Origin of the sequence: Calothrix sp. NIES-2098 (assembly GCF_963875125.1) — a bacterium.
Taxonomy (GTDB): Bacteria; Cyanobacteriota; Cyanobacteriia; order Cyanobacteriales; family Nostocaceae; genus Aulosira.
In genome coordinates this window covers 3,239,191-4,161,936 of record NZ_CAWNKJ010000001.1, presented here as the reverse complement: position 1 = coordinate 4,161,936, position 922,746 = coordinate 3,239,191, and the positions used below count along the sequence as shown (strand labels likewise).

At 41.1% G+C, this 922,746-nt stretch carries 739 protein-coding genes, 4 tRNA genes, 1 other RNA gene and 8 pseudogenes (2 of these 752 cut by a window edge); 425 read left to right on the top strand and 327 right to left on the bottom strand.

Features of this window, described 5'->3' with window-relative positions:
* Positions 1-468, top strand: partial view of a hypothetical protein gene (locus AACU33_RS17310; protein ID WP_096589849.1) — the end only. It extends 597 nt beyond the left edge of the window; only the last 468 of its 1,065 coding nucleotides appear in the window; its start codon lies off the left edge, out of view; its stop codon occupies positions 466-468.
* Positions 469-506: 38 nt separating this feature from the next.
* Here the strand turns inward: AACU33_RS17310 and AACU33_RS17305 are convergent, their stop codons facing one another.
* Positions 507-1,916, bottom strand: a complete 1,410-nt coding sequence (locus AACU33_RS17305; protein ID WP_096589848.1) for an MFS transporter — start codon at positions 1,914-1,916, stop codon at positions 507-509.
* Positions 1,917-2,193: 277 nt separating this feature from the next.
* On the opposite strand from AACU33_RS17305, the gene AACU33_RS17300 reads away from it, so the two are divergent.
* The 8 genes from AACU33_RS17300 to AACU33_RS17265 all read left to right on the top strand — a co-directional run bounded on the left by AACU33_RS17300 (position 2,194) and on the right by AACU33_RS17265 (position 13,482).
* A complete protein-coding gene (locus AACU33_RS17300; protein WP_096589847.1) occupies positions 2,194-3,171 on the top strand; it encodes a hypothetical protein in 978 nt (325 codons plus the stop codon).
* 23 nt (positions 3,172-3,194) lie between these two features.
* Positions 3,195-3,653, top strand: a complete 459-nt coding sequence (locus AACU33_RS17295; RefSeq protein ID WP_096589846.1) for a chemotaxis protein CheW — start codon at positions 3,195-3,197, stop codon at positions 3,651-3,653.
* 4 nt (positions 3,654-3,657) lie between these two features.
* The gene (locus tag AACU33_RS17290) at positions 3,658-4,929 is read left to right on the top strand and encodes a CheR family methyltransferase (protein ID WP_096589845.1); all 1,272 of its coding nucleotides are present in this window, start codon (positions 3,658-3,660) and stop codon (positions 4,927-4,929) included.
* 180 nt (positions 4,930-5,109) lie between these two features.
* On the top strand, positions 5,110-6,966 hold the full coding sequence (locus AACU33_RS17285) for a HAMP domain-containing methyl-accepting chemotaxis protein (RefSeq protein WP_096589844.1): 1,857 nt from the start codon (positions 5,110-5,112) through the stop codon (positions 6,964-6,966).
* A 20-nt stretch (positions 6,967-6,986) separates the two neighbouring features.
* Positions 6,987-7,724: a chemotaxis protein CheW gene (locus AACU33_RS17280; RefSeq protein ID WP_096589843.1), complete on the top strand. Its 738-nt coding sequence runs from the start codon at positions 6,987-6,989 to the stop codon at positions 7,722-7,724.
* A gap of 59 nt (positions 7,725-7,783) precedes the next feature.
* A complete protein-coding gene (locus AACU33_RS17275) occupies positions 7,784-10,750 on the top strand; it encodes a hybrid sensor histidine kinase/response regulator (protein WP_096589842.1) in 2,967 nt (988 codons plus the stop codon).
* A gap of 103 nt (positions 10,751-10,853) precedes the next feature.
* Positions 10,854-11,879, top strand: coding sequence for a chemotaxis response regulator protein-glutamate methylesterase (locus AACU33_RS17270; protein ID WP_096589841.1), 1,026 nt, complete (start codon positions 10,854-10,856; stop codon positions 11,877-11,879).
* A 76-nt stretch (positions 11,880-11,955) separates the two neighbouring features.
* Positions 11,956-13,482: an adenylate/guanylate cyclase domain-containing protein gene (locus AACU33_RS17265; RefSeq protein ID WP_096589840.1), complete on the top strand. Its 1,527-nt coding sequence runs from the start codon at positions 11,956-11,958 to the stop codon at positions 13,480-13,482.
* A gap of 226 nt (positions 13,483-13,708) precedes the next feature.
* Here the strand turns inward: AACU33_RS17265 and AACU33_RS17260 are convergent, their stop codons facing one another.
* Positions 13,709-13,879 carry a hypothetical protein gene (locus AACU33_RS17260; protein WP_339376098.1) on the bottom strand — a complete coding sequence of 57 codons (171 nt, stop codon included), beginning with the start codon at positions 13,877-13,879 and terminating at the stop codon, positions 13,709-13,711.
* 505 nt (positions 13,880-14,384) lie between these two features.
* Here AACU33_RS17260 and AACU33_RS17255 point away from each other — a divergent pair.
* The 6 genes from AACU33_RS17255 to AACU33_RS17230 all read left to right on the top strand — a co-directional run bounded on the left by AACU33_RS17255 (position 14,385) and on the right by AACU33_RS17230 (position 26,094).
* Positions 14,385-15,413 (top strand): cyclic nucleotide-binding domain-containing protein, encoded by a 1,029-nt coding sequence (locus AACU33_RS17255; RefSeq protein WP_096589839.1) that lies wholly within the window; start codon positions 14,385-14,387, stop codon positions 15,411-15,413.
* Positions 15,410-16,855 (top strand): NHLP bacteriocin system secretion protein, encoded by a 1,446-nt coding sequence (locus tag AACU33_RS17250; protein ID WP_096589838.1) that lies wholly within the window; start codon positions 15,410-15,412, stop codon positions 16,853-16,855. The genes AACU33_RS17255 and AACU33_RS17250 overlap by 4 nt, the downstream gene beginning before the upstream one ends.
* Before the next feature lie 42 nt (positions 16,856-16,897).
* Positions 16,898-19,114, top strand: coding sequence for an NHLP family bacteriocin export ABC transporter peptidase/permease/ATPase subunit (locus AACU33_RS17245; protein ID WP_096589837.1), 2,217 nt, complete (start codon positions 16,898-16,900; stop codon positions 19,112-19,114).
* Positions 19,104-21,845, top strand: coding sequence for an NHLP bacteriocin export ABC transporter permease/ATPase subunit (locus tag AACU33_RS17240; RefSeq protein ID WP_096589836.1), 2,742 nt, complete (start codon positions 19,104-19,106; stop codon positions 21,843-21,845). The genes AACU33_RS17245 and AACU33_RS17240 overlap by 11 nt, the downstream gene beginning before the upstream one ends.
* 674 nt (positions 21,846-22,519) lie before the next feature.
* Positions 22,520-23,722 carry a hypothetical protein gene (locus AACU33_RS17235; RefSeq protein ID WP_339376097.1) on the top strand — a complete coding sequence of 401 codons (1,203 nt, stop codon included), beginning with the start codon at positions 22,520-22,522 and terminating at the stop codon, positions 23,720-23,722.
* Positions 23,723-23,784: 62 nt separating this feature from the next.
* Positions 23,785-26,094, top strand: coding sequence for an ATP-grasp domain-containing protein (locus AACU33_RS17230; protein ID WP_096589835.1), 2,310 nt, complete (start codon positions 23,785-23,787; stop codon positions 26,092-26,094).
* 16 nt (positions 26,095-26,110) lie between these two features.
* Here AACU33_RS17230 and AACU33_RS17225 read toward each other — a convergent pair whose 3' ends face one another.
* Entirely contained in the window at positions 26,111-26,353 is a 243-nt protein-coding gene (locus tag AACU33_RS17225) for a hypothetical protein (protein ID WP_339376096.1), read from the bottom strand.
* 91 nt (positions 26,354-26,444) lie between these two features.
* On the opposite strand from AACU33_RS17225, the gene AACU33_RS17220 reads away from it, so the two are divergent.
* From AACU33_RS17220 to AACU33_RS17195, 6 genes and pseudogenes are all read left to right on the top strand, one after another.
* Positions 26,445-27,923 (top strand): SET domain-containing protein-lysine N-methyltransferase, encoded by a 1,479-nt coding sequence (locus AACU33_RS17220; RefSeq protein WP_096589834.1) that lies wholly within the window; start codon positions 26,445-26,447, stop codon positions 27,921-27,923.
* A gap of 162 nt (positions 27,924-28,085) precedes the next feature.
* Positions 28,086-29,183, top strand: a complete 1,098-nt coding sequence (locus tag AACU33_RS17215; protein ID WP_339376095.1) for an ATP-grasp domain-containing protein — start codon at positions 28,086-28,088, stop codon at positions 29,181-29,183.
* Positions 29,184-29,189: 6 nt separating this feature from the next.
* Positions 29,190-30,320, top strand: coding sequence for a guanitoxin biosynthesis PLP-dependent (S)-gamma-hydroxy-L-arginine cyclodehydratase GntC (gene gntC / locus AACU33_RS17210; protein ID WP_096589833.1), 1,131 nt, complete (start codon positions 29,190-29,192; stop codon positions 30,318-30,320).
* A 154-nt stretch (positions 30,321-30,474) separates the two neighbouring features.
* Positions 30,475-31,512: a guanitoxin biosynthesis L-arginine gamma (S) hydroxylase gene (gene gntB / locus AACU33_RS17205; RefSeq protein WP_096589832.1), complete on the top strand. Its 1,038-nt coding sequence runs from the start codon at positions 30,475-30,477 to the stop codon at positions 31,510-31,512.
* 55 nt (positions 31,513-31,567) lie between these two features.
* Positions 31,568-32,152: pseudogene (locus AACU33_RS17200) on the top strand (transposase); the annotation flags it as partial.
* 274 nt (positions 32,153-32,426) lie between these two features.
* Positions 32,427-32,552, top strand: coding sequence for a hypothetical protein (locus tag AACU33_RS17195; RefSeq protein WP_339376094.1), 126 nt, complete (start codon positions 32,427-32,429; stop codon positions 32,550-32,552).
* Positions 32,553-32,574: 22 nt separating this feature from the next.
* On the opposite strand, the gene AACU33_RS17190 is transcribed toward AACU33_RS17195, so the two are convergent.
* Positions 32,575-32,850 (bottom strand): hypothetical protein, encoded by a 276-nt coding sequence (locus AACU33_RS17190; protein ID WP_339376093.1) that lies wholly within the window; start codon positions 32,848-32,850, stop codon positions 32,575-32,577.
* 243 nt (positions 32,851-33,093) lie between these two features.
* On the opposite strand from AACU33_RS17190, the gene AACU33_RS17185 reads away from it, so the two are divergent.
* From AACU33_RS17185 to AACU33_RS17165, 5 genes are all read left to right on the top strand, one after another.
* Positions 33,094-33,366: a hypothetical protein gene (locus AACU33_RS17185; RefSeq protein WP_096595283.1), complete on the top strand. Its 273-nt coding sequence runs from the start codon at positions 33,094-33,096 to the stop codon at positions 33,364-33,366.
* Complete coding sequence (locus tag AACU33_RS17180) at positions 33,363-33,743, top strand: clan AA aspartic protease (protein WP_096589831.1); 381 nt, start codon at positions 33,363-33,365, stop codon at positions 33,741-33,743. Before AACU33_RS17185 ends, AACU33_RS17180 begins: the two co-directional genes overlap by 4 nt.
* A 7-nt stretch (positions 33,744-33,750) precedes the next feature.
* Entirely contained in the window at positions 33,751-33,921 is a 171-nt protein-coding gene (locus tag AACU33_RS17175) for a hypothetical protein (protein ID WP_339376092.1), read from the top strand.
* Between the two features lie 104 nt (positions 33,922-34,025).
* Positions 34,026-34,373: a XisI protein gene (locus AACU33_RS17170; RefSeq protein WP_096589830.1), complete on the top strand. Its 348-nt coding sequence runs from the start codon at positions 34,026-34,028 to the stop codon at positions 34,371-34,373.
* A 151-nt stretch (positions 34,374-34,524) separates the two neighbouring features.
* Positions 34,525-34,695: a hypothetical protein gene (locus AACU33_RS17165; RefSeq protein WP_339376091.1), complete on the top strand. Its 171-nt coding sequence runs from the start codon at positions 34,525-34,527 to the stop codon at positions 34,693-34,695.
* Between the two features lie 78 nt (positions 34,696-34,773).
* Here AACU33_RS17165 and AACU33_RS17160 read toward each other — a convergent pair whose 3' ends face one another.
* The gene (locus AACU33_RS17160) at positions 34,774-35,874 is read right to left on the bottom strand and encodes a polysaccharide deacetylase family protein (RefSeq protein ID WP_096589829.1); all 1,101 of its coding nucleotides are present in this window, start codon (positions 35,872-35,874) and stop codon (positions 34,774-34,776) included.
* Positions 35,875-36,211: 337 nt separating this feature from the next.
* Positions 36,212-37,219 carry an RNA polymerase sigma factor gene (locus AACU33_RS17155; RefSeq protein WP_096589828.1) on the bottom strand — a complete coding sequence of 336 codons (1,008 nt, stop codon included), beginning with the start codon at positions 37,217-37,219 and terminating at the stop codon, positions 36,212-36,214.
* Between the two features lie 709 nt (positions 37,220-37,928).
* Here AACU33_RS17155 and AACU33_RS17150 point away from each other — a divergent pair.
* Positions 37,929-39,095 carry a response regulator gene (locus AACU33_RS17150; RefSeq protein ID WP_096589827.1) on the top strand — a complete coding sequence of 389 codons (1,167 nt, stop codon included), beginning with the start codon at positions 37,929-37,931 and terminating at the stop codon, positions 39,093-39,095.
* 34 nt (positions 39,096-39,129) lie between these two features.
* Here AACU33_RS17150 and AACU33_RS17145 read toward each other — a convergent pair whose 3' ends face one another.
* Positions 39,130-45,504 (bottom strand): AAA family ATPase, encoded by a 6,375-nt coding sequence (locus AACU33_RS17145; protein WP_096589826.1) that lies wholly within the window; start codon positions 45,502-45,504, stop codon positions 39,130-39,132.
* A gap of 776 nt (positions 45,505-46,280) precedes the next feature.
* On the opposite strand from AACU33_RS17145, the gene AACU33_RS17140 reads away from it, so the two are divergent.
* The 4 genes from AACU33_RS17140 to AACU33_RS17125 all read left to right on the top strand — a co-directional run bounded on the left by AACU33_RS17140 (position 46,281) and on the right by AACU33_RS17125 (position 49,834).
* On the top strand, positions 46,281-47,147 hold the full coding sequence (locus AACU33_RS17140; RefSeq protein WP_096589825.1) for a hypothetical protein: 867 nt from the start codon (positions 46,281-46,283) through the stop codon (positions 47,145-47,147).
* A gap of 315 nt (positions 47,148-47,462) precedes the next feature.
* Positions 47,463-49,004, top strand: a complete 1,542-nt coding sequence (gene xisF, locus AACU33_RS17135) for a fdxN element excision recombinase XisF (protein ID WP_096589824.1) — start codon at positions 47,463-47,465, stop codon at positions 49,002-49,004.
* Positions 49,005-49,076: 72 nt separating this feature from the next.
* Positions 49,077-49,406 carry an IS1/IS1595 family N-terminal zinc-binding domain-containing protein gene (locus AACU33_RS17130; RefSeq protein WP_339376090.1) on the top strand — a complete coding sequence of 110 codons (330 nt, stop codon included), beginning with the start codon at positions 49,077-49,079 and terminating at the stop codon, positions 49,404-49,406.
* Between the two features lie 296 nt (positions 49,407-49,702).
* A complete protein-coding gene (locus AACU33_RS17125) occupies positions 49,703-49,834 on the top strand; it encodes a hypothetical protein (RefSeq protein WP_339376089.1) in 132 nt (43 codons plus the stop codon).
* A 127-nt stretch (positions 49,835-49,961) separates the two neighbouring features.
* Here AACU33_RS17125 and AACU33_RS17120 read toward each other — a convergent pair whose 3' ends face one another.
* A complete protein-coding gene (locus AACU33_RS17120) occupies positions 49,962-50,543 on the bottom strand; it encodes a Uma2 family endonuclease (protein ID WP_096589822.1) in 582 nt (193 codons plus the stop codon).
* Between the two features lie 156 nt (positions 50,544-50,699).
* Here AACU33_RS17120 and AACU33_RS17115 point away from each other — a divergent pair.
* The 4 genes and pseudogenes from AACU33_RS17115 to AACU33_RS17100 all read left to right on the top strand — a co-directional run.
* Positions 50,700-50,831, top strand: a pseudogene (locus tag AACU33_RS17115) (Uma2 family endonuclease); the annotation flags it as partial.
* Positions 50,832-50,929: 98 nt separating this feature from the next.
* Positions 50,930-52,126 carry a transposase gene (locus tag AACU33_RS17110; protein ID WP_339375962.1) on the top strand — a complete coding sequence of 399 codons (1,197 nt, stop codon included), beginning with the start codon at positions 50,930-50,932 and terminating at the stop codon, positions 52,124-52,126.
* Positions 52,127-52,128: 2 nt separating this feature from the next.
* The gene (locus AACU33_RS17105) at positions 52,129-52,587 is read left to right on the top strand and encodes a Uma2 family endonuclease (RefSeq protein ID WP_339376088.1); all 459 of its coding nucleotides are present in this window, start codon (positions 52,129-52,131) and stop codon (positions 52,585-52,587) included.
* 215 nt (positions 52,588-52,802) lie between these two features.
* Entirely contained in the window at positions 52,803-53,384 is a 582-nt protein-coding gene (locus tag AACU33_RS17100) for a hypothetical protein (protein WP_339376087.1), read from the top strand.
* 253 nt (positions 53,385-53,637) lie between these two features.
* On the opposite strand, the gene AACU33_RS17095 is transcribed toward AACU33_RS17100, so the two are convergent.
* Positions 53,638-57,090, bottom strand: coding sequence for an nSTAND1 domain-containing NTPase (locus AACU33_RS17095; protein WP_096589818.1), 3,453 nt, complete (start codon positions 57,088-57,090; stop codon positions 53,638-53,640).
* Between the two features lie 180 nt (positions 57,091-57,270).
* On the opposite strand from AACU33_RS17095, the gene AACU33_RS17090 reads away from it, so the two are divergent.
* Both AACU33_RS17090 and AACU33_RS17085 read left to right on the top strand, forming a co-directional pair.
* The gene (locus AACU33_RS17090) at positions 57,271-59,154 is read left to right on the top strand and encodes an ArsA family ATPase (RefSeq protein ID WP_339376086.1); all 1,884 of its coding nucleotides are present in this window, start codon (positions 57,271-57,273) and stop codon (positions 59,152-59,154) included.
* A 45-nt stretch (positions 59,155-59,199) separates the two neighbouring features.
* Positions 59,200-59,484, top strand: a complete 285-nt coding sequence (locus AACU33_RS17085) for a hypothetical protein (RefSeq protein WP_096589817.1) — start codon at positions 59,200-59,202, stop codon at positions 59,482-59,484.
* A 237-nt stretch (positions 59,485-59,721) separates the two neighbouring features.
* Here AACU33_RS17085 and AACU33_RS17080 read toward each other — a convergent pair whose 3' ends face one another.
* Complete coding sequence (locus tag AACU33_RS17080; RefSeq protein ID WP_096589816.1) at positions 59,722-60,183, bottom strand: type IV pilin-like G/H family protein; 462 nt, start codon at positions 60,181-60,183, stop codon at positions 59,722-59,724.
* Positions 60,184-60,984: 801 nt separating this feature from the next.
* On the bottom strand, positions 60,985-61,311 hold the full coding sequence (locus tag AACU33_RS17075) for a gas vesicle protein GvpG (protein WP_339376084.1): 327 nt from the start codon (positions 61,309-61,311) through the stop codon (positions 60,985-60,987).
* A 137-nt stretch (positions 61,312-61,448) separates the two neighbouring features.
* On the opposite strand from AACU33_RS17075, the gene gvpN reads away from it, so the two are divergent.
* The 16 genes from gvpN (at position 61,449) to AACU33_RS16995 (ending at position 84,121) form a co-directional block, all read left to right on the top strand.
* Positions 61,449-62,621: a gas vesicle protein GvpN gene (gene gvpN, locus AACU33_RS17070; RefSeq protein WP_096589815.1), complete on the top strand. Its 1,173-nt coding sequence runs from the start codon at positions 61,449-61,451 to the stop codon at positions 62,619-62,621.
* A complete protein-coding gene (locus AACU33_RS17065; protein WP_096589814.1) occupies positions 62,618-62,965 on the top strand; it encodes a gas vesicle protein in 348 nt (115 codons plus the stop codon). The genes gvpN and AACU33_RS17065 overlap by 4 nt, the downstream gene beginning before the upstream one ends.
* The gene (locus AACU33_RS17060) at positions 62,952-63,386 is read left to right on the top strand and encodes a gas vesicle protein K (protein WP_096589813.1); all 435 of its coding nucleotides are present in this window, start codon (positions 62,952-62,954) and stop codon (positions 63,384-63,386) included. The genes AACU33_RS17065 and AACU33_RS17060 overlap by 14 nt, the downstream gene beginning before the upstream one ends.
* A 36-nt stretch (positions 63,387-63,422) precedes the next feature.
* Positions 63,423-64,193 (top strand): GvpL/GvpF family gas vesicle protein, encoded by a 771-nt coding sequence (locus tag AACU33_RS17055; protein ID WP_096589812.1) that lies wholly within the window; start codon positions 63,423-63,425, stop codon positions 64,191-64,193.
* A 234-nt stretch (positions 64,194-64,427) separates the two neighbouring features.
* Complete coding sequence (locus tag AACU33_RS17050) at positions 64,428-66,251, top strand: AAA family ATPase (RefSeq protein ID WP_096589811.1); 1,824 nt, start codon at positions 64,428-64,430, stop codon at positions 66,249-66,251.
* Between the two features lie 83 nt (positions 66,252-66,334).
* Positions 66,335-67,024: a GvpL/GvpF family gas vesicle protein gene (locus AACU33_RS17045; RefSeq protein WP_096589810.1), complete on the top strand. Its 690-nt coding sequence runs from the start codon at positions 66,335-66,337 to the stop codon at positions 67,022-67,024.
* 240 nt (positions 67,025-67,264) lie between these two features.
* Positions 67,265-67,486 carry a gas vesicle structural protein GvpA gene (gvpA, locus tag AACU33_RS17040; RefSeq protein ID WP_086756007.1) on the top strand — a complete coding sequence of 74 codons (222 nt, stop codon included), beginning with the start codon at positions 67,265-67,267 and terminating at the stop codon, positions 67,484-67,486.
* Positions 67,487-67,560: 74 nt separating this feature from the next.
* Positions 67,561-68,277, top strand: a complete 717-nt coding sequence (locus AACU33_RS17035; RefSeq protein WP_096589809.1) for a gas vesicle protein GvpC — start codon at positions 67,561-67,563, stop codon at positions 68,275-68,277.
* 435 nt (positions 68,278-68,712) lie between these two features.
* Positions 68,713-70,122, top strand: a complete 1,410-nt coding sequence (locus tag AACU33_RS17030) for a response regulator (protein ID WP_096589808.1) — start codon at positions 68,713-68,715, stop codon at positions 70,120-70,122.
* 98 nt (positions 70,123-70,220) lie between these two features.
* Positions 70,221-70,583: a response regulator transcription factor gene (locus tag AACU33_RS17025; RefSeq protein ID WP_096576401.1), complete on the top strand. Its 363-nt coding sequence runs from the start codon at positions 70,221-70,223 to the stop codon at positions 70,581-70,583.
* 14 nt (positions 70,584-70,597) lie between these two features.
* Positions 70,598-71,116, top strand: a complete 519-nt coding sequence (locus AACU33_RS17020) for a chemotaxis protein CheW (RefSeq protein WP_096589807.1) — start codon at positions 70,598-70,600, stop codon at positions 71,114-71,116.
* Positions 71,117-71,167: 51 nt separating this feature from the next.
* Complete coding sequence (locus tag AACU33_RS17015) at positions 71,168-76,387, top strand: GAF domain-containing protein (protein ID WP_096589806.1); 5,220 nt, start codon at positions 71,168-71,170, stop codon at positions 76,385-76,387.
* A gap of 15 nt (positions 76,388-76,402) precedes the next feature.
* Positions 76,403-79,546 carry a hybrid sensor histidine kinase/response regulator gene (locus AACU33_RS17010; RefSeq protein WP_096589805.1) on the top strand — a complete coding sequence of 1,048 codons (3,144 nt, stop codon included), beginning with the start codon at positions 76,403-76,405 and terminating at the stop codon, positions 79,544-79,546.
* A gap of 19 nt (positions 79,547-79,565) precedes the next feature.
* Positions 79,566-80,588 carry a chemotaxis protein CheW gene (locus AACU33_RS17005; protein WP_096589804.1) on the top strand — a complete coding sequence of 341 codons (1,023 nt, stop codon included), beginning with the start codon at positions 79,566-79,568 and terminating at the stop codon, positions 80,586-80,588.
* Between the two features lie 29 nt (positions 80,589-80,617).
* Positions 80,618-81,865 (top strand): GAF domain-containing protein, encoded by a 1,248-nt coding sequence (locus AACU33_RS17000; protein WP_096589803.1) that lies wholly within the window; start codon positions 80,618-80,620, stop codon positions 81,863-81,865.
* Between the two features lie 24 nt (positions 81,866-81,889).
* Entirely contained in the window at positions 81,890-84,121 is a 2,232-nt protein-coding gene (locus tag AACU33_RS16995; protein ID WP_096589802.1) for a chemotaxis protein CheW, read from the top strand.
* A 132-nt stretch (positions 84,122-84,253) separates the two neighbouring features.
* On the opposite strand, the gene AACU33_RS16990 is transcribed toward AACU33_RS16995, so the two are convergent.
* Both AACU33_RS16990 and xisF (AACU33_RS16985) read right to left on the bottom strand, forming a co-directional pair.
* A complete protein-coding gene (locus AACU33_RS16990) occupies positions 84,254-84,862 on the bottom strand; it encodes a hypothetical protein (protein WP_096589801.1) in 609 nt (202 codons plus the stop codon).
* Positions 84,863-85,007: 145 nt separating this feature from the next.
* On the bottom strand, positions 85,008-86,552 hold the full coding sequence (gene xisF, locus AACU33_RS16985) for a fdxN element excision recombinase XisF (RefSeq protein ID WP_096589800.1): 1,545 nt from the start codon (positions 86,550-86,552) through the stop codon (positions 85,008-85,010).
* Positions 86,553-86,819: 267 nt separating this feature from the next.
* On the opposite strand from xisF (AACU33_RS16985), the gene nifS reads away from it, so the two are divergent.
* The 9 genes from nifS (at position 86,820) to AACU33_RS16940 (ending at position 96,653) form a co-directional block, all read left to right on the top strand.
* Positions 86,820-88,028 carry a cysteine desulfurase NifS gene (gene nifS, locus AACU33_RS16980; protein ID WP_096589799.1) on the top strand — a complete coding sequence of 403 codons (1,209 nt, stop codon included), beginning with the start codon at positions 86,820-86,822 and terminating at the stop codon, positions 88,026-88,028.
* Between the two features lie 146 nt (positions 88,029-88,174).
* Entirely contained in the window at positions 88,175-89,086 is a 912-nt protein-coding gene (gene nifU / locus AACU33_RS16975; protein ID WP_096589798.1) for a Fe-S cluster assembly protein NifU, read from the top strand.
* 196 nt (positions 89,087-89,282) lie between these two features.
* Positions 89,283-89,639, top strand: coding sequence for a group I truncated hemoglobin (locus AACU33_RS16970; RefSeq protein ID WP_096589797.1), 357 nt, complete (start codon positions 89,283-89,285; stop codon positions 89,637-89,639).
* A gap of 170 nt (positions 89,640-89,809) precedes the next feature.
* A complete protein-coding gene (locus AACU33_RS16965) occupies positions 89,810-89,959 on the top strand; it encodes a hypothetical protein (RefSeq protein ID WP_339376083.1) in 150 nt (49 codons plus the stop codon).
* Entirely contained in the window at positions 89,956-90,849 is an 894-nt protein-coding gene (gene nifH, locus AACU33_RS16960; RefSeq protein ID WP_096589796.1) for a nitrogenase iron protein, read from the top strand. Before AACU33_RS16965 ends, nifH begins: the two co-directional genes overlap by 4 nt.
* Positions 90,850-91,000: 151 nt before the next feature.
* Positions 91,001-92,497: a nitrogenase molybdenum-iron protein alpha chain gene (nifD, locus tag AACU33_RS16955; protein WP_096589795.1), complete on the top strand. Its 1,497-nt coding sequence runs from the start codon at positions 91,001-91,003 to the stop codon at positions 92,495-92,497.
* Between the two features lie 220 nt (positions 92,498-92,717).
* On the top strand, positions 92,718-94,022 hold the full coding sequence (gene nifK / locus AACU33_RS16950) for a nitrogenase molybdenum-iron protein subunit beta (RefSeq protein WP_096589794.1): 1,305 nt from the start codon (positions 92,718-92,720) through the stop codon (positions 94,020-94,022).
* Positions 94,023-94,855: 833 nt separating this feature from the next.
* Complete coding sequence (locus AACU33_RS16945; protein ID WP_096595280.1) at positions 94,856-95,329, top strand: beta-lactamase hydrolase domain-containing protein; 474 nt, start codon at positions 94,856-94,858, stop codon at positions 95,327-95,329.
* 556 nt (positions 95,330-95,885) lie between these two features.
* The gene (locus AACU33_RS16940; RefSeq protein WP_096589793.1) at positions 95,886-96,653 is read left to right on the top strand and encodes a hypothetical protein; all 768 of its coding nucleotides are present in this window, start codon (positions 95,886-95,888) and stop codon (positions 96,651-96,653) included.
* A 181-nt stretch (positions 96,654-96,834) separates the two neighbouring features.
* Here the strand turns inward: AACU33_RS16940 and AACU33_RS16935 are convergent, their stop codons facing one another.
* The 3 genes and pseudogenes from AACU33_RS16935 to AACU33_RS16925 form a co-directional block, all read right to left on the bottom strand.
* Positions 96,835-97,749, bottom strand: a complete 915-nt coding sequence (locus tag AACU33_RS16935; protein WP_096589792.1) for a TauD/TfdA dioxygenase family protein — start codon at positions 97,747-97,749, stop codon at positions 96,835-96,837.
* Between the two features lie 100 nt (positions 97,750-97,849).
* A pseudogene (locus tag AACU33_RS16930) lies at positions 97,850-98,263 on the bottom strand (CmcJ/NvfI family oxidoreductase); the annotation flags it as partial.
* A gap of 12 nt (positions 98,264-98,275) precedes the next feature.
* Positions 98,276-98,947 carry a glutathione S-transferase family protein gene (locus AACU33_RS16925; protein WP_096589791.1) on the bottom strand — a complete coding sequence of 224 codons (672 nt, stop codon included), beginning with the start codon at positions 98,945-98,947 and terminating at the stop codon, positions 98,276-98,278.
* A gap of 385 nt (positions 98,948-99,332) precedes the next feature.
* Here AACU33_RS16925 and ilvD point away from each other — a divergent pair, with 385 nt between their 5' ends.
* Entirely contained in the window at positions 99,333-101,039 is a 1,707-nt protein-coding gene (gene ilvD, locus AACU33_RS16920; protein WP_096589790.1) for a dihydroxy-acid dehydratase, read from the top strand.
* Positions 101,040-101,197: 158 nt separating this feature from the next.
* On the opposite strand, the gene AACU33_RS16915 is transcribed toward ilvD, so the two are convergent.
* The 4 genes from AACU33_RS16915 to AACU33_RS16900 all read right to left on the bottom strand — a co-directional run bounded on the left by AACU33_RS16915 (position 101,198) and on the right by AACU33_RS16900 (position 106,033).
* Entirely contained in the window at positions 101,198-102,805 is a 1,608-nt protein-coding gene (locus AACU33_RS16915) for an FAD-dependent oxidoreductase (protein WP_096589789.1), read from the bottom strand.
* Positions 102,806-102,885: 80 nt separating this feature from the next.
* A complete protein-coding gene (locus tag AACU33_RS16910; protein ID WP_096589788.1) occupies positions 102,886-103,932 on the bottom strand; it encodes an ABC transporter substrate-binding protein in 1,047 nt (348 codons plus the stop codon).
* Positions 103,933-104,012: 80 nt separating this feature from the next.
* Complete coding sequence (locus AACU33_RS16905) at positions 104,013-104,411, bottom strand: 4Fe-4S dicluster domain-containing protein (protein ID WP_096589787.1); 399 nt, start codon at positions 104,409-104,411, stop codon at positions 104,013-104,015.
* Positions 104,408-106,033 carry an FAD-dependent oxidoreductase gene (locus AACU33_RS16900; RefSeq protein ID WP_096589786.1) on the bottom strand — a complete coding sequence of 542 codons (1,626 nt, stop codon included), beginning with the start codon at positions 106,031-106,033 and terminating at the stop codon, positions 104,408-104,410. Before AACU33_RS16900 ends, AACU33_RS16905 begins: the two co-directional genes overlap by 4 nt.
* A gap of 363 nt (positions 106,034-106,396) precedes the next feature.
* On the opposite strand from AACU33_RS16900, the gene AACU33_RS16895 reads away from it, so the two are divergent.
* Positions 106,397-107,248: a dienelactone hydrolase family protein gene (locus tag AACU33_RS16895; protein WP_096589785.1), complete on the top strand. Its 852-nt coding sequence runs from the start codon at positions 106,397-106,399 to the stop codon at positions 107,246-107,248.
* A gap of 182 nt (positions 107,249-107,430) precedes the next feature.
* On the opposite strand, the gene AACU33_RS16890 is transcribed toward AACU33_RS16895, so the two are convergent.
* The gene (locus tag AACU33_RS16890; RefSeq protein ID WP_096589784.1) at positions 107,431-108,015 is read right to left on the bottom strand and encodes an endonuclease dU; all 585 of its coding nucleotides are present in this window, start codon (positions 108,013-108,015) and stop codon (positions 107,431-107,433) included.
* 364 nt (positions 108,016-108,379) lie between these two features.
* Between AACU33_RS16890 and AACU33_RS16885 the strand changes: the two genes are divergently transcribed.
* Positions 108,380-113,797 carry a trifunctional serine/threonine-protein kinase/ATP-binding protein/sensor histidine kinase gene (locus tag AACU33_RS16885; RefSeq protein ID WP_096589783.1) on the top strand — a complete coding sequence of 1,806 codons (5,418 nt, stop codon included), beginning with the start codon at positions 108,380-108,382 and terminating at the stop codon, positions 113,795-113,797.
* A 63-nt stretch (positions 113,798-113,860) separates the two neighbouring features.
* Here AACU33_RS16885 and AACU33_RS16880 read toward each other — a convergent pair whose 3' ends face one another.
* The 11 genes from AACU33_RS16880 to AACU33_RS16830 form a co-directional block, all read right to left on the bottom strand.
* Positions 113,861-114,082 carry an MbtH family protein gene (locus tag AACU33_RS16880; RefSeq protein WP_096589782.1) on the bottom strand — a complete coding sequence of 74 codons (222 nt, stop codon included), beginning with the start codon at positions 114,080-114,082 and terminating at the stop codon, positions 113,861-113,863.
* Positions 114,083-114,111: 29 nt separating this feature from the next.
* The gene (locus AACU33_RS16875) at positions 114,112-115,566 is read right to left on the bottom strand and encodes an aspartate aminotransferase family protein (RefSeq protein ID WP_096589781.1); all 1,455 of its coding nucleotides are present in this window, start codon (positions 115,564-115,566) and stop codon (positions 114,112-114,114) included.
* A 49-nt stretch (positions 115,567-115,615) separates the two neighbouring features.
* The gene (locus AACU33_RS16870; RefSeq protein WP_096589780.1) at positions 115,616-116,374 is read right to left on the bottom strand and encodes a class I SAM-dependent DNA methyltransferase; all 759 of its coding nucleotides are present in this window, start codon (positions 116,372-116,374) and stop codon (positions 115,616-115,618) included.
* Between the two features lie 36 nt (positions 116,375-116,410).
* On the bottom strand, positions 116,411-120,724 hold the full coding sequence (locus AACU33_RS16865) for a non-ribosomal peptide synthetase family protein (protein WP_339376082.1): 4,314 nt from the start codon (positions 120,722-120,724) through the stop codon (positions 116,411-116,413).
* A gap of 63 nt (positions 120,725-120,787) precedes the next feature.
* Positions 120,788-121,831: a TauD/TfdA family dioxygenase gene (locus AACU33_RS16860; protein ID WP_096589778.1), complete on the bottom strand. Its 1,044-nt coding sequence runs from the start codon at positions 121,829-121,831 to the stop codon at positions 120,788-120,790.
* Positions 121,832-121,874: 43 nt separating this feature from the next.
* Complete coding sequence (locus AACU33_RS16855; RefSeq protein WP_096589777.1) at positions 121,875-126,722, bottom strand: non-ribosomal peptide synthetase; 4,848 nt, start codon at positions 126,720-126,722, stop codon at positions 121,875-121,877.
* Entirely contained in the window at positions 126,719-133,108 is a 6,390-nt protein-coding gene (locus AACU33_RS16850) for a non-ribosomal peptide synthetase (RefSeq protein ID WP_096589776.1), read from the bottom strand. The genes AACU33_RS16855 and AACU33_RS16850 overlap by 4 nt, the downstream gene beginning before the upstream one ends.
* A 127-nt stretch (positions 133,109-133,235) precedes the next feature.
* Positions 133,236-142,046 carry a non-ribosomal peptide synthetase gene (locus AACU33_RS16845; protein ID WP_096589775.1) on the bottom strand — a complete coding sequence of 2,937 codons (8,811 nt, stop codon included), beginning with the start codon at positions 142,044-142,046 and terminating at the stop codon, positions 133,236-133,238.
* 31 nt (positions 142,047-142,077) lie between these two features.
* Complete coding sequence (locus AACU33_RS16840; protein WP_096589774.1) at positions 142,078-143,106, bottom strand: TauD/TfdA family dioxygenase; 1,029 nt, start codon at positions 143,104-143,106, stop codon at positions 142,078-142,080.
* Between the two features lie 20 nt (positions 143,107-143,126).
* Positions 143,127-143,699: a GNAT family N-acetyltransferase gene (locus AACU33_RS16835; RefSeq protein ID WP_096589773.1), complete on the bottom strand. Its 573-nt coding sequence runs from the start codon at positions 143,697-143,699 to the stop codon at positions 143,127-143,129.
* 44 nt (positions 143,700-143,743) lie between these two features.
* Complete coding sequence (locus AACU33_RS16830; RefSeq protein WP_096589772.1) at positions 143,744-147,190, bottom strand: condensation domain-containing protein; 3,447 nt, start codon at positions 147,188-147,190, stop codon at positions 143,744-143,746.
* 561 nt (positions 147,191-147,751) lie between these two features.
* Between AACU33_RS16830 and AACU33_RS16825 the strand changes: the two genes are divergently transcribed.
* The 8 genes from AACU33_RS16825 to AACU33_RS16790 all read left to right on the top strand — a co-directional run bounded on the left by AACU33_RS16825 (position 147,752) and on the right by AACU33_RS16790 (position 162,660).
* A complete protein-coding gene (locus tag AACU33_RS16825; RefSeq protein ID WP_339376080.1) occupies positions 147,752-150,718 on the top strand; it encodes a TonB-dependent siderophore receptor in 2,967 nt (988 codons plus the stop codon).
* Between the two features lie 125 nt (positions 150,719-150,843).
* Positions 150,844-151,800 (top strand): sucrase ferredoxin, encoded by a 957-nt coding sequence (locus AACU33_RS16820; protein ID WP_096589771.1) that lies wholly within the window; start codon positions 150,844-150,846, stop codon positions 151,798-151,800.
* 12 nt (positions 151,801-151,812) lie between these two features.
* Positions 151,813-152,796 carry an iron-siderophore ABC transporter substrate-binding protein gene (locus AACU33_RS16815; protein ID WP_096589770.1) on the top strand — a complete coding sequence of 328 codons (984 nt, stop codon included), beginning with the start codon at positions 151,813-151,815 and terminating at the stop codon, positions 152,794-152,796.
* Between the two features lie 31 nt (positions 152,797-152,827).
* Positions 152,828-154,126, top strand: a complete 1,299-nt coding sequence (locus AACU33_RS16810) for an MFS transporter (RefSeq protein WP_096589769.1) — start codon at positions 152,828-152,830, stop codon at positions 154,124-154,126.
* Positions 154,127-154,510: 384 nt separating this feature from the next.
* Entirely contained in the window at positions 154,511-159,970 is a 5,460-nt protein-coding gene (locus AACU33_RS16805; RefSeq protein WP_096589768.1) for an ATP-binding sensor histidine kinase, read from the top strand.
* A gap of 355 nt (positions 159,971-160,325) precedes the next feature.
* The gene (locus tag AACU33_RS16800; RefSeq protein WP_096589767.1) at positions 160,326-160,946 is read left to right on the top strand and encodes a FeoB small GTPase domain-containing protein; all 621 of its coding nucleotides are present in this window, start codon (positions 160,326-160,328) and stop codon (positions 160,944-160,946) included.
* Between the two features lie 27 nt (positions 160,947-160,973).
* Positions 160,974-162,437, top strand: coding sequence for a ferrous iron transporter B (locus AACU33_RS16795; RefSeq protein WP_096589766.1), 1,464 nt, complete (start codon positions 160,974-160,976; stop codon positions 162,435-162,437).
* 1 nt (position 162,438) lies between these two features.
* On the top strand, positions 162,439-162,660 hold the full coding sequence (locus tag AACU33_RS16790; protein ID WP_096589765.1) for a FeoA family protein: 222 nt from the start codon (positions 162,439-162,441) through the stop codon (positions 162,658-162,660).
* A 262-nt stretch (positions 162,661-162,922) separates the two neighbouring features.
* Here the strand turns inward: AACU33_RS16790 and AACU33_RS16785 are convergent, their stop codons facing one another.
* On the bottom strand, positions 162,923-164,479 hold the full coding sequence (locus tag AACU33_RS16785) for an energy transducer TonB (protein WP_096589764.1): 1,557 nt from the start codon (positions 164,477-164,479) through the stop codon (positions 162,923-162,925).
* Positions 164,480-164,762: 283 nt separating this feature from the next.
* Between AACU33_RS16785 and AACU33_RS16780 the strand changes: the two genes are divergently transcribed.
* From AACU33_RS16780 to AACU33_RS16735, 10 genes are all read left to right on the top strand, one after another.
* Positions 164,763-165,419, top strand: a complete 657-nt coding sequence (locus tag AACU33_RS16780; RefSeq protein ID WP_096589763.1) for a MotA/TolQ/ExbB proton channel family protein — start codon at positions 164,763-164,765, stop codon at positions 165,417-165,419.
* Entirely contained in the window at positions 165,403-165,807 is a 405-nt protein-coding gene (locus tag AACU33_RS16775) for an ExbD/TolR family protein (RefSeq protein WP_096589762.1), read from the top strand. Before AACU33_RS16780 ends, AACU33_RS16775 begins: the two co-directional genes overlap by 17 nt.
* A gap of 113 nt (positions 165,808-165,920) precedes the next feature.
* Positions 165,921-168,032, top strand: a complete 2,112-nt coding sequence (locus tag AACU33_RS16770; RefSeq protein ID WP_096589761.1) for a penicillin acylase family protein — start codon at positions 165,921-165,923, stop codon at positions 168,030-168,032.
* 22 nt (positions 168,033-168,054) lie between these two features.
* Positions 168,055-168,789, top strand: a complete 735-nt coding sequence (locus AACU33_RS16765; RefSeq protein ID WP_096589760.1) for a hypothetical protein — start codon at positions 168,055-168,057, stop codon at positions 168,787-168,789.
* The gene (locus tag AACU33_RS16760) at positions 168,782-169,813 is read left to right on the top strand and encodes a FecCD family ABC transporter permease (protein ID WP_096589759.1); all 1,032 of its coding nucleotides are present in this window, start codon (positions 168,782-168,784) and stop codon (positions 169,811-169,813) included. Before AACU33_RS16765 ends, AACU33_RS16760 begins: the two co-directional genes overlap by 8 nt.
* Complete coding sequence (locus AACU33_RS16755) at positions 169,810-170,853, top strand: FecCD family ABC transporter permease (RefSeq protein ID WP_096589758.1); 1,044 nt, start codon at positions 169,810-169,812, stop codon at positions 170,851-170,853. Before AACU33_RS16760 ends, AACU33_RS16755 begins: the two co-directional genes overlap by 4 nt.
* A gap of 43 nt (positions 170,854-170,896) precedes the next feature.
* The gene (locus tag AACU33_RS16750) at positions 170,897-171,724 is read left to right on the top strand and encodes an ABC transporter ATP-binding protein (protein WP_096589757.1); all 828 of its coding nucleotides are present in this window, start codon (positions 170,897-170,899) and stop codon (positions 171,722-171,724) included.
* 374 nt (positions 171,725-172,098) lie between these two features.
* Complete coding sequence (locus AACU33_RS16745; protein ID WP_339376079.1) at positions 172,099-172,839, top strand: hypothetical protein; 741 nt, start codon at positions 172,099-172,101, stop codon at positions 172,837-172,839.
* 26 nt (positions 172,840-172,865) lie between these two features.
* On the top strand, positions 172,866-173,768 hold the full coding sequence (locus AACU33_RS16740; RefSeq protein ID WP_339376078.1) for a sugar phosphate isomerase/epimerase family protein: 903 nt from the start codon (positions 172,866-172,868) through the stop codon (positions 173,766-173,768).
* 113 nt (positions 173,769-173,881) lie between these two features.
* Positions 173,882-175,132 carry a multidrug effflux MFS transporter gene (locus AACU33_RS16735; RefSeq protein WP_096589755.1) on the top strand — a complete coding sequence of 417 codons (1,251 nt, stop codon included), beginning with the start codon at positions 173,882-173,884 and terminating at the stop codon, positions 175,130-175,132.
* A 386-nt stretch (positions 175,133-175,518) separates the two neighbouring features.
* Here the strand turns inward: AACU33_RS16735 and AACU33_RS16730 are convergent, their stop codons facing one another.
* Positions 175,519-175,917: a hypothetical protein gene (locus tag AACU33_RS16730; RefSeq protein ID WP_096589754.1), complete on the bottom strand. Its 399-nt coding sequence runs from the start codon at positions 175,915-175,917 to the stop codon at positions 175,519-175,521.
* 969 nt (positions 175,918-176,886) lie between these two features.
* Positions 176,887-181,287 (bottom strand): NB-ARC domain-containing protein, encoded by a 4,401-nt coding sequence (locus AACU33_RS16725; RefSeq protein ID WP_096589753.1) that lies wholly within the window; start codon positions 181,285-181,287, stop codon positions 176,887-176,889.
* A gap of 169 nt (positions 181,288-181,456) precedes the next feature.
* On the opposite strand from AACU33_RS16725, the gene AACU33_RS16720 reads away from it, so the two are divergent.
* From AACU33_RS16720 to pstB (AACU33_RS16675), 10 genes are all read left to right on the top strand, one after another.
* Entirely contained in the window at positions 181,457-181,684 is a 228-nt protein-coding gene (locus AACU33_RS16720) for a hypothetical protein (protein WP_096589752.1), read from the top strand.
* A gap of 361 nt (positions 181,685-182,045) precedes the next feature.
* Positions 182,046-187,859, top strand: coding sequence for a trifunctional serine/threonine-protein kinase/ATP-binding protein/sensor histidine kinase (locus AACU33_RS16715; RefSeq protein ID WP_096589751.1), 5,814 nt, complete (start codon positions 182,046-182,048; stop codon positions 187,857-187,859).
* A 337-nt stretch (positions 187,860-188,196) separates the two neighbouring features.
* Entirely contained in the window at positions 188,197-188,859 is a 663-nt protein-coding gene (locus AACU33_RS16710; RefSeq protein ID WP_096589750.1) for a DUF1003 domain-containing protein, read from the top strand.
* A gap of 306 nt (positions 188,860-189,165) precedes the next feature.
* Positions 189,166-189,867 carry a cadmium resistance transporter gene (locus tag AACU33_RS16705; protein WP_096589749.1) on the top strand — a complete coding sequence of 234 codons (702 nt, stop codon included), beginning with the start codon at positions 189,166-189,168 and terminating at the stop codon, positions 189,865-189,867.
* A gap of 418 nt (positions 189,868-190,285) precedes the next feature.
* Positions 190,286-190,909, top strand: coding sequence for a hypothetical protein (locus tag AACU33_RS16700; protein ID WP_096589748.1), 624 nt, complete (start codon positions 190,286-190,288; stop codon positions 190,907-190,909).
* 390 nt (positions 190,910-191,299) lie between these two features.
* Positions 191,300-192,430 (top strand): sulfate ABC transporter substrate-binding protein, encoded by a 1,131-nt coding sequence (locus AACU33_RS16695; RefSeq protein WP_096589747.1) that lies wholly within the window; start codon positions 191,300-191,302, stop codon positions 192,428-192,430.
* 59 nt (positions 192,431-192,489) lie between these two features.
* Positions 192,490-193,491 (top strand): PstS family phosphate ABC transporter substrate-binding protein, encoded by a 1,002-nt coding sequence (locus AACU33_RS16690; RefSeq protein WP_096589746.1) that lies wholly within the window; start codon positions 192,490-192,492, stop codon positions 193,489-193,491.
* Positions 193,492-193,517: 26 nt separating this feature from the next.
* Positions 193,518-194,459 carry a phosphate ABC transporter permease subunit PstC gene (gene pstC / locus AACU33_RS16685; RefSeq protein WP_096589745.1) on the top strand — a complete coding sequence of 314 codons (942 nt, stop codon included), beginning with the start codon at positions 193,518-193,520 and terminating at the stop codon, positions 194,457-194,459.
* A gap of 5 nt (positions 194,460-194,464) precedes the next feature.
* Entirely contained in the window at positions 194,465-195,364 is a 900-nt protein-coding gene (gene pstA, locus AACU33_RS16680) for a phosphate ABC transporter permease PstA (protein ID WP_096589744.1), read from the top strand.
* Positions 195,365-195,433: 69 nt separating this feature from the next.
* Complete coding sequence (gene pstB / locus AACU33_RS16675; protein WP_096589743.1) at positions 195,434-196,264, top strand: phosphate ABC transporter ATP-binding protein PstB; 831 nt, start codon at positions 195,434-195,436, stop codon at positions 196,262-196,264.
* Between the two features lie 46 nt (positions 196,265-196,310).
* Here the strand turns inward: pstB (AACU33_RS16675) and AACU33_RS16670 are convergent, their stop codons facing one another.
* The 4 genes from AACU33_RS16670 to AACU33_RS16655 all read right to left on the bottom strand — a co-directional run bounded on the left by AACU33_RS16670 (position 196,311) and on the right by AACU33_RS16655 (position 199,493).
* Entirely contained in the window at positions 196,311-197,723 is a 1,413-nt protein-coding gene (locus AACU33_RS16670; RefSeq protein WP_096589742.1) for an amidase, read from the bottom strand.
* A gap of 30 nt (positions 197,724-197,753) precedes the next feature.
* Positions 197,754-198,272 (bottom strand): orotate phosphoribosyltransferase, encoded by a 519-nt coding sequence (pyrE, locus tag AACU33_RS16665; protein WP_096589741.1) that lies wholly within the window; start codon positions 198,270-198,272, stop codon positions 197,754-197,756.
* Between the two features lie 112 nt (positions 198,273-198,384).
* Positions 198,385-198,999 (bottom strand): arsinothricin resistance N-acetyltransferase ArsN1 family B, encoded by a 615-nt coding sequence (locus AACU33_RS16660; protein WP_096589740.1) that lies wholly within the window; start codon positions 198,997-198,999, stop codon positions 198,385-198,387.
* Positions 198,996-199,493: a hypothetical protein gene (locus AACU33_RS16655; RefSeq protein ID WP_339376077.1), complete on the bottom strand. Its 498-nt coding sequence runs from the start codon at positions 199,491-199,493 to the stop codon at positions 198,996-198,998. Before AACU33_RS16655 ends, AACU33_RS16660 begins: the two co-directional genes overlap by 4 nt.
* Before the next feature lie 139 nt (positions 199,494-199,632).
* Here AACU33_RS16655 and AACU33_RS16650 point away from each other — a divergent pair, with 139 nt between their 5' ends.
* The 18 genes from AACU33_RS16650 (at position 199,633) to AACU33_RS16565 (ending at position 215,475) form a co-directional block, all read left to right on the top strand.
* A complete protein-coding gene (locus AACU33_RS16650) occupies positions 199,633-200,520 on the top strand; it encodes a DUF1932 domain-containing protein (RefSeq protein WP_096589738.1) in 888 nt (295 codons plus the stop codon).
* Positions 200,521-200,564: 44 nt separating this feature from the next.
* Entirely contained in the window at positions 200,565-201,512 is a 948-nt protein-coding gene (locus AACU33_RS16645; RefSeq protein WP_096589737.1) for a zinc-binding dehydrogenase, read from the top strand.
* 130 nt (positions 201,513-201,642) lie between these two features.
* Positions 201,643-202,323 carry an HAD family hydrolase gene (locus AACU33_RS16640; RefSeq protein WP_096589736.1) on the top strand — a complete coding sequence of 227 codons (681 nt, stop codon included), beginning with the start codon at positions 201,643-201,645 and terminating at the stop codon, positions 202,321-202,323.
* 14 nt (positions 202,324-202,337) lie between these two features.
* The gene (locus tag AACU33_RS16635; RefSeq protein WP_096589735.1) at positions 202,338-202,724 is read left to right on the top strand and encodes an inorganic pyrophosphatase; all 387 of its coding nucleotides are present in this window, start codon (positions 202,338-202,340) and stop codon (positions 202,722-202,724) included.
* A gap of 341 nt (positions 202,725-203,065) precedes the next feature.
* Complete coding sequence (locus AACU33_RS16630) at positions 203,066-203,866, top strand: SDR family oxidoreductase (protein WP_096589734.1); 801 nt, start codon at positions 203,066-203,068, stop codon at positions 203,864-203,866.
* 18 nt (positions 203,867-203,884) lie between these two features.
* The gene (locus AACU33_RS16625; RefSeq protein ID WP_096589733.1) at positions 203,885-205,261 is read left to right on the top strand and encodes an LLM class flavin-dependent oxidoreductase; all 1,377 of its coding nucleotides are present in this window, start codon (positions 203,885-203,887) and stop codon (positions 205,259-205,261) included.
* Positions 205,262-205,267: 6 nt separating this feature from the next.
* On the top strand, positions 205,268-206,641 hold the full coding sequence (locus tag AACU33_RS16620) for an LLM class flavin-dependent oxidoreductase (protein WP_096589732.1): 1,374 nt from the start codon (positions 205,268-205,270) through the stop codon (positions 206,639-206,641).
* 631 nt (positions 206,642-207,272) lie between these two features.
* Positions 207,273-208,193, top strand: a complete 921-nt coding sequence (locus AACU33_RS16615; RefSeq protein WP_339376076.1) for a DMT family transporter — start codon at positions 207,273-207,275, stop codon at positions 208,191-208,193.
* A 147-nt stretch (positions 208,194-208,340) separates the two neighbouring features.
* Positions 208,341-209,006 carry an HAD hydrolase-like protein gene (locus tag AACU33_RS16610; protein WP_096589730.1) on the top strand — a complete coding sequence of 222 codons (666 nt, stop codon included), beginning with the start codon at positions 208,341-208,343 and terminating at the stop codon, positions 209,004-209,006.
* Between the two features lie 42 nt (positions 209,007-209,048).
* Positions 209,049-209,450 (top strand): oxalurate catabolism protein HpxZ, encoded by a 402-nt coding sequence (gene hpxZ, locus AACU33_RS16605; protein WP_096589729.1) that lies wholly within the window; start codon positions 209,049-209,051, stop codon positions 209,448-209,450.
* Complete coding sequence (locus tag AACU33_RS16600) at positions 209,447-210,175, top strand: MBL fold metallo-hydrolase (RefSeq protein WP_096589728.1); 729 nt, start codon at positions 209,447-209,449, stop codon at positions 210,173-210,175. The genes hpxZ and AACU33_RS16600 overlap by 4 nt, the downstream gene beginning before the upstream one ends.
* Before the next feature lie 110 nt (positions 210,176-210,285).
* Positions 210,286-211,053, top strand: coding sequence for a methyltransferase domain-containing protein (locus tag AACU33_RS16595; protein WP_096589727.1), 768 nt, complete (start codon positions 210,286-210,288; stop codon positions 211,051-211,053).
* 44 nt (positions 211,054-211,097) lie between these two features.
* A complete protein-coding gene (locus AACU33_RS16590; RefSeq protein WP_096589726.1) occupies positions 211,098-211,913 on the top strand; it encodes a class I SAM-dependent methyltransferase in 816 nt (271 codons plus the stop codon).
* A 64-nt stretch (positions 211,914-211,977) separates the two neighbouring features.
* Positions 211,978-212,688 (top strand): DJ-1/PfpI family protein, encoded by a 711-nt coding sequence (locus tag AACU33_RS16585; protein WP_096589725.1) that lies wholly within the window; start codon positions 211,978-211,980, stop codon positions 212,686-212,688.
* Positions 212,689-212,703: 15 nt separating this feature from the next.
* Positions 212,704-213,177: a GNAT family N-acetyltransferase gene (locus AACU33_RS16580; protein WP_096589724.1), complete on the top strand. Its 474-nt coding sequence runs from the start codon at positions 212,704-212,706 to the stop codon at positions 213,175-213,177.
* Between the two features lie 20 nt (positions 213,178-213,197).
* Positions 213,198-213,989 carry a sulfite exporter TauE/SafE family protein gene (locus AACU33_RS16575; RefSeq protein ID WP_096589723.1) on the top strand — a complete coding sequence of 264 codons (792 nt, stop codon included), beginning with the start codon at positions 213,198-213,200 and terminating at the stop codon, positions 213,987-213,989.
* A gap of 148 nt (positions 213,990-214,137) precedes the next feature.
* Positions 214,138-214,941: a sulfite exporter TauE/SafE family protein gene (locus AACU33_RS16570; protein WP_096589722.1), complete on the top strand. Its 804-nt coding sequence runs from the start codon at positions 214,138-214,140 to the stop codon at positions 214,939-214,941.
* A 27-nt stretch (positions 214,942-214,968) separates the two neighbouring features.
* Positions 214,969-215,475, top strand: coding sequence for a GNAT family N-acetyltransferase (locus AACU33_RS16565; protein ID WP_096589721.1), 507 nt, complete (start codon positions 214,969-214,971; stop codon positions 215,473-215,475).
* 14 nt (positions 215,476-215,489) lie between these two features.
* On the opposite strand, the gene AACU33_RS16560 is transcribed toward AACU33_RS16565, so the two are convergent.
* The 4 genes from AACU33_RS16560 to AACU33_RS16545 form a co-directional block, all read right to left on the bottom strand.
* Positions 215,490-216,452: a HEAT repeat domain-containing protein gene (locus AACU33_RS16560; RefSeq protein ID WP_096589720.1), complete on the bottom strand. Its 963-nt coding sequence runs from the start codon at positions 216,450-216,452 to the stop codon at positions 215,490-215,492.
* A 136-nt stretch (positions 216,453-216,588) separates the two neighbouring features.
* Positions 216,589-216,816, bottom strand: a complete 228-nt coding sequence (locus AACU33_RS16555) for a 4Fe-4S dicluster domain-containing protein (RefSeq protein WP_096589719.1) — start codon at positions 216,814-216,816, stop codon at positions 216,589-216,591.
* 178 nt (positions 216,817-216,994) lie between these two features.
* Entirely contained in the window at positions 216,995-218,707 is a 1,713-nt protein-coding gene (locus AACU33_RS16550) for a fumarate reductase/succinate dehydrogenase flavoprotein subunit (protein ID WP_096589718.1), read from the bottom strand.
* A 76-nt stretch (positions 218,708-218,783) separates the two neighbouring features.
* Positions 218,784-219,863: a sulfonate ABC transporter substrate-binding protein gene (locus AACU33_RS16545; RefSeq protein WP_096589717.1), complete on the bottom strand. Its 1,080-nt coding sequence runs from the start codon at positions 219,861-219,863 to the stop codon at positions 218,784-218,786.
* 234 nt (positions 219,864-220,097) lie between these two features.
* Here AACU33_RS16545 and AACU33_RS16540 point away from each other — a divergent pair, with 234 nt between their 5' ends.
* From AACU33_RS16540 to AACU33_RS16525, 4 genes are all read left to right on the top strand, one after another.
* Positions 220,098-220,811, top strand: coding sequence for a class I SAM-dependent methyltransferase (locus AACU33_RS16540; protein WP_096589716.1), 714 nt, complete (start codon positions 220,098-220,100; stop codon positions 220,809-220,811).
* Positions 220,812-220,940: 129 nt separating this feature from the next.
* Positions 220,941-221,582, top strand: coding sequence for a GTP cyclohydrolase I FolE (gene folE, locus AACU33_RS16535; RefSeq protein WP_096589715.1), 642 nt, complete (start codon positions 220,941-220,943; stop codon positions 221,580-221,582).
* Between the two features lie 301 nt (positions 221,583-221,883).
* Complete coding sequence (locus AACU33_RS16530) at positions 221,884-222,093, top strand: hypothetical protein (protein ID WP_096589714.1); 210 nt, start codon at positions 221,884-221,886, stop codon at positions 222,091-222,093.
* Positions 222,094-222,128: 35 nt separating this feature from the next.
* A complete protein-coding gene (locus AACU33_RS16525; protein WP_096589713.1) occupies positions 222,129-222,521 on the top strand; it encodes a hypothetical protein in 393 nt (130 codons plus the stop codon).
* Between the two features lie 248 nt (positions 222,522-222,769).
* Here AACU33_RS16525 and AACU33_RS16520 read toward each other — a convergent pair whose 3' ends face one another.
* The 6 genes from AACU33_RS16520 to AACU33_RS16495 all read right to left on the bottom strand — a co-directional run bounded on the left by AACU33_RS16520 (position 222,770) and on the right by AACU33_RS16495 (position 232,204).
* Positions 222,770-223,960 (bottom strand): pyridoxal phosphate-dependent aminotransferase, encoded by a 1,191-nt coding sequence (locus AACU33_RS16520; RefSeq protein ID WP_096589712.1) that lies wholly within the window; start codon positions 223,958-223,960, stop codon positions 222,770-222,772.
* Between the two features lie 303 nt (positions 223,961-224,263).
* A complete protein-coding gene (locus AACU33_RS16515) occupies positions 224,264-225,127 on the bottom strand; it encodes a TauD/TfdA dioxygenase family protein (protein ID WP_096589711.1) in 864 nt (287 codons plus the stop codon).
* Positions 225,128-225,135: 8 nt separating this feature from the next.
* On the bottom strand, positions 225,136-226,260 hold the full coding sequence (locus AACU33_RS16510) for an aliphatic sulfonate ABC transporter substrate-binding protein (RefSeq protein WP_096589710.1): 1,125 nt from the start codon (positions 226,258-226,260) through the stop codon (positions 225,136-225,138).
* Positions 226,261-227,167: 907 nt separating this feature from the next.
* A complete protein-coding gene (locus AACU33_RS16505; RefSeq protein ID WP_096589709.1) occupies positions 227,168-228,970 on the bottom strand; it encodes a vanadium-dependent haloperoxidase in 1,803 nt (600 codons plus the stop codon).
* A 356-nt stretch (positions 228,971-229,326) separates the two neighbouring features.
* Positions 229,327-230,427, bottom strand: coding sequence for a sulfonate ABC transporter substrate-binding protein (locus AACU33_RS16500; protein WP_096589708.1), 1,101 nt, complete (start codon positions 230,425-230,427; stop codon positions 229,327-229,329).
* A 55-nt stretch (positions 230,428-230,482) separates the two neighbouring features.
* Positions 230,483-232,204, bottom strand: a complete 1,722-nt coding sequence (locus tag AACU33_RS16495; protein WP_096589707.1) for an iron uptake porin — start codon at positions 232,202-232,204, stop codon at positions 230,483-230,485.
* A 533-nt stretch (positions 232,205-232,737) separates the two neighbouring features.
* Here AACU33_RS16495 and AACU33_RS16490 point away from each other — a divergent pair.
* The 5 genes from AACU33_RS16490 (at position 232,738) to AACU33_RS16470 (ending at position 238,586) form a co-directional block, all read left to right on the top strand.
* The gene (locus AACU33_RS16490; protein WP_096589706.1) at positions 232,738-233,778 is read left to right on the top strand and encodes an NADP(H)-dependent aldo-keto reductase; all 1,041 of its coding nucleotides are present in this window, start codon (positions 232,738-232,740) and stop codon (positions 233,776-233,778) included.
* Positions 233,779-234,255: 477 nt separating this feature from the next.
* Entirely contained in the window at positions 234,256-235,893 is a 1,638-nt protein-coding gene (locus tag AACU33_RS16485) for an FAD-dependent oxidoreductase (protein WP_096589705.1), read from the top strand.
* Between the two features lie 154 nt (positions 235,894-236,047).
* Positions 236,048-236,377 carry a 4Fe-4S dicluster domain-containing protein gene (locus tag AACU33_RS16480; RefSeq protein ID WP_096589704.1) on the top strand — a complete coding sequence of 110 codons (330 nt, stop codon included), beginning with the start codon at positions 236,048-236,050 and terminating at the stop codon, positions 236,375-236,377.
* A gap of 114 nt (positions 236,378-236,491) precedes the next feature.
* The gene (locus tag AACU33_RS16475) at positions 236,492-237,517 is read left to right on the top strand and encodes an ABC transporter substrate-binding protein (RefSeq protein WP_096589703.1); all 1,026 of its coding nucleotides are present in this window, start codon (positions 236,492-236,494) and stop codon (positions 237,515-237,517) included.
* 118 nt (positions 237,518-237,635) lie between these two features.
* The gene (locus AACU33_RS16470; RefSeq protein WP_096589702.1) at positions 237,636-238,586 is read left to right on the top strand and encodes a D-2-hydroxyacid dehydrogenase; all 951 of its coding nucleotides are present in this window, start codon (positions 237,636-237,638) and stop codon (positions 238,584-238,586) included.
* Positions 238,587-238,624: 38 nt separating this feature from the next.
* Here AACU33_RS16470 and AACU33_RS37600 read toward each other — a convergent pair whose 3' ends face one another.
* The 4 genes from AACU33_RS37600 to AACU33_RS16445 all read right to left on the bottom strand — a co-directional run bounded on the left by AACU33_RS37600 (position 238,625) and on the right by AACU33_RS16445 (position 244,449).
* A complete protein-coding gene (locus tag AACU33_RS37600) occupies positions 238,625-239,695 on the bottom strand; it encodes a glutathione S-transferase N-terminal domain-containing protein (protein ID WP_445291761.1) in 1,071 nt (356 codons plus the stop codon).
* 72 nt (positions 239,696-239,767) lie between these two features.
* Entirely contained in the window at positions 239,768-240,895 is a 1,128-nt protein-coding gene (locus AACU33_RS16455; RefSeq protein ID WP_096589701.1) for an aryl-sulfate sulfotransferase, read from the bottom strand.
* A gap of 275 nt (positions 240,896-241,170) precedes the next feature.
* Positions 241,171-241,671 (bottom strand): DUF2808 domain-containing protein, encoded by a 501-nt coding sequence (locus tag AACU33_RS16450; protein ID WP_096589700.1) that lies wholly within the window; start codon positions 241,669-241,671, stop codon positions 241,171-241,173.
* A gap of 603 nt (positions 241,672-242,274) precedes the next feature.
* Positions 242,275-244,449, bottom strand: a complete 2,175-nt coding sequence (locus AACU33_RS16445) for an FAD/NAD(P)-binding protein (protein ID WP_096589699.1) — start codon at positions 244,447-244,449, stop codon at positions 242,275-242,277.
* 374 nt (positions 244,450-244,823) lie between these two features.
* Here AACU33_RS16445 and fosX point away from each other — a divergent pair, with 374 nt between their 5' ends.
* Positions 244,824-245,240, top strand: a complete 417-nt coding sequence (fosX, locus tag AACU33_RS16440; protein WP_096589698.1) for a FosX/FosE/FosI family fosfomycin resistance hydrolase — start codon at positions 244,824-244,826, stop codon at positions 245,238-245,240.
* Between the two features lie 58 nt (positions 245,241-245,298).
* Here the strand turns inward: fosX and AACU33_RS16435 are convergent, their stop codons facing one another.
* Together AACU33_RS16435 and AACU33_RS16430 are read right to left on the bottom strand one after the other, a co-directional pair.
* Positions 245,299-245,664: a hypothetical protein gene (locus AACU33_RS16435; protein ID WP_339376073.1), complete on the bottom strand. Its 366-nt coding sequence runs from the start codon at positions 245,662-245,664 to the stop codon at positions 245,299-245,301.
* 336 nt (positions 245,665-246,000) lie between these two features.
* Complete coding sequence (locus AACU33_RS16430; protein WP_096589696.1) at positions 246,001-246,837, bottom strand: protein phosphatase 2C domain-containing protein; 837 nt, start codon at positions 246,835-246,837, stop codon at positions 246,001-246,003.
* A 465-nt stretch (positions 246,838-247,302) separates the two neighbouring features.
* Between AACU33_RS16430 and AACU33_RS16425 the strand changes: the two genes are divergently transcribed.
* Entirely contained in the window at positions 247,303-248,508 is a 1,206-nt protein-coding gene (locus AACU33_RS16425) for an MFS transporter (protein WP_096589695.1), read from the top strand.
* A 129-nt stretch (positions 248,509-248,637) separates the two neighbouring features.
* Here the strand turns inward: AACU33_RS16425 and AACU33_RS16420 are convergent, their stop codons facing one another.
* The 3 genes from AACU33_RS16420 to pip form a co-directional block, all read right to left on the bottom strand.
* Complete coding sequence (locus AACU33_RS16420; protein ID WP_096589694.1) at positions 248,638-249,387, bottom strand: SDR family NAD(P)-dependent oxidoreductase; 750 nt, start codon at positions 249,385-249,387, stop codon at positions 248,638-248,640.
* Between the two features lie 6 nt (positions 249,388-249,393).
* A complete protein-coding gene (locus tag AACU33_RS16415; RefSeq protein WP_096589693.1) occupies positions 249,394-250,059 on the bottom strand; it encodes a class I SAM-dependent methyltransferase in 666 nt (221 codons plus the stop codon).
* Positions 250,060-250,242: 183 nt separating this feature from the next.
* Entirely contained in the window at positions 250,243-251,190 is a 948-nt protein-coding gene (gene pip, locus AACU33_RS16410; RefSeq protein ID WP_096589692.1) for a prolyl aminopeptidase, read from the bottom strand.
* Between the two features lie 361 nt (positions 251,191-251,551).
* Between pip and AACU33_RS16405 the strand changes: the two genes are divergently transcribed.
* The gene (locus tag AACU33_RS16405) at positions 251,552-254,092 is read left to right on the top strand and encodes a CHAT domain-containing protein (RefSeq protein ID WP_339376072.1); all 2,541 of its coding nucleotides are present in this window, start codon (positions 251,552-251,554) and stop codon (positions 254,090-254,092) included.
* Positions 254,093-254,262: 170 nt separating this feature from the next.
* Here the strand turns inward: AACU33_RS16405 and AACU33_RS16400 are convergent, their stop codons facing one another.
* On the bottom strand, positions 254,263-255,120 hold the full coding sequence (locus AACU33_RS16400; RefSeq protein ID WP_096589690.1) for a DUF928 domain-containing protein: 858 nt from the start codon (positions 255,118-255,120) through the stop codon (positions 254,263-254,265).
* Between the two features lie 318 nt (positions 255,121-255,438).
* Positions 255,439-258,654, bottom strand: a complete 3,216-nt coding sequence (locus AACU33_RS16395) for a two-partner secretion domain-containing protein (RefSeq protein ID WP_096589689.1) — start codon at positions 258,652-258,654, stop codon at positions 255,439-255,441.
* A gap of 613 nt (positions 258,655-259,267) precedes the next feature.
* Between AACU33_RS16395 and AACU33_RS16390 the strand changes: the two genes are divergently transcribed.
* The 5 genes from AACU33_RS16390 to AACU33_RS16370 all read left to right on the top strand — a co-directional run bounded on the left by AACU33_RS16390 (position 259,268) and on the right by AACU33_RS16370 (position 268,775).
* Entirely contained in the window at positions 259,268-259,957 is a 690-nt protein-coding gene (locus AACU33_RS16390) for a calcium-binding protein (protein ID WP_096589688.1), read from the top strand.
* 250 nt (positions 259,958-260,207) lie between these two features.
* Positions 260,208-260,975 carry a peptidylprolyl isomerase gene (locus tag AACU33_RS16385; protein WP_339376070.1) on the top strand — a complete coding sequence of 256 codons (768 nt, stop codon included), beginning with the start codon at positions 260,208-260,210 and terminating at the stop codon, positions 260,973-260,975.
* 106 nt (positions 260,976-261,081) lie between these two features.
* Positions 261,082-264,015, top strand: coding sequence for a peptidase domain-containing ABC transporter (locus AACU33_RS16380; protein ID WP_096589686.1), 2,934 nt, complete (start codon positions 261,082-261,084; stop codon positions 264,013-264,015).
* Positions 264,016-264,070: 55 nt separating this feature from the next.
* The gene (locus AACU33_RS16375; protein WP_096589685.1) at positions 264,071-265,597 is read left to right on the top strand and encodes an HlyD family efflux transporter periplasmic adaptor subunit; all 1,527 of its coding nucleotides are present in this window, start codon (positions 264,071-264,073) and stop codon (positions 265,595-265,597) included.
* Positions 265,598-265,793: 196 nt separating this feature from the next.
* Positions 265,794-268,775 (top strand): S-layer family protein, encoded by a 2,982-nt coding sequence (locus AACU33_RS16370; RefSeq protein ID WP_339376069.1) that lies wholly within the window; start codon positions 265,794-265,796, stop codon positions 268,773-268,775.
* Positions 268,776-268,813: 38 nt separating this feature from the next.
* Here AACU33_RS16370 and AACU33_RS16365 read toward each other — a convergent pair whose 3' ends face one another.
* Positions 268,814-271,588, bottom strand: coding sequence for a two-partner secretion domain-containing protein (locus AACU33_RS16365; protein WP_096589683.1), 2,775 nt, complete (start codon positions 271,586-271,588; stop codon positions 268,814-268,816).
* A 400-nt stretch (positions 271,589-271,988) separates the two neighbouring features.
* On the opposite strand from AACU33_RS16365, the gene AACU33_RS16360 reads away from it, so the two are divergent.
* From AACU33_RS16360 to AACU33_RS16350, 3 genes are read left to right on the top strand one after another with little or no spacing between them, the layout of a single operon-like run.
* Positions 271,989-273,218 (top strand): sigma-70 family RNA polymerase sigma factor, encoded by a 1,230-nt coding sequence (locus AACU33_RS16360; RefSeq protein WP_096589682.1) that lies wholly within the window; start codon positions 271,989-271,991, stop codon positions 273,216-273,218.
* A complete protein-coding gene (locus AACU33_RS16355) occupies positions 273,184-274,401 on the top strand; it encodes a DUF1822 family protein (RefSeq protein ID WP_339376068.1) in 1,218 nt (405 codons plus the stop codon). Before AACU33_RS16360 ends, AACU33_RS16355 begins: the two co-directional genes overlap by 35 nt.
* A 19-nt stretch (positions 274,402-274,420) precedes the next feature.
* The gene (locus AACU33_RS16350; RefSeq protein ID WP_096589681.1) at positions 274,421-276,790 is read left to right on the top strand and encodes a CHASE2 domain-containing protein; all 2,370 of its coding nucleotides are present in this window, start codon (positions 274,421-274,423) and stop codon (positions 276,788-276,790) included.
* A gap of 570 nt (positions 276,791-277,360) precedes the next feature.
* On the opposite strand, the gene AACU33_RS16345 is transcribed toward AACU33_RS16350, so the two are convergent.
* Positions 277,361-278,413 (bottom strand): fatty acid desaturase family protein, encoded by a 1,053-nt coding sequence (locus tag AACU33_RS16345; RefSeq protein WP_096589680.1) that lies wholly within the window; start codon positions 278,411-278,413, stop codon positions 277,361-277,363.
* A gap of 388 nt (positions 278,414-278,801) precedes the next feature.
* Here AACU33_RS16345 and AACU33_RS16340 point away from each other — a divergent pair, with 388 nt between their 5' ends.
* From AACU33_RS16340 to AACU33_RS37595, 22 genes are all read left to right on the top strand, one after another.
* Positions 278,802-280,055, top strand: a complete 1,254-nt coding sequence (locus AACU33_RS16340; RefSeq protein WP_096589679.1) for an STM4015 family protein — start codon at positions 278,802-278,804, stop codon at positions 280,053-280,055.
* Positions 280,056-280,105: 50 nt separating this feature from the next.
* Positions 280,106-281,353, top strand: a complete 1,248-nt coding sequence (locus AACU33_RS16335) for a HEAT repeat domain-containing protein (RefSeq protein ID WP_096589678.1) — start codon at positions 280,106-280,108, stop codon at positions 281,351-281,353.
* A gap of 94 nt (positions 281,354-281,447) precedes the next feature.
* Positions 281,448-282,677, top strand: coding sequence for a WD40 repeat domain-containing protein (locus tag AACU33_RS16330; protein ID WP_096589677.1), 1,230 nt, complete (start codon positions 281,448-281,450; stop codon positions 282,675-282,677).
* Positions 282,677-283,630, top strand: coding sequence for a hypothetical protein (locus AACU33_RS16325; protein WP_096589676.1), 954 nt, complete (start codon positions 282,677-282,679; stop codon positions 283,628-283,630). Before AACU33_RS16330 ends, AACU33_RS16325 begins: the two co-directional genes overlap by 1 nt.
* A gap of 71 nt (positions 283,631-283,701) precedes the next feature.
* Positions 283,702-284,922, top strand: coding sequence for a hypothetical protein (locus AACU33_RS16320; RefSeq protein ID WP_096589675.1), 1,221 nt, complete (start codon positions 283,702-283,704; stop codon positions 284,920-284,922).
* A complete protein-coding gene (locus AACU33_RS16315; protein ID WP_096589674.1) occupies positions 284,879-286,174 on the top strand; it encodes a HEAT repeat domain-containing protein in 1,296 nt (431 codons plus the stop codon). The genes AACU33_RS16320 and AACU33_RS16315 overlap by 44 nt, the downstream gene beginning before the upstream one ends.
* A 51-nt stretch (positions 286,175-286,225) precedes the next feature.
* Positions 286,226-287,359, top strand: a complete 1,134-nt coding sequence (locus AACU33_RS16310) for an STM4014 family protein (protein WP_096589673.1) — start codon at positions 286,226-286,228, stop codon at positions 287,357-287,359.
* A 107-nt stretch (positions 287,360-287,466) separates the two neighbouring features.
* On the top strand, positions 287,467-287,772 hold the full coding sequence (locus tag AACU33_RS16305) for an SMI1/KNR4 family protein (RefSeq protein WP_096589672.1): 306 nt from the start codon (positions 287,467-287,469) through the stop codon (positions 287,770-287,772).
* Positions 287,773-287,823: 51 nt separating this feature from the next.
* Positions 287,824-288,195 (top strand): hypothetical protein, encoded by a 372-nt coding sequence (locus tag AACU33_RS16300; RefSeq protein ID WP_096589671.1) that lies wholly within the window; start codon positions 287,824-287,826, stop codon positions 288,193-288,195.
* A gap of 12 nt (positions 288,196-288,207) precedes the next feature.
* The gene (locus tag AACU33_RS16295) at positions 288,208-289,008 is read left to right on the top strand and encodes an STM4013/SEN3800 family hydrolase (protein ID WP_096589670.1); all 801 of its coding nucleotides are present in this window, start codon (positions 288,208-288,210) and stop codon (positions 289,006-289,008) included.
* Between the two features lie 15 nt (positions 289,009-289,023).
* A complete protein-coding gene (locus AACU33_RS16290) occupies positions 289,024-290,424 on the top strand; it encodes an STM4012 family radical SAM protein (protein ID WP_096589669.1) in 1,401 nt (466 codons plus the stop codon).
* 81 nt (positions 290,425-290,505) lie between these two features.
* Positions 290,506-291,774 carry a hypothetical protein gene (locus AACU33_RS16285; RefSeq protein WP_096589668.1) on the top strand — a complete coding sequence of 423 codons (1,269 nt, stop codon included), beginning with the start codon at positions 290,506-290,508 and terminating at the stop codon, positions 291,772-291,774.
* 57 nt (positions 291,775-291,831) lie between these two features.
* Positions 291,832-293,049 (top strand): hypothetical protein, encoded by a 1,218-nt coding sequence (locus AACU33_RS16280; RefSeq protein WP_096589667.1) that lies wholly within the window; start codon positions 291,832-291,834, stop codon positions 293,047-293,049.
* Between the two features lie 37 nt (positions 293,050-293,086).
* Positions 293,087-293,950, top strand: a complete 864-nt coding sequence (locus AACU33_RS16275) for an STM4011 family radical SAM protein (protein ID WP_096589666.1) — start codon at positions 293,087-293,089, stop codon at positions 293,948-293,950.
* Between the two features lie 121 nt (positions 293,951-294,071).
* A complete protein-coding gene (locus AACU33_RS16270) occupies positions 294,072-294,209 on the top strand; it encodes a hypothetical protein (protein WP_339376067.1) in 138 nt (45 codons plus the stop codon).
* A gap of 241 nt (positions 294,210-294,450) precedes the next feature.
* Positions 294,451-294,618: an NblA/ycf18 family protein gene (locus AACU33_RS16265; protein ID WP_096595277.1), complete on the top strand. Its 168-nt coding sequence runs from the start codon at positions 294,451-294,453 to the stop codon at positions 294,616-294,618.
* Positions 294,619-295,027: 409 nt separating this feature from the next.
* A complete protein-coding gene (gene cpeB, locus AACU33_RS16260) occupies positions 295,028-295,582 on the top strand; it encodes a C-phycoerythrin subunit beta (protein WP_096577369.1) in 555 nt (184 codons plus the stop codon).
* A 79-nt stretch (positions 295,583-295,661) separates the two neighbouring features.
* Positions 295,662-296,156: a C-phycoerythrin subunit alpha gene (cpeA, locus tag AACU33_RS16255; RefSeq protein WP_096589665.1), complete on the top strand. Its 495-nt coding sequence runs from the start codon at positions 295,662-295,664 to the stop codon at positions 296,154-296,156.
* A 205-nt stretch (positions 296,157-296,361) separates the two neighbouring features.
* The gene (locus tag AACU33_RS16250) at positions 296,362-297,651 is read left to right on the top strand and encodes a HEAT repeat domain-containing protein (RefSeq protein WP_096589664.1); all 1,290 of its coding nucleotides are present in this window, start codon (positions 296,362-296,364) and stop codon (positions 297,649-297,651) included.
* Between the two features lie 26 nt (positions 297,652-297,677).
* Positions 297,678-298,157: a GNAT family N-acetyltransferase gene (locus AACU33_RS16245; protein WP_096589663.1), complete on the top strand. Its 480-nt coding sequence runs from the start codon at positions 297,678-297,680 to the stop codon at positions 298,155-298,157.
* Between the two features lie 43 nt (positions 298,158-298,200).
* Complete coding sequence (locus tag AACU33_RS16240; protein WP_096589662.1) at positions 298,201-298,818, top strand: HEAT repeat domain-containing protein; 618 nt, start codon at positions 298,201-298,203, stop codon at positions 298,816-298,818.
* A gap of 79 nt (positions 298,819-298,897) precedes the next feature.
* Entirely contained in the window at positions 298,898-299,098 is a 201-nt protein-coding gene (locus AACU33_RS37595) for a DUF928 domain-containing protein (protein WP_445291790.1), read from the top strand.
* A 3-nt stretch (positions 299,099-299,101) separates the two neighbouring features.
* Here the strand turns inward: AACU33_RS37595 and AACU33_RS16230 are convergent, their stop codons facing one another.
* The 9 genes from AACU33_RS16230 to AACU33_RS16190 form a co-directional block, all read right to left on the bottom strand.
* Entirely contained in the window at positions 299,102-299,845 is a 744-nt protein-coding gene (locus tag AACU33_RS16230; protein ID WP_096589661.1) for a 3-oxoacyl-ACP reductase family protein, read from the bottom strand.
* A 213-nt stretch (positions 299,846-300,058) separates the two neighbouring features.
* Positions 300,059-300,421, bottom strand: a complete 363-nt coding sequence (locus AACU33_RS16225) for a CpeR family transcriptional regulator (RefSeq protein WP_096589660.1) — start codon at positions 300,419-300,421, stop codon at positions 300,059-300,061.
* The gene (locus AACU33_RS16220) at positions 300,399-301,022 is read right to left on the bottom strand and encodes a chromophore lyase CpcT/CpeT (RefSeq protein ID WP_096589659.1); all 624 of its coding nucleotides are present in this window, start codon (positions 301,020-301,022) and stop codon (positions 300,399-300,401) included. Before AACU33_RS16220 ends, AACU33_RS16225 begins: the two co-directional genes overlap by 23 nt.
* 193 nt (positions 301,023-301,215) lie before the next feature.
* A complete protein-coding gene (locus tag AACU33_RS16215) occupies positions 301,216-301,746 on the bottom strand; it encodes a phycobiliprotein lyase (RefSeq protein ID WP_096589658.1) in 531 nt (176 codons plus the stop codon).
* 97 nt (positions 301,747-301,843) lie between these two features.
* Positions 301,844-302,602, bottom strand: coding sequence for a phycobilisome rod-core linker polypeptide (locus tag AACU33_RS16210; protein ID WP_096595276.1), 759 nt, complete (start codon positions 302,600-302,602; stop codon positions 301,844-301,846).
* 100 nt (positions 302,603-302,702) lie between these two features.
* On the bottom strand, positions 302,703-303,452 hold the full coding sequence (locus AACU33_RS16205) for a phycobilisome rod-core linker polypeptide (protein ID WP_096589657.1): 750 nt from the start codon (positions 303,450-303,452) through the stop codon (positions 302,703-302,705).
* Between the two features lie 39 nt (positions 303,453-303,491).
* Entirely contained in the window at positions 303,492-304,352 is an 861-nt protein-coding gene (locus AACU33_RS16200; protein WP_096589656.1) for a phycobilisome linker polypeptide, read from the bottom strand.
* Between the two features lie 378 nt (positions 304,353-304,730).
* Entirely contained in the window at positions 304,731-305,435 is a 705-nt protein-coding gene (locus tag AACU33_RS16195) for an ankyrin repeat domain-containing protein (protein ID WP_096589655.1), read from the bottom strand.
* A gap of 32 nt (positions 305,436-305,467) precedes the next feature.
* Positions 305,468-305,938: a DUF2656 domain-containing protein gene (locus AACU33_RS16190; RefSeq protein ID WP_339376066.1), complete on the bottom strand. Its 471-nt coding sequence runs from the start codon at positions 305,936-305,938 to the stop codon at positions 305,468-305,470.
* Between the two features lie 230 nt (positions 305,939-306,168).
* Here AACU33_RS16190 and AACU33_RS16185 point away from each other — a divergent pair, with 230 nt between their 5' ends.
* Entirely contained in the window at positions 306,169-306,636 is a 468-nt protein-coding gene (locus AACU33_RS16185) for an orange carotenoid protein N-terminal domain-containing protein (RefSeq protein ID WP_096589654.1), read from the top strand.
* 268 nt (positions 306,637-306,904) lie between these two features.
* Here the strand turns inward: AACU33_RS16185 and AACU33_RS16180 are convergent, their stop codons facing one another.
* The 4 genes from AACU33_RS16180 to AACU33_RS16165 form a co-directional block, all read right to left on the bottom strand.
* Positions 306,905-307,264, bottom strand: a complete 360-nt coding sequence (locus AACU33_RS16180; RefSeq protein WP_096589653.1) for a hypothetical protein — start codon at positions 307,262-307,264, stop codon at positions 306,905-306,907.
* 1,456 nt (positions 307,265-308,720) lie between these two features.
* Positions 308,721-308,978 (bottom strand): DUF6887 family protein, encoded by a 258-nt coding sequence (locus tag AACU33_RS16175; protein ID WP_096589651.1) that lies wholly within the window; start codon positions 308,976-308,978, stop codon positions 308,721-308,723.
* A gap of 149 nt (positions 308,979-309,127) precedes the next feature.
* Entirely contained in the window at positions 309,128-310,309 is a 1,182-nt protein-coding gene (locus AACU33_RS16170; protein ID WP_096589650.1) for a hypothetical protein, read from the bottom strand.
* A 27-nt stretch (positions 310,310-310,336) separates the two neighbouring features.
* Positions 310,337-311,374, bottom strand: a complete 1,038-nt coding sequence (locus AACU33_RS16165; RefSeq protein ID WP_096589649.1) for a hypothetical protein — start codon at positions 311,372-311,374, stop codon at positions 310,337-310,339.
* 464 nt (positions 311,375-311,838) lie between these two features.
* Here AACU33_RS16165 and AACU33_RS16160 point away from each other — a divergent pair, with 464 nt between their 5' ends.
* From AACU33_RS16160 to AACU33_RS16140, 5 genes are all read left to right on the top strand, one after another.
* Positions 311,839-313,956 (top strand): ATP-binding protein, encoded by a 2,118-nt coding sequence (locus AACU33_RS16160; RefSeq protein WP_096589648.1) that lies wholly within the window; start codon positions 311,839-311,841, stop codon positions 313,954-313,956.
* A gap of 9 nt (positions 313,957-313,965) precedes the next feature.
* Entirely contained in the window at positions 313,966-314,340 is a 375-nt protein-coding gene (locus tag AACU33_RS16155; protein ID WP_096589647.1) for a response regulator, read from the top strand.
* 8 nt (positions 314,341-314,348) lie between these two features.
* The gene (locus tag AACU33_RS16150) at positions 314,349-316,292 is read left to right on the top strand and encodes a response regulator (RefSeq protein ID WP_096589646.1); all 1,944 of its coding nucleotides are present in this window, start codon (positions 314,349-314,351) and stop codon (positions 316,290-316,292) included.
* Positions 316,293-316,402: 110 nt separating this feature from the next.
* The gene (locus AACU33_RS16145) at positions 316,403-317,047 is read left to right on the top strand and encodes a Uma2 family endonuclease (RefSeq protein WP_096589645.1); all 645 of its coding nucleotides are present in this window, start codon (positions 316,403-316,405) and stop codon (positions 317,045-317,047) included.
* Between the two features lie 88 nt (positions 317,048-317,135).
* Positions 317,136-317,876, top strand: a complete 741-nt coding sequence (locus AACU33_RS16140; protein WP_096589644.1) for a phycocyanobilin:ferredoxin oxidoreductase — start codon at positions 317,136-317,138, stop codon at positions 317,874-317,876.
* Positions 317,877-318,054: 178 nt separating this feature from the next.
* On the opposite strand, the gene AACU33_RS16135 is transcribed toward AACU33_RS16140, so the two are convergent.
* Entirely contained in the window at positions 318,055-318,636 is a 582-nt protein-coding gene (locus AACU33_RS16135; RefSeq protein WP_096589643.1) for a phycobilisome protein, read from the bottom strand.
* A 233-nt stretch (positions 318,637-318,869) separates the two neighbouring features.
* On the opposite strand from AACU33_RS16135, the gene AACU33_RS16130 reads away from it, so the two are divergent.
* Both AACU33_RS16130 and AACU33_RS16125 read left to right on the top strand, forming a co-directional pair.
* Positions 318,870-319,667: a DUF1838 family protein gene (locus AACU33_RS16130; protein WP_096589642.1), complete on the top strand. Its 798-nt coding sequence runs from the start codon at positions 318,870-318,872 to the stop codon at positions 319,665-319,667.
* 42 nt (positions 319,668-319,709) lie between these two features.
* On the top strand, positions 319,710-320,369 hold the full coding sequence (locus tag AACU33_RS16125) for a HEAT repeat domain-containing protein (protein ID WP_096589641.1): 660 nt from the start codon (positions 319,710-319,712) through the stop codon (positions 320,367-320,369).
* 70 nt (positions 320,370-320,439) lie between these two features.
* Here the strand turns inward: AACU33_RS16125 and AACU33_RS16120 are convergent, their stop codons facing one another.
* Entirely contained in the window at positions 320,440-321,258 is an 819-nt protein-coding gene (locus AACU33_RS16120; RefSeq protein WP_096589640.1) for a pentapeptide repeat-containing protein, read from the bottom strand.
* A gap of 90 nt (positions 321,259-321,348) precedes the next feature.
* Here AACU33_RS16120 and AACU33_RS16115 point away from each other — a divergent pair, with 90 nt between their 5' ends.
* The 7 genes from AACU33_RS16115 to AACU33_RS16085 all read left to right on the top strand — a co-directional run bounded on the left by AACU33_RS16115 (position 321,349) and on the right by AACU33_RS16085 (position 326,040).
* Positions 321,349-321,936, top strand: a complete 588-nt coding sequence (locus AACU33_RS16115) for a phycobiliprotein lyase (protein ID WP_096589639.1) — start codon at positions 321,349-321,351, stop codon at positions 321,934-321,936.
* Between the two features lie 205 nt (positions 321,937-322,141).
* The gene (locus AACU33_RS16110; RefSeq protein ID WP_096589638.1) at positions 322,142-322,528 is read left to right on the top strand and encodes a DUF433 domain-containing protein; all 387 of its coding nucleotides are present in this window, start codon (positions 322,142-322,144) and stop codon (positions 322,526-322,528) included.
* Complete coding sequence (locus tag AACU33_RS16105; RefSeq protein WP_096589637.1) at positions 322,525-322,920, top strand: DUF5615 family PIN-like protein; 396 nt, start codon at positions 322,525-322,527, stop codon at positions 322,918-322,920. Before AACU33_RS16110 ends, AACU33_RS16105 begins: the two co-directional genes overlap by 4 nt.
* Before the next feature lie 207 nt (positions 322,921-323,127).
* Positions 323,128-323,859 carry a 15,16-dihydrobiliverdin:ferredoxin oxidoreductase gene (locus tag AACU33_RS16100; protein WP_096589636.1) on the top strand — a complete coding sequence of 244 codons (732 nt, stop codon included), beginning with the start codon at positions 323,128-323,130 and terminating at the stop codon, positions 323,857-323,859.
* Between the two features lie 77 nt (positions 323,860-323,936).
* On the top strand, positions 323,937-324,686 hold the full coding sequence (locus tag AACU33_RS16095; RefSeq protein ID WP_096589635.1) for a phycoerythrobilin:ferredoxin oxidoreductase: 750 nt from the start codon (positions 323,937-323,939) through the stop codon (positions 324,684-324,686).
* A 168-nt stretch (positions 324,687-324,854) separates the two neighbouring features.
* Complete coding sequence (locus AACU33_RS16090; protein ID WP_096589634.1) at positions 324,855-325,094, top strand: hypothetical protein; 240 nt, start codon at positions 324,855-324,857, stop codon at positions 325,092-325,094.
* Positions 325,095-325,128: 34 nt separating this feature from the next.
* The gene (locus tag AACU33_RS16085) at positions 325,129-326,040 is read left to right on the top strand and encodes a HEAT repeat domain-containing protein (protein ID WP_096589633.1); all 912 of its coding nucleotides are present in this window, start codon (positions 325,129-325,131) and stop codon (positions 326,038-326,040) included.
* A gap of 34 nt (positions 326,041-326,074) precedes the next feature.
* Here the strand turns inward: AACU33_RS16085 and AACU33_RS16080 are convergent, their stop codons facing one another.
* Positions 326,075-326,371, bottom strand: a complete 297-nt coding sequence (locus tag AACU33_RS16080) for a type II toxin-antitoxin system RelE/ParE family toxin (protein WP_096589632.1) — start codon at positions 326,369-326,371, stop codon at positions 326,075-326,077.
* Complete coding sequence (locus tag AACU33_RS16075) at positions 326,368-326,700, bottom strand: addiction module protein (RefSeq protein ID WP_445291760.1); 333 nt, start codon at positions 326,698-326,700, stop codon at positions 326,368-326,370. Before AACU33_RS16075 ends, AACU33_RS16080 begins: the two co-directional genes overlap by 4 nt.
* Here AACU33_RS16075 and AACU33_RS16070 point away from each other — a divergent pair.
* On the top strand, positions 326,673-326,834 hold the full coding sequence (locus AACU33_RS16070) for a hypothetical protein (RefSeq protein WP_339376065.1): 162 nt from the start codon (positions 326,673-326,675) through the stop codon (positions 326,832-326,834). The genes AACU33_RS16075 and AACU33_RS16070 overlap by 28 nt on opposite strands.
* A 117-nt stretch (positions 326,835-326,951) precedes the next feature.
* Here the strand turns inward: AACU33_RS16070 and AACU33_RS16065 are convergent, their stop codons facing one another.
* From AACU33_RS16065 to AACU33_RS16030, 7 genes are all read right to left on the bottom strand, one after another.
* On the bottom strand, positions 326,952-327,278 hold the full coding sequence (locus AACU33_RS16065) for a hypothetical protein (RefSeq protein WP_096589631.1): 327 nt from the start codon (positions 327,276-327,278) through the stop codon (positions 326,952-326,954).
* Between the two features lie 320 nt (positions 327,279-327,598).
* Positions 327,599-328,558, bottom strand: a complete 960-nt coding sequence (locus AACU33_RS16060; protein ID WP_096589630.1) for an orange carotenoid-binding protein — start codon at positions 328,556-328,558, stop codon at positions 327,599-327,601.
* A 373-nt stretch (positions 328,559-328,931) separates the two neighbouring features.
* Complete coding sequence (locus tag AACU33_RS16055) at positions 328,932-330,125, bottom strand: class I SAM-dependent methyltransferase (RefSeq protein ID WP_096589629.1); 1,194 nt, start codon at positions 330,123-330,125, stop codon at positions 328,932-328,934.
* Positions 330,126-330,175: 50 nt separating this feature from the next.
* Positions 330,176-331,183 carry a phosphonate dehydrogenase gene (locus AACU33_RS16050; RefSeq protein WP_096589628.1) on the bottom strand — a complete coding sequence of 336 codons (1,008 nt, stop codon included), beginning with the start codon at positions 331,181-331,183 and terminating at the stop codon, positions 330,176-330,178.
* A gap of 446 nt (positions 331,184-331,629) precedes the next feature.
* Entirely contained in the window at positions 331,630-333,357 is a 1,728-nt protein-coding gene (locus tag AACU33_RS16040; protein WP_096589627.1) for an alpha/beta fold hydrolase, read from the bottom strand.
* 48 nt (positions 333,358-333,405) lie between these two features.
* Positions 333,406-334,194, bottom strand: coding sequence for an alpha/beta fold hydrolase (locus AACU33_RS16035; protein ID WP_096589626.1), 789 nt, complete (start codon positions 334,192-334,194; stop codon positions 333,406-333,408).
* Positions 334,195-334,379: 185 nt separating this feature from the next.
* Positions 334,380-335,609, bottom strand: a complete 1,230-nt coding sequence (locus tag AACU33_RS16030) for a zinc-dependent alcohol dehydrogenase (RefSeq protein ID WP_096589625.1) — start codon at positions 335,607-335,609, stop codon at positions 334,380-334,382.
* A gap of 714 nt (positions 335,610-336,323) precedes the next feature.
* On the opposite strand from AACU33_RS16030, the gene AACU33_RS16025 reads away from it, so the two are divergent.
* Complete coding sequence (locus AACU33_RS16025; RefSeq protein WP_096589624.1) at positions 336,324-336,755, top strand: DUF2231 domain-containing protein; 432 nt, start codon at positions 336,324-336,326, stop codon at positions 336,753-336,755.
* 122 nt (positions 336,756-336,877) lie between these two features.
* On the opposite strand, the gene AACU33_RS16020 is transcribed toward AACU33_RS16025, so the two are convergent.
* From AACU33_RS16020 to AACU33_RS15995, 6 genes are all read right to left on the bottom strand, one after another.
* Positions 336,878-337,318 carry a cupin gene (locus tag AACU33_RS16020; RefSeq protein WP_096589623.1) on the bottom strand — a complete coding sequence of 147 codons (441 nt, stop codon included), beginning with the start codon at positions 337,316-337,318 and terminating at the stop codon, positions 336,878-336,880.
* A 61-nt stretch (positions 337,319-337,379) separates the two neighbouring features.
* Positions 337,380-337,973, bottom strand: a complete 594-nt coding sequence (locus AACU33_RS16015; protein WP_339376064.1) for a DUF4232 domain-containing protein — start codon at positions 337,971-337,973, stop codon at positions 337,380-337,382.
* 2 nt (positions 337,974-337,975) lie between these two features.
* The gene (locus AACU33_RS16010; protein WP_339376063.1) at positions 337,976-338,173 is read right to left on the bottom strand and encodes a DUF4396 domain-containing protein; all 198 of its coding nucleotides are present in this window, start codon (positions 338,171-338,173) and stop codon (positions 337,976-337,978) included.
* A 120-nt stretch (positions 338,174-338,293) separates the two neighbouring features.
* Complete coding sequence (gene lepB / locus AACU33_RS16005) at positions 338,294-338,893, bottom strand: signal peptidase I (protein WP_096589620.1); 600 nt, start codon at positions 338,891-338,893, stop codon at positions 338,294-338,296.
* A 126-nt stretch (positions 338,894-339,019) separates the two neighbouring features.
* A complete protein-coding gene (locus tag AACU33_RS16000; protein WP_096589619.1) occupies positions 339,020-339,526 on the bottom strand; it encodes a DUF3172 domain-containing protein in 507 nt (168 codons plus the stop codon).
* Between the two features lie 272 nt (positions 339,527-339,798).
* Positions 339,799-342,219 carry a glycoside hydrolase family 15 protein gene (locus AACU33_RS15995; protein WP_096589618.1) on the bottom strand — a complete coding sequence of 807 codons (2,421 nt, stop codon included), beginning with the start codon at positions 342,217-342,219 and terminating at the stop codon, positions 339,799-339,801.
* Positions 342,220-342,428: 209 nt separating this feature from the next.
* Between AACU33_RS15995 and AACU33_RS15990 the strand changes: the two genes are divergently transcribed.
* The 3 genes from AACU33_RS15990 (at position 342,429) to AACU33_RS15980 (ending at position 344,913) form a co-directional block, all read left to right on the top strand.
* Positions 342,429-342,572: a hypothetical protein gene (locus AACU33_RS15990; protein WP_339376062.1), complete on the top strand. Its 144-nt coding sequence runs from the start codon at positions 342,429-342,431 to the stop codon at positions 342,570-342,572.
* 246 nt (positions 342,573-342,818) lie between these two features.
* Positions 342,819-343,832 (top strand): IS701 family transposase, encoded by a 1,014-nt coding sequence (locus tag AACU33_RS15985; RefSeq protein WP_096586464.1) that lies wholly within the window; start codon positions 342,819-342,821, stop codon positions 343,830-343,832.
* An 85-nt stretch (positions 343,833-343,917) separates the two neighbouring features.
* On the top strand, positions 343,918-344,913 hold the full coding sequence (locus tag AACU33_RS15980) for a VOC family protein (protein WP_096589617.1): 996 nt from the start codon (positions 343,918-343,920) through the stop codon (positions 344,911-344,913).
* A 131-nt stretch (positions 344,914-345,044) separates the two neighbouring features.
* Here the strand turns inward: AACU33_RS15980 and AACU33_RS15975 are convergent, their stop codons facing one another.
* Together AACU33_RS15975 and AACU33_RS15970 are read right to left on the bottom strand one after the other, a co-directional pair.
* Positions 345,045-345,425, bottom strand: a complete 381-nt coding sequence (locus tag AACU33_RS15975; RefSeq protein ID WP_096589616.1) for a DUF1634 domain-containing protein — start codon at positions 345,423-345,425, stop codon at positions 345,045-345,047.
* Between the two features lies 1 nt (position 345,426).
* Positions 345,427-346,263, bottom strand: coding sequence for a sulfite exporter TauE/SafE family protein (locus AACU33_RS15970; RefSeq protein ID WP_339376061.1), 837 nt, complete (start codon positions 346,261-346,263; stop codon positions 345,427-345,429).
* A 454-nt stretch (positions 346,264-346,717) separates the two neighbouring features.
* Between AACU33_RS15970 and AACU33_RS15965 the strand changes: the two genes are divergently transcribed.
* Positions 346,718-347,098 (top strand): sulfite exporter TauE/SafE family protein, encoded by a 381-nt coding sequence (locus AACU33_RS15965; RefSeq protein WP_096589614.1) that lies wholly within the window; start codon positions 346,718-346,720, stop codon positions 347,096-347,098.
* Between the two features lie 371 nt (positions 347,099-347,469).
* Here the strand turns inward: AACU33_RS15965 and AACU33_RS15960 are convergent, their stop codons facing one another.
* Positions 347,470-348,012 (bottom strand): DoxX family protein, encoded by a 543-nt coding sequence (locus AACU33_RS15960; RefSeq protein ID WP_096589613.1) that lies wholly within the window; start codon positions 348,010-348,012, stop codon positions 347,470-347,472.
* On the bottom strand, positions 348,009-348,914 hold the full coding sequence (locus AACU33_RS15955; RefSeq protein ID WP_096589612.1) for an SMP-30/gluconolactonase/LRE family protein: 906 nt from the start codon (positions 348,912-348,914) through the stop codon (positions 348,009-348,011). The genes AACU33_RS15960 and AACU33_RS15955 overlap by 4 nt, the downstream gene beginning before the upstream one ends.
* Before the next feature lie 493 nt (positions 348,915-349,407).
* Here AACU33_RS15955 and AACU33_RS15950 point away from each other — a divergent pair, with 493 nt between their 5' ends.
* From AACU33_RS15950 to AACU33_RS15940, 3 genes are all read left to right on the top strand, one after another.
* Positions 349,408-350,982: a GMC oxidoreductase gene (locus AACU33_RS15950; protein ID WP_096589611.1), complete on the top strand. Its 1,575-nt coding sequence runs from the start codon at positions 349,408-349,410 to the stop codon at positions 350,980-350,982.
* Between the two features lie 80 nt (positions 350,983-351,062).
* Complete coding sequence (locus AACU33_RS15945) at positions 351,063-351,413, top strand: hypothetical protein (protein ID WP_096589610.1); 351 nt, start codon at positions 351,063-351,065, stop codon at positions 351,411-351,413.
* Between the two features lie 265 nt (positions 351,414-351,678).
* Positions 351,679-352,713 (top strand): HNH endonuclease, encoded by a 1,035-nt coding sequence (locus AACU33_RS15940; protein WP_096589609.1) that lies wholly within the window; start codon positions 351,679-351,681, stop codon positions 352,711-352,713.
* A 185-nt stretch (positions 352,714-352,898) separates the two neighbouring features.
* On the opposite strand, the gene AACU33_RS15935 is transcribed toward AACU33_RS15940, so the two are convergent.
* Positions 352,899-353,507, bottom strand: coding sequence for a glutathione S-transferase family protein (locus tag AACU33_RS15935; protein ID WP_096589608.1), 609 nt, complete (start codon positions 353,505-353,507; stop codon positions 352,899-352,901).
* 197 nt (positions 353,508-353,704) lie between these two features.
* Complete coding sequence (locus tag AACU33_RS15930) at positions 353,705-354,310, bottom strand: methyltransferase domain-containing protein (protein ID WP_096589607.1); 606 nt, start codon at positions 354,308-354,310, stop codon at positions 353,705-353,707.
* 799 nt (positions 354,311-355,109) lie between these two features.
* Here AACU33_RS15930 and AACU33_RS15925 point away from each other — a divergent pair.
* The 4 genes from AACU33_RS15925 (at position 355,110) to AACU33_RS15910 (ending at position 360,954) form a co-directional block, all read left to right on the top strand.
* On the top strand, positions 355,110-355,835 hold the full coding sequence (locus AACU33_RS15925; RefSeq protein ID WP_096589606.1) for a helix-turn-helix domain-containing protein: 726 nt from the start codon (positions 355,110-355,112) through the stop codon (positions 355,833-355,835).
* Positions 355,729-358,479: an ABC transporter transmembrane domain-containing protein gene (locus AACU33_RS15920; protein WP_096589605.1), complete on the top strand. Its 2,751-nt coding sequence runs from the start codon at positions 355,729-355,731 to the stop codon at positions 358,477-358,479. The genes AACU33_RS15925 and AACU33_RS15920 overlap by 107 nt, the downstream gene beginning before the upstream one ends.
* Positions 358,480-358,549: 70 nt before the next feature.
* Complete coding sequence (locus AACU33_RS15915; RefSeq protein WP_096589604.1) at positions 358,550-360,073, top strand: HlyD family efflux transporter periplasmic adaptor subunit; 1,524 nt, start codon at positions 358,550-358,552, stop codon at positions 360,071-360,073.
* 140 nt (positions 360,074-360,213) lie between these two features.
* Positions 360,214-360,954, top strand: a complete 741-nt coding sequence (locus AACU33_RS15910) for a peptidylprolyl isomerase (protein ID WP_096589603.1) — start codon at positions 360,214-360,216, stop codon at positions 360,952-360,954.
* An 89-nt stretch (positions 360,955-361,043) separates the two neighbouring features.
* Here the strand turns inward: AACU33_RS15910 and AACU33_RS15905 are convergent, their stop codons facing one another.
* The 19 genes from AACU33_RS15905 to AACU33_RS15815 all read right to left on the bottom strand — a co-directional run bounded on the left by AACU33_RS15905 (position 361,044) and on the right by AACU33_RS15815 (position 372,927).
* On the bottom strand, positions 361,044-361,301 hold the full coding sequence (locus AACU33_RS15905; protein WP_096589602.1) for a hypothetical protein: 258 nt from the start codon (positions 361,299-361,301) through the stop codon (positions 361,044-361,046).
* A 168-nt stretch (positions 361,302-361,469) separates the two neighbouring features.
* Positions 361,470-361,661: a hypothetical protein gene (locus AACU33_RS15900; RefSeq protein ID WP_096589601.1), complete on the bottom strand. Its 192-nt coding sequence runs from the start codon at positions 361,659-361,661 to the stop codon at positions 361,470-361,472.
* A gap of 34 nt (positions 361,662-361,695) precedes the next feature.
* Positions 361,696-361,911 (bottom strand): hypothetical protein, encoded by a 216-nt coding sequence (locus tag AACU33_RS15895; protein WP_096589600.1) that lies wholly within the window; start codon positions 361,909-361,911, stop codon positions 361,696-361,698.
* Positions 361,912-362,341: 430 nt separating this feature from the next.
* Entirely contained in the window at positions 362,342-362,533 is a 192-nt protein-coding gene (locus tag AACU33_RS15890) for a hypothetical protein (protein ID WP_096589599.1), read from the bottom strand.
* 26 nt (positions 362,534-362,559) lie between these two features.
* The gene (locus AACU33_RS15885) at positions 362,560-362,775 is read right to left on the bottom strand and encodes a hypothetical protein (protein WP_086834631.1); all 216 of its coding nucleotides are present in this window, start codon (positions 362,773-362,775) and stop codon (positions 362,560-362,562) included.
* Between the two features lie 294 nt (positions 362,776-363,069).
* Entirely contained in the window at positions 363,070-363,804 is a 735-nt protein-coding gene (locus AACU33_RS15880) for a peptidylprolyl isomerase (RefSeq protein ID WP_096589598.1), read from the bottom strand.
* Positions 363,805-363,827: 23 nt separating this feature from the next.
* A complete protein-coding gene (locus tag AACU33_RS15875; protein WP_096589597.1) occupies positions 363,828-364,844 on the bottom strand; it encodes an aldo/keto reductase in 1,017 nt (338 codons plus the stop codon).
* Positions 364,844-365,950: a T3SS effector HopA1 family protein gene (locus tag AACU33_RS15870; RefSeq protein ID WP_096589596.1), complete on the bottom strand. Its 1,107-nt coding sequence runs from the start codon at positions 365,948-365,950 to the stop codon at positions 364,844-364,846. The genes AACU33_RS15875 and AACU33_RS15870 overlap by 1 nt, the downstream gene beginning before the upstream one ends.
* 25 nt (positions 365,951-365,975) lie before the next feature.
* Entirely contained in the window at positions 365,976-367,109 is a 1,134-nt protein-coding gene (locus tag AACU33_RS15865; protein ID WP_096589595.1) for an aminoglycoside phosphotransferase family protein, read from the bottom strand.
* Positions 367,110-367,507: 398 nt separating this feature from the next.
* Positions 367,508-367,705 carry a hypothetical protein gene (locus AACU33_RS15860; protein ID WP_096589594.1) on the bottom strand — a complete coding sequence of 66 codons (198 nt, stop codon included), beginning with the start codon at positions 367,703-367,705 and terminating at the stop codon, positions 367,508-367,510.
* 28 nt (positions 367,706-367,733) lie between these two features.
* Positions 367,734-367,928 carry a hypothetical protein gene (locus AACU33_RS15855; protein ID WP_096589593.1) on the bottom strand — a complete coding sequence of 65 codons (195 nt, stop codon included), beginning with the start codon at positions 367,926-367,928 and terminating at the stop codon, positions 367,734-367,736.
* Between the two features lie 24 nt (positions 367,929-367,952).
* The gene (locus AACU33_RS15850) at positions 367,953-369,209 is read right to left on the bottom strand and encodes a nif11-class peptide radical SAM maturase 3 (RefSeq protein ID WP_339376060.1); all 1,257 of its coding nucleotides are present in this window, start codon (positions 369,207-369,209) and stop codon (positions 367,953-367,955) included.
* 85 nt (positions 369,210-369,294) lie between these two features.
* Positions 369,295-369,648, bottom strand: a complete 354-nt coding sequence (locus AACU33_RS15845; protein WP_096589591.1) for a Nif11-like leader peptide family natural product precursor — start codon at positions 369,646-369,648, stop codon at positions 369,295-369,297.
* 39 nt (positions 369,649-369,687) lie between these two features.
* Positions 369,688-370,005: a Nif11-like leader peptide family natural product precursor gene (locus tag AACU33_RS15840; RefSeq protein ID WP_096589590.1), complete on the bottom strand. Its 318-nt coding sequence runs from the start codon at positions 370,003-370,005 to the stop codon at positions 369,688-369,690.
* Positions 370,006-370,024: 19 nt separating this feature from the next.
* Positions 370,025-370,462 carry a nitrogen fixation protein gene (locus AACU33_RS15835; protein WP_096589589.1) on the bottom strand — a complete coding sequence of 146 codons (438 nt, stop codon included), beginning with the start codon at positions 370,460-370,462 and terminating at the stop codon, positions 370,025-370,027.
* 32 nt (positions 370,463-370,494) lie between these two features.
* On the bottom strand, positions 370,495-370,734 hold the full coding sequence (locus tag AACU33_RS15830; protein ID WP_096589588.1) for a hypothetical protein: 240 nt from the start codon (positions 370,732-370,734) through the stop codon (positions 370,495-370,497).
* Between the two features lie 445 nt (positions 370,735-371,179).
* Positions 371,180-371,578, bottom strand: a complete 399-nt coding sequence (locus AACU33_RS15825) for a nuclear transport factor 2 family protein (RefSeq protein ID WP_096589587.1) — start codon at positions 371,576-371,578, stop codon at positions 371,180-371,182.
* Between the two features lie 27 nt (positions 371,579-371,605).
* The gene (locus AACU33_RS15820; RefSeq protein ID WP_096589586.1) at positions 371,606-371,890 is read right to left on the bottom strand and encodes a hypothetical protein; all 285 of its coding nucleotides are present in this window, start codon (positions 371,888-371,890) and stop codon (positions 371,606-371,608) included.
* Between the two features lie 374 nt (positions 371,891-372,264).
* Complete coding sequence (locus AACU33_RS15815; RefSeq protein ID WP_096589585.1) at positions 372,265-372,927, bottom strand: glutathione binding-like protein; 663 nt, start codon at positions 372,925-372,927, stop codon at positions 372,265-372,267.
* A 1,157-nt stretch (positions 372,928-374,084) separates the two neighbouring features.
* On the opposite strand from AACU33_RS15815, the gene AACU33_RS15810 reads away from it, so the two are divergent.
* The 3 genes from AACU33_RS15810 (at position 374,085) to AACU33_RS15800 (ending at position 380,986) form a co-directional block, all read left to right on the top strand.
* A complete protein-coding gene (locus AACU33_RS15810; protein WP_096589584.1) occupies positions 374,085-376,976 on the top strand; it encodes an alkaline phosphatase family protein in 2,892 nt (963 codons plus the stop codon).
* Between the two features lie 228 nt (positions 376,977-377,204).
* On the top strand, positions 377,205-377,807 hold the full coding sequence (locus tag AACU33_RS15805) for a TIGR02466 family protein (RefSeq protein ID WP_096589583.1): 603 nt from the start codon (positions 377,205-377,207) through the stop codon (positions 377,805-377,807).
* A 329-nt stretch (positions 377,808-378,136) separates the two neighbouring features.
* Complete coding sequence (locus AACU33_RS15800; protein ID WP_096589582.1) at positions 378,137-380,986, top strand: Calx-beta domain-containing protein; 2,850 nt, start codon at positions 378,137-378,139, stop codon at positions 380,984-380,986.
* A 147-nt stretch (positions 380,987-381,133) separates the two neighbouring features.
* Here the strand turns inward: AACU33_RS15800 and AACU33_RS15795 are convergent, their stop codons facing one another.
* Positions 381,134-381,460, bottom strand: coding sequence for a hypothetical protein (locus AACU33_RS15795; protein WP_339376059.1), 327 nt, complete (start codon positions 381,458-381,460; stop codon positions 381,134-381,136).
* 274 nt (positions 381,461-381,734) lie between these two features.
* On the opposite strand from AACU33_RS15795, the gene AACU33_RS15790 reads away from it, so the two are divergent.
* The 34 genes from AACU33_RS15790 to AACU33_RS15625 all read left to right on the top strand — a co-directional run bounded on the left by AACU33_RS15790 (position 381,735) and on the right by AACU33_RS15625 (position 418,799).
* Positions 381,735-382,847 carry an L-dopachrome tautomerase-related protein gene (locus AACU33_RS15790; RefSeq protein WP_096589581.1) on the top strand — a complete coding sequence of 371 codons (1,113 nt, stop codon included), beginning with the start codon at positions 381,735-381,737 and terminating at the stop codon, positions 382,845-382,847.
* A gap of 39 nt (positions 382,848-382,886) precedes the next feature.
* The gene (locus AACU33_RS15785; protein ID WP_096589580.1) at positions 382,887-383,351 is read left to right on the top strand and encodes a YbhB/YbcL family Raf kinase inhibitor-like protein; all 465 of its coding nucleotides are present in this window, start codon (positions 382,887-382,889) and stop codon (positions 383,349-383,351) included.
* Positions 383,352-383,396: 45 nt separating this feature from the next.
* Complete coding sequence (locus tag AACU33_RS15780; protein ID WP_339376058.1) at positions 383,397-383,567, top strand: hypothetical protein; 171 nt, start codon at positions 383,397-383,399, stop codon at positions 383,565-383,567.
* 13 nt (positions 383,568-383,580) lie between these two features.
* The gene (locus AACU33_RS15775) at positions 383,581-384,933 is read left to right on the top strand and encodes an FAD-dependent oxidoreductase (RefSeq protein WP_096595273.1); all 1,353 of its coding nucleotides are present in this window, start codon (positions 383,581-383,583) and stop codon (positions 384,931-384,933) included.
* Between the two features lie 591 nt (positions 384,934-385,524).
* Complete coding sequence (locus AACU33_RS15770; protein WP_339376057.1) at positions 385,525-387,393, top strand: Mu transposase C-terminal domain-containing protein; 1,869 nt, start codon at positions 385,525-385,527, stop codon at positions 387,391-387,393.
* The gene (locus AACU33_RS15765) at positions 387,363-388,319 is read left to right on the top strand and encodes an ATP-binding protein (RefSeq protein ID WP_339376056.1); all 957 of its coding nucleotides are present in this window, start codon (positions 387,363-387,365) and stop codon (positions 388,317-388,319) included. The genes AACU33_RS15770 and AACU33_RS15765 overlap by 31 nt, the downstream gene beginning before the upstream one ends.
* A gap of 55 nt (positions 388,320-388,374) precedes the next feature.
* Positions 388,375-388,887 (top strand): TniQ family protein, encoded by a 513-nt coding sequence (locus tag AACU33_RS15760; protein WP_096589578.1) that lies wholly within the window; start codon positions 388,375-388,377, stop codon positions 388,885-388,887.
* 78 nt (positions 388,888-388,965) lie between these two features.
* The gene (locus AACU33_RS15755; RefSeq protein WP_339376055.1) at positions 388,966-389,097 is read left to right on the top strand and encodes a hypothetical protein; all 132 of its coding nucleotides are present in this window, start codon (positions 388,966-388,968) and stop codon (positions 389,095-389,097) included.
* A gap of 127 nt (positions 389,098-389,224) precedes the next feature.
* A complete protein-coding gene (locus AACU33_RS15750; protein ID WP_096595271.1) occupies positions 389,225-395,260 on the top strand; it encodes an AAA family ATPase in 6,036 nt (2,011 codons plus the stop codon).
* Between the two features lie 8 nt (positions 395,261-395,268).
* Positions 395,269-395,898 carry a response regulator gene (locus AACU33_RS15745; protein WP_096589577.1) on the top strand — a complete coding sequence of 210 codons (630 nt, stop codon included), beginning with the start codon at positions 395,269-395,271 and terminating at the stop codon, positions 395,896-395,898.
* A gap of 206 nt (positions 395,899-396,104) precedes the next feature.
* Positions 396,105-396,665 carry a DsbA family protein gene (locus AACU33_RS15740; protein ID WP_096589576.1) on the top strand — a complete coding sequence of 187 codons (561 nt, stop codon included), beginning with the start codon at positions 396,105-396,107 and terminating at the stop codon, positions 396,663-396,665.
* Between the two features lie 114 nt (positions 396,666-396,779).
* Positions 396,780-397,592: an alpha/beta fold hydrolase gene (locus AACU33_RS15735; protein ID WP_339376054.1), complete on the top strand. Its 813-nt coding sequence runs from the start codon at positions 396,780-396,782 to the stop codon at positions 397,590-397,592.
* Between the two features lie 221 nt (positions 397,593-397,813).
* Positions 397,814-399,415, top strand: coding sequence for a GMC family oxidoreductase (locus tag AACU33_RS15730; protein ID WP_096589575.1), 1,602 nt, complete (start codon positions 397,814-397,816; stop codon positions 399,413-399,415).
* A gap of 102 nt (positions 399,416-399,517) precedes the next feature.
* A complete protein-coding gene (locus AACU33_RS15725; RefSeq protein ID WP_096589574.1) occupies positions 399,518-401,089 on the top strand; it encodes a GMC family oxidoreductase in 1,572 nt (523 codons plus the stop codon).
* Between the two features lie 214 nt (positions 401,090-401,303).
* Positions 401,304-401,819 carry an SgcJ/EcaC family oxidoreductase gene (locus AACU33_RS15720; RefSeq protein WP_096589573.1) on the top strand — a complete coding sequence of 172 codons (516 nt, stop codon included), beginning with the start codon at positions 401,304-401,306 and terminating at the stop codon, positions 401,817-401,819.
* Between the two features lie 119 nt (positions 401,820-401,938).
* Positions 401,939-402,133, top strand: coding sequence for a hypothetical protein (locus AACU33_RS15715; protein ID WP_339376053.1), 195 nt, complete (start codon positions 401,939-401,941; stop codon positions 402,131-402,133).
* Between the two features lie 63 nt (positions 402,134-402,196).
* Complete coding sequence (locus AACU33_RS15710) at positions 402,197-402,946, top strand: glucose 1-dehydrogenase (protein ID WP_096589572.1); 750 nt, start codon at positions 402,197-402,199, stop codon at positions 402,944-402,946.
* Positions 402,947-402,965: 19 nt separating this feature from the next.
* A complete protein-coding gene (locus AACU33_RS15705) occupies positions 402,966-403,616 on the top strand; it encodes an MOSC domain-containing protein (protein ID WP_096589571.1) in 651 nt (216 codons plus the stop codon).
* Between the two features lie 57 nt (positions 403,617-403,673).
* Positions 403,674-404,558 (top strand): alpha/beta fold hydrolase, encoded by an 885-nt coding sequence (locus AACU33_RS15700; protein ID WP_096589570.1) that lies wholly within the window; start codon positions 403,674-403,676, stop codon positions 404,556-404,558.
* 146 nt (positions 404,559-404,704) lie between these two features.
* Complete coding sequence (locus tag AACU33_RS15695) at positions 404,705-405,271, top strand: ferric reductase-like transmembrane domain-containing protein (RefSeq protein WP_096589569.1); 567 nt, start codon at positions 404,705-404,707, stop codon at positions 405,269-405,271.
* Between the two features lie 77 nt (positions 405,272-405,348).
* A complete protein-coding gene (locus tag AACU33_RS15690) occupies positions 405,349-406,374 on the top strand; it encodes a WD40 repeat domain-containing protein (RefSeq protein ID WP_096589568.1) in 1,026 nt (341 codons plus the stop codon).
* 72 nt (positions 406,375-406,446) lie between these two features.
* On the top strand, positions 406,447-407,136 hold the full coding sequence (gene aroQ / locus AACU33_RS15685; RefSeq protein ID WP_096589567.1) for a gamma subclass chorismate mutase AroQ: 690 nt from the start codon (positions 406,447-406,449) through the stop codon (positions 407,134-407,136).
* Positions 407,137-407,381: 245 nt separating this feature from the next.
* Complete coding sequence (locus tag AACU33_RS15680) at positions 407,382-408,377, top strand: alpha/beta hydrolase (RefSeq protein ID WP_096589566.1); 996 nt, start codon at positions 407,382-407,384, stop codon at positions 408,375-408,377.
* 121 nt (positions 408,378-408,498) lie between these two features.
* On the top strand, positions 408,499-409,416 hold the full coding sequence (locus tag AACU33_RS15675) for a DUF1838 domain-containing protein (RefSeq protein ID WP_339376052.1): 918 nt from the start codon (positions 408,499-408,501) through the stop codon (positions 409,414-409,416).
* A gap of 124 nt (positions 409,417-409,540) precedes the next feature.
* Positions 409,541-409,936, top strand: a complete 396-nt coding sequence (locus AACU33_RS15670; RefSeq protein ID WP_096589564.1) for a DUF6130 family protein — start codon at positions 409,541-409,543, stop codon at positions 409,934-409,936.
* 132 nt (positions 409,937-410,068) lie between these two features.
* The gene (locus tag AACU33_RS15665) at positions 410,069-410,434 is read left to right on the top strand and encodes a hypothetical protein (protein WP_339376051.1); all 366 of its coding nucleotides are present in this window, start codon (positions 410,069-410,071) and stop codon (positions 410,432-410,434) included.
* A gap of 17 nt (positions 410,435-410,451) precedes the next feature.
* The gene (locus AACU33_RS15660; protein WP_339376050.1) at positions 410,452-410,799 is read left to right on the top strand and encodes a hypothetical protein; all 348 of its coding nucleotides are present in this window, start codon (positions 410,452-410,454) and stop codon (positions 410,797-410,799) included.
* Between the two features lie 77 nt (positions 410,800-410,876).
* Entirely contained in the window at positions 410,877-411,827 is a 951-nt protein-coding gene (locus AACU33_RS15655; RefSeq protein WP_096589562.1) for an L-lactate dehydrogenase, read from the top strand.
* Positions 411,828-412,011: 184 nt separating this feature from the next.
* Positions 412,012-413,124 carry an alpha-L-fucosidase gene (locus AACU33_RS15650; protein WP_339376049.1) on the top strand — a complete coding sequence of 371 codons (1,113 nt, stop codon included), beginning with the start codon at positions 412,012-412,014 and terminating at the stop codon, positions 413,122-413,124.
* Positions 413,125-413,129: 5 nt separating this feature from the next.
* Positions 413,130-413,459: an alpha-L-fucosidase C-terminal domain-containing protein gene (locus AACU33_RS15645; RefSeq protein ID WP_339376048.1), complete on the top strand. Its 330-nt coding sequence runs from the start codon at positions 413,130-413,132 to the stop codon at positions 413,457-413,459.
* A gap of 532 nt (positions 413,460-413,991) precedes the next feature.
* A complete protein-coding gene (locus tag AACU33_RS15640) occupies positions 413,992-415,464 on the top strand; it encodes a malectin domain-containing carbohydrate-binding protein (RefSeq protein ID WP_096589561.1) in 1,473 nt (490 codons plus the stop codon).
* Positions 415,465-415,514: 50 nt separating this feature from the next.
* On the top strand, positions 415,515-417,251 hold the full coding sequence (locus tag AACU33_RS15635) for a glycosyl hydrolase family 28-related protein (protein ID WP_096589560.1): 1,737 nt from the start codon (positions 415,515-415,517) through the stop codon (positions 417,249-417,251).
* 146 nt (positions 417,252-417,397) lie between these two features.
* Positions 417,398-417,946 (top strand): 3D domain-containing protein, encoded by a 549-nt coding sequence (locus tag AACU33_RS15630; protein ID WP_096589559.1) that lies wholly within the window; start codon positions 417,398-417,400, stop codon positions 417,944-417,946.
* A 22-nt stretch (positions 417,947-417,968) separates the two neighbouring features.
* Complete coding sequence (locus AACU33_RS15625; protein ID WP_096589558.1) at positions 417,969-418,799, top strand: glycoside hydrolase family 19 protein; 831 nt, start codon at positions 417,969-417,971, stop codon at positions 418,797-418,799.
* A gap of 282 nt (positions 418,800-419,081) precedes the next feature.
* Here AACU33_RS15625 and AACU33_RS15620 read toward each other — a convergent pair whose 3' ends face one another.
* Positions 419,082-419,558: a DUF559 domain-containing protein gene (locus AACU33_RS15620; RefSeq protein WP_339376047.1), complete on the bottom strand. Its 477-nt coding sequence runs from the start codon at positions 419,556-419,558 to the stop codon at positions 419,082-419,084.
* Positions 419,559-419,684: 126 nt separating this feature from the next.
* Between AACU33_RS15620 and AACU33_RS15615 the strand changes: the two genes are divergently transcribed.
* Positions 419,685-420,698 (top strand): IS701 family transposase, encoded by a 1,014-nt coding sequence (locus tag AACU33_RS15615; RefSeq protein WP_096586464.1) that lies wholly within the window; start codon positions 419,685-419,687, stop codon positions 420,696-420,698.
* A 1,473-nt stretch (positions 420,699-422,171) separates the two neighbouring features.
* On the opposite strand, the gene AACU33_RS15610 is transcribed toward AACU33_RS15615, so the two are convergent.
* From AACU33_RS15610 to AACU33_RS15600, 3 genes are all read right to left on the bottom strand, one after another.
* Positions 422,172-422,244 (bottom strand) — tRNA-Ala (locus tag AACU33_RS15610).
* 34 nt (positions 422,245-422,278) lie between these two features.
* Complete coding sequence (locus AACU33_RS15605) at positions 422,279-423,004, bottom strand: HAD family hydrolase (protein ID WP_096589556.1); 726 nt, start codon at positions 423,002-423,004, stop codon at positions 422,279-422,281.
* Complete coding sequence (locus AACU33_RS15600; protein WP_096589555.1) at positions 423,001-423,891, bottom strand: class I SAM-dependent methyltransferase; 891 nt, start codon at positions 423,889-423,891, stop codon at positions 423,001-423,003. The genes AACU33_RS15605 and AACU33_RS15600 overlap by 4 nt, the downstream gene beginning before the upstream one ends.
* Before the next feature lie 301 nt (positions 423,892-424,192).
* Here AACU33_RS15600 and AACU33_RS15595 point away from each other — a divergent pair, with 301 nt between their 5' ends.
* The 7 genes from AACU33_RS15595 to AACU33_RS15565 all read left to right on the top strand — a co-directional run bounded on the left by AACU33_RS15595 (position 424,193) and on the right by AACU33_RS15565 (position 431,821).
* Positions 424,193-425,374, top strand: a complete 1,182-nt coding sequence (locus AACU33_RS15595) for an RtcB family protein (RefSeq protein WP_096589554.1) — start codon at positions 424,193-424,195, stop codon at positions 425,372-425,374.
* Positions 425,375-425,474: 100 nt separating this feature from the next.
* Complete coding sequence (locus tag AACU33_RS15590) at positions 425,475-426,356, top strand: ATP-grasp domain-containing protein (RefSeq protein ID WP_096589553.1); 882 nt, start codon at positions 425,475-425,477, stop codon at positions 426,354-426,356.
* A 159-nt stretch (positions 426,357-426,515) separates the two neighbouring features.
* Positions 426,516-427,892 (top strand): transposase, encoded by a 1,377-nt coding sequence (locus AACU33_RS15585; RefSeq protein ID WP_096587106.1) that lies wholly within the window; start codon positions 426,516-426,518, stop codon positions 427,890-427,892.
* Between the two features lie 210 nt (positions 427,893-428,102).
* Positions 428,103-429,620, top strand: coding sequence for a thioredoxin-like domain-containing protein (locus AACU33_RS15580; RefSeq protein ID WP_096589552.1), 1,518 nt, complete (start codon positions 428,103-428,105; stop codon positions 429,618-429,620).
* A gap of 254 nt (positions 429,621-429,874) precedes the next feature.
* A complete protein-coding gene (locus AACU33_RS15575; RefSeq protein ID WP_096589551.1) occupies positions 429,875-430,225 on the top strand; it encodes a DUF952 domain-containing protein in 351 nt (116 codons plus the stop codon).
* A gap of 37 nt (positions 430,226-430,262) precedes the next feature.
* Positions 430,263-430,451, top strand: coding sequence for a DUF4089 domain-containing protein (locus tag AACU33_RS15570; RefSeq protein ID WP_096589550.1), 189 nt, complete (start codon positions 430,263-430,265; stop codon positions 430,449-430,451).
* Positions 430,448-431,821 carry an AtzE family amidohydrolase gene (locus tag AACU33_RS15565; RefSeq protein WP_096589549.1) on the top strand — a complete coding sequence of 458 codons (1,374 nt, stop codon included), beginning with the start codon at positions 430,448-430,450 and terminating at the stop codon, positions 431,819-431,821. The genes AACU33_RS15570 and AACU33_RS15565 overlap by 4 nt, the downstream gene beginning before the upstream one ends.
* A 24-nt stretch (positions 431,822-431,845) precedes the next feature.
* Here AACU33_RS15565 and AACU33_RS15560 read toward each other — a convergent pair whose 3' ends face one another.
* From AACU33_RS15560 to AACU33_RS15545, 4 genes are all read right to left on the bottom strand, one after another.
* On the bottom strand, positions 431,846-432,148 hold the full coding sequence (locus AACU33_RS15560; protein WP_096589548.1) for a protealysin inhibitor emfourin: 303 nt from the start codon (positions 432,146-432,148) through the stop codon (positions 431,846-431,848).
* Positions 432,149-432,353: 205 nt separating this feature from the next.
* Positions 432,354-433,658 (bottom strand): hypothetical protein, encoded by a 1,305-nt coding sequence (locus tag AACU33_RS15555; RefSeq protein WP_096589547.1) that lies wholly within the window; start codon positions 433,656-433,658, stop codon positions 432,354-432,356.
* A 162-nt stretch (positions 433,659-433,820) separates the two neighbouring features.
* Positions 433,821-434,891, bottom strand: coding sequence for a M4 family metallopeptidase (locus tag AACU33_RS15550; protein WP_096589546.1), 1,071 nt, complete (start codon positions 434,889-434,891; stop codon positions 433,821-433,823).
* Between the two features lie 72 nt (positions 434,892-434,963).
* Positions 434,964-436,880 (bottom strand): M20/M25/M40 family metallo-hydrolase, encoded by a 1,917-nt coding sequence (locus tag AACU33_RS15545; RefSeq protein WP_096589545.1) that lies wholly within the window; start codon positions 436,878-436,880, stop codon positions 434,964-434,966.
* 405 nt (positions 436,881-437,285) lie between these two features.
* On the opposite strand from AACU33_RS15545, the gene AACU33_RS15540 reads away from it, so the two are divergent.
* Positions 437,286-437,417: a hypothetical protein gene (locus tag AACU33_RS15540; RefSeq protein WP_339376046.1), complete on the top strand. Its 132-nt coding sequence runs from the start codon at positions 437,286-437,288 to the stop codon at positions 437,415-437,417.
* 335 nt (positions 437,418-437,752) lie between these two features.
* Positions 437,753-438,775, top strand: coding sequence for a spore photoproduct lyase family protein (locus AACU33_RS15535; RefSeq protein ID WP_096595269.1), 1,023 nt, complete (start codon positions 437,753-437,755; stop codon positions 438,773-438,775).
* A gap of 313 nt (positions 438,776-439,088) precedes the next feature.
* On the opposite strand, the gene AACU33_RS15530 is transcribed toward AACU33_RS15535, so the two are convergent.
* The gene (locus AACU33_RS15530) at positions 439,089-440,270 is read right to left on the bottom strand and encodes a family 10 glycosylhydrolase (protein WP_096589544.1); all 1,182 of its coding nucleotides are present in this window, start codon (positions 440,268-440,270) and stop codon (positions 439,089-439,091) included.
* Between the two features lie 576 nt (positions 440,271-440,846).
* On the opposite strand from AACU33_RS15530, the gene AACU33_RS15525 reads away from it, so the two are divergent.
* The gene (locus AACU33_RS15525; protein WP_339376045.1) at positions 440,847-442,565 is read left to right on the top strand and encodes an ankyrin repeat domain-containing protein; all 1,719 of its coding nucleotides are present in this window, start codon (positions 440,847-440,849) and stop codon (positions 442,563-442,565) included.
* A gap of 121 nt (positions 442,566-442,686) precedes the next feature.
* Here AACU33_RS15525 and AACU33_RS15520 read toward each other — a convergent pair whose 3' ends face one another.
* Entirely contained in the window at positions 442,687-443,193 is a 507-nt protein-coding gene (locus AACU33_RS15520) for a GNAT family N-acetyltransferase (protein ID WP_096589542.1), read from the bottom strand.
* Positions 443,190-443,702 carry a GNAT family N-acetyltransferase gene (locus AACU33_RS15515; RefSeq protein ID WP_096589541.1) on the bottom strand — a complete coding sequence of 171 codons (513 nt, stop codon included), beginning with the start codon at positions 443,700-443,702 and terminating at the stop codon, positions 443,190-443,192. The genes AACU33_RS15520 and AACU33_RS15515 overlap by 4 nt, the downstream gene beginning before the upstream one ends.
* Before the next feature lie 24 nt (positions 443,703-443,726).
* Here AACU33_RS15515 and AACU33_RS15510 point away from each other — a divergent pair, with 24 nt between their 5' ends.
* Complete coding sequence (locus tag AACU33_RS15510; RefSeq protein ID WP_096589540.1) at positions 443,727-444,614, top strand: isopenicillin N synthase family dioxygenase; 888 nt, start codon at positions 443,727-443,729, stop codon at positions 444,612-444,614.
* A complete protein-coding gene (locus AACU33_RS15505; protein WP_096589539.1) occupies positions 444,614-445,756 on the top strand; it encodes an NAD(P)/FAD-dependent oxidoreductase in 1,143 nt (380 codons plus the stop codon). Before AACU33_RS15510 ends, AACU33_RS15505 begins: the two co-directional genes overlap by 1 nt.
* On the opposite strand, the gene AACU33_RS15500 is transcribed toward AACU33_RS15505, so the two are convergent.
* The gene (locus AACU33_RS15500) at positions 445,753-446,523 is read right to left on the bottom strand and encodes a hypothetical protein (protein ID WP_096589538.1); all 771 of its coding nucleotides are present in this window, start codon (positions 446,521-446,523) and stop codon (positions 445,753-445,755) included. The genes AACU33_RS15505 and AACU33_RS15500 overlap by 4 nt on opposite strands.
* 4 nt (positions 446,524-446,527) lie before the next feature.
* Complete coding sequence (locus AACU33_RS15495; RefSeq protein ID WP_339376044.1) at positions 446,528-447,346, bottom strand: pentapeptide repeat-containing protein; 819 nt, start codon at positions 447,344-447,346, stop codon at positions 446,528-446,530.
* A 121-nt stretch (positions 447,347-447,467) separates the two neighbouring features.
* On the opposite strand from AACU33_RS15495, the gene AACU33_RS15490 reads away from it, so the two are divergent.
* The 4 genes from AACU33_RS15490 to AACU33_RS15475 all read left to right on the top strand — a co-directional run bounded on the left by AACU33_RS15490 (position 447,468) and on the right by AACU33_RS15475 (position 450,021).
* On the top strand, positions 447,468-448,361 hold the full coding sequence (locus tag AACU33_RS15490; protein WP_339376043.1) for a class I SAM-dependent methyltransferase: 894 nt from the start codon (positions 447,468-447,470) through the stop codon (positions 448,359-448,361).
* Between the two features lie 55 nt (positions 448,362-448,416).
* Positions 448,417-448,758, top strand: a complete 342-nt coding sequence (locus tag AACU33_RS15485) for a DUF6717 family protein (protein ID WP_339376042.1) — start codon at positions 448,417-448,419, stop codon at positions 448,756-448,758.
* 222 nt (positions 448,759-448,980) lie between these two features.
* Entirely contained in the window at positions 448,981-449,349 is a 369-nt protein-coding gene (locus AACU33_RS15480) for a hypothetical protein (protein ID WP_096589536.1), read from the top strand.
* Positions 449,350-449,442: 93 nt separating this feature from the next.
* The gene (locus AACU33_RS15475) at positions 449,443-450,021 is read left to right on the top strand and encodes a hypothetical protein (RefSeq protein ID WP_096589535.1); all 579 of its coding nucleotides are present in this window, start codon (positions 449,443-449,445) and stop codon (positions 450,019-450,021) included.
* Between the two features lie 63 nt (positions 450,022-450,084).
* Here the strand turns inward: AACU33_RS15475 and AACU33_RS15470 are convergent, their stop codons facing one another.
* The 3 genes from AACU33_RS15470 to AACU33_RS15460 all read right to left on the bottom strand — a co-directional run bounded on the left by AACU33_RS15470 (position 450,085) and on the right by AACU33_RS15460 (position 453,665).
* Positions 450,085-450,324, bottom strand: a complete 240-nt coding sequence (locus tag AACU33_RS15470) for a hypothetical protein (RefSeq protein WP_096589534.1) — start codon at positions 450,322-450,324, stop codon at positions 450,085-450,087.
* 78 nt (positions 450,325-450,402) lie between these two features.
* Entirely contained in the window at positions 450,403-452,466 is a 2,064-nt protein-coding gene (locus tag AACU33_RS15465) for a hypothetical protein (protein WP_339376041.1), read from the bottom strand.
* A gap of 326 nt (positions 452,467-452,792) precedes the next feature.
* On the bottom strand, positions 452,793-453,665 hold the full coding sequence (locus tag AACU33_RS15460) for an SGNH/GDSL hydrolase family protein (protein WP_096595266.1): 873 nt from the start codon (positions 453,663-453,665) through the stop codon (positions 452,793-452,795).
* Positions 453,666-454,334: 669 nt separating this feature from the next.
* Between AACU33_RS15460 and AACU33_RS15455 the strand changes: the two genes are divergently transcribed.
* On the top strand, positions 454,335-455,318 hold the full coding sequence (locus AACU33_RS15455; protein ID WP_096589533.1) for an aldo/keto reductase family protein: 984 nt from the start codon (positions 454,335-454,337) through the stop codon (positions 455,316-455,318).
* Here AACU33_RS15455 and AACU33_RS15450 read toward each other — a convergent pair.
* From AACU33_RS15450 to AACU33_RS15430, 5 genes are all read right to left on the bottom strand, one after another.
* Positions 455,315-455,476: a hypothetical protein gene (locus AACU33_RS15450; protein WP_339376040.1), complete on the bottom strand. Its 162-nt coding sequence runs from the start codon at positions 455,474-455,476 to the stop codon at positions 455,315-455,317. The genes AACU33_RS15455 and AACU33_RS15450 overlap by 4 nt on opposite strands.
* Before the next feature lie 538 nt (positions 455,477-456,014).
* Positions 456,015-457,079 carry a hypothetical protein gene (locus AACU33_RS15445; protein ID WP_339376039.1) on the bottom strand — a complete coding sequence of 355 codons (1,065 nt, stop codon included), beginning with the start codon at positions 457,077-457,079 and terminating at the stop codon, positions 456,015-456,017.
* Between the two features lie 12 nt (positions 457,080-457,091).
* A complete protein-coding gene (locus tag AACU33_RS15440; RefSeq protein WP_096589531.1) occupies positions 457,092-458,228 on the bottom strand; it encodes a TRAFAC clade GTPase domain-containing protein in 1,137 nt (378 codons plus the stop codon).
* 80 nt (positions 458,229-458,308) lie between these two features.
* Positions 458,309-459,394, bottom strand: coding sequence for a hypothetical protein (locus AACU33_RS15435; RefSeq protein WP_445291759.1), 1,086 nt, complete (start codon positions 459,392-459,394; stop codon positions 458,309-458,311).
* Positions 459,395-459,802: 408 nt separating this feature from the next.
* The gene (locus AACU33_RS15430) at positions 459,803-459,982 is read right to left on the bottom strand and encodes a hypothetical protein (protein WP_096589529.1); all 180 of its coding nucleotides are present in this window, start codon (positions 459,980-459,982) and stop codon (positions 459,803-459,805) included.
* 39 nt (positions 459,983-460,021) lie between these two features.
* Between AACU33_RS15430 and AACU33_RS15425 the strand changes: the two genes are divergently transcribed.
* Together AACU33_RS15425 and AACU33_RS15420 are read left to right on the top strand one after the other, a co-directional pair.
* Positions 460,022-460,720 (top strand): response regulator transcription factor, encoded by a 699-nt coding sequence (locus tag AACU33_RS15425; RefSeq protein ID WP_339376038.1) that lies wholly within the window; start codon positions 460,022-460,024, stop codon positions 460,718-460,720.
* A 24-nt stretch (positions 460,721-460,744) separates the two neighbouring features.
* Positions 460,745-462,766: a sensor histidine kinase gene (locus tag AACU33_RS15420; protein ID WP_096589528.1), complete on the top strand. Its 2,022-nt coding sequence runs from the start codon at positions 460,745-460,747 to the stop codon at positions 462,764-462,766.
* On the opposite strand, the gene AACU33_RS15415 is transcribed toward AACU33_RS15420, so the two are convergent.
* Complete coding sequence (locus tag AACU33_RS15415; RefSeq protein WP_096589527.1) at positions 462,663-467,792, bottom strand: two-partner secretion domain-containing protein; 5,130 nt, start codon at positions 467,790-467,792, stop codon at positions 462,663-462,665. The two genes, AACU33_RS15420 and AACU33_RS15415, sit on opposite strands and share 104 nt — an antisense overlap.
* 359 nt (positions 467,793-468,151) lie before the next feature.
* Between AACU33_RS15415 and AACU33_RS15410 the strand changes: the two genes are divergently transcribed.
* On the top strand, positions 468,152-468,877 hold the full coding sequence (locus tag AACU33_RS15410) for a DUF928 domain-containing protein (RefSeq protein ID WP_096589526.1): 726 nt from the start codon (positions 468,152-468,154) through the stop codon (positions 468,875-468,877).
* Between the two features lie 89 nt (positions 468,878-468,966).
* Here AACU33_RS15410 and AACU33_RS15405 read toward each other — a convergent pair whose 3' ends face one another.
* Together AACU33_RS15405 and AACU33_RS15400 are read right to left on the bottom strand one after the other, a co-directional pair.
* Positions 468,967-471,525 carry a CHAT domain-containing protein gene (locus AACU33_RS15405; RefSeq protein ID WP_339376037.1) on the bottom strand — a complete coding sequence of 853 codons (2,559 nt, stop codon included), beginning with the start codon at positions 471,523-471,525 and terminating at the stop codon, positions 468,967-468,969.
* Between the two features lie 143 nt (positions 471,526-471,668).
* Entirely contained in the window at positions 471,669-475,337 is a 3,669-nt protein-coding gene (locus AACU33_RS15400; RefSeq protein ID WP_339376036.1) for a two-partner secretion domain-containing protein, read from the bottom strand.
* A 660-nt stretch (positions 475,338-475,997) separates the two neighbouring features.
* Between AACU33_RS15400 and AACU33_RS15395 the strand changes: the two genes are divergently transcribed.
* On the top strand, positions 475,998-477,710 hold the full coding sequence (locus AACU33_RS15395) for a ShlB/FhaC/HecB family hemolysin secretion/activation protein (RefSeq protein WP_339376507.1): 1,713 nt from the start codon (positions 475,998-476,000) through the stop codon (positions 477,708-477,710).
* A 155-nt stretch (positions 477,711-477,865) separates the two neighbouring features.
* Here the strand turns inward: AACU33_RS15395 and AACU33_RS15390 are convergent, their stop codons facing one another.
* The 17 genes from AACU33_RS15390 to AACU33_RS15310 all read right to left on the bottom strand — a co-directional run bounded on the left by AACU33_RS15390 (position 477,866) and on the right by AACU33_RS15310 (position 502,368).
* Positions 477,866-478,402 (bottom strand): T6SS immunity protein Tdi1 domain-containing protein, encoded by a 537-nt coding sequence (locus tag AACU33_RS15390; protein WP_096589523.1) that lies wholly within the window; start codon positions 478,400-478,402, stop codon positions 477,866-477,868.
* A gap of 86 nt (positions 478,403-478,488) precedes the next feature.
* Entirely contained in the window at positions 478,489-481,722 is a 3,234-nt protein-coding gene (locus tag AACU33_RS15385; protein WP_339376035.1) for an eCIS core domain-containing protein, read from the bottom strand.
* Between the two features lie 152 nt (positions 481,723-481,874).
* Complete coding sequence (locus AACU33_RS15380; RefSeq protein WP_339376034.1) at positions 481,875-483,263, bottom strand: ATP-binding protein; 1,389 nt, start codon at positions 483,261-483,263, stop codon at positions 481,875-481,877.
* The gene (locus AACU33_RS15375) at positions 483,221-484,801 is read right to left on the bottom strand and encodes a contractile injection system tape measure protein (RefSeq protein WP_096589521.1); all 1,581 of its coding nucleotides are present in this window, start codon (positions 484,799-484,801) and stop codon (positions 483,221-483,223) included. The genes AACU33_RS15380 and AACU33_RS15375 overlap by 43 nt, the downstream gene beginning before the upstream one ends.
* Positions 484,802-487,687: a hypothetical protein gene (locus tag AACU33_RS15370; protein ID WP_096589520.1), complete on the bottom strand. Its 2,886-nt coding sequence runs from the start codon at positions 487,685-487,687 to the stop codon at positions 484,802-484,804. It lies immediately after the preceding gene.
* A 107-nt stretch (positions 487,688-487,794) separates the two neighbouring features.
* Positions 487,795-491,214: a hypothetical protein gene (locus tag AACU33_RS15365; protein WP_339376033.1), complete on the bottom strand. Its 3,420-nt coding sequence runs from the start codon at positions 491,212-491,214 to the stop codon at positions 487,795-487,797.
* Positions 491,215-491,239: 25 nt separating this feature from the next.
* On the bottom strand, positions 491,240-494,296 hold the full coding sequence (locus AACU33_RS15360; protein WP_096589519.1) for a baseplate J/gp47 family protein: 3,057 nt from the start codon (positions 494,294-494,296) through the stop codon (positions 491,240-491,242).
* Between the two features lie 81 nt (positions 494,297-494,377).
* Entirely contained in the window at positions 494,378-494,800 is a 423-nt protein-coding gene (locus AACU33_RS15355) for a GPW/gp25 family protein (protein WP_096589518.1), read from the bottom strand.
* Positions 494,801-494,872: 72 nt separating this feature from the next.
* The gene (locus AACU33_RS15350) at positions 494,873-495,151 is read right to left on the bottom strand and encodes a PAAR domain-containing protein (protein ID WP_096589517.1); all 279 of its coding nucleotides are present in this window, start codon (positions 495,149-495,151) and stop codon (positions 494,873-494,875) included.
* A gap of 22 nt (positions 495,152-495,173) precedes the next feature.
* The gene (gene vgrG / locus AACU33_RS15345) at positions 495,174-496,916 is read right to left on the bottom strand and encodes a type VI secretion system tip protein VgrG (protein WP_096589516.1); all 1,743 of its coding nucleotides are present in this window, start codon (positions 496,914-496,916) and stop codon (positions 495,174-495,176) included.
* A gap of 2 nt (positions 496,917-496,918) precedes the next feature.
* Complete coding sequence (locus AACU33_RS15340; RefSeq protein WP_096589515.1) at positions 496,919-497,587, bottom strand: CIS tube protein; 669 nt, start codon at positions 497,585-497,587, stop codon at positions 496,919-496,921.
* A 3-nt stretch (positions 497,588-497,590) separates the two neighbouring features.
* Complete coding sequence (locus AACU33_RS15335) at positions 497,591-497,752, bottom strand: DUF5908 family protein (protein WP_339376032.1); 162 nt, start codon at positions 497,750-497,752, stop codon at positions 497,591-497,593.
* Between the two features lie 3 nt (positions 497,753-497,755).
* Positions 497,756-498,202, bottom strand: coding sequence for a phage tail protein (locus AACU33_RS15330; RefSeq protein ID WP_096589514.1), 447 nt, complete (start codon positions 498,200-498,202; stop codon positions 497,756-497,758).
* Positions 498,202-498,642: a phage tail protein gene (locus AACU33_RS15325; RefSeq protein WP_096589513.1), complete on the bottom strand. Its 441-nt coding sequence runs from the start codon at positions 498,640-498,642 to the stop codon at positions 498,202-498,204. Before AACU33_RS15325 ends, AACU33_RS15330 begins: the two co-directional genes overlap by 1 nt.
* 110 nt (positions 498,643-498,752) lie before the next feature.
* The gene (locus AACU33_RS15320; RefSeq protein ID WP_096589512.1) at positions 498,753-500,690 is read right to left on the bottom strand and encodes a phage tail sheath family protein; all 1,938 of its coding nucleotides are present in this window, start codon (positions 500,688-500,690) and stop codon (positions 498,753-498,755) included.
* Between the two features lie 12 nt (positions 500,691-500,702).
* Complete coding sequence (locus AACU33_RS15315; protein WP_096589511.1) at positions 500,703-501,719, bottom strand: hypothetical protein; 1,017 nt, start codon at positions 501,717-501,719, stop codon at positions 500,703-500,705.
* Positions 501,720-501,798: 79 nt separating this feature from the next.
* Positions 501,799-502,368 (bottom strand): DUF4255 domain-containing protein, encoded by a 570-nt coding sequence (locus AACU33_RS15310; RefSeq protein WP_096589510.1) that lies wholly within the window; start codon positions 502,366-502,368, stop codon positions 501,799-501,801.
* 788 nt (positions 502,369-503,156) lie between these two features.
* Between AACU33_RS15310 and AACU33_RS15305 the strand changes: the two genes are divergently transcribed.
* A complete protein-coding gene (locus AACU33_RS15305; RefSeq protein ID WP_339376031.1) occupies positions 503,157-503,369 on the top strand; it encodes a hypothetical protein in 213 nt (70 codons plus the stop codon).
* Here AACU33_RS15305 and xisF (AACU33_RS15300) read toward each other — a convergent pair.
* The gene (xisF, locus tag AACU33_RS15300) at positions 503,366-504,916 is read right to left on the bottom strand and encodes a fdxN element excision recombinase XisF (RefSeq protein ID WP_096589509.1); all 1,551 of its coding nucleotides are present in this window, start codon (positions 504,914-504,916) and stop codon (positions 503,366-503,368) included. The two genes, AACU33_RS15305 and xisF (AACU33_RS15300), sit on opposite strands and share 4 nt — an antisense overlap.
* Here xisF (AACU33_RS15300) and AACU33_RS15295 point away from each other — a divergent pair.
* The 14 genes from AACU33_RS15295 to AACU33_RS15230 all read left to right on the top strand — a co-directional run bounded on the left by AACU33_RS15295 (position 504,899) and on the right by AACU33_RS15230 (position 514,201).
* On the top strand, positions 504,899-505,228 hold the full coding sequence (locus AACU33_RS15295) for a nitrogenase component 1 (RefSeq protein WP_339376506.1): 330 nt from the start codon (positions 504,899-504,901) through the stop codon (positions 505,226-505,228). The two genes, xisF (AACU33_RS15300) and AACU33_RS15295, sit on opposite strands and share 18 nt — an antisense overlap.
* Before the next feature lie 95 nt (positions 505,229-505,323).
* Entirely contained in the window at positions 505,324-505,668 is a 345-nt protein-coding gene (locus AACU33_RS15290) for a Mo-dependent nitrogenase C-terminal domain-containing protein (RefSeq protein WP_096589508.1), read from the top strand.
* Between the two features lie 157 nt (positions 505,669-505,825).
* Positions 505,826-507,250 (top strand): nitrogenase iron-molybdenum cofactor biosynthesis protein NifE, encoded by a 1,425-nt coding sequence (gene nifE / locus AACU33_RS15285; RefSeq protein WP_096589507.1) that lies wholly within the window; start codon positions 505,826-505,828, stop codon positions 507,248-507,250.
* Positions 507,250-508,569, top strand: coding sequence for a nitrogenase iron-molybdenum cofactor biosynthesis protein NifN (nifN, locus tag AACU33_RS15280; protein ID WP_096589506.1), 1,320 nt, complete (start codon positions 507,250-507,252; stop codon positions 508,567-508,569). The genes nifE and nifN overlap by 1 nt, the downstream gene beginning before the upstream one ends.
* Positions 508,570-508,699: 130 nt before the next feature.
* Positions 508,700-509,113, top strand: coding sequence for a nitrogen fixation protein NifX (nifX, locus tag AACU33_RS15275; RefSeq protein WP_339376030.1), 414 nt, complete (start codon positions 508,700-508,702; stop codon positions 509,111-509,113).
* Positions 509,110-509,586, top strand: coding sequence for a NifX-associated nitrogen fixation protein (locus AACU33_RS15270; RefSeq protein ID WP_096589504.1), 477 nt, complete (start codon positions 509,110-509,112; stop codon positions 509,584-509,586). The genes nifX and AACU33_RS15270 overlap by 4 nt, the downstream gene beginning before the upstream one ends.
* Positions 509,587-509,702: 116 nt before the next feature.
* Complete coding sequence (locus tag AACU33_RS15265; RefSeq protein WP_096595263.1) at positions 509,703-509,921, top strand: CCE_0567 family metalloprotein; 219 nt, start codon at positions 509,703-509,705, stop codon at positions 509,919-509,921.
* Positions 509,918-510,235, top strand: a complete 318-nt coding sequence (gene nifW / locus AACU33_RS15260; RefSeq protein WP_096589503.1) for a nitrogenase-stabilizing/protective protein NifW — start codon at positions 509,918-509,920, stop codon at positions 510,233-510,235. The genes AACU33_RS15265 and nifW overlap by 4 nt, the downstream gene beginning before the upstream one ends.
* Positions 510,236-510,245: 10 nt before the next feature.
* Positions 510,246-511,046: a HesA/MoeB/ThiF family protein gene (locus tag AACU33_RS15255; protein ID WP_096589502.1), complete on the top strand. Its 801-nt coding sequence runs from the start codon at positions 510,246-510,248 to the stop codon at positions 511,044-511,046.
* 142 nt (positions 511,047-511,188) lie between these two features.
* Entirely contained in the window at positions 511,189-511,560 is a 372-nt protein-coding gene (locus AACU33_RS15250) for a HesB/IscA family protein (protein ID WP_096589501.1), read from the top strand.
* A gap of 190 nt (positions 511,561-511,750) precedes the next feature.
* The gene (locus AACU33_RS15245) at positions 511,751-512,050 is read left to right on the top strand and encodes a 2Fe-2S iron-sulfur cluster-binding protein (RefSeq protein WP_096589500.1); all 300 of its coding nucleotides are present in this window, start codon (positions 511,751-511,753) and stop codon (positions 512,048-512,050) included.
* A gap of 106 nt (positions 512,051-512,156) precedes the next feature.
* The gene (locus tag AACU33_RS15240; protein WP_096589499.1) at positions 512,157-512,411 is read left to right on the top strand and encodes a FeoA family protein; all 255 of its coding nucleotides are present in this window, start codon (positions 512,157-512,159) and stop codon (positions 512,409-512,411) included.
* A gap of 179 nt (positions 512,412-512,590) precedes the next feature.
* Positions 512,591-513,406, top strand: coding sequence for an SDR family oxidoreductase (locus tag AACU33_RS15235; protein ID WP_096589498.1), 816 nt, complete (start codon positions 512,591-512,593; stop codon positions 513,404-513,406).
* A gap of 138 nt (positions 513,407-513,544) precedes the next feature.
* Entirely contained in the window at positions 513,545-514,201 is a 657-nt protein-coding gene (locus AACU33_RS15230) for a hypothetical protein (RefSeq protein WP_096589497.1), read from the top strand.
* 199 nt (positions 514,202-514,400) lie between these two features.
* Here AACU33_RS15230 and AACU33_RS15225 read toward each other — a convergent pair whose 3' ends face one another.
* Positions 514,401-515,051 carry a TraX family protein gene (locus tag AACU33_RS15225; RefSeq protein WP_339376029.1) on the bottom strand — a complete coding sequence of 217 codons (651 nt, stop codon included), beginning with the start codon at positions 515,049-515,051 and terminating at the stop codon, positions 514,401-514,403.
* A 405-nt stretch (positions 515,052-515,456) separates the two neighbouring features.
* On the opposite strand from AACU33_RS15225, the gene AACU33_RS15220 reads away from it, so the two are divergent.
* Positions 515,457-516,806: a cytochrome P450 gene (locus tag AACU33_RS15220; RefSeq protein ID WP_096589495.1), complete on the top strand. Its 1,350-nt coding sequence runs from the start codon at positions 515,457-515,459 to the stop codon at positions 516,804-516,806.
* Between the two features lie 75 nt (positions 516,807-516,881).
* On the opposite strand, the gene AACU33_RS15215 is transcribed toward AACU33_RS15220, so the two are convergent.
* Positions 516,882-517,421, bottom strand: a complete 540-nt coding sequence (locus AACU33_RS15215; protein ID WP_096589494.1) for a DUF2267 domain-containing protein — start codon at positions 517,419-517,421, stop codon at positions 516,882-516,884.
* Between the two features lie 21 nt (positions 517,422-517,442).
* On the opposite strand from AACU33_RS15215, the gene AACU33_RS15210 reads away from it, so the two are divergent.
* From AACU33_RS15210 to AACU33_RS15190, 5 genes are all read left to right on the top strand, one after another.
* On the top strand, positions 517,443-517,673 hold the full coding sequence (locus tag AACU33_RS15210) for a hypothetical protein (RefSeq protein WP_339376028.1): 231 nt from the start codon (positions 517,443-517,445) through the stop codon (positions 517,671-517,673).
* Entirely contained in the window at positions 517,639-518,592 is a 954-nt protein-coding gene (locus AACU33_RS15205; RefSeq protein WP_096589493.1) for an AraC family transcriptional regulator, read from the top strand. The genes AACU33_RS15210 and AACU33_RS15205 overlap by 35 nt, the downstream gene beginning before the upstream one ends.
* A gap of 49 nt (positions 518,593-518,641) precedes the next feature.
* On the top strand, positions 518,642-519,424 hold the full coding sequence (locus AACU33_RS15200) for a dienelactone hydrolase family protein (protein WP_339376027.1): 783 nt from the start codon (positions 518,642-518,644) through the stop codon (positions 519,422-519,424).
* A gap of 434 nt (positions 519,425-519,858) precedes the next feature.
* Positions 519,859-522,243 (top strand): hybrid sensor histidine kinase/response regulator, encoded by a 2,385-nt coding sequence (locus tag AACU33_RS15195; protein WP_096589491.1) that lies wholly within the window; start codon positions 519,859-519,861, stop codon positions 522,241-522,243.
* Positions 522,240-523,535, top strand: coding sequence for a sensor histidine kinase (locus AACU33_RS15190; RefSeq protein WP_096589490.1), 1,296 nt, complete (start codon positions 522,240-522,242; stop codon positions 523,533-523,535). The genes AACU33_RS15195 and AACU33_RS15190 overlap by 4 nt, the downstream gene beginning before the upstream one ends.
* Here the strand turns inward: AACU33_RS15190 and AACU33_RS15185 are convergent.
* Entirely contained in the window at positions 523,532-525,295 is a 1,764-nt protein-coding gene (locus tag AACU33_RS15185; protein ID WP_096589489.1) for a ShlB/FhaC/HecB family hemolysin secretion/activation protein, read from the bottom strand. The two genes, AACU33_RS15190 and AACU33_RS15185, sit on opposite strands and share 4 nt — an antisense overlap.
* An 820-nt stretch (positions 525,296-526,115) precedes the next feature.
* Between AACU33_RS15185 and AACU33_RS15180 the strand changes: the two genes are divergently transcribed.
* The 4 genes from AACU33_RS15180 (at position 526,116) to AACU33_RS15165 (ending at position 530,016) form a co-directional block, all read left to right on the top strand.
* Entirely contained in the window at positions 526,116-527,087 is a 972-nt protein-coding gene (locus AACU33_RS15180) for a glutathione S-transferase family protein (protein WP_096589487.1), read from the top strand.
* 49 nt (positions 527,088-527,136) lie between these two features.
* Entirely contained in the window at positions 527,137-527,592 is a 456-nt protein-coding gene (locus tag AACU33_RS15175; RefSeq protein WP_096589486.1) for a VOC family protein, read from the top strand.
* 92 nt (positions 527,593-527,684) lie between these two features.
* On the top strand, positions 527,685-528,098 hold the full coding sequence (locus tag AACU33_RS15170) for a hypothetical protein (protein ID WP_339376025.1): 414 nt from the start codon (positions 527,685-527,687) through the stop codon (positions 528,096-528,098).
* Between the two features lie 448 nt (positions 528,099-528,546).
* Positions 528,547-530,016, top strand: coding sequence for an MFS transporter (locus AACU33_RS15165; RefSeq protein ID WP_096589484.1), 1,470 nt, complete (start codon positions 528,547-528,549; stop codon positions 530,014-530,016).
* A 159-nt stretch (positions 530,017-530,175) separates the two neighbouring features.
* On the opposite strand, the gene AACU33_RS15160 is transcribed toward AACU33_RS15165, so the two are convergent.
* The 7 genes from AACU33_RS15160 to AACU33_RS15130 form a co-directional block, all read right to left on the bottom strand.
* Positions 530,176-530,859 (bottom strand): carbonic anhydrase, encoded by a 684-nt coding sequence (locus tag AACU33_RS15160; RefSeq protein ID WP_096589483.1) that lies wholly within the window; start codon positions 530,857-530,859, stop codon positions 530,176-530,178.
* A gap of 2 nt (positions 530,860-530,861) precedes the next feature.
* Complete coding sequence (locus AACU33_RS15155) at positions 530,862-531,173, bottom strand: P-II family nitrogen regulator (protein ID WP_096589482.1); 312 nt, start codon at positions 531,171-531,173, stop codon at positions 530,862-530,864.
* A gap of 4 nt (positions 531,174-531,177) precedes the next feature.
* Positions 531,178-532,146, bottom strand: coding sequence for a sodium-dependent bicarbonate transport family permease (locus AACU33_RS15150; RefSeq protein ID WP_096589481.1), 969 nt, complete (start codon positions 532,144-532,146; stop codon positions 531,178-531,180).
* 621 nt (positions 532,147-532,767) lie between these two features.
* Positions 532,768-533,940: a hypothetical protein gene (locus tag AACU33_RS15145; RefSeq protein ID WP_096589480.1), complete on the bottom strand. Its 1,173-nt coding sequence runs from the start codon at positions 533,938-533,940 to the stop codon at positions 532,768-532,770.
* 61 nt (positions 533,941-534,001) lie between these two features.
* The gene (locus AACU33_RS15140) at positions 534,002-534,454 is read right to left on the bottom strand and encodes a hypothetical protein (RefSeq protein WP_096589479.1); all 453 of its coding nucleotides are present in this window, start codon (positions 534,452-534,454) and stop codon (positions 534,002-534,004) included.
* Between the two features lie 447 nt (positions 534,455-534,901).
* Entirely contained in the window at positions 534,902-535,699 is a 798-nt protein-coding gene (locus AACU33_RS15135; RefSeq protein ID WP_339376024.1) for a M15 family metallopeptidase, read from the bottom strand.
* Between the two features lie 2 nt (positions 535,700-535,701).
* Positions 535,702-537,414 (bottom strand): protein kinase domain-containing protein, encoded by a 1,713-nt coding sequence (locus tag AACU33_RS15130; protein WP_339376023.1) that lies wholly within the window; start codon positions 537,412-537,414, stop codon positions 535,702-535,704.
* 284 nt (positions 537,415-537,698) lie between these two features.
* On the opposite strand from AACU33_RS15130, the gene AACU33_RS15125 reads away from it, so the two are divergent.
* Both AACU33_RS15125 and AACU33_RS15120 read left to right on the top strand, forming a co-directional pair.
* Positions 537,699-540,077 (top strand): ATP-binding cassette domain-containing protein, encoded by a 2,379-nt coding sequence (locus tag AACU33_RS15125; RefSeq protein WP_096589477.1) that lies wholly within the window; start codon positions 537,699-537,701, stop codon positions 540,075-540,077.
* Positions 540,078-540,266: 189 nt separating this feature from the next.
* Positions 540,267-543,452: a GAF domain-containing sensor histidine kinase gene (locus AACU33_RS15120; RefSeq protein WP_096589476.1), complete on the top strand. Its 3,186-nt coding sequence runs from the start codon at positions 540,267-540,269 to the stop codon at positions 543,450-543,452.
* 181 nt (positions 543,453-543,633) lie between these two features.
* On the opposite strand, the gene AACU33_RS15115 is transcribed toward AACU33_RS15120, so the two are convergent.
* The gene (locus tag AACU33_RS15115; protein WP_096589475.1) at positions 543,634-544,872 is read right to left on the bottom strand and encodes a hypothetical protein; all 1,239 of its coding nucleotides are present in this window, start codon (positions 544,870-544,872) and stop codon (positions 543,634-543,636) included.
* A gap of 334 nt (positions 544,873-545,206) precedes the next feature.
* Between AACU33_RS15115 and AACU33_RS15110 the strand changes: the two genes are divergently transcribed.
* On the top strand, positions 545,207-545,827 hold the full coding sequence (locus AACU33_RS15110; RefSeq protein ID WP_339376022.1) for a CP12 domain-containing protein: 621 nt from the start codon (positions 545,207-545,209) through the stop codon (positions 545,825-545,827).
* Positions 545,828-545,996: 169 nt separating this feature from the next.
* Here AACU33_RS15110 and AACU33_RS15105 read toward each other — a convergent pair whose 3' ends face one another.
* From AACU33_RS15105 to AACU33_RS15090, 4 genes are all read right to left on the bottom strand, one after another.
* Positions 545,997-547,112: an LptF/LptG family permease gene (locus tag AACU33_RS15105; RefSeq protein ID WP_096589474.1), complete on the bottom strand. Its 1,116-nt coding sequence runs from the start codon at positions 547,110-547,112 to the stop codon at positions 545,997-545,999.
* Between the two features lie 235 nt (positions 547,113-547,347).
* A complete protein-coding gene (lptB, locus tag AACU33_RS15100; RefSeq protein WP_096589473.1) occupies positions 547,348-548,076 on the bottom strand; it encodes an LPS export ABC transporter ATP-binding protein in 729 nt (242 codons plus the stop codon).
* A gap of 30 nt (positions 548,077-548,106) precedes the next feature.
* Positions 548,107-548,604, bottom strand: a complete 498-nt coding sequence (locus AACU33_RS15095; RefSeq protein WP_096589472.1) for an LptA/OstA family protein — start codon at positions 548,602-548,604, stop codon at positions 548,107-548,109.
* A gap of 153 nt (positions 548,605-548,757) precedes the next feature.
* Complete coding sequence (locus tag AACU33_RS15090; protein WP_096589471.1) at positions 548,758-549,561, bottom strand: hypothetical protein; 804 nt, start codon at positions 549,559-549,561, stop codon at positions 548,758-548,760.
* A gap of 590 nt (positions 549,562-550,151) precedes the next feature.
* On the opposite strand from AACU33_RS15090, the gene AACU33_RS15085 reads away from it, so the two are divergent.
* The gene (locus AACU33_RS15085) at positions 550,152-551,114 is read left to right on the top strand and encodes a choice-of-anchor A family protein (RefSeq protein WP_339376021.1); all 963 of its coding nucleotides are present in this window, start codon (positions 550,152-550,154) and stop codon (positions 551,112-551,114) included.
* A gap of 140 nt (positions 551,115-551,254) precedes the next feature.
* Here the strand turns inward: AACU33_RS15085 and dusB are convergent, their stop codons facing one another.
* From dusB to AACU33_RS15070, 3 genes are read right to left on the bottom strand one after another with little or no spacing between them, the layout of a single operon-like run.
* Positions 551,255-552,310, bottom strand: coding sequence for a tRNA dihydrouridine synthase DusB (dusB, locus tag AACU33_RS15080; protein WP_096589469.1), 1,056 nt, complete (start codon positions 552,308-552,310; stop codon positions 551,255-551,257).
* Between the two features lie 35 nt (positions 552,311-552,345).
* Positions 552,346-552,846, bottom strand: a complete 501-nt coding sequence (locus AACU33_RS15075; protein WP_096589468.1) for an ester cyclase — start codon at positions 552,844-552,846, stop codon at positions 552,346-552,348.
* A gap of 44 nt (positions 552,847-552,890) precedes the next feature.
* The gene (locus AACU33_RS15070) at positions 552,891-553,712 is read right to left on the bottom strand and encodes an Rpn family recombination-promoting nuclease/putative transposase (protein ID WP_096589467.1); all 822 of its coding nucleotides are present in this window, start codon (positions 553,710-553,712) and stop codon (positions 552,891-552,893) included.
* Between the two features lie 5 nt (positions 553,713-553,717).
* Between AACU33_RS15070 and AACU33_RS15065 the strand changes: the two genes are divergently transcribed.
* Entirely contained in the window at positions 553,718-553,876 is a 159-nt protein-coding gene (locus AACU33_RS15065; protein WP_339376020.1) for a hypothetical protein, read from the top strand.
* Here the strand turns inward: AACU33_RS15065 and AACU33_RS15060 are convergent.
* Entirely contained in the window at positions 553,873-555,873 is a 2,001-nt protein-coding gene (locus AACU33_RS15060; protein WP_096589466.1) for an alpha-amylase family glycosyl hydrolase, read from the bottom strand. The genes AACU33_RS15065 and AACU33_RS15060 overlap by 4 nt on opposite strands.
* Before the next feature lie 529 nt (positions 555,874-556,402).
* On the opposite strand from AACU33_RS15060, the gene AACU33_RS15055 reads away from it, so the two are divergent.
* Positions 556,403-556,633, top strand: coding sequence for a hypothetical protein (locus tag AACU33_RS15055; RefSeq protein ID WP_096589465.1), 231 nt, complete (start codon positions 556,403-556,405; stop codon positions 556,631-556,633).
* A 156-nt stretch (positions 556,634-556,789) separates the two neighbouring features.
* On the opposite strand, the gene AACU33_RS15050 is transcribed toward AACU33_RS15055, so the two are convergent.
* Positions 556,790-557,212, bottom strand: a complete 423-nt coding sequence (locus AACU33_RS15050) for a CoA-binding protein (RefSeq protein WP_096589464.1) — start codon at positions 557,210-557,212, stop codon at positions 556,790-556,792.
* A gap of 41 nt (positions 557,213-557,253) precedes the next feature.
* Here AACU33_RS15050 and AACU33_RS15045 point away from each other — a divergent pair, with 41 nt between their 5' ends.
* Positions 557,254-557,916, top strand: a complete 663-nt coding sequence (locus AACU33_RS15045; protein WP_096589463.1) for a class I SAM-dependent methyltransferase — start codon at positions 557,254-557,256, stop codon at positions 557,914-557,916.
* A 623-nt stretch (positions 557,917-558,539) separates the two neighbouring features.
* The gene (locus AACU33_RS15040) at positions 558,540-559,052 is read left to right on the top strand and encodes a cobalamin biosynthesis protein (RefSeq protein WP_339376019.1); all 513 of its coding nucleotides are present in this window, start codon (positions 558,540-558,542) and stop codon (positions 559,050-559,052) included.
* Here the strand turns inward: AACU33_RS15040 and AACU33_RS15035 are convergent.
* The 8 genes from AACU33_RS15035 to AACU33_RS15000 form a co-directional block, all read right to left on the bottom strand.
* The gene (locus tag AACU33_RS15035; RefSeq protein ID WP_096595260.1) at positions 559,024-559,377 is read right to left on the bottom strand and encodes a phage holin family protein; all 354 of its coding nucleotides are present in this window, start codon (positions 559,375-559,377) and stop codon (positions 559,024-559,026) included. The genes AACU33_RS15040 and AACU33_RS15035 overlap by 29 nt on opposite strands.
* 190 nt (positions 559,378-559,567) lie before the next feature.
* Entirely contained in the window at positions 559,568-560,440 is an 873-nt protein-coding gene (locus AACU33_RS15030; RefSeq protein WP_096589461.1) for a peptidoglycan-binding domain-containing protein, read from the bottom strand.
* An 86-nt stretch (positions 560,441-560,526) separates the two neighbouring features.
* Positions 560,527-561,810 (bottom strand): M16 family metallopeptidase, encoded by a 1,284-nt coding sequence (locus tag AACU33_RS15025; protein WP_096589460.1) that lies wholly within the window; start codon positions 561,808-561,810, stop codon positions 560,527-560,529.
* Positions 561,811-561,864: 54 nt separating this feature from the next.
* Positions 561,865-563,106 (bottom strand): M16 family metallopeptidase, encoded by a 1,242-nt coding sequence (locus AACU33_RS15020; protein ID WP_096595259.1) that lies wholly within the window; start codon positions 563,104-563,106, stop codon positions 561,865-561,867.
* Between the two features lie 292 nt (positions 563,107-563,398).
* A non-coding RNA gene (gene ssrS / locus AACU33_RS15015) (6S RNA) lies at positions 563,399-563,581 on the bottom strand.
* Positions 563,582-563,640: 59 nt separating this feature from the next.
* On the bottom strand, positions 563,641-564,783 hold the full coding sequence (locus tag AACU33_RS15010; RefSeq protein WP_096589459.1) for a 5-(carboxyamino)imidazole ribonucleotide synthase: 1,143 nt from the start codon (positions 564,781-564,783) through the stop codon (positions 563,641-563,643).
* Entirely contained in the window at positions 564,780-565,268 is a 489-nt protein-coding gene (locus AACU33_RS15005) for a pentapeptide repeat-containing protein (RefSeq protein WP_096589458.1), read from the bottom strand. Before AACU33_RS15005 ends, AACU33_RS15010 begins: the two co-directional genes overlap by 4 nt.
* 268 nt (positions 565,269-565,536) lie before the next feature.
* On the bottom strand, positions 565,537-567,558 hold the full coding sequence (locus tag AACU33_RS15000) for a hypothetical protein (protein ID WP_339376018.1): 2,022 nt from the start codon (positions 567,556-567,558) through the stop codon (positions 565,537-565,539).
* Between the two features lie 1,767 nt (positions 567,559-569,325).
* On the opposite strand from AACU33_RS15000, the gene AACU33_RS14995 reads away from it, so the two are divergent.
* From AACU33_RS14995 to AACU33_RS14955, 9 genes are all read left to right on the top strand, one after another.
* The gene (locus AACU33_RS14995; RefSeq protein WP_096589455.1) at positions 569,326-571,518 is read left to right on the top strand and encodes an Hsp70 family protein; all 2,193 of its coding nucleotides are present in this window, start codon (positions 569,326-569,328) and stop codon (positions 571,516-571,518) included.
* Positions 571,515-572,027, top strand: a complete 513-nt coding sequence (locus AACU33_RS14990) for a LysM peptidoglycan-binding domain-containing protein (RefSeq protein ID WP_096589454.1) — start codon at positions 571,515-571,517, stop codon at positions 572,025-572,027. The genes AACU33_RS14995 and AACU33_RS14990 overlap by 4 nt, the downstream gene beginning before the upstream one ends.
* Positions 572,027-574,759, top strand: a complete 2,733-nt coding sequence (locus AACU33_RS14985) for a peptidase M, neutral zinc metallopeptidase site (protein ID WP_096589453.1) — start codon at positions 572,027-572,029, stop codon at positions 574,757-574,759. The genes AACU33_RS14990 and AACU33_RS14985 overlap by 1 nt, the downstream gene beginning before the upstream one ends.
* Before the next feature lie 13 nt (positions 574,760-574,772).
* On the top strand, positions 574,773-575,387 hold the full coding sequence (locus AACU33_RS14980) for a molecular chaperone DnaJ (RefSeq protein ID WP_096589452.1): 615 nt from the start codon (positions 574,773-574,775) through the stop codon (positions 575,385-575,387).
* A complete protein-coding gene (locus AACU33_RS14975) occupies positions 575,380-575,847 on the top strand; it encodes a nucleotide exchange factor GrpE (RefSeq protein ID WP_096589451.1) in 468 nt (155 codons plus the stop codon). Before AACU33_RS14980 ends, AACU33_RS14975 begins: the two co-directional genes overlap by 8 nt.
* Positions 575,848-576,412: 565 nt before the next feature.
* Positions 576,413-576,736, top strand: a complete 324-nt coding sequence (locus AACU33_RS14970; RefSeq protein WP_339376017.1) for a hypothetical protein — start codon at positions 576,413-576,415, stop codon at positions 576,734-576,736.
* Between the two features lie 420 nt (positions 576,737-577,156).
* Positions 577,157-578,752, top strand: a complete 1,596-nt coding sequence (locus tag AACU33_RS14965; RefSeq protein ID WP_096589449.1) for an alkaline phosphatase D family protein — start codon at positions 577,157-577,159, stop codon at positions 578,750-578,752.
* Positions 578,753-579,016: 264 nt separating this feature from the next.
* The gene (locus tag AACU33_RS14960) at positions 579,017-579,409 is read left to right on the top strand and encodes a hypothetical protein (RefSeq protein WP_096589448.1); all 393 of its coding nucleotides are present in this window, start codon (positions 579,017-579,019) and stop codon (positions 579,407-579,409) included.
* A gap of 8 nt (positions 579,410-579,417) precedes the next feature.
* Entirely contained in the window at positions 579,418-580,998 is a 1,581-nt protein-coding gene (locus tag AACU33_RS14955; RefSeq protein ID WP_096589447.1) for a caspase, EACC1-associated type, read from the top strand.
* 429 nt (positions 580,999-581,427) lie between these two features.
* On the opposite strand, the pseudogene AACU33_RS14950 reads toward AACU33_RS14955, so the two are convergent.
* The 4 genes and pseudogenes from AACU33_RS14950 to AACU33_RS14935 form a co-directional block, all read right to left on the bottom strand.
* Positions 581,428-581,895, bottom strand: a pseudogene (locus AACU33_RS14950) (Clp protease N-terminal domain-containing protein); the annotation flags it as partial.
* A gap of 135 nt (positions 581,896-582,030) precedes the next feature.
* Positions 582,031-582,285 (bottom strand): annotated as a pseudogene (locus AACU33_RS14945) (ArsR/SmtB family transcription factor); the annotation flags it as partial.
* Between the two features lie 316 nt (positions 582,286-582,601).
* Positions 582,602-583,621 (bottom strand): aspartate carbamoyltransferase catalytic subunit, encoded by a 1,020-nt coding sequence (locus AACU33_RS14940; protein ID WP_096589445.1) that lies wholly within the window; start codon positions 583,619-583,621, stop codon positions 582,602-582,604.
* Between the two features lie 221 nt (positions 583,622-583,842).
* Entirely contained in the window at positions 583,843-584,415 is a 573-nt protein-coding gene (locus AACU33_RS14935; RefSeq protein WP_096589444.1) for a PadR family transcriptional regulator, read from the bottom strand.
* A 180-nt stretch (positions 584,416-584,595) separates the two neighbouring features.
* Here AACU33_RS14935 and AACU33_RS14930 point away from each other — a divergent pair, with 180 nt between their 5' ends.
* Positions 584,596-585,597 carry an SDR family oxidoreductase gene (locus AACU33_RS14930; protein ID WP_096589443.1) on the top strand — a complete coding sequence of 334 codons (1,002 nt, stop codon included), beginning with the start codon at positions 584,596-584,598 and terminating at the stop codon, positions 585,595-585,597.
* A 99-nt stretch (positions 585,598-585,696) separates the two neighbouring features.
* On the opposite strand, the gene mgtE is transcribed toward AACU33_RS14930, so the two are convergent.
* Positions 585,697-587,049, bottom strand: coding sequence for a magnesium transporter (gene mgtE / locus AACU33_RS14925; protein ID WP_096589442.1), 1,353 nt, complete (start codon positions 587,047-587,049; stop codon positions 585,697-585,699).
* 1,391 nt (positions 587,050-588,440) lie between these two features.
* Between mgtE and AACU33_RS14920 the strand changes: the two genes are divergently transcribed.
* The 3 genes from AACU33_RS14920 to AACU33_RS14910 all read left to right on the top strand — a co-directional run bounded on the left by AACU33_RS14920 (position 588,441) and on the right by AACU33_RS14910 (position 593,471).
* Entirely contained in the window at positions 588,441-588,824 is a 384-nt protein-coding gene (locus tag AACU33_RS14920; protein ID WP_096589441.1) for a hypothetical protein, read from the top strand.
* 13 nt (positions 588,825-588,837) lie between these two features.
* A complete protein-coding gene (locus AACU33_RS14915) occupies positions 588,838-592,494 on the top strand; it encodes a WD40 repeat domain-containing protein (RefSeq protein ID WP_096589440.1) in 3,657 nt (1,218 codons plus the stop codon).
* 269 nt (positions 592,495-592,763) lie between these two features.
* On the top strand, positions 592,764-593,471 hold the full coding sequence (locus AACU33_RS14910; protein ID WP_096589439.1) for a peptidoglycan-binding domain-containing protein: 708 nt from the start codon (positions 592,764-592,766) through the stop codon (positions 593,469-593,471).
* A gap of 234 nt (positions 593,472-593,705) precedes the next feature.
* Here AACU33_RS14910 and sppA read toward each other — a convergent pair whose 3' ends face one another.
* From sppA to AACU33_RS14880, 6 genes are all read right to left on the bottom strand, one after another.
* Complete coding sequence (gene sppA / locus AACU33_RS14905; protein WP_096589438.1) at positions 593,706-595,541, bottom strand: signal peptide peptidase SppA; 1,836 nt, start codon at positions 595,539-595,541, stop codon at positions 593,706-593,708.
* Between the two features lie 89 nt (positions 595,542-595,630).
* Positions 595,631-596,680 (bottom strand): type 2 isopentenyl-diphosphate Delta-isomerase, encoded by a 1,050-nt coding sequence (fni, locus tag AACU33_RS14900; protein WP_096589437.1) that lies wholly within the window; start codon positions 596,678-596,680, stop codon positions 595,631-595,633.
* Between the two features lie 101 nt (positions 596,681-596,781).
* Complete coding sequence (locus AACU33_RS14895; protein WP_445291789.1) at positions 596,782-601,512, bottom strand: ATP-binding protein; 4,731 nt, start codon at positions 601,510-601,512, stop codon at positions 596,782-596,784.
* A gap of 25 nt (positions 601,513-601,537) precedes the next feature.
* Positions 601,538-601,786, bottom strand: coding sequence for a hypothetical protein (locus AACU33_RS14890; RefSeq protein ID WP_339376016.1), 249 nt, complete (start codon positions 601,784-601,786; stop codon positions 601,538-601,540).
* 125 nt (positions 601,787-601,911) lie between these two features.
* Positions 601,912-602,202 (bottom strand): CTB family bacteriocin, encoded by a 291-nt coding sequence (locus AACU33_RS14885; protein ID WP_096589435.1) that lies wholly within the window; start codon positions 602,200-602,202, stop codon positions 601,912-601,914.
* 423 nt (positions 602,203-602,625) lie between these two features.
* The gene (locus tag AACU33_RS14880) at positions 602,626-603,747 is read right to left on the bottom strand and encodes a ferrochelatase (protein WP_096589434.1); all 1,122 of its coding nucleotides are present in this window, start codon (positions 603,745-603,747) and stop codon (positions 602,626-602,628) included.
* 583 nt (positions 603,748-604,330) lie between these two features.
* Between AACU33_RS14880 and AACU33_RS14875 the strand changes: the two genes are divergently transcribed.
* The 10 genes from AACU33_RS14875 (at position 604,331) to AACU33_RS14830 (ending at position 619,264) form a co-directional block, all read left to right on the top strand.
* Positions 604,331-607,786 carry a hypothetical protein gene (locus AACU33_RS14875; protein ID WP_096589433.1) on the top strand — a complete coding sequence of 1,152 codons (3,456 nt, stop codon included), beginning with the start codon at positions 604,331-604,333 and terminating at the stop codon, positions 607,784-607,786.
* A complete protein-coding gene (locus AACU33_RS14870; protein WP_096589432.1) occupies positions 607,783-609,891 on the top strand; it encodes a hypothetical protein in 2,109 nt (702 codons plus the stop codon). The genes AACU33_RS14875 and AACU33_RS14870 overlap by 4 nt, the downstream gene beginning before the upstream one ends.
* A 75-nt stretch (positions 609,892-609,966) precedes the next feature.
* Positions 609,967-610,539, top strand: coding sequence for a hypothetical protein (locus AACU33_RS14865; RefSeq protein WP_096589431.1), 573 nt, complete (start codon positions 609,967-609,969; stop codon positions 610,537-610,539).
* A gap of 147 nt (positions 610,540-610,686) precedes the next feature.
* The gene (locus tag AACU33_RS14860; RefSeq protein ID WP_096589430.1) at positions 610,687-611,949 is read left to right on the top strand and encodes an MFS transporter; all 1,263 of its coding nucleotides are present in this window, start codon (positions 610,687-610,689) and stop codon (positions 611,947-611,949) included.
* A 134-nt stretch (positions 611,950-612,083) separates the two neighbouring features.
* The gene (gene ilvB, locus AACU33_RS14855; RefSeq protein WP_096589429.1) at positions 612,084-613,979 is read left to right on the top strand and encodes a biosynthetic-type acetolactate synthase large subunit; all 1,896 of its coding nucleotides are present in this window, start codon (positions 612,084-612,086) and stop codon (positions 613,977-613,979) included.
* A gap of 230 nt (positions 613,980-614,209) precedes the next feature.
* The gene (locus tag AACU33_RS14850) at positions 614,210-614,677 is read left to right on the top strand and encodes a tellurite resistance TerB family protein (RefSeq protein WP_096589428.1); all 468 of its coding nucleotides are present in this window, start codon (positions 614,210-614,212) and stop codon (positions 614,675-614,677) included.
* A 322-nt stretch (positions 614,678-614,999) separates the two neighbouring features.
* A complete protein-coding gene (locus AACU33_RS14845) occupies positions 615,000-615,224 on the top strand; it encodes a hypothetical protein (RefSeq protein WP_096589427.1) in 225 nt (74 codons plus the stop codon).
* 1,277 nt (positions 615,225-616,501) lie between these two features.
* Positions 616,502-617,788 (top strand): phosphoribosylamine--glycine ligase, encoded by a 1,287-nt coding sequence (purD, locus tag AACU33_RS14840; RefSeq protein WP_096589426.1) that lies wholly within the window; start codon positions 616,502-616,504, stop codon positions 617,786-617,788.
* Between the two features lie 10 nt (positions 617,789-617,798).
* Positions 617,799-618,821, top strand: coding sequence for an L-threonine 3-dehydrogenase (gene tdh, locus AACU33_RS14835; RefSeq protein ID WP_096589425.1), 1,023 nt, complete (start codon positions 617,799-617,801; stop codon positions 618,819-618,821).
* Positions 618,822-619,024: 203 nt separating this feature from the next.
* A complete protein-coding gene (locus AACU33_RS14830) occupies positions 619,025-619,264 on the top strand; it encodes a hypothetical protein (protein ID WP_096589424.1) in 240 nt (79 codons plus the stop codon).
* Here AACU33_RS14830 and AACU33_RS14825 read toward each other — a convergent pair.
* Together AACU33_RS14825 and AACU33_RS14820 are read right to left on the bottom strand one after the other, a co-directional pair.
* A complete protein-coding gene (locus AACU33_RS14825; RefSeq protein ID WP_096589423.1) occupies positions 619,261-620,004 on the bottom strand; it encodes a GDYXXLXY domain-containing protein in 744 nt (247 codons plus the stop codon). The two genes, AACU33_RS14830 and AACU33_RS14825, sit on opposite strands and share 4 nt — an antisense overlap.
* 247 nt (positions 620,005-620,251) lie before the next feature.
* Entirely contained in the window at positions 620,252-621,688 is a 1,437-nt protein-coding gene (locus AACU33_RS14820; protein WP_096589422.1) for a DUF2157 domain-containing protein, read from the bottom strand.
* A 187-nt stretch (positions 621,689-621,875) separates the two neighbouring features.
* On the opposite strand from AACU33_RS14820, the gene AACU33_RS14815 reads away from it, so the two are divergent.
* Entirely contained in the window at positions 621,876-622,829 is a 954-nt protein-coding gene (locus AACU33_RS14815) for an RsmB/NOP family class I SAM-dependent RNA methyltransferase (protein WP_096589421.1), read from the top strand.
* A gap of 17 nt (positions 622,830-622,846) precedes the next feature.
* Here AACU33_RS14815 and AACU33_RS14810 read toward each other — a convergent pair whose 3' ends face one another.
* On the bottom strand, positions 622,847-623,239 hold the full coding sequence (locus AACU33_RS14810) for a PPC domain-containing DNA-binding protein (protein ID WP_096589420.1): 393 nt from the start codon (positions 623,237-623,239) through the stop codon (positions 622,847-622,849).
* 108 nt (positions 623,240-623,347) lie between these two features.
* Between AACU33_RS14810 and AACU33_RS14805 the strand changes: the two genes are divergently transcribed.
* A complete protein-coding gene (locus tag AACU33_RS14805; protein ID WP_096589419.1) occupies positions 623,348-625,813 on the top strand; it encodes a dynamin-like GTPase family protein in 2,466 nt (821 codons plus the stop codon).
* Between the two features lie 230 nt (positions 625,814-626,043).
* Here the strand turns inward: AACU33_RS14805 and AACU33_RS14800 are convergent, their stop codons facing one another.
* Positions 626,044-626,766 carry a hypothetical protein gene (locus AACU33_RS14800; RefSeq protein WP_096589418.1) on the bottom strand — a complete coding sequence of 241 codons (723 nt, stop codon included), beginning with the start codon at positions 626,764-626,766 and terminating at the stop codon, positions 626,044-626,046.
* 22 nt (positions 626,767-626,788) lie between these two features.
* On the bottom strand, positions 626,789-628,630 hold the full coding sequence (locus AACU33_RS14795) for an S-layer homology domain-containing protein (RefSeq protein ID WP_339376014.1): 1,842 nt from the start codon (positions 628,628-628,630) through the stop codon (positions 626,789-626,791).
* Positions 628,631-629,264: 634 nt separating this feature from the next.
* Here AACU33_RS14795 and AACU33_RS14790 point away from each other — a divergent pair.
* Both AACU33_RS14790 and AACU33_RS14785 read left to right on the top strand, forming a co-directional pair.
* Complete coding sequence (locus AACU33_RS14790; protein ID WP_339376013.1) at positions 629,265-629,429, top strand: hypothetical protein; 165 nt, start codon at positions 629,265-629,267, stop codon at positions 629,427-629,429.
* Positions 629,430-629,687: 258 nt separating this feature from the next.
* A complete protein-coding gene (locus tag AACU33_RS14785; RefSeq protein WP_096589417.1) occupies positions 629,688-630,167 on the top strand; it encodes a DUF4383 domain-containing protein in 480 nt (159 codons plus the stop codon).
* A 113-nt stretch (positions 630,168-630,280) separates the two neighbouring features.
* On the opposite strand, the gene AACU33_RS14780 is transcribed toward AACU33_RS14785, so the two are convergent.
* Together AACU33_RS14780 and AACU33_RS14775 are read right to left on the bottom strand one after the other, a co-directional pair.
* A complete protein-coding gene (locus AACU33_RS14780; RefSeq protein WP_096589416.1) occupies positions 630,281-630,919 on the bottom strand; it encodes a hypothetical protein in 639 nt (212 codons plus the stop codon).
* 11 nt (positions 630,920-630,930) lie between these two features.
* Positions 630,931-631,644 (bottom strand): LuxR C-terminal-related transcriptional regulator, encoded by a 714-nt coding sequence (locus tag AACU33_RS14775; RefSeq protein ID WP_096589415.1) that lies wholly within the window; start codon positions 631,642-631,644, stop codon positions 630,931-630,933.
* Positions 631,645-631,733: 89 nt separating this feature from the next.
* Between AACU33_RS14775 and AACU33_RS14770 the strand changes: the two genes are divergently transcribed.
* A complete protein-coding gene (locus tag AACU33_RS14770; protein ID WP_096589414.1) occupies positions 631,734-632,429 on the top strand; it encodes a DJ-1/PfpI family protein in 696 nt (231 codons plus the stop codon).
* A gap of 10 nt (positions 632,430-632,439) precedes the next feature.
* On the opposite strand, the gene AACU33_RS14765 is transcribed toward AACU33_RS14770, so the two are convergent.
* Positions 632,440-633,120, bottom strand: a complete 681-nt coding sequence (locus AACU33_RS14765; protein WP_096589413.1) for a helix-turn-helix transcriptional regulator — start codon at positions 633,118-633,120, stop codon at positions 632,440-632,442.
* A gap of 101 nt (positions 633,121-633,221) precedes the next feature.
* Between AACU33_RS14765 and AACU33_RS14760 the strand changes: the two genes are divergently transcribed.
* Positions 633,222-633,881, top strand: a complete 660-nt coding sequence (locus tag AACU33_RS14760) for a DUF3386 domain-containing protein (RefSeq protein WP_096589412.1) — start codon at positions 633,222-633,224, stop codon at positions 633,879-633,881.
* Between the two features lie 37 nt (positions 633,882-633,918).
* On the opposite strand, the gene AACU33_RS14755 is transcribed toward AACU33_RS14760, so the two are convergent.
* The gene (locus tag AACU33_RS14755; protein WP_339376012.1) at positions 633,919-634,107 is read right to left on the bottom strand and encodes a hypothetical protein; all 189 of its coding nucleotides are present in this window, start codon (positions 634,105-634,107) and stop codon (positions 633,919-633,921) included.
* Positions 634,108-634,510: 403 nt separating this feature from the next.
* Between AACU33_RS14755 and AACU33_RS14750 the strand changes: the two genes are divergently transcribed.
* The 4 genes from AACU33_RS14750 to AACU33_RS14735 all read left to right on the top strand — a co-directional run bounded on the left by AACU33_RS14750 (position 634,511) and on the right by AACU33_RS14735 (position 637,969).
* Positions 634,511-635,374, top strand: a complete 864-nt coding sequence (locus AACU33_RS14750) for a hypothetical protein (protein WP_096589411.1) — start codon at positions 634,511-634,513, stop codon at positions 635,372-635,374.
* Between the two features lie 336 nt (positions 635,375-635,710).
* Positions 635,711-636,568, top strand: a complete 858-nt coding sequence (locus tag AACU33_RS14745; protein ID WP_339376011.1) for a hypothetical protein — start codon at positions 635,711-635,713, stop codon at positions 636,566-636,568.
* Between the two features lie 14 nt (positions 636,569-636,582).
* Positions 636,583-637,008 (top strand): hypothetical protein, encoded by a 426-nt coding sequence (locus AACU33_RS14740; RefSeq protein WP_096589409.1) that lies wholly within the window; start codon positions 636,583-636,585, stop codon positions 637,006-637,008.
* A gap of 130 nt (positions 637,009-637,138) precedes the next feature.
* Positions 637,139-637,969, top strand: a complete 831-nt coding sequence (locus AACU33_RS14735) for a basic amino acid ABC transporter substrate-binding protein (protein WP_096589408.1) — start codon at positions 637,139-637,141, stop codon at positions 637,967-637,969.
* Positions 637,970-637,985: 16 nt separating this feature from the next.
* On the opposite strand, the gene AACU33_RS14730 is transcribed toward AACU33_RS14735, so the two are convergent.
* A complete protein-coding gene (locus AACU33_RS14730) occupies positions 637,986-638,753 on the bottom strand; it encodes an armadillo-type fold-containing protein (protein ID WP_096589407.1) in 768 nt (255 codons plus the stop codon).
* A 233-nt stretch (positions 638,754-638,986) separates the two neighbouring features.
* Positions 638,987-639,580 (bottom strand): hypothetical protein, encoded by a 594-nt coding sequence (locus tag AACU33_RS14725; protein WP_096589406.1) that lies wholly within the window; start codon positions 639,578-639,580, stop codon positions 638,987-638,989.
* Positions 639,581-640,129: 549 nt separating this feature from the next.
* Here AACU33_RS14725 and AACU33_RS14720 point away from each other — a divergent pair.
* From AACU33_RS14720 to AACU33_RS14700, 5 genes are all read left to right on the top strand, one after another.
* Entirely contained in the window at positions 640,130-641,029 is a 900-nt protein-coding gene (locus tag AACU33_RS14720; RefSeq protein WP_096589405.1) for an alpha/beta fold hydrolase, read from the top strand.
* 544 nt (positions 641,030-641,573) lie between these two features.
* Positions 641,574-642,377 (top strand): CPBP family intramembrane glutamic endopeptidase, encoded by an 804-nt coding sequence (locus AACU33_RS14715; RefSeq protein ID WP_096589404.1) that lies wholly within the window; start codon positions 641,574-641,576, stop codon positions 642,375-642,377.
* A 107-nt stretch (positions 642,378-642,484) separates the two neighbouring features.
* On the top strand, positions 642,485-643,615 hold the full coding sequence (locus tag AACU33_RS14710; RefSeq protein WP_096589403.1) for a succinylglutamate desuccinylase/aspartoacylase domain-containing protein: 1,131 nt from the start codon (positions 642,485-642,487) through the stop codon (positions 643,613-643,615).
* A 408-nt stretch (positions 643,616-644,023) separates the two neighbouring features.
* Positions 644,024-644,998, top strand: coding sequence for a GTPase Era (gene era, locus AACU33_RS14705; RefSeq protein ID WP_096589402.1), 975 nt, complete (start codon positions 644,024-644,026; stop codon positions 644,996-644,998).
* A gap of 124 nt (positions 644,999-645,122) precedes the next feature.
* The gene (locus AACU33_RS14700; protein ID WP_096589401.1) at positions 645,123-645,800 is read left to right on the top strand and encodes a response regulator; all 678 of its coding nucleotides are present in this window, start codon (positions 645,123-645,125) and stop codon (positions 645,798-645,800) included.
* On the opposite strand, the gene AACU33_RS14695 is transcribed toward AACU33_RS14700, so the two are convergent.
* Entirely contained in the window at positions 645,797-646,009 is a 213-nt protein-coding gene (locus AACU33_RS14695; RefSeq protein ID WP_096589400.1) for a hypothetical protein, read from the bottom strand. The two genes, AACU33_RS14700 and AACU33_RS14695, sit on opposite strands and share 4 nt — an antisense overlap.
* 703 nt (positions 646,010-646,712) lie before the next feature.
* Positions 646,713-647,282, bottom strand: a complete 570-nt coding sequence (locus AACU33_RS14690; protein ID WP_096595256.1) for a DUF3611 family protein — start codon at positions 647,280-647,282, stop codon at positions 646,713-646,715.
* 157 nt (positions 647,283-647,439) lie between these two features.
* On the opposite strand from AACU33_RS14690, the gene AACU33_RS14685 reads away from it, so the two are divergent.
* Entirely contained in the window at positions 647,440-649,062 is a 1,623-nt protein-coding gene (locus tag AACU33_RS14685; RefSeq protein WP_096589399.1) for a RecQ family ATP-dependent DNA helicase, read from the top strand.
* 135 nt (positions 649,063-649,197) lie between these two features.
* Entirely contained in the window at positions 649,198-649,671 is a 474-nt protein-coding gene (locus AACU33_RS14680; RefSeq protein ID WP_096589398.1) for a TspO/MBR family protein, read from the top strand.
* 93 nt (positions 649,672-649,764) lie between these two features.
* Here AACU33_RS14680 and trhO read toward each other — a convergent pair whose 3' ends face one another.
* The gene (gene trhO, locus AACU33_RS14675) at positions 649,765-650,670 is read right to left on the bottom strand and encodes an oxygen-dependent tRNA uridine(34) hydroxylase TrhO (RefSeq protein ID WP_096589397.1); all 906 of its coding nucleotides are present in this window, start codon (positions 650,668-650,670) and stop codon (positions 649,765-649,767) included.
* Between the two features lie 71 nt (positions 650,671-650,741).
* Between trhO and AACU33_RS14670 the strand changes: the two genes are divergently transcribed.
* From AACU33_RS14670 to AACU33_RS14660, 3 genes are all read left to right on the top strand, one after another.
* Positions 650,742-650,814 (top strand) — tRNA-Ala (locus AACU33_RS14670).
* A 184-nt stretch (positions 650,815-650,998) separates the two neighbouring features.
* Complete coding sequence (locus tag AACU33_RS14665; RefSeq protein ID WP_096589396.1) at positions 650,999-651,694, top strand: hypothetical protein; 696 nt, start codon at positions 650,999-651,001, stop codon at positions 651,692-651,694.
* Positions 651,695-651,738: 44 nt separating this feature from the next.
* Complete coding sequence (locus AACU33_RS14660) at positions 651,739-652,203, top strand: hypothetical protein (RefSeq protein ID WP_096589395.1); 465 nt, start codon at positions 651,739-651,741, stop codon at positions 652,201-652,203.
* Between the two features lie 132 nt (positions 652,204-652,335).
* On the opposite strand, the gene AACU33_RS14655 is transcribed toward AACU33_RS14660, so the two are convergent.
* Positions 652,336-652,932, bottom strand: a complete 597-nt coding sequence (locus AACU33_RS14655; protein ID WP_096589394.1) for a glyoxalase-like domain protein — start codon at positions 652,930-652,932, stop codon at positions 652,336-652,338.
* 199 nt (positions 652,933-653,131) lie between these two features.
* On the opposite strand from AACU33_RS14655, the gene AACU33_RS14650 reads away from it, so the two are divergent.
* Complete coding sequence (locus AACU33_RS14650; RefSeq protein ID WP_339376009.1) at positions 653,132-653,758, top strand: sigma-70 family RNA polymerase sigma factor; 627 nt, start codon at positions 653,132-653,134, stop codon at positions 653,756-653,758.
* A 102-nt stretch (positions 653,759-653,860) separates the two neighbouring features.
* On the top strand, positions 653,861-655,006 hold the full coding sequence (locus AACU33_RS14645) for a tetratricopeptide repeat protein (protein WP_096589392.1): 1,146 nt from the start codon (positions 653,861-653,863) through the stop codon (positions 655,004-655,006).
* 53 nt (positions 655,007-655,059) lie between these two features.
* On the opposite strand, the gene AACU33_RS14640 is transcribed toward AACU33_RS14645, so the two are convergent.
* Together AACU33_RS14640 and AACU33_RS14635 are read right to left on the bottom strand one after the other, a co-directional pair.
* Positions 655,060-655,869 carry a hypothetical protein gene (locus AACU33_RS14640; protein ID WP_096589391.1) on the bottom strand — a complete coding sequence of 270 codons (810 nt, stop codon included), beginning with the start codon at positions 655,867-655,869 and terminating at the stop codon, positions 655,060-655,062.
* Between the two features lie 382 nt (positions 655,870-656,251).
* Positions 656,252-657,661, bottom strand: a complete 1,410-nt coding sequence (locus AACU33_RS14635; protein WP_096589390.1) for a sensor histidine kinase — start codon at positions 657,659-657,661, stop codon at positions 656,252-656,254.
* Positions 657,662-657,846: 185 nt separating this feature from the next.
* Here AACU33_RS14635 and ppk1 point away from each other — a divergent pair, with 185 nt between their 5' ends.
* A complete protein-coding gene (gene ppk1 / locus AACU33_RS14630; protein ID WP_096589389.1) occupies positions 657,847-660,060 on the top strand; it encodes a polyphosphate kinase 1 in 2,214 nt (737 codons plus the stop codon).
* A 157-nt stretch (positions 660,061-660,217) separates the two neighbouring features.
* On the top strand, positions 660,218-660,622 hold the full coding sequence (locus tag AACU33_RS14625) for a response regulator (RefSeq protein ID WP_096589388.1): 405 nt from the start codon (positions 660,218-660,220) through the stop codon (positions 660,620-660,622).
* 160 nt (positions 660,623-660,782) lie between these two features.
* On the opposite strand, the gene AACU33_RS14620 is transcribed toward AACU33_RS14625, so the two are convergent.
* Positions 660,783-660,965 carry a hypothetical protein gene (locus tag AACU33_RS14620; RefSeq protein WP_096589387.1) on the bottom strand — a complete coding sequence of 61 codons (183 nt, stop codon included), beginning with the start codon at positions 660,963-660,965 and terminating at the stop codon, positions 660,783-660,785.
* Between the two features lie 219 nt (positions 660,966-661,184).
* On the opposite strand from AACU33_RS14620, the gene AACU33_RS14615 reads away from it, so the two are divergent.
* On the top strand, positions 661,185-661,733 hold the full coding sequence (locus tag AACU33_RS14615) for a DUF2854 domain-containing protein (RefSeq protein WP_096589386.1): 549 nt from the start codon (positions 661,185-661,187) through the stop codon (positions 661,731-661,733).
* 51 nt (positions 661,734-661,784) lie between these two features.
* On the opposite strand, the gene AACU33_RS14610 is transcribed toward AACU33_RS14615, so the two are convergent.
* The gene (locus tag AACU33_RS14610) at positions 661,785-662,045 is read right to left on the bottom strand and encodes a chlororespiratory reduction protein 7 (RefSeq protein ID WP_096589385.1); all 261 of its coding nucleotides are present in this window, start codon (positions 662,043-662,045) and stop codon (positions 661,785-661,787) included.
* A 991-nt stretch (positions 662,046-663,036) separates the two neighbouring features.
* On the opposite strand from AACU33_RS14610, the gene AACU33_RS14605 reads away from it, so the two are divergent.
* Positions 663,037-663,363, top strand: coding sequence for a hypothetical protein (locus AACU33_RS14605; RefSeq protein ID WP_339376008.1), 327 nt, complete (start codon positions 663,037-663,039; stop codon positions 663,361-663,363).
* 108 nt (positions 663,364-663,471) lie between these two features.
* On the top strand, positions 663,472-664,494 hold the full coding sequence (locus AACU33_RS14600) for a response regulator (protein ID WP_096589383.1): 1,023 nt from the start codon (positions 663,472-663,474) through the stop codon (positions 664,492-664,494).
* A gap of 77 nt (positions 664,495-664,571) precedes the next feature.
* Here the strand turns inward: AACU33_RS14600 and AACU33_RS14595 are convergent, their stop codons facing one another.
* Positions 664,572-665,777, bottom strand: a complete 1,206-nt coding sequence (locus AACU33_RS14595) for a histidine kinase (protein ID WP_339376007.1) — start codon at positions 665,775-665,777, stop codon at positions 664,572-664,574.
* A 127-nt stretch (positions 665,778-665,904) separates the two neighbouring features.
* Here AACU33_RS14595 and AACU33_RS14590 point away from each other — a divergent pair, with 127 nt between their 5' ends.
* The 5 genes from AACU33_RS14590 (at position 665,905) to AACU33_RS14570 (ending at position 672,507) form a co-directional block, all read left to right on the top strand.
* On the top strand, positions 665,905-667,419 hold the full coding sequence (locus AACU33_RS14590; protein WP_096589381.1) for a hypothetical protein: 1,515 nt from the start codon (positions 665,905-665,907) through the stop codon (positions 667,417-667,419).
* A gap of 123 nt (positions 667,420-667,542) precedes the next feature.
* A complete protein-coding gene (gene hpsE, locus AACU33_RS14585) occupies positions 667,543-668,544 on the top strand; it encodes a hormogonium polysaccharide biosynthesis glycosyltransferase HpsE (protein ID WP_096589380.1) in 1,002 nt (333 codons plus the stop codon).
* Positions 668,545-668,683: 139 nt separating this feature from the next.
* The gene (locus AACU33_RS14580; RefSeq protein ID WP_096589379.1) at positions 668,684-669,556 is read left to right on the top strand and encodes an LPS biosynthesis glycosyltransferase; all 873 of its coding nucleotides are present in this window, start codon (positions 668,684-668,686) and stop codon (positions 669,554-669,556) included.
* A gap of 83 nt (positions 669,557-669,639) precedes the next feature.
* Positions 669,640-671,055, top strand: a complete 1,416-nt coding sequence (locus AACU33_RS14575) for an S-layer homology domain-containing protein (protein WP_096589378.1) — start codon at positions 669,640-669,642, stop codon at positions 671,053-671,055.
* Between the two features lie 378 nt (positions 671,056-671,433).
* A complete protein-coding gene (locus AACU33_RS14570) occupies positions 671,434-672,507 on the top strand; it encodes an SGNH/GDSL hydrolase family protein (RefSeq protein ID WP_096589377.1) in 1,074 nt (357 codons plus the stop codon).
* Here AACU33_RS14570 and AACU33_RS14565 read toward each other — a convergent pair.
* Positions 672,449-673,225 carry a class II aldolase/adducin family protein gene (locus tag AACU33_RS14565; protein ID WP_096589376.1) on the bottom strand — a complete coding sequence of 259 codons (777 nt, stop codon included), beginning with the start codon at positions 673,223-673,225 and terminating at the stop codon, positions 672,449-672,451. The two genes, AACU33_RS14570 and AACU33_RS14565, sit on opposite strands and share 59 nt — an antisense overlap.
* 70 nt (positions 673,226-673,295) lie before the next feature.
* On the opposite strand from AACU33_RS14565, the gene AACU33_RS14560 reads away from it, so the two are divergent.
* Positions 673,296-674,339, top strand: a complete 1,044-nt coding sequence (locus AACU33_RS14560; protein ID WP_096589375.1) for a M42 family metallopeptidase — start codon at positions 673,296-673,298, stop codon at positions 674,337-674,339.
* Between the two features lie 1,102 nt (positions 674,340-675,441).
* Here AACU33_RS14560 and AACU33_RS14555 read toward each other — a convergent pair.
* Positions 675,442-675,513 (bottom strand) — tRNA-Thr (locus tag AACU33_RS14555).
* A 35-nt stretch (positions 675,514-675,548) separates the two neighbouring features.
* Between AACU33_RS14555 and AACU33_RS14550 the strand changes: the two genes are divergently transcribed.
* Positions 675,549-675,818: a DUF3493 domain-containing protein gene (locus tag AACU33_RS14550; protein ID WP_096589374.1), complete on the top strand. Its 270-nt coding sequence runs from the start codon at positions 675,549-675,551 to the stop codon at positions 675,816-675,818.
* Between the two features lie 498 nt (positions 675,819-676,316).
* Here AACU33_RS14550 and AACU33_RS14545 read toward each other — a convergent pair whose 3' ends face one another.
* The 9 genes from AACU33_RS14545 to AACU33_RS14505 form a co-directional block, all read right to left on the bottom strand.
* The gene (locus tag AACU33_RS14545) at positions 676,317-677,999 is read right to left on the bottom strand and encodes a DUF1565 domain-containing protein (protein ID WP_096589373.1); all 1,683 of its coding nucleotides are present in this window, start codon (positions 677,997-677,999) and stop codon (positions 676,317-676,319) included.
* Positions 678,000-678,375: 376 nt separating this feature from the next.
* On the bottom strand, positions 678,376-678,573 hold the full coding sequence (locus tag AACU33_RS14540) for a hypothetical protein (protein ID WP_096589372.1): 198 nt from the start codon (positions 678,571-678,573) through the stop codon (positions 678,376-678,378).
* 74 nt (positions 678,574-678,647) lie between these two features.
* Positions 678,648-679,301 carry a low-complexity tail membrane protein gene (locus AACU33_RS14535; RefSeq protein ID WP_096589371.1) on the bottom strand — a complete coding sequence of 218 codons (654 nt, stop codon included), beginning with the start codon at positions 679,299-679,301 and terminating at the stop codon, positions 678,648-678,650.
* Between the two features lie 304 nt (positions 679,302-679,605).
* A complete protein-coding gene (gene infB, locus AACU33_RS14530; protein ID WP_096589370.1) occupies positions 679,606-682,734 on the bottom strand; it encodes a translation initiation factor IF-2 in 3,129 nt (1,042 codons plus the stop codon).
* A gap of 135 nt (positions 682,735-682,869) precedes the next feature.
* On the bottom strand, positions 682,870-683,046 hold the full coding sequence (locus AACU33_RS14525) for a hypothetical protein (RefSeq protein ID WP_339376006.1): 177 nt from the start codon (positions 683,044-683,046) through the stop codon (positions 682,870-682,872).
* Positions 683,047-683,157: 111 nt separating this feature from the next.
* Positions 683,158-683,433: a YlxR family protein gene (locus tag AACU33_RS14520; protein WP_096589369.1), complete on the bottom strand. Its 276-nt coding sequence runs from the start codon at positions 683,431-683,433 to the stop codon at positions 683,158-683,160.
* Positions 683,434-683,579: 146 nt separating this feature from the next.
* Positions 683,580-684,881: a transcription termination factor NusA gene (nusA, locus tag AACU33_RS14515; protein WP_096589368.1), complete on the bottom strand. Its 1,302-nt coding sequence runs from the start codon at positions 684,879-684,881 to the stop codon at positions 683,580-683,582.
* Between the two features lie 258 nt (positions 684,882-685,139).
* Positions 685,140-685,601, bottom strand: coding sequence for a ribosome maturation factor RimP (rimP, locus tag AACU33_RS14510; protein WP_096589367.1), 462 nt, complete (start codon positions 685,599-685,601; stop codon positions 685,140-685,142).
* A 209-nt stretch (positions 685,602-685,810) separates the two neighbouring features.
* Positions 685,811-687,253: a hypothetical protein gene (locus tag AACU33_RS14505; RefSeq protein WP_096589366.1), complete on the bottom strand. Its 1,443-nt coding sequence runs from the start codon at positions 687,251-687,253 to the stop codon at positions 685,811-685,813.
* Positions 687,254-687,514: 261 nt separating this feature from the next.
* Here AACU33_RS14505 and AACU33_RS14500 point away from each other — a divergent pair, with 261 nt between their 5' ends.
* Complete coding sequence (locus AACU33_RS14500; RefSeq protein ID WP_096589365.1) at positions 687,515-688,207, top strand: peptidoglycan-binding domain-containing protein; 693 nt, start codon at positions 687,515-687,517, stop codon at positions 688,205-688,207.
* A gap of 32 nt (positions 688,208-688,239) precedes the next feature.
* On the opposite strand, the gene AACU33_RS14495 is transcribed toward AACU33_RS14500, so the two are convergent.
* The 4 genes from AACU33_RS14495 to radA form a co-directional block, all read right to left on the bottom strand.
* Complete coding sequence (locus tag AACU33_RS14495; protein WP_096589364.1) at positions 688,240-689,133, bottom strand: SDH family Clp fold serine proteinase; 894 nt, start codon at positions 689,131-689,133, stop codon at positions 688,240-688,242.
* A gap of 105 nt (positions 689,134-689,238) precedes the next feature.
* Entirely contained in the window at positions 689,239-690,039 is an 801-nt protein-coding gene (locus AACU33_RS14490) for a Uma2 family endonuclease (protein WP_096589363.1), read from the bottom strand.
* 282 nt (positions 690,040-690,321) lie between these two features.
* Entirely contained in the window at positions 690,322-691,032 is a 711-nt protein-coding gene (locus AACU33_RS14485) for a Uma2 family endonuclease (RefSeq protein WP_096589362.1), read from the bottom strand.
* A gap of 60 nt (positions 691,033-691,092) precedes the next feature.
* Entirely contained in the window at positions 691,093-692,631 is a 1,539-nt protein-coding gene (gene radA / locus AACU33_RS14480) for a DNA repair protein RadA (protein ID WP_096589361.1), read from the bottom strand.
* A gap of 170 nt (positions 692,632-692,801) precedes the next feature.
* Between radA and rpaB the strand changes: the two genes are divergently transcribed.
* The 4 genes from rpaB (at position 692,802) to AACU33_RS14460 (ending at position 696,102) form a co-directional block, all read left to right on the top strand.
* Entirely contained in the window at positions 692,802-693,530 is a 729-nt protein-coding gene (rpaB, locus tag AACU33_RS14475) for a response regulator transcription factor RpaB (protein ID WP_045868271.1), read from the top strand.
* A 79-nt stretch (positions 693,531-693,609) separates the two neighbouring features.
* Positions 693,610-694,272, top strand: a complete 663-nt coding sequence (locus tag AACU33_RS14470; protein WP_096589360.1) for a cofactor assembly of complex C subunit B — start codon at positions 693,610-693,612, stop codon at positions 694,270-694,272.
* A gap of 18 nt (positions 694,273-694,290) precedes the next feature.
* The gene (locus AACU33_RS14465; RefSeq protein ID WP_096589359.1) at positions 694,291-694,809 is read left to right on the top strand and encodes a DUF456 domain-containing protein; all 519 of its coding nucleotides are present in this window, start codon (positions 694,291-694,293) and stop codon (positions 694,807-694,809) included.
* 657 nt (positions 694,810-695,466) lie between these two features.
* Positions 695,467-696,102 carry a PEP-CTERM sorting domain-containing protein gene (locus tag AACU33_RS14460; protein ID WP_096589358.1) on the top strand — a complete coding sequence of 212 codons (636 nt, stop codon included), beginning with the start codon at positions 695,467-695,469 and terminating at the stop codon, positions 696,100-696,102.
* Between the two features lie 230 nt (positions 696,103-696,332).
* Here AACU33_RS14460 and nblB read toward each other — a convergent pair whose 3' ends face one another.
* The 7 genes from nblB to AACU33_RS14425 all read right to left on the bottom strand — a co-directional run bounded on the left by nblB (position 696,333) and on the right by AACU33_RS14425 (position 705,332).
* On the bottom strand, positions 696,333-696,995 hold the full coding sequence (gene nblB, locus AACU33_RS14455; protein ID WP_096589357.1) for a phycobilisome degradation protein NblB: 663 nt from the start codon (positions 696,993-696,995) through the stop codon (positions 696,333-696,335).
* Between the two features lie 135 nt (positions 696,996-697,130).
* The gene (locus AACU33_RS14450) at positions 697,131-697,595 is read right to left on the bottom strand and encodes a CBS domain-containing protein (RefSeq protein WP_339376504.1); all 465 of its coding nucleotides are present in this window, start codon (positions 697,593-697,595) and stop codon (positions 697,131-697,133) included.
* 152 nt (positions 697,596-697,747) lie between these two features.
* Entirely contained in the window at positions 697,748-698,170 is a 423-nt protein-coding gene (mutT, locus tag AACU33_RS14445) for an 8-oxo-dGTP diphosphatase MutT (protein WP_096589356.1), read from the bottom strand.
* 308 nt (positions 698,171-698,478) lie between these two features.
* The gene (locus AACU33_RS14440) at positions 698,479-698,823 is read right to left on the bottom strand and encodes a DUF760 domain-containing protein (protein WP_096589355.1); all 345 of its coding nucleotides are present in this window, start codon (positions 698,821-698,823) and stop codon (positions 698,479-698,481) included.
* A 376-nt stretch (positions 698,824-699,199) separates the two neighbouring features.
* On the bottom strand, positions 699,200-700,156 hold the full coding sequence (locus AACU33_RS14435; RefSeq protein WP_096595254.1) for an RNA polymerase sigma factor, RpoD/SigA family: 957 nt from the start codon (positions 700,154-700,156) through the stop codon (positions 699,200-699,202).
* Positions 700,157-701,027: 871 nt separating this feature from the next.
* Positions 701,028-704,279 (bottom strand): carbamoyl-phosphate synthase large subunit, encoded by a 3,252-nt coding sequence (gene carB, locus AACU33_RS14430; protein ID WP_096589354.1) that lies wholly within the window; start codon positions 704,277-704,279, stop codon positions 701,028-701,030.
* Positions 704,280-704,777: 498 nt separating this feature from the next.
* The gene (locus AACU33_RS14425; protein WP_096589353.1) at positions 704,778-705,332 is read right to left on the bottom strand and encodes a Dps family protein; all 555 of its coding nucleotides are present in this window, start codon (positions 705,330-705,332) and stop codon (positions 704,778-704,780) included.
* 476 nt (positions 705,333-705,808) lie between these two features.
* Between AACU33_RS14425 and AACU33_RS14420 the strand changes: the two genes are divergently transcribed.
* A complete protein-coding gene (locus tag AACU33_RS14420; protein WP_096589352.1) occupies positions 705,809-706,060 on the top strand; it encodes an Asr1405/Asl0597 family protein in 252 nt (83 codons plus the stop codon).
* A 49-nt stretch (positions 706,061-706,109) separates the two neighbouring features.
* A complete protein-coding gene (locus AACU33_RS14415) occupies positions 706,110-706,790 on the top strand; it encodes a (2Fe-2S) ferredoxin domain-containing protein (RefSeq protein ID WP_096589351.1) in 681 nt (226 codons plus the stop codon).
* 215 nt (positions 706,791-707,005) lie between these two features.
* On the opposite strand, the pseudogene AACU33_RS14410 reads toward AACU33_RS14415, so the two are convergent.
* Positions 707,006-707,293 (bottom strand): annotated as a pseudogene (locus AACU33_RS14410) (transposase); the annotation flags it as partial.
* Between the two features lie 187 nt (positions 707,294-707,480).
* Here AACU33_RS14410 and AACU33_RS14405 point away from each other — a divergent pair.
* On the top strand, positions 707,481-707,621 hold the full coding sequence (locus AACU33_RS14405; protein ID WP_339376005.1) for a hypothetical protein: 141 nt from the start codon (positions 707,481-707,483) through the stop codon (positions 707,619-707,621).
* A 200-nt stretch (positions 707,622-707,821) separates the two neighbouring features.
* Here the strand turns inward: AACU33_RS14405 and AACU33_RS14400 are convergent, their stop codons facing one another.
* The 3 genes from AACU33_RS14400 to AACU33_RS14390 are packed head-to-tail and all read right to left on the bottom strand — an operon-like array spanning position 707,822 to position 710,624.
* The gene (locus AACU33_RS14400; protein WP_096589349.1) at positions 707,822-708,481 is read right to left on the bottom strand and encodes a hypothetical protein; all 660 of its coding nucleotides are present in this window, start codon (positions 708,479-708,481) and stop codon (positions 707,822-707,824) included.
* Between the two features lie 41 nt (positions 708,482-708,522).
* Entirely contained in the window at positions 708,523-709,260 is a 738-nt protein-coding gene (locus AACU33_RS14395) for a DUF655 domain-containing protein (protein WP_096589348.1), read from the bottom strand.
* Complete coding sequence (locus AACU33_RS14390; protein ID WP_096589347.1) at positions 709,257-710,624, bottom strand: AAA family ATPase; 1,368 nt, start codon at positions 710,622-710,624, stop codon at positions 709,257-709,259. The genes AACU33_RS14395 and AACU33_RS14390 overlap by 4 nt, the downstream gene beginning before the upstream one ends.
* A gap of 342 nt (positions 710,625-710,966) precedes the next feature.
* Here AACU33_RS14390 and AACU33_RS14385 point away from each other — a divergent pair, with 342 nt between their 5' ends.
* Both AACU33_RS14385 and AACU33_RS14380 read left to right on the top strand, forming a co-directional pair.
* Positions 710,967-711,128 (top strand): hypothetical protein, encoded by a 162-nt coding sequence (locus tag AACU33_RS14385; RefSeq protein WP_339376004.1) that lies wholly within the window; start codon positions 710,967-710,969, stop codon positions 711,126-711,128.
* Positions 711,129-711,430: 302 nt separating this feature from the next.
* A complete protein-coding gene (locus AACU33_RS14380) occupies positions 711,431-712,315 on the top strand; it encodes a ParA family protein (RefSeq protein ID WP_096589346.1) in 885 nt (294 codons plus the stop codon).
* 65 nt (positions 712,316-712,380) lie between these two features.
* Here the strand turns inward: AACU33_RS14380 and ileS are convergent, their stop codons facing one another.
* Positions 712,381-715,245 carry an isoleucine--tRNA ligase gene (gene ileS / locus AACU33_RS14375; RefSeq protein ID WP_096589345.1) on the bottom strand — a complete coding sequence of 955 codons (2,865 nt, stop codon included), beginning with the start codon at positions 715,243-715,245 and terminating at the stop codon, positions 712,381-712,383.
* Positions 715,246-715,526: 281 nt separating this feature from the next.
* On the opposite strand from ileS, the gene AACU33_RS14370 reads away from it, so the two are divergent.
* Positions 715,527-717,242, top strand: coding sequence for a solute carrier family 26 protein (locus AACU33_RS14370; protein ID WP_096589344.1), 1,716 nt, complete (start codon positions 715,527-715,529; stop codon positions 717,240-717,242).
* A gap of 16 nt (positions 717,243-717,258) precedes the next feature.
* Here AACU33_RS14370 and AACU33_RS14365 read toward each other — a convergent pair whose 3' ends face one another.
* A complete protein-coding gene (locus AACU33_RS14365; protein ID WP_096589343.1) occupies positions 717,259-717,618 on the bottom strand; it encodes a hypothetical protein in 360 nt (119 codons plus the stop codon).
* A gap of 557 nt (positions 717,619-718,175) precedes the next feature.
* Here AACU33_RS14365 and AACU33_RS14360 point away from each other — a divergent pair.
* The 5 genes from AACU33_RS14360 (at position 718,176) to rppA (ending at position 725,593) form a co-directional block, all read left to right on the top strand.
* Positions 718,176-718,883: a DUF305 domain-containing protein gene (locus AACU33_RS14360; RefSeq protein WP_096589342.1), complete on the top strand. Its 708-nt coding sequence runs from the start codon at positions 718,176-718,178 to the stop codon at positions 718,881-718,883.
* A gap of 746 nt (positions 718,884-719,629) precedes the next feature.
* Positions 719,630-721,261, top strand: coding sequence for an efflux RND transporter periplasmic adaptor subunit (locus tag AACU33_RS14355; protein ID WP_096589340.1), 1,632 nt, complete (start codon positions 719,630-719,632; stop codon positions 721,259-721,261).
* Positions 721,262-721,263: 2 nt separating this feature from the next.
* Positions 721,264-724,338, top strand: coding sequence for an efflux RND transporter permease subunit (locus AACU33_RS14350; protein WP_096589339.1), 3,075 nt, complete (start codon positions 721,264-721,266; stop codon positions 724,336-724,338).
* A 21-nt stretch (positions 724,339-724,359) separates the two neighbouring features.
* Positions 724,360-724,845 (top strand): hypothetical protein, encoded by a 486-nt coding sequence (locus tag AACU33_RS14345; protein WP_096589338.1) that lies wholly within the window; start codon positions 724,360-724,362, stop codon positions 724,843-724,845.
* Positions 724,846-724,891: 46 nt separating this feature from the next.
* A complete protein-coding gene (gene rppA, locus AACU33_RS14340; protein WP_096589337.1) occupies positions 724,892-725,593 on the top strand; it encodes a two-component system response regulator RppA in 702 nt (233 codons plus the stop codon).
* Positions 725,594-725,597: 4 nt separating this feature from the next.
* On the opposite strand, the gene AACU33_RS14335 is transcribed toward rppA, so the two are convergent.
* Positions 725,598-726,392 carry a hypothetical protein gene (locus AACU33_RS14335; protein WP_096589336.1) on the bottom strand — a complete coding sequence of 265 codons (795 nt, stop codon included), beginning with the start codon at positions 726,390-726,392 and terminating at the stop codon, positions 725,598-725,600.
* 266 nt (positions 726,393-726,658) lie between these two features.
* On the opposite strand from AACU33_RS14335, the gene rppB reads away from it, so the two are divergent.
* Positions 726,659-727,993, top strand: coding sequence for a two-component system sensor histidine kinase RppB (gene rppB / locus AACU33_RS14330; RefSeq protein WP_096589335.1), 1,335 nt, complete (start codon positions 726,659-726,661; stop codon positions 727,991-727,993).
* A gap of 186 nt (positions 727,994-728,179) precedes the next feature.
* Here rppB and AACU33_RS14325 read toward each other — a convergent pair whose 3' ends face one another.
* From AACU33_RS14325 to AACU33_RS14310, 4 genes are all read right to left on the bottom strand, one after another.
* Positions 728,180-728,620, bottom strand: coding sequence for a hypothetical protein (locus tag AACU33_RS14325; protein ID WP_096589334.1), 441 nt, complete (start codon positions 728,618-728,620; stop codon positions 728,180-728,182).
* A gap of 81 nt (positions 728,621-728,701) precedes the next feature.
* Positions 728,702-730,777, bottom strand: coding sequence for a potassium channel family protein (locus AACU33_RS14320; RefSeq protein ID WP_096589333.1), 2,076 nt, complete (start codon positions 730,775-730,777; stop codon positions 728,702-728,704).
* A gap of 93 nt (positions 730,778-730,870) precedes the next feature.
* A complete protein-coding gene (locus AACU33_RS14315) occupies positions 730,871-731,833 on the bottom strand; it encodes a protochlorophyllide reductase (RefSeq protein WP_096589332.1) in 963 nt (320 codons plus the stop codon).
* A 403-nt stretch (positions 731,834-732,236) separates the two neighbouring features.
* Entirely contained in the window at positions 732,237-733,820 is a 1,584-nt protein-coding gene (locus AACU33_RS14310; protein WP_096589331.1) for a glycosyltransferase family 39 protein, read from the bottom strand.
* 233 nt (positions 733,821-734,053) lie between these two features.
* On the opposite strand from AACU33_RS14310, the gene AACU33_RS14305 reads away from it, so the two are divergent.
* The 4 genes from AACU33_RS14305 to AACU33_RS14290 all read left to right on the top strand — a co-directional run bounded on the left by AACU33_RS14305 (position 734,054) and on the right by AACU33_RS14290 (position 741,919).
* On the top strand, positions 734,054-734,854 hold the full coding sequence (locus tag AACU33_RS14305) for an S-layer homology domain-containing protein (RefSeq protein WP_096589330.1): 801 nt from the start codon (positions 734,054-734,056) through the stop codon (positions 734,852-734,854).
* 498 nt (positions 734,855-735,352) lie between these two features.
* Positions 735,353-738,340, top strand: coding sequence for a PAS domain S-box protein (locus AACU33_RS14300; protein WP_096589329.1), 2,988 nt, complete (start codon positions 735,353-735,355; stop codon positions 738,338-738,340).
* Positions 738,341-738,345: 5 nt separating this feature from the next.
* Entirely contained in the window at positions 738,346-739,674 is a 1,329-nt protein-coding gene (locus AACU33_RS14295; RefSeq protein ID WP_096589328.1) for a sensor histidine kinase, read from the top strand.
* A 211-nt stretch (positions 739,675-739,885) separates the two neighbouring features.
* Positions 739,886-741,919 (top strand): FAD-dependent oxidoreductase, encoded by a 2,034-nt coding sequence (locus tag AACU33_RS14290; RefSeq protein ID WP_096589327.1) that lies wholly within the window; start codon positions 739,886-739,888, stop codon positions 741,917-741,919.
* A 106-nt stretch (positions 741,920-742,025) separates the two neighbouring features.
* Here the strand turns inward: AACU33_RS14290 and AACU33_RS14285 are convergent, their stop codons facing one another.
* Positions 742,026-742,298, bottom strand: a complete 273-nt coding sequence (locus AACU33_RS14285) for a hypothetical protein (protein WP_096589326.1) — start codon at positions 742,296-742,298, stop codon at positions 742,026-742,028.
* Positions 742,299-742,681: 383 nt separating this feature from the next.
* On the opposite strand from AACU33_RS14285, the gene AACU33_RS14280 reads away from it, so the two are divergent.
* The 5 genes from AACU33_RS14280 (at position 742,682) to AACU33_RS14260 (ending at position 747,171) form a co-directional block, all read left to right on the top strand.
* The gene (locus AACU33_RS14280; RefSeq protein ID WP_096589325.1) at positions 742,682-743,440 is read left to right on the top strand and encodes an alpha/beta fold hydrolase; all 759 of its coding nucleotides are present in this window, start codon (positions 742,682-742,684) and stop codon (positions 743,438-743,440) included.
* A gap of 264 nt (positions 743,441-743,704) precedes the next feature.
* A complete protein-coding gene (locus AACU33_RS14275) occupies positions 743,705-744,367 on the top strand; it encodes a TVP38/TMEM64 family protein (protein ID WP_096589324.1) in 663 nt (220 codons plus the stop codon).
* A gap of 7 nt (positions 744,368-744,374) precedes the next feature.
* A complete protein-coding gene (locus AACU33_RS14270; protein ID WP_096589323.1) occupies positions 744,375-745,358 on the top strand; it encodes a glycosyltransferase family 2 protein in 984 nt (327 codons plus the stop codon).
* Positions 745,359-745,660: 302 nt separating this feature from the next.
* Positions 745,661-746,257: a hypothetical protein gene (locus tag AACU33_RS14265; RefSeq protein WP_096589322.1), complete on the top strand. Its 597-nt coding sequence runs from the start codon at positions 745,661-745,663 to the stop codon at positions 746,255-746,257.
* A 95-nt stretch (positions 746,258-746,352) separates the two neighbouring features.
* Positions 746,353-747,171 carry a carbonic anhydrase gene (locus tag AACU33_RS14260; protein ID WP_096589321.1) on the top strand — a complete coding sequence of 273 codons (819 nt, stop codon included), beginning with the start codon at positions 746,353-746,355 and terminating at the stop codon, positions 747,169-747,171.
* A 103-nt stretch (positions 747,172-747,274) separates the two neighbouring features.
* Here AACU33_RS14260 and AACU33_RS14255 read toward each other — a convergent pair whose 3' ends face one another.
* Positions 747,275-748,060, bottom strand: coding sequence for an MGMT family protein (locus AACU33_RS14255; protein WP_096589320.1), 786 nt, complete (start codon positions 748,058-748,060; stop codon positions 747,275-747,277).
* Positions 748,061-748,284: 224 nt separating this feature from the next.
* On the opposite strand from AACU33_RS14255, the gene AACU33_RS14250 reads away from it, so the two are divergent.
* A complete protein-coding gene (locus AACU33_RS14250; protein ID WP_096589319.1) occupies positions 748,285-748,884 on the top strand; it encodes a hypothetical protein in 600 nt (199 codons plus the stop codon).
* A gap of 420 nt (positions 748,885-749,304) precedes the next feature.
* Here the strand turns inward: AACU33_RS14250 and AACU33_RS14245 are convergent, their stop codons facing one another.
* The 4 genes from AACU33_RS14245 to AACU33_RS14230 form a co-directional block, all read right to left on the bottom strand.
* A complete protein-coding gene (locus AACU33_RS14245) occupies positions 749,305-749,439 on the bottom strand; it encodes a hypothetical protein (protein WP_339376003.1) in 135 nt (44 codons plus the stop codon).
* 498 nt (positions 749,440-749,937) lie between these two features.
* Entirely contained in the window at positions 749,938-755,373 is a 5,436-nt protein-coding gene (locus tag AACU33_RS14240) for a trifunctional serine/threonine-protein kinase/ATP-binding protein/sensor histidine kinase (protein WP_096589318.1), read from the bottom strand.
* 85 nt (positions 755,374-755,458) lie between these two features.
* Complete coding sequence (locus AACU33_RS14235) at positions 755,459-759,028, bottom strand: CHAT domain-containing tetratricopeptide repeat protein (RefSeq protein ID WP_096589317.1); 3,570 nt, start codon at positions 759,026-759,028, stop codon at positions 755,459-755,461.
* A 191-nt stretch (positions 759,029-759,219) separates the two neighbouring features.
* Positions 759,220-763,923 carry a CHAT domain-containing tetratricopeptide repeat protein gene (locus AACU33_RS14230; RefSeq protein WP_096589316.1) on the bottom strand — a complete coding sequence of 1,568 codons (4,704 nt, stop codon included), beginning with the start codon at positions 763,921-763,923 and terminating at the stop codon, positions 759,220-759,222.
* A gap of 523 nt (positions 763,924-764,446) precedes the next feature.
* Here AACU33_RS14230 and AACU33_RS14225 point away from each other — a divergent pair.
* Both AACU33_RS14225 and AACU33_RS14220 read left to right on the top strand, forming a co-directional pair.
* Positions 764,447-766,189: an ABC transporter ATP-binding protein gene (locus AACU33_RS14225; RefSeq protein WP_445291788.1), complete on the top strand. Its 1,743-nt coding sequence runs from the start codon at positions 764,447-764,449 to the stop codon at positions 766,187-766,189.
* The gene (locus tag AACU33_RS14220; RefSeq protein WP_096589313.1) at positions 766,186-767,967 is read left to right on the top strand and encodes an ABC transporter ATP-binding protein; all 1,782 of its coding nucleotides are present in this window, start codon (positions 766,186-766,188) and stop codon (positions 767,965-767,967) included. Before AACU33_RS14225 ends, AACU33_RS14220 begins: the two co-directional genes overlap by 4 nt.
* A 26-nt stretch (positions 767,968-767,993) precedes the next feature.
* Here the strand turns inward: AACU33_RS14220 and AACU33_RS14215 are convergent, their stop codons facing one another.
* Positions 767,994-768,686, bottom strand: coding sequence for a response regulator transcription factor (locus AACU33_RS14215; RefSeq protein ID WP_096589312.1), 693 nt, complete (start codon positions 768,684-768,686; stop codon positions 767,994-767,996).
* A gap of 376 nt (positions 768,687-769,062) precedes the next feature.
* Positions 769,063-769,617: a 1,2-dihydroxy-3-keto-5-methylthiopentene dioxygenase gene (locus tag AACU33_RS14210; protein ID WP_096589311.1), complete on the bottom strand. Its 555-nt coding sequence runs from the start codon at positions 769,615-769,617 to the stop codon at positions 769,063-769,065.
* Positions 769,618-769,812: 195 nt separating this feature from the next.
* On the opposite strand from AACU33_RS14210, the gene AACU33_RS14205 reads away from it, so the two are divergent.
* The 3 genes from AACU33_RS14205 to AACU33_RS14195 all read left to right on the top strand — a co-directional run bounded on the left by AACU33_RS14205 (position 769,813) and on the right by AACU33_RS14195 (position 773,386).
* On the top strand, positions 769,813-771,252 hold the full coding sequence (locus AACU33_RS14205) for a deoxyribodipyrimidine photo-lyase, 8-HDF type (protein WP_096589310.1): 1,440 nt from the start codon (positions 769,813-769,815) through the stop codon (positions 771,250-771,252).
* Between the two features lie 498 nt (positions 771,253-771,750).
* Entirely contained in the window at positions 771,751-772,362 is a 612-nt protein-coding gene (locus tag AACU33_RS14200) for a hypothetical protein (protein WP_096589309.1), read from the top strand.
* 1 nt (position 772,363) lies between these two features.
* Positions 772,364-773,386: a DUF262 domain-containing protein gene (locus tag AACU33_RS14195; protein WP_096589308.1), complete on the top strand. Its 1,023-nt coding sequence runs from the start codon at positions 772,364-772,366 to the stop codon at positions 773,384-773,386.
* Between the two features lie 136 nt (positions 773,387-773,522).
* Here AACU33_RS14195 and AACU33_RS14190 read toward each other — a convergent pair whose 3' ends face one another.
* Positions 773,523-774,278 (bottom strand): hypothetical protein, encoded by a 756-nt coding sequence (locus AACU33_RS14190; RefSeq protein ID WP_096589307.1) that lies wholly within the window; start codon positions 774,276-774,278, stop codon positions 773,523-773,525.
* Positions 774,279-774,451: 173 nt separating this feature from the next.
* On the opposite strand from AACU33_RS14190, the gene AACU33_RS14185 reads away from it, so the two are divergent.
* Positions 774,452-775,114 carry a cadmium resistance transporter gene (locus AACU33_RS14185; RefSeq protein WP_096589306.1) on the top strand — a complete coding sequence of 221 codons (663 nt, stop codon included), beginning with the start codon at positions 774,452-774,454 and terminating at the stop codon, positions 775,112-775,114.
* Between the two features lie 214 nt (positions 775,115-775,328).
* On the opposite strand, the gene AACU33_RS14180 is transcribed toward AACU33_RS14185, so the two are convergent.
* The 7 genes from AACU33_RS14180 to AACU33_RS14150 all read right to left on the bottom strand — a co-directional run bounded on the left by AACU33_RS14180 (position 775,329) and on the right by AACU33_RS14150 (position 779,303).
* Positions 775,329-776,183, bottom strand: a complete 855-nt coding sequence (locus tag AACU33_RS14180) for a zinc-binding dehydrogenase (RefSeq protein WP_445291758.1) — start codon at positions 776,181-776,183, stop codon at positions 775,329-775,331.
* The gene (locus AACU33_RS37590; RefSeq protein WP_445291757.1) at positions 776,184-776,366 is read right to left on the bottom strand and encodes a hypothetical protein; all 183 of its coding nucleotides are present in this window, start codon (positions 776,364-776,366) and stop codon (positions 776,184-776,186) included. It abuts the gene before it with no gap.
* A 142-nt stretch (positions 776,367-776,508) separates the two neighbouring features.
* A complete protein-coding gene (locus tag AACU33_RS14170; protein WP_096589305.1) occupies positions 776,509-777,516 on the bottom strand; it encodes an aldo/keto reductase in 1,008 nt (335 codons plus the stop codon).
* A gap of 72 nt (positions 777,517-777,588) precedes the next feature.
* On the bottom strand, positions 777,589-778,332 hold the full coding sequence (locus AACU33_RS14165) for an SDR family oxidoreductase (RefSeq protein ID WP_096589304.1): 744 nt from the start codon (positions 778,330-778,332) through the stop codon (positions 777,589-777,591).
* A 12-nt stretch (positions 778,333-778,344) separates the two neighbouring features.
* Positions 778,345-778,737: a cyclophilin-like fold protein gene (locus AACU33_RS14160; protein ID WP_339376002.1), complete on the bottom strand. Its 393-nt coding sequence runs from the start codon at positions 778,735-778,737 to the stop codon at positions 778,345-778,347.
* A 16-nt stretch (positions 778,738-778,753) separates the two neighbouring features.
* Entirely contained in the window at positions 778,754-778,891 is a 138-nt protein-coding gene (locus AACU33_RS14155) for a hypothetical protein (RefSeq protein WP_339376001.1), read from the bottom strand.
* The gene (locus tag AACU33_RS14150; protein WP_339376000.1) at positions 778,875-779,303 is read right to left on the bottom strand and encodes a (R)-mandelonitrile lyase; all 429 of its coding nucleotides are present in this window, start codon (positions 779,301-779,303) and stop codon (positions 778,875-778,877) included. The genes AACU33_RS14155 and AACU33_RS14150 overlap by 17 nt, the downstream gene beginning before the upstream one ends.
* Before the next feature lie 277 nt (positions 779,304-779,580).
* On the opposite strand from AACU33_RS14150, the gene AACU33_RS14145 reads away from it, so the two are divergent.
* From AACU33_RS14145 to AACU33_RS14120, 6 genes are all read left to right on the top strand, one after another.
* The gene (locus AACU33_RS14145; RefSeq protein ID WP_096589302.1) at positions 779,581-780,564 is read left to right on the top strand and encodes an AraC family transcriptional regulator; all 984 of its coding nucleotides are present in this window, start codon (positions 779,581-779,583) and stop codon (positions 780,562-780,564) included.
* A 203-nt stretch (positions 780,565-780,767) separates the two neighbouring features.
* A complete protein-coding gene (locus AACU33_RS14140; RefSeq protein WP_096589301.1) occupies positions 780,768-781,526 on the top strand; it encodes a phosphatase PAP2 family protein in 759 nt (252 codons plus the stop codon).
* A gap of 715 nt (positions 781,527-782,241) precedes the next feature.
* Positions 782,242-783,696, top strand: a complete 1,455-nt coding sequence (locus AACU33_RS14135; protein ID WP_096589300.1) for an APC family permease — start codon at positions 782,242-782,244, stop codon at positions 783,694-783,696.
* Positions 783,697-783,744: 48 nt separating this feature from the next.
* Complete coding sequence (locus AACU33_RS14130) at positions 783,745-784,404, top strand: cadmium resistance transporter (RefSeq protein WP_096589299.1); 660 nt, start codon at positions 783,745-783,747, stop codon at positions 784,402-784,404.
* Between the two features lie 167 nt (positions 784,405-784,571).
* Positions 784,572-785,408, top strand: coding sequence for a sulfite exporter TauE/SafE family protein (locus AACU33_RS14125; RefSeq protein WP_096589298.1), 837 nt, complete (start codon positions 784,572-784,574; stop codon positions 785,406-785,408).
* A 1-nt stretch (position 785,409) separates the two neighbouring features.
* Positions 785,410-785,946, top strand: coding sequence for a DUF1634 domain-containing protein (locus AACU33_RS14120; protein ID WP_096589297.1), 537 nt, complete (start codon positions 785,410-785,412; stop codon positions 785,944-785,946).
* 55 nt (positions 785,947-786,001) lie between these two features.
* On the opposite strand, the gene AACU33_RS14115 is transcribed toward AACU33_RS14120, so the two are convergent.
* The 4 genes from AACU33_RS14115 to folK all read right to left on the bottom strand — a co-directional run bounded on the left by AACU33_RS14115 (position 786,002) and on the right by folK (position 788,344).
* Positions 786,002-786,274: a hypothetical protein gene (locus tag AACU33_RS14115; RefSeq protein ID WP_096589296.1), complete on the bottom strand. Its 273-nt coding sequence runs from the start codon at positions 786,272-786,274 to the stop codon at positions 786,002-786,004.
* A gap of 84 nt (positions 786,275-786,358) precedes the next feature.
* Complete coding sequence (locus tag AACU33_RS14110; protein WP_096589295.1) at positions 786,359-787,207, bottom strand: ADP-ribosylglycohydrolase family protein; 849 nt, start codon at positions 787,205-787,207, stop codon at positions 786,359-786,361.
* Between the two features lie 7 nt (positions 787,208-787,214).
* Complete coding sequence (locus AACU33_RS14105; protein WP_096589294.1) at positions 787,215-787,763, bottom strand: NUDIX hydrolase; 549 nt, start codon at positions 787,761-787,763, stop codon at positions 787,215-787,217.
* 68 nt (positions 787,764-787,831) lie between these two features.
* On the bottom strand, positions 787,832-788,344 hold the full coding sequence (folK, locus tag AACU33_RS14100; RefSeq protein WP_339375999.1) for a 2-amino-4-hydroxy-6-hydroxymethyldihydropteridine diphosphokinase: 513 nt from the start codon (positions 788,342-788,344) through the stop codon (positions 787,832-787,834).
* A gap of 255 nt (positions 788,345-788,599) precedes the next feature.
* Here folK and AACU33_RS14095 point away from each other — a divergent pair, with 255 nt between their 5' ends.
* Positions 788,600-791,062 (top strand): transglycosylase domain-containing protein, encoded by a 2,463-nt coding sequence (locus AACU33_RS14095; RefSeq protein ID WP_096589293.1) that lies wholly within the window; start codon positions 788,600-788,602, stop codon positions 791,060-791,062.
* 195 nt (positions 791,063-791,257) lie between these two features.
* Entirely contained in the window at positions 791,258-791,482 is a 225-nt protein-coding gene (gene psb35, locus AACU33_RS14090; protein ID WP_096589292.1) for a photosystem II assembly protein Psb35, read from the top strand.
* 93 nt (positions 791,483-791,575) lie between these two features.
* On the opposite strand, the gene AACU33_RS14085 is transcribed toward psb35, so the two are convergent.
* Together AACU33_RS14085 and AACU33_RS14080 are read right to left on the bottom strand one after the other, a co-directional pair.
* The gene (locus AACU33_RS14085; protein WP_096589291.1) at positions 791,576-791,998 is read right to left on the bottom strand and encodes a tellurite resistance TerB family protein; all 423 of its coding nucleotides are present in this window, start codon (positions 791,996-791,998) and stop codon (positions 791,576-791,578) included.
* 57 nt (positions 791,999-792,055) lie between these two features.
* Entirely contained in the window at positions 792,056-793,408 is a 1,353-nt protein-coding gene (locus tag AACU33_RS14080; protein ID WP_096589290.1) for a 16S rRNA (cytosine(967)-C(5))-methyltransferase, read from the bottom strand.
* Positions 793,409-793,523: 115 nt separating this feature from the next.
* On the opposite strand from AACU33_RS14080, the gene AACU33_RS14075 reads away from it, so the two are divergent.
* Positions 793,524-794,177 carry a type I restriction endonuclease gene (locus AACU33_RS14075; protein WP_096589289.1) on the top strand — a complete coding sequence of 218 codons (654 nt, stop codon included), beginning with the start codon at positions 793,524-793,526 and terminating at the stop codon, positions 794,175-794,177.
* 6 nt (positions 794,178-794,183) lie between these two features.
* Here the strand turns inward: AACU33_RS14075 and AACU33_RS14070 are convergent, their stop codons facing one another.
* The 4 genes from AACU33_RS14070 to AACU33_RS14055 all read right to left on the bottom strand — a co-directional run bounded on the left by AACU33_RS14070 (position 794,184) and on the right by AACU33_RS14055 (position 799,142).
* Positions 794,184-795,599: a glycoside hydrolase 100 family protein gene (locus AACU33_RS14070; protein WP_096589288.1), complete on the bottom strand. Its 1,416-nt coding sequence runs from the start codon at positions 795,597-795,599 to the stop codon at positions 794,184-794,186.
* Positions 795,600-795,920: 321 nt separating this feature from the next.
* Positions 795,921-797,369: a glycoside hydrolase 100 family protein gene (locus AACU33_RS14065; protein WP_096589287.1), complete on the bottom strand. Its 1,449-nt coding sequence runs from the start codon at positions 797,367-797,369 to the stop codon at positions 795,921-795,923.
* 906 nt (positions 797,370-798,275) lie between these two features.
* Positions 798,276-798,671: a hypothetical protein gene (locus tag AACU33_RS14060; RefSeq protein WP_339375998.1), complete on the bottom strand. Its 396-nt coding sequence runs from the start codon at positions 798,669-798,671 to the stop codon at positions 798,276-798,278.
* A gap of 267 nt (positions 798,672-798,938) precedes the next feature.
* Entirely contained in the window at positions 798,939-799,142 is a 204-nt protein-coding gene (locus AACU33_RS14055; protein WP_096589285.1) for a hypothetical protein, read from the bottom strand.
* A gap of 471 nt (positions 799,143-799,613) precedes the next feature.
* Here AACU33_RS14055 and AACU33_RS14050 point away from each other — a divergent pair, with 471 nt between their 5' ends.
* Positions 799,614-800,807 (top strand): Coenzyme F420 hydrogenase/dehydrogenase, beta subunit C-terminal domain, encoded by a 1,194-nt coding sequence (locus AACU33_RS14050; protein WP_096589284.1) that lies wholly within the window; start codon positions 799,614-799,616, stop codon positions 800,805-800,807.
* A gap of 132 nt (positions 800,808-800,939) precedes the next feature.
* Here AACU33_RS14050 and AACU33_RS14045 read toward each other — a convergent pair whose 3' ends face one another.
* Together AACU33_RS14045 and AACU33_RS14040 are read right to left on the bottom strand one after the other, a co-directional pair.
* Positions 800,940-801,335 carry a hypothetical protein gene (locus AACU33_RS14045; protein WP_339375997.1) on the bottom strand — a complete coding sequence of 132 codons (396 nt, stop codon included), beginning with the start codon at positions 801,333-801,335 and terminating at the stop codon, positions 800,940-800,942.
* A gap of 271 nt (positions 801,336-801,606) precedes the next feature.
* Positions 801,607-802,836 carry a methionine gamma-lyase family protein gene (locus AACU33_RS14040; RefSeq protein ID WP_096589282.1) on the bottom strand — a complete coding sequence of 410 codons (1,230 nt, stop codon included), beginning with the start codon at positions 802,834-802,836 and terminating at the stop codon, positions 801,607-801,609.
* Positions 802,837-802,920: 84 nt separating this feature from the next.
* On the opposite strand from AACU33_RS14040, the gene AACU33_RS14035 reads away from it, so the two are divergent.
* The 3 genes from AACU33_RS14035 to AACU33_RS14025 all read left to right on the top strand — a co-directional run bounded on the left by AACU33_RS14035 (position 802,921) and on the right by AACU33_RS14025 (position 806,952).
* Positions 802,921-803,739, top strand: coding sequence for an acyl-CoA desaturase (locus tag AACU33_RS14035; RefSeq protein WP_096589281.1), 819 nt, complete (start codon positions 802,921-802,923; stop codon positions 803,737-803,739).
* 237 nt (positions 803,740-803,976) lie between these two features.
* Positions 803,977-805,029, top strand: a complete 1,053-nt coding sequence (locus tag AACU33_RS14030; protein WP_096589280.1) for a fatty acid desaturase — start codon at positions 803,977-803,979, stop codon at positions 805,027-805,029.
* A gap of 801 nt (positions 805,030-805,830) precedes the next feature.
* Positions 805,831-806,952: a fatty acid desaturase family protein gene (locus AACU33_RS14025; protein WP_096589279.1), complete on the top strand. Its 1,122-nt coding sequence runs from the start codon at positions 805,831-805,833 to the stop codon at positions 806,950-806,952.
* Positions 806,953-807,066: 114 nt separating this feature from the next.
* On the opposite strand, the gene AACU33_RS14020 is transcribed toward AACU33_RS14025, so the two are convergent.
* The 5 genes from AACU33_RS14020 to psbZ form a co-directional block, all read right to left on the bottom strand.
* A complete protein-coding gene (locus tag AACU33_RS14020) occupies positions 807,067-808,332 on the bottom strand; it encodes a glutamate-5-semialdehyde dehydrogenase (protein WP_096589278.1) in 1,266 nt (421 codons plus the stop codon).
* Between the two features lie 3 nt (positions 808,333-808,335).
* Entirely contained in the window at positions 808,336-808,743 is a 408-nt protein-coding gene (locus tag AACU33_RS14015) for a hypothetical protein (protein ID WP_086687787.1), read from the bottom strand.
* Positions 808,744-809,500: 757 nt separating this feature from the next.
* Positions 809,501-809,572, bottom strand: a tRNA-Gly gene (locus tag AACU33_RS14010).
* 186 nt (positions 809,573-809,758) lie between these two features.
* The gene (gene ribH, locus AACU33_RS14005) at positions 809,759-810,337 is read right to left on the bottom strand and encodes a 6,7-dimethyl-8-ribityllumazine synthase (protein WP_096589277.1); all 579 of its coding nucleotides are present in this window, start codon (positions 810,335-810,337) and stop codon (positions 809,759-809,761) included.
* 181 nt (positions 810,338-810,518) lie between these two features.
* Positions 810,519-810,707, bottom strand: a complete 189-nt coding sequence (psbZ, locus tag AACU33_RS14000; RefSeq protein ID WP_096589276.1) for a photosystem II reaction center protein PsbZ — start codon at positions 810,705-810,707, stop codon at positions 810,519-810,521.
* 419 nt (positions 810,708-811,126) lie between these two features.
* Between psbZ and AACU33_RS13995 the strand changes: the two genes are divergently transcribed.
* The gene (locus tag AACU33_RS13995) at positions 811,127-813,838 is read left to right on the top strand and encodes a CBS domain-containing protein (RefSeq protein ID WP_096589275.1); all 2,712 of its coding nucleotides are present in this window, start codon (positions 811,127-811,129) and stop codon (positions 813,836-813,838) included.
* 195 nt (positions 813,839-814,033) lie between these two features.
* Here the strand turns inward: AACU33_RS13995 and AACU33_RS13990 are convergent, their stop codons facing one another.
* On the bottom strand, positions 814,034-815,230 hold the full coding sequence (locus tag AACU33_RS13990; RefSeq protein WP_096589274.1) for a site-2 protease family protein: 1,197 nt from the start codon (positions 815,228-815,230) through the stop codon (positions 814,034-814,036).
* Between the two features lie 514 nt (positions 815,231-815,744).
* Between AACU33_RS13990 and AACU33_RS13985 the strand changes: the two genes are divergently transcribed.
* Entirely contained in the window at positions 815,745-816,032 is a 288-nt protein-coding gene (locus AACU33_RS13985; RefSeq protein WP_096589273.1) for a hypothetical protein, read from the top strand.
* Between the two features lie 330 nt (positions 816,033-816,362).
* On the opposite strand, the gene psaK is transcribed toward AACU33_RS13985, so the two are convergent.
* Positions 816,363-816,617, bottom strand: a complete 255-nt coding sequence (gene psaK, locus AACU33_RS13980; protein ID WP_096589272.1) for a photosystem I reaction center subunit PsaK — start codon at positions 816,615-816,617, stop codon at positions 816,363-816,365.
* A 129-nt stretch (positions 816,618-816,746) separates the two neighbouring features.
* Here psaK and AACU33_RS13975 point away from each other — a divergent pair, with 129 nt between their 5' ends.
* Positions 816,747-817,397 (top strand): phosphoribosylanthranilate isomerase, encoded by a 651-nt coding sequence (locus tag AACU33_RS13975; protein WP_096589271.1) that lies wholly within the window; start codon positions 816,747-816,749, stop codon positions 817,395-817,397.
* Positions 817,398-817,437: 40 nt separating this feature from the next.
* Here the strand turns inward: AACU33_RS13975 and folE (AACU33_RS13970) are convergent, their stop codons facing one another.
* From folE (AACU33_RS13970) to AACU33_RS13950, 5 genes are all read right to left on the bottom strand, one after another.
* Complete coding sequence (gene folE / locus AACU33_RS13970) at positions 817,438-818,145, bottom strand: GTP cyclohydrolase I FolE (protein WP_096589270.1); 708 nt, start codon at positions 818,143-818,145, stop codon at positions 817,438-817,440.
* Between the two features lie 80 nt (positions 818,146-818,225).
* Positions 818,226-818,951: an SDR family oxidoreductase gene (locus AACU33_RS13965; RefSeq protein ID WP_096589269.1), complete on the bottom strand. Its 726-nt coding sequence runs from the start codon at positions 818,949-818,951 to the stop codon at positions 818,226-818,228.
* 390 nt (positions 818,952-819,341) lie between these two features.
* Positions 819,342-820,322, bottom strand: a complete 981-nt coding sequence (locus AACU33_RS13960; RefSeq protein ID WP_096589268.1) for an acetyl-CoA carboxylase carboxyltransferase subunit alpha — start codon at positions 820,320-820,322, stop codon at positions 819,342-819,344.
* A 111-nt stretch (positions 820,323-820,433) separates the two neighbouring features.
* On the bottom strand, positions 820,434-821,453 hold the full coding sequence (locus AACU33_RS13955; protein ID WP_096589267.1) for a long-chain acyl-[acyl-carrier-protein] reductase: 1,020 nt from the start codon (positions 821,451-821,453) through the stop codon (positions 820,434-820,436).
* Between the two features lie 139 nt (positions 821,454-821,592).
* Positions 821,593-822,288, bottom strand: a complete 696-nt coding sequence (locus tag AACU33_RS13950) for an aldehyde oxygenase (deformylating) (protein WP_096589266.1) — start codon at positions 822,286-822,288, stop codon at positions 821,593-821,595.
* Positions 822,289-822,467: 179 nt separating this feature from the next.
* Here AACU33_RS13950 and AACU33_RS13945 point away from each other — a divergent pair, with 179 nt between their 5' ends.
* Positions 822,468-823,295: a carbohydrate ABC transporter permease gene (locus AACU33_RS13945; protein ID WP_096589265.1), complete on the top strand. Its 828-nt coding sequence runs from the start codon at positions 822,468-822,470 to the stop codon at positions 823,293-823,295.
* 41 nt (positions 823,296-823,336) lie between these two features.
* Here the strand turns inward: AACU33_RS13945 and AACU33_RS13940 are convergent, their stop codons facing one another.
* Positions 823,337-824,368 carry a hypothetical protein gene (locus AACU33_RS13940; protein WP_096589264.1) on the bottom strand — a complete coding sequence of 344 codons (1,032 nt, stop codon included), beginning with the start codon at positions 824,366-824,368 and terminating at the stop codon, positions 823,337-823,339.
* 124 nt (positions 824,369-824,492) lie between these two features.
* Entirely contained in the window at positions 824,493-825,089 is a 597-nt protein-coding gene (locus AACU33_RS13935) for a hypothetical protein (protein ID WP_096589263.1), read from the bottom strand.
* A gap of 439 nt (positions 825,090-825,528) precedes the next feature.
* On the opposite strand from AACU33_RS13935, the gene AACU33_RS13930 reads away from it, so the two are divergent.
* Positions 825,529-826,491, top strand: a complete 963-nt coding sequence (locus AACU33_RS13930; RefSeq protein WP_096589262.1) for a trypsin-like serine peptidase — start codon at positions 825,529-825,531, stop codon at positions 826,489-826,491.
* A gap of 1,033 nt (positions 826,492-827,524) precedes the next feature.
* Positions 827,525-829,873, top strand: a complete 2,349-nt coding sequence (locus tag AACU33_RS13925; RefSeq protein ID WP_096589261.1) for an adenylate/guanylate cyclase domain-containing protein — start codon at positions 827,525-827,527, stop codon at positions 829,871-829,873.
* Positions 829,874-829,938: 65 nt separating this feature from the next.
* Here the strand turns inward: AACU33_RS13925 and pstB (AACU33_RS13920) are convergent, their stop codons facing one another.
* From pstB (AACU33_RS13920) to pstS, 4 genes are all read right to left on the bottom strand, one after another.
* The gene (pstB, locus tag AACU33_RS13920; protein WP_096589260.1) at positions 829,939-830,718 is read right to left on the bottom strand and encodes a phosphate ABC transporter ATP-binding protein PstB; all 780 of its coding nucleotides are present in this window, start codon (positions 830,716-830,718) and stop codon (positions 829,939-829,941) included.
* A gap of 44 nt (positions 830,719-830,762) precedes the next feature.
* Positions 830,763-831,644 (bottom strand): phosphate ABC transporter permease PstA, encoded by an 882-nt coding sequence (gene pstA, locus AACU33_RS13915; protein WP_096589259.1) that lies wholly within the window; start codon positions 831,642-831,644, stop codon positions 830,763-830,765.
* A 42-nt stretch (positions 831,645-831,686) separates the two neighbouring features.
* Positions 831,687-832,688 (bottom strand): phosphate ABC transporter permease subunit PstC, encoded by a 1,002-nt coding sequence (pstC, locus tag AACU33_RS13910; protein ID WP_096589258.1) that lies wholly within the window; start codon positions 832,686-832,688, stop codon positions 831,687-831,689.
* 123 nt (positions 832,689-832,811) lie between these two features.
* Entirely contained in the window at positions 832,812-833,852 is a 1,041-nt protein-coding gene (gene pstS / locus AACU33_RS13905; protein WP_096589257.1) for a phosphate ABC transporter substrate-binding protein PstS, read from the bottom strand.
* A 978-nt stretch (positions 833,853-834,830) separates the two neighbouring features.
* On the opposite strand from pstS, the gene AACU33_RS13900 reads away from it, so the two are divergent.
* The 3 genes from AACU33_RS13900 to AACU33_RS13890 all read left to right on the top strand — a co-directional run bounded on the left by AACU33_RS13900 (position 834,831) and on the right by AACU33_RS13890 (position 837,313).
* Positions 834,831-835,610 carry a phosphate ABC transporter ATP-binding protein gene (locus AACU33_RS13900; RefSeq protein ID WP_096589256.1) on the top strand — a complete coding sequence of 260 codons (780 nt, stop codon included), beginning with the start codon at positions 834,831-834,833 and terminating at the stop codon, positions 835,608-835,610.
* Between the two features lie 177 nt (positions 835,611-835,787).
* Positions 835,788-835,931, top strand: coding sequence for a hypothetical protein (locus AACU33_RS13895; RefSeq protein WP_339375996.1), 144 nt, complete (start codon positions 835,788-835,790; stop codon positions 835,929-835,931).
* A 35-nt stretch (positions 835,932-835,966) separates the two neighbouring features.
* The gene (locus tag AACU33_RS13890) at positions 835,967-837,313 is read left to right on the top strand and encodes an IS110 family transposase (protein WP_339376501.1); all 1,347 of its coding nucleotides are present in this window, start codon (positions 835,967-835,969) and stop codon (positions 837,311-837,313) included.
* Positions 837,314-837,545: 232 nt separating this feature from the next.
* Here AACU33_RS13890 and AACU33_RS13885 read toward each other — a convergent pair whose 3' ends face one another.
* Positions 837,546-838,403, bottom strand: a complete 858-nt coding sequence (locus tag AACU33_RS13885; RefSeq protein WP_096589254.1) for an acyl-CoA desaturase — start codon at positions 838,401-838,403, stop codon at positions 837,546-837,548.
* A gap of 208 nt (positions 838,404-838,611) precedes the next feature.
* Between AACU33_RS13885 and AACU33_RS13880 the strand changes: the two genes are divergently transcribed.
* The 3 genes from AACU33_RS13880 (at position 838,612) to AACU33_RS13870 (ending at position 842,204) form a co-directional block, all read left to right on the top strand.
* Positions 838,612-839,841 (top strand): TetR family transcriptional regulator, encoded by a 1,230-nt coding sequence (locus AACU33_RS13880; protein ID WP_096589253.1) that lies wholly within the window; start codon positions 838,612-838,614, stop codon positions 839,839-839,841.
* Positions 839,842-840,020: 179 nt separating this feature from the next.
* Entirely contained in the window at positions 840,021-841,061 is a 1,041-nt protein-coding gene (locus tag AACU33_RS13875) for a WD40 repeat domain-containing protein (protein ID WP_096589252.1), read from the top strand.
* Between the two features lie 213 nt (positions 841,062-841,274).
* A complete protein-coding gene (locus tag AACU33_RS13870) occupies positions 841,275-842,204 on the top strand; it encodes a hypothetical protein (protein WP_096589251.1) in 930 nt (309 codons plus the stop codon).
* Positions 842,205-843,553: 1,349 nt separating this feature from the next.
* Here the strand turns inward: AACU33_RS13870 and AACU33_RS13865 are convergent.
* A complete protein-coding gene (locus AACU33_RS13865) occupies positions 843,554-844,459 on the bottom strand; it encodes a S66 peptidase family protein (protein WP_096589250.1) in 906 nt (301 codons plus the stop codon).
* Between the two features lie 110 nt (positions 844,460-844,569).
* Between AACU33_RS13865 and AACU33_RS13860 the strand changes: the two genes are divergently transcribed.
* Positions 844,570-845,013: a DUF2141 domain-containing protein gene (locus tag AACU33_RS13860; RefSeq protein WP_445291756.1), complete on the top strand. Its 444-nt coding sequence runs from the start codon at positions 844,570-844,572 to the stop codon at positions 845,011-845,013.
* Between the two features lie 8 nt (positions 845,014-845,021).
* Here AACU33_RS13860 and AACU33_RS13855 read toward each other — a convergent pair whose 3' ends face one another.
* Positions 845,022-846,140, bottom strand: a complete 1,119-nt coding sequence (locus AACU33_RS13855) for a peptidoglycan-binding protein (RefSeq protein ID WP_339375995.1) — start codon at positions 846,138-846,140, stop codon at positions 845,022-845,024.
* Positions 846,141-846,647: 507 nt separating this feature from the next.
* Here AACU33_RS13855 and AACU33_RS13850 point away from each other — a divergent pair.
* The 5 genes from AACU33_RS13850 to AACU33_RS13830 all read left to right on the top strand — a co-directional run bounded on the left by AACU33_RS13850 (position 846,648) and on the right by AACU33_RS13830 (position 850,377).
* Positions 846,648-846,941, top strand: coding sequence for an ArsR/SmtB family transcription factor (locus AACU33_RS13850; RefSeq protein ID WP_096589247.1), 294 nt, complete (start codon positions 846,648-846,650; stop codon positions 846,939-846,941).
* A 7-nt stretch (positions 846,942-846,948) separates the two neighbouring features.
* Positions 846,949-847,803, top strand: coding sequence for a phosphate ABC transporter substrate-binding protein (locus AACU33_RS13845; RefSeq protein WP_339375994.1), 855 nt, complete (start codon positions 846,949-846,951; stop codon positions 847,801-847,803).
* Positions 847,784-848,641 (top strand): phosphate ABC transporter permease subunit PstC, encoded by an 858-nt coding sequence (gene pstC, locus AACU33_RS13840; RefSeq protein ID WP_339375993.1) that lies wholly within the window; start codon positions 847,784-847,786, stop codon positions 848,639-848,641. Before AACU33_RS13845 ends, pstC (AACU33_RS13840) begins: the two co-directional genes overlap by 20 nt.
* A 78-nt stretch (positions 848,642-848,719) precedes the next feature.
* Positions 848,720-849,589 (top strand): phosphate ABC transporter permease PstA, encoded by an 870-nt coding sequence (pstA, locus tag AACU33_RS13835; protein WP_096595250.1) that lies wholly within the window; start codon positions 848,720-848,722, stop codon positions 849,587-849,589.
* Positions 849,589-850,377: a phosphate ABC transporter ATP-binding protein gene (locus tag AACU33_RS13830; protein ID WP_096589245.1), complete on the top strand. Its 789-nt coding sequence runs from the start codon at positions 849,589-849,591 to the stop codon at positions 850,375-850,377. The genes pstA (AACU33_RS13835) and AACU33_RS13830 overlap by 1 nt, the downstream gene beginning before the upstream one ends.
* On the opposite strand, the gene AACU33_RS13825 is transcribed toward AACU33_RS13830, so the two are convergent.
* Positions 850,374-850,580: a hypothetical protein gene (locus AACU33_RS13825; protein ID WP_096589244.1), complete on the bottom strand. Its 207-nt coding sequence runs from the start codon at positions 850,578-850,580 to the stop codon at positions 850,374-850,376. The genes AACU33_RS13830 and AACU33_RS13825 overlap by 4 nt on opposite strands.
* Before the next feature lie 79 nt (positions 850,581-850,659).
* On the opposite strand from AACU33_RS13825, the gene AACU33_RS13820 reads away from it, so the two are divergent.
* Together AACU33_RS13820 and AACU33_RS13815 are read left to right on the top strand one after the other, a co-directional pair.
* Positions 850,660-851,640 carry an aldo/keto reductase gene (locus AACU33_RS13820; RefSeq protein ID WP_096589243.1) on the top strand — a complete coding sequence of 327 codons (981 nt, stop codon included), beginning with the start codon at positions 850,660-850,662 and terminating at the stop codon, positions 851,638-851,640.
* Positions 851,641-852,067: 427 nt separating this feature from the next.
* Positions 852,068-852,340: a hypothetical protein gene (locus AACU33_RS13815; RefSeq protein WP_096589242.1), complete on the top strand. Its 273-nt coding sequence runs from the start codon at positions 852,068-852,070 to the stop codon at positions 852,338-852,340.
* A gap of 80 nt (positions 852,341-852,420) precedes the next feature.
* On the opposite strand, the gene AACU33_RS13810 is transcribed toward AACU33_RS13815, so the two are convergent.
* Entirely contained in the window at positions 852,421-853,254 is an 834-nt protein-coding gene (locus AACU33_RS13810; RefSeq protein ID WP_096589241.1) for a DUF2382 domain-containing protein, read from the bottom strand.
* A 317-nt stretch (positions 853,255-853,571) separates the two neighbouring features.
* Here AACU33_RS13810 and AACU33_RS13805 point away from each other — a divergent pair, with 317 nt between their 5' ends.
* Complete coding sequence (locus AACU33_RS13805) at positions 853,572-854,441, top strand: universal stress protein (RefSeq protein WP_096589240.1); 870 nt, start codon at positions 853,572-853,574, stop codon at positions 854,439-854,441.
* Positions 854,442-854,784: 343 nt separating this feature from the next.
* Positions 854,785-855,588, top strand: a complete 804-nt coding sequence (locus AACU33_RS13800; RefSeq protein WP_096589239.1) for a prohibitin family protein — start codon at positions 854,785-854,787, stop codon at positions 855,586-855,588.
* A gap of 60 nt (positions 855,589-855,648) precedes the next feature.
* Here the strand turns inward: AACU33_RS13800 and AACU33_RS13795 are convergent, their stop codons facing one another.
* Both AACU33_RS13795 and AACU33_RS13790 read right to left on the bottom strand, forming a co-directional pair.
* Positions 855,649-856,077, bottom strand: coding sequence for a hypothetical protein (locus AACU33_RS13795; protein ID WP_096589238.1), 429 nt, complete (start codon positions 856,075-856,077; stop codon positions 855,649-855,651).
* A gap of 151 nt (positions 856,078-856,228) precedes the next feature.
* Positions 856,229-857,017: a phosphatase PAP2 family protein gene (locus AACU33_RS13790; RefSeq protein ID WP_096589237.1), complete on the bottom strand. Its 789-nt coding sequence runs from the start codon at positions 857,015-857,017 to the stop codon at positions 856,229-856,231.
* A 353-nt stretch (positions 857,018-857,370) separates the two neighbouring features.
* On the opposite strand from AACU33_RS13790, the gene AACU33_RS13785 reads away from it, so the two are divergent.
* Together AACU33_RS13785 and AACU33_RS13780 are read left to right on the top strand one after the other, a co-directional pair.
* Positions 857,371-858,162, top strand: coding sequence for a sulfite exporter TauE/SafE family protein (locus AACU33_RS13785; RefSeq protein WP_096589236.1), 792 nt, complete (start codon positions 857,371-857,373; stop codon positions 858,160-858,162).
* A 66-nt stretch (positions 858,163-858,228) separates the two neighbouring features.
* Positions 858,229-858,915 (top strand): cadmium resistance transporter, encoded by a 687-nt coding sequence (locus AACU33_RS13780; protein ID WP_096589235.1) that lies wholly within the window; start codon positions 858,229-858,231, stop codon positions 858,913-858,915.
* Here the strand turns inward: AACU33_RS13780 and AACU33_RS13775 are convergent.
* Positions 858,912-859,847, bottom strand: a complete 936-nt coding sequence (locus AACU33_RS13775) for a LysR substrate-binding domain-containing protein (protein WP_096589234.1) — start codon at positions 859,845-859,847, stop codon at positions 858,912-858,914. The genes AACU33_RS13780 and AACU33_RS13775 overlap by 4 nt on opposite strands.
* Before the next feature lie 340 nt (positions 859,848-860,187).
* Between AACU33_RS13775 and AACU33_RS13770 the strand changes: the two genes are divergently transcribed.
* The 3 genes from AACU33_RS13770 to AACU33_RS13760 all read left to right on the top strand — a co-directional run bounded on the left by AACU33_RS13770 (position 860,188) and on the right by AACU33_RS13760 (position 862,426).
* Complete coding sequence (locus tag AACU33_RS13770) at positions 860,188-860,940, top strand: cadmium resistance transporter (protein ID WP_096589233.1); 753 nt, start codon at positions 860,188-860,190, stop codon at positions 860,938-860,940.
* A gap of 106 nt (positions 860,941-861,046) precedes the next feature.
* Positions 861,047-861,670 (top strand): hypothetical protein, encoded by a 624-nt coding sequence (locus AACU33_RS13765; protein ID WP_096589232.1) that lies wholly within the window; start codon positions 861,047-861,049, stop codon positions 861,668-861,670.
* 330 nt (positions 861,671-862,000) lie between these two features.
* Entirely contained in the window at positions 862,001-862,426 is a 426-nt protein-coding gene (locus AACU33_RS13760) for a YidH family protein (RefSeq protein ID WP_096589231.1), read from the top strand.
* A 285-nt stretch (positions 862,427-862,711) separates the two neighbouring features.
* Here AACU33_RS13760 and AACU33_RS13755 read toward each other — a convergent pair whose 3' ends face one another.
* Together AACU33_RS13755 and AACU33_RS13750 are read right to left on the bottom strand one after the other, a co-directional pair.
* Positions 862,712-863,569: an iron chelate uptake ABC transporter family permease subunit gene (locus tag AACU33_RS13755; protein WP_096595249.1), complete on the bottom strand. Its 858-nt coding sequence runs from the start codon at positions 863,567-863,569 to the stop codon at positions 862,712-862,714.
* Positions 863,570-863,650: 81 nt separating this feature from the next.
* Positions 863,651-864,391, bottom strand: a complete 741-nt coding sequence (locus tag AACU33_RS13750) for a metal ABC transporter ATP-binding protein (protein ID WP_339376500.1) — start codon at positions 864,389-864,391, stop codon at positions 863,651-863,653.
* 258 nt (positions 864,392-864,649) lie between these two features.
* Here AACU33_RS13750 and AACU33_RS13745 point away from each other — a divergent pair, with 258 nt between their 5' ends.
* Complete coding sequence (locus tag AACU33_RS13745; RefSeq protein WP_445291787.1) at positions 864,650-865,582, top strand: metal ABC transporter substrate-binding protein; 933 nt, start codon at positions 864,650-864,652, stop codon at positions 865,580-865,582.
* Positions 865,583-865,755: 173 nt separating this feature from the next.
* On the opposite strand, the gene AACU33_RS13740 is transcribed toward AACU33_RS13745, so the two are convergent.
* The 3 genes from AACU33_RS13740 to AACU33_RS13730 all read right to left on the bottom strand — a co-directional run bounded on the left by AACU33_RS13740 (position 865,756) and on the right by AACU33_RS13730 (position 868,938).
* Positions 865,756-866,136, bottom strand: coding sequence for a hypothetical protein (locus AACU33_RS13740; protein ID WP_096589228.1), 381 nt, complete (start codon positions 866,134-866,136; stop codon positions 865,756-865,758).
* Positions 866,137-866,366: 230 nt separating this feature from the next.
* Entirely contained in the window at positions 866,367-867,314 is a 948-nt protein-coding gene (locus AACU33_RS13735; RefSeq protein WP_096589227.1) for a glycosyltransferase family 2 protein, read from the bottom strand.
* Between the two features lie 427 nt (positions 867,315-867,741).
* Entirely contained in the window at positions 867,742-868,938 is a 1,197-nt protein-coding gene (locus tag AACU33_RS13730) for a transposase (protein WP_339375962.1), read from the bottom strand.
* 139 nt (positions 868,939-869,077) lie between these two features.
* Here AACU33_RS13730 and AACU33_RS13725 point away from each other — a divergent pair, with 139 nt between their 5' ends.
* Positions 869,078-870,292: a glycosyltransferase family 4 protein gene (locus tag AACU33_RS13725; RefSeq protein WP_096589226.1), complete on the top strand. Its 1,215-nt coding sequence runs from the start codon at positions 869,078-869,080 to the stop codon at positions 870,290-870,292.
* A 29-nt stretch (positions 870,293-870,321) separates the two neighbouring features.
* On the opposite strand, the gene AACU33_RS13720 is transcribed toward AACU33_RS13725, so the two are convergent.
* The 3 genes from AACU33_RS13720 to AACU33_RS13710 form a co-directional block, all read right to left on the bottom strand.
* Positions 870,322-870,666, bottom strand: a complete 345-nt coding sequence (locus AACU33_RS13720; protein ID WP_096589225.1) for a hypothetical protein — start codon at positions 870,664-870,666, stop codon at positions 870,322-870,324.
* A gap of 755 nt (positions 870,667-871,421) precedes the next feature.
* Complete coding sequence (locus AACU33_RS13715) at positions 871,422-872,048, bottom strand: 4Fe-4S single cluster domain-containing protein (RefSeq protein WP_096589224.1); 627 nt, start codon at positions 872,046-872,048, stop codon at positions 871,422-871,424.
* Between the two features lie 37 nt (positions 872,049-872,085).
* A complete protein-coding gene (locus AACU33_RS13710; RefSeq protein ID WP_096589223.1) occupies positions 872,086-872,901 on the bottom strand; it encodes a radical SAM protein in 816 nt (271 codons plus the stop codon).
* 231 nt (positions 872,902-873,132) lie between these two features.
* Between AACU33_RS13710 and AACU33_RS13705 the strand changes: the two genes are divergently transcribed.
* The 3 genes from AACU33_RS13705 (at position 873,133) to AACU33_RS13695 (ending at position 881,172) form a co-directional block, all read left to right on the top strand.
* A complete protein-coding gene (locus AACU33_RS13705; protein ID WP_339375992.1) occupies positions 873,133-880,011 on the top strand; it encodes a PAS domain S-box protein in 6,879 nt (2,292 codons plus the stop codon).
* Positions 879,974-880,471, top strand: coding sequence for an SRPBCC family protein (locus AACU33_RS13700; protein ID WP_096589221.1), 498 nt, complete (start codon positions 879,974-879,976; stop codon positions 880,469-880,471). Before AACU33_RS13705 ends, AACU33_RS13700 begins: the two co-directional genes overlap by 38 nt.
* A 107-nt stretch (positions 880,472-880,578) precedes the next feature.
* Positions 880,579-881,172: a hypothetical protein gene (locus AACU33_RS13695; RefSeq protein ID WP_096589220.1), complete on the top strand. Its 594-nt coding sequence runs from the start codon at positions 880,579-880,581 to the stop codon at positions 881,170-881,172.
* A gap of 6 nt (positions 881,173-881,178) precedes the next feature.
* Here the strand turns inward: AACU33_RS13695 and AACU33_RS13690 are convergent, their stop codons facing one another.
* Entirely contained in the window at positions 881,179-886,653 is a 5,475-nt protein-coding gene (locus AACU33_RS13690; RefSeq protein ID WP_096589219.1) for a translocation/assembly module TamB domain-containing protein, read from the bottom strand.
* Between the two features lie 774 nt (positions 886,654-887,427).
* On the opposite strand from AACU33_RS13690, the gene AACU33_RS13685 reads away from it, so the two are divergent.
* The 8 genes from AACU33_RS13685 (at position 887,428) to AACU33_RS13650 (ending at position 901,394) form a co-directional block, all read left to right on the top strand.
* Complete coding sequence (locus AACU33_RS13685; protein WP_096589218.1) at positions 887,428-887,856, top strand: DUF3110 domain-containing protein; 429 nt, start codon at positions 887,428-887,430, stop codon at positions 887,854-887,856.
* Positions 887,857-888,112: 256 nt separating this feature from the next.
* Positions 888,113-889,036, top strand: a complete 924-nt coding sequence (gene murQ, locus AACU33_RS13680; RefSeq protein WP_096589217.1) for an N-acetylmuramic acid 6-phosphate etherase — start codon at positions 888,113-888,115, stop codon at positions 889,034-889,036.
* A gap of 723 nt (positions 889,037-889,759) precedes the next feature.
* Positions 889,760-890,959: a response regulator gene (locus AACU33_RS13675; RefSeq protein ID WP_096589216.1), complete on the top strand. Its 1,200-nt coding sequence runs from the start codon at positions 889,760-889,762 to the stop codon at positions 890,957-890,959.
* A gap of 271 nt (positions 890,960-891,230) precedes the next feature.
* Positions 891,231-891,596, top strand: coding sequence for a response regulator transcription factor (locus AACU33_RS13670; protein WP_096589215.1), 366 nt, complete (start codon positions 891,231-891,233; stop codon positions 891,594-891,596).
* A 90-nt stretch (positions 891,597-891,686) separates the two neighbouring features.
* Positions 891,687-892,160, top strand: coding sequence for a chemotaxis protein CheW (locus tag AACU33_RS13665; RefSeq protein ID WP_096589214.1), 474 nt, complete (start codon positions 891,687-891,689; stop codon positions 892,158-892,160).
* A gap of 76 nt (positions 892,161-892,236) precedes the next feature.
* Positions 892,237-895,554 carry a GAF domain-containing protein gene (locus AACU33_RS13660; protein WP_096589213.1) on the top strand — a complete coding sequence of 1,106 codons (3,318 nt, stop codon included), beginning with the start codon at positions 892,237-892,239 and terminating at the stop codon, positions 895,552-895,554.
* 301 nt (positions 895,555-895,855) lie between these two features.
* Positions 895,856-899,407: a hybrid sensor histidine kinase/response regulator gene (locus AACU33_RS13655; protein ID WP_096589212.1), complete on the top strand. Its 3,552-nt coding sequence runs from the start codon at positions 895,856-895,858 to the stop codon at positions 899,405-899,407.
* Positions 899,408-899,633: 226 nt separating this feature from the next.
* Entirely contained in the window at positions 899,634-901,394 is a 1,761-nt protein-coding gene (locus AACU33_RS13650) for a Rieske (2Fe-2S) protein (RefSeq protein ID WP_096589211.1), read from the top strand.
* Positions 901,395-901,583: 189 nt separating this feature from the next.
* Here AACU33_RS13650 and AACU33_RS13645 read toward each other — a convergent pair whose 3' ends face one another.
* Positions 901,584-902,468 (bottom strand): sensor histidine kinase, encoded by an 885-nt coding sequence (locus AACU33_RS13645; RefSeq protein WP_339375991.1) that lies wholly within the window; start codon positions 902,466-902,468, stop codon positions 901,584-901,586.
* A gap of 208 nt (positions 902,469-902,676) precedes the next feature.
* Between AACU33_RS13645 and lpxD the strand changes: the two genes are divergently transcribed.
* Positions 902,677-903,720: a UDP-3-O-(3-hydroxymyristoyl)glucosamine N-acyltransferase gene (gene lpxD, locus AACU33_RS13640; RefSeq protein ID WP_096589209.1), complete on the top strand. Its 1,044-nt coding sequence runs from the start codon at positions 902,677-902,679 to the stop codon at positions 903,718-903,720.
* 243 nt (positions 903,721-903,963) lie between these two features.
* Entirely contained in the window at positions 903,964-904,470 is a 507-nt protein-coding gene (locus tag AACU33_RS13635) for an Hsp20/alpha crystallin family protein (protein WP_096589208.1), read from the top strand.
* Between the two features lie 99 nt (positions 904,471-904,569).
* On the opposite strand, the gene AACU33_RS13630 is transcribed toward AACU33_RS13635, so the two are convergent.
* Entirely contained in the window at positions 904,570-905,475 is a 906-nt protein-coding gene (locus AACU33_RS13630) for a CoB--CoM heterodisulfide reductase iron-sulfur subunit B family protein (protein WP_096589207.1), read from the bottom strand.
* Between the two features lie 350 nt (positions 905,476-905,825).
* Here AACU33_RS13630 and acpP point away from each other — a divergent pair, with 350 nt between their 5' ends.
* The 4 genes from acpP (at position 905,826) to tkt (ending at position 909,743) form a co-directional block, all read left to right on the top strand.
* Positions 905,826-906,077 (top strand): acyl carrier protein, encoded by a 252-nt coding sequence (gene acpP / locus AACU33_RS13625; protein ID WP_096589206.1) that lies wholly within the window; start codon positions 905,826-905,828, stop codon positions 906,075-906,077.
* A 121-nt stretch (positions 906,078-906,198) separates the two neighbouring features.
* Positions 906,199-907,446, top strand: a complete 1,248-nt coding sequence (fabF, locus tag AACU33_RS13620; protein WP_096589205.1) for a beta-ketoacyl-ACP synthase II — start codon at positions 906,199-906,201, stop codon at positions 907,444-907,446.
* Between the two features lie 57 nt (positions 907,447-907,503).
* A complete protein-coding gene (locus AACU33_RS13615; protein WP_339375990.1) occupies positions 907,504-907,629 on the top strand; it encodes a hypothetical protein in 126 nt (41 codons plus the stop codon).
* A 101-nt stretch (positions 907,630-907,730) separates the two neighbouring features.
* Entirely contained in the window at positions 907,731-909,743 is a 2,013-nt protein-coding gene (gene tkt, locus AACU33_RS13610) for a transketolase (RefSeq protein ID WP_096589204.1), read from the top strand.
* A gap of 302 nt (positions 909,744-910,045) precedes the next feature.
* On the opposite strand, the gene AACU33_RS13605 is transcribed toward tkt, so the two are convergent.
* Positions 910,046-910,387 carry a hypothetical protein gene (locus AACU33_RS13605; protein WP_096589203.1) on the bottom strand — a complete coding sequence of 114 codons (342 nt, stop codon included), beginning with the start codon at positions 910,385-910,387 and terminating at the stop codon, positions 910,046-910,048.
* A 100-nt stretch (positions 910,388-910,487) separates the two neighbouring features.
* Positions 910,488-910,691, bottom strand: coding sequence for a hypothetical protein (locus AACU33_RS13600; protein WP_096589202.1), 204 nt, complete (start codon positions 910,689-910,691; stop codon positions 910,488-910,490).
* Positions 910,692-910,867: 176 nt separating this feature from the next.
* Between AACU33_RS13600 and AACU33_RS13595 the strand changes: the two genes are divergently transcribed.
* The 3 genes and pseudogenes from AACU33_RS13595 to AACU33_RS13585 form a co-directional block, all read left to right on the top strand.
* Complete coding sequence (locus tag AACU33_RS13595; RefSeq protein ID WP_096589201.1) at positions 910,868-911,104, top strand: hypothetical protein; 237 nt, start codon at positions 910,868-910,870, stop codon at positions 911,102-911,104.
* Between the two features lie 62 nt (positions 911,105-911,166).
* Positions 911,167-911,582: pseudogene (locus AACU33_RS13590) on the top strand (PIN domain-containing protein).
* Between the two features lies 1 nt (position 911,583).
* Positions 911,584-911,715: pseudogene (locus AACU33_RS13585) on the top strand (Uma2 family endonuclease); the annotation flags it as partial.
* Between the two features lie 156 nt (positions 911,716-911,871).
* On the opposite strand, the gene AACU33_RS13580 reads toward AACU33_RS13585, so the two are convergent.
* The 8 genes from AACU33_RS13580 to AACU33_RS13545 all read right to left on the bottom strand — a co-directional run.
* Entirely contained in the window at positions 911,872-913,509 is a 1,638-nt protein-coding gene (locus tag AACU33_RS13580; protein WP_096589200.1) for a DUF1565 domain-containing protein, read from the bottom strand.
* Positions 913,510-914,226: 717 nt separating this feature from the next.
* Positions 914,227-916,467: a GumC family protein gene (locus AACU33_RS13575; RefSeq protein WP_096589199.1), complete on the bottom strand. Its 2,241-nt coding sequence runs from the start codon at positions 916,465-916,467 to the stop codon at positions 914,227-914,229.
* A gap of 194 nt (positions 916,468-916,661) precedes the next feature.
* The gene (locus AACU33_RS13570; protein ID WP_096589198.1) at positions 916,662-917,828 is read right to left on the bottom strand and encodes an endo-1,4-beta-xylanase; all 1,167 of its coding nucleotides are present in this window, start codon (positions 917,826-917,828) and stop codon (positions 916,662-916,664) included.
* Between the two features lie 67 nt (positions 917,829-917,895).
* Positions 917,896-918,825, bottom strand: a complete 930-nt coding sequence (locus tag AACU33_RS13565; RefSeq protein WP_096589197.1) for a glycosyltransferase family 2 protein — start codon at positions 918,823-918,825, stop codon at positions 917,896-917,898.
* Between the two features lie 78 nt (positions 918,826-918,903).
* Complete coding sequence (locus AACU33_RS13560) at positions 918,904-919,962, bottom strand: glycosyltransferase family 2 protein (protein ID WP_096589196.1); 1,059 nt, start codon at positions 919,960-919,962, stop codon at positions 918,904-918,906.
* A gap of 21 nt (positions 919,963-919,983) precedes the next feature.
* Complete coding sequence (locus tag AACU33_RS13555) at positions 919,984-920,970, bottom strand: hypothetical protein (protein WP_096589195.1); 987 nt, start codon at positions 920,968-920,970, stop codon at positions 919,984-919,986.
* A gap of 4 nt (positions 920,971-920,974) precedes the next feature.
* Positions 920,975-922,267, bottom strand: coding sequence for a flippase (locus tag AACU33_RS13550; protein WP_096589194.1), 1,293 nt, complete (start codon positions 922,265-922,267; stop codon positions 920,975-920,977).
* Between the two features lie 7 nt (positions 922,268-922,274).
* On the bottom strand, positions 922,275-922,746 hold the 3' end of the coding sequence (locus tag AACU33_RS13545) for an O-antigen ligase family protein (protein WP_339375989.1). The gene runs 695 nt beyond the window's last position; the window shows 472 of its 1,167 coding nt (coding positions 696-1,167); its start codon lies beyond the right edge, outside the window; its stop codon occupies positions 922,275-922,277.

Here is a 922,746-nt window from a genome sequence, read left to right as displayed (position 1 = left end):
CCTGATGAAGACATATTTCCCGTGCAGGAAATTGTTAGCGAAGCGGTAGCGAGTCCTCTCCCAAGGGGAGACGCTAAGAGCGAACGAGCGTCAGTCGATTCAAGTATGGATAAGCCCAGCAAGCGCGAGATTGCAGAGATATGCACTGAGTTGCGGCGACTGCGGATTAACCCTGAACCTTGTTTAGGGGTGATGAAGAAATATTGGGTGAATGTGCAAGGTGCGATCGCTCGTGTGAAAGAAGCAATTCACGAGGAATGGTGCGATAATCCCACTGGATTATTTATCAATAGCTGCAAGAGTGGGGCTAAGGCGAAAAATACGGTAACATCGGATGTGAGCGCTTGGTTTGAGTGGGCGAGGAAGCAGAGGATTATACTAGCGATGTCTGGTGGGGTGGTTTATACATCCGATGGCAATGCGGTGGAAGTTGGGGAGATGATGCAGCGCTTTCCAGTTGTGGAATAAAGTAAAAGGATTGATTATTTCATCAATTACTCAACCTTCTATTGCCGTTGTTTGAGTTTCAGCATGATTTCAGCGTGCATTTCACGAGTAATTGGATAAAAATAGGTTAAAACTAAACCAGCAATTAAACAAATTATAGGTAAGGGGCTAATTGCAAGGCGAATAGCAAGTAATGCCAAATCAGGTTGTGTAGGTAGTTCATTTTGCCCAGCTACAGCTTCTTTAAAACCGTATGCTTGCAAGGCATTTCCTACTAAAAATAAACCAAAAGCTAAACCAAATTTTTGCAGCAACACCATAAAGCCATAAAAAATTCCCTCGCGGCGTTGTCCAGTTTGGAGTTCATCTAATTCAATTACATCTGGAATCATTGACCAAGGAATTAAATAAGCTGTAGACACACCAAAACCTGCCATGACTGCCATTAAATACAATAAATTCAGTTGACCAGGTTGCAAGAAATAGAGTCCGGCGGCGGCGATAATCCATAAACTAATTCCTAGAAAATAAACAACTTTCTTGCCAACTTTTTTACTTAAAGTACTCCAGAAAAATAGCATCAACAGCGCTGTTCCTTGGACAGCAATCATCACTGTTGGTACATCCGCTTCTTGCAGATGCATACAGTAAACTACAAAATAAGGAATAATGCTGGCTGTAATCTGTACGGCTAACCAAGTACAAAGATATATACCGATAACAAATAAAAAAGGTCGGTTGGTAAAGACAATTTTGAGTTGTTCGGTGAATGGAATAGATGGGAGTTCTTCTAGTGAAATGCGTTTGGATTCAAATGCTAAAACGCGATCGCGCGTACCGTAAACGCAGCCATACAACGCTAATATCGATATTACAGTACAGACTGCGGCTAAAACTAGATATTGTTGCTGGCGATCGCTAATTACAGAAAAGACGATTTTTGACAAAATCAACGATAAAATACTGCCACCAATGGAAAAGGTAAAGCGAAAACTGTTGAGGCTGGTACGTTCGTCATAATCTTGTGTGAGTTCTGGAGTCATTGCTGCATAAGGCAAATGGACAACGCTGTAGAACACCTGAGATATCACCCCAATCGCTACGTAATACCAAAACAAACTCCATACACTCAATGGCGGTACAATCCACTGCAAGAAAAAGAAAAGACCACAAGGAGTCGCCCCATATAATACCCAAGGTAGACGACGACCCCAACGACGAGATTTCGTTTTATCAGTCAAAAAACCAACAAACGGATCGTTGATTGCTTCCCCAATTTTGCCAATCATCAAAATACTACCAGCCAAACCCGCCGGGATACCTGCGACATTCGTAAAGAAAACCAGCAGGAAAAATATGGAAATATTTGCCGTAATCGCTGGGCCTAATTCGCCTGCACCATAAGCCAGTTTAGTTTTAAATGGTAGTTTTTTACTTTGAATAGAGCCATCAGTGGCAGAATCATTCATAAATAGTTGCGCTTATAGGACTAGTACCGATTTACACCGTGCTACAAAAAAGAACTCTTCCACAGCGATCGGTTGTAAAGTAGTTGCCAACTCTTGTGCAGAAGTTGTCTGGTAATTACTACTGAATTTTTGTCTTCAAGGCTACTATGGTCATTAGTTTATTTGCTTGCAACCTCGCACTCAGGTAGTAGATATTGCAATTACTACCGTTGTCTAGATCGAAGGTAAATAAATTAAGTTAAAACACTTATAAGTATGTACCAAATAAAACGTCAATATGAATTCAAGCCAGCAACAAAACTTAAAGTTACTCCCTATCCCCAAAACATTTGCGGAGGCTGTGGCTAGGGTGAAGCAATTTATTTTGTCGGAATATGAGCGAGAAATTGCACAAAAGCAACTTTATTACCACAATATAGACCATGTAATGGCTGTAAAACAGCGAGCCAGCTTAATTTTTCAGACAATTAGCCCTTATTTGCCAGCAGATGTCGAAAGTATCACCAGAATGGAATTACTGTTAGATTTGTGCGCGATCGCTCATGACACGATCCAGATCTTCACGCCTAACCCACCTCGAACTTCTAGGCGACGAGAAGCCAGCGTCAGTGAAAATGCAACTATTGAAAAACTCTTGGACTTTATCCAAAATTTAAATCAACAAATATCGGCATCCGATCCCAAGAGTACAGCTATATTCACTAACGCAGATTTATCAATTATCCAAGAAGCTATCTCTGCCACAATTTGCCTCTATGACCCTACAGACCAAAGTATCTATCAACCTTCTCTATATGAGAATAACCAAAATATCTCATATATAGCTCGCATCATTGCTTTAGCAGATATTAATGGATTAGGTATGGAAGGAATCGCAGCCTATAACCAAGAAGGTAGTTTATTATTCTTGGAAGAAAATCCTGACATCATCCCACTCATTCAAAATCATCAACTAGAAACTCTCGCTACAGATAATCCAGAACTATACGAGAACCTCAGGCAAAGGTTGCTTAGACGCGCTCAGTTTCAAGTTAACTTTGCCAAATCACGCTTATACAGGGTTAAGCATGAACTGCTAGGTTTCCCAGAAGTAGCAATATTAACTTTAAGGAAAAAAATATTCAAGTATTTAAATATACAAAACATTCGAGAAATTGCAGCTACTACCCCTACAGATCCAGAGACTGCTTTAGAAGTATTTATAAAGTTTTTTGAATTTGAGCGTTTACTAAGTACAATGCGAATAATACCATAACAAATGAATTAATAAATACAACTATGTTAATGCTGCTTATGTCAATAGGTGATGACTTATACGCTATTGAAAGCACTGCTGTAGTCGAAATTATACCTAGAGTATCGCTGAGAAAGGTACATCATGTACCAGAGTATGTTGCGGGTTTATTTCAGTACAGAGGTGCAATTGTACCTGTGATCGACTTGTGCCATTTAATTCGTGGTACACCCAGCCGCTTTTGTTTGAGTACTCGAATCATTATGGTTAGTTACTCTCCGCAAGAACGGACACGTCAATATTTGGGCTTAGTTGCAGAAAAGATTACAGAGACTTTCAACAAGCCACAAACTGAGTTAGTAGATTCTGGGATTCGCGTCAAAGAAGCGCCATATCTTGGTGGGATACTGATGCATGAAAAGGGGATTATACAATACATTCGCTTAGATAAATTATTTACAGATGCACAAAATACTTATTTATTAACAGCGGGAGAAAGTTAAATTAATGAGTTTGGTAGAAATCGAGAAGCTATTACGTCAAAAAATTGGGGTAGCTCCTAATATTATTGGCTCTCGCAAAATTGCCAGAGCTATAGAAAATCGCTTTACTATTTGTGGTGTCAGTAATATCAATGATTATTGGCAAATTTTACGCAACTCTTTACAGGAATTAGAAGAGCTAATAGAACAGATTGTTGTTCTAGAAACTTGGTTTTTTCGAGATAAACAACCCTTTGATTTTTTGACTCACTATATTCGTCAAGAGTGGTTATCCAAATCTTATACCAGTAGACTACGCTTGTTAAGCGTTCCTTGTTCTACGGGTGAAGAACCTTACTCTCTAGCTATGACACTATTGGATTTGGGATTAGTAAAGAGCCAGTTTCAGATTGATGCAATAGATATTAGCAAAAAAGCTTTAGACAAAGCAAGAAAAGCTATTTATAGCCGGAACTCTTTTCGCAGCACTACTAACGAATTTCAACAGCGCTACTTTACTTCTATTGGAAAAGATTATCAGTTAGTTGAACAAGTAAAAACTGCTGTTAACTTTCATCAAGGCAATTTACTTGCCCCAGATTTTTTATTAGATAGAGCGCCTTATGATATTATTTTTTGTCGTAACGTTTTAATTTATTTTGATAGTACAGCTAGACAAACCGCCTTAAAAAACTTACATCGCTTGTTAAAAAGGCAAGGAACATTATTAGTTGGTGCCGCAGAGACAGGAGAGTTAAGCAACTTAGGTTTTGAAGTCATCCGTGTAGGTTCTGGCTTTATTGGTAGGAAAGCAGATTCAGAATTAAACAAGTTGCCATACAATAACAGACAAAATCATCAGCCATCGAAAAGTATTGCTCCTCAGATAACACCTCCGCTACTTGGTATTGTTGATTCTAAAATTGACCATAGACAAACTACTCGCAGCCAAGATATTATCAGTAGCTGTAAAAGGCTGACAGAATCCGCGAAACTCAGTTTAGATACAATTCGTAATTTAGCCGATCGAGGTAATTTAAGCGAAGCTACATCTTTATGTAGAACTTATTTGCAAGAGAATTCTACTAGTGCAGAAGCTTATGTATTACTAGGTCAAGTTTATCAGGCACAAGGTTTAGAAGCACAAGCCGAGGAATACTTTCAAAAAGCTATTTACCTTGATGGTAAGAATTTTCAGGCATTATTGCATTTAATCTTGCTAAAAGAACAAAGAGGAGATATGGTAAAAGCTACAATTTTACGCCAACGTCTGCAAAGGTTGGAAAACAGAGAATAGGGAAATAAATTGGGAGGTCATGAGATTTCATAAATTAATGTTTCAGACAAAGAAAAAAGCTTTAGTACTGATTCTAATACTATATTTGATGACCTCAGTATAGCTACCTGATTACTCAACGCAAGCCATAGATTTATTTTAGATATTACTCTCATTGCTAGGAGAAATTACAGTAACTTTATGCTTAATAATTTAAGTTTACAAAAACGCTTAATCAGTGGTTTTTCATTCATTGGTGCAATTGTTCTCGTAGTTGCTTTAATTGGTTGGGGCGTAAATAGCAGACTGAGCAATGCCATTCATATTCTCAGCACTAACAGTATACCCAGCGTTATAGGATTGTGGAAAATTAATGAAGGACAAACCCAAATCGAATCTTCAGAGCGGGCTTTACTCGATCCCACACTATGGATAACAGAAAGAAATGCAGAAGTAGCAAGAATTAAACAAGCTTGGGAACAGATTGATAATGGGTTTAAACAGTACGATTCTACTGACAAAAACAATGAAGAGCAGAAAATATATGAAGAACTTTTAAGCAAATGGAATGACTGGAAGCAGAATCATGAAAAATTAATGCAAATAAATCAACAGTTTGAGAGCTTGAGCATTCTCAATCCGATGGAGAAGGAATTGGAACTGATTAAGCAAAATAAAACTAACTCCCCAGAAATGGAACTAATAAAAAAATCTAAGGTTATTTACGAACAACTACGACGACGAGCTAAAGATAATCGTCCTTCATTTGAAGCCGCAACCAAATTATTATTAGAAGATATCAAGCTGAATGAAAATCTGGGTACTGCTACTTATAAAGCAGGTCAGCAGGATGCTGCAAATGGTTCATTTTTGATGATTATTGCTTTAATTATCGGTCCATTAACTGCGATAACGTTTGGCGTTCTCTTAAGTAAACCTATAGTTAATAAAGTTAACGAATTAGTTAAAATTTCTAATAATATAGCGACAAGTAATTTAAATACACAACAATCCTCTGAAAGTAAAGACGAAATTGGAAAACTGCAAACAGCCTTTTATACAGTGGCTGCCAAAATTGCTGAGTTAGTCAATGTTGCTCAAAAAATATCTACAGGCGATTTGACAATGCAAATTCAGCTATCTGGTCATCAAGATGAAATCAGTAAATTGCAACATGCTTTTTACACAATGAATAAGGATTTAAACTCCTTAATTAGAAGTATTCAACAGTCTGGGGTGCAGATTACCACCTCATCTACGCAAATTGCTGCTTCTGGAAAGCAACTAGAAGCAACAGTTACAGAACAACTGGCTTCTACCAATGAAGTCACAGCTACTGCTCAAGAAATTGCGGCTACCTCGAGAAATTTAGTCAAGATGATGGATCAAGTCGCAGAGATGACTAAAATGACAGCTACTGCTGCGAGTGAAAGCCGCGACGAATTACAAGAAATGGAAAATACCATGCGTAATTTGACAGAAGCTACCAACTCTATTACTTCCAAATTAGGAGTGATGAATAAAAAAGCTAGTAACATTAATAGCGTTGTGGTCACAATTACCAAAGTAGCAGACCAAACCAGTATTTTGTCATTAAATGCAGCTATTGAAGCCGAAAAAGCGGGAGAGTATGGTGCTGGATTTGCAGTGGTAGCTAGAGAAATTCGTCGTCTGGCTAATCAGACAGCTGTTGCTACTTTAGAAATTGAGCAAATTGTTAAAGATATGCAATCAGCCGTGTCTGTAGGCGTAATGGAAATGGATAAATTTAGCAACTCTGTCAATAATTCTGTTGAACAAGTCAACAAAATTAGTAACCAAATTTCCAAAGTTATTCAGCAAGTGCAAAGCTTACCACCACAGTTTGAGCAGGTAAGTGGAAGTATGGAAGAACAATCTCAGGGAGCGACGCAAATTAGCGAAGCGATGGAGCAATTAAGTGAGGCTTCCCAGCAAACAGTTGATGCTTTGCGCGAGACTAATAGTGCTTTAGAGCAACTAGAAGACGCAGCTCAATCATTAAGGGCAGAGATTACTCATTTTAAAGTGCAAAATTAAGCAGGCGGAAGGTAGCTGGAATGAATGATGCTCACTCTATTAGCAATGTTACAACAGGCGATCGCACTATTTTAAATGATTGTTGGAATAAAATTGGTGTCCTGGGCGATCGCACTTGTCCTGAACTAGAAACCGTCATCCATTGCTATGAATGTCCAGTCTACGCCGCAGTGGGTGACAGCTTATTAGAACGAGAACCATCCACAGACTATTTACAAGACTGGATCGACATTCTGGGAGAAACTCCCGCCTCTTCTGAAATAAATGAAGGGAATGAAGCAATCATCCGTACATCTGAGGCGATTTCTATCATTATCTTTCGCTTAGGTAATGAAAAACTAGCCTTACCAGTACGAATGCTGCAAGAAGTAACTCATCCTTGTGTAATTCAACCTCTACCCCATCGCAGTAATGAATTATTTCTCGGTTTAGTGAATATTCGTGGGGAAACTTTACTTTGTGCATCTCTAGGTCATATTTTGCATATTGAAGCAACTCCTGCAACTAACCCCATAGCCAACGCAATTAATCTCCAACGGATGATTGTGACTGGACAAGGAGAAGATAAATGGGTATTTCCAGTTGATGAAGTGCATGGAATTTTCCGCTTCCACTTGAATGAGTTACAAGATGCTCCCGTTGTGATTACCAAAGCTGAAGAAGGTTATACCAAAGGGATTGTTTATTGGGAAGGACAAAAAGTCAATTATCTCGACTCGGAATTATTGTTTTACACTCTCAATCAAAAAATCCTATAGCAATAGGGAGGTCAAGAAGTGGAGGGGTTTGTTCACAAATTAAATAGGAATTCTAATCTATGAGCGATTACACAATCTTGGAACTGTTTCGCCAAGAAATAGAAACTCAAGTTGCTACCCTTAAGCAATGTCTTCCTATACTGAAAACTCAACCGCTTTCTATTGATGAAGTCGAGAAATCAATTCAAGCTGCTCATGGGCTTTGGGGAACGACTCAGATATTAGAAATTACAGCCGCCGCCAATTTAGCGCAAATCATGAAGGAGTGTTTGATTGCTGCTCAAAAAGAGAGTATTAATTTAGGAGTTGAGCAAATTGATACTTTACTTCATACCTGTGATTTACTCTTGAGTATGAGTAAAGCAACTGCTGCTAATTTCGAGTCGTGGATGAGCGAACATGATTGGGACTTTAAAAGTACTCAAAGAAGTATTGTCAACATCCTCAATTCCGAGGTGACAACTGCAACACAGTCCATTGTTGATAGTTCCGTTGCAGCCTCACATCCTATTGATATTCAAGATTCCAGTTCAGAAATAGTTATCTCCCCAGCGATATCTGCGGTAAATACTGAGGCGACAATGGGAACAACACCTCAGGGCGATGTTGATAGTCCAGATGCGCCCCCATTTCCTGCTGATATTGAGGACTGGAGTCCTCAAATTCCTCCCAAAGAAGTGATATCTGCGGTAGAGGTAACGCCAAGCTTCAAAAGCGATGACAGTTCTATGATGGATTTGTTTCGTTTGGAAGCGGAGGCGCAAGTCAGTATTTTGAATGATGGACTGCTGGTAATAGAGACTAAACCCCAATCAGCGCAAGAATTAGAAGCCTTGATGCGTGCTGCTCATTCTATCAAAGGTGCAGCCAGACTTGTCGGGTTAGATATGGCGGTGCAATTAGCCCATGTTATGGAAGATTGTTTTGTCGCCGCCCAAAATAAAATTGTAACGTTGTATCCAGAACAAGTGGATGTGTTATTGCAAGGTGTAGACTTACTACAAAATATCAGTCAGTTAAGCAATGAGGAACTAGCTACTTGGTTGGCAGAACACCAAGATGATTTTACAGCTACCTGTGGAGAAATTGCAGCTATTTTACAGCCAAACGCAGATATCAAACCACAGAGTCACAAGCAAATGGTCACTGCTGCTGTTGCTACCCCTGTTGAACCAAATCCTGTAAGTCGTCAACCTGTGACCCGGACAGCGACTTTGGTCAAGGAATCAGCTATAGTCGAAGAACCAGTAGCCATTACTGCTGATGAAACAGAGAAAACTGCTGCTGGTGACAGAGTTGTGAGAGTAAGTGCTGATAACTTAAACCGCATCATGGGTTTAGCTGGCGAGTCTTTAATTGAAACCAACTGGTTACAACCTTTTGCTGATGCGATGATGACACTGAAATCCCGAATGCTGGAAGTGTCTCGCAGTCTCGAACAGTTGCAGGAAAGCCTGGATCAGAATTTATTTGAGCAAGATGGGAAGGATTTTTTAGCACAGGCAAGACAACAAAAACAAGAATGTTTGGATTTTTTAGGCGATCGCCTTGATGAATTAGAATTATATGTGCGTCGTACCGCCAGTTTATCTGATCGCCTCTACCGAGAAGTAATTAATTCTCACATGCGCCCCTTTGCTGATGGTGTCCAAGGATTTCCGCGCATGATTCGCGATTTGGCACGCAAGTTAAATAAGCAAGTCAAATTAGAAATTATTGGTAAAGCCACTCCAGTCGATCGCGATATTCTCAAAAAACTCGAAGCACCTCTGACTCATATTCTCCGCAATGCTGTAGATCATGGACTGGAATTACCAGATGAACGCCTCGCTGCTGGTAAACCTGCTTTAGGGACAATTCGCGTCGAAGCATTTCATCGCGGTGGGATGTTAGCAATTACCATTACTGATGATGGACGAGGGATTAATCGCGAACAGTTGCGTCAAAAAACTATCAATAAAAATTTAACATCTCCAGAAATGGCGGCTCAACTTAGCGATGCTGAATTATTGGAGTTCCTCTTTCTACCAGGATTTTCTACAGCTAAACAGGTGACAGAAATATCAGGACGCGGTGTAGGACTAGATATTGCCAAAAGCATGGCGCAGGAAGTGGGGGGAACCGTCAGAGCGATTTCACCACCAGGAAAGGGTACAAGTTTTCATTTCCAACTACCTTTAACTTTGTCAGTAGTGCGGACATTATTGGTAGAAATTTCCACCAAACCTTATGCAATTCCTTTAGCTCGCATTGACCAAATTGTCACTCTGGATAGAACAGAAATTCATGATATAGAAAACCGCCAATATTTCACAATGAACTCCCACAATATTGGCTTAATTACCGCTCATCAAGTTTTAGAATTACCTGAAATCCCCCAGCAAAATGACTTAGTGCCTGTGGTGGTAATTAGCGATCAATCTCATACGTATGGTTTAGTAGTAGATAAGTTCTTAGGCGAACGAGATTTAGTTGTTAGACCACTAGATCCGCGTCTAGGAAAAGTTCCGGATATTAGCGCTACAGCTTTATTAGCTGATGGCTCACCCATTTTAATCGTCGATGTATCAGATATGGTACGCTCAGTTGATGCCATCCTTAAAGGAGGGAGATTAAGTAAAGTTAATGCCAAACTAGAGTCAGAAATCTCCAGCCAACGCAAGAGAATTTTAGTGGTTGATGACTCTATAACAGTCAGAGAAATGGAGCGCAAGCTATTAGAAAATCGTGGTTACTTTGTCGATACTGCTGTCAACGGTATGGAAGGTTGGAATGCTGTGCGCTCAAAAAATTATGATTTAGTAATTAGTGATATTGATATGCCCCGCATGAATGGAATTGAATTAGTGCAACAAATCAAAAGTAACCCACGCTTGCATTCAGTTCCGGTAATTATTGTTTCTTATCGTGACCGAGAGGACGATCGAATTCAAGGCTTAGAAGCTGGTGCTGATTATTATTTAACTAAAAGTAGTTTTCAAGATGAAACATTAGTTAATGCAGTGATTGATTTAATTGGAAAATAAATCAATCACTGCATTTCAATTTGCGGAAATTTTATTTTGATCGAGCTAATAATTATATAACTTAAATACCGATGAGCTTAACTATTAATTTCTCTTGTTAAAAATGAAAATTGCAATTGTCAATGATTTGACGAGTACCTTAACTCACCTGCGACGTATCCTGCAAACTGTACCAGAATACCAAGTTATTTGGACTGCTCAAAATGGTGCGGAAGCTGTTGCGAAGTGTCAACAAAATCGACCTGATTTAATTTTAATGGATTTGCTGATGCCTATAATGGATGGGGTGCAAGCAACGCAGCAGATCATGAAAGATTCTCCTTGTGCAATTGTGATTGTTACTGCAAGTACACAGAAAAATCTTGCCCAAGTTTATGCAGCGATGGGTTATGGGGCGCTGGATGCAGTAGATACTCCTATATTAGACGGAGAAGACAGTGCAGAGATGGCCAATAAGTTGCTGGCAAAAATCGCTGTCATTGGCAAATTGAAGAAACGTTCAGCCCAGCGTGGCAAAGCTAAATTAATAAATCGCTCCTCTCAATTTGAGCAGAAAATTCCACTATCTTTACCATCTTTAGTGGCGATTGGCTCATCTACAGGAGGGCCAAAAGCATTGGCAACAATTTTATCCAAGCTACCAGCGAATTTTACGCCAGCGATCGCTATTGTTCAGCATGTTGATGGACAATTCTCTAGTAGCTTTGCTGAATGGTTGAACCAGCAAACAGCTTTACCTGTGAGATTAGCTGTTGCAGGCGATCGCTTGCAAAAAGGAACTGTATTAGTGGCTGGGAGTAACGATCATCTGTATTTAAAACCAGATTTAACCCTAGATTATACCAAACACCCTAGTGATTACCCTTATCGCCCTTCTGTGGATGTATTTTTCCAAAGTCTCGCCCAAAATTGGAAAAATAAGGGAACGGCGATTTTACTCACAGGTATGGGGCGAGATGGTGCAGTAGGTTTAAGCGACTTGAAATTCCAGGGTTGGTATACTATAGCTCAAAATCAAGACAGTTGTATTGTTTACGGAATGCCTAAGGCAGCTGTAGAGTTGAATGCTGCTATTGATATTTTATCTTTGGAGGCAATATCTACTACTCTACGACAAAAGTTTAACTAATTACTTATTCTTTTATCAAGACGCTGTATTTTTATAGCAATTAATTTACAACTATTAATATAAAAACTTATCAAAAATGAACGATTCACCTAAAGAAGAAAAAATCACCGTTTTACTAATAGACGACCAATCAATTATCGGTGAAGCGATTCATCGAATGCTCAAACCTGAAATTGATATAATTTTTCATTACTGTAACGACCCTACTAAAGCTATTAAAGTCGCTAAAGAATGTCAACCTACTGTCATTCTGCAAGACTTAGTGATGCCTCAAATGGAAGGGTTATTGCTAGTTAAAATCTTACGTGCCAAAGACTTGCCTACTGCTTATGTTCCTTTGATTGTCTTGTCTAGTAAGGAAGACCCAATTATTAAAGCTAAGGCATTTGAATTAGGGGCAAATGATTACTTGGTAAAACTACCAGACAAGATGGAATTAATTGCTCGTATTCGCTATCACTCTAAAGCTTATATTAATTTTCTCAAACGTCAAGAAGCCGAAGCTCTTTTTAAAGCTGAAATTATGCGGCAAGCAGCATATATTGAGCAAGTTGGTAAAGTTACTACAGCAGCTTTTGAAGTAGAGAAAGATGCTTTTCAACCAGATGCACTCAGTGAAGTTGCTAAACGTAGCGATGAACTAGGACAATTGGCGCGAGTTTTTACAAACATGGTCAAAACTGTCAAAGCCAGGGAAAAAGAACTAACTAATGCTAATACTCAACTAGAGTCTTTATTAAAAGCTTATGGGCGATTTGTACCTCACGAATATCTGAAATTTCTTCGCAAGGAAAGTATTACTGATGTGCATCTGGGCGATCACGTCAGCAAAATTATGGCAGTTATGTTCAGCGATATTCGCTCTTTTACAACGATATCTGAAGACATGACACCTCAGGAAAACTTTAACTTTGTTAACGCTTACCTTAAACGAGTTAGTCCAGAAATTCGTAGCAATTACGGACTAATTGTTAAATTTTTAGGGGATGGGATGATGGCAGTTTTTCCGGATGGTGCAGATGATGCAGTGGCAGCTGGTGTTGCTAAACATCAACGCGTTCATGAATATAACCAGCAGCGTATAGAAAAAGGTTATTTACCTTTACAAGTTGGCGTTGGTATTCATGTAGGACACATGATGTTAGGTATGGTAGGCGAAGAAAATCGGATGCAGGGAGATGCTTTTTCTGATAACGTTAACTTGACGGCTAGATTGGAAGGATTAACCAAATTTTATGGTGTATCTTTGCTGATTTCCGAGCAGACTTTAGAGCATCTGAGTAACTCCAAAAAATATGAAATTCGCTTTTTAGATCGGGCAGTTGTTAAGGGGAAAACTGAACCTATTTCGGTTTATGAGATATTAGATGCTGAATCTTCAGAAGTGCGATTATTAAAGTTACAGACTCAGCCGGATTTTGAGCAAGGTGTACAATATTATCGTCAAGGCGATTTTGAGTTAGCGAAGGATTATTTTGCCAAGGTTTTAGCTTTGAATGCTGCTGATAAAACTGCCGATTTGTATCTGAATCGGGTAAATTTTTTATTACAAAAGGGCAAGCCAGTCAATTGGGATGGGGTTTGGCGATTTACTGAGAAGTAAATTAATTTATACGCTATCGTTGTACCTCTTTTTGAAACAAGATAGACGCTGTTGAGGAGGTTTTGGCAGGACAGGAAAATTGCCCTCAACGTTTGAATTAACTTAATGAGGCATTTTTAAGCATAAATACTTAATATTAAAACATATTCTTAGATAAAATCCTACTCGATCCGACCTGAAGATCCGACTTTGCCGACTAGTATATATGAGTGGAATAGTAGTAACTTTAAATACAAACAGCAAATCCCACACAAGCTAATGAGCAAAACTTTACTGTAATTTCATCGGTCACTTTTTCCCAAAAATCAATTATCAATAAAATAAGATTGTTGACAAAAAATTGATGATCTCTTAACAGCCTCGATGCGATCGCTCGCAAAATTAGGGTTTTTGGCATACTTACAGCCACCTTCTACTTTTTAGGCTGTGAGGATAATTGCATCTATAGAGAAGAAAAGTAATACACCTCTCTTGGTAATAGACTTAACACCCTTTTTTTCAGACTACCGAGAAGCAGAAAAATAATGGCTTCCTCATTGGGTGCGATCGCAAAGCGTATCGGGGGTAATCGCACACAACTATCTAGCTTGACAATAGCTGACGTTTAAGCTAACTAAGTAGCTAGTGTGTTTATATTACCTAAATATATAATTCATCTACCTTTGGGTATATAGTTAAAAATAAAACATAAATTTAGATATCAAAGTATCTATCTGATGACTGGCTGCTTTCAATTGTCTAGACCTTGAGCGAATCATCTTATTTAACCATAAGTGATTCTACAGATAAAAAATTGTAACTAAAGCTAGTAGCTACGATGTTCAGGAGTGTCTGCCTCTAACAGTACATAGGTAGAATGCAGAGTTTAGAGAAAAATTTATACATAATAATTTAGTTTATAGATGCTTGACCAAGAAATCGCCTTTAAAGTTTTACAACCCCAAGATTTCGCATTTATTAGGCAAACTGCAACCCAGAAGATTGTGCCTGCTGATACTGTTCTCATTGAAGAAGGCAAAGTTGCTGAATTCCTGTATATTGTCTTGGATGGTACGCTGCAAGTCTCGATTTCTCAAGGCAATAGCAATCAATTGGTAGAAATTGCTCGCCTCTCTCAAGGAGAAATCGTCGGCGAAATGTCCTTTATTGATAACCGACCCCCTTCTGCTACAGTCAAAACTGTCAATTCCTGTCAGCTTTTGGTAATTCCCCAGCAGAAATTACAGTTGAAAGTCGAACGAGATCCAGATTTTGCTGCGCGACTTTATCATGAATTTGCCATTAAATTATCTAATCGACTGCGAAATCTTTCTAGCCTGCTAGCACAGAGCAAGATTCTACCAGGACAGTCCTTAAGAAAAGTCTTGTATCTATTTGCAGTTCTCAACGATAACGATATAGATTGGATGACTACTTACGGCAGGAAAGAAAAACTAGTAAAAGGCACAACATTGATTCAACAAGGAGAACCAGTAGAAGCTGTTTATTTCTTAGTTAAAGGTGCTTTTGCTGTTGTCATTTCCTTGACAGTGGATGGTCAAATTACAGAACGAGAAATTGCTCGTCGTGCTAGTGGTGAGATTGTAGGCGAAATGTCCTTTGTGGAGATAGGAGTCGCCTCAGCTACAATTCGCTGTGCTGAAAACTCCTTTGTGCTAGCCATTCCCCAAGACTTACTGCGCGAGAAGTTACAGCACGATCGCGGTTTTGCTACTCGCTTTTATCGGTCACTGAGCATCGTTCTAGTTGATAGGTTACGAGACGATTTAGTCAGACGGGGGTTTGGAACCCAAGCTTATAACCAAGAACAATTTTTAGACAATGTGGAATACGAAGACGAAATTCCTCTTGATGTGTTAGAACTTACACTGCTAGCCGGAACTCGGTTTAAGTGGATGATTAATCGATTGCAAGGGAATTCACGAGGATGACAGAATCACCTTTGGATAACACCACACCCAACCCTTCCCTTGAAGAAGTTTCCTCTCCAGAACGTCTCGACCAGTTAATGCGTGTCGTTAAGCCGCAAGATTGGATTCCAGCAGCGACGGTGGGAGGTTTGACTATACTTGCTTTAGTTTGGAGCACAGTGGGTAGAATTCCCATGACTCTAACGGGGAAAGGTGTGCTGATTTACCCCCAACAGACAATCGAATTGCAATCGCCCATTGCTGGACAGTTAGAAACCTTGTCAGTGAAAGATGGACAGTGCCTGAAAAAGGGAGAACAGCTAGCTGCAATTCAACCAATTGAATTGGCTGAACAACTCAAACAACAACGAGCCAAACGCCAGCAACTATTAGTGCAAGCTGCCAATATAGATTCTGTACAACAGCAACGTACTCAGATAGAAGCAGAAGCAATAAAAGCCAGTCGTACTAGTTTGTTGCAGCGATTACAAGATGCTAAAAGCCTCTCTCCCACTCTGCGAGACCAAACTTTGCTAACGATACAACAGCAAAGGCGCAGTTTAGAACAAAAGCTCAAAGATGCACAGGCAATGATCCCAACATTAAAAGACCGTTGGCAGCGTCGGCAGCAATTAGCAGCAGAAGGAGCGTTAGAGCAAGAATCGTTAATTACAGCAGAACGTGAGTATCGGCAAGAATTACAAAACATTGAGGAGTTGCGAGTTTCGGTACGGCAATTAGAAGTTAATGGCACTGAAGTCAAACAACGCTATTTGCAATCTCAAAGTACAGTTAGCGACATTCAAGCGCAACTCGAAGAATTAGAAACTCGCAAGAAACGCCTTGACCAAGAAAATCTCCAAGCATCTAATATCCGCAGTAATGACATTGCCGAAGTAGACCGCGCCATTGCTCAACTACAAAAACAAATTAGCGAGCGCAGTTTAATACGTAGTCCCCAAAACGGTTGCATTTTAGAAATGAGCGTCGTCCAAGGACAAGTTATCAATTCTGGTACTCGCTTGGGAGCATTGAGAACTCAAGGAGAAGGCACAGCAACACTAGTGGGAATTACTTACTTTGAGGTGAAAGACGGCAAGCAAATTAAACCAGGGATGAAAGTGCAAATTACACCTGATACTGTGAAGAGGGAACGGTTTGGTGGCATTGTCGGCACTGTGAAAACTGTCTCTTCTTATCCTGTTACCTCGACACGGGCTGCATCAACGATTGGCAATCCAGAACTGGCTGATAAGCTGACCGATAAAACAGCCAAAGTTGAAGTTATAGCTGAACTTACACCAGAACCAGTAAATGTCAGTAGCTTCAAGTGGTCTTCCTCAAAAGGCCCGAATACGCAGATTACACCAGGCACTCCTGTAAATACACGAGTAACGGTGGAAGAACGAGCACCGATTACCTTCTTGTTGCCATTCCTGCGTGAGTGGACTGGAGTTCAGTAAAGATATGGGGATATTAAACGTAGCGAAAATAGATAAAAATGCATGTTCAAACTGGGGTTAAAACAACAAGCTAAACAACGAGTCAAAACACCGACACTTCTGCAAATGGAAGAGGTCGAATGCGGTGCGGCGGCATTGGGCATTATCCTGGGATATTATGGACGCTTTGTACCACTAGCAGAACTGCGGCAAGAATGTGGGGTATCTCGCGATGGCAGTCAACCTGCCAATATTGTCAAAGCGGCCAGAAACTATGGATTAAAGGCAAAAGCGTTTAAGAAAGAAACTGATAAACTAGCTCAGATGCGGTTGCCTGCGATCGCCTTTTGGAATTTTAGCCACTTATTAGTGGTCGAAGGCATCGATAAAGACCAAGTTTATCTCAACGATCCAGCCACCGGGCCGCGCACTGTTTCTCGGCAAGAGTTTGACGAGACCTATATTGGTGTTGCCCTGGCAATGGAACCAGGAACAGACTTCAAAAAAGGTGGATGCAAGCCAAGTATTTTGCTTTCGCTGTTGACGCGGCTCAAAACTTCTGTTGGAGCCGTTGTCTTGAGTGTTGTGCTAGGTTTTTTGTTAGTGATTCCGGGATTGGCAATACCTGTTTTTAGCCAGGTGTTTGTAGACCAAATTTTAGTGGAAGACCGGACGGACTGGTTGCGTCCCTTGTTGTTGGGAATGCTAGTTACGACACTAATGCAAGGATTTTTATTTTCTCAACAGCGGCGCTTTTTGCGGCAGTTGCAAATTAAATTAGCCGCTAGTATGTCTAGCAGCTTTTTCTGGCATTTACTCAAATTGCCTGTTGGTTTTTACACCCAGCGTTTTCCTGGGGAAATTGGCGGTCGGGTCAAGCTGAATGACAAGGTAGCTCAGGCAATTTCTGGTCAAATGGCAGAGACGATTATTAATGCAACTATTACCATTCTCTACGTGTTAGTAATGTTTGCTTATAACTGGTTACTAGCTGCGATCGCTCTCTTGCTGGCAATTGTGAATATTGTAGTACTCGTGGTAACAGGAGGCTGGTTAGAAGATTGCTATATGCAACTTGATAAGGACGGGGGCAAAATTGAAGGAGTTGCCATTGCTGGAATTCAAAGCATAGAAACCTTAAAAGCCTCTGCTTTGGAATCTGACTTTTTTGCCCGCTGGTCTGGTTATTTTACCAAGAAAGCAAATACTTATAAAAACATGGCCGTCATGTTGGAAATTTTATACATATTGCCAGCGTTCCTGACGGCATTGACAACAACCCTAGTACTGATAGTGGGTGGTTGGCAAGTGATGGCAGGGCAAATGACTATTGGAATGTTGGTAGCTTTTCAAGCTCTGTTGACTAGTTTCCAGACACCTATCAATCAGTTAATGGGGTTTGGCGCTGTGTTACCCACCTTAGCTGGTAACTTGATGCGTTTAGATGATGTGTTGACAAATGCTACAGATATACAACTTGAGAATCACAGTAGAAAACTGCAAACTTCAACTCCTAGCTTTGATATCGGCACAATTCGCTTATCTGGACGCATTGAACTGAGTAATCTGACGTTTGGCTATGCCAAGGTAGATAGACCATTAATTGAAAATTTTAACTGTGTGATTCAACCAGGACAAAGAGTAGCACTAGTGGGAGGCAGTGGTTCCGGGAAATCAACTGTAGCCAAGTTAGTAGCTGGACTTTATGAACCTTGGTCAGGGGAGATTTTATTTGATGGTAAATCAAGACTTGAGATTCCCCGCGCAGTTTTGGCGAATTCTATCGCTACTGTTGAGCAAGAGGTTTTCTTATTTTCTGGTAGCGTCCGCGATAACTTGACACTATGGGATACGACGGTTTCTGATTCGCAAATTCGCCGCGCCTGCATTGATGCCAGAATTCAAGATGTAATTATGGCCTTACCCGGTGGTTATAATGGCGAACTGCTCGAAGGCGGTGTAAACCTAAGTGGCGGACAACGCCAACGCTTGGAAATTGCGCGATCGCTCCTGCACAATCCCTCGATTTTGATTTTAGATGAAGCGACAAGTGCCTTAGATGGGGAGACAGAACAGTTAATTTACAACAATCTGCGGCAGCGTGGTTGTAGTTGCTTAATAGTCGCTCACCGTCTCAGTTCCATTCGAGATTGTGATGAAATTATTGTGTTGGATCGGGGGGTGGTAGTGCAACGAGGCACTCATAACCAATTAATGCAAATGGGCGGATTCTACGCCGAACTGGTTCATGGTGAGGAGGCAGAGGACAATGAAGAATAACCCGATCGATCCTAGCCTAACCAAACTGCTGGAGACAGGTGAAGTATTACTACTAGATGACCCACAACAGGTTTGGGCAATACAATCAGGCTCAATAGCAATTTTTGCTGGTCAGATGCAGAATGGCAGTTTGCAAGGCTCTCGACAATACCTGTTTACAGCCGAGATGGGTGAGCTACTGTTTGCATTTACGGGGGCTGTCTCTAATTCACAACAGCAAGAACCCAATCCTTTCTATATTTTAGCAGTTCCCACTACAGATACTCAGCTACTGTGTTTTCACCGTTCCCAACTTGATAGCGATATTACCCCTGTTTCCAGTTTAGGGTCTGCGAACAGTTTGCTATCTACTTGGTTTGAACGCTTAAGTTCTGCTTTTGACAGTACCGGAATTCTTCTGCCAGTACCAGAAATATCGGAGCAAACTCCTTGGCTAACCCAACTGACAATTTTAGATAACTTCCACGCGCAGTTTTTGAGTAGTTTGCACGAACTGGAACAGCAGACACAGTTAAAGGCTTTGGCACAGTTTCAAGCACGCTCAAGCTTGAACCGGGACGCAACTGCGGGAGCGATCGCTTCTTTTGTTTCCCTTGTCGATCCTCAACAGTCAACAGCAACATTTATTGGCGACCCGTTGTTAGCGGCGGCTGGGGCTGTGGGACGGGTCATGGGGATTAAAATTCAGCCCCCTGCACAGTCTGAAAATATCAAGCGAGTCAAGGAACCTTTAGAAGCGATCGCCCGCGCTTCTCGGATGCGAATCCGCCGAGTAGTGCTAACAGAACGCTGGTGGCGAGATGATTGTGGCCCGTTGGTGGGGTATCTCCACGCTGATAATACTCCTGTAGCTCTGTTACTCAATGGCAAGAGCCACTACGAAATTTATCACCCAGTCACTAATAAGCGCATTCGATTAAGAGAACAAACTGCAAAGTTATTGTCTCCTACTGCCTATATGTTCTATGCACCGTTTCCAGAGAAGAAGTTGGATTTGCTGACATTGTTTCAGTATTCTCTGCGCGGTAGAGGACAGGAATTAAAAAATATTGCTCTGATGGGTACTGCTGGAGCAATAGCTGGAATGGTGGTTCCCCAAGCTACGGGTATCCTCATTGATAATGCCATTCCTGATGCAGATCGTGGTTTATTACTCCAACTCGCTCTAGCTTTACTGGCTGCTAGTTTTGGTATGGCTCTTTTTCAGCTTACTCAAGGGCTTAACCTGGGACGATTTGAAGTCTATTCCCTGTTGAACTTGCAGAGTGCTATGTGGGATCGGGTACTCAGGTTGAGACTGACATTTTTCCGTAATTATTCTTCTGGAGAAATGCTCTCCCGTGTTAATTCTATAACTCAGATTAGAGAGAAGTTAGGTGCTCAGAAACTGGAAATCCTTTCTAAAAGCTTTTTTTCTTTATTAAATTTAGGACTTCTATTTGTTTATAGTCCACCTTTGGCATCTGTTGGGTTAGCAGTAGCAATTTTAACGGCTTTGGTCACAAGCATTGCTGGACACTTTAAACGTCAGCAAACTACCCAATTGGAAGAATTAGAAGGCACGATAGAAGGGCTGACCATTCAACTGATTAGCGGTATTTCCAAACTGCGGACGACAGCAGCGGAAGAACGAGCATTTGCATTTTGGGCCAAGCACTACCAGCAACAGCTGAAACTCATGCAGACTAACCAGTGGATTGAAGATAGCATTGCTACTTTTAATATTTTGCAATCCAATTTAACACCCATTTTCCTCTTCTGGATGGCAGCTAGTACCTTGAGTCAGGGAGAAACTGGTGGTTTATCAACCGGTACGTTTCTGGCTTTTAATACTGCCTTTGCTAGTTTTAGTGCGGGGGTGACAACTCTTAGCAATACGCTGATTGACCTGCTGGAAATTGGGGTTTTGTGGGACTATGCCAAACCAATTGTAGATGAACTCCCAGAGGTGGATTTAAATAAGGCAGATCCGGGGCGACTTTCTGGTTACATCAAGTTAGATCGTGTCACTTTCCGCTATCGGGAAGATGGGCCATTAAATTTGGATGATGTGACAATTGAGGCGAAACCAGGTGAGTTTATCGCTTTGGTGGGGCCTTCTGGTAGTGGCAAATCAACTACTTTACGAATGCTCTTGGGTTTTGATACGCCGGAACAAGGAACGGTGTATTTTGATGGGCAGGATTTGTCTGGCTTGGATGTTTCGGCGGTGCGTCGTCAATTGGGGGTTGTACTGCAAAATGGGCGCATCAATAGTGAGAGCGTGTTTGAAAATATCAGTGGTGGGGCTTTAATTAGTATGGAAGAAGCCTGGAATGCGGCACGGATGGCAGGTTTTGACCAAGATATTGAACAGATGCCAATGGGGATGCACACTGTAATTGCCGAAGGCGGGGCAAACCTATCAGGGGGACAACGCCAAAGATTGCTAATTGCTAGGGCATTAGTGTTGAAGCCGCGAATTATTGTGTTTGATGAAGCAACTAGTGCGCTAGATAACCATACCCAGGCGATTGTGAGTGCAAGTTTGGAAAAGTTGAAAGTGACACGAATTGCGATCGCTCACCGTCTCAGTACTATTCGTAATGCTGACTGCATTTATGTGATTGAGGCAGGGCGGGTGGTGCAGCAAGGGAGGTTTGAAGAGTTGGCTAATCAGGAAGGGATGTTTGCTAAGTTGATGGCGAAGCAGACCAAGCACAAGACCAATGCAGATAGTTTAGTTACCTGATGAAAATTTCTCAATCTGACAAATAGGATATATGGAATTAAGCAAATATTTATTCTCTACTTAGAAGCAGCAAATTGTTGAAAAGCCATCTCGGATATTTCAGCAAAATTATTTGGAATTGGAACTATAAAAATTTCTTTAATTTTTATATTCAATTTAGCTTTTTAATCTCTATCTTTTTTGTAATTATTAAACAATAAGTAGAATTTATTGAGAATAAACTAGCTGATAAAATTTACATAGTTTATCCAGTTTCCCACAAATATTCAGTAATTTCTGGGTTATCCAGAAAAACGGAATAGAAGATAATTATTACTACGAACTGGAAAATATTACCAGGTTATTTCAAAAGCTAATGTATTTTTTTGTTTTTTTGAAAGTAATTTATAAATATATTGCTTTTTATAGATGGCTAGCCTTCTTTCTTTTGCTGCAAAAGGAATGGCACGTTGTCAGGGTAATCGAAGAGAATTCTACTTTACCAATCCTTTGTCAAGATATTTGGAAGCGGAAATAATGACAACTTTAGAGCGCATTGCCAAGAAATACACTCTAAAGTTGTCATTACCCACCGCATGGCTCATAAGTTGCGTGCGAACACAGTTTTTGTGATGGATAAAGGGTGCTCGTTGTTAGTGGTTAACCTACGAATTTGATTCAACAAGGAGGAATCTATGCCACAGTTTGGCAACCAATTAATGGGAGAAATATCGATGCTTCAGAAATTGCCTGTACCTAGCAAAAAGTTGTTTGTTTGGGCGTTTATTCCCTATCGCGTCACGGAACAAGGGATGATTAGCGAATACTACGACAATTCGGCTTATCGTCAGGAATTGGCAGATGTCTTTGCAGAGCTTGGTATAGCGTGGAAGTGGCAACCGATCACCTTGGAGAATATGCACGCAATTGTTGAGGAGGTGGCGGCTTCTAGTAAAGAGTACATTCCATTAGTCTTAAACTATTGCGATGGATTTGAAGAGCTTGATGGCTACCCAGGCTTTTCTGTTGTGAAACTCTTGGAAGAAAAAGGCATTATTTTTACAGGAGCAGATGCTAACTTTTGCCATCTGTGTGACAACAAAATTTTAATGAAGCGTGATTTGGTCAATGCAGGTGTGGCTACTGCTCCCTATGAAGTCATTGCTAACATCAACCACATGGAAGGAGTGTGTAAGCGACTTGGCACTCCTCTGATTGTGAAACCTGCAACCTCTTACGGGAGTCATGGAATTTCCTTAAGTTCAGTAGTTTTCAGCGATGAGCAGGTGAGAGTACAAGTTCAACGCTTGCTCTCTGGACAGCACGGGATGCATTTTCCGCCGGACAGCATCTTTGTGGAACGGTTTATCAATGGTTCTGAGTTTACAGTTTTCATTGTCGGTTCTGCTCAGAAACCAGAACACATCAAAGTCTATCCACCTATGGAACGAGTGTTTCACTCTAGCTTGCCTGAAACCGAACAATTTTTGGCTTACGACAGAGAAAAAGATGAAAAAGAAAGTCCCCTCTCACCTCAAGAACCACTCTGTCACTACCAACTGGTTGCTTCAGAATTGCAAGAAAGACTTTGCGAGTTAAGCAAGCGTGTCTACTGTGCTGTTGGTGGCAATGGATATGGACGAGTTGATGTGCGAATGGATAAAGTTTCCCAAGAAATGTTTGTTCTTGAGGTGAATCCTAACTGTGCTGTATCTTCTTTTCCTATTTCTGAAGAATATGACTCTAGGGAAGCTGAAAATGAAAAACCTTACGAAACCTCTGTTGGAACTATCCTGCATTTTTCTGGTATCCCGTTTGCTCAAGTGATGTCAGAAATCATTGCGGAGGCTTTTGCTAGGCATTCTATCAAGTTGCGCCTGGTCAACAAAGCAGCATGAAAGTGTACCGATATTTACGGTCATAACCTGAATAAAAAACTTCACACTAGGAGGATTTGGATATGTTGGAAATGCTAAATTCAGCTCTTCAAGTTTATAAACTGAAGCCTATTAAAGAATATCAAATCGAACAAGAATCAGATGAACGGAAACCCTGTATAGTTTTCTTTTCCGAGGAAGACAGAGTTTCTTTACTGTGGGCAACAAGTAAAATTTTGCCTGAATGTGCATTTATAGTCACTGAACCTACTTGGGTAAGAGTCGAGCAAGAAGGCGATCGCTGTGTTTTATATCTCCTTGAAGGGATTGGCATGAATGAATTTGGTCAATGTTTTCACACTAAATTCAACACTCCTAAAAAAATAACTTTTATCTGTAACTTTTACACCGAGGAATCTTACAAGTTTGAGGCTCCCATCCTCCAAGAAAGGGCTAAAAAATTTCAGTTTTATGAAACCTTGGCGGATTGCCCGATGTCAAGTGGTATAGAACTAGAAGAATATACCGATGACAAATTGCATACCCGCTTACTTGCATCTGCCAGAGATGTCAATGTACCCCAGACGATGGCTTTTGGCTTCTCTCTAGAAAAATATAGCCATCATCCTATTAATTCAAAAGTTAAGTTAATTTCCCTATCAAGAAATATCTCCGATGATGAAATCCAAGACTATCTGACAGCGTTCCCGCCTTATAGATTTGTGATAAAGCCTTCAAATCTAATGGGAAGTATGCTATGCACGATTGAGTCAAAGGATAACTTAGATCGGGCTGTTGAAAACTTTAAAAAATGCCTGGATTCACTTCAGGACAATGATTGTTTACTTGTAGACGAATTTATCGATTCAAGCATTAACGATAACTGCAACCTTGGTGCAAGGTTGAGAGTATTGGTAAACCGCCGCCCCAATAATGTTGTCGAGACTTCCGGCATTATCTGTAATCTAGGATATCTTGACAAACCAATCAGTGGGGCTACCTCTAAAAGTTTTTCAATCGACTATCTGTGTAATGTACTCCAATTAACGAACGACAAAAAAAATCAACTGATTGACAAAATCAAGCGATTAGGTGAAACAGTACTGGAGTCTATTATTGACTATGAAACACAGCATTTAACCCATGTCCCTCCAAATAAACAAACAGATTTCATTGGCTTAGATGTTTTTGTAAAAAAACACGAGGGTCAATTAGAACCATTTCTCATTGAAGTCAATAGCCATAACTGCGAAGGGAATTTACAGGTTTATGAAGTACAGCATTCCCCTAACAGGACTGACATCCTTGATAAATGGGTGGAAACAATGTTGTATCGCTCATATCAATATATGATCAAAGGCAAGACTATATTGATTATCGGCGGGGGAGACTACTCAAAACGGAATGATTTTGAATTTGCCAAACAAGTAGGTATTAATATCATCCTGATAGATGGCAATCCTAACCATTTTGCTGTTAGTTATAGTAGCCAATTTTTCAGTATTGATATCAATCCCTCTACCAAAGACCTAAAAAATGCCCTAGCAATTGCGGAAGTTGTTCGTAAACATCGCATCCCTGTAGATGGTGTAATTACATTTTGTGAAGCGTATGTCCCTTTATCCACTTTAGTAGCTAGCTTTTTAGAGAAACCCGCGAATGAATACCTCTCTGCAAGCATTGCTCAAAGCAAGTTTCTCACTCATAAACAAAGTTTATTTTATAATCCGGATAATCCAGCTTATGAAGCTTTAGTCAAGTCCGATTTTGTTAAAGTTTTTGCTTTGAAGGATGTAACAGATATTCCTAATATTCCGCCACACTACTATCCTTTGGTAATTCAGTCAGATAGTGGAGCTTGTGCCTCTGGGATAAAAGTCATTCAAACAGAAGAAGAATTAAGAGCTAAATTTGAAGACTATAAAACCTCTCTCCAAACTCTGACACCTCAAGGGGACTCGGTAGGGGGTAACTCCGAGATAATCGTCACCCCTTATTTTGAAGGCTCTCAACACGATATTACTGTAATCATTTCTGATGGGGAATTGCTAGCTGGTTATGTAACTGATAAGGGAATAAATACGCCTGAAATTAGTCGCGAAACAACAGCCATAATGCCGAGTTCGGTAGACAAAGAACTGCAAGAAAATCTGGTTCAATCAGCCTGGAATGCTTGTCACAAGATTGATTTAAAGGATGGCGTTTTTCAGGTAGAAGCTATCCACACCCTGTTGGGAGTGAAAATTCTAAAAATTCATCCCCATATTTCTGCATCTTATGTTGATGAATGGCTGTTTAATGTATGGGATGTAAACCTTATCCTCTATAAGTACCTGATAGCCTTTGGTATCAAGCCATTCATTAATAAAAGCAGTTTACCTCGACTCCACTAGGGAGACGAATATCGCTTCATCTACGACGAATGAGAAGGAAAGAGTGATCGCGTTGGGGAGAGGGTGTATGGTTGCGGCTATAGTGCGATCTGCCGTAGGCGGCAGCACAACGCTTGCGCCCCTTTGGGACACGGCGAAGCGATCGCTCCTTGAGCCTTCCCCATACTCGTCCTCGCGCAACAGCTTCAGGGATAGCTGCACTATCTTCTTGCAGTTCCTCTATCTGAAAGGCGATTGCCCCTCTTTGAGATGATGGCACTTAAAAATTTGAGAGGTGATCGCAATAACTCAAAACTAACTCAATCTTTTACACTACTTATACCAAACTGACACTCTAGGATGGATATCAAATGAAAGTTTGCGTTCTGCAACCTGACTATTCTCAATCAACAGTAGAAGCAGACTACAAAAACTGCGAACCGCCACGTAACCTCTCTCATTTACTACCACAATACCAGGTAGACCATGTATTTCTTAACAAAGCGACAACGTATCGTCAGCTAAAAGAGTTAAAGAAGCAAGGCTACGATATTTTTGTCAACCTCTGTACGGGATGTTTGGACTGGGATGTTCCCTCTATTGATGTAATCGTTGCCTTGGAGCAGCTTAATTTGCCTTACACGGGTCCGACTTTCGACCTCTACGATCCAGGCAAGGAGTTGATGAAGTATGTTGCTTACATTGCAGGAGTACGCACACCAGCATTTGTGAAAGCTGAAACCTTAGCTGATGTTGAGAGGGCTTGTCAAAACTTACAATTCCCCCTGTTTGTTAAACCAGCAGCCTCATCAGACAGTTTGGGAATTGACCATCAATCTTATGTAACAACAAAAGAGGCATTACAGAGCAAAGTGACTGAACTCATAGCCAACTTTGGTCAAGTTCTGATCGATGAGTATATACCTGGGCGAGAGTTTACAGTCCTTGTGGCTGCTAACCCTGAAGATCGCCACTCTCCGATAACTTATAAATCTCTAGAGTTCGTCTTTCCGGAAGGAGAACAATTTAAAACCTACGATCTGAAGGTGCGACAACATCACCCAAAGCGTAACATTCCTTGTTCCGATTCAGAACTTGACCTCCGCTTGAGAGACGCTGCCAAGAAGATTTTCTTAGCTTTTAACGGTGTTGGCTATGCTCGTTTTGATTTTCGAGTAAATGAGCAAAAAGAAATTTTCTTTCTCGAAGTTAACTTTAACCCTTCAATTTTTTTTGAAGGAGGCGCAGAAGCATCGGCTGACTACATTTTAAAGTATGACGAGGTAGGTGCATCAAGCTTTCTCAAACATATTATGGCGGAAGGTATTACCAGATACCAACGCCGTCAGAAAAAATTTAAAGTATGTGGAAATGCTATTTCTGGCTATGGCATTTATGCGGTGACTGATTTGAAAGCTGGGGAAATTATCTTCCAGGGAGAGGAGTATCCAAAAAGGATTGTTACCCGTGATTATGTCCAATCCCATTGGAGTGCATCAGAGCAAGAAGAGTTTCGGCAATATGCTGTTCCTTTGAGTGAAGAAGTCTTTATGTTTTGGGACGAAAACCCAGCCAACTGGATACCGCAAAACCACTCTTGCGAACCCAATATAGGCTACCGGGGACTCAATATATACGCGCTCAAGGATATTGCAGTAGGAGAAGAGTTAACCGTAGACTACGCAACAATCAAGAATGAAGATTTTCCAGAATTTCAGTGTCAGTGTGGGTCGCCTAAGTGTCGGGGAATTATTAGCGGCACACCTGTAAATTCTGTAACTCAGCGCCAAAAGAAGTTAAAGAATTTACAACTAAAAATAGAGGTTGCTCATTCTCTATATCTGACTTGAATGACTTTACGAGAATAGGGAAGAGTTGTCAATACTTTTTAGAGGAGCATTCTCTCAATAGAGAAGAATATCGGTTTATCTGTGAAGAGTAAATTATTTTAATTCGAGGCACTTTTTTGTAGCAGATTAATGAAGCCAATATCAATTTATAAGGAATTACCTGTGCGTAACAGTAAGTTATTTGTCTGGGTATTTATGCCTCACCGCGTCACAGAACAAGGGTTAATCAGCCAGCTAGGTGACGAAACTCCGTTGTATCGTCAAGAATTAGCAGATGTCTTTGCAGAGCTTGACTTGAAGTGGAAGTGGCAGCCAATCACCTTGGAAAATATACACGCCGTTGTTGAGGAAGTGGCTGCTTCCGCCAATGAGTACATTCCTGTGGTGCTGAACTATTGCGTTGGGGATGAGGATACCAACTACCCTGGCACTTGCGTTTACAAACTGCTAGAAGCTAAAGGTATCGCTTCTACAGGAGCAGATTTTGACTCTATGGAACTCAGCACATCCAAAATTAGGATGAAGCGTGCCTTTGTTGAAGCGGGTGTACCGACGGCTCCCTATGAAGTTACTGCTGACCCTAGCCGCGTTCAGGGAATTTGCGATCGCCTTGGCACTCCCCTGATTGTCAAACCAGCGATGTCTTTTGAAAGCCGAGGACTTTCTTTACAATCAGTTGTCCACAGCGACGAACAGCTCAGTGAACAGGTTCAGCGATTGCTCTCTGGACAGCACGGAATGCAATTTCCGCCGGACAGCATTTTTGTGGAACGATTTATCAATGGTTCTGAGTTTACGGTCTTCCTAATCGGTTCTGTCCATCAGCCAGAAAGCATCAAAATCTACCCACCTGTGGAACGGGTGTTTCACTCCAGCTTGCCTGAAACCGAACGGTTTTTATCTTACGAGCGCTACCACGGAAAGTGCGAAGGAGAAACTCCCCTGTCACCGGAAGCAACACTCTTTCATTGTCAACGGGTCAATCCAACCTTGCATGACAGGCTTTGCGACTTAGCCAAACGCGCCTACTGTGCAGTTGGTGGTAACGGATTTGGGCGAGTCGATGTGCGGATGGACAAAGCATCCCAACAACTCTTCGTCCTTGAGGTGAATCCTAACTGCGACATCACTGGAGATCGAAGAAGTTCGGTTGGCAAGATTTTGCACCTTTCTGGTACATCGTTTGCACAACTGATGTCAGAAATCATCGCGGCGACATTGGCTCGGACTAAAGCATCTTGTCTATCTTTGAAAAGGTAAATTGGAATGAAAATAGTACCATCTTTATTGGAAACCTGGTTGTTTAAGTATCAAAATGCTCCCTACAATCTTGGGGAAAGTGGTGTCACGAATCTATCCGTCGGGGAGCTAATCAGTCTGACGGGGTGTTCTGTAGAAGAGTTATACCAGCTTAGTTTGGAAAATAACGACACCTACGGTTCTTTAGGATTAAGAAAAGCGATCGCCTCTTTTTATGAGGGTGTAACTCCTGACTCAATTTTGGTCACATCTGGAACAACCGAAGCCATCTTGATTTATTTTCATGTTCGCTATCAGCCAGGAGCTAATGTAGTAGTTCCCGTACCAGCGTTCCACATCTTGCATGAAGTCCCCAGTTTTCTTGGCTATGAGGTTCGCTATTTACAACTGCGACCAGAAAACAACTTTAGACTGAATCTAGAGGACTTATCAAAATTAGTCGATGACAAAACCGAAGTTATTGTACTCAATAGCCCTCACAATCCTACTGGAGTAGTATACTCTGACGAGGAAATCAAAGCCGTATTAGAGCTAGCCCAAAAGCACAACGCCCAAATCCTTTCTGACGAGCATTATCGCTTCCTTTCACACACTAACAATATCGATATTTTACCCTCTTTGTATGGTAGAGCGCCCAACGTAGTTTCGCTGGGTTCTCCTGGAAAGTGCTTCGGCTGTATTGGTTTACGAATCGGATGGTTGATTGGCTCAAAAGAGGTAATAGACGCTTGCCATAATTTTAAAGATTATACCACTCATACAGTTTGCCCCATCAATGATTTTCTTGCCAAATCTGCCCTGCTCAACTGGAAGCAAATTCTTCCTAAATATAAGGGGTGGATTTCACAGAATTTGGTTCAGTTCAGTAATTTTGTTGAGCAACATAGTGATGTGATAGGTTGGGTTAAGCCAGATGCCGGAACGGTAGCATTTCCCTTTTTCAAGGATAAATCCCTTAAAAGTGACCTATTTGCTCAAAAATTAGTAGAAGAAACTGGGGTATTAGTTCTTCCAGGGGAGGCTTTTGATATGCCAGGTTTCTTTAGGATTAGTTTCGGAGTTAATCCCGAGCTACTTACTACAGCTTTGAATGCTTTTTCACGAATTTTAAGAGACTATTCACCAAGTCAATCTTAAGCGCTCAATTGTATTTGTAATATTTTTAGTTGCAACAGTTCAAAGCTTTCCATTTTTGAATCATATTAATTAGGTCTTTTGCCTATCTATATCTATTAATTACCACTCTGATGGGCATCAAGTTCCTTTGCTCATTTTTTGAGAACCTTTGCCAATGATAGTTTCAGTTCCTCCCACAGAGTCATCAAAAATAGCATTTATTTATGGTAGCAATATTGTGAAAGAAAAGTATGAGCACTATAAATTTTCTCAAGAGATTACCAGCCAGATAAGAGACCTAACTAAACTAGATAATTGGCATGGTCTACTAGCCTTGTTTGAAGACTATTTCATCATCCTTACCAGTATCCTGATTACTTGTCATCTCACATGGTTTTTCTACCCAGTAACGCTTCTGCTAATTGGATCTCGCCAACGAGCTTTAGCCACCCTAATGCATGAGAGCGCTCATGGAATACTAGCTAAAAACAAATCGTTGAACTGGGTACTCGGTACATTCTGCTCCGGCTACCTGATTTTCCAGCAGATGATTGTCTATAAGAAGTCCCACTGCTTCTTGCATCACAGATACTTGGGCAACCCTGAAGTAGACCCCGATTTTAGGCTTTATCTAGAAGCAGGACTGTACGAGCCACTTAGCCCTAGAGACTTTCTCCTGAAGCATATTATCCAGCCCCTGCTGCTGTTAAAAGTACCGCGTTACTTGGTCTATGTAGTTAAGCATAGACTCTTCTCCAAAGAAGGCAACCGTCAAGAAAGTTTCATCATGTTCGCCTATTTACTCATCCTTATTGATGCATCTATCTGGTTGGGATTTTGGGACAAACTAATCTTATTCTGGTTAGTTCCCTACATCACCGTGTTTCAAGTTTTAGGATGGTTCATCGAACTGGGCGAACACTACCCATTGGTGGGAAACAGCACCGTTGATTTATACATGACAAGGAATCGTTTTAGCCCCTGGTATGAAGCATTCTTTACCAGTATGCACCGCGAGAACTTTCACTTAGTCCATCATTTACTGCCCTCTATACCGTTCTGGAATCTACCGAAGGCACACCTCATTCTTCTTACTGATGCTAAGTACCTTCGGCACAACAGCCAAACGGGAGGAATATTTTTTCCCGCAAATGGTGCTCCCAGTATCGTGTCAAGCTTTATTGAATACCGCTCGGTAAACAAAGCAGCATGAACTTGTACCGATATTTACTGTCATAACCTGAATAAAAACTTCATACTAGGAGCATAAATACGGGGATAAGCTAGACTGGTGTCATATTTCTGATGAATATTTGCGTCAAAGTAGTATTGAAGAAGATATCCAAACTCATACTTATCAAGCTACTTTACTGCACAAAGAATTTGCCTAGCCACTGAATATAGTAATTTTGGTGAAAACCAATCTCAAAACTAATGCACGCAGTCACGTAATTCTATTTTCTAGTGACCTAACTTTGTCATATGAGAAGATCATCGACTATTACAAACTGCGTTTCCAAATCGAATTTAATTTTCGAGATGCCAAACAATTTTGGGGATTGGAAGATTTTATGAATCTCGGACAAACTGCGGTGACTAACGCTGCTAATCTTTCTTTTTTCATGGTCAATTTGTCCCATTATCTTCTAGCTCAGTTCCGTCAAGATAATCCAGGTTTTGGCATTGTTGATCTTAAGGCTTACTGTCGTGGTTTTCGATATGTTCGTGAAATGTTAAAAATGCTTCCCGAACAGCCTGAGCCTATTTTATTAGCCCAGATTTTTGCCAAGCTTACCTCTCTTGGTCGTATTCACAATGTTTCTACAGCCGTTGAACCCTCGTCAATTGACTAAGGTATTGTTTGTGAGGAGTAAATTATTGGCTCTACAAGTAGGCGTTAGGAATCTATATGCCAGCTAAAACAGCAAACCAACAACCCAAAACCCACAAAAAAAGGAGCGAACAATGGACGTAAATGAACTCGCACTTTGGTAAAATAGCTTTAATAAAAGATTAAGGGCGATCGCGCTGTGGTTAAAATGGCTTTGATACAAGATGAGAAGCGATGGCTCTACTTTTCCCAAAGAGCGATCGCGCTAACTTGAAAACCAGATTGGGAAAACTTTTATGTCTTATAGTAAATTTACTCTAAGTAAAGCTGTAGAAGATTTTCAACTGATGATTGTTGAAGGCGATCGCTTTCTACCGGAGATTTCTCCAGTCAACCAGAGTTATTTGCTCGAATGGCGCTAAGAAAAGCCGAAACGCTTGTGGTTTAAGCCGTTTGCAATTGCTTGCGTAATTCATGCTGGGGTTTTGTCATCAAGGGGTAAATTTTGGGGCGACGTTTACGGACTCGTGGTTCACTACGACCTGGGCGTTCCAGAACGCCCTTGTGAGCAATAACTTTAAGTAAAGTGCGATAAATGCGAAGGCGTTTTGTTGAAGTTGCTGCTAATAATTTGGGAATAAAATTAATTAAATGGTGACGAGTACCTTGCAGGGATAAACGTAAGGGAGGAGTATTGTAAGTAGTCCCGGCATCCCACATTAAGCTACGAAGGAGATTGTAAGCTAGTAAATAAACATGAATTTCTTTTACAAAAAATAGCGATGCCTACTGCTGGCTACGCCTACGCAGCCAAGCGTCCACTGCTATTAACGCATTAATACTTGTAATACTTATGCAGCATAGCTTATAGCTTTTCTTAGTGCCATTCGTTATTTGCTCACAGAAAAGCTGCCTACCGACTCGGCTAAAATAATTAAACAGCACAAAGCAGGTGTAATTATCATGCAGGCTATTTTTTGGACTGTAGAAGAAGTTGCCCAAAGAGCTAAACACTTTTACGAAAATGGCATTCGTCAGCAAGTGGAGTGTGATGATAACATTGGCAAGATGATAGTAATTGATGCGGAAACAGGCGAATACGGAATTGATAAAACTGGTGTAGAAACAGCATTAAAGTTAAAGCAAAAGAAACCAAATGCCAGATTATTTACAATGCGGATTGGTTATGATGTTGCTGTCAGCTTTGGAGGAGCGATAGAGCGTACTGTCAAATGATTGATGGGAGATTGATTGACGGCAAAGCGATTGTACGAGTAATTTTTCGTTTACCGACACAACCAGATTTTTCTATTGATTTTATTATTGATACTGGATTCAACGACCATCTTACTTTACCACCACAAGCAGTCAGTGCGATGAATCTGCCGTTATATTCCACTACGCTTGCTAGATTAGCCGATGGTAGGGAGGCGTTTTTATCTATACATTTAGCAACAATTGTTTGGGACAATCGAGAAAAAGTAGTCCCTATTTTAGCATCTGGGTTTAAACCTTTACTGGGAACGGCTTTGATGGAAGGATATCATCTGGAGATTGATTTTGAAGACAATGGTTTAGTTTCATTAGAACAAATCCCACCCTCGATTTCATAAATTCAATATGAGGAGAGATCGCATTCTCCCAGAACCAGACTCAATGACAGCCTGCTACTGTTTTAGTTGGAGGCGGCGTTCCTCACCGCTTACGCCTGTTGCTTTACCTGCTCTTAGGTTTCAACACCTACGCGATCGCTCTTTTACTTGGTGTGGTAGGTTGGAATTGCACTTTTAGATTGAATCGTCTGTTTTCTTTCAACTTGATTTTCCCGCCTCAATGCTGCAAGAAAATGCCGTAAAAATAATTGTTTACAATATTGAATTGGAGCAAATTTCACTATGGAAGGAGTGACGGATAAATTAACTAACTATCAGCAAATAGTGCAGCAATTGTTGATGGGTTATGCAGAAGTTAAGCCAGCTTACGGTGAAATTGAGGTTGAAACTATCTTTGATACGCAGCGAAATCACTATCAAATTGTGCATCTAGGTTGGCAGCATAAGCGCTGGGTGCATGATTGTGTAATACATCTTGATATCCGTAATGAGAAAATCTGGATTTTTTACAATTCAACGGAGCATGATATCGCAACAGATTTAGTCGCTTTGGGCGTACCAAAACAAGATATTGTGCTAGGTTTTCATCCTCCTTTCATTCGGGAGATGAGTGACTATGCAGTGGGCTAAAAGCATAAGTATGAAAGAGGCGATCGCAGTTGTTGGGTGAGAAAGTTGCGATCGCGCGAGGCGTGAAAATGGCTTTGATGAAAAATGGGCGTAAGCAATAGTTTTGTGTGCTAGAACGATCGCTCTGGTGTATTAAGGGCTTTGATGGAAGATGGGCGATCACGATAGTTTTGTGTGCTGGGGCGATCTCGCTCGTGTATTAATGGCTTTGATGAGAGATGGGCGATTTCCCTCCCAAATTTCCCAAAGCGATAATTGCCCGTCTCTCCACAAAAAGCGATCGCGCTTTGGTGAAAGATGGGCGATCGCCTTTCACAAATAAGAATCACCAAGCCGTTTTCAATTAAAAAGCAATTGCTCTGCTATGAAACTTAAAATGTCAACAAAAAAGAGTGGTTTTCTATAATGTCTGATATTTGAATTTTCCATTATTGTCCACTACCAGTCTACTTCCTGCCTTCCATTCGCCTCCTTCATGAGGAAAGGAAAATTTCTTTAAAAGCCCACTCTTATTACTTATCTCGATTTCACCCTGATCTGTCAAAGTCGCTTTTTCTCCAACTCCTCCGATCTGGCCAGTTGCCCACTTTGCATTCGCGCTCGCACCTCCCTCCAAGTATAAAACTAGATTTGTGTCGCGCTGAAATACCAATCTGTATTTTCCGTCCAATGATTCGATTGCCTGTCCTGGCAGTAAATATTCACCTGCTTCCAGATTGTCTCTCTTACCTACTAATTCATCTATTCTGACAAACTGAATATTATAATCATTTTTGATTTTTCTGATGAATTCGGCTGTCCATGCTTGACTATGATTTGCATAATGATCGTGTGATAATATTACCAGATCTTTGTCACCAGCATCCCTTAAAGTGCCTGTTACCAAGTTTTGTATCTGTTCAGCAGTAATTTCCGACTTCCAACTATTATCATCACTACTCCATCCTACGTGATAAGGTTCTTTTGCGAATAGATCGTATTTTCCGACATTGACCATGCCTGTTTTCTTACATGCCTCTTCTATCTCCTTACCGTATTTTCCTTCCGGACAGCGGAAAAATCTTGGTGTGTACTCCCTTTTCAATTCTCCTTCTAAGGCAAATTTATATACATCTTTATTGCATCCTTCTATATCACTTAGTATTGCGCTAGCGTCGTGAGAAGTATGAGAATACATACCATTTCCATTGCCCGACCAGTGAGACCGAGTATGATTTCCCACTAAATGTCCCTCCTTGATCATCTTTGATATACAATCACCGCATTTCTTTACATTGTTTCCCACTACAAAAAAGGTCGCCACTACTCCTGTTTGTTTCAACGCATCCAGTAGGTGATTTGTAACATCACAATTTCTTTTACCATCGTTAGTCCTACTCTCCGTATTATTAGGACCATCATCAAATGTTAGTGCTACTTTCATTGTGTTTTTCTCCATCTTTTTTACGATTAAACTCGAATCGACTATTTCCCTTTTTTCTTTAAAATTAGGAAAGGTCATGTTCAATTCTTAATTCTCGTCTTCATACCTTAAGACGAATGCTGAAGACAATCTCTGAACTTTTAGAGTTAGGGATCTCCAAAAAATAAAGTATCCAATTTCACCTCTTCAAAACGACTTTCCCCCGCTGCTCCCTGCTCCCCTGCCATTAACGCGATAGAATATTTTTTTATTTGTAAGTCCCTAAACCCAGATTACTCTTGGTCGCACAAACACTTAGCGATATTCTAGGATCACGAAGTCAGATTAACGAAGCCAGTCTTTTTTATCGTCAGGCTTTGCAGCTTGAACCTGATTACTGGCTTGCTGAACCAGGAACTGGCATATGCTTCATGATTCACGCAAGAGGTCTATCTATTAGATAGTTGACCAAGGATTGAAAATAGGGAAAATGATACCGAGGAGGAGAGCGGGACGATCGCAAAACTCCTCCCCACCCTTTCCCCACCAGTTGTGCCAACGCCAAAATCGGTGGTAGCAGCAATTCAAACAGCGCCACCTCAACCCACCGACAACCATCACTCCTTACTTCTAACTTCCTTTCAGAAGTCGCCGCAACCTTCACCGATTCCGAGTGCGGCACATCACGCACTACCTCAATCGACTCCTCATCCACAACAATCTCCACTTCCTCCACTACAACGGATAAAGTCACCGTCTCGCCTGCTCCCGCTTCAACACCCGCATTCTCCTGGAAGATTTCCCCTATTTCAGACTCTGTTGCAGTCGCTGGAACCGATAAATCTGTACCAGTCCCCTCCTCTCCGATAAAATATTCCTTCAACTCCTCACGCAGAATAGCCCGCGCCTGGGAGATGCGCTTACAGACATTCTGGTAAGAAATTCCCTGCTGTTCTACTATTTCTTGATGTGACAGTTCTTGATAAAAGTGCAGAATAAACGTCTCGCGCAGCCTTGTCGGTAAATTATCAATAGCACGACGAATCACAATCCTTTTCTCGTCAGTCTCCATTGCACTCTCTGGCGTATCCTCAAAGTAAACCAGTCCTTGCCCCTCACCAGATGGGTAAACTTTTATATCCTCAAGCTGATTCGCCCCCCGACTGCGTTCTCGATGAATATCCACACAGAGATTATGAGTCAGTGTTGTCAGCCATGCCTTAAAATTAGCAATTTCCCCCGCATACTTTTGCGCCTTCTGCCAAGCTTTCAGCATCGCCTGACTGAGCGCGTCTTCAGCATCCGTTGGGTTTCCACCCATCCACTTGACGCAGCAATGATAAAGATAATCTCGATACTGTTGCCATTGCTGCCAAAAAGTCATACTTACATCATCAGAACTACTACGCTCTGATGAGGAGAAAACTGCTGGAGAAACTACCATAACGTGACAACTCAACAATCTAATCAATTTGATTGAAATTCGATTTCAGCCGCCTAGAGTTTAAAAGCAACTCGCATATTAACCCCAGCTAGGCTGAAGCATTGTATTTAGAAGATTTATAGTTTTATTTGGGTAAATAGACCAATAAAGGTATATATTTAGCAAATTGTGCCAAAAATGGTCAGAGTAGAAGGTAAGAGCAATCTCTTATCCCTAGCCTTTAAGCGTTTTCCCGTACTTAGTTGCATGTGCAAAATACTTAACCAAAAATTATTTTGGTAAAGTTTTCAGCATTAGCTAGTATAGTATTTGCTGCTTGTGTTTAAAGTTACTACTATTCTCCGTCTCTGTGCTAGTCGGAAAAGTCGGATATTCAGGTCGGAGCGAGTCGGATTTTGTCTAAAATATTTTTATCTAAGTATAGATACAGCTAAAAGACTCAAGAGAATATACTAAGAGGAAGTAAAGCGATTATTATTAGTAATTTACAATACAAATTATCAAGGGTAATTCCCAACAAGAAGTATATTAATTTTATTGAAGTTTTGAAATAAATACGGTAAGCATACAACCTTAAGAATAGACAATATCTACAAAATGTAACACTTAAGGAAGCAGTAGCGATCGCGAATCGCAGCACTTAATGTAAAGTAAAATAAAATACAATTATCTTCCATCAAAAACCCTGCATAATGACATCTAACCGCCCATGACTCTTGAAGAAGCAATCGAATGGGTAGACTCGACCCTAGAATCCAAAACAGGTAAACACCTGACTGTCCCAGAAAAAGGAATCCTCAAAGCTGCTTGGGAAAACGAAACATACAGCGCTGTTGCGGATAGCCTATACATGAGTGTAGGGCATATTAAAGATTTAGCCTCCCTATTATGGAAACGCCTTTCAGACTTACTCGAAGAAAAAGTAACTAAGAACAACTTTCGCTATTTACTTTTAGAACGAAGCGCCGCCGCCAAAAATGTCTCTCAAGAAATCGAAAAAAGCGACACCTATCAAACTGAAGACCCCAAAGGCAATATTTTAATTGTTGATGACCTCATTGAAAACCTGCATTTTTTAAACGATATTTTAACCAAACAGGGGTACAAAGTTCGCAGTGTAACCAATGGTAATATGGCATTAAGAACTATCCGCAACAATCCCCCGGATGTAATTTTACTTGATATCAAAATGCCAGATATCGATGGCTATCAAGTCTGCTCAATTCTGAAAGCTGAGGAAGAAATTTCAGATATTCCGATTATTTTTCTCAGTGCATTAAACGAAGTTTTTGATAAAGTCAAAGCTTTTGAAGTTGGGGGAGTAGATTATATTACCAAACCATTTCAAACCGAAGAAGTCATCGCTCGCATTCAAACTCACCTAACTTTGCAACAGCAAAAAGCCCAGCTGCGACAAGAAATTGAGAAACATCAACAAACCGCAGAAATTCTCTACCAATCTCGCGCCATTCTCGCCAGTTTGTTGAATAGTTCCAGAGATGGAATTGCTGCTATGCAAGCGGTGAGGGATATGGTAACTGGAGAAATTGAAGATTTTCGCTATTTATTAGTTAATCCTGTATTTGCTAAAATCTTGGGTAGGAAACGAGAAGAATTGACTAATAATTTAGGGCAGAAACAACTCTTGAACCAACTCATTCCCGGATTTTTTCAGCAGTTAGTACAGGTAGTTGAAACAGGAGAATCCCTGGAGCAAGAATTTGTTTGGGAAACCAACCTGCAAAAAAAATGCTATGAATTGATAGCGGTGAAGTTGGGTGATGGCTTTTCGATGACTATACGCAAGGTTAAAGATTATATGGATTTGGGAGAGGAGGGAATATGGAAGAATGCTCAACTAAATTATCAGAGGTAATTAGGGTGAAAAAATATCTATTTATCCTTGTTGGTTAATGTTCACCAATCAATGGTTCAGTTAAATCCAAAATCTTTTCAAATTTAAATCTCTTCACACAATCTTTGCAAGTCTGACAAACTAAAGCATGAGATTCAGGAACTGACTCTAGGATTTGCAAGACTAATTCTGCATCTGCGTCAAGGGCAGCTTCATGCAAATTTATAATCCATGATTTTGGCATTTCTGCGAATAAATCCGTTAAATTTAACGGTTCTACAGTCACATTAGTACGATGAGACAGTGGCTCTTTTTCTTGATAAACATAACGAACTCCCAAATGTTTAGCCATCATCTCAAATATGGTTTCTGTGTAAAAAGGTTTGCGAACAAAATCATCGCAGCCAGCGGATAAAATTACGGTTTTTTCTTCTTCCCATGCACTAGCAGTCAAAGCAATAATTACAGTGGCTTGCCCTTTAGTTGTGCTTTTAATGCGTTTGGTGGCTTCATAACCATCCATTATTGGCATTCGCATATCCATCCAAATTAGATGCGGTGAGTACTCATCCCAAATTTTAATTGCATCTTCACCATTATTAGCTGCTTGCACCGCAAAACCCAGGGGTTTGAGGAGTTTAACTAATAGTTGGCGGTTATAATCTTTATCATCCACTACTAAGATGCGATATTGAGGTTGGTTAGGAGCTAAAGCAATAATGCGATCGCTTTTCAATGGATTCTCAATTTCGCATTCATCAGCAATAACTACTGGTATGTCAAATTTAAAAGTCGTGCCAGAGGGAGTTTCACAGGTAGGGGAGCAAAAAGCTTGACTACTAATAACAGTAATTTCACCTCCCATCAAGCGCACAAATTCACGACTAATTGTTAATCCTAATCCCGTTCCTTGCTGTAATTGCTGCCCCGATGAGGTTTGTACGAAGGGCTGAAATAAATTCTCTAGTTCTTCTGCTGCAATGCCAACTCCTGTATCTGTGACTTCAAAGCTAATAGTTGTTTCTCCCCCATCTGTCTGCATATCTGCATTGATTGCCACTTTAACTGACACGCAGCCAAAAGAGGTAAATTTGATGGCATTACTGATTAAGTTAATCAGTACTTGCCGCAATTTAATCTCATCTGTGCAGATATATTGGGGAACGTTCAGGGCACAGTCAAATTGCAACTGTAAGTTTTTATCTTTGGCTTTCAATGCAAACATATCTTCGATATCGGCTAGCAAATAATATAAATCGAAGTTAGTTGTGGATAAAGCCATGCGCCCGGCTTCAACTTTCGACAAGTCAAGCACTTGGTTGATTAATGTTAACAAATGTTCTCCACTGCGATGAATAATTTCCAGGTTTTCTTTTTGTTCGCTAGAGAGATTTGCATCCTGGTTCATCAGCTGAGAAAAGCCGAGAATCGCATTTAGGGGAGTTCGCAATTCATGACTCATGTTAGCCAGGAATGTGCTTTTAGCGCGGTTAGCAGTTTCGGCTGCATCTTTAGCTTGTTCGAGTTCTGCTTCTATTTTTTTGCGTTCGCTAATTTCCTGTTCTAACCGCACATTTTCAATCAGGGTTTTCTCGGCTTGTTTGCGATCGCTAATATCTTGAACAGTAGCGATCGCATATTCTACATTACCAGTTTCATCAAAAATTGGCGTGCTGGTGACTTCTAAGGGCTTAATCCCCTCAGTTGAGTGTAGTTCCAAATCATCCGCCCTGATTTTTTCACCGCCCAGCGATCGCACTATGGGTAGCTGTTCTAATGGATACATCTGTCCAGTTTCCGCCCGATATATGCGATAGGCTTGTGCAAGTTGTTCGGCTTCAGCTTTGACTAAATCTTGAATCTTCAGTAATTGCTGGGACACTTGATTAGCATAAACCAGTTGTCCTTTGGCATCGTGAACGGATATACCTAGAGGAATGGCGTTGAGAAATTTATTTAGCCGATTTTGCGTCGATTGCACCTGAGTATAAAGTCTAGCATTGTTCAGCGCGATCGCTGCTTGTGTCGAAAGCATTTGTATTACTTTCAGGCGATCGGGTGTAAAAACATCATCTGCAAGATTATTCTCTAAGTAGACAATCCCAATCAATTGCCCTTGATTCAGCAGTGGCGCACAAAGTATTGATTTCGGTTGGTATTTTTTAATATATTTATCCTGAGTAAATCTACCCTCACGGGCAACATTACTTTCAATTAATCCTTCCTGAGTTCTGGCAACATAGTAAATAATTGATGCAGGTAGACAAGTTTCGATAGGAGTCGATTGCAATACGAGAATTTGCTCAGAGTTCGCCTCACCAGATGCTTCAACTCGTAATTCTCCCAAAGATTCTAAAATGAGATAGCCAGTTTGTGCGCCGGCGCTAGATAGCAGAATTCGCATTAAAGTTGCGAGGAGTTTATCTAGTTCAATTTCACTAGCAATTGCAACAGCAGCTTTCATCAGTGCTGCTAAATCCAGAACTTCACCGGCGGTACTACCAGAAGTACTAGGTATGCTGTGGCGTGAATCTAGAGAGGTATTAGTTTTGGTAAAGCGCTGCAAAAGTTGCGGATATTGCTGTTCTAAATCCTTAACTTTTGCGATCGCACCCCAACGCAGATAACAGTGATAAGCATTAATCAGATAACCTTGGGCAACTTGCGCTTTTCCCCAATTGAGGTAAAATTTAGCAGTCAGTTCATTAGCCAAAGCTTCTTCATTGAGATAGTCATTTTCTTTGGCTAAGGTAATAGCGCGATCGTAGCAATCAATCGCTTGAGTATGTTCGCCCAAAACTCGATGCAATTCTGCCTGCACTAGATAGAATTTTTGCAAATGAGTCATCGGTGCAAAATGCGCCCATTTTTTAAGATTTTTCAGCTTTGCTTTCACCTGCTTTTGGATGCGTTTTTGTTCGGATTTAGAAGCATCAGTATAGATAGCTAGGTAAATTAGAGATATGTAAAAATCCGCCAGGGGAATACTACCAACAGCACTATCTTGAGATTCTTCTACTAAACGAGTATATTTCAGAGCTTGCTGATAATCTTGAAATAAATAGCCGAGAAATATTTTATAAAAATACAGATAGTGACAAATATTTTGGGCATTTGCTTCCAGATGAATCGGTAGCATTTTATCTTCGTCATAGCTTTCACCGATTAAACGACAATTATCTTCAGCCTGCCCCATTAAATTTAATATCAGCTGCCGATTGATTTGGATATAATAATAACCTGTTTCTTGTCCCATCTGTTTGAGAGCATTAGCATACCTTGCCATTTCTGGTTCCAATTTTGCTAATTCCTGTCCCAGAATATATGCATGATGGGTGTATGAAGTTGCCGCATAAGCAGCGTATTCTACATCCCCGGTTTCCAATCCAATTACATAAGCATCCCGCAAAGGTGCTAAGGTTTCTTTAATATGCTCTTTCCAATGCTTAATAAAGAAATTAACGACAAAAAATATTCTGGGTTTAAGTTCTTTGGCATTGAATTTATCCAGCAATTTCAGAGCAAGTTGACCGAATTGATAGCCTGATTCTATATCTCCGACAACTTCTCCAGAGAGAATTAATCCGTAAGTTGCATAAGCATAGCAAGAAGTAGCTGTATTCCCATATTTGAGAGATAAATTGACCTGTTCAAACACAATTAAAGCAAAGAGTTCTGGTATTGCAAAATAAGCAGGTGCTACCACATCCGACAAAATCCGCATTGCTGCTAACTTGTAAGGATCTGTCATTTCTGGCAATTCGATTAATGCCTCAATTTCTTTGCCTGTTAAACTTAACTTTGTCTTTATAAGCTTGAGTAAAATATCTATTTTATTAGGTTTATCGGGAAAGTGAATTCCCAACATTTTTAAGACTGATAGCGCGGTATCAATTGCTTGTATAGGATTGTTTTGGGATGTATAAGCTTGGATTTTGACTTGATAAACTTTTACTTTATCTAGTAACGAATTAGCTTTTTGCAGCACTATGCCAACTAATTTCTCCATCTCCTCAAAGTTGCCACAGGAACTTGCTACCTCGGCAGCTTCCACATATAATACTAAAGTTAAATCATACTGACTTTGCCAACTATCAGCACTTAAGCAATTTCTGCCTATTCTGAAGTAATTACCAGCAGTTTTCCAGGCGGCTGAGGCTTTCGCTTTTTTCCCAGCAATCAGATTTAATTGGACGATTTTATCTCGTTCTTCTTGAACGTTAACTGTTTCAATACCTAAGTTTAGTTGATTGACAATATCAAAAATCTTTTGTTGTCGTAACTGTGGCGGAGTATTTTGTAATAACAGTTGTCCAACTCTCCAGTGAACAGCTTGCTTTTCCTCGATAGGAATTAAGAAATAGGCAGCTTGCTGAATGCGATCGTGAGCAAATTTATAAGTAATTTTTAATTCATGCAATTCTCGGTCTGTTTGGATAAATTTGTAGTCGTCGCCGATAGGTAATATCAGTCCGGCTTGCATAGCATTCCATAATTCTTTAGCCGTTTCTTTTTGGGTTTTTTCATTGATAACTGCTAGGGTTTTTAAATCAAAAGAGTTACCAATACAAGCAGCTAATTGTAAAACTTTTTGTGCTGACTCTGATAATCGTTGAATCTTTTCTGTCATTAATTCAACAACATTATCCGTTATGCTGCTATTGATAATTTGTTCTAAATTCCAAGACCAAGAGCCAGCATTAGTATCAAATTTCAGCAATTTATCTGCATAAAGCGACTTGATAAATTCTTTGATAAAAAAAGGATTACCCTGTGTTTTCTCCCAAAGCAAATGAGCGAATTTTTGTGTATCGATACAATTAGTTTTCAGTATATCTGCAATAAATTCATTAATTTGATTGAAATTTAGGGGTGAAAGGGAGAGATGATTAACAACTAACCCCTGCTTATTCATTTCTGCTACAGTCAGCATCGCGGGATGAGTTGCACTGACTTCGTTATCTCGATAAGCTCCAATTAAAAACAGATATTGAGTATTAGCATGGGTCATTATCAACTGGAGCAATTGCAATGTAGCACTGTCTGTCCACTGTAGATCGTCTAGGAATATAACTAGGGGATGTTCTTTTTGAGAAAATACTTGGATAAAGTTTTGAAAAACTAAATTAAACCGATTTTGTGCTTCTGTAAAAGGTAATTCTGGGACAGCAGGTTGTTTACCAATAATCAGTTCAATTTCGGGAATAACATCAATAATAATTTGTCCGTTAGCTCCCAATGCAGCTAAAATTTTCTCTCGCCACTGTTGTAATTGCAATTCATTTTCAGTAAGTAATTGACGCACTAATTCTTGAAAGGCAGCGACTAAAGCTTGATAGGGAATATCGCGGTGAAGTTGATCAAATTTTCCGCTAATAAAATATCCACGTTTTTCAGTAATTAGCTTATAGAGTTCGTGGACTAAAGCTGATTTCCCAATACCAGAGTACCCAGAAATTAGCATGAGTTCAGTTTTACCAAGACTTGTGCGCTCAAAAGCGGTCAATAAACTCTCAATTTGCGATTCTCTACCGTAAAGTTTTTCCGGAATTTGCAATTGATGGGAAATATCTTGACATCCTAAAGTAAATCTTTGGATAGCACCGTTTTGATATTGAGTCAAACAAGTTTTTAAATCTGCCTTAATTCCCCAAGTACTCTGATATCTTTCTTCGGGCATTTTCGCCATTAACTTCATGATAATATCCGAGAGATTTATGGGAATTTCTGGGTTGATTTCATGAGGACTTAGGGGTTGTTTAGCAACATGACAATGGACTAATTCAAGTGCATCGTCATAGCCAAAGGGAAGTTGTTTGGTTAGCAATTCGTAGAAAGTGACACCAAGAGAATAAAAATCGGTGCGGTAATCAAGCGCACGATTTATGCGTCCTGTTTGTTCTGGAGAAATATACGCTAATGTCCCTTCTAGAACATTCGGACTTTGGAGGGCAAGATTTTCTTGGGATAAAAGAGTAGATAAACCAAAATCGATAATTTTTAATTGTCCTGTTTGAGGATTGAAGACAATGTTAGATGGATTGATATCTTTATGAATAATATTGTGTTGATGAACTCTGCCTAAAATATCTGTAATTTGGATGGCGAGGTTAAGGAACCCTGGCACAGAAAAGGAAATTTTTTGCAACAGAATTTTTAAAGACTCTCCACCAAAATCCTCCAATAACATGAGGAGGGTATTCTGGTATTTTCTCAACTCGTAAGCTTTAATTATTCCTTCTAAGTTAAGACTACGAGTGATTTCATATTCCTGCTGATAGCGGTAAAGTTCGGCAGGCGTAGGATAATCTTCCTTGAGGAGTTTCAAAATTACGGTTTGCCGATTGGTATTAAATATGCCTCGATATACGAATGAATTAGCACTTTCGTAAATTTTGCTGACAATTGTGACATCTGGCAGTGAAATCATCTGGCGAGTAACAAAATAGCCTGAAAAGCTTAGTAAATAAAGTTTATAGCAAGTTATGATTACAAAATATAGATTTATTTCTAAGTAAATCTATGTGTCTATAATGTTACCAATATTTTATCGCTCTAGGTTATCTATTGTCTCAGTATAGGCAAAAAATTTTACTCATGGTGACAATCCGCTATATCTCCATTGCTTCACCACATCACCATAGGAAAGCCGCTAGAATAGATCTGTAGGCAATTAACACTCATTATTTACCAGTGTATGCCACGCTGAGTATTATAAACTTTCATCTTCATCTATTTAGCGATCGCCTCGAAGCATATATCACATCTAATTCTTCTTAGATGCGAAACAATTCACCATTAATTGCCTTTTCCCAAAAATTAGGAACGCCATCAGCGTCAGCGTCTTTCAATACTAGCCTTAACCACTTGAAGCATATTTTATACTTTTTTCTGAATTCAGCCTTGACATATCGAGTTGTTGTGCAGATATAATTGTGGATGACAATTAAAACTTAAAAAACCAAAATTAAATAAATCAACCTAAGCCGGGGATGTGAATCTCCGGCTTTTTTAGTAATTTAACTAAAATCCCAATCAATGTCATATTCATGAGGGATTTGAATATCATAAATATTAGTCACTAATATTTATGATACTTGAATAAGTTAAATATACTTATTTGGAATTCAACCCAAAGGTTTTTAAGTTTTGAATTGGCAACAAATTGAAAGGTAAAAATTTAAATACTTAGGAGCATGAATTAAAATGAATCACAAAATGCATCCCTTACAGGCAGAGAAAGTGAGCCTAGGTACATACAATCTAATCATCCAGACCTTCGATATAAAAGGCAAAGAAAATCCTAGTCGAAACGACTATATTCAAGCGTTTAAGCTTTTACCAGATTTTGTTCTCAAGGCTAATAGAATTTTAATCTCTGAGCTACAAGAAAGGGATTTAGGAGTATTACTTTCGTCTCATCGAGATGCTTTTAAGGCTATACATAAGTGGTTAGTTCACTTTGATAGCACTGAGAATAATAGCTTTCTTTTTGACCCACCAAAACTGCCTTCTGATTGGGAGTTAGATTATAAACCTCATGGTAAACAATCTTGGGCTTTGCTAAATCTCTGTAGAGAAATTCTCAAACGCGACCAATTTGGATGGAAAGAGTCAATTAAACATCTTTCTGCTGCTGAACTTTGGTTTAGCTGCGAATTTGAGCGATTGGAGAATACTTTTAAAACAATAGGAATTTTAGGAACAAGTTCTTGGAGAGGAAAACATTCTGAGTGTGATGCAATGTCAAAACGAATAGATGATAACTTTAATTCTCTTCTTTCACGAAGATTTGCAGAAGCTTGTGATTTTCAGGCACATCAAATTCAAAGTTGGGACTCTACAGAAGAAGCTATCAGAGTACACGCTGAAAAAATTGCACAACAGGACATTCAGTTTAGTGTTATCTACTCCAAATACATCAAGATTCGGAAACAGGCTCTAAGAAGCGTTCGTAATAATCCCAATCTACAGTTTGCTGCTTTAGAACAAAATGGTTCCCTATCTGTCGGTGGAAAGGGTAAGCGAGGCAAAAGTCAAAAACCTCGAAAGGGGTTTTGTAAACAAAAGTAACAAGTAACGAAAAAGCTGCACAAAAGATGAAATTTAAAATCTGCTCTGACAAGCTAGTTTCAGAGCAGATTTTTTTAGGAGGTGAAATAAACGAGTAAATGATGGTTTTTGCTTTCTAATTTCTATTCGTAATTAACAAAGTAAATTGATAGGAAAGGACTAATTTAAACATGAAATAATCTCTTGATTTGACTAGCTTTTGTGCATACCCAGCAGGGAGTAGATATGCACAAAAATCTGCTAATATTCTCATATTAATGTCTTATTAATATGAATAGCAATGAAATAATTCTCACTAAATTAGCAAGGAGCTAAATGTCCAACGAATTAGAAAAAACCAAAAGAATAGTTGGTTATGCTAGAGTCTCTTCTCGTGAGCAAGCCGTTGATTCTCATGCTTTGGAGCAACAGATAGCAAGACTAGAAGCCGCCGGAGCAACAGAGATTTTTCAAGACATTCAATCTGGTAGTAGGGACAATAGACCTGCTTTGAAAGAATTGATGAAATCAATCAGCGAAGGAAAGATAGATGAAGTCGTCATCACTAGAATAGATAGAATTGCACGGTCTTTACCGAAACTGCGAGAATGTATAGAAATTTGTGTCGATGCTGGAATAAATCTCAGAGTTTTAGATCAGGCGATTGATTTGACTACATCCCAAGGCAAATTAATGCTTAATTTATTAGGCTCTCTTGCGGAATGGGAAACTGACCTTCTATCAGAGCGAGTACGTCATGGTAAAAAGTACCGTCGCGATAAAAAAGCAGCTAGCGAATCCTATCCTTGGGGTTATAAAACTGTTAACGATCGCTATCAACTCAATGAGACTCCATTTCTCTGTCTCATATCCAACAGACCATCTAATTATCGGGAACTATACCATGAAACCGATGTAACAAAACTAAATGCTTTAACCGTTAAAGAGATTGCCAGAGATTGCATTGATATTTTTTTCGACCTTAAAGGAGCTACTAGGGCTTTAAAAGCCATATTTCAAAAATATGGTTTAGCTAAAATAAATTATCGGAGAACTGGTAGCGATGGGAAATTGCATTGGACAGTTACAGGATTTATTTGGTGGTTAAGTAATCCTGTGTTATGTGGTCATACTGCCTATCTGCAACGAATTAATCTAGGGAAAGGTAAACGAAAGAAGAATCAACGCGAAAACTGGGAATTTGTCTATCATACACATCCCGAACACAGGCTCATTACTGATGAAGAAGCCTTAGAAATTCAGCGCATACTCAAGTTTAATAATAAGAAAGGGCCAATTGCAAATCCAGAACTTGATGGGACTAACTCATATCGGGAATATGCATATCAAAGTGGGCTTGTTTTCTGTGCTGAATGTGGTTCTAAATGCATTACTAAAAGTGCCAAACGTAGAGACGGAGGAAAGTATTACTACTTTGCCTGTAGATATGCAGGGATAGGATGTACAAATCTAATATCTACCCGGAAACAAAATATTGAGGATGCTCTGATTCAGACTTTAGTGCAACGTTCTCAGGCTCTCATAAGTGAGCTAGAACAATCTCCTGTACCACCGGAAAAGTCCGAGAAGTTAAAGGAATTGGAATCAAGGCTAGATGCGCTCAAAAAAATTCCGGGTTTTGATCCAGACTTAGAAAACCTCAAGGCTAAGGTTCGCCAGCAAATTGAGGAAGAAATTAATCCTTTTATCTCTGATTCTATTTTGAATAAGACTACGGAGGAAATTATTCGTGCTGGGAATAATTTGGCAATTTGGCACACGCTTTCTCCTGATGATAAGGTCAAAATTTTTCCGCAGATCGTCCATAGGATCGCTGTCCACAACAGAGAAGTTAAAGAAGTTACTCTCAAGATTTGAAGTTTATTCTACTTTGCGATTATGAATACCCAAAAGATTTTTGATTTCAATAAACTTAGATGTGAAGTTGCTATGCAACAAGCTCTACAGGAATGGCAACCACAGCCTAAAACCTATGGTCTTGAATGTCCCAGATGCAATTCCACTCGGCTTGTGAAAATTGGTAGACCTGATGGAATACAAAAATATGTATGTCATGACTGCGATCGCACTTTTAAAGAAAGGCCAAAGTTTGTGTGTGAATGTTTAATCCCAGGAACTCAGGTAAAGTGCCAATCATGTCCTCAGTTTAAGGAATTTTTAGGTATAGTCAAGCAGCAAACAGATGAATTGCGTTCTTTGAGTTTTCAGGAGTTAGAAAACCTCAAGTCTTCTTATACTGTGGCTGAAACGCTTGATTAATATAATTACTCAAGTACAATTCATAACCAAATTGTTTGAAGTCGCTACATAACACCTAATTCTTTAACAGGGTTACATCTCCAGGGAAAATTTCTGCAACGCTACTACCTCTACCATTAAACTGCACATTACCCTATCTCAAGTGCTGTAGTCCTGTGGTTATCTCTTCAGTTCCCCTATCTCAACTACTTCTAAAATTTTGTTCTTTGTAAACATTCTACTCGCAAGCAATTGCTTGCAATGAACAAAAAAAAATTCAACTTTCGCTATCCTCAAATTAACAAATAACGGTGCTTATGGCTTACGAATCTTGGTCTCAAGTGGTAATTCGCACAGTTTTGGAATGGGAAAAACGTAAAGCCGAGCTAAACTCTTCCTCGGATATTCCAGAACAAGAAAAAACAAAGTCCAAAAACAAAACTGCATAGTAACGATGCTGGCGTTGCTGAATCAAGGGATGAATCGATTACTGTCTGTAGTTCATCCATAGCAGTATTGATCAGACTTCCCTCATCGTAGTGGGCGATCGCAATCTGTTCTTTGATGTCAAAAACTCTATTCTGCTTCTGTTCCCAATACCACCCTTTCATACAGAAGTGCGATCGCAAATTCAAATTCGATACTAGATAGGGTAATCATATCTCCCTCAGTATATGGATAGTAAAGCCACATTCTTCCCTCTCCCCGACAGTAGCGTTCGACGGAGATTGTTTCGGAATCTATCAATAAATATTCTTGTAAAGAAGGCATTTTCAGATAATTAGTGAATTTTTCGCCCCTATCTTTGCTGCTTGTACCAGGGGAGAGAACTTCGGCAATGATTTTTGGGTTTTGAATAAATTTCCGAGCATTGAGGTCTTGAGGATCGCAACTGACAACAACATCAGGATAATAGTAAGGACTTGTAGGCGTAACTTGGACTTTCACATCCGACACATTCACTCGGCAACCTCTAGCACTTAAATGTGGATATAAGGCTCTGTAGAAATTAAGTGCAATGTCATTGTGGGGAATTGTACCACCTGTCATCGCAAAAACTTCGCCGTTGACATATTCGTAGCGAAGGTCTTGCTGGGGTTCCCATGCGAGATATTCCTCGATGGTCATTTTTCGCGGTTGTTGGGAGGTGGCTACCATAGCAAGATTTTTCGAGTTTGTTTTGATTTTAGCTTGGAGGGTAGAGGGACAAGTATGAACTGCCTGAGTTTATCTTCTAGTAGCGCATGACCTTGGCTAAAATTCAGATGTATACCTGAAGTAGTTCTCACAACAAGGCTAGAAAGGGCGATCGCTATGACTTCAGCAACCAAAAAACTCACCCTAGAAGAATATCTCGCCTATGACGATGGGACAGATGCCAAATATGAGCTAGTAGATGGAGAACTAGTGGAAATGCCACCCGAAAGCGATCAAAATAACTTAATTCAATACTCCGGACAGTTTTGAGTTGAGCCAATCGACAAGAAAGCTATCGATCCATTAGGGTGCTGATTAGAAGAAACAAGCACAGGAACGATAGCTGTATGGAAATTATACAAAGCCTGGTGGAAAAAATGGGCGTTTTGGGCAAACCGGGAGTAAAGGTGATGACAACGCTGTTTGCAACGATATTAATTACATGTGGCAAGGTAAATTTTACCAACTTGAGTCGCTACAGCAGTTTGAGCGAGAAAACCTATCGACGACAGTTTCACAGACAGTTTGACTTCGCCCAGTTCAACGCAGAAATTATCAAAGCAGCAAACTCTTTACAGCACCAGATGATCGCCGTGATGGATTGCTCATTCATTGCCAAAAGTGGGAAAAAGACCTTTGGACTTGACCAATTTTACAATGGTAGTCACAATCGAGTCGAGAAAGGATTGGAAGTGTCCTTGGTGGCGGTGATAAATGTAGAAACTGAAGTGGGCTTTGGTCTGCTTGCTGAACAAACATTTGACCAAGGCTTCTGTCCAGAACTGACACGGATGGACTACTATCTTCACCACCTGGAAATTACTCAACCTCAATTACCTCCCCAAGTTCGCTATCTTGCTGTGGATGGAGCATATGCCAAGGAAGCATTTGTCACAGGGGTGAGGGCGCTCAAGCTCGATGTGATTAGTAAACTGCGCCGAGATGCGAATCTACGATATGTGTTTGAAGGTGAACAAAAAGCACGGGGAGCTAAACGTAAATATGATGGCAAAGTTGATCTAGCCGACCCTACTCGCTTGAGTTGGGTACGCGAACTGCAATCAGGGCTTGAACTCTACACATCTGTTGTATGGCACGTTTCACTCAAACGCAAGATACGCCTGGCTTATTTACTTGACCGCCGTCAGCCTCACAAACCGAGTTATGCTGTCTTATTCTCGACAGATATCAGCCAATCGCCAGACGAAATTTATCGTTTCTACAAACTGCGCTTTCAAATCGAATTCATCTTCCGTGATGCTAAACAGTTTACCGGACTGAGTGATTGTCAAGCCCGTGATGTTAAAAAACTTGATTTTCATTTCAATGTCAGTTTCACTGCCTTAAATCTTGCCAAGCTCGATGCTTATCGACAGCAGTCGGGTCAACAACCCTTTGTCTTTTCAATGGCCAGTGTCAAACGACGCTCTTTTAATGACCATTTGCTCGACACGTTTATTTCAAAGTTAGGCCTTTGTGCGACTGTAATTAAATCTCATCCTAACTACCAAAGCCTACGATCTTACGGCGTTATTGCTGCCTAATTTTGTCCGAAGTATTGCTATATCTGCTATCGATATTTCTGAAGTTTGTCCCTATAAAACTTATACGTCATAAAGATACAGAAATTGTGGTTACGGGCAATCGCACTCGCGTCCGCCTGCCAGATTTAATGATATTAACAGAGGAATTATTTGCAGCACTCGGAGGTGGACGGGCCACAATTACTCAGGATATGCCATCTCCAGCGCTGGTGGTTGAGGTCGTCTTTCCTGGTAAAGTTAATGAAGACCGAGACTATCGCTATAAGCGATCGGAGTATGCCGCACGGGGCATTTTGGAATATTGGATTATCGATCCTGGTAAGGAACAAGTTACAGTACTGAGGCTGGTAGACGGATTCTATGAAGAAGCTGTGTTTCAAGGGAGTAATTACATTGGTTCAGCTACTTTTCCTGATTTAAAACTGACCGCAGCGCAAGTTTTGACAGCAGGAGAAGGTTAGACATGAAATAGCTGGAGATAGGTTCCAAATCTTAAATAAGGACTGGGGAACAGAATCACCTATCTTTCAAATGGCGGTGGGGAAATTATCCGCTTTATTGGTCGTTACGGATAATTTAGGAGCATATTCATCTAAAATTGTCAATGGCTGTATCCTGTGCATTTTCGATATGCTGGATCTAGAAAAGCAGTTAGCAAATTTGCTGGGAGATATGTTTGACAAAGATCAACTTTCCTTTATGTATCTGGTTAAAACAGCACCGTATGGTTGTTAGCGGTATACTACTGGCGATCGCTATTACAGGCTGTAATAATTCTGGCAAATCGCAACTATCTTCTGTGAATAGCCCATCGGTTGCCCATATATCAGATACGTCTAGTCCAACTTCCTCACCAGTCTCTCCCACACCAAACACTGCTGATAGCCAGCTTGAGCAAGAAACAGTTCGAGTAATTCGTGACTATTACAGTGCGATCGCTCGTCACGACTATAAACAAGCCTACTCAGCTTGGGCAGGAGATGGCGCGGCTAGCCAACAATCATTTGAGCAGTTTCAGCAGGGTTTTGCTAACACCGCATCTGTTGCTGTAGAGGTTGGAGAACCCGGTAGATTAGAAGGGGCAGCAGGTTCACTGTACATTAATATTCCGGTTACTGTTACTGCCGTCACTACTAATGGAACGCCGCAGCGATTTCGCGGTAGCTATGTTTTACGGCGAGTTAATAATGTTCCTGGCTCAACTCCAAAGCAGCGTCAATGGCATATATACTCAGCAAAGATTACTCCAGTTAATTAGGGAACTCCAAAAAATGGCATTGCTGAATCAGGGGATAAATTGTGATGTATTGAAATTTTAAACTCCTTATTCTCTTTGCGTCTCTGCGTGAGATAAACCATTCCGCAAATATGCAACGCCTTATTAGCAAAAGCCCTTATAACGCGTGCCTTCGCAATCAATGATTCTATAGATGCGTTATTTATTGCTCCAAGTGCGATCGCACTTGGGCGTTTTTGTATGTCCTCAGTTAATTCAAACTTATCCTTTATACCTATAATTTCAATTCAGATAGGTATTGCAGCATCTTCTGATACATTTCTTCTTTTCCTTGTTGCTGATATAAATCAGCAGCTTGATGAACGTTCTTAACTGCTGCCTGGTTTTTACCTAGCTGGGCGTAGCAAATCCCTTTAGTGTAATACGCATCAGCGTAGGCTGGGACTGCGGCAACTACTTTATCAAAATCCTCTATTGCTGCCTGATAAATTTTTAAGTAGGTGTAGGTAAGCCCCCGGTTATAATAGGCAGCAGTATATTCCGAATTAAGTTGAATTGCTTGGTTGAAGTCTTTTAAAGCTGCTGAATAAGCTTTCTCTTTTAGCTTTGCTGCACCTTGGTTGTTCAACTGTTTAGAGCATTGTGGATTCCATACATATTTTTGACAAGTTTGGTAGGCAATTTCTACATCACTACCACTTTCAGGATTATAAAAGACGGGATGGTAACGTAATCTGTTGCAGCAAACTTGCAACCACTCTTGCCAGCCACAGCGCCACAAACGCACTGTTCCATCAAGGCTACCACTGGCAATCAGTTTACCATCGACGCTAAAGGCTACGGAATTTACCCAATACTCATGCCCGTACCAAGGTTGACCGATGGAGTTACCTTCCATATCCCACAAGCGGACTGTCGAATCATTGCTAGCGCTGACAATCCACTTACCATCAGGGCTAAACGCTACAGAATTCACTTCTTTTTCATGTCCGCGCCAAGGTTGACCGATGGAGTTACCTTCCATATCCCACAAGCGGACTGTTGAATCATTGCTGGCACTGACAATCAATTTACCATCCGGACTAAAGGCGACACAATTGACTTCTTTTTCATGTCCGCGCCAAGGTTGACCGATGGAGTTACCTTCCATATCCCACAAGCGGACTGTTGAATCATTGCTAGCACTGACAATCCACTTACCATTAGGGCTAAAGGCGACAGAATTGACTTCTTTTTCATGCCCGCGCCAAGGTTGACCGATGGAGTTACCTTCCATATCCCACAAGCGGACTGTTGAATCATTGCTGGCACTAATAATCCAGTTGCCATCTGGGCTAAAGGCGACAGAATTGACTTCTTTTTCATGCCCACGCCAAGGTTGACCGATGGAGTTACCTTCCATATCCCACAAGCGGACTGTTGAATCATTGCTGGCACTGACAATCCACTTCCCATCCGGGCTAAAGGCGACAGAATTGACTTCTTTTTCATGCCCGCGCCAAGGTTGACCGACGGAGTTACCTTCCATATCCCACAAGCGGACTGTCGAATCATTGCTGGCACTAATAATCCAGTTGCCATCTGGGCTAAAGGCGACAGAATTGACCCAATTCTCATATTTGCGCTGCGATCGCCCGATGACCCGTTCTTGTAGTATTTGATCTAGCTCCCACAAACGCACAGTTTTATCGCCACCACTGATAATCAGCTTGCCATCGGGACTAAATGCTAGGGAATTAACCTGTCCTTCATGTCCGCGCCAAGGTTGAGTTATGGGGTTGCCATCAATATCCCACAAACGTATTGTGCGATCGCAGCTACCGCTAACAATAAACTTACCATCAGGGCTAAACGTTACAGAATTTACACGTCCTTCATGCCCGCGCCAAGGTTGACCGATGGGATTACCTTGGATGTCCCACAACCGCACTGTAGAATCACTACTGCCACTGACAATAAACTTGCCATCAGGGCTAAAGGCGACGCAAATAATTTTTGCCTCATGTCTGTGCCAGGGTTGAGTAATGGCGTTACCTTCTAGATCCCACAAACACACCGTCCCGTCAAAACCAACACTGATAATACCATCGCCATTTGGACTAAAGGTAACGGAAATAACTCCTTCCTTGTGTCCGCACCAAGGTTGAGTAATGGCGTTACCTTGTAAATTCCATAAACACACCGTTCCGTCAAAACCAATACTAATAATGCAATTGCCATTGGGGTTAAAGGCGACGGAAATCACTCCTTCCTCATGTCCCTGCCACGGTTGAGTAATGAGATTACCTTGTAGATCCCATAAACACAAAATTCCGTCAATACTGCCACTAACAATAAACCTGGCATCAGGACTAAAGGCTAGACAATTAACCTCTTGCTCGTGTCCCAACAAAAATTGAGCAGTGGGATTGCCAATAATATTCCACAAGCATATCGTAGAATCGGTACTGCCACTGGCAATAAACTTGCCATCAGGACTAAAGGCTAGACAATTAACCTCTTGCTCGTGTCCGCGCAAGCTATTTGCTTCTGTGGGCGTGTTCGTTGCTTCCTTTAAGCTTCCCAAAACATGAGCTAGAACCTGGTTTGGGTATTTCTCTAAATTCTCACCCATTGTTTGAATTGCCAGCACCAAACCCTCTAGCGGTTGAACGGGAAGTAAATTTAAAACCCTGGCGGATTGTTCGCGCAGTTTTAATTCAGTCAGTGCAAGGTTTAACTTTTGAATTTCTTGTTCCTTTTCTCTCAAATGGGTATCGTAGCATCCAACACTAGGATGAATCAATTGATTAGTTTGTTTGTTTAAATAACCAAATATTTGCTCTTTTATTTCTTTATAAGTCTTTATTTTCAGAACCCGGTTTTGAAGATTTTCGCTTTTCCACAGTAAATCCAGAGCATATTCCAGAAGTGGTAAAGAATCATCTTCTTGGTGAAAATCATGAATAATTTGCTTAATTAGTCCTGGTTCAAAGGTAACGCCATTTTTAGCAGCAGGTTTAGCGATCGCTAACTTTAATTCATCATCGCTCATTCTAGTGAGAATACAACTATAGCGGTCGTGGAGCTTCGCAAGTTGCGGATACTCACTAAATCTATCCAAAAAATTAGATCGCATCGTTAAAATAATTTTGACAGAGCTATCCTGCTGCCGGATCAGTTGCAAGAGACTAGCAACAAATTTGTCACGTTCCGGTTTTTGAGTTTCTGTAAACAGTTCTTCAAATTGGTCAATAAAAATTAGAACGTACTGATAATCTTGTTTGATAAATCTGACAATTTCAATTAGAGTATCTTCTCTGATTTCTCGACTGCTATCCGCTATTTCTGATTGTTTTTCAGAGTTGAAATTGAGACTATCATAAAGAGATTTGAAAGGATTTTTATTTGGTTGAAACGTTATGCTAATTAAGGAATCATGACGAAATACTAAATAAGGAATTACACCTGCTAGAATCAATGATGATTTGCCACTGGATGCTGCTCCCAAAAGTAAGATTACATCATCTTGTTTTAAGCGATCGCTAATCTCAGCGATCCACTTCTCCCGACCAAAAAATTTGTCTTTGTCTTGAATTTCAAAAGTTTTTAGTCCTAAGTAGGGAGAGTCTATTTTAAGTGGACGACGATAAATGTCCTCAGACTTACTATCAGAAAACAAGTTGTATTCAGAAATATATTGGACATGAGAGCCAATATTTATATCGCCTTCAGAACTGTTAACCATCTTATCTCCTTACCTTTGGACACCCCTGGCTAAATCTTTCCCTCAGTTATAGTTCCTCGGCTAATCTTTGTAAGTACCTCAACAAAATTAATTATCTTCTACTATAAATATCCTTTATTCAGCAATATTACTTAAGTCACTTTCAGAAATATGTAGTAAATTTGTCCTAAAATGCCCTAAATGACAAACGGGATGGAACTTTTTGATAACCTACACCTTGCTATGTTTAGCGGCAAAGGTGGAGTCGGAAAAACAACAATCTCCTGCTCCTTTGCATGTCGTTGGGCGCAGAAATTTGTCAACGAGCAGATTCTTTTAATCTCAACCGATCCGGCTCACTCTCTTGGAGATGTCTTACAAGTTAGCGTTGATGACATTCCTCGTCCGATAGCGGGACTACCTAATCTACTAGTAAGGGCGTTGGATGCAAAGCTTTTACTACAAAAGTTTAAAGAACGTTACGGTCAGGTTTTAGAACTTTTAGTGGAGCGCGGTAGTTTTGTTGAGGGAGAAGACTTGCATCCAGTTTGGGATTTAAATTGGCCTGGACTGGACGAGTTGATGGGTTTGTTAGAGATCCAACGCCTTTTCAACGAACAGCAGGTAGATCGAGTAGTAGTGGATATGGCTCCTAGCGGTCATACTCTCAACTTGTTTGGCTTGATGGATTTTTTAGACACTTTCCTGCACTCTCTCGAACTGTTTCAAGAAAAGCATCGGTATATTAGTAAAACCTTTGCGGGGAGTTACACAAGCGATCGCGCCGACGATTTTTTGCATACCCTGAAAGCTGAACTATCACAAGGTCGTCGTCTGCTTCAAGATCCTAAGCATACAGCTTGTTTGTTAGTTGCGATCGCCGAACCAATGAGTTGGTTGGAGTCAAAACGATTCCTAGAAGCCTTACAAACCATGCAGGTTCCTTGCGGAGGATTGTTTGTCAACCAAGTCCTTGCCAGTGCAACTGACCCAGATCGTTACCAAGAACAACAACCACTTATCGGTCAGTATACGGATCTTGCTAACGGAAAGCCGATTTTTATCGTACCGCAGCAAGATCAGGAGCCTTTAGGGATTCTAGCCCTGAGCCATCTGATCGACCAAATCCATGTTCCTCAGTTGGAACCGCTATTTCCTATCGATCTACTCCCAGTTCAATGGCCGGAAACAATTCCTCCTAGCTTTGGAGATTTTCTCACCCAAGATCGTCGCCTGTTACTAATTGGCGGTAAAGGTGGAGTAGGCAAGACCACAGTAGCAGCTGCGATTGGTTGGGCGATGGCTCAAAAACATCCCGATCGCAAAATTCGCATGGTTTCTATCGATCCAGCCCACTCCTTGGGTGATGCCTTTGGTCTGAGTTTTGGACACGAACCATATCAAATAACTGCCAATCTTCGAGGTCAGGAAGTAGATAGCGATCGCCTTCTGGAGCAATTCAGAGCCGATTACCTGTGGGAACTGGCCGAAATGATGAGTGGCGAAACCCAAACCAGCGACGCTATTGAAATGGCATACTCTCCTGTAGCTTGGCGCAAAATTGTCGAGCAAGCTTTACCAGGGATTGATGAAATGCTTTCCCTGTTAACAGTAATGGAATTGCTAGAGCAACAAGAAGAAGACTTGATTATTTTAGACACTGCTCCTACAGGACATCTTCTGCGTTTTCTAGAAATGCCAACTGCACTAGCAGACTGGCTAGCTTGGATTTTCAAACTCTGGATTAAGTATCAAAATGTCCTTGGTCGTACAGAGTTCATGGGGCGTTTACGAACTTTGCGACAGCGCGTAGTCAAAGCCCAAAAAGTGCTAAAAGACCCACAACAAGCAGAGTTCATCGGCGTTACACTTAACCAAGCTAGCGTACTTGCCGAACAACAACGCCTATTCAAATCTCTGCAAGAAATAGGTGTAAGCCAGAATTACCTTGTTCTCAACCGCTTTACTTCTACAGCAACCATTAATTGCGATTTTCCAGGTTTGACAATGGTTCGCTTACCAGTGCTACCTCGCTCAGTTCAGCCTTTAGAACGCATCCAAGCAGCCGCCGGCTGTTTATTTTAACTGCTAATTAGACTCAATACTTTCATACTCAGAGAGAAATTTATTATGCATCGCACTCCAAATCGCGGACAAATTCAAGCCAAACTTAGCTCCATGCCTCCTCAACGTTCTCAAGCAAGAGTTTACTTAAATGCTTACAAAATGATGGTAGAAAAGGAACGTTTAGAGCAGGAACTACAGAAACTCGAAGCACGCCGACATCAGATTCAGCAGCGTCTTGCTATTTTAAATAGTCAAATCATTGCAGAAGAGGACATCACCCATCAGCAAGCAAATACTGACTTAGAGGACAATACACCCAAATTCAACACCATAACATTGGAATACTAAGTACTAAGATTTCATCTGCCAATGCTCGTCAACTTCCTTGCGAGGTCGATGCTAGTTCAATAGAAAAGTATGAGTTAGTTTTATCACATCCACACAAAGCCATAAGACATATAATATTCCGCTTTACCCGTCACAAATAGCCTACAATGTCCAACACATAAGTTCTCGGCGAGCGGGTGCAAGCGGATTGTTCGACTGTTACCTCAATTTAGAATGAAGCGCCAACTTGATATTAAGTTATTGCTCAATCTGCTTTGTCCCATCTCCACAAGTTTTTTCATTAGAGGGCGGAGATATAGATTGAGAGCCAGTTTGTTTTGCTCTACACAAAATAGTTCGGACATAAGGTCTGCCTTCTGCATCTTTAAACGCGAAAGCCCCTCCGACTATGCTCTGATAGTATGGTTTCTCAGACAATGCATAGCTAAATGCTAAATTTGGCTGTATGTCAGTCTTATAGGTAAATTCTGTGCCACCTGGTTTAATAGGAAGATTTTGTTTTTCAATGACGTTTGCAGAAAATCTATTGGTTTCTATGTAGTAATCTATTTGAGCACGATTCATTAATTCAATGTTAGCTTCTGCTAACTTTTGAACCTGCGAATTTGAGGCTGAACAGGAACTAATGTTGACAGACACTAGAACTAGAAAAACTTGTACAGTGATGCTTTTAGAATTGGAGTTTTGAAGAAACTTCATTTATTGAACTTAAATACAATAATTGTGGAAATGACCGCTCATTCTCATGGTGTTCATAAATTAGAATTCCCTAGAATACTACCTTTATTTCATCTACTAGCAAAAATTGCTCTGAATAAGCTTTACTAGGCAGAGAACTGCAAGGGAGGATAGCATGTTCTGCGGCGATCGCAATTGGGGAGAGTAAGCCCCGACCGCGCAATAGAGATACACAGCATTAGCTGTCTGTTACCTTTATCATTAGTACATTTACAGTGGACAAATTTTGTTGTTTCTTACCATTGCTTTCTTTTAGTGCGATCGCCATCTTTTATAGATTACATAAAACGTAGACACCCAGAGGGTAGTAGAACCCACCAAATGATATTGAAAATACAGTAAGTTTATCAACACAATATCTACTTAAATAAAAGTAACATCACTCTGGAGTCAGGAAATGCGATCGCATCCATTACGAGTAATCATTTAACAAGCATTGGAGAATCGATATCTAAAAGCCAATTTTCATCAACAAACTCCAAATTTTCATCGTAAATAAGAACTAATTCGCCCGAGCCTTGTCATATTTATGTGAGTTTAATGTTCTGTTACCAAACCAGGGAAGCGCAATATAATTCAAATGTTTACAAGTTGATAAGTGAGATTGTAAACAAGTAGAAAGTACACTGTTGGATCAGTAATTTATCATTAAGCTGGGAAAGAATTAACCGAAATGGACAATTATGACAATTTGTTGCGGGTCAAAACTCCTTCCTCTCTGCGCCTCTGCGTGAAAAAATCATCCCGCCTTTGTGCAACGCCCTATTCCCTATTCTCTTTTCCCTGCTTTTCTGCTTCCAGAATCGCTAATAAAAGAGCTTCTTCCTGAATTTCAAACTCTTCTTCCGCAATTTCTCCCATATCAAAAGCAAGTTGCAGTGCTAGAAGCTGCTTGCTGAGATTTTCTTTATCATCAATTTCAGTACTTGCTTGTTCTAAAATTTTTTCCCCAAGCCACGTTACCCCCATTAATGGACCGGTAATTGGTAATAGTAAGAAACGCAGAACCATATTAATTTTTACTTGTGTAGATTTATTAAAGCTGTCTCGCAAGACCGTAATCATGCTGATGACAGAAATATTAAACATTACTTAGTCTTATGTTGATGCCAAAAAGCGTGGGATTTGAGTCCAGTTAAAGCTTATTGACATCAGTATTTGATATCTTCAATATGTGTGTAAAAAATTACTTTTACAGAAATTCCTATAGAGGAGGTACTTAGAGTTTGACAACAGTATTAAATGCATCTCCCCAACGATTTGTCAATACCCCTGCTATTCAACGCATCGCTCAACGTGCTTTGCGCTATCTACAGTCAGGTTTTTCGGTACATTTACGTGGCTCGGCCGGAGTCGGAAAAACTACTCTGGCAATGCATCTAGCTGATTTGCTCAATCAGCCTATCATCCTCTTATTTGGAGATGATGAGTTTAAAACCTCAGACTTGATTGGTAATCAGTTAGGTTACACCCGCAAAAAGGTTGTCGATAACTTCATCCACAGCGTTGTCAAAGTTGAGGATGAACTCCGACAACACTGGGTTGATGCCCGATTAACTCTAGCTTGTAAAGAAGGATTTACGCTGGTTTACGACGAATTCAATCGATCGCACCCGGAGGTAAATAACGTTTTACTCTCAGTACTTGAAGAGAGGTTGTTAGTATTACCAACAAACCAACATCGAGCCGAGTATATCCGGGTTCATCCTCAGTTTCGGGCAATCTTAACATCAAATCCTCAAGAGTATTGTGGAGTCCATGCAACTCAAGATGCTTTGATGGATCGTGTTATCACCATCGATATGCCTCCACCTGATGAACTAACTCAGCAGGAGATTGTAATTCAGAAAACAGGCATAGATTCTGAGAAAGCAGACAAAATCGTTCGCTTAGTGCGAATGTTTTGGAGTCGCTCTGGCTCTGGACAAGGCGGCGGCTTACGTTCCTGTCTGATGATTGCTCGAATCTGCCACGAACACGAAATCTCTGTAAACTTTGAAGAGCCTAACTTCCAAGATATTTGTGCCGATATCCTGCTTACTCGCACGAATCAAACTCGTATGGAAGCAACTCGGCTACTGGAAGAGGTTTTGCGTGAATTGTATCGTAGTACAAATACTCAATCTCAGCCGGCAGAAGAGATAATACCAGACAGTCAAAATCAGATTGTATTGGAACAACGAGTACCTTACGAGTATGAAGTCTATAACTACCTGTGTAAGTCTCCAGGAAGGCGTTTCTCTGATTTGGCAGCAGAATTAGGGATCGATCGCAGTCAAATTGTGGCTGCACTCAAGTCTCTCAGAGAGCAGGGAGTATTATTGCAAATGCAGGGTAATACTGAACTGCCAAACATATCACAAGTGGCTTTTGATTCTGGCCATTTAATAAACAAATGAGTACTAATACTAACCGGGGAGTTATCACAGCAACTCAAGGTTCTACCTTGGCAGATATTCTCGAACGGGTTCTGGATAAAGGCATTGTTATTGCAGGAGATATTTCTGTTTCCGTCGGCTCCACAGAATTGCTCAACATCCGAATTCGTTTGTTGATTTCTTCTGTTGATAAAGCCAAAGAGATTGGAATTAACTGGTGGGAGGGCGATCCATATCTTAATAGTCAAACTCGCACCTTATTAACAACTAATCAACAACTTCAAGAGCGTGTTGCCAGTCTAGAAACAGAACTGCGATCGCTCAAAGCACTAAATCCTCTTAATCATCAGAATGCAGGCGATTAGCAAATCCAAAGGTTCCGATTCCGGTTTAGCACCGTTGTTACTGACGGTTGTTGAACTGATACGCCAACTCATGGAAGCTCAGGTAATCCGGCGCATGGATGCTGGCAACCTCAGCGACTCTGAGTTAGATCGAGCTGCCGAAAGCCTGCAACAGCTTGAAAAACAGGTTGTTAAGCTTTGCGAGATATTTGATATTGACCCAGCCGAGCTAAATATCAATTTGGGTGAAATAGGAACTTTACTTCCCCAATCTGGAGGATATTACCCTGGCGAAACCTCTAGTCAACCCTCTATTCTAGAACTCCTCGATCGCCTATTAAATACGGGTGTGGTAGTTGAAGGTGACTTGGACTTAGGACTGGCTCAATTAAACTTAGTTCATGCCAAGTTAAGATTAGTACTCACTTCTAAACCCCTGTAACTTTTTTATCTACATTCTTATTGGTAATACATTCTTATGAGTTATGGCTTTTACATTTATGGAATTTTGACCTTGCCTGCTCCGCAAGATTTAAATTTAGAGGGTTTAGATCGGCAACCCGTACAAATTAAAATTTTGGATGATTTTGCAGTCATCTACTCCGAAGCACAACAAGAGCGTTATTTAGCAAGCCGTCGTAACCTGCTAAATCATGAGAAAGTCCTTGAAGAAATCATGCAAGCAGGCGATGTCTACGACGGGCTACGCCAACGCAATTTACTTCCTGTACAATTTGGACTTTTGGTTGCAAGCTGGGAAACGTTTTCACAACAATTAATTCGTCCTCATCAAGAAGAATTGACGCAATTGCTTGCGAAATTATCAGGTCGCCGAGAAGTTAGTGTCAAAGTTTTTTGGGATACCGAGGCAGAAATTCAGGGGTTGTTAGCAGAAAATCCAGATATCAAAACCGAAAGAGATAAGCTAGCAGGTCAACCTCTGAATATAGAGCAGGTAATCCAAATAGGACAAGCCATCGAACAGGGAATGAGCGATCGCAAACAAGGCATCATAAATTTATTTCAAGGCACACTCAACTCTATTGCGATCGATGTGGTGGAAAATAATCCCCAAATGGACACAATGATTTACAACGCCGCCTACCTAATTCCTTGGGAAGCAGAATCACAATTTAGCGAACAAGTTGAAGCACTCGATCGCCAATTTGAAGAACGTTTGCGAATTCGCTACAACAACTTTACTGCACCCTTTAACTTTGCTCGTCTGCGATTATTCAGTTCCAACTAAACAGCAATAAAAATTGAAAATCAAAAGACCTCTTGCACCAATCAGATTATGACTACTAAACAGCTAATTTCTCTCTAACTCTCTGCGCCTCTGCGCGCGCCACTTGCTTCAAGTCGGGAAACCCGCCCAACGCAGTGGCTTCTCTGCGTGAGGTAAAAAATTCTTCTTTTCAACATTCGTGCAACAAGCCTATCGAAATTAAATCTTTCTCTATCTTTTATTTAACTAAAATCAATGGACGACATATTTAAAGGATTTGAACAGCTACTAGAAATCGCCAAAGCATTAGAAGAAAAAGCAGAGAAAGGCGAGTTAAAAACTTCTATTCAAATTCGCTCTCATAATCTCAGTAGCATTCCCCGACAAGGCAATATTCCAAGACAAAATAATTCCAGCCGAGTCCGATCCAATTCCACCGATGCAGCAACACCAATGGATGATGCTGAAGTCACCCCCCCATCACCTCGGACAAACTCAAAAACTTCTTGGCAAAATGTCGGCGGCTTAGGTGATGTTCTCAAAGAAATCAGAGAGTTAGTCGAAATTCCCCTAAAACGTCCAGATTTATTAGCAAAATTAGGCTTAGAGCCTCCGCGTGGGGTTTTGCTAGTTGGCCCGCCCGGTACAGGAAAAACTTTAACAGCCCGTGTTTTGGCAGAAGAGTTAGAGTTAAACTACATTGCCATCAATGGCCCAGAGGTGATGAGCAAGTATTACGGGGAAGCAGAAGCACGTTTGCGAAGCATTTTTGAGAAAGCAACTCGTTCTGCTCCCTGTCTGATATTTATTGATGAAATTGACAGTCTCGCCCCAGATCGCAGCCAAGTAGAAGGTGAAGTTGAAAAAAGACTAGTGGCGCAGTTGCTTGGGTTAATGGATGGGTTTGCCAAAACCGAAGGCGTACTCGTACTAGCAGCAACAAATCGTCCCGATTACCTCGATCCGGCCCTGCGTCGTCCGGGACGCTTTGATCGCGAAGTTCATTTTCGAGTTCCCGATCGCAATGGACGATTGGAAATTCTCACGATTTTAACAAGTGCTATGCCGTTGGAGACTGCGGTTGATTTAGGAGCGATCGCCGATTTAGCTGTCGGTTTTGTTGGTGCAGATATCAAAGCTCTTTGTCAAAAAGCAGCCTACATTGCCCTTCGTCGTCAAGTCCCCTCGCTCAACAGTGCCATTCCTGAGAACATGACTATCGTACAGCAGGATTTTCTTGAAGCAATTAAGGAGATAAAACCCTCAGTTCTCAGGGATGTAGCAGTTGAAGTACCAAGTGTCAGTTGGGATGACATTGGTGGATTGGATGATGTGAAACAAAAACTTCAAGAATCTGTAGAGGGGGCACTCCTCTATCCCGAACTATACGAGCAAACCAAAGCCAAGCCTCCTCGTGGGATTCTGTTGTGGGGGCCGCCGGGAACGGGAAAAACATTACTTGCAAAAGCAATCGCTTCCCAGGCTAGAGCCAACTTTATTGCTGTGAATGGCCCGGAATTACTCAGCCGATGGGTAGGTGCCGCAGAACAGGCAGTTAGAGAACTCTTTCGCAAAGCTCGGCAAGCAGCTCCTTGCGTTGTGTTTATAGATGAAATTGATACCCTGGCACCAGCACGGGGACGATTCACTGGTGATTCTGGAGTTAGCGATCGCGTTGTCGGTCAACTGCTCACCGAATTGGATGGGTTGCATGAATGCCCGAAAGTATTGTTAGTCGGAGCAACCAATCGTCCAGAAACCCTCGATCCTGCCTTGCTTAGAGCCGGAAGATTGGACTTACAAATAAAAATCGATCTCCCAGATCGAGCCAGCCGATTAGCGATTTTACGAGTTCACAATCTAGATCGCCCCTTGGTTGATGTCGATTTGGAAACCTGGGCGACAGTTACCGAGGGTTGGAATGGCGCAGACTTGGCTTTGTTGAGCAATCAAGCTGCTTTAAGCGCAATTCGTCGATACCGCGCCCAGGGATTGAGCGACTCCAGCCTGATTCAGATTACAAATGATGATTTCCAAGTTACATATCAGATGCTTGCCAATCAGCATCAATCTGAATAGTGATTCATCGCATTGAAGGCTTATAGATCCCCGATTTCTTTAAGAAATCGGGGATCTGAACACCCCCAACCCATCGAAAATTTATGTCAATATATGCCTATGCTCTTCTAGTACCGATCGCATCACCGCTTGTTCTCCCTGTAGGGATGGAAAAAAATACCGAACTCGTTTACTCTTCTGGTTTAGCCGCGATCGTAGAGCCGGAAATCTCATTGGAGGCTATACAAGCAACAGATGAGCGTTTACTTCAAGCTGTATTAACCCACGATCGCGTGATTCGAGAAATTTTTCAACAAACTCCCCTTCTTCCCCTACGCTTTGGCAACGGTTTTAACTCTGTTGAAACACTCCTGAATCATCTAGAAAAGCACCAACAGCAATATCTACAAACCCTAACCCACCTAGCAGAAAAAGTTGAGTACACTTTAAAAGCTACACCTTGTAATTTGCTTGATGATGCTGACACTATTGATGCTAGAGGGAAAGCCTATTTATTAGCTAAAAAGCAACGCTACCAAACACAGCAAGCATTTCAAGCACAACAATGCGAACAGTGGGAATTCTTGAACCAGTTAATTCTCAAAACATATACAGATGTTATCTGTGAAACTCGACAGCCAGATGTGCGGCAAATCCACTTTTTAGCACAACGCAACGATTCAACGCTCAGTAAGCAGCAGTTTTCTCTTTGGCAACTACAATGCTCACATTGGCAATTAGCATTAAGCGAGTCTCTGCCACCCTATCATTTTCTCAAAAATAATATCATATAAATTCAGAAAAAACAATATTTAAAACTTTCCAAGGAAAAATCAAGACGAGATGATTTTTTCTGAATTTTTTTGTATAAAAAAATGTTGTTAAGTTTTAATTATTTTTTTCTGATTTGCTATTTAGCTTATATTTTTGGGAAAACTAAATCCAGGAAGAATAAAACACATTGTGTAAGTTTTACCTACTGCTCGATCTGAGCAAGATTAAACCAATAATTAGATTTATGTGAGGACAATAAAATGGCTGTTGAGAAAGTTAACTCATCTTCAAGTCTGGCTGAAGTTATTGACCGCATTTTAGACAAAGGAATTGTAGTTGATGCTTGGGTGCGTGTTTCTTTAGTTGGTATTGAACTTTTAGCAGTTGAAGCTCGGATTGTGATTGCTTCAGTTGAAACTTACTTAAGATATGCCGAAGCAGTTGGTTTAACATCTCAGGCTGCTGTTCCATCTGCTGCTTAACACTACATTAAATAAGGGAGTCTTCATGGCTCCCATTTAATGTTTTTAGTTAACAAAATAGGAGATTTCATCTGATGGCTCTCAAAAATTTATGGGAACAAGAGCGACAAGAGCGATTGCAAATAACTGCTGAACGCCGTCAACAAGTTAACCAGTGGAAACAGCTAACTCAACAAGAATTGCAGCTGCAAGCAGATGTGCTTCATCAAGAATTGAGCAGTTCTGTTACTAGCCTTCACAACAACAGAAAGTTACAACAGCAGCAATTTCAACAAGAGATTGTAGAGCGGCAATTGGAAATATTGCAAATAAAAACAGATGTCTGCCAACGCCAGCAAGAATACCGCCAACAGCGGGCAGCAAAGGCTCAGGCATTATTCCAAGATTTGCAAAATTTCCGGGCAATTTTACATAAAAATGTCTGGGGCGATGTCTCCGACGGGCTGTGCCTACGCACTCATGAACAAGTAGTTGCCCCGCCTCCTGCTAAAACAGAGAAAATAGTGGCAACGGTTCCAAAATGGTCAATATCTCGTTCTGGAATTAAAGCCACTGGTTTTCGTCCTTCAGTCAATACCATGACTAAGAAAGTGCCTGCCTTAAATGCAGATAATAAATCTAAAGTGCAGCAATATATTCAGCAAGCTGAAGGAGCAACTCTAATAGAAATTGAAGAGGTGATAGGCTTAAGCCGGGTACAAACGATAGATATCTTGCGCTCCTTAATCAAACAAGGAGTACTAGAACAACGCGATCGCCAATACTTTATTCGGCAATCAGCAATTTCTTGACAAACTTGATTCAAGCTGACTTTTTATATTTGCACACTAGCAGAATGCCATCGCTTGTGTCTTTTGCCTGAAGCAGACATAGTACGCAATCGATAAGCATTAAAGCTGGTCTATGCTTTGTAGTATTCAACATTTCCATCTTTTCAAAGTCTGTATTGCAACTATATCTATACCAGCAATATTTTCAGTATATATGACATTGTGAAAGTAATATATATAACTTATTGCTAATTAGAAAAAGAGCTTAAATCTTTGTTCGAGCTTCTGGCTTTGAACTTTAAAAATATTCGGATTGGAAATAACAAGTTGGGGTAGATAGATCGAGGTTTTGAACTGTGCTATTGGCGATCGCATGATGAGCTTAATAAGCTGGATTGTTTAGGGAATTCTAATGTAGATGCAAAACTCAAGATATATGAGGAGGTGCGATCCATTGTGAAACAATTGATCGAGCAACTTCAAACTAAACTATTCACAGGCAGGCTGAATCTTGGAGCCAGGGACGGGCCGACTTGGACGCTATATTTTCGTTTAGGACGATTAATTTGGCAGGCAGGCGGTTCTAATGCCGATGAGCGATGGCGACGATACTTGTCGCAATACTTTCCTAATCTGGATGTAACAAAGTTGGAGGGGCTTGTCTCTCCCCAGGAAAATTATCGCGAGTATTGCATTCTTGCTAAATTGCGAGAACAAAAATTAATCGAACAACAACAACTTGTTAGCCTGATTACAAGCTTAATAGCTGAAGTTCTGTTTGATATAATCCAGTTCGTTGAAGCCAAAAGAAATAGCAACAATCCAGCAGAAAAATTGTCATATACTACAGTTGTTGGTGAAGTTCCTGGGTTTCTCCTAGCTGTAATACCAACTGAGGAAGTATGGAAACAGGCTACACAAGCCTGGCAAGAATGGCGAGATGCAGGATTAGCTACTTACTCGCCCAATTTATATCCTGTCATTCAAAAACTTGAGCTACTCCAAGGACAAGCATCCTCTAAACTGATTATTTCTCTAGTTGATGGCACAAAAACTTTACGAGGTCTAGGGCAAAAAATCGGCCGGGATGCCTTAGCTTTGACTCGGGTATTGATGCCATTGGTAAAAGCAGGAGCGATCGCTTTTTCACCCACCCCAAGCCCCAGAAAGGTTGGAATTAGTCAAGAAACTGGCAACCCGTCCAGTGCAGTTAACAATCCTAATTCTTCACCGAAGATAGAAGAAAACACTGTTATACAAACTGCCCCTCCAGCGACTAACAAACAAATTGTCAGTCCATCCAGTGCAGTTAATCATCCCAATTCTTCACAGAAGACAGAAGAAAACACTGTTATACAAACTGCTCCTTCAGCGACTAACAAACAAATTGTCAGTCCGTCCAGTGCAGTTAATCATCCCAATTCTTCACGGAAGACACAAGAGAACACTGTGATACAAACTGCCCCCCCAGCGGCGAGCAAAGCAATTATAGATGTCTCAAGACCTTTAGTAGCCTGTGTAGATGATAGTCCAACGATCTGTCGCAGTTTAGAGGAAATTCTCAGCCAACATGGTTATCGCTTTGTTGGCATTCAAGACTCTTTGACGGCAGTTTTAAAGCTAATTAAAAGCAAGCCCGACTTCATTTTTTTGGATCTTTTGATGCCAAAAGTTAATGGCTATGAAATTTGTGCTCAAATCCGTAAAACTCCAAGTCTCAAAGATGTGCCAGTTGTCATCTTAACGGGGAAAGATGGAATAGTAGATCGGATGCGAACAAAATTAGTAGGGGCAACTGACTTTTTGGGTAAACCCGTAGAGTCAGAAAAAGTACTCAATATGCTGCACAAGTATTTAACCGTTTAGGTTAGACAAATCCGAATTTCAATCTCTTTCTCTGCGTCTGGGCATGAGACAAAAAAATATTTATATAGCAACAGTCAACGTGGTTAGGACATTAACAGATGAAAAAAGTTCTATTAGTTGAAGATAGCCTCACAGAATCCGAAAAGATGACACGTTTCTTAGAGCAAGGAGGATATTCAGTTTATGAAGTTCGCAGTGGTGAAGAGGCTCAACTGCGGTTAAAACAACAAAAGCCTGACTTGATCTTACTGGATTTGATTTTGCCAGGACAAAGTGGATTTGAGTTCTGCCGCAAGTTGAAAGCCGATCCGATAACAAAAGCAATCCCGGTAGTGATTTGCTCAACTAAAAACACAGATGTTGATAGAACTTGGGGCAATATGAGTGGTGCCGATGCCTATTTAGTCAAACCTGTAGATGAAAATACCTTGCTCCAGACTGTTAGTAAATTTATTCGCTAAAGGAAACTGGGGTAATGGTACAGGGCAATGATAGCTTTAGAGCGCTACCCATTCTGGAAAACTCTCCTCAAGGAAACAACCAGAGGTTTTTAAGATTTCCGTTGAATGGAAAGGTAAATGGGTTACTCCCACTAGCCGATTTGCGGGGAGTAATTCAAGTTGCGCTCACAGAGATTTTACCAGTGCCGCAGGTAGCAGAATTCTTGTTAGGCATCATGAATTGGCGAGGAGAAGCTATCTGGATTCTCGATCTAGCAGGTTTACTGGGAGCAACACACTGGTGTCGGCGAGAAAATGTTCGCAACTCTGGCATGGCGATGCTTGTTCAAATCCAGAATCAAACTGTCGGGCTATTGGTGGAGCAAGTCAATACCATTGAAGTTTACGATTCCCAAGAACGGTTAGCGATTTCGGCATCAATGTTACCCACCCGACTCAAATCGTTCTTGCAGGGTTATTTTATGGATGCTCAAGGTAGCCCTTTGATGTTAGTTGACATCCATGCTGTGATTCAAGCCCTTCAGTCTATTTAACACTCTGCATTCTACTTATTAACTCCGACAACCTCAATAGCAAGAAAGATTATGGTAACGCAACCCAATCTTACACCCAACCAACCACACTCAACTTCCAGCAACGGTCATACTGTTGGTTTACCTACACAACAGCAACTTATTTCCACTCTCGAAGAATTGCGAACTGAACTAGATCAAGCTGATTGGGTGGAAACAGGGCCATTGCGAGACAGAATCCGCAAGTTAAAAGAATTGGTAAATGTGTTGCCATATCAAGACAAAGGAGATGGATTAGAGGTAGAGCAAGTACAGGCGATCGCCAGCAAAATTCGCCAATTTTCCGATCTAGATACCTTGCTTGCTACTGCTGTCATGGAGTTACAAAGCGCCCTGCAAGCCGATCGCGTAGTGGTGTATGAGTTTACGAATCCGACACTGGGGATAGTTGCTGCGGAGGCGATGAGGGATGGCTTTACCCCAATGCTGAAGGAAAAACTACCCGCCGTTATTTTTGGGTTAGGTTCTGCCAAGCTTTATCAACAAGAAAAATTAGTAGCGATCGCGGATACCTACAGTGCAAGTTTGTCTCCTCACCAAAAGCAACTCTTGGATCGGTTTCAGGTCAGAGCTTGTTTGAGTTTACCAATCTTAACAAAAGATGGGATTTGGGGTTTGTTGGTAGTGCAGCAATGCACTGCACCTCGTCAGTGGCAGAATGCTGAAATTAAGTCGCTAAAATTGTTCGCGCAGGAATTAGAAGCGCAACTGCAAGTTGCCATGATTCAGGCTACATTGCAACAAGAAGTGGAAAAAGACCAAATCCTTACCGATGTAGCGAGTAAAATTCTCCAGTCTAAAGATGTGGATACGATCTTTCGCGTTGCCACCCAAGAAGTGCGACAGTCATTAAAATGCGATCGCGTGGCAATTTATCGTTTCAATCCTGACTGGAGTGGCGAATTTGTTGCTGAATCTGTGGGATCTGAGTGGGTTTCTCTGTTAGAAGAACAGCGAAACAACCCAGCAATTGTCAAGAACGTTAACTATTGCAGTGTTAGACAGCTTGCAGAAGAAGGAGGATTAGCTGGGACAACAGGGCGATCGCACGATAGCTACATTCAGCATACCCAAGGCAAAACCTTCCATCGCGGACAGGTCTATCGAGTCACTAATGATATCTACAGTGCTGGTTTTTCTGACTGCTATATCAAAGTTTTAGAAAGCTATCAAGCCAAAGCATACATCATTGTTGCCATTTTCCAGGGAGAACAGTTGTGGGGCTTGCTTGCTGCTTATCAAAATTCCGGCACTCGTCAGTGGAGAGATAGTGAAGTCCGACTGATGGTGCAGGTGGCATCTTTGTCTAGTATTGCCATTCAACAGTTGCAATATCAGCAACAACTTTATCAACGCTCTGAGGAGTCAGCCAAACTAATCGAACGAGAACGTACTGTTTTTGGCATCATTGAAAAGATTGGGCAAGCAACGGAGCTTCGCACGCTTTTCCGCACTACAACCCAAGAGTTGCGGCGATTTTTAAAATGCGATCGCGTTGTCGTTTATCAATTTTATCCAGATTGGAGTGGAGAAGTTATCGCTGAATCTGTGGCTGCGGGTTGGCCGTCACTGTTGGAGATGCAGCAACAAGAAGGCATTTTCAAAACAGGTCTGATATCTTCAGAGCGTTGCAGTGTTAAGGAGTATGGCTCCCCTGCGAAACTTGATACCGATACATATCTCAAGGAAACGCAGGGTGGAATGTACGCCAAAGGAACGCGCTTCCGCAAAGTCAACGATATTTATGCTGCTGGTTTTTCACCTTGCTATGTAGAAGCATTAGAGAAGTTCCAAGCCAAAGCATACATTATTGTTCCCATCTTCCGCAGTGGTAAGCTTTGGGGTTTGTTAGCAGCCTATCAAAATTCTGATGTGCGGAAATGGACTGAAGAAGAGACTGGCGCTTTGTTGCAGATCGGCGAACCGTTGAGCATTGCCCTCCAGCAAGCTGAATATATCGAACAGCTACGGTTAAAAAATCTAGAAATGACCCAAGTAGCTGAAGTAGAAAACGCGATCGCGCGGATGGCGGAGAGAATGCGTCATTCCCAACAGCCAGAAACAATCTACCGCACTACCTTGGCAGAATTGCGGCAGTTGTTCAAATGCGATCGCCTGGCAATATATCGCTTCAACTCTGACTGGGGTGGTGAATTTATTGCCGAATCTGTAGGAAGTGACTGGGTGCCTTTGGTTGGCCCCGATATCAAAACCGTCTGGGCAGACGAACACCTAAAGCAAACCCAAGGCGGACGCTATCGCAACAATGAAACTTTTGTTGTCAATGACATCTATACTGTTGGTCATGCCCAGTGCCACATCGACATACTTGAGCAGTTCCAAGTTAAAGCCTACACCATCGCTCCGATTTTTGCTGGCAACAAACTTTGGGGTTTATTAGGAGCTTACCAAAATAGCGGGCCGCGCCAGTGGAATTCCGAGGAGGTGCGATTGCTGACCAAATTGGGTATTCAGTTGGGTTTAACCGTGCAGCAAGCCGAGTACATCGAACAACTAAAAACGAAGAATGCTGAGTTGGCGCGGGCAGCAGAAGAGGAACAAGTGCTGACAGCGATGGTGGAAAAAATCCGTCAGGCACAGGATACAGACACAATTTTTGAGAATGTATTGCCAAGTTTACGCAAACAACTACAGTGCGATCGCCTAGCAGTATTTCGCTTTAATTCCGACTGGAGTGTGGAGTTTGTTGCCGAATCCGTAAAAGATAAATGGTTGTCTTTAGCTAGTTCCGACATCAAAACAATTTGGATGGACGAACATTTACAAGAAACTCAAGGCGGACGCTATCGCAATCATGAAACCTTTGTCGTCGATGATATTTATGCTGTCGGTCACGTTCAGTGCTACCTAGAGATATTAGAAAAAATCCAAGCCAAAGCTTACGCGATCGCTCCTATCTTTACTGGTAGCAAACTCTGGGGCTTTTTAGGAGCATACCAAAATACTGAACCCAGGCAGTGGAAATCCAAGGATGTGCAACTTTTGCGAAAACTAGCTCTGCAAATGGGTATCGGTTTGCAGCAGATTAAATATATCGAACAGCTCAAGAACAAGAATACAGAGTTAGCGCGAACCGCAGAAGGGGAACGAGCCTTGACAAGGCTGGCAGAAAAAATTCGCCAAGCTCAAGAGCTAGATATGATTTTCCGCAACGCCTTACCAGAATTGCGATCGCACTTGGAATGCGATCGGCTGGCAGTATACCGCTTCAATCCAGATTGGGGTGGAGAATTTATTGCCGAATCTGTAAGTCGTGAATGGGTAGCTTTGGTTGGCCCCGATATCAGGACTGTATGGGAAGACGAACACCTACAACAAACCCAAGGTGGACGCTATCGCCACAACGAGACGTTCACGATTAATGATATTTACACTTCTGGTCATGCCCAGTGCCACATAAAAATTCTCGAGCAATTCCAGATTAGAGCTTATATCATCACCCCGATTATTGCCGGAAACAAGCTCTGGGGTTTGTTAGGAGCATATCAGAATGACGGGCCGCGGCAATGGCAAGATAATGAAATCAACTTAGTAGCGAAAATCGGTACGCAGTTTGGGGTAGCCGTCCAGCAATCGCAATACTTACAACAAACCTTAAACAAGAATGAGGAACTGACAAAACTGGCAGAACGGGAAGTAGCAAACGCCCGATTTTCCTATCGCTTGCCAAGTCGGTTAACAGAGATGGCCCAAAGTCATGGTAACGTTCTGGAATTTGTCCAGTTTGCCACCCACGAACTTCGTCAACTGCTGAAAGTAGATCGAGTTGGAGTTTACCGTTTTGAGCCTGATTGGTCTGGAGAATTTGTAGTTGAGTCTGTAACCGGAGATTGGCCGAAGCTAGTGGGAACTAGCCTTGCCAGAGTTAGAGATACCTTTCTCCAGTACAACAAAGGCGGGCGTTATGCTCGTAAAGAAAGTTTGCGGGTTGACAATATATATAGTGTCGGTCATGACGAATGCCACATTCAATTGTTAGAAACGTGGGGAACTAAAGCCTACATGATTGCGCCGATTTTTCAAGAAGATCGGTTATGGGGGCTGATGGGAGTTTATCAAAATAGCGTAGCGCGCCAATGGGAGCAATCAGAGGAGGATGTTCTCAACCAAGCCAGCGTCCAGATTGGCATTGCCCTGAATTTGGCAGAGTACCTAAAACAAGTGCGCACTCAAGAGCAGCAACTAGCAGAAGCAGCAGAGCGCGATCGCACCGCACGGGAAAAACTGCAACAAGGAGCTATACGGGTTCTCATGGCTTTAGAACCATCCTTCAGGGGCGATCTCACCGTTCGCGCTCCCCTATCTGAAGATGAAATTGGGACGATCGCCGATGGTTACAACACTACAATCCAAAGTTTGCGAGATTTAGTGCGACAAGTACAGATTGCTGCTGGCAGGGTGAGTGAAACTTCTAGCAATAACACTACCTCAGTAGTAAAACTATCTGACCAAGCTCAACAGCAGGTAGAACGGCTCGAACGCGCTCTGGAACAATTACAAATGATGGTAACTTCCACCCAGGTAGTCGCTACTGATGCTCAAAGAGTAGGACAGGCGGTTCAAGAAGCTAATAAAACCGTCCAAGCTGGCGATTCGCTGATGGAAAAAACCGTAGAAGGCATTTTAGAGATTCGGGAAACCGTTTCCGAAACAGCGAAGAAGATTAAACGCCTCGGTGAAGCTTCTCAGAAAATCTCGAAAGTAGTGAGTTTGATTGAAAACTTTGCCACTCAAACTAACTTGCTGGCACTCAATGCGGCGATTGAAGCTACCCGTGCTGGAGAGTACGGTAAAGGCTTTGCGGTGGTTGCAGATGAAGTTCGTTCCCTGGCTTATCAGTCAGCGAGTGCTACCACAGAAATTGAGCGACTCGTGCAAGAAATTCAAAGTGGAACCAACGAAGTTACCGCAGCAATGGAAGTAGGCATTACCCAAGTTGTCCAAGGGTCGAAATTGATCGATGAGACTCGTTATTCCCTGAGTGCGATCGTGGCAGCTACCAACGAAATTGGTGGATTGGTGCAAGGAATTACTCAAGCAGTTTCCAACCAAAGTCAGCAATCTCAGGTATTGACAGAAGCGATGGTGGATGTTTCGGCGATCGCCCGCAAGACTTCGCAAAGTGCCATCCACATTTCCGAGTCTTTTGAAGAACTAAGGATGACTTCACAACAACTGGAAACCAGCGTTAGCCAGTTCAAAGTTGACTAATCTCGCAAAACTGTTATGAACACCGATCCCAGTAATCAACGGCAGTTAGAGCAGGCTTTTCTGGCTGAAGCGGCAGAGTTGTTGCAAACCATCGAACAGAGTCTCATCGGTTTACTTGATGAAAAAACAACCGAAAAAGTTCACGCCTTGATGCGCAGCGCCCATACTCTTAAGGGAAGTGCTGCCAGTGTTGGACAAGAAACGATCAAGACAATTGCCCATCATTTGGAAGATGTATTCCAGGCGTTATACCCTCAAGAGTTGGAAATCGATCCAGAATTGGGTGCTTTGCTTCTAGATGCTTATGAGTGCTTGCGAACTCCATTGAGCGCAACCTTAATGGGTTTATCCTACAATGAGGCAGAAATACTCGATAAAACTGCCTCAATCTTCGCCCAACTCCAACATAAACTAGGCGACTTTTTTGGTCGTGAGGCTCCGCTTCCCAGTTCTGAAGAACTTGGCTTTGATGTGGTAGAGTCAATCTTTTCTGGGAGTGTAACCCAGGATTTGCACCAGCTCTCAGCTGACATCCAAAGCCGAGATCCGCAACAAATTCAAACAACACTCAACTCCCAAGCAGAATTTTTTGCCGAACTAGCAGCATCTTATAGCTTATCTGGATTGGAAGAAATTGCCCAGGCGACCCTCAACGCGCTCAAAGCGCATCCAGACAAAGTACTGCAAATCGCTCAGGTGGCTTTAGAAAATTTTCAAGCAGCTCAAGCAGCAATACTTGCAGGCGATCGCACTCAAGGCGGAGAAATATCTCCACAATTGCGAGCATGGGCAGGGTTAACTACTCCTGTTCCACAACCGCAAGGGCAGCCAGTTTTCATCGCTGCCCAAACGACTACAACTGAGAATCAGCCATCCCCCCTCCTCAATGCGAGCGAAGCGGAATCAATTTGGTCGTTTTTCCCGAAGCGAACTGATAATTCCGTAGCGAAAGCACCGGAGGTACTGGAACCAATTTCTCAGGATTCGGTAGTAGCCCCCTCTGCTATAGATCGGATTTTACAGTCAATCTGGATAGGAGATTCACAGACATCCTGCCGCTACTCAGACTCAGATCGGCCTGCCTCTCCACCACCAGCGCCAAGCCTCCAGGTTCAGTCATCGGCATCACTTCCCAGTATCCGAGTAGCGATCGAACAACTCGATCGCCTCAGCCATACGATTGGGGAATTGCTAATCAACGAAAACCAACAAAACCTACAATCTAATCACATCCACAAAGCAGCTCAAGAGACTCTACTACAATTTTTGCACTGTCAACAACAACTTAGTAAAGTTTCTACTTGGTCGGATCGACAACTGCTTCCCGAACGCGCAAAGCAGCGATACCCACGCTGCTCAATTGTCCGTGCTTCCCCAACTGCCCAGGCACAATCTAATTTTGATGCCTTAGAAATGGATAGCTATAGCGAGTTGCACATTCTCCTGCAAAATCTCACAGAAGACATGGTGCAATTAGGAGAACGGATTGAGACTTTTAATGCCTTAGTTCAGCAATCTCGCTTTAGTCTGGGAAAGCGCAAGCAATTGCTCTCAGGAGCGCAGGAAGATTTGCTGCAAGCCAGAATGGTGCCACTGGGAACAGTGTTAAATCGCTTTCCCCGCCTCCTGCAACAGATGGTCGCAACTTATCATAAGCCTGTTGAACTCAAGCTTGCTGGCACGAAGGTACTCGTAGATAAAGCCATTTCCGAGCAGTTATACGATCCCTTGCTGCACATGATTCGCAATGCCTTCGATCATGGCATTGAATCAGTAGAAACCCGCAGACAGCAGGGTAAACCAGAAACCGGAACAATTACAATTCAAGCCTATCATCAAGGCAACCGCACTACTATTGAGGTACGGGATGATGGTCGAGGCTTGAACTGGGAATCGATTCGCCAACGAGGTATAGAAAAACACCTGCTGACTTCCGAACAAGCCGCCTATGCCTCACAAGACCAACTAGCAGAGTTATTATTTGAACCGGGCTTTTCTACCGCTAACCAGATTGGTGAGTTATCTGGTCGCGGTATCGGCTTAGATGTCGTTCGCACGCAATTGCAAGCTTTACAAGGTTCGATTGTGGTGCGATCGCTTTCAGGGCAGGGAACCACCTTTATCCTGCAATTGCCCCTGAGCTTGACAACGGCACGCTTGCTCGTTTGCCAATCTCAAGGTATCACTTATGCCTTGCTGTCTGAAGGAATTAGCCAGGTTTTATTACCGCAGCCAGACCAGATTCAAGTCCAGCAATCTTTACACGGTCAAGGTATCCAAAAATTCTGGCAGTGGGGAGAAGGGCAACATCAGCAACTAATTCCCATCCGTCCGCTTGCCAATTTGCTGGATTACAAATATCCTTTATTCACCCAAGACCACAATTTAACCCTCAGTCCTTTTCCAGTCAAACAACGGAACACCGTCGAACCTCTGCTATTGTTGCAAACAGAGCAGCAATACCTGTGTTTGCAAGTCGATCAGATTTTAGTCGAGCAGGAATTAGTTATTAAATCCCTCGGTAGAGTCCTGACTTTACCTAGTTACATCCAAGGCTACAGTGTCTTGGGAAATGGTAGTCTCACCCTCACCATTGACCCGTTGGAGTTAGTTCGTCAAACCTGGGAGACAGATATGATGCCGACTTCCCAGGCATCAAGTCTGACAACTAAACTCTTGCCTGCGCCTGAGCCTGTTCTTACTCTAGAGGGGCAGCAATCCGAGCTAACGATAATGCAACCGCAGCAACAGCTAATCGAACTTAATACAGCCGTTGCTCAACCTAACCGGCTGACGGTGTTAGTGGTGGAAGATTCGGTTGTACAAAGGCAAAGTTTAGTACAGACGCTCCAGAAAGCCGATTATCAAGTGTTGCAAGCAGGCGATGGTCGAGAGGCGATCGCGCAAATGCTTCAAAACGGTGATGTCAATCTAGTAATTTGTGACATTGAAATGCCACGGATGAATGGATTTGAGTTCTTAGAACACCATCGCCAAGACGAGCGTTTGTCGGGAATTCCTGTGGTGATGCTAACTACCCGTAGCGGCCAGAAGCACCGCCAATTAGCTTTAGCTCTAGGGGCAAAAGCTTACCTGACCAAACCCTATTCCGAACAGAACTTCCTAGCCGCGATCGCCGAACTGGTTAATAACCCTTAGCCCCCACCCGTAACCTGCTATGCTTAACACTCCCTTTCCGTTTAAGCGATTATCTGGCACTGTGAGCGAGAGCGACTCATTACGAGTCGTTGTTTTTGTGATCGCAGACTATTTATTTGCCCTGCCAGTTGGTGCAGTTCTCAAGGTGATTGCTTGTCCTCCTATTAGCAGTACGGTTGAAAATGGGATCGGGATGGTCGATCTGGGAGCGCAAACTATTACGATTGTGGACTTGCGCCAGAAGTTAATTCCGCAAGTACAAATCCAACAGACGCACCAAGTTTCTGCGGTTGACACTTCAGGACGCTTTTTACTTCTGACTCAAACACGGACTGGAGAACTTTGTGGCATTCCTGTGGACAAGCCCCCTGCTTTAATCGATATTCCTTTGTCAGCTGTGCGTCCAGTGCCTTGGTCTTATCGGCAAGTAGCGGAGTTAAACTTTGTTAGTCACATGGCTGTCTTGTCTGTAGCACCAAATGAAGAACCACTCAAAGTCCTGCTTCTAGGCATGAACCAGATATTGGCTGATAAGTTGGGGTTGCCCGGAACAACCCCAACCTTGGCGCCTGGACTGACATCATGCGAACAACGGCAAAGATTTCTGCGTTTTTCCTTGGGCGATCGGGGAAGTGGATTGCTACCATTCCACTCAGTAGTGGACACGATTCATATCGCTAGCTCAGAAATTTCTCCAGCCCCGGCCTTACCAAGTTGGATTTTAGGTTTCTATAATTGGCAAGGACAGATGCTGCGGCTGGTTGACTTAGAACATTTGCTTGGTTATGCACCGCTTTTTAAGCGACAGTCACGACCAGAAAAGCCAATAGTTCTGGTTGTTGAGCTTCAAAATCAGGTAGTCGGGTTTTTGGTCGCTCATGTCTTAGATGTAGAGTGGCAGGATTTACAGCAAACACAATCGGCACCAACCGACTTTTCCCCCAACAAACTACTAAATTTTGTTCGAGGTATTCTGCCAAGCGATCGCTGGATTTTAGACACCAAAGCGATCGCCCAGACATTGCAATGGCAAACCCACTGATTTAACTTGATGCTGCCAAGGAGTTTTCTGTGACGATCGCAACTTTAAACCCTAATTTTGAAAGCCAGCCTGACAATCAAATCCAGATAGAAGAAATTTTGGCTAATGTAGCTGTACTCAAAGCAGTCTTTCAATCTGCTAAGGGGCCAAAGGTCGCTCAATTGCAGCACAAGGTAAGTCAAATCGAAGCTTTTATCCAAGCTTTGGCGAATTCTTCGCCCAGTGGCAATGATGACAATGTGCAAAGGGCTTTTCAGTTCCAGCGAGAACAACTGGCGACAATTGCTCGGCAGATGCAGCAGGCAAAAGGCCAAACCGCACTTTTGGAGGTTACAGTCACCGCCCTTCGAGATGTTCTCAACGCCGATCGCGTCCTGATTTATCGTTTTGAGGAAGATAATCGCACTCGAGCGATCGCTGAAGCTATACAACCGGGTTGGACATCCTTGCTCAACCAATCCCTACCGATAAATTTGTTTGTTACTAAACCTGATTTTAGTAACCCAACTGAAGTATTAGAATTAACTCCGCGCCAACAGCAATTTTGGCAACGTTTTCAGGTGCAAGCGAGTCTGTGCTTACCTTTGATTGTCAAACAACAGCCCTGGGGTTTGTTAGTTATTCAGCATTGCCTTGCACCCCGACAATGGCAAGAAGCAGAGCGCAGTTTGCTGCAACAAGTAGGAATGATGTTGACAATTAACTTGCACTCGGCTGAAATAGTAGCTCCACCTGCTCAACAGCTGTCACCGCCTCCCGAAAAGGTTGAATCCTGCGATCGCTCACAGTTACTAGTGCCATTGCAGCAGGTGATCCAGGCCGTACAAGAAGGAGCAAAAATCGCCGAGCAAGAGCGCGAGTATTTAATGTCTATTCAAGATACTGTTGCTTTTACAAATAAACAGCTGCAATACCTTAATGAATTTTGCCAGCAAGCTTCTGGCTTTGTTGGCCTTGTGGAAGGCTTGAGTAGCAAAATTCAGATTTTGTCGCTGAATACAGCCATAGAAGCAACAAAAGCTAGCGAGCAAGAACTAAGTTTGCTAGCTGCTGCCGAACAGGTGGAAATTCTCTCCCATCAAGCCCGCGAAAGCACCCTAAATATAGAGGAATGGTTTCAAGAACTCCAACTGGCAACAGCAGACGTTACTTCTGCTATCGAACCATGCGATCGCCAAATTAGTGCTGGGCTGGAGTCAATCGCGCAAATCCAGGAGCAATTTAGAGCGATCGCTGACATCGCTGCTTGTACCCTCAAATCAATGTCGAAGCCATAGAATTGTCACAAACCAGGAGTTTCGATGAGTACCGATTTTGTCCCCCAACCGCAGAACAACGATCGCTTTCTAGAAGAAGCGATCGATCTGTTACTGTTCTTGGAGCAGGAGTTGCCTAACTATACAAAAGACAGTAACCCCGGTACAGCTTTGGCTCTCATGGAAGCTGCTGACTCTCTGCATTCGATAGCCATAGCAGCCGAGCTAGATACAATTGCTATAGTTGCAGCGGCACTAGGGGAGATTTTTCAGCTTTTGCATCAGTATCGAGCAACTATTGATGGCACAGTCGCCTCTTTGTTGTCGGAAGGATTAGATTGCTTACAAATGCTGCTGATGGCATTTTTAACAGCCTCGAAAATTGACGAAGTAGAAATTCTAGAGCGTATGTCTGCTATTGTTGCTCGTCTGCAAGCACAGTTTAGGGATTCCCAGGATACACACCTTGAGACATCGGTAGAGCAACCGCAGGAACATCAACCAGTTATTCAGTTTGGCGATTCCTTGAACGAGGTAGAATCTTCTGCATCTCTACCAGAGCAAGTTATAGTTAAAGACGAAGAAAGTCTTGACAGAGAACTAGTAAGTGAAACTAACCCCCAGTTTAGTATCTTTGTTCACGTAGATACTGAGAAGCTTCCCGTTAAGGTAGGGGAACTAGCAAACCTGGAGGAGGAAGATTTTCAGGCTTGGTTGGGAGATTTTTTCCTGCCTGCTGAAATATCTGAAGCATCCCTAGTTAAATCTTTGAGCGATCGCCATACACTCTCTTTACAAGAATCCATTCCCACCCTTGTTGCAACCAGTATTCCAGCCGCCACACCAATCAATATTCAGCATCTCGAACAACTAAACGCGCTCCTTGCAACATTACTAATTAACTATAATCAGCAAGCTTGTCAGGAAGAACAACAGCAACATACCATCGGGCAGTTACTTCGACAAGTTAAACGATTACAACGCCTGCTGGATAATCTACAGGAATGGTCAGGACGTTTAGCAGCAATTTCAGATACCCTTTCCCCTTTAGCTGCTTCTCGCTCTCAGCAGTTGTACAGTACTTTGCAATCTGTTTTAGCTGAAGCGTCTCTTGTGGCATCAACTGTTCATTCCCTGAATAACGATCGTTACCAACTCAAACAAGAACTCGTACACCAGGAAAATTTACTTAACCGTTCTGCTGATTTAGTTAAAAAAGTTACAAATATTCCTTTAAAAACAGCCTTAGAACCATTGCATCGGCTTTGGTCTCAGTTACAAGCTCTACAAGATAAGTCTGCTAGACTACATTTACAAATTAGCGATATCCAAGTCGATCGCACGTTTAGCGATCGCCTCCGTGTCCTGCTGTTGCATATAAGTTGCTATTTACTAGAGCAAAGTATCGAGTCTTGCCAAACACGCCAACAGCTAGGTAAAAATAGCAACGGTATTATCGAAATTCAAATCTATCAGCAGGGAAATCAACTAATTATTGATGGCTGCGATGATGGCGCAGGACTTAACTTATCTCAAATCTATCAACAAGCTTTAGCCCAAGGATTCGCCCTGACAAAACCAGGGGATATCTTACCAGTGACTGAATTAATACTTGAACCAGAGGTTTCATCTGTTTTGTGCGATCGTGCTGCCTTAGAGTTAGGAGCAGAATTAACTGAAGTTTGCAAGCAATTAACAGCTATTCAAGGAAGAATAGTATTGAAGTCTAAAGCTGGACATGGTACAGCCTTCTCGCTGCAAATTCCCCTAGAGCAAAAAATTGCTCAACTTATTGTCTGTCAAGCCAACTCCAGACTCTATGCATTTGTTGCCGATTCGGTAGAGCAAATTTGTCTATCCCAGTCCGAACAAATTCTCCACACTCAAGCGGGACGCATGTTATTTTTGCAGTCTTCTAGCAGATCCAGTGGCTTCCTGCGTGGCGATCGCGAGCATCCAACAACAGAAATGCTCGTCCCTATCCACTTACTAACTGATGTGCTGATTTCTCCTAACCACCTTCCCAGCCCAGTTACCCCTTACAGTACAGATACACTAAATGCTTTCAAGCAGGATAAGCCATTACTAGTATTTCGTTACTTAGACAAACTATGCGCTTTAGAAGTAGATTGCATCATCGGCAAGCAATCCTCTGCGATTCATCCTCTAGGGGAAACAACCCCAGTTGCTCCTTATATCCAAGGCACTAGTGTTCTTGCCAATGGACAACTTAGCCTGGTTTTGGATGGTCGTCTTCTCACAAAATCTCTAACTTAAACTGTATTGATCTTTAACCTCAATTAAAGGATTTCCAAGCAATAAAATCAGCAGTTAAGTTGATCCGCCTTTAAGTTGCATAATCCCAGGGGGATTTTGAGTTTCTGTTTGATGTGCGATCGTCAAAACCAGTCATCTAAAATAATTTCTAAATGGTTCAGCTAAAATTCCCAGAATTTCTGCCAGTTGTGCAATAAAGTATTCAGTTCTGTCAATTGTGAGGATTTGTGTTTCCAAGGTTAAAAACTTCCACAGAGTGCCAGTTGATACTACGCCATATATTGTCTGAGATTTCCCTTTGCGATCGTTAAAGACTTGGGCTGCTACCATTTCAGCTACGCATTGTCCTAAACCCAGCTTAATATCATTATCTTTGGCTTCAACTACTGTCATAACTGGAGCAGTAATTAACAACTGATTTTCTGAAGCACTAAGAATAAAATCACATACGCCATTGAGTCCTCTATTTTCATCTACGTTAAATGAAATTCCTGAGAAATAACCGATTCTGCCTTGAAATATTCTTCTAACTTCTAGAAGAATCGGAGTGAGAATTAATTCAGACCTTGCCTTCTCGGTACTGATATTAGTCGCTAGCTCTAGGGTTTCTTCCAGAGCTTCTGTCAATCGTTGAGATGGTTGGATTGGAGGAACTTGAGCAAATAAGTTATGACTTTCCTTAAGAGTAAGGTTTAAGTCGTTAATTGCTTTATCAAGAGTTTTAAAATCGCTGTATGACATAGTGGGTTCGATACTGTTTCTGTAGGAGTAGAAGGCACAGTCTAGGCAGTGGGATCTAATGTAATGGTACTTTGTGGAAATACTGATGAGAATCTAAGCATTTCTGAGGCAAATATTAGGAAACAAAGCCTATACACAAAACTGCTTAGTAACGATACTCAATTGCTGTAACGAAGTTACCATCTACACATATTTTTTTAACGCAACCATTGAGGATTGCTCTTTTATCTTGAGCTGCAAGTCCTTGCCAGTAACTTTTATTAGCAAAAGCCCGGATAATGCGTTCCTTAGCAATCAACGATTCTCTGGACGTATTATTGATTGCTCCCAGTGCGATCGCAATTTGTTCTTTGAGGTCATTTTTGATTTGTTCGATGGCTGAACTTGGTGGCAAGGTTTCCAGATTATTCAGTGATGCGCGGAGAGTTTTGACTTCTGGGGGTTCCTCTATAATAATTGGCTCATCTGTTTCTACCAAGTTCGCTAACCGTTCGGCTTCCTGTGCCAATAAATCTACAACTTGGATATCTAATATTTTTGATGAAATCATAGTTTTATTGCTACAGTTGCCAGCTTTATACAAACGGCACTGAAAATAATAGATAGCTTGTCCCTGCTTATCTACTCGTTTTGCATGGCGCGTCATTGAACCTCCGCATTGAGCGCATTTGATTAAATTAGAAAATGGGTTGATTTCGTTATCTTCTCTGGAAGCCCATCGGTTATGGCGATTACTGCGGATCGTTTGTTTTATTTGTTCGTGTTCGGCGCAGGTAATGATAGCTTCATCGTCGTGGGTTCCCCATTTTACTTTCCACTCGTCAAAATGTTTGCGCTTACCTTTTGATTTCACATAAGTATCAAAAGGCAAGCCTCCCGCATAAACAGGGTTGACTAATAATGCTTTTAAACCTGGAATTGACCATCTCAACCCAGACCAAGGATAACGCAAAGGGTGGTTAGCTTTAGCTGGTGTAAAGACAATTTTATCTAAGTCGTCATCGCTGATAATTCGTGAAGATTTCTCTGGCTTGTTCCAATCAAAAGCTTTTGTTTCTATGCCAAAATCTGAGTGCAATTTACGAACGGTAGCCGCAACAGAACCGCACTCAAAAAAAGTATTGAAAATATATCTAGCTACATCAGATACAGTTAACTCTCTTCGCCCTTCTAACAAGCAAACGCATGGAGAGCGATCGCGGACATATTTATCGTTGTGGATGCGGTATCCTAATGGCGCAACTCGGTGACTTTTCCCTTGGGTGACGCGATGACGGCGTTCGCTCTTTAACCTCTCCGTCACCATTCTCACCTCAAATTTGGCAGCAGCAAGCAACATATCAATAGTTAATTCTCCGCCCAAACTGTCTGGATCGACTCCTTGATCTAAAGCGATGAGCTTAATTCCTTTGGAACGCAATACTTCCAACAATGAATAAAACAACTTTGATGATGAACCAATGCGATCGATCCGGGTGAATTGCAGAGATATTACCTTACCCTTTGCAGACGTCTTCAAGTCATTAATTAATTGTTGTAGTCCTTCCCTGACTTCGGTTGTCCGTGATTGAATATCCCAGTATACTTTTGAACATCCAGCATTTTGCAAGCGTTCTATTTGTTTACGCAACGCACCTTTATCTGTTTGCTGCTCCTCACCGCTGACCCTTGCGTAACCCCAACTTTCCATAACAGCGCATAGACACAACCTTTATTATATTTGATAGAGGATACTTCTATTCTCAGAAATTCTCTGAGCAGTTGCAAAAGCGTCAACCCCAAGTGATAGAAGCAGAAGCATAACTATAGAGGCCCTTGGGGATGCTTGCCACAGCTTAGGATGAAGCCCAATGAAAAACTTCATCCTACCTTCCGACGAACGCCCTACAGACTTCACACTTCATATTATTGGTATTACCTCAAAATTTTGGCTCTTGTCTCCTCACAATTAGAACCAATGCAAAACAACTGCATTTATCTCGATAATAATGCCACCACTAAGGTAGACCCAGAAGTTGTAGAGGCAATGCTGCCCTACTTAACTGAATATTACGGCAATCCCTCTAGTATGCACACCTTTGGCGGACAGCTTGCCAAAGCAGTGAAAATAGCAAGAGAACAACTTGCAGCCCTTTTGGGAGCCGATGAATCGGAAATTGTCTACACTAGTTGCGGAACTGAAGGCGATAACGCTGCAATTCGCGCCGCACTGTTGGCGCAACCAGACAAGCGACATATTATTACTACCCAAGTTGAACACCCAGCAGTACTGAATGTCTGCAAGCAATTAGAAACCCAAGGTTATAGTGTTACCTATCTTTCGGTAAATCGTCAGGGACAATTGGATCTCAATGAGCTAGAAGCTTCCTTGACAGGTAACACCGCCTTGGTGACAACGATGTATGCAAATAACGAAACTGGCGTGGTTTTCCCAATCGAGCAGATTGGATTGCGAGCCAAAGAGTATGGCGCTTTATTCCACGTCGATGCGGTGCAAGCAGTAGGGAAGATTCCCTTAAATATGAAGAATAGCACCGTAGATATGTTAACCCTATCCGGTCACAAGATTCACGCACCCAAAGGAATTGGGGCTTTATATGTCCGGCGTGGTGTGAGATTCCGTCCCTTTTTGATTGGCGGACACCAAGAACGCGGACGCCGTGCGGGAACAGAGAACGTTCCCGGAATTATTGCACTCGGCAAAGCTGCCGAACTGGAACTGTTACATTTAGAAGAGGCGACAAAAAGAGAAAGCAGGCTGCGCGATCGCCTAGAAAAAACCTTACTCGCTACGATTCCTGATTGTGAAGTTAATGGCGATATTACGCAGAGATTGCCAAACACCACTAACATCGGCTTCAAGTATATCGAAGGTGAAGCCATCTTACTCTCCCTGAACAAATACGGTATCTGTGCCTCATCTGGTTCTGCTTGTACTTCTGGCTCTTTGGAACCTTCCCACGTATTGCGAGCAATGGGTTTACCCTACACCACCTTGCACGGTTCCATCCGCTTTAGCCTCTGTCGCTACACCACAGAAGCCGAAATCGATCGAGTAATCGCGGTAATGCCTGAGATTGTAGAACGTTTGCGTGCCCTTTCACCCTTCAAAAATGACGAAGCAGGTTGGCTGCAAGCGCAAGAGCAAACACTGGCTCATCGCTAATTAGGGAATGGGGCATGGGGCATAGAGAATGGAATCAATGCCCAATGACGGCAGTTGCTTCAAGCCGGGGAACCCGTCCAACGCACTGCCTCCCCAATGCCCAATCCCTCAATCTAAAATCCAAAATCCAAAATCTAAAATCGGTTATGTGGGACTACACAGATAAAGTATTAGAACTGTTTTACAATCCCAAGAATCAGGGAGCTATTGAAGAAGCTGATGAATCTGGGGTGAAGGTAGCAACTGGAGAGGTAGGTAGCATTGCTTGTGGTGATGCTCTGAGACTACACTTGAAAGTTGAAGTCGCCAGCGATAAGATTCTCGATGCTCGCTTTCAAACTTTTGGCTGTACCAGTGCGATCGCATCTTCCAGCGCCCTCACTGAAATGATTAAGGGTTTAACCTTAGATGAAGCCTTAAATGTCTCCAATAAAGACATTGCAGATTACTTGGGTGGATTGCCAGAAGCGAAAATGCATTGCTCTGTGATGGGGCAAGAAGCGCTAGAAGCGGCAATTTATAATTATCGCGGCATTCCCCTAACTGCCCATGATGACGATGATGAAGGCGCACTCATTTGTAGTTGCTTTGGTATCAGCGAATCCAAAATTCGGCGCGTGATTTTGGAAAATAACCTTACTGATGCCGAGCAGGTAACAAACTACGTCAAAGCTGGTGGCGGATGCGGTTCCTGTCTGGCAAATATTGATGATATTATTAAAGATGTACAGCAACAAGCCGCAACACCTGCAATCGATAACTATAGCGTGAAAGTTGCAACCGATATTGCTACTGCTAAACAATCACAACGCCCATTGACTAATGTGCAGAAAATTGCACTAATTCAAAAGGTCTTAGATGAAGAAGTCAGACCAGTACTGATTGCTGACGGCGGCGATGTGGAACTGTACGATGTGGACGGCGATCGCGTTAAGGTTCTACTGCAAGGAGCTTGTGGTTCTTGTTCTAGCAGCACAGCAACTCTCAAGATTGCCATAGAAGCCAGGTTGCAGGATCGAGTCAGCAAGAACCTGATAGTAGAAGCGGTTGAGCCATAACTCTAGATTTTACGCACTGCACAAATACTCCCTCATGTGCATCAGCTAAGACACAAAAAGTAGGATTTGACAGAGACAATTCGCTTCGCATCAATGAATTCAGTCCTACCGACAACAGACAGCTAAAGCACATAGGCAAGTATTCCACGCCTAATTGCGAATTCCATAATCCAACTCGCTTCAAAGGAATGAGGATATGAGCGCACTCTACGAAAAAATTGGCGGACAAGCAACTCTCGACAAAGTAGTTGCAGATTTACACAAACGCATCCAAGCAGACAGCAGCGTGAATACTTTCTTCGCTAAGACAGATATGGCGAAACAACGTAGTCACTTTGTTGCTTTCGTAGCTCAGTTACTTGAGGGGCCAAAGCAATATGCAGGTCGCCCAATGGACAAAACCCACACAGGTATGAATATACAGCCCCAACACTTTGATACTATTGCCAAGCACCTCAGCGATGCAATGGCTGCAAATGGAGTGTCTGCTGATGATATCAGCGCTGCAATGGCTCGCGTCTCCAATGTCAAAGGCGCTATTTTAAACAAGTAATTGGACTTCGAGATTGATAGTCAAAGCATACATCAGTCAAGTCCTACCAGGTGTTTCTATCTGAATCACAAGTATTTGTAAAGTGCGTAATTACCTTTGTTAATAGTCATTTTTCATGGCTATTAACAAAGATTAAAAGAAAAAAAATTTAATTTGGCCGAGGAACATAGATGTCTTTACTACCGCTAGTTTTTGCTGTGGAGCGATCGCCCCCGGCGACGTTCTACACCAACTCACTCCGAGCTTCAACGGGTGTGAGACCCAACAGACAAAAGCAAAAGACCCACCAACCAACCAATTGCAGGAAACACGAACCATGACTGACGAAAATATTAGACAGATAGCTTTCTACGGTAAAGGCGGTATCGGTAAATCTACCACCTCTCAAAACACCCTGGCAGCTATGGCAGAAATGGGTCAGCGCATTATGATTGTGGGTTGTGACCCCAAAGCTGACTCCACCCGTTTGATGCTCCACAGTAAAGCTCAAACCACCGTGCTGCACTTAGCAGCAGAACGTGGTGCAGTAGAAGATTTAGAATTAGAAGAAGTAATGTTGACCGGCTTCCGTGATGTGAAGTGCGTGGAGTCTGGTGGTCCAGAACCCGGTGTAGGTTGCGCTGGTCGTGGTATTATCACCGCTATTAACTTCTTGGAAGAAAACGGTGCTTACCAAGACCTAGACTTCGTATCTTACGACGTATTAGGTGACGTTGTATGCGGTGGTTTCGCTATGCCTATCCGTGAAGGTAAAGCACAAGAAATCTACATCGTTACCTCTGGTGAAATGATGGCGATGTACGCTGCTAACAACATCGCTCGTGGTATTTTGAAATATGCTCACTCCGGTGGTGTACGTTTAGGTGGTTTGATCTGTAACAGCCGTAAAGTTGACCGTGAAGCTGAACTAATTGAAAACTTGGCTGAACGTTTGAACACCCAAATGATTCACTTCGTACCTCGCGACAACATCGTTCAACACGCAGAATTGCGCCGGATGACTGTTAACGAGTATGCACCCGACAGCAACCAATCTCAAGAATACCGCGCACTAGCTAAGAAGATCATCAACAACACCAAGCTCACCATTCCGACACCAATGGAAATGGACGATCTAGAAGCTCTGTTGATCGAATACGGTATTCTCGACGACGATACCAAGCACGCAGACATCATCGGTAAGACCGCTGCGGAAGCACCTGTTAAGTAAACTATGTTTTAGGAAAAGGGAATACCTGCATCATTTCCCTTTTACCTATGATCTAATTTCTATCCCCCACGGGGACTAAGAGTCCCCAACCCCATAGGGGAAATCCCCTACCCTGACTACCCCGGTTCCTTAGGAGCAAGAGAGACTAGAAATGACTCCTCCAGAAAACAAGAACATCATTGAAGAAAGAAAAGAACTAATTAAAGAAGTTCTCCAAGCCTATCCTGAAAAAGCTGCCAAAAAACGGGAAAAGCACTTAAACGTATACGAAGAAGGTAAGTCTGACTGCGGCGTTAAGTCTAACATCAAATCTCTACCTGGTGTAATGACCGCCCGTGGTTGTGCTTATGCAGGTTCTAAGGGTGTGGTTTGGGGTCCTATTAAGGACATGATCCACATCAGCCACGGGCCTGTAGGTTGCGGTTACTGGTCTTGGTCTGGTCGTCGTAACTACTACATTGGTACAACTGGTGTTGACACCTTTGGTACCATGCACTTCACCTCTGACTTCCAAGAACGTGACATCGTTTTCGGTGGTGACAAAAAACTCTTAAAGCTGATTCAAGAACTCGAAGTCCTGTTCCCCCTCAGCCGTGGTGTTTCTATTCAATCTGAATGTCCCATCGGTTTGATTGGGGATGACATCGAAGCAGTTGCTAAGAAAGCTGCTAAAGAAATTAACAAGCCAGTTGTACCTGTACGTTGCGAAGGCTTCCGTGGTGTTTCTCAGTCCTTAGGACACCACATTGCTAACGACATGATCCGTGACTGGGTATTCCCCAGAGCAGATCAAGCTAAGAAAGATGGCACACTGAAGTTTGAGTCTACTCCTTATGACGTAGCTATCATCGGTGACTACAACATCGGTGGTGATGCTTGGGCTAGCCGCATCCTCTTAGAAGAAATCGGCTTGCGCGTAGTCGCTCAGTGGTCTGGTGATGGCACAATCAACGAAATGTTGATGACCCCTAATGTGAAGATGAACCTCATCCACTGCTATCGGTCGATGAACTACATCAGCCGTCACATGGAAGAGAAGTATGGTATCCCCTGGTTGGAATACAACTTCTTCGGCCCCACCAAGATTGCTGAATCCTTACGGGAAATTGCTTCTAAGTTTGACTCGAAGATCCAAGAAAACGCTGAGAAGGTGATTGCCAAGTATCAGCCGACAATGGATGCGATCGTTGCTAAGTATCGCCCCCGTTTGGAAGGTAAGACCGTTGCGATGATGGTTGGTGGTTTGCGTCCTCGCCACGTTGTACCCGCTTTCCAAGATTTGGGTATGAAGATGATTGGTACAGGTTATGAGTTCGCTCATAACGACGACTACAAACGTACCACTCACTACATCGAAAACGGCACCATCGTTTATGACGACGTTACCGCTTACGAATTTGAGGAGTTTGTAAAAGCACTCAAACCAGATTTGATTGCTTCTGGTGTGAAAGAGAAGTACGTTTTCCAAAAGATGGGTCTTCCTTTCCGTCAAATGCACTCTTGGGATTACTCCGGCCCTTATCACGGTTATGACGGATTTGCCATCTTCGCCCGCGATATGGATTTGGCACTCAACAGCCCAACCTGGGGATTAATTGGCGCTCCTTGGAACAAGAATACTAAAGCTAAGGCTAAAGCTGCCGTTTAGGGAATGGAATAGAGAGATTCGGGGCCTGGGGCTAAAACCCCAGGGGGGATTTGGGAATCCAAAATTCAAAATTAAAAATTCAAAGTTGGGAATTTTGTGTTTTGCATTTTGAGTTTTGAATTATATTTCTATTTCCCATCTCCAGCTCTCCTTACCTGAACCCACAAGAAATGCTCATTGTTTGACCAGTCACGAATTCAGTCAGCTTGGAGATCCAGAAATGCCTCAGAATCCAGATAAAATTCAAGATCACGTACAACTGTTCCACCAACCGGAATACCAACAACTTTTTCAAAACAAGAGAGAGTTTGAAAACGGTCACGACCCCGAAGAAGTAAAACGGGTTGCAGAATGGACAAAGAGTTGGGATTATCGTGAAAAGAACTTCGCTCGTGAAGCTTTGACCGTTAACCCTGCTAAAGGTTGCCAACCTTTAGGCGCTATGTTCGCTGCTGTTGGCTTTGAAGGTACTTTACCTTTCGTTCAAGGTTCTCAAGGTTGTGTTGCTTACTTCCGTACCCACTTAACCCGTCACTACAAAGAACCATTCTCTGGCGTTTCTTCTTCCATGACTGAAGACGCAGCGGTGTTCGGTGGTCTGCAAAACATGATTGATGGTTTGGCAAACTCATACCAGCTTTACAAGCCCAAAATGATTGCAGTTTGCACCACCTGTATGGCTGAGGTTATTGGTGATGACTTGGGTGCGTTTATTACCAACGCTAAGAACGCTGGTTCAGTTCCTCAAGATTTACCAGTACCCTTTGCTCACACTCCTAGCTTTGTTGGTTCCCACATCACTGGTTACGACAACATGATGAAGGGAATTCTAACTACCTTAACCGCAGGTAAGAAGAAATCCGCTAGCAATGGCAAAATCAACTTCATCTCTGGTTTTGACACCTATGTTGGCAATCTCCGGGAAGTAAAACGCATTGCTTCTTTGTTTGGTATCGACTACACAATTCTCTCTGACAACAGCGATTATCTGGATGCACCTAACACTGGTGAATTCGATATGTACCCAGGTGGTACAAAGCTGGAAGAAGCAGCAGATGCAATTAATGCTAAAGCTACAGTGGTGATGCAAGCTCACTCTACTCCTAAGACTCGTGAGTACATCGCTAAAGAGTGGCAGCAAGATGTTGTAGTTTCCCGTCCTTGGGGTATTAAGGCTACTGATGAGTTCCTGATGAAACTCAGCGAACTGACTGGTAAACCAATTCCTGAAGAATTAGAAATCGAACGCGGTCGCGCAGTTGATGCGATGACTGACTCTCATGCATGGGTTCACGGTAAGCGCTTCGCTATCTACGGCGATCCCGATTTAGTTTACAGCGTTGTTGGCTTCATGCTGGAATTGGGTGCTGAACCCGTACATATTGTGGTTCACAACTCCAACGAAGTATTTGAAAAAGAACTTCAAGCATTGCTAGATTCTAGCCCCTTCGGTAAGGAAGCTAAAATCTGGGGTGGTAAGGACTTGTGGCACTTACGTTCTCTTTTGTGTGCGCTATCAAGTTAATTTAAGGGTCTTTCTTGGCAATGATTGCTAGCGATCGCCTGATTTTGGTAATTAGATATAACTAGATTGCAATCAACAAAGCCAGGTTTTAAATACGCTACCACTAGGTATAGAAATCACATGGAATTTTTGTAAAAGCCTACGAAACCATACAGTTATGATATTTGTTTAATAGCAAACAATCCTGAATTAAGTTTATCAGTAGCGATCGCCTATTTGCTAAATATTCATTGTGTCACTTAGTTTGTGTTAATTATTACAATATCTCTTAATTAAACCGTATTTGGCTAAAAGAAGGTTTTTTCTAGCAATAATCCAGGTCAATCAACTCAAATAAACCTTGTGCTTTCCATAATAGCGATCGCAGTTTGGACGACAACCAACACTCATTAGCATGAGCTATTCAGCTTCACACTGAAACTATGTCTGCAATAATCTACATTCCGAGTGTGCGATCTCAACAGATAGCCTTAATTCTGAGTTAAACAGTCCCCGCACCCAACTGAGAACCGACAATTGATTTTCTAGGGCGATTGCTAATCCACAATCAACTCCAGATATTACATCCCTATAGGGATTGTTAAAAAAATATAAACTACGGTAATCCTATCGCTAAACTGTATAAATATCTCTTAACACCTGTAAGTCTATAGATAAACCGTATATTATGAGAACAGCAAAAAAATAAATGGCTTTGTCCGGCAAATTCAGAGTTAGACACAAGAAATTTGGTTTTGTTTGGCAGATTTTGCCATGCAAATTTTAGATAGCTGGACAAAGCTGGCTAAGACGAGGATTTATCAAGCTAGGTGTTGAAGCCCAAAGGAGTAAAAGTGATCAACAGTATCCGGATTAATGAAAATTTAACGACAACAGGACAAGTCATACCAAAACAACTTGAGCAAGCTACTCAAGAAGGGTTTAAATCAGTTTTAAATTTGCGATCGCCTGATGAATTAGGATTTCGCCAAGATGAGCAAGACGTAGCTGAAGCATTAGGACTAAAATACGTCAATGTGCCTCTCAAGCTAGAAAATTTAAGTGAAGAGTTAATTAGCAAAATTCTCAAGACATTAGAAGAACTTCCTAAACCAGCAGTGATACATTGTGCAGCAGCTATGCGTTCCACAGGAATTGCACTATTGAGTGTTGCTATTGAAGAAGGATTGACACCAGAACAAACCTTAGCAAGAGCTAGGAAATTAGGCTTTGGTTTTTTTGAACACGCTGGTGTTAGCCCGCGATTAAAAAACTTGTTTGTAGACTATGTAAATAAACACGCCAAGGTAGCAGTATCAGTCAGATAAAAGTACTGAGTTAGGCAAAAAATTGTAGAGGCGTGATGAATCGCGTCTCTACTTGATCAATTAGGAACAAAAAAATTTTTGCTCGAATCGTTTGAGCGTGAGCGTACTTGTACGGGGAAGCAATTGATAGGTAGCATCTTAAAGAGAAGCTTAACGAAGTTATTAATTACGATAACCACATAAGAAAGCGAATATTTTAATTCAAAAAGTTGAATCTTCCCAGTTAAATATACTGTTACCCGGAATCAAGATAAACAGCAATAATTAGTGAATTTAACTAAGAAATCAGATAAACCACAAGAATCATCAATGTTGAGATAAAGTTAAAGTTAAAACTTAATTATTAATCTAAATTTTAGATGATAATAAGTTGTTGAAGAGTATACAAAAATATTGTGTAAACTTAACAATTGATTTTAAAGACAGTGTTAATATCTGAAGGTCAGAGTAATAATTTGTTACGTAAATTCTGAGGTTTACAAATTTAGTAAGTAGGAAACTAAGTTTCACTAAATAATTACTAAATGATTCCTTCTACTCTCTGAATCGCAAAAATATGATTGCCCATAAAATCTTTAAAAAGATTGCTTATATTGCTGCTATTTGTGCATCTATAAATATTGCAGCGATCGCAAAAACTTCTACAGCAAATGCAGCAAGTTTAACTATAACTAATGCAGGTTTTGAAGAACCAATAGTAGGAGAAGGAGACTTTACTAATAATGTGTTACCTGGTTGGACATTATACGATCCATTTAATATGACATCTGCCACTATCAGTAGTGGCGGGCCAATTTATGGTACATACAATCCGACAGCAGATGTTTATGCTAACGAAGCTCCAGAAGGTAATAATGTGGGATATGTTTACCTGACTTATCCGACTGGAAGTGGTGTAGTGGGAATATCACAAACACTTACCAGTATGTTGACAGCTAATACGAAATATACCTTACAGGTTGACATCGCTAATATTCCACCTGTGAATGGTTTCACCAATTTAGCTGGTTTCCCTGGTTATGGTATTCAATTATTAGCTGGAGGAACTTTACTTACTCAAGATTTGAATAGCCTGAACATAGCAGAAGGAGCTTTTGTTACTTCTACTATCTCGTATACTACTTCAGCCAACGACCTAAATTTAGGAAAACCGTTGGAAATTCGATTGCTGAATCTTTTACAAAATGATGGGATAGAAATTAATTTCGATAATTTGAGATTAGACGCAACTCAAGTTCCAGAACATACATCAATTTTGGGTATAACATTAGGATTTATAGGTGCAAGTTTAGCTTTGAAAAAAAGAAAGATGATTAGACAATAAGGAATTTTTATAATTCCTTACTTTAGAGCGATATTTTTTACGGAATGCTACGCATAGATTGCTAATTGTATTGCTAAAACTACTGTTGTTTCTGGTAATAATTTTTTGCTGTCTGGCAAATGCTGAGTGTCTTAGAGGTAAAAATCTTGAACCACTAAGACACTAAGATAAAAACCTTTTTCTAAACTAAAGCTGGTTCGCGCCGATTGTATGCAGAAGAATCTCCCTTGATGGCTTGACTTTGTTTCCCATCAATACCAACGGGGATATCGCCAACAATAGTTACTCGCTGAACGTGACGAGGTTGGTTGCCGTAGTCTGCGATCGCATAATGTTGAGTAGCGCGATTATCCCAGAAAGCGACATCGCCAACTTTCCAACGCCACCGGACTGTATTTTCAGGACGAGTAATGTAAGCCTGCAACAATTTGATAATTTCATCGGATTCATTTTGTGATAAGCCACGCAGACGACGCACAAAACCGCCGATGAATAATCCTCGTTCGCCAGATTCAGGATGAACGCGGACAACTGGATGCAGAGTTTCGTATAAAGTCGAGGTGAAAACAGCCCGATGCTCTAAGATTTCTTTTGGTAAGTCAATTGCGGCTGCTGCATAATCGTAGGCGTTGCTGTGTATTGCCCAAAGTTGGTCAGCGAGGCTACGTAGAGGGTCTGGTAAATCTTCGTATGCAGTCACGGAGTTTGCCCAAACGGTGTCGCCTCCTGATGGCGGGATGACCAGCGCCCGCAAAATCGAACCAAGGGGAGGACGATCTACAAATGTGACATCGGTGTGCCAGCTGTTAGCACGGCTGACAGTCTTGCCGTAATCTAGATCCAGAATTTCTGGGTTGTCTGGAAGTGATGGAACTGTGGGATGAGCTGTGGTGACTTCTCCAAAGCGACGGGCGAAGGCTACTTGTGCTTGAGCGTCAAGGTTCTGATCCCGGAAGAAGATGACTTTGTATTTAACTAGAGCTTTACGAATATCGCTGATGATTTCGTCGCTGAGGTTGTTGTTGAGGTTAAGACCGATTATTTTGGCACCAATACGTCCGGCTATTGGTTTGATGTCGAAGTGTTGGGAAGTCATGGGATTTACTCTAGGTTAAATGTGGATTTGTCTCACGCAGAGGCGCAGAGACGCAGAGCGTCAAAGTGTTTGTAGCATAGAGAGTGGGAGAAGGAGGAATCTATGCGGGGTAAAAGACGAATGTCCTGAGTTCGATGCTTTCTCGTGGGGGTGCATCGGCTGGAATAGTGGGATCTTCAAAGGCTGTATGGGCGGCAAAACGAGCGCGTCCATCTTCTGCGGAGTCGAAGCATTTGATAAATAGGGCTTCGTCTCTGTGCATTTGTGGGAACTAGAACCATTGATGTTGGGGATTATACGTGACTGCGTATGTCTCCCCAATGCGATCGCGGTACACTAAATCGCTAGCTACAAGGTCTGTTGGTGCAATGCTTTGGGCATCACACAATGCTAACGGTGACTCTTGGATTGGTTGGGTGATCGCTCGCCAAACATTCACTATTGCAACAACAGGTTGCCATAGTGACTCAATTTCGCCATTATCTATACCCCGTGCTGCTAATTCTAAACGAGCGCCCCCTGTGTTCTATTTTTGTGCTGCACCAACAGGAATCGGTTCGCCAAGAATTTTCGCGAATCTTTGTAAATAGAAGTCCACAGGATTTGCGACTGCTTGAATTGAAGGGCGATCGCGTACTATACTCCACCATGTCTGCAAACGCGGTGTTTCTGCTGGTAGCGTAAAGTTACGGAAGTGTTCTAATAGTGGTAAACGTTCAAACCAAGGATAGAAGCTAATATCAACCAGGCTAAACTGATCTCCTAAGAAGTAATCGCCTTTGCCCAATCCTTCTTGTTCGATATATAGAAGTGCTTCTATGAACTCTTTTCTGCCTTGTTCCTGTTCTTGGCTATCTTTACCACGCAGAAATTTGTTAAAAGCCGGGACAAGGCGAGTATTGGCGTAGTCTATCCAGATGCGCGCGATCGCTTTTTTTGCGGGATCGCGAGGTAACAATGGTGGTTCGGGGAACACTTCATCTAGATATTCATTAATAATCGCAGATTCATAGATAATTACATCCCCGTGTTGAATAGCCGGCACTTTGCCATAGCGGGAAATCTGTGTATACCCATCTGGTTTGTGCTGTAAGTCAATTTCTACTGGGGTAAATTCAATGCCTTTTTCCAGTAAGACTACACGGGTACGTTGTGAGAAGGTAGAAGCTTTAGCAAAGTAAAGTTGTATGTTGCTCATGAAATCCTCTCCTTGTAATTATCGTGAATGCAAAGTATTTGAGATTGCACAACTCAAACCAGAGCAATAAGACAGAAGCGAGATGTGTCGATCAGTGCAGTTAAATAATTTTGACTAGCAGGTATCTACGTTTGTTAGACAATATATTACTGTTTGTCGGTCGATTTAACGTAGTTAGATTATTATACAGTCTTTCGTGAAATATGTATACCTAATTATTAGTGTAACTAATTAATATATGCAGTCTTTCTGCGGCTTTCAGCACAGATATTGTAGTTTGTTTTTTTGATATTTTATAAGTCTTAATTTTAAATAAATATATATTGGACATCTCAAACAAGTCTACCTATGATACTCGTACAGAGATTTGAGCGAGGGTAGAGCAATGGGTGAAAAGACAGTTTCAGAGAATTTCAGAAGTAAAGTGGTCACGCAAGGAGTACAGCGATCGCCTAATCGGGCTATGCTGCGTGCAGTAGGTTTTCAGGATGAAGACTTTAACAAAGCAATTGTGGGTGTGGCTAATGCTTACAGCACCATCACTCCCTGTAACATGGGGATTAATCAACTAGCACAACGAGCTGAAGCGGGAATTAAACGAGCCGGGGCAATGCCGCAAATGTTCGGCACAATTACTATTAGTGATGGGATTTCTATGGGAACTGAGGGGATGAAATATTCCCTCGTGTCACGAGAAGTAATTGCTGACTCCATTGAAACCGTCTGTAACGGACAAAATATGGATGGCGTAATTGCCATTGGTGGCTGTGATAAAAATATGCCAGGGGCAATGATTGCAATCGCACGGATGAATATCCCGGCTATCTTTGTTTACGGTGGGACAATTAAACCCGGACACTACAATGGTAAAGATTTAACAGTTGTCAGTTCTTTTGAAGCTGTAGGCCAATATAGCGCTGGCAAAATTGACTCTGAAGAACTATTAGCAGTCGAACGTCAAGCTTGTCCTGGTGCTGGTTCTTGCGGTGGAATGTACACAGCCAATACTATGTCCTCAGCCTTTGAAGCGATGGGGATGAGTTTACCCTATTCTTCCACAATGGCGGCAGAAGATGAGGAAAAAGCCGATAGTACAGAAGAATCAGCCAAGGTATTAGTAGAAGCAATTTGCAATCAACTCTTACCCCGACAAATTATCACGCGCAAATCTATCGAAAATGCGATTTCTGTGATTATGGCTGTAGGTGGTTCAACTAACGCCGTGTTACATTTTCTGGCGATCGCTCATGCGGCTGGTGTAGAACTTAATCTAGATGATTTTGAAACTATCCGCGATCGCGTCCCTGTTTTATGCGATTTAAAACCCAGTGGTAGATATGTCGCCACAGACTTACACAAAGTTGGTGGTATTCCCCAAGTGATGAAAATGCTATTAGTGCATGGATTACTTCACGGTGAATGTATCACCATCACAGGTAAAACTATTGCCGAAATTTTAGCAGATGTCCCCGACGAACCACCCAGCAATCAAGATGTGATTCGTCCTTGGAATAACCCGATGTATTCCCAAGGTCATTTAGCCATCCTCAAAGGGAATCTCGCTACAGAGGGAGCAGTAGCAAAAATTACTGGGGTGAAAAATCCCAGCATTACTGGCCCCGCAAGGGTATTTGATTCCGAAGAAGAATGCTTAGATGCCATCCTTGCAGGTAAGATTCAAGTCGGTGATGTAATTGTCATCCGCTACGAAGGCCCGAAAGGCGGCCCTGGTATGCGAGAAATGCTAGCACCCACCTCAGCAATTATTGGTGCGGGTTTAGGTGATTCTGTAGGATTAATTACTGATGGACGCTTTTCCGGCGGTACTTACGGGATGGTAGTCGGACACGTCGCACCAGAAGCCGCCGTTGGTGGTGCGATCGCGCTAGTCGAAGAGGGCGATAGTATCACTATTGATGCTAATTCTCGCTTGTTACAAATCAATATTTCTGATGTAGAATTAGCTAATCGTCGCGCTAAATGGCAACCTCGTCCACCCCGTTATACAAAAGGCATCTTAGCAAAATATGCTAAGTTAGTTTCTTCTAGCAGTGTTGGTGCTGTCACAGACTTGGATTTATTTAATGAGTAGGGAGTAACGTTAGAGACGCGGTATATCACGTCTCTGTATAAGAGTCTAATTCTACTACCCACGCAAGAGTCCTCCTCTGTGGTTCATAACTTATTTATCTAACCACAGAGACGCAGAGGAAGCAGAGAAAGAATTTGAGAATACTCAGTCTTTGAGAATTACACCGTTACTAATTCCCGGTTAGCAACTACTGACTCCGGTTTGACCCAAATCTTATCTAACCCACCACTCAGCAGCCGATATTGCTGGTTAGGGTCTTGTTGTGGGTAATCCATGCGTTTGTGCATCCCTCTAGTTTCTTGACGTTGCAAACCACTGTTGTACATCCAACGCGCAGTCGCAACCATCGCCGCTGCTTCGCGCGATCGCACAATTTGGCTATCATCTGGTGTATGACTATGGCGGATTTCTTGCCAGAGGTCATTTAGTCTATCTAGGGATGCGTTTAACCCTGTAGCACTGCGGAAAAGGTTGCGGTCGTAGGGGAAAACTTCAGCTTGAGTTGCAGCGATCGCTTCATCTGGGGAGAATTTATGATGACCTTCACCATGCAATCCTGCTTCACCAACTCCCTGTACGCTGCGTTGAGTGGCTTGTTCTCCCAAACTCAGGGCGTAGTTAGCCGCAGACTGTCCAGACCAATAGCCAGAAGACATTGCCCAGGCTGCATTGTGGCTACCACCGCCTGTAAAACCACCACAAATTAACTCTCTCGTAGCTGCATCTCCCGCAGCATACAGTCCCTTAACTGAGGTCGCACAGGTGTAATCTGTAATTTTAATTCCACCAGTACCGCGTACAGTGCCTTCCAAACGTAGGGTGATAGGGAATCTTTGGGTGAAGGGGTCAATAGCAGCGCGATCGAAGACTACAAAGAAGTTAGGCTGAGATGCGCGCATCCAAGCTTTTGTTTCCTCATCCATATTTTGATCGAGACAGGCATAAACTGGCTGAGTCAGTAATGTTTTGGCAATTACAGAACGACCGCGCTTAGAACCTGCACCTTCAATTACCGTGCCATCTTCATAGGTGAAAGAAGCCCAATCGTAATAACGAGTCTTAGTCACAGAAGCAAAAGCTGGAGAAATTGCGTAGGCATTAGAAAATTCCATACCAGAGAAATCCGCACCCGCCTCGGCTGCCATCAATAGACCATCGCCAGTGAGGACATTGCAACCGAGAGCCTTACTTAAGAAAGCACAGCCACCTGTAGCAATCACAACTGCCCCGGCTCGGACTGTCCAACGTTCCCCAGACTGACGATTAATCCCCTTAGCGCCAGCTACAGCACCTTCGGCATCTACCAACAACTCTAAAGCCGGACTGTGGTCTAAAATTTTCACTCCTGCTTGCTTAATTTTTCTGCGCATGAACCGCATATACTCTGGGCCTTGCAAGGAGCGACGAATAACATTTCCATTAGCATCAACACTGAAAGGATAGCCCTCATCTGCAAGGGAATTAATGTTGTCGTAGGTGCGATTTAATACTCTAGTCATCCAGTTTCGGTCTGCAAGAAAGCCTCCCATCGCTTCCCGACTTGCCATTGCGGCTTCCCGTTGTTCTGGATCTGGTGGAACGTACCATACGCCATTCCCAGAAGCGGCTGCTGCACCACTTGTACCGCAGTAACCCTTGTCTACTAACACAACTTTTGCTCCGCTATTTGCAGCATTCCAAGCAGCCCAAGTCCCAGATGGGCCGCCACCAATAATTAATACATCGGTGGCTAAATCTAGATTAGAAGCATTTTGACGAAAATTCATGAATTTACTCCTTATAGAATTAAGAAAAGGGGAAGGGCAAAGCTTCCCCCAAAATGCGAGAGTAGCTTTTACAAACTCTTTTAGGGATTGGGGATTTGCCAATCTTTGATATGAAAATCCGACTTCAACAATTTCTGCTCGGCGAGAAACTGCTTTGTGGAATTTAAAAGTTTTAATCCTTCCGGTGTAAAAGGCTCTGTAGGATACAGATCTAAAGGATAGGATTCTTTCACAATAGGCAATGGCAGATTTCCACTTGCTTGAGCCGCAAACTGGTAAAATTCCTCTGGTTTGGCTTTAATTTCCTGCAAAGCTGCTTTTCTCATTTGATTCCACGTTTGCGGCAGTTCAGGGTGTTGAGAGAGGAAATTTTCTGTCACCACACTTACCCCTGTCCCCACTAATCCTTGATGATCCTTAGCTTGGTCTATCGCTGGAAATCCTTGAGAAACCAATGTTGGCCCTGCTCCCATCGCAAAAGGATAGGCAGAAATATCACCTCGTTCTAATGCTGGTTTAGCATCAGCAGAAGGAATCTGTACTACCTTCACATCTTTGCTCAATCCCTCTTTTTCCAGCAAACCCATCAGATAACGATGAGGATAAGTGCCTTTAGCAACCCCTACCTTCGTACCATTAAGTTGAGCAACTGAGCTTACACCATTTTTATTAGTAATCAACCAAGCATTCTGACCAACTCTAGTCTGATTAATCAATCGGGTGGAAAGACCTGCTGCTTTACCGACTAGAGCTGGAGTATCTCCATACAAACCCATATCTAATTGACCGCTGACTAAAGCTTCGTTAAGTGCCGGGCCTCCTACAAAGGGAATAAATTTTACTTCCGTCACACCCAAGCTTTTGAGGGCAGGTGTCAATGTCCCTTTTTGCAGCGCCCAACCCTCTGGGCCAATAGGTAATTTGCTTTCTGAACTGATAAAACCAACTCGTAAAACCAGGGTTTTCGCCTCTGCCGAATTTGCTCCAGTATTGGATGAAGCTACTGCTGAGTTATTAGACTGGCTTTGTGGAGAAGTACAACTGGCAAGACTGGATAACAGCGCAACAGTTGTGACTGAAGCTAAAAGTCGATGCAGGAAACTGCGCTCAATTACTTGGGAACTCATAGAGAGGGAAGTAGGGTATTTGGCGTTGCAGAATAGTGGAATAAATTTAGGTAGGGGAAGCAGAGGGAGAAACTTCTCAACTACGAATTAGCCTGCTGCGTTCCCCAAGGAAGAATTCTTCCTTGTGCATCTGTAGGCAGGTTACTGCTACTTTGCATCACTGGATAATAGTAGGCAGACTTCTCATTTTTAGCCGCAGGCGTGCGTCCTTTTCCCCAACCTACATTTTTCCGATAACTGCCAAGTAAACCATCTGCTATCAAAGTTTCTTCATCCACTGGAACTGATTCCTCAGCGTTGGGATCGACATACAGCGCATCTACAGGACAGTAGAGTTCGCACATATAACAAGTTTGACAATCGCTCTGGCGGGCAATTTTAGGCGCACTTCCTGGTACTGCATCGAACACATTTGTCGGACAAGCAGTGACGCAAAGATTACATTTAATACAGCGAGATTCACTGACTAATTCAATCACAGTGCTACTAACTCCCTCTTGACAACTTCTTGTTCGGGCTTTGCCCAGACTGTATCTAATCCGCCACTAACGAGCCGATATTGTTGGTTAGCATCTTGCTGAGGAAAATCTTGGTGTTTGTGCATTCCCCTCGTTTCTTTTCTAGCTTGTGCTGAAGTATACATCCACCGGGCAGTGGCAACCATCGCCGCCGCTTCTCTGGCTGGTAATGCTTGGCTATCTGTTGGGGCGTTACTATGACGGACTTCTCGCCACAAACTATGCAATCTTTCTAGGGAATCGCTCAAGCCTTGTTCGGTACGGAAGAGATTGCGATCGTATGGTATTACTTCGGCTTGGGTAGCTTTGATAATTTCTTGGGGGTCAAAAGTATTGTTACTCTCTGAACTGACTCCTGCCTGTCCAATTGAATGCACTCGCCGTTGATTTGCCTTGTCTCCTAATTGACGAGCATAGTTAGCCGCAGCTTGTCCTGACCAATAGCCGGAAGACATTGCCCAAGCAGCGTTGTAACTACCACCACCTGTAAAGCCGCCACAGATTAATTCCCGTGTAGCTGCATCTCCAGCTGCATAGAGTCCGGAGACTGAGGTTGCACAAGAATTATCGACAATCCGAATTCCACCAGTACCTCGGACTGTGCCTTCCAAACGCAGAGTTACCGGGAAGCGTTGGGTGAAGGGGTCAATGCCTCTGCGATCAAAAGGTAAAAAGAAATTATGCTGAATAGTTCGCATCCAAGCCCGTACTTCCTCTGGGGTTTCGTGCAGACTACAGTACACAGGTTGGTTCAGCAGTGTCTTGGCAATTATAGAGCGTCCTCGTTGAGAACCAGCACCTTCAATTACTGTGCCATCTTCATAGGTGAATGTTGCCCAACGATAGAAAGCTCCTTTAGTCACAGAAGCAAAGGCAGGAGTAAGAGCATAGGCATTAGAAAATTCCATTCCGGACATTTCTACCCCAGCTTCAGCCGCCATTAAATAACCATCTCCGGTGAGGACGTTACAACCAAGGGCTTTACTCAAAAAAGCACAACCACCAGTGGCGATGACTACTGCTTTAGCTCGTACTGTCCACCGTCCGCCCGCTTGGCGACGAATTCCTTTCGCCCCGGCTACTGCTCCTGCTTCGTCTAGCAGCAATTCCAAGGCGGGGCTATGGTCGAGAATTTGCACTCCGGCTTTCTTGACTTGCTTACGCATCAGACGCATATATTCTGCACCTTGCTGGAGGGAACGATAGTAAGGTTGTCCTTGTTGATCTGAGGGAAAGGGATAACCCCAATCACCCAACTGATGCAGATTTGCTTGAGTCCGATCTAGAACTCGCTCCATCCAATCTCGCTCTGATAAAAACCCTCCCAGAGCTTCCCGACTGGCCATAGCGGTTTCTCGTTGGTTGGGGTTTGCTACATACCACACGCTAGTCCCCCCAGAGGCAGTTGCACCACTAGAGCCACAATAGCCTTTGTCTACCAGAACAACCCGAACACCAGCAGCCGCAGCATTGTAGGCTGCCCAAGTACCAGCCGGGCCACCTCCAATCACTAAAACATCGGCCTCTAAATCTAGATTGGAGTCACTAGCAAATGATTGTTCCGCTAATTGATTTGCGCTCACTGGCTCTCACTCCTGAATTTATAGAAAGGAATATTTTTAAAATCACAGACATGGTTAGCCAAATTTATCTGTGCATAACTTTGAGAAGACCTGAAAGACTTATTTGTAAGGTAATACAGACATTTTTTGTAAAATACTAATCATTGACCGATTTAACGGTGATTAATTCAGCAGTATTGCATGATGCTAGAGAAAATTCAAGCCTTTCGCCAATAAAATATATGTTTACCTAAATTTATTAATAACAAATAGTTAGAAAGTCTAAATATGATAGGACTTCAGTTTATACTTAACGTAAGTTGACAAAAGTTAATAATATCCAAAAAACTAAAACTAAACCCCAATAGTTGAAGGTAAAAGAAGATGAAGGAACTTACCCGCCGCAAATTTATCGCTACTGCTACTCTAGCAACTGGTTTTGCCGTAGCAGTACAACCTATTTATGCTCAAGTCATCACAACTGATGCTAAAGGTTTACTAGCTGGTGCGGTGAAAATTCCGGTTCAAGATGGTGAAATTCCAGCTTATAGAGCAGTACCTGCAACTGGAGGGAATTTTCCGGTGGTGTTGGTGATTCAGGAAATTTTTGGTGTACACGAACACATCCAAGATGTTTGCCGTCGTTTTGCCAAGTTGGGTTATTTAGCGATCGCACCAGAATTATTTGCCCGTCAAGGCGATGTCTCGAAATTAAGTAACATTGATGAAATTCGTAAGGTGGTAGCAAAAGTACCAGACGCCCAGGTGTTATCTGACTTGGATGCTGCTGTCAATTGGGCTGTCAAGTCTGCCAAGGGTAATGCTGATAAATTAGCCATTACAGGCTTTTGCTGGGGTGGTCGGATTACTTGGTTATATTCAGCACACAATCCCAAAGTTAAGGCTGGTGTAGCGTGGTATGGACGCTTGGTAGGGGATTCTACGGAATTAACACCACGGCATCCCATTGATATTGCCTCTAATTTGAAAGTTCCAGTGCTGGGACTTTATGGCGGAAAGGATACTGGAATTCCATTAGAGACAGTGGAGCAAATGCGCGTAGGCATAGCCCGTCGTAGACATCGCTTAAAGTCCAGCAGCAGTAAATCTGAAATAGTCGTTTACCCAGATGCACCCCACGCCTTTTTTGCCGATTATCGTCCTTCTTATAGAGAGAAAGAGGCTAAAGATGGCTGGAAACGCCTGCAAGCATGGTTTAAAAAGTATGGCGTGTAAAGTAAAAGCAGTTATACCAATTCAAAATTCAAAATTGAGATTTAGCCTCTTTAATATCTACCGAGTTTTGCCGATTTCAAAGATGAAGACAATGGTGGGAGTTGAGCGAGGTTGGCTTTTTTAGACAAGTCGGTGACGAGGGCGATCGCTATCTGCATCCACAGTATTGTGGGTATGCTATTTTAAGCCGAACTTCCGCTTTCTCCAGTCATGACAGCAGCTGTAATTAAATGAGCTAACCGTAAAGCTTCTGGAACTTTGCCACAGTCAGTTAAGCGTTGAAGCACCTTGGCTACTACAGCAGGTTCTTCACCGCTAACTTGGAAGAAAAAGGGTGAATAATCATAGATCGGGCCAGCTTGCTGCAAAAGTTTCTGTCGCTGCTGAAAGTCTGGCAAACGACTCATTGCTTCTGTAACAGCAGCTAGATCCGGTTGGCGGCGCATCACAGTGACGCAGGGTAGTTGCAGGCGTAGGGCTAATTCTGGAAGATTGACAACATTAAATCCGCCAAACCCAATTCCATCTAATAACAATATATGTATTTGTGGTAAAAACTTCTTTCCAATCAACAACTTGCAGATGACTTCTGTCGTATCGAAACCATCTTGTTGGATTTTGCCCCATACCATACCTTCAAATCGAGTTCCGGCACATACCACCCCAGCTATAGATACATAGTCATCAACACCTCGATTGAAAGGAGCATCATCGAAGCCAATAACGCGAATAGTACGATTGAGTTTCAGTAAAGATTCAAGTTTCATGAAGCTGTTGTTTGCTGGATAGCCAAACAGTATTCTGATTATCTGGCTTTTTTGACATAAGTCTGAAAATCTGATGGCCGAGCGATCGCAGCTAATCCCTCATCCCCGAATCGAAGACATCGCGCGGACAAACTTTCGCGCTATAGAGCGATCGCTAGTTTCCAAACTATAAAAAATCACTAAGTTTCCAATAGTAAAAAATAATTAAGTATTGTTGAATAAATTTCCACAATAGAGCAATTAATCATGCAATAAGCAGATTTTGAGCAGATCGCAGCCCTTTCATCAAGTGTGTTAGAAAAAGCTCATACCTGGGAAAAATACTGTAAATCAACCAGTGTATTTGTTAAAAAGGTTACTAGAAATGAATATAGCAGTTGAGCCACTTACGAAGATTCTGGGTTATCGAATTAGCGAGCGACTGTATGCAGGCTCGCGAACCCTAGTTTACCGTGCGATCCGCGAGGCCGATCAACTGCCGATAGTCATCAAACTGCTCAAGCAGGAGTATCCTACTTTTAATGAATTGCTGCAATTCCGCAATCAGTACACCATTGTCCAAAATCTTGATTTTGAGGGTATTGTTCGGCTTTACAGCCTGGAACCTTACCACAACAGCTATGCGCTGGTGATGGAAGACTTTGGTGGAATTTCTTTACGAGAGTGGATACATAAAGAAATTAATAGCAATTTAGATCGCCTCAAAGCGTTTTTGGAAATTGCGATCGCTCTAGCCACAATTCTCGATCGACTCTACCGCCACCGCATCATTCACAAAGACATCAAACCTGCCAACATTTTAATTAACCCAGATACTCAGCAGGTGAAGTTGATTGATTTCAGCCTTGCTTCCCTGCTGTCTAGAGAAACTCAAGAAATTTATAGTCCGAATGTTTTGGAAGGTACTCTCGCTTATGTGTCGCCAGAACAAACCGGACGGATGAACCGAGGAATTGATTACCGCAGTGATTTCTACTCTTTAGGAGTGACTTTCTTTGAAATCCTCACTGGAGAATTACCTTTTCAATCTAACGATCCGATGGAATTGGTTCACTGTCATATCGCTAAACAACCAGATAAATTCAAAATTCAAAATTCAAAATTCAAAAATGAACAACCCATTCCGCCAGTATTCTGTGACATAGTGATGAAACTGATGGCGAAAAATGCCGAAGACCGCTATCAGAGTGCTTTGGGGTTGAAACACGATCTAGAGATATGTCTGAATCAACTGCAAACAACTGGACAGATCGATTCATTTGAGATTGGACAACGAGATGTGTGCGATCGCTTCATCATCTCAGAAAAACTCTACGGTCGTTATAGCGAAGTAGCAAGTTTACTAGCAGCTTTTGAGCGAGTTGCTCGCGCACGCAGCGAACTCATGTTAGTGGCGGGTTTCTCTGGTATCGGCAAAACAGCCGCAATCAACGAAGTCCACAAACCGATTGTGCGGCAACGAGGCTACTTTATTAAAGGTAAATTTGACCAGTTTCAGCGCAACATTCCCCTATCTGCTTTTTTACAAGCATTTCGCGATTTAATCGAGCAACTGCTCAGTGAAACTGATACGCAATTAGCTCAATGGCAAAACAAAATTCTCTCAGCTTTGGGAGAAAACGCTCAAGTCATTATTGAGGTTATCCCAGAATTAGAGCGCATAATTGGCAAACAACCTGCTGTTCCCGAACTCTCTGGTAGTGCTGCACAAAACCGCTTCAACATTTTATTTCAAAAATTTATCCAGGTGTTCGCTACAAAAGATCGTTGTCTGACGATCTTTATCGATGACTTGCAGTGGGCAGATGCTGCTTCTCTCAAATTTATGCAACTGTTAATGAGCGACATAGATAGCCGATATCTGTTGCTGATTGGGGCTTACCGCGATAATGAAGTCTCAGCAACCCATCCCCTGATGCTGACGCTCGAAGAAATTCAGAAGTCACAGACTACAGTCAATACAATTACGCTTGCGCCTCTAGATCTGTTGTCGGTGAATCAGTTGATTGCTGATACATTTAGTTGTTCGCTAGAGCTAGCTTTGCCATTGACAGAGTTGATCTTTAGCAAAACTAAAGGCAATCCCTTCTTCACGACTCAGTTTCTCAAAGCCCTTTATGAAGAGCGACTGATTGCATTCAATTTTCATGGCGGTTACTGGGAGTGTAACATTGCACAGGTGCGATCGCTTACCCTCAGCGATGATGTCGTAGACTTTATGGCAGTTCAACTTCAGAAATTGCCGCCAGCTACTCAAGAAGTGTTGCAGTTAGCGGCTTGCATTGGTAACACTTTTGACTTAGAAACCCTAGCGATCGTCTACGAACAATCCCCAACCCAAACCGCCAACGATCTGTGGACAGCTTTAAGCGAAGGATTAATCTTACCGCAGAATCATGTTTATAAGTTTTTTCAACAAGAAATATTTTTGAGCGATCGCGAGTTATTGCTCAACGGTCAATCACGAAAAATGACCACTAGCTATAAATTTTTACACGATCGAGTACAGCAAGCGGCTTATTCCTTAATTCCCCAAGATCAGAAGCAAGCCACTCACCTCAAGATTGGGCGACGGTTGTTAGACAACACGCCAGCAGCAGACCAGCACGAGAAAATTTTTAATATTATTAACCATCTCAACCTGGGTGCAGAACTAATTGCTCATCCTAGGGAACGAGAGCAATTAGCGAATCTCAATTTGATAGCGGGTCGTCAGGCAAAATCTGCAACAGCCTACGAAGCCGCACTGAAATATTTTAATACAGGCATCATGTTCCTAGAAGCCCATAGCTGGCAGACTCAGTACGATTTAACACTCTCTTTGTATTTAGCAGCAGCAGAAGCAGAATACCTGAATACGAACTATCAGCAAGCAGATCGGCAAATAGAGACGCTGCTAGAAAATGTCAAGGATAGATTACAAAAAGCTAGAGTTTACGAAATCAAGATTCAATCTTTAATTTCTCAGAATCGGATGCAGTCAGCAGTAGATCTAGCCTTAGAGGTCTTGCAGATGCTAGGCGTCAGCTTAGATCAACAGGCGATCGCTACTCTAGACATTGAAGCATTAATTGACCTGCCAGAAATGACCGACCTGAATAAACTAGCAGCATTAAGAATTTTGATGACTGTTGGCCCTGCGGTGTTCCTGGCTAACCCCCAAATGTATGCATCCGTTGTCTTTACAATGGCCAATCTCTGTATGAGATATGGCAATTCTAGCCTTGCAGCTTATGCCTACGTAGCCTATGGATTATTGCTTTGTAGTGGGGGGGATATTGAGTCTGGCTATAAGTTTGGTCAGATAGCGATCGAGTTGTTAGATCGCTTTGATAGCAGAAAGCTGAAATCTAAAGTTTATATGTTGTTTTATGGCAGCATTCTCCACTGGAAAGCACACTTTCAAAATTCCTTGCAACCTTTGCAAGAAGCATTTCAACTTGGGTTAGAAACTGGAGATTTAGAATTTGCTGCTTACAGCGCTACGACATATTGCGATTTTTGTTTTCACACTGAGTCAGAGCTAGAAACAGTGCTTCACAAGCAGACTCAGTATGTTGAGACTATTCAAAAATTAAAACAAGAATATCAGCTAATTCAAGGTCAAATCAGCAGACAATTTCTCTTAAATTTAAGCGGTCAGGCAATTGATAAGTTGCGGTTGGTTGGTGATAGTTGCAATGAAACAGAAATGCTGCCCATCTGGACTCAACATAACGTGGGCTTTATTTTATTTTTTGTCTATTTATACAAACTAATTCTTGCCTATTTCTTTGGAGCTAATGCTGATGCAGTGGAAAATCTGCGACTAGCCGAACCATACCAAAACGGTACTAGAAACACAGTTCATTTTGTGGAGTATCAGCTGTATTCGTCTCTATCGCTGTTGGCACATTATCCAGATGTATCGATCGGCGAGCAGCAGCAATATTTGCAACAGGTAGCTGAAAATCAAGCACTGATGCAGCAATGGGCAACTCATGCACCAATGAACTATCAACATATGTGGTGTTTGGTAGAAGCAGAAAGAAATCGGGTACTGGGCAATAAAGCGACTGCTATCGAAATGTATGACCAAGCGATAGAAAGTGCCAAACAGCACAGCTACATTCAGCAAGAAGCGCTGGCTAACGAACTCGCCGCTAAGTTTTATCTCAACTGGGGCAAACAACAGCTCGCGCAAACCTACGCGATCGAGGCGTATTACTGCTATACCCGTTGGGGAGCTAAAGCCAAAGTTACGGATTTAGAAACTCGTTATCCGCAACTTTTAGCACCTATCCTCGAACAAGGCTCTTTCGCTTTCTCAACTCACGAAACAATTATTGTATCTGGTCGGGGAAGTTCTCACAGTTCTTCTTCAGGTAGTAGCACTGCTTCTGTGGCCTTAGATTTAGCCGTGATTTTGAAAGCTTCTCAAACCCTTTCCAGTGAAATTGAATTAGAAAAACTCGTTTCTAGCTTACTGCACGTCGCCCTAGAAAATGCTGGAGCTGATAAGTGCGTGTTGCTGCTATCTGAAAACGGGCGTTTGCTAGTCCAAGCGATCGCCAATATAGATAATTCCACAACGCTACTCCACCCACAACCGATGGAAGAAAGCCTAGAAATACCCTTAAATCTCATCAACATGGTGAAACGTAGCTTACAACCACTAGTGATAGTTGACGCCACGGTGCATCCTAGAGCAATGGATGACCCATACATTCGACAGCACCAACCTAGGAGTATTTTGTGTAGCCCAATTTTGCATCAAGGTAAGTTGCTAGGGATTTTGTATCTAGAAAACGATCGCTCTATTGGTGCGTTTACTGACGATCGCGTTGATATCCTGAATCTTCTTTGCACTCAAGCCGCTATTTCTTTAGAAAATGCTCGTCTGTATCAGAAATCGCTACTCTACGGTCAACAGTTAGAGCGATCGCTGCAAGAGGTACAGCAGATGCAACTGCAATTAGTGCAGAGTGAAAAAATGTCAGCTTTGGGAAATCTCGTGGCTGGCGTTGCTCATGAAATCAACAATCCCGTCGGCTTTATTTCTGGCAATATTGAACCAGCTAAAAATTATGTCCAGGATTTGTTGGGGTTAATCAACCTGTACCAAGAAAAGTTTCCCGATCCTGGCGTAGAAATTGAAGACGAAATTGAGGCGATTGATTTAGACTACTTGCGCGAAGACTTACCTCAGTTACTCGAATCGATGAGTTTGGGTGCCAATCGCATTCGGAGTATCAGCATCAGTTTGCGAACCTTTTCTCGAACCGATAAGGATTACAAAGTACCTTTCAACATTCACGATGGCATTGACAGCACAATTTTAATTCTGAGACATCGTTTGAAAGGCAACGAACTTCGTCCCGCAATTGAAGTGATTAAAAATTATGGCGCACTGCCTTTAGTCGACTGCTTTGCCGGACAACTCAACCAAGTATTTATGAATTTGTTAGCAAATGCCATTGATGCCCTGGAAGAATCTAATCTAGGCAAAAGTATGGCAGAAATCGCCGCTAAACCCAATCGCATTACTATCCAAACTTGTGTAGCGCAATCAGTCCAGCACGTTGAGATTCGGATTGCAGATAACGGAGTGGGAATGTCCCAGGAAGTGAAGCAAAGAGTATTCGATCATTTGTTCACCACCAAAGCTGTCGGTAAAGGAACCGGATTAGGATTAGCGATCGCCCGTCAAATTGTCGTAGAAGCTCATGGAGGTACAATTGAAGTAGATGTCATTCCGCAAGAGAAGACAGAGTTTGTAGTTATGCTGCCGATAAAGGTGTAATATCGGGTTCATCTAAATACCAGCGATCGAATCTACAATAGGGAATCGATCGCTGATTGATGATTAATGATTATTAGATAATTCCTCCATTTTCTTCCTTAAACTTAGGGGTCTCATATCAGTCCATACTTCCTTAATGTATTCCAAACATTCTGATTTCAGTCCACTTTTGCCTGCATCTTTCCAACCAAGAGCATTTTCTCTATCAGCAGGCCAAATAGAATATTGTTCTTCATGGTTAACTACAACTTTATAAATTGTTGTATCTTCTGAATTTTCTCGCATTGTTTTATCTCCTATTAACTAACTAAAATTTAAACAGCAGCACGGGGAGGTAAAAACCCTCCAGTTCGGATTTGTTCTACACTATTCTTAACAGCTTGAAGAATGTAGTTAATATCTTCATCTGTATGGGCTGTAGATAAATAACCACTAACGCCTAAAAGGTGAACTCCCTGATTCAGTAGATGATATTTTAACAATGACATAGCTACGGAAGCCACAGAATTTTCCTCAGAAAGTTCTACAGATGCAGAACCAAATAGCGATCCAAAGTTTGCCATCCGTAGAGGTAGACCTTCTACCGCAAAATAATCATTCAAAGTACTTACAAATTGTGTTGTCCGCGCATTCAATTTTTGCTGTAATGATAACCCTTCACTTTGCAAATATTTCAGCACTGCTTTTGCAGCCGTCATTGCTAAAGGATGCTTACAAAAAGTACCAGCAAAAAATGTTTTCTTGGTTTGTGGGTAAGAATCATCGCCATAATTCCACATACCCCCATCAATTGCATCCATATATTTACTGTCACCAGCAATCACCCCAATTGGCATTCCACCACCAACAATCTTTCCGTAAGTAGCTATGTCAGCTTTTACGCCAAAATACGCTTGCGCGCCACCAGGGTGAATCCGAAAGCCTGTCACCATTTCATCAAAAATTAAAGCAATTTCATTTGCTTGGGTTAATTCCCGTAACTGGTGTAGAAATTCTTTTGGCTGTAAAGCAGGTCTAGAAGTTTGTACGGGAACTACCAAAACCGCTGCTAATTCTTGTTGATGAGTTTTGATAATTTCTAAAGATTCAGGATTGCTATAATCTAATACTAAAACATCACTAACAAAATTTGGTAATACTCCAGGTGCTAATGGTAGTCCAGAGCAATTATTTTCTGCTTTATTTACTTTAATTAAAGTGCCATCAAAATGACCGTGATAAGAGCCTGAAAAGATAACAATTTTGTTACGTCCTGTAACTGCTCTAGCAATGCGGATAGCAGACATGACGGCTTCTGTACCTGTATTGCTAAAACAAACTCTCTCCATCCCAGTCAGTTGTGAAACTAACTCCGCTACCTCACCCACAAGTTCTGATTGAGGGCCAATTTGAATACCTTTATCTAGTTGAGCGATTAAAGCTTCTTTTATAAAAGATGGGTTATGACCAAAAAGATTGATACCCAAGCCCATCATGATATCTACATATTCATTACCATCTACATCCCAGATTTTAGAACCAAAGGAACGATTAGCCACAATGGGATAATACATTTCTTTGAAGAGTAGATTAAACTCTCCTAAATTTTTATCATCCGCTAAGAATGGTCGGTAATTTTGAGAAATCTGCTTGGATATTTTAGTTTTTTCATTGTAGCTATTAATAAAATATCGTAAATATTCTTGTTGCTGGTTAGGCAGTCCTGCTGTAGCTAATAGCTTGGTTAAATTATCTGAATGTTGAGCTAATGTAACTTGTTGCGTATTCATGAATTTGTAGCTGGGGATTTGATAATTGTTATATATTTAATTACAGCGCTCAAATATTCACACGCTTATAACAAATAAAATACGTACTACCAGGCATTTGAGATATTCCTAAGTCATAATGTGCATCATAAAAGCTAATTTCGCTAAATCCAGCAGTTTCTAGAGCAAAAATAATCTCCTCTTTGTCATAACATTTTTCTGAAATAACTTTATCTAAACGCTGCCAACTTTCGTCTACTAATGAAAATACAGTTAAAGACATTTGACCGATTTTAGTATCGGGATTATAAATATTTTTTGTAGCCCAAGCATAATCATCTTTGACATTGCCAGAAATTTTACCGTTCCAATTTGATTGAAATTCTTCTTGGGTGAAGAAGTGGCACAAGAATATCCCATTCTCAATCAGTGCATTAGAAACATTTTTCAATACGCGCTTTAATTCTTCAATTTTCATCACATAATTCAGAGAACCAGTAGTTGAAACTACTGCATCAAAGGTAGCTGGTAAATTGAAAAATCGAGCATCATCAAGGATAAATCTTGCTTCTGGCGCATTCTCACGAGCATAATGTAACATTTGCTCAGAGCCATCAATTCCTGTAATTTGATAACCTTTTTGCAGTAATTGTTGTGCTAAATGTCCAGTTCCACAACAAAGGTCAAGAATATGAGAACCTTTAGTTAAACGGGTTAACAACAATTTTTCTAAAACTGGTATTGTTTCTTGGAAAAGACCTGATATCCAATCTTCGTTGTATATAAGAGCAAGAACATCATAATCATCATAATGAGTTGTAGTAGTCATAAAATAACGCTCCTGAAATTATTTACAAATTTTGAGTTAATTAGCCAACAAACCTTGGTTAATTAGATGAGAAAAATAAACACTAAGTAACTGATTGTCTACTGGAGGGCAAGTTATTGAAGTATTGACTAAGCCATTAATAACGTTTTGGTTATCAAGCTGTAAAAATCCTACTGTAGAATTTTCTTCTTGAGCCTGTCTTGCAGGGAAAAATGGCACTAACGAATATAAAGGATGCTCTAATGACCCTTGAGTAATGTTGAGTAATTTCTCTCGCCATTGCTCATAAGAAACTTGTTCAATTACATAACCCAACGAGCGAATATGGTCTATAAGTGTATTTGAGTGCAGAGTTTGGGGATGTACCAAGTGGAAGGTTTTACCTACAGATTCTTCCTGCTGGGATAAATAAACTATGGCTTTACTGACATAATCTACAGGAACTATATTTTCTCTAATATCTATATCGGGCGCACTCCCTAATTGCACGCAACCGATAATCAATTTGTAGAGAAAGTCTTTGCTATTAAAAACACCAGTTTGGCTATGTCCAGATATGCGGGATGGTCTATAAATAGAGATAGGAATTCCTCTTTCAGCCGCAGTTTGGACTAATTTTTCAGCAACCCATTTAGTCTGACAATATCCATTGCTAGGAAATTCATTATCCTTCAGGCTATCCTGTTCTCGAACTGATTTAACTCCCGATTCAACTTTTGATGCAACAACACCAGAGCTAGAAATAAAATGCACTGGTTTGGTTTTTACTTGACTAGCTAATCTCAAAATTTCTTGCGTACCCAGTACATTTGCAAGTCTCAAGATAGAGTATGGGTAAATATGATGCACCCAAGCCCCATTATGATAGATGACATCAATTGTAGATGCTAATTGTTGAAATGTTTCAGTTTTTAAACCTAAAAGCTGTTTTGATAAATCGCCTACAATAGGAATGATGCGGGAACTCCAAGTTTCGTTCCAAATCCCATAAGATTTGAGAATAGATTTAAGATTTGCAGAACGCACTAAGCAATAAATTTCTGCTGTGGTTTGTTGGAGAATTTCGGCGAGTAAAAATGCTCCTAAAAAGCCTGTAGCACCAGTTAATAAAATCGCTTTGGGTTCGGAGATAAACTTACCAACATTTGGTGGATAAATTGTCTCGTCTAAAAGAGTTTCAGTTGTTAAGTCTATAGTGAGGTGCTCAACTTCTGTTTGACAAACTCGTTCGATATTTTCTGCTAAACCTGATACAGTGGGTTTTTCTAATAAACTGCGTAAAGAGATATCGAAGTTAAAAGCTTCTTTAACTTTAGCGAGTAGCTGAGTTGTTAATAAAGAATGTCCGCCTAATTCAAAGAAGTTGTCATAAATGCTAACTTTCTCAACTTTTAAAACTTCTGCCCAAATTTGAGTCAGCTTTTCTTCTACAGGGGTGCGAGGCGGAACAAACTCTCCAATTAAATCCGATCTGACTTGTTCGGGTGCGGGTAGTGCTTTTCTATCAACTTTACCATTAGGGCCTAGAGGTAGTTCTTTTAGCAGTACTACAGCTGATGGCAGCATAAATTCTGGGAGTTTATCTTTGAGAAAATCCCGTAATTCATTAACTGTAGCGGCTGATTTTGACTGAGGAACTATATAAGCAACTAAGCGTTTATTTCCTGGTATATCTTCCCGCGCAATAACTACTGTTTCTTGTACTCCAAGATGCTGATTTAATAATGCTTCAATCTCACCTAATTCAATGCGGAAACCACGAATTTTTACTTGGTTGTCAATGCGTCCTAAAAACTCAATATTGCCATCACTCAGATATTGCCCTAAATCTCCAGTTTTATACAGACGTATTCCTGGTTTTTGACTAAAGGGGTGAGGAATAAATTTCTCAGATGTAATTCCTGATTGGTTTAAATAACCTCTGGCTATACCTTCACCACTAATATAAATTTCGCCAGTCACGCCAATAGGAACCGGATGTAAGTGAAAGTCTAGTATATATATTTGTGTGTTGGCTATAGGATGTCCAATAGATATTTGCGTTCCAGTTGCTAAAGAATGGCAATGATAGACACTACTCCAAACAGTTGCTTCTGTCGGCCCGTACTCGTTGAAGAGAGATGTTTCTAACTGTAATTGGGTGTGATGTTGTATCAATTCTGACGGACAAGCTTCACCTGCAACAATAACAGTACGTAGGGAATTTAACTGTTCTGGTTTTGCTTGTTGCAAAATTAGCGCATATAAAGAAGGAAGGCTCAATAAATGAGAAATGCGATTTTGGGAAATTAACTCTATAAGTTTAAGTACTTCCCGTTGTACGCCTTCTTCTGGTAGGTGTAGAGTTCCGCCACAACACAGCGTCCAGAAAATACCCGCAACTGAACTATCAAATGCAAAGGATGAGAGTAATAAAAAGCTGGTGACAGGTTCTTGATAGTAAGAGATACGTGCAGTTGTGGAGTGAACTAGGTTACGATGTGCGATCGCAACTCCTTTAGGCTTACCTGTAGAACCGGAAGTGTAGATGACATAAGCTAAGTTGTCAGGATATGCTGTGAGAATGGGGTTGTCTTGGCTCTGTTGTGCTACCCTTTCCCAATCTGTATCTAAGCAAATTGTCTGTGCGTTGTAGTTTGGTAAACTTGGCAGTAGATGCTGCTGAGTCAATAATATAGATATCTGGGTATCCTCTAGCATGAAAGCTAGACGCTCTTGGGGATAGTGCGGATCGAGGGGAACATAAGCACCACCAGCTTTGAGAATACCCAAAATCCCAACGATCATTTCTAGGGAACGTTCGACACAAATTCCCACTAATACTTCTGCGCCTATACCCAAAGATTGCAAGTAATGAGCTAGTTTATTTGCACGCGCATTTAGTTCAGCATAAGTGAGTTGTTGATTGTTAAAAGCAACAGCGATATTATTTGGCGTGCGTTCTACTTGCTCTGTAAATAGCTCGTGAATGCACTTACTTTTTGGGTAATTAGCCTCAGTTTGATTGAACTCAAATAGAAGTTGGTGCAGAGTGCGATCGCTTAAAATATTCAGTTTACTAATTACCTCATCTGCATTATTAATCACACTGGCTATCAATCGTTCAAAATTTTCTGCTATGAGTTCAATACTTTCGGCATTAAATACATTAGAGTCATAATGAAACTCTAGATTTAAAGTTTCAGATTGCGGTTGACAAGAAAGCTTGATTTTAAACCTTTCTATGCAACTGTAATGTTGTTCAATAGCCAGCGTTATATCCCCTACATCACAAATAATAGATTCCTGTTCAAAATCAAAACCAAAAGGTAAGTTAGGTAATTGGTTATCAAAATACTTATTTTGCTCCCAACTAAAACTTTCTTGCCATTTATTTATTTCTTCTATAGATTTAGCTACTTGCAGTAGAACTTGGCTAAAACTTAAATTTTCTGCCAAATGAGAATGCAGAGTTAAATATTTCGCAAATAACCCTAATGCACTTTTTAATTCATCATATTTTCTCCCATCTATACCTACACCAATAACAATTTCCGATTGCTCAAGCAACCGCCACAGTAAAACCTGCCAGCAAGCAAGAAGCAATATAGAGCTAGAAGTATGATATTTTTTAGCTATATTTTCTATTTCTTGTACTAAACTACTATTCAGTACCGACTTGATAGCTTTTGGTTCAAACTGATGTTTGTCTGAATGATTAATTTCATAAGGTAGCTTTAAACTATCAATAACAGATAAGTCTTGCTGTAACCAATATTTCCTACCAATCTCCGTTTCTTCAGCTTCTAGTATTTGGTGTTGCCATTCAGAGAAATCTGCATATTGTAGCGGTTCTTCAGATAATTCACTATCTAGATTACCTGAGTAAGAAGTAGCAATTTCTCGCATTAAAATATCGAGAGTGACAGTATCACTGCAAATTGCAGGTAAACTGAGATATAAATAATGCTTCTCTGATGAGAGGATAATTAAAGCAGTGTGTAAAATTAAACCCTTTTCTAAATCAAAAGGTAGAAATTTTAAATCGCGAACAATTGCCTTAATTTTAACCTCTTGCTCCTCAGCAGTGACATCGCTCAGATTGTATATTTGAGCTAAAGTTACTTTGTTATTTGTAATCACCTGAACTGGGATACTCATTCCAGGAAGACAACGAAAGCAAGTGCGGAGTATTTCATGGCGATTAACAATATCTTGTAAAGCTAATTCCAAGCGTTTGACATCAAGATTGCCTGTAATTGAAATGATACAATCACTGCGATATACCGATTTTCGATCGAGTTGTTGTAAGAACCATAAATGCTCTTGCTGCGGCGAAAGTCGAAAACCTTCTATCGTTGCTGTTTGCATATCTATAAATTCCTCTACTTATTAAGTACTATGTGATTTCTAAAATTCTTTTGTTTCCCACTTCTACACTGCAACAGAAGGAGAATAGGGTTCAGCCATTCCTACTAAAATTTTTCTGGGTGGAACAAAGGGATTACGAGCATGTATGGCTAACATATTATCGAGCATCAATACATCTCCTTTTTCCCAAGTGAAAGTAACCATTTGCTGTTGATAAGCTTGACGAAGATGCTCTAAAACTTCTGGTTCAATTACAGAACCATCACCGTAATATGTATTTGTTGGTAAATCTTCTTCTTTAAAAGAAGATAATAGAGTATTCCGAATTTTTGGTTCTAGTGTAGAGATATGAAAAAAAGTTGCGTGGTTAAACCAAACCATTTCTTCAGTTATAGGATGTTTGATAATAGCCGTGCCAACTTGACGGGTTCTTAATTTATCACCATCTTTCCATTCAAAGTCAATTCCGTTTTGATAGCAATATTCTTCTACTTTAGATTTTTCTTCACTTTGAAAAACTGTTTGCCAGGGTAAGCCAAATCCATCACCAAAGTTACGCATATACATAACTTTTTTTTCAATAAATTTTTCTCTGATTTTGGTGTCAATATTGGCAAAAATTTGCCGACAATTACCAATGGGTGTTTCTCCTCCTTGTGCTGGTGGAGTTTGACAAAAGAAGAAGATTTTTAAAGGAAATGTCGGCGAATAAGCGTGTTCGTTATGCGGGAATATACTTTGATCGGCTGGGTAATCTGTGGAAGTGTAAATTCTCCCTGCAACTTGAGTACGTGGCGAGGCTCGATAACGATATTCCAAAGCTTCTTTGCAGATAGCAGCTATGATTTGCTCAAATTCTTCTATTGATTTGACATGAAAACCACGAAAGAGAATTGCTGTGTATTTTAATAATTCTGCTTGTAAAAACTTGCGATTATTTTTAGCCCAAGTGAGTAAATCTACTCCTTTAATTGCGGGTTTGATAACTAAAGGAAAGTTAGGGCTGTTGTGAAAATACTCTATTTTAATTAATTCATGATCGCCAACACGAACAGCTTTACGTTTGACATTACTTAATTTTAAAGAATTGCTTTGTTGTTTTAGCATTGATTATATCCTATGTCCATTTAGTTAAATAATGCAAATGATTCTAAATATTTGAATTAGTAGACCTACGTCTAATATTGTTTAATTTTTGCTTTAAAGAATTTTGATAAGTTATTTCTTGAGTTAATCTGTCTTGTTTTTCTGCTTGCGCTAAAGATTTTTTAAGTTCGCTGATTTTTGTATTTGGCACATTCACAATCTCGCTCAAAATCGTCTCAAAGTTTGCAAGCATTCTGGTAATAGTTTTCTCTACAAACAAGTCTGTACTATATTTCAATAATCCCATCAGACCTTGCTCTGTATCTCTAATATCAAAGAGTAAATCAAAGGTAACTGTTTTGGTTTCCGTTTCTAATGTTTGGAAAGTTAAGCCAGGAATATTTAAATGAGTTTGGGGAGTATTTTGCAGAATTAATTTTACTTGAAATAATGGAGTTATATGTAAATTGCGCTCTGGGTTAATCGCTTCTACAAGTTTATCAAATGGCAAATCTTGATGTGCGTAGGCATCTAAAGTCATTTCTCGAACTATTTTTAGTAAATCCTGAAAACTAGGATCGTTATCAAATTTAGTACGTAATACTATTTGATTAACAAAAAATCCAATTAAACCCTCAGTTTCTGCTTGGTTACGGTTAGCAACATCTGTACCAATTACAATGTCATCTTGTTCGCTGTAGTAATGCATTAAGGTTGCAAAAGCTGCTAACAATGTCATGAAAAGCGTTACACCCTGTTGATTGCTCAGAACTTTGATTTGTTGAGATAATGTGGAAGAGAGTGTGAAAGATTGTGCGGCACCTTGATATGTTGGTGCTAGAGGTCGAGGATAGTCAGTGGCTAATTTAATAGTTGGTAAGTTTTGAATTTGTTGTTGCCAGTAACTGAGAAGTTTGTCTAAAACTTGTTCTTGTAACCATTGATGTTGCCAAATAGCAAAATCGGCGTATTGAATTGGAATCTCTGAAAGTGGAGAAGGCTGATTAGCAGAAAATGCTTGATATAGGGCTACTATTTCTTTAATTAAGACTGCCATAGACCAGCCATCAGAAATAATGTGGTGCATCGTGAAAAGCAGCACATGTTCTGTTTCAGATAGTCGTAAAAGCGTCACTCTTAATAGTGGCTCTGTATCTAAATTAAATGGCTTTTCTGCTTCTTGTTTCGCTAATATTTCGGCTGTTTGTTGTCTTTCGTTATCTAATAGGTTGCTTATGTCTATAATAGGTAATTCTAAATTGAGAGATGTGCTAATAACTTGGATTGGTTGTCCCTGTTCTACAATAAAATTAGTTCGGAGAATTTCGTGGCGGCAAATAACTTCATTAAGGCTTTGTTTTAAGGCAGCAATATTCAACGAACCAATGATATGTACAGCTTCAAAGATGTTATATGCAGTATTATTAAATTCTATTTGGTGGAGATACCATAGCCTTTGTTGAGCGTATGAAAGTGGAATATTAGCTGGTCTAAAAGTTTGTCCTATATGAGGTAATTTAACTTTTAAATTACTTTTTATATGATGCTCAATTTTGTTGGCTAATTCTGCGACTGTTGGCGATTCAAATAAACAACGCAAGGGTAAGTCTACTTGAAAAGCTTTGCGAATTTGAGAAATAACACGAGTTGCTAATAGAGAATGACCACCTAGTTCAAAAAAGTTATTGTAAATACCAAGTTGTCTTATACCTAAAATATCAGCCCAAATACCAACAAGCATTTCTTGAACTGGGGTCAAAGTTAGGGAAGTAGTTTCTTCTAGCTGCCGTATTGGATCGGGTGCAGGTAAGGCGCGACGGTCGATTTTGCCATTGGGTGTCAGAAGAATTTTCTCTAACACTACAAAGGCAGTTGGTATCATGTAACTTGGCAATTGAAGTTTTAAGAAGTTACGTAATTCTAAAATAGAAATTTCTGTAGACTGGGGAACAACATAAGCCACAATATGTTTATCATCTTGTCTATCTTCTCTAAGAATAACTATAGCTTCTCGAATTTCTGAGTATTGAGTAATTGCTGACTCAATCTCACTAATTTCTATGCGGAAACCTCTGATTTTAACTTGGTTATCAATGCGTTGGATAAATTCGATATTACCATCTGGTAAATAGCGAACTAAATCACCAGTTTTATATAAACGATCGCCTGAATTCTGGCTAAATGGATGAGGGATAAATTTCTCGGCAGTTAAATCAGGTCGATTCTTATAGCCTCTAGCTAGATTAAGACCACCAATATAAAGTTCTCCAGCAACTCCTATGGGTACTGGTTGTAAATATTTATCCAAAATATAAAATTGAGTATTAGGAAATGGCCGACCTATGGGCAGTAATTTTTCAATGGTTAAATTTTGTGCTGTTGTTTCAAAATAAGAACTATCTATAGTAGCTTCTGTCAAACCATAGGAGTTGATTAACCGAGTTTGAGGACTACAGAATTGTAAAAATTTGCGATATTCGTTACTATTCCAGCTATCAGAGCCACAAATTAACAAACGCATAAAATCTAAACGCTGTTGGCTATGCTCAAGAAACTTAATTAAATTTCTTAAAACTGCTGGTACAAACTCTGCACAATCTACTTTTTCTTTTTGTATTAGTTGATATAACTGTTCCGGTGATAGTAACAAATCTTTGGGACATAAAACTAATTTGCCACCAGAACATAAAGCACGAATCCAATCGCCAGAAAAAACATCAAAGGAAAAGCTAGCCATTTGGAGATGAGATGTTGCATTTGTTCGCAATTGGTAGGTTGTTTCCCAAGCAAAATAAGCATTTATTAGGCTAGAATGCTGAATCATTACTCCCTTTGGTTTACCCGTCGAACCAGAGGTATAGATGATATAAGCAAGATTAGCTGCTTCTAAGTGAGTATTAACTGGATTAGAAGATGGTAATTGTGCAATTTGCTGCCAATCTCGATCTAAATTTATGATTTGGTTAGGTAACATAGGAAGACTTTGTAACAAGTCTGTTTGTGTCAGCAAAACAGAAACTTGTGCATCTTGCATCATGAAAGCCAACCGTTCTTTTGGGTAACTTGGATCTAAGGGTAAATAAGCTCCACCTGCTTTTAAAATTCCCAATATACCTATTACCATCTCTAAGGATTTTTCGACACAAATACCCACGCATACCTCTGGTTTGACTCCCAGTAGTTGCAGGTAATATGCGAGATTATTGGCTTTTTGATTGAGTTCTTGATAGGTTAAATATTCATTTCCAAATACCACCGCAATAGCATCAGGTGTGATTTCTACTTGTGCTTCAAATAATTGATGAATGCACTGGTATTGAGGGTAATCAATTTTGAGATAACTCCAATCTGTTAACAGTTGATGTTGTTCGTTTACTGTTAATAATGGCAATTCTGACAGATGCCGATTGGGGTTAGCAACAATTCCTTCTAACAAAACTTGAAAATGTCCCAACATGCGGTTGATGCGAGCAGAATTAAATATATCTGTGTTGTATTCTAAATCTCCTTTTAATCCTGCCTCTGTCTCAGTCAAAGAAAGTGTTAAATCAAAATTAGCAGTATTTTTTTCTGCTGTTAATGGTTCTATGCTTAACTCTGGCAGATGTAAAACTTCTGTTGCAGCATTCTGAAGAATAAACATCACCTGAAACAAAGGGTTATGGCTTAAATTTCGTCCTGGTTGTAGTTCTTCTACCAACTTTTCAAAAGGTAATTCTTGGTGAGCATAAGCACCTAAAGTGACTTCACGTACCTGCTGTAACAGTTCTTTAAAAGAGGGATTATTGCCAAGGTTTGTCCGCAGTACTAAAGTATTGACAAAAAAGCCAATTAAACTTTCAATTTCTGTGCGATCGCGGTTAGCAATCGGAGTACCTACTATAATTTCTTCCTGCTGAGTGTAGCGATATAACAACACTTTAAATGCTGCTAGCAGAGTCATAAATAAGGTTACTCCTTCCTGCTTTGACAAGTCTTGGAGTTTCTCTGTCAGGAACTTAGATAATTGGAATGGCTGTGTTGCACCATTGTTAGATTGAATTGCAGGTCGAGGATAGTCAGTAGGTAATTCTAAGATTGGTAAATCACCGCCCAACTCCTGTTTCCAGTAATTGAGTTGGGTTTGCAACAATTCGCCTTGCAACCGTTTTCTTTGCCAAATTGTAAAGTCTGCATACTGAATAGGTAGTTTAGGAAGTGGGGAAGGCTGACTTTGAGAGTAAGCTGTGTACAGTGCTGTGAGTTCTTGAATAAATATCCCTGTAGACCAACCATCAGAAACAATATGGTGCACGATTAACAAGACCACATAGTCTGTTTCTGCTAATTGAAGTAAACTGGCTCTTACTAGCGGGCCTTTGACTAAATCGAAGGGTTTTTGTGCTTCTAAAGCAGCAAGTTTGCGAACTTCTTGCTGTTTTTGTGCTTCTGCAAATGGCTGTAAATCTATAATTGTCAAAGTAAAGTTTTCATCGTGGCTAATTACTTGTATTGGTTCGCCATCTACTATAGTAAATGTAGTTCTTAATATTTCGTGCCGTCTGATAATTTCATTGATGCTTTTGGACAGTGCTACTATATTTAATTTACCTGTGAGTTTGACAGCCGCAGGTATATTGTAAGCGCTACTCTCTGGTTCTAATTTGCTAAAAAACCAAAGTCGCTGTTGAGCAAAAGACAGAGGTATATTTCCCTGATGGGCAACAGGTTGAATAGATTCTGAAGAAGCTTTTAAAGCCTGATTTGCTTGGCTAATAAAAGCTAAAATTTCTGCTTTGCGTGCTACTAATTCTGCTTTGATATCTGGTGTGAGGGCTTCTTTAGGCGCACTACAACGCAGACAGTCATTCTCAACCCATAATTTTATATCCTGGGTGCAAAGGTAAGACAAAAATTCTGCGATCGCTTTCATAGTTCTATTTCCTCTCTGTCTTCTTCCATTTGCACGGGTACAGCTTGCAACTGTTGCACTGTGAGAATTTCTTCTATGCGCCCAACTATATTTGTAAGTCTCGGATTTTCAAATAAACTACGTAAAGGTAAATCAATTTTGAAGGCTGTACGCAATCGAGAAATAACTTGCGTAGCTAAAAGTGAATGTCCCCCCAACTCAAAGAAGTTGTCATAAATTCCTACTTCTTCTTGTCCTAATACATCAGCCCAAATATCAGCGATTATCTGTTCTATTGGCGTGCGGGGTGGAACATAACTTGTTTCCCATCCAGTGTTTGTATCTGGTACTGGTAAAGCTTTACGGTCTACTTTGCCATTGGGGGTTAAAGGCAATTTATCTAATATGACAAACGCCGTTGGTAACATATAATTTGGTAGTTTATCTTGTAAAAAACTACGGAGTGCAGAATTATTAATATCTGGCTTTGATTTACTAACTACATAAGCTACTAAGCGGCGTTCGGTAAAACCGTTGCCAAAGGCATCGCCTGGTTTATCATCCCTGACTATAACCACATTTGCTTGTACTTCTGGATGCTGATTTAATACTGATTCAATTTCACCTAATTCAATGCGAAAACCACGAATTTTTACTTGATTGTCAATCCGTCCAACTAACTCAATCTGTCCGTGACCAAGATAACGACCTAAATCTCCAGTTTTATAAAAGATATCTCCTGATTTTTGACTAAATAGATTAGGAATAAATTTTTCCGCAGTTAAATCTGGTCGTTGTAAATAACCCCTAGCTATACCAACCCCACCAATATAAATTTCACCAATTATGCCCACAGGTACAGGCTGAAAATAGCTATCAAGAATATAGATTTGCGTGTTAGTAAAGGGGGAACCAATAGGAACTAATTGTTCAACAGATAAGTCTATTGTCTGCGTTTCAAAATAAGTACTGTCAATAGTTGCTTCTGTCACACCAAAGGAATTAATTAACCGAGTTGAACTTCCACAAAATTGGCGAAATTTTTCATATTCCTGCCCATACCAACTATCAGAACCACAAATGATTAATTTCATAAAATCTAGACACTTGTGGTTCTTTTCTAAATAGAGAATTAAATTTCTTAATACTGCTGGTACAAATTCTGCACAATCAATCTTTTCTTGCAGCATTAAATTATAAAGTTTCTCTGGTTCTAGCAATAGATCGCGAGGACAGAGTACGAGTTTTCCGCCAGAACAAAGGGCGCGAACTAAGTCTCCAGTAAACACATCAAAGGAAAAACTAGCCATTTGTAAATGGGAACTAGTAGAAGTTTGCAGTTGATATGCTGCTTCCCAGGCTAGATAGGCATTTGTTAGGCTCTGATGTTGAATCATCACGCCTTTAGATTGTCCTGTAGACCCAGATGTATAGATGACATAAGCAAGATTTTCTGGGCTGACTTTGGTAGCAATATTGTCTGTTGATTCTTTAATTATGAAATTATCTAAACAGATAATTTGGGCTGAATTTACTGGTAAATCTGCAATGAGTTTTTGTTGTGTCAATACTAGAGGTACTTGAGCATCGGTTAACATAAAGGCGATACGCTCTTGGGGATAAGCTGGATCGAGAGGTAAGTATGCACCACCGGCTTTGAGAATAGCCAATAGTCCAACTACCATTTCTAAAGAACGCTCTACATACAGCCCTACCAATACCTCTGCTTTAACTCCTAGCTTTTGTAAATAGTGAGCTAGCTGGTTAGCTTTTTGGTTTAATTCCTGATAAGTTAATTGTTGATTTTCAAATACTACCGCTACAGCATTCGGCGTTTTCTCCACTTGCGCCTCAAACAACTGGTGAATACACAAACCCGGTTGTAAATATTCTCCTAACGCCTGATTTTTACCCCATTCTAGTAATTGGTGTTGTTCGTGAGATGTTAATAGAGGTAAATCGCTTAAACATTGTTCTCTATTTTTGATAATACCTTCTAGTAACGTTTGGAAATGTCCGACCAAGCGATTCATTCTTTCTGCATCAAATAGGTCGGTATTGTACTCCAAATTTCCTGTTAAACCTTGCTCTGATTCTTCCATTGTCAGGCATAAATCAAAGCTAGCGGTTCCACTATTGACATTTAAAACTGACAAACTCAAATCTGGTAATTCAAAGGTACTTCTAGGAACGTTTTGAAACACAAACATCACCTGAAATAAAGGATTGTGACTCAAATTGCGTTCCGGTTGGATTGCTTCTACTAATTTCTCAAAAGGTAAATCTTGATGAGCGTAAGCCCCTAGTGCTACTTTCCTTACTTGTTTGAGCAAATCCCGAAAAGTAGGATTACCAGACAGGTTACTTCGCAATACTAAAGTATTCACAAAGAAACCAATTAAATTTTCGATTTCTGCTCTATTTCTGTTAGCAATAGGCGAACCAACTAAAATATCAGTTTGATTTGTATAGCGATATAGTAAAGTTTTAAACGCCGCCAACAGTGTCATAAATAAGGTGACACCCTCTTGCTGTGACAGAGTTCTTAATTCATCACTTAAAGTTTTTGGTAATACAAAAGATAGAGTTTTTCCTGCATAAGTTTGAACTGTCGGGCGAGGACGGTCAGTAGGTAGTTGTAATATGGGAAGTTCACCAGATAGTTGCTGCTGCCAATAAGCAAGTTGTTTTTTTAATGTTTCTCCTTCTAACCATTGTCGTTGCCAAACTGCAAAGTCGGCGTATTGTATAGGTAATTGTGGCAAAGGAGAAGGTCTAACAGCACAGAAAGCTGTATATAGTGCAGCTACTTCCCGAATTAATATATCCGTTGACCAACCATCAGAAACAATATGATGTAGCGTCATTAAAATTACATGGTCTTCCACATCTAATTGCAGCAATTTCGCCCGTAATAATGGTGCTTGTGTCAGGTCAAATCCTGTTTGTGCTTCTGCTTTAGCAAGGCGATATAGTTCTGCTTCTCGCTGTTGTGGTGGAATATTTTGTAAATCTACTATTGGTAATTGTAAATCGATCGCAGGTGAAATTACCTGGATTGGTTGCCCATAAGATATTGCAAAGCTTGTCCGCAAAATCTCATGTCGTTTGATAATTTCGTTGAGGCTGGCTGAAAGTGCATTGATATTCAGTTTTCCCTGTAAACGTACTGCTCTGGGCAGATTATATGATGGGCTACCTGGTTCAAATTGGTCAAAAAACCATAGTCTTTGTTGAGCAAAGGATAAAGGTAAATTTTGATTTCTCGGAACGGATTTAATAGTTTGAATTTTTTGTTGTTCGCCTCGCATTGCTATTTCAATCTGCTCTGCTAGTGTTGCTAAATTTGCAGATTCAAATAGTTGTGGTAAGGGTATTTCTACAGCAAAGGTAGTACGAATGCGAGAAATTACTTGAGTAGCTAGTAGGGAGTGTCCGCCTAAATCAAAGAAGTTATCGTTAATACTTATCTTTGATACGTCCAAAAATTGCGCCCAAATACCTGTCAATACTTCTTCTACAAGAGTACGAGGAGCAATAAAGGTTGTGCTAACTACTTCTTCTGGTGCGGGTAGGGCGTTACGGTCTAATTTACCGTTAGCGGTGAGAGGTAAAGCTTTGAGGATGACAAAGGCTGCGGGTATCATGTACTCCGGCAACTTTGTTTGTAGGAAGTTGCGGAAGTCATTATCTGATACTGAATGAGATGTAGGAACTATGTAGGCGATCAGGCGCTTTTCTTTTGATGTCTCTTCCCTAACAATAACTACACTTTCTCTAACGGCTGGGTGTTGACTCAAGGCTGTGGCGATTTCACCTAGTTCAATGCGGTACCCTCTAATCTTCACTTGCTCGTCAAGACGACCGAGAAATTCTAAATTACCATCATCAAGATAACGGACGCGATCGCCTGTTTTGTACAATCGCTGTTCATCGCCAGTAAAAGGATTAGTAATAAAGCTTTCTAGCTTTAACTCAGGTTGGTTTAAATATCCCCGCACTAAGGATTCACCGCCAATATATAGTTCTCCAGTTACCCCTAAAGGAACTGGTTGCAGATTTGCATCTAATACATAAATTTGAGTGTTGGCAATAGGCTTACCGATAGGAACTGTTGCGGTTTCCGGAATTTTCTCTCCTACTAAGTAAGTCAGTACGCCAACGGTTGTTTCTGTAGGGCCGTAGTGATTGAGAATTCGACAATGAGATGCATTCTTTTGTATATTCTCAATCAAATTCCAATCAGCAGCCTCACCACCGAGAATTAGTAACTGATGAGGTAAAATTTCCCATAACTCTGAACTTAATAAAGCTGCTAAATGAGAGGGAACTATTTTCAAACAGTCGATAGGATGATGACGGAAGTAAGTAGCTAATGCAGTCGGGTCTGATGCTCGTTCCCAAGATATGATATGCAGACATCCACCACTAGATAAACAGGGAAAAATCATAGTATTCCCTAAATCTGCGGCGAAGGTGGAAACGCTGGCGTAACTTGCATTACTAAGAAGTTGCAGTTTTGGTAAAATCCCGTATAAGTAATTTAGTAACTGTTGATGTTCAACTGCAACACCTTTAGGTTTACCAGTAGAACCAGAAGTATAGATTACATAAACTAGATTTTCCAGCTTGATGTTGTTAATGAGATTTTCTGTACTCTCTTGTGTGATTTGTTCCCAATCGGAATCTAGATTTACTTCTGTAATGTTTAAAAACTGTTCGCTATTTTCCGTCCCCTCTTCCTTAATTAATACCGATGCTTGAGCATTTTGTAAGCGAAACTGTAAAGCTTCATAGGGAAGCTTGGCATCGAGTGGCAGATAAGCACCACCAGCTTTGAGAACAGCTAATAAGGATATGATAAATTTGGGATTTCTCTCTACGCATATTCCTACGACTACTTCAGATTTAACTCCCAAATTTTGTAAGTAGCGAGCTAGTTGATTAGCTTTGCAGTTTAATTCTTGATATGTAATTTCTTCATCATTAAACACCACAGCAATTTGATTTGGTGTTTTTTCTACTTGCTCTTCAAATAGCTGGTGAAAACATTTCTCATGTTGGTAGTTAGCTTTTGTTCGGTTAAACTCAACTAATAATTGTTGGCGTTCGCTGGTGCTGAGTATGCCTAATTGACTGATAGGCGTTTCGGGATTATCGATAATATTTATCAATAATGTTTGAAAATTTTTTGCTAGCCGTTGAATTGTTTCCTGAGAAAAGCAATTAAGATCGTAATAAAACTCTGCTAATAAACTATCATGGCATTGCAAACAAGTGAGTTTTACTTTACAAGGTTCAATAAAGCTGTAGATGTCTTGTAAAGCAAAAGTTACTTCTTTACCCTCGGATTTAGATTCAGTAATATTTACAAATTCAAAGCCAATAGGAAAAGCGATCGCATTATTTGACTCTACAGGTTCAGGAACAAAATAATCTTGCCATTCCGCAGCATTTTCTAATGTTTCTGCTACTGCTATTAATACTTCTATAAAGTTTAAATTAGTTGTGAATTTAGTTTTAATTGGTAGCCAAGTTGCTAATAAGCCAAGTACATTATGTAGCTCTTCATAGTCACGGCGATCGCTTGCTGTGCCAATGACTATTTCTGATTCTCCTGTTAGCCGCCAAATTAATGTTTGCCAACAGGTTAGTAAGATGACATCAGGCGTTATCTCATACTTTTGTGCAAAGCGAGCGATTTTATCAAAAAATTCCCCATGAATAACTAATTTATAACTATCAGTTACAAATTGCTGCTGTTTTCCTGGCAGTTCCTGAGGTAATTTTAAGGCTGATAATGAGATAACTTTTTGTTGTTGCCAATACTCTTGAGCTTCTGCTACATTTTCATCTTCTAGTAATTGATTCTGCCATTCAGAAAATTGTACATATTGTACGTATTCTTTGCTCAACTTCTGACTTTGACAACATTGAGCGTAAGCTTGACTAATTTGACTAACTAAATTTTTGGTTGTTCTTATATCGGCACATAATGCAGGTAGAGAAATAATTAGTATATGCTGTTGGTTTGATAGTTTAATTAGATACAAATACAGTGGTTCGGCTTGAGATACCTGTCTTGCTTCCCAGAATAATTCTTGAGCGATCGCAGAAATATCTGCTTGTAAAGAATTGCTTAAATCTCGATATTCCCAATCATAGGAAATCTTATCTGTAACTACCATAACTGGAGTTTTGGCTCCAGGTAGGCAATAAAATTTTGTTCTCAGAATTTGATGATGATGGACGATCTGTTCAATAGCATTTTGCAATATCTCTATTTGAAGATTACCTGCAATCAAAATACTAGCTTGCGAGTAGAACGCAGAACTATTTTGTTGTAAATTCCACAATCTTTTTTGTTGAGGTGCGAGCCGAAAGCCGGTAATAGTTTTAGTTTGCATATTGAGTGAGGAGTATTTTAACGCAGAGGAAAGCGTAGCGAAAAGTTTCTCAAAGCAGGATTTGTGGGAACCCCCACAAGCAAGTGGCTCAACTTTTCAAGACAGAGCAAACGCAGAGTTTTATATTTTAGGGAGTATTGATATCTTTACCATTAGTCATTTCACCCATTACTACAACGATTTTACGCGCTCCCACAAAGGGATTTCTGCCGTGAGCAGCCAGCATATTATCTAGCATGATAATGTCGCCTTCTTGCCAAGGAAAGCTAACGTGCGATCGCTGATATACTGTATTAATTTCGGCAATTTCTGCTGCTGTAATTGGTGTCCCATCACCAAAATAAACGTTACGGGGTAATTTTGACTCACCAAATATAGATAGCAGTGATTCTCGAACGTCTGCATCTAAGTAGGAGATATGGTGTAATTGAATTTGGTTAAAAAATACAGATTCGCCAGTTTTGGGATGTACTGCTAAAGCTGGACGAATTTGTCGAGTTACTAAGCCATTATTATCATACCATTCAAACTCTATTCCGGCTTGACGACAGTAATTTTCTACATCGTTTTTATCTGTAGTTTGGAAGAAGTTCTGCCAACTTACATCTAAACCTGTTGTAAAATTTCTCACATACATTAGCTGTTTAGCGGCTAATTTTTCTCGCAATTGAGGGCTGAGTAATTGATAAGCTTTACGACAGTCAACAATTGGCGTTTCTCCACCTTCAACAGCAGGCTGAACGCAGTAAAACCAAATCTTTAAGGGGAAGCAATGTAAATGAGAGCTTTCATTATGGAAAAGGATAGCTTTATCTGCTGGGTAAGGAGTAGAACCATAAACTTTACCACCTTCACCAGTGCGGGGTAAGTCGCCATATTCAGCAAATAAGTTGGGACAAATTGTTTGAGCGAAATTTTCAAACTCTAAAACAGATTGTACATTAAAATCTCTAAATAAAATTGCTCCATGTTTAAATAATTCTGTTTCTAAATATTCTCGATTATTCTCAGCCCACGATATTATGTCAATTTCTGCACTATTAGGCTGAATGACGAGAGGAAATTTTAATTCTTCTTGGAGATAACTTGTCTTAATTAACTGCTCTACCGACAGACTCACTGCTTGAGGAGCAATAGTCATAAATTTTTGTCTTTTAGCTGCTTTACGCTCCTGTTTTTGCATAGTTTGTTCTGCTTTTTCGGCTGCTGTGAGCATTTCTAATGTATTAATATGGCTTTGAGGTTGTTGAATAATACTGTTGAGTAATGTTTGCCAGTGATTTGTCAAACTCACGATAGTATCTGTGGTAAATAAATCAGCATTATATTGCCATTTACCTTTTATACCTTGCTCGCTTTCTTCAAGAAATAAGGCTAAATCAAATCTGGCATTTCTGCTTTCAATTGGTAATAAATTTAAGGTAAGTCCAGGTAATTCTAAGGCTGAAGTTGGTGTATTCTGTAGGACGAATAACACTTGGAATAATGGAACTGTGTTACTTACCTGACGTTCCGGTTGTAATTCCCTAACTAACTCGTCAAAAGGTAAATCTTGATGAGCGTAAGCGGCTAATGTTTGAGTGCGAATCCGTTGTAATAATTCTAGGAAGGTAGGATTTCCGCTTAAGTTGGTACGTAAGACTAATAAGTTGATAAAAAAGCCGATTAATTGTTCGATTTCTGCTTGATTGCGGTTGGCAACGTCAGTACCAACAACAATATCATCTCGATCGCTATAACGTTGCAGTAAGATTTTAAAATTTGCCAGCAGCGTCATAAATAAAGTTACACCTGCTTGTTGAGAAAGCAATTTCACTTCTTGCACTACTGACGCAGGTATCACAAAATTATGACTAGCACCTCGGTTAGTTTTCACCTCTGCACGGGGACGGGTTGTGGGTAGTTGCAGTACAGGTAAGTTTGCTAATTGCTGCTTCCAGTAGGTGAGTAAAGCTTCTCGTCTTGCACCTTGCAAGTGTTGACGTTGCCAAACTGCAAAGTCTGCATACTGAATGGGTAATGCTGGTAAAACAGAGGCTTCCCCAGCAACAAAAGCGGTGTATAGTGCTGCTAATTCCCGAATTAATACACCCATTGACCAAGCATCAAACACAATATGATGGATGGTGAATAGTAAAATTTTTTCTTGCTCGTCTACTTGCAATAGTTTGCATCTAAGCAACGGTGCTTGACTAAAATCAAAGGGACAGTGGAATTCTTCTAGACTTAAACGCTGAATTTCTGCTTCTTGTTCAGCTGGCGTTAATTCTCGCAAGTCAACTACAGGTATTTTGATCTGTACATCGGGAGTAATTACTTGTATTGGTTCCCCATTATCTAAAACAAAGATAGTACGTAAAACTTCATGACGGCGAATAATTTCATTAATGCTTTCTTCTAAAGCCTCTATATTCAACTCACCTACAAGGCGAACTGCTGCGGGCATATTATAAATACCACTATCAGGGTTAAGCTGTTCCAGTAACCATAATCTAGCTTGGGCAAAGGATAGCGGTAAATTGCGATCGCGAGCAACAGGAGTAATTGCAGCAGCACTCCGATCGCTGGCTTGTTGAATATTTTTAGCTAGTTCTGCAATAGTAGGAAATTCAAATAAACTTTGAAGCGATATATCCAGTTCTAAAGTTTTGCGAATCCGAGAAACAACTTGAGTTGCTAATAAAGAATGTCCGCCTATCTCAAAGAAGTTGGCATCAATACCTACTTCTTCAATACCTAAAATATCTGCCCAAATCCCAACAAGTATTTCTTGTACTGGAGTTAGATTTAGGGAAATATTTGTTTCTGATAGTTGTATTGTCTCCGGCTCAGGTAAGGCGTGAATATCGATTTTGCCATTAGCTGTTAGAGGAAATTTTTCTAACATCACAAAGGCACTAGGTATCATATAATCTGGTAATTTTGTTTTTACAAAATCACGTACATCACCTATAGAAATATCCGTTGATTTGAAAACTATATAAGCCACCAGGCGTTTATGATTCTGTCTGTCTTCTCTAACTATAACTACAGCTTCTCTGATTTTTGGATGTTGATGAATTGTTGCCTCAATTTCCGCAATTTCAATGCGAAATCCTCGCAGTTTTACCTGGCGATCGATGCGTCCTAAATATTCAATGTCACCGTTAGGTAAATAGCGAGCTAAATCACCAGACTTATAAAGTCGCGTGTTGGGTTGATTGCTAAAAGGATGAGCAATAAACCTCTCTTGGGTAATATCTGGAAGATTGAGATAACCACGAGCTAAACCAGCACCACCAATGTACATTTCCCCAGGAACGCCAATAGGTACTGGTTGCTGATTTTTATCTAACAAATACACTTGTAAATCAGGAATTGGCTGACCAATGACACTAGCTGTTATATCCAAATCAGCTAGAGTTAGGGGGCGATAAGTAACGTGGACGGTGGTTTCTGTAATTCCATACATATTCACCAATTGAGGGGAGCGATCGCCATGACGAGCAAACCAAGGCTGCAAACTTTGAATATCTAAAGCTTCACCACCAAAAATCACTAAACGCAGATTTAAATTTTCAGTCTCACTAGCAGATTCTTCTACTTGAATGAGTTGACGAAATGCGGAGGGAGTTTGATTTAAAACTGTAACTTGTTCTTTAGCCAATAATTGATAAAAAGCTTCGGGGGATCTGCTAATCCAGTAAGGTACAATAACAAGCTTTCCACCATAAAGTAAAGCACCCCAAATTTCCCAAACTGAGAAATCAAAAGCATAGGAATGAAACAGCGTCCAGACATCCTGTTGATGGAAGTTGTACCAAGGCTGTACCGCCGCAAACAGACGCACAACATTACTATGGTTGATTAACACACCTTTGGGTTGACCTGTAGAACCAGAGGTGTAAATTACATAAGCTAAGTTTTCAGATGTAGCATTGCTAATTGGGTTAGCTGTGCTGTGCGCGATGAATAAATTTTCGTCTGCGTCTAGACAGAGAATTTGGGCGCTATGTGCAGGTAATGTGTCTAATAGATGTTTTTGAGTTAAAAGTATTGAGACTTGGGTATCTGCTAACATATAGCCTAACCTTTCTTGGGGATAGGCTGGATCGAGGGGGAGATAAGCGCCGCCTGCTTTGAGAATTGCTAAAATACCGATGATCGTGAAGAGCGATGCCTTCGGCAACGTCTTCGACGAACGCTCTACACAAATTCCTACTACTATTTCTGGCCCTACTCCCAATTTTTGCAAATAATGAGCGAGTTGATTAGCTCTTTGATTGAGTTCTTGATAAGTCAACTTTTGCTCTTCAAATACTACCGCAATATTATTGGGTGTTTTCTCTACTTGATCTGCAAATAATTGATGAATACAAACTAATGGTAACTCAAATTCTGTATTGTTACTGGCTAGCAATAATTGCTGTAATTCTGCATGATTTAAAAGCGGTAGATGAGATAAAGTTTGTTCTGGATTGGCTACAACCCCCTCTAGTAATGTCTGAAAATGCCCTTGAATTCTGGAAATAGTATCAGCATCAAACAAATCGGTGTTATATTCCCATATTGCCATTAAATCTTGATTTTTCTCTGTTAAAAATAAGGTTAAATCAAATTTGGATGTTTCTGTATCTACATCGGTTTGAATAAGATTTAATCCCGTAAGTTGCAATTCCTCTACTGGTGCATTTTGAAGAGCAAATGCGATTTGAAATAAAGGGCTATGACTGAGGCTACGTTGTGTTTGTAATTCTTCTACTAATAATTCAAATGGTAAATCCTGATGAGTATATGCTCCTAATGTTACTTCCTTAACTTGTTTTAACAAATCAGTAAAACTCAAATTATCCTTGACTTGAGTTCGCAGCACTAAAGTATTGACAAAAAAGCCAATTAAACCTTCTATTTCCTTGCGGTTACGGTTAGCAATAGGCGAACCTATTAAAATATCTGACTGTCCGGTATAACGATAAAGCAGAGTTTGAAACGCTGCTAATAAAGTCATAAACAGTGTTACATTTTGCTTTTGACTTAATGCTTTGAGCTTCTTTATCAACTCTGGAGACAATGCAAATGTCTGCTTTCTACCAACAAAAATTTGCTGTTTCGGGCGTGGTTTAGCTACAGGAAGCTCTAATATTGGCAAATCGCCACTTAATTGTTGCTTCCAATAATCCATCTGAGCAGTAAAGATTTCTTTCTGTAATTGCGTTCTTTGCCAAAATGCAAAATCTGCATATTGAATATGTAAATCGGATAATTCACAAGATTTACCCGTGCAGAAAGACTCATAAAAGGCGGCTAATTCTTGAATAATTACTCCTGCTGACCAACCATCAGCAACAATGTGATGTATTGTGAACAGCAATACATACTCTTGTTCTGCTAGTTGCAATAGTAAAACATTTAATAATGGTGCGGTAGTTAAATCAAAAGCATATTGTGCTTGAATTCTCTCCCAGCATTTTGTTTCTGCTTCCCGTTCTTCTGGTGGTAAATTCTGTAAATCGATTGCAGATAATTTAATACTAACTTCCGGAATAATTACCTGTTTTGGTTCACCATCTACGCTGATAAAAGCAGTACGTAATGCTTCATGACGCCGGATAATTTCATTAAAACTTTGTTCTAATGCTACAAGATTAAGTTGTCCTTGTAGTCTCACCGCCCTGGAGAGATTATAAACAGGAATTCCTGGTTGTAATTGATCAAAAAACCAGAGTCTTTGTTGAGCAAAGGACAATGGTAAACTATCTTCTCGTGTAACTTTCTTAATGGGTAAAGTTGCTAGTTGTTGTCCCTCTCTGAGTGCTACTTCTACACGTTGTGCCAGTTTAGCTAATGTTGGCGACTCAAACAAACTGCGTAGAGGTAATTCAACCTGAAAAGCTTCTCGTATGTGCGATATTACTTGTGTAGCTAACAGGGAGTGTCCGCCTAATTCAAAGAAGTTTTCTGCAATTCCTACTTGTTGTACTCCAAGAATTTTTATCCATATTCCCGCTAATACTTCTTCAACTAGGGTTCTTGGTGCAGTAATGTCAGCTTTTGTTTGTTGTGATAATTCTTCTGGTGCAGGTAATGCTTGACGATTCACTTTACCATTAGCAGTTAGGGGTAAAGCTTCTAAAATAGCAAAGTTAGCGGGTAACATATAATTAGGTAAGTTGTCCTGCAAAAAGCTATTTAGAGCATTCAAATTTATTGCTTCTGAGTTAGCAGGAACTAAATAAGCTATTAATCGTTTATCTCCAGTTTCACTTTCTTGCACTACGACTACAGCTTCTCGCACTTGAGGATATTGAGTTAATGTGGCTTCAATTTCTGCTAATTCAATGCGGAAACCACGAATTTTAACTTGATAATCGCTACGTCCGATAAATTCAACTGTGCCACCAGGCAAATAACGTCCTATATCGCCTGTTTTATACAGTCTTGCTCCTGGTTCATCGCTAAAAGGATGAGGAATAAATTTTTCCGAAGTTAGTTCAGGATGCTGCATATAGCATCTAGCTAAACCTGCACCACCGATATATATTTCGCCTTTAATTCCTATAGGAGTTAACTGTAAGTTATTGTCCAAAATATAAACTTGTGTGTTAGCAAGTGGTTTACCTAGAGGTACTGTTTGTGTTGTTAAATTTATCTCTGTAATTAAATAAGTAAGTACGCCAACAGTGCTTTCTGTGGGGCCATAATGGTTAAATATTTGGCAATTAGGAGTATACTGGCGAATTTTCTCAATTAATTGCCAGTTAGCAGCTTCACCACCTAAAATTAGTTTTTGGCGAGGTAGGACAGATTCAGGTTTAGGAGATAGTAGAAGGGAGTTAAGGTGAGAAGGAACAATTTTGAGGCAATCTATCGGATATTTTTGACAATATTCTGTAAATAAAACTGGATCGGTAGCGCAATCATAGGAGATGATATGTAGACATCCTCCTGTGCAAAGAGCAGGGAAGAGAACGGTATTGCCTAAATCTGCGGCAAGGGTGGAAACTAATGCAAAATTGTAGGTGGAATTGGTCGGTAAGTTTAACCTATCAATAATGGCATGAATATAATTAAGTATTTGTTGATGTTCAATAGCAACACCTTTGGGTTTGCCTGTAGAACCGGAGGTAAATAATATATAAGCTAAATGATAATTGTTGACATTGCTACTAAGATTAATATCACTTTCATGAGAAATTATTTGCCATTGTGCATTTAAACTAATGACTTGCAGCTTTTCTCGATCTACTACTTCTGCCAATCTATTCGCTACACAATGATTAGTAACCAAAAATGAGGCTTGGATATCTTCTAAACGTGAGGCTAGATTTTTAGGTGGAATCCCTGGATCTAAGGGTATGTATGCGCCACCAGCTTTGAGAATACCTAAAATACTAACAATCATATCAATAGAACGCTCTAAGCAAATTCCTACAAGCGTTTCCGATCGCACTCCCTGCTTTTGCAAGTAATGAGCTAATTGATTTGCTCTTTGATTGAGTTGTTGATATGTTAATTGTTCCTGTTCACAAACTACAGCAATTTGATTAGGTGTTTTTTGTACTTGTGCCTCAAATATTTGGTGAATGAGTAAATTTTTAGAGTAATCTTGCTGGGTATTGTTGTTTTCGTAAAGTAGCTGTTTTATTTCAATCTCGCTATTAATTCCTAGCTGATTGATGGGTAATTGCGGATGAGCGATCGCACTAGATACTATGTTTTTAAATTGTCTAGCTAAAACCTTAATATATTTGACTTCAAATAAGGTTGAATCATAGTCAAATTCTACAACTAATTGATTGTTATCATGCTGGCATCTCAGTTTAATTTTAAATTGGTCAATGCAAGATTTTTGTTGATAAATTGAAAATTCAATATCGCTACTAACATATTTGGCAGATTGTTCTATAAACTCAAAGCATAATGGAAAGAAATTTAAATTTATTGAGTTTGAATCTGCTATAATATCCCAGCTAAAATAATTTTGATATTTAAAGATTTCAGTTAGATTATTTTGAGATAATTGTTCTAAAAATGTATTTTCTTCACTTAACTGAGTACTCAGGGGTAAATATTTAGCAAATAAACCTATAGCATCTGCTAATTCTTCATAGTTACGACCATCACAACCAATGCCAATCATTACATCAGATTGTTGAGTAATCCGCCAGACTAAAATCTGCCAGCTAGTTAATAAAATTTTAAATATTGAAGTGTTATATTCTTGAGCAAATATTTCTAATTTTGTGAATAACTCTGAATTAATAGCGATAGACTCTCGTTGCGGCTGAAATCGTTCTTTTAAAGCATTTTGTTGTTCCCAAGGTAGCTTTAAACTTGCTAACGCAGCAAAATTTTGTTGACGCCAATAGTCTCTCCCTGCTGCGGTATCCTCTCCTTCTAATAGTTCATTTTGCCATTCAGCTAAATCTGCATATTGTAGTGGTTCGTTGTCTAGTACTTTTCCGTGAAGACAAGCTGTATAAGACTGGTTGATTTCTCGCACTAAAATATTTAGCGATGCTGCGTCTGCACAAAGGGCAGGTAAAGATATAAATAGAATATATTTTTCTACAGATAAAGTTACTAAAGATAAATTTAACTGACAACCATGTTGTAAATTCAATGGCCGTTGGTGTAACTGCTCAAATACATTGGTTAATAATTCTGCTTGTTGTTGTTGGTTATAAATGCTAAAGTCGTAGTTTTCGCCCCAAGTAATATTGTTATTTGTAATTACTTGTAATGGAATAGACATTCCTGGCAAGCAATAAAAGTTAGTCCGGAGTATTTCATGGCGAAGAACAACTTTTTCTAAGGCTTGCTTTAAGATGTTGATATCTATAATGCCTGTAATTAAAACAGCACATTGGCAACGATAGGGAAGGCTATTAACTTCTTGTAATTGCCATAAATGTTTTTGTTGAGGTGACAGGCGAAAACCTTGCATTTCTTGCAACATGAATAATTCTCCGTACTAGATACTAATTCTATTAATTGCTGAAGATTTCTGACATTCCGACTACAACTTTTCGCTTGCCGATAAATGGATGTCTTCCGTGCGCTGTCAGCATATTATCGAGCATTAAAATATCTCCAGCTTGCCAAGGAAAAATTACAGTTTCTTGTTGATAGACGCTACGAATTGCATCTAAAACTTCAATTTCAATTGGCGAAGCATCACCGTAATAGGTATTGTGTGGCAAATCTGCTTCTGAAAATTCTGCTAACAATGCAGTGCGAATTTTGGTATCTAAAGTAGTGACATGAAAGAAAGCTGCATGATTAAACCAAACAGTTTCACCAGTTTTAGGATGTGTAGCCACTGCTTGTCTAGTGCTACGAGTTCGCAAGCGATTTCCTGGTTTCCACTCAAATTCAATATTATTGCTATGGCAAAATTCTTCTACTTCGGCTGGGTTTTCGGTTTGAAATACGGTTTGCCAAGGTAAACCAAAACCATCACCAAAGTTACGGATGTACATCACGCCTTTTTCAATGAAGCGATCGCAAATTTTTGGGTTAATCTTTTGGAATAATCTCCGCGTATCTGCAATGGGAGTTTCACCACTTTGTTGTGCTGGCGTGACGCAGTGAAAGAAAATCTTTAAAGGCCAACTAGCAGCGTAGGAGTTTTCACTATGCAGAAAAATACTTTGGTCAGCCGGATAGTCAGTAGATGTGTAGATTTTACCTTGAATTGCACTCCGAGGAGAAGAGCGATCGCGGTATTCTAATAAATCTCCGGAAACAACCTGGATAAAATTTTCAAATTCTGCAATTTCTTTAACTGAAAAATTCCGAAATAGTATACCTCCATGCCAAAGTAAATTTGTATTAATTAATTCTTGATTATTAACTGCCCACGTCGATAAATTGACACCTTCTACAATTGGTTGACATAACATGGGTAAAGTACGATTGGCAAACAGAGGCTTTATTTCTACCAATTCTGCCGCTACAAGATTGATACCTTGCCGTCTTTTCAACCTTAAATTGTTCGACACATTTACAGCTTCCATTACTTAACAATCGTAGATTTTTATTCAATTGTTATTTGTAGTAAATATTTTTTATTAATACTGTAGATTACAACTTCTTGATTATTATCTTCATAAATTACTTTCGTTTGAATCGTTAACCCAGCTTTTTCCATAACGCGAATTGATGCTAAATTTGCAGCAAAAGCAACCGCAACTACACGTTCTACTCCTTCAGAAAAAGCCTTTTTTATTAATGCTTTTGACCCTTCAGTAGCATAACCATTACCCCAAGCAGCTTTTTTTAGACGATACCCTAACTCAATATCATCAGCATTAACAACTTGAGGATTGAAGTCAGAGTTGTGAATAATATGTCTAAGGAGAAACCAGCCAATAAACGCTTGACTTGATTTTTCTATTGCTGCCCAATAACCGTAATTATTATATTTACCATAATACTGAATAATCTCAGGTAAAACTTCTGTTTTTACAACCGAGTATGGAGTCGATTGCCCTAAATTTGTTGTCCATTTGACAACTTCAGGATCGCTGTCTAATTCAAATAAATTGTCAACATCAGCTTCTGTAAATTGACGCAATATCAATCTTTCAGTTTCTAAAATAACTTGCATAATAGCCTCTGATTAATTCTAAGCATAACAAGCCAAGCATTGAATTACACTTTATTGATGGCTTTTCGCTTGGTTAATTTCAGCTTTTGAGCAGAAGTTTTTTCTAGCTTTTCTTCTTGGATGATGCGTTGTTCTCTATCAGCTTGGGCAATAATTTGGGCTAGTTCTTGTACTCTCGTCTCAGGCTGTTCTACAACCTGACGCAGAAGGATTTCAAAATTATTATTCATGCTGGTAATAGTTGCAGCATTAAACAAATCTGTTTTATACTCCATCGAGCCTTGAAAACCTGCTGAGGTTTCCCAAATACTAAATTTCAAATCAAACTTAGAAGTTCCAACATCCACCTCTTGAGGATGCATCGTCAAATCGGTAAGTTCTATCGCTGGTATGGGTGCATTTTGCAAAATAAACATTACTTGAAATAAAGGATTATAACTCAGATTGCGTTCTGGTTGTAACTCTTCTACCAGTTTCTCAAAAGGTAAATCTTGATGTGCATAAGCATCTAACGCACAAGCACGTAAACGTTGCAACATTTCTCGAAAACTGGGATTATCACTAAAGTCTGTACGGAAGACTAAAGTATTAATAAAAAAGCCAATTAAGTTTTCTGTTTCTTGCCAGTTACGACCGACGACGGGCGAACCTACTAAGATATCTGCTTGTTTAGTGTAACAGTAAAGCAATGTTTTAAACACTGCTAATAATGTCATAAATAAAGTTACACCTTCTTGTTGGTTTAAATGTTTTAATGCTGGCTTAATATCTCCCGCAATAGTGAAAAATTCTTTTTTACCTTGGAATTTTTGAATTGCTGGTCTAGGTCTATCAGTCGGAAGTTGAAGTAAAGGTGTACTATTACTAAGTTGTTGTTTCCAATACTCTAATTGAGGTTGAAGAACATCTGTTTTTAACCATTCTCTTTGCCAATAAGCATAATCTGCATATTGAATGCTCAGTTCTGCTAAAGGGGAAGGTTTACCAATAGAAAACGCGGCATAAATTGTTGCTAGTTCTTGAATTAGCACCCCAAGCGACCACCCATCAGCAATGATATGATGGATGCTAATTAGTAAAATATGCTCGTCTTCTTTTTGATGTATTAGTTTTGCTCTTAATAGCGGTAGTTGAGAAAGGTTAAACGGTTGCTGAGTTTCTTGCAGAATTATATTTTGAATATCAGAATCGCAATTTTGCAATACTGCTAATTTGAGTTTTAGACTCTCGTGAATCACTTGAATCGGTCTGCCATCTATAGCCGGAAAGCTTGTCCGTAAGCTCTCATGCCGCTTGATGATTTCGTTGAGACTTTGTTCGAGGATCGCTGGATTAAGTTTACCAGTTAGTTGAATCGCGATCGCAACATTATAAAAAGGATTCCCCGGTTCTAACTTGTCAAGAAACCATAAACGCTCTTGCGCTAAACACAAAGGTAATTCACCATTACGCGATACGGGTTGTAATTGCTGGCTCGTAGGGGTTGTCTCTGTAGCTAAAACCTGCTCAATTATTTGAGCGATACTAGCATCAAACAAATCTACAGCCGAAATCACTACTCCAAATTCTTGCTGAATGCAGTTTTTGATATCAAATGCTTGTAAGGAATCTATACCCAAATTGCTCAGAGGTTGTTGAATATTTACCTGCTCTAAGGGTACTGATAAGACTTGCGCTACTAACTGTCGCAGGTAAGTTGTGATATTTTTTGGTTGTGCTTTTAACAAACTCACATTAGCGCTATCCAAAACACTGCTTTGCACAACGTTGAGAGTACCCGCTAAAAATTCTGCTTTCGTGGCGCGACGTTGAATTTTCCCACTAGAGGTTTTGGGAATAGTACCAGGTTTAATTAACACCACTGCATAAACCTGCACCTCAAATTCTTGAGACACCGCCTGACGAATAGCAGCCGTAACTTCTTCTAGATTTGGTTTGGCGCGAAATTCCAACTCTTGCACCACTACCAACTTCTCTTGGTTCTTTACCTCAATAGCAAATGCAGCACTACTACCCAAACGTAAAGCCGGATGAGAGTGTTCGGCGCACAGTTCAATATCTTGTGGGTAAAGGTTGCGTCCGCGAATAATAATTAAATCTTTGGCTCTACCTGTAATAAAGACTTCCCCATTATCCACAAAGCCTAAGTCACCTGTGCGTAAAAAAGGCCCTGCTTTTGTGTCTTGCAAAAAGGCTTGAAAAGTTTGTTCTGTCTCTTCTTGACGATTCCAATAGCCTCTGCCAATGCTAGTGCCAGATACCCAAATTTCCCCTACTTCTCTATCTTGACAGCGAGTTAAAGTTTCTGAGTTAACAATGACAATCTGCTGTTGTGGGACGCTGCGACCGCAGCTGACTAATTTTGTTGAGTTATCTGCGTCAAATCCCGCATCAATTATATAGTTATTCTCTAAAGCGGTTTTATTGATGTTCTTGCATACCGCTAATGCAGACTTAACGCTACCAGAAACCATCAGAGTCGCCTCTGCCATTCCATAACAAGGATAAAAAGCCTCTGGACGAAAGCCACATTCAGCAAATCTGTGAGCAAATCTCTCTAAAGTCTCGTGGCGAATTGGTTCTGCGCCATTAAAAGCCACAGTCCAACTGCTTAAATCTAAAGTTGAACGTTGTTCGGGGGTAATTTTTTCAATACAAAGTTCGTAGGCAAAGTTAGGAGCGCCGCTTGTGGTTCCTCGATAACGGGAAATAGCCTCTAACCATCGGTAAGGACGTTGGAGAAAGGCTGCTGGCGGCATCATTATACAAGGAAAACCACCATATAGAGGTTGCAATACACCTCCAATCAATCCCATATCGTGATATACAGGCAGCCAAGTCACAAACTTACTATTAGAAGTATGTTCCATATACTGGCGCGTCACCTCAGCATTATGTAGTAAGTTGCTATGAGCAAGCATCACACCTTTGGGTGTACCAGTAGAACCGGAAGTATACTGTAAAAATGCCAGAGTTTCTCTATTAATATCAGGTTCTTGCCAAGCCTCTTCTATATCTGGTGCGAGGTTATTGGTAGTCAGCCAATGAATACTATCTAGATCGAATTTATCAGCTAATAAAGACTGCAACTGCGACAAGATAGCCGTTGTTGTCAGAATGACTGCTGTTTGTGCATCTTGCAAAATCGCTAAGATTCTAGGGGTGTTGCGTTGGTTGCGTGGTGGGTACGCTGGTACTGCTACCACTCCAGCATATAGACAGCCAAAAAAGGCTGGTAAGTAATCTATGCCAGGCGGGTAAAGAAGTAAGGCACGCTCACCGTTTAGGCCTAAGATTTGTAATTGAGATGCGATCGCTCTACTATGTCGATCTAACTCTTGGTAAGTAAGAGTCGCCTCTTGCCCTTCACCATCGTGCAAAAAGGTAAAAGCCACAGTATTTGCTTGCTCTATAGACCTATAACGCAGCAGCTCTACGACTGTAGAAAAATTACAGGCCTTTTTTTCTAAATCTTCGACATATTGAGTCATTGCCCTTTCACAGCCTTAATGCACACATAATTCGGAAATCTTTAGCCGTCGCCACCTTTGCGACTTGGATGAGAGCAGTTAACAGCGCTCTATTTGTCTACTGTTTCTCTTTATTATTCAATCACTATTGAAATTTATTTGCAACTACTTTCAATAGATTAAAGCAAGTTTGACAAGATAGCAAGCAAATATTAATCCATAGCTATTATCACTTTTCAGTTGAGAAGTAATTTATCTATATAATATATCTCAAGATAGATGACAATGCGTGCGTTAGTAAATCATGACTTGAAAATGATGATTGCGCTGCTCCGAAATCATTGCTATATCAGGAATTTTCGCAACACGCTACTGAGATTTCAGAAATCCGAAGTTTTTGTAAATGCTTGCTCCCACAGACCCTTTATGATAATGTCTCCTAATAGTAGTGAAGCTAAATGCAAATTATTAGCAGATAGCTTTTGAGAATTATTAGATATAGCGTCAAGTCTTATTGCAAAAATATCGCGTCATTTATCTAAGACGTGACGCTTTCAATTGGTTGTCAGGATAAGTATCAAGATGCAGCTAGAGCTTTTACTTCAAAGCCTGTTAAATACAGGTTCAGTCCAAGGAGCAACAAGAATGAAGTCTGGGTTAATGAGTGAGATACGTTCAGTAGGATTAGCATTAGCGGTAATTAGCAGCTTGGTACAACCAGCCCATGCAGCCACACCAACAACAGAACTATCTTCTATTGATAGGCAGAAATCTCACTCTACCAGCGCCGCACAATTGCTCGTACAAAACAGCGATGTAGCTGCTAAAGTTACAGGCGTGAAAATAAATTCTACAGATAAAGGTATTGAAGTTATTTTAGAAACTGCCAATGCAGAAGCACTCAAACCAGTCAGCAATAATCAAGGCAACAGTTTTATAGCCGATATACCCAATGCAGTCCTAGCACTACCCGAAGGTGGAAACTTTACCCAAAATAATCCATCACCAGGCATTGTATCTGTTAGCGTTACTCAAACTAACACCAATACTCTGAGATTGACAGTAATCGGAGAGGGAGGTTTACCCAACACAGAGTTATTTGATGGTGATGAGGGTTTAATTTTTGCAGTCACACCAGTTGCATCTGCCACTCAAGCACCACAACCAACACCATCAGCATCTCAAACCATTACAGAAGTCACAGCAATCCAACTGAATCCTACCAATAACGGTTTGGAAATCATCTTGGCAACACCTGATGGTGAGAAATTGCAAGTATCGCCTAAGAGTGAAAACAACACCTATATTGCCGACATCCAAACAGCTCAACTGCGGCTATCCACAGGTAATACATTCCGCCAAGCACAACCTATTGCAGGAGTGAGTGAAGTCACAGTCAGTAACTTCGATGCCAACACTGTTAGAGTGTCTGTAATTGGAGTAGATACTATTCCCAAGGTGGAGTTATTTGATAGCGATCGAGGTTTAATTTTTGGTATAGCCCAAACACTAACCCAACCAACCCAACCAGAACAACCATCAGCCTCTGATGAACCAATAGAGTTAACAGCCACAGGCGAACAAGATGGATATCGAGCGCAAGAGTCATCAACCGCCACAAAAATAGATGTGCCATTACGCGACATACCTGCATCTGTACAGGTAGTACCCAAAGAAGTTATTCAAGACCGCCAAGTAGTCAGACTCAACGAACTAGCAGACAACGTTAGTGGTGTACGTAGTCTAGAGACCTATGGTGGACTTGCATCTCAAGGTTACTTCATTCGCGGTTTTGCAACAGGCTTTGAAACCCTACGTGATGGCTTTAAAGATTCTGGCTTTATCAGTCCGCGTGATGTTTCTAGCATCGAACGTGTAGAATTCCTCAAAGGCCCAGCATCAGTGCTGTATGGTAGCGCCAGTAGTCCTGGTGGTGTGGTCAACACCATTACTAAACAGCCGCTATTAGACCCTTTCTATCAAATCAATGGCACTATTGGCAGCTACGACTTTTATCGAACATCAATTGATTTGACTGGCCCGCTTCTAGAAAATCGCTCTGCTCTCTACCGCTTGAATGCAGCTTATGAAAACGCTGGCAGTTTTCGTGATTTTGTAAATAACGAAAGTACCTATATCGGCCCAATAATTACCTTTAAAGCCGGAGACAATACAAATATTAGCTTGGGTTATGAATACCAAAAGTATGACTACACTTTTGACCGAGGTTTACCAAATAATAATAGAGTAGTTTTCGACCTCCCCATCAGCCGCTTTTTAGGCGAACCTAACCTCAATCGAGGTGAATTTACATCTAATAATTTTACCTACGTTCTAGAAAGCAAATTTGGACACAACAATGACTGGAAATTCCGCCAAGGATTTAACATTATTAATGTTAGCGGTAGTGCAGGCGGTGTTCAACCTAATTCGATCAATGATGATGGTATAACAGTTAGCCGAACATATCGAGTGAGTAATGATGAACAGGAAAACATTTCATTTCAAAATGAAATTAGTGGCAAATTTAATACAGGCTCGATTCGGCATAATATCCTTGTAGGCTTGGAGTTATCTAATTACCGCTATCAATACGACTTTTATCGAGGAACTATTTCCGATTTAGATATTTTTAACCCGATTTATGGCGCGCAGCCAGAATCTGTGTCACGAGCATTTTTTGAGGAGTATGGTGGAGACAATATTGCCCTATATTTCCAAAATTTAGTGGAAATTACACCTAATCTGAAATTGTTAGCTGGGGGACGTTTTGACTGGGTTGATTCCTTTTACAGAGATTTAGAAACTGGCACAACCTACAATGAAACTTCAGATTTTGAATTTTCGCCAAGAGTTGGGATAGTTTATCAACCTACTGATTCCACCTCAATTTATGCCAGTTGGACAAATTCCTTCAATCCGCAAATATTTGGGAGAAATCGTAATAACGAAGCATTTCAACCAGAAACAGCAGAACAATTTGAAGTTGGAATTAAACAAGAATTTTTTGGCAATCGCTTGTCAGCAACTTTAGCTTACTTTGATATCACCAAGAAAAACGTTTTGACTACTGACCCTATAGATCCTGATTTCAGTATTCAAACAGGCGAACAAAAAAGTAGTGGTGTGGAACTCGATATAGTGGGAGAACTTATTCCTGGCTGGAAAATAATTGGCACCTATACTTATACAGATGCCTATGTCAGCCAAGATAATAACCCTTCATTAGTCAATAATAGATTAGTTGGCGTACCCTACCACAGTGCTAGTTTGTGGACTACTTACGAATTGCAAAAAGGTAATTTACAAGGTTTAGGACTAGGATTGGGTCTAGTTTATGTTGGCGAGAGAGAATCCGATTTGCCAAATAATATCGAAATTCCTTCTTATTTGCGAACAGATGCCAGTATTTTCTATAAAAAGGAGAATTGGCGAGCAGCGCTCAACTTTAAGAACGTATTTGATACTAAATATTACGAGTCTCAAAACTTCTACATTGTTCCAGCCGCACCATTCACCGTTTTAGGAACTATTTCTTTCGAGTTTTAATTTTAGAACCTAGCAATTTTCAGGGCACAACAATGTTGTGCCTATAGCTGTTTAATTTATTTGATTGCAAAGCTTTATCTAACATTAAAAATTAGATCCATACAAAATTACCTAGATATTTCATCATGAAACATTCATTTTGTGCCCTAGAGTCTCGTTATGTCGGAGAAGATCCAATTGCAAATGCTTATAATTTTGATTTTTTCGTGATGATTGAATGTCCAACTCCTTGGCGGAAACAGGCATTCAATTCTAAACAAGTTCCTGAGAATCTGCGCAGCTTAGTGGACGAATTTAATGATTCCAATCTAACTGTAGAGTTTTTATTAATTTATAACGAGCAATTACAGCAGCCAAACACTACAAGAGTTTTGATATTTCGTAAACCTATTGGTTTTGCTCAAGGATATAGCCAATATGAATTTTCATTATCTGATATTACTGAAGTAGCACCTATTATTAAACAATGCCTAACAGATAACAATTTAGATAAATATAGTCAAGAATCCACCATAAGAGACATTTTTATATGTACTCATGGTAGCCAAGATAAATGCTGTGCTAGGTTTGGTAATCCCTTTTATCGACAGGCAAAAAAAATTGTTCAAGATTTAGGTATGGATAGTGTTAGAGTTTGGCAATCTAGCCATTTTGGTGGTCATAGATTTGCACCGACTGCTATCGATTTTCCCGAAGCTAGATACTATGCTTGGTTAGATTCTGAATCATTCGCTTCAATTTTGACGCGCACGGAAAATATTGAATTTATGAAGCATATTTATCGCGGTTGGGCAATTTTACCTGAGGCTGCACAGGTTTTAGAAAGAGAAATGATTTTAATGTATGGTTGGCAATGGTTAAGTTATCAAGTTGATTATCAAATCATTGAAAAAAGCGATAATGGAGAATTTACTCGCATAGAGTTAAAGTTTATGAGGCCAGATGGTAGATTTGGTAGTGTGAAAGCTGATGTTTTAGTTGATGCCAATAAAACGCTATATTTGAGTGATTGTGAGGGTAAACTTTTTGAATTTATTCCTCAATTTTATGTAGAAAATTTGCTGGCATATACGCATAACTAAGAGCGATATCGTATGAGTAAAAGATATGTTAATTATTTGAAACTGTGTATTTTGATGGCTATCACCTTATTGCTAATTGCTGCTTGCCATCAAAATTTTTATCAAAATACAAGTGAAGCTCAATCAAAGTTACCAGTAGCTGAATGTCGCTTAGTTAAACATGAATTAGGCGAGAGTTGTGTGCCTCTAAAACCCCAAAGGGTAATTGTGACTGAGCAATTAGCTTTAGAAATTGCATTAGCACTGGGAATTAAACCAATAGCTGCACCAGAATCAGCTTTTGTAGCTAATAAAGCAAATTTTTTAGGCGACAAAATGGCAGGTATAACTTATATAGGTAAGGAGAGAGAGTTAAATATAGAAAAAATTGTACATTTACGTCCAGATTTAATTCTCAGTGTATATGGGCTAACGCCAGAAACTTATAAATTATTTTCGCAAATTGCCCCGACAGTTGAGGTGAAATATGTTCAAGTTAAGTGGAAAGATTGTTTACGAAATATGGGGGCAGTACTAGGTAAAACTGAAAAGGTAGAACAATTATTAACTCAATACAATCGACGAATTGAAGAAATAAAAGATTTATTAGGCGAGAAAATAGCAAAGATAAAAATTTCTGTGAGCCGCTTTCACGGACAAGTATTACTTCCTGAGTTTCGTTCGCAATATTCTTTTCCTGTGAGTATTTTAGGGGACATAGGGCTATCCATACCAGTTACTCAAAGTCGGTTAGTGAATAGTCCGGAAGAACCTTTGATTATTTTGAGTTTAGAAAGCATAAATTTACTGGATGCTGATATTTTATTTGTAGCTGTAGACCCTGGAGCTAAAGAATTATTCCAAAAATATCAAAATTCGGAACTTTGGCAGACTCTTAAGGTAGTTCAAAATCAGCAAGTTCATTTAGTTGATTCTAGTTACTGGATTTTTGGCAATATTCTCTCCGCCAATGCTATTTTAGATGATTTACTTAAATACCTGGCAAAAGCTCCATGAAAAAATTAGCATGGTGTGCTAATAAGAGTATATGCACATAAAAACTGAAAATGAAGCAACCAATCTGCGTAATTTTATTATTATTTGGATTGGACAATTAGTATCAGCTATGGGCAGCAGCATGACCAGCTTTGCTGTGAATATTTGGGTCTGGGAACTTACAGATCGGGCTACTTCACTAACAATGCTGAGTTTCTTTTCGATGTTGCCTAGTATAGCGATCGCACTTGTGAGTGGAATAATTGTTGACCGTTATAACCGGAAGTTATTAATGGTTTTGGGCGACACAGTATCTGCAATTTCCACTATTGTTATTATTGTCCTCTATTTAACACATAATTTAGAAATTTGGCATCTTTATATCACTAGCGCCGTTAACCGAGCATTCAGTGAATTACAATCCCTAGCTTACTCTGCTTCTTTGAGTTTAATGGTGCCTAAAAAACATTATTCCCGCGCTAGTAGTTTAGAATTTTTCTCGCATTACGGTTCTCAAATTTTGGCTCCAGCTTTTGCAGCCTATCTTTACCATATCATTGGTTTAGTTGGCATTTCCTTAATTGATATGCTGACTTTTATCTGTGCAGTTACTAGTGTAATTTTAGTCAAAATTCCCCAACCAAGATCGGCAGAATTAGAAAACCAAAATATAAAAAATATTTGGCATCAATTAATTGTTGGTTGGCGTTATATATACGTACATAAAAGCCTGTTAGCTTTATTAATTACGGGAGTCATATTTTGGTTTTTTCACGATCTGGGTGGTTCTCTGTACACACCGATGATATTGTCGCGATCGCACAACGATACTCTGTTGTTAGGTAGTTTATCTTCTGCCGCAGGTTTAGGTGGTGTAATCGGCGCGTTGGCTATGAGTACGTGGGGAGGGCCGAAGCGCCAGATTCAGGGTTTTCTTTGGGGTATTGTCGGCGCAGGTATGAGTAAAACTTTGTTTGGCTTGGCAAATACAAATTTTATGTGGATTGGCGCTCAATTTTGCTCATCTCTGAATTTTCCTTTAAATGGGAGTTCGGAAAATGCTATTTGGTTAGCAAAGGTTCCGACTCATGTACAGGGGCGAGTTTTTGCAACGCGATCGCTACTTTTACAGTTATTCTCAGCTATAGCCTATTTAATCGCCGGGCCTCTAGCCGATCGAGTTTTTGAACCAGCTATGAAACCAAATGGTCAGCTAGCATGGCTTTTTAGCAATATATTTGGCACAGATCGAGGCGCTGGTATGGCACTTTTATATGTTATCTGTTCTTTATTCATGTTGCTGGTGGGTGTATTGGGATTTAATATCCGTCTGTTACGCAGTATAGAATAAAGACCGTAATCTCGCGTCTCTTTCGTTAAGAAGCAAGGAAGTAGGCGGGAAAGAGTTTTCAGTTTTTTGAATTAAAAACAAATTTGAAAAACGACTTTCAAATTACACTATTAAAAATTGTATTTACACTACAAAAACTATTAAGCTGGAGTTGTTAATTGTAGGTCTTAAATTCGCTTATAAATCTGCCAGTCGCACTCAGATCAATTCTGTATTCTGTTTTGATAAATTCCTGAAGGTGATATCACTGCCATTTTTCAATTTAGAATCTTGGTTTTCCGCAAAATAACCATCAATTCCTTTCGATAGCGTTATCCAACATCGAGTTGATGGGAATACTAATGTCAGCAAGCAAAACCAAATTCTGTCATAGGGTCTGTATCGATGGCGACCGCGAACTCTACTCCTATCATTCCGGGATATCAAATTAACTCTCAACTGTATGCTGGCTCCAGAACCAAAGTATATCGAGCTATCCGCGAATCAGATCGACTTCCAGTTGTCATTAAACTTCTAACCTCAGAGTATCCTAGCTTTAACGAATTACTACAATTTCGCCATCAGTATACGATCGGTAAAAATATTAACATTGCTGGAATTATTCATCCCTTATCGCTAGAAACCTATGGCAATGGCTATATTTTGGTGATGGCAGATAAAGGAGAAATTTCTTTAAGAGAATACATTAAAACCTCAAATATATCTTTATTAGAAGTCTTAAATATTGCTATTCAACTAGCTGAGATTATTCATAATTTACACGAAAATCGCATTATCCATAAAGATATTAAACCAGCAAATATTCTGATTAATCCTGAGTCTAAGCAAATTCAAATCATTGACTTTAGTATTGCTTCTTTACTACCTAAAGAAACCCAAGAAATTAAAAATCCAAATGTTTTAGAAGGAACTCTCGCTTATATTTCTCCAGAACAAACAGGCAGGATGAACCGCGGTATTGACTACCGCAGCGATTATTATTCTCTGGGTGTCACATTGTATGAAATGTTAACTGGAGAGTTACCATTTAATTGTGAAGACCCAATGGAGTTGGTGCATTGTCATCTGGCGAAAATGCCACCGCCACTAAAAGGTAGAAGCAAAGAAATACCAAAAGTCTTAGGCGATATCGTCATGAAGTTAATGGCGAAAAATGCCGAAGATAGATATCAAAGTGCCTTGGGGTTAAAGCACGATCTAGAACTTTGTTTAGCCCAACTCCAAAATACAGGAACAATTAAAGATTTTGAAATCGGTCAGTGGGATGTGTGCGATCGCTTCCTGATCCCAGAAAAATTGTATGGTAGAGAAGCAGAAGTTAGCACTTTGCTGCAAGCATTTGAGCGTGTTACTCGCGGCACATCAGAAATCATGCTAGTTGCGGGGTTTTCTGGGATTGGTAAAACGGCTGTGGTGAATGAAGTCCACAAACCCATTACTCGTCAGCAGGGTTATTTCATCAAAGGTAAGTTTGACCAATTCAATCGCAATATTCCCTTATCGGCTTTTGTGCAAGCTTTACGCGATCTAATCGCACAATTGTTGTCAGAATCAGACGCACAATTAGTAGAATGGCGCAATCAAATTTTGCAAGTTGTCGGAGACAACGGACAAGTTTTGATTGAGGTAATTCCCGAATTAGAACAGGTAATTGGTAAACAACCGCCTGCACCAGAACTATCAGGCACAGCGGTGCAAAATCGGTTTAATTTACTGTTTCAAAACTTTATTGCAGTGTTCACCACTAAGGAACATCCTCTGGTGATGTTTTTGGATGATTTACAATGGGCAGATTTAGCTTCGCTACAGTTAATTAAACTGCTAATGGAAGACCAAAACTATCTGCTGTTGTTGGGTGCTTATCGAGATAATGAAGTGTCAGCCGCACATCCATTTATATCAACGGTGGAAGAACTCAAGAAAGCAGGTAAGGCTGTTAATACTGTTACTCTGGCACCCCTTTCTTTGAGCGATATCAATCAGTTAGTTGCTGATACTTTGCATTGTCCAACTGAGCGATCGCGTCCATTAACAGAATTAATCAATCGCAAAACTCAAGGCAATCCCTTTTTTATCACGCAGTTTCTCAAAGCTTTATACGAAGATAAACAAATTAAATTCGATCGCCAGCAAGGTTACTGGGAATGTGATTTTGCTCAAGTTAATGCGCTATCTGTGACTGATGATGTAGTGGAATTTATGGCTACTCAGTTACAAAAATTGCCTCTTGATTCGCAAAGTATCCTGAAGTTAGCTGCTTGTATTGGTAACTCTTTTGATTTAACTACTTTGGCTGTTGTTTCACAACAGTCACCCCAGACAGTAGCAGATGCTTTGTGGCAGGTTTTACAGGAAGGATTGATTTTACCGCAAAGTCAAGTTTATAAGTTTTATCTCAGGGATGAGCAAGAAGTTCAAACTAACAATATCGAAAATGTAGCTTATCGCTTTCTGCACGATCGCGTCCAACAAGCGGCTTATTGTCTAATTCCCGAAGACCAAAAACAAGCTACTCATTTGGCAATTGGTCAATTATTGCACGCGAATACACCTAAAACTCAATTAGATTCATATATTTTTGACATTGTCAATCATCTGAATATCGGCATTGATGTCATAACTCAGCCTGAGAAAAAACTAGAGTTAGCTCAACTGAATTTACTGGCGGGGCGCAAAGCCAAAGCAGCCACTGCTTATAATGCTGCTGTGAAATATTGCACCCAAGGCATTGATCTACTGTCCGTCGATGCCTGGAGAGAACATTACCAATTAACCCTAAATCTGCATAATGAGCGTTTAGAAGCTGCTTGCTTAAATACAGACTTTGATCAGCTAGCCGCATGGGGTGAGGTGGTGTTGCAATCTGCTACTTCTTTGCTAGATAGCATCAAAGTCTATGAAGTCCGAATGATGGCATTCCGGTCGCAAGGTCAATTTGCCAAAGCCGTTGAAACTGGATTACAAGGATTGAAATTACTCGGTGTGGAATTTCCAGATCCGCCAACTACAACAGATATTAGCACAGCCGCCCAACAGACAAAACAATTATGGATGGGGCGTACACCCATCAGCTTGCTGGATTTACCTGTAATGAGCGATCCGCATCAGCTAGCTGCTATGCAAATTATGACTACACTGGTGTCCCCTGCGTACATTGCTAAACCCGCACTGTTACCTCTGCTCATATCTAAGCAAGTGGAGATGGCTATCCAGTTTGGCAATTCATCTATTGCCATTTTTTCCTATGCAGACTACGCAGTGATTCTTTGTGGTTTGATGGGAGATATTGATGCTGGATATGAGTTTGGAAAACTGGCATTAAAGTTACTAGAACAATACCAAACTAACGCCTTGAAAAGTAGGGCTTACTTTATTGTCAACAGCTTTATTCGACATTGGAAAGAACAATTAAATCACAGTATTCCCTGCTTGCTAGAAGGTTATCAAAGTGGTTTAGAAACCGGAGATTGGGAATGCGTGGCGTTGAACTTAGACGCATACAGTCAGTATAGCTATTGGAGTGGTCGAGAATTAAATGGTTTGGCTGAGGAAATGGAAAATTATCGGCAAGTCATCAGCCAGGTAAAACAAGAAGCAACGTTAAAATATTTAGAGTGTTACCAACAAGTGATTCTCAATTTATTAGGACAAGCTGAAGTTCCCTATTATTTACAGGGCAAAGTCTTCAATGTCGCCCAAATCTTACCCAGCTTGCAAGCTACCAGCAATCGCACAGGGTTATTCTACCTTCATCTCAATCAAGCTGTTTTGTGTTATTTGTTCGGAGAATATGCAACCGCCTCACAACAAGCAGCCTTAGCCGAACAGTATAGTAATGCTGTAATTGGCTATTTTGTCGTAGTTGTGCGAGTTTTTTATGATGCTTTAATTCATCTAGCAAACTACACCGATGCTAACCCCGAAGAACAATTAGCTATTTTAGAGCGAATTAATACCCATCAAGAAAAACTCCAAAATTGGGCTAATTACGCCCCATTCAATCATCAACATCGTTGGCAACTTGTAGCAGCAGAACGCTATCGAGTGCTGGGGAAATTTGCTGAGGCGATGGAATATTATGATTTAGCTATTGCCCAAGCTAAAACCCACGGTTATGTGCAAGATGAAGCACTGAGTAATGAACTGGCAGCTAAATTTTACCTGAGTTGGGGTAGACAGAAAGTTGCAGCAACTTATATGCAGGAGGCATACTACTGTTACGCTCGTTGGGGCGCAAAAGCTAAAACTGAAGATCTGGAAAATCGCTATCCCGATCTACTGCGGATTATTCTTCAGCAGAGAATACAACCATTGCAAATGCTGGAAACATTATCGAGCAGTTTTAGCCCTACAATCTCGGTGCATAGTTCCACTAATTTGAGTCGTTCTTCTAGCACTGACATCAGTAGCTTTGATTTTGCTGCGATCCTCAAAGCCTCTCAAGCGATTTCTGGCACGATTCAACTGGATGAACTACTGCATAAATTAACACAGATTATTCTGCAACATTCTGGGGGCGATCGCTGTGCCTTAATCCTACCTGATAGTCGAGGTCAATGGTTGGTCAGAGCCATTGCTACACCAGAAACCACAGAACTTTGTGCCGAACCTTTAGAGGGCAACCCCAACTTACCACTCAAGTTGATCCAGTACGTCAAAAACACTCAAGAAATGGTGATGATTGACGAACTCAAAACCAATTTACCTGTTATTGATGAGTATTTACGTCAAAGACAACCAAAAAGTTTGTTGTGCTTACCCATTCTCAATCAAGGACATATAATTGGGATTTTGTATTTAAAGAATCGCTCTACCAGTAGTGTATTTACCAGCGATCGCATCCTCATTCTCAATTTTCTTTGTACCCAGGCAGCTATTTCTCTAGAAAATGCCCGACTTTATCAAGATTCTCAAATTTATGCTCAACAGTTAGAACAAAAATCCCAAGAACTGCAACAAGCTCTCCAAGAACTGCAACAAGCCCAACTGCAAATGATCCAACATGAAAAAATGTCTGCATTGGGTAATTTGGTTGCAGGTGTGGCTCATGAAATGAACAATCCTCTCGGCTTTATCTCGGCTAGTCTGCAACAAGCTAAACCCACATTAGCTGATATCACCGAACACCTAAAACTATATCAAAAAGCTCTACCAAACCCTGATACCGAAATTCTCGATCGTGCTGAAGAAATCGACTTAGAATATAGCTTAGAAGACCTACCAAAAATGCTCGATGCAATGGTCATGGCTTCTGAGCGATTAAAAAATATCAGCACCAGCTTAAGAACTTTCTCCCGTGCCGATAAAGATTATAAAGTGCCATTTAACATCAATGAAGGTATTGATAGTACAATTTTAATTCTCAAACATCGCCTGAAAGCAAATGAGCATCGTCCAGAAATTTTAGTTGTAACTAAGTACGATAATTTTCAGCCGATCGAGTGCTTTCCCGGACAATTAAATCAGGTATTTATGAATATTCTCGCTAATGCTATTGATGCTTTAGATGAGTCAAGTATTGGCAAAAGCTTTGAGGAAATCAAACTCAAGCCTCACAAAATTATCGTCAAAACTGCCATTGAAGATCATACCTTAAAAATCTCAATTGCTGACAATGGCCCAGGAATTAGCGAAGAGGTTAAGGCACGCATATTTGACCATTTATTTACGACCAAAGCAGTAGGGAAAGGCACAGGATTAGGACTAGCGATCGCGCAGCAAATTGTAGAAGAAAAACACGGGGGGCAAATTTCGGTTCATTCTGTTTTAGGAGAAGGCACAGAATTTGTCATTTATCTTCCCATTACTGACAGTAAGAAGCAATTAATAATTCGTAATTCGTAATTACCTGATGAATGGGGATTTATATCATGTTCGAGTAAAGACCGCAGGGAGAGAAAGAGTTTTCAGTTTTTTTGCACAGATGCGGGATTCATACTTAAGCAGCCGGAACTAATATTAAACTCCACCGATAACGTCACAACCTGTCTGAGGTTGAGGATTCTAAATCTCGGTTTAATTACGAATTACGAATTAGTAATTATGTGACGCTCAATGCATAACGGTAATTTCTCCGCTAACTATGGTTGGCTAATTCGTGGCGTAATCAGTAACTTCCTCCCAAGGAAATATTTTCCTCACAAGATCCTCACATTTTAAGTTGAGAATAAGTTGCACTAAAGCTCAACAATAAATTCCTATGGAATGCCATAAATGTAAATCACAGAGTCAAGATTGTGGAGGTAAATCGCGCGGACTGGCATTTTTTCGCAAAAAGCAGCAATCTTTAGATACAGAAGTTTCCACAAGTTCAGCCATTGCTTTGGTAGGAATGCCCAATGTGGGTAAGAGTGTACTGTTTAATGCTCTGACTGGAATTTACGTCACTGTTTCTAATTACCCAGGTACAACTGTAGAGGTAAGCCGGGGATTGACACAGATAGGGAAACAAGCGATCGCGGTGATTGATACGCCAGGAATGTATTCACTGCTACCTATCAGCGAAGAAGAAAAGGTTGCCAGAGATTTATTGTTCGTTGAATCTGTAGCAGCTGTGATTCATGTAGTAGATGGCAAGAACTTAGGAAGAATGCTACCTCTCACCTTTCAACTAATCGAAGCTGGACTGTCGGTAATACTCGCCGTCAACATGATGGATGAAGCCCAGCGTTGGGGATTGGATCTGCAACAAAACGCGCTGGAGATGGAGTTGGGAATTCCTGTAGTTTGCATGGCGGCGGCTTTAAACCAAGGTATAGATGAATTGAAACACAGCATTGCTCTGTTGCTACCGAATCAAATTGCCACGATTTCAGCATAAAAGGAAACAATCAACAGTCAATTAGCCATGATCAGACAAGTTATTTATCCAGAACCGATTGAAGGCGCGATCGCACAATTGGAATTGTGGTGGCAAACATTAGGCAATCGCTATTTATTTCAAGATTACTCACTCTCACCCCGTAGTCTAGCTTTATTGCTATTACAGAAAGACCCCGGATTATGGCAAATCTTGCAACAGGATGAAGAACAGTGCCGTCATCTGGAAGTATTGATTGCTGTCACGCAAAATCAACTCAAACAACCGATTGGATTAGCGATCGCGAATACTCGTCAAAGTCAGGCTCATGCTATAGAAAGAGCAGTTTTGCAGGAAACCAAACAAACGCGATCGCCACTTACAGAAACACTGCATCAACTCACCGTTAGCCCGATTACAGGATTCCCCATCTTGGTATTCATCCTTTACTACGGAGTTTACAAATTTGTTGGTGAATTTGGAGCAGGAGAACTGGTCGATCGCATCGAAACCTTTTTTGAAACACAAATCAATCCATTTGTCAACCAAGTCACTGCTCAAGTTATTCCCTGGCGACCAATTCAAGATTTGATTGCTCATGACTATGGCATCATCACCTTGGGAATTCGTTACGCTACAGCGATCGTCTTACCTGTAGTCGCTACTTACTTCTTGATGTTCTCATTGCTAGAAGATAGCGGCTACCTCCCACGTCTGTCTTTAATGCTGGATCGCTTATTCAAATCCGTGGGTTTATCTGGTCGCGCAGTCATTCCAATAGTATTAGGCTTTGGGTGTGACACAATGGCAACGATTGTCACCCGTACCTTAGAAACCAAACGAGAAAGGTTAATTGCCACCTTTTTGCTATCCCTAGCTATTCCCTGTGCAGCGCAGTGGGGCGTGATTGTCGGACTATTGGCGCAAAAACCAGCTGGCTTATTATTTTGGGGAGGTTTTATTTCTGCCATCTTCATCGTAGTGGGCTATCTTACCGCCAAATTATTACCAGGTAATTCAGGCAGATTTTACATGGAAGTTCCGCCTTTACGTCTGCCCAAATTGCGGAACATCCTAACTAAAACCTGGGTGCGGATGAAGTGGTATTTTATAGAAGTATTACCGTTGTTTATCTGGGCATCAGTTTTAATTTGGGTAGGAAGATTAACCGGATTATTTGACATAATTATTCGGGCAATTGAACCTCTTATTTCAATGTTAGGAATGCCAACACAAGCAGCACCAATATTCCTTTATGGCTTTTTTAGAAGAGATTATGGTGCAGCCGGACTATTTGATTTACAGCAACAAGGTATCTTGACAGGTAATCAGCTAGTCGTAGCGGCGATTGTCTTGACTTTGTTCTTACCCTGTATCGCCCAATTACAAATGCTGATTAAGGAACGCGGAACTCAAACTACTATAGCGATCGTGTTATTTATTTTCCCCTTTGCTTTTTTGATGGGATATCTTGTCAACCTCGGCTTAACTTTATTTGGAGTAAACTTTTAAGATGAACGCCTTATCAACGGTCAAAATCGGTCAACCGCAAACGGTAGTTTGTTTGCAAACTCAAGATGATAGGATTTTGCAAAAGCTGATGGCGTTCGGCATTTTACCAGGCAGCAATTTAGTCCTAGAACAACGCTTTCCATCCTACATCATCACGATCGGTAGAACCCGCACCGCTTTAGATCGAGAAACAGCGCAAAGTATTTTTGTAGAATCGTGCTGAATCTTGTTTGGGGATGACAGAGCAGCTATCGCAAGATTAAATGGGGTTAAGCTCAATCCAGCCAAAAACCGAGTACGATTCGTTGTCAGCGAATCCCAAACCTCAACCAACTGATTCAGACTATTTCACATTCATCATCGGGTATAACCTGTATTAAGGTTTTCGTTAATTGCGATCGCCGATCGCAAAGTTCTAACTCTCGGATACATTAAGATTGCAAGTCCCATCTGCTAGACTTAAGTTCCGAGATGTATAAATATCGCTACTGCGAGCCGTTTGGGCTGGGTGAAGCCACAGGAGCAGTCTCTGCACTCCGACGCAGCGCATTTCGCAAACGACTAGCACTATCTGATGGTGGCGCAGATGGTTGCAATGGCCGTCGCCGTCTTCTAGATAGGCGTTGCGGTGTTTCTCCTGATGTTCTGACATCGGCTGTCACTTCTCGTTGTCTGCGTTGCAGGCGATTAGCAAGGGAATTTTCTCCCTCAGAACGTTGCACCCTTAATCTCTGGTTGATTCTTGATGCGTCTGTGCTGGTGGTACTTTGTCGATCGCTACCTTCAGTCACGCCAGCTTCTCTACGCTGCCTGCGCCTTGGTGTTTCTTCACCAGAGTTGTTATTTGAAGAAATTTCTCTTTGCCTTTGCCGTTGTTCGCGTTCCTGTTGCTGCTTCCTGACTTGGTTATGGCGACGCGAACCTTGTATTGCATACTCTGTAGCTATCTGAACTCCTTGTCTACCGTTTTGGGAAGGCTTGAGTTTCCAGTTTCTAGCTTGGCGCAGATGTTCTTCATCTAAATCGCGATCGCCACTCGAACCAATCAATCTAACATTAGTAACATTACCATTAGCATCCGTATCAACTGCTACGGCTACTCTACCCTCTGCCTTACGTTTTCTGGCTCTTTCTGAGTATCTCACGTTACATTCTTGACAAGCAGCCCGACCATCGCCATTACCTCGTGAATTACCTTCTCCATTTCCAGTACTGGGTAATTTTGGGGTTGTGGATGTGGTAGCTATTCGTTCTCCTCCATTACCACTATTATTACCGTTACCTACACCCGAACCATTGCCATTACCAATACCCGAACCATTGCCACTACCAACACCCGAACCAGAACCGCTACCAATACCAGTTCCCTTTCCAGTCCCAATACCCGAACCAGAACCGCTACCGACACCAGTTCCGTTTCCAGTTAAGACTGATGTCCCACCGCCACCACCGCCGCTAGGCCTACCATTTCCTGCTGTTGTGATCAACGACTGACTGCTATTAGAGTTTCTAATTCCGCGTAGGGTATCGCGTAAATTACTGCTGGAATTACTAGAATTGGTGGAATTGGTGTTAGAGGGTTTTTCTGTAGTTTGTGCTACAGGCTTCTGGGCTACATTTGTTTCAGGTTTTGTTGGCTCGATAGGTTTCTGCAACTTTTCCACCAACTTTTGGATCGGTTGCTTCGGTTGGGGAGGGGGCGGTAATTCTACCTTAGCGGGAAGCGTAACAGGATTTACCTGGTTTTCAGGTTTGACAGTTGGACTTGCCAGAACCTCAGTTTTTTCTTGGACTTCAAGCTTTTGAGGAGATTGCTCCGGCTGTGGTTGTACTTCCAACTTGTTCTCTTGAGGAGTATCGAGAACTGCGATCTCGATCGCTTCCTCTTCAACAGGCGACACTCTGGAGAAATAGTTACCAATCCCAGAAGCAAGTACCGCCAAATGGAAGCCGAGGGAACCTATTAAACTCAGAACCAGAAAACCTTTCAGCGCTTTTGTTTCTTTCTCGCGCTGCTCGAAGGTCGTGCCGGAGAAGCTCATAAATATATTGCCATCTATTCTCACTAAAAGGTTAAAGTGTCATGGGGCAAAAGTCAATCAATATCTATAAATATTCGTACATCACTTTTGCGTAATTGTTCAAATATTAAAGACAAAAAGCTTAAAATCAGAGCAATTGCATGACTGGCACTTGAGAAATTTACTAATTTTCTGTCATTATATTTTCACATAAAGTTGAGAAGTATTCGCATTACTATATAATTCTCAGTTGAGATAGACTCTCAACTCGACTGGAAACTGGTGAAATTGAACAAAAAGATTTATGGGGATAAAACAGTTATTTATCGCAGGTGGCGTGGTCATGTGGCCTCTGCTTGCCTTCTCTGTTGTGGCGCTAGCTTTGATTGTTGAGCGAGTGCGGTTTTGGTATCGAATCAATACCCGCCAAGCCAAGGTAGTGCGAGAAATTCTCAATCTCTACCGGATGGATAATGTAGTGGGAGCAATCGAAAAGTCTCGCCAGAATGCAGATTTACCGATTCCCCGAATTTTCCTGGCTGCGTTGGAATTAGAAGAACCGACTCCAGAAGAGTTTCGCTTGGCACTAGAAAGCGAAGCGCAAGCAGAATTACCGATTATCAAGCGTTTTAACACAATTTTTGACACGATCATTGGGCTTTCACCGCTATTTGGCTTGTTAGGTACGGTACTGGGTTTGATTGTGTCCTTCGCGTCCCTCAATCTTGGTGATGTTGGTGGGACAAAAACCGCAGGTGTAACATCGGGGATTAGTGAAGCACTAGTTTCTACAGCTTCCGGCTTAATTGTGGCAATTTTCACCTTGTTCTTTGCCAATTCTTTCCGCGGATTGGCTCAACGTCAAACTGGCTTGATTCAGGAATATGGCGGGCAATTAGAACTGTTGTATCGCCGTCGTTACGAACGAGGAGGAGAAAAACTTTATGCGTCTACAAGATGAACCCGATATTCCTGCGCAGATTAATATCGTGCCGATGATTGACGTTATCTTTGCAATTTTGACGTTTTTCATCATGTCCACCTTGTTTCTCACCCGCCAAGAAGGATTACCTGTCAACTTACCCCAAGCTGCAACTTCTCAACAGTCGCAAGTCCCAACCAAAATTACAGTGACAGTCGAAGCTAACGGCGAAATTAGCTTGAATAAAAACCCAACAACGGTTAATGCGCTAACCGAACAGCTACGCGCTTTAGTTGGTTCAAACTCAGAAACTCTGGTTGTAATTAACGCCGATCGCAAAGTTGAACACGGTCAGATTGTCACAATTATGGATCGAGTGCGTCAAGTTAAGGGTGCAAGGTTAGCTATAGCAACGCAAAAGTCTTAATTGGTCAAGAGTCCAAAGTCAAAGGTCAATAGTTATTTATCTCCCATGTCCCCCCACACTTCCCACACTCCCTTGTCTCCCCGCCCTCTCTTCCCCATTCCATCATGTTAAATATGAGGATGTCACCTCTTGGCTGGCAAATACTCAAAGGAAAATCATTGAGATTTTTCGCTTTGATTCTCAGTGTTATTTTGGTTGTAGTTTTGAGTTATCGCAGTTTGGCGATCGCACCCAGAACTACTGAAATATTATGGGATACCTACGGCATACCGCATATCTACGGTAAAAATGCCGAAAGTGCTTTCCAGGCTTTTGGTTGGGCACAGATGCAAAGTCATGCTAACTTACTATTGCGTCTTTACGGTCAAGCAAGGGGAAAGGCAGCCGAATATTGGGGAGAAGATTATTTAGACTCCGATAAATGGGTACTGACTATGGGAGTACCCAAGCGTGCTAGTTCTTGGTATCAAGCACAAAGCCTAGAATTTCGGAGTTATCTAAATGCCTTTGCTACTGGGATAAATATTTATGCCAAAGCACATCCCGATTTAATTGATGATGAGGTAGAGATTGTATTACCTGTCAAACCAGAGGATGTATTAGCGCACTTGCAGCGAGTGCTGTATTTTACCTTTATTGTCAATCCAGAACAAGTAGCAGATAATACACATAACGAACCGAAAGCTGGTTCTAATGCTTGGGCGATCGCACCCAAACATTCTGCTAGCGGTCGGGCAATGTTGCTAGCAAACCCCCATGCGTTATGGTCGGATTTATTCGTCTGGTACGAAGCACAAATTACCGCATCGGGGATGAATGCTTATGGCGCAACCTTGGTAGGAATTCCTGTTTTAGCGATCGCCTTTAACGATCGTTTAGGTTGGACTCATACCGTCAATACCCATGATGGTTGGGACTTGTACGAATTGAAACTAGCTGATGGTGGTTATGTTTTCGATGGCAAAGTCCGTCCTTTGACCGCAGAAAACTTGTTATTAAAAGTCAAACAAAAAAACGGCTCGTTAGTTGAACAACCATTATTAGTCAAAAGTTCCCTCCACGGTGCAGTAGTGCAAGAAAAAGATGGGTTTGCTGTAGCGCTACGGGTTGTCGGTCTAGACCGTCCTGGCGTGTTGCAACAGTGGTGGGATATGGCGCGATCGCAAAACCTCAACCAATTTCAACAGGTATTGCAACGCTTGCAACTACCCATGTTTACCGTCATGTATGCAGACCGAGAAGGGCACATCATGCACCTATTCAACGGTCTGGTACCAATTCGCCAACAGGGAGACTTTGAATATTGGCAAGGCTTAATTCCGGGCGACACATCCAAAACTTTGTGGACAATAATGCATCCATATAAGGATTTACCGCGTGCGATCGACCCGCCTAGCGGTTGGTTGCAAAACGCCAACGATCCGCCTTGGACAACGACTTTTCCAACTGTCATCAAAGCTGATGATTACCCAGCTTATATGGCTCCCAGAGAAGAAATGTCCTTCCGGGCACAAAGTTCTGCCAAGATGCTGGCTGAAGATAGCAAAATTTCTTTTCAAGAAATGATGCAGTATAAGCATTCCACAAAAATGGAGGTTGCAGAACGCATTCTTGATGATTTAATTCCCGCAGCACAAAAATATGGCGATGAATTAACTCGTCGTGCGGCTGATGTTTTAGCTGCTTGGAATCGCAATGCTGATGCTGATAGTCGTGGCGCAGTCTTGTTTTCCTTATGGTGGCAAGAAATGGCTGACAAAGAAATATTTAGTATTCCTTGGAGTGAAAAATCTCCACGCACCACACCCGATGGTTTAAAAGACCCAGAAAATGCAGCCAAAGCCCTGCAAATAGCGGCGACCAAAGTTGAAAAAGCTTATGGCAAGCTAGATATTGCTTGGGGTGAAGTCTTTAGAGTGCGTAGCGGTAACTTAGATTTACCTGCTAATGGTGGTCATGGAAATCAAGGTATATTCCGCGTCGTCCATTTTGCACCGACTAACAATCAACGCTTTCAAGCCGTCGCTGGTGATAGTTATGTTGCAGCCATTGAATTTTCCCAGCCAGTCAAAGCAATGGCTTTACTCAGCTACGGTAACTCTACTCAACCCGGTTCGCCCCATATTACCGACCAACTAGAATTATTTACTCGCAAGCAACTGCGTCCGGTTTGGCGAACTCGTCCAGAGATACTCGCACATTTGGAGGAACGCAAAACTTTTTGATAGCTTCACTGAGTAAATACTTATGAGTTATGCAATCAAAGCTTGCCTGTACAGTTGGAAGATAATTCTTGGGATAACGCTGATTAATCTACCTTTGCCAGCATTGTCCCAAACCAAACAGCTAAATAATTACGAACCGCAAATTCTTCAGACTGAGATTAGCGATCGCGATCTGAAAATTATTGAGCAGTTAGTAGCGATCGCCCAGCATCGATCTTCGCAAGTCAGGGAGGCAAAAGCGGCAATGGGATGGAGTGCTTTCACCAATGTTTTGAGTCTAGAATTCTCGCCATCGCAAACCACAACCAATTACAACTTGCCTGAGTTAGCAGCCGAAAGCGAGAGTAGTTTCGGGATAAGCATGACAATCGATCCCATTAGACTGTTGAATGTGATTCAGGAATTACCTTTAAGAACAGCGCGCTGGCAAGAAGCCAAACAGCAAAAACGTTTAGCAGTTTTACAATTTTACCTTGCTTATCTACAAGCCCGCCAAGCTAAGAAAATAGCCGCCTATCGAATGCAGCAGCTAGCAGTGGCGGAAGCGAAAACTGGGCAGATCGCTAGCGTCAATTCCCAAGTAAATATTCCCCATCAAGTTAGTTTGGCGAATCCTAATTATGTTGCAGCTGCAACCGAAATGCTGAATACAAACGCACGCGAACGCTTGGCATTAGAAGAACTAGCAGCTTGTGTTGGCTTATCTTCACAAGCAACTATTACACTGCTCGAAACCAGTAATCTTAACAATGAGTAGATCGGCTTCCTCATCAGCCCAAAAATTGTCACCATCCCTCACATTTCCCGTTGCGGGTTTAATTGTGGGATTGCTCATACTGCTGATTTGTCTAATTTTCAGCGTTTCCTTCGGTGCAGCAGATATTCCCCTGCATCAGATATTAACTGCATTTATTCAGTTTGACGGTTCTTACGAACATTTAGTAATTCAGACAATAAGATTACCGCGATCGCTTTTAGCAATCTTAGTGGGTGCAGCAATATCTACGGCTGGTGCAATTATGCAGGGTGTGACTCGTAACCCCTTAGCCGATCCTGGTATTTTGGGAGTAAATGCAGGTGCAGCTTTTGCTGTAGTCATGAGTATTTTTCTGTTTGGCACATCTGCACCAAATGTTTATATTTGGTATGCGTTTCTTGGTGCAGGTGTCACCGTTATTAGTGTCTATACTTTTGCATCTCTTGGTCGTAGTGGTATAACTCCCCTAAATTTGACGATTGCAGGTGCAGCTATTAGTAGCTTACTCGCTTCCCTAACAACGGGAATTTTAATAGTAAGTCAGCGAACTTTAGAAGAAATTCGCTTTTGGTTAGCAGGTTCCTTAGCAAATATTGATAAAGGGATTATTTTCCAAGTCTTGCCGTACATTTGTATTGGTCTAATCTTAGCATTTGGTTTAGCAAGACAAATTACCATTTTAAGCTTGGGAGAAGATATTGCTAAAGGTTTAGGTCAACAAACTTTAGTCATAAAAATTGCCGCCGCTTGCTGTGTCTTACTCTTAGAAGGTAGTGCCGTTGCGGCTGCGGGTTCAATTGGATTTCTTGGTTTAGTTATTCCCCATATCGTGAAATTTTTCGTTGGAGTAGATTACCGTTGGATTTTGCCTTACAGCGCAATTTTTGGCGGAATATTACTTTTAGTTGCTGATATTTTGGCGCGATTATTGATTCGACCGCAAGAAATCCCAGTTGGAATTATGACAGCTTTAGTTGGTGCGCCCTTCTTCGTTTACTTAGCCAAATATCAGGTAAAAAAATGAAGAATCATTCACTAATTTATCGTTCAGCAAAACTAGGATTATCAATTCGGCTGCAAAATCAAGTTCCGAAAATATTATTTGTTCTCACAATTATTACATTAGCAGCAATGGTAGTTAACACTTGCGTGGGAGAATACCCCACACCGCCGCTAATAGTTATTCAAACTGTATTAGGAATAGATACAGGAAATGCCGATTATGCTTTTGTAATTAATAATTTACGTTTGCCCAGAATAATCACTGCTTGTTTGGTAGGGATAGCCTTAGCAATTTCTGGCACAATTATGCAAAGTTTAACTCGCAACTCTTTAGCAGATCCAGGGATTATTGGGATAAATGCTGGTGCAAGTCTAGCGGCTGTGAGTGTAATTGTATTATTCCCCAATTTTCCGCCAGGAGTTTTACCTTTATCAGCATTTCTTGGTGCGTTAGTTACAACTTTATTGATTTACTTCCTAGCGTGGGATAGGGGACTGCACCCCGTTCGCTTAATTTTAATTGGTGTAGGAATTTCTGCTGTAGCGGGTGCTTTTACTAGTTTAATGATAACATTTGGTCAAATATATGATGTCAGTCAGGCTTTGGTTTGGTTAGCTGGTAGCGTTTACGGTAGGACTTGGGAACAGATTTTTGCTTTTGTACCTTGGTTAGTTATATTTGTACCTTTAGCTTTAATTAAAGCATCAGAATTAAATACTTTAAACTTAGGAGATGATATTGCCAAAGGTTTAGGTAGTAAAGTTGAATTGCAGCGTAGTTTCTTATTATTAATTAGTGCAGCCCTTTCTGGTGCAGCAGTAGCAACAGCGGGAACGATTGGATTTGTAGGGTTAATTGCTCCCCATATTGCTCGTCAATTAGTTGGGGGAAATCATCAAGGTTTGATTCCAGTGGCGGGAATGACAGGAGCCGCAATCGTAGTTTTATCAGATTTTGTTGGCAGAATTATTTTTGCGCCTATTGAAATTCCTTGTGGAGTTGTTACTGCTGTAATTGGTGCCCCGTATTTTGTTTATTTATTAATTAAAAATCGCCAGTAGCATTGCCCACCCTACAAATAATCAAGATTTTTGAAATATAATTATGGCAATATCATTATCCAAAAACAATCTAGATTACCAGCTTTCAGCCAATAATTTGACTTTAGCTTATGATGATACAACTATTATCAAGCATTTAAACTTAGATATTCCCCAAGGACAAATCACTGCCCTAGTCGGCGCAAATGGCTGTGGCAAATCTACTTTATTGCGGGGTTTGGCGAGGTTATTAAAGCCCTCTAGCGGTACGGTTTATTTAAATACATCAGATATATTTAAGTTATCAACAAAAGAAGTAGCTAAGAAATTAGGAATTCTTACTCAAAGTCCCGTTGCGCCGGAAGGATTAACCGTGCGAGATTTGGTAGCTTGTGGTAGATTTCCTTATCAGAATTGGTTACAACAGTGGTCAAAAGAAGATGAAAGGTTAGTAGAAATAGCCTTAGAAATTACCAGAATGCAAGAACTAGCTGCACGCGAGTTAGACACTCTTTCTGGCGGGCAGCGACAGCGAGCTTGGATTGCGATGGCATTAGCTCAAGATACAGAGATATTATTATTAGATGAACCAACTACTTTTTTAGATTTAGCGCATCAAATAGAAGTTTTAGATTTGCTGTATGAGTTAAACCAAAACCAGCAAAGAACAATTGTCATGGTGTTACATGATTTGAATCAAGCTTGCCGTTACGCCGATTATTTAGTAGCAGTGAAAGAAGGTAGAATTTTTGCTGTTGGCGAACCTAATTTAGTAATTACAGAAGACGTAGTAAAAGAAGTATTTGGATTGGAATGTCGAATTGTATCCGATCCGGTTTCTGGAACGCCAATGTGCGTACCAGTAGGGAGAAAAAGTAAAAACATCCTTTGAGAAACAAAGCTCGTGCGATCGCGGATGTATAACATCTACAATTATTGAGCTACAGTCTGAGATCTTAACTTTCCAGATTTTTCACCAAAGCCTGCCCGGTGAGAGCAGAGATGACCTCTCCTTAAATTTTCTTATTTAAGCTTAAGTTACCTTATTTTGTCGTTGAGTTGTGAAAATCAAACTCCTTAAATTATCCCTATTTACGGTTTTAAATTCAGAGGAGAACCTAGTAATAACGGTTGTGCCACAAAAATTAGAGAAGCACTACATACAGTGCCGCAGTATGTGTATTACAACTCTATTTCTAGTGTTTAAAAAAATTTGCGACACAACTTTAGCTAGAGATAAATAGTTTTAGCCTCAGGACAGAAAATATGAAAGCTACATTACGTCACATTTTAAACCTCAAAAAACAGTACAGCCATCTGCCATTTTTTGATTTTTTACGGGATGAAACCTTATCAGCTCGTCAGCGCCTAGAATTTTACCCCTGCATGGCTCCTTTTATCATGAGCTTTGGCGATCTCAATCGCTATGTCATGCGCCAAGAACCAACCGCAGATCCGTATCAGGCGATGGTGAACGAACATTCCTATGAGGACGATCATCACTGGCCTTGGTATTTGGAAGACTTTATCAAATTGGGCTTCGATCGCGAAAAAATCTCGGCTACTGAATCTTTACAGTTTTTCTGGGGCGATCGCACAGCAGTAAATCGTTTACTATCACACAAGCTGGCTCATTTAATTTATAGTTCATCGAGTATTGTACGTCTAGCTATTATTGAAGCTATTGAAGAAACAGGCAATGTTTTGTTTGACCTGATTGGCAAATTAGCAAAACAAATTGAAGCAGAAACAGGTATTCAATTACGCTACTGTGGGGAATTCCATTTTAGTAAAGAATCTGGTCATGCGATGACAAACGACCATGCCATCCTGGCAGAGATCGAAATAGACGAACAAACACGTGCTGAGGCTATTGAAAAAGTCAATCTGGTGTTTGCTTGGTTTACACAATGGACTCAAGAATTATTAGCGTATGCTTTGTACAACCTGAATCATCCCGATCGACCACTCATATATCATTTCCAAAAGGAAATGGCCTTGATTTAGTTGTACGCAGTATTGAGAAATTACCAATGTCTCTAAATCTAAATTTATGTACTGCTACTTTACCTAACTTTTCGTTTACAGATGTGGTGGAAATCGCTTTAGCATCCGGTTATCATGGAATCGAACTGCGAGTCAGTGACGACTACCACAAAAGTTTGCAGGAGTTGAGCGCTCAAGGTACTTTCATCAAGCAACAATTGCAACAGGCTAATCTATCAGTACCAGTACTCAACACCTACATACCTGTAGAAGACGATCGCTCCGTAGACCAACTGCTTGAATGCTGCCAGAAAATGGCTGTGCCAAAAGCACGCTTGGTTCTGCCTAAAAGTTATGGTGCATCCGTAGCTAAAATTGCTAATGTTAAGGAAATCATTCCTTCGTTTGAAGTCACTAACCGCGAACCAGTGGAATTGATCAAAACTTTAAACAAGAAGCTACGCCAGATCGAACGCAAAGCTTACAAAGCAGGTGTCAAGATCTTACTGGAATTGCACTGGGGAACGGTAATGAGTAGTTTTAGCAGCGCTTATCTGTTAACCTCCGACCTCGATCCGGGTTGTATCGCGATTACTTTTGACCCCGCCAATATGATGGTGGAAGGCAAAGAAGATTGGGAATTTGGTCTAAAGTTAATCGGTTCCCACATTGATAACATCCATGTGAAAAATATATCTTGGTTCTCTAGCAATAAAGGCTGGTCTTGGGAATGGGCACCTGTTGGCACTGGGATGGTAAATTGGCCCGAACTCATCTGCTTGCTCAACCGCAACCGATATTCGGGTGATTACGCCATTGAGGATTTCCTAGTTCCTAATCGCAGCAAGCAGGCAGCGATCGCTTATCTGCGTTTAGTGCATAATGAATTCAATAAGATTTACGAAAATATGAGTGCAACTATTCTACAATCGCTCATCTGTAAGATTTAAAGATAAAGCGCCTTTTTTCGATCGGTTAAAATACTCAAAACACTATTACCAAAGAAACGCAGAGAGCAGAAGGATTAATCTTCAAAGTTGTGAACAACTAAAAAGCTGACAAAATGCGAATTCAACCCAAATCTCTGGGCTTTACAATCCTGCTGGGGGCGCTTTCTGCACTACCGCCTTTGTCAATCGATATGGGGCTACCAGCATTTCCTCAGATCGGTGCGGCACTGAGAACTTCATCAGGGGCGGTGGGATTAACACTTAGTTTATTTATGCTTGGTTTTGCGATCGCGCAGCTTGGTTTTGGCCCGCTTTCAGATCGTTATGGACGCAGACCAGTTTTACTTGCAGGCTGTGGAATCTTTGCACTGGCTGGTGCAACCTGTGCTGTGGCACCATCGATTGAGACTTTGATTGCTTGGCGTTTAGTTCAGGGTGCTGGTGCTGGTGCTGGTATGGTAGTGACGTTGGCAATTGTCCGCGATTTATTCGAGGGATCGGAAGCACGGGCGCAACTTTCTTACGTCAACTTGGTGATGAGTGTAGCACCAATGATTGCACCGACAATTGGTGGTTGGGTTTTGGCAATTGTCGGTTGGCGAGGAATTTATGGTGTGCTGGCTGTGGGAGGATTACTGCTCGTGCTGGCTGTTGCTTTTGGATTGAGTGAGTCTCTAGAGAGGCGCGATGTCAATGCAATTAAACCACGTCGGCTCATCAATAATTACGGAAAAATTCTCACCAATCCCATTTGCCTTAGCTATGCCCTGGTCAATGCACTGTACTTTGGCTGTATGTTTGCCTACGTTGCCGGATCGCCACTAGTGATGCTCAAGGTTTTCGGTGTCTCAACTACAGTTTACGGTTGGCTATTTGCATCCACCGCCTTCGGAATTACGGTCGGTTCATTCCTGAATGGGCGCTTGAGTATCCAAGGCGTGCCACCTTCACGATTACTCAGTGTTAGCTTAATTGTTGGTGTTGTTTCCACTGTTGCACTTGTGGTTGTGTCGATGAGTAGTGCAGCGCAAGTTGCTACCCTCATGCCGTTGCTAGTGCTGAATACCTTTTGTCGCGGCATAGTTTCACCGAATGCTATACATGGTGCCATCCAGCCAGTACCAGAAAATGCCGGAGTTGCAGCCGCCGTAGTCGGATTTCTGCAAATGCTAGGCGGCTCACTAGCTAGTGGGTTAGTGGCTTTTCTCTATGATGGACACAGTGCGTTCACCGAAGGTGTTGACAAAGTCATCGCTATGTCTGGTGTGATGGCAGCATTTGCGATCGCTGCTTACGCCGTCTATACGATATGGGCACGACCCGCTGAACGCCGTTTTGCCCTACACAGTGGCACAAAAAATTAGCTAAATTAAAAAGCAGCCTCATGTCCGACCAAGACGAGCGATCGCAACCAAGCACCCAACTCATACCAATTTGAAAAAAGAATGCGACAGATTGTAGGGGCACAACAATGTTCATTGGTGTCAACTTAACGTGAAACCCGCTTGGCGACAACGTTCTGCCCTCACCCCCAGCCCCTCTCCCACCAAGAGATGGGAGCAAGAGATTTAATTCCCCTTCTCCTGGGGGAGAAGGGGTGAGGGGATGAGGGCGAGGGTTTTTGTACAACACGCGCCGTATATAGCTTTTAGCTTAAGTTGACACAGGTGGGCACTGCCGTGACCTCTAGAATATTATTGATTTGTCGCAAACATTATTTGATTTGGTATAACGGGAATTCTGCGCAGCGTTACTCAGCAGTTTCATTAGACTTAACAGCAGCTTGCTCTGCAACTGTTTTTATCCGGGTGATAGTGCCTTTGCGGACGCGATCGCTCTTCAGCACGCCACCAGCCATAACATATTCGGGGCTTTCTTTTCCGTATTTCCCGCCAACTGACATCAGCAAATTTTCACACAAAACACTCAAGCTTTTTTCTAGCTGATCGATCTCAGTTCTGGAAGCATCAATTACAGCCAAGGCACTGTTATGAGTGTGCAGCTTACTGCGTAATTGCTCAATTTGAGCTAGCATATTTTGCAAGCTGTTAGAGTTGCCAAAATCAAGATTCGGATCGATAGCTTCTAGTCCAGAAGCTCTTTTTTGAGCTTTTTCGAGGATGCGAGATGAACGTTTGGGTAGGGTCATCGATAATATTCCTGATGAACTTTTTTACTACAGCATGGCGTAAATTTATCGACTTAATTCTGAATTTTGAATTTACGCCACTGCTACTGTTAGCTTGTCTTAAAACAGCCGCATTAAGGCTCAGGGAAAATCACAAATATTTGGCTTTTTTTTTACAATATTTAGAAATATAATTCTGTAATTATGCGTAATCTATAGCGATCGCAATGTGCCAGTTGCGTAATACCAATTCTATGTGAGGCTGCACATTAACGCCCTCAGGCTATAAGCCTGGGGCTACACAAACAAAGCCCACCTACGTGGGCTAATTATATGCATCTTCATAAAGAATTGGTATAAGTCCTATTAATTACACAATGTCATTGCGAATGTAGCGAAGCGAAATGAAGCAATCGCAATGACTGTAATTAATTATTGCGCGGTTACTTAGTCTGACGCAAAAAATCAACTCGTTGGTTACAAATGAGATCTGGTTCTGTATGAATGAGATCTCATTGATAAACAACCCGATCAGGTTGGTCACAAATGCGATCGCGTTCTCTATGGATGAGTACTCGTTAATAAACAACCCGATCAGGTTGGTCACAAATGCGATCGCGTTCTCTATGGATGAGTACTCGTTAATAAACAACCCGATCAGGTTGGTCACAAATGCGATCGCGTTCTCTATGGATGAGGTGATTTTGCGTAGACGCAGCATCAGCTTGTCGTAGACATCGCAGTTTTGTAGAGACAGAGAGTGCGATCGCCTTTACTATATAATTTGAACAGAATACTGGGTAGTTTGATGATTTCTCAAGCGCTGACCACGCTTAAATATAGGATGTTACCTGAATCTGCGATCGCATTACGAGCATTGGCAGATAATTGAGGGTCGTTTGGTAGGTGATGCCTACGCTTAGTGTAGTGTTAAAACAATAAATTTGGGCGATCGCACTTTAGAACAGATAGAGTGCTTTCAATTACGAATTATTTCCACCATCGTCCTACATCTGCGATCGCATGGGCAACTTCTGCCATTGCAACTTCACCACCTAATGCAAAGATAACTGGAAACAATGCCTTGATAGATTGTAGTAAATTAGGGCGAGTGCGAAGAGATAGCTGATGAAGTGTATCTTGCCAAAGAGGAAAAAGTGTGGCAGATGACATTTGTGACAGACCTACAGCTAAGGCACTCAAGGCATCGGCGCGATACTTGTTAGACTTAATCAAGCGTGCGGCGGTGAGTGCTTCTGCTAACAACTCTGGTGGCAGATTCGCAGCTAAGGCTCTTAAGGCATCGGCGCGATACTTGTTAGGCTCAATCAAGCGTGCGGCGATGAGTGCTTCTGGTACTACCTCTGGCAGATTCGCAGCTAAGGCACTCAAGGCATCGGCACGATAATACTCATTCTGAATTGAGCGTGCGGCGGTGAGTGCTTCTGCTAACAACTCTGGTGGCAGATTCGCAGCTAAGGCACTCAAGGCATCGACACGATAATACTCATCCTGAATCGAGCGTGCGGCGGTGAGTGCTTCTGGTAATACCTCCGGCAGTTTCTCTGCTAAGGCACGCAAGGCATCGGCGCGATACTTGTTAGACTTAATCGAGCGTGCGGCGGTGAGTGCTTCTGGTAATACCTCCGGCAGATTCGCAGCTAAGGCTCTCAAGGTATTGGCGCGATAATACTCATCCTGAATCGAGCGTGCGGCGGTGAGTGCTTCTGGTAATACCTCCGGCAGATTCGCAGCTAAGGCTCTCAAGGTATTGGCGCGATAATACTCATCCTGAATCGAGCGTGCGGCGGTGAGTGCTTCTGGTAATACCTCCGGCAGATTCGCAGCTAAGGCACGCAAGGCATCGGCGCGATACTTGTTAGACTTAATCGAGCGTGCGGCGGTGAGCGCTTCTGCTAACAACTCTGGTGGCAGATTCGCAGCTAAGGCTCTCAAGGCAGAGGCGCGATACTTGTTAGACTTAATCGAGCGTGCGGCGGTGAGTGCTTCTGCTAACAACTCTGGTGGCAGATTCGCAGCTAAGGCTCTCAAGGCATCGGCGCGACACTTGTTAGACTTAATCGAGCGTGCGGTAATGAGTGCTTCTGGTAATACCTCTGGCAGATTCGCAGCTAAGGCACTCAAGGCAGAGGCACGATAATACTCATCCTGAATCGAGCGTGCGGCGGTGAGTGCTTCTGCTAACAACTCTGGTGGCAGATTCGCAGCTAAGGCACTCAAGGCAGAGGCACGATAATACTCATCCTGAATCGAGCGTGCGGCGGTGAGTGCTTCTGCTAACAACTCTGGTGGCAGATTCGCAGCTAAGGCTCTCAAGGCATCGGCGCGACACTTGTTAGACTTAATCGAGCGTGCGGCAATGAGTGCTTCTGGTAATACCTCTGGCAGTTTCGCAGCTAAGGCACTCAAGGCATCGGCGCGATACTTGTTAGACTTAATCGAGCGTGCGGCGGTGAGTGCTTCTGCTAACAACTCTGGTGGCAGATTCGCAGCTAAGGCACGCAAGGTATCGGCGCGATTATACTCATCCTGAATCAAGCGTGCGGCGGTGAGTGCTTCTGGTAATACCTCCGGCAGTTTCGCAGCTAAGGTACTCAAGGCATCGGCGCGATTATACTCATCCTGAATCAAGCGTGCGGCGGTGAGTGCTTCTGGTAATACCTCCGGCAGTTTCTCTGCTAAGGCACTCAAGGCATCGGCGCGATTATACTCATCCTGAATCAAGCGTGCGGTGGTGAGTGCTTCTGGTGATACCTCCGGCAGATTCGCAGCTAAGGCACTCAAGGCAGAGGCACGATAATACTCATCCTGAATCGAGCGTGCGGCGGTGAGTGCTTCTGCTAACAACTCTGGTGGCAGATTCGCAGCTAAGGCACTCAAGGCACAGGCGCGATAATACTCATCCTGAATCGAGCGTGCGGCGGTGAGTGCTTCTGCTAACAACTCTGGTGGCAGATTCGCAGCTAAGGCACTCAAGGCAGAGGCACGATAATACTCATCCTGAACCAAGCGTGCGGCGGTGAGTGCTTCTGCTAACAACTCTGGTGGCAGATTCGCAGCTAAGACACTCAAGGCATCGGCGCGATAATACTCATCCTGAATCGAGCGGGTGGCGGTGAGTGCTTCTGGTAATACCTCCGGTAGATTCGCAGCTAAGGCACTCAAGGCACAGGCGCGATAATACTCATCCTGAATCGAGCGTGCGGCGGTGAGTGCTTCTGCTAACAACTCTGGTGGCAGATTCGCAGCTAAGGCACTCAAGGCATCGGCGCGATAATACTCATCCTGAATCGAGCGTGCGGCGGTGAGTGCTTCTGAAAGTGCTAGTTTCTCTAAATTTGGCGGTAAATAGTTAACTAACTCTGCTATGGCTGTTACTTTCTCCTTTGCTTCTGGGTTTTGCACAGCATAAGCTAGTCCTTGTTCAGGAGTCCACATATTGTTTTTGACCAGCGCCATCAGCAGTTTTACTGGTAACTTAGTTGCCAAACTATTAACAGAAGCCGTAATTAAAGCATAGCGACACTGCCAACCCACCACTTGCGGCAAGCTTGATTCATCCCAAATCGCCTCTGCTAATTCCCAAGCACGAGAAATATCCGTGATATAACCCCCAGTTTGTCCCAACTTTTCCCGCACTTCAAACCAGCCATTATTGCCAGTTGCCGACTCTTCGTGCAATAAAGAGTGAATCTCCTCAACCCGTCCGGCCTTCTCCAAATGCCAAACTAAACGCTGATGAATATAACCATCATTCGGCAAGGTATGCCATAAATTATTTTGGGTTTTCTGCCGATACTTCTCCCACAAAGCAGCGTGAGCATCAGCAAGATTTAAACCTAACCCTGGCAAATCTCCTATCCGCTTTGGCTGTGGCGTAGCAGTTAACAAATTACAGGCTAAATCGTGGAATAAGTCATGTAATCGATAGGTAGGCGTACCATCAGCAAGCGGTACTCCTGTTAATAGCAATGCCTTATTCCGTAAATATTGCAAAGTTTTAGCAGCATCACGCTCATCCATTGCCCACAGCGTCGCCGCTATCATCTTATTAATGTTGACATCCTCCGGCAACACCCCCAACCAAGCAAAATGCTGCTGCTTTTCTTGAGGCATTCGCTTGACACTCAAGTTTAATGATGCCGTTAAACTCAGGCGTTTTAAACTCGCCTCATCGGTAATTTCTTCAGCTTCCGGTCGGTCAAAACTTCTTAATCTGGCTACTTCTTGCTGAATATCGCTCAATAGTTCATCCCAAGTCGTACCACAGGCAACTTCGGCGGCTGCGAGTTCCAAGGCTAGGGGGAGATAACCAACGCCTTTGGCTAAATTTTCTGCTAACTGACGTTCTGCACCTGTAATTTCCCGTCTTAATTTCTTCGTCAACAATTCCATTGCCTGATTTGGTTTCATGATATCCAGGCTGTAGGTGCTGGCTGCTAAGGCATCGGCAATTGCCCCTTCACGAGTTGTTACTAAAACCTGACACCGCACCCCACCCACATTAAACGCTTGTGCATCTTGCGTATTCCAAGCATCATCCACCACCAGCAACACGGCTTTGTTATAAAGCAACGTCCGCAGATGGTTGGTAGTTGCTTCTACACTGGTAGGTTTAAAGCTATAGTCTCCTAGTGCTTGCACCCAGCCACTAACAAGAGAAAGCACATCTGGTTGTTGACCTAATGTTGCCCACAAAATACCATCACAAAACCGCGTTTGTATCTCTGCATCTACTGCTAAAGCTGCGGCTAAAGTCGATTTTCCCACCGAACCCAAGCCGTGAATCGCCGTAATTACCAAAGTGCGATTATCTTCTGTGAGGAGGCGAGTTTTTAAATCATCGCTGTATTCTGGGCGTTCTACAAAGTGTGCGGGTAAAGGTGGCGCTTGAAATATCGCCAGTTTACTTTGGGGTACATCAGCAACACCCTCATCTTGAGTGTAATTAGCTTCTAGTTCTTTAGATTTCTTTGGTCTTTTGTTTTCCCATTCTTCATCAAACTGTTTCAGGTTCTTTTCTTTATCCGTTGACCATAGCTTTAAAGTAAAGTGCCACTCATCAGAACCTTGGGTTTGAATCCGGTTATCTTCGAGAATTTTGGCAAAATCCTTGAGCAAGTTCAGCGCTTCTCGTATTTGCGTTTTAGTTAACTTACCTGGATCTTTGTCTTTTTGCGTCAACAACTCCAAAGTCACCAGAGTTGTTTTAATAGTCAGCTTGGGATTAGCACTGTCTTCTTCTTTCCAGTCGTACTCAATATTAAAGTTATCTTCCGCAAATTCCCCAGCCGCGAAACAAAGCAACGCCGCCAACAGACGCTTAACTCGCTTTTGAATTAGAGGGCCTTTACTAGGTTCTCGCGCCATTGCTTTGCCAAAATCGATCGGGAAGTTTAGGGCTACCCCAAATAAAAACTCGCTACCCCAAGCTTCTTAAATCCTGATTTTAAGCGATTTTCCACGAGATTGGGGTATTTGCTTACGGTCACAACCCCAAAGAGATGCTTTAGCTACCAACTCTTTGAGGGATGAACACATGAAACGCCAACGCCAAGATATTCTCGGTAAAACCATTGCTTTGTTACTGGCAATGCAACTATTGCTGATTGGCTTACAAGCCAAAACCCGTATCGAGCGAGGTAACTCAACGCTTGAGACTTTAACTTGGTTGATTCAACAATATATTCCGGTGTTGGTCAAAGTCAAAAGCTTGGAGGAGAAAAAGCCCAGAAAGGGTGAAAGTAAGCCAAAGGTTCAAAGGTAAATTCTGCCAAAAATATTAACCCTAGGGGCACGGCGCTAGTCATTGGTGTCAACTTAACGTGAAACCCGCTTGGTTGCAAGGTTTTGCCCTCACCCCCAGCCCCTCTCCCTGTAGGAGAGGGGAGCAACAGATTCAATTCCCCTTCTCCCTGAGGGAGAAGGGGTTAGGGGATGAGGGCGCGAGGGTTTTTGTACAACACGCGCCGTATATAGCTTTTAGCTTAAGTTTACACCAATGGTAGGCGATCGCGCTTTTCCCTCAAACAACTATAAGTTCCTCCCGATGGCCTTATCCAAAATCAAGTTGATGGGAATACTAATGGCAGAAAGAAACACCAAATTCTGTCATGAGGTATGTATAGATGGCGACTGTGAACTCTAACCCAATCGTTCCGGGCTATCAAATTAACTCTCAATTGTACGCTGGCTCTAGAACCAAAGTATATCGAGCTATCCGCGAATCACACCAACTTCCAGTTGTCCTCAAACTTCTCACCGCAGAATATCCCAGCTTCAACGAATTAGTACAATTTCGCCATCAGTACACAATCGCTAAAAATCTCAACATTCCCGGAATTATTCATCCCTTATCCCTAGAATCTTATGGCAATAGCTATATTTTGGTCATGCCAGATACTGGAGAAATTTCTTTACGAGAATACATTAAAAACCAGAATATCACTCTAGTAGATTTTTTAAGTATTGCTATTCAATTAATCGCTATTATTCAAGATTTACACGAACATCGCGTTATTCATAAAGATATCAAACCCGCAAATATTCTGATTAACAGCCAAACAAAACAAGTTCAAATTATTGACTTTAGTATTGCATCATTACTACCCAAAGAAACCCCAGAAATTCAAAGTCCAAATGTCTTAGAAGGTACTCTGGCTTATATTTCCCCAGAACAAACAGGTAGAATGAACCGCGGTATCGACTACCGCAGCGATTATTATTCTCTGGGTGTGACATTGTATGAAATATTAACCAAAGAGTTGCCATTTCAAAGTAACGATCCAATGGAGTTGGTGCATTGTCATCTAGCGAAAATGCCAACAGCAATTGGGAACAGTCAAGAAATTCCCCAGGTGATTGCAGATATTGTCATGAAATTGATGGCGAAAAACGCCGAAGATAGATATCAAAGCGCCTTGGGATTAAAGCACGATCTCGAACTTTGTTTACATCAACTCAAAAATACCGGAGAAATTAGCGATTTTGAAATTGCTCAGAGGGATGTGTGCGATCGCTTTCTCATCCCTGAAAAATTATATGGCAGAGAAGCAGAAGTCAACACATTATTGCAAGCATTTGAGCGCGTCGCCAATGGCACATCAGAAATGATGTTGGTGGCGGGATTTTCTGGGATTGGTAAAACTGCTGTGGTGAACGAAGTCCACAAGCCTATTACTCGTCAGCATGGTTATTTTATCAAAGGGAAATTTGACCAATTCAACCGTAACATTCCCTTATCCGCCTTTGTACAAGCTTTACGCGATTTGATGGGGCAATTGTTATCAGAATCGGATGGACAATTGGCACAGTGGCGCAATCAAATTCTGCAAGTGGTGAGAGAAAATGCACAAGTTCTCATTGAAGTCATCCCAGAACTAGAACGGGTAATTGGCAAACAACCGCCCGCGCCAGAACTTTCAGGAACGGCGGCGCAGAATCGGTTTAATTTGTTGTTTCAAAAGTTTATTGCGATTTTCACCACAAAAGAACATCCACTAGTGATGTTTTTGGATGACTTGCAGTGGGCAGATTTGGCTTCTTTACAGTTAATTAAACTGCTGATGGAAGATAAAAATTATCTGCTATTGTTGGGAGCTTATCGAGATAACGAAGTGTCGCCCGCGCACCCCTTTATGTTGACGGTGGAGGAATTAAAGAAAGCAGGTAAGACCGTCAATGCTATTACTCTTGCACCTCTTTCTTTAAAAGATGCCAATCAATTGGTGGCTGATACTTTACATTGTACAACAGAGCAAACGCTTCCCATCACAGAATTAATCAATCGCAAAACCAAAGGCAATCCTTTTTTCACTACTCAGTTTCTTAAGACGTTACATGAAGATGGGCAGATTACCTTTAATCGCCAGCAAGGTTATTGGGAATGTGATTTGGCGCAAGTAAATGCGTTATCTGTGACTAATGATGTAGTGGAATTTATGGCTACTCAGTTACAGAAATTGCCCCACAAAACGCAAAATATATTAAAGTTAGCTGCTTGTATTGGTAACTCTTTTGATTTAAAAACTTTAGCAGTTGTTTCACAACAGTCGCCCCAGGCAGTCGCAGATGCTTTGTGGGAGGTTTTGCAGGAAGGATTAATCTTGCCACAAAGTCAAGTTTATAAGTTTTATCTCAGCGATGGGCAACAAGTTAATAATAACGAGATTGAAAATGTAGCTTATCGCTTTCTACACGATCGCGTCCAACAAGCAGCTTACTCTTTAATTCCCGAAGACCAAAAACAAGTCACTCATCTGGCGATCGGTCAATTATTGCACGCTAATATACCAGAAACTCAACTAGAATCAAATATCTTTGAAATTGTCAATCACCTGAATATCAGCATTGATTTAATAACTCAGCCTGAGAAAAAACTGGAGTTAGCCGAACTAAATTTAATGGCGGGGCGTAAAGCCAAAAGTGCGATCGCCTATAATGCTGCTGTCAAATATTGCACTCAAGCTATTGACTTACTGCCCACTGACACCTGGGCAGAACAATACGAATTAACCCTGAATCTACATTATGAGCGTTTAGAAGCGACTTACCTCAATACAGACTTTGACCAGTTAGGTGTTTGGGGTGACATTATATTGGAATCTGCAACTTCTTTGCTAGATACCATCAAAGTTCATGAAACCCGGATGATGGCATTCCGATCTCAAGGCAGGTTTGCCGAGGCAGTTGAGACTGGGTTGCAAGTATTGAAATTACTCGGTGTGGAATTTCCCGCACAGCCGACGATAGCAGATATTGACGCAGCAGCCCAACAGACAAGGCAACTATGGCAAGGGCGCACACCCTCAAGTTTGTTAGATTTGCCCGCCATGAGCGATCCTCATCAACTGGCAGCCATGCAAATCTTCAGCAATCTTGTATCTTCAGCCCACATTGCCGCACCACTATTTTTACCGCTACTCATCTTTAAGCAAGTTGAGATGTCCATCCAGTTTGGGAATTCACCTATCACCATTTTTTCCTATGCCGACTACGGATTGGTACTCTGTGGTGTTATGGGAGATCTTGATGCTGGGTATGAATTTGGACAACTTTCACTAAAGTTACTAGAAAAACTGCAAGTTAACGCCTTTAAAAGCCGAGCTTATTTTATTATCAACACTTTCATTCGCCACTGGAAAGAACCTTTGCATCACACCTTTCCATCTCTGCTAGAAGGTTATCAAAATGGACTCGAAAGCGGAGATTGGGTATTCATGGCGTTGAACCTAGTGATCTATAGTCAGCATGGTTATTGGAGTGGCCGAGAATTAACTGATTTAGCACAGGAGATGGAAGTTTATCGACAAGTCATCAGCCAGGTCAAGCAAGAAGCAAATCTTAAATATCAAGAGTGTTACCAGCAAACAATTCTCAACTTATTAGGACAAGCTAAAGTTCCCTATTGTTTAGAAGGCAAAGTCTTCAATGCCACCGAAGTCTTACCCAGTTTACAAGCTACTGGCAATCGCACGGGGTTATTCTATCTTCACCTCAATCAAGCCGTTCTCTGTTATTTGTTTGGCGAATATAAACTAGCCTCGCAACAAGTAGCCTTAGCAGAACAGTACAGTGATGCTGTCGTTGCCTATTTCGTTGTAGTTATTCGGGTGTTTTACGATGCTTTAATTCATCTGGCACGCTACACCGATGCTGACACTCAAGAGCAATCTGCTATTTTAGAGCGCATCAATGCCCATCAAGAAAAACTCCAAACTTGGGCAAATCATGCACCATTCAATCATCTACATCGTTGGCAACTAGTGGCAGCAGAACGCTATCGAGTGCTTGGTGAATTTGCGGCAGCGATGGAACATTACGATCTTGCGATCGCTGGAGCCAAAACGCATGGTTATCTGCAAGAAGAAGCACTTAGCAACGAACTGGCAGCTAAATTCTACCTTACTTGGAGCAAACAGAAAGTCGCCGCAGGTTATATGCAGGAGGCATACTACTGTTACGCTCGTTGGGGTGCAAAAGCCAAAACCGAAGAGTTAGAAAACCGCTACCCCGATTTACTATACCCGATTCTTCAGCAAGGAGTACAAACACTGAATGTGTTGGAAACCCTATCCAGCAGTGTTAGTCCCCAGATCTCAATTCATACTTCCCGGAATCGAAGCCGTTCTTCTGGCAATAGCATCAATGTTACCCTTGATTTTGCTGCTATCCTTAAAGCCTCTCAAGCTATTTCCGGCACCATTCAACTGGATGAACTACTGCACAAATTAACACAGATAATTTTGCAATATTCTGGCGGCGATCGCTGCGCCTTAATTCTACCGAATAGTCGGGGAGAATGGTTCTTAAGAGCGATTGCTGTTGCAGAAAATACGGAAATTTTTTCTGAAGCTTTAGAGGGGAATGCCAATTTACCTGTCAAGTTAATCCAATATGTCAAAAACACCCAAGAAATTGTGGTGATTGATGAACTCAAAACCGACTTACCCGTAATTGATGAGTATTTACGTCAACGACAGCCAAAAAGTTTGCTGTGCTTGCCAATTCTCAATCAAGGACAAGTAATTGGAATTTTGTATTTGAAGAATCATGTCACCAGTGGGGTGTTTACTAGCGATCGCATCCTCATTTTGAGTTTCCTTTGTACCCAAGCGGCTATTTCGCTGCAAAATGCTCAACTCTATCAACAATCTCAGATTGCCCTGCAAGAACTGCAAAAGTCGCAACAATTGCTCAGAAATATTATCGACACCGTTCCCCAGGTCGTTTTTTGGAAAGACCGAAACTCAACTTATTTGGGGTGTAATCAAAAATTCGCCATCATGGCAGGACTCCCATCACCAGAGGCGATCGTTGGCAAAAACGACTATGATTTACCCTGGAGCAAGGCGGAGTCTGACTCCTATCGTGAATACGATCGCCAAATTATGGAGTCTAAACAGCCACAATTACATATTCTGGAAACGCTACAACAAACCGATGGTACAACTCTCTGGGTAGATACCAGTAAAATTCCTCTATGTGACGAAGCAGGAGAAGTCTACGGAATTTTAGGCAGTTTTGAGGATATTAGCGATCGCAAACGGGCTGAAGAAACAATTTTGCAAAAGTCTCAGGAACTCGAAAAAGCCCTAGTAGAGTTGCAAAATGCCCAACTGCAAATGGTGCAAAGTGAAAAGATGTCTGCATTGGGTAACTTAGTTGCTGGGATAGCTCATGAAATGAACAATCCCCTCGGCTTTATTGCAGCTAGCCTCAAACAAACTAAACCTACCTTAGCCGATCTCACCGAACACCTGAAATTATACCAACAAGCTCTACCAAATCCAGGGGATGAAATTCTCGATCATGCTGAAGACATTGACTTAGACTATAGCTTAGAAGACCTGCCAAAAATGCTCGATGCAATGGTCATGGCTGCTGACCGATTAAAAAATATCAGCACCAGCTTAAGAACTTTCTCCCGTGCCGATAAAGATCATAAAGTGCCATTTAACATCAATGAAGGCATTGATAGTACAATTTTAATTCTCAAACATCGCCTGAAAGCAAATGAGAAACGTCCAGAAATTACAGTCCTAACTGAGTACGATAAATTACAACCAATCGAGTGTTTTCCTGGGCAACTAAATCAGGTATTTATGAATATTCTGGCGAATGCTATTGATGCTTTAGATGAGTCAAGTATCGGACGCAGCTTTGAGGATATGAAGCTAAATCCTCACAAAATTATTGTGAAAACATCAGTTGATGAGTGTAATTTAAAAATATCAATTGCTGATAATGGTAACGGTATAAGCGAAGAGGTAAAAGCCCGCATATTTGACCATTTATTTACTACGAAAGGGGTGGGGAAAGGTACGGGATTAGGATTAGCGATCGCTCGGCAAATTGTCGAAGAAATTCATGGGGGAAAAATTGCAGTTAATTCTGTTTTAGGAGAAGGCACAGAATTTATAATTCATATTCCCTACTCATAGTTATAACAATTTTGAGATGCGAAGATAACGATCGCATTTCCATCTCGGTAGCGTGCGTTATTGCTGAGTCAACGCCAATAACCGCACGATCTGGGGCGTTAGAGTAGCCCTAAAAGAGCGATCGCCTCGAACCGAATCAGCAGCTTCATCTTTCAACTCTTACTGCTTTGCTTCTATCTTTGGCAGTCTAGGGGTGCAGTTACCAGCAAATATTCTTGCAGTCAATCATTTTTATTTATCAGTTCTAAAAAAAAGAATATTTGATTCTATCGTTAGGAAATCGTACATTAAAAGACATGGAGCCAAACACAAATTGAATTACCCAAATAGGTGCAACATGAATACCACTAAAAAAACATTATCAAACAGCGTTGATTTCCCAGTAGTTCACAACACCCCAGTTGTAGAAAAAGCTGACAATACATCTACAGAGCAATTAACACAAGGACAACAGCTTGCCGATAAATTAGCAAGTCATGTAGGCTCTTGGAAATTTCTCATTTGTCAAAGCACTATCTTAGCAGGATGGGTGGGAATGAACTTAGCACCAGGAGTTCCTCACTGGGATGAATCTCCATTTATCATGCTCAATTTAGTATTTTCATTTGCTTCAGCCTATACAGCACCAATTGTATTAATGAGTCAAAATCGCCAATCTGATACCGATCGTAGAAATGCCGAAATCGACCACCAAGTGAATCTGAGAGCCAGTCAAAATATTGAACTGCTTCATCAAAAATTGGATGAATTACACGCTCAAAAACTCAACGAACTAACTCAAGTTATCAAAGAGCAGCAACAAGTTATTAATGAGCTTAAAGTAACTTTAGTGCATACTCCAAATGATACTAAAGAAAATAAAGTAGCTCTACTACCAGGTGGGTTACATATTCAAACCAACAGCAAATTTCCTAAAGCAAGTTCCAGCAATAAACATTTTACCGTTGAACAACCAGTTGGCGATAACAACAAAGTTATTGAAAAGCTAACTCATTACTAAAAATCAGCCATCAGTGCTTTTCCGATTATTAGCTAAGATCTGACATTTGACTGAAACAATAAACGTATAGCTTTGACTCTAACAGATCTCAAGTTTTTTAATACAACCGAATATTTGTGTTGAACGAGCAAGCTCACAAAGTGAAATTATACCTTTTGTACTTCATTACCAGTTAACACAACTTACCAATTGAATTGGAAATGCTATATCTGCACGCTTCATTCAATAGCAATTTTCCCAGCATTTGCAGACATCAACGAACGCTACTAGAAAAAGTAGCGGCAAGAAAATTGATAAGAGATAGACATGAACGAACTTATTACAGCTATCCCCACGGGAATCACAGCTTTTACAGCTACAAACCTAGATGATTTAGTCATCCTCACACTGTTATTCTCTCAAGCAAATGCCACTTTCCGCCGTCGTCACATCGTAATTGGTCAGTATCTAGGCTTCTGTACTTTAGTGATTGCCAGCTTATTTGGTTTTCTCGGAGGATTAATATTACCATCTAATTTAATTGGGCTTTTGGGTTTAGTACCAATTACCATTGGATTAAATCGCTTACTCAATCCCGAAATGAATTCTGCTGATGAAGAATCAGAAATAGAATTATCTCATACTTCTCCTTTCGCTAGTTTTTTATCTCCTCAAGCGTATAGCGTAGCGGCTATTACCATTGCTAACGGCAGTGATAATATAGGTATCTATATGCCATTGTTTGCTAACAGTGCTGTTTCGGAGTTGCTAGTCATCATTGCAGTCTTTTTATTGCTCGTAGGTGTTTGGTGTTATGTCACTTATAAACTAACCTGCCAGAGTGCGATCGCTAATTTGTTAACTCGCTATGGTAATAATTTTGTTCCCTTTGTCTTGATAGGTTTAGGTGTGTTTATTATCCTAGACAGTGCTTCGCTAGCTCCGATTACCTTGATAGTTACTTGTTTGTCTTTAATGGCACTAATCAAAATCATTCAAAACTATAAATTCAAAGCTGAAAGTTTGTAATAGCAAAAAGATATGGCAATCTTTGTTATTGCCCATATTGGGTAGCGACACATCTTTCTTTAGCTAGCGATCGCAACTAATTTGAAGCAACTTAAAAATTTATCTCATTTCACAAATCTCATATTGAATCTGCTGTCATTTCATTTAAAATAGTTAATTTAAAATCTTACTAAGTGCAAGTGAAGTAAGTAGAAACAATAGCGGATTTGTCAATTGCTGCTCAATCCTAACTAACAAACTTGAGAGTTTGTCAAAGATTTAAGACTTAGCTTTACACTAAATCAAGACTTGTGTAAAAATCATCAAAAAGCTTTCTTAGCTGTGCAATAAACCTGGCTTTTCATCCTTTTACTCAAGCATTGATCGGTTAATAACTTCCTTAATTGATTATTAAGAATCTCACACCAAGGAGAAAAATATGAAGTTCGTCAAAATTATTCTTGTCGCCCTTGTGTTCATCTTGAATCTAACAGTTGCTCAACCTTCTTGGGCAGGTAAAGATTTCACTAAAGGGACTGACTATGCTGAGGTAACTCAGGAACTCTCTCAACTACAAAGCGTGCAAGCCAACCCAGAGCAAGCTGGCTATACACCCGAACAATTTCAAGAAAGACTATCACAATTGCAGTCTCAAAAGTATGTAATGGAAACAGCTAGAAAACGGGCGCAGTGCTTTAATCAAACTGGTGGAACTTTGGGTGTCTACGCCAATAAACCAAAAAAATATCCAACGCAACTGTACTTCTTAGCAGCTGGGCAAATCACAGATGATGATTGGGATTGCGATGGTATCTACTTCCCCGCAGGTACAAGGATAGCTTTAAGTCCAACTGCTGAAGTACAAGAGTTAACTGAACCAATTGCTGTTAAGTTTGTCGATGGTACGCAGTCAATTGCGAGAATTAATCCCGCTACTGGTGCTATTGAGTTAAATATTGTACCTGCCAAAATCTTCAAGGCTGGTGAAGGTAATTGGTTGCTTCCTACTTTATCTCAGGCAGATATTAACGCACAGGTTCCTAGCCCACAACTCATTGACTAATGTTTGTTAAGTATTCAATTTTGATGTCATAAGTGCATCAATTCTAATTACACCAAATCATACTATATCCCTCCTCGGTAGGAGGGATTTTTAATGAATTTAAAATTGGTATAACCTATTACGGCTTTAAATTACAAAATCACTTATGGAGTTTGTTGGCTGTTAACCTTCAGTAGCCAAACGTTGTGCAAATTCGGCGTTTCTATCAGTAAACCCTCGTTGCTTAGTGTCCTTTATGGTTCCTTCTTTTTTAGAAGCCTCAGCGCTGCTTGCTTATAGTAATTTGCTAACTTAGTAACAAAAAATAATGATAGATATCACTTTATAGTGTGTATAATACTTTGAACAACGGTATCTCGCCCAATATACCGTAAAAAGGAGCAATTGCTGATGAGCTTGCAATATCTAGCGCAATTAGCATACTTAATTGTGGATAAAATTTTGCAGACTATACGGCATTACCAACACATAGTTGCACGTTGGTTAAAAGTACGTAATGTTCGCAGCTTTGTAAGTTTGTTGTTGGTAGGAGCTATTTTAAGTATAGCGATCGCATCTTGTTCGGAAACCAGATTTGCAGGGCAATCTGATGTCAGGCTCAAGCTTGTTTCTTTCTCTGTTACTAAAGCTGCTCACGACCAAATAATTCCTAAATTTGTCGAAAAGTGGAAAAAAGAACACAATCAAAATGTCACTTTTGAGCAAATTTATGGCGGTTCTGGCGCGCAAGCCGCAGCTGTAATTGCAGGTTCCCAAGAAGCAGATATAGTACACTTAGCACTGCCTTTAGATGTCAACAAAATTCAGCAAGCAGGTTTGATTAAACCGGGTTGGGAAAACAAATCGCCGAGAAATGGTATTGTTAGTAGATCTGTGGCAGCGATTGTAACTCGTGAAGGCAACCCCAAAGGTATTAATAGTTGGCAAGACTTGGCAAAAGACGGCGTTACATTAATTGCAGCCAACCCGAAAACTTCTGGTATTGCTATTTGGGAATTTTTAGCTTTGTGGGGTTCAGTAACTCTAACTGGTGGTGATGAAGCAACAGCTTTAGATTATGTCACCAAAGTCTATAAAAATACGCCAATTCTCACAAAAGATGCTCGTGAAGCTAGCGATTTATTTTTCCAGCAAAAACAGGGAGATGTTTTAATCAACTACGAAAACGAGATCGCTTTAGCGCAACAGAATGGCTCAAAACTGCCTTATACAGTACCACAAGTAAATATTTCCATTGACAATCCTGTTGCTATAGTTGATAAAAACGTTGATAAACACGGGAACAGAGAAGTTGCCGCAGCATTCGTTGATTTCTTATACTCCACAGAAGCCCAGCGCGAATTTGCTAAGTTACAATATCGTCCTGTCAATCCTACTGTTAGCCAAGAAGTAGTAGCAAAATATCCACCAATCAATACTTTATTCACATCTCAAGATTTAGGTGGTTGGGATTTAATTCAGAAGAAGTTTTTTGTCGATGGGGCAATTTTTGATAAGGTGCAATCTGCAAAAAAAGCATGAAATCTGATTGCACCCAGCAAGCCTCAAAGTTTAACTTACTTGCAAATTTTGGATAGTTTATGAATCGGCGTAGCCTATTTAAATCTAGCTGTTATCTTACCAATTTCATGTTGATTATTAGTAGCATTACTGCTTGTAACGGCGGACAAGAATTGAAAAGTCAGGTGAGTATTGATGGTGCTGCTGTGGGGTTCCCAATTTCTTTAGCAGTTGCAGAAGAGTACGGTAAGGTAAAACCTCAAGCACAAGTTAGTGTCGCCTCTAGCGGGACTGGTGGTGGTATCAGTAAGTTTTGTAATGGTGATATTGATATTGTTGGTGCTTCTCGTACCATTAGGGATGAAGAAATCAAAAAATGTAGCAGTAAGAAAATTGAATTTGTAGAGTTACCCATAGCTTTAGATGGAATTGCTGTCATTGCTAATCGTAAAAATAACTTTGCTAAATGTCTAACTATTAAGGAATTAGATAAAATTTGGAATGCTAAATCAGACGGTAAAATTTTAAATTGGAATCAAGTAAATCCGAAATTTCCGAATCAAAAGCTCAAGTTATATGCGCCGGCTTCTGATACAGGAACATTTGATTATATGACTCAAGCTGTGACTGGCAAAGCTAAGAAAGGCAGAACAGATTATACTCCCAGTCACAATCAAAACCTACTCGTACAAGGGGTGTCAGGTGATGCTACAGCTTTGGGTTATGTCGGTATATCTTATTACATCCAAAACCAAGATAAATTAAATTTAGTAGCTGTAGAAAGCCCAACAGGAAAGTGTGAAAAACCCGTTCCAGTAGATAACGTCATCAAAAATACCTACACGCCCTTATCGCGTCCTTTATTCATCTATGTGAGTAAAAAATCTTTAGATAATAAACCAGCAGTTAAAGAGTTTGTAGATTTTTATCTAGATAATTCTTGGAAATGGGTAGATAGCGTTGGTTATGTAGCGCTACCAGATGAAGCCTACGTCAAAGTGAAACAAAAATTTGCAAAAGGTGAAACTGGGACAAAATTTAAAAAATCTAAACCTGGTGAACCAATCACCAACTTTATTTAAATTATGCTGGATGCAAGAGAATTTTTATGCAAAATATAAATCCTCGTGACGATTCATATCAAAGTTTTAGACAGTCGCTAGAAAAAAATGCCTCAGACGATATCGTAGAAAAGTTAATTGGGATAATTTTATTTGCTTGCGCGTTAGTTTCCGTATTCACTACTTTCGGCATTGTCCTCATTATCTTTAAAGAGGCATTTGGCTTTTTCCAAAAAGTTTCTTTCGCCCAGTTCTTTCTTGATACTAAGTGGACACCTTTATTTGCCGAGCAACATTTTGGTGTTTGGCCTTTGATTAATGGTACGCTCTTAACAACAGCGATCGCAATGGCTGTGGCTATTCCTCTAGGTTTATCTTCGGCAATTTATTTAAGTGAATACGCTCAACCTAAAGTAGCAGCAATTTTACGCCCAGCAGTTGAACTTTTAGCAGGAATACCAACTGTAGTATATGGTTATTTTGCATTACTATTTGTCACGCCATTACTACGAAATGTCCTTCCTTTAGAATTATTCAACGCTTTAAGTGCAGGATTAATGATGGGAGTAATGATTACTCCTACAGTTGGTTCTATTAGCTTAGATGCTATTCAAGCAGTTCCCCGTTCTTTAAGAGAAGGCGCTTACGCTTTAGGTATTACTAAACTAGAATCTATTTTTAGAGTTGTGCTACCAGCCGCCCTTTCGGGGATTATCGCTTCTATTATTTTGGGAATTTCACGTGCTGTCGGCGAAACAATGACTGTCGTAATTGCTGCGGGACAACAACCGAAACTAACTATTAACTTCGCAGAATCAGTAGAAACAATGACAGCTTATATGGCACAAATTTCTGGTGGAGATAGCCCCCGTGGTAGCCTAAATTTCCAGACTTTATATGCTGTAGGCGCGCTTTTGTTTTTAATTACCCTAGCTTTGAACATTATTAGTTACTGGGTTGCTAACCGATTTAAAGAAAAATACGATTAATAAATATGGCTACAACTTACCAACGAGATGATTATCTAGATTCGACAGCAGAATTTACTGATAACATTGAAAAAAGAGAAACTTTAGGAAAAGTATTTGAAATCCTTTTTTTAATAGGGTTGTTGATTGGCTTATTCGTCCTCGCCTTACTACTTTTTGATATCTTCCGCGACGGATTAGCCAGATTTTTATCCCCTGGTTTTCTCACAGAAACCCCTTCTCGTTTCCCCGATGAAGGTGGTATACGTCCGGCAATTATTAGCAGCATTATCTTAGGAATTGTTGTCATTGTAGTCACAGTTCCAATTGGTGTGGGAGCCGCTTTATATTTAGAAGAGTATGCACCGAGAAATTGGTGGACAGCAATTATTGAGATTAATATCAGTAATCTAGCGGGAGTACCTTCTATTGTTTATGGATTGTTGGGTTTAGGAGTTTTTAACTATTTGCTTGGCTTTGGCCCTGCTTTAATTTCTGGTGCATTGACTTTATCTTTATTGTCTTTACCAGTAATTATTGTCACAGCTAGAGAAGCAATTCGTGCCGTTCCGAATTCTCTGAGATATGCATCTTATGGATTGGGTGCTACCAAATGGAAAACTATTAGTAGCCATGTCATACCCTATGCTATTCCTGGTATCCTCACAGGAGTGATTATCTCAATATCTCGTGCTATTGGAGATGCTGCATCTTTAATTGTTGTCGGTGCGGTGGGTTTTCTAACATTCAACCCTGGTTTATTCCAGAGATTTATGGCGTTACCCATTCAAATATACAGTTACATTACTCGCCCAGAACCAGGTTTTGCAAATGCAGCAGCAGCGACAATTATCGCGTTGTTACTCTTAATTTTAGCTTTGAATGGGGTAGCAATTTATATTAGACAACGCTTCACTATCCATTAATTGCTCGCCAAATAACTTGGATTTTTATTTGATTAATTAGGCATTGTTAAATAGTAGGAGATTCGGAAAATGCCCTATAGCAGCAACAGCAGAAATCAATCAGATAGCGCTACACTAAACCAAAACAACACCGTATTTGATGTTGAAGGTGTGAAAGTATACTATGGGGGATTTCTAGCACTTCTAGATGTCTATTTGCAGATTCCTGAGAAACAAATAGTTGCTTTTATTGGCCCTTCAGGATGTGGTAAAAGTACCCTACTACGCTGCTTCAACCGCATGAACGATTTGATTCCCGGTGCTAAGGTAGAGGGTAGATTAAATTACCGCGATCGCAATATTTACGATCCCAGAATTAATTCGGTTAAATTACGCCGCCAAGTTGGGATGGTTTTTCAAAGACCGAATCCTTTCCCGAAATCAATTTATGAAAATATTGCTTTTGGCCCGCGTGCTAATGGCTATAAAGGTAATCTCGATGAATTAGTCGAAGATTCCTTAAGACGCGCTGCGATTTGGAGTGAAGTCAAAGACAAACTCAAAGAGAAGGGTACGGCGTTATCTGGCGGACAACAGCAACGACTCTGCATTGCCAGAGCGATCGCCATGAAGCCAGATGTATTATTAATGGATGAACCATGCTCGGCTCTTGACCCCATCTCTAGCCGCCAAGTAGAAGAACTCTGCTTAGAACTCAAAGAGCAATACACTATTATTATGGTGACTCATAATATGCAGCAAGCTGCCAGAGTTGCAGATTGGACGGCTTTTTTCAATACAGAAATAGACCAACACAGCAAGCGTCGAGGAAAATTAGTCGAGTTTAGTCCTACAGACCAAATGTTTAGTTCGCCTCAAACTAAAGAAGCCGAAGACTATATTAGTGGGCGCTTCGGTTAAGCAGAGAAAAGTCGATTTAATCTCTAGCACAGCCAAAGTCATAAAATTACTGAGAAAGATTTGTATTCGCTTGTGCAGGCATGATGAAAGGAGAAACACTTTCGTAAGCTTTAGCTGCTTGCAATACTAGTAAATCTCTGTATTTGGCAGCGACAATTTGTATACCTACAGGTAAACCATTTTGAGTGAAGCCACAAGGTACAGATGCCGCAGGTTGTTGTGTGAGATTAAAAGGGTATGTAAAAGGCGACCAATCTCGCTCAGGATGATTAATATATGACGGGGGTCTATTTTGCCCGACGGGAAAAGCCACTACAGGTAAGGTGGGAGTAATCAGTAGATCGTACTTTTCGTGAAAGCGTTGCAGATGTCTTGCTAACGCTTCACGAGCATCTTGGGCGCTGAGATATTCTGCTAGTGTAATGCGATCGCCCTCTTTGGCAATAGCCTGCAAGCCTTCTTCAATGACAGCTTGTTGTTCTGGACTAAAACCGCGCAGTAACTTGGCTGCACCCACTTTCCATAAGGTTTGGAAAATACTGCGGGGATTGACAAAACCCGGATCGACTTCTTCGACAATAGCACCGAGTTTGGTAAACACATCGACTGCGGCTTTCACCAAGGTAGCGACTTCTGGCTCAACTTCAGCGTAGCCAAAGTTGTGACTGTAAGCAATTCGCAGCCCAGCGACACCCCGATCCAAATCCGAAGTATAGTCCTGTTGCGTCTCTGGTAAAGCATACCAATCACGCACATCCGGATGAGCGATCGCATTCAACGTGATGGCTGCATCGGTGACAGTGCGCACCAAAACGCCAATATGAAACAGAGTTCCTGTATGGGCTGATGGATAGCCAGCCACACGTCCAAAAGTAGGTTTGAAACCAAACACTCCTGTTAACGCTGCTGGGGTTCTTGACGATCCGCCACCATCTGTACCCAAGTGGATTGTTCCCAAGCCCAATGCAGCCGCTACAGCCGCCCCGCCACTACTACCTCCGGGGGTAAGTGCTGTATTCCAAGGATTGCGGGTGATACCAGTCAGAGGACTATCGGTGACACCTTTCCAACCAAATTCCGAGGTTGTAGTTTTTCCGAGTAAAACTGCTCCCTGTTCCCGTAGACGGGCTATCGCAGGTGCATCTTCTTCCCAAGGCTGATTAGCGTTAATTGCTTTGCTTCCTCGGCGTGTGGGTAAACCTTTAGTTAACAGTAAATCTTTGGCAGTAAAGGGTATTCCATCCACCAAACCTAGGGGATTACCATTTTGCCAGCGTACTTCTGAGGCATATGCTTCAGCAAGAGCTGTCTTTTCATCTACGATCGCAAAGGCATTAACTGAGCTATTGTAAGTATCGATTCTTTCTAGGGCGGCTTTGGTGACTTCAACAGGTGATAATTGGCGATCGCGATACAGGGAAAATAGTTGAGAAGCTGATAAATCGGTAATATCTGACATATTTTGAGATTGAATAATAATTAGCGATTTTTAGGTAGGAAAGTCACGACGCTGGAGTAGAGAAAGCAGTACGATCCCTTCAGCTAAGAGTTTGTCTACAGCACCTTCCTCGCGATCGATAACGCAGAGTGCGTAATCAATTTCAGCCCCAAGTTGACGAAGCTGATGGGCTGAGATGACAATTTGACCACCAGAAGTTACTACATCTTCTACAATCAGCACTTTCCGATTATTAATTTGTGCGCCTTCCGCTAATCGGGAAGTTCCATATTTTTTCGCTTCTTTTCTTACGAAAGCAGTAGGTAAGCCAGAGTAGTGTGATAAGAGTGTGACTATGGAAATAGCACCAAGTTCAAGACCAGCCAGTACTTCAGTATCGCTGGGAATGAGATTAACCATCTGCTTCACAATAGCATCAAGTAAGCTCGGATTTGCCTCGAATTGATACTTATCAAAGTATTCACTTGATATTCGTCCAGAGCGCAGTTGAAACGAACCAACAAGATGTGAAATTGCATAAATTTGCTTTGCTAGTTCGCTTTTAATCATTTCGGTTGCAGAGCTTTTGAAACTTCCATGTATTTAACCTTGTTTCCCAAAATTTGCTGTGTCTCATTTAATATCAGGTTATTAATTGGCAGAAAACTTGCATTAATTAAATTCACAGCAGCAAAAATCCACTCATTAAAGCTTCATTCCACAGAGGCAATTGTTGTATTGCTGACACAGAAAGAGGTGGATTTACAGGTTGTATGCAACTGTCGTTCTCAGCAGATTGCTCAGTTTGTAAAGCTAATTGCCAAAAACCTATATCATGCCACTGACTAAATTTATACCCAACTTGCCGCAAGACGCCTTGAGGTAAAAAACCAACAGCCTCATGTGCAGCTACACTCGCTTGATTGGGTAAAGCGATCGCCGCCACCACATTATAAAATCCTTGGAGTTGCAGTAATTTAAACAACGTAGTGTACAAGGCTGTGGCAATTCCTTTGCGGCGATAATTCTCACCGACGTACACAGATGATTCTACAGACCATTGGTAAGCTGCACGGGTACGATAAGGGCTAGCATAAGCGTAGCCGACAACTTCACCATCAATTTCGCAAACGAGCCAAGGCATTTGCTGTTGATAGTTCTCGATCCTCTGTTGAAACTCAACTTCGCTGGGTGGTTCTAGCTCAAAGGAAATTGTCGTTTCGCGGACAATAGGTGCATAAATTGCCAGCATTTGTGATGCGTCATGTTCATTGGCTAGTCTAATTTTTGCTTTCACTGCAATACTTGTCTTCTGGCAAACCAATTAAATAATAAAGCGGTTCCCAAACCCCAAGCACCATTGACTAATAAAGCTGTAATTATTGCTGGTAGTTTCCAACCGCCTGCTATGGGCAAACCTTTTAATGGTGCAACCACAAACCAAGCGATTAATGTCGGTGCAACTGCACCAAAAATCAGCGCTGCTAACCAATAATTTTTGTTTACTTGCCAGCGTACTGCGATCGCAGCCCAAATTAAACCCCAAATTCCTCCCCAGAAAGCACTTGAGAGAAATTGCGGTATACCAAAAGGCTGTGTAGGTGTAGTTTGATAGGCTGGACGCTGGGCAAAATTAATGGCGTGTAGCAGTGCGAGTAAACCTTGGTGAAATACCAGCACTGCCAGAAAGCCAGCGATAAAAGCGAGGATAAATCGATATACTTCTGCTTTTTGAGTCATTAAATAGCTTGCTTCCCGATCGCAATTTGTGTTAACTTCCTGGTTAGACAAAATACGGTAACTACATCAATTTACCGTATTTACCTTCATAACTCAATCTCCGAACCCATGCTGAATAATGGGTACTGGGTGCCGAGACCAACGAAGCACACCAGTACTTATTAAGCAGCATTTTGGAATCAAGCTTTCCATGCAAATTCAAACTGTTGGTATTTTAAGTCCGGGCGACATGGGGCAGGCGATCGCATCTGTACTCAATCAAAATGGTTTGAAGACCATTGCAGCGTTGGAGGAAAGAAGCGATCGCACTCGACAATTAGCCGCCGCAGCCTACATTCAGGATGTAGGTTCTGTGAAACAACTAGTAATTGAATCCGATGTGGTGCTGTCAGTTCTAGTTCCCGCAGCCGCCACTGAAGCAGCAGAACAAGTAGCTGAAGCTATAGCCAGCATTGGTAAAAGTATTTTATATGTTGATGCCAATGCTATATCACCCCAGAAAGTCAGAACTATTGGCCAAATTATTGAATCCAAGGGCGGAGAATTTGTCGATGCATCAATTATCGGCCCGCCTCCACGAGTTCCCAATCGCACCCGTATTTATGCATCAGGAAGAAAGGCAGTTGAACTTCAACAACTGCGAGATTATGGATTAGATATTAGGGTAATTGGCGATGAAATTGGTCAAGCTTCTGGGTTAAAGATGTCCTATGCAGCCCTCACAAAAGGATTGACAGCAATCGGTACAGAATTGCTGATTGCCGCCCATCGCCTTGGCTTAGATCGACAACTGTGGGATGAAGTATCGACTAGCCAACCAGAATTAGCAAAAATACTTACTCGTTCCCTGCCATCCATGACACCAAAAGCCCATCGATGGATTGGAGAAATGGAAGAGATTGCAGACACCTTTGCAGCCTTAGATTTGACCGATCGCATTTTTCAAGGTGCAGCTGATGTTTATCGCTTAGTGAAGGAAACCTCTTTGGGTAAGGAAACACCAGAACAGAACAAACGCGATCGCCCACTATCAGAAATCATTACCGCCCTTTCCCAAGAATCTTTAAACAGTCAATAGTCTATCTCCGTTGTCCCCTTCCCCAATAAATAGGTCTTCACAATATGAGTAAAATACGTGCAGTTGTAGTCGATCCCAGTGTATCCGGGCGTTTGGTACTGCGTGATGTAGATGCACCTATCCCCGCTGCTAACGAAGCCGTGATTCGAGTCGCAGCCATTTCCCTGAATCGAGGAGAAATCAGACGTTCTACCACCGCAGAAGCAGGTTGGCGGCCTGGTTGGGATTTGGCAGGTGTAGTAGAAACCCCGGCTGCTAATGGTTCAGGCCCAGCAGTCGGAACAAGAGTTGTCGGTTTACTTCGTGGTGGTGCTTGGGGAGAATTGGTGTCAGTTCCAACTCACTCGCTAGCAGAATTGCCACCGTCAGTATCTTTTGCTCAAGCTGCCACATTACCAGTAGCAGGTTTAACTGCCTATCATGCTCTACTCAAAGGTGGTTCAGTTTTAGGACGCTCAGTATTAATTACAGGTGCATCTGGTGGCGTAGGCTACTTTACAATTCAACTAGCACGGCTGAGTGGTGCAAAGGTAGTGGCACATATTCGCCGCCCAGAATACGAGTCTTTTGTTAAAGATGCTGGTGCTCATTCTGTAATCATTGGTGAGAACATTTCACCAACAGACGAATCTGCACCTTATGACTTAATTGTCGAGTCAGTAGGTGGCAAAACTTTAGGAACAGCCCTAGGTTTGTTGGCACAAGACGCTACTGTTGTGTTGTTTGGTGTATCTGGAGGAGCAGAAGTAACATTCAATGCGCAGCAGTTTTTTGCGACAGGTGGCGCAAGTTTGTACGGTTTAATATTGTTCCACGAATTACAACGAGAATCAGCTGCGATCGGACTCCAACGGCTTTTGCGTTTAGTAGAAGCAGGACAATTGCGTCCTCACATTGATATTGAAGGTGATTGGACACAAATAGCCGATGTTGCACAAAAATTATTGGATAGAACCTATCCCGGCAAGGCAGTATTGAACATTTCTAATTAAATAGATTGACGCAATTAAGAATAACTTGGTCAGGGTGGTCATTTGTAATGGGTCATTAGTCACTTGTCATTTCTCCCGATCCATCCCACACTCCCTTGTCCGCTGCTCTATCAAAATTTGTCTAAATTATATGGATGAATTCAAGTTAGTAATTTTTGATTGTGATGGTGTTCTTGTAGATAGCGAACTTATCGCTAATGTGATTTTATTGGAAATGGTTAATGAAATAGGATTATTTCTAACTTTAGAAGAAGTTTTCAATATTTGTGCTGGTAAATCTACGGCTCGATGTCTAGAAATTGTGCAAAATATGCTTGGTCATCCTTTACCAGATAATTTTGTCACGGAATTTGAACAACGAACGATGCAAGCTTTCATCAAAAATCTAAAACCAGTGCAAGGAATCCATGATGTTTTAACTAAGCTAAATCTTCCTTATTGTGTAGCATCAAATAGCAGTCATAAGTGGATACGGCAAGCTTTATTGAAAACAAATTTACTTGCTTATTTTTCAGGAAAAATATTTTCTGCTTCTGGAATTATACGTAGTAAACCACACCCAGATGTATTTTTATATGCAGCCGAAAAGATGGGAGTTTCTCCACAAGAATGTGTAGTTATTGAAGATACACCAACAGGAGTTATGGCTGGAGTTAATGCCGGAATGACTGTATTTGGTTATGCAAAATTGATGAAGCCGAGAAAACTCCGTGAAGTCGGTGCATCTGTTGTATTTCATGATATGAATCTGTTACCAGAATTGCTTGAGCAGCACAATCATTATATTGTTAAGACTGCTATTGCAATTTAGTATTGATAATTGTGATGAGAGATAGCAATGACTTCTGGGACAAACTAGATGAATTAGTAGCTACTAGTACTCTGAAAATTGAGCGCTTCAAAGGAATGCCACATCCACATTATCCATCATTGATTTATCCATTGGACTATGGATATTTGCAAGATACTCAAGCTGGAGATGGAGCTAATATTGATGTGTGGATAGGAAGCTTATCTCCTAGCAATGTAACCGCTGTTATCTGTAGTGTTGATTTGAAAAAGCGGGATACAGAAATCAAGATACTTTTAGGTTGTACATCTAGTGAAACTCAAGACATATTGAAAATTCACAATATAGGTTCTCAATCAGCAATATTATTGATTCGTCCTGAGTCTCTAGCTATTAACAGCGAACAAACAACTAAACTATAAGTTAGTATTATTTATTAGGGTGGAAATTGCCCAGCTATACATAATATTAGAATGAGAATTTAATGTACGAACGCCAAAATATTCTTTCAACAGTTATACTTACTAACATCAGACCGCCTTATCTCAAAAATATCAGTCTCTAGGATACTTGATTATTTAGATATTATCTGATATTGCTGCTAATTTTTATTAAATACTAAAAATCTATCAATTTACCGTATATTATTAAATATCATTAACCTATCCACAGGATTATGAAGTAGAGAATAACTAAGTTCTCTATTGAATTTATCTATTGCAGGCAGTAGATATCAGAGCCAACACATCTAGGAATTCATCTCATGAGCTTAGATCTACAACTATCAGGTAAAACAGCAATTGTCACAGGTGGTAGTGCGGGTATTGGTTTAGCGATCGCCAAAGCGCTCTATAGTGAAGGTGTAAATGTAGCGATCGCAGCTCGGAATCCAGAACGGTTAGAGAATGCCGTCAGCACTATCCAATCTCTACCCACACCAGGGGCGAAAGTCATTTCTATCAGTGCCGATTTAACTCAAGCAGAAAGTGTCGAGCGAGTTGTTTCCACCACATTGGCACAGTTTGGACAGATTGATATCTTAATCAACAATGCAGGTTCAGCCCGTGCAGGCTCTTTCCTTGACTTGAGCGATGATGCTTTTGTGGATGCCTGGAACCTGAAATTACTAGGCTATATCCGTTTGGTTAGAGCCGTTGTACCCCATCTCAAAAGTCGGCGTGATGGGCGAATTATCAATATTATCGGTGGTGCTGGACGCACGCCTCGACCGGGGTTCCTTCCAGGCGGTACGACAAATGCTGCCCTATTGAACTTCACGCGCGGCATCTCTAAAGAACTAGCCAAAGATAATATTCGCATTAACGCCATCTCACCCGGTCTGACAGCAACAGAACGTGCAGAAACTTTGGCAAAGCAAAATGCTCAGGCCCGTGGTGTGAGTGTAGAAGAAATTAAAACAGAATCCTTGCAATCTATTCCTTTAGGGAAAATAGTCAAACCGGAAGAAATAGCTGCACTAGCTTTATTTTTAGTATCTGACCTGGCCTCTTCAATTACAGGTGCAGAGATTCTCGTTGATGGTGGAAACACCCCTGGTGTTTAGATATTGACAAATTTCACAATGACTACAAAAAACAAACAACTGAGACTAGGTGCATTTCTACATCCGACTGGACATCATATAGCAGCTTGGCGACATCCTAACGCTCAGGCCAACCCTCTCGATTTCCAGCATTACAAGCAACTAGCACAGACAGCCGAACGAGGAAAATTTGATATGATTTTCCTGGCAGATGGGGTAGCTGTACGAGACCGGAATAATAACCCAGAAGTGTTGAGCCTTAACGGTAAGCTCGTACACTTTGAACCTCTTACCCTACTGTCGGCCTTGTCCGCAGTTACAGAAAATATTGGCTTAGTAGCAACAGCCTCCACCACCTACAACGAACCTTTTCACATCGCCCGAAAGTTTGCATCGCTAGATTATTTAAGTGGTGGTCGTGCTGGCTGGAATGTTGTCACCTCTGGTACAGAAGCCGAAGCCAAGAACTTCAATCGGGAACAGCACTTAGAACACGCATTACGCTACGAACGTGCAAAGGAGTTTGTCGAAGTCGTCACTAAACTCTGGGATAGTTGGGAAGATGATGCTTTCCTGCGAGACAAAGACTCAGGGATTTACTTTGAAGCTGATAAGTTGCACGTTCCCAACTACAAAGGCAAACATTTCTCTGTCCGCGGGCCGTTGAATGTTGCTCGTCCTATCCAAGGGTATCCAGTGATTGTCCAAGCTGGGTCTTCGGAAGCTGGTCAAGAACTCGCCGCCGAAACCGCGGAAGTCATATTCACAGCCCAGCAAACTTTAAAAGAAGCACAGGAATTTTATGCCAGCGTCAAAGGAAGGCTGGCAAAATATGGACGTTCTCCCGATCATCTCAAGATTATGCCAGGGATATTCCCAGTTATTGGTAGAACTGAGCAGGAAGCGAAGGAAAAATACGAGCAACTTCAAGAGTTAGTTCATCCGCAAGTGGGACTGGGGTTACTAGCATGGGTATACGGTGGTAAGGAGCTATCCGGCTATCCTTTAGACGGGCCGCCGCCAGAATTTCCTGAAGATACCAACGGTAGTAAGAGCCGCTTGAAGCTGGTGTCTGATTTGGCTAATAGAGAAAACTTGACCTTGAGAGAATTATACTTGGCGATCGCAGGCGCAAGAGGTCATAGAACTATTTGGGGTACACCACAACAAATTGCCGACCAATTAGAAGAATGGTTTTTAAACGATGGGGCTGATGGCTTTAATATTATGCCGCCTTATTTACCTGGTGGTTTAGAAGAGTTTGTAGATTTAGTCATTCCCGAATTACAAAGCCGCGGTCTATTCCGCACAGAGTACGAAGGTCAAAGCCTACGCGAGAACTTGGGATTACCCCGACCAGTAAATCAGTTCGCGACAATTACCAACTCCTCTGAATTAGCAGGTGTATCCGCATAAACAAAGATGAGTCAGAAAAAACAACTAAAACTAGGTGCATTTCTCCCAGACGCAGGTCATCATGTAGCAGCTTGGCGACATCCCCAAGCCCAAGCAGACGGAGGACTGAATTTTCAGCATTACAAACGACTGGCACAGACAGCTGAACGAGCTAAATTTGACATGGTTTTCCTTGCAGATGGTTTAGCCGTTTGGGATCGGGGGCAAGGAAAAGAGGCTTTTAGCCGTTCGGGACAATTCAGCGTCCATTTTGAACCACTAACTTTATTGTCGGCTTTGTCTGTGGTGACAGAGCGTATAGGTTTAGTAGCAACGGCATCAACCACATATGACGAACCCTTTCACCTCGCCCGCAAGTTTGCCTCACTAGATTATCTCAGTGGCGGTCGTGCTGGCTGGAATGTTGTCACTTCCTCTGCTGAAGCCGCAGCGAAAAACTTTAGCCGAGAACAGCATTTAGAACACGCACTGCGCTACGAGAGAGCAACAGAACTTTTAGAGGTTGTCACCAAGCTTTGGGATAGTTGGGAAGATGATGCCTTTATCCGCGATAAAGAATCAGGCGTTTACTTCCATCCTGAGAAACTACACATTCCTAACCACAAAGGTAAAAATTTCTCGGTACGCGGGCCGTTGAATGTTGCTCGTCCTATCCAAGGGTATCCAGTGATTGTGCAAGCTGGTTCTTCTGAAGCAGGTCAAGAACTCGCCGCCCAAACCGCAGAGGTGATTTTCACTGCCCAACAAACTTTAAAAGAAGCACAGGTTTTTTACTCTAGTGTCAAAAGCAGACTAGCGAAATACGGACGTTCTCCCGAACATCTCAAAATTATGCCTGGTGTATTTCCCGTGATTGGCAAAACTGAGCAAGAAGCCAAGGAGAAATACGAGCAACTTCAAGATTTAATTCATCCGTCAGTAGGGTTAGGCCTGCTTTCCGGTCTCATAGGTGGGCATGATTTAACGAAATATCCCTTGGACGGGCCGCTACCAGATATCCCAGATACCAATGCGGGCAAAAGCCGTTTGCAACTAATTAAAGACCTCGCCCAGAGAGAGAATTTGACTATTCGGCAACTATATCTATGGATTGCTGGCGCACGCGGACATCGCACAATTCTCGGTACACCAGAGCAAATTGCCGACCAGCTAGAAGACTGGTTGATTAACGATGGCGCTGATGGATTCAACATCATGCCACCTTGGTTGCCTGGTGGTTTGGATGAATTTGTCGAGTTTGTCATTCCCGAACTGCAACGCCGAGGTATATTCCGTACTGAGTACGAAGGGCGGACTCTGCGAGAAAATCTCGGTTTACCCCGTCCGGTTAACCAGTTCAGCAAAGTTACATCCCCTGAACTCGCTGGCGCAAATCAGTAATTTTACATAGTCATTTTCTTAAAAACGTATGAAAAATATCTTATAAAACATCAATCTCATTGACAAATCTCCCCCTATCTCTGTTAACTACGGTGTATACAAAAGTCGTGAAATTCCCCCTAGTACTTGGTTTCGTCATCTAGCTTGAGGTTGTGCGATCGCTTTGGAAACTTGTCCTTGCGTAAAGCCTACGGCATAGCTTCGCTTAGCGCGTAGCGTTTCGCAGAGAGGAAGAACGACGTAGACACGTAGACGCGAAGCGGCTTCTCGTAGAGTAGTGGCTTCCCGTAGGGTAGCAATCGCATAATCCCGTGGTTTTTGCGATTACTTCGTTCCGCTATCGCTGCACTCGTAATGACAATTTAAAGGGTCTATAACGCCTGAACCTTTGCAGATAGCACTTGTGTGTACACCGTAGATCTCTGTTAATGGGAGAAGGGGGAAATTTAGCTTGACATCTACTTGCTCAAAATTCTAGGGTATAGAGTCTGAATAGCAATTACCTAGCGCCAGAGATCATCCTCTCAAACGTTTGGTCTGTTATTCCAATGGTTTCAGCAATATAAGCAGGTCTTACGAAGACTTTTGTACCGTGTTGGGTCTCCTGACGGTTCTTCTATCCTCCTTTCTGTTGTCATTTCACAACGTTACCGTCCGAGTTTTGTTTTCAGAACATCTCGTGCTGGGTTTGTTATTACTCGGTGGCTACGTTAAACCTGATTTGCAGAATTCATTCTTGTTGATGTTTATGCGAATGCTGGTGGTCGTTCCTCTGATGGCATCTGTAGCATTCAAGCTATATCCATCTGCTCCTAAAGAATTCCTCAGCTTATTCAGACGCGATCGCTTAGATGTCATGCTCCAAGCCTTCGGTTGTGGGGTGCTGATGTTTGTATATATTACATCACTCTACATGGCGATTGGCTTGATTCCCACCGGAATTGCGCTCACCCTCTTTTTCACCTATCCCGTGTTTACAGCGTTGCTGTCTTGGCGGTTTTTTGGGGAGTGCCCTACACCCTTCAGTTGGCTGGTGATGGGTATTATTTTGGCGGGTGGTGTTCTTACTATTCCTCAATCTTCTGTTACTCACAGCAGTCATACCATTGCGATCGGCATCTCTGCCAGCGTTATTGCTGGAATTTTTAACGCCTGCTATAACGTCCTTGCCCAAAAATGTTTGCAAAAATTGCATCCAGTTCCTTTTACCTGGGTAAGTTTTGCTACCACTCTCCTGCTCTCTGGTGTGAGTTTACTGTTTTGGCCTCCTTCCAGCACTCAACTTGATTGGACACCGATGTGGATTGGCAGTATTTTCTCGGGGGTAGTCAGCTTTATGGGACACACTTTCAACAATTTAGGGATTCGGATGATTGGTGCCACTACCGCCTCTATCATCGGTGCTAGCAGTCCCGCAATGACTGCACTAGTCGCATGGGCAACGATTAGCGAAACTTTAAATGTTATTCAATGTGTGGGGATTGGTATCGTCACATTGGGGATCGCTTTGTTGAGTCGAGAAAACTTGATTCGCAAGTGTAGTACATCGTGAAGCCAGCAGAGAATAGAAGGTTTCGGTTCCTACACAAACGTAACGAATCATAAGCGATCGCCTGGATATGACAAATGCCCAATACTCATTTTTATACTGGGTTGTGGTATTTTTCTACGATTAACTTCTTGAATTGCGGATTTTGAAATGCCTGCCGACGCTATCCTGTTCGATCTAGATGGGACTTTGACAGATGCCAAGCCTGGTATCACTCGTAGCATTCAGTATGCGCTGTTAGAACTTGGTTACACGCCACCAGATGCTGATGATTTAGGTTGGTATATTGGCCCGCCAATTCAAGAGACTTTTTCGCTGTTATTGAAAACTACAGATGAAAAGTTACTGACACAGGCTATTTCACTGTACCGCGATCGCTTTTCCACGATTGGATTATTTGAAAATCTTCTTTATCCCCAAATTCCCGAAACTTTAACAGCTATTCGCGTTGCTGGTTATAAAACCTTTGTCGCAACTTCTAAGCCTTACATTTATACCATCCGTATTATTGAACATTTTGGTTTATCGTCGCTGTTTGATGGTGTTTACGGTAGCGAACTTGATGGAACCCGCAGTGTTAAAGGCGACTTAATTGGGCATATTTTACTGACAGAGAATCTTTCACCTTCTACTGTGATTATGGTAGGCGATCGCAAACACGACATGATTGGAGCCAAGCACCATCAAGTTACAGCAATTGGTGTCACTTATGGCTATGGAACTGAGGAGGAATTAAAAACTCACGGTGCTGATTTTATTGCTTATTCTCCAGAAGATATTTCTAAACTTGTAATTCGTAATGGCTCCAAAAAATAAGTGACTATAGTAAATAGCGTAATCCCCAAATCGATCGCAACAATGACTACAGTAAACGATCCTGCTGTTGTAGCTGAAGTAACTGATTTATACCTCAAGTACGAAGAAGCTTTGACCAACAACAATTTAGAGGTGATGGATAGTTTATTTTGGGATGCACCAGATGTAGTACGCTTTGGTTTAGCGGAAAACCTCTATGGTGGTGAAGAGATTCGCAACTTTCGCGCCTCTCGACCGAATCCAAAAATTGAGCGAGAAATTTCTCATCTTCAAGTTGTCACCTTTGGCAAGGATACAGCAACCGTAACTCTAGAATTTCGTCGCATTATTAATGATGTGGAGCGTTTTGGCAGACAAAGCCAAACTTGGTATAAATTTGCAGATGGATGGAAGGTAGTTTCTGCTCATGTTTCTTTATTACCTGTAGGAGCAGCACAACCATGACTAACATTACCGAAATTGCTCCGGATATCTATCGCATCTCTACCTATGAACCAAAAATAGATATGCAATTCATCCAGTTTTTGGTTAAGGACGAAGAACCATTATTGTTTCATACTGGTCTCAAGGGGATGTTTCCTCTGGTACAAGAAGCAGTTGCAAAGATTATCGATCCCTCACAGATTCGTTGGATTAGCTTTAGCCATTTTGAAGCAGATGAATGCGGATCGCTTAATGAATGGCTGACCATTGCACCAAATGCTCAGACAGTTTGTAGTCAGCTTGCAGCTTTGGTTAGTGTAGATGACTTTGCTATCCGTCCGTCGAAAACTTTGGAACACAATCAAGTTTTAAACACTGGAAAATATAACTTTCAATTTCAACAGACACCACAAGTACCCCACGGTTGGGACGCAGGATTGTTATTTGAAACTACGCATAAAACGCTATTGTGTTCAGATCTATTTCATCAGTTTGGAGATCTAGAACCAGTAACTGAGTCTGATGTGATTGGGCGTTTTCGTCAAACAATCGCTAATTACGAAGCAAGTCCCTTTCCTAATTACATACCTTACACAACACATAGCGATCGCATTATCCAAGAATTAGCTGTACTCAAACCGAGAACGCTGGCGATAATGCATGGTTCAACTTTTGTGGGAGATGGCGAACGCGCATTACAGGATTTAGCAAGAGTACTGCATGAAGTATTAGTGTTAAAGGAGTAGAGATGATAGATGAAAATACATCTGTTCCATTATTAGTGCAAAAAGCGCGATCGCTATCTTTCCATTGCTGCTACTAAAATTTGTGTTACAGCAAAAAATAGGGTATCAAAATGCCGGATAAATGGAATCCAGAACTATACGAACGATTTCAAGCCCAAAGAAGTCGTCCGTTTTATGACTTAGTAGATTTGATACAACATCAAGAGAACCTAAGAGTTCTAGATTTAGGCTGTGGAACGGGAAAGTTAACCAAGTATCTGCATGAGACATTAAAAGCTAAGGAAACTCTGGGGCTCGATGCTTCCGAAAAAATGTTATCTGTAGCACATGAATTTGCAGGTAATGGGTTGCGGTTTGAGCAAGGACTAATTGAAGATAACTCAGGAGAAGGTAAGTTTGATGTCGTGTTTTCTAATGCTGCTTTACAGTGGGTGACAGGACACGAAGTATTATTTGCACAATTACGAGATAAGCTCCAACCTGGCGGACAGTTAGCTATACAAATACCAGCGATGTATGATGAGCCAGTACATCAGTTAGCAGTGGAAACGGCAAAAGAGTTTAGTCAGGAATTAGGGGGATATATACGGCAGTTAGAAGTACTTTCTCCAGTTGCTTATGCTAAATTGCTTTATAAATTGGGTTTTGTCAAGCAACAAGTAAAATTACAAATTTATGGTCATTTATTACCTTCACGAGAAGCTGTCGTGGAATGGTATCGCGGTACATTGTTAACAGCTTATGAGACGCAATTAGATACTCAAACTTATGAAAAATTCGTAGAAAGATATCAGCAAAAGTTATTCGAGATTCTACCTGATGAGCGCCCATTGTTTTTCCCCTATAAGCGTATCTTAATTTGGGGAAGTATTTCTTAATTGATACTACTACAAATGTTTTTCCCTATCTTAAGGAAGAATATATGACTACAACTGTTTCATTCGATCGAGTTTCTGATATTTACGATGCTACAAGAGGATTTCCACCAGGAATTTCTGAACAAGTGACAGATTTTATCCTCAATTTAGTTTCGCCAACAGCAGATACCAAGTTTTATGAAACGGGTATTGGTACTGGCAGAATTGCTGTACCAATTGCTAAAAGAGGCTATTCTTACACTGGTATAGATGTCTCAGAAAAGATGTTGGCTGAACTGCACCAAAAACTAGAGGGTGTGTCTCATAAACTAACAGCAATTAAAGGAGATGCTACTGCTTTACCCTTTGATGACAACTCCTTTGATGTGGCGTTAGTTGTTCACGTTTTTCACCTAATTTCTGCTTGGAAACAGGCGCTAGCAGAAATTCGTCGCGTCCTGAAACCACGTGGTGTTTTGCTCTATACTCACGGTCAGGCTAACTCTGCTAGTAGTGGCTCAGAAGTGAATGCACAGAGATGGGAATTTAATGAGCGTTGGAAAGCTATTTTAGAAGGCTATGGTCATCCTTCACCGCGTTACGGTGCGACAGAAGAAGAGGTGTTAGCAGAGTTAGAACAACAGGGTGGAACTTTAGAAACTCAAATTGCTGCTCAATGGCGAGTTGAAGATACTGTGAGTAAATTGATAGAAAATCAAGAAAATAAAATCCAAAGTGCAGCTTGGAGTATTCCTGATGAAATTTTTCCTCATGCTATTCAAGACTTGCGAAACTGGGCTTTAGAACGCTACGGTTCGCTGGATTATATTTTGCCTCAAGAACGTGAATTCAAGATTGTTGTAGTACGCAATTGGACTTAAATTAAATCGAATATTTTTGTAGGGTGGGCAATGCCCACCTGCGATAATTGAAAATAAAAAAATCATGAATGCTAGAGAAAAACATCCTCCTATATCAATAGGAATTGTACTGTTTCCTAATGTGACACAGTTAGATTTCACAGGGCCATATGAGGTTTTTGCCAAATTACCAAACACGCAATTATATCTGCTAGTAGAGACTCTAGAACCTATCCGAAGCGATCGCGGTTTGACTTTTTTACCTGACACCACCTTTGCTCAATCCCCACCTTTAGATGTGTTGTTTGTCCCCGGAGGGCCAGGTATTGATGCCAAATTGGAAGATCGGGAGTTTCTCGATTTTCTGAAAACGCAGGGAGAAAAAGCCCGCTACATAACATCCGTTTGCACTGGTTCTCTGCTGCTGGCTGCGGCGGGTTTACTCCAAGGCTATCGCGCTACTACTCACTGGCTATCTCTGGATTTGTTGGGGTTGTTTGGAGTTGAAGTAGTGGAACAGCGAGTTGTCATCGATCGCGATCGCATTACAGGCGGTGGTGTCACATCCGGAATTGACTTTGGATTGGTTATCGCGGCGGAACTATTTGGAGAAGATATTGCCCAATCAATTCAACTAGGTATAGAATACAATCCCCAACCGCCCTTTAATAGTGGTTCTCCCCACACTGCGTCAGAGGTTGTCATCAATAGGGTGAAAGCCGCTAGCCAAAATCGTCAAGACACACGTCGGCAAATCATCCAAAAGATAGTTGCCCAATCGCAAACTCCTGTCTAAATAAGCTTCTAGTTAATGCTTCCTGCCAATATCAGAAAAGCTACAGAATCAGATGCACAGGCTATCGCCCAAATTCTGCAAGAATTGGGTTGGTTTGCATGGCTAGATTCAACTTCACCCCAAACAACTATTAGGCAAATCCAGCAACATATTACACAGTGTCATGCAAATGATAGTCACTCTATATATGTGGCAGAAAATGCTGAAACTCAGGTAGTCGGATATGTTGCAGTGCATTGGCTACCCTGTCCATTCTTGCCAAAACCTCAAGCTTATATATCCGAGTTATTCATTCATAAGGCTTATCGGGGAAAGGGAATCGGTAAAAGACTGCTAGAAACCGTCACATCAGAAGCACTAATGCGAGGGTGTTTGCTCTTGATGCTCCATAACCACAAAGAGAGAGAATCGTATCAACGCGAGTTTTATCGCAAACAAGGCTGGATTGAACGGGAAAATATCGCCAACTTTATCTATCGATTGAATTAAATTCGCGGACACATCCTTCAATGGTGAACACAATCGATCTACAACCTCTAACACTCCTCCACAGCTTACTTCTTTTTAGTACTGCATTTATTGCAGGTGGACTCAATGCTGTAGCTGGAGGTGGGAGCTTTATCACATTTCCAACTTTGATATTTACAGGTGTACCACCAATTGCTGCTAATGCAACGAATAATACTGCGATTTGGGTAGCTGCGATCGCAACTGCGGGAGCATATCGTAAGGATTTGGGTGTCCAACGGCGAGAACTGATATTACTATGCGCCACTAGTTTAATAGGTGGAGTAATTGGCTCTGTAGGTTTGTTATATACCTCGCCTGATGTATTTAAAAAGTTGATACCCTATTTATTGCTGTTAGCAACATTGATATTTACATTTAGCGAACCTCTAAAAGCCTGGTTTCAACTCCAGAGTCAGAAGTCATCGTCAGAATCTCCACCTATTCTCACTCTCATGTTGGCGCAATTAGCGATCGCCATCTATGGTGGTTTTTTTGGCGCAGGTTTAGGGATTCTCATGCTGGCTACCTTGACTTTTTTAGGCATCAAAAGTATTCATACAATGAATGCTTTTAAAGCATTTTTAGGCAGTTGCGTTAATGGAATTGCGATCGTTCCTTTTATTTTTGCTGGTGTAATTGCTTGGCATCAAACAATTTTAATGGCAGTAGGCGCATCTCTAGGCGGTTACTTATGCGCCCACTATGCGCGTAAACTTGAACCCCGTTTAATTCGGATATTTGTGATGATTGTTGCCTTTAGCATGACTCTCTACTTTTTTATTCATGGTTAATTTCCCTTCTGCTTGCTTACCAACGCCTCAGTTTTAATTACTAAAAATATTGGTATTTTTCTGATATTTTTGAATAATTACTAAGTAATAAAAAATCGAACAAAAACGATTCTAAGATATGAGAAATCGGTAAAATAAAAATAGATTTATGGAAATTTTGCAAATAATGATTCTGGCTGGAATATTTTTTTCAGCCAGCATTGTGAGCGTGATTGCTGGTAGCACATCTCTGATTACTGTACCTGTCATGCTTGAATTTGGTATAGAACCGCGGACTGCGATCGCTACGAATATGTTTGCGCTGACATTAATGAGTATTGGCGGGACATTACCTTTTATTGGCAAGAAAGTAATTAACCCTAAACGCTTACCATCACTGACATTATTAACTATCTTAGGGTCATTTTTAGGAGCATTACTGGTACTGTTTTTGCCTGCTAAATCAATGCCATTGATAATTTCTGTTTCAATGATAGTAGTGGCTATATTATCAGTAATTAATCGTCATGCTGGAGTCAGCCCATCTCAAATTATCCCTCCACGCATCGCAGAAATTGCAGGCTATGTAGTGACTTTTATCCTTGGTATTTATGGAGGTTTTTTTAGTGGTGGTTATGTAACGCTACTCACAGCCGCTTATGTGATGCTGTTTCGGATGAGTTTTGTAGAAGCGATCGCAACTACTAAATTTATCAATATATTTTCTTCTTTGATAGCTACCATAATTTTTTTGCAGCAAGGGCTAGTCGATTACAACTTAGGAATAATTCTTGGCGTGACAATGTTTATAGGTGGAATAATTGGTGGTCGTCTAACTCTTAAATTGAGCAATATCTGGTTACAACGTATTTACCTGACGGTAGTTGCTATCCTAGCATTTATTACATTACGGAAATCTCAAGCGCAAAATCAGCCAGTTAGTACGATTGATTTATTAACACCTTTAACTTAGAACAAACTTGAGTAACTATCTATATTTATGTCTATAGCCAAACCGCAGTTAATTAACATTGCAAATTTGCCAAATACAATCATTAGTATTCGTTTAATTACACGCAATGAACTTCCACAACTTCTGAGTTTATATCAACATTTGAATCCAGCCGATGCGCCTTTACCTGATGAGCATATTTTGCAGTCGATGTGGGATGAAATTATAAACGATCCACGTCTTTTTTATATTGTTGGTGACAATGCTGGTAAGTTAGTATCGACGTGTAATCTAGCAATCGTTCCTAACCTGACACGCGGCGCACGTTCATATGGAATTATTGAAAATGTTGTTACTCATACCGATTATCGAAAACAGGGATTGGGTACACAGGTGCTACGTTATGCTTTAAATATTGCATGGCAACAAAAGTGTTACAAAGTCATGCTTTTAACCAGTTCAAAACGCGAGGAAACTTTGCGCTTTTATGAGCAAGCAGGATTCAAACGCGGCGTTAAAACTGGATTCATCGCTTTACCACCAGAGAAATCATAAGGCTGTATCTATAATTATGTTTTCGTTTGCTCTCCAATCTTCTGAATTGCTCTTTGTGCATAGATACTAACCTCCCGATCGGGATCGTCTAGGGCTTGTTTAAGAGCGTTTAGACCTTCAATTTTACCCAAATTCCCCAGAGCGATCGCCGCTTCTTTTCTCACATCTGAATACTCATCTGTTAGCGCTTCAATCAGTGCGGGTAAAGACTGGATATCGGGAATTTTTTGTAATACTTGAATGGCAAATTTTCTCACCTGCCAATGTGCATCTTTCAAGGAAATTAGTACAGTCGGAATAATTTTGACATCAGTATGAAGTGCGAGAGACTTAGCAGCATTGCGGCGCACTTGCCAATCTGTATCGTTTGTCAATGCATTACCCAGTAAATTTACTATATCTACATCGGCAAAATGACCTAAGGTAAGAGCAGCTGCACGACGCACGCTATCATCGCGATCGCCGATTAAAGGTAAGGCGGGTGGGCATATCTGCACTTGATTGAGATAGCTAAGAGTAGTGACAGCCGCTTCTCGTAGTTGGGGATGTTCTGATTTCAAGAAGGATAGTACCGCCGGAAGAGACTGGGCATCGTGTATCTTTCGCAACAAAATTAATACGTTCAGTTGCAGGTTGATATCTTCTTGCTGTAACGCATCCAATAACACCAGCAAATGTTCAGAAGATACCAACTCCCCCAACGCTGACAGTGCCTCACTGCGAACCTCTGCATCTGTTGAAGCTAAACATGGTAATAAAGCCGGAACGGCGGCGGGATTGGCAAGTTCCCATAGTGCAGTCACAGCGATTTTCTGCACGGCGGTGCTTTCATCTTGCAAAGCTAGAATTAGGGCATCAATAGCCGCCTCATCCCCCAAGTGTTGCAGCGTTTTGACTGCGACGAGGCGATCGCTTACATCAGGCGATCGCAACATTTCCAACCATTGATTTAATTCAGAATCTATATTTGCAGACATTTTGTATCCTGAGAATATTCTTAACCACTAGCGATCGCCTTTTTATTTTTCTCATTTTTTAGGGATGTTTCTCAAAAACACTAGTCACACTGAAGGGTAGGCATTACTATGAAAAAATTATTCCATGACTAGATCTTTAGCGTAACAAGAAAGGAATTTGCACCTTAATTGCATTTGTTGGACATTCTTTTTCGCAAGGAAGACAGAACCAGCATTCATCATATTTCATATAAGCTTTGCCAGTTTCGGGATTTTTAGCTAGTACATCAAGCGGACAAACTTCAATACAAACCCTACATTTTTCTAAACATTTAGACTCATCCACAATAACAGGAACATCTACTCTTTGATTAACTAAAGCCATCTGACACCTCTGTAATTGTTAGTTTCTTTGTCTCACCAGCAATGCCCACCCTACAGAACGATTAATATTTGATGCAGCATTTATATATGAAATTCAATTAGCGATCGCTACTTAAAAACGATACCCTCTTGAAATTCTAGCTACAACTTCCTTATCCCTTTGCGTTTCAAAATTAAATTTACTTAACTGCCACATCATAAACCTCTCTTCCCAAATCCACATCAACAATATAAGGTTCAACAGCACGCTTAAATAACACCATTTCCCCCCCTGAATTCTTCTTCAAATTCACATGACAAAACCACTCCTGATTATTCTTCTCAGGAAAATCTAAGTGATAGTGATAAAGTCCCCAACGACTTTCGCGACGATATATTGATGCTCTTGCTGCCATCTCCGCACAATCTCTAATAAAATGCACTTCCATACAGCGCATCAGTTCATGCGGATCGCGCGCTCCCATTTGAGCTAGAGCATCATGATAACGAACAAAACTATTGAGACCAATCTCAATTTTGTAATTTGATTTTGGCGGTTGTAAATAATCGTTTACTAGTCGCCGTAACTTATATTCAACCTGGGTATGGGGAATTCCATTTGGTTGATTTAAGGGTGCATAAATCCTGGCTTTTTCTACTGCCAAAAAATCAGGATCTGGCTCCAAATGATCCAAATCTTGGATGTACTCAATCGCATGAGTTCCTGCCAAACGACCATATACAAATGCCCCAATCATATAGTTATGAGGAACACTCGCCATATCTCCGGCTGCATACAATCCTGGTACTGTGGTTTCTGCCTTTTCATTCACCCAAACACCAGAAGCACTATGTCCGCTACATAAGCCAATTTCCGAGATATTCATTTCAATGCCGTGGGTACGGTAGTCTTCACCTCTACCTTCATGAAATCGTCCTCGGCTGGGTCGTTCGTTTGACCATAAAATAGACTCAATTTCGGAAATTGTGTCTTCATCCAAATGAGTCATTTTCAACTGAATTGGCCCTTTACCAGAGTTTAATTCCTTCCAAATCTCTAGCATCATTTGCCCACTCCAATAATCACAATTAATGAAGCGGTGTCCTTCGGCGTTGGCGGTATATGCGCCAAAAGGCCCGGCAACATAAGCACAAGCCGGGCCGTTGTAGTCTTTAATTAAGGGATTAATTTGGAAACATTCAATATTACTCAATTCTGCACCTGCGTGGTAAGCCATTGAGTAACCATCACCGGCATTAGTGGGGTTTTCATAAGTGCCGTAGAGATAGCCTGATGCAGGTAATCCTAAGCGGCCGCAAGCGCCTGTGCAGAGAATGACGGCTTTGGCTTGGATAACAACAAAATCCCCACCGCGCACATCAAACCCAACTGCACCGATCGCTCTTCCCTCTTTTACCAAAACCCTCGTCGCCATGACGCGGTTGGTAACATTGACTTTATGGCGCTTTACCTGGCGGGTAAGAATCGTTTTCAGGTCTTTACCTTCGGGCATTGGCAATACATATTTGCCTACCCGATGTACTTGCTTAACATCGTAATTTCCTTGGGGGTCTTTTTGGAACTTCACACCCCAACTTTCTAATTCTTGAATGGTTTCGTAACCCAGTTTTGCAGTTTGGTAGACAGCTTTTTGATGGAGAATCCCATCGTTAGCAATGGTGACTTCGCGGACGTACTGTTCTGGCGTAGAGTATCCGGGGATGACGGCTGTATTTACACCATCCATCCCCATTGCGATCGCACCACTGCGACGAATATTCGCTTTCTCCAAAATCAGCACTTCCGCTTCTGGATTAGCTTGTTTTGCCTTAATTCCCGCCATCGTCCCCGCCGTACCACCACCAATCACTAGCACATCGGTTTTTATCCATTGGGTAGTTGTTGTTTCCATATCATCACCTGAGTTAAATGGAAGAGAAGGGAGTGTGGGAAGTGTGGGGAGAAATGAAATGGGACAAATGACAAAATTACTTATTCCCTTGCCAAACTATGTCCTTGATATTAATTTGTTTCGGCACAAGTTTAATTTTGTAGAAAGCATCAGCTATCTGTTGCTGTGCAGCAATTACTTCATCAGTAATGGGAAGTACACCATAATCGCGCCGCTTTTCTGCTACTTCTAAAACCTCAGCATCAATACCCAATGAAGGCGAGAGAAATTTAGCAACTTCCGCAGGATTATTCTTTGCCCAGTCGCTAGTCTTTTTCACCTCATCTAGAACTATTTTTAAAGTATCTGCATGGGCTTCGCTAAAAGACTTAGCAGCCAAATAATAACCACGATTGGGGGCTAATCCTGTAGCATCGGTTAGGGTGCGTGCCCCTGTTGCTTTCTCTGCTAAAGCTAAGTACGGGTCCCAAATTGCCCAAGCATCAACATTCTTACCTTCAAAAGCCGCACGCGCATCCGCAGGCTGGAGAAGCGCTGGTTGGATGTCGCTATACTTTAGTCCGGCTTTTTCCAGGGCTTTCACTACTAAGTAGTTAGTGTTGGAACCTTTAGCGAAGGCAACTTTTTTACCTTTGAGGTCGGCTACTGTTTTAATCGGTGAATCTTTGTGAACAACGATAGCTTCCGCTTTCGGACTCCAAGGATCGTAGGCAACATACACTAAAGGCGTACCTGCGGCTTGGGCAAATATCGGTGGTGATTCCCCGGTATAGCCAAAGTCAATACTCCCAGCGTTGATAGCTTCTAACATTGGGGGGCCTGATGGAAATTCAGCCCAGGTGACAGAAGCACCAGAGGAAGCCAAAGCTTTTTCTAAGTCTCCTCTTGCTTTCAATGCACTTAAAATAGTTCCCGCTTTTTGAAAGCCGATCCGAACCGCAGTACTGCTGACTGCTGCACTCTGAGTAGGTGTAGCTGTTGTCTGGGTGGTTGCTGCGCGATCGCTGATGTTTGAAGCACAAGCCGAAACAAATAGAACCAAGCCGAGTCCGGCTGCAAACAGCAGGGCATAAATGCGGATTCTTCGTTGCTGAAACCTTTGGAGAAAGCCGAGCAAAATGTTTAAAAATCGAGATTGAAAAAACTTGGACAACATAAATACTCTGCTTTTAATGGTAAACACCTATGAAACGCCTAAAAAATACAGTAAACCGATAATGTAAGCGTAGTTAAGTGATAAAAATATCACCTAATAACAAACAGTCTCTAAATAATTACTTAGAAACCGAGGAAACTATGGCTTGTGAAAGCAAGCAATAAAACTATTTCAAATAATACTACTGTAGATTTATCAAATTACAGTAAATTGAGTTAAAATTATCAGGAATTGATGAGATCGAACGATCGGCTGGCAATGACGGATCGCATTCTGCAACAACAAATTGCCTATTATAGTGCTAGAGCCAACGAATATGATGAGTGGTTCTATCGCCTTGGTCGTTACGATCGCTGTGAGGAACTCAACCAGCGTTGGTTTCAAGAAATTGATATTGTTAAACAGGCTGTACAACAAATTGGACAAGCCGAGGAAATTTTAGAGCTAGCCAGCGGTACGGGAATTTGGACACAAGAACTTTTAAAAATTGGCAATAAAATTACTGCAATTGATGCTTCAGAAGAAGTCATCAAAGTTAATCGCAGCAAGTTAAATTCACCCAATGTAAAATATCACCAAATTGATTTATTTACTTGGGAACCTGATGCTGAATACGATCTAGTTTTTTTCTCCTTCTGGCTATCTCATGTTCCACCAGAATTACTGGACTCATTTTTACTAAAAGTCTATCAATCTGTGCGTGTCGGTGGCAAACTATTTATTGTTGACTCGCGCTTTGAACCAACATCTACAGCTAATAACCATATTCTTCATGACGACGGTAATATATATAAAAGTCGTAAGTTAAATAACGGTCAAGAATTTCAAATTGTCAAAGTTTTTTATCAGCCTGATGAACTACAAAATAAACTAACGCAAGTTGGTTTTCAGGCTGATGTCAAAGTAACAGAGCATTATTTTATCTATGTAAATGCTACAAAACTCTAAAATTCAGAATTCAGGAGCCAGAACGAGCGCATGACTTCTGTGCATCCTTGCTAATTGATTCTGACTTCTGTGTTCTTTATTCTTCTTCAATTTATCCTTCTAGCAAAATTTTCTCTAATTTGATCGCGAATGACAACTGAACTTGATTATTATTTCGACAGCAATACATATACCGAGAATTTACCAGCATCGCCAGAGGAAATTAACGATCCAATTATGGACTCTGTGCGCGCGCTATTGCTTGGTATTGGTGAAAATCCCGAACGTGAAGGACTATTAAAAACAGATAAGCGAGTCGCACAGGCTATGCGGTTTCTTACTAGTGGATATCACCAATCTTTAGAAGCAATTATTAACGGAGCCATCTTTGATGAAGGCCATAATGAGATGGTATTAGTTCGAGATATTGATATTTTTAGCTTGTGCGAACACCATATTTTGCCGTTTATGGGTAAAGCACATATTGCTTATATCCCCAACCAAAAAGTTGTCGGACTGAGTAAACTTGCTCGCATTGTGGAAATGTATTCTCGTCGCTTGCAAGTACAAGAGAGGTTAACTAAACAAATAGCTGAAGCCATTCAAACTATACTTCAACCTCAGGGTGTTGCTGTTGTCATTGAAGCTACTCATATGTGTATGGTGATGCGGGGTGTACAAAAACCTAGTTCTTGGACTGTCACCAGTGCTTTGTTAGGAGTGTTTCAAGAAAACCAAAAAACTCGTGAAGAATTATTCAGTTTAATTGGACATAAAGCTGAGTTATTTTAGCCTCATCAAAATTTAGGCGATCGCAATTTTATCAACATTCTTTAACTACTAAATAGTCATTAAGCTTTTCTTAGATGCGCGATCGCGCATCTTTTTTTTGCTTGGAGTAGAGGAATCGTCCAGAGTTAACGTTGCTCAGAGCGACTGTAAATTATCACAAAGATAAATTAACTCACCCATTTGGGTGAGTAATAAATCAACCGATCTGATGACCTAAGAGTAGGAGGTTGAGATTGGTAAAAAATCAGATTCTATTAATAACGAAGATTAATCGCATCTAATTCTAACTCAGGACAGCTTTATGAAACTCACCAACTCGATTAATTCTACACATATTTTTCCTGATATAGGAATCATTAATACTAAGACAGTAGTTAACACCATCACTAGTACATCAATAAAAACTCTCAAATCTAAGCCTAAAGAGGGTCATTCCCTAGATATTAGTTACCTCAAAAGTTTTGATACTGCTGTTTTGGCTTATCACATAATGGGTTTTGCCAACTTCTAAATAGAACTAATTACCTAAATCTTGAGGATAAATTTATGCAATTCGCAAACTTGATTAATTCTGCACTTCTTGTTGCTTCTATTACTCTTCTACCTGGAATCGGTCACTCTCAAACAACCACTAACACCAGCGATAGAGTTAATACATCTATTAACTCTAACAATTTACCTAGTCATTCTACCAATATCAGTTATCTAAAACCTTTTGATACTGCCTTTTTAGCTTATCAAGGTGAGCTAAAACAGCAAGGTATTTCCAGCGGGGCTACTTTGATATCTGATTACCAAACAGGAAAAGTGACTGCTGTAGATGTTGTCAAGGCTGCTATCAATGCTAAAAAATTACCCTCACAAGTCTTAAACGATTCAGATTACCTCAGTTCTGTTAAGTCCCAGTTAACATCATTAGCTGCTCAGTTATCTTATTAAATACAGCTTTGCCCAAGTTCGTTATGGATTTATACAATGCTGTATTATAGCTGCAATAGTTTGATAGAGAAATCCTTGTTAAGCAAGGAAGCTGCTTTTCTTCCTTTGAATCTTTATCACACCAACAATTACAAAACCTCTCCTAGTTTGGAGGGGTTTTTATTTGGGTAGGATATTTTTCGTTTTTCTCAAGTACAAAGACTTCTCGAAAAATCTTTAAAATAGAAAATTTAGGTACGTTAGCTGACTCAATTCACAACTTCTAGAAGTGATTGTAATTTTAGTAATCTTTCTCCTGCTTTTGTTAAAGTTTCTGGCTTCTTACTAAAACAAAATCTGATGTAATTTTTTCCAGCCTCAGATTGAGAGAAAAAGCTAGATGCAGGAACCACAGCAACACCCATTTCTTTAATTAAATATGTAGCGAATTCCACATCACTTTGATAACCAAACTTGGAAATATCTGCAAATATATAGTAAGCTCCTTTAGGCACAAAATAAGGAATTCCCACTGTATCTAAAATTTGTATGATGTGATTTCGCTTTTGCTGATAAAGCTTGGCTAATTCTTCGTAGTAGCTAACAGGAAGTTGCATTGCTGCAACACCAGCCCTTTGCAGAGGTGCAGGTGCGCCAACGGTGAGAAAATCATGAACTTTCCGAATTGCTCCTGTTAATTCTGGATTAGATAAAATATAGCCGACTCGCCAACCAGTTACACTATAAGTTTTAGAAAGACCGTTAATAGTAACTGTTCGTTCTGCCATTCCTGGTAGAGTTGCCATTGCAATATGTTTTGTGCCGTCATAAAGGATGTGTTCGTAAATTTCGTCTGTGAATACCAACACATCCCACTTTTGACAAAGTTCGGCAATTAAATTTAATTCTTCACGAGTAAATACTTTACCTGTTGGATTATGGGGAGTATTAATAATAATCGCTTTTGTATGTTCGTTAAATGCCTGACGTAGTTCTGCTTCGTCAAATGTCCACTCAGGGGGATGCAAAGATACATAACGAGGCGTTGCGCTGGCTAAAATCGCATCGGGGCCATAGTTTTCGTAATAAGGCTCAAATACGATGACTTCATCACCAGGATTGAGAGTAGCCAGCATCACCGCAGCCATTGCTTCTGTTGAACCACAGGTGACAGTGATTTGTCTTTCAGGATCGATATCTAAACCTAAATACCATTTAACTTTATTTGCGATCGCGTGACGAAATGCTTTATCGCCCCAAGTAATAGCATATTGATTAATATCTTCTGTAATTGCCTCACAAGCTGCCCGTTTTAACTCAGGTGGACAAGGAAAATCAGGAAACCCCTGCGCTAAATTCACTGCACCATACTGTAATGCAACTCTCGTCATTTCACGAATGACTGACTCTGTGAATTGGTTCGCCTTATCTGAAATTCTTTGCTTTCCTACCGGAGTCACGTCTATTCCTCTCGATAATTTACAAAATACTTAAAATCTATAAACTTAAAGTATATTTTACTCCTCATTAGCTATTAAGAACTTCCGAATCAAAAATTTAGTTGCTTTGTCTTTCCATATCGCCTGAGTTATACTTTTTTGGCAATTAAGAAAAGTAGCAGTTTGGCGGATCTTCCCAAACTGCTACTAGGAGCAGAAAAACTCAAAATTCTTCTTTGGTAGCGGTAGAATTATACAGACGGATACTGAGTTTTTAGCTTGTCAAATTCCCAACTTCTTCAACAAATTGAGAATATCAACTTATTAAAACGGACGACTTCCAGCTAAACTTACACGCTTCATTACCCGTCGTTCATTGGGATCGAAAGCTTGTCGGTGATGCAAAGTCGCTTGATTGTCCCAGTAAACAATGTCACCCACAGACCATTTATGTTGGTAGTAAAACTGTGGTTGGTTGAGATGTTCGCGCAATTGTGCAATTAATTCTGCACCCTCTTGAGGCTCTAAACCAACAACTTCTACTTCTGTTTCTTGTCCGAGATATAAAATCTTTTTACCGCTTTCTGGATGAGTGCGTACCAGAGGATGAGGAAAAACAGGACTAATTAGAGGAATACTCTTATCGAGACGGTAATTAGAACGAGGCGCGTTGCGGTCTCTCAAAAACGGATTATAAGTAATCAATTGCAAGTCTGCAATTCGCTTTTTGGTGAACTCATCTAACGCCTCATAAGCCAAATTCAGATTTAACCAAGAAGTATCTCCACCTTGAGAAGGTACTTCTAAAGCATAGAGTAAGGAGCCACTAGAGGGATAAGGAGTCCAATGGTGGTCGGAATGGAAAGTTAATTCACCAGTACCCGTATAACCACCATCGACATTAGAAACAGGAATAATTACTGGTGTCACGCCTGTTTCTGAAGCTAATACTGGGATATCTTCTGGTGGTACAAATAGCGAGCCAAAGTAGAATGCAAAATTCAAAAATTGCTCATCAGTCAGTCGTTGATTTTTGAATATGAGAATATGGTAATTGCGCAATGCCTGTTTAAGTTGCAAAATTACTTCAGGTGCAATAGCTTGACTAGCATCGAGTCCTGTAACCACTGCGCCTAGAGGTGCATCTAAAGGAGTAATTTGAACTTCTGTTAATGTTAATGTGGGCATACTTCTGGTTACTGTTTAGCTAAAACATCCTGGGGTGTAATTTTGGTATACTCTTCAGGTTTCAAAAATCCATCTCTGACATTCACTTTTTTAGGTATCAGTCCCAAGCTATACCACTTATCTGCTACTTGTTGTTGCTTGGTGATGATTTTCTCGGTAATTGGTTCTAAGGCAAAATCATATTTACCGTGCATAGCTTCTAATGTTGGTACATCCAGTTGCGTTACAGGCGCGAGTAATTCGGCAATTTCTTTTGGATGTTGTTTAGACCAAATTTGTGCTTTTTGTAGTTCCTCCAAAAAGACTTTAATCACTTCTGGATTTTCTTGATAGAATTTGCGGGTTGTAGAGTAAAAGTTGTTAGTATCCCGCAATCCATTACCACCATCTAACAAAACACGACCGACTTTATTCTGGACATTTCTCGTGACAAAAGGCTCCCAGATAAACCAAGCATCAACTTTGCCTTGGTTAAATGCTCCATTCGCATCTGGAGGTGGGAGAAAAACAGACTGTACATCACTAAGCTTCAACCCTTCTTTTTCTAAAGCCCTAACTAACAGGTAATGACCAATAGATGCTTTTTGAAAAGCAACTTTTTTACCTTTTAAGTCTTTAATACTTTTAACAGTCGAGTTGTTAGGAACTAAAAGCGAAACTGCTCTACCATCGCTAGAATTAGCCGCTAAATACACCAAAGGCGTTCCGGCTGCTTGAGCAAATACAGGGGGTGATTCTGCTGTGGAAGCGATATCCAGACCGTTGGCATTTAATGCTTCTAATTGTTGTGGCCCCGCAGCGAATTCAGGCCATTCAAGCTTATAACCAAGTTCTGCTAATCTTTTTTCTAGATTGCCTTGTTTTTCTAGAACCGCTAAGGCAGTCAGTTGTTTAGAACGTACGATTCTAATTAGTTTCTGACCGCTACTAGCTGTAGATGTACTAGCCGTGTTGGTTGTATTAGTTGTATTAGATGAAGAGGAATCTGCTTGTTTTTGAGTGTTTTTATCAGGCGTACTGCAACTCAATAGTGTTGTCGATAACACTAAGCTATAACCAAGAGCAAATAACGCTGAACGCCGAGTAATGCGTCCGCGTTTCCAGGATTGGAATTTATCTTTCAGATTTTGCATTAATTGTTTAACCTCTACTTTTGAAACGATTGTCAAAAACCAAATTAGAGAGTTTCAAATACCCTAAACTAACAATTTAGAGTATTTAAAAATATTTTTGTAATTCTGATTTTAGATTTCATACGATGTTGTTAAGCCTCAGCTAAAAGCACTATAAAAAAGTCTTAGATATTGATGTAATAGAATATTGTTTTGAATAAAATAAATATAAATATATATAGCGATCGCTCAATTCAAAATTGAAAAATTAAGGTGGACGAAACCACCTTAAGATATATGAATGAGAGGTTTACTGTGGGAGAAACTTGTGTTTGACAAATATTGTTAATTCTTGATTCATTGCTATGTAAAGTTTAGGATGGCAAAGGAGTTAGGAAATGGGAGGAAGAAAAATGTTGCTCTTTATCAGAGAAACAAATTCTCTTCCCTAATGCCATGTATTTTGAAGTTTGCTAAGTAGTAAAGACTAACTTTTTTCAAAACTATTTGAGGGAAGGGAAGCGCTACGTTAGTCGCCTGAGAACTAGGGATTTACGCAACGCTTCACTAGCGGAGGCAAAGTGACTATACAGGTGTGCGGGTAATCAACGATTAAGCAGTGTATTGTCTAACTCATAGGATAAGAGTAGGCATTAACTACAAAATACTATAACTTGGTAGGTATTTAGTAGTTTATTTCTAGTAGTTTCACATAGCTAGGTAAAAAAGGCAAGTATATTTTTATAAAAAAAGTCAAAAAATGTGTTGATAACTACACTATTTCGCTCTTATATAAAAAGCGATCGCGTTATTCACTCTGTCTTGAGAGTAATATCTTCGCTAAAAAAAGAGGATGAACAGAAGAAGAATATAGCCCCAAATATTGATGGAGATTTCTCCCAACTGTTCCCTCTTAACCTAATGGCAATTAAATAGTGACTTTTGTGCCATCAAATTTGGTGAAGCTGAAACCTTCAAATTGTTCGCGGAAAGTTAGTTTTTCATCTCTGAGAATACCAATTGCGATCGCTTCCCCAAGTGCTAACGACGCGGCTGCATCCGTGCGCCAATGAATTCCCGCGCTATCACGACCCAAGCCAATATTAGCCGCCAGTTTGTTCAATTCCCCACCTACAGTTAACGGCGGGCCTTGATAGGGAATTAACTTAGTAGGATCTTGAGGATCGGGTATGACTGGATTGGGAATGACATAATTCTCATCAAATAGCGCCTTCAAAATTGTGACGCTAGCACCCGCCGACACCGAAGCACCCCCTGGATAAGAAGAATGGAACGGTGCGCCTTCTGGAAAAGCTTGTGGCAGCAAATAGGATTTGTATTTGCTATAGATGCGATCGAGGGCTTCTGATTTGAATACCTCAGGGTTAATCGGATAGTTCGTTTTATTTACCTTATTGTTGTGAACCAAACCACCATAAGCCTCTGCCCGCAAACGACGGTGAACATAGTACTTCTGCCAATAAGCTGCTCTAATTGCGTGTGGACTAACCCAACCGATGAGAGATTGTGCATACCCTGGGCCAAATGTCCCCGAACCACCGACTTGAGTCTTCGACTTGTTATAAGGATTGCTGGGATTGTAGGGCGAACCAACCCCACCAGCTAGAGGATTATCGCTAGATGGCTTGGCGAGGAGAATTAAAGCAGCATTTGTATAGACTGGTGGTGGCGTGTGGGCAATCTCTGATTGGTCGCGCCCATTGATAAAGTAGCGTCGGGTTGAGTCAAACTTAATCGTTCTACCAGAATCGCCACCATTTTGTACTAGCAGCCATTCCTCATAGTTAGTTTGGAAACTGTTTTCGGGAATAGCTAGGGGAACGCGGTTCAGCTGAGGATAATTATGCGTTCCTGCTGGTACAGGACGCAGTAAAAACTGGGAAACATAAGGGCCTACATCTACCCCTGGTAGTGTGTGGTAAGTCGTTCGACCAGAGGCATCAACGTAAATCGCAGTACCGCGAAATAATAGTTCTGGTGTCACCTTGCCATTCTGCTTCGGCCCTTTAAATGCTGACAACCGATTCAAATCCTTAACAGCTGCCAGAATCAGGGGGTTTGTTGTATCATTACGGAACTCGCTAAAGGGTATATCTTGCAAGAGTTGTTGCCAAGCAATTTCTAGGAATTCCGCAGCTTGTTCTGCACTATCGAGAGTGGGTGGTACTGGAATCGCCAATTGGCAAGTATTTACCCCACTCAAGCTAATTGCTAATGGTGTTAGCGGTTGTACTAGCTTGCGTTTACCACCCAAAACGATTTTTTCATACTCATTGGGATCGCCGGAGTTTAAAGCATTAATAAAAGATTGATAAGCTTTCAGATCTACTTCACCCAGTTGATTATGGGGTAATCCGCGTGTATCTGTAGCAATTTTATTCGCATATTTCGCCTCATCCCCGTTAGTCGGATGGGGAGGAATGGGAATTTCCCGATTTTTCTTAGCTGCTGTTGTACGTACCTGAAAAGCTTTCTCGCGTAAATTATTATGGTCGGACTTGCCCCCAACTTCCTTGGCCTGGACAATATTTTCTCCCTTTTTAGAGGCTAGAGGGGAACCCAAAACCCCTGCAACTACACTAGCTGTAGTAAACAAACCAGCACGGCCGAGAAAAGACCGCCTACTAGCACCACCAAGCAAAAAGCGTCGGGGTCGCTTTGGTTGCGTTGTTTGTTCGGAACTTTTTTGAGAATTGGGATCTACTGACATGGGATGTTCTCCACTGCACTGGCAAAGAATCAAATCAAAAAATTCGTAGTCAGCACTTTAGCGCTGTTTTTCAAAATGCGATCGCCTGAATATGATTTCTAGTAAGGTGGGCATTGCCTAGGCTGTTGACTTTGATGGAATTTCGGCGTTTTTTGTTCATACTATTTTTGTCTGGTGTCATTGCGAGCGAAGCGACGCAATCGCAATTATTATGGGATTGCTTCGTCGTTCCTCCTCGCAATGACGACACAGATTTTGCATGAACTTTTCTCGACCAAAAAGGCACAGAGTTAACACCCTAGGCATTGCCCACCCGACTCGGAGATTTTTACAGAAATTAAATTGAATTCCTAGAATTAAATTTTGGGTGAAAAAGCTGCATATTGCTCTGGAGATAGCATTGCTTGTTTCACATCAATTTGTTTAGGAATCAGTTTTAGCTCATAAAATTTATCAGCCACTTTCTGCTGTAAAGAAATTAAATTGCTATCAATTGGTACAATACCAAATTTTCTTCTCTTGGTTGCTGTTTTCATTGTTTCTAAATCAATGCCTAACACTGGTGAAAGTGTAGCTGCTACCTCATCTCGATGTTGATTGGACCATTCTTCCAGAGCTTTGATTTCTTCTAATATCGCCTTAATTGTTTCTGGATTCTCGGTAGCAAACTTACGGCTAGCTAAATAATATCCACCTTGTTTATTAACTTCTGTGCCATCAATTAATACACGAGCATTGATAGCTTTTTGTGCGGCTGCATAAAATGGGTCCCAAATTACCCAAGCATCTAAACTACCTTTAACTAATGCAGCACGTGCATCGGCAGGTGGAAGATAAATTGGTTGAATATCACTGTATTGCAAGCCAAATTTTTCTAAAACTTGCAATAGTAGATAATGAGCGCTAGAGCCTTTTTGAAAAGCGATTTTTTTACCTTTTAAGTCAGTTACACTTTTAATCGGAGAATCTGGAGGAACAAGAATCGCTTGACCCGCAGGACTAGGAGCAATTCCAGCAATATAAGTTAATGAAGCTCCCGCAGCTTGGGCAAAAATTGGCGGAGATTCTCCGGTATGTCCAAAGTCAATACTACCAACATTCATTGCTTCTAAAAGCTGCGGCCCTGCTGGGAATTCTATCCACTCAACAGAGACACCTTGAGGTTGCAAACGCTTTTCTAATATGCCTTTACTCTTGATCAGAATTGCCGATTTTTGATAGCCAAACTTGACTACTGATGCTTTAGCTTGATTGGAATTATTAGCAGAACTAGCAGTAGTATTATTGGGATTATTGGCTGTGCAAGCTGCAAATAATAAACTGAGACATAATCCAGTAATGAAAGCCCCAGCAACAGGAAAAGGTATAACAGAGAAGAACCTTTTGTACAGCACAAGTTGATAAACTCTAAATTTCTGCAATGCTGCAAAAAATTTTTGAAGAATAGAATTAATCATTGAATTGACGCCTTCGACTGATTCATTAACAGCAAATTACTCAATTTTTCTTAGCCTAGAAAGTAAAGCTTGTGCGGAGAACGCCAACCCAGATTGGATCGTTTGAATCATTATGTTCTGGTTGGGTAATCAGGTAAAAAATTGGAGTAACGCTAATGTTATCGTTCACCCGAAAACGGTAAAAAGTTTCAAAATGCAAAGATGTATCGGGATCTTCTCGTCGTTGTCCGGCTTGTACAAAGTCGTTACTAGTAACTTTGGGTGGGATTCCTACAGTAAATCCGCCCACATTACCTTTGTGAAATAAGTCTGGAAAACCAAAAGTCAGAGCAGCATTAATAATTGTGGCATCGTTTTCTGCACCTACTTCTTGATGAGCCAAGGTATAACCAAACCAACCACCGAAATTAAAGCGCTGGCTAACTCGCCAATTGAATTGCAAGCCAAAGTTATCGGATGAGGTAGCAAGTTGTCCGAAAGGATTTCTGGCAAAAGCGCTACCTGTACCACCAGTCAAGTTATTACCGGAGTTGGTAGGAAAGTATTTGCGAGTATAGGTCAGACCTAAATCAAATTGTTTACTAGGTGAGAAGGTGATCTGGGCGAGAGAAGCTTGAGAACTATCATTAAAAACTCCATTTTCTGGGCGATTAGCAAAGAAGCTATCTGCTATGTAACCTAAATGGATTTGCAGTTTATCGTTAAATTTGTAGGCAAAAGCCGCGCCTGCACCATCAAATCCAGGGCGGTACACAGTAGGGTTAAACTGTCCAAATCGGGAAAACCCACCTTGTAGCGGATTACCATTTAAGGCGTTGAGTGTGGGAACCCAAAGAGGGAAGTTAATTGTTCTAGGGCCGATCCAAACAGTGGCTTTTTTGCCTAGGGGGAAGCGATAGTAGAGGTTTGCCAGATACAAGCTATTTTGTGCGAAATTAGCAGAACCATCCAAGGCAAAACGGGTCATATGAGTTCCCGTACTGGCTGCTAAGTTAGGCATATTCTCTGCTTGTAAGGCTGTGACCAGTTGGTCTTTACCAGTAAAACTTGTTTGTAAGGAAAGCCTAGCGCGATAACCAAAAGTTGCATTGCTATTATCTGTTGTGTCATCAGCAGCAGTATTATTAGCGCGATCGCCAATAGCATCAGACACTACAAATATGGCATCGCCTACCAATTTCGTTGTGGTGGAAAATTGATTGGCTTCAACTTCTGCGCTTCTAGCCTCTAAACTATCTAATCTTCCGCGTAACTGGGCAAGTTCTTGGCTAAATTCTTCTGTTAGGCGTTGTAGGGTTTCTAAATCTTGTTTTGTCGCTAGATCTGATGTTGAGCTTGCAATCAATTTTGAGACTTGATCTAAGCAGGAACTTAACCCAGCTGCAAATTCGTAGCGCGTTAAGGCACGATTACCGCGATATTGTTTGTCAGGATAGCCGACAATACAGCCGTATCTCTCTACTAAGGATTGCAGTGCTTGAAATGCCCAATCTGTTGGCTGTACATCTGAAAGTTCCGATACTGATGTTACTGGTGCATCAATTGTTGTTGGTTGTGGAGTGGCTTGCGCGATCGCACCCTTGGCTGAGACAGGAGTATCTGCTGTTAAATCAGCCCCAACCACAGTTTTGTCCGAAGGCGATAAAGTATGTGATGAAGTTTCAGTTTCTGGTTGTGCAGGTACTACTTGCGCAAAAGCTTTCGCGTTAGTCGCTAATAAAAGCAGCACTACAAACGTTGGTAAGGTCAGCAATAAATTCTCGAAATTCTTTTTCATTTTGATAGGACACACAATTTCGGTCTAGGACAAATCTTCTGCAATTTCGTAAGCATCAGCCAGATGACATCAGCCTTTTTAAAGTTTTGGAAATTTTCTACCGCTAACGAAATGAATGCTTCAAGATAGCGTTTGAATAGGTGTGAGGACTCCAGTTTGTTTATCTAGGAGTTCCGCAACATATCTTTATTTTTTCTCTTGTAGTTACAAAATCAGTAAGAGAAATTTACTCTGTATGAGGGATGCAACTATCTTATTTAGCTATTCTCCGGTAATCCAGTAGAATTTTAGTAGTTTAATCTTACTAGATACCAGTATTTCAGAAAAACTGTAGAGATGGAGTATTTTTAGCTACACAATATCTAATATTTGAAAATTGAAAAATAAACTTGTGTCAATGATTATTGTCTGGTAATATACGAATTTTAAATATTAACTACGATAAATACATAGATTTTTTGTATTTTATTTAGATTTGGCGTTATGCTACTTTAATATTTGCCAAAGTAATTAAGAAAATTAGTTCTAGAACTATGAAGTACAACCAACTTGGCGACAGTGACTTAAAGGTTTCAGAAATTTGTCTAGGAACCATGACTTATGGGCACCAAAATACTATTGAAGAAGCCCATCAACAGTTAGATTATGCGATCGCCCAAGGAGTTAATTTCATTGATACTGCGGAAATGTACCCAGTACCGCCTCGCGGTGAAACTCAAGGAAAAACCGAAGCTTACATTGGTGAATGGTTGAAAAAACAGCAGCGCGATCGGCTGATAGTAGCGACAAAAATTGCTGGGCCTGGTCGTCCATTTAATTGGCTGCGGGGAGGAAATATTAAGATTGACCGCAATAATATTCAGCAGGCGGTAGATGATAGTCTCAGGCGATTGCAAACAGATTATATCGATCTGTACCAAATTCACTGGCCCGATCGCTATGTTCCCACTTTTGGACAGACAGAGTATAAACCAGAGTTAGAAAGGGAAACTATAGCGATTTCAGAACAGTTAGCAGCTTTTGCAGAAGTAATCAAAGCTGGTAAAGTTCGTTATGTGGGTTTGAGTAATGAAACTCCTTGGGGTGTAACTAAGTTTGTTCATGTTGCCAAAAAGCTAGGATTACCTAAAGTTATCTCAATTCAAAATGCATATAATTTGCTAAATCGCGTGTTTGATTCGGCTTTAGCAGAAGTTTCTCACTACACCAATGTTGGCTTACTCGCTTACAGTCCTTTAGGATTTGGTTTGTTAACTGGAAAGTACACAGAAGGTGAAAAACCAGAAAATACAAGATTGAGCTTATTTCCAGGTTTTGGACAACGTTATCTCAAACAAAATGTGAATGAAGCTGTAGCCGCCTATGTAGAAATTGCGAAAAAACATAATTTGCAGCCTACTCAATTAGCTTTGGCTTTTGTTCGCAGTCGATGGTTTGTTAGCAGCACGATTATTGGTGCTACATCCTTACAACAACTACAAGAAAATATTGACAGTGTGAATGTAGTTCTTAACCCAGAGATTTTAGCAGAGTTAGATGCAGTTCATACACGTTATCCAAATCCAGCACCATAATTAATTATGTTGTTAACAGCTTGAATAGTTTGTAGGGTGGGCATTGCCCACCGAAACACAAATATGTAGGCTAAAGAGATTTTTCCACCTGCAATATGTTGTTATTTTTTATAAAAATTCACAAATTAAAAGATATAAATCTTAGGTAAAGCAATACAGTTAGAAAAATCAAAATTTACCTAAAATACTTTAATTTAAGCTGCAATACTCGCATATAAATGCCAAAAAAGCAAGCCTTTAACGATGATTTTTAAGTTTTATCAAAACTCCCCTTGATTTTACAAAAAAATTATGCAAGGCTTAATTGTAAGCAAAATACTTTAACTTGACCAATAAACCGTATTTTATTGGTACTGTAGATGCCAGCCCAAGTAGGATATGCATCGATTAACTGTTGTGACGATCGTCATTGCAGTTGGCATTATTATCCAAGTTTTTGTTTAATACCTAAACTCAAATATTGAGGCGAGGAATTCAATGAGTAGTTACCATTGGCGATCGCAGAATTCATCTACTATCGATATTGATGTCGATCCCAACTTACAGACAGATGTTCTCGTGATTGGCGGTGGCCCGGCTGGTACTTGGGCTGCTTGGAGTGCGGCATCTAGCGGTGCAGAAGTGGTTTTGGTTGATAAAGGCTACTGTGGTACGAGTGGCTGTGCCGCAGCATCGGGTAATGGTGTATGGTATGTACCACCAAATCCAGAAGCGAGAGAAGCTGCAATGTCCAGTCGGGAAGCTTTGGGAGGATTTCTATCCAACCGCGACTGGATGCAGCAGGTATTAAATCAGACATATGCCAACGTCAACCTTTTAGCAGAATGGGGCTATCCTTTTCCTGTTGATGAAGAAGGAAAACCCTATCGCCGCAGTTTGCAAGGGCCTGAATATATGCGCCTGATGCGGAAGCAAATCAAACGGGCGGGGGTAACAATTTTAGATAATAGTCCTGCCTTGCAACTGTTGGTAGACGCAGAAGGTGCTGTTGCTGGGGCAACAGGCGTAAATCGTCAGACGGGCAAGCAATGGGTTGTACGTGCTAATTCAGTAATTATTGCAACTGGTGGGTGTGCTTTTTTAAGTAAAGCACTAGGTTGCAATGTTTTAACTGGGGATGGATACCTCATGGCAGCAGAGGCGGGCGCAGAGATGTCAGGGATGGAGTTTTCTAACGCATACGGCATCTCTCCTGCTTTTTCCTCAGTCACCAAAACTTTATTTTACAATTGGGCAACTTTTACATACGAAGACGGCACACCTATACCTGGCGCGGGTTCGCAAAGAGGGCGTTCAATAATTGCTCAAACTCTGTTGACACAACCAGTCTATGCCATCTTGGATCGAGCAACACAAGATATGCAGGCACATATGCGCAAAGCACAGCCTAATTTCTTCTTGCCATTCGATCGCGCAGGTATCGATCCTTTTAGCCAACGCTTCCCTGTCACCTTGCGTTTAGAAGGTACAGTACGCGGTACGGGTGGGATTCGGATTGTTGATTCTACTTGCGCTGCATCAGTTCCAGGGCTTTATGCAGCTGGTGATGCTGCTACCAGAGAATTAATTTGTGGTGGCTTTACTGGTGGTGGTAGTCATAATGCAGCATGGGCGATATCTTCCGGTTACTGGGCGGGTAAATCTGCGGCTGAGTACGCCCGGAATTTGGGAGAGTGGGGTAAGCAACGCCCTGTAGAAGCAGTTGGCGAAGCAGGATTGACAAATGGTAGTAAACATCAGATTAAAGCTGAAGAAGTCATCCAAGCAACCCAGGCGGAAGTTTTTCCCTACGATCGCAATTATTTCCGTAACGCACAAGGTTTGACTGAATCATTGCAGAGATTAGATAACCTCTGGAAAGAGATTCGTTCTAGTCAAGCTGCGGATTCTCAAATTCTTCAGGTGCGAGAAGCTGCTGCAATGGTGGCTACAGCTAGATGGATGTATAGCAGTGCTTTGGAACGGAAAGAAAGTCGCGGGATGCACAAGCATCAAGATTATCCAGAGATGGATGCTAACCAGCAACATTATTTAGTTAGTGGTGGTTTGGATCGAGTCTGGGTGAGAAGTGAGGGATTAGGGATAAAGAGAGAATTGGTTAGTGTGTCTTCCTAATTATTTTTTTTCTCACGCATAGACGCGTTCGCGAAGCGTTCTCGTAGAGTAGCGGCTTCCCGCAGGGTAGGCGCAAAGGCGCAAAGAAGAAGAGGTATTTTTAACAATGCGCCTCATTACCTAATCTAAAATTCAAAATCTAAAATTGTTTGACATGATTGAGTTAGTAAGCGCGTCACGGTGCATTCAATGTAATATTTGCGTTAATGTTTGCCCGACAAATGTGTTTGATAAAGTGCCAGATGCACCGCCTACTATTGCTAGGCAAAGTGATTGTCAAACCTGTTTCATGTGCGAATTGTACTGTCCGGTGGATGCTTTGTATGTAGCGCCACAAGTCGATCCTCTAGATTCAGTGGATGAAGAATTACTCAAACAGGCTGAACTTTTGGGTAGCTACCGCAGAAATGTTGGTTGGGGACGCGATCGCACTTCGTTAGCGAAAGAAGATTCCACCCACCAAATACTCAAGTTGTTGAAATAATAGCAATTCAAATCATGTTTGTGGCACATATATTGTTGTCATGGGTGGGGAAACACTGCCCATACAATCTATCTGTCGCCTTGGCGTTTTCTGTGTCTTTGCGTTTTGTTGACCATGCCTACTTCTATTCCGTCTTTGCCTAAACTATCAACGCTGGCTGTCTCTAGCTTGTTATTTCTCAGTACTGCTTGCAGTTCTCAGCAGACTGTTTCTCAAGCTGTACCCAATCCCACAACTACAGTTGCGGCTAAAACTACTACCTTACGTTTGGGTTTTATTAGTAACGGTAAGGTGAAAACGCCCACCGGGCCAGCAGGATGGGCAATACATCAAGGTAAACTCTTGCCAGAGTTACAGCAAATAGGAATTACAGAAATCAAGACGCTGAATTTTCCTAACGGCCCCAATCTGAATGAAGCCTTAGTTTCGGGGGCGGTGGATGTAGGGATTTACGGTGATACGCCTGCATTGGTTGGTAAAGCTAAGGGACTGCCTACGCGATTGATTGGGCAAGAACAAGTAGGGATGAATGCTTGGTTAGTAGCTAAGAAAAACGGCCCTCGTTCTATAGCCGAACTTAAAGGGCAGAAGGTAGCGACTTCCAAAGGTTCTTATATGCATCGCTATTTAATTGGATTGTTGCAAAAATCTGGAATTAGCGATCGCGTGACTGTTGTTCACTTACTACCAAGTGAAGCCCAAGCCGCATTAGAACGAGGTGATGTGGCTGCAATTGCTGCATCCACTGGTACGGGGCCGCTGTTAGAAGCAAAAGGGTATCCGGTAATTGATGAAGCGGTTAAACATCCAGATTTACCAGGTACAAGCGTCACTGTAGCTACAGAAGCTTTTCTGGCTAAACATCCAGATTTTCCTCAAAAATGGAATCAAATTAAACAAGCTGCTGTCAAAGATATTCAAGCAAACTCAGAAGCTTACTACAAATTTCATGCTGATGTTTCAGGATATCCTCTTGATGTAGTTAAAGCCTCTTTCCCTATTACTCAATTCCCAGTAGAACCTTTGCCAGATCGAGGAGTGCAACTTTTAGAAGGCACGAAAAAATTTTTAATCTCGCAGAAATTAGCTGAGTCTGATTTTAAATTGAATGATTGGTTTGTCACACAGTCAAAAAAATAACAATTCAAAATTAAAGGTATTTTCAGACTTTAGGCTGCGGTTTAAATAAGTGAAAATTGTTGTAATAGCGATCGCGTATTGCTCTATTACACTCAACATATTAAAGGAGTAGGGAATCGTGAAGCTAATTCTACCGATAGAAGTTGCTAATGAGATTCAGCCGCATCTACCTCAAGATACAAAATTTGTTAGGGCAGATGTTGATGGCAATATTGATGGCGATGCTACAGATGCAGAAGTATATTTTAGTTGGTTGTATTATATCAAACCGACAACTTTACAGAAGGTTTTAGAAGCAGCGCCTAAATTGCGTTGGCATCAAGCAACAAATGCAGGTGTAAATAACATCCTCACACCACAATATTTAGAACGGGAAATCATTTTGACAAATGGTGCGGGACTTCATGCAATTCCTATGGCCGAATTTGTCATTGGTTATATTTTATCTTACGCTAAGAATTTTCAGAAATTGTATGAGTTACAAGCTCAAAAAAGTTGGCAACGAGGTTTAAGAACTGAAGAACTGCAAGATAAAACATTATTAATTATTGGCGCGGGTGGAATTGGGCAAGAAATTGCCAAGCGCGCTAAAGGTTTTGGGTTAAATATTTATGGTAGTCGTCGTCATCCGCAACCATTACCCAACTTTGATAAAGTAGTGGGTGCTAATGAATGGAAACCACTTCTAAGCGAAGCTCATTATGTTGTAATTGCCACTCCTCTAACTAGAGAAACTAAGGGATTAATTGATGCAGAAGTCTTCAGTCTCATGCGTCCCGATGCGTATCTAATTAATATTGCACGTGGTGCGATTGTTGATGAACCCGCACTAATAGATGCGTTGCAAGCAGGTAAAATTGCTGGTGCAGCTTTAGATACAGTATTTACAGAACCGCTACCTCCAGAAAGTCCTTTGTGGACTCAACCGAATATTTTTATTACACCCCACTTTTCTGGACATTCTCCCAAAACCAAAGAGCGTGCGATCGCACTTTTTCTCGATAATTTTACACGCTATTACAACGGTCAACCTCTACGGAATGTCGTAGATAAGGATGCTGGTTATTAATAATAAATTTGTAGGGTGGGCATTGCCCACCCTACAATCTAATTTTGTTGCAGGAATTGTTTTAAATGCGGCTGATCTAAATTTAAACCAAGTTCCTGGGCTTTCAGTTTGATTTCTTCTGGTGTGAGTTGTTGTTGGCTAGCATTAGCAATTAAAGCGATGGCTGTTGCTCTTGCACCTGCTGCACAATGAACTAATATCGGTTTAGGTAAATTGTCTATTTCCCAAATTGCTTTTTCTACCAATTCTTGATTCGCTTGTGCAGGATTAATTGGGATGTTCGCATAATTTAATCCTGCTGCTTGGGCGTGCTGTTGTTCGTCATTGAAAAAACCTTGTTCGTCAGGAGAACGCAGATTTAAAACTGATTGAAATCCTTGCTTTGCAGCTTGCTGTAATTGTTCGGGAGTGATTTGTCCAGCAGAACTTAATTCCTCACTGACTTTTTTAAATGGAAGTGGGGCAAATCTAGCATAGCGTTCTAAATAGAATTTTGGGGAGTTGGCGATCGCTTTTACAGATTCCCGTTGACTTACCGCATCCCACCATTTTTGAATTCTCGTTAATTCCGCAGGTAATTTAAATCCGCGATACTGTTCAATTGCAGCCCAACGCTCAAACCAAGGATAGAATGTTAGGTCAACTAAGCTGATAGCTTCTCCAAACCAATAAGGGCCATTATCTGATAATTTTGCCAAAGCTTCGTTTTCAATAAAGCGTAAATGCTGTTCTAGTTCTTGAGCAGCTTCTTTTTGTTTTTGGGAATCTAAAGAACGCAACAAACTAGAGAAAGCTGGAACAAATCTAGTATTAGCAAAATCAATCCAAATTCTGGCTTGGGCTTTGCTAATAGCATCTTTAGGTAATAAAGATGGTTGAGGAAAGACTTCATCCAAATATTCATTAATAATTGCCGATTCCCAAACTCGCTCATTGCCATGTTTAATTACTGGCACTTTGCTATAAGGTGAAATATCTGTAAAATTGGCTGGCTTATTTTGCAAATCAATTTCTACTAAGTCAAAGTCAATACCTTTTTCTAAAAGTACTAACCGCGAACGATGGGCAAATGGGCAAACAACTGCACTGTAGATTGTAATCTCTGCCATATTTTACCTCTGCAATTTAGTAAAAGAGAGAAAAGGTAATGTCTCCCTTATCTCTCTTATTTTTATTCCGAATTAGCTTAACCAAGGTACTTCTTCCGGCGCATAACGAAAAGCGCGAAAGACTGAATTTTGTTCTCCCTTTGCTACTAATGCTGATTCACCAGGAGCATTTTGAGGCGCAAAGTAGGGATTAATATATTCCCAAACAACCTCTCCTGTTGCTGTGACTTCAAAAATTCGACCAAAAGCCCCCTCAGTAATTAAAGTATTACCATTAGGTAAGCGTTGCGCGCCGGAAATGTAAGAACTGAAAAAGTTATGTGGTGGGTTATCAGTGTATTGCCAAACTATCTCCTTTGTTTCTCGGTTCACTTCAATAACGCGGGAGAAATTCAAAGCTACTTTTTGTCGATGTGCGCCATTATCAAAAATTAGCAAGTTACCGTTAGGTAATTCATTAGGAAAATGTTGTTGAGCCAGAATATCATCTCCTAATTCCCAGATAATCTTTCCTGTTTGGCGTTCAACAATAACTACAGTTGAAATATTACGGAAACTTAAAATAATATTACCATCTGCAAGTTCTCCAACTGTGTTGCCATGTGTCCATTCATGACGTTGGTCTTGTTTGGTAATTACATATTTTTCAGGGTCGAGATGTTCGTATGCGTGCCAACTCCAAATTATTTCACCTTCTGGAGTGACTTCATGAATCACATCAGCATAGATATCACCATCTACTTCTGTACCAGGTACGCCACCTTTAATTTGAGGAACTAAAGATTTTGGTATCTTTTCTAAAGCTAATAAAATTGTGTTGCTATTACGCAACCGACGGCCATCATGATGGTGGTCTGGATGATGGTATTCCCAAACGATTTCGCCTTGCGGATCTACTTCTAAAACTACGCCACCTTTAAATAAAGACCATACAGGAAATCGTGGCGGAATTTCTGCTGTTTTACCGTTATAGAAGAGGTTGCCATTAGGTAATATATAGCCGTATAAACCTGGAGGATATGGTAGTTGCCATTCATGTACTACTTTTCCTTCCAAGTTAATTAAGTAGACTTCGCCTTTACCCGTTAGGGGTGTAAAAAGCGTGTATCCTAAAAAAGCTTTTTCAGGATTATATGCTTTTAAACCAGTACCCCGGCGACGAATTGTATTTTGCTCAACAAAAGTAGTTGCTATTGTCATAATTCTGCTTTATTTCACTTAAAGTACGTGGAAAGCGTACACGAGCGACTTTCCAAATCATATTTGCAGAATAAAATACTATAAATCGATAGATAAACAGTATTTAACAAAATCAACTTTTGATTATGACATACATATCTATAGATAGCAAGTCGATAAAAAATTATGAAAAGTACCTACAAATAGACAAAAAGTACACCTGAGTAAAGGTGTACTTTCAAAAGATCGCAAATTTGGTAATCAGATTTGTCTAGACTAATTGGTCAGTCAATTCTCTAGTAGTTGGGGTAAAATTGTAAACGAGCTACACCGAGAGATTGACCTTCTGTATTCTGGTTGGCGGGAGCAGCCTTGAGATGGAATAAATAAACCCCATCGTAATCAGGATTACGGTACGGCTTGAGTGCAATGGTTACTGTTTTCCCTGCTGGTAAAGGCTGCGCGAATTGAACTGTGACTGAACCGTCTTGATTTGGGTTCTTTACCAAGGAAACTGGGAGATTTTCGCCTGTGCGATCGCTGCTTCCGACAAAAGCGCTACTATGTTTAGCATCAAACTCTATATTTTCGCCGCCTTGAATCTGTGTCAGCGTCACTTGTTGTAGGGGTTTCGCCCCAGCAGGTATAGCGACGGTGAAATAATAAGTTGCTGCGCCAACACTCGTTTGATTATACGTAGTACTGGCATCAACGGCATAGGTTTTGGAAATAGGCAGCAGCAACATTCCAAAACTGAAAGCTAACACAGCTTTAGATAATCTAGAAATATTCTTCATGGCATTAACGGGATGGATAGTTTAATTAGGCTAAAAAATTGGCAATTCAATTACAAAAGCATCCTCAACTTTTAGCCAATTTCTGACTAAAAGCTGATGCCAATTTTATTGATTTGCCAGATGGCAGCAAAGGCATCAACAACGTCAGATTAATCTATCTGACGCGCGATGCTTTACTGAAGACTTCATCTTTTTCAGCCTAATTTTCGGACATGGCAAATATATTCTGGCTTAATTATTGATATTTTTACAAGGGCAATACATCAATAATTAAGGATTTTATTTCTAGCGATAACACCCCTAATCCTATGTGCATATAGGGCTATGAATCTAAGATATTTTTATCTGGTATTCAGGATATGCTCCATAGGCATCTTTGAAGGAAAATACAAACTATAATTTGTTTGAAACCGTGTTATATTGCTCGTATTTACACGATAAAACTAGACCAATAATAAAAGCAAATATTATTTATTTTGAAATCGATAAATTGAAGTTATGAAATTATCAATAGCAAATTGAATAATTCGTAATTCAAGCAATTGAATAGACAAAATTAAAAGCACAACAATGTTGTGCCTTTAGCATGAGTATTAAAATAGCTCAGATTTGATAATCCAAGGTCACTAAAACTTTGCCTCCACCCTGGTTGGCGGGTACGGCTTCCGACATCTTTTTGGGATAAGGAAGGTTCAAGTTGTTCATCAGTTCAATAAATTGGCTGCGGTTGCGTCCAACAAATCGGGGATTTGAGGATTTTTGTTCGCCAATAGTAGAGACTGTTCTTCCTTGATAGTCGTGGCCGGGAAATACCCATGTGTCATCAGGTAGGGTAAATAGCTTTTGGGTGACGACATCATAGAGTAACCCAGCATCGCCGTTCTGGAAGTCAGTCCGACCGCAACCCCCAATAAATAAGGCATCTCCGGTTAACAAATGAGTACCGTTGACTAAGTAAGCCATGTGGCTGTCGGTGTGTCCGGGTGTGGCGATCGCTTGAATTTGGACAGACCCTAATTGTAAAATCTCACCATCAGCAATATAGCGATCGCTTGGTACGGTCTTCGCGTTTTCTGGCAACACACTCAAACAACGTGTAAATTGCCGTAGCTGACCTGTTCCAGTAATATGGTCGGCGTGAATATGAGTTTCTAAGCAGTAGTGAAGAGTCAAGCCCAGTTTTCTTAGTACTAGCAGGTCGCGTTCTATCTGTTCTAATACCGGGTCTACCAAGATAGCTGCTTTGGTTTCTGAGTCAGCAATTAAGTAGGTATAGGTACTCGACTCTGGATCGAATAATTGACGGAATAGCATGGCAGGTTGGGATAAATCGCTTAATGGATTTCCAGCGAACCAATCTCTGACAATAGCGTAAGGTTTGGGATTGAGAGATTTCAGTAACTGTTGTGCCAAAGCTGCGGCTTGAGAACGAATCTCTGGAACGGCTGTAGTTTCCCAAAGGTTGCCTTTACGAGGTGTTCCTAAGGTATAAAGTACTTCCGAAACGTTTCCTTGGGCATCGATCGCGGCACCATTTTCAGCCGTATCAATCCCCATTGATAAAGCATGAGAACGAATCAACCCTTGTGCTTGCAAGCTAGCAATCAGTGGATGCTTCAGTCTGCGATAGTTACAATTTGCACCCGTACAATTAATAATTCGGTTCACCTGCAAAACGATATTTGCTTGAGTTCCCCGTTCGCAAATTTTCACCTCAACTGCATTGTCAACTTCCTGACAAGTCTGAATTCGACCGCCATAATAGTTCAGTTGCCCAGCTTCGAGGGCGCTATCTAATACATCGGCAATTTCCCCTGCAATGCGGTGACGGTAAACTTCCCAATAAGCTTTCACATGACGCAGAAAGCGTTCTTGTTCTAACAATGGCAATGTTTGCCAAATTTGTTGAGTAATTGGACGGATAGCATCAATTACTGAACGCCAATCATATCCTTGATTCGCTGCTTTTTTGATTTCTTGACGTACTAAACGCAGTAACTCCCGCGCTGTTTTTGGTGCAGTATTTAAGTCTATATATATATGATAGGGAATTGTTGCTTGGTGGCGTTGGGGTGTTAATCCGTGACGAGAGACAGCATGAATTTTTCCGCGGAATCCTTGCTGATTTAAAGCCACAACTGCATCAACCATTGTCAAACCAGTTCCTACTAAAAGTATCGAATCATCTGGATTGAGATTGCTAATTGCATCGCTAGACCAAGCATCTGAAACATGGGGATGATTGTTTCCTAGGGCTGCAATGGGTTGTGGTAGCGAGGCGGAAAAATTCCCTAAGGCGAGTACAACTTTTTGCACGTGTAAAGACTTACCGCTACTTAGTTGTATTTTGGTATGATAGCTGCTAGTTTCAATAGCGATCGCTTCATCGCAAATTCTTTCTAAACTTACACAAGCTGGAGCATTAGCTTCAGCTTCGTTTAAAATCGCTTGTATATACTTTCCATAAACCTTGCGGGGGGCAAATGCAGAAGCAGTAGTATCGGGATATCCGTTGCTATGCAGCCAGTTTAAGAAGTGTTCCGGTAGATCTGCAAAAGCGCTCATTTTCCCGGCTGCTACGTTCAGCAAATGACCGTCAACTGGCGTACTATATGCAACTCCTTTACCTATTTCTGTTCTCCGTTCAATCAATTTAATAGAAATTGGTACGGTTGCATTTCGCAAAATATTCGCTGCAACAAGAGAACCGCTAAAGCCGCCTCCAATAATTGCGATCGTACAAGGAGAAACAGGTAGGTTCAAAATATAGTTGTACATAAGCTCTAAGAAATATACTTGTTGCTATATACCTACCAATTTAGAACAGTTAAATTCGGATTTATATGTGGTTTTAACGGTTGATAAATTAAGGAAATCTAAACAACACTTAGGCTAGCGAATAAGGGGAAATTTACGATCGATCTGCAATTTTCACCTCAATAGATTCTGTATTGAGAATGACTCTGCCTCAAAACTAAATTAAATAAACACTTAGAGGGTATTAGGGGATATTTTGTCAACAAAAGCGATAGAAATATCGGTGTTTTAGAATTAGCTGTTATTCACTGCTATGGCAGGTTAAATTTAATCTCTTGTATTGTCAATGTTCGCTGACACAACATTCAGTTTAAACTCTAGGGATGTAACTAAAAATGATTCAAGGCATTAGTCATATTACATTTATCGTCAAAGATTTAGAGAAAATGACAACATTTCTCACAACCATATTTGATGCTCAAGAAATATATGCGAGTGGAGAGCAAACTTTCTCTATCTCTAAAGAAAAATTTTTTCTAATTGATGACTTATGGATTGCAATTATGGAAGGCGAACCTCTAGCAGAAAAGACCTATAACCATATAGCTTTTAAGATAGCCGCAGCAGACTACGAACTCTATGCGGCAAGAGTTAAGGCTTTGAGTGTGGATGTCAAAGAAGATAGAAACCGTATCGAAGGCGAAGGACGTTCTCTATATTTCTATGACTACGATAATCACTTATTTGAGTTACACACAGGTACTTTGAATCAGCGGTTGCAAAAGTATGCGATCGCACACAATTTCTGGTAAGATAAAATTGTCTTGCATAGACTACGATAAACTGGTTAGTTTACCGTAGTTTCCTTATCTAAGGAATGATATTTCTGCCAAATCCATCTAGTGTATTTTTCACTGCATTGATGTATCCTTGGTCATTTAAAGCATCTGAAGATAATCTGTTCGTTTTGACTGCACTTTGAACAATGTCTTTAGCAGTGATTTGTTTTGCTTGATAAGCCACAATCAGATCGTTATAACCAGGAATACCTTGTTTTTGAAAGTAACCTTGATAAGCCAAGCCAACAAGGTTAAACGGTTGTATCCGAGTTATAGAAAGCGAATTGCTAGGTAAATCTGTGGAATTGCTCGCTATTTTTTGCGAAGCGAAAACAGGTGTGGTAGCTGTAGCTATCATCAAAAAAGATAAGCTACTAAGAATTAAACGTTTCATCATATAATTCGGTAGGGATGGATAGGAGTGGTAAGCTATAAGACAAGCGATGTTCTGCTCCTATCTTGTCACTGGAACTACTAAGAAACGTCTTTCTTTAGTAGGCTATTTCTAGCTCATTCAATTGACAGAGTTTTAAACTAGGTATACCTCCAGGGAAATAAATAAGCACAGTTTTTACTCTTGGTCGGTAATCCACCAAATTAAAAAAAACGAAATTAATACAATTATTAATGAAATAATTTCACGAATCATTTGTTATTTGTCATTTGTCATTTGTCATTTGTTCTCCTTGTCTTATTTCTCTCCCCACACTTCCTCCCCCAACTCTTCAATTTATTAATCGTGTAATTCAAGGCGTACATAAGTGCGATCGTCAAAAGACTCTCTTCCGGGCGCAAGTCCTCTTTGCCCTAAATAAAGGTCATAAAATAAAGGATCTTTAGCAATAAGTTCTGAAAGAATTTCCTCGCTTTCTGCAAGTGTAATTCTTAAATCTGGATAACCATCGCTAGCAAGAACTACTGACTTAACTTGCTCTGGAATCTTAATAACTTCAATATATTTCTCAGGAACTCGATCGCCATTAATCACGCCGTAACCAAAAGGTTCTGCGGAAGAATTACATAAAGCTGCTTGCAACTTATATATAGATACAAGAAAATTCTGGCTGGGATCGTTTTGGATTAGGTCTGTAATTGTTTTACCCTGAGCCAAGTAAGAATGCACAATCAAAGAGCGCAACTTAGTTGTCACTTCATCTACTTTGCTGTTTGGATTGTGACCTTTTCCATCTAATAAATATTGACAATCTCCAACCCGCCAAATTTCTCGTCGTGTATTTGAAAATAGTGCGATCGCAAAACAAGGTGCAAAAATAGGAATTTGATCTGATTGAACTTTTAGCAAAGCTTCTTTTACTGCTTGAGTTAGTTGCTCAATTGCTTGTGTTGCATTACTATCAGGAGCAAGACTTTCTATAGCTTGAGCGCCTATTTCTGCTACAAACCTACCAGGAGAAAGCCCATCATAACTCGCACCAGATGCATCCGTAGCGCCATCCAAAACTGCTACAAAGTGCTGGTTGATAACAAGGCGATCGTCACCTTGTTTCGGGTCTCCATATTTCGATCGGCTCAATGACTCAACTACTGTGAAGCTTGGTTTTGGATTCATCTTCGGTGCATTACCACATAGTTACATCTACCAAATATTAAATCTTTACTAAATTAAGTAAGAGTCTATTTACTAAGCGTATTTAATACCTGTATCAACAAATGATGACATGGAATAGTTTCATAATCAACTCAAGTACAAGGTTTTTAATCCTAGCGTTTCTTTGCAGTTAAAAACTTGCTGTTATGAAGGTTTTGTGTAAATATTCTATATAGTTATTAATAAAATACGGTAAATTAATCGATTTAACGTATTTTGCAATAAGTGTGTACTTTTTTCGGAACTTTTTGTAATGTTTTGCTAGACAGCGTTCACACTAAACTTAAGTTTGTTATCTATCGGTCATAGCCGAAAGTTTGTAGCACAACAACAAGGATGTATACTACTTATTTTTGATGATAGTTGGGAAAAATCTCTGTTATAGTCCGCAAATTAAGCGATGCCCAACATATTAACTACATATCTATGGATTCTCAAGAGCAGTCTGCTCTCACGGATACAACTGCATTTAGCAATCTGCTAGCGAATCGGACGGTAATTTTCACTTTAGCGATCGCCTGTGGATTAGCAATAGCCAATGTATATTACAATCAACCGCTGTTAGCAGATATGAGCAGAAGCTTTCATATCTCTGTGCAGCAGGTAGGATTTATCCCAACGCTTACCCAGGTAGGCTATGCAACCGGGTTACTATTGTTAGTGCCATTAGGCGATCGCTTAGAACGCCGACAGCTAATTATTAAGATGTTCGGCTTGCTTACCTGTACCTTAGTAGCAGTCGCCATCTCTCCCAACGTCATTTGGCTGAGTGTAGCGAGTTTTTTGCTTGGTTTTACTAGCATTGTCGCCCATCTGATCCTTCCCTTCGTTGCCCAAATTACCCCTCTCAACCAACGCGGAAAGGTGATTGGCACATTAATGAGTGGACTAATTGTTAGTGTCCTCTTGGCTCGGTCTGTCAGTGGCTTTGTTGGTAAAATGTTCGGCTGGCAGGCGATGTATTGGATTGCTGCTGTTGTGATGATTTTTCTGGCTTTGCTAATTCGCCAGCAATTACCTGTAAATCGCTCTCCATCGCAGATGTCTTATCCACAGTTGATGCAGAGTCTTGCCCATCTTACCTATCAACAGCCGATTCTGCGAGAAGCTGCATTCAATATTGCTTTAGTATTTGCCGCTTTCAATGTCTTTTGGGTAACGCTGGTTTTTCTTTTAGAATCGCCTATCTATAACTACGACAGTCAGGTTGCAGGATTATTTGGCTTAGTAGGTATAGTTGGCGCAGCTACAAGTTCCTTCATCGGTAGGTTAGTAGACAGATGGGGCGCGAGGGGTGTTGTGGGTGTAGCACTTTCTCTGGCTTTATCAGGCTTTACGATTCTCTGGTTAGCAGGGAATCATTTAATGGGTTTGATTTTAGGCGTAATAATCTTAGAGTTGGGAATGCATAGCGCTTACCTTTCTAATCAAATCCGCGTTTATAATCTTGTTCCCAATGCAGAGAGTCGATTGAACACCGTGTATATGGTAATCAACTACACTGGCGGCGCACTCGGTTCCTTACTTGGTAGCTATAGCTGGGGAATCTGGCAGTGGAACGGGGTTTGCGCTTTGGGGTTTTTCCTGTTAATCCTCGCGTCAATTTTGCACTTTGGCGGGCGGAGGAGATAGGCGCAAACCTTCTTTCCAGCTAGAAAATAAGGCAGAGGGGGCAGAGGAAGCGATTTGTATCAGTTTGTCTCCCTTGCCCTTTTTCATGCATGGCAATGAAATTTCTTCAGCCTTATTTCTCTCCCAAATTTACCATTCTTGCTGCGTTGGTCGAATGAGAATCTCATTCACGTTGACACGAGGCGGCTGCGTTACCGCATAAACTATAGCCGCCGCAATGTCTTCACTTTCTAAAGGTGTTAAAGAACGACGACGTTCTTCAATATTTTGTTTGGCAATGGGATCGGAAATGCGATCGCTAATTTCTGTATTAACTAAACCAGGCTCGATGATAGTCACACGGATGTTTTGTTTGCAAACTTCTTTTCGCAAGGCTTCTGAAAAACCGTTCACACCCCACTTCGTCGCGTTATATACGCCAATACCAACTCGTGCCGTGCGCCCTGCTACGGATGAAAGATTGACGATATGCCCTGCACCTTGCGCTTTTAAGATTGGCAATACAGCATGAGTGACATATAGCAATCCCAACAGATTGAGATTAATCATGTCCTTCCAATCTGAGGTATTACCACCATCTATCTCACCTACAACAGCAATACCTGCATTATTGACGAGGATATCTATTTGACCGAATTCTGTCTTGGTTTTCTGAACTAAATTCTGTACTTGAGCCTCATTTGTCACATCTGTAATTATAGGTAAAGCTTTGCCTCCATTGGTAGCAATTTTTTCTGCTAGGGCATTTAAGCGATCGCCTCTACGCGCAGCCAAAACTACTGTTGCTCCTTCTGCTGCTAGTGCCAGTGCTGTGGCTTCACCAATACCAGAAGAAGCTCCGGTAATAATTGCAACTTTGCCGTCTAATTTATTTGCCATGATCGATTAACGTTTGATTGCTAAAGTGAGTCCATCGGCTATAGAAATCAAGCTTAAATCTATGCGATCGTCTTGGTGCAGCTTGCGATTAAAATCTCGGATAGCATTGGTAGCAGAGTCTTGAACATCTGCTTGTGCTGCACGTCCAGACCAAAGCACGTTATCCACAGCAATCAACCCACCCGGTCGAATTAACTTTAGCACTCGCTCGTAGTAAGCATAATAGTTTTCCTTGTCGGCATCTATAAAGGCAAAATCAAAGGTTGCTGCTGCACCTTCTGCCAACAATTTATCTAAAGTTTCAATAGCTGGAGCCAGTCGCAGGTCAATTTTTTCTGCTACTCCGGCTTCTTGCCAATAACGACGAGCGATGCTTGTGAATTCTTCGCTCACATCACAAGCTATGATTTTACCCTCTGGTGGTAATGCCAAGGCAACGCTGAGAGAACTATAACCTGTAAAAACTCCTAACTCCAGAGTCTTCTTAGCGCCAATTAGTTTGACTAAAAAACCAAGAAACTGTCCTTGTTCTGGTGCCACCTGCATATTTGCTCTGGGATGGCGCGCTGTCTCTTCCCGCAATTTGAAGAGTAATTCTGGTTCTCGCAAAGAGACAGACAACAGATATTGGTAAAGTTCGTTTGGTAGATGCAGCGTTTTACTAGGAGCCATTAGAGTTCATAGTTTGAAGTATTTAAGAATTTATTATACGGTAAACCGATTGATTTAAGGTATATTACTATGGTGTAGAAAATATCAGGCGTGTAAATGTTTAAAATTGAGAGAATAAGCCAAAGCGATCGCGCTGGATAAATTATCTTCACCCTTTTGAGAGTCTGCATTAACTTGAGTTTTTTACAAACTGGCAAACCGATCTGTGGCTTCAATCAAAGCGCTGCGAATCCCCGGTTCGCTCATCGAGTGTCCAGCATCAGGAACAACTATAAATTGGGCTTCTGGCCAAGCGCAGTGCAATTCCCATGCTGAGATCGTTGGGCAAACAACATCATAACGTCCTTGCACGATGACTGCTGGAATATGGCGAATGCGGTCAATATTGAGCAGTAATTGATCTTCTGGGTCAAAAAATCCTTTATTAACGAAATAATGGCATTCAATGCGAGCAAAAGCCGAAGCAAACTCATTCTCTGCAAAGGTTTGCATCAGTTGGGGATCTGGAAATAGCTTACTGGTACTAGCTTCCCAAACTGACCAAGCACGAGCAGCTTCTAGCCTAATTTGCAAATCTGGACTAGTTAAACGTCGGTAATAAGCACTCAGGAGATCGTCGCGTTCGTCTATCGGAATTGGTTTGAGATATTCTGCGCAAGCCTCAGGAAAGATATAGCTTGCACCTTCTTGATAGAACCAGCGCAATTCTTTTTGTCTGAGCATGAAGATACCGCGCAGAATTAAGCCTGTGCAACGCGAAGGATGTGTTTGACTGTAAGCTAAAGATAAAGTACTTCCCCAACTACCACCAAAAACTACCCACTTCTCGATACTTAAATGCTGACGTAGTTTTTCAATATCGTTAACTAAATCCCAAGTTGTATTTTCCTGCAATTCCGCATGGGGTGTACTCCGACCGCAACCACGTTGATCGAACATCACTAAGCGCCATTTTTCAGGGTTGAAGTACTGTCGATAAACAGGTAGATAACCACCACCAGGCCCCCCATGAAGTAACACAATCGGCTTACCATCTGGGTTCCCAGACTCTTCAAAATGAATTGTATGGAGTTGAGAAACTTGTAAGCTACCTTCTCGGTAGGGTGCGATAGGTGGGTAAAGTTCTGGCATTCTAGTTATTTACAAACACTAACTGAAAAACTATCAGACTCTAGAAAAGAATGGGATAATTAAGTTATTTAATACATAATCGCAGTGCAATTACTCGACTTATATTTAAATTAATTCGACCCCATAGTAAATAGACAGTAGTATAGCCTAGAAGTTGGCACTAAAAAAGTGCGTTCTTATTCTTAATTGCTCTGCGATGCGCTAATGAATTGAGTGCGATAATTTAAACGCAAATACGTCAATATAATACTTTAGATAGATGACAAAAAGATTATTTAATCAACTACGTGGAATTTGCTTTTTTCTACAAAAATTCCTGAGGCGAAGACAGGTTGTAATAAATTCCATACTTCTATTTACCTTGTCTTTTTACCTAACTTACCTTCCTATTACCTTTGCTAACGAACCCGTAGCTAATATCTCAACAGTTCAATCTGCTACAAATGCAGAAAAGCTAATTGAAGAAGGCGAACAGCTGTATAAATCGGGGAACTTTTCTCAAGCAGCGATCGCTCTTCAACAAGCTGTTCGCGCTTATGAGTTGCAAAAGGATAATATCCGCCAAGCCGCAGCTTTAAGCAATCTGGCTTTGGTATATCAGCAATTAGGCTCGTTGCGAGAAGCTGAAAATACTATAAATGCCAGCTTAAACTTACTAGGTTGGGATGCAAAAGAGCAAAAGTTAACAGTCGATCGTCAAAACTCAGAAGCTTTGGCAATTCTGGCGCAAACCTTGGAAATTCAGGCGGGACTGCAACTATCAGTAGGACAGCCAGAAGTATCTTTGACTACTTCTCAACAAGCAGAGAAACTTTGGCAACAATTAGGAAATGCTGAGGGAGTAACGCACAGTCAGATCAATCAAGCTCAAGCCTTAAGAATTTCTGGCTTCTACCGTCGTGCATTGGATATATTGCAAACAGTTAATAAACAATTGCAAACTCAACCCGACTCAGCAATGAAAGTTGCGGCTTTGCGATCGCTTGGGAATGCATTACAACTAGCAGGTGATTTTGAGCGATCGCAACAAGTTCTGCAACAAAGTATAGATATCGCCCAAAACCTCAAATTAACCGAAGATGTGAGTATTGGAGAATTTAGCTTGGGTAATACCAAAAGAGCAAAAGGTGAATTTCCCAGTGCGATCGCGCATTACCAAAAAGCGGCGGAATTTGCACCTAACTCTTCTACCAAAATCCAAGCACAGATCAATCAACTTAGCTTGCTGGTGGAAACGGAAAAAACAGCAGATGCGAAAGCGCTGGTTCCGATTATCGAATCCCAATTAGCTAATTTACCCCTGAATCATTCAAGTCTGTATGCAAGTATCAATTTTGCTCGCACTATTAATAATATTAGTGACAATAAAGATATTGCTCAGATACTTGCAAGAACTGTACAACAAGCGCAAAGCCTTGCAGATAAGCGGGGAGAATCCTACGCGCTGGGAAGTTTGGGGGAAGTATACGAACAAACTCAACAGCTAGATGCAGCCCAAAAATTGACAGAGAAAGCATTATTGATTGCGCAAGAAATAGATGCCTCAGACATAGCTTATCTTTGGCAATGGCAATTGGGAAGGTTGTTGAAAACCAAGGGGAACATAAAAAGTGCCATCATATCCTACGATGCAGCAGTTTCCACTTTGCAATCCCTGCGCAGCGACTTAGTTGCAGTTAACCGCGACGTCCAATTTAATTTTCGCGATCGTGTTGAACCCATTTACCGCCAGTCAGTAGAATTGCTTTTACAAGAAAAGGGACAAGGTAAACCGGACTTAGATAAAGTTCGCAAGCGCATTGAAACCCTACAAATAGCTGAGTTAGATAATTTCTTTCGCGAAGCTTGCTTAAATAACCAATTTGTCGTGCTTGACAAAGTAGTAGATAAAGATAATCCTAACACTGCTATTTTTTATCCTATAATTCTCGAAAACCAATTAGCAGTTATCCTCAAACTTCCTAACAGACCGCTGATATATAAAAATAATACAGTGAGTCGCAAACAAGTTGAGCAAGTTGTCATGCAATTGCGAAAGGATATTGTTCAACCTGAAAAAACAAAGAATGTTAAACAACTCTCAGAGCAGCTTTATAACTGGCTAATTCAACCAGTAGCAGATGATTTAAAAGCTAGTAGTGTGAATACACTAGTTTTTATTCCCGATGGAATTTTGCGGAATATTCCCATGTCTATATTATATGACGGCAAAGAATATTTAATCCAAAAATATGCCGTAGCTCTTAGCCCAGGATTGCAACTATTTACACCTCAAGCATTAACAAAAGCTAATTTCAATGCCCTAACAGGAGGACTTTCACAAATACCTCAACATGAGAACTTTGCACCACTTCCTTACGTAAAAAATGAACTAAATGAAATTCAGGAATTGGGTGTTAAGACAACCACACTACTAGACGATAAATTTAGAAGCACAATATTAGAAAAAACAATTAATCAACAACCTTACAGAATTATTCATTTAGCAACACATGGCAAATTTAGTTCCAAAGCCACAGATACTTTTATTTTGGCTTATGACAAACGTATCTATGTTGGCGAACTGGATACATTACTCAAAAGTCGCGGTGAAAAACGTAGTGAACCTGTGGAATTGCTAGTTTTGAGTGCGTGTGAAACCGCAGCTGGAGATAACCGCGCCACATTGGGTTTAGCCGGAGTTGCCATTAAAGCTGGTGCGCGAAGTACATTAGCTTCTTTGTGGAATATAAATGATGATTCTACTGCTTTTTTTATCAGCGAGTTTTACAGCCAATTAACTAGTGGTAAAACGACAAAATCAGAAGCACTACGTCAGGCTCAAATTAAAATGTTAAAGAGTGATAATTACAGTCGTCCTTCTCAATGGGCACCTTACGTACTTGTAGGTAATTGGTTATAAGTAAGTCGGTGCAAATAATCATCCTTGTTTGTAGTCGCGCTTTAGCGCTAAAGCGCGACTACGAGCCAAATACAGAGATTTTACTTTTCTTTACATAGTTTTGTTTTTTCTCACCGACTTATATCATGTCCGGTCTGCATAATCACTTTTAAACAAGGTTTATAAATTTCCTATTCTACCAATGGAGCGTTGGCAAGGTTTCCCAATCTGACTGACTCTAACAAACTTTCCCAATCACTAACTAAAGATGTATTATTCGGGTTAGCTTTACGAAGTTGTGCTAGCAAATTTAATGCATCAAACCAAATGCCATTTTCAGCATAAATAGCAATCTTATCCTTTAGTTGTGCTGTTGCGATTTGGTTTGACAGAGTAGCGGACAAATTGATTCGCTGCACATCACCTTCAACATAAATTGGAATGCTGGCACTTTCTTGTCCGCTACAGTTAACTTTGAAAAACCAACGATAGGTTTTACCCACTTCTAGAGGTGTAGCTGTTGATGGTAGGTTAACGCCAATCACTCCAGGTTTTGCAGGTAGAGATACAGCATTTTTATAAACTTCATTTTCTTGACTATCCTGCAATACAAATTCTGCACTCGCATTAGCAATCTCTTTTGTATAAGGAACGTAAAACCAAAAGCTAGGACGTTCATTTGTGGTTAATCCCCACACATCCATTGAGATTGCTGAAACTGATTTATTGTCAGAGTTTGTAGCTGAGTTCCGTTCTTTAAATGGTACTAAAGCAATTAAAGGTATCTGAACATCGGGACACAAATTCCGGCTTCCCATCCCGATACTACGCCCAGATATAGTACTGAGTCCGACTGGAGGTTTTGTCCAACGAAAAATAGGTCGAGATTGATTTCTGGGAGAAGAAGCTGGTTTGCTAGATGATGCTGGTTGTGGAGAAGATTTTGGTACTGGAGTTTGAGCTTTAACCAATATCGAAGATTGAATTATACCACCCAATATCAGTACAGTTGGCAATGTCGATTTCATTAATTGAAACAATGATTTCATGGCTCTAACTATCAGAATAAAAGTGGTTTTGAGTTTTTCTAATCTAATTGTTTTGTAGACAGACTCTTAGTTTAATCGCGCTGGTATCTCATATTTACGGAAACTCTATACAAAAAGCTACAATTAGATCCCTTGAAAAAATGTAGGTTTTTATTATATTTAATAATACATTTGTATCGTTTTGAAATTTTGGCTGATGCGTAAGAATGCTTAAATTTTTGATATTGCCTATATCTGGTATTGAAGCCGAGATAGCTTATTTATTGGTTGGCTTTTCTCGGTTTATTCACCAAATTCAAAGGCTATTTGGCCTATTTTCTAAAATGCCGGACAGGATACAGATGCTTGCCAAGAATTCCGGGGATTTGCCTGCGGTGCTTGGGCAACCAGCATAACATTACCATTACCATCAACTACCCAATTTTGCGCTTCCACAATTTGTCTAGCAGACTTGGCTAATGATGGCGTGACTTGCACTTGGTTAGAAGTTGTAGCAGGCTTTTGTGCCACTCTCACCCAGTTGGACAACATACTGGTATCTTGTAACGGTTGATTGGGACTGATTGGCAATCCTCCCCGTCCAGTGGCGATAAAGGAACTCTGGCTTTGACGGCTACCAGGAGTGCAACTGTTGGCAATTTGCTGGGAAGCATCAACCAAATTGGCTGGGAGTTCAACCAAGCCTCGATTGGGGTCTATATCGGGTGTGTTAATTTCAACAGTGCCAGCCACTCCACGTTCTGAACTAGCAGTGATGTCACTCAAAGAAGTTGGGCTATTGCGAGACTGAATGCCAAAAATCCCATAAGCTGTAATGTCAACTCTACCACCCTTACCAGTGAAAGCATTGGCGTTGATGTCGCTATTTTCCTTTGGGACAGCGACGATGAAGGGGGAGTTTATGGTAATGTTACCGCCATCGCCTCCAGCTTGAACTGTGCCTGCGGTCGTTGAAATTTGACTACCACGACGCAACAGCAATAATTCTCGTGATTGTAGGGTAATATTTCCACCGTTACCTGAAGTGTTTTCAGCAATAAGTTTTCCCTGGTTATCTAAATTCACCAAACCAGACAATATCTCTAAGTTCCCTGCTTTTCCTGTCCTTTGACTACTTACAGAAACATTAGCTCTATCTTTAACAGTTAGTTGCTCTGTAGTAATTTTCAAATTTCCAGCAGTTCCAGTACCCCTGGTTTCGGTTAATAAACCGCTGGGGAAACCATCTAATGCAAACCCAATTAATTCAATAGAGTCAGAGGCGTTGATATTTATATTTCCTCCCTGACCTGCGCCAAATGTACTGGCTAAAACTGTAGCTCCATCTTTAACGAATAGTTGTCTTGTTTCAATTTTTAAATTTCCTGATGCACCTGTGTTTGTAGTTCCGGTAAACAATCCGCTACTACGCTGACTATCTGGGGTTGTACCAATAAGCTCGATTGAGTCAGAAGCGCTCACATCTAAATTCCCTCCCTGAGCTTTGCCAAATGTACCAGACGATACTTCTCCTCCACCTTGTACAAGCAGTCGTTCTGTAACAATATTTAAATCTCCAGCATTACCTGTCGCTCCTTCCTCTGAGCTGGTAAACAAGCCACTCGTATACCCACTGGCTGCCGTTCCAGTCAGTTCTATCAAGGAGGCATTCACATCTATTCTTCCGCCTTTGCCTGCGCCAAAAGCATTTGTTCTAACTCTTGCACCATTGCGAGCAATTAATTGATTGGTGTTGATTTTAATGTTTCCACCAGCTCCTATATCCCCTTCAGCGTATAACCCGCTAGGATTCTTGCCATCGAATGTACCTATCAGTTCTACTGAATATGCCTTGACTTCTAAATTTCCCGCCTGACCTTGACCCAATGTGGAGACTGATACAAAAGCTCCTTCCTGCACTAGTAATCGTCCTGTAGTGATTTTTAAATCTCCAGCATTTCCGCTACCTATGATAGTATCTGCAAATACACCACTTGCTTGCGTACCATTTGTCGATCTTCCTATTAATTGAATCATGTCAGATGCGTTAATTTCCAGCACGCCTCCTTGCCCGCTACCTGTGGTAGAAGCTGATACTGATGCACCATTTTTTGCAGTTAGCTGCTGAGTATTAATCTTTACATCTCCAGCAGCACCAGAACTAGTAGCATTAGAAGACAAATCACTACTTTGCTTCTCATTAGCAGAGGTTCCACTAAGTTCTACTATGTCAGAGTTAATTAACAAATCACCTCCTCTTCCTTCACCAATAGTAGCGGCAGATATACGTGCGCCATCTTGGACAATTAACTTTCCTGTAGTTACGCTCACAACTCCAGCATCTCCAGAACCAAGAGTTTGAGCAAATAAGCCGCTGCTTACGCTACCATCTAATGATGCTCCGGTTAGTTCTACAGAATCAGGGGCATAAATGGTAAGATTACCTGCTCGCCTTTGTCCGCTAGTGAGAGTGGCTATTTGTGATTGTTCCTGAATCATCAACTTGCCAGTTTCAAGGATAATTGAGCCGCTTTTGGCACTGGGAACTGCCGTATCAAGCGATATTGAACCTATTGAAGATTCATCGGTAAGTTTTACTGAGTCAGTGGCTTGAATTGTGATGTCGCCTGCATCTTTTGAACTATTTTGACTTAGTGTTGTTATTGCAGAATTATTTTCCATGTCTAGTTGTGAGGCATTCACAATAATGCCATCACTACTTTGGGTTGGCAGAGTCGTTATCAAAATTGATGCCCCATTAGTTAGCGATACATTTGAGCGCATTACCCCATCAGGAAAACTTAGACTTAAATTATTGCTATCCGTATTTATTCCAATAGTTCCTGTTTCTGACAATCCTCCCAACTCAACTCGACCACCAGGAGCCTGCAATAAACCACCATTTAAATTTACATTGCCACCTACTAGAGCTAAGGTTTTACCTGGTTGTACCTGTAAACCAACAATTTCACCACTACTATTTGTTGCTTGTGATTGATTGAGTATACCTGCGGGATTTGAGCCAAATTGCAAGCCAATGGGAACACTCACAGTTAATAATGATGTTTCCTTTGGAGCCTTAGTGCTAAACTCAAAGCCATCAGCAAACTTTATGCTACTTGCCGTACTTGCTAAAAACGATCCGCCAATATTCAACGAGGCATTTTCGCCAAAAATAATCCCAGTAGGGTTAATCAAAAACAGATTAGCTGCACCATTAGTGCGAATTAAACCATTAATATTTGATACTGACCCGCCCGTTACACGGCTAATAATGTTTTGAATATCAAGAGCATTGTTAAACAAAGCAGTACCGTCAGTGGGAACTGAAAACTCCCTGAAGCTGTGAAATAGATTGCCACCGGTTCTAGTTCCGCCTTCAATAACGTGGGTGTTTCCTTGGAGTGTGACTGTGGAATTATTTGGTAGAGTGCTATCGGGCGTGATTTGACCTTGAGCGCAGTTTACAGAAAAAGCGATCGCACACACGGCAGTGGTAAAGCCAATTGCACTTCCCACTTTTGCTTTCATGCTTTTACCATCATGCCACATCATTTTGATACCTCTAAATCAACGTATTGCTGTGCCCGCTGATGAAATATTAGATATCTGCGAAAACTATCAAAGCAGCTTTGTAGCTAGCTTCTAAATTTACGTAACTCCTTGGGCAATAACCGCACCAAGTAATCAGCTCGTACGCATTTAATTTTCTATTTTGGCAGAAGTGGAGAGTATCACTGGTTGTATCGAGGTTACAAAGTGTGTAGATTGTACGCGTAGGCGTAGCCCATCGTAGCGAAAAGTCGGAGCGGCGGCTTCCGCCGATCTGAACTTTTCAAGGCAGACATCACTTCTCCACAGATAAGAATCATCTACCAACCCTTTAACTACCTTACGATTTGGGTTCATGAGACTGTAACCGTGAATAAAAAAATTACGTATTACCAATAATTTGGTAGGGGCAAAAAAAGATGTAACTAGCGATCGCTGGTAATGGCTTTACTTCAATCGCTAGTTACAGTCACCCAAGTAAGCGAGCTTTGATTGCGATCGCTTATCTTTTGAGTCCTCAAATTTGACATAAGTGGATTTTGAGTCATCTGACTGAAACACACTTCGTCAATAACTTCAATTGCAAACATTATCTCATTGTTTTGGAGAAATTAACATGACTAATATTTACGGTACTAACGCTAGTGAATACCTGTATGGAACAGCTTACGCAGATAACATTTACGCCTATAGTGGCAACGATGTTGTTTACGCTGGCGAAGGTAATGATTACGTTGATGGTTGGTATGGCGATGATTCCATATATGGTGAAGGTGGTAACGACACATTGCTGGGATACTATGGCAATGACTACCTCAACGGTGGTAATGGCAATGATTATCTCTATGGTGAAGAGGGCAATGACTACCTAGATGGATGGTATGGCGATGACTATCTCAATGGTGGTAACGGCAACGATACATTGTTGGGTTATTACGGCAATGACACACTCTCTGGTGGTTATGGCAATGATTTCCTCAATGGTGAAGCTGGTAACGATAAACTCTATGGTGGCTTTGGACAAGATACCCTCTACGGTGGTGCTGGCGCAGATAAGTTTGTCTTCAACTATCAATCTGAAGGCATAGATATTATCAAAGACTTCCAGTGGACAGAAGGCGACAAGATTGAGATTGTCAAATCTACTTTTGGTGCTTCTTCTCTGAGTCAATTCAGCTATAACTACAACACTGGTGCCTTGTTCTTTGATGCTTCGCCCTATGATTCTGTTGGTGCTGTCCAGTTTGCAAGCATTGAGAATAAGCCTGCTGGGTTCTCGACTCAACTTGACATTGCGCTTGTTTAATAATGTTGTGAGTGCTATCTGAGTTCATCAACTAGACGACATGGGTATTTAATTTTCACCTCAGGCAGCTGGAAGTATTTTCTTCCTCTGCCTTTTTGCGATCGCATCGGGACACGATCGAGGATTGGCAAAGCGCGGGTTTTGCAAAAATTTCTGTATGCGTGAATAAACAGGACTGAGTACTACCAATTATTTATTAGCTCAATAGAGACAAACATCACTGGATTTAGCAAGTTAGGGAAAGAGATATATGCAAAACTCGATGAATACTTTAGAGATTAACAATCAAACTATTAGCAATCGGGAATTGACTCCCTTAGTAACTACTATGCTACCGCAAATATTGCGGGAAACAATCGTTGAACGAGCGATCGCATCTATAGCTTGCACCAGAGAAGAAATCGCTACAGCTTGTCAAAAATTATTTCAACAACATCAAATTCACGACATTGCTACTCACGAAGCATGGCTAAGACGTTACGGTTTGAACCACCAACAATTTCAAAGTTTAGCCACTCGCAAACTCCGAATTGAGAAATTTAAACAGGCTACTTGGGGAAAAAAACTTGAGTCTTACTTTTTACAACGAAAAAAATACTTGGATCGCGTTGTCTATTCAATGATTCGCACATCTGAACTAGGTATTGCCCAAGAACTACATTTTCGCATTCAAGCAGGCGAACAAAGCTTTGGCGAACTGGCAAAAACCTATTCTCTTGGCCCGGAAGCCGATACAAATGGCATTATCGGGCCTGTAGAAATGGGAATGCTGCATCCAAGTATCGCAAGACAATTACAGGTAAGCCATCCAGGACAACTCTGGCATCCCATACCTTTTGAGGAATATTTCTTAATTATTAAATTAGAAAAATTACTTCCTGCCCAACTAGATGTTTTTATGCGCGAACGTTTGCTAAAGGAGTTGTTTGAAGCTTGGTTGCAAGAACAAATCCAGCAATTACCAAATACAGATAAAGCCTGGCTGGTAACTAATCGCATGAAAGCAGAGGCGGCTTAGGTTTAGGCAGAGGGGCAGGGTGCAGGGAGAGAGAAAAAAGGCTTACCTGAACCGTATTGGCTTAGAGGAAATAAAGAATAATTCAAAATCTAAAATCTAAAATCTAATGACTACTACTAGTGTTGATATTAGAGAATTTTTAGCGGAAATATTTCCCTTTAATTGCTTACCAAAGGAAATATTAGAAAATTTACGCGATCGCGTCCAATTTTTGCGCTATCGGATGGGGCAGAAGATTCTGACTCATGAAGTGATGCCGCTGCATATTAGTATTATCTATCAAGGACAAGCCCGCTTAATCGGTTACGAACAAACTACAAATCAACCTGTGGCGTTGAAGTTACTGCAACCAGGAGAAGTTATCGGTTGGGTTTCTCATGTGCGGGGGGTGGCTTGTGAAACTGCGATCGCATCTACAGACATGGTTTGTCTGAATCTACCGATTGCGGATTTTTGGCATTTGGTAAAGCGAGAGTCAAATTTTGCAGGCGTTTTGCATACTACTCCTGCACTCATAGAAGTTTACGACTTGTTAGGAGAAGAACTCAGCCGTCGCGCAGATGGTAGCGTTGATGTAGCGAAGTTAGCACAGAAGGCGATCGCTCAAGCTGTCATCTATTCCTCCCCAAGAAAAATTCTTCTAGGAAAACTAGATCCAGAAATGTTGTGGCTAGTTAGCAGCAGTTCCAATACAGAATTTCCGGTGGGGAGTCGCTTAGATTTGGCAACTGCAAATCCTCACCTACAGCTAGCAGCAGGTATGCGTTTGTTAGGCTTACCCCAGGATTTACTGCCAAAATTATCACCTAGCCCATCTCAAGAAATTGTATTAGCAGATATTCCCTACGCGCCAGCAATTTCTACTCAACCTACTACAACCCAACAGTCTCAAAATCTTAAGTTTCCTTATTTCAAAGGTAGAGGCCCCCAAGACGCAACTTTAGCTTGCTTGCAAATGTTGAGTCAGTATTTTAACCTGCCTTTTCGCAGAGATATGTTGCGGCGAATTTTGGCAAAGCAGATGGAACAAAGCGGTACGATATCTCTGCAATTTTGCGGTGCAGTGGCAGAATTGATGGGCTTAACAACCCAAATGGTAAGAGTTCCGGCTGCATCCGTCGCCAAACTGCAACCACCTATAATGATTTCTTGGCAAGATAGTTTCGCGATCGTCTACAAAAACAGCAACCAAGAATTATTGATTGCGGTTCCGGAGATCGGATTGATTCGTCGTCAAGTGCGTAGCTTTGCAGAAACCTGGGGAGAACAAGGCGAAGTCTTGCTGCTGCAAACTAGCAAAAATACACCACAGTCGCGCTTTAGTCTGCGTTGGTTTGTTCCGGAACTGCGACGTTATCGCAAAGTTCTCATTGAAGTTCTCATTGCTTCAATGGTGGTGCAAATCTTTGGGTTAGTTAATCCCTTAGCAACACAAGTAATTATTGACAAAGTTATTATTAATAATAGCCCTGACAGCTTAGAAGTTTTTGGTTTATTTTTAATCGTGGTGGCAATAGTTGAAGCTATACTCACAGCTATTCGCACCCAATTATTTGTTGATACTACCAACCGTATAGATTTGTCTTTAGGTTCAGAAGTTATCAATCACCTGCTGCGTCTGCCTTTATCTTATTTTGAACGCCGCCCTGTCGGTGATTTAGCTACTAGGGTGGGTGAGTTAGAAAATATCCGCAAGTTCCTGACAGGTACTGCCCTGACTGTGGTGATGGATGCTGTATTTTCAGTCATTTACATCTTAGTAATGATGATTTACAGTTGGGTGCTAACTATAGTTGCATTGGCAACAGTACCTCTATTTGCCTTAGTTAACTTGTTGGTTTCACCCTTAATGCGGCGACAACTGCAAGAAAAAGCCGAACGCCATGCTGACACCCACTCCTACTTAGTAGAAATTATGGGGGGAATGCAGACTCTGAAAGCGCAAAATTTAGAAATGCGATCGCGTTGGCAATGGCAACAAAGATATGGACGCTATATCAGCGCTGGCTTCAAAACCATTTCTACTCAAACAACCGCTAGTTCTGTCAGTGGCTTTCTCAACAAGCTTTCTAATTTACTCGTGTTGTGGGTAGGTGCCTATCTCGTCCTCAACCAAAAACTCACCCTCGGACAACTCATCGCCTTTCGGATTCTGGCAAATTATGTTACTAGTCCCCTGCTGCGCTTGGTGCAACTATGGCAAAATTTCCAAGAAACAGCACTGTCATTGCAACGCCTCAGCGATATTTTAGACACTCCTCAAGAAACTGAAAGCGACGCGCAAAACATCCTTTTACCTGCAATTTCGGGTAATATCCGCTACGAAAACCTCTCCTTCAGTTTCCGACAAAATGGTGCATTGCAACTATGCAATATTAACCTAGATATACCTGCGGGTTCGTTTGTGGGCATTGTGGGACAAAGCGGTTCTGGTAAAAGTACATTATTAAAATTGCTACCTCGACTTTACGAACCCAGAACTGGGAAAATCTTGATTGACGGTTATGATATCAGCAAAGTTGAACTCTATTCTCTGCGTCGTCAAATTGGATTTGTACTGCAAGATACCCTGCTATTCGATGGTACGATCCGGGAAAATATCGCCTTAGGCTCTCCTGATGCTAGCGATGAAGAGATTATCAATGCTGCTAAAGTTGCCTATGCACACGACTTTATCATGAACTTGCCTAACGGCTACAACACTCAAGTTGGAGAAAGGGGTTCGGGGCTTTCTGGTGGACAAAGACAAAGAATTGCGATCGCGCGTAGCGTCCTCCAAAATCCTCAATTGTTAATTCTAGACGAAGCTACCAGTGCCCTAGACTACAACGCTGAAGCTCAAGTTTGTGGCAATTTAGCAGCAACATTTCAAAGTAAAACAGTATTTTTTATTACCCATAGACTCAGCAACCTACATAAAGCTGACATGATTTTAATGATGGATTCCGGTTCAATTGTAGAACAAGGAACCCACGAAGAATTGATGTCTTTAAAAGGTTATTATTACTGCCTTTACCAACAGCAAGAATCACAAATGTAATTGAGAAGTTGGTAATGGGCGATCAACAAGACAAATGACAAACACCAAATGACAAATGACTACCACATATAACTTCGATCAACCCGTATTATTACAACAAAATCCCATTTGGTCGCGTACCATTGCTTGGGGAATTATTGGCGTTACAGCCTTTACTCTAATTTGGGCAAGTGTATTCCAAATTGATGAGGCAATCCCCGCCCAAGGTAAACTTGAACCACAGGGAGAAGTAACCGATATCCAAACACCCGTGGACGGTGTTGTTAAACAAATTCACGTTAAAGAAGGTCAACAAATTAAAAAAGGACAACTTCTCATCAGCTTAGAAGAAGCTACTACTCAAGCAGAAATTAGTTCGCTACGGCAAAACCGCGCAGTGTTATTACAAGAAAATGAATTTTATCGCAGTCAGCTAACAAATACAGCTAGTGCAAATCCTACACCCCAACAAGCGATTAAATTAAACATTCCCCTCGAAATTGCGGCATTAACTCAAAACCGAGCGCAATTTATCGCCGAAAATCAACTGTATCGCGCTCAGTTAAATGGTTCCAGTGCGGGAGTTAACTTTACTCTAGAACAAAAATTACGCCTGCATTCTCGCGAATATGACTTACGTTCGCAATTAGCCACAATGCAGTTAGATATAGCACAAACTCAACAACAATTATTTCAGAATGACGCTCAATTAGTTGCTGCTAAACAAGTACTAGAAATTAATCAAAAGATTCTCAAAAATTTGAGTTCTCTTACTAAGGAGGGAGCTTATCCCAAATTACAAACTTTGAGACAAGAACAGGATGTTCGTAACAAAGAAATGGAAGTAGTGCGGCTAACTAAAGAACAGCAACGCTTGCAATTATCTATGGCTCAAACACAAGAAAAAATGGGCACCCTTGCTGCACAAACTCAAGAAGATATCCTAGCTAAAATTACCAGCAATGAAAAAAGTATTGCCGAAATCAATAGTCAATTGACTAAAATTATTGTTGAGAACCAGAAAAAAATCAACGAAATTGACAGTCAGTTAAGTCAAGCGCAAGTAAAATTAAAATATCAGACAATTATTGCTCCTATCGACGGAACTGTATTTGAACTCAAACCAACAAATCCTGGTTTTGTCGCCAGTTCTACCCAACCAATTCTCAAAATAGTTCCTGATGATTCACTAATTGCCAAAATTTATATAACTAATAAAGACATTGGTTTTGTTAAAGATAATTATAATCTCACCAAATGTAATCAAATTGATATTAATAAACAAACTCAAGACTACGACCAATGTCCAGAAGTTGATATCAGAATTGATTCTTATCCTTTCCAAGAGTATGGTGATATCAAAGGACAATTAATCTCGATTGGTTCAGATGCTCTACCTCCAGACCAAATCAATCCTTACTGGCGTTTTCCTGCGAAGGTGCGTCTGAATAGGCAAACAATGATACTTCGTACAGGCGGCGAACTGCCTTTGCAATCGGGTATGTCGATTAACACTAATATTAAATTACGAAAGCGGACTATTATTAGTATTTTTACTGATTTTATTGTGAAAAAATCTGAGAGCTTAAAGTTCTTGCGTTAAAAATTTAACCAAAGAGAATAGAATAGCGATCGCACGAAGCTAAGTATTCTAAAGCAGATGAAGTTATTTAGTACTCGTGTTAGATAATTACCTCTATTCAAGCAACTGCTTTTCGTGTGGGAGTAGATTCTTGAGCCAGAAATTATCCTCCAACTGTTTGCTAATAATAAATGGTGCGCTCGGCGTCGCCTTATCTTTGACACTCGCTACTCCAAAGTGCGCTCTCGCCCAAATTACCCCTGATGCCACTCTACTGAATAATTCCACCGTCAAACTAGAAGGAAACACCAGAATTATTGAAGAAGGAACCAAAGCGGGTACCAATCTGTTCCACAGCTTTGGAGAGTTTTCCGTTCCTACTGGAAGCACTGCTTTCTTTAATAATGGTGCGGATATTCAGAATATTATTAGCCGAGTCACAGGTTCGTCTATCTCTAACATTGATGGATCGATCAAAGCTAACGGTGTAGCTAATCTATTTTTCATCAATCCGAATGGAATTATTTTTGGACAAAATGCTCGTTTGGATATTGGTGGTTCGTTTATCGCAAGTACAGCGAGTAGCCTGAAATTTGCAGATGGTACAGACTTTAGTGCCAAAATTCCCAAAACTTCATCTCTATTAACTATCAGCGTTCCCATCGGTTTGCAATTTGGTACAAATGCTGGAGATATTAGCGTGCAAGGGGTTAGCGGTTCGGTAAGCAACGCACAGGGGCAAGGGCTAAGAGTGTCCCCAACTAAAACCCTAGCGCTGGTGGGCGGCAATATCAACCTAGAAGGTGCTTTTCTGAATGCGCCTGGGGGACGAATTGAACTGGGTAGTGTTACTGGAGATAGTCTAGTAAATTTAAATCCTACTCCTCAAGGTTGGACTTTGAACTATCAAAGTATCGAAAACTTTGGGAATATTAAATTGAAAAAAAGCTTTGTAGATATTGCTATTGAACCGGACAGCAGTATTCAGATGCCAAGTGAGGATAGTGCAATAAACATCCAATCTGAGCTTTTAGACTTAAGAAACTCTACTGTAACAGCCAATACCTTTACAAGTGCGCCAGCTGGAGATATGAACATTGATGTCCAAGAATTGACTATGTGGGAGGGAGCAATTTTATCAACTCGTGCCCGTACCGGTAGCACGGGCGAGGGAGGAGATTTGACGATTAAAACTAATACTTTGTTAGTGCAAGATGGATCGCAAATTAGTGCTAGTACATTTGGTGCGGGCAATGGGGGAAATTTAACAGTTGATGCTTTTGACATGCAGCTAATTGGTAGAAGCGCTGATGGTCAGTTGCCTAGTGCCTTAGGTGCTTCCGCAAATTCAAACTCAACAGGTAATGCTGGTGATTTGACAATTAAAACTAATACCTTAGTAATACGAGATGGGGCGCAAGTTGCTGCAAGTACATCTGGTGTGGGTAAGGGAGGGAATTTAACAGTTGACGCTTTTGACGTGCATCTCATTGGTAGAAGCAGTCGCTTAGATACTTCTTCCACGCAACGAAACTCAACAGGCAATGCTGGTAATTTGACGATTAAAACTAATACCTTAGTAATACGAGATGGGGCGCAAGTTAGCGCTAGTACATTTGGTGCGGGCAATGGAGGAAATTTAACAGTTGATGCTTTTGATGTAAAGCTGATTGGTACAATCGCTAATGGTCGCGTTTCCAGTGGCTTGGCTACTTCTACACAACCAAACTCAACAGGGAATGCGGGTAATTTGACAATTAAAACTAATACCTTATTAGTGCAAGGTGGAGCACAAGTTACAGCTAGTACATTTGGTAGTGGCAAAGGAGGAAATTTGACCGTTGATGCTTTGGATGTGCAACTAATTGGCAGAAGCACTGATATTCAGTTTCCCAGTAGCTTGAGTGCTTCCTCACAGCCAAATGCAACCAGTAATGCAGGTAATTTGACAGTTAAAACTAAAACCTTGGTAGTGCGAGATGGGGCACAGATCTTAACTGGTACATTTGGTGCGGGCAAGGGGGGGAATTTGACTGTTGATGCTTTTGATGTGCAATTAATTGGCAGAAGCGCAGATGGTCAGTTTTCTAGTGCCTTGGGTACTGCTACACAGGTAAACTCAACAGGAGATGCGGGTAATTTGACAGTTAAGACTAAAACCTTGGTAGTGCGGGATGGGGCACAGATCTTAACTGGTACATCTGGTGCGGGTAAAGGGGGGAATTTGACTGTTGATGCTTTTGATGTGCAATTAATTGGCAGAAGCGCAGATAGAAAGTCTGTCAGTGGCTTTTTTGCTTCTGCACAGCAAAACTCAACAGGGAATGCTGGTGGTTTGACAATTAAAACTAATACCTTGTTAGTGCAAGATGGGGCTAGAGTAAGCGTGCAAAGTTCCGGAGCCGGAACCGCAGGTAACATCACGGTCAATGCACGCTCTATCCGTTTAGACAACAACGCCTTACTTAGTGCCAATACACGCAGTATTAAAGTCGAACCAAACTCTGAGCAGGCGACAATTAACATTAACTCACCACTGTTAATAATGAGTCGCAATAGCAATCTCATAACTAACGCTACAGGCGAAAATGTCACTGGTGGGAACATTAATATTGACACTGATTTTCTTGTTGCTTATCAAAATAGTGATATCAGTGCCAATTCTGCTAACTTCCGTGGCGGGAATGTGAGAATTAATGCCCAAGGTATTTTTGGAATTCAATTCCGAGACGTGCTATCCGATCGCACAAGTGATATCACTGCCACAGGGGTAAGTCGTGAGTTTAGTGGGAATGTAGAAATTATCACACCCGATGTTGACCCTAGTCGAGGCTTAAGCGAGCTACCCACGAATCTGGTTGATGCCTCAGGACAAATTGATACTGCTTGCGCTCCAGGTAGCAGGCGACGTGCTAGTTCCTTTATCATAACTGGACGAGGTGGTTTGCCACTGAGTCCCACCGAGCCTTTGCAAGATTCTGCCACCCTTGCACAGTGGGTGCGACCAAGAACAAAACCCAACAATTCTTCCAAAACACAAGTCTCAAACACTCCTCAAGTTTCTCCTGCTGCTGTGATTGTGGAAGCGAATGGTTGGTTAGTCAATACTAATGGAGACATCCTGCTGGTAGCTCAAGTACCTCATGTCAACCCAAGTAGTTCTTGGCATACAGCTACTTCCTGCACTGCACCTCACTAATAGGTTAGCGCCTTTCGTTTTCCGTCGCTTTTGATGACTCACAATGGGCAGGACACAGGTGCTTGCCAAGAACCGTGCGGATTTTTCTGGGGTTTTTGGGCAACTAATACAAGGTCGCCATTTCCATCAACCACCCAACCTTGAGCTTCGACAATTTGCGTAGCAGACTTGGCTAATGCTGGCGTGAGTTGCACTTGGTGAGAAGTTGCAGGCTTTTCTCCCACTCTCACCCAGTCTGACAACATACTGGTATCTTGTAATGGTTGATTGGGACTTAGTGGTAATCCTCCCCTTCCGGTGGCGATAAAGGAACTCTGGCTTTGCCTGCTACCAGGGATACAACCGTTAGCAATTTCCCCAGAAACATCGACTAAGTTAGAGGGTAGTTCTGCTAAACCGCGGCTGGGGTCAGCATCTGGGGTAGCGATCTGGATAGTGCCACTCAAAGAAGGGTTTTGCTGAGAAACGGCGGTGATATCATTGGTTAACAATTGACGCGGGTCTAAATCTAGTGGGCGCAATCTTTCTAGCTCTTGTCGGCTAAGTGGGGCGATGCCAAAAATCCCCGTAGCGTTGATTTGAATCTTACCACCAGCACCTTTGAATGCGTTGGCAGTGATGTCGCTATTTTCATTGGGGACGGCGACAATAAAGGGGCTATTGATAGTGATGTTGCCGCCATCACCGCCAAACTCGTTATTACCTGCATTAGTCGAGATTTGACTGCCATGACGTAATAATATTAACTCTTGCAAGTTCAAGGTCAGATCGCCACCATTTCCTGACCTGGTGATGGCACTAATGGAGCTTTGGTTGTCTAGACTCAGAGAACGAGCTTGGATATCAATATTACCTGCAACCCCTCTACCCAAACTACTTACAGTTACTTCAGCCCCATCTCGGACAATCATCTTTCCAGTATCGATTTGCAGACTTCCCCCACTACCCGTACCATCTGGAGTCACCGCAGCAGTAATTTGGCTCTTAAATTTACCGTTTGGTGATGTTCCAACAACATCTACAGATTTTGATGCACGAATTCGCAATCGCCCGGCATTGCCCTGTCCAGATGTAGCAACTGAGACTGTTGCACCATTTCTCACACTCAAGCTTTCAGTTTCAATGGTTAAATCACCACCGTTACCTTTGGGTAATATCGCAGTTTCATCAGAATCTATTTCAACCCCCGCATTAATACCCGTAGCAAAAAGGTTAGCACTAGGAGTATCAAATACTTCTATCTCAGAAGCACGAATCAGTAGATTACCTGCATCGCCTTGACCAAAAGTAGCCACTTGCACTTTGCCGCCATTACTGACACTCAAACGCTTTGTCTCAATAGTCAAGTTGCCACCGCGACCCTCACCTGTAATGTTAACCTGAGCTAATAAGCCGGCAGGATTCTCAATGTTGTTTCTCACGATTTTTCCACTTACCTCTACTGAGTCAGAGGCACGAACTGTCAAATTTCCTGCATTCCCTTTACCCACACTTACAGTTCCCAATTGACTAATAATGACACTGAGTTTTTTTGTCTCAATTGTCACACCACCCCCTCGGCCTGTGGCTCTTCGGTAAACTTGAGCACCTAAAGCAGTGTCAACAACATCTGCTGTTGAGCCAATTAATTCCACTGAATCGGAGGCTTTTATTTCTATGGAACCCCCCGCCCCGGAACTGAAAGTAATAGTCACTACCTGCCCTCCATTTTTGAGGATTAAACTCCCAGTTTCTATGATTAAATTACCCCCTGCACCTGTGGCTCTTGGATAGACTAGAGCAGCAACAGTACTGGGAATACCATCTGCTGTTGCTCCAATCAGTTCCACTGAATTGGAGGCTCGTATTGTCAGCGTTTTTCCCGGTTCTACTCCCAAGGTACTGGCTTCAATTTGAGAACCATCCTGTAGTGTCACTCGCCTACCCAGGACTTGGATATCACCACCACCAGCACCACTTGTATCTACTACCGCACCACCAGACAATTGGATATCCCCGAAAGTTGGTACAGCTGAATATCCGAGAGCAAAACCTGAGTCTATTGGGGTTAAACTAACTACACCAGAGCCAGCAACACTACCTAATTCAATCCTTCCCCCAGCTGTCTTCAGCGTTCCACCTTCTAAGGTTAGGTTTCCACCTACTAAAGCTAAGGTTTGATTTGGCTGCACACGCAGAGCAGTATTAGTATCAATAAGTTCAGACGTTGACCTTTGACCTTGACCATCCCCTTGCACCTGAATACTGCCTGTATTACCTTCAAATTGCAAGCCAATGGGAGCCGTTATTGTTAATAAGGGCTTAGTTTGGGATGCAGTGGCACTGAACAGTGTACTATCACCAAACTTAATCGCATTCGCTGTACTCCCTACAAACGAACCCCCCAAATCCAAGCTGGCATTTTTGCCAAATATAATTCCATTAGGATTGAGTAAAAATAAATTTGCTGTACCATCTACCCCCAAAGTACCGAGAATATTAGAAATATTACTTCCTGTAACTCTGGTGAGAATATTGTTAATTCCTGGGGGGTTGGCAAAATAAACTCGCTGAAATTCGCCAACATTGAATTCTCGGAAACTATGGAACAGATTCGCACCGCGAATTGCTCCGCCATCGATGCGGTCTGCGGTTAGTCCTTTAATATTGACATTGGGGGTAATAGTTGAAGGAGTATTGCCTAGTGTATCATCAGGGATAATTTGAGCAGAGGCAAAGTTTTCACTACAAAATATAGTCGGAGCACACACTACTGCAAGGCTGAAACAGCCGATTAACCATGACAAACCAATCCCATCTTTTTTATTTGTCATATCTAAGCTAACCTCACCAGTTTATTCTTTACCAGCCCCGTAACTTTGCGCCGACTGATGTACTGCGTTTATAGATAAACTTCTTGCTGGCTAATCGAGTTTCCTTAGAGATAGTAGCTAAATTTGAGTTAAGTTTTTTGAATTTTGTCTAACACTCTGACGAGGAAGATAGTAGGCGATCGCACGCTAAATCCAAATAAGCTTATCAATTGCATCTATCTTTAGATAGATATTTTTATAGATACGAAAATGAATAAAATCGATAAGTACAACCAAGTAGTAATATGGAAGATTTCGTAAATATGCTATGTCAAGTGTAGACAAGCCAGTGCGTTTGGTCGCCAGACTTTAAGCAACTGGCGTGCGCTTGCTAACCGCTGGAAATTATATATAAATGCTTATGCGTCCTCGTCTAGAAATTACAGAAATATTCTCTACCTTTGCCCAACTAGAAGCAGATAGATTTAGCAAATGGCTAACAGACGCTAGGTTGCGCCGAAGTATGCAGAGTAGTTTGGCAGAGATCGCCAAAACTCAAGACCTGGCAAATAAATTTACAGATAATTTTTGGTCGTTATATTGGTATAAAATATGGCGTTCAAATTCCCAGTTAAGTAATCTTGCAAAAGCACACTTATCCGCCTATTTGCAGGAAACTTGTTATTGGGCAGCCCAAAGAGCGATCGCAAAATTTGCTGTCTTTCAGCATGGATTAAGCGATTACTTCCAAATGGGCATTGCAGAGTTAGAAACAATTTTAGAAGCGTATAACCCTGATAAATCCACTAGTTTAAAAACCTACGCCAGAATTGCTTTTCCCAGCAGATTGAAGGATATGCTGCGCCAACGCAAAGAGGCCGATATTTGTACAAACTGGGGTCTTTTACGCAAGGTGAGTAAAAAAGTGGTGCTGGAAGCGCTGCAAAATGCTGGATTGACACCTACACAAATAGGTCAATATCGCCTAGCTTGGACTTGCTTCCGGATGCTATATCTGCAAAATCAACCAGGAGGAATTCAAAAACTGCCAGAACCCGATCGCCAATTATGGGAAAATGTTGCCAATCTCTACAATAGCGAACGACACAGCCAGCTAACTTTCCCAGCCTCGGAATGCAACTCGGTCGTCATTGAGGAATGGCTCAAAAAAACTTCTATTTATGTACGGAATTATCTTTACCCCAGCGTTGCTTCTCTCTACGTCAACAATCAAGATGACGATTCAAATCAGGAATTGGATATTAAAGATCCGGCTTCTGAATCATTAGTTGCTGATATTATCGCCCAAGAAGAGGTTCACAACCGACGAAATCAATTATCTCAGATGCATGATGTACTCCTGTCAGCCTTAAAAAAGCTTGATTCTCAATCTCAGAAGATACTTGAACTTTACTATCAACAGGGAATGACTCAACAGCAGATTATCCAAGAGTTGAAAATTAGCCAGCCTACGGTTTCCCGGCGGTTGCTGAAAGGAAGAGAATCCTTACTAGAGGCGTTAATTAATTGGAGTCAAAAAGCAGAGAATATTTCCGTAAATTCCAACCAAATAAAAGATATGAGTGCATCTTTGGAAGAGTGGTTGAGAATTAATTATGCAAAATCTAGCTTTAGTACTTCATCAGTTTGAGGTATCCAGGATGACATTTGCCTTTGCGGAACCAACGGAATTGTTATTAGAGGTATCACCATTATTGCGATCGCAGTCTTGGCACCATAGCCAAATTTATGCAAATCCTAGCAGTCGTTGGTGTGCTTATCTCAATCAAATTTGTCTGGATGTCTTTTTAGACTGGGTAAAACAAGAATATTTTCCTGACGCCAAAATTTGGTATGGCAGTGCAGATATGCCAAGTTTTTGGGAATTTGTCAATGGAACGGCGATTTTGTGCGGTGGCAAGAAGATAGTATTAATTCCCAGCGAAGCCATTGACGATCGCGAGTTAGAAATTCCTCAAGAATGGGTAGATATTAAAAGTTGGGCAGCAGATTATTATTTAGCAGTGCAAGTCAAACCAAATGAAGATTGGGTAAGAGTTTGGGGTTACGCTACCCATCAGGAAGTGAAATCGCACGCAAATTATGACGCTATTGACCGTACCTACTGCTTGCCAGCACAGCAAATTAGCAAAGATATTAATGCCTTCTTTTTAACTTACCAATTTTGTCGCCAAGAGGAAACTCAAGCAGCAATCGCATCGTTACCAGAACTATCAACAACTCAAGCAGAAAACCTTTTACAACGGTTAGGTAATCCCAGTGCCACATTTTCTAGGCTGGCATTACCATTTACAGTTTGGGGAGCCTTTTTAGAAAACCAACAGTGGCGACAGCAATTATACGATCGGCGACAAAGCCAAATCAAAGTTAATCTCAGTCAGTGGTTAGAAGGAAGGTTTTCATCAACCTGGGAAGCTTTAGAAACATTTTTTGGTGCAAATAGTAGCAATATTGCTTTAGGATTGAGGAGTAGCTACGGTTTGAGAGATGTTGCTGCCAAGCGAGCCAAGTTGATTGATTTGGGAATGCAAGTAGAACGCAAAACTGTAGTTTTACTCGTGGCTCTCATACCTGAGGTAGATAGACAAATTAGCGTCCGAGTGCAATTACATCCTCCAGCTGGAGAATCTCATTTACCTGAAAATATTAAGTTAGCTTTAGTTTCAGAGTCTGGAGATCTGCTTCAGCAAGTACAAGCCAGAAGCCAAGATAACTTTGTCCAACTGCCCCGTTTTGATGTGGAACAGGGAGAAAACTTTTGCATTCAAGTAGGAATAAATAACTTTCAGATCGTGGAAAATTTCATCTTTTAGCGATTAATTAAAGACGGTGATGAACAAACTAGTCGTCTTCAGCTTATTGGCAGGTGATTTACATCAAGGATTCCCTGTAGTGACTGCACAATTTTGGGACAGTCAGCGACAATATCCGATGAAATTTACCGGATCTCTGCCAGCAGCACCAGAATTAAGCGAACTATATCACCGATGGCAGTTACTGTATGCAGCACTCCATCAACGTTTGGGGTGGCGCGTGCGGATCAAAATTCATTCACAAGATGTCACCAATATTTCTGTTAGTGAATTTGGTGAAATTTGCCAGCAATTACAACACTATATAAATAAGTGGTTGAACTCAGAAGCATTTCAAAATATAGTCCAACAATTACGGACTTTACTCAACAAAGATGATGCAATTAGAGTAATTTTTGAAACAAATATTCCTCTACTTCAGCGCCTTCCTTGGCATCTGTGGAACTTTTTTGATGATTATCGGCAAGCAGAAGTAGCATTAAGTTCCCACGAATATGAACCCCCACATAACCAACCCCGCAAGCCCACAGGTAAGGTAAAAATTCTCGCTATTTTGGGTGACAGTCAAGGAATTGATATTGATAAAGACCGGACTTTGTTACAGGGGTTAAAATCTGCCGAGACTGAGTTTCTTGTGGAACCAACTCGTCGAGAAGTTGACCGATATTTGTGGAATCACGATTGGGATATCTTGTTTTTTGCCGGACACAGTTCTAGTCATGCTGATGAAGATACGGGCAAAATTTATCTCAACCAAACGGAAAGTTTAACAATTCCCCAACTGAAGAATGCCCTACAAAATGCGATCGCACGCGGATTAAAATTGGCAATTTTCAATTCCTGTGATGGTATAGGTTTGGCAAGGGATTTAGCCGATATGAACATTCCGCAAATGATTGTCATGCGCGAACCCGTGCCAGATTTAGTTGCCCAAGAGTTTCTCAAAAACTTTCTTGTCGCTTTTGCTGGTGGTAAATTTTTTTATACAGCAGTGCGGGAAGCACGAGAAAGACTTCAGGGATGGGAAAATGATTTTCCTTGCGCTAGTTGGTTGCCTGTTATCTGTCAAAATCCCACAACGCTGCCAACAACTTGGGCAGAATTACGCGGCGATTCTCATGCTGCTGTTCGCTCAACTTCTAGTTTAAGAAAGTCAATCGCAACTATACTTTTAAGTACTACCATCGTCGCTGCATCCATCATTGGTGTGCGATTTTTAGGAGGATTCCAAACACAAGAATTACAAGCTTTTGATAGCATCATGCGCTTGCGTCCGCAAGAAGAACAAGATCCGCGATTGTTAATAGTAGAAGTTAGCGAACAGGATATTCAAAATCTATCAGAACTTACACGCGGGCCAAAATCTATATCAGATCGCAAATTAGCTCAATTACTTGCGAAATTACAAAAATATCAGCCGCGAGTTATTGGTATAGATATCTATCGAGATATTTCCGACTTCCACGAAAAATTACAAAAGTCACCACTAACTGCACAGTTAAATCAAGAGAACGTCATTGCTGTTTGCAAAGGCAAAGATAGCGAACACGATCCTCAAGGCATTAAACCACCAGTAGGGGTTCCTGTGGAACGTCAAGGTTTTACTGATGCAATTCGCGATCCTGATGGTGTTATTCGCCGTCAAATTTTAATCATGAAACAGGAGTCTGCTTCTGTTTGTGTAACTCCTTTCTCTCTCAATCTGCAACTAGCAGCGCGTTATTTATTTTCAGAAGATATTCCCTATGAACTGACTGATAATGCAGTAATTTTTCATTCTCGAAATGGCGATAAAAAATTCCAGCGATTAGCAGCAGGTTTGAGTGGCGCATATCAACACGGAGTAGGAGGAGTAGATTTAGGTGGCATTCAAATACTTACAAATTATCGTCAGAGAAAGTTTGAACAAGTTACTGTTCAAGATGTATTGAGTGGTATTGTCAAATCTGATGCAGTCAAAGACAAAGTAATTCTAATTGGTGTTACAGCCCAAAGTTTCAGAGATAGTTTTCCTACTCCTTATAGTGTGGTTCAAAAACCTTATCAAGAAACTCCAGGATTGTTAATCCAAGCACATATGACAAGCCAAATTATCAGTGCTGTTTTAGATAGACGACCAATTATTTGGGTTTTGCCTTACTGGGGTGATATTCTTTGGATTTGGGGAGCGTGTTTAGTTACTGGCGCGATCGTTTGGCGGATGCGTTCCCTCTTACTAAAGATTAGTACCATAGTTACCATAGCAGTAGTTTGGTACGGAGTTTGTACAACTATGCTTTTAACTCAAGGAGCATGGTTGCCGTTAATTCCATCAACTGTTGCAGTCATCTTGAGTGGTGGAATAGTATTAGTATTGATGCCATCAAAAGCATCATTGTGGTCAAAATAGCTCAATAATATAATATCGAAATGAAAAAGTATTTAACCTGCTCTGTGAGATTATGGGATAAAGTACTAGTGGTCTATCGTAAAAGTTTTGATCTGTGAAATTATTCTTAATTTCTCTTCTCTTCTTTCTCTTTGTTATACCATTTTAAAAAAAGAACGCGACAGGTAGGGGCACAGCATCAGTAAGATAATTTGAGATAATACAAGATTGTGGATGCCGTTCCCCTACAAAGAATTGATTTGTTGCAAACATGATTTGAATTGGTATTATTGTACTTCGTGCTACCCTGCGGAAATCCGTTGCGCGTCTACGTTCCTTAACCCCTTCAGAATTAATACAATGATCCACTATAAAACAATGTTCATATCATGTCCGTTTAAATACCCGTCATTGCGTTCGCCCTTGGCGTTCCCGAAGGGTACGAAGTGAAGCAATCGCAGAGTCTTTGTGATTGCTTCACTTCGTTGCACTCGCAATGACATATTAAGGGTAATTTGCTGGACATCATAATCATTGGTTTAAACTTCAGTAATCAGTAATTATTTGTATCGGGCATTTTGTGAAATGCTATCAGAGGGAGTTTACCGGAATCATGCGATGGCGTTTTGTTGTATTAGAAGAATCAACTTCACCAATTAATGATGGATCGCGACTTAACAAATATGTAGATTTGAGATAACCTGCTTCCTGTTTCATTAATGGCAAATTATGCTTTTCTAACACTTTTTGAATTCGCTCGAATGCTTCTGGTAGTCGATCGAAGGGAATATTAGGAAAGGTGTGATGCACTGCATGGTAATCTAGCCCACCCATCAACCAGCCAACTAGAGAACTAGTCTTAATATTACGACAAGCATAAAGCTGCGTTAATTGGTGATTGGTAAATTTTCCCCACAGCGCATAGTGTTCCAAGTGATCGCGTGTCTGCGCTATGATACCAGCTATCCGTTCTAAAATTAACCAAAATAAAATGTAGCGACCTATTTCTCCTTGAGAAATTACTACTATTAATAGAAAACTCTGAACAAGTAATATACCTGTAAAATCTAGCAGTAGCTGTCGCCGCATACTTAAGTAATTTTGAAAGCGTAAACCCTGAATCGAGGTTTTAATAATTAGCCCGATTCCCCCCAAAATAAAAATATCGCACAGCCATTGATGGCTGACATACCAACGTAGAATAGGATGTGCTTGTTGGTATTCTTCCCAAGTCCATTGAAGTCTTTCTGGATCTCTTAAATCAATACCATTCCAGCCATGATGCAAGCGGTGTACTTCTGCATAAACACTGTAAGGCCATAGCATTGGCCAACTCATCAATCGCGGCATGATAGTATCAAACCATTTCCACCCAGTTAAGGTTTGATGAGCCATATCATGGGTACAAATCAGCCAAAAGCTATAAAAAACTCCCGCCAGCATTGTAGCAGCCACAAATAAAATATCGTTGGGCACTGACCAAGCTAATATGACTAAGCCCACAAATATCAGGCCTAATATACTAAAACGTAGCAATCCGGCGCGAGGATTCACTTGATGTAAGTCAGCGGTGACTTGTTGTAACTCTTGAGCAATACTATTCACACTCATGGTGCGATCGCCCTTAACCCACCCCACCGACATTTGTTATCTCAGTTACTATTAGCTTAACGCGACTCATTTGAGTTTTTGATAATATCTGCGATCGCAAGTTCCCGATTATCGCTCAATCTCTCAAAAGAAGTAATTGCTTCTGGTTTAAAAATAATTTAGATTTTCCAGGTTTTTCAAACAATATGCAGTTACTTCGTTGTATCAGTTTTGCCAGCCCACTGCAATTAGAATCTGGCAATAGGAACTTTACTAAAATATAGAACAACTGTACTATTAATAAAACAGCATATCAGCCTCAAAGAAACTGAGTCAAAATAATAAGTGTGTCATTTGTTACAAAATGTGGGCGATCGCAACTTGAGCAAGCTTGTAATAAAGTTTTTGGGAACCCTAATTAAGACTTGAAAGGTAAAGCAAGATGACTGACAATCAAAATCAACCCAAGGATTATGATGCTGTACTTGGTGGACAATCACCGCCTCCTATAGATGGAGTTGTTCTTGGAGGAATTGAGGGAATTAAGCGCTGTTTATCAAATCCTGTAGCGAATGTGCGAATTACTGCACTTAGCGAAGCTTTAAAATATGGTGATGCAGGTTTGGAAGTAGTCAGACAAGCGTTGCAAGATGAATCAAAATTAGTGCGGCGTTTTGCTTATCGACTATTAAAGCAAAGAGTAGAACCGCAAGTTATACAAGCTTTGCAAACATATAAACCTTGGAACTTAGAAGAAAGATTAAATGAGTATCAAGGGTATCCAGTTACTCAATTTGCTAATCGGCAAGTTGTAGAGTTCGATGCAAATATTGGTATTACCGAACCAGTTAATAATGCTTACGCCCTCAGATGTGAGTATGACGAAGAGGAGAATTTGCCGAGTAAAATTATTAGACTGCTGCAACAACCCAACGCCCACAGATTAGAAGCTTTAGTGTTGGGTTTATGGGCGGAAGCATATGAATATGGTTCAAGTGAGATTGTTCAAGCTTTAGTTGATGCAAGACAATATTTCACTAATCTCAAAGCTATTTTTATAGGCGATATTATTGGCGATGAATGCGAAATTTCTTGGATTCGACAAAGTGACATAAGCCCAATTTTGCAAGCTTATCCTAAACTTGAAATTTTACAAGTTCGTGGTGGCGACGGTTTACATTTTAGTCCGCCAGTGCAACACGATCGCCTCAAAGCATTAATTGTAGAAACTGGTGGATTAAGTCGAGAGGCTGTCGCCCACATTTGTAATATGAATCTGCCAGCATTGGAACATTTGGAATTATGGTTTGGTAGCGAACATTATGGTGGTGACTGTTGGGTAGAAGATGTATATCCGATTATTTTTGAAGATAAGTTTCCTAACTTAACTTATTTAGGGTTACGCAATAGTCAATTTACCGATGAAATAGTCAATGCTATTGTGGCTTCTCCAATTATTAATTCTATTAGCGTACTTGACCTTTCGATGGGAACGTTGAGTGATGCGGGTGCTGAAGCATTGCTAAATTGTGAGGCTATCAATTATCTTGACATTCTCAATGTTTCCGAAAGCTTCTTATCTCAGGAAGTAATTCAGAAATTGTCTAATTTAGATGTGCGTGTCTTAGCAAATAATCAGAAAGAAGAAGATGAGGATAGCTATCTTCATGGACGCTATTGTTCTATCGCTGAGTAATTTATAGGTTAATGATGTTCGGTATTAAATAAAAATATTAGGCATTTTAAATGAATAGTAATCTAAATCAACCCGGCGAGTTTGATGCAGTACTTGGTGGAAATGCACAGCATCAAAATTATGCTGTAGTTTTAGGAGGAATTGAGGGAATTAAAAATCGCCTCAATAGCGAAGATTATGAAGTCAGAATTGCAGCGCTTGAAGATACACTTAAATATGGTGACGAAGGAATAAATTTGTTAATAGAAGCGTTATACGATCCTTCTAAAGAAATACATGAGCTTGCTATTAACTTACTACGTAAAGCTGGTATTAAAGGAAAACAGGCATTACTAGATTACGATCCCTGGTTAGTTTTGACTACATTTAATAAGTGGGAAGATTATTATTACGATCGGATTAACGATCCAATAGGTCAGGCATATTGTCTAAATAGCCAAAACTATATAAATAGTAAAAATAAATTAATGCGATTGCTTCAAGATCCAAAGGCAAAGTTCATAGAAGCACTCAAATGTCAATTTTATTATAGAGATTCCAATTGTAAAATAGCCTTTAAAGATTTTGCTAATACACTTGTTAATTTTAGTAAAGCTCTAATAAGTTTGAAAGCATTATTAATTGGTGACTACTGTGATTTAATTAATATTAAATACAAACACTCTAATACTCAAGTATGTAGTATTCATCCTCTGCTAAAAGCTTATCCTAAATTAGAATTACTTCACATACGTGGGCGTATGCTTGAGGAAGATATTCTCAAACCTGAATTAAAGATAGTCCAAGTTCGGAATAGCCAAAATAATTCTAATATTCCTATCAAGTCGTTAAAACATGAAAGTTTAAAGACTCTAATTATTGATGCAGATGGTATATCTAATGAGAATCTGGCGAAAATTTGTCAATTAGATTTACCATCTCTAGAGTACTTTGAGCTATGGCTAAATAGAAGCGAGTTAAGCAACATTAAAATAGATACTTTAACCCCTATGCTTTTAGGTGATTCTTTCCCTAACTTAGCGTACTTAGCAATCAGAAAATGCGGTAACATGAGCGAGGTTGCTAAGGCTATTGTTAATTTTCCCATCATAGAAAACTTGAAGATACTGGAATTAACAGATGGAAATTTAAGTAATGGGGATGTTTTATTAAAGTCTCCAACAGTTAATCGCCTGCATACTCTCAATGTTTCTGGTAATCGTTTACATAAAAATACAATTGAGCAACTTTCTGAGTTGAAATGTCGAGTAATTGCAGATTATCAGTTTAGCGATCGCTATTACTCAGTCTGGGAATAATAAACTAAAGCCAAAATCAGCATTTGTCAATCTATCAAAGTAGTCAAACAAGATGTTTTGCAGATATAGCGTCTAAAACTCAAGACAACCCAATATGAACAACAATCCAAATCAACCCAGAGAATATGATGCGGTGCTTGGTGGAGAACTACCACCTCCGGTTAGCGGTGTGGTTTTAGGCGGAATTGAGGGGGTAAGAAATCGATTGCAAAGTTCGGTGGTTGAGGCGCAGGTTGGGGCGCTTTCTGAAGCGTTGAATTATGGGGATGCTGGTTTAGAGATTTTGATTCAAGCTCTATATAATCAGTCAGGACAGGTGAGATTATCAGCTTATAATATTTTGCGTAGGCGTAGCCCGTCGCAGACATCGCGCCCCGAACCATCTGTAAAACAAGCACTGCAAAACTTTAATCCTTATGAATTTTTTAAGTGTATTCATACACTACAAGCGTATTATCAACAAGTTCATTCTGTAGCTATTAGCCCAGATATCAAAACTTTGGTGTGTGGTGCAGGTGATAACCGCCATAACAGTATTAATTCACCAAGAGTTTGGAATTTAGAAACAGGAGAAGAAAAATTTGATTTGCGGTTTAATCATCATCACACTGGTGATATTAATTGCGTAGCTATTAGTCCTGATGGACAGAAGATGATTAGTGCTGGTGCAGATAAAATCATCATGCTTTGGGATCTAAGCGCAGGTAAATATCTTGGGAAATTAAGCAAGCATTCAAATGTAATTTATGCTCTAGCTATACATCCTAACGGAGAAAGCTTTTTTAGTGCAGATGGAAGTGGATGTATCAAAATTTGGCGCTGGAATTGGGGTGAAGAAATTGCTACTTTAGAAGGGCATTCTCGCTCAATTTATGCTCTTTGTATATCACCTGATGGCAAGCTGTTAATCAGTGCTGGTGAGGATAAAATTATTAGAATTTGGGACATAAATTCTAGACGTGAAATTTGGACAATTCAAGGACATTCCCAGTCAATTCGTTCTCTAGCAATTAGTCCAAATGGTCGTTATTTGGTTAGTGGTAGCGACCAAAGAATCAAAATTTGGGATATACAAACCGGAAAACAATTATTTTCTTTTTATGGTCATGCTGATTGGGTGCGTTCTATTGTATTTAGTCCCAACAGCCAAACTTTTTTAACTGCTGGCGACCAAAACATTAAAGTTTGGGATGTAACTTCAGGTAAGAAAATATTTTCATTTCAAGCACATACAGGAGCAATTCGTTCATTAGCACTAAGTGCAGATGGGCAAACATTGGTAAGCGGTAGTGTAGATCATAAAGTAAAAGTATGGAGGTTTTAATGTCAGAGAGTTCTAATCAATTTTTTATTAAACTTGAAAACTGGAAATATCAAGAATTTAATTCTCAAGTTGGTATTACAAACCCTATGAGTTATGCATATGCGATTCGGTTTCAAACAGAAAATCACAATCGAAATATAAATTTAGAGCCTTTTAATAGTCTCTTGCAAGAAACTCAAATCAGTCAAATTCAAGCTTTGATTTGCCCAATAGGATATAGTTACTTTAACGATCATACTTCATTTGGGATTGTCTTAGAAGCCATCTGTGATGCTTGCGATAAATTGCCAAATCTGCAAGCATTATTTATCGGAGACACAGAACAACATGAATATCGCAAATCTAAACTCGCAGTTTTTGATATTCGCCCAGTTTTAGAAGCATTTCCTAACTTGCAACTACTACAAGTACGAGGTCAATTTTATCAATATCTCTTAGAATGCGAATCTTTCAAGCATGAAAATCTCAAAACACTAATTATAGAAACCGCAGATATTAATTCTGACAATTTTGCTCAAATTTGCGCTTTGGAATTACCAAATCTAGAATACCTAGAATTATGGTTTGGTAGACAGCTACGCCACTCAACATTTGTTATGGATGTGTTGACATCAATTTTAGGTGGCAAAAAATTCCCAAACTTAGCTTATTTGGGACTTCGTAGCAGTGAATTTACTGATTTACTTACAGAGGAAATAGTGGAGTCTCCAATTATGGAACGCCTTTTAGTGCTGGATTTATCAATGGGTAATTTAAGCGATCGCGGCGCACAAGCTTTGTTAAACTGTCCAGCAATCAATCAGCTTCATACCCTCAATATTTCTAATAACTGCGTATCAGAAGGTATGGTTCAACGATTGTTACAACTTAACTGTCAGGTGATTGCATATGAACAAGAAAGTGAGGTGGAAAGAGGATGTAGTGCATCAAGATACTCTGCTTTGCATGAGTAATATATACGATTTACTTTTAAAACAAATTTTAGCATTGCCCACCTTATTAGCACAAATTAGCACTAGCCAACATGAACAACAATCCAAATCAACCGAGAGAATTTGACGCAGTAATTGGTGGAGATGCACCCGATAGTCGTGCAGTGCTAGGAGGAATTGCAGGAGTCAAGAGTCGTTTCAAAAGTGGGTTTTTTGAGTTACAGGTTGCTGCACTTACTGATGCATTAAATTATGGAGATACAGGTTTAGAGTTCGTGATTGATGCATTGCAGGATTCCTCACATAAAATTCATAAAATTGCCGTTGAACTATTGCAACAAACAGAAGATAAAGGAAAGCAAGCGCTTTTAGGATGTCAGCCTGGGTTATTTTTTCCAACTTTAAATGATTGGACAGCCGAAAAATTTAATCCTCATACTGGTATCGTTAATCCATCTGAGACAGCCTATATAGTAACTCTTGAACAACTAAAGTTATTATTGCAAGACCCACAAGTTAATCAAATTGAAGCTTTAATTTGTCATTTATCTGGGTACGACTGTTATTACGAAATCAGCCCCGATTTTTACAGTTACGTTGATACTCTTTATGAAGCACGTCAGCAGTTAAGCAATCTGAAAGCTTTATATATAGGTGATTGTCGAGATAATTACTACAAAAAATCTTATATAGGGGTAGGGGATATAAGTTTAATATTGCAAGCTTGTCCTAACCTAGAAGTACTACATATTCGTGCTTGCTGCAACGAACTTGAATGTGAAAAACTACAACATAATAATTTGAAAACTTTAATTATTGAAACAGCAAATATCAGTGATGTAGCAATTTATCGCCTTTGTTTGCTCGATTTACCAGCGTTAGAGTATTTTGATTTATGGATGGGTAGATCTTCTGAACATAGTTCCGATCATACTATTGATAGTCTCAAACCGATACTTTTTAGCGAATCATTTCCAAAATTAAGCTATTTAGGTTTGCATAGTGATTATGCTGATGCAATAGCCGATGCGATCGCACAATCTACTTTCATGGCTGAATCTCCCATTCTAGCAACTCTTGACGTACTAGATTTATCAATGGGAAATTTGACAGACACAGGTTTGAACGCTTTGATTGAATCAGAAGCGGTTATTAATCTACATACTCTCAATATTGCTCAGAACTACGTATCAGAAGAATTTATTCAGGAGATTAAACAATCATCCCTGGTTGATTGTTTATTAATTGCTCATTCTCAAGAAAAGGCATATGAAGGATATAACCCTTCTCGCTATCGGGCGTTATACGAATGAAAATTTTACAGATATAAATTTAGCAGTAGCCCAAATGAACAACAATCCAAATCAACCCAGAGAATTTGACGCAGTGCTTGGTGGAGATGCACCACCTCCTGTTAATGGTGTGGTTTTAGGAGGGATTGAGGGAATTAAAAATCGCCTCAAAAGCCTTGAACCTAGAGAAAGAGCATCTGCATTGATTGATGCTTTACGCTATAAAGAAGAAGGTTTTCAATTACTAATTGAAGCATTAAAAGACCCTTCAGATAAAGTGCAGATATTTGCTGCTCGTCTTCTGCGAGATAAAGGTGGAGAAAAAGGTAAACAGGTTTTATTAACACATAATCCTCAGCAATATTTTCCGATGCTAGAAGATTGGCAGTTTGAAAATTTTTATCCAAATATTGGAATAACTTCTGCAATTAGTACAGCTTATAATGTTAACCTGTATCTTGAAGAACCAAATCCTCGTGGAGGATTTCGTGTAGTTGAATCTTTTAATCTAGATGCTCTTCAAGTATTCCTCAATGATATCCAACTCGGTGAAGTTGAAGCTTTAGCTTGTTGGATGCCTGATGTACGTTACTTACCCATATATCAGAAAGAGTGTCAGAAAATTATAAACATGCTTTGTGAAGCTAGTCAAAATTTAAGGAATCTAAAGGCTTTATTTATTGGCGATCGCAGACAACATGAATATAAAAAATCGCGTATTTATCTAAGTGATTTGATTTCAATTTTAGAGAATTTTCCAAATTTAGAGGTATTGAAATTACACGGAAATCCTCATAATAATCTCTTTTCCCAAAAAATCTGTCATCAATCTTTAAAAACTTTAATTATAGAAACAGCAGATAATGATTCTCGCGCAATAGCAGAAATATGCAATCTTGAATTGCCATCACTGGAATTATGGGGAGGATGGTGTGGATACTCACCAACAGATTTTGATTTTTTTGAGTCCCTATTTTCAGGTGAATTAGTGCCTAATTTATCTTATATCGGTCTACCTAGCTTTGAAAATACTGACGTAATTGTAGAAGCTTTGGTTCAATCTCCAATGATTGAACGTCTAGCGGTGCTTGACATATCGATGGGAACTTTAACAGATAAAGGGGCAGAAAAATTGTTGAATTGCCCAAGTGTAAATCAGCTTTATACACTCAATATTTCTAAAAACTGTATATCCTCAGAGATGGTTCAACAATTATCCCAACTTAATTGTAGATTAATTGCAGATTCACAGGAAGAAAACTCTCGTCGATGAGAACTAGCTTCACGCTTTTGGGCATTATTACGAATAAAAATATATCCAAAAATGCTAAACTTTATCCTCATCGCTAACTCTGAAAATCGCCGTGTCGGTTTCCTCCAACAAGCACTAACCCATTTCAACTTACCACCAGCCACGGTAGTAGATTACGCAGACTTAATTTCCGGTAAACAAACTCTCGAACAATTTAACGCACCTAACACCATTATCCGCTTCGATTCTCCAGAAAAGAACTTTGATATTGATAAAGCCATCATCGCCGCTGGTTTCAACGTATCGGATAACGGAGAACATCAACGCATCACTCCTGGCGAAGCTATGAAATTAGAATTCGACAAAGGACGCATCCTCTACCCGCGACAGTGGTATTTAGGCTGGCGCTATCTCTTACAAACATGGGAAACGCAACTTACACTTTTCCAGGGGTACTTCATGAACCATCCCCAAGATATTGCTGTAATGTTTGACAAACCAGCTTGTCACGCAAGATTCAGCGCATACAATATTCCCGTTCCTCGTTCTCTAGGTAAAATTCACAATTACGAACACTTGCGCGAACAAATGCAAACGCAGGGAATAGAACGAGTATTTGTCAAACTCTCCCACGGTTCCGCTGCTTCTGGAGTTATTGCTTATCGTGCAAATTCGCGTTTTGAATCAGCTATTACTACCGTCGAACGAGTACGAGAAAATGGAGAAACTCTGCTTTACAATTCTCGGAAAATTAGACACTATACCCACCGAGAAGAAATCGCCGATATCATCAATATCTTAACAGCAGAAGGCGTACAAGTTGAAGAATGGCTACCCAAAGCATATTTACAAGGATGCGGTTTTGATGTGCGCGTCGTGGTTATCAATGGTGAAACACAGCATATCGTTGTTCGCCTTGGTAAAAGTCCCATGACAAATTTACATTTGGGGAATGAACGGGGAGATACTGAGGAATTTTTAGCAAAAGTTGGTGCAGAAAATTGGGAGATGATGAAGCGAACTTGCGAACAAGCAGCCAGCTTATTTCCTAATAGTTTATATTGCGGAGTTGATTTACTAATTTTACCTGATTGGAAAACTCACGCCATTTTAGAGATTAATGCTTTTGGTGATTTATTACCGGGGATTTTGTGGAATGGGATGGATACTTATACGAGTGAAATTAAGGCGATTTTGGAAAAGTAAATGTAGGCTGTATTATGCCGCAGGCTAACGCACTTTAATTGTTGATCGTCCCGGAATTTTGTTAATAACACATCCTCATGTATGTTTATTAATTAATATTAACGAAAATGAATAATAATTCAAATCAACCAAGAGAATTTGACGCAGTACTTGGTGGAAACGCACCACCTCCTGTTAAGGGTGTGGTGTTAGGCGGAATTGGCGGGGTAAAAAGTAGCTTTAAAAGTTCAATCTTAACAGAGTCTTTAGACAGGATATTAAAAGCCTTAGAAGAAAAAGATCCAGAAATGGCTTCGTGTTTACAACCAGGCTTAACCCGTAAAGAAATTGATGAAATAACTAAAGATTTACCTTTTAAGTTACCAGAAGAACTATATGAGCTATATCAATGGCGAAATGGTCTATGTAATTAGATAGTATTTGGTTGGGGTAAATGGAATGGTATTCAACTAATATTTAGACCCTTGGTAGAAGCAGTAAATGATTTTCATAAGTTAAAAAAACGTGATTCCCCGTCTAACTTATTTCGTATTTTTTTATTAATTCATCAATTAGGAGGTGATTATTTTGCTGTACTCTTAGGTGACGAAACAACTCCTATAATTCATTTCGATGACAATAGTGAAATTTTTATCGATCAAAGAAATTATTCTAAAAAATCAGCATTTTTCTCAAGTTTGACAACCCTAATGTATGCGATTGCAGAATGTTTTAAAGATGCAATATATACTGAAACCGACTCTAATGGTTATATATCTTGGGAATTTGACGAGGATAAAGTCAAAGTGATTCTCCATAAATACAATACAGGTAACTTTAAAATTTATCGAGCATAATTTTTCATAGCTATGTTTAATATGAATTTAATCGTGGGAACTCACGATATCCTGTTTATCACCCTAGACACACTGCGTTACGATGTAGCTAAAAATTTACTCATACAAGGACGCACTCCTAATTTAGAAAAAGTTCTACCAAACACAGGTTGGGAAGAACGCCATTCACCCGGAAATTTCACTTACGCGGCGCATCATGCTTTTTTTGCTGGCTTTTTACCTACTCCGATAACGCCAGGAATTCACCCCCGAATTTTTGCATTAGGATTTGAAGGAAGTACCACCACAACTGATGAAACTTGTGTGTTAGATAGCTCAAATATTGTTAGTGGATTAGCTGCTAAAGGATATCATACAGTTTGCATTGGTGGCGTTGGTTTCTTTAACAAACGCAATCCTTTAGGGAATGTAATCCCTTCGATGTTCGCTGAAAGTTACTGGAGTCCAGAATTAGGTGTTACTCATCCCCAATCTACAGAAAATCAGGTAAATCTGGCGCGAAATATTTTAGAAAAAACCCCCAACAATCAACGCCTATTTTTATTTATAAATATTTCAGCTTTACATCAACCAAATTATTTTTACCTTCCTAATCCAAAGGATAAAATCGATACTATTGAATCTCACGCCGCAGCTTTAGAATACGTTGATAGTCAATTAGCTAAACTCTGGGATACTTTACGAAAAAGAAATTCTACTTTTTGCATTCTCTGTTCCGACCACGGGACAACTTATGGTGAGGATGGTTACACTGGACATCGACTTAGCCATCCCGTTGTTTGGACGGTTCCCTATGCAGAGTTTATTTTATGAAAACCTTGAAATTTTATGATTAAAACCCAAAATCCCCAATCCAAAATCCAAAATCTAAAATCCAAAATTTCTCAGTCTCCCTATCAAGCATACGTTTATTCTTATCCCCACAAAACAGCTTACCGTCCTTTTACGCCGCCGATATATCTCCCCGAACTTTGGACGCAGCAAGATAGACAAGCGTTATTTCTCTACATACATATTCCGTTTTGTGAAATGCGTTGTGGTTTCTGCAATTTGTTTACCACAGTCAGCCACAATGAAGATTTTATCAGTCAATATGTCGGGACGGTACAGCGACAAGCGCAACGGATGAAAGCGGTGTTGGGTGATGCGTCTTTTGCTAGGTTCGCTATTGGTGGGGGAACTCCGACGCAATTACCTATTCAGCACTTGGAAACTATTTTCGATATTGCGGAAAATACTATGGGTGCAAAGTTGCAGGAAATTCCGATTTCTGTGGAAGTTTCACCAGAAACCGCGACTGAGGAGAAGTTAAAACTGTTGCGATCGCACTCTGTCGATCGTGTTAGTATTGGTGTCCAAAGTTTCATTGAGTCCGAAGTCTTAGCCACCCAGCGCCGTCAATCGACTACTCAGGTTGAAGCGGCCTTAACAAGGATAAAAGCCGCTGGATTTCCGACTTTGAATATTGACCTGATTTACGGTTTACCCGGTCAAACTGTAAATACTTGGTTGCAATCAATACAGGCTGCTTTGCGCTTTCAACCAGAGGAAATTTATCTATATCCATTATATGTGCGACCGCTGACGGGTTTGGGACGCACAGATAAAGAATGGGACGATATTCGTTTAGCTTGTTACCGCGAAGGGCGATCGCTCTTATTATCGCAAGGATATACCCAGATTTCCATGCGGATGTTTCAACGGGTGGATGGGGGACAAGGTAGTAATCTTCCTCCCTCATCTCCTCACACTCCCTCATCTCCCTCATCCCTCCCCTCCCCCGTCTACTGCTGTCAAGCTGACGGGATGGTTGGTTTAGGTTGTGGCGCACGTTCCTACACGGATACTTTGCACTATTCTAATGAGTATGCGGTGGGTGCAAAGGGAATCAGCGATATTTTGCAAGCATATATTCAAACACCCGATGAGTTATTTGAATATGCGCATTATGGTTTTCAATTAGATGCAGAAGAACAACGTCGGCGGTATATTCTGTTATCTTTACTTTCTCATGAAGGATTAAATTTGCTTGCTTATCGTCAGCGATTTGGAAGTGATGTGTACGCTGATTTTCCAGAATTATCAGAATTGCTGACTTTAAATTTGGCGATAAAACATGAGGAGATTTTACAGTTAACTGAATTTGGAATTGAGCGTTCTGATACTATTGGTGCGTGGTTATTTTCTGAGGAAGTTCAGGAATTAATGCAGGGTTATGAGTTGAAATAATAGGGTTAAAGCCAGATTTGTAGAGAAGCGATACATCACTTTTCTAAAAAAAATTACATGACATCTACCGTGGGAAAAAATATGACCAACAATCAAAATGAACCTAGAGAATTTGATGTGGTACTCGGCGGAGAAACACCACCTATTTATGACGCTGTCTTAGGTGGTATCGAAGGGATTAAGAGACGTTTATCGAGTCAATTTATAGAAGATAGAGAAGACGCACTTCATGATGCACTTCAATATGGTGCATCAGGTCTAAATTTGATAATTCAAGCTTTACAAGATAAATCAGGAAGGGTACGAAGATATGCTTGTGTTTTACTAAGTGAAAGAAATGAACCTCAAGCTATAGCGGCTTTGCAAAGTTATAAACCTTGGTTTTTAAAAGAACGCTGGGAACTAGAGAAACGTACAGGAGCGAGTTTCATAAGATGGCACTCTAAAAAATTTGCACATCGTCAAGTAGAGGAATATAATTCACAAGTTGGTATAACTGACCCTGTAGGAACTGCATACGCTTTCCGAACTAATCGAGATGGAGACGAATTTATTGCAGACAAGCTTGAATTACTTTTAGAAGATTCACAAGTTGGCAAGGTAGAAGCTTTAGTTTTTGGAATGTGGCATTCAGACGTTTTTGAAAGTGATTCATCACAAAATATTGTCAATTTTCTTGTGAATGCTCAGGATAAACTAAGTAATCTTAAGGCTGTATTCATAGGCGATGTCACAGATGATGAGTCGATGATTTCTCACATGAGTCATAACTATATCAGCCCAGTATTAGAAGCTTACCCTAATTTAGAAATATTAAAGATTCGTGGTGGTAACACTCATAGGATGTTTAATCCAATACGACATGAGAAATTAAAGGCTCTGATTATAGAAACCGGAGGACTGCGGCAAGAATCTCTCTTACAATTGTACTCTCTTCAATTACCAGCATTAGAACATCTGGAAATATGGTTGGGTAGCCTTAACTATGGATGTACTTGTTCTGTTGAAGATTTAACTCCTCTTCTTTATGAAGATTTATTTCCTAATCTTATATATTTAGGGTTACGCAATAGTGAATATAGTAATGAGATAGCTCGTGAAATAGTTCAAGCACCAGTTTTGCAAAAAATTAAAGTGTTAGACATTTCTCTCGGAAATTTAACCGATGAAGGAGCAAAAATTTTACTCAATTCTCCTGTAATCAATCAATTAGATATGCTCAATATATCAGAAACTTATGTAACTGATGAAATGCTTGAATTGCTTTGGCAAATGGATGTTCGTGTCATTGCAGAAGGTAATCGAATTTATGAATATGAAGGCGATCGCTACTGCACAGTAACCGAATAATTTAAAAATAAGTTATTCCATAATTAGGTAAATGAGAAACTTACCCTGGCAGAAAATATGACTAACAATCAAAATGAACCGAGAGAATTTGATGCGGTACTTGGAGGAGAAACACCGCCTATACGTGATGCTGTATTAGGTGGTATCGAAGGTGTTAAGAGGCGTTTAGTAAGTCCTAATATAGAGATACGTATAGCGGCTGTTCAAGATGCATTAAATTATCAAGCAGAAGGTTTAAATTTAATAATTCAGTCATTGCACGATCGCTCAAGAAAAATCCGTCAAACAGCCTATCATTTATTACGCGATCGCATTGAACCGCAAGTCAAACAAGTTTTGCAAAAATATAAGTATTGGGACTTATTTGAGCGAATAGATGAAACTTTAAATTCTGGATATATCTATAATACTTACAAAAAATTCTACAATCGACAAGTTGCAAGCTATGATTCTCAAATAGGTCTGCAAAATCCTGCTGAAAAAGCTTATGTATTAGATGATGTTGTATATGATGATATAACTTCCTTTTTAAAAGAACCAGAAGTCAATAAAGTAGAAGCTTTGATATTTCGAGGTTACTATGACTTATGGCGCATTTTACCTCCAAATATTCTCAAAAATATTAAAGCACTTTTTTACGGGCCTTATGACATAGATTACCAGATATCTTGGACAACTATTCAAGATATTAGCCTTATCTTAAAAGCATTTCCTAATCTAGAGATGTTGCTAGTGCGTGGTGGAGATGATTGTCGCATATACAGTGAGCCTTGGGAAAAATTCATTTCTTTACGTCACGAACATTTGAAAGCGCTAATTGTAGAAACTGGAGGATTAGGTCGTGACAAAATTGCTCAAATTCTCTCTCTTCAACTACCAGCATTAGAACATTTAGAATTATGGTTAGGTAGTGATGAATATGGTGGTAATTCTGCCATTGATGATTTAATGCCAATTTTTTCAGGTGATTTATTTCCGAACTTGACTTATTTGGGACTGCGTAACAGCGAATATGCAGATAACATTGCTGCTGCTGTTGTTAACTCTCCTATCATCAATACAATCAAAGTTTTAGACCTTTCAATGGGAAACTTAAGCGATGATGGTGCTGAAGCTTTACTCAATTGTCCTGCTGTGAATCAGCTAGATATTCTTAACCTTTATGATAGTTGTTTAACTGAAGAAATGGTTGAACGTTTGAAACTTCTAGATATTGAAGTTATTACAGATACACTAAAAAGCTCAGAAGATCGCTATTGTTCTGTTTCTGAATAATTAAGCTTTAAAAAAATAATTTAGATATTCAACTAATATGCACCTTACCATCCTCTATCGCGGTTCTTTAATTAGTTGCAACTATGGCTGTGAATATTGCCCCTTTGCTAAACGCCAACAAACAGCCGCAGAATTAGCTATCGATAAACAATCTTTAGAAAAGTTTGTCAATTGGATTTCCCAACATCCCCAACATCAATTCTCAATTCTATTTACTCCTTGGGGAGAAGCCTTAATCCATTCTTGGTATCAGCAAGCCTTTGTAAAATTAACCCATTTACCTAATGTTAATAAAGCCGCAATTCAAACTAATCTCTCTTGTCAGCTAGATTGGGTAGAGGAATGTAATAAAGATAAATTGGCACTTTGGGCTACTTTTCATTCAGAATGGGTGTCACGCGATCGCTTTTTACAAAAATGTTTAGCTCTCAACAACAAAAATGTTAAATTCAGCGTCGGAGTTGTCGGTTTTCCGAAATTTAAAGCAGAAATAGCAGCTTTACGTCAAGAATTACCAAGCCACGTTTATTTGTGGATTAATGCTGTCAAAGCTGAACTTCCGAATTTATCACCAGCAGACAGAGAATTTTTTCAATCTATCGATCCGTTATATGAATTAAATACTCATCATTATTCTAGCTTTGGGAAATCTTGTCAGGCTGGAAAGTCAGCTATTTCTGTTGATGGTGACGGTACAATCCGCCGCTGTCATTTTATCAAAGCACCAATTGGTAATATTTATGATAGTAAATGGGAAACAGCTTTACTCGATCGACCTTGTGCCAACCAAACTTGTCACTGTCATATTGGTTACGTTCATCTCGATTATTTAAACATGAATCAGGTGTTTGGTTCTGGGATATTAGAAAGAATTCCTGATAATTGGCCTTTGAGGATATAGCCTGCGGCAATTATGTAGATTATTCTACAGGTGTTGAACCCTCGTAAATTGGCAACAGTATTGCTTAAATAATATTTTTCTTTCTCTCCCTGCTGCCCTTCGGGTTCGCCACTTTGCCATCGTGACGGGAACCGCCAAGACGGCAAGTGGACTCACCTGCGCCCCTGCCTACGAAGTTCCTGATTCTGGTGCGCGCCATCTTTCTCCAGAGTGGGAATGGTTAATGAAATCTCCACCCATGCTTACCACCAATTGGTAGAGGACTCAAAGCTCTAGCAAAGTGTAACTTTGTTACAACAACTCTGGAAAGCAGACAAGTAGGACTAGTGCGATCGCACATATGTTTGGCTTGTATTTTACCTGCCTCCAATGAGTAAGATTATATGGATTTATTCGCTATCGTCTAAAAGCGCCCACTTGTCAAGCAGGTGTAACTTTTGTTAATCTTAATCCAGGGAATAGATAAAGCTAATATTGCGAAACACCGGAGAGTAAAAACTATGGATATCCCAATGGAGCTTAACTTAGAGCAGAAATTCAACCTCAAAGTTTACGAAGAGCAAATTAAGGGGTTAAACCAGGAAGAATCCCAAAAACTGCTTTTAGAGGTGCTGCGGCAGTTAATGGTCAAAGACAATATGATTAAGCATCTTCTCAAGCAGGCTTAATTAGCTGGCAATTTTTGTTAAATTTCAGGATATGCACAGACTTCTCTCGTGGCATTGCGTTATACATAAGTTCAATCTCAACGCCAACTGGTGTTAGGGATTTCTCAATAGAAAATATCTCATAACTGTGTCAGCAAAGGCGGCAGACTCCGATTGCGGAATTCTCTGTAGTGTAGTTCCTCTGTAAGGAAGCTTGCCCCAACAACTTCAAAAGTCAAAAGTTATTTCTTCTTCCCTATTACCCAATCCCCAGTCAGACCAATCCTGGCTGGGGATTGTTTGTTAAGGATTGTTACTTAGTTTCTCATAACTGAGACTGAGATAGGTTTCATCTTTTATGTTCTATATTGTCTTGTTCAGGAAACAGGCAAACAAGTTTCAGAGAAAACGAATTATTAAGGAGAGCGAAATGCTTGATGCTTTTTCTAGAGCTGTAGTTTCAGCAGATGCTAGCACTTCTACCGTATCTGATATTGCTGCTCTGAGAGCCTTCGTTGCTAGTGGTAACAGACGCTTGGATGCTGTAAATGCGATCGCCAGCAACGCCAGCTGCATGGTTTCTGATGCTGTTGCAGGAATGATTTGCGAAAACCAAGGTTTAATCCAAGCTGGTGGTAACTGCTATCCTAACCGTCGTATGGCTGCTTGCTTACGCGATGCAGAAATCATCTTACGTTATGTAACCTACGCTCTATTAGCTGGTGACGCTTCAGTTCTAGACGATCGTTGTTTGAATGGTCTAAAAGAAACCTATGCTGCTCTAGGCGTACCCACCACCTCTACAGTACGTGCCGTTCAAATCATGAAGGCTCAAGCTGCCGCTCACATTCAAGACACTCCCAGCGAAGCTCGTGCTGGTGCCAAATTGCGTAAGATGGGAACTCCTGTTGTAGAAGATCGTTGCGCTAGCTTAGTTGCTGAAGCTTCTAGCTACTTCGATCGCGTAATCTCTGCATTGAGCTAATTTATTGCCATTTGCAATTCACTCAACAGATTGACATCCAACACAGTTTAAATAAAAAGCCTTTTGGGAGATTTAAGAAATGAAATCAGTTGTCACCACCGTTATTGCATCTGCTGATGCTGCTGGTCGTTTCCCCAGCACCTCTGATTTAGAATCCGTACAAGGTTCTATCCAACGTGCATCTGCTCGTTTAGAAGCTGCTGAAAAGCTAGCTAACAACATTGATGCAGTAGCAACCGAAGCTTACAACGCTGCGATCAAGAAGTATCCCTACTTGAACAACGCTGGTGAAGCTAACTCCACCGATACCTTCAAAGCTAAGTGTGCTCGTGACATCAAGCACTACCTACGCCTGATCCAATACTCTTTGGTTGTTGGTGGTACTGGCCCATTGGATGAGTGGGGTATTGCTGGACAACGTGAAGTTTATCGCGCTTTAGGCTTACCTACTGCTCCTTATGTTGAAGCTTTAAGCTTTGCTCGTAACCGTGGTTGTGCGCCTCGTGATATGTCTGCTCAAGCATTGACTGAGTACAATGCTTTACTAGACTACGCTATCAACTCTCTCTCCTAGTCAGTTGTCAAACTTGTCATTTGGTGGCATGGGTACATTATGACCCTACAAACCTGGAGGTTCTTGGCTGTTTGCTTTGCCTGTAAAGGTTGAGTAATGGCAAAGAATCTCTGGGTTTGTTTTGTCATTGGTCATTTGTGATTGGTGATTCAAACTAAAGAATATTTGCTGAAGGCTCGATCGTTAACAGCTAAGATCTATATATATGGATAAACGCTTTTTTAATTTATTTAATCTCACAGAAGACCAAGCGATCGCTCTTTTGGATACGCCTCAAGACCAATTGAGCGAAAATGATTCGCGTTATATTGCTGCTTCTCATTTAGTCAACTTCCCCACAGAACGGTCAATCAACGCCCTCATCCGGGCGGTGCAACAAACTGACCCCTCGTTGGATAATCGAATCGTCCGTCGTAAGTCGGTAGAGACTTTGGGACGACTGCAAGCTGAGTCAGCCTTGCCAGTAATCCGCACCTGTCTTTTTGACGAAGACTGCTATACCGTGGAAAATGCTGCTTGGGCGATCGGTGAAATTGGTACTCAAGACCCCGATATATTAGAAGATGTGGCGCAATTGCTAGACAAGCCAGGGCAAACTTATCGCGTGATTATCCATACATTAACCAAGTTTAACTATCAACCTGCCCTAGAACGCATTCGCAAATTTGTGAATGACAGCGATCCGCCTACAGCCAGTGCAGCGATCGCCGCAGTTTGTCGCTTAACTGGCGACTATTCCCAAATGCAAAAAGTGGTGAATATATTGCAGCATCCGAATGTTTTAGGACGGCGGTTGTCTATCCAAGATTTGATGGATGCACGTTACTATGATGCAATTCCTCACATTGCCAAATGTCCTGTATCCCTGGTTTTTCGGCTGCGAGGCATTCGCACATTAGCAGAAGCCGGAATCTCTACTGGGGCAATTACTTTTGCGAAAATTCAACCCTATTTAGAGCAGACATTATACGACCATCCCCAAAATTTAAATTTAGTCCATAGTTACGATCGCCTCCCAACTCTGGAAATGTTGATTCGGGGTTTGTACGAAACAGACTTTGGACGCTGCTATTTAGCAGCTAAAACCATTTTGGAGCATTACGCCGATACTGCTCCTGAGGCTCTATTTGCTACTTACGCCGCAGAAGCAAATAATGATTATGGTGCCCACTTTCATGTCATCAAGTTGTTCGGTTGGTTGAAACACGCTCCAGCTTACGATTTAATAGTTGAAGGCTTGCATAACAAACAACCACAGTTTCAAAAATCGCGGGCAGCAGCTGCGATCGCACTTGGCGAACTCGGAGATCCAAAAGCCATTCCCGAACTGAAAACTTGTCTAGAAACCAAAATCTGGGATTTGAAGTATGCAGCATTGATGGCACTAGAAAAACTGGGTGACATCAGCAAACACGAACAAGCAACACAAGATAGTGATTGGTTAATTGCCGCCAAAGCCTCAAGCACCCTAAAAAATCAAGAAATCACAGCCTAATTTTGCTCTTGTGAAAATCCCCAACTATGGATGCTATCCGCTTTCGAGAAGCCAATATAGATGATGATACAACCATTGCCCGTCATTTTTTCCAGTTATGGCGCGACAATGGCGTTCCGGAAGCATCCATGCAAGTTAATTGGCTAGAGACAACTTTGGCATTTATCGATCTTGCACGTCAGACACTAGCTTATAAAGCTTTTATCGCCGAAATCAACTCAGAAATTGTGGGTTCTGTAGGCTGTCAACTATTTGCCGGATTGTATCCTCATGTTCTCGCCGAACAACAAAGAAAATATGGGTATATTTGGGGAGTTTATGTTGAGGAAGCATATCGTCAACAAGGAATCGCCAAACGCTTAACTCAAATGGCGATCGCTCATCTCCAATCTCTCAATTGCACCAGTGCGATTCTTCACGCCTCGCCTTCTGGGAAACCACTTTATAGTAATTTGGGATTTAGGGAAAGTAATGAAATGCGTTTAGATCTGATTCCTCCTTCGTAAATCAATATCATCCTGTTTGTTAATTATCTTTTAATTCAAAAAAATGCCGACAACAGAAGAACTATTCCAACAACTCAAACACCCCAATCCCCACCTCCGCGATCGTGCAATGTGGGAATTGGCTGAAAATCCCGATGAAACAACTATTCCTCGCTTGATGAGTATTCTTGATGAAGAGGATACCACCTATAGACGAGCCGCCGTTAAAGCTTTAGGCGCGATCGGCCCTGATGCAGTCACACCCCTAGTAGAAGCCTTACTGAATAGTGATAATGTCACAGTTCGCGGCAGTGCAGCCAAAGCACTAGCGCAAGTCGCCATTAATCATCCAGATGTTCCCTTTGCTGCTGAAGGCGTACAGGGTTTAAAAACTGCTCTCAACGATCCCAATCCCGTTGTGCATATTGCTGCTGTGATGGCGCTGGGTGAAATTGGTTCTCCCGTTGTCGATGTTTTGATTGAAGCATTGCAAACTACAGACAACCCAGCGCTAGGAATCTCGATTGTGAATGCCCTTGGCTCGATTGGCGATCGCCGAGGTGTGGAAGTTTTACAATCATTAATTGAGAATGAATCAACCGATTCCTATGTGCGCGAGTCCGCCACTAGTGCATTATCTCGCCTAGAAATGACAATGAAGTTTCAGCGAGGAGAAAAATAATACCAACACAACGAAAAACAGTCTCGTAGGAGGAAGGGCTATTGAATAACGCTCTGGCAATGCAACAATCATCTGAGCGATAGCGAGTGATTTTCTATGCGGAAAATCGCATCTGAACGCTCTCACTCTCTTAGTACAACTGCGCCGTCGCCATCCACAAACAGCAACCTTCCAAGCTGATTGGCAAAAATTGCTAGCAGATGTAGACTTGCCAGAGTTGGCTAATAAACCGATCGCTCCAGCTTACAACATGGAGCGATCGCCTACAGCTTCGCAATAGGCTCTAAGCAGTGAAGCCGCCATCAATATTCAGGCTGGCACCAGTGATGAAACCCGCCTCATCACTAGCGAGATAGGAAACCATGCCAGCCACCTCATCAGTCTTTCCATAGCGACCGAGAGCGACCAGTTGTTTAAGTGTTTCGGCAAAGGAGCCATCTGCCGGGTTCAAATCGGTGTCGATGGGGCCGGGCTGAATGTTGTTGACTGTAATCCCGCGCGGGCCGAGATCGCGGGCCAGACCGCGGGTAAAACTGGCAACTGCACCCTTAGTTAAGGCGTAGACAGAAGCGCCAGGAAAGGGAACAGACTCGCTGTTAACACTACCGATTGTGATGATGCGTCCGCCCACGCCCATGTGGCGAACAGCCTCTTGGCTGGCGACAAAGACGCCTTTAATGTTAATTGCAACTAGCCGATCGAAATCATCCAAGGAAAACTCGTCTATTGGAGCTAAGATGGCAGTTCCAGCATTGTTCACAAGGATGTCGAGGCGACCAAAGGCTTTCACTGTCTCGGTGACGGCATTTTTCACTGCTGCCACATCTGCACTGTCAGCTTGGATAGCTAAGGCTTTGCCACCTGCTGATTCAATGCCACGTACAATCTCATCGGCTTTTTGCTGCGAACTGGTGTAGGTGAAAGCAACGGCAGCACCATCATGGGCAAGACGTTTGACAATGGCTGCTCCTAGACCGCGCGAGCCACCCGTAATCAATGCAACCTTTCCTGCAAGTTTATTTGTCACGATCGGTTTTTGGGAATAATTTTGTACCTTTTGCTAAACAAGGTATATCTGAATGGAACATTTAACAAGTGTGTTTTCCGACAGGAGAAGACATCGCTTCTTGGTCAAAATGGAATATTACTTACGATTGTTCAGATCCCCGATTTTTTCAAAAAATATTCTCGGTAAAATCATTACTCAACCTCATTGAGATTTGATGTCAAGTGAATTACTTTACACTTGCTCATCAAATCGGCTGCGAAAGCCTCCGTATTTTAGCCAATATTGTTTCAAATTGTGGCAGGGTGTATGTAAACTGGCTCTTGCTTGATACAGAATTACTTGCCGATGAGCGCCCATCCAAATTTTGTCAATTGGATCGACCGAAATTACAGTACCTCCTAACGCTCCCACACATTGGGAAAAACGCTCAATAGCACTATAGTCTACAGTTTCAAAAACGAAGAAATTACCCGAACAAATTAAATGCCTGCTGCGAATCCAGCACTGCATTTTTTTCTGCGCTTCTGGGGGTAGCATATTTGCTTTAACAGCCAGATTAGGCAGGGAAAGATCATAGGATGTTTGGGACTTCATGGGCAAAACTCTCCCGCTTTTCAAACTGCAAAGGCCCAAAGGCAGACCCCCAAACCTGCTCGTGTGTATTTACATCTAGCCCTCGATCGAGGCTGACCCAAGTATTTTGTGTGATTTCAACGTAACTATGGAGATAAGTCTGGCAGCCATTTTTTTCAATCAAGCACAAGTTTCCAGGTTCAACACCGCCGATAAATCTATCTCCTTCTCGTTTGAAAATCATTGAGCAGTGATATCGGCGTTCGATGCAATCTGGGGTGATGGTTCTGAGAATGCTTAACTCACGGGCTGCACCAGCATAAAGAAGGGCATTTTTTAAACTGTAATTTTCGATATAAATCTCGTCCCCCCGATCTACTAAGCGATGCACTCCTTGTCGATAAGGTCGCCACAAATCATAGTCATAAACCTGTTCTGAATAAAGCCCAATTCCTGAGAAAAATTCAAACGGTAATGGACGAAAGAAAACGTGAATATGAGCGTATTCTTTAGGATTTTTAAATGCCTGTTGATAATTGCTAAAATCACCTGCCATCCACCGAGCTAAGGTAATTAAATTATGCGATCCAGTTTGGCAAATATTTGGTAGTGAAGAGGTCATAAGTAGATGAGGATAAATAAATAATACAAGAATCAAAATTCAAAATGATGACATTAATCTATGGCGAAAGTATCTATTAACAAATGAAAAATGACATAGCAAAGCTGACGCGCTCAGTTCATCTTTAAACTGCACGATCTGACGTTGTATATATATGACTAGAAATGCCTAGTGCGGCATTGTTGGATGTAGTTTAACTGCGAACGCTTTGGCGGATTTCGGAAGAAAATGAGGCAGTGACAACTCCTGAACCAGCACTAGTTTTAATTAGGGAAACCCGACAACGAACATTAGGATTAGCAAACCAGATTTTTTCTTCGGCGGCGGCGCGATCGTAGGCGGTGACTAGCACGAATGTGCCGTCTTCCGTCAAGTGATAGTCGCCAGCGGCCGCCATTGTTTCTGCATAGCCGCGATCGCGCAGGAGTTTGCCGCGATTGGGATGAGTTGGATCGGGAATCGGAACCAGGACACAAGTACCTTTAATTTCATTGTCGTCCCAGTCTGATTGACCTTCCCAACTCATCCGAAATGGGGAAACCGCTGTCTGAGGATCGATGTTATAGGTTTTACACAATTCAATCACTTCCGGATCGTCATCTGGGAGCGCAATGATATCTATCTCAGACTGTACGGCTTCAAAGTGACCGAATGCTAAATGATGGGCACTGCGTTGCGATCGCCAATGACCTATAGAATTTGCAACAAACTTTGTAATATCCATCAACTCTTTGGTTTCCCTTGTTAGCTATTTGCTTTTAGATTGGAGAATGTCCCAATTTACCCAAAGTTAAAGGTTAGGAAATTCTCCATTGGCAGCGTTAAGCTATTTCCGCAATACTAATAATTTTGCCTCCTGTTTTTTGGATACTCTGAATTTTTTGAGCTAGCTGGTTGTATCCAACTTCAAAGGTGGCGACACTTTTAGTTACCCGAACACCAAAATTGGCTCTAGAGACCGAGATGCGGAATCTCTTACCTGTATTGCTAGCAGCACCAGAACCCCCAGATGGGGTAACAATTTTGGTTGCGAGGTTAGCACCAATATCGCTAATCAATTTTGCTGATTTGCCCAGATCGTTGGCAGCAAATCCCCGCATTAAGCTAAAAGTACGGTTAAAAGTAACATTTTTAACACCAACTTGGGTGCGATTACCACGGGCATAGGGTACGATATGGTCGCCAAAACTCCTAATGTATTCATCACTATCAATGTAGGAGTTTATTTCTGCTGCATAACCTTGTGTGTTGTAAATTTGCACGTGTGCCGCAATTTCTGCTTGATCTTGCGGGGCGCGACCGAGCAAATGTTTAAAGTTTAATTCGATAAAACGGTAGGGAGAAGAAGTTTCAAAAAACAGCGAACGATATAGATCCGATTGAGCCACGGCTCTGACAAAGCCAGCAACCGTAATATCGCCGTGACGCAATTGAGACTCTGCGCTGGTAAGGCGTTGGCTTTCAAAGATATGTGCATTGCCCAACACTTGCCTATATACTGCGGCGATCGCAGCTTGCAGATCGTCCTCGGTGGCGTTGGGGCGTAATTCAACGGACTCGGCTTCTATCCAAAGTGCCATGTCAAAGCCTCCTAAATTTAGGATTTTCGAGAAATTTTTGGAAAAATTGCAAATTAAAAAAGTAATCATTTTGGCTGGGCAATGCCCAGCCTGTTAAATCTTACGCAATTTCAGTAATGCTGATGATTTTGCCAGAAGTACGATTAATTCGCTGAATTTGCGGAGTCATCTTACTAGCTGGAACAATATACTCAGTAGTGCTGATGCGGCGGGGGCTGTCGAATTTGGAACCTGTCACCACGATTTTGAACCGTTTTTCGGTGCCAGAGCCAATAACGTTGGCTGAAGAGGCTTTAATCGCATTGGCACTGTTGGTAGCAACAGCATAGACCAATTGAGCAGATTTAACCGCACTGTCAACTTGCGCAGGGCCGCGATCAAGGGCAAATATCCGGTTGTAGCCTACTTGTTTGGGGTTAGCATTGCTGCTTTTACCGCGATAGTAAGGTACTACATTTTCGCCAAAGGCTGTTTGATATTCACTGCTATCGATGTAGGAGTCAATCTCAGCATCATAGCCCTCGGCTACAGTGCGAACAATGTGTTCGGAAACTTCTCGTTGATCTTGGGGGGCGCGACCAAGCAAGTGGAGGAAGTTGAGTTCTACAAAACGGTAGGGAGCGCAGGAGGAGAAGTAGCGGGTACGATAAAAATCAGATTTGGCAACAGTGCGGACAAATTCGCGCACGGTGATGGAGCGATCGCATAATTGTGATTCTGCTGTCACCAACCTCTCACTCTCCATGACATGAGGGTTGCCTAAAACTTGTTTGTAAACTGCACGGATAATAGTTTGAACTTCTTCTAAGCTACTAGAAGGCCAAAGTTCAAGAATTGTCTGGGATGCCATTGAAATCTCTGCTCCTCAATTTTTTAGTTTGCACCTGATTTATACAGCAGTGATACTTGCTATCACGCCGCCTTGCTGGTGAATTCGCTGATACTCTTGAGAGAGCTTGTCGTATGGCACCAGAAAGACTTGGTTAGAACGGCGAAACTTGGAAATACTATTGAAGGTTTTGGCACGATAACCTGTAACTTCAATGCGGTAAACTTTTCCACCTGCACTAGCATCAACTCCAAGACGAGTACGCGCACCCGTGGGAGGTGTAGAGAAGGTAGCTCCAGCACTAGCGGGTGAAATTACTGCCGTGGGTGTGCTTTGAATTACCAATGAATTCAGCTTAGGAGCTTTGCCCGACAAGTCACCCTTTAGACTGCTGCTAGAAGCACCTCGTACCAGTTGGAAGGTATGGGTAAATTGCACCATGCTCTGAAGCGCTTCAGTTTTGTAGCCTCTAATATAAGGCACAATATTCTCACCAAAGGTTGATTGATACTCATCGCTATCGAGATAAGAATCAATCTCAGCTTCAAACCCTTGAGTATCAAGAATGGTGCTGTGGGAGCGCATTTCTTCTAAATCCAGCGGTGGACGCCCTAGCAAATGGCGAAAGTTGAGTTCGATCGCCCGGTAGCGCGCACAACTGGTAAAAAAGCGAGAACGATAGAGTTCAGATTTAGCCACTGCTCGGACAAACTCGCGGACACTCAATTCACCCCGCTTAAACTGGGATTCGGGGACGGTGAGCCGTTCGCTTTCCATCACATAGGCATTGCCTAATACTTGCCGATAGACTGCCCGAATGATTGTTTCTGCTTCCTCTTGCGAGCGACCTGGCACCCACTCAACGGGAGGGGTCTCTTCAAACAGGCTGACTCCCAGGCGTGAAGCTGGTCCAAATGGCATTAATTGTTTCTCCTGTTAACGAAAGTTTAAGAAGTTTGTTTCAATTTGTAAATAAAATTCAGATTGTTCACCCAGGTCAATCAAATCGCTGAATAATTTGTTGCAACTCAAATTGCCAGCTTCCATAGGCATGGAAGTTGTGATTTCCTAGATGCTCAAGCTTTTTAGGCGTTTTATACGCTTTGTTATGATCATTTTCTTATGAGCGCGTAACGATGAGTATCAAGATTTGTAAATCTTGATGAAATGAGGCAATTTTGCACTCAGTTTGCACAAACGATTTTTATTTATGAGTCAAGGGTCAAAAGTCATTGGTCATCGATCGTCTGTCTCATTTTTCCCCACACTCCCCACACTCCCTCATCTCCCTTGCCTCCTCTACTCCGTCGCCCCTGCGCGGATTAACAAATCTACTGCTTGAGCAGAACGGAAAGAATTGCGGGCTTCACTCAATGCTGTAGCACCCCAGCGATTCTTGGGGCGAAAGTCTGCGCCATGTTCTAACAAAATGGTCATAGTTTCCAAATCGCCTCTAGCTGCTGCCATCATCAGAGGAGTCCAACCACCAATGTTGGCGGTATTTACTTGGGCACCGAGTTCAATCAACGCTTTCACTGTATAAGTATGCCCATTATCGGCTGCTAAGTATAATGCTGTGTCACCGATTTTATTAGTAGCATTCACCTCTGCACCCATCTGCACTAGGCGTTGCACAATATCTGTTTGACCTCGCCGCGCCATTGTCATTAGCACAGTTTCCCCATAGTGATTGCGATCGCCTATATCAGCACCGCGATCGAGTAATAGGGAAACAATATTCCGGCGATCGCCTTCTGCGGCAAACATCAAAGCTGTGTAGCCTGCTGGATTTTTCACATTCACATCAGCATTATGCGCCAGCAACAATTCCACAATTTCTAGATAACCTTCTGTGGCTGCCCACATCAATGCTGTATTACTAGCTCCTACGGCTGTAACTCCCCCGGTGGTATTGGCATCTGCGCCTTGGGCTAATAAGCTATTCACAGCAGAAGTGTCACCTTTAACGATCACGCGGATCAAATCTTCGTTAAGAGAAGGCATTGTTAAAGTAATTTGTAATTATTTGCTCAAGCTTACTTGAGTTCAACTTTGAATACACTGTCTGCGGGTTTTTGGGCAATGGTGGCATCCCATGCGATCGCCTGTAAAAATGTCTCACCAGAATGAGTTTCTACTACATCCACACCCCAGTTACCTGGTTGCAGGGCATCAGGAGAATCGCTAGTGGGAGGAGTCGTTTTGATACCACCTAAAACCAGAATTTCTGGGATAGTTTCTGCACTCAATTGTTGCGATCGCCGTTTTTCTGCTAAGGCTTTTGCACAGATTTCTCCAACTTGCTGCGGCAAAAATTCATTGGCAGGGAATAAAATTTCTAAAATCCAATGAGGATGATTCACCAGCCTGCATTGCAAGTTTTCGTAGGCACTCAAGCCCGATCTAAATACTTCAGCAAATTCTTCGCGGCTGAGGGCTGGTATCGTTTCAGGAGAAACATCAAAGTTGTGAGAGAGCAGCATTCGCCCTGGAGATTGATTAAACATTTAAGTTCAGCATAATTACAGCTAGGGTTTCAGCGACTTGAGGCCTAGCAGATAGCTTCTGATATGGGCATTACATCTTGCTATGGGGAGGTTGGTAGAACACTCAAGCCATTCATATTCTCTAACCATAGTAGGGTTAATCACCTAAATCAGATTCGTTAAGTTTAGTAACGTTAAGGTGATTGGTTGAAATTGCCTAACTGCAATATTTGTTGAATTTGGAATAATTTATGACTGCTTACACAAGCCAAGCTGCAAAACATGCAGAAACTTTTAAGCGTCTATCTGTAGACGATCAACTTGCTGTCTTGTGGTACGCCTACCGTTTTATCTGTAGCGAATCAGGAATGAAACAGCCGAATGGCACTGCTCCTGACAACTCTGATGAGTTGTTTAATAAAGCCAAAAGTCTGTCACAAAATGAGCAACTTCAATTAATGCGTGATTTGCTCAAGAGGACAAATACAGACATAGCGCGTGAATACAACTCCTTGACCAATAACACCAAGTTAGCTTTTTGGTATCAGTTAGCTCAAGGGATGGAGCGATCTGAAATTATCCAGGCTCCGTCTGATTATCAACCCTCATCTGAGGTTAAGGGACTAGTATCTGTACTAAAACCCATTGGATTTGAACAGCAATTTGTTTTCCTTCGGGACGCTTTATTGTCAGATGGTGGCAAGCCTTCTGTAATGTAAGTCTGATAGAACGATTTTAGCCTCATAGTAGATGATTGAAATGGTCAAACTTCAATGCTGAAGCTGATTCTACTGGGTGTACATGGTCAGCAAAGAAGTTGAGGAGAATTGTTCTCATTCCCTAATCTTTTTCTTAATTAGAACAGAGAAGCCAGAGTCTAAACGACCCACTCCTACAAAAGTAGGAGTGTGTTTCAGGGCGAGAGAAGAAAGAAACAGGTAAATAATGATGGTCAAATATGATGCAGCGATCGCTCAACCACAAAATTTACATTACTTCCTCATTCACGCTTTCGATGGTGTCGTCATCGCTGACAGCATAACAAGTATTTTGTGTGCCGACCCATAATCGCTGCGCCGTTTCGGTATCCGACAACTCGTGTTCGTCGATTTTGAGGACAACATATTTCGAGCCGTCCTCATTACCAAGTCGCCAATTGGAACCGTAGAGGTGTTCTAGCAGTTGCTCGCGTCGTTCAGGAACAAGCGTACCATTTTCCAGCCACTTATCTGGGATGCGATACCAATTTGTGAACGTCTTTGAATTCTCTGGATCGAAAATGTAGCCGCTTAGATAGTCATCCCAAAAGCTCAGTGTGTCGGTAATGGTCAAGCGCAGGTATCTCACACTTCTGTACCCTCCTCAATGCTTTTAAGGTCTAGCGGCGAAATCATCTCATGCTGCATTACTGGGGAGCGATCGCTAACATTTTGCGGTAGTTCGGATAAGTGAATTTGCTCATCCTTATCGCTACCTTTCTACTAATCTAACCTCAAAAAGCTGGATCTGAAGGTTTGTCTTGTGGCGCGATCGCACTAATTCTTGCAGAGTACGGTAGCTGTGGATGGTCGTTTCCATCCCCGTGAGGGGTAATGTTTTGAAAACCTCTGCTACCTCAGAAATTGTTGATTACATGACTCAAGTTTCCATCCCCGTGAGGGGTAATGTTTTGAAAACTAATCTTGCTTATGCTGTTCAAAGAGCAAGTAACATCTTTAGGTTTCCATCCCCGTGAGGGGTAATGATTTGAAAACTTCTAAAGTCGTTGGAGTTGTATCTGGATTTGTTTTAAGTTTCCATCCCCGTGAGGGGTAATGATTTGAAAACTAAATGTTTTTGAAAATCTGATTGAAAGTTTGAAATCAGTTTCCATCCCCGTGAGGGGTAATGATTTGAAAACTATTGATGTTCGGGGTGGCAACACTACGAGTACTTACGTTTCCATCCCCGTGAGGGGTAATGATTTGAAAACCCTACCCTTTGAGAAGCCTTATGCAGAAAGGGTTACAAATACCTATTTTAGAGGGGGGTCTAATTTCCCTGTCAATAAGCGTCAGATTATTGAGAATTTTAGGCTAGTAGACCAGGCTCAAAAGGTTACTGTGCAAGCTTTTCGCGGGGGTCAACGCAAGAATTAGGGTTTTGGTGATCGCCTGACCCCCGCGAAAAATTTACGTATACAAAGTCAAAAAAACTACTTTGTGATTTTTTGGGAAACAGTATATTAAGTTTTCAAGGTTCTCTAATTTAAAATAGAAGTATAACAAAGTACTTAAGCTTTTGAAAGTGGCAAACATTAACTTTTCTATCAAGTCCACGCTCAGGTTGTTGATGGCTTGATGGGCGATGTCTACGACGGCTATGCTTACGCGCAATTTTGAGCCAACAGATAATATGTGCGATTGTTGTTTAACAAACTAAGCACTTTGTTAAACAAGGCAAAGACTTTCTTTAACAAGGTAAACACTTTGTTTAACAAACCAAGCACTTTCTTTAACAAGGTAAGCACTTTGTTTAACAAACCAAAGACTTTCTTTAACAAGGTAAACACTTTCTTTAACAAGGTAAACACTTTCTTTAACAAGGTAAACACTTTCTTTAACAAGGTAAACACTTTCTTTAACAAGGTAAACACTTTCTTTAACAAGGTAAACACTTTGTTAAACAAACCAAGCACTTTGTTTAACAAGATAAATTATTTTACGGTAATTACTGAATTAATAATTCAATTTTTTTGGAAAAAATACCTGATTTTGGTTATTTTCACTGATGGCAGATAAGACTAAAACAAAGGGCAAAAACTCTATTCCGTCGGCTCCACTGTGTTGTTAGCTGGCTGGCTACTACGCGATGCTTCTAATTTCTGCCGAATTGCTGCCTGAATCTTTGCGTCAAAATCAGGATCGCTTGGGCTGGCAATAAGGGATTTTGGACGCTGACTGAACCTGTCCAAATACGCCTGAAAAGCAGCTTGATCTTGGCGGTTTGATAGAAAGTACCGTTTTAATTCGGCATCACTCATGGCATCAAAATTACTTGACTCATCAGAACACCTCACCATTGGGTACAATTTCAAACTCAAGGTCTTCACCATATCCAGCTAAGATATACACATTGAGTTTCCGGCGTACTTTTGGTCAGTGCTGGCAAGGAAAAGCAATGTTAGGTTTCCTTCGTCAACCCAGCCTATAGCGATCGTACTATTTACCGTTAAATGGGACTCTGCCAGCCTTCAATCGTTGCTAATAAGATATTGACGGCTGGATGATCTATCAACTCTTTTAGGGCTTCCGTACCACCAGCTTTAAGCGCACCAATGACCCGCTGCTTTAGGGCAGGATTATTCTCAATCTCCTCAACGGCTTTAGCTGCAACTATAATTTGATCGGTACTGGTTGTAGTAGGATAGGTCGTGGAAAGCTGCTCCAAGAGTTGTTGAATTTCTTTAGCAGCTTCGTCAAGATTCTGCTTGGAAGAGAGATCAAAGAGCTGACCACCGCTTTGAATGCCTCCTTCAGCTGCAAAGCCACCCCCCCACTTTGAACCTTGCTGATTGTAAGTTACGCTTTTTGCTTGATTCTCTGCCATAGCTTTCGCCTCTACATCGATATTAATGATCATGTTGGCACTTTCCCGCTTGTAGCTTTCTATTTCTACTTGCAGATCTCTTTGCTGATTATCTACTATTGCGATTGCTTTTTCTATCTCTTGTTGAAGCGCTTTAATTTTGCACTGTAGAAACTCTTTAAACTTTTTTGATGTAATTGGTGCTTCAAGAAGTTTCTTGTTGTAAGTTAATTCAATTCCCAGCCAACTGTGGGTTCCTTCCTTAAGTGAAAAAAAACGGTACTTCTCTTTCCAGTACTCCTCTTTGTCTATAACTTTACCTTCCCACAGTTTCCTTGAAAGAGGCTCCCTAACAGGAAGGTGCAGTTTGTACTCTAGGAATACTTCAGCAACAGGCTCTTTACTGTCAGCCGATCTTTTCAAAAAGGCTATTAATTCACCTAAGTTCTCGTAGAGACTTGAATTCAGAGGGATTCTAGGCCTTTTCATCTGTTCACTAATTTGATCGCAGACTTGTCTAAACTTCTCTTTAGCCTTCCGATCATGAATAGTTTCAGGAATACGATCATAGTTAACCTTAGCGCTAAACTCTCTAAATTCATGCATTAAGAGACTAATTGAATTATTAATAAATTTAAGTTCGCTAGCACTTAATAAAGTAATTTCACATCGTGTAATTCCTACTGATGCCTTGCCTCCATTCACCTTTAATGATTTTTTTAATACCATTAAAGCTGTTTGTAACATTGCCACAGTGCACACAATAGCGATAATCATAGTAGCTAGATCCAAAGCTGTAATTAAGATATTTTTAATAATCTCCATAAAAGCTATGTATAATCACTAAGAATTTTATTTTTCTTTATTTGCCCTCTGGGACTGTGATTCAAGTTCCTTAATCCATGTTGCTAACATAGGAAGAATTTTAACTGTAAATAAGATAATCGTTTTGAGGAAACTGCAAAGAACTGCCATCCAATACAGAAAAAACTTTACAAAATCTCTAAAGAATCCTGAGCGAAAGCGCTGTGCTACCTCTATTTGTGCATTTCGACGTTTGGCATCCTCTAACTTTCGTTCTGACTTTTGTTTTAAATCATCTATTTTTTGTTCTAACTCTTGTATAGTCTTTTTAATAGCGGATATAACATCATCTGTTTCTGAGGTATTGCGCTGTATAAGCCTATATATATTGCATACTCTCTCTAGATCAAATTTAGCTGCATAAAAATTTTCTACTTGCTTATATGAATAACCTCGATACTCGTACAATCTTGCATAAAAGGTTAGGATTGCTTGACTGAAATTACCAAGTTCACTTTCAATATCTATAATTTCAAAACCCATAATTGCATCTTTAATTTTTCCCGTAGATGTATTATTTACCTCAATTAATTGATTAAAACCATCACTTATCAATAGTGAAAAAAAAGCTTTTGATTCCTGTCTGGCTTCTCCCTGCTTGTATTTTTCTATGTAGTCATTGCAGGAGGATTGTATTTCTTCCCATTTGGTAGTTGGCTGTTTGTCTTTACGAGAAGTTTTTGAACGGTAATAAGATGCGTATAAAAAGTTTTCTATTGATTTTTTTAGATGGGATTCTGGATGATCTACTAATCTTTCATACGATAGCTTTAGATGTGCTAAACCACAATATTTGTATGCATCTGGAAGTATATTTTCTCTATGAAAGAAAAGAGGCTTGGCTGGGTCGTGATAAAAGGCAACAATAGCAAATAGCTCTTCAAATTCTGCTATTGCTTTTTCCAGTCTCCTCTTATAATGAGTATCTGCAAGCTCTTTTCCCTGCTCGTAGTGCTGTAATGCCCGGTCTATTATACCTGGTGCTGGTTTTTCCGGTTCTCTCGCCCCTTCTAAACTGTTTTGCATTTTTTTATACCCCGAAAGATTTATTCATCAATTTCAGGAAAAGTTAGCCGACTAGTGGCAAACACTTTGTATCAGAGCAAATAGTCATCCTGATAGTAGCTCCTGTTTATATTTGGAATCAACAGTTCGCCTAAAGCGCTACCCCCACTGAGGGTCAAGCAGCCTAACTATTTATTATACGGATTATTATACGGAAACTTTCCATATAACTTTTTTCTCAATCCTAATATATCAAGCGTTACAGCTACCTCATGTCTGAATATACGGAAAACAAGATTTATACCCATGTACTTAATCGGGGTAGTAGATCTGTTCGTAGCCCGCTTGATTAGAACTAGAGATGCTACTACGCTACGGGTAGCGACTTGTACAAAATGTTAAATTTTCCAAAGTTAACTTAATCAAATTTGAACTTGAGATAAGTTCAGTAAAAAATGGAAATGTCCCTTTGCATACAGATGTAGGTGTCTAAAAATTCCTCGAAGCAGCTAAAGCAATCTGGCGCGAAAAAAATAAAACATCAACGACGCATTCACAAGCGTCTGATTAAAACTTTATTTCAGAACGCCCATGATGCGATCGCCCTCATTGACGATCGCTTATGTTTTGTAGATATGAATACTGCTGCTTGTGATTTACTCGGCCTACCACGCAAGCAACTCAAAGGGCAAGCAATATCAACTTTCATCACTGCGGAATTTGCTCGTCAACCGAAATCTGGGAATTTTCCGCCAGCACAATCATTGATGGGGGAACTGTTAGTTTCATCTTCTGCCCAGATTCAAAAGGAGGTGGAGTATACCTTAACACCAAATGTATTTCCTCACTGTCATCTGCTGCAATTACGAGATATTAGTCAGCGCCGGGAATCAATGCAGGCGGAATTAAGACAGCAAAAACAACGGGTAGAACTGTTTTCGGAAGTGACGTTAAAAATTCGTCAGTCGTTACAGCTCAAGGAAATTTTACATACCACCGTTACGGAAGTACAACGGATTCTCAAAGCCGATCGCGTGTTAATTTATCACGTATTGCCGGATGGTACGGGCAAAACCATCAGCGAAGCCGTGTTACCAGATTATCCCGCACTCATGGATCTGGAATTTCCCCAAGAAGTTTTTCCCCAGGAGTATCAACAACTATATGCCCAAGGACGGGTAAGAGCGATCGCTAACGTCCACGATCCGGCGGCTGGCTTGGCAGATTGTTTGGTGGAATTTGTCGATCAATTCCAGATCAAAGCCAAATTAATTGTACCGATTGTGCAAAACCTGAATGCCAACTCTCAAAATCAGCTTTGGGGTTTGTTAATCGCCCACCAATGCGACAGCGTGCGTCATTGGGTAGATTTTGAGTTGGAATTGATGCAACAACTAGCCGATCAAATCAGTATTGCTTTATCTCAAGCCCAACTTCTAGAACGCTTAGAAGATGTTGTCGCCGCCCGCACAGCAGAATTGCAAGAAGAAATTAACGTGCGCAAGCAGGCGGAAGCGGCGTTGCGAGAGAGTGAGGAGCAGTTGCGCTTAATTACCAATGCACTGCCAGTACTGATCGCTTATGTAGACGATCGCCAACAATATCGCTTTAACAATCAAGCATATCAGGATTGGCTGGGACAATCTCCTCAAGAAATTTACGGTTGCCATCTGCATCAAGTTTGGGGAGAAGATTGCTACCAAAGAATGCAAGTTCATGTAAAAACAGCTTTATCTGGGCAAGCCGTCAACTATGAAAATGATATTGTTTTAAAGGATGGGAGTTGGCGATCGGTTGATGTTACTTACATCCCGCATCTAGATGATGAGAAAATGGTCAAGGGATTTTTCGCTCTTAGCAGCGATATTAGCGATCGCAAAGCCATTGAACGGATGAAAGATGAATTTATTTCGATCGTTAGCCACGAATTGCGGACTCCCCTAACTTCCTTGCACAGTGCCTTGAAAATCTTAGCAACAGGGCGATTGGGCAGTCTCTCAAGCGAAGGGCAACAAATGCTAGGAATTGCTGATGACAGTACTGAACGATTAGTACGTTTAGTCAACAACGTCCTCGATTTACAACGCATTGAGTTTGGCAAAGCGATCCTGGAGTGCCAAGCCTGTAGTGCTGCTAATTTAACGATCCAAGCAGCAGAAGCAATGCAAGCAATGGCACAGCAGCAAGAAGTAACTCTAGTCAAACAACCACAAGATATCTCAGTGTGGGCAGATGCAGATTATATCTTGCAAGCTTTAACAAATTTACTGAGTAATGCCATCAAGTTTTCATCACCAGGAGGGACTGTTTGGCTAACAGTGGAACAAGCGCCAGCCTCCACCAACCTTCCCCCAGAAGTGGTGTTTCGGGTGCGAGACGAAGGGCCGGGTATTCCTGCCGATCAACTCGAACGAATCTTTGAACGGTTTCAACAGGTAGATTCGTCAGATTCCCGCAAAAAAGGTGGTACTGGTTTAGGGCTGACTATCTGCCGGAAAATTATTGAACAACATAACGGCAGAATTTGGGCTGAGAGTACTCCAGGGTGTGGGAGTACCTTTAGTTTCACATTACCTACCCTTGACAGTGCCAATATCTCATGAGGGGGAGCTATGGATACAAAGCGGATTTTAATTATTGATGACGAAGAAACCATTCAAACTGTTGTGCAATTTGGCATCAGAATGGCGGCGGGATGGGAAGTATTTACTGCTAGTTCTGGCTTTGAAGGCATCCAGACTGCCCAAACCCAAAAACCTGATGCGATTTTGTTGGATGTAATGATGCCAGACATGGATGGTATTGCTACCTTTAAAGAACTACAGTCTCATTCCGAGACAGAACAAATTCCGGTAATTCTTTTAACTGCCAAAGCCCAAACGGCGGAAAAGCGTCAGTTTAACGACCTGGGAGTTAGCGGTGTAATTACCAAACCCTTTAACTCACTGGATCTACCGGAGCAAATTACGAGAATTCTCCATTGGTAGCTGCATCAATGAAAATCTTGCTTGTAGAAGATGATGACATATTAATTAAAGTTCTGACCAAAAATCTCACAACCCATCACTATATTGTAGATGTCGTCAAGGATGGGGAAATGGGGTGGACTTATGGCTCCAGCTTTGAGTATGACCTGATTGTACTGGATATCATGCTGCCGAAGTTGGATGGTATCAGCTTATGCAAGCGTTTCCGGACACAGGGCTACACCCACCCGATTATGTTACTCACTGCCCAAGATAGCATTACCGCCAAAGTGCAGGGATTGGATGCAGGCGCAGATGACTATTTAGTAAAACCTGTCGATCCCATTGAACTAATCGCCAGGATTCGGGCATTGTTGAGGCGAGGAAGTAACAATCCTTTCCCTTTGCTGAGTTGGGGAGATTTGCTCCTCAACCCCAGTACTTGTGAAGTCACTTATAATGGTCGCCCCCTAAACCTAACCACAATGGAATACGATCTGCTAGAACTGCTGCTGCGAGACTGTCAGCACGTGTTTAGCACTGAAGAACTTCTAGATCGATTATGGTCTTCAGAAGAATTTCCTTCAGAAGCAACAGTACGTTCCCATATCCGGCGGGTGCGACATAAGTTGGTGGCTGCGGGTGCGCCCCACGATTTTATCGCGACTATGCATGGACGGGGCTACTATCTGAAAGCACCTAGTACGGAAGAATCGACTGGTTTATCGACAACATCTCCAGAAAATAAATCTCAGAGTTCCGCCAACATAGCTAAGTCCACAGAAACTCAAAGCGATTTTCCACAGCATCTCACTCCAACCGACTCCCAACAACAATATCTGGCTTTCCTCAACGAGACTTGGACAACAACTAAACCCAAAAGTCTCGACCAGATGAGTATTTTGTTACAAACTGTCACAGACTTACAAACTAATCAACTCACGTCCCAAAAACAAGCACAGGCGCATCAAGTTGCTCACAAACTGGCTGGTACTTTAGGGATCTTTGGGTTAACCAAGACAATGCACATTGCGCGGCAATTGGAGTATTGGTTGGGAGGTAGAGAACCACTGCAACCGAAACACGCGCCGTTGATGAAAACTTTAGTGACAGCGCTCCAGCAAGACATCGATCGTACCACACTGATCCAGATGTCCCAAATTCCCAATGCCCAGGCACCGCTGTTGCTAATCGTGAGTTCGGATACTGAGTTCAACTCTTCCCTAGTCACCGTAGCAGCCAGTCGGGGAATTCGCCTGGAGATTGTTCCAGAACCAGATGTAGCTCAAGCCTTACTGACAAACGAGTCTGTCCTTGATGATTTAGGTCAAGATCCTGATGTGATTTTATTACGGTTGCCTGCAATTGCATCCGAGTTGCCTAGCCCGCAATTAAGTAACTTTTGGGAGACATTGCAGACATTTGCACAGCGTTACCCTGACTTACCAATTGTTGTAATGGGCGATCGCGGTGACTTAAGCGATCGCTTAGAGGCGATGCGGCGGGGTGGAAAACTTTTTCTCGCCGGGCCGACTCCTCCCGAACAAGCGATCGATGCTGTAGTTAATTTGTTACGCGGGCCTGAGATTCCCAACAAAGTGATGATTCTTGATGACGATCGCGATTGGTTGCGCACTCTTCCCACCCTGCTGAAACCTTGGGGATTTAAAGTCACAACCCTTGCCGATCCGCAACAATTTTGGACTGTATTGCAAGCAGTCACCCCCGATGCTCTAGTATTAGATGTAAATATGCCCCAAATCAATGGATTTGAACTCTGCCAAATTCTCCGCAGCGATCCTCATTGGCAGCGATTGCCAGTATTATTTTTAAGCGTGCTTACAGACTCCGAAAGCACCAATCAAGCTTTTAACGTCGGTGCTGATGATTACCTGTGTAAACCAGTCAAGGGAGTCGAGCTAGCTAACCGCATTCTCCGAAGGTTACAGAGAGTAAAAGCATGGGCGAGTTGATTATAGGGCATTTGTCATTTGTCATTGGTCATTTGTCCATAGTCAATAGTCTAAAATTATTCTTCCTTGTCCGCCTTGTCCCATTTCTCCCCACACTCCCCACGCTCACTATGGTCGCAACAGCACTATATGCAGAAACAAGAACTTTACTGAAAAATATCAGTTGGCAGACATTCAAAATTATGCTGGCTGAGATGGGAAGCGAGCGTCAATCTCGACTCGCTTACAATAATCAAATAGTAGAAATTATGACCCCACTAATGCCACACGAAAACTCCAATCGCATTATTGAAGGTTTTATTGTGGTGTTATTAGAAGAATGCGATCGCGAGTTTAAACGCTCTGGCTCACTGACTTTGACACGAGATGATTTAGAAACTGGGGGAGAGCCAGATAGTAGCTACTACATTGATAACGAATTATTGGTTAGAGATAAAGAAAATATTGACCTAGCAATCGATCCACCACCAGACTTGGTGCTAGAAGTGGAATACTCTCGTCCAGCGATCGATAAGTTGCGCCTTTACGCTGCACTTGGTATACCCGAATTTTGGCGCTACAACGGTAGCGTATTGCGAATTTATACCCTTAGAGATGGGCAATATCTAGAAGTCCAGACTAGCCCTACTTTTGCTCTAGTGCCAGTTCAAGAAATCCCCCGATTTATTCAGGAAGCTAGAAAAAATGGAGAAAATAAAACTACTCGTGCTTTTCGTGCTTGGGTAAGACAGCATTTGTCAGCCAAACAACAGTAGCCCATGCCCCGATCCCTTCCAGGCTGCACAAATTTTGCACAAACTATGCGCCAAGGTAAGTATTAATTCTATTCTCAAAGAGAAGCGTATGTTGAATTCTATGCAAGCGTCCTTAAGAAACCGTCAGCACCCCCTAATCCACAGATTAGCGGATTCCATTGAAGAAATTTGGCAACAGCACCTCGATCTCTCCCCTTACTCTGTCCCAGAAGGTTTAGGCTATGTTGAGGGACACTTGGAAGGCGAACGGCTGATCATTGAAAATCATTGCTACCAAACTCCGCAATTTCGCAAACTGCATTTAGAATTGGCTCAGGTTGGCAATGGCTTAGATATTCTCCACTGTGTAATGTTCCCCAACCCCGAATATGCCATTCCCATTTTCGGTACAGATTTGGTTGGCGGACGCGGCGGAATTAGTGCTGCGATCGCGGATTTATCTCCTATCAGTAGCGATCGCACTTTGCCATCAAGCTACTATCAAAAATTGTCTGTCTTGTCTCGGCTGGAGTTTTCCCAACCACGGGCTTTACCAGAGTGGGGCGATATCTTTTCGGAATTTTGTCTATTCGTCCGTCCGGGAGACTCGCAAGAAGAAGATAAGTTTCTCAATCGAGTTCGAGAATTTTTAACCATCCATTGTCAGATTGCTAGCCAACAGCAACCCCTCACATCAAATCTTGACATCTCCAAAGTTTTGGCAGGACAACGAAATTACTGTACAAAGCAACAACAAAATGATAAAACCCGGCGCGTTCTAGAAAAATCCTTTGGTACGGAGTGGGCAGATCGCTACATGACAACTATGCTCTTTGACTATGTAGCTTGAAAATTCCACCGATACCTTTTTTCAAAAGGTCATACCAATTCGCGAAAACCTTGATAAAGATAGATTTTTCGTAAGGGCACAATGCCGTGCCCTTACTTACCACAGTATTTGAATCGCGATTAACGTGAAACGGTATAATTCCCTAGTAGCAGAAGCTGCCAAGCGATCGCCGCGACAATTAACGAAATTGCTTTAATTGCTCAATCAAACGATCGAAATAAGGAGCAACGATCGCTTGCTGCTCTGGTTCCACTCGCTTTAAACTAGCAGTTTTAATCCCTTCTAGCCCTACAACCATTGCATCTAAAGGTACTTGCAATTCTTGATACAACAGTTGCATATAGTGCAATCCTTCGGTGCTAGTATAGTCGGTATGCTGTCCGGCGATACCGTAAGTAATACAGCGTAGGAAGTGCCAGAAATCACGCCAGCAGGCATCTGCCCTCATTGGAGGGTAGAGTCCACCACCAGGTTGAGTAATATTGGGAAATCTAGCTAATACTTGAGTTCTGGCTTCATCTACGATTTCAGGAACGCGATCGCGCAGCGCCTGACTTACGGAAATGAGTGCTGTATTCGCAGGTACAAGCTGCTGAATCTGCTGCAAATCTTCATCGCTAAGATAGCGTCCCCCATCATCAGCCGCCTGGAATAACTGAATAGCCTCTGCTGGATGGGTATTTTGCCAAGTGGCAAAACTGACAATCCTTGATTTTTGAATTAGTTCTCGAACCTTTTCACTCAATTGTGGCTGAGTCACGTCGCTTTGCTCCGAATTCAAAATTCAAAATTCAAAATTAATCATCCTCTGAACGAAGTTAGGGGCTTGTATCCTTTTCGTTGCCGTTCATTTTCAAAAGTATGAATCAACTGCTTGGAAACTAGATCTCCTGCCCCTTTTCAAATTTCCAACACGGCTATAACAAATAATTTGATAAGTAACTATTAGTAACACTGTAGCGGTAAGTTGTTAGGAAACTCAACAGGCAAACTATGAACAATTCCGAAGACTACACAGTTAATAACCTAGATTTCTACAGAAAGTATCATGGTCAGCAGCTTTACTATCGCTGGGAGGGAGAAGTCTGGTGGCAAGCAACAGGCGATTCCCAACAGCAGAAATTATTCTCGATTATTGGGATGAATGCAACCAAGGTTTTCATTCGTCCCGATCCTGAGTTTGGCGAGGTGGGTTATCGGATCAATCGGGAGTTAGGCTTATTTTGCGATCCGCAGACCCAAGAAATCTTGCATACATGGCAACCCAATTCTACTTGTCCTGCTGTAGCGATCGTGCATATTGCCAATCGCATAGTCCAGGGGGCTGTCCGACCGAAAACAACGCTAATTCCCAAAGGACAAGATTATGTTACTTCTGTTGTAGAAATTCCCCTAACCTATCCTCATCCATTAGCAGCAGATCCCCAATACCGAGATTATTGTCCTGGTGAAACCTTTAATGGAACAGAATACTTTACTAGCCATATTTCTCGACCAGGGGTACAAAATCTGCCTCCAGCCACTTGGGCGCGAGATTGTCCCTGGCTCCCCTGGATGAAACTGGGCTATGGTCATCCAGCTCGCTTACGATTTGAGACAACAACGACTCGCGTAGAATCCTTTGAACAACTCCATCACAACCTGATTCAATTGATTCGCGAACGAGTGCCGATCTATGAATTTACTCCTGACCAGAGTGACGAAGCAAATATGACAAGTACACTGTACTTTAAGCAGCATTTTGCCGCTTACTTAAAAGGAGAACGCTTTCCCATTCCGGAATGGCTTTGAGAAGGGTTTGAAACTGTAACTTAATTTCAGCGTGTCAATTCTATGGATCTCAGTCAAATCGAAACCGATCTGCAAAACTCAGATTTTCAATACCGCCTGAAGGCAATCTCTGCCCTGCAAGATTATTCGGCTGATGTCGCTGTTCCTTTACTCAACCGCCATATCAAAGACCCAGAATTTCTGGTGCGCACCTTTGTTGCTAGGGAGTTGGGTAAGCAAAAAACCTCCGAATCCTTTGCTGCCCTATTGCAAATTATCAAGTTTGATAACACGCCCAATGTCCGTGCAGAAGCGGCTAATTCGCTGTCATTGTTTGGCAGAATTTCTGCTTCTCATCTAGTGCAGACATTTTTGCGAGACGATCACTGGTTAGTACGTCGCAGCATTTTGGCAGCCTTAGTAGAAATGGATTGCCCGGAAGAAGTGCTAGAGGTGTGTATGCTGGGGCTAGAAGGTGAGGATGCCGCAGTCCAAGAAGCATCTGTAGATGCCTTGGGATGGTTAGCGAATTCCCGTCAGTCTGAAGCCGCTTTGTCCCAACTCCTGAACCTGAAAAATTCTGAGTTTGAATATATCCGGGTAAGAGTTGCTTATGCCCTCAAGCACTTTAATAATCCTGAAGCCAAGGAAGCCCTAGCACAACTGAGACAGGATGCCGATCATCGAGTAGTGGGGGCGGCGATGGAGAATTTAATTCCTTGAGGAGTAGGGAAGATGGGGAGGGTGGGGAGAAATAATTAATAACTATTAACCCTTGGCTCTTGACTCTTGACTAATGACTCATAGATATACTTTCCAGGCTGGCACGTGTGGTGCGACGGGTTAAAGCATGAGGTGTATCTAGCTCTTGTGCAGGTTGGCTTAAAAGACGCGATCGCATTTCCTCACTCAACCCCTGAACATGGGTAAAATCTGCTCCAGCAATGCTTTCTAGTTGCTCGAACTCAACGCCAGTCAAATCTGCTGCTCTTAAATCTGCGCCGGCTAAGTTAGCTCCATTTAATCGAGCATTGCGTAAAGATACTCCAGGTAGCCAGGCTTTGCGCAAGTCAGCCTGAGTTAGCCGTGCGCCCTGAAGATTAGCACGAGTTAGATCTGCTCCCCCCAAATATGCGCCCAACATACTTGCACCCTGCAAATCAGCATGACGTAAGTTAGCTGTATTCAGCTGGGCACCATTCAAATAGGCATTTGGCCCAATCGCCCCAGAGGATTTGTAATTAAAGCCTTCAGGAAACAAAGTTTGGCGATCGTATCTTGCCCCTAGCAGCTTAGTGTTGGTCAAAATAGCTCCGCGTAAGTCTGCGCCACTCAAATCGGCTCGGTACAAACAAGCTCCCTCTAAATTGGCATCCCTTAAAATCGCTTGGCACAGATCCGCGGCTCGTAAATCAGCACCACTCAGATCCGCTGCACTCAGATCTGCTTTACTGAGATTGGCGCGAATCAAAGTAGCTTGATGAAAATTGGCTCTTTGCAGTTCTAAACCACTGAGGTTGAATTGATATAAATCTTCCTCAGTTAGAGCAAAACCTCCCTTGAGGACAGCCAAAACCTCTTGGGGTGTCTTATAAGTCTCCTTGCCGATCATGGGTTGAAATCGTGAGATTATTTAGGGGTATTGTACCGCGACCTATCTACACTCATTTTTCATCCTTCACACTTCATTAAAGGAGCAGCTATGCCTTTTGTACCACCAATGACCATGATGGAGTTTTTTCGGAAGAGTGAAGGAGTGTGGTTTACCCAGCGCACGGTGCATCACTTTGATGCAGTGGCAGATCAGTCAGGAGAATCAAAGCTGTATGTAGGCGTAATTACACTCGACGATCCACGAGTAAAAACAATCTGCGAATCTCAAAGTATCGATCCAGCTAGTGCTAAAGGCGGTGCTAGCTTTATGTGGCAAGAACATGACGACGATCGCGAACCCGATCCGGATCGTGCTGCTGTATTAGTTGATGTCCCAGATGATGAGACTGGGCGATCGGGAAAATTGCTTCGCAACCAAGGCTATGTGGAAAAAATTCCAGTAGTTAGCCGTTATTGGTTCGGACAAGACGGCATTTTAACCATCGATACTGAGTATGAAACCAATCAAGGTCAGGAACGCTGCTGGTTCATGACCGATGATTTTAGAGTGCGTGTCAGTACAGTGCGGATGATGAATGGTGTGTATTTAATGACCTATTGTTCCGAACGACGCTATTTAACTGAGGCGAATTTAGCACAAATGGTACAACACAATTTATCCAGAGCATCCGTGTAATTGTTAGATTTAGAATTGACAAGGGAGAGCAAATTGATAGCAAGTTAAAATTTCAACACAACTCAGTAATTTACCTAAACATTTGAGAAATTTTAGGACGTGCCAGATTTTGTTAGTAGGTTAAAGTTAACTATAGGTGAGATTTGTGGGTGTTTAAAGGTCAGTGCTGTATTATAGAAACAACTTAATTAGGAGGCTGATGGATATGACTTCCATGTCAAATAGACAGTCATCTATCATCCGTACAGAGCGTGGACTGACAATTGCAGGTACCCGTATTACTCTCTATGATGTGATGGATTACTTGACTGCCCAATACCCTCCTAAGTTGATCCGTGGTTTGTTCAACCTCACCAATGAACAGATTGACGCTGCCCTAGCCTATATTGAGACAAATCGCCCCCAAGTTGAAGCAGAGTATCAAATTGTACTTAAAGAAGCTGAAGAACTTCGACGGTATTACGAAGAGCGAAATCGCGATCTCATTGAAAGACTGGCTGCAAAGCCACCTAAACCAGGTATGGAAGCGGCTTGGGAAAAGTTGCAAGCGCAGAAAGCAAAACATCAAGCTCAACGTGAATCCCATGCATGATTTTTCTAGTCGATCATAACCTGGAAGGACATGCTCTACTTTTATTAGGTAACATATCTAGCCAAGGCTGGCTAGATATATTAACAATTCGCTTTATGACCTTTGAAGAGGTGGCATTACCTATTACTAGCGATGACAGGGCAGTTTGGCAGTTTGCACAGGCAAATCAAATGATCCTACTAACAGCCAATCGGAGTATGAAAGGTAAGAATTCTCTAGAGGAAGTAATACGAGAAGAAAATACATCAACTTCATTACCTGTTGTCACTATTGGAAATGCCGATCGAGTATTAAGCGATCCTGATTATCGCAATCGTTGTGTCGATCGGCTGATTGAGATTATCTTTGACATTGATGACTACAGGGGTTCAAGAAGGCTTTTCATTCCTTGAAACTTTTACTTAATTGAACAGTCATTCAATTTCTAGCTCTTTAGTCAGATCTGGATACTTATTGTCGATATGCGATCGCATTCCCTAAGTATTTTCCCATCACCGAATGCTAACGTTAAGGATCGTTACTTTGTTTAATATATTCGAGACGGCGAATTTGTGAATCCCGTATTCTCTGGGATTAAGGCAAATTAGTCTCTAACTTTTATGTATAAGTGCTTCCTCGAGCATCTGGAACAATCGCTTTTGCAAAGGTTTACATTGGAGAGTCGCCCAATTCCCCCAGGACTAGAGTATCAGGTGAGCGATCGCGGCAGAAATCCCGCCACAATTCAGAGTTGGTGCTACAAGTGTCCACAGTTACGGAAAATCCGCTATACATACATCGATGCAGGTGCAAGCGCCCAGATTATGAATAGTGTGATTTATCCCAATCATCACTATGATTTGCCCTTACTTGGCATCGATTTTCTGTCTTTTGGTCAGGTGAAGAATCTGATTGTTATGGATTTCCAGCCTTTATTTCAAGATGAAGCTTACTTGAGGAAGTATATCCATCCATTGCAGACCTTGCATGATAAGTATCCAGACTTGGCACAAGGCTTGGAAATGAAATTTTATGATGCTAATCAGTACTTCTCTAAATATCTGTTGTTTGCCAAAACAGATGCAGTAACAGTCACAACGAGGGTATTTGCAGCCTTCAAAGACTATCTAAATCTGTACTGGCAGATGCTAGCCCAAGCCGAACCTCTGATTGATCAGTCAGACATTCAACGGATTGTCAAAGCTCAAAAAGACTACGACCAATATAGTGCCGATCGCGATCCAGCATCTGGTTTGTTCAGCAGCTACTTTGGACATCAATGGTCAGAGCGATTTTTGTATGAATTTTTGTTTGAAGATGCTGTGCCATTAGTAGCTGTTGCAGCCAAATAGAAATTTAAATATATTTCACCTCGACAGAACTTTGGTGATATTGAAATTTTGAATTTTGAATTCGGAGCGAAGCGACGTTGACTCTCTATCAGCCATTTTTAGATTATGCGATCGCGCTTTTGCAAGAACAGTTGAATTTGCAACCTTATCCCATCCCCACTGGGTTTGAGTCTAAGCAAGCAACAGTAGGCAAAGGCAAACATCAAGAGGAAGTCTTAACTACTAGCTATGCTTATCAAAGTACCAAACTCCGGCAAATTCGAGCCGCCCACGTACAAGGAGGTAGCTCACTTCAGGTATTAAATTTCGTAATTTTTCCGCACCTGAATTACGATTTACCCTTCTTTGGTGCAGATTTAGTTACCTTACCAGGAGGGCACTTAATAGCCCTCGATATGCAACCCCTATTTCGGGATGATGTGGAGTATCAAGCAAAATATACCCAGCCTATTCTGCCAATTTTCCAGACACATCAGCAGCATCTACCTTGGGGGGGCGACTTTCCCGAAGAAGCCCAACCCTTTTTCTCTCCCGCCTTTCTCTGGACACGCCCGCAGCAAACTGAAGTTGTAAAAACTCATGTATTTGCAGCCTTCAAAGACTATCTAAATGCCTATCTAGATTTTGTTGACCAAGCACAACCTGTAACCAACTCTAAATATTTAGCAGAAATTGAACAGGCGCAACTGCGTTATCTCCGCTACCGTGCCGAAAAAGACCCAGCCAGGGGAATGTTCACCCGTTTTTACGGTGCTGAATGGACAGAAGAATATATCCACGGATTTTTGTTTGATTTGGAAAGAAAGCTCACATCAGCTATCAAATAAAGAAAAAACTCCAGGGCTAGAAACTAATAAGAGAATCAGCAAACAAATTTCCTATGCCCAATGCCCCATACCCCATGCCCATTTTCAAAAATGTTTGTTTGTTGGTAACTGAATCTGAGAAAATCTAACAAGGATATTTTAAATCTATTTTTAGGAAACACAATCAAGATGACTGATACTACAGAACTCACCTCAAGCGCTTTAGCAAGCTCTGAAGAACTGAATTTAGCGATCGCAGAATTAGAAGAATATCGGGAACGTTTGGTTAACGATACTTTGTCAATGGCGCAAAAGGCTAAAGTGATGAAGGCACAAGCACTTGCTAGCTTGCAACCTCAGCTGGCTCAATTAGACGCAACTCTGGAGTCACTTCGCCAGCAACAGTCTAGTCTGACATCTGGTAATTAGAGGATTGAACAATAGCGGTGATAAGGAATTTGTGATGAGTCAATCACTCAACTCAGAAGCTCCAACAACAGAAGATCCCATCCTGCAAGTGCAAGCTGAAAATGATGCTTTGGTTCAGAGGGTAAACGAACAGATTACACTCGAAACCTTCGATGCAACAGATAAAACAGTTCTCAAACAACTCGTGGAGGGTTTAGGAGATACACGAGGATTGGTGCGACTGCGGTTTGCTGAAACCTTGGGTGAAATTGGTGAACCAGCAACGCCATTTCTCGTAGAAGCATTGGCAAATCATGCCAATGTAGTTGTGCGGAGGGCAGCTGCGAAGACACTGACGATCATCTCTGACCCTCGCGCTGTGCCAAACTTGCTTCATGCTTTTCTGAATGATGAAGATACGGTAGTCAGAAGTTCAGCAGCTGGAGCGTTAGCTAGAACAGGAGAAGCGTCTGTACCAGCATTACTAGAAATTCTGGCATCAGACAAACATCCACAAGATATTAAAGGTCATGCTGCATGGGCGTTGGCGTTTATTGGCTCGGAAGCAGCAGACTATCTATATAAAGCATTGAACGCCGCCTCTTTGGATGTACGATGTGCTGTCATTGGGGCGCTTGGTCATGTGGCGCAAGAGCAGTCAGATGAAAAGTCCTATAACCTGCTAGTTTCTGCCTTAACCGATCCAGAAGCGCTGATTCGTACCGAAGCCGCCGCCGCTTTGGGACAAGTTAATTATCCTCCCTCTGTACCGCATTTAATTCTGGCAATTCATGATACCGATTTAGATGTGAGGAAAGCCGCAATTAATTCACTCGGCAAAATTGGCGATCGCGTCGCTTTAGAACCATTACAAGCGCTACTTAATGATGAACAGGAAGTAGTGCGAGTTTTGGCGAAATTAGCGATCGCGCAAATTGAACGCCAGTCCAAAGAAGATGATTGGTAACAAGATATCTTGCTGATCTGCTGTATTGGGGTTGTTAGGTTCGCGTCTGCCAAGATTTTGGATCGCGCCGACCATGAAAAATGGCTATCACAATGACCCGACTCGATACAAACCGATAATATACAGCGTAAGGAAAGCGTTGGATTACTGCCCGTCGAATGTCTCTATATACAACTGCGTAAGACTCTAGCATTTGGCAAATTCGATTGAGTATTTCGTCCACACAGTCCAAAAACTCGTCACCCAGCCCTGGCTGTTGGCTTTCGTACCAAGTATAAGCCTCATCTATTTCTTCGCGAACTTCTGGACGAAATACTAATGCATAATTCATCGTTGTCTTTTAACAGATGCTTTGATGTCTTCCCAAGTCAATACATTATCTGGATTCTTTTCATAGTCCTCAATCCGATCATCAAGCTCCCGTTTTTGTGCTTGGGTCAATTCAGGGTAAGCTTGCTCGGCTGCAATACTATCCCATATTGCTTGCACAAGACGAATTCGCTCTTCAACACTGAGGGCTGCAATTTCATTTAATGTAGCCGTGATATCCATGCAGAGTAATTTAAATTTAGGAGTAGGCGATACACTTTCAATATAGCGGACAAGGTTTTGTCCATCAAAGAGAAATATTGTTGAGCGATCGCGCCGCTTTAGAACCATTACAGGCGCTACTTAATGATGAACAGGAAGTAGTGCGAGTTTTGGCGAAATTAGCGATCGCACCCCATGAGATACAGTTACAGGCGGCACTCCATGAGTTTGCTGTTTCTCTATTTTGCTTTGAAAGCATCTAAGAAATCAGCGCCAAACGAGATAAATCTGGCGATCGCTCTTAATTATTGCTGATCAAAAAACTCCCCGTGTCTACCTCCCTGCATCAGCCCTAATGCCAGACTTGATCTTACTGGTAGCTACATCCGTGAAAGAGAGCCAATCTTAGTAAGTTTATCCTGATCCAGCCCCTTGAGTTCATCCAGATGCAACCATCCCTGTTTAATTAGAGTTGCAAAAACAAATACGAGAACTGAATAGTTGTAATCATACTTACCATCAATCTCGTGTCTTTTGGCACTCAGAAAGTTATGCAAACGCCAGATATCTTCCAATTCGGAAATATGAACGGCGTTGTCGCGAACGTCCTGAATCAGGGCGTTGATTTCTCGCTCGTATGCTTTTTGAAAAGCGGCTTGAGCAACTTCTTGTTCTAAATCAGACCAGCTAACTTCGTTTACCTTCATGCTCCCATCCCAAAATACTCTCCTCCAAGAGAGCAAATTAACTTCATAAGGGAACTCCAAAACATAAATTATTCCGTTAAAGTCGTTAACGGTTGATAGTTCACAGTTAACCGTCAACCGTCAACAATAGCAATGGAATATTTTTTACTTGGAAGTCCATAATACATTTTCATATCGAAGATTATGGGCAGAGCAAAGCCATGCCCACAATCTTCGATAGTGTACTGCGTCAGACCGCAGATTTATAATTTGTGGAGGTGTAGAGCTCTACCCTCGGCGAGGATTTATCACCTCATTTCCTAAGTCTGTTTCTTCTAGTACTAGCGAACCAAATTTAGTAACTCTTTGGGAGATGCTAGTAAGTCTATTGCCACAAAGAAGATTTTATTCTCAGGAGTTAGCAAGAATCTCCAAGCCATATTCATACCCACACTAGCTCCAAACCAGGGGGTTTGCACTGTACCTGTAACTTTGATCTGAGTGTAACCATCCTCTACGGGTTCAGACACACCTCGCTGTGGTATTAACTTGAGGTTCTGACAATCTTCTCGGAAAAACCTATAGACTGCTTCCTTACCTGCGATTGGTTTTTGAAAGGGAGGTTGCAGGGCACCATCGGGAGTAAATAACTCAATTAACGCATCAAAGTCGTTGGCATTTAAGTTATCCATATAACTCAGGATGGTTGGATTATCTATCCCCTCGATAGTGACAGGAGTCCGTTTAGCCATTTCTTTCGGCGGAGCCACAGGTTCACTAACCTTGGTATAACTGCCCAATTTGCTGAGATCGTACCCCATATCAACTACAGAATTACGCAGCACGGTAATTTGCTGTCCTGCGTCTAGATCCCTAATTGCTTGCAGAACTGCGGCTGCATTTGCCGAGAGTCGATAACCTTGTGGAATGGGAGCTACAATACCCTGCTCCATCCACTCTCCAAGCCGATACCAAAAACCAAGTTTGATGTTTACAGACCAAATTGCATAGGTACGGCAAATGGGCGTATCAGCACGATTTGCTAGGTCACACATGACCTGAGTTTGTTCCTGGAAAGACATTTGCTTGAGTTCATTCAAGGTGTTTTCTGCAAATACCATATTTGCAGCGCCAGGAGCAGCAATGGTAATCGTTTTACCCATTTCTAGGTAAGCAAACCAGATGAGCGCTAACTGATCCTCAGCACTCAGTTGGTTGAAGCGAGCAATGGTTGCTGGGACTGAATCGGCAGTCAGTGTTTCAGGAAAGATACCGCGAGCTGAATCGATGGTAAACGGCATAAGTGAACCTTAGTTAGGAGTTTATGGATGATCAAGCTCAACGCTTAACTGACGTTTACAGCTTTATTTGTGTAAATCTCATTAGTAGTATTAACTATTTGCAACAAAAAGTAAAGAAACTTAATAAAGTTTTGTATCTGTCTTGACAGCAATTGCAGCGTCAAGCCTAGCTGTCATATCTTGTGCGTGATTGATCTGAAGACAGCATAAGGAGACAGCACGCTCTTGTGGTTTCCCAACTTGTAGCGACTGGCATCTCAGAGGATCAGGGGAAAAGATTAAAGGTTTTTTCTTTCCCTTGAACCATTCCCCTTTTTCCTCTTAACCGACAAGTATTGAACAAAGCCCTGAATTATAGGGAAATTTTGCGGTACTACTCTGTTGTGGAAGTTAAAAGAATTATTTGCTGTTTTTGGAGCGATCGCACATCTGCTAAACTCGCATCCACTGACTGCAAAATTTGCTCTGTCGTCTGATTCCCATCACAGGCGAGGAGAAACTGCCACTCAGCATCATTAAGACGCACAATCTGATAGTCTTGATTGAAGAATTGTTGGCTATCTCGCCATCCTTGAATGCAAGGACTCGGTTCGGGAATTGCAGACATCAGTTTTGCATCTGCTGCCCAATTTTCTCTATTAATGGGGCTGCGTCCTAAGAAAAACTCGTAGTGGGTAATTGCTTGCGGATCTAGGAGTTCAATTAACCGATAGCGTTGGCGATCGCTCAAGGTGTGCGCCCGTTCAATTAGTTCTGGTGCTTTACCAATCAATCGTTCTAAATTCCAAACCTGAGGATTAGAAAAGCCGAGAAACTCCAACCCTGACGCATCAATTAACTCAAACACTGTATTGATGTTGTAATCAATTTCCTGGGGATGGACATACATATCTGCAAAGTAGCCATCCCGTTGATTTTCCCAAGACCAGCGTTCCTGTTCGCGCTGGCGGAGGCGGTTATCTTCTGGTAATGCAGCAAATATTTGTCGCCCAACTGCTACGCCATCAGTGTAATCGCCGCGTTTATCGCCTTGCAAAAGCGCGATCGCCTCTTGCATCAGTTTAATTTCCCAACGCCCCAGTTCACCATAGACAAATATATGCACAATCCCACCAGGCGATAGCTTTTTCGCCAAGGCTTGAATCCCTCGAATCGGGTCAGGGGTATGGTGTAGTACTCCCACACAGTTAATTAAATCGAACTCACCCGGAAGCTGTTCGACATCAAACAAACTCAGATGATGAAATTCTACCCTTGTTGCCCCTGATTTTTGACAACGTTCTTGAGCTACAGCTAATGCGCCAGCACTCAAATCAATGCCTACAACCGCCGCATCCGGATTGAGATGTACCAAGTATTCTGTTCCTACTCCCGTACCACATCCAGCATCGAGGATGCGGACATTTTTATGAGAAGGTTTTTGTCCAGTACAAAAGTTATACGCCGTCAGCCAGTTCCAGCGCCAGTTATAACCAGGAGGTGGTTCATCTAATAAGGGTTCTGGGGGGAAGGGATATGTATTATATAGTTTGGCGACAGCTGCACTAATTGCTTGGGAATCTGACATGGCGGGATAACAGTAATTCGTAATTGATAATAGCCATAATTATTTAAATTCTATGCCCAATCCCTATCTCTAGGACAATTAACTGCTCCCTGTGGCTTTTGACCTTGCAGGGCTTGCAGAATATTTTGGGCGGCTTCTAGGGCAATGTTCCGCCGCAGCTCGTCAACGGCAGATCCAATATGGGGAGTGAAGAAGGTTTGATTGGTGTTTTCTAATAATGGCTGGGGTATGCTGTCAGGGTTATCGCTACGATACCAGTCTTCCATTTCAAACACATCGGCAGCGTAGCCTGCTAAGTGTCCAGATTCTAAAGCTTGACACACAGCTTGCTCATCCACGACAGAACCACGGCAGGGATTAATTAAAAAGCTACCGGGTTTCATTTTGGCTAAGATGTTGGCATTGATTAAATGAAAGGTTGCTGGTTCTAGAGGTACTACCAAAACTACAAAATCACTCACTTCAATTAAAGTCTCAAAACCGACTCGTGATAAATTCCAAGCTGCTTCTTGTTCTGGAGGTAAAGCTACTGGATCGCTGTAAAGTAACTGCATCTCAAAACCCACCAGACGTTGAGCGATCGCTTTGCCTAATGCACCCATACCAACAATTCCCAAGGTACGATTTGCTAGCCCTAGGCTGTAAAATTGAGGTCGCCACCCGGCAAATTTACCTGTGCGAATGAAGCGATCGCCTTCTAACATCCGCCTTCCTAACCCAATTAATAACCCAATGGTGATTTCGGCGGTAGGTGCAGACAATAAAGAAGGCACAATCGTAAACCAGACACCGCGATGAGTACAAGCTACAACATCAAAATTATCATAGCCCTTGAGGGCAGCTGCAATTACTTTCAGCTTCGGACATTCCCACAGAAAAGCTTCATCTATGGTATCAGGCATAAATACCATGAGTGCCTCAGCATCTTTTGCCCGTTGTAGAATTTCCCCACGGGATAAAGCCTCTTTACGAGGGTTAGCAATCACCTCACAACTAGGTTCGAGGAGTTCAATCACTTCGGGATGCACCCAGTTAGTAATCACAACTTTTGGCTTCATGGGTATATCCTCACCTCAAGCTAACCGTCTGCGTAAATAGCCACTAAAACTGTCTACCAGTGTCACCATCACCAGAATTCCCAGCAGAATTGCTGATCCTTCTCTATAGTTAATGATGCGTAATACCAATTTAATATTAAGACGACGTTTTTTTGACAATCAAGCCGTTGAGTTATTCTTACAATGTGCTGCACTTAACCGCACGATCTAGTTAGGTAAGCCTGACAGTGACAAAGTTGAAGACTAATTACTATTCCAGTCATCGATTAGTATGTCTTTTTCTGGGTTTAAACTTTTTGAAATTTTATTAATATTGAAAATTAACATTTTACTAGTTTATTTGTATTTATTTTAAAATAAAACTGAGTTACCTTGGGGATTCATAGTGAGACTTTATCTTGAGAGTAGCCACTTTGTATCTCCCTTGATTAAACCTAGAAATTAAACTATTTCAAAGCTTGTTGTAATTGCTCAGGATTCAAAGATTTTACTAAACTTAAAGGTAGTGGTTGCTGATTAATAGTACTGGTATAATCTGCGCTGAGGTAAGAAATATACCTTGGTTGTTGGGCTACATAAGTTTTAAAAAAAGGAATGCTTAAAGCTTTAACATAACTACGAGCTAATTCAGGACTAGAACCGATTACTTGTGTAGGAACTGGCACAACTGCATTTGATGATTCTACGATAGTCGAAAAGTGGGTGCCACCATTAATTAATACTAAATATTTATTGGGAGTAGTCAACCAAGTAAATGGTTTAATTTGTTCTGGTAAAGCAGGGGCTACGGTATCATTACTACCAGAGACAATCATCACTGGAATTTTAATTTGGCTGAGACTAGCTTGCCCAAAAATTTGGCTATCAACAGGATTAATGGCAATAATCGCCTTCACTCTAGGATCGGATAAATTATATTGTTTCTGCGGTAAACGTACAGCCAAGCACTGAAAGAATATTGAAAGATTGAGCGTATCTTCTGAGGCTGGGCAGTCTTTTTTTAGGTTTGTGAAATTAATTTTTGCTCCCGCTAATGCTAAAGCTGTATAGCCACCATATGATTGTCCAACCACACCAATCTGGTCTAAATTTAAATGTCTCCTAAATACTGGGTTAGATTGTGATAACCGAGAGAGTTCATCTAATAGATATTTCACATCTAAAGGTCGATCGATAAATTCTCTAGAGTTAGTAACTCTATCTGCTGTTCCTGACAATAATGCTTGTAACTGCTGAGAATTGCTACCGGGATGTTCAGGAACAGCAACCACAAAACCATAAGAAGCAAGATGTTCAGCTAAATATGCAAAACTATTTCTGTCAGAACCTAATCCGTGGGAAATGACAATCACCGGAGAAGGTGTTTGTGTCATTGGTAAGTAAATATCAGCAGGAAAAGTTCGGTTACGTGATACATCATTGAGTGTGATAGTTTGCTTTTGCCAAGTAAAACTACCTGGTTGTCTGAGGTTGATTAATGGTGCAACATTCAACGCAGAAACAGTGGTTGCTTGTTGTTGAGATTGTTGGTTAATGAATGCTACTGCTGTTTGAGTTTGATTGACTAAATCTTGTAATGTATCAACAATTTCTAAACTTCTTGCCAAATTAATAGAAATTGATTGAGCAGGAAATCTTTTTAATACATCTAAAAGGGTAAAACCTTTTGGATCTGTGGCTGCCGCTAAAATCAGCGCTGCACGTATTGCATAGAAGCCTGATAAACGAGACTCTGTTTGAATAATTCTTCCTAAATTGGTTAACAGTCGTTCGCCGATGGGCGTGTAAAGAAACTGGGAAATTTCTGTAGCATTTAAAGAAATTGGAGTTACCAATACTTTTCGTAATTGTGTTAGTTGTTTTTTATTTACAGAATTTGTATAGGCAGCTAAATCTTCATCTATTTTACCTGTTTTAGCATAAGCATCAAGTGATTTAATGGGGATAGATTGTTCTAAAAGACCATAGGAAAAAGTTATACTCTCTGCACCTAAAGCCGGATAAATAGTGAACGTATGTAATAAACTAATGCCAAAACTACCCAAAGCTAATTGTATGCAAACAGCTTTCTTCCCTAGAAGATTACTAATTTTTTTACCGTTAAAATCATTGCTATAATTAGAATTTTTACCTCCATTGGATAGATACCAGTATTTATTAATTATCGTTGACATTGTACTAAAATTTCTTAACTGCGACTTCTTCATATTTATCAAGCTAAATTACATAGTAAACTGTTCGGAAAGCAAAAGTTCGTAGAGATTAACATCATCTTCTAGCAAACAGGCATGACCACTATCAGGTAAAATTTTGATTTGATGATGAGGAAAAATCTTAGCTAACCTTTGTGCCTCATCTGCTGAAGGTAAAAGTCGATCGGATTTACTGCCAACTATTAAGACAGGTTGAGTAATTTGAGCTAGTTTTTGCTGGTCAATATTAAATTCTCTCATTAGAGATAACCGCTGATTAGCTGTTGCTTGAGGTGCAGAACGGGTAGATTTTAAAAGTTCTTCTTTAGCAGGAAATGAAAGTTTATTTAAATGCGCTAGAAAAGGTAAAGATATCAAAGAAGAGAATTTATAAAAGAATTTTGGTGTTAAAGGAAATATAAGGGAACCTAGCGTTAACCAAGGGACACGAGAAAAAGAAGAAGCAGAATTAATTAAAATAACTCTTGTAAATAGTTGTGGAAATCTCTCTAAAATTTTCAGCGCCAAACAACCTCCAAATGATTCGCCACAAAGGTAAACAGATGAACGTGGTGCTTTTTCTAGTTCTAACTGAGTTAAAGCAGCTAATTGTTGTGTCATTTCATCCCAACCTTTTAAATTATCCGGTGGAATTACAAAACAACAGACATCAAAAGCAGTCTCTAAACCTGCTGTTTGAATATACATTAATTCTTTCCCAGTCTCATCCATTCCAGGAAGAAATATAAACAGGGGTTTGCGAGGATTAGAAGGCTGAATAGCTAAGAAATAAGAATGACTACGAACTTGAGATTGCATAGCTATAACTTCAAACAAAGACTCAAATAATTCCGAAATACTACTATTTTTTGTAATGATTATTCCATAAAAAAACTAAAAGTTTTGCAGTACAACCTCTTATGCTCAAAAGCAAAAACCATCAGCAAGTTGGGTAACTTGCTGATGTAAAATTTTGGATTTAAAACCCAATCTTGGGAAAAACTTTAAACATTAGCTAAAGCGGCTCCAGGTACTAATTCAACTTTCACCCAGCCTGGTTGCCGTTTGTCAAAAGCTTTATATGCATCAAGAACTGACATTAGCGGTTCGACTTGGGTTAAAACTTTTGTTGGGTCTACTGTGCCATTACGAACTAAATCCACCAAAGTAGGAATATATTTGCGGTGATTACAATTACCCATATTGATAGTGAGATTTTTGTTCATCGCCATACCAATAGGAAAGAAATTATGGCTGGGTGGGTAAACTCCAATAATCGAAAGCGTACCAGCTTTAGCTAAAGCTTCAACTGCCCATTCCAAAACTTGAGAAGGTGCATTACCGGGATGCCAATTGCCATTTTGCGGATTAGTTTTAGGTGCAATTTGTTGTAACTGCTGTTGAAATTGTTGTGCTTCTTTGCGTGCTTTTTCCGCAGCCGGGCCACTGTCAGGCGCATTCGCATCTACACCGACTGCATCAATGGCTCTATCTACACCAATTCCTCCTGTTAGTTCGCGAATGGCTTCAATTGGATCTTCGGCATTATAATCGATGACTTCTGCACCCAAATCACGTGCCATTTCTAAGCGTGAGGGAATTGTATCTACTGCTATAATTCGGCCTGCACCAAATAGCCTAGCACTAACGATCGCAAACTGTCCCACAGGGCCACAACCAAATATAGCTACTGTGTCTCCTGGTGTAATCTCTGCAATATCAGCACCAAAGTAAGCCGTTGGGAAGATGTCAGATAGGAGAATTGCTTGGTCGTCTGTGACTTCTTTTGGTAGCTTGACTAACCCCGCATTGGCATAAGGAATCCGCGCATATTCGGCTTGCAATCCATCAAAGGGGCCTGCTGCTTCTGGCCCGCCAAAAAAAGCTGTGCCAGCGTTATGTCCGTGGGGATTAGCATTGTCACATTGAGCGTGATAACCTGTGCGACAGTAAGAGCAGTAACCACAGGCAATAGTTGAAGGAACAACAACGCGATCGCCTACTTTAAAATTCCGCACATTGGAACCAATCTCTTCAATAATCCCAACACCTTCATGCCCTAAAATTGTGCCGGGTTTTATGCCTGTGAATGTTCCCCGAATCATGTGTAAATCTGTGCCACAAATTGCACTAGAAGTTAGCCGAATAATGGCATCTGTTGGTTCTTTAATTTTTGGTTCTGGGACATTATCTAAGCGAATATCTCCAATTCCGTGAAAGACGACTGCTTTCATTTTAAATACTCCTAATTTCTGAGTTTACCTTTCAAGAAATAACTGGTATCCGTTGAATTTAGCTAATACGAAATCTACTGAAATATTTATGCCACAGAGATGAAATATTTTGACCAAAATTAAACTTTTTAATGACTCATTCAATAAAAGATTGAGTTGATTTTGCCCTACATGGCATACGTACTTAGAGACTATAGTATCTATATCGCTATAGTTTCTTATCATCCTCTAGGAGGATATAAATTGTAGAGACTGTAGATGGTTAGATCGAGTGGAGAAAAGTTAAGCAATAGTACACTTGTTAACAAGATAGCGCTTGGCATGACAGGCTTTTCTACAAGAATCTTTGCAACGCCCTATCAGTTGCGATCGCTACTTTTCTAAGTTGTCAGTTACTAGCAGGAATTCAACAAAAGTGCAAATAAAATCTTCTTAAATATCTCTATCTCAAGGAATATATTATGTCTGAATATATAGATAAAATATACATATTTGAGGAAATTAGTTCTAAATAATAAATTTGAAATAAATTTGTCATATTGCTGTCACATTAGTTTTATTGAACCAACAGAATTTAAGTTAAAATTAGGCAATAACATATATTTAATTTATTTAGGTAATTTCAAATTGTTTTTGTAAAAGCAAAATAAAAATATAAAATTAAGGCTATCAAGTATTTAAATAGATTAATTTCTCTAAAAGTTGAGACAAAATATGCAAAATATCCACCCGATGTTTGTTCATTTTCCTTTAGCATTACTTTCTGTAGGTTTACTTTTTGATATTCTTGGTTATTTCCTGAAAAAGCAATCCTTATTTAGTGCTGGATGGTGGTGTTTTTCTTTAGGTGTTCTATCAGCCATTGTCACTGTATTTACAGGAATGCAAGCAGAACATACAGTTAGAGTTACTGGAGAAGCCCATGAAATTTTAGAGAATCACGAACATTTCCAAATAACTTCTACGGTAGTGTTTGTAGTATTGGGGATTTGGCGCAGTATCACCAGGGAAGGTATGCCAAAATTTGCCATTATTTATTTTGTCATTGCTGCGATCGCAGTCGGTGCAATTTTATACGGCTCTCACTATGGCGGAGAATTAGTGTATGAATACGGTGTGGGTACAGCCGTACAGCCGCCTACATAGAGAAGGAACAAAGCAGAAGAAATTTCTTTTAACCTGCTGCCTTGTCCCATACATTTAAACAAGCATTATTTAGCATTAATGCAATTACATCAAAAAGACTAACCTTACCTCAAACAGTAGGATTACTCCATACTTGGTGTCTCGTCAAATTGTACCATCATCAGGACAGCTGGCGCATCACCTACTGTTCCAGACAGATGACCCTTATGCCCTTGTGCGTCCTCTTTCGTTCCCTGGTCTCCTCCAAATGAAATTTCGCCAGGCCCCATCTCTACTCGCTGTCCGTCCATAGTTTCCACAAACCAGCGTCCTGATAGCGGTACAATCCACTGAGGCTTCGGGTTCTCATGCCAGTTTCCCACCCATCCTACTGGTAAAACAGTATACGTAATTGTGGCACCAGGCTGCTTCAATTTAGCCAGCCATTGAGGAGAGGTATCCGGTGCTATACCTTTGTGAATGAAATTCTCAATCTGACGACGGGACTGGTGACTTACACCGTCTTGGTCAGTCCAAACATACCAGTAGTCAATTGTCGGTTCGTGCGATTGATTATTCTGCATAAAAATTGCTCCTTTGGACTGGAGAAAATTTGATCCCAAATGTATGAGCAGGCGATCGCTATTATTGAATAATGCCTGGTTGTACTGGTCTAACTCTGACTTTACCTGTACAAGCATTAATTGTTTCTGGCAAAGTGAAATGGTGGTAGGCGTTTGGCGGCGTGATTTCAATCTTCACAGAGGTTGGACAAGACTGACCAACATCTCTAATGTGGTTGTAAGCAATATCGAATGAAGCTTGCCCATTTGGGGCTAAAGTTACTTGTTGTAGAGACTGCTGTTTTGCAGAATATGGGCTTGAAGAACGTATCACTTTCACGCCTTTTAGAGGCTGATTTTTAGAATCTAGCAACTCAAATCCCGGATAACCATAGAGGTTACAAGGTAATGAACTTTTATTAGTAAAAGCATAAATAATGGCGACATTTCCTGCACCAGCATTTGTAGATACTTTACGTACAGATAATTGTTCGGTTTGGCAACTTGGAGGATGAGAAGCAGAGTTAGTTTGAGGGCTAAAACGTTCTGTAGTCGCTGGCGTTGGTTGTTGTTTGGGGACTAAAGAAGAATTTACACAACCAGTTATCAGTGCTGTAAAAATTACGAATATACCGCCCCTATAAACTTTGAAGAAAAATTTGATTTTATGTCTCAAGATTACATCACTTCCTTAATTTTTTTACTAAGCAACCACCAATTTACCGGATAACTGGTTAAAAAGCCGCAGACCATTCCAATCTGCATCATGAACCAAAACACGGGATTGTTGGGAAAAATATCAATAGTAATAATCAAAGTGCAAATGCCAGATGTAACTAAGGAAATTATAGCCAGTCCATAAAGCCATTGGGGCATTTTTTGCTCTCCTATGATCTCAAAGTTATTCATTATCTATGAGAGCGAAATTATATAGATAAAACATCTAACTCAAGTGGGATAATCTAATAATTAATTCACCTAAAGTGAAATTAATTATTACAATTTCTTGGGTAGATTGAGTTGATAATTTGGTCTATTTATTTCTCCAATTCGATTCAGAGGCCAAAACCGCAGAATTGCTTTACCCACAATCTTATTACCAGGTACAAATCCCCAATAGTGACTGTCATAGCTATTATTGCGATTATCCCCAAGAACTAAGTAAGAACCAGCCGGAACTACCACAGGCCCCCACTGATAATCTGGTTTAGCTTCCAGGTAATTTTCTTTTAATGGTGTATCGTTTATGTATACCTTGCCATTCTTCACTGCTACTTTTTCCCCAGGTAAACCAATTACACGTTTAATAAAAGCGTCGTGAAAGTTTTCTGCTGTTAATGTTTGAGTGGGATTAAAAACAACAATATCGCCTCTTTTGGGAGTGCTAAAATCATAGCTAATTTTATCTATGATTAATTTATCATTGATTTGCAGTGTAGGCTCCATTGAACCAGAAGGAATATAACGGGCTTCGGCAACAAAACTACGAATTCCTAATGCTAAAACTAAACTCAAACTGATGGTTTTTAGTCCTTCTAACCAAAAACTATTTTTCCAAGCATAATTTTCTGCTTTGTCTTCTTCAAGATTACCCATAATTTTCTATCACTATAATAAAATATAGATATTTTTTGATGCTAAATCTTATCCACGTAGCACCATAGAGTTTTGAATTATTCTCTTGTGTCATGGTGACTGAGAAAGCAATTGCATAACTTTTAATTAAGAGTTAGCTGGCTTGTTACTATTTTTATTTACAAATAAATTACCAGCAGCATCATTCTGATAAACACAGTAAATATTCGGTGAACTCTCCAGTTTACCTGTGAAAGCAAAAGTATTTAAACTTTGCTTACATTCATTCATTTTTGTAGATGTCACCAGATTTTTTTGTTGAAGAACTGCCCAATCATTTTGACGCAAGACACATCCAGGCTGCATCTGTGGTTGTGTGACGTAGACTTTAAAAGGATTAAGAGTCACAAAAATGTGAGCATCTGTAACTATTGCGCTGGCTCCATACTGTACACAAAGATCTGCATTAGGTGCAGCAGTATCAATATAGTTGCTGCTGGCAACATTCTGTGGATTGGAATTAGCAACGCTACTGATGCTCACACCAATAACAATGCCTACCATAATAGCAGCCCCAACAATTGCAGCTATTAGTGTATTAAAGCGAAAATTAAATGTAGTTTTATCGGTAGATGATTGAGGTTTCTTGAACATAATTCAGTTCTTTGTCTTTGATTAAATGATGAACTGCAAGATTTTATCGGTTTTGAGCATGAATAAAACAAAGTTATATGTATAATTTTTGACAAATAATTTTGGATTTAACTTTATAAATTCAACTTAAAGCCCCATATTTTTAAGTTAAAGCTCTCATTTGACAAACTTGTGTCAAAGTATTTAAGAAAGATTGTCTACAAAAAGAGTAGGCACTACTGCCCACTCTACAACATCACTAACTTAGGTAGCTTTGAGCAGCTAACAGCTAATCAACTAACTGCAACTGTGTAATTACGCTCTTCCCATTTGTTACTATCAATCCACAAGAAAGTAAAGCTGATGAGCTTTTTTTGATTATCAGACACAGAAATATCTACAAAATTCACTCCTAGCTTTGTGGCAGTAGAAGGTGTATCTTGTGTAGTTTGCCAATTATCATCTGACCAGTGCAACTGAAAAGATTCTAAAGCTTGAATTCGCAATGTCTGGTCTTTTTTGACTTGCTTTATTTGGCGGTTAAACTTCCAAATTTCTAATGATTTACACGGCTTTCTTTCACCTAAATATCGATTAGCTACTTCTGGAATAAAATCAAAAACCTGACCGTTATGAGTTGATCGCAGCAGCTTGATATACTCGGCGTGCGCCCACATTAAAGGCATGGCTGAACCTGTGGGTTTTCCTAAATACATATGAACATCAGGTTTATCGGCTTCATCCCAAACTTGTTCTGGTAGCAAACAAGTGTCGGAAGCAAATCTTTCCATCGCTTTGATATATGTTTTGACATCGCCGCCAGCAGCTAATTCATAATGTCCTCGTTCTCCTGTTAAAAGAGGCCAAGCACGTCCTTTACCCCAACCAACATAAGGATCTCCATTTTCTTGCTGTCCATAACCATCGTGATTGTAACGATGCCAACAAGGCCCAACGGGTGTATCTACTTTTAAGACTGCATCAAGGACTTTGACAGAATCAACAATAATTGGATCGTTGGGTTTACGAATTCCGTAGCGCACTAATTGTAGAAAACCGCCATCGACAATTTCTTTTGCAGGAAATTCTGTTGGTTCCCCTGGTGGCTGACTGGCGATGAAAATAGTTCCTTGGTTTGGATTTTCGTTGGGTTGAGGATTATTAATATCTGTAGGAGTAATCCGAATATAATGCCGTTTGATTCCAGGAACTAGAGTGCCTTCAGTAGTTACTGTCCAGTCTTCAATGTGAGATTCTAAAAAATCTGCGTATTCTTCGATGAATTGCGCTGTTGCTTCATCACCAGTTTCACGCACAAATTGAGCCGCGCAGATTAAGCCAGCAATATTGGCTGCAAGTGTAGAAGGTGAATAACCGCTACATTCCTCCCAGCGTTCTTGTTGGGTAGCAGGGCCATGACGAATTAAATAACCCGCAGCCCGCAAAATCATGGGATAAATATCAAAGTTTAGTGGTACATTTTCCTGATGTAAAAGCCATGCTAAAAGAATAGGAAATGCTACTTCATCTAGTTGGATGCCTTTCCAGTAGGGTTCGCCATCAACCCAGAAGTTTTGCGCAAATCCGCCGTCTTCCTGTTGACTGGTAGCAAGATAAATGAGCGATCGCACTGCGGTATCAGTTTCCCCAGCGGCCACCAAACCTGCTACACTGCTCACCATATCCCGCGTCCAGACAAGGTGATATCCTCCTTGGTCTTGGTCGTCTTTAGCTTCACCCCAAGGTATAGCCATAGATGCAATTAAAGCACCAGGGTAAGTTTTATCTTCATGTGCCAACAATAGACTAACGCTGTTGTGATATAACTTACCTTGGTCATAGGAGACATTTTCTAACGGTTTGATGTCGCTGCGCGTAGACGCGGAGCGGCTTGTCGTTAGACATCGCTTCCACTGTTCTTTATATTGCTGCTTCTGCTCAGAGAAAGGAAGGTTCAGCGACTGAAACAGGGTGGAAATCGCATTGTGCAAGGTTGTACCAAATGCTAACCCTAAAATAAACTCATCACTAATATTCCAGTCTAGTTTTCCAGTTAAAGCCAGATTACCATCCTCGGCAGAGTCAAACTCCCAATCCATGTGAAAATCATCAGCTAAATCTGTCCAGCCATCGCTTTGACCGACATAGCCGCAGGAAAGACGAGTAAACGGGACTGTTGCGCCTAGTGCTAGCCAAGTCCCTCCTTTTTCTGCTACAAGAATATTTTTTCCAGCTACTTCTACTGCGTAACCATTATTACCTCTACCGCTAACTTCCAGATGCGGCGCACACAAAGCGTATAAATGAAGTTGGGAAATAAAATCCCACTCTCCAGCTAATTTAGTGTGCTGTAAAATACACGATAAATGCGGATCGGCAATTACTTCCTTAATCACGGCATAACGCCCTTGAGGATCGGAATTAGTGATGCGGTATCCTAAGCCATAAGTCCACAGATGTTCTACTTTCGATTCTAAATGGCGTTTCTCTTCGTGAAAAAAGCTTTTGCCATCAGAAATTAGATATTGCAAATCCCGAATTTGGGGTCTATCTACTGTCGGATGGTAAACTTCTGTCACCACACCATTCCAAATAGTAAACCAAACGCGACTGGAGGTAGAGTAGGCTGTTCCGACTGCATCTTTATTCGCATGAGTCCATCGTGGCTCAATACCAGGTGCGCCAAAAGCCTGTGCTTGACTAAGAATTTTCATGATTTAGCTTTGAGTAGCTTTTTGTTTATTTAACAGTCCTCAAACTCTAAAATGTTAATGTTGTTAATTCTAAAAAATACGTTATCTATTAATTTTTATTGTCAACTATTTATACATTTCAAGATTTAATAAATGAGTTAAAAATTCACTTTATTGATTATATTTCCTAATCAAATTATTGCTAAGAATGTGCCAAAAATAATCTAGGCATGGATTGTATTCTCGATCGCTATTGCTTTGATTCTGCTATCACTTTAGAAGTTTACTGTGGCGATCGCCTCCAACCATTGGGTGAATTAAAATTTCTACCCCAAGGTTTAGATAAATTTCATATCATTTTCATTATTGTATGAAATCCTTAAAAAAGCAGAAAACTCAATATCTTTCATTCTCTAATCTTGGTAATTATAAAAACTTTAATTATAACAGGACTTACGCAACTGGCACAATGCGATCGTTAGTTCATAGTACATAGGTATTAATTAAATCTGATTTTGAAAGCTTTGCCTTCGTAATAGAAGTCGCTGTCTTGGAAGTACTATCGAAATATTCGTGAGAAAATAGGTAGAGGTTATATTAGATAAATTTCGCTAAGGGTAATGAGATTTACTAAGCTTAATTACTGCCAATATTTATTAAGTAGTCAAATTAATTATACAATTACCAATTTGGCAGAGCATTTAGAGAGTATTAGTCATGACGCAATTAACTATTATTTGAAAACCGAAAAATTAACACCTCGTTTACTATGGGATAACGTGAAAGAGGTCGTTGAGTCTGATGAAAATGGTTACATCATATTTGATGATAGCGTTTTAGATAAAAAGTATTCTGAAGAAATAGAAATAGTCAGAAGACAATATAGTGGTAATGAGCATGGTGTCCTGAAAGGCATTGGTGTAGTTAGCTGCGTGTATGTCAACCCTACACTTCAAAGATTTTGGGTCATAGATTATCGAATTTTTAATCCTGATGTCGATGGGAAAACCAAGATAGACCATGTGAAAGATATGCTCCAAAACCTTGTGTATCATAAGCTTTTACCATTTGATACTGTTTTGATGGATACATGGTATGCGGTACACAGTTTAATGCTATATATTGATAGCTTAGACAAAATTTATTATTGCCCTTTAAAAAATAATCGTTTAGTTGATGATACATTTGGTCAAGAAAAATATAAACGGATTGAATTATTAGAATGGAACCAAGAAGAATTAGACTGTGGTAAAATCATAAAAATTAAAGGATTCCCAGCTAATAAAAAAGTGAAACTATTCCGGGTTACTGTTTCTACCAACAGAACGGATTATGTCGCCACTAACGATTTATCTCAAAGTTCCACGGATGTTGTACAACAGGTGTGTAAAATTCGTTGGAAAATAGAGGAGTTTCACAGGGAAATTAAACAACTAACTGGCATTGAATCTTGCCAGTGTCGGAAAGCTAGACTCCAAAGAAATCATATTGCTTGTGCAATGTTGGTTTGGGTTAGGTTAAAGAATTTAGCCTATAGAACTGGCAAAACTATCTATCAAATCAAGCATAACTTGCTTTCTAATTATTTAATTCAGCAACTGAAGCGCCCAAGTATTTTTATGTGCTTGGTTTGATTTATATTGTCGCGTGTCAGGGCTTTGCCCTGCCTGCTATTTGTGCCAATTGCGTAAGTCCTATATAAGTTAAGGTCAATCATTTATGAATACATTTAGTCGCGCTAATATAGTACAGGCACAAAGAATTCGAGCTATTGGCTTAACGGTAACAAACTGCGTAGACGCGGAGCGGCTTGTCGCTAGACATCGCTCTTTGAATTTCTATACACAAGCCCTCGGTTTTGAACTCGTTTCTGACATCACTGTTTCAGGACAGAATTATAGCGAATTAGAAGGTGTAGCTGGGGCAAACATTCGCATTGTCACCTTGCAATTAGGTGATGAACTCATTGAGTTGAGGGAATATCTCAACATTCACTCTCAACCCATACCCAGCGATTCTCAAAGTAATGACCTGTGGTTTCAACATCTAGCGATTGTGGTAAGTGATATGGATCGAGCCTATTCGCATTTGCGTTCATTTCCAATTGAATCAATTTCAGCTGCTCCCCAGACAATACCGCCTGATAATGAAGCCTCTGGTGGTGTCCGCGCCTTCAAATTTAAAGATCCTGATGGTCATGATTTAGAGTTAATTTGGTTTCCGCCTGATAAAGGACAAGATAAATGGCATCAAAACAGAGATAGCTTATTTTTAGGAATCGATCATAGTGCGATCGCAGTTTCTAACACTGAGCAGAGTCTACACTTTTACCGCGATCTTCTAGGAATGCAAATCGATAGCCGCAGTCTCAACTGGCGTGCAACTCAAGCGCGTATGGATAATTTACCAGGAGCAGAAGTCCAAATTACAGGACTGCGACCCGCTCAAGGTGGCGTAGGGATTGAGTTGTTAGACTATCTTGTACCCCCTAAAGGTCGTCCTATACCTAGTGATTGGAAAAGTTGCGATATTGCAACGGTGCAAGTCCAAATCATCGTTAACAACATTGAGCAGATTGTAGATAAGCTGCGTCAGCACGGAGTTCAGTTGGTTTCGCCCAAAATTGTGCAGTTTGCAGATAGCTCCCAGCCTTATCAGCAGGGTTGTTTAGTTAAAGATCCAGACGGACATACCATATTGCTGCTTACCCAATAGTGAAACCAGAGTCAGGAGATAACTATTGTGAGAGGTGCTAAAGGCTTTGATGTCTTCAAAGTTAGCTTGTTTTTGTATTTTGTAACCAATGCGATCGCAAACTAATTCGCATAAATCAAATTTGAAAAATCTTATCCTATAAGGCTGTATACCAGTCCAAACAGTACAATCAGAGTCACAATTACATAGAAAAAATCTCCTAATTGAACAAAAGCTAACAAAGAAAAAGCGACTCGTAAAACTGGAGTCGCAATCAGTAGCAGTAGCCCTAGTTGAATAAGACCTCGGTTACGACCTGATAATATTGATGTTTTTAATCCATTGGGAGTGCGAAACTCTGTCGGTTCCCCCCGAAAAAACTGGTAATTGGGAACCTCACCCCCGTGGCGAATTAAGTACAAAATTCCACCTAATAGAACCAAACCCGTGGCAAGTATCACCCCAATTCTTAAAAAGTTGCCGATAAACTGTTCAAAGCGCCGTTCGGATTTTGTATGCTTCTTAAAAGCCATTCTAAAGCCTCCCAGTTAGTCCTTTGTAGATCATTTCCAGGGCTAGAACGAAAATGACACCACTAAAAATATTTCGTAAAAGAGTTACTTTAGCTCCAATCAATAACCGCGCCCCTAAAACAGCACCAAACAGAACTCCCAACATTACTGGCATTGTTAATCCGGGATCGATGTAACCTCGATTAAGATAAATTCCAGCACTAGCCGCAGCTGTCACTCCAATCATGAAATTGCTAGTAGTTGTAGAAACTTTGAACGGAATACGCATAACTCGATCCATTGCCAGTACCTTGAGCGCGCCTGAACCAATACCCAACAAGCCAGAAAGTACACCAGCAGTAAACATTAATCCAAACCCCAAAGGAACACCACGCACGTTGTAAGACTCTTCTCCCGTTGGAGTTGGATATGTACTATTGAGCTTCAAGCGCGTTGCTAGCGGATCTGGTGGTAAATTATCTATGTTTTCAGAATGTTGTTGACGAGATAAGTAGGCACTGTAAAGTAAAACAATCCCAAACACAACAGCAATTGTTCCTGTAGAAATCTTCGCTGCCACCATTGCTCCAACTATTGCACCAAATGTTGTTGCCACTTCTAAGAACATCCCTAACCGCAGATTGGTGTAGCCTTCCTTCACGTAAGCAGATGCTGCTCCACTAGATGTAGCAATTACAGATACTAAAGAAGCACCGATCGCATAATGAATATCTACTCCACAAATTACAGATAAAAAAGGAACAATTACTACCCCGCCGCCTAAACCTGTCAAAGCTCCTAAAAACCCAGCAACTAGGGAGCCAAACCATACTAATAGTGAAAAATCTATAATATTCAAGGTTAATTCTCCATGATTGGGCTTTATACTTGAAACACAGATTATCTTGTTAGTTATTAGTTGAGCTTACTTTAGACTTGCTCATTAATCAAAGCAAACATTTGTGGTTATCAAAATAATAACAATTTAATAATATTGCATATTTAGTTATTCTAAAAATTTCAGATAAAATATATTATTTTACACATATATTCCACTTTTTTTCAAATTTATACAAGTCATTTAACTACTGTAGTTTTATCAATTTATAGTAGTTCATTCATCATGACTTCATTCCATAACCTGCTTATAACTTTGCTATAAACACCCGCTAACTTGTGTGTATTTTCTAAACATTTAACTATTAATAAATGTCATACTTTATTCATAAAAATGACAAGTGACGATCAAATACTTTTCATATTCTAGATAACGTGAATGTTGTAGCTTTGTACAGTAAATCAAAGAAAAATTAATGGATAACGCTTTAATTTGTCTAATTTTAGGCTTAATAGCAGGAACAGTCAGTGGAATTACCGGAATTGGTGGTGGTATAATTATTTTACCCGCCTTAATTTTTGTATTTGGTTTTTCTCAACACCAAGCTCAAGGAACAACATTAGCTTTACTTGTTCCTCCTATTGATATCTTGGCTGCATGGACTTATTACAAACAAGGCTATGTGGACATTAAGATAGCAACACTGCTTTGTCTAGGTTTTGTATTAGGTGGGTGGTTTGGAGCAAAAATAGGAACCGGATTATCTAATATAATTTTGGCGAGGATTTTTGGAGTCTTACTACTGGTAAGTGCTATTAGAGTCATATTTATGAATCCAGGCGATTCTAATTTATAATTATTTCTTCTGTTCAATAGCTTTTGCTATTATATTGGGGAATATTGACTGTAAAAATTGTTCCAACACCAACCTCACTTTCTACATAAATTTCTCCCTGATGCAGTTCAACACATTTTTTCCTCAGAAATAATATCCCCCACAGCAGTGCTGTTAAGGGATCAGAAGTCCAACAATGACGCCGGAAATAGTCAGATACAAGTCCAAGAAATAGAACGATCTCGTCAATTACTGTGATTAATATATTGAGTTCATCTAAGGCTCAGTAACCGATTGCGTGTGTAAGCGATTACTGTCCACAACAGCATCCATCTATAGAGGAAAATGATATTTATGTTCAAAGTTGAGATACAGTTTTGATCGTTGACGATTCACCGTCCAAATATCAAAGCATCTAAGGAATAAGCACCAGGGCCTAAAACTGCGATCGCAATTAACATAGCGCAGTACATCCACGCTTTTTCCCAGCTTGGCGGTTCACCTTTTCCTAAAGGGCCTTGATATTGATCGTTGGGAATTAAGTATGGGTCTTTGGCGACAAACGGCTTACCCTCCATCAGATGTAACAGAATCGCATATAATATAGATGCCAGAATCGGTAATGTCGCTAAGAGTGTGAGAAATCCCAAAATCAGGAATAATCCCCCACCCAACATTGACCAAGCTGATAAAAAACAAAGAAAAATAGGCGTTTTCAGAGAATCAGCCCACTGCCGCAGATGCGTTGCTTTAGGATAACCGTGTAGTATAAACAAGCCGCCGACACTAACTCTCAGCAGTAACAACGCCACACCTGGAAGCCCATCAGGATACAAATGATAGATTGAACTCAACAGGTATGGGCCTAGCTGTGGGTAATTAAATGCAGCTAGAAAAAAAGCGATCGCTACACCCAGCACAAATTTATAAATCATCGTTGCATACCACGGGTATTGAGGTTGATAGCATATAAGGAATGACCCGCCGTGATGAATAGGCGATCGCGTTCCTTCCCTCCGAAAGTGAGATTGGCGCATACTTCCGGTACGAGAATTTTCCCTAACCGAGTTCCATCAGGAGTGTATACCTGTACGCTATCTTCCGAACTTATAAAAACATTGCCATATTCATCAACCCGGAATCCATCAGGTTGTCCTGGTTCGATAACTGCAAACAGCCTTCCGTTTTTTGCCCATTGACCACCCACAACCTCGTAGACACGAACATGATGCGGCCCGCCAGGAATATTAAACGCAGCTGTATCGGAAACATACAGCAAATTTTCATCTGGACTGAAACACAGCCCGTTAGGGCGTACCATATCTGTGACTACAGGATAAATCTCACCTGTTACTGGGTCGAGGCGATATACGTAGCTTCCAGGTTGTTCCTGTTCGCCGCCGTATCCTTGGTTTGGCTCAGTGATACCATAAGGCGGATCGGTAAACCAAATTGTGCCATCGTTTTTGACAACCAAATCATTGGGACTATTAAGGCGTTTGCCTTGGTAGCGATCGACTAAAACCTTCCATTCACCATCATTTTCCCGGCGGATAATGGCACGCAATCCAGAGGAACAGGCAACAAGGCGACCCTCCAAATCTCGGTAATTACCACTTTGATAATCAGATGGATCGCGTAGGACTGTTACATTCTCAGTAGGACTCCAGCACAGCAGACGGTTGCCATGAGCATCACTCCATACCACACTGTCATCTTCGTGAAAGTAAACAGGGCCTTCACTATGAACTGCACCGTTGGTAAGTTTCTGAAGTGAAGCATCTATCGATACAAGAGCAAGCAGGCGATCGTCATAAATTTCAATTGCTTCAGCCATAGTAATCTCCTGTTATCTAACTTGGTGGCTGATAAAAAATCGCAAGTTCAAGTCAATAATAAATTGCTGTAAAACTTCACTATATTTTTGTTAGCAACTAGATTTTGTATAAATTTAATTCTGATTTTATTGATTTATGTTTACCTCAAACTAGAGGAATAAAATATTCTTATCTTAATATTTAAATGATTTATGATTACCTGGCTTAATAAGTCCTTAAATTAATTTGTTTCTACATAAATTTATTGCAATAGTTCGATCGTATATACAAAAAATGAAATTAAAATGAAATTCTTTACTAACTTTAGATAGAAAAAATCATAATACCTCAGGCAGAAGAATTAATAAAATCAAAGTTTTAGCCTAAAAATAAGAATCTATCTTTAGAGCTATTTGACATTTTCAAAGCTTCAAAACCAAATCAAAATATAGCTAAATTACTTTGCAGAAAGCAGCAGAGTGAGACTTTTTTACTCGTAATAAGTATGAAATTATGACGAGCATCACAGAGCGTTACGACATCATTATTATCGGTACAGGAGCAGGTGGCGGGACTTTGGCTCACTGCCTTGCCCCTACGGGTAAAAAAATCCTAGTGCTGGAACGAGGCGACTTTTTACCAAGAGAAAAAGATAACTGGAATCCACAGGAAGTTTATCAAAAACATCGTTATCATACCGATGAAGAATGGTATGACAAGGAAGGAAAAGCTTTTAAACCCCAAACAGGTTATTGGGTTGGTGGTAATACTAAACTTTACGGTGCAGCCTTAGTTCGATTACGAGAGCGAGATTTTGAAAAGGTAATTCATAAAGATGGGATTTCTCCAGAATGGCCTTTAAAATATCAAGACTTTGAGCCGTATTACACCCAGGCAGAAAAGTTGTATGACGTGCATGGAAAAGCAGGGGAAGATCCCACTGAGCCACCTCGTAGCGAACCATATCCTTATCCGCCTGTGAGTCATGAGTCGGATATGCAGTCGCTTGTTGATGGTATCCGCGAACTTGGATATTACCCATTTCATTTACCTATAGGATTAAAACTCAATGAAAGCGATCGCACAAATAGCCCCTGCATTCGCTGCGATACTTTTGATGGATATCCTTGCTTAGTACAAGCAAAAGCTGATGCAGATGTTAACGCCATTCGTCCGACTCGTGCAAAGTATGCCAATGTTACTCTTCTCACCAATGCTAAGGTGTTGCGACTGCATACTAGCGAGTCAGGACGAGAAGTTACAAAGGTAGAAACTGAAATTGCTGGAGAGAAGCATTGGTTTACAGGTGATATTGTGGTTGTTGCTTGTGGTTCTGTGAACTCAGCCGCTTTGCTGTTACGTTCTGCTAACGATAAGCATCCTAATGGATTGGCAAACAGTTCCGATCGAGTAGGGCGGAATTTCATGAAACAATCGGAAACAGCTATAGTTTCCATCCATTTAGACGTAAATCACGCTAAATTCCAAAAAACTATCGCCGTTAACGATTTTTACTGGGGAGAGCCTGATTTTCCCTATCCGATGGGTATGGTGCAGAATACAGGCAATGTGCTTGCTGATATGATACCCGCCGAGGCTCCGCCGCTGATGGCTCCATTTATCAAGCTGATTCCCCATTTTGAGCGCCATTTGCTGGCTGAAAGGTCGGTTGGCTGGTGGTTACAGACTGAAGATTTACCAGATCCGAATAATCGGATTCGTGTGGTGGGAGATCGGATTCATATTGACTATACGCCTAATAATATTGAAGCCAGCGATCGCTTAATCCACCGATGGACATCTATACTCAAGTCAATTCCTCGTTCTGCTAAACACGTCCTACCATTTAGTATTTATCCCCGCACTCACATACCAGAACAAGCAGTAGCCCATCAATGCGGTAGTTGTCGATTTGGTATAGATCCCAGAACCTCAGTCCTTGACCTCAACTGCCGTACCCATGATGTTGATAATCTTTACGTTGTAGATAGTAGTTTCTTTCCGTCAAATTCGGGCGTTAACCCGACGCTGACAATTATGGCCAATGCTTTGCGCGTAGGCGAGCGCATAGCTGAACGATTAAAGTAAAAAGCTATGAAACGCTTTGTTTTGTGGTTGCTGGTATACCTGAGTCCGAAAAACTCAAAATTCTAACTAAGGACAGACACATGAACAACGAAGAAAACTCTAATTCTAGCCAAGAACATGAAAATCCCATGTCCTCAAATGCTCATCCTATTGCAACAGGATTAGGAGCAGCTGGAGGTGGAATTGCCGGAGCCGCAATTGGTCGCTCTATCGGTGGTAAAGTTGGGGCGGCGATTGGTGGAGTTGCAGGTGCGATCGCAGGCAGCGTTGCAGCCAATGAATTAGCAGAATATGCGGAAGAATTTATTGAAGAACTCCAACCGACGGTAGGGTTAGGATTAGGAGCCGACCACAAACCAATTGAACTACCCCGTCATTACACTTGGGATGAATTACAAGCACTATCAAAACCCCAAGGTAATAGTAATTAAAAATCCAAAATCCGTCTTGAAAAGTTTGCACAACGGGGGGAACCCCCGCACGCAACTTTTCGCAAAATCTAAAATTGGTTATTTAACTATCAATACCTTTGCCAAATAGTTCATTTTTTGGCTTTATACGCATAGAAGCTATAACTTGTTTACAATTTCTTTAAAAATCTTGTTAAGAATTTCGTGATTAATGCTCTTGTGGTTTTTTACGATCAACACAGAAGCTGGACTAAACACTTAATAATAAGCGACACTTTACTAGAACATGGATTTCATCAACCAAGCACAAAAGTTAGTAGATACGGTTCGAGATAAAGTTCAAGAAGTGGCAACTAATACAGCAGACAGCATAGGAGAGATAGTTGATGGAATCAATAATAGTACTGTAGAGATTACCGCTTCAACTATTAATGCAGTTACTGATTTACAAAGATTGTCAGCTACAGCAACACAGCAAGGTTTTCAAACTGTACAAAATGTTAGCAAGACATTTGAAGCAGCTGCTATTGGCGTTACCACTTCAAGTACGGTTATAGCTGATGCATTGCAAAACTTGCCTTCGACAGCCACAGAATTAGCAGCAGAAATGCCTAAGATTGCCAATAGGTTGAGGTATCGTGCTGGTTTAAGAGTTGGTGACTCTCCTCGCTCGGGCTCCGATGTCATCAAACTTTTTGAGAAAATCCCTGGTACATCCAAGCTGGGAGCCAACGAACGAACTATTCGTCAATTTCTTAGTGATAAACATGGTAGTCATATTATCCCACGCTCGCAGGGCGGCTCAAATGGGGCTGACAATATCCTTTGGGAAGTAGGTGTTGATAATCTCCGTCGCGGCGCACAAGTCATGACTGTTGGCGAGCAGTTTTATATTCGGGTTTATAATGCAGTAGATTCTATTGTCAGCAATTCGGGAACAATTGCTAAACTTGGTATTACTGCAACGGGAACTGCCATTCTCACCCAGGTAATAGTGACAGCGATTTCATATTCTTTGGATCTTTACCGAGGCGACATCACTGTTGAAGAGTACAAAACTTTAATTTTAGAAGCAGCAAAAACAGCAGGCATTGCTGCACCAATTGTTTTTTTAGTCTTAGTAGCTGTGTTGGCTCTATTCCCAGAATTTACAGTCATATTGTCAGCACCAGTGGTAATTGCAGGTTTCAATGCCTTATTTGGTATGAGTATTGCTTTACCGATAGTTCAATCGTTGGTTCGGCATACCCAAGCTGGTGGTTTTGGCAATGAAGCTGCTCAAACTTACAAGGGTTTGTTTGGTGATTCTGCACCTGCTTGATTTACAAAAATACTTTGTGGGGTAATAATCAAGCATTCACGCAGTGTGCCGTAGGTATCGCTCTTCACAAAGTATCATTTATCCAACCACAATCTAAGTTTGAGCAATCCCAATACACACAATTGATATCATATTTGTCAATTGCAGCCCTCTAAACTTAAGCGATTCAAGTAAGCTAAATTGCTTTATGCTTTTGGCATCGTAGAGTAAACCGACTGACGTTGATGCAATACCTCAAACCATTGACTCAATTTAGGAAACTCTTGCTGCCAATTATTGCCAAATCTTAGGCTGTAATAACCCAACCCTGATATCGCTGCAACATCAACAGCACTCAGAGTTTCATTGAATAGGTAGGCTGATACCGTCAACTGTTGCTCAAAAACACCTAAAACGCGATGAATGCTGGACTGATATTTAGCTTGGGTGCCAAAATCAGCTTGATTTCCTTTACGGGTTTCGTACCACAATCCCACAACATTGTCTATCAAACTGTCTGCTAACTCTTCCCCCTGACGACAGCACAAACGCTCAATGCGATCGCCTGGATAAAAACTCGGCTGAGGATAAGTCTCGTCTAGATACTCCACAATCAGCGTTGAATCCCAAAAAACCAGGCCATTCTCATCCACCAATACGGGAACTTTCCCAATGGGAGATAAACTGAGAAATTCTGGAGTTTTATTGTTAATGTCTGTTTCTTTGAGTTCGCAAGGTAGCTGCTTCTCTGCCAAGATAATTCTCACTTTACGAGCGTAAGGCGATCGCTGCGTATAGTATAAGATTCGCACCATATCGCTGCTATAAATTCAGTATTGTGATTTCCTATTTTAAATCTAATAAAGTAGGGTTCGTAAACTGTTACCGAAATCGGATAATTTACGCGATGCAATCGAGACAGTTATCAACCAAGCAACGTTCTAATCAATATGGCCACAACTATAATAAATAAGCGATCTTGCTCAGTGTACTTACGACACCACACAAACAATTAATGCTTTTCTAGGATGCAAAAGAGCGCTTTGGGAAGGGGATCGAGTGTTCCATGATAGACTGTTTGTTTAGCCAAACGCAGATCAAATCGTTCTTTGAATATCTGCTGAATCTCCTCTGGGGTAAAGCGGTAAGGGCCTTGTTCCCGTATTTCCAGGTGACTAAAACATTTCAGTAACAGGTAGCCCTTCGGCTTTAACAAGTTCGCAACTGTTTGTACATATGTACCATAGCTTTGGGGTGGCAGAACGTGGAAGCATCCTCTGTCGAGAATCAAGTCAAAAGATTGTTCCAGATGGCTGTTGAGAATGTCATCTTGCCGAAACGAAATTTCCAATCCCTTTTGGTTTGCTTTTGCTGCTGCTTGACGAATGGCAGCCTCTGACAAATCTGTCGCCATCACCTGAAAGCCTCGTTCAGCTAGCGCGATCGCTTGGGTTCCCGGCCCTGTTCCCAAATCCAGCACTGAACCATTGTTTATTTCAAGGGTGAGGAGGGCTGATTCGACATCTGGATCTAAGCTAGAGTTGAACCAGGGCATGGTTTCAACAGCTTGTTCTTGATAAAGCGTTTCCCAATTGGGAAATTCTCGTTCAGTCATCATTAGTTACCTTTTATATTTATATTAGCTTTCTCCTTAGGCTTCAGTGAAAGCTGCAAAAGTAGAGATTTAAAAATGAAAATAAACTGCTTCAGATATATACCCAGAAGCAATATAAAGCTCTGGAATAGTGTGAGGTAATTTAATAATTTGTAATTAAAGAGTATTAGATTTAGAGGTTATTTATAAAGTAAATATTAAGTAGGGTCTGTTACAGCTAATTATCACTCTCTTCAGTTCCAAAATATTTATTTGCACAGCCGTAACACACCATCTTTCTCAGTGCGTTAAGCGTTGCTATAACGCAAGGCCAGGCGCTACAACGGAGGAAACCTCCGCAACGCACTCGCTCCTCTACAATTTAAGTTTTACTTTATAAATCGTCTCTAAGAGAATATCTTAACTTAAGAAGTGTGTGATGGTGACTTTGTTTAGAAAGTTTTTATTATTAATTAAGTTAAAATAAACTAATAAAGCTTAAACATGAAAATACTATCTTTTAACCTTATCTTTACTTTATTACCGTTTTAATAATTTATATATTGGCATAATTCGTGCCTCAATAGCTTCTATATGGGCTATAACAAAGAGACTTCGACATACTTTCAATTTACTGTTTGAAAGTTTGAGATGGCTCTCAAATTAAAATGCAATTAACGTTTTTTTAGTAATTTTTAATCACTTTTGTCATGAATAATTTGTCGAGAATCGCAATTAATGTGGAGTGAATTTTGCTTTTATAATTTACAAAAAGCAATACTTTGTTAATGCAACTAAAAACTTAGAAGATAGCTAGTTAAATATGTCGCACTATCAAACGAAAACTGACACCAAATATTCAGGTAAATTTGATGGTAAGTGTTTAACATCTTTTCAGCGCAAAATTTTACAAAAGAGTTTACAAAACAATCTCCCTGATTCTTACCGTCAGCGTATTGAAATTATGTTACTGGCAGATGAGGGAAAATCTCAAACCATTATTTGTCAGACTTTAGGGTGCTGTCCAGCAACAGCCAGACATTGGATGCACATAGCGCGTAGTGGTATGGCGCATCAATGGCGAGATTGTGCAATTGGCCGCCCTAAAGCAGTTACTGAAGAATATTTAGAACATTTAAAAGAACTTGTCAGTCACAGTCCTCGCGATTATGGCTATTCTTTTAAGCGTTGGACAGGTAACTGGTTAAGTCAACAGTTGGCGAAAGACTTGGGAATTAAAGTCAGCGGTCATCACATTAATCGGCTGCTGAAGCAAATGGGATTATCAATTCGACCAAAACCTATTACTGCTGAGGAAACAACAATAGAAAAAACCAAAAGTTCCAAAATTTTAATTGGCGACCTTAAATCAGCAAATACGCCAGATAATACTGAATTTTTACCTATTAACTTTGCAAAATTAGGAACAGACTCAGGGATTCATGGTGCAAAATCTATCAGATCCGTTAGTGTCTCTGGAACAGTTCAGCAATATTTTGGGGTATTCGCTTTCAGAAGTAGAATTTCAGCGCTGTCTGCAACAATTTAAATTTCTCAACCCCAAAGTTGGTAAGTTCTGGCAAGGAACTGACGTTGAACCAGGTATCTACATTGTGATTGCTGGTAAGGTGAGGTTGCTCGATCCTGGAGGTGAGTTGATCGCTACTTTGGAAAAGGGGGCTTCATTTGGAGAATTTACTTTATTTCCAGAGGCTAAGTTCAAGCCCTATGCTGCTAGGGCTTCGATAAATTTGCATTTATGCTTTGTTCCTAGTGAGGTGTTGTGCCTATTAATGGATAATCATGCTCCAATTAGGGAACATTTGTGGCAAGCAGCATTATTTCGTAATTCTCTACAGGTAGATCCGAATAATTCCCCAGTAACAGCGATGTCTACGACGGGCTACGCCTACGCATCAGGCTTTACACATAAAGCAGATATTTTGTCAACGGCAACCCCAGAACCACCACAAAAAAAGATTAGTAAAGCCTATTTTCCCAGACCTACCCAGCGAGTCGGGCATTTATGGCAACGGGTAACTCGTCGCTATCCATTTTTCGCCCAACAGAGTGCATCGGACTGCGGTGCAGCTTGTTTAGTGATGGTGTCGCGCTATTGGGGTAAACGCTTTAGCGTGAATCGTTTGCGGGATATCGCCAATGTAGACCGCAATGGTGCATCGTTGCGGGGGTTATTAACAGCGGCGGAAAGTCTTGGCTTTGCCACAAGACCTGTAAAGGCTAGCCTTAACCAGTTAGCAAAGCAAAAATTGCCTGCAATTGTCCACTGGGAAGGCAAGCATTACATTGTAGTCTACGAAATTACCCCGAAACACGTCATTGTTGCAGACCCAGGTATTGGTCAACGCACCTTGAGTCACGCAGAATTTCAACTTGGCTGGACTGGTTATACACTACTGCTGCAACCGACAGCCATGCTGAAAGATGCCAAAGAAAGTTCTACCCCTTTTTGGCAGTTTTTTGAGTTGCTAAAGCCTCACAGTCTGGTGATGCTGGAAGTCTTTATTGCTTCCGTATTTATCCAGATATTTGGACTGATTACACCCCTGTTTACCCAGTTAATTTTAGATCGAGTAGTTGTACAGCGATCGCAACTGACTTTAACCGCAGTCGGAATAGGTTTGCTGATTTTTAGCCTCTTTCGGGTAGCAATGACAGGGTTGCGGCAATATCTGCTAGACCACACAGCTAATCGCATAGATTTAGCCCTAATTGTTGGGTTTATACGCCATACCTTGCGCTTACCCTTGAGTTTCTTCGAGTCTCGCTATGTCGGGGATATTATCTCCCGCGTCCAAGAAAACCGTAAAATCCAACGCTTCCTTTCCGGTGAAGCATTATCTATCCTCCTAGATTTACTCACAGTATTTATCTATGTAGGATTAATGTTTTGGTACAGTTGGAAAATGGCATTGCTGGTGTTGGTAATTGTACCGCCGTTTGCTTTATTAGCATTAATTGCCACACCTTTTCTCCAAAGGATTTCCCGCGAAATATTTAATGCTGTTGCCAATGAAAGTAGTTATTTGATTGAAGCCTTAACTGGTGTCCGAACAGTGAAAGCTACAGCAGTAGAGCATACAGTTCGTTGGCATTGGGAAGAGTTATTAAATAAAGAAATCAAAACCAACTTTTCTGGACAAGTTATTAGTAACCGCTTGCAAATTTTCAGCAATGCGATTGAAGCAGTAGTGACTACCGCCTTACTATGGTTTGGGGCACATTTGGTTATTCAAAACCAGCTAACTATTGGGCAGTTAGTGGCTTTTAATATGCTTTTAGGCAATATTATTACACCATTTAAACGCTTAATAGTCTTGTGGAATCAATTACAGGAAGTAGTGATTGCCGTCGAACGCATTAATGATGTCTTAGATACAGATCCAGAAGAAGATTTACAACACCAAGCACGCCAAAATCTCCCGTATGTTCGGGGAAATATCCGCTTTGAAAATGTCACATTCCGGTATCATCCAGAAAGTGATGTCAATATTTTAGAAAATCTCAGTTTTGAAGTAAAACCAGGCCAAATGGTAGCACTAGTAGGACGTAGTGGTTCTGGAAAAACTACCATTTCTAAATTAGTTTTAGGCTTATATCCACCTACGGATGGTAAAGTGCTAATTGATGGACAAGATATTACTAGTATTTCCTTGCGTTCCTTACGCCAAGAAGTTGGGGTAGTTGACCAAGACACATTTTTATTTGGTGGAACAATTCGCGAAAATATTAGCTTAGGACATCCCGGCGCACCTTTAAGTGAAGTTATCGAAGCTGCAAAATTAGCAGGTGCTGATGATTTTATTAAAAAATTACCAATGGGTTATGAAACTCAAATTGGTGAAGGTGGCGGGTTGTTATCTGGTGGACAACGACAACGCATAGCTATTGCTAGAGCCTTGTTAGGTAATCCCCGACTGCTAATTTTAGATGAAGCGACTTCTCATTTAGATACCGAGTCAGAAAGAATTATTCAGCAAAATTTGAACACAATTCTTCAAGGAAGAACTACTTTAGTAATTGCTCATCGCCTTTCCACCGTACAAAATGCAGACATGATTTTAGTATTAGACAAAGGCGTATTAATTGAAAGTGGAACTCATGCAGAATTGATGGCGAAGCGAGGGCATTATTTTTACCTCAATCAACAGCAATTACAAGGCGTAGGATAAACAGAAATAGGGTGGGCAGTGCCCACCTTTTTATTAAGTTCTAATTTCAAAATCTTTATCAAGGGAAATCATGACAGATATCTTGAATGGACGGGTTAAAAATCCCTTAATAGAAGATGTATCTCATCCAGAAATTTTACCAGTCCCACCACCAGTAACAGCAAAGGATGATTGGTCGGAAATAACGAAAGAGTCGCTAGAAAGCCTACCTCAAGTTTGGACGAGAGGATTGCTATATTTCTTAGTCATCTTTATATCTATAGTTTTACCTTGGGCAATTCTAGCTAGAGTGGATGAAACTGGCACAGCTAGAGGAAGAATTGAACCCCAAGATCGGACAATTAAACTAGATGCTCCTGTGGCTGGAACTGTTGCTGAAATTCGAGTCAAAGAGGGCGAATCAGTTCAATCTGGGCAGACTCTATTATTATTAGAATCAGAATTAGTCAAAACCGAATTGCGCCAAAATCAAGAGAAATTGGAAGGACAATTAAATCGACTTTCACAGTTAAATTCATCGAAAAATCAGTTAATTGTATCTTTGACAACTCAACAACAACAAAATCAATCTCAACAATTAGAAAAGCAAGCTCAAGTTGACCAAGCACGGCAGAATATTAATACTTTAAAGAATGCCTACGCTTTACAAAAAGAAGAGAAATTATCTCAATTAAATCAAGCACGACAAACTCTGGAAAACAGCCTAACTGTTAATAAATTGATGGAAGGTACTTTAGCAAGTACCCAGCGAGAAGTGGAGCGTTATCGTAAACTCAAACAAGAGGGAATTGTACCAGAGATTAACTTGGTAGAAAAGCAAGATATCGCTAAAGATAAACAAAAATTATACGAACAAAGCAAATCAGATATTGAACAGTCTAAGTTACGTTTAGAAGAACAGCAGAGTAGTTACGAACGCAATCTTCGCCAAGCTAATGCAGATATTGAACAAGCTCAGTTACGACTCAAAGAGCAAGAAAGAGGCTATCAGTCTTTGACTCGCTCTGGTCAACTAGCCTTACTGAAAATTGCCGATCAACAGAAAGCATTAGACACAGACATTACTTCTTTAAAAGCAGAAATTGCTCAAACTAAAAGTCAGATTGAATCCTTAAAATTTCAATTATCCCAACGTGAGATCAAAGCTACTGTTAGCGGTACGCTATTTCAGTTACCAATTCAAAAAGCTGGCTCTGTAGTGCAGCCAGGAACAATGCTAGCAGAGATTGCACCTTTAAACTCACCTTTAATTATTCGGGCACAGATGGCAACGACAGAAAGTGGTTTTTTACAAAAAGGATTAGCCGTTAAGTTAAAATTTGATGCTTATCCATTTCAAGATTATGGGATTGTCTCAGGAGAATTAATTAAGATTTCTCCTACTACAACAGAGATAGATACACCTAATGGAAAAGTAGCAGCTTATAACTTAGAAATTGCCTTAAAACAGCATTGTATCCCTTCTGCTAATAAATGTATTGCTTTACATCCAGGAGATACAGCCACGGCTGAAGTGATTGTACGCCAGCGTCGTATTATCGATTTTCTTATCGATCCATTTAAAAAGTTGCAGCAAGGTGGCGTAAAGTTATAAAAATTTTAACTTAATTATGTATTTTAAAACCTAATTATCCGACATGCATATCTATAAATGTCGAATAATTATGGTAAAAATTGCATAGTTATAGCCGGATAAAACAAGATAGAAACTTTACTTAATTTAGGAGGAATATCGTGTCACAACCCATAACAATTACTAGCGAAGACATTCTCCATCAAATCAAGTTAACTTGTAAAATTCCTGAGATAGTTGAACAAATTCTGAACCGCAAGGTTATTATATCTACTGCTGAGGAAGCTGGAATTAAAGTAGAGGTTGAAGAACTACAAAAAACAGCAGACCAAATCAGGCTAGCTAATAAACTCAACAGTGCTGATGATACCTGGGCATGGCTGGAAAAACATGGTCTTTCATTAGATGATTTTGAAGACATCATCTACCATACTATTATCTCTAACAAATTAGCTCTTTATCTGTTTGCAGAGAAAATTGAACCACACTTCTTTGAACATCAACTAGATTACTTGAGTGCCGTGATATATGAAGTCGTCTTCGATGATGAAGATTTGGCAATAGAACTTTTTTATGCTATTCAAGAGGGTGAAATTAGTTTTTATGATGTTGCTCACAAATACATTAAAGACATAGAACTACGGCGAAAATTAGGATATAAAGGTATAGTACAGCGCAAGGATATGAAATCGGAAATTTCTGCTACAGTCTTTGCTGCCCAACCGCCACAATTGATTAAGCCAATTGTCACATCCTCTGGTATACATCTCATTCTTGTAGAAGAAATAATTCAGCCACAATTAGATGAGAGTATACGTACTAAAATATTCACCGAATTATTCTCTGAATGGTTAAAGAAAAAGACTGAAACCATGAATTATTTGTTAAAAGTTAACAACTGAATAATAAGCTTTATCCCACTGATATGAATATGTGGGATAATTTTATAGATTAAATAAATTTGCTAAGTTGATGCTACTAAGGCTGCAAGCTAGGAAATTACGTCCCTATAAATTTGGTAGATAACTAAACAGGTAAATGTTGTAATCATCACCCAGATAAATAGAACTTCAGGACGATGCAATTGATTTAAATTGTGAACTCCAACTCTAGGGACGATAAATTGTCCTAAAGCTATTATTAGCAAAATACCAGCGAGTACATAATTACCAAGAATTATTTGTGAAATTCCCATAATGATAAATATGGGAATTGTAATATCCAGAGGGTTAGAACGATTGCTGAACATAAATTCTACCTCTTTTGAGTGTTGAAAAAATCTTTGTTTACAGCCTAATTTTTGCTGAGAAAGCAGGAGTCAGACTTTATGCGACTCTAAATTTAAGTTTTTATGACTCCTGCACTTAATTATTTCATAGTTTAAAAAATTGCGAACCTTTGATTATGAAATCAAGGGTTAGGAGAAAATTTGACTGATTGCTTTGCCTACACCATAGCCTGCGGAGAACACGATCAGGCTTGTAATTACTGGAGTGATTCCACCTTTATTCAGGTCTAAGTCATTATCGGTGAGTTCATCCAAGAATGTTTCTTCATCAGCAATCAATTCAAAACCAGCACTTAGCTGTTCAATGCGAATTGTAGCCATTGTTTACTCCTCACTTAATATCTTAATTTACAGGTTACTTAACTGCTGTATAAATACCAGCACCAACGCCAACAGCAAAAGCACCAATTACATATTCGGATGTGATTGCTACACCCCAAATTACTACAGGTGTTAAACCACCGTTAACTGTGTTTAGTTCTGAATCAGCTAAATCACTCATGAAATTTTCAGAACCAGCAAATAAATCTGCGCCAGCAGGGCGTAAGTCATGAACTGTAATAGCAGCCATTTTCAAACTCCTAATAATTTTGAAGAATTTTGGATAGGTAGAACTTAGCTAAAATTCGTCAATAGAACTTCAGCCTTCTATTAACTCCTATTAATAAATTGCCATAAACAAATTGATATATCTAGGGATAATGCTCTATTTTATGAACATAAAAGTTACTGTTATTTTCCACTTATCTCGAAACGACATCAAATTAAGTAATTTATACTATCAGGCTTATAGCTAGAGATTAAACAAGCAAAGCTTAGAGATACGTACTAAATGAATAAATCTGCTTTCTGCCCTAAGCTTTTAAATTAAATCCACTAAAAATTTGTGGGATAGACTTATTGGCTAAAAAATACATAAATAAAATAAGAGCAGGAAGCCATGTTAAAACATAACTTTCTGCTCTTGCTATTGGTGATTTGACCTTCAGTTATATCAATGGTTATTTGAAGATTTCACTGATTGCTCTGCCTACACTATAGCCTGCGGAGAACACGATCAGGCTTGTAATTACTGGGGTGATTCCACCTTTGTTTAGGTCTAGATCGCTATCAGTGAGTTCATCCAAAAATGTTTCTTCGTCAGCAATCAGTTCAAAACCTGCGCTTAATTGTTCAATGCGAATTGTAGCCATTGTTTACTCCTCAGTTTATTTTTAAGTTACTTAAGTGCTGTATAAATACCAGCACCAACACCTACGCCAAAAGCACTAATTACATATTCTGATGTGATTGCTACACCCCAGATAACTAAAGGTGAAATACCACCATTAACTGCATTGAGTTCGGAGTCAACTAAATCACTCATGAAGTTTTCAGAACCAGCAAATAAATCTGCACCAGCAGGACGTAAATCATGAATTGCAATAGCAGCCATTGCAGTCTCCTGAGAATTTTGAACAATTTTTGGTTAGAGATATAGATTGCTGAAACTCATCAATTGAATTTCTAGCTTTCTATTAATAAATTGCCATAAATAAATTGGTGTATCTACAGATAACCTTATATTTGATGAACATAAAAGTTACTTTTATTTTCCTAATCTGAAGGCAAAAGAACAATTTGATAACTATAGATATATGAATAAACCTACCTAAACACAAGTTATAGGTAGGCTTGATGATTTAAAAAAATATTTTGCTATGACATCAATCAAAATTATATATTTTTATTAAAATTGTTTATTTTTTAACCAATCTTGAAATAAAGACTCCAAAATTTCTTCTCGAATTTCACTTAAATTTGCAGGCATCCACTTCTCGATTCGGAGGATGTGATAACCCATTTGAGTTTGAATTGGCCCAACTACTTCACCTTCCTTTGCATCAGCGATCGCTTTTGCTATTTCTGGCAATAATTCAGCCAGAAAGCGGATTCCAACGAAGCCACCATTTTCTTTTGATTGTTTCCCTTGCGAATATTCCAATGCTAAAGCCGGGAATGATACCCGATTTTCTTGTAGAAGTTGAACAATAGTAGTTGCTGCTGTTAAATCCTTGACTAAAATTTGCGACAAAGCTACACGCTTATAACTATCGCGGTTGTTAATGTAGTGAGCATCAACGTTCTCACCAAAGAGATGTTCTTTTAATTTTTGAGTGAGTAAAGATAAGCGAATTCCATGTGTCCAATCTTCTGCGCTAATTCGTTGCTGTGTCAGCCATGCTATTGTTTCGGAAACTCCTAGCAGTTTGCGATCGTGGCGAAATGAATCTCCTGCTGCTTGCAATTCTTCATCAGTCACAGAAATTCCCAAGCGATCGCATACTCTAAGTATGTATATATTTTGTGCCGCAACTGCCGCTATTGTCGCAATTGTAAAAGAGTGACGTAAATAAGCCAGGATATCTTCATCAGATGCGGGTGCAATTTCAGGTAATGTCAATTGTGGTTTGGAATCTAGCATAAGCTGTAGTGTATTTTTGATATCTAGGAACGATAAATTAAACGTTCTGGTGAAATATCCCCAAGAGAAAGTCTGTTGCGATGTAAATCTCCGTATAGATTGAGGTAGTCAATTTCTGCTGGGGAAAGCTTACCTTTTTGGATTCCGGCGATCGCAGCATCAATTTCTTGCCGATATCGCCATCCGGTTAAGCACACATCGACGCAATTCTGGCTTAAAGAGTAGCGATATAAATCGGGTACTGACGGTTGCCAACAACCTGCTGGTAAGCTTTGCGGCGCATCCCAAAGAACTCCTGTATGAGAACCTGTAGATTTAAACGTCACGATACCAGGGCGATGAGGGTCTTGGGGATCTAGCCGATCAAATACCTGCGATTGTGCAGACCGATGAGCAACATTGTGTCTGACCATGACTACATCCAACAGAGGGCTGTTAGACCACTGTTGAGCAAGATTGACATCGTGAAAAGAAGCACCAATATAGCGAACTGCTCCCATTTTCTTCAGGCGTTCTGAGATGCCAAGCATTTTTTCAATACTGCGTTGATATACAGAGTTAGGCCCTCTTAAATCAGGAGAAAGTTGCAAGCAATCTTGTAAAGCCGATCCATCTTTAACGCCAATCCAGCCCCAGAAAAACACATCAATATAGTCAATTTGTAAATCAACAAATTGATCGAACAAAGCAGCCATTGCCATTTCTGGACTTTTAATATAAGTCGCTGTTGCCAGTACAACTTGTTCTCGCTTTGCAGAACTACGTCCACACAATTGGCGCAGTGCCCCAGCCATTGAACTATAGATATGATGATGCAGGTCGCTGGAATAAAAAAAGTAGTTAATTCCTTGGTCAAAGGCGTAAAGGGTATCTTCACTGGAAATGTGACCGCCGCCTCCTAAACCCAAACAGCTAACTGTCAGGTCAGTTCGTCCCAAATTTCGATAGAAAGGCAGGTCTGATTCTGGGAATTTAGGATTTGGACAAGTATTTTTATTTGTTTCTACTAAAACCTGTGAAGAAAGATCTGTTATTAGCATCAGTTCAATAACTGGTAGATGTCTTCCGAATTAGCATTTAAGTAAGTACGCTGCAAATTAATCCCCAAGCGCGAAAATTCCTGACGGATAGCTTGTATCCGCCCTGCTGGAGAATTATCACCTTGATACCAAGCCGCTAGTAATCCATTGGCTACAATTTGGCAGCGATTCATGCCAAAGCTTTCATGTTCGGCAAACTTTTGGTCTGGTTCTTCTGCTAAACCCAACCCAGGTTGAAGCTGCATTGTAAATAAGGGAACTTCCGGCTGAAAATGTAACTTATTTTCTCGATAAACAATCTCTAAAACTTCCTTAACTACTTGATAATCGCTTTTATCAAAGTATAAAACTCCAGAATCGTGCCGTCCGTAATCTTTGGGATTATATAAAACCTTAAAACTAAAAGAAATTGCTAAATCATTTAATCTCTGTGTCAGGCTTCTCATTACTTCCACAGCGCCTTCAGGAGTTAAATTGAAATAGATTCGTACAGTCGCTTGGGAATTTTTAGGATTTGTAAGACCGGGAAAACCTAGATTGCCAACTGCCATATAAAAACCATTTTGCACCCGGTTTTTAGGCATTCGGATAGCTACTAAATCGTTAACTACGGCAGCTTGTTCAATAGCTTGAAGATGCTTGTTACGTTGAATATGTAACCTCAAACCACCTTTAGTTACAGCTAAAGTACCATCTATTTCTTCTCTGATTACAGTCCAACCAGGATCGAAATAACCTTCTCCACAATTACTTTCATGTAATTGCTCATAAAAACTGATATCTATCCCCAAGACAGTATTATTTTCTAAATCGAGGGGCAAAGTATTACCTTCACCATTTAGTGCTAGCGCAGTTCGCATTGAACCGTTGTAATAAATTCCATAAAGAAAACTCCGCAGTTGCAGACTCAGATATTTCTGCTGCATCTGAGTTGGCATTTTTTGAAACCGTTCAATGATTTGAGATGGTAATTCTAAAGGTTTATAGTCTAGATGATGAATGGAGAAATCAGATTTAATTTCGATTTTACGAACAATATCTTGCAGTACATCCAGTAATCGCCCAGTTAAAGTTAGCTGAGATTGAGGAGAATTTAATAATTGCATAATTATTTAGTTGCAATGAAATGATTTATATAACAGCCGCAGTACCAAAAACAGTTGGCATTGATTGTACAGGACGACATAATAATGTTTTGGCAACCTGAAGCATCGCAATTCCTGTATTGCCAAAGTATTTTTGATATTGAATCATCGCCTGAATTTGTTGAATTAAAGCAAAACCTGTAAATTGCACTACCCGCTGCAAAAAGTCGGGGCGGTGTTCTACAATTTTTGGAAATCTAGTTAAATAAGCTTGGGTTAATGTGCCAATTGAAGGTTGAAGTAGTTCTAAAGGTGCGATCGCTAAACGCAGAGATTCTTCCATACTCAAAGAATTACTGATGACTAAGCTACCTAGCCAGATTTGTACGTAGCTACCAATAAGTGTTCCCAAATCAAATGCTGGATCTCCCCAAGCAGAACGTTCCCAATCAATTAAGCGGATTGTATTATTGCTGGAAGACTGCCAATCTTTTTGCAGCAAGATATTATTCAGTTTCAGGTCATTGTGGGTTAAACAAGCAGGAATTACAGCATTACCTAGTTCTGCGATCGCTTCTCCCAAACTATCATAACGCTGATAGAGGACAAAGAACTTTAATCCATCATCAGGTATCAAGCCAAAAATTTCCGGTTCAACTCTTTCTAATCTCCGCACTAAATAGGATACTTGGTCAACCATTAAATTATCTGAAGATTTAGAGAAAAATTCTTGATATTCTTGGTTGTTAAAAGTGTCACGATGAATAGTGCCTAAGATAGTGCCGATTGCTGTGGCAATTTCTGCGGGAAAAGAGTTTCCTTTTGTGTAAAAATCCATTAAATCCTGATAATCGTCTAGGTATTTGAAGAGAATAATGGAATTGTCTAGATCAAAATGCAGTACTTCTGGCAAAAAATGCTGATAGTTATTAAGACTGGGAAATTGCTGTAAAAACTTTTGAATTCTCCACTCAGCTAAAAACTCACCAGCAGTTTTACCTTCTCGATCGTGTCGTTCTTGCTTAATAAGAAGCTTACGACTATCTGCAAGAGTTAGCAATAAATTAAAATTCTTTGCAGTTACTGGTTCTACCGTGCAGGAACTTGTGTCAGATTGATTACATACACCCTGCTCAATGAGATAACCGAAAACATTATCCGAGTTTAAAATGAATTTCATAAGCTTTCAATGTCTGAACAAGTTTTTTAAATTTAAAATAAATACCCGTTTTAAAGTCAAATAGTATTAATTTTTTTCTATTAAGTAACAAACCCTCATGGTTGGTGAGGGTTTATTGTTAGAGATAGACTATAGCGAAAACAAGGTGATAAAACCTCGGTGTGGTTGTTGAGTTGAGTTGTAATCTGTTGCGAGATTAGCTCATAGGTTATGCGATCGCTATATTTTAAAGTTTGACATTTAACTATTGTTAAAGCAACTAGAAGAATTATGTTTTTGGAACATAATTGTTTTAGTATTGTCCAGCGATCGCGATTCTTCAGATTATGGGTAGGCAGGTTTTTACATAAGTAAGGTTAGAGACAACCATAGCCGCTAAACCAGTTGTCAATGTTCAATCACCGAATTAAGGAAATAGACGGTGCAAAAATATCTTCGGAGATAGGAACATTAATTACGCTGATGTTAGTGGTAATAAAAATTCCACCATATTGCATACAAAGTTCATCATCTTTTAAGTCTAAGAGAAAAGTCTCAGAATCTTGAAAAAACTCAGAACCAGCAGAATTTAAATCGGAAACTTTTAATCTAGACATAAACCAATGTTGAAGATTTCTCAAAAAATTATTTGTTAATGCTCAAAATCCCTGCTTCTTTTTCGATTCGATCTAAAGCCTTTTTAGCTTTAAAGACAACTCGCATATATGCTATTTGGCTGTTCCAAGCTAAACGAGGTAAAAGAGGTTCTTGAGAGTCTAATTCAGATGGAGAGCGATCGCCATCTGTTGTAGGCAGACGATCGGTAGAGCTATCATTCATAGGATTGGGATTGCTGAACTTGATTTAACTCAAAACCACTAAAGATGGTAGCGATAATTCTTCTTGCCAACTGTCTGGCCATTGAATGCGGTCAGCAGTAAAGTGAAGCGGATCGTTTTCTGGCCAAGGAGCATTAATAGGCTCTTCTACTAAAGCGAATTCTCCATTATCAAAGGGATTACCATCAGCACTACGTTGCAGAAATACTCGTTCGCGGATGCCTTGTTTTTGTTGAGTGAGGGCGCGATGATGGCAATAGGGATTGTTACCTCGCTTGTCAAAAAAGACGTGTGCAGTCCAACTGCAACCACCTCGACATAGTTCAGCAAATTCACAAGTTTTGCAGAAACCCCACAAATGTTCTGTGCCCTTAGGAGTACCAGCGCCTAAATTAAACCGCAGTTCTTCTGTTTCTTCGATGATGCTGCGCAAAGAGCGATCGCGGATATTTCCACCGGTGTAAGCTGTAGTTGGCAGTGAAGGACAACCTTTAATCGCCCCATCGGCTTCAATTCCTAAAGCAGACAATCCCGCACTGCACCCTTGCCAAAACGTCCAAGCATCGCCGCCTCGTAAAAAGCGCTCATAAGGGCCGTAGTAGCCGATGTTATTTCCTGGCTGTACCTGTACCCCTTCTTGCTTGGCTCGTTGCGCAACACGTGCAATCATTGGGTATACATCCAGTAATTCATAAGGTTGCAGCAGAATCTCGCTATTATCGGCTGCATTCCCCATCGGTACGGTTAATTGAATTTGCCAGGCGAAGATTCCCGCGTCGCGTAGATACTCATAAATACGAGGGAATTCTGGTGCAGATAGGCGATTGATTTGTGTATTGCAACCAAAGGGAATACCCGCTTGCTTAAGGTGACTCATGGTTTTAAACGCCCAATGCCATGAACCTTGTCTACCACGGATGCGATCGTGTGTTGCTTCTAAGCCATCAACAGACACAGAAACTACATGAATTCCAGCTTCCTTCATTTTGTGGGCTGTGTCTAGAGTAATACCATAGCCCCCGGTAGTCATACCGCAAAGCATTCCCGCTTTGGTAATTGCTTGGGCAATCTCTAGCCAATCAGGACGCAGAAAAGCTTCACCGCCAATTATCGTTACTTCTGTAATCCCAACTTCCGCCATTTGTCTGACTAAATCGAGGGCTTCTTCGGTAGAGAGTTCTTTTGCCCTTGTATGGCCAGCGCGAGAACCACAATGCTGACAAGCAAGATTGCACTTCAGGGTAATTTCCCAAACCGCATAACTAATTCTGCGATAGGTCACGAGAATAAACTCCCTTAATCAATTGTTCTATCAGGGGAGGGGTAAATTCTCATTCCTCCCCATATTGAGCTTTTTTTAAGTTGCCTCAAATATCAGTGGTGGTGACAACTCCATACAAAGGCTGAGGATAAATAGGCGGCCATTTAATCGGAGGCCACACAATAACTCCATATAAAGGCTGGATGATGGGCTGACCAAGAATGCCACCAAAAACAGCTTCTAGTTCTTTTTCACCTAAGTCTTTGAGTTCGCCCTCAGCCCCATTTGATTCTAATAATTGAGTTGTATATTCTTCAAACTCTTCTTGAGTAAAATCAAAGCCAGCACTTTTGACAACTTGGCTACATTCATCCTTACTTTCAACAGCTTGCATTTGGCTACGGAAAGCTTCATCAGATGCTAGCTTTTCGTAAAATGCTCTGACGTTCTCTAAAGACATAATTTTCTCCTTAAGAAAAACCAAAATTATCTATCAGAATTAGAGCAATGAACGAATTTGGGTAATTACAACTCCGTACATCAGGATTGGCAAAACCCCAGGAAAAATTACAGGTATTGCTCCACCAAATACAGCTTCTAATTCTTGTGGATTTAAATCTTTTAAATCATCATTGGCTGCATTGGTTTCTAGCAATTGCTCTGTATATTCTTCAAATTCTGCTGGGGTAAAATCAAAACCAGCGTTTTGCAAAATTTCTCTACCTGCATCTTTGCTTTCTACGCTTTGTATTTGGTTACGAAAAGCTTCATCAGATGCTAGTCTTTCGTAGAAAGCTCTAACATTTTCTAAGGACATAATCTGCTCCTGAGATGAGTTAAATAGCAGTTGGCATTGCTACTTCAGTTGCTAGTTCAGAGGCATTGTAGTTATCTGTAATTACCTGAGGACAACGCATACAAGCTGCCTTACCTTCTTGTTGCCACCATCGGCAATCTCTGCGTATGGCACAAGGGGGTAATTCCTCTGCGATCGCAGGTAACTTTTCGACAATGCGCGTGGCTAGACGACAATCTTGTCCATCAAAATGTTGGCAGCCTTTTGTGGCACAAGGTGAGGCTGTGCGAAAAATTTCTGCGGGTGTAACTGGGCTAGCTTTGGCTATGAGTTCATCCGTGAGTGTTTGGGGCTGCTTAAGATAAGCTACACGGGGTTCTGCTACTGTTCCACTGATAATACCGAAAACCACACTATTCTCAGGTTCTGGTCTAGCACTGGGGCAAAGTGTAGTTTTTTCAGCAGCAATGTTTTCCATTAATTGCGCTTCAGTAAAAAGAATCTTGATGGCTAAATGGTTGGAGTTGGGATGGCGATGATTCCTACAATAATCGGAGGTTTAGCAATCAAACCGATGGTTGTAGATGCTAGTCCACCTGCAACATTTTTCGCTTCTTCATCAGATACATCTAACAAAGCATCTTCTGAATCTAAACCTTGATTGCGTCGTGCGATCGCATTATTTACAGCATCATCAATTAGACTGTTGATTTCTAGATGACCTTTGTAATTTCTCTGATGCTTTTCCATGTTGATTCTCCTCAGAATTTATATCTGAATTTAGGCTTAACATCCGTTGATTTTAAGATAGAGAAAAATTATTTCAGCGTTATTTGTGGCTTTTAATTGAACCAAAATAAAATATTTATGTTCTAAAATTTTGCCGTTTAATTTAAATTAGCTAGCTTTCATCAAAAAAGGCGAGATAGTGCATCCCGCCGTTTTCATTATTTGGGTCAAAATTGAATCTCACGCTTTTTATAAAGTAATACTCATCCCTAGAAATCAAACTTCTAGATTATGAGCAATAATCTGTTCTATAGCAACACCTGCCCCGTGGTTTACCTTTACATCTTGTAGTTGCACTTTATGAGGTATAATATTTGAGACTTTAAACTCGCCTCACAAAACCGCCAGTACAAGCGATCGTGCTGTCTACGATCAACGATATGGATATTAAAGTCTGAAGCTGCGATTATGCAAACAGAGGTGTTGTATCGGTGTAAAGTCTAATAGAAGTTACCAAGCCTTTTGAGTTGCGATCGGTGAAAGCTACTGCTGAAAGTGTTACCAGTTTTCCATCCTTGCGTTTGTAATGATTTAACGCTTCCAGGGCAAACGAGGAATCGTTACCATAAATATTTAGTAAATCGTGAGTCAAGTTATCAAAGGTAGTCCAGTAATTAGATAGATCCTGCAAAATAATAGCCTGACCTGGAACTGGACAATTATTATTGAATTGCATTACACAATCATTTGCTAAGAAAGTGCCGTATACTTCAATGTTCTTGGTATCAATAGCCTGCAAGTAGGTGGTATACCACTCGTAAGCACGATCTGAAAGCTGATTGATTCTCAGCTTATCTGTTTTCATTAGTTACGGCTCCTTAGCTCGTCCTTATTAATCTTGAGATTCTTCAGAGATAGATTCTGATTCAGTTTCAGGATCTGGTTTGACATTGATTTTTGGTTTAACAGGTTTCGGGCCACGCACTAGTGCAGGACTAACTTGCTGCTTGCTTTCATCACGAAAAGATCCTTTTTTTCCTTTACCAGAGGAGCGATTACGACTTGGTTTTGAGCCTTGAGGATTAGACTCTGTAGGAAGCACAGAATCCAAATTTTCGTCAGTATCAGTATTTGCTTGGGGCTGACGATCTGATTTTTTAATTGGGCGTTCTACCATTGTTGATTTTTGTAAAGCTATCTTTATGATATATCTATTTGATGATAATCAATCTATTAATTAGCATTTTTTAGCGCATTTTATCAATAAGATTACGGAAGTTAAAAAGCATTTGAGACGGCTATACGCTTTCAGTAACTAGACTGAATCAACCATAAATTGGTAAAGACAAGTGAATCTCCTTTTGATTACTCGTGCTCAAGAAAATAGCGGTTCTCGTTCCGAGAGGCTGCGCCAATGCTACAAATGCAAGAAGGGATTTGCTGCACATCTGGGATTTTAAATTTAATCTTGCGATACGAATAAAGTCTGACCACCCTGGCTATAAAACTTTTAGCAGGGTCATCAGGTTTCGTATTTATAGCCAGTCTCTTCTAGGGTGAGAGCACAACCTTGTCATTAGCAGGGTTTGAAATCTTGAATGCTTCTGCTTTTTCGTAAGCGCGAATTGTTGCCGGACGTGCCTTTATTGTCTCAAACCAACGCTTCAGATTAGGAAAATCTTCTAAATTTTGATTTTGGCGCTCATAAAGGACAATCCAGGGATAAGCAGCAATATCAGCAATAGAATAAACGCCAGCTACAAATTCTCTATCTGCTAGTCGTTTATCTAACACTGTATACAAGCGTCCTGTTTCTTTGACGTAGCGGTTAATGGCATAGTCAATTTTTTCTGGTGCGTATTCGCCAAAGTGGTGATTCTGTCCAGCCATTGGCCCTAAACCTCCCATTTGCCAAAATAGCCATTGTAAAACTTCTACGCGCACATCTTGAGGAATTAATTTCCCAGTTTTTTCTGCTAAATATAGCAGAATTGCACCAGACTCAAAAACAGAAATTGGCGCACCTCCATTTGCAGGTTTATGGTCAACAATTGCAGGAATGCGATTGTTAGGAGAAACATTAAGAAACTCCGGCTTGAATTGCTCGCCAACCATAATATTAACAGGAATAGTGTTGTAAGGAATTCCAACTTCTTCCAAGAAAATTGTGATTTTATTACCGTTTGGGGTTGGCCAATAATAAAGGTCAATCATAGATTATTACCTCTAATTTTTGTAATTGTATTGAGAAACTACACTTTTTTGCTGCTAGTATTCCACCACAATAATTTCGGAGTAAGGACTGAAGTCCTTACTTTCAGCAAACTCTGTGCTGATTACGTAAGTATCTAGAATAATTAATGACATGAACCACTAGCTAATGTTGTTTATGATTTGTCATTAGTTATGATTACAAAATCTGAGCACCGACTTCCGGATATCAGACAAGGCGCTTTTGTGATTTGTCATTTGTCCCCGCTACTAGGGTCTCTTTGGAGAGCATCCCAGTTTTTTGCAAAGAGTGCAAAAATCAGTCAGGGTAATTAAAACGAGTGTATGTACTTACCAACAACTCAGAACAAAAGCAAGCCCGTCAAGAATATGTTCAAGCGATGCCTTCGGCGCGGACAATGGAATCGAGAAAATGTGCCTCAAATCCCTGGCTCATCGCTGTGCCTACCTTAATGGATTATTGTCTGTTTGAGTCACTTCAAAAAGTGAGATTTTTCGTATAGTGCAGTGATTTTCGCTAAAGCTCTTTCTAGTTTAAATTCAACTATCAAATTTAATTAGAATTTGTTTATGTTGTACTAATTTTTATCATTGAGGGAGTTATACTCCCTCTTTTTGTTTACCTTTTATTAACCGAATCTTAATGTTCAAAGTAAAAAATACAAGAGTTTATTTATGCCTCTATCCTATAGTAGATTTTTGCTAATTTAATTTGTCAATTTCAGGATTTAATATACTTCTCGGACTGTTGTATGGACTTAACTTGTTTATAACCTTTCTTCAACTTTGAACTGTTATCCTTTTATATGGTTACTAAAATCTAAGACTTTTAATTATCCACACGAATGAGTAGTGGATTTAGAGCATTTTGTCGCCAAATACTACTTTTCTCTAGCTAAAAAATTGAAATGTGAAATAGGGATTGGCAATTAATTAATAACAAAGTCCTATGAAGGTGTTTTTGTAAAAATCAGAAAAGCGAACAGATATTTAAATGGAAAAAATCCTCATTTGTATCTGCCTTTTCACCTAATTGGCTTACATAAACACGAAATTCCTACGACACCTCAATAGGGCTATATGTTAGCGAGCCAATCTCCCTATCAATTGCAGAACTAAATACTGAAGGAGTAGTAGGCATGGCTGATACAAACAGCAACAGTAGAAATGTCATTATTTTTGTTGCGGATGGATTGCGAAACGGTTCTGTAAATCCAATTGATACTCCAACTTTATATAGTATCCGTCAGCAAGGAGTTAATTTTACTAATAGCCATTCGCTATTTCCTACTTTTACAACCCCGAATGCTTCTGCGATCGCTACTGGACATTACCTCGGTGATACAGGCGACTTCAGTAATACTGTATATACTGGTTATCCCGTAATTAACTCCAATGGTAGTGTTACACCATTTATTGAAAACGATCCGATCCTTGCCGATCTCAATGCCAATTCTAATCTTGCCGATCCAGATACCAGTTTCAGCAAAAATAACTTCCTGACAGAAGAATCACTTCTAGCTTATGCCCGCGCTAATGGGTATTCTACAGCGGCGATTGGTAAGCTTGGGCCAGTGGCAATTCAAGATGTTACCCAAGATAGCCGTACTGGTGGGACGGCAACTGCCAATATTACGCCTAAAACTGTCATCATCGATGACAGCACCTATATCAACAGCATTGCCAACGCTACTAATCCTCCTGTTAACAGTGTTGGTTCACAAAATGCAATTCCATTGAGCCAAGCGATCGCAACTGACCTGAATAATGCGGGTTTGATCGGTCAAAATGTCCCCGGTACAACCACTGTAGCCACTACTATCGGTAGCATCAGAAGCAATCAGCCAGCGGGGAGCTTAACAACAGCCGGAACCCTCAACCCTAATGCTCAACAACAGCAATACTTTGCGGACGCTACTACCAAAGCTGTTCTACCTCAGTTTGTGGCTGATATTGCTAGTAACACTTCTAAAGGATTTGCTGCTGTCTATTGGTCTAGAGATCCTGATGGTACTCAACACAACAATGGTGATGCCTTTAACCCTGCCGATCCTGGTAACAACTCCCTCACCATTGGTATCAATGGCCCTACTTCCAAGAAGGGTATTCAAGATGCTGATGCCAACTTAAAGCAGATTATTGATTATTTGAAGGCGACACCAGACCCGGCAAATCCTGGTCATACGCTCTACGAAAATACAGATATTTTTGTGACAGCCGATCACGGGTTTTCTACAATCAGTAAGCAGGCCGTAGGGGTGAAATTTGATGCAGCAGGTACACCAACCTACATCAACACAACTAGCTATGCTGCTTCCTTGAGCTATTACACAGTAGATGCTACTACTGGTGTGAAGACTCCGAGTGTTCACGCTGGATTTTTACCCCCCGGTTTTGTAGCGATCGACCTCGCCCATGACCTTGGTGCGACTCTCTACGATCCCAATAAACCCACAGCCCCCGTTACTACTAGCAATATCAATAATATTCAATACGCCGTAGTTGATCCCACCGCAGGTCAAAACCCTCTCAGTGGTAATGGTGTGATTGGTGGTAGTGGTAAGGTTGTCAATGGCGTAATTGACCCTAATACCCAAGTCGTAGTTGCTGCGAACGGTGGCTCGGATTTGCTATATGTTCCCAGCAAAGATAAGACCTTGGTCGCTAAGATTGTTTCGTTCTTGGCACAAAAAGATTACATCAGTGGTATCTTTACTGATGATGCTTTTGGTGATATTCCTGGGGCGCTCAAACTCAGCACGATTGGGCTAGTAGGGACTTCAGAACTTCCCACTCCTTCGATTGTCATTAACTTCAAAACCTTTAGCACTAACCCGAATAATCCTAACGATCCTCAAGCGCAAGTAGAAGTTGCTGACACGACTCTCCAGCAAGGACAAGGGATGCATGGTAGTTTTGGTCGCGGTGATACTTTCAATAATATGGAAGCGATCGGCCCTGACTTTAAAGCAGGTTATGTAGACTCCGCGCCTGTGAGTAATGCTGATGTTGCACCCACACTAGCTAAAATTCTGGGGTTCAACATTCCTAGCATTGGTGATTTAAAAGGACGCGCAATTACAGAAGCATTGGTAGGCGGGCCTGATACAGTTGAATATACTAAGGGAACTGTAAGGTCTCAACCATCTGCCAACGATCAAGCCACAATTCTCAATTATCAAACTGTAGGTGATAATAAATACTTTACCGCTGCCGGATTTAGCGATCGCACTGTGGGGCTGAATGCCGTACAATTAGACCTGCAATTTGGTTCTAGTAACAGCGACGACCTCACCCCTAAGCCGGGACAAACCTTATTTACAGGTGATGGTGCAGATACGGTAGATGCAACCAATAACAACACAATTATTGCTGGTAACGGTGATGATACAGTATTTGCAGGTAGTAATTCTACTATAAATAGTGGTGATGGTAATGACCAAGCTTTAGTGGGTGTTAATGGTGCGGCTAGCAATACCACTGTTGATGGTGGCGCAGGTAACGATGAAATCACCGTAGTTGAAGCTGGTAGTAGCAATAACCTATTTGGCGGCGCTGGTTCTGATACCCTGCAAGTAGTTGAAGGTTCGCATCAATTCCTCTTCGGTGGTTCCGGTAACGATACTATCACCAGTAATGGCAGCAATAACCGACTCTATGGTGGCTCTGGAGATGATAAACTCTTCTCCAGCGTTAATGACTCCCTTTTTGGTGGTGATGGTGATGATGTGTTATTTGCTGGTTCTGGCGGAGGTAATCGCCTGACTGGTGGTGCTGGTGTCGATCAATTCTGGATTGCTAATGCTAGTCTTCCGACTAGCAAGAATATTGTCACCGACTTTAACCCAGGAATTGACGTAATTGGCATTGGCGGTATTAGTGGAGTGACTAAATTTAGTGACTTGACACTATTACAACAAGGTAATGACACTTTGGTAAAAGCCGGAAGTACTGAATTAGCTTCATTACTAGGAATTACCTCCAGTACGCTGACTGCAAATGACTTTGTTTTCTCTGTGAGTGTGGTGTAAACAGAAAGTTATTACATCTGTAGTAATTTTCTCATTGCGAGGAAGTCAGACTTCCTCGCTTTTTCTATCTATAGGATTACTAAACTACATATATTTTCAGAACCATAGTTTTAAAAGTAGTGGAAGCATCTTGCTCCCTTTTGGTAGTAGCGGAACCCAAAGCCCGCTACGTGTATTTTAGAAATCAAATATGAATACTGTATATTTATCGAGCGTTGGATTTTAGATATGAAAGGTACAAGAACAGATTGGTTTCCTACACCCATATGGCACTTTAATGTTGATAATTATGAACAACTCAACACCAGATTATTGCAATTAATTCAGGCTGAATATGCTCAAGATAAACAGGGAATGCAAATGTCTAATATCCTAGGTTGGCATAGTGTAGATAATCTTAACCAGAGAGATGAATTTCAAGACTTCATGGAAATCATTATGACTAATATTTCAGAAATAACTGATTTTCTCAAATGGGATTTAGAACAGATCTTTCTCAATATCAATAATTGCTGGGCAATGGTTAATGGCAAATTTGCTTCCAACTCAGTTCACGATCATCCTAACTCATTATTAAGCGGTGTTTATTATGTGAAAGCGCCTGAAGATTGTGGGGGAATATTTTTTCGCTATCCTCGCATAGGCGCACATCGACTTTTACCACCTTATTTAGATTTTACTGTTTGGACAATGCCAAGTATTACTTACAAAGCAGTTGCGGGAACGATGATTATATTCCCTAGTTGGCTGATGCATGGTGTAGAAACAAACCTTAGTGATGATGTCAGAGTCAGCATTAGTTTCAATATTGGTGTTAAACCAAGGCACTGATTATAGTGACTACTAATTTACTTAGCGATCAATTGAACGCATTTTAATTATTCGATAACCTTTTGATAATTGATTTTTAATTTATTCATGGGTTTATATGGATTGGGATTAGCAGTTAATCAAAAACTCATAAACTCACCTAAAAATTTATAGAAATAGATAAGATAATGCGTTAAAAAATATCGTAAAAATATACTAATAATTCCCGATAAATTATCTTTAAAAGATAAAGAATATTTGTCTTTAAATGGGAGCGAGCTAAAAATTAGCACTAAAACCATTTAGAGGAAATCTGTGTCGAAAAATATAATCTAGCTAAAAACATAATTATGATTATTAACGGAACTGCAAATCAAGATGAGTTATACGCTCAAAACAACGATCAATTATTTGGTTTTGAGGGAGATGACATACTAGATTCTACCAACGGTCAAGGCAATAATCTACTTGATGGTGGTTCTGGTAATGACCAGCTTTTGGGCAACAATAACGATACTTTAAAAGGTGGTATTGGCGAAGATAGTTTATTTGCTGTCGGGAGTTTAGGTTTCAATACCCTTGAAGGCGGCGAAGATAACGATCGCCTATTTGTAGTAGAGGGTAGTAATAACAAACTCGATGGTGGAGGCGGAGAAGATCGGCTTGTTGTTTCTGATGGAACTGGTTACAACAGGTTATTTGGTGGCTCTGGTAATGACTTTCTCGATGCATCTAATCCTACAGGTAACAACAACCTTGATGGAGGCGAAGGTGACGATTTCCTGATTGGCGGATTGGCTAGCGATCGCTTATTTGGTGGTGCTGGTGATGATTCCCTCTTTGCTGGTATCAAAGGTAGCCAATTTACAGGCGGTACTGGTCTAGACCGCTTCTATATTACTAGTGCCGCCGTTCCTGATGTGCCTGTAGAAGTATTTGATTTTACTAAAAGTCAAGATAAAGTTGTCATTGCTGGAATCCCAGAGGTGAAGAGATTCCAAGATTTGAAATTAGAGCAAATCGTGGTAAATGGTCAACCAGGCCCGGATACATCAATCAAAGCCACCATCAATGGAGAATTAAAAGAATTAGGGATTTTAAGAAATGTCCAAGCTAATAATCTGACAGCAGATGACTTCGACTTTGTAGTTAATACTTTCGCGATTACTAACGCTTCAGCCGTTGAAGGTCAGGCGATCGCATTCACTGTTACTCGCAGCAAAGATGTGCAATCTGAGCAAAGCGTTACTGTATCGACATCGATAGCTACAGGAGATACAGCCAGTAACAATGATGTGACAGCGAAAACTGAGACTCTCATCTTTAAACAGGGAGAGACGAGTAAAATATTTAACGTTCAGACGACTCAAGACTCCTTATTTGAAGCTGATGAAACTTTCACCGTCAGTTTGAGCAATCCCTCAAATGAAGCGATCGTCAGTTCCACTAACGCTACAGCGATAGGAACTATTACTAACGATGACCTAGCACCGATATTTGCGATCGCAGATGCTTCTGGAGTGGAAGGAGGTGCGATCGCATTTACCATCACTCGTACAGGAGATGCTCAAGCGGAAGAAAGTCTCACTGTATCTACATCTATAAATACAGGCGATACAGCTAGTAACGATGACTTTACAGCCAAAACTGAGACTCTTACCTTTAAGCAAGGAGAGACTAATAAAACCTATCGCGTTCAGACAACGACCGATTCCTTAGTAGAAGGAAATGAAACTTTCAGCGTCAGTTTAAGCAATCCCACAAATGGAGCAACTATCAGTCCGACTAACGGTAAAGCTAAAGGAACTATTACTGATGTAAGTGGTGGTATTGATGTAGGTGTAACTATCACCCAGACTGATGGTAGTACTAAAGTGACCGAAGGTGGTGCAGGCGATCGCTATTCTGTTGTACTCAAGAGCAAACCACAGGCTGATGTTACGATTGCGATTAACACTGGAAAGCAAATCAAAGCTAGTGCCAAGACTCTGACTTTCACCGCACAGAACTGGAATGTCGAACAAGAGGTGACGGTAACAGCAGTAGATGATGCGATCGTCGAAGGGAATCACAGCGATACTATCCAACATACAGCTACAAGTACTGATGCCAACTATAATGGCATTGCTATTGGGTCTGTAGGTGTGAGCATTACTGATAACGATATCCCCTTAGCCAAGAGTGCTGATAATGATGTCTTCACCATTAAAGGTGATGGCGATCAGGCCAGACTGCAAGTTACTCTCACCGGAAATAGTTCTAAATTGGTGAATGAGCTGGGAGTATATGTTGTTGATGATGCTCAAGGTAAGATTAACGGTATTGCGCCAGGTGCAGCAGGTTATACTCAAGCAGCTTTAGAGCGTGCTAGAGTGATTTTCTCTGCGATCGTTAATCGTCCTAATGGATTTAATAGCAACGATCTCAAAAGTCTGTTGGAATTTAATTCTGGTGAGAATTTGAGATTCTATTTAGTAAAAAATAGTACGATTGATGCGGTAAAATCTGGAATCTCTGCAATTACAGACGTACTATTTTCTAGTGCAGCAACACAGAAAATTACAGATTTAGGATCTGATGGATTTTCTTTAGCTTGGCAGGATGGTTCGGGAAATAGTACTAATAGCTTCCAAGATTTAGTAGTGAAGATTCAGACCACAAATGACCCATTATCTTTAGGTACAAATCTGCAAAGTCAGCCACAGGGAGAATTGATTGATTTACGAGGTCTGAAAAAACAAGTTAAAGCTGACTTTGTAGTAAATAGAGAAGCAGCTTTCGACAACTTTGTTGGCTTCTATCAGGCGATTGATGAGAATGGTGGAATTGACACTAATAATGATGGCAAAGCAGATATTCTCCCAGGACAAGCTGGTTATACTCAAGCTGCGATTCGCGGACGTGTTGCGGGAATTGACTTGAGAGTTAGTAACCAAGGTACTGCAACTTACAGTGGCACTTTTCAACCAGGTGCTATCTTCGTGCCATTTATCATTATTAATGGCAGACCTGATGCAGTTATTGATACAAATCCTAACAACGATCCAGCAGTTTACTTTCCTTTCTTAGGTGCTAACCCTGACAAAACCGATCATCTTCGCCTATTAGGTAATAACATCTTTGGCTTTGAGGATTTAACAAATGGTGGCGATCGAGATTTCAACGATGTCGTTGTCAAAATCAATTTGAGTATTGCGTAATACCGTTTGTGTGCTCTACTAATAAGTAGGACTCACGCACAAAAATCCTCAAATTTTTCTTCATCCGTATACTCCGCGATCGCTTGAAAACAACTCCTCCCACACACAACAAAACATGGGAGGAGTTGGCGTCAACATCGCTTATTATTACGGAGCAGGAACCACCACTCGATTGCTGGGAACAATCTGTGGTTGATATGAAAACACCTCTCGTCTACGAGGATCGACAGTCACTTTGATCCACTGTACATCGTTGGTGCCGTTTCCCTGATTGTCACCAAATGTCTCGATACGAGTGAAGTTTTCAAGGCGTCCACCTTGAACATCAAGAAATGGTTTGTCAATACGGTAGTAGTGCGAGTCGCCGTGAATGTAGGCAATTGGTTTATGAAAAGCAATTACGCCACTAAAGGAGTAGATTTTGAGATTGAGAAGTAGATGTTTTATTAATGGCATGAAGTGTATTGTTGTCATCCTTCAGTAGGAGGACGTACTTCCCTAATCGTTTTTCTAGGATGGTGAAAGCCGATTGTTGGCTAAGACAGTCTGGTAACAAAAGAGAAGTCACGCATTCAAACTTATAAACCCTGATTAAATTTAGCTGTCTTTATTTTGAATTGCTATGAGTTTGACAATTAGCTCAACGTAGGAACAAGCAGACTTTCGTTAAGACGGGATTTCCATAAACCAGAATAGTCAACCTATTGCTGACAAAAACTGTTCCAGGATTATTGAGGAGATATTATTCATGGTCAGTCAGTTACAAAAGCTTCCAACAGACGAATCATTAGGCACGCTGGAATCTGTTGCCCAGTTTGATGGTGCTATGCCTACGGGTGTAACGGTATCTCATCAGGGACGCATCTTTGTCAATTTTCCTAAGTGGGGCGATGATGTTGGCTTTACAGTGGCAGAAATCCGAGATGGTCGTCCGGTGGCTTATCCCAATGAGGCAATCAATCGCACGCACCCAGATAACCTTGCCCAAACGCTAATATCTGTGCAAAGTGTTGTGGTTGACCCTAGCGATCGCCTGTGGATTCTCGATACTGGTAGCCCGATGTTCCAACCGACGCACTACGGCGGGCCTAAGCTGGTTTGTGTCGATCTAACAAGCAATCAAGTTATCAAAACGATTCTTTTTCCCCAAGATGTAGCGTTGCCAACAACCTACCTTAACGATGTCCGGTTTGACTTGCGGCGCGGTGCTGAGGGCATGGCGTTCATCACCGATTCTTCAGGTCAAGGCGCGAACGGGATTATTGTCGTGGATTTGGCATCGGGTGAAAGCTGGCGTAAGCTGCACGATCATTATTCCACCAAAGCTGAGGAGCCATCAAGCTTTCTCCCTGTAGTTGAGGGTCGCCCATTCATGGAACGTCAGCCAGATGGCTCAACTAAACCTGTCAAAATGGGGTCAGACGGCATTGCCATTAGTGCAGATGGATCGCGCTTATATTATTGTCCGCTTAGTAGCCGTCGTCTCTACAGTGTTGCAGTTGATGCTTTAGTGGATCGAGCGCTTAACGATCGCGCCGTCGCCGCAACGGTAATTGATGAAGGAGATAAAGGCGGCGGTGCAGATGGACTCGAATCGGATGCAGCTGGATGTATTTATGCGACGAACTACGAACACAATGCGATTTTACGTCGCCATCCTGATGGAGCTTGGGAAACGGTAGTACACGATCCTCGCCTGCTTTGGCCTGATACCCTTTGTGTAGCAACAGACGGTTATCTTTATGTCACAGCCAACCAGTTACACCGTCAAGCACGCTACCAAAAAGGACGCGATTTACGTCAGAAGCCTTATAGCCTCTTCCGCATTCGCATTAATGCTCAACCTGTGCTGCTGCGATGATTTCTTTAATGCAGCTGATGTCGCAAAAGGAAATTCACAATGGCGTTAAATATTAAGGATTTAAGAATTCACAGCCCTGCATTCACTTCTAATGAACATATCCCGAAACAGTATACCAGTGACGGTGAAAACATCTCACCGCCGCTGCAATGGAGTGGACTGCCAGCCGGAACCAAACAACTAGCACTCATCTGCCATGACCCGGATGCGCCTCTGCCACAGGGTTTTACTCACTGGCTGGTCTATGGCATTCCCCCAACAGCGAACCAGATTGCTCAGGGGGATGGTAGTAAATTTACTGAAGGTATGAACAGTGCTAATCAGCCAGGATATACCGGGCCTGCTCCACCAAAAGGGCATGGGCTGCACCATTACTATTTCTGGTTGTATGCCCTAGATGCAGCGCTCGATTTTAAACCAAATATGAACCGCGAGCAACTACTTAATGCGATCGCTGACCATGTGATTGAGCAAGCGCGGTTGGTTGGACTGTATGAACGGTGACATTTATAGAGGAGTGTTTAACCCAGAAGGGGTAAGGATCGTGTATTGGCACTGTCGGATCTGCTGCGGCGATCGCCAATGCTGTTTATCATGCCACAGGTAAACGCATCCGTGAACTGCCCATTACGATTGACACACTGCTTTGAAATAACAGCCAGCTACATGGCATTTGACCGTAAACTGAGGGTGAGTGCGATTGCTGTTACTCAAAGATGAGGGGGGTGTAGAGATGGAAACCGCAGATTTAATTGTCATTGGTAGCGGACAAGGTGGCATTCCTTTCGCCGCAGATTTTGCCAAAGCGGGACATAAAGTTGTGCTGTTTGAACGAGATGCGTTAGGTGGTAGTTGCGTTAACTATGGATGTACTCCTTCCAAAGCGTTTTTAGCCGCTGCCCATGCCGCAGGCCGCGCCCGTCAAGCTGCCAAACTGGGGATTCACACTCAGGTTCAGGTTGACTTTCCTAGAGTGATGGAGCGAGTTCGAGGTATTCGCGATCGCTTTAATCAAGGGGTTAGTCAGCGTTTAGAGGATGCTGGAGTGCAAGTAGTTTGCGCTGAAGCCTCATTCAGTGGAGAACGCATCGTCACAGGCAAAGATGTCACTGTTGAATCACCACTGGTTGTCATCAATACTGGTACATCTTCAGCGATCCCAGATATACCTGGTTTAGCTGGCACTCCCTATCTCACCAATCGCAACTTCTTTGATTTAAAGAAACTACCGCAGCGTTTACTAGTGATTGGTGCAGGTTATATTGGGTTGGAATTGGGACAAGGGTTAGCTCGTTTAGGAAGTGAAACTCATCTCATTGTGCGCGGCGATCGCGTGTTGGCACAAGAAGAAGCAGATGTTAGTCAAACCTTGGCAGAAGCATTACAGCAAGATGGCATTTCTCTGCACTTTCAGGTCAATGTAGAACAAGTTGACTACAACAATAATATATTCACGCTCACCCTGAGTAACGGCGAAATCCTGGAGGGTGAGGCTTTAATGGTGGTAATTGGGCGCAAACCAAACACAGATGCATTGAATGTTGCAGCCGCAGGAGTAGAACTGGATAAAAAAGGCTTTATCAAAATCAACGACCAATTTCAGACAACAACTCCAGGAATTTACGCCATCGGAGATGCTGCTGGACAACCTGCCTTTACCCATGTTTCTTGGGAAGATTATCGTCGCTTGAAAGCTATTTTATGTGGAGAACAACGCACCCGAAGCGATCGCGTTCTCGGTTATGCGGTGTATACGGAACCACAAGTGGGAAGAGTTGGGATGACGCTAGAACAAGCAACCAAGCGGGGTATTAACGCCCGTGCTGTCACCCTACCAGTGGCTCAGATTGCCCGTGGGATTGAATGGGGACATGACTTGGGGTTTTACCGCATGGTAATCGATCGCGATACCGACAAAATCTTAGGCGCAACCCTGGTTGGCTATGAAACAGCAGAATTAGTGCATGTGTTTTTATCGCTGATGGAAATGGATGCAACTTGGCAGGTGTTAGAACAATCAGTGCATATCCACCCGACCTATGGCGAGGCATTACCCAGTCTGGCACGACTCCTGATTGAAGATTGATATGCCTCTTTGCCCAAATCTTTATTCCCAATACGTAAATAGATAATCTTCATGGCTATTTGGATGTGACAGCGATCGCCGGATTGTCAAGCCCCAATTTTAGAAGAGTTTGGTGGTTATGTAGCCGATTCTTTTGAAGGATTGTCCAGAGTCAAAGGTCAAAAGTCCAAGTGTATCCTTGACTCTTGACAACCCAAACAATAAAATGTGCAATTTAGATGTGCATCAGCTTAATTATCTAGGATTATCCAGATTTGCCACATTTTCAGCTATAATTATTGACAATAGGGGTACTTAATTACTCGCAGTGCGAATCCTTGAAAAGCTTGCAGCATATAGATTTGAGATTAATGGTGTCCATTAAATAATTGTTGTCCAATTTAAATAAATATTGTCATCTCTGCAATGAATAGGATTAATCACCAAAACCCTTGCTTATTAAGGGTTTTGCGTTTTTAATTACTTGATTATTCTCTGAATGCTTTTAAATCAAATGATGTCACAAATGCTGTAAGATTTTAAATTAAATGATGACATATTTCTGGAGGTAAGCTTATGCCTAGGAAGCCTACGAAGGAAGCCTTTCCAGCATTGGAGATTAAGGAAGCGGTAAGTAAGGAAGAAGAACAAACAAAATACCTGCTAGTTAACGAAGATTCATCAGATTATGCCAAAAAGGTGGAATTAATAGATGCCATCCGCCAAGCACCTAACAAGGCGGCTCGTAGGGATGCGATCGCAAATGCAGCGAAAGTTCTGGGAAAAAGCACTCGAACTATTAAACGCATGATAGAGAAAGTTGAACAGGTAGGGGTTGCGACTCTAGCTGTTGGCCGCAAGGATAAGGGACAATATCGCATTTCTAAGGATTGGCATGATTTTATTGTGAGCCTTTATGAATGGGGACACAGGGATGGTTCTCGGATTAATCACAATCAGATTTTTGGCTATTTAAAAGCTTTAGCTTCTAAAGGAGAGGAACTAAAAGACAAGAAATATAATGAAAAATTTAAGGGATATTCTCAAGCACGGGAAGACTTAATAGTAGGACAGCATCCTTCTCATGTCACTGTTTATAAAATAATAAATTGTTATCTTGAAGAAAAAAATAAGAGAGTACGTCATCCTGGCTCGCCCATAGAAGGGCAAATTATTCAAACAACTGAAGGTATTTTAGAAATCACACACAGCAACCACATTTGGCAAATAGACCATACAAAATTAGATATTTTGTTGGTTGATGAGGAATTTAGAAAAGTTATTGGTCGTGCATACATCACCTTGGTAATGGATAGCTACTCTGGTTGTGTTACAGGTTTTCATCTTGGTTTGGAACCTGCTGGCTCACATGAAGTTGCTTTGGCTCTGCGTCATGCAATTCTACCAAAGCACTACGAAACAGACTATGAGCTTCAAGAAACATGGGAGATTTATGGAATTCCTGAATATGTAGTGACAGACCGTGCAAAGGAATTTAAGTCAGAACATTTAAAACAAATTTCACTACAATTAGATTTTGTACGACGTTTGCGTGCTTTTCCCCAAGCAGGTGGCTTAATTGAGTCGATATTTGACAAAATTAATAAAGAAATTTTGTCATTATATGGTGGATACACTGGTTCCAGTATTGAAGAACGTCCTCCAGAAGCGGAAAGAACTGCCTGTTTGACATTGGATGATTTAGAAAAAATATTGGTGAGATATTTTGTAGACCACTATAATCACCACAATTATCCAAGGGTAAAAAATCAAAAACGAATTGAGAGATGGAAATCAGGATTTTTACTAGAAGAACCTGAAATTATCAATGAACGTGAACTAGACATTTGTTTAATGAAAGTTGCGATACGCAATGTAGAAAAATATGGTTCTGTCAACTTTCAGGGTTGGGTATACCAAGGAGACTGCTTGTTAAATTATGAAGGGAAGCAAGTTTCTTTGAGATATGACAAGCGAAATATTACAAGTATTCTTGCTTATAGTCGCCCTATTAACGGTGAGCCAGGAGAGTATCTTGGTGTTATACAAGCTAGAGATTGCGAAAGAGAAAGGATGTCTCTAGGTGAATTAAATTATATAAAGAAAAAATTGCGTGATGAGGGTAAAGAAGTTGATAACTCTTCTATTTTGAACGAGCGGTTGTCTAGATTCGAGGATGTTGAACAAAGCCGCAAGGAGAGACGCAGACACCTTCGGAAAAAAGCTCAACAGAAACATGAGGTTAAGTCAAACAAATCAACAGTAGTCGAATTATTTCCCGAAAATGTAACAGTACAGGAAATAACAAACTCACCAGAAAATTTAACATCAGCTTTTGATGTAGATTCACAAAATATTGTAAATTCAATAGATAAGCAAGTTACGCAGAGTAAACCTGATACCAATCAAACAGCTAAAGGTAGACGAAGACCTAGAGTAGGTGTGCAAGATTGGAACCAATTTATGAAGGACAATTGGTAATTGCCATGTCGGAGACAAACTTAGCCCATGCCAATCTAGAATTTCAGAAGTCGTTTGATGCGCGTTTGCAATCTGCTGAGGAACTACGGCGATCGCCCCAAGCACAAGCTGAGGTTGAAAGGATTGGCAAAGCTAACACTTACCTTCCCCTAGATCGTGATACTGAATTATTTGACTGGCTGGATGATCAGCGTGATGCAAAACTTTGTGGTTATGTTACCTCCGCTACGGGTTCTGGCTTATTAAAAGCTTGTCAATTGTACAGGACGCAGTACGTAAAGCGAAGAGGAACGTTGTTGGAAGTTCCAGCAACTGTAATTTACGCCGAAATAGAGCAGCATGGAGGGCCAACGGATTTGTACTGCTCTATTTTGGAAGAAATTGGTCATCCGCTCGCTCATGTTGGTACATTGCGAGATTTGCGATCGCGTGCATGGGGAACTGTTAAAGGATACGGTGTAAAAATACTCATTATTGGTAACGCGGACTACTTAACATTGGAAGCTTTTAATGAGCTAATTGATGTTTTTACAAAAATGCGAATCCCCGTTATCTTAGTTGGCACTTACTATTTAGGCGAAAATATTCTTGAACGGAAAAGTCTCCCATACGTGCGCGTTCATGACTCGTTTTTAGAGTCATACGAATTTCCTAATTTAAATGAGGAAGAAGTAATTGAGGTAGTAAACGATTGGGAAGAAAAATTTTTGCCAGATAATCGTCGATTAAATCTTACTCAAATTGATAGTGTAGTTTCTTATTTGCGACTAAAATCTGGAGGTTTGATTGAGCCTTTGTATGATTTGCTTCGTAAGATTGCAATACTAAAAATAGATGAGCAAGATTTTGAACTGAATCAATATAATTTGACGAAACGGTTCGGCAGGCGTAAAGAACCAAAAGTTAAATTTAAACGTAAAAGCTGAATTAGCTTATTTGCTTTTAGATTCAAGTTTTAGTATAAGTTCTGAACCTTAAATTATGGAGCCAGAAGCTGTTCAAAATCCACCTTGGTATATTGAACCTAAGGAAGGGGAGAGTATTAGCCACTATTTTGGTCGATTTAGACGACACGAAGCTGTTTGTGTCTCGTCGCCTGGAACTTTAAGTAAAGCCGCAGGAATTGGCCCAGTCTTAGCAAGATGGGAGAAATTTCGGTTTAATCCGTTTCCTAGTCAAAAGGAATTAGAAGCTATGGGCAAAATAATTGGCTTGGATGCAGACCGAATTGCTCAAATGCTCCCACCGAAGGGTGAAAAAATGAAACTGGAGCCAATCCGCTTGTGTGCTGTGTGTTATGCAGAGCAAGCATATCATCGATTGGAGTGGCAGTTTCAATCAACAGTGGGTTGCGATCGCCACAAGTTACGTCTACTTTCAGAATGTCCTTTTTGCAAAGAGCGTTTTGCTATCCCTGCTTTGTGGGAACAAGGAGAATGTAACAAATGCCATGCACCTTTTATAACTATGAAAAAGCGGCAAAAAGCATACTAAGTAAGTATATGCTCCGCTTCGAGATGTGCCCATAGCCTTTGGTTACCTGCGTGCAGAATGCCAGCAGATGTAACATATATGCCGCATTTCACAGGTGTATTCGAGTGGGCTGAAGGAATCGGTGCAGAAGTTTTTGGAATCGTTGGGGAAGCTGAAGCGGGCTTATTTGACGAATTTGGAAGAAAAGGTGTTGAGAGTGCTGGAGTTTGAAATCATAGTTTAGACCCTTAATCGTATTAAATTTATTCTCGATTACCAAATAGTAAGTAATTATTTTCAGAATGAGAATTGCTGTATAGTTTGAGGTATGCCAGATTATACTCTCAAGAGTTGCTCTATGATTGCTCTACCTGGTATTGCCATCCAAGACAAGATATACGAAAGTCCTAATTCTCTGGTTTATCGAGGCATTAGAAAGGATGGAGTAGCGGTCGTAGTAAAAATGCTAAAGCTTGATTATCCCTCACCTCAAGAACTCACCCGCTACAGACAGGAATATAAAATTACCCGTTCCCTTAACTTGGAAGGAGTGATTAAGGCATACAGCCAGCAGGATTATCAACGTACTCTGGTGATTCTCTTAGAAGATTTTGGGGCAGAGTCCCTAGAGAAATGGATGCACAAGCGCCCAGATGTCTTCTGCCCGATGCCTTTATCAACTTTTCTCCGTATTGCGATCGCTCTCACCAAAATTCTAGGCAGAATCCATGCAGCCAATGTCATTCATAAAGATATCAACCCTGGAAACATAGTCCTCAATCTAGATACTGGCGTTATCAAAATTATTGACTTTGGAATTGCCACCCAATTTAACCGCACGAATCCGACTTTCAAAAACCCTCATGTATTAGAAGGGACACTTGCATACTTATCTCCAGAGCAAACAGGGCGGATGAACCGTTTGCTCGATTACCGGACTGATTTCTACTCGTTGGGCGTGACATTCTACGAACTGCTCACCGGACAACTACCATTTCCCACCACAGACGTGCTGGAGCTACTCCATTGTCATATAGCCAAACATCCAATTGCGCCTCATGAAATAAATACAACGATTCCCAAGCCAGTATCAGATATCATTCTCAAACTGATGGCGAAAAATGCTGAAAATCGCTATCAAAGTGCCTGGGGCATCAAAGCGGATTTAGAAATCTGTGGTGAACAATTAGCAGAAATCGGTCAAATCTCTAGCATTCAATTGGGACTTCAAGACGTTTGCGATCGCTTTCAAATTCCCCAAAAACTGTATGGACGGGATAAGGAAGTTGCAATGTTACTGGCGGTGTTCGAGCGTGTAGCGTGTCCAGAGTTAAATCCCGTTGCTGCTTCACCAAACAATTCACAAACAACTTCCCAAACCCAACAAACGGGCAACCCAAAATTCCAAGTTGAAATGATGTTGGTATCTGGCTACGCTGGTATTGGCAAATCAGCGTTAGTGCAGGAAATTTATAAACCAATCACTCAAAAGCGTGGCTATTTTATTTCTGGTAAATTCGATCAATTTCAGCGCAATATTCCCTACAGTGCGATCGCGGTTGCCCTGCAAAAATTGGTACGGCAATTGCTTAGTGAGCCAGACGAGTATGTGCAACAGTGGCGATCGCGCCTGCTAACGGCTCTGGGAAGCAACGGACAAATCATCATTGATGTCATCCCGGAAGTTGAGTTAATTATTGGCAAGCAGCCACCTGTACCGGAAGTTGGAGCAACTGAAGCTCAAAATCGCTTTCATCGGATTTTTGGACAATTTGTGCGAGTGTTTTGTTCAAAAGAACATCCCCTAGCGATATTCTTAGATGATTTGCAATGGATAGACTCAGCAACGCTGAATTTAATTGAGTTGATGCTGCTGGATGAGCAAGCCGAATCACTATTTTTGATTGGAGCTTATCGAGATAATGAAGTCAAGCCAACGCATCCATTAGCATTAATGCTAGAGAGGCTGCGAAAACAAGGGGTAGTACTTCAGGAAATTATTTTAGCACCCTTAACGCTGGGTCCGTTAAATCAGTTGATTGCCGAGACGCTGCATCGGAATGCAGACATCGTTCATCCCTTAGCTGAGTTAGTTTTGCGTAAAACCGAGGGCAATCCGTTCTTTGTCAATGAATTTTTGAGAATGCTGTATAGCGAAAATTTATTGACCTTTGATGTTGAACATTTAAGCTGGCAGTGGAACATAGCTCAGATCCAAGCCCAAGATATCACTAATAATGTTGTGGAGTTGATGCTTCACAAGTTGAAGAAACTGCCAGAGAATACACAGCAAATTCTCCATTTAGCTGCTTGCATCGGCGCTGAATTTAATTTAGATACTCTATCGATTGTTTGCGATAAACCACCTGAAACGGTTTTTCAAGATTTACTAGCAGCCATACAAGTTGGATTAATTGAACCACTATCTGAATTAGATGAAAACTTGTTAATTCAAGAGTATAAGTTCTTGCACGATCGCGTCCAGCAAGCTGCTTATGCCCTAATCGATGAATCGCACAAACAGGCGGTTCATCTGCAAATCGGTCGCAATCTGCTGGAAAAAACGCTGCCAGAGGAGTTATCAGAGCGGCTGTTTGCAATTGTGGATCATCTCAATTTAGCGATCGCTCTCGTCTTTGGGCAGGAACGAAACAGCATTGCCAAACTCAACTTAATGGCAGCCCAAAAAGCCAAAGCGGCTACTGCCTATAGTGCAGCTTTGAAGTATGCGATCGCAGGCATCGAGTCACTCGCAACCGATAGTTGGCAGCAGCAGTACGATCTCAGTTTGGTTCTCCATGAAGAAGCTGCTGAGACTGCCTATCTATCTGGTGACTTTCTGGCAATGGAGCAATGGGTTGCTATTGTTCTGCAAGCAGCCAGAACCATTTTAGATGAAGTGAAAGTTCATGAGGTCACAATCAAAACCCATGTAGCACAAACTCACAAGTTAGACGCAATTAAAGTCGGATTGCAAGTGTTGGCAAAACTAGGGCTGAACCTGCCAGAATCACCCACAGAATTGCAGATTCAACAAGCACTAAAAGAAACAGGAGCAGTTCTGCAAGGAAGGAATATTCAAGATTTAGTGCATTTACCTTTAATGACAGATGCCAGTAAATTGGCAGCCATGCGGATTATTTCAAATATCGCTTCTCCTGCCTTTCAGGCTGCACCTGCACTGTTTTGGCTGATGGCGTGCGAGCAAGTCAAGTTATCGATTCAATATGGCAATGCACCCACCTCTGCGGTTGCCTATTCTTGTTATGGAGTCGTGATCACCGCAGCAACTCAGGATGTAGAGAAAGCTCATCAGTTTGGTCAACTCGCCCTCAACCTTGTGGAACGACTGAATGCCCAAGAACTTAAAAGCAAAACCTTTCTCATTGTTGCGGAAGGCATCAGCTTTGGAAAATCCCATTTTAGGGAGATTGTATCGCTATTGCAGGAAAGTTACTCTAGCGGAGTAGAAACTGGAGATTTCGGATTTGCAGGTTTAGCGGCTTACCAAAAATGTGAGTATTTATATTTCAGTGGATTAGAACTGACAGAATTAGAACAGGAGATGGAGAATTACAGCCATGCGATCGCCCAATTGAAGCAGGAAACTTGCTTAAATTACCATCAAATCTTTTGGCAGGCAGTGCTTAACTTACAAGGACAGGTTAATAACCCCTGCTGTTTACAAGGCGTTGCTTACAACGAGCAACAGGGATTGAATCGCTATTTAGCAAACAATGATTCTCTGGGATTTCAATATTTCTATATCAACAAGCTGATCCTCTGCTATCTATTTGGGCAGTTTAGTCAAGCGTTAGAAAGTGCAAATGCGGCTGAAGGGTATCTCAAAGGTGCGCCAGGGCAAGTAACGATGCCGCTGTTCTGCTTTTACGACTCTTTGGTGCGACTAGCACTTTATTCATCTGTTCCGGATTCAGAACAAAAAGTATTTTTGCTTAACGCGAGCAGCAACCAGGAAAAAATGCACAAATGGGCGCGTTATGCGCCTATGAATTTTCTGCATAAATATCATTTAGTCGAGGCAGAAAAAGCGCGAGTTTTAGGTCAGTTGCTTGAGGCAGAAAAATTCTACGAACAAGCGATTGCTGGAGCTAGAGAAAACGCATATATTCAGGAAGAAGCGTTAGCTTACGAATTAGCTGCTAAACATTATCTGGCGCGAGGTTTGGAAAAATTTGCCCAGATATATATGAAGGAAGCTCACTACTGCTATGAACGGTGGGGTGCAACGGCAAAGTCCAGGAATTTAGAGGCTGATTATCCTCAGTTTTTTCCTCAATCAACAAGTGTGAGTTCCATACCAATCCAAACTGCTGCTGGAACTACCTCTAATACCTCTCATGTTGCTCTCGATTTAGCAACAATAATGAAAGCATCCCAAGCGATTTCCAGTGAGATTGAACTGGAACAACTGCTCCACACCTTAATGCAGATCCTCATTGAGAATGCTGGAGCGCAAACCGGATGTCTGCTTTTAGAAAACGCAGGAGAATGGACAATCGAAGCGACCTGTGAACTCATTGAGGGCGCACAGACCTGTGCAACCCAAGTACTGCAATCAACTCCGATCGCCAATCGTTTACCTGAATCGATTGTTCATTATGTGATTCGGACTCATGAGTCGGTCATTCTCAATGATGCTACTCGTGAAGGTAATTTTATCAATGATCCTTATATTCAACACCACCAGACTCAATCAGTCTTTTGTTTACCACTGCTCAATCAAAGCAAGCTCATCGGTGTGTTGTATCTAGAAAATCAGCTGGCAACTGGGGCATTTACACCGGAGCGAGCGCAAATTCTCAGCCTACTTTCTACACAGGCAGCGATCGCAATTGAAAATGCCAAACTCTATGCAAAGCTTCGGGCAAGCGAAAGCAGGATGACTCAATTTCTAGAAGCAGTTCCGGTGGGCGTTGGCATCGTCAATGCAGAGGGTCGCCCTTATTACGCCAATCAACGAGGCATTCAACTCATGGGTAAAGGGATCGATCCTGCTGTGCCGCCGGAGCAAATCTCAGAGGCTTATCAATTTTATGTGACGGGAACGGAGCGAATCTATCCCACTGAAAAATTGCCAGCCATCCGGGCGTTGAGCGGCGAACGCACCACCGTTGATGATATGGAAATTCGCCAAAATAACGCAATAATTCCAGTTGAGGTTTGGGGTACTCCAGTCTTTGACGAACAGGGCAAAGTAGCTTATGCGATTGTAGCTTTTCAAGATATCACCGAGCGCAAACAAACCCAGAAACTTCTAGCCGACTACAACCAAACCTTAGAACAGCAAATTACTGAGCGGACTTTGCTCCTTTGGCAGGAGATTGAAGAGCGTCAACGAGTAGAGAATGCCTTGCGACAAAGTGAAGAGCAACGCAGGCTGACGATGGATCTCACGCACATCGGTAGTGGCAACTGGAATATCACGGAGAACAAAGTAGATTGGAACGACAATTTTGCTCGATTGCTGGGGTTAGTTCCTAGTGAGGTTGAGAGCAGCTATCAGGCATGGCGCGATCGCGTTCATCCAGAAGACGTTCATCGGGTTGAACAAGCTATTACAACATCTCTAGCAACTCATACTGATTTTGAAGCTGAATATCGAGTTATTCATCCAGATGGCAGTATTCACTGGCTGGTAGGTCGAGGTCGAGGCATTTATAACGCGGCCGGACAGCCTGTGCAGATGCTAGGAATAATTCTTGACATTACCGAACAGCGAAATGCTGCACTGCGCGAACGCGAACGATCTGAACAAGCTTCTATTCTGGAAGAACGCAACCGAATGGCGCGAGAAATTCATGATACACTAGCTCAATCCTTCACGGGTATTTTACTTCAGGTTAGAGCAGCAACACAAGTGTTGGCGGGCGACCTAGAAGCAACCCAAGCACATCTGGAAATGATTGAGGAACTAGCACGCGCTGGGCTGGCTGGGGCACGACGCTCCGTATCAGCACTCCGTCCGCGGCTGCTAGAAGAAGGTAATTTAGAGAGTGCCCTGCATCGTATTGTGGCTCAAATGCGATCAACGACCAACACGGCTGTGATTTGCAAAACTCAGGGTACAGCCTATTCCCTAGCAACCGAAGTGGAGAATAACTTACTCAGAATTGGGCAGGAAGCATTAACGAATGCGATTAAATACGCTGATGCTGGCGAAATTCGGGTTGAGTTAGCGTACAACGAGACACAGTGTATCTTACGGGTTAAAGACGATGGTAGGGGCTTTGGAGTCGGTAGCATTCCTTTAAGCGGTGGGTTTGGCTTATTAGGAATGAGCGAACGGGCAGAGCGCATTGGCGCACAACTAATGATTCAAAGCCAACCGGGTCAAGGAACAGAAATTATTGTCACTATCAATCGAAAGTGAGAATTACAATGAGCCAATCCTCTAAGATTAGGGTGCTAATTGTTGATGACCATGCCATAGTCAGAAAGGGTCTAGCAACCATCATTAACCGCGATCCAGAAATGACAGCGATCGCTCAAGCTGAAGATGGGCAGCAGGCGATCGAGGCATTTCGAGAATACCAGCCTGATGTTACACTAATGGATTTACGAATGCCCAAAATGGGAGGTGTTGAAGCCATAATGGCGATTTGTGCTGAATTTAAGCAGGCTCGGATCGCGGTACTCACAACCTACGATGGCGATGAAGATATCTATCGCGGCTTGCAGGCGGGTGCTCAAGGCTATCTGCTTAAGGATGCTAAAGTTGGCGAGCTTATGAATGCGATTCGCGCCATTCATCATGGTCAGAAATACATTCCGCCAGAAGTGGGCGCAAAATTATTGCAGCGAATCAGCAATCCAGAACTGAGCGAACGAGAGTTGGAAGTGTTGCGTTTGATGGCACAAGGAATGGGTAATCAAGAAATTGGGACTGCTTTGATTATTGGTGAAAGTACAGTCAAATCCCATGTAAATCGGATTTTGAGCAAACTGGGCGTGAGCGATCGCACACAAGCCGTGATTACTGCTGTTAAGCGTGGAATTGTCAATTTATAAGCTGTACTAAAGTAGGTATCCAAATTCCAACTTTAGTTGGAGACAACCTTCCACTGCGAGATGGACGGTTTCATCCATCACTCGATTGTACAAAAATGTCAACCCAGAGTGGACGACAAGAAAGGCTCAATTGTCTATATTAAATCCATAGCAACGTTAGCGCAGTTGGGTTGTAAGGCTGAAGTTTGCTTAATACAAACCGAAACATGACTGACGACTCTGATAATTATATTTCTTTATTTGTTCTGCCTTCAACCCAGGATCATATTCAAGGTGTACTGAATGCTGCTGTAGTATTCGTCATGTATGGAGATTATGAATGTTTTCAAAGTGCCAATGTCTATCGATTGATTAAAGTTGCTCAACAGCAATTGCAGGTTTCGTTTGGAGAAAACAATTTAGGTTTTATCTTCCGTCATTTTCCTCAGGTACAGATTCATCCACATGCTAAACGAGCAGCAGAAGCCGCCGAAGCAGCAGCGGCTCAAGGGCAGTTTTGGCAAATGCATGAGATGTTGTTCATTCATCAACAAGAGTTAGAGAATGGCTATCTAGTAGAGTACGCCAATCGTTTAGGACTTGATATTTCTCAATTTTTGCAGGATTTATCCAGAGGAACGTATGTCGATCGGATCAATGCAGATATCGAAGGTGGACTGCGAAGTGGAGTCGAGGCTGCACCGGCTTTGTTTATTAATGGAATTCGCTATCTTAATTGCTGGACTGTTGAGCAGATAATGGCAGCCATTGTTGCTGCAAATGATTAAGGTTTTTGATGCTTATCCCAACAAGTATTTTAGCCGGGAGTATTTCATAACTTCTATACGGACGACAACAACCAGAGATTTCAGCAATTTAGCAAGAATACAGAGGCGATCGCAATGATAGTTTTTACAAAGAAAAAAGTTCAAAATTTGTTGCTGTGGTTACTTGCATTTGGTGTTGTCGTTGGGATATTAATGCATCCAACATCAGCTATTTCAAAACAAGTACCTCAAGCGTCCGGCTCTAAACCTGCGATCGTTCTCGTTCATGGGGCTTTTGCTGACGGTACATCATGGCAACACGTTATTCCATTGTTGGAGCAGGATGGCTACAGGGTGACTGCTGTGCAGATTCCCCTCACCTCGCTTGCTGATGATGTCGCAACGACAAAACGGGTGATTGACAATCAAAAAGGTTCCGTTGTTTTGGTCGGGCATTCCTATGGTGGCAATGTAATCACAGGTGCGGCTGCTAACAATCCACAGGTGAAAGCTCTGGTTTATGTCAATGCTTTCGCACCGGATGTCGGTGAAAAGACGAGTGATTTGAATAAAAAGTACGCAGCACCTCCGATTAGTACGGCAATTGTATCTGATGCGGCAAACTTTCTTTATATTGATCGCGGGAAGTTTCACGAATTTTTTGCCCAGGACGTATCGAAGGCTGAAGCGCGAGTGATGGCAGCAACCCAAAAGCCCATCGACAGCGCAGCCTTTGAGCAATCAGTGAATGACATCGCTTGGAAAACGATTCCTTCTTGGTTTATCGTGACTCAAAGCGATCGCGCCATCAACCCCGAACTTCAACGATTTATGGCTAAACGGATTGGTGCTAAGACAACAGAAGTTAACTCCAGTCATGTTCCTTTTATCTCTCATCCAAAAGAAGTTACTAAAGTGATTGAAGCAGCAAGCACGGCTGTGAAGTAATCCCAATTTAACGATTTGTTAGTGAGCCAAGTCCTGCAAACCAATGAGACGCAAGTTTAGTTTCTGGCAGAACATTTGGTAGATACACCATTGGTAAACAGTTAAATTCAGCAGATCGGGTATTGTAAATGAATAACTAACAGTATTTTAGCGATCGCTCTTTAAATCAGTTCATTCTTAGCTCCATTTATCCATTGTAGATAACAGAGGAAGAGAACTTTATGACTAATTATGACTACATTGTAATTGGTGCAGGTTCGGCTGGTTGTGTGGTTGCCAATCGTCTAACCGAAGACTGTAACACAACCGTGTTACTCCTCGAAGCGGGCAACCCAGCTACAAAACCAGAAATTCAAATTCCGGCGCAATGCTTTAGCCTAATAGGCTCTGAAGTTGATTGGAGTTACGTTTCTGAGCCGGAACCCTACCTGAACGATCGCACAATGCTTTGCTCCCGTGGCAAAGTCTTGGGGGGCAGCAGTTCGATTAATTTCATGCTGTATGTCCGGGGCAATTCTCACGATTACGATCGCTGGCAGTCGTTGGGAAATTCCGGTTGGAGTTATCAAGATGTTTTGCCCTACTTTAAGAAATCGGAGCACCAGCAGCGAGGCGCATCAGAATTTCACGGGGTTGGTGGGGAGTTGAGCGTTACCGATGTGATGTCCCCTGCTGTCGTTTCCCAACGCTTTGTCGATGCCTGTGTGGCAATGGGCTATGACTATAATCCTGATTTCAACGGAGCGCAGCAAGAAGGGGCAGGCCCCTATCAGTTAACCGTCAAGGATGGTAAACGGCACAGTGCTGCGGCTGCCTTTCTCCTGCCCATTCTCCATCGTCCCAATTTGACTGTAACGACAGGGGCATTGGTAACGCGATTGCTGTTTGAGGGCACTCGCACCGTCGGAGTGGAGTATCTGCATGAGGGTACGCTGCATCAGGTTAGCGTCAACCAGGAAGTGATTTTAAGTGCAGGTGCATTTGATTCACCCAAGTTGCTGATGCTTTCTGGCATTGGAGATGCGCACCATTTGCAAGCAATGAAAATTCCTGTCGTTGCTGATTTACCGGGGGTTGGTCAAAACCTTCAGGATCACATTTTCACTGTTGTGGTTCAGGAAGCTATTCAAGATGTACACCCTGCTATCACCAGTAGTGTCGCTGACGCCGGATTAATTTTGCATAGCGATGGCAATCTGGACGTTGCACCAGATTTACAATTCTTCTTCGGCCCCGTTCAACTCTTATCACCGGGTTATACCCCCGCTAATTTTGGATTTACGGGTGCAGTCTCTTTAACACGTCTGCAAAACATTGGCAGCGTCAGTTTGCAGTCAACGAATCCCAAAGACCCACCCATCATGCAGATGAACTATCTGCAACATCAAGCCGATGTGCAAAAGCTGATTGAGGGGATTAAATTGATGCGTCAATTGTTTCAGAGCCATGCCTTCGATGAGTTTCGTGGCAAGGAAATCGCTCCGGGGGCTGATATTCAGAGCGATGCAGCACTTGAAGCTTATATTCAGAACACTTGCAGCACTGTGTGGCATCCGGTTGGCACCTGCAAAATGGGAATTGATTCAATGGCGGTAGTAGACCCCGAACTACGGGTATATGGAATTGAGGGATTACGTGTCGTTGATGCATCAATTATGCCAACAATCACTACAGGAAATACGAACGCACCGACCATCATGATCGGTGAGAAGGCGGCGGATTTAATTAAAGCAACTCGCACTCAACAACCGTTGATGACCAAATACAACGTGCAAAATCCAGCCCAGTTAGGATTTCTAGCAGTCGGCGATTCTGATTGGTGAGAATGTTCTTACTCTCCGCATCTCCCCTTCTTTGCGTCAATCCCCCAAAGACTGGATGCCCCCCTTGCGGAACAATGGACAGAACCAGCACAGGAGATTTCTATGCCTCAATATGACTACATTGTAATTGGTGCAGGCTCGGCAGGCTGCGTGGTCGCTAACCGTCTGACGCAAGACAGTGACACAACTGTGTTATTACTCGAAGCGGGTAACCCAGATACGAAACCAGAAATTCACATTCCGTCCCAATGCGTTAGTCTACAAGGCTCTGAGGTGGACTGGGCATATTTCTCTGAACCCGAACCCTACCTGAAGGGTCGCAAAATCTTTTGTCCCCGTGGCAAAGTTCTGGGGGGCAGCAGTTCGATTAATTTCATGGTTTATATGCGGGGCAATCCTCACGATTATGACCACTGGCAGAAATTAGGCAATCCCGGTTGGAGTTACCAGGATGTCTTGCCCTACTTCAAGAAATCGGAACACTCCTCACGAGGCGCGTCAGAATTTCACGGGGTTGATGGAGAGTTGAGCGTCACCGATCTGATTGCGCCTGCTGTGATATCCCAACGCTTTGTAGACGCAGCAGTGACACTAGGATATGACCACAATCCCGATTTTAACGGTACACAGCAAGAAGGAGCAGGCCCCTATCAGTTGACGGTTAAGGATGGTAAGCGGCACAGTACTGCGACTGCCTTCCTTGTACCCATTCTCCAGCGTTCCAATTTAACTGTAACGACCGGAGCATTGGTAACTCGATTGTTGTTTGAGGGCACCCGCACCGTTGGGGTGGAATACCTGCATGAGGGTATACTACACCAAGTCAGGGTCAACTCCGAAGTGATTTTAAGTGCTGGCGCGTTCGATTCGCCCAAGCTGCTGATGCTTTCCGGCATTGGGGATGCACAACACCTGCAAGCGATGGGCATTGAGGTAGTGGCTGATTTGCCTGGAGTTGGTCAAAACCTCCAAGACCACCCTGCCGTGTCCGTGGCATACGAGGCAACTCAGGATTTACACGCGGCAAGCACCAGTAGTGTTGGTGAAGCTGGCTTGTTTATGCATACCGATGGGAATCAGGAGATTGCGCCAGATTTACAGTTTCTCTTCGCTCCGGTTGTATTAGCACCGCCTGGTTATGTCCACTCTGGTTTAGGATTCGTAGGTTTCGTTTGTTTGACTCATCCTCAAAACATTGGCAGTGTCAGTTTGCGTTCTCCCGACCCCAAAGACACACCGATGATTCAAATGAACTTGCTCCAAAGTGAAGCTGATGTGCAAAAGCTCGTTGTCGGAATTAAATTACTCCGTAACTTGTTCGGTACAAGTGCTTTTGATGAGTTTCGCGGTGAGGAAATCACTCCCGGTGCTGACAAGCAGAGCGATGCAGCGCTAGAAGCTTACGTCCGGGAAACTTGTAGTACAGTGTGGCATCCGATCGGCACTTGCAAAATGGGTACTGACCCAATGGCAGTTGTAGACCCCAAACTGCGGGTATATGGGGTTGAGGGATTGCGGGTCGTGGATGCCTCCATCATGCCCACGCTCACCACAGGAAATACGAACGCACCGACCATCATGATCGGTGAGAAGGCCGCAGATTTAATTAAAGTGGAGCGTACCACACAAAGCATTGCCAATCAACTTAATTTCCAAGTTCAATTGCATCTCTAGCGAAATTGGCGACAAAATCCTGGGTCTACCTGGAGATTTCCCTTAGAGGACGTTATGAACTTCTATAGAACCTAGTCTAAAAGCGAAATTCAGCCCTCGTTGCGATTTTCGAGGAATGGTTGGATCTGGCTTACAGAGCCGATGATTTTCAGAGTTTATAACACGCTCTATACCGCTTGAAAACTGATCTATCACTTAAAAGGAACTTAAAACTATGACTTCACAAACAGCTCAAACCACCACTACTGCTGACGAGTCGGTAATCCGTGCTTTCCCTCGCCAGATGGTTGATGGTTGGAATCAAGGTAGCGGCGAAGGCTTTGCTGCTCCGTTCAGCGAAACTGCTGATTTCATCACGTTCGAGGGCACACATCTCAAGGGTCGAAAAGAAATCGCTGCATTTCATCAGCAAGCGTTCGACACGGTTGTCAAAGGAACACGCTTGGAGGGTGAGGTGGATTTTGTCCGCTTCGTGAACTCGCAACTCGCGCTCATGCTTGTAGTTATCAGGGTAATACTGCCCGGACAAACCGAAGCTTCACCGTCACGAGATTCCCTGCCGCTATACGTCGTAACGAAAAGCGACGAAGGTTGGCAGATCGAAGGGTTACTCAATACCCGGAAGTTAACGCTAGAACGTCAATTCTTCTTAGACGACTTTGACTCACTGAGCGCAGAGGCTCAACGTCAAGTGACCGACCTCGTTGCAGGTCTCAAGCAGCGTCATTAAGCAGATCAATCAAAGGAGATGTAAGGAATGGTACTAAGTTAAGATACAGCCCTTGCCCCAACTGGTTAAGAGCCTCCAGGCTCTTAACGAGGATACAATAAATCCTTGGGCTTTTCTTAGTGCCATTCGGGTCAAACCAATGGACTGTTGAAGGCGATCGCAGATACTCACTGTTGTCTCATGCAGCAGGTGAAATTATTTCGACGGTGCAAATGGTAATGCAAGCTCAGATGCCCTATACCGTTTTGCGCGATCGCGTTTTAACTCATCCAACAATGACTGAAGGGTTAAATCTGCTATTCTCAAAGCTGTGATGCAACAGAACCGATAACACTTCAATGGTTCATACAAATCCAAAATCCCTATTAAATTAACCTATGAAAAAACTAGAAGGAAAAATCGCCCTTGTCACGGGTGGCAACAGTGGGATCGGTCTTGCCACAGCCAAAGAGTTTGTTGCTGAAGGAGCCTATGTCTACATCACGGGTCGTCGCCAAGTCGAACTGGATGCTGCTGTAGAAGCCATTGGTAAAAATGTTACGGCTGTGCAAAGCGATGTTTCTAATCTGGCAGACCTAGATCGTCTGTTTACTACCATTAAGCAAGAGCAAGGACACCTCGATATTATCTTCGCTAATGCTGGCGTTGGACAAATTGCGCCACTTGGAGCAATCACTGAGGAACACTTTGACAAAACATTCAACGTAAACGTTAAAGGTTTGCTGTTCACCGTACAAAAGGCGCTGCCACTGTTGCCAGAGGGCGCTTCTATTATCCTGAATGCTTCGATTACTTCTATAAAAGGTACGCCAGCTTTCAGTGTTTACAGCGCCACCAAAGCCGCCGTGAGATCGTTTGCTCGGAATTGGATACTCGATCTCAGAGAACGCAAGATCCGAGTGAATGCCATTAGCCCTGGTGTGGTTCCGACTCCTGGTTACGATCATTTGGGACTGAATGACCAGCAGTTGCAAGAATTCGTGGACAGCCAAGCCAGCACCATCCCACTGGGGCGAGTCGGCAAACCCGATGAGATTGCCAAAGCCGTTGTCTTTCTTGCTTCAGATGACAGCAGCTTTGTGAACGGCATTGAGTTGTTTGTTGATGGCGGTATGGCACAGATTTAAAGTCCAAAAGGAGTTAAAGATGAAGCTGATCTCTGTTAATGTCGGGTTGCCGCGTGAAGTGACCTGGAAAGGAAAAGCCGTCCGCACTGGAATTTTCAAAGAGCCAGTGAATGCGAGAGTAATGGTGCGTGAACTCAATTTAGATGGCGATCGCCAAGCGGATCTCACCGTTCATGGCGGAGTTGACAAAGCTGTATATGTCTATCCTTTTGAGCATTATGATTACTGGCAAAGCCAATTGCCTGACACAGAGTTAACATTTGGGATCTTTGGTGAAAATTTCACAGTCTCAGGATTGAGAGAAGAAGAATTGAACATTGGGGATCGCTTCAAAATCGGCAGTGTGGAACTAATGGTGACTCAACCTCGCTTACCCTGTTACAAACTAGCGATTCGCTTTGGGCGATCGGATATGGTGAAACGATTTCTCACCAGTCGTCGCACTGGATTTTACTTTCGGGTTTTGCAAGAGGGCGAAGTGGTCGCTGGAGACACTTTAGAGTTAATCAGTCGAGATACCAACAATATTACAGTTGCTGATATCACTCAGCTTTATGTTCGTGAGCAAAACAATCCAGAGTTACTGCATCGTGCTGCTCAACTTGAAGCCTTACCGGAAAGCTGGCGAGACTACTTTCAGGAGCAGATTCGTCGTTCGGATGTGAGATAGCTCAACCTGTTGTCAAACGCCATCATGTCACTTTTATCACTTACAAGGAGTAATCTCATGACTACATATCGCACAGTTTCGATTGATGGTTTAGATATCTTTTACCGTGAAGCGGGTTCCCGTGATAATCCGACGATTCTGCTATTACACGGCTTTCCAACCTCCTCTCATATGTTCCGCAATCTTATACCTGCTCTGGCTGATAAATTCCATCTCGTTGCACCTGACTATCCTGGTTACGGCAACAGTTCGATGCCAACTGTAAATGAATTTGACTACACGTTCGATCGCTTGGCTGAGATTGTGGAGAAATTTATTGACGCGATCGCTCTCAAAAAGTACAGCCTTTATGTGATGGATTATGGCGCACCAATTGGCTATCGAATTGCCGCTAAATATCCAGAGCGCGTGCAATCTCTGATTGTTCAAAATGGCAATGCTTACGAGGAAGGTCTGCGCGAATTTTGGGAGCCGATTAAGGCATACTGGCAAGAGCGATCGCCTGAGAATGCTGAAAAGCTCAAATATCTTGTCACTCTGGAAGCAACCAAGTGGCAATATACTAACGGTGTTCGCAATCTAGAAGCAATCAGCCCCGATACCTGGACTATCGATCAACATTTCCTCGATCGCCCCGGAAACGAAGAGATTCAACTGGCACTGTTTTATAGCTATGGCACTAATCCACCGCTCTATCCCCAATGGCAAGAGTATTTTCGCAAGTATCAACCTCCTACCCTGATTGTTTGGGGCAAGAACGACTACATCTTTCCTGCTGACGGTGCTTATCCATACCAGCGTGACTTGAAAGACGTTGAGTTCCATCTACTCGATACTGGACATTTTGCCCTAGAAGAAGATGGGGATGCGATCGCAAACTATATCGATCAATTCCTCACATCACGAGTGCAATCCGTTCTCATATCAGGTTCGTCTAATTAGTTTTGAATAACATACCTTCGCCAAAAAAAGAGTATGAACAGAGAAGAGTGATGTAGTAAAGACCGACTGGAATCGTCAAAAAATGACCAGATAAAAAATACCTACCTTTGTAAGGGCTTTTATTGAAAAATTAAGGAGGATTGGTCATGGGAGCAATCGATACAGCACCGTTAGAAAACAGCCTGGGATTTCTAGCTTTAGGAGCTTATATTCTCACCTTAATGCCCACGAATCTCAGAATTATTTTTCCTCAAACTAAACAAACGAACCTTCCCAAATGGCTGTTAAAATATCGACGACTTATCGGTATTCTGGCTTTCTGCTTGGCTTTGCTTCACGCTTTCCTCTTAGTGCAAAAGAGAGACCTTGATTTTTTAGATCCCAATACCTATTGGATTTATATCCAAGGTGTATCTACCTTCATAATTTTTACTCTCTTGGCAATTACTTCTAATGACTGGAGTGTCAAAAGACTGAAAAAAAATTGGAAGCGATTACATACCCTGACTTACTTAGCTATGTTCCTGCTCACTTGGCACGTTTGGGACAAAATGTTAGAGCATTGGAGCTATTTAACCCCGATTGGGCTAGTAGGGATTGTCACGACAACCCTTTTATTTCTGATGCGACGCTGGATTGAACATCGGAATAAACAACAAAAAGCGAAAGGAAAAGCGTTCTCATCTCAAATTACAGAAAAAATTACTCTATAGTACCGCTAGTCTCCGACACCGTTACGCAGTGGGTGCAAGTCAGATTATTCACTCACTCGCACAAGGAATGTCCTGTTATGAGATCGAAACAAATTACCAGGAAATCTTCAGCAGCATTGGCAATCAGCACCTTAACAATGTTGGTTGGTAGTAGCAGTTGTGCCAGCCTATTGTCTTCCTTCCGAAACGCTAGTGTTGCTACAAGGTCTGTTGCAACCACTCAACCCTTACGTTCTCTCCAAAGAAATTCAACTTGGGTTTACGCGATCGCAATCAGCCCTGATGGACGCTTCCTCGCCAGTGGCAGTTACGATAAAAAAATTAAAATTTGGGATCTGCCTAATAACACCTTACTCTATACTTTAGAAGGACACGGCGATGCAGTGGTAAGCCTTGCCATCAGTCCAGATAGCAAGCTGCTCGCTAGTGGCAGTTGGGATAACCGGATTAAACTCTGGAATTTAGAGACGGGGCAACTGCTTCGTACCCTAAATGGCCATACAGATGATGTAGAAGCCGTTGCCATCAGCCCCAACGGAAAGTGGTTAGCCAGTGGTAGTGCTGACACAACCATCCGTATCTGGAACGTGCAGACTGGCGTACAAGTTCATCAGTTATCGGATGGAAAGTGGGTAAGAACTGTTGCTTTTAGTCCGGATGGGCAGACCTTAGCTAGTGGCAATGAGGGTGGTACACTCAAAATTTGGCGGCTTATGGATGGTGCTGTTCTAAAAACCCTGAATGCTCATTCACAAGCTGTGCGCTCAGTGACTTTTAGCCCTGATGGACGGACCTTAGCGAGTGGCAGTGCTGATAAGACAGTCAAACTCTGGCAAATGCCCACTGGTAAATTGTTGCACTCCCTAATTGGACATTCAGGAGTTGTGTGGTCAGTGGCTTTCAGTCCAGATGGCAAGAGATTAGCTAGTGGTAGCAATGATAGCACTATCAAGTTATGGGGGTTGCCTGAAGGCAAACTCTTGGAGAATTTGATCGGGCATGAGCGAAGTGTGCGGTCAGTAGTTTTCAGTCCGCATGAAAACATGATAGCCAGCAGCAGTGCCGACAAAACCATTAAACTCTGGTCTCTTTTTAAAGAGTGACAAGAAGCTTTCAGAAACAAGATCGACTATTTCTGATTCTGTTGAACGGTTTGAATTCAAAAGAGTAAACACATGACCACTTCTCGCACAGTTTGTGCAGTCCAATCAATTATCATGATAATTTTGTTTGGGCTTTTTTTCAGTAGTGGAGTAGTCGCTGCCAGCTTCAAATCAGATTGTACTGCCAAGAACTTTGGGTTGTTACAATCAGCAAATCCTCAATGTATCACAAGTGCAGAGCAACAATTACGTGTAGATAAATTACTAAAATTGATCCAGCAGCGATTGCTAATTGCACATGATGTAGCCCGGTGGAAATGGAATCATAAACGTCCTATCGAGGATCGAAAGCGTGAACAAGAGTTATTATTAAAAGCTAGGCAACAAGCAACAATCTATAGCCTAGATCCCGATATGGTTGCAGCATTTTTTCAAGCACAAATAGAAGCAGGAAAACTTATCCAAGCAGTTGATTTTCAAACCTGGCAAAAGCAAGGAATTAAATCTTTTCCTGACGTGCCAGACTTAAACCAGGTATTGCGACCATCTTTAGATAAATTAAACACAGAATTTCTTTTTGCTTTAACAGAACTGACTCAATTTCTAGGTTGTCCGCAGATACAAGAATTAATAAAGTCACGTTTCCAGGTGATTGTTCAGGGAGATGGTATTGTCAAGCAAGTGCAGTCTATTGCAATTTCACCCCTACTGCAATTTCAAAACTTCTTCTTGCAGCATTTAAAGAAATCACACTGCTGCTGATTGAAGTGAAAAATGAAGTTTATGCCCATTTAACTGCTCTTTCACCCTTACAGTAGCATATTCTTGTTTTGCTTGGGTTCCCGACTACTATTTATACTCAACTTGGTGGTCAATCTTTTACTCCTGAGTAGACTTTTTTCGGAGTTAGAAAAAAGTCAGCGAACTGGGAGTTATTAAGCAGCAGTGTTAAATCAATTAACTTAACATCTCAACAGATTGTTTACAATTTATTAAAGGAGAATGTCATGGTTGCTCAAGCAAACTCGCAAGCAGCAAAAATTTTGGAAGTTGCCGAAGATCCACGTCTTTCCAAAGGAACGAAGGAATTTTTGAAAGTGCTGAATTCCGGGGGTGTGGCACTGGAGAAACTCACTCCACTCGAAGCACGTCAAGTCCTTGTAGATGCACAGGCTTCTGTTCCAGTAGACCTTTCAGGCATTGAAGAGTCCCAAAAAACGATTACTGCTGACGGTTATCCAATCACGCTCAATATTGTACGACCTGCGGGTGTCCAAGGCACATTGCCTGTTTTCATCTTTATTCATGGTGGTGGTTGGGTGCTGGGTGATTACCCAACACACAAGCGCATGGTTCGCGATTTGGTTGTGCTTTCAGGGTTTGCAGGTGTCTTTGTCAACTACACTCGCACGCCAGATGCTCAGTACCCACAGGCAATCAATGAGATTTATGCTGCGACCAAATGGGTTGCCGAGCATGGCGAGGAGATTGGCGTGGATGGCAAGAATTTGGCAGTCGTTGGCAACAGTGTCGGCGGTAACATGACAACTGTTACTGCTTTGCAGGCGAAAAAAAAAGGAGGACCACACATCAAACTGCAAATCCTGATGTGGCCCATTGTAGATGCTGATTTTGAAACGAATTCTTATCACCAATTTGGCGATCGGCGTTTTCTGACTGTACCAACGATGAAGTGGATGTATGACATGTACATCCCTGACCCAGAAAAGCGCAAAGATATTTATGCTTCTCCCCTACAGGCGACGGTTGAGCAACTCAAAGGCTTGCCTCCGGCGTTAATTGTGGTTGCAGAGAGCGATATCTTGCATGACGAGGGCATAGCCTATGGACGCAAGCTCGATGAAGCTGGGGTCGAGGTGACAACTGTGCAGTACAACGGCATGATTCATGACTTCGGACTGCTGAATGGTTTAGCAGAGTTACCAGAAACCCATTCTCTGTTTGTTCAAGCTGCTGCCCAATTGAAGAAATATCTGCAATAGGATGCGTGGTTTACCGCCACAGGCATCGTTTCCCGTTATGCCAAAACCTCGGAGGTTTAAGTCTGTAAACGAGACGTTTACCTTCTTGCAAATGAACAAGAATTTAACGAGGATTCAAGGTATGAGACGTAAAACTAAGTTCCTGTACTTTTGGGCCACAGTCGTCGTTACAGTTTTAGCTTTAAAACAAACTCCAGGCGAAGCTCAAACCCGCTCAGACACACAAACGGTTGACATTCAGGAGTTAGTCCGGACTCGCTGTGCCACTGATCCACGAAACACTTATCTCGAATGGAGCGGTTCTGTTTATGCGTTTGTTCCTCAAGAACAGCAGCGAAAGTTATTTAGTATCATCGGCATGAATGTTGCACGCTGCTTTCAGAATCAGCAAGGACAATGGTTATTAACATCTCGTGAACTTCAGTATTATTTGGATCCAAAGACGAATCAGGTGCTAAATCGCTGGCAGAATCCCTGGACAGGGGAAGTAGTGCCCGTAGTGCATGTTGCTAATAATCCCGTTCAGAGCAACTTAGGACAAGGGAGATTCCCCGTTTTGGCGGCTGGCAGAAATCTTATTCTCACACTGGATGTTCCGCTCACCTATCCTAACGTTCTAGCCAGCGATCCGAAGTTTCAAGACTATAGTCCCGAACCACTCTATCAAGCTGGGGAATTTTTTAAGTTTGTAGTTCCTGAAGCAAGAGTCGAACAGCCTAACGTTCCTACAGTACTGAATGTTTCAGGCACTTGGAATCGTATTGGTCCCTGGCTACCTTGGATGAAGATGAAAGGGAAACCAGGACAGTTAGTTTACAGCGCTAGTATTCGGAAACTGCAAAGATTCGAGGAGCTTTCCCCATTGCTTCAGCAAGAAATTACATCACGAGTCCCGGTTTATCGCACGGCTCCTACTTGCTATTTAGCTGCAAGTAGCAAAACTTCCTGGACCTACTTTCGCGAATACTTTAACAATTATCTTGCTGGCGATCAATTCCCCATTTCTGAGACACAGAGCAACCAAACTTGTCAGCAATAAGCCTGTGCTGCTTCTACAGATCTGAACTCACTCACGATCTCTACAGAGTTTAGAAGTAGAACCTCTAATTTGAGGTGTCTGAAATTACATCGTTATATAAACTACTCTCAGGTACTTACCTGCTATGAACAGCCACACACCGAGTACTAGGGACATTATCGGGCCATCACCGTTGATTGCGATTGAAAACGAAGCACCACCCAAGCTAATTGTCGATCCACCGCTTCCCGAACCACTAGCCCAGGGTCGCGTCTTTATCCAGTACCGGACGGAGAATTTGCGTGTGTTGCCAGTGTTTGGCAAAGGTGCCCTCGAAGTATCGCCGCGCATTGGTCATATCCACATCACCGTTGACGATTTGCCGTGGCACTTTGTCGATTCAAGTGGAGAAACCGTGATCCTGGTGGGACTGGAACCTGGCGCGCATAAGGTGCTGATTGAACTAGCTGACCCTATGCACAAAGTAATCACCAGTGAAACTGTAAAGTTCACGCTGCCCGATCCGAAGAAATCATCATGAAAAAACTAGATGGAAAAATCGCAATTGTGACGGGAGCATCTGGGGAAACGCTGTACATCGCGAGTAGTATTCATTGAGATGAAGTTATAGCAGCAATCGAGTAATGTCAAACTCATTAAATTTACAACACTTATGAAAACATCCGCATTACTTCTTGCTCTGCCAATCAGTATCTTAGCTAATTTTTCCTTAAGAGCTTCTGCTGATTCTACTGCTGGCATCATCCTGAGTACAAAATGCCAGGGTGGTTACAACATCAATATTTGGCAGAATTATACTTCCCGCGAACTGCTTTATCGCGCGACCAGTGCCAATGGTAATTTAAGTTTGGGCAAAGGAACTAGCCGAGCAACAGAAGGTGTTCGAGTGTATAAGTTTCGGAATGGAATTTATGAATATTGGGTGTGGGATGGCACATTAGATAATCCGCAGTCTGGAACTTTAGAGGTGTATAAAAACAACCGTATCTTAATGAAGCAAGATTGTAGAAAAAGTTGAATCTTCTAGCAGGTGTTATGCACTTTTTTGAAACCCAGTTAGGGCAGCATCTTGAGTTACGATCGCTAAATCCTCTCAAGAAGCCAGTCTTTTTTGAAGTTCATAACACCTTCGAGACATCGTATTCACCCGACGTTCCGAGAGCGAAAACACTCGGTCAAACTGATGGGCTTATGAAGGCGATCGTAGATACCGAAACAGGTCGGATTCTAGGGTGTTCCTTGTTGTGTCATGAAGCAGGTGAAGTAATTTCAACGGTACAGATGGTGATGCAAGCTCAGATGCCCTACACCGTTCTGCGCGATGGTATTTTGACTCATCCCACGATGACTGAAGGGTTAAATATATTGTTTTCCAAGTTGTAAGGAGACGGTAATTGCAGATCCAAGGACTTACCAAATAAACGACATTGCACTCTTGAAGCGAAAAAAGTAGATATAGCATGATTAGTAAAACATCGAAAATCGGTATTATTGGTGCAGGTAATGTAGGTGCAGACGTTGCAAATGCTTTAGTCCTACTCGGTAAATGTGTAAGGGTCGTCCTTTTTGATCGAACCTTATCAAAAGCTGAAGGGCAAGCATGGGATATTGAAGACAGCATTCCCCTACTTAAAGAGATGGAGATTATACCAACAAATCAGTATGAAGATTTGGCTGATTCAGATATCATTATTGTGACTGCTGGGGTGCAGCCAAAACAAGGACAGACCCGATTAGATACATTGAGCGACAATGCAGAGATTATACGTTTGACAATCAAAGAATTGGATCGAGTTGCACCGAATTCAATCATAATTATCGTTAGCAATCCAGTGGATGTACTTACGCGGATTGCGATCGCTACTTCCACTAGAGCAGAAAACCTAATTTTAGGTTCGGGAACCGTTCTTGATACTGCTAGACTGAGATATCAACTTGGAAAGCGACTGAATGTTGCCAAACAAGACATTCATGCTTATGTGATTGGCGAGCATGGAGATAGTCAATTTGTCGTTTGGTCTAGTGCATTTATTGGGGGAATTCTGTTAACTGAATTTCCCATACCACAAGAAGCAACGCTAGAACAAATTCAGCAAGAGTACGCACAATTAACTCGTAAACGAGGCCATAACATTTTTGAACGCAAAGGAAATACAAGCTATGGTATATCAATAGTAATTTGTCAGTTAGTTGATACCATTCTGCGAGATGAAAAGCAGATATTTCCAGTATCGGTCAGAGCAAATTCTAACTATGGATTTGGCAGTGAAGTTGTGCTTGGACTTCCATGTATCATTGGTTCAACAGGTATTGAGCGCCAACTACTTTTATCAAGAAATGCTCATGAACAACGCTTATTAGAAGAATCAGCCAACAAACTCAATGAAGCCTATAATTTTTTGTTTAATTAAAATTAATTGGGTGCGGCTCTTTTGAGAATACAGTATTTTGAACACTACCTTTGCCAAAATAAGAACCTACGAAAATTTGGGCAATAAGCTTTTAGCTAATCAGGTAGATAAAAATAACGACTAAAAATGGCTAAATATACTTTCGTTCTAAAGTTTGAGAACTTTGTTAATAAGGAACCTTGTAATGATTAAGTTTTTAGTACGTTCGCTGTTTGCTACATTATCGTTAACAGTATTTTTGAACTTGTTCGCTTCTGTTGCCCTTGCACAAAGAACTTATGAGCCAACAACTGAATCGCTATCAAAGCATGAAGTTCCAGACTGGTTTAAGGATGCAAAATTTGGCATTTTCATCCACTGGGGGGTATATTCTGTACCTGGCTATGCACCACTAACTGGAGAACTGAACAAAGTCGTTGCAGAGCGTGGTTGGGAATATTGGTTTGAGAACAACCCTTACTCGGAATGGTATTACAACTCCATGAAACTTGAGGGCAGCCCTACCTATAACTACCATCGTGCAACCTATGGTGAAGGCTTCACCTATGATGACTTTATTCCCAGATTAAATGCAGCCATAACAAATTGGAACCCCTCGAAATGGGCAAAACTATTCTCTAAAGTAGGTGCGCGGTACGTTGTACTAACAACAAAGCATCATGATGGCTTTTTGTTGTGGCCTAGTAAAACTATAAACCAGCCAGGGCGAGTGGCAACACGGGACATTGTAGGTGAACTAACACAAGCTGTTCGCCAAGAAGGTATGCGGATGGGTGTGTATTATTCTGGTGGTATTGATTGGTCTTTCAAAGATACAAAAATCACAGACTTCAACACGCTGGTAGGAGCAATTATTCAGGAAAAAGCCTATGCAGACTATGCGAATGCTCATTGGCGCGAATTGATTGACCGCTATCAGCCATCTATATTATGGAACGATCTTGGCTACCCTATTGGGCAAGCGAATGAAATTATGGCCTACTTTTACAATCGCGTACCCGATGGTGTGGTGAATGACCGTTTTGATTTAGGTGGCCAGTTAGGGTTGCACTTTGATTTTTCTACACCTGAATATAGCCAATCCACACAAATAGAACCTCTCAAATGGGAAAGTACAAGGGGTTTAGGTTACTCATTTGGCTATAACCAAAATGATACTGATTTGAACATGATTTCGGTAGATGAACTAGTTGACTTATTTGTAGATATTGTTAGTAAAAATGGGAATTTATTGCTGAACATTGGGCCAAAGGCTGATGGTTCAATCTCCAAAGTACAGCTTGAAATGAAAGATTAGAAGGCTTGGGTAAATGGCTAGATGTAAATGGTAAAGCAATCTTTGGCTCACGCTATTGGATACGAGCAGAAGATTTAACTCCAGAACGTATTCGAGTGCGCTACACCACTAATAAAGGAAAATTATATGCAATATTGCTTGATGAGCCAACATTTGAGAAGGTTAATATTCCAGGAATAATTTTGCCGAAAAAAGCAAATATTACGATGCTAGGTGTTGGAGGTACACTGGAGTGGCAGCAGTACGGTCAGAATTTATCCATAACACTACCGCACAAGTCTTTAGTCAAAAAATCACCAGCTTACACATTAGAGATCGACTGTATGCCTCTATAATCATCTAAATTCCAACTTTAGTTGGAGCTAACCTTCCATTGATATATGGACTGATTCATCAATCATTGTATTGTACAAAAGTTTCAACTCTGAGCGGACGACAAGTTAGAGTTAATTGCATATATTTAATTCAAGCAAACATTGAGAGCAATTTAGTTGTAATATCGAAGTTTGCTTGACACAAAGAAAGTAGAAAGAAGGTTGTATACTCAACGCTGGTGCTAAACATACAACCGTCGGAGATATCAGTGAACTTTGAGCGCGATCGCAGTTCGTTATTCGTCCCACTTCAACACAAAATTACATAAAAGGTATGTTGAATGCGATCGCAGTGCTGGTGATGTATCGGGACTATCAATGTTCTCAAAGTGCGGACGTTTACAGGCTGAAATTAGGTGATGTAACCGTAGACGTGAAATCGAAAAATTAGATGGTACTCCCTAACAGAGGCGGATAGCACGAATATACAGGTAGGTCACGAAATCTAGATTGTAACCAAAAGTCTGGTAAGTTAATTTCTCAGGAGAATTTTATGGTGGACTCAATTCGCATTAATGCTGGTGGAGGAGCGATCGGCATCTATGGTGCAGATGCCTACTACAGTGGCGGTCAAAGCGCGTCGAGTAATGTCCCCGTCGATAGTAAGGGCGTTTATTACCCAGCAAACCAAGAAGTTTATCAGACTGAACGCTACGGCACCTTCACCTACACCTTTACAGGACTGGTTCCGAATGCCATCCATACTGTCAAGCTCCACTTTAACGAACACTTCTGGGACTCGGTTGGCAAGCGCAAATTTAACGCTGCGATTAACGGCAGCCAAGTCCTATGGGATTATGACATTTTCTCCCAAGCTGGCGGCATTAATAAGGCGATCGCTGAAGAATTTGTAGTGACCTCAGATGCCAGGGGGCAGATTGTAGTGAACTTCACGCCTGGCGCTGCCGACCAGCCCACAGTCAGCGGCTTTGAAATCAACCAAGGCACCCCTCCGCGCAACAATATGCTCTTGGGTTGCTTTCCTGGCTACGCTAATATCAACGACATAGAATCCTGGTTGGGTAAAAAGCACGCCGTGCAGGTCATGTTCACAAGCTGGGACTCGAACAACAAGGAGCAGGCTTTCACTACGATGAATCAGATCTGGGATAGTGGAAGTGTACCTCTGGTGACATGGGAAGCCTTCACTGATGACAAAAATCGCTATGCACCAGCGAATATTGATGCACTAATCGCCAACGGCAGCTACGATAGCTATTTGAACGATTGGGCTGACTCCATGAAGAGCTTCCTGGCAGGTTCTGGCGGTGTATACGGCGATGCTGATGACCGTCGAGTTTACCTGCGATTTGCCCATGAGATGAACGGCGACTGGTATCCCTGGTCTGCCAGCTATAAAAACTCCCAGAACACGCCCACAGATTATATCAATATGTGGCAGCATGTTTGGACAGTTTTCAAAAATAAAGGCATCGACAGTAATCATTTGCAGTGGCTCTGGACACCCATGAATACCGATGTAGGCAGCCCGCTCAACAAGGCTGAGTCTTACTGGCCGGGCGATGCCTACGTTGATTGGGTTGGCATTGACGCTTACAACTGGGGCACTGGCCCGTCTTGGTCAAACTGGACACCTCCCGTCGCACTGCTAGACGACATGATTAACAGGCTCACAGGCTACGGCAAGCCGATAGCAATTCCAGAGTGGGGCACAACTAGTGATAACTACGGCAGCAACAATGTTGGCGCGAAAGGTCAGTGGATTGTTGAAATGTTCGACTACCTCTCGGTCAAACCCCAAATCAAAATGCTTTGTTACTTCAACATTGATAAAGAGACTGACTGGGCTATTTTTGGCGGAGCTCGCGGCGACAGCACCTATACCATAGGCTCCACCGTCCAGCAGGTCTACTCTAACTACAAAGCACGAGTCGGTAAAGACTACATTATCCCAGGCAACAACAGTCCCCAACGAATAACAGATGACCACTTCAAAGGACTGTAAACATTCCATCCCGGATAGTTCGACAAACCTACTCAATCAGCAAGAACACCATGAAATTTTCATCGATCGACAACGTTGCACTAGCCACCGCAGGGGTCATCACCATACCCTATGATGAAATTCAAGCTGAAAATGCCGACCATAACGGCACGGTAATTGATGGACGCAATGACCGTACCTATCCAGGGTTGGCAAATGAAGCAATTGAACGTCGCGCCGTGAAACTCGATACCGTAGGGCAATATGTCGAGTTCACCGTACCACGCGATGCAAACTCAATCGTCGTCCGTTACGCCATTCCCGACTCAGCCGATGGTGCAGGGCTAACAACACCTATTGGCTTATACATTAACGGTGAAAAACGCCCCGACCTAATCTTGACATCGAAATACAGTTGGATTTATGGTACTTATCCATTCAATAACAATCCCGGCGACATCAGACCGCATCACTTTTATGATGAGGTGAATCGGCTAACACCACAGATGTCTGCGGGCGACAAGGTTCGGCTGATGGTGGAGTCAAATAGTACCGCACCCTGGTACATCATTGACCTAGTTGATTTTGAGCAAGTAGCACCTGCTTATGCAATGCCAGAGGGATATCTGTCGCTGACCGCTGATTTTGGTGCAGATCCGTCCGGCGTACAGGATTCCACTACTGCTTTCCAAAATGCGCTTGATGCATCATCAAGTCAGCGTCGGGGATTATGGATTGCACCTGGCGAGTACAAAATTAGCACTTGGCTACAGGTACGCGACAATGTAACGCTCAAGGGTGCAGGTATCTGGCATTCCAAGATTCACTTTGTGGCGCAGACTGGTAACAACGCCGGACTTATGGGGCCTTGGAATACAGGGACATCCGCACAAAATGTCAACTTTTCGGATTTTGCAATTTGGGGCGAGGTTACCCAGCGCGTTGATAACGACCAACTCAACGGTATCGGCGGCGCCTACTCGAACTCGACGTTTACGAACCTGTGGATCGAGCATAACAAGTGTGGTATGTGGCTGGACGGGCCTTTTGACAAGCTGACCATCAAAAATGTCCGAATCCGCAATCAGCAAGCAGACGGGATCAACTTCCACAGACAGGTCACCAATTCCACCGTTACACAATCATTTTTCCGCAACACAGGCGATGACTCTCTGGCAATGTGGAACGAAGGAGGTGGCGGTTTCAATACCTTCTCGTTCAACCGCGTTGAAATACCAGTGCTGGCAAACGGAATCGCCATCTATGGGGGTGAATCTAACGCCGTCACCGACAACTACGTTGCTGACCAGCAGGCTGAAGGGGGTGGTATCCACATTGGCAACCGCTTCCCCGGAATTCGCCCAATCAGCGGTACAACGGTAATTGCCCGCAACGTAATTGTCCGCGCAGGTTCACAGGATTATTACAATAGCTGGAACTTCGGTACAGGTGCGCTGTGGTTCTACGCCCTTGATACAGATATGGCGGGCGCTATCCTTGTTGAAGATAACCAAATCATCGACAGCAACTATGAAGCGATTCATTTCATTGGCAGCAGCGTTACCAATGTAACCTTCAACCGCAACCAGATTATCGGTGCTGGTACTTACGCGATGGAAATCCGTTGTGCGGGTGGGGTAACAATTAGTAATACAACAGCCACAGGTCTGGGACATGGCGGTATTTTAAACTGCCGAACAGACTTTGCGATCGCTGATGGCGGCGGTAACGGTGACTGGATCGCCCAAACACCAGTCTGCCCCGATCCTTATCCAAAACCGATTTATACTCCGGTAGCAACATCATAACTGGGAGAAAGCTTGATTTGGGTGCAAATGGAGTAGTAGTAAAAGATGCGATCGCCTTCAACTCATTTGAAAATCCCTATATGTCAAGCATACAAAAAAGCAGATGTTGCAATTAATACTTGAAAGTATTTATTTGGAATTCATTTATGTCTTGTACACTCGGTAATTCCTACATTATCAAGTCAGGAGACACGCTTTTTACCATTGCCCAACAACAATTAGGTGATGGTGAACGCTGGCGTGAGATTCTCAAACCAGATGGTATCGCATTTACAGATGTAGATGCTGCTAATTTGCAAGTAGGTCAGGAAATTTGTATTCCAGGGTCTACTCCTTTTCCTCCTCCTCCCTCCGGTAACCAAATAGCTCTAGAAGCCAGATTTTACAGTATGGAGGAGACGAATTGCCATCTGCCTGCATCCGGCATACATGGGATAACATTGCAAGCTGCACTTGCAGGTCAATTGCAATCACAATGCCAAGGTCAGAGCGTTAGGCGTTTACAGTGTGCAGTAGACCCTAATGTAATTCCCCTGTTAACAAATTTTACCTTGGTGCTTTGGGATGGCAAGCAAGTTCCTGCCGCTGCCCTAGATATAGGTACGGCGATTATAGGTAATAAAATTGACATCTTTGTTGATACCGTTCAAGAAGCAATCAATCTAGGTGTACAGTCTGTCACAGCAATTTTGTAATTTCATTTTTTGGAGTTGATTTATGTCTTGTACACTCGGTAATTCATACACTATCAAGTCGGGAGATACGCTTTCTATTATTGCCCAACAACAATTAGGTGATAGTAACCGTTGGCGTGAAATTCTCAAACCAGATGGCACTCCCTTCACAGATGCAGATGCCTCAAATTTACAAGTAGGTCAAGAAATCTGCATTCCTAACGGGTCTGTCACTCCACCAGCCCCTCCCCCAACTCCACCGGACAATAGTTTCGCAGGTATTGTATCGCGCCAAACCTTCGAGGCTCTATTCCCAAACCGAAACGGTTTTTACTCCTACGACGGTCTGGTGGCTGCCACGCAGAAATATCCCAGCTTCTGCAATGAAGGATCTAACGAGCAATGTAGACGTGAGGCGGCTGCATTCCTAGCAAATGTTACCCAAGAAACGGGGTTTTTACAATACATTGAGGAACTGAACACAGCAGTATGGGGTAACTACTGCGATCCCACAACCTATCCGTGTGTGCAGGGTAAAACTTATCATGGTCGCGGGCCAATCCAGTTGTCGTGGAACTACAACTATGCTGTATGTGGGGCAGCTCTTGGTATCGATCTACTCAATAACCCTGATTTGGTCTCAACAGATAGTGCTATTTCCTTCATGACCGCCCTATGGTTCTGGATGACATCGTGCCACGACGCTATCCGCAACTCTGGTTTCGGCATGACAATCTCCATCATCAATGGTGGCATCGAATGTGGGCCGAATGCGTCCCCAGAAGGCAGACAGCAAGCTCAAAATCGAATTAATTTTTATCTGGATTTTTGCCAGAAGTTGGGGGTATCACCTGGCGAAAATCTTTCCTGCTAAGTAGTCAAACATCTCTGTTATAAGAGTTATAACTTAGCTCGACTTTATCCAAAATTAAGAACTTGGCTTTCCTTATCCGGCAAAAATCCTGGTTTTTTGGCAAATACTTTTTCTATGTCACTAATTTGCACTCAAGTCTAAAAACTAAAACTACAGTCCCGTAATGGTTTCAGCCTCGGGTTTTGGGCTTCGTAAAAATGGATAAAGTCGAGCTAACAGAGACGCAACTGGTGGCGATCGCACTTTAGTTTTTCTTCAAATCACTGTCATTACATTTCCCTATTATTGTGTCATAAGTTCAATCAATTCGCTCACTACAGCCTCTGGCTCATTTTCACAAAGCTCAGCATCAAATCTATGAACTCTCACACCGCTATGTTCAAATAATCTTTCTCTTTCATGTTCCTTAGCCCGTTTTTGGGGCAAGTGCCAATAACCATCTATCTCCAGAATTGCCCACTTAAAGCCTTTGGCTGTGGGACAACAAACTAAGAAGTCAGGCTCAAAGCTTTTATGATATCGTCCCAAACGCATCAAGCTGTTTGGTAAGTACATTAATCCTCGCTTCTCAAGTACCTGTGCTACTTTTATTTCTGTACGAGAGCGGAAACGCATCGTTTTCCATTTATATATTTGGTTAGGGAAAAATAAAGAACAGTGATTTATTCCTAAAGTGTCATATATCGTTCCCTGAAAGTTTGTGCTAGTAAGACAGGACTTACGCAACTGGCACAATGCGATCGTTAGTTCATAGTACATAGGTATTAATTAAATCTGATTTTGAAAGCTTTGCCTTCGTAATAGAAGTCGCTGTCTTGGAAGTACTATCGAAATATTCGTGAGAAAATAGGTAGAGGTTATATTAGATAAATTTCGCTAAGGGTAATGAGATTTACTAAGCTTAATTACTGCCAATATTTATTAAGTAGTCAAATTAATTATACAATTACCAATTTGGCAGAGCATTTAGAGAGTATTAGTCATGACGCAATTAACTATTATTTGAAAACCGAAAAATTAACACCTCGTTTACTATGGGATAACGTGAAAGAGGTCGTTGAGTCTGATGAAAATGGTTACATCATATTTGATGATAGCGTTTTAGATAAAAAGTATTCTGAAGAAATAGAAATAGTCAGAAGACAATATAGTGGTAATGAGCATGGTGTCCTGAAAGGCATTGGTGTAGTTAGCTGCGTGTATGTCAACCCTACACTTCAAAGATTTTGGGTCATAGATTATCGAATTTTTAATCCTGATGTCGATGGGAAAACCAAGATAGACCATGTGAAAGATATGCTCCAAAACCTTGTGTATCATAAGCTTTTACCATTTGATACTGTTTTGATGGATACATGGTATGCGGTACACAGTTTAATGCTATATATTGATAGCTTAGACAAAATTTATTATTGCCCTTTAAAAAATAATCGTTTAGTTGATGATACATTTGGTCAAGAAAAATATAAACGGATTGAATTATTAGAATGGAACCAAGAAGAATTAGACTGTGGTAAAATCATAAAAATTAAAGGATTCCCAGCTAATAAAAAAGTGAAACTATTCCGGGTTACTGTTTCTACCAACAGAACGGATTATGTCGCCACTAACGATTTATCTCAAAGTTCCACGGATGTTGTACAACAGGTGTGTAAAATTCGTTGGAAAATAGAGGAGTTTCACAGGGAAATTAAACAACTAACTGGCATTGAATCTTGCCAGTGTCGGAAAGCTAGACTCCAAAGAAATCATATTGCTTGTGCAATGTTGGTTTGGGTTAGGTTAAAGAATTTAGCCTATAGAACTGGCAAAACTATCTATCAAATCAAGCATAACTTGCTTTCTAATTATTTAATTCAGCAACTGAAGCGCCCAAGTATTTTTATGTGCTTGGTTTGATTTATATTGTCGCGTGTCAGGGCTGTGCCCTGCCTGCTATTTGTGCCAATTGCGTAAGTCCTATTTACAACAAAGTAAGGGTACGGGTATACCGTCATGGTGGCTACTGAACTACCACCCCCCTAATTTTTATTTTGGCAAGTCAAAGCGGGGGCAAAATCCCTGACATGCTGCCACAACTCTACAAATCCTGTAGAGACTGAGTTTCATGATTCTCAATACCAATCAATTTTTATTTTGTGTGTGTAAAAAATTAGCTTTTAAGTAGACTTGTTAAAATTATCTGCTCAAGGCAGTAGAGATAAGCATTTTAGAGGGTAAGGTTTCAATAACCTTCCTACTGGGTGGTGGGTTGAAAGTGAAAAACACCTCAAACCATTAAGGAGACAAGGAGTTTCAATAACCCTCCCGCTCGGTGGTGGGTTGAAAGCAGCCAATTTGGATCTTCTTCTGCCAACTCAATCCTGGGTTTCAATCACCCAGCCCTTTCAACACGAACAAATGAACTACTCAATCAAAGGCTGAAACCCGCTCCCAGACTGGGGCAACAAATGATGCTTCTAAGCTATCGAACTTGATTATGCGATCGCACATCCAAAAACGGTCAATTTATTGCCTCTTGAATCGAGCATTTTTGTGCAGAATTGAGCGTGAGTTTGATTGTGTAAGGGTTGAGGGGGCGTGTATTGTTTGCAGAAAATCTAGTACAAATGAACGCGTTGAAAGGGCTGGTTTCAATAACCCTCCCGCTCGGTGGTGGGTTGAAAGATTGCTAAAAATGCTCCGCGCTGGCAACCGACCAGGTTTCAATAACCCTCCCGCTCGGTGGTGGGTTGAAAGCATACTCTTATCTTCTTCGTGCCCATGCTGAAGTCAAATTTCAATAACCCTCCTGCTCGGTGGTGGGTTGAAAGTTTTCTTGTGTTTATACGCCTTGGAGGCATGACGCGTTTCAATAACTCCCCAGTCAGTAAGTCGTGGGTTGAAAGAACTAATGTTTGATGTTTAACTTTTACATCTTTACTATAGTAGAATTATTTACTAGGGTGGTTTGAAAGGAGCGCTGCGATCGCACCAAAAAATGCAAGCAGCGTTTTAAGGTAACAAAACAGTGGCTTCAGTGAAAGCTGCAAAAGCAGAAATTAATTTTTATAATTAGACCGAAAATAAACTGCTCCAGATATATACCCCGGAGCGATACAAAGCTCTGGGATAATGTGAGGCAATTTAATAATTTGTAATTAAAAAGTCTTAGATTTGCTGTAAAGTCCTAAATTTGATTTCATATATCTGGCAAAAACTAACCTCTTATTTTGGACAATAATTCTTTAAAACTGGTTTCAACTCTGGACAATAATTCTTTAAAACTGGATTGATGGCTGAAAGGCAGGAGATTACGTAACTTATGTCCTCTAACTACATCAAATTGGACAATAATTCTTTAAAACTGACAACAATTATTTAATGGACAAATGGAGAATAGGGAACTCGAATCCCTGACCTCTGCGGTGCGATCGCAGCGCTCTACCAGCTGAGCTAATTCCCCTGACTAATTTTTGTACTCACCATTTTTAATTATATCATTCATTGGTAGCTGATTTTAATTCTTTTTGAGTATAAACTTCCTGCACTCTTTCGAGTTCTAAATCAGTCAAATAATCCACAGTCCAGTTACAACAGCGCTGAAGCATATGAAAGGGGTAAGTATTGGCGACACCTACTACTTGCATTTGCGCTCGTTTTGCAGCTTGGATACCTGCGGGGGTATCTTCAATTGCCAAACACTCTTGTGGTTGCAGATTTAAGTCAGGATATTTTTGGTTTAGCCTTTCCACTGCTAATAGATAACCATCGGGTTTTGGTTTACTGGTAGTAATATCATCACCAGCTACTATTACTGAAAAATGTTCGGCTAGGTTAGCGCGTTCGAGTACTAAATCGATTTCTTTACGAATTGCACCGCTAACTAACCCGATTGTGAGATTGCGCGAACGCACCTGAAATATCAAGTCGTCTAAACCTGAATACAAAGGCAGTTTTTCTAATTTCTCTAGTTCCAAGACATATGCTTGCGCCTTGCGGTTGAGCAATTGAGTTAAATATTCTTCACTGACCACACGACCGCGATTATGCAATAATTCTTGAAAACAAGCGCGATCGCTACGTCCTAAAGAAGCTTGACGCTCTTTTTCTCGTTGGGGTTGAAGATTCTCCTCGATCAGAATTTCATCTATCAGTCGCAGATGGATTTGCTCATCATTAATGATGACACCATTAAAATCAAATAAAACTGCCTTTAAACTCATGCTCTTATGCCAAAAACTGGGGAACCTAGCTCCTCCAAATCACTGCTATCTATTGATTTTGATACGTACTGACGAACTTGTTGGCGGTTGGACAGAGGTTTGACACCGCTACTTAGCTGATGCATCCACCAAACATCTTGGGTTGGCAATGCTTCAAATCCTGCTTTACTTATACTCTCATTCAAATTGAGAGCAGCATACTCGCGAAGATATGGCTCCTCAATAACATCTTTGAGCCATTCTAGCTGACGCAGGGCCTTTTGATTAATATCTAGAATTAATACTTGTCCTCCCACCACGAGTAAGCGAAAACATTCCTGGAGAATTGCTTGGGATACAGCAGTTGGAATTTCCCGAAATAACAAAGTAGCTGTTACTAAGTCAAAAGAAGCATCGGGGAAGGCTGTTTTCTCGGCATTACCATGTCGCCAAGCTATATCTAAACCGGCAGTTGTGGCTTTTTGTTCTGCCATTACCAACATATATGCAGATAAATCTAATCCTATGACTTCTGCTTGCGGGAAAGCCTGTTTTAGCATCAAGGTATTAGAACCTGTACCGCAACCTAAATCCAGTATGCGTCGTGGTTGGACTTTAATTGCATCAATCACAGCCTGACGTACAAGGCTTTCATTAGGAGGCAGCAGGTATTGAATAATCGGATCGTAGGAAACTACTACCTTAGGGTTAAGATAACCGCCCTCCATGCCACGAAATTTGTAGCTACTGTAGTAAGAGGGGATTGCAACATCAGCTCTTTGAAAGCGATCGCTTTGTTTGTTCCAGTCAATACTTAGAGCATAACGTTCTAACCCCTCTTCATCAATCAAAAACCGGACTACAGGGGATAAAAAACGTTCCCAGAATGGATTTAGCGGAATCGCCATAGAATTGAGCTATTGCAACCACAGTGATGTTATTTACAAATTTTAATATATTTCTCAGGAATCGGCTTTTGTTCGGGGAGCGATGCCTTCTGTTTCAGAGACGCTAACGCGGTGACTCCTTCCCAATTATTGACGCCGTAAATCATATATACTACATTTGTATTACAAACTATCAAAGCTGAGGAACGCTGCTTCAGCCTAATTAAGCTAGATGTAAATTAATACAATTAATCGTGATGTATATGCGTAAGAATACGCTTAATTTCAAATTACACTGGAACAATCTTATATAGAGGAAATTATGCCCTACGAAAAGTTAGAAATTACTACACCAACACCAGTTTTATCTTGGGCTAATCATGAATTAGGGCCAGAAGAAACTAAAATGGCCAAAAATGTAGCATCATTGCCATTTGTATTTAAACACGTAGCATTAATGCCAGATGTTCATTTAGGTAAAGGTGCCTTAGTGGGTTCTGTATTGGCAACAAAAGAAGCAATTATACCTGCTGCTGTTGGTGTAGATGTTGGCTGCGGAATGTGTGCGATTAAAATGCCATTTACTGGCGAACAATTAGAAGGAAAGCTGAAGAAAATTCGCTTAGATATTGAAGCAGCAATTCCTACTGGATTCAACGAAAATAAAGAGGTTGAAAAATCTGTTAGTAATTGGCAACGCTGGAATGACTTTAAAGATTTACATCGCGGCGTGCAAAATCTGGAAAGTAAAGCGATGAAACAAATGGGTTCTCTTGGCGGAGGTAATCATTTTATTGAGATTTGCCTCGATACAGAAAATCAAGTTTGGTTGATGCTACATTCCGGTTCGCGTAACATCGGTAATAATTTAGCGCAGTGCCATATTAATACAGCCAAAGAATTAGCAAAGATGGCAGGTAATAACTTACCAGATCCAGATTTAGCTCATTTTGTAGCTGGTACACCAGAATTTGAAGCATACTGGAATGATTTACAATGGGCACAAGATTATGCAAGATTCAACCGCGATGTAATGATGGCGCGATTTAAGCACATTGTCGAAAAACACTTAGCAGGTGGTAAATCAACTAAACCCTTATTACAAGTAAATTGCCATCATAATTACGCCGAAAAAGAAGTACATTTTGGCGAAGATGTGTATGTTACCCGTAAAGGTGCAGTCCGTGCCCAAACAGAAGACTATGGCATAATTCCTGGTTCAATGGGAGCAAAATCTTTTATTGTCAAAGGTAAAGGTAATGCTCATAGCTTTTGTTCTTGCAGTCATGGTGCAGGCAGATTACTATCGAGAAATAAGGCAAAAAATGTCTATACTCTCGATGATTTAATTGAGCAAACCAAGGGCGTAGAATGCCGTAAAGATGAGGGCGTATTAGATGAAATTCCTGGTGCTTATAAGCCAATAGATCGAGTGATGGAAAATCAAGCAGATTTAGTGGAAGTTGTAGCAACACTCAAGCAAGTCTTATGCGTGAAGGGATAAGCTAGGGTAGGGGCACAGCAATGTTGTACCCTTCTGTGCCCTTCTGCAAATTTAGCGTTCAAAGCATGAATTCTATTGAAATGAAAAGCGCTGTAAATAAATGATTGTTTTAAGCGAAGCTACCGAACAAATAGAAGCATCAGCCAGCGCTAGCGAAAATAAATTAATGACCGAAGCTGCTCAAATATTAGGCTTTAAAGTCTACCATATACCAAGAGATTTTCAACGCTGTGGTACAGCAGAAAATGCTTTATGGCATATTCCTGAATATCCAGAAGAAACTGCTGGTATTTGGATAGGATATATTCCAGAATTAGAACGATATCAAGCCATATATCAAGCTGCTTTAGCTAAAGGCGTAAAATTACTCAATACTCCGTTAGAGCATCAGACAGCGCTAGAATTTGACTTGTTTTACCCGCATTTACAAGGATTAACGCCTGATAGTGTAATAATTACATCTACGCAAGAATGTATCAAAGCAGGTGAATTATTGGGATTTCCTGTATTTATTAAAGGTGCAGTTCAGTCAAGAAAACAGCAAGGATGGGAGTCTTGCGTAGCCAATAATCAAGAAGAATTAATCAAGTTAACAGAATGGTTATTAAAACTCAAATATGGTTCACGAGGTAGAGTAATTGTCAGAAAGTTAGTGAAGCTGCGACATCAACGTCTAGCTCCGAATGGCTTTCCAATGGGAAGAGAATTTAGATGTTTTATTTATAATCATCAAATTCTTAAATATCGATATTATTGGGATAGTAAAGATGATTTGAGTAAGTTATCTCCACAAGAAGAAAAGCAAGTGTTAAACTTGGCACTTATAGCATCTAAATGTCTTAAAGTTCCTTATGTGGCAATTGATATTGGGCAATTAGAAAGTGGCGAGTGGATTGTCATAGAAACAGCAGATGCTCAATTTGCTGGTATCTGTCAAATTCCGCCACTTGAATTATGGAATAAATTGAAAGATATATCTTAAAATAATTTGTAATTAAAATAGATGTAGGGTGGGTATCGCCAGCCCTTTCAACGCGAACAAATGAACTACTTCATGAATATCTGAAACCCAACCCCAGTAAGGAATGTGAGGTACGACTTCGATGTATCCTCAACATATTCAACTGTTTTGGGCATCAAAATGCTATCCGCCATCTTTGAACAATTTGTGCAAGAAAGTCCAATAAGTGTGATGGCACGAGGATTAATGGAGCGAGTATTCGCCCCAGAAATCATGGATAAATTATTTGAAACCCATGCAAAAGTCCAATACCAGCAAGACTTATTGTTTTCCAGCCAAGTTGATTTAATGAGTTTGGTAGTGTGTGGAATTCAGAAATCGGTTCATGCAGCCTACAAAGCAAGAGCTGCGAACTTAATAGTGAGTAGTACTGCACTATATAAAAAGCTCTCTGGCGTGGAACTGGGCGTGAGTCAGGCGTTAGTTAGACAAACAGCAAGCCAATTGCAGTTGCTCATTCAAAAAATGGCAGGAGAACAGCCAAATCCACTACCGGGATATCAACACAGAATTGTTGATGGGACTTGTCTAGGTGCCACAGACCATCGACTAGATGCAATTCGGTTATTTGCAGCTAAGGCTCTACCAGGGAAAGCGATAGTTGTGTCAGATCCACTGTCAAAGCTAGTAATAGATATTTTTCCCTGTGTTGATGCTCATGCCCAAGAGCGTAGTTTATTTGATGATGTACTTTTGAGTGTCAAAGCAAATGAAGTTTGGAATGGAGACCGAAATTTTTGTACAGCCAAGTTTCTGTTTAGGATTGCAAACCAACAAGCTTTTTTTGTGGTTCGTCAACATGGGTCGTTAGGTTATCAACAACTCTCGCAATTAAAAGCTGTAGGTCACACAGATACAGGCAATCTATTTGAGCAGGAAATCGAAATTAATTACGACGGTAATTTGCTGAAATCTCGCCGGATTTTGCTGAAATTGTTCAAACCAACCCGAGACAAGGAATGGGAAATCGCCATTTTGACCAATTTACCCTCTCATGATGCGGATGCTGCAAAAATTGCTGAATTGTATCGTAATCGCTGGAGCCTGGAGACTCTTTTTCAAACTGTAACTGAGAATTTTCACGGCGAAATTCAAACCTTAGCCTATCCCAAAGCAGCTTTATTTTCATTTTCGATGGCATTAACAACATACAACATTCTTGCTACTCTCAAAGCTGCCTTAGGATCTGTACATGGAGTCGGTAAAATTGATGCTAGCTTGTCAGATTTCTATTTAGTTGATGAAATTACTGGCACTTACCGGGGAATGATGATTGCAATTCCAGCCGTCCATTGGCAAGCATTTGAGACCTTTTCTCTTGAGCAAATGGTGTTGGTTTTGCAAGATTTAGCAGCCAGAGTCGAACTTAAATGTTTCCTCAAGGCGATTCGAGGGGTAAAGAAAAAGCGAGAACCTTTAATAGTTGACAGCAAACATCGTCACGTTTCTACTGCGCGACTTTTAGATACCCATCAGAATACTCAAAACAAAAGCTAATATTTCTGGTTTTGACTTAAATCGCCTGGAGGATAATTCAATGCACTTTCATGTCTGCTGCAAACGGCTTTATGCTTTAGAAATTAGTCAGGGTAAGGCTTTTATTAATTATCTCTTACTAGTTCATTTGTTCGCGTTGAAAGGGCTGGCAGTGCTCACCCTACGTATTATCTATTATTTTGTTGTTTTGTGTTAAAAATATAACTATTTATGATACCCCGTGTTAGAGCGCCAGAATTACCACAAAACTCTCCTTGGTTTAACACCGATAAACCATTATCTATTAAGCAACTGAAAGGTAGAGTTATTATCTTAGATTTTTGGACATACTGTTGTATCAATTGTTTGCATATAATACCAGATTTAAAATATTTAGAACAAAAATATCAAGATAGTCTGACAGTTATCGGTGTCCACTCCGCTAAATTTGATAATGAGAAAGAAACGGAAAATATTCGTCAAGCAATCTTGCGTTATGACATCGAACATCCAGTTGTAGTCGATAGTGGTTTTCGGGTTTGGCAAGAGTATGCTGTACGTGCTTGGCCTACTTTGATGATTATCGATCCAGAAGGCTATGTAATTGGCTATGTTGCTGGTGAAGGACATCGTGATACTTTAGATGAACTAATTGAAAAACTAATTCAAGAACATCGGGAAAAAGGCACAATTAATTTTCAAGAACTCAGCCTGAATTTAGAAAAACAACGTCAACCATTAATTACACCCTTAGCTTTTCCTGGTAAAGTACTAGCGACACCAGCAGGTTTATTTATCGCGGACTCTGGTCATCATCGTCTAGTGATGAGTAGTTTTGCAAGGGAAGTTATGCATGTAATTGGCACAGGAAAATCTGGATTAGTTGACGGTAATTTTAACGAAGCACAGTTCTCTGCGCCTCAAGGAATGGCATTTGATGCAGATAAACAAATTCTCTACGTTGCTGATACAGAAAATCATGCTTTAAGGCGAGTTGATTTGCAGCGTCAGGTTGTAGAAACTATCACCGGAACTGGTGAACAAAGTCGTAATATTCGTCCTCATGGTGGCGCTGGTTTGGAGACAGCACTAAATTCTCCTTGGGATTTGGTGAAGGTAGGAAATACCCTATTTATTGCGATGGCGGGTAGCCATCAAATTTGGGAAATGGATTTAGAAACAGGGGTAATTAAAACCTATGCTGGTATGGGTGCAGAAGCTTGTATTGATGGTTCTTTGAGTGAATCTGCATTTGCTCAACCTAGCGGTATTAGTAGTAATGGTGAAGAATTATATATTGCTGACAGCGAAGTAAGTTCAATTCGCGGTGTAGGAATAGTTGAACCGCGTTTAGTTAGAACTGTATGCGGTAGTGGTGATTTATTTGGCTTTGGTGATGTAGATGGACAAAGTGAAAATGTGCGATTACAGCATTGTTTGGGTGTGGAATATTCTCAAAATTATTTATGGGTAGCAGATACTTACAATCACAAAATTAAATTAGTTAGTCCTAGTACGGGTAATTGTCAAACAATTTTGGGCGATGGGGTGATGGGTTTGCAGGATGGACAAGGAAAGAATACTCGCTTTTTTGAACCTTCGGGATTGAGCGTTATGGGTTCAAATTTATATATTGCTGATACTAATAATCATGTGATTCGTTGTGTTGATTTGAATTCGTTCGAGGTGACAACGTTAAAGTTTAAGGGTTTATGTGCGCCGGATGTTTGTGTTCCGTCTAATTTGTAGGGTGTGTTGTCGCGTAGCGCAACGCATCGATATAGCATCAATAATTCATTAACGGATACTTGGGTTTATATTTCACTAAGGTTCAGTTAAGAGAGATTGTAGGGGCACGGCATCCATAATTTTTTGGGGTATACAGTTATCTTATCAGTGCCCTGCCCCTACGAAATATTGCATCTCAGCCTAACTGAACTGTATTAGTTTATATTGAGGTAGGAATTACCTCTTAATGATATTCGTAAAATGATACAAGTGACATGAAAAATATTCTTCATATTACGCAAGCAGAACAATGGGAACAAGCAAAAATTAACGGTAACTATCGCGCTGATTCGCTAGATACTGAGGGTTTTATCCATTGTTCGGAACTTAGTCAAATAGTTAAAGTTGCAAATAGTTTTTTTCGGAATCAGAAGGGATTGGTATTACTATTTATTAATGCAGATAAAATTAAGGCTGAAATACGTTATGAGGAGGCGGAAATAGGTGAGTTATTTCCGCATATTTATGGGGAGTTAAATATTGATGCTGTGTTTCAGGTAATTGATTTTAAATCTGGGGAAGATGGTTTGTTTGAGTTGCCGCTAGAAGTTGTAAATTTAGATTGACGAACCGCAGAGGCGCGGAGGACGCAGAGGAGGAGAGATGGAGAGTCAAGGGTTTGATGTGGGTGAGTATGTGGATAGGATGGCGTTGTTGGTGGATTTGCAACTGAGGGATGAGTATCGTGATGGGGTGGTGGCCAATTTTGAGAGAATTAAAGCGATCGCTCTTCTTGTAAATGAATTCCCCATACCAGAAGATATTGAAGTTGCACCCATATTTGAACCATGAATGATGCTGTATCAATAGCTGCGGCTGTGCGTGAGGGTAAGGTTAGCGCGGTGGAGGTGACTCAGGCGGCGTTAGCTAAAATTGCTGCACGGGATAATGAACTTAATAGTTTTACGGCGGTAATTGCGGAAACGGCTTTGGCTGATGCAGCTAGAATTGACAAGGAAATTGCTCAAGGTAATCATCCTGGGGTGTTGGCTGGTGTACCTTTTGCCGCGAAGAATCTCTACGATATCGCTGGGTTGACGACTCTGGCGGGTGCGAAAATTAATGCCGAAAATCCTCCAGCTACTCAAGATGCAACAGCAGTGGCGAAGTTGAAACAAGCTGGTGCGGTGTTGGTGGGTGCGTTAAATATGGATGAGTACGCCTATGGGTTTGTGACGGAAAATGCCCATTATGGTGCGACTCACAACCCTCATGATTTAAAGCGTGTCGCTGGGGGTTCATCTGGGGGTTCGGCGGCGGCGGTGGCGGCGGGTTTGGTTCCATTGACGCTGGGTTCTGATACTAACGGTTCGATTCGGGTTCCGGCGGCTTTTTGTGGAATTTTTGGTTTAAAACCTACTTATGGCAGGTTGTCACGTGCTGGGGTAGCTTTATTTTCTAGCAGTTTTGACCATGTAGGCCCTTTTGCGCGTTCGGTTAGGGATATTGCAACGGCGTTTGATATTCTCCAAGGAGAAGACGATCGCGATCCGGTTTGTACAAAACGTCCGCCTGAATTATGTGTACCACAACTGAATCGAGATATCTCTGGTATCAGAATTGCTATTGCCGATGATTATTTCATGAAGGGTGCGGAACCGGAAGCTTTGGCAGCAGTAGAAAGAGTTGCCCGTGCTTTAGATGTGAATGAGTACGTTACAATACCAGAGGCACACCGCGCTAGGGCAGCAGCCTTTGTAATTACAGCCAGTGAAGGGGCAAATCTGCATTTGGATAAATTGCGATCGCGTCCTCAAGATTTCGATCCAGCAACACGCGATCGCTTTTTGGCTGGGGCGTTAATTCCGAGTCAGTGGTATTTGCAAGCCCAAAGATTTAGAAGATGGTATCGCGATCGCGTCCGCGAAATCTTTCAAAATGTCGATATAATTCTTGCCCCTACTACACCAATTCCAGCCCCATTAATTGGGCAACAAACCACAATTGTAGATGGTGAAGAAATTATTATTCGTCCTCATTTAGGATTATTTACTCAACCATTATCTTTTATTGGTTTACCTGTATTATCAGTCCCAATTCAGCTTCCCAAGGCTTTACCTTTAGGTGTCCAATTAATAGCAGCACCTTACAATGAAGCATTGATTTTAAAAGTTGCATCTGTGCTAGAAGCTCAGGGTATTGTATCAGCACCCATCGCTTAATTTATCCTCATCCTATAAACTCCATCATCTTAGTGGCATTGGCTTCGCACAACCTTGCAGATATTTCAGCAGTGGTTGGGCATTTTCAGGTAAGCTTAGGTCATCAAATGAAACAGTGGGAGCGCCTTCATTAGTTTCAATGGTGATTTTGTAGTTCAACAAATCGCGAGCCTGTGGCGTGCTTTTACTTTGAGCGTGGAGAATACCGCTTTGTTCGACTAATGATTTTAACTTAGCGGCTTCGTCCGCAGGGAGCGAGTCTGTATCCAGTTCGCAACCCCTGATTAAGCCTGCGTAACCTCCTGACTGAGAAAACTTAACTTTCATGCTTGGGTAAACCTCATTGATTGGCAAATAGGTAAGCAAAAGAAGAACGAAAGATAAAAGATATAAAGTTAAATGCTTCATACTACCGTTTGGGAAGCTGCTCTGTAGCCAACTAAATACCTGATACTTCATACTTCACACTCTTTCCTTACCTCTTGCCATCCTCTTGAAGATACAGCCTCAGTTTATTTTTTACACCTTCAGCTTACTTGCCAGTTTTCCCATTTAAGTCAGAAGCTTGCGATCTATATTGGGGGTGTTGCATCGTACCGCAAGAACAATGACGACTGGCATACATACCAAAGTGAGACAAATCAATAGGGCCAGCAAAGGCTTTTGTCCCTAAAACTTCTCGAAACTCAAAGTTTTTCTGCACAAACTTAGCACAATCTTCCTCGCCATCTGCCTTAGCAATTTCAATCATGGCGTTGGCTACATCTGCAAAAGTAGCACGAGTATCAGGTGCTTGAATGATAGCACGCAGCACAAGTCCAGCAATGTATTTGCCAGTTTGATAGAGAACTTCGGCGCTATCTCGTACACGCGGATCTCTGCGTGAGGTGAATAAATCTGCCAAAGTGTCAAAAACCCCTCCTGTAAATACCTGGGACACATCATGCACCTCAGGAGTAACATCGCTGAGTTTTAGGTCATTATCTGCATTTCGTAACCCATTGCTACTGTTAATAGCCAATCCAAATTCTTCTGCCAGGGCTGCTACTATATTCTTTTGATGTAAATCCGCCTTTGTCTCGGCCACAATATACTCGACCAAATCCATCTGAGACAGAATCAAGAAGATGGAGGTCAAATCGCCGAATGATTCATGTAGTCCTCCTGTTTGTGCTGGTGCATTCCAAGAGAGCCATTTAGGTTTTAATGAATCTAAAACTGCGTGTCCAGTTTCGTGAGCGACAATATCTAAGGAACGACAAGTAAAGACTTTCTCTATTAAACCTGAGCTTTGGGAAGGATTGAAATAGAAAAATTTTAAAGCTTTTTCCTGACGACTGTAGTATGCATTCTCCGTTTCTCCGGCATGGGGATAAACTTTGATAACTTCCGCGTTACCATCTTTATTCCACTGCCAATCCAGCTTTTTGTTTAACACTCTTTGGTACATTGTGAGTACTTGACGGACGATGGTATAAGTATGTACCGCGTCAAAAGCTTCAGCATTGCTAGCAGGATTTAATAGAAAATCTCGATTTGCATCCGCAGCCACAGGAGCAATACCCTCAATACTAATTTGGGAGTCACTAGGGCCATCGTTGACTTGGGTGTGAATGTAAACAGTTCTTGGCAGTTCAATCCCTTTCACGGAAGGGTCTTGCTTCCAAATCCGCAGACGCGAACCTAATACAGGTGGATCTAGTTGTGGAGGCAGTTCCAGCATTTTTTCTGCCACAGCACGCACGTATCCCTTTTGAGCAGCAACCTGATGGAACTCTTCAGCTTTAGATGCAGTTGATTTAGTTTCTGTTGATTTAGTTTCGGATTTAGTTGTCATAGTCATTCTCCTAAATATGGTGAATTTAGTTGCCAAGTACTACGACCCACACCTTTGGATTGTGCGAGTATGTCACTTGTTCAAACCTGTTGATTCCTCAATGGAAAAATCTGTCGTTGAAAGCGATATGTCTTCGTCAAGAACCTGGTATTCTCTTTTTCCTTAAACCGAGATACCAACAGCATCCCATGCCTTTTTCACTGCTTGTTGTTCCAAACTATCGCTACCAAACATTGCACCAGCAACTTGGTACGTCATCGAGGCTGCTTCTTGAAAATTACTATTCTGGTTGAGATTTTTTAGTGTTTGATACCAAATTGGCCCGACTTTCTCCCATGAGTATCCACCTAGTTCTATCGCCGTTAGATAGAAGGCATGATTAGGAATACCAGAGTTGATATGCACGCCACGACTATCATTATCCCCTGTGTATTTGTCTTTTATGTGTTTGGGCTGGGGATCTGTTCCTAAAATTGCATCCTTTTCATAAGCTTTTTCGGCTTTAAAGGTTCGGATGGACTTTGCTTGCACTTTAGGCCCGACAATAGCATCGCCCATCAACCAGTCGGCTTCAGTGACATCTTGCTTGAGATACCACTGTTTAACTAAAGCACTCATCGCATCAGCAAAGTGTTCGTTCAATGCTCCTGATTCATCCCAATATTCTAAGTTACTGGTAAATTGAACTACTCCATGCGTTAACTCGTGGGCAACTACGTCTAAGGCTTTGCTAAATCTGGTAAAGACAATTTCATCTCCATCGCCATAAATCATCTGTTGTCCATTCCAAAAGGCGTTATCGTAATTTCTGCCAAAATGAACGCTGGAGATTAAGGTCATGCCCTTATCATCTAATGAGTTGCGGTTGAAAACTTCCTGATAAAAATCGTAAGTAATTCCAGAGTAATCGTAGGCTTCATTCACAGCATCATCAATAACTGGAGAGTCACCCTCAGAACGGACGAGTTTCCCTGGAAGCATCCTTTCCCACCGCCAATGATTGACATCGTAGACAAGACGATGCTTTGTTCCGGCTGGTGAAGGTGTTGCTGCTAACATTGCTACCTTGGCAAAGGTATTTCGTTTAGTCCGAGATGCAACTGAATGTTTGATAGCATCAATAGCGAGGTTGCGAATTTCCGGATCGTCGGATTCCACCAAGCGATCTAAAACATGGGGCGGAACGAAGCAATGTAAAGGATTGTGGCAACAGTGGTGGTGAAAAGTATGCATATTACTCCTACTGTTTTGTAAACAGATAGTTATGAGTGTTAACTGTATGTATCAGCAAACCCCGATCGAGTTTTAAATGTTGGCAGTTACCCAAGCTGCTGCCGCGATCGCACGGGCAATATCAGCCGCATATTCTGGATCGACAAAGGTATCGGTTTTCATGTGGTAGTTGGGATTGGCTTCGGCAGCAGGTGAATCTAACAGAGGGCCTGCAAAGAAATCCTCAGAAACCACGCAGGCAGCGTAGCCTCGCTCGTGAAAACTGGCATGGTCGCTTCTGCCTTCTGCTGGGTCTCTGTCTCTGTTTAACCAGCCTGTACTGAAGTAAATTTGCAATGGCTGAAGTTCTTTGGATATTTGTTGTGTCACCTTGCCCAGGCGTTCTGCAAGTACCAAAGACCTGTTTTGTACGTCTAGTGAAGGCAAATAGCCGACATGAGCCTCAAAAGAACGCGGTGGATTGACGTTATAGCCAATCATATCCATTTGGTAGACGGCAACAATCGGAGCTGCGATCGCCGCTTGTCCCCTTGCGTAGGCTTTACTCCCAATCAAACCATGTTCTTCTGCATTAAACAGCACAAAACGAATTGAGCGCTTGGGCGGTTTAATCGCAGCTAATTCTTTCATTACACTCGCTATAGCCAAAACTGCCGCCACACCACTAGCATCATCATCTCTACCGGGGGCAAAATCTGTTTGCGGCTCGAAGCGATCGCTGAAGGCGGCGGTAGAATCTAAATGTGCAGTAATCAGCACAAGTTCATCAGATTCGCTACCTTGCAATTGGGCTTCGACATTATGTAAAAGCCGACCTTCATGAATGAATGGATACAACCTAACAGTCAAGCTGTCGCCGCCTATCTTCATGAAATCCCTGGCCAGAGTTTCTGTTGCCACCGCATTATCGGGATGTTGAATATGCCGACTTTTAATCTTGATACCTGCTGCATCTAGCGGTTTGATGCCACTGTAACGATCGAGGTAAATATTAATGACTTCTGGAGTAATTTTGCTGAAATGCTCCAATTCTTCAGGGGTTAAAGATGGCTCCATTTCGGGTATTTCTAAAAACTTTGCAGTTCTTTGGTTGTTTCCCTCGCCAAATGGTTCGAGCAAACTCATATCCGGCAGTAATTTGAGATTATGTCCGTGATAAGCTTCCTCAAAGTGATATCCCTCAACCGTTTGTCCCGCAGGTAAGGCCACATATAGTCCTTCAGTTGAAGAAGACAATACCCATTGAGATTGTTCCTCTTGAGTGAAGAAATGGCTGGAATGTCCTTCAGCAGCCAAAAAACCAGTGCGAGTTTGGCGATCGTCTCGTAGAAGATACAATTCTGATGCCAGAGGCTGATCTTCTACGCCAAGGCGATCTACTTCAAATCCCAAATCGTCAAGTCTGGCAGCTACCCCTGTAGAAGCGATCGCGTAAACTTTGTTTCCTTGTGAGCCAGTCACATACAATGGCACCACAGGCAACATTCTCAGCACTGGCCGCCATGCTTGTTCGTTCTGTTCGCTGGAAACGGCAATCCTGATATATCTTAAATGGCTGCCATTTAATACTTCTAAAATTAAACAAGGATGCGGCGCTACTCGCCAGCCTGCTTCGATTGCATAACTGCGCTCCTGACTATCCTCTCCCACAAATAGACATTGTTGCGGTTCGTTAGCGTTACCTGCTTGACGTGCTGCACGCTCAAATATTTCCGAGGAGTCTTTTGCACCATAAATGAGTAGATTGGGGTCGAAAAAGTCATAAATTTGACTTGTTTGCAACACCCTTTTCACGTTTTCGGGTGTATCGTCGCCGATATTCGAGATAATCCCGAGGCGAAGATTGCGATCGCGTAACTGCTGCAATATCTCTGGCACATACGGGTAAACATCCAAACCTTCAAGACGATAGGGAAAAGGTGAAATTCTCGGACTACCAAGAGTTGCACCAATGTCAAAAAAGATTGCAGGCTGTGCGGTTTCACTCATGATTTCACCTGGCAAAGACTTACACTATTAACCAAAAAAACATTGTGTGATTTCTATGCTTTGCTAAAAGGAAAGGCTAGAGAGCTATCCTACTAAATTCTTAATTAGTGTCAGTAAAACGAATGTCTGCACTTTCTCAAATACGAATGTGCATAGCTGCTAATTTTATGAATTTTATCTGTGCAGAACTACAAACCGACAGAACAGCATTTATATGCATATTAGCAGCATTAATAAATTTACGATCCTAGTTAAGCTTAAAAAATTCTTGAGAATCGACGAGACTTTTGGCAAGTATCAAAACTGTAGCTCTTCCACGTCAATCGCTATAACGGTTAGCCACTGCGTATATACAGATAATTATGCACTCTAAATGTCTGCAATAGATATCAATCAACCACTGGGTTGCTGTGTGGAAGGCGGGTAGGCGATCGTTCGGTTCCTGTACTGGTTGCTAAACACTACCGCGAACCTAAGCGGCTGAGACTTCCGCTACGCGATCGTGGTGAGGGAAACTACTACTTTTTAATTCAGTAATATCCGCTTATCGATCGGCTAGAAATTCTCGACTCTGATTTTAAAATAGAGTTATAGCACTCAAATCTCTGTTTTAAAAACACCAAAGAACTCAAAGACAGCGAAAAACAGAGAAACGCAAAATTTCGCTACTATTTAGTAATGCTATGAGTGACAAAATTTCCTTTCAATTCAATAACTTGGTAGCAATTAATTTTCCGAACAGCTAATTTCATAAGCTCAAGAGAACTAATTGCAAATATCAGATACAAAGATAACGCACAGGATTTTTATTGAATAACATGAAAGACCTTATATCAAAAACAGACCAACTAACACAAACAACAAAGTTGTGGATGCCTCAACAGGTCATGTTTACTCCTGCTGCTTTAGATGAGCCTTGGGGACAGAAGATTTTTGAGCGCGTACAATCGTTGAACTTACCAATAATAGAGTTACCGCGTAACCGCCTGACTGGCTTGCGTGGAGAAAATGAACGCGAAACTTATAATATTGCCAAGCGTACCCTTGCAGTCGTTACTGCACCGCCTAGCCAATTTAAGCTTAGTCCTATCCCACCCTCGGCTGACTGGCAATTTCACATTGCTGAGGGTTGCCCAGCACACTGCCAATATTGTTACTTGGCTGGAAGTTTATCTGGGCCGCCAGTAATTCGCACTTATGCTAACTTACCGCAAATCTTAGAGAACTTAAGTGCCTATGAACGGCCAGAACAACTCACAACTTATGAGGTTAGTTGCTACACTGACCCACTAGGTATTGAGCATTTGACAGGTAGCCTTGCCGAGTGTATTCGTTACTTTGGCACTCGTAAAAATGCAAATTTACGCTGGGTATCCAAGTTTGATGCAGTAGATAGCTTACTCGATTTACCTCATAACGGTAACACTCGCTGCCGGATGAGTGTCAATGCTGCACCTGTCTCCGGAAGGTTTGAAGGCGGCACAGCAAGCGTAGCATCACGGCTGAAAGCGTTGCGTAAGTTAGCTTTACCACGAGATAAAGGTGGTGGTTGCTATCCTATAGGATTGGTTATTGCACCGATTATGCCCATAGATGATTGGCAAATCCACTACAGTAGATTATTTGACTCAATTAGCGAAGCCCTCGATTTCAAGTGTGATTTGACTTTTGAGCTAATTTCGCACCGCTTTACACCAGGCTCAAAAGAAGTTTTACAAAGTTGGTATCCGCAATCCAAACTAGACATGGATGAGGACAAACGCCGTATCAAGCGTAATAAGTTTGGCGGGATTAAGTATGTTTATGATACTGACACAACCAACACAATGAAACGCTTTTTTGAGACAGAAATTCAAAATCGCTTTCCAAATGCGAAGATTTTATATTGGACTTAAGTAAGTCGGTGAGAAAAAACCAAACTATGTAAAGAAAAGTCAAATCTCTGTATTTGGCTCGTAGTTGCGCTTTAGCGCTTCAGTGCTACTACAAACAAGTGATGATTATTTGCACCGGCTTACTTAGTTTTTGGTATGTTGAAAATCTAGAAGTGGCTACTATATTCAACATACTTTAACGAACGCGCTCAAAATCATTAAATGAAGATGATTGCTTTACCTGTATGTCTTTAATTCGGTAACTGAGTTAAGTATTTTCAGGTAAAGCATAATTAATTATTCGCAGTTTAATAGTATGCTTAATTAACTGCTTCTAGTTCTCACTTTGTGTCAAGCTTTTTAATTGAGAAGCTGTTTCTTCTGGTCTTCCAGATAGAGGAAAAACTAAAATACTTTTAATGCGATCGTTATCTACTAATTCCTTCAAACGATATAGTTGTTTATCGGTAATAGCAACTCCGGCATAATTTTTGGCATAATTTAATTCTTCTTGGAAATTCGCCTCATTATAAGCTTGGATAAACACTCGATCCACATTCCAATTTTGCCAATCAGCCGCAAAATATCGTTTAGCCCAATAAGGATTATGATGACAAATATCAAAGCTAACGTTTGAGTTAGCTTTTTTCATTGCAGTTATCATTTGTTGTAAAAATTTAGTTAGGTTAGCAGTGCGGTCAACTTTACCGGGTAATTCCGCATAATAACCGAGATAATCATCCCATTGAACTGCATCAATCTTGGGATATTTTTGCACGAACTCTACTAAGATATTTTGGAAAAAACTAGCAACTTCAGGAATCTGCACATCAAGGACATAATGATCGATACCAACGTAGGTTTTATCTACTCCAGGGACAATCCAGCTTTTAGAAGTTGCTAAATCATAAATGGGACTATTTTTATCTATCTTAATGCCCTTTTCAAAATAAGCATGAACTTGCATTCCCTGTTTGTGTGCTTCATCAATCAACCAATCTAACCATTTGTCTTGAAACTGATTAGGACAACTTTTATATCCTAGAGTTTGCTGCATCACGTCGCTATTGTACATCGTGCAACCATTACCCCAAACACCTTGAATAATTGTATTAATTCCTTGAGAGTGATAGTAACGAACTCTTTCACGAATCGTTTTTTCGTCGGCATTATTGGTAACTTGATAGCGACTCAAATAAATTCCTCTAATTATTTTTTTCTCCCAAGGAGTTGGAGGTAATGGGGGTTTTGGAGGTGTGACTGTTTTTGGTGAATCTTGCTTATTAATCGGATCGGGATTAGAATTGCTTGGTAATGGAGTTGGGATTGAAGACGTTGGACTATGATTCAAAATTGGAATATTTATTTGTTGATTTTTAGGTATAAACTTGCTGATATCGATATTTACCTTGTGGTTGTTAAACCACCAATAACTACCTCCAAAGAATACAATAATTAAAGATATGGGAATATTTGAGCATCCACATCCATTTGGTTTTTGCTTTTGGCTAGGCATAATAATATGATTATTGACTAGTGATTTCGATATATACAAATACGATATAATCCGCTTTCATAAGTGATAATTTTTTAATTACAATCTGCTAAAAACTGTAATAGAAAATTTTTCTAGAGGCGAATATCTAATCTAACACACTGAACCAATCAACTTCTCATTGCGCTTACTAATTGCTGTCGTCCGTGAATTCCTTGTAGGGTTGTGTGCTATGAGCCAAGAATAAAGCTTCCAGCCTTCATAACACAGAACTAAGCCACACAACGAATAAGCCCCAAATATGGCTATGAAACTTTTTGCCGTCTGACCCTACCTACAATACGCTGTAATTTGACCAGGGTAAAAATTATCCTGTAGTATAATATATGTAATTTGTAGTATAATAATTTTATTCACAATCCAATGAACTATTCTCGCTGGAGCAAAATCAGCAAATTTTTTGGTAAATATCTGCAACAGCTACCTAACAAAGTTTGGTTAGTAGATAATGTCGTACCTGAGTATTTATAAAAGATTTGAGTTTTGCTTAAGTACTGTTAATGATAAATTCTCAATTAAAAATTAACTCCAAAAATTATGCAAATTCATATTTATGCACAGCGGGGAGATATTGCAGGAGTCGCACGTGAAATCAGCAATGGTGTTGATATTGATGCTTTAGAAGAGTATTCACAGCAAACACCGTTGATGTGTGCAGTTAGTAGCTCTAATGCAGGTATCGATATGATTGGCTTTCTGTTGGAACATGGCGCGAATGTGAATGCTGTTGAACAAGAATCTCAGCATACTGTACTTGGATTGGCTGTACAATCAGGCAATTTAGATAAAATCCAATTAATTTTGGATGCTGGAGCAGATATAAACTATCAAACATCAAAAGGATATGATGTCTTAATTGATGCTATGCATGGTCGAGATATTTTGCAGGATGAAAACTTGATCTCGACTTTAAATTTACTGATCTCTAAAGGTGCTTCTATCAATGGTAAAAGTAGCTATGGCGAGACTGCTATTAAAGCTGCGGCTCATGTAGGGAGATTTGATGCTGTCAAATTATTATTGAATGCAGGTGCTAACCCAGAGCAACTGGGATGGACTGAATTAATGCACGCTATAGTGTTTGGGAGCGTAGAACAAGTAAAGTTATTGCTAGAACAAAGTGCACAGCAAGATGTGCGTGATAGTTGGCAAAGAACACCTTGGTTGTTGAGCCTTCAGGTAGGTGAACTCGCCAAAGCCAAATTACTCCTAGCGACAGGAGCAAATCTTAACGATACTGGAATTTGCGGAAAAACGCCGTTAATGTATGCCATAGAAAGCGATCGCCCCGACATACTACAATGGCTTATTGCCGAAGGATGCGATATTGAAGCTACTGATGACTTTGGTAACACTGCGTTAATGCTAGCGGCAGAGCGTGGAGCGACCGATTGTGTCAGAATTTTACTAGCAGCTGGCGCAAATTCTAGCAGAAGCGATGATTACGATAACAAAGCTATTAAGATGGCTAGTAATCTGGAAATTGTCAAAATGCTAGTTGCAACTGGTGAAGATTTGAGCGATATTAACGATGATATGCGGCGATCGCTCACTGGAATTGCCAATAACAAATTTTCACTATCACAATTATCACCAGAGCAATATTTTGCTGGTAAACATCCCCGCTTTGGCAAAACAAATCCAGAGTTGATGGACGTACCTTTTTGGCGAGCTATGATTTATGATGGTTGTTCTGCTTATGCAGCCAAAAATCTTTTTAACGATACAGAAAATTGGCAAGATAAAGCATGGTGCTATCAGCGGTTTGGCAGAACAATTACACAATTACCAGATGGTAGAATTGTAGAAATCGGTGGCGAACATGAAGACTACTATGACCCTGATTTTTGTATATATAACGATGTTGTAGTTTATCAAGGTGATGGAAGTTTTCAGATTTTTGGTTATCCCCAAGATGTCTTTAGCCCAACTGATTTCCATTCAGCTACATTAGTGGGAGACTACATCTATATTATTGGTAATTTAGGATATGTGGATACAAGAATTTCAGATGAAACTCCAGTTTATCGATTAAATTGCCACACATCTAAAATAGAAAAACTCGAAACCACTGGTGAGAAACCTGGATGGATTAGTAGCCATAAAGCTTACTACAGAGAACCAGATAAAATTTATATTACTGGCGGTAAATTGTGTGTAATTGATGAAGAAAAATCAGATTATATAGATAATTCAGATGATTACGTCTTGGATTTACTTAACTTAACCTGGAGCCGCACTACTGCAAATAAATAACTTATATAATGAATATGTCATTGCGAGTGAAATGCAGTGGAACGACGCAATCTCAACACTTTTTCAATTGCTTCCCTCCGGTTGCAATTGACTTGTGTTCAAAGGTAAATCATATAAATTATTAAATGCTTTCAAAAGCACGTGGATAAACAACCTTTCCCTTGTATATTTCCTGATAATTTTGTAATGGCTTAACCATGAAATACTCTTCTGGTACTGGGAAAGGTGACTCGATTTCATAATTAACTGATGGCTTAAACCCAAAGCGACTATAGAATTGGGGATGACCTAGAACTATAACTATTGCTTCTTTTCTCGCATTGGCTATTTCTAAACCGGCTTTTACTAATGCGCTACCAATTCCTTGTTTTTGAAAATTTGGTAGAACTGCCATAGGTGCTAAACCAAGTACTTGTAATGTTTCTTCACCTACTAGGTCAATGTAGCTAAATAAAATATGACCAACTACTAAACTTTCAACTTCTGCAACTAAAGAAAGTTTTGGAATATAGCGTTTGGAATGACGAATTTCCTCAATTAATTTAGCTTCGTTTTCTTGCCCAAAGGCTAGGGTATTCACCTCAGCTATTGCTAGATAGTCTTGGACGGTTTCACTACGAATATTCATGATGTTAAACTCAATTCCATAAAAACCCAGTTGGCTCGATATTCTAGAGGAATTTCGGTTTTTTCAAAATATGGTTCAATTTTATAAAAGCCTAGGGAATGATAAAGTAACAATGCAGCTTTAGTAAAGGGTGCGGTGTCTAATCTTAACTTTGTATAACCAATATGACGAGCTTCATTGATAATTGCTAATAATAAATTCCTTCCTATCCCTTTTCTTTGAAACTCAGGTCTGACATACATCCTTTTAACTTCGCCAATACGATCGCCAATGTTTCGCAAGCAAGCACAACCAGCTATTTTATTGTCGTATTTTCCCAAAAGCAAGCGACCTTGTGGTGGTGCAAATTCGTCAAGTTGAGTCATGTATTGTTCTAAAAACTGAGATACATCAAAACTGATACCTAATTCATGAGTAAATATTAAGTTAGACCAGTTAACATATTCTTCCCACAGTTTATATAGATGGGATTGATGTCGCTCGTTATCAAATTGGAGAATTTTTAGCAAACTTTACCCTCGTTTAATCATACAATGGTTGAAATTCCCGTAATTAATTTAGCTGCCTTCAGCCAGGATAATACAACAAAGCAAACTGTAGTTAAAGAAATTTATCAAGCTTGCCATGAAATTGGTTTTATGTACTTGCAAAATCATGGCATATCACAAGAAATAATAGAGCAAGCATTTGCACAAACTCAATCTTTCTTTAATTTACCTTTAGCTGTAAAGCAGCAGCTAGCTTGGAGTGATGAATTTAGCAATACAGGTTATGTTGGCATAGAAAGAGAACGTCTGAATCCTGATAACCCAGGAGATTTGAAAGAGGCATTTAATATAAGTAAACAAGTAAATAGCGGGAATTTGCCTGAGTTTATTTCCCTCGCATTTTATGATGCTTGTACGCAACTAGCTAACACTGTGTTAGAAGCTTTTGCATTGGCGTTGGAACTACCAGAAGACTTTTTCACTTCCAAACACAATCAACAAAATCATACTCTGCGATCGCTCCATTATCCACCGCTAGAAAAAACACCATTACCCGGACAGATACGTGCTGGCGAGCATTCTGATTATGGCAGTATTACTTTACTGTTCCAAGATGATGTTGGCGGGTTAGAAGTGCAAACTACATCGGGGGAATGGATTGCCGCACCGTCTATTCCTGGTACGGTAGTCGTGAATACTGGCGATTTGATGCAACGATGGACAAATCATGTATTTTGCTCCACTAAGCATCGGGTAATGATTCCCAACGACAGCAGGGTGAAAAAGTCGCGTTATTCTATCGCCTTTTTCTGCCATCCTAATAACGATACAGAAATCGCTTGTCTTGAGAGTTGTCGAAATTATCATTCCCCAATTTATCCACCCATCCTTGCGGGAGAATATCTGTTGAGCCGTTTACAAGCAACATACTAATGAAAACTTACGACTGGATTGTTGTTGGTGGGGGAATCACAGGTGCTACACTTGCCTACGAATTAGCCAAAACAGGCTTTGCCGTGCTGTTGTTAGAGCAAGAGGAAACACCACACAACGCAACTCGTTATAGTTATGGTGGGTTAGCTTATTGGTCAGGTACTACACCACTAACTCGCCAACTGTGCGAAGATGCGATCGCTCGTTACCAAATCCTTCCTCAAGAGTTAGACGCCGATATTGAATTTCGCGAACTGGATTTATTACTGACTATCCCCAGCAGTAGAGATCCAGAAAAAACAGCTGCATCTTATGCAAATTTTGCCATTCCCCCCCGATTACTAACAGTTACAGAAGCTTGTGAATTAGAACCACTGCTAAATCGAGATGCAATTTCCGGCGCTTTAACTGTCAAACACGGTCATATTCACCCAGAAAAAACAACACAAGCTTACATTCAAGCTTTTCTACGTGCTGGCGGCGAAATGCAGATAGCTCAAGTTTTGCAGATATTGCCAACTGGGGTAAAAACAACTACCGCAACTTTCTCCAGCGTTAACGTAGCGATCTGTGCGGGTGGACTCAGCCGAGAACTATTAAAATCGGCTGGGATTGCAATCAAAATCTATTTCACCCATGCAGAAATCATTAAAACTCCACCTGTAGATCTGCGGTTAAATACCTTAGTTATGCCAGCAAATCTGCAACGATTTCAACTAGAAGCACAATCAACCCAAGTTGACGAATTATGGAATGAACCAGGTAATCAGCCAGTATCGCCAATTTTAGATGCAGGTGCAATTCAATTTCAAGATGGAAGTTTGCGCTTAGGTCAAATTAGCCGCACGCTTACAGATCCTCATGCTGAAGTCAATTCTCAAGAAAGCGAACAGTGGTTGCGAGATAGTATTGGAAAAGTTTTACCAGCATTAGCCAATTTACCAGGAACTTGGCATCATTGCTTAGTTGCTTTTAGCGCCAATAGTCTGCCTTTAATTGGTGCAATTCCAGAATTTTCAAGCATTCATATTTTTTCTGGTTTCAGTAATCCGTTAGTTCTTGTACCACCTTTAGCACAGCGTTTTGCTAAATTTGTTTCTGGTAAAGAAGATGAAATTATCGCTCAGTTATCTATGAGTTAGCGCATCCGCCTGATAAACTGATTAATTGCGTTGGCAATAGTTTGGCACTCCTGGCGATCGTAGGTAATTGGAGATAAAGAAATTGGTTTGCCTGATATCAATTCTAGTTGCACAAAGTACCTAGGAATTCTAGTCTCTATGGGCATTTGTACTACTTGGGCTTGTTTAACTTCAGTCAGCTTTTTTTGTGTAGTAAATCTACCCCATAATTGATATCGCTTCTCTAATGTCATCTGCCCTGATGTTTTATCAAAATTACAGAATATCTGTTTTGGAATGGCTAGAGATTGGAGAATCATCGCAATTCCAGGCAGAAAGAATACTATTCCTTCAATTAATCCCTCCCAGCGCTCGTCTTCTTGAACCTTCAGCTTAGATTGTTGATGGTTTTTGATAAAAGCGTTGATTTCATCTGCAATTTGGTATTGTTTATCTCTCACAAATACTCTGTGGTTAACTAACTCCACTGATTGAATATTAGAAGTATCTAAGACAACTCCAGTTCCATGTTCTCTGGCGACGCTAGCTTCTTTTATTTGCCCATGAATCAAAGTTGTCTCTGTTCCTGGTAAACCTGTAATTGTTCTTTGACAATTCATTTGCCTAGGTTGAGTTCGCTGACATTCTAATGTGGTAACGTTGCCGTTCACAAGAGCTATACCCAAGCCAATTGCCACAAAAGGAGTGCTAAACAATACTCCCCAGAGCCATTGCCGATTACGATCTTGAAATTTTAATGTAGTTGATGTTTGCTCAATAATATTCATCTATTTATCTTTTGAATTGAGTTAGTACTCGTGCCAACTCATCTGCATGAAAATTACCCTCAGGAGGTTGACGATTTTGCTGCTCTGGTTCCAAATAAAGATATTTACAAGAAACATTCGTAAATTCGTTATGAGATTTAATTACCCAGTTAAAAAGACAGGCTCCCGTTAACACTGCAAGGGAAAAATCTGTATTTTCTAGTTCGGAATAACTAAAATCGGTATCGGTTAAGTTCGCTTTTCTAAAAGATGTTCCGGGATGGCTTTTAATAGATTGGATCGTCCATTGAAAAATCCGGAAGGTGACGATCGCAGAAACAACCGCCATGATTAAAAAGAAAAATCCTTGCGCGCCAGATCCATTATCAAAGCCAGAGAAGCCAATTAAAGCCAGTCCGACTGTGAGTGCGACCATGACTGCAAATAGTATAGCAATGGCTCCAATACCAAAGAAAGTTGTGGTTTGAGGAAAGTTGAAGGCGATACTATCTCTCAGGAAAATCTCAGCCAAAAAACCTAATACTGGAAGCGCACCGACTAAGAAGTTGAAGGCGCGATCGCTCAAAAATAAACTTGATAGATACACGAAAAGCGCAACGCAGCCGCATAAAACCACTGGACTGATTATAGTGCTAGCAACTAACATCCGCACTTGGCGATCGCTCTGTCCTGTTCTGGCATACTGAAAGTTAGCTCCAATTAAGGTTGCGCCTGTAAAATTGCATCCCCGTAAATCTGAACCACTGAAATCTGCTCCAGACAAATCCTGCCCTTTGAAAGAGCGATCGCGCAATATCTGGTTGCTATAGTTCAGGTTGGTCATTGTTGGCTGGTTTTGACAGGAGAAATGGTTATAGTGCGATCGCTAATCTTGCAAGTTAATATTGATACTCAGAAACCCAAGATTATTTTTCATCCACAATGTTAACCACTTTTACCAGCTAGTGCCTACAAGTTTTGCTAGCATTCGATACAAGCGATCGCTAACTCGTGGGGATGATGCAGTGAGTAACCAAGTAGAACTGGATGATTACAAGCAACAGATAGCAGATTGGTATAGCCGTCGGAGTTCCAATTATGATGATGGTGATTGGCATCCGCAAATTGCTCATCGTCTTGTTGAATATGCACAACTTAGAAATGGCCAGCAGATATTGGACATTGCAACTGGAACAGGTCTGGTTGCGATCGAGGCTGCTCAAATTGTCGGGGATGAAGGGAAAGTCATTGGCATAGATATTTCAACTGGGATGCTGGAACAAGCAAAGCGCAAAGTTGAAGCATTGCAGTTAAATAATGTTGAATTTTCCCTAGCAGATGCAGAAGCTCTGAGTTTTCCAGCCAACAGCTTTGACTGTATTTTCTGTTCATCTGCATTAATTTGGATGTCCGATTTAGTAGCTGCGTTAAGGCTTTGGCATCAGTTTCTCAAACCAGGAGGCTTGCTTGGTTTTCATGCATTTGCAGATCGTGCTTTTATTGGCGGAGTAGTTGCACGAAAAGTACTGAAAAAATATGGCAGTTCACTGTTGTTTAATCAGCCAACAGGTAACATTGAACAATGTCATAATTTACTTCAGGTAGCAGGTTTTGAAGTAGTTGATATTCACTCCGAGCAAGATGGCATGTATATCAATTTAGAGCAAGCGCAACAATTGTGGGCTAATAATTTATCTCCAGTTCCCGGTCAGTTTCCCAATCCTCTATTGCAACTTTCTCCTGAAGAATTAACACAAGCTAAAGCTGAATTTGATGCCGAATTGGGAGCATTGCAAACTGAGCAGGGTATTTGGAACGACATCACTATTTTCTATGTGTTTGGACGTAAACCAGAGTAAGAATACCCATCTATAACTAGATCGTTGTTAAAAATTTATTGATATGAACTCAATTATGGTAATCCACCCATACAAATACGATCAAATGTGGGTATTTGACGATGAAAAAGTCGGTTTAGTCAGAGAACCATTTGTAGCAGGTGCAGACAAAATTATCGATCGCTTAGTGGCGAATATTGCAAATGCAGAAGCCGGATTTAGTTTATTGTTTTCTGCTCGCCCATTTCCCGGTTATCAAGTTAAATTTGATTGGCGACGCGAGGAATATGGCGGGAATTGGTACTACAATGCAGAGCTAGACATGGAAGGATGGTTGTGTCCGGCTTTATTTAAGTACTTTAACGAAGCTCCAAAAGAGTTTTATGCTCAATGCAAAGCTGCAAACTCTAATTTCTAACTTGTGAATCAAGTTTTGCCACTCGTAAACCTATTAATCTCAATCAAATTAAGCTAATCTCCCCGTATTTATCCTGTTTTTTCATCTCAATACTTTAAAAATTCTGTAGCTTTACTCAGGCTGATGCATCCGCTGATTGCGTAGGTTAATGAGATGTAGCGAACTCAGTGTTAAACACTATTAGAGTTCTCTACTTCAGGTTAACCCCAAGAGGAAAACTGTATGCGGCAACAGAAAAAAAAGTCACAAGCATTAACCAAAGCTGAACATCGGATTGCAGGATTGCAAGCGATTAACCCTGAACTAGATCTAGGTTATGGGTATACAGTCGCTGATTATAGAACTTTGACTGAGGATTTACGAAATAAAATAGCGGCTTATAATCAAGCACAAATAATGGTGAATATCACAAAGAGTGAATTAGCACAAGCAGAACGGACGTTAAATAATTATTCTGAGTATATGCTGCTGGGTGTTGCGGCTCGCTATGGCAAAGATAGTTCCGAGTATGGAATGGCTGGTGGAACGCGCAAGTCACAACGAAAGAAACGACGTCCAGCAGTAAAGAAAACAGCGATATCTGCGGAGTGATTGCTAGCTGAGAATTTGATAGCATTAACAAAGTGAGCGATCGCCTAAAATAAAAACTAAGCGATCGCACTTCAGCAGATTTGCACAAACACTATGGCAAAGCGTAAAAAAAGCAATCTCCAGTGGATTAAAGAAACGCTTGAATTAAAACCTGACCATCGCTGGGAATCACCTGAAGGCTACAAAATTTTTGTCGCCAATCGCGGGGCTGTTCGCTTCAATGTGCCCCAAAATTGGGTTTTTGAGCCACAAGAAAAATCTTTCAAGTTCCTTGATAAAAAACCGCCTAACGATGATTGCTGTTTGGAAGTATCTTTCAACCAGTTACCGCCTAACGACTGGAGCCTGTTTCCTCTAAAATCTACCTTGAAGAAAATAATGGATGAGGACAGTCGTGACATCATTGAGCGAGGAGAAATCATCACTGTCAAACGCCAAACTGCGCGCATTGTCTGGACAGAGATTAAGTTTATCGACACCCAAGCAGAACCAAGAGAAGCTTTTTCGCGGACTTGCATTGGTTTGGGGTCTAACGTTCAATGCTTAATTACATTTGATTATTGGGCAGATCAAGCAGAGCAGCTAATACCAGTTTGGGATGAAGTAATGCGTAGTCTCACACTAGGGTTGTATATTCGTGACCCCATGACTGGTGTCGCTTTCCCAGATTGACTAAATCTAAGTCGCAAAGCAAAGGGCGGAAAAACCCCGCCCCTATCGATGCATCTGGGATAGTTACTGCTGTCTTTTAATTTCCTGAAGTAACTCCTCATCGGAGTAATTTTCTTGCCATTTATCTTTGAGTTTTAACCGCACAGACTGCGCGCCGCCACTGGGAGTACAAACAACCCAATACTTATTTGGTTCGTCTTTGACTTGCGCTGCATCTTCAGCTTCTGCTTTATCAGAAATACCTGAAAATGCTTGAACACAAGTCCACGTAATACCATCTGAATCTTGAATTTCTCTTTCCATGTCTGTTGTAAAAAAAAGTAGGAACTAGGGAGTGAGAAGGAAATATTACCTTGCCCTCCCCTTTTGCGATCGCTTTTTTTAACGCGAACTAGGCAGAACTTCTGGGCGATCGTCTAAACTCAGAAGGAATTGAATTAAATCTGTCTGTTCTTGAGTAGTGAAGCCTGCTTTGGTATCTACCCAGTAAGCGTGTCCGCTACCATCGACGTTAGATTGTTGCAAATCTGGATGGGCTTGGTTAGCTGCAACTGTCACCTCACGCAGATTGCGATCGAGTAACACCCGCAAGCTGGCTTCTGGATCGGGTAAAATATTTTGCATTAATGTACCAGCCATCCCCAATTGGTCGGGTTTAGCTACCACAAATTCTCCGTTCTGTTCGTTTTGCTTGAGTGCTTCAGCGCTAGCAGCCACACCGCCATCATGTAAATAAGGCGCAGTTAAATACAAGCCAATTAGACTTGGTACTTTATAACCACCAGCTGGATTATTCATTGCAAAAGCTAACTGTTGTGCTTTTTGCGGCGTAATATCTGTAGGAACATCCAACACGGGAGGATTAGATGGTAAAGGAACAGACACGCTGTTGGGGTAGGTTTGCGCGTTGGTGAAGTTTTGAGCGAATACTGCTAATGTGGGGGCGCGTGATGGTTGAGTGCCAATTTCGTTTTGCGCAATTACATCATGATTAGTAAAGTAGCGTCCGCTATGACACTCAATGCAGCCAGCGCGAGTAAATACAGCCGCACCTTTTTCTAAAGTAGCAACATCGCTAATTTCAATTGGTGGTGGTGCGAGAGTATTTTGCCAAGCCGACATTCCATTTAACTGGTCGCCAACGGGGTAGCCTGGAGAAGATGCCATTAACCCATCTAACATAAACGGCGAACCTTTGGGATATCCAGGCATCCGAATTACTTCATTAATAGCAGGTTCTCCAGGGGTGGGGTCAATTTTGTCAAAAAATTCTGATGGTTGTGCGCCTTCGGGTAATCTAAACGCTGGATTCGCAGCATTTTGCAGAATTACGCCTAAATAGGTTTCTTTATCAATTCCTAGTGTAGATTGACTCGCATCAGCGCCATTTGTTGCGTCTGAGTTGGTGGCGTGAACGTTGCTATTTAAAGTAGTTAAACCATGAAACCAACCCACTGCGGAATGACCACTCCAACCATAAGGCCAAGCATCAAAAGTATAAGATGAGGGAGTTTGTGAGGGATTGTTGACTAGAGTGCCAGTAGAATCAAAGTTTCCTGGCGGCCAAGTTAAGAATTTGGCATCAACTGCATCTTCTACGGCTTTAACATCTGGTAAGCGGGACTCTTCACCATCAGCATTAATGTAAGTATGTTGTCCTGCCGGAAATTGTGTAGGATTCACATCTGTTTGGCGAAACATGGCTGCGGAATTAGTAGCAAATGCCAGAACCAAGCCTGTATTCAGGTCATTATTGGGTGCGCCTTCTAAGATGCGTCCGCTTTCCCTATCAACTGTGGCATGACATAAAGCGCAAGTAATACCAAATCTCAGCTTACCTTTAGTTAAGCTGGCACGCATACCCAAGGGGACAAGGGAATTGGCGGGTACGTCTAAACCTGTATTCAACAATGTGCCTGCTTTGAAAGTGCGTCCCCCAATAGTTACATCTTCATTGATGGGGATTTGCAAATTAGTTGTATGCTTACCTCCTAATTTTGCGATCGCCTGACCCACTGTTACCAAATTAATCGGGCCGTTCAGCGCTCCTACCACATCGGTTTGGAAGATTTCATTGCCAAAGGTTTCTGAATAAAAAGTATCTCGTCCCAGTTTTAAGGTTTCTTCTGTGACAGCAAACGCACCATTTTCTGGGGATAGTTGTTTGCTTCCCGCTTCTGTTTGCAATAACCTTGTAGCTTCTTCTTTATTAATGGCGTACCCCAACACATCATAAGAACCGATTTCCTGTGGTGCAACTTGTGTTACGAGTGTAAAAGTTTTGTCTAGGCTGGGAGTTTTACCTAAGACAATTTCTAATCTGTAAGCGAAGAAACTAACAATAATAATTAAAAATAACAGGATGCCAATAGTCCGCCATCGATTTTTTTGAGGCTCAATTTTTGGCGGATTGGCATCTACCGTAATATTTGGGTCAGTTTTCATGGCTCGATTTTACTCAATGCAGTTACATTGAAGCGAAGCATGAAAATAAAAGCTTCATCCTTACAGATGATGTCAAGTTAAGTAAAGGTGTAATTTTTGGGTAAAAAGGTTTAATTTTAGGGTTGTCAAGCTTGCAATGGTATGAGACTATTACTTAATTCACAAATATCCCTCACCCTTAAAACCCTTGTCATTACCCAGATATTTTCAATCTCTCGCTTCGTTGTTATTCCCACTTTGGAATCAATTCCAAAGCTAATAGCGCAAGTCTACTCAAGTAGACTAAGCGATGTTATATCCCTAAAATTAGTGCGTTTTAACGTACTTCAGCTATTAGCCCGCAATTTATTGCAGGGCGGGATTTCGGGCATTGCGATACATTGAATGTTACATAAATGTGGGTAATGACAAGCCGTTAAAATCTCGGCTTTGCAGGTAGTTACATTCGATAGACAAGAACTAGTTACATTTGTGAAATCAAATTTTGCTGGGTTAGAAATTGCTTCTCGATATAAGGAATTTACATCGAGTTGAATAATTTTATTGCCAGCACCAAATTTTTGCTGAAGCGAATCAAGAGATTTTGTTAATTCTAAATTATGCAGATTTGTCACTGCACTCAGGTTAGTGGAGTTGAAAGTATTGTAAGTAGCAGGAATCTTTCCTAAATCTGGTAAATTAGCAACCAAAACTGTTTTAGCTCCCGCTTGTAACAATGATTGAACGCCATTAGATAAATTGGCGATCGCAGAACTAGTATTAGTAGCTCCGTAAAGATAATCATTGGCTCCAGCCCAAAGGATATAAAGCGCCTTGGGGTTGAGTTTTGGCTGGGATTTCGTATAACTATAAACTTGTGCTAATGCCCCAGGAACACCATTAATACTACCGCTAATAGTAGTCGCACCACCACAGGCAAAATTAATATTTTTGGTATTATTCAATCCTAATTTAGTGCTGAGATGTTCCACCCAAACTGGCCCGTTAGAATAACGTCCTTGAAAGTAAGGAGGACTAGGAGGATAAACTCCATTTGTCGCCTTGAATATATTGCCTGTGTCGGAAAGGCTATCCCCAAAAACATAGAGTTCGTTGATTTGCTCGCCTTGAACATTTTGAGAACTCTGTGTAGAAGCTGCAAATATAACCATAATAAAAGTTAAGAGAGCTAGTACTACTGCAAAAATCTTTTTTTTCACTTTGAAAGTTTCTCCTTGCCAGGATGGCAAAGCCCTCCTCACAATCGAAGAGAGTGAGCTTTTATCTAGACCTCAAGCTATTAATTTGAGAACGCTATAAAGCTTTTGTATTAGATATTTAACATCTAAAACTTAGTGCCCTTAATATTAAACCGCAACCATTGATTTCCCAATAATTATTGTGATTTTAAGCCTTCACTCTGTTAGCCAGGCTCTACTTTTAATTGGAGTTAAACACTTTATTTTTAAGTGCTTGTATTGGCATTAAGCCAAAAATTTATTACTCGATACTTACTTAATATAACTAGATGAACTCATGCTTACAGTAGGGTAAACCGTAATTATAATTAGTGCTTATGCTACTAGAAGCTCTCATCTAAAATATTGGGATAATAATATTTTTTATGTAGGCAATGCCTACCCTAATAGTAAAATTAACCTATCCTAAGATTTTATCTTTGCCTTTGTTAAGTCTGCTACTTAGTATTGATTATTTCTCACCATAAATACAAGCTTTTTTCAGGCACTAGCCTGTGGGTTAGTTTGGCTACAAGAGTTTTTATTATAAGTTCACCTATTGATGGATTCGTGTCTCTTCCTGATGAAAGAGAACCTAGCCCTCAACGTTTTCTAAAGTGGGCTTAAAGGTTGGCAAAAAGGAAATGACTTATGGAATATCGGCATTTAGGTAAACATGGCATTCGTGTCTCGGAAATTTGCTTAGGCTCCTGGCTCACCTATGGCGGCGCAACAGCAGAAGACACCGCCCGTCAATGTATTGAGCAAGCTTACGATTTAGGAGTTAATTTCTTTGACACAGCAAATGTGTATGCTGGCGGAGAAGCCGAAAAAATTGTCGGTAAGGTACTGCGACAGTACCCGCGCGAATCCTATGTTCTGGCAACCAAAGTTTATTTCCCAATGGGTCAAGGGCCGAACGATCGCGGCCTATCACGCAAACATATTCTAGAGCAATGTGATGCCAGCCTGAAGCGATTGGGGTTGGAATACATTGACCTCTACCAAGCACATCGTTATGACCCGAATGTACCACTGGCTGAAACTCTCATGGCATTTGACCATCTGGTGAAACAGGGGAAAATCCTTTATTACGGTGTTTCTGAATGGAGTGCGGGACAACTCGCCCATGCAACCGACTTGACCCGCTTGGCAAATCTCGCACAGATCGCATCCGACCAGCCTCGTTACAATATGCTCGATCGCACGATTGAAAAAGAAGTGTTGCCTTTGTGCCGACGGGAAGGGATTGGGATTATTAACTACTCACCTCTAGCACAAGGCTTACTAACTGGTAAATACAAACCCGGTCAAGCCTTACCAGAAGGTTCGCGGGCAAGCGACCCCAAACAAAATATCTTCTTGAACAAGGGTGAACTGGATCAACGACAGTTACTCAAGGTGCAGCGACTGTCACCTATTGCCGAACAAGAAGGTTTGAGCCTCAGCCAACTGGCGCTGGCTTGGTGCTTACGGAATCCCGAACTAAGTAGTGTCATCATCGGTGCAAGCAAACCAACACAGGTACAAGAAAACGTTAAAGCATCGGGTAAGCAACTGTCTTCCGTAACAATTCAACGCATTGAAGAAGTTCTAGAAATGGAAATCAGCGATCGCGTCACTGTAGGTGTTTAGTTTGTAAATAAGGCAGAAGGCAGAGGAGCCAGTGCGTTGCGGAGGACAGTTGCGTGGGCGGGTTCCCCGACTTGAGCAAACTGTCCGTTGGGGTTCCCCCCGTTGTAGCAACTGGCGTGGCAGGGGGCAGAAGAGAAGGAAGGGGTAAGAATTTTCATTCTTGATTGCGGATTTCTCTCGATCGACTGACTGGTTTTCAATAGTCATCAGAAGTTTTTGATTCATGCAGATCAACTATGACAACCTCTGGAGGCTCATCGCCTTTGCAATTGCTCGCTAAATAACAGCTTTCAATAACCAAGAGCTTTAGCCCTAACATGATTACAGCTCTAACCCAAATCAAAGGAAAAAATATGGTTGCAACCCAACCTCAATAAACCTCAAATCCTACTCAATTGTTGCGCGATCGCGCTGTTCTCATTACAGGTGCAAGTCGCGGCATTGGTGCAGCAACCGCCAAACTGCTAGGAGAACTCTCTATAGGTATGGAATCAAGATATTTGTATAATTATGTAAAAAGGAGTGAGAGGCGAGCATCTATCACCTCTCACTCCTTGTTTACTATTTTCCTTATTGAAAAGGACTTATGTACCCGACCTAGATAGTCGGTAAACTAGATACAAAGTACCTCACCTAGAATCACATATTCACCCTAGAACCAACCCCACTTTTTGTACTTATGCCCTTCTGAAAAGATCAGCCCCGATGAACTAGTGCTTTTTTAGAAGGGCACTGGGAAATTGATTCTGGCTGACCTAGTTCAATAATTCTTGCTTTAAGATTGTCACTAGTGACAGATTGATTTTGCAAGAGAGCAATTGCTGCATTGAGTGGGTGATAGCTCATTTCTAACTTCTCGTCAACTAGAGTTATGGTCTGTTTGTCATTGCCAGACTTTTGTCTTTTTTTATTTTCGATTACTAATTTTTTAATTTCATCAGGAAGCTTCACGTTCAGGGAGCCTTCTAAAAATATCCATGCTTCAGGATGTTTTTTTTTCAAATCTTGTAGAGGTCTGCTCCCATCCCGTTGATTATTGTCAAAGGTAATTTGCACGTTTTGGGTAATATAAGAGCAGTTTTTAATTTCCTCCAATCGTTGCCCGGATATTATTTGATCTCCTCCAAAAATTTTCCAAAAAATTCCCAGTAAAAATAACACTGTAAGTGTAGTAACTAGGATAGTAGATAAACTCACCCTATTCTTAATAGCAGAGTTTGAAGTACGTGTTCTATGTTGAACTGCAACTGGTAATTGACGCCTTGAGGTAATCGAGAATGGCTCTAACTTTTTAAGTTTAATAACAGGACTGGACACATCCTCTCTCACGTCAATATTATTAGAGTCGCTAATCTTATTCTCATTCCAAAACTCCTTATATTTCTCTTTCAGTTCCCTATGAGCTAGGTCGAGGTGAATCTGCTTAATTTTTCCGTGAAGTTCATCTGGTGTTTCCAGAAAAACAAGTCCTTCTATTAGGTAAATTTCCCTACCAAATGGATCTCTCAATATGTCATTTTCACTTTTTCCAATATCTCTTTTTTTAGCCTGAGATACTCGAAAAACAACAGTAAAATCTCCTACTGGAGAACCGTGAACCCAGCGAATACTGACTTCTCCATCTTCAGCTAACTCATCATCTGATACTTTGAGAAGTAGGCTACGAATTTTGGCTTGAGTTATGAAATCAGGTGCTACTACCGTATTGTAGTCAACTGACTGGTTTCGGCTAATGAGAAAAGGCCAAGCTTGAGTCATCATAAAATTTATTACCTACAGATTAGATTCAGGGAAGTTAGCAAGGAACTGTTGCTGAACAGATTGACAAGTATGTAAAACTTGAGCAAATGCATTTGTGTTAGATAAAATTCCTTCATCGCTTGCTGTTTGCGCACTATTTTGTTTGTCTTTAGTAAAGATACGAATTAGAAAATAAACAGCAGCAATAATCAGGCTCCACGGAAGCAACAAGATAGTAATAATCCCCATCAAAATGTAGAATAATATTTTGCGAATAGAAGACTTTTGGTGACTATTCGATTTTGGCTTTGAGTCATCAATTTGAATGCGTTGCTTGTCTGTTAGCGCAAAGGCAAGAGGAACCTCTACATTCATAGGTTGTGGGATTTTGCCAGGAACTTTCTTCATATGTCCATCAGGCGTTAGAATTGCGAAACCTCTGCCTACAGAACTTACAGGGATTAAACGAACTGGACAGCCTGCTTTTTTTCTGTTACCAACTACATTTTTAAATTCAGGAACTGTGTCGATCAGGCGGTTTCTTACTTCAGCTAAAGAGTAACCATTTTCTTCAAGTATGTCCCATTTACTAATTATGAAATGAACAGGTGTATTTTTCGTACATTTATCCACCATTTGTGTAATGTTAGGTAGATCCTCATGTAGCCATCTTAAAACAACATGACTGTTCAGGTCTTTATCTTGCATAAGAAAAAGCAATTTTTGACCGTCTATAATCGCTAAAACAGCATCAGAGTTTTCAACTAATGACTCAAATTCCCTGTAATTGTCTACTCCTGTTGTTGATGCATCTGTAATTAGACCTCCTGCATAATCAACATAAATAAGGCTGCAAGCTCGAACATTTGATAATTCTGAAGTTTTGACACAGCAATTAAATATCCATTGAGCAGTATTTCTTGTTCCCGGAGGCCAGCTTTCACCTCTAATCAATGTTTCATATACTTTATTCAGACTTTTTCTTCTATCGGAATCTTCAACATCTAAAAAAAAGCCAAACTTTCCTAATGTTGACAATGCCTTGAAAAGGCTGGCCAAAAAAACAGTTTTACCAGAACCCGATGAACCTAAAACAATAACGCTATAGTTATTCATGACAACTCCAGAGAAATAAGAAGACTGCAATTCCCATAACTCATACTTTTTCATCTTTCCTCTTTCCTCAACTGTGTAAGCTAATGCCTTTCTATTTAAAAATAATCAGATTGAGGCATTAGCTTACAGTCAGGTTAAACTAATCGAGACTGTGGAAAAAGCTCTGTTAACTCGCTCTCAAAATCACGAAAAACACTTATTGCGTGTCTTAAAGCAGATTGCTCGTCTTTAACAGCATTGAGAGTCTGCTCTCTTTTATTACGAGCCTGTTTTCCTATCTTGTCGGTGACTCCGATTATTCCTTTCTTTAAAAGGCCATTCGTCAAGGATGCAGCCTTTGTGACAAATTTAAATGCTTTGATCTCTTCACCATCAGCAAATTCTAGTAATAAATCAAATGAATTTAGGCCAAATCCTAGGAGATCTAAAGATCCGATCAAGACATCAATTAAAATGTTGTTACCTGTGTCTGCTTTCTGATTCTGTGCTTCGAGTTGCTTTTGTTTAATTTGAGTTTCGTTAATCAATTGTTTCAATCTGTCTGGTAAAACACAAGCAATAGGAACTTCAACTAAAAAAGGAGATGGTATTCTGCCAGGATTTTTCTTCATACTTCCATCAGATTGCAGAGTTGCAAAATCCAAGCCGACAGAACTAACTGGAATCAGCCGTACAGGGGAAGCTACATTACTCCGAGTTGCAAGTAGTTGTGCAAACTCAGGAATGGTGCAAAGCTGAGTATACACTTGATTCAGGGAATAATTTTTATCTAGAATATCCCATTTACTAATGACAAAATGAACTGGAACCGTACAATTCTGCATTCGTTTGAGAATGCTTGGTAAATCCATAGTTAAGAATGTATTTATCAGCGAATTGCTACCACCAGTGAGCCAAGCGTGAATTTTATGACCATCAAGTAATCCTAAGATTACATCAGCTTGCTTAACTACTTTCTCAAAATCTGAATCTTCATCAACATCGGTCAGACGGCCTCCAGCGTAGTCGTAGTATGTGAACTGGCAAGCAGTGTAGTTATCAAGTTCTTCTGTTTGGACACAACAATTAAAAGTCCATTCGGTAATATTTTTTGTTCCTGGAGGCCAGCTATCTCCAGTCAGTAAGTGCATATAGGTCGAGTTAAGTAATTGTCGTTGCTGGGGATTCTCGACCTCCAGCTTGAAAGTATTATTTTTTTGAAGTGATAGTTGCTTAAACATACTGGCAAGGAATACAGTCTTACCTGCACCAGATGCTCCTAATGTGACAATCTTGAAGTTTTTCATATTGTGCTTGTGGGAAGAGATGAGTCAAGATGAATTTTTAACTTAATAAGTGTTAAGTTGCATAATTTATTAGAACTTACTCTTTAACTAAGTTCCTATATAAAATGGAAGTTAAGCTTGCAACTTAACTGTGCTGTATTCTTCTGATGTACTGCCTAAATGAACTGAAGCACTTCGATAGCTTATTTACAGTTATAATTTGATTAAGGCTAGTATTTATGTGAGACAAAAATGATTTTTCATTGCATCTCCTAAATAATTTGAATGAGTGCGGTTAATCAATAAGATAAAAATAAACACTAAATAAAGCACTAACCTTTTGTGGTGTGTTAAATACCAAACTCAGGTGCAAAAAATACACTTTTCTGTATGCACTTCTAAATTTGCCTCTAATACAATAGGCTGATACAGCAAAAGATTAGCCAGGAAGTCTAAATATGTATCAATAATTACTTTATAAAGCGCGATCGCACTTGCAACTCCTACTGTTTTGTGAAAAGAAGGAGCTTCAATCTCTGTCACCTGAGGATACTTGTAATCAAAACAATGCCAGAAAGGACTATGGTAAAAGTAAGCTTTAAAGAATTGATGATGAGCCAATATTTACCAGAACCAGGGAAGCAAAATATTCTTGTAGTAGATGACCACCAATTAATTTTGAGTGGAAGTCTGGAGTTATTACGACAGGAGTATCCAGACGCAGAGATCTACAAAGCGAAAACAGCGCAAGCAACTCTTGAGATAGTCAAACGCTTTCAGCCAGACTTGATTGTGATGGATTTGTCGATTCCAGACAAGCCAGAAGTGATGGCTCAAATTGATACGGGTATTCAATTACTCAAGACCTTGATGAACAAATACCCTGAACTCAATGTTGTAGTGCAAAGCAGCTATGTAAAAGCGTTGGTGCGGATTAAACATGAAATTGACAACCATCAAGGAGGCTTTGCGATCGCAGATAAAGGACTATCAGAAAAAGAAATCCTCACTAGGGTAAACTTAGCACTGCAAGGCGCAACCCATACAAAAGATATCAAAACAGCATTGGAATTTAAGCCGGAGTGGTTAGAGGTTTTGAAGCTAGCCTTTGACGAAGGATTGCAAGATAAAGCGATCGCTGAACGAATGCATCTACACGAACGAACTGTACGTTCTTACTGGACTAAAATTCAAGATGTTCTAGGCGTCTATCCAGAAGAAGGTAAGAATATGCGAATTCAAACAACAATTCGCGCCCGTGAGGAAGGGTTAATTGATTAATTTTATGTTAGGAGTTAATAGTTCATGCCTCAGGCCGATCGAAAACAGATTTGGAGGAAAATTCAAAGAGAAATTGCTATTTGGCGTACAGGAGCATTACCAGGTTTTGGAGCCTTGGGAATTGTGGCGATCGCTCGTTTCTTTGGTTTACTTCAGCCTTGGGAAGGGATAGCATTTGATAGTTTTCTGCATTTACGTCCGGCTGAATCTATAGATAATAAAATTACTATTATTGGTATTAATGAAGATGACATTAATAATGTAGGCACGTATCCTATACCAGATAGAGAAATAGCCGGACTCATCAACAAAGTTCATCAGTATCAGCCAAGAGTTATTGGTTTAGATAATATCAGAAATATCCCAGTTGAACCAGGTCATCAAGAGCTAATTGCTAATTTTAAAAAGTACAAAAATCTAATTACTATTGAAAAAGTTTTACCGCCACCAATTTCCCACTCAAAAGATATACCTGCCGAACAAATTGGGTTCTCAGATGCTTTACCAGATCGAGATGGGAATTACAGACGGATTCTGCTGGCGACGCCATCATCATCAGGCTACAAACTTTCTCTATGCATACGTCTGGTAGACAGTTATTTATCTCGTCAAGGTATTAATTTAGAAAATGGAATTCGCGATTCCGAAACTATGCGATTTGGTGCAATTGAAATTCCTCGCTTTGTATCAAACACTGGGGGATATGTAGGAATAGATGCAGGTGGAGTGCAGACACTACTAAATTGGCGGAGTGGCAAGCAACCATTTCGAGTTTTATCTTTGAATGATATTAAAAAGGGAAATTTTCCAGATAAATGGTTGCGCGATCGCATTGTTTTAATCGGGATTATGGCTCCTAGCGTTCGCGACTACATTCATACTGGTGCAGTTGCTAATTTACAACCTTATGGCGTAGTTTATGGCGTAGAATTTCACGCTCATGCTGCTTCTCAAATTCTGAGTGCGGTTCTTGATGGTCGGCCTTTGTTAAAAGTTTGGTCGGATGAGTGGGAGTATTTGTGGATAGGATTTTGGGGCGTTATACCAATTATTATCGGGCGGCTAACTCAATCTGTACTCAAGAATTTATTTGCTGTTGTTGTGACTGGTATTTTGTTAGTTGGAAGTACCTACCTACTGCTAATTTGGGGTTGGTGGATTCCGGTAGTACCAGGTTTATTAATTTTATCTATCAACGGTGTAGGACTAAGTGCTTTTGCATTTTATCAACGCGATCGCGCTTTACAGTCTCAAATTAATGAACGCCAACTCACTATCGATCGCACCTTTACTATTATTCATAACGGGCCCTTACAAACATTAGCTAATGCTTTAAGATACGTGCAAGAAGAAGACTTTTCTCAAGAAAAATTACACTTCCTTCTGAAGAATCTTAACGATGAAATTCGTGCCATTGGCGAACACTTAAAATCAGAAGCTTTAGAGCGAGAAGAAAGTTTATTTTTAGGAAGTGGCTTAAAACTAGATTTAAAACTGCCAATTCACGAACTTTTCTATGAAGTTTACACCAGTACGCTAAAACGAGATCTGCCACATTTTCAAAATCTCAAGGTAAAAACCCGTTCATTTGAACCGATAGAAGAGAAATATTTAAGTAACGACCAGAAACGAGAAATCTGCCAATTTTTAGAAGAAGCTTTATGCAATGTGGGAAAACACGCAATAGGAGCCAAGCGCGTTCAAGCTACAGGGAAAGAAAACCAAGGTCAATACACTCTTTGCATTAAAGATAATGGCTGCGGTATCAATTCAAATTTAGAAAATAAAGGAACGAAGCAGGCTACAAACTTAGCCAGAAAATTAGGAGGTTATTTTCAAAGAACACCGCTTCCTCCTCGCGGAACTTTGTGTGAATTAACTTGGCCTCTCAAGGGTAAGCAAAGTAGCTTGAGAAACAGCCTCAAACTCTTTTTGCGAGTTTCTACTGAGAACACTCGCGACTCAACACCAGCCGCGCCGAAGGTAGACGATAGGCACCTTGAGGTTCTACAATCGGATCGCCTTTCTGCCAAGGACGATGAGTAGAGTTGGCTGATGGAGAACTATTAGCTACATTACGCACAGTACCCAAAGTATACTGAGATATCAAAGCTTCTCCCGGACGAGAAGGTAAGCCACCAGAACCAGTGATGATAAAAGTTCCTTCTGGCTGGCGAGAACTGCGGGCTATGCAACTATTGGCAATCAAGCTGCTGGTATCGATGGGGTTTTCTGGTAAATCACTCAGGCTATTTTGAATAAAACTAGTGTCGGGAATCGAGATATTACCAGCCACTGCACCACTAGCATTGATATCCACAACATTGTTTCCATCTAGGGTTAGGGGATCGATACCAAATGGAGCAGGTTGATAATTTTGTCCAAAGAATGCAAGAGTATTGAAGGTGATATTACCACCTTTACCATCTCTGGCAAATGCAAAGATGTCACTGTCATCAAAGGCGATGATAGAATTGGCACTCAGAGTTATATTACCGCCACCTCCTGCGCCAGAACCTACATTAGTAGTGATATTGCTGTCACCGTAAAGACGAATATCTGCTGCTTTGATAGCGATCGCCCCACCAGAAGATTGCACAGCTGCTGTACTAATGTTACTGTTGTTCGCATTTAAGGTTTGACGCGAACTAATGATAATATTGCCAGCTGTACCTGCGCCCTGACTTTGGGAAGATAACAAAGCGCGATCGCTTAAGTTAAGATTTGTCGTTTCTAACGACACATTACCGCCATTTCCCGAACTTAACGTACTAGCAAAGACTCCACTAGCCGGACTGTTATTGTCAAACAATCGATTAGCAGGATTGGTATATTTTGCCAATCGATTGTAGCGATCGTAGTAAGTGCGATCGCTACCAGAAAAACTCACTTCATCCGCCTTAATAAAAATGTTTCCTGCTGGTTTATTACCCAAAGTTGTAACCACCAGTTGGCCACCGTTGAGCGCTTCAAAGGTTTTGTTAGCAATCACTGTAATCTTGCCTGCATCCCCATCTCCATTAGTCAGGGCGCTTAAAACTGCCCCATCTGATATCCGAAACTTATCAGTTTCAATCATGATGTCACCAGCTTTACCGCTAGTAGTCGTACTAGTGTAAAAGCCACTGGATAAACCACTTCTGGGAACGCTACCTGATATATCTACAGTGCCAGCATTGACATAGATACTTCCGGCGTTGCCTTGTCCTTCAGTACTGTTTTTGATAGTAGCACCGTCTTTCAACACTAAAGAGCCAGCTTTGATATTCAGCGTACCACCCACACCTTGCGCATTTGGAAGCAAACCCAGTGTAATTCTGGTTGATTCACCTGTCCTAGCGGAATTTACTCCTCCAGTCAGAGAAATTGGCCCCTTGGCAATCAACTCAATATTTGCGCCTTTACCATTTCCCGTTTCAGTAACATCACCTTGAATGGAGGCATTAGAAGATAACGAAATTTGTTCTGCTTCAATCTTGATATTACCCGCATCTCCCTTTCCAGCGGTACTGGCAGATAGTTGAGCATTACCTGTGATTGACAGCGATCCTGCATTGATATTGATATTACCTGCGCTACCTACTGCACCTGCTCCTACTGTGGCAGCTAGTTGAGCATTACCTGTAATTGAAAGTGACCCTGCGTTGATAGTGATATCGCCAGCACTGCCTATAGCTCCAGTTTGCAATCTGTTGAAAATACCACTGAGTTTGCCACTGACTCCTGAGACTGTGAAGGCATCGCGAACATTGACACTCACATCTCCGGCATTACCAATTCCGGCAGGTTTTTTATCATCAGCATCACGCACAAAAGCATCCAGTTGACCGCCATTAATTAAAGAAAGCGACCCGGCTGTAATTTTGATGTTACCTGCATCACCTACACCACCCGCTTCCACAGTGCTAAAAGCATAACTCTCATCAAAACTCACAGCTTCACGAGCTTCAACTGTGATACCACCTGCATTCCCTTCTCCATAGGTACTGGCAATGAGATACGCTCGATTTTCCAAGGAAACTTTAGGCGCTGTCACGCTAACAGTGCCGCCATTACCAAATGAGTTTGAGCCTATCTCACTGTAGATAAAACTATCATTTAGAGACACCTCCTCACTAGCAGTAACCTTGACATTTCCTGCTTGTGCTCTCTCTCCGTTCTTGCCCTTACCATCCAAGATGCTAGCGGCAACAATAGCATCGTTTTGGAGAATTACTTTGCGGGCTGTAATTTCAACATTATTACCATTCCCGCTGGAACCACTAGTAACATCACTGGCAACTGTCGGACGTGTATTTCCGTCTAATGCTGCCAAGGTGACTGTATCGCTGGCTTGAATCGTGACACTGCCTGCATCTCCTTGCCCCTCGCTTCTCGCCAGTATTCGACCGCCATCTTTCACCGATAGCGCTCCTGTTGTAATTTTGATATTACCTGCGCTACCTACTGCACCTGCTCCTACTGTGGCAGCTAGTTGAGCATTACCTGTAATTGAAAGTGACCCTGCGTTGATAGTGATATCGCCAGCACTGCCTATAGCTCCAGTTTGCAATCTGTTGAAAATACCACTGAGTTTGCCACTGACTCCTGAGACTGTGAAGGCATCGCGAACATTGACACTCACATCTCCGGCATTACCAATTCCGGCAGGTTTTTTATCATCAGCATCACGCACAAAAGCATCCAGTTGACCACCATTGATTAAAGAAAGCGACCCTGCTGTAATTTTAATGTTACCTGCATCACCTACACCACCCGCTTCCACAGTACTAAAGGCATAACTCTCATCAAAACTCACAGCTTCACGAGCATCGATTGTGATATTACCCGCATTTCCTTTTCCATAGGTACTAGCAATTATTTGAGCCTTATCTACGATCGACAATGTCCCTGTGTTGATATTGATATTACCTGCGTTACCATCTCCGCCTGCTCGTACTTGGGTAATGAGATCCGCCCCATTTTCTAGCGAAACTTTAGGCGCTGTAATAAAAATAGTGCCGCCATTACCAAATGAGGTTGAGCCTACCTCACTGTATGCACGGCTTCCACTATCTAAGGATACCTCCTCGCTAGCTGTAATCTTGACATCTCCTGCTTGTGCTCTCTCGCCGTTTTTACCTTTACCATCCAAGATGCTGGCGGCAATAATAGCATCGGTTTGGAGATTTACTTTGCGGGCTGTTATCTCAACATTATTACCATTCCCGCTGGAGCCACCAATAACATCACTGGCAACTGTGGGGTTTGCATTACCATCGAATCCCACTAAGGTAACTGTATCACTGGCTTGAATCGTGACACTACCCGCATTTCCTTTTCCTTCGCTTCTCGCGAGTATTTGACTGCCATCTTTTACTGATAGCGTTCCTGTCGTAATTTTGATGTTTCCTCCATTGCCCTCAGCGCCTTCTCTCACTGTACTAAAGGCATAACCACGATTAAAATTTACAGCTTCACGAGCATCGATTGTGATATTACCCGCATTTCCTTTTCCATAGGTACTAGCAATTATTTGAGCCTTATCTACGATCGACAATGTTCCTGTGTTGATATTGATATTACCTGCGTTACCATCTCCGCCTGCTCGTACTTGGGTAATGAGATCCGCCCCATTTTCTAGCGAAACTTTAGGCGCTGTAATAAAAATAGTGCCACCATTACCAAATGAGGTTGAACCTACCTCACTGTATACACGGCTTCCACTATCTAAGGATACCTCCTCGCTAGCTGTAATCTTGACATCTCCTGCTTGTGCTCTCTCGCCGTTTTTACCTTTACCATCCAAGATGCTGGCGGCAATAATAGCATCGGTTTGGAGATTTACTTTGCGGGCTGTTATCTCAACATTATTACCATTCCCGCTGGAGCCACCAATAACATCACTGGCAACTGTGGGGTTTGCATTACCATCGAATCCCACTAAGGTAACTGTATCACTGGCTTGAATCGTGACACTACCCGCATTTCCTTTTCCTTCGCTTCTCGCGAGTATTTGACTGCCATCTTTTACTGATAGCGTTCCTGTCGTAATTTTGATATTACCTGCGCTACCTACTGCACCAACACTTACATTGTTGGCGATCGCACTTTTTTGTGTTACCTCTATTTTTCCACTAGCGTTGAGTGTAATATCCCCAGCAACAGCATCTGTCGATCCTTGGCTCACCCCGATCCCACCCAGAAGGGCGCTTCTTTCTAAAATTTTTAAATCTCTGGCATGAATGGCTATGCTTCCATTACCACCAGCACGCACGTTTACCTCAGAACTCTTGTCACCGATGCTAGATTGAGTCAGCAATACATCTGCTCTCTCCACACCATCGGGAAAACTTAAACCTAAATTTTTACCATTTTGACTCAGAGCGATCGCTCCTGGTGCAGCTAATCCTCCTAACTCGACTCGACCACCAGGAGCCTTGATAACGCCGCCTTCTAGCTTGACATTGCCGCCGACCAAAAATAAACTTTGTCCATTAGGAACATTGATCCCCCCTTGAGAGCGATTAATAATTTCGGCTTCTTTAGCCAGCACATTATAGAAAAGTGCAGTGGGATTAATACTCAGTAAGTTACTAGATGCAGGTTCAGAGGCACTAAATACTCCTAGTTCACCCAACTTAATAGCATTGGCTGTTGTGGCGACAAACGATCCTTGAACATCTAAACTAGCATTTTCACCAAACACAATCCCATTAGGATTCATCAAATATAAATTGGCATTACCTAATACACCTAGCTTTCCAAAAATCTCGGTAGTATTACTCCCTGTGACTCGGCTGAGAATGTTTTCAATTCCTTGGGGGTTGGTGAAATATACCCCTCTTCCTGATGCGACATTGAATTGTTGGAAGCTATGGAAGAGGTTCGCGCCGCGGATTGCGCCACCATTGATGCGATCGCTTGGTAAGCCCTTAATCAGTACATTGGGTATGACAATAGAACTTTCCGACCCTAAGCTAGTATCTGGTGTAACTTGAGCGAGTGTAATATTTGACCAAAAAATTAATGCACCACTAATCGCAATCTTGACTCCAGTTAACCAGTCCAAGCGCAGAAATACCGCAGACATCGCACTCTCCTTAGTACTTAGGGACAGGAACTCTATTGAATATTTATCAGTGCAAATTTAGGTAATTTATGCATTTTGACACTAATAAGTACCTTTTGTGAAAAAAATTGGTTTAATTAAGTGATTTTTGCATCTAAATGGTCAGTTTACAATGAAAATTTGACAATAAACAATAAATTTATAGCCCTTGTTTCTCATTACTCCAGATATTTCACGTCTGCTTGCTGCTTCTTTGTCGGTCAATTGGTTTGTTAAAGTTTCCTGACAATTTCCTGGGAATTTTTACCTAAATCTTTATTGTTCAGCTTGTAGCTTATTCACTGTAACTTTAAATAATGAACAATACACGTAGGGGAGATATGATAGCTCAAATCTTGTGGTTGCTCATCAAAGGTATAACTCGCAAACTCAATTTAGGTTTGCTTTTAAGCTTATTAATGTTTGCTGTTCCTGCTATCGCCGGTTATGTACCGCCACCAAATCAGAAACCTCCCAGTGATTACAGTACATCAGGAGGTTCTAGAGGATGTCCAGAAGAACAAATACCCCTAACAATTCTTGCGCCTCAAACATATGTTGGTCATACAGCTTCTAAGCATCCTACATTTGCTTGGTTCTCGTACAGCCCTCATGATACAGAATTTCGGCTTTTTGAATTTGATGCTCAAGGTAGCCCCAAAGCACTCGGAGAGCCAATTACATTGCAAGCTGTAAAGGGAATTAACAAGTATTCCCTCCCAGAAAACCAACCAGGATTAGCTGTAGGAAAGCGGTATCTTTGGCAAGTAAATATCTCTTGTCCGGGTGGGACTTTAATACAAAGAGCAGAATTTATGGTTGTTGACATGCCATTAGATAGCAACAGCAATCAATCAAAAACAGCCAATAATTCTCAAAAAGCTCAGAGTTACGCCGAAAAAGGTTTATGGTACGAAGCGCTAGAGGAAGCACTGAAACAGGCTCCACAAGGGAAACTAGGCGAAATGGGTACAACTCTGGTGCAATCCCTCGCTCAGTCTGAAAAATCAGGAGAAATTCAGCAAAGAATTGAGAATTTGCAGGCGATCGCAAACGAGACAAAGTGAATTACAGTTATCGATATGAGATGGAGATGAGGAAGATTTTGCTTTCTCATACTCTTACTCTTCAATCTTGCAATCCTAACCTGGCTAGTTCACAGCCAGTTACCGCTGAGGATAAACGGTGCCCAATAAGCAGGGTTATCATATTGATCGTTAATTTCTGGTATTTTCTTAGCGTTAATTAGCCTAATTTGAGCCTGACGCAAAGCTTCCGCCTTGCTTACTCCTGAGTTGCGGAAGTTATCGTAAAACGCAGATATTAAATTGAATGTAGAATCATCATTCACAGACCACAGAGAAGCCAACGCACTTTTAACGCCAACTTGCAAGGCAATACCAGCTAAACCAAGAGTTGCACGGTCATCTCCTACAGCAGTTTGGCAAGCAGTTAGCGTCAACAATTCTATTGAGTTAGAACCGCTATTGACTTGGCGGAGGGTAGTTTCTAGCTGCTTAATTGTGAGTTTATCGTTAACTCCGGCAACTAGAAAAGTATCCTCTGCAATGGTACCAAATTGAGCGTGAGTAGCGATGTGAATAATTGGATAAACGGTTTTATTCAGTTCTTTCTCTAAGTTATTTCGGTTGAACTCTTCATTGATAAATGATTTACTACCTGAAAATAGTTTCTCAACTTTATCAATTTCTAACTTTACTTTTGACAAAGCTGGATAATCTTTGCCATCAATTTTAGCTTCTTTAGTTATGCCTAAGATTAAAGCTCGACTCTGTTGACGATTGAGGTTTTTAGGGGCTGTCAAACGCAAGCTAGGGGTAGTTGCGATCGCATATTTCTCAATCAGATATTGCTTGCCATCATAAAGCGCAGCCATTGGAATGCTACGCAAAAAACTATCTTGAATGAAAACGAGAGTTTTTATTTTATCGAGATCTAACTCAAATTTACGGAAAATTTTGTCATAAAAATATTGTGCCTGTTGCTTAATTTTATCATCGCTAATTTCCTCAGCGCCACTGATGAGTGACTGTCTAAAGTCTTTGATTTTTTCTCGGAGAACATCACGTTTTTCATCGATCCATTCAAGCTGCTGCTTGCCATTTGCTAAACTCAGCAGAATGGCGGTGCGATTATCAAATACAATAGAACTAAAAACAGCAGTATCTGCTTTTAAGAGTTCCTCAATATTTCTGGAATTATTAATAGCTGCTATGACACAATCATTACCAAAGTAGTTTTGTAATTCTGCTAACTTCAAAGATTCTATAGTTTCTATAGCAGTAGTTAGCTGTTTTTTCCGATTTTCAGGTGATATGGCAGCTAATTCTAATCTTAACTGAGCCAATTCCCGATAGAGAGGCTCGACAATATCTCGAAAATCAAATTGTAAATCTTTATCGGCTTCTAGAATATTGCTGCGGATTTCTTCTAAAGTAGCATAGGCTTCTTGATAAGCTGTAACAGCTTTGATTTGATTATTCTGCGATCGCAAAATTCTTCCGGCTTGCCATTGCCATAAATAAAGGCTATCTTTCGCTTCTAAATTTTGGTCAGCTTGCCAAAGTGCTTGCTGAGTTAATTCTAAAGCTTTTTCATACTCACGACGACATTCATAAACATGAGCTAGTGCCCCATAAGCAAAGGATTGCGAGCGAGATACTTGGAGATTATTGGCGATTTTGACAGCTTTGTTGAGGAGTGCGATCGCTTGCTCATCTGATAGCTGTCGCTGCTTAGGACACTGCGTTAACGGCGAAGTCACCAGTTCTGTAATAACGGGAAGATTAGCTAAATCTATCGTTAAATAAACTTTAGTATGAGAATCGGGTAATTTATCTAACAATGCTAAAGCTTTTTCTAATAATTGCTCAAATTTAATTTGCCGATCGGGAGTACGATAGTATAACTGAATTAAATTCATCAACGCTCGGATTTGAGCAAATTGATTATCTTGTGCGTCAGCTTTTTGAAAACTGTTTTGAAACTTGGTAATAGCTTGTTCGTAATCACTTTGAGATTTGTTTTTAAATTCATCAGCCTTGGGCACATCGCTTTGTTTCGCAGATTCGGCACGTAACCCCCAACGTTGTGCCCGATTTACATAGGCATTTCCTAAACTATTCAACACTAAAAAATCGGTATTTTTGGGAGCAATTATTTCAGCCTTATGAAGATATTGAATCGCTCGATTATAAGAACCTACAAGACGGTAAGCTTCTCCAATATTTCCTAAAGCTGCTGCTTCTGCCATTTGGTCTTTTTGAGTGATGGCAATTTGCAATGCACTGTCTGACAGACAAGTTGATTCTGGCTCGATTTTGTTTGATTGCTCATCCAGTTCTTCTTGATACTTGCCACACAACAGAGCGATCGCCTTTTTAGGTTGCCCTAAGCTGTTGTATACTTGCGATTGCTCTATCAGCATCCGTCCCACCTGCTGCACATCCCTAACTTGCCGATAGTAAGCGATAACTCGATCCCAGTAAGTCAGAGACTGATTCATCTGTCCCATTTGTTGATAGGCCCTTGCCAAATTCTCTAACACCACCGCCTCGTTGGCAGAGTTGTGAGTATCTTGGTAAAACTTTAAAGCTTCTTTCCATTTTTTAATTGCTTCTTGCAAATTTCCCAATTGATAATTTTGCACACCCTGCTGCACTAGTTGACTAGCATCAGAAGTTTGGGCGCGCACCGCTTCTCCTATAAAAAATAGATGATTCAACCATAAGCAAAAACTCAGACTGCAAAGAAAGAGAATGCCCCAGAAGCGACGCTGAATATATCTGCAATATTGATGAAGCACAAATCAACTCCTATAGTGGATACCAAAGATTGTTAAGAACACTCCCGACTTAAAACAAGCTGCGCCGAAGGTAGACGATACACACCTTGCGGTTCCACAATCGGATCGCCTTTCTGCCAAGGACGACGAGGAGACTTGGCGGATGAGGATACATTACGCACTGTGCCAAAAGTATATTGGGATATCAAAGCTTCTCCGGGGCGGGAAGGTAAGCCTCCAGAACCGGTGATGATGAAAGTTCCCTCTTGTTGGCGAGAACTGCGGGCTATGCAACTATTGGCAATCAGGCTGCTAGTGTCTATTAAGCCTTCTGGTAACTCACTCAGGCTATTTTGAATAAAACTAGTATCAGGTAAAGTAATCACGCCAGGTATACTGCCACTAGCATTTATATCCACACGATTGTTGCCATCCAAAGTCAGAGGATTGGTACCAGTAGGAGTAGGTTGATAATTTTGACCAAAGAATGCAGGAGTATTGAGAGTGATGTCACCGCCTTTACCATCTTGCGCAAACGCCAGGATATCGCTGTCACTCAAGGCAACGATCGAGTTAGCATTCAGAGTGATGTTTCCACCACCGCTGGCACCACTAAAAACATTGGTTGTGATGTCGCTGTCACCAAACAAGCGCATATCTCCTGCTGTGATGGTAATAGCACCACCAGCAGATCGATCGGCGGCAGTAGTGATATTACTGCCAATCATACTTATGAGATCGGCAACTTTAATATTTATCTGGCCAGCATTTTCCGTACTTTGAGAACGGGCACTGACTTCACTGTTGGTCAGCGTCAACAAGTTACTATTGATTGCGAGATCGCCACCTTTTCCTTGACCAACAGTACTCACAAATAAACCACTGGTAGGAACGCTACTTGAGATATCGACAATTTGTGCATCAATCTCAATGTTACCTGCGGCTCCATTTCCCTCTGTACTGGCAGAAAGCCTGGCACCGTTGCGCACAGTCAATTCTCTGGCGCTAACATTAATATTTTTACCATTGCCCACAGCATTTGGTTTTACATCGCTAAATATGCCACTCGAACCGCCATTAGTTGACAAGCCATCGAATAAGACTTGACGGGCATTGACATTCACATTACCGGCATCCCCCTGTCCAGCAGTGGCAGCAAATAATCCACCGCCATTGGTAACAGATAGAGAATCAGTCGTAATACTGATGTTACCCCCATTGCCTATTGCTGCTTGGCGATCGCTATACAAATTAGCATCCACTGAGCTGTATACCCCACTGCCACTTTTTTTGCTATTTTCTCCATCAATGGTGACAGTATTGCGAGCATTGATCGTGACATCACCAGCATCTCCTTGCCCAGCAGTAGCGGCAAACACACCACCTCCATTGGTCAGTGAAAGTTTCCCAGCATCAATTTTGATTTTGCCACCATTGCCTAATGCTGGCGGCTTTTTGGTATACAAATTAGCATCGACAGAGCTAAATATCCCACTGGAGCCTTGGTTGCTATTTTCCCCATCAATGGCAATTGTATCTTTTGCATTGATAGTTACATTACCTGCATTTCCTTGTGCAGTGGTAACAGCAAACACTCCCGCACCCCTGGCGATCGCCAGCGACCCGGTTGTGATTTTTACATCGCCTCCGTCCCCAACCGCGCGTGGCTGATCGGTATACAAATTAGCATCAACCGAGCTAAATATCCCACTGGCACCTTTGTTGCTATTCTCTCCATCGAGGGTAATTTTATTATCAGCAGTGACAGTCACATTACCTGCATTTCCCTGACCTTTGGTCAACGCACTCAAAGCAGCACCCCTGGTAATTGAAAGTGTTCCAGTGGTAATCGTGATGTCGCCCCCGTTGCCAATCGCTGTTCCCAGATTTGAATAGCCACTATATTCATTACCATCAACGGAGGTGAATATTGAACTGGCTGCTTTAGTCGAGCTGAGCCTTCTTTCACCATCGAGAGTAATCGTATCGCGAGCATTAATATTGACGTTGCCTGCATTTCCTATGCCTTTAGTGATGGCATTGAGTTGCCCGCCATTAGTCATCAACAATGACCCCGTTGTAATGTTGATGTTACCCCCGTTGCCTCTGGCTTGCTTTCCCGCATCATCAATTCCGACTGAGGTGAATATCGAACTCACACCTGCGTAAGGGTCGTTCACAGAATTTGCATTTTCCCCGTCAATGAGAACCGTATCTTGGGCAATAATATTGACGTTGCCTGCATTTCCCTCATTTCTTGTGAGGGCATTCAGCTGTGCGCCATTGGTGACGGCTAGTGACCCAGCTGTGATATTGATATCTCCTCCCTTGCCATTTCCTGTTATACCTACGGCACTGATGATGCCACTAGCGCCAACATTCGCTCCATCAAAAGAAACTTTACCAGTAGCGTTAATATTCACTGTACCGGCATTGCCTTTGGCAAAGGTGATTGTATTTAATTGCGCACCATTACTGACTACAAACGAGCCTGTAGAGATATTGATGTTGCCTGCATTACCTTCCCCTTTCTCCCCTATTGAACTGATTATCCCGCTGGTGCTGGTATTATTCCCCGCTGAATCGAAGGTAACTGTGTTGCCAACACGAACATTAACATCACCACCGTTGCCTTTTGCCAAACTACTGCTAAATAATTGGGAGCCAGTCAGTAAGTTAAGTGAGTCACCGACTAGATTAATTTTGCCTGCATTACCAGTCGCTCCCTCATTGACAATATTTTGAATCACACTCGACTCTTTGAGGGTAATTACCCCAGTCGCATCTACATTAATATCGCCTGCAACTGTATCTACTGTTCCTGCATTGTTCGCGATCCCTGCATTGAGACTACTTCTACCAAGAATGTTGAGATTCTGAGTATTGACACTAATACTCCCACCTCCAGCTGCTGTGACTAGCACTTTTGCTTGATTGCTAAGTTCCACATCAGCTCGCTGCACTTCCATCGGAAAACTGACATTTTCGAGCTTCCCTAAACTATCAATTTTCATCTCTATGATTCCTGGTGCAGTTAGTCCTCCTAACTCGACTCGACCACCAGGAGCATTGATAACTCCGCCTTCTAGCTTGACATTGCCGCCAATCAAAAATAAACTTTGCCCATTAGGAACATTAATCCCCTCTTGAGAGCGATTGACAATTGCTGCTTCTTTAGCCAGCACATTATAGAAAAGTGCAGTGGGATGAATACTCAGTAAATCACTAGATGCAGGCTCAGAGGCACTAAATAATCCTGTATTACCCAACCTAATGGCATTGGCTGTTGTGGCGACAAACGATCCCTGAACATCCAAACTGGCATTTTCACTAAATACAATCCCATTGGGATTCATCAAATATAAGTTGGCATTACCTAATACACCTAGCGTCCCCAAAATATTGGAAGGATTAGTCCCTGTGACTCGGCTGAGAATGTTTTCAATTCCTTGGGGGTTGGTAAAATAAACTCCTCTTCCTGCTTCGACATTGAATTCTTGAAAGCTGTGGAAGAGATTGATTCCGCGAATTGCACCCCTGTCGATGAGATCGCTTGGTAAGTTCTCGATCGTTAGATTGGGTATGACAACAGAACTTTCCGAACCTAAGCTAGTATCTGGTGTGACTTGAGCAAGTGTAATATTTGACCAAAAAATTAATGCGCCACTAATCGCAATCTTGACTCCAGTTAACCAGTTCAAGCGCAGAAATACCGCAGACATCGCACTCTCCTTAGTACTTAGGGAACAGGAATTATATTGAATATTTATCAGTGCAAATTTAGGGATTTTTGCATTTTTTATACACATGAATATTTCTTATAAAAAAACTTTTTCTATTGTCACGCTTGAACTAAATTTTAGGTAATTTTTGCACCTCAATGGACAGTTTACAACGAATATTTGAGGTATGGGACTTTTATTCTATTTGTGAAATTAATGGTCAACACCAGGAAGATAAAAAATCAAGATGAAGGAGTAGAGCGCTTTTTTGAAAATCAAACCAGATTCCTGTAACAGTCGTCTTAACTTGCCGAGCGTGGATTTAAGTGTGGTAAAAATGCAAAATTGCAGGTTAAAAAATCGGATTTTGTATTTGAAATTGTAAATGATAAGCGCATTATTAAAAGCTTTTTATTATCTATAAATAATTCTAAACGCTGTTATCTTATATAAGTTGACTTGTCAGTAGAGATATTCCGTGATAAGTTGCATTTTTAATGACAAATAAAAATCATATATTTCTTGCTCACCTTTGGTATGAGGGCAGCCTAGAAATGTACTGTAAAATACGGGGTTAAAATTGTGGGCTGGCGCAAATATCTACAGTTTTACTTTACAAGCAGCATTTGGCGATTAGGTGTAGTAGGGTTTGTGGGATGTATAGGAGCGATCGCAACTTCTTTAAAAACCTATACCTTTGCCCAAAGTTCTCTCATCGCCCAATCAACCCCACCCCCTGGAGTAACTATTCCCCCAACTGCACCAGGGCGAGTTGAAGAAACGATTCCCAAACCTGGTGAGAGACCTCTACCTATACCCGCTACTCCAAAGCGATCGCCAGCAACACCGAATCTGCAAACGCCCGCCACGCCTGAGATACCCGCATCCCCGTCTCCAACAAACCTGCGCTTTTACGTCAAAAAAATCGAAGTTCTAGGCAATACTGTTCTCAAAGACGAGATCGATCGGCTAGTCAAGAAATATGAAAATCGCCAAGTCACCTTTGAAGACCTAATTAGCTTGCGTTCTGAGATTATCAAGCTCTACATCGACAATGGTTATGTCACTTCCGGCGCATTTTTACCCAACAACCAAGATCTGAGCGATGGTACTGTAGAAATACAAGTTGTAGAGGGCGAACTAGAGCGCATCGAAATCATTGGGCTACATCGCCTGCACCAAGCATACGTACTGAATCGACTAGGTAATGCGACAAAAACGCCTTTAAATCGCCAACGCCTAGAGGAAGGACTGCAACTATTGCAGATTGACCCACTAATAGAAAAGGTAAATGCAGAATTAACCGCAGGTAGTACTGCTGGGCGCAACATCTTACAGTTGCGTTTAAAAGAAGCACCAGTATTTCACGCAGGCATTATTATCGATAACAATCAATCTCCGAGCATTGGTTCAATTCAAGGTCGAGTTTTTGTGAGTCACGATAACTTGTTGGGTTTTGGCGATCGCCTCACCGCCGAATACGGACGCACCGAAGGACTTGACCTCTATGATTTCAGCTACACATTTCCCCTACTTCCGCGTAACGGTACTCTCAACTTACGCTATAGCAACAACGACAGCAACATCGTCGAAGCCCCTTTCCAAAACTTAGGTATTCGCAGCGAATCCGAGACATTTTCTGTAGGTCTGCGCCAACCAATAGTGCAATCTCCAGCGACTGAGTTTGCTATTGGTTTAGGATTGGATGTCCGCCGCAGTCAAACCTTCCTCCTCAATGACATTCCTTTCTCCTTCTCAGAAGGGCCAGAAGACGGAAAATCAAGAGTCACCGCGATCAGATTTTACCAAGACTGGGTAAATCGGACGGCAACACGAGTTTTAGCAGCGCGATCGCAATTCAGCTTTGGCATTGATGCCTTTGATGCCACTATCAATAACACAGGTACAGATGGACGCTTCTTTTCCTGGCTAGGACAGTTTCAATGGGTGCAGCAGTTATCACCGAGAGCCTTACTGCTAACTCGCATCAACGCCCAGTTTACACCAGATTCTCTTTTATCCTTGGAAAGGTTCAGTATTGGTGGTGTAGACACAGTTAGAGGCTATCGCCAAAACCAATTAGTATCTGACAATGGCGTTGTCGCTTCTGTTGAACTCCGCCTTCCCCTCACCGCTAATCCCAGAACCTTACAAATCACTCCGTTTTTTGATATTGGCACTGGGTGGAATAATCTTGACGCTAACCCAGATCCTAGCCCAATAGCTGGCTTGGGTTTGGGTATGCAATGGCAAGTGAACCGTAGTTTAGAGGTGCGCCTAGATTACGGTATTCCATTAATTGGAGTTAGGAATAAAGGAGATTCTTTGCAAGATAATGGTTTATATTTTTCTTTACAATATCAACCTTTTTAATGATTGGGTAAGGGTTTAGCACTGCTAAAATCCGACGAAAAATCTATCTCAATCAAGATTTGTGTAAATTGGTATTAGTTCACCGATTGTTTAATTGCAAAAATTCAATGCTATGCGAACTATGCGATAATTTTGCTGATTATCGCTCTGTCCAACTACAACTGAGACAGTATCATCATCTGCTCATTCATATTTACTTTCTGAACATATGAAGCACTGCGACAACCACCCAGTCTCAGGGCTGGTACAAAAGCATATATCTCACTAAGTTGAGGAGGGCCTAGCCTTTCAAACGACTGCTCATATATATCTATAAAAAATGAATTTTCAAGAGACTGACGATCGCAAAGAATAATATTCATAACAAAATCAAGTTCATCTTGTTCCCCAATAATATCAATACAATTGTATATAGGATTTAGCACTTTATATTGTTGTTGGTGGTAAAAAATTAAATGGCCAAAACCGCATTTAATAAAAGGAAAACAATCATTAGGATTTAAGTTCCACATTGAAAAATATGGTCTGAATCTAGAAGGAGAAATAAATTTAAAGAACCCATTTGCATAGCTGTTGGAATTTGCTAGCAGTAACATTTCTGCGACTTCACTAGGAACGTCATGATTTATTACTGTGATGGTGTTTATACTATTTTCTTCGTAAAGTTTGTGTGTTAGAGAAAAAACATTCATTGTTAATGAGATTTATTCCAGATAAGTTACTCAATATCAGAAAACAAAAGCTCAAAAATTTTTGTAGATAATTTTGTAAATAATTTTTAATTCAAAAATTTCACGCGTAGCCTAAAGTTCATTTTTACTTTTTCTCTATCTTTTGGCTCAAATTGTTGTCTGAGATAATTTGCATATGATTCAAGTTCCGGTCTAATCTTACCCCAACTTGAACCAATATAACTATTTACTGCTCCTCTTTCTAGGCTGTCAAAATCATCAATGTTACCACCAGAAATGGCATCCGCACTGTGCGAAGCATGTGTTCCACGAGACCGGATGATAACTAGTTTATCTATCTGGCTTTTGCTAAGAGTCATTTTTTTCGCTGTATATTCAGCAACAATTGCTGCCCTAAGTTTTCTGATTAATTCTTTTCTAGCAATATCTCTCTCTTCAGCAGCAATTGCTCCTTTTAAGAATGGTCTAAAATATATATTCGCCAACCATTGACCAATTGTAAGATTGTTTAATGCCGTTTGATGATGTTGTAATCCTTCTGTCATTTCATTAATACTTACACTTTGATTCGCTGTAAACCTTCTAAATTCAAAAGTAATGATTTTGGCTGTTGATATTATTGTGGCTGTTGTCTGAGAACCAGTTTCTTTATCAGTTTGGATAATTACCCGTGTGCCTGCAATAGCTACAGGATTGATCTGTCCCCGAACAGCCCAATTCTGACCTTGAGGAACTACTTCGAGAGTCTGAAAGCCATACCGCAATTTTATGGCGTTTAGCAAAGGATTAAGTATAGCTGCCCCTACTTTTTTGCCTGCAAATCTATTAGCAGCACCTACCGCTGCTTGAATACCAAGCCTCAATCTTTCATTCGGATCTTGCGGTACTCCAGCTTGCAATAAAGCCGTCCCGGCTTTCTTCAACATATTCCCCAGCCAAGCCACAATCTTATCCAACCCCTTATCAATTGGCGCACGGATTTTCTTGACGATACCGACCAGTTTGTTAGGTATATTGCCCAAGCCTGCAAACTTAGCTAAAAAGGCAATAACCACAGTCAAGGTATTAGCCATTGTTTGTTCGACTTTCTTGGCAGCATTGGACACCTGACCATTGGCGATCGCAGAAATGGAATCAATAAACGATGCCACAACAGTCGCAATTTGGTTGATTTTCTGGATGAAGAAAGTAATAGTGTTGTAAATGGCGATGATGGCTTGCACAACTGCACCTGCTGGGTTGAGCATCATCACTAATTTCGCGATCGCCGCCTTCACCACTTCGATAGAAATCATTTGCGTCACCTGAGCAATCAGTTGGTCTTTTAACTCGCTCAGTTCGGCTTTAATTTGTTCCCAGGCGGCGGCGGGGCCATCTTTCACTAGCGTTACCACGATACTGGCAGTTTTTTCTAAACCAACCAACACAGGTTCGGGGATAATTTTGACCAATTTGCTGCGGATATTCTGCCAGGTGAGTCCCAGCACCGACAGCACTAGTTTGACAATTTCGATCAAGCTAAAAGATTGGGGAATATATACCCCAGCTTCGCCTAAAGGCCCTGTGAGCCACTTGATCAAGGCTTCTTTCAAATGTTTGAGAATATTGTCGGCAAACATCTGGAAACCCTGTTTACCTGCACGCACCAAGTTACCCACAAAGCCAATCGGGTTTTTCAGGATGGTCATGAAAGCAGCTTGAGCTTTCTTGATGTAAGGCATAACTCCCGGTGCTACAACCGAGAATAGTATCTCTAGCAAGCTAATAACTTGTTTGAGACCCCAACTGATGAAATCGGTGGCGATTGACACAAACGCACCGACAATTTTGCTAAAAGCACCGCCAATGGTAACGATGTCTTCGATAGTCAGGGAGCGGATAGTATCAATAATCTTGCCAGGGATGGCACGCACTAAGCTCATTAAGCCTGCTAATGCACCTTGGAACCAAGCCCAAGCGCGAGCAACGGCGTTACCTTTTTTGATGTTCTCCCAAATTTCTTCTTGGCCGATTAGTTTCATGAACCCGCCGATTAGGGTGTCGGCGTTGCGCGGTACAGGTTCGCCCGTGATGGGGTCTTCGCCCAGAACGGCTTTGAGCAAGTCGTAGCCACGCGTTCCTTGTGCCAAGCCTGCAAGGGGTTTGAGGATGGCATCTTTAATGAACTTGAGGATACCAGTAATCAATCCCTTAGCAAAACTGATGAGCTGGTCTATTGGGTCAGTAAAGATGCGTTTAGCACGTTGCCAAACTCCACCTAGGTCAAAAATATCAGTCCAACTCAGGGAGTCAATGAACTCGTTAATGGCTTGTTTGAAAGCACTGCCAACTAGACCCAGGCTCTTGATTTGTTGCTCAACCCAATTGCCAACTTTTTCAAATACTCCGTAATTATCCAGCGCTCTAGTAATTAATCCGCCACCAGGAATAAATTCCACGATCGCGCGCAGAATATTCGCCGCACTCCGGTCTACGGAACTCATATTAATTGGATTCACGCCTAACACAATGGTGAACATCCGAAAACCAGGAATGATGTTGGCTTTGTCAGCAAAATAATCTAAGACATCGCTGAGTCCCAGGCGTTGCACTTGAGTTGGTGATTGTTGGGTAACGGTCACGTCTTCACTACGCTGAATCGCTGCACCCTGCTGGATCGTGTGGGTCAATTCGTGGGCGATGAGTTCTTTGCCTTCTGGTTGTTCTGGCTGGAATTTGTCCTTACCAAAGAAAATTTGATTTCCCACCGTAAACGCTTGGGCGTTTAACTGGCGATTTAATTTCGCAGCTTTATCTCCAGTATTAATTTTGACATTGCTGAAATTTGCTTGGAAACGCGGTTCCATGAAGCGGCGGACGCTGAGGGGTAAAGGCGAACCAGTGGCCATACTGCTTTGAATATCTGCGGCTACGTTTGCGGCGACATTGGCTTGTCCTTCAGCTTTGCGTTGAATTTTTTCCTCTTCTTTCTTTTTCGGTTGGGTGAAGATGCCAGAATTAGCAAAGCGATGGATGTAGGGCGATGCCAGAGGCAACCCCTGCGGGGAACGCAATTTGGTCTGTATTTTCTTTTCTTTCTCTTCCTGTTTAACTTGCCGGAAGACTCCACCTTTGTCTGTTTTCACATAGGAAATCGAACTTTCCGGTACTGCCATCCGCATAATCTTTTTGGCGGTAGCATCAGCTTCTTTTTCCGCCGGATCTTTGGGAGAAGATACCCGCATCGAGGTTTGCAACTGTACCCCCGCCACCGCCACGGAGGCTGCTGGCTTCTGTACGGTAGCCGCACGATTGACTGTTTTGTGTTCAGCAGTTTTCATGCTTTGTTGCTCCTCAGATGATTTAGTAAGAAAGGCAGAGGGCAGATAGTCAATAGTCCAAAGTCAAGAGTCAATGGTTATGAGTTATTTCTCTTCCCTTGCCCCATTTCTTCCCACACTTCCCACACCCCCCACACTCCCTCATCCCTCCTTCACGCTGTTCTCCCTTCTTTTAAAAGTTCTCGGCGAATTCCTTCTTCTAGGTCGTCTAGCAAAATTTTGGTTTGATTTCGGCTCAATGCTTTTAATGAAGAGTAGCGTACTACATTCATGATAGTACCGCCGGAAAGTTCATATTTCTCAGCAATTCTAGTGATGTCTATAGTTTCTTCTAATACAGCTTTAGCAGAAAATGCATTCTTCCACAGTCGTAAGCGTTCGCTGGCTTTGGGTATGGGGAAATGCACGACAGATTGAAAGCGGCGGATAAAAGCATCGTCGATATTGCCTTTTAAGTTAGACGCCAGGATGACCACGCCGTTGAACTCTTCAATCCGTTGTAGCAAGAAACTGATTTCTTGATTGGCGTAGCGATCGCGCGAGTCGTCTACTTTGGTACGCTTACCGAATAGGGCATCGGCTTCATCAAAAAACAAAATCCATCGTTTATGTTCGGCTAAGTCAAAAATCTTGGCTAGGTTCTTTTCGGTTTCGCCGATATATTTGGAGACAATCATACTTAAATCGATTTTGTATACATCGCAACCGCAGTGTTTACCCAGCAAGCAAGCGGAAAAGGTTTTACCTGTACCCGGAGGCCCGTAAAACAGGCTGGTAAATCCTGGGCGGAGTTTGTAGTACATCTCCCAATCTTCTAGCAAGGTGTGTCCGTGTAATATCCAATGTTTGATTTCGTCTAGCTGTTCTAAAGTTGAAAACGGCAATACCAAATGCTCCCAATGGAGTCGGGTTTCAATCAGACGGGCGGGGAATTCGCTGTTAAAGTTGGGTTTGCGTTCCCAGCCTGTTGTCAATCGGTGCAGGTACTCGCGTGAAATCGTCAGCGCACCGCTGAGTAAAGGTTCACCGTAAGCAACTGGAGCTAGAGACAAGATATTATAACGAGCAAAAGCATGGTCGCCTTCAAATAGCCGCATGAGTTTGAAGCGAGTCGATAAATCGTCACCAGCTAGCAGGAAAGCAACGGTTTCACCTGTGGGAATGAAGCCACCATGAGTTACACCTTGCAAACCGCCAAATTCAGTGAAGCCACGCGCGATCGCTTCATTTTTAGTCCAGAGTACATCGAGTAGTTGGGGTCGAATATGTGGAATCAGTGCCAACAAAATTACCAAGCGTTCGCCAATGGAAAATTCATGCTGCTGGATCAATTGAGCGTAATAGGAATAGCTATGACTGAGATCGGGAGGGGGAATATCAAAAATAGAATTTACGGTAATCTCTGATTCTGGCTCTGATTTAAAGTATAAAGTTAGTCTAGTATCTAGAACTGCGGCAAACCAACTCAGTTCGCGTTCTAAATCCTGGGCGTTCTCAGTTAAAACGTCCGCCATTCGGTGTAAAGGGGTTGTTTCATGCATGATAGTTTGATGATGCTGATGCTCCAAGGAAGATGTTCGAGCAACATATCGAAGGAATGATGTTCTACTTGCAGACTCCAACCGTTGTCTGCTTTACGCAACAGCCCCGAACGTTGCAAAAATGAGGAGCGCAATCCCTCAATTGATGTGCTTTTTAGTACAGTCCAATAATTGATAACAGATTGTAATACTGCCTCAGCTTCTTCGGAATCTCTCTGTTGCAGCAATCCTTCTCCAACTAAGATCGGTGTGTCGTGTTTTAATCCCAACAAGATTTTGATAAAGCCGAGTTCGTATTCATAGACTTCTGTTTGCCCGGTGGCGAGGAAGTGCAACAAGGCGGCAGCGCGTGGTATTTGAGAATCTGCGATCGCTTTATTGTTAGCTTCTTTGACACCAGTCGCCGCAAACAATGAGTTAATAAACGGGTGAATTAAAACTAGCCCAGCATAATTGACGAAAACTGGAAAGTTTTGGGAAGGCGGAGGGTAGTCTTCAGAAGGCAGGGGGCAGATGGTGAGGCAGCCCCCGTCTTGGCGGTTCCCGTCGATGGGGGACTGCCGAACCCGAAGGGCAGAGGGCAGAAGGGGATCTTGAGAAGGGGATTCAATTGTTTTTGGAGGATGAGTTCGGGAAATTTCTTCAGTAGTGGATATTGATGTTAATTCTTGGGAATGGTTGAAGGTAGAAGTCGCTGGGTGATGGTTGCTTGGTTGTGGCGCAAACAATGAGGCTGCTGCGGCTGGAAGCAAGTTTATAAAGGCGTTGCGATCGCTTCCTGCTTGAGATAGTACGCTGTCTAAAATACTACTGAATTCGGGTTGCTGCTGTGGCTTTTGGCGCAAGCATTCTGAGATAAATGCTGCGACTATTTGCCATTGGATATGGGGATTTAGGCGGCTTTGTGAGGTATTAAGTACAAAGGAGATGAACTCAGCGATCGCTGTTTTAGCCGCCAGAGACAACCTATCTAATAAAGTATTGACAAGCGTTAAGGATTCTATATTTGGCAATAGTTGCAGCAATCGAAAATAGAAAGCTGGTGTCTGTGGTTGTTCGGTTAGATAGTTTATCAGGTGCGATCGCTGTTGGATGCAAGTTTCTTTTAATTCAACAGCGATTTCCAATGCTGAAGCCTGGGCTGCTTGCCAAGGCAATGAACCTGTCTGCAAATAATATACTAAGGTGGCGAATTGACTTTGTTGTACTGTCGCCTCGTTCCAGATCGCTTGCGACTGAGTTGTTGGCGTTGTTTGCCAATTTATCGATTGCAATTGTTCGTTGAGTTGCTGTTGGATTAACTCAGGTAGCAATTCCCAGATTTCTTGAGAAGATTTGACTTTGAGGTTAACTTCTAACTTGGGAATATGGATAACGCGATTACCACTATCAATTTCGTCAAAGGCAGATTCAAAAGCCGATATTAAGATATCTTGCCATTGATTGTATAGGTTCTGACGAACTGCAAACGCCTCTGCCGTAGAATTAGTGTTAACTTTCCACGTCAATCTGCGAATTCTATGGAGAAAGTTTGACATTTATCTTAAAGTAGTTCTTCTGTTTTCAATTTGTAGTTTCAAAATGTTCAATTTCAAATTGGCATTGTTTGTTTTATCTTTAACTTCTCCCACTTGGTTAATTGCTTTTGTGAAGGCTTCATTATCTGTTAGCGATCCTATGCTGCTGGCTACTTCTTCCATAGCTCTAAAACCTGCACTACCCTTGCTAACATCAAACCCTGAATCGGAAATATATTTAGTAGTTTCTTGAATAGAATCTACTAAAGCTAGTTCTGCTTCTTTGGCTTGAACTTCAAATTTTCTGCGTTCTTCTGGCGGTAAATCGTTGCGTCTGGCTTGTTCTTTGAGGATGTCTGCTGCTTGTCTTTTAATTTTAGTTTCGCTGACTAGGATATCCAGCAGTTCCATTGCCGATTTTGTAGCACCTACAGTTTCCAGTTGTTTTCTGTCGATTTTACCAATTACCTGCCCAATCAAATTCACTGAATTTTCAAACTGATTCTGCATTCTCCCTTGGATTTTGTCTAACTGCTCGAATTTGAAATTATCTAACTGAACTTTTACTAAATCGCTCAACTGTGTGGTTTTAACAAAATCGCCTAATTGTCCAATTTTGATAAAATCGCCTAATTTTTCTAATTTGAATTTATCTAACTTTCTATCAATTGAAGGCAGAACTTGTACGCCATTTTGTATTACCCATTTAGGCTTTATTACTGGTTTGGTTAATGTTGGCTCTGGAACTTCTTCCTCGACAGTATCGGGACAATAATAAGGCAGCATAAAATCAGCAACTACTGTTTTATTGATGTCATCATATACCAAGATAAATGTGCCACCGCGCACTACACCACCAAAATGCTCAATCCCTGGATGCTGATTGATAAAATTCTTAAACAGCAGGCGATCGTTCTCTTTTTCATCTTTGGCTTTGATGATTTGATCGAGTAAGTCTATCCAGTGAATCTGAGTATTGCTAACTAGAGTATCAAAAGGAGTATTGAATTCAGTTTTGACTACATTACCGAGATTATATTTAAATTCACTAGCAGCTTGCATTGCTTGTGTGAGATTAGTTTTCCAGGTAGGATTTTCTTGATATTGTGAATAGTTCATTCTCAGAACGCTGTGAGCATATCCAGCATTTCGTGCCACAGTAGAATTTTTATCTCTGGCGATATTTTGGAAATTTACACCTTCAGTTTCTGGTGAATCTGTAATCACTCGATTTTTTACCGCCGAGTCAACTTTTTGTTTAAAATTTTGGCTAAAAGTTATCACTTCTTGCAGTTGATTGGCTACATCTTGGCGTAATAAGTAGTGCAATCGATGCAGTTCGCTATAGCGAATTGGTGGTTTGATTAATTGCTTTTTATTTGTTCCCAACATCACCGAACGCACAGTAATCGGAAGGTTGTATTTCTTGATTTCCTGTTCAATTTCAGAGATTGCTGCTTGTACATTTTTTCCTAAATGTCCTTCAATTCGGAAGAAGGAGAATTTACCAATTTGCGATCTGAGTGGCTCCGCAGCTACAGTTTGCGCTGCGTAAATCGGTGCATTATAAGAGTAATTGCGAATCTCCATTCGTCGTTTACTCAGGGAATAGTTCCAGCTTTTATGAATCGGATAATCTTTTGTAAAATCGACTGGATAGTAATAGGGAATTGCTCGTTCTTCTAAAGGTTGGTCTTCAAATAAGCTAGGTGTGATGCGAATCGGAATAGGTGTATCAGAGACAACAGGAAGCTGAAAATTTTGAATTAATGTATCGAGTTTACGTAATAAAAATTTAGCATGATTCAGAGATTCGGCAGTTTGGCTGATTGCGGGTGAAGGATAAAATGGGGTGCGATTTTCTTCGGGATTAGAACCAGAATCTACAATCAAATTTCCTAGCAATAGGTGTTTAGGAAAAGAGTTGAGATCGGGACAACACCAAGTCAACTCGCCCAACAATAAATCTCGAGATGGGTTGTAAGTTTCTACAACATCTTTGAGAAAATCATAATAATATTGGATACCTAAATTGGTATTGGCGAAACTATCCTTGATTCTATTCAGTAGAGTTCGCCATGTGTCAGTGGGATCGGTTGAAAAAACATCTTTAATAAAGGTGGCACATTTAGTATATATTTTTGACAGTTCTCTAACTAAATCTTCGTGAATATTTGAACATGCGGTTCGATAAATAGTAGCTAGTGCGCTCACAGAATTAATGGATGAACCAATTAAAGGACGCTCGGCTATGACTTCATTGAGGATACCTTCATTGAAAGAATTAACGGCTCCATCGGGAGTAGCGATCGCTTTTTTTAAAAAAGAATTAATTGAAGTTTTTTCTAGCAACAACAACCTAGGAGTATTGATGCATTTTTGACCCAAATTATCGCAATCAGTTCCCGTGCAGATATCGGGGTCGTTGACATAGCTTTCCATCAACAAAACCGCTACCATATCCCTGAGGTTTTTGTTGGTTCGAGTGGCGAATTCGCTCAATAAATAAATTCCACTTCTAGAATCTGTAGTTCCTTGGCTAATTAATTCATAGACTGGAATCATTTGCCCTTCAGTATTACCACCTACATAAAATGGGGCATACTTGGGGGAGGAATTATCGTATTCGCGGTAGCGATCGCATATCGTATCGTTGTTGTAAAAGAGTAAGTCGCCATCAGTTGTAACGCCTATACCTTTAGTAATTTTTACAGCAGCATCATTTTCTATAGAAACCCGCAAGCCGGAAATTACCCCTACACCTATTAAATATATGCGTGTCAGACGAGTTTGATCGTTAAGATAGTCTGCAACGCTATTGAGTTGGCTTTCCGTCAACACCTGATCTTTTTCAAAAATGGTATAGTCTGTTGTGATTTCTTCTAAAATTCTGAGTGCGGCTGTCATATTTTTTCCTTTTTAATTTGTCATTGGTCATTTGTCACGAGTCAAGAGTCCACAGTCCAGAGTCAATAGTTATTTCTCCCCACACTTCCCACACTCCCTCATCCCCCCTATCCCTCATTGCTGCTACCTAAAATTGTGCGTCCCAGGATGAATTTACGTTGGTTTTCACCGCTGTCGCATTCGCGGATTTTTTCTTGTGGGTAAACATTTTTAACTGCAAAGAGTTTCTGAATAAAGTTTCGCAGTTTTTCTTCCCTATTGACCTTTTCTACACCTGCTTTCAAGTAAATCCAATCGCGATATAATTTTTCGAGTTCAGCCATATTATCTTTGTCAATCCAGCAGATTTTTGGCAAAATGTGGGCTGGGGTTTCTTCGCGAATTACTTGTTCGGTAAATCGTCGAAAGTTCATATTGCGGAAGCGATCGCTATAGGCAGGTAAGATAATATTGATGCGGTAAGAATAGGGATCTGTCTCGTAACAATCGGTACAGTTTGATGTGGGACAAATCGGCAGAAACGGATCGCTATTTTGTTCTGGTCGCAGGAGAATATTTTCAATTAAATACATCCCTTCATCGCTATAATTCTCCTTGAGGTAGGCTATTAGTTCATCGATCGCCTGGTTCATTTCGGCTTCGGTGGAGAAATATTCAATCCGTCGAGCTACGATCTCTCCTAAATCGTTAATAATATTGAAGTAATGTCTGCCGTCTGTGGCTACTTTGCGTTGGTATCCTGAAGGCAATAAAGCGCAATGAATCGCCTTTTCCATTGCTGTTTTAGCCTGTTCTCTAGTGTCGTAATTCTTACTACTGCTAAGAATAATTTCTAAAGTCTCTCGCTGGCGAATGCGAAACCGAAATTCATTCGTAGGTTCTTCATCCAATTCTGCGTAAATATCGTAAGTAATTTCACTAAGGTTTCTGCGTTTATCGTTACGAATATCTAAGAGTTTGGCTAATCGTTTCTCTAAGCCAGATACATTGTTTGTATTCCATAAATCAGTATCTTGTTTGAGATTGTAGTTATAAGCTAGCGATCGCTCTTGGCTAACGGTCGGATAATTTGAGAGAAACTCACATTTAGAACGAATTATCCTTTCGGGAGTCTCACCAAACGCAGAATACATGATGTTGACAAAATCATGGAAGCGTTCAGCAAACCGAGAAATTAAGTGGTCGAGAAACCGATTGCGGCGATCGAAACCTGTAGCTATTTCGCGATCGCTATTTTGAGTTTGCAGAGTCTCTATGACATTGTTTGTAGCGTAAATTTTGTTGTAATCGGCAAAGGTGTTGACTACCTGATAGAAATAAGTTTGCTTCAGTTCTGGATTTAGCGAAAACAATTCTTTCACATGACTCAGCTGTGCTAAGTAGTTCGCCATTATTTGATCAAAGAACAGCAGATAGGCTTTTAATTGATAAGCTAGTGCTTTACGCTTGTCGTCTGCTGTGCTGCTTAAGCCAACGTCGCTCAGTCCATAAATTGCGGGAAAATGATTTTGAAACGAATAGTAATTGGCTAAATCTCGGTAATTTCCCAAGGGAATAGGTAGGTCATTTGTCATCTCGGTTGCAGATGAAACGGCTGATGGCGTATTGTTAGCATTACCAGGGACTACAGGCATATTCCGCTTGTAGAAGACTAAGCGCGATCCGCTAGAGTTCAATTGTGCTTTCTTCCCTGCATCAACCGGAATCACCCATTTATTAACTAGAGGAACTTGATTACCTTCCGGGTTGATGACAATATCTCGAACCGCCTGTACTCCCTCAATATCCATGATGATACTGATGATATCCGATAGGCGAATTTCCTCGCGTAACTCTGCGTTTTCTAGTTCGTCGTCATCAATAAAACCGTTGTCAAGTACAGGCCCGTCAAAAATTTCCTCAACATTATGGCGTGTCAGCATTTCACTGAGAGTGTAAAATCTCACCGATGGCGAAAGATATTGCTGCACTTGCGACAAAATGGCAGCATTTACTTTTGTGACATCCGCATCAGGAGTTAACTCCAGTTCGGCACATAACTGAAAAGACTGGATTTCTACTTCGGTAAAATGAACAAAGTCTTCACAAAGATTGCGATTTGCGTGTAATCGTTGTTTCACATCTCGGATTGCATTGTCTTTCTCACTCTGTGGGATCTTGTCCTCGTAATCAATAATCACATCGTACAATCCCGCAAGCGTGACTTTTTTGATACTTTGCAAAGTAGCAGTGGTTCGTAGAGGGTGATAACGGCCAATTTCCAGCCGATAGACATCATTCAACAATAATCGATTCAAGCGATGGTTAGCTGCATTTAATTGTTGTTGTAGTGCGATTAAACCCACTGTTGAGGGAGACAACGCAACCCCGGTAAATCGCGGTTCCTCGTAGATGGAATCTCCTTGCACGATCTGGTTTAAATCCTGTATGAGTAGAGTATGCAGCTTTTGTGCTTCGGAATCTGCGCCTGGATATTTAGCTAATTCCTGTCGAGTCACATCCCGCAATTGGGCGAATAAATAGCCTGAAACCGGATCGGGAGATGTTTGTTTTAACTTGGCTGTGAATGATGGTAAATCGAGAATATTTTCAATTGATAAATGATAACGGGCGATTGACTCTGGATAGATATCTTCCAAGATTAGTCGATTTAGGCGATCGCTAATATTTTCTGTCTCTCGCCCTGCGACTGTTGCCTTGTAGTATTGTGCAATTAATGATTGAGTTGCTGTAAACTCCTTCACCCATTCCTCCCGATAGAATGCATTTTCTGGAATGATGAGGTTGAGATCCCGCACCAATAGATTTCGCAGTGGCGCTGCTTGAGATTCTAGTCCTTTGTAAGTAGCCAATGCCTGCCCAGTATCATTTCGCAATAGAGACAGCACGTAGCTTGAAAAAGTATCGCCTTGAATGATGCGGTTGAGATCGTATACCAGTTGGGTGTGCAATGGTTCGGCTTCTGGATCTGCACCATCGTAAGCTAATAGCAATTTTCGAGTTGCATTTGATAGTTGCGCCAACAGATATCGGGAAATCGGATCGGGTGAATCCTGCTTTAGTCTAGCGGCGAATAATGGCAGGTTAATGAGTTCCTCAGCATATAATGTGGGAGTTCCCAACAATTCCCCCTTTTCCACATCAGCATAGTATGACTGTATTGCTGATTTTACCCAAGCATTTTTCACATTTGGCAGATCGATTAAGAGCTTGCGATAATCTAATGTTGTCAAAGCCCGATTGGGTAGGATCTGACGTGCTGTGAAGAATTGCTTCTTCATTTCCTCAGCATTATTAGTTTCGCTTGCTAACAGATCTGCGATCGGAAATGATGCGCGATAGCTTAAATCTGTGAGGGCGTAACATAACAACTCAAGAGTGGTAATCCCCGGATCGTGGACGTTATAATCTGTCCAGATTTTGCTAGATAATTGCTGTACGTGCTTTAGCCCGATCGCATACAACTGTTCGTAATCGAGCGCTAATTCTTGATTGTTTTTCTTAGGAATAGTAAGTTGAGAAAGCATTTTTTACAATTTAAAATTAAAATTACTAAGTTACTGAATTAATAGTATGATTTTTATCGGCGACGAGAATTGTATCGGGCGTGTAGGGTTGCACCTCATTAATGTCAGTATAGTTAATAGTTTCTCCACTAAAGCTATACATTTTAAAATCGGTTACATAATCGACGTAAGATAAATCTTCCACAAAATCCAACAGCACAGATTTATAAACTTTTCCTCCAAAAGAAATATCGCGATCGCGATTGTAAGCCCAAGGAGATAAAAACCGGATAATATCCTGCTCTAGTTGATTTTTGTAAAAATTAAATTCATATTCGGGATAAAATTTGACTTTAAAATCCACCTTAATTTTTTGATAATTGGGATTTTTTACCTTTACACGTACCTGCATCCCGGCTCGTTTTTGGACATAGGTAGTAATGCGACTAATAGTATCAGCATCTACTTTTGGCTGTAGTATGTCTATGGCATTTTTATTTTTGAGATCGGGAATAACTACGATGAGAACATGGCCGGGAGCCAGCCATGACTTTTCGCTAGCGTGGGGAATACATTTCACCTTATGCACTTTAGGAAAGGCGGCGAGAATTATCCGTTCGTAATCCCAAGGGCTAATAGCACGATTTTTATGGCGCAGTCGTTCGGAAACGCGGGTATAAAAACTGTTGTCACTCTCCACTGAACTACCGCCAAAGGAAGCATAAGGTTGTTTCACTGCTTTAATTGCAGAAATTCCGGTTTTAAGTTTGGCGATTTTACTGGGTTCTAAAGCTGTCGAGAGATGATTGCGATCGTTTCCTCGATCTACAAATTGTACTTCCACTGCATTGGCTGCAACATCAATTAGTTGAGAAACAGCATTTACATTGTTTTTAATCGCAGCTTTAATCCAAATAAAATCCCTTGGCAAAATCGTGTTTTGAGTCGTCGCAGTTAAGGGAATCACAAACTGAATGATACCGCTAGTTAGTAGTTGATTTGTCGTATCCAGCACTACCTCAGAACGGCTCAAAAGTTGCCAATAATTGTCACACAGTACAAACCAATCTAGTTTTTCTGTTGGCAAATCTGGATCGGCGCTACCTTCTGCAACCTGGAATAGTACGCTGACACTATCACCCGGATTGAGATTATTCAACCCTATTAATAATTCTCCAGCATAGTCATAAATTGGCAGCAGTGGTATAGCTGTTGTGAGTTTGAATTTCTGACGTTGATAGCCATGCTCTCGCATCTGCCCAAAATAGCTAATGTGGAAGAAGTGAACATCAGGATTAGCAAAATCATTCAGTTCAGTAGCAGCGATATTTACTGTATCAGAGTATGCTTTATAGGCAAGCGAAATACTTTGAATAGCAGGGGTATAAGGTTCGTTTAATATGATTAAATCACCTTGTCTTCTACTATATTTCATGACATATTCTACATACTTCTTGCGATAAATATCATGCAAAAAATCTCGCTCTAGCGTGAAAGCGATCGCGCCAATTTGAGGTTCGGGGAGAAAAGTTTGATAGGAAGTTAAAACAGGTTTTTGCAATACAAAACTCTTGGCGTCATCAAGCGCCCAAATTGCATTCATTGTATTCAGTGCATAAACTTTCATCCCCTCCGTCACATCAATGGATTTACCAGCACTGCTACGAGTGAAGGTAAAAGTCTGTTCAGATGCAGCATTACTAGAATTAAACAGTGGCTTGTCGTTGTTGTATGTCCAATTTCCACCATCTCGAAAAGTAACGTTGGCTGTAAAAGAATTGTTATCGATTGATTCGCCATAGTTACTGTAACGGTCGGAAAAGTTTTCTGGTGCATCTTTCCACTGAACTTTTAAACTAATTTCCGACAATTTTTTAGTCAATGCTTCCGCATAACCTACAAGAAAGCGCGAACCTTTAGATGGTTGGGGAGTGAATGGTAAAAATACTTTTTTGGGATCGAGCGTGCCACCATCACTTTCTAAATGAAGCGAAGTAATTTTCGAGACTTCGACAGCAACCGCAGCATTTGTTATAGTAAAGTTGAGAAAATTTTTATAGCCAATTTTGGGATTATTTGCTTTTAATAAAACCTGAACAATTGGTGCTTGAGCATTATAAAAATAGCCATGAATGGTAGGATTATAATCAATTACTGCTTTTTCAGTTACAGGCACAGTAAACTTTAACGTCAGCACATTGTCCGGGCTTAAGCTAGAAGATACCGAGCAAGATAGCCAACTCTTTTCACCAGTAATGTATACGTCAAAAGCATTCTGAAGTGATAGATTATTGAGTTGCGTTGAGTCTACATTATTTAATTGCAGGGATACAGTAACTTGACGATCGCCTTCTTGCATCCGCAGTACCGGAGAGGCGATCGCAAATCCTACCTCTGCTGGCGGTAAATTCGGATTACCAAACCCAAACCACTTTGGCTCATTACCTATGATTTTTCCGCCCAAGCCATCCGAGGAATTAGCAATTGGCGCGTAGCGAATCGTACCATTTCCCAGGCGATCGCAATACACAGAACGCAAAGACTCAACTTTCGCAGCATTAATTACAGTTTCCCGCGTTGGTGCATAAATTAATTCCACATTCGTCGCATCTTTCCCCGCCGAGAATAAATGTTCCGGTAAAATCCGCACTGGTGCGACATTCTTTTTAAGTTCTAGTAGCAAATGTACTTTATCCGCGATCGCCGCTTTTGGTTGCAGCTGCAATACATCTTGATAATAAAAATCTAGATGGCGAGTCGTAATCTTGTTAATTACACTCTGAGGCTGTTTGTAAAGTTCTAGAAACACTAGAAACAAAGCCAGATGTGGAGAAGTATTTGCTTCTTCACTTTTTAACAGTGACTCAATAGCAGCTTCATCAGGAAAAAAATTACTCCAGTTACCAACAGGCGTTGAGGGATTATTGCGATAATAGTTAACGAACTCTGCAAATGCTTTAGTCAACCGCAATAAATCTGGCGTTGTCAACTCATCTACATCAGCAAAATGTATCCCCAATTCTAAAGACAAGCGATCGTCTTGACTTTGCCCTAGTTGGAAGATGAGATTTTGGATAATATCTTGTGGTTTGTCATTTGTCATTTGTCATTTGTCATTTGTCGTTTGTCATTGGTCATTTGTTATTTCTTCCCACACTCCCCACACTCCCCACACTCCCCACACTCATCTCCTAAGTTCATTACCATCAGTGGTACTAAAGGGATAAACGAGGTTGTAACGCGAGTTGGTAGCTCGGATTTTATATTCCATCACGATGCTGATTCTGCCTTCGTTTTGCGCGGTTGTATCTAAGTCTAAGGTCAACAATTCGATTCTGGGTTCGTAGATCAAAATAGCTATTTTTACCCGATCTACTATGTATGTTTTCATCGTGGTACTCATCGGCTCAAACAGCATTTCTTGCATATCAAGTCCGTATTTAGGATTGAGAAAACGCTCGCCGATCGCAGTCCCAAAGAGAATTTTCAAGCTAGATTGAATATCTGCTTCATCTGCTGTCATCACGACTTCGCCAGTTTCCAGCACAAACTCTGGCGGAAAACTCCAACCATTACCCAAAAAAGACGTATAGGTTAGCTCTGACATAGCGGTTTATGTTTGAGGGTAGAGGGGGATGAGGGAGTGTGGGGAGTGTGGGAAGAAATGCCCAATGCCCAATTAATTAATAATCACCGTTGGTTCGCCCACAACTGCCATTGCTCCACATATGCAGGTATCTGATGTGCGTAGTGGAGGCCTCCCCGCAATTAACACCGTTGTGCTACCCAGTGTAAAAACACTTGTGGTAGGTTGATGGCTGTTAGGGGGTAAGGAACAAATATGTGCGTCGCCTGCTACAGCCGCCGGTTTGCCACCAATTAGGACATTGCTGACTCCGGGGCCGACAATAGTACCACCGTGATTGCTGAGATCGCCAACTCTTGCTGCTGCTGACATAGTATTAATTGAATAAATTAATTTAGTTGATCTGCACTAATCCGCCTTTGATCGTGGTTGTGGCGGTGCTGGTTAATTCTGCTCCTGATGTTCCTTCTAGTTTCAGGTTGGTTCCTCCTTTGGCGCTAAATGCTGTTCCTGACTCAACGGTCAATTCTGTTTTGGCTTTGAGAGCGATCGCTTTACTGCTTTCTATTTGAATCCCCTCTGAATTCATGCTAATTTTGTTACCGTTTTGGTCTTCTAGCTTGATGGCTTTGTCTTCTTCGCTTAAGGTCAACTTATTGCCTGCTGGTGTTTCTAGCTGCATCACCTTCTTCTCATCGTGAAAGTAAAGTTTCATTTTTGACCGACTTTGATACACTTTCTCGTGATTCTCATCCGAGCCTTTTAGGGGTGCGGCTTTGGCGCTACTATGCAGCATTCCTAAAATGACTGCTTGGCGAGGATCGTCATTTAAAAAGCCCAGCACTACCTCATCCCCGATTTCGGGACGGAAAAAGAAGCCGCGATCGCTACCAGCATCAATTGTTGCTACCCGCGCCCAAGTACCGTCTTCTTCCTCATTGACTAATGGCATTTTCACGCGGACTCGGTGTTCGCCATCGGGGTCTTCATTACTTACGACTACGCCAATCTGCAAGCCGTTTATCCCTGGTAGGAGGGCGGCTGCTTTGGGTGCAGAAATAGTATTGTCTTCCTCTAGCCATTTTTCCACACTGCCAAATTGGATGTGGGTTTTCCAACCTTGCACTAGGTCGAAGTCGTGACGCACCCCCGTGACATATACGTTACCGTTGTAGCGATCGCCTACACCACTCAACGTAACTACATCCCCAGGATTCACCGTAGCTATACCTTCGCACTTCACCCGCCCACTGACTTTGCTCATTTGAGATTTGAGCCATTGAGCATTCGCCCAAGCCTGTGCCTCTTCTTCACTCACGGCTATATGTTGCAGCCGATAGTAATCTAATGCCGCCACACCCGCTAAATCGTCAATGCTGTAGTTCCCCGGTGCTTTGAAGTTGGGGTCTGTCGCCTCTTTTTCTAAGACGCTTTGTTGCGCAGCATCCCAGGTCAAGCTTTTGACAGCATTGTATTGAAGGCGGGCATCGATTTCTGCATCGAGTTCCAGAATTGTTGCCCCAAATTGCAGGTTACAAACTGGAGTTCCCGCCAAAGCAGGTGCTTTTACTTGGACGCGATCGCTATTAGTAAACACTAGCTTGCCATTCGCCTCAGCTCGCGCCAGCAAAAAATCCCAATCTGAGCTGTAATATTGCACCTGTTGTTTATGGGTGACAGATGTACTCTCCACATCCCCATTAATTCCCGCCTTGGATAACAATGAACTCATAATGTCGCTGTCAGGTTGATCAAAAAAGTAAGCGTTCTGACGACCAACAGTGAGCTTGAATGCTGGATGACGGCATTCGACGATTAATTGCGGGGCGGTGTGTTCCCGGACTTTTAATTGCTGGCGAATCGCAATCCCTTTAAACAAAGAGACTGGATCGCTATCTTTACCAGCGAGGATTTCCACTGCTGTGCCGGGAATCAATATATCTTTGTTGCTCAGGGGAAAATCACTAGCAGCAGCCGATCCATCCAAATACACCAGGCGGGCGGCAGCGATTTTATTCGCCGCTTTAATGACATACACTCCTAAGAGCTGATGCTCTCGCGCCACGGCTTTCCCATTCACCTTGATGGTAAATTCACGATGTGCGGCGGGAATCGGTAAAGTCCTGGTTTCTGGCATTGCTACTTCTCCAAGGGGGGAAAGACAAGTTTGCTACCGGGGGAGAGGTGGCGGAAGTTGGTAATCTGATTAGCACGAGCGACTTCCAGATAATAATTCGGATCGCCATAAACCTGATAGCACAATCCCGGCAAGGTATCGCCTGCTTTCACTAAGCGAATATGGGTGAGATCCGGTGATTGATCTTGAGCGATCGCCTGACGGGTTTGATCGTCAGAATTATCGGTAAAATTGGCGGTGATGACAGCTCGTAACGGTATGCCATTAGGCTTAAATAACTTGTAGGCGATGGAGGCACTTTTGAGGACACAGCGCTTTACTTGTAAAGTTCCCCACACTACCTTTAAGTAATTTGGTCTGTGGATATTGCCGTTGTAACCAGTCACTGTCTGGAACTGCGCGATTTTCTGCTGAACATCAACTAAGCTGCCATTAGCACCCGTACCATCAATAAAGAAGGTGAGGGACATATCCCCTGGCTTCAACTTCTTGAAGTTCATCCGGCTGTTAGTTGTACCCGATCCTTGGGCACTATCGTATTCCATTTCATACGATAAAGTAATTTCGTTCGGGTTGACATAGGCAGAGAATTCCGCGATCGCTTGTCCAGAATAATCAGGCTTTTCAAAAGCTTTTATTACCAGCTTCTCTAGTGTCCCCCTATCGCTCATAGTTTAGCGTTCTTCCTTTTGTTTGAGGATGTCAAGTACCCGTTCTACACATTCGTTAATGATGGTTTGCTTGTCCTCTGTAGCCGGAGGTGCTGAGGCTGCACCACCTGAGGCTTGGTTAGTGACTTCCACAGAAATCACGACTTCATCGACAACTATCGGCATAATTTAGGATTTAACTAAGGTGAAATATTGATAAAAGAACTGTAGGCTTTCAATGACCACTGTATTATTGGAAGCATTGAAATCGCTGACCGACCATTTAGTTGGGTAAGCATTGACCACATTCCACGTCAGCAGAGGTTGGTGTTCTTCATTCAGTAATTTGATGAAGATATTTTTGGGCTGAATTTTGTAGTCTTCCAAACACTGACGAATCCAGTTAAGAATCTCTGAATTTACCAGTAATCCTCGTTTCAAAATCAATTCCGGGTATTTGGTGCGGGTAGGATATTTCTGAATAAATCGGTTTTCTCCTCCTTCAGCGATTTCTTCCGTACCCATTTCTACAGATAAACCACTAACTTCTGTGAACTTTACGTCATTATCGTTGGCAGACAAATCCTGCACTTCAACTTTAAAATGAAACCCAACTGGCGGATAGTAATTAGCCATTAGTCATTCTGAATTTCTAAACCTTCGTGAGCAATTTCTAGAGATTCAATCGCTACTTCATTACCAGTAGCTTTCAGTTGCGGCCCTTCTAACTTTACGGGAAAAGCCCGACTTACTTTCCAACTCATCACTGGTTCGTGTTTTTCGTTCAACAGACTAATAGTGAGGTCTTTTCTGTCTACCTTACTCAGCTTCATGCCACTAATTAGCCATTGAAAGAATTTGTTATCGCTTTGCATAATGCCGCGTTTGAGAGTGATGTTGTTGAACTTTCTTAAACCTGGCATTTTGATAGTAGAAAATTCTGGAAAATCACCTGCACGATATTCAATCATTTGATTTTCTTGAGTTAATCCAGAAACTTCAGTAAAGCCAAGTTGTTCCGTGCCAAATTCCACACGGAAGTGAAAAACAGGTAAGGGATAGAGTTTATCAGCCATATTTTTTGTCTCTGTTGAGTTTGAGCGATTTAAAACCTAGCGAGTATAGGGGCTGGGGAGTGTGGGAAGTGTGGGGAGGAAGGGAAGAAATGCCCAATGCCCCATTCCAATCAAGAAGTCTGCAATTTGTGCGAGAACTTCAAGATAATAAATTCTGCCGGACGCACTACCGCCATGCCAATTTCTACGTTCATTCGACCTTCAAGAATGTCTTGGGCGGTCATGGTAATACCAAGTCCACATTTAACAAAAAAGGCATCTTTGGGAGTTGCACCGGCTAACGCGCCTTCCCGCCATTTCTGAGTGAGATAATTTTCGATCATCCCTCGCACTTTCACCCAAGTATTGGCATCGTTCGGCTCAAACACTGCCCAAGAAGTAGATTTCTTGACTGATTCTTCCACCATATTGAAGAACCTGCGCACAGAAATGTAGCGCCACTCATTGTCGTTTCCTGCCAGAGTTCTAGCGCCCCAAACTAATGTTCCTTTTCCTGCAAAAGCGCGGATGGCATTGATAGATTTCCCTGCATTCACATCTACATTCAAATCATCTGTTTCTTTTTCGTCAAAGTTATAATTGGGTTCGATTACGCTGGCAAGACTAACATTAGCTGGTGCTTTCCATACACCTCGCTGGTTATCAACTAAAGCATAGATACCAGCAATAGCACCGCTAGGCGGAATGACAGTTGCTGTGTCATTGATACCTTTAATGATGTTTTGATAAATCGGATAGGTATCGTATAAATTTTTATCGTAGGTACTAACGTATTGTGCAGAGCCTGAAACAAAGCTGTTGATAGCTTCATTAATGATGGTGAAGTTTTTATTGATGTTAGGCAGCAGCGCATCAGTTTTTTTGTCATCAGTATCTGCTGTGGCAGGGATAGCTGTTGTTGAAGCGGCTGGTGATGCTGTTGTGAATATGTTGCCCCATTCGGTGGCACTAGGATCGGGATCGATATTCCATTGAGGTGTATAGTCTCCGCTGACTTTTCCATCTAACTCTTTTTCATTACTGATTAATTCACTAAACGCATTTTTCAGTGAATTAGCGATCGCGGCTTGAATATTTGCTTTCAGTGCATCCCCTTTCACTCCAGTAGTAGCATTCAGAAGATCGTCAACAATATCAGCTAATTGAAACAGAAATTGAAAGATCGCTTGCATATTAGCAGGTGTCTTATTGTTCTTATAGGTTGTGAGTACTGTATCGTATTTAGAATTTATCGATGGAGCGCCTGCTAGACCTGCTGTTATCTTGGCTTTAACTGTATCTACATCTGTTAGTGCATTCTCTAACTTGGCGATTATAGCTTGTATGCCAGCATCAGTTGTTAGCGAACTTAAGGTGACAGTTGCAGCCCCTTTTTGAATTACATTTCTTACATCTTTATAGGACAAGTTTTTGCTATAATTCACCTTCAACCAAGGAGTATAAGCAGCACCATATTTGAGATTATTAATGCCGATTTTATCTCGGAAGGAAATTCCATTAGGGTCATCGTTGCGAGTATCCAACACAGCTACGCGATCGCCTAGACTAGCACATTGATTTAGGGCCTGTATTTGCAAGTATCCTAATTTATCGGCATCTAGTCCAGCAGCATCAGGAAACAGGATAATGGTAGGCTCATCGTATTTTTTGAGAGCATCTATACCAGCTTTCAATTTATCGCGATCTATGGATTGTTGATAACTCCCTACAGAAACTACATAGCAATTACCACCGCCATTATCAAAAAATAGCCTCATGCTATCGTAGAGATAATAATTGTTCGTAAAACTAGAATTGATGAAATTATTTTTTTCATCGATTACTACTTGAGAAATATTAATATTCGGTTCTTTGCCGAAATAGGTCTCAAAATCTAGCAGTGAATTGATTTTGGTGGGGATGTTGAGTAAGTCATTATCCGAGAGTTTAGTTGCTTTAGCTGTATAGCCAATAAAAGCCGGAATGGCTGTTTCCACCTCTGCTATAGAAGGAGGAAAAACCGAAATCTCTTCGACGTATACACCTGGGGTTTTTTTGACAGTTACCATAGTTTTGCGTGTTTAGGGTTTTGGTTTTGTAAGTTGGATAATTAGATCGGCATTTGTGCGATCGCCACTAGGTTGAGGTAGATGGGGAATCAGTATCCTTTCTTCGACTTCTCCATCTTTTTGTTGCAAATGCCGTAACTGAATTTTCTGGCGCGCTTTTTCTTGGCGTGGCAAGGGTGTTTGGGATTTAAACAGAGCAATTTTGGCATCGCCATTACCAAGCAGGCTAGGGGAAATGTCTTCATCAGTGAAGTCAGCAGCCAGAACTTTTGTGAAGTTGATTGGCGATCGCCCTTCTTCTCCCCCATCTGCAACCGCTAATTGTTCAATATCTGCATCTGAGTAGTTCTTGCCTACGACGTAATATTTCAACGTTTCTTCTTTGGCTGCAAACGAGAGGGTAAATGCGCGTGGGTTGGTATAAAAACTATCGGCGATTGTAATTGCCAACACACCGAAAATTCCTTCCCGCTGTAATTCCAGACTGGAATAATAATTAACAGTTTTTATACTTTCAGAATCAGCCTCAGTGACAGTATAGACGCCCGCCGTTTGCCCATTCAGATCGTAAGTAATGTTTGCGCGGTCATCAGCGATCGTATCTGTTTGCAGAATCTGACCGTCAGCATTCTTCAGCATCACTGTCAGAGGTCGTGTTGTATTGCTCAGGGAATAGCTGAACACTCGTCCTACCAAAGTCACTGGTATTCCTCCATCCAATACTTCAGGGTTAGTAGCATTGGTATAAAGAGGGTGGAATGAATTGGTATTAAAATCCAAGTCGGTGAAGTTGCTAAAAAAAGGATTCAGCAATTTCAAGCCGATGCTTAGAGTCTTTCCTGTGAGTTGAAACTCAGGCTCATCTGCTGCAAACAGAACATACAAGATTCCCTCGCGGATCTTTGCGATCAGTTTGCCGTTTGTCAGTAATTGTGCGCTATCACTAGGGATGATAAAACTAAAATCTTTACAGCCCTGAAGATAGTATTTATGAGATATGCTGACCGTGAATAATGTACGAAATTGCATGACCACTGAGAGCCTCACAGACTCGACGATAGTATGCAGGTAATAGGCTGATTGTCAACAATAATACTAAAACCTAATATTATTGACCGTGAAGATTTGTATTGATTTCTAGGACTGGTAGCTGAATAGAACTTGGCACCATACCCTGAATCGCAACCATGCGTACCTTATAGATTACCGATGGTAGTTGTTTACCACCAATAAACGCCCATATTTGGTTCAAGTGTTCGTAGTTGAGGGTTTGCAGTTCTGTCGTCAGTTTTTCAATGCGTGGATCGAGGGCAGGATATTCTACCGAAGTAAAAGCCGGATGGGACTGAAAATACGTCAACACATACGATAAATACTTCAGCGCTTGTTCGTAGACTTTAAAGTTAGCCGCAAATAGCACATGCAGATTAAGTTTTAATTCTGGTTCTAAGACTATATGTTGTCCGTTGCTGTAAATGTGTTCGGGAACCTGGGATTTGAATACTCGCTCCTCTTCTATATTGATAATCGAAGCTGCAATGGTATCTAGCTCAAACGCATATTTGCCTTCCTCATTCACCAACTTACTCATCTCCACCTTGACAGTGTCTAAACCTGTCTGAGTCAGTAAGTAAGTATTTAATTCATCTGTGAGAAACTTCAGTGCAGTATCTAACATAGTGTTGGCTGTGTTGCAAAAACTGGGATTATCTAGTAAAAAAGCAGAAAATACAAGTCAACTCCTTTAGAAAATTCAAAATTACAATTACCATAAATTCCGGGGCTTATATTCTTGTCTTGTTCGGTCAAATATTTGCATCACAATATGGAACAAGTTGATAGATTAATCAAACGCTTGGTCAAAATAGAGAGAATACAAATAAATTTTGCATAATCAAGTAAATGCCTTTTCTGCCATTAATTTGTGGTAGATTATGCCAAATTAATAGAGCAACAGAATGTTATTTTGTGGCATCACAAACATTCAGAAGTTTTATTAAGCTTCTGAAATTACCAAAATAATTTCTTGGTAATGAAGGAATACCTACGCAAACTAAATATATTTGCGTAATCTCGCATTTACTTTTTCGTCAGAACAGCAAATTTTTTTAAATATAAATTTTGAAGCAGCGATTATACGCTTATTTAGGATTATAGGGAATCCTAGCAGTACCTCTCTGATTATTTAATAAAAAAAACCTTAAGAATTCTACGAAATCTCTTAAATGATGGGTTTGGTTTGATGAGCGATCGCTCTTGCACTGACTAGCTCCCCGACTTCTAAAAGAAGTAGCCCACAAAAACCCGAATATGGTGGGCAATGCCCACCCTACAGATACTGCAATTATGATACCGAGCATCAAGTTTTACCCTATTATTTGCAAACAATTTTCATTAGCAAATAAAATACGTCACAGCGCTTTCTATCCAGAACTAAGCGGTTGATTTTTACTACATAAAAAAAGCTTGCAGTTAACAGAAGTTTTTATTTTTTTCGCTATTTTAAAAGTAATGATGGAGCCGCTGCAAATGAAACGATGTGAAACACTAGCCGAATTAGTTGCACGAACAGTGATTGAATTTGAGCAACGGGAGCTAGAACTACAAAAAGCTCAGATGCATCAGATAAAGCCACAGAAAAAATCTACTAAGCAGCGTAAATCTAAAAAAGTTGCTTAATGTAGGTATAATAGTTCAACTCCTGTCACCAGGTTGCCATCTACCACTATTCTTTTGATACAACCTTTAAGTAAAGCTTGTTTATCTTCTGGTTCCAAACCTTGCCAATATCTCTCATTTGAGAATGCAAGCACAATTCTTTCTTTAGCTATTAAATATTGTTTAGATGCGTTATTGTTCGTAGCAACAGCCGTTGCTATCTGCATCCTAATATCTTCTTTAGCTTTTTCAATTGCTGGATTTGATGGTAATGCTTCTAAAGTATTTAAAGAAGCCCTGAGTGTTTTAATTTCTGGCGATTCTTCGGTAGAATCAACTGTTTGTTCTACTAGTCCTGCTAACCTTTCGGCTTCACGAATTAGATGGTTAATTACTTGTTTTTCTAATTCATCAGAAGCAATCATGCGTCCGTTATCACAAGCACCAGTCCGATAAAAACTGCATTGATAGTGATGACGGACAAAGCCTTTGCGTTTAACCAATTTCTTGCACTGGCGACTATAAGCAGCACCACAATGAGCGCATTTAACTAAGTTGGCGAAAGGGTTAACATATTTTTGCTCGGTAGCCCATCGGTTATTGCGGTTCTCACGAATCGTGGCTTTGATGCGTTCGTGTTCCTCACGGGTAATAATCGCTTCATCCTCGTGGGTTTCCCAGGTAACTTCCCATTCATCGAAGGGTTTGCGATGTCCTTTAGGACGAACCATCACATTATATGGTGTCCCACCTGCATATATAGGATTTACGAGTATAGAGCGTAATCCAGAAACCGACCACTTTAATCCTGTGTGCGGATAACGCAGATTTAATGCACCTCCACGAGATTTGTTGATATTCTCTAGTACGATTTCTTCTGATTCTTCTAGGCGGTTAATTCTGGTATCAGTGGCTTTGGGAATAGCATTTGCTTGAATACCGAAAGTATCGTGCAGTACTTTTGCTGTTTGAGACACCGTACCTACGGCGAAAAATGTATCAAAGACAAATCGCATTAATTGCGATCGCGTGAACTCTCTCTTACCTTCAATTAAACAAACACAAGGACGATCGTCTCGTTTGTATTTGTCATCCTCAACAATATACCCCAATGGTGCATTCCAGTGAGGTTTTTTATTTTCTTTGCGGGTGTCGCGCTCTTTTTTGACTCGCATTGCTAGCATTTTCACCTCATATTTAGATGCTGCTAGTCGCACATCGATTGTTAACTCACCACCAATACTCGATAAATCGAAAGGCTCATCTAGCGCATAGGGCTGTATACCTTTCTTTTTTAACGCATCCATCAACCGATAAAAGGTCATTGATGAAGATGTTAAACGGTCGATGCGAATAAATAACAACTTCGATACTTTCCCAAGTGCAGATGCATTAATATCTTCAATTAACTGTAAAAGACCTTTACGGCGATCGCTAGTACGGCTTTCTACGTCGTAATATATGTGCGTTGCACCAGCATCACGCAACCGCCGCATTTGCTTAATTAACGCGCCTTTATCTTCCGCTTGCTCATCTGTTGAAACCCGTGCATAACCCCAAACGTCCATATATCAACCCATAGAAGCGTTAGCTTAATTTTACTCGATCGCCAGCGCATTAGTTCTCTTCTGTTCACCGAGCCAGTAGACCTGTTAATCGGTAATTCCTACGGTAAGTACCTGTGGCGCGATTGCAAGGTTCCCCTAGTCAGAATTGGCTATCCCATCATGGATCGCCACCACCTGCACCGCTACAGCACCATCGGCTACCAAGGTGTAATCAACCTCCTCAACTGGGTTGTTAACACAATCTTCGAGGAAATCGATCACAACACCAACATTCCTTCTAAGACCGATATTTCCTACGACTTGATTCGTTAAGAATCACATTCACTCGCGACGTGTCTAAAAAGTAAAAAGTAAAAAGATATTTCTTTTTCACTTTTTACTTTTTCCTCATACCTGAAGTATTGATTATGGAAACTATCACGCGCAATCACTCCCATTCTCACCCTCACCCTCATCCTAACTATCATCCACCTAACTATAAACGCTCTGGTACTTTTGATATCTTGAATCCTTTGCGTCGGTTGGTAGATGGAATTGCAGTCAAAAATGCTCGCTTTGCCCATTTAATTTGTCAAGTCATACCTTGTTGTTGCCCCTTCGAGCGCAATATTAATTTATTTGGGCGGACTTACCATATCCCAGCATTATGCAAACTCAATCCGCTATATGACGAGTTTGTGATGTTGCGTTTTCGCGCCCTCTCTTACCTTGCGGATGAATGTGGAGAGGATGTCACCAAATACATTTGTTAGAAATTAGTTGCTACACATTACCCATTACCTTTAGTCAAGAGTCAAAAGTCATTGGTCATTAGTTATTAGTTATTAATTATTAGTTATTGGTTATTCAAATGACAAATGACGAAGGACAAATGACAAATTACAACTGCCATCCAAAAAGAGAAGAGAGATGAAAATCACCCAAGGCAAAATTAACGAGCTGCTTAGTGAGCCAGGATGCGAACATAATCAGCACAAACAAAGCGAAAAGAAAAACAAGTCTTGCGCCCAACAAGCGCAACCAGGCGCGGCTCAAGGCGGTTGTGCTTTTGATGGCGCAATGATTGCTTTAGTACCAATTACTGATGCGGCTCATTTAGTTCACGGGCCGATCGCTTGTGCTGGAAATTCCTGGGGAAGTCGTGGTAGTCTCTCTTCTGGCCCCACACTCTACAAAACGGGGTTTACCACTGACTTAAGCGAAAATGATGTAATCTTTGGTGGCGAAAAGAAGCTCTACAAAGCCATCCTCGAAATACATAAACGCTACAATCCAGCAGCCGTATTTGTCTACGCTACCTGCGTGACTGCTTTGATTGGTGATGATATTGATGCTATTTGCAAAACTGCGGCAGAAAAAATTGGTACTCCAGTGATTCCGGTAATTGCTCCGGGATTTATTGGGAGTAAAAACTTGGGTAATCGCTTTGGCGGTGAAGCTTTGCTGGAATATGTAGTTGGTACAGCAGAACCAGAGTACACGACGCCCTATGATATTAACTTAATCGGTGAGTACAACATCGCCGGCGAAATGTGGGGAGTGACGCCACTGTTAGAAAAATTGGGCATCCGTGTCTTATCGAAAATTACAGGTGATGCTCGCTATCAAGAAATAACCTACGCTCATCGTGCCAAGTTGAATGTAATGATCTGCTCGCGCGCATTGCTCAACATGGCCAGAAAAATGGAGGAGCGTTACGGTATCCCTTACATTGAAGAGTCTTTCTACGGCATCGATGACATGAACCGTTGTCTGCGGAATATTGCTGCCAAATTGGGAGATCCCGATCTGCAAGAACGTACAGAAAAGCTAATTGCCGAAGAAACTGCTGCCCTAGATTTAGCTTTGGCTCCCTATCGTGCCCGCCTCAAAGGCAAGCGCGTTGTCTTATATACTGGCGGTGTCAAGAGTTGGTCAATTATCTCCGCAGCAAAAGACTTAGGTATAGAAGTTGTCGCCACCAGCACTAGAAAAAGTACAGAAGAAGACAAAGCCAAAATTAAGAAATTACTCGGTACAGAAGGCATCATGCTGGAAAAAGGCAATGCTAAAGAACTGCTGCAACTGGTGAAAGATACCAATGCCGATATGTTAATTGCTGGTGGTCGTAACCAATATACAGCCCTCAAAGCCCGGATTCCCTTCCTCGACATTAACCAAGAACGCCACCATCCGTATGCAGGTTATGTGGGAATGGTAGAAATGGCACGAGAACTGTATGAAGCTCTCTATAGCCCAATTTGGGAACAAATCCGCAAGCCTGCGCCTTGGGATGAGGAAACAGGGTTTTTCACCGCGTCTGATGAAACCGGCTTAGTAGAAGAGGTTAGCTAATGGCGATCGTTACTGCTCCCAACAAACCAGTTACAGTTAATCCTTTAAAGCAAAGCCAAGCTTTAGGTGCATCTTTAGCCTTTTTGGGATTGAAGGGAATGATTCCCTTGTTTCACGGTTCGCAAGGTTGTACTGCTTTTGCCAAAGTTGTGTTAGTACGGCATTTTCGGGAAGCAATTCCCCTAGCAACTACAGCCATGACAGAAGTAACTACCATTTTGGGTGGTGAAGAAAATGTGGAACAAGCAATTCTCACTCTGGTAGAGAAGTCCCAGCCAGAAATTATCGGTCTATGTAGCACTGGGTTAACAGAAACTAGAGGCGATGACATAGAACGTTTCCTGAAAGAGATTCGGGAACGACATCCAGAATTGGATCGCCTACCAATTATCTTTGCTCCGACACCAGATTTTAAAGGTGCTTTGCAAGATGGCTTTGCAGTTGCTGTAGAAAGTATCGTTAAGGAAATTCCTCGACTTTGTGCAACCAGAATTGAGCAAGTGACAATTCTGGCTGGTTCCTCTTTTACACCAGGGGATATCCAAGAAATCAAAGAGATGGTGACTAGCTTTGGGTTAGTTCCCATCGTTGTACCCGATTTGAGTGCTTCCTTAGATGGACACTTAGAAGATTCTTATAGTGCGATTACAGCTAGCGGAACAACTGTTGCACAACTCAAAGAAGTTGGCGGTTCAGCCTTCACGATCGCACTTGGTGAAAGTATGCGCGGTGCAGCGCGAATCCTCCAAGAACGGTTTGGTATTCCTTACGAAGTTTTTGGTCAACTCACAGGATTAGAGCCTGTAGACGAATTCCTCCACGCCTTAGCCGTTCTTAGCGGTAACAGTGTCCCTGAAAAATATCGCCGCCAGCGTCGCCAACTGCAAGACGCAATGTTAGATACTCACTTTTATTTTGGTGCTAAACGCGTATCTTTAGCTTTAGAACCAGATTTGTTGTGGTCAGCAGTGCATTTCCTACAATCAATGGGAGCGCAAATTCATGCTGCGGTGACAACAACGCGATCGCCTCTTTTGGAACAACTCCCCATCAAAAGCGTAACCATCGGCGATTTAGAAGACTTTGAAGACCTAGCAGCAGGCTCAGACTTGTTGATTGGCAATTCTAACGTCGGTGCGATCGCAAAGCGTCTTTCTGTTCCCCTCTATCGTTTAGGAATCCCTATTTACGATCGCTTAGGTAACGGTCAATTTACCAAAGTCGGTTACAGAGGCACAATGGAGCTTTTATTTGGTATGGGAAACCTCTTTTTAGAAGCAGAAGAAGAGAGAGTTAAACACTTTCATGGAGATTGGTAGGAGTCAAGAGTCAATATTTATATACTGTTGACTTTGGACTTTTGACTCTTGACCAACAACAAATGACAAAGCGCAAAGTCGGAGCGTCGGCTTCCGGCGATCAGAACTTTGTAAGAGAGGACAAATAAAAATGAAAATTGCCTTTACGACAAGTGACCGAGTTCATATTAATGCTCACTTCGGATGGGCAAGACAAATTGAGGTTTATGAAGTCTCAGATGAGGGATATTCATTTGTTGAGACTTTGACCTTTGAAGGCGACCTCAAAGAAGATGGTAACGAGGATAAAATCACACCAAAATTGGCAGCGCTAGAGGACTGCACAATTGTTTATGTATTAGCAATTGGTGGTAGTGCTGCTGCTCGTTTAATTAAAAAAGGTGTCACCCCAATTAAAGCGCGATCGGAAGAAGAAGAAATCGTAGAAGTGTTAACTAAATTAGTTCAAACACTCAAAGGTAATCCTCCACCTTGGTTGCGTAAAGCTTTAAAGCAAAAAGACACAACCTTTGCCGATGAATTAGAAAATGAAGCAACAGTATGAGCATAGATAATAGCCTTAACGGTACTGCTAGCAGCACAGTAGTAAACTCACCTTTCCTGAAAGCGATCGTGCAACAAATTCGCGGACAAGATACTTACGGTACTTACCGTAATTGGGCAGATGATTTAATTCTCAAACCCTATGTTGTCACCAAACAAAAGAAACGCGAAATTCCTCTAGATGGTGAAGTAGATCCCCTGACTAAAGCTCGGATTATGGCATTTTACCGGGCTGTAGCTGCTTGTATTGAAAAAGAAACAGGTTTAATTTCTCAAGTCGTAGTTGACTTAAGCCATGAAGGATTTGGCTGGGTACTTGTGTTTTCTGGTCGTCTTTTGTTAGTAGCCAGAACCTTAAGAGATGCTCATCGCTTTGGTTTTGATTCCTTAGAAAAAGTTGCAGAAGAAGGAGCCAAACTCATAGAAAAAGGCATTGATTTAGCAAAACGCTTCCCGGAAGTTGGCAAGCTTTAATATTCATAAGTCTTGAGTCCTGAGTGAGAATTTAAACATTAGGAATTATGTATTGCATAATTCTTAACTTTGTACTTATCACTCAGCACTCAGCACTTTTTAATAAGGAGAGGCTGATGGTGCAAGCAGAAGATAAAAGTATTGAGGAGCTAAAAGGTAAGATCAGACGCCTCAATAGTAAAGCAGGTCAAATGAAAATGGATCTGCATGACTTAGCAGAGGGACTACCAACAGACTTTGAGAAACTAATGGATGTTGCAGCTGAGACTTATGCCATCTATCGCGAGTTAGATGAACTTAAGAAACAGCTTAAAAAAATGGAGAAGGGTCAATGAGCAGGACTATTGATGAGTTCAAGCAGCTCGTAGATGCAGAGGAATTCTTTCAGTTTTTTAACCTGCCCTACGACCAAAAATTTGTGAATGTAAATCGTCTACATATTTTAAAAAAATTCTCTCAATTCATGAGAGAAATTGATGAGAATTCTCCCGATTTAAGCGCAGAGGAAAAACTCAATCAATATGCCATAGCTTTGCAAAAAGCCTATGAGGTATTTATCGAATCAACACCTCAAGAACAAAAGCTATTTAAGGTGTTTAACGATAAGCCAAAAAATGTAGTCAAGCTGACAGAAATCACTTCTGATTAGGAGGTAAAAAGTGGTAAACCTGACGCCTACCGAATTAGAACGCTATAGTCGCCAAATGATGCTCCCTAACTTTGGCGAACTAGCTCAGAAGCGCCTGAAGTCAGCGACGGTTCTGGTTACAGGTGTGGGGGGATTAGGCGGTACGGCGGCGCTTTACCTAGCAGTAGCGGGCGTTGGGCGACTAATCTTAGTTCGGGGTGGAGACCTGCGGCTAGATGATATGAATCGTCAGATCCTCATGAGTGACGATTGGGTAGGTAAGCCAAGGGTATTCAAAGCTAAAGAAACTCTGGACGCGATTAATCCTGATGTCCAAGTCGAAGCAATTCATGATTACATCACCCCAGAAAATGTAGATGAGTTGGTACAGTCAGCTGATATGGCTCTTGACTGCGCCCACAATTTTACCGAACGCAATTTGTTGAATGCAGCTTGTGTGCGTTGGCGAAAACCAATGGTGGAAGCAGCAATGGATGGGATGGAGGCTTACCTGACTACGATTATTCCTGGTGTGACTCCTTGTTTATCTTGTCTGTTTCCAGAAAAGCCTGATTGGGATAGGCGTGGATTTTCAGTTTTAGGCGCTGTTTCTGGGACATTAGCTTGTCTAACGGCTTTAGAAGCGATCAAGTTGATCACTGGTTTTAGTCAACCGTTACTGTCACAACTGTTGACAATAGACCTAAATCGGATGGAATTTGCTAAACGCCGTTCTCAGCGCGATCGCTCTTGTCCAGTATGCGGTAACAATGCGCCCTGGAGATACGCGCAATCAGGTTCTATGGAACCCACCAGTAATTGCACAAAATGATCGGCTTATTTGCACCAAAATTATTAGTCATTTGTTTTCTGCCATTTGTAATTACAAATGACCCATAACAAATGACTAATGACAAACAACAAATACCCCACCTGTAAACAGAACACCTCATCGCTACAAATCAGGAGAATTGATGACTGTAACTTTGACAGAAAAAGCCGAATTTCGTCTGCGGGCGTTCTTAGTCGCTTCTGCCCCCGATCCTAATGGTGCGACTAAAGGCGTCCGCATTTCTGTAAAAGATGGTGGTTGCAGTGGCTATGAATATGGAATCGATATTACTAGCAAGCCGCAACCAGACGATTTGGTAATTGAGCAAGGCAAGGTGTTACTTTACGTTGATGCGAAAAGCGCACCGTTATTAGAAGGAGTTGTGATCGATTTTATTGATGGGGTAATGGAAAGCGGCTTTAAGTTTACCAACCCCAACGCAACTGAAAATTGCGGTTGTGGCAAGTCCTTCAAAGCTGGTGATTGCACGCCTAATGGTGTACCTTGCAGCTAAACTACAACACATTTAAATTGCATCATCATTTCATCCGTTTTTTGTTATGAGTCATTAGTTATTTGTAATTACTAATGACAAATGACAAATCACAAGTCGCACTTCAGGTAGCTTGACAACGAGTAGCACAGAGCGACTGACAAATTCAGGAAATTAAATCTAATTGTATTAGTTTGAGGAGAATCGGAAAATGGCTACCTACCAAGTTAGATTAATCAACAAAAAAGAAGACCTCGACACCACAATTGAAGTGGATGAAGATACAACCATCCTAGAAGCAGCAGGAGAAAATGGTATTGATTTACCCTTCTCTTGTCATTCAGGTTCTTGCTCTAGTTGTGTTGGTAAAGTTGTTGAAGGTGAAGTAGATCAATCCGATCAAATCTTCTTGGATGACGAGCAAATGTCTAAGGGCTTTGCTTTACTTTGTGTTACTTACCCCCGTTCTAATTGCACGATTAAGACTCATCAAGAACCGTATCTTGTCTAGAGTGCAGTTATAGCTTGAACTAGGATGAAGGATGAAAAGTATCTTCATCCTAGCCTGGGGCAAGCTGTTTTAATGCATTTAGCTTATCTATATATTTAGACTTTTCATGTTTACGCCTTTTGCTGTTGCGGGTTGTTCATTAGAACTGCTCAGAATAGGAGAAACAGGAATTGTTACTTTCTGCAAAACTCCGAATGAAAAAATCCAGAAGCAATTGCTAGAAATTGGTATAAATTTAGAAACTAAGATAGCTGTAATCGAGAAACTTCCCATTTTTAAAATTAAAGTTGATAATATAACTCAGGAAATAGATAGAGAAACAGCCCGCGCAATTTATGTGCGGATCATTAGTTGTAAATAAATATAAAAATTTGATTATTGTAAATATCACTTACTCAAACTGACATAATTGCACATTATGCGATCGCTTCTTCAACACACTCTCGATCTAGCCTTGGGTTTTGAGGAAATTTAGCCATTTATACCTGAGTGTGGAGTATAGTCGATTATTTACTGTAAATTCGCACTTAACCGGAAGCGATGCCTAAAACAGTCCTCATCACCGGAACATCCAGCGGTATTGGTAAACTGGCTGCGATGTACTTTGCTCAACAAGGCTGGAATGTTGCTGCAACTATGCGCAACCCCAGCAAAGACAAAGATTTATGTAACATCTCCAACCTGAAGTTATATTCTTTAGACGTTACTGACAGTAACAGTATTCAAACTGCGATCGCATCTGCTATCCAAGATTTCGGTCAAATTGATGTCTTAGTCAATAATGCAGGTTTTGGTGTCGATGGCGTATTTGAGGCGATGACAGATGACATCATAGAACAGCAATTCAATACAAATGTGTTTGGCTTGATGCGAGTTACGCGAGCCATTATTCCCCAGATGCGGAAACAAGGTGGCGGTACAATTATTCAAATCGCCAGCATGGGAGGGCGAATTACTTTCCCTTTATACAGCATTTATCACAGTTCTAAATGGGCGGTAGAAGGATTTAGCGAATCCTTGCACTATGAATTAGCACCCTTCAATATCAAGATTAAAATTATTGAACCAGGGGCGATTAAAACCGAGTTTTACGGCAGCAGTCGGCGGTTTATTATGAGCGATAATCTACCCATGTATAAATCTTTGGTAGATACTGTTGAAAGCATTTCCCAAGAAGCGGGGAGAAATGGCGAATCGCCGGAAGTTGTTGCGAAAGTAATCTTTCAAGCTGCAAGCGATCGCAGTTCCAAGCTGCGCTATGCTGTCGGCAAACCTGCTCCACTGTTGCTCGTGCTGCGTAAACTGCTCCCCGATAGTTGGTATTTTTCTCTCATCAAACGTGGCTATAAAATTTAATACCAAACAAAGAGTGCGATAGAAGGCGATCGCAACACCCGATCGCTTTGCGAATGCGACGAATCATAAATTTTTGACAGTTATCTAGACCTAAGTAGTTAAGATAAATCAAGTATTTATAATAACTTATATAAGTGTATGTCTGAAATCTTAGAGTCGCGTAGATCTATCCCTATATCAAAAGAGTTTTTCTGTGATGGTCATTTCTACGTACTTACCTCTGTAAGTTTAGGAGGTAGTAATCTTCAGCCAGAAGAAATTTCCGAAATTTTAGGTCGTGGCGAAGAACAACAAATAGAGGAACTATTGAGACGCGGAATCTGTATTCCTCTATTTTTTGATGGCGACTGTGCGCTTGATAATCAAACAATCTTTGTTTTAGGCGATTTAACAGAGCAGGAAGAACGCGACTGGATTGGACGTTTATCTGGGAAATTAAACATTCCTTGCGGTAAATTCGTAATTCTTTGTGGAGGCGGCGATCCTGATGAGTTAGGTTATGCGATTTCCGGGAAACCTCCCAAGCAGCATTATGAGATTTTTCAGGTTATTGAAGTTCCGCCAGCAGAGTATTTGGTAGAAATTTATGCCTACTTATCGAGTATGACTGTACAGATATCTTTGGAAGAATACGATGAGACTTTAGAGCAGTGGTATCAACTTAACCGTCCTGGTATTGCTGATATTGGCTATATCATTAGATTGGTTCCTCTCATCACCGATCCTCCTCTACCTAAACTTGTCCCGGAAATTGGTTGGTGTGGAGAATTTGAGTTTCGCCATCCTGAAATTTAGCGATCGCACTCTCGCATAACAAGCAATACTAATTTAAAAAAAGAATGCGACAGATGGTTAAAGAAATAATATGTAGGGTGGGCATTGCTAGCCCTGTCAAGATGATATCTAAAAAAGCCCTTTTTCTTCGTGTTCTTTGTGCCTGCGTGGTTAAAAAAATGATTTAACACATTGGAATGTTTGATGAGATGAGACACTTTTATTTGTAAGTTATCAAATAATGAATTATACCTAATATTAACAAATGAACCGGGTAGAACACATAGAACCATCTAGCCCGTGGCCCTTGTTGACCATTGAATTGAAAAACAATAATTCCGGCAAGAATTGCCCAATTTTGAGTGAGAGAATCTACAGAAGTAATTAGCGCAACAAGGTGAAAGATGCACCAATAAAGCGCCCATATGTGAGGCTTGAGTTTGTCGGTTAGAGACATCAAGAAAATGACTCCAATTCCGTATGCTCCGTATTCACAATGGAAGATTTTAGCGCTCGCCGCACATAATGCTACAATAGCCAATTGCTGCCACAATTGCGGATAACGCCTTATGAGACGCAACATCACAAGTCCAACCAGCAGCTCTAAGAGAATATTAAGTGAAAACCTCCTAAAAGCAAGAATATAAATTGGCTGAGAGATAATGGCTGCAATCAACAACCTTCTTCCGTAGCGGTTAACATTTCGGGTGTGTTTTTCACCTTCAGCCAGAAGCCACGCAAACAGAGGAAAACTCAAGCGCCCAATATAGCGCAAAATCACTAAATTTGGCATTAAAATATAGCACGCATGATCTATAACCATGAACAATGCTGCCAAGATTTTAATATTGAAAGCTGAAAGTTTAATCACAAATTATATTCAACTTATAGGGTACAGATTTATCAATTTAGCTATATGTATTTTAGTGCGATCGCCTAGCGCGATCGCATAATTAAATTAAGCGAACATAACAGTAAAAATATTCCTGGCCAACTATTATCAAGCTAGCGGACTGTTGAATAGCTGCGGAGTATTTCGGAATGCTGAGACAGCAGTCTAAAGATAAAAATATATCTATTACTAAAGGCGTAATTATTAATTTAATAAATTCAACCAAAGGAATATACAAGACCTATCAAGCGTTTTATGATTTTCTTAGCGTCATAACTTCGCTCGCTGTTGAGAAGCTATAAAACACAACATTTAGTGAGCTATCGTCAAGCTATGTCCCTCATGTAGAGTTGAGTTATGGGGATAAAGCAGAGGGGAAATTTTATGTTCAGTCAATTACCAAATAGGATCGCCAGTCCTTCTTGGTGGCAACTCATCAATTGGATTGCCAATCCAATCGGATTTCAGCAAAGAAATCGACAAAAGTATGGCGATATTTTTTCCATGAATTTGGGTAAGATTGGATCTTTTGTACTGATTGGCGATCCTCAAGTAGTTCAAGAAATTTTCAACCAAGATGCTAAATTTGATATCGGTCGCGGAAACGAAATTGCCAAGCCTCTCCTAGGGCAGCATTCTCTATTGTTAATGGATGGCGATCGCCATCGCAGAGAACGAAAATTATTAATGCCTCCTTTTCATGGTGAGAAGCTACAAGCTTATGCCAAACAAATCTGCTTAATTACCGAGCAAATCGCTAGTAAATGGCAAATTGGTCAACCATTTATAGCTCGATCTGCTATGCAGAAAGTTAGTCTTGAAGTGATTTTGCAAATCGTTTTTGGTTTAAGTGAAGGGGAACGGTATCAAAAACTTAAATCCCTACTTACAGCTTGGCTAGATATGACCGATTCTCCTCTACGCTCTAGTATGTTATTTTTTCAGTTCTTACAAAAAGATTGGGGAAATTGGACTCCTTGGGGGAGGATGAAACAAAGACAACGCCAAATTCATGATTTGCTGCAAGCAGAAATTGCCGAAAAAAGAGCAAAACAAGATGAGATTCATGGCGGCGATGTTTTAAGCCTGATGATGGCAGCAAGAGATGAAAATGGTCAAGCAATGAGCGATGAAGAATTAAAAGATGAGTTGCTGACAATTTTATTTGCTGGACATGAAACTACTGCAACCACACTTGCTTGGGCTTTCTATCAAATTCATCAACATCCAGATATTTTAGAAAAATTGCAACACGAACTAAATAGCTTAGGCGATAATCCCAACCCAATGGAAATTGCTCATCTTCCCTACTTAACAGCAGTCACTCAAGAAACGCTGCGGATGTATCCAGTCATTCCCGGCTTATTTGCACGCATTACCAAATCAGTCATGAAGGTTGGTAGATATAAGTTTTATCCTGAAACCGCCTTAATGCCCAGTATTTACCTCATACATTACCGGGAAGATTTGTATCCTCATCCCGAACAGTTTAAACCAGAGCGTTTTCTGGAACGACAGTATGCTGCTTGGGAATATTTTCCTTTTGGTGGTGGAAGTCGGCGGTGTTTGGGATTTGCTCTAGCTCAGTTAGAAATGAAATTAGTCTTGGGAACAATTCTATCTAAATATCAGCTGGCTTTAGCGGAAGATAAACCAGTGAAAGTACAACGTCGTGGCTTTACCCTGGCTCCTATGGGTGGCGTGCGGCTAGTAATGACAGGAAAAATTGATTAGTTTGGCATAATTTAAGATAAAAAGTCTGTTTGTGACTAGCGATCGCAAACAGACTTGATTTTATTAGGTTTTTAATTATGCTTGTTCCCAAAGTGCGCGGACGCGATCGGGAAGCCAACCAGCAATTTCTTGAATCCGTTCTTGAGAAAGTTCATCTTTGGTAGCAGAAAACACCGCTTGAATTGCCCGATCGCGGTCAACTGTTCCTGGGAGTCCGCCTTCATTAGCAACTCTGGTGAGAAATAAATTAGAATCAATGCCAACGGGAGCCGGGCCTCTTAGAGGTTGACGTACTCGACTTAAAAATCTCACAATCGGGTTGGTATCTTTCCAAAGTTCAGCCACTTCCATCTGGAGTGCTTTCTCATCAGTCGGTACAGCCTCATGATGTAGTTCTGACTCGACGCGATCGATAGCATCTGTGGTCATCAAGTCGCGCATGACACGAAATACAACTTCGCTAAAGTCTCTGGCGTCATACAAATCTGCAAATCCGGCTTTGACCATGACTTTTTCGAGAAACGAGCGATGTTCGTCGGCGATCGCAGTCCGAGAATCTTCAATCTCTGTTGGGTCAACTTCTGGAATGTTTTGTCTAAATGTTTGATCTGGCATGGTTTATGCTTGTGCTTGTTAATGTTGAGTCTTTATGCTTACCTATGTAAGGTCGCACAAATTAAAAATGCTTGGTGTCATCCAGAAGTTCGAGATGTCATCTATCCAAAAGTTAGAAATCTAGCAGATAAGTTTATTGCTGTAGCTTGGGTAACATGGTTTCTCTGTGTTGTAATTAAAGTCAGAATAGACAAATCCCAAACTGTCTCAGCAAAAGATGAACACTCCAGGGTCAACAATCAAAGTTATTGATTACCGTCAAGAGAAAGCATCAGATGCATTTGTACCCAAACCTGCTGTTCTCTCAAGTTCGGGATGGGACAGTATTTATTTTGAATTCCATCAACAGCCGAAGTTTGACATAGCCGAACATCAGCACACAATGCACGTTATTGCCCAAGGAATTCCCTACTCATCACTTTCCATTTCATCAGGAGAACGATGGTTAGATGGAAAGATGGTCAGAGAAAGGCGCAATAACGGAGATATTGCGATCGTTCCTGCGGGTATTTCTCATCGCTGCAATTGGAATACCTCAGTTCAGTTTATGATTTTGGCATTTGAGTCTGAACTGCTTCAACAAGTCGGTCAAGATTTGGTTAATTGCGATCGCATTGAACTTATTCCCCATTTTATGAATGAGCAAGATGTGTTGATTCAAGGTATTCTATCGGCGCTGAAAGCAGAATTAGAATCTGACAAAATAGGAGGATATTTGCTAATTGATAGCCTAAAAACGACATTAGCAATTCACCTATTACGCAACTACTGCACTACCCAACCTAAAATCTCTACCTATGCAGATGGGTTATCAAAGTCAACGCTGCAACAGGTGAGAGAATATATTAATGCCCATTTGCATCAGGAGATAAAGCTAAGTGACATTGCTGCGATCGCGCAGATGAGCCAATATCACTTTTTGCGTTTATTCAAGCAAAGTATGGGTGTCACTCCCCATCAATACATTTTGCAATGTCGTATCGATCGAGCTAAATATCTACTGCAACATAGCGAACTCAGTATTGCAGATATTGCTCTTAGCTTAGGTTTTTGCGATCAAAGCCACTTGACGCGCTATTTCAAGCGGATTGTGGGCGTTACACCAAAACAAATCTTGCAAGCGCGACGCAATAATTTACTAAAATCCCGCAACTTTTTTCTAGAGTCTTAAGTGGCATTTTTTCTACAGTGAAATTACACTGATATCGGACAAAACAAAGATGATAGAAATTCATACTAAAAAAGTCAAAATCCCTAACAACGGCTTAGAAATCGATGCTTATTTAGCTCAACCAAAACATCAAGCAATCTTTGATGCAGTTATAGTTTTTCCAGAAATCTTTGGAGTTAATAGTAATATTAGAGATATTACCGAATTAATAGCCAAACAAGGTTATATAGCCATAGCCCCAGCAATGTATCAACGTATTGCACCGGGTTTTGCAGCTGACTTTAGCCCTGAAGATATTGGTTATAGCCCAGAAGCATATCGCCTTGGTTTGCAATACTATCAACAACTAAAATATCAAGAAATATTCAGCGATATTCAAGCTACTATTGCCTACCTTCAAACTTTACCTAATGTCAAAGATGATGCCATTGGAGCTATTGGTTTCTGTTTTGGCGGTCATGTTGCTTATATGGCTGCTACTTTACCGGATATCAAAGCTACGGCTTCCTTTTATGGTGGTGGAATTACCACTTCTAGTTATGGTGAAGATACTCCAACTATTAATCGCACCTCTAAAATTCAAGGTACTATTTATCTATTTTTTGGGACAAGAGATGCATTAGTTTCCCCAGCAGAATCTGAACAAATTGAAGCAGAATTAAAGAAACATCACATTAAGCATCGTGTATTTCGCTACGACGCAGGACACGGCTTCTTCGCCGGATTTTTTGTAGACCAGTATCCATTTTTAGTCCAGCACCCAAGTTACAACCCAAAAGCTGCACCTGATGCTTGGCAACACGTTCTAGAACTCTTGCAAAATCATTTATGATGAGTATAAATTTCTGAAAATTCTGATACGTATATATAGATTCTTCTCAGGGGTTTAGCAATGCTAAACCCCTATGTACGTATGATTAAATGTTCATGCTAGATGTCACACTTTTTATGCTAATAAAACCCGTATACCCAGAAATATTTAGCTAAAAAATAGCAGATATCATCAATACTTTTGCCGATCAAGTGTGTGTTATCTACTTCACAATCTTTGTCAGTCAGCTTTCACAAGACTTTCTCTATCAAAACTTAAACAATGTAAGTTTTGTATAAATAAATTGATTATTTTGTCACGTTTAACAATCCTAACCGCGATCGCGAATAATTTCTTGGGCAATCTAAATATAGTCCTTTTTTCTTCTTAGCGAACTTATTGTTTTAAGGAGGAAACCTTTGCTCAGAGACAATTCCAGCCCATCCGACACCAAAATGCACTCCTCGCGCAATTTCCAGATCCGATTTATTGTCGGCATCACTACACTTGTTGTAAGTACTTGTGCTTATTTTAGCTATCAGGCTGCTCGGAAAATCACTCTAGAAAGCTTGAGAGTGAGAGCTTTTTTACAGGTAGAGAGAGGAGTTGACGAAATTGAAGAGTGGTTGCACGTTCGCAAAGTAGAAGTGGAAACCCTAGCTCAAACTTCAACTATACGCTCCTTAGACTGGTCTGTGGCTGAACCTTATTTAAAATCAGAAGTTGAGCGCATCAATGAATTTTTCTTTTTCCAAATGGTTACGCCTGATGGTGCGTTTGCTAATACAAAAGTTGGTCGATCAAATAAGAATATTAAAGATAGAGACTACTTTCAAAAAGCAATAGCCGGAAACAGCAATATTTCCGATCCCTTTATCAGCCGTTCCACAGGTATTCCTTTAATTGCGATCGCCACTCCGATTTGGTCAACTTCTGCTAGTAGCCGTTCGCCGATTGGTGTCTTTCATGGAAATGTAAAAGTCGATCGCATCGCTAAGGTAGTCAAATCTCTGCACTATGGGAAGGATAGCTATGCATTCGCCCTCAATTCTCAAGGAGAAGCGATTGTCCATCCCAACTCGACGTTAATGTCAACAGTAGAAAAACCTGCACCCAGCCTCCTGAAAATTCCCGATCGCAATTTAAACGCGATCGCCCAACGGATGGTCAAGAAACAGCAGGGAATTCAGTTGATGGAAATTGACGGTACAAGGAAGTATGTTGCCTTTGTACCATTGCGAGAAGCTAATTGGTCTGTGGCTTTGGTAATTCCCCGCCAAAATATTGAATCTCAACTGCAATTTCTTGATTTGATAGCATTAACTGTCGCCGGATTGACAGTGGCGATGATTGCTGTATTGTGGCGGGTGCAAGAGTTTGAACAGACTCAACTGAAAAAATCTAAAGAAGCGGCTGATACAGCAAACCGTGCTAAGAGCGAATTTTTAGCCAACATGAGTCACGAACTGCGAACACCCTTAAATGGAATTTTAGGTTGTGCCCAAATTTTGCTGCGTTCTCAGGGTTTGCCAGAATCAGAGCAATATCATGTCAACATTATTGAACAATGCGGTTCTCATCTGTTGACCTTAATCAACGACATTTTAGATCTTTCTAAAATCGAAGCGCGCAAGCTGGAACTGCATCCTCAAGAGCTGCATTTTCCATCTTTTTTACAGGGAATTGGGGAAATTGGCCAGATTCGAGCCAAACAAAAAGGTATTTTGTTTATTTATGAACCGTCCAGCAATTTACCTGCCGGAGTTCATGTTGATGCTAAAAGGTTACGTCAAGTTCTCTTAAATCTGCTGGGGAACGCTATTAAATTTACAGATGAAGGTCAGGTTACTTTCAAAGTTGAGGTAATCGAGCAACTTCCCAGTCACGAGCATCGCCTGCGCTTTAGTGTAGAAGATACAGGAATCGGCATTACACCAACCGAATTGGACAAGATTTTTTTGCCATTTGAGCAAGTAGGAGAGAAAAAGCGTCAGACCGAAGGGACTGGGCTGGGTTTAGCTATTACTCGTCAGTTGGTGCAGATGATGGGTAGCGATATCCACGTTCAAAGTCAGGTCGGTGAAGGTAGTACTTTCTGGTTTGAAATAGCGATCGCTGAAGCTAGCGAGTGGGTACAGTCGGCGATGACTGCATCCAAAGGACAAATCATTGGCTTTGCAGGTAGTCCGCGCACAATTTTGATGGTGGACGATCGTTGGGAGAATCGCACAGTCATTACAAACTTACTGCAACCACTGGGTTTTAATGTGGTTGAAGCCACCAACGGCAAAGAAGGTTTAGAAAAAGCGATCGCTCTCAAACCAGATTTGGTAATTACAGATTTACTCATGCCAGAAATGGATGGGTTTGAATTGATTCAACATTTGCGTCATACCCCAGATATTCAAAATGTCAAAATTATTGTCTCTTCTGCTAGCGTCTTTGAAACCGACCAAAATCGCAGTTTAGAAGCAGGAGGTGATGCCTTTTTAAGCAAACCCGTACAAGCAGATGAATTACTGCATCAATTAGAGATTCACTTAGGTTTAACCTGGATTTACCAGCAGTCTTCGTCTGAAGCACAACCAACCAACTCTGCGGCGACAACACGCGATCGTCCAGCAGATCGATTCACTCCACCTTCCCCCGATGTCTTGCGGGAACTGGTGACATTAGCCAAGAAAGGTAACTTCAATGCCATTCTCAAATGGGCAGATCGACTAGAGGAAACAGATAAAAATTTCGCTGCCTTTGCTAACCAATTGCGGCAATTAGCAAGGCAGTTTGACGAAGATTTAATCCTCGATTTCTTAACTAAATATGGGGTAGAAACAGCATGACGGCGACTATAAACGACCACAAAAATTCTCTGCATCGCGATCCTGCCAGAGGAATTATTTTAGTTGTGGATGATAATCCTGCTAATTTACAAGTTTTATCCAGCTTTTTAGATCGGTCTAGCTTTGAAGTTTGGGCGGCTCGCAGTGGTGAAAAAGCTATTCAAAGATTAGACAACGATCGTTTACCCGACTTAATCCTACTTGATGTGATGATGCCAGGAATGGATGGGTTTGAAACTTGTAAATATCTCAAAAGCGATCCGCGTTTTCAGGATATTCCGATCGTTTTTATGACGGCTCTTTCTGATACTGCTGATAAAGTAAAAGGATTGCGATTGGGAGCTGTAGACTACATTACTAAACCTTTTCAATATGAAGAAGTCTTAGTGCGCATAGAACACCAACTGCAACTGCGAAATCTCACAAAAACCTTGATTGCGAAAAACGCTGAATTACAGCAGACTCAAACCCAACTCATCCAAGCAGAAAAGGTAGCAACCTTGGGTCATTTAGCCGCCGGAATTGCTCATGAGGTAAATAATCCCATCAATTTTATCGCTGGTAACTTAAATTTTATCGAACAGTATGTTGGGGAAGTTGTAGATTTACTCCAGTTATATCAAAAGTATCTACCTAACCCACCTGTGGAAATTCAAAACGCTATTCAAACAAAAGATATAAACTTTTTATTAAATGATTTATCTAAAATTATTCAATCCATGCAATCTGGTACAGATCGCGTTACAGAAATTGTGTCATCGTTAAACAATTTCTCTCGCCATCGAGAAGCAGGTAAGAAACTGGCTAACCTGCATGAAGGTTTAGAAAGCACGCTACTCATTCTCGGTCATCGATTCAAACCTAATGCTTATCGTCCGGCAATTCAAATAATCAAAGAATACGGAGAATTGCCACCCATTGAATGCTATCCCGGCGAACTCAATCAAGTTTTTATGAATCTAATTTGCAATGCAATTGATGCAATTGAAGACATCCAAAAAAATCAAAACTTTGAGGAAGTTTCTCGAAATCCTGGCGTGATTCGGATTAAAACTGAGGCAATTGCAGAACGAGTGATTTTGCGAATTGCAGATAATGGATCGGGAATTCACGAAGCAGAAATAACAAACATATTCGATGCTTTTTATACTACAAAACCCATCGGTAAAGGAACAGGACTAGGATTATCTATTGCTTACCAAATTGTGGTTAATAATCATCGCGGTCAGCTAACTTGCCATTCAAAACTAGGAAGTGGCACAGAGTTTATTATTGAATTACCTATCCGTTAAAAAGGATTATAGATTACAGAAAAATACAACCCGTTTTCTTGCCAGGTGTTGTCTCTGGATTCCACAGAAACTAAAGGAATACCCCAATCAAGACGGGCGGTAAAGCGATCGCCTTGTGTCCAGCGCAGGCCTAAACCAACGGATGCTAAGGTGTTAGGGTCTGGGTTGTCTGTATTAGAACTATTCCAAGCCACACCAAAGTCAACAAATGGGATCACCTGTAAAATGCTATTGATTTGGGGTAGGCGCAGAACTGGGACTTGAACTTCTGCGGAAGCAAAAGCACCATTATCCGTCAATAAATAATCTTGTCTGTAGCCGCGAACGCTATCAATTCCACCTAAACCCAACTGTTCTAAAGGCAGCAGCGCTCTAGATGCTAATTGCGTATTAGCACGGACGAGCAACAATGTTTCTGGAGCCAACAACCTTGCCCACTGGGCTTGACCTTGCCATGAGAAAAAGCGACTGTCGGGAGCTTCTTGATTAATAGTTGGATTTAATACATCTATACCCAAGTTAAATTGAGAGCGCAGAGCAATAACTTCACGGCTATTACGACTTGTCCATTCCTGAAAAAAGCGCAGTGCAGAAATGCGCGTGCGTCCTTGTTCGTCAGCGCCTCGTGAAGGGAAGGGTATGCGGTCTATGTCTAGATAACTGGCTTCGCTTTCGCGCCGAGAAGCAGTCAAACCCAAAGCAAATTCTTGAGTGGGAGTTTGGATAATTGGCTGACGGTAGGTAATTTCGTAGTAACGGGAAGAGGATTGAATATCTAGGATATTAAAAGGTTCTTCAATGACATTGCTGGATGTAGTGCCAAAGTTAAAAGCTAGGGTACCGTTACGCGCATTGAGGGGTAATGTATAACCAACATCAAAGGCATTGCTGCCATCGGTATTAGTGTAAGCGAAATTAAAGCCATCACCGAATCCCAGCAAGTTAGCTTGATTGATTTGTAATCGACGGCGGAAACTACCTACACTAGGCGATCGCCCATTATCCAGCACGATTTGCGAACTAAAGGTTCTTGCTTCTTTGACTTCAACTTGTAAGACACTCACACCCGGACGCGAACCGGCGGATAGTTCCGCAGACAAGTTTTTAATTAAAGGATTCAGTTGTAATAGTTGCAGTGCTTCTAGCAACCGTTCCCGATTCAGTGGCGCTTTTGTGGCGATCGCTAAACGGCTGCGCACATAATTCGGATTCAGTCGTCGAGTACCAGTTACTTGAATTTCTTCTAATTTTCCTTCAACAACCTGAATTCTTACTACCCCAGATTTGATAGTTTGCGGTGGAATATAAGCACCGGAAGTAATATAACCTTTCTTGACATATAAATCTGTGATTTTAGAACGAGCCTGAAATATCTCAGCTAAAGATATCGGCCGTTTGGTAAATTCCGCAGTTGCTTTCGCTAACTCTTCCTGGCTAAATACTGTACTCCCAACAACTTCAAACCTGTCTACAACAATAGTTTCTGGCAGCTTTTCTGGGAAGGGCTGCTCAGGTGTAGTGGGGCCAGGTGAGGGAAGTAGCTGTTCTGGTGGGGGTAATGGCTGCGGCTGTATGGGTGAAGGAGATGGGGAAGGTACAGGTGGTTGCACATCTTGAGGCGGTGGCAGTTGTTGCGGCGGCACCTGTACAGTATTAATAGTTTGAGCCTGCACTGCTCTAGAACTCATGCTGCCAAGCAACACAAATATACTCAGTTGTAACCAAAATACTGCTCGCTTCTGAAGATATTTATCGCTCATGCTCGTGTGTAACAATTTCAAGGGATATTAAAATTGAAGGGCTTGTTGCTGACGTGGGAGGGGAGCAGTTTATGTAATTTTTACTGACGCGACCTCACCTAAATTGAAAATTTTACATAAAAGCTGATTTCATACTGGGAATTCCACTATTATCATGTATAGTCACGAATTAGCCAAGAATATCTGAGATTGTCTTTCCATAAATCTCACAAGCGAAAAGTCTATATTTGCTGTACCTAAATATTGATACTTAATTAAATAAGTTACTAGTACTGCTTTGCATATTCGATTTGGGCTTGACTTCATAGATAAATCTTTTTCATTACTCAGATATTGTAAATCTCCTGCTGCGTTGCCCATGCGCCAGAAAATCAATTCTCTAGCTAATAGTAGGGTGAGCATGGCCCAAAATATCCGCGTTTTGGTGGGCAATGTCCACCCTACTTGGTAATTTTATATTTATAATTTTCAATTGCTTTCACTACATTTGCTACCTCTGTATTATTAAGTAATTTTTGCTAAAAATTCAAAACAACAGGATGCTGATGCTTATTATCTCAGCGTTATAGCTCTTGTATAACACTTCAATATTTTTTGACGATATCAACGAAAGTCAGAGTAATCTATATATTTCGTCTATCGATTATCTAAGACCTTTTTCAGATGTGTGTTTGTGAGGCAAAGACTAAAATAAATTTATTTCTATCTTATTGAAGAGTTTGATTGCAATAGCATTCAAATACAAAGCCTGAATTTCTCACAAATAAATAAAAAACTGACAATTCCAAACTATTTTTATAGCATTTTCAAGGCAAGAATTATGGCATCAGGAATTATGGTTGCAGGTAAATGGATAACCGATAGAAAAGAAGAAAATCCCAGCGGTGAGTTTCATGAAATACCAACGACGTTTCGCGATCGCATTACCGCCGATGGAACTAGCGGGTTTAAAGCAGAAGCAGGACGGTATCATCTCTACGTTTCTTTGGCGTGTCCTTGGGCGCATCGTACCGTAATTATGCGAGAACTCAAAGGATTGAATGATGCAATCTCAATCTCGATCGTCGATCCAATTATGGGCGATAAAGGGTGGATGTTTTCTGATGCGCCAGGGGCGATTCCTGACTCGGTAAATCACGCTCAATATTTACGAGAAATTTACTTAAAAGCCGAGCCGAAATACACAGGGCGAGTCACCGTTCCCGTGTTGTGGGATAAGCAAACTCAAATTATCGTTAACAACGAATCTCGCGAAATTATCCGCATGTTTGACGTAGAGTTTGCTTCCTTAGCAACGCAAAAAATAGATTTATATCCACAGGATCTACAACAGCAAATTGATGAAACGATTGATGCAATTTATCTACCAATCAATGCTGGTGTATATCGTGCTGGTTTTGCGACTTCGCAAGCAGCCTACGAACAAGCGGTTACTGAACTGTTCGAGAATTTAGATCGCTGGGAAACAATTCTCAGTAAGCAGCGCTATTTATGTGGGGATCGACTCACAGAAGCCGATATTTGTATGTTTGTAACGCTGTACCGCTTCGATGCAGTGTATTACGGTCACTTTAAATGTAATTTGCGGCGAATCATCGACTATCCCAACCTCTGGAATTATCTCAAAGATTTATATCAGCGTCCTGAGTTCAAAGCAACTTGCAATCTCAACCATATCAAACGCGGCTATTACATGAGCATGACCGATATTAATCCCACTCGCATTGTACCGAAGGGGCCGATCGCAAATTTTGACGAACCGCACGATCGCGATCGCTTCAGTAAGTCATAGTTGCGTTTAACCACGAAAACAAATTACACAATCAAACAGGAGTTAGATCGTGAGCCTTGTATCAGGTATCCACCACGTTGCAGTCATTACAGCAGATCTCGATCGCTTTATCGAATTCTATACTGATGTCTTCGAGATGCCAGTAATCTTTGAAGAAACGACCCCAGCTTTTCGTCATGTACTTCTGCTAGCTGGAAAATCTTCAGTTGTTCACGCAGCAGAGATGCCTGATAATGTTCATAGCTCAGGCTTGCCAGATATGTTCCGACGCGGGCACATCGATCACTTAGCTTTGAATGTGCCAACAGCATCAGCTTTCCAAATTATCCGCCGCAAACTCATAGATCGGGGTGTGACTGATGGCGCGATCGCTGACCTTGGCCCGGTACTTAATCTAGCATTTTCCGATCCCGATGGGATGCATATCGAAGTTTGCTTGATCGTTGATGCTTCACTTCAAGGTTTTCACCAACCGCGACCGTATGCAGAGACTGTCAACCACTAGCTTGAAGCTACTGTCAGCTTTCTTCATATTGCTCAATCAGAGCAAATTTAAGAGCGATCGCCTTTTCCCTTTTCGAGTACTCAATTGCTGTTTTGCATACTACATTTGCCATTATTGACACTACAATTGCTATTTCTGATACTACAATTGTTATTTCCGAGTCATCAATAGCCATTTCAGAGTACCCAGTTGCTATTTCAGAGTACCCAGTTGGTATTTCGGAGTACTCAATTGCTATTTCGGAGTACTCAATTGCCATTTCCGAGTACTTAATTGCTATTTCGGAGTACCCAATTGCCATTTCCGAGTACTTAATTGCTATTATCCCTTCTGACTTCTGGCATGGGGAATGGAAAATTGATTTTTTATGCTTGGTTGTTTCAAGAACTAGGCGATCGCTCGTAAAAGTAGAGGCAGTTAATGCTACTCTAGAAATTGAGGTAGAGCGATTACTCCAACAAACTGTAAATAGAGCCGTATTGAATCCGAAAGCGATCGCTCAATAACAACAGTCTCAGCGGCAGTCAGAATAGATTTCTGAATGAGAACCGCTAGTTTAGAGAGTCATTAGCTGGGGAGTAGGTACAAACAATTACAGAATTTAGGGAGAGCGATCGTTACCTTGGCGATAGCATCAAATACAAAAGATAGATACAGATTCACGTCTAACAAGCTTCAGAATTGATAAGTAAAAAACTTAGGCAATTTCCTGAACTAATCCAAGATCAACTACTCTGGGGAAGTATTTTGTCAAGAATATTTCTGTTCTAGGGAAGTATTGTTTAAAGCATATTTCTGTATAATATTGTATTTAAAGTTTTGTTTCGATAGATTGAAAAATCTATCATAGATTTTGGCTGTCACTCAGTGTTAATTGCCAGCTTATTGTTAGTTAATAACCACCCGCATAGGTGGGCCACTCCTTCTTACCTACTCTCCCATAACTAACCTCTAGTGAAGACTGTATCTCTCTCTGCTGAAGCACTACTAGAACAATCACCTACTATTGAACAAATCAAGCCCGTATCGACATCAGCACCAATACTCAATACAGACTCGCCGCCGAAAATATCTAAACAAGCTACTCGTACTAGCTTAAAGGCATCCACTATAGATGGAGTGTTTGCCACAATTTTTTCTAATATTACCGGCGGCGTTTTACTGGTTAACTTCTTACTTCAGTTGGGTGCTAGTCCATTAGAAATCGGCTTGCTATCTTCAATTCCCTTGCTGGCGAATTTCTTACAACCCCTAGGAGCTTATCTCGCCGATCGCACTTCCAGCCGTCATTGGTATACCCTGGCAATTTTTGGCCCTTCCAGGCTGCTGTGGTTAATCTTAGTTGCGGGTATTGCTTGGTTCTCTTGTACTGAAACCAAATCTCACCAATTAGTCACTTGGACGCTGGGAATCATTCTGATTACCAATATCCTGGGAGCCTTAGGCGGTTGTGCTTGGTTTAGCTGGATGGCTGCTTTAGTTCCCCCTCCCTTGCGAGGGCGTTATTTTGGCTTGCGCAATAGTGCTGCTAGCTTGGCTAATCTCTTGTCCGTACCAGTCTTAGGATATGCGATCTCAACCTGGCCTGGTGGAGGAATCCAAGGCTACGGCGTACTGTTGTTTTTCGGCGTCATCATCGGCCTAATTAGTTTGGCCTGTCAGTTTTGGATGGTGGATGTCAATCCCCAAGTTTATCGCGCTGGTAAAGTTTCATCTCAACCTGAGGAAAATTCCGACAAACCCCAACCAACAGCATTCAGCATCCTGAAAGATAGTAACTTTTTAAAGTTTCTGGTCTATTTTGGCGTGTGGACATTTGCTATGAACCTCAGCGCCCCGTTTTTTAACCTTTATATGTTACAAAACTTGGGTTTAGATTTGACTACAGTCACAATGTATGCAAGTTTAATTGCTGGGGCGAACTTAGTCATGCTGGTAGTTTGGGGTAAGTTAGCCGATCGCGTCGGAAATCGTCCACTACTATTATTAGTTGGCGTGTTAATTGCAGTCACACCATTATTTTGGTTGGGAGCAGGAACTGACTCAATTTCTGTGTGGATATGGCTACCCACAATCCACATAATAACTGGTGGTTTTGGGGCAGCGATTGACTTGTGTAACAGTAATATTCAGATGGAAATGGCTCCTTTGGATCGTCCTTCGCAGTATTTTGCGATCGCCGCAGCTGTTACTGGTGTGAGTGGGGGTTTAGGTTCAGCAGCGGGTGGTTTCTTAGCCCAGTTAGATATTATTGGTGGCTTACCGGGACTATTTGCGCTATCTGCGGCTTTGCGGTTAGTTGCGCTGTTCCCCCTACTATTTGTACGAGAACCGCGTAGCAAGCCTATTACTCATTTGATGGGAAAAATCCTGCCCTTGAAGCCAAAAGCAGAGTTAGTTTCCGCAGAGAAAATGGCTGCTTAATTTATACCAATTTGAAAAAAGAATGCGACAGATGGGTAGGGGAGCCACTCCGTTGGGCGGCTTTGCCGACTTGAAGGATGTGGCGTTGCACAACATTGTTGTGCCCCTACGAATCATTTATGTGTCGCCAACATACATTATTGGGTTTATTTTATGCTTCTATGCAATAATACTTACCTTACCTGTATCTAAGTCGTAACGACCTCCCACGATTTTGAGTTTACCAGACTCCAAACGCTCAGTTAAAAGACGCGATCGCTTTAACCGTTCAATTTGATATTGCACGTTTGCTACTACAGCGTTGTCCACTGCGTCCCCTGGCAGATCTTTCACCTTGTCTACCGCAGGCTTAATTGCTTTCACAAAGGTACTAATATCACCAAGCAACTCTTCTTTCTTCACAGCGGCGGTGACAGCGCCACATCGTTCGTGTCCCAGCACCATCAGTAGCGGCGAGTCTAGCAGGGTAACAGCATATTCAATACTACCCAGCGCTTCTGGTGTAGCAATATTTCCCGCAATCCGCACATCAAAAATGTCACCGATACCTTGATCGAAAACAATTTCTGCGGGTACTCGTGAATCCGCACAACTGAGGATAGTTGCAAACGGATGTTGAGCCTGCGCAACTTCTAGTAACCGCGCCGCCGATTGATCTGGGTACTGGGGTTGATGTTGGACAAAGCGTTGATTTCCCTCTATGAGCTTTTGCAGCGCAGCATCAGGGGTGAGAGATTGGGGGGAGGCTTGAGCCTGTTTAACTTGCCAGAGTAGATCGCTGGCAGCTAACATCAGACCAAATGCTCCTGTGGCTCCTAACTTCAAAAAATTACGACGTTCCATTTTTATAATGACGCTACACATTTCATAGAGCGAATCTCCATTACATCAGAGATGTAACAGGTTCCGCCAAATTTGTTGAGCAGTGGTCTAATGTTTTCGACAACAGGCTTAAGTTGCTCTGGCATACAAAACGCGATGATGTACACATTATCGAGCATAGTCATGTCCAAATCTTCTGCCATACCTCGTAATCCTTTACCAGCAACTCCTCGGATTACAGCATGACCGTGTACGCCCGACTTGTCCAAACTCTCTAAAATTTTGGCAAGTTCAAACGAATTGGCGATAATTTCTATCTTTTTAACTAAATGCATATTATTACCTCCACAATAGGTTGATTCCGTAGAGATATAACGGAATTCCTACAATAATGTTGAACGGAAAAGTTACTGCTAAGGCGGTAGAAACATACAGACTAGGATTTGCCTCAGGAACAGTCATCCGCATAGCTGCGGGGACAGCGATATAAGAAGCGCTAGCGCACAACACAGCAAATAGTAGTGCATCTCCCTGAGGCATACCGATGAATTTGGCAATCGGCAACGCAATAGCTGCATTAACTATTGGAATTAGTATCGCAAATGAGATCAGGAAAAATCCGGTTTTTTGCAAGTCTTTAATTCTTCTGGCAGCAACTAGTCCCATATCGAGTAAAAAGAAAGTGAGAACCCCATAAAACATTCCTTGAGTAAAGGGTTCTAAAAGATGCCAACCGTGTTCTCCTGTCAACATCCCAATCAGGAGACTACCAACCAAAAGAAAGACCGAACTATTGAGAAATGCTTCCTGTAACACTTCCGGCCAAGAAAACTCCCGCTTCTCATCTACCGTAAATATATTTACCAGGATTAGACCTACAATGATGGCTGGAGATTCCATGAGAGCAAGAGCTGCTACCATGTAGCCATCAAACGTAATACCAAGCTCGCTTAAAAACGCACTAGCGGTAATGAAGGTGACAGCACTTATAGAACCATAAGTTGCGGCGATCGCAGCAGCATCGTAAGTATCAAGCTTGAGCTTTAGGATAAAAAAGGTGTAAATCGGAACAAAACAAGCCATCAACATCGCTGCCAAGAGCGTCAAAACGACTTCTTGAGTGATGCCACTTTTAATCAATTCTACCCCGCCTTTAAAGCCAATCGCTAACAGCAAATATAGCGATAAAAGTTTGGGTACAGGAGCAGGAATTTCTAGATCGGATTTGACAATAACAGCAGCCATTCCCAGAAAGAAAAACAGGACTGGCGGATTCAGGATGTTGGATACGATCAAGCTGCCATCCATATTCATCCCTCCTGATGCTGATAAAACTGGTAATTCAAGTAATTTGGCATCTTAAACAAATTAACGATTGACTCATGATGTATCGTGTATTGCTACCCCGTGTCAATTGATTGTTAAGAAGAGACAAACTAAGATAACCGTATAAACTTCACACTAACATCACAAATGGATACTCTCAGTTAGTCGAAAAGCGAAAAACAAATAGCAAAAGAAGCTTTTAACCAAGCATATAAATGAGAGTGTGATGCTTTTTTAACAGATGCGCGAAAAAGTCAACAAAATTCTAGACATGATGCACTATGGAACTTGCATGATTGTTGAGTCGATAAAATAAAAGAGAGAAATGACAGATACCAGAGTAAACAAATCTTAACTATTACTTATATTCATAACCTATTTTCAAATATCTAGATTATGCCAAGTTATTTGATTTAAATAATAAAGTTTAATAAAGGGATAAATAATTATATTAGCAGCTAAGAGAACATTAATTTAAGTTGGAAATAAAAGCATAAGAACATACATATTTAATTGAATTACTCCAACCAAAACTAAAAATATAATGAGTTTAACCTTACTTGATGAATGTAATTATGGTAAGGATTTTGTTGGAATATTTGCTTAAGGAGATGGAGTAGGAGTTACGCCAGAAGATGGTGAACTTGGTGGCAAGGGAAGAGATTGAAGATTTAGAGTTTCTACTCTTTCTTCATCCTTAGCGTTCAAAGAGTGCTGACTACTGGAGACTGTACCTTGCACCCCATCTGCATCTGCTCTAATTTGAAAGTCTATTGTTTTGTTGCCACACCAAACCCAATCCTTATATGTACCATCGTCATTAACCTTGAGCTTTTTGGGAACCCCATTAATAATCAGATCAGCCCTCAGATACGGTGCTGGTTGACTGTCCAAAGTGATTTTACCTTGGATTTCACCTTGATTTTTGATTGCATAAAGCAACCAGATACCCCAAAAAGGAGCTACGGCCATTGGTATCATTGGAGCAATTGCCCACTCTATGAGATCCATCGGTTTTGGTGCTGTATAGAGAAAGTATGCAAAGATTAACCACAAAATTATCGCTACAGCAATTATCAGACCTAACCTGATCTCTCCTATTTCTCGCTTAACTGTAAAATTCCCTAGCGTCAGTAAAACTATACCGATGAGGAAAGAGATGATAATCTTCCATTGCTGATCATTTTCAAAAGGACTGGGAAATGCTATGAAAACCTCATTAGGAGAAGCGGAAGATTTAAACACAGAGGCTGGTAGTGTATATTTACGACCTTGTTCATCTGCTTTCCAATCTCCCATAGGTTGAAAGCTGAGTTGGGCTTGGTCGTACTTGTTAGGTAGTAATATTGTGATGTCGTAGCTAGAAATTGTAGTTGGAGCAAGGTCAAGAACGCTGCGATGCTGTCGTAAAAATTGATAGGAAACTTCGCACTTTAATATAACTCTATCTTTAATTTTTCCACCGATTAAGTTAAAAGCGTTATCAATCTTGATATCTATTGGTTGTTTTGATTGGGGGGCTAGAAGCGATAGTAATGCATATCCATTGCTATTAGATAAAACGGAAACTGCTACGTTATCAGGGTTGGAAATACGATGCTTTGAGTCCAATTCAAAAGGTAAGGCAAGTATCCTAACTAAAACGCCAGCCTGATTTCCTGTCTGTGGCTCCAAGGTTAATGTAGCTTTCGCCATACCCTTGTCTCCAAGTTCGAGTAAAAGGCGTGATGCCGCACGTGCAGTTTCGGGTATTGCTAATAGGGCAATCACTGCCAACAGTGTTCCTATAAACGATTTTAGTCTAAGTATAGAAATGAATTTCATTACCAAGAAATCATTACCAAAAAAGTCTAGATAAAAGGATATATGAGATATAAAGAAGTGCTACAGAAAAGAATTGAATTGCCGTAGCTATGTCAACTTTGAACTCGTCTCGCCGCAGCGATTGCCAGTAGAAGTTATTTTTCCTATATTCTTCCCATAAAACTCTCCACATATCTTGCGGATCTACATCTCTAGCTCTCTCACCTAATACAATGGCTTTATTTGAAAGCCAATATCTTAAAGCTAACCAAGACCAAGTCGATAAATTAATAATCCAGGGAACAGAAAGTAAAAGTGTGAATATATATGGAATTTTGGAGAAAAAAGCAGTGCAAGATACCACAAAGAAACTTGTAATTATCATTTCGATTAGTATCTTTAAGCGAGTATAACGGATATCTTTATTCAAAGATTCTAATCGCTTTTGTAGTAATTCAAGTGTAAAATCTTGACTATTATCTAGCATAGAAACAATATTGTGCCATTACTCAGCTAAATGATATCGTGCCTTTGGCAGATACCCAAGAATACGTTAATGACTTTAACATTGCAAAACTGTCATTTGTCATAACACGATAGCTGTAATCTATACGCCATAAGAATTGTTAGAAATAAAACTCTGGCTTTTTCTTAAAAGTCTATATATAGCGTATACCTACTGCATCAATTATCTCTGTTCGCAGCACAGTTCAGAGGCTATGTATAAAGCAAATATTAAGTGCGCTGTGTTAAGCTTTGAAAGAATATGAGACTTTAAGAGAGGGAAAATTAGTTGTAACACAATATATTGATCGGTGCTTTAAGCGTTGCAATAATGCAATACCAGTTGCTACAACAGAGGAAATGTCCGCAACACACTGGTTCTCCTACAATTTAAGCTTTACTTTATAAATCATCTCTTATTTTGAATTACCTATCGCTGATTTCTCGCATTAGCAAATACAGAAGATGCATCTGATGAACCTATATATCGCCAGTGCCAAGGTTCAAAACTTACTCCTTGCTTATTATTACGTGGAAAAGACATTTCAAAGCCGAATTCTTTAGCATGGCTAGTCAACCAACGATAAGCATCAGTAGTTTCAAAATCTAAAGTAATATCTTTTTTAGGAAATTTACCATCTGTTAAATCTAAAGCAAAGCCTGTATGATGTTCGCTGTATCCAGAAGGGGCACTAATTTTTGCTGCTTCTTTTACAGAACCTCGGCGCTTAATTTGTTCTTGAAATAATTTTTCTTGTTGTTCTATAGTGCGAAAACCAGAAACAGGAATAATCCAAACACCCACTTCTCTGGCTGCATAAGTCATTTTCATAAATGCTTTAACTGCTTCAACATTCAAAGACTCAAAACGCTGCTCTGCACCATTCGCATAGCTACCAATCAGCATCATTTGGTTTGGGTTGGCTTGCGTGTAGGGAAAATGCCCAAAAGCAAGTTGATTAGATGTTGGTTTTTTCTGAATTTCTGTAACTTTATTAACTTCTATAGGTGTGGAATTAGTAGGTATTGCTGTAGGTAGCGCTGGCGTTACTGAGTTTGGTTGAGCAGCAACTGTGGTTGTTGCAGTTGGAGAAGTTTTAGCTTGAACGGGTGGATTTGACGCTGAAAATCGCATCGCTAAAGTACCACAAATGACTACGCTAACTGCAACAATTGTGGCAATTACTAAGATTCTTACAAGATAAGGCAATTGTGAGAAAATTCTCATAGTTATTTGGTAAGTATTTGAGTAGAAGCTATTTTCCAGCTTCGATCGACAAATTGTAAATTATAGCGTACCGTTCTAGTTTTAAAATCAGTTTCTTTCGGCAGAATGTTACCATTTTTATCAAGAAGTTTCCGGTCTTCCGTAACTTTTACTTGAATCACAGCTTGATTACCATTTACTGAAAATTCGTCTACTCCATCAATTTGTTGTAAACCATATTTATAAGCATGACCATCGGTTTTGAGAGAATTAATCGAGCCATCATAACCAGCTACTTGCTCATATTGTTCGCCAGTAGTTAATTCAGAAGCTGGCTGAGGATCGTAGGGAGGAGCAAACATAACTTGCTTTGCTTGTAGCCATTTATTAATTAAATTTTTAGCTCCAGCTTCTGTAAGTGTTGATGCTGGTGCTACAGGGTTTTCTGTATTGGTTGTATTAGTATTACTGGGTATAGTTGGCTTCTCTGTGCTAGTTGTTGTTGCGGGATAATTTACCTGACGCTGAGAATTAGAAGAGGTAGAACCCAATGATTTAGATGTAGTTGGAGGTAATGTTTCCTCATTATTGATAGTAGGTGAATTTAAAGTTGGGGATATGGTAGGCGAAGGAGATGAAGCTATAGTTGTCGCCGGCTGTGGGTTTGATAATTGTCCTCTGACTAACCATAAGCCACCTACTACTAATGTTCCGATCGCGCCGCCAATAATTACACCTTGTTGCCAAGGCGCTAAACCTTTAGGAGATATAACTGGATTTGGAGATGGTGTCGGAATCGGCTGATATTGGGGTGGTTGAGATGGAACTGTTGGTGCGGCGACATAACCTGCTGTTACTGGTGTCGTAATTAATGTTGGTTGAGAAACAGGTACAGTCACGGCTGTGGGAATTGATGGTGCTTGCAATGCTGTTAGCATATCTCTAGCGCTGAGATAGCGATCGCGTGGTGATTGTTGAATGGCTTTATCCAATACAGCTGCAAAATCGGGGCTAATATTGAAAGCCAAATTGCGCCAGACAATATCACCTGTAGCGGGATCTGTAGGCAATTCTGCTGGTAATTTACCTGTAAGTAAATAAATCGCTGTCAGTCCTAAACTATATATGTCACTAGAAAATACTGGTCTACCTACCGATTGTTCCATTGGCATAAATCCTGGCGTACCAATGACAATTGACTGGTTAGAGTTACCAGAAGCAGTAATTATTGTACCCATCGATACTTTAACTGCACCGAAATCAATCAAGATGGGTTTGCCATCAGCAAAACGCAAAATAATATTGTCTGGTTTAATATCTCGATGGACTATATGCTTGCTATGAACAAATTCGAGAACTGGTAAAATATCAATTAAAATTCCCTTAACATCACTCTCATGCAACACCCCTTGCTGTTGCATTTTTTGAGTTAAGGTGTAACCCTCAATATATTCTTGAACTAAATAAAATTGCCCGTTATCGACAAAATAAGCATACAACTTGGGAATTTGATGGCTGCGATCGCCTAATTCTTCTAAAATTGCTGCTTCTTGCTGAAATCGTTGCTGTACTAATTGGTAAACTTGAGGATTATTCGCTACAGGTTTAAGTTGTTTAATTACACAACGACGATTAGAGGGCATTTGAGTATCTTCTGCTAAAAAAGTTTCCCCAAATCCCCCACTCCCCAGTACGCGCAGGACTTGATATCGATTATTTAATAGCGTCAAGCTCATAATATAACACTCCTATTCGATCTGCGAACTTAACTCATATAAGCAAGCAATAAGCAAATAACTTGATAGTAATTAAAGTTCAGGTTTACCGAGTTTTCTCAACAATCACACTGGCTTTTCATATTTTATTTGCTTGGTTTTTACGTATAATTTGTATTTAGTTGTTCAATATCATAAACTTTTAGTACCTCTAATTAATATAGTTTCTTGGCAAAAAATTAATTTTTTATAACTAGTTATAAGTTCAGATTTAGTAGACCTCCTTTAATTTTTCAAAGCATTTTATGGTACAGCCACCTTTACAAAGTCGGACTGTTTTAAGCACAAATCCCTTTTTAGAATTAAACAATAAAGGTCAAATTATATACTTTGAACTAAAAAAGCCTCAGCATATTTTGGGGCGCGACCCTAATATAGCTGATTTAGTTGTGCCGCAACAGTGGGAAGTGGTTTCCCGTTGTCAAGGAATACTGCGTCGAGATGGTGCAGACTACCGTATCTATGACGGCGATGGACAAAAACCTAGCAGTAATAAGCTATATGTCAATCATTCCCTGATTACGCCCATAGAAGGTCATTATTTAACCCACGGCGTAGAAATTCAAATCGCTCAAAACCCCAATCAACTAATTCAAGTCAGATATTTCAATCCCTCCAACGCACACTCGGTAACTACACCAGCAACCCGTGCAATTTCGTTAAAACAGCGTTCAATTTTACTCGGACGCGATCCTCAAGCTAACTTGCAGTTAGATGCTCCCACTGTTTCCCGGCGTCATGCCACAATTGATACAGATGCTCAAGGACGCTACATCCTGCGGGACTATAGCACCAATGGCGTGTTTATTGACGGTAAACAAGTTACGGGGACAGCCGTACTCTTTAACGGTGCGAAAATCCGCATTGGGCCGTTTACGCTGGTGGTGCGCGACGATAATTTAGAAATTCTCGATCAAGGCGATCGCATTCGTCTAGAAGCGCACAGCTTGTTACTGGAAACTAACGGTAAGCGGCGACTAGACGATCTATCTTTTGCGATTGAACCAGGACAATTTGTAGCTTTGGTTGGCGGGAGTGGTGCGGGTAAATCGACTTTAATGCGGACGCTGTTAGGAATTGAAAAAATTACTCAAGGTGTAGTACAAATCAATGGCGAAGATTTGCAGAAAAACTATAATTTGTACCGCACCCACATTGGTTACGTACCACAAGATGATATTATTCACCGCGAATTAACAGTTGCAGAAGTACTTACCTATGCAGCCAAACTGAGACTACCACCAGATATTAATCTGCAACCCCTGGTAGAACAGGCGTTAGAAGCAATTAAAATGACTGATCGCCGTCATGCATTAGTTAGCGATCTCAGCGGCGGACAACGCAAACGGGTTAGCATTGGCGTAGAATTGCTGGCAGATCCCAAATTGTTCTTTTTAGATGAACCAACTTCTGGACTCGATCCCGGATTGGATAAACAGATGATGCTGTTATTAAAAGATTTAGCGCATCAAGGGGGAAGAACAATTATTTTAGTAACTCATGCCACAGCTAATATTACCGAATGCGATCGCATTGTATTTCTCGGTTTAGGTGGCAGACTTTGTTATTTTGGCACGCCTCAAGAAGCTTTGAAGTTTTTTGGCGTCAAAGATTTTGCTGATATTTATATCAAACTCGAACAAGAGCAAGAAGTTATTAAATATGCAACGCAATTTCAGCAATCTACTTATTACCAACATTATATTGGCAATCAAATAAATGTAGGAAATCAACAATTAACAAAGTCGTTTGCACCCACGCGCAAGAAAGTTTCCTTTCGCCAGCAATGGTTATTATTGACTCAACGTTATGGGCAATTAATTTTACGCGATCGCGTCAATCTTGCTCTCTCTCTGTTAACAGCACCTATTGGTATTAGCCTGATTACTTTGGCAATTAAAGATAAAGCACCCTTTATTTTAGGCGAGCAACCAGATCCCAAACTCGCACCCTTAGCTTTGCAAGTATTGTTTGTCTTTACTTGTGCTGCATTGTGGGTAGGACTTTCTAGTTCTTTGCAAGAAATTGTGAAAGAGTCTGCTATTTACTTTAGAGAGCGCTTAGTTAATTTAGGATTATTAGCTTATCTTGGTTCTAAAGTTACAATATTGTCAATTTTGGCGATTGCCCAAACTCTGTTAATAGTTACAGTGATTCTTATAGGTTTTAAATCTCCAGATCCCGAACTATTTTCCTGGTATATCGGATTAGGAATTACTACCTTTTTAACTTTATTGGCTAGTTTTAGCTTGGGTTTACTTGTATCTACAGTTGTGAAAAATAGTAGCCAAGCAAATAGTGCCCTACCATTGCTCCTTTTACCGCAAATTATCTTCTCTGGAGTTTTATTTAAAACCCAAGGAATTGTGAATAAATTATTATCCTGGCTGATGTTAAGTCGTTGGTCAGTAGGAGCTTATGGCAGTTTGCTCAATGTTAATAGCTTTGTCCCAGAACCAACTAGATTACTAGACGGTAGTGCAATTCCTCAACCATTTGAACCCACATCAGTTTATGAGGCTACATGGAGAAATTTAAATTTGAATTGGGGGCTTTTACTGTTGCATACAGTTATTTATTTACTGATTACTTTTTGGTTACAAAAGCGTAAGGATATTTTTTAGATAGATATATAGAAACGATGAGGCGAAGATCGCGAGACGGTTAGCAATAGACAATCTATGCAGTGCTTGACCAACACTGTCAGATAATTCGCTACTACACAAACAAGTTTCACATTAAGAGCGAGATCTGAAATTACAAAAATAAATTAGGGAAAACTAAAACTATATATTTAGTTTTTCCCATACCCTATGACAACTAACGATTATGAAACGTCAAATCCCTTAGACTGGCAAGAATGTCGCAAACAGCTACAGCTTTTCGCCCAGTATCAAAAAATCTTGGCGAGAATCCTAGCAAAAATTCGGGCATCTGTAAACTTAGAATCTCTGTGTTCGACTTCTTGCCAAGATATTTGTCGGCAATTGAAAATTGAACGGGTTGCAATCTATCGTTTCAATGCTGACTGGAGTGGTAGTTTCATCAGTCGTTTTGGCTTTGCAGAATCTCCCTGGAATACACTGACCGCCTTTGGAGAGGACTTGGTGTGGCAAGATTCCCACTTGCAAGAAACTCAGGGAGGAAGATATCGCAAAAGTGAGACTTTTGCCGTCAGTGATATTTATGAGGTAGGCCATGCTCGTTGTCATATTGAGGTTTTAGAACAGTTTCAGATTCGGGCGTATGCGATCGCACCTATTTTCGTGGGAGCAAAACTGTGGGGTTTGCTTGCAGCTTATCAACACTCTGCACCTCGCCAATGGTATACAGACGAAGTTGAATTTTTAGTACAAGCTGCCACTACTCTCGGTGTAGCAATGCAGCAAGCAGAAATTCTGGGGACTTCCAAACAACGCACAGCAGAATTACAAGATGCAATTGCCCGGCAGCGTACTTTAATGGAAGTGGTAGGGAATATTCGCTCGTCCGCGAACACCGAATTTATTCTCAACACCGCCTGTCAAGAACTTTGCAAACTCCTCAAAATTGAACGGGCAGCAGTTTATCGCTTCAATGAAGACTGGGGCGGTGAATTTGTCAGCCAGTTTGGCATGGTTGAGGCACAGTGGAATCGAATCAATCCCTTTGGCAAAAATCTGGTTTGGGAAGATTCTTACCTGCAAGAAACCAAAGGTGGGCGTTACCGCCATAACGAGACGTTTGCCGTTAATGACATTTATCAAGCAGGGCACTCACGTTGTCACATCGATATTTTAGAGCAATTCAAGATTCGGGCTTACGCTTTAGCGCCGATCTTCATCGGCCCTAAACTCTGGGGACTAATAGCAGCTTATCAACACTCCGAACCGCGCCAATGGGCAGATTACGAAGTTGAGTTTCTCGGACAGGTAGGGGCACAATTGGGGGTAGCGATTCAGCAAGCCGAGAATTTGGCTCAGTCGAAACAACAGGCCATTGCCCTGCAAGATGCGATCGCACGGCAACGGGCACTAACAGAAGTAGTCGGGAAAATTCGCTCGTCCTTAGACATCGATTTAATTCTCAAAACAACTTGCCAAGAAGTTTGTCAACTGCTGCGAGTTGAGCGAGTAGCGGTTTATCACTTTAATCCAGACTGGAGTGGCGAATTTGTCAGTCATTTTGGCATGGTTGAAGCACAGTGGGACAGCATCAATCCATTTGGGAAAAATTTAGTTTGGGAAGATACCCATCTCCAAGAAACTAAAGGCGGACGCTATCGCCACAACGAAAATTTTGCGATCGGCGATATCTACCAAGCTGGACATTCACGCTGTCACCTCGATATTTTGGAGCAATTCAAGATTCGCGCCTACGTATTGACCCCAATTTTTGTCGGGCGGAAATTGTGGGGATTGCTAGCTGCTTATCAACATTCTGCACCGCGTCAGTGGGAGAGTGTGGAAGTAGAATTTTTGGGACAAGTTGCTAGCCAACTCGGAGTAGCGCTGCAAAGTTCGCAAATGATGACTCAAGTCCAAACTCGCGCCAACGAACTGCACAAATCAGCAGAACAACGCCGGATTTTATTTGATTTGGTCGTCAAAATTCGCGAATCTTTGGATTTGGAGACAATTTTTCAGACTACAGTACACGAAGTGCGGCGATCGCTCACAGGCGATCGCGTCGGTATTTTCCGTTTTGACCCTGATGTTGGTTTTTGCAGTGGGGAATTTATCGCTGAAGATGTGTTACCTCAATTTGAGTCTGCCCTTGCTGTTAAAGTACAAGACTATTGCTTCGGCGACCATTTTGCACCCCAATGTCGCCAAGGGCAAGTACAAGTAATTTCTGATATCAACAGCATTGGCTCCAAAGTGCCTCATCTTGATGTGATTGAGCGATTCCAAGTCAAAGCACAAGTTATTGTCCCGCTGATGGAAGGCGATGATTTATGGGGATTGTTATGCATTCACCAATGTACTCATCCCCGGAATTGGGAAGAGACTGAATTAGAATTTGTCTCCCAAGTAGCAGCTCAACTCAGTGTCGCTTTACGTCAAGCTAACTTATTCCAACAATCGAGTTTGCTCGGTCAAACCCGTGCAGAAGCAAATCAACTCGCACAGGCACTTAATGAGTTACGCACTGCGCAAATGCAAATTATCCACGCAGAAAAAATGGCTAGTTTGGGGCAATTAGTAGCAGGGGTTGCCCATGAAATTAATAACCCCATTAATTTTATCTACGGCAACTTAGAACACGCCCACCAATACACAAAAGATTTACTTCGTTGTCTGGAGCTTTACCGACATCATTATCCCGATACGGTACCGGAGATCCAAGAGTTTTTCAAGAAAGCCGAAATCGACTTTTTAATTGAAGACCTACCGAAATTATTCCAATCTATGCAGATTGGTAGCGAGCGCATTTGCGAAATTGTCGCTTCTTTACGTAACTTCTCTCGCCTAGATGAAGCCGAATTAAAAGTAGCAAATATTCACGAAGGAATTGACAGTACATTGATGATTTTGCAACATCGCTTGAAGCCTTCATCTGATGGCCCTAGCATTAATGTGAGCAAAGACTACGATTCCTTACCGCTAATAGAATGCTATCCCGGTCAGTTGAATCAAGTATTTATGAATTTGCTATCTAATGCCATTGATGCATTAGACGAGCGAAACGCACGCACATCTCCTGAATTAATTGCAGCAAATCCGAGCGAAATCATAATTTCTACCTCTGCGATCGATGATGGCTGGATTGCAATTCGGATTGCTGACAACGGACTTGGTATGGATGAAAAAGTACTATCTCGGCTGTTCGATCCATTTTTTACCACCAAGGTTGTTGGTCAAGGCACGGGTTTAGGACTTTCTATTAGCTATCAAATCGTGACTGATAAACATAACGGTAAAATCTACTGCCAATCTGACCTCGGTAAAGGCACAGAGTTTGTCATTGAACTGCCAATTCATCAAGCCACAACTAAAAAATCTGTAACAAAAGTCTAAGTTACAAATTAAAAATTTTCTAGGAAGCAAAGCGATAATTTTTGCAGGTAAATAGTCTAAGCAAGGATGAGGTTACTGAAGAATATACAAGTCTCAATCAGGATACTGTGTCTTTAACAAACAAGCGATCGCTTTTATGAACTGCATCAAAACCAGCGATCGCCTTTAATATAATTGCTCTTTAAGGATAGGTGTAGCCATTAATTTGAACTCCACCATAAGGCCCTGGTGTAGGGCGAGGAAGAGAGATTCGAGACTGGGGTAATTGAGTAGGTTGCTGCACGCCATAATTACCATAAACTGTTGGGGTTGATGGATTGACAGCGCCTTGAGTTTGAGAAGGTGTCGAGTATGGAAAAATGTTACCGATCGCCGAGTTGACGGGTGGTGTTACTGACGTTGCTTGCACTCCATTGGAGACTGGCTGACTGTTATTGAAGTTCGTGTAAGAACTTTGATTGAGGTTTGTTGTTGGTTGAGTATAACCCGTCCCTGTATTGACGCTGGGTGGTGTCGATGTTACCCCGGTGTAGGAACTAGTCCCCGTAATATTTGTGGGGTTAGAAGTTGGACTATTTAAGTTAGAAATATTCTGATTTGGTGATGTGACTCCGGTGTAGGAACTAGTCCCCATAATATTTGTGGGGTTAGAATTTGAACTATTTAAATTAGAAATACTCTGATTTGGCGATGTGACTCCAGTGTAGGAACTAGTCCCCATAATATTTGTGGGGTTAGAATTTGGGCTATTTAAACTAGAAGAATTCTGGTTTTGCGATTTTTCGATCGCTGTTTGCAAGGGACTACTTAAAACAGAATTTTGAGTTTTATTGTTTTGATTAGCTAATCCCATTTTTTGGTTAAAAGATGTTGTTGCACTATCTGTTTCTCCTGTGGAGGTAGTTAATGATTTCACACCTAAATATGGGCTATTACTATAACCCGATCGCAATAAATTGTCTGCTTGTACAACAAAAGGATTTTTCTCCTTTAATGTAGGTACGCTATTAACTATTCCCAAACTAGGATTTGATTTGGCAACATCTGTAACAGACGATTGTTGATTAATTACATCATCAAATAAGCTTTGGCTATTCTTAGCTTTGGAATTTTCTTCAGGATTATTTAATCCTGTCATCAGAGTTGCTTGCTCAAAGTCTTTAATCAGGACTGGTAAGTTATCAATATCTGCAACCGCAGCTCGATCTTCAGCTGATAGAGATGATTCAGCAACCTTGGGTGCAGCAGTTTCTTGATTCTGTTTCTGAGTAAACAGATCTGGATTTGAAAGATATTCCCACATTCCTAATCCAAGAACAGAAAACAAAATTGCTGTCACCCAAAAGCTAGGTCGCCCTAAATTACGTAACCTGGCTTTAAGATAGCGTAAGTAGGCAGGGGGATAATTGCGATTTGACATGGTTTTAGGTATAGGGAATTTACTGTGAAATGCCAACAATTTACGTAGTTTTAGGGTACTGACGCTACTAAAAATTTCGTGTTGAGAAAATATTTCAAATATACTTTCAAGTTGATTTCATCCTAACTGCTCAATCTTGATGAGTCATTAGTCAAGGGCAATTATTAGTTAAAAATTTACTTTTTGTAGTTTTGCAGCGACGGTCACTTTGGATATGATCGGGAATGGAAAGCTGGTCTAAGTTTATTGTTGTAGCTACTTTCTAGTTACTAAACTGTGCGCTGCCCACTGCGTTCTCGCACCGCATAGTACTATTTACCAGGAGACTACAGCAATGATGAAAGCTGAAGATATCATGACCAAGACCGTAGTTAGCATTCGTGGTTCAGCAACAGTTGCTGAAGCGGTGGGGCTAATGAAGGAAAAAGGATTGCGGGCGCTGGTTGTGGATCGTCGCTACGAGCATGATGCCTATGGCATGGTGACAGAAACGGATATTGTCTATAAAGTAACTGCCTATGGTAAAGACCCAAAGCAAGTGCGGGTTTACGAAATTATGAGCAAGCCTTGCATTGTCGTCAATCCTGAGTTGAGTGTGGAATATGTGGCACGGTTATTTGCTAATACTGGTATCCGAAGGGCACCTGTGATTCAAGGTAAACTGTTGGGCATCATCTCAATTACCGACATTTTGACAAAAAGCGACTTTGTGGAAGCGCCAAAAGCCCTGGTGTTGGAAGAGAGAATTCAAAAAGCGATCGCAGATGCTCGTAGTATTTGTACCGAGCAAGGTGCCTATTCCAAAGCCTGCGCCGCCGCTTGGGATGAAGTTGAAGAACTACAAGCAGAAGCGGCTCATCAAAAAGCGGAAGGTATGGAGTCAGCCAAACACTCTTTTGAAGAATACTGTAAAGACAACCCAGAAGCCCCGGAATGTCGGCAGTATAGTTCTTGAGGGTTGAGGGGAAGAGGCAGAGGGGCAGAGGGAGTGTGGGGAGTGTGGGAAGTGTGGGGAGTGTGGGGAGAAAGGGGACAAGGGGGAAATAACTAATAACTATTGCTTTTTGACTGTTGACTCTTGACCCTTGACAAATGACAAATCTCCAATGCCCCATGCCCATTTCCTATCGTTGAGCAACTCGGAACAATAAAAATAAGCCTGTTCCCAACCCGATAAAGTTAGGCAACCAAGCGCCCATAAACGGAGATAGCACATTTGCCTGTGCTAAGGCTCCAGTAATAAAGCTGAGAAAGTAATACGAGAAAATGACGATGACGCTAATACCAAAGCTTGTACCGCGCCCACTACGCTGGGGTACGCTGCCCATAGCTGCACCTACCAAACCAAACACGACACAGACAAAAGGTAAGGCGATTTTTTGTTGAATCCGGACTTCAAGTTTACGAATTTTTTGGCGATCGCCACCGAGTTTTTCTACTGCTAGCTGTTCTAATGCTTCGGAAATGTTCATCTCGCCGTAGTCTCGGCTTTTTTCTGCCAAACTCAACGGTGTGCGGGGAAGCCGCAGTTGTTGGTGTTCAAACCGCAGAATGTTGCGATAAGAGCGATCGGGAGCTACTAAATAAATTGTGCCGTTATAAAAATCCCAAACATTTTGCGATCCGTTCCATTGGCCTGATTCTGCGACCACAATTTGATTTAGACCTTCTTCCGAACGATCGATAACTGTTAAACCACTCATCCGTTTACCGTCGAATTGATCGGCGTAAAATAAGCGTGTCAATATCCTATTTGTCGTTCCATCAGGCGCTTTTGTCTCGCGATATTCCGGGTAAAAAATATTTTGCTGTTTTAAAATTGGTTTGTCTGACTTTAAGGCATTGTTTAAAGTCATATTTGCTTGATAACTGGCTGCTGGCGCTATATGCTCGTTAAACACAAACGTCAGCCCTGTCACCACCAAACTTAACATCACCGCAGTTAGCACCATCCGATAAACACTCACCCCACAGCCACGCAGGGCAATCAGTTCGCTCTGGCTCGAAAGCCTACTGTAGGTCATCAAAGTAGCCAACAGAGTGGACATCGGAAAAGCTAAAACAATGAAAGTTGGCAGTTTTAATAAAAAAACTTGAAGGGCGATGTCTACAGGTAGCCCAGATTCTACGATTTTTCTTACTAAGTCAAATACAGCATCAATTGTCACTCCAATTGATGAAAAAGCTCCCACCCCAAATAAAAATGGCGGTAGCAATTCGCTGGTAAGGTAGCGATCCATGATCGTAAAAGGCATCAGCGAATTGATAGTGTAATAAGATGTGAGCTTCTTTGTAATCATACGCAAATTAAAAAAGTAAATATCTAGAACCCAGACACAGCTTAGGATTTATCTTGAATTTAATATTAAAAATAACTTCCCATTAGCCGATAAATTAGATTGAAAACTCTGGATTAATACGTAAGAATAAAGGCTCAACAATCTTCTGGGAAATTATTGCTCCATCGCTATTTTTTTAGACTTGAAAATTATCGCCCAAATAATATTGCCGCACCAACGGATTATTATAAAGTTCGTTGGCATTACCAAAAGCGAGAATTTGTCCCTCGCGCATGATGTAAGCGCGATCGGTAATGGCCAGAGTTTCGCGGACATTGTGATCTGTTATTAAGATACCCATACCGCGATCGCGAAGTCGCGCTACAATTTGCTGAATCTCTGAAACCGCTATGGGATCGACTCCCGCAAATGGTTCATCCAAAAGCAAAAATTTCGGCCCTTCTCTACCAGCAGCCAAGGCTCTGGCTAATTCCGTCCGGCGTCGTTCGCCCCCAGAAAGTTGAATTCCTTTACTGTTAGCCACTTTTTCCAAACGAAACTCCCGCAGTAAATTCTGCATTCGCCCTGACCATTCCCACTGTGGTACATGAGTTTGCTCTAGTACTAAGAGTATGTTATCGCGTACCGAAAGCTGGCGGAAAACACTTGGTTCTTGGGCTAGGTAGCCAATGCCTAATCTTGCTCGCCTATGCATTGGCATTCCAGTAATATCGAGACCATCTAGCCAGACTTTTCCCTGATTCGGTTTTTCTAAACCTGTGGCAATATAAAAGGTCGTGGTTTTACCTGCGCCATTCGGCCCTAGTAAACCAACGACTTCTCCTTGGGCAACAGAAAGGTTAACACGATTAACAATCTGCCGCTTGCCGTAAGATTTGTGAATATTTTCCAGGATAATTTTCACGCTAGAGACGCCCTTTCTCTGTAACTGCTGCTAATTAGAACGTTTGAGAGGTGGTGTCTTTGGGGCAGGTTTTACAGACTGACCGCCAAGTTCTGCGTCTTGTACCATGTAGATAGACTCTACCTGCCGATTAGATTGGGGTAAGGCCACAAATCTGCCTTCATCGATCAGATAAGTTACCTTCTCCGCCCGAATACTATTGCCACCCTGTTGCAAAATATAGACATTACCACTGAAATCAATTCGGCGTTCTTTGCTAAAGTATTGTGCTTGCGCCGCAGTTGCTTGAATTTGGCGCGCAGGATATGACATTTGGACATTGCCGCGAGCAGTTACTACTTGGCTTTTGGCATCATATTCTTGGACATCAGAGCGTATAGTCAAAGGGCGATTTCCCCCTGCTGTTTGTGCAGTCACAGTTTTGACTTGCAAAGGAAAAACCATTGCGCCCAAAAGTGTAGCTGGTAACACCAAGGCTAAGGCAAAGCGACGTATTTGCGCTCTGGGCAGTCGATCGGGGGGCATCATAAGAATTTACAATTTAGAATTTCAGCTTGTATTTTAATTATCTCAACTACTTTCTCCAAAGGCGAAAAATCCCATCTGGACTAATCTCGGATAATTACTGACGCTATTGACGCTTACCCCAAGCTTAAGGTTTCGCGCGAATTTATTTTTCCTTTACATTGAACCCAAAACCACACCCCAGAAGTAATCTTCAAATGGAGCTTTACCCAAGTCGATGTGATATTTATTCGCCCAAGAGTACACATCCATACTGAAACGTCCCGTATCTTTTGACCACAATAAACCTTTTTGGATAGAGATATTCCCTAGTATGGTTATCCAATGGTTGGGGTAAGGCAAAAAAGGCTGATTATCATTGCCAAGTAAACCTTGGGCTGTGACTAATGCAAAAGCTACACCACCAGAAGCAATTACTTGGGCAGATGTATTCAAAGCTTCAGTTTCACCGTATATATATGTATGGATGTAGTTGACTTGGCGGTAGCCTAAGACTTCACCCACCCAGCCTTTCATTTCCCAAGATTTGGTCATTCCAGCCAAATTGCGAAGAATATCGGGTGCATCTGGTTCAACAGGGAAAATAAGATTTTCTGATTCTCGTAATGTTGCCAAAACCATCCAATCGGCTTGAGTCATCCGCAGTCTACCTTGACTGCGCCGCAGTCTCTCGGTTGCTTGAATGCGTCTAGTTTGTCCTGCAAAACTCCCAGTTTCAAACAAACTGCGGCAAATTTGCACATATCTGAGTGGTTGTTTGCGAATTAGTTCAAACAAAATTGATGCTGGCCCGCAAAATGGTTGTCCCCCCTGATTAACTTGAAATGGATCGTTAAGACGGATTTTCATCTCCGCCAGCACTTGCTTTTTATCTAAATTAGCCCAGACACTAGGGCTTGTGGATTTCTCAAACTCGGCTAGCGCAGCAATAATAGACGAATCTAAGGGTTGGGAAGTCATGATATTTGCTAAAAAATAGATATGGGCTAGTAATTTTTACTCTGTAATTTTTCAACCCACAAGTATGTAGTACCTCCCAGATGATATTTAATTTTTTGCAAAACGATCGTTATCCTTTAGTGAGATAGCTATGCAAAAATCCATCCCAGTTGCTGAGAAAACAAATTCATGCTGTGGGAAACTATCGATCGGTGGATTGAGGAAGAGAGCGATCGCTTAAAATCTCTACCCCAAGAAGTAAACCATGAGTTTGGCGATCGCATTTTCTCAATATTGGAATGCTGAGATTCTCCTAGGTTCCAGCATATTTACTACAAATATCATTGAGCTTAACCAATTTGCTCAATTTTTCTTAGTAGAAACCACAGCTTGATTTCTCATTCGATCTAAACAGTAATTACTAAAAATTAAATTTTGAGCAGTTACTTAATAAAGTCAACAGTAGACTTACAGGTTAATAAAAAAGTTCAAATAAATAGGAAAATTAATCTAAGTTAAATAAAAATTCAATAAAAATATCGCTTGAGTAAAGCAATATCCTATTTATCTTCATAGGATGAGGATTGATGAATAGGATGAAAATGCAAAGTATGAAATCAAAAAACTATTTTTGGGGTTGGATAGCAGCTCCTATGGTTGTAACTCTAGCGGGAGGTTTCTTTCAAACAGTCAATGCAGCGCAATTAGGAGTTGCTTCTAATTACAATGTATTTGCTTTAGGAAATGTATCTCAGCAATACACAGATATTGAAGGCAAACTAGCTGCTGGTGGTAATGTAAATTTTGTTGGCGGCATCGGCAATAAACTTGCTAATAATAGCGGCAATGTAGTGGTAGCTGGACAGAACTTAACTTTAAGCAATGGTCAAGTGTACCACGGTAATGCTGTTTATGGAGGAACTGCCAATGTTGCCAGTAATGTAGGATTCCCCAATGGCAGTCTCAGCAAGGGAAATCCGATTGATTTTAACGCTGCTGGGGCAGAATTGCGATCGCTATCTCAATATTTGGCAGGCTTGACTCCGACAGGAAATACAACCGTTCAATCTTGGGGTGGTATTAACCTGAACGGTAGTAGTACTGCTTTCAATGTGTTTAATCTTTCTGGAGCAGATGTTTCTAAGACAAATTATTTTGAAATTAAAGGCGACACGAATTCAACTGTTGTTGTTAATATCAGCGGCACGAATGTTTCACTGCAAAATTTTGGGTTTAATATCATCGGCACAAACAAGCAAAAAGTTATTTACAACTTTTATGAAGCCACAAACTTAACTGCTAGTGGAATTAGTATCGAAGGTAGCATTCTTGCTCCTTTGGCTAATTTCAATTTCAATAATGGTCAAGTTAACGGTAACGTAGTCGTAGCTTCTTTAACTGGCAATGGAGAATCTCACAACTACTTGTTTAATGGCAATTTACCAGATGTACCAAAAACTAGTCATTCTCAACCTACGGAAGTTCCTGAACCCACACCTTTAATAGGATTAGGATTAATCGCTACGTTATTGAGTTTATCTTTGGGCAAACGCCAGCCTGTTAAATCAATCTAAGTAGCAGTTAGTTTCATTATTTCTCTTAGGTAAATCACCTTTTAATCAGGGCTAAAGCCCTGATTAATGAAACAAACCAATATTAAGTAGGATATTTTGGCCGATCGCTTACTTAAGCTGTTATCTACATAAGATTTCGATCAAACCATAGCGAAGCTCGATTCTGTATCGACTTCTGGTTCATAACCATTAGCTAATTGTTCAATTGCTCGATCGATCAAATCTAAACCTTGATTAACAGTTTCTACTACACTTAACTGTCCGCGCAAATCAGCAGCACCGACAAAGCCTTTAGCGTACCAAGTCATGTGCTTGCGGGCTTGACGAACACCGCGATCGCCTTTATATTCCCACAAAGCCTGTAAATGTTCGCGCGCGCATTCCAAGCGTTGAATTGGCGTTGGTGGTGGTAACAGTTCCCCAGTTTTCAAGAAGTAATCAACTTCTCCTACCAAAAACGGATAACCTAAAGTCCCACGAGAACACATAACACCGTCAGCACCAGTTTGTTCTAAGCATTTCACCGCCGCTTCAACTGAGAAAATATCCCCATTACCAATGACTGGGATAGAAAGTACTTCTTTGACACGAGCAATCCATTCCCAGCGAGCATGACCATTGTACCCTTGGGCACGGGTGCGTCCATGCACCGTGATCATTTTTGCGCCTGCGTCTTCCATGCGCTTGGCAAAATCGAGAATTGTAATTTCTTTATCGTTCCAGCCAATGCGAGTTTTTACTGTTACTGGTACATCAACAGCTTTCACTACTTCCCGAATAATTGCTTCGGCAACTTCTGGTTGACGTAACAGTGAAGAACCACCGCCATTCTTGGTAATTTTATTTACTGGACAACCCATATTAATATCAACAGTATCCGCACCTTCGGCAACTGCTTTTACTGCTGCTTCTGCTAAGAAATCTGGACGACAATCAAATAACTGGATACTAATTGGTCGTTCGTTAGGGTCTACCTCCATGATTTTGGGTAACTCTTTGACATAGTGCAACCCCGTAGCATTCACCATTTCTGTATACATCATTGAATCTGGTGCATAGCGACGTACCAAACGGCGAAACACCAGATCCGTCACCCCAGATAAAGGCGACTGTAAAACCCGGCTGTTGACTTCAAAAGATCCAATTTTTAGGGGTTGAGAGAGTCTAGCTTTCAGGCTAGGAGATAGAGTCAGCATACAAACAATTCAAAATGCAAAATTAATGATATTTCTTAAATCTTGTAATTGAAGCGATAAGCCTTCGGTATAGCTTCGCTTACCGCCAAATATAATTTTCGGACAATCAAACTTGGCCCTGGTATGGGAATAATTCCCACTTGCTGCATCAAGCTTAACAAGTCACTTTGACCCCAGTGTTCCACGAGTTTACCATCTACGATGCGATCGATATGAAAAAATGGGATGGTGATTTGCTTGCCTGTGGGAGGAATACCTTGTAATTCTCCGCGATGAGTACCGCTAAAAGTGCCGCGCGTCACAACTTTATCGGCTTCGGCAATGACATCTTCAAATTGGTGCATCCCATCAGGAAAAGCAGAACGAAAAGTCATCAGTACAGACTGCACGAATGCTTCACGATTCAGCGGTTCGCTAGCACCTGGTATGTGAGCAACAAAATTTGCTGCAAGCAACTCCTGCACTGCTTCTAAATTACCTCGATCGAAGGAGTTGTACATTTGCAATACAATTGCCTTATTTTGTGCATCTGGCATATACATCCCGGACTAGCCTTCAATAATTCAAACCGAAAATATTTTCAATCTCCTCTCAGTTGCGCAGCTTGTTCAACTTGTGCAATTTCCAAATCCAAGACTTGTGCTATCTGTTCTACTGTCAAACCTAAAGCTAACAGTCGAGTTACAGCTTCTAATTTTGCTTCCAAGCGTCCTTCTTGCTTGCCTTCTTTCAAGCCTTCTTGCTTGCCTTCTTGTTTAGCTTCTTGATAAACTCTTGTCTGCTTCAACTCACTTAAACCAAACATACTTTCTATTTCCTCTCGACTCATAGTGGGAAACTTATAAACCAAGATTGTCTCTATCAATTCTAATAACTGCCGTTGTTTTACTTCTGGATTAATTTCTTGTTGGCTTCTGTTAATTAACTCCCTGGCAGTAATAATTGCTGTATCTTCATTTTCAACGATTAATTTAATGGTAGCAATGCCAACTGGTAACGATGCTATTTCACCTAATTCATCAAGATAAATCCGAGTAACGCGCTGACTAGCGAACAATTCACTGTAATTATTGATATCTGATATATCTAGACTGCGCGTAGGATAAATTACTACTCCTTGCCAGGAATTCTTTGGTTGATTTTGACGCAGGTATAAAAAAATTTCTGAAAATAAGCGTGAATAAATTTCTGTGTCGGGTTGAAACTGGACTTCGACAAAGTAAATTGGGTTGTTTTCTCCTTGCGTGGGCAGAAACACACCATCTATGCGAAAAGCAGTTTGCTTAATTTCGATAGAGGAGAATTGGTAAGTATCTGCTGTTTGGGATGGGTTCCCAATCAATTCAAAAAATATCTCCGGAAATTCTTGAAAAAGACGGTAAAAAATGCTGTCAGTTTTCACACTCGATGCAGTGCTTAAATTTGCGCTTCTGCGATTTTACTGCGTTGAGGATAACTGGAGTCAACTCGCAAACGGCGATCGCTTCCTTAATTTTTGCTACTAAAACCAATGGCTTTGCCAATCCTGACAATCGACAAAGCCATCTTGATTTGTCTAAATCTTAAACCAGCGTGTAAACCTTAGCTTCCCAAGGGAAGATACCTTCTCTACCCACCCATTCTGATGGCACTATTCTCTCCTGAGTGATTTCTTTCCATTGCTTGCCATCTGGAGTTGCAGGCCAGTTGGGAACTCTGTACTCAGAACCCCAAGGTGTGCCGTAGTCAGAGAAATTTGCTACAACTACTACTAAATTATCAGCTTGATTGCCACGCTGCCAAACTAGAACTCGTTTGCCGTCACTGAAGTCACTATGAAGAAACTCGGTATCATTCACGGCTAAAGCATCAGAAGTTTTGCGGAAGCGAACTAACCGAGCAACATATTGGAAGATGCGTTGTCGCCAATCGTCTTTCACGCGGCTGTAGTTTACTGGATCTATCTGTTTGTGATTGCCATGTTCGTCAGTAAGTCCTAAATCCTGTTGATCGGCAAATTCGTCACCAGCGAGAATCATGGGAATTCCGACAGCAGTTAGCAAGCAGACAAAAGCCAGCTTAATCCGCGGTTCAGTATGATTAATGCCATTACTAACTAAGTAGTTGAAGAAGCGTTCGTTACCATAGCCGCCAACATCATGGGAAGTCAGGTAATTTACTGCTTGGGAACCATCTGTAAAGCCTAAGTTACGACAATCAATGAGTTTGCGGACACTCCATTCAAAGCTAGGTTCATCCCAAGCATTCTTACCTAAAATTACCTGGCGAATGATTTGCTTGAATTTTTCGTTCCACAGTCCATCTAACCGATTTTGATGCACTAGAGACAAGGGTACGCTTAACTCTTCTCCAACTACCAAAAAGCGATCGCCTGTTCCTCCCCTTTTATCCCATAAGGTGCGGGCAAAGTCTTTGAATTCTTGCAAAAAGTCGTAGTTAGCAACATTATTTACACTATCCAGCCGCAAACCATCCACCCGATAGTATTCTAACCAGTGGGCTATATGGGCTTTCAAGTATTCACGGGCTGGAACTAACGATGATTTTTGCCCGGTAATTGGGTGATAACCTTCTACCCAATAATTGTACTTAAATAAATCTCCACCAAACCCGTCTCTATTACCTTGTTCGGGATCTCCGCTACCCCATTTGAGGTAAAAATCTAAAAAATTAACGTTATGGTAAGGATTATTACGTGAAAATGCCATCACCACGTCAATAAAAAAGCGCAAACCACGCTGATGGCAAACTTTGATGAGATTAGCTAAATCACTAGAAGCAGTCGGTGCTGATTGATCGTTGGGGCGTCCTAAATCAAAATCCGGTGCAAAATAATTTGCTGTTCCATAACCCCACTCTAGATTATCATCACTATCTTCTGGTGGTAAGAGTTCTAGTGCATTGACTCCCAATTCCACAAGATGCGCGCGGTTATTTAAAGTACGGACTGTGCGAAAGTTAGGAGCAGTTGCTTGTGGGATCAACAAAGCCAGGATATCGCGAAATGTACCGTTTCCTTCTTCAATCGTTCCTTTTGAGCTAATCCTCGTCCAGCGGGTAGGTAATTCATAGATTACCAAGCGATTATTGGTTGGTAGGTTATCCAAAGAGGTATCGCCTTCCCAATTCACCGTTTGGCCTTCGGGATCGCAAGGAATCAGTGTCCCATTTTGATATAGCACCACGCTTGCGGGATCGAAACTCGCAACTCCTCCAGGTTCTGATGGTGTGGGTGCAGATTTCCGTCGGTCTACAGTTGTGGCTGTCGGATCTGTGCAGTAAAGAATTTGGTTAACATTAGCGGGATCGTAAGGATCTGTGTTGCGAACTTTAAACCAGTAAAAGTAGACTTGTCCTTCTTTGAGACCGCACTCTTGCGCTGAGACTTCCCACAATTCAGGGAATTCGGGAGACTGATGAAGCGGAAATTCTCCTAATTTATTTATTTGACTGGGATCTTCGGGATTGCTGCTGCCAATGTAGAGTGTGGGGGTTGTTGCTAAATAATTGGGACGCCACAAGACAAAGTGAGTCTTTTTGCGGCTCAATAAATCGATAACCATTGCAGAAACCTCTGATTGATAAAAGTTAGCTAAAGGATGAAATGTGAACTATGAGCTTATAAGTGGCGAAATATTCATCCTTCCACCTTTTTTGGTCAGTTATGTAGTTCTTACAACACGGTCAAGTGTTATTCCAGATAGGCTGTTAAATTGTTCCTACAAGTTTTTATTGGATAACGCGCAGCGATCGCTAATGCAACTCTGCTGTCTAGGAGCTAGCTTTAAATCTAGTCCATAACAGAATTTAGCAGTAAAAATACTGAAGCACAAGCCAGGCTTGTACAGTGTTTCAAATTTTTTGGATTCACTAAGTATAGTCTTTGGTTATACCAAATTAGCTATGAAGATACATATATTTTCGGAACCATTGTCTCGCAACAGTTTTGCTCAGTAATGCCTGCTTTTAATTCTTTTATCAAAAATAAAGAAATGTTTAAGTACAAGTGCTTATCACACCTAGGAGAGAAGTAATAGCGCTTTTAGCTTTGTAAAACTTTATTTGTGTTCCTTGTTCCTATCCAGCTAGACCATGCAATACAATTTTTATCTATCTAATGAGGATAAAGAGCGAATATATCATACAGATCTAGTCAAATATGGAGTAAAATACGACAAAGCAGCTAAGGTAGCCAAGATTTTAGCTTCTAACAAAGAAGAAGAACAATGGACTGAAGAAGAAAGGAAATTAGTTCTAGAAGCTTGTAAGCAGTGGCTAGACAGTTATAACCGCTATAAGAATTTACAGGAATTCTTTTATTAAAAATTTACATCATTAGTAGCCTGCTTGAGTTATAAATCAACAATAGAAAAATCCAAAATAAAATCCCAATCCCTCATCTACTAAGGATTCTAATTTCCGCTTTTAAGGCATCAAGTATATTAATCTGCGTCAGAATGTAAGTAAAAAATCAGCAGTTTATTCACCTATCCCCAACCGCAGATACTCAACTTTGATACAAGCATCCATGATGACGTTCAACCCTGCATCTAGGGCTTTTTCTGCTGACTCTCGATCCGAAATACCTAATTGTGCCCACACAGTTGTGGCATTAACCGCAATTGCATCTGCGATAATTTCTGGCAGATATTCAGAACGCCGAAAGATATTCACAATATCTATTTTTTGGGGAACCTCTTGAAGCGAAGGATAGCAAGGCTGACCATCAATCTCTTTTACTAAGGGGTTGACGGGATAGACTGTGTAACCTACTTGTCTCAAAAATTGGGCAATTTGATAGCTAGTACGATTTGGTCTATCTGAGTGACCAACTACAGCGATCGCTTTAGCATTGGTTAACACTTCACGTAGGGCATTGTTATCATCTTTAAGGTTTGGCATAGTCTAGCGAATAGCGATCGCTTAACCAAAATTACACTTTTATGACAAACCAAACTCTGGGACTCGAACCAAATCTTTATAATTATTTACTTTCTGTCTCTTTGCGAGAATCAGAAATTCTAGCTCAATTGCGCCAAGAAACCGCCCAGCATCCGATGGCTAGGATGCAAATTGCGCCAGAACAAGGGCAGTTTATGGCGTTGTTGGTGCAATTAATCGGTGCTAAAAAGACTTTAGAGTTAGGAGTTTTTACAGGATACAGCACGCTGGTGGTGGCTTTAGCGTTACCTCCTGATGGCAAGGTGGTAGCCTGTGATGTCAATGAAGAGTTTACTGCGATCGCTCGGCGTTATTGGCAGCAAGCAGGGGTGGCAGATAAAATTGACCTGCATATTGCCCCAGCTTTAGAAACTTTGAATAGTTTGCTGGCCGCAGGTGAAGCTGAAACCTTTGATTTTGCGTTTATTGATGCTGACAAGAGCAACTATGATGCTTATTATGAGCGATCGCTGCAATTAGTACGTCCCGGTGGACTGATTGCGATCGATAATGTCCTCTGGTCGGGAAGAGTTGCCGATCTGCAAGTGCAGGATAACAGAACCCGCAAAATTCGCACTTTTAATCAGAAGTTACATCAAGACCAGCGGATTACTCTTAGCCTCATACCCATTGCGGATGGTTTAACACTGGCTTTGAAAAACTAAAATTCTTAATTAGGAAGCATATTCCTCATTTTGAACTTTACTTAATAACTGAATAGTTATTATTATTTCGGTAGCTAAATAATTGAATCAATCTGTGTATTTATATTGGTGTAGATTAATACTCTCTAACAGATATTTAGAGGATGTAGAGTTTTGTTTAAAAGTTATTTTAAATATTTAGAAATAAATTTAAACTTCAATTAAATAAAATTTTCTCAATTTATAAAATAGAGATAAATTTGCACGGGCTAGTTTAAAATTTGAATAAATAATGAAGAGAGCAAAATCTTGTGGCAACCTTTAAACCCTTGCCACAAACAAGAAGGAAGAAATTGAAACACCAAGATAGAGAAGGTAAAATGCTTGCGCCTCAAGCATATTTATAAAGTAAAAATGAATGACTACATTTACTTTTTACCTTGTCTCTCCCTCGGCGTTTCCTACTGTGCTAGATGTACACAATATATAGTTTTTTGTTTTCGGTAAAAGTATTCTAAAGATCAGTTTTTATGTATAATACTGAACCTGAAAGTATACAACTCATACAAAAAGGTTAATTCACGCTGATTCCTGAAATTAGAGAGAAAATAAAAATTTCAATTTAACTGGGGAGCAAGCTGGTAGTGAATCAAAAAGATTTGTGGGTGGGAATTGGTTGTCAGCGAGGTACATCAACACATTTGATTGAAACGGCAATTCAGCAAGTATTTAAAGAAAATCAACTGGCGCAAAGTGCGATCGCGGGTATTGCTACCATCGACAATAAAGCCTCAGAAGTCGGTTTAGTAGAATTTTGCCAGCTATACAATTTACCGTTAACAACCTTCCCAGCAGAAATTCTTCGTCTTGTATGCGTTCCCAACCCCGCTAAAATCATCGAGCAAGCAATGGGAACTCCTAGTGTAGCGGAAGCCGCCGCTATTCTGGCAGCTGCGAATATCGAATGGCAAAACAAGACAATTCTGAACCCAAATTCGTTTAACCTCACTCCATCTGTGACTGCTGTAGGAGTAAAGTGCTTAGTCCCTAAACAAATTTTTCGTGTAGAGGAGGAACCAGGAGCAGTTACGGTAGCCGTTGCTCAAGAAGTGGAAACAAGTGCGAGTGTTATTCAACCACTCTCAGAAAATAGTTAATGACGCTAGAAACAATCGCTAGCACAATCGATCCCAACAAAGCAGGTAAGAAGCCCTTAATCTCAAAACCTGAGCCAGGAGTCAGCGCACTAGCTAACCAGAGAGTCAAAGCATTGATGACAAATGTGAATAAACCAAACGTGAGTAAGGTAATTGGAAACGCTAAAAAACGCAAAATAGGACGAATAAAGGCATTAACTAGCCCAATTACCACCGCAGCCACCATAGCCGCCACAAAGCTCTTAATCGCGAAGCCATCAACAATATTAGAGGTGATCAATAAAGCCACCGCAGTACCAAGCCAAGTTAATAAAAAGTGTTTCATAAGCAAGTTGTCATTGGTCATTTGTCATTTGTCAAGAGGAGCCTGTCACGTGCGGAGGTTCCCTCCGTTGAATGTAGACGCCCGAAGGGCGGCTTCTCGCAGAGTACTGGCGTTCCAGAGTCAAAAGGCAATAGACAAGAGTCGTTAATTATTCCTCCCCCTGCTCCCTGCTCCCTGCCCCCTGCCCTCTTCATCGCTGGCGCTGTAATCTTCCTAACAGCACCTCCCAAGTACCGCCACCAGCTACGCCATCAGCCTCCAAGCCATAGCGGCTTTGTGCAGCTTTGACGGCTGCTTCTGTTGTGGGGCCAAAGTCTCCATCTACATCACCGTCCAGAAAACCCAGCTTTTTCAAAACTTCCTGCAATTTACCTACTTCAGATCCACGGTTCCCTAAACGCAAAATCGGCAATCCTTCTGTGGTGTATTGAATACCAGGGGTACGTTCAAAACGCGGAATTTGTGGAGTTCGAGTTTGTGTAGTTCTAGTTGTCGGACGAGCATTACTAGTCTTTTGTGGCTTAGGAGTAGTAGTTTGCCTGGGCTGTGCGGGTTTTGGCTCAGGTTGAGGAACAATTCTCCTATTGTTGCCCGCTTGGGCAGGAACGATTACTGTCTGTTTTGAGTTAGTAGAGGTTGGCTTAGGTTGAGGAACTGTTGATGTCGCTATTGCTTGGTTAGGGAACAATCTTTGCCAAGTGGCGGCATCAACAATACCATCCGGTTTCAAGCCTGCTGCTTGCTTAAACTGGGAAACGGCGCTGGCGGTAGTGCTGTTATAATTACCATCCACTGCACCTGTGTAAAAGCCCAACAGTTTTAAAGCTGCCTGAAGTTCAGACACCCGTTCGCCTTGGCTACCAATAGTCAGGTTAGGACGGTTAATGCTAACTCCCGGAGTTGCTTGAGAAATTTTCTGTGGTGCTGCCATTGTCACCACAGCAGAGGCAGCAACAAACACAGGCACAGAAAAAGACAGAAGTAAGCAATTAAACTTGTTGGTGCTGAAGGATTTTAGTGAGTCTAAGTAGCTCAAGATACTTATTGATAGGCTGCCTTTCATGGTATATGCTACCGAAATCTTCTGATGCTAATAGTACAGCCGCTTGAGCCTAGAAAAAAAGCTGGTAAGTTTTTTTTACGACCAAACTAAGCAATTGCACTATTAATTGCTTCTTCTGGGCCTACTAAGGATAAGTAAGGTTCCTGTAAATATCGGCTAGCTGCTGTCATCGCATCTGCTACATTCACCGCAGCAATCAGATCTTGAAAATGTTGGTCAAATTCAATTCCTAACCCCAAAGTTTCATACCAGCCATATATTTGAGCAATTTGACCGTTAGTTTGCTTACCTAAGGCGTACTGTCCCAATATCTTGTTCTTAGCAGCCTGGAGTGCGTTGGCGTCTATCTCGGTAGTACAAAGTAAATCTACTTCTTTTTTCAACCCTTGCAGAGCAATACTGGTATTTTCTGGTGCTGTACCCATGTAAACCACAAAAGATGCAGGATACAGTCTGGTGGGATAAAATGCAGATACTTCGTAAGCTAAACCTTGCTTTTCTCGCAATTCTACAAACAAGCGGCTAGAAAGCCCATTACCCAAGTAGGTAGACAGCAATTTCAAGGCAGCATAATCAGCAGAACTGACTGCTGGCCCCAAGTAACCGAGCATGACGATAGATTGTTGTGTTTGTAGGGGCTGAAGCTGGGGTTGGGGTTGGACTTGAATTTCAGGCAGATTCAGTGTTGGCGATTTCTCAGTAGGTGGTTGCCAATCACCAAATACTTCTGCTACCAGTTTGACTGCATCCTCTGGTGTAATGCGTCCAGCAATACTAATGACCACATTATCTGGACGAAAATGAGTTTTGTGATAATCAACTAAGTCACCACGAGTTAAGCGGCTCATAGTTGTTTCATTACCTAGCACCGACATCGCGTAGGGATGATTTTGGTACATTGCTTGGCGCAGTTGGTCAAAAGCAATGGTAAACGGCTGCTCTTTTTGAGAGCGAATGTCTTGTAGCGCTAAACGCCGTTCTAGTTCGACTTGGGTTTCGGGAAATGTAGGCGATCGCAACATCAACCCTGCCAATGCTAAAATTTCCCGAAAATCTGATGTTACAGTTTTCAGCGACAGTAAATAATAATCATTGGCGGTATCTGTACTTAAACTCGCACCGACTGACTCGACTCTTTCAGCAATTTCCAAGCTAGAAAGTCCATCGCATCCTTTTGTCATGACTGCTGACAATAGATGTGCTAGTCCGGCTTGTTCCTGGTGTTCGGCACAACTTCCAGCACGGACAAAGATTCGTGCTGCAATTATATCTGCCGCCGGATTTTCTGTCGCCAATACGACAATGCCATTGCTCAATACAGTACGGTGGATCGGGGAATGAGATAGAGATGGGTTCACAGTTTGAGTCATTAGTCAAGAAATGAAGCAGTCAACAGTCAACAGTCCTTAGCTAATGACTCATGACTAACAGGGTTTAAGAATAGTAACAGCGTAATTTTGGGATGAAAGATACTGTTTAGCTAATTGTTGCAGTTCTTGGGCATCAAATGATGAAACTTGTTGAGGATATGTAACTGCTAATTCTGCTTGGGCGATCGTGTTGTAGTAGCCATAAAGCCCAGTCAGTTGATTTGGCGTTTCTGTGGAAAAAGCATACTCATTACACAGCAACCTGCGCGTGCGGGCGAGTTCATTGGGAGTGATTGGCTGATTCTGCAACTCTTCCAAGTGTGCGCGAATCAAGAACTCTACTTTCTCTAGGTGTTCGGGTTCCACCCAAGCACTAATTGTAAATAAACTCGATTCTCGCTGTAAGGCAAAATTACTACAAATACCTTGTACTAATTGCCGTTCTTCCCGCAGATCGCGGACTAAGCGTGAGGTTCTTCCTTCTGCTAATAATACTGAGAGTAAATCTAAACCATAGGCAGTGCGCAGTTCTTCTACACCTGGTGCTAGCCACGCCATCAGTAACCGCCCTTGCTCTAATCTTGGTAAATGCAGTTCTTGGCGGTGAATTCCCTGAATAACTGGATTTTGTATCTTTTGCGGCAGAGGGCATTCAGAGCGTTCGGGAAAATTGTCAAAAGCGCAATTTACCAAATCTAAGGCTGAATCTCGATCCATTCCCCCGACAATTACCACCGTCATATTTTCCGGTTGGTAATTGGCACGGTGAAAACAGCGCATCGCTTCTGGTGAGTGCTGCATTATTTCTTGCTCTGTACCCAGCACTGAGCGTCCGTAAGGATGTCCCTGATAGACGCTTTGAATTAAAGACTGAAATCCTAACCAGTCTGGGTCGTCATGATAAGAGCGAATTTCTTCTAGCACCACATCCCGTTCGCGACTAAATTCATCTTCTGGAATTGCGGCATTCAACAACAGCTCGCCCAGATGAGGTAAAGTCTCTTCTAGGTAAGAAGCAGCTGTAGTCAGGGAATAATGGGCATAATCATAACTGGTAGCCGCATTACTCACTCCACCATTATTTTCAATGTTATAATCAAATACCCCAGGTGGTAATGTTTCTGTACCTTTAAAAATCATGTGTTCCAAAAAGTGAGCCATCCCAAACCAAGGTTCAGGCTCTAGGGTTGCTCCAGCACGCACCCAAACATCCGCCACAACTACAGGGGTAGTTGGAATTTCTTGATGAATCAACGTTAAACCATTGTCTAGATGGAAAACCGAGGCTGGAAACACGCAATTAATAAGTTGTTGTGTTGTCAATTTTTGTAGCTTTAACCACAATTTAACGTAATTTTGCAATCTTAACTCTGAAACAGGCCTAATTCAGAATCAATTTATACAGAATTGGTTTTTTGGGCATTGGGCATGGGGCATTGGGGAGATGAGGGGACAAGGGAGAGAAAGAGGCAGAGGGGCAGGGGGCAGGAAGCAGGGGAGAAATAACTATTGACTATTGACAGATGACAAATGACCAAATAATTAAAGCTCCCAAAGTTGAACTTTACTTTGGGAGCTAAAAATTTTTGAGTTCACCGCGACGCCGTTTTACCTAAGTTTATGACCTGGTTAAACCAGGTGGGTATCTATTTGTCCCGTTTAAAGTTTCCGGGTACTTGCCCGGTATACTGCCACGAGAACTCTTGATTCCCTTTTCTTTAAAGACATAGATCAAAAAACTTGATGGCAGTCACCAACGTCGTAGTGCAACTAACTCATTATAGCCTTCAAAACTTGGTGTGTGCTTAATATAAAAATTTTCTCGCAAATTTACTTGGGATACCAGATAGATTCTATGGTACGAGCGATCGCAATTGCCTCATCTTGGTTTTGACGATCGAGCAAAACGGTGACGTGTCCTAGTTTACGCCCTGGACGGGATTCTGCCTTACCGTACCAGTGGATGTAAGATTGGGGAATTTCGGCTATTTGTTGGCGCTGGCTTTGGTAGTCGCTTTGAGAAGTTTCGTAACCGAGAAGGTTTACCATGACAGCACTGGGAGTCTTGAGTGCGGGATCGCCCAAAGCTAAACCGCAAACTGCTCTCAGGTGCTGTTCAAACTGGGAGGTTTCACAAGCGTCTAGGGAGAAATGTCCGGAGTTGTGGGTGCGGGGAGCAATTTCATTGACGAGGACTCTACCATCTGTGGTGAGAAATAGCTCGATGCCAAAAACTCCTACCACTTGTAGATGATTTAATAGAGTATGGGCGATCGCATCTATTTCTGCTGCTTGATTGACTGTAATCTCTGCTGGTGCGATCACTCGCCGACAAACCTGTTGTTCTTGTTGAGTTTCCACAACTGGGTATGTCACCACCTCTCCAGCTACAGAACGCGCTGCAATTACTGCCAATTCTCTTTCAAAGGGAACAAATTCCTCTATTAAATAGAGTGTATTAATACCAGCTAGCTTCTGCTCTAAACTCGCCCAATCTTTAATAATGAAAGTACCCTGTCCGTCGTAACCGTGGCGTCGCGATTTGAGAACTATGGGAAAACCTAAATGTTCAATTTTAGATTGCAGTTCTTCCGGTTGAATAGTATTATCTAGCGCAAAAAAACGGGGAACTGGTAATCCCAAAGCTTGCAAATAGCAGCGCTGGTGATATTTATCTAATAAAGGAGCTAATGCTGCTAATCTCGGACGGAAACAAACACCTCGGTTTTCTAAGACAGCTAAAGCTTCTAGGTTAACAAACTCGTTTTCAAAGGTGATTACATCGCATTTTTGAGCTAAAACCTCTGTTGCCGCAGCGTCATCAACTTGAGCAAAAACCGTTTCTTGGGCAATACTTACAGCGGGATCTTGTTTACTGGGAGTTTGTACTATTAATTCCACGCCTAACTTCTTGGCTGCATCTCCCATCATCCAGGCCAGTTGCCCGCCACCAATTATACCAACACGCTTCATTGACATCCTAAAGAATCACGAGTTTGCACACCAGTCTTAGAATTGATCCCACTGGCTTTGGCACACAGTTCTTTGATTTGAGCTTTGTCCAGAACTGCATCAGTGAAATCTGCATTGCTGATGTTCACATCAGTAAAAATTGCACGTAATAAAAGAGTTTCTTTTAAAACAGCATCGCTCAAATCAGACCCAGTTAAGTTTACCTGATCTACCATTGCATTTGTTAAATCTGCTCCATGCAAATTTGCTTGTGTTACTACCGAAGCACTCAAAACTGCTCCGCGCAAATCTGCACCTGCAAAGTTAGCCAGTTCTAGATTAGCGTTAGAGAACTCTGCTGCTTGCAAGCTTTGTCCTGAAAAATCATGTCTGCTTAACTCTGCATTACTAAATGACAGCGGATGAGTCCAGTCTGCCAGTGCAGGGGAAGTAATGAAAAATACGATCATCCCCAAAATTAATGCCAACCCTTGCCGCCAAAACATATCCGCTAGGTTATTTAGTATCTAGTCATTGCCTTTTAGCTTATCGCATTTCAGTCAGAGTCATAATTCAACAGATAAGAGTCAAAGAGCGTTGCTGATTGATGTGATAAATCTCTGGATTTGGCTCGTAGTTGCGCTACCCTACGGGAAGGCGCTACTCTACCCTACTCTTCGAGAACGCCTGACGGCGAACGGGAACGACTTCGTCGAACGAGAACGCTCCGCGAACGCGTCTATAGCGCTAAAGCGCAACTACAAACCAGTTTAACTACTTATTATCAATCCTCGTCCACTGGATCTGAGGAGATTCAACTGAAGCACCAGATTCAATAGAAATAGGAATTATCGCCTCGTTTTTCTTAGGTACTTGAACTCTCGTCCCAGGTGCTAAAAATTGACCATTGACGATGCTGTCTCTGCCAAGGGTTGTTCCTTTTGTGGTGTAACCTGTTGCCAGAGAGGGTAAGATACTCTTCCCTTTTCGGACAACTTCCTTAACAAGCATCAACTCGGCAGGAGAAACCTCTCGCGGCTCTCCAACTAAGGGCTGAGATAAGTCACTGTCTACAACACCAAGAAGGCGATTTTGGTAATTGAAGACATACCCAACTTGTTGTATTGAAGAAAGAGCCATTCCTTTTTCCTTGGCAATCCTTTTCGCTTCTTCCTCAAGCTTGAAAGACTTATCTTGTTCCTCAGCCTGAAGAAGGTTACGAATCTCTTCAAATGCTTGTTTTGGTTCGCGGTCGGCTGCAAGCTTCTGGGCTTTTTCAAGAGCTTGAGGAGATATGGACTTTCTGACAACGAGGATCTTTTTGGGCACACCTTCTACTTCAACAGCATCAAAGACTAGTTTTTCTACAATCTGTGCTTTCTCCCCTATCCAACGTTCAGATTGAAGGCGGAATTTTTCAGGATTGGCATTGGGGGGAGTTAGCCCAGCCTTTCTAACCTCTTCAGCAGTAGGGTTAGCTCCGATGAGAGTCACAACGTATTTCGTGACTTTTACTACGTTAGAAGCAGCACTAGTCTGTCTGACTCCACAAGGAGTTCCAAAGAAGTCATAGTTAAAGACTCCTCTTACACCCCATTCTGAGTATTGGTTAGAGCCGACGGTATAATCTCCGACCAGGCTGACTCCAGATGCACAAGATAAAGCCAAGGACATTCCTCCTGAAATTCTTGCGGCTTGACCCTGCGCTGTCTTTGCGAAAGAGTACAAGCGTTGAGCCGCCTCTGCCTGACCAAACACAGAAACTTTTTCTCCAATGGGACGCTGAAGCCCTCCAATGATTCCTAAGTTTCCAAAGGCAGTGCGATCGATATCATCTCCGCCAGTATTTCCAAAACCAAGGACGTTGCTATAAACCCCGACATAGCTGTTGTCACGAAGAGACTTACCAGGTGCGTTAAATACAACTCCGGTGGTCACACCTCCTACTCCAATGGCATTAGATGGAGCCGCAGGGTTGTATGTAGCCTGCCCAAAGAGGAAAGAATTTTTGGATAGGCGATGGCTAACAGTACCTTCAACTCCAGCACTGGAGAAGGTTCCGCCTCCAGCAAAAACAGAACCAGAAAAGTCCGTATTGCCCACTTCTACCCTTCTTGCACCAGCAAGTGGCATGGAGATAGGAACGAGGTTTCCAACGTCTTTGCTCTTCTTCTTCGGTGGTTCTTGAGAATTGGGATTTACTTGGGGAGTAGGTTGTGGGCTGGCTTGAGGATTGGGTTGGGGGCTACCTTGAGGATTTGGTTGAGGGCTGGCTTGTGGATTAGGTTGTGGGCTGCCTTGCGGATTTGGTTGTGAACTGGGTTGTGAACTGGGTTGTGGACTGGGTTGTGGACTGGGTTGGGGATTAGGTTGTGGACTGGGTTGGGGACTAGGCTGTGGGCTGGATTGTGGATTTGGTTCGGGGCTGGGTTGGGGACTAGGTTGTGGGCTGGATTGTGGATTTGGTTCGGGGCTGGGTTGGGGACTAGGTTGGGGACTAGGTTGTGGGCTGGGTTGGGGATTAGGCTGTGGGTTATGTTGCGGATTTGGTTGGGGATTTGGTCGGGGATTAGGCTGTGGGTTATGTTGCGGATTTGGTTGGGGATTTGGTCGGGGATTAGGCTGTGGGTTATGTTGCGGATTTGGTTGGGGATTTGGTCGGGGATTTGGTTGTGGGTTATGTTGCGGATTTGCTTGGGGATTATGTTCTGGCACACACGGTTTTGTTGCTAGTGCAGATTTCGTCAGCAAGATTAACAGTAGTCCAGATACTGCAACAGAAGCCTTATAAATCATTTGATTTTCTCCTCACTTGTGTAGTTTCAAACTCTTCGTTCCAAAGGCTTAGGAAGCCAATAAGCATCAGCAACAATCGCCGCAACTAATGCAGAGCGATCGCCTATCATGACAACAAATAGTTAGACAGCACATAAGCTATTGATTGGGTATCCAAATTTCTGCTTAAGTACTTACGCATATAAGCAGTGCAACTTTCCGACGTGAACTGCTGAAACAGCGATCGCCAGATGTTATTAGGAAGCCAATAAGGGACAAGTTTTCCCTTGCAAACAGCAATATCTGCATTGGTCGTGTATGCCAAAAATACAAAGCTTTAGCTTTCTATTTTTTGTCGCTTAACTACCATTAACGATGGCAAAATTGATTGCTAAATGAATTGAAGACATATAAGCAACCTCTATACCTTGTGTACAGGTGTATTCTAGATTTCTAGACAAGTCTATTTAGTAGTTAATGACAGATCCGAACTGTTTTAATTAGGGGAATTTTTTAGATTCCGTATCAAACTTGATACTATTCCTTAAAATAAACAGTTCTATAAAACTACAAATTATTATTGTAGTTTTATTTAGGAACACAATGAAATTTTGAAAAAATGAACACCTTATCTACCAAGACTGGTGTTCAATATAAATTTTTCTACTGTCAATCAGAATACTTAAAATTTCAATCTCGTAAGTTCAGCAATTGTCATAATTACCTCACAATATCTAGATGAATTTAAGCTAATTCTTTTTTAGGCGGCTCGAAATATTCAGAAAAAGCCTGTTACTGATGATGAAGTTATATAGTCTGTATTACAAGTTTTGATAAATACTTCTAATTCAGACCGATATACTTTTTATTCATCTTGCAAACAGCTATAATCCTTACAGAATAAGACTTATGCCAAATATTGGCTTTAGCTTTTCTGTTGGCAAATAAATGCTCAAACGCTTTATATATCTACAGTAGAAAAATTAGCTCTTACTTTTTTTACTCACAGTGGCTAAAGCTATCTAAAGACTGTGAATCTTGTGTATTTTTTGGGATGCACTCAAAAACAAAATTCATCTTTGTTAGTAACAATACTGTATAAATATTCTTTTACCACATCTTTTCTAGTTTTTAGATAAGATAAACGCATATTTATCTGGCATAGATATGATTGACATAATAAAGCTTATATGCATTATCATCATGGCTGGGAAATATTAAGTTAGTTTAGGACACCTTACATGATGTCTGAAAGTTGTGGCAATTGCTAAGATTCACTACGTTGTAACCGAATTTAGGGTAGGAAATAAATGGATATGTAAAATTAGTTACATTCTTATTTTAAGATTATAAAACTAGAGATTTATATAATTTACTAAGCTGCTTCAGCTTATATAAACCTCTAGTTATATAAAAATTCAAGAGTCAGAATTCAAGATTCAGGATTCTGTATTTTAATTACTGGGTGCTGAATTTTGACAATTTTCATAAATTGTCAGAAATATTGTTCTAAAGCATGATTTATATTTAGTCGGTGCAAATATTTATTGATAAACAACAAAAACGGCAGATGCATTTTGGCATCCACTAATTTTTTCATGCCAATATTTACTGAAGTACAATAATAAATATTCGAGTAGTTTACGTACTTACTCTGTGGGATTTTGCTGGTTGTATCTGTAATAGTCGAAATTAGCTATTGGCTCCTGCTCTGCAATGTTGATTTTATGCAGTAGTCAGAGGTATTGAAAAATTAATTGATACAAGTCATAAGGGTGGCAATTAGCAATGGGCAAAGCAATAGGGATTGATTTGGGGACAACTAATTCTGTCGCCGCTTTTAAGTTGGCTGAAGTTGAAGTTGTGACGGCTAATGATAATACGCCCCCAGATAGGAAACTAACGCGATCGCTCGTTGCTTGCGAGCAAGGTAAATTCTTAATAGGAGATCAAGCTTACAACCAACTACGGGCTGACCCGGAGAACGTAATTGTTTCGATAAAACGCTTGATCGGTAGAGGTTTTAGCGATTCATCTGTACAGAAACAAAAGTCAGAATTTGGTTACAAAATTACCCCACCAAGCCAAGGAACAGATAACGGAATTGCGGTTTGGTTAGGAGGTAAAGAATATCAGCCAGAGGATATTTCTGCGGAAATCCTCAAAAAAGTTGTACAAAACGCTCAAGCTTACCGTCAAGGGATTGGTAAAACAGACGAAATTATAGACCAAGCTGTAATTACCGTCCCGGCTTACTTTAACGACAAACAACGCCAAGCTACCCGCACCGCTGCACTTAAAGCTGGACTGACTCCTTTGGAATTGCTACCGGAACCTACAGCCGCCGCCATATCTTATGGCTTTTCTCCCAAAGGAGACGATTTTAAAACGATTTTAGTATTTGATTTTGGTGGTGGGACATTTGATGCTTCATTAATTCAAGCAGCTGGCACTTCCTTTATTGAATCAGGAAAAGCTGGCGATTTATGGTTGGGAGGAGATGACATTGATTCTCGCATTATCAAGTTTGTAAAAGAGCAAGTTTCCCAACAAGAAAAAATCGCCGATCTTGATGGCTTAATTGCGAAAATGCCTCACTATCAACGAATAAGATTTAATGCTGACTTGAAGATAGCAGCAGAACGGGCAAAAGTTGAATTAAGCACTGCTACAGTATCTCAAATTGCACCTGCTACTCAATTATTAGATGAATTAGGAATTGCTATCCCCATTGAAGTGTCAATTACTCGCGAACAATTTGAAGAATTAATTGCTGATTTGGTAGACCGTTCAATTCAAATTTGTCGCCAAGCTTTAGAATATGCAGAACATCATATAGAGATGGTGGATGTCGTTCTATTAGTAGGGGGTTCTTCCCAAATTCCTCTAGTACAACGCAAAGTTAGAGAGGCTTTTGGAGTTAATAAAGTGGTAGTGCATCCCCGCCCGATGTACGCAGTAGCGGAGGGTGCAGCAATTGTTGCAGCTGGACAAACAGATAAAGTCACCACAGTCTCTCGTGATTACTATATTAAGTTACTGGATGGTCAATATAAAGTTATTAGTCAGGGTGATATTTTGCCAGTAAAGACATCTCACACTTTTAAAACAACTGCTGATGGACAGAGGTTAATTCATTTTAAATTTTTCAATCCTGATGTGGATAAAAATTATGAAAGTATTGGCGATATGTGGTTGGGATTAAACTATTACCATCCACACGGGACAGAAATTCTTGTCAATTTAGAGTTAGATGAAAAAAATGGTGATTTGAGGATGACCGCTACGTTGAAAAACGATCCTTCTGAGAGGGTAAGTTGTACCTTCTCACGAGGGCGGTCTGACGAGAAAATATATCAGGAATTAGAAGAAGCGATCGCAGAACTCAATAACCAAGAATTAACCGATTTTGGTGTGGAAGAAGCACTGAAGTTAGCATTACCAGTTGTGCAGTTAAGCAATCAAATTATCGATCCCCGGACAGGAGAAGAACGCATCGATTTACGCGATCGCGCTGGAATGAACCTGAAACAATTCCAAGTATCCATGTCTAAAGAACGGCTAGAAGCTGAGTATTTCGTGAATGAATGCGATCGCATAGTTAAACTCTGTGGATTTATGATTCCTCAGCCGCAGCAAGAAAGATTACAAAAGCTGAGTCAGAATTTAAAAGATGCGATCGATGCTAACGATCTCTCACGGATGCAGGCTTTAAATGAAGATGCAGATACAGAACTCAACAATTTATCTGATGAAGCCAAACTGATTCAAGCTTGTTTAGCTGCGATTCGCCAAGCCTATTCAGTTGCGCCTACCCAAGCCAATGCTATGTATGAAAAGCTGGCTCGGATGCTGGGTGCTATGGAAAAGAGCGATACACACGAAGCCGATCGCTTATGGCGCGAACTCCAACCAGATGTGAAGCGTTGGCTCAATGAAGAATCAACGGGCAAAACCATTGTCACAGGACTAACACGATGAATATCAAACTTAACTGTCCTGTGTGCGGTTATCAAGAAGTTGCAGGTAAAACTTGTCCTAACTGCGATACCGATTTGTCTGTGATTCGGATGCTTCAAGAATTACCCTCTTTGGATACCCTCGTACAACCAGTAAAAGTTACAACTTGGCCCATAGGAATTGCCTTGTTAATGCTGATTGTTGGTATTTGTATGGGGGCTGGGGGCAGCTTTATTATCCAACAAACACAGTTACACGCATTAACCGTCTCTTCTTCCCATTCAGTTACAAGTATTTCTATCCCAAAACCAACAATTAAAAATACTCCTGTGGTGGTGAAAAAGCCTTCAAAACCAACTACCTATACTGTCAAATCTGGAGATTATCTCAGCGCGATCGCCGAAAAATTTTGTGGAAAAGGAACTTCTTGGGAAGTAATAGTTAAAGCTAATCCTCAACTCAAAGGGCGAGAAAATTATATAGATGTCGGGGAGGTGTTCAAAATTCCCAACTGTAAGGAGCCAGTTTGATGAGCATTCTTGATAGTTTAAACACCTTTAGTAAAACTTTGTTGGGTGTAGGGATTATTGATGCTTATAAGCAAGCACCACAGACTAAAGAAGCCAAGCAAAAAGCAGAAAATTTAGTTCAAAATAAGCATTTACGGGAAGCAGTTAATATTGCTGAAAAGGCTCTTGCTGTTTGGTCTAAGAAACCGGGTTTTTGGGAACGTTTGATTCGCCAATTGTTATTAGGTAATTTATTATATAACTTTACTCAGCAATTACAACAGTGGCGTAAACAAGTTTTAGAAGTAGATAAACTCGCTGTTAAGGCTACAAACCTGCTCAAACAAGATAATAACAATCCTTTAGAAATTCAAGCAATTGAAAATGCGATCGCTGTTTATCAAAGCTGTACTCAAATTCTCCACGATGAGCGCATCTCCAGAGCAATTGACCAATGTCAAAGGGAATTACAACGCAGACAACAATTTCAGCTATTAGTTAAAAAAGCTGAATCACACGCCGAAAATAAATTTTTCAAAAATTCGATCGCTGTTTACCTGGAAGCCGCAGAACTCTACTCTACTGAAGCATTAGAACAGGCGATTAAGGCGGCTAAATCTCAAGTGCAACAAGAAGAAATTTATGAATCTGCTTTCCAAAGAGCGCAACAAGCTCAGAGTGGTGGAAGATTACACGCTGCGATCGCAATTTTACAAGCTGCTTTAACTAAATTTCCGCGCTCAGATGGAATGCAATTCCTTCAAAAAATACAGCAAACAATCAAAGGTCGAGAAGAGTTCCGTAAAGGTTTAGCAGCAGAGAAAGCGAATGACTTTAAAACAGCTGCATCTCTTTACGAAAATGCTAAATTGCTCTTACCTAACCAAATAGACTGCCAAATCAGGTTAGGAATCGTTGCGATTAAAGCAGAAAATTGGGCGATCGCATTATCTCATCTTGTAGGGTTGCCTGGAGAACAAGCTGCTTATCTGCGGGGATTTGCTCATGCGAAACAAGAAAATTTACAACAAGCTTATCGAGAGTGGCAAGGTCTATCTACTACTGCTTTAATTACTAAACAACGCGAAATCCTCAATAGTCTAGCCCAAAGAAAGCGCCTCTGCTTATTACATAATATTGAACAATCTGTCAATACTGAAAATCTAGAACAAGCTCAAACTGCAAGTGAAAAATTTATACAAAAATTTGGTTTAGATCCTTTAGTAGAGGCAAATCTCAAAGAACATATTCAGCCATGTTTAGAAACTAAATTATGGCAAGACAAAGATAAAAAAAATATTGCTAATACACTTGAAAAATCATGGATTTTACAGCCTAATATTACTACATTACATAATTGGGCAGTAGCAACTTATTATTGCGAACATAACGACTTTAACAACCTCTCTAATTTGATAATCGCTTTATCAACAGCATTGGCAAATTTAACTGAAGATCCAACGCTCAAAGATGTGGCTTGGCTGGGAAATCAACTAATTGATTTTAAATTAATATCTCTAGAGCTAAAACGCCGTCTAGAAGCTGCAATTGATAGTTACAAAGATATAAATATTCAAAACTATTTAAATTTACGGGACAAATACCGTTTGGAATTAGTAGCCCTAAAATTTATGGGCGAACCATCAAAGTGTGGGATGAAAGTCAATGATGTATTTGTCACACCTGGCTGTTATCAAAATTATATTGCTCTGTGGCAAGAAATTTTAGTTGATAAAATAGATTCTCACCAACAAATTCTCAATTCTCTATATACTGCTTGGGGATTAGCAGTAGCTGCTTGTGTAGAAGGAGATGCTCAAAGAGCGATTCAACTTAAACCCTCAAAAAAAATTAGTAATAGTAACGAAATATTTGCCCAGCAATTTGTGGCTTATCATGAAGGGTGCTATTATCTCAATCAGAAAAAATGGCGTCATGCAATTACTCCTCTTAAAGAAGCAAAGTCAGAAATTAAAAAGAATCAAGATTGGCAACAAGAAATAGACAGACTTTGTGGATTACAACGTCAAGCAATCTCAGAAATTTCCGAACATTTAGAATTTGCTCAATTTTGGTATGACATCTTAGGTAGTCAACCTGCTAGAAGTTATTTAGCTGAATACAAAGCTGAAAAAATCCGCGAACAAGTTGCTGATGAGAAGATTACCTTAGATAAAGCGTTAAAAGAACTCCGAGAAATCAAAAAAATCGATCCGGAGAATCCTGTTGTGCTTGACTTAATCGAGAGGATTGAATTTAATCAAGAAATCGAAGCGATAGAGAAATTACTCAAGAGTAACAAGTTTGCAGAAGCAGTTAAGCTTGCTAAAAAATCCCAGCATCAACAGGTACGTAATATTGTGGCTGATATTTGCCTAGAAATATTAGTTCAAGGGTTCCAAAAACGGGATTTAGGATTTGAAGATATTTACAATTTAGGGCGTTGGGCTTACGAACTCTGTCCTGAAGATGAAAATGTTCTAGAAGTTTATGAATTTACTCAAGAACTCCAAAAAATTCACGATTTGATGAAACGCGATCGCTTTGATGAAGCAATTCTTATTGCTAAATATTCAGAACACGAATCAATTCGCCACTATGTAGCAGAGTTTTTTATTCAAACTTTAATTAAAGGTCTCCAAAATAGAGATTTATCCTTTGAATTAGTTCAAAAGTTAGGGCGTTGGGCTTACGAACTTTGTCCTGATAAACCTGCTTTTCAAGAAATTTATCACAGCCTGAATATTCATTAATTAAAGGTGCGTTATGGAACATAATCCTTATGAAATTCTTGGTGTATCTCCAGCAGCATCAAAAGCTGAAATTACAAAAGCTGTAGCAGTCGCAATGAAGCGCAAGCAATATCCTGTGGATGTCATTGCTAAAGCCCAAAAAAGCTTAATGAAGCCAGAAGAACGCATCATCGCTGACTATTTGCGTCCGATATTAGCAATAATTAAACGCTTCAAATATAGCGATTTGTCAGCTTTACAACAGCCAGAACCACAACTTATGTTATTACCAGAATTTGATGGATTAGAGCAAGCGATCGCTCAAGCTATCGAACAACAGCGTTTAGAACGCGAGCCTTTAGCCATGAGCTTATCAGAATTAGTGACCGAAGGCATCACAGCTTGTAAAGAAGGTCGTTACCCTAAAGCCATTAAATATCTCGAAGATTACTGTCAAGGCTGTAAAGACCGCAACACCAAAGATTACATTCAAGCCCAAATGTGGCTGATCCAAGCCTATCAGCTAAGTGGACAGTTACAAAGAGCGATCGCTCTTTGTCAGCTTTTAAGCAACCATCCCCATCCTCAAGTGCAAACTTGGGTAAGTAAAACTTTATCTATACTTTCTAAAGAGGTTTCTCATGTCTGATTCTATTCTGAGCCAAGAGAACCGCGACTTGCTCATCCAAAAATTTAGTCACCTCCAAAAAGACAATGTTTTACTACAGCAGTCGTTGCGAGAACAACAAACTCAAGTCACAGCCAATGCTGAAGATTTATTCTTAGAACTTTTGGAAGTTGCTGATGCTTTGGAAGCTTTGCTGGAATATCTCGATAAAAATCCTGAGACTAACCAAGATATTCTCCAACGCTTACCTAGATCGGTAGGAGCAGTACAGCGTAAGTTTTTAAATATACTAAAGAAGCGCCAAGTTGTATCTATAGAATTACAAGATAGCCAACCAGATTTCAACTTGTGTCGAGTAGTCGATCGAGAAGTCCGAACCGACGTAGCAGACCAAACAATTACTAAAGTCGTTCGTCAGGGATTTCGTTTAGGAGAAAAGATTCTCCGCCCAACAGAAGTAATTACATCTAAACCTCAATAAAAATTCTCGGCTAGTGCTTGCTAGGCGATCGCTTCCTATCTACTAGATCGATAATTTTTCAAAACGGCAACAAAATCAAGAAATATTAACAAGCGATCGCTTAATCTTTCGTTACAAACTGGAGCGATCGCTAAAATACGCCCTAAAGCAGATCACTGCATACTGTAAAAGTCTTTGTCAGAGACAGTTCTTGATTTTATCGTCAGCGATCGCGACTCTATTCTTTACAATTCTTGACTTAAAAAATAGTTTTTTTAGAATATATATTTTTTTAGGTCTATTTTAGATTTCAGCCTCTATCCAGCGATTTATTTACATTAGTTTACCTACTTTGTTTCTGGTTAAGTTTATTGTATTTCGATTTAACCGGACTCAATCGGCTGTTAGTCTTGTAATTAAGTTGAGCATCGTTTAAATGTTTATTTGAATGTATTTATATATGAGTTCAAATTCTTGAGCGAGCTTTATTTAAGTGAAGAATCATCCTTAAGTTTATAGCATCGACTTTCGTAAGTATTTATATTCAGAGATCTACACAAATTCAACAAGTTACACTAGCAACCCGATGATGAATCATTACGCTATTGAATGGATTGAGGCATGGTGCCTAGAAAATGGTTGGACAGATTTATTTGTCGAACGGCGCAATAATTACTGGGCTTTTCCTCCAGGCGGTGTAATGCCTGAACCAATTCCATCTCACGTACTGAGATTGATTAAAGCTGAAAAAGGACTAACCGTTGAAGAGAGATTGTGGTCGATGTCAGCAGTTATGGGCACAGTTGTAGCTGTATTGTCTACAGTTTTGTTTAAGTGCCCTATGCCATTAGTGTTTGCTTTTGCTTTTAACGCGGTTACAGTGGCGCAATTTGAAATGGAAGATGCCTAAATTTATACCTTGGGTATCATCGATCGCCAAGCATAATCATGAAAAACTGCTCTTGACTCCACACCTGCCAAGAGCAGTTTTTTATTAATTAATAGCAAATTAAATAGATAAATAATTAATCAAGCTTTCACTCAAGCGTGTTTGTGGCTTATTTCTCAACTTAGTTTGTTATTCAGCATAACCTTGTAATATACGAAAATTAAGTTGATATTAACTCTTCCTTTGTGCAGAATTAATATCTTGCCAGTAATTTTTGGGCATCAAAGTAATACGTGACACAATTTAATAAAGATAAATCAGACTGTGAACGTTTGATTTAACAAGGGTATTATTGATAGGGCTTACCTATAATTACCCTGTTTTTGTGGTGTCATATATTTCTCTGATTTGATTCACTTACATAGTCAGGGATAAATAAGGATGTTCAAGTACGAGAATTTTGAGCGTTTGCTGCACTATCCGATCAAGCGACGCAACCTGATCGTGGGAGCAGGAGTATTTACTGGTTTGGCGATCGCTAGTCAATTTCCGCATCAACGCGCGATCGCCAACGGCAGATTTTCTGATTATCCTTTTAAGCTGGGAGTGGCATCAGGCGATCCTTATGACACCAGTGTAGTTCTATGGACTCGTCTAGCGCCCGAACCTTTAAATGGCGGTGGAATGCCACCTTTGAATGTGCCAATTCGCTGGGAAGTGTCAACTGATTCTAATATGCGGCGGATTGTTGCCAGAGGCACCGAGTTTGCAACTCCAGAACTGGCTCATTCAGTTCGGGTTGTAGTTGAAGGGCTATCACCTGATACTTGGTATTGGTATCGCTTTAATGTAGGTAACTACGCTAGCCCAGTGGGTCGGACTCGTACTACTCCATCACTGCGTAGCTACTCGAATAAATTAAAGTTTGCCTTAGCAAACTGCCAAAACTATCAGCAGGGATACTATACTGCTTACAAATACATGGCTCAGGATGACCTCGACTTAGTAGTTCATGTTGGTGACTACATTTATGAGGGAGGAATCAGTCCTATCAGTGCTACTATTCCCAGACAGCATAATAGTTCAGAAATTTTCACATTAGAAGATTACCGCAACCGTCACGCCCTCTACAAAAGTGACGCCAATCTTCAAGCGGCTCATGCAGCCTTTCCTTGGATTGTCACCTGGGATGACCATGAAGTAGAAAATAACTATGCCAACTACATCTCAGAAGTTGATAACGAACCAGATCAAGATCCAGCAGTATTTTTAAAACGGCGAGCAATTGCTTATCAGGTTTACTACGAACATATGCCACTGCGTCCTTTCTCGCGACCAGCAGGCCCGGATATGCAACTTTACCGTCGATTAAACTATGGTAAGCTGGCGACATTCCATGTTTTAGATACTCGTCAATATCGTACCGATCAACCCTGTGATGATGGTACTAAAGAGCGTTGCCCAGCAAATCTTGACCCAAATGCAACTATTACCGGGAAAGCTCAAGAGGAATGGTTATACAAAGGTTTAGATAAATCTCCTGCTAAATGGAATGTTCTGGCTCAACAGGTGATAGTGGCTCAAATTGACAGAACAGCGGGAGAAGGCAGTACCTACAGCATGGATAAGTGGGATGGATATGTGGCTTCGCGCGATCGCTTAATGCGTTTCTTGGAACAGCGCAAACCATCTAATCCTGTAGTTTTAACAGGGGATGTTCATAATAGTTGGGCAATGAATTTAAAAGCTAACTTTAACGATCCAAACTCCGCTACAGTTGGCAGTGAATTCGTTGGTACTTCAATTAGCTCTGGAGGAGATGGAAACGACACTATTCCCAGCTACATCAACAACGCTGATAACCCACACATTAAGTTCTATAACAATCGCCGCGGCTATCTCCGTTGTACTGTAACTCCCACCACTTGGAGGACAGACTATTTGGCAGTATCAAACGTCACAACTGCAACTGGTACGATTAGTAACCCGGCCTCATTCATAGTTGAAGATGGTCGTCCGGGAGTACAGCGCATCTAAGTAATTGCTTTGATTTGGGATTTTAGCGACTTTTGATATGAATTAAAGCTGCTCTTGGCGAGTGTCCGTCAAGAGCAGTTTTGATTAATTTGTATAAAATCCATGCAGACGGGCTTTGCCCGTGTAGCAGCAACTTCTTGCCTTCCAAGCTAAATTATCACTAAAAACTCGCAAATTTACGTAATTATCAACCTTGCTCTTGATTTATTTACAGTAAACTGAGCTTAAGCAAATTCCAGTATTATAAATTACCAACTTTCCACTATGGCAGACACATCAGATATTAAACTCACTATTACCTTTATTGACCAAGACTTAGATGAAGAAGAAAAAGACGAAGAAGCCGAAAGACTTCTAACTCAGATGAAAGAACTCAATGAGGTAGAAGAAGTTAACCGAGTAGCTGAACTCAACCCACCCGTGGGAAGCAAGTCAATTACAGGCTATGTTGTCGGTCAAATAATGGCTATTGTGAAGTCTGAAAGTGTCAAGCAAGTTTGGGCTTTTCTTAGCGATCGCTTAAGTAACAAACCCATTGAAATAGAATTAGAATTAACCAAACAAGGCGGAGAAAGCAAAAAAGTTAAGGTGAAAGCTAGCAGTCGCAAAGAATTAGAAGCAGCAGTTAATGCTATACAAGAGATTACAAAAGTCTAGATAGATACATGGCAAAGCTAGCATTGCTAATTGGAATTAGTGAGTATCAACCAGGGTTAAATGCTTTACCTGGCGCTGTGCAAGATGTAAAAGCAATGCAGCGAGTATTACAGCACTCAGATATGGGTGATTTTGCTGATGCTGATATTACAGTGCTGCAAAATCCCCCACGCCAGTTAATGGAAGAAGCAATAGAAACTTTGTTTTCTGGTCGTCAAAAAGATGACCTAGTGCTGTTGTATTTTTCTGGGCACGGGATTAAAGATGATAGTGGCAGACTATATTTAGCAACTAGCCAAACCCGTAAGAATCTGAAAGGCGAACTGATTAAAACTACCGCCACTGCTACCAGCCTGATACATGGGATGATGGAAAATAGCCGTTCCCGGCGACAGGTAATTATTCTTGACTGTTGCTTTAGCGGTGCTTTTGCCGAAGGGATGAAGGCGAAAGATGATAACAGCGTAGATATCAAGAATCAGCTGGGAGGAGAAGGACGGGCGGTACTGACTTCTTCTACGTCTACTCAGTATTCTTTTGAACTAGAAGGGGCAGATTTATCAGTTTACACCCGCTATATTGTAGAAGGAATTGAGAAAGGCGCAGCTGACACCGATAACGATGGCATGATTTCTGTAGATGAACTGCATGAATATGCCCGAAAAAAGGTGCAGGAAGAAGCGCCAGCAATGAAGCCAGAAATTTATGCTGTGAGGGAAGGCTTTAAAATTAAATTAGCAAAAGCTCCTGTAGACGATCCGCAATTAGAGTACCGTAAGGAAGTAGGGCGCTGTGTAAGAGATGGTAAGGTTTCGGTTATCGGTCGCCGCATTCTCAAGCGTCGTCAGAATGAATTGGATTTGCCAGATGGGGTAGCAACCCAAATTGAAAACGAAGTTTTAGAACCTTACCGCAAGTATCAAGCAAATCTAAAGGAATACGAAGAAGCGCTAATTGAGGCGGTTGAGTATGAAAGAATTCTGAGTCAGAATACAAGGGAAGAATTGAAGCGGTTACAGCAACTTTTGCAACTCAGAGATGAGGATACTGCGAACATTGAGGCGCAAGTTATTTCACTACTGTCTAGAGAGGAATATGCTCTCAGTTCAGAGAAAGGTGTAGACTATAGCAAACTGCGCGACTTGCTAGCAGCAGAGAACTGGAAAGATGCTGATTATGAAACATACATGGTAATGCTGCAAGCGGTAGGGCGTCAGAAAAATGACTACATTAGAAATGATGAACTGTTAAACTTTCCCTCTACTGATTTCCGCACAATTGACCGCCTATGGGTCAAATATAGCAATGGACGCTTTGGCTTCAGCGTTCAAAAAGAAATTTACTTGAGCATTGGCGGTAAGCCAGACGGTAAGTATGACGAAGAAACTTGGAATAAATTTGGCGATCGCGTAGGATGGAGAGTGCAAAGTAACTGGATTGATTACAATCAAGTCACTTTTAATACTAATGCTCCTAAGGGACACCTCCCTGAGATTTTTGCTGTTCGCCGAGTTCCGATCAGTGGGGTTCTTGTGGAGTTTGTCCGGGGAGAGGTGTTTAGTTCTCTTTTCTCGCATCGAGACTTGTAAAGTGTAACACTTGGAAAGTGGGATCGCTAACTTTGACAGATAGCGTAGGCGTAGCTTGTTTTAGGCATCGCCTAAGTAAAGCTTGGCATATACAGCGAGGATTGCACTCTCCAACAAACTTTGGTCATCAACATTACAACATTAAGCCTTACAGCTTGAACATTGACCCTTAAGATTACAACATTAAGCCTTAAGGCTTGAACATTAACCCTTGAGATTACAACATTAAGCCTTAAGGCTTAAACATTAACCCTTAAGATTACAACATTAAGCCTTAAGGTTTAAGCGATCGCTCTATCTCTTCAGCTTATATGAAGCTCATATAAATTATCTTGGGCATGATGGCAAGATAACTAAAGGCGATCGCAGGCAGTAATGAGGATGCGATCGCTAATCACAAATCCTAGTTATTTAATTCAAATTTTAAGTCAAAGCTCTACGTACTCTTTGTTCCAACGAAACTAGGTCTACTCCTAAATTCTGTAAAACTTTAATTCCTACTCCCCGTTCTCTGTCTCCTTCTCCTTCTTTCAGCAGACCTAAGAGAATATGTTCTGTACCAATATAATTGACACCAAGCTTCCGGGATTCTTCTACTGTTAGTTCTAACACTTGCTTGGCTCTGGGTGTATAGGGAATATCAACTGGTGTCAATCCCTTACCTCTACCAATAATTTTTTCTACTTCAATTTGAGCATTTTCTAAGTTTACCCCCACAGAATTCAGAAATTGTGCCGCAAAGCCGCTACCTTCACCAACCAGTCCTAGCAAAATCTGTTCTGTGCCAACATATTTATGTCCCAAGCGGCGAGATTCACTTTGAGCAATAGAAATAGCTGTTATCGCTTTTTGGGTAAATCTTTCAAAGCCTTTGAGGTGGAATCTGCCAAATTTCAACCCAAATAGCTTGTCAAAAATAGATTCAAAAAACCTTTCAAACATAAACCCTTCCTGTTTGGATATGTTGTCGATTGGTTCAAAAATGCGATCGCGTTTTGTTCTTCCTGTGGATAAAAAAGACAGCAAATCTTCCATCGTCTCAGCGTTTGCTGAGTACCACAAAAATTGCTTGTCTTTGCGGCTATTAACTAAACCCTCTATCCGCAGCTTTTCTAAATGGTGTGATAAAGTCGAGTTCGGAATTTTTAGCTTTTCTTGAATATCGCCTACAGTTATGCCATCGGGATAAGCCGCAAACAACAGCCTCATGATTTCTAGACGTGGCTCTGAACCCAATGCAGCAAAGATATCTGCATAGCGAGCTGTGTCTTCATTATTAAGTGTCATATTTCTAGAATAATCGAAATAAGTATTTTGTCAACAACAAGATGAAACAGCAGAAAATTGTCTCATACTAAGTTGCAGTCTGTTGTAGTGCAGCAGAATTAATGAGATTGCTTCCCTTCACTCCGTTCCGGTCGCAATGACAGATGCTATCTTTGATTGCAAGTTGGTATCGTCTGATATCAATTGTGTCTAATTGCCGATTGTCAAAACTCTCCGCGTCCCCAAGTCTTGACGTCAGGGACATGATGAACAGTAGATTGTGAATTTTATAGATTACCCTGATGAGTTTAAATAAGATGCTTTGTCTGTGGAAATGTTAAACCTTGCCACTACCAATGAGATACAGCAACGCCATTCGCACGGCGACACCACTAGTAACTTGTGCTTGAATGAGACTAAATTCTGGATCGTCCATTAAGTCTGAGCTAATTTCTACACCGCGATTGACCGGGCCGGGATGCAAAACTTTAACATTAGGCTTACAAAGTTGCAGCTTATCGCGTGTAATCCCAAATAATTGATGATATTCTCGTAAACTTGGCAGTAAATGCGCAGTCATGCGTTCTTTCTGCAAGCGCAAAGTCATAACAAAATCAGCATCGCGCAAAGCTGGTTCAAGTTGCCAATGTAAAAATAATTGGCGTTTATCGGGAGTAATTGTTTCTGTTTCCTCTGCTTCTGCCAATAAATACTCAGCAAATAACTTTGGTAAAAGAGTTGGTGGTGCTGCTAAATGTACTTCTGCACCGCTTGCAGTTAAACTCCAAATATTCGATCGCGCTACGCGAGAATGAAGTATATCCCCAACAATGGCAATCTTTTTCCCCTTTAAAAGTTCGATGCGGGGATTAGCAGGATCGATGAGACTACAGATAGTAAATAAGTCTAGTAGTGCTTGGGACGGATGCTCGTGTTGACCATCGCCAGCATTTAGCACGCTGACTTTTACACCCAAACGATCCATTTCTTGAGCGATCGCATTTGGTACTCCTGCCTCGCGATGGCGAATTACCATAATATCAGTTCCCATCGCCAAATAAGTCTTCGCCGTATCAAGAATTGTCTCTCCCTTTGTCATCGAAGAAGTAGCGGCGGCGAAGTTCAGCGTATCTGCGCTGAGACGTTTGGCAGCGATTTCAAAACTACTGCGAGTGCGAGTAGAAGGTTCAAAGAATAAATTCGCCACTACCTGTCCCTGCAAAGTTGGTACTTTCTTCGTCCGTCGTGATAGTACCTCTTGGAAACTAGCAGCAGTCTGCAAAACTGCATCGTATTCAACGCTAGAGAAGTCAGTAAGGGAAAGAATGTGATGACGATTCCAGGTGGTACTAGGCATAAATATTGTTCTGTTTTTTACGTAGAGACACAATCGAGTAGTTCTCTACAGCTTTTAATTTACGTATGCAGAGGCAATGATACCATCTGTCTTCTATCAAATTAGATAGCTATTAATTAGAACGAGAAAGATTAAATATATTAGCTCAACGGTGCTAAATTAATTCTGGCGGTAGAAGCACCAAATAAAAAGACACGCAGACGTTGCCAAATAAAAAGTAATCACATATTTTGTGAATCTTTTTGTACTTCTTTTTCTCTCAGTTGAGAAAGCGTTTCTTCACACCAACTAATTAAAGCTTGGGTTACGTGTAGCTTGTAGCTAGCTGTTATTAACCAATAAGCAGCATTCGGGTTATCAGCCTCCTTGGTTTTGATCTTTTCAGCAATAGCTTGATACTTTTGCAGTAATTGCTGTTGCAAATTATAAAATTCTTCCACATGACGAATATTTTCAGCTAAAGTTATGTGTTGCCCAAAAAACAGCTTTAACAAAATTTCAATTCTGTCTACTTGCGGTTCAATAGGCTCTGTCAACCAGCGTTGTAACTCTTGAAGTCCATTGTCTGTGAGCTGATATACGTGGCGATCTGGCTTACCAACTTGCGCTTCTATCGATTGCGTTGCTAATCCTTCTGCAACCAACCGCTTGAGAATAGGATAAATCTGCCCGTAGCTCTCACTCCAAAAATTGCTGGTACTGGCTTCAATCTTCTTTTTGATGTCGTAGCCGGACTTGGGGCCAAAACTCAATATTCCGAGAATGGCGTATTTGCTTTTGTTTTCTCTTGACATTGCATTTCTTAGCTATATATCTTTAAGATATAGATAGGGAAAAAATTCCAAACTGCTCTAGCCTAGGATTCTCATCATAATGCTCGACGTAGCTACAGATAATTAACTTTTACCAAAGCGATCGCACGCTCTAGCGGTATCTGAGTTAGCAATCATCGTTAAAAAAATTAGGAACACAAGATGAAAGCATTTGTCACTGGCAGTACGGGTTTACTAGGTAACAACTTAGTTCGCTTATTGGTTGAGCAAGGTTATTCAGTAAAAGCTTTAGTTCGCTCCCCTGAAAAAGCATCTCAAATCTTTAGCGGTTTAGATATTACCCTCGTACAGGGCGATATGCTGGACATCGATAGCTTTGCCGAAGAATTAGCAGGGTGTGACATTTTATTTCATACAGCCGCATATTTCCGGGAATATTATCAACCAGGCAATCACTGGCAAATGCTTGAGGATATTAATGTTAAAGCCACAATTAAGTTGTTAACTTTTGCCGAAAAGCATGGTGTGGAAAAAGTCATTTATGTAAGTTCATCCGGCCCCATAGGAATGAAAGCGCCAGGCGTCCCTGGTGATGAATCTACACCACCCGATCCGCAAATAATCAAAAATCTCTACTTCAAAAGTAAAGTATTGGCAGAGGATGCAATTTATGAATTTTTAAAACAGCATTCTTTGCCAGTAGTTCTAATTTTACCGGGGTGGATGTTTGGCCCCGGAGATGCTGCACCAACCAATAGCGGTCAGTTAGTACTTGATTACTATCAACAAAAAATTCCCGGAATTCTTGATGGTGGTGCTTGTATGGTAGATGCTCGTGATGTGGCTCAAGCAATGATTAATGCAGTCGAGCGAGGTAAAAATGGCGATCGCTACATCATAGCCGGAAGATACTACACTCTAGAAAATCTTTTCCACACTCTAACAAAAATTACTGGTATTCCTGCTCCTAAATTGCGCCTTCCCTACAATTTGACTGTGATTTTAGCTCGGATTTCTGATAGTTACGCCAGATTTACAAGCACAAAATCAGTTATGCCTTTAGAGGGAATCCGAATGTTACATGAAAGAATTCAGCTTGACTCTGCAAAAGCAATTAAAGAATTAGGCGCTAGTTTTCGTTCTTTAGAAGACACATTACATGATGTAGTTGATTGGTATCAAAAAACGAAAGCGATCGGTTGAATTAGACAAGGGACAAACAAGGAGTGTGGGAGGATGGGGAAGACAGGGGAGAGGTAAGTGTAGTTCGTTTTTCCTCTCCTTATCTCCCCTGTCCTTCTTTCAAGTTGGTAAATGCAATACGTTTAAAGCCAGAGAAATTAGTGAGAGGAATGTGAGAAACCCAATGGTATCTAACATGGTGGTTACTAAAGGCCCGCTAACTAAGGCAGGATCTAACTTCAGCCGCTTTAAACCCATTGGTAGTAAAGTTCCCAGAGTGACAGCGACAATAGTATTGCTTGCCATCACTGTTCCGGCAACTAAAGCTACCCATCGTTCTTGAGGTTTAGCCCAAATCAAGGAAAGCAAAATCATTGTCAAGCACAAAGCGATCGCTGTACCGACACCCGCAAAAAGTTCTTTGCGCAAAATTTTCATTGTATCTTTGGATGTCACCTCCCCTACACCCAAACCCCGGATTGTGACTGTCAGTGCTTGAATCCCAACAGTACCACCAGTATTAGAAAAGATTGGCATGATCACGGCTAACACTGGTACTGCGGAAATCACAGATTGAAAAGGGGCGATCGCGCTGGCTGCACCAACATAAAGCGCCATAATTGCTAATAGCCAAGGTAGGCGTTTGCGAATAGTAACTCCGGGAGGAGATAAAGCTGCTTCATCCCCACTCACACCCGCTAATTTTTGAATATCTTCTGTAGCTTCTTCTTCTAAAATATCAACTACATCATCAATCGTAATAATACCAACTAATCTATCTTCGCGATCGACAACCGGAATCGCGATTAAGTCATAGCGCTTCATAATTTGGGCGACTTCTTCTTGGGGAGTTTCTGTTCTCACCTTGATGACGCGATCGCTAGCAATATCTCGGATTAATACATCAGGAAACGTAAATAATAATTGGCGCAGTGAAACAACTCTGACTAAAGTGCGGTTGTCATCTGTGACATAAGCATAGTAAATTGTCTCTTTATCTTCGTCTTGCCGACGAATTTTACTGAGAGCTTCACCAACAGTCAATCCTTCTCGCAACCGAACATATTCTGTGGTCATTACCCGTCCAGCAGTACCTTCGGGATAACCAAGAATTGTGGCTGTTGCTTGTCTTTGTTCTGGACTTAATTCTTGTAATAACCGCTTGATTACTCCAGCCGGTAATTCGTCAAATAATTCTGCCCTTTCATCAGGACTCATCGCCTCCACAAGTTGCACTACTTGAACATCATGGAGAGAATTTATTAATTCTTCTTGTACTTCTGTAGGTAGATATTCAAAAACATCAATTGCTTGAGCTTTATTGAGCAGACGAAATGCGATCGCTCGTTCATTGGTGGGCAAATTTGTAATGTATTCACCAACATCAACTGGTTGTAAGTGATTCAAATCCCATTTGAGTTGGTTTAAATCGCCAACCCCAATAACAGAATTTTGCACATCTTGCATGAGCATAATACCTCCCTCCTATAGTCTCCCCCGCGCTGGGAGACTGTCTCGCCAGCTCAGAGGAGGATGATACTACCGTCTTGTGGACTATGGTCCATAAAATTCAACAATTCAATATCGATATCCAATCAGGCATCGCTAAGTCATATATACTAACCCGGAAAGGTGTTATCCGAATAGATGCAACTTTTAAGCGTGCAGAACTGTGGCATTCCACACAAGTAACTAACTCATCGCCCTGATTTTTGGTTTAATAAGAGTAGATTTTACTACTGCCACACACTGTGTCAAGCTATTAATAAAATTTACCAGCAAACTTTACACAGTTAAAATATTTACTACTATATTTACCTCTATAGTGGTAGTCTTGAGTTTTGTGCCTAATTGAACTATTTTGCGATCGCACCTCAAGTTAACAGTCTGATATTGTAAAGTCATCGCTCTTTTATGATAGATGCCACTGCCCAACTATAAAGCAGTTATCAGCCTATCAATCTTATTAAAACTCAAATCGCAACAGCCATAGGTTAGGTTTATAGCAGTTTATCAATACAGTAAGCTTGTCTATAGCTTTGCTAAAGCGAAAGTTATTTGCTAATTTTTGCGATAACAGAATATTCAGTTAGCACTATACTAAACATTGACTTTAAGCAGCCCATCTCAATTTTAATTTAAATTAGCAATAATTTTATCTACCTTTAGTCGTTTTTTTTAGTATATAAAGAATAAAAATAGACTCGATCTATAGATAAAAATTATCGACATCTCACAAAACAGAGAAAGTCCCAGAATTAGTCAAATATTGACAATATCATATTAAGACTATTCGGCGATCGCAAAGAATATATTGCTAGTCGTCAGGATTCATAATTTACCTGATACTGAATACCTTGACTTGCTTTTCAAGGAGTAGGACGAACAAGGCGATCGCTAATTTTATTGCAACATTAAAACGCTACTCTCCTTATATTTTTTGATAATTGGGCAATGAAAAATTCCCGGAAACGTACCACTATTGGCCTTTCTATTGTGTGCGATCGCATTGAGCAGCTTCGTCATGACTCTGCATAAAAAGCTTTTACCCAAAATTCAATTATTTAAGTTCTCCGTAACCCTCAAAACCTTTGCCCAATAATGATTTGATATCGCCTTGAGACTATCAAAACTATTCAAACTCTATAAAAACTCTCTCAGATGAACCTTAACAATTTAATTGACCGCAAGACGTATACCTTGGGAGATAAGTTTAAAACCAATACAAAAGTACCTCTATCTTTGGGTATAAATATAAAATTTTTTGCGTAAATTATTATTACCCGATGGTTATGTTATTAATCCTTGCCAAAAAAAGGTCAAAAATGACTATTTTAGTGACTAAAAATTATTGAGGATGATTTATGGAACCTATTTCTATGATTATTGCGGCTTTAGGTGCTGGTGCGATCGCGGCTGCTAAGGATACCGCAGGAACAGCTGTGAAAGATGCCTATCTGGGCTTGAAAACCTTAATTAAGAAGAAACTTGAAGGCGATGTTCTGGGACAAGCGATGGTAGATGCTAAACCAGAAGAAATTAAGCAAGCTGAAGGTTTGTTGAAAGATAAAATTACCAAATCAGGAGCTGACCAAGATCGGGAAATCATTAATGTAGCTCAGGATTTACTCGAAAAAATTAAAGAACAACCAGAGGGACAGCAAATAATCAATCAAACTCAAACCAACACCATGAGTGGAAATACTGTTGGTGGAAATGTCAACTTTGCACCTGTTCAGCAAGGTTAAGGATATCAGTACTATGAGCGAGTTAGTTACAAATCATACATCTCAAGAGCAAGAAAATCTCTTAAAAGATACTAGTGTTGGGGGTGATTTGACTTTCGCTCCTGTACAGATAATCAACTACTATTATCGAGAAGAAGCAAAATTAGTCCTGTCTGATTCTACAGATGCTGCTGATGAATATCTCCCCTGCCCTTATCGGGGGTTATTTCATTTTGGCCCCAATGATGCAGATGTGTTCTTTGGACGAGAAATATTTATCGAAGAAATTTATACTGCAACTAAAACCCGGAATTTTATTCCCGTATTAGGTGCATCAGGAAGTGGTAAATCTTCGGTGGTATTAGCGGGGTTAGTCCCGAAGTTACAAAAATTAGGTCATTGGAAATTTACTCATTTTCGTCCTGGTTCTGACCCTTTCCATGCTCTAGCTTTAGCTCTTGTTCCGCTTTATACACCAAATTTAGATCAAACAGACCAAATTGCCCAAGGGCGAAAGTTAGCTGAGTATCTACAAGATGGCTCTGTTATTCTCTTGGATGTGTTTGCGAAAATTCGGCAAAATCATCCTAGCGATCGAGTGCTATTAATTGCTGACCAATTTGAAGAAATTTACACTCTCTGTAACAATCAGGAAATTCGCCGTAAGTTTCTCGATTGCTTATTAGGTAGTTTAGAAACTCCGACTTCTGTGTCTGCATCGGCTACGGTGTGGGTAACAACGATGCGGGCAGATTTTTTGGGAAATGCTCTCTCTTATCGTCCCTTTGCGGATGTCTTGCAAAATGCTGACCTGAAACTGGGGCCAATGAATCGGGAGGAACTAACACAAGTCATTGAAAAACCTGCCCAAAAATTAGGGGTAACATTTGAAAGCGGACTGGTAAAACGCATTCTGGAGGATGTGGAAAACCAACCGGGAAATTTACCTTTGTTAGAGTTTGCTTTGACAGAGTTGTGGAACAAGCGAAGAGGTAAACAATTAACTCACAAAATTTATGAAGAAATTGGTCAAGTAGAAGGTGCGTTAGCTCGTCATGCGGATGAGAAATATGGCAACTTGACAGCTGATGAAAAAGAAAAAGTCCGGCGGATTTTTATTCAACTGGTGCGTCCGGGTGAGGGAACAGAAGATACTCGACGAATTGCCATGAAAGCGGAATTGGGAGAGCAAAGCTGGTCTTTGGTAAAACAATTAGCTGATGCTCGGTTGGTGGTGACAAGTCGCAATGCTACCAGTCAAGAAACAGTAGAAGTAGTCCATGAAGCACTGATTCGTAATTGGGGAGAACTGCGCGAATGGATGAATACAAACCGCACTTTTAGAGCTTGGCAAGAGCGACTGCGAGCAGCCAAGGGACAATGGGAAGCAACTAAGCGAGATCCGGGTTCTTTGTTGCGGGGTGCAGCATTAGCAGAAGCAGAGGAACAACTGAAGAAACGTCCAGAAGACTTAATTGATGAGAAAAAATTTATCGAGCAGAGTATCCAAGAACAACAGCGCCTCAAACAAGCCGAAGCAGCCCGCAGGAAACGCGAAATTAGAACCGCCTGGGGAATTGCGGCGGGTTCGTTGGTGGCGGTGGTGATTAGTGGTGGCTTGGGTTTGATGGCTTGGAATCAGAAAAACCAATCGGAACTGAATCAAGCTGAATCTCTTGGTCGATATTCCTTGTCTCTATTCAATGAAAGTAAAGAATTAGAAGCTTTTGTCCCAGCAATCAAGGCGGGAAAAATCCTGCAAAGCCAACACACAACCAATCTAGAGGTAATGAAGGCTTTGCAGACAGTTCTTTGGCAAGGAAGAGAACGTAATCGCCTGGAAGGGCATGATGACCCTGTCTCTAGTGTGAGTTTTAGCCCCGACGGCAAGACATTGGCTTCTGGCAGTGAAGACAAGACCATCAAACTCTGGAATCTAGAGACAGGCATGGAAATCCGCACCCTCAAGGGGCATGATAGCACTGTCTCTAGTGTGAGTTTTAGCCCCGACGGCAAGACTTTGGCTTCTGGCAGTGAAGACAAGACCATCAAACTCTGGAATCTAGAGACAGGCCAGGAAATCGGCACCCTCAAGGGGCATGATAGCCCTGTCAGGAGTGTGAGTTTTAGCCCCGACGGCAAGACTTTGGCTTCTAACAGTGGTGACTACACCATCAAACTCTGGAATCTAAAGACAGGCATGGAAATCGGCACCCTCAAGGGGCATGATGGCTTTGTCAGGAGTGTGAGTTTTAGCCCCGACGGCAAGAGATTGGCTTTTGGCAGTGATGACAAGACCATCAAACTCTGGAATCTAAAGACAGGTCAGGAAATCGGCACCCTCAAGGGGCATGATGGCTTTGTCAGGAGTGTGAGTTTTAGCTCCGACGGTAAGAGATTGGCTTCTGGCAGTGTTGACAAGACCATCAAACTCTGGAATCTAGAGACAGGCCAGGAAATCGGCACCCTCAAGGGGCATGATGACCCTGTCTCTAGTGTGAGTTTTAGCCCCGACGGCAAGAGATTGGCTTCTGGCAGTTGGGACAAGACAATCAAACTCTGGAATCTAGAGACAGGCCAGGAAATCGGCACCCTCAAGGGGCATGATAGCTCTGTCTCTAGTGTGAGTTTTAGCCCCGACGGCAAGACATTGGCTTCTGGCAGTGAAGACAAGACCATCAAACTCTGGAATCTAGAGACAGGCCAGAAAATCAGCACTCTCAAGGGGGATGATAGCCCTGTCATGAGTGTGAGTTTTAGCCCCGACGGCAAGAGATTGGCTTCTGGCAGTGAAGACAAGACCATCAAACTCTGGAATCTAGAGACAGGCCAGGAAATCGGCACCCTCAAGGGGCATGATAGCCCTGTCAGGAGTGTGAGTTTTAGCCCCGACGGCAAGACTTTGGCTTCTAACAGTGGTGACTACACCATCAAACTCTGGAATCTAGAGACAGGCCAGGAAATCAGCACTCTCAAGGGGGATGATAGCCCTGTCGTGAGTGTGAGTTTTAGCCCCGACGGCAAGACTTTGGCTTCTAACAGTGGTGACTACACCATCAAACTCTGGAATCTAGAAACAAGCCAGGAAATCAGCACCCTCAAGGGGCATGATAGCCCTGTCATGAGTGTAAGTTTTAGCCCCGACGGCAAGACTTTAGCTTCTGGCAGTGGTGACAAGACAATCAAACTCTGGAATCTAGAGACAGGCAAGGAAATCAGCACCCTCAAGGGGCATGATAGCCCTGTCGTGAGTGTGAGTTTTAGCCCCGACGGCAAGACTTTAGCTTCTGGCAGTTGGGACAAGACAATCAAACTCTGGAATCTAGAGACAGGCAAGGAAATCAGCACTCTCAAGGGGCATAATAACTATGTCTATAGTGTGAGTTTTAGCCCCGACGGCAAGACTTTGGCTTCTGGCAGTGGTGACAAGACAATCAAACTCTGGAATCTAGAGACAGGCAAGGAAATCAGCACCCTCAAGGGGCATGATAGCTCTGTCCTGAGTGTGAGTTTTAGCCCCGACGGCAAGACTTTGGCTTCTGGCAGTGAAGACAACACTATCAAACTCTGGGATATGGATTTAGACGCTTTAGTGAGGCGCAGTTGCGATTGGGTAGGCGCTTATTTAGAGAATAATACTAAGGTTAGCGAAAGTGACAGGCAATTGTGTGATGGTATTGGCAGCAAGTAAGGGGCAGGGAATATCCTGACCCCGTTTGTACCATTCCAGTTCAATAACTTCCTTGTTTTGTGACAAAGGATCTAGGTAAAAGTCCCCAAAGAAAGGGGCACCAAGCTGGATGGTTTTGATAATTTTCTGATATTTTGCTAGATAGCTATCACGCAATAAATACAGGAAAGTTGCAAGATTTCGCGTATAACTTCTACGACAGCATCAACTTTAAAACAGTTTTCCCAGCTTTCAGCATCAGTAATTTAGTTATCAAGGAAGCAAAAAACATGGCAACTAACTACACCAATGAAGCTATCCGTAATATCTTAATTGGTTTCGGATATTTAGCTCCTGATAGTAAGGTTCCTGGTAACAGTCCTCCCTGGAAGACGAATAACAACCCTTTGACAGATGCACCCACCGTCACAGCAATTAAAAAATTTCAGCAAGATTATCCACCCCTAAAAGCTGATGGCGATGCTGGCGAACAAACCAAGAAAGTCTTGTACGATACAATTGTCAGCCTTCAGCAAAATTTGAAACGTCACGGTTTCGCTACTGAAACTCAGATACCTTCAGACAAACCGTTTTATGGGCCAGAAACTTATAAAGCGGTAGGGGAGTTTGAGCAAAAACAAGGTTTGACGGTAAATGGTATTGCTGACAAGGAGGCACGCACAATTCTAAGCCAATCAAGTTTACCAACTAATAACGTTAAGCTAATAGATGTGTGCATTCAATTCAAATCGAACCCGAAAAAGCCTAGTTATCTCGAAGCACTAAAATATTTAGAAAATCAGTTAAGTCCAGACATTTTAAAGAATTTTACCAACGAGTGGCGACAAACCAATGATGTCAATCCTGTACTAGTTAAGCTAAAAGATGTGTGCAATTCTTATGACGAAAAACCGCATCAAGATAAAGCGCTCAGTTACTTACAACGTCAGATATCTCCAGATGTATATCAGAAATTTACTGAACTTTGGAAGAAGTAGTAATTCCTGAAAGTGGAATTTGATATCAAAGAAAATTTTGATTGAAGTCTTGCACTAGTTAAGTTTCCCACTCCGCATGGCAGCTCGTATCAGCTTGGCTACTTTCCAACAGAAGCAAGACAGACAACAAGCCTCGACCGCCTAAGATGCGCGGTCGAACCTATTGCGATCGCTCTGATTTGGTGCAAAACAATTAGTAGGGGTTTGAATCCCCACTTATTGTTTCTGAATTCTTCAATCGATTTTGAGATTAAAAGGTAAGCGTGCGTAAACTCCTTGGGGATCGTTCATTTTTTGCAGCATTATTAATTCCTGTTGTAGTTTCTGAAATTCAGCCGTGAGGGGATTGGCAGGTTTGATTTCTGTTGCCTTTATCCCTAAAGCAGTCCGCGCCTCTTCGGTTGCTTTGCCAAAAAAGCGTTCTTCAAAACTGCTAGTTTGGGGATATTCTTTGATTTGCCAATCTTTCCCCAGCTTTGCTTGTTGAGCAGCATATTCGATAGCAGTATTCAGACCGCCAATTTCATCTACTAAACCAATTTGTTTGGCGGCTGTACCCGACCAAACTCTTCCTTGGGCAATTTCTGCTACTTTAGACTCTGGGAGTTTGCGGCCTTGAGAAACTTTATTGAGAAACAGATTGTAAATTCGGTTCACACTGCGCTGGTAAATGGCTAATTCTTGGGGTGATTTGGGACGAGAAACTGTTTGACTGTCAGCATAGCGTCCGGTTTTCACAGAATCCCAGGTGATACCATGATCGTTTGCTAATTTTTGACCGTTAAACAGTAACCCAAACACACCAATAGAACCTGTAATTGTATTGGGTTCGGCAAAAATGCGGTTAGAGTCGCTAGAAATCCAGTAACCACCAGAAGCAGCGACATCTCCCATTGAAACTACAACTGGTTTAACTGCACGCGTGAGTCGCACTTCTCGCTGCATCACTTCAGCGGCGGTAGCGCTACCACCGGGACTGTTTACTCGCAAAATTACAGCTTTGACACGATCGTCTTGTCGCAGTTTGTTGAAGATTTTAGCAAAGCGATCGCCTCCGATTTCGCCATCGTCACCTTTGCCATCTACAATTTCGCCTTCAGCATAAACAACCGCAATCTGATTTTTAGATTTGCGTTCTACACCTAGGGTTTTACCGGGAACTTGAGCATACTCGTTCAGGTTAATTTGGCGGAAGGTTTTATCATCTTTATCGCTAGCGGTTAACTTTTTCAGGTCGCTAATGACTTCATCAACATAAGCTATGCGATCTACCAAACCCCTAGATTTTGCTGCTGGTGCTTCCAATACTGCTTGATTATCTGCGATCGCCTGCAACTTATCAACGCCAATTTTGCGACTTGCGCCTACAGATGTGCGCCACTCTGACCACACATCATCTAACAATTTCTGAGTTTGTTCGCGGTTTTCTGGACTCAACTTTGTCAGAATAAACGGTTCGACTGCACCTTTAAATTTGCCGACGCGGACAACCTGCACGCCAATACCATACTTCTGCAATGCACCTGCCAAAAACATCGGCTGCGAACTCAACCCATTAACTTCCATCATCCCCAAGGGATTGAGTACAACAGTATCTGCTACCGAACTGAGGTAATATTGTCTTTCGTCCCAGTCCTTACCATAGGCGACGATCTTTTTCCCCGACGCGCGGAACTTCTCTAATGCTTGGCGGATTTCTTTCATCGATGCATAGCCTGCACTATTAGTCGAGTTAGTGCGCGTTGCATCCAGATAAATACCAACAATTCGAGGATCGCGCCGCGCTTTTTCTAAACTATCCAGAACGTTGCGCAATGACATCTGGTTTTCTTCGACACCGGATAGCGCCTTCTGAAAAAATTCAGCAGACTTAGGTTCGCCATCGGTGATATTCATTGATAAGTCAAAAACTACTACCGACTTATCTTTGACTTCTGGCCCTGTCTCTTTGGATGTAGCCGCCGCAAATAGCAGTAATAATAGTCCAGTAGCTCCGATACCGCTGAAAATAATCAGTCCTAGTAAGCTGCCTACTAAACTGGCAAAAGTTTGTTGGAGAAAATTACGCATTTTAGTTAATAGTTAATAGTCAATAAAAAGTGGACAAGGAATAGAAATATTTATTTAATTGGAAGATTTGTCGATCGCATACGTACTCATTATTGTATCCGTTGTAAACTTCCAGAATGCTTTAATCGATCTAAAGTCGCATTCCCAGTACAAAATAATACTGTGGTGATTTCCGCAATTAATACCTCAACCAAATCCACAAGTGCGGCTTCTGATGTCACTGCTGCTTGCAGAAATGGCATGGCTAAACCAGCGATATCTGCTCCTAAGGCGATCGCCATTGCGACATCGAGGCCGTGACGCAAGCCGCCTGAGGCGATTAACGGTACATGGGGTGCGATCGCGCGAATATTTGTAATACACTCTGCTGTTGGGATACCCCAATCAGCGAAAGTCTTGCCCAAGCGACGTTGCAAGTCATTATCTGCTCGTTCGCTTTCTACTTTTGCCCAAGAAGTTCCTCCCGCACCCGCTACATCAATCGCCCTGACTCCAGCCGCGAGTAATTTCTCTGCCATTGCGGCGGAAATTCCATTTCCCACTTCCTTGACAATCACCGGCACTGGTAACTTAAAGCATAATATAGCAATTTTGTCAATCAATCCACGAAAATTAGTATCGCCTTGAGATTGAATGCATTCTTGTAAAGGGTTGAGATGCAAAATCAAAGCATCAGCTTCTAAAATATCAACTACCCGCAGACATTCCTCAAAACCATACTTGTAGTTAAGTTGCACCGCACCCAAATTAGCCAATAACAAAACATCAGGGGCATACTTGCGTACAGCAAAAGTCTCAGCTACCTGGGGTTTTTCCACCGCTACGCGCTGAGAACCAACGCCCATTGCAATTTTGTATTCTTGGGCAACTTGCGCCAAACGCTGATTAATCATTCCTGCTTGTTCAGTTCCGCCAGTCATGGAAGAAATTAACAAAGGTGCGCCTAGGCGTTTTCCCAAAAAATTTGTACTGATATCTATATCATTGCGGTCTAGTTCGGGTAAGCAAAAATGGGTAAAACGATAGCGCTCTAGTCCATTGGTTATTTGGCGACATTGAACATCTTCTTCTAGGCAAATGCGAATATGCTCCGCTTTACGAGACTGGGTTTGATCTGAGTTGTTGTTAGGGACGTTCACTGGTAGGTAAAAATCAAAGCTGTTGCGATCGCTATTGTTACAGGTTCAGGGATTCTAGGAAACGGTATATGTAGGGTATTGGGCATGGAGCATTGTCCGCCCTAGGAATTTTTAGCAATTAACTCAGTAATTGTGGCAATTAGCGTCACAGGATCGACTGGCTTGGAAATATGCTTTTGAAAACCTGCTGTTATAGCTTGCTGATAGTCTATTTCTCCAGCATAAGCGGTGAGAGCGATCGCCTGAATTTGCCCTCCCTGTTCTGGCGGCATGGATCTTACCTGTCGCATTAACATATATCCATCCATTTCTGGCATTCCAATATCGCTCAACAGTATATCTGGCTGGAACTGAGTCAAAGCTATGAGGGCTTCTTGGGCGGAAGCAACTGCGGCGATCGTTGCACCATGCTGTTCTAGTAAGAAAGCAATAAATTCTCTGGTATCTGTATCATCATCGACGAATAAAATTTTTATACCGTTTAAATCTCCGGCAGGCTCAGACTGTTGTGGATCTTGATGAGTCTGAGATTGATTGTGCATCAATGGCAATTTCACCGTAAAGGTTGCACCCCGGTCAACACCTGGACTTTCCGCAGAGACTGTACCACCATGCAATTCCACTAAATGATGAACAATCGCTAACCCTAAACCCAATCCCCCAAATTTACGGGTTGTGGCTGCATCTGCTTGGCGAAAGTAGTCAAATACATAAGGAAGGAAATTAGGCTCAATCCCTTTACCTGTATCGCTGACAGTGATTTGAGCCACAGAGCCAATTTGTTCGAGCCTAATCTCAACTCGCCCGCCTTCTGGTGTAAATTTGACGGCGTTGGAGAGAAGATTCCAAATCACTTGCTGCAAGCGATTGGCATCACCAGCAACTTGCCCAATATTTGCTGCCAATATCGTCTGTATTTGAATTGACTTGGCTTCAGCCGCCAACCGTACTGTTTCTATTGCTGCTTGAATTGTCGCAGCCAAGTTCACTGGAGAGACATTGAGGCTGAGTTTACCCCGCAGAATTCGGGAAACATCCAGCAGATCGTCAATCAGATCGGCTTGTAATTTGGCATTGCGTTCGATCGTAGATAAAGCTTGCGCCGTCTTGGCCGCATCCAGTTTTTGAGTGCGCAATAACTTTGACCAGCCTAAGATCGGGTTGAGGGGCGATCGCAACTCGTGAGACAGTACTGCTAAAAATTCATCTTTGATGCGATTAGCTTGTTGAGATGCTTCATAAAGTCGAACATTGTCAATTGCTGAGGCTGCCATCTGAGCCAGTTGCACTAAAATCGCTTCGTCTTCGGCGGTGAATTCGCCCTCATATTTATCAGAAAGCTGAATCAATCCGAGATTTTTCCCATTCCGGCTGGTCAGAGGTACGGCCAGCCAACCGCGCATTGGCGGATGTTTACCTCCAGCCTTGCCAAATTTATTCCAACTCGGATGTGCTTCTAGTTCCGCCTGAGTCAACCGAATTGGCTGTTGTGTGCTGCAAATCAACGTATAAATTCCTGAGCCATCGGGGTTATCGTTGTAGTTGCGCCACTTGGCATATTTATCGGAAAGCGAGATTGTATGAATTCCCTGTGCCCAGTCATCATCAACTGTCATGCTAGTCACGGACTGGTGCGCGCCAATAATATCGCGGGCTTGCTCTGTGATTATTCGCAATCTCTCATTCAGTGATACTACTGAGTTAATCGTCAGGGATGCCTCCGCCAACTTTTGTAACCGAGATGTCTGCTGCTGTTCGCGAGCCAGTAACCTAGCGCGTTCTACCTCATTACGTTTCCGTTCCGTGATATCTAGCACGATCGCGATCGTAGACTGGGGTTTGCCAGCTGCATCACAAATGGCGGCCACGCTACTGCTCACCCATACCAGCGAACCATCTTTGCGGATGTAGCGTTTCTCGATGGTGAAGTCATTTCCTGACGTTACCAAAGTTTGAAAAAGCTCTGTTTGTAAAGGCCAATCGTCGGGATGAATAATTGCTTCTAGGCTTGTTTGTAATAATTCTGACGTTGAATAACCAAGGATATCGCAATACTTTTGGTTTACGAGCAGGAATCGACCTGTCAAATCGGTTTGCGCAATTCCCACTGCTGCTTGGTTGACAATCGCCCGAAACCTCTCTTCGCTGGCGCTGAGTGCGGCTTCTGCCCGTTTGCGAGCCGTAATCTCGCGAAAATAAACGGCTACACCATCTGGAGATGGGTAAGCGTGAATTTCCAACCACTTATCCATCGGTTCCACAAACTCTTCAAAGACAACGGAAACCTTTTCCTTGACAGCATAGTGAAGTTTTTCATATCCCAAACTTGGTACTAATTCCGGAAATACTTCTTGCCATACCTGCTTACCAAGCAATTCTTCCTGGGATTTTTCCAATAGTCTTGTAGCTTGTTCGTTAGCGTAGGTGTAGTACCATTCGCGATCGAAAGCCACAAAAGCATCGGTGATACTTTCGAGAATATTGCTAATTTGACTGCGGGCTGCTTCAGTTTGAATTCGCAGTTCTTGCTCTCGTCGCACTGCTTCTTGACGCATCTGCGCCATCTTCAGATTTGCCTCGACACGAGCCAGCAACTCCCGCGCTGAAAACGGCTTGATGAGGTAATCGTCGGCTCCGGCTTCTAAACCTTCAATGCGGGACTCCTCCCCAGCCCTGGCAGAAAGCAGAATAATCGGCATTTCTCTGGTATGTGGGTCAGCCCGTAGCTCTTGTAACAAACCTAACCCATCTAACCTAGGCATCATAATATCGGTCAGCACGAGATCGGGTGGATGCTGACGCACAGCAGTTAAAGCCGCCAAGCCATCTGCTACTACCTCTACCTCATAGCCTTGAGCTAACAGCAAACGCTGCACATATTCGCGCATATCAGCATTATCGTCAGCTAAGAGAATACGAGCAGAGTCAGACGCAAGAACGCGGGGATATAGAGATGCGGGGAATGTTGGCGATAATTTCTCTGCGTCTTCCTGGCTTTGCGTTTCCCTGTCTTCTTGCGGTAGCCAACGCAGGGCTTCTTCGACATAAGCAGCTGCACCTATTGCAGTTGATGCCAACGAACGAGTTGTCTGAGTGTGACTTGCGCCAAATTTTGGTAAATGAGCCGTTCCTATAGGAATTGATACTTTAAAACTGCTACCTTCGTTGATAATACTGGTAACTTCGATAGTACCGTGATGCAATTGCACGAGTTCTTGAACCAAGGAAAGACCAATTCCCGATCCTTCATAAGTTCTTCCCCTGGCTCCCTGTACCCGATGAAAGCGCTCAAATAAGTGAGGTATTTCTTCAGCAGGAATACCTGTGCCCGTATCTCGCACTTCCAATTCCACGCGATCGCGAAAATCGCGCAAGCTAACGGCAATTTCTCCTGCAAAAGTGAACTTAAAGGCGTTAGAAAGCAAGTTGAGGACAATTTTTTCCCACATTTCCCGATCTACATACACGGGTTCAGGTAGGTGGGGACAATCAACTACCAGGCGCATCCCGGCTCGTTCGATCGCAGATCTAAAAACTCCTGCCAAATCTGTGGTAAATATTGCCAAATCTGTTGGCTCGTATACCGCCTGAACTCGACCTGCTTCAATTCGAGAGAAGTCGAGGAGTGTATTCACCAGCTTCAGCAACCGCAAGGAGTTACGATGTACAATCTCCAACTGTTCGCGATCGCTTGGTAACAGCCCAGAAGAATCAGCCAGGATATCTTCTAAAGGGCCAAGCATGAGGGTGAGGGGAGTGCGGAATTCATGGCTGACGTTGCTAAAGAAAACAGTTTTTGCGCGATCGATTTCTGCTAAAGCTTCGGCACGTTTGCGTTCTTCTTCGTATGCTTGAGCGTTAGCAATACTCGCCCCAATCTGAGATGCAACTAAATCGATGAATCTTTGATAGTTGTCGTCAAAGATTCTCAACGGGTTTAAGCCAGCAATTAATATACCAGCTTTTCCAGTCTTTCCCGATGGTGCGATCGGCACAGCTACCGCTTGATGAGGAGGACGTTGCCAAGCGCCTGTTGGCAGGTTAACAAAAGATGCTGCCAAATTAGAAACTAGGCATGGCTTCTGCGTTTTAATGATTTCCGCAAACGGCCAAACCGAATCGGCATTAAGATCGACTTTTTGCGGAACTGCCGCATGGTCTGGTTCGATCCCGCAAGTCCCAGTCAACAGCACGCACTGCCGATCTGGATCGACCAGATAAATCATCGCAAAAGGCAGGTCATAAGGATTAGTTGCCAAACAACTCGCACTCAGGGTACAAGCTGCATCAAATGTGCGCGCGTCGGCTGTTCTCGCCGCTAATTCTCGCAGTAGTGCCAACTGACGTTCGCTAATAATTCGCTGCGTGTCGTCTGAGTTAGCACAAATAATCCCACCTGTACCGCCTTGGTCGTTAGGAACTGGGCTATATGAAAATGTATAATATGTTTCTTCTGGGTAGCCGTTGCGCTCCATAATTAGTAGTAGCGCTTCGTCGTAAGTACCCTCATTCTTTAATAGTGCTGATTCTGCCCTAGGCCCTACTTGATCCCAAATCTCCCGCCACACATAAGCAGCTGGCTGTCCTAGAGCCGAAGGATGTTTGCCACCGACAATTGCCTTGTAGGCATCATTGTAAAGGTTAATGAGTTCTGAACCCCACCAGACAAACATTGCTTGGCGAGAAGTCAGCATTATTCGCACGCAAGTCTTGAGGCTCTGCGGCCATGCTGATACTGGGCCCAAAGACGTTTGTGACCAATCGAAAGATTGCATGAGCATTCCCATCTCTCCACCACCAGCAAAAATGTCTTCGTTGCTAGTGGCTTTCATCCCTTGAGTCACAAGTCTTGGCTCCTCATGCTCGAAAATATTTCTTTTGCAGCTCTTGAGTGCGATCGCTCATTGGTATAGTAACGCTTAAATTCACTCCCATGTTAAGGTCTAGTTTTTTTAGTCTGGGTTTCCAGCAGCATTTGCGATGGTATGAAACTCCAAGCTGCAAACTGGACTTGTGACAGTTCGCGGCAATATTGAGTCTCACCAACCAACTCCGCGAAGCTTGTTTGGCGATCGCGGATATCTTTTCTAGACCAGACTTTACCACGTGCTATATTGCTCTTTGTTCTGCCACAAGACACAAAAATGACAAAAAATACCCCAACGGTTGGGGTACAGCATCACTAAGTTGAGTTGTCTAACCAAGATTTTACGGGTGCAATATCTCTAACTTCATCTTCTGCCAAATAATCTGGCAAACCCAGATAAAAAGCTCATAACGTCGCTAACCGAATCAAAGCCCAAACCAACCACTTGAAATGCAGCACTAGATATAGAAGAAGAGCTAAAAATAGAATTGCTGCCAAAACCTCTACGTCTTGATTTTCTTCGTACAGAAGAAAACACATCCCTCTGCTCGTACATTGACCCTGATAAGAAAATATCAATTCCACCCGAAACTTGGTCGAGTTCTTCGTTTGATAATTCAACGGGAGCGTTATTTATAACTTTCTCACTAGACATGATTTTTTCCCATCGATAGCTATTGATACTGAGATATCTCTCTTGCAAGAGAACTTATGCACTATGCCTGAAATCCTGAAAGAAAGTATTCGGATCGAGGCTGACTAAGAACGAACACCATTACCGCTTAACTATATTTAACTATTAATTAAAAGTTAATCAGTTTTACTTATAGAAAAGCGATAGTTAGTTCCTGCAAAATATAGATACAATTAAATCTTTAATATTTCCGTTGAACAGCTGAGAAAAAATTGGGCGATTTCCAAACTTTACGAAGTAAGCTGAGATTCCTACTCCTTCACAAAAAAAGAGCATTAATCATTTGTCTTCTTGACTAATGCTCTTGCCCCATGCTTAATTTTTAAGCTACTATCCTCAGGACTTTAGCCCTGGATTTTCAAGTACTCCTCGCTACATTTTTACTTAATGATGGTGATGGTGATGGTGATGATGTCCATCTAGTTGAGGGTTAACTGCGATCGCTTCTTCTGTTCTCAACTCATTAATATGAGAATCTGCCCATTGTACTGCCATTTCTAAAAATTTTGCATGATCGTTAACGCATGGCATTTGCACATAATCTACATCAGGATGTTTTTTCTCCACCGCATGAATAATATGGTGAACATCCAATAAAGTTTCGTGATTTTCTGTAGCAAAACCAATAGGCATAAAAATTACTACTTTGGCACCCAATTGAATCAGGTTTTTAGCAGCTTGTTCGGCATTTGGTAGCGTCCATTCAATTAAAGGAGTGTCATGGTTAAGCCAACCTACAGAAATTAAAGGATAGCGGTTAATCAACTTTTCCCTTACCAATTCATATAGTGCTTGGCTTTCGGTAATCCCGGAGGTAAATCCTTTGGCTTTGTGAGGACAACCGTGATTCATCAGCACAATCCCAATTTGAGAAGGTAGGTAAGTTGCTGCTAAATCAGCGTTAATTTTCTCCTCTACAAGATGAGCCATCAAATCAATGTAAGCTGGCTCGTTGTAAAAAGAAGGTATATAGCGCAGTCCTTTTACCCAATGTTCTTCGCCATCAGCCATCTCGGCTAAAGCATTATTTACCTGCTCGATCGCAATCCCACTAGTAAAAATAGAATCAACCACTAGTAGGGGATAAATTAAGATTTTGTCGAAGCCTTGGTTTTTAATTTCTGCTAAGACTTGTTTCGGCAAAAAAGGAGCGCAGAAGTTGAAAGCTTTAAAAACTTGGACGCCGTTACCCCACTTTTCTTGTAACAGCTTCTCAATGCCAGCACGTTGCTTTTCAAAGATGGCGTTATGTGGGGAAATAAAATCATGATGTGTGTGTCCCCATTCATGACGGTCAAATAACGCCAATAGCTTGGCTAGGGGTGGATAAATCCAAGTTGGGACTGGTGCAAATTTTGCTGTTAGTAAATTTAAAGCCTGTTCGTTATAGTTAGCGAAATCTTCGTAGCTTTCGACTTCGCCGTAGCCCATGAGCAATACGGCGACTCGATCTTGATGTGATGATTGCTCGTGGGTATGTTGTACTTTTTCCGGCGTGGCTACCACAGTGAGTTCCTCAATATAACCAGAATGGAGAGAAGTATCAAAGAAATAATTTGATTATTTCCCTGGTTTGTAAACTAATATCCCATCCGGGGGGATAGGATAATTACAATCATCATAACTAGGTATTGCATCTTATACTTCTGCCGATAGGATCTAGACAAAAAAATTTACTTAACAAAATTTACTGAATCAAAAAATTTACTAACAGTAGATACGTAGCTTTAGCTTAGTGTAATTATTGGCACATACCTACTTGGCGATCGCCATAATTGCAGATCACCCTTCTTGGCTGAGGGTACTTGTGTTGAAGCTGAAGCAGTATCTTATTAACTAAGCTACTCCATTGGGTTAACATGTATCAAAATGGATTGAGATAGCTCGAAATTATATACAATTTTTAATAATTACACATTCCTAACCCAAACACCTCTGAAATAAGTTGAGTTTTGTTAATTTTTTCAGAGGTTTACTCATTGCAGAAATCAAATTTTTTCGATGTAACGCTGAGAATTTTCATTCTTATAAATTAATTATTAGTTTGTTAAACATCTCAGGTTTAAACTTTACTAAGCTCATCAGGTATATGGAAGAAATCTTAAACGAATACTGTAAACAAGCTAATTCTGGACTACTTCTATTGAGTATGCCGACTGGTTTTGGCAAAACCTATAATGTCCTAAACTTTATTTATTATAATTATCAAGAATTTGCTGCTCAAAATAGAAAAATTATTTTTATTACTAACCTCAAGAAGAATCTACCAGTAAATGAACTACGAGAGCGTTTTATTCATGATGGTAAAGGGGATGAATTTAACAAACATGTTCTTTTTATTGATTCTAACGTTGATACAGTTATTGATAATCTCCTAGAAAATGATCGCAAAATACCTGAACAGTTTAAAACAGAAATTTATAAGCGTTTAAAATCTCGAATAATAACGTGCAAAAATAGTTCACTTCCAAAAGAAGTTCAATTGATGCTCAAAATCGAAATTCGTAAAGAAATAGAGCCAGCATTCCGAAAAGATATTCAAAAAATATTGAAAGAAAATTTTAAAAATAAAAAAGCCCGGTTGTTAGCCATAAAAAATGAACCAGATTATCAATGGATTGGCAATTTATATCCCGCAGTATTTACAGATGAAAGAACTGTCTTATTTCTGAGTATGGATAAGTTCATTGCTCAAAACACGACACTGGTTGAGCAATCATATTACTTCACTGAAAGATTGATTGATGAATCTCTGATTTTTATTGATGAGTTTGATACTACTAAAGATGCTGTTCTCAACAATATTATTCAAACAGGCTTGCGCCATAGAGTAGATCTTCTTGATTTATTCTTGAATATTCATAACCACCTTATGCAAAACGAATTTCCTGAAAGGTTGCTTCAGGAATCTGGATGGCTCAAGAAAAAATCTACCGGAAAAGATTGGTTATCTCCACGACAAAAGATTGAATCATTTCGAGATAAAGCTAGTTACATATTTAAAACATATCAATTACACCATATCTGTAAATCTCATGATGACTTTTTGACAAGAACAAGAAACTTTCTGTTTTATGACTACCAATTCCATAATGTACTAAATCGTCATCAGCGTATCAAAATTATTGAAGATGTAGAAAACCGTACAAATTGGATTAAGTCTTTTGATATTAAAACCATAGAACCTGGTGTAGATATACAAGAGTTGCTGAGTAAGATTACCGGATTTCTAACCTATTTTCAGACAGGAATTAAGCACTTAGCTAATAATTATAGACGTTTAAAAGAAGAAAATAAAAGTAATCAGGAAGCCTTTCCACTCGAATCGGCCATTAAAACAGTTTTGAATAATTTTCTCCTTGATGAGCAAGATGTCGCATTTTTGACCAATAAAATTCTAGAAGACGACTTACAGTATGGCTTGCAAAGCGACAAAAGAACAATCCAAAGTCAGATTTTTTATGATACAGGCTTTCGGTATCACGATATCGTCGATAGTGATGAGCATGATACATTATCGAAGATATATATGTTCAACTTTAGCCGTACACCAGAATCTTTTCTGGCGGGAGTTTGCTCACAAGCTATGGTCGTTGGTATTTCTGCAACTGCTGGACTTTATACAAACATTGGCAATTACGATCTAGAGTATCTCAAATCCCGTTTAGGAGATTCATTTATAAGTCTTAAAGAAGATGCTCTTATTAAGCTCAAAAACGCATATTCTAAAGCAACTCAAGGATACGATCAAGTAGTTATAAAAACTGAATTTATTGGAACAGACTCACAGCAGGAAGCAATCAAACAGCTTAAGGAGCTTTTGCGTGATCGAGAAGCAGCACAGGCTTTATGGAACGAACTGAGCCATCAAATAACTAATGATGATGATAAGAAGAGTATTGAATTTTCATTTTGCCGTTATGTTAGGGCGTTAACTGCATGGAAATATTTTCTAGATCATTCTGATTGTCATGCCTTTCTTTGTCTTTTCAGTAAATTACCAAAGCCTTCCGATCCGAAGTTCGATCTGAACATATTGTATAAATACGCAAAATACTTATTAGATGACAAGAAAGATGTCATTGATGGTAGTGTAGAGGATACCATCTTCTTACTTAGTGGAGATAAGTTTGAAGAAAATAAAGAGAAACTGCTGAATGATCTGAAAGCTCACAAACGCAGATTCATTATCTCTGCTTACCAAACAATCGGAGTTGGACAAAATTTACAATTTCCTATCCCTTGTGGATTAGAGGCAATACACATTAACAACTTGCCACAGCATTCGGATATGGATATTAATGGCATTTATCTAGATAGCCCAACAAATCTACTTGTCAATATTTATGGAAATAATATCGAAGATGATGATTTTATAAAATATATTTTTCAATTAGAATTCTTGCGGGAAAATGGAGCTTTTTCAATTAATACATTTAAGACCAAGTTGGATAGAGCATTTCAGAGATATATAGGAAGATACCAGCCTAAGCAAAAGGCTGAAGACTTTATAAACTTATATAATACAGGTGCCTATTCACGCTTTTTGAATAAAACAATTATCCAAGCAATAGGTCGAATATGTCGAACTAATATGAAGGCTCCAAGAATCCATATTCTTGCCGATGCTTCAATCCGAAAACATTTAACTGGTTTTGCTTTACCAAAAGATGTAATTCCTGTTCGTGAATATGCTGCTCTGTTAAAAACAGCAGGGGAATCGATGTGCCCATCTGAAGATTTAATAGAAGCGCAAAACCGAGCATCTCTTAGAAGTAATCAGAATTCTGCTAACATACGCCGCCAACTGAATACTCCTTGGACACCTACGAGTGTTAAAGCATGGCAGGATCTGAGAGAACAAACTCTCCGTCAACCTGCTATGGCAAAAGAATCAGAATGCAATCCTAACTGGAATAGTTTTTACCTAAAATTACCAAAACCCGCCGATTCATATTATTTTTCACATGAAAATGACTATGATGAAATTGAAGTTTTCTTTTCTGATGTATACGGGAAAAAAGAAGTTAAAGAAGTGAGTGAAAGAACTTCTCGTCTTTCAGAGTTAATGAAAATTGATGTACTACATAAATTGTTTATTGATTCTAGCTGGGCAACAGCATTTCCAAAATCTAAACTTATGCTAACACCCTCAATGTTCAACAATATTTATAAAGGGGCGTTAGGTGAAGTATGCGGAAAATATATTTTTCAAAACTTCTTAAATATTCACTTGCAAGAACTGGATGTCAATGAATTTGAGTGTTTTGACTTTAAAACAGAGCAGAAAGTTTATGTAGACTTCAAGTTATGGAACGATCAGATTGCGGTGCCATCTGAGGAATTACTTGATAAAATCATCGAAAAAATGGCCTTTGTCGGAGCAGAAAGAATTTTTGTCATCAACATTCTTGGTACTTTAAACATACCTTTTCGTCCGATTTTGTCATTTGGTGGAAAAATTGTCGAAGTTCCTTATCTCTGTAAAAATGATAAAATCGATAACTCAGCATTGAAATTTATTCAGGATGAATTTTATAAATGAGCATTACCACAAATAGACTAAAGATTGATTTTCATATTGATGCTATTGAACGAGACTTTGTTTTTATTCGCTTAAAACGAGAAAAAAATGGTAAATGGTGGGGAGCGGAAGAACTAGACTGCATTATTGGTGACGAATATAAAGCTATGGCAGTTGGGTATGCTCAATATGCCTATGCTATGTTTGAAAAAAAATCAAATAATACTTATGAATTACTTCAAAAACTGAGAACAGATACTAAATTTGCTAATGTATCTGCAATTGAAGTAAAGCCCCAGGCTGTTTATAACGGAAATGATGAATGTATATGTGAGGTAACACTTGCTCGATTATTAATAAATTCTCTAGGTTCATCACGCTCAAGATTTAAGGATCTACATTTCTCAAATCTCACCGGTACATTATTGAAAGTGCCAGCATTAACAGATAAGTTTTACGATCCAATTGGTGTTGCTGAAATAACTCTTAATCGTATTGATGGTAAAAAAAACGAATTCTTACTGAATGTTAGTGTAGCTAGTTATCGCAAAAAAGGTGCTATTTTAAAAGAATACAAAGGCGAGGAATTAAGAAAGATTCTTAAAAGGCCTGAATATGTCTTCCATAGTGGTACAGCATCCCTAAGAAGGTGGCTTCCTTCTGACGGGAAGGAGACAGATGCTACTAAGTCCTATATAAAATGCGGTATCCAAGGAAAAAGGCGTCATACTAATTTTATTGAATTTGGAAGTATTAAAGACTTTGAAAACAGCAGAGCCGGCATTTTGCATCAAGTTTTCAAAAGTATTCAAGAACATTTATCTGAATACATGAGTGTTGATTTTGCATCTCTTGAAATCGACGACAGCCTTGAACTAACGAACACCTTGCTTAAAAAGCCACAACAGCTTCATTCAGTACTTGGCGGGCAACCAATAAACATAATAGACATAGTTAAGGATGAAGATTCTGCTGAGTTAGCAAAAAACTTGAAAGAATTGCTTCTTCCTTACATTACGGATGAAAAGCTAATTACTTTTGGTAAACAAGATAAGAAAGGCGCTCTCAATTTTAGAATTATACATGATGCCGAATTTTATGAAAAAATGGGGCAAGAAGATGAATACCTCGCTTCTACAGATATATTTCAGCGGCAACATCTTACAATTGAATCAACTAGAAATGTCTCTGATGCTATTGTTAAAACAAGTATTAAAGAACTACTTATAAAGCGGGATATTAGCACTAAAAAAATCAACCTTTTTGATTGGTCTAAACTTGAATTGAAAGGAATTTGGACTTTTGCTGCTTGGGATGAAGAAGCAAGCCATGTTATTTTTATGGAAATTCAGCCAAATGGAAATTTTGAATTTCATACAAGAGAAGGACGAAATATATTCAATTGGGAAAGATTTGATAACTATAAAGAATTAATGACTGAGAGTGAGTCTGAAGATAAAATAAGAACTCTAGAAGGTCTTGTAATTTCTGATACAGGCGATATAAATAAAATTTTTCGTACTGATGAAATCACCATTCCCGATATTTCCAAAATTGAAGCTATTATCAACGAAGTCGAGACAAAGCTTCCTGAAGATAAGCGAACTGGAAATGCTTTGGCAGATTTGCTTGAAGAATTTATGACTGAAGTTTCTACGAAAGATAACGATAAACTTATATTATTCAGCGAAGAATTACGCAGATTAGGTAATAACGAACTAGACAAAAGCAGTTTCCGAAAATTAATAAAAGAAAATTTAGGAAAGAACTCAAATGTTACTGATGAATTACGCAATTATCTTCTGAACAGATATGATATCAGGCTAATTTTTTCCAAGCAGAAGGAAAATATCGAAGATTTATTTAATGCTTCTCTCCATATAAATTATTTTGGTGAGACCGCAAAAGAAGCATATTATTTTGTGGGAGATAGAAATGTAAAAGATTATTCTTTCAAGGATGCTTGCCATCTCCGTAAAATCGTTGCAGTCGATGACTCTAAACTGATATTTAGACAACTCCTTAAAACTATGGATGTTGATTTTGTCCGTACAGGGCAAAGTACCGTAGTCCCTTTTCCATTTAAGTACATTAGAGAGTATAAGAATTTCGACATTGCTCAATAAGTATATTAAGTTGTATTTATAACTAGTAGGGTTTAGCAATGCTAAAGCCTAGCTCTGAACAGAGGCTAAAGATAGATGAGCATCATTATTTGCCCTGGAATCCATGAGCCAGAATTGACTGAAAGTTTTATCTCAGGGTGCTTAAATTTAAATTCTGATAGTTCAACTACTAAAGAAGCAGTAAATATACTAGTCTACCCAGAACAGGGTGTACTGAACCTATCGCCATTCCATATTTTATATTTTCTACACAATTGCTTAGGGAATGAGTTAGAATCGCCTGCGATCTTCATTAGTTTTAGTGCAGGTGTAGTAGGAGCGATGCTCGCTGCGAATTCGTGGCGATTCTTAGGAGGTAATGTCAAAGCTTTTATTGCTATAGATGGATGGGGCGTGCCACTATGGGGTGATTTTCCCATTCATCGGATGAGTCATGATTATTTCACCCACTGGAGTTCATCTTTACTGGGTAGTGGGAAAAATAACTTTTATGCAGAACCAGCAGTTGACCATTTATCCATGTGGCGATCGCCGCAAACCGTCCGAGGTTGTTGGGTAGATCCTTCTGAGGAATTTTACTCTAAAAGCGATCGCTTGAGTGCATCTGAATTCTTGCACCTGCTGTTGAAGCGCTATGAAGAAAAATAGTCCGGAAAATAAAGTTGGCAAGCAGGAGTGAGAAATAGGGAAACTTTTAAAATGGAGTGATGGGCGTAGTTTCGCGCAACTCTCCAATTCCCAAATCCCACACTCTCCAACTACCCATCTACCCTAGTCACTATTCTTGAGTATCTAATGTTTCCAACGGAACCTGCTGCTGTTAATAACGGGTTTGGCGCACTGCTGAAAAACCGCGGTTTTATGCTCTTATGGATTGGGCAACTGGTTTCCCAGTTAGCAGATAAGGTGTTCTTCGTTTTGATGATTGCCTTACTGGAAAATTACCCACCACCACCAGGATTGGCAGAAAATTCAATGTACTCAACTTTGATGGTGGCCTTTACAGTCCCAGCCATTTTATTTGGTTCTGCGGGTGGCATTTTTGTTGACCGCTTTCCCAAAAAGTTGATTATGGTTGGCTCAGATTTGGTGCGTGGGGGTTTAACTCTATTAATTCCGTTTTTACCAAGAGAATTTTTGATTCTTTTGATACTTACCTTTGCCATCTCCACGGTGACGCAGTTTTTTGCCCCAGCAGAACAAGCTGCCATTCCTCTACTGGTGCGGCGTGAAAATTTAATGGCAGCAAATGCCTTATTTAGCAGCACAATGATGGGTGCTTTAATCGTTGGCTTTGCCATTGGAGAGCCAATGTTGAGTTGGGCGAAGAGTTTACTGGGAGAAGAATACGGCCAAGAGTTGGTAGTTAGCACGCTATATTTTTTATCGGGTGCGATTATGCAGCCGATTCATTTTAAAGAAGATAAACCTATAGTTGAGCATCGGGGATCGAATCACCTGTGGTCTGAATTTACCGAGAGTTTGCGCTATCTCAAGAAAAACCGTTTGGTGTTAAATGCTATGTTGCAACTCGTAACTCTATATTGCGTGTTTGCAGCCTTAACAGTATTGACAATTAGATTAGCAGCCGACTTTGGTTTAAAAGAGAAACAGTTTGGTTTTTTCTTAGCAGCCGCCGGGGTAGGGATGGTCTTGGGTGCGGGAATTTTAGGACACTGGAGTGTGAAATTGCATCGCAAACCCTTACCCTTAATCGGATTTTTGATGATGTCCTTGGTGTTAGGGGTGTTTACTTTTACCCATAACTTATTATTGGCTCTAGGACTTTGTGCATTATTAGGTGTAGGTGCTTCCTTAATTGGCGTGCCAATGCAAACTTTAATTCAACAACAAGCGCCACCCAATATGCATGGTAAAGTTTTCGGCTTTCAAAATCATGCCGTAAATATTGCTCTTTCTTTACCTCTGGCAATTACCGGGCCATTAACTGATATTCTAGGTTTGCGTGTTGTACTTGTAGCTATGAGCCTGATAGTCGCTGCTGTGGGTGTTTGGGCTTGGCAAAATACCCGCCGGGTATTGCAGGACGTAATTTAACCAATACAAAGTCATAACCTAACTAGATCTTAAAAATAGAAATATCCGTAAGGATTTAATGAAACTTTTCTATTAAAATGAAATCTTAACTACAGAATCCAAGCATTAACTTAGCTATTCTCAGAGGTTTGACAGTGCGATCGCCAACCCGAATCAGTCCCCCCCAAACCGAGAATCACACCCAGCCTAATACAAGTATTCAAACCGTCGAAGTCACGCCTAAACGGGCATCTGGCGGTTTTGCTCTCCTTGACAGTCTCCAGCGCCACGGTGTTGAGTATATTTTTGGTTATCCCGGTGGAGCAATTCTGCCAATTTACGATGACCTTTACAAAGTGGAAGCAACCAGTGGCATTAAGCACATTCTTGTGAGACACGAACAAGGTGCATCCCATGCTGCTGACGGCTATGCCCGTGCTACAGGTAAGGTAGGAGTGTGCTTTGGTACTTCGGGCCCAGGGGCGACTAACTTGGTGACAGGTATCGCCACCGCCTACATGGACTCGATTCCGATGATTGTGGTCACAGGGCAAGTACCACGGGCTTCAATTGGTACGGATGCATTTCAAGAAACTGATATTTATGGGATTACCCTGCCAATTGTCAAACACTCTTATGTAGTGCGCGATCCAAAAGATATGGCACGGATTGTGGCTGAAGCGTTCCACATCGCTAGCACAGGACGCCCAGGCCCAGTTTTAATTGATGTTCCTAAAGATGTAGCTTTAGAAGAATTTGACTACGTGCCTGTAGAACCAGGTGCAGTGAAATTACCTGGCTATCGTCCCACAGTGAAGGGCAACCCACGGCAGATCAACGCCGCTATTCAGTTAATTAAGGAAAGTAGCCGACCGCTATTGTACGTCGGTGGCGGTGCGATCGCTTCTGGGGCACACGCAGAAATTCAAGAACTAGCTGAGTTATTTAATATTCCCGTCACCACAACTTTGATGGGTATCGGTGTTTTCGACGAACATCATCCTCTAGCTTTGGGGATGTTGGGGATGCACGGCACTGCCTACGCCAACTTTGCTGTGACTGATTGTGACTTATTGATCTGCGTTGGCGCAAGATTTGATGACCGCGTGACTGGCAAGTTAGATGAATTTGCCTCCAAGGCGAAAGTCATTCACATCGATATCGATCCCGCCGAAGTTGGTAAAAACCGCGTTCCTGAAGTACCTATCGTTGGTGATGTACGCAATGTCTTAGTTGACTTGTTACGTCGTTGCAAGCAATCAGGTATCAAGGCTAAACCCAACCAAAACCAAGAATGGTTAAACCTCATTAACCGCTGGCGGGAAGAATATCCTTTGATGGTGCCCCAGCATCCTGACAGTATCTCACCCCAAGAGGTAATTGTCGAAATCGGTCGCCAAGCACCCCACGCTTTCTACACCACAGATGTAGGTCAACATCAAATGTGGGCAGCACAATTCCTCAAAAATGGCCCCCGACGCTGGATTTCCAGTGCTGGTTTAGGAACGATGGGTTTTGGCGTCCCTGCGGCAATGGGTGCAAAAGTGGCATTTCCCGATGAAGAAGTTATTTGTATCAGCGGTGATGCCAGTTTCCAAATGTGCTTGCAAGAACTGGGAACGCTTGCACAATATGGCATTAACGTCAAGACTCTAATTCTCAATAACGGCTGGCAGGGAATGGTACGCCAGTGGCAACAAGCCTTCTACGGCGAGCGTTACTCCTGCTCCAATATGGAAGTCGGAATGCCAGATATTGAGTATTTAACCAAAGCCTATGGTATTAAAGGCATGGTGATTAGCAAACGGGAAGAACTCCAAGATGCGATCGCCGAAATGCTGGCACACAATGGCCCGGTAGTTGTCGATGTGCGCGTTACCAGAGATGAAAACTGCTATCCAATGGTAGCCCCAGGCAAGAGCAACGCCCAAATGATTGGCTTACCCAAACAACCACCAACAACTGCTACTGAGCCAGTTTATTGTAACCACTGCGGCAGCAAAAACTTGCCCAGCCATAACTTCTGCTCTGAGTGTGGTAATAAACTTTAAAGTTTACTGAGTGCCGGAAGGTGATTTTTTCTACTTAGTTAGGCACTTTGTACGGTAAATTTTTGAATTTAGAGAGTTAGATACGCAGGGGATTGTATCCTCTGCGTTTTTTTGGGAAAAAATTTCCGTAAAAATCACAGATGTGTGTTTTTCTTGATTTTTTTGGGAATCCTAAATCTCAGGAAAAAAGATTGCTTTCCCATCAATCACGGAACCTTTAAAGGATAGTTATGTTACAGCGTAAGTTGCCCAACAGAGGTAGCGGCAGTTCAGTCGCCTTAGAACCAGAAGTTGCGATCGCAGTCATTGGACTGTTTTCCGCAGCATCTGATGATGAAGGTGTCAGCAAAACCGAAGAATTTGCTTTGAGTGAAATGCTAGCTGGTATTTCTCAATTTGAAGATTTCTCGGAACGAGACTTTGAAGAATTAACACAGAAAGTTTATAGCTTGCTAGATGAAGAAGAACCTGAGGAGGTGATTGAGCAAGCGATCGCTTCCTTACCAGATGAAGAATATCGCGAAGCAGCCTACATTACCGCACTATTGGTAGTCGGGATTGATGGTGAAATACCCGATAGCGAACAAGATTATATATCTGAGCTTCAGGACGCCTTGAATATTACCAATAGGCGCGCACAACAAATTATAGACCACATCTTTGGAGAAGATGATGAAGATGAGTACGAGGAAGAATAACTCTTTTGATGCTTAAATTCCCGATCTTGTAAGCTGGGTTACTTGAGATCGGGCAAAACTTTTATCGATACAATTGCAGAATCAATAGACAGCTCACGATTGGCAGTTTTCATACCATCGTGAGCTTTTTGTTAGGCAACCAGAATTTTGGATGTTTGATTGGAAGCACCTGCTTTGCCCCGATCCCATCAAAGATATTTAGATGAATATCTAAATATTTAACTTTTGTAAAATTTAAGGTTTTCTTTAGATTTATAATTTAAGATTTTCTTTAGATTCTTCACACCACTGTGTTGGATTCACAAGAGTTGGAGTGTTGGTAATGAACGTATGCCTGATAAACTCAAAAATATTGCGTCAACTATGGTCTGTAGTTGAACAGACCCAGACTAGTAATCTTGTGGGACTCAGCGATCCAGATTTAGTCAAACAGTTGTTAAGGCAGCTTGATAGCATACAAGCACTCAGCAGCGAAGAAATGAATTCCCTGAACGCTTACCTGTTTTCTAGAACTCAGCTAATACGGGATTTAGCTAGTGCAAGGTAAGTATAAGAAGTATAGAAGGTCACTGCTAAAATTTGGCAGTCTTGAGTCTAGCCTAGATTTTTATTAATTATCGGTATTGGAATCTCCCATCATATTATTTGGACTTCTCCTACAAGCCTTAGCTGAACAAGCTGGGGCTTTTTGTTGCTGATTTCCTTGAACAGCAAGCGATCGCCTCTTGCGCCTACTCTGCGAGGTTTTCTAATGTGAGCTTTTGAGACTACTACTCAATAACACCAAAATACTTATGCAATAAGTCTATAGAACAGAACGAATATAGTAAAATAAGCATTTATACCCTTTGTAGGGGTAATTTTTTTTGAGAATAGTAAAGTTTACTAGAGAAAAGAAAAATTAAGGTAATATTAGGTACTTAGCAATAGTCCCTATTCATGGGAATTTAGAATTTTACGATCGCTATTAAGTCAAGAAACCTTGACACAAGAGTAAAATTTCGTAGATTTAAAGTAATAAAAATTACTTTAAAAATAAAAATTAAGTTTATTTTGAGTGAAGTTACGCATTCAACTAGCGTGTGTAGCAGTTATAAATTTTACAACGTATAAAAAAGGTTTCTCTTCATAAACGAAATTACACGTTAATACGGATACCTTACCGAACATAATATTAAATAATTATTAAAGTTATCGAATTCTGATAATGGGAAGAATTCAATTGTGAACCGTATATCTGTTTTTCTCTATACACAGATAGCAAATTATTAGCAAGACTACCAAGTTACTATGCTTAAAGATTCTTGAGATTTTAACAAGAGTCGGTCTTGTCAAAAAATTAATGCGCTCAAATAGGCTGACTGAGAAATTAATCACACAATTGGGAGAATAAAAGTAACTACAACAGCATTCATAACGACTTAAGACAATCATAAATTGTCAATAAGTGTTGTTGTTAAAAAATTAAGCTCAGTTAATCTAACCTTCAACCCGTTGCTTGGTTTGCAAGCTGCGGTGCAAGCCTATAGGGCATTATCCAGAATATCGCGATCGCGACTTTCCCTTTTATAGGAAAATATCGGATCGAAACAAACAGCTACAACCAAAGCACGATATTTGCAATCTTTTTCCAACATAGTTGAATACAGCTGTGTATTAATTTATAAGTAAATACCTCGGTCAGAATCATCTCCGTTTAATATGTCATTGCGTCATATCGTTTAACTTGCAATCACATATTAAACGCGATTTATCGGACATTCTGGCGAATTTTCTGACATCGAAATATGGCAGAAGTTATAGCTATTCTTTCCTGGTGAAAACATGAAATACATGATTTATGGGCATGGAAATGCCCTGGAACAATGCACATATTCTCTGCTCCTGCAAACATTGCCCAAGAGCGACCAAGCCTTATTTGCAATGGCAGGAAATAGTGCGCTGCTTGCAAAAATGCAAAATGTTTATGTTGTCAAGACATTAGATGATGCAATCTCTTTAGCAACAGATGAAAAAGTAGATCTTGTCATCCTCTTGAGTCCGGTTCCTTTGATGGCAGGTGTTGCCGATGCTTTTCAGAAAGCTGGATTTGATGTCTTTGGGCTGCCTCAAAATGTTACTAAGTTAGAGTCCAGCAAAGCTTTCGGCAAGCAGTTCATGCGCGATTATGCAATTCCTTGTGCGGACTCGTTTGAAACCACAAATTTGGAAGAGGCTAAGAAATTTCTGGAATTGAACTGGCAAGATCGAACTCGTCAGTATGTAATTAAATCTGACAGTTTTGATACGAATGCCTCAAAGCGAGTGATTCTACCCTCGTCATTGGATGAAGCTGTGTTTGCTGTTGAAGGAATGCTCAACTCTTCTAGAACAGATTCCAGTTCTGTAGTTATTGAAGAGCGCCTTTATGGATCTGAGTTGTCTGTACACGTCTTTTTTGATGGCAAAAGTTACCATATTCTGCCCCAGGTTAGTGATTTCAAGCGCCTGCTCGATCGCGATCGCGGGCCCAATACCCAAGGTGTAGGAGCGCTAGCCACAACTAACTATTCCTCTGCCGATCTCTTGACGGAATTACGTACTCAAATTATTGAACCGACTCTTGAGGGCATTCAAAAAACTTGGGATGATTACCGCTACATCTTGTACATTGGCGTTATTGCTACCGAGTCGGGTTTGAAGGTTCTGGAGTTCAATACTCGACCGGGAAGTCCGGAGTGGATTGCGTTGCTTCAGCTTCTTGACTCACCTTTGAACGAAATTATCAATGCAATTCAACAGCAAAAGCTGAGTAACACTGAAATCAAATGGAAACAAGGCTTTGGTGGTGCCCTATTTGCTCTTTCCTATGGATATCCTCTGATTGAGCGTGAGTATTTTGAGAGTATTGTTGGTGTAGAAAAAATTGACGAGACAGTCGAAGTTTACGGTGACGGAATTAAGCAAAACTGCGATCGCTTAGAGGTGAATGGTGGTCGAGTCCTAGCCGTTGCTGGCTTTTCTCAAGACATCAACTCTCTAAGAAACAATATTTACGAAAATATCTGCAAAGTACGCTTTAATGGCATGTTCTATCGCAGCGATCTTGGTCTGACATCTCCAGTTATTTAGGTCAAAAATCATGAAAGCATTAGTCAAGCAGCACGCATCCCGTGGTTTGTGGATGACAGACGTTCCCAAACCCGTACCTGGTTCGCAAGATGTTCTGATTCGGATTGAAAAGTCAGCAATCTGCGGTACTGACGTTCATATTTATGAATGGGACGGATGGGCACAAAAGAATGTCCCAGTGCCAACTGTAATTGGTCACGAATTTATGGGTGTGATCGAAGAAGTAGGTTCGGACGTACAAGAATTCAAAGTTGGATATAGAGTTTCTGGTGAGGGACATATCACTTGTGGTCGTTGCCGTAACTGTCGAACGGGGCAAGAACACTTATGCCGTAAGACTCTTGGGGTAGGAGTGAATCGGCATGGCTCCTTTGCAGAATATCTGATACTTCCCGCAAAAAACGTATTTCCCCTCATTGACGAGGTGAGCGATGATATTGCTGCGATTTTCGATCCTTTTGGAAACGCGACTCATGCAGCTCTCTCGTTCGATCTTCTCGGCGAGGATGTTCTGATTACAGGTGCTGGCCCGATTGGTGCTTTAGCCGCCGCAATCTGCAAACACGCAGGAGCAAGACACATCGTTGTTACAGATGTGAATGACTCGCGATTGGAAAAGGCTTTACAGATGGGTGCAACGCGAGTTGTGAATGTTAGTCGAGAACCACTATGGCAAGTTGCTAAAGAATTGGGCTTATCGGAAGGCTTTGGTGTTGGTCTAGAAATGTCGGGCAATCCTAGTGCTTTCCATACCATGATTGATATGATGAGTCACGGTGGCAAAATTGCTTTACTAGGAATTTTCTCCACAAAAGTTGAGACCGATTGGTTAAGCGTAATTTTTAAAGGACTGCAAATCAAAGGTATCTACGGCCGAGAGATGTTTAGAACTTGGTTTAAGATGCAAAGTATGTTGCAGGCAGGGTTGGATATTTCACCGGTGATTACTCATCGGTTCGAGATTGATGACTTTGAAGAGGGATTTGAAGCTGCGCGTTCGGGGACAGCGACAAAAGTCATTCTTGATTGGTAGATTCTGAATTATCCATCGGAATTGCATCAAAAGTCTTTGTGCATTAAAAAATTTGCAAAATTCCCCATCCACTACAGGGTGGGGGACTTGACGCTAAACAATAATTCTTTAATGGACAAGTTGGTTAAGATGACAATCTCTCCCAGGATGTGTAAAGTAGTTGAGGATTATTTAGTAACTGCAATTATTTAACGCATCCTCATATGGATAGAAAAACCAAACGCCTCTTGCTGCTTGTTGTTTTCTGTAGTTTGACTGGTGTAATTTTAGGAGGAACTGCTAGCTGGGCAGAAAGCAATATGTGCTTGGAAGCCAAGACAGTCACGAGTGATTGCTTGACCCAAGACCCGATTCAAAAGACAATCCAGGGAATGAGTACCGGCTTAGTAGCCGGCGCTGGAGCAGCTTGCGGTGTAGCTTGGCAGTTACGTCAACATGATTAAAAGCGATAATTGCGATCGCCTACCCATAAACTAATGGGTACGGCGTTACCTTGCGGATCGACTTTAACTTTTACTGCTATTGGTTGGCGTCGTCCCTCTCGGCTTTCTAAAGCACGGGAAATATCTCGACTAATTCGCTCCCGTTGCTCATCCGGGATGTAATATCTTTCCACCCCATAGTTAACAAAGCCATCTCGATATACTCCTTTTAAGGCTACCCGATCGTTGGCGAGATTTGTGGGGCGTCTACCACTTACCCGCACCAGTCTCCAAGCCCTAGGGACACCACGGCCATAAGATTCTCTTTCTTGCAAAGTCACATACAAATTGGTTCCTTGAGCCAATTGCCTGTTTCTACCGCGATTTTGCCGCAGTAACTCCTCCCAGCCAGGCAGCCTTCTCAAAGTTGAGATGCGCGATATGTTATAGTCCAAATTGAGAGCGTAATTTTGCCGCACATCATCAGGATCTACAGGCGCACTTTGCAAAATTACCGTTTTACCCGCAACATCTGTGTACAAAGCTTGGGTGGGTACAGCCATAATTAACCCTGTTTGTAGCGCCAGGGGAACCAGTAACCGCCAAAAAGGTAGAGGCTTATTTGCTTTCTGTTCAGTAGCAATTAGATAATCTTTAAAAGTCAACTTCCCAGAAAATTCGGCTTCGGGAGATAAGCCGCCCTTGGATTTACTTGATTCAGAAGTACTGGATTTATTCGATTCAGAGGAGTTACTTTTCATGGCCGTAGTCCTAAAAGAAGGGTAACAACAAAAGTCGGGTTTAATACCCAGAATTAGGACTGACGCAGAGACACACCCACTATAGGGAATTCAAAATTCAAAATTTAAAACTCAAAATGCCTTGGTTATGGGCTTTTGAAATTTGTCAGATGAAATCTTGATTCCCGTTGTGCTGTACTAAATAGTAAATATAGGAATACGCAGAGATAAATAATAAGCAATTAAACTTCGTAATTACGATTACAAATTACGAATTACTTTTTTTGCTTTTCGCTTCAGATAGGCGACGTTCAAACCATAGTCCAGAGCTAATTAGCACAGAACCGCACATCACAAACACCAGAGACTTAAATAGTAAGTCTGTATTGTACTCCCAAACTCGACTGATAACTTGTAAAGTTAACAATAGCATACCGCCCCAGAAGGAACGGCGATCGTTTAACTTCAATCCTTCTTGAATGAGTCCCCAAGCTAAGGTTGCTAGCAGGACGTTGAAGACAAAAATTCCTAGTTCGCTAATACGGGTAATACCTTGATGCCAAAAAGGAACTACAGCGGTGATGCCAATAAATGTGCCAACTAAAACCAGAGTAAAAACCATTTCCCGACGTGCAGGATTGTTTCGTTGGCGCAGCAGAAATAACCATTGTAAAACTGCCAAACCACTAAGAATCCCGACATCAATGATAGGAAGAGTTCTGAGGATGTTGCTGTTAGTAGTTGGTGGCGAATAACCATAATCTGGAAATTGCCATTGCCAACGGAAGGACAAGATATAAAAGGCAAACCCAAAACTGACTAAGGCTAATGTCCGCGCCAGGGGTTGAAACAATCTATAATTAACCGTGGGAAATAGTAGGTCATCGTAACTCCACAATAAAGCTGGCGGAAGTGCAAAAGCAAACGATGCTACCCAAGGTGCGATATCAGAATAAGTCAGTAGTTGCAAAGGATTGAGGTTGAATTGCAAGGAACTAGCAAAAGCAAAGGCTGCTATTCCAAAAATCCAGCGCGATCGACAAACATAAGCTAAGGGTACAAACAGCAACCATGACACCAGAGGCATATGTCGCACGATTAACCGCGCCCAACTCAATTCGTTGGGAGTGTACCACCAGTCCCCTAATCCAGTCCAGTAGCCAATTAGGATCAGGATAATGGCTAGAATGCCCAAGGAATTTAAGGACAGGCTATAAGCCATTATCAAAACACCAAATCCCCAGGCGAGAAATAGTTCCGTAGTCGAACCAGCAATATTAAAGACTTGCGCCATCAATAAAATATTTGCGCCTAAAATAAAAGCGCCTAATATCAGCAACGCCTCTCCTAATATGCGTTTGTTGCGTTGTGGTTTTTTACCTTCAGCTTTGCGGAGTGCGGGTTCGCGCCAAGTATAAAAACCAGCGATGGTTACGGCAAAAAACACACTGATCGTGATGATAAACTTGACATCCCGCGACCATTCCTGCCAGCTAGCAGCGATAAAAACGATCGCACCTAAGATTAACAAGATACCACCGATGGCGATCGCAGTCATGCGAGAGCGATCGCGCGCCGCCGCTTCGATATTGTTAAATTGATAACGGTCTGCTAATTGTTGATACTGCGAGGAACTGATTATGCCTTCGTCTCTCCATAGTTGTGCTTCTTTGCGTATTTTTCGCTGAAAATCATCTAAAATCATGACCCTCTCCCGTGAAGTGGTGTAGTTTAGCACGCTTGAATGCGTCCCTAAAGGCAACAGCTTCCAGTTCAACGCTGGAAGCCTATTTAGCTCGCACTTTGCGATGATTAGAATGGCGGTCATTATTTTTCAGTATGCAGCCAAACCCTGGCATGGCATTGTTCTTCCATAACAGTTTCATTTCCCAATGGAAAAACCTTCAAATCTCTTACTTAAACTCTCGCGACGTTTGTTTGAAAACCCTAATATTCAAGAAGAATTTATTCAAGCGTTAATTAATCCTCAACCTTTCTCACCTTGCATTCTTTGGTGTCAATCAAGGCCAGATATTTCACCATTTTCTGTAGAAACACCAACAAATTGGCAACCACAATTTGTAGACAGATTACTTTTAGGAGAAAAGCCAGGTAAACATCCACTACATGACCAAGGAAATTTCTACTGTCTAGATTTTTCTTCCGTATTTGCGGCTACTACTTTGTTAGCAATTTCGCAATCAATAAATTTAATTTTTGATATGTGTGCGGCACCAGGTGGAAAAAGCATCTTTGCGTGGAAAGCATTGCAGCCCGATTTACTTATCAGCAATGAAGTAATTGGTAAACGCTTAGGAATGCTAATTTCTAACTTAAAACGTTGCCAAATAAAACCTAGTTTTGTAGCTAATCGAGATTCTAGTATCTTTGCTGAAGCTATACCTTTATCTAGCGATTTAGTTCTCGTAGATGCTCCTTGTACTGGGCAATCTTTACTAGCTAAAGGAGAAACAGCACCAGGATGTTTCCATCCAACTAACATTAATAAATGTGCCAATCGTCAAAAACGAATTATAGCTAACTCTGCTCAAATTGTTGCACCTCAAGGCTATCTTGCTTATATGACTTGTACTTACTCCCCTGAAGAAAACGAGGAAGTTTGCGAATGGTTTTTACAACGCTTTCCCCAATTTCAGCCAGTACCTATTAGCCATTTACAAGAATATCAATCGCATTTAATAGAAATCCCATCTTATCGACTCTTCCCTCAAGATAGACTAGGCGCTGGTGCGTTCACAGTGCTTTTTAAAAATACAGAAGAAGGCGAGCCTAAACAAGTAGATGAAGATATTTATCGTCAACTCGGTTTTAGATCAATATCATAAATATTCTCGGCACTACTTTACACTTCAATCTCTAATTCTTGATACCCCGTCTGCTCATCAAAAATCCTCTTAAAACTAAACTTTTCAGTTGTACCAATAACTATTTCAGCAGTTGTGTAGATAATGCATCCATTATCGAGATGTCCGCCAATTGTTTTACCTTCTCGATCTGCGATCGCAATATGCAAATGCACCCCGGTATTAGCTATTGTTCCTTGAAGAGAAAGTATTTCAAACTTCTCATTTAAAACTGTACTATTCTCTTGATTGGCAAAGCGAATATTTGCTTGCTGCAAACTACCGATCGCACTTAATATAAAACCCGCTTGTATACTCTGTTGAATAGCAAAATTCTTGAGGCTTTGTCTTAAATCTTCATTGGGTTTAAGCCTAATTGCAAATAGTTTCATAATTTTATTGCTAATAAAGGATTAGATAGGTTTATCAGTGATTATACCGTTTTATTTTCGATACAAAATTTAATAGCATATACATAAAATATCCTCAGGATACAAAATATGTCAGACTTGTCGCTTCATTGCCAAAATTTAAAAGAACAAGTTGAGTATATATTACATCTTTTACACCAAGAACCTACACTACGTTCTTATGATATTACACCCGTACAAACTTCTCTAGGTAAAGCAATTTCTCCTCGATTTGAAATTGTATTTGCAGGTGCATTTAGTGCAGGTAAATCAATGCTGATTAACGCACTTTTAGAAAGGGAATTGCTATACAGTGCAGAAGGACACGCTACAGGTACAGAGTGCAAAGTTGAATATGCAGAAGTAGATAGAGAACGTGTTATTTTAACATTTTTGAGTGAAACAGAGATTCGCGAGCAAGCAGTTTCTTTATGTCAACAACTAGGATTTAAAACAGTAGCGAATATTAATCAATCTGATATCATCAATTTACTTAACCAAGGTTGTCAAGCGATTCTTCAGCAAGAGGGTGGTGAAAGTAAATCGGAACGTGCAAAACAAGCAAAGGCGTTAATGTTATTGCTTGAAGGATATGTAGTAAATCGCCAACATATTCATACAGTTAATAATGCTACATATTCAATGGAGCAATTTAATTTCTCCAATATCAAGGAAGCTGCTAGTTATGCACGTCGTGGTAGTAACAGCGCTGTTTTAAAACGAATTGAATATTATTGTAACCATCCTCTATTAGAAGATGGTAACGTCATCATCGATACGCCAGGGATTGATGCACCTGTAGAAAAAGATGCGCTACTAACTTATCAAAAAATTCAACATCCCGATACTTCGGCTGTAGTGTGTGTACTCAAACCTGCTGCTGCTGGCGATATGACAAAAGAAGAAACGGAACTTTTAGAAACAACAAGAAGGAATGGCGGAATCCGCGATCGCGTTTTTTATGTCTTTAACCGCATCGATGAAACTTGGTATAATGCCCAGCTAAGGCAACGATTAGACGATTTAATTAACGGACAATTTCGAGATACCAATAGGGTTTATAAAACCAGTGGTTTACTAGGATTTTACGGCAGCCAAATTAAACAGACAACTGCAAAAGATAGATTTGGCTTAGATTCTATCTTTGCTACCACTGTTAAAGTGTCAGATGGAAAAGAAGAAACCCCACAATTTGTCAGTGAGTTTAATCGCTACTGTGCTAACTCTGGTAAATTGTCAGCTAGTAAGTTTCGGATTTCTGTTAATAGCTTTGAAACTCCTAATGAAAATTTTGTCAGAATCTTATCCGAACAGGGTACGCTACTAATTAATCAGCTAATTCAAGATAGTGGAATTGAAGAATTTAGAACTGCGATTACTCGCTATCTTACAGAAGAGAAACGCCCGCAACTGTTTCAAAATCTCGCTGAGGATTTGCAAGATATTTGTATTCAATTAAAAAAGCATTATCAAGCGGTATATCAAGATTTAGATAGCCAACCGCGCGAAATTGAAACCATGAAAGTGCATGAATTGCAACGCCTCAACCAGCAATTACAGCAAGTTGCTAAAGACTTCACCCAGCATATTACAGAAGAAGTAAATTTAGTAATTAATAATACTTGTGATGATTTTGAAGCAGATTTTCGGCAATTGCAATCACGGATGATTCGCCGTTTAGATGAGTTGTTAGATACCTTTTCTGTTGCCGATGCTTATCGACGCGCAACTCTCAGCCATCCTCGCAATGCGACTGCACCTTTAATTGCTATTTTAGTCGAGGCATTTTATTATTTAGCTAATCAGTTAGAAGATATTTTGATAGTTTCTTCTCAGCAGTTAGTAGCCAATCTTTTTCAGCAACTAATGGAAAAGATTCGTAAATCAGAATATTATCGTCAATTGTATCGTTTGTTAGGCCATGATGGCGGTATTGAACAAGAAGTAAAAATTGTCGAAAAAATGGTTTCTCAAGCTTTGGTAAGTGCAGCCAGTGTAGAGTGCGATCGCTTTGTCAGAGAAAGTCCTAGATTTTACGATGAAGGTACTTTTTCTATATATCAATTTCGTCAGACACTGCAACAAACTTCTCAAGGTTATGACTGTGAAAGTATGGTAGAAGCAGAACCCGCAATTATGCAATTATTGAAGTTAGATTTTGAACCAAAAGTCTCCCAAACTATTCGTAAATCTTTCCGCCAAACTATCAATCAAATCCTGAAAAATCAGTTGTTAGAAATGGCGCAAAAGCAAGCAGAAGATATATTACAGCAATATCCAAATGCACGGATTTATCTAGAAAAAACGCTAGAACAGGAAGCTGAGGATAAAATTCTCAATAATCAACGCTTATTAAGTCTAGTTACACAAAAAATAGCAGCCTATAATTTAGCAGTTTCTAGCATCAATACTTGTTTGCAATCGATGCACTTAAATGAAAATTTATTGCCATTATTTAATGACTATAGTTCTCAACCAGAAATTATTAATAGTAGCCTTGCTAGTAACGGATTTCTGGTTTCCGATGGGCTATCAGATGTTGTGGCTGAGATTTAATAAGCTAGAAGTAACTTAATTTTGTAAGTCTCAAAAAACAATAATCGCAGCAGTCGATTCAACATGATTAACGATGCCTGCGGCAACTTGAAAGGAAGCTTACAGGCATCAGGAACTTACATAGGCTACGCAGTTTTGACTCAACAATTGAAACCATTGTAATGATGGGCTATTGTGTCTATGCAAGTACATTTGCAGAGCCAACTTCAGCCTTGAACGCTATTGGCAAATCACCGATTCGCTGCTGATACACTACTCACTAATTGCAACAGCACTGCCTGAATAGCTTGTAGTTCAGGTGGTGGATTATTTAGAAACTCTGCCGAGCTATTATCAATTAAATCGTTGTAAGCATTCACAACATCTATTAATCGAATTGCATTGACTCGACCATTTGCCAACTCAGTTTGTTTAGATGAATTAGTTTTTAACAAACCTTGTAGTTTCTTGGCTAGTTGCTGAACTCGCTCCAATCCAGCATTTCCTTGAACACTACTTAATGCAGCTGTAATTTGTCCAGTACATGCGTTTGTATTTTCACTATTACCTGGTGCTGTACTTTGTGTAAGATTTCCGTTTGTACTTGGCACGCATTCCGATCCTGTTAAAACACTCCGTAAATTCTGTTGCGTCTCTGAAGGGATCGGTTGCCCTGTTGGTGAAGTTAAGCCATTTATACTCAGCTTCCCAACTATATCAACAGCAGCGTTATTGACAGCTGCTTGAACAGAAGAAGATTTAAATACTACTCCTGTAATCGGCTCACCAGAATTAGTCGATGGATATTGGTAAAAAGTACCACCTGTGATGTCGCCAGTTGTCAGAATATTACTTGTGCTATCTGAGAAATTGTTGGTTTGAGCAGAAGCTGGCTGCGATGTTTGGCAAATTATTAAAGCCAATGCAAAAGTAAAGCTCAGACTTAGATGATATGGAAAATGTTTAATATTCATGATTCTGTTTATGTCAATGGATTTAGAAAGAATAGCCAAAACCCACTCCTAGAATAAATCTAGCACCATCACCAGCATTGCCTGTAATATCAGCTACAGCTGGAGTAATAACCATAGGAAAACTTCGGAAAGGGGCAATGGAAGTACCTACTGTCAAATCTTGACCTGTCCAGTCTGCAATTAAGGATATCGGTTCAAGCACTCTTAACCCCACACTGCCAAAGACATTAACTGAGTCTACGCCTTGTTTTACATCTTGTTCTGAGCGAAAACGACCACCCCCTACACCCAAAGACACAGTAACAGAGCTAAATGGTTTGGTCGGGTCGTCTTTCAACGGAAAGATTTTACTAACAACACCATAGACACTGCTTCCAGCATCCGGAGAACCAAACATAATTGCATTCTCTACCCCAGCAGCGATCGCCAAGCCATTGGAAAATGAATGGTGAAGCTTGAAGCTAACACCACCATTCTCAAAAAAACCTTGCCTAAAAGTGGAGAAAGAGGAAACTGCAACTTCTAAAGCTACTTTTTGCCGTTCTCCCAATCCAAACCCAAACACTGCTCCACCATCATCTCTATGAGCATAAAAGCGTGTCCTCGATTGGTAACTAAAACCAGCGAAAACATCACCAAATTCTGCACCGAACGCAGTAGGACTCGTCACAGATGAGCCAGGTATACTTACAATTCCTGACGTGAGTGTCCTGATTTCTTGTGAGGTTAGTGATGGAACGCGATAACTTTGTCGTAACTCTTCCAATGAAGGTGGTTTTTGAGCGACATTATCTGATGGTTTGTAACCGACAATATATTGAGTTGCAGTTTCAGAAGCTGTTAGAGCCGGAGCATTGCCACTCTTGACCAAAGCTTGATAAATAAACGCTGCTACATCTGCCCTAGTGGCTACCTGATTCGGATTGAGAATTTGTACGTTGGGATAATTGACAATCAAATTGCTCTCTAAAGCACCAGTGACTTGTTTAAGAGCATAATCAGGAATTTGAGAAGCATCCTGAAAATAGGTATTCAAAACCGTTGGCATTGGCGTGTCGGCAGCAAGATTCAGACCGGTAGCTAAAGAAACCAATGCTTGAACGCGAGGGATATTTTGGTCAGGCTTAAAGATATTGCCAGGATATCCTTCTAAAAAACCGCTCTTGTAGGCTGCTTCGATGGCATCTGTACCCCAATAATTGGCAGGCAGATCTACAAATTGAATAGCATTGCGGACAGGAGCTTTCGCAAAAGCTTTCCGAAGCATGGCTGCAAACTGAGCGCGTGTTACTGGTTCGTCTGGACGAAAAGTACCATCCGGAAATCCCTCAATAATCCCTCGTTGGTTCAAAAATTCAATGAAAGTTTGAGCCCAATTACCTTGAATATCTGATAGCGCTATCTGTTGAGCATAGGTATTGCCCCCAGCACTAGAAGAATCTGTTTGTGCAATTAACTGAGGTTGTTTTTGCTTATTCCTCGGGTCTATATTTTGGGCAACAACCAGTTTTTGCTTGAAGTTAGCATTGTGCTTTGCCACAACATCATCATTGGCAGCAAATTCTTGTGGTGTCTGCAAAGAACTGAATTCAACGTCGGGATTGGGATCTTCTACAATTACTTGTTTCCAGTTTATATCTTGCTCTGCAACACTTACAAAAGTGGCAGAATCATTTTGTGGTGTTTCCGCAAAATTGGAATCAGTACCGGGATTGTCAACTATCAACTTCTCTTTAGCAACTGCGGAATGTGTGGACATAGCTGTAGTCAACAACAGACTAGTTACTAAAGTTTTTGCTAAACCTGAGAAAATATACGGTACTTTATCGAGCACTAATATACTTATTAAGTTTCCTTTCGCCACAGTAAATTCCTCACACTTTAAAAAAATATAACGTTACTCTAGGGATGATTCATCCTATATTAAAGTATTTATAAATACAAGATGAACAAAGACGATTTTTGTGGTTTTGGCAGACAAAAATACTCCAAGCTAATAAATGCAAGGATTTAGGGAGCTAAACATTGGCATCACTTGCCTTGGATACTGAAAAAAATAAGGTTATTTAATATTTAATAATGACCATGTTTCACCGTACTATTTTTAATAGAGGCTAGCGTGTCTATCTAAGTAAACAAGTAGTTCATACTGAAATACTTTGCGACAGGCTTAGATTGAATGTAACTTTCTAACGGGCGAAGAGTTGGACAAACCCGTAGCTTTGAGTAGACATCTGTCCCTATTCATGAACGCAGCTTATGGACAGTGGTGAATTCACTATTCAGTTATAATCGCAAAATTCTATAACGCCAAATGCCTGGAAAAATAGCTGAAATATCTATGAATAGGGGAGATGTGGTGGCGTATATCAAGAGTTCAGCAAGTGTGGGGCTTTGACTTTAGAACACTAATTCAGCAATCCTAAAACAACTTCTTCCCTTGTATAGACATAAAAGTGGCTTTCCGCAGGGTAGTGAAAGCCAACTAACTTCCAAAGATGTTGAGTTTCGTTCCTCAATCGGACACTTGGACACCAGTTGCTACCATAGAGTCACCCCTGCGAGAAAAACCTGTTATTTGTCAAAATGCTCGTTTGGTATTACTTCTAGTGGCTAAAATTTTGTGCGATCGCCAATCAAGTATGGTATTTGTACTTACTTAAGATTTACCGTAGTCTAAGTCATAGGTGAGATTTATCTAGGTATTAATCATCTGCAAATCTTCAATTTTCTATTTTTAATCCCTCCTTCTGATAGAGATAACCTTACAGAATCTAAGTTGAATAGGAAGTGTTACATCTCACAAGCTAACTGCATTGAGAGAACTACTGTTTATTCTTTCAAGCAGTTGGTAGCAATGATATTGCTGTTAAAAAATTGGATTCTCTGAGGAATTTCAGTAATTAGAGGTAAAAGTGAAAATGGAAAACACGAACGCAGCAAATATGGCAGAGCGTTACTGTGCTTTGGGCATTGGAATTAGCTATTTACTGTTAGGTTTAGCTGGATTTATCCCCGCTTTTGTTTCAGTACCAGGAACTGACGCATCTTATATCCCGCTTAATGAATCTCCTACCGCTTATGCTGCGGGATTTGGCTATATATTTGGTTTATTTCCTACCAATTTCTTGCATGATATAGTACGCTGTGGCGTAGGTTTGTGGGGAATCTCTTCCTTTCTTAGTGCTAGCAGCTCCCGCATTTTTAATCGTGGTTTTGCCGTAGCTTATATTGCGCTAGCAATCATGGGATTGTTGCCATTTGCTAAAACCTTTTTCGGTTTTATGCCACTATTTGGTAACAATGTCTTAGTGAATTTCCTAGCTGCGATCGCAGCTCTTTACTATGGCATTATCATACCAGCCAAAGTAGAAGGTGTGAGTGTAGCGCAAAGGTCTTAATACCTGCTGCTACGCTGTTGGCTTGTGGGTGTAGGCTAAATCTCCCTATACCCTACACCCTAAACTTGTAATATTTAGTACGCTTGTTTGAGATAGTAGTATTAATCCTTATTTTAAGCGATTTGCTCGTGATAATTGGGTACAACAATAATTCCAAAAAGCACTCGGAGTAACTCCTCTAATTCTTCAGGAACGCGATAAAGTTTCAAGTCTTGGGAAATCAGTTTTTCTTGACGATAAAATATACCAAATCGCCAATCCTCTCCTGTAGTTACAGCACCATAAAGAAGAGGTGTTTGGGATTGTGTCCATTGGTCAAGGGCAATTAATTCAACTGCTAATTGGGTAAATCCTCGACCTAAATCAGATTGTTTAGCTTCAACTACTAACATCCCTACATTACTATTTATGTAGTAGTCAAAGCTACCCTTTAGTTGTTCGTTAACATTAATCGGATATTCAATATTTAATTGAGTTTGGGTTTCCGCACAAATTTCTAATAAGGTAGGGGCAATTAATACCTCTCTTCTTGCCATTTCACTAATCGGGTTCACGTAGGTTAAATTTCTTTGCAAATAGCGGCTTAAAAAATCTAAACAGTTAAGTTTACCTGCATATTTTGGTAAATCAAGCCGCTTGCGTTCGTAAGTACAATTAAATTCTGCAAGGATGTCGGCTGGCGCATAGGGCAATTCAAAATATTTACTAAATGTATAGCTTGTACCAGGTTGCAGAATGCGTGGGCGGTTCATAAAAGCATCCTCTATGCAGTCAAAACATCTTGCAATCTTGCTACCATTTCAGCACGATTGACAACCTCTAACTTGCGAAACATCCTTTTAAGAGCTTGCTTAACTGAATTTTCTGTAATCCAAAGTTTTGTACCAATTTCAGCATTAGTTAAACCTTGCGCTACCAACTCCGCGATTTGCAGTTCGCGGGGAGTCAAGCGATTAGTTAGGGTTGAGCAAAATCCTTGCGTTTGTTGCTTGAGCATAGCAAAACAAGCTGACATATGAAGACATAAAGCGCTCAAATCAGCAAGATTTTCTGGAGTAAAGGCGGGTGTATTACCGATGCGAGCAAAGTGAATAGTACCAATCAGGCGACCACCGCCTACAATCGGGCCTGTCATGATGTGTTCGTGGTCATAGTACGCGCAACAATGCTGATACAATTCGCATTGTTTCCAGCCTCCTGGGGGAAGCACCAATTCTTCATGGGCTGGTGCGTGGCGCTCAACGACATAGCGCATAACTGGATCTACGGCTCTACCTACTTGTTCATAGCGCTCTACCAAAGAATCAGGAACACCGCGAACATCGACACTAACTAGACGGGATTGTTCATCGGTAAGGTAGATACCCCAACGTTGCACGCTAAAATGCTTTCCAACTTCATCCATGAAAGCTAGTCGTAATTTGCGTTCGTTATTGGCAGAAGCTAGAGCATGAAATAAACTTTGCAAATTAGCCATTTTCACTCAACAAAGTGTACTCGATCGAGGACTAGGCATAGCTCAGTAGTCAATCTTACTCTAGCAGTGATGCAATCCAAAGGAGAATTATGGATAATTCAGCAGCGTACAAAATTGGTTTGGTAATTTATCCTGGGATGACGCAATTAGATATTACTGGGCCACAGCAAGTTTTTAGTTTTATGCCAAACACCAAAGTTTATTGCTTGTGGAAAAATCTAGAGCCAGTTACTAGTAGCGATAATTTAACTATTTTGCCAAATATAACTTTTGCTGACTCTCCACCCTTGGATGTGTTGTGTGTACCAGGCGGGCCGGGACAGGTTGAGATGATGCGAGATGGAGAAGTATTGGAATTTCTACAACACCAAAGCAAGACAGCAAAATATATCACCTCAGTTTGCACTGGCTCCTTAATTCTGGCTGCGGCTGGATTGTTGCAAGGCTATCGCGCTGCTTGTCATTGGGCTTTTCGCGATCAGTTAGCCATGTTAGGCGTTGAGGTGCTAAATGAAAGAGTTGTTATCGATCGCAATCGGATTACTGGCGGTGGTGTGACTGCTGGTATTGATTTTGGGCTGGTAATTGCTGCTCATTTGTGCGGTGAAGAAACAGCTAAGGTAATTCAGCTATTGCTAGAGTATAATCCCGCACCACCTTTTAATGTTGGCTCGCCAGAAAATGCTGGTCAGATATTAGTTAAGCAGGTGCAAAAAATTGGTGAACAACTCATAGCAGCATCCCTAAAACAGACACAGGAGACTGCTAAGTTGCTGGGAATCTAATTAATCTAATCTATTTGGGCTGAGAGGAAGAAATTGAATGCAGCTTTGTTACCATCTCTGTACGCGCAGACACCCCAAGCTTACGGAACATCCTTTTGAGGGCTTGTTTCACAGAATTTTGGGTAATCCAAAGTCTGGCGGCGATTTCCGTATTAGTTAAGCCTTGAGCAACTAATTCTGCAATTTCTAACTCGCGCGGTGTCAGTGGATTAGGTAAGGGGGATGTAGAAGTTTGTGGTTTCGCCCTCAAAGTAGCGAGTTTTGACGAGATGTGAATGCACAAAGCACTCAAATCGGCTAAATCGTTACCGTCAAAGGGTGGGCTACCCTCAGCACGAGCCAAGTTCAGCGTTCCCACAAGCCGACCATCGCAGACAATTGGGCCAGTCATCACGTGTTCGTGGTCGTGGCGCGGACAAATATCCTTCCAATCTTCTGGCGATAAGATTAATTGCTCATGAGCAGGAGCATGACGCTCAACTACATAGCGTCCTATGGGATTGCCTTGTAAGCATACAGCTGGAATACCGGGAACATCAATCTCAGTCTTTGACTGGTCATCTATGAGGTAGATACCCCAATGTTGCACGCCAAAATGCTCGCCAATTTTATCCATGAGTGCGAGTTTAAGCTCTTGCTCATTGCGGACATTGGCGATCGCATCAAATGCAGCATGAAGAGAATTAGCCATAAGTGTACCCAGTTGGGGACTATGCGGGGCTTCACAATTACTTCTATGCTAATACCAGCAAGAATAAAACGCTAATATCACTAGACGCTATAGGTGAACGCATGACAGTTACACAAATTTCTGCTCAGGAACTTTTCCGGGCTGCTTATGAAAACCGTTACACTTGGGACAAGCATTTTCCTGGGTACACTGCTGATGTAACTTTGAAGCATGACGATAAAGTTATTACAGGTAAAGTAATCGTTAACGCCAATCTTAAGGCTGAAGTATTAGATGTAGAGGACGAGCAAGCCAAGCAGGCGATTCACAATCAAGCTTGGGAAATCGCCATCCACCGCGTCCGCCGTTCTTTTGAAGATACCCACGGTGCAAATACTTTTAGCTACGGTGGTACAGAGGAAAATGCTGCTGTTGAGATTTTAGTTGGTGGTAAATCTGAAGGCGATAAATATAAAGTTCGCAATAATGAAGTCAGCCACGTTCACCGCTTGATTCACGGTACTTTTGTGACAATTGACACCTTTAGCAGCCACCAAACTGGCGAAGGTTATCTGTCTCATACCTACGACTCTGTATATCATGACCCGAAAACAGGCGAACAAAAGGGTGGTAGAAGCGAATTCACCGATGAATACGAAAAAGTTGGTAAGTACTTCATTCTCAATCGCCGGGAGATTCGCACCCAGCTAGATGGAAAAGTCACAACTCAGGAATTTATCTTCTCTAACATCAAATTGTTAGAGCCTGTTGCGGCTGAATAAGTTTCACTCCTTAATCTCAGTCTTGGCGATCGCATTTCTAAGCCGATGCGATCGCTTTTTTGTTTGGCGTTCCGACTTCTGAACTCGGCGTTCCGAGAAAAAAGCTTGACATTTCCACTTCTGAACTCGGCGTTCCGAGAAAAAAGCTCGACATTTCCACTTCTGAACTCGGTGTTTCGAGAAAAAAGCTCGACGTTTTGAGTTCCGAACTTATACCAATACACAAAAACCTGATAGAGTAACCTTACCAACGTCTTTGGACGCGATGAAAGCCAAACGGTATTAGAGAATGAAGCTCATCTGCATAAGGAATATCGCAGAGCGATCGCTAGTTTTCTGAAAAATAATTTTACTCAATGAATATTAGCACTGCGGTTAATTATGGGTAGCCTAATTTTAACAACTAGTGGATGCTTGCCTATTCATTGCCCGATCGTGACAAGAATTAATCAGAACATTCCCAATTGCTCAGTTGTATCTCAGTCTGTTTTTGATAAATATATCTCCTTGCAGGTACAAAAATAGCTTGGGTAGTTCGGAACCCTTGGAAGCGAACAGCTAAAAAGCCGTATGCGTGAAGCCGCAAGTTATTAGGTTGATGAAATAGAAATTCCTTATCGCGCAATTCAATGGATATTCAATTAGTAAGGAACGAGCGTCAGGTTTTAGAAGTTAAAGCCAAACCAGAAACTTTTTTAGTGATTTTTATTTCGATTTGGTTTTTAGGTTTTGCTGGGATACCTTTGATATCTTTACCTTGGTTGGGTTTTAATTTGGTTTACAATCTGGGAACAAAAACCTTAAGCTGCCAAAGAAATCACAATAAGATTGTTTGCCAACAGAAAGAAGATAAATTATTAGGATTAGCTGCACCAAATGTTGCAGAACTACCACAGTTCAAACAAGCTAAGTTTAATAATTATAAAGCTCCTAAAGGTCAAACTATTAATTGGTTAACCTTGGTAACTAATAATAATCGGGAAATAACAATATTTTCTACTAAATGGGAGCCAAGGGGATTTAATAGTGATGAGCAGACTATTCAATCTTGGGTAAATCAAATTAATGTTTTTTTGGCTTCTAACCAGCAAAGCTTAACTTTGGAATATCCAGTTAGCGAACAGTGGAGTAGTTTATTGGTTCTCGTTTTTTTAACGGTATTTCCTGTAATTGGATTGACAGTTATTTTCTTGATGCTGCAAATTCATAATTTCACTTTCGAGCGTATTACTCAAAAAATAACTTATCGTAATTCAACTTTGTTAGGGCCAAAAGTTAAAACTTATGATTGGCAGATAATTCAAGCATTAGAACTAAGAAAGAAAAGAGGTAACAAAGGAAGTGTTTATTACGAGTTAAAATACCTGACAAATGATTCGACTAAGTTACCTAGTTTAGTTGCCACAAAATTAAATCCTTTACAGGAGATAACTCAACAAATGGGAGAATTCTTAGGAGTAATGGTTAACGATTATAGCGATCGCTTTTCTTAGAGAAAATGTTTGATAATTCTTTCCCCTTCTAAGCTTTCCATAAAGCGTCAGGTTGCAAAGTCTACTGCTAGTCAACTAATCCCGTTATTTTCCCAGCAAGAAGGAAGTTGTGTTGCGATTGGAGATCTGGAAAAGTAATGCAAGTTGCCAAATTAATTAAGAATTAAGTGCTTTTTGTAACTAGGCTTGAGCTAGTGAGATAATTGTGTGTAAGAACTTATTTTAAATATTAATATGAAAGTTACGCGGATTAATGAATTCTCTTTGTGGAGAATTTATATAGTAGCTTTTACTCTCATTACCACTCTCAGCAGCTGTACGCCTGAAAAAAGAACAATGCTCAGAGTTACCGCAGAGAATTTTCGCAATCAAGCGGTTGACGCTATAACTTCAGTCAAGAAAATTTATCAACTTAATGAGCTACCTATAGATGCTCAAGTCTCTCGTGAGTTTATTGTTGAGCAATTACTAACAGATAGAAGAATTAATTTTGGCGATCCTAGAGAAATAGAGAAAATTATCTCAGGAGAAAATCAATCAAATAATCAGCCATCAGATTTTGATAGAGAACTTGATGCTTTACAAGCAGAATACGAGACTGCTGTAGATATTTTTAACAACTTAGAAACAATTGACTATGGAAGTGCCAGAATAGTAGCTCAAACTGCTAAACCTGCAAGATGCTTAACAGTAAAGATGCTACTTTTAGCTAAACAAATTCAAGAAAAGCCACCAAAACCCAACAATCCTCAAAGAGTGCTAATTGGCTTGAAGCTACAACAGCTACGAAGAAAGTATAATAATTCAAATACATCTTCACCAGTCAATCGAGAAGAGATTAAGCGTCAAGTTACCGAACAAATCGATGAATGGCTAAAAGTTAACGCGGCTGAACAGCAATTACTCAATGAGTCTACCTCTCGGCTTTTGATAGCAGCTGATACTGGTAGAAAGCTCTCAAAACTAATTGATGACTATCCCACTCTGAGCTTTGAAGCTATTGCGACTAGAGTGACTAATATTGTGGGAGTAGCTGCCACTTTCACTGGTAGAGACTATAGTTCGATTGTCTCTAAAATGAATAGTATAGAGCAATCAATCTACGAAGATAAAACTTTAAAAGAATTCTTGCGACAACTATCTTTAAGAAAAATAAATTCACAACCTTTAGAGCCGCAATTATGTCAGGGTTAATAAGAGTATAACTTATGAGTGACGCAGACAATCCCAATGATATAGAAATCACAGATAACGATGAGATTTTAGATAAATTGCAAGCAATAATTTCTCGGCTAAAAGCAGTTCCTAACAATCAAATAGATGTACTTCATTTAAATAATACAGAAGATGAATTACAAAATATTCTGCCTCAACTTCAGTTTGCGCTATTCAATGCTCAAGATGCAAAAAACTGGGAGCAAGTAGATAAGCTAAGACAGGCTGTTCGTGAATGCAAAGATACTTTAAATAGTGTCAGAGCAGCGATTATTAGAGCAACTATTATTGGAATCAAGCCTGCAAATTTAGCTGAAATGCAAAAAATATTGCAGGAAATTAAGTCTACAGCTAAAATTAAATCTCAGATAGATTATGTTATTTATGTTCTACGGTTTATGCGTAAATTGTTTTTATAAATGTTAGCGATCTACATTGTTGCGAACCATAACCGAATGTGAGAAAATTCCGAAATCATTGAGTACAGCTTTGTATAGGTTTCTAGATAATTGACCTAAATAAACTTTGTACTCTCTGTATTCGATCGCTATGAAATCGATTAAGCGAAAATGGCGTCAACTAATTTTGGGCTTAGGTTGTCTGCTATTAATAATTGCTTGTCATGATTTGAACCATACGAGTAGCATCAGCCCAAACTCAGGATTAAACACGCTGAAAGTGGCTACAGATCCAACTTTTGTACCTTTTGAGATGAAAAATGTTAACGGTCATCTGGAAGGATTTGATATCGATCTGATGAATGCGATCGCACAAGTAACTGGTTTAACAGTTCAGTGGGAAAGTCTACCTTTTGACGGGATGATTTCCACTTTACAAGCTAAAAGAGTCGATGCGGCGATTAGTGGAATCACAATTACCGACGAACGCCAGAAAACAATTTCCTTTACCCGACCTTATTTTAAAGCTGGACTGGCGATCGCAGTTCGGGAAAGCAATCAGGATATTCAAGACTTCCATAGCCTTCAAGGTAAAAAGATCGGCGTGCAAATAGGTTCAACAGGCGCAGATTTTGCTAAAACTATCCCCAATGCCAGAATTAGCACATATAATTCCGGCCCTGATTTCTTTCAAGACCTAGTAAATGGTAATGTCGATGCAGTAGTAAGCGATGCATTCGCTACTCTGTATGCAATCAAAAATGGCAATCTTAAAGCTATTAAAGTTGTTACCAATCTGCTAACAGAAGAATTTTACGGGATTGCTACACCTCAAGATTCTCCTTATTTGGAGACAATTAACAAAGGTATAGCTACTTTGTTATCTACTGGCACTTATCAGCAAATTTATCAAAGATGGTTTAATACTCATCCCCCTGCACTTCCGGAAAATTTTGAGTTTAAGAATGTTTTAGATCGCTAAGAACCGCTATTAATCCTTAAGAAGGAATTTTACTTTTGAGTTTTGCGGATACGGGAATAAAAATACTCGCTTTGTTAGATGGTTCCGTTTGTGAACTATCTAAGGTTTGCAAACTTTCAAAGGCGGCTTCCCGAATTACGGCTTCCTCTTCTTGGCTAAGTAAGAGTTGCAAGCATTCCACCACATTTTGCCGCACTGAAGCATCAACCCGTTTACGATCGATCAATTTAGTTAGTTGTCGCACAGCCAGCAAACGCTTTAAGGGGTCTGATTCAGTTAAGTTGTTTAATAAGCGATCGCAGTAGTCTTCTTCTTTGACACCATAAAAATTAACGATTTGGCAGACCAACAAAATTAAAGTTAATACCATTCCTGCACCTTGGACAATTACGCCAGAAGCAATCCAAGGACTGTGGGAGTCAAACCAAATTGCAGCTGCGATATAAGTGGTAAAAGTAGCAATCCCACCAGTAGTGACTGCCAATACTAGCTGACGGTTGGAACCATTGAAAAACCTCTGCATCTTTGACCAGCGTTGTTGCCAGTCCCACTGCTGCATTGAGTAGACTGATAACATGACTCCAATGCCGATTAACAGTGCCAACAGGAGTTTCCAATTCCACAGCAGCATCGCAACAATAATTGTCAGGAAACTCAGAACGCCGCCTGGCCCGGAGAAGCGCCGGAAATTTCGCTGCTTTGAGGCTCCTGTCTTAAAATCTGGAAGCGACCAGTTGGAAAGCTGGTTAACTAATTGCTGCCACGAAGACAAAGCCTGTGCCACGGTTTTTACCTACTAGATTACAAGATGGTTTAGTTTATAGGTTTTACTATATATAAGGAAAGGATGCAGTCACCCATTTTTTTCAGGCCTGAGACGGCTGTGGGTGTATATCTGCCAGCAGCATGAGTTGCCAAAGGCTCAGATAAAGACTGAAATTTGCGATTTCATCTTTTACCAATACCTCAAGCTGCCATCGAAAATCAATAATACCTTATTCGGAATACTTGCACAGACTAAAAACAAAAACGAAAATTATCAACTGTGAATTGACCATCAAAAGCGCTGAAGGTCACATAATGAATATCATTCGCAGCTATAGATAATAGGGTATTAGGGGGTATAGGAGAGTCAGAATTAGCAAGGTTTGAGCCTGGTAGTGCTGTTTGGGCTACTAGTTTGCGATCTCGATCGTAAGCTGTCAGTACTAACCGCTGTGAACTTGTAACTAAGGCGCTAACCCAGTTAATTGGGCGCAAAAAACTCACTTCTAACAATCCACTCTTAGGCGATCCCATCAATACTGTCAATCCTGTGTGGGCAGGAAACGCCGGATTTGATGGTTGAATTGCTAGAGAATTTTGAAAAATCACACCCCAAGCTTCATACTGTCGCTCTACAACTTCAAAACATTTCAAATCATCAAATTTTAAACAAACACAACCAGGTGTATTTTCTTGGCTGGTATCAGATGCATCTTCACTATGATTTATCTGACCCTGCCACTCTGAAGCGATCGCTTGGTTATTAATACTACAGTTATCCAGCCCAAATCCATCGCCTTCAAACCTTGGTATTTTATCTGATTTAAGAATAACCTCCTTGACCATGACACCCCGCCTTAAAATTTACTATAGAAGAATAATCAATTTAATAATTCCATCAAAAATTATTTTTTCTGTTTGCAGCTAGAGAATTGATGGCTTTTTTCTCTAGCGTCTTGTCTATAACTTAAGTCTCAAAATTATCCGTAATCTTTCTGATAGATTACCATACAAAACCATGCCAAAATTAATATCCCAGTTATCCTTGTTACCAACTCAAATCCCCACAGTGTAATAAATACAAGCAATGCCACTGAGTGTGTGTAGCAAAAAAATCACGAGATCTTCACAGATAATCCAGTAATTTCACATCTACTTAATCTGACGTTGGTCAGAAGTTTAAGAATGCGAGATTACCTGATAATAGTGGGGAGTTTGAACCCTACAAGTAATACCAAGCTGCGCGTAGGGGATCGGGAAGATAACAGCAGATGAATTTAAATTTCTCCTGTCAATTTCTCGATGCTATTTCTGAACGCAATTTAGTATAAGTACTCAAGGGTGACTTAAAAATCGCCTGCGCCAAGCAACCACAACAGTGAATACAAAATACCTATGTTTCAGCCACTAGGATTTGAGCAACGCTCGATAATTACCTCGCTGGGGAGAATAGTGTACTATACGAACACTGGTTCACTTTGGCAAAAAGATGTCACTACAAAAGGCGAACGGAAAACTTTGGTGTTTCTACACGGCTTTGGTGGTGGTTCTTCTGCTTATGAATGGTCTAAAGTTTATCCCGCTTTCGCCAGCGACTATCGCATTCTTGCTCCAGACTTATTAGGTTGGGGTAGATCTGAGCATTTAGGAAGAAATTATACGATTGAAGATTATTTGACCGCGATTCAGGAGTTTTTGCAGCAGACTTGTATAGAACCTGTAACAGCGATCGCTTCTTCCCTCACCGCAGCTATTGTAATTCGAGTGGCGATCGCTCATCCCAATCTATTCAAATCTCTGATTCTTACCACTCCCGCCGGACTTTCGGATTTTGGTGAAGATTACTCTCGCAGCTTTTTTGCTCAGTTAGCCAGCATTCCGATTGTAGATCGTTTGTTGTACAGCACGGGAGTAGCTACTAGTAACGGAATTCGCACCTTCTTAGAGCAACGACAATTTGCCCAACCTAGCCGAGTTTACCAAGAAATTGTCGATGCTTATTTAGAATCTGCACAACAACCGAATGCTGAGTACACCGCGCTGTCTTTTGTCCGCGGCGATTTGTGCTTTGATTTATCTTTGTATATTCAGCAATTGACTACTCCCACCGCGATTATTTGGGGAGAAAAATCGCAATTTACCGGGCCAGAAATTGGTCGTCGTCTCGCCGATCTCAATCCCCAAGCAATTCGAGTTTTCCAACATTTAGAAGATGTGGGATTAACACCACAGTTAGAATTACCAGCAGTAACGATTGGTTTAATTCGACAGTTTTTACCTTTGCTAGATTCTTAGACTGCTTATAGTCATCTATATTTGACGGATTTATAGCAGTTTTTACTGAGGTTAAATATTCACATAGGGGCATATATTCTGCCCCTATATTTGAATTTCATTTATTAAGATAGGCGTACTATTTATAGTATGACTAATCAACAATGTAGAGCTTGCGACTTAGAAAGTCAATCAAGCTAGTTGATTAAATGTATTTTAATTAAATACATTCATTTATAGTATAAAAACTGATTTTAATATTAACTTTACGTGTTTACTTAATCCAATTAAGTAATTGCTTACCGTAATTATATCATTTACAGAATTAGTAATATTAAATAAACTAATGATGGCTGAAAGCTAACTTTAAGCCCTAAAAAATATCTATAAAATCAATTGTAAATTTTCCAAGGTGTGTGAGCTTTAGTAACCCACCATTATATTCTGGTAGATAATGCTGACCAATGCAGAGAAATACTATCTCCTCAAAATGTTTTAGTATTACACATCCTAATATTTATAGATACTTTCTAATTTAAATATTATTTTCATTGTGAATGTCTATATGTCTTTTATATTGTTTGCCTATATTATTTTTGTTTGCATTCATTTTTTCCAAACCAAGCCGAGAACTAAATATCATCAAAGTGAAAATTCATTAAAAATATTCCATTTCAAAGAAGTTCTATTAAATACTATTGTATTTATTTTTAATTTTTATTTATTTTCTTGGATAACCTTTGCAATTATCTATCTCATATGTTCTGTCTTTCTTAAAGTCCCAAATCAATATTATTACAACGATCTTTTTAGCCATATTGCAGGTATTGGTGGAGCTAGTGCTAGTACAATAATTATGTTACTAGCAGTCAAAAATCGTTCGAGATTTGCCTTTAAAGACTATCTAGGATTGAAAAAAATTAATTTTAAGCAGTTAGGTGTCTGGGTATTATTATTACTTGGATATATAATTGCTGAAACGATCGTAAACTATTTAATCCACCCTCCCGAACAAACAGACTTGTTAAAAGGCTATCAAGAACATCTTTTTATTCCTATTCTGTATATATATAGTTTAATATTTGCGCCTATATTTGAAGAAACTCTGTATAGGGGATTTCTGTTTCAAGGAATAATTAATTCTCGCTTAGGTAAAGTAGGTGCTTTAGTCATTAGTTCATTATTTTTTGCATTCGCTCATTTTCATTACAATCTTTATAATCAATTTTTAGTATTTTGTACTGGTATTTTTTTGGGAATAGCTCGCATTAAAACTGATTCGATTTTATTAACTATGGTTTTACACAGTTTATTTAATTTATATGCGGTTACTTATATTTTGCTCTATATTCATAATAGTTACTTCTAAGCATTAGCCATATTGGGTAGGATAAGTTAACAGAATCTAACCCACTATCTTGGATCTTAACAGACGCAATTAGGCAAACATGATTATGAAATTATCGCATAATTCCTATGCTGCCAGTTATTGAAACGATTTTCTTACGTCAAATGGCTTCAGGCGATCGCCTTTTTCTACAAGTTTACAAATTTATCGGCGCTCATCCTGGCAAAAAAGTTTACATTCAATCTAACCTACACGGTGCAGAAATTGCAGGTAATGCAGTCATTCATCAACTTATTGAGTTTTTGCTAACAATAAATGATACAGATTTAGCTGGAGAAATTTGGTTAGTTCCTGTTTGTAATCCAATGGGAGCGAATGAGCGTTCTCACCATTTCTCTGCTGGTAGATACTGTGTTTACGAAGCTAAAGACTGGAATCGGATTTTTTGGGACTACGAAAAAGAAGCTGATGATTTAGTAGCTTTTACTAAATCTCAACTTCATAGTGATAGAGAGGTCGTCCGACTAAATTATCTAACTACGATTAAAGAAAAATTTGCAAAAATTTTAGAAAAAATTAATTCCTATGCTGGTCTACCTTATACTGAGCAATTTAGCTACCAACTACAATCTCTCAGTTTAGATGCAGATTATTTGATTGACTTACACAGTTCAACAAATCAAGCAATCAACTATCTTTATTACTTCCGAAATCGCGAAGATAGTGCGAAATATTTCCTCTTCGACTACGGAATTTTACTAGATCCATACGATGGTGATGCTTTTGATGAGTCGTTTATCAAGCCTTGGTTAGCATTAGAAGCTTGTTTTCAACAACTAGGTAGAAACATTCGATTTGATATCGAAGCTTGGACGCTCGAACTTGGTTCAGGAATGGAGATGAACCCTGATTCAGTTAGCAAAGGTATTTTAGGTATAAAAAATTATTTAGCACAAAAAGGTGTGTTGCAAATCCCTGAATTTCCTCAAGCACAAACCAGAGAGCATAAAATGACTTTTTCCGCTACAAGTAAAGTCATCAAATATTATGCGATCGCAGGTGGTATGATTCAATCGCGAGTGGAATTGGGAAGTAAAGTCAAGGTTAAAGACAGACTGTATCAAATTCTCAGTTTCAACAAAGAAAATCAATTACCTCAGGTGATTGATATCTTTGCCGAACACGATGGATTAGTTTATGAGATTTCGACTAATCAAGCTGTAAATCAAGGCGAATTTGTACTCAGAATTATTCAATAGTTACTGCTGTTCAAGCCCTGCTATCAAGCAACAAGTGTTAATATCTTAATCAAACGATCGAGAGCATTAGTATTACTTTTCTTAACATAAACTGCCTATCGATCGTATTTTTGTTTCTTATAATGGCAATGCATGAAGATTAGTTTGACAAATTATAATGACTTCTCACTTATAGGTATGAGTAGCACAATGGAATACAATTGCAGCACAGTGTTCTCAATAGATCAATACCCTATAAGATAGAAAAATTCCTTGAGTTTGTAAGCTCCTATCTCTTTTTTTGATATTGGAACGAACTATATTTAGTAGTAGATTAAACTTAAGCAGAGGCAATCCCTAAAAATGCCAGGGTGATCTTATGTTTATTACTTGTCTAAGAAAAAAAACCACTTATCCCAACTATAAAATATGACGGTGGAGCTAAAGGTGACTAGTATTGATAATCACATCTTCTCTTTTTCAGGAGAAGTATCGATTCCCCAAGCTCCTCCTGAATTTAAATCGGGTTTCATCGGCATTATCGGTCGCCCTAATGTCGGTAAATCTACTTTAATGAATCAATTAGTAGGACAAAAAGTTGCTATTACTTCCCCGGTAGCACAGACGACACGTAATCGTTTAAGAGGGATTTTAACTACACCAGAAGCACAGCTAATTTTTGTAGACACACCAGGAATTCATAAACCCCATCATCAATTGGGAGAGGTACTGGTGCAAAATGCCAAAATTGCGATTGAATCAGTGGATGTAGTGCTATTTGTGGTAGATGGAACGGTGGCTTGTGGTGCAGGCGATCGCTTTATTGCTGAATTGCTGAGTCGCAGTCAAACACCTGTGATTTTGGGTCTGAACAAAATCGATCAACAACCTACAGATTCCCAGCTGATAGATGATAGCTACACAAACTTAGCCGAATCATACCAATGGCAAACGGTCAAATTTTCCGCCAAAACTGGTGGGGGATTGCCAGAACTGCAAAATTTATTAATTGAACATTTAGAGAACGGCCCATTTTACTATCCTCCTGACTTGGTGACAGACCAGCCAGAACGCTTTATTATGGGCGAATTAATCCGCGAACAGATTTTGCTGTTGACGCGCGAAGAAGTTCCCCATTCAGTAGCGATCGCTATTGATATGGTGGAAGAAACCCCAAGTATTACCCGCGTACTTGCCACAATCAACGTTGAGCGAGATTCCCAAAAAGGAATTCTCATTGGCAAAGGTGGCTCAATGCTCAAAGCCATTGGTAGCGCGGCTCGCGAACAAATTCAAAAATTGATTTCAGGCAAAGTATACCTAGAATTATTCGTCAAAGTCCAGCCAAAATGGCGTCAGTCTCGCGTTAGTTTAGCAGAGTTAGGATATCGCGTGGAAGAATAGAAAAGTTAGTAAAGAGTCAAGGGTCAAGGGTCAACAGTCAATGGTCATTGGTAATGAGATTTTGGACTATGGACTTTTGACTCTTGACCTTGAGCGATAAATATTAACCACTACCCAATTGAGAATGTCTTTAGATAATAGCTCCTTCTTAAATCTGCCAGCAGATGCACCACCGTTGCGGGTGTTAATTGTTGAAGACGATCCGATGATGCAACTGGGACTAGAACAATCATTGATGGTTCATCCCCAGTTGGAAATTGTCGGACAAGCAGAAGATGGCTATTTAGGCGTGCAAGCAGCACTCCAACTCAAACCCGATTTGGTAGTGATGGATATCGGCTTACCGCGACTTGATGGAATTGCGGCGACACAGCAAATTAAAGCCGCATTACCAGAGACTCATGTGGTGATGCTAACATCCCACCAAACAGAGACAGAAATTATTGCCGCTTTGTCTAGCGGTGCAGACGCTTATTGTATCAAAGGCGCTAGTGTAGAGCGACTGTTAAGTGCGATCGCAGCTGCTGTTGATGGCGCAACTTATCTCGATCCCCAAATTGCGCGACGAGTAATTGATAATCTTCGCACCCCCACACCCAAGGGAAACACCGCTAATCTTTCGCAGCGCGAGTTAGAAGTATTGAAACTGATGGTAGACGGTTTGAGCAACCCAGAGATTGCCGAAAAACTCTATCTCAGTCCCAATACTGTGAAAACTCACGTCCGGGGGATTATGAATAAACTAGCAGTAGACGATCGCGTCCAAGCAGCAGTCGTAGCACTGCGTTCGGGATTGGTTTAAAAAACATTAGGGCGTAAGAGATAAAATTGATCTCGAATGCGCCGCAAATCTTCTTCTACTTGTAAAGCCGTTCGGCGTTTCGCCTGAGTCTCCGATTCTAATTGAATTTCAGATTGTTTTTGGTTGATTGCAACATCAGATTTTTTGTTAGATTTGGGCTGAATCTCAAACCAGGTTTTCAGGCGATCGTATAAATTTAAGGAAAACATAAGTCATTCTCCCTGGAATTCAGCTGTTTTCCCAGGTTACAAGTAGTAGTAGGGAGGAGACTTCATCCAGCCGTCTCACCTGATTGGGTGAATTGAGAGACTTTCAATTGAAGAAGGTAGAAACACTGAAAAAATAATCCAATTGTAAGGGCACGGCACCGATAAAATCTTGGTATTACCGAAATTTTGTGGATGCCGTGTCCCTACTTGTCGCATAATTTATTTCTTAGAGTTTCGTTAACCAAGTTCAAAGACTCATTAACGGAGCTAAAAGCCTAGTTAACCGAGTTCAAAGCCTCGTTGACGGAGCTAAAAGCTTCATTAACAGAGTTCAAAGACTCATTAACGGAGCTAAAAGCCTAGTTAACCGAGTTCAAAGCCTCATTAACGGAGCTAAAAGCCTCATTAACCAGTATCAAAGCCTCGTTAACGGAGCTAAAAGCCTCATTAACTGAGTTCAAAGCCTCGTTAACGGAGCTAAAAGCCTCATTAACCGAGTTCAAAGCCTCATTAACGGAGCTAAAAGCCTCATTAACCGAGTTCAAAGACTCATTAACGAAGCTAAAAGCTTCATTAACCGAGTTCAAAGCCTCATTAACGAAGCTAAAAGCTTCATTAACCGAGTTCAAAGCCTCGTCAAGCAAAAACCACTTTATTCTTGACTGTGCGTTAGGCTTAATTACGAATTAAGAATTACGAATTATTAATGTTGATTGACTCGCTCAAATAGCCACAGTGAAGAGACAGTACCAACAAAATGCGCTGCAATTCCATTGATGTTTGCTACCGCCACAAACACATCAAGCGCTCGAATAATTTTATAAGGATCGGTGATTGCAACGCCTGGAGGCTGGGAGATAGATTTTGCTACTAATACTCCTACCGTTGAACCAGCACCTAGGAGGAATAAAAGTATACCTATCAAAGCTGCGATAATTCCTAGCCGAACTGCCTTAACTGTATCTGCTTTACTAGGATGAAGCGCCGGATTCGGATTTCCTAAACGCTTACCGATGCGAGTGTAACGAAAATCCCAATAGACGCTAAATAATAATACGACAATTCCAGATGCAGCCCAAAACATCCCCACTCCAAGACCTGCATTTGGTTGATCGGCAAAACCTCGACCAGTCGCAGCAAACAACAAAGCCAAGCCAGAAACCACAGCCAGTCCCAACTGTACCCAGAAGCTAATCCAGCCTGTGAGGCGAATAGTATTAGCAATTCCTTGAAGTGCTGGTGCTAGCGAACGCGTTTCTAATTCAGTCTGCATATTACTTTCCATCTGATTAGCTCCTCCCTAATCGTTAAGAATATGTCTACTAGCTTGCCCCATACCCCCACCCCCAGACAGAATCAATACCATATCCTGGGAAATACAATCGCAACTATATACTAATTGGAAGCCGCAACAGTGGCATTAATTCCTTATGCCTAAACAGCGTCAAGTCATTAACCAAATTGCGCAACAAACCTTTGGTTACGATTGCTTACGTCCCGGACAGCAAGAAGTTATCAAAGCAATTCTTGAAGGATACGATACCTTAGCTGTCATGCCTACAGGTTCCGGTAAATCAGCAATTTATCAAATTGCGGCTTTATTAATTCCTGGTATCACAATAGTTATTTCTCCTTTACTTGCCCTGCAACACGATCAAGTACAAGCAATTAAAGAACAGAATATAGCCAAAGCTGCCGCCCTCAACTCTACTATTAGCAATTCTCAACGCCAAGAAATTTTTGCTGGCTTAGAAAACCAACAATTAGAATTTCTCTTTCTGTCTCCAGAGCAATTTAATAATGAAGAAGTACTGGCACATTTTGTAAATACAAAACCATCTCTATTTGTAGTTGATGAAGCTCATTGTATTAGTGAGTGGGGACATGATTTCCGCCCTGACTACCTACGGTTGGGGGCAGTGATTGCAGCACTCAGTCATCCTCCTGTATTAGCACTTACCGCCACAGCTTCTCCAGTAGTTCGTGATGAGATTATTGAACGATTGGGAATGCAGGAACCGCAAGTATTTGTGCGTGGTTTTGACAGACCAAATATTTGGTTGGGTGTCGAAACATTTCACGAAGAAAGTGAAAAGCTAAATGCATTTATCAAACATATTATTGCTGTAGAAAAGCCGGGAATAGTTTACGCAGCCACCCGCAAGCATACAGAAAAGCTAGCAGCAATTTTACAGGAAAGATGTATCAAAACTGCCCATTATCATGCTGGAATGAAAGCAGCACAAAGAGAACAGGTACAAGCTGCATTTATGGCAGATGAATTGGAAGTAATTGTGGCTACCTGTGCTTTTGGTATGGGTGTAGATAAATCAAACGTGCGCTTTGTTTTTCATTACGATATCAGCGATTCTCTCGATTCTTATTATCAAGAAATTGGACGTTCTGGAAGAGATGGCGAAGAAGCACAAGCAATTCTTTTCTACAATACTGATGATTTACAAATTCGGCGTTTCTTTGCAAGTGGCGGCAAGATAGATGTGGATGAAGTGTTGCAAGTAGCCGAAGCCGTGCAACAGGCTGAGGAACCACTCGATTTAGAAGATTTACAGCAAGCTACAGATTTATCTCAAAGCAAAATTACCAAAGCTGTGAGTCGCTTAGAAGAAGTGGAGGCTGTAGAAATTTTACCCACTGGTGAGGTAACTAAAAGCGAAACCGAAGTTGACCAAAACGCCTCAATTCAAGCAGCCACTTTAGCACAACAACGACGACAACAATTTATGCGATCGCGTTTAGAAATGATGCGAAACTATGCAGAATTACATGATTGTCGTCGTCAGTACCTACTTAACTACTTTGGCGAACCAGTAGATAATAAATGTGGATTTTGCGACAACTGCAAAGCAGGAATTACTGTCGAGGAAGATAGTTTTCAACCTTTCCCCGTGAATAGCTATGTAATTCATACCAACTATGGTAAGGGGCAAGTAATGCGTTACGAAGCCGATAAAATGGTGGTTTTATTTGAAAAAGTAGGATACAAAACCCTTGCCGTAGAAATAGTACAGCGACTATTAAAGCAAGTGGATTAGCAGCACAGAAATCTTCCTAAGCGATCGCGAGTAATCGAACTCAAGGATGATGAGAGAATAGGGCAAAATTGTCAAGATTAATGTTGAATATTGGATATTTCAGCAGTGGCTAGCGATCGCAAAGGATAAGGCGGCATGATTAGATCTTGGATGGTAATTGGGGGTGTAGCTTTCGTAGTAGCCTTAGCGGCTAATTTTATTACACCAAGCGATCGCAAGTGGTTCGAGCGATTGCAACGCCCCAGATGGTTAACTTTTGAAGCAGCAATTCCCATCATCTGGACGGTAATTTTTATTTGCGGTGCTTGGTCAGCTTATATTGTTTGGGAAAGAAACCCAGGAACCAACGCCACTTGGTTACTTATGGGTTTATATCTACTTCTAGAAATTGTCACTATTGCCTACACCCCTGTAATGTTTCGACTTCGTAGTCTAAAAGTCGGTACAATTCTGGGCGGTACAGGCTTTATTATTGGTCTTTTATTAGCACTTGCAGTTTTAACTACTTCCGTTTGGGCAGCCTTGTTATTAGTTCCTTACTTACTTTGGAGTCCCATCGGTACTTATACTACTTGGCAGATGCTTCACCTCAATCCGCAAGCAGCCTAATAAAGCTACGCAAAATTCAACATGAATACAGAGTAGGGTGGGCATCGCCCACCAAATCCGAGTACGTAGGACTTTCTGTTCTACGAGTTGTAATTATTCATTTTTATGGTTACTTTTAAAGAGAAACTGTCGCCTTTTTTCCTGCTGACGTACTCTTTTTTCTTCCGTCAGGCTATCAAAACAGTAGGGGCAAGTAATACCTTCCTCATACTTAGGTGAAGCCTTATCTGCCGCGGAAATTGGGCGACCACAACCTTGACACATCTCATAGCTGCCTTCTTCCAAGCCGTGACGGACAGCAACTCGTTCGTCAAAGACGAAACAATCTCCTTCCCACAAGCTTTCTTGGGCAGGAACTTCTTCTAAGTATTTGAGAATGCCGCCCTTCAAGTGATAAACTTCTGCAAAGCCTTGCGACAGCATAAAGGATGAGGCTTTTTCACAGCGAATACCGCCAGTACAAAACAGCGCTACCTTTTTGTGTTTATTCGGGTCAAGCTGCTGGCGGACATACTCAGGAAACTCCCGAAATGTAGTAGTTTGAGGATTTTCTGCCCTTTTAAAAGTACCTATACTCACTTCATAATCGTTGCGGGTGTCAATCACAGTCACTTCCGGGTTAGAAATTAATTCATTCCATTCTTGAGGACTGACATAAGTACCAACCTGTTCATTTGGGTCAACTTCCGGCAATCCCAAAGTGACAATTTCTGACTTTAAGCGTACCTTCATGCGTTCAAACGGCGGGGTGTCAGTGTAAGACTCCTTATGTTCCAAGTCTGCCAAACGCAGATCGGAACGCAGAAATTCCAGAACTGAGTCAACAGCCTCACGAGAACCTGCAATTGTCCCGTTAATGCCTTCTTGTGCCAACAGAATTGTGCCCTTCATCCCTTGCTGTTGGCAGTAAGACAGCAAAGGGTCTCGTTTCTCAGCAAAATCTGGCAAACTGACGAATTTATAAAGTGTCGCAACGACTAGACTATTTTCTTGCTTCATTCCTTTGGCAACAGAACCATATTAAGTTACAATTACGAAAGTAGATTAATTACCTACCTCTTTAATTTTACGGGGGTTTAGCTCAGTTGGTAGAGCGCCTGCTTTGCAAGCAGGATGTCAGCGGTTCGAGTCCGCTAACCTCCATTAATTGATGATTTTCAGTTGATAGCAGTTTATTTTTAGCTGCTACAACAGTTTCTCATTTACTTACACCTTATAACGTCTGTAAAAACGTGAATTGTGCGTTTTTACAAGTTCTTACATGAGAATGCTATAAAATAATTTTAAAATTCTAGCGACTCACAGCGTCTTTGAGGTTTATCATTATTTGCAAGCAAAAGATATTAAAAAACAATTAAAATTGCTGATCGAGGAAGCATCTGCAATAGATCCTAGTTTGGCGAAAAGGTTAGAAGAAATAAATCGTTGGGTTAAAGATGTTAAGCCTGGTTCCTTAACTGCTAAAAAATTTGTCCTCTTTTTTCTTCAACAAATAATTAAAGATGCTCTAATTTGGCTAGATATTCAAGCCTTAACATCACCAGAGGAGCAACAACAGTATTATGAACACATGACGCCAACGGAATATTATTGGTACAGGTATTTATTTCCCAAATGGCTCAATCAAAGCGATCCTAAGTTTTCCATATGGAAACAAAGATTAATGGCTGGCGAGTTTACTCAGACTGATACTCATGTTCTGCAAGCGATCGCTAGCGATATTGTCCATCGTGAAGGTACTTTTTGGCAGTGTTATATTGCAGACTTCTCAATGGCAACTGATATAATTGTGAGTAGTCGGCAGAATAATCCACTGTGCATACAGATTACTAGCCTCTCTGATGAATTTTGCCAAGAAAAGTCCGATAATTGGGAAAATACTTTGCAACGCTGGGGCATAGATAGAGGTTTATTCTTAAGTTACAATCCCCACATTACGGATTTTGTCAATCAAGTAGTGAATATATCACTGTATAACAGCGATCGCTTGAAACCGGGCATTTATTTAAAATTTAGTTTATAGTTTTAAGTCATTTTCCTTCACTGTCTTAACCAAACTACATCATTATGGGGACACCAAGGCCAGTTGAACCTCAAGAAAGATTGGAAAAATTTTTAGAACATTTAGAAGCAGCTAGACAATTACAAAGAAATTGGATGACTTATGGACTTGACTGTGTAGACATCTATTTTGAGGATGTGGATGACGACTGGTGGGAAAAGTGGACAGAAGAAGAACACCAGAGTTTTTTAAACTCAGTTATAGAGTTCCTGAAAAGTGATGATTGGGTGGCGGTCAGAGTACGCAAGCAGCTAGCAAACAAACCCATCCCAGAAATTGCCGAAAAGCTAGAAAAATACCTAATTTTCCCAGAACAAGAGCGAATTTTCGCTATCAAGAATTTTTTAGCAGGTAGGTTTGCAGTTGGAGAAAATAATCCCGATATTAGTAATGAATTTGATGAAATTGAACTTTGGAATTTAGTTGCAGAACTTTTAGAAAAATTAGTAGAGATTCAAGATAGGGCTTAAGAGAAACTTTATTAATTTTCCTCCCATACATAAAATTCTTGGGAGTAACCCAATTATTTTAGTTTTTCCAGAGAAAATAATAAAAATTAAGAGGGCGCATTAGGTGTTAATTAATGCGCCCTCAACTCATAACTAATTGGCAACTTCAGCCATTTCAATAATTCGCCCTTCATAGTCTTTAACTAAAAAATTTAGGGGCTTCTGGTTGCGAATTTTAAACTTCAAACCGCGCGTTTCAACTCGCAGCAGGATCATTTCTAAGCAGTCACGGTCAAAACAAACATGGCGTTGTTGATTTTTGGTTCCTAAACTAGCGCCAGTAATTACGTGTAGCTGAGTATTTTTCTTTAACTGATACCACAAACCGTCACTAGCATTATTCATCATTTTGCCAGAGAAACTCGGGCCTGTAGACATATAAAGTGGGTCGATGCCGGTTGCGCCTATGGTTTGTTCGTAGTTGTAGTAGTAATGCAAAGGCACTTCAGCCGCAGGTAAATCTAGCAGTCCTTCATACAACTGACGCGCAATCTCCAAATCCGACACCATGACAGTATGTACTTTTGGGGCACTGGTGAGGAACATCCACATAGCACCAGCGTAAGCCGCCAGTAGCAACACCATGATGCCTTGGGTGGAGAACAGGCTATCTAGTGGTAGGGAAGGTAAAAAAGAGCCAAAAGTCAAAGGAGTGAGCAGGAACGATATCACACTAGCTGCTATAACCATGAACAAATCAAATATTTATTGTATAGGGGAGCCGCTTTTATTATTGTCGATAAAGACTAAAATTAAGTCTTTGATTATAGTGTATCAATAACTCTAGGGTCTGAAGTCTGAAGAACAACAGACAAGCATGAAGATATTGTGCGCTTGAATGGGAGACTAACATCCCCTACATATTTTAACAACTATCAACCTAAGGCTCGTGCAAATACCCCACTTTCCCGAAGCTAACCACCCGCTAGTCAAGTCACTGTTTCATCAAAGTGACCAAGAACTGCTAACTGCTTTTCAGCGCCATTCCGATAATGGCAAATACTTTACGGCGATTTTTTGTCGCTATAGCCCGATAGTGTACACCTTGATTCGCCACTCGGCGCGATCGCCTGTGCAAGCAGATTATCTGTTTGCCCTCACCTGGCGACATATCTACTATGAACTGGGTGGGCTAGATTTAAACAAAAACTCCCAACCAGATCAAGAAGCCTTAACCCTGCAAAATTGGCTGATCAACATTACAGCTTTTTGCATTAACGAGATTGAACTCCCACCAACAGAAGCGATTCATTATTCTCTCAAGGCGACTTCGCCTGCTTTATGGTGCTACGTGGAACAGGCTTTAGAACAGCTACCACCAATTTTGCGGTTTGTCGTCTTAATGGCTCAAACTTTTCGCTGGAGTGAAACTCGAATTGCTGCCTATCTTCAAGCCGAAGGAGAAAATATTACGCCGCTTGAAGTAGCCAATTTTCTTCAAGAAGGATATCGTATGTTAGAGGCCAAATTACCTGGAGATATTCGCGCCATTTACTTGGGTGAAGATTCTGCTTAATCCAGCTTAAGTATAATCGCGTATATTTTTACCTCTATTGTGGAAATTTAACACACTCTCTTAGACCTTGTACTTAAAAGCGAAATTTCCCGGGTAAGTTTTATGAAACAACGGTATTTCTTACCAGAGGGTAGCATTCTAGATGGCAATCCCACCCTCAGACCGATCAGACCGAGACGCTCTGGGTTGGAGATTTTGGAATTTGCTATTCTAGCCTCGCGCCCAAATGGCAAATTCCAATTTTTGACTGCTTGCTTTTTGATGTTAGCTGTTTTTTTTAGTCCTTTAGTGGCTACTGCATCTGACATTACACAACAACTACACCGTCCTTTAAATAACACCTCGTTGCGAGAATCAAGAGATCGCGCAGATAGCTTACTGCGAATCGGCGAGCAACAACAAATCACCGGTTATGCCGATAAAACTATTGACTCTTGCTTGGAAGCACTGGAAATTTATCACGCTCTTGGTGACTATAAAGCCCAAGGGATGACTTACGATTTGCTGGCTAAAGCCTACATCCAGCTGAATCGTTTTCAAGAAGGGGAAGATGCGTTGCGGCGAAGATTAGCGATCGCGCGCGACACTAAAGACTTTCAGGCTCAGATTTTCGCACTGAATAATATTAGTACGGTGCTGCTGCAAAAAGGAGAATTTACCCCGGCTGGTAAAACCGTTGAAGAGGCGCTAACAATCGCTCAGAATATCCAAAATAGTGCAGGTGAAGGACTTTCTTTAAGTAATTTAGGCTTGGTAAACGCCAGGTTAGGCAATTACAACAAAGCAATTAAATTGTATGAAACTGCTTTATCTTTCCGCCGTCAAGTTGGCGATATTCTCGGCGAAACCAATACCCTAAATAACTTGGGTGACGCTTACCTAGCGATGGGAAATTATCCCGATACAATTGGCACCTATGGAGCAGCTTTGCGGATAGCTAAAACCACAGGCGATCGCACTAACTATTTACGGGCGATTGACGGTTTAGTCACGGCGCACAGTTCTGTAGGACGTTATGAGCGTGCTTTTGACTTATTAGAACAACGGCTAGTAACTGCAAAAGAATTGCAAAATCAGCGGGAAGAATTTAAGTCTTTTATGACTTACGCTAACTTGTACGAGCAGTTAAATAACTATCTAACTGCCCGTCACTTTTACGAACGAGCGCTTGTGTTAGCAAAAGCTCTACAAGACAGCAAACAGGAAGTATTCCTAGTTGATAAGCTGATTAAATTACCCAAGCGATAAAAAGGCAGAGGAGGTAGAAGCATAAACCTTCTGCCTCCTGTCTTGTTCAAAATCTAATTCAAATACACTGAGCCATTAGATTGAATTCTCATGGCTTTTTTATCTTGAGCTACGCTTGTTGTTTCGTCCAATCTAACTTCTAGTAATCCTGTTTCTGAAGAAGGCTGTGGAGTTACCGACAGCAATCCGCCATCTTCTCTTTGAAATGTTACGGTGACTGGCGCGCGTAAATCCCGTAAGACTACATCAGATTTGCCGTTGAGCGATCGCTGGTCAGTATTGCCGATCACTTGGTAAGTTACATTAGCGCCAGTGTCATTCACCAACCTGACATTAACAAAACCATTTGCGAGCGCTACTGTAGCAGATGGCCTTTGCCCTTGTTGTTGTAGTGATGGTTCAGTTACAGAATTATCTTGTGTAGGAACCTGCTGCGGCGTGGAGTATGTACTTGAACTATCAGTTTGTGTATTTTGTTGGGAGCGATTATAAGGTGCTTCGTTTAAGATCCTAGGACTGGGGTTAAGTTTTGAGTTAGTAGTATTTGCAGGCGTTTCTCCACCTACACCCATTCTTGTTTGCTCTGCTGATGGCGTAGCAGGAACAGAACTAGAAGGAAGCATCCCTTGGGATTGCATTCTTTGAGTTAGAGCATTGGGAGGACATCCTTGCGGAACCAATACGCGATTGGTGTGTTCCGGTTCGTAAAAAATGCTCGGACAGGGATTGACTTTAGGACTAGTAGAAGTAGGTTGCTGTATTACTGGTGTTTGAGCAAATGCTGGCACGCTCATCAGTAAACCGCCGCAGATCGCAGCACATAACTCAGCCGACTTCCGAAACTTGTGTGAATTGCTATTCATTATTGACTCCTAAAAAAATCTCAACTGGAATTATTGATGAATTTGATAAATCAGCAAATTAAACTAGGTAATAAATGACATTTATTACCCTTGCTCTTATTATTTATTTGCTTTTTATAAAGTCGATTTGAATGATTTTAATTTAACAATTAACTTTGATTTTTATATCTAACTAAAGGTTTGAAAATTTTTAGCGATCGCAACTATTGTTTATTTCTAGAGAATGAGAAGATATAGTAAATTACAACTTGTTGAGGTAGAGATAATTGTCCAGACAAAATCTGTGATGCTGCTACCCCTCTAGTTGATTTACCCAAAATATGATGTAAGTTGGCTACTTGCTAGCTGAAAAAGTTTAATTGTGAGATTAACAGCGATCGCTTTAAACCTCAAGAGTGACAGGTAAAGTTACAGTAAAAGTCGTACCTTTGTCTAGGCTGCTTTCCACTTGAATTTGACCTTGGTGATGTTCGACAATAGCTTGGGCGATCGCTAATCCCAATCCCGAACCAGTAGAAATATCACAAGCTGTATTTCCTGTCGTGTGGGTGCGTGCTGGATCTACCCGATAAAAGCGGTCAAACAAGCGTGGTAGTTCTTCTGGGGGAATCCCAACTCCTGTATCGCTCACCTTAACTTGTAATTGAGCGCTACTGTAACGCAATCCCGAAATGCGATCGCTACCTTCTAAACGCGCCAATTCCACATTCACCCGTCCCCCAGATGGGGTGTATTGCAAAGCATTGCCAATTAAATTAGTGAACAATCGCACCAATTGATCCCAATTACCTACAAGGGTGAACCAATTATCCAGCAACTCCGGGCTAGTTTCCGCAAGGGCAGGATCTACTAAGTCTAAAGCCAGAGTAATTTTCTTTTCTGTCGCTAATAATTGCTGTTCTTCCAGCACTTCCATTAATAAAGCGTCCAATGGACAAGCGCAAAAGCTATCTTTACTTATCCCACTATCTTGTCTAGCAAGAAACAACAAATCATTGACTAACCTACCCAAGCGCTGAGTTAGTCGTTCCACTAATTTTAACTGTTGTCGGTAGTGTAAGGAGCTAGCAACTTCTGTCTCTGCTAACTCTAAATCAGCCAAAGCAACTTGTACATTAGTTTGAATTAAAGTAATCGGATTCCTCAGTTCGTGAGAAGCATCAGCGGTAAATTGTTTCAGGCGCTGATAGGACTCACCTACTGGTTCCATTGCTTTACCCGAAAGAAACCAACCGCTTGCGCCTACAGAAAGCACCATCAATCCCGTACCCAGCGCCAAATCAAAAATTAACTGACGGCTGGGTTTGGTAACTTCAAACCAGGGATGGCTAACACGCAAATAGCCCAATACTTGCCGTCCAGCTTCTACTCGCTGCGTTACCTGGCGTAACAATACTGGTGATTGACCCCATCCCTCGTCCTTTGGTACGCGCACAGTTTCACCAGTACGATTGGCATGAATGGGAATATTCAAAGGTGTGGATAGAGTTGACCAAAGTAATTCACCAGTAGGACTAAACCATTCCAAATCAATGCGATCGTCGTCTGTAGTGTCAGCATTGTCACGAAAACTAGCTTCGACATTCAGGCGTAATGTCTCAGTACCAGTATTCACTGGTTCAATTACTAGCGATCGCTCTACTACTTCCACTACATGATTGAGGGTATCGTCAATTCTTTCAATCAACGTACTGCGGACATATAAATACACTCCACTCGCAAAGAATAGTAGTAATACAGCCGTGACGGCAGTGTACCAAAGAGCGAGACGGCGACGAGTAGCTTGGAACATAGTAGTAGAGAATGGAAGGGACAGGAAATAGAGAAAACTAGGACGCCCACTAGCATTAATTTTTCAACTCATCTTGCAATACAAAGGCGATGTCTAGTAAAAAGTCGGCCTGCATACACTATTTCAATTACTATGTTTATTATTCTTCAGTTGCATGGGCTGCAACTATCTGCCCTCAAGCGATCATGCCAAAACCCAAGAAGAGTACCACTGCTGCAATCAATCTGAGCGATGCACAATACTACATCAACCGAGAATTAAGCTGGTTGGAGTTTAATAACAGAGTTTTACATGAAGCCTGTGACCAGCGCACGCCTCTCTTGGAAAGACTGAAATTTTTGGCGATCTTTACCTCAAATTTAGATGAGTTCTTCATGGTCAGGGTTGCAGGCTTAAAGCAACAAGTAGAAGCAAAAGTTAGCCAGTTAAGTCCTGATGGTCGTACACCACAACAACAGCTAGACGATATCAGGTTTACCTTGAGTCCGCAGGTAACTAAACAGCATCAACATTTTGAGCAAGTACTCCGACCCCTACTAGCCAATCATCGGATACACATCCTGGATTATATAGATCTCTCAGAAAAACAACGGAATTATCTAGATAATTACTTTGAAGAACAAATTTTTCCCGTTCTCACTCCCCTAGCTGTCGATCCTAGCCATCCCTTTCCCTACATTTCCAATCTCAGCCTCAATTTGGCAGTGGTGGTCAAAAACCCAGAAACTGAGGAAGAATTTTTTGCCAGAGTTAAAGTTCCGAAAGTCTTACCGCGATTTTTACCTTTACCGCCAGAGTTAGGAATTCAGCATAACGGCCAACCTGCTCACTGGACTGGTGTACCTTTAGAACAGGCGATCGCGCATAACTTAGATTCCCTGTTTCCGGGAATGAATATTCAGGAATATCATCCCTTCCGGATTACCCGTGACGCCGATCTAGCATTAGAAGAGGATGAAGCTGACGATTTGCTGTTAGCGATCGAACAGGAATTACGCAAACGCCGCATTGGTGGAACTCCCGTTAGGTTAGAAATTCAATCTCAAACTCCCGAAGCAGTGCGATCGCGTTTATTACAAGATTTAGAATTAACCGAAAGCGATGTTTACGAAGTAGATGGGTTGTTGGGGCTGCGGGATTTGATGTATTTTATGTCATTACCGCTACCAGAATTCAAAGACCCACCACGACAATCGGTAGTACCTTCGCGCCTGCAATGGTTGCGAGAACCCAGCGTCAATTCAGAAATCCCAGAGGTAGAAGAAGGAAAAGACTTTTTTGCCGTCATTCGCGAAAAAGATTTGTTAGTACATCATCCCTATCAATCTTTTTCTACAACCGTGGTGCGCTTTATTACCCATGCTGCTCACGATCCGAATGTGCTAGCGATCAAGATGACTCTTTACCGAACTTCGGGAGATTCGCCCATCGTCAATGCCTTAATTGCTGCTGCTGAAAATGGTAAGCAAGTGTCTGTGTTAGTAGAATTAAAAGCGCGGTTTGATGAAGAGAACAATATTTACTGGGCAAGGCGATTAGAAAGAGTTGGCGTTCACGTTGTCTATGGTTTAGTGGGGCTGAAAACTCACTGTAAAACGATCATGGTCGTGCGCCGAGAAAAAGATCGGATGCGTCGCTACGTTCATATTGGCACTGGTAACTATAACCAAAAAACTGCACGACTTTATACAGATTTAGGATTATTCACTTGCCAAGAAGAAATCGGTGCTGACATCACCGATTTATTTAATTTTTTAACCGGTTACTCGCGGCAAAAATCCTATCGCGAAGTATTAGTTGCGCCTGTAAATATGCGCGATCGCTTTTTGGCATTAATTAATCGGGAAATCGAAAATGCTAAAAACGGATTCACCGGGCGAATTGTCGCCAAAATGAATTCTCTCGTCGATCCCCAAATTATTGCCACTTTATACGAAGCCTCTCGTGCGGGAGTCCAGATCGATTTGATTGTTCGCGGTGTTTGCTGTTTGCGTCCTGGACTTAAAGAGATTAGTGAAAACATTCGTATTATCAGCATCGTCGGCCGCTTTTTGGAACATTCTCGGATTTTTTACTTTTATAACAATGGTCAAGAAGAAATCTATATCGGCAGTGCGGATTGGATGCGTCGCAACTTAGATCGCCGAGTCGAAGTTATTACCCCCATCAAAGACCCAGATATTGCCAAAGATTTGCAAGAAATCCTCGGAATTATGCTGGCAGACAATCGCCAAGCTTGGGAGTTACAAGGCGATGGCAGCTACATCCAACGCCATCCATGCGATCGTGCCCCCGAAGCTAACTCACAAACCACTCTCATCAATATGGCATTGCGCTCAACTAGCATTGGCTCAACTCTGATCGATTCAAAAAAGAATTCTTTCTATCTTGACAACTAGTTAAATCTATTCTTTCAGAAAACTTTAATCTTTCCTCACTAAATCTCTATAATTTATCCTTGGTAAATACGAAATTATTCAACCATAGGATAGAGTAATTCTTAGTACTTGTTCCCATAAACTATAAAAGTTATTGTATTTAGTCTTTCTCTTATAAATGTTAATGTTGTCCTGTGAGTCTTCTACCTTGCGTGTTTTAGTGGTTGACGATCACGAACTCACCCGTTTAACTCTACAATTAGCTTTTTCTTGCCAAGAAAATATACAAGTAGTCGGTTTAGCTAAGAATGGTCAAGAAGCCATTGAAATGGTCAAACGCTACCATCCTGATGTGATTGTTCTAGATTTACAAATGCCAGTCATGGATGGTTGGAGTGCATCTAGTCATATTAAAGCCATCTCTCCTCAGACCCAAATTCTTGCTTACTCTTCAATAGAAGACGCAAGTTTACAACAGACAAAAGCCATGCCTAGCTTTGATGACTTTTGCCGAAAGGATGTACCGACAACCGAACTTATTGCTTTGGTAAGACAGTTAGGCAACCGTGTAGAAAATGGCTGAGTTACCAGATAATTATGCAGATGCAGTATAGTTGCTCGCTTAACTCAGGTAACGTTCAATTCTGGGGAATTAGTGATATTTTTTACTTTAAAGCGTCGGTAGACTGTTAGTTTTCGGCTCTACCGACGCGACATTGATGTTTGCTAACGCCTATAGAGGCTTAGTTATTTTCTGTTTGCGGAATAGTACGTCTAAATTCGTCTACTAAATCATCCAATTCTTCCAAAGCCTGATTGACATCAATTCTCAAAGTTCCTAGATTGGGTTGTTCTAGTAAACTCAGTAAGTATTCGCGTTTGCTTTCAACTGCGGCAATTCGCTCTTTTATAGTTTGTATATCCATTGTTTTTTGCAGTCCTTAACTATCTTCAAATTTAAAATTAACGCAAAAAAAGGCGAAAAAGGGAATTTACTGGTTAAACCTAGTTCAGTTGAAAAAACATTTCTGGTTTTACCAAGCGATAGTCAGTGATGAGCTTGAGCTTACCCTCTTCCCCGATCTGTCACTCATATCCGATGATAATAAAATTAAGGTTTTAAGAATTGATACTAACTTCAGCTCATGTTACGCCAAATTTCTTTGGGAACACTCGGTTTAACTGTCGGTGGGATCTTAACAATTGTCGGTTTTATAGCCTATGCCGCTGATAATGCCACACTCAATCTTGTAGGATTTTTCTACGGATTTCCTCTATTGCTAGGAGGATTAGCACTCAAAGCTAATGAACTTAAACCTATACCCTTTAGTCAACCTACTACACCTGCGGTTTTGAAACTGCGCGAACAACAAGCAACTGTCACCCAAAATAAAATTCGTAAAGACATCACCAGATATTGCTATGGCCAAGATGCACATTTAGATAGGGCGCTTTCTTATCTAGGCCTGAGTCCGACGGATGAACAAAGACCAATCATTACAGGATTACAAGAAAAAGAAGTTAATGGGGCTTACGCTTTAATTTTAGAATTTGATTCACCCTCTATCCCAATAGATGTTTGGCAGCAAAAACAAGAAAAAATGCTCAGTTATTTCGGCCCTGGAGTAGAAATTCAGATCGCACAACCTAGTGAAGATAAAATCGAGCTAGCATTGATTACTAGTCAAAAATAGATATTAGTCAATAGTTATGACTAATAACTATTGACTTACAAATTTACTTTTTTACTTTTCTAAGCGTACCGCATACCACTGTAAGTATTTACCAGGGCCTAGGTCTAACTCGCAACTTGTATCGATTAAATATTTAGCTCGATCTGCCACACTCTCAATTTTTTGCACATCTGGTGGTAAATCTTGAAAATCAATATTTTGCAGAACTAACTTGAGCTTTTCTAATAACTCAGAGGCAGTGAGAAATTGTTCGGGTTGATTTGTTTCTAGGACAACAAAGTTATCCTCGGCATACATTAACGAATTGGGCATTGGCCTGATTTAGAGCTTCTTTGCAAGGTTTTATGAGATTTTTGACTTAGCTTACTTAGCTAACTTTCTTGGGTATAAAAATTTTAATTACCATAATATTTTAGCTGCAAAAATTATTAATGCTGAAATAATATTTTTCAACCTAGGCTCATTTCTAGTACAACATGAGGCAATTAATGAAGGAATATTGATACTATTCCACGCAAATCTGCTTCTCATGCTTGACTAAACTTATCAACCTGAAAGTGCCCAGCCAAAACTTGCTAATTATAGGATATATCTGACCAATAGGGGGCTAGACCCTTCGGTGGAAAGCTAAAATAAGGTTTTCAACAGCTTATGTCTTCTGTACTTGGAGACGCTTCTCCATAGGAGCGATCGCATTATTTATTAATCAACTTTTGAAATTTTGCCGAAAGTGCAAGTGGAATTTTCCAATAAGTGTGGTTTGCAGAAAATCTGCTGAATCAAGATACATAAGTAACTCCGATTTTCCCCAGTGTTTTCACTTAATTTATTAAAGTAATAGTGCCTAAAAATTAAAGTATAAGATTTACCGATTTTGTAACCAATCTCACGAGCCTAAAACTCTGAAAAGCTTGCCTGAGCTAATTAAGGAGTTGAAACTGAACGTTAACAGGATTTATAGCTAAAAATCTCATAGCACCTTTTGCTTCTTATATTACATATTATTGGTGTTAAAAATCACTATCTAACTCAAAAAGCAAAGTTAATATTTGAAGTTTTCCCGGAAATGACAATTCGCCTTTAGCAGTAGGGAAATATAAATAATACGCCAAATGTGAAAGCAAAAGGTCTTTTACCCTGTAAGGGTTTCGCAACTAGCCTAAAATCAAGGTTTTGGGGCTATCAACGAAATGACAAGAGTTTTAAGACTTAATTCACATAAAACGTTAATCATCAATTTCTTACCATGTCCTTAGCTGGACAGGAAGGTCAAAATTGCCTTTGTGTTGCAAATAAACTGTCTATGCAAACTAGTTATCTACCTGGTACTTGGCTAAAAATAATTGAGCATTCTATTTTTCTGTTGGATAGCCTTGGGCGGCGAGTGTTGGCATTGATGGAGGCGCATTTATCTCTATTGCTTGGGAGGAAAACTTTCTTTCAAGTTAGTTTCAAAACTCTCCCCTTAGATAAATTATTCAATGTGATATTTGCGCCACTGGAGAAAAAATCGCTGGATCGACTAGCAGATATTTACCTGCTTCCAGAAATCCAGTTAAAACTGGGCAATCATTGTATAAAAAACACGTGCGTTGCCTACGTATCTTCTACCACATCGTCTGTTCAGTAGGATTGTGACTACAGCAAAAAATCTTAACTCACAGGCGATTTGGTTAAGGGGGCAAGTTTTTCCTGGTTCGCCCTTACCGATACTCTCATTCTCTGTGGAACGCAACTCATGTCAGGCATAAGTCCATTTTCTCTTTCCAAGCAACCACCACTGATTTTAGTGGCTGATGATGACAAGACCATGCGAGTGCTGTTGCGTAAAGCTATGGAACAAGAAGGCTATCGAGTGGTCGAGGTCAATGATGGTCAGCAATGTTTAGATGCTTACGATACTATTAAGCCGGATATAGTATTGCTAGATGCAGTAATGCCTGTGATGGATGGCTTTACATGCTGTAAGCAATTGCTCAAGATTGCCAGAAATAATTTGATGTCAGCACTTGCAAGTTTTGATACGGACTCGGCTCTAGGTAATACTGTGATCTCTAAACTATGGGAACGAACTCCTATCTTGATGATCACGTGCTTAGACGATGAAGAGTCGGTTAATCGTGCTTTTGAAGCAGGAGCAATGGATTATATAACCAAACCAATTCACTGGGCAGTTTTGCGCCAGCGTTTGCGACGATTGTTACAACAAGCACAAGTATATAAACAACTGGAAGCGGCAAACCAAGCTTTACAGCATATCGCCAATGTTGATGGTTTAACAGGATTAGCTAATCGTCGCCGCTTTGATGATTACTTGAATACACAATGGATTAATTTAGCACAAGAGGAATTACCCCTATCTTTAATTTTGTGTGATATTGACTTTTTTAAATTTTATAATGATAAATACGGCCACCCTGCTGGAGATGTCTGTTTACAAAAGGTAGGTGCTGTCCTCAGTCATACGGCACAGAAAAATCAGGATTTAGTAGCACGTTATGGCGGAGAAGAATTTGCTGTAATTATGCCCAATACTCATGCATTTGGTGCAGTTCATGTTGCTGCGGCGATGCAAGCTGGAGTCAGAAATTTAAAAATTGTTCATCATGGCTCTGAAGTTAGCCAATATGTCACCCTGAGTATGGGTGTGGCGACTATTGTTCCCACTTGGGAATCTTCACCTTCCGATTTGATTGTGGCCGCAGATAAGGCACTTTACCAAGCAAAAGCGGAGGGGCGCGATCGCATTATTCTCAAATAATTTTTTGGTTTTGGGATTAAACTTGAAAAGCAAAATTAGAATTTGGCGCGTCGGTTGCCAGCCAAACAATGCGGCGACTATGAAGGATAAACTGGCAATGTAAAGTGGAACCACGCTCCACCGTTGGGAACAGAGTCAACCCAGATTTGACCATAGTGGGCCCGAATAATTCGTTGGCAAACACAAAGACCAATGCCGTAACCTTCTGTAGCTTCATCGCGTTGCAGGCGGAAATGATTTTCAAAGATACGATCGCGGTCTTCGTAAGGAATTCCCGGCCCAGTGTCACCAATGCTAATCTGAACTTTTTGGGTAGTGCGGTGCAGTCCTGTCATGCTAATCTTGCCGCCAGCTGGTGTATATTTAATTGCATTGTCCAACAGATTCACCAGTACTTGGTGAATGCGTTCTGGATCGGCATAGACATAGGGTAGGTCTTGCGGGACATCTGTTTCTACCTGTTGAGATTTCGCCGTATAGCGATCGCGCAATTCTTCGACTACATCTAGACAGAGTTTGCCGATTTCCATTTTTTGCGGTACGATTGGTAGCTCAGTATCATTGCCTCTACCAACCTGCAAAAGATCCGTAATCATACGGTCAATTGTTTTGGTTTGAGTCCGGGCTTGTTTTAACAAATGCGCCGTCATTGCTGGTTTGAGGCGCTGGAATTGACCTGTCTCTATATTGTAATTAGATTGGAGAGTTTCGATCGCGATCGCAGCAGCTGTTAAAGGATTACGGAGGTCGTGGGCCAGCACAGCGATCACTCTATCTTTAAATTGCAACTGCTCTTGAAGTTTCTCTTGTTCCTGTTTTAAGCGAAAAATCTCATCGGAGAGGCGTATAAGTTCAGCAGAAACAGCAACTGAACCAATTGTGGATTGAGGTGCTACCACCCGATCGTTGTCGTCTAGCCGTTCTTGTAAATCTTCCTGTAGCTTCAAATAGGCATCTACAGAGGTTTGCCAACGGGGCCACCAGTTTTTTAGTTGACCGATGATATTACTTCCCGCAATGATTTGCCTCGGTTCCGGGTGAATTTTGATTAAAGCTGGCGTCGCCACTAATTTAAAGTGTTCCGCCATATATGGTTGTTGCCCGACATCGATAATTTGAAGTTCAAAATGATACCCAGTTTGCAGTTCTTTCAAGTAAGCACGTATTCGCTGTACTTGTTGTCGGGACTTGGGACGTCCATCGACAAACAACAATAGTTGGAGCGGAGCCTCAGAATAGATCGGCTGATCTTGGGAAACTGGCATGTAATCGTGTTTCAGCACTGGTAACAACCCGGTCGCGCTTGACAGAAAGTTAAAGATGGACTGACGCTGGTCGGTGGTCGTTCTTTCTTTTAAATTTAATATCTATTTTAGATTTTTCTACACCTAACAGTCCTGTGTTTTTGATATGAAATACATCTTTTTCAGCCTTTTGCTTCCTTTTAGTTTTGTTTCTGTTCCGAGTAAGCTGCAAATCCTTGATTCTAAGTTCGCATCTTCCCCAAATCAAAGTCTGGCGGCGGAACCAACCAATGAAAGCTTTTATACTACAGCCAGTCATCTGGTACAGCAACAGATCGATCTGATGGCTCGCATTGAGCAAGCGATCGTTACACCCGATGCTAATCAGATGCGATCCGTTTTAGGGCAATTAACCCTCCACACCAAGTCTGTAGACTCTTTCTTGAACCGTCAAAGCAAAAGTCCCAAATCGTTATGTATTTCCAGAGTGGATTCTACTCAGAATTTCCCTTTAGCCGAACAATTAACTAGGTCACAAATAAAAATTTACTGCTCTTTGTATACTTCTAACCAAGAATTATTAAAACTTTCTCCAATTTTGGATCGTTTGTTATCTCGGCGGGGAGAGCTAGCCTTAGTCCGAAGTCTACCCTTGGTGTCGGGCGAGCGACAATCAGATCCAGTGCTGGCGATCGCACCAATCGAGCGTCCTCAACTCGACAAACTAGCGACACCCTTTGCGATCCAAGAACCGAATGTAGGTTCCCCACCACCACCAATTATTGGTAGGCCTGCGAAAACAGCCATAGCTGACTATGTATCACCCAGACAACCCGCGATCGCCGCACCAAAGGAAGCACTGACTACGCTTGCATCTGCCAAGAAATTATTGACCGCAGCACAGGTGGAATTCCCCTTACAAAATCAATTTACAAATCCTCAGGAAACTTCTGCGGTGCTTGACCGCTTTACCTACGACATCGATCCCCAAGAACCGCAAACTTACGCTAACTTTCTGAAATTGCCTCATACTGGCATTTTCCGCGTTTTACCCGATCTAGCGTACCAGCGTCCGCTAAATACGCTTCAGAATCGCTTGGCACCTAGTGTGAGCGAACGCTATCCTTTCCCTTCATTGGGCGATACTCCAGGGGGGTTTACTCCCAGTCTAGCACTTCAGCTGGTTGGCGATCGCTTTGGGCTGGGGTATCAAGGTGTAGATTACAGCTTCATGGTAGATTTGGGCGATGTGCCTCTTAATAAGTTAGAGCCAAAGCTTAAAGCTGTAGCGCAGCCAACACGAGAATTTTTCCTCAACTACCAACCGCCTAAACAATTAAACGAATTACAAGTAGAACGGCGGCGGTTCCTGACTGGTAAAGACCAGAACTGGAATTTAAATCAGGTTATTTTAGCTGATGCGAAAGCTGAATTAAACCATACTTATTTGGTGCGATCGCTCCAATTTCAACTGCCAAATATGATTTTGAATGGTAGATCGCTTTCCCCTCAAGAACGTCAATCTCTAAGACAAATACAACAATTACGCAGTAGTGACCTTTTAATTGCTTTTCGTCCCGTGCGCCGCCGTTCTGATGGTAGCTACACGATTCTTTGGCGAGTTTTACTTCAGTTTCCCGAACCACAAATTAAAGATTTAGAGACAGCCGGAAATTCTTGATCTTTATTATCATATTTGGGTGCTCTCGCATACCCCTTCAGTGTTTATGCTGGTGACATTTATAGCCATAATTACTACCATTTGAGCAAAAGATATAATTTTTTCTAATTTTTGGTCATTAATATGATGATTAATTTTAGTGTGGCTATATGTACCTTTAATGGAGAAAAACGTTTACCAGATGTTTTAGATAAATTAAAAGAATGCTGTGCATATACTACACAATTAGCTATTAATGGAGAGCCGATAAATTGGGAAATTATTGTTATTGACAATAATAGTAAAGATAATACAGCTAAAGTAGTTAAAGAGTATCAAGCAGATTGGCCAGCAGCGTATCCGATTAAGTATTTTCTTGAACAGAAGCAAGGATTAAGCTTTGCGCGAGAGCGTGCTATTCAAGAAGCTCAAGGAACATTTGTTGGCTTTTTAGATGATGATAATCTACCTATTCCTAATTGGGTTGCATCTGCCTATCTTTTTGGGAAAGAGCGTCCGCAAGCTGGGGCTTATGGTGGCAGAATTTACGGTGACTATGAAGTTACACCTCCAAATAACTTTGATAGAATCAGCTTGTTTCTAGCTATTGGTGGTAGTAGTAAAACAATTTGCTATACTGCTCCCGAAAACAGCTTGTACTATAAAAAAGTTTTACCCGCAGGCGCAGGATTAGTAGTTCGCAAACAAGCATGGATTGAGAATGTTCCTCAGGATTTATTTTTTCAAGGTCGAGTTAATGGCTCTTTAGTAACTGCTGAAGATATAGAAGCCTTAACTTATATTAAAAAAGCTGGCTGGGAAATTTGGCACAATGCTGAAATGGAAATTTATCATCGCATTCCTAAGCAACGTTTAGAGAAAGAGTATTTATTAAAATTGATGCGTAGTATCGGTCTGAGCCGTCATTACACTCGGATGCTAGACATAAAAATTTGGCAACAACCTTTTTTGTCTCTAGCTTACATGGTGAATGATATCCGGAAAATGGTGATGCATTTGGCTAAATACCATATGCTTCTCAGAAGCGATATTGTAGCCGCCTGCGAAATGGAACTTTTAATTGGAGCTTTTTTCAGTCCTTTTTATATTTGGAAGAGAGCCTTATTAAAATTACATAAGAGTTAAAAATCAATAGTTTATATAGTTTTCATAAGTAAGTCGGTGCAAATAATCATCACTTGTTTGTAGTCGCGCTACTCTGCGAGAACGACTTCGACGAACGCTTAACTAGTAACTCAAGACTTATCAAAAATTTTCTTGATATATGCAGCTTTTTTCTAGAGAAAGTAAGGCTAATAATAGTCTTACTAAAAATCGCTTAGTTGAGGGTCTTAGCAAAGTTTTCATTATTGCTTATAAAGAACCGACTCAAAAACTTGAAGAATTCCTAACAAGTGAAGGATTTGACGTTGAAGTCTTGAGACAGGAAGCCAAACCAGAATATGAAAATTTTTCTCGGAGCTATCTTTGCCTGATGAATCATCGCACAGCTTGGACAAGAGCTATGCAAGCAGATAGACCAACAATGATTATTGAAGCAGATTTTGTACCTGTAGTTGGTTTTGGTAAGCTACCTCTACCCTTCAATCCTCACCAAAATGATGTGGGAATTAGCTGGCTATACACTTGTGCGCCGCAACTATACCACGTTTCTTGTGATGGTTATGCTGAAGGGTTTTCCACTTCAGCCGTTGCTTATATTGTGACGCCCCAAAGTGCCCGTTACTTATTAGAACTGGCAGAGGAAATCCGAGAAACAGTTGGAGAGACGAATTATTCAACTTGGGATTCTGATATTGATTCCTTCCTCCGGCGCAAAAAGCTGAAGAACTACATTCCTTGGCGGAACTATGGCGAACATGGAGGTTTACCTAATCCTGAGCATTACCAAAATAAATTAAGTAAAACGCACCGTGCTGATATTCTTTACGGTAAGCTGGCTTTTACGCCCTTGTATGCTGCTGGTAATAATGGTGGTAATTTGAGATTACTGTCCGTTAGATTCTGGGCGCGTGTTAAAGGAATTGCCCGTTTGCTAACTGGACGCTTTCTAAGAGTAAAAGTGTTCCAAGGTTCTAGTTCTCCTATCAGGCTACTCAGTTTTGCAGTTCTTAGACAGTTGATGTTGAATTTATAATTAAAACTTCTGACTTGAGACTTTAACTTCAGTTGACAGTCTGCGCTAGGGTAGGAATTGACACTAAATTTTGATAATTTCCTGTGCTGCCCTATAAAAATCCAGCTGTATTTCTGAGTTTGGCTGTTTTACTTTCTTCGTTAACAGCCTGTGCTAACAGCCCAGTCGCCAAAAATCTTGAGCAGTCTGTGGCGGCCGATCCTCAGTTGCAAACTAACCCAGTTGTGTTTGGAGACGCTAAGAGTAACCAACTGCAAGCACAGCAAAACCAATCCACAGTTAAATTACCAGATAATTTTCCTCAAGATATTCCGTTATATCCTAATGCCAAATTAGAAGAAATTACACCCGCTAGTGGTGCAGAAAATAGAGTTTCGACTCGTTGGCTAAGTTCTGACCCTAGCAATTTTATTGCCAGTTTCTACCGCGACCAGTTCCAATCAAATAATTGGCAGATTTTGCAAAAACCAACAGATGATGTGGGTGGCGTTTTTGAGGCACAGCGCAACGATTTGCTGGTGAAGGTTTCTGTTCAAGCTCAATCAGTCACTAACCCAACACCCAATCAACCACAAACAGCAACTGAATTACTAATTGAGTACCTACCTGCTAGTACTGCAACAGCACAACCTACGCAAACTACCAATCCTAGTGAAACTACTAACGCCCAAACTCCTAACGAGGTTCCACAACCAGGCGATCCTGAGTTTATTGGCCCTGTACTACCTGGAAACGTAGCAACACAGCCAACAAACACATCTAATAATCAATCTACTGCTACAGCTACAGTAGCTTCACAGCAATTTAACGATTTAAACAAAGCGCCTCAAGAACTGCGACAACACATCCAAGACCTGGCACAATTAGGTGTTTTATCCATAGAATCTCAAGTTACGAAAAGCAACTCGAATACTACAACTAACCAATTCGCACCCAGCAAAACTATAACTCGTCGAGAGTACGCTCGTTGGCTAGTGGCTGCTAATAATGCAATGAATGTTAACAATCCATCCAAGCAAATTCGCTTGGCTGCGGAAACTGCTCAACCTGCTTTTAGTGATGTGTCATCCAAAGATCCCGATTTTCCCGAAATTCAAGGATTAGCAGAAGCGGGATTAATTCCCAGTTCCTTATCTGGCGACAGCACAGCAGTTTTATTCCGTCCAGATGCGCCTTTAACGCGGGAGCAGTTACTACTGTGGAAATTACCATTGGATACTCGCCAAGCTTTACCCACAGCTAACTTAGATGCAGTCAAACAAACCTGGGGTTTTCAGGATGTGGGAAAAATTGACCCGAAAGCTTTAAGAGCAGTGTTAGCTGATTATCAAAATGGCGAACAGTCTAATATCCGGAGAGTATTTGGCTATACCACACTGTTTCAACCCAAAAAACCTGTAACTCGTGCTGAGGCGGCAGCGGCTTTGTGGTATTTCGGAACTCAGGGTGAAGGAATATCGGCTGTTGACGCGCTGAAGTTAAAGCGTCCACAAACCTAATTTTGAGTAGTTCAATACATTTGAGTTGACGGTAGCGATCGCATTAAGGATACAGCTATCTCAACCGTATTGCTCTATAGTTAGCAGTATGGTAAGTATTTCAACTTAGTAATTTTTGCGATTATTCTCTGTAATTTCTTTGTAAAAAAACTATGGATTCTATATAAAAATTCAGTAAATTTAGGCATAAATAGTAATTTAAGCTTAATATTTTATTGATAAATATTTTGCTGTTACCTCGCTAGAAACACGCAAATAATTTTGATGATTAAAAAAATATGTTTTTTGCAGCAGCCAAAAAGAAAATCAGTAATTTTATTTATTCACTTGCAGCTTTTTAGGTTAATAAGCATCAAATAATACCAGGGAAAAATAATCATGAAAAAACAATTCGTAGCGGCAGGATTTGTTCTCTTCTCTTTCATGTTGCCACTGAAAGCAACGGCTGCCCAATTTGGTGCAATGTATGTATTTGGCGATAGTCTTTCCGATACAGGTAATATATTTAATGTATCTACCTCTGTGGGACAACCATACCCTCAAAGCTCACTTTATTCGACGGATTTTCCGGGGCGCTTTTCTAATGGTCAGATCTGGGTAGACTATCTAGCAGATCAGCTACAGATTACTCAGCCAACATTAGTGACCGATCCTAAATTTCCTAACCAAGGTGTTAACTTTGCTTTTGGTGGTGCTCGTGCTGGTTTTGGTAATGCTGTCGTGCAAGATCCACCAGGTCAACATTTACCAGGAGTGCTGGAACAAGTCCAGGGTTTCGCAGCAAACAATCCAAAGGCTGATCCCAATGCACTTTATACTGTGTGGGGCGGTGCAAACGATTTTATTTTTCCTCCGAATCCGAATGACCCTACACCCCCAGCCGATAGAATATCGCAGGCTTTGAATACTCTTGTAGCAGTTGGCGCAAAAAATATTCTCGTCTTTAATTTGCCAGATTTGAGTAAAGTACCTTTATTCCAGGGAACTGCACCGCAATCTGTACACGATGCGGTTGATAACTATAACACTACCTTAAAGCAAACCTTGGATGGTTTGAGCAACAACCCGAATCTCAACATCATTTCTGTTGATACTTATTCTCTATTTGATCAGCTGAGTAAATCTCCTGACACCTTCGGTTTTACAAATGTCGCCAACTCTTGCCGAGTCCAAACTAGTCAAACAACTTACGAATTCTGTTCTAATCCAAACCAGTATTTGTTTTGGGATGAAGTCCATCCTACGACCGCTGCGCAAAAGCTTATAGCAGACACAGCACTAGCCGCAATTGAGGCGAAGTCAGTTCCTGAACCTTCCACCGCATTGGGGACGTTGGCAATTGGCGCTTGGGGTGCAGCCGCAGTACTAAAGCGTAAACGCAAAAAGTTACTGGTTACGACAGCAAATCGGGTTCCTGGTGGACAATCAACTCGTATAAAGGTTGAAAGCTAAACCAACCTAGATCGTGTCCTCCTACTTGCTGATGTGCCACACTAGCAGCTTCTGGTTTAATTAAGCTAGGTTTACCAGCGGCCTCAGCTAGTAACTGGGCTTGACAAGAACGCTCCATCGTAATAAACCACCAGGCTGCTTCATCAACTGAATGGCCGACTGTGAGCAAGCCATGATTCTTAAGAATCATGGCTTTATTACTGCCTAATGTTTGGGCAATGCGCTTACCTTCTGCTAGTTCTAATACCACGCCTGTATAATCATCAAACAGGCTATGGTCTTGATAGAAAGCACAGGCGTCTTGAGTCAGGGGGTCAAGAAGACGACCAAGGCTAGACCAGCTTTTGCCGTAGATAGAATGAGCATGAGCTGCTGCTACTACATCGGGACGCGCCGCATGAATTTGAGAATGAATGGCAAAGGCAGCTGTATTCACTGGGCGATCGCCTTCGATGACCTCACCTTTGTGGTTGACTAAAATCAGGTCGCTAACTCGAATTAAACCAAAGTGTTTTCCTAAGGGGTTGACCCAGAACTGTTCCAAGTGTTCTGGATCGCGTACAGTGATATGACCTGCAATACCTTCATCAAATCCAAATCGCGCAAATAGTCGGAATGCTGCTGCTAGGCGTTGCTTGCGGTGCAGACGTTCTTCTTTCAACGAAGCAAAGGTTGGTTGCTGAAAAAAGTTTGGCTTGGCTCTCGATATAGCTTGCATATTTCCCCTGGAGTATGGGATTTTCAGTAAAAATCTTTATACTTAATTGTTAACTTAAAATCATATCTCTATGTGGGATTACGAGCAGTTATTTAAAATAATTGAAGAATTAGTCATGCACCATTCTCCTAGTGGTGTAGAAACTGAAATTAACAAATTTTTGCTCCAGCAATTTACTCATCTGGGTGTGGAAGTATGGTGCGATCGCGCTGATAATGTCATTGCGAAACTTCCTGGTAAAAATTCTGATAGGGCAATTGCGATTACTGCTCATAAAGACGAGATTGGTGCAATTGTCAAAACTATTGGTGATAAAGGTCGTGTTGAAGTCCGTAAGCTAGGTGGCTCTTATCCGTGGGTTTACGGTGAAGGTGTTGTAGATTTATTAGGAGATTACGAAACTATTAGCGGTATTCTCAGCTTTGGTTCTCGTCACGTCTCCCACGAATCACCGCAAAAAGTCCAACAGGAAGATACTGCTGTGAAGTGGGAAAATGCCTGGATTGAAACAAAGCTTACCACCGACGAACTCGAAGCGGCTGGGATTCGACCCGGAAGTAGAATGGTGATTGGCAAGCATCGCAAGCGCCCAATCAGGTTAAAAGATCATATTGCCAGTTACACTTTAGATAACAAAGCTTCTTTAGCAATTCTCTTAGCTTTGGCTCAACGAGTGAAACAGCCAACAGTTGATGTTTATTTGGTAGCGTCAGCTAAAGAAGAAGTGGGAGCAATTGGCGCACTATATTTCACCCAAAATCAGGTATTGGATGCATTGATTGCTTTGGAAATCTGTCCCCTATCTAGCGAATATCCAGTTGAGGATGGTAAAAGCCCTGTAATCCTTTCTCAAGATGCCTATGGAATGTATGATGAAACGCTAAATAGGCAACTGCGCCACTGTGCGAAACAGAGGGATATACCAGTACAGTTAACCATCTTGAGTCAGTTTGGCAGCGATGCTTCGATTGCGATGAAATTTGGTCATGTAGGTCGTGCGGCTTGTTTGGCATTTCCTACGCAAAATACGCATGGTTATGAAATTGCTCATTTGGGTGCGATCGCTAACTGCATAGACTTGTTAACAGCTTTCTGTGAAACAGACTTTGAATAAACCATACTTGAATCAGAATATAGAATCAATTAGTGAAAAATTCACACCCCTGAAGAAGAATGCTGGCAGCAGAAATAGAATTCAGAAGTTATACCAATTTGAAACATGATTGCGATAGATACGAACTCCCAAACCTTTGTTATGTTTGGCTTTCTCAATTTTGAATTGGTATTATTCTGGCTTTTGAATTCTGACTTATGAAAAATTTGTTTCTCAATTATGTTCTATAAATTATATTTTCAAAATCATTGGCTTCCATAACAAAAACAAGCTATTTCTTACTTTGTTCCGCAGCATAAAGCAAAGCAGTACACATCTAATTTATTTATTCATGGTTATCAAAGTCTGCAAATTGCCTTCTTCTTGTCTAATAGCATCAGTCACAACTTTTAAGAATTTTTGAATGGCTATTTAGAGGTGGTTTGATTCATTTTTCATAAATTTGAATTTTATTTTTACTATAGTTATAATCTATGCTATTTTCTCTACTGAATTGTGTTTTTCAGGCGATATTAAAGTTATTAATTTTAAAAAATTTTCCCTACTATGCCAAAGATCTGATTTTTTATGATTTTTTCCCATAGTAAAAAAGGGTTAATAGAAGGCATAAATTTATAGTGAGTACGTCAGTTTACAGTGGGGCTAACGAATTTAGTTGTAAAACCCGTTTCCATCAAGGATTTGAGTTCTTAAGTAATTTTACTCAGAATGCCTGGAAGCCTAATTTTATACAACCTCTAGAGTTGAGATACGTTAGCCCTACTATTTTTTGTCTGACACAGCAATTTGCATATTTGTGGAATACATATAGAGGCATTAAATGCTCTAGTTACAAAGCCTTCTTTGCAGGTTTTGTTCGATTAGCTGCGTCATTCTACGGGGATTCCAGTCTGAGATGTCGTTTTTCATTTAGTCGAACTGGCTTCACCTTATCTTACAAAAATGCCAAACAGCAGTATTTCATGATAGTACGAGCTATTAACCCTGATTCACCAAAAGTTATCGTGAACTGCATACACCAGATGCCCTCTGCCTGATTGACAAGTCAGCATCCTAAAAAGAGTGGGCAATTAAGTACCAACTTTATGTAACACTCAATTAAAGCCGATGACGGGATTTGAACCCGTGGCCTGCTGATTACGAATCAGCTGCTCTACCACTGAGCCACATCGGCGTACACAATCCAAGATTATAGCATAGTTTGTCCTCATGGTAGAACAAAATCCCAAAAGTCGCCTTCAGCCCGAACAATATGCTCGTCTCAAAGCTGAAATTGTAGCGCCTTATCGTGGCTTGCGAAAATTTATTTATGTTGCTTGTGGTGCTTCTGGCTTAATCGGCGCATTCATCTTTTTCTTTAAACTGTTGGCAGGGCGAGATGTTGATAGTGCGTTACCTAATTTATTACTCCAGATAGGAATTGTTTCGCTGATGGTTTTTCTCTGGCGCTGGGAACAGCAGCGACAGAACCGTTCTTGAAATAAAAAAACGCAATATCTCTTCACATTTTTTATATTAATTAACTTTTTTTCAGAATTTTAAATGTAAAGAGAGAAAAAATAAAAAAAATATTAGGAATTCTCAAAATTTAAAAATTTCTGGGAAACTGAAAATTGTTCAAACGGGGTCAGCCAATATAAAGACCCTGAATATAGATAAATCAAGTTTAAATACGGGTCAGCAAAATCTTCCGACCCTGAGTTTAAAAAAACTCACAATTTTAGCAGCACCAAGCTAACAAATTTGTCAGTCTTGGTGCTGCTATTTTTCATACTATTAATGCTGCGTGAATTTAATTCAAATTCTGCCCTAACAATCCTATCGATCGGGTATCTCCTGTATTTAGTTGCTAATACTAGGTTGGTTTTGATAGTTTCAAGCCTAAAAGCCAATTAATTGCGATCGCAACTTTTGAGTATAAAACTTCTGTGGGCGGAAATCTGTTAAGAATTTCCGCCACACAATATATACTGCGGGTTACGGAACGTTCACTACATAGGTTGATGGAATTGCTGGGGCACGTCCAGCATTTACCAGTGCTTGGTAAACAAAGGCAGCAACTTCTGCCCTAGTTGCATCACGATTAGGATTGAGTTGCTTCACCGTAGGATAGTTGATCACTAATTGCCGTGCAGTCGCAGCAGCAACTTGATTAAGTGCATATTTGGGAATTTGGGCAGCATCAGTGTAAAAACTAAGGATATTTTGATTGTCTGTAGTTAAACCTAGACCACTGGCTAAAGAAACTAGAGCTTGCACTCTAGGAATTTGCTGCTGTGGTTTAAAGGTGCCATCAGGATAGCCAGAAACAAATTGACTTTGGTAAGCAGATTTAATTGCTGCGTAAGCCCAAAAATTGCTTTTGACATCTTTAAATTCAATAGCTGGGCGTTTAGCTGGTGGTGTCAAAGCTTTAGTAATAATGGTGGCAAATTGAGCACGCGTTACAGGATCGTTCGGTTTAAAGGTGCCATCGGGAAAACCAGCAATAATTTGTTGGGAAGCTAAGGCTTCGATATACGGTTTTGCCCAGTAACCTGCTGGTACATCGTTAAAGGCAGTAGCACCGCCAACGTCGGCGGCAACAAAATCTACTAAACCAGCGATGCGCTTTTGATCGATATCATTACCAATAGCGACAATTCTATTAGTTTTAGTGGCATTGTTCAGATCGTAACGAGTGTTATTGCGGATGAGATTACCACCAAGATCTTCATTGGTACCCAAGTTTGGTAAGGCATCAATTGTTGCGACGACGCCATCCCGCTTATTGTTTTGAATAACATTCTTACGTAGGATGGGTTTAGCAGTTTCCGAGATATAAAGACCGTCTTGGTTTTGGAAGATTTGGTTCTCTACAACTAAAGGTGTGGAAGATCCACCAATCGCTATGCCAAAACCAGTCTCTTGAAACAAGTTATTGCGAATTTCTCCTTGGGCAGATTTAGCCACGGAAACCCCATTGCCTGTGTTCTGCACAAAGATGTTGTTTTCGATTTTAGGATTCCCTGTACCTGTGATAAAAACCCCTTCTCTGACACTCTTAGTAAAAGTGTTATTTGTAATCAGGGGATTAGTGGATTCTACCCAGACAGCTGTACCGCGTTGGTTTGGGTTGGTGACAGTCAAACCTGCGATTGTCGTGCCATTGTCAGCGAGAATTGTAATGTCTTGTCTAGCAAATGTTTTACTAGTATAAAAGCCGCCACCTGTAATTGATATTCCCTGACCTTTGGTTGATTCATCACCTCGCAGTGTTACTCCTGATTTCAGCAGAAGTGGGAAAGTTTCTCCACTTTGCTGGTTATAAGTTCCCGGAGCTAGTTGAATGACTGTACCTGGTTGAGCTTGATTCAGAGCAAAGGTAATGGTTTTGTAAGGTGCAGCTTGTGTTGTCCCCGCACCAGCAGTATCTGCTCCAGTAGCTGGGTTAACGTAAATCACAGTTGCAGTTGCAGGAGCTTGGGCGGTTAAAGTAGGAGCGATACCTTTCTGATGGCTAGGATCGGCATTTACTACACTAGGTAATAATGTCAAACCGCTGGAAACAACTAACACTGTAGTGAGTCCGGCTCGCAATGGTAGATGAGATCTGAGACTACTGCCAAAAACAGAGCGAAGATGTTTGGCTGGAAAAATAGGAAAACCCCGATATTTCATTTTTTACGTCTGTGAAGTGCTGAATTACGTGAGCTTTTAACAAGGATGCAGCTAACAGCTATGTAGCTGTCAAACCCATGCAAAACTATACCGGATCGTTAGCGTTCGATCAGCTAAATTATGAAATACGTAAATAAAAAACAGTTTTTTTTTGTTAAGTATTACAGATCCAGAATTTATGCACAGCGAATAGGGTGCGTTACACTTCTTTAACGCACCCTGCCGATTACATATTGTTTAATTGGAAATCCCTACTGAAAACTTACTCAGCTAATGTAAATAATTTTAAACTCTTCCACATCTAAATTGGAAGTTGAAGGAAAGTTGCTACCGTCAACTTCATCGTTTGCTAGCCAACTTAGAATATTTTTTAATTTTAGTAAGCTAGGGTTTCTAAAGTTTCGCGCAAATACCGTTGTACTTGCTGTTCTAAACGCAATCCCTGTGATTGGATATCACGTTCTAGTTGCCAGCGTTGGAAACCGGAACTAGCTGCGATCGCGTATTTGAGGCTGTGCCAAATTTCACTATCATGAGTAAATTGGCGATCGCTGGAAGTTGGAATTTGAGCCATAGTTTCTCATTCCTCAGTTTTAACTTCAAAAGTTTTAGCAGTTCTCAGCTTCAGCAAATACTAACCTACTCGCATTAATGCTCATCGGGGTTTTGCTCTAAGGGCTGCTGTGGGTCTTTATTCACTCCCATCAGGGAGCGAAATAACCGGGGCAATATGTGATTAACCCGCACACCTACGATCGTGAAATCCTGCTGAATCTTTTCTAAAGGTAATGGTTTTATGGCAGCAAATTCTGTGTCATTAGTCACCAAAACTCTGGCTACACTCACGGGAATTTGCAAAAATAGATTGCTGGCTAGAAAAGCTAAAGCAGCGAACAGCAGACTCAAACTGCGCCATTGGGGTAGAAAACTGACAATATTTGCTACCCGTGGAGCAACTTGGTATATCTGCCACAGCACCCCTACTAATAATATTGCTGTTAAAAGAGCCAGTGCGCGATTTAAATTTGTATTAATTAAACAAAGAATTTTTCGTTGCTGCTCAGTCAGATTTTCTGGCTTGAGTGCCACTCCCAAAATAGCAAATATATAGAAAGGCCGACTCAATTGCATCCACAGAAGTGGCAATACACCAATAGCAGCAACCAAAAATAGCTCCATCCATACAGGTAAGAGTGGCTCACCTACGGACAGGAACAATAAACACAAAAACAAAAAAATCGGTAGCGTCGCCAAACCAGCGACGTGAATCCACAATATAGGTTCAGAGCGAAATGAGGACATAGCTACATTTATCCCTCCTGAGTTATGAGTGCTGAGTTGTAAGTTTCAAGTTACGAGTTCTGAGGATTAACTCAAGACTCAGAATCTTTTACTTAGAAACGCCAGTTCGACGCCACTTGCTACCCTGCGGGAACGCTTTCAGCGAACAACGGGGGGAACCCCAACGGACAGTTTGCTCAAGTCGGGAGACCCTTTCGGCAGTTTCTCCTGGGGGAAACCCCAAGATCGGACTGCCGACGCTCCTGCGTCGCTACCGCTACGCTAACACCACGCGACTGGCTCCTCAGCACTAGTAGACTCAGCACTACTTTGTCAGTGTCAAGGTGCGACGCTTAGTTACCATTTGGTAAGCTTCGATGATGTCACCTTCAGCCCAATCATGGAATTTATCAATGCCAATACCGCATTCATAACCGGCATTGACTTCGCGGGCATCTTCCTTCATCCGTTTGAGGGAATCGAGAACGCCTTCGTAGATCACCTTACCGCCACGACGTACCCGCAGTTTGCAGTTGCGGACTAGTTTGCCAGATTGTACATAACAACCAGCAACCGCACCCCGACCGACTGGGAACACGGCACGAACTTCGGTTTGTCCCAAGGGTTCTTCTACCAATTCTGGTTCTAGTAGACCTTCCAAGGCTCCTTGAATATCTTCGAGGAGTTTGTAGATGATGTTGTATTCCCGCACATCTACACCTGCTTCATCAGCTGCTTGTCTGGCTCCACTGGCGTAGGTGGTGTTGAAGCCAATAATTACGGCGTTACTAGCTGCGGCTAAGTCGATATCCGTCTCGGTGATTTCTCCAGCAGTAGCTAACAACATCCGAATTTGGACTTCGTTTTGCGGGATTTGTCTTAGCGATCCCACAATCGCTTCTACTGAACCTTGGACGTCTGCTTTGAGGATCAAGTTGAGTTCTTTCAACTCGCCTTCTTGTGCTTGAGCCGACAGGGTTGTGAGGGTAACACGTCCTTGTAAGAGGCGGGATTGACGTTGTTTATCAGCGCGATCGCTAGCTAGAGAGCGTGCTTCTTTTTCATTCTCGAAGACCTCGAACTCATCGCCTGCGGCTGGTACATCGCTTAACCCCAATACTTCCACCGCAAAGGAGGGACTAGCAACGTCTACCCTTCTGCCTCTATCATCCACCATTGCCCGGACTTTACCAAATGCCGAGCCTGCTACCAGCATATCTCCAACATGCAGGGTGCCATTTTGAATTAGCAAGGTAGCAACTGCTCCCTTAGCCTTATCCAAATGAGCTTCAATCACAGTTCCTTTAGCAACACGGTCTGGGTTAGCAGATAGTTCTGCTACTTCTGCTACTAGGAGAATCATTTCTAGGAGTGTATCCAGGTTTTCACCCTTGATCGCACTCACGGGAACCATAATTGTTTCACCACCCCAGTCTTCAGCGGTTAGACCATAGTTGGTAAGTTCTTGCTTGACACGCTCTGGTTGTGCCCCTTCTTTGTCAATCTTGTTAATGGCAACGACAATTGGTACGCCAGCCGCCTGAGCGTGGCTAATCGCTTCGATGGTTTGCGGACGAACACCATCATCAGCAGCTACTACCAAAACGGCAATGTCTGTGACTCTTGCTCCCCGTGCCCGCATCGCTGTGAAGGCTTCGTGACCGGGGGTATCAAGGAATACTATTTGATGTGGCTGTCCTTCATGTTCGATATCGACATGGTATGCACCAATGTGCTGCGTAATACCACCAGCTTCGCCTGCTGCCACTTTGGTTTTGCGAATCGAATCCAGCAGAGTTGTTTTACCGTGGTCTACGTGACCCATAATTGTCACTACTGGCGGACGACGATGGAGATTTTCCATGTCTGCCACATCCAGCATTTCTGTGACTTTACGGGCTTCTGCTTCTGGTTCGGCAGTTTCCACTTCTACTTCTAGCTCTTTTGCTACCAAAGTAATTGTGGGAATATCCAGGTTTTGCGTGATACTCACTGCCATGCCTTTCATGAACAGGATTTTCACAATCTCTGTATCAGCCACAACCAAAAGGTCAGCCAATTCTTGCACTGTTAGGGGGCCTGTCACTACCACTTTTTCTGGGCGATCCCGCTTGACTTCTACTTCTTGGCGACGATTTTGGTCGCGGTTGGAAGCTGATTTTTTCCCTTTAGCTGTTGGGCTAGCAATAGCTACAGTTGGTTGCTGTGCAGGTCGAGCTGCCTTGGGTTTGGGAGGTCGGGCAATGGAAAGACTGACCTGGACGGTGGCTGGTATTTCCAAACCTTCTTCATCCAGTAAATCTTCTTCTTCAAAATCATCATCAAGGACTGGCTTGATCCGCTTGCCTTTAACCCCTGCCTTGCCGGGTTTTTCTTTGATTTCATCAATAATTTCTTCTTCTTGCCACTTTTTACCACCTTTAGCTGGACGTGGTGGCGTGGGGCGTTTTAAGTCGAGAATGTCGCTAGGTACTACCTCATCGACAACTGTCGCTACTTTCCCCTGTCCGCCTTGCATCGGTCTTGGTGGCGTAGCAATCGGCATAGCCGCTACAGCTTCACTTGGACGTACTGGTCTGCTTGGCCGTTGGCTGTCTCCTGATGAACCTGGTGCAGAAGGAGGTCGATTTGCCCTGTGTTCTGGTTTGACCGGACCTGGAGTAGGACGAGCCTGTTTTTGCGGTAAAGACTGTGGTGCAGATTGGTCTGTGGTTGGCTTGCCAGATCTGGGCTTAACTTGTTCGCGTTCGTCTTCTGCACGCCGTTGGCGTTCGCGCTTAAGGATCGGCTTATCTGCCTGACCGATCTGCTCAGATGCTGACGGTGCTTCGGCTACCGGTCTTGCAGGTGGAGCAGCTAGTTGAGGTTTTTGCGGTTTTTCGGGTCTCGGTCTGGATGGAACTGTTTTTTCCGGTTTTTCCGCAACTACTTTTTCTTTTGGCTGTGGATTAGGCGTTGGAGCCGCGTCTGTAACAGCTGGTTGCTGTGGGGTCTCAGATAGATTCCGGGGTACTGGTCGAGTTGGTGCCGTCGGCTGCATGGGTGAGACTGGTGTAGCGAAGGGCTTTGGAGGTGAGAGAGGATTAACTTCAGACGAAGCAGTTTGGGTATTAGTAGCAACTGACGCCTCTGAGGCGTTTGGGGTAGTATTTCTCAATATTTTGGGTTTACGAATTTCCAAAATTTGCTGTTTGTGAGGTAGGGCAGGTCGGTTTCTTGAGCCAGCTTGTGGCGTGTTTGATTGATGACTGGTTATGATTTCTTTTTTATGGGTTCCATTGGTAGCTGCGTGTTTTTCCGCAGCTAAACGGATGCGTTCTGCCTCCGAATCTGAAATTGTACTGCTATGGCTTTTGACCGCGATGTTGAGCTGGTCGCATATTGCTAATAGCTCTTTGTTATCCAAATTCAATTCCTTTGATAATTCATAGATTCTAACTTTGCCGTTGTTCATCCACTCTTCCCCTTTAATTTACAGTTTTAGCGGATGGTTGCCTGGTTTGTGACATCTCCATCCTTCGACTACTGTTTTTTGGTTGCCGTTTAGATTTTGTCGGTGCCTCCAATCAGGAAAGAGAGATGTCTCGGGTTAATTTTGGCATCCCCACCAGTAATGATGGTGGATACCAAACCGCGCCTGAGCGTTACCAGGTTGCCATTCTGTAGTTTTTTGTTTTGCTGATTCTGAGCCTTCCACAACACAATCTAGTAAAACTTGTGGGGGTATTGCTCTGCCTCTTTTGATTTTATGAGAGCAGTTTGTCAACTACACCCCTTTACTATTTTGGCATTAACCCCAGCAATCAAGAGAAGATGTGTTACTAGTACTAGTTCGGCTATTGGCACATTTTCTCTAGGGATTACCGCCACAAATTTCTTAAACTAAAATTTGATTTTGGTTATTGCTTTTGGCTAGCCGCTGCCACAATGTCTGATACAGTGTTTCTGGCACTGTCGCATGTAGCGATCGCCCTAGTCGATTTTTTTTCTGAGCCGCTTGCAGGCAACTCGTTTGCGGGCAAATATAGGCAGAACGCCCCATGCCCTCATCTAATTGTACCGTTCCCGACCCAAAGACGCGGACAATCCGCCAAAACTCTTCTTTTAGTGCTACTTGGCGGCAACTAATACATCGCCGATAATTCGGTTTCATTGCTTTTGTGCTACCTCACCTCAGCAGTTTGGCTCCAAAATAGTGGCTGCCCATCTATCTTTACTTGTACCAAGTCGCTAAATGCAAGGTAATTATTAATAAGTTTCCTGTAAAAAATATTACCAAAACTGCATGAGGTCAACAAACTACTCGTCATCATTATTGTCAAAAGAGTCATCCTCTAATTCTAATTCTTTCTCATTTTCTTCATCTTCTAAATCCAATAGATCTAAATCTTCTTCATCTTCGTCATCTTCTTCTTGTTCTGCTTGATATTTTGCACGAGCAGCAGCAAATTTGGCATCTTCTGCTGCGTGGTCGTATTTAGCTTTATCTTTGATATCAATCTTCCAACCTGTCAGACGAGCTGCTAAACGAACATTTTGTCCTTCTTTCCCAATTGCCAAGCTTAGTTGATCTTCCGCTACTAGTACGTGTGTTTGTCGAGTTTCTGGGTCCATGAGGCGTACTTCGTCTACCCGTGCTGGACTCAAGGCATTAGCAATGTAAGTTGCTGGGTCTGGAGACCAACGGATGACATCGATTTTTTCACCGCGTAATTCGTTGACTACTACTTGAATCCGCGATCCCCGCGCACCAATACAAGCGCCAACTGGGTCTACATCGCGATCTAGGGTATCAACAGCAATTTTAGTTCTAGGGCCTACGTAACGGGAAGGAGGATTAGCTTCTCGTGCTACGGCGACAATCCGCACCACTTCATCTTCTATTTCTGGGACTTCGTTAGCAAATAAATAAACTACCAAACCAGCATCAGCTCTTGAAACTAATAACTGTGGCCCTCTTTGCTGCCCTTGAGAAACTTTTTTGAGATAGACCTTAAAAGTGGCATTTGCTCGATAATTATCGTTGGGCAGTTGTTCCCGCTTTGGTAATTCCGCTTCTACTTCTGGCTGACCAAAACCACTGCTAACAGCCAAAATTACCGATTGGCGCTCAAACCGCAACACTCGTGCCTGTAAAACAGTGCTTTCCAAGTCTTGGAATTCTTCTTGCACCATCTGGCGTTGTTGATCCCGCAGTTTTTGGGCGAGTACCTGCTTGGTTTGCATAGCCGCCATCCGACCAAATTCCCCTTGGTCTGGGGTTACATCCAGTACCACCGAGTCTCCCAACTGAGCTTCAGGTGCTACTTGTTGCACTTCTTCTAAGGATATCTGATGATCTGAGTTACTAACTTCTTCAACAATAGTTTTGGTGGAAAGAACGCGAAAACCTTCTCCTTCGATATCGAGTTCTACCTCAAAATTATCAAAGTAATCTTCGTCAAATTGTTTGCGTTCTAAATTTTGGGCACGACGGTAGCGTTCGTAACCTTTGAGCAATGCTTCTCTGATTGCTGATTGAACTGCTAGACGAGGTAAATTGCGCTCGCGACTTATACTTTCAATTAAATCTTTTAATCCAGGTAACGTAACCATTGACATAAGCAATCTCCTTAAATTTTATGTAAGCATCCAGTACAATTTTTGAAATTTAGATTCAATACTCAGGAATTGGTGATGATAATTAGCTGGTAATAGTGCCTTAGCTCTACTACCAACTTCTCGCCAACTCACCAATCCCTTCAGGTATTCTGCGAGAACACTTGCGGAGAACAGCAGTCATTTATGAGGGAGAACCTCAAGGGCGCACTGCCTCAATGCGCTGTTTCAACAAAAACTAAATCTAAAATCTAAAATCGATTAACGGCGCTCATCCAACTGCACCCTAGTAATTAGGCTGCGGGGGATTTCGACTACACGACCTTTTTGGTTTAAGTAAACTGTTTCTTCATCCCGGCGAATCAACTGACCTGTCCACTCTTGCTGTCCGTCGTAGGGTGGGGAAGTGGAGATAATTACAGGAAATCCTTTGAAGGAAATAAATTCCCTGTCTGTCACAAGTTGCCGCGAAATACCAGGACTAGACACTTCCAAGACATAGGCATCTGGAACGATCTCCACCGCATCTAAAGAGGCTTCTAAAGCACGGCTCATTCGCTCACAATCATCTAATCCAGTATCTTGCTGGGGATTACGAATATCTACCCGCAAAACTGGCGGACGTTGGTTAGTATGAAAAACCACGCCAACGACTTCCAACCCCAGTTCTTCTGCTACTGGTGTCGCCAATTCAATAATTTGTGGGACTAAGGGATGAGTCATGCAAAAATCCAATAAAAAAAGTGGGCATCGACCCACTTCCTGCGATAGGGATATCTTCCAAGAAGTCTTGTGACGAACCAAATCAGGTTCGACCTACTCTGAGTTTAGCGCATTTCTTTTGGAGGGAGTAGGAAGAAATTATTATATAGTCATTTGTCAACAGTCAATGGGCATTGGGCATTGATTATGAATTATTCTCCTGATCTCCCTTACTTGTCTCTGGTTGTCAACGCACTACCGCCGACCATTGACTGAAATGGAACTTTTGTGCGTAACTGCCTAGTTTGCTCGACAATTTGATCTATGTCTTCTTGAGATAGACGCTGAACGTAGTTAAGTTTGACTTCTTCTAAAAAGTCAAAAAGCAAACTCTGAATTTCGGAAAGTACTTGTTTTTTCTGTATTTCTGTGCCTAAGGCTTGGGTGAAGCGTTCTACTAGTTTGCTGGTGAGTTTTGCCGCTACGGGATCTTGGACTGCACTGACAAGAGCATTGTAAAGGTTAGCTGTAATTTGGGTTGCCAGTTGCTCGCTAATCTGAGTTTGTGTCTGTCCCACGCCTGGAAGCATTTGCAAGTTGCGATACATCGGCACTTGCTGGAAAACAGTGTCTATATTGTGGCGTAAAATGGCGGTCAGTTCCGGTTGGATTTGCGGCAGTACTTGGTAGACGACGGTTTGTACTAAAAGGCTTGCGATCGCTTCTATTTCATTGACATTATTAATATCTATATATTGACGTACATTCTCTTGCTGCATTAACCAGCGCGTAAACTCACCTTGCTGAATCGATCCCTGAATTTGGTTAATTACTCTCACCACGACAATTTCGGTGATTTCTTCGGCAAAGTTGGCGACAATGCCTTGATTAATTTGCCGCCATACTGGACGTAAATTAACTAACCGCGCTCGATCGAGCCGAATAACAACGGGGATAACTCGCAACCATCGCCAAAACGGCAACAATAATAATAGATCGTACCAACGCCACAATACTGCATCTAGCCAGCTAAAACCGGGATGGCTGCGTCTGATATAAAAACTACGTACCAGCAACTCGAAAGCGAATAAACAGACGAAAGGTAGGTCAATTAGCCAAAAATCATCAAGAAGTTCGCCGTCTTCGCCGATGCGACGGTAATAGTTTGTAGAAATTAAGGGTTGGATTTTCTGCCTAAAAAAGCTAATTTCTTGATTCCAGCCTTTTTGAGATAAATATGCTGGAGTCCAAAACATTCTAAAAGCTTGTTTGGCAGATTCTTGACGGGTGCGATCGCGCATCCTGTTTTTGATTTTTTCTAAAGTCCCACTCTTACCCACGGCTGCAAAGGGATTACTATCAATCATCTCTGTGCTGAGTCGGCTGATTTCCTCTAACTTTGCTTTTACCTGAGGTGACTGTAACCCTGTCTGGCTTACCTGTTCTTCTAGGGCGTCTACTGTTTTGAGATAATTATTTGTTTCTCGATGGGCTTCAATTCCTTTGATAGGGTCATAAATTTGCGTAATTTGCGGAAATCGCCGCCAGTAAAAATCTCGCCAAGGTACGTAACTTAAATTAAACAAAACTAAGCACAAATTTACTGTGGCTGTTAATGCCATCAATCTTTCAAAGTAAAGTTGCGATCGCTTTAGAGGTTTAAGATTAGCCATTTTTTTAGTGTTAAATTATACAATATTGTATTTAATTCTTTAAATTATATAGCTCAAGAGCTTTCTAAATTTAACCGACATTTGTTAAAAATCTTTCTTTAGAAGGATGTAAAAGAATTAATAAAATATTAATTAAATTAACCAATCAAAGTATTTTTAATCAAAAATCATTAATCATTGAGAAAATCGATGTTAAAGAAACTTAAAATGCTCCTGTAAGCCTTTATATTCTGCTGATTTAACCCAAAGGAGTTTAATTTTATGTGGTGTGGCTTTGGAAAATCAAGCGTTACCATTGCTACTGCTTGCCTAGTAACAGCAAGTCTCGTAGCTTCAAATACTTCTTTTGCTGCTCGCCAGCGTAACTACTCGCCACAGCAGTTCCGTGCTGTATTACATGGCTTGGGTTATAAAGTGACTGTCAACAATTCACCGTTGACGGATAACGAAACAAAACAAGCAATTCGTGAATTTCAAAAGGGTTATAAGTTAACTGTAGATGGGATACCCGGCCCAAAAACTCAAGATTGGGCTGCACAGATAGTTCAAATTTTGCAGGCAAATTTGAATGCAGTACTGAAGCCCAAAAATCCCCTACCCCGCGATCAATTTTATGGCCCGCAAACAGAGGCGTTGGTAAAGGAAGCTCAGAAAAAATTTCAGTTACAAGAAACTGGCATTGCTGATTTAGCATTTCGCCAAAAGCTGAATGAAGAGGCTAAGTCTGCTACAGGCAAGCCGACAACTGAGCCAACACCTACGCCGACTGCGACACCAACATCTACACCAACACCTAAGCCGACAACTAAACCAACCACTAAGCCAACACCTAAGCCATCAGTTAGACCAACAGCTAAACCGACGGCGACACCAACAGCTACACCGACACCAACGCCTACATCGACGGCGACACCAACAGCTACACCTACCCCAACACCTACATCTACACCCTAAGGATTACCAATAGTAAGGCTGACCTTGGAGTATCAACGTGTTTGAGTGGGTTCTTCTAAAGGCCTGCCTTTAGGCGAAGGTAAAATTGGACGCCGATCGTCATAAGGCATGGGAATATACTGAACTGTGGGTCTTCCTCCCTGTGGTTGAGGGTAAAGATCCATGAGATCGTAAATCGAGTGGGGCAGTCCGACTGTTACGGGCAGCCCCATTTCTGTTGCTTCCTCTACAGTAATTGGATAGTCGTGAGTAACGCGTCCAGTTGTTAAGGCTTCAATAATTGGTTCAATATTTTCTGGGCTGACTTTCTGTTTGGGAATACTGTCTTTGAGCAAAGTCCGTACAAAGCGCTGTACCTGTTGAATGGCTTTACCTGCGAGGTCTGCCATGATTAAAGTCTGGTCATCAACTTCGCCGATAGGTTTATCTTTAACTACTTTCAGAATACTAGCTGCGGGGAAGTTACCTAATTGGGGATCGACTGGCCCTAAGACAGCGTTAGCATCCATGACGATTTCATCAGCAGCCAGCGCTAGCATCGTCCCGCCACTCATAGCGTAGTGGGGTACAAAAACGGTAACTTTTGCTGGATGGCGAATTAATGCTCTAGCGATTTGTTCGGTAGCTAAGACTAAACCACCAGGAGTGTGCAAGATTAAATCAATCGGGATATCTGCTGGAGTGAGGCGAATTGCCCGCAATATTTGTTCTGAGTCTTCGATAGTAATGTAGCGCGATAAAGGTATGCCTAATAAGCTGATAGACTCTTGACGGTGAATTAGCAAAATCACCCGGCTGTTACGTCCGCGTTCAAATTCTTGTAAAGCGCGCACGCGTCGATATTCTATTTGACGCTTTTGCCAGATTGGTTGCAGAGAAGAAAGGAGAAGAAAAATCCAGAATAAATCGCCAATACCAAAGGCCATAGGATTGATTGTCTCAAAATAACGGATGTCGTCATTAATTGTGACAATTTTCAGGCGATCGCAATTCTATCTGTAGGTCTATTAGCTTACCTGAAATTACAATAATTAATCTAAATCATCAGGATTCACGCCTAATTGACGCAAACGTTCGGCTAATTTTGCAGCTTTTCTTTTTGCTTGTTCTGCTTCTTGTTCCGCAATCATAGCTCGTTCAGTAGCAGCAGCAGTTTCCTCTGTGGGTTCAGGAATCAATTCTCCTGCTAAAGTGAACCACCTTAACCACAACCTTTCAATATCACGAAATGACCCGTGCCATAAGCCTAAACTTAACTCTATTTCTGGCATGAGTAAGCGCCCATCAGTGAAATTCATTGGTTCATAATGACCGCCTACTAACTGAAATGCTTGGAGCTCATTTGTGTAACGGCTAAAAACAATGTAGTAGGGAATTCGCAAAATTCTTTCGTAAACTTCCCATTTCATAGGAGGTTTGTCTGTAGGATTTTGTTTAGTACCTAAATCTTCATCTTCAGTACCTGGGGATAATAATTCCACAACTACAAAAGGATTGGCTGGTTCTTGCCAAGTCACATAACTTAAACGCAAATCTTCGCCTTTGTATTGTTTTTGAACACCTATAACACCAAACCAATCTGGGCGTTTGTACCATAAAGGATGTTGGAGGTCATAGTAAAGATTAAGGTCAGTAGCGCTGTAAACTAATTCGGGATTCCAGTTAAGTGGCTGAAAAGTTAAATATAAAAGTAAAGGCTGTAAAAAGTGAAAATCGTCTGGCAAACCTGGTTCCTCTGGGTTATCGCTGGGTAAATCGTACATTGTTGGTAGGGTTTCCCCAGGAGGAAGTGGCGGATCGGATTGGGGTATGTATTTAGGGAAGGTAGTCATAGATTCTAAAGGAGTGAGGTGCAAATTAAGGAAAAATCCTATAAATATTTTTACGAATTAATTAATCAATGGTATATAAAATTTATTTTAATTCGGACACGTAACTATTTGTAATTATTAATTCTTAATTTTTAAAAACCCAGACTTTATTAGTTTTTTTAGCAATAAATCGTCAGGAAAAACATTTTTTTAACCGATAAACTGCTATATTTGACTTAAAAAAATTGCTAGATTTAGCACATTATTGGCTCATCTAGCAACCCTAAATTATTGGAAAAAAGTCTAATCTTGCGGTTCAATTCCCGCCGCCCGCAATTGTGCTGCTAGTCTTTCAGCACGTTGTCTTTCTTGTTCGACTAATTCTGAACCCCAAAGTAGTAGATTTCCTTGTTCATCCCACCAGCGCAACCAATTTCCTGTATGATTTTCTCGATTACCTTGCCATACACCCAAATATAGATTCATTTCGGCTATCCAGTAATGCTGGTTTTCATTAGGGGTTTGGACAACGTATCTGCCTGTATTACTATCTAAGCGATAAAATTCTAAATCGCCGCTATCAGGTTCAAAGATGGCATAGTTTGGTACTTTTAATACGCATTCGTAAAAAAACCATTTACCTGGGGGGTAAGTGGGTTTGATCGAGTATTCGCCACCTTCTGTATCCGAAAGAAATTCTATGACAATTACGGGAATGTCTCCCTGTAGCTGCGGTGTGTAACTACGGATTACATCTTCTCTACCAACGCTAATGTTGGGAATATATGCCCAATCTGGGGCTTTAACGACAATTTTGCCATTTAATGTGGCGCAAATACCATAATTCGTTGGTGTGAGGGCGTTGGGTGGAAGTTTACCAGCAAGTTCTAAGCTTTGTGTGAGTGCAGCAGCTAAGGCTGGTTGATTGATGTTATCCACTGGATCGTCTGGTAGCCTGTAATCTTCGGGTAGTTTTTCCCAAGTGATTTGGTAATTCTGGGTGAAGGCTGTCATGGTGGGGTTTGCTTGGGTGTGGTGTCGATAGAACTTCACCCCCACTTGGAGGGCTTGGGGTTAGTCTTCATCAGGTATTAAATCGTCTTCTGTGAGTTCTTGATGGGGAATAGCGGCAATAATTGCATCTATTACTTTGGAAACTGGTAAAATCTCGATATTAAGGTCGGGAAATTTTTGACCTTTGGGAACGATCGCTCTTTTAAATCCGAGTTTGGCTGCTTCTTTCAAACGCAGTTCCATCTGAGAAACGGATCGCACTTGTCCGCCTAACCCGACTTCACCAATCAAAACTGTACCTGGATCGACGATGCGATCGCGGAAACTGGCAACAATAGCGATCGCTATTCCTAAATCTACTGCTGGTTCTTCCACATTCAAACCACCCGCCGAAGCGACGTAGGAATCGAGTTTGGACATAGGAATTCCTACCCTTTTTTCTAAGACTGCGAGGATTTGCACGAGGCGGTTATAGTCTATACCCGTGGCGGCGCGTCGGGGTGAGGGGTAGCTAGTAGGGCTTACCAAAGCTTGCAATTCGACAACGATGGGGCGAGTTCCTTCACAGGCCACAACAATAGCAGTACCAGGGGCGGGATCGTCACGATTACCTAAAAATAGCTCTGAGGGGTTAGGAACTTCACGCAATCCGTGAGATACCATCTCAAAAATACCGATTTCGTGAGTTGCACCAAAGCGATTTTTCACTGTCCGTAATAACCGATGGGAGGCAAAGCGATCGCCTTCAAAATACAGTACTGTATCAACTAAGTGTTCTAAAACTTTCGGCCCCGCGATCGCACCTTCTTTAGTTACGTGTCCCACAATTAACATTGTGATGTCTTCATGCTTTGCCACTTTCATCAGTGCGGCGGTACATTCCCGTACTTGAGCTACGGAACCCGGTGCAGATGTCAGTGCTGGAAAGAACACCGTTTGGATACTATCAATTACTGCCAAGTTTGGCTTGAGAGAGTCAATTTCCCGGAGAATTTCTTCTAAGTCTGTTTCCGGTAATACATATAAATCTGCACCTATCCCCTCAGGACTGACAGGAGATGTTGTTGCTTCTGCTACAGATGTATTTGCTACAGGCTGATTTTCATCGCCTACGACATTAACACCTTTTGCTACACCCAAACGGGAAGCTCTTAACTTTACCTGTTGACCTGATTCTTCCCCTGTAACATAAAGGATGCGGTATCTCTGCGCTAATTGATTCGATACTTGAAGCAGCAAAGTTGATTTCCCAATTCCCGGATCGCCACCAATCAGCACCATTGAACCGGGAACAACTCCACCACCCAACACCCGATCTAATTCTCCATAACCAGATTCCCAACGGGCAATTTGGCGATCGCTAATTTGGTCGAATGTTAGAGAAGCTCGTGGTTTAGCTGGTTTATTATGAGACTTGCCATTAGTTGACGCTGATTGCCAACCACTTACCCCCCCACGACTGGGTATATCCACTGATGATTGGATAGAAATCTGCTCTTCTAAGGAGTTATATGTGCCGCAAGCTGGACACTTACCAAACCATTGGGAAGATTCTGCTCCACAATCGTTACAAATGTAAAAAGTTTTGGGCTTCGCCATTCTTAAATCTTATTAAATAATCTTAATTTTTCCTTAATTCTTGGAGAAAAGAAAAGTTCAATAATAGTAGTAGTTACAGCTTTTTTTCACTTAATTCATGGAATGATATCTTAATATTATGGTATTAAAAATTAATCATGAAAAATTTTAGTTAAGGAGCGTTGAGAAACTTGGAAAGTCATAAAGAAAAAATCCTGGTGGTAGACGACGAAGCCAGCATTCGCCGGATTTTGGAAACGCGCCTTTCCATGATTGGCTACGATGTAGTAACGGCTGGTGATGGTGAAGAAGCTCTGGAAACTTTTCGCAAAGCTGACCCCGACCTAGTAGTTTTGGATGTAATGATGCCAAAACTCGATGGCTACGGTGTGTGCCAAGAATTACGTAAGGAGTCAGACGTCCCTATTATTATGCTAACAGCTTTAGGGGACGTAGCCGATCGCATAACTGGTTTAGAGTTAGGTGCTGATGACTATGTAGTTAAGCCTTTTTCGCCAAAGGAACTAGAAGCTCGGATACGCTCAGTCCTAAGACGGGTTGATAAAACTAGTGCATCTGGTATACCTAGTTCTGGAGTAATCCACGTTGCTAATATCAAAATTGATACGAATAAGCGACAAGTTTACAAAGGCGATGAGCGCATTCGTTTAACGGGGATGGAGTTTAGCTTGCTAGAGCTATTAGTTAGCCGTTCTGGGGAAGCGTTTTCGCGTTCGGAAATTTTGCAAGAAGTATGGGGTTACACGCCAGAACGCCATGTAGATACCCGCGTAGTAGATGTGCATATCTCTCGTCTGCGAGCAAAATTAGAAGACGATCCCAGCAACCCAGAATTAATTCTCACAGCACGAGGTACTGGTTATTTATTCCAACGGATCATTGAACCTGGTGAAGAGTAGAGAAGAGACAAGGAAGACAAGGAGGACAAGGGTGAAATAATTCATGACTTTTGACTCTTGACTCTTGACTAATAACCAAATGACTAAATCCGATCCCAATCTAGTTTTACGGCGTCTACCGATAGTAGTTGGCGGTTTAGGCGCTGTACTTTTGCTGATTAATCGTTTGTTGACACCAGAACTTACCGAATCCCAAGCGCGGGGGGATGTGCTGGGTGTGATTTTAAGTGCGGTGTTAATTTTAACTGGTTTAATTTGGCAGCAAGTACAACCGCGATCGCCTGATACTGTACAACTGATTGGGGAGGAAGGTTTTGTGTTGGCTGACGATTTACCAGAAGCCGTGAAAACAGAATTAGCCTGGGCATCGCATTTATTATTAACTAATACGGTCACGCGATCGCTAGTAGTTTTTTATCAAGGTAAGGTTTTGTTACGTCGCGGTATTCTGGCTCCTAAATCTGAAGTTGTACTAGGGCAAATTTTAAAAAGGGTATTAGAAACACAAAAGGCAGTTTATTTAGTTGCATTAAAAGTCTATCCAGGGCGAATTGAATTTGATTATTTGCCAGAAAATACTCAAGGCGTAATTTGTCAACCTATTGGTAATCAAGGTGTATTAATTTTAGGAGCAAACGCACCTCGCAGTTACACCAAGCAAGATGAAAATTGGATTGCCGGAATTGCTGATAAATTAGCTGTTACTCTCAGTTCTTATTTGCAAATTGCATCAGATAATTAGACCAACAATTAACAATTTATGCAAATTATCTATTGGTTACTGGTTGCTGTAATGGTTGTGGGTATCATTGGTGCTGTAGTTCCTGCCATTCCTGGAACCAGTTTAATATTAGTTGCAATTATTATCTGGGGAATAGTTAGCAGTTCTTTTGCAGCAATTAAAATACCACTTATTGTCACAATTGTTGTGTTGCTTCTGAGTGTTGGTGTAGATTTTTTAGCTGGCTACATAGGAGCAAAACAAGCAGGTGCTAGTAAATGGGGACAAATTGGTGCGTTTGTGGGGTTGCTTCTAGGTTTTTTTGGATTATTACCAGCTTTACCCTTTGGCGGGCCGCTGTTAGGTATTTTAATAGGGCCGTTACTGGGAGCAATTATCGGTGAATACCTCTACCAACGGCAATTAGGATTAGCAATTAAAGCTGGTATCGGAATAGTTGTCGGAACAGTGGTCGGGAATTTAATCCAAGGAGTATTAGCGATCGCCGCAGTGGTAGTTTTCCTCGTAACAACTTGGCCGCAAGTTTTTGGTAGTTAGAGTTTGATGTAGGCGATCGTCACTCTATCCAAAGCGCTGGACTCGCTATCTGCAATTCTTTCAGTAATTTCAAACCCGCATACGCGGGTTTTTTCTGTTTTGACGAGTTTCCCATTCCTGGCTTAAATACAATTGCTTCAATTTCAATTTATATTTTCTTCGTATTGAGTTTATATAAAAATCAAATACAGTTTATCTAAAAATCAACATCTTATTCTTCTAGAATCAGTGCCTAAATATCTACAAAATTTTGTAGTAATCTTTAAAAACGAAACTTTCAAACCTGCAAATTATACGGACGCAAAACTGCCTCTATTGAAGGAAAGTACCGTAAATTTAACTACTGTCAAATTAGAGCGATCGGAAAGAACCCTATGCAGGTAATGAAGATTCTATCAAGTTACATAGGTAGACCTTGCGTATTTAGAAACGTCTATGTAATTCTGTAGAAGTAACAAATACATCAACAACTGATTCAAAACAGGGTAATTATTCTACCTAATTTTTTATAGAGCAATCTTACATATATTATGGATGCGCAATGCATTTATACTCTATTTCCTAACTAATTCTTGTATTCATAACTAGTGTGAAGATTGCAGACTAATAATTACAAACTCGGTCTCGTAAATTCTTTTATAGGAGCCTTAAATTACAATGTTTGGTTTGAAATCTCATCTAATAAAAGCTACTCTGGCGGCTACTTTTGCAATTCCTGTGGCTACTGTTACAATGTTTGCTTCTGCTGGTTCTGCTCAAGCATATACTGGTTCATTTAACTACAGCACTTCTGATAGAAACCCTTCTGATGAACCAACTACAGCCACTCTTACCAAAAACTCTATAAACTTTCTTCCCAATCCCGGCGCAATTTTACTCACAGACCGCACAGGAGATTTTGCATCTAATTCTAGAGGTTATATCAAAAGCTTCCAAACAAATCCATTTGTTTCGCCTTCTGCATTTATTGATGTTGGCGCTTTGGACGGAATAAAACTACTGAGTTTGACTAGTCTAGATGCAGCAATTTTTAGCCCACAAAATGCCGGAACAGACATAATCTTCAATTTTAATGGACTGTTTGAAGATGGCAGTCAAGCAACAGGACATATCACCTTTGTGACTCAAGATACTGCTGCAAAGACAACTTACGACAATGGTGGAACAATTAGTGCAAGTTTCACAGGTCTTGCAGTCACTTCAGTTCCCGAACCAACTACATTACTAGGTTTGGGTGCTGTAGGTGCAGTCATGGTTATGTCTCGCCGCCGCAAAGCTCAAGCTAGTTCTTGAGCATTTCCTCAAACATAAAGTGTGAGACATTAGGGAGGTAAAACTATTATCAATAATACTAATCTGTAAAAAGTATCCAAATATCTTCGGTTTGCATTAAGTGTTATAGCTGTACGTTCGTAGTAATTTATTAATTACTGCGAATTTTCTTTTGTATTTGTTTGTGAGTGAATGTGCCAATAAAATAAGGGTACAAATTTTTGTACCCTCAAGTTTATTAAAATCAGAACTTATACTGACTGCAAAGATTTTTTAGCTTCATTGGCGATCGCTTCTACTTCATCGTCCGCCAGAGTTTCTAATACAGCTTTAGCATCTGCGCCACCCAAACTGCTCAAAGCGTGCAAAACTCTATAACGTACTTGCCAATCTGGATTGTTGGCATAGGGTGCTAACAGCGGAACGGCATTTGTATCTCCCAATTCGCCAAAAGAACTAATGGCAGCAGTTTTGATTAAATCATTCTCGGAAGCGAGTGCTTGTTTAAGCAGTTCAAAGCCTCGCGGATCGCCTAACTCTCCTAATGTGGCGACGATGCTAAATTTCACCAGCCATTCAGGAGTTCTATTGTAAAGTTGCTGCAAATCGTCAAAAGCTGCTTCTAGTTTCAGCGCCCCTAAACAGTCGGCTGCGGCTGCTTGAACATCTGGTTCTGGGTCATTTAAAAGTTCGCGTAGTAGATTCAACGATAACTGTAAATCTTCTGTTCCGACTGTATCCAGTTGACTCACTGCTGAGTAACGGACACGAGCATTGTCATCGCTAACCGCAGTTTGAATTAATTCAAATGCGATCGCTGGTTCTAATTCGCGGAATTGATTCACAGCTCGCAAGCGATCGCCCAAATTTTCCGAACTGAGCAATTGCCGAACCGACTCAGGAGTAATACTCATTTAATTATCCTAACTTTTCCAAATGTTTAAAAAACAGTCAAGGTTACTTGACATTAGTCATTAGTCATTGGTCAGTAGTCTACAAATTTTAGACTGTAGACTATGAACTATTGACTATGAACTTTGGACTATTGACTAATCTTGACTTGCAGCCATTGCGCGCACAATGTCACCACGGGTGAGGATACCTATTACTTGACCCGCGCTGTCCAGTACAGGTAGACGGTGAACGCTGCGATCGTGCATGATTCTGGCTGCTTCCTTTAAAGTTTTATCAGGGGAAATAGTAATTGGGTTCTTACTCATCACATCCCCAACAACTTGTCCTAGGGCTTTGTGCAAGTCCCGGTCATAATCAGCAGGATTTTGTAAATAGATGACACTATCGAGAAACATGATGTAAGCCGGAGGAGTTACACCTGTTTCTTGCCACATCAAATCGGTTTCTGAGATAATGCCTACCAATTTACCAACATCATCTACAACAGGTAGCCCGCTAATACGTCGTTCTGCCAGAATTTGAATGGCTTCCTTCAGGGGAGTTTCAGAGCGAACTACAACTGGGTCACGACTCATTACGTCGGCAACGGTTTTAGGCATTTGTTTGCTGACACCTTTTATCAAAGTCTCTGGGTTTATTTTAAAAAATTGCGGGTCGTAACCTGATGGAGTTAATACATCGTTACTTGTAAGGGTGGTCATTAGTCATTAGTCATTTGTCTTTCTTGTCTTCCCACACTTCCCACACTCCCTCATCCCTTCCACTGGCTTGTCTTTAGTGCTGAGATAATTTGCACGTTGGCCTTGGGGAAAGCAAATTGTTCGAGATCGTCTAAACTTACCCAGCGAATTTCATCACATTCGATTGCTTGGGGAACACCATTGAGATGTCTACAGTGATGTACGGTGAGGGTGACACGTAACTCTGTATAAGTATGATCGATGGTAATAAGATGTTCTTCTACTGCAATATCTATTCCTAGTTCTTCATAAATTTCTCGTTGAATGCACTCTTGGACAGTTTCACCAGGCTCGATTTTGCCACCAGGGAATTCCCATAAACCACCCATTGCTCCCCCCTCACGACGGCGATCGATTAAAATTTGCTCCTGGTCGTTCCAAATTACCGCAACACCAATAATTTTGTGGGGTAAAACAGAAGTGGTTTCACTCATAGTTTATGGGAAAAAAGGAGTTAATATTGCTCTTTCATAATAGAACTCGGCAAGTTCACTTATTTGCCGAGTCTAGATTTTATTACCGATCTAAAAAATGAATTTATTGAGCGAACTCTTATTTTTGTATGAATCTTTGATTGTGAGTATATTACCCTAACTAGCGAGTTCTTGCTTGCTGCCCGCGATTGTGGTTTTTGGTTAATTCTATAGCTCTGGGATAAGCGATCGCGATTCTGTTAGGATTTCGCAGAGGAAAACGATCGCTTGTGCCAGTGCGACTGCTTCAAGACCTAAAGCCAACATCGCTACTCGTTTTCGCTATCGTTGATTTCAGTGCCTTGTAAGGCCATTTCAAAATTCATTCTCTGTTCAGCGTTACGCAAGAAGTAACCACTGATCATTGCTGAGGCCAGAAGCCGACCGAGACTTTCTCTACTTGTAGTGATGGTAACGCCAAAATGTTCTGAAGGTAAGTTACCCAAAAGCCCCACAATATTGCGTTCCATCACTTGAAGGACTTCAGGAGAATTAGGTTTAGATAGCTGGCTGACTGTTTCTGGACTCAAGGATTTAACATATTGCCAGAGTAAATCACTAGTTTCAGACTCACTGTTAAAAAATTCTGAGACTCTATTGGATGGGTTACTCACGTTTTATCTCCTTGATTAATAGCACGAGCTACGGTATTTGCGACATTGAAAAATCAATGCCTATAGTTATATTGACTTTTGCTAGTTCTTAGCTGTTCCTGTCAACTAATGTAACAAGCAAGAATATTAATACGCAGTCGTTGTAACCGTACCAAAAGCAGGGTATTTTCTCACCTCATATAGTCCAAAGTCAAAAGTCCAAAGTCAAAAAGCTCTTGACTCTGGACTCTTGAATGCCAGTTCACTTAACGGAGGGAACCTCCCTTCGGGTGACGCTCCTTCGTCGCTAACGCTACGCTAACGCCAGTCGCCTGCGGAGGGAAACCCTCCCGCAGCGCTGGCTCACCGCACGTGACTGGCTCCTCTTGACCATTGACTAACTTGCCAAATATTCATCCATCTTGGCTTTGGACTTCCGCAGTTTAGTTAAAGCTTCCCGTTCAATTTGCCGGACTCGTTCGCGGCTGATGTTGAGGATTTCGCCAATTCTGGCCAATGTTAGCGCCTGTCCATCCATTAACCCAAAACGGAGTGTGATTACTTCCTTTTGTTGGGGTGTGAGATCCCCCATGAGACGCTCTAAGTCATTAGATAAGGAAGATTGCATGACAAATTCTTCTGGAGAAGCACCTGGATCTTCTAGCATTTCTCCCAGTTCGGTATCGTAGTTATCTCCTAAGCGCAAATCCAACGATAGAGGTAGACGTGCTTTTTCGAGATACTCTCGCACCTGTTTGGGTGTCAATTCCAATTCTTGAGCTAGTTCGGATGCTGAAGGGGCACGTCCGAGTTTTTGCGATAATTGTCGCTGTGCCTTTTTAATTTTGTTGAGTTTCTCGGTAATGTGAATCGGTAAGCGAATTGTACGAGCTTTTTCGGCGATCGCTCTAGTGATTGCTTGCCGTATCCACCAATAAGCATACGTTGAAAATCTATAACCTTTTGTGGGGTCAAACTTTTCTACACCCCGCTGCATACCAATACTGCCTTCTTGGATTAAGTCTAGTAAATCGACATTACGCTTAATATACTTTTTGGCAACGGATACCACTAGCCGCAAGTTGGCTTCTACCATTTTGCGCTTGGCATATTCACCTTCAGCGATCGCTTCGTTTAACTCTGCCAATTCTAGATTTGCGGCTTTTGCCCAATCTTCTAAGGTTGGTTGACGGCCTAACTGGGTGGCAAGCTCCTCCCTCAACTCATGCAAAGCAGTTGAACGCTGCACCTGTTTGCCATAAAAAATCTCTTCCTCGTGGCTTAAGAGTGGCACACGGCCAATCTCACGCAGGTAAGTCCGCACGAGGTCCGTGGCTGTCTGGGCGGTCTTCATGGCGCTACTCATTGGTAATGTTGGATTTGACAGTAGGGTCATTAAGTGATAGATGCTTTGCCAGGGTGCTACCCAGTCTAAAGGGGAACCCATGCGATGGTTGGCGATTTATGTGCCCGAGAAACTCGGCTGCTCATATTAATTTACTTAGGTTCTTAACTGCTCTTGACGTTACAGTTATTTACCCGGTTGTACAAGTATCTAGAGTTAGATAAAGGGTAGTGAGTTGAACATTTTTTAGATTATTTCATCATTAATAATTGTAACATTTATGAAAATAAACTGATAGTCTCGCAGCCTAAAATCTAAAAGCTGTTCGAGATAGTGTAATTCAGGCATATGGCTTAATACCGTTTAGCAACTAAATAATAAATTCCTCTATAGCCAGCATTAACTTACTCATATTTCTTAAAATAACTCAATGATAAGTATAAGTAATCGTCTATAACAATTGCTTAATTTTTGCTGTACCCATATGAGGATAAGGCAGCAGGCGGAGGACAGTTGCGTGGGCGGGTTTCCCCCCGTTGTAGCAACTGGCGTGGCAGAAGGGGTCAGAATTGTGTGGCTTGGTTTTCAACCGAGGCTGATTGACTGTCGTGAGGCATAGGTAGCTGCAAGGAAGATAAGGATGGCAAGAAAGAATGTATTCCTGTCTGTTCCCTAACTTTTACCTTTTCCTTTGCTGTCATAAAAGTACCTTTTGCCAGAGATCCGCTACTGATAAGGAGCGGAAATTATTCGTTCTGCCCTTCGGGTTAGTAGCTGCTCATGGGGGAAACCACGCCAGATGCTCCACTTGGGGAAACCCCAAGACCGCACTGGCTCCCCAAGACCGCGCTGTCTCACCTTCTGCCTCCTGCCTCTTGCCCTAATTCAACATGCAGTAATCTTGGATAACTTTTACGTCCAAAGTAGTAGTTTGCAGAGAACGAATGGCAGCCACAGTGGCTTTTGCTCCGGCGATCGTGGTGATGATGGGGATTTTATAAGCCAAGGCTGTGCGCCGAATTAATCTAGCATCAGTCTGGGCTTCTTCTCCCGAAGGGGTGTTGATAATGAGTTGGATTTTCTGGTTTTTGATGGCGTCTAGGACGTGAGGACGACCTTCATGGAGTTTTAGTACTAACTCTACATCTAAGCCGTGTTCATGAAGAACTTTACGAGTGCCAAATGTCGCCATCACTGTAAAGCCTAAATCCATAAATTCTTTGACAACGTTCACCGCAGGGGCTTTATCGCGATCGCTCATCGATACAAAAACGGTTCCCGACAAAGGTAAGCGTTCCCCAGCACCGATTTCTGCCTTGGCAAAGGCGCGGCCAAAATCGCTGTCAATTCCCATAACTTCGCCAGTGGAGCGCATTTCTGGCCCCAGGATGGTATCTGTACCGGGGAATTTATTAAATGGCAATACTGCTTCTTTAACGGCAATGTGGGAAGGGATGACTTCCTGAGTGAAGCCTAGCTCCTCTAAGGTTTTACCTGACATAATCAAGGATGCGAGTTTTGCCAGTTGCACGCCTGTGGCTTTAGACACGAAGGGGACAGTCCGAGAGGCGCGGGGGTTGGCTTCTAAGATGTAAATTTGCGGAGAATAGCTACTAGCACCAACCACAGCAAACTGAATATTCATCAGCCCAACTACTGAAAGCGCCTGTGCTAGCTGTATCGTCCAAGTGCGAATTTGATTGAGTACTGCTGGCGGTAGAGAAATCGAAGGTAAAGTACAAGCTGAGTCACCAGAGTGAATCCCGGCTTGTTCGATGTGTTCCATAATACCGCCAATTACTACCCGCCCGGTGTGGTCGGCGATCGCATCCACATCGACTTCGATTGCATTTTCCAAAAACTTATCAATCAAAATCGGATGATCTGGTTCTACCTGTACCGCAAAAGTCATGTAGCGTTCCAATTCTGCATCGGAATAGACGATTTCCATCGCCCTTCCCCCCAATACATAGCTAGGACGTACCACCACTGGATAGCCAATGCGTTTGGCGACAATCAGCGCGTCTTCGTAACTGCGAGCAATTCCATTAGGTGGTTGCGCAATATTCAACTGGTTAAGGATCTTTTCAAACCTTTCCCGGTTTTCTGCCATATCAATGGAATCTGGAGATGTGCCCCAAATGTTCGTGCTGGGTATGCTACTAAGGGCTTGCTGTAAAGGTACTGCTAACTTTAGAGGTGTTTGTCCGCCGAATTGTACAATAATGCCGACTGGATTTTCCGCTTCGATGATATTGAGGACGTCTTCTTTGGTTAATGGCTCAAAGTAGAGGCGATCGCTGGTGTCATAATCTGTAGAAACCGTCTCTGGGTTAGAGTTGACCATAATCGTCTCATAGCCTGCTCCTTTTAATGCATAGGAAGCATGACAACAGCAATAATCGAACTCAATCCCTTGTCCGATGCGGTTGGGGCCACCACCCAAAATCATCACTTTTGGTTTGGTTGTGGGTAAAACCTCTGTTTCGTCTTCGTAGGTGGAATAGTAGTAAGGTGTAAACGCCTCAAACTCTGCGGCGCAAGTATCCACAGTTTTGTAAACAGGGATGACTCCTAACTGTTTGCGGTATGCCCGCACTTCATCTTCGCTGGTTTTAGTAGCAAAGGCAATTTGGCGATCGCTAAATCCCTCACGCTTTACCGCATATATTTGCTCTTTTGTCAATTGTTGCAACGGAGTGCGTTTGAGGAATTTCTCGACTTCTAGCAGTTGTTGCAATTTATCGAGGAACCAGGGGTCAATACCTGTAAGTTCGTAGATTTCTTCATTAGTTAGCCCCAATTGCATCGCATGACGCACGGCGAAAATGCGCTCTGGATTGGGCGTCCGTAACTGGGCGCGAATTTGTTCGCCACTAGGCAATTTCTCGGCTTTGTCGCAACCCCAACCTGCACGTCCAGTTTCTAGAGAACGCAGTGCTTTCTGGAAGGATTCGTTGAATGTTCTGCCAATTGACATCGCTTCCCCGACTGATTTCATCTGCGTTGTCAACACTGGTTCGGAACCGGGGAACTTTTCAAAGGCGAAGCGGGGAACTTTGGTAACTACGTAGTCAATTGTCGGTTCAAAAGATGCCGGAGTTTTCTTGGTAATGTCGTTTTTAATTTCATCTAAGGTATAGCCAACAGCTAACTTAGCCGCCATCTTGGCGATGGGGAAACCAGTAGCTTTAGAAGCTAAGGCGGAACTGCGAGATACACGGGGGTTCATTTCAATCACCACCACATCCCCCGTGACTGGGTTGACGGCAAACTGAATATTGGAACCGCCAGTTTCGACACCAATCTCGCGGATGATTTTAATCGCCATATCCCGCAGCCGTTGATATTCCTTATCGGTGAGGGTTTGGGCGGGAGCAACGGTAATTGAGTCTCCGGTGTGGATGCCCATCGGGTCGAAGTTCTCGATGGAGCAGATAATTACCACGTTATCTGCTAGGTCGCGCATGACTTCTAATTCGTACTCTTTCCAGCCGAGTAGGGATTGGTCGATGAGAATTTGCGAAACGGGGCTAGCATCAATACCCACCTGTGCCATTTCTTCAAATTCTTCTTGGTTGTAGGCAATACCGCCGCCCGTACCACCCATTGTAAAAGCAGGACGAATAATTAAGGGATAAGTACCAATGCGGCGGGCGATCGCTTTTGCTTCTTCTAAAGATGAGGCTGTACCACTAGGGCAAACATTCACCCCAATCTTGGCCATGGCGTCATTGAAGAGTTTTCTGTCTTCAGCTTTTTCAATAGCTGGAAGTTTAGCGCCAATCAACTCAACACCATACTGCTCTAAAACACCATTTTTCGCTAGAGCAACGGCAATATTCAGGGCGGTTTGTCCCCCCATTGTTGGTAGTAAAGCATCAGGACGCTCTTTGGCGATGACTTTGGCGACCAATTCCGGTGTTAGCGGCTCAATATAAGTGCGATCGGCTGTCTCTGGGTCGGTCATGATAGTAGCTGGATTAGAGTTCACCAGCACCACTTCATAGCCTTCTTCCCGTAAAGCTTTACAGGCTTGAGTGCCAGAGTAGTCAAACTCACAGGCTTGTCCAATTACAATCGGGCCTGAGCCTAACAGCAGTATCTTCCGGAGGTCTTGACGGCGCGGCATAGTCTTTGGGATGGAGTAAGAGAATACAAATCCTGATTATTTTAAGATTCTTTCTCCCTAGTCACGCTGTTTATTACTAAGTTTTCTAGGTTTGATGACAGGGAAGGGAGATGAGAAACTGGAGCGATAAGACAATTGCGATTTATTTCACTTTGCTATTCGCGAATTTTTTGAGTGTCGAAATTCTCTGTAATCCTCATCAGGAAATCACATATTAGTTGCAGATATTTTGATTGGTGATGATAATTTTTTGCAAAAACTGGGAATTTATTTACATAATACCTAACTAAAATAATTGTAACATTATATAAAAATAATTCTTAAATAGTTCATTAGTAATAATTGCCAATATCAAATATTATTCTGTTAAATTGGATACCTAATAAAAATTGCAGAGATGTAGCAATCCTACTCTCTGCTAAATTTTATATTTTTTTAAGACTAATTTCTGCCTAATTTTTATGCAGTTGAGAGCGATTTATCGAGATGATGACAGTTTTAGTTTTGAGCAGGTTGGACAAAACCCAAGGTTAAGCTGTCTTTAGCGAGGAAGTGAGATAAATGATAAGCACGCTCTTCAGTTTTCAGGAGGATTTTTTCGTAGAGATAGCGCGTACCGCGGTCTCCCAAACTTTCAGCCTGAGCAGCTTGGCGACGAATTACACCGATGATAGCTTGCTCTGCTGCTAAGTCATTTTCTACCATTTGACGCGAAGAATATACGCCATCTGGCTCTTGTGTAAAACAAGTTAATTCTGCCAACTTGCTGAAGGTAGCTACTGGTACACCACCCAGTCCATCCAAGCGTTCGCCAATTTCATGGATATGGTCTTGGATTTCTTTGTAGCTTTCATTAAAAAACTCATGTAATGAGTAAAATTCTGCACCTTCAACTACAAAATGATGTTTTTGATATTGCAAGGAAAGTGCTTGAAAACTAGCTAATACAACGTTAAATCCTTCGGTAACAGGTGCGGTTACACTGCGATCCAACAACACAGGATTGTCATAAACATGACCAAAATTCCGTAACACAGTTGTGGTTTCTGACATTGTTCTCCTCGCTTTTCCTCAGTTAGGGTTTTTAACTTCTGAGTCTTTACATATTAACATTCTAAAAATTAAAAGCAATTCCAATTAATTTCACAAAATTTTTAATTTTTTTCTTAAAATTTTGCATCTTACTTTTAATACTGAAGCCAAGTTTGCTCGTAATGTCCGGCCTACCTAACACTCTTTTGGGAGGGGCGATCGCATTTCCTGTGAGCGATCGCATTTTTCTAGTTCGCTCATGACGACTGGCGCAAAATTATGTCGGTTGGCGTACTTCTACAGCCTTTTCCTTGGCTTCTAGTCCTTTTGTTAATGGAACTTCATCCCAAATATTTGAGATTTTTATGCAAGATAACTGAGAATTGTTTGCACTTACGCTATGCTGGTTAGAAAGGCTGAACTCCTAAAAATGGAAACAGCAAGTACTAAAACCGCGGTAGTTACTGCAAGTTTGTTGCACTTTGAGGGTACATCTCTTGAAACCGTTTAGTTCAGAAGTAGAAAGCAAGCACATCTTAGAAGTGAATTGGGCAGACCGTTGGCAAGTCTATCAACGCTTGCAAGAGTTAGAGATTCCCTGCTGGTGTGAGTCGAACCAGCCATTGACAGTTGAAATTAGCAGTCCCATTGCAGCTATTCAACTTTGGAGTTTGATGCGCCAATTTACACATAATCGCCAAGACCTAATTTGGAGTCTTGAGAAATGCTGGCAAAGTCGCTACCGCTGAGGCTGTCTTGCTGAATAGTGTGTCCCAATCAACATATAGGTAAAAAAAGATGAGCGAATCTTGCACTAAGGAAGTATCGGATTTTTGCCTCGAAGGCAGGTTTATTGACTTTGTAATCAAAGATGGTTACAAGCTTAAGGGCTTACAGATATGGACTGCTGAAGGTGAATGCTATATAAAACTGGCTAAACATTTAAGATTTGCTTTTGATTTACACTTACCACCAGGGACTTGGCTACAAATTGTCGGGAAAAAGAAGCACGAAGTAGCAACAGGCAAAGTTACGCTGAAAGCTGAACGTGTAATGGCGGCGCGGGCAGATGTAAATAATGACAGAATTACACAGATGGGTATCCCTTCACCTATCTCTCCATCACAGAAACCTTCATCAGTCAGTCAAGCTAACCCGAAATCAACGAAGGCTAAAAGCACAATTTTGGTGTGCCAAAAATCTGATTGTATGAAACGCGGCGGTAAAGGAGTTTGTCAGGCTTTGGAAGCAGCTTTAAGCGATCGCGGTTTAGAAGACCAAGTTAACATCAAAGGTACTGGTTGCATGAAAAACTGTAAAGCCGGGCCTAATATAGTAATGCCAGATAAAACTCGCTACAGTCGCATTCAGTCATCACAAGTTCCTGCCCTCATGGACAAGCATTTCCCCGATCGCAGCGAAGAAAATCTATCAGATCATCAAAAGGAAATAGTTATACCTGTAGCAATTAATAGTTAGTAACTCTGCGTAGAATTCAAAATTTAAGATTAATCCGGATTCAGTTAATCCCTCTTCTAAGAAACAGAAATGTTTCTTTACATCCATTGAGAATGCGATTGCTTTCCTCAGACGCTTTTGTTAAGTAAGTCAACCTAATTAAACGTAAAACGCTCAACTTGATACTGTTCGTGGTGAGCTCGATTATTTATACCATAAATAATAGCGATCGCTAATTCATAATTGGGAATTCTTCGTTGAAGACATTGACGGACAAGTACAGACAATTCAGATTCAACCATATTGAGCCAACTCCCATGTTTTGGTGTATGGTGAATCTCGAATATTTTGGCAATTCTTCTGGCTGCGGCTGGGGCAAAAACTTCATACAATACACCTATTGTATGTGTATTTAAGTTATCCATTACCAAGCGAATTATTTCCGCATCTGGAAAGTGGATATTAACCAATTCTTTCATACAATAAGCACAATCTACTTTGGTACGGCGCTCTGTTACTTTGATGTGTCTCCATCCTCAATATGGTGCAAAAAAGGCGAATAAATTACAACTCTCTTTGTTTGGCTGGTACAAATTGGCAATGGTATTGTGCAAAATAAAAGCTTTAACGCAGACATATTCATCAGGAGGATGTGTTGCCAGACTTTCACAGCCTTTAGAGCATTCTGATTTTCCTCCGCAGAGGTTTTCTATGAGTCAGACCAATGATAATAACAGATTGAGCGCACCGATCTCGCAACGCGATCGCACTCAAGGAGCGATAGATGCACCTATCGTGCTGGTCGCATATGGCAATTATCAATGCTCTGATAGTGGCGAAGTAAAGACTTGATCCTCAATTATACTTTGCGTTTCGCCATTATCCTCAGCCGCAAATTTATCCTCAATCTCAACAAGCCGCTGCCACTGAGTATTTCATAATAGCGACACAATCGAGTCTTTGGTTTGGTTTTAGACTCACATTCACAGCGATCGCTGAAGATAAAAAGCTGCTTGGTTGGACTATAGATAGAAGTTGCCAAGCAGTTTTGATTACTTGCTTTTAGGAAAAGTAGGAGTAGGCAGAAAAATTGAGTTAGCTCTCAATTGTTTCATTACGAATAGCGTACCAAGAGTTAAAGAAATCGATACGAGTGCGATCGCGACAGACTTAGTCTTCCAAAAGCTTAATTTACCTTGTTTATAAGCAATGTTGGCTATCCTAACTTCTCGCTTGGCTTCTTCTAAAATTAATTGGAGAGCATTGATTTGCTCATCTTGTAATTGGGAAAATTTCTCTTGTCTAAAAGTATTTTCTATAATTTTTATCTTTTCTTCTGAAGATACTTGAGCAAGTTCTCTTCTCACAAATTCATAAGAACTACTTTGTCTTATTGGTTGTGACGATGGACTGGGAATACTTGGGGAAGTAACTGGATTCTCTTCTGGGAGATCTTTTATAGTAAACCTATATGATGTATCTTGACGTATAGGTGTTGGCAATTGAGTTGGAATACGTTGATTATTAGCTATTTCATTTGTCTTTAATGACCATTTATAGTCGCTGTCTTGAACAACTAGCTGTTTTAATGAGGAGTATAGGCATTGGTTTACTTCTCGTCTTTCAACTTCCAAAAACTCAGCAATTTTTGCTGCTCTCAAAGGAGTACCAAGCTTTAATATTTCTAGGATTCTGGATTCTAAATTTTCCATGTTAGCCTCGAATTTTTATTGGACTCAAATATAATTTGAATTTAAATAAATAAAGTGCGAGACCAGCTATCAACAATCTTAATCATTCTCTCGCTAGATATACCTTTAACTTGTCTTTTACCACTTGAAATTTTTACCCGGTTTACTATATCTTCTAACGATTCAAATTCTTTTTTATTTCGTTCTTTTTCTATACTGTCAGCAATCTTAGCAGCAATTTTTTCAGATAAACCAGCACTCTTCAATCTAAAAGCTAGTTTAGCTACTTGAAGTTTGTTGAAAATTTCTAAAGGTTCAATTTTATTAGCTAAATTATTTTTAAGCTCTTTATTTTCAATTTCCAGTTTTTGTTTGTTTGAAACCTTTTCTATTAAGTCATTAAGCTTCTTCTCAATACGTAATTCAAAATTTGTTAATCTTGATTCTATATCACTAGAGTCTAAGTCAATTTGACTTTGAACAACAGTTTTTTTGTTTCTAAATAATTCAATTTGTTTTGTTAATAACTCTTCATTTTCAGACTCAATAATAAAAACTCCAATCATCTCACCTTTACGCGGATCGATTTCTCTAGCTCTGGCCGCTGCATAATATTCAAAGTCTCCATCTATTACTTCATATGTTTGTAGACCTGTTCTGCGAATTATTATAGGGTTAATCACTCCTTCAGACTCTAAGATTAAGTTAGCAGCCTGTTCTAACTCTTCATCTGCAAAAATTGAACGAGGTTTACTTGAGGTAATTTTTTTGATAGCAACAAGAAATGTGGATAACTTCATTCAGCTAAACCTATTTTTTGTAAAACTTCTATTGCTAGTAATTCAAATTCTTGAGCAGCAGTGGAATCTGGCTTAAAATCAAGTACAGATATAGGATCTGCTACCTCTATATCTCCAATAAGAAGAAATTTTTCAGCACATTTTGCTAGATCGTCCCTGTCATAAATTACTGTGTTCATGACCTCAAATCCATACCGATTAGGAATCGCCTCTAGCCTTTTGGGTAAAGTATGTTTAACAAATTGATTATTAGTAGAGATTTTACAAGCAAGCACTCCTAAAATCTCAATTGGATTTTTTCTTATCTGTTTTCTAAAGACGTTTATTTTTTTAATAAATTCCTTGACATTTATTAATCCTTGATTAGCAAAAGGTTTGAGATCTGAAGGAATAATAAGATAGTCAGCCGTAATTAGAGCAATTCTAGCGTATAAATTTAAAGAAGGTGGAGTATCTATTAACACTACATCATATTGTTCTGCTATTGCATCTAATTTTTCAGCAAGCATCATTTTACTATCTTCTTGCTGAATTAGTTCATTTTCATAATTCATTAAACTAATATGAGAAGGCACAACACTAATTTCTAGATTAGTAAATTGAGATTTCCTAGCAACTTCATCTATAGGATAATAGTCTCCAGATTGCAAAATATGGCGAATATTAGAGTCTTTTATATCATCAAATTCTTCATCATCAAATTTGACTAAACCCGTGGCAAATGTTGTGTTTGCTTGGCTGTCTAGATCGATTACTAATACTCTCTTACCCTTCTTTCTGATAGCAGCAGCTAAATTAACTACTGTTGTAGTCTTACCCACGCCACCTTTATTGTGATAAACCGCAATAGTTTTCATTGTATTTTGTCTTTTGGTTTCAGAACTAGGATTAGTTTCAGGTATTTTAATCTCTGAATTATCTATACGCTGTTTTGTTTTTAAAATATCTCTACCAATTAAATTTTGAATTTCTTCTATCTTTGTCTCTAATTCGTTACCAGCACACTGAAAAACTAGCTGAATATCATATTGTAATTTTTCATATATCCTGATTTCTTTGCCATTAGTTAATAATCCATACCGTACATTTAAGCTGGTTAAATAATGTCTGAGTCTGAGAACGTGATTATTTAAGTTGTGCTTTGGATGCTTTGCTTCCATGACGACACTTAGCGGCGAGTTTGCATCTAAAACAAAGGGAATCACTTGCGCTGCAAATGCTAAGAAATCTAAGCGGATGCTACCAAGGATAACTTCTTGATGCCAGGTGTCAGGAGTATATCCTAGCTGTGGTAACAAATATTGCACGATGAGTTTACTTTCAACTTCACTTTCGTTGCGGCACAGTTCAGGATTAAAAGGCAATCTCTATACTCCATCTAGAAAACTGCAATCATGGCAACAAGCTTATACCTGCTTGATTATTACATCAACTCAGTAGATTTGAGTAAATAAAAACTTAGTTAAATATAAAAAACAATAACAAAATATTATTTAAAATTTAGAAGCCGTAGGCTGGGCATTGCCCGATCCTACTATTTTGAAGTACCTCAACACGACTTTGAAGTACCTGAACACGACTTTGAAGTACCTCAACACGACTTTGAAGTACTCCAACAGGATTTTGAAGTACCTCAACACGACTTTGAAGTACCTGAACACGACTTTGAAGTACTTCAACACGATTCTGAAGTACCTGAACACGACTTGAAAGTACCTCAACACGATTCTGAAGTACCTGAACACGACTTGAAAGTACTTCAACACGAATTTACAGCACTTCAATACGACTTTGAAGTACTTCAATACGATTCTGAAGTACTTCAACACGACTTAAAAGTACTCCAACACGACTTTGAAGTACTTTAAATGGATTTGCTTTTAGTTGGAGATTTTGCGATCGCTTTTCTTCACTCTGTTTCCCTAGCTATGACTAAAGGGAGACTTTACACGGACACAGAAACAGCATAAACCAAACTTTACTTAATATTTGCGAAGATTCTGCAACTTAAGTCGGCTTGCTATATAATTCTGACTGCCTCAATTACGGCAATATCACTGGAATCACTTTGTGTATTCCAGAAATATTAAATTTAACGACAATTTCCATATATCAGGAGAGATGTACGCTACCTACATGGGGATGCGCCATCAAAGAAAGGACTCAACCAATGGGATATGTAATTGCAACTGCAAATATGAAAGGTGGTGTCGGTAAAACCACCATTACAGTGAATTTAGCTACTTGTTTAGCTAAATATCACGGAAAACGGGTGCTGGTTCTGGACTTAGATAGCCAAATTAGTGCCACACTCAGCCTGATGTCGCCTTTGGAATTTGCCAAGCGTCGGAAAAATAGAAAGACATTTCGATATCTAATAGATCAAGTTATTGCACCAGAACCAAACGCTAAGTTTACGATTCCGGATATCGTTCACGCTAATGTTTGTAATCAGCCTGGATTGGATTTATTACCAGGAGATATCGATTTATACGATGAATTTGTTGTTTCAGAAATGCTGCACGAACAATCGGTGGCTTTAGGCGAGCAGGATTTTGAAACAGTTTGGAATCGCTTTGAAAGGGTGTTAATTAATAACATCATTAAACCAGTTCGCCAAGAGTATGATTTTATTATTTTGGATTGTGCGCCTGGTTATAATCTGTTAACTCGTAGTGCTTTGGCTTGTAGTGATTTTTATATTTTACCTGCTAAACCAGAACCTTTATCTGTAGTAGGTATTCAATTGTTGGAAAGACGCATTGGACAATTAAAAGACAGTCACGAACATGAAGCGAAAATCAATATAAAAATGCTGGGTATTGTATTCAGTATGTCGAGTGCAAATCTCCTCACCGGCAGATACTACAAACAAGTGATGCATCGCGTTGTCGAAGATTTTGGTGTAGATAAAATTTGTAAGAATCAAATTCCAGTTGATGTGAATGTGGCGAAGGCTGTTGATAGTTTTATGCCGGCTGTTTTAATGAGTCCTCAATCACCTGGTTCTAAATCATTTATTCAGTTAACTCAGGAATTGTTGGAGAAGTTGTAGTCAGTGCTGAGTCAGGAGTGAGGAGTTAAGAGTTAGATTCTTCACTCCTCACTCACGGCTAACTTTTAAAACTTCCCTGCTAAGGCGGAAACGCAGCGTTCGCAAAGTAGGGGATGTTCTTTTGATTCTCCCACGTGGATGGAATAGTTCCAACAGCGATCGCACTTCTCGCCATCTGCGTTAACTACACCAATACCCCAGGTATCTGACTGTAAGTTGTATTTCAAACCTTGCAGTGCTTCGGGAGTATCCAATACTTCTACTTGGGAAGTGATGAACAAATAGCGGAGTTCATCGATACCATTACCTTTGACTGGGTTCAGTGCTTTTACTGAAGCTCGTAATTTCTCGTCATTGATATACAGCAGTACTTTCGCTTCTAGGGAAGAACCAATTAATTTTTCTATCCTAGCTTGCTCTAGCACTTTATTTACCTCAGTACGCAGTTGCCGGATTTGTTGCCAGAATTCTGCGATTCCTGGATTATGCCATTTTTCCTCTACTTGCACCCAACCGGCTTCAAACACCGATTTGTAAGGTGTGGCGTAGGGGAGATGTTGCCAAATATCTTCGGCGGTGTGACATAACACGGGAGCGATCGCTCGTGCTAAATTCTCTAAAGCTATTTTCAGCACTGTTTGACAACTGCGACGGCGGAAACCATCAGGTGTACTGATGTAAAGCCTATCTTTGGCAGCATCTAAGTAGAAGTTGGATAAATCCACAACGCAGAAATTCTGCACTGTTTGGAAAAAGCGGAAGAATTGGAAACTATCAAAGGCTTCTGTGACTTCACCAAACACTTCAGTCATGCGATGCAGCATATAGCGATCGAGTTCTGGTAAATCTTCAAAAGCTACTGCATCTTTTTCCGGGTCGAAGTCATGCAAGCTACCCAACAAGAACCGCGCTGTATTGCGAATCTTACCTCTAACATCATTTAGCTGCTTGATGATGTTGTTACCGATACGCACATCGGAGGTGTAATCTACGGACGACACCCACAACCGCAACACGTCAGCACCATAGGGTGGTTCTTTTTTCTGGTCTTTACCGCCGACAATCATCACCTGCGGATCGACCACATTCCCCAATGATTTACTCATCTTCCGCCCTTGTTCGTCTAGGACAAAGCCGTGAGTCAACACAGTTTTGTAAGGTGCAATGCCATTCACCGCTACACTGGTGAGCAAACTTGACTGGAACCAGCCGCGATGTTGGTCTGAACCTTCCAAATACATATCTGCTGGGTAGCACAATTCTGGACGCTGCTTGATAACAGCTGCCCAAGATGAACCAGAATCAAACCACACATCCATTGTGTCAGTACCTCGGCGGTAAGATCGACCGTTATTGCGGTATTGTTCTGGTAACAATTCCTCTACCGACAATTCCCACCAAGCATCGGAACCTTTTTCCGCGACAATTGCTTGGACGTGGTTGATGGTTTCCTCATTCAGCAGTGGTTCTCCAGTTTCTTCATCGTAGAAAACGGGAATTGGTACACCCCAAGCCCGCTGACGCGAGATACACCAATCAGAACGTTCCGCTACCATTGGCGTGATGCGATTTTCACCTTGGGCTGGAATCCATTTTACCGAGGCGATCGCTTTTAATGCTTCTTCTCTAAATCCTTCTACGGAAGCAAACCATTGTTCGGTGGCGCGGAAAATCGTCGGCTTTTTCGTCCGCCAGTCGTAAGGATATTTGTGCTGATAGGGTTCTTCCTTCAACAGAGAACCAGCCGCAGCTAACGCATCAATTACCGCCTGGTTTCCATCACCCAGCACATTCAATCCAGCAAACTGTCCCGCCTCTTGGGTAAAGTTGCCGTTATCATCTACTGGTGCAAGGATGGGCAAACCATAGCGCTGACCAACAATGTAGTCTTCTTGACCGTGACCGGGCGCAGTATGTACCAGCCCCGTACCGGACTCAGTGGTAATGTAATCGCCACCCACAACAACCGGACTTTCGCGGTCAAATAAAGGATGACGGTAAGTTATATGTTCTAAATCTTTCCCTTTGAATGTGGCTTTTACAGTTAGTTCAAGTTCCAAAGTAGAAGCTAAACGTTCCACCAAATCAGCAGCCACAATCAGATATTTGAAATGACTCTGCGCGACTTCCACCACAGCATAGTTGAGGTCTGCATTTACCGCCACCGCCAAGTTACCCGGAATTGTCCAAGGTGTAGTTGTCCAAACAGCAACACCCAAATCTGGTAAATATTCTCCTAGCAGTGGTTTAGCTGCTTCCGACAAACTGGTGATGGGGAAAGCCGCGTAGATACTGCGGGAAGTATGACCTTCCGGGTATTCCAACTCAGCTTCAGCTAAAGCAGTCTTAGAACTGGGACTCCAATGAACCGGCTTTAAGCCACGATAGATGTATCCTTTCAACACCATCTGACCGAACACGCCAATTTGCGCCGCTTCATATTCCGGCTTCAAAGTCAGATAAGGATTATCCCAATCACCCCAAACACCATAACGTTTAAAACTTTGGCGTTGTGCATCTACTGTTGCTAGGGCAAATTCTTTCGCTTTCTGCCGCAGTTGTAAAGGCGTGAGATTCTGCCGTTCTGCTGACTTCATATTCTGCAAAACTTTCAGTTCGATGGGCAAGCCGTGGCAGTCCCAACCAGGCACATAGCGAACCTTACGCCCCCGTAGCAGTTGGTAGCGATTAATAATATCTTTGAGAATTTTATTTAAGGCATGACCAGTATGAAGCGAGCCATTTGCGTAGGGAGGCCCATCGTGCAGTATAAATAATTCGCCGGGATTATTCTCGGAAAGGCGATCGTAAATTTTATTTTCTTCCCAAAATTTTTGGATTTCTGGCTCACGCTTGAGCGCGTTCGCCCGCATATCAAAGTTCGTTTTGGGTAGATTTACAGTATCTTTGTAACTTCCTGCTTCTGTCACTGTCTCATGCCTAAGATTTACTTGTCCAGGTTTTATCAATTATAGAAGATGTGATGAAGACCAAAATTTGCTAATTTGTTCGGCTTTACCATTACCCACATTTTTTCCACAGCCAACAAAGTATGGCATTTAGCGATATCTTGCCCTTTAGTCAACTTAAGTAGACTTGACTTATTAGCTTTGAAATTGATTCTCTAGCGGGATCGCAACGCGGCGGGAGATGTATTAAACTCATAGATCTCATCAATTGATTTGTTATCCAAGCTGCATCTGCGATCGCTATGTTGAAAAAGCATCATGTAACCTTGCCCAGCATACCCGGATTGAAACGGTTGCTGTCTTACCAGAAAGGATGGTTGCGTGGCGACATAGTGGCGGGTGTCACGGTAGCCGCTTACTTAATTCCGCAGTGCATGGCTTATGGGGAGTTAGCTGGGGTGCAGCCTGTGGTGGGATTGTGGGCAATTCTACCGCCAATGATTATTTATACTTTGTTGGGATCGTCGCCTCAACTCTCGGTAGGGCCGGAATCAACTACGGCGGTGATGACAGCAGCTGCGATCGCTCCTTTGGTAGCATCTCATGGTGGTAATTATGCTAGTCTCGCTTCTCTGCTGGCTTTAATGGTTGGCATTGTCTGCATAATTGGTTACATTGCTCGCTTGGGTTTTCTTGCCGATTTACTTTCCAAACCAATTCTGATTGGTTATATGGCAGGGGTTGCCATAATTATGATTACGGGACAGTTAGGTAAAATTGGTGGCATTGGCTTGGATGCAAATACTGTCTTTGGGGAAGTAAGTGAATTTTTTAGTAAGCTAAACCAAATCCATCAGCCAACTCTAATTTTAGGGGCTATAGTTTTAGCTTTTTTGTTTGTGATTCAGCGTCGCTTTCCCAATGCACCTGGACCTTTGTTAGCAGTGTTACTGGCAACGGCTAGTGTAGCGTTATTCAATCTCGACCAACAAGGCGTGGCGGTAGTAGGAGAGATTCCGGCTGGCTTACCGCATTTCAGTTTACCGAAATTATCGATTCCAGAGATATCAACGCTTGTAGCTTCAGCCATTGGAATTGCGATCGTCGGCTATTCAGATAATGTACTCACAGCCAGGGCATTTGCTACCCGCAATCACTACAAAATTGACGCCAACCAAGAACTGTTGGCGCTAGGAACCTCAAATTTAGGAAACGGATTGATGCAGGGTTTTCCAATTAGTAGTAGCGGTAGCCGCACTGCGATCGCTGATTCATTGGGAAGCAAAAGTCAGGTATTCTCCTTAGTGGCACTAGTTGTAGTGCTTTTGGTTTTGTTATTTCTGCGTCCCTTACTAGCACAGTTTCCTAAAGCAGCGTTGGGGGCGATTGTTATTTATGCAGCTACCAAACTGATTGAGATACCAGAATTTATCAGATTAGCAAAATTCCGACGCAGTGAGTTATTCTTAGCCCTCACTACAACAGTTGGAGTTCTACTCACAGATATTTTGGTGGGTGTTGGCGTAGCGGTGGGTTTATCTGTGATTGAGTTATTTGCCAGGGTAGCACGACCCCACGATGCAGTTTTGGGAGAAGTTCCAGGTTTACCAGGATTACACGACATTGAAGACTGGGAAGGAGCCAAAACTATCCCCGGTTTAGTAATCTATCGTTATGATGCTCCCCTTTGCTTTGCCAATGTGGAAAATTTTAAACGCAGGGCGCTGGAAGCAATTGAGGCAGAAACAACTCCTGTAGAATGGTTTGTGCTGAATACGGAAGCAATTGCCGAAGTTGATATCACTGCCATCGACACATTAGGAGAATTGCACGGCGAACTGACTAGCAGAGGTATTACCTTTGCGATGACACGGGTGAAACGGGATCTTTACTACCAGTTACAGCGATCGCATCTGTTGCAAAAGATTGGTGCAGAACACATTTATCTTACCTTGCATACTGCGATCGCCGCATTTCAAGAACGCGATCGTTCTTCTAGCGATGAGAAGATCTCATAATCTTTTTCTCTGCATTCTATTCTTTCTTCATTGGCACTTGTATAGAAGTAGGCTGAGATGGCTCAGAATTATTGACTCCATTACCAGGAGCTTGGTTATTTGGAGTTGGTAAAGCTATAGGAGAAGCTGGATTGCTCTGCTTTATTGGTGTCGTACTAAGTTTTTGCTGCTGATTTAACTGAATTTGCTCACACGCTTGCATAGACAGCATTCTTTGCAGAGTATTTCCGCCACTAGGCCTACGTTGAGGAATTTCACAAACTTCAGTTTTGCCATCATCTACAGCATAAGCGGTAGTACTAAAAGATGCATTCAGCCAAGTTATTCCTAGTGTGAGGGTAAGAGTAAATGCTGTGGGAATAAAGGAAAGTTTCATAGAAACTGCTACATACGCTACAGTTTTCACTTTAAGCTTTTTTGTTGCATATTCATCTTTTTGTAATTCCTTTTAACCATTCTTATATTAGTTGTATGAGAACATTAAGCATTGAAAAATTCAATTTGACATGGATAAAAATCAATAACTATATATGCATTTATAAATAAATTATTTAGTGTTTTCATAGATAAACCTTGAGATTCAAAAAGAAATTTTTGTGTTTCGTCAATAGATGATTTATGTATAAAACTTAAATACCTTCAGATCTCATCTATATTTGATGCCAAAAAAATAAGACATTCAATTACCTTAAGAGCCTAATAATCTATTTACTTGGATGTATTTAAAATCCTGCAATATCAGCCACATATGTGCTTTCTTTGATGACAACGCCTTCAATTTCACTCTAATTTCATTTCTGGCTGTCAAAGTATGTACTTGAGAGCAACAGCCAGGTTGTCAGCAATCATCTTAAGAAAAATGCAAACAGGGCTTGACTCTCCACCCAACTAGAGATTGCTTAATGAAATTAGGAAATTATTGAGACTGTCCTTATGCAACTCCCTACTCTCAAACATAATTTTTTGGCATTTAGCTTAATTGCGATCGCTTCTTTGTCCAGTAGCGTGTTGACTGCTTGTTCTACAACTACTTCCCAAAATCAAAGCCAAGCACCAAACGCTACTACCACAGCTACTGATACTAGCGACAAACAACCGATGAACCACGATGGTCATCACATGAACCACAGCATGGCTATGGATTTAGGCCCAGCTGATGCTAACTACGATCTACGTTTCATTGATGCAATGATTCCCCACCATCAAGGTGCAATTCTCATGGCTAAGGAAGCACAGCAAAAATCAAAACGCCCAGAAATTAAAAAGTTAGCAGACGAAATCATCAAAGCTCAGAATCAAGAAATTAGCCAAATGAAACAGTGGCGCACAGCCTGGTATCCCAAAGCTGGAGATAAACCAATGGCTTATGATGCGCAAAAAGGTCAGATGAAAGAGATGTCATCTCAGCAAATGCAAGGCATGATGATGAACATGGACTTAGGCGCTGCTGATGCAGAATTTGACCTCCGCTTTATCGACGCCATGATTCCGCACCACGAAGCAGCCGTGACTATGGCTCAAGATGCTTTGCAAAAATCCCAGCGTTCTGAAATTAAGAACTTGGCTCAAGCAATTATCAAAGCACAGGATGCTGAGATTAACCAAATGAAACAGTGGCGCACAGCTTGGTACAAAAATTAAGTCTAAGTTATCTTGGCGGTTGTTTTTAATTTCTTGTTGCAAGCCGATGCATTAACAAAACAGACCGACGCGTTAACAATACGAGCCGACGTTTTAACAAAACAGACCGACGCGTTAACAACACGAGCCGATGTTTTAACATCACAGACCGACGCGTTAACAATACGAGCCGATGTTTTAACATCACAGACCGACGCGTTAACAACACGAGCCACTGCATTAACAATATTGGCATTACCTTTGTGACTCTGCGCCTCTGTGGTCAGAAAAATTCTTTTGTAACCACAGAGTTACAGAGAACACAGCGAAGAAAAGCATTTATATATAGCGCTTCTGGGTTGGATGCAATACAAAATTATATCGTCGCATGTAGGGGCACGGCAGTGCCCATACGTGTCAACTTAAGCTAAAAGCTATATACGGCGCGTGTTGTACAAAAACCCTCGCCCTCATCCCCTCACCCCTTCTCCCTCAGGGAGAAGGGGAATTGAATCTCTTGCTCCCCTCTCCTGGTGGGAGAGGGGCTGGGGGTGAGGGCAGAACGTTGTCGCCAAGCGGGTTTCACGTTAAGTTGACACCAATGGGCAGTGCCGTGCCCTTACGAGGGTATTGGACTCAACCGATAATCGCTATAGTTTGTCGTTTCTCAATTTCATCCCAATTTCATTTCCAGATGAAAGACTGGGAATCAGGCGAACACAGCTAGCTTTATTACGCTCCCTATAAATTAAAAATTCCCGATCGCGATGTCCAACTCTCTGCGTTTCCAAGCACCTACAGTAATTCGTTCTGTTTCTGGCACGCTACTGAGCCTGCTTATCTTAGCAAATCCCGCAGTAGTTTTAGCTCACGGCGGACATGGCAATGAATTTCAGTCCGGAGGTGAAGCTACTCAAACTGCTACCCCAATTCAAGTTGATGCGCAAACAGCTAAACGTTTAGGAATTAAAGTCGAGCCAGTTAAACGTCAGCCGCTAGCTGTGGGAATTAAAACCACGGGACAGATTGAAACTCTACCCAGTCAAAAAGTGGAAGTAAATACCCCCATTGCTAAGGCAAAAGTCGTGGAGTTGTTGGTCGAACCGGGCGCTACAGTTAAAAAAGGTCAACCGCTAGCTGTGGTATCTAGTCCTGATTTGGTAGAATTGCGGGTTAATTCGCAAGAGAAGCTGGCAGAAGGTCAGGCAGATTTGCAACAAGCCTTAGCTGATTTAAAATTAGCGCAACAAAACCGCGATCGCTATCAACAAATCGCCGCAGCTGAAATTGCTCAAGCGCAGACTCAAGTTAAATTTGCTCAAGAAAAGTACAGCAAAGATAAACAGTTAGCCAATGCTGGCGCTTTACCCCAACGCACAGCTTTAGAATCTCAAACCCAACTAGCTGAGGCGAAAGCGGAACTGACTAAAGCTAATAGTCGCCGGGAAGTTATTGAGGCAGAAAATCAGCTAAAACGTGCAGCTTCAGCAGTTGATGTGGCAAAATCGCGGATTCAACTCAGTAATACAACTTATCAAACTCGCCTCTCGCAATTAGGAACCCGCGCTAATGCTCAAGGACTGGTAACAGTGGTATCGCCTATTTCTGGCAAAGTTGCAGATAGAGAAGTTACCCTCGGTCAATCATTTGAAGATACAGGCGGCAAATTGATGACCATTGTCAATGACAGCCGCGTTTTTGCCACAGCAAATATTTATGAAAAAGATTTAAATAAAGTCAGGAATGGGCAAAGAGTCAGTGTTAAAGTTGCTGCTGTGCCTAACCGTACTTTCACTGCCAGAATTACCCGCATTGGTTCTGTTGTCGAAGGCGAAACGCGAGTTGTCCCCGTACAAGCCGAACTGGAAAATCCTGGCGGATTGCTCAAACCGGGAATGTTTGCCGAACTCGAAGTTTTAACAGACCAAACATCATCAGCTATTTTAGCTATTCCCAGTGCGGCGGTAGTGGAAGCTAATGGTAAAAAACAGGTTTATATCCAAAATAGCAGTGCTTATCAGCCTGTGGAAGTTACCTTAGGTCAAACTTCTGGCGATATGGTAGAGATCAAAACTGGCTTATTTGAGGGAGATTTAATAGTTACACAACGCGCTCCGCAACTTTACGCACAATCTCTGCGGGGAGGTGGAAAAGCAGAAGAGCATAGTACGGGAGCAGAGGAGAAACAAGCAATTTCTAATACCTCAATTCCTTTGTGGATGGGAGCAGCAGGAGGCGTTGCACTTGTTAGTGTAGCTTTTATGGGTGGTGTTTTTTGGGCTAGTCGTCGCAGCAAACATCAATATCCATTAACTACAGCACCAGCAGATGTATCGCCAGAATGGGTCGATAACCATCACATAGCAAATCAGGATTCAGAAATCACGGTTGAAAGATAACAATGCTGAGTGCGATCATAAAGTGGGCGATCGCTCGCCGTTGGCTAGTGGTTCTGAGTGCAATTATCCTGACTATTTGGATATTTCGCACGATTATCCAAATGCCTTTAGATGTTTTCCCCACCTTTGCACCACCGCAAGTGGAAATTCAAACTGAAGCGCCAGGACTTGCGCCGGAAGAATTGGAATCTCTGGTAACTCTACCGATTGAAAGTGCAATTAATGGTACACCTGGAGTAACGACTGTACGCTCATCTTCTGCGGCGGGAATTTCTGTTGTTACAGTTGTTTTTAATTGGGGAAGTGATATTTATCAAGCGCGTCAACTAGTAACAGAACGATTACAACAGGCACAAAGTAAGTTACCTGCTGGGGTAGAAACGCCACAAATTTCTCCCACTAGTTCGCCCATCGGTACAGTACTACAATATGCTTTTACTTCCAAAAATACACCTTTAATGGAAGTAAGACGGATTGTTGATTGGCAAGTGACAAATCGCCTTTTAGCTGTTCCTGGTGTGAGTCAGGTTGTCGCTTATGGTGGCGATGTTCGTCAATATCAAGTATTAGTCGATCCCGAAAAATTAAAAGCTTTTAATGTGACTTTGGCAGATGTTGAAGAAGCAACAGCAGCCGCAAATATTAATGCTCCTGGTGGTTATTTAATTACACCTGACCGAGAAAAATTAATTCGAGGGATTGGCAGAATTGAATCTATAGCAGAATTACAACAATCAGTAATTACTGCCCGTAATGGTACGCCAGTCAAAATATCTGATGTCGCTGATGTGCAAATTGGAGCAGCGATTAAACGCGGTGATGGCAGTTTTAACGGTGAAAAAGCAGTTATCGTCATGATTAATAAACAGCCGCAAGCCGATACTCCCACCGTTACCCGTGCCATTGAACAGGCGATTACAGAAATTAAAGCTGGCTTACCTAAAGATATTAAAGTTACTCCTACATTTCGCCAAGAAAATTATATTGATGCTTCCATTGAAAATCTGCGAGAAGCTTTAATCGAAGGTAGTATTATTGTTGCTTTTATTCTCATTCCTTTTTTGATGAATTGGCGAAATCTTGCCATTTGTTTAATTGCCTTGCCCTTATCTTTATTACTGGGAATATTCCTCTTAAATTGGTTGGGTCAAGGCTTAAATACCATGACTTTAGGAGGTCTTGGGATTGCAATTGGTTCCGCAGTTGATGATGCAATTGTTGATGCCGAAAATGTTTTCCGCAATTTGCGCGAAAATAAATATTCCCCCAATCCTCGACCCGTTTTAGATGTAGTATTTGATGGTTGCCAAGAAGTCCGAGATTCTGTATTTGGCGCAACCATAATTACAATGGTTGTCTTTACTCCTGTGTTTGCTTTAGGAGGAGTAGAAGGAAGCATTTTTATTCCGATGGGTTTTGGTTATATGGCTGCGGTGATTGCTTCGAGTATCACAGCATTGACAATCACTCCAGCTTTATGTGCAATTTTATTACCTCACAGTCACTTACCAGAACAAGAACCTTGGGTAGCAAGATTTTTTAAGCTGTTGTATTATCCGCTATTAACATTTTCCTTGCGACGTTCGGGAATTATATTAGCCATAGCGACTGCTGCTACAGTAGCCGCAATTGCGATCGCGCCTAGTTTCGGGAGAGTGTTTTTACCCGAGTTTCAAGAGCAAACTTTAGTGAATACCCTAACTCTTTACCCTGGTGTATCATTAGAAGCTACCAACGCAGCCGGAGAAGCAATTCAAGACGCACTCAAAGGCGATCCACGATTTCCTTATGTACAGTTGCGTTCGGGACGTGCGCCTGGTGATGGTGATGCAGCCGGGGTGAATTTGGCGCATTTAGATATTGAATTAAGCCGCGAAGCCATAAAAGATAGGGAGGCGACGCTGAAGAAGCTGCGACAGGAATTTGCTAAATTACCGGGCGTAGCGCCTAATATTGGTGGTTTTATCTCTCACCGCATGGATGAAGTATTGTCTGGAGTGAGAAGTGCGATCGCAGTTAAGATTTTCGGCCCTGATTTAGCACAACTCCGCACTATTGGGAGTCAAGTAAATGAAGTAATGAAAACTGTCGATGGAATTGTGGATTTACAACTGGAACCGCAAGTACCCATCGAACAAATACAAATTAAATTTAATCGTACAGATGCTTCTCGCTATGGTTTAACAGTAGGAAAAATTTCCCAAATTATTGAAACTGCTCTTAATGGTAAAGTAGTTTCTCAAATTTTAGATAAACAACAAACCTTTGATTTAGTTGTCTGGTTAAAGCCAGAAGCCAGGCAAAATTTAGATACAATTCGTAATTTATTAGTTGATACTCCAGCAGGGCAAAAGATTCCCTTAGCGCAAGTTGCAGCCATTGAAAATGGTACAGGGCCAAATACGATTAACCGAGAGAATGTCTCGCGTTTAATTGTTGTCTCTGCTAATACTAGCGGTAGAGATTTACGCTCAATTGTCAATGAAATTCAAACAAAAGTTAATCAGCAAGTACATCCGCCGAATGGTTATTATATCCAGTATGCAGGACAATTTGAGGCGCAAGAAAGAGCCACCCAAAATATCTTAATTTCGAGTGCGATCGCTTTTATTGCCATTACAGTTATCATGTATATTTCTGTCAAATCTATTCCTTCTACCGCCATGATTATGATTAACTTACCTTTGGCATTGGTAGGGGGAGTATTTTCTGTAGCTTTATCTGGCGGTATTATCTCTATTGCCTCTTTAGTTGGCTTTGTCACTTTATTTGGAGTTGCCACCCGCAATGGTTTATTGCTAGTAGATAATTACAACACCAAATTTGCCGAAGGAATGCCTTTGAAAGAGATTTTAATCAAAGGTTCAATGGAAAGATTAAACGCTATTCTAATGACAGCTTTTACTTCAGCTTTAGGGTTAGCACCATTAATAGTTGATAGTGGCCCTGGCAAAGAAATATTACAACCTCTTTCTATAGTTGTCTTAGGTGGGTTATTTACATCTACAGCATTAACATTAGTAGTTATCCCCGCCTTATATGCTAAGTTTGGCAAAATTTTGTTACAAAAATCATGAATGTAAATGAGGATTAAATCTATGAATTTGATTAAATCTAGCTTGATTATTTTAGGAAGTATTAGCTTGATTTCCTTAAGTGCTTGTAGTAATAATCAGCCAACAGCTAATACCGAAAACAATTCAGCTACCTCTAACGCTAAAGCTCAACCATCAGCCGCATCTGTTGCCAAAACAGAAGGACAGCATGGTAAAACTCATGGGGGCCAAGTTGTAGAAACAGGTGCTTACCATTTAGAGTTTGTACCCGAGAAAGAAGCAAATACAACTCACATGGATTTGTATTTACAAACAGGCGACAATCACGAAGCGATACCTAACGCCAAAGTAACGGCGCAAGTGCAGTTACCTGATGGTACACAAAAGACAGTTCCTTTTACTTATGATGCTCAAGATAAGCATTATACGGGTTTATTAAAAGAGAAATTAACTGGTCAGTATCAGGTGAAAATAAATGCAGATATTAAAGGTAAAAAAGTAGACGGGCGGTTTAATTTTAATCGGTAAATATTAGCTAGCCAACAGTCAAAATTCAAAAGTCAACAGTTAATATATGCGAGTGCTATTAGTAGAAGATGAAGAAGATTTAGGTGGTGCAATTAAACGAACTCTTAGCCAAAATAAATATTTAGTAGATTGGGTACTCGATGGTAACGATGCTTGGGCATATTTAGAAAATAGCTGGACACAATATACTCTAGGTATTTTCGATTGGATGATACCTGGAATATCAGGAATAGAATTATGCAAAAGGTTACGCCTGCATAAAAATCCTTTACCTGTGTTAATGCTCACAGCTAAAGACAGTATGGAAGATAAAGTTGCTGGACTAGATGCAGGTGCAGATGATTATTTAGTCAAGCCATTTGGTATGGCAGAATTATTAGCAAGATTGCGAGCATTACAAAGGCGATCGCCCCAATTTCAACCGCAGGAATTAACTGTGGGTAATCTAACTCTCGATTACGGCAACAATTTAGTTGTGAGTCATAATGATACGAGGGAGAAACAGGAAATTTCGCTTACAAATAAAGAATTTCAGCTGTTAGAATACTTTATGAAGCACCCAAACCAAATTGTCACGACAGAACAAATTCGCAATCAACTATGGGAAGTAAGTACAGAACCAGTGAGTAATGTGGTAGCTGCTCAAATGCGGTTGCTGCGGCGAAAACTAGCTAATAGTGGTTGCGAAAATATAATTGAAACTTTGCATGGAATGGGTTATCGTCTCAATCTTACAGCATCATCCTAAGTTTTTATTCCACAACAATACCAAAACCTCTAAGCATTTTGGGTAAGTAATCATCAAGATTCTTAATGTGTTCATCATTCAGTTCAATCAAATTAAACTCATATTTTTGATAAATATGCTGTTTTTCTCGCTTACGTGACGCATATTCTGGCTCGTCTTCATAGCCCCAATACTCAATGTAAACTCTACCTGAAGGGATGTAGAAATCACAGTAAACCTCTTCTTCAATAGGAAGTTTTCGCTCATAGGCGTGAACTAAACCAGCCATATATAGCCAGTTATCGATTGATAATTCAGCTTTTGAACGCACCCAATGTCCGTCTGTTGCCCGATAATTTCCAGCCTGAAACTTCTCACGAAAATTTAACTTTCCACTATCAGAATTTGATTTCGTTTCTGCATCCTGTTCGCTGACTTTGCGAAATGTACTCATGAATATTTGATTATTGAATATTTCTTCTGGCCAAACAACATAGGGCTTTTTATCTTTTTCATCATATTTTTGAACTGCTCCAAAACTCAGCCCTAAACGCGTAGCTAACCAACCATTCTGAACTTTATCTAATAATCCTATTTCAGCAAATATTGGATTAATAGCCTTTCTAGACAAACCAAGACGCTCACTGATTTTAGTCGCCGATAGTAATGTAGAGGTAGATGAGGGAGCCTGAGAATGAGGCTGAAAATCTATAGAATTGCTTACTTTTGAATTATTTACTTTCCAATGCTTGTAGCACAGTTTGTAACCTGGTTTTGATACTAACTGGTTGCAGCCCAATACGGTACAATGTTCTGCCATTCTGAATTACTGCTTTTATAGTCAATCTCCAGAACATATATAGCATCCTAAAAGTTGAGCAACACCCGAATTAATACTTGATATTAATCATATTTAAAAAAGCCGAGTGTTAAGACAGAGATAATAGCAATTTTAGAACAATCAATGATGAATATTATGCTGAAGTCTATAAGAAAATTAATGAAATGTAATACTTGTTATGCTTTGCGATCGCACCGATCTGTTTTTCTGCACACGGTTAAACTGCACGGCTACTCTATCTTTTTATGAATCAAAATCAACTATTTCAGCAAACCCGCCTGCGTTTAGCTCTATGGTATGCCCTTGTCATGGCTTTTATTTTAAGCATTTGCGGATTTGGTATCTACAGAGCAATTTCTCATGCTCATTGGATGACATTAGACCGAGAATTAGAGTCTGTGGCGGGAACCTTACACGATACCATTGAATTAAAACTACAAAAACCTGGTCAATTAGAACCAGTAATAGAGCAGCTTTTACCTAATATTTGTGTTGTCGGTCAAAGTTGTATTCCAGAGCAATCTACTTCCAAACGCCATATTTTAAGCGCTCTCAATCAAAGCAATTACTATGTGCGTTTTTTCGATAATTCCGGTCGCTTAATTGCTATAGCTGGTAATCATCCAGAGGAGTTACCTAGAGCTTTAAACAAAGAACTATGGCAAACTATTAAAGACAGTAAAGGCAACTTTTATCATCAAATTTCTTTCGTGCTACATACCCAAGACAATCGCGATTGGGGTTACATTCAAATAGGGCGAAGTCTTGCAGATTTTAAAAGTTATTTGGTAGCAGTAAAACTCACTTTAGGATTTGGATTACCAATTGTATTGGGGTTGGTTGGTGTTGCTAGCTGGTGGTTAGCAGGATTAGCAATGCAACCGATTTATCGCTCATATAGACAAATTCAACAATTTACAGCCGATGCAGCACACGAATTGCGGACACCTTTAGCTGCAACTCAAGCAACAGTAGAATCAGCGCTGATGATGTCTCACCTTGATGAAGCCGAAGCACGAGAAATTCTCCAAACTACACAACGTCAAAATCAGCGACTCACCAATTTAGTTACAGATCTACTGCTATTAACTCGTCTTGATCGTCAGTCAATACCGTTGCAAAGTGAAATTTGCTGTTTGGATGATATTATCAGTGACCTAATAGAGGAATTTGCAGCTTTAGCGATCGCATCTCAGATTACCCTTAAATCTTCCATCCAACTTTCCCAACCTTTGAATGTTATCGGCAATCAAGACCAACTTTATCGCTTGTTTTCTAACTTAATTATCAATGCCATTCAATACACCCCAGCAGAAGGAAAGGTAACGGTTTCCTTAAACCGCAGCGATCGTTATGCAGTGATTCAGATACAAGATACAGGCATTGGCATTCCCCAGCCAGAATTAACGCGAATTTTTGATCGCTTCTACCGAGTCAACAGCGATCGCTCTCGCAGCACTGGCGGTTCTGGATTAGGATTAGCGATCGCTCAAGCAATTGTTCAAGCACACCACGGCAGCTTAAATGTGCAAAGTGAATTAAGTAAAGGTAGTGCTTTTACTGTTAAATTACCCATTTAATACTAAGTTTCAGTCTGCTGTATTACCTCAGGATTAATGAGATTGCTTCCCTCCACTGCGTTCCGGTCGCAATGACAGAGACTATCTTTAATTGAAAATTGGTATAAGAAGAAACAGGAAAGTGTGGGGGGATGAGGGAGAAGAACAAATGACAAATGACAAATGACAAATGACAAATGACAAAACTTAACATCCTGCATCTCCAACCACAGGAATTTTGACCTTTTTACCATTCTGATTCACAGTCACAGTGCCTTCTTTGATGGCAACACTTTCAATTTCACCCTCAGCGCCAAGTTTTACTGCAACGTCAACTGTAATTTTGCGATCTTGACTGCTAAAGGTCTGAAATGTCTTTTGTCCATAGAAAGCTTGACCATTAGCTTTAACACGATTAAATTTGATAATTTTCCCGTTTACCATCATCTCCATTGAGTTATTTGTCAAACCATTGAACAAGATAAAGCGATTTTTATGTGCGCTACTTGGCTTCCATAAAGTCATTCCACAACCATGTCCGCTGATTTGATTTAAATTGAACTCGCCTACTTTGGGTAGTGTTGTAGCTTGAGCAGACTGAGCAATGACAAAACTAGTCAACAAAGATATAACGGCAATTTTCTTCATTTTGCTGCAAAATTAACCCATTGGTTTCCTCAAATTAATTACAGTAGCGGACTGGCAATTTCCTGATTACTATTTTTGGTATTAGCTATTTGATGCGCGATCGCTAAAAATTAAACTTGCCAAAACTTGTACTTTTCTTAATTCGCGCACAAGAGACTGAGCTTGATATTTATAAAGTGGTGTTGGCAATACCACAGGTAAATTATTCATCCATTGCCTAGCAGTAGTGCAACTACATCCTGTAATTAATGCTATTTCCTCTGCACCATCAGCCAGAGCATTTTTAGTTAAAGCTTTTTCAATGTGTACTTGCCACAGACGCGGCAGCATTTCACCCCATTCAATTCGCTGTAAACCGCGGCTTGTAGCTAAAACAATTAAGCGATCGCCTACTTCCAGTTTGACATCATCCCAAAGCATTAACGCGTAATTATCTTGCCGATATTTTTGGTAAAGAATCGGTACAACAATGTAGCCATGAGCGATTTCCGATAGCAGCAACCCGTTGAGCGTATCGCCTGCTTCAATGTTGTATTCTGTCACCATGACTATTTGATTGCTTAAACGAAATAAACTCAGAACGTTTTCACCAAAAGCAGCACAAGCAAACACTTCTGCTGACAAAGCTGCGCCACAGAGAACGTGAGCATAGGGAAATAATGGGGCGATATTGTCACTAAAATGGCGATCGCGAGAACGGATAATTAAGCGTGTGGCGGGATTCATGGCATGAGCCATCAGCGCAATCTCCAGATTTTCCATGTTATCGTCGCCAACTAATACGATGCTTTTGGCTTGGGAGATATTCGCCTGCGGAAGTGCTTCGAGCGCATTACCAACAATCAACGGCAGATCGGCTAAGGCCTGTTGGTCGAGATTTGTAGTATCAATTCCTACTAACGGTTGGTTGAGATCTTGTAGAATCGCAGCCACTCTCTGTCCTAGCTGATTTAAGCCAATTAGCACCACATGGTTGCGTTGGGGTATAGGAGGATGGGAATTGAAAAACTGGAATCTGGAAGTAACAAGAGCATCGGTTAACAAAGCATACAAAACTCCGACAAAAGCTTGTCCTGTTAACGTCAATCCTAGACTAAACAACCGCAACCACCACGGCATACGATCTGAAGGTTGTGCTTGGGATGCGAACTCAACACCGCCAAATAAATCTCCGTATCCTCCCAAAAGCAAGACTGCTGTCGCATAAAAAGCTTCTTGCAGAGTGATGTCAGGATAATACAAGCGATAAAGAACTATTCCCACCAACCACAGCACTATTACTGTAATTGCATAGATTGTGGCAATCCGCCGAATTTGATTTTGGCTTTGATAGTAAGATTGCCAAAATTGCCCTACTTTCTGCAATATATTTTTCGGCGTGATGCTGTGGAAAAACTTTTGCCACTGCCACTGATGACGGTGATATTTCCCGATCTCTTGCTCAGGTAAAGCTAGCTCGTAGGCAACATCAATATAAACTAGTTTGTCTCCCACCTGCACTTCTGCTTCTGGGTTCCACTCAAACAATTCTCTAGGTGGGTGAGATGAAATAGGTGTGTGATTTAAGATGCGGCGAGTTGGGAGATTGAGCCTATGTACTGGCTTACCAATACACCAGCTATCTTTTGGTTGTACCCGATGCTCGATTATTTGTAACAGTTGCCCTTCTATAGTGAAATAGCCAATAGCTTCAGAGTCTAAAGCTGTGAGCGCAAAAGCATGAGCAGAGAGTTGTGTAGGCTCAAAGGCAACAAAATTACCTAGATTTTCGGATAATAGTTTATTAAAATTTTGCTTGTCAGAACGTACTATCAGGCGAACTTGGGGATTAAGACGCCTGGCAGCAAAGGCAGCTTCGATATTCCAACGTTCATCTCTTGTGACTAACAGTATTGAACGACACTGGTGGATACCTGCCTGCTCTAAAACACTTGGCTGGCGACAGTCGCCGATAATTAACTTTTCTAATAAGTTTGGTACTTCTGGGACTTCCCAATGTTTGTGTGCGACATCATCAATGGCGTTGACTTTAACATCGTACTCCTTGAGTACGGCAACACAATGTTGCCCTAAACTTTGGAGTCCGCATACTAAGAAAAGGTCTGGTGTTTTTGCCCCGCTGATGCCATGAGTGTCCACTTTCGGCTGATGCAGCATTCACTACTGCTAACAGGATGTTTTTACTTGGATTATAGATCGGCGATCGCAGGATAGAAAATCCGCGATCGGCATAGTTATAGACACTCCAGATTACGCAAGTCCTACCAACTTTGCGCTTAAATCCCAAAGCTTTTCGGCTTTTTCATCATCACGAGCTTGAGGAGAGACTTTTTGCACAAAGGATTTACGATCCTTCTTCTGGCGATTTCCCCAACTCCAATAAGCACCAGACTGTTTATACTCAGGATCGGCTATTACCGATGCAACTCGTTCGCCAGATAATTCCTGAGAGACGTATCCGCCAGTGATGTACTTCTGGAACAATGGGAAGATTTTCTGAAACAGGGGATAGTGGTTGCGGAATAGGGGAGTTTCTGCCACACAACCCGGATATAGAGAACTGAAGACAATACCAGTTGTATCGTGATAGCGCCGATGTAGTTCCCGCATCGTCAACACATTGCAGACTTTGCTATCTTTGTAGGCTTTGACAGGTTCAAATTTCTTACCATCAATCATCGAGATTGGCTCTTTAAATCCGGCGGCAAAGCCTTCGAGATTTCCTAAGTCTGGACGTGGCGGAATCTTGCCACCGAGTTCATCGGGGTTGTGCGTCACAGTTCCTAAAATAACAAGACGGCGATCGCTATAGGGTGACTTCTTCATATCCTCAAGCAGGAGGTTACACAGCAGGAAATGACCGAGATGATTAGTAGTCATAGTCAACTCATAGCCTTCTGGACTGCGCAACGGCTCTTTGATTAAAGGCATATAAATTGCTGCATTGCCCAGCAAAGCGTCTAGAGTTCTGCCGCTGGCTCGAAAGTTATTCACAAACTGTCGCACGCTATCCAAGGAGCCTAAATCGATATGCAGGATAGTGTAGCTATCCTTGGGTATTCCTACAGATTGGGCAGCTGTTTCCGCTTTCTCTAAATTCCGGCAGGCCATTACTACGTACCATCCCTTGTTAGCCATCGCTTTGGCAGTGTATAAACCCACCCCCGAAGAAGCACCTGTGATAATAACTGTTGGCTTCCCATTCTGTACCATTGTCTTTAACCTCCATTTAATATGTGACTTTATCTAGAATCTCACGCCTCATGACTTCTATTAACACGAGTTATATCGAATGAAACAGATTGTTATCTTTGCATCAAAAAGCTAGACTCTTGGCATAGAAAGGCTTTTATGCATCCTCTTACACGCTTACTAATTGTCCCTTCTGCTTTGAAATAGTTCTGAGTAAAGAGTCAACAGACAATAGGTAGCAGCGAAAGTCAAAGAGCATTTCCCATTTCTCCTCGTCTCTTTTCTTGTCTTTTTGTCTTCTTCCGCCCTGCTCTCCGATCCCCTTCTTTTTCATTGGGACTGCCTTTCTTGTTGACTATTAATATAAGGGAGAGAGTTAGGCGAGCGTCTGGCTATATATCACTTCAAATCATGTTTACTATAGTCACTGTAATTCATATTTGGATATTACATAGGAGCCAAAGTCTTGATATGAGGATGGTTCACCCAGTTGAGATTTTGATGCTGCTAGATATTCATTGATAGATGTAAATTTTTTTGAAAAATATGGATTATGACTATTGATAAACAACAAGTAAAAATTTACCTGTCTTCCAAATTTATATTGGATCGCAGATAATAAATTTTTGTAGCCTTCAAAGTCTGCCATAACAACAACTAAAAAGATGTTTTTTGGTTTGATGTTGCCATTTCTTTTAGCTATTGCTGTACTAATATCTCGATCGATGGTTTCACGGTTTGTATCTATTATGGAAATTTGCCCTGTGGTAGGCAGATGTTCAAAATAATACTGAACTGTCCCTGAAAAAAATCCGTTATAAAATAGAACCAAATCCTTAGATTGCCATTGTGACTCGATAAAATGAGCGACTTTCCTATTCTCTTCTACAGGTTTATATGCTTGATTAGTCACCCAGTTAACTGTAGATATTAGAGATAATAAAACTAAGCAAACAATAGCTGCTATTTTAACTCTTTTAGCCTGTATAGTTGCTATTTGCAATGTCAAAAATCCAATCAAAGGTATCAGACTAGGCAGAATTGTTCTATAGTAAAATATTGGGCTATTAATCACAGAGTAAATTATAATTGCTAACCAGAAAACTATTGCGGACACAAAGAATGGAAAACTCACTTTATATTTGCCAAAAATCACAACAATAGCAATTAAGCCGCAAAAAATCAGCCCAACCAACGGAATTATATAATCTGGTAAATACAAGGATGACAAGCCGAATACATATTTAGAAGTGGATGATAATAAATGCCAATCTATCGGAGGCATCCACCACCAAGTGTTTTGTATTTGTTGGAGTTCATTTAACCAGTAAAGTTTAAAATAACCAAATATCAAACAAGGGATAATTATTGTGATAGCAACCTTAATAAATTGAATATTTTTTCTGTATATCAATGCCATAATTGTCATAAAACCAAGAATGGCAGGTATCAACATAATACCAACTAAATGTGTAGCAACAGCTACTGACAAACTAAATGATAAGCCGATATATCCTGAATATTTTTCTGGTTTATCGATCGCACGAGAGGCAAATAAAAATGCAATAGATGTAGCAAAAAATAGCAATGAATAAGCTTTTAATTCTTGTGAATATCTGAGGATTATTGGAGAAGTGGTTAAGTATATTCCTGTGAGAACACTAGCTAGACGGGAGTATTGTTTCATCCAGATCGTTACCACTCCCAAAGAAGCCAGATTCAAAACAATAGAAAATATTCTCAAGAATTCTTCGGTTTTGCTAATTTTACCCCAGAAATAAAGCAATATATAATATAAAGGTGGATGAACATCTTCTTTCAATAATTGAAACATCTCAGAAATACTTGGTTGTGAAATCTTGTCAATTGTTGCATATTCATCATTCCATATTCCTTTATTTAATCCGAACAGACGAATTACAAGTGCAAAAATTAGAATTATGAAGACAGCATAAGGGTAAATATTATTAAGAGTTAACCAAGAAAAACGACTTTTTATTTCACGCATTTAATAACCTACTGCATCTATAAAATTAATTTTCATCAATGCCTCTGAATATACCATGTAGGCATATTTATTGTTCTTGGTATCATGGAAGTGTGGGAAAATTTATTGGGATTGACGTTGGGATAACAGCAGGTAGTCAAGATTTTTAATCTAAAATCCAAAACATTGAGATAAATGCTTGCAAACTATCTAAAAAACACTCAAAATCCACTTTGAACATTAGATTCACTATTATGGTTAAACAAGTTACGCCAATCGTGAACTTGCAACCCAGCAAATTAGTTAACTCTCTACTTTTGACAATATTGCTTGCAAGCTCGATAACCTTAGGTGCGATGTCTGGCGACAAGCCCCTGCGGGTCTACGCTCAAACACCCAGCGCTAGCGTGACAGATATTAAAGGCGATCGCTATGCCAAAGAAATTCAGCAAGCGATCGCCGCCAAAATTATTAGTGGATTTGAGAATAACACCTTTCGTCCGCAAGCCAGCCTAACGCGAGAACAGATGGTGTCAATAGTAGTGGAAGCTTTAAAGCAAGCACCGCTGGCAAGAGGGAATCTACCTTTTCCCGAACCTCCACCACCCAAACTGCCAACGATACCCACCCAAGCCACACAAAATCCCTTTCCCGATGTAGACAAAACCCGTTGGAGTGCTGCCAAAATCCAGTATGTGCGGGACTTAGGGATATTTCGCGGTTATGCAGATGGCAAATTTCGTCCGACGCAAGCAGTTACCCGTGCGGAACTAGTGGTAGTGTTGGATGCAGCTTACCGCTACCTCGTAGAACTGCGCGGTTGGGATGGTCGAGGTCAGTTTGGCGGCGACGAGCCGATTGATTTTAGCGATACTCAAAAACATTGGGCGCGGGATACAATCCGCAATATGTCTGCTACTTGTCGCGCCGCCTCTCCTTTAAATGAGACAGGTACAGCATTTGCGCCTAATCGTGCTGCTCAACGCAACTATGCCGCTGCTGCGATCGTGCGCACCGCCCAGTGTTGGAGTATTCCCATGCGACCACCTTCGTGATGACAAGGCTTCTAGCTGTGAGGTAGCTTATTTGATGCCCTTATGAACAGCCAAAAATCCTTCTTTCCTTGTTCCTCATTGTTAAGCTACCAAGACAGAAAATTTATATCTAAGTAAATATAATTAGACGTTAAAAATGTTAGTTATTATTGCTACTATATATCAGAACAATTTTTAACTGATTAAAAGCCAAAAGAAATTTTTTTTCTCGATCCAGCAAACGTTTCAGATAATTATTTCTGGTTGATTCAAAAATAGGGAATGTAAACTTATATTTCCGTTTTTACCCGGATCTCGGCTTTACAACTATTCGATTCAATAGATCATAGAGGAATCAGAAATGATTTGACTATTTTATGTTTTAAATTTGACAGCCAACACTTTTGCACGAACATCCAAACAGGGATTGTTCTAGAACAAAAAGCTCAGATGTGGAGCTAGTCTAAACCTGCGATCGCATAAAAACCCGATAACCCCAGCTGGAATTCAGGATTGATCATGAGCCAACAATTCCCATCTGAAAACGCCCAGACATATGTTGGAACACAAACTTGTGTGAATGGAAGCAACCAGGCACAAATCGGTTTGTGCGACTGCGCGGGATTTTTGCAGCAAGCAATTGAGTACAATCCTGTGGCCATGGCCATCTTCGATCGGGAAATGCGCTATTTAAGTACGAGTCGCAAATGGTTAGAAGAATATCAACTGAGCAATGATATTATTGGACGCTCTCACTATGAGATATTTCCTGACGTTACACCAGAGTGGAAGCAGATTCACCAACAGTGTTTAGCAGGAGCGATCGCAGAAGCTACTGAAGATCCCTATCCACGAGCAGATGGCTCTATCTCGTGGATCAGCTGGTCTATACGTCCTTGGTATACCGCCAGTGGTGAAATCGGCGGCATTATGTTGTTTAGCGAAAACATCACTCAACGCAAGCAAGCGGAATTAGAGTTAGAAGAGCGCGAAGAACAATTCCGCTTAACTTTTGAACAAGCAGCCATAGGCATTTGTCATGTCAGTTTAGATGGAAATTGGTTACTGGTTAATCAACGCTTCTGTGACATTGTTGGGTATGAGCGTGAGGAAGTAGTAGCACTGACATTTCAAGATATTACTCATCCCGATGACCTAGAAAGCGATTTAGAGTATGTCCAGCAGTTGCTTGAAGGTGTAATTCCTCGCTACTCAATGGAGAAGCGATATATCCATAAGAACGGTTCGATAATTTGGATTAACCTCGACGTTTCTTTACTGCGTAAAACCTCTGGAGAACCCGTATACTTTATTTCTACAGTTCAAGATATTGCCGATCGCAAACAAGCGCAAATAGCAGTTCAACAAAGCGAAGAACGTTACCGTTCCTTGATTACAGCCACTTCTCAAATAGTCTGGACAGCAGATTCTCAAGGGCGATCGCCAGACATACCGAGTATGAGAGCTTACACCGGACAAACCGCAGCCGAAGTAGTTAATCTTGGTTGGTTGGATGCAATTCATCCCGAAGATCGCGAAAAAACGGCTCAGTCCTGGATGCAGGCAGTACAAACCAAAAGCTTGTATGACGTAGAATATCGCATCCGAGGTGCAGATGGTAATTATCGCTATTTCCAAGGTCGAAGCGTTCCCGTCCTCAACGTAGATGGCAGCATCCGAGAGTGGGTAGGCACTTGCAGCGATATTCACGATCGCAAACAAGCTGAACAAGCTCTCCAAGCCAACAATACACTGTTGCGCTCGATTTTAGAAAGTACGCCAGACTTCATTGTTGTTAAGGATCTGGAGGGGCGTCATGTTGCTCTCAACTCCAATTTAGCCAACTTCTTGGGTCAGCCAGTTGAGGAGATCGTCGGCAAAACTGACGTTGAAATCCTAACGCCTGAGGTGGCACGGGAAATCATGGACAAAGACCGCCAAATCATCACAACAGGCATGACCGAGTCTTATGAAGAAGATGTCTATCAAGGAGAGTTGAGAGGAACCTTCCTAACTACAAAGGGCCCTTGGCGGGATATTCAGGGTAACATTCTGGGCATTGTTGCCACCACCAGAGATATTAGCGATCGCAAACAATCAGAAATCGCCCTTGCCAAAGCCAAAGAAGCCGCAGAAGCCGCGAGTTATGCCAAAAGCGAATTTCTCGCCAACATGAGCCACGAATTGCGGACTCCCCTCAACGGTATCTTGGGATATGCCCAAATTCTTCAGCGTTCCAAAAATTTGCAAGCAGAAGAGCGATCGCGTATTGATGTAATTTATCAGTGCGGTTCTCATTTGTTGACCTTAATTAATGACATCTTAGATTTGTCGAAAATTGAGGCGCAGAAAGTCGAACTCATGCCAAGTGATTTCCACTTTCCAGCATTCTTGCAAGGCGTAGCCGAGATGTGCCGCATCCGTGCCGAACTGAAAAATATTAAGTTCCAATATCAATTAGCCGCCGAATTACCTATTGGCATTCGTGCTGATGAAAAACGCTTGCGGCAAGTATTGATCAACCTTCTGAGCAATGCCATCAAATTTACCGACACTGGCAGCGTCACCTTTACAATTAGCTATGCCTGTGAAGGAAGAATTCGCTTTGAAATTCGCGATACGGGTATCGGTATTCCCCAGGACAAACTTCAAGCTATTTTTCAACCCTTTGAGCAAGCAGGAGATAGCCGCCGCCAAACCGAGGGTACAGGGTTGGGATTGGCAATTAGCCAAAGAATTGTCGAATTGATGGGCAGCACCATTTACGTACAAAGTGAAATGGGAGTTGGTAGTATTTTCTGGTTTGATGCCAACCTGCCCGAAGCTGATGAATGGGTAAAAACATCGCAAGCTGACGACAAGGGTCAAATTATTGGTATCAAAGATTGGCATCCTAAGGTTCTGATCGTTGATGACAAGTGGGCAAATCGCTCAGTCATTGCAAATTTGCTCAGTCCCATCGGTTTTGAGATAGAAGAAGCATTCAATGGCGAAGAGGGTTGGCAGAAACTTGCCGAATTTCAGCCAGATCTTGTCCTGACTGACTTGTTGATGCCAGAACTTGATGGATTTGGACTAATCGAGCGCATTCGTAAGTCAGAGGCATTCAAAGACATTCCCATTATTGTTTCTTCTGCAAGTGTGTTTGAAACCGATCAACATCGCAGCTTGGAAGTTGGCGGGAATGATTTTCTTCCCAAACCCATACAGGCGATCGATCTCTTCCAGAAATTGCGGAAACATCTGCATCTAGAGTGGCTGTATGAAGAACAGAATGATGTCAGCCAACTAGAGCCAGAAAATACCGATCTAGTTGCTCCGCCTCCAGCAGAAATAGAAACTCTGTACGAGTTAGTGATGAAGGGTAACTTCAAAGGAATTATTAAACAGGCAGCATTGCTTGCAGAAATGGATGAAAAATACATCCCCTTTGCAAATAAGCTGCATGAACTGGCAAAAGGATTTCAAGACAAAGACATTCTCGCACTCATTCAATCTTACAAATAAAAACTATGAATCTTGTAACTGAACAAACAGCCACAGTTCTGATTGTTGATGATAATCCTGCCAATTTAGGCGTCTTATCTGATGCCCTCGATCAAGCTGGCTTAGAAGTGTGGGTAGCGAAATCTGGGAAGGTAGCTTTAGAAAGAGTTACCTATGCAATACCCGATCTAATTTTGTTGGATGTGATGATGCCAGAGATGGATGGCTTTGAAACTTGTCGTCAGTTAAAGGCTAATTTAGCAACCAAAGATATTCCGATTATCTTTATGACCGCGCTTTCTGATACTGCTAACAAAATTGAAGGTTTTGAAGTTGGTGCTGTAGACTACATTACCAAACCTTTTCAACAAGAAGAAGTTTTATCGCGAGTTAAATTACACTTAAAACTGCACGATCTAGCGCAGAAATTAGAGCAGAAAAATACTTTATTAGAGCAGAAAGTTACAGAAGTTAGCCTAGCTTATGATGACCTACAACAAATGCAGATTAAGCTAATTCAAAGCGAGAAGCTGTCTAGCTTAGGACAGATGGTAGCAGGAATCGCTCATGAAATTAACAACCCCGTAAATTTTATTTATGGTAATCTCAGTCATGCTAATGAATATACTCAAGAAGTGCTGAATCTTCTGCACCTTTATCAACAAGAATATCCCAATCCTACACTCCGCATTCAAAAAGAACTAGAAACAACAGATTTAGAATTTATCGAAGATGATTTGTTAAAGCTGCTCAACTCAATGAATATCGGTGCAAAACGTATTCGAGAAATTGTTTACTCTATGCGGATTTTTTCGCGTGTAGATGATATGAATATGAGACCGATGAATATCCATGAGGGTATTGATAGTACATTGACAATTTTGAATTATCGCTTAAAAGCAAGACCAGAGCATCCTGGCATTGAAGTAGTTAAAGAATACGAACCTTTACCATTAGTTGATTGTTGTGCTGGACAAATTAACCAAGTGTTTATGAATGTACTTGCTAATGCCATTGATGCATTAGATGAATACAATCAACAGCGTTCATTTGAGGAAATCAAAAAAAATCCAAGTCGGATTAAAATTCGTACTGCCACGATTGGGGATGATTGGGTTGGTATTTACATTAGCGATAATGGCCCGGGAATTTGCGAAGATGTCAAAGCCAAGTTATTCGATCCCTTCTTTACAACTAAACCTTCTGGGAAAGGAACCGGATTAGGATTATCTATTAGTCACCAGATTATTACAGAAAAGCATGGTGGTAGTCTCTGTTGTCAATCTATCCCTGGTAAGGACACAGAATTTGTAATTAAAATTCCCGTGCAACAGCGAGTTCCTCAAGTTGCTTAAGTTTGGATTTGTCAAGAGTCAAGGGTCAAGCATTTCTTTTCCCTCTGCTTCCCCTAATCTTCTGTAAAAACAGCGATGGATAATTCTCTATTTGGAAGTCTCGGCGATCTCGGCAGATAATAATCTGGAAATTTCGAGAAAAAACTTGAGCTAAACATTTACCAGATGCTACCGTCTACAGTTGATATTGGATTTGAAGGAATTCACCAAAATGAAGTGTAGGCAAAAAATAGCTCAGGGACAGAAATCGCTCTTAAGTTTTAGCTTAATTTTTACTTTTCTCGCACCTTATTCTGCTATTAGTGCTGCACCACCAAGAAACCCCGACAAAACTGTAAATTGTGAGATTTTAGTTGTGGGTGGTGGACTTTCTGGTGCAGCTACAGCTTATGAGGGGTTGCTAGCCGGACGAACTGTATGTCTAACAGAAATTACCGACTGGCTAGGGGGACAAATTTCTGCTCAAGGGACATCTGCATTAGACGAAAGACCAACTCAAAGGGCGCGTCAATTTTATTCTCGCGGTTATTTGGAACTGCGCGATCGCATTCAGCGCAAGTACGGTAAACTCAACCCTGGTGACTGCTGGGTGAGTGACTCTTGTTTTCTTCCCCGTGATGCTCACAACATTTTGGTTCAGATGCTCAAAGATGCCGAAAAAAAAGGCAAAGGCAAGTTGCAATGGTTTGCAAATACGGTAATTAAAGATCTAGAAATTAGTAGTGATGGCAAAATAATTAATAGTGCGATCGCTATTCAACACCAACCAGCAAAAGGTGCGCCACCTCTCAATACTTATCCTTTATCTCAAACCATTGAAGATGCCTATACCTACGGCAACTCATCACGGTTTAATAAAACTCTTATCCGCTTCGTACCCAAAAAAAATCCAAAAACCGCGTCGAATTGGTATGTTGTAGATGCTAGCGAAACAGGGGAAATAATTGCGCTGGCTGATGTTCCCTACCGCTTAGGTATTGATGCGCGTTCCTACTTAGAGCCGTCTGCTTCTAGCCCCCAAAACGATCCCTATTGTCCTCAAGGTTTTACCTACACCTTTGCAATGGAGGCTACCAAAGACTCGCAACCCCAAACAATGCCTCCCTATTATCCCCAATATGCGCCATATTTCAGCTATGAATTGCAACGCTTGGCAAACTTTGATTTAGTTTTCACCTACCGTCGTATTTGGAGTCCTAAAAAAGGACAACCAGAAAAATTTGGGGGTGTAAATTTTATTGCTCCCACTCCTGGGGATATCTCCATGCAAAACTGGACTTGGGGTAATGACTACCGCCCCGGAACTGCTGCCGATAATTTAATTTATACTCGCCAACAGTTAGCCAGTACTGGACAGTTGCAGCCTGGTGGTTGGATGGGGGGACTGAGAACAGATACTTTGCGTAAAGCTGAGGAAAATGCTCTCTCCTATTATTACTGGCTAGTTGCTGGGACAACAGATTCTCAATTAGGAAACGGTGTCAAGCAGCCGCGACCAAATAACCGTTTGTTAACAGGCTTAAATTCCCCAATGGGGACAGTGTCTGGCCTGTCGAAATATCCTTATATGCGAGAAGGACGGCGAATTATTGGCCGCCCCAGCTGGGGACAACCCTCTGGCTTTGGCATCTGGGAAATTGATATATCTCGCCGCAACTATAATGATGAATATTACCGCAAAACCCTGCCCGCAGATATGTATCGGCAGTTAAGAGCAGCACTAGCAGGTTTAGAAGCAACATCGGTAATTTCCGGGCAAATTTCACCAGATAAAGCAATGCGGCGGACTCGTTCTACCGTTTTCCCCGACGCTATAGGTATCGGTCACTACGCCATCGATTTTCATCCCTGCATGACGCAAAGCCCTCCAGAAACACCAGGTAATACAGAACGTGCTGGTGAAAGACGCGGTGCGGGTCAAGCTTATCCCTTCCAAATTGCCCTCAGGGCAATGATTCCTCAGAAAATTGATAATTTAATTGTCGGCGGTAAAAGTATTGCTAGCAGTCATATTGCTGCTGCTGCCTATCGCGTACACTCTTTTGAATGGTCTGCTGGTGCAGCTGCGGGGACAATAGCAGCCTTTGCGATTAACAATGCTGTAGCACCCTATCAATTGGTGGATGACTTACCTAAACCAGAACCGCAATTAGAAGCGCTGAAACGTCTTTTAGAAAAAAATGGCAATCCTACAGCTTTTCCTGACACTTCAATTTTTAACCAAAACTGGGAAGATTGGAAGTAGAACGTGAATTGTTAGATTTATATAAACAAAGTCCGCCTACGCGGACTTTGGTACAAGAAATATTGAAAACTAATACAAAATTCACATAGCAAAGAATGTGGATTTATCATGATTTAGTTTTGTCATTTAGCTGGTTTGCTGGAGTTTCTACTTGCAAAGTGTCCCCTTGTTTTTTAACAGAAAAGTCAGGTTCGCTTTTGCTAGTTTGTGCCAGTCCAGCAGCCCCAGCAATTGCGGTTCCAGCAAGACCAAGACCCGCAGACCATTTTGCATCTGTGATGTTGGGTGAAACTAAAACAGCAACTCCAATTACGGCTCCAACAGTAGCCATAAATATGGGGGTGATAGCGCGGATAAATTCTGGGGTAAGAGATTTCATAGAAGTTCAATTATAGAGTTGAATTTTATCTGGATTTAAATACCCACTAGCATTTGCAAATTCCAGAATTTTCTCCTATTGTTATTACTTGAATTAATTTCTTGGAGAAGCGATCGCTTTGTATGGTTCGCTCGACAAGAACCGGAGAAATTGATGCGATCGCTGGTCAGACATCTTCATCAAGAGTTCATAAGTACTAATCAGAGATTGCTTTCAGTTAGGACAGTTTCCCTGGCTTGTTCACTTTACTGCAAAGCAGAAAAAGTTCACGCAGGCTAGCACGAATCAAGACTTTTTGTTGGCTGTACTAGCATGAGGTTGAAAATTGCTGAAAAATAAGACAAGTTAGGAAACTCGCACACCATTACTATTAATCAATTGATATGAGTCTTTTTTGTCTAGTTCACGGCGCTTTCCAAGGTACGTGGTGTTGGGATTTGCTCATTCCCTACTTGGAAGCCAAGGGTCACAAAACTGTTGCGATGGATTTGCCAATTGAAAATGCATCTACTACCCTGTCTCAAATGGCGGATGTAGTAATTCAAGCACTGCCAAAAACTGATGATGATATTGTGCTAGTTGGTCACTCAATGGCTGGTACGATAATTCCTCTGGTTGCAGAAGCGGTAAAAGTGCGTCAATTAGTATTTGTGGCTGCGCTGCTCCCGTATCCTGGAGTCAGTACACTCGATCAATTTGCGCATCATCTCGATTCTGATACGCTTAGATCGTTCAATTACCAACCAAAAGACCCCAGTCAACTCGAACAGTTCCACTCTGAGCCTTATATGTATGAACCAGCTTCCGTAGGAAAAGATTATGCAGACGCAGCAGTATTACGGGATTTTTTCTATCATGATTGTCAACCGGATATAGCCCAGTGGGCAATCTCGAAAAGTCGTTCGCAACAATTTATGGGATATATTTTTGAACTGCATCCTTTAAAAGCTTTTCCTACGATTGAACATAAATATATTGTTTGTAGCGATGACCGCATCTTATCTCCTACATGGTCACGCTATGCTGCAAGCCAGCGTTTAGGAGTTGAGGCGATTGAAATAGCTTCTGGGCATTGTCCGCATCTATCTCACCCTGAAGTTTTAGCATCAATATTAACTAATTTTTTGAGTAGTTTTATTTGAGGTAAAAACAGAACTAATTTAACTTGCTCGTCGTCACTCGATTAAAAACATAATGGATATCAATACTTGTCGGTTAAGGCGAAAAGTTAGACCAAATCAAATAATGTTTGCGACACATCAATAATATTCTAGAGGTCACGGCAGTGCCGTACCCCTACAATCTGTCGCATTCTTTTTTCAAATTGGTATTACCTTTTAACATTTTCTCTAAACCAAATTCTGATTGCAAATTACTTAACCGCGTAGTATTGGGATAATTTATTGATGTTGAATTTTAAAACTAGTTTTACTTTATTGTTTTTAGTTTGCTTAGTAGCTACTGCACTGACAGCCTATTTTTTAGGAGGAATTAATCCCGATTTAATTAAGTTGTGGTTGAAAAACTCTGGTATTTGGGCACCTGTGACTTATGTGGTAATTTATGTGGTAGCAACAATATTAGTTCTGCCTTCCACAGCATTAAATTTAACGGGGGGAGCGATTTTTGGCCCTTGGTTAGGAACATTTTGGACAAGTGTAGCTGCCATTTTGGCCGCGATCGCGTCTTTTATCTTTGCGCGGACAATTGGGTATGAAATTGTGTCGCGGCGGCTAGCAGGGCGTTGGCAGGCGATCGATGCAGAAGTACGTCAGGGTGGGGTATTTTATATGTTTGCCATTCGCCTTGTACCGATTATGCCCTATGGATTAGTAAATTTTGCTGCTGGTTTGACATCCGTGAGCTTCAAAGATTACCTGATCGGCACTATTTTGGGAACGGTACCGGGGGTATTACCATTTGTTCTATTGGGTAGTTCCGGCTTAAAAGCAATCCGTACCGGAGAGGTCATGCCCCTGGTTGGTGCTTTAGCATTGCTGGGAATGCTAGTCGCTGGATCTACCTGGTATCGCCGTCATCGTACTTTTCCCTTTCGTCGCAAACGTTAAGTTAATCATGCTACCTAAGTATTCTTTTATCGTACCGATCTACAACGAAGAAGATACCATTGCAGAAATGTATCGCCGGATTTCGATGGTGATGAATCGCATGGATGGTGCGGTAGAGTTGTGTTTGGTGAACGATGGCAGCCGCGATCGCTCTTTACAAATGATCCGGGAATTGCATCAAAAAGATCCGCGTGTGGTTTACTTAAGCCTGGCGCGGAATTTTGGTCATCAAATTGCTGTCACCGCCGGGCTAAATTTTGCCCGCGGACAAGTAGTAGTCATTCTCGATGCTGATTTACAAGATCCACCCGAATTAATTCCCGATATGGTGGAAAAATGGCGACAAGGATATCAAATTGTCTACGCCCAACGCATCCAACGCCGCCAAGAAGGCTGGTTTAAGCGCTTCACCGCCTATGCTTTTTATCGCATTCTCAAAAATCTAGCAGATGTAGATATTCCCACAGACACGGGGGATTTTTGCTTATTAGATCGTAAAGTTGTCGATGTGCTAAATACCATGTCAGAGCGTAATCGCTACATTCGGGGATTACGCGCTTGGGTGGGTTTTAATCAAATAGCTATCAAGTTTGAGCGAGATCCGCGGTTTGCAGGTGATGTTAAATATACATTTCGTAAATCTTTAGCATTGGCAATCAACGGACTGGTTTCTTTTTCTAAAGTACCGCTGCGACTTTCAACTTATATGGGATTTTTAGCAGCAATAGTTTCATTGTTAATGTGCGTGCTGGTTTTGTACTGGCGACTTTTTGTGCCTCATTCCCCTTTAACGGGAATCGCTATTATCATGATGGCTATTTTCTTTTTAGCAGCTGTGCAACTATTTAGTATTGGCATTTTGGGTGAATATGTTGGGCGGATTTATGAAGAAGTTAAACAACGACCCCTATATACCCTAGCGGAAGTAGCAGGTTTTTATGAGGAGTATCAGCATAGTCAAAAACCCATGAGCGTGGTTGAAGAGAAATAGTCGGTAAGTCTTCTGCGCTCTTCGATTAGGTTTAAAATCCTTAGTTATGCCTTCCCAACACAGCATTTTCATAGCAGCTAATCAGAGCGATCACACCGCAGAAAAATTCCAATATCTTTCCCTCCTAATACTACTCCATTAGGTAGAAGCGAAATTATCTACTAATAATTTAAAGTAAACGCATTAAAGTAATACTACTTTTTTATGCGCCTAGAATTTCTCGGTGTGAGATGTTTATAAGTCTCAAATAGTAGGAACTTTAATAGTTAAATAAACTCAGTATTCAGCATATTAATAGTCAAATGTATAGTCAAAATTACAGCGATAATCTTGCGATCGCAAAATCATGGCTGAGTAAAGCAACGCTTTTAACACTGTTTGCAACTGGAATTAGTGCTTGTGCGACCGAACCAAAGCAACCTGATGTTGTTGTTGTTCCTACGCCACAAGCAACGGTTACTGTCACTGCTACACCACAGCCAACCACTACCGTTGTTGTTACCCCTAGTCCACAAGTAACAACTGTTGTGCAGACAGAACCAATCACAGACGTATTAGTCATTACCAACGCTAATAAACAAACACTTGTCAATAGACCAGTACAGTTTAGCAATGTCAGGGTTCAAAGCGTAGTAGGCGATCGCACTTTCTGGGTAGGTTCCAGTAATACTCAACGAGTATTTGTAGTTTTGGCTCCCAAACTCGATGCGGGAAGCGCTGAACAGAAAATTGTTGTCAAACCAGGACAAACTTTAGATTTAGCAGGTGTACTCAAATCAGTACCTAGCGTCAAACAAGCGCAACAGCAATGGAAAGGTTTAACTGCTACTGAAGCTCAAGGATTAAAAAACCAAGTAGTCTACTTAGAAGCAAATCAAATTAGGTTTAAATCCAGCTGATCGGTAGATAATACTATTGGTGTAATTTTCTTATTGAAGATTCCGGTTGTTATCAGCAACGCTCAATAGTATTACTGGTTCACTTAGGTATTCCTATGAAAAAATTGATTAAAGGCCTGCGCGACTTTAAAAGTAGTTATTTTCGTGCTAATGAAGAACTTTTTGAACAACTTTCTCATGGTCAAAAGCCCAGAGTACTATTTATTACTTGTTCCGATTCGCGTATCGATCCCAACCTGATTACTCAAGCCGGTTTGGGCGAATTATTTGTTATTCGCAACGCAGGTAACATTATTCCACCATTTGGCGCTACTAATGGCGGTGAAGGAGCGACGATTGAATATGCTATTCAAGCATTAGATATTCAACAAATAATTGTCTGCGGTCACTCACATTGTGGTGCCATGAAAGGGTTAATGAAATTAGACAGCTTGCGGGTAGAAATGCCGCTTGTACATGACTGGCTTAAATATGCAGAAGCAACCCGACGGTTGGTGAAAGACAACTACAACCACTACGAAGGAGAAGAACTTTTAGAAATAATTATTGCTGAAAATGTACTCACCCAAATCGAAAATCTCCGCACTTATCCGGTGATTCGCTCGAAAATCTACCAAGGAAAACTGAGTATTTATGCTTGGATTTATCAAATTGAAGCAGGAGAGGTTTTGGTATACGATCCACAACAGCACGCCTATGTTTTGCTTCACAATCAGCTTTCTCCATCAGATATAGATGAGACTTTAGTTAGCCCACCTCTAGATAGCAATGTGGAAATTCATGTCAGTAGAACTCCACAACTTCCGTTGCAATTGCCACAGCACAATCCTAATTCTGAACATGAATGGTTTCCAATGACAATACTTTCTCCAGAGCAAATGGAGCGAATTTATCGCGGTTCAAGAACACAGTAAAAATGTAGATACAACACTATAAACTTGTAATTTCTGCGATTTATTCCACAGTTATTCCTGTTTGCATCTCATATTTTATGGGCAACTTTTTAGTGCCAAATTTTTAATTTAAGTAAAGACTCTGGTTTCGATACAAGTATTTATTCAAATCTACAAAATATCTATTTGTATTGGTAGATAAATCCTGCTCGTTTAAAACTTCAATGTTTTCGGAATTTAAGTTGTCCATTTGATGCGGAATATATCTAATCAAATAACCTTGAGAATCTAATATTCTGTGGATTGGATAATCAGCAGCAGATGTTTTTTTGAGATATGTAGGAATAGCTCGAATATAGCTATTATCTACTCCAATTGCTGCAATTATCTGTTTGTATGTTACTACTTTGCCCGACGGTACTTTTACTATAAATTCTAGAAAGCGTTCATATGGTTTTTCAGATAATGCTGGAAATACTTCATTATGAATTTGAAGATTATTCCCAACATGGAGTTTGCCTGAATTGATAATGACGCCTAAAATACCTCTTTTAAATTGAATACTCTTTAAAGAATCAACCAAATGAGCTATGCGCTTACACGGTTCGCAATGAAAGGTTAAACGAATAGCAGCACCACTATCAAAACTTATGAGAGAGCCAGGAGTAAAATTTTCAGATTTTACCCCTGCTATGACAATATTTTCTCTTAATTCGCCAGGTGGAATGGCAAAATCTGTAATATCTTCATGCCTAACAATTAAAACTTGTCTGGGGCTGATTGAGTTAGCATTAATATCTCCTTCTATACCATGACCTACTTTTAGATTAAGTTCCTCAACTTCTCTCATTACTGAACCATGTTTCTGTTTAATAAAAAGATGTCGAATATAACTATTATCGTGAGACATAAAAGAATTAACCTAAAATCAATAAAGTTTAAAGTTAAGTCATGCTTAAAAATGCTAATATACTTGACATTATAGATAAAAATACTTAAAGCTATAGCCTTGCTTTAAAATGCAAGTTAATAAAAGTTAGGCTAAGAATTTTCTTCTTCAAATGTTACTTGCATCTGTAAATAGGGAATTTTAACGAAAGGAAGATATTTTCTCTATTTGATGTTTGATTAATTATGCCAAAGTTCAATATATTGCATTCCAACGGTAAAAAATTGCAACAATCTCGTTGGCCTCTATGGTTGCCTTATCCTACTTGTTGGTTAAAATCACTAATTTTAGCTGTATTTTTACGATTTATTACATATATAGCTGAGATGATTGTAAAAACAGGATATCGTGTTGCCCATTTTGCCAACAGTCTAGAGTTAGTTATTTTATTTACAATAATAACAATTGTTTCTCCAATTCCAATCATTGCATTTACTCATCACTTGTTACATTTGTTTTTAAGTCGTTTTATTTCAGAAGCTCAAGCTCCAGAAATAGGTAATACAAAAGGCTTACTACCAAAATTGATGAGTTGGTGGGAAGGATTATATGGCTGGCTTGTTATCATTTTATCTACATTGATTTCAGCTTTCTTCTGTACTTTGTTATTACCTTTTTTTAAAGATAATTATCTAAAAAATATTGAAGATTATACAAATTTTGACCAAAACATAGTTGTAATATTTGGAATTATTTGGTTGATTCAAGCAGCGTTCATCTATCAGGTTGAATATTTAGTTAGGCATCGGTTCATATCTGTATACTCTAAGGTTAAAGAAGGTTGAAGCTTTACCTAAGAGTGAAGACAAAGATGGGTGCTGCTGCTAGCAGTTCTTTAGCATAATCTAAATTAATTTGTAGTGCAGACACAGACGCCAATTGGTTTGTCACCTCCAAAATACTGAAGGTTTCAACATGAAATCCTTGGGCTTGAGCTAATTGTTTTGTGTGGTTAAGATTTTCAAAATCATTGTCTGTGAATTGTCGTTGAGCTAAACTTCCAATTTTCTGTTCGCTCGCTTTATATCGCGCTTCAATAAACTACTTATTGCTTAACAGTCAAACTCCGAGTAAAAAGCAGCATCATTGGTGTTCGGAACTCGAAGTTTCGACCTCAGAACTGGAAATTTTGAGTTCAAATCTCAACTTAACATTTACTGGGAGTGCAGAATCCTTCTCCTGAAAGAGTTGCCGCCCGGATTAATTCAATGGGAAATTTGGGAGTGCGATCGCTGCAACTGTGGACGTAGATGTGTGATTTGTTTCTCACCCAAAGCATTCTTGTCGTTGCTCTTAACTGATAAGGCAACTCCACTATTATTAATATCTAATAAGCTCATTAAAATCTCTTTTATATTTACATTAAAGTCAATCTAAAATCTTCTATATTAATCAAATCGATATTTGTTGAAACTGCTTTTCCTTCGCATTTCCAAAAACTTTGTCTATTTATACCAATTCAAATAATGTTTGCTACAAATAAATTCTTTGTAGGGGCACGGCACCGACAATCTTTTGGTATATCAAATTATCTTACTGATGCCGTGCCCCTACTCATCTGTCGCATTCTTTTTTCAAACTGGTATTAGTAGTATAAAAATATTTTGATGAGTCTGACTTCTACCAAAGGAATAGAACTATTGTCGTTATGAAAAGGCAGAACGAGAAGAGGTTTTTTAGGAAATTTAGTTTTCGTTATATATTTTGATTTTTATGCTTCTCTACTTAGTATCGGATACAAGAATAAGTAAAAATGCTTGTTTTTTTTAGAAAGAAATAGTGCAAGCGCATAGAAGTAGAGAGAGCTAGAACTATTTATTTCTGCTCCCTCTACTGCGTTATCCTACTGTAATGGGTAAGGTGATGATAAATTCTGTTCCTTGACCTGGTGTAGAGTTAACGTGAATTGAACCGCCATGTTTCTCAGCTATTACTTGATGGCTAATTGACAATCCTAAGCCTGTGCCTTTACCCACAGGTTTGGTAGTAAAAAAAGGATCGAATAAGCGCGATCGCATCTGCTCTGGAATACCAACTCCGTTATCAGCGATGGTAATCTGCACTTGATTTTCTGCTGTTTTGAGAGTGCGAATCCAAATCCGATTTGGGTTGTTAGTAATCTCATGAAAACTGCGACCCCGATTGCTCTGTTCTAAGGCATCGATCGCATTCACAAGCAAATTGATAAATACCTGATTAATTTCTCTAGCGTAACATTCTACTAAAGGTAGCTTGCCATATTGCTTGATAATTTCAATTGCTGGACGTTCAGCCTGTGCTTTGAGTCGATGTTGCAAAATTATTAAAGTATTATCAATACCTTCATGAAGATTCACAGCTTTGTATTCTGATTCATCCAAACGGGAAAAGTTACGTAAAGATAGAACTATTTGCCGAATTCGCTCAGAACCTACTTTCATCGATTTCAAAATACTTTGTAAATCGTCTTTCAAAAAATTAAATTCTAAGTTTTCTATTTCTGTTTGCAGAGATACAGGTGGCTGAGGATAGTGGCCTTGATAGGCATTAAATAACTGCAATAGGTCTTGTGTATATTGATGAATGTAATTTAGATTTCCATGAATAAAGTTAATCGGGTTGTTAATTTCGTGGGCAATTCCTGCTACAAGTTGTCCCAAAGCAGACATTTTTTCACTTTGTACCATCTGTGTTTGGGTGCGATGTAATTCTTTTAAGGTTGTTTGCAGTTGGTCATTTTTTCGGTTTAATTCTTGGGTGCGTTCTTTGACTCTGTCTTCTAATTGTGCGTACAACCGAGCATTTTCTAAGGAGATTGCTGCTTGAGATATCAATAAATGTAAAATTTCTAGGCGATCGCGTGTAAATGCTCCCACCGTCAGCTTATTTTCCAAATATAAAATCCCAATCAGCTTACCTTGGTTAAGAATTGGCGCACAGAGAATACTCTTGGGTGAATGTTGCCGAATATAAGGATCGGCCGCTAGGGTTGGTTCGACTGCTGCATTGTCGATCGCAACTAATGAAAGGGTATTTTTAACCTGATTGATCGGGGTAACGGGTACTGTTGGATTATCTTCAAAAGGTAGCGAACGCAAAACAGTGGTAGATTGTTCGAGTTGGCAAACAGCTTCAATAAACCAGCGATCGCCTTTTGGCATCAACAACGCACATTTATCAGCTCCAGCATTTTTGAGTATGACTTCAAGTAGAGTCGAGAGTAATTTATCCAACTCAATTTCACTCGACAGAGATTGAGAAACTTTGAGAATGCTGGACAAATCTAGGGATTCGGAAATGTTAGCTTTACTAAAGGTAGAAGTTTGGATTGTTTGCGAAGATGTAGAAGTTTTGATTACCGATGATTTGAAAGACTGTGATTGTCTTTGTAATATGGGTGCGAGTAGTTGGGGATAGCGGTTTTCTAAATCCACAACTTTGGCTGTGCTACCCCAGCGAGTATAACAGTAATATGCTTCGGTCATATAAGCTTGGGCGATTTTTTCTTTACCCCAACCGAGATAAAATTTGGCAGCTAGTTCGTTGGCTAATGCTTCTTCGCTGAAAAATTGGTTTTCCTTGGCTCCAGAAATGGCGCGATCGTAGTATTCAATAGCTTCTATTTGATTCGCTAAAACCCGATGGCGTTCGGCTTCAACTAGATCGTATTTATGCTGAAAATTCATCGGTGCAAATTTGGCTCGTAACTTGAGGTCTTCTTGATTGTTATTTACTTTCAATAGCAATTGACTTTTTTGCAGTTCTGTTGCAGTTGAATAAACAGCAAAATGAGATAAAGAATCGTAAAATAAGAAGACTGGTAAAAATAATAATCCTCCACTCCCCTTGAGATATTGTTCTGCTCTAGCTGCACTGTCTGCTGCTGCTGGGATACGATCGAATAAATAGGCGAGGATTAGCTTATTGAGGAAGAATACATGCAATGCTGTCTCATCATTTTCTTTGAGGAAAGCTAATAAGAGTTCTTCTTCATGAAAATATTCTCCCCTTAAAACTTCTGGACTATCCCTATATTCGGTCAAATTAATCATTGTTTGGTTTACGAGTTTAAACCAATTTAAGCTATTTTGATTGCCAAGAAAAATACATTCAATTTTCTTGAGTTCTTGTTGCAAAATAGCTAAGTTTTCTAGACCACTGAAATATTGATAATATATTTGAGCAATTTGGGATAAAAGTACATGAACTAAATCTCCAGCTTCCAATCCAAACTGATAGTTAGCCTTGAATAAGGCTACTGCATCTCGAATGTGCTGCTTGATATAAAGATTAAATCCACCAACTTTAAATGCTGTCATAGAGTAAACAGCTTTTACTTGAAATTTTTCCAAAATTCTCAAAGCAAGCTGGCTAAATTGATAGGCTAATTCTAGTTGATTCAAGCTATTCAATACAATGCCAAAATCTGCATACCCTGGCGCAGACAGAGGTGCATTGCCGTATTTGAGAAATAAATTCACCTGTTCGCAAGCAATGATGGGAAATAGTTGCGGAGCAGCAGTTTTGATGGAAGGCATAAGACTGGCTACGATCCGCAACGTTACTAATGCGTGAGGATCGTTCATTATGGGTAGATGAATTAAATCATCGATTTTCCTGTCTGCTAATTTGAGGAGCGTGTTTTCTACTTGTTGATGAATGTCCTCAGGAGTGGGTGATTCTGGTAATATCACTCCTAATTGTTGAAGAATTTCTCGTCCGATAGCGATCGCTTGCAGAGGTTGATATTGTACCTGATAAGCCTGGAGCTTAATTTCATAAACTTTAATTTTATCCATTAAGTTGGATGTATTTTGCTCAACCACTTGAATCAGAGATTCCATCTGCTCAAAATCGCTGTTGAGGAAGGTAACTTCAGCAGCTTCTTCATATAAGCTAAGACTCAGATCGGCAGCAATTTTCCAACTATTAGTTGTGAGTAAGTTAATTCCATAATGAAAGAAATTTAGTGCAGCACGATAAGCGGTTGCTTCTTTGGCTTTGCGACCAGCTTGTAAATTTAATTGAGCTAATTTTTGACGTTCATCGATCTGGGTAATTAGAGATTGACCGCTATTCAACTGACTGACAATTTCAAAAATTCGTTCTTGTTGCAAATCTTCAGAAGTATTTTGCCACAGCAATCGACCAATTTTGAGATGAGTCGATTGTTTTTGCTCTTCTGGAATTAAAGAGTAAGCCGCTTGTTGGACGCGATCGTGCAAAAACCGATAAATTGGATTACCTGTTGCATCAGCAACTGAACCATTATCAGACTGAATAAAGAACTTATAGATTTCTGTATTGGGAATAATTAAACCTTCTTGTAACGCTTTCCATAACGCGATCGCCGCATTTTCTAGAGATTTTTCAGAGATGATTGCCAAGGTCTGTAAATCGAACTGCGCTCCGATACAAGCTGCCAGTTTGAGTATATCTTGAGTTTCAGCAGGCAATTTTTGTAATTGCTGTGCCATAAACTCTACTACATTATCAGTTAGGGTTAAAGCTCTAACTTCAGCGATATTACATTCCCAATATCGTGCTTCCCAATTAAAAGTAATCTGTCCATCTTCATACAATGCTTTAAGAAATTGTGTAGCAAAAAATGGATTACCTTTAGTTTTATTGTAGACTAATTCTGTTAAGGGTTTAGCTAGAGATAATTCGCAATTTAGTGTATCAGCAACCAACTGATTCATATCCACTAGATTTAATGGTTGCAGTGTGATTGTATTAACTACTGCTCCAGTTTTAACGATATCATCTACAGTGATGATGAAAGGGTGAACTGGCGACACTTCATTATCTCGATACGCACCCAATATCAATAAATGCTTTGTGTCTTGCATCAACAGTTGTAGTAAGTTCAGAGATGCGAAATCTGCCCACTGTAAATCATCCAAAAACATCACTAAAGGATGTTCGGCAGACATAAAAACTTGGGTGAATTTCTGAAATAATAAATTAAATCTATTTTGGGCTGCTGTTCCTGATAGTTCTGAGGCTGGTGGTTGCTCGCCAATGATCTTGACTAATTCAGGAATAACTTCAATAAGTATCTGTCCATTTTCCCCAACAGCCGCTAATATCTTGCTTCTCCAAGCTTGCAGTTGTACGTCAGATTCACAGAGTAATTGCTCGATCAAATTGCGAAAAGCTTGGACAAAAGCAGACAAGGGTATGTTGCGTTGAAATTGATCGTATTTACCTTTAATAAAATAACCGCGTTGCCGTACAATTGGTTTGTGGACTTCATTAACTACGGCAGTTTTACCAATTCCAGAAAAACCCGCAACGAGCATGATTTCGGTTGCACCAAGGCTAACGCTTTCAAATGCTTGTAGGAGAATTTTAACTTCTTTTTCTCGTCCGTAGAGTTTTTCAGAAATCAGGAAGCGATCGCTAATATCTCGCTCGCCAAGTGGATAAGATTCAATCCTACCAGTGGTTTGTAATTGACTCAGGCAAATTTCTAGATCGTATTTTAAGCCCAAAGCACTTTGATAGCGGTTTTCGGCATTTTTCGCCATCAACTTACCGATGATTTGCGATAAAACTAACGGAATATTGGGATTGATTTGATGGATGGGAATAGGAGTTTTGGCTAAGTGACAATGCACTAACTCCATTGAATCATCACCAGCGAAAGGTAATTTTCCGGTCAGGAGTTCGTAAAAGGTGACGCCTAATGAGTAGAAGTCGCTGCGGTAATCAATCCCCCGGTTCATCCGTCCAGTTTGCTCTGGTGAAATATAAGCTAGAGTGCCTTCTAGGGTGTTAGCATTGCGGATTTCTTGAGTTTCTCGTGGAAGTAAAGATGCAATACTAAAGTCAATTAATTTAACTTGTTTGGTTTCAGGATTAATTAATATATTGGCTGGTTTAATATCTTTATGAATTACACCATGACGATAGAGAAGGTTTAAGGTATCGCATAGAGATATCGCAATTTGTAAAAACTCATCTAGAGATGGAATGCGATCGCTGTTGGTGAAATAATTCTTGAGGGAAATTCCCCCAAAGTCTTCCATGACTAATATATAACCATTTTGGAAAGGTTCTAGGTTATAGGTTTCGATGATTCCCGGTTGATGAAGATTTTTGACAAGAGTGTATTGATTGCGAAACTGCACCAGTTCGCTGAAACTAGGATAGGGATTTTTCAGCAGTTTAAGAACTACAGCTTGGCGATCGCTTTCTCGATAACCTCGATAAACCAGGGTTCTAGAGCCATTGTAGAGTTCTTCAGTTATTTGATACCCAGAAATACTCATTTTAGTAGTGCTAACCATGCTGAAATCCTGACTTGGTCTGGATTTAGTGTTCCCAGATCTTTCAAAGTTCTTTACTTTCAGCGAATTGCAAGACTACTTTTCGCTACTTCTCGTTCAACGGTGTCCAGTTACCGGAAGGAACAAACGCAGCCCAGAATCTCGGATGCTGATAATTTTGGCTATTAAGTAACTCTATCTGTGCAGAACGTAAAGCTTCATGCCTACCTTTACCAGCTTTTAAGCTTTGATAATACTTCACCATTAATTCTTTGGTTGCCGCATCATCCACTTGCCATAAACTTAAAATCTGAGTTTGAGCGCCAGCCATTACTAAAGCACGGCGCAAACCATAAACCCCATCGCCAACTTGTACATCACCTCTACCAGTTTCGCAGGCAGAAAGCACGACTAAATTAGTTGAGCGCAAATCCAAACCAGCCACTTCCAAGGCTGTAAGTACGCCATCATCGCTATTTGCTGGGACTTGGTTACGTTTATTAGCACCAGCCAACGCCAAACCAGAACGTAATAAGGGGTTTTCTATTTGTAAAATTTTAGGCGATCGCGTTGCAATTTCTGTCCCCCGCGATGCATTCAGATTTTGTTCGACATCGCTAATAAAAAAACCGTGGGTAGCTAAATGTAAAATACTCGGACTGTGAAGTTTTTTAATTGTCGTTTCCGTCGCATCTTTACCTAGCAACACTTGCGCATTGGGTAAGACAGCTTTGATGGCTGTGGCTTCAGCTTTAGTCGCATCTAAGGGATCGAATACCAGATTCGCCAAGTCCCCAGAACGTAAATTTTGGGAACCACGCACATCAGGTGCTTTAGCGACAGCGACAGCTTGTAGTTGGTTGTTATAGTCTATATCTGCTAACACCAAAGGAGCAGAAGATTTATTCCCGCTGGGGGCAAAGCGTAACAAATCTCGCCCACTGGTAAGGTAAGAAAAAGCATAATTTTGAATTAGGAATTGTCCTTGCTCGTTGGTGAGTGCTTCAAAGGGAATTAATGTTAACTGTCCATCGGGAGAAATTAACAAATGACGCGCATTTTCCAATAAAGGCAGGATTGGTTCTATTAATTGTTTATCTAAACTGCGAGCCAATTTCTTAAATGGTTTTCCTGTGGCTAATGCTGCTTGAAAATTAATTGCCAATTGGTTAATTTCTGCGGCATCTCCTAAATCAATCCACTTTGGTTCGCCAGCAGAGTGCAACACTGCCACAGCATAACGCGGTTTGTCCCATCGTTGCCCGATTACTTTACTTTTGGGATTGTATGGTTGATATTGGACAATTTCGACTAAAGCTGCATCTTGGGGTATTTTCGCTTGAATTGTGGCTAGTTCTACTGATTGAGTTTGCGTGCGAAATTCTGCACTTTTAGTACTTATCGCTGCTTCCAATTGTTGTTTTTCATCATCTAGTTCTTCTAACTGAGATTTAGAGTTGGCAGTTTGTTTTTCGGCTTCAGAAAATACTAAAGAAGATAGTTGCTGTTGTACTTGCAACCACTGAGTAAATAACTTTTGGGTTTTGGGGTTGCTGTCAAGTTGAGCGCGTAGTATTTGGATGCTATCAGCTACAGCATCTAATACAAGTCCTTTGCGGCGTAAGACAGTAGTTAATGCCAACGATGCGGCGGTTGAATTATTTCTCGCTCCATTGAGAGCTAAGGAAATACTCAGATCGGTTGTCCCTGTAAATGTTCTCACATAATTCTGCTTTCTTTGTTCTGAGCCAACAGCAAAAATTAATTTGAGATTGTGTTCTTCAATCTCCAACGCCTGGTGTAAAAAATCGATAGCACGAGCAATATCGCCTCGATTTTGGTAAAGTAATGCTAAATTAGTTAAATTTGTCGCCACAGATGGATGTTCGTTACCCAGTATCTTTTTATAAATAGCTAAAGAGCGCAGAAACAGAGGTTCTGCTTTTTCATAGTTGCCTTGATACTGGTATAGTGCTGCTAAATTATTCAGGCTCAAAGCAACATCAGGATGTGAGTTACCGAGTATCTTTTCTTGGATAGCTAAAGTCCTTTGCAGCAAAGGTTCTGCCTTTTGATAATTTCCTTGATACTGATAAACTAGTGCCAAATTATTGAGAGTAAGAGCGACATTTGGATGTTCGTTACCCAGCGTCTTTTCATAAATTGTTAAAGCATCTTGAAACAGAGTTTCTGCTTGTGGAAATTTTCCTTCTTCCCGGTACAAATTAGCCAAGTTATTCAAACTTAAAGCAACATCAGGATGTTCTTTACCTACTATCTTCTCGTCAATAGCTAAAGAGCGCTGAAATAAAATCTCTGCCTGGTCATAGTTTCCCTGCTCCTGGTAAAGTAGTGCTAAATTATTTAGACTTTGAGCAACATCAGAATGGGAATCGCCTAGCACTTTCTCTCTAATAGCTAGAGAGCGTTGAAATAGAGGTTCGGCTTGTTGATATTTACCCTGTAATTGATAAAGTAGTGCCAAATTATTCAGAGCAAGAGCAACATGGGGATGTTCTTTACCTAGCACTTTCTCGATAATAGCTAAAGAGCGTTGATAAAAAGGTTCAGCTTGTTGATATTTTCCTTGCGCTTGGTAAAGTAGTGCCAAATTATTGAGACTTTGGGCAACATCGGGATGAGCATTACCGAGTATCTTTTCTCTAATAGCTAGAGAGCGTTGATATAGCACTTCTGATTGTTGATAGTTGCCTATTTCTTTGTATAAAAAAGCCAAATTATTCAGGGTACTGGCAAACTCTGGATGTTCTTCACCAAATAGCTTTTTATAGATATCTAGAGAATGTTGATAAAGAACTTCTGCTTGTTGATATTTGGCTTGTGCAGTATATAGCAATCCCAAATTATTTAGGGTATTAGCAACTAGTTGATGTGAGTTACCCAGGACTTTATTATAAATACTCAAAGCGTGTTGATATAGAGGTTCAGCCTGCTGATATTTTCCCTGTAATCGATATACTTCTGCTAAATTATTTAAACTAGTGGCAACATTTGGATGCTCTTTACCCTGTAGTTTCTCATAAATACTCACAGCTTGTTGATACAAGGGTTCTGCTGATTGATATTTTCCTTGCTTTTGGTAGAGATTCGCTAAATTATTTAAGCTGGTGGCGACATCAGGATGTTCATTACCTAATACCTTCGTTCTGATAGCTAAAGAGCGTTGAAACAGAGGTTCTGCTTGTTGATAGTTTCCTAAATATTGGTAAACTAAAGCCAAATTATTCAAGCTAGTGGCGACAATGGGATGTGAATTACCCAGAACTTTTTCTGCGATCGCTAGAGAGCGTTGAAACAAAGGTTCTGCTTGTTGATAATTTCCCTGCTCTCGATATAAGATAGCTAAATTGTTTAAACTTTCGGCTACATCTAGGTGTTGGCTCCCCAGCACTTGCTCTCGAATAGCCAGCGTGCGTTCTGCTAAGGGAATGGCTGAACTGTATTTACCTTCTTGATATAGTTTGTTTGCCTGTTGATTCAGTTGTTCGGCTTCTTGTAAGGCTGCGCGTTGCTCTGCTGAATATGAGTTAGATTGCTGTTGTGCTGTACTTTTGACTGGGATACTTAATAATGAGACTGTAGTAATTGCAGCGATCGCTAACCAAGGTGCGAATAAGCTACTTGCTGCTTGAAGATTACTGTATACTTTTTTCACTTTAAAATTACAGATTAGTAGATTGAGTTATTGCACAATCATGGCTTTACTCAGTAATATTCGCCAAGTATCTGTAAAAAAAGTCAGCAAGAAAGAATCTGCGATGTCTCTGACTGGCTACGCCTACGCAATTATCCAGCCTCATAACTCAAAGCGTCAGCTTCTAAAACCGAGATTGAGACTGTAATTAACTACTTATTATTCAACGGTGTCCAGTTACCAGAAGCAACAAACGCCGCCCAGAACATTGGACGCTGATAATTGGGGTTCTTCAGCAATTCAAGCTGTGCAGAACGTAATGCTTCATGTCTGCCTTGACCCGCTTTCAAGTTCTGGTAATACTTCACCATTAATTCCTTAGTCGCCGCATCATCCACCTGCCACAAACTTAAAATCTGAGTTTGAGAACCAGCAATTACCAAAGCACGGCGCAAACCATAAACACCTTCACCGACTTTCACATCTCCCGTGCCAGTTTCACAAGCCGACAGCACGACTAAATCAGTTGAGTGCAAATCTAATCCGGCTACTTCCAGCGCTGTCAAAACACCATCATCGCTATTTGCTGGGACTTGGTTGCGTTTGTTAGCACCAGCTAAGGCTACTCCCGAACGCAGTAAGGGGTTTTCTACCTGTAAAACCTTTTGTGGAAGTTGTTGCAAATCCTGAGCTAGCGAAGGATTCAAATTTTGTTCAACATCACTGATGAAAAAACCGTGAGTAGCCAAATGCAAAATACTCGGACTGTGAAGTTGTTTGACGGCTGTTTCGGTTGCATCTTTACCTAGCAGCACTTTCGCATCAGGAATGACAGCTTTAATTGCTGTGGCTTCATCTAGAGTCGCGGTTAACGGGCTAAATTCTAAATTTGCTAAGTCGGCGGAACGCAAATTCTGCTCGCCCCTGACAGTGGTTGCTTTAACTGCGGCGACAGCTTGTACAGAGTTGTTATAGTCGATATCTGCAAACACTACCGGAGTCGAAGCTTGATTGACACTTGGCTGAAAGTGCAACAAATCTCTGCCACTGGTGAGATAAGAAAAAGCATAATGCTGAATCAGGAATTGATTTTGCCCATCAATCAGGGCTTCAAAGGGAATTAGTGTTAACTGTCCATCGGGAGAAATCAAGATATGCTGTGCATTTCCTAACAAAGGGCGAATTGGTTCAATAATTTGTTGCTCTAAACTGTGAGCAAGCTTTTTAAATGGTGTTCCTGGTAATAAAGATGCGCGGAATTTCACAGCTAATTTATCAATAGCGGCGGCGGCTCCCAAATCAACCCACTTGGGTTCACCAACAGAGCGTAACACAGCTGCCGCATAATGCGGTTCACCCCATTTTTGCTCGTCTGTCTGGGCTTTGGCATTAAATGGTTGATACTGGGCAATTTCTACTAAAGCTGCATCAGTAGGTATTTTGGCTTGAATTGCTGATAATTCTACTGGTTGGGTTTGGATGCGGAATTCCGCACTTTTAGTACTAATCTCCGCTTCCAATTTATCTTTCTCCGCTTCGAGTTGCTCTAATTGTGTTTTGGAGTTAGCAGTTTGTTTTGCTGGTGGAGAAAATACCAATGCTGAGAGTTGTTGTTGTACTTGTAACCATTGAGCAAATAAATTTTGCGTTTGGGGATTGCTGTCAAGTTTACTACGTAGTATTTGGATACTATCAGCCATTGCATCTAACACCAATCCTTTGCGACGCAGGACAGTAGTTAATGCTAAGGAAGCGGCTGCTGAATTATTGCGAGCTTCTTGCAGCGATAGGGAAACAGTAATATCTGTTGAGCCTTTAAAAGTTCTGACGTAGTTTTGTTTTCTTTGTTCTGAGCCAACAGCAAAAATCAGATTCAAATTGTGTTCTTCAATTTCCAGCTTGCGCCTTGAAAATTCAATAGCACGAGTAAGATCGCCCTGAGCTTGGTATAGTGTAGCCAAGTTACCTAGGTTCATGGCGACATAAGGATGCATATTCCCCAGTACTTTCTTATTGATAGCTAGTGCGCGTTGCAACAAAGGTTCAGCTTGCTGATATTTTCCCTGTTCTTGGTAGAGTCCAGCCAAATTATTCAGGCTGAGGGCGACATTGGGATGTTCCTTACCTAATGTTTTCTCATTGATAGCCAAAGCGCGTTGAAACAGAGGTTCGGCTTGTTGATATTTTCCCTGTGTCTTGTACAGTTGTGCCAAATTATTCAGGTTAGTGGCGACATTGGGATGCTCCTTCCCGAGTACCTTTTCAAAGATAGCCAAAGCGCGTTGCAACAGAGGTAGAGCCTTTTGATAGTTATCCTGAGCTTGGTATAGTGCAGCTAAATTATTTAGGCTCATGGCGACATCAGGATGAAAATTCCCCAGTACTTTCTCATTGATTGCTAGCGATCGTTGCAACAAAGTTTCCGCCTGTTGATAGTTTCCCTGTTCCTGATACAGGTATGCCAAATTACCTAGGCTAAGAGCGACATCGGGATGAACGCTACCCAGTAACTTTTCATTGATAGCCAAAGCACGTTGCAACAGAGGTTCCGCCTGTTGATATTTTCCTTGTGCTTGATACAGTTGTGCCAAATTATTCAGGTTCATGGCAACTTCTCGATGTTCCTTACCGAGTGTCTTCTCATTGATAGCTAAAGCTCGTAGATATAAAGGTTCTGCCTGTTGATATTTTCCCTGTAATTGATAAAGTAATGCCAAATTATTTATGCTACGGGCAACATCGGGATGAACGCTTCCCAGTAATTTTTCATAAATTGCTAAAGAGCGCTGAAACAGAAGTTCGGCTTGTTGATATTTTCCCTCTTGCTGGTATAGTCCAGCCAAATTATTGACGCTACGGGCAACATCAGTATGTTCTTTACCCTGTACTTTCTCATAGATAGCTAGTGCGCGTAGATACAGAGATTCCGCCTGTTGATATTTTCCCTGTGCCTGGTAAATATATGCCAAATTATTCAGACTAAGGGCAACATCGGGATGTTCATTACCCAGTACCTTTTCATTGATAGCCAAAGCGCGTTGCCACAAAGACTCAGCCTGTTGATATTTTCCTTCTTGCTGGTAGAGTGCAGCCAAATTATTCAGGCTAGCGGCGACATTTCGATGTTCCTTACCCAGTACTTTCTCTGCGATCGCCAAAGAGCGCTGGAGCAGAGGTTCAGCTTGTTGATATTTTCCCTCTTGCTGATACAGTTGTGCCAAATTATTTAGTGCGTAGGCAACATTAGGATGTGAGTTACCAAATACCTTCTCATAGATAGCTAAAGAGCGCTGAAACAGAAGTTCGGCTTGTTGATATTTTCCTTGTTGCTGGTACAGATATGCCAAGTTATTTAGGCTATTGGCGACATCAGGATGTGAGTTACCCAGTACTTTCTCTCGAATTGCTAGAGAACGTTGCAACAAAGGTTCGGCTTGTTGATATTTTCCCTGTTCTTGGTAGAGTAGTCCTAAATTATTCAGGCTAGTGGCGACATCGGAATGTTTGTTACCCAGTACTTTCTCCATAATGGCAACAGCGCGTAGATATAAAGGTTCCGCCTGTTGATACTTTCCTTGTTCTTGGTAAACTTGTGCTAAATTATTCAGCGCTAAAGCAACATCTAGATGTGAGTTACCTAGTACTTTCTCATTGATAGCCAAAGCGCGTTGAAGTAAAGGTTCTGCTTGTTGATGTTTTCCCTGAACTCGATACAATTCAGCCAAATTAATTAGGCTAGAGGCAACACTGGGATTTTCCTTACCTAGTACCTTTTCACTGATAGCCAAAGCACGTAGATACAGAGGTTCAGCTTGTTGATATTTTCCCTGTATCACGTACAACACTGCCAGATTATTCAGGTTAGTCGCCACCTCTCGATGTGAGTTACCCCAAACTTTCTCATTGATAGCCAAGGCGCGTTGAAACAGGGGTAGAGCCTGTTGATAGTTTCCCTGTTGTTGATACAATTGTGCTAAATTACTTATACTAATGGCCACCAATGGATGTTCGTTGCCCAGCATTTTCTCTCTAATTGCTAGAGAACGTTGCAACAAAGGCAGAGCCTGCTGATAGTTTCCCTGTGCTTTGTACACTCGTGCCAAATTACCTAAGCTAAGAGCGACATCGGGATGTTCTTTACCCAGTGTTTTCTCATAAATAGCCAAAGCGCGTTGCAACAGGGGTAGAGCCTGTTGATAGTTTCCCTGTTCTCGGTATAATCCTGCTAGATCGTTTAAGGTTTCAGCAACATCAGGATGTGAGTTACCTAGTGCTTTTTCTCGAATAGCCAATGCCCGTTGAAATAAAGGTAAAGCTTGTTGATAATTTGCTCGATCAAAGTACAATCCTGCTAGATCGTTTAAGGTTTCAGCAACATCAGGATGTGAGTTACCTAATGCTTTTTCTCGAATAGCCAGTGCCCGTTGAAATAAAGGTAAAGCTTGTTGATTGTCTTCCTGTGCTTGATACCACAGTGCTAAATTATTTAGCGTCTGGGCAACTAGGGGATGTTCTTTACCCAGTAGTTTTTCCCTAATAGCCAGTGCACGTTGAAATAAAGGTAAAGCTTGTTGATAGTTGGCCTGTTTGCGATGAAGTTTAGCCAAATTATTTAAACTTTCGGCAACCAATTGATCTTCTTTACCTAGTAGCTGCTCTCGAATAGCCAGTGCGCGTTCTGCTAAGGGGATGGCAGTACTATATTTACCTTCAAGGTATAACTTTTCTACCTGTTGATTGAGTTGTTCAGCTTCCTTTAATCCAGCAACTTGCTCTGCTGTTGATGTATTGGGTTGCTGTTGCGCTATACTGGCGACTGGAATACTGATGAGTATCCCTGTAGTCATTGCCACCACTAACGACCAAGGTGCAAAAAAGTTGGCTGCTTTCTGAATAGCACCGGATACTGTTTTCACTGTCAATTTCCAGGTTTATTGGTTTGCCTAATGAATAAATCATGCCGTTATTGTGCTATTTCGCAAAAAAATTGTCAGAAAAAATAGCAGAATTGATGCGGGGAAGGCGACTATTCAACCTCAGAACTCGAAGTTTCGAGTCAAAAGCAGGAAAGTTTCTGTTCTGAACTCGGAGTTTCGACTTCCGAACTCCAAATTTCGAGTTAAAAGCTCGGAGTTTCGACTTCCGAACACCAAGCTTCGAGTAAAAAACTTGGAACTTCGCCTTCCGAACACCAAGCTTCGAGTAAAAAACTTGGAACTTCGCCTTCCGAACTCCAAACTTCGAGTTAAAAGCTCGGAACTTCCCCTTCCAAACACCAAGCTTCGAGTAAAAAACTTGAAACTTCGCCTTCCGAACTCCAAACTTCACTTTCAAAATTACTTGAGTTACACAAGTTCTCAGGTGCGAGATAATTTGTGAAAGACGCAAGGGTGCATTTCATTGGTTAAACAATTACAAATCCCCGAAAATTCTTCATCGATGCAAGCAATTCAGCGAGTGCTAGGAAGCTTGAGCAATTATCGATGGATTTCCTTAGGAGCTTTGTTAAGTCTCTTACTTTTGACAGTTGCGAATGCTGTCACCCCGCAATTATTTCGCTGGGGAATCGATGAAGGTATTGCCCAGCGCAACTTAGAGATTGTACTTTACAGTGCAGGATGGATGGTAATCGCGGCGATCGCTCGCGGTTTGTTTAACTTTGGACAAAGTTATTTGGCAGAAGCGGCTTCTCAAGGCGTTGCTTACGATTTACGCAACAAGATTTTTAGCAAAATTCAAAACCTTAGTTTTAGCTATCACGACCAAGCACAAACCTCTCAACTACTAACCCGTGTCACCAGCGACATTGAGCAAATTCGCACCTTTATTGGCACTAGCTTAATTCAGGTTGTGGGTGCAGTGGTGACATTGGCGAGTATTGCGGTAATTCTGCTGATAATGAATTGGCAATTGGCATTAATTACTCTAACAGTAGTGCCAATTTCAGGATGGTTAATGGCGCGATTCATTACCCGCAACGACAAACTCTTTCGCCAGGTACAAGAACAACTGAGTAACCTGAATGCAGTATTACAAGAGAACTTATTCGGGATTAGGGTAGTCAAAGCTTTCGTGCGGGAGTCTACCGAAAGGTCGCGTTACACGACTCTCAATGATGACCTCGTCATAGCGAATATGAAAACTATTCGCGCCATCCGCAATACCTTCCCCTTTATCTTTTTAATGAGTAATTTGGTGACTCTGGCAGTTTTTGCCTATGGAGGGGCACAGGTAATAGGCGGTAGATTCTCTGTTGGGGAATTGGTAGCGTTTAACTCTTACCTGGCGTTAATACTGCAACCTATTTTGTTGATTGGATTTGCTGCACCTGCGATCGCGCAGGCTGCGGCTTCGGCGGAACGAGTCTATGAAGTGGTGGATGCGACGGTGGAAATTCGCGATCGCCCCGATGCTGTGGAGTTTAATACCTGCGGCGGGAGAGTCACTTTTGAAAATGTCTCGTTTCGTTATCCGGGAGCCACCACAGAAGCTCTAAAGAATGTGTCTTTTGAAACCAAGCCTAACGAATTAATCGCCGTGTTAGGCATGACAGGCTCCGGTAAAAGCACAATTATGAACTTGATTCCCCGCTTTTATGATGTCACCAATGGCGCAATTCGCATTGATGGCAGGGATGTGCGAGATTTTACCCTCAAAAGTCTGAGGGCGCACATCGGCATTGTCTTCCAAGAAACTACCTTATTTTCTGGCACTATTCGCGAGAATATCGCCTACGCCAAACCTGATGCAACTCTAGAACAGGTACTTGAGGCGGCAAAAACTGCTCAAATCCATGATTTTATTGCCAGCCTACCCGATAGTTACGAGACAATAGTCGGCGAACGCGGTATCGGTTTATCTGGAGGACAAAAGCAAAGAATAGCGATCGCCCGCACCTTACTCACCGATTACAGTATTCTGATTTTAGATGACAGTACTTCGGCAGTGGATGCCAAAACTGCGGCGCAAATTCAAGCTGAATTGGATAACTTAATGCGCAAAAAAGCTTGTGTAACTTTTGTTGTTGCCCAACGCATTAGTACGATCAAGAATGCCGATCGCATTTTGTTGGTCGATAAAGGACAATTGGTTGCCCAAGGCACCCATGAAGAATTAATGCAAACTAGCCCACTCTACGGCGCGATTTTAGAATCTCAAGTAAAAGCAAAGGAGAATAAATGAGAGGTTTCGGCCCAGTTGTTGCACCTGAGCAACAAGCAACTCAACAACTCTCCACTTTGCGGCGCTTTTTGCAATACTTGCGACCCTACCGCAAAGAAATCCCCGTTGCCTTGACATTAGTATTAATTGGTGCATCTAGCCAGGCGATCGGGCCTTTTTTACTTGGTTGGTCGATAGATCGCTTCATTGCCAAAGGCAATTTACCAGGTTTAATGCTGCTATTAGGGCTACTGGGAATAATTTACGTGCTTGGTATCTCGGCAACTCGCGGTCAAATTGTTCGCATCGGCTGGATTATGCAGCGCTTGCTGGGACAGCTACGGCAAGATATTTTCACCAAAATTCAGAGTTTGCCACTCAGCTTTTTCGATCGCAGCGAAGCCGGGGATTTAATGAGTCGGCTGCTCAATGATGTCAATACCGTAAATCAAGCTTTTGGTCAGACTGTGGCTCAAATGCTGGGCAACACTTTCAGTTTGGTTGGCATTGTCATTGCCATGCTTGCGATCAACTTACAACTCGGCTTGTTGAGTAACCTAGTTGTCCCAGTCATGATTTTGACCACAAGCTTGTTTGCACGTTGGGCGAGAGCGAGATTTCGCGTCACACGACAGACAATTGGCGAACTTTCTACCAAGTTGGAAGAAGATCTTGGCAGTGTACGAGAAGCACAAGCATTTAATCGCGTCCAGCTGAACATTCAAGAATTCGCCACTCTCAACGCGGCGAATCGCGATGCTAACGTGCAAGCGGTAGCAATTACGGCGGCATTTTTGCCGTCAATTGATTTTCTCAACACTCTAGCAACCGCAGGTGTACTGGCTTATGGTGGATATCTCGCTGTTACAGGAGGCGCGACAGTCGGTGTAGTCACATCATTTCTACTTTATGTGCAGCAATTTTTCCGCCCAATTCAAATTCTCAGCCAGTTTTATACGCAAGCCCAGTCTGCTTTTGCTGGATTGGAACGAATTTTTCTGCTGTTGGACGAACCATCGCAACTCAACGATGCACCTGATGCCATAGAAATGCCCCCAATTTATGGCGAGGTGAGATTTGAGGATGTCAAGTTTGGCTATAATCCAGACCAAATGGTTCTTAAAGGAGTGAATTTAAAAGCTACTCCCGGACAGATGGTTGCATTAGTCGGGCCGACCGGCTCAGGTAAAACGACAATCATTAATCTGATATTGCGTTTTTACGATGTCTCTGATGGTGCGGTAAAAATCGATGATATTGATGTGCGTAGTGTCACTCAAGCTAGTTTGCGGCGTCAGATTGGCATTGTTTTACAAGACAATATTTTATTTAGCGGTACTGTAGCAGAAAACATAGCCTTTGGCTGTCCCCACGCTACCCAAGCCGATATCGAAGCTGCTGCACAGATGGCGAATGTGCATGAGTTCATTACTTCATTACCCCAAGGTTACACAACGCAATTAGGCGAACGAGGTGCGCCTCTCAGTCAAGGACAACGCCAACTGATTAGTATTGCCCGTGCGGTGTTAATTAACCCCCGGCTTCTAATTCTGGATGAAGCTACTAGCAGTATAGATACCCGCACAGAAGCACTCGTACAAGATGCGATCGCTCGCTTATTGCAAGGTCGTACCAGCTTCGTGATTGCTCACCGCCTCAGCACTGTGACTCAGGCAGATCAGGTGTTAGTCATTCAACAAGGTCAAATTATTGAACGGGGAACCCATGCAGAACTAATTAGCCAACAAGGTGTTTACGCAAATCTTTATGCTCTCCAGTTGGGTGCAGCAACTACTTAAGGTTAGTTATGGTGCAGGACTTAGAATTACTTAGTTAAGCCATGTTCGAGAGCATAGCGCACTAACTCGGTGCGCCCATTTGTACCAGTCTTAGCAAACAATCTACTAACGTACTTCTCAACATTGCGAACGCTAGTGTCTAGACGACGGGCAATTTCTTTATTCATTAAACCTTCTGCTACTAGGTCTAAAATACTTTGTTCGCGTGGAGACAAATTAATCTGAATTGGCCTAGGCTTAATTGGCCAAGGCGATTTAGGGAACACGCAAGTCTTGTCTAAGATTTCTTTGAGTTTTTCAATTTCACGGGTAAGATTGGTAGTGCCATTGCCTATTTTATTGTTACTAGCTCGTCGTTCTAGCAGATTTTCGACAATAGCTACCAACTCATCAGGGTTAAAGGGTTTTGGTAAATAGGCATCACAGCCAGCTTTGTAACCAAGGATGCGATCGCAACTCATTCCTCTAGCAGTCAGAAACACTACTGGTAATGACTCAAAACGGGGGTCTTCCCGTAATTGCTTGAGAAATTCCATACCACTTACCTGCGGCATCATAATATCGGAAATTACCAAGTCTGGCACACTTTTTTGCAATAATTGCCATGCATCATTAGCGTTACTCGCTACTTGAACCGTAAAACTACTTTCTTGCAAATAATCTTTAACCGCTTCCCGCACTCCAGGTTCGTCATCTACTAACAACAATTTTGCTGACATCTTTTCTTCCTTACCACTTGCTTGTTGTTTGTGCTGATATATTTACCCTGCCCATATCCTTTTCAGAATTAAGCCGCTAGCATAGAGTTATTTTTCTTGTTGGTTTTAATTTAGCTGAATTTCTTTACATAAAGTTGTTCGGTTATCCACACATAATATTACGGTTTATCTATCTTGACAATATTGCTATTGCGCAATTTGCAAACGAGAGGCACAGTAAAGTATTTTGGTGGCGATCGGATCTGCACCCAACAGAAGAAAAAACCCTAACCAAAGTCGGCTAGGGTTTACTGGTGTTTTTCTTTTCTAGAAGATAACATCGAACCTACTGAATATTATGTCTGCGCGATCGCTGATGATTCGGTGCGTCTTTTAATTAGCGCGGCTTGTTGACAGAATCGCTTAACTGAGTTCCTGTATAATTGGGCAGCCAACCTTCTGCGGTGATGTAATAGCGCACTCCTTTGAAATTTAAAGCAGCAGTAGGACTACACCAATGTTCAACTCCCGCGGGAATAACGAGATAATCTTGAGCCTGAACTAAAAGCTGTATCTGACTACCATCGGGTTTGACAAAGCCATAAATCATCTCTCCTGCCAAAACGTAGATAGGTTCAGCAGCAGTATGAGTGTGATAACGGTTGTAAGTTGCAATTAGCGTCTGGAGATGGGGAGAACCAGGATGCACATTCAGCAAGTCACACCAGAGATAGCCTGTTTCTTGCTGGATAAATTCAAATACACCGTTGTGGAGTTCTAAAATATAGTGCTTCTCAGATTCTGTGACAACGTCTTGCTCGACTAAGTGGGGAAACAGCAGCGATGTACCTGGATCGTAGTGTTTCAGGTGGATGCCCAGAGGAGCCAATTCACGGACTATCTCGCCTAAATCACTCTCAATCGTACCGTCGTCAAGCAATAGAGTAGCCATAACAGAAACACTAACTAACCATTAAGAAAAGTATACTTAATTTTTAATTAATTAGCCATAATGCCGATAGGCAAACCGGAGTTGTTTGTCTAAATTTGCTGACAAATCTAGTTTGCAAAGAAATTTATCGCTAGAGTGATGCTTATGGGTACATAAGACTCTAAACTAGTACGGACGAACTATTATGAGTATGGAATGTCTGACTTAATTTTATTTTGGCATCGCCGCGATTTACGTATTGCTGATAATACAGGACTGGCTGCGGCACGCAAACAAAGCCGTAAAGTAGTGGGAGTATTTTGTCTCGATCCCAATATTCTGGAACAGGATGATATCGCTCCAGTTAGAGTAACTTACATGATTGGCTGTTTGCAAGCACTACAACAGCGATATGCGCAAGCTGGTAGCCAACTGTTAATCCTTCATGCCAATCCCGTACAAGCAATTCCTGCATTAGCAGCGGCTTTGAATGCTAAAGCTGTTTTTTGGAATTGGGATGTAGAACCTTATTCTCAAGAACGCGATCGCACTATAATTGATGCTCTCCAAGAAAAAGGCATTGCATTTCTACAGCAAAACTGGGATCAAATCCTGCACGCACCAGAAGAAATTCGTACAGGTGGTAATGGCCCTTACACTGTTTACACCCCATTCTGGAAAAATTGGAGTAGCAGAACCAAAGCTAAACCAATAGAAACTCTGCACGATGTTGAAGGTTTAACACCTAACGAACAAGAAATTGCCAAACAAACAGGAGCGATCGTATTACCAACAGCCAAAGATTTAGGATTTATTTGGGATGGTGACTTAATTCTTCTCCCAGGAGAAGCCGCAGCCCAAGAACGGCTAGAAGGATTTACCGCCAATGCCATCAATGAATACCAAGAACAACGAAACTTTCCCGCAGTTGATGGTACATCTCAACTGAGTGCAGCTTTAAAATTTGGCGTAATTGGCATTCGCACCGTTTGGCAAGCCACCCTAGAAGCACTAGAAAATAGCCGCAGCGAAGAAACCGCAGCCAGTATCCGCACATGGCAACAGGAACTAGCTTGGCGAGAATTTTATCAACACGCCATGTATCACTTCCCAGAATTAGCTGAAGGTGCTTACCGCGATGCTTTTAAAACCTTTCCTTGGGAAAACAACGAAGAACATTTTCAAGCATGGTGTGAAGGTAGAACAGGCTATCCCATTGTCGATGCCGCCATGCGCCAAATGAATGAAAGCGGTTGGATGCATAACCGTTGCCGTATGATTGTTGCTAGTTTCCTCACCAAAGACTTATTAATTAGTCCGCAAAGAGGAGAAAAATACTTTATGCAGAGATTGATTGATGGCGATCTATCTGCCAATAATGGCGGTTGGCAATGGAGTGCTTCCAGTGGCATGGACCCTAAACCAGTGCGGATTTTTAACCCAGCCAGCCAATCACAAAAATTCGATCCAGATGCCGAATATATTCGCCAATGGTTGCCAGAATTGCGGTCTATAGATACTGAATATTTAGTAACTGGTAAAATCACTCCTTTGGAACGTCGCGCTGTTGGCTATCCCGATCCCATTGTCGATCATAAAAAACAGCAACAGCAGTTTAAGCAGCGTTATCAAGAACAAAAACAGACGGTGGGATAAAGATAAAATCAAGTTTGTAGTTAGAAACCTAGCCCTCAAAACCTTATAAGTAGCTAACCAAAAATATTTACATTCATTGCAAGCGAAGCAATCGTGGGCTGGAATTGCTTTGCTTCACTATAGTTTTAATGATATTGTGTAGTTTAATTACTTAAAAAAGTACTTATCAATTGGAAAAAGGTTGCGAGGGATAGAGATTCCAAAAGCCTAGTCAATAAATCTTTCACAATCTAAAATGGAAAATCCAAAATCAGATGGCTCCAAATTAACAAAATATTCTTACTTACGTAGAGAGATTTTGTAATGAGTAGACACTTATATTAGAGTGGGCATCGCTATTCTTGTCAAGGTTATTAATAAAGCAAAAATATTAAACTACAAATATTTCTCAGTATATATACTCATTGAAAGTATACAGTTTATACTATAGTCTCATATATATTTATTTTGCTTAAAATAGTCGAACGCTAAAATTATGTTAATTCAATTAAATATTATATGTGGCAGACATTCGTAATTGACCAAAGCCATATTAATCAAAAGATTGATATTTTTCAAACTGCATTGCGTGATTGTTCACAGACAGAGCAATTAATAGTTCAAAAGTACATAATACATGGTACTCCTTATGTCTTTAAAGAAGACGAGGGTAAATATTTTGACCTCAAACATGAAATTGCAAGTCATTTTAAAGAGAGGCCCGAATGTGTACTTATGGTTGGTTCAGCCAAATTAGGTTTTAGTATAGCTCCAAGTAAATTATGGAATTCATTTTCTGAAGAATCAGATATAGATATAGCTATTATATCGAGAGAAATTTTTGAAAAATTTTGGTCGGAATTATATGATTTTGATATAGGTTTGATATCTAGGACTGAGAGAGAAGAACAACGATATAAAAAATTTTTAAAATATTTTTTTAAAGGTTGGCTAAGACCAGATTTATTTCCTTTTAAATATTCACGGACAAATGAGTGGTTTGAATATTTTAAATCAATTTCTTATAAATATACACCCCAAAAAATAGCTGGAGCTATTTATTATAATTCTGAGTTATTTGAGAAATATCATATGCAAAACATAAAAAAACTTAGACAGGAGAATATTTAAAATGAGTAAAAATGGGATAGCCACTAATAAAAAAATTTTAGATTTATTCAATATGATGAAAAGTGGAAGCTTAATACTTGCTCCATCTTTTCAAAGAAAGCTTGTCTGGAATGACGCACATAAAGAGAAATTTGTAGAAACAATCTTATTAAAATTGCCGTTTCCTGAGATATATTTGGCTGATGGTGAAATTGATCTTGATACTCAAACATCAAAAACACTTGTAGTTGATGGACAACAAAGATTAAGTACGATATACCAATATGTTACTGCATCACCAGAATTTACTATTAAGAATATAAGTAGATATGAAAATTTATCTACACAGGAAAAAACTGATTTCTTTGATTATACCGTTGTCGTCAGAGATTTAGGAAGAATACCTGAAAGTGAAATTCGTGAAGTTTTTAAAAGAATAAACTCTGTACAATATGCACTAAATGCAATAGAAATTAGCAACTCATTATATGAAGGCGAGTTTATTACAAATGCTAAAGATATTCTAGAAAATAATGCTCTTTTTACAAGTTTAGAGATATTTAGCGAAGGTGAATTTTCTCGCATGAAAGACTTGGAATATGTATTGCTCATCATGTCAACAATAGAAGAAGGAGGTTATTTTACAAGTGATAAAGAAGTAAAGACTTATGTAGAAAAGTATAATAATGAATATCCAAATAAAGATTTAATGTTGCATAATTTTAATGAAGTATCTCAATTAATTCTTGGGTGCGATCTTCCCCCAGATAGTTTGTGGATAAAGAAGTCTAGCTTATTTACTTTAATAGTTGAATTAATAAAAATTAAAAACAAGTATGGTTATTTACCTAAAGAAGAAACTTTAACTCATGATTTAAAGTCTTTAGAAGAACAACTATATAAAAATAAAAAAGAAGATGTATCTCTAAATATGTTCGCTCAATATTATTATTATACACATCAAGGTACTGCTAGCCGAAAAGGACGTAATGTTCGTGGTCAACTTATAAATAGCGTTTTGGAAGCTAGTATGAATGTAAACTAGCGAATGTTGTAAGTTTGAGGGTTATTAATTACTTTCAGCTTCATAAATAAAACAAAATATTTCGAGTTTAAGATTGATGATCAGTCTGATTAGCCGTGGATATATCAAGTCTTGGAAAAGTTTATTCATCACTTTATCAAAAGAATCTCCTATCTTTAGCTTGCCTGGAAGTTGCTTCTAAAAAGTCAGTAAATACCTGAGTGAACTTATGTATTCCCTCGCTTCCTCCAGCAATTAAACCACCTGTCAAAAATGCATCTAAACAGCGAAAAATAATTAATTGAATAGGATTAATGTCCTTAATTACGATTAGTGGCTCAATCGAGCGAATACCTATAGCACTAATTAATAAACCACATAAAAGCGATGTCCATAAAGCGATTATTCTCGTATCAGCTTTATAAGCTAATCGCTGTCGCTCTATTTCATTCAAATTCTTAACTCTAGTATTTAAATCATCAATATATGGTTGTAATTGCTGCAATAAATCTGTAGGATTTTGGCTAGGATTTTGGATGAGTTGCTGTTCTAATGTAGTTCCACCTGATGGATTAACTTTGATAGGGTCTGGTTCTACATAAGGAGTTTGATTTTGTTGTTGCTCTGCAATAAATTTTCGTTTTTCAGCAATTAAAGCACTTTGTTGTTGAATACTAATTTCTAACTGTTCTGTGGTAGGGCCTCGCCAAGTAGTGATTAAAACCTCTAAAGAACGCTCTAATAAAAGTGAAATAAAAAATGGTAATGTAAGTAACTGCATAATATCATCTAGCCCAAAGGGTTTTAACTCCAGAGGACGTTGTGATAACCAAGTAGTTAAAGTTACCAACAAAAAACTAATTATTATTAATAAAATAAATAACGGAGACTCCAGAGAAACTTTGAGCAACATTCCTATAGTCCTGTGTTGTTCCACAATATCTATCACAGAGATAAATGTAGAACAGCAGGAAAAAAATCAGCATTAAAAGGGAGATGAGGAAGATAACGAGACTTAGTGACAATTTTGAAATTTGAATTTCTTAATTTGGTATGGTGGTAAATTGTACGTTCTCACCATCCACTATGACTCAGCTTGGGGCAGCTTTCAGTGAAGGAATAATTGCCTTTGTCGCTACAAATATTGATGACATACTTATCTTACTGTTATTTTTTACCCAAGTAGATACTAACTTTCGACGGCGACATATCATAATTGGTCAGTACCTTGGTTTTTTAGGGATTATTATTGCTAGCTTACCAGGATTTTTTGGCGGTTTGATAGTACCGCGAGAATGGATTGGATTACTGGGAATACTACCTATTGCAATTGGTCTAAAGCAATTACTATCCCGACAACAAGAAACTTTAGAAGTGCAGACAGTATCTACTGATTTTAATCAGACATCATCCAGTAATTTTATCCTGTCTTTTCTGTTGAGTGTTCTGCATCCCCAAACTTATAAAGTAGCAGCTGTAACCATTGCTAATGGTGGCGACAATATTAGTATATATATCCCCTTATTTGCTGGTCATAACCTTACCAGCTTGGGGGTAATTTTAATAGTATTTTTTGTCATGGTCGGAGTTTGGTGTGCGATCGCTTATTACTTAAGCCGTCACCCTGCTATTGCTCCTATTTTAAGTCGCTACGGTCATCATATTGTACCTTTTGTCTTGATTGGCTTAGGGCTGTTCATCATGTATGAAAGAGGTACATTCACCTTACTGCCTTGGTTCAGAGGATAATATTCACTCACATTGATGTAAAAATGCTTGGCATTGCTGAAATAAGGGGATGATTGAGTCTGACACGAACAAGAGGAGACGCGGTGATGATTTTTGATGCAAATTCCAAAATCATCCCGCAATTATGCAACGCCCTAGCCCGCAAACCCAAACGAGACACTGTAGGACTTAAGCGAACATCAAAAAATTCACCGGATCTGGTGAATTAGTCCATTTAAGGTCGTACCGTAACCTTGATGGCTTCCCGGTTATCCATTGCCGCATACCCTCTGGGAACAGCTTCGAGATCGACGGTTAAATCGAGAACAGCAGAGGCATCAAGTTTGCCAGCCACAGTATCGGTTAGTAATTCGGGAATGTAAGCACGGGCGGATGCAACACCGCCTCGTAAGGTGATATTTTGCCGAAATAAGCGGCCCAGATTGAAATTATGTCCGCTGCCGTGAGGTACGCCAACATACCCGATCGCGCCACCAGGACGCGCAATGCCGATCGCTGTTGCCATTGCAGATTCATTACCCACACATTCAAGTACCGACTCTGCACCACCTTGGGTCATTTCTTGCACAGCCGCGATCGCTTCCTCCCCTCGACTACTGACAACATCCGTTGCACCAAAACGTCGTGCAATCTCCAGCCGCGATTCGTGCCTTCCCAAAATAATAATGCGTTCAGCACCGAGGCGTTTGGCGGCAAGCACGCCACACAACCCCACAGCCCCATCACCAACGACTGCAACTGTTCTACCTGGGCGGACTCCTGCTGAGACAGCAGCATGATGTCCGGTAGACATCACATCGGTAAGCGGGAGAATAGCCGTGAGGAGGTCATCATCATTTTCAACTTCCTTGGGAATCACAACTAATGTGCCATCAGCCAAGGGCGAACGGATGGCTTCTGCTTGCCCACCATCGTTTTTACTTCCCCAAAAATTACCTTGTAGGCAAGAGGTTTGGATGCCTTTACGGCAGAACTCACAGGTGCCATCGGAAAAAGCAAAGGGAGCAAGGACGCGATCGCCTTTTTTCAGAGTGCGAACTTCAGAGCCAACCTCTTCTACAATTCCCATTCATTCGTGTCCCGTTCGCCAACCTGGTTGCCACTCTTCCTCACCGCGATAGAACCACAGGTCAGATCCGCAAATGCAGGCGTGAGTAATGCGGACAATGGCATCTGTAGGCTTTTGAATTGTGGAATCGGGAACAGTCTCAACCCGAACATCGCCAGGGGCATAGTAAACGGTTGCTTTCATCGAACAATCTCCTTGTGAAAAACTGATGCTTACTTTGTTTGTCAGTTACGAGTCTGAAACTGGGAATCTAGAACTTGAAATGGGTTCGCATTTGCTGAAATCTCTTAAGGGATAACCCAGACTTTGAATTATTTTTTACCGTTCAGCGACCTGTCATTTGTTCCAGCTTTTCGGGGTATCTAGCGCCTTGTACCGTAATCTTGGAGGCCGCATCATCGATGTCACGCAGATCGCTGGGCGTGAGTTCAATGGAGACTGCACCAATGTTTTCGTCTAAACGATGCAGCTTTGTAGTGCCAGGAATCGGCACGATCCACGGCTTCTGCGCCAGCAGCCAAGCAAGTGCAATCTGAGCAGGTGTTGCTTGCTTTTGTTGTGCGATCGCGCCAAGAAGATTAATCAAAGCTTGATTCGCCTTGAGCGCCTCCGGCGTGAAGCGAGGCAAGGTGCTACGGAAGTCGGAACTGTCGAAAGTGGCGTTTTCATCAATTTTGCCAGTCAGAAAGCCCTTACCCAGCGGGCTGTAAGGGACAAAGCCGATTCCGAGTTCCTCAAGGGTTGGTATCACTTCCGCTTCCGGCTTTCTCCACCATAGCGAGTATTCGCTTTGAAGTGCTGTCACAGGCTGGACTGCGTGCGCGCGACGAATCGTTTGCACTCCTGCTTCCGAAAGTCCAAAGTGCTTTACCTTACCTTCGTGAATCAGTTCCTTTACTGCTCCTGCCACGTCTTCAATTGGCACGTCCGGGTCAACCCGGTGCTGATAGAGCAGGTCGATCGCCTCCACTTTGAGCCGCTTGAGTGAACCCTCCACAGCTTCCTTAATATGCTCTGGTCGGCTATTCAATCCAGGCGAACCCTTCATACCGCGAGGATCGGAATTAGGACTGATGTCAAACCCAAATTTGGTGGCGATAATTACTTGGTCGCGGAAAGGAGCGAGGGCTTCACCCACAAGTTCTTCATTCAAGTATGGGCCGTAAACCTCGGCAGTATCAAAGAATGTAACGCCGCGATCGACAGTACTATGGAGAAGAGCAGTCATCTCCTGCTTGTCTTTGGGCGGGCCATAAGAAAAGCTCATTCCCATACAGCCCAGCCCAATAGCTGAAACTTCTAAATTGCTGTTTCCCAGTTTTCGTTTTTGCATTGTTTGAACTCCTGTGTTTGCGTTAAGAGTTGCAGCCTTCACGTCCTCTAACTACGTCACGTCGCACTATCCTTACCAAGGCTGCGTGGTTGGGCCAATCGTAAATTCGTTCACGTTTGTGTCTTCTGGCTGGTCAATCGCAAATGCCACAACATTGGCGACTCGATCTGGTGAGATGCCATATTGCTTATACAACGCTGTCATTTTTTCAGCCGAATTTTGGTCAGTAATCTGACTTAACAACTCAGTGTTAATTGCAGCAGGATAAATTGTTGCAGTCCGAATGTTAGTTCCCTCTTGAGCAGACTCTATGCGGAGAACTTCCATGAAATCGCGTACAAACCATTTCGTCCCACCATAGATCGCACCACCTGGATAAGCTTTTAATCCAGCAAACGACGAAGTTGCGATAACGTGTCCAGACTTTTGGCTAATAAACGTTGGCAATACAGCAGCAATACCATTTAATACACCCTTGATATTGATATCAACCATTTGATGCCATTCATCAGTTTTCAATGCAGAAAGTGGAGAAGTGGGCATGATGCCAGCGTTCAAGAAAATAACATCGACTCCTCCAAATGTTTCCTTGGCAAGCTTGACGATCTCAGCGTTATCAGATGGGTTAACCACATCCATCACTTGATAGATGGCTTGTCCGCCAGCGCTTTTAATTGCATCAACCAGTTGTCTCAATTGTTGCTCGCGCCGCGCACCTAATACGACTTTAGCGCCTTTGCTGGCAAGCAATTTCGCAGTTGCTTCGCCAATCCCTGATGATGCACCAGTAATAATTACAACTTTGTCTTTAATCATCTTATTCCTCAATTACTTCCTTTCAACAAGCTCAACTGTTACGTTCACAGAGCCAGGAAGGTTAAATGCCTCGATGCCACCATCTATTTTTCCGAGGATAACGAGTCCGTTGGCGTATCCAGAATCTCTATAAAACATCGCCAAATTCCCCCAAGGAGCGTAATAAGCAATATCTCCAACAGCAGGATCGCTGCCTGGGGGTGCATCTTCTATAGATAATTTTTTTGGCAGATAACTGATTTTTTCGGTTTTCGCGTAATCTTTTAACGTCAGTGTTAATGGCAGCAGGGCAATAAAATCCTGAGTGGTTTTGCTGTCGATCAAAGTAGCTGTAACGACTTTGTCTTTGACCTTGATGTTTATCTTCATATTGTCTGCCTGCTTGGTTGATATTTCAGTCGGCATCTTCAACGAGGCACTGCTAGTCATACTGTTGTCGGCACGGCAGGCTGAGTAACTCAGGGACATCACTAGGGCAAGAACCAAAATCAGCATTTTCTGTTGGTAATTTTTCCCCTTGATGGCAAACCATCTCAAAAGCACTAATAATTTTCTCCATACTGCTCGTCGCTGACCTTTTCTAGCCAGTCCACAGGCTTACCATCAAGCCATTCTTGAATAGCGATGTGCGTCATGGCTGTGGTTGGCGTGGCACCATGCCAATGCTTCTCACCTGGCTCAAACCAGATCGTGTCTCCTGGACGAATTTCTTCAATAGGGCTGCCCCAGCGTTGTGCAAGACCGCAGCCAGCCGTTACGATTAGAGTTTGTCCTAACGGGTGGGTGTGCCATGCTGTCCTAGCGCCTGGCTCGAAGGTGACACTGGCACCAGATGTGCGTGCTGGATCGTGCGCCTCGAACAGGGGGTCAATGCGGACAGTGCCGGTAAAATACTCGGCAGGCCCTTTGGCGGAAGGCTGTGAGCCACTTCTTTTGATATCCATTTGCTTAATTCCTTCACTTGATGCCATTTGGGTTGCTAGCCCAATCGTAGAGATTGAGCACTTATGCTTGCTCTATCTGTAGGGATGGATTGTTTTAAGAAACCAGGTTAGCCTTGACAGCATTTTGGTTGTCAGTAGGCGAGTCTCTTGCCAATCAAAACTGAGTTTTATCTTGAATAAAAATCTAGAATGCTTACAAGAAGTCGGAATCGTTTTTCATTGCTTTAGCTTCATTGTAAGAACCCTCAAAGGCAAGCGATAAAACAATCGTCTAAAATCGTTGTACAATCCTGCAAACTTAGAAATGAAAGCTGCCAAAACTAGAGAAAAGTCCGATCTAGATTTAATTAACAATCAGCAGGCAAAGCGCGAGGCAGATAGAGCGCAAGCCAACAGAGAAGAACTGACTCTTGCTATTGCACAGGCCATTCCTAAAGATGGAACGATTGAGCCACTCAAAGGATTACACTTCAAACGCTCCTCTTCGCCTGGAGAATGCGCTCATGGTCTCTCTGTCCCTGCTTTTTGTGTAATTGCCCAAGGCAGTAAAGAAGTGCTTCTGGGGAGCGATCGCTATCTGTACGACCCGATGCATTATCTGCTGGCGACTGTCGAACTACCGATTGTCAGCCAAATTTTGGATGCGTCAAAAGAAAAACCGCACCTGAGCCTTCGCCTCGATCTCGACCCCACACTCGTTGGTTCAGTCATGGTTGAGGCAGGGTATGCTTCATCTCGTAGTCGTGCTGATGTGAAAGCAATTGATGTAAGTCCTTTGGATGCAAATCTGTTGGATGCTGTGGTGCGGCTCGTCAGGCTTCTAGATTCCCCTACTGAAGCTCATGTTCTTGCACCATTGATTAAGCGGGAAATCATTTATCGGCTCCTGATGGGAGAACAAGGTAACAGGCTCCGTCATATTGCCGTTCTGGGTGGCTACACCCACCACATCGCTAGAGCCGTCGAGCGACTGCGTCAAGACTTTAAGGAACCGCTGCGGATTGAAAGCATCGCCAGAGAGATGGGAATGAGTGTTTCGGGCTTTCACCATCACTTCAAGTCCGTCACCGCCATGAGTCCTTTGCAGTTTCAGAAGCAACTGCGGCTCCAAGAGGCTCGTCGGCTGATGCTAGGGGAAAACCTTGATGCTACCAGTGCTGCTTACCAAGTGGGGTATGAGGATGCTTCCCATTTCAACCGGGAGTACAAGCGGTTGTTTGGTGCCCCACCGATGCGCGATGTGGCACGGCTGCGAGAAACTGCTAGGGAGACGGCTAATTCAATATAATCTCCTTAAAATGCCCTAATCATGCCATAAATCGTTTCCACGCAAACATCCTTGAATGCGGGCACTTCAGGTTGATCGAGAACCAACCGCACCGTTTAAAACCAATTATTATCCATAGTTATCTCTCAAATTCAGTCCTTAATTAGAGGACTTACGCGAAATTAATATTTATTGTGGGATTGCACTAATAAATTATAGAAACTGTGAAACAAGCGACTAATGAGCGCCGTTCGCCGCTGAGTTTTCTCAAAAACGTTCTGATTACCCATTGGCGTTCTTTATTAATCCTCCTAATAGGAGTCTATTTACCTTTTCAGTTTTTTGAAATTTTAGCAGTCAAGGTATGGCAGAATGCGGCTGGCTTTCCTTGGGATGTGCCGATTCTGTTATCCATCCACTCTCAAGCACGATCGCAATTAGATGTATTAGCGGTCATCTTGACGAAGTTTGGCTCCTTTTGGACAGCCTTACCGATTTTGAGTGCGATCGCCTTCATATTATGGCAAAGACGGTGGTGGCGATCGCTCGCTTATTTGCTCACCACTGCATTGGGAAGTGCAATTATCAACCGCACGGCTAAGGAACTCATGCATCGAGTACGTCCGCAACTGTGGGTATCTGGCGCGCCTGAGTTTGATTATGCATTTCCCAGCGGTCATGCAATGACAAGTATGACGCTAATTATAGTCCTGCTGATTTTGAGCAGAGGTTATCCTTGGCGCTGGTTGGTTCTTGTTTTCGGTAGTTTCTATGTCGTGGCTATTGCTTGGACAAGACTGTATTTGGGAGTTCACTTCCCTAGCGATATTCTCGCAGGTTGGATGGTTGCGATCGCCTGGGCCATTGGAGTGAGTCTAATTATCAAACCCCATTTGAATCTAGCCAACCCCATAATTGCTGATGCAACCGTGGATGAAACTTCTCTACTGCCAGAAGAAAAACAGGTTTTAGCAAACGATTAAACTCATTCTAGACAAAGGAGAAGGCAGTGCAAGGGTTTTGGGAGTATCCCTCTTGTTTAATCATTTGCAGGTTTTCATTTTGTATCTCTAATTTTTATAAATTGCAGGTTATGTTTATCTAAAAAAATGTCAATCTTGTAACAAAAATAACTTTTAGCTGTTCTGAATTTTTTTCTACAATACCTCAGTATTTTTCAGAATAGCTATTAATTTTTAACCTCCTACTTTAATTTTCACTTGGCAAGATTAGCCTAATAATTGGGTTTTATACTTTTTAGTTTTAAGTAGATATTATGCTGGCTAGCAGCTTAAGCCTTACGTGAATGCGATCCCATCATTTAATTAAATTCAATTTCCCCAATTCCTATAATCTTATCGGGTATTATTTTTATCTTTATATTTAAGGTAGAAATTATCGAATTATTTGTTAAAAACAAAATACGCTATCTTGATAAAGTTAATGTAAATCAATAAACTTTAGACAAAGTTTAAAAATTATATTTTTCTCATACTTGATTGAAGAAAATACATAGGGTAGTATTACCTCTATCGTGAGAAATACAACCACTGATAGAGGTTGTTTATTTGAGATATATATCGAAGTCTATGCTCAAATTTTGGGGATAGATAAATAGGATTATTGTGCTTTAAAACAATATCATAAACCCTCATAATCCCCTCGATATATGTACTATTCCCTCGCAAAAGCAGCAAAATGAAAAAGGAAATTTCATCGCAGCATAGTATTCATGGCTTAAAGCCAGATTGTCTTTCCTTCACAGAAGTGCTAGCTCAATCTTTTGCTGTAATTGCCCCTACAACAATACCAGCATCTAACATTGGCTTAATAGTTGCGCTGTCAGGGAATGGAACTTGGCTAAGTTTTTTAATAGGGCTAATAGGGCTATTATTTGTCAGCATTAATATCAACCAATTTGCTAGTCGTTCCGCCTCTCCTGGTTCGCTATATTCCTATATCGCTAAAGGACTCGGCCCAATGGCTGGTGTAATTTGTGGCTGGAGTTTGGTCTTAGCTTATTTATTGACTGGGATGTCGGTACTCTGCGGTTTTGCCAACTTCAGTGGAATGTTCTTTGATCGTTTAGGTATCCATCCTTCTAGTATTACGTTATTAGCAATTGGTGCGGGAATTTCTTGGTATGCAGCTTATAAAGATATCCAAATTTCCGCAGTAGCGATGCTATTGATGGAGGGGATATCTATTTTATTAATTGCTATATTGTGCATGATTATTTGGGCACACAAAGGTTTTGCACTGGATATTTCTCAATTGACTTTATCTGGTGCAACACCAGGTAGCGTGGCGACAGGACTTGTTTTAGTTATGTTTGCTTTCTCAGGTTTTGAAAGTGCAACATCTCTGGGTGATGAAGCAAAAAATCCCTTGCGAACCATTCCGAAAGCTGTCAAAGGTAGCGTTATTCTGGCAGGTCTTTTTTACATTGCAACTACCTATATAGAAGTCTTAGGATTTAACGGTACGGGAGTTTCGATTGCTAAAACTGAAGAACCACTGGGTTTTTTATCACAGCAAGCCGGAGTTGGCTTTTTAGGAGAATTAGTTGCTTTAGGTGCTTTACTTAGCTTCTTTGCTTGCATCCTTGGCAGTATAAATCCTGCTGCTAGAGTATTCTTTTTGATGGCGCGTCATGGTCTGTTTCATTCCTCTTTAGGTACAGCGCATTCATCCAATAAAACACCTCATGTTGCAGTCACAATGTGTTCTTTAATTACATTTATTGTGCCTGCTGTCATGTCTGTTTTTCATATCAAATTGTTCGAGAGTATGGGTTATTTGGGTGCAATTTGTAGCTATGGATTTTTAACAGTGTACATTCTGATATCCATTGCTGCACCAGTTTACCTATACAACATTAGACAACTTCGTTGGCGAGATATAGTGTTTTCAGTTTTGGGAGTTGGATTCATGATTATTCCAGTTCTAGGAAGTATTGGTATTCCTGGTAGTACGCTTTTCCCAGTACCCGAAGCTCCTTACGATCTATTTCCCTACCTATTCTTGTTCTACCTAGTTGTCACCTGTGGATGGTTCAACATTAAAAGGTTGCGTTCTCCCCATCTGATTGTGGGTATGCGCCAAGAAGTTGAAAAGATTCACGCCAGATTTAACGATCGAAAAATTCCTTAATTTTTGTTGCCTTTCTCGAATTTCTTAAATCTAAAATCCAAAATTGATATGAGTGGTTTAGTCACTGCAATTAGCACGGGAATCACAGCTTTTAGCGCCACCAACATTGATGATATGGTGCTGCTGACGTTGTTTTTCTCACAAGTAAATAATACGTTTCGGCGTTGGCATATTATTGCTGGTCAATACTTAGGTTTTACAGCACTAATTGTCGCTAGTCTTCCCGGTTTCTTTGGCGGTTTGGTGATACCGCGTCCTTGGATTGGTCTATTTGGGATAGTGCCAATAGTCATAGGAATTCGTGCTTTACTCAAACATGAAGAAGATGCTGCGGATGGAGATGAGATAGAAATCAAGCAATCTCACCACTCACTTTTAACCAAATTTCTCAACATCCAAACTTATAGTGTAGCTGCGGTGACATTTGCCAATGGTACTGATAACATCAGCATTTATGTTCCTTTATTTGCCAGTAGTACTGGGGAAAGCTTGCTGGTAATTTTAACAGTATTCTTTCTACTAGTTGGATGCTTGTGCTACGCAGCTTATAGATTAACTCATAATAGAGCGATCGCAGAACTTATGGCTCGCTATGGTCATCATATTATGCCTTTTGTTTTGATGGGATTAGGAGCTTTTATTTTATTAGAAAGTGGAGTGTTAACTCTAGCAAATATATTGGATGGTGAATTATTACCTGACTTGTAAATCTAAGCTACAAAAATTATCGGCTGGGGTTGGAAGTATCAAAAAAATGAAATGTTATCTAAGCATCATATTTAGCTTTCATCCGCCTGCCAAAGAGTAATTAATTATTTATCATCTATATTAAAAATCTCATCATCCAATATATATCTAATAAAGAGGTATGAAATTTGAATATTCTGGAATTTTCTTTACTAGTTTGGATTGGTTCATTTACAGCTGGCTTTCTAGGCGCATTAACTGGTTTAGGAGGTGGAGTGGTAATTGTTCCCTTATTAACTTCAGTATTTGGTGTTGATATTCGCTATGCTGTTGGAGCCTCACTAGTATCTGTAATTGCAACTTCCTTAGGTGCGGCGTCTACTTATATTAAAAAAGGCTACGCAAATTTAAGATTGGGAATGTTTTTAGAAGTAGCCACAACGATAGGTGCTATAGTTGGCGCTTTACTCGCAACTTTTGTCTCTGTGAAAGCACTAACTATCGTGCTGGCGATCGTCCTGATTTATTCAGCATATCTTTCTCAAAGACCCAGAGTAGAAAATATTGAAGATGAACCAGCCGATCCCATAGCTAACTATCTCAAACTCAATGGTACTTATCCCACTGCTGATGGCGTGATGTCTTATCAAGTTCATGCTGTGCCAGCAGGATTTAGTGTCATGGTAGTAGCAGGCGTGCTTTCGGGTTTGCTTGGTATTGGTTCGGGGGGATTTAAAGTATTAGCAATGGATCAAGCCATGCGTTTACCCTTCAAAGTTTCTACTACCACTAGCAATTTTATGATTGGTGTGACAGCCGCTGCATCAGCTGGAGTGTACCTCGCAAGAGGTTACATCGATCCGGGTTTGTCAATGCCGGTAATGTTGGGAGTACTACCTGGCGCTTTTTTGGGTGCAAGAGTTCTGTTAGGAACTAAAACGCAAACTTTGAGAATAATCTTTAGTCTTGTGCTGGTAATAATGGCTTTGAAGATGGTCTACAACAGTTTAATTGGAGGACTGTAAAATGTATAAATTTAATTCGGGTTTGCAGTCACTCTCATCAACACAATCTGATACTGAAGTATTAGCAATAGCTCTACAGCAAAAAAATGTAGATTGTGATATAGAAGAATTCCCAGAAACTTTGTCTAATAGTTGTGAGATTGAGGAGCAAAATAATTTAGCAAAAAGCTTAAGCGATCGGCAACTAGAAACTCTACTGAGCAACCTCCTAAAATATGGAGTTTTACTTGCTAGTACGGTGGTATTAATCGGAGGAATACTCTACTTAATCCGCCACGGTTCTGAGCCTGTCACCTATCATTTTTTTCAAGGAGAACCTTCAGAATTTCGCTCACCATCAGGTGTAATCAGTGCAGTTTTATCAGGTAGCCGACGTGGCATTATTCAACTAGGATTGCTATTATTAATAGCTACACCTGTTTTGCGTGTAGTAATTTCTTTGTTGGCTTTTATCTGGAGAAGAGAATTTATTTACGTTATCGTAACTTTGTTAGTATTAGCCAGTTTAACTTATAGCCTTGTGGGAGCTTACTACTAATTGCGGTGAGATATAAAAAATTGTGATTATACCCAAAATTCAGAATTTTCTTTACTCACGAGCCGGATAGAAAATCATTAACAAATCCCATACTTTGTTGAATTAAATTTGTCAGATAGGTTCTTAATAGCTCTAGAGTTTCAACAGAACTAGTTCCGCCAAAAAGAGCAACCGCTAAACTTATTAAACCTATCAATAAAGCTAAAGTTCTGCCAAAACAACCTGGATTAATCTCCACAAATCCTAGTTTGGTTTGTCCTAAAACCGCAATCACAAGGAAAACTATTCCTGCAATAAAAAAGCCATTAGTTGAAGGGAAGCTGGTCATAGTCTTTTAAATATTCACAACTTTGATTATAGCGGCTATAAAATCTTTCAACCAATTATAATTTCTAGTTTTGAGAACTAACTTTTAGTTAATCTTTCTGTCTACCAAACTCATCAACTGCTTATCTAATTCGATGAGATAATCTCTACCGTAGGCACCATTCTCTAAACCTGTCACAAGATGTGTAGGGATGTCCTGTTCAATTTCTTCACTACACGAACCAGCAGCTAAAGCAATTGTCGCTACTGTATCGACATCTCCGGTAAAAGCTATACAGTCTTGTAACAGTTCGCTCATACTGTCATTTCGGATTAGCGCTGTAATTGCAGCTCTAACACTCATCCATCCTTTAGACTTAACTTTACCTTCCCAAGGCTTAGACCATTCTCCAGACAGTACATAGCCTTCAAGAAACTGTCCTAATTTGCGCTTTGGCCCTAATCGATAAATAAAATAATGCGTCATCAAGGCTGCTGCAACGGCGGCGTTAATGCCATCGGGTGTATTGTGGGTAATAGCTGCTTGAATTGTTGCAGCCTCTATTACCTTTTCGGGTGTGGAGAAAATGCCAATTGGCCCCGCACGCATTGCAGCACCGCTTTTGTCACTGTCTGGGCGAATTTTTGCTAAAAACTCTGACCCATCTTGAATATTTAAGAGAAAATCGTAGAAGCCACCAGCGTAACCTTCTCTGCGATCGCGTTTAAAGCAGGTAACGAAACTCTCAGCTAAAACTTGCGGCGTCCAAGGTGCTTGCGACACAATTACTTCCGCAATGGCAATGCTCATTTGTGTGTCGTCTGTATAGCAACCTGGATTGAGTCGATGACGGGGATGTTTAACGTATCGACTCAAATCGTTATAGACGCTCATTTCGTTAGCGTATTCAAAGCCTGCACCGTAGGCATCGCCAATTGCTAATTCTATGAGCATCTGGATTTTAAACTAAGAAAGGACGAGCCAATAAAAAGCTAGAAATCGTCTTCGCATCTACTGGTTCGCCATCGATAAAAGCTTTCTCCAGTTCGTCAGGAGTGTAGTAGAGGATTTCAATATCTTCATCATCTTCTTTAGCTGGTGGTGTCTCTAACTTTTCTAAATCTCGCGCCAGAAAAGCATAGAGAATTTCATCCGAATAACCAGGAGCTAGAAAAAACTCTCCTAATTTATCCCATTTTTGGGCACGATAACCAGTTTCTTCTTGAATTTCCCGCTGCACGGTTTCTAAGGGATCTTCATTGGGTTCTACTGTACCCGCCGGAAATTCGATAATTCTGCCTTGAATAGCAAAACGGTACTGGCGCAGTAATATCAGCTTACCCTCTGCTGTTACGGGCACAGCTAAAGCACCGCCTGGATGACGAATACATTCCCATTCTCCCTCCGCTTTGTTAGGTAAACGCAAGCGATTCACTTCAAAATTAAACTTGCGCCCTTTATAGAACAAGCGTTGTCTCAGCAGCTGTGGTAATTCTCTACCTAGTGGCATAGTAAAATTGTGTTGTCTCTGGATACACAGGCAAGCACTGAAGCTGTCTGCGTTTATGGGTGGTAATTTTAACTGTCCATCAATAAATGTACATCAGAACAGTTTACCTCTTTAACCAAATCTTTAATAACACATCCAGAAATCGGTTCTACCCAATCTGGGGCAATTTCTGCCAAGGGAACCAAGACAAAAGCCCTCTCTCGCATTCGGGGATGGGGAATTTGCAGGGTTGGGGTATCGATAATTAAGTCATCATATAACAGCAAATCTAAATCTAGGGTGCGGGGCCCCCAACGCTCTTGACGAACGCGCCCAAATTTTTGTTCGATCGCTAATAAATTTTCTAATAACAGCTGCGGTAGCATGAAGGTTTTGACGATGACGCAGCAATTTAAATAATCTGGTTGTGGCGGGCCGACAGCTTTCGTTTGATAAAAGTGGGATTGGGCTTCGAGAAAAATATCTGGAGTTATAGCTAAAGTTGCGATCGCTGCTGGCAAAATTTCTCGCGAATCACCGATATTACTACCAAGAGCGATCGCGGCACTCACACCTTTAGCGATCGCGCCAGTTGCGGACATACTGCTAATCCTTGTTTCTATGCCTATATCTTGGGGCATATTTCTTATTGCCGATCGCAGTATTTTTGCTGCGAAGAATTAATTAAAATTCTGTATTAATATTTACGGGATCAAACTTAAAGAATTCCAAAAAATCATTGTTTGTTACTTAATTCTCTGGTTTATTTATGGGATATTATACTAACACAAAGGTGGTATGCTAACCCCGATACTGCTGGTGGTTAGGTAACAATTACATTTGAGCGAGGAACTAATGTGGGGAAACTAACCTCCTGGTTCAAGCAAGGATCGAGCGATTTAAGTGCATCTGACAAGGAGAAACCGCGATTGTCGCCTGGTAATCATCTCGAAAACGAGGAATCCATAAATGAAAACTTACCACCAACAAAGCCGAGTAAGGGAAAGCAAGTACTAAACCAGATGCAATATGTTTCATCTGGAATAATTGCCAAACTATCCAGCCGCGATAAACCGTTTTATCGTCGCCTTTGGTTCTGGGCAGGCTTGAGTGTAGGTGGGGGAATTATTGCCTTTAACTACGGTATTGGCACAATAGACCGCACATTGCCAGATAAATCGGAGTTAAACGCCGTAGTCCGAGAGCAAACATTAACGATTAAAGCGGCTGACGGTACTATCTTACAACAGCAAGGAGAAGCGGCAAGAGAACAGCTCAATCTAGAGCAAATGCCAGATAGGTTGAAAAAAGCTTTCATCGCCTCAGAAGATAGAAGATTTCAGCAACACAATGGAGTCGATGCGCAAGGGATAGTTAGAGCCGTTTGGAGTAACTTGCGATCGCAAGATGTTGTCGAAGGTGGTAGCACCATTACCCAACAGTTAGCGCGGATTCTCTTCCTCAAACAAGAAAAGACAATCTGGCGCAAGCTCAAAGAAGTGCGTCTGGCGCAGAAGATGGAGCATGAATTGAGCAAAGACCAAATTCTGGAGCGTTACTTGAATTTGGTGTATTTGGGATCTGGAGCTTATGGTGTAGCTGATGCAGCATGGGTATACTTCAGCAAATCAGTGGATCAACTGACTTTGCCGGAAATGGCTACGATCGCCGGATTAGCACCAGCCCCCAGTAGCTACGCCCCAGACAAAAATCCGGAGGCTGCAAAAGCTAGGCGAAATTTGGTGTTGCAAAGAATGCAGGAAGATGGCGTAATTACCGCCGCCGAAAGAGAAGCCGCCATCCGAGAACCGCTAATAGTTAAAAGTAGTTTCCCCAAGCGCCTGCAAGTAGAATCTCCCTACTTTACTACCTATATTCAAAAAGAATTACCCAAGTATGTTGCCCCTGATGTGTTAGCAGGTGGGGGTTTAGTTGTAGAAACCACCTTAAACCCGACTTGGCAGAAATTTGCCGAAGAAGCAGTGGCCAAAACCCTGAGAAACCAAGGCCGCTGGGAGAACTTTAAACAAGCAGCAATGGTAGCTATTGACCCCCGCAATGGTGAAATTCAAGCAATGGTTGGGGGTAAAGACTTTGGCAAAAACCAATTTAATCGCGTGACTCAAGCCCAGCGTCAGCCAGGCTCGACATTTAAAGGCTTCGTTTATGCTACCGCGATCGCCAGTGGCAAAAACCCTTACGATACTTACGAAGATGAGCCTTTTGTCGTAGACGGTTATGAACCGAAAAATTTCAGTGAAAAATTTCACGGTTCGATGAGTATGCGAGATGCCCTCACCCGTTCGATTAATATAATTGCGGTGAAGGTATTGATTGATGTAGGGTTTGAGCCAATTATTAAACTCGCCCATGACATGGGAATTAAATCGGAACTCAAACCTACTTATTCTTTAGCGCTGGGTTCAAATGAAGTAAATTTGCTGGAGTTGACGAGCGCTTATGGTAGCTTTGCTACCCAAGGCTTACACACAGAAGTTCATGGTATTCGTCGTATCCTCAACCGCCAAGGTAAGGTAATTTGGTCGGCTGATTTCACCTCCAAACGTGCCCTTGATGCTGATAGTGCGGCTATCATGACCTGGATGTTACGTAATGTCGTAGAAGAAGGTACTGGTGCTGCTGCCCAATTAGATAATAGACCCGTAGCTGGGAAAACAGGCACTTCTGATGAAGCCCGCGATTTATGGTTTATTGGCTACATCCCCCAACTCGTTACCGGAGTTTGGCTAGGTAATGATGACAATCGCCCGACTTGGGGTAGTAGTGGTAGCGCTGCTTATACCTGGCATGAATTTATGGAAAAAGCCGTAAAAGATATGCCAGTAGAAAAGTTTCCTACCAGACCTAAACTTGATGGTCGTAAAGGCACTATCAAAGCCAAGCCCCTGAAGCCAGGCAAAATTGTCAATAAGGCTATTTCCTCAAATGATGACGATGAGGACAACTCCAGCAGCGAAGAGCGTCCATCCAGAAGACGCAGATATTATCAACAAGATCAACAACAAGAGGAAACGCCCAGACGCCGCAGACGTTATTATCAACAGCAAGATGATGAAACGCCTTCATATAGTAGGCGGCGTCGATATCGGAGTGAAGAATCCAGCAGTAGTAGTAACTCTTCTTCAGAAGAATCTCGTCCCAGACGCCGCAGTCGGCAGGTAGAATCTTCTGAATCTTCCACGCCTCGCAGATCTCGGAGGTCGTCATCCTCGTCAGGTAATAGCTCTTCGAGTTCGGGAAATTCATCGCCAACACCGCCTAGTTGGCGGGAGAGGCTAAAACCTTCTTCCTCGCAATAAGAGCGATCGCATTTTTGAGATGATTTGTTCAAGGATTGTCGTCAAGGGTGGGGTTTCCCTGCCCCTAAGTTTGTCGCATTATTTTTTAACCTTAGGCAACTAATCTTCCAGGGTTCAAACTAGGGGGGGATGTTAGGTGCTACGCTCGTTTTATAGTGTGATAAGCAGTGTTACCTAGATTAGGAGAATATACTCATGCTTTTATTCATGCAGACGGCAGCAGAAGCAGCGAATGCACCACATTTTCCTTTTGCTTTTACCTTTGTTTACGTATTTGGTTTTATTGCTGCTGTCACCATTGGTTCAATCGCCTGGTACAACTCTAAGCGTCCACCCGGTTGGGAAAGCAAAGAGCGTCCTGACTTTGTGCCCAAAGTTGAAAAAGAAGAGACTCCGGGTGTGGGCGAACCGAAGTCATAAGCTCTGATGAAGCTGAATTAAATTATCAAATTTTAAAATCATCAACAGGCGCGGTTTACCGCGTCCGATCAAATCAACAATCATAAATCTCTGTTAGTTTTGAACTTCAACCCAACGCCGATAAAGCTTTTGAATTTGTTTGAGCAAAGCAGTATGGGCTGATTGGGTTGATTCACTGGCTTTGGAAATCTCCTGTAATTTGGTCAGGAGTCTTGCTTCCTCGATCGCAACGTCGCCGTCGCTGTAAATTAAACCACTAATCGCTTCAATCAGACTAACGCAATCTTCCATACTAGGGCGATCGCCTAAATATTCTTGCACCCAGCCATAGCATTCTTTTGGCTGAACAGGAACCAATTCGTACAACCACGGCTTAATCTCTGGATCGGTAGCTACACCTTTGGCTTGGGCTATTTCTCGGAGGTATTGCCGTTCTTCCGGCTGGATTACACCATCAATCCAAGCCGCACCAATCAGGATTTTCACTAAGTTTTTCACATTGGAATTAGTAACCATGCTGCATCCTCTGGGAGATTTCAACCTCGATTAAATCCTACAATCCTAATCCAGTATTCACTCGGAATCATTAGTTTTTCTTAAGCGAACCATAAAAAAACCATCCATATTCTGGCGATGAGGCCAAACTTTGCACCAACCTGATGGGGTGGAATAGGCAAACAAGGGTGAATCAGTATTAGGAGGTTCTATTTGCCAATGCGGATACTCAGCTAAAAACTCAGAAATCACCGCTTCATTTTCGGCTGGATGTAGCGTACAAGTAGCGTAGACTAGCACACCACCCGATTTCACAAAAGTTGAAGTATGTGCGAGTAATTCCTTTTGCAGTTTTGAAAGTTCTTGGACGCTTTCTGGTGTCTGTCGCCAACGCGCATCAGCATGGCGGTGCAAAGTTCCCAAACCAGAACATGGTGCATCTAATAATACGCGGTCTGCGGTATTTTGAAACTGTAAGAATTGCCGACTGTCGCCAGTACAAATTTGAATAGATTGCAAATTTAACCGCCGTGCATTTTCTTGGAGTTTGCGCAGTCGGGAAGCAGTGCGATCGCAAGCCCAAATTTTCCCTTTATCAACCATCAACTCAGCGATGTGAGTTGTTTTCCCTCCAGGTGCAGCACAAGCATCAACGATTGCTTCTCCTGGTTGCGGCTCGAGTAAATGACTCACCAACTGAGCACTAGCATCTTGTACAACCCACCAACCTTCTTTAAAACCAGGTAAATTTTGAATCGGGCCGCTATTACTAATTAATCTTAAAGCTTGGGGTAAATTCGGAAGCCGCTTCACTAAAACATCAGCCGATTGCAAAGCCTTTTCCACCACATCAATAGAAGTGCGCAGCGGGTTAACGCGCAGATCGATTGTTGGTGATTGATTCATCCATTCACATAACTGTTCTGTTTCAGCAAAACTGAGTTGTTCTAACCATACTTGAATAATCCAGTCAGGAAAACTGTGTAAAATGCCCAAGCGTTCTACAGGATTTTCTGACAATTGTAAGGGAATACCCTCACCACCTCCCGCTTGCCTAATATACTGTCGCAACAAACCATTCACAAAACCCGTAAGTCCAGCAAAGCCGTTTTCTTTAGCTAGTTGAACTGTAGTATTGACAGCCGCAGAAGCGGGAATCCGTTCTTGATAGCAAAGTTGATATAAACCCAGATGTAGGATAGTGCGGAGGTCTTTTGGTTGTTGTTGAGATTTCTTTTTGGCAAATTGGTCAATCAAAGCGTCGAGAGTGCGTTGCCTTCTCACACTGCCATAAACTAATTCTGTGACTAAACGACGGTCAATATCTTGTAATTTAACCTTTTGCAGAACTTTGTCTAAAGCAACATCAGCATAAGCCCCTTTGTGAACATCTCGCAGGGCAAGAAAAGCTATTTGACGGGGGTTGTCCATGAAAATCTTGAAACTGTTGGATTTTAATTTTCTCTAATTAGGGAATCAAAATTATACTAAATTTAAAAGTAGATAAGCTGTGTCGCTATACTAATAGATTAGTTTTCAACAAATTATGGTTAAAACAATTGGAATTACTAAAGCTATTACTAACCTAAATCAGGTGCATACTAAGTTCAATTTAACTTCGACTTCTGAGCCTGATTTTTTTACAGAATGGTTTGAGAATTTACCCGAACTGACTGATAGTGAAAAAGCCTCTTTGAATCGGCTAAAGAGTCGCTACCTCTATTATGCCGCAGATGGTGCTATTACAGAAGGTACTGTCAATATTATTATGCTATCTCCACTACTAGATTTAATGGGTTTATGCGATCCGCCTTTTAAGATGCAGAGTGAGGAATTAGTCAAGGTCGAAATCAGAAATGGAAGTGAAGAAGAACTTACATTAGAAGGATTTATTGATGCTTTAGTAGTACAAAATAGATTATGGGTAGTATTAATTGAATCGAAACGCTATGGTTTCAGCGTTATGCAGGCTCTGCCACAAACTTTAACTTATATGATGGCAAATCCTAACTTAGAAACACCGATTTTTGGAATGATAACGACGGGCGAAGACTATATATTTATCAAGTTGAATCAGCAGCGACTTTTGTATTCTTTATCAAAGAAGTTTACTCTCTCTAATCCTCAGAAAAATGAAATGTATGAGGTTATGCAGGTAATGAAGCGAATTATCAGCTTGTTTGTAGAAATTAAGATTTAATTAGAGTTACAAATCGCACACGTGGGCAGCATTATCTAAATCAAATTCTGCAAAACTAATTAATTCTAAATAATCGGGATTGCGCAGCAATTCTTTTGCCAATAAAAATCCGCTAATTGTCCAAGTTTGATATCTTCTAGCTTGTTTACCAATTAACAATCCTCTTGTCCCATCATAACATTCCGGCCATTCATCTTCGCTGAGGCGGGATTGAGCTATTTCAATAGCATTGTGAGCAAGACTTGTTCTACCTGTTTTTTGCGCAGCCGCACTTAGCAACCATAATAAAACAGGCCAACTGCCACCATTATGGTGAGACCAAGGTCTATTTTTCGGATCGCAACCTGTAAAAATTCTATACTCTTCTTTTTCTACAGCCGGAAAACAGATTTTCATCGGCATTTCTCCGACTAAATCGTCCCATTGTTCTTCGATAATATTCATAATCGCTTGTGATTGGCGATCGCTAGCTAAAGAACAAAGAATCGCCATCAAATTTCCTAAAGAGAAGAAGCGAGTATCTAGTTGCGATGGCCCTACATTACCTGCTAAATAACCGCCAAGTTTTGGCAACCAAAGAGCCAACTTAGCATAGCCAATTGAATCTGCATATATATTGAACTGATTAACTGCTGTTTGACCATATTCTTCACCCTTAAAGCGATAAATTACATTTAAGCGATGTCTATCTATCCAATAATGATTGCGAATATGATCTCGTAAAAGAGGTAAGCGATTATCTATACCGATAACAATTTCTTCATCGCCTGCACAAATTAGCAGTTTCCGCGCCGCACGCAAGGCTGCATAAAACAGAGATTGAATTTCTAAAGGATACCCATAAATACCCAAACGACGTTGAATCATACAAGCACCGTCTGGAACCAATAGGGTTGGGTACATATCAAATCGAGTCGCCAAGCAAAGTTCCATTATTAACATGATTCCCTGCTGAAACTCTGGTTGCAAGGCGAAATTTATATCTTTAGTAGCTTTGACATAGGCATATAAAAGAATCACCCACCATAAACAAGAATCTACTGGCGTAACTCTGGCGATCGTGTGTTCGCCAAAATCCGCTTCTAAATATTCTTGTCCATCGGCTGAGATAACTTTAAAGCTTGCTGGTATCAATCCCCGACCAGGTGTATAAGCATTTAAGAGATTTTCAGTAGGCTGTAATTTTAACGTTTCTTCGAGAAAATTACGCACAATATCATACCTACCTTTAATCAGAAAAAGTAAGGCTGAGGGTACGAAATCTCTGATAAAGCATTGGTCATAATTCAATGCTATTTCTAATTGCTCACCAGCAGCGATTGTACCTATGGGGCGACCTTGATAGTAAACAATGGACTTTTCTAGTAGTTCCCATGCCTGGTTATCTATGTCATCAAATAATACTAATTCCTCTCTTGCCATTGCGAGAAATACTCCCAATTTCTTGAATTTCGGCAGGATATGATACGTTTGTTTTTCTTGATTTATGTAATATTCTTTGTAACAAAGAGATATAGTTACTGAGCTTTTACCACACACTCTCTAGCACTATATTTCATTGTCTATTCTTTCAGGATAGCCTAATTTTTTAAATTAGTTCATTTATTTATGACATCTACTTTAAATTATTATCATAGACAGGAATGCAGAAAAAATAAAAGCCCCTATAGCTACAAAGGGGCTTTTAAAATATTGTTTATCCCGAACAATCAACCTATTTTAGTAGCAATAAATTCATTGCTACTATCTAGATGTGTATGGATCTATACTGCTAATTTCAAACTCACAAGCTCTAGAAACTGCTTCTGGGGATAATTCATCAAAACTCACCAATCGTAAATAACTGGGGTTAGCTAACAGTTCTTTTGCTAATAAGAACCCAGCAATTGACCAAGTTTGATATTTTCTCGCTTGTTTGCCAATCAATCGTCCTTTTTTGCCATCATAGTACTCCGGCCATTCATCTTCGCTCAGACGTGTTTGGGCAAGTTCAATCGCCTTTCTCACCAAACCTGTCTTTTTAGTTTTCACAGCCGCAGCTGCCAACATCCACATCAAAACAGGCCAGCTGCCAGCATTATGATAAGACCAAGGAATATTTTTCGGATCGCATCCAGTGACAATTCTATACTCTTCATCTTCCAAAGCTGGGAAACAGATTTTCATTGGCATATCTCCCACCAAATCTTCCCAGCGTTCTTCAATGAGAGTCATAATCGCTTGCGACTGTTCTTCAGTTGCAAGGTCAGAAACGATCGCCATCAAATTACCAAGGGAAAAGAAGCGCGTATCTAGTTGTGAAGGGCCAACATTTCCAGCTAAATAACCTCCTTTTCTCGGCAACCATTTATCTAATTCGTAATAGGGTAGAGAGTCTACATATATATTGAATAAATTGACTGCTCCTTTGCCATACTCTTCACTCTTGAAGCGATAAATTGCATTCAGGCGATTAATATCTATCCAATAATGCTGACGAATATGAGCGCATAAAAGAGGTAAGCGGTTATCAATTGCGGCGAAAATATCTTGATTACCTTGACAAATTAGCAACTCACGAGCAGCACGCAGAGCCGTATAAAATAAAACTTGAATTTCTAGCGGATGACCATATATACCCAAACGGCGGTCAATCATACAAGCGCCATCTGGAACTAATAGCGTTGGGTACATATCAAAACGATTCGCCAAGCAGATCTCCATAATCAACTTGATACCGTTTTGAAATTCAGGTCTATATGCTAAGGAACAATCTTTTGTAGCAATTACATAAGCACGCAACAAAATAATCCACCAGAGACAAGAATCCACAGGCGTAACTCGCGCGATCGCGTGTTCGCCAAAATCAGCTTCTAAATATTCCTCGCCATTGAGAGATACAACTTTGAAGCTAGCTGGAATTAAACCTCTTCCCGGTTTATATGCATCTAATGCTCTTTCTTTAGGCTGTAACTTTAATGTTTCTTCTAAGAAATTGCGAACAATTTCTGTTTTACCCTTGAGCAGAAAAATTAAAGCCGACGACACAAAATCTCGGATAAAGCATTGGTCGTAATTCAGCGCCTCTACAGACGGATCGTATGCGGCTAAAGTCCCCACAGGACGACCTTGATAATAGAGAATCGACTTTTCTAGTGCTGTCCAGGCTTGTTCTTCTATATTTTCAGCTATTACCAATTCGTTTATCTGCATCGCCAAAATAACTCCATTAGGATTGTAAATGTGTGGTAGATGCGTTTTGATTTATGCTGCTATTCGGATCATAACAAAGACGATTTTTTGAATAGCAAATAGAATTTGGGAATAATTAAGTCTAAAAAAGATGTCTGTAACTGCCGTTTTTTGCAGCTTAATTGACAGTTATTTTGCTTTTAAGCAATGAGCATATTGGTGAAAAATAAAATTTATTTTTTTCACCTTAAGCAATAATATTACTTTTAAAGCACTTCAGCAAAATATATTTTTAGATTGAGCGTCAATCCACTTTTATATATGGAATGTTTGCTTTCCCTACCAAAAATATATTGCTAGCACTGTTTAAGGTTTCCTTAAAATTTAACTAGTTACAGTATCTCTATTAAGTAGGATTGAGTTTTTGAGGCTACAAACAAAATGAAATTCATTCCCCTATAACTTAATAATTTATAACGTTTTTTCAGAAGTTGCAACATAAATAGTTAAAAAATTTAAGAAGTCAATACTTCTTAAGGATTGTATATTGTAACCTATTTACCATTAAGCAGGGAGCTTTTGAAAGTAAGTAGTTAAAATACAAAGTATGCCAAAGAGAGAAACAATAAGTTTTTATATTTGTGCTATTAAACCCAAAATATCCAATATTCAGCGAAGTTAAAGTGATTATTGAAACAATAACAAAACTTAAAAAAGTTGGCTTGAGGTTCATGCAAAGAAGCAGAGGAAGACTGTAGAGGAGTGCGATCGCGTTTGTATAGTGAATTTTTGTATGGCCACTAGACTTGAGTTCATACAATAAATTGTTGTTATAAAAGCAAAGCCCCCCAAGAGCTGAACTGGAGGGCAGAAAACACTACTTAATGAGCATGATGTGTATTACGCTGACAGAATAAAGAAATTAAATTAACCTGAAGATTGTGCATGACTATGATGATAAGCTTCCCAGGCTTGATATCCAAGATATCCAACAGCTGCTGTTAGAGCTACTGGAGCTACAAGTGAAACTGCTGCCCCTCCTACTACTGGTGCTGCGATCGTTGTAGCTACTTGTCCTACAGTAGCTACAACGCCTCCTAGAGTTGCTGCTTTTCCAGTAGCGATCAATGTGACTAAAGCCCCTGAAGCTACCCCCGCAGTAAATGCTGGTAGATTGCCGCAGTTTGATTCACACTTCATAATCACAATATCTCCTGCTGCCCTAGCTGGTGCCGGGAAACTCAGGAGAGAACTGGTAATTAGAAATAGTGTAACTAGGGTTACGGAAATTAGTCTTTTAGCACTTTGAAATATGTGCTGCATTTGGCTTCATCCTTTATAAATATAACTGCCAAGCAGAGATTACTTCAAACATAAGCAACATCAGCTTTTGGTAGCCTCGTGAGAATCAAGGAAATATCCTGACATTTTCTTAAATTTTGTTTAAAGTGCAACCTTGATTTTTTTATTGAAACAACAGTTTGAAATATGTTATTGGTTTATCCTTATCAAGAAGTCAAATTAGATAAATGAGGATGGGTTGGTATTACTACTTAACCCATCCAAATTATTACCCATATTTGATTAGCCTTATTGTTGAGAAAAAATACCCAACAAAAATCCTACAATAATACCTAAAAATCCTACAACCACTTCTACCAAGCTGGACTGACTTTCTGCGGTTACTGCTGCCCAAGCAGAATTGGGTAGAATTGTGGCAGCACTAGTAAACATAAGTAGCATCATTAAGCAAAAATACATGAGCTTTTTGGTACTTTGAAATATACGTTGCATATTATTTATTGTTGATAAATTACTGAGTAACCCACTTCAATGTAAAAATCAGTTTATACAACGTCAATAGTAATTACCGAAGAATATATAATCATCCAAAGTAATTAGTGAAATATTCGTTTTTTTCTCTTTGCGACCCTTGTGGAATTCGTGGTTCGTTTAAAAAATCAATATCATAGATAAAATTTAGGATTGCTATAGACTATTTACTCTACAGTTGCAAAAGACACGCTTACTAGTGGTGGCGTTAATTCCCTATGTTCCAGCTTATCTGCCAACACACGCAAGGTTAAAGCTTAGACTCTAGCAACTGCTTCTTCCCTATTCTGCATATAAGCGAGAACTCCAAGAATATGAATCACTTCTGTCAAAAAGCGTCCATCTTCTTCTTATTCAATTTCTATCGTAAAGTTCATAGCGTGTGACGGTATTGTAGTAAAAGCTATGCCTGGATAAAACAAACAATTTATTATGACTTCGGTTTCTCCTCACAAAAAAGCCAGAGCCTTAAAACCCACTAGCCGCCGCCCTGCGAAAGAACTTTGTAGCGAGTGCGGACTGTGCGATACATACTACATTCACTACGTCAAAGAAGCCTGCGCCTTCATTAATCAGCAGATAGGCGAACTCGAAGAACAAGCTCACACTCGCTCCCGCAATCTCGATCATCCCGATGAACTCTACTTTGGTGTTCATCAAGACATGATGGCGGCGCGGAAACAGCAGCCCATCGAAGGTGCACAGTGGACGGGTATTGTCAGCAGTATTGCGATTGAAATGTTGAATCGTGGCATAGTTGAAGGTGTTGTCTGCGTGCAAAACACCAAAGAAGACCGCTTTCAACCCATGCCTATTATTGCCCGTACTCCAGAGGAAATACTGGCAGCCAGAGTAAATAAACCAACACTATCGCCCAATCTCTCTGTTTTAGAGCAGATAGAAAAATCCGGGATGAAGCGGCTGTTAGTAATTGGAGTCGGTTGCCAAATTCAGGCATTAAGAGCCGTAGAAAAGCAGCTTGGGTTAGAAAAATTATATGTCTTAGGTACGCCTTGCGTAGATAACGTTACCCGTGCTGGACTGCAAAAGTTCTTAGAAACCACCAGCCGATCGCCTGAAACAGTCGTGCATTACGAATTCATGCAAGACTTCCGAGTTCACTTCAAACATGAAGATGGCTCATTAGAGACTGTGCCATTCTTTGGCTTGAAGACAAATAAACTCAAAGATGTCTTTGCTCCTTCCTGCATGAGTTGCTTTGATTACGTCAACTCCCTAGCCGATTTAGTTGTAGGCTACATGGGCGCACCCTTCGGCTGGCAATGGATTGTAGTCAGAAATGATACAGGCAAAGAAATGCTGGACTTGGTGAAAGATCAGTTAGACACCCAACCTGTTATGTCCCAAGGAAATCGTAAAGAAGCTGTACAACAAAGTATTCCTGCTTACGATAAAGCCGTTACCTTACCAATGTGGGCTGCAAAGTTGATGGGTGTAGTAATTGAGAAAATTGGCCCGAAAGGTTTGGAATATGCGCGGTTTTCGATTGATTCACACTTTACAAGGAATTACCTCTATGTGAAGCGGAATCATCCAGAGAAGTTGGAGGCGCATGTGCCGGAGTATGCCAAGCGGATCGTTGGGCAGTATAAGTTACCAGAGTAGTGTTTCATGTTTGCGTGAAATCTTATTTAAGCCTGCAAACGCAGGCTTTTTTTCTAGTGTCAAACTTATCAACTTAATCGGTGAAAACTTGTTTGTAATTACCTGTTAATGGCATTATTTCCTAGTTTGTTATTATTGAGATTGCTTATAACCTAAACGCTTACGGGCTAGAGTAACCGCTTTGATGTTCTCAGTAATTAAAGCGATTTGACCGCACAAACCAACTACGTTACCCATTGCTTCGAGTTCTTTATCATTTTTATTGTATGAAACTAGACCTAGCATAAAACAAATGGCAAATACATATCCAATAATCTTGAGATTATTTACTCCTCTGTTAAGATAAATCATGGCAGCAGGTGCAAAAAAAAATGTCAATACACCAGCAACTACAGGGTTTTTTTCTGCTAATTCCTCGCTTCTTTTTATGTCTCTTTGAGTTGGAATAAAAGGATTCCAAGGCGAATCTTCTGTTTGATTTTGATGAGGGTCATTTGCCATTTTTTTCTTAATGCCTTGTATCGGCAAATAGTTATACCAATTTTAAAAAATAATGGGACAAATGAATCTGTAAATTAAGGGTTTTTCCAACCTTTAAGCACAGTTTATATTTCACCACCATTAATTCAACTGGTATTAGTTTGTATACCTCTAAAATTCCACACAAAGATCGCTCTTGGCTTCAGAACCAACACGGTTATTATTGAAAATTTTGTTGAGATCTAAGAAGGGAAATTACTTAGATTTAAATTCTAAAAGTATAAAATAGAACAAGTGTTATGTATACTACAAAATCTTCTTAAGCCTCTCCTACTGCTTCTATTGCCGCTTCTAAAGCGATCGCAATATGCGTCCAATGCGTCCCTCCTTGGCAATAAACCACATACGGCTCGCGCAAAGGCCCATCTGCTGAGAATTCCAAGGTACTGCCCTCAATAAATGTCCCCCCAGCCATGACTACCTGGCTCTCATACCCCGGCATTTCATCGGGGATGGGGTCGAGGTAGGAACCAATGGGAGAATTTTGTTGTACGGCTTTACAGAAGGCAATCAGCTTTTGGGCAGAACTGAGTTTAATTGCCTGAATCACATCTCGCCGGGGAGCAAATGGGGCTGGATTTACTGGATAACCAAGCTTGTCAAACACATAACCGGTTAGGTGAGTGCCTTTCATCGCCTCTCCTACCATTTGTGGGGCGAGAAATAAGCCTTGGAATAGCAGGCGATTTTGGTCAAAAGTAGCACCACCATAACTACCAATACCAGGGGCAGTGAGGCGACAGGCAGCTGCTTCCACTAAGTCAGCACGACCGGCGACATACCCGCCAGCAGTGACAATCGTGCCACCAGGATTTTTAATCAATGAACCTGCCATTAAATCAGCACCCACATCTGTGGGTTCTTTTGTTTCGATAAATTCGCCATAGCAGTTGTCTACAAAGCAAACTGTGTTGGGATTTTGCTGTTTGACTAAGTGGACAATTTTTTCGATGTCAGCAATGGATAGACTAGGACGCCAAGAATAGCCACAGGAACGTTGAATTAAGACTAAACGGGTGTTATCTGCCACACTAGTACTTAAGGCTTGCCAATCTATAGTTCCTTCCGAGGTTAAGTCTAATTGGCGGTAATTTATGCCAAACTCAATAAGGGAGCCTTGGCCCTGACCCCGTAAACCAATCACTTCTTCGAGCGTATCGTAGGGAGAACCGACCACTGCTAAGATTTCATCTCCAGGACGCAGCACCCCAAATAACGCACAAGCGATCGCGTGAGTCCCGGAAACAAACTGTACCCGCACCGCCGCCGCTTCGGCACCCATTACCTGGGCAAATACTTTATCTAAAGTTTCTCGTCCTAAATCGTCGTGACCGTAGCCACTTACACCTGCAAAGTGGTGTGCGCCTACACGTCGATCGCGAAAGGCATTCAGCACTTTTTGAAGATTTTGCTTGACCTGAGCGTCAATTCCAGAAAAAATCTCTAACAGTGCCTGTTCTGCTTGCCGCAGCTGTTCCAAGCTGTTCATTGGTTCCTCGTTCACAAAAAAAATTTAAAATGCGGATTTTTAAATCGCGCAGACTAGGCTTGACCATTCCTATTCAGGTTTCCCATGACAATTGCTACCTCAACCAAACTTCAAATTAACTGGGTTAACACCCTATTTTTCGCTGCATTGCACATCGGAGCTTTGTTTGCCTTGGTTCCTAGTAACTTTAGCTGGAGTGCAGTTGGTGTCGGTTTATTGCTCTACTGGATCACTGGTGGTTTAGGAATTACTTTGGGATTTCACCGTCTTGTTACCCATCGCAGTTTTCAAACTCCCAAGTGGTTGGAATATGTATTAGTGTTATTTGGAACTCTCGCCTGTCAAGGCGGGCCAATTGAGTGGGTAGGTACGCACCGTATCCATCATTTGCACTCGGATACCGAACAAGATCCCCATGATTCTAATAAGGGTTTTTGGTGGAGTCACATGGGTTGGCTGATTTATCACGCACCTGCTCACGCAGAAGTTCCTCGCTTCACTAAAGACATTGCCGATGACCCAGTTTATCAGTTTTTGCAAAAATATTTTATTCTCGTCCAAGTGGCTCTGGGTTTATTGCTACTGGCTTTAGGCGGTTGGCCGATGGTTGTTTGGGGGATTTTTGTCCGCATTGTTTGGGTTTACCACTGTACTTGGTTAGTCAATAGCGCCACCCATAAATTCGGTTATCGTAGTCATGAATCTGGCGATCGCTCTACAAACTGCTGGTGGGTAGCCTTACTAGTATTTGGTGAAGGCTGGCACAATAACCACCACGCTTATCAATACTCAGCTCGTCACGGCTTGGAATGGTGGGAAATTGACATGACTTGGATGACTATTCAATTGCTGCAAGCCCTTGGTCTCGCTACAAATGTGAAGCTGGCAGATAAAAAATCATAAGCAAGTCTTTAAATGGTCAGTCACATCTTGACAATGGATGCTTGACTTTAGACATTTAATTGGCTAGGAAGTTTTTTTAGCAACTATCATCTCCATTCCTTAAAATCCAAAAAAAGAATTAACTCCAAAAAAAGAGTGGATTAGGTTGCTATAATCCGAGACGCTAATGTTAAGAAACTTTGCGGCAAACCACGTTGTGCTGCGTCGGTGATGAATTGTGTTGTTTTTTAGGTTTTCATGACTACATCAATAATCAAAGATCAGAAACAAGCTTATAATCCTGGTAATTCCGACCTGAAGCTGAAACATATCATTAAAAGCTTGCCAAAGGAGTGCTTTAAGAAAGATAGGCGTAAAGCTTGGACAAATGTGCTGATTGCTGTTGTAATGGTAGCTTTGGGCTACTTCAGCATTGCCATTTCTCCTTGGTTCCTCTTACCTTTTGCTTGGATTTTTACAGGCACTGCTTTAACAGGTTTTTTTGTTCTCGCTCATGATTGTGGTCATCGTTCGTTTGCTAACCGTCGTTGGGTAAACGATTTAGTTGGGCATTTATTAATGATGCCTTTAATTTACCCATTTCACAGTTGGCGTATTAAGCATAATTATCACCATAAGCATACAAACAAGCTCGATGAGGACAACGCTTGGCATCCCATCCGGACAGAAGTATTTGAAAGTTGGGGCCCGTTCCGGCAATCTGTGTTTGAAGGCTTCATGCGTAACCGCCTCTGGTGGGTAGGTTCTATTGGACATTGGGCAGTTGTACATTTTGATTGGCGTAATTTCAAAACTAAAGACCAATCGAGTGTTAAGCTTTCTGTGGCTGTAGTAGTTCTGTTTGCAGCTGTTGCCTTCCCTTTGCTTATCGCCACAACTGGTATCTGGGGATTTGTCAAATTTTGGCTTTTACCCTGGTTGGTCTACCATTTTTGGATGAGTACTTTTACGATTGTTCACCATACCGCTTCCGATGTACCTTTCGTAGCAGCTAACAAGTGGAACGAGGCTTTAGCGCAACTATCGGGAACTATTCATTGTGATTATCCACGCTGGGTAGAATTCCTTTGCCACGATATCAACGTTCACGTACCTCATCATCTTTCGACTGCGATTCCTTCTTATAATCTGCGGCTAGCTTACAGCAGCATCAAAGACAACTGGGGAGATTATCTGCATGATGAAAGTAAGTTTTCTTGGGCGTTAATGAAACAAATTACAGACCAATGTCAACTGTATGTAACTGATGTTGGCTACAAAACTTTTGACGACTATTATGCAGGAAAATAACAAGAAGAGTCATTAATTCTTGTTTTTTAAGCCTGCTAGTTAGCTCAATATCTGGCAATTTAACTCTATAAAAATTAGTCAGTAAATTGCCAGTTTATATTCTTTTACGGGTTAGTGAGAAGCGGCAGATATCTCAAGCTATGCAATGCAGAGGTAATATTTCCTTACCTCAACCAAAGTCCGATTTATACATAAAGACTGAATCCAGTGCCATCCACAATTATCAATCTCAACTATCCCTTTTTTCAAACATCATCTCAAGCTTTTACAGCGCTACCTTTTACTCTTCAGAATATAAAAAGGGCGATCGTATCTGAATATCTTCAGCCTGATTTAGGAAAGTCACTTTTTTGTGGCATCCTAATTATTTGAACGATCTATGCATTCGCTAATTATTACGCTTCTAGGTTTTTCTGGCTAATGTAAATCACAATTTTTGCCAGATACTCAGGTAAAGATTTACCATACATTCAACAGTAAATTTTCACCAAAATTCATAAAAAAACTACATTTTATGAATTCACCCATAAGCGTAGCTTAAGAGATTTTACGTTTACCTTCAGTAAAATCTTCCTTAGCTTTTTTTACATTTTGGCTAACTAATGCTAGCCTGCTTGTTGGCAACTATGCAAGTCTCTTATGAATGAGTACTAAGAATAAACAGTAAAAATTATTTTTACTATTCTCTCTTTCTAAGCGCGACTCTCAAGCTGGATTACAGGTTGTTAATTTTGGCAACACAGCCTCAGGCTACGCATTTTCTGTCAATCAATTCACAATTTATTTAGGTGAGGAATTTCTATGACACAACCACAGCTAACGAGAGTAACTTTTACTAAAAATTTCGGTTTTAGGAAAGAACTAAATAAACGAGTTGATGCTTATTTTAAGTCCGAAAATATTGCTACTAGAGATAACCCAGCAATGTACTTAAAAACACTGATTATTGCAACTTGGGTAATTTCTGCTTGGACATTTACTCTCTTCGGGCCACCGCAAATATGGCTAAAAGTGATTGGCTGTTTTGTTCTAGGTTTTGGTATTGCTGCTGTTGGTTTTAGTGTAGGACATGACGCTAATCATGGGGGTTATTCTAGTAAGAAATGGGTCAATAATGTCTTGGGCGTGACCTATGACTTAATTGGGGTATCTAGTTATTTGTGGAGATATCGCCATAATTTTTTGCATCATACTTTTACAAATATATTAGGCCATGATGTGGAAATACATGGTGATGGCTTAGTGCGGATGTCTCCTTATATGGAACATAAATGGTATCACTCATTTCAACACATTTTTATTTTATTTATCTATACCGTCATCCCAATTTACTGGTCGATTGCTGACATCTATCTGATTCTTTTCAAACGCAAGTATCATTCGCATTCAATCCCTACACCCAAACCTCTAGATATGACGATCCTTTTTGGAGGTAAACTGATCTGGTTGGGACTGTTCATCGGAATACCACTTGCTCTAGGATACACACCTATTCAAGTTATTGTCGGATTTCTGATAACTTACATGACTTATGGAGTGCTGATTTGCATAGTTTTCATGCTGGCTCATGTTATGGAAACAGCAGAGTTTATCCAACCACATGGAGAACCAGAACAAATTGATGATGAATGGGCAATTTTTCAAGTCAGAACAACTGTTGATTTTGCTCCTAAAAATCAGTTCTTAAATTGGTATTTAGGTGGACTTAACTATCAAGTTATTCACCATTTATTTCCCCATATCTGCCACATTCATTATCCAAAAATCGCTCCGATATTGGCAGAGTTGTGTGAGGAGTACGGGGTAAAGTATAATGTTTGTCCAACTTTTAGAGAAGCACTTGTTTCTAATTTTAGCTGGCTGAAATATCTAGGAAATAAGCGGCATGAAGAGTATCAGGATGTAGTTTTAGTGAAAAACTAACAGAATGTAAAATTCTAGATATCTTTATGCCTTAATGGGGGACATGGTAAGACTGTCTCCCTTTTTTTATGCTTGATTAATGCCGTTAAGGGTGGGTAAACCACGCCCCTACTCCTAAAATCGCCCATTTCCTTGGACGATATGCTTAACAGTCGTCAGAGTTTCTAGGCTAATAAATCCCCGACGATGACCTTTTTGATTAGACATTCCTAAGAATATCGAGTCTCCGCGTGAGGGGTTGCGAGAAAAACGCGGGGATGCATTGATGTAGGTAGAAGCGCTATTTACCCCCAAGGCAAACTGGCGACTTTCTTGATAGGATTCGGTGACAATGCAGTCAGCATGACCGCTACTATATTGATTAATCCAAGCGATCGCAGCTTCTAAGCTATCAACTAGTTTAAAAGCTACTGTCTTAGTTAAATAGGCACTTCCCCATTCTCCATCTTTAGCCAGTTGTAATTGGGGAAAGGCTTCTACTAATTCTGCATCGCCTTTAATCTCAAAGCCTTTGTCCTTTAAACTATTCCACAGCACTGCCAAGGATGATGGTAAGGCTTGGCGGTGGATTAATACTTTTTCGATGGCGTTGACTGGGTCTGGTTCGCTTTCATGGCTATCGATAATCATCCACCGTACCATTTCCAAGCTGCTATTGAGCGACCAATAAAGGTAACAGTTGCCCATCGCTGATTTTAATACTGGGCAAGTTGCTTGCCGCATTACTTGCTGTACTAAGGTGGAACGTCCGTAGGGAATGACTAAATTTACGTACTGGTCTTGGATGACTAAATCGCGAATCGATGCACCATGTTCTGTGGTAATCAGTTCTAAACAGCCTGGTGGTAGACCAACTTCAGTAATAGCATTTTGTAGTACATTCGCGATCGCCTCGTTAGAATGACTCGCCTCTGTACTGCCTTTAAGAATGATACTATTACCAGTTTTGATACATAAACCCGCGGCGATCGCCCCTAAATCGGGAAAGGCTTCATAAATAAAGGCAATGACTCCTAAGGGCATTAGCTGGGAGTAACTTTGAGAATCATCTTGTTGATACTCAGCGTTTCTCACCCGTCGCAGCGGATCTGATAATTCCCCCAAACGTTGTAGGGTTTCCACTGTCGTTTCTAGCCTGCTGGGAGTTAATTTCAGCCAATCTAAAATTAACTCTGGCACTGCCATTTCTCGACTGGCTTCTAGATCTAAAGTGTTAGCCTCTAGAATGTCATCAAATGAGTGTTCTATTGCTCGTGCCATCGCTAATACAGCACGACTGCGGTCTACTCCCTTTGCGATCCCCAGCTTTAAGGAAGCTTGATAAGCGCGTTTAGCGCTATTGATTGGTTCGGGGCGATCGTCCAAAACTTCAACGGTCATGGGTTAACGTCTGTAGGTAAGCCAGACCATCAGTGCTGGCAGAATAGCCAACAGCACCGCCACCATTGCCCAAGCAATTATGGTGGAACCATTTGCTAATCGCAGTGCTAATGGTAGCCATATAATCACTAGCACGAAAATAATGCCCAGCGCTATCGGCAGATAGCTTTCTCCCAGTCGCGGATGGACAACATGCCAACTATTTCCCACCCAGCGCCAAGCCCGCTTGTAAGGATAAGTGGTGGAAAGTTGCTCTAGGACATAAGCATCATTTTCTACCACAAAGATTTGTTGACAGCGATCGCAACCAAATGCATCTGTCAGCGTAATCGGAATTAACCGTCCCCGGCGACGGCAAGGACAGGGATATTCCGTATTGAAGTCAATTTTTTCAGGTTTTTGAGATTGCACAAGCGTTCTAATAACTTGAGCTTATTTTTTACAATATGTGAAATTAAAATTTCCTGGTCTATACCTTAGGTACTGGTTTTATGATTTGCCAGCTTTACAAAGATAGAGAGGCAAAGCCAATACTGCTATGATTCCCAAGGATAGATAAGGCTAAATCGGGCTGTCGTAACTACTATCTTCAAGTTCGGATATTGAAACAGAAGCTATCTGTCTGCTGTTTTTCCCTATATTTGGCAATCTTGTTTAAGGATTTTATTCTCTTCATCTGTGGCTTAAAAGGTAATTTTTAGTGGTGTTTTTAGACATTTATGATTTTTGAATATCTGGCACAGTTTTCAGTTTACGCGGCCATATCTCATAAAACAACTGTTTTCTGAGGCTACGTCTAAAAGTAATCAGTACCAGCAAATCATGTACTCAGATGTTCGCAGTTATTTTGTTTGTCTTATTCATCGTTATTACTCCCATGCGTATTCATTATTGCTTATCCCTGAGTACTAATACTCATTTATTACCAATAAATCACAGAGATTTTTTGAGAATAGGGAGTCTGAAAACATCAGTCAGTTATCCGACTCTTGCCCTAGGTAGATTTGGGCTGCACTTCACTGCCATCAGACACATTGCACCTAACAATATCGCCATTAATCTCGCCACCCTTCATCCAGTGTAGTACACTGTACAAAAAACGAAGTCACTACACTTATGAAGATTAACTTAAAGTAACTTCCGATCTTGAAATTTATTTTACACCTCAAGCGGGTAACGCGATTCGAACGCGCGACATTCACCTTGGCAAGGTGACGCTCTACCACTGAGCTATACCCGCAATCTCCATGACAAATACTAGAGTCTCATATTTATTTTGAGTTGTCAAGTATTTTATTTAGGGGCATGGGGCAAGAGTCCAGAGTCAATAGTCCAAAGTCAATAGTCATTTTGTCATTTCTCCCCACCCTCTCCCATACTCCCCAGACTTTCTCATCCCCCCTGCTTCTTCACCTCTCTCAAGTACTTAGCTCAATTCTTCCGACTCAGGGGAGAAATTGCCTAAGCTGGCGCTGGGAAAAGAAGCTGGTAGAGATTGGCTATTAAGAGCGTATGGCTCTGCTAGATTAGAACGCAATTGGCGCATCAGGCTGGCCATTTCTAGGGCATTCATGGCATAGTCCCAACCATGATTGCTTTTTATTCCGGCTCTTTCTAAAGCTTGTTGCATAGTGTCTACTGTCAAGATGCCAAAAATTACTGGCACACCAGTTTGGAAGCTGGCGGCGGCAATACCTTTAGCTACTTCCGAAGATACATAATCGAAATGAGGTGTTTGTCCCCGTATGACAGCACCCAAGCAAATAATCGCATCATAGCGATGAGAAAGCGCTAACTGACGGGCAACTAAAGGTATTTCAAAGCTTCCAGGAACCCAAACGTAGTCCACTTGATTACCGTGGGGGTTGGGATCTATACCGTGGCGTTTCAAGCAATCTTGACATCCCTCTAACAGCTTTACGGTAACAAGGTCATTAAATCGACCAATTACAAGTGCAAACCGCAAAGGCTCTGTTTGGGTAAAAGTTCCCTCAAAAACTGCCATGACCGCCTCTTAACAAACTATACTTCAAGGCTAATATACATTTCTTCTGTAAATATAGAAGAGCAGAAGAACACAATCAGCTAAAAAGAACAAGATGAAACCTCGATCCTGATTACTTTTTAGCTTGGCTCTTCTGCCCTGATAGTATCTATGCTATTTATCTGTGTTCTTAAGCGATCGCTTAAACTACAAAAAAGTTTAATAGCCCAACTAAAAGTACTAAAGCAATCCAGACTCCAGAACCAAGCCAGAGTAGCTTCTTAGACTCTACCCAATTTTGGGGTGTAGCATAGGCAACGGGAACGCCAATTACTAATACAAAAGACAGCAGAACCAGTGCTAACAAAGCGATTTGAAATATTATGGTCATTTTTGCTTCTCCCAAGACAGCGAAATACTAAAGATAGAATATCGTACAGGGCAACACTGACATTTTCCCACGCCACTCGACGGCAGTTGCTTCAAGCCGGGAAACCCGACGCCAGTTGCTACAACGGAGGGAACCTCCGCAACGCACTGGCTTTCCAACGCACTGCCTCCTCCGCTTGGGGAGCCAGCCGCGTGCGGTGAGACCCGCGCTGCGGGAGGGTTTCCCTCCGCAGGCGACTGGCGAACCCGAAGGGGGGTTTCCCCCGTTGAGCGGACTGGCGTGATAACCCAAGACCGCAGTGGCTCTTATTTGTTAAGCTATCAGAAATTGCGTCACTATAGTCATTAATCCCAAGTCCAAAGTCTAAAGTCTCAATGATTGACTCTTGACTTTTGACTCTTGACAATTGACTCTTGACTATGGACTTAATTCTTTGCCACACCACAGCTGATTTTGACGCACTTGGAGCAGCGGTAGGACTGACACGTTTAAAACCCGGTAGCAAGATTGTACTAACTGGGGGTGCGCATCCGCCTGTACGAGATTTTTTGGCATTGCATCGGGATGAGTATCCCCTGATTGAACGGCGTTCGGTGAATCCTGAAAAAATTCGGTCTTTAACTGTGGTGGACACTCAGCAACGCGATCGCTTGGGTAAGGCTGCTGAATGGTTAGATTTACCTAATGTCAAGGAAATTATTGTATATGACCATCACCTCGGTCATGAATTAGATTTTCCCGCTACACAAACTCATATTTCGCCTGTGGGAGCTACTACTACTTTAATGGTGGAGCAATTGCAACAACGGCAAATTTCGCTGACACCAGCGGAAGCGACTGTCATGGCTTTAGGTATCCATGTTGACACAGGCTCTTTAACTTACGAGCAAGCGACACCAAGGGATGCTTTAGCTTTGGCTTGGTTGATGCAACAAGGAATTAGTTTGTCAGTAATTTCTACTTATAATGACCCTGGTTTATCGCCACAATTACAACAGCTATTAACCAAGGCTTTAGATAAATTAGAATATTTATGCTTGCGTGGATATACGATTGCTTGGGTAACTTTAGCAACGGATGGATTTGTACCAGGGTTATCGAGTTTGGCTTCCCAATTAGTAGAGTTAACAGAAATAGATGCTTTACTGTTAGCAAATGAATATCCCTTATCAGAGGATGATTCACGCTTAACTATAATTGGGCGATCGCAAATTCCCGATGTCAACCTCAACGAATTATTTCAACCTCTAGGTGGTGGCGGACATTCACAAGCAGCAGCCCTAAATTTACGCGGAGTAGATTCTCAAGCAATCTTACATCAACTCTTAGAAGAGTTAAAAGCTAGTATTCCCCATCCACCGACAGCTAGAGATTTAATGTCCTCTCCTGTCCGCACCATTCGTCCGGAGATAACAATTGCGGAAGCACAGCGGATTTTGTTGCGTTATGGGCACTCTGGGTTATCTGTAGTCGATGCGGCTGGGGAACTTTTAGGTATTGTTTCTCGAAGAGATATTGATATCGCCCTACATCACGGGTTTAGTCATGCGCCAGTCAAAGGCTACATGACAACAAATCTCAAGACTATTACACCTGAAACGACATTACCCCAAATTGAAGCATTGATGGTGACTTATGATATTGGACGCTTACCAGTATTAGACAAAGGGCAACTAGTTGGGATTGTTACCCGCACTGATGTATTGCGAGAATTACATCAAAATAGTGCTGAGTTTCGAGAGTTGAATTCCGAATCTCAACTTTCCCTCAGCACTCAGCACTCAGCACTCAGCACTGAATTAAAAAATCGCCTGACTCCCCAATTATGGCAACTGCTGACTCAAGCATCACAAGAAGCAGAAAAAAGAGGTTGGCATTTATACCTTGTAGGAGGTGCAGTGCGGGATTTGCTATTAGCTGAGGATGCAGCCGGAACCTTAATGATTCAAGATATCGATTTAGTTGTTGATGGCTTTCATAAATCAGCAGATGTTGGTGCTGGTGTAGAACTAGCCAAAGCACTGCAACAAATGCACCCAGAAGCCCGCTTAGAAATTCACGGTGCTTTTCAAACTGCGGCTTTATTATGGCACAAAGACCCAGAATTAGACTCGCTATGGGTAGATATTGCCACAGCTAGGACAGAATTCTATCCTTATCCCGCAGCCAATCCAGAAGTTGAGGCCAGTTCCATTCGCCAAGACTTATATCGTCGCGACTTTACCATTAATGCTATGGCACTGCGACTAACTTACCCCCGTGCAGGCGAATTACTTGATTTCTTTGGGGGTTTACTGGATTTACAAGCCAAGCAAATTCGAGTTTTACACGCTAACAGCTTTATCGAAGATCCCACTCGCATTTATCGCGGTGTGCGTTTTGCGGTGCGCTTTGGATTTGATATTGAACCACAAACTGAAGACTATATCCGCTATGCCATCAACAGTGGTATTTACGATCGCACTGCTCAAGAGAATAGCAGAACCCCAGCTTTACAAACCCGCCTCAAAGCAGAACTTAAACATATTCTCGAAGCCCCCTATTGGAAACCTGCTTTGCAGTTACTCGATAACTTAGGAGCCTTGCAGTGCATTCATCCTACCTTGAAACTAGATGAAAATATCTTACGAGAACTACGTTTGCTAGAGCGATGTTTGCAACGATTTGACCGTCAACAAACCCTAATTCACTGGCAAATGCGGCTAGAAACATTAATCGCCCATCTAGCACCAGAATATCGGGTAAAAGTAGCAAAAAATCTCCAAATGCAAGAGGATAGCATTAGTAGATTAAACAACTTAGCCGCATTAGAAACTGAGGTCAACGCATCATTATTTAGTTTAAAACGCCCCAGTCAGATAGTAAATTTGCTGCGACAGTATGATTTACCAACCCTGATTTTAATTGCCTTACAAAGTCCACGAGTAATCCGGCAGCAGATTTGGCATTATTTAACAGTTTGGGCGAACGTTCAACCAATTCTCAATGGCAATGACTTAAAGAAACTCGGCTACAAACCCGGCCCCCAATATCGGCAGATACTTGATGATTTACTAACCGCCACTTTAGATGGTGTAATTACCAATAAAACAGAAGCCCAAGAATTTTTAACCAAGCATTACCCTCAATAAATATCCCCCTCTCCGCTACGGACACTTTCCTCAACGGGAGTTTCCCCCGCACAGAAGTGTCCTCCTCTACTTGAGAAAAAATATATTTTCTATTCACGCATTCGACGCATTCGTTCCCGCAAGGTAGACGCATAGACGCAAAGAAAATCAAACTCTTAAATTATTCCCTGCGCCTCTGCGATTCTGCGTAAGCAATTAATTTTTAGTTGACTTGGCAATTGCTCCTAATTGCAACCCGGAAGGATAACTACCGTCTTCCTTGATACGTTTAATTTCTGCATCAGCAATCTGTAAATTTAGCTTTTGTGCTATTGTCTTGACAATATCTCCGCGATCGATGACACCAGCTACCGCACCAGCGGGAGAAATTACTGTAATCCGAGGTAACTGTTCGCTTTCCAGTTTGTTAATTACTTCTGCTAAAGAAGTTGATTCCGCAATTGTAGGTATTTCTGTAAGAGGATGCACAATATTTTGCAGAGTTTGAGTTTCCCATGCACTTCTTTCTACTAAGCGTAAATCGTCAATGGAAACTAAACCCCGATAGCGTCCATCAGAAGCAGCAAAATAAATCTGTGGGGCATTAGTATCTAATAGATATGAATCGGCAAAGGAACGCAAAGTTTGGTCAGCATCGACTATACGAAAGTCACGAGTCATCGCATCGCTAGCTGAAACTTTCAGCAAGGTTTCTTGTAGTGTGGTAACGCTGTCATAGGTGTTGGCGTTACGAATTCCAAACCAACCCAGCAATACAATCCACAGACCTAAAGCGAGTTCTCTGGTAAAAAAGTCTATCGCAAATCCGAGAGCGATCGCTGCATAACCCAAAATTTGCCCAGACCTAGCGGCTAAGTGTACTGCTTGAAAGCGATCGCCTGTTACTTTCCACAGGGCTGACTTTAAGACTTGTCCCCCATCTAAAGGTAAGCCGGGAATCAAATTAAACAAAGCTACAACTAAGTTAATTCTCGCCAAATCATTCACCATGACACTGATTGGGCTAGTCTCAGGCAACACAGCAGCCACAAGACGCAGTATAAAAAATAGGGCAATACTAACTAAGGGGCCAGCGATCGCTACTTGAAATGCTTTTCCCGGAGTTTTGGATTCTTCTTCTATAGCAGCAATACCACCAAATAAAAATAGGGTAATCGAATTAACTCTAATCCCTTGCGATCGCGCTACTAAACTGTGACCTAATTCGTGTAACAACACTGAACCGAATAGCAGCAGTGCCATTACCATTCCGGCACTCCATGCTAAAGTACCCCCCCATTCCTGGTAAGCTACACCAAAGTTAAGGGTTGCCAAACCTAAAATCACGAACCACAAAGGGTCTAAAAATAGTGGAATACCAAATAAAGACCCGATTCTCCAATTTGTTTGCATGACATTGTCCTAAAAAGTAGATCTTTAGATTTCCAGATGATATAAAGGATACAAGTATGTTTTTATACTGGATATTTGCCGAAAATCAAGCCAGAGAGCGATCGCCAAATATGCCTGGAATAACAGCTTTACCAGGCGTTAATGGCTATACTCTCATTTCTAGAATAGACAATTAATCCTATTAAATCACTGTGAGAAAATAAAATTCTTCTTCCTAAAGAATCAACAAATTAGTGCAACTTCAGAAAGCAACATTTTCTTAAGTCGCAAATTTAACTAACTACCAGAACAACACAATTTGTTAAAAAAACTGAAGCATTTATTAATGCAAAATTCCGCTAATTTTTGTAAAACAACTAAATTTAGAGTTTTTTTGTTACTCTCTCTAACTTAATTAAAAAAAATTACGAATTTTCTACTTTTTTGTAAAAACCTGAACTTCTTGAAAATTAGGATTATGTTAGGGTGAGTTTAACACTGGATTTAGTAATACTATATTTTTGAGAGAGACAGTATGCTTTTACCAGTTTTTTACATGGAAAGTCTTGATGAAATAGACACTGAAAAACTTTCTCGTGGTGAAGTACAAGTTCGCAAGATTGCGCAGAATCTTTCCTTAATCCCGACTTTTTTTGTGTATGCAATCTTTTTGCCGTTACTGATGATTTTATATTACTGTTACGAACCAGCTAAAGAAATATTTCAGGGTTTTATATTTACATTTATTATCAAACCAATTCGCTGGTTCTGCTATCAAATAGTTTATTTAGTATGTGATTTTGTCAGAAAATTGAATAATTGAATCTCAGCACATCTCAGTCATCTGCTGAAAAACAATATCACTCCATTATCTCTGGAGCCAGAAATTTAGCAAAATTTAGTACTGGGGAGACTGCATCTAAGATCGTAAAAGCTCACATAGGTACAACAATTTTTTATAACGAGCAATTTGACGACAGGTGCTTTGTATAAAGCTGAAGGTTATGCGATCGGATACCCACTAGCAAAGGAAAAAGGACAAAGGGCAAATGCCCAATGCCCTATTTTCCAAACAGATCTATAAGCTAGCTTAATAGGTTTTCGGTGTTTTGGATTCAAACAGACCTGAATTAATAGTCTTAATGAATCACAACTACAAACGACCGATGTTAGTCAATCCTAAAACAATCCCAACACCGATAATATGACCAAAAGCCATTGCACCGATGAATGTGGGAATACTTACAGGAAGACCAGGCAATTTAGGGCCAACATTGGGCTTTTCAATTCTGGTAGATAGCAAAAGAACTACTAAGCTACTAATGCTGATGATAGCTGCTACTGTGGGATTCCATGCAGGTGTTGCAGGAACAGATGTAGCTGCTGCTAGTAAAATTGATGAAATCAAGCTTGTATCTCCTAAATAGGCAAATAAATGTAAGCCTTCAAGATTATAAAATTTATTAGGAAAAAACTAGAAATAATTGCCAAAATATCTACCTTTATGTAGGTATTTATCCTATATAAGTCATTGACTATGCGAGTTAAAATTTGCGGTATAACCCAACCACAACAGTCTGTAGCGATCGCCTCTCTGGGCGCAACAGCACTAGGATTTATTTGTGTACCAACTTCACCCCGTTATGTTAATGTACTGCAAATTCAAGCAGCGGTGGCACAACTACCAAACAACATTGATAAAATCGGTGTGTTTGCTAACACTAGTATTACAGAAATCCAGCAAATAGCGATCGAGTCTGGTTTAACTAGCGTGCAGTTACACGGTAATGAATCAGTAGAATTTTGCTCGTTATTGCGCCAAGCTTTGCCAGACTTAGAAATTATTAAAGCCTTTAGGATTCGCAGCAGCGAGCATCTTGAGCAAGTGGCTGAGTATACGAATTATATAGACACGTTATTGCTTGATGCCTATCATCCCCAGCATCTTGGCGGTACAGGTCAAACCTTAGATTGGAATATGCTACAAAAATTTAGCCCCAGTTGCCCTTGGTTTCTAGCTGGGGGACTTACGCCAGATAATATTTTGGATGCCCTCAGTATGGTACAACCCAACGGCATTGATTTATCTAGTGGCGTAGAAAAGACACCAGGAGATAAAGATTTAGATAAAGTCGCCAAGTTGTTTACCAGGCTAGGGACTGTAAAAAGGGTAAAGGATGAAGTATGAAGACTGAAATTTTTCATCCTTCATCCTTTAAACTTCATCCTTAAAAGAAGGCTGCTTGGTGACGAATCAAGTTCAAAAATTCTTCGCGGGTTTTCTGTTGTTCTTGGAACACGCCAAGCATCGCGCTGGTGACAGTCCAAGAACCTGGTTTTTGCACACCCCGCATCACCATGCACATATGAGTAGCTTCCATGACTACGGCAACGCCTTGAGGTTCTAAGATCGTCTGAACCGCTTCTGCAATTTGACGGGTGAGTCTTTCTTGTACTTGCAGGCGACGAGAGTACATCTCGACAATCCGAGCCAACTTACTTAATCCAACAACTTTTTGATTCGGGATATAAGCAACATGCGCTCTACCCATAAAAGGCAACATATGGTGTTCGCACAGGCTAAAGAAATTAATATCCCGGACTAAAACCATCTCGTTATGCCCTTCATCAAAGATGGCTCCATTCACCAGTTCTTCTAGAGATTGGTTGTAGCCACTCGTCAGAAACCGCATAGCCTCTGCTACTCGCTTGGGCGTTTTCAACAGACCTTCACGTTCGGGGTCTTCTCCCACACCCAATAGTATTTGCCGTACTGCTTGGCTCATTTGCTCCATCTCCTCGTCTTTAGGAGTGTGCAACTCTGGCTCGTGTCCGTCGTGGGTATTGCGATCGGGTCTGGGAGTTATAGCATCTGCCAAGTTGGGAATTAAAGGCGATTGAGAGCGATTAGAACCGTTAGAACTCGCGATAGTCATATTAAGTCTTAGTAAGGGTTAGTCATTAGTCATTAGTCATTTGTTATGAGTACAACAAATGACAAACAACGCAGGATTGATTAGAGAACGCCAGCACTGGGCATGAGAGTTAATTCATCAATGACTGCTTGTGGTGGTAATAAAGCTGTGTGCAGAATCGACTGAGCAACAATTTCCGGCGTTAACATTTTGGAACGGTCAAAGTTGGCGTGGACTGTTTCTGTATCCCAAAGTTCGGTATTAACGGCTCCAGGACAAATCGCTGTGACGCGAATCCCGTGGGCGCGTTCTTCTTGCGCTAGGGTTTGAGAAAGAGCAATTAAACCAGCTTTACTGACGCTGTATGCACCCCAATTAGCAAAAGCTTGCTTCCCGGCAATGGAGACGATATTGATAATTGTGCCGCTGCCGCGATCGCGCATTCCTGGCAAAATCCCCATAATGCACTGGAAGACGCTAGTTAGATTTAAGTTGATCGTTTGCTGCCAATCTTCTAAAGGAGTTTCGCTTAAGTTGGCTGTGTATGCTATTCCAGCACTATTGACCAGAATATCGATATCGCCAAATTCATTAGCGATCGCTTGTATTTGGGTTTTTACTTGCCAAACATCAGCTAAATCGACAGCATAACTTTTCGCTTCTACTCCTGTATGCTTTGCTGCTATTGCAACTGCCTCCAACTTCTCAAGGGAACGGCTGACTAAGGCGACATCTATTCCCGCCTTCGCAAATGCCAAAGCTGTTGCTTTTCCAATTCCACTACTTGCCCCAGTAATTAGGGCGCGTCGTTTCGGCTCAACGCTCATGCTATCTCCAGATTTGTTGGCGGTTCGGCGAGCTTATTACTACCCCATTATTTAAATCTCTCGGCTTGCTATAGATTAAACGAATCTAAACAATAGATTAAATAAATCTAAAAAATCCGATGATGATTATTGGCAAATGTTACATTACACTGCCAGGATGGGTTTGTTTTTTGATTAAGTACTTGCCCAGGGATAACAAAATTTTGTTCGTCTGGGAAATTTCATCCGAACACTCAAGATTAATTATCCAATAGCTAGATAAATCAATTATCTAGTTAACTTAATTTGTCAAACATGAAAACGCCCATGACTGAGAAGATTGTTAAAAATCTTTAAGCGTCATAGGCAATTATAGCATTGCTGCCATGCTAATCAAGCATCTCAAGGTTGTTAGTGAGCAACTTCTGTAAAAACGCCAATTTTACGGAATTTTTCATAGCGCAGTTGGCGGCGTTCGGAAGCGGTTAAACGGTTGAGTTCGTCTAAGTTTTCCAATAGAGCTTGTTTGAGAGTGTTAGCGGCTTCTATAGGGTCAGAATGAGCGCCACCGATCGGTTCGGGTAATATTTGGTCGATAATGCCCAAGTTTTTCAAGTCATGGGAAATAATTTTCAAAGCTGTAGCGGCTTGGGGAGCCTTAGCAGCATCCTTCCACAAAATGGCGGCACAGGCTTCGGGGGTGGCTACAGTATAGACAGAGTGTTCAAACATCATCAGGCGATCGCCTACCCCAATACCGAGTGCGCCACCAGAACCGCCCTCACCAATGACCGTACAGATAATGGGTACATCAAAGCAGAACATTTCGCGCAAATTGTAAGCGATCGCTTCTCCTTGACCTTGATGTTCGGCTTCTACCCCAGACCAAGCTCCTGGCGTGTCGATAAAAGTTAAAATCGGCATGGAAAACTTGTTGGCGTGTTCCATCAACCGCAGCGCTTTGCGATAGCCGCCTGGATAGGGCATACCAAAGTTCCGGGCAATGTTATCCTTGGTATCTCGCCCTTTTTGATGACCCAACATCACTACAGGCTGTCCACCCAAACGACCGACACCACCCACTAAAGCCGGATCGTCACCACCACAGCGATCGCCATGTAACTCCATCCATTCATCACTGATAGCCTGAATGTAATCGAGAGTACTAGGGCGGCGGGGATGACGAGCCACTTGCAATCTCTGAGATGGAGATAGGCTAGTAAAAATTTCCTCACGCAGTTGCATAGCGCGTGCTTCTAATTGGCGTATTTGACCAGATACATCGACGCCATTTTCTTCTGCAAGTTGCCGAATTTGATCGATTCGGGTGGCGAGTTCTGCTAGCGGCTTTTCAAAATCTAACAGTAGCGGTTTACGCTCGGTAGTTGCCATCTTACAAGTTTATGAGTGTTGAGTTGTTCAGAGTTGGAATGTAGGTAATGGGGAGTAGGATCTAATTAGTCATTAGTAATTAACTTATAACTAATGACTAATGACCAATAACTAAACCAGCAGTGGTCTAAATCCATGCTTAACTGAAACCCGACCAATCTGCTCCATTTTGTCTACGGTAATCTGATTGCGCCCCCAAGAAAAGTTCGTGTATAACTTCTCAAATTCCAGGAGCATTGATTCCGCAAAACAAGCAAACAACTGACGTGCTGGCACCTCCATATTGACGATTTTCATAATTTTCCAGTCAATGTCTAGAGAATGCTCAACAATCCCACCATTTAACACATATACGCCTGGATGCTGAATTTTTGTCCCTAAATTTTTAGGATAGCCACCATCAATCAGCAAACAAGGTTGTTTCAAAACTTTGGGGTCAATTTCTACACCTTTGGGCATACTAGCAACCCAAACGACGATATCAGCTTGGGGTAGAGCTTCATCTAAAGACATAATTTTGCCCCGCCCCAATTCAGATTGTAAATATTGCAACCTTTCTTGATTACGGGCTATTAGTAGTAGTTCTTTGACATCTGTTTTCGCATCTAGCCAGCGAGTGACTGCACTGCCAATATCCCCTGTTGCACCACATACAGCCACGGTTGCTTTCGACAACTCAATTCCTAATTGTTTTGACGCTTCTTCTACCTGCCGACAAATAACATAGGCAGTATGAGTATTACCTGTAGTAAAGCGTTCAAACTCTAGTTTGATATTACGAACTTGGCTAAATTGCTCCAAGCTAAAGTTTTCAAAAATAATCGAGGAAAATCCACCTAAAGCCGTGATATTTATACCATGCTTTTGCGCATGGGCCATAGCATTCAGGATTTTGCGTGTCGCCGCTTTAATCCGGCGATTTGCCAGCATCTCTGGTAAGAAGCAAGATTCTACATACCGTCCTTCTATTTTTTGCCCAGTAACACTAGTAACAGTGATGTTATCAACAATTTGGGGCGGGGCGCTGCACCAAAAATCTAGCCCTTGATCGGCATATTCTGGGTATCCCAAGTCTTTAGCTACGGCTTGAGCGTGTTCCAAACTAGTAAGATGTCCAATTAGACCAAACATGTATTGATATATTAAGCGCGTGCTGCGTCGAAAGCGTGGAATTAAGTGGGTTAAGAGCGAACTACTTACCCTTAAAAATACTACACAAAGCGTAATATATATCAGGGGCAACATTAGGAGTTACCCCTATAGGTGATATTTAAGCAGCTGTGAGACCGTAGGCTGAGAGACGCATAATGTCGCGAGTACTGAAGCCGATGTTACTTAATGCTTCACCGTATTGAATCATGAAATCTTCAACCAAAGCATCCTTTTCCATTGCCAAAACTTGAGCATCATCTGCAACTTGATTGAGCATTTTCCATACAATGGGAAGGTTTTGACGGTTTGCCTCTTCTAGTTCAGTTTTTGATTCAGCAAAGTTTTCTTTCAACCAAACTTCGCCAAAGTTAAGATGGCTGTATTCATCTTTTACTACTCCCTCAGTAATTTTGCGGGCAAAATCATCAGCAACAGGGATGTAGATGTTGTATGCTGCGATCGCAAAACATTCAATAATCAAAGACTGAATCAGCAAGCAAGTAACCACTTTGCCCTCTGCCGCTGCTTTTTGGAAGTTGCTGTGCAGTCCCAAGAAAAATTCTTTGGCAAATTGCAGATCTGGCACTACCTGTAAATTGCGTCCACAAGCTTCAAATCCTTTCTTATGGCGGCTTTCCATTTTAGATAGGCGAATCAATTGCTCTTGATGTTCCGGCAGCAGTTCAGCCAATTTAATGTAATTCTCAAAAGCTTCTTGTTCGCCTTCAATTACAATCGCATTAATGCGGCTGTAGGCGTCTTTGTATTTTTCGCTTTGGAAATCAATTTCAGATTGCTCTGTAATCTGCTGCATGTTATCTTTACCCCTGTAAACGTGAATCATTTGATACCGAAAATAAATTTACCCTTATGAGTTTAGGGTAACAATCACTGTGATTTAATTTAACTTAACAAGTCACTATGTTTATAGATTAGCTGTTGCTGGGGGCGATGCTCTAGTACTACAAACACAAATGCTTGAAAGCAAAACTCATGTCCAAACCACAATGGAATCCGAAATATACCGATTTTTTGAGCCTAGGAGTATTAATAATAGGCGCTTTTATCGTTTTGCTGCCCTTGTTTGTGGTTTTCCTCACTTCTTTTGCGCCTGGAGGAGCAACACCAGAAGTTTTACCGAAAAATAACTGGACTTTAGCTAATTATCAAGATGCATGGCAGCGAGGTAAATTTTTATTGGCGTTTGCTAATTCTACCTTAGTAGCGATCGCAGTCACCGCGTTTCAAATTGTGACTTCGGCATTGGCAGGTTATGCCCTAGCACGATTGAAATTCCGGGGTAGACAAGCGCTGCTGTTGGTTGTCTTAGCCACTTTGGTGATTCCCTTTCAGTTATTGGTGATTCCTATCTTTTTGGTATTGAAGTCGGGACATTTGATTAATACCTACGGAGCTTTGATTTTACCAACGGCTGTTAACGGCTTTGGAATTTTTTTGTTACGTCAATATTTCCAGACAATTCCCGTAGAGTTGGAAGAAGCCGCAACCATCGACGGGGCGAACCGATTGCAAGTTTTGTGGCGGGTGATGTTACCTTTAGCACGTCCAGCTTTGGTGACGCTGTTTTTATTCACCTTTATCGCTGAGTGGAACGATTTGTTTAAACCTTTGGTCTTTACAACACGCCCCGAATTAAGAACAGTACAACTAGCATTGGCAGAGTTTCAGGAGCAATTTACTAACAATTGGCCTTTAATGATGGCGGCGGTAACAATTGCAACTGTGCCAGTGATGGTACTCTTCCTCATCGGTCAGCGTCAGTTTATTCGGGGGATTGCCACAACAGGAATTAAGAATTAGTCAATGGTCAAGAGTCAAAACCCTTGACCATTGACTCCTGACTAATTCATTTCCTGAATTTGCAAGCGAATAGTATGTTCAACAGTGCCACTCAGTTGCAATTCCATGATTTCACTACCTAGAGGTTCTATGCTACTGAGAAGCGATCGCAAATTTGGCGTACTGGCTCCTGTATCTACATACAATCGATCTGCTAAATTGCTGATGCGTTTCCAAGTCATGTATAACTTGGCGATGGTTTGTTCGATTTGAGATGCTTGATTTACTAAATCAGCAGCTATCGTCAAACAGCCGACTCTTTGCGCTTCTTCTAAGGCTGTTTCAATATCAATATCTGCTTGAGTTAGGGCTTGCACTTGAGCAGCAGATTTTAAATATTTTGCCAGGTAACGCGCCTCTGTTGTCACCTGTTTTAAGGTATCGACATCGGGGTTAGCCGCAATTTCTTTTTGTAAGTATTTTTGATGTGGTTCTGGCAGTTTTTCTAATTCTTTCACCAGTGGGGCGATGTAGCGCGGGGGAAGGGTGTTATCTGCTGCTTTGACCTTGACTGGTTCTGGTAGCAACTCCGATGACATAGCTGTCCATTCGTCGCTAAGTTGACGGACTTCCCGCCGAGTGATGCGATCGCCTTTTTGCGCTGCTTCACTCACCATCTGTTGCACTTCCGGCGAAGCTTTGGAAGTTTCGACAAAAGCTCTTTTACTAAAATTATTCACCGTGCCTGGGTCAATTTTCCCCTCTTCTAGCAGCGTATCAGCACTGTTAGCTAGTTGAATCCAGGCATAAGCTTGACTTTTGCTGATTTCACGTTCTTTCAGCCAACGGAGAAAACCAGCGCCTCGACTATCACCCCCCTTTTTCTCGCGATCGCGGATGGCGCGTAAAATTCGCCCCCGCCAGATTTCGGTTTGTAAATCGAAGCGATCGCATACCTGCCAAGCCACATCCAGCTGCTGTTGAAAATCTGACTCTGGTATCTGTTCGTCTTCTGGATCGGGCAGTTCAAAGGTAAGATCCGCTGGCTGTTGCAAAGCAGCAGCAATGTCGTTGATAGATTCGTTATATTCCACGACTGGTTGCCGAGTAGTGTATGCGTCGGCTTATTATGCCACAATCTGAGTGCTTTGGTAGTGAGACTGACTGAAATTTCGCTTAGTTCATTTGTATTCATTACTGCTGGCAATCAAGAATTGTTTAACGTACACCACTGGCTAAAATTCCCAAAATTTTATTAACATCTTTTAGGTAATATTCACTTAAGTCAATCTGAATAACTTGACCTTCTAATTTCAAAAATTGCCAAATACTGCCGGTTGTAACAGTTCCATAAATTGCCAAGTTTTCATTACCAGAGCGTTCGTTAAATATTCTCGCTGCCAGCATCTCTGCTGCACATTGCCCTAAACCCGCAGGAATATTTTCTTTTTTCGCTTCCACAATGACAACTACTGGTGCTGTAACAATTAGTCTTTCTGGAGAACGGGTAACAAGAAAATCACAAATTCCATTCAATCCCTGTGTAGCATCAACATTAAATTCGACTCCCGAAAACAAATTTATTTGGTCATTTAATTGTCTCCTCAAGTCTATTAAAATCGGTGCAATAATCATTTCCGAGCGAGCTTTTTCACTATTGCTAGCAATTGCTATGGGTACATTGTATTGAAGAGTTTCTTTTAATAACTCGCTGGACTCTAGATCGGATACATTAGCAAAAATATCAGTTGCTTCAATAGTATTTAGTTGAAAAGTCTGTTTAACTTTCTCTAAATTAAAATCGCTGTATGCCATATTAGTTCTATGAATATGAGCAACTTACTTCAAGAGTAATTCAGAATTACAGAACTGAATTTCTGGTATATAAATTTACTCTCAAATTTAACAGATTTATTCCTGATTCTCATTGTAGAGCGCTGAGAGTATGATGGCGACGCTCGCAATTATGCTTTGTATACAGCATGTTTCGGTCTTGCGATCGCGCAAGCTGTATATCTTCATAAAAAATGCAATTTTAAGAAGATTCTGGAAACTTTCAAAAACCTGCATAAGCTCAGAATCGCTAGAGATATAGTAATTCATGCATAAAAATTAGGGAAATTCGGTGTTATTTATACACGGAATTAATGTATCTACCAACCGCCCTAGCTTTCAGCTGAAGCCTATTAGCTTCGTCTGGTACGTGAGACATCTTATGGGCAAAAAAATTTAATTTTTTTGGAGAAATAATCCCATGAATACAAAATCTATTTACAAGCAACCTTTCGCTCTTTTCTTTGCAGGAATTCTCAGTGCTGTAACCTTGGGTGGTTCGGTATCTGTGCAAGCACAAACAGAATCGCAGCCCACTTCACCACCTAAATTTAGTAAATTCCAAGCAGGTCAATTAAAATTACAAGGAAATGGGACACCATTCAAACCTTCTGAACTCAGACAGTCTGAAAAACCGACTGGAGGTAAGCGGGGAATTCCTGATGGTATAGACGATCGCACTCCTATGCTGAGTCGAGACTACCCTTGGTCAACTATTGGCCGAGTACAAGGAACAACAACTGATGCAAAAAGCTACCACTGTACTGGCACTTTAATTGCTGACGATATAGTTTTAACTAATTCCCACTGTGTTATCGATCCTGAAACTCATCAACTCAGCAAAAAAATTCAGTTTCTACCGAATGTTATCAATGGTGTTGTCAGCAATGAAAGAGATATAGCCACAGTAGAGCAAGTCATTTATGGTACAGACTTCACTCAAGACCGCATCGCTAATCAAACTAAAGACTGGGCAATTCTCAAAATTGATAAACCTCTGGGTCGAAAGTATGGTTATTTAGGATGGAAATCTCTTCCTGCTGCTGCACTAATTAAGAATAAGCAAAAATTATTTTTTGTCGGTTACTCTGGAGACTTTCCCGATCCAAATAAAAAAGGCTATGAGTATCTCAGTGCTGGACAAGGGTGGACTGCGGGATTTCAGGCTGGATGTAGTATTGTTCGAGAAGAGGACAACATCCTATTCCATGATTGTGATACCGCCGGTGGTTCTTCTGGCGGGCCGATTATTGGCTTGATTGATGGGCAACCATATATTGTTGCTCTTAACAATGCTGAAATTAAAAATACTAGAACCCATCAAGATATCATCAACCTAGCGGTTAAAATCTCCTTTTTAGATGAGTTAACGGGAAAAAATTAACGGGGCGTATGCAACTGGCACATATATATACTGGCATGGGAGTCAAGAGCAAATAGTCAAAGTTTTGAGACATTTGATGTCGAATAGCTTTAGCAGGCAAAATAGGACACGCAGCTTTAATTATTGAGTGGCTCCCTGATAAGTACTAACAGGTGTAGGTTATCCATCCAAAGGTGAATTAGGCTCTCGTATGAATGTAGGAATTAGGCTTTTTCTTCCTTGTCTCGTTTCTAGCGTTAACCTACACTTGTTAGATCCAAGTCTCTCTACAAATGAAGATGATAAATTTGTTACTAGTGTCATAAGACAGTTAGCAGGAAACTTAATCGCTTTTTATTTTTAGAGGCGACTAAGGGTATAGGACATTAAATATTACTTAATATATATGTTATTTATAATACTAATTTTATACTTATAAAAGTTACCCACTGTGTGGTATATATTTCTTAACAATCGCAATGTAGAGGATTTGTTTTCTGAGAGTTGGTTATGCTTTATGCTGGATACTTGTGCCCAAATTATTCCGACTTTTGGATGAGGCTAACTTATGTTAATTTGCCAGGTTTGAGATATTGAGTCTATGAGAGGTGAAGCAGAAATTTTTAACTGTAAAACATCAAAAAATATTTAATATATTTTAGAGAGTTAAGCCTCTAGCATCATAGCTAAAATCATAAGTTTACTTTGAAAAATTCTACTAACTCTAAAAATAGAGTTAACAAGATATATTTACCAAATATATAACTAGTCAATTAATATACAAATTTAGTTGCAGAATAGCTAAATAATCGGCATTACAATTTCATTAAGTCTTATGTATTTACCAAATATTTGGAAACAATAGCTTACAGAATTATCAGTGGTGCTGCTCTGTAAATAGTGAGAACTAAATCCTAAGTTTTGAGTCCTGAGTTCTCAGTAGATTAATGGGGTTATATAGTAATTATGATGATATCCTACTCTTCTCTACATTGCCCTAATTTCTGCTGAGTTCTCATGCAGTAACAACTTGAATGCTTATTCCCACACCACTATGAAATACCAGGTATTAGAGTGGATTTTTAATAAACCTTCATTCCCTCGTCAATTTGAACGGTTGGAACTGGATGAGAATTTACAGATATTAGATACTTCTGAGCAAGTACAAAGGTTTGCTGCTCAACCTGAAGAGGTAGCGATCGGAAAAGATGTGCGCCTTAGTTTTCCTGAATTTGTAGGGATTGAAGATGTTCTGGTATCTATCTTAAAAGGAGAACAAGAACTATTTGAAATAGCAGGAATTCGACGCAACTCAGAAGTACAAGCTGAGATATACATAAATATATATATTATTGGCGAACAAGTTAATTCATCTTGTAACAATAAATTAATTATTCTCATTGAAGAAGTAACTGAAAGGCTAGCTTTAGAACAGCAATTAACACAGAAATATCATGAGGCTAGTTTATTATCAAGTACTTTAATAGTATACAAAAACTACATGGAACAAGTTATCAATTCAATGGCAGATGCCTTATTGATAACAAGTAGTTCGGGAATTATAAAAAAAATTAATTTTGCTACAGAAAGATTATTTGGTTACAGCGAAGCAGAATTAATTGGACGATCAATTCTTTTAATAATTGATGATTATGTATTATGGCGAAATGCGCGGCAAAAAAATTTAGAGTCTCAGCAAAATTATGCTGATATAGAAGTAGTTTGTCGTACTAAAAAAAGAGAACAGTTGTTGATTGCTTTTTCTTATTCAGCAATTCACAACCATGTCGAGAATTTAGAAGATATTGTTTATCTTGGTAGAGATATTACTGCTCGCCAGCGCCGGGAGCAACGTATTTGCGCTCAGTATGCGATTACCCGCATTTTATCAGAATCCCAAAGCGTAAAACAGGCTATGCCAAAAATTTTGCAAGCCATTTGTCAAACTCTTGGATGGGATGTAGGAGAACTATGGACACCAAATCAATATATAACTACATTCGTGCAGCGAGATAGTAAGAATGTTGTGCTGAGATGTGTAGAAATTTGGTCAAGTAGACTAGTTTCGGTAAGAGAGTTTAAAGCAATTACTTGGCAGACAACCTATAACTCTGGTGTAGGTTTACCTGGGCGAATTTGGTCTAGACGATCGCCACTTTGGATTAAAGATATTGTAGATGACGATGACGTCCAGCGATCGCAACCAGCAGCCGCAGCAGAACTGCACGCTGCATTTGGCTTCCCGATTTTAGATGATACGGAAATTCTAGGGGTAATGGTCTTTTTGAGCAAAGAGGTACAGCAAAAAGATATAGATCTACTACAAATGATGGTTTCTATTGGTAGCCAAATTGCTCATTTTATTAAATGCAAACATACAGAAGCAGCTTTGATAGAGAGTGAAGAACGATATCGAGATTTATTAGAAAATGCTAATGACTTAATTCAGTCTGTTAATGTTTATGGGCGTTTTATATATGTCAATAAAGCATGGCAAAATACCTTAGGCTATAGTGCCGATGAAATTACCAAGATGAATCTTTTTGACATCATTCATCCAGATTTTCAACAACGCAGCCGACAAAGGTTTTATAACGTGATGTCAGGCGAAAAGCTGGAACAAATCCAAACGGCATTTATTACTAAAAATGGTCAAACAATTTTTCTAGAGGGAAATATTAATTGTAAGTTTGTCGAAGGTAAGCCAGTTGCCATTCGGGGAATTTTTCGTAATGTTACCCAGCGACTAATAGCAGAAGAAGCGCTGCGCCATCAACAAGAACAAACTAAACGTCTTTTGCAAAATATCTCGTCATCAGCTATCTCCCAACCTCCACAACAATTAGGTAGCGTAGCAAAAGACTTTGCTGAAGTGACAGTTTTATTTGCAGATATTGTCGGTTTGAACAAAATCGCCGCTTCGATTAGTGCAATGCAATTGGTAAGCTTACTCAATCCGATTTTTTCAGCTTTCGATCGCCTAAGCGAACGATATAGTCTCCAAAAAATTCAGAGTATTAACGAAGTTTACATGGTAATTGGCGGCTTACCCGTGCAACGATCGGATCGTGCTCAGGCGATCGCTCACATGGCCTTAGATATGCAAACTGCGATCGCCTTATTCAATAGCGAACATCACCAAGACTTTCACCTCCGTATCGGTATCCATAGCGGCCCCATTGTCGTAGGAATTATGGAAGTAGAAAAGTTTAATTATGACCGCTGGGGTGAAACGGTAAATCTTGCTAGCTGTATGGAATCTCAGGGAATTCCTGGACAAATTCAAGTTTCACAAAATACTTATGAGCATTTATGTCATGAATTTTTGTTAGAAAGGCGAGGTGAAATAGAAATTCCTGGAAGAGGAAAAATGACAACTTATCTATTGATTGGGCGCAAGTAAATCATCAAACAGATGCCATCAATTGAATATTCGGTTTTGCCTTCTACTAATCCAGTATCAACAAATTAACCGAAACGCCCAGAAACGTAGTCACGTGTACGAGAATCAAGAGGATCGCTAAAAATTCGCGTTGTATCACCAAATTCCACCATTTCACCGATCCGACTTTCATCAGTACTAAAAAAAGCTGTGAAATCGGAGACACGAGTAGCTTGCTGCATATTGTGAGTCACAATCACAATTGTCAATTCAGAGCGCAAACTATGGATCAGTTCTTCAACTTTCATGCTTGCAATTGGATCGAGGGCTGAACAAGGCTCATCCATCAGCAGCACTTTCGGCTTGACTGCTAAAGCACGAGCAATACAGAGTCGTTGTTGTTGACCACCAGAAAGCCCTAATGCTGATTTATTGAGTTTATTTTTTACCTCATCCCAAAGGGCAGCACCTTTCAAGGCAGATTCAACAATTTCATCTAGTTTTACTTTTGTATAATTGCCGACTATTCTCACACCGTAGGCAACATTTTCATAAATACTCATGGGGAAAGGATTCGGTTTTTGAAATACCATCCCTATTTGGCGACGTAGGCGATTTATATTCACACGCGAGTCATAAATATTCTGACCAAAGAAATCTACGCGCCCTTCAACTTTAACCCGACCTTCTAATTCACTAATCCGATTCAGAGATTTGATAAAAGTAGATTTACCACAACCACTAGGGCCAATAATTGCAGTTACTTGATTTTGGCAAATATCCATAGAAACGCCTGCAAGTGCTTTTGATGTGCCATAGTAAAAGTTAAGGTTTTTAACTTGGATAGCTGGAATTAATTTACTCATATCTGCCAAAGCCGTGAAACAACAATTACAACCTTTTAGTACTTTTAGCTATTTTTTCGCTTGCTCGTAAATAAGCGAGAGATCAAACTAAAACACAAAACTAAACCGAGTAGAACAACAGAAGTTGTCCAGACTAATTTATTTTTTTCGGGATCGGGGTCGTTATAAAGATTAAAAATTAATACTGGTAAGGACGCTGTAGGGCTGGTTAATCCTTCTGACCAATTGAGACTAAATAAAGCTGTAAAAATTAAGGGTGCTGTTTCACCAGCAGCACGAGCAATTGCTAATAAAACACCTGTAGTAATTCCCGGAATAGCCGCAGTTATAACTACGCGAAAAGTTGTTTGCAAACGAGTGCTTCCTAAAGCAGCAGCAGCAAGACGTTGAGAAGTAGGAACAAGTTTTAAAGCTTCTGCTGTAGTTAGTACGATAATCGGTAGCATAATTACAGCTAAGGCAAAGCCACCTGCGATCGCACTAAAGGATTTAGTCACCAAAACTATCACACCATAAGCAAAAACACCAACAATAATTGATGGCACACCTGTGAGAATAGTATTGATAAAACGTACAAAGCTGGCAATTGGATTACTTTGTCCAAATTCTGCCAATAATATTCCTGTCAATATTCCCGTGGGAAGGCTCAAAAGCGAACCAATTGTTACTACGGTCACTGTACCTAAAATGGCGTTACCAAAGCCATTATCAATGACTGCATTGACAAACATTTCTAATTTGAGTCCAGATAACCCACGTCTAAGAATTTCCCATAAAATTGATAATAACGGAATTAAAGCTAAACCCATAAATGCAAAGGCGATCGCATTCATTCCATAACTAAACAATAGACGTTTGATTGGCAGAGGACTGAGTAATTCTGTCGCTACAGATTCATCTATTTCTGAGTTTGGGTAACTAGTCATTTGTTGAAAAATTTTGATATTTAATTATTTCGATCGGGTAAGCTATTTATTTTTACTACCAACCCACTGCACCAATAGCCGAGCAGCAATATTAATTGCTAAAGTCAGCCCAAATAATATTAAACCCAAATAACTTAACGCTCCAATATGTAATCCTGGTGTCGCTTCAGCAAATTCATTTGCTAAAACTGAAGGGATGGTATAACCAGGAGCCAATAAGGAAGTACTTATTTGCGCAGAATTACCAATTACCATTGTGACAGCCATTGTTTCTCCTAAAGCTCTTCCCAAAGCCAACATAGCTGCACTTACAATTCCTGAAAATCCTGCGGGTAGTAACACGCGAAAAATAGTTTCCCAGCGAGTGCTACCTAAAGCCATAGAAGCACTACGTAATTCTTTAGGTGTAGCTAGTAAAACATCACGGGTAATTGCTGCCATTGTAGGTAGAATCATAATGGACAGAATAATGCCCGCAGTTAACATATTTGTGCCTGTAGGATCTTCGGTATTAAATAGTGGTATCCATTTAAAATTGCTGGCTAGCCACTTTTGTATGGGTTCCAAAACTGGAATAAAGACGAAAATACCCCATAAACCAATAATTACACTGGGAATTGCGGCGATTAATTCCACAATAAATGCTAGGGACGATTGTATTGATGGTGGTAAGAAATTTTCACTAGTAACTAAAGCAATTGCTATGCCTACTGGTACCGCAAGAAAAATCGCGATCGCACTACTTACAAGAGTGCCATAAATATAAGGTAGAGCACCAAAAAGATTATTGCCTGTATCCCAATCTTGACTCCACAAAAACCCTATTCCAAACTTTTCAATAGCTGGTTTGGCTTCTTGAAAAATTACCCAACTCATCCATAAAAGTACGATGACCGTAATTGCTGCAAAGATATAAACTAACCATGTGAATCCTTGGTTCAACCAAAATATTCTACCGCCAGCAGCTATTAAATTGATATTTTCATCAATCAAATGATGTGTATTTAATGAATTTTTATCGGCTGGTTCAGATGAATTAGACATTACTAATAATTAACCAAATTATTTTTATATTGCACAACTAAGCATGAAAATCAATGCTCTACTTTTAAGCAAGTAGAGCAGGCTATTTGCCTACCCTACTTGAAAAACAAGTAATATTTAAAATTACTTGACAGTGCTATTGACTGTTTGTAATACCCGATTTACCACATCAGATGGGATCTTTGTGTAGTTAAGGTCATCGTTATATTGTTGACCATCTTTTAGAACCCAATTAATCCACTTTTTAACAGCATTTGCTTTTGATGCGTTAGCATACTGTTTGTAAATCATCATCCAAGTCAAACCAACGATCGGATAACCGTCTGCTGGATCTCCTACAAACACGCGGTAGTTATCTGGAAAACTCACAGTTGCTAAAGCTGCGTTTGAACTTTGTAAAGAAGGAGCAACAAATTGTCCTTTTTTATTTTGCAAAAGTGCTGATTTGAGGTTGTTTTTTGTAGCGTAATCGTACTCTACATAGCCAATAGCGCCAGAAGTGCGAGCTACTAAAGCTGCTACACCTGGATTACCTTTACCTTTGAGAACATTTTTTAATGTCCAGTTGGGAGACTTGCTAACACCAATTCTGCCTTTGAAATAACCACTGATTGCACTTAAGTGGTTTGTAAAAATAAAGGTTGTACCGCTACCATCGGCACGAACAACAAATTTAATGGGTAGATTTGGTAAGTTTACAGCAGGGTTGTCAGCTTTAATTTTTGCATCATTCCAATTGGTAATTTGACCAGAAAAAATTGCTGGCAATGTAGAGCGTGATAATTTGAGATTGTTAACACCGGGAATATTGTAAACAACGGAAACAGCTCCCCCGGCTGTGGGTACTAAGATTACACCCTGCTTAACTTTAGCAATTTCACCATCTGTCATTGCGGCATCACTACCACCAAAATCAACGGTTCCAGCAATGACTTGATTAATACCGCCACCGCTACCAATTGCTTGATAGTTAATACTCAAATCTGGATGGCTTTTTTTTACTTCACGAGCATATCGTTCATATAAAGGAGCTGGAAAAGTTGCTCCTGCACCGTTAAGAGTTTCAGCTTGAGCGATCGCTGTCAACATAGGACTAACTGCAACAGCAGCTGTTACTACTGAAGTAGTAACTACACGATTCCAAAGAGTAGTTGTTAAACTCATTAATGACCTCGTATTTAAGGAATAGTTTCCTGCTGTAATCACAGCCTTTAATTAACCACTTTCTTTATCGCTCAAGATAATTTAACACCTGATAAATAACAAGTTAATAAAAGTTTAAGATCGAATTTTATGGCAAAACTTTATCAATAATTTTTTCTTCTTGAAAATAATTATTATCAAATCTAAAATATTCTTTTATTAATCTCAAAACTAAACTTGTATTTGCAATCTTAAATAAGGATAATTTTAGATTTGCTGTAACTTTGAAAAGGTCAGATTGCTAAAAAATAAATTTCTGTACAAGGATTTGATTTCATCCCTTTGCAAACTTCTTAAAGATGTTAATATAAGCAGACTTTCCAAATTACGTCCAATATTTTAACTCACTAGTACAGTGCAGCATAATTTAAGCTAGCATCTATACAATAGGTAAAGACCTTATAGCATAAGTGTGCTTGCTTCTGAATTTTGAATTTTGACTTGCGGCTTTTGCCTTTTTGTACTATTCAGTTTATCTTGCTTCCGACTACTGGTACTAGTCTTGTATCCAAAATTAGGGTGCGCTCAAATTTAGCTGCCAACTCTAGCACCCATAAACATCTAATTATACCAGCATTTCCTCCAAGCATCTAGCTTGTCTTAAGTGCTAGCGAACATATTACTTAGCTGTTCGCTACCTGAAATTTGATGCACTCAGGTAATATAAAAGTTAACTAGTGGTTATATGGAGGATAACTTGTAATAACAAGTAAAATAATTGTTGTTAATAGCTTGATTGTTGAAAAGTTCAAATCTAAATATCGGAGTATCTATTGAATGATTTTTAGCAGACTCTACTGTTAAGAATATTTAGTTTCTACGCTTAATTTTACAAATACTTTACAAATAGTAACCGCATAAAAGAGTAGAAATAACTGCATAGCGCCAAAAATTTTGATTGTTCTGTGAACTGACGTTTGAACTCACGTATTTGTGACCATGAGTAAATTAGTCCCAGCCATAAAAGTTAGCAATTTTAGTTTTTATTACGACAACAAAAAGATACTTGAAGATATATCAATAGATATTTACCAAGACAAATTAACGGCAATTATTGGCCCTAGTGGTTGTGGTAAATCTACTTTTATCAAATCTTTAAATCGGATGAGCGAGCTAGAAGGAGAAGTAAAGGTAGAAGGTAGAGTCGAATTTTTTAATCAGAATATTTATGAGCGTCGTGTTAATTTAAATCGGGTACGCCGCCAAATCAGCATGGTATTTTCCAAGCCAAATCTTTTTCCTATGAGTGTTTATGATAATGTTGCTTATGGGGTAAAGCTTGTAGGCTGGCGTCCAAAAGCTGAATTAGATGAAATTATCGAATTTGCTATAAAAAATGCCAATCTCTGGGATGAAGTAAAAAATAAACTGCACAAATCAGCTTTGGAACTTTCTGGCGGACAACAACAAAGACTCTGTATTGCTCGTGCTTTAGCCGTCAAGCCAAAAGTCTTGTTGATGGATGAACCTTGTTTTGGCCTCGATCCCATCGCTAGTATGAAGATTGAGGAGTTAATTCAAAGTTTACGTTCTCATTTAACAATTGTGCTTGTTAGTCACAATATGCGCCAAGTTACTCGCTTATCAGATTTCACGGCTTTTTTTCACAACAATGAAAATCGAATTGGCAGCTTGATTGAATTTGGTACTACCAATAAAATATTTACTAATCCCTTAGATTGCCGCACCCGCGACTACGTTTTACCGCGGCTGAATTAATTGAATTTTTCTCTAATCTTCAAGATGTAAGCGCCCAAGGGGCGCGATTACACGCCCGCAATAAATGAAAGAAACACAGTTAACAAGAGTTTTAATACTAATAACTTATACACTAAAAAAGTATCATGACAGTCAAAGCCGTTATTACACTGGTACAGTATTCGTCCGAATGTAAGCGTGGTTCTGGGTGTTGTTGGCAATGGTATTGGTGAAGTAGTTAAAGCTACTATCCCGTTTAGGAGATTAGATTTACTTGCCCACCCAGGCATGGTACACCCAATTAAAATCAGCGATGCAATCAATGCTGCCCTTGTCGCATGAGCAACTACAAAAAGCCAAAAAAACAAGATTTGGAGATGAATTTACTATCCCAAATCAACCCAAATGCCGCAGGAATAGATATTGGTGCTGATAGGCATTGGGTAAGTGTGCCTAAGGGGAGAGATGAGGACAATATACGCAGTTTTGCTTGTTTTACTGCCGACCTCTATGCAATGGCAGAATGGTTAAAGCAGTGCCAAATTGAAACCGTAGCAATGGAATCGACAGGGGTTTATTGGATACCTGTATTCCAGATTTTGGAAAGTCGAGGTTTTGACGTTAAACTCGTCAATGCTCACTATGTTAAAACTGTACCTGGTCGGAAAACTGATGTATTAGATTGTCAGTGGCTACAACAATTACATACTTACGGTTTACTATCCGGCTCATTCCGTCCCGAAGACCAAATATGTAAGCTTCGCAGTTACATACGTCAAAGGGATAATCTGATTAAAAGTGCCTGCATCCATGTACAAAGGATGCAAAAAGCGTTAACACAGATGAATATACAATTACATCGAGTCATCAGCGATATTACAGGCACTACTGGCTTGAGCATAATTAGAGAAATTGTATCTGGGGAACGAAACCCAGTGAAATTAGCAAGTTTGAAGGATGGGCGTATTAAAGCCAGCTTAGAAGAAATAGCTGCTTCTTTAACTGGAGACTATCGTTCAGAATTAGTTTTTATCCTTGAGCAAGAATTAGAACTTTACGAGTTTTATCAAGCTCAAATCCAGAAGTGCGATACCCAAATTGAGCAATGTTTGGCTTCATTTACTGATAAAGTTGATGTGGAAAAAAAGCCTTTAGCTAAACCCAAGCGTCGGGGTAAAAAGCAACCAGGTAATGCACCACAGTTTGATTTACGTACACATTTATATCGCATCAGTGGTGTCGATTTTACTGCTGTTGATGGTTTGGGTGCTTTAACTGTACTGGTACTGCTTTCTGAAGTTGGTTTAGATCCAAATCGCTTTCCTACTGTTAAGCACTTTACTTCTTGGTTAGGTCTATGTCCTGGTAGTCGTGTTACTGGCGGTAAAGTTAAAAGTTCCAAAACTCGCCCTGTTGCCAGTCGTGCTGCGACTGCTTTTCGCATGGCGGCACAAACTCTATGTCGCAGTCATTCTGCTTTAGGTGCATATTACCGTCGTATGCAATCACGGATGGGCGCTCCCAAGGCAATTACTGCTACCGCTCATAAACTGGCACGTATTTTTTATCGCCTTTGGACATCTGGCGAGCACTATACTGACCCTGGCATTGATGCTTACGAGCAACAGTATCAAGACCGGATACTTAAAAACCTCAAGAGAAAAGCTCAAGCTTTTGGCTTAGAACTCATCCCTATTTCCAACGCTACGGAATGTGTTTCTTAGGAGTGAAGAGTTGGCTCAAGCAGATAATCTCCATTTCAAATTGAAACCGCAGAAAGCAGGGTGAGGAGGATTTTACAATAGCTGTGGGAATTATAACTATTTGCAAGGCGATCGCACTAGCTTAGACAATCTTTGCTTTGCAGCAGCAAGTATGGCTTGCATGGTATGAAATAATTTAACCCACAGATTTTACTCTGTGGGCTTGGTAGATACACACTAATCTAGTAAAAAATTATCCTTGACTCGCACTCCTAGAGGGAGGCATAATCACTTTTTTAGCTAAACCTAAGGTTTTCAGAGCATTAATGCTCCACCAAGTAATATCAATTTCCCACCAAGAAAATCCTGATTTGGCGACATGGGGATAAGTATGATGGTTGTTGTGCCATCCTTCTCCATAAGTAACAATAGATACCCACCAAAGATTACGTGAGTCGTCAGTTGCATCAAAGGAACGATAGCCCCATTTGTGTGTGGCTGAGTTCACAAACCAAGTGGAGTGCCAAAGTAATACTGCTCTCAGAAAAATTCCGTAGATGACAAAAGACCAACCGCCTAAGGCATATAACAATAGACCAAAGGGGATTTGCAACAGCACGAAGTACTTATCCAACCAACGGTAATATGGTTGACGCGCTAAATCTGGTGCATATTTTGCATAAATTTCGTAATCAAAAAATTCCGCACGGGGGTAGAAAATCCATAACATATGACTCCACCAAAACCCCCGTTTGGCAGAGTAGGGATCTAAATTGACATCTTCAGTATGGGCGTGATGCTGGCGGTGTCCGCCAATCCAAAAAATCGGCCCGCCTTGGAGAGCTAAAGCACCAATAAAGGCGATCGCATATTCTAACCACTTCGGTACTTGGAAGCTTTTATGACTCAGTAGTCGGTGATATCCCAAACAAATCCCAATGCTTCCGAATAACCAGTGTAAAAACAGCAGTAAACCTAATGCTGACCAAGAGAAAAACCAAGGAGCGAGAAGAGCTAAAGCATGAAATGTACCGAAAAATACTACATTCGTCCAACTGAGGCGGAGTGACGTTCCTCGCTCAGGGGCGAACGCCAGAAATTTTGCAGTCATAAAAATTCCTGTTGATGAATAATAAAGCGATCTGCTTTTTACCGGATGTACTCTTGCATTGGGTGTATTTGGCTATTGCGCTTCACAACCTACAAGGAATTTACCCGTTCTGTATAAGTTGGCTACAGTAAAGTAGAGCAAGTATCACTTACATTTGTTATCCTAACAACTCTGCCCTTTATATGCAAGTACCACTTGCATCGCTTTTATGGCATCTTCCACCCATTCAGCTCGTCAACGCCTGATTCAAGCAGCACTGGAACTATTTACTGCTCAAGGAGTCAGCGGCACTACAACCCGCCAAATTGCAGAAAGGGCAGAAGTCAATGAAGTCACTCTATTTCGGCATTTTGGCAACAAGCATGGACTGCTTTTAGCTGTTTTAGAAGAATCGGCGGCCTTCAAAAATTTAGGTGAGTCCTTGATTAGACGAGCCAGCCCACCTGGTAGCGTCTACCAAGCTCTGAAAGATTATGCAAGTGATAGCTTACTTGCACTAGAGCGCGTACCAGAGTTTGTGAGATCTGTTGTGGGAGAAGCCGATCAATACCCTGCGGAAAACCGTCGTGCTTTGGGAAGGGGTTTAACAGAAGCTAACCGCTATGTAGCCCAATATTTAGCTACGGTAATTCAGCAGGGACATTTAAATACCTATCTACCGGCAGAAAAATTAGCCAGTTTGCTGAATGGGATGCTGTTAGGATACGCTGTCATCGAATTTACGAGCGAATTTCACGAACTTTGGGAAGATAGAGATGATTTTCTCGAAAATTTAGTCGAATTGTTTTTACGGGGTGCGATGTCACCTTCCCCAGAATCAGCAATCAATAATTCATCAGAAAACGATCGCAGTATAGAGGTAGCTGATTTACCTGCTGCTTTAGTCCACGAAATTCTGCGACAAGCTAGGAGATTGGGGCTGCAAGATTATGCTTTGGCATATATATTATTTGGTGCTGGCTTATGCGCCACTGAAATAGTAAACTTGCAGCGATCGCACCAAATTTATGACGAACAAGGGCACTTTTTGCAAATTACGACTCCCGGATTAGTTCGCCAAGTACCTGTAAATCAGTGGATTTTGGGCAAACAGTATGGCTCTTATACTAACAATCCTTTAATCAAATGGTTGAAGAGTCGCAAAGATAACCAACTCGCGATGTTTCTCAACCCAGCCGGAGAACCAATCTCCGAGTCAGAAATTCAAAATCATTGGGAAAGTTGGACTCAGGGAATGTTAACACCCCAAGGAAAACCACCAGCGATTGCCCAAGCACAACATACCTGGCGTGTAGAAATGTTGATGCGAGGTATTAGCTTAGAGAATTTGAGCATCCTCACTGGTTGCGATCGCGCTCAATTACAACCTTATGCTCGCAGATCTAGAGAAAAAGCGGCCTTAGAGCAAGCTACCCGTTTAGACCATAAACCGACATAATATAAATTCAAAATTCAAAATTGAGAAATACTTAGATGTCAGATTGCATGAAGTAACAGATGCAATCTTATGAATGAAATTCATTGGCTTAAAAGGCCGAGAAACTGAGTTTTGACTTTTCCGATTTTTGCAATCAGTTTGATGAAGTTTATCTATAATATCGGATTTATTTCGCTCAAATGAAACCGCAAACTGTTATCTGGAAAGCCTTTACCGCAGTAACTTTGACATTATCTACCCTTGGTAGTGCTATCAATATAATTCCTGCTACAGCTGAACCTACTCTCAAAACCCAGCAACATAATCAGCTAATCCTTACCTTATCTGGGCATACAGCACCAGTTCGCACTATCGCCCTCAGCAATGATGGACAGATTTTAGCCAGTAGCGGTGATGATAATACAATCAAATTGTGGAATCCCAAAACTGGGCAGTTACTCCGCACTTTGACTGGACATAAAGACACGATTAAATCTGTTACTATTACACCCGATGGACAGGTTGTAGCCTCTTCGAGTGCTGATAAAACAATTAAGCTGTGGAACGTGAAGACTGGACAGTTAATCCGCACCTTGACTGGACATAAAAATCAGGTGACATCGCTGGCGATTAGCCCAGATGGCAAAATTTTGGTATCGAACAGTTATGACAAAACAATTAAGCTATGGAATCCTAAAACTGGGCAATTAATTCGTACTTTAAACCCAGGCAAAATTTCTACTGCTCTTACTATTAGTCCCGATAGTAAAACTCTATTTAGTGGGATTGAAAATGGCAAAGTTCAGTTATGGAATCTCAGCACAGGAAAACTGTTGCGAACCTTGATTCCGCCACCACAAGCCAATGTCGTTGCTCTTGCTGTCACCCCTGATGGGAAAACCCTGCTTCATGGTGGTTACGACGATAGCCATGAATCAATCCAAGAAACAGATCGCAAAAATATGAAGGTTTGGGATTTGAAAACAGGGAAATTAACTCAAAACTACTCTGCAAGCCTTGGTAGTGTTTATACTATTGCGATCGCTCCCGATGGTAATACTTTCGCTATTGGTAGTTTAGGACGCGATATTCAATTATTTAACTTAAAAACTGGAAAATTAGTTAATAAGTTAAGCGGTCATGGTGGTGGGATTTATGCTTTAGCTTTTAGCAAAGATGGAAAAACCCTCATTAGTGGTAGCGGTGACAAGTCAATTAAAGTTTGGCGAATTGCACCATAGGGGCTTCGCGGGATAGGAGTGTGGGGAGTGTGGGAAGTGTGGGGAGAGATAACTAACCATTGACCCTTGACTCTGGACTTTGCGCTATTGACAAAGGACAAATGACAAATGCCCGATACACCATTTTAATTTTGTGATAATTTGCGATCGCGTCGGAATTATTTAGCTAACGCATTGGATTCTATATGTGATGTCATTTACAGAGGTACTGAGATGCCTACCGATTACGTTCTCTTTGTTCATGGAGTCAAAGTTCACGACCAAAAGGAATTTGAGAGGTTATCTAATATCTTGCTGAATCGCATTCGAGATTCGATCGCCGATAAGTCTAGAGTTGTGACGCCAATTTTCTTTTTCTGGGGAGATCTCAACTTAGCAGCACAAAGGGAATTAGTCGCAGGGTTAAAAGCATCACCCAAGTGGAACGATTTTTGGTTTAGAGATTTTCGGACAGAACAAATTCTTGAATTTGTAGGCGATGCAGCGCTTTACTTGAGTCGTCACGTTGGCACACAGGTGGTACAACGATTTCAAGAGAAGGCTTTGGGTACGTTAAAAGGTGGTAATACTAGCGATCGCCTACATATAATTACCCATAGTTGGGGTACTGTCATTCTATTTGACATTCTCTTCGCTCGTCGCTGGGAAGATCCGATACTGGATGCTAGCGTTCGTGAAAGTGTCAAACAACTCCGTAATACTCTTTTTGGCATCGATCCCAATCCTCAGACGGGAATTCCTATAGCTAGTATCCAAACTATGGGTTCACCATTAGCACTGTTTAGTTTGCTGAATATTAGCGGCAACATCAACGGAGTCAGTACCCACGATCTCACTCCCGAACTCAGCAATTTTTTGCAAAAGTTACATACATTAAGACAAAAGCCACTTCCTTGGCGGAATTTCGCTCATCCTGGCGATCCGATAGCTTACCCGCTGGAAGGATTAAAGCAGATGCTTTTCGATAGCAGCACCAGCTATGTAGATCTACAAGATGTTATTACCGACCAAGGTAATATCTTCAACCGTCCTTTTAACCAAAAATTAATTCCATTGTTATGGGGTGGCGAAGCACATGGAAGCTATTGGGATAATCAATTGGTTGGTAAAACCATTAGTGAAGTGATTCGTACATCGGTTTAATAAAATATTACAGTGGCGTTAATGCCACTGTAAGATCGCATTTGATATTATCTTTGGCAAGTTATTTGTGATATGCAATCGTAACTTCTCAACCCGCCTTTGAACTTCAGTTTTAGGTGAGTATTAACTAAATTTCATAACAAGAACTATATGCAAACATCGAGAGGCTCAGATACCCAACTTCTTTAATCATAACTCATTTATGAATGCTATAGCTCATAGGTGTTTTTAGTTCAATTTGTTAGCCCGCTAAGATAAAAATCTAAAACCAATCTAAATAAATTTATCATTAAGTTATTAGGTAACGCTGATTACAGTCATTATCTAACTTTATCTTTTATTAGTAAATTAAGCTTGCAACTAATACCCTTAGGAAAATGCTTTGATTTGGAACTTCATAGCTTTTATAGCTAGTCTAATTTTTAGTATTGCAGCAGCAATTTGGCTCGAATCTTTAGTCAAAGCATTGAACGTACCTACATTTATAACTTTAAGTGTAGCTATTTTTGGTAGTTATATATTAATAATGCTGAGTATAATTCTGAATCTTATTTCTAAATATTGGAGATCCAAGTGAATCTGAGAAAAAGTTTTTTAGTAGAGTAAAATTTCACAAACTGCCCTAAATGAAAATGTCACTCCAAGGAGTTTTTGAAGTGACCTCAAGCCCTAAGATGATGTATTACACACAAAATTATTATGCGGGCAATACTAGTATTATTTGTTCTACCAAAAGAAAGTTACTTTTAACTTTCAGATCTATCAAAAGTAGTAAATGAAATACCCAAACCTATTACGCTGTTGCTATAGTTTCTACATCCAGATCAGTAGCTTTGAATTTTGACGCTTTGCGTACATATCTAAAACAAAATCCCCACATGATAAGTGGGGAAGGTGAACCAAAGGCGTTCTGATAGTACAATTGTATTAAATAAATTTGAATACGTCATCTGATTTTTAGTAAAAGTTCTGACTTTTCCATAACTTGCTATAAAGGTCTGGCTTTTGTGATGAAAAAGCCCCTAACCAGCACAATGCTGAAAGGGGATAAGGGAGTAATTGAAGTGGTTACTACTAATCTTTAGGTAAAGCCAGAGATAAAGGTACCGCTGGCTTGTATCAAATAACCGAAACATTAGAGGGTAGAAGCACTGACAACTTACATTACCTTAGCATTAAAAATTACAGATAGCAGATATTGTAAATAACGATATTAAGTAAGTCGGTGAGAAAAAATAAATTATGTAAAGAAAAGTAAAATCTCTGTATTTGGCTCGTAGTCGCGCTTTAGCGCTAAAGCGCGACTACAAACAAGTGATGATTATTTGCACCGACTTACTTATCCGAATTCATACAATCTGTAATGTTCCCTGGTCTGCATCTAAAGTTACCTCTACACCTACGGGTAAAGCTGCATTGCAACTATCGTGACCAAAAGGTAGTTCAGCAACTACGGGAATACCCAAATCACCTAAGCGATCGCGCAAAACTTCTTCTACCCTAAAACTAGGGACATTTGGTGGTGCTTCACATCCAGTAAAACCCCCTAAAGCAATCCCCTTGACTTGGGACAAATCTCCACTTAGCCGCCACTGAGTTAGCATTCTGTCAATGCGGTATGGTGCTTCTGACACATCCTCAAATGCCAAAATTACCCCAGCAAAATCAGGTTTAAAAAGCGTACCTAAAAGATGAGTTGCCACTGTAAGATTGCCTGGTAATAAAATTCCCGTAGCCACACCACCACCCCAACCATTACCTTTTAAAGCATCAATAGAGCGACCTTCAACCCAATTAAACAATCGCTCACGCGACCAATCTGGCTCATTAGCAAGTGTAGTTAACACAGGGCCGTGAACGCTAGAAATCCCTACATTGTAAAGACTCCACAACAGCGCAGTAATATCTGAAAAACCTATGAGCCATTTGGGATTACCAGTTTGCGATAGTTCAGTTTGCCAATGCCAATCTTCGAGAACGCGGGTGCTACCGAAACCGCCTCTAGCACAGAGGATACCCCGGCAATTTGGATCTTGCCATGCGGCTGCCAGCTGTTGGCGACGATTTTCATCTTTCCCAGCTAGATATCCCCATTTCTCATTGATGGCGGGCGGAATTTCTACTTTGTAGCCGCGCGATCGCCAAATTTCTATACTCTGGTAGAAAGTCTCAAATTCTCGCAAAGCACCACTAGGAGCAATTACTCGCAGTAAATCGCCAGGCTTGAGAGGTAGGGGTAAGATTTTAGGTTGCATAAATTATCTACTAGTAATAAAAATTACTGCCTTTAAGGTGCTAACAATGTAATGTAAGGATCGAGCTTTTGTTTATTTTTATATTCAATGGAAATTTTATGCGCCAAAGAATGAAAGTTAGTTTACTACTACTAGTATCTGTAGGAAATTTGGTATGGTTCTCCAGCGCCAAGGCAAATTTTAATGGCAGCCTCACTGTAGAAATTGATGGATTCAAAAATAAACAAGGGCAAGTCTGTGCGAGTATCTTTGATAAGAGCCAAGGTTTTCCCAACAATCGCGATCGCGTCATCCAAAGGCAGTGTACCAAGATTACTGACATTCCTGTAAAGCTCACCTTTGAAAATTTGCCAGCAGGTAGTTATGCTGTTGCTGCCATGCACGATGTTAATGAAGACTTAAAACTCAATCGCAATAGTCTAGGTATGCCCACTGAAGGCTTTGGGTTTTCCAAAAATCCTGAAGTTCGCACTAGTGCGCCCAAATTTGGCGATGCTGCAATTATCTTGGCAGGCCCAAATACTAGCATCCAAATACATTTGAAATATTTATGAGTCAAGAGTCAATTATTATTTCTCCCTTGTCTCCCTTGTCTCCCTTGTCCTCCCTCATCCCCCTGCTCCCTGCTCCCCTGCCCTTCTTTGGGCAGACTCTCTGGCTGTGATACTACGCGGATGCGATTAATCTGATTTAGAGCATACCTGGCTGTTGACTGCACTTCTGGATCTGGGTCTTCTAAGGCGTGGCGTAGCATCTGGCTAATTTGGGACATCATATCGTAAACGCGAGTTAGGTCGCGGATGGCATTTTGCCTTACCTTTGGGCTTTCATTTTGAATGGAGATTGCTAAAGCACGGTTCATTGGTTTTAAGGTGCGGATGCTGATTTCACCTAAAGCTGCCAAAATCAAGCTGTGTTCTTGAGAATCTGCATTCATCATCAGTTCTACTAAAGGCTGAATTGCCCGCGAATCTCCTTGTTGACCTAAATCCCAAATAGCCTTGTGTCGTTTCGTAGGATCGGAACTGGATAAGTCTTTAATCAATTCGTCAACTATATTGACTTTCGCCAGACGGGAAGTTTTTTCTGGTGGTAACAGTTTGGGAGTAACAGATGGTGTGACTGGTGGGGAATTCGTCACATCTGGGTTAGCGTTTGACTCTGGTAATGATAGTGCGATGGAGTCTGGCTTGGCTTCAGTCTCGATGTCACTATCTAAATTTTCTACATATTGCGATCGCTTGGACTGACCGAACCATCTAATACAGTAAATGACTGCGCCAATACTTCCTAAAATTCCCAATCCCAATAGTGACCACCAAAGGATACTCTGTTTGGTTGATTTGGTTTTTATACTGGGTTTGGTAGTAGGTACAGCAGCAGTAGTAAATGTTTTTTTTGCGGCAATGGCTGCTTGCAGGCTTTCTTGCGTCGTGCTGCCAACAATACCGTCTGCTAGCAAACCCTGAGCTTTTTGAAATTTAGCTACAGCTGTTTGCGTAGTTTCTTTGTATTCCCCATCAACCACACCATTAAAATATCCCAACTGTTTTAATTGGGTTTGCAGAGTTTGTACATCTGCTCCTGTACTACCTGGTCTGAGAGTAGTACTGGCTTGTGCCAAGATGAAAAATTTTGGGTTGAGATCGGGTATCGCTGGTTTCGCAGGACTCTGGTACAAACCCAGACAGATAAAACAGGTCAAGATAGGGACTGAGGAGTGGCATAGCCTCATATTACTAGTTTTGAGCAACGGGTACTTTTGAATTATTCGCTACCACGATAACTTCAACTGGTCTAAAAGTTAACTTTTATTGTGACAAAAAATTGCGTTCCCCGCAGCGGTTGCCGTAGGCATCGCATTCTGATACCAAATTTCAATTAAAGATAGTCTCTGTCATTGCGACCGGAACGCAGTTGAGGAAAGCAATCTCATTAATTCTGAGGTACTACAACAGACTGCAACTGAGTATGAGCAGCATGAAACAGAATGGGAGATAGCGAAATCTTCCCATAGCACGGATTCGTAGCGGCGTTTTCCCCACTTATGCAGATCGAGATTAAGCTTTGGTTACAAAAAGTTTAAGCCGAGTCAACAAGTGTAACGATCGGAACGCTTAATTGATAAATGAAATTTCATATGAATGATAATTAATACCTACACAGATAAATCTTCATCAGAGGAGTCATGAGCAGAATACAGGAGTTTGACTGCGTAGAGAGGCTGAAAGTCTTGGCAGATGAAACCCGTCTAGCCGTGTTAAAAATCCTCATGCATAGTCCTATGCAGGTAGGGGAGATGAACAAGATTCTCGGTTTAGAACAAAGTCTGCTTTCTCATCATTTACAAGTTCTGCGTCGGGCAAAATTTGTAGTTCGGGAACGCAATGGTAAAGCATTTCTCTACCGTCTAGCTCCGGAAGTGGAAGTCACTACGGGTAGTGCGCTGAACCTTGGCTGTTGTGTCCTCTCTTTTAATTAAAAAGTTAATGAAAAGTTCAGCAATTATCGTTAGTTTAGCTATGGGATTGGCAACTTGCTTGTATTTACAAGGTTGTTCTTCACCTCAGCAAACTACAAATAACAATGTCAGCAAGCCTCAAACCAAACTAGTACTAACTGGCTCCAGTACTGTGGCACCATTAGCAGCAGAAATTGGTAAACGCTTTGAATCTAGTCATCCAGGTGTACGAATTGATGTACAATCGGGAGGCTCTTCCCGTGGTATTACTGATGCTCGTCAGGGCGTAGCAGATGTTGGTATGGTTTCTCGTGCCTTGAAGCCGGACGAAAAAGATTTAAAGGCATTCACAATTGCCCGTGATGGAGTTACGGTGATTCTGCATAAAGATAATCCCGTGAAATCTCTAACAGATAAGCAGGTTGTAGATATCTATACTGGCAAAGTCACCAACTGGCAGCAGGTGGGAGGTAAAACCGGAACTATTACCGTTGTGAATAAAGCTGAAGGGCGTTCTACTCTGGAATTGTTTACCCACTACTTCAAGCTAAAAAACACCGATATTAAAGCGCAAGTGGTAATTGGTGATAACGAGCAAGGAATCAAGACTGTAGCCGGAAACCCCAACGCTATTGGCTATGTTTCTATCGGTTCGGCAGAAAATAGCGAGGCCAATAAAGTACCTATCAAGCTGTTACCAGTCAACGGTATAGCTGCAACAACTGCCAATGTACAGAATAATACCTTTCCCATTGCTCGTCCGTTGAACTTGGTAACAAAAACCCAACCCCAAGGGCTAGCAAAAGAATTCATTGATTATGCACAATCACAACAGGTAAGCGACATTGTTAAACAGCAAAACTTTGTCCTCGTCTCGAAATAGCGACCTGTGGTTAATTTGGATACTGCGGGTATCAGGATTGATGGCAGGTGCGATCGCACTTTTAATTATTTTCTTTTTGATTGTTGAATCTCTACCAGTTCTTCAACACGTTGGTATTACTCGCTTTTTTAGCGACTCCTCGTGGAACCCAACTGCTGGATTTTATAACCTGATACCGATGTTGTGGGGAACACTGCTAGCAATGTTTGGTTCAGTACTAATTGCTACTCCTATCGGCATTCTCTCCGCAGTCTTTTGTCAATTTTACGCCCCACCGACATTAGCTAAAATCTACCGCCGCTTAATTGAATTACTAGCAGGAATTCCTTCTGTAGTCTATGGCTTTTGGGGATTAGTAGTATTAGTTCCCTTAATTGGGAAATTGCATCCACCAGGGCCTAGCCTATTAGCTGGGATAGCCATACTCACAATCATGATTTTACCGACAATCGCATTGGTAGCCGATGCCAGTTTGGCGAAAGTCCCCTTATCTTACCATCAGGGAGCCGCAGCTTTAGGATTATCTCGCTGGGCGACTATCAGTAATGTCATATTTCCGGCTGCCAAATCGGGATTATTCACAGGAATGATTTTAGAAACAGGTCGTGCAATTGGCGAAACAATGGCAATTTTGATGGTGTGCGGTAATGTAGTACAAATTCCTAAATCTCTGTTTGACCCGATTCGTACCCTTACAGCTAACATTGCCTTAGAAATGGCATACGCCACAGGAGATCACCGTTCTGCACTCTTTGTTAGCGGTTTAGTTTTGATGGGGCTGATTGTATTTTTGGTTGCTGTTGCTGAAGTTATCAGTCAGGGAAAGATTTATGAGTGAAGGGAAGGAAGATGCGGGACAAGGGAGTGTGGGGAGAAATAACTAATAACCATTGATCCTTGACTGTTGACTCTACCAATGCAAAATCTTAAAGCTCAAATTAAAACTCTGAAACTTCCTCAAGATTGGCTACCAATAACTATTATTTGGCTAACTGCTGTTTTGGTAACTGCCATATTCTTGTGGATACTGAATGATATTTTCTGGCATGGAATTGGTCACTTATCTTGGCAATTTATCACCACTGAACCTGTAAATGCTGGTAGAGAAGGGGGAATTGCGCCGATTTTGGTTTCCACCCTGATGATTATGGCAGTATGCATGGCAGTTTCTATCCCTATTGGTGTGGGTACAGCAATTTTGCTGGCAGAATTTACTCCAACTGATAGTATCTTTGGTGGATTAGTGCGGCGCAGTTTAGATGTTTTAGCTGGTGTTCCTTCAATCGTCTTTGGGTTATTTGGTAACGTCTTCTTTTGCCAAATTCTAGGCTTGGGATTTTCTATCCTTGCGGGAGGGTTAACATTAGCGTGTATGGTGTTACCAATCCTCATTCGCTCCACAGAAGAAGGATTTCGTGCTGTGCCCCAAGAGTATAGATTGGGCGCAGCATCTTTGGGTTTTTCTCGTACCACGACTTTATGGGAAATATTATTACCCGCTGCTATACCTGGTTTAATTGTGGGTTTGGTGCTGGGGATAGGAAGAGCGATCGCAGAAACTGCTGCTTTAATTTTTACTAGTGGTTATGTAGATAGAATGCCAGAATCATTGCTAGATTCTGGACGCGCACTTTCGATTCATATTTTTGATTTATCAATGAATATCTCTGGCGGAGATAGCAGTGCTTACGCTTCAGCATTAATTTTACTTTTATTGCTGCTGTTAATTAATGGCACAGCCGCATGGATTGCCGAAACTTGGTTGCACAGGAGAATTATTAACTGATGACACAGCCAGAAGAAACATTTCAACCATTGATTCAAACTGAGAACTTGACCTTACAATACGGGCAAAAAACGGCCTTTGCAAACGTCAATCTCAGCATCAATGCAGGTGAAATTGCTGCTTTAGTTGGCCCTTCAGGTTGTGGAAAAACTAGCTTTCTCAGTTGTCTGAATCGCTTAACTGATTTGATTCCTCACTGTCGGGTAAAGGGGCGAATTCAAATAGGTGCTTTTGATGTACTCAATACCAAAATAGATGCGATCGCACTGCGGCGTAAAGTTGGCACGATCTTCCAAAAACCGAATCCTTTTCCTTTATCTATTTGGAAGAATTTAGAATTACCGTTGCGAGAACACGGGATTAAAAACCGCGAAACAATTGATGCGATCGTTGAGACAACTCTCACCGATGTAGGATTATGGGATGAAGTCAAAGACCGATTGCATACATCAGCTTTAGCGCTTTCCGGCGGACAACAGCAACGTTTGTGCATAGCAAGAGCTTTAGGTTTGCAACCAGAAATTTTACTATTGGATGAACCTTGTAGCGCCTTAGACCCAATTTCCAGTGGTGTAGTTGAAGATTTAATTACCAGCCTGCGGGGACGTTATACATTGCTGATTGTCACTCATAATCTTGCACAAGCCAAGCGCATTGCCGATCGTGTAGCTCTGTTTTGGGTTCAAGATGGCGTTGGTCAACTAATTGAAACGGGGACAGTAGCCCAAATTTTTGAATCTCCCCAGCATCCGCTAACGGCTGCCTATGTTACAGGTGCAAGGGGCTAAAATCTCAACAATCCCAGGATAATATCTCCGGTTGCTGCTTGCATTTCAACCCCTGGTTTTAATACTGATGATTCGCTCCCCAAAATAGTATCAGTGTGAATATCTGCAAGGGCAAGGGTTTCTCTCAACAGAAGCGAACTAAGTACTGGAAGGATAAATTCAAACACTAACAATTCACTGAAGTACAGTCTTTGACATCTCATTGCTATCTCAACTGCTAACGATAGTTCCCAGAAATTATCTGATAATAAACTTTGAGAAACCTTGTTTTCAGGGATAAATATGCAGATTAGCCAGGAATTATCGCTCCCAACTATGGGTTGTGGAACTTGGGCATGGGGAAACCAGTTGCTTTGGGGATACGATCGCAGTATGGATGAGGAGTTGCAAGCTGTCTTTAATCTTTGTGTCAGCAACGGTGTGACGTTATTTGACACAGGCGATTCTTACGGTACTGGCAAATTAAAGGGACGCAGCGAGATACTTCTGGGAAAATTTGCGCGCGAATATCAAGGTATCAATGCAGAAAAAATTTGCATCGCCACTAAGCTAGCTGCTTACCCTTGGAGATGGACGCGTCAATCAATGGTACAAGCTGGTAAAGCTTCTGCCCAACGCTTAGGCAGAAATATAGATTTAGTGCAGATGCATTGGTCTACGGCAAATTATGCGCCTTGGCAAGAGGAAAGGCTGTTAGATGGACTGGCTGACCTTTATGAGCAAGGATTAGTCAAAGCTGTAGGCTTATCCAATTACGGGCCAAAACGTCTGCAACGGGTATATAAAAAATTTAGCGATCGCGGCGTGGCGATCGCAACTCTACAAGTTCAATACTCTCTACTATCCACATATCCTGTCACCCAACTAGGACTGAAAGACGTTTGCGACGAAATGGGAATCAAACTTGTTGCTTATAGTCCTTTAGGACTGGGGTTATTAACCGGAAAATACTCAAAGACAGGGCCTTTTCCCAAAGGTATCCGCGGTTTATTGTTTCGGCAGTTATTACCAGGTATTGACCCGCTTTTAGCCTGTGTCAGAGAGATTGCACAGTCCAGAAATAAAACTATGTCACAAGTAGCAATTAACTGGTGCATCAGTAAAGGAACTATTCCCATCCCTGGCGCAAAAAACGTCAAACAAGGACAAGAAAATATTGGTGCTTTAGGTTGGTATTTAGATTCCGGTGAGATAGCAGCACTCGACCAAGCGGCGGACAGTTTAGATAAAAAAATGGTACAGAATATTTTTCAGACTAAGTAATATCGTATTCCTTCAAATCATCGTCATTGCGACCTGCGATTGCGTCGTGTGACTCCGTTTCACTCGCGGCGGACATCTTATTCTCAAATATCAGAAAGCACTCAGTATCAATAGTTTGTAGTTGCGCTTTAGCGCTATAGACGCAACGCAGCTTCTCGCAGAGTAGGGCAACTACAAGCCAAATACAGAGATTTTATTTTTCGTGACATAGTTTGGTTTTTTCTCGCCTACTTACATTGGCAGATTTCCGATGAATATACCTTTCAATATATTCATATATGAATATATTTTTCCGCTTTCATTTCAGCATTTAGATACTTGCAGAGGAATTTAGCTGAATGTTTAAATGCTATTAACAATTGCAATTAAATTGCAGTCTATTCTCAATTTTTCGCCCAGTAATTTTGTAAGTTAGTCAAAACTGAACATGACGGAAAATACATTAGTTGATAAAACCTTCCGTGACAACAATGGCAACATTGTAATCGCTCAGATGCCAAACCTACCACTGATTGTTTGGATAGTAACTAGTTTACTAGCTTTAATCTTTACAAGTGGCACTATCAATACAGGATTAAATTTCGTTGCCAATGGCTCTTTGTTTACTTGGGCTTGGCTGGAATTATTTGATGGCGTTAATTATTTTCGCCGAGCTTTAGGTCTTGCTGTATTAATTGGTCTAATCGCCTTAAATATTTAATATTTATAGCATTTCTAAGTCAAATCAAAACCATGTAGAGACCTGAGTATATGGTCTCTACATTTAATAAAAGACTAGAGCTATTTGTCCACAATTGGACGACCTTCAGTATCTACATCAAGTTCTTCGCGTCTAACAGTATCTTGAGCTTGAGCTGTTTCCTGTTCGACAACTTTCTGGACTCGAACTTCTTCCCGCACAACAGTTTCCTTGCGGATATCGGGAGTTTCTTCGTAAATTTCCATGCGCGCTACTTCACCTTCACGAAAGGCCTCATCTGGATTAGTTGGTGTTGCATTTGTAGGATTGGTGCGCTCAATTATTACTCGCTCTTTTTCAACGAGTACTGCAACACTAGCAGTCTCGGTTTCTACATGTTTACCAACAGCAACTTCCCCAACCTTACGACGTTGTTTGTTAGCAATTAACCGTTCTTCGTAAAGTTTTAAAATTTGGCTGTCTTGTTTATTAATGTCGTAAAGTGAAGGTTCTTGCTCGTAATTGTAAGTGTTGCGGTCGTAAGTAGCAGGCTGATTTACAGCAGAAGTCGCGACTGAAGGCCGATAGACTCCGCGTACTTGCTCTTCATAATCGTAATCAACCTTTTCTAGGTCATCAAAGTTAGGCAAGTTTTCTACTTGCTGTTTAGTTAGACCTTTAGCATAAATTCGTTTGTCAGTGTAATGAATGTCAGCAAGTCCAACTGGTAGCAAAACTTTTTTACCGAACACCCAGAAACCCGTATCCACTACAAAATAACGGAATTTACCAGTTTGTTCGTCAACTAAAATGTTGTGAACTGAACCAACTTTTTCATTTGTTTGAGCATAAACATCAAAGCTTTTGATGTCATCAATATCGGAGGAATTTTCACGATATTCTGGGTAGAATTCTTCTAATTTTACAAGCGCCATGTGCTTGTTCTCCAATCTCAACATCTATGAGCTACTATATTGAACATTCTTCTCAATAACTTCTAACTATTGGATGATTAACCTAGGTGTATCTGTGAAATTAATTTCAAATCCCAAATATAAAATTTCTCACGCCCTAACTCACCTTGAAGGCTGTCACCCGATCGCTTACTTGAATACCTAGCATTTCCGTGATACTCTCAGCAAAATCGTGATGTAATTGCGATCGCACTATAAAATATGCTGTCACCCAAGCGAACTTGATATAGGTTTTGGGATTAGATTAAAAAATTCTCAATCTCTTTTACTGGGTATCTATGTTTCAAAGAGTTTTGATTTGCACGGATTTTTCTGACGGTTTACACCGTCTAACACATTTTGTTTCTAGCCTGGCGCTTGCGGGGATGAAGCACATAGTTTTTCTGCACGCTGTCCCCGTGTGGGATAAAGGCATTATTGCACGAGTTGATACTGAGAAAATAGAACAAGCTCAAACTCGATTAGCAAATAATCTTGCTGAAAGTTCTCCTGATGTAGAAGTAAAAATCGAAGTTCAATCGGGAAAGCCTGTTGAAATTATCCTGAAAGTTGCCCAAACCTATCACTCCCAATTGATTATATTGGGTTCTCAAAGTCGCAGCTTATTCACTGAAAAATTGGTGGGTAGCACGATGGCTGACTTATCTCACAAAACAAAAATTCCGCTTTTGGTACTGCGTCCTCAGTTAATCTCTACATATACTTCTGAAGAATTAACGCTTCGTTGTCAGCATCTTTTCCGGTCTTTGCTACTTCCCTACAACGGGACTCAAACGGCGAATCATCTTGTTCAACAGGTGAAGCATTTAGCTCAACAACAATCCGATCGATATCTACAACAGTGTACGCTGTGCTGGGTACTAGATGATAATGGTCGGCGAGACATACCACAGAAAATTTTACCCCAGCAGGCTCAACAAAGGTTATCTGAGATTAAAGCAGATTTAGAAGAAGTAAATTTACAAGTGAATACAGAAGTTCGTGAAGGACACTCCATCACCCAGATTTTAGAAGCAGCTGCAATTGCAGATATTAGTGCGATCGCACTATCATCCGGAACGATAGGTACAATTCAAGAATGGCTAGTTTCCAGTTTTGCGGCTGAATTATTGCGCTATAGCTGGTATCCCGTACTCTTTTTTCCTTAGAAACTAACAAGCCGCAGTCTATAAACATCAACCATTGACTTCGGCTCTGCAATTGCAAAACCATAATGTAATTTTGCAAAAATCTCCCGCAGTGCTTGAGACTGCAAGGATATTTAGAGATTATTTGTCCGCAGTACTAAAGCTTCTTTTTAAAGGTAATCAATATCTTCGTTAAACATAATATTAATCTTTTAATATTGGATGCACCCGTTAAACCCAATTCCTCTTTTGGCTAGTTTATATCAATTAACTAAAACCTTGATATAGATAGATTTATCGTAGTACCTCTTTATAATATATAATAATAAATTGCCAACATGGTATAACCATTGCATTGGTCAATATGAAACAAATTAAATTCACAAATAATGCTGGGAAAATAACTGCACTTTTATTTCTCATCACAATTTTGCTGACACCTTTTGCGATCGTAAATGCTGGAGAACGTGGCGTTTTGATGCAGTTTGGTAAGGTACAGGAAACAGTATTAGGAGAAGGAATACATATTATAATTCCTATTGTCAATACAGTTAAAAAAATCAGCGTGAGAGTTCAAAAACAACAAATATCTGCTGAAGCTTCTTCTAAAGATTTACAAGATGTTTTTACAGATGTAGCATTAAATTGGCACGTTATACCTGAAGAAACCAATATAGCGTTTCAAGAAATTGGTGACGAACAAGATATAATTAATAAAATTATCAATCCGGCGGTAGAAGAAGTTTTAAAAGCAGTTATAGCCAGGTATACAGCAGAAGAAGTAGTTACTAAACGAGGCGAAGTAAAATCTGAAGTTGATGATACCTTAACAGCAAGATTGCATGGCTACCATATTGCAGTTGATGATATTTCACTGGTTCATGTCAATTTCTCAGAAAAATTTAGTGAAGCTGTTGAGGCAAAACAAATTGCCGAACAAGATGCCAAACGAGCAGATTTCATCGCACTCAAAGCCGCAAAACAAGCAGAAGCTAAGGTTAATTTGGCTAAGGGAGAGGTAGAAACAAACAGATTACTAAGGGATAGTTTGACTAATGAAATTTTGGAAAGACAGGCAATAGAAAAATGGGATGGTAAATTACCTTTAATTATGACTAAAGATGCTCCTAAGTTTTTAAATATGAATGAGATTTTAAAACTCAAGTAATATCTGTAATCTTTTAAATCGTTCCAAAAATTAACCCAGTTTTAATAACTGGGTTTTTCATTAACTACCAGAAAAGAAGCTAGGAGTATCAAGAATTTTAAAATGAATTAATGCCAAAATTAAAAATGTATAGGCAGTTGAAGAAACTAAGCCTGTCAGTAGTTCTTTTTTGACGTTACGTTCTTGAGTTTGTTTTTGCAACATATCAATTGCACCTGCTTGCATCAATAGAATACCGATAATGTTAGATAGCCAGTAACCAATGATGACACCAGGCATCAGTAATTTAGGAGCAAACAGACTACAAATATAACCAAAAAAATAAGCGATTGGTAAATTGAATACTAAATCATTCCACCAGCATAATGGTGATAATAAATATCCAATTACTAAGAAAAATCCACCTCTGAGCTTCTGGATGAATGTTTTAGGTAAGTTTTCTGGGGTTGGCGATAACAACTCTTGACCGCTTTTTTCAATATCATTCATATTTTGTTCACTAATCCTATCAATTAACCGTACTTTAAAATAAAAAAGCCAAAAAGTCTAGTGCTAAACAGAAATGTGAATCTCAGAAATGGTTGATTGTACTTGCAGAGTCTGTATGAAAAAACTCTATATGTACGACTGAAAATTTTTATTATTGATTGAGTAATTGCTGTTCTTCAGGAAGTAACTCCGTTTCACTGGCTGGTTTTTGAGTTGTAATATTTGCTGACTGTGATAATGGTCGAATAATTAAACTCACACTAATAGCCCAAGCGATCGCCACCATCCAACCTGCAATAATGTCACTGGGAAAATGTACTCCCAAATAGAGGCGTGTCCAGCCAATAGCTATGATATACACGCTACCCAAAATGACTGTTAACCAAGACCAAACACTACCCCAAGTTAAAACTACCAAAAGCGCAATCAGCGTCATACTCGCCATCGCATGGCCGCTGGGAAAGGAATAATCAAACTTTGGTGCAACTGAAGTCCACAAACTAGGACGTACTCTATGCCAGAATTCTTTGGCAGTGAGGTTGATAATCGCACTACCAGCCGCAGTCATTACTAAATAAGTCAGCGATCGCCAACGTCGTTGCACTAGTAGAATAAGTGCGATCGCGCTCAAAATGGGTAATACAGTCTTAAAAGAACCCGATTTTGTTAATATCGACGCGAATACATCTAATTGCGGTTGTGCAATTGAGTGAATCGTCACCAGAATCGGTAAATCCCAAGGGAAACCACCCTCGTTGTACCGCACCTCTAAAGCCAGCAGTCCAAAAATTTGTAGCGGTACATATACCCCGACAAACAGCAGCAACAAAGAACGCCAATAGGTAATTAACAATTTTTGTATAAACCCAATAGGCGATCGCGGCTTTGGCGAAGCTACCATCTGTTGATTTTCATCTTTGGCTTTTTCTAACTCTGCCATACAAAGTACGGTATTGCAATTGAATTAAAGTAGTTTTTTGAGATACTATCATTTAGTCTACTACTGAAGTGTCAAGATAGTCCAAAATCCTATCAATCGCAGATAAGCTGATTTTGAATAAGTATAAATAGCAATCAGTGTTTAATTAAACTTTACATAAATCCTAGACTTTAATTTATTTTCGCTTTAAAATACGGTAAGCCGATCAGGTTTAAGGGTTTGTTGAAGTTATCCCAGCAGTCATTTAAAACTTGCAATTGTACGAAACCTGCTGCTCAACAAAGTTACAACCAATATTTTAGTTCTCGGTTAAACACAACTACATTCATGAAACCCCGGTTAAGGACAGTAGTATGGATTTTTTCTTGTTGCCTATTTTCAGCTTTCTAGTTGGTATTGTCGTTGGTTTGACGGGAATAGGTGGTGCTTCTCTCATAACTCCGATGTTGATTTTTGTATTTCAAGTACCACCAGCGGTTGCGGTAAGTTCTGATGTGGTCGCAGCGACGTTAATGAAACTTGTTGGTAGCATTAAACATTGGCAACAACAAACCCTCGATACAGAAGTAGTGAAATGGCTGGCTTTCGGGAGTGTTCCTGGTTCTTTGTTGGGGGTAGGAATACTGCACTTGATTAAAAATCATGCTGAATATAACCTAAACAGCATTATGTTGCATTTGTTAGGCGTGACGATTTTAGCAGTCACTCTTTTGGCATTAGTGCAAATGCTGCTATTCACCTTCTTTCCCCAATTGCAACTACCTGAACTACCAAAATTTGACTTAACTACTCAACTAGGACGCTTACAAACGGTAAGTATAGGAGCATTTTTAGGCTGTATTGTAGGTTTAACAAGTGTCTCTTCTGGTTCAATGTTTGCCTTGGTGTTGATAGCATTTTTTCGTTTGGATGCGCGAAAGTTAGTTGGTACAGATATTTCCCAAGCTGCAATTCTGTTACTATTCACTGCTATTGGACATCTCACCTTGGGAACAGTTGATTGGAATTTAGTATTACCAATTTGGCTTGGTTCCGTACCAGGAGTATTGTTAGGTGCTAAAGTCTGTCAAATTGCGCCGCAGAAACCACTACGGTTTATGGTTTACTTTATATTGATGATGGTGAGCTTAAAGTTAGTTTATTAAAACAGAGATTTTTTAACCGATAATGTTTAACTAAAAAAATTCAGTAAATAAATCGGGATCTCTGGAATGAGTGAGTTAGTGACTACACTTTTAGTAGGAATCTCAGCTTTCGTCGCCACTAATATTGATGATATCGTTATTTTATTATTACTGTTTTCTCAAATAAATTCTAACTTTAGATGTCGGCACATTGTTGCTGGTCAATATTTAGGCTTTACTGTGTTAATTATTGCTAGTCTTCCGGGGTTATTTGGTGGATTAATCATCCCACCCAACTGGATTGGACTGCTAGGATTAATACCAATGACGATGGGTATCAGCAGTTTGATTAATCGCGAAACAAATGAAACGCCAGAGATTGAAGCTATCACAGTAGAGTATCAAGATGCCAACACCATCAGTTTGTTGAATGTACAAACTTACAGAGTTGCAGCTATCACCATTGCTAATGGTAGCGATAATATCAGTGTCTACATACCATTATTTGCTAGTAGTACTACAGGCAATTTTGTAATTATAATTGGAGTGTTTTTTATATTAATTGCGATTTGGTGTTATTTAGCTTATAAATTTACTTCTCAAACAACAATAGCAAGTATATTAAGTCAGTATAGTAATTATATTTTGCCTTTTGTATTAATAATTTTGGGTGGAATAATTATTTTGAAAACAGCAGCTTTGAGCTTAATCAAGCTAGCAGCTAGTTGTATTTGTTTAGCAATTTTAGTCAAAAAACAACCATTATCAAACTAAGCTACCTGTATATTATCTTGCATCAAAATCGATTCAAAAGCTACCATGACTCGCGTATGAAAACGTTGGCGGTGTTTTAATTTCCAAACAGGCTGAACAATCTCTAATTTCTTAGTAGATTGTTTTTGCGGATCGATAATTTGCACAGAGTGTAATGTACCTAGTTGTAATTCTTTTTTTACCATTGATTCTGGAAGCGCAGCAGCACCAACACCACTTTCTACTACTGCTTTAACCATTTCACTAGTCGTTAGGTTAAGTACAACATCTAAATTGCTGGGTTCAATTCCCCAACTTTGTAAGGCTCGTTCAAACATTTGCTGTGCGCCGGAACCAGATTCGCGCATTACCCAATTTGTGTTCAATAATTCATCTAAATAAATTTCGCCGCGTTGATACCAAGGGTGAGATTTACCTACTACAATTTGTAAGCGATCGCTTCCTACTTCGTTTTTCTCTAAAGATTGCTGTAATGATGGTTTAATCTCTCCTGTTACTAAACCTAAATCGTACATCCCGACAGCAGTTCCTTCACATATTTCTTCGGCATTTCCTAACTGACAATTGATAAAAATGCCAGGATACAACTGCTTAAACTGGCTAATTTTTTCGGGTAGCCAATAGTTACCTACAGTCAGGCTTGCACCAATTTTTAATTCTCCCCGTTGCAAATTATTTAATTCTTTCAAACCGCGTTCTGTTAACTCTACATGGTCAAGAATCTTTTGTGCTTCACCCTGTAATAATTTACCTGCATCTGTGATTTCAATATGACGACCAATGCGATGAAATAACCTGACACCATATTCTGTCTCTAGGCTTTGAATAGCAGCACTAACTGCTGGTTGAGTAATATAAAGTGCTTCCGCTGCACGAGTAAAGTGCAACATTTCTGCCACAGCTAAAAAAATTCGCAACTGTTCCAACGTCACGTCGCTTCGCTCCGAATTAAAAATTTAAAATTTGAAATTTAAAATTAACAATCCTCAAATTTCCATAAATCGCGTAGCAGTGAATTTGAACATACTGAAAGAATTATACGGTAAATTCAGCGGAAAACTGTAGATAGTGTAATAGTTTTTCCTGACATACTTGCAGTCAAAATCTACATATCGATAAATTCAGTCTATGGATTTAACAAAAAAGACTGTTTGCTCTTATTAATGGGTAGCCATAGAGTGAAACTATGCCTTTGAAACAGGTTCCTTAGCCAAGCAGATCGCCGATCCAGATGCTTGAGAGGCACTACCATTAAGGAGACACAACGCACCCATGAGCGAACTACTGACTGCTATTCCTACAGGACTCACCGCCTTTGCTGCTACTAATCTTGATGATATCGTCGTTCTGTCGCTATTTTTCTCACAAATCAATGCGTACTTTCGCCGTCGTCACATCGTCATCGGTCAGTATTTGGGTTTTAGTGCGTTAGTAGTTGCCAGCTTACCCAGCTTTTTTGGTAGATACATACTACCAGAATCCTGGATTGGGTTACTCGGTATTGTACCCATCATCATCGGTATCCATCGCTTACTCAATCAAGAGAATAACGATACAGAAGATGTCAGTACCCCTGAATCTTCTCAAGCTTGGTGGAGTAATTTTCTTTCACCTCAAACCTACGGTGTAGCAGCAGTTACCATTGCCAATGGTAGTGACAACATTAGTATCTATATGCCCTTATTTGCTACCCATACCTGGGATAGGTTACTTGTAATTTTAGTAGTCTTCTTTCTGTTGGTAGGGGTGTGGTGTTATACAGCTTATCGCTTAACTCAGATTGGGGCGATCGCTTCTGCAATTACGCGCTACGGTCACTCTTTAGTTCCCTTTGTGCTCATCGGATTAGGTGTTTCCATTTTAGTAGAAAGCCAAACCTTAGAAACTCCTGCTTTAGTTTTTATTACATGTGTATGTATTGGTTCTTACCTATTATTTATAGGCAAGAACATTTGGCAAGAAAATTATGGACTTTCTTTTGAAGCATCTAAATCAGAAGTTATCCAGGGAGTTAAACAAAAATAAGTTTTGATGTTGACAAGTTATGCCAGCAGACAGATGAAATTCTTGCAAATTAATTCTCTGAATTAAGTAATTAATGCTAAAGAAACTAACCGATCTGGAGAAACCCATGAAATTGTTCAAAAATACTCTTGTAAAAATCACCCTTGTTTGCTTATTGCTACTAGTAAACTTAACGATCGCTCAACCATCTTGGGCAGGAAGTAAATTAGCTGATGACCCAGACTATATAGAAATTACCAAATCTCTGGAAACTGCTTTACAGGATAAACAAACCCAAGGCTCTACACCAGAAATTGAGCAAAAAATTTCTAATTTGCAATACCAAAAGTATATTGTAGAAAATAGCGAAGATCCTGTAGGAATTTGTCGCAATGAAACAGATAAAACTCTATTAGTCTACGGTCAGAAACCTAAAAAATCCACCTCATCCTATGACAATCAATTATATCTGCTACCCAGTGGTGCAGAAACAGATGATGAGTGGGATTGCCAAGGCGTATATATTCCCGGAAAAGCAGCTACAGAAGAACAAGCAGCCACATCAGCTAAAGCTTTGAAGATTGTTCACGGAACTCGGTTAGTTGCAACAACCAACCCCGAAACAGGAGAAACAGAATTCAATCTTCCACCTGCAAAGGTTTTTCAATCTGGTGAAGCTAACTGGTTGATTCCTGAAGATGTGCAAGCCACGCTAGATGCAGGACTTACCACTGCCAAAATTAACGATTAAGTAAATTAAGCTCAAGTTCTCAATCAAAAACTCCACCCACAAGCGGATGGAGTTTTTGGCAATATTTAGTAGTAAAAATGTTTTAAAACTGTTGCTCAAACAGGTATTAAACCAGTTTAAAATAACTAGCGATTTAGCATTGCTAAACCCCTATAAATGACTGAACGCAAAGTACAATAAAAGAAATTGATTAAAAAGTTTAAGTTAATCAATAAGTTTAATTGATAATAATAAAATGCTATTTAATTGGCAATTAAATTATTGATATAGTTGGTTTAGATGCAAATAAATATTGAAAATTGTCAGGAATTGATTCAATAAGTAAATCGCATGAAGATAGAAGCAGCAAAAGTAGAAGAGAATAAAGTAGAAAAAAAGAAGTACAGGTCAGATAGAGTTCGGGATCACTTAGCCAATGAACGTACCTATCTAGCATGGATGCGGAGTGGAATTGCACTCATGGGTTTTGGTGTGTTAATTGTACGCTTGCGGATCATTCGACCGCCATTAGCACCACAACCTCCTGGTAATGGTTGGAAGTTAGGTTTAGCATTTGCTTTAGTTGGCGTGTTAACAGTATTACTTTCAACGCAGCATTATTTCGCTGTTCGTCGAGACATTGATGAAGATACTTATCAACCTCCAGATCGTTGGATACTTCTGGCGAGTCTAGCTGTGATTGTCCTCGGTGGGGGCGTACTCTACTACGTGTTTACGGTTCCTTTAGATTATTTGAGTACTTATATTCTGGAGTAATGCATTTTCCACTTTGCGATCGCATTCTCATCACTGCGATCGCCTTTGGTATCATGTCATCATGTCATTGTTATAACCTTAACGTTTAACGTTTGAGGTTTAAGGCTAATTGTTGTAATGTTGATGAGTGCGATCGCATTTTAATATTTTGTATATTTAAATACAAATATTATACGTAGTAGCACGGCATCAATAATATTTCTATTGATAGAATAACTTTACTGGTGCCGTGCCCCTACCATGTATCGCACACCATTGACAATCTGTGGTTTAGAAGTTTATTGATTACTTTTCTACCATTTCTTTCTTCTGCTGCGGTGCAAAGATGCCGTGTCGCGGACTAAATAATAACGCCAATACAAATAATCCCGATACAACTAAAACAATCGCAGGGCCTGAAGGCAAGTTATAAAAGTAGCTAAGGTACATACCGCTAATACTAGAAATAACGCCAATAACTGCACCCAAAATCATTACTTGGTTTAAGCGTTTAACTAATAGATAAGCAGTAGCACCTGGAGTAATTAATAGTGAAAGTACGAGAATTACTCCTACAGCTTTCATACTGGCAACAATTGTTAATGCAATTAGCAGCATTAATCCAAAGTTCAGGCGATTGACTGGTAAACCTGCGGCTTGTGCGCCTAAAGGGTCAAAGGTGTAAAATAAAAGTTCTTTATATAACAAAACTACGACTAATAGAACAATCGCGGCAATAATTGCAGTGTCTCTTACTTCATCAATGGTGACGCCAAGAATATTGCCGAATAGAAAGTGATTGAGGTCGATTTTGTTATCTTTTTGAATTACGGTAATTAGAGTAATACCAAGGGCAAAGAATGCAGAGAAAACTATGCCCATTGCTGCATCTTCTTTAATTGGCGATCGCGTTCTAATAACTGCGATCGCCATTGTACTTACAACCCCGGCAATAAATGCCCCAACAAATATATTTCCTCCCACCATAAAGGCGATCGCTAGTCCTGGCAAAACTGAGTGACTGATCGCATCACCCAGTAATGCCAATCGCTGTACCATCAAGTAGCTACCAACGACGGCACACAACAAGCCAACTAAAATTGCAATCACAAGCGATCGCTGCATAAAGCCATATTGCAATGGCTCAATTAATGCTTGAAATATCATTTGTCATTTGTCCTTAGTCATTGGTCATTTGTCATTTGTCATTTGGCTGATAAATAATGACTCTTGACTCTTGACAATCTAGGCTGCATCAGAAAAGTACATTACTTTACCACCATAAGCACGGTGTAAGTTTTCTTCGGTGAGTACTTGTTGCCGTGAACCTGTGGCGATTAATTCTTGGTTTAATAATATTAAATCATCAAAGTGAGTGATGGATTCGCCTAAGTCATGGTTGACTACTAAGACAATGTTGCCTGCGGCTGCGAGTTCGTGGAAGACTTCAAAAATTACTGTCTGAGTTTTCTGATCGATACCTACTAAAGGTTCATCAAAACAGAAAATCTCTGCTTGCTGGGTTAAAGCACGGGCTAAAAATACTCGCTGCTGCTGTCCTCCGGAAAGTTCGCCAATGGGGCGATCGCGATATTGATTCATCCCCACTCTTTCTAAGGCATTATTTGCTACTTGGCGGCTAACTGCGGAAAAGCTACGCAACCATCCAGTCTTTTTTACCCTTCCCATCATCACTACATCCCAAACAGTAGCGGGGTAAGTCCAGTCAATTTGGCTGCGCTGTGGTACATACGCAACTTTCTCTAGTTGCTGCATTAACGGTTTTTCTTGGTATAAGACATTACCGCTACTTGGAGTAACCAAGCCTAACATGGCTTTCATCAATGTACTTTTACCCGCACCGTTGGGGCCAAAAATACCCGTGAGTTTACCAGGTTCAATAAAACAGTTGACATCTCTCAAAGCTTCTTGAGCGCGGTAGTGTACGCCAAGATGGGTAATGCTAATCCCTTGTTTTGATTTCATTGCATGAGTTTTAATAACTTGTGCAGGTATTTCCTCGTTGTGTAACGATGCTTGAGTACTTTTATTGTAAAAAGAGATACTTTTCATAATTTTATTTTTATATTTCATTACTTGAGCTTACTATAAAAATGAGAGAAATATGAAAAAAACTATAGTGAGAAGTAATATTACTGATAAATGAAACTAATGCTTGGGGTAGAGATGAGCTGCTGCGGTGAAGTGAAGATAAACAGAATCAACAAGAATATTGTTTCGCAGATGTGTCTGGGAATTCTTCTGCCTTTGGCTTTATTCGGTTGTAGTCAGCCGACTGAAAGTAACAGTCCTCAGGGGAATGGTAAACCGAAAGTTGTTGCAACCAGCACAATCATTGCCGATCTAACGCAAGAAATTGGGGGAGATGAAATTCAGCTAACAGGAATTCTCAAACCAGGTACAGATCCGCACGTTTACGAACCAGTACCAGCAGACAGCCGAGTTTTAGAAGAAGCTAAATTGATTTTGTATAACGGCTACAATCTAGAACCAGGATTAATTAAGTTAATGAATGCTGCTGGCGGAAGAGTGAAGCGGTTAGCAGTGGGAGAAGTTGTTAAACCTTTGGAGTTAGATAAAGGTAAAGGTGAAATAGTACCAGATCCTCATGTTTGGGGCAGTGCAGAAAATGCGATCGCAATGGTAAATGCGATTCGCGATGGTTTAATTGAGTTATTGCCAGAAGATAAAGAGAAATTTACGCAGAATGCAGCGCAACTAACCAAGGAATTAAAGCAGTTACATAGCTGGATCGATCGACAAATTCAAACTATCCCAGCCGATAAACGCAAACTTGTCACCACCCACGATGCATTTCAATATTATGGACGCGCTTATCAAATAGCGATCGCTGGTACATTAATTGGCATCAGTACCGAAGAACAACCAAGCGCCCAAACAGTACAGCGATTGGTAGAATCTATTAAAAAAATCGGCGTTCCGGCAATTTTTGCGGAAACTACAATCAACCCCGCTTTAATTAAGACTGTAGCCCAGGAAGCAGGAGTTAAACTAGCGCCACGTCAACTCTACTCTGACTCAATTGGGGCAAAAGGTAGTGAAGGCGATACTTATATCAAAATGATGGAGGCGAATACCCGCACCATTGTCGAAGCACTAGGGGGCAAATATACGCCTTATCAACCTAATCAGTAATACCAATTCAAAATTCCAAATTACGCCTAATGTGAATTAGGAAAAAAGGCGGGAGAAGTAAAAAGATAAAAGTTACCAGCAATTCATTTCAGACTTCCCCTATGACTAGCATAGACTTTGGAACACTAATTACAACAATCTTTCTATCGTTTATAGGCTAAGTTCACCAATTTTTATATTGCTAACTCACCCTGATTTCTATTTTTCCTCTGCCTAAAGTGACACAAGAGGGATAAGAAAGGTTCGATGTCTTGTAGTCGCTCCTTGGGTAGTACCTCATCTGTTTCCGAACCCTGTAAGTTTAGTGTATGGGAGGGAGGATTGTAGAGGAAGAGATGCGATCGCTGGGCACCTAATTGATGTTTAATTTCTAAGATGACGTGACCAAGAAAAGTATCAAGTTCGGAGTCGACGGCGAGGCGATCGAGACTATTTTTGAGTGCTGTGTTTGTTTTAGAAAGTTTCGCAACTCGTTCTTGTTCGCCACTCAGCAAATTCTGCTGTGCTTCTTGTAGTTCTGTAATGTCGGCATTGGTATCCCAAGCACCAATCACAAATCCATCCTTAACAGTGCTGACTATCTTACATTTAAGATCTAAAGTTTTCTTCCCTTGCTGTCAATTTATTCAGATTCTGGATTGCGAGTTCAATGCTTATTTTAAATATAGGTACACATCATCATTTTGTTGATTTCTGAGTTGGCATGATGAAAATATATTTAGTTGAAAACTAAACATATTTTTCAGTTTGAAATTGTTTTATCTTGCACCTATGCGAGAAATTTCTAACCCCGCACTTTCCGCAATGCTTTAAATCCCTTACTACGCAATCTACCTGGTAAAAAAGACAACCCTAATCCAGTCCAAGCTTTAGGATTAGAAAAAGACTTACCAGCTAAAACTAGTTCTCTACCAGTTTGCATTTCACCTTTTTCAATTAAACGCAAACCTAATATCAACTGAGCTTCAGCCAGCCGTTTTTTCCTAATCGTTTCTAATTTCTCTGAATCAAACTTATAATTTTTTAAATACTGAATCTTATCAAATAAATAAGGAATAGCTCTATTAATACCTTGCTGTTCTGCATGGTAGCGATATTCCATCAATAGTTCTGGTAGATAATAACCTTTTTTACCAGCCAAAGCTAAACGCACAAATAAATCATTGTCTTCACAATTTTGGATATTGGGAAGCATAAACTCCAATTCTTGCAATGTCTGACGCCGAAATAATGTTGCACCAATTTGAAAGCTTTGGTAAATAAACACAACCTCTAGTAAATTATCCACAACCCCAGCAGATAATTTTTTCCTACCCCAACGACGAGAATTTTCTTGAGTCACCTCATCATTGCGGACATTATTAATATCAATTATCCAGTGGTCAGTTCCCACAAAATCAATACTAGAGTCTTGCTCAAGAATAGCAACTGTACGTGCCAAAAAATCAGGCGTAAGCCGATCGTCATCATCAAATTTTATAAAATATTCGCCACTCGCTGCATTAAATCCAGAGCGCATATTATTACTTTTACCAATATTTTGCTGATGACGAATGTACTGAATACGTTGATCGCTGTACTCTGACATCAATTCATCTGTCCCATCGCTAGAACCGTCATCACAGATAATTAATTCAAAATCTTGGTAACTCTGCTTGAGGACACTCTCAATAGCGTAAGGCAGAAGATGAACCCGATTAAAAGTAGGAATACAAACAGTAACTTTAGACACAGTGATAATAAATATTATTTAATTAAAAGTGATTGCACAAATCAACAATTTTAGTCTATTTAATACGAGTTCCATCTTAACACGCAAATCTAAGACTTCACCCGATGAATATCTGACAACCGGAAAAATACTGAATAAAATTTATAAATCATTTTTTAAAATTGTTAATTTACGTTTATCAGTATATCTAATTAACTAAACTAACTTAATTTAATATTGCCATAAACTTTTCCGTATATACAACAGTTGAAGTAGTAATATACAAAAAATTTATCATATTGGTAATAACTCAGTAATTAGCTTTTTATTATCTTTAACTTACTAAAATTTCATAAAACCTATCTCAGGGATATTCATGATGACAATCAGCAATGAATAAAGTCATCGTATATATATGATTGTATTTCTTACAATACTTCGGACAAAATTAGGCAGCAATAACGCCGTAAGATCGTAGGCTTTGGTAGTTAGGATGAGATTTAATTACAGTCGCACAAAGGCCTAACTTTGAAATAAACGTGTCGAGCAAATGGTCATTAAAAGAGCGTCGTTTGACACTGGCCATTGAAAAGACAAAGGGTTGTTGACCCGACTGCTGTCGATAAGCATCGAGCTTGGCAAGATTTAAGGCAGTGAAACTGACATTGAAATGAAAATCAAGTTTTTTAACATCACGGGCTTGACAATCACTCAGTCCGGTAAACTGTTTAGCATCACGGAAGATGAATTCGATTTGAAAGCGCAGTTTGTAGAAACGATAAATTTCGTCTGGCGATTGGCTGATATCTGTCGAGAATAAGACAGCATAACTCGGTTTGTGAGGCTGACGGCGGTCAAGTAAATAAGCCAGGCGTATCTTGCGTTTGAGTGAAACGTGCCATACAACAGATGTGTAGAGTTCAAGCCCTGATTGCAGTTCGCGTACCCAACTCAAGCGAGTAGGGTCGGCTAGATCAACTTTGCCATCATATTTACGTTTAGCTCCCCGTGCTTTTTGTTCACCTTCAAACACATATCGTAGATTCGCATCTCGGCGCAGTTTACTAATCACATCGAGCTTGAGCGCCCTCACCCCTGTGACAAATGCTTCCTTGGCATATGCTCCATCCACAGCAAGATAGCGAACTTGGGGAGGTAATTGAGGTTGAGTAATTTCCAGGTGGTGAAGATAGTAGTCCATCCGTGTCAGTTCTGGACAGAAGCCTTGGTCAAATGTTTGTTCAGCAAGCAGACCAAAGCCCACTTCAGTTTCTACATTTATCACCGCCACCAAGGACACTTCCAATCCTTTCTCGACTCGATTGTGACTACCATTGTAAAATTGGTCAAGTCCAAAGGTCTTTTTCCCACTTTTGGCAATGAATGAGCAATCCATCACGGCGATCATCTGGTGCTGTAAAGAGTTTGCTGCTTTGATAATTTCTGCGTTGAACTGGGCGAAGTCAAACTGTCTGTGAAACTGTCGTCGATAGGTTTTCTCGCTCAAACTGCTGTAGCGACTCAAGTTGGTAAAATTTACCTTGCCACATGTAATTAATATCGTTGCAAACAGCGTTGTCATCACCTTTACTCCCGGTTTGCCCAAAACGCCCATTTTTTCCACCAGGCTTTGTATAATTTCCATACAGCTATCGTTCCTGTGCTTGTTTCTTCTAATCAGCACCCTAATGGATCGATAGCTTTCTTGTCGATTGGCTCAACTCAAAACTGTCCGGAGTATTGTTTCTTAGTGTTATTACAGAAATATTACCAACATCAGTTATATGAAGATCCTCATGCTATCTTCCACATTTCCCTATCCACCAACACGGGGGGGAACCCAAGTTAGGACATTTAATTTACTCAAGTATCTTAGCCAACGCCATAGTATTACTCTGATAACTCAACGCGATGCTACTGTCACAGAGGCGGAAATAGCAGGATTAGAAAATTGTGTGGATCGTCTAGTTGTGTTTGAACGCCCCGCCGATGTAGGAACATCCGCAGGGATCTTCAAAAAACTTCAGCGCTTTAGCTCGTTTTTGCAGCAGGGGACACCGCCGAGCGTACTCAATCGCTACTCAATAGAAATGCAAGAATGGATTGATAATGTTGTACAAGCAGGAAAATATGATGTTATTACCTGCGAACATAGTGTCAATGAGATTTATGTGCGCCCTCATTTTCAAAAACAGCTAAAAACCGTAGTGAATATTCACAGTTCTCTCTACGGTAGCTGTCATAACCAACTTGCAACTGGTATTTCCGAAAATAGATTGCGGGATAAAATTAATTTGCCACTGTTACGTCGTTATGAGCAAAGCTACTGCTCTAAGTTTTCAGCTTTGGTGGTGACGACAGAAGAAGATAAAATTCAATTACGAGAATTTAATCCTCATAGTGAAATTACGGTTATTCCTAATGGTGTTGATTTAGTTTCCTTTCCTTATAGAACATTCGATCCGGGAGGACATCGCTTAATCTTTATCGGTGCAATGGATAATTTAGCAAACATTGATGCGGTATGCTTCTTTAGCCAAGAAGTATTGCCAGAAATCCAAAAACATTACCCCGATACAACTTTTGAGATTGTCGGTGGTAATCCTGCACCAGAAGTTTTAGCATTAAAAAAACAACCAGGAATTACAGTGACTGGGCGTGTAGCCTCAATGGTAGAGTATTTACATAAATCAACCGTCTGCATTGTACCAATGCGGACGGGTTTTGGAATTAAAAACAAAACTTTAGAAGCAATGGCAGCTGGTGTACCGATAGTAGCAAGCGATCGCGGTTTAGAAGGATTAGCGGTAGATGGTGCTGGTACGCCCCTAAGAGCAATGAGAGCAAATGCGCCAGCAGACTATGTTACTGCTATTAGTCAACTTTTCGATAGTCCCCAACTACGGCATGATTTATCTCATGCTGGTAGAGAACTGGTAGAAACACAATTTACCTGGGATATTGCCGGTCAACACTACGAACAAGTATGTTGTGGGTAGCGATTTTTAGCTACTCATCCAAAATCTGATTACTGTTGCATCGAAGGTACAGCAAAAATTCTGCTGGATATTGGCACACGTGGATTAGAAATTGGATCGGTTGTAGTTAAAGCAGCAGTGGTAGAGGAATTACTAGAATTTTCAGATAATTTCTCTGCTTTATTATTTGTAGAACTGTTCAAATCACTTGACTGCGATGGCAAAGTTTCTAGAGTTGTATCTACGCCAGTAGTTAGCTCAGAAGATCCGGGGCTAATCTTCTGAGTATTGCTATTATTGGTTTCTCCCTGATTTTGTGCGTGGCATGGAGTGACTATGAAAGCAGAGATTGAGGCTAAAATTAGGACTATTAGGTTCTGACAAGATTGATGCATTTGTTTAACTTACGCGATAAAAAATGAAGAATTTTAAAGTAAATTCACCCTTGATACCAGAAATAAATTAGTCTGAGCAGCAATGTTCGCAGGATAAAAATGCATCAGAAAATTTCCGGATGGTTTTTATCCCTTTTTATATGCTGTCAATAATGGTTTATTGAAAAACTTCTGGCTGCGCCTGTCTGAAAATCAAACAAGCTTTTCATTTATAAACTTCACAAACAACTTGGCTACGCAGTAGTAATTGCTCTGTTGTTAGTTGAAGAGTAAAGTGACAAACTAATACACCCCTGGTTTAGATAGATTGTTTTGTTAGTTAGGCTGGTGTAACTATCAACAATATACGTGTATAGTCATCGTTCATAAAATAGAAATTTTACTGATTTTTTTATTCCCAAGTATTTTGCTATTATTCGCCACAAATTTATATATTTAATGAAGTCAAGAATCAAATATATAATAATTTGAATAAGAAAATGTCCAATAAGTGTGGTGAAAATATAATTCGCTACAATACAAGCTAGTTTTACTGGTGTTCTTTAAAGTATATAAAGCAAAAAAAAATTGCAATTAAAATTTTCATGATTAACAAAAGTTAGATACATAGGACTTACGCAAGCGTCAATATTTTGAAAGCGATCGCTCCTAAAATAATGAGCCACTGCTTTCGGTTCTCAAACGAGTAGACCCTAAACAGTGGCTCCCCTATTGCTTTTGACCAGTTCCTATGATGATTTGTCCAACAGAATTAATTACTCTGTCTGCTCCCACAAACTTTGATAGCCAGTTACAATCCGGCTCCCATCCTTGAGAACATGAATTTCTATCTGATCGCTAGCCCAGCTAATTTTGTCTTGGAAAGCGGGATTAAAAATATGAACCCGTTGATTGCTGGAAGAAACTGGGGAATTAGGAGAATGAATAGCCAAAGACTCCACAAACGGCCCGTCAATCAAGATATCTAGTTGTTCTAACAACTCTTGCGAACCTGGAGGAGCTGATTCAGATTGTAGTAACTTTAGCGTAAAGCCAGTAAATGACATTACATTCAAGCCAGCCGCTTTCAATTTACGCGCTAGAGATGCTAATGCTGGTGCTTGCCAAAAGGGTTCGCCACCAGAGAACGTCACACCTGTATTGCGTGGGTTTTTGAGAATATTTTCCGCAAGGGTATCAACACTAATTAATTGATTGATCTCAAACGGCCAGGATGCCGGATTAAAACAGCCAGGACACTCCCTTAAACAACCTTGTACCCAGACAACAGCACGACAACCAGGCCCGTTGACTTCAGATTCATCAACATAACCCATAATGTTTAAATGCTCAGGGGGAATTTCTATAAGTGCTAGCGATGGTTTGCTTAATTTTGTTTCCATCTCTTTGCTCCTTTGAAGCGTTACCTGTTAACCGTTACTATAGAGACATTGCCGGGTAATTTACTGGAATGTTGATGGCATCGTGAATTTGAGTAGCTAGTGAAGCAAGGATGTCAGTGCTGACACATTTAAGGTTCTGAAAAAGGTAAGGGGGAGATTGAAGATTATCGTTGCCTCGTGCTTCCAATTGCCGTACCAAAACGCGGGGACGGGAAGGAATATTGAGTTGGATTTCATCTGGTTTTAGACGCTGAAGGATTTGGATATAATCCTCTAACATATCTGGTGTCCAAGAAGACAAAACCATTGTTTGAATAGCTAAGTGTCCCTGATATTCCTGCCGAAATTGCTCGATTCCCTCCAATATACCTGGCAGATTAATTGTCGCTACAGGGCGGTTAATTTGCTGCAATTGATTTGACGAAATTGCATCGAGTTTAGCAGCAACTGTATCTGCTAGTTTTAAAGCGCTGCGAACAGTGGCATCGTGCAGTAAAGTACTATTAGTTAATACCACTGTTGGTAATCTAGTAACTTTTTTCACAACTGCTAGAATTTTCTCTAAATTCAGTGCCAAGGTAGGCTCACCACTACCGCTAAGAGTCACGACATCTGTCTGCTGTAAAGGCATAATAGCCCGCAAGTCATCGAGAATTTGAGATGTAGGTACAAACACTTGGCGCTCAGTTGTCATGTGTTGGATTTTTCCCAACTGGCAATAGACACAGCTAAAAGAACAGGTAGATACTGAGCCAATGGGATCGATGCCAAGCGATCGCCCAAATCGCCAAGATTTCACCGGGCCGTAAACGGAAGAACACTGTGGCCGTTGTCTAGATAGCGTTGTACTCATACTTGCCCCTTCGCAGAATCAACCATACACTGGTATCAAAAATCCATATAAAAGCTGGACTCATTACAAATGTAGAGCCAGAATTTGAGGAACTTGTGAGGTTAGCGAGACAGTATGAAGCAAAAAGCCCAGAAGTAGGGAAGCAGAGGAGAAATGTCCCATACCTAATTCCCTATGCCCCATGCCCAATCAGATATTTCTTAGTGGTTGCAAATAAAACCAGAAATTGATATGGCAATTAATGCTCAACAGATCAAAATTTTAGTGGTAGACGCTCGTCCAGAAAATTTGCAATTTTTAACAGATATTCTCAGATGCCAAGGTTATCAAGTGCAAACAGAAGTTTCTGGAAAAGTGGGGATAAATAAAGCGATCGCTTCTCCCCCAGATTTGATTATGCTTGACATTTCGCTGCCAGATATAGATGGATATAAAGTTTGGCAATATATCCAATCTCATAAAATCACAAAAGATCTACCTGTAATTTTTCTAGGAACTCCACATAAATTACTTAAAAATCAAAATGTGGATTATATTTCTCAACCGTTGCAACCTGAAGAAATCTTATTAAGATTAGATAAGCAAATTACTATTTTGCAACTCAAGAAGCAGTTAACCATCCAAAATCATCAATTGTTTCAAGAGAAACAAGAGCGTCAACAATTAACACTCAAGTTAAACCAACAAAATCAGCATATAACTTCGATTTTAGATACTGTAAGTGCAGGAGTTTGTTTAACAAATGAAAACGGATATTTCGTAGATATCAATCCTGCTTATTGTCAAATATATGGATTTACACGTGAGGAATTGATCGGGCAACAATTTACCTTACATTATTCAAATTTAACAGCAGAAGAAAAATCTAATTTAATCCAGCAATATAAAAATTTTATTGCTAATGGTATTCAGCCAGAAAAAAGACAATTTAATATTACGCGTAAAGATGGTTTGCGCTTACCTGTAGAAATGAGCCAGGTAATTTATCAAAAAGATGATGGGAAATTTTTGGTTGTTACTACTCTCATCGATATCACTGCTCATCAACTTCTAGAATCAAATCAAGCATCTCGCGAACGCTATCTATCAGCCCTTGTGCAAATTCAACGCATTTTATCTACTTTTGATGGTAGTCACAAATACTATAGAGAAATAGTACAAATCCTAGGATCAATATCAAAAGCAAGTCGTGTATATATTTGTGAAAATCAGCTTACAGAAACAGGCACCTTGACGATAAATCAATATGCAGAATGGTGTGCGCCCGGAATTCCTGCCAAAAATACCAACTCTGCCCGCAGCATCTCTTCCTATGAAGATTTCTTCTCCCGTTGGATCGCTGTATTATCTCAAGGGGAGATTATTTCTGAGATAGTGACTGAATGTTCAAAATTAGAAAGGGAAATTCTAGAAACTCAAGGAATTTTCTCGATTTTGATATTGCCAATAATTGTTAAAGGTGAATTTTTTGGCTTCGTCGGTTTTGATAATTGTGTGGAAGTCAGGAGTTGGGAATCTTCTGAGATTTCAATTTTACAAGCAGCAGTCGCCACTATGGCGATCGCGCACGAACGCAAACAAGAACAGGAGCAGCTACAAACACAACTAATTCAACTCCAGCAAGAAATTCGCGTTAGTGAAGCTTCCCGCAAGGCTCGCCTGTTTGCTCTTAAAGTCAGTGAAGGCAAATATCGTCATTTAGTTGAGACATCCCAAGACATGATTTGGTCAGTGGATGCAGATGGCGTAATTACCTTTGTTAACCCTGCTGTTAAACAGTTTTATGGTTACGAACCCCAAGCAATGATTGGACGTAACTTTGCTGATTTCATCTTGCCAAATCAAATTGTTCTGATTAAGAAATTATTTGCTCGCTTGGTTAAGGGAGAGTCTGTTTTTCAGCAAGAAATTAGCTGTTGTGCTAGAGATGGTAGCACCCTTTATTTATTAATCAATGCGATCGCTTTACGCAATGAAAAGGGTTTAGTTGTTGGTGTAACAGGTACAGCCAGTAATATTACTAAGCGCAAACGCGCCGAACAAGCATTGCAAGCCAGCGCTATCAAACTTCGCCAGCATAACTTAGTGTTAACAGAACTAGCTAAAAATCAAGTACTTTATCAAGGTGACTTAAAAGCGGCTGTTAAAGAAATCACTGAAGTAGGTGCAAAAAATATCGAGGTGGAACGAGCTAGCGTTTGGTTATATGAGGAAAACGCCACAATTTTGCAGTGTGTTGATTTATATGAGCAGAGTCAACAGCAACATAGTGAAGGTTATTCACTTGTAGCAGCAGATTATCCAACTTATTTTCAAGCGCTGCACTCAGACCAAATCATCGTTGCTCATAACGCCTGCACAGATCCCAGAACCAAAGAATTTTTGGATTCTTACTTAACTCCCTTCAATATTACTTCTATGCTTGATACTCCAATCAGGCTAGGCGGAAAGACTGTAGGAGTTTTGTGCTTAGAAGCAGTAGCAGTTACTCATCATTGGTCATTAGAAGACCAAAATTTTGCGCGTTCTTTAGGTAATTTAGTATCTTTAGTGCTAGAAACACGAGAACGCAGACGCGCAGAAACAGCACGACGCATTTCCGAAGAAAAGCTAGGCTCGGCTTTTAGATCCTCTCCCGACCCGATTAGCCTCAGTACTTTTCCTGATATGCGTTATATCGAAGTTAACGATAGTTTCTGTACATTTTTTGGTTATTCCCGTTCTCAGGTAATCGGTCATACCAGCCAAGAATTGCAGATTTGGGTCAATCCAGAAGAATATGCTTTCCTCCCCCAAATGCTGCAACAGACAAAAGTCATCCGTAACCATGAGATTGATGTCCGCACCGCATCAGGGGAAGTGAAGACAACTTTGTTAAGTGCGGAAATGAGCGAAATTGATGGGCAAAAATACATATTGGGTACAGCTAAAGATATTACCGAGCGCAAGCAAGCAGAAAATGAAAGCCGTTTGTTGTTGTTGACTACCCAAGCCATTACTCGCGCCATTGATGTTAACAGTGCTTTAGCTCTCGTCCTGCGCCTAATTTGCCACAATATCAGCTGGGATTTTGGGGAAGCATGGCTACCTAGCGATGATGGAAATATTTTAGAACATAGTCTGAGTTGGTACGGAGAGCAAAACACCTTAGAAGAATTTTGGTTAGAAAGTAAAACTCTGAAATTAACTCTGGGTGAAGATTTACCAGGGCGAGTTTGGCAGAATAAGCAGCCAGAATGGATTGAAGATGTTTCTCATGTGTCACAGCCTGTTTTTTTGCGATCGCCACAAGCATTAAAAGTAGGATTAAAAGCGGTCTTTGGCGTACCAATTCTGGCTGGTAACAAAGTCTTAGCTGTTTTGGTATTTTTCAAAAGTAGCTCAGTCTCAGTGGATAAGCGGTTGTTATTACTAGTCGGTGCTGTAGCTGCTCAGTTAGGCGGACTAATTCAGCGCAAACTAGTAGAAGCCGCCCACAGAAAAAGCGAAGAACGTTTGCAGTTAGCCTTAGAAGCTAGCGATTTAGGATTGTGGGATTGGGATTTTAAAAGTGGCAGAATCTATCGTGACTGGCGTTGGAAGAAGATGTTAGGTTACGCAGAAGACGAAATTGAGGAAACTATACAAGCTTTTGAGCAATTAGTCCATCCAGAAGATTTACCTTTAGTTAAATCTTTATTAGAAGACCATTTCCAAGGTATTACTCCTGTGTATGAAGTAGAATTTCGGATGCGCTGCGCCTCAGGTACTTGGAAGTGGATTCAGAGTCGCGGTCAGATTTTTGAACGCAACGAACAAGGTGTACCCCTGCGGATGACAGGTACTCACAAAGACATCACCGAACGTAAAACCCTAGAACGAGAAATAGCCTTAAGAGAAGCTCGCCTCAATGCTTTTTTCTCTGGTGCTCCTGTGGGGATGGATATTTTAGATAAGCAACTGCGGTTTGTGCAAATCAACGAATTACTCGCAGAAATTCACGGACAGCTGCAAAAAGACCACATTGGTAAGAGTATTTACGAGATTGTTCCCCAGATGGCTCCCTTGGTTGCACCGTTCTACAAACAAGTGCTATTAACTGGTCAACCGATACTGAACGTAGAAGTAAGCATTCCATCACCCCAGCAACCAGAGATTGTGCGACACTTCCTGATTTCTTATTTTCCCATTCCTGGTGAAGACGATCGCCCATCTGGGGTGGGGACGGTAATGGTAGAAATTAGCGATCGCAAATATGCAGAACAAGAACTGCGCTTGGCAAACGAACGCTTACAATATCTGCTGATTTCTAGCCCTGTAGTGATTTATAGCAGCAAAACTTCCGGGGATTTCGGCAATACATTTATGAGTGAGAACGTGAAAAAAATGCTGGGCTACGAAGCGCGGGAATTTCTGGAAAATTCTAATTTCTGGCTGCGCCACGTCCACCCAGAAGATGTTGAGTATATCTTAAGAAAATTTTCCCAGCTGTTTGAGCAGGAATACAATTCTTACGAATACCGCTTTTTGCACGCTGATGGGACTTATCACTGGTTATACGAGCAGGTAAGATTGATCCGCGATGACACAGGAAAGCCAATAGAGTTTGTTGGTTACTGGGCAGATGTCAATGCTCGTAAGCTGGCAGAATTAGCTTTACAAGAAAGTCAGCAACGGTATCAACTTTTAGCAGAAGCATCTCCAGCTTGTATATTTCACACGGATGTTGATGGCAATTTCTTATATTTAAATCAACGCTGGAGCGAGATTACAGGGCTTTCTTTAGCAGAATCCTTGAGACAATCTTGGACAAAAGCTATACATCCCGATGACCGCCCGTATGTTTTGAGTACCTGGAATAAAGCCAGGGTGACTAAATCTCCGCATAAAAGCGAACATCGGTTTTTGAGAGCTAATGGAACGATTGTCTGGGTATTGTGTCAGTCTTTGCCAGAAATTGGCGATGATGGCGAAATTAAAGGCTATATCGGTACAGTTACAGATATTACTGAGAGAAAATTAGCAGAAGAAGCCTTACAGGAGAGCGCAGAACGGGAAAGAGCGATCGCGCAAGTAATTCAAAGGATGCGCCAAACCTTGGATTTAGAGACAATATTTGCCGCCACAACCCAAGAATTGCGGCAAGTTTTAGATTGCGATCGCGTTGTTGTCTATCGTTGTAATCCTGAAGGTGATGGGGAGTTTGTTTCGGAAGCAGTAGGGTCTGGTTGGATTTCTTTAATCGCAACACACCTAAATAACCCCACCCTCAAGGTAGAAAATGAGCGAGGTATGATGACACTGTTAAATAGTGCAGACACATTACAAGATCGAGATTTACAACCCAACCAAGACATCTTCTACGAATGCGTATCAGATATTTATCAAGCTGGATTTCAAACTCATACCATCAGGTTATTGGAGCGTTTTCAGGCAAAAGCTTATCTAACTGTGCCCATATTATGCGGTCAGGAACTTTGGGGATTATTAACAAGTTATCAAAATTCTCAACCCCGTCAATGGAAAACAGAAGAAATTAATATTGCAGTGCAAATTGGCAACCAATTAGGAGTTGCTTTACAACAAGCACAATTGCTAGCACAAACTCAAAGTCAATCACAAGAATTGCAAGCAGCTGTAGATGCTGCTGATGCGGCTAATCGTGCCAAAAGTGAATTTCTCGCTAACATGAGCCATGAATTGCGGACTCCACTCAACGCTATTCTCGGTTTCACCCAAATTATGAGCCGTGAAAATTCTTTATCTAGCGAACATCAGCAACACCTAGCCATCATTAATCGTGCTGGCGAGCATCTGCTTAATTTAATTAATGACATTTTAGAAATGTCGAAAATTGAAGCTGGCAGAACAACCTTAAATATCAGCAGTTTCGATTTAATCCACCTCCTCAAAAGCTTAGAAGAAATGTTGCGCTTGCGTGCCGCTTCTAAGAACCTCAAATTAATATTTGAATATGCTCCCGACATTCCTAATTATGTGCAAACTGATGAAAGTAAACTGCTACAAGTTTTGCTGAATCTCTTAGGTAATGCTATCAAGTTTACTAATAAAGGTAGCGTGACTTTGCGTGTCAGTATGGGAGTAGGCGAGCAAAATTCACTCCATCCCTCTGAGATCTTATTTGAAGTGCAAGATACTGGCCTTGGTATCGCTTCCCAAGAAATTAACTTATTGTTTGAAGCTTTTGGACAAACTGAAACTGGCAGAAAATCGCACCAAGGAACAGGGCTAGGTTTAGCAATTAGCCGCAAATACGTACAGTTAATGGGTGGAGATATTAGTGTAAATAGCACTTTGGGGGAAGGTAGTAAATTTACCTTTGATATTCAAATTAACCCAGCCTCAGCCAATGAAATTCAGATTCAGCCCAGTAAATCTGTAGTAATTGGTTTAGGACCACCGCAAAAAGAATATCGGATCTTAGTAGTTGATGATGCCACAGAAAGTCGTTTGGTAGTAGTAGAATTACTGGCATCTATTGGCTTTGTTGTAAGAGAAGCTACTAACGGTCAAGAAGCGATCGCTCAATGGCAGGAATGGCAACCACATATAATTTTTATGGATATGCGAATGCCTGTAATGGATGGCTATGAAGCCACAAGAGCGATCAAAGCTAGAGAATCCCAACAACCAATATCTCATCACCGTACTATCATTATTGCTTTAACTGCCAATGCTTTTGAAGAACAAAGATCAGCAATGATTCGCGCTGGCTGTGATGACTTGATTAACAAGCCATTTCGCGAGGAAATATTATTAGAAAAACTCAGCCAATATTTAGGAGTAAAATATCTTTATCAAACAGAAACTAATCCCTGGGAAAAAGCCAGCCAAACAATCGCAGAACAAATTTTAACGCCCACTGATGTACTAGCTTTGTTATCGGAAATTTCATCTGAATGGTTAACCCAGCTTTACCATGCTGCTGCACAATGCAGTGACGAGATCATCCTAGATTTGCTGAGTCAAATTCCTCCAGATAATGCTGAATTAAACAAATTTCTGGCTGACTTAGCACATAACTTCCAATTTGAGAGAATTATGGAATTAATTGAGCAATTCAACCAGGAAAATGGCAAATTACAGCTTTTTAACAATTTGGGAAATTGAAACACCTATCGACAAAGTTTGGGATGTAATTATCCATTCCGAACGCTGGCCTAGCTGGTGGAAAGCAGTTGAAAGCGTAGTTGAGATTGAAGCAGGTGAAGCGTCTTTAATTGGGAATATCCGGCGTTTTACTTGGCAAACACCTCTCTCTTACAAACTGACTTTTGATGGTTGCGTTACTCGCATTGAGCCACCCAAAATTATGAAAGCAGTTGCTAGTGGTGAATTAGAGGGAGTAGGCTTGTGGGAACTAGAAGAAGTTGATGGAGTAACTACAGTCAGCTACACCTGGACTGTAACCACCACTAAACCTTGGATGAACGCACTGGCACTATTTATTCGCCCATTGATGGAATGGAATCATCATGAAATTATGCGCCAAGGTGGTGAGGGAATAGCACAACTTCTGAGCGCGCGACTCATCAGCAATCTATCACAAAAATCGACTCTAACATCATAAATATCGCTCAAACCTAAGCCTTCAGTAATTTCCCTCAAGCCGATACTATAGACATATTATATACTCATTGACTTGGGTAATCACCCTGAGTCAAGAGGTCAATAGAAATGACTAGTCAACAGTTCGCGATCGCCACAGTTACATTATTTATTACCATTGGAATTACCCAATGTCTTGGCTCTGCTAAAGTAACAGCTTCCTGTCCTAGTCCATTATTAGATGGAGACTTTGAAGAACAAACTAGTTCAATTGTCAGCAGTCCTTGGGTTTCTGAAGGCAAAGTTGGCATTGATAGAGGAATGGGAAACAGCAATTCTGCTCAAAACAACGTTTGGATGCGCAATGTTTCTGGATGGAATGGTATTAACCAGCGTGTAAAGCTACAACCTAACACCGAGTATGAGTTAAAAGCCTACATCAGGACATCCGAAAATGTCACAGACGGTTCTTTTGGAGTGCGAGATGCAAATCAAAAAGCTTTTGTAGAAATCAAGTTTGGTAGATTAGCTCAATACATACCTTTAACGCTGCGGTTTGTTACAGGTAGTGAATCTGAGTACAACATCTTCACTGGATTCTGGGCTATAAGTCAAGATAGCTGGGTTCAAGTAGACAACTATACGTTGACGGGCAGTACTTGTAAAAAAGAACAACAGGGAGTAGGGGGACAAGAGGAACAAGGAAGAAATACTAATCCTTGACTCTTTTTAAAATCGCCTGTCATACTCAACTACTGCACGACTATCATCAAATAAATTTGTAGAAGCGCGGAGGCGAATTGTATCGGTAATTCGATAATTTAGACCCCATTGTAATGGGTCATTGGCTGTTAAAATTTTGATGCCAGAAACAGAAAACTTAGAAGAAATATCTACCCCTGCTTCCAGCGCTAACTCTAAAGTTGAATTGCTCTTTCCTGCTTCGGGATTATCAGAGATAACAGTGGGAAATAGACGAAGTTCGCTTAAACCAAAAGCATTACCAATTTGGTTAAAGGCTCCCTGAAAATTGTTAAAGACAGCGGAACCTGCTATATTAATTAACCCTAAAGTGCTGTCGCCACGCCCCTGAGTATCTACAAACCCACCACCTAAAAGCGCTACAAGTTCTGTTTCGCTACGTGTGGGAGTGCTTGTTAGTTGCAGATTTTCGTTTAATTTACTAGCAGGCCCTTTAACTTTGGCTTCTACTCGCACAGTTTCTAAGCTTGATAAACCTGTAGTGTTGAGCTTGCTAATATCACCAGTCAAATTTCCATCCAGTACCTTAGCAAATAGCAGAATATCTAAATTGGGGTCGCGTGGTTGTTCCTTCCTAAAAGTTGCTGTGTGTTCGTAACCACGAGCAAGATTAAATTGGGTAGTAAATAAATTTACTCCTCCTTTTTCTAGCCGAATCTTACCATCTGGTACTGGCTGATTTAAAGAGCCATTAACAGCGAGGCTACCTGTTGCTTGGAAGTTGATAATTGGTGGACGGGAAATTTGGACGTTTTTACCTAGTGATAGTTCTAGATTATTCAATCTTGCAGGTGTATTTTTTGTTTCAGTCTTGTCTTGCTTGTTAGCTTCGATTGGTAAAAGACCTTGGGTGCTATCCGTAGAGTTGGTAGTGTTGGCAGCTTCTGCAAGCAACACTTGACCATCAAATAACTCTACTTTACCGCCGATAACCGGGTTAAGAGCAGAACCAGTAATTTGCAAATTACCGCTTGCACCTCCTTCGTACAAACCTTTGAGTCTCAAGGTTAGTTGATCGAGGTTAACAGTAAGAGGATTGGTAACAATCGCTTGTTGAGAGTTGAAAATGGGAATTTCCCCAGCCGCGTTTACTTGACCTCGGCTAAATTTACCCTGAAGATTCTCCACTATTACCCGGTCAAAATCAAAAGTGACTTTGCCTGTAACACGTCTTATTTTTCCTGGTAAAGCTTGGGCTGAAAAAGTGGCATCATTAACACTGGCAATTCCAACTACTTGTGGCTGCTGTCTGGTTCCGCGCACCGTGATGTCTACTTCACCTTCACCATTCTCGAACATTACCTGGCTAGTTAAGACGTTTAACAGTGCAAGTCCTTCATTTTTTACTTTCACATCCAGACTGATTCGATCGTTATCTGGTGCTACAGAAGCAAAAGGCAACTTATAGGGTATGCTGCCGTTAATGTTAACGGGTTCTGGCCCAGCAACTGTGACGTTACTGCCAAAATTTAAGCGACCATTGTCATAGCTAAAACTGGCTATAGCTGATTCTACTTTTTTCTGATTGATTGTTCCTTCGGTGACTTGTAATTCACCTCTAGCTTTGGGATTGCTGATACTACCTGCTAAAGCTACTGAAGTGTTGAGATTGCCTGTCACCCCAACTGGCAGTTTCACAAAATTACTCAATGCCTGGATGGGGAAATTTTTGACCTGCAAATTACCGGATTGATCGTTACCGCCAATGTTACCTTTGAAAGCGATCAGCCTGTCTTTAGACTCAATACGTAAAGGTAGCAACGTCAAAACACCGTTTTCAAAACTACCGTTGGCAATCAACTGTTCCGCACGATAAAAACGACCTGGTTCGTTCTTTTCTGCTTCTTTGCCCCAACTCCAGTTTTGACCATTTAAGTTAAACTGTGCGGCTATGCCGTTAGCAGTAGCAGTGTTGAGAGCAATTTCTCCGTTGAAAGTCCCTTGTAAGTCTGCTAACTCTGGCACTGGATTTGCGTCACGCCGCTGTTGTTGTTGTTCTGCTAATAAAGCATCAACCTGATAAAAACGCTCAATTTGGGTTAATAATGGCTGATTGGCTAATCCTTGGGGGACTGTCACCAGATCCGCAGCTTTACCGTAGGTTGGCGCTGCCATGCCGTTGCGCAGATCTTGTAACTCAAATACCTGTATGGCTGTCAGGACATCTTGGACATTTCCCTCATTGATGTTGAGTTTACCTTGAATTTGAGGAGTTTTAGTGGATGTACTGACATTGCCTGTAAAAGCATAGCGACTTTTACCTTTCACAAAGGCACTATCTGTAATATTCGCCATGCCATTACCATAGCGGAATTGCGCAGTTAACTGTTCGCCCTTGATGCGTCCGATCGCGGGATTGGCGATCGCAATATTGCCACTGGCTGCTAATGTATCCTGATTTACTAGCAAATTCCCGGTTAACGCCCCAGCTAATGCAGTATTACCAAGGCGAGTGTTAGCAGGTAAAGATAAATTTAATACTTGTAAGGGGAAGCTATCTAATTTCAAAGCCAAATTATCCCCTTGAGCTTGACCGCTGGCGGACGCTTGTTGCCAGTTGATTAAAAAAGAGTTAGGGCGATTGTTAGCATTGAGGTTGAAGGCAATGCGATCGCGGTTTCCAGCTAGGTCTAAATTAGTACCCTTGCCTTGCACCGATTGAATATTTCCACTTAAAACTGGCTCAAAGGCAAAGTTCTTCACTGCCAAATTGCGTAACCTGAGTTGCCCTTGGATATTGGGCACAGGTAAGTTACCAGTTATTTGTCCGGCAAAATCTGCTTTCCCAGCCAAATCGACTGCATTTGGTAGCTTAATTGGCAACTGTTGCAAGTCGTAATTTTGCGCTTGCACATTCAGATTTAAATCTGTAATTTGTGGTATGCCTGCGCCTTGAGCATTGGCTAATATATAACCACTGGCATTTAAATTCGGTGCTGTGGCGCGTTCGATGTTCAGCTTTTGTCCGTCCCAGGCGATCGCTGCACTCAGGGGTTGGGTAATTGCGGCAATACCTTGAGAAAACTGTACCTGACCAGCAGCCCGCACATCAGCTAATTTAGTTGATTGTACTGTGCCAGCCACTTGCATCTGACCGCCAAATTGACCGCGTAACTGCTGATTTAACTGATTTAATTTCACCCCTGAAGCCTTAACCACAGCCTGATAGCGACCGTTAGCTAGTTCGATATTCGAGGCTGTAATTGTGCCATCGGCAAGATTCACCCGTGCCTGACCAGTAGCGGCAATATTTTCGGGTTTAAAAGAATCAACCGATCCGGCAACGTCAAAATCACCATTCAAATTGCCGCGAAATTGCTTAATCGTTGGTGCTAATTCCTGCACAGCCAGATTATGGGCCCGGAGTTGCGCTAAATACACACCATCAGCTAGTTGAATATTTTTCGCTGTCACCGTACCACCAGCCACAGCCAAGCTACCCTCGCCAGTACCGCGCAGAGTTTTGAGGCTAAAGTTATCTCTGCTGCCTGCTATCTGGAAAGTACCAGCCATTGGCCCGGTCAACGCTGGGGGAATATTCTTCAATATCCGCCCCAACCGCACATCATTAGCGACTAATTGCGCCGCAAAATTTTGGTCTTGTAACTGAATATGAGAAACTGCAACCGTTCCCCCACCTATTTGTACGCCAGCACCCTCAGTCTGAATTGAGGCAATTTGAAATGGTGATGTTGTCCCGGAAAGGAGCAAGCGACCGTTAAATTCTGCCCCAGCTAAAGAGACATTTTGCAGTTTATTTTTGTCTACAAAAGGTTCTACCTGTACGCCAGAGGCTTGTGCTACAGCTTGCCAACGTTGATTGGCGTAACTACCAGAAGCCTGTACTTTACCACCACTGAGATTAAAAGCCACATCGCGGAAGAAGACAGTCCGATCTGGGGCAACGGTGACTACACCAGTTGCGGGGTAGGTGGCTTTGGGAGCTTGCCATTGGACTACAGTTTGAATATTACCAGCAGTACCAGTTAACTGACCTGTACCAGAAACAGCACCGATTTGAAATGAAGGTGTAGTGTTATAAATTTGGGCGATCGCATCACCTGGTACATTCTCACCAGTAAAATTAAAATCCAGTTGCGGCGTTTTACCGAGTTTTATAACACCAGTACCCGCAACCTTGCCACCAACCGTTGGTGTACCTTGAATATCTTTCAGGCTAACTAAAGAATTGCTAGCAGAAAACTCAAACTTGCTACTAACAGATTTAAAATCTACTTTGTCTATGCGAGCAGGTTTAATCGTCGCAACTGTACCTGTAAGAATTGGTTTCGTAGGTGCGCCGACAAGTTGTAAGTCTGCTTTTACTTCTCCAGTCGCCAGTAGAGGTAATTTTACCTTGAGAGTTTCTAAGGCTGTAGCTACATCTACCTGATTTATTTGTCCCCTCAACTTATAGCCAGTTTCTCGGTTGATACTACCTGTAGCTACTAAGGGGATTTTGCCATAGTTACCAGCTACCTTATCGAGCTGTATTTCCACTCCCTGGAAGTTGACGTTTCCTTGGGCATTATTTAACAGTTGTGGCAGACGCGGTATTTGAATTGCTACTCCTTGCAAAAAAGCACTGCCATAAAGTAAAGTCTGCTGCTGTGGTATCAGCTGAATTTTTAAATCCCCATTAACGCGACCCGCCTGTAAAGTCAGCGGTAGCTGAATAATCCGAGTAATATCAGCAGCCAGCAAGTCCTGTCCTCGGATCTGCAAATTAGCGGCTTGTGTCTTTAAGCGTGTATCTCCCTGAAGCGTTAGACTACCACCACTATCTGCTTGACCTGTGACATCAAACCTCATCAACTGATTGTTTTCCAAAAGTTGGGCTGTTCCGTTGAGGTGCGAAAAACCCACAGCCAAGTTGGGGCGTTGTGGCGTTGTAGATTTTTGTTGTCCTGGGGTTTTGGACAAACCTACCAAAATCAACTTCCCATTGCGTAACCGAATTTTATCTAAATCGGTTTTAATCGGGCCGCCTTTCCCACTCAGGCTGATAGTAGTACTCAGCCAGCGCCCTTGCTCATCTTTTTTAATATAAACATCGGGATTGACTAAGGTGACATCTAGCTTTAAGTTACGGTTAAAAATTAACTGTAATGGGTCAAAACCTACTTCTACAGCATCCACTACTACTCGGTCTGGATCTGTAGCAGTTGCTGGAATCTCCGAAGCTGCAAACCTTACTCCCATCAGAGAAAAATCTTTCACGCCGCCAAGTTTTACCGGACGGTTGAGTGTGGTCGTGAGATTTTTTTCTGCTAACGGTGCTAATTCTTTTTGGACAAAATTCGATAAACGCCAAAGACCACCGATAATTGTCAGCAGCAAGATTCCACCCAAAGCAATACCACCGCGACCCAACACAAGTAACCAGAAACGCTGACGATTGGGGGAATTGGAGTGATTCACTTGATTGGGACGCTTAGACATTGGCTTTCACTCTTTGTTTGGCGACTGTAGCTGACTCACATCTGGCATTAACTAGTAACAGATTGCTCTGCCAGATCCAGGATACGTTAACTAAATAGAAGACCCGATCGCATGAGTCTAAGAAATTAGGCTATTCAATACATAATCAATGATATTGGCACTGTCAGACATATCAGAACCTGTAAAATACCCACACTGTATTATCAGATCCGTGTGGGCTTCTAGTATTACTGACTATCTATGTTCAAAAACAGCCTAGCTTGAGCCTCTGGCCTAATTTACCCTTGCGGGTGAAGCTCCTGCTTTGCCTACAAAGAAGTGGCTGACAAAGGTAGCTCCAACGAACGGAAGATTTTTTGCTCAATTTAAAACAGCTTCAACACTCCATTCATCATTTCCACACTGAAAGCGTTCGTTAGAGCTGAGTCACAATATGCAAACTATAGATGACAGGTTTGATTGATGTAGGCAAAATTACAACCCTACCTGAATGCCCTTGTAATTACGGAAAGTTGGTAACTGATATCAAGACATCATCATTCTAGACGAGACAATCTGGATAGAGTTCCGAGATTATTCTCAAAAACTCGACTATCTTTAATACCTTCACCAACTTATAGCAGTATCAACTTATCTTAAAAAAAACGAGTAAGTTTACTTATTGACAGTTAAACACGGCCTGCCCAAGGAAATAGGTGAAAATTATGGACTAGACTTTCCTTGAAGCACAACCTAGAACTTTAATAGGAATAGACCTCAGAAACATAAGGATAGATGATTACCCCAATGCGTGTTTTTGTGCTGATTTTTAATGCTGGAACGGATAATGAGGGGATTCACACCGTGCGGATAGGCGATCGCAATAAAATTCTGATGTTTGAATCAGAAGATGATGCAACGCGCTATGGCTTAATGTTAGAAGCACAGGATTTCCCCGTACCCACAGTAGAAGCGATCGATGCCGAGGAAATTAAGGAATTTTGTGAAAGTGCTGATTATGAGTGGGAAATTGTCCCCGAAAACAGTGATTTAGTCGTCACTCCCCCAGAACTAAATGTAGAAGAAACCGATTGGCAACCTGATGCTAACCAAGAGGATACTGATGAGGAAAGCTTCCTCCTTAATCCAGTAGACCAATCAGAACCAGACTTATCTGATGCTGAACTAGAAAACATTCGCCGTAAATTGGAAGGTTTATTGTAAGTAGTCATTGGGCATTGGTCATTTGTCATTTCTTCCTTGTCGCTCCGAAGTTCAGATGCCTGCGGCAACCCCTCCGGTTTACGCCGCAAGCTGACGCTCCGACTTCTCTCCTTGTTCCCTCTGCTCCCTTCCAGGGTTGTTGTCAAAAAACCTACACTTGTCAGGAGAAAGATGGGAGTGCTTTGATTAGGGGCTGACAGACATGATATGACAACTGACAAATGGCCAATAACAAATGACCGAGGACAAAAAATAAATGTCAAATTTGCAGGAACGCGGCTATCTTTTAACTGAGCAAGTAAACTCTAATAGTCTGAACTTAGACCAGATCGGTTCTCTGGAATTGGTGGAATTGTTTAATAGCGAAGACCAAAAGGCGGTTGCAGCAGTAGCTGCGGCGAAAAAAGAGTTAGCTCGTGCGATTGATTGCACGGCAGAACGTTTGCGTCAGGGAGGACGCTTATTTTATGTTGGTGCGGGCACAAGTGGCAGATTAGGGGTATTAGATGCTGCTGAATGCCCGCCTACCTTTTGTACGCCTCCAGAATTGGTACAGGGAATTATTGCCGGTGGCGCAGGCGCACTAGTACGGAGTTCTGAAGATTTAGAAGACCGTGCCCAAGATGGAGAAGCAGCGATCGCTCAACGACACATTACACAATTAGATGTAGTAGTGGGAATTACTGCTGGCGGCACAACGCCTTTTGTCCAAGGGGCGCTGAACGCCGCCCGCCAACGGGGAGCGATAACGATTTTTATGGCCTGTGTGCCTGCTGAACAGGTAAGCTTTGATGCTGATGTTGATATTCGGCTCTTGACTGGCCCCGAAATTCTCGCGGGTTCCACTCGTCTAAAAGCTGGTACAGCCACCAAGCTAGCTTTAAATATCCTTTCTACTGGAGTGATGGTCAAGCTAGGTAAAGTTTACGGCAATCGCATGGTAGATGTCGCTGTCACTAACCAAAAATTACGCGATCGCGCTTTGCGAATTTTGCAAGACCTTACAGATTTAAGTCGGGAAGATGCGAGTGTGTTACTAGAACGTAGCGGCAACTGGGTGAAGTTAGCCCTATTAATGCACTGGACTGGCTTAGAAAAACCAGCAGGCGATCGACTGTTGTCAGAACATCACGGTAATTTGCGCGCTGCTATTGCCAGCTACAATGTCACAAAATCCTGAAAAGGAACTATCAGGAAGTTTAACTTTGCTCGCTCATGCCCAATCTTTTGTCAACATCTAATGACAAATCAATCGCCCAGACATAATTCAACAGCCATAATCTATTTTGCCAGCTAGCTAGAACTACTGACGGGGTAATTACTCCGTCAGGTTAATATTGTTAAACCAGCAAAAGCTTATATCCAATGCATCTGAAGTTTTAGTAACTTTTTATTTAGCAAAAATATTTTTACAATATTTACTTTTCAATCACCGTAAAAATGATAGGTAGAATAATGTTTCAAAACAATCAACTTAATCAAAACTGACAGTCTAAAGCAGAATTATTTCCAATAAGTATAAATTATTTTTCAACTATAGATCGGGATTTATACCGATCGTAAATTAGATCAAAAATGAATATGATAATATATCACAACTATATACACGAGCATCTGGATAACATAAGTTTCTACTGATTAGTTAATCATGGCTAGATCCTAGAGTTAGATGAAGGGAAATTTCCTACTATATCGCTCCCTTTATTAAACTAGTTTTGACCTGCTATTGCTTTTGAGATAATCAGTCTTGACTTAGTAGCAAATATATCTAATGTCTACAAAAAATGATGGTAAACAACCGGATAATTTTACCAAAAATATGGAAAAGCATGGAGATATTTGCTGACTAGTAAATGGGTAGTGTAGGTTGCCAACGGCTGACTTGTTAGTAAGAGGACAATGTATGAGCCACCAAAACCCGATCGTATCAAATACCATATTAAATGAATTTAAAACTTGTACCCAGTTGCAATACAACGGCCAGTTAAGTATTAAAAGTTCAAAAGGACATCAATGGATTTTTTATTACCGGCTGGGACGAATAGTTTGGGCAACCGGAGGAATTCATCCTTTCCGCCGTTGGCGCAGACAAATGGCTCAACACTGCCCAGAAATTGATGTAGATAAGATACGTTTAAGTTATGAAGACATCTCACGCGATTATTGGGATTACCATCTTCTGGAAATCTTATATAAAAAGCAAAAAATCCAGCGTGAGCAAATACATTCTATTGTAGACAGCACGATCGCAGAATTATTTTTCGATCTAGCTCAAGAGGCAGATTTTACTTCTGTAACTTGTCATCGCAGCCAACAAGTGATTTTAGAAATGCCAATGAGCTTCACGAGTGCAGATGTATCTTTAAAGCAGATGCAAGAATCGTGGAAACTTTGGTCGGAAGCTGGTTTAACAAATTTATATCCCGATTTAGCGCCAGTATTACGGAAACCAGAACAACTTCAGCAATTGGTCAGTTCAGCCGTCTATAACAACTTTGTTACTTTCATCAATGGCAAATATACTCTGCGAGATTTGGCTGTAAAAATGAAGCAGAATTTGTTGCCAGTTGCTCGTTCATTGCTGCCATATATCCTTAAAGGCATTATTGAACTAGTAGAAGTACCAGACTTACCCTTAACAGTCGTTGAAGCCCAGAAAAATCCTACAGCTACACCACAAAAGAAAACAACTGCTCCGTTGGTAGCTTGTGTAGATGACAGCCCTCAAGTCTGTAAAATTTTAGAGGAAATTCTCACTTCCAATGGGCTAAGGTTTATCAAAATTCAAGATGCTGTTCAAGCTCTACCAACTCTAATTCAGGATAAGCCAGACTTAATTTTTTTGGATTTGATGATGCCTGTTGCTAGTGGTTACGAAATCTGCACTCAGCTACGACGAATTTCTAGCTTTGCTAACACACCAGTAATTATCTTAACAGGCAATGATGGTCTTTTAGATCGAGTTCGCGCTAAAGTAGCTGGCTCTACTGATTTCCTTGCCAAGCCTGTAGCCAGTGATAAAGTAATGGGTATAGTACGTAAGTATTTACCTATCCCAGCCGCATCAACTAAGACGAACACCTCTAAATTGCAGAGTTTGTAACTAAATTTATCCTTGATGATGGGACTGTCTATTGTGGAATTAGCTTTGAAGACGAAGTCTCACATAATCGGCAAATGCTCAGTTGCAAACAAGTATTTATGAATACTTCTTTTAAAACACTTCTTGATTCATAGGTATTTTGCCAAAATCGATAAAAATTTCTTTTTTAAGTGCTTTTTCTGAGGTTAATCGATAAGAATTGGCTCACCATTATAACAAAACAAAATTTTGTTTTGATTTAATTTAGACAGACATAGAATTGGTACTTACAATGAACACTGTTCTAGTTGTTGAAGATGGTTTAACTGATATGGAAATTATCAGTAGTTACTTACAACAGGCAGGATATTATGTGATGAGCGCTAAAAGTAGCGAAGAAGCTCATGACAAGATAGGTACAACTAAGCCTGATGTGATATTTCTCGACGTAATTCTACCAGGTAAAAGTGGTTATGAAATTTGTAGAGAACTAAAAAGTAATCCCGATACTAGTAAAATTCCTGTGGTTTTTTGTTCTACCAAAAATAGTGATGTAGATAAAATTTGGGGAAATATGCTTGGTGCTGAAGCTTATCTATCAAAACCTGTCAATAGAGAAGAATTAGTAGGGACTTTACAGCGTTTAATCAATCATTAAATTAAATATATTTGCTAAATTATAGTCACTAATGAAGTGAAAATAAGATAGTGACTATCAGCAAACACCTAATATAAAGGAACGAGAATTTTGGAGACTCTGCAAAAGTTTTTAAGTTTTAATCTAGGAACCAATGACTTAGCTGTAATTCAGTTACAGCACATTGCAGAAGTATTACAAGTATCATTGACAGAAATCTGCGGTGTGCCTCAGATGCCTAATTGCGTCTTGGGTATCTACAACTGGCGTGGCGAAATGCTATGGTTAGTTGATTTAGAAGAGATGTTAGGATATCCGCCGTTGTTGCAAGCCCCTAATTTAGTCTCAAAGATGATGGCAATAGTCCTAGAAAATGAAGGTAAATATTTAGGGTTATTAGTGCGTCAACTGACAGATATTGAATGGTTAAATACTGAGCAAATGAAAACCCCATCTGCTGAACTTTTTTATCCAGCAATGTCACCCTTTGTCGAAGGATATTTTATCAAGCCTGACGAGGGGATTGCATTTAATTTAGACGCATTGGCAATTATCCAAGCTTCTATATGGGGCAATCATAATTAAAAATTTCCCTAACTGAGAAATTTATTAATTGGGAACTATCAGATTCTTACCAAGAAAACTTATCGAGGGTGCTAAAATGACATTTTTATATAACAATGGGCAAGAAAATAGTAATATCATTACCGATTTAGAAAAAATAGAAAATCAGAATGGTAGCCTTAATATAGCCAGTATTCCTAGTAATGAATTATCTATATTAAATGCGATCGCTCAGGAATTTAAAAATTGGCGACAGCAGTTACAAAATATCACTACTCACCTACGTCAAGCCCCAGATATTGATACGCTACTTAAAGTAGCTGTAGCTCAAATCAGAGAAAAAATCGCTGGCGATCGCGCTTTAATTTATCAGTTTAAAACTGCTGATACTGGTACTGTCTTAGCAGAATCTAGAACCCTCGGTTGGACGCCTACCCTAGGCGAAACTCTTCCAGGTATTACTTTTGGCTTATACACTAGCCAAGATTATTTAGAACCAGTAGTTATTGATGATATCGATCGGATACAAATTACCCCCTATCAAAAACAACTACTAGAAAAATTCCAAATTAAAGCTAGTTTGGCTCTACCGATTGTTGTAGACAATAAAGTTTGGGGCTTACTGTGCGTCAACAATTGTTCCTCAGCACGACATTGGCAAGAGGTAGAAATTACTCTACTGTCTCAAATTACAACAGAACTCAGCTATAGATTGCAGAACTTTGGCTCTCAAACAGAACTGCAACAACAGACACTAGCAAAAAAATCGGTAGCCAAAGTTATTGATAAGATTCTGCACTTATCATCTGTCGAGAAGGTGTTTCAAACAACTACTCAGGAAATCCGTCAATTACTCAAATGCGATCGCGTCGGGGTATATCGCTTCAATCCCGATTGGAGTGGCCAATTTGTGGCGGAGTCGGTGGGCAATGGTTGGGTAAAAATGGTCGGCCCTGATTTTAAAATGGTCTGGGATGATACCCACTTGCAAGAAACTCAAGGCGGACGTTACGCCAAGGGTGAAACTTTTGCGGTGAAGGACATTTATCAAGCAGGCCATGCTCAATGTCACATCGATATTTTAGAGCAGTTTGAAATGAAAGCTTACATAATTGCGCCGATATTTTCTGGGCAACAATTATGGGGCTTACTGGCAGCTTATCAAAATTCTGGCCCCCGCGATTGGCAATCTTGGGAAATTAGCGTTTTGACTCAGATTGGATTGCAATTTGGTGTGGCGATCGCCCAAAGTGAATATTTAGAACAAGTGCGGACAAAAACTGAGCAACTAACTCAAATAGTTGAGCAAGAGAAAACTTTAACTAAAATAGTCAACCGTATCCGCCAATCTCTAGATGCAGAAAGCGTTTTCAAAATCACTACTCAAGAAGTACGCCAATCTCTGCGATGCGATCGCGTAGCCGTTTATCAATTCAATCCTGACTGGGGCGGTCAGTTTATTGCTGAATCTGTAGGTCATGGTTGGGTAAAACTGGTAGGGCCGGATATTCAAACTGTCTTAGACGATACCTACTTACAAGAAACTCAAGGTGGTCGCTATAGCAGAGGAGAAAACTTTGTTGTTAATGACATATATCAAATTGGTTTAGCTCCTTGCCATATTGAGATTTTAGAACAGTTTGAAGCCAAAGCTTACATCATAGTTCCTATATTTAATGGCGAGAAATTATGGGGATTGCTGGCGGCTTATCAAAACTCTGGCACTCGCGAATGGCAAAGTTGGGAAGTTAACTTCTTAGCTCAAATTGGTTTGCAATTTAGCCTAGCTAAATCGCAAATAGAATACCTCGAGCAGGTGCGAGTTAAATCTGAAAAACTAACTCAGATAGCCGAACAAGAAAAAGCCTTTACCAAACTAGTCAACCGCATTCGCCAATGCTTAGATGTCGAGGAAATCTTCAAGACATCTACTCAAGAAATCAGACAATTACTGCGATGCGATCGCGTCGGTGTCTATCGCTTTAATCCTGACTGGAGTGGCGAATTTGTAGCTGAGTCAGTGGGTCAAAATTGGGTAAAACTGGTAGGCCCGGATATCAAAACGGTGTGGGAAGATACTCACCTCCAAGAAACTCAAGGAGGCCGTTATGCCAAAGGAGAAAATTTTGTTGTTCGTGATATCTATCAAGCAGGTCATTCTCCTTGCCACGTTGAGATTTTAGAACAATTTGAAGTTAAAGCTTACGTTATAGTTCCATTGTTCTTTGGCGACAAACTTTGGGGATTGTTAGCAGCTTATCAAAACTCTGGAACCCGTGATTGGGAGGAATCAGAAGTTAGTTTGTTAGCCCGCATTGGCGACCAGTTAGGGCTAGCATTGCAACAAACAGAGTATTTGCAACAATTACAGACACAGTCAGCACAATTAGCAGAAGCAGCAAATCGAGAAAAAGCAGCTAAGGAATTACTGCAACAGCGATCTATTCAACTGTTAACAGCCCTCAGACCAGCCCTCAATGGCAACTTGACGGTACGTGCGCCGATTACAGAAGACGAGCTAGGTACAATTGCTGATGCTTACAATAATACCCTGCAAGCACTCCGGCAAATAGTTATCCAAGTACAAGCAGCAGCCCAACAAGTTGTGCAAACTTCTGGTACTAGCGAAGCATCATTAGCCGGACTCACCAATTTAGCCAAACAACAGTCTGAGGAAATGAACGCAGCCTTAAACGAAATTCAACAGATGGTGGACTCAACACAAGCTGTAGTAGCTAATGCTGAGTTGGTACAGGTAGCTGTCCAACAAGCCAACCAAACTGTTGAGTCTGGCGATGCTGCGATGAACCTGACTGTACAAGCTATCCAAGGAATTCGCGAAACTGTTGCTCAAACTAGTAAAAAGATTAAACGCCTCAGTGAATCTTCGCAAAAAATCTCTAAAGTAGTGAATTTGATTAGTAATTTTGCCACGCAGACAAACGTACTAGCTCTCAATGCAGCTATTGAAGCCACTCGTGCTGGTGAATATGGTAAAGGTTTTGCAGTAGTAGCTGATGAAGTTCGTTCTTTATCTCGTCAGTCAGCCGCCGCTACTATCGAAATTGAAAAATTAGTTCAAGAGATTCAAGCAGAAACTGGCGAAGTAGCGGTAGCTATGGAAACAGGTATTCAACAGGTGGTAGAAGGTACAAATCTTGTCGGTGATGCTAGACAAAATTTGAACGCAATTGTGAGTGCAACTGCGGAAATTAGCCAGTTAATTCAGCGGATTACCGCAGCTACCCAAAAACAAATGGATCAGTCTGTCAAAGTAACTACAAGTATGAAAGATGTAGCAGAAATTTCTCATAAAACTGTGGATGAATCCCATGAAATTACTGTTGTCTTTCAAGAGTTATCTGGAATGGCAAAAGAATTATTAGCAACCGCCAGCAAGTTCAAGGTGAATTAATAGATCTTCGCGCCCTTTGCTCATGTTGGCAAGGGCGCAGATTTTTAGGGATCTTCTTTAATAGTCCAATTAATGTTAGGCAATCTAATTATTACAAAAATATGAATAAGACTAATATCAACTAAAAATTAACACCGATAAATACAAGTATCTATCGGTGTTAATCTGCGTGCATTTCTAGTTTAATATTTCATAAATATTAATCATGTAATTAAGTTTAATACATCTATGCATAATTGATTATGAAGTAGCTGCAAAGATAAATATCTAAAGTAAAAATTCTCATTAAACCTCAAAAATTATGACTACAGACATTGATATTCGCGAGCAAGGTTACATTTATTTCTTGGCTGAAGCTCCAGAATTATTACAAACTATCGAGCAAGAACTGTTTAGCTTGACTGAAGAATTTAGTACAGCTAAAGTGCATAATTTAATGCGAGCAACTCATACAATTAAAGGAGGAGCCGCTAACGTTGGGCTAGAGGTAATTAACACGATCGCTCATTCTCTAGAAGATGTTTTTAATGCTCTCTATAACCCCAATGTTATCATTGACGATCAATTACAAACACTGATTATCCAAGCTTATGAATGCTTAAGTTTAGCACTAACCACAGAATTAACAGGTAGTGCTGTAAATGGTGAAGAAATTCTCCAAAGAGCCGCTTCAGTGTTTGCTCAATTGCAAGAAAAACTGGGTGATGCTTTTGGTGCTGAAGCTCATATCCCAACTTCTGAAGAATTGGGATTCGATCTTGTCCAATCTATCTTTGAAGTAGGAGTAAAACAACGCTTAGACAGTATTGCTGATGCTCTTAATAGCACAGGAGAGGCAACAGAATTCGCTGAATTGCTTAACTCTCAAGCTGAAGTATTTGTGGGGTTAGCAGAATCTTTAAATTTACCAGGATTTGGTGCGATCGCCCAAACAATTATCGCCGCACTTAAAGCCAACCCCAAGCAAGCACATCAGATTGGGAAAGTTGCACTGGCAAATTTACAGCAGGCGCAAGCAGCTGTATTAGCAGGCGAGCGCACTTCTGGTGGGGAACTCGATCCAGCTTTGCAAAATTTCACACAAGTAGTAACAGATGATTTAAATCCCGTTACAGAACAATCTGTAAATACTTCTTCTTTAAGAGATGAAATCAAGGAACTATATAAATTTTTAACAACGTCTGGTAATACTAAAAACCAGCCTCTAAAATCATCAAAAGCTAAGTTTTATATTAAGGTAATTCGCTATATTTTCGGATGGTTTAATCATCAAATGGAAATTAGCAAAGAAGAACTTAATTTGGCTCTACTTGTTGTTGCTGATGGGGAAAATTCTGTTAATTATATTGAAAATTGGTTAAGTAAATTTTTGGAATTTGTCCAAGAAGCAGAAGATAGCACAAGCCTTTGCCTGTATCGTCAAGGTGTAATCTTAACAATCATTCTGGCTGTGGTTAAATTTCACTACAGCCACGCACAAGTAAATAATGATATCTCTGTCATTCAAACATTACAACAGCAAATTGGTAAACTAGCTAAAGAATATAAAAACTTCCCTCCAGTTACAGCCCAAGAAAAAAATTGGATTGATAACCCTAAATTTAAACCTTTGTTAGTTTTTAAAGAAACAGCAATTACCGAAACAGATCGTCTTTTAGAAACTATTTGGGGAGGAGAAGCAAATTTTACTCATATCCATGAAATTGCAGAAACTCAAGCTGAAGAACTTGTTACCGAGAGAGTAGATACAGATATTGTAAATTCTGTTATTCAAAGCGAAAGAGAAATCAAAGATAAATCACATAATTCCCCTGCAAAAAGTTCTCGAAACCATTCATCAGTACGAGTAGACACTGAGGGATTACAACGTCTTAACTACTTAGCAGGCGAGCTATTAATTAAGCAAAAACAGCGGATATTACAAGACGAACAACTTAAAGAAATAATTGAGAAATTATTTCAGCGTATTGACAGACAACAAATAATTTTAAATCAATTGGGCGATTTACCTTTCCAGATGCAGAATAATGGCCTGCAAAATCAGCGAAATTTTGCAACTGTGAAATTTGACACTTTAGAAATGGATATGTATACAGAATTTCAAATGAAGTTGCACGAGGCGATGGAAGAAAATTTGCAACTCCAAGAAATCACAGAATCTTTAGATTTACTACTGGCTCAAGCTAATCAAATCAGTGACAAAAAACAAAGATTAACGCTGAATATTATTGATAATTTGGTAGAAGCCAGGATGTCACCTTTAGGAAACATCCTCAATCGTTTCCCGCAGATGGTAACAAAGATGGGAAATGTTTATGCCAAATTTGTAGAATTGAAACTCACAGGTACGGAAGTACTAGTAGACAAAGCGATCGCAGAAAAACTTTACGAGCCTCTATTGCATTTGGTACGTAATGCTTTCGATCATGGTATTGAAACACCTCAAGTTCGTCAATCTTTGGGCAAACCAGCACAAGCATTAATCGAAATTCGTGCTTATAACCAGGGTAGCCAAACGGTTATTGAAGTTCGAGATGACGGACAAGGTTTGAATTTAGAAAAAATTCGTAAAAGAGCTATTGAGTTAAATCTCTTATCAGCAGAAGAAGGCTATGTTCTTCATGTAACTGAATCAGAGCTTTTAGAATTGATGTTTTCACCTGGATTCACTACTGTAGAGCAGGTAAGCGAAATTTCTGGACGTGGTATGGGTTTAGATATTGTGCGTTCTCAAATCCAATCTCTAAACGGTTCTTTTTCAGTTCAATCATTGCCCAATCAAGGCACAACATTTATCCTCAAAATTCCTTTTTCTATGACTACCGATAAATTAATGTTAGTACAAGTAGGGGGTACAATCTATGCTCTACTCTTGGATAATCTCGAAAAAATCTTAATTCCTTCAGAGCAGCAAATTAAAGAATTTGAAGGAAAAAAAGTATTACATTACAACTCTACAGAAGATGAACGTATAGTCAGGTTACGCTCAATTTCGGAATTAATGTATTATAGTGGTTCGTTTGGCAATAATTTTACTTTCAATAATACATTAAATTCTCATGACACCGGAATTACGCAGCATCCCGTGCTATTACTACGACATAATCAAGAAATCTTTGGTTTAGAAGTTGACCAAATTATTGGCGAACAAGAACTAGTAATTCGACCTTTAGGAAGTGCGATCGCTCCGCCCAAATATATTTATGGTTGCAGTAGTTTAGCTAGTGGTAATCTCATATTAATTATCGATCCTATTCTGTTGCTAGATTCTTACGAAATGCAAGCAACACTGGAGAGTACTGTATCATCAACAGCTTATTTGGCAAATAAAAAAGCCTTAACTCTGTCGGGTTTAACTTCTAACTCTACACCTTTACTAGCTCCTTCTTCTAACACAAACACTACACAAACTCAGTTAAGCCAATCTCTATCAACAAATCAACAGTCATCAAAGGTGCTGTTAATAGTAGATGATGCAATTAGTCTGCGTCAGACTCTTTCTCTCACTCTCCAAAAATCTGGCTATCATGTATTACAGGCACAAAATGGTGTAGAAGCTTTAGAAAAATTACAAATGCATCCGGAGATAAAAGTAGTAATTTCCGATTTGGAAATGCCGCGCATGAATGGATTTGAACTTTTATCTCATGTCAGACAAAACCAGAATTTTGCAGGGATTCCTATAGTAATTCTCACTTCTCGCAGTGCAGAAAAACATCGCCAGCTTGCTGAAGCTTTGGGAGCTACAGCTTACTTAACTAAGCCATATTTAGAAGATAAGTTAATTTCTATAGTCGCAGAGTTAATTAATAAGCAAAGCGAACAATCTCATAATTTGGTTATGAGTCAATAAGGTCGATACTAATTCAATGTGAGTTATCCTGCCTTGGAATTAATCCCAAGGCTAATGGCTATTAGCCCGGCACTTCAAATCAGGATATCGTTAGGCACAATACTTTGATTGAAGTCTAACAAAGATTGCGATCGCTACTTTTGTGTTAACAAAAATTAGGGTAGATAGCTCCTCAAACAGTTGAAAGTTCGTCAGAGTGGAGATAGCAGTTTTTCTGACAACTTAAATGACTCAAATATTTGACGCTCCAACCCATACAGACCAATATGTTCGGGTTGCTCAACTTGCAGATGTGCAAAAAGCAGGTAGCTTATTGGTTCGCAGTGCAAATCACACCATAGCGTTGTTTTATTCTGATAATCGAGTCTATGCAATTGATAACCGTTGTCCTCACATGGGTTTTCCTTTGCATGGTAGTACTTGCAAGGATGGCATTGTTACCTGTCCTTGGCATTATGCCCGCTTTGACCTTGCTAGTGGCGGAACCTTCGATTCTTGGGCTGATGATGTCCCCGCTTTTCCTGTAGAAATCCGCGATGGGGAAGTTTGGGTCAATCTTGCGCCTCCAGCTAACCCCTATGCTCACCAACGCCAGCGTCTGCAAGATGGTTTAGAACAGAGCATTTCCTTAGTTATTGCTAAATCAACCATCGCCCTACTAGATATGGGAACGAATGCTACTGAGCCATTCCAGATGGGATTGGAATTTGGCGTTCGTTATAACAAAGCGGGATGGAGTACAGGCTTAACCATCCACACCTGTATGATGAATCTCTTGCCTTATCTTGATGCAGAAGACAAACCCCGCGCTCTTTTTCAGGGACTTTCAGCAGTAGCTAATGACAGTGCTGGTGCGCCACCGCAGTTTGTGGTACACCCATTACCTAATTCCAATGTTGACCTCAAGACGCTGAAAAGCTGGTTTTGTCAGTTTATAGAAGTGCGGGATAGCGAAGCGGCGCAAAGGTGTTTAGTATCTGCAATTCGGATGGGGGCTAGTTCTGAGCAAATTGCAGATATGCTGTTCGCAGCTGCCACAGACCACCGTTACATCGATATTGGGCATACACTAGACTTTATCAACAAGGCGCTAGAAGCACTGGATGCTGTTGACTGGCAAGGGGCAGAGTTAGTTTTAGCCAGTTTAGTTTCTGGTTTAGCAAGTGCTTCTCGCATGGAAGAGTCGAATTCTTGGCGCTACCCTATAGATTTAGTAGCAATTTTAACCTCTGCTTTTGAGCAGTTGCCTACAGCGTTAGCCGCAGGAGAAGCGCAACGGGGAACTTGGTCAAGTCAAGATGAATTAATCTCAATTTTATTAGGTGAAGATCCACAAGCGATCGCAAATTCTCTTCTCAATGCCTTAAAATCGGGTTGTACTGAAGAGCAATTAGCTAGTGTAGTTACTTATGCTGCTGCTTTGCGCGTAGCTCGTTTCCACACTAATAACGACTTTAGCGACTGGAATTCCGCACACCATCCCTTTACCTTCGCCAATGCAGTGCATCAAGGATTGCGACGAGTGCCTTCAGTAGAACTGCTGCGGGGTGTATTTGATGCGGCTATGAGCGTTTATTTAAATCGATTTTTGAATGTGCCACCAGCAAGACTTCCAGAAGCCAAAGACCTTGTAGAAAATCCCGAAGAATTGCTCAAGCAACTACCAGATTTATTGGATCGTCAGCAACAAGTCAATGAGACGGGTAAGTTAGTGGCTCGTTATTTGTACAGTGGTGGTGCTGTGGAGCGACTGATGGCAATGTTAGGTAAATTAATGTTGCGAGAAAACCGCGATTTTCATGTGATTCAAGAAATTGAAGCCGCTTTTCGGCAATACTCTTTTTTGGGTCATACGGATGCTGGTATTCACGTACTGGTTGCGGCAGCAAGGTATTTAGCAGCACACTCACCCACAATGCGATCGCAAGGACAAACCTATTCAATTGCTGAACGATTACAAAAAGGCGATCGGTTATTTGAGGAATAATACAGCAATTTTAATTTATTCAACCCACCATGTTTACTATAAGATTCATATTGCAATCTTTGAAATCGACGTAAATATGGTGGGAAATGTTTAAAAAAATCATTTTTATTATCTATATCAAAGTTTGAGTTTTGCGGATAAATTGGCAACCTAAAGAAAATTATACAGATTGAAATATGGGAGGATGTATTAATGAATAATCAGAGGATAAAGATATTCTTCTGTAGATGTAAAGCTGTGCCATTCATCTAAATTTAGTGGTTGCCATTCACCAATAATAATTGATTGGCTTTGGCTAACTGCGACAGATTCTTGAGGAATTGATATTTCCGAGATTACGGAGATATTAGAAATATCTGATATGTTAGGAAGTTCCGGTAAATTAGATATCTGCATGGGAATTTCAACAGTAATGCAACAACCAGATCCAGGTTGAGATTCTAATTGAAAATTACCTTGGAACATGGCAGTTCTCTCTTGCATTCCCTGTAATCCATAACCCCCTGAGACTTTTTTGCTATCGAAGCCGCGACCATTATCTTTAATTGATAAGTATACTTTATTTGATGTTGTATAGAGATGAATTTGTACTGCTGTAGCTTGAGCATATTTACAAATATTATTAAGTGCTTCTTGAATAATTCGATAAAGAGGAGTGGTTAAGTGTGGTAATAAGGCAACGGCTAAATTGATTTCAACTTCTGGTACAATCCCAGTTGTATTGTAAAAATCACTTACTAAAGATTCGATCAGCGTTTCTAAAGACTGGCCTGAAACTGGATCGTTGCGTAGTGCTTTCACAGATTGCCGCACTTCTTTAGTTGCGATCGCAACTAACCGATGAGCTTCATAAAGAAACTCTTGTGCTTGATTAGGGTCAGGTTTGTAAAGTTTGATAGCCGTTTGTAATTGAATGTTAAGTGCGGTGAGGGCATATCCTAGAGAATCATGCAAATCTCGGGCAATGCGGTTGCGTTCTTGTGCTGCTGAAAGATTGGCAAATTCCAACGCACACTGCCACCAAGAGTTATGCATTAGAGCGAGTTTTTCCGGTCTATACAGTTGTTCTATCAAAGTACTCTCTCCGTAACTTCCAGTTAAATTTCCTATATTTCTGGATGGGGAGGACTTATGCAAAAGAACGCACAAGAAAAATTCCACCCTCTTGTGGATGAGGTTTCCCGCAGCTTTGAGTGAAATTCGCAGGTATAAATCATGAACATCTTGGCGACAAAGAGCGACAATTATCTTGCCTTGATAGATGACTCATGAATCAATCACAATGAAATTCAGTGAAATTGTTAGTCGGCTTGGTGACATCGTTACCGACCATAGTTTGACCGCCAACCAAAACCATGACCCAGATATTACAGGGTTAGCAGCTATTGATGAAGCTACTAGCGGTACTCTCAGCTATGTAGAAGGGGCAAAATTTTCTTCTTGGGTGGGAAAGACAAATGCTAGCGGATTAATTTTGCCTCAGGACAAAGCATTACAATTGCAAGCACAAGAACGCAATATTGTCTGGATAGCCACACCAGAACCGCGATTGTTGTTTGCGAAAGCGATCGCACTTTTCTACCAACCCTACCGTCCCAGTGCGGAAATTCATCCTACGGCTGTAATTCACCCCAGTGCAGAAATTGGTAGCGACGTTTATATCGGCCCCCATGTAGCGATTCAGCCACGGGTGAAAATTGGCAATGGTGCGGTTATTCATCCCAATGTCGCGATTTATCCAGATGTGACGATTGGCGATCGCACTACCTTACACGCTAACTGTACCATCCACGAACGCGCTCAAATTGGTGCAGATTGCGTGATTCATAGCGGTGCAGTGATTGGTGCAGAAGGTTTTGGCTTTGTGCCTACCCGTACTGGTTGGGTAAAAATGGAACAATCTGGTTACACTGTTTTAGAAGATCGGGTAGAAGTTGGCTGCAATAGTGCCATTGACCGTCCTGCGGTGGGAGAAACGCGGATCGGGAAAGATACAAAAATTGACAACTTAGTGCAAATCGGTCATGGTTGCAAAATTGGTGCAGGCTGTGCAATAGCTGGTCAAGCTGGAATGGCCGGAGGCGTGGAAATTGGCAATCGCGTCATCTTAGCGGGACAAACAGGAATTGCCAATCAAGTCAAAATTGGTGACGGTGCGATCGCATCTGCGCAAGCTGGAATTCACAATGATGTTGCACCAGGAGAAATTGTCTCTGGTACTCCCGCCATTCCTCACAAACTATATCTCAAAGTATGTGCGGTTTATAGCCGCCTACCAGAAATGTATAAATTGTTCAAGCAATTCCAACGCCAAGAACAAAAGTAAAGTGCTGAGTAGTCAGTGAGAATCTTCCCTCAGCACTCGCTACTCAGAAATCTTCATTGTCCGCTTTTTTCTGGGAAGCACTACTACCTTAAGTAGGGTTTCCCCCAATAACTAAATTTTCGGTTTAATCCAATATATAGACATGGGCGATAACAAAACGCCAAACAAAAACTTTCTAAATTCTCGATTACTTGAATTCCAAATTTAGTTAATAGTACTGATTCTCAGGAGGTTAATCAACTTATGGTATTAGTTCGTTGGCAACCATTTTCAGAAATTGAAACTCTCCGTCGTCAAATGGATAGAATGTTTGAGGAATTAGGAGGCGTTAACGCTCAAGTCGCACAACAAAATTGGACTCCAGCGATTGAATTGCAAGACACCAACGACAGCCTCATTTTACGAGCCGAAATTCCAGGTATTGAAGGCAAAGATTTAGATGTTCATGTAACCAGAGAAGCAGTTGCTATTGCTGGTGAAACTCGGCAAGAAAGTAAAACCGAACAAAAAGGTTATTTCCGTTCTGAGTTTCGCTATGGTAAATTCCAACGCATAGTTTCTCTACCTGTTCCAATTAGAAATGACCAAGTAAAAGCTGAGTTGAAAAATGGAATTTTGACTTTAACACTACCTAAAGTGGAAGAAATTAAACAAAAAGTAGTTAAAATCAATTTGGGAGAAACCAAAGGAGAGATAGCAGCTTCAGAGTCCAATGACACAACTGATGTTTGGTCTGATAGTAATTCATAATGCCTAAGAATTAACCATACTTATAACCCCGACTTCTTAAAGAAGTCGGGGTTCTTGCATTACATCAAAATTGAGCGCCTAAATGATTAGAATTCTTGATTAAAACCCTAATTTTTCTAATACTGGCTTGGTCGAAACAATATGACGTTCCAAACCCAATTCTTTGGGACTAACTCCTAACGCCAAAGCAATTAACTGGGGTAAATGTAACACTGGCAAACCTAACTTCTTGCCAATTACCTTTTCTACCTCTGGCTGACGAGAATCTAAATTGAGGTGACATAAAGGGCAAGGAGTAACTAAACAATCAGCCCCAACAGCTAAAGCTTCTTCAATATGCGTCCCCGCCATCTTAAAAGATTCGGTAGTGGCGTAACTAGCTAAAGGCCAACCGCAACATTGGGTGCGACCTCGATAATAAATTGGTTCTGCACCGACTGCCCGAAAAACATTTTCCATTGCTTCTGGGCGGTAAGGATCGTCATAAGGCATAGATTTTTGAGCGCGCAGAAGATAACAACCATAAAACGCCGCGCATTTTAATCCAGTCAACTTGTGGGTGACACGATTAGTAATTTCTTCTAAACCGTAATCTGTGACTAAGGCATAAAGAAGATGTTTAACTTCCGTACTACCGCGATAAGGCAAACAGCCTTCTTTCGCTAGCAAACCATTCACTTGTTCAACATATTCCGGTTTTTTTGTCCGACATTCTTTCAGCCGTTCATCGACATGACCGATAACACCTTGACAAGTACTGCAATGAGTAAGTAGAGGTAAATTTAACTCTTCTGCTAAAGCAATATTCCGAGCATTAACTGTGTCTTCTAACAGTTGAGAATCTTCTTTAAATGTACCTGAACCGCAGCAAGCAGCTTTTTTCAGTTCAATTAGTTGAATTCCTAATGCTTGAGTTAAGGCTTGAGTTGATTGATACAGTTCTCGACAAGCACCTTGGGCAACACAACCAGGAAAGTAAGCGTATTTCAGTGTTTGAGATAGCATATAAGTATATTTGATTGAAAGCAACAGCTCTCAACAATAAATTATCGATCTTCCCTTGCCAGTGTAGCTTGCAAGGCTATGTATCCGAATTTGGACATTGTAAAAAAAATCAGTAAGAATTGCAAAGCAGACACATGTTTAGAGTGTATGCGTAGGCGTAGCCCGTCGAAGACATCGCATTGCCTGCCCTCATACCCAAGTGTTGCCGCCAACAACAGCTAAAGGGTTTGCTGTGAGAAAATCTCTCGGCAGTATACGGGCGATCGCGCTTTCCGATAAGATGTATATGCTCAAAACAATGTCGCCGATAAAGAGCAGATTGTAGCAACTGGTTAAGGAATTTATTATCTATGAGCCAAGCGGAAATTTTTGAAAGAGTCAAGAAAGTCGTCGCCGAGCAGCTGGGTGTTGAGGCTGATACTATCAGACCACAATCCACGTTTATTGATGATTTAGGAGCTGACTCCTTGGATATTGTGGAACTGGTAATGGCTTTTGAAGAAGAATTTGATATTGAAATTCCTGATGAAGCCGCTGAAAAGATTTTATCGGTTCAAGAGGCAGTGGATTATATCAACAGCAAAGCTGCTGCATCTGCCTGAAAAGCGATTCGGGATCGAGGCGTGGGAATTGGGGATCAGGAAAAACTCCATTCCCTCAGTTCCCAATCCCTAATCTCTAGTACTCCCTTTTTGCTGCTTTCTCGCCACCTTTAACTTAGTCATGACAGATTATAAACGTAAGCGCGTTGTGGTAACTGGTGTTGGCGCGATTACACCGATTGGTAACACACCAGCTGAGTATTGGGAAGGATTGTTGAGTGGTCGTAATGGCATTGACTACATCACCGCTTTTGATGCATCGCGCCATGATTGCCGCATTGCTGGTGAGGTCAAAAACTTCGATCCACACGATTACTTAGACCGCAAAGACGCCAAGCGCATGGATCGGTTTTCCCAGTTTGGGGTTTCGGCTGCAAAACAAGCTGTATCGGACGCGCGTTTAGCGATTGATGAACTGAATGCAGAACAAGTCGGCGTAATTATTGGTTCTGGTATTGGTGGACTAAAGGTTTTAGAAGACCAGCAAACAGTTTACCTGAACCGCGGCCCCGACCGCTGTAGTCCGTTCATGATTCCCATGATGATCGCCAATATGGCAGCCGGATTAACAGCGATTCATACGGGAGCAAAAGGCCCTAATTCCTGTTCTGTGACTGCTTGCGCTGCTGGTTCTAATGCCATCGGGGATGCTTTTCGCCAGATTCAATGGGGTTATGCCAAAGCCATGATTTGCGGCGGTTGTGAGGCGGCGATTACACCCTTGGGTGTAGCTGGATTTGCCGCAGCTAGGGCACTTTCGACTCGCAATGACCCGGCTAATGCCTGCCGTCCGTTTGACCGCGATCGCGATGGATTTGTCATGGGTGAAGGGGCGGGAATTTTGCTGCTGGAAGAACTAGAACACGCCCTGAGCCGAGGCGCTCGCATTTATGCAGAAATGGTTGGATATGGGATGACCTGTGATGCTTATCATATGACTTCCCCAGTCCCTGGTGGGTTAGGAGCAGCCAGAGCCATAGAAATAGCACTGAAAGATGGGGGACTAACCCCAGAGATGGTGAACTACATCAACGCTCACGGCACTAGCACCCCAGCTAATGATGGCACTGAAACAGCTGCGATGAAAAAGGCCTTGGGCGACCATGCCTATAAGGTAGCTATCAGCTCTACCAAATCGATGACAGGTCATCTTTTGGGCGGTTCTGGAGGTATCGAAGCCGTAGCTACAGTACTGGCGGTTGCTAACGATCGAGTTCCACCAACAATCAATTTAGAAAATCCCGATCCAGATTGTGACCTGGATTATATTCCTAATTCCAGCCGCGCTCAACAAGTGAACGTGGCATTATCTAATTCTTTTGGGTTTGGCGGTCACAATGTCACGCTAGCCTTTAAGAAGTACATCTAAAAATTTCCAATCGATCGGCTGGTCGCTCCGCTGAATTAGGTGGGAAAAGTGTCTTAGATGTCATTTCCAACTAAACCAAGGGTTCAAAACGACCCAATTATTAGCTGGATTTATCACCACAAACTCAACATCTCCCGCTTGTCCATCAACAATCGAGAGTGGGATGATGATAGGGGAATGTGAAAACAACACGGCAATCAAAGGGAAGAAAATCCACGCCCTTTTTTGCCTCCCCGGTAAGTGAGCTACCAAGAGTGCTAACCCGTCGTTAAAAACAAGAGATTATGGCTGTTGCAACCCAATCCCTCGAAGAACTTTCTATTAACTCGATTCGCTTTTTGGCTATTGACGCCGTAGAAAAAGCAAAATCGGGGCACCCAGGGCTGCCGATGGGCGCTGCTCCAATGGCTTTTGTAGTTTGGGATCGCTTTATGCGGTTTAACCCCAAAAATCCCAAGTGGTTTAACCGCGATCGCTTTATCCTATCTGCTGGGCACGGCTCCATGTTGCAGTATGCCCTGCTCTACCTGTATGGTTACGACAGCGTCACCATTGAGGACATCAAGCAATTCCGTCAGTGGGAATCTAAAACTCCCGGACACCCCGAAAACTTCATGACTCCTGGTGTAGAAGTTACTACCGGGCCGCTAGGTCAAGGAATTGCTAATGGAGTCGGTTTTGCAATAGCAGAAGCCCACCTCGCTGCTAAGTTCAACAAACCCGATGCCAAAATTGTTGACCATTACACCTACGTGATTTTAGGTGATGGTTGTAACATGGAGGGTGTTTCTGGTGAAGCTTGTTCTTTCGCAGGGCACTTGGGATTAGGCAAACTCATCGCTCTGTACGACGACAACCACATCTCCATCGACGGTTCCACAGATGTGGCATTCACCGAAGATGTTTCCAAGCGATTTGAAGCATATGGTTGGCACGTCCAACACGTTGAAGACGGTAACACCGATTTAGACGCGATCGCTAAAGCAATTGAAGCTGCTAAGGCTGTTACCGATAAGCCTTCCTTCATTAAAGTCACAACCACCATCGGTTACGGTTCCCCCAACAAAGCCAATACCGCTGGCGTTCACGGTGCTGCCTTAGGTACAGATGAAGTCGCATTAACTCGGAAAAACTTGGGTTGGGAATACGAGCCTTTCGTAGTTCCTCAAGATGCTCTCAACCACACCCGCAAAGCAGTTGAGCGTGGTGCTGGCTATGAATCTGAATGGAACAAAGCTTTTGCTGAATACAAAGCTAAATATCCTCAAGAAGCAGCTGAATTTGAACGTTATCTAAGCGGCAAATTGCCTGATGGTTGGGATAAAGTACTACCAACCTACACCCCCGAAGACAAAGCATTACCTACTCGGAAACATTCCGAAACTTGCCTGAACAAACTCTCGGCAGTATTACCAGAGCTAATCGGTGGTTCCGCTGACTTAACCCACTCCAACTTAACCGAACTCAAAGGTAAGGGCGACTTCCAAAAAGGACAATACCAAAACCCCAACATCCACTATGGTGTACGGGAACATGGCATGGGTGCAATTGTGAATGGTATAGCATTACACAGTTCGGGCTTAATTCCCTACGGTGCTACCTTCCTCATCTTCACAGATTACATGCGGGCACCCATCCGCTTATCTGCTTTGTCTCAAGCCGGTGGTATATGGGTAATGACCCACGACTCTATTGGACAAGGTGAAGACGGCCCCACCCACCAACCCATCGAAACATTAGCTTCCCTGCGTGCTATTCCCAACCTCACAGTGATTCGCCCCGCAGACGGAACCGAAACTTCCGGTGCATACAAAGTAGCCATTGAAAGAGCAAAGAACAACGCTCCTACTTTGTTAGCCTTCACCCGTCAAAACGTACCCAACTTGGCAGGTACATCAATTGAAGGCGTCACCAAGGGTGGATACATAGTAGTGGATAGCGAAGGTACACCCGATCTCATCATCATTGCTACTGGTTCAGAAGTGAGCCTCGCTGTCACTGCTGCGGAAAAGCTGACAACCGAAGGTCATAAAGTCCGTGTTGTCTCTCTACCTGCATGGGATTTGTTTGAAGCACAAGATGCAGCTTACAGAGAATCTGTTCTACCAAAAGCTGTCACCAAGCGGTTATCTGTAGAAGCTGGTTCCAGTTTCGGCTGGCACAAGTATGTCGGCACCGAAGGCGATGTTGTAAGCATCGATCGCTTTGGTGCTTCTGCTCCCGGTAACGTTTGTTTAGAGAAGTTTGGCTTTAGCGTTGAAAATGTGTTAGCTAAAGCAAAAGCATTGTTGGGTTAATAATCACAGCATATTCTCTGAATTTTCTTGTAGGGTGGGCATCTTGCCCGCCTTTTTTTACAGCTTCAAGTCATATCTAATTCATCATAATAGACTTCTTGCATTAATCAGATTATGCCCACTAAACAGGTGAATTTTCTGTAACTCTTTGCGTCTTTCCGTGTTTGCGTGAGGCTTAAAATTCTGGTTCTCCAACATTCGTGCAAGAAGTCTAATGTTTGCGACACATAAATTATTGTAAGGGCACAACAATGTTGTGCCCTTACCCCTATATAGCAACTAATTTTGAGATTTCTGTTGCTTTATATTCCTACTAATCTGTCTAAAACAACCCTAACACGAGAATTCTCTAGCCCTGCTGCCGCCCGATAAAACAACTCCCATTCATCAACAGTAATTTGTAAATAAGATTTATATTGATCTGCTGATGCTCTAAGCTTTTTTTTATAATCAGGATAGGAAGAAATTTTCAGATAACGTCCCCGATTTCCTGTGCGCCGTACTTTTACTTTCCATTCCCGATTACGGCTATCACGTAACATTGTTTCTCCCAAATCATGTTGACCATTATGGCGTACATTATCAAATAATTTATTGGCATCTTGGGCAATTTCTTTACCAAGCTTATATAAATCTAATATCATGAATTTCTCCTTAAAAAAGTTGTGAAACAAGGAATTGAGATTTTATGCTATGACTTACCTGCAAGTTGAAGCTAAAACATGTTATGAGAGCAAAGCTTCATTAACCAAAGACTGACTTTTTTATACTGTAAACAGCTAATCCACCAACGGCACCAGTTCCAGCAAATCCTAATAAACCTATTCCGTAAGCAGTTCCTCCAATTGCTAAACCAGCACCTCCAATACTGTGGTACACCGTAACGCCAACTATTGCTCCTACTGAGGCAAATGTAGCTGCTTCGTTGATATTTTGAATGATATCCACGCTTTTGAACTCTGAATAAGTTTTTTCAGCTTATTTGCTTTTTTGGCTGGATGATACCACATAAATACTTAACAGAGATAAAGATTCGTTAAATTCCAGGTGTCGGTTTAGTTGGCTAGGCAAGCAACAACTAAGTCACCCTACTAGAATCAGTCTGTGATAAATTGGCAATAATTATGCAAGAAATTTCTAGCTCCAATCAAGAACTTTTTAATCGCATCTCACCGATATTAGACAAACTATTTAAAAAAAATAGCTTGTATTGGGTGAAATTAAAAAAATGGGAAATGATTGAAATGCTGGTAGACCTATTTGGCAAGCTTTCTCCAGAGGAAATGCGAGTGATTAAAGATGATGACTTAACAAATAGAATTGATAAAAATCTCGTTTTAGAGGCTGTTTCTGGTACGTAAAATGATTTGACACCAGAACAAATCAAAATGTACGATGAAGCAATAAAGCGCAAATAAACAAAGTGACTTATTTACTAGATACAAATATTGTTAGTTACATTATTAAAAAAACACAACTGTTGAGAAGAGATTACATAATGCCAATATTGCAGGGCAAAAAATATTCATTAGTTGCATAACTTATTATGAAATTAAAAGAGGACTTTTATATGCAAATGCTACAAAGCAGCTAGCGGAATTTGAGCAATTTCAGGAAAGATATGAAGTTTTATTTTTAGATGATATAGATATTATTGAACAAGCCTGCCAAATTCATGTGGATTTACAACGCAGGGGTTTGTCGATATAAGAACAAGATATATTGATTGCTGCAACAGCAATTATACGCGGCTTGATTCTGGTTTCTAATGATTCTGATTTATTGAGAATTCAGGGAATTAATTTAGAAAACGGTGAGAACAGAAGCATAAGTTTGTAAAAATGAATGCGGATATTACCCAATTGAAGCGATGGGTGTGGAATTAGGAATTTGGCAAGGTCGCTATCAGAATTTATAACTCCCGTGGTTGCGTTGGTGGGATAAGCAAACTAATTTACTGCTGACAGGATAGGAGCGATCGCAACTTTTGGCTGCTAAACTCAAAGAATTAGGTGTTGATCCTGATGAATTAGTGTGATCTAACATCTTTTCTTAGTTATTTCTAGCCCGCAAAAGCGGGCTTTATTTGTATAGCCGCAGGTTCTAACCTGTCGGCTATTTCTAGAAATTAACCAACTACAATATAAGGCGATTTAATCGCCGCTACACGGCCAGCATCTACTAAAGCTTGATAAACTAGTGCCGCTACCTCAGCGCGTGTAGCATCGCGGGTAGGGTTAAGTTGTTTGGGATTCGGGTAATTGACAATAATCTCCTTATCTATCGCTTTTGCTACTTCATCCTTGGCATAGTCGGGAATCTTGGCTTGGTCATCAAATTTGTAAGCTGTTGTACCACTACCAGATAATCCCAGCCCATTTACCAGAGAGACTATAACTTGCACGCGCTGGATATTTTGGTTGGGGTGGAAGCTACCATCAGGGAAACCAGAGAGAAACAAACCTTGATATGCTTGCTGAATTACCTTAGCTGCCCAAAAGTCTGCTGGCACATCTTTGAATTTGGTAGCTGCACGGTTTGGAGATGGGTTGAAAGCTTTTACAAGTAAGGCAGCATATTGTGCCCTGGTCATCGTAGCATCAGGTTTAAAAGTGCGATCGGGAAAACCGCTAACTATCCCCTGTTTAACTAATTCTCGAATAAACGCAGCTGCCCAATGATTACCAATGTCTGTTAAGTCGCTAGGTGTAGGCGTTGGTGTAGGAGTGGGGGTTGGCGTCGGTGTAGGAGTTGGTACAGGTATAGGTATGGGTGTAGGCGTTGGTGTGGGTGTCGGGGTGGGAGTTGGCGTTGGTGTTGGTGTTGGCGTGGGGGTAGGAGTTGGTGTCGGTGTAGGAGTGGGAGTTGGTGTTGGTGTGGGTGTCGGCGTTGGGATTGGAGTAGAAGCAAACTCAATTTTGCCGGATATTTTAGTCGGATCTATTTGATTACCGACAGAAATTAGTGTGTTGCTACCAGCGTTTTGCAAATCAAACTTACCGTTGTTGCGTAGAACGTTACCCCCTGGATTATCAGCACTACCCAAATCTGGGAGGGCACTTGCAATCACCGTGAGACCATCATCAGTATTTTTTTCACTGATATTATTACGTAGAATAGGACGGGCAGTACCAGAAACAACAATCCCAGAACGGTTTTCAGAAATTTTGTTATCTACAATTGTGGGTGATGCAGCATCACTAACAGCAATACCATAACCTGTTTTAAAGAAGGTGTTACTTTTAACTTCCCCTTTAGAATTTTTAGCTATGGAAACACCATTGGCAGCATTCTCAGAGAAAACATTGCCGAGAATTACTGGATTTGCATCGCCAGTGGCAAAGACTCCTTCACGCTTGGAATTGCTGAAGGTACTATTAGCAACAGTAGGCGTACTAGATTCTACCCAAACGGCAGAACCACGGGTAGCTGGATTTGTTACATTTACTCCCCGCAGTTCTGAACCATTCAGTAGCACGAAGGTCACGTTTTGCCCAGCAAATGTACGGCTGAGGTAGTTACCGCTACCTTCAATCACAACGCTGCTACCTTTGTTGGCTTCGTTACCCACCACTATTACACCTGCGGGAACAGTTAGGGGGAAGATTTCACCAGTAGTTGCATTGTAACTACCGTCTGCCAGTTGAATTTTGCTGCCTGAAGTAGCAACCTTGAGGGCTTGGGTAATCGTTTTGAAGGGTGCTTGTTGGCTACCCGCGTTGCTATCACTGCCAGTCCCTGGATTTACGTAAAAATTTTGCGCCATATTTATACTGCGAAAAAAGACATGGATATCCTAGCGCTAACCATTTAAGTGGGTAGCAATTGCTAAAGTTTAAATCGCAACATTGACTTCTAGAGTAGTATGATACATTCCGCAAAAATCTAGAAGAATATTTGCTTGAATTTGAAGGAAGGATACCAAATCCGTCTAAATTAACGCTTTTATTCTTGAGTCCGCGTTCGCCTTTAGGCGTTATCACAGGCTAGTGGACTTCGTTTGTATAGCCAAGCTACTGCGTTGGAGAGACAGTAAGTTGTGGAGGACAGTTGTGTGGTCTTAGCGTAGCGGTAGCGACGTAGGGGCTTCGGTAGCGATGGGTACGAAGGGGTTTCCCGACTTGTAAGCACCCGTGAACACTGAAAGTCAGAATTCAGACCTCAAGTTATGATTTAATCTCACGATTTTTTTGACGATATCTGCAAAAAGCGAAAGTTATTAATTAAAGTTTGGCAAAACTAGTAATCTTAAATCATTTGTGAAGAATCAAACTTGTCAATATCGTCAATATTGGAATTCCCTGAGATGCCCAAATCCCAGAGAGTCCCATTGCTGAATGAACAACAACAAAAAACTTATTTAAAGTTACCCTTCAAAAGCAAGCTTTATTTTTGAGCTAGTAGATTTTGGTTTCAGGGGATTTGCCAATATGAGATGCACCCTATGACTTTGTTAGTAAGTTCCCTAAAATTGCTACAAAACTTACTTAAATTTGTTGTAGGAACTTAAAACGCCATCCTTTCTTGTTTGTATCTTATATTCCTGCATCCCTTCTTCAGCAGGAAAATATTCTTTGGTATAGTACTGACGACTAAATTCATTTTTCTCATCTATGCCATTCACCAATAAACCTAAGACGTTGTGACCGGAGCGCTCTAACATCTCTTTAGCATGATTAGCACTGTTAGAATCAATGACTCCAGGACGAGCCACTAACAAAATTCCATCGGTCATGTGGCTTAAAGTCGAAGCGTCAGCGGCAAGCAGCAGAGGTGGGGCATCAATAATTACAAAATCATATTGACTGGAAAAATCCTGAATCAATGATGCCATCCGTTTGGAATCTAACAAAGCCAGTGGATTAGGAGGCCTAACGCCAGCAGTTAAAACATCAAGATTTTCGATGACGTTACAAGCAACAGTTTTAAATTCAGCTTCGCCAACAAGTACATCGCTCAATCCTGCTGAATTGGTAATTTGCCACAGATGATGCTGAGAAGGAACTCGCATATCTGCATCAATTAATAGAACTCGGCGTCCTAATTGCGCGATCGCTGCTGCTAAGTTAGCCGAAACTGTAGACTTGCCTTCTTTAGGAACTGCACTACTGACAACAATAGTTTTTAGTACCTTATCTGAACTCAAAAATCTCAAATTGGCTTGAATCATGCGATAGATTTCGCTAGTTAAAGACTGAGGCGTATCTATAACCGCAATTTCTGGAGGTGCTAATTCTGCCTCTCGATTACGCGATCGCAACTTTTTCGTAGATGAGGGAACTATCCCTAATAAGGTGTATCTACCAAATATTTCTCTAATTTCATTGAGTGTTTTGAGAGATCTGTCTCTCGTTTCTAGAAACACAACAGCAGTCGTGGACAAAAAGGCACCTAACAAAATACCCAAAAGCCAAACTATGGGTTTTAGCCCTAATCCTGGTTTAGTGGGAACTAAACCTCTAGCAATGATCCGAGCGTTAGGCGTATTATCATTTTCTGCTACTTGCAATTCTTGAATCTTTTTCAAGAGTGTTTGGTAAGTAGATTGGGCTACTTCCAGCCTTCTTTCTAACTCGCGTTGTTGTTGTTCTAACTGGGGTATGACTTTTACCCGTTTTTCGTAAGCACCTCGAGAATTATACAAGGAAGTCAGTTTTTGAGCTAAACCTTGACGTTGAACCTCTGCTTGCAGAAAAGTATTGATCAGGTTTTGCTTAGTTTCGCCTATTTGTAATGTTCTTGGTTGAATATTTGATGGATTGCCACCAGCCTGTCCAATTTCTTGTTGTAAAAGAGCTTTCAAGTTAGCTTTTTTAGCTTCTAGATTAATAATGACAGGGTTTTCATCCTGGAAACGGCTGCGTTCTGTAGCTAACTGCCGTTCTACATCTTGAAGTTGTGTCACAATTCCCTGTACTGCTGGTGACTGACTCACAGCACTTGCAGAAAGCGCTTGTTGAGAATTTAAAGCTACTTTTTGACGTAGTTCGTTACTTTGGGCTGTTGCTTGATCTAATTCAGCTCTAGTAGCATTAATACTATTGTCTAAATTGCCAATAATCGCAACTGCGGATCTTGTCTCCTCGATTAAATCAACAATGTTATTACTCTGTTTAAATCTGCGGAGCGCTCCTTCCGCTTCCTGAACAGCAGCTCTTGTGTTAGGTAGCTGCTTGGCCATAAATCTACGAGTTGCTTCTGCCTCAGCCCGATTTGTATTACTATCGTTTTCCAAGTAAATATTCATCACTGTGTTAACTACTGCCGCTGCTGTTTCCGGGTCAGGGCTTTTATAGCTAACTAGCAATACATCTGTTCCGCCAACAATTTTCAGAGTTAAGCGTTGTTTTAGGGCTTCAACTGTTAGCGGTTCGCCTTTGTCATTTTTGAGTTGTAGTTCGTCTATTGTTCGTTGCAACAATGTGGGAGAAGAAATAACTTCTATTTGACTGCTAATAGGGTTTTGATTGGATACTAAAGATTTCAAATCTCCTGTTGCCTGTCCTTCAGAGCCATTAGGCAAAAGATTCGTTCCTACTACGTTAAAAGAGGGACTTTTGAATAGTAATTTCCCTTCTGATTCATAGGATGGCTTCATAAACGTTGTAGCCATAACGCTAACAGCTACTGTAGATGCAAAAATAGTAGTAGCAGGTATCCATTGCCGTTTCAGTACCGATAAGTAACGACCAAAGTCTAAATCAATAGATTCTCTTGATTCCATAGGTCTTTCCTACATAAAACTTTCAAAATTGCAGGTTTGAGGCAATAGACTAATAAAATATTTATTTATTTAAAGTTGCCATGAAGCATTACTTTGCAATTGCTTATACTAGTTAACAGTAGTATATACTAATTAGATAACAAAACTATGAAGTTATCAATAAGGCTTTAGTTACATTTACAGAGAAAAAACAATTAGCGTTTAGGGGCACGATCTAATGCTCTGGCGATCGCATTCCATGCTAATTTCGGTTTTAAGTTGGCATCCAGAGGTAAAGGTCTGACTGCTGCACCATCAGAACGCGGTCTAAAGCCTGACAGCCAGGTATCGCGATCGCTAAATCCCCAGGTGAGTACAGCGATCACTGCTTTTTCACTCAATACTGTTGAGAGATAGTCCTCATAAACTGTAGCAACAATGCGATCGCGTACAGCAGGATTTAAAGGTAATTTGTTATCTGTTACATCTAGCTCTGTAATCAAGATTTTCAGACCCAGATCTGCAACATTGCTCAGAAAATTCTTTAATTTTCTAGGATTAAAATGCTTTTCACTAGCATCCAAGTGAGATTGAATGCCGAGAGCATGAATTGGCACTCCCCTAGATTTCAAACCTTTTAGTAATTTTAGGACAGCATTTCTTTTAGCTTCATGTCTAGGTGTGTCATACTCCAATCCGTAGTCATTATAAACTAACAAAGCTTTGGGGTCAGCCTCAGCAGCAACACGAAAAGCAAGGTCAATATAATCTGGGCCTAACAACTCCAACCATGTCGTTTTCCGCAAACTGTTGGGCTGTTTATCATCTACGTCAATCGCTTCATTTACCACATCCCAAGAATGCATTTGTCCTGCATAGCGGCCTACAACCTTTTGAATATGTTGCGTCAAAAACTGTTTGGCATTTTGACGATTGACTGTTTCTTTGAACCAAGGTGGCAAAGACTCATGCCAAACTAGAGTGTGCCCTCGCATAAGCATCCCATGAGTGCGAGCAAATTTAGCTATCCAATCCGTACGAGTAAAATCAAAATTGACTGGATCGGGGCGGAGGGGTTGCCACTTGAGTTCCCATTCTGGGACCAGCATCCCACCCTCTTGAGCAATCAGGGCAGCCAGTTTTTGATCTGATGAGATACTAGGATAAGTAATCGCTATCCCATAAATCAAACCCTTGGAAGCTGCTCGCTGCTTTAAAGAAAATTTTCCAACAACACTGAAGTCTCTTTTTGGAGTGCCAAGGACTTGATTGCGATCGCTCCAGTCCGTCGTTTTACCTTTTACCAAAGCACCTATGCCTACTACAGTTCCTAAGCCTAACCACAAAGCAGATCTTCTAGTTATTAACCTATTTTTGAGCATATAAAACACCAAATTTCTAGTGATATACTCTCAAGTGTCATGACTGAGAAATATATTTATTTATCAATCAAACACCATGAACGCTTTTGTACTCTTGGTAACTTCTCCCAGCTAAACCTGATAACATTCCTGCACCCCGATAAATTTGAAGTAAGGCTGCAATCAACAAATGTCGGCTGAGAAATAGAGATGGAAACAGACTAATTATTCCTAGAACAATTCTTCCAGCCCCGGTGGTAATTCGTCTAGATAACACTTGCAGTAAGGGATCAAATTCTTTTTCACACAACCCGTAGGTGCTGTAACAGCGATAACCTCGCTGGAGAATCCACTTCACATTAATTCGACTTTGAGGTATATACTCATAAGCGATCGCCTCATCTGCCCACACCAATTTGTAGCCAGCACGGTAAACACGCATAAAGAAGTGAGTATCTTCTCCACCTGTTAAAGCAAAACGCTCGTCGAAAATTTTATTCATCCTCTTCAATACCTGAGAACGAATCAGAACATTATTAGTAGCTGTAAATTTGAGTAGATAGCCAGTAGGATAACGCTGCGGCTCAAAAAATTTTCCTTTGATTACCCACTGTGGAACATCATCTGTGAGAAAGCGAGGCAAAACTGGCCCACCTACGACATCGGCATCATGCATTTTTTGTACAGATAACAGCTCTTCTAGCCAATTTGGTTCGGGAAATTCATCATCGTCTATAAAAGCCACAAAGTCTGCATCTTGTGAGGCGGATGCTACGGCTTTATTGCGAGCATAAGAAATGCCGCGTTGTGATTCACTAACATACTTCAGGTGCCATTTGAAGTTCGGCTTGAGGTCTTCAAACAATGCTTCAGCCGAGCGATTGGCATCATTATCAACAACAATAACTTCTATATTAGGATGTTCAACATAACTAAAAGTTAACTGATTCAGACCAACTAGCAAGCGTTTTAATCCTTCAGGCCTTTGGTAAGTTGCGACGCATATAGCAATTAACATATTTTGACCTCAACTAAAATTTTTACTTGTTCTCTACTTGTAAATAGACTTATAGTTTCGCCTCAACAGAGAAGGTGATTAGTGAGTGATTGAGCGAATTATTTTGATTAACCAATTGATAATTTGGGGACGAGTCTGGGAATTCAGCAGCCAATTAATAGCTGGTTTAGCTAAAGGCTTAGGCATTAAACCAACCCAAATAAACCAGGTACTCAAAATCAACTTTCTTTTGCCCGGAAACTCTGTATACTTCCAAATTGCCCAATACCCTTTGCCAGCTAATTCTAAAGGTGAATCTGTAGGAAAAGGATGATTTTGTGGATCTAAGCGCAAAGAAGCAAGCCGATTCATCAAGTGAAAGTAATCACGATCGCCCAGCTTGTGGGAGATTGTATATGCTAATTCAGTAGCTTTGCTGGACAAAAATTTATACTTCTGAAAGTCATGCTTGATTGACTTGCGCAATCTCTCAGATGGAATTGATTCGCCAGAGATCGCCCAAAAATTACTTCCGTGTACCCGACCAGTTGCTAGAGGTTTATTTATGGAAATTACCCGACCATAAAAGGGTGCAAGAGTAACCAAATAGCCATCAGCAGAAATGCGAAACTCAGATTCTGGCATCGGCAGAATTTGAGCCAAGGCGGAGCGACTGAAAGCATTGCCACTAGTTACCGTTGTTGTGTATTGCCCCCTTTCAAGCAAAATTGGCAAAACTTCTTCCCGATCGAAAGGTAATTCTGGCACTGGATAGATGCATATAAAGTTCCCGATCGCATCAACCACTCTCATTCGATATTGCACCTTTGCAGCATCGGGTTTCCAGGCTGCGACTACTTGCTCCACATTATCCGAGAACAAGTAATCATCAGCATCTAAGAAGATTACAATCTCTCCTTTGCTAGCAGCAAAACCTGCATTGATTGCCGATCCTTGTCCACCATTAGACTTGAGTACAGGGATGATTCGGGAACCGTAGCTAGCGATAATCTGATGAGAGTTATCCGTAGAACCGTCATCAACCACGATCGCTTCAATGTTTGGGTAAGTCTGATTTAGAACACTGTCAATGGCATCGCGGAGAAATTTGCCATAGTTGTAGTTGTTTATAACAATGCTAATGAGTGGTTTAACCATGTATTATTCCAAATTTTGGCTTCAGATGGGAATCAATTTCTTAATCAATCGCCTGCGCCAGTATTTCTTCTGCAAAGCCACTCGCACATCTGTCCAGTCTATTAAACAGTCGTTGAGATCGTAATCTCCGCGTTGAGCCTCAGGAATATTACCAGTTTCAATTCTTTGAATTAGTTCTGGGAGTTTTTGATAAAAAGTCTCTGAACGGTAAGGAGGATGAATAGACCACATTCCAGGTTCCTGACCCAAAAAGTCAACTCGAAACAGTCCATGTTCTACCATAGCCTGGGTAAAGAGTACTTCTGGAATTTCGTAGGGAGGATTGCCTTCAATCCAAGCTTTGACGATATTGCTGAAAGCAGGAGGGTTTAAACGCAGTCGTTGCATTTTAGTGCTAAAGCGCTGTTTATCTAGCAAAAACAGCCTTGAACTAAAATGAGAAAAACGGAAAGCCAAAGAAGCATAAGGTTCTGTTTCAGCAGTTTGCGTTTTTAATTGACCATCAGAAGTTGGTGGCCCGGGTAACGGGCTACAAGTCAAAACATCAGTCTTGTTAGCTAACAGCTGTATTCCTTCAGCAATCCAGGTTTGACTTCCACCACCAAACATTAGGTCTGAATCCATATGAAATACATAATTGTGCTTGGCAGCATACAAACCAAAAAAGTAGGAATAAAAAGGGCCACCGCGGTAGTCTTTGGTTGGGACTGATGGTTGAGCAAAAAATAAGGAGCCAACACTAGCCATGACTTCAGGAGAGTAATCTACTTCCTGGAAATGGGTGTTTGGGTAAGCAGCACAACACCGATTGATGAGGTCTCGCATCTTGGGCAGCCTTTCTTCCCAACCTTCGGCAAAACGCCCGCGACTTTGATGGGTATCTAAGACCAGCAAAACTTCATCTACTTGTCTCGCCCACTGCCGAAGTTGATGCGGTAAGATATGTACCGCATGGGGCAAGTCCGTAGGAGCTAGATTAATTTGTAATGTGACGCGGTCATCTCTCATTAAATTACCCTCCTTGATATTTTGAGCTTTGTTTTCGGTACAGGAAAGCTACTACCGCCCATAGAACTATCATTAACAGCCCATCGCAAACTAAACTAGACCAAGCGGCTCCCTTCCAGGAGTAAAGCGGAATCAGCCAAAAGTTGAGTAAGATATTTAGTACAGCTATGCTTACTTGTACGGCGCTGCGCAAACTCTGAAAACCAGAACCACTCAGAGTATCACCACCGAAACACTGTATGGCTTTCAAAAAGGGAATCGGTGCCAACCAGCGTAAGGCTTCTACGACGCCCGCATATTCATCCCCTAATATATAAGGCACGATAGGGGCAAATAACAGCAAGCCTATACTAGCGATGAAGCCATAAGAACCAGCGACCTTTACAAGACGTTTACCTAAAGCTAATGCCTGACTGATGCCATCCTTTCCCTCTCGAAAAAAATGTGCATAGGCAGCAGCTGTTATCGAACGCACTGGCACAAATGCCACGTCAATTAAGCGGTAAGCTGCTGCATAAATTCCTGTCGCCTCTAGAGTTGAAAGGCGCGCCAGCATTGTCTTATCGATATCATTATAAATAGTATAGGAAGAAGCACTAACGGCAAAGAAAAAGCCATCAGTGAGTTCGGGCTTGATCCGGTATAGGGCTAATTTTGGAGTTCCTAGGTAATAAGTAACGAAGAAAATAGCTACTAATCCTGAAACTACGCTGCTACCTAAGTATAAAAATGCCCAGTCTATGGTGTTGGGTTGAGGGAAAAAATACAGTAGAGCGATCGCAGCGATTACTTTAGAGAGCATCGCCAGTGTACTTATCTGAGCTGTGATATTCAAGCGATCCACAGCTTGAAAAGCTTGGCATGACAAAAATATAATACTGGTAAAAATAAGATCGCTTAAAGCGACTAAAAATAGTAATAACGGAGAAATTGTTCGCGGCAAGAAAATTGGGGCAAAAAGTATTAATAAAACCATCAATCCCAGCCCTGTAATAGTAATCATCAACAGGGCGTTTCCCCAGTAATCTTTAAATAAACCTCTGTTCTTTGCTACATTCTTGAGAAGAAGAGTATCGCTGCCCAAACCTGCAAATGGAGATAAAATTGCCACTAGTGCTGTTGCTCCCACAAACTGCCCATAATATTCTGCTCCTAGGACGCGAGCAATAATTATGAAGTACATAGCTTGTAAAACCAAACGCAGCCCTTGAGCAATCAACATCCATATGGTTCCTTGCACCATAGGTTTCTGAAATATGCGAGTCAGCCGCGACTGGAGAGCATTTAAATTCTTCATTTTTAATTCAAGCTGTAATTTTTGATGCGGGCATTCTTGTCAAGATTTTTGCTTGTTGTTGAGGCAATATAAATAAAGAGAGTGCCACTGCTACGTAGAGTACCCAAAAAATATCGTTGTGGTTCAATAGCGAACTTTCACCCAAATTTGCCATAACCATATTTGTTAAATACAATAATGGCCAAAAACCTTCTGAAGATTTGGTCTGGCGTAACCAGGCTAGTGACCTAATAAAAGTTGCCCAAAATCCCAGCAAAAAGACTGCTACTCCTAAAGCGCCTAATTCGAGCCAAAGATCTAAAAGGCCATTGTGAGAATTTGGCGCTGACCACTGTACTGCACGCCAGACATAGGCAGCTGGACTATTCCAACCCTGCCAGAATCCGCTGTATCCATAGCCCAACCAAGGCTGTTTCTCAATCATCTCCCAGATGTAAGGCCACATATCTGTACGTCCGGTGAGTGTGGTATCCTTACCC

Excerpts from the sequence above, each read along its gene's own strand:
- AACU33_RS17305 (WP_096589848.1), bottom strand. The coding sequence starts at position 1,916 with ATGAATGATTCTGCCACTGATGGCTCTATTCAAAGTAAAAAACTACCA.
- AACU33_RS17300 (WP_096589847.1), top strand. The coding sequence starts at position 2,194 with ATGAATTCAAGCCAGCAACAAAACTTAAAGTTACTCCCTATCCCCAAA.
- AACU33_RS17295 (WP_096589846.1), top strand. The coding sequence starts at position 3,195 with ATGTTAATGCTGCTTATGTCAATAGGTGATGACTTATACGCTATTGAA.
- AACU33_RS17290 (WP_096589845.1), top strand. The coding sequence starts at position 3,658 with ATGAGTTTGGTAGAAATCGAGAAGCTATTACGTCAAAAAATTGGGGTA.
- AACU33_RS17285 (WP_096589844.1), top strand. The coding sequence starts at position 5,110 with ATGCTTAATAATTTAAGTTTACAAAAACGCTTAATCAGTGGTTTTTCA.
- AACU33_RS17280 (WP_096589843.1), top strand. The coding sequence starts at position 6,987 with ATGAATGATGCTCACTCTATTAGCAATGTTACAACAGGCGATCGCACT.
- AACU33_RS17275 (WP_096589842.1), top strand. The coding sequence starts at position 7,784 with ATGAGCGATTACACAATCTTGGAACTGTTTCGCCAAGAAATAGAAACT.
- AACU33_RS17270 (WP_096589841.1), top strand. The coding sequence starts at position 10,854 with ATGAAAATTGCAATTGTCAATGATTTGACGAGTACCTTAACTCACCTG.
- AACU33_RS17265 (WP_096589840.1), top strand. The coding sequence starts at position 11,956 with ATGAACGATTCACCTAAAGAAGAAAAAATCACCGTTTTACTAATAGAC.
- AACU33_RS17260 (WP_339376098.1), bottom strand. The coding sequence starts at position 13,879 with ATGCCAAAAACCCTAATTTTGCGAGCGATCGCATCGAGGCTGTTAAGA.
- AACU33_RS17255 (WP_096589839.1), top strand. The coding sequence starts at position 14,385 with ATGCTTGACCAAGAAATCGCCTTTAAAGTTTTACAACCCCAAGATTTC.
- AACU33_RS17250 (WP_096589838.1), top strand. The coding sequence starts at position 15,410 with ATGACAGAATCACCTTTGGATAACACCACACCCAACCCTTCCCTTGAA.
- AACU33_RS17245 (WP_096589837.1), top strand. The coding sequence starts at position 16,898 with ATGTTCAAACTGGGGTTAAAACAACAAGCTAAACAACGAGTCAAAACA.
- AACU33_RS17240 (WP_096589836.1), top strand. The coding sequence starts at position 19,104 with ATGAAGAATAACCCGATCGATCCTAGCCTAACCAAACTGCTGGAGACA.
- AACU33_RS17235 (WP_339376097.1), top strand. The coding sequence starts at position 22,520 with ATGCCACAGTTTGGCAACCAATTAATGGGAGAAATATCGATGCTTCAG.
- AACU33_RS17230 (WP_096589835.1), top strand. The coding sequence starts at position 23,785 with ATGTTGGAAATGCTAAATTCAGCTCTTCAAGTTTATAAACTGAAGCCT.
- AACU33_RS17220 (WP_096589834.1), top strand. The coding sequence starts at position 26,445 with ATGAAAGTTTGCGTTCTGCAACCTGACTATTCTCAATCAACAGTAGAA.
- gntC (WP_096589833.1), top strand. The coding sequence starts at position 29,190 with ATGAAAATAGTACCATCTTTATTGGAAACCTGGTTGTTTAAGTATCAA.
- gntB (WP_096589832.1), top strand. The coding sequence starts at position 30,475 with ATGATAGTTTCAGTTCCTCCCACAGAGTCATCAAAAATAGCATTTATT.
- AACU33_RS17195 (WP_339376094.1), top strand. The coding sequence starts at position 32,427 with ATGTCTTATAGTAAATTTACTCTAAGTAAAGCTGTAGAAGATTTTCAA.
- AACU33_RS17190 (WP_339376093.1), bottom strand. The coding sequence starts at position 32,850 with ATGTGGGATGCCGGGACTACTTACAATACTCCTCCCTTACGTTTATCC.
- AACU33_RS17185 (WP_096595283.1), top strand. The coding sequence starts at position 33,094 with ATGCAGGCTATTTTTTGGACTGTAGAAGAAGTTGCCCAAAGAGCTAAA.
- AACU33_RS17180 (WP_096589831.1), top strand. The coding sequence starts at position 33,363 with ATGATTGATGGGAGATTGATTGACGGCAAAGCGATTGTACGAGTAATT.
- AACU33_RS17175 (WP_339376092.1), top strand. The coding sequence starts at position 33,751 with ATGAGGAGAGATCGCATTCTCCCAGAACCAGACTCAATGACAGCCTGC.
- AACU33_RS17170 (WP_096589830.1), top strand. The coding sequence starts at position 34,026 with ATGGAAGGAGTGACGGATAAATTAACTAACTATCAGCAAATAGTGCAG.
- AACU33_RS17165 (WP_339376091.1), top strand. The coding sequence starts at position 34,525 with ATGGGCGATCACGATAGTTTTGTGTGCTGGGGCGATCTCGCTCGTGTA.
- AACU33_RS17160 (WP_096589829.1), bottom strand. The coding sequence starts at position 35,874 with ATGACCTTTCCTAATTTTAAAGAAAAAAGGGAAATAGTCGATTCGAGT.
- AACU33_RS17155 (WP_096589828.1), bottom strand. The coding sequence starts at position 37,219 with ATGGTAGTTTCTCCAGCAGTTTTCTCCTCATCAGAGCGTAGTAGTTCT.
- AACU33_RS17150 (WP_096589827.1), top strand. The coding sequence starts at position 37,929 with ATGACTCTTGAAGAAGCAATCGAATGGGTAGACTCGACCCTAGAATCC.
- AACU33_RS17145 (WP_096589826.1), bottom strand. The coding sequence starts at position 45,504 with ATGATTTCACTGCCAGATGTCACAATTGTCAGCAAAATTTACGAAAGT.
- AACU33_RS17140 (WP_096589825.1), top strand. The coding sequence starts at position 46,281 with ATGAATCACAAAATGCATCCCTTACAGGCAGAGAAAGTGAGCCTAGGT.
- xisF (WP_096589824.1), top strand. The coding sequence starts at position 47,463 with ATGTCCAACGAATTAGAAAAAACCAAAAGAATAGTTGGTTATGCTAGA.
- AACU33_RS17130 (WP_339376090.1), top strand. The coding sequence starts at position 49,077 with ATGCAACAAGCTCTACAGGAATGGCAACCACAGCCTAAAACCTATGGT.
- AACU33_RS17125 (WP_339376089.1), top strand. The coding sequence starts at position 49,703 with ATGGCTTACGAATCTTGGTCTCAAGTGGTAATTCGCACAGTTTTGGAA.
- AACU33_RS17120 (WP_096589822.1), bottom strand. The coding sequence starts at position 50,543 with ATGGTAGCCACCTCCCAACAACCGCGAAAAATGACCATCGAGGAATAT.
- AACU33_RS17110 (WP_339375962.1), top strand. The coding sequence starts at position 50,930 with ATGGAAATTATACAAAGCCTGGTGGAAAAAATGGGCGTTTTGGGCAAA.
- AACU33_RS17095 (WP_096589818.1), bottom strand. The coding sequence starts at position 57,090 with ATGGTTAACAGTTCTGAAGGCGATATAAATATTGGCTCTCATGTCCAA.
- AACU33_RS17090 (WP_339376086.1), top strand. The coding sequence starts at position 57,271 with ATGACAAACGGGATGGAACTTTTTGATAACCTACACCTTGCTATGTTT.
- AACU33_RS17085 (WP_096589817.1), top strand. The coding sequence starts at position 59,200 with ATGCATCGCACTCCAAATCGCGGACAAATTCAAGCCAAACTTAGCTCC.
- AACU33_RS17080 (WP_096589816.1), bottom strand. The coding sequence starts at position 60,183 with ATGAAGTTTCTTCAAAACTCCAATTCTAAAAGCATCACTGTACAAGTT.
- AACU33_RS17075 (WP_339376084.1), bottom strand. The coding sequence starts at position 61,311 with ATGTTTAATATTTCTGTCATCAGCATGATTACGGTCTTGCGAGACAGC.
- AACU33_RS17065 (WP_096589814.1), top strand. The coding sequence starts at position 62,618 with ATGAGTACTAATACTAACCGGGGAGTTATCACAGCAACTCAAGGTTCT.
- AACU33_RS17060 (WP_096589813.1), top strand. The coding sequence starts at position 62,952 with ATGCAGGCGATTAGCAAATCCAAAGGTTCCGATTCCGGTTTAGCACCG.
- AACU33_RS17055 (WP_096589812.1), top strand. The coding sequence starts at position 63,423 with ATGAGTTATGGCTTTTACATTTATGGAATTTTGACCTTGCCTGCTCCG.
- AACU33_RS17050 (WP_096589811.1), top strand. The coding sequence starts at position 64,428 with ATGGACGACATATTTAAAGGATTTGAACAGCTACTAGAAATCGCCAAA.
- AACU33_RS17045 (WP_096589810.1), top strand. The coding sequence starts at position 66,335 with ATGTCAATATATGCCTATGCTCTTCTAGTACCGATCGCATCACCGCTT.
- gvpA (WP_086756007.1), top strand. The coding sequence starts at position 67,265 with ATGGCTGTTGAGAAAGTTAACTCATCTTCAAGTCTGGCTGAAGTTATT.
- AACU33_RS17035 (WP_096589809.1), top strand. The coding sequence starts at position 67,561 with ATGGCTCTCAAAAATTTATGGGAACAAGAGCGACAAGAGCGATTGCAA.
- AACU33_RS17025 (WP_096576401.1), top strand. The coding sequence starts at position 70,221 with ATGAAAAAAGTTCTATTAGTTGAAGATAGCCTCACAGAATCCGAAAAG.
- AACU33_RS17020 (WP_096589807.1), top strand. The coding sequence starts at position 70,598 with ATGGTACAGGGCAATGATAGCTTTAGAGCGCTACCCATTCTGGAAAAC.
- AACU33_RS17015 (WP_096589806.1), top strand. The coding sequence starts at position 71,168 with ATGGTAACGCAACCCAATCTTACACCCAACCAACCACACTCAACTTCC.
- AACU33_RS17010 (WP_096589805.1), top strand. The coding sequence starts at position 76,403 with ATGAACACCGATCCCAGTAATCAACGGCAGTTAGAGCAGGCTTTTCTG.
- AACU33_RS17005 (WP_096589804.1), top strand. The coding sequence starts at position 79,566 with ATGCTTAACACTCCCTTTCCGTTTAAGCGATTATCTGGCACTGTGAGC.
- AACU33_RS16995 (WP_096589802.1), top strand. The coding sequence starts at position 81,890 with ATGAGTACCGATTTTGTCCCCCAACCGCAGAACAACGATCGCTTTCTA.
- AACU33_RS16990 (WP_096589801.1), bottom strand. The coding sequence starts at position 84,862 with ATGTCATACAGCGATTTTAAAACTCTTGATAAAGCAATTAACGACTTA.
- xisF (WP_096589800.1), bottom strand. The coding sequence starts at position 86,552 with ATGGAAAGTTGGGGTTACGCAAGGGTCAGCGGTGAGGAGCAGCAAACA.
- nifS (WP_096589799.1), top strand. The coding sequence starts at position 86,820 with ATGCAAAACAACTGCATTTATCTCGATAATAATGCCACCACTAAGGTA.
- nifU (WP_096589798.1), top strand. The coding sequence starts at position 88,175 with ATGTGGGACTACACAGATAAAGTATTAGAACTGTTTTACAATCCCAAG.
- AACU33_RS16970 (WP_096589797.1), top strand. The coding sequence starts at position 89,283 with ATGAGCGCACTCTACGAAAAAATTGGCGGACAAGCAACTCTCGACAAA.
- AACU33_RS16965 (WP_339376083.1), top strand. The coding sequence starts at position 89,810 with ATGTCTTTACTACCGCTAGTTTTTGCTGTGGAGCGATCGCCCCCGGCG.
- nifH (WP_096589796.1), top strand. The coding sequence starts at position 89,956 with ATGACTGACGAAAATATTAGACAGATAGCTTTCTACGGTAAAGGCGGT.
- nifD (WP_096589795.1), top strand. The coding sequence starts at position 91,001 with ATGACTCCTCCAGAAAACAAGAACATCATTGAAGAAAGAAAAGAACTA.
- nifK (WP_096589794.1), top strand. The coding sequence starts at position 92,718 with ATGCCTCAGAATCCAGATAAAATTCAAGATCACGTACAACTGTTCCAC.
- AACU33_RS16940 (WP_096589793.1), top strand. The coding sequence starts at position 95,886 with ATGATTGCCCATAAAATCTTTAAAAAGATTGCTTATATTGCTGCTATT.
- AACU33_RS16935 (WP_096589792.1), bottom strand. The coding sequence starts at position 97,749 with ATGACTTCCCAACACTTCGACATCAAACCAATAGCCGGACGTATTGGT.
- AACU33_RS16925 (WP_096589791.1), bottom strand. The coding sequence starts at position 98,947 with ATGAGCAACATACAACTTTACTTTGCTAAAGCTTCTACCTTCTCACAA.
- ilvD (WP_096589790.1), top strand. The coding sequence starts at position 99,333 with ATGGGTGAAAAGACAGTTTCAGAGAATTTCAGAAGTAAAGTGGTCACG.
- AACU33_RS16915 (WP_096589789.1), bottom strand. The coding sequence starts at position 102,805 with ATGAATTTTCGTCAAAATGCTTCTAATCTAGATTTAGCCACCGATGTA.
- AACU33_RS16910 (WP_096589788.1), bottom strand. The coding sequence starts at position 103,932 with ATGAGTTCCCAAGTAATTGAGCGCAGTTTCCTGCATCGACTTTTAGCT.
- AACU33_RS16895 (WP_096589785.1), top strand. The coding sequence starts at position 106,397 with ATGAAGGAACTTACCCGCCGCAAATTTATCGCTACTGCTACTCTAGCA.
- AACU33_RS16890 (WP_096589784.1), bottom strand. The coding sequence starts at position 108,015 with ATGAAACTTGAATCTTTACTGAAACTCAATCGTACTATTCGCGTTATT.
- AACU33_RS16885 (WP_096589783.1), top strand. The coding sequence starts at position 108,380 with ATGAATATAGCAGTTGAGCCACTTACGAAGATTCTGGGTTATCGAATT.
- AACU33_RS16880 (WP_096589782.1), bottom strand. The coding sequence starts at position 114,082 with ATGCGAGAAAATTCAGAAGATACAACAATTTATAAAGTTGTAGTTAAC.
- AACU33_RS16875 (WP_096589781.1), bottom strand. The coding sequence starts at position 115,566 with ATGAATACGCAACAAGTTACATTAGCTCAACATTCAGATAATTTAACC.
- AACU33_RS16870 (WP_096589780.1), bottom strand. The coding sequence starts at position 116,374 with ATGACTACTACAACTCATTATGATGATTATGATGTTCTTGCTCTTATA.
- AACU33_RS16865 (WP_339376082.1), bottom strand. The coding sequence starts at position 120,724 with ATGCAAACAGCAACGATAGAAGGTTTTCGACTTTCGCCGCAGCAAGAG.
- AACU33_RS16860 (WP_096589778.1), bottom strand. The coding sequence starts at position 121,831 with ATGCTAAAACAACAAAGCAATTCTTTAAAATTAAGTAATGTCAAACGT.
- AACU33_RS16855 (WP_096589777.1), bottom strand. The coding sequence starts at position 126,722 with ATGAAAGCGATCGCAGAATTTTTGTCTTACCTTTGCACCCAGGATATA.
- AACU33_RS16850 (WP_096589776.1), bottom strand. The coding sequence starts at position 133,108 with ATGCAAACTAAAACTATTACCGGCTTTCGGCTCGCACCTCAACAAAAA.
- AACU33_RS16845 (WP_096589775.1), bottom strand. The coding sequence starts at position 142,046 with ATGTTGCAAGAAATGCAAGGTTTTCGCCTGTCACCTCAACAAAAACAT.
- AACU33_RS16840 (WP_096589774.1), bottom strand. The coding sequence starts at position 143,106 with ATGGAAGCTGTAAATGTGTCGAACAATTTAAGGTTGAAAAGACGGCAA.
- AACU33_RS16835 (WP_096589773.1), bottom strand. The coding sequence starts at position 143,699 with ATGCAAGTTATTTTAGAAACTGAAAGATTGATATTGCGTCAATTTACA.
- AACU33_RS16830 (WP_096589772.1), bottom strand. The coding sequence starts at position 147,190 with ATGACTCAATATGTCGAAGATTTAGAAAAAAAGGCCTGTAATTTTTCT.
- AACU33_RS16825 (WP_339376080.1), top strand. The coding sequence starts at position 147,752 with ATGCAGCTAGAGCTTTTACTTCAAAGCCTGTTAAATACAGGTTCAGTC.
- AACU33_RS16820 (WP_096589771.1), top strand. The coding sequence starts at position 150,844 with ATGAAACATTCATTTTGTGCCCTAGAGTCTCGTTATGTCGGAGAAGAT.
- AACU33_RS16815 (WP_096589770.1), top strand. The coding sequence starts at position 151,813 with ATGAGTAAAAGATATGTTAATTATTTGAAACTGTGTATTTTGATGGCT.
- AACU33_RS16810 (WP_096589769.1), top strand. The coding sequence starts at position 152,828 with ATGCACATAAAAACTGAAAATGAAGCAACCAATCTGCGTAATTTTATT.
- AACU33_RS16805 (WP_096589768.1), top strand. The coding sequence starts at position 154,511 with ATGGCGACCGCGAACTCTACTCCTATCATTCCGGGATATCAAATTAAC.
- AACU33_RS16800 (WP_096589767.1), top strand. The coding sequence starts at position 160,326 with ATGGAATGCCATAAATGTAAATCACAGAGTCAAGATTGTGGAGGTAAA.
- AACU33_RS16795 (WP_096589766.1), top strand. The coding sequence starts at position 160,974 with ATGATCAGACAAGTTATTTATCCAGAACCGATTGAAGGCGCGATCGCA.
- AACU33_RS16790 (WP_096589765.1), top strand. The coding sequence starts at position 162,439 with ATGAACGCCTTATCAACGGTCAAAATCGGTCAACCGCAAACGGTAGTT.
- AACU33_RS16785 (WP_096589764.1), bottom strand. The coding sequence starts at position 164,479 with ATGAGCTTCTCCGGCACGACCTTCGAGCAGCGCGAGAAAGAAACAAAA.
- AACU33_RS16780 (WP_096589763.1), top strand. The coding sequence starts at position 164,763 with ATGGGGATAAAACAGTTATTTATCGCAGGTGGCGTGGTCATGTGGCCT.
- AACU33_RS16775 (WP_096589762.1), top strand. The coding sequence starts at position 165,403 with ATGCGTCTACAAGATGAACCCGATATTCCTGCGCAGATTAATATCGTG.
- AACU33_RS16770 (WP_096589761.1), top strand. The coding sequence starts at position 165,921 with ATGAGGATGTCACCTCTTGGCTGGCAAATACTCAAAGGAAAATCATTG.
- AACU33_RS16765 (WP_096589760.1), top strand. The coding sequence starts at position 168,055 with ATGAGTTATGCAATCAAAGCTTGCCTGTACAGTTGGAAGATAATTCTT.
- AACU33_RS16760 (WP_096589759.1), top strand. The coding sequence starts at position 168,782 with ATGAGTAGATCGGCTTCCTCATCAGCCCAAAAATTGTCACCATCCCTC.
- AACU33_RS16755 (WP_096589758.1), top strand. The coding sequence starts at position 169,810 with ATGAAGAATCATTCACTAATTTATCGTTCAGCAAAACTAGGATTATCA.
- AACU33_RS16750 (WP_096589757.1), top strand. The coding sequence starts at position 170,897 with ATGGCAATATCATTATCCAAAAACAATCTAGATTACCAGCTTTCAGCC.
- AACU33_RS16745 (WP_339376079.1), top strand. The coding sequence starts at position 172,099 with ATGAAAGCTACATTACGTCACATTTTAAACCTCAAAAAACAGTACAGC.
- AACU33_RS16740 (WP_339376078.1), top strand. The coding sequence starts at position 172,866 with ATGTCTCTAAATCTAAATTTATGTACTGCTACTTTACCTAACTTTTCG.
- AACU33_RS16735 (WP_096589755.1), top strand. The coding sequence starts at position 173,882 with ATGCGAATTCAACCCAAATCTCTGGGCTTTACAATCCTGCTGGGGGCG.
- AACU33_RS16730 (WP_096589754.1), bottom strand. The coding sequence starts at position 175,917 with ATGACCCTACCCAAACGTTCATCTCGCATCCTCGAAAAAGCTCAAAAA.
- AACU33_RS16725 (WP_096589753.1), bottom strand. The coding sequence starts at position 181,287 with ATGGCGCGAGAACCTAGTAAAGGCCCTCTAATTCAAAAGCGAGTTAAG.
- AACU33_RS16720 (WP_096589752.1), top strand. The coding sequence starts at position 181,457 with ATGAAACGCCAACGCCAAGATATTCTCGGTAAAACCATTGCTTTGTTA.
- AACU33_RS16715 (WP_096589751.1), top strand. The coding sequence starts at position 182,046 with ATGGCGACTGTGAACTCTAACCCAATCGTTCCGGGCTATCAAATTAAC.
- AACU33_RS16710 (WP_096589750.1), top strand. The coding sequence starts at position 188,197 with ATGAATACCACTAAAAAAACATTATCAAACAGCGTTGATTTCCCAGTA.
- AACU33_RS16705 (WP_096589749.1), top strand. The coding sequence starts at position 189,166 with ATGAACGAACTTATTACAGCTATCCCCACGGGAATCACAGCTTTTACA.
- AACU33_RS16700 (WP_096589748.1), top strand. The coding sequence starts at position 190,286 with ATGAAGTTCGTCAAAATTATTCTTGTCGCCCTTGTGTTCATCTTGAAT.
- AACU33_RS16695 (WP_096589747.1), top strand. The coding sequence starts at position 191,300 with ATGAGCTTGCAATATCTAGCGCAATTAGCATACTTAATTGTGGATAAA.
- AACU33_RS16690 (WP_096589746.1), top strand. The coding sequence starts at position 192,490 with ATGAATCGGCGTAGCCTATTTAAATCTAGCTGTTATCTTACCAATTTC.
- pstC (WP_096589745.1), top strand. The coding sequence starts at position 193,518 with ATGCAAAATATAAATCCTCGTGACGATTCATATCAAAGTTTTAGACAG.
- pstA (WP_096589744.1), top strand. The coding sequence starts at position 194,465 with ATGGCTACAACTTACCAACGAGATGATTATCTAGATTCGACAGCAGAA.
- pstB (WP_096589743.1), top strand. The coding sequence starts at position 195,434 with ATGCCCTATAGCAGCAACAGCAGAAATCAATCAGATAGCGCTACACTA.
- AACU33_RS16670 (WP_096589742.1), bottom strand. The coding sequence starts at position 197,723 with ATGTCAGATATTACCGATTTATCAGCTTCTCAACTATTTTCCCTGTAT.
- pyrE (WP_096589741.1), bottom strand. The coding sequence starts at position 198,272 with ATGATTAAAAGCGAACTAGCAAAGCAAATTTATGCAATTTCACATCTT.
- AACU33_RS16650 (WP_096589738.1), top strand. The coding sequence starts at position 199,633 with ATGCAAATTCAAACTGTTGGTATTTTAAGTCCGGGCGACATGGGGCAG.
- AACU33_RS16645 (WP_096589737.1), top strand. The coding sequence starts at position 200,565 with ATGAGTAAAATACGTGCAGTTGTAGTCGATCCCAGTGTATCCGGGCGT.
- AACU33_RS16640 (WP_096589736.1), top strand. The coding sequence starts at position 201,643 with ATGGATGAATTCAAGTTAGTAATTTTTGATTGTGATGGTGTTCTTGTA.
- AACU33_RS16635 (WP_096589735.1), top strand. The coding sequence starts at position 202,338 with ATGAGAGATAGCAATGACTTCTGGGACAAACTAGATGAATTAGTAGCT.
- AACU33_RS16630 (WP_096589734.1), top strand. The coding sequence starts at position 203,066 with ATGAGCTTAGATCTACAACTATCAGGTAAAACAGCAATTGTCACAGGT.
- AACU33_RS16625 (WP_096589733.1), top strand. The coding sequence starts at position 203,885 with ATGACTACAAAAAACAAACAACTGAGACTAGGTGCATTTCTACATCCG.
- AACU33_RS16620 (WP_096589732.1), top strand. The coding sequence starts at position 205,268 with ATGAGTCAGAAAAAACAACTAAAACTAGGTGCATTTCTCCCAGACGCA.
- AACU33_RS16610 (WP_096589730.1), top strand. The coding sequence starts at position 208,341 with ATGCCTGCCGACGCTATCCTGTTCGATCTAGATGGGACTTTGACAGAT.
- hpxZ (WP_096589729.1), top strand. The coding sequence starts at position 209,049 with ATGACTACAGTAAACGATCCTGCTGTTGTAGCTGAAGTAACTGATTTA.
- AACU33_RS16600 (WP_096589728.1), top strand. The coding sequence starts at position 209,447 with ATGACTAACATTACCGAAATTGCTCCGGATATCTATCGCATCTCTACC.
- AACU33_RS16595 (WP_096589727.1), top strand. The coding sequence starts at position 210,286 with ATGCCGGATAAATGGAATCCAGAACTATACGAACGATTTCAAGCCCAA.
- AACU33_RS16590 (WP_096589726.1), top strand. The coding sequence starts at position 211,098 with ATGACTACAACTGTTTCATTCGATCGAGTTTCTGATATTTACGATGCT.
- AACU33_RS16585 (WP_096589725.1), top strand. The coding sequence starts at position 211,978 with ATGAATGCTAGAGAAAAACATCCTCCTATATCAATAGGAATTGTACTG.
- AACU33_RS16580 (WP_096589724.1), top strand. The coding sequence starts at position 212,704 with ATGCTTCCTGCCAATATCAGAAAAGCTACAGAATCAGATGCACAGGCT.
- AACU33_RS16575 (WP_096589723.1), top strand. The coding sequence starts at position 213,198 with ATGGTGAACACAATCGATCTACAACCTCTAACACTCCTCCACAGCTTA.
- AACU33_RS16570 (WP_096589722.1), top strand. The coding sequence starts at position 214,138 with ATGGAAATTTTGCAAATAATGATTCTGGCTGGAATATTTTTTTCAGCC.
- AACU33_RS16565 (WP_096589721.1), top strand. The coding sequence starts at position 214,969 with ATGTCTATAGCCAAACCGCAGTTAATTAACATTGCAAATTTGCCAAAT.
- AACU33_RS16560 (WP_096589720.1), bottom strand. The coding sequence starts at position 216,452 with ATGTCTGCAAATATAGATTCTGAATTAAATCAATGGTTGGAAATGTTG.
- AACU33_RS16555 (WP_096589719.1), bottom strand. The coding sequence starts at position 216,816 with ATGGCTTTAGTTAATCAAAGAGTAGATGTTCCTGTTATTGTGGATGAG.
- AACU33_RS16550 (WP_096589718.1), bottom strand. The coding sequence starts at position 218,707 with ATGGAAACAACAACTACCCAATGGATAAAAACCGATGTGCTAGTGATT.
- AACU33_RS16545 (WP_096589717.1), bottom strand. The coding sequence starts at position 219,863 with ATGTTGTCCAAGTTTTTTCAATCTCGATTTTTAAACATTTTGCTCGGC.
- AACU33_RS16540 (WP_096589716.1), top strand. The coding sequence starts at position 220,098 with ATGAGATCGAACGATCGGCTGGCAATGACGGATCGCATTCTGCAACAA.
- folE (WP_096589715.1), top strand. The coding sequence starts at position 220,941 with ATGACAACTGAACTTGATTATTATTTCGACAGCAATACATATACCGAG.
- AACU33_RS16530 (WP_096589714.1), top strand. The coding sequence starts at position 221,884 with ATGAAACTCACCAACTCGATTAATTCTACACATATTTTTCCTGATATA.
- AACU33_RS16525 (WP_096589713.1), top strand. The coding sequence starts at position 222,129 with ATGCAATTCGCAAACTTGATTAATTCTGCACTTCTTGTTGCTTCTATT.
- AACU33_RS16515 (WP_096589711.1), bottom strand. The coding sequence starts at position 225,127 with ATGCCCACATTAACATTAACAGAAGTTCAAATTACTCCTTTAGATGCA.
- AACU33_RS16510 (WP_096589710.1), bottom strand. The coding sequence starts at position 226,260 with ATGCAAAATCTGAAAGATAAATTCCAATCCTGGAAACGCGGACGCATT.
- AACU33_RS16505 (WP_096589709.1), bottom strand. The coding sequence starts at position 228,970 with ATGTCAGTAGATCCCAATTCTCAAAAAAGTTCCGAACAAACAACGCAA.
- AACU33_RS16500 (WP_096589708.1), bottom strand. The coding sequence starts at position 230,427 with ATGATTAATTCTATTCTTCAAAAATTTTTTGCAGCATTGCAGAAATTT.
- AACU33_RS16495 (WP_096589707.1), bottom strand. The coding sequence starts at position 232,204 with ATGAAAAAGAATTTCGAGAATTTATTGCTGACCTTACCAACGTTTGTA.
- AACU33_RS16490 (WP_096589706.1), top strand. The coding sequence starts at position 232,738 with ATGAAGTACAACCAACTTGGCGACAGTGACTTAAAGGTTTCAGAAATT.
- AACU33_RS16485 (WP_096589705.1), top strand. The coding sequence starts at position 234,256 with ATGAGTAGTTACCATTGGCGATCGCAGAATTCATCTACTATCGATATT.
- AACU33_RS16480 (WP_096589704.1), top strand. The coding sequence starts at position 236,048 with ATGATTGAGTTAGTAAGCGCGTCACGGTGCATTCAATGTAATATTTGC.
- AACU33_RS16475 (WP_096589703.1), top strand. The coding sequence starts at position 236,492 with ATGCCTACTTCTATTCCGTCTTTGCCTAAACTATCAACGCTGGCTGTC.
- AACU33_RS37600 (WP_445291761.1), bottom strand. The coding sequence starts at position 239,695 with ATGGCAGAGATTACAATCTACAGTGCAGTTGTTTGCCCATTTGCCCAT.
- AACU33_RS16455 (WP_096589701.1), bottom strand. The coding sequence starts at position 240,895 with ATGACAATAGCAACTACTTTTGTTGAGCAAAATACAATTCGTCGCCGG.
- AACU33_RS16450 (WP_096589700.1), bottom strand. The coding sequence starts at position 241,671 with ATGAAGAATATTTCTAGATTATCTAAAGCTGTGTTAGCTTTCAGTTTT.
- AACU33_RS16445 (WP_096589699.1), bottom strand. The coding sequence starts at position 244,449 with ATGTACAACTATATTTTGAACCTACCTGTTTCTCCTTGTACGATCGCA.
- fosX (WP_096589698.1), top strand. The coding sequence starts at position 244,824 with ATGATTCAAGGCATTAGTCATATTACATTTATCGTCAAAGATTTAGAG.
- AACU33_RS16435 (WP_339376073.1), bottom strand. The coding sequence starts at position 245,664 with ATGATGAAACGTTTAATTCTTAGTAGCTTATCTTTTTTGATGATAGCT.
- AACU33_RS16430 (WP_096589696.1), bottom strand. The coding sequence starts at position 246,837 with ATGAATCCAAAACCAAGCTTCACAGTAGTTGAGTCATTGAGCCGATCG.
- AACU33_RS16425 (WP_096589695.1), top strand. The coding sequence starts at position 247,303 with ATGGATTCTCAAGAGCAGTCTGCTCTCACGGATACAACTGCATTTAGC.
- AACU33_RS16420 (WP_096589694.1), bottom strand. The coding sequence starts at position 249,387 with ATGGCAAATAAATTAGACGGCAAAGTTGCAATTATTACCGGAGCTTCT.
- AACU33_RS16415 (WP_096589693.1), bottom strand. The coding sequence starts at position 250,059 with ATGGCTCCTAGTAAAACGCTGCATCTACCAAACGAACTTTACCAATAT.
- pip (WP_096589692.1), bottom strand. The coding sequence starts at position 251,190 with ATGCCAGAACTTTACCCACCTATCGCACCCTACCGAGAAGGTAGCTTA.
- AACU33_RS16400 (WP_096589690.1), bottom strand. The coding sequence starts at position 255,120 with ATGAAATCATTGTTTCAATTAATGAAATCGACATTGCCAACTGTACTG.
- AACU33_RS16395 (WP_096589689.1), bottom strand. The coding sequence starts at position 258,654 with ATGATGTGGCATGATGGTAAAAGCATGAAAGCAAAAGTGGGAAGTGCA.
- AACU33_RS16390 (WP_096589688.1), top strand. The coding sequence starts at position 259,268 with ATGACTAATATTTACGGTACTAACGCTAGTGAATACCTGTATGGAACA.
- AACU33_RS16385 (WP_339376070.1), top strand. The coding sequence starts at position 260,208 with ATGCAAAACTCGATGAATACTTTAGAGATTAACAATCAAACTATTAGC.
- AACU33_RS16380 (WP_096589686.1), top strand. The coding sequence starts at position 261,082 with ATGACTACTACTAGTGTTGATATTAGAGAATTTTTAGCGGAAATATTT.
- AACU33_RS16375 (WP_096589685.1), top strand. The coding sequence starts at position 264,071 with ATGACTACCACATATAACTTCGATCAACCCGTATTATTACAACAAAAT.
- AACU33_RS16365 (WP_096589683.1), bottom strand. The coding sequence starts at position 271,588 with ATGACAAATAAAAAAGATGGGATTGGTTTGTCATGGTTAATCGGCTGT.
- AACU33_RS16360 (WP_096589682.1), top strand. The coding sequence starts at position 271,989 with ATGCGTCCTCGTCTAGAAATTACAGAAATATTCTCTACCTTTGCCCAA.
- AACU33_RS16355 (WP_339376068.1), top strand. The coding sequence starts at position 273,184 with ATGCAAAATCTAGCTTTAGTACTTCATCAGTTTGAGGTATCCAGGATG.
- AACU33_RS16350 (WP_096589681.1), top strand. The coding sequence starts at position 274,421 with ATGAACAAACTAGTCGTCTTCAGCTTATTGGCAGGTGATTTACATCAA.
- AACU33_RS16345 (WP_096589680.1), bottom strand. The coding sequence starts at position 278,413 with ATGTCGGTGGGGTGGGTTAAGGGCGATCGCACCATGAGTGTGAATAGT.
- AACU33_RS16340 (WP_096589679.1), top strand. The coding sequence starts at position 278,802 with ATGACTGACAATCAAAATCAACCCAAGGATTATGATGCTGTACTTGGT.
- AACU33_RS16335 (WP_096589678.1), top strand. The coding sequence starts at position 280,106 with ATGAATAGTAATCTAAATCAACCCGGCGAGTTTGATGCAGTACTTGGT.
- AACU33_RS16330 (WP_096589677.1), top strand. The coding sequence starts at position 281,448 with ATGAACAACAATCCAAATCAACCCAGAGAATATGATGCGGTGCTTGGT.
- AACU33_RS16325 (WP_096589676.1), top strand. The coding sequence starts at position 282,677 with ATGTCAGAGAGTTCTAATCAATTTTTTATTAAACTTGAAAACTGGAAA.
- AACU33_RS16320 (WP_096589675.1), top strand. The coding sequence starts at position 283,702 with ATGAACAACAATCCAAATCAACCGAGAGAATTTGACGCAGTAATTGGT.
- AACU33_RS16315 (WP_096589674.1), top strand. The coding sequence starts at position 284,879 with ATGAAGGATATAACCCTTCTCGCTATCGGGCGTTATACGAATGAAAAT.
- AACU33_RS16310 (WP_096589673.1), top strand. The coding sequence starts at position 286,226 with ATGCTAAACTTTATCCTCATCGCTAACTCTGAAAATCGCCGTGTCGGT.
- AACU33_RS16305 (WP_096589672.1), top strand. The coding sequence starts at position 287,467 with ATGAATAATAATTCAAATCAACCAAGAGAATTTGACGCAGTACTTGGT.
- AACU33_RS16295 (WP_096589670.1), top strand. The coding sequence starts at position 288,208 with ATGTTTAATATGAATTTAATCGTGGGAACTCACGATATCCTGTTTATC.
- AACU33_RS16290 (WP_096589669.1), top strand. The coding sequence starts at position 289,024 with ATGATTAAAACCCAAAATCCCCAATCCAAAATCCAAAATCTAAAATCC.
- AACU33_RS16285 (WP_096589668.1), top strand. The coding sequence starts at position 290,506 with ATGACCAACAATCAAAATGAACCTAGAGAATTTGATGTGGTACTCGGC.
- AACU33_RS16280 (WP_096589667.1), top strand. The coding sequence starts at position 291,832 with ATGACTAACAATCAAAATGAACCGAGAGAATTTGATGCGGTACTTGGA.
- AACU33_RS16275 (WP_096589666.1), top strand. The coding sequence starts at position 293,087 with ATGCACCTTACCATCCTCTATCGCGGTTCTTTAATTAGTTGCAACTAT.
- AACU33_RS16265 (WP_096595277.1), top strand. The coding sequence starts at position 294,451 with ATGGATATCCCAATGGAGCTTAACTTAGAGCAGAAATTCAACCTCAAA.
- cpeB (WP_096577369.1), top strand. The coding sequence starts at position 295,028 with ATGCTTGATGCTTTTTCTAGAGCTGTAGTTTCAGCAGATGCTAGCACT.
- cpeA (WP_096589665.1), top strand. The coding sequence starts at position 295,662 with ATGAAATCAGTTGTCACCACCGTTATTGCATCTGCTGATGCTGCTGGT.
- AACU33_RS16250 (WP_096589664.1), top strand. The coding sequence starts at position 296,362 with ATGGATAAACGCTTTTTTAATTTATTTAATCTCACAGAAGACCAAGCG.
- AACU33_RS16245 (WP_096589663.1), top strand. The coding sequence starts at position 297,678 with ATGGATGCTATCCGCTTTCGAGAAGCCAATATAGATGATGATACAACC.
- AACU33_RS16240 (WP_096589662.1), top strand. The coding sequence starts at position 298,201 with ATGCCGACAACAGAAGAACTATTCCAACAACTCAAACACCCCAATCCC.
- AACU33_RS16225 (WP_096589660.1), bottom strand. The coding sequence starts at position 300,421 with ATGAAGTCCCAAACATCCTATGATCTTTCCCTGCCTAATCTGGCTGTT.
- AACU33_RS16220 (WP_096589659.1), bottom strand. The coding sequence starts at position 301,022 with ATGACCTCTTCACTACCAAATATTTGCCAAACTGGATCGCATAATTTA.
- AACU33_RS16215 (WP_096589658.1), bottom strand. The coding sequence starts at position 301,746 with ATGGATATTACAAAGTTTGTTGCAAATTCTATAGGTCATTGGCGATCG.
- AACU33_RS16210 (WP_096595276.1), bottom strand. The coding sequence starts at position 302,602 with ATGGCACTTTGGATAGAAGCCGAGTCCGTTGAATTACGCCCCAACGCC.
- AACU33_RS16205 (WP_096589657.1), bottom strand. The coding sequence starts at position 303,452 with ATGGCATCCCAGACAATTCTTGAACTTTGGCCTTCTAGTAGCTTAGAA.
- AACU33_RS16200 (WP_096589656.1), bottom strand. The coding sequence starts at position 304,352 with ATGCCATTTGGACCAGCTTCACGCCTGGGAGTCAGCCTGTTTGAAGAG.
- AACU33_RS16195 (WP_096589655.1), bottom strand. The coding sequence starts at position 305,435 with ATGCCTTCTCTTAACGAAGATTTGATCCGCGTGATCGTTAAAGGTGAC.
- AACU33_RS16190 (WP_339376066.1), bottom strand. The coding sequence starts at position 305,938 with ATGTTTAATCAATCTCCAGGGCGAATGCTGCTCTCTCACAACTTTGAT.
- AACU33_RS16185 (WP_096589654.1), top strand. The coding sequence starts at position 306,169 with ATGACTGCTTACACAAGCCAAGCTGCAAAACATGCAGAAACTTTTAAG.
- AACU33_RS16175 (WP_096589651.1), bottom strand. The coding sequence starts at position 308,978 with ATGGTGAGGTGTTCTGATGAGTCAAGTAATTTTGATGCCATGAGTGAT.
- AACU33_RS16170 (WP_096589650.1), bottom strand. The coding sequence starts at position 310,309 with ATGGAGATTATTAAAAATATCTTAATTACAGCTTTGGATCTAGCTACT.
- AACU33_RS16165 (WP_096589649.1), bottom strand. The coding sequence starts at position 311,374 with ATGCAAAACAGTTTAGAAGGGGCGAGAGAACCGGAAAAACCAGCACCA.
- AACU33_RS16155 (WP_096589647.1), top strand. The coding sequence starts at position 313,966 with ATGGATACAAAGCGGATTTTAATTATTGATGACGAAGAAACCATTCAA.
- AACU33_RS16150 (WP_096589646.1), top strand. The coding sequence starts at position 314,349 with ATGAAAATCTTGCTTGTAGAAGATGATGACATATTAATTAAAGTTCTG.
- AACU33_RS16145 (WP_096589645.1), top strand. The coding sequence starts at position 316,403 with ATGGTCGCAACAGCACTATATGCAGAAACAAGAACTTTACTGAAAAAT.
- AACU33_RS16140 (WP_096589644.1), top strand. The coding sequence starts at position 317,136 with ATGTTGAATTCTATGCAAGCGTCCTTAAGAAACCGTCAGCACCCCCTA.
- AACU33_RS16130 (WP_096589642.1), top strand. The coding sequence starts at position 318,870 with ATGAACAATTCCGAAGACTACACAGTTAATAACCTAGATTTCTACAGA.
- AACU33_RS16125 (WP_096589641.1), top strand. The coding sequence starts at position 319,710 with ATGGATCTCAGTCAAATCGAAACCGATCTGCAAAACTCAGATTTTCAA.
- AACU33_RS16120 (WP_096589640.1), bottom strand. The coding sequence starts at position 321,258 with ATGATCGGCAAGGAGACTTATAAGACACCCCAAGAGGTTTTGGCTGTC.
- AACU33_RS16115 (WP_096589639.1), top strand. The coding sequence starts at position 321,349 with ATGCCTTTTGTACCACCAATGACCATGATGGAGTTTTTTCGGAAGAGT.
- AACU33_RS16110 (WP_096589638.1), top strand. The coding sequence starts at position 322,142 with ATGACTTCCATGTCAAATAGACAGTCATCTATCATCCGTACAGAGCGT.
- AACU33_RS16105 (WP_096589637.1), top strand. The coding sequence starts at position 322,525 with ATGATTTTTCTAGTCGATCATAACCTGGAAGGACATGCTCTACTTTTA.
- AACU33_RS16100 (WP_096589636.1), top strand. The coding sequence starts at position 323,128 with ATGTATAAGTGCTTCCTCGAGCATCTGGAACAATCGCTTTTGCAAAGG.
- AACU33_RS16090 (WP_096589634.1), top strand. The coding sequence starts at position 324,855 with ATGACTGATACTACAGAACTCACCTCAAGCGCTTTAGCAAGCTCTGAA.
- AACU33_RS16085 (WP_096589633.1), top strand. The coding sequence starts at position 325,129 with ATGAGTCAATCACTCAACTCAGAAGCTCCAACAACAGAAGATCCCATC.
- AACU33_RS16080 (WP_096589632.1), bottom strand. The coding sequence starts at position 326,371 with ATGAATTATGCATTAGTATTTCGTCCAGAAGTTCGCGAAGAAATAGAT.
- AACU33_RS16075 (WP_445291760.1), bottom strand. The coding sequence starts at position 326,700 with ATGGTTCTAAAGCGGCGCGATCGCTCAACAATATTTCTCTTTGATGGA.
- AACU33_RS16065 (WP_096589631.1), bottom strand. The coding sequence starts at position 327,278 with ATGAAGGTAAACGAAGTTAGCTGGTCTGATTTAGAACAAGAAGTTGCT.
- AACU33_RS16060 (WP_096589630.1), bottom strand. The coding sequence starts at position 328,558 with ATGCCGTTTACCATCGATTCAGCTCGCGGTATCTTTCCTGAAACACTG.
- AACU33_RS16055 (WP_096589629.1), bottom strand. The coding sequence starts at position 330,125 with ATGTCAGATTCCCAAGCAATTAGTGCAGCTGTCGCCAAACTATATAAT.
- AACU33_RS16050 (WP_096589628.1), bottom strand. The coding sequence starts at position 331,183 with ATGAAGCCAAAAGTTGTGATTACTAACTGGGTGCATCCCGAAGTGATT.
- AACU33_RS16040 (WP_096589627.1), bottom strand. The coding sequence starts at position 333,357 with ATGTCAACGATAATTAATAAATACTGGTATCTATCCAATGGAGGTAAA.
- AACU33_RS16035 (WP_096589626.1), bottom strand. The coding sequence starts at position 334,194 with ATGCAATCTCAAGTTCGTAGTCATTCTTATTTCTTAGCTATTCAGCCT.
- AACU33_RS16030 (WP_096589625.1), bottom strand. The coding sequence starts at position 335,609 with ATGAAAGCAGTCGTCTTTCACGGAATTGGAGATATTCGCTTAGATAAT.
- AACU33_RS16025 (WP_096589624.1), top strand. The coding sequence starts at position 336,324 with ATGCAAAATATCCACCCGATGTTTGTTCATTTTCCTTTAGCATTACTT.
- AACU33_RS16020 (WP_096589623.1), bottom strand. The coding sequence starts at position 337,318 with ATGCAGAATAATCAATCGCACGAACCGACAATTGACTACTGGTATGTT.
- AACU33_RS16010 (WP_339376063.1), bottom strand. The coding sequence starts at position 338,173 with ATGCCCCAATGGCTTTATGGACTGGCTATAATTTCCTTAGTTACATCT.
- lepB (WP_096589620.1), bottom strand. The coding sequence starts at position 338,893 with ATGGGTAATCTTGAAGAAGACAAAGCAGAAAATTATGCTTGGAAAAAT.
- AACU33_RS16000 (WP_096589619.1), bottom strand. The coding sequence starts at position 339,526 with ATGTTCAAGAAACCTCAATCATCTACCGATAAAACTACATTTAATTTT.
- AACU33_RS15995 (WP_096589618.1), bottom strand. The coding sequence starts at position 342,219 with ATGAAAATTCTTAGTCAAGCACAGGCTTTTGGCGCACCTGGTATTGAG.
- AACU33_RS15990 (WP_339376062.1), top strand. The coding sequence starts at position 342,429 with ATGGATTGTATTCTCGATCGCTATTGCTTTGATTCTGCTATCACTTTA.
- AACU33_RS15985 (WP_096586464.1), top strand. The coding sequence starts at position 342,819 with ATGAGATTTACTAAGCTTAATTACTGCCAATATTTATTAAGTAGTCAA.
- AACU33_RS15980 (WP_096589617.1), top strand. The coding sequence starts at position 343,918 with ATGAATACATTTAGTCGCGCTAATATAGTACAGGCACAAAGAATTCGA.
- AACU33_RS15975 (WP_096589616.1), bottom strand. The coding sequence starts at position 345,425 with ATGGCTTTTAAGAAGCATACAAAATCCGAACGGCGCTTTGAACAGTTT.
- AACU33_RS15965 (WP_096589614.1), top strand. The coding sequence starts at position 346,718 with ATGGATAACGCTTTAATTTGTCTAATTTTAGGCTTAATAGCAGGAACA.
- AACU33_RS15960 (WP_096589613.1), bottom strand. The coding sequence starts at position 348,012 with ATGATTTATAAATTTGTGCTGGGTGTAGCGATCGCTTTTTTTCTAGCT.
- AACU33_RS15955 (WP_096589612.1), bottom strand. The coding sequence starts at position 348,914 with ATGGCTGAAGCAATTGAAATTTATGACGATCGCCTGCTTGCTCTTGTA.
- AACU33_RS15950 (WP_096589611.1), top strand. The coding sequence starts at position 349,408 with ATGACGAGCATCACAGAGCGTTACGACATCATTATTATCGGTACAGGA.
- AACU33_RS15945 (WP_096589610.1), top strand. The coding sequence starts at position 351,063 with ATGAACAACGAAGAAAACTCTAATTCTAGCCAAGAACATGAAAATCCC.
- AACU33_RS15940 (WP_096589609.1), top strand. The coding sequence starts at position 351,679 with ATGGATTTCATCAACCAAGCACAAAAGTTAGTAGATACGGTTCGAGAT.
- AACU33_RS15935 (WP_096589608.1), bottom strand. The coding sequence starts at position 353,507 with ATGGTGCGAATCTTATACTATACGCAGCGATCGCCTTACGCTCGTAAA.
- AACU33_RS15930 (WP_096589607.1), bottom strand. The coding sequence starts at position 354,310 with ATGATGACTGAACGAGAATTTCCCAATTGGGAAACGCTTTATCAAGAA.
- AACU33_RS15925 (WP_096589606.1), top strand. The coding sequence starts at position 355,110 with ATGTCGCACTATCAAACGAAAACTGACACCAAATATTCAGGTAAATTT.
- AACU33_RS15920 (WP_096589605.1), top strand. The coding sequence starts at position 355,729 with ATGGTGCAAAATCTATCAGATCCGTTAGTGTCTCTGGAACAGTTCAGC.
- AACU33_RS15915 (WP_096589604.1), top strand. The coding sequence starts at position 358,550 with ATGACAGATATCTTGAATGGACGGGTTAAAAATCCCTTAATAGAAGAT.
- AACU33_RS15905 (WP_096589602.1), bottom strand. The coding sequence starts at position 361,301 with ATGTTCAGCAATCGTTCTAACCCTCTGGATATTACAATTCCCATATTT.
- AACU33_RS15900 (WP_096589601.1), bottom strand. The coding sequence starts at position 361,661 with ATGGCTACAATTCGCATTGAACAGCTAAGTGCTGGTTTTGAATTGATT.
- AACU33_RS15895 (WP_096589600.1), bottom strand. The coding sequence starts at position 361,911 with ATGGCTGCTATTACAGTTCATGACTTACGCCCTGCTGGCGCAGATTTA.
- AACU33_RS15890 (WP_096589599.1), bottom strand. The coding sequence starts at position 362,533 with ATGGCTACAATTCGCATTGAACAATTAAGCGCAGGTTTTGAACTGATT.
- AACU33_RS15885 (WP_086834631.1), bottom strand. The coding sequence starts at position 362,775 with ATGGCTGCTATTGCAATTCATGATTTACGTCCTGCTGGTGCAGATTTA.
- AACU33_RS15880 (WP_096589598.1), bottom strand. The coding sequence starts at position 363,804 with ATGCTAGATTCCAAACCACAATTGACATTACCTGAAATTGCACCCGCA.
- AACU33_RS15875 (WP_096589597.1), bottom strand. The coding sequence starts at position 364,844 with ATGCTAATAACAGATCTTTCTTCACAGGTTTTAGTAGAAACAAATAAA.
- AACU33_RS15870 (WP_096589596.1), bottom strand. The coding sequence starts at position 365,950 with ATGCAATTATTAAATTCTCCTCAATCTCAGCTAACTTTAACTGGGCGA.
- AACU33_RS15865 (WP_096589595.1), bottom strand. The coding sequence starts at position 367,109 with ATGAAATTCATTTTAAACTCGGATAATGTTTTCGGTTATCTCATTGAG.
- AACU33_RS15860 (WP_096589594.1), bottom strand. The coding sequence starts at position 367,705 with ATGTCTAGATTAAAAGTTTCCGATTTAAATTCTGCTGGTTCTGAGTTT.
- AACU33_RS15855 (WP_096589593.1), bottom strand. The coding sequence starts at position 367,928 with ATGAATGATAGCTCTACCGATCGTCTGCCTACAACAGATGGCGATCGC.
- AACU33_RS15845 (WP_096589591.1), bottom strand. The coding sequence starts at position 369,648 with ATGTCTTTAGAGAACGTCAGAGCATTTTACGAAAAGCTAGCATCTGAT.
- AACU33_RS15840 (WP_096589590.1), bottom strand. The coding sequence starts at position 370,005 with ATGTCCTTAGAAAATGTTAGAGCTTTCTACGAAAGACTAGCATCTGAT.
- AACU33_RS15835 (WP_096589589.1), bottom strand. The coding sequence starts at position 370,462 with ATGGAAAACATTGCTGCTGAAAAAACTACACTTTGCCCCAGTGCTAGA.
- AACU33_RS15830 (WP_096589588.1), bottom strand. The coding sequence starts at position 370,734 with ATGGAAAAGCATCAGAGAAATTACAAAGGTCATCTAGAAATCAACAGT.
- AACU33_RS15825 (WP_096589587.1), bottom strand. The coding sequence starts at position 371,578 with ATGAAAACAGATAAGCTGAGAATCAATCAGCTTTCAGATCGTGCTTAC.
- AACU33_RS15820 (WP_096589586.1), bottom strand. The coding sequence starts at position 371,890 with ATGGTAGAACGCCCAATTAAAAAATCAGATCGTCAGCCCCAAGCAAAT.
- AACU33_RS15815 (WP_096589585.1), bottom strand. The coding sequence starts at position 372,927 with ATGATTGACCTTTATTATTGGCCAACCCCAAACGGTAATAAAATCACA.
- AACU33_RS15810 (WP_096589584.1), top strand. The coding sequence starts at position 374,085 with ATGGCTGATACAAACAGCAACAGTAGAAATGTCATTATTTTTGTTGCG.
- AACU33_RS15805 (WP_096589583.1), top strand. The coding sequence starts at position 377,205 with ATGAAAGGTACAAGAACAGATTGGTTTCCTACACCCATATGGCACTTT.
- AACU33_RS15800 (WP_096589582.1), top strand. The coding sequence starts at position 378,137 with ATGATTATTAACGGAACTGCAAATCAAGATGAGTTATACGCTCAAAAC.
- AACU33_RS15795 (WP_339376059.1), bottom strand. The coding sequence starts at position 381,460 with ATGACAACAATACACTTCATGCCATTAATAAAACATCTACTTCTCAAT.
- AACU33_RS15790 (WP_096589581.1), top strand. The coding sequence starts at position 381,735 with ATGGTCAGTCAGTTACAAAAGCTTCCAACAGACGAATCATTAGGCACG.
- AACU33_RS15785 (WP_096589580.1), top strand. The coding sequence starts at position 382,887 with ATGGCGTTAAATATTAAGGATTTAAGAATTCACAGCCCTGCATTCACT.
- AACU33_RS15775 (WP_096595273.1), top strand. The coding sequence starts at position 383,581 with ATGGAAACCGCAGATTTAATTGTCATTGGTAGCGGACAAGGTGGCATT.
- AACU33_RS15760 (WP_096589578.1), top strand. The coding sequence starts at position 388,375 with ATGGAGCCAGAAGCTGTTCAAAATCCACCTTGGTATATTGAACCTAAG.
- AACU33_RS15755 (WP_339376055.1), top strand. The coding sequence starts at position 388,966 with ATGCCGCATTTCACAGGTGTATTCGAGTGGGCTGAAGGAATCGGTGCA.
- AACU33_RS15750 (WP_096595271.1), top strand. The coding sequence starts at position 389,225 with ATGATTGCTCTACCTGGTATTGCCATCCAAGACAAGATATACGAAAGT.
- AACU33_RS15745 (WP_096589577.1), top strand. The coding sequence starts at position 395,269 with ATGAGCCAATCCTCTAAGATTAGGGTGCTAATTGTTGATGACCATGCC.
- AACU33_RS15740 (WP_096589576.1), top strand. The coding sequence starts at position 396,105 with ATGACTGACGACTCTGATAATTATATTTCTTTATTTGTTCTGCCTTCA.
- AACU33_RS15735 (WP_339376054.1), top strand. The coding sequence starts at position 396,780 with ATGATAGTTTTTACAAAGAAAAAAGTTCAAAATTTGTTGCTGTGGTTA.
- AACU33_RS15730 (WP_096589575.1), top strand. The coding sequence starts at position 397,814 with ATGACTAATTATGACTACATTGTAATTGGTGCAGGTTCGGCTGGTTGT.
- AACU33_RS15725 (WP_096589574.1), top strand. The coding sequence starts at position 399,518 with ATGCCTCAATATGACTACATTGTAATTGGTGCAGGCTCGGCAGGCTGC.
- AACU33_RS15720 (WP_096589573.1), top strand. The coding sequence starts at position 401,304 with ATGACTTCACAAACAGCTCAAACCACCACTACTGCTGACGAGTCGGTA.
- AACU33_RS15710 (WP_096589572.1), top strand. The coding sequence starts at position 402,197 with ATGAAAAAACTAGAAGGAAAAATCGCCCTTGTCACGGGTGGCAACAGT.
- AACU33_RS15705 (WP_096589571.1), top strand. The coding sequence starts at position 402,966 with ATGAAGCTGATCTCTGTTAATGTCGGGTTGCCGCGTGAAGTGACCTGG.
- AACU33_RS15700 (WP_096589570.1), top strand. The coding sequence starts at position 403,674 with ATGACTACATATCGCACAGTTTCGATTGATGGTTTAGATATCTTTTAC.
- AACU33_RS15695 (WP_096589569.1), top strand. The coding sequence starts at position 404,705 with ATGGGAGCAATCGATACAGCACCGTTAGAAAACAGCCTGGGATTTCTA.
- AACU33_RS15690 (WP_096589568.1), top strand. The coding sequence starts at position 405,349 with ATGAGATCGAAACAAATTACCAGGAAATCTTCAGCAGCATTGGCAATC.
- aroQ (WP_096589567.1), top strand. The coding sequence starts at position 406,447 with ATGACCACTTCTCGCACAGTTTGTGCAGTCCAATCAATTATCATGATA.
- AACU33_RS15680 (WP_096589566.1), top strand. The coding sequence starts at position 407,382 with ATGGTTGCTCAAGCAAACTCGCAAGCAGCAAAAATTTTGGAAGTTGCC.
- AACU33_RS15675 (WP_339376052.1), top strand. The coding sequence starts at position 408,499 with ATGAGACGTAAAACTAAGTTCCTGTACTTTTGGGCCACAGTCGTCGTT.
- AACU33_RS15670 (WP_096589564.1), top strand. The coding sequence starts at position 409,541 with ATGAACAGCCACACACCGAGTACTAGGGACATTATCGGGCCATCACCG.
- AACU33_RS15665 (WP_339376051.1), top strand. The coding sequence starts at position 410,069 with ATGAAAACATCCGCATTACTTCTTGCTCTGCCAATCAGTATCTTAGCT.
- AACU33_RS15660 (WP_339376050.1), top strand. The coding sequence starts at position 410,452 with ATGCACTTTTTTGAAACCCAGTTAGGGCAGCATCTTGAGTTACGATCG.
- AACU33_RS15655 (WP_096589562.1), top strand. The coding sequence starts at position 410,877 with ATGATTAGTAAAACATCGAAAATCGGTATTATTGGTGCAGGTAATGTA.
- AACU33_RS15650 (WP_339376049.1), top strand. The coding sequence starts at position 412,012 with ATGATTAAGTTTTTAGTACGTTCGCTGTTTGCTACATTATCGTTAACA.
- AACU33_RS15640 (WP_096589561.1), top strand. The coding sequence starts at position 413,992 with ATGGTGGACTCAATTCGCATTAATGCTGGTGGAGGAGCGATCGGCATC.
- AACU33_RS15635 (WP_096589560.1), top strand. The coding sequence starts at position 415,515 with ATGAAATTTTCATCGATCGACAACGTTGCACTAGCCACCGCAGGGGTC.
- AACU33_RS15630 (WP_096589559.1), top strand. The coding sequence starts at position 417,398 with ATGTCTTGTACACTCGGTAATTCCTACATTATCAAGTCAGGAGACACG.
- AACU33_RS15625 (WP_096589558.1), top strand. The coding sequence starts at position 417,969 with ATGTCTTGTACACTCGGTAATTCATACACTATCAAGTCGGGAGATACG.
- AACU33_RS15620 (WP_339376047.1), bottom strand. The coding sequence starts at position 419,558 with ATGTACTATGAACTAACGATCGCATTGTGCCAGTTGCGTAAGTCCTGT.
- AACU33_RS15615 (WP_096586464.1), top strand. The coding sequence starts at position 419,685 with ATGAGATTTACTAAGCTTAATTACTGCCAATATTTATTAAGTAGTCAA.
- AACU33_RS15605 (WP_096589556.1), bottom strand. The coding sequence starts at position 423,004 with ATGAGTTTAAAGGCAGTTTTATTTGATTTTAATGGTGTCATCATTAAT.
- AACU33_RS15600 (WP_096589555.1), bottom strand. The coding sequence starts at position 423,891 with ATGGCGATTCCGCTAAATCCATTCTGGGAACGTTTTTTATCCCCTGTA.
- AACU33_RS15595 (WP_096589554.1), top strand. The coding sequence starts at position 424,193 with ATGCCCTACGAAAAGTTAGAAATTACTACACCAACACCAGTTTTATCT.
- AACU33_RS15590 (WP_096589553.1), top strand. The coding sequence starts at position 425,475 with ATGATTGTTTTAAGCGAAGCTACCGAACAAATAGAAGCATCAGCCAGC.
- AACU33_RS15585 (WP_096587106.1), top strand. The coding sequence starts at position 426,516 with ATGCTATCCGCCATCTTTGAACAATTTGTGCAAGAAAGTCCAATAAGT.
- AACU33_RS15580 (WP_096589552.1), top strand. The coding sequence starts at position 428,103 with ATGATACCCCGTGTTAGAGCGCCAGAATTACCACAAAACTCTCCTTGG.
- AACU33_RS15575 (WP_096589551.1), top strand. The coding sequence starts at position 429,875 with ATGAAAAATATTCTTCATATTACGCAAGCAGAACAATGGGAACAAGCA.
- AACU33_RS15570 (WP_096589550.1), top strand. The coding sequence starts at position 430,263 with ATGGAGAGTCAAGGGTTTGATGTGGGTGAGTATGTGGATAGGATGGCG.
- AACU33_RS15565 (WP_096589549.1), top strand. The coding sequence starts at position 430,448 with ATGAATGATGCTGTATCAATAGCTGCGGCTGTGCGTGAGGGTAAGGTT.
- AACU33_RS15560 (WP_096589548.1), bottom strand. The coding sequence starts at position 432,148 with ATGAAAGTTAAGTTTTCTCAGTCAGGAGGTTACGCAGGCTTAATCAGG.
- AACU33_RS15555 (WP_096589547.1), bottom strand. The coding sequence starts at position 433,658 with ATGACAACTAAATCCGAAACTAAATCAACAGAAACTAAATCAACTGCA.
- AACU33_RS15550 (WP_096589546.1), bottom strand. The coding sequence starts at position 434,891 with ATGCATACTTTTCACCACCACTGTTGCCACAATCCTTTACATTGCTTC.
- AACU33_RS15545 (WP_096589545.1), bottom strand. The coding sequence starts at position 436,880 with ATGAGTGAAACCGCACAGCCTGCAATCTTTTTTGACATTGGTGCAACT.
- AACU33_RS15535 (WP_096595269.1), top strand. The coding sequence starts at position 437,753 with ATGCCTCAACAGGTCATGTTTACTCCTGCTGCTTTAGATGAGCCTTGG.
- AACU33_RS15530 (WP_096589544.1), bottom strand. The coding sequence starts at position 440,270 with ATGCCTAGCCAAAAGCAAAAACCAAATGGATGTGGATGCTCAAATATT.
- AACU33_RS15525 (WP_339376045.1), top strand. The coding sequence starts at position 440,847 with ATGCAAATTCATATTTATGCACAGCGGGGAGATATTGCAGGAGTCGCA.
- AACU33_RS15520 (WP_096589542.1), bottom strand. The coding sequence starts at position 443,193 with ATGAATATTCGTAGTGAAACCGTCCAAGACTATCTAGCAATAGCTGAG.
- AACU33_RS15510 (WP_096589540.1), top strand. The coding sequence starts at position 443,727 with ATGGTTGAAATTCCCGTAATTAATTTAGCTGCCTTCAGCCAGGATAAT.
- AACU33_RS15505 (WP_096589539.1), top strand. The coding sequence starts at position 444,614 with ATGAAAACTTACGACTGGATTGTTGTTGGTGGGGGAATCACAGGTGCT.
- AACU33_RS15500 (WP_096589538.1), bottom strand. The coding sequence starts at position 446,523 with ATGAATATTATTGAGCAAACATCAACTACATTAAAATTTCAAGATCGT.
- AACU33_RS15495 (WP_339376044.1), bottom strand. The coding sequence starts at position 447,346 with ATGACCAACCTGAACTATAGCAACCAGATATTGCGCGATCGCTCTTTC.
- AACU33_RS15485 (WP_339376042.1), top strand. The coding sequence starts at position 448,417 with ATGGTAATCCACCCATACAAATACGATCAAATGTGGGTATTTGACGAT.
- AACU33_RS15480 (WP_096589536.1), top strand. The coding sequence starts at position 448,981 with ATGCGGCAACAGAAAAAAAAGTCACAAGCATTAACCAAAGCTGAACAT.
- AACU33_RS15475 (WP_096589535.1), top strand. The coding sequence starts at position 449,443 with ATGGCAAAGCGTAAAAAAAGCAATCTCCAGTGGATTAAAGAAACGCTT.
- AACU33_RS15470 (WP_096589534.1), bottom strand. The coding sequence starts at position 450,324 with ATGGAAAGAGAAATTCAAGATTCAGATGGTATTACGTGGACTTGTGTT.
- AACU33_RS15465 (WP_339376041.1), bottom strand. The coding sequence starts at position 452,466 with ATGAAAACTGACCCAAATATTACGGTAGATGCCAATCCGCCAAAAATT.
- AACU33_RS15455 (WP_096589533.1), top strand. The coding sequence starts at position 454,335 with ATGGAATATCGGCATTTAGGTAAACATGGCATTCGTGTCTCGGAAATT.
- AACU33_RS15450 (WP_339376040.1), bottom strand. The coding sequence starts at position 455,476 with ATGAAAATTCTTACCCCTTCCTTCTCTTCTGCCCCCTGCCACGCCAGT.
- AACU33_RS15445 (WP_339376039.1), bottom strand. The coding sequence starts at position 457,079 with ATGATGACTCAAGCTTGGCCTTTTCTCATTAGCCGAAACCAGTCAGTT.
- AACU33_RS15440 (WP_096589531.1), bottom strand. The coding sequence starts at position 458,228 with ATGAAAAAGTATGAGTTATGGGAATTGCAGTCTTCTTATTTCTCTGGA.
- AACU33_RS15435 (WP_445291759.1), bottom strand. The coding sequence starts at position 459,394 with ATGTTTAAGCAACTATCACTTCAAAAAAATAATACTTTCAAGCTGGAG.
- AACU33_RS15425 (WP_339376038.1), top strand. The coding sequence starts at position 460,022 with ATGGTAAAAGTAAGCTTTAAAGAATTGATGATGAGCCAATATTTACCA.
- AACU33_RS15420 (WP_096589528.1), top strand. The coding sequence starts at position 460,745 with ATGCCTCAGGCCGATCGAAAACAGATTTGGAGGAAAATTCAAAGAGAA.
- AACU33_RS15415 (WP_096589527.1), bottom strand. The coding sequence starts at position 467,792 with ATGTCTGCGGTATTTCTGCGCTTGGACTGGTTAACTGGAGTCAAGATT.
- AACU33_RS15410 (WP_096589526.1), top strand. The coding sequence starts at position 468,152 with ATGATAGCTCAAATCTTGTGGTTGCTCATCAAAGGTATAACTCGCAAA.
- AACU33_RS15400 (WP_339376036.1), bottom strand. The coding sequence starts at position 475,337 with ATGTCTGCGGTATTTCTGCGCTTGAACTGGTTAACTGGAGTCAAGATT.
- AACU33_RS15390 (WP_096589523.1), bottom strand. The coding sequence starts at position 478,402 with ATGAATGTTTTTTCTCTAACACACAAACTTTACGAAGAAAATAGTATA.
- AACU33_RS15385 (WP_339376035.1), bottom strand. The coding sequence starts at position 481,722 with ATGAAAACTGCTGAACACAAAACAGTCAATCGTGCGGCTACCGTACAG.
- AACU33_RS15380 (WP_339376034.1), bottom strand. The coding sequence starts at position 483,263 with ATGCATGAAACAACCCCTTTACACCGAATGGCGGACGTTTTAACTGAG.
- AACU33_RS15375 (WP_096589521.1), bottom strand. The coding sequence starts at position 484,801 with ATGTCAAACTTTCTCCATAGAATTCGCAGATTGACGTGGAAAGTTAAC.
- AACU33_RS15370 (WP_096589520.1), bottom strand. The coding sequence starts at position 487,687 with ATGACAGCCGCACTCAGAATTTTAGAAGAAATCACAACAGACTATACC.
- AACU33_RS15365 (WP_339376033.1), bottom strand. The coding sequence starts at position 491,214 with ATGCTTTCTCAACTTACTATTCCTAAGAAAAACAATCAAGAATTAGCG.
- AACU33_RS15360 (WP_096589519.1), bottom strand. The coding sequence starts at position 494,296 with ATGACAAATGACAAACCACAAGATATTATCCAAAATCTCATCTTCCAA.
- AACU33_RS15355 (WP_096589518.1), bottom strand. The coding sequence starts at position 494,800 with ATGTCAGAGCTAACCTATACGTCTTTTTTGGGTAATGGTTGGAGTTTT.
- AACU33_RS15350 (WP_096589517.1), bottom strand. The coding sequence starts at position 495,151 with ATGTCAGCAGCAGCAAGAGTTGGCGATCTCAGCAATCACGGTGGTACT.
- vgrG (WP_096589516.1), bottom strand. The coding sequence starts at position 496,916 with ATGCCAGAAACCAGGACTTTACCGATTCCCGCCGCACATCGTGAATTT.
- AACU33_RS15340 (WP_096589515.1), bottom strand. The coding sequence starts at position 497,587 with ATGAGCGATAGGGGGACACTAGAGAAGCTGGTAATAAAAGCTTTTGAA.
- AACU33_RS15335 (WP_339376032.1), bottom strand. The coding sequence starts at position 497,752 with ATGCCGATAGTTGTCGATGAAGTCGTGATTTCTGTGGAAGTCACTAAC.
- AACU33_RS15330 (WP_096589514.1), bottom strand. The coding sequence starts at position 498,202 with ATGGCTAATTACTATCCGCCAGTTGGGTTTCATTTTAAAGTTGAAGTG.
- AACU33_RS15325 (WP_096589513.1), bottom strand. The coding sequence starts at position 498,642 with ATGGCTGATAAACTCTATCCCTTACCTGTTTTTCACTTCCGTGTGGAA.
- AACU33_RS15320 (WP_096589512.1), bottom strand. The coding sequence starts at position 500,690 with ATGGTAACTGTCAAAAAAACCCCAGGTGTATACGTCGAAGAGATTTCG.
- AACU33_RS15315 (WP_096589511.1), bottom strand. The coding sequence starts at position 501,719 with ATGCAATTTCGTACATTATTCACGGTCAGCATATCTCATAAATACTAT.
- AACU33_RS15310 (WP_096589510.1), bottom strand. The coding sequence starts at position 502,368 with ATGTTAGATACTGCACTGAAGTTTCTCACAGATGAATTAAATACTTAC.
- xisF (WP_096589509.1), bottom strand. The coding sequence starts at position 504,916 with ATGGACGTTTGGGGTTATGCACGGGTTTCAACAGATGAGCAAGCGGAA.
- AACU33_RS15290 (WP_096589508.1), top strand. The coding sequence starts at position 505,324 with ATGGAAACTATCACGCGCAATCACTCCCATTCTCACCCTCACCCTCAT.
- nifE (WP_096589507.1), top strand. The coding sequence starts at position 505,826 with ATGAAAATCACCCAAGGCAAAATTAACGAGCTGCTTAGTGAGCCAGGA.
- nifN (WP_096589506.1), top strand. The coding sequence starts at position 507,250 with ATGGCGATCGTTACTGCTCCCAACAAACCAGTTACAGTTAATCCTTTA.
- nifX (WP_339376030.1), top strand. The coding sequence starts at position 508,700 with ATGAAAATTGCCTTTACGACAAGTGACCGAGTTCATATTAATGCTCAC.
- AACU33_RS15270 (WP_096589504.1), top strand. The coding sequence starts at position 509,110 with ATGAGCATAGATAATAGCCTTAACGGTACTGCTAGCAGCACAGTAGTA.
- AACU33_RS15265 (WP_096595263.1), top strand. The coding sequence starts at position 509,703 with ATGGTGCAAGCAGAAGATAAAAGTATTGAGGAGCTAAAAGGTAAGATC.
- nifW (WP_096589503.1), top strand. The coding sequence starts at position 509,918 with ATGAGCAGGACTATTGATGAGTTCAAGCAGCTCGTAGATGCAGAGGAA.
- AACU33_RS15250 (WP_096589501.1), top strand. The coding sequence starts at position 511,189 with ATGACTGTAACTTTGACAGAAAAAGCCGAATTTCGTCTGCGGGCGTTC.
- AACU33_RS15245 (WP_096589500.1), top strand. The coding sequence starts at position 511,751 with ATGGCTACCTACCAAGTTAGATTAATCAACAAAAAAGAAGACCTCGAC.
- AACU33_RS15240 (WP_096589499.1), top strand. The coding sequence starts at position 512,157 with ATGTTTACGCCTTTTGCTGTTGCGGGTTGTTCATTAGAACTGCTCAGA.
- AACU33_RS15235 (WP_096589498.1), top strand. The coding sequence starts at position 512,591 with ATGCCTAAAACAGTCCTCATCACCGGAACATCCAGCGGTATTGGTAAA.
- AACU33_RS15230 (WP_096589497.1), top strand. The coding sequence starts at position 513,545 with ATGTCTGAAATCTTAGAGTCGCGTAGATCTATCCCTATATCAAAAGAG.
- AACU33_RS15220 (WP_096589495.1), top strand. The coding sequence starts at position 515,457 with ATGTTCAGTCAATTACCAAATAGGATCGCCAGTCCTTCTTGGTGGCAA.
- AACU33_RS15215 (WP_096589494.1), bottom strand. The coding sequence starts at position 517,421 with ATGCCAGATCAAACATTTAGACAAAACATTCCAGAAGTTGACCCAACA.
- AACU33_RS15210 (WP_339376028.1), top strand. The coding sequence starts at position 517,443 with ATGTTGAGTCTTTATGCTTACCTATGTAAGGTCGCACAAATTAAAAAT.
- AACU33_RS15205 (WP_096589493.1), top strand. The coding sequence starts at position 517,639 with ATGAACACTCCAGGGTCAACAATCAAAGTTATTGATTACCGTCAAGAG.
- AACU33_RS15200 (WP_339376027.1), top strand. The coding sequence starts at position 518,642 with ATGATAGAAATTCATACTAAAAAAGTCAAAATCCCTAACAACGGCTTA.
- AACU33_RS15195 (WP_096589491.1), top strand. The coding sequence starts at position 519,859 with ATGCACTCCTCGCGCAATTTCCAGATCCGATTTATTGTCGGCATCACT.
- AACU33_RS15190 (WP_096589490.1), top strand. The coding sequence starts at position 522,240 with ATGACGGCGACTATAAACGACCACAAAAATTCTCTGCATCGCGATCCT.
- AACU33_RS15185 (WP_096589489.1), bottom strand. The coding sequence starts at position 525,295 with ATGAGCGATAAATATCTTCAGAAGCGAGCAGTATTTTGGTTACAACTG.
- AACU33_RS15180 (WP_096589487.1), top strand. The coding sequence starts at position 526,116 with ATGGCATCAGGAATTATGGTTGCAGGTAAATGGATAACCGATAGAAAA.
- AACU33_RS15160 (WP_096589483.1), bottom strand. The coding sequence starts at position 530,859 with ATGGAACGTCGTAATTTTTTGAAGTTAGGAGCCACAGGAGCATTTGGT.
- AACU33_RS15155 (WP_096589482.1), bottom strand. The coding sequence starts at position 531,173 with ATGCATTTAGTTAAAAAGATAGAAATTATCGCCAATTCGTTTGAACTT.
- AACU33_RS15150 (WP_096589481.1), bottom strand. The coding sequence starts at position 532,146 with ATGGATGGCAGCTTGATCGTATCCAACATCCTGAATCCGCCAGTCCTG.
- AACU33_RS15140 (WP_096589479.1), bottom strand. The coding sequence starts at position 534,454 with ATGCTAGATAATAGTCAAGATTTTACACTTGAATTACTACAAAAGCGA.
- AACU33_RS15135 (WP_339376024.1), bottom strand. The coding sequence starts at position 535,699 with ATGAGAATTTTCTCACAATTGCCTTATCTTGTAAGAATCTTAGTAATT.
- AACU33_RS15130 (WP_339376023.1), bottom strand. The coding sequence starts at position 537,414 with ATGAGCTTGACGCTATTAAATAATCGATATCAAGTCCTGCGCGTACTG.
- AACU33_RS15125 (WP_096589477.1), top strand. The coding sequence starts at position 537,699 with ATGGTACAGCCACCTTTACAAAGTCGGACTGTTTTAAGCACAAATCCC.
- AACU33_RS15120 (WP_096589476.1), top strand. The coding sequence starts at position 540,267 with ATGACAACTAACGATTATGAAACGTCAAATCCCTTAGACTGGCAAGAA.
- AACU33_RS15115 (WP_096589475.1), bottom strand. The coding sequence starts at position 544,872 with ATGTCAAATCGCAATTATCCCCCTGCCTACTTACGCTATCTTAAAGCC.
- AACU33_RS15110 (WP_339376022.1), top strand. The coding sequence starts at position 545,207 with ATGATGAAAGCTGAAGATATCATGACCAAGACCGTAGTTAGCATTCGT.
- AACU33_RS15105 (WP_096589474.1), bottom strand. The coding sequence starts at position 547,112 with ATGGATCGCTACCTTACCAGCGAATTGCTACCGCCATTTTTATTTGGG.
- AACU33_RS15095 (WP_096589472.1), bottom strand. The coding sequence starts at position 548,604 with ATGATGCCCCCCGATCGACTGCCCAGAGCGCAAATACGTCGCTTTGCC.
- AACU33_RS15090 (WP_096589471.1), bottom strand. The coding sequence starts at position 549,561 with ATGACTTCCCAACCCTTAGATTCGTCTATTATTGCTGCGCTAGCCGAG.
- AACU33_RS15085 (WP_339376021.1), top strand. The coding sequence starts at position 550,152 with ATGAAATCAAAAAACTATTTTTGGGGTTGGATAGCAGCTCCTATGGTT.
- dusB (WP_096589469.1), bottom strand. The coding sequence starts at position 552,310 with ATGCTGACTCTATCTCCTAGCCTGAAAGCTAGACTCTCTCAACCCCTA.
- AACU33_RS15075 (WP_096589468.1), bottom strand. The coding sequence starts at position 552,846 with ATGCCAGATGCACAAAATAAGGCAATTGTATTGCAAATGTACAACTCC.
- AACU33_RS15065 (WP_339376020.1), top strand. The coding sequence starts at position 553,718 with ATGCAGTGCTTAAATTTGCGCTTCTGCGATTTTACTGCGTTGAGGATA.
- AACU33_RS15060 (WP_096589466.1), bottom strand. The coding sequence starts at position 555,873 with ATGGTTATCGATTTATTGAGCCGCAAAAAGACTCACTTTGTCTTGTGG.
- AACU33_RS15055 (WP_096589465.1), top strand. The coding sequence starts at position 556,403 with ATGCAATACAATTTTTATCTATCTAATGAGGATAAAGAGCGAATATAT.
- AACU33_RS15050 (WP_096589464.1), bottom strand. The coding sequence starts at position 557,212 with ATGCCAAACCTTAAAGATGATAACAATGCCCTACGTGAAGTGTTAACC.
- AACU33_RS15045 (WP_096589463.1), top strand. The coding sequence starts at position 557,254 with ATGACAAACCAAACTCTGGGACTCGAACCAAATCTTTATAATTATTTA.
- AACU33_RS15035 (WP_096595260.1), bottom strand. The coding sequence starts at position 559,377 with ATGAAACACTTTTTATTAACTTGGCTTGGTACTGCGGTGGCTTTATTG.
- AACU33_RS15030 (WP_096589461.1), bottom strand. The coding sequence starts at position 560,440 with ATGAAAGGCAGCCTATCAATAAGTATCTTGAGCTACTTAGACTCACTA.
- AACU33_RS15025 (WP_096589460.1), bottom strand. The coding sequence starts at position 561,810 with ATGACTCAAACTGTGAACCCATCTCTATCTCATTCCCCGATCCACCGT.
- AACU33_RS15010 (WP_096589459.1), bottom strand. The coding sequence starts at position 564,783 with ATGAAGCGTGTTGGTATAATTGGTGGCGGGCAACTGGCCTGGATGATG.
- AACU33_RS15005 (WP_096589458.1), bottom strand. The coding sequence starts at position 565,268 with ATGTTTTGGCGGCAAGGGTTGGCATTAATTTTGGGGATGATCGTATTT.
- AACU33_RS15000 (WP_339376018.1), bottom strand. The coding sequence starts at position 567,558 with ATGATTTATAAGGCTTCTGTTGCAGTATCTGGACTACTGTTAATCTTG.
- AACU33_RS14995 (WP_096589455.1), top strand. The coding sequence starts at position 569,326 with ATGGGCAAAGCAATAGGGATTGATTTGGGGACAACTAATTCTGTCGCC.
- AACU33_RS14990 (WP_096589454.1), top strand. The coding sequence starts at position 571,515 with ATGAATATCAAACTTAACTGTCCTGTGTGCGGTTATCAAGAAGTTGCA.
- AACU33_RS14985 (WP_096589453.1), top strand. The coding sequence starts at position 572,027 with ATGAGCATTCTTGATAGTTTAAACACCTTTAGTAAAACTTTGTTGGGT.
- AACU33_RS14980 (WP_096589452.1), top strand. The coding sequence starts at position 574,773 with ATGGAACATAATCCTTATGAAATTCTTGGTGTATCTCCAGCAGCATCA.
- AACU33_RS14975 (WP_096589451.1), top strand. The coding sequence starts at position 575,380 with ATGTCTGATTCTATTCTGAGCCAAGAGAACCGCGACTTGCTCATCCAA.
- AACU33_RS14970 (WP_339376017.1), top strand. The coding sequence starts at position 576,413 with ATGATGAATCATTACGCTATTGAATGGATTGAGGCATGGTGCCTAGAA.
- AACU33_RS14965 (WP_096589449.1), top strand. The coding sequence starts at position 577,157 with ATGTTCAAGTACGAGAATTTTGAGCGTTTGCTGCACTATCCGATCAAG.
- AACU33_RS14960 (WP_096589448.1), top strand. The coding sequence starts at position 579,017 with ATGGCAGACACATCAGATATTAAACTCACTATTACCTTTATTGACCAA.
- AACU33_RS14955 (WP_096589447.1), top strand. The coding sequence starts at position 579,418 with ATGGCAAAGCTAGCATTGCTAATTGGAATTAGTGAGTATCAACCAGGG.
- AACU33_RS14940 (WP_096589445.1), bottom strand. The coding sequence starts at position 583,621 with ATGCCTAGTACCACCTGGAATCGTCATCACATTCTTTCCCTTACTGAC.
- AACU33_RS14935 (WP_096589444.1), bottom strand. The coding sequence starts at position 584,415 with ATGTCAAGAGAAAACAAAAGCAAATACGCCATTCTCGGAATATTGAGT.
- AACU33_RS14930 (WP_096589443.1), top strand. The coding sequence starts at position 584,596 with ATGAAAGCATTTGTCACTGGCAGTACGGGTTTACTAGGTAACAACTTA.
- mgtE (WP_096589442.1), bottom strand. The coding sequence starts at position 587,049 with ATGCTCATGCAAGATGTGCAAAATTCTGTTATTGGGGTTGGCGATTTA.
- AACU33_RS14920 (WP_096589441.1), top strand. The coding sequence starts at position 588,441 with ATGGAACCTATTTCTATGATTATTGCGGCTTTAGGTGCTGGTGCGATC.
- AACU33_RS14915 (WP_096589440.1), top strand. The coding sequence starts at position 588,838 with ATGAGCGAGTTAGTTACAAATCATACATCTCAAGAGCAAGAAAATCTC.
- AACU33_RS14910 (WP_096589439.1), top strand. The coding sequence starts at position 592,764 with ATGGCAACTAACTACACCAATGAAGCTATCCGTAATATCTTAATTGGT.
- sppA (WP_096589438.1), bottom strand. The coding sequence starts at position 595,541 with ATGCGTAATTTTCTCCAACAAACTTTTGCCAGTTTAGTAGGCAGCTTA.
- AACU33_RS14895 (WP_445291789.1), bottom strand. The coding sequence starts at position 601,512 with ATGAAAGCCACTAGCAACGAAGACATTTTTGCTGGTGGTGGAGAGATG.
- AACU33_RS14885 (WP_096589435.1), bottom strand. The coding sequence starts at position 602,202 with ATGTCTAGTGAGAAAGTTATAAATAACGCTCCCGTTGAATTATCAAAC.
- AACU33_RS14875 (WP_096589433.1), top strand. The coding sequence starts at position 604,331 with ATGGAAGAAATCTTAAACGAATACTGTAAACAAGCTAATTCTGGACTA.
- AACU33_RS14870 (WP_096589432.1), top strand. The coding sequence starts at position 607,783 with ATGAGCATTACCACAAATAGACTAAAGATTGATTTTCATATTGATGCT.
- AACU33_RS14865 (WP_096589431.1), top strand. The coding sequence starts at position 609,967 with ATGAGCATCATTATTTGCCCTGGAATCCATGAGCCAGAATTGACTGAA.
- AACU33_RS14860 (WP_096589430.1), top strand. The coding sequence starts at position 610,687 with ATGTTTCCAACGGAACCTGCTGCTGTTAATAACGGGTTTGGCGCACTG.
- AACU33_RS14850 (WP_096589428.1), top strand. The coding sequence starts at position 614,210 with ATGTTACAGCGTAAGTTGCCCAACAGAGGTAGCGGCAGTTCAGTCGCC.
- AACU33_RS14845 (WP_096589427.1), top strand. The coding sequence starts at position 615,000 with ATGAACGTATGCCTGATAAACTCAAAAATATTGCGTCAACTATGGTCT.
- purD (WP_096589426.1), top strand. The coding sequence starts at position 616,502 with ATGAAATACATGATTTATGGGCATGGAAATGCCCTGGAACAATGCACA.
- tdh (WP_096589425.1), top strand. The coding sequence starts at position 617,799 with ATGAAAGCATTAGTCAAGCAGCACGCATCCCGTGGTTTGTGGATGACA.
- AACU33_RS14830 (WP_096589424.1), top strand. The coding sequence starts at position 619,025 with ATGGATAGAAAAACCAAACGCCTCTTGCTGCTTGTTGTTTTCTGTAGT.
- AACU33_RS14825 (WP_096589423.1), bottom strand. The coding sequence starts at position 620,004 with ATGAAAAGTAACTCCTCTGAATCGAATAAATCCAGTACTTCTGAATCA.
- AACU33_RS14820 (WP_096589422.1), bottom strand. The coding sequence starts at position 621,688 with ATGATTTTAGATGATTTTCAGCGAAAAATACGCAAAGAAGCACAACTA.
- AACU33_RS14815 (WP_096589421.1), top strand. The coding sequence starts at position 621,876 with ATGGAAAAACCTTCAAATCTCTTACTTAAACTCTCGCGACGTTTGTTT.
- AACU33_RS14810 (WP_096589420.1), bottom strand. The coding sequence starts at position 623,239 with ATGAAACTATTTGCAATTAGGCTTAAACCCAATGAAGATTTAAGACAA.
- AACU33_RS14805 (WP_096589419.1), top strand. The coding sequence starts at position 623,348 with ATGTCAGACTTGTCGCTTCATTGCCAAAATTTAAAAGAACAAGTTGAG.
- AACU33_RS14800 (WP_096589418.1), bottom strand. The coding sequence starts at position 626,766 with ATGAATATTAAACATTTTCCATATCATCTAAGTCTGAGCTTTACTTTT.
- AACU33_RS14790 (WP_339376013.1), top strand. The coding sequence starts at position 629,265 with ATGTTGAGTTTCGTTCCTCAATCGGACACTTGGACACCAGTTGCTACC.
- AACU33_RS14785 (WP_096589417.1), top strand. The coding sequence starts at position 629,688 with ATGGAAAACACGAACGCAGCAAATATGGCAGAGCGTTACTGTGCTTTG.
- AACU33_RS14780 (WP_096589416.1), bottom strand. The coding sequence starts at position 630,919 with ATGAACCGCCCACGCATTCTGCAACCTGGTACAAGCTATACATTTAGT.
- AACU33_RS14775 (WP_096589415.1), bottom strand. The coding sequence starts at position 631,644 with ATGGCTAATTTGCAAAGTTTATTTCATGCTCTAGCTTCTGCCAATAAC.
- AACU33_RS14770 (WP_096589414.1), top strand. The coding sequence starts at position 631,734 with ATGGATAATTCAGCAGCGTACAAAATTGGTTTGGTAATTTATCCTGGG.
- AACU33_RS14765 (WP_096589413.1), bottom strand. The coding sequence starts at position 633,120 with ATGGCTAATTCTCTTCATGCTGCATTTGATGCGATCGCCAATGTCCGC.
- AACU33_RS14760 (WP_096589412.1), top strand. The coding sequence starts at position 633,222 with ATGACAGTTACACAAATTTCTGCTCAGGAACTTTTCCGGGCTGCTTAT.
- AACU33_RS14750 (WP_096589411.1), top strand. The coding sequence starts at position 634,511 with ATGGATATTCAATTAGTAAGGAACGAGCGTCAGGTTTTAGAAGTTAAA.
- AACU33_RS14745 (WP_339376011.1), top strand. The coding sequence starts at position 635,711 with ATGCTCAGAGTTACCGCAGAGAATTTTCGCAATCAAGCGGTTGACGCT.
- AACU33_RS14740 (WP_096589409.1), top strand. The coding sequence starts at position 636,583 with ATGAGTGACGCAGACAATCCCAATGATATAGAAATCACAGATAACGAT.
- AACU33_RS14735 (WP_096589408.1), top strand. The coding sequence starts at position 637,139 with ATGAAATCGATTAAGCGAAAATGGCGTCAACTAATTTTGGGCTTAGGT.
- AACU33_RS14725 (WP_096589406.1), bottom strand. The coding sequence starts at position 639,580 with ATGGTCAAGGAGGTTATTCTTAAATCAGATAAAATACCAAGGTTTGAA.
- AACU33_RS14720 (WP_096589405.1), top strand. The coding sequence starts at position 640,130 with ATGTTTCAGCCACTAGGATTTGAGCAACGCTCGATAATTACCTCGCTG.
- AACU33_RS14715 (WP_096589404.1), top strand. The coding sequence starts at position 641,574 with ATGTCTTTTATATTGTTTGCCTATATTATTTTTGTTTGCATTCATTTT.
- AACU33_RS14710 (WP_096589403.1), top strand. The coding sequence starts at position 642,485 with ATGCTGCCAGTTATTGAAACGATTTTCTTACGTCAAATGGCTTCAGGC.
- era (WP_096589402.1), top strand. The coding sequence starts at position 644,024 with ATGACGGTGGAGCTAAAGGTGACTAGTATTGATAATCACATCTTCTCT.
- AACU33_RS14700 (WP_096589401.1), top strand. The coding sequence starts at position 645,123 with ATGTCTTTAGATAATAGCTCCTTCTTAAATCTGCCAGCAGATGCACCA.
- AACU33_RS14695 (WP_096589400.1), bottom strand. The coding sequence starts at position 646,009 with ATGTTTTCCTTAAATTTATACGATCGCCTGAAAACCTGGTTTGAGATT.
- AACU33_RS14690 (WP_096595256.1), bottom strand. The coding sequence starts at position 647,282 with ATGCAGACTGAATTAGAAACGCGTTCGCTAGCACCAGCACTTCAAGGA.
- AACU33_RS14685 (WP_096589399.1), top strand. The coding sequence starts at position 647,440 with ATGCCTAAACAGCGTCAAGTCATTAACCAAATTGCGCAACAAACCTTT.
- AACU33_RS14680 (WP_096589398.1), top strand. The coding sequence starts at position 649,198 with ATGATTAGATCTTGGATGGTAATTGGGGGTGTAGCTTTCGTAGTAGCC.
- trhO (WP_096589397.1), bottom strand. The coding sequence starts at position 650,670 with ATGAAGCAAGAAAATAGTCTAGTCGTTGCGACACTTTATAAATTCGTC.
- AACU33_RS14660 (WP_096589395.1), top strand. The coding sequence starts at position 651,739 with ATGGGGACACCAAGGCCAGTTGAACCTCAAGAAAGATTGGAAAAATTT.
- AACU33_RS14655 (WP_096589394.1), bottom strand. The coding sequence starts at position 652,932 with ATGGTTATAGCAGCTAGTGTGATATCGTTCCTGCTCACTCCTTTGACT.
- AACU33_RS14645 (WP_096589392.1), top strand. The coding sequence starts at position 653,861 with ATGAAACAACGGTATTTCTTACCAGAGGGTAGCATTCTAGATGGCAAT.
- AACU33_RS14640 (WP_096589391.1), bottom strand. The coding sequence starts at position 655,869 with ATGAATAGCAATTCACACAAGTTTCGGAAGTCGGCTGAGTTATGTGCT.
- AACU33_RS14635 (WP_096589390.1), bottom strand. The coding sequence starts at position 657,661 with ATGTTCCAAGCTACTCGTCGCCGTCTCGCTCTTTGGTACACTGCCGTC.
- ppk1 (WP_096589389.1), top strand. The coding sequence starts at position 657,847 with ATGCCAAAACCCAAGAAGAGTACCACTGCTGCAATCAATCTGAGCGAT.
- AACU33_RS14625 (WP_096589388.1), top strand. The coding sequence starts at position 660,218 with ATGTTAATGTTGTCCTGTGAGTCTTCTACCTTGCGTGTTTTAGTGGTT.
- AACU33_RS14620 (WP_096589387.1), bottom strand. The coding sequence starts at position 660,965 with ATGGATATACAAACTATAAAAGAGCGAATTGCCGCAGTTGAAAGCAAA.
- AACU33_RS14615 (WP_096589386.1), top strand. The coding sequence starts at position 661,185 with ATGTTACGCCAAATTTCTTTGGGAACACTCGGTTTAACTGTCGGTGGG.
- AACU33_RS14610 (WP_096589385.1), bottom strand. The coding sequence starts at position 662,045 with ATGCCCAATTCGTTAATGTATGCCGAGGATAACTTTGTTGTCCTAGAA.
- AACU33_RS14605 (WP_339376008.1), top strand. The coding sequence starts at position 663,037 with ATGCAAACTAGTTATCTACCTGGTACTTGGCTAAAAATAATTGAGCAT.
- AACU33_RS14600 (WP_096589383.1), top strand. The coding sequence starts at position 663,472 with ATGTCAGGCATAAGTCCATTTTCTCTTTCCAAGCAACCACCACTGATT.
- AACU33_RS14590 (WP_096589381.1), top strand. The coding sequence starts at position 665,905 with ATGAAATACATCTTTTTCAGCCTTTTGCTTCCTTTTAGTTTTGTTTCT.
- hpsE (WP_096589380.1), top strand. The coding sequence starts at position 667,543 with ATGATGATTAATTTTAGTGTGGCTATATGTACCTTTAATGGAGAAAAA.
- AACU33_RS14580 (WP_096589379.1), top strand. The coding sequence starts at position 668,684 with ATGCAGCTTTTTTCTAGAGAAAGTAAGGCTAATAATAGTCTTACTAAA.
- AACU33_RS14570 (WP_096589377.1), top strand. The coding sequence starts at position 671,434 with ATGAAAAAACAATTCGTAGCGGCAGGATTTGTTCTCTTCTCTTTCATG.
- AACU33_RS14565 (WP_096589376.1), bottom strand. The coding sequence starts at position 673,225 with ATGCAAGCTATATCGAGAGCCAAGCCAAACTTTTTTCAGCAACCAACC.
- AACU33_RS14560 (WP_096589375.1), top strand. The coding sequence starts at position 673,296 with ATGTGGGATTACGAGCAGTTATTTAAAATAATTGAAGAATTAGTCATG.
- AACU33_RS14550 (WP_096589374.1), top strand. The coding sequence starts at position 675,549 with ATGGTAGAACAAAATCCCAAAAGTCGCCTTCAGCCCGAACAATATGCT.
- AACU33_RS14545 (WP_096589373.1), bottom strand. The coding sequence starts at position 677,999 with ATGAAATATCGGGGTTTTCCTATTTTTCCAGCCAAACATCTTCGCTCT.
- AACU33_RS14540 (WP_096589372.1), bottom strand. The coding sequence starts at position 678,573 with ATGGCTCAAATTCCAACTTCCAGCGATCGCCAATTTACTCATGATAGT.
- AACU33_RS14535 (WP_096589371.1), bottom strand. The coding sequence starts at position 679,301 with ATGTCCTCATTTCGCTCTGAACCTATATTGTGGATTCACGTCGCTGGT.
- infB (WP_096589370.1), bottom strand. The coding sequence starts at position 682,734 with ATGAACAACGGCAAAGTTAGAATCTATGAATTATCAAAGGAATTGAAT.
- AACU33_RS14520 (WP_096589369.1), bottom strand. The coding sequence starts at position 683,433 with ATGAAACCGAATTATCGGCGATGTATTAGTTGCCGCCAAGTAGCACTA.
- nusA (WP_096589368.1), bottom strand. The coding sequence starts at position 684,881 with ATGTCAATGGTTACGTTACCTGGATTAAAAGATTTAATTGAAAGTATA.
- rimP (WP_096589367.1), bottom strand. The coding sequence starts at position 685,601 with ATGACTCATCCCTTAGTCCCACAAATTATTGAATTGGCGACACCAGTA.
- AACU33_RS14505 (WP_096589366.1), bottom strand. The coding sequence starts at position 687,253 with ATGGCTAATCTTAAACCTCTAAAGCGATCGCAACTTTACTTTGAAAGA.
- AACU33_RS14500 (WP_096589365.1), top strand. The coding sequence starts at position 687,515 with ATGTGGTGTGGCTTTGGAAAATCAAGCGTTACCATTGCTACTGCTTGC.
- AACU33_RS14495 (WP_096589364.1), bottom strand. The coding sequence starts at position 689,133 with ATGGCCTTTGGTATTGGCGATTTATTCTGGATTTTTCTTCTCCTTTCT.
- AACU33_RS14490 (WP_096589363.1), bottom strand. The coding sequence starts at position 690,039 with ATGACTACCTTCCCTAAATACATACCCCAATCCGATCCGCCACTTCCT.
- AACU33_RS14485 (WP_096589362.1), bottom strand. The coding sequence starts at position 691,032 with ATGACAGCCTTCACCCAGAATTACCAAATCACTTGGGAAAAACTACCC.
- radA (WP_096589361.1), bottom strand. The coding sequence starts at position 692,631 with ATGGCGAAGCCCAAAACTTTTTACATTTGTAACGATTGTGGAGCAGAA.
- AACU33_RS14470 (WP_096589360.1), top strand. The coding sequence starts at position 693,610 with ATGACTAAATCCGATCCCAATCTAGTTTTACGGCGTCTACCGATAGTA.
- AACU33_RS14465 (WP_096589359.1), top strand. The coding sequence starts at position 694,291 with ATGCAAATTATCTATTGGTTACTGGTTGCTGTAATGGTTGTGGGTATC.
- AACU33_RS14460 (WP_096589358.1), top strand. The coding sequence starts at position 695,467 with ATGTTTGGTTTGAAATCTCATCTAATAAAAGCTACTCTGGCGGCTACT.
- nblB (WP_096589357.1), bottom strand. The coding sequence starts at position 696,995 with ATGAGTATTACTCCTGAGTCGGTTCGGCAATTGCTCAGTTCGGAAAAT.
- AACU33_RS14450 (WP_339376504.1), bottom strand. The coding sequence starts at position 697,595 with ATGCCTAAAACCGTTGCCGACGTAATGAGTCGTGACCCAGTTGTAGTT.
- mutT (WP_096589356.1), bottom strand. The coding sequence starts at position 698,170 with ATGAGTGAAACCACTTCTGTTTTACCCCACAAAATTATTGGTGTTGCG.
- AACU33_RS14435 (WP_096595254.1), bottom strand. The coding sequence starts at position 700,156 with ATGAAGACCGCCCAGACAGCCACGGACCTCGTGCGGACTTACCTGCGT.
- carB (WP_096589354.1), bottom strand. The coding sequence starts at position 704,279 with ATGCCGCGCCGTCAAGACCTCCGGAAGATACTGCTGTTAGGCTCAGGC.
- AACU33_RS14425 (WP_096589353.1), bottom strand. The coding sequence starts at position 705,332 with ATGTCAGAAACCACAACTGTGTTACGGAATTTTGGTCATGTTTATGAC.
- AACU33_RS14415 (WP_096589351.1), top strand. The coding sequence starts at position 706,110 with ATGAGCGAATCTTGCACTAAGGAAGTATCGGATTTTTGCCTCGAAGGC.
- AACU33_RS14405 (WP_339376005.1), top strand. The coding sequence starts at position 707,481 with ATGAGTCAGACCAATGATAATAACAGATTGAGCGCACCGATCTCGCAA.
- AACU33_RS14400 (WP_096589349.1), bottom strand. The coding sequence starts at position 708,481 with ATGGAAAATTTAGAATCCAGAATCCTAGAAATATTAAAGCTTGGTACT.
- AACU33_RS14395 (WP_096589348.1), bottom strand. The coding sequence starts at position 709,260 with ATGAAGTTATCCACATTTCTTGTTGCTATCAAAAAAATTACCTCAAGT.
- AACU33_RS14380 (WP_096589346.1), top strand. The coding sequence starts at position 711,431 with ATGGGATATGTAATTGCAACTGCAAATATGAAAGGTGGTGTCGGTAAA.
- AACU33_RS14370 (WP_096589344.1), top strand. The coding sequence starts at position 715,527 with ATGTTGAAAAAGCATCATGTAACCTTGCCCAGCATACCCGGATTGAAA.
- AACU33_RS14365 (WP_096589343.1), bottom strand. The coding sequence starts at position 717,618 with ATGAAACTTTCCTTTATTCCCACAGCATTTACTCTTACCCTCACACTA.
- AACU33_RS14360 (WP_096589342.1), top strand. The coding sequence starts at position 718,176 with ATGCAACTCCCTACTCTCAAACATAATTTTTTGGCATTTAGCTTAATT.
- AACU33_RS14355 (WP_096589340.1), top strand. The coding sequence starts at position 719,630 with ATGTCCAACTCTCTGCGTTTCCAAGCACCTACAGTAATTCGTTCTGTT.
- AACU33_RS14350 (WP_096589339.1), top strand. The coding sequence starts at position 721,264 with ATGCTGAGTGCGATCATAAAGTGGGCGATCGCTCGCCGTTGGCTAGTG.
- AACU33_RS14345 (WP_096589338.1), top strand. The coding sequence starts at position 724,360 with ATGAATTTGATTAAATCTAGCTTGATTATTTTAGGAAGTATTAGCTTG.
- rppA (WP_096589337.1), top strand. The coding sequence starts at position 724,892 with ATGCGAGTGCTATTAGTAGAAGATGAAGAAGATTTAGGTGGTGCAATT.
- AACU33_RS14335 (WP_096589336.1), bottom strand. The coding sequence starts at position 726,392 with ATGGCAGAACATTGTACCGTATTGGGCTGCAACCAGTTAGTATCAAAA.
- rppB (WP_096589335.1), top strand. The coding sequence starts at position 726,659 with ATGAATCAAAATCAACTATTTCAGCAAACCCGCCTGCGTTTAGCTCTA.
- AACU33_RS14325 (WP_096589334.1), bottom strand. The coding sequence starts at position 728,620 with ATGAAGAAAATTGCCGTTATATCTTTGTTGACTAGTTTTGTCATTGCT.
- AACU33_RS14320 (WP_096589333.1), bottom strand. The coding sequence starts at position 730,777 with ATGCTGCATCAGCCGAAAGTGGACACTCATGGCATCAGCGGGGCAAAA.
- AACU33_RS14315 (WP_096589332.1), bottom strand. The coding sequence starts at position 731,833 with ATGGTACAGAATGGGAAGCCAACAGTTATTATCACAGGTGCTTCTTCG.
- AACU33_RS14310 (WP_096589331.1), bottom strand. The coding sequence starts at position 733,820 with ATGCGTGAAATAAAAAGTCGTTTTTCTTGGTTAACTCTTAATAATATT.
- AACU33_RS14305 (WP_096589330.1), top strand. The coding sequence starts at position 734,054 with ATGGTTAAACAAGTTACGCCAATCGTGAACTTGCAACCCAGCAAATTA.
- AACU33_RS14300 (WP_096589329.1), top strand. The coding sequence starts at position 735,353 with ATGAGCCAACAATTCCCATCTGAAAACGCCCAGACATATGTTGGAACA.
- AACU33_RS14295 (WP_096589328.1), top strand. The coding sequence starts at position 738,346 with ATGAATCTTGTAACTGAACAAACAGCCACAGTTCTGATTGTTGATGAT.
- AACU33_RS14290 (WP_096589327.1), top strand. The coding sequence starts at position 739,886 with ATGAAGTGTAGGCAAAAAATAGCTCAGGGACAGAAATCGCTCTTAAGT.
- AACU33_RS14285 (WP_096589326.1), bottom strand. The coding sequence starts at position 742,298 with ATGAAATCTCTTACCCCAGAATTTATCCGCGCTATCACCCCCATATTT.
- AACU33_RS14280 (WP_096589325.1), top strand. The coding sequence starts at position 742,682 with ATGAGTCTTTTTTGTCTAGTTCACGGCGCTTTCCAAGGTACGTGGTGT.
- AACU33_RS14275 (WP_096589324.1), top strand. The coding sequence starts at position 743,705 with ATGTTGAATTTTAAAACTAGTTTTACTTTATTGTTTTTAGTTTGCTTA.
- AACU33_RS14270 (WP_096589323.1), top strand. The coding sequence starts at position 744,375 with ATGCTACCTAAGTATTCTTTTATCGTACCGATCTACAACGAAGAAGAT.
- AACU33_RS14265 (WP_096589322.1), top strand. The coding sequence starts at position 745,661 with ATGTATAGTCAAAATTACAGCGATAATCTTGCGATCGCAAAATCATGG.
- AACU33_RS14260 (WP_096589321.1), top strand. The coding sequence starts at position 746,353 with ATGAAAAAATTGATTAAAGGCCTGCGCGACTTTAAAAGTAGTTATTTT.
- AACU33_RS14255 (WP_096589320.1), bottom strand. The coding sequence starts at position 748,060 with ATGTCTCACGATAATAGTTATATTCGACATCTTTTTATTAAACAGAAA.
- AACU33_RS14250 (WP_096589319.1), top strand. The coding sequence starts at position 748,285 with ATGCCAAAGTTCAATATATTGCATTCCAACGGTAAAAAATTGCAACAA.
- AACU33_RS14245 (WP_339376003.1), bottom strand. The coding sequence starts at position 749,439 with ATGAGCTTATTAGATATTAATAATAGTGGAGTTGCCTTATCAGTTAAG.
- AACU33_RS14240 (WP_096589318.1), bottom strand. The coding sequence starts at position 755,373 with ATGGTTAGCACTACTAAAATGAGTATTTCTGGGTATCAAATAACTGAA.
- AACU33_RS14225 (WP_445291788.1), top strand. The coding sequence starts at position 764,447 with ATGCAAGCAATTCAGCGAGTGCTAGGAAGCTTGAGCAATTATCGATGG.
- AACU33_RS14220 (WP_096589313.1), top strand. The coding sequence starts at position 766,186 with ATGAGAGGTTTCGGCCCAGTTGTTGCACCTGAGCAACAAGCAACTCAA.
- AACU33_RS14215 (WP_096589312.1), bottom strand. The coding sequence starts at position 768,686 with ATGTCAGCAAAATTGTTGTTAGTAGATGACGAACCTGGAGTGCGGGAA.
- AACU33_RS14210 (WP_096589311.1), bottom strand. The coding sequence starts at position 769,617 with ATGGCTACTCTATTGCTTGACGACGGTACGATTGAGAGTGATTTAGGC.
- AACU33_RS14205 (WP_096589310.1), top strand. The coding sequence starts at position 769,813 with ATGTCTGACTTAATTTTATTTTGGCATCGCCGCGATTTACGTATTGCT.
- AACU33_RS14200 (WP_096589309.1), top strand. The coding sequence starts at position 771,751 with ATGTGGCAGACATTCGTAATTGACCAAAGCCATATTAATCAAAAGATT.
- AACU33_RS14195 (WP_096589308.1), top strand. The coding sequence starts at position 772,364 with ATGAGTAAAAATGGGATAGCCACTAATAAAAAAATTTTAGATTTATTC.
- AACU33_RS14190 (WP_096589307.1), bottom strand. The coding sequence starts at position 774,278 with ATGTTGCTCAAAGTTTCTCTGGAGTCTCCGTTATTTATTTTATTAATA.
- AACU33_RS14185 (WP_096589306.1), top strand. The coding sequence starts at position 774,452 with ATGACTCAGCTTGGGGCAGCTTTCAGTGAAGGAATAATTGCCTTTGTC.
- AACU33_RS14180 (WP_445291758.1), bottom strand. The coding sequence starts at position 776,183 with ATGGGAATTGTAGAAGAGGTTGGCTCTGAAGTTCGCACTCTGAAAAAA.
- AACU33_RS37590 (WP_445291757.1), bottom strand. The coding sequence starts at position 776,366 with ATGAAAGCAACCGTTTACTATGCCCCTGGCGATGTTCGGGTTGAGACT.
- AACU33_RS14170 (WP_096589305.1), bottom strand. The coding sequence starts at position 777,516 with ATGCAAAAACGAAAACTGGGAAACAGCAATTTAGAAGTTTCAGCTATT.
- AACU33_RS14165 (WP_096589304.1), bottom strand. The coding sequence starts at position 778,332 with ATGATTAAAGACAAAGTTGTAATTATTACTGGTGCATCATCAGGGATT.
- AACU33_RS14160 (WP_339376002.1), bottom strand. The coding sequence starts at position 778,737 with ATGCCGACTGAAATATCAACCAAGCAGGCAGACAATATGAAGATAAAC.
- AACU33_RS14155 (WP_339376001.1), bottom strand. The coding sequence starts at position 778,891 with ATGGAGAAAATTATTAGTGCTTTTGAGATGGTTTGCCATCAAGGGGAA.
- AACU33_RS14150 (WP_339376000.1), bottom strand. The coding sequence starts at position 779,303 with ATGGCATCAAGTGAAGGAATTAAGCAAATGGATATCAAAAGAAGTGGC.
- AACU33_RS14145 (WP_096589302.1), top strand. The coding sequence starts at position 779,581 with ATGAAAGCTGCCAAAACTAGAGAAAAGTCCGATCTAGATTTAATTAAC.
- AACU33_RS14135 (WP_096589300.1), top strand. The coding sequence starts at position 782,242 with ATGAAAAAGGAAATTTCATCGCAGCATAGTATTCATGGCTTAAAGCCA.
- AACU33_RS14130 (WP_096589299.1), top strand. The coding sequence starts at position 783,745 with ATGAGTGGTTTAGTCACTGCAATTAGCACGGGAATCACAGCTTTTAGC.
- AACU33_RS14120 (WP_096589297.1), top strand. The coding sequence starts at position 785,410 with ATGTATAAATTTAATTCGGGTTTGCAGTCACTCTCATCAACACAATCT.
- AACU33_RS14115 (WP_096589296.1), bottom strand. The coding sequence starts at position 786,274 with ATGACCAGCTTCCCTTCAACTAATGGCTTTTTTATTGCAGGAATAGTT.
- AACU33_RS14110 (WP_096589295.1), bottom strand. The coding sequence starts at position 787,207 with ATGCTCATAGAATTAGCAATTGGCGATGCCTACGGTGCAGGCTTTGAA.
- AACU33_RS14105 (WP_096589294.1), bottom strand. The coding sequence starts at position 787,763 with ATGCCACTAGGTAGAGAATTACCACAGCTGCTGAGACAACGCTTGTTC.
- folK (WP_339375999.1), bottom strand. The coding sequence starts at position 788,344 with ATGTCCGCAACTGGCGCGATCGCTAAAGGTGTGAGTGCCGCGATCGCT.
- psb35 (WP_096589292.1), top strand. The coding sequence starts at position 791,258 with ATGCTTTTATTCATGCAGACGGCAGCAGAAGCAGCGAATGCACCACAT.
- AACU33_RS14085 (WP_096589291.1), bottom strand. The coding sequence starts at position 791,998 with ATGGTTACTAATTCCAATGTGAAAAACTTAGTGAAAATCCTGATTGGT.
- AACU33_RS14080 (WP_096589290.1), bottom strand. The coding sequence starts at position 793,408 with ATGGACAACCCCCGTCAAATAGCTTTTCTTGCCCTGCGAGATGTTCAC.
- AACU33_RS14075 (WP_096589289.1), top strand. The coding sequence starts at position 793,524 with ATGGTTAAAACAATTGGAATTACTAAAGCTATTACTAACCTAAATCAG.
- AACU33_RS14070 (WP_096589288.1), bottom strand. The coding sequence starts at position 795,599 with ATGGCAAGAGAGGAATTAGTATTATTTGATGACATAGATAACCAGGCA.
- AACU33_RS14065 (WP_096589287.1), bottom strand. The coding sequence starts at position 797,369 with ATGCAGATAAACGAATTGGTAATAGCTGAAAATATAGAAGAACAAGCC.
- AACU33_RS14060 (WP_339375998.1), bottom strand. The coding sequence starts at position 798,671 with ATGCAGCACATATTTCAAAGTGCTAAAAGACTAATTTCCGTAACCCTA.
- AACU33_RS14055 (WP_096589285.1), bottom strand. The coding sequence starts at position 799,142 with ATGCAACGTATATTTCAAAGTACCAAAAAGCTCATGTATTTTTGCTTA.
- AACU33_RS14050 (WP_096589284.1), top strand. The coding sequence starts at position 799,614 with ATGACTTCGGTTTCTCCTCACAAAAAAGCCAGAGCCTTAAAACCCACT.
- AACU33_RS14040 (WP_096589282.1), bottom strand. The coding sequence starts at position 802,836 with ATGAACAGCTTGGAACAGCTGCGGCAAGCAGAACAGGCACTGTTAGAG.
- AACU33_RS14035 (WP_096589281.1), top strand. The coding sequence starts at position 802,921 with ATGACAATTGCTACCTCAACCAAACTTCAAATTAACTGGGTTAACACC.
- AACU33_RS14030 (WP_096589280.1), top strand. The coding sequence starts at position 803,977 with ATGACTACATCAATAATCAAAGATCAGAAACAAGCTTATAATCCTGGT.
- AACU33_RS14025 (WP_096589279.1), top strand. The coding sequence starts at position 805,831 with ATGACACAACCACAGCTAACGAGAGTAACTTTTACTAAAAATTTCGGT.
- AACU33_RS14020 (WP_096589278.1), bottom strand. The coding sequence starts at position 808,332 with ATGACCGTTGAAGTTTTGGACGATCGCCCCGAACCAATCAATAGCGCT.
- ribH (WP_096589277.1), bottom strand. The coding sequence starts at position 810,337 with ATGGCAGTTTTTGAGGGAACTTTTACCCAAACAGAGCCTTTGCGGTTT.
- psbZ (WP_096589276.1), bottom strand. The coding sequence starts at position 810,707 with ATGACCATAATATTTCAAATCGCTTTGTTAGCACTGGTTCTGCTGTCT.
- AACU33_RS13995 (WP_096589275.1), top strand. The coding sequence starts at position 811,127 with ATGGACTTAATTCTTTGCCACACCACAGCTGATTTTGACGCACTTGGA.
- AACU33_RS13990 (WP_096589274.1), bottom strand. The coding sequence starts at position 815,230 with ATGCAAACAAATTGGAGAATCGGGTCTTTATTTGGTATTCCACTATTT.
- AACU33_RS13985 (WP_096589273.1), top strand. The coding sequence starts at position 815,745 with ATGCTTTTACCAGTTTTTTACATGGAAAGTCTTGATGAAATAGACACT.
- AACU33_RS13975 (WP_096589271.1), top strand. The coding sequence starts at position 816,747 with ATGCGAGTTAAAATTTGCGGTATAACCCAACCACAACAGTCTGTAGCG.
- folE (WP_096589270.1), bottom strand. The coding sequence starts at position 818,145 with ATGACTATCGCGAGTTCTAACGGTTCTAATCGCTCTCAATCGCCTTTA.
- AACU33_RS13965 (WP_096589269.1), bottom strand. The coding sequence starts at position 818,951 with ATGAGCGTTGAGCCGAAACGACGCGCCCTAATTACTGGGGCAAGTAGT.
- AACU33_RS13960 (WP_096589268.1), bottom strand. The coding sequence starts at position 820,322 with ATGGCAACTACCGAGCGTAAACCGCTACTGTTAGATTTTGAAAAGCCG.
- AACU33_RS13955 (WP_096589267.1), bottom strand. The coding sequence starts at position 821,453 with ATGTTTGGTCTAATTGGACATCTTACTAGTTTGGAACACGCTCAAGCC.
- AACU33_RS13950 (WP_096589266.1), bottom strand. The coding sequence starts at position 822,288 with ATGCAGCAGATTACAGAGCAATCTGAAATTGATTTCCAAAGCGAAAAA.
- AACU33_RS13945 (WP_096589265.1), top strand. The coding sequence starts at position 822,468 with ATGTCCAAACCACAATGGAATCCGAAATATACCGATTTTTTGAGCCTA.
- AACU33_RS13935 (WP_096589263.1), bottom strand. The coding sequence starts at position 825,089 with ATGGCATACAGCGATTTTAATTTAGAGAAAGTTAAACAGACTTTTCAA.
- AACU33_RS13930 (WP_096589262.1), top strand. The coding sequence starts at position 825,529 with ATGAATACAAAATCTATTTACAAGCAACCTTTCGCTCTTTTCTTTGCA.
- AACU33_RS13925 (WP_096589261.1), top strand. The coding sequence starts at position 827,525 with ATGAAATACCAGGTATTAGAGTGGATTTTTAATAAACCTTCATTCCCT.
- pstB (WP_096589260.1), bottom strand. The coding sequence starts at position 830,718 with ATGAGTAAATTAATTCCAGCTATCCAAGTTAAAAACCTTAACTTTTAC.
- pstA (WP_096589259.1), bottom strand. The coding sequence starts at position 831,644 with ATGACTAGTTACCCAAACTCAGAAATAGATGAATCTGTAGCGACAGAA.
- pstC (WP_096589258.1), bottom strand. The coding sequence starts at position 832,688 with ATGTCTAATTCATCTGAACCAGCCGATAAAAATTCATTAAATACACAT.
- pstS (WP_096589257.1), bottom strand. The coding sequence starts at position 833,852 with ATGAGTTTAACAACTACTCTTTGGAATCGTGTAGTTACTACTTCAGTA.
- AACU33_RS13900 (WP_096589256.1), top strand. The coding sequence starts at position 834,831 with ATGAGTAAATTAGTCCCAGCCATAAAAGTTAGCAATTTTAGTTTTTAT.
- AACU33_RS13890 (WP_339376501.1), top strand. The coding sequence starts at position 835,967 with ATGAATTTACTATCCCAAATCAACCCAAATGCCGCAGGAATAGATATT.
- AACU33_RS13885 (WP_096589254.1), bottom strand. The coding sequence starts at position 838,403 with ATGACTGCAAAATTTCTGGCGTTCGCCCCTGAGCGAGGAACGTCACTC.
- AACU33_RS13880 (WP_096589253.1), top strand. The coding sequence starts at position 838,612 with ATGGCATCTTCCACCCATTCAGCTCGTCAACGCCTGATTCAAGCAGCA.
- AACU33_RS13875 (WP_096589252.1), top strand. The coding sequence starts at position 840,021 with ATGAAACCGCAAACTGTTATCTGGAAAGCCTTTACCGCAGTAACTTTG.
- AACU33_RS13870 (WP_096589251.1), top strand. The coding sequence starts at position 841,275 with ATGCCTACCGATTACGTTCTCTTTGTTCATGGAGTCAAAGTTCACGAC.
- AACU33_RS13865 (WP_096589250.1), bottom strand. The coding sequence starts at position 844,459 with ATGCAACCTAAAATCTTACCCCTACCTCTCAAGCCTGGCGATTTACTG.
- AACU33_RS13860 (WP_445291756.1), top strand. The coding sequence starts at position 844,570 with ATGAAAGTTAGTTTACTACTACTAGTATCTGTAGGAAATTTGGTATGG.
- AACU33_RS13850 (WP_096589247.1), top strand. The coding sequence starts at position 846,648 with ATGAGCAGAATACAGGAGTTTGACTGCGTAGAGAGGCTGAAAGTCTTG.
- AACU33_RS13845 (WP_339375994.1), top strand. The coding sequence starts at position 846,949 with ATGAAAAGTTCAGCAATTATCGTTAGTTTAGCTATGGGATTGGCAACT.
- pstA (WP_096595250.1), top strand. The coding sequence starts at position 848,720 with ATGCAAAATCTTAAAGCTCAAATTAAAACTCTGAAACTTCCTCAAGAT.
- AACU33_RS13830 (WP_096589245.1), top strand. The coding sequence starts at position 849,589 with ATGACACAGCCAGAAGAAACATTTCAACCATTGATTCAAACTGAGAAC.
- AACU33_RS13825 (WP_096589244.1), bottom strand. The coding sequence starts at position 850,580 with ATGAGATGTCAAAGACTGTACTTCAGTGAATTGTTAGTGTTTGAATTT.
- AACU33_RS13820 (WP_096589243.1), top strand. The coding sequence starts at position 850,660 with ATGCAGATTAGCCAGGAATTATCGCTCCCAACTATGGGTTGTGGAACT.
- AACU33_RS13815 (WP_096589242.1), top strand. The coding sequence starts at position 852,068 with ATGACGGAAAATACATTAGTTGATAAAACCTTCCGTGACAACAATGGC.
- AACU33_RS13810 (WP_096589241.1), bottom strand. The coding sequence starts at position 853,254 with ATGGCGCTTGTAAAATTAGAAGAATTCTACCCAGAATATCGTGAAAAT.
- AACU33_RS13805 (WP_096589240.1), top strand. The coding sequence starts at position 853,572 with ATGTTTCAAAGAGTTTTGATTTGCACGGATTTTTCTGACGGTTTACAC.
- AACU33_RS13800 (WP_096589239.1), top strand. The coding sequence starts at position 854,785 with ATGAAACAAATTAAATTCACAAATAATGCTGGGAAAATAACTGCACTT.
- AACU33_RS13795 (WP_096589238.1), bottom strand. The coding sequence starts at position 856,077 with ATGAATGATATTGAAAAAAGCGGTCAAGAGTTGTTATCGCCAACCCCA.
- AACU33_RS13790 (WP_096589237.1), bottom strand. The coding sequence starts at position 857,017 with ATGGCAGAGTTAGAAAAAGCCAAAGATGAAAATCAACAGATGGTAGCT.
- AACU33_RS13785 (WP_096589236.1), top strand. The coding sequence starts at position 857,371 with ATGGATTTTTTCTTGTTGCCTATTTTCAGCTTTCTAGTTGGTATTGTC.
- AACU33_RS13780 (WP_096589235.1), top strand. The coding sequence starts at position 858,229 with ATGAGTGAGTTAGTGACTACACTTTTAGTAGGAATCTCAGCTTTCGTC.
- AACU33_RS13770 (WP_096589233.1), top strand. The coding sequence starts at position 860,188 with ATGAGCGAACTACTGACTGCTATTCCTACAGGACTCACCGCCTTTGCT.
- AACU33_RS13765 (WP_096589232.1), top strand. The coding sequence starts at position 861,047 with ATGAAATTGTTCAAAAATACTCTTGTAAAAATCACCCTTGTTTGCTTA.
- AACU33_RS13760 (WP_096589231.1), top strand. The coding sequence starts at position 862,001 with ATGAAGATAGAAGCAGCAAAAGTAGAAGAGAATAAAGTAGAAAAAAAG.
- AACU33_RS13750 (WP_339376500.1), bottom strand. The coding sequence starts at position 864,391 with ATGAAATCAAAACAAGGGATTAGCATTACCCATCTTGGCGTACACTAC.
- AACU33_RS13745 (WP_445291787.1), top strand. The coding sequence starts at position 864,650 with ATGTGTCTGGGAATTCTTCTGCCTTTGGCTTTATTCGGTTGTAGTCAG.
- AACU33_RS13730 (WP_339375962.1), bottom strand. The coding sequence starts at position 868,938 with ATGGAAATTATACAAAGCCTGGTGGAAAAAATGGGCGTTTTGGGCAAA.
- AACU33_RS13725 (WP_096589226.1), top strand. The coding sequence starts at position 869,078 with ATGAAGATCCTCATGCTATCTTCCACATTTCCCTATCCACCAACACGG.
- AACU33_RS13720 (WP_096589225.1), bottom strand. The coding sequence starts at position 870,666 with ATGCATCAATCTTGTCAGAACCTAATAGTCCTAATTTTAGCCTCAATC.
- AACU33_RS13715 (WP_096589224.1), bottom strand. The coding sequence starts at position 872,048 with ATGGAAACAAAATTAAGCAAACCATCGCTAGCACTTATAGAAATTCCC.
- AACU33_RS13710 (WP_096589223.1), bottom strand. The coding sequence starts at position 872,901 with ATGAGTACAACGCTATCTAGACAACGGCCACAGTGTTCTTCCGTTTAC.
- AACU33_RS13705 (WP_339375992.1), top strand. The coding sequence starts at position 873,133 with ATGGCAATTAATGCTCAACAGATCAAAATTTTAGTGGTAGACGCTCGT.
- AACU33_RS13700 (WP_096589221.1), top strand. The coding sequence starts at position 879,974 with ATGGCAAATTACAGCTTTTTAACAATTTGGGAAATTGAAACACCTATC.
- AACU33_RS13695 (WP_096589220.1), top strand. The coding sequence starts at position 880,579 with ATGACTAGTCAACAGTTCGCGATCGCCACAGTTACATTATTTATTACC.
- AACU33_RS13690 (WP_096589219.1), bottom strand. The coding sequence starts at position 886,653 with ATGTCTAAGCGTCCCAATCAAGTGAATCACTCCAATTCCCCCAATCGT.
- AACU33_RS13685 (WP_096589218.1), top strand. The coding sequence starts at position 887,428 with ATGATTACCCCAATGCGTGTTTTTGTGCTGATTTTTAATGCTGGAACG.
- murQ (WP_096589217.1), top strand. The coding sequence starts at position 888,113 with ATGTCAAATTTGCAGGAACGCGGCTATCTTTTAACTGAGCAAGTAAAC.
- AACU33_RS13675 (WP_096589216.1), top strand. The coding sequence starts at position 889,760 with ATGAGCCACCAAAACCCGATCGTATCAAATACCATATTAAATGAATTT.
- AACU33_RS13670 (WP_096589215.1), top strand. The coding sequence starts at position 891,231 with ATGAACACTGTTCTAGTTGTTGAAGATGGTTTAACTGATATGGAAATT.
- AACU33_RS13660 (WP_096589213.1), top strand. The coding sequence starts at position 892,237 with ATGACATTTTTATATAACAATGGGCAAGAAAATAGTAATATCATTACC.
- AACU33_RS13655 (WP_096589212.1), top strand. The coding sequence starts at position 895,856 with ATGACTACAGACATTGATATTCGCGAGCAAGGTTACATTTATTTCTTG.
- AACU33_RS13650 (WP_096589211.1), top strand. The coding sequence starts at position 899,634 with ATGACTCAAATATTTGACGCTCCAACCCATACAGACCAATATGTTCGG.
- lpxD (WP_096589209.1), top strand. The coding sequence starts at position 902,677 with ATGAAATTCAGTGAAATTGTTAGTCGGCTTGGTGACATCGTTACCGAC.
- AACU33_RS13635 (WP_096589208.1), top strand. The coding sequence starts at position 903,964 with ATGGTATTAGTTCGTTGGCAACCATTTTCAGAAATTGAAACTCTCCGT.
- AACU33_RS13630 (WP_096589207.1), bottom strand. The coding sequence starts at position 905,475 with ATGCTATCTCAAACACTGAAATACGCTTACTTTCCTGGTTGTGTTGCC.
- acpP (WP_096589206.1), top strand. The coding sequence starts at position 905,826 with ATGAGCCAAGCGGAAATTTTTGAAAGAGTCAAGAAAGTCGTCGCCGAG.
- fabF (WP_096589205.1), top strand. The coding sequence starts at position 906,199 with ATGACAGATTATAAACGTAAGCGCGTTGTGGTAACTGGTGTTGGCGCG.
- AACU33_RS13615 (WP_339375990.1), top strand. The coding sequence starts at position 907,504 with ATGTCATTTCCAACTAAACCAAGGGTTCAAAACGACCCAATTATTAGC.
- tkt (WP_096589204.1), top strand. The coding sequence starts at position 907,731 with ATGGCTGTTGCAACCCAATCCCTCGAAGAACTTTCTATTAACTCGATT.
- AACU33_RS13605 (WP_096589203.1), bottom strand. The coding sequence starts at position 910,387 with ATGATATTAGATTTATATAAGCTTGGTAAAGAAATTGCCCAAGATGCC.
- AACU33_RS13595 (WP_096589201.1), top strand. The coding sequence starts at position 910,868 with ATGCAAGAAATTTCTAGCTCCAATCAAGAACTTTTTAATCGCATCTCA.
- AACU33_RS13580 (WP_096589200.1), bottom strand. The coding sequence starts at position 913,509 with ATGGCGCAAAATTTTTACGTAAATCCAGGGACTGGCAGTGATAGCAAC.
- AACU33_RS13575 (WP_096589199.1), bottom strand. The coding sequence starts at position 916,467 with ATGGAATCAAGAGAATCTATTGATTTAGACTTTGGTCGTTACTTATCG.
- AACU33_RS13570 (WP_096589198.1), bottom strand. The coding sequence starts at position 917,828 with ATGCTCAAAAATAGGTTAATAACTAGAAGATCTGCTTTGTGGTTAGGC.
- AACU33_RS13565 (WP_096589197.1), bottom strand. The coding sequence starts at position 918,825 with ATGTTAATTGCTATATGCGTCGCAACTTACCAAAGGCCTGAAGGATTA.
- AACU33_RS13560 (WP_096589196.1), bottom strand. The coding sequence starts at position 919,962 with ATGGTTAAACCACTCATTAGCATTGTTATAAACAACTACAACTATGGC.
- AACU33_RS13555 (WP_096589195.1), bottom strand. The coding sequence starts at position 920,970 with ATGAGAGATGACCGCGTCACATTACAAATTAATCTAGCTCCTACGGAC.
- AACU33_RS13550 (WP_096589194.1), bottom strand. The coding sequence starts at position 922,267 with ATGAAGAATTTAAATGCTCTCCAGTCGCGGCTGACTCGCATATTTCAG.